The 922,746-nt window shown below is 71.3% G+C and carries 703 protein-coding genes, 24 tRNA genes and 6 pseudogenes; 385 read left to right on the plus strand and 348 right to left on the minus strand.

Translation table 11 applies throughout. From position 1 onward, the window contains the following. Window positions 1-14 precede the first annotated feature (14 nt). From O0S08_RS43735 to O0S08_RS43750, 4 genes are all read right to left on the minus strand, one after another. On the minus strand, window positions 15-779 hold the full coding sequence (locus tag O0S08_RS43735; RefSeq protein WP_269035450.1) for a hypothetical protein: 765 nt from the start codon (window positions 777-779) through the stop codon (window positions 15-17). 67 nt (window positions 780-846) lie between these two features. After that, a complete protein-coding gene (locus tag O0S08_RS43740; RefSeq protein ID WP_269035451.1) occupies window positions 847-1,539 on the minus strand; it encodes a hypothetical protein in 693 nt (230 codons plus the stop codon). Next, a complete protein-coding gene (gene aroC / locus O0S08_RS43745) occupies window positions 1,536-2,648 on the minus strand; it encodes a chorismate synthase (protein ID WP_269035452.1) in 1,113 nt (370 codons plus the stop codon). Before aroC ends, O0S08_RS43740 begins: the two co-directional genes overlap by 4 nt. A gap of 36 nt (window positions 2,649-2,684) precedes the next feature. Next, the gene (locus O0S08_RS43750; RefSeq protein WP_269035453.1) at window positions 2,685-3,533 is read right to left on the minus strand and encodes an alpha/beta fold hydrolase; all 849 of its coding nucleotides are present in this window, start codon (window positions 3,531-3,533) and stop codon (window positions 2,685-2,687) included. A 150-nt stretch (window positions 3,534-3,683) separates the two neighbouring features. On the opposite strand from O0S08_RS43750, the gene O0S08_RS43755 reads away from it, so the two are divergent. The 4 genes from O0S08_RS43755 to O0S08_RS51470 all read left to right on the plus strand — a co-directional run bounded on the left by O0S08_RS43755 (window position 3,684) and on the right by O0S08_RS51470 (window position 7,239). Beyond that, window positions 3,684-3,917: a SlyX family protein gene (locus O0S08_RS43755; protein WP_269035454.1), complete on the plus strand. Its 234-nt coding sequence runs from the start codon at window positions 3,684-3,686 to the stop codon at window positions 3,915-3,917. Between the two features lie 139 nt (window positions 3,918-4,056). Continuing rightward, entirely contained in the window at window positions 4,057-5,619 is a 1,563-nt protein-coding gene (locus O0S08_RS43760; RefSeq protein WP_269035455.1) for a DUF4215 domain-containing protein, read from the plus strand. 91 nt (window positions 5,620-5,710) lie between these two features. Further along, window positions 5,711-6,448, plus strand: coding sequence for a helix-turn-helix domain-containing protein (locus O0S08_RS43765; RefSeq protein WP_269035456.1), 738 nt, complete (start codon window positions 5,711-5,713; stop codon window positions 6,446-6,448). A gap of 377 nt (window positions 6,449-6,825) precedes the next feature. Continuing rightward, window positions 6,826-7,239: a VOC family protein gene (locus O0S08_RS51470; RefSeq protein ID WP_371879580.1), complete on the plus strand. Its 414-nt coding sequence runs from the start codon at window positions 6,826-6,828 to the stop codon at window positions 7,237-7,239. 65 nt (window positions 7,240-7,304) lie between these two features. On the opposite strand, the gene O0S08_RS43775 is transcribed toward O0S08_RS51470, so the two are convergent. The 3 genes from O0S08_RS43775 to O0S08_RS43785 form a co-directional block, all read right to left on the minus strand. Next, window positions 7,305-8,927 carry a monooxygenase gene (locus O0S08_RS43775; RefSeq protein ID WP_269035458.1) on the minus strand — a complete coding sequence of 541 codons (1,623 nt, stop codon included), beginning with the start codon at window positions 8,925-8,927 and terminating at the stop codon, window positions 7,305-7,307. A gap of 390 nt (window positions 8,928-9,317) precedes the next feature. Next, window positions 9,318-10,610: a carboxypeptidase-like regulatory domain-containing protein gene (locus tag O0S08_RS43780; protein ID WP_269035459.1), complete on the minus strand. Its 1,293-nt coding sequence runs from the start codon at window positions 10,608-10,610 to the stop codon at window positions 9,318-9,320. 215 nt (window positions 10,611-10,825) lie between these two features. Beyond that, window positions 10,826-11,653, minus strand: a complete 828-nt coding sequence (locus O0S08_RS43785; RefSeq protein WP_269035460.1) for a PAS domain-containing protein — start codon at window positions 11,651-11,653, stop codon at window positions 10,826-10,828. An 817-nt stretch (window positions 11,654-12,470) separates the two neighbouring features. Here O0S08_RS43785 and O0S08_RS43790 point away from each other — a divergent pair. Together O0S08_RS43790 and O0S08_RS43795 are read left to right on the plus strand one after the other, a co-directional pair. Next, on the plus strand, window positions 12,471-15,983 hold the full coding sequence (locus O0S08_RS43790) for a serine/threonine-protein kinase (RefSeq protein ID WP_269035461.1): 3,513 nt from the start codon (window positions 12,471-12,473) through the stop codon (window positions 15,981-15,983). Window positions 15,984-16,184: 201 nt separating this feature from the next. Then, window positions 16,185-18,221: an FG-GAP-like repeat-containing protein gene (locus tag O0S08_RS43795; protein ID WP_269035462.1), complete on the plus strand. Its 2,037-nt coding sequence runs from the start codon at window positions 16,185-16,187 to the stop codon at window positions 18,219-18,221. 79 nt (window positions 18,222-18,300) lie between these two features. Here the strand turns inward: O0S08_RS43795 and O0S08_RS43800 are convergent, their stop codons facing one another. The 3 genes from O0S08_RS43800 to O0S08_RS43810 all read right to left on the minus strand — a co-directional run bounded on the left by O0S08_RS43800 (window position 18,301) and on the right by O0S08_RS43810 (window position 20,954). Beyond that, on the minus strand, window positions 18,301-18,873 hold the full coding sequence (locus O0S08_RS43800) for a carboxymuconolactone decarboxylase family protein (protein ID WP_269035463.1): 573 nt from the start codon (window positions 18,871-18,873) through the stop codon (window positions 18,301-18,303). A 490-nt stretch (window positions 18,874-19,363) separates the two neighbouring features. Continuing rightward, the gene (locus O0S08_RS43805) at window positions 19,364-19,828 is read right to left on the minus strand and encodes a hypothetical protein (protein WP_269035464.1); all 465 of its coding nucleotides are present in this window, start codon (window positions 19,826-19,828) and stop codon (window positions 19,364-19,366) included. A gap of 205 nt (window positions 19,829-20,033) precedes the next feature. Next, window positions 20,034-20,954 carry an FHA domain-containing protein gene (locus tag O0S08_RS43810; RefSeq protein WP_269035465.1) on the minus strand — a complete coding sequence of 307 codons (921 nt, stop codon included), beginning with the start codon at window positions 20,952-20,954 and terminating at the stop codon, window positions 20,034-20,036. Window positions 20,955-21,222: 268 nt separating this feature from the next. On the opposite strand from O0S08_RS43810, the gene O0S08_RS43815 reads away from it, so the two are divergent. From O0S08_RS43815 to O0S08_RS43830, 4 genes are all read left to right on the plus strand, one after another. Further along, a complete protein-coding gene (locus O0S08_RS43815; protein ID WP_269035466.1) occupies window positions 21,223-21,981 on the plus strand; it encodes a hypothetical protein in 759 nt (252 codons plus the stop codon). A gap of 168 nt (window positions 21,982-22,149) precedes the next feature. Then, window positions 22,150-22,557: a DUF6086 family protein gene (locus O0S08_RS43820; RefSeq protein WP_269035467.1), complete on the plus strand. Its 408-nt coding sequence runs from the start codon at window positions 22,150-22,152 to the stop codon at window positions 22,555-22,557. Between the two features lie 62 nt (window positions 22,558-22,619). After that, window positions 22,620-22,994, plus strand: coding sequence for a hypothetical protein (locus O0S08_RS43825; protein ID WP_269035468.1), 375 nt, complete (start codon window positions 22,620-22,622; stop codon window positions 22,992-22,994). 224 nt (window positions 22,995-23,218) lie between these two features. Next, window positions 23,219-23,530 carry a MafI2 family immunity protein gene (locus tag O0S08_RS43830; protein WP_269035469.1) on the plus strand — a complete coding sequence of 104 codons (312 nt, stop codon included), beginning with the start codon at window positions 23,219-23,221 and terminating at the stop codon, window positions 23,528-23,530. Window positions 23,531-23,902: 372 nt separating this feature from the next. Here the strand turns inward: O0S08_RS43830 and O0S08_RS43835 are convergent, their stop codons facing one another. Next, window positions 23,903-24,250 carry a hypothetical protein gene (locus O0S08_RS43835; RefSeq protein WP_269035470.1) on the minus strand — a complete coding sequence of 116 codons (348 nt, stop codon included), beginning with the start codon at window positions 24,248-24,250 and terminating at the stop codon, window positions 23,903-23,905. Between the two features lie 555 nt (window positions 24,251-24,805). Here O0S08_RS43835 and O0S08_RS43840 point away from each other — a divergent pair. The 7 genes from O0S08_RS43840 to O0S08_RS43870 all read left to right on the plus strand — a co-directional run bounded on the left by O0S08_RS43840 (window position 24,806) and on the right by O0S08_RS43870 (window position 47,778). Continuing rightward, window positions 24,806-34,114 (plus strand): Tc toxin subunit A-related protein, encoded by a 9,309-nt coding sequence (locus O0S08_RS43840; RefSeq protein ID WP_269035471.1) that lies wholly within the window; start codon window positions 24,806-24,808, stop codon window positions 34,112-34,114. A 36-nt stretch (window positions 34,115-34,150) separates the two neighbouring features. Continuing rightward, window positions 34,151-41,683: a SpvB/TcaC N-terminal domain-containing protein gene (locus O0S08_RS43845; RefSeq protein WP_269035472.1), complete on the plus strand. Its 7,533-nt coding sequence runs from the start codon at window positions 34,151-34,153 to the stop codon at window positions 41,681-41,683. Continuing rightward, on the plus strand, window positions 41,683-42,105 hold the full coding sequence (locus O0S08_RS43850; protein ID WP_269035473.1) for a hypothetical protein: 423 nt from the start codon (window positions 41,683-41,685) through the stop codon (window positions 42,103-42,105). Before O0S08_RS43845 ends, O0S08_RS43850 begins: the two co-directional genes overlap by 1 nt. Window positions 42,106-42,543: 438 nt before the next feature. After that, window positions 42,544-44,100 (plus strand): RHS repeat-associated core domain-containing protein, encoded by a 1,557-nt coding sequence (locus O0S08_RS43855; protein WP_269035474.1) that lies wholly within the window; start codon window positions 42,544-42,546, stop codon window positions 44,098-44,100. Window positions 44,101-44,115: 15 nt separating this feature from the next. Further along, window positions 44,116-44,553 (plus strand): DUF6210 family protein, encoded by a 438-nt coding sequence (locus tag O0S08_RS43860; RefSeq protein WP_269035475.1) that lies wholly within the window; start codon window positions 44,116-44,118, stop codon window positions 44,551-44,553. Between the two features lie 89 nt (window positions 44,554-44,642). Next, entirely contained in the window at window positions 44,643-47,351 is a 2,709-nt protein-coding gene (locus O0S08_RS43865; RefSeq protein ID WP_269035476.1) for an RHS repeat-associated core domain-containing protein, read from the plus strand. A gap of 64 nt (window positions 47,352-47,415) precedes the next feature. Beyond that, window positions 47,416-47,778, plus strand: coding sequence for a hypothetical protein (locus O0S08_RS43870; protein ID WP_269035477.1), 363 nt, complete (start codon window positions 47,416-47,418; stop codon window positions 47,776-47,778). A gap of 94 nt (window positions 47,779-47,872) precedes the next feature. On the opposite strand, the gene O0S08_RS43875 is transcribed toward O0S08_RS43870, so the two are convergent. From O0S08_RS43875 to O0S08_RS43890, 4 genes are all read right to left on the minus strand, one after another. Beyond that, window positions 47,873-48,778: an ADP-ribosylglycohydrolase family protein gene (locus O0S08_RS43875; protein ID WP_269035478.1), complete on the minus strand. Its 906-nt coding sequence runs from the start codon at window positions 48,776-48,778 to the stop codon at window positions 47,873-47,875. Window positions 48,779-48,899: 121 nt separating this feature from the next. Further along, window positions 48,900-49,709 (minus strand): tRNA(His) guanylyltransferase Thg1 family protein, encoded by an 810-nt coding sequence (locus tag O0S08_RS43880; RefSeq protein ID WP_269035479.1) that lies wholly within the window; start codon window positions 49,707-49,709, stop codon window positions 48,900-48,902. Between the two features lie 115 nt (window positions 49,710-49,824). After that, entirely contained in the window at window positions 49,825-50,865 is a 1,041-nt protein-coding gene (locus O0S08_RS43885) for an inorganic phosphate transporter (RefSeq protein ID WP_371879522.1), read from the minus strand. Beyond that, complete coding sequence (locus tag O0S08_RS43890) at window positions 50,858-51,496, minus strand: DUF47 domain-containing protein (RefSeq protein WP_269035481.1); 639 nt, start codon at window positions 51,494-51,496, stop codon at window positions 50,858-50,860. The genes O0S08_RS43885 and O0S08_RS43890 overlap by 8 nt, the downstream gene beginning before the upstream one ends. A gap of 291 nt (window positions 51,497-51,787) precedes the next feature. On the opposite strand from O0S08_RS43890, the gene O0S08_RS43895 reads away from it, so the two are divergent. Further along, complete coding sequence (locus O0S08_RS43895; RefSeq protein WP_269035482.1) at window positions 51,788-53,431, plus strand: protoglobin domain-containing protein; 1,644 nt, start codon at window positions 51,788-51,790, stop codon at window positions 53,429-53,431. A 12-nt stretch (window positions 53,432-53,443) separates the two neighbouring features. Here O0S08_RS43895 and O0S08_RS43900 read toward each other — a convergent pair whose 3' ends face one another. Further along, window positions 53,444-53,923 carry a hypothetical protein gene (locus O0S08_RS43900; protein WP_269035483.1) on the minus strand — a complete coding sequence of 160 codons (480 nt, stop codon included), beginning with the start codon at window positions 53,921-53,923 and terminating at the stop codon, window positions 53,444-53,446. A gap of 169 nt (window positions 53,924-54,092) precedes the next feature. On the opposite strand from O0S08_RS43900, the gene O0S08_RS43905 reads away from it, so the two are divergent. Beyond that, window positions 54,093-54,938 (plus strand): universal stress protein, encoded by an 846-nt coding sequence (locus O0S08_RS43905; protein ID WP_269035484.1) that lies wholly within the window; start codon window positions 54,093-54,095, stop codon window positions 54,936-54,938. Between the two features lie 158 nt (window positions 54,939-55,096). On the opposite strand, the gene mhpA is transcribed toward O0S08_RS43905, so the two are convergent. Then, window positions 55,097-56,689: a bifunctional 3-(3-hydroxy-phenyl)propionate/3-hydroxycinnamic acid hydroxylase MhpA gene (mhpA, locus tag O0S08_RS43910; RefSeq protein WP_269035485.1), complete on the minus strand. Its 1,593-nt coding sequence runs from the start codon at window positions 56,687-56,689 to the stop codon at window positions 55,097-55,099. Between the two features lie 251 nt (window positions 56,690-56,940). On the opposite strand from mhpA, the gene O0S08_RS43915 reads away from it, so the two are divergent. Next, window positions 56,941-57,663 carry a head GIN domain-containing protein gene (locus O0S08_RS43915; protein ID WP_269035486.1) on the plus strand — a complete coding sequence of 241 codons (723 nt, stop codon included), beginning with the start codon at window positions 56,941-56,943 and terminating at the stop codon, window positions 57,661-57,663. Window positions 57,664-57,778: 115 nt separating this feature from the next. Here the strand turns inward: O0S08_RS43915 and O0S08_RS43920 are convergent, their stop codons facing one another. Beyond that, entirely contained in the window at window positions 57,779-57,982 is a 204-nt protein-coding gene (locus O0S08_RS43920; protein ID WP_269035487.1) for a YjzC family protein, read from the minus strand. 586 nt (window positions 57,983-58,568) lie between these two features. On the opposite strand from O0S08_RS43920, the gene O0S08_RS43925 reads away from it, so the two are divergent. Continuing rightward, window positions 58,569-58,820 carry a hypothetical protein gene (locus O0S08_RS43925; protein WP_269035488.1) on the plus strand — a complete coding sequence of 84 codons (252 nt, stop codon included), beginning with the start codon at window positions 58,569-58,571 and terminating at the stop codon, window positions 58,818-58,820. Window positions 58,821-58,998: 178 nt separating this feature from the next. Here O0S08_RS43925 and O0S08_RS43930 read toward each other — a convergent pair whose 3' ends face one another. Further along, complete coding sequence (locus tag O0S08_RS43930; protein WP_269035489.1) at window positions 58,999-61,644, minus strand: helix-turn-helix domain-containing protein; 2,646 nt, start codon at window positions 61,642-61,644, stop codon at window positions 58,999-59,001. Window positions 61,645-61,653: 9 nt separating this feature from the next. Here O0S08_RS43930 and O0S08_RS43935 point away from each other — a divergent pair, with 9 nt between their 5' ends. Continuing rightward, entirely contained in the window at window positions 61,654-62,229 is a 576-nt protein-coding gene (locus tag O0S08_RS43935) for a 2OG-Fe(II) oxygenase (RefSeq protein WP_269035490.1), read from the plus strand. A gap of 37 nt (window positions 62,230-62,266) precedes the next feature. Here the strand turns inward: O0S08_RS43935 and O0S08_RS43940 are convergent, their stop codons facing one another. The 6 genes from O0S08_RS43940 to O0S08_RS43965 form a co-directional block, all read right to left on the minus strand. Then, complete coding sequence (locus tag O0S08_RS43940; RefSeq protein WP_269035491.1) at window positions 62,267-63,727, minus strand: FG-GAP repeat domain-containing protein; 1,461 nt, start codon at window positions 63,725-63,727, stop codon at window positions 62,267-62,269. 203 nt (window positions 63,728-63,930) lie between these two features. After that, window positions 63,931-65,703, minus strand: coding sequence for a monovalent cation:proton antiporter-2 (CPA2) family protein (locus O0S08_RS43945; protein WP_269035492.1), 1,773 nt, complete (start codon window positions 65,701-65,703; stop codon window positions 63,931-63,933). Window positions 65,704-65,741: 38 nt separating this feature from the next. After that, window positions 65,742-66,995: an RNA polymerase sigma factor gene (locus O0S08_RS43950; RefSeq protein ID WP_269035493.1), complete on the minus strand. Its 1,254-nt coding sequence runs from the start codon at window positions 66,993-66,995 to the stop codon at window positions 65,742-65,744. Window positions 66,996-67,020: 25 nt separating this feature from the next. After that, complete coding sequence (locus O0S08_RS43955; protein WP_269035494.1) at window positions 67,021-67,374, minus strand: YciI family protein; 354 nt, start codon at window positions 67,372-67,374, stop codon at window positions 67,021-67,023. 132 nt (window positions 67,375-67,506) lie between these two features. Continuing rightward, window positions 67,507-68,361, minus strand: coding sequence for a hypothetical protein (locus tag O0S08_RS43960; RefSeq protein WP_269035495.1), 855 nt, complete (start codon window positions 68,359-68,361; stop codon window positions 67,507-67,509). Between the two features lie 263 nt (window positions 68,362-68,624). Further along, window positions 68,625-69,773, minus strand: coding sequence for an Ig-like domain-containing protein (locus tag O0S08_RS43965; RefSeq protein ID WP_269035496.1), 1,149 nt, complete (start codon window positions 69,771-69,773; stop codon window positions 68,625-68,627). A gap of 548 nt (window positions 69,774-70,321) precedes the next feature. Here O0S08_RS43965 and O0S08_RS43970 point away from each other — a divergent pair. Next, window positions 70,322-72,172 (plus strand): vWA domain-containing protein, encoded by a 1,851-nt coding sequence (locus O0S08_RS43970; RefSeq protein ID WP_269035497.1) that lies wholly within the window; start codon window positions 70,322-70,324, stop codon window positions 72,170-72,172. Window positions 72,173-72,252: 80 nt separating this feature from the next. Here O0S08_RS43970 and O0S08_RS43975 read toward each other — a convergent pair whose 3' ends face one another. Together O0S08_RS43975 and O0S08_RS43980 are read right to left on the minus strand one after the other, a co-directional pair. After that, entirely contained in the window at window positions 72,253-72,687 is a 435-nt protein-coding gene (locus tag O0S08_RS43975; RefSeq protein WP_269035498.1) for a hypothetical protein, read from the minus strand. A gap of 270 nt (window positions 72,688-72,957) precedes the next feature. Continuing rightward, window positions 72,958-74,079, minus strand: a complete 1,122-nt coding sequence (locus O0S08_RS43980) for a hypothetical protein (protein WP_269035499.1) — start codon at window positions 74,077-74,079, stop codon at window positions 72,958-72,960. 496 nt (window positions 74,080-74,575) lie between these two features. On the opposite strand from O0S08_RS43980, the gene O0S08_RS43985 reads away from it, so the two are divergent. Further along, window positions 74,576-77,248, plus strand: coding sequence for an ATP-binding protein (locus O0S08_RS43985; RefSeq protein WP_269035500.1), 2,673 nt, complete (start codon window positions 74,576-74,578; stop codon window positions 77,246-77,248). Window positions 77,249-77,283: 35 nt separating this feature from the next. Here O0S08_RS43985 and O0S08_RS43990 read toward each other — a convergent pair whose 3' ends face one another. Then, a complete protein-coding gene (locus O0S08_RS43990; protein ID WP_269035501.1) occupies window positions 77,284-77,961 on the minus strand; it encodes a hypothetical protein in 678 nt (225 codons plus the stop codon). Window positions 77,962-78,368: 407 nt separating this feature from the next. Between O0S08_RS43990 and O0S08_RS43995 the strand changes: the two genes are divergently transcribed. The 5 genes from O0S08_RS43995 to O0S08_RS44015 all read left to right on the plus strand — a co-directional run bounded on the left by O0S08_RS43995 (window position 78,369) and on the right by O0S08_RS44015 (window position 82,939). Beyond that, the gene (locus tag O0S08_RS43995) at window positions 78,369-78,989 is read left to right on the plus strand and encodes a hypothetical protein (RefSeq protein WP_269035502.1); all 621 of its coding nucleotides are present in this window, start codon (window positions 78,369-78,371) and stop codon (window positions 78,987-78,989) included. Further along, window positions 78,986-79,423, plus strand: coding sequence for a hypothetical protein (locus O0S08_RS44000; RefSeq protein WP_269035503.1), 438 nt, complete (start codon window positions 78,986-78,988; stop codon window positions 79,421-79,423). The genes O0S08_RS43995 and O0S08_RS44000 overlap by 4 nt, the downstream gene beginning before the upstream one ends. A gap of 361 nt (window positions 79,424-79,784) precedes the next feature. Then, a complete protein-coding gene (locus O0S08_RS44005) occupies window positions 79,785-80,228 on the plus strand; it encodes a hypothetical protein (RefSeq protein WP_269035504.1) in 444 nt (147 codons plus the stop codon). 37 nt (window positions 80,229-80,265) lie between these two features. After that, window positions 80,266-81,450: an alanine racemase gene (locus tag O0S08_RS44010; protein ID WP_269035505.1), complete on the plus strand. Its 1,185-nt coding sequence runs from the start codon at window positions 80,266-80,268 to the stop codon at window positions 81,448-81,450. Between the two features lie 187 nt (window positions 81,451-81,637). Continuing rightward, on the plus strand, window positions 81,638-82,939 hold the full coding sequence (locus O0S08_RS44015) for a D-arabinono-1,4-lactone oxidase (protein ID WP_269035506.1): 1,302 nt from the start codon (window positions 81,638-81,640) through the stop codon (window positions 82,937-82,939). A 299-nt stretch (window positions 82,940-83,238) separates the two neighbouring features. Here the strand turns inward: O0S08_RS44015 and O0S08_RS44020 are convergent, their stop codons facing one another. Next, a complete protein-coding gene (locus O0S08_RS44020; RefSeq protein WP_269035507.1) occupies window positions 83,239-84,465 on the minus strand; it encodes a hypothetical protein in 1,227 nt (408 codons plus the stop codon). 229 nt (window positions 84,466-84,694) lie between these two features. Between O0S08_RS44020 and O0S08_RS44025 the strand changes: the two genes are divergently transcribed. Both O0S08_RS44025 and O0S08_RS44030 read left to right on the plus strand, forming a co-directional pair. Beyond that, entirely contained in the window at window positions 84,695-85,390 is a 696-nt protein-coding gene (locus O0S08_RS44025) for a DUF3592 domain-containing protein (protein WP_269035508.1), read from the plus strand. 210 nt (window positions 85,391-85,600) lie between these two features. Further along, window positions 85,601-86,950 carry a cytochrome P450 gene (locus O0S08_RS44030; protein WP_269035509.1) on the plus strand — a complete coding sequence of 450 codons (1,350 nt, stop codon included), beginning with the start codon at window positions 85,601-85,603 and terminating at the stop codon, window positions 86,948-86,950. A gap of 44 nt (window positions 86,951-86,994) precedes the next feature. Here O0S08_RS44030 and O0S08_RS44035 read toward each other — a convergent pair whose 3' ends face one another. Beyond that, complete coding sequence (locus O0S08_RS44035) at window positions 86,995-87,756, minus strand: hypothetical protein (protein ID WP_269035510.1); 762 nt, start codon at window positions 87,754-87,756, stop codon at window positions 86,995-86,997. 498 nt (window positions 87,757-88,254) lie between these two features. Beyond that, window positions 88,255-88,710 carry a KGG domain-containing protein gene (locus O0S08_RS44040; protein WP_269035511.1) on the minus strand — a complete coding sequence of 152 codons (456 nt, stop codon included), beginning with the start codon at window positions 88,708-88,710 and terminating at the stop codon, window positions 88,255-88,257. Between the two features lie 366 nt (window positions 88,711-89,076). On the opposite strand from O0S08_RS44040, the gene O0S08_RS44045 reads away from it, so the two are divergent. The 3 genes from O0S08_RS44045 (at window position 89,077) to O0S08_RS44055 (ending at window position 91,455) form a co-directional block, all read left to right on the plus strand. Then, window positions 89,077-89,340 (plus strand): hypothetical protein, encoded by a 264-nt coding sequence (locus O0S08_RS44045; RefSeq protein ID WP_096328304.1) that lies wholly within the window; start codon window positions 89,077-89,079, stop codon window positions 89,338-89,340. 107 nt (window positions 89,341-89,447) lie between these two features. Next, on the plus strand, window positions 89,448-90,302 hold the full coding sequence (locus O0S08_RS44050) for a hypothetical protein (RefSeq protein WP_269035512.1): 855 nt from the start codon (window positions 89,448-89,450) through the stop codon (window positions 90,300-90,302). Between the two features lie 73 nt (window positions 90,303-90,375). Further along, window positions 90,376-91,455 carry a hypothetical protein gene (locus O0S08_RS44055; protein WP_269035513.1) on the plus strand — a complete coding sequence of 360 codons (1,080 nt, stop codon included), beginning with the start codon at window positions 90,376-90,378 and terminating at the stop codon, window positions 91,453-91,455. Between the two features lie 500 nt (window positions 91,456-91,955). On the opposite strand, the gene O0S08_RS44060 is transcribed toward O0S08_RS44055, so the two are convergent. Continuing rightward, the gene (locus tag O0S08_RS44060) at window positions 91,956-94,196 is read right to left on the minus strand and encodes a bifunctional salicylyl-CoA 5-hydroxylase/oxidoreductase (protein ID WP_269035514.1); all 2,241 of its coding nucleotides are present in this window, start codon (window positions 94,194-94,196) and stop codon (window positions 91,956-91,958) included. Window positions 94,197-94,311: 115 nt separating this feature from the next. On the opposite strand from O0S08_RS44060, the gene O0S08_RS44065 reads away from it, so the two are divergent. After that, window positions 94,312-97,455: a spermine/spermidine synthase domain-containing protein gene (locus tag O0S08_RS44065; protein ID WP_269035515.1), complete on the plus strand. Its 3,144-nt coding sequence runs from the start codon at window positions 94,312-94,314 to the stop codon at window positions 97,453-97,455. A 247-nt stretch (window positions 97,456-97,702) separates the two neighbouring features. Here the strand turns inward: O0S08_RS44065 and O0S08_RS44070 are convergent, their stop codons facing one another. From O0S08_RS44070 to O0S08_RS44080, 3 genes are all read right to left on the minus strand, one after another. Next, window positions 97,703-98,698 (minus strand): terpene synthase family protein, encoded by a 996-nt coding sequence (locus O0S08_RS44070; RefSeq protein WP_269035516.1) that lies wholly within the window; start codon window positions 98,696-98,698, stop codon window positions 97,703-97,705. 346 nt (window positions 98,699-99,044) lie between these two features. Beyond that, window positions 99,045-100,181 carry an STAS domain-containing protein gene (locus tag O0S08_RS44075; RefSeq protein WP_269035517.1) on the minus strand — a complete coding sequence of 379 codons (1,137 nt, stop codon included), beginning with the start codon at window positions 100,179-100,181 and terminating at the stop codon, window positions 99,045-99,047. 99 nt (window positions 100,182-100,280) lie between these two features. Then, on the minus strand, window positions 100,281-101,372 hold the full coding sequence (locus tag O0S08_RS44080) for an STAS domain-containing protein (RefSeq protein ID WP_269035518.1): 1,092 nt from the start codon (window positions 101,370-101,372) through the stop codon (window positions 100,281-100,283). Between the two features lie 184 nt (window positions 101,373-101,556). On the opposite strand from O0S08_RS44080, the gene O0S08_RS44085 reads away from it, so the two are divergent. Continuing rightward, the gene (locus O0S08_RS44085; protein ID WP_269035519.1) at window positions 101,557-102,420 is read left to right on the plus strand and encodes a hypothetical protein; all 864 of its coding nucleotides are present in this window, start codon (window positions 101,557-101,559) and stop codon (window positions 102,418-102,420) included. A gap of 95 nt (window positions 102,421-102,515) precedes the next feature. Here the strand turns inward: O0S08_RS44085 and O0S08_RS44090 are convergent, their stop codons facing one another. Further along, window positions 102,516-103,718, minus strand: a complete 1,203-nt coding sequence (locus O0S08_RS44090) for a V4R domain-containing protein (protein ID WP_269035520.1) — start codon at window positions 103,716-103,718, stop codon at window positions 102,516-102,518. A gap of 79 nt (window positions 103,719-103,797) precedes the next feature. On the opposite strand from O0S08_RS44090, the gene mddA reads away from it, so the two are divergent. Together mddA and O0S08_RS44100 are read left to right on the plus strand one after the other, a co-directional pair. Further along, a complete protein-coding gene (gene mddA / locus O0S08_RS44095) occupies window positions 103,798-104,526 on the plus strand; it encodes a methanethiol S-methyltransferase (RefSeq protein WP_269035521.1) in 729 nt (242 codons plus the stop codon). 54 nt (window positions 104,527-104,580) lie between these two features. Continuing rightward, complete coding sequence (locus O0S08_RS44100) at window positions 104,581-106,221, plus strand: 3-(methylthio)propionyl-CoA ligase (RefSeq protein WP_269035522.1); 1,641 nt, start codon at window positions 104,581-104,583, stop codon at window positions 106,219-106,221. Window positions 106,222-106,332: 111 nt separating this feature from the next. On the opposite strand, the gene O0S08_RS44105 is transcribed toward O0S08_RS44100, so the two are convergent. Next, window positions 106,333-106,767 carry a DoxX family protein gene (locus O0S08_RS44105; RefSeq protein WP_269035523.1) on the minus strand — a complete coding sequence of 145 codons (435 nt, stop codon included), beginning with the start codon at window positions 106,765-106,767 and terminating at the stop codon, window positions 106,333-106,335. A gap of 65 nt (window positions 106,768-106,832) precedes the next feature. Between O0S08_RS44105 and O0S08_RS44110 the strand changes: the two genes are divergently transcribed. The 3 genes from O0S08_RS44110 (at window position 106,833) to O0S08_RS44120 (ending at window position 110,343) form a co-directional block, all read left to right on the plus strand. Next, entirely contained in the window at window positions 106,833-107,753 is a 921-nt protein-coding gene (locus O0S08_RS44110; protein ID WP_269035524.1) for a LysR family transcriptional regulator, read from the plus strand. Window positions 107,754-107,881: 128 nt separating this feature from the next. Then, window positions 107,882-108,784, plus strand: coding sequence for a hypothetical protein (locus O0S08_RS44115; RefSeq protein WP_269035525.1), 903 nt, complete (start codon window positions 107,882-107,884; stop codon window positions 108,782-108,784). A 248-nt stretch (window positions 108,785-109,032) separates the two neighbouring features. Continuing rightward, entirely contained in the window at window positions 109,033-110,343 is a 1,311-nt protein-coding gene (locus tag O0S08_RS44120) for a DUF4215 domain-containing protein (RefSeq protein WP_269035526.1), read from the plus strand. 10 nt (window positions 110,344-110,353) lie between these two features. On the opposite strand, the gene O0S08_RS44125 is transcribed toward O0S08_RS44120, so the two are convergent. The 3 genes from O0S08_RS44125 to O0S08_RS44135 all read right to left on the minus strand — a co-directional run bounded on the left by O0S08_RS44125 (window position 110,354) and on the right by O0S08_RS44135 (window position 114,887). Further along, a complete protein-coding gene (locus O0S08_RS44125; protein ID WP_269035527.1) occupies window positions 110,354-111,490 on the minus strand; it encodes an STAS domain-containing protein in 1,137 nt (378 codons plus the stop codon). 249 nt (window positions 111,491-111,739) lie between these two features. Continuing rightward, window positions 111,740-113,287 carry a M16 family metallopeptidase gene (locus tag O0S08_RS44130; protein ID WP_269035528.1) on the minus strand — a complete coding sequence of 516 codons (1,548 nt, stop codon included), beginning with the start codon at window positions 113,285-113,287 and terminating at the stop codon, window positions 111,740-111,742. Between the two features lies 1 nt (window position 113,288). After that, window positions 113,289-114,887: a M16 family metallopeptidase gene (locus O0S08_RS44135; protein WP_269035529.1), complete on the minus strand. Its 1,599-nt coding sequence runs from the start codon at window positions 114,885-114,887 to the stop codon at window positions 113,289-113,291. A gap of 246 nt (window positions 114,888-115,133) precedes the next feature. On the opposite strand from O0S08_RS44135, the gene O0S08_RS44140 reads away from it, so the two are divergent. Both O0S08_RS44140 and O0S08_RS44145 read left to right on the plus strand, forming a co-directional pair. Continuing rightward, window positions 115,134-115,712 (plus strand): peptidoglycan recognition protein family protein, encoded by a 579-nt coding sequence (locus O0S08_RS44140; RefSeq protein WP_269035530.1) that lies wholly within the window; start codon window positions 115,134-115,136, stop codon window positions 115,710-115,712. 55 nt (window positions 115,713-115,767) lie between these two features. Further along, on the plus strand, window positions 115,768-117,180 hold the full coding sequence (locus tag O0S08_RS44145; RefSeq protein WP_269035531.1) for a cytochrome P450: 1,413 nt from the start codon (window positions 115,768-115,770) through the stop codon (window positions 117,178-117,180). 74 nt (window positions 117,181-117,254) lie between these two features. Here the strand turns inward: O0S08_RS44145 and O0S08_RS44150 are convergent, their stop codons facing one another. Then, complete coding sequence (locus O0S08_RS44150; protein ID WP_269035532.1) at window positions 117,255-117,842, minus strand: hypothetical protein; 588 nt, start codon at window positions 117,840-117,842, stop codon at window positions 117,255-117,257. Between the two features lie 483 nt (window positions 117,843-118,325). Here O0S08_RS44150 and O0S08_RS44155 point away from each other — a divergent pair, with 483 nt between their 5' ends. After that, on the plus strand, window positions 118,326-119,513 hold the full coding sequence (locus O0S08_RS44155; protein WP_269035533.1) for a DUF4215 domain-containing protein: 1,188 nt from the start codon (window positions 118,326-118,328) through the stop codon (window positions 119,511-119,513). On the opposite strand, the gene O0S08_RS44160 is transcribed toward O0S08_RS44155, so the two are convergent. From O0S08_RS44160 to O0S08_RS51475, 4 genes and pseudogenes are all read right to left on the minus strand, one after another. Then, window positions 119,485-120,927, minus strand: coding sequence for a dihydrolipoyl dehydrogenase (locus O0S08_RS44160; RefSeq protein WP_269035534.1), 1,443 nt, complete (start codon window positions 120,925-120,927; stop codon window positions 119,485-119,487). The genes O0S08_RS44155 and O0S08_RS44160 overlap by 29 nt on opposite strands. Window positions 120,928-120,985: 58 nt before the next feature. Then, window positions 120,986-121,795 carry a uracil-DNA glycosylase family protein gene (locus O0S08_RS44165; RefSeq protein WP_269035535.1) on the minus strand — a complete coding sequence of 270 codons (810 nt, stop codon included), beginning with the start codon at window positions 121,793-121,795 and terminating at the stop codon, window positions 120,986-120,988. A gap of 211 nt (window positions 121,796-122,006) precedes the next feature. Next, window positions 122,007-122,558: an STAS domain-containing protein gene (locus O0S08_RS44170; RefSeq protein WP_269041967.1), complete on the minus strand. Its 552-nt coding sequence runs from the start codon at window positions 122,556-122,558 to the stop codon at window positions 122,007-122,009. A 46-nt stretch (window positions 122,559-122,604) separates the two neighbouring features. Then, window positions 122,605-123,045: pseudogene (locus tag O0S08_RS51475) on the minus strand (FIST N-terminal domain-containing protein); the annotation flags it as partial. A 401-nt stretch (window positions 123,046-123,446) separates the two neighbouring features. Here O0S08_RS51475 and O0S08_RS44180 point away from each other — a divergent pair. The 8 genes from O0S08_RS44180 to O0S08_RS44215 all read left to right on the plus strand — a co-directional run bounded on the left by O0S08_RS44180 (window position 123,447) and on the right by O0S08_RS44215 (window position 134,442). After that, window positions 123,447-125,669 (plus strand): alpha/beta hydrolase family protein, encoded by a 2,223-nt coding sequence (locus O0S08_RS44180; protein WP_269035536.1) that lies wholly within the window; start codon window positions 123,447-123,449, stop codon window positions 125,667-125,669. A gap of 76 nt (window positions 125,670-125,745) precedes the next feature. Next, on the plus strand, window positions 125,746-126,747 hold the full coding sequence (locus O0S08_RS44185; protein ID WP_269035537.1) for a hypothetical protein: 1,002 nt from the start codon (window positions 125,746-125,748) through the stop codon (window positions 126,745-126,747). Between the two features lie 162 nt (window positions 126,748-126,909). Further along, window positions 126,910-128,802: an IgGFc-binding protein gene (locus O0S08_RS44190; protein WP_269035538.1), complete on the plus strand. Its 1,893-nt coding sequence runs from the start codon at window positions 126,910-126,912 to the stop codon at window positions 128,800-128,802. Window positions 128,803-128,827: 25 nt separating this feature from the next. Next, on the plus strand, window positions 128,828-129,169 hold the full coding sequence (locus O0S08_RS44195) for a hypothetical protein (RefSeq protein WP_269035540.1): 342 nt from the start codon (window positions 128,828-128,830) through the stop codon (window positions 129,167-129,169). 275 nt (window positions 129,170-129,444) lie between these two features. Further along, complete coding sequence (locus O0S08_RS44200; RefSeq protein WP_269035541.1) at window positions 129,445-131,358, plus strand: IgGFc-binding protein; 1,914 nt, start codon at window positions 129,445-129,447, stop codon at window positions 131,356-131,358. After that, a complete protein-coding gene (locus O0S08_RS44205; protein ID WP_269035542.1) occupies window positions 131,355-131,591 on the plus strand; it encodes a hypothetical protein in 237 nt (78 codons plus the stop codon). Before O0S08_RS44200 ends, O0S08_RS44205 begins: the two co-directional genes overlap by 4 nt. 7 nt (window positions 131,592-131,598) lie before the next feature. Then, the gene (locus O0S08_RS44210) at window positions 131,599-133,539 is read left to right on the plus strand and encodes an IgGFc-binding protein (RefSeq protein ID WP_269035543.1); all 1,941 of its coding nucleotides are present in this window, start codon (window positions 131,599-131,601) and stop codon (window positions 133,537-133,539) included. A gap of 102 nt (window positions 133,540-133,641) precedes the next feature. Next, the gene (locus O0S08_RS44215) at window positions 133,642-134,442 is read left to right on the plus strand and encodes a hypothetical protein (protein ID WP_269035544.1); all 801 of its coding nucleotides are present in this window, start codon (window positions 133,642-133,644) and stop codon (window positions 134,440-134,442) included. Between the two features lie 9 nt (window positions 134,443-134,451). Here O0S08_RS44215 and O0S08_RS44220 read toward each other — a convergent pair whose 3' ends face one another. Genes O0S08_RS44220 through O0S08_RS44230 form a run of 3 tightly spaced genes read right to left on the minus strand, consistent with a single transcriptional unit; the run spans window position 134,452 to window position 136,443 of the window. Further along, window positions 134,452-135,306 carry a bile acid:sodium symporter gene (locus tag O0S08_RS44220; RefSeq protein WP_269035545.1) on the minus strand — a complete coding sequence of 285 codons (855 nt, stop codon included), beginning with the start codon at window positions 135,304-135,306 and terminating at the stop codon, window positions 134,452-134,454. Window positions 135,307-135,355: 49 nt separating this feature from the next. Next, window positions 135,356-136,162 carry a glutathione S-transferase family protein gene (locus O0S08_RS44225; protein WP_269035546.1) on the minus strand — a complete coding sequence of 269 codons (807 nt, stop codon included), beginning with the start codon at window positions 136,160-136,162 and terminating at the stop codon, window positions 135,356-135,358. Further along, window positions 136,159-136,443 carry a polyhydroxyalkanoic acid system family protein gene (locus O0S08_RS44230; protein WP_269035547.1) on the minus strand — a complete coding sequence of 95 codons (285 nt, stop codon included), beginning with the start codon at window positions 136,441-136,443 and terminating at the stop codon, window positions 136,159-136,161. The genes O0S08_RS44225 and O0S08_RS44230 overlap by 4 nt, the downstream gene beginning before the upstream one ends. A 274-nt stretch (window positions 136,444-136,717) precedes the next feature. Here O0S08_RS44230 and O0S08_RS44235 point away from each other — a divergent pair, with 274 nt between their 5' ends. Together O0S08_RS44235 and O0S08_RS44240 are read left to right on the plus strand one after the other, a co-directional pair. Then, a complete protein-coding gene (locus O0S08_RS44235) occupies window positions 136,718-137,533 on the plus strand; it encodes a DNA-methyltransferase (RefSeq protein WP_371879581.1) in 816 nt (271 codons plus the stop codon). Window positions 137,534-137,595: 62 nt separating this feature from the next. Then, window positions 137,596-138,105 (plus strand): hypothetical protein, encoded by a 510-nt coding sequence (locus O0S08_RS44240; RefSeq protein ID WP_269035548.1) that lies wholly within the window; start codon window positions 137,596-137,598, stop codon window positions 138,103-138,105. Window positions 138,106-138,420: 315 nt separating this feature from the next. On the opposite strand, the gene frr is transcribed toward O0S08_RS44240, so the two are convergent. From frr to rpsB, 4 genes are all read right to left on the minus strand, one after another. Next, a complete protein-coding gene (gene frr / locus O0S08_RS44245) occupies window positions 138,421-138,975 on the minus strand; it encodes a ribosome recycling factor (RefSeq protein ID WP_269035549.1) in 555 nt (184 codons plus the stop codon). A gap of 41 nt (window positions 138,976-139,016) precedes the next feature. Beyond that, entirely contained in the window at window positions 139,017-139,739 is a 723-nt protein-coding gene (pyrH, locus tag O0S08_RS44250; RefSeq protein WP_269035550.1) for a UMP kinase, read from the minus strand. Window positions 139,740-139,834: 95 nt separating this feature from the next. Then, window positions 139,835-140,488 (minus strand): translation elongation factor Ts, encoded by a 654-nt coding sequence (gene tsf, locus O0S08_RS44255; RefSeq protein ID WP_269035551.1) that lies wholly within the window; start codon window positions 140,486-140,488, stop codon window positions 139,835-139,837. A gap of 3 nt (window positions 140,489-140,491) precedes the next feature. Further along, on the minus strand, window positions 140,492-141,403 hold the full coding sequence (rpsB, locus tag O0S08_RS44260; protein WP_269035552.1) for a 30S ribosomal protein S2: 912 nt from the start codon (window positions 141,401-141,403) through the stop codon (window positions 140,492-140,494). 409 nt (window positions 141,404-141,812) lie between these two features. On the opposite strand from rpsB, the gene O0S08_RS44265 reads away from it, so the two are divergent. The 4 genes from O0S08_RS44265 to O0S08_RS44280 all read left to right on the plus strand — a co-directional run bounded on the left by O0S08_RS44265 (window position 141,813) and on the right by O0S08_RS44280 (window position 146,070). Continuing rightward, window positions 141,813-142,787, plus strand: coding sequence for a hypothetical protein (locus O0S08_RS44265; RefSeq protein ID WP_269035553.1), 975 nt, complete (start codon window positions 141,813-141,815; stop codon window positions 142,785-142,787). Next, a complete protein-coding gene (locus O0S08_RS44270; RefSeq protein ID WP_269035554.1) occupies window positions 142,784-143,497 on the plus strand; it encodes a hypothetical protein in 714 nt (237 codons plus the stop codon). Before O0S08_RS44265 ends, O0S08_RS44270 begins: the two co-directional genes overlap by 4 nt. A 484-nt stretch (window positions 143,498-143,981) precedes the next feature. Further along, complete coding sequence (locus O0S08_RS44275; protein WP_269035556.1) at window positions 143,982-145,958, plus strand: tetratricopeptide repeat protein; 1,977 nt, start codon at window positions 143,982-143,984, stop codon at window positions 145,956-145,958. Beyond that, the gene (locus O0S08_RS44280; RefSeq protein WP_256254051.1) at window positions 145,948-146,070 is read left to right on the plus strand and encodes a hypothetical protein; all 123 of its coding nucleotides are present in this window, start codon (window positions 145,948-145,950) and stop codon (window positions 146,068-146,070) included. The genes O0S08_RS44275 and O0S08_RS44280 overlap by 11 nt, the downstream gene beginning before the upstream one ends. Window positions 146,071-146,558: 488 nt before the next feature. Here O0S08_RS44280 and O0S08_RS44285 read toward each other — a convergent pair whose 3' ends face one another. Both O0S08_RS44285 and O0S08_RS44290 read right to left on the minus strand, forming a co-directional pair. Next, window positions 146,559-147,419: a hypothetical protein gene (locus O0S08_RS44285; protein WP_269035557.1), complete on the minus strand. Its 861-nt coding sequence runs from the start codon at window positions 147,417-147,419 to the stop codon at window positions 146,559-146,561. A gap of 910 nt (window positions 147,420-148,329) precedes the next feature. After that, entirely contained in the window at window positions 148,330-153,387 is a 5,058-nt protein-coding gene (locus O0S08_RS44290) for an AAA family ATPase (protein ID WP_269035558.1), read from the minus strand. A 499-nt stretch (window positions 153,388-153,886) separates the two neighbouring features. Between O0S08_RS44290 and O0S08_RS51480 the strand changes: the two are divergent. From O0S08_RS51480 to O0S08_RS44320, 7 genes and pseudogenes are all read left to right on the plus strand, one after another. Next, window positions 153,887-161,404, plus strand: a pseudogene (locus O0S08_RS51480) (amino acid adenylation domain-containing protein); the annotation flags it as partial. A gap of 117 nt (window positions 161,405-161,521) precedes the next feature. Further along, a pseudogene (locus tag O0S08_RS51485) lies at window positions 161,522-166,543 on the plus strand (type I polyketide synthase); the annotation flags it as partial. 286 nt (window positions 166,544-166,829) lie between these two features. Beyond that, window positions 166,830-168,251: a DHA2 family efflux MFS transporter permease subunit gene (locus O0S08_RS44300; RefSeq protein ID WP_269035559.1), complete on the plus strand. Its 1,422-nt coding sequence runs from the start codon at window positions 166,830-166,832 to the stop codon at window positions 168,249-168,251. A gap of 119 nt (window positions 168,252-168,370) precedes the next feature. Then, entirely contained in the window at window positions 168,371-169,693 is a 1,323-nt protein-coding gene (locus O0S08_RS44305; RefSeq protein WP_269035560.1) for a leucine-rich repeat domain-containing protein, read from the plus strand. 426 nt (window positions 169,694-170,119) lie between these two features. Continuing rightward, the gene (pcnB, locus tag O0S08_RS44310) at window positions 170,120-171,466 is read left to right on the plus strand and encodes a polynucleotide adenylyltransferase PcnB (protein WP_269035562.1); all 1,347 of its coding nucleotides are present in this window, start codon (window positions 170,120-170,122) and stop codon (window positions 171,464-171,466) included. Next, complete coding sequence (locus O0S08_RS44315) at window positions 171,463-172,323, plus strand: class I SAM-dependent methyltransferase (RefSeq protein WP_269035563.1); 861 nt, start codon at window positions 171,463-171,465, stop codon at window positions 172,321-172,323. Before pcnB ends, O0S08_RS44315 begins: the two co-directional genes overlap by 4 nt. Before the next feature lie 866 nt (window positions 172,324-173,189). Then, a complete protein-coding gene (locus tag O0S08_RS44320; protein ID WP_269035564.1) occupies window positions 173,190-173,759 on the plus strand; it encodes an endonuclease dU in 570 nt (189 codons plus the stop codon). A gap of 41 nt (window positions 173,760-173,800) precedes the next feature. Here the strand turns inward: O0S08_RS44320 and O0S08_RS44325 are convergent, their stop codons facing one another. Continuing rightward, on the minus strand, window positions 173,801-174,031 hold the full coding sequence (locus O0S08_RS44325; protein WP_269035565.1) for a hypothetical protein: 231 nt from the start codon (window positions 174,029-174,031) through the stop codon (window positions 173,801-173,803). A 42-nt stretch (window positions 174,032-174,073) separates the two neighbouring features. Here O0S08_RS44325 and O0S08_RS44330 point away from each other — a divergent pair, with 42 nt between their 5' ends. Together O0S08_RS44330 and O0S08_RS44335 are read left to right on the plus strand one after the other, a co-directional pair. After that, the gene (locus O0S08_RS44330) at window positions 174,074-174,520 is read left to right on the plus strand and encodes an HAD domain-containing protein (RefSeq protein WP_269035566.1); all 447 of its coding nucleotides are present in this window, start codon (window positions 174,074-174,076) and stop codon (window positions 174,518-174,520) included. Between the two features lie 532 nt (window positions 174,521-175,052). After that, window positions 175,053-175,481, plus strand: a complete 429-nt coding sequence (locus tag O0S08_RS44335) for a GNAT family N-acetyltransferase (protein ID WP_269035567.1) — start codon at window positions 175,053-175,055, stop codon at window positions 175,479-175,481. A 518-nt stretch (window positions 175,482-175,999) separates the two neighbouring features. Here the strand turns inward: O0S08_RS44335 and O0S08_RS44340 are convergent. Together O0S08_RS44340 and O0S08_RS44345 are read right to left on the minus strand one after the other, a co-directional pair. Then, entirely contained in the window at window positions 176,000-178,804 is a 2,805-nt protein-coding gene (locus tag O0S08_RS44340; RefSeq protein ID WP_269035569.1) for a hypothetical protein, read from the minus strand. Between the two features lie 280 nt (window positions 178,805-179,084). Continuing rightward, window positions 179,085-179,519: a hypothetical protein gene (locus O0S08_RS44345; RefSeq protein ID WP_269035570.1), complete on the minus strand. Its 435-nt coding sequence runs from the start codon at window positions 179,517-179,519 to the stop codon at window positions 179,085-179,087. Window positions 179,520-179,766: 247 nt separating this feature from the next. Here O0S08_RS44345 and O0S08_RS44350 point away from each other — a divergent pair, with 247 nt between their 5' ends. Continuing rightward, entirely contained in the window at window positions 179,767-181,533 is a 1,767-nt protein-coding gene (locus tag O0S08_RS44350) for a choice-of-anchor Q domain-containing protein (RefSeq protein ID WP_269035571.1), read from the plus strand. A gap of 181 nt (window positions 181,534-181,714) precedes the next feature. On the opposite strand, the gene O0S08_RS44355 is transcribed toward O0S08_RS44350, so the two are convergent. The 4 genes from O0S08_RS44355 to O0S08_RS44370 all read right to left on the minus strand — a co-directional run bounded on the left by O0S08_RS44355 (window position 181,715) and on the right by O0S08_RS44370 (window position 185,039). Continuing rightward, window positions 181,715-182,233, minus strand: coding sequence for a Spy/CpxP family protein refolding chaperone (locus O0S08_RS44355; RefSeq protein ID WP_269035572.1), 519 nt, complete (start codon window positions 182,231-182,233; stop codon window positions 181,715-181,717). A 192-nt stretch (window positions 182,234-182,425) separates the two neighbouring features. Further along, window positions 182,426-183,442 (minus strand): cupin-like domain-containing protein, encoded by a 1,017-nt coding sequence (locus O0S08_RS44360; protein ID WP_269035573.1) that lies wholly within the window; start codon window positions 183,440-183,442, stop codon window positions 182,426-182,428. A gap of 251 nt (window positions 183,443-183,693) precedes the next feature. Further along, window positions 183,694-184,158 carry a hypothetical protein gene (locus O0S08_RS44365; RefSeq protein WP_269035574.1) on the minus strand — a complete coding sequence of 155 codons (465 nt, stop codon included), beginning with the start codon at window positions 184,156-184,158 and terminating at the stop codon, window positions 183,694-183,696. Window positions 184,159-184,190: 32 nt separating this feature from the next. Beyond that, complete coding sequence (locus O0S08_RS44370) at window positions 184,191-185,039, minus strand: EamA family transporter (protein WP_269035575.1); 849 nt, start codon at window positions 185,037-185,039, stop codon at window positions 184,191-184,193. A gap of 98 nt (window positions 185,040-185,137) precedes the next feature. Between O0S08_RS44370 and O0S08_RS44375 the strand changes: the two genes are divergently transcribed. From O0S08_RS44375 to O0S08_RS44385, 3 genes are all read left to right on the plus strand, one after another. Next, entirely contained in the window at window positions 185,138-185,695 is a 558-nt protein-coding gene (locus O0S08_RS44375; RefSeq protein WP_269035576.1) for an alpha-ketoglutarate-dependent dioxygenase AlkB, read from the plus strand. A 48-nt stretch (window positions 185,696-185,743) separates the two neighbouring features. After that, window positions 185,744-187,885, plus strand: coding sequence for a hypothetical protein (locus tag O0S08_RS44380; protein ID WP_269035577.1), 2,142 nt, complete (start codon window positions 185,744-185,746; stop codon window positions 187,883-187,885). 77 nt (window positions 187,886-187,962) lie between these two features. Continuing rightward, window positions 187,963-188,484: a hypothetical protein gene (locus O0S08_RS44385; RefSeq protein ID WP_269035578.1), complete on the plus strand. Its 522-nt coding sequence runs from the start codon at window positions 187,963-187,965 to the stop codon at window positions 188,482-188,484. A 47-nt stretch (window positions 188,485-188,531) separates the two neighbouring features. Here O0S08_RS44385 and O0S08_RS44390 read toward each other — a convergent pair whose 3' ends face one another. The 3 genes from O0S08_RS44390 to O0S08_RS44400 form a co-directional block, all read right to left on the minus strand. After that, a complete protein-coding gene (locus O0S08_RS44390; protein WP_269035579.1) occupies window positions 188,532-190,667 on the minus strand; it encodes a hypothetical protein in 2,136 nt (711 codons plus the stop codon). 53 nt (window positions 190,668-190,720) lie between these two features. Beyond that, the gene (locus O0S08_RS44395; protein WP_269035580.1) at window positions 190,721-191,215 is read right to left on the minus strand and encodes a cupin domain-containing protein; all 495 of its coding nucleotides are present in this window, start codon (window positions 191,213-191,215) and stop codon (window positions 190,721-190,723) included. A 364-nt stretch (window positions 191,216-191,579) separates the two neighbouring features. After that, on the minus strand, window positions 191,580-192,068 hold the full coding sequence (locus tag O0S08_RS44400; RefSeq protein WP_269035581.1) for a glutathione peroxidase: 489 nt from the start codon (window positions 192,066-192,068) through the stop codon (window positions 191,580-191,582). 81 nt (window positions 192,069-192,149) lie between these two features. On the opposite strand from O0S08_RS44400, the gene O0S08_RS44405 reads away from it, so the two are divergent. Both O0S08_RS44405 and O0S08_RS44410 read left to right on the plus strand, forming a co-directional pair. Beyond that, a complete protein-coding gene (locus tag O0S08_RS44405) occupies window positions 192,150-193,322 on the plus strand; it encodes an oxygenase MpaB family protein (protein ID WP_269035582.1) in 1,173 nt (390 codons plus the stop codon). A 245-nt stretch (window positions 193,323-193,567) separates the two neighbouring features. Then, a complete protein-coding gene (locus tag O0S08_RS44410) occupies window positions 193,568-195,019 on the plus strand; it encodes a cryptochrome/DNA photolyase family protein (RefSeq protein WP_269035583.1) in 1,452 nt (483 codons plus the stop codon). A 78-nt stretch (window positions 195,020-195,097) separates the two neighbouring features. Here the strand turns inward: O0S08_RS44410 and O0S08_RS44415 are convergent, their stop codons facing one another. After that, window positions 195,098-195,757 carry a GIN domain-containing protein gene (locus O0S08_RS44415; RefSeq protein ID WP_269035584.1) on the minus strand — a complete coding sequence of 220 codons (660 nt, stop codon included), beginning with the start codon at window positions 195,755-195,757 and terminating at the stop codon, window positions 195,098-195,100. Window positions 195,758-195,876: 119 nt separating this feature from the next. Here O0S08_RS44415 and O0S08_RS44420 point away from each other — a divergent pair, with 119 nt between their 5' ends. The 5 genes from O0S08_RS44420 (at window position 195,877) to O0S08_RS44440 (ending at window position 202,684) form a co-directional block, all read left to right on the plus strand. Then, window positions 195,877-197,352 carry a hypothetical protein gene (locus O0S08_RS44420; RefSeq protein WP_269035585.1) on the plus strand — a complete coding sequence of 492 codons (1,476 nt, stop codon included), beginning with the start codon at window positions 195,877-195,879 and terminating at the stop codon, window positions 197,350-197,352. A gap of 120 nt (window positions 197,353-197,472) precedes the next feature. Then, complete coding sequence (locus tag O0S08_RS44425; RefSeq protein ID WP_269035586.1) at window positions 197,473-198,234, plus strand: SDR family NAD(P)-dependent oxidoreductase; 762 nt, start codon at window positions 197,473-197,475, stop codon at window positions 198,232-198,234. A 237-nt stretch (window positions 198,235-198,471) separates the two neighbouring features. Then, a complete protein-coding gene (locus O0S08_RS44430; RefSeq protein WP_269035587.1) occupies window positions 198,472-201,306 on the plus strand; it encodes a molybdopterin-dependent oxidoreductase in 2,835 nt (944 codons plus the stop codon). Between the two features lie 160 nt (window positions 201,307-201,466). Further along, on the plus strand, window positions 201,467-202,450 hold the full coding sequence (locus O0S08_RS44435; protein ID WP_269035588.1) for an FAD binding domain-containing protein: 984 nt from the start codon (window positions 201,467-201,469) through the stop codon (window positions 202,448-202,450). Window positions 202,451-202,465: 15 nt separating this feature from the next. Beyond that, complete coding sequence (locus O0S08_RS44440; RefSeq protein WP_269035589.1) at window positions 202,466-202,684, plus strand: hypothetical protein; 219 nt, start codon at window positions 202,466-202,468, stop codon at window positions 202,682-202,684. 10 nt (window positions 202,685-202,694) lie between these two features. Here the strand turns inward: O0S08_RS44440 and O0S08_RS44445 are convergent. The 12 genes from O0S08_RS44445 to O0S08_RS44500 all read right to left on the minus strand — a co-directional run bounded on the left by O0S08_RS44445 (window position 202,695) and on the right by O0S08_RS44500 (window position 204,308). Further along, window positions 202,695-202,780, minus strand: a tRNA-Leu gene (locus tag O0S08_RS44445). Window positions 202,781-202,806: 26 nt separating this feature from the next. Further along, window positions 202,807-202,888, minus strand: a tRNA-Tyr gene (locus O0S08_RS44450). Window positions 202,889-202,924: 36 nt separating this feature from the next. Beyond that, window positions 202,925-203,009 (minus strand) — tRNA-Leu (locus O0S08_RS44455). A 19-nt stretch (window positions 203,010-203,028) separates the two neighbouring features. After that, window positions 203,029-203,110 (minus strand) — tRNA-Tyr (locus O0S08_RS44460). 146 nt (window positions 203,111-203,256) lie between these two features. Then, window positions 203,257-203,338, minus strand: a tRNA-Tyr gene (locus O0S08_RS44465). Between the two features lie 43 nt (window positions 203,339-203,381). Beyond that, window positions 203,382-203,465 (minus strand) — tRNA-Leu (locus O0S08_RS44470). Between the two features lie 34 nt (window positions 203,466-203,499). Continuing rightward, window positions 203,500-203,586, minus strand: a tRNA-Leu gene (locus O0S08_RS44475). 24 nt (window positions 203,587-203,610) lie between these two features. After that, window positions 203,611-203,693 (minus strand) — tRNA-Tyr (locus tag O0S08_RS44480). A gap of 33 nt (window positions 203,694-203,726) precedes the next feature. Beyond that, window positions 203,727-203,811: transfer RNA gene (locus O0S08_RS44485), tRNA-Leu, on the minus strand. Between the two features lie 33 nt (window positions 203,812-203,844). After that, window positions 203,845-203,927 (minus strand) — tRNA-Tyr (locus O0S08_RS44490). Window positions 203,928-203,961: 34 nt separating this feature from the next. Then, a tRNA-Leu gene (locus O0S08_RS44495) sits at window positions 203,962-204,047 on the minus strand. A gap of 186 nt (window positions 204,048-204,233) precedes the next feature. Next, window positions 204,234-204,308, minus strand: a tRNA-Pro gene (locus tag O0S08_RS44500). Between the two features lie 582 nt (window positions 204,309-204,890). Here O0S08_RS44500 and trhA point away from each other — a divergent pair. The 9 genes from trhA (at window position 204,891) to atzD (ending at window position 215,243) form a co-directional block, all read left to right on the plus strand. Continuing rightward, on the plus strand, window positions 204,891-205,550 hold the full coding sequence (gene trhA, locus O0S08_RS44505) for a PAQR family membrane homeostasis protein TrhA (RefSeq protein WP_269035590.1): 660 nt from the start codon (window positions 204,891-204,893) through the stop codon (window positions 205,548-205,550). 275 nt (window positions 205,551-205,825) lie between these two features. Then, on the plus strand, window positions 205,826-208,477 hold the full coding sequence (locus O0S08_RS44510) for a serine/threonine-protein kinase (RefSeq protein ID WP_269035591.1): 2,652 nt from the start codon (window positions 205,826-205,828) through the stop codon (window positions 208,475-208,477). Window positions 208,478-208,640: 163 nt separating this feature from the next. Then, entirely contained in the window at window positions 208,641-209,573 is a 933-nt protein-coding gene (locus O0S08_RS44515; protein ID WP_269035592.1) for an ADYC domain-containing protein, read from the plus strand. A gap of 192 nt (window positions 209,574-209,765) precedes the next feature. Then, complete coding sequence (locus O0S08_RS44520; protein ID WP_269035594.1) at window positions 209,766-210,752, plus strand: ADYC domain-containing protein; 987 nt, start codon at window positions 209,766-209,768, stop codon at window positions 210,750-210,752. A 192-nt stretch (window positions 210,753-210,944) separates the two neighbouring features. Then, window positions 210,945-211,607 carry a DUF4142 domain-containing protein gene (locus O0S08_RS44525; RefSeq protein WP_269035595.1) on the plus strand — a complete coding sequence of 221 codons (663 nt, stop codon included), beginning with the start codon at window positions 210,945-210,947 and terminating at the stop codon, window positions 211,605-211,607. A gap of 322 nt (window positions 211,608-211,929) precedes the next feature. Further along, window positions 211,930-213,423 carry a PAS domain-containing sensor histidine kinase gene (locus O0S08_RS44530; protein WP_269035596.1) on the plus strand — a complete coding sequence of 498 codons (1,494 nt, stop codon included), beginning with the start codon at window positions 211,930-211,932 and terminating at the stop codon, window positions 213,421-213,423. Between the two features lie 145 nt (window positions 213,424-213,568). Next, on the plus strand, window positions 213,569-213,817 hold the full coding sequence (locus O0S08_RS44535) for a hypothetical protein (protein ID WP_269035597.1): 249 nt from the start codon (window positions 213,569-213,571) through the stop codon (window positions 213,815-213,817). After that, window positions 213,814-214,149 carry an ureidoglycolate lyase gene (locus O0S08_RS44540; RefSeq protein WP_269035598.1) on the plus strand — a complete coding sequence of 112 codons (336 nt, stop codon included), beginning with the start codon at window positions 213,814-213,816 and terminating at the stop codon, window positions 214,147-214,149. The genes O0S08_RS44535 and O0S08_RS44540 overlap by 4 nt, the downstream gene beginning before the upstream one ends. Beyond that, complete coding sequence (gene atzD / locus O0S08_RS44545; protein ID WP_269035599.1) at window positions 214,149-215,243, plus strand: cyanuric acid amidohydrolase; 1,095 nt, start codon at window positions 214,149-214,151, stop codon at window positions 215,241-215,243. Before O0S08_RS44540 ends, atzD begins: the two co-directional genes overlap by 1 nt. Before the next feature lie 318 nt (window positions 215,244-215,561). Here atzD and O0S08_RS44550 read toward each other — a convergent pair whose 3' ends face one another. Continuing rightward, on the minus strand, window positions 215,562-216,530 hold the full coding sequence (locus tag O0S08_RS44550) for an ADYC domain-containing protein (protein ID WP_269035600.1): 969 nt from the start codon (window positions 216,528-216,530) through the stop codon (window positions 215,562-215,564). A gap of 23 nt (window positions 216,531-216,553) precedes the next feature. Continuing rightward, complete coding sequence (locus O0S08_RS44555; protein ID WP_269035601.1) at window positions 216,554-219,334, minus strand: serine/threonine protein kinase; 2,781 nt, start codon at window positions 219,332-219,334, stop codon at window positions 216,554-216,556. A gap of 90 nt (window positions 219,335-219,424) precedes the next feature. On the opposite strand from O0S08_RS44555, the gene O0S08_RS44560 reads away from it, so the two are divergent. Further along, window positions 219,425-221,935 carry a thiamine pyrophosphate-requiring protein gene (locus tag O0S08_RS44560; protein ID WP_269035602.1) on the plus strand — a complete coding sequence of 837 codons (2,511 nt, stop codon included), beginning with the start codon at window positions 219,425-219,427 and terminating at the stop codon, window positions 221,933-221,935. Between the two features lie 294 nt (window positions 221,936-222,229). Here the strand turns inward: O0S08_RS44560 and O0S08_RS44565 are convergent, their stop codons facing one another. From O0S08_RS44565 to aceB, 3 genes are all read right to left on the minus strand, one after another. Further along, window positions 222,230-222,433: a helix-turn-helix domain-containing protein gene (locus O0S08_RS44565; protein ID WP_269035603.1), complete on the minus strand. Its 204-nt coding sequence runs from the start codon at window positions 222,431-222,433 to the stop codon at window positions 222,230-222,232. Between the two features lie 593 nt (window positions 222,434-223,026). Further along, complete coding sequence (aceA, locus tag O0S08_RS44570; protein ID WP_269035604.1) at window positions 223,027-224,304, minus strand: isocitrate lyase; 1,278 nt, start codon at window positions 224,302-224,304, stop codon at window positions 223,027-223,029. 427 nt (window positions 224,305-224,731) lie between these two features. Continuing rightward, window positions 224,732-226,396: a malate synthase A gene (gene aceB, locus O0S08_RS44575; protein WP_269035605.1), complete on the minus strand. Its 1,665-nt coding sequence runs from the start codon at window positions 226,394-226,396 to the stop codon at window positions 224,732-224,734. Window positions 226,397-226,510: 114 nt separating this feature from the next. Between aceB and O0S08_RS44580 the strand changes: the two genes are divergently transcribed. From O0S08_RS44580 to O0S08_RS44595, 4 genes are all read left to right on the plus strand, one after another. Then, complete coding sequence (locus tag O0S08_RS44580; protein ID WP_269041911.1) at window positions 226,511-227,977, plus strand: helix-turn-helix domain-containing protein; 1,467 nt, start codon at window positions 226,511-226,513, stop codon at window positions 227,975-227,977. A gap of 245 nt (window positions 227,978-228,222) precedes the next feature. Then, the gene (locus O0S08_RS44585; protein WP_269035606.1) at window positions 228,223-228,645 is read left to right on the plus strand and encodes a hypothetical protein; all 423 of its coding nucleotides are present in this window, start codon (window positions 228,223-228,225) and stop codon (window positions 228,643-228,645) included. Next, window positions 228,642-229,409 carry a DUF1828 domain-containing protein gene (locus O0S08_RS44590; RefSeq protein ID WP_269035607.1) on the plus strand — a complete coding sequence of 256 codons (768 nt, stop codon included), beginning with the start codon at window positions 228,642-228,644 and terminating at the stop codon, window positions 229,407-229,409. Before O0S08_RS44585 ends, O0S08_RS44590 begins: the two co-directional genes overlap by 4 nt. Then, complete coding sequence (locus O0S08_RS44595; RefSeq protein WP_269035608.1) at window positions 229,406-230,050, plus strand: hypothetical protein; 645 nt, start codon at window positions 229,406-229,408, stop codon at window positions 230,048-230,050. The genes O0S08_RS44590 and O0S08_RS44595 overlap by 4 nt, the downstream gene beginning before the upstream one ends. A gap of 278 nt (window positions 230,051-230,328) precedes the next feature. Here the strand turns inward: O0S08_RS44595 and O0S08_RS44600 are convergent, their stop codons facing one another. The 4 genes from O0S08_RS44600 to O0S08_RS44615 form a co-directional block, all read right to left on the minus strand. Continuing rightward, entirely contained in the window at window positions 230,329-231,138 is an 810-nt protein-coding gene (locus tag O0S08_RS44600) for a sensor histidine kinase (RefSeq protein ID WP_276082570.1), read from the minus strand. A gap of 8 nt (window positions 231,139-231,146) precedes the next feature. Further along, window positions 231,147-231,539 carry a GAF domain-containing protein gene (locus tag O0S08_RS51135; RefSeq protein WP_276082571.1) on the minus strand — a complete coding sequence of 131 codons (393 nt, stop codon included), beginning with the start codon at window positions 231,537-231,539 and terminating at the stop codon, window positions 231,147-231,149. 220 nt (window positions 231,540-231,759) lie between these two features. Next, entirely contained in the window at window positions 231,760-234,669 is a 2,910-nt protein-coding gene (locus O0S08_RS44610) for a serine/threonine-protein kinase (RefSeq protein WP_269035609.1), read from the minus strand. Next, window positions 234,666-237,530: a serine/threonine-protein kinase gene (locus O0S08_RS44615; protein ID WP_269035610.1), complete on the minus strand. Its 2,865-nt coding sequence runs from the start codon at window positions 237,528-237,530 to the stop codon at window positions 234,666-234,668. The genes O0S08_RS44610 and O0S08_RS44615 overlap by 4 nt, the downstream gene beginning before the upstream one ends. A 689-nt stretch (window positions 237,531-238,219) precedes the next feature. Between O0S08_RS44615 and O0S08_RS44620 the strand changes: the two genes are divergently transcribed. Then, window positions 238,220-238,846, plus strand: coding sequence for an RNA polymerase sigma factor (locus tag O0S08_RS44620; RefSeq protein ID WP_269035611.1), 627 nt, complete (start codon window positions 238,220-238,222; stop codon window positions 238,844-238,846). A gap of 528 nt (window positions 238,847-239,374) precedes the next feature. Here the strand turns inward: O0S08_RS44620 and O0S08_RS44625 are convergent. Further along, window positions 239,375-240,166 carry a sigma factor-like helix-turn-helix DNA-binding protein gene (locus O0S08_RS44625; RefSeq protein WP_269035612.1) on the minus strand — a complete coding sequence of 264 codons (792 nt, stop codon included), beginning with the start codon at window positions 240,164-240,166 and terminating at the stop codon, window positions 239,375-239,377. Between the two features lie 39 nt (window positions 240,167-240,205). Continuing rightward, on the minus strand, window positions 240,206-241,180 hold the full coding sequence (gene gshB / locus O0S08_RS44630; RefSeq protein ID WP_269035613.1) for a glutathione synthase: 975 nt from the start codon (window positions 241,178-241,180) through the stop codon (window positions 240,206-240,208). Between the two features lie 86 nt (window positions 241,181-241,266). On the opposite strand from gshB, the gene O0S08_RS44635 reads away from it, so the two are divergent. The 4 genes and pseudogenes from O0S08_RS44635 (at window position 241,267) to O0S08_RS44650 (ending at window position 246,295) form a co-directional block, all read left to right on the plus strand. Continuing rightward, complete coding sequence (locus O0S08_RS44635; RefSeq protein WP_269035614.1) at window positions 241,267-241,773, plus strand: hypothetical protein; 507 nt, start codon at window positions 241,267-241,269, stop codon at window positions 241,771-241,773. Then, window positions 241,770-242,765 carry a helix-turn-helix domain-containing protein gene (locus O0S08_RS44640; RefSeq protein WP_269035615.1) on the plus strand — a complete coding sequence of 332 codons (996 nt, stop codon included), beginning with the start codon at window positions 241,770-241,772 and terminating at the stop codon, window positions 242,763-242,765. Before O0S08_RS44635 ends, O0S08_RS44640 begins: the two co-directional genes overlap by 4 nt. An 11-nt stretch (window positions 242,766-242,776) precedes the next feature. Then, a complete protein-coding gene (locus O0S08_RS44645) occupies window positions 242,777-244,177 on the plus strand; it encodes a GH3 domain-containing protein (RefSeq protein ID WP_269035616.1) in 1,401 nt (466 codons plus the stop codon). Window positions 244,178-244,337: 160 nt separating this feature from the next. Next, window positions 244,338-246,295 (plus strand): annotated as a pseudogene (locus tag O0S08_RS44650) (potassium transporter Kup). Window positions 246,296-246,326: 31 nt separating this feature from the next. Here the strand turns inward: O0S08_RS44650 and O0S08_RS44655 are convergent. Together O0S08_RS44655 and O0S08_RS44660 are read right to left on the minus strand one after the other, a co-directional pair. Further along, window positions 246,327-246,665, minus strand: coding sequence for a hypothetical protein (locus O0S08_RS44655; RefSeq protein ID WP_269035617.1), 339 nt, complete (start codon window positions 246,663-246,665; stop codon window positions 246,327-246,329). A gap of 163 nt (window positions 246,666-246,828) precedes the next feature. After that, on the minus strand, window positions 246,829-247,959 hold the full coding sequence (locus tag O0S08_RS44660; RefSeq protein ID WP_269035618.1) for a VOC family protein: 1,131 nt from the start codon (window positions 247,957-247,959) through the stop codon (window positions 246,829-246,831). Window positions 247,960-248,572: 613 nt separating this feature from the next. Between O0S08_RS44660 and O0S08_RS44665 the strand changes: the two genes are divergently transcribed. The 3 genes from O0S08_RS44665 (at window position 248,573) to O0S08_RS44675 (ending at window position 251,446) form a co-directional block, all read left to right on the plus strand. Beyond that, window positions 248,573-250,255, plus strand: coding sequence for an IgGFc-binding protein (locus O0S08_RS44665; RefSeq protein ID WP_269035619.1), 1,683 nt, complete (start codon window positions 248,573-248,575; stop codon window positions 250,253-250,255). Between the two features lie 139 nt (window positions 250,256-250,394). Next, on the plus strand, window positions 250,395-250,538 hold the full coding sequence (locus O0S08_RS44670) for a hypothetical protein (protein WP_269035620.1): 144 nt from the start codon (window positions 250,395-250,397) through the stop codon (window positions 250,536-250,538). A gap of 206 nt (window positions 250,539-250,744) precedes the next feature. Further along, on the plus strand, window positions 250,745-251,446 hold the full coding sequence (locus tag O0S08_RS44675; protein WP_269035621.1) for a hypothetical protein: 702 nt from the start codon (window positions 250,745-250,747) through the stop codon (window positions 251,444-251,446). 46 nt (window positions 251,447-251,492) lie between these two features. Here O0S08_RS44675 and O0S08_RS44680 read toward each other — a convergent pair whose 3' ends face one another. The 3 genes from O0S08_RS44680 to O0S08_RS44690 are packed head-to-tail and all read right to left on the minus strand — an operon-like array spanning window position 251,493 to window position 254,943. Next, window positions 251,493-253,673, minus strand: a complete 2,181-nt coding sequence (locus tag O0S08_RS44680; protein WP_269035622.1) for a caspase family protein — start codon at window positions 253,671-253,673, stop codon at window positions 251,493-251,495. Next, window positions 253,670-254,464 carry a hypothetical protein gene (locus tag O0S08_RS44685; protein WP_269035624.1) on the minus strand — a complete coding sequence of 265 codons (795 nt, stop codon included), beginning with the start codon at window positions 254,462-254,464 and terminating at the stop codon, window positions 253,670-253,672. Before O0S08_RS44685 ends, O0S08_RS44680 begins: the two co-directional genes overlap by 4 nt. Beyond that, window positions 254,461-254,943: an RNA polymerase sigma factor gene (locus tag O0S08_RS44690; protein ID WP_269035625.1), complete on the minus strand. Its 483-nt coding sequence runs from the start codon at window positions 254,941-254,943 to the stop codon at window positions 254,461-254,463. The genes O0S08_RS44685 and O0S08_RS44690 overlap by 4 nt, the downstream gene beginning before the upstream one ends. A 283-nt stretch (window positions 254,944-255,226) precedes the next feature. On the opposite strand from O0S08_RS44690, the gene O0S08_RS44695 reads away from it, so the two are divergent. Continuing rightward, window positions 255,227-256,561, plus strand: coding sequence for a monooxygenase (locus O0S08_RS44695; RefSeq protein WP_269035626.1), 1,335 nt, complete (start codon window positions 255,227-255,229; stop codon window positions 256,559-256,561). A gap of 15 nt (window positions 256,562-256,576) precedes the next feature. Here O0S08_RS44695 and O0S08_RS44700 read toward each other — a convergent pair whose 3' ends face one another. Continuing rightward, complete coding sequence (locus O0S08_RS44700) at window positions 256,577-257,806, minus strand: PQQ-binding-like beta-propeller repeat protein (protein ID WP_269035627.1); 1,230 nt, start codon at window positions 257,804-257,806, stop codon at window positions 256,577-256,579. Window positions 257,807-258,244: 438 nt separating this feature from the next. Between O0S08_RS44700 and O0S08_RS44705 the strand changes: the two genes are divergently transcribed. Further along, the gene (locus O0S08_RS44705) at window positions 258,245-260,845 is read left to right on the plus strand and encodes a serine/threonine-protein kinase (protein ID WP_269035628.1); all 2,601 of its coding nucleotides are present in this window, start codon (window positions 258,245-258,247) and stop codon (window positions 260,843-260,845) included. A gap of 89 nt (window positions 260,846-260,934) precedes the next feature. Here the strand turns inward: O0S08_RS44705 and O0S08_RS44710 are convergent, their stop codons facing one another. The 5 genes from O0S08_RS44710 to O0S08_RS44730 all read right to left on the minus strand — a co-directional run bounded on the left by O0S08_RS44710 (window position 260,935) and on the right by O0S08_RS44730 (window position 266,949). After that, window positions 260,935-262,203, minus strand: coding sequence for a hypothetical protein (locus O0S08_RS44710; protein WP_269035629.1), 1,269 nt, complete (start codon window positions 262,201-262,203; stop codon window positions 260,935-260,937). Between the two features lie 168 nt (window positions 262,204-262,371). After that, window positions 262,372-263,472 carry an ankyrin repeat domain-containing protein gene (locus O0S08_RS44715; protein WP_269035630.1) on the minus strand — a complete coding sequence of 367 codons (1,101 nt, stop codon included), beginning with the start codon at window positions 263,470-263,472 and terminating at the stop codon, window positions 262,372-262,374. Window positions 263,473-263,477: 5 nt separating this feature from the next. Further along, window positions 263,478-264,818 carry a serine/threonine protein kinase gene (locus O0S08_RS44720; protein ID WP_269035631.1) on the minus strand — a complete coding sequence of 447 codons (1,341 nt, stop codon included), beginning with the start codon at window positions 264,816-264,818 and terminating at the stop codon, window positions 263,478-263,480. Between the two features lie 28 nt (window positions 264,819-264,846). Continuing rightward, window positions 264,847-266,157 carry an MBL fold metallo-hydrolase gene (locus O0S08_RS44725; RefSeq protein ID WP_269035632.1) on the minus strand — a complete coding sequence of 437 codons (1,311 nt, stop codon included), beginning with the start codon at window positions 266,155-266,157 and terminating at the stop codon, window positions 264,847-264,849. Window positions 266,158-266,325: 168 nt separating this feature from the next. Further along, the gene (locus O0S08_RS44730) at window positions 266,326-266,949 is read right to left on the minus strand and encodes a histidine phosphatase family protein (RefSeq protein WP_269035633.1); all 624 of its coding nucleotides are present in this window, start codon (window positions 266,947-266,949) and stop codon (window positions 266,326-266,328) included. A gap of 135 nt (window positions 266,950-267,084) precedes the next feature. Between O0S08_RS44730 and O0S08_RS44735 the strand changes: the two genes are divergently transcribed. Then, window positions 267,085-267,807: a helix-turn-helix domain-containing protein gene (locus O0S08_RS44735; RefSeq protein ID WP_269035634.1), complete on the plus strand. Its 723-nt coding sequence runs from the start codon at window positions 267,085-267,087 to the stop codon at window positions 267,805-267,807. 353 nt (window positions 267,808-268,160) lie between these two features. On the opposite strand, the gene rnhA is transcribed toward O0S08_RS44735, so the two are convergent. The 4 genes from rnhA to O0S08_RS44755 form a co-directional block, all read right to left on the minus strand. Continuing rightward, window positions 268,161-268,685 carry a ribonuclease HI gene (gene rnhA / locus O0S08_RS44740; protein WP_269035635.1) on the minus strand — a complete coding sequence of 175 codons (525 nt, stop codon included), beginning with the start codon at window positions 268,683-268,685 and terminating at the stop codon, window positions 268,161-268,163. A gap of 41 nt (window positions 268,686-268,726) precedes the next feature. Then, window positions 268,727-269,548 carry a hypothetical protein gene (locus tag O0S08_RS44745; RefSeq protein ID WP_269035636.1) on the minus strand — a complete coding sequence of 274 codons (822 nt, stop codon included), beginning with the start codon at window positions 269,546-269,548 and terminating at the stop codon, window positions 268,727-268,729. A 53-nt stretch (window positions 269,549-269,601) separates the two neighbouring features. Beyond that, window positions 269,602-270,936 carry an FAD-binding oxidoreductase gene (locus O0S08_RS44750; protein WP_269035637.1) on the minus strand — a complete coding sequence of 445 codons (1,335 nt, stop codon included), beginning with the start codon at window positions 270,934-270,936 and terminating at the stop codon, window positions 269,602-269,604. A gap of 241 nt (window positions 270,937-271,177) precedes the next feature. Beyond that, window positions 271,178-271,621, minus strand: a complete 444-nt coding sequence (locus tag O0S08_RS44755; RefSeq protein ID WP_269035638.1) for a PDZ domain-containing protein — start codon at window positions 271,619-271,621, stop codon at window positions 271,178-271,180. Window positions 271,622-271,819: 198 nt separating this feature from the next. Between O0S08_RS44755 and O0S08_RS44760 the strand changes: the two genes are divergently transcribed. The 5 genes from O0S08_RS44760 (at window position 271,820) to O0S08_RS44780 (ending at window position 276,904) form a co-directional block, all read left to right on the plus strand. Continuing rightward, on the plus strand, window positions 271,820-272,722 hold the full coding sequence (locus tag O0S08_RS44760) for an SGNH/GDSL hydrolase family protein (RefSeq protein WP_269035639.1): 903 nt from the start codon (window positions 271,820-271,822) through the stop codon (window positions 272,720-272,722). Window positions 272,723-272,950: 228 nt separating this feature from the next. Next, window positions 272,951-274,411 carry a penicillin-insensitive murein endopeptidase gene (locus O0S08_RS44765; RefSeq protein ID WP_269035640.1) on the plus strand — a complete coding sequence of 487 codons (1,461 nt, stop codon included), beginning with the start codon at window positions 272,951-272,953 and terminating at the stop codon, window positions 274,409-274,411. Window positions 274,412-274,521: 110 nt separating this feature from the next. Further along, window positions 274,522-274,983 carry a YkgJ family cysteine cluster protein gene (locus tag O0S08_RS44770; protein ID WP_269035641.1) on the plus strand — a complete coding sequence of 154 codons (462 nt, stop codon included), beginning with the start codon at window positions 274,522-274,524 and terminating at the stop codon, window positions 274,981-274,983. A 75-nt stretch (window positions 274,984-275,058) separates the two neighbouring features. Continuing rightward, a complete protein-coding gene (gene serC / locus O0S08_RS44775) occupies window positions 275,059-276,201 on the plus strand; it encodes a 3-phosphoserine/phosphohydroxythreonine transaminase (RefSeq protein ID WP_269035642.1) in 1,143 nt (380 codons plus the stop codon). Between the two features lie 28 nt (window positions 276,202-276,229). Continuing rightward, on the plus strand, window positions 276,230-276,904 hold the full coding sequence (locus O0S08_RS44780) for a suppressor of fused domain protein (protein WP_269035643.1): 675 nt from the start codon (window positions 276,230-276,232) through the stop codon (window positions 276,902-276,904). 243 nt (window positions 276,905-277,147) lie between these two features. Here O0S08_RS44780 and O0S08_RS44785 read toward each other — a convergent pair whose 3' ends face one another. From O0S08_RS44785 to O0S08_RS44795, 3 genes are all read right to left on the minus strand, one after another. Beyond that, complete coding sequence (locus O0S08_RS44785) at window positions 277,148-278,317, minus strand: hypothetical protein (RefSeq protein ID WP_269035644.1); 1,170 nt, start codon at window positions 278,315-278,317, stop codon at window positions 277,148-277,150. A 94-nt stretch (window positions 278,318-278,411) separates the two neighbouring features. Further along, window positions 278,412-282,794, minus strand: a complete 4,383-nt coding sequence (locus O0S08_RS44790; protein ID WP_269035645.1) for a serine/threonine-protein kinase — start codon at window positions 282,792-282,794, stop codon at window positions 278,412-278,414. A gap of 703 nt (window positions 282,795-283,497) precedes the next feature. After that, complete coding sequence (locus O0S08_RS44795) at window positions 283,498-284,433, minus strand: hypothetical protein (protein ID WP_269035646.1); 936 nt, start codon at window positions 284,431-284,433, stop codon at window positions 283,498-283,500. 63 nt (window positions 284,434-284,496) lie between these two features. On the opposite strand from O0S08_RS44795, the gene O0S08_RS44800 reads away from it, so the two are divergent. The 3 genes from O0S08_RS44800 (at window position 284,497) to O0S08_RS44810 (ending at window position 287,986) form a co-directional block, all read left to right on the plus strand. Next, window positions 284,497-285,150 carry a glutathione S-transferase family protein gene (locus tag O0S08_RS44800; RefSeq protein WP_269035647.1) on the plus strand — a complete coding sequence of 218 codons (654 nt, stop codon included), beginning with the start codon at window positions 284,497-284,499 and terminating at the stop codon, window positions 285,148-285,150. 129 nt (window positions 285,151-285,279) lie between these two features. Continuing rightward, window positions 285,280-286,098, plus strand: a complete 819-nt coding sequence (locus O0S08_RS44805; RefSeq protein ID WP_269035648.1) for an SRPBCC family protein — start codon at window positions 285,280-285,282, stop codon at window positions 286,096-286,098. 151 nt (window positions 286,099-286,249) lie between these two features. Further along, window positions 286,250-287,986, plus strand: coding sequence for a receptor L domain-containing protein (locus tag O0S08_RS44810; protein WP_269035649.1), 1,737 nt, complete (start codon window positions 286,250-286,252; stop codon window positions 287,984-287,986). Between the two features lie 49 nt (window positions 287,987-288,035). Here O0S08_RS44810 and O0S08_RS44815 read toward each other — a convergent pair whose 3' ends face one another. Next, a complete protein-coding gene (locus O0S08_RS44815) occupies window positions 288,036-288,440 on the minus strand; it encodes a hypothetical protein (protein WP_269035650.1) in 405 nt (134 codons plus the stop codon). Between the two features lie 78 nt (window positions 288,441-288,518). Continuing rightward, window positions 288,519-291,638: a preprotein translocase subunit SecA gene (secA, locus tag O0S08_RS44820; RefSeq protein ID WP_269035651.1), complete on the minus strand. Its 3,120-nt coding sequence runs from the start codon at window positions 291,636-291,638 to the stop codon at window positions 288,519-288,521. A 109-nt stretch (window positions 291,639-291,747) separates the two neighbouring features. Here secA and O0S08_RS44825 point away from each other — a divergent pair, with 109 nt between their 5' ends. Continuing rightward, window positions 291,748-292,683: a S66 peptidase family protein gene (locus O0S08_RS44825; protein WP_269035652.1), complete on the plus strand. Its 936-nt coding sequence runs from the start codon at window positions 291,748-291,750 to the stop codon at window positions 292,681-292,683. Window positions 292,684-293,023: 340 nt separating this feature from the next. On the opposite strand, the gene O0S08_RS44830 is transcribed toward O0S08_RS44825, so the two are convergent. Next, a complete protein-coding gene (locus O0S08_RS44830; RefSeq protein WP_269035653.1) occupies window positions 293,024-293,695 on the minus strand; it encodes a SecDF P1 head subdomain-containing protein in 672 nt (223 codons plus the stop codon). A gap of 662 nt (window positions 293,696-294,357) precedes the next feature. Here O0S08_RS44830 and O0S08_RS44835 point away from each other — a divergent pair. Further along, the gene (locus tag O0S08_RS44835; RefSeq protein ID WP_269035654.1) at window positions 294,358-295,284 is read left to right on the plus strand and encodes a hypothetical protein; all 927 of its coding nucleotides are present in this window, start codon (window positions 294,358-294,360) and stop codon (window positions 295,282-295,284) included. Window positions 295,285-295,678: 394 nt separating this feature from the next. On the opposite strand, the gene O0S08_RS44840 is transcribed toward O0S08_RS44835, so the two are convergent. Then, on the minus strand, window positions 295,679-296,275 hold the full coding sequence (locus O0S08_RS44840) for a Maf family protein (RefSeq protein WP_269035655.1): 597 nt from the start codon (window positions 296,273-296,275) through the stop codon (window positions 295,679-295,681). Window positions 296,276-296,420: 145 nt separating this feature from the next. Here O0S08_RS44840 and O0S08_RS44845 point away from each other — a divergent pair, with 145 nt between their 5' ends. Beyond that, window positions 296,421-296,705, plus strand: coding sequence for a helix-turn-helix transcriptional regulator (locus O0S08_RS44845; RefSeq protein ID WP_269035656.1), 285 nt, complete (start codon window positions 296,421-296,423; stop codon window positions 296,703-296,705). On the opposite strand, the gene O0S08_RS44850 is transcribed toward O0S08_RS44845, so the two are convergent. The 6 genes from O0S08_RS44850 to O0S08_RS44875 all read right to left on the minus strand — a co-directional run bounded on the left by O0S08_RS44850 (window position 296,659) and on the right by O0S08_RS44875 (window position 307,203). Continuing rightward, on the minus strand, window positions 296,659-298,620 hold the full coding sequence (locus O0S08_RS44850) for a serine/threonine-protein kinase (protein WP_269035657.1): 1,962 nt from the start codon (window positions 298,618-298,620) through the stop codon (window positions 296,659-296,661). The genes O0S08_RS44845 and O0S08_RS44850 overlap by 47 nt on opposite strands. A gap of 156 nt (window positions 298,621-298,776) precedes the next feature. Continuing rightward, window positions 298,777-302,331 carry a serine/threonine-protein kinase gene (locus O0S08_RS44855; protein WP_276082572.1) on the minus strand — a complete coding sequence of 1,185 codons (3,555 nt, stop codon included), beginning with the start codon at window positions 302,329-302,331 and terminating at the stop codon, window positions 298,777-298,779. Between the two features lie 173 nt (window positions 302,332-302,504). Continuing rightward, entirely contained in the window at window positions 302,505-303,326 is an 822-nt protein-coding gene (locus O0S08_RS44860) for an enoyl-CoA hydratase/isomerase family protein (RefSeq protein WP_269035658.1), read from the minus strand. Between the two features lie 64 nt (window positions 303,327-303,390). Further along, the gene (locus tag O0S08_RS44865) at window positions 303,391-303,975 is read right to left on the minus strand and encodes a nucleotidyltransferase family protein (protein ID WP_269035659.1); all 585 of its coding nucleotides are present in this window, start codon (window positions 303,973-303,975) and stop codon (window positions 303,391-303,393) included. A gap of 475 nt (window positions 303,976-304,450) precedes the next feature. After that, window positions 304,451-306,307, minus strand: a complete 1,857-nt coding sequence (locus O0S08_RS44870; RefSeq protein WP_269035660.1) for a hypothetical protein — start codon at window positions 306,305-306,307, stop codon at window positions 304,451-304,453. Between the two features lie 14 nt (window positions 306,308-306,321). Beyond that, window positions 306,322-307,203, minus strand: a complete 882-nt coding sequence (locus tag O0S08_RS44875; RefSeq protein ID WP_269035661.1) for an XdhC family protein — start codon at window positions 307,201-307,203, stop codon at window positions 306,322-306,324. Window positions 307,204-307,352: 149 nt separating this feature from the next. Between O0S08_RS44875 and O0S08_RS44880 the strand changes: the two genes are divergently transcribed. The 5 genes from O0S08_RS44880 (at window position 307,353) to O0S08_RS44900 (ending at window position 313,563) form a co-directional block, all read left to right on the plus strand. After that, complete coding sequence (locus O0S08_RS44880) at window positions 307,353-307,883, plus strand: hypothetical protein (RefSeq protein ID WP_269035662.1); 531 nt, start codon at window positions 307,353-307,355, stop codon at window positions 307,881-307,883. 161 nt (window positions 307,884-308,044) lie between these two features. Beyond that, complete coding sequence (locus O0S08_RS44885) at window positions 308,045-308,251, plus strand: hypothetical protein (protein WP_269035663.1); 207 nt, start codon at window positions 308,045-308,047, stop codon at window positions 308,249-308,251. A gap of 146 nt (window positions 308,252-308,397) precedes the next feature. Beyond that, window positions 308,398-310,230, plus strand: a complete 1,833-nt coding sequence (locus tag O0S08_RS44890; protein ID WP_269035664.1) for an ABC transporter ATP-binding protein — start codon at window positions 308,398-308,400, stop codon at window positions 310,228-310,230. Continuing rightward, the gene (locus O0S08_RS44895; protein WP_269035665.1) at window positions 310,223-312,079 is read left to right on the plus strand and encodes an ABC transporter ATP-binding protein; all 1,857 of its coding nucleotides are present in this window, start codon (window positions 310,223-310,225) and stop codon (window positions 312,077-312,079) included. The genes O0S08_RS44890 and O0S08_RS44895 overlap by 8 nt, the downstream gene beginning before the upstream one ends. Then, window positions 312,076-313,563 carry a trypsin-like peptidase domain-containing protein gene (locus tag O0S08_RS44900; RefSeq protein ID WP_269035666.1) on the plus strand — a complete coding sequence of 496 codons (1,488 nt, stop codon included), beginning with the start codon at window positions 312,076-312,078 and terminating at the stop codon, window positions 313,561-313,563. The genes O0S08_RS44895 and O0S08_RS44900 overlap by 4 nt, the downstream gene beginning before the upstream one ends. A 318-nt stretch (window positions 313,564-313,881) precedes the next feature. Here the strand turns inward: O0S08_RS44900 and trxB are convergent, their stop codons facing one another. Both trxB and O0S08_RS44910 read right to left on the minus strand, forming a co-directional pair. Next, window positions 313,882-314,814 carry a thioredoxin-disulfide reductase gene (gene trxB, locus O0S08_RS44905; protein ID WP_269035667.1) on the minus strand — a complete coding sequence of 311 codons (933 nt, stop codon included), beginning with the start codon at window positions 314,812-314,814 and terminating at the stop codon, window positions 313,882-313,884. Window positions 314,815-315,120: 306 nt separating this feature from the next. Next, entirely contained in the window at window positions 315,121-315,300 is a 180-nt protein-coding gene (locus O0S08_RS44910; protein WP_096328459.1) for a zinc ribbon domain-containing protein, read from the minus strand. 86 nt (window positions 315,301-315,386) lie between these two features. Between O0S08_RS44910 and O0S08_RS44915 the strand changes: the two genes are divergently transcribed. Then, entirely contained in the window at window positions 315,387-315,815 is a 429-nt protein-coding gene (locus tag O0S08_RS44915) for an HAD family hydrolase (protein ID WP_269035668.1), read from the plus strand. A gap of 805 nt (window positions 315,816-316,620) precedes the next feature. Then, window positions 316,621-317,274, plus strand: a complete 654-nt coding sequence (locus O0S08_RS44920) for a response regulator (protein WP_269035669.1) — start codon at window positions 316,621-316,623, stop codon at window positions 317,272-317,274. Between the two features lie 149 nt (window positions 317,275-317,423). On the opposite strand, the gene O0S08_RS44925 is transcribed toward O0S08_RS44920, so the two are convergent. Next, the gene (locus O0S08_RS44925) at window positions 317,424-320,024 is read right to left on the minus strand and encodes a DUF5916 domain-containing protein (protein ID WP_269035671.1); all 2,601 of its coding nucleotides are present in this window, start codon (window positions 320,022-320,024) and stop codon (window positions 317,424-317,426) included. A gap of 146 nt (window positions 320,025-320,170) precedes the next feature. Here O0S08_RS44925 and O0S08_RS44930 point away from each other — a divergent pair, with 146 nt between their 5' ends. Further along, the gene (locus O0S08_RS44930) at window positions 320,171-321,337 is read left to right on the plus strand and encodes an isocitrate/isopropylmalate dehydrogenase family protein (RefSeq protein WP_269035672.1); all 1,167 of its coding nucleotides are present in this window, start codon (window positions 320,171-320,173) and stop codon (window positions 321,335-321,337) included. A 97-nt stretch (window positions 321,338-321,434) separates the two neighbouring features. Here O0S08_RS44930 and O0S08_RS44935 read toward each other — a convergent pair whose 3' ends face one another. Together O0S08_RS44935 and O0S08_RS44940 are read right to left on the minus strand one after the other, a co-directional pair. Then, window positions 321,435-323,882, minus strand: a complete 2,448-nt coding sequence (locus O0S08_RS44935; RefSeq protein WP_269035674.1) for a UvrD-helicase domain-containing protein — start codon at window positions 323,880-323,882, stop codon at window positions 321,435-321,437. A 262-nt stretch (window positions 323,883-324,144) separates the two neighbouring features. Then, the gene (locus O0S08_RS44940; protein WP_269035675.1) at window positions 324,145-326,415 is read right to left on the minus strand and encodes an MYXO-CTERM sorting domain-containing protein; all 2,271 of its coding nucleotides are present in this window, start codon (window positions 326,413-326,415) and stop codon (window positions 324,145-324,147) included. A 659-nt stretch (window positions 326,416-327,074) separates the two neighbouring features. On the opposite strand from O0S08_RS44940, the gene O0S08_RS44945 reads away from it, so the two are divergent. The 4 genes from O0S08_RS44945 to O0S08_RS44960 all read left to right on the plus strand — a co-directional run bounded on the left by O0S08_RS44945 (window position 327,075) and on the right by O0S08_RS44960 (window position 331,950). Further along, a complete protein-coding gene (locus tag O0S08_RS44945; protein ID WP_269035676.1) occupies window positions 327,075-328,709 on the plus strand; it encodes a M20/M25/M40 family metallo-hydrolase in 1,635 nt (544 codons plus the stop codon). 5 nt (window positions 328,710-328,714) lie between these two features. After that, window positions 328,715-330,310, plus strand: a complete 1,596-nt coding sequence (locus tag O0S08_RS44950) for an NAD(P)/FAD-dependent oxidoreductase (RefSeq protein ID WP_269035677.1) — start codon at window positions 328,715-328,717, stop codon at window positions 330,308-330,310. 130 nt (window positions 330,311-330,440) lie between these two features. Then, window positions 330,441-331,610 carry an Ig-like domain-containing protein gene (locus tag O0S08_RS44955; protein ID WP_269035678.1) on the plus strand — a complete coding sequence of 390 codons (1,170 nt, stop codon included), beginning with the start codon at window positions 330,441-330,443 and terminating at the stop codon, window positions 331,608-331,610. 100 nt (window positions 331,611-331,710) lie between these two features. Next, complete coding sequence (locus tag O0S08_RS44960) at window positions 331,711-331,950, plus strand: S1 RNA-binding domain-containing protein (RefSeq protein WP_269035679.1); 240 nt, start codon at window positions 331,711-331,713, stop codon at window positions 331,948-331,950. A gap of 26 nt (window positions 331,951-331,976) precedes the next feature. Here O0S08_RS44960 and O0S08_RS44965 read toward each other — a convergent pair whose 3' ends face one another. From O0S08_RS44965 to O0S08_RS44980, 4 genes are all read right to left on the minus strand, one after another. Continuing rightward, window positions 331,977-332,771 carry an HvfC family peptide modification chaperone gene (locus O0S08_RS44965; protein ID WP_269035680.1) on the minus strand — a complete coding sequence of 265 codons (795 nt, stop codon included), beginning with the start codon at window positions 332,769-332,771 and terminating at the stop codon, window positions 331,977-331,979. Further along, window positions 332,768-333,664, minus strand: a complete 897-nt coding sequence (locus tag O0S08_RS44970; protein ID WP_269035681.1) for an MbnB/TglH/ChrH family RiPP precursor modification enzyme — start codon at window positions 333,662-333,664, stop codon at window positions 332,768-332,770. Before O0S08_RS44970 ends, O0S08_RS44965 begins: the two co-directional genes overlap by 4 nt. A gap of 106 nt (window positions 333,665-333,770) precedes the next feature. After that, a complete protein-coding gene (locus tag O0S08_RS44975; protein ID WP_269035682.1) occupies window positions 333,771-334,043 on the minus strand; it encodes a hypothetical protein in 273 nt (90 codons plus the stop codon). Window positions 334,044-334,103: 60 nt separating this feature from the next. Next, a complete protein-coding gene (locus O0S08_RS44980; RefSeq protein ID WP_269035683.1) occupies window positions 334,104-335,570 on the minus strand; it encodes a gluzincin family metallopeptidase in 1,467 nt (488 codons plus the stop codon). 24 nt (window positions 335,571-335,594) lie between these two features. Here O0S08_RS44980 and O0S08_RS44985 point away from each other — a divergent pair, with 24 nt between their 5' ends. The 4 genes from O0S08_RS44985 (at window position 335,595) to O0S08_RS45000 (ending at window position 340,910) form a co-directional block, all read left to right on the plus strand. Then, window positions 335,595-336,194 (plus strand): DUF1802 family protein, encoded by a 600-nt coding sequence (locus O0S08_RS44985; protein WP_269035684.1) that lies wholly within the window; start codon window positions 335,595-335,597, stop codon window positions 336,192-336,194. After that, window positions 336,191-337,522 carry a spinster family MFS transporter gene (locus tag O0S08_RS44990; RefSeq protein WP_269035685.1) on the plus strand — a complete coding sequence of 444 codons (1,332 nt, stop codon included), beginning with the start codon at window positions 336,191-336,193 and terminating at the stop codon, window positions 337,520-337,522. Before O0S08_RS44985 ends, O0S08_RS44990 begins: the two co-directional genes overlap by 4 nt. Window positions 337,523-337,621: 99 nt before the next feature. Then, entirely contained in the window at window positions 337,622-339,376 is a 1,755-nt protein-coding gene (locus O0S08_RS44995; RefSeq protein WP_269035686.1) for a DUF4215 domain-containing protein, read from the plus strand. A 136-nt stretch (window positions 339,377-339,512) separates the two neighbouring features. Next, a complete protein-coding gene (locus O0S08_RS45000) occupies window positions 339,513-340,910 on the plus strand; it encodes a DUF4215 domain-containing protein (protein WP_269035687.1) in 1,398 nt (465 codons plus the stop codon). Window positions 340,911-340,925: 15 nt separating this feature from the next. Here the strand turns inward: O0S08_RS45000 and O0S08_RS45005 are convergent, their stop codons facing one another. The 3 genes from O0S08_RS45005 to O0S08_RS45015 form a co-directional block, all read right to left on the minus strand. Further along, window positions 340,926-341,402, minus strand: a complete 477-nt coding sequence (locus tag O0S08_RS45005; RefSeq protein WP_269035688.1) for a hypothetical protein — start codon at window positions 341,400-341,402, stop codon at window positions 340,926-340,928. Window positions 341,403-341,509: 107 nt separating this feature from the next. Beyond that, window positions 341,510-342,259: a hypothetical protein gene (locus O0S08_RS45010; protein ID WP_269035689.1), complete on the minus strand. Its 750-nt coding sequence runs from the start codon at window positions 342,257-342,259 to the stop codon at window positions 341,510-341,512. 7 nt (window positions 342,260-342,266) lie between these two features. Continuing rightward, window positions 342,267-342,956 carry an oxygenase MpaB family protein gene (locus tag O0S08_RS45015; RefSeq protein ID WP_269035690.1) on the minus strand — a complete coding sequence of 230 codons (690 nt, stop codon included), beginning with the start codon at window positions 342,954-342,956 and terminating at the stop codon, window positions 342,267-342,269. A 528-nt stretch (window positions 342,957-343,484) separates the two neighbouring features. Here O0S08_RS45015 and O0S08_RS45020 point away from each other — a divergent pair. The 3 genes from O0S08_RS45020 (at window position 343,485) to O0S08_RS45030 (ending at window position 347,832) form a co-directional block, all read left to right on the plus strand. Beyond that, a complete protein-coding gene (locus O0S08_RS45020) occupies window positions 343,485-344,492 on the plus strand; it encodes a hypothetical protein (protein WP_269035691.1) in 1,008 nt (335 codons plus the stop codon). 891 nt (window positions 344,493-345,383) lie between these two features. Next, on the plus strand, window positions 345,384-346,517 hold the full coding sequence (locus O0S08_RS45025; RefSeq protein WP_269035692.1) for a fibro-slime domain-containing protein: 1,134 nt from the start codon (window positions 345,384-345,386) through the stop codon (window positions 346,515-346,517). Between the two features lie 181 nt (window positions 346,518-346,698). Continuing rightward, entirely contained in the window at window positions 346,699-347,832 is a 1,134-nt protein-coding gene (locus tag O0S08_RS45030; protein ID WP_269035693.1) for a fibro-slime domain-containing protein, read from the plus strand. A 58-nt stretch (window positions 347,833-347,890) separates the two neighbouring features. On the opposite strand, the gene O0S08_RS45035 is transcribed toward O0S08_RS45030, so the two are convergent. Both O0S08_RS45035 and O0S08_RS45040 read right to left on the minus strand, forming a co-directional pair. Further along, window positions 347,891-349,333 carry an RtcB family protein gene (locus O0S08_RS45035; protein WP_269035694.1) on the minus strand — a complete coding sequence of 481 codons (1,443 nt, stop codon included), beginning with the start codon at window positions 349,331-349,333 and terminating at the stop codon, window positions 347,891-347,893. A gap of 346 nt (window positions 349,334-349,679) precedes the next feature. Then, window positions 349,680-351,155, minus strand: coding sequence for a lipase maturation factor family protein (locus O0S08_RS45040; protein ID WP_269035695.1), 1,476 nt, complete (start codon window positions 351,153-351,155; stop codon window positions 349,680-349,682). Window positions 351,156-351,235: 80 nt separating this feature from the next. Between O0S08_RS45040 and O0S08_RS45045 the strand changes: the two genes are divergently transcribed. The 3 genes from O0S08_RS45045 (at window position 351,236) to O0S08_RS45055 (ending at window position 355,227) form a co-directional block, all read left to right on the plus strand. Further along, window positions 351,236-352,816 (plus strand): ferritin-like domain-containing protein, encoded by a 1,581-nt coding sequence (locus O0S08_RS45045; RefSeq protein WP_269035697.1) that lies wholly within the window; start codon window positions 351,236-351,238, stop codon window positions 352,814-352,816. A 316-nt stretch (window positions 352,817-353,132) separates the two neighbouring features. Beyond that, on the plus strand, window positions 353,133-353,282 hold the full coding sequence (locus O0S08_RS45050) for a hypothetical protein (protein ID WP_269035698.1): 150 nt from the start codon (window positions 353,133-353,135) through the stop codon (window positions 353,280-353,282). 250 nt (window positions 353,283-353,532) lie between these two features. Continuing rightward, a complete protein-coding gene (locus O0S08_RS45055; RefSeq protein ID WP_269035699.1) occupies window positions 353,533-355,227 on the plus strand; it encodes an AgmX/PglI C-terminal domain-containing protein in 1,695 nt (564 codons plus the stop codon). Window positions 355,228-355,293: 66 nt separating this feature from the next. Here the strand turns inward: O0S08_RS45055 and O0S08_RS45060 are convergent, their stop codons facing one another. Continuing rightward, on the minus strand, window positions 355,294-355,953 hold the full coding sequence (locus tag O0S08_RS45060; protein ID WP_269035700.1) for a deoxynucleoside kinase: 660 nt from the start codon (window positions 355,951-355,953) through the stop codon (window positions 355,294-355,296). Between the two features lie 498 nt (window positions 355,954-356,451). Between O0S08_RS45060 and O0S08_RS45065 the strand changes: the two genes are divergently transcribed. From O0S08_RS45065 to O0S08_RS45075, 3 genes are all read left to right on the plus strand, one after another. Continuing rightward, complete coding sequence (locus tag O0S08_RS45065) at window positions 356,452-358,416, plus strand: ArnT family glycosyltransferase (RefSeq protein ID WP_269035701.1); 1,965 nt, start codon at window positions 356,452-356,454, stop codon at window positions 358,414-358,416. Next, a complete protein-coding gene (locus O0S08_RS45070) occupies window positions 358,413-359,285 on the plus strand; it encodes a UbiA family prenyltransferase (RefSeq protein ID WP_269035702.1) in 873 nt (290 codons plus the stop codon). Before O0S08_RS45065 ends, O0S08_RS45070 begins: the two co-directional genes overlap by 4 nt. Window positions 359,286-359,448: 163 nt before the next feature. Beyond that, window positions 359,449-361,206 carry a nitrite/sulfite reductase gene (locus O0S08_RS45075; protein ID WP_269035703.1) on the plus strand — a complete coding sequence of 586 codons (1,758 nt, stop codon included), beginning with the start codon at window positions 359,449-359,451 and terminating at the stop codon, window positions 361,204-361,206. 107 nt (window positions 361,207-361,313) lie between these two features. On the opposite strand, the gene O0S08_RS45080 is transcribed toward O0S08_RS45075, so the two are convergent. After that, the gene (locus O0S08_RS45080; RefSeq protein ID WP_269035704.1) at window positions 361,314-362,909 is read right to left on the minus strand and encodes a tetratricopeptide repeat protein; all 1,596 of its coding nucleotides are present in this window, start codon (window positions 362,907-362,909) and stop codon (window positions 361,314-361,316) included. Window positions 362,910-362,915: 6 nt separating this feature from the next. Then, complete coding sequence (locus O0S08_RS45085) at window positions 362,916-364,262, minus strand: S1 family peptidase (protein ID WP_269035705.1); 1,347 nt, start codon at window positions 364,260-364,262, stop codon at window positions 362,916-362,918. A 61-nt stretch (window positions 364,263-364,323) separates the two neighbouring features. On the opposite strand from O0S08_RS45085, the gene O0S08_RS45090 reads away from it, so the two are divergent. Next, the gene (locus O0S08_RS45090) at window positions 364,324-365,445 is read left to right on the plus strand and encodes a hypothetical protein (protein WP_269035706.1); all 1,122 of its coding nucleotides are present in this window, start codon (window positions 364,324-364,326) and stop codon (window positions 365,443-365,445) included. Between the two features lie 406 nt (window positions 365,446-365,851). On the opposite strand, the gene O0S08_RS45095 is transcribed toward O0S08_RS45090, so the two are convergent. Next, window positions 365,852-367,492 carry an AMP-binding protein gene (locus O0S08_RS45095; protein WP_269035707.1) on the minus strand — a complete coding sequence of 547 codons (1,641 nt, stop codon included), beginning with the start codon at window positions 367,490-367,492 and terminating at the stop codon, window positions 365,852-365,854. Window positions 367,493-367,657: 165 nt separating this feature from the next. Here O0S08_RS45095 and O0S08_RS45100 point away from each other — a divergent pair, with 165 nt between their 5' ends. Continuing rightward, window positions 367,658-368,551 (plus strand): ATP-grasp domain-containing protein, encoded by an 894-nt coding sequence (locus O0S08_RS45100; protein WP_269035708.1) that lies wholly within the window; start codon window positions 367,658-367,660, stop codon window positions 368,549-368,551. Between the two features lie 7 nt (window positions 368,552-368,558). Here the strand turns inward: O0S08_RS45100 and O0S08_RS45105 are convergent, their stop codons facing one another. The 3 genes from O0S08_RS45105 to O0S08_RS45115 form a co-directional block, all read right to left on the minus strand. Further along, on the minus strand, window positions 368,559-369,338 hold the full coding sequence (locus O0S08_RS45105) for a nucleotidyl transferase AbiEii/AbiGii toxin family protein (RefSeq protein ID WP_269035709.1): 780 nt from the start codon (window positions 369,336-369,338) through the stop codon (window positions 368,559-368,561). Between the two features lie 83 nt (window positions 369,339-369,421). Continuing rightward, window positions 369,422-370,045, minus strand: a complete 624-nt coding sequence (locus tag O0S08_RS45110; RefSeq protein ID WP_269035710.1) for a type IV toxin-antitoxin system AbiEi family antitoxin domain-containing protein — start codon at window positions 370,043-370,045, stop codon at window positions 369,422-369,424. 238 nt (window positions 370,046-370,283) lie between these two features. Beyond that, the gene (locus O0S08_RS45115) at window positions 370,284-371,120 is read right to left on the minus strand and encodes a PhzF family phenazine biosynthesis protein (RefSeq protein ID WP_269035711.1); all 837 of its coding nucleotides are present in this window, start codon (window positions 371,118-371,120) and stop codon (window positions 370,284-370,286) included. 63 nt (window positions 371,121-371,183) lie between these two features. Here O0S08_RS45115 and O0S08_RS45120 point away from each other — a divergent pair, with 63 nt between their 5' ends. Together O0S08_RS45120 and O0S08_RS45125 are read left to right on the plus strand one after the other, a co-directional pair. Next, window positions 371,184-371,453, plus strand: a complete 270-nt coding sequence (locus O0S08_RS45120; RefSeq protein ID WP_269035712.1) for a hypothetical protein — start codon at window positions 371,184-371,186, stop codon at window positions 371,451-371,453. Between the two features lie 35 nt (window positions 371,454-371,488). Beyond that, window positions 371,489-371,815, plus strand: a complete 327-nt coding sequence (locus O0S08_RS45125; protein ID WP_269035713.1) for a hypothetical protein — start codon at window positions 371,489-371,491, stop codon at window positions 371,813-371,815. 406 nt (window positions 371,816-372,221) lie between these two features. On the opposite strand, the gene O0S08_RS45130 is transcribed toward O0S08_RS45125, so the two are convergent. The 4 genes from O0S08_RS45130 to O0S08_RS45145 are packed head-to-tail and all read right to left on the minus strand — an operon-like array spanning window position 372,222 to window position 376,494. Then, complete coding sequence (locus O0S08_RS45130) at window positions 372,222-372,443, minus strand: hypothetical protein (protein ID WP_269035714.1); 222 nt, start codon at window positions 372,441-372,443, stop codon at window positions 372,222-372,224. Between the two features lie 17 nt (window positions 372,444-372,460). Next, complete coding sequence (locus O0S08_RS45135; protein WP_269035715.1) at window positions 372,461-373,462, minus strand: FAD binding domain-containing protein; 1,002 nt, start codon at window positions 373,460-373,462, stop codon at window positions 372,461-372,463. A gap of 57 nt (window positions 373,463-373,519) precedes the next feature. Continuing rightward, window positions 373,520-375,862, minus strand: a complete 2,343-nt coding sequence (locus O0S08_RS45140) for a xanthine dehydrogenase family protein molybdopterin-binding subunit (protein ID WP_269035716.1) — start codon at window positions 375,860-375,862, stop codon at window positions 373,520-373,522. A gap of 2 nt (window positions 375,863-375,864) precedes the next feature. Then, complete coding sequence (locus tag O0S08_RS45145) at window positions 375,865-376,494, minus strand: (2Fe-2S)-binding protein (protein ID WP_269035717.1); 630 nt, start codon at window positions 376,492-376,494, stop codon at window positions 375,865-375,867. Window positions 376,495-376,544: 50 nt separating this feature from the next. On the opposite strand from O0S08_RS45145, the gene O0S08_RS45150 reads away from it, so the two are divergent. Next, entirely contained in the window at window positions 376,545-377,192 is a 648-nt protein-coding gene (locus O0S08_RS45150) for a hypothetical protein (RefSeq protein WP_269035718.1), read from the plus strand. Window positions 377,193-377,245: 53 nt separating this feature from the next. On the opposite strand, the gene O0S08_RS45155 is transcribed toward O0S08_RS45150, so the two are convergent. Next, entirely contained in the window at window positions 377,246-378,898 is a 1,653-nt protein-coding gene (locus O0S08_RS45155; protein WP_269035719.1) for an alkaline phosphatase D family protein, read from the minus strand. A gap of 106 nt (window positions 378,899-379,004) precedes the next feature. Here O0S08_RS45155 and O0S08_RS45160 point away from each other — a divergent pair, with 106 nt between their 5' ends. The 5 genes from O0S08_RS45160 to O0S08_RS51495 all read left to right on the plus strand — a co-directional run bounded on the left by O0S08_RS45160 (window position 379,005) and on the right by O0S08_RS51495 (window position 384,786). After that, window positions 379,005-380,864 (plus strand): M61 family metallopeptidase, encoded by a 1,860-nt coding sequence (locus O0S08_RS45160; RefSeq protein WP_269035720.1) that lies wholly within the window; start codon window positions 379,005-379,007, stop codon window positions 380,862-380,864. Between the two features lie 123 nt (window positions 380,865-380,987). Beyond that, complete coding sequence (locus O0S08_RS45165; RefSeq protein ID WP_269035721.1) at window positions 380,988-382,031, plus strand: sigma 54-interacting transcriptional regulator; 1,044 nt, start codon at window positions 380,988-380,990, stop codon at window positions 382,029-382,031. A 388-nt stretch (window positions 382,032-382,419) separates the two neighbouring features. Continuing rightward, window positions 382,420-383,580: a heme oxygenase-like domain-containing protein gene (locus O0S08_RS45170; RefSeq protein WP_269035722.1), complete on the plus strand. Its 1,161-nt coding sequence runs from the start codon at window positions 382,420-382,422 to the stop codon at window positions 383,578-383,580. Beyond that, entirely contained in the window at window positions 383,531-384,184 is a 654-nt protein-coding gene (locus O0S08_RS45175) for a GNAT family N-acetyltransferase (protein ID WP_269035723.1), read from the plus strand. Before O0S08_RS45170 ends, O0S08_RS45175 begins: the two co-directional genes overlap by 50 nt. Before the next feature lie 164 nt (window positions 384,185-384,348). Then, on the plus strand, window positions 384,349-384,786 hold the full coding sequence (locus O0S08_RS51495; RefSeq protein WP_269041915.1) for an alcohol dehydrogenase catalytic domain-containing protein: 438 nt from the start codon (window positions 384,349-384,351) through the stop codon (window positions 384,784-384,786). On the opposite strand, the gene O0S08_RS45185 is transcribed toward O0S08_RS51495, so the two are convergent. Continuing rightward, window positions 384,705-385,664 carry an alpha/beta fold hydrolase gene (locus O0S08_RS45185; RefSeq protein WP_269035724.1) on the minus strand — a complete coding sequence of 320 codons (960 nt, stop codon included), beginning with the start codon at window positions 385,662-385,664 and terminating at the stop codon, window positions 384,705-384,707. The genes O0S08_RS51495 and O0S08_RS45185 overlap by 82 nt on opposite strands. Before the next feature lie 69 nt (window positions 385,665-385,733). Between O0S08_RS45185 and amrS the strand changes: the two genes are divergently transcribed. The 3 genes from amrS (at window position 385,734) to O0S08_RS45200 (ending at window position 389,138) form a co-directional block, all read left to right on the plus strand. Continuing rightward, entirely contained in the window at window positions 385,734-386,789 is a 1,056-nt protein-coding gene (gene amrS / locus O0S08_RS45190) for an AmmeMemoRadiSam system radical SAM enzyme (protein ID WP_269035725.1), read from the plus strand. A gap of 11 nt (window positions 386,790-386,800) precedes the next feature. Continuing rightward, on the plus strand, window positions 386,801-387,637 hold the full coding sequence (amrB, locus tag O0S08_RS45195) for an AmmeMemoRadiSam system protein B (protein WP_269035726.1): 837 nt from the start codon (window positions 386,801-386,803) through the stop codon (window positions 387,635-387,637). A 280-nt stretch (window positions 387,638-387,917) separates the two neighbouring features. Next, the gene (locus tag O0S08_RS45200; RefSeq protein WP_269035727.1) at window positions 387,918-389,138 is read left to right on the plus strand and encodes a hypothetical protein; all 1,221 of its coding nucleotides are present in this window, start codon (window positions 387,918-387,920) and stop codon (window positions 389,136-389,138) included. A gap of 95 nt (window positions 389,139-389,233) precedes the next feature. Here O0S08_RS45200 and O0S08_RS45205 read toward each other — a convergent pair whose 3' ends face one another. From O0S08_RS45205 to O0S08_RS45225, 5 genes are all read right to left on the minus strand, one after another. Beyond that, window positions 389,234-389,590, minus strand: a complete 357-nt coding sequence (locus O0S08_RS45205) for a hypothetical protein (RefSeq protein WP_269035728.1) — start codon at window positions 389,588-389,590, stop codon at window positions 389,234-389,236. After that, window positions 389,587-390,330 carry a hypothetical protein gene (locus O0S08_RS45210; protein ID WP_269035729.1) on the minus strand — a complete coding sequence of 248 codons (744 nt, stop codon included), beginning with the start codon at window positions 390,328-390,330 and terminating at the stop codon, window positions 389,587-389,589. The genes O0S08_RS45205 and O0S08_RS45210 overlap by 4 nt, the downstream gene beginning before the upstream one ends. Before the next feature lie 165 nt (window positions 390,331-390,495). Next, window positions 390,496-390,789 (minus strand): acylphosphatase, encoded by a 294-nt coding sequence (locus O0S08_RS45215; RefSeq protein WP_269035730.1) that lies wholly within the window; start codon window positions 390,787-390,789, stop codon window positions 390,496-390,498. A 67-nt stretch (window positions 390,790-390,856) separates the two neighbouring features. Beyond that, window positions 390,857-391,687: a hypothetical protein gene (locus tag O0S08_RS45220; RefSeq protein WP_269035731.1), complete on the minus strand. Its 831-nt coding sequence runs from the start codon at window positions 391,685-391,687 to the stop codon at window positions 390,857-390,859. A 4-nt stretch (window positions 391,688-391,691) separates the two neighbouring features. Continuing rightward, entirely contained in the window at window positions 391,692-393,362 is a 1,671-nt protein-coding gene (locus tag O0S08_RS45225) for a DUF5777 family beta-barrel protein (protein WP_269035732.1), read from the minus strand. Between the two features lie 62 nt (window positions 393,363-393,424). Here O0S08_RS45225 and O0S08_RS45230 point away from each other — a divergent pair, with 62 nt between their 5' ends. Further along, window positions 393,425-394,129: a hypothetical protein gene (locus O0S08_RS45230; RefSeq protein WP_269035733.1), complete on the plus strand. Its 705-nt coding sequence runs from the start codon at window positions 393,425-393,427 to the stop codon at window positions 394,127-394,129. Continuing rightward, window positions 394,126-394,638: a low molecular weight protein-tyrosine-phosphatase gene (locus O0S08_RS45235; RefSeq protein ID WP_269035734.1), complete on the plus strand. Its 513-nt coding sequence runs from the start codon at window positions 394,126-394,128 to the stop codon at window positions 394,636-394,638. The genes O0S08_RS45230 and O0S08_RS45235 overlap by 4 nt, the downstream gene beginning before the upstream one ends. Window positions 394,639-394,995: 357 nt before the next feature. On the opposite strand, the gene O0S08_RS45240 is transcribed toward O0S08_RS45235, so the two are convergent. Both O0S08_RS45240 and O0S08_RS45245 read right to left on the minus strand, forming a co-directional pair. After that, window positions 394,996-397,968 carry a DNA topoisomerase family protein gene (locus tag O0S08_RS45240; protein ID WP_269035735.1) on the minus strand — a complete coding sequence of 991 codons (2,973 nt, stop codon included), beginning with the start codon at window positions 397,966-397,968 and terminating at the stop codon, window positions 394,996-394,998. Between the two features lie 333 nt (window positions 397,969-398,301). Then, the gene (locus tag O0S08_RS45245; RefSeq protein ID WP_269035736.1) at window positions 398,302-399,030 is read right to left on the minus strand and encodes a hypothetical protein; all 729 of its coding nucleotides are present in this window, start codon (window positions 399,028-399,030) and stop codon (window positions 398,302-398,304) included. 352 nt (window positions 399,031-399,382) lie between these two features. Here O0S08_RS45245 and O0S08_RS45250 point away from each other — a divergent pair, with 352 nt between their 5' ends. Further along, entirely contained in the window at window positions 399,383-401,560 is a 2,178-nt protein-coding gene (locus tag O0S08_RS45250) for a hypothetical protein (protein WP_269035738.1), read from the plus strand. Between the two features lie 112 nt (window positions 401,561-401,672). Next, window positions 401,673-402,476, plus strand: coding sequence for a hypothetical protein (locus O0S08_RS45255; RefSeq protein ID WP_269035740.1), 804 nt, complete (start codon window positions 401,673-401,675; stop codon window positions 402,474-402,476). Window positions 402,477-402,579: 103 nt separating this feature from the next. On the opposite strand, the gene O0S08_RS45260 is transcribed toward O0S08_RS45255, so the two are convergent. Beyond that, entirely contained in the window at window positions 402,580-405,000 is a 2,421-nt protein-coding gene (locus O0S08_RS45260; RefSeq protein WP_269035741.1) for an FG-GAP-like repeat-containing protein, read from the minus strand. 577 nt (window positions 405,001-405,577) lie between these two features. Between O0S08_RS45260 and O0S08_RS45265 the strand changes: the two genes are divergently transcribed. Both O0S08_RS45265 and O0S08_RS45270 read left to right on the plus strand, forming a co-directional pair. Next, window positions 405,578-407,887: a DUF4215 domain-containing protein gene (locus tag O0S08_RS45265; protein ID WP_269035742.1), complete on the plus strand. Its 2,310-nt coding sequence runs from the start codon at window positions 405,578-405,580 to the stop codon at window positions 407,885-407,887. A 321-nt stretch (window positions 407,888-408,208) separates the two neighbouring features. Beyond that, window positions 408,209-408,994, plus strand: a complete 786-nt coding sequence (locus tag O0S08_RS45270) for a hypothetical protein (protein ID WP_269035744.1) — start codon at window positions 408,209-408,211, stop codon at window positions 408,992-408,994. Between the two features lies 1 nt (window position 408,995). Here the strand turns inward: O0S08_RS45270 and O0S08_RS45275 are convergent, their stop codons facing one another. Continuing rightward, on the minus strand, window positions 408,996-410,504 hold the full coding sequence (locus O0S08_RS45275; RefSeq protein ID WP_269035745.1) for an FAD-dependent oxidoreductase: 1,509 nt from the start codon (window positions 410,502-410,504) through the stop codon (window positions 408,996-408,998). Window positions 410,505-410,809: 305 nt separating this feature from the next. Here O0S08_RS45275 and O0S08_RS45280 point away from each other — a divergent pair, with 305 nt between their 5' ends. The 7 genes from O0S08_RS45280 (at window position 410,810) to O0S08_RS45310 (ending at window position 421,355) form a co-directional block, all read left to right on the plus strand. Further along, entirely contained in the window at window positions 410,810-411,910 is a 1,101-nt protein-coding gene (locus O0S08_RS45280) for a hypothetical protein (RefSeq protein ID WP_269035746.1), read from the plus strand. A 130-nt stretch (window positions 411,911-412,040) separates the two neighbouring features. Continuing rightward, window positions 412,041-412,781: an alpha/beta hydrolase-fold protein gene (locus O0S08_RS45285; RefSeq protein ID WP_269035747.1), complete on the plus strand. Its 741-nt coding sequence runs from the start codon at window positions 412,041-412,043 to the stop codon at window positions 412,779-412,781. Between the two features lie 67 nt (window positions 412,782-412,848). Beyond that, complete coding sequence (locus O0S08_RS45290; protein WP_269035748.1) at window positions 412,849-414,450, plus strand: FAD-binding oxidoreductase; 1,602 nt, start codon at window positions 412,849-412,851, stop codon at window positions 414,448-414,450. A 296-nt stretch (window positions 414,451-414,746) separates the two neighbouring features. Further along, on the plus strand, window positions 414,747-415,214 hold the full coding sequence (gene rbp / locus O0S08_RS45295; protein ID WP_269035749.1) for an RNA-binding regulator: 468 nt from the start codon (window positions 414,747-414,749) through the stop codon (window positions 415,212-415,214). Between the two features lie 264 nt (window positions 415,215-415,478). Beyond that, window positions 415,479-417,686, plus strand: a complete 2,208-nt coding sequence (locus O0S08_RS45300; protein ID WP_269035750.1) for a M28 family peptidase — start codon at window positions 415,479-415,481, stop codon at window positions 417,684-417,686. 122 nt (window positions 417,687-417,808) lie between these two features. After that, entirely contained in the window at window positions 417,809-420,520 is a 2,712-nt protein-coding gene (locus O0S08_RS45305; RefSeq protein ID WP_269035751.1) for a DUF4215 domain-containing protein, read from the plus strand. A 70-nt stretch (window positions 420,521-420,590) separates the two neighbouring features. After that, window positions 420,591-421,355 (plus strand): hypothetical protein, encoded by a 765-nt coding sequence (locus O0S08_RS45310; RefSeq protein WP_269035752.1) that lies wholly within the window; start codon window positions 420,591-420,593, stop codon window positions 421,353-421,355. Window positions 421,356-421,384: 29 nt separating this feature from the next. On the opposite strand, the gene O0S08_RS45315 is transcribed toward O0S08_RS45310, so the two are convergent. From O0S08_RS45315 to O0S08_RS45325, 3 genes are all read right to left on the minus strand, one after another. Further along, window positions 421,385-421,711, minus strand: coding sequence for a hypothetical protein (locus O0S08_RS45315; RefSeq protein WP_269035753.1), 327 nt, complete (start codon window positions 421,709-421,711; stop codon window positions 421,385-421,387). Between the two features lie 186 nt (window positions 421,712-421,897). Further along, window positions 421,898-422,305 (minus strand): hypothetical protein, encoded by a 408-nt coding sequence (locus O0S08_RS45320; protein WP_269035754.1) that lies wholly within the window; start codon window positions 422,303-422,305, stop codon window positions 421,898-421,900. A gap of 53 nt (window positions 422,306-422,358) precedes the next feature. Continuing rightward, window positions 422,359-423,924 (minus strand): alkaline phosphatase PhoX, encoded by a 1,566-nt coding sequence (locus O0S08_RS45325; protein WP_269035755.1) that lies wholly within the window; start codon window positions 423,922-423,924, stop codon window positions 422,359-422,361. Window positions 423,925-424,241: 317 nt separating this feature from the next. Here O0S08_RS45325 and O0S08_RS45330 point away from each other — a divergent pair, with 317 nt between their 5' ends. From O0S08_RS45330 to O0S08_RS45390, 13 genes are all read left to right on the plus strand, one after another. After that, complete coding sequence (locus tag O0S08_RS45330) at window positions 424,242-424,715, plus strand: hypothetical protein (protein WP_269035756.1); 474 nt, start codon at window positions 424,242-424,244, stop codon at window positions 424,713-424,715. A gap of 149 nt (window positions 424,716-424,864) precedes the next feature. Then, window positions 424,865-426,532, plus strand: a complete 1,668-nt coding sequence (locus O0S08_RS45335; RefSeq protein ID WP_269035757.1) for a glycosyltransferase family 39 protein — start codon at window positions 424,865-424,867, stop codon at window positions 426,530-426,532. Between the two features lie 177 nt (window positions 426,533-426,709). Then, window positions 426,710-427,573 carry a hypothetical protein gene (locus O0S08_RS45340; protein WP_269035758.1) on the plus strand — a complete coding sequence of 288 codons (864 nt, stop codon included), beginning with the start codon at window positions 426,710-426,712 and terminating at the stop codon, window positions 427,571-427,573. Window positions 427,574-427,624: 51 nt separating this feature from the next. Next, entirely contained in the window at window positions 427,625-428,875 is a 1,251-nt protein-coding gene (locus O0S08_RS45345; protein WP_269035759.1) for a DUF4785 domain-containing protein, read from the plus strand. A 127-nt stretch (window positions 428,876-429,002) separates the two neighbouring features. After that, a complete protein-coding gene (locus tag O0S08_RS45350) occupies window positions 429,003-430,070 on the plus strand; it encodes a fibro-slime domain-containing protein (protein WP_269035760.1) in 1,068 nt (355 codons plus the stop codon). 141 nt (window positions 430,071-430,211) lie between these two features. After that, window positions 430,212-431,063, plus strand: coding sequence for an RNA polymerase sigma factor (locus tag O0S08_RS45355; protein ID WP_269035761.1), 852 nt, complete (start codon window positions 430,212-430,214; stop codon window positions 431,061-431,063). 14 nt (window positions 431,064-431,077) lie between these two features. After that, on the plus strand, window positions 431,078-431,758 hold the full coding sequence (locus O0S08_RS45360; protein WP_269035763.1) for a hypothetical protein: 681 nt from the start codon (window positions 431,078-431,080) through the stop codon (window positions 431,756-431,758). Further along, entirely contained in the window at window positions 431,755-432,759 is a 1,005-nt protein-coding gene (locus O0S08_RS45365) for a hypothetical protein (protein WP_269035764.1), read from the plus strand. The genes O0S08_RS45360 and O0S08_RS45365 overlap by 4 nt, the downstream gene beginning before the upstream one ends. A 5-nt stretch (window positions 432,760-432,764) precedes the next feature. Beyond that, window positions 432,765-434,375 carry a CHAT domain-containing protein gene (locus O0S08_RS45370; protein WP_269035765.1) on the plus strand — a complete coding sequence of 537 codons (1,611 nt, stop codon included), beginning with the start codon at window positions 432,765-432,767 and terminating at the stop codon, window positions 434,373-434,375. 56 nt (window positions 434,376-434,431) lie between these two features. Further along, a complete protein-coding gene (locus O0S08_RS45375) occupies window positions 434,432-434,683 on the plus strand; it encodes a hypothetical protein (RefSeq protein WP_269035766.1) in 252 nt (83 codons plus the stop codon). Between the two features lie 197 nt (window positions 434,684-434,880). After that, window positions 434,881-435,132 carry a hypothetical protein gene (locus O0S08_RS45380; RefSeq protein WP_269035767.1) on the plus strand — a complete coding sequence of 84 codons (252 nt, stop codon included), beginning with the start codon at window positions 434,881-434,883 and terminating at the stop codon, window positions 435,130-435,132. Between the two features lie 219 nt (window positions 435,133-435,351). After that, window positions 435,352-436,713, plus strand: coding sequence for an RCC1 domain-containing protein (locus O0S08_RS45385; protein WP_269035768.1), 1,362 nt, complete (start codon window positions 435,352-435,354; stop codon window positions 436,711-436,713). Between the two features lie 278 nt (window positions 436,714-436,991). Next, window positions 436,992-437,936: a DUF4215 domain-containing protein gene (locus O0S08_RS45390; RefSeq protein WP_269035769.1), complete on the plus strand. Its 945-nt coding sequence runs from the start codon at window positions 436,992-436,994 to the stop codon at window positions 437,934-437,936. Between the two features lie 224 nt (window positions 437,937-438,160). On the opposite strand, the gene O0S08_RS45395 is transcribed toward O0S08_RS45390, so the two are convergent. Beyond that, the gene (locus O0S08_RS45395) at window positions 438,161-438,409 is read right to left on the minus strand and encodes a hypothetical protein (RefSeq protein WP_269035770.1); all 249 of its coding nucleotides are present in this window, start codon (window positions 438,407-438,409) and stop codon (window positions 438,161-438,163) included. Window positions 438,410-439,451: 1,042 nt separating this feature from the next. Between O0S08_RS45395 and O0S08_RS45400 the strand changes: the two genes are divergently transcribed. The 13 genes from O0S08_RS45400 to O0S08_RS45460 all read left to right on the plus strand — a co-directional run bounded on the left by O0S08_RS45400 (window position 439,452) and on the right by O0S08_RS45460 (window position 443,068). Continuing rightward, window positions 439,452-439,522, plus strand: a tRNA-Met gene (locus O0S08_RS45400). A gap of 173 nt (window positions 439,523-439,695) precedes the next feature. Then, window positions 439,696-439,783 (plus strand) — tRNA-Asn (locus O0S08_RS45405). 231 nt (window positions 439,784-440,014) lie between these two features. After that, window positions 440,015-440,088 (plus strand) — tRNA-Asp (locus O0S08_RS45410). A gap of 304 nt (window positions 440,089-440,392) precedes the next feature. Continuing rightward, window positions 440,393-441,439, plus strand: coding sequence for an IS630 family transposase (locus tag O0S08_RS45415; protein ID WP_269032844.1), 1,047 nt, complete (start codon window positions 440,393-440,395; stop codon window positions 441,437-441,439). Next, window positions 441,436-441,756 (plus strand): hypothetical protein, encoded by a 321-nt coding sequence (locus O0S08_RS45420; protein ID WP_269032845.1) that lies wholly within the window; start codon window positions 441,436-441,438, stop codon window positions 441,754-441,756. Before O0S08_RS45415 ends, O0S08_RS45420 begins: the two co-directional genes overlap by 4 nt. Before the next feature lie 20 nt (window positions 441,757-441,776). Next, window positions 441,777-441,846, plus strand: a tRNA-OTHER gene (locus O0S08_RS45425). Between the two features lie 191 nt (window positions 441,847-442,037). Next, window positions 442,038-442,110, plus strand: a tRNA-Thr gene (locus O0S08_RS45430). Between the two features lie 13 nt (window positions 442,111-442,123). Then, a tRNA-Val gene (locus tag O0S08_RS45435) sits at window positions 442,124-442,195 on the plus strand. A 26-nt stretch (window positions 442,196-442,221) separates the two neighbouring features. Further along, window positions 442,222-442,293, plus strand: a tRNA-Arg gene (locus O0S08_RS45440). A gap of 160 nt (window positions 442,294-442,453) precedes the next feature. Further along, window positions 442,454-442,531 (plus strand) — tRNA-Arg (locus O0S08_RS45445). A gap of 19 nt (window positions 442,532-442,550) precedes the next feature. Then, a tRNA-Trp gene (locus O0S08_RS45450) sits at window positions 442,551-442,622 on the plus strand. Window positions 442,623-442,833: 211 nt separating this feature from the next. Beyond that, window positions 442,834-442,905 (plus strand) — tRNA-Val (locus O0S08_RS45455). Between the two features lie 90 nt (window positions 442,906-442,995). Continuing rightward, a tRNA-Pro gene (locus O0S08_RS45460) sits at window positions 442,996-443,068 on the plus strand. A gap of 270 nt (window positions 443,069-443,338) precedes the next feature. On the opposite strand, the gene O0S08_RS45465 is transcribed toward O0S08_RS45460, so the two are convergent. The 5 genes from O0S08_RS45465 to O0S08_RS45485 form a co-directional block, all read right to left on the minus strand. Further along, entirely contained in the window at window positions 443,339-443,713 is a 375-nt protein-coding gene (locus tag O0S08_RS45465; RefSeq protein ID WP_269035771.1) for a cupin domain-containing protein, read from the minus strand. Between the two features lie 82 nt (window positions 443,714-443,795). Beyond that, window positions 443,796-444,638 carry an MBL fold metallo-hydrolase gene (locus O0S08_RS45470; RefSeq protein WP_269035772.1) on the minus strand — a complete coding sequence of 281 codons (843 nt, stop codon included), beginning with the start codon at window positions 444,636-444,638 and terminating at the stop codon, window positions 443,796-443,798. Between the two features lie 19 nt (window positions 444,639-444,657). Further along, window positions 444,658-445,491, minus strand: a complete 834-nt coding sequence (locus O0S08_RS45475; RefSeq protein WP_269035773.1) for an alpha/beta fold hydrolase — start codon at window positions 445,489-445,491, stop codon at window positions 444,658-444,660. A gap of 6 nt (window positions 445,492-445,497) precedes the next feature. Then, window positions 445,498-446,967: a catalase gene (locus tag O0S08_RS45480; RefSeq protein WP_269035774.1), complete on the minus strand. Its 1,470-nt coding sequence runs from the start codon at window positions 446,965-446,967 to the stop codon at window positions 445,498-445,500. A 148-nt stretch (window positions 446,968-447,115) separates the two neighbouring features. After that, a complete protein-coding gene (locus tag O0S08_RS45485; protein ID WP_269035775.1) occupies window positions 447,116-449,761 on the minus strand; it encodes a PAS domain-containing protein in 2,646 nt (881 codons plus the stop codon). Window positions 449,762-450,049: 288 nt separating this feature from the next. Between O0S08_RS45485 and O0S08_RS45490 the strand changes: the two genes are divergently transcribed. Together O0S08_RS45490 and O0S08_RS45495 are read left to right on the plus strand one after the other, a co-directional pair. Beyond that, window positions 450,050-450,871 (plus strand): alpha/beta hydrolase, encoded by an 822-nt coding sequence (locus tag O0S08_RS45490; protein WP_269035776.1) that lies wholly within the window; start codon window positions 450,050-450,052, stop codon window positions 450,869-450,871. After that, window positions 450,847-451,011 (plus strand): hypothetical protein, encoded by a 165-nt coding sequence (locus O0S08_RS45495; protein WP_269035777.1) that lies wholly within the window; start codon window positions 450,847-450,849, stop codon window positions 451,009-451,011. Before O0S08_RS45490 ends, O0S08_RS45495 begins: the two co-directional genes overlap by 25 nt. Before the next feature lie 11 nt (window positions 451,012-451,022). Here O0S08_RS45495 and omp85 read toward each other — a convergent pair whose 3' ends face one another. Further along, window positions 451,023-452,390, minus strand: coding sequence for an Omp85 family outer membrane protein (omp85, locus tag O0S08_RS45500; protein ID WP_269035778.1), 1,368 nt, complete (start codon window positions 452,388-452,390; stop codon window positions 451,023-451,025). A gap of 48 nt (window positions 452,391-452,438) precedes the next feature. Between omp85 and O0S08_RS45505 the strand changes: the two genes are divergently transcribed. Both O0S08_RS45505 and O0S08_RS45510 read left to right on the plus strand, forming a co-directional pair. Further along, window positions 452,439-453,764: an MFS transporter gene (locus tag O0S08_RS45505; protein ID WP_269035779.1), complete on the plus strand. Its 1,326-nt coding sequence runs from the start codon at window positions 452,439-452,441 to the stop codon at window positions 453,762-453,764. Between the two features lie 2 nt (window positions 453,765-453,766). Further along, entirely contained in the window at window positions 453,767-455,215 is a 1,449-nt protein-coding gene (locus tag O0S08_RS45510; protein WP_269035780.1) for a pyridoxal phosphate-dependent decarboxylase family protein, read from the plus strand. On the opposite strand, the gene O0S08_RS45515 is transcribed toward O0S08_RS45510, so the two are convergent. The 3 genes from O0S08_RS45515 to O0S08_RS45525 form a co-directional block, all read right to left on the minus strand. Continuing rightward, window positions 455,212-456,321: a TauD/TfdA family dioxygenase gene (locus O0S08_RS45515; protein ID WP_269035781.1), complete on the minus strand. Its 1,110-nt coding sequence runs from the start codon at window positions 456,319-456,321 to the stop codon at window positions 455,212-455,214. The genes O0S08_RS45510 and O0S08_RS45515 overlap by 4 nt on opposite strands. A 109-nt stretch (window positions 456,322-456,430) precedes the next feature. After that, entirely contained in the window at window positions 456,431-456,772 is a 342-nt protein-coding gene (locus tag O0S08_RS45520; RefSeq protein WP_269035782.1) for a PepSY domain-containing protein, read from the minus strand. 61 nt (window positions 456,773-456,833) lie between these two features. Then, the gene (locus O0S08_RS45525; protein WP_269035783.1) at window positions 456,834-458,078 is read right to left on the minus strand and encodes a hypothetical protein; all 1,245 of its coding nucleotides are present in this window, start codon (window positions 458,076-458,078) and stop codon (window positions 456,834-456,836) included. Between the two features lie 102 nt (window positions 458,079-458,180). On the opposite strand from O0S08_RS45525, the gene O0S08_RS45530 reads away from it, so the two are divergent. After that, on the plus strand, window positions 458,181-459,626 hold the full coding sequence (locus O0S08_RS45530) for a pyridoxal phosphate-dependent decarboxylase family protein (RefSeq protein ID WP_269035784.1): 1,446 nt from the start codon (window positions 458,181-458,183) through the stop codon (window positions 459,624-459,626). 262 nt (window positions 459,627-459,888) lie between these two features. After that, complete coding sequence (locus O0S08_RS45535) at window positions 459,889-460,455, plus strand: hypothetical protein (RefSeq protein ID WP_269035785.1); 567 nt, start codon at window positions 459,889-459,891, stop codon at window positions 460,453-460,455. A gap of 81 nt (window positions 460,456-460,536) precedes the next feature. Here O0S08_RS45535 and O0S08_RS45540 read toward each other — a convergent pair whose 3' ends face one another. The 3 genes from O0S08_RS45540 to O0S08_RS45550 are packed head-to-tail and all read right to left on the minus strand — an operon-like array spanning window position 460,537 to window position 463,835. Continuing rightward, the gene (locus O0S08_RS45540; RefSeq protein WP_269035786.1) at window positions 460,537-462,141 is read right to left on the minus strand and encodes a tetratricopeptide repeat protein; all 1,605 of its coding nucleotides are present in this window, start codon (window positions 462,139-462,141) and stop codon (window positions 460,537-460,539) included. A gap of 41 nt (window positions 462,142-462,182) precedes the next feature. Beyond that, window positions 462,183-463,145: a hypothetical protein gene (locus O0S08_RS45545; RefSeq protein ID WP_269035787.1), complete on the minus strand. Its 963-nt coding sequence runs from the start codon at window positions 463,143-463,145 to the stop codon at window positions 462,183-462,185. A gap of 27 nt (window positions 463,146-463,172) precedes the next feature. Then, the gene (locus O0S08_RS45550) at window positions 463,173-463,835 is read right to left on the minus strand and encodes a hypothetical protein (protein ID WP_269035788.1); all 663 of its coding nucleotides are present in this window, start codon (window positions 463,833-463,835) and stop codon (window positions 463,173-463,175) included. Window positions 463,836-464,100: 265 nt separating this feature from the next. On the opposite strand from O0S08_RS45550, the gene O0S08_RS45555 reads away from it, so the two are divergent. The 4 genes from O0S08_RS45555 (at window position 464,101) to O0S08_RS45570 (ending at window position 470,773) form a co-directional block, all read left to right on the plus strand. Continuing rightward, window positions 464,101-465,525 carry an HTTM domain-containing protein gene (locus O0S08_RS45555; RefSeq protein WP_269035789.1) on the plus strand — a complete coding sequence of 475 codons (1,425 nt, stop codon included), beginning with the start codon at window positions 464,101-464,103 and terminating at the stop codon, window positions 465,523-465,525. Between the two features lie 84 nt (window positions 465,526-465,609). Further along, a complete protein-coding gene (locus O0S08_RS45560; protein WP_269035790.1) occupies window positions 465,610-468,702 on the plus strand; it encodes an efflux RND transporter permease subunit in 3,093 nt (1,030 codons plus the stop codon). A 38-nt stretch (window positions 468,703-468,740) separates the two neighbouring features. Next, window positions 468,741-469,406 (plus strand): response regulator transcription factor, encoded by a 666-nt coding sequence (locus O0S08_RS45565; protein ID WP_269035791.1) that lies wholly within the window; start codon window positions 468,741-468,743, stop codon window positions 469,404-469,406. Further along, on the plus strand, window positions 469,403-470,773 hold the full coding sequence (locus O0S08_RS45570) for a sensor histidine kinase (protein WP_269035792.1): 1,371 nt from the start codon (window positions 469,403-469,405) through the stop codon (window positions 470,771-470,773). Before O0S08_RS45565 ends, O0S08_RS45570 begins: the two co-directional genes overlap by 4 nt. 59 nt (window positions 470,774-470,832) lie before the next feature. On the opposite strand, the gene O0S08_RS45575 is transcribed toward O0S08_RS45570, so the two are convergent. Together O0S08_RS45575 and O0S08_RS45580 are read right to left on the minus strand one after the other, a co-directional pair. Next, window positions 470,833-471,270 carry a hypothetical protein gene (locus O0S08_RS45575; RefSeq protein WP_269035793.1) on the minus strand — a complete coding sequence of 146 codons (438 nt, stop codon included), beginning with the start codon at window positions 471,268-471,270 and terminating at the stop codon, window positions 470,833-470,835. 323 nt (window positions 471,271-471,593) lie between these two features. Beyond that, complete coding sequence (locus O0S08_RS45580; RefSeq protein WP_269035795.1) at window positions 471,594-472,667, minus strand: ADP-ribosylglycohydrolase family protein; 1,074 nt, start codon at window positions 472,665-472,667, stop codon at window positions 471,594-471,596. Between the two features lie 437 nt (window positions 472,668-473,104). Between O0S08_RS45580 and O0S08_RS45585 the strand changes: the two genes are divergently transcribed. Then, complete coding sequence (locus O0S08_RS45585) at window positions 473,105-474,040, plus strand: nucleoside hydrolase (protein ID WP_269035797.1); 936 nt, start codon at window positions 473,105-473,107, stop codon at window positions 474,038-474,040. Between the two features lie 167 nt (window positions 474,041-474,207). Further along, the gene (locus tag O0S08_RS45590; protein ID WP_269035798.1) at window positions 474,208-475,059 is read left to right on the plus strand and encodes an MBL fold metallo-hydrolase; all 852 of its coding nucleotides are present in this window, start codon (window positions 474,208-474,210) and stop codon (window positions 475,057-475,059) included. Between the two features lie 12 nt (window positions 475,060-475,071). Here O0S08_RS45590 and O0S08_RS45595 read toward each other — a convergent pair whose 3' ends face one another. Beyond that, the gene (locus tag O0S08_RS45595) at window positions 475,072-475,905 is read right to left on the minus strand and encodes a hypothetical protein (RefSeq protein ID WP_269035799.1); all 834 of its coding nucleotides are present in this window, start codon (window positions 475,903-475,905) and stop codon (window positions 475,072-475,074) included. Window positions 475,906-476,163: 258 nt separating this feature from the next. Then, on the minus strand, window positions 476,164-480,585 hold the full coding sequence (locus O0S08_RS45600; protein WP_269035800.1) for a serine/threonine-protein kinase: 4,422 nt from the start codon (window positions 480,583-480,585) through the stop codon (window positions 476,164-476,166). 193 nt (window positions 480,586-480,778) lie between these two features. Here O0S08_RS45600 and O0S08_RS45605 point away from each other — a divergent pair, with 193 nt between their 5' ends. The 4 genes from O0S08_RS45605 to O0S08_RS45620 all read left to right on the plus strand — a co-directional run bounded on the left by O0S08_RS45605 (window position 480,779) and on the right by O0S08_RS45620 (window position 484,430). Beyond that, entirely contained in the window at window positions 480,779-481,810 is a 1,032-nt protein-coding gene (locus O0S08_RS45605; protein WP_269035801.1) for an aspartate-semialdehyde dehydrogenase, read from the plus strand. Window positions 481,811-481,817: 7 nt separating this feature from the next. Then, window positions 481,818-482,918 carry a 6-phosphofructokinase gene (locus tag O0S08_RS45610; RefSeq protein WP_269035802.1) on the plus strand — a complete coding sequence of 367 codons (1,101 nt, stop codon included), beginning with the start codon at window positions 481,818-481,820 and terminating at the stop codon, window positions 482,916-482,918. 67 nt (window positions 482,919-482,985) lie between these two features. Next, on the plus strand, window positions 482,986-483,321 hold the full coding sequence (locus O0S08_RS45615) for a hypothetical protein (RefSeq protein WP_269035803.1): 336 nt from the start codon (window positions 482,986-482,988) through the stop codon (window positions 483,319-483,321). Further along, a complete protein-coding gene (locus O0S08_RS45620; RefSeq protein ID WP_269035804.1) occupies window positions 483,318-484,430 on the plus strand; it encodes a tRNA dihydrouridine synthase in 1,113 nt (370 codons plus the stop codon). Before O0S08_RS45615 ends, O0S08_RS45620 begins: the two co-directional genes overlap by 4 nt. 141 nt (window positions 484,431-484,571) lie before the next feature. Here the strand turns inward: O0S08_RS45620 and O0S08_RS45625 are convergent, their stop codons facing one another. Both O0S08_RS45625 and O0S08_RS45630 read right to left on the minus strand, forming a co-directional pair. Next, the gene (locus O0S08_RS45625) at window positions 484,572-484,760 is read right to left on the minus strand and encodes a DUF1328 family protein (RefSeq protein WP_269035805.1); all 189 of its coding nucleotides are present in this window, start codon (window positions 484,758-484,760) and stop codon (window positions 484,572-484,574) included. A 351-nt stretch (window positions 484,761-485,111) separates the two neighbouring features. Beyond that, the gene (locus O0S08_RS45630; protein WP_269035806.1) at window positions 485,112-486,356 is read right to left on the minus strand and encodes a CapA family protein; all 1,245 of its coding nucleotides are present in this window, start codon (window positions 486,354-486,356) and stop codon (window positions 485,112-485,114) included. 834 nt (window positions 486,357-487,190) lie between these two features. On the opposite strand from O0S08_RS45630, the gene O0S08_RS45635 reads away from it, so the two are divergent. Both O0S08_RS45635 and O0S08_RS45640 read left to right on the plus strand, forming a co-directional pair. Next, window positions 487,191-488,081 carry a hypothetical protein gene (locus tag O0S08_RS45635; protein ID WP_269035807.1) on the plus strand — a complete coding sequence of 297 codons (891 nt, stop codon included), beginning with the start codon at window positions 487,191-487,193 and terminating at the stop codon, window positions 488,079-488,081. A 300-nt stretch (window positions 488,082-488,381) separates the two neighbouring features. Continuing rightward, window positions 488,382-490,343 (plus strand): hypothetical protein, encoded by a 1,962-nt coding sequence (locus O0S08_RS45640; protein WP_269035808.1) that lies wholly within the window; start codon window positions 488,382-488,384, stop codon window positions 490,341-490,343. A 327-nt stretch (window positions 490,344-490,670) separates the two neighbouring features. Here O0S08_RS45640 and O0S08_RS45645 read toward each other — a convergent pair whose 3' ends face one another. From O0S08_RS45645 to O0S08_RS45655, 3 genes are read right to left on the minus strand one after another with little or no spacing between them, the layout of a single operon-like run. After that, the gene (locus O0S08_RS45645) at window positions 490,671-492,230 is read right to left on the minus strand and encodes a hypothetical protein (protein WP_269035810.1); all 1,560 of its coding nucleotides are present in this window, start codon (window positions 492,228-492,230) and stop codon (window positions 490,671-490,673) included. After that, window positions 492,227-493,816: a DUF8728 domain-containing protein gene (locus O0S08_RS45650; protein ID WP_269035811.1), complete on the minus strand. Its 1,590-nt coding sequence runs from the start codon at window positions 493,814-493,816 to the stop codon at window positions 492,227-492,229. The genes O0S08_RS45645 and O0S08_RS45650 overlap by 4 nt, the downstream gene beginning before the upstream one ends. Beyond that, the gene (locus O0S08_RS45655; protein WP_269035812.1) at window positions 493,816-495,372 is read right to left on the minus strand and encodes a type IV pilus twitching motility protein PilT; all 1,557 of its coding nucleotides are present in this window, start codon (window positions 495,370-495,372) and stop codon (window positions 493,816-493,818) included. The genes O0S08_RS45650 and O0S08_RS45655 overlap by 1 nt, the downstream gene beginning before the upstream one ends. Before the next feature lie 88 nt (window positions 495,373-495,460). On the opposite strand from O0S08_RS45655, the gene O0S08_RS45660 reads away from it, so the two are divergent. The 3 genes from O0S08_RS45660 to O0S08_RS45670 all read left to right on the plus strand — a co-directional run bounded on the left by O0S08_RS45660 (window position 495,461) and on the right by O0S08_RS45670 (window position 497,186). Continuing rightward, window positions 495,461-496,363: a histone deacetylase family protein gene (locus O0S08_RS45660; RefSeq protein ID WP_269035813.1), complete on the plus strand. Its 903-nt coding sequence runs from the start codon at window positions 495,461-495,463 to the stop codon at window positions 496,361-496,363. Window positions 496,364-496,378: 15 nt separating this feature from the next. After that, the gene (locus O0S08_RS45665; RefSeq protein ID WP_269035814.1) at window positions 496,379-496,762 is read left to right on the plus strand and encodes a hypothetical protein; all 384 of its coding nucleotides are present in this window, start codon (window positions 496,379-496,381) and stop codon (window positions 496,760-496,762) included. Window positions 496,763-496,826: 64 nt separating this feature from the next. Continuing rightward, on the plus strand, window positions 496,827-497,186 hold the full coding sequence (locus O0S08_RS45670) for a hypothetical protein (protein WP_269035815.1): 360 nt from the start codon (window positions 496,827-496,829) through the stop codon (window positions 497,184-497,186). 34 nt (window positions 497,187-497,220) lie between these two features. Here O0S08_RS45670 and O0S08_RS45675 read toward each other — a convergent pair whose 3' ends face one another. Further along, complete coding sequence (locus O0S08_RS45675; RefSeq protein WP_269035816.1) at window positions 497,221-498,219, minus strand: hypothetical protein; 999 nt, start codon at window positions 498,217-498,219, stop codon at window positions 497,221-497,223. 49 nt (window positions 498,220-498,268) lie between these two features. Continuing rightward, complete coding sequence (locus tag O0S08_RS45680; protein ID WP_269035817.1) at window positions 498,269-499,282, minus strand: Rossmann-fold NAD(P)-binding domain-containing protein; 1,014 nt, start codon at window positions 499,280-499,282, stop codon at window positions 498,269-498,271. A gap of 169 nt (window positions 499,283-499,451) precedes the next feature. Between O0S08_RS45680 and O0S08_RS45685 the strand changes: the two genes are divergently transcribed. Next, the gene (locus tag O0S08_RS45685; protein WP_269035818.1) at window positions 499,452-500,033 is read left to right on the plus strand and encodes a TetR/AcrR family transcriptional regulator; all 582 of its coding nucleotides are present in this window, start codon (window positions 499,452-499,454) and stop codon (window positions 500,031-500,033) included. A gap of 60 nt (window positions 500,034-500,093) precedes the next feature. Here the strand turns inward: O0S08_RS45685 and O0S08_RS45690 are convergent, their stop codons facing one another. Next, window positions 500,094-501,497, minus strand: a complete 1,404-nt coding sequence (locus O0S08_RS45690) for a DUF1552 domain-containing protein (protein ID WP_269035819.1) — start codon at window positions 501,495-501,497, stop codon at window positions 500,094-500,096. A 228-nt stretch (window positions 501,498-501,725) separates the two neighbouring features. On the opposite strand from O0S08_RS45690, the gene O0S08_RS45695 reads away from it, so the two are divergent. The 11 genes from O0S08_RS45695 (at window position 501,726) to O0S08_RS45745 (ending at window position 515,407) form a co-directional block, all read left to right on the plus strand. Beyond that, on the plus strand, window positions 501,726-502,352 hold the full coding sequence (locus tag O0S08_RS45695; protein ID WP_269035820.1) for an STAS domain-containing protein: 627 nt from the start codon (window positions 501,726-501,728) through the stop codon (window positions 502,350-502,352). 2 nt (window positions 502,353-502,354) lie between these two features. Further along, window positions 502,355-502,705, plus strand: coding sequence for a hypothetical protein (locus tag O0S08_RS45700; RefSeq protein WP_269035821.1), 351 nt, complete (start codon window positions 502,355-502,357; stop codon window positions 502,703-502,705). A gap of 1 nt (window position 502,706) precedes the next feature. Further along, window positions 502,707-503,333, plus strand: coding sequence for an STAS domain-containing protein (locus tag O0S08_RS45705; RefSeq protein ID WP_269035822.1), 627 nt, complete (start codon window positions 502,707-502,709; stop codon window positions 503,331-503,333). An 11-nt stretch (window positions 503,334-503,344) separates the two neighbouring features. Further along, window positions 503,345-503,707 (plus strand): DUF7793 family protein, encoded by a 363-nt coding sequence (locus tag O0S08_RS45710; protein WP_269035823.1) that lies wholly within the window; start codon window positions 503,345-503,347, stop codon window positions 503,705-503,707. An 82-nt stretch (window positions 503,708-503,789) separates the two neighbouring features. Further along, on the plus strand, window positions 503,790-504,815 hold the full coding sequence (locus tag O0S08_RS45715) for a glycosyltransferase family 2 protein (RefSeq protein WP_269035824.1): 1,026 nt from the start codon (window positions 503,790-503,792) through the stop codon (window positions 504,813-504,815). Further along, window positions 504,812-505,414 carry a class I SAM-dependent methyltransferase gene (locus O0S08_RS45720; RefSeq protein ID WP_269035825.1) on the plus strand — a complete coding sequence of 201 codons (603 nt, stop codon included), beginning with the start codon at window positions 504,812-504,814 and terminating at the stop codon, window positions 505,412-505,414. The genes O0S08_RS45715 and O0S08_RS45720 overlap by 4 nt, the downstream gene beginning before the upstream one ends. A 225-nt stretch (window positions 505,415-505,639) precedes the next feature. Then, window positions 505,640-508,873: a hypothetical protein gene (locus tag O0S08_RS45725; protein WP_269035826.1), complete on the plus strand. Its 3,234-nt coding sequence runs from the start codon at window positions 505,640-505,642 to the stop codon at window positions 508,871-508,873. Between the two features lie 424 nt (window positions 508,874-509,297). After that, complete coding sequence (locus O0S08_RS45730) at window positions 509,298-509,873, plus strand: Uma2 family endonuclease (protein WP_269035827.1); 576 nt, start codon at window positions 509,298-509,300, stop codon at window positions 509,871-509,873. A gap of 776 nt (window positions 509,874-510,649) precedes the next feature. Beyond that, window positions 510,650-511,555, plus strand: coding sequence for a hypothetical protein (locus tag O0S08_RS45735; RefSeq protein WP_269035828.1), 906 nt, complete (start codon window positions 510,650-510,652; stop codon window positions 511,553-511,555). A gap of 506 nt (window positions 511,556-512,061) precedes the next feature. Next, entirely contained in the window at window positions 512,062-513,900 is a 1,839-nt protein-coding gene (locus tag O0S08_RS45740) for a thioredoxin domain-containing protein (RefSeq protein WP_269035829.1), read from the plus strand. A 445-nt stretch (window positions 513,901-514,345) separates the two neighbouring features. Continuing rightward, window positions 514,346-515,407: a pectin acetylesterase-family hydrolase gene (locus tag O0S08_RS45745; RefSeq protein ID WP_269035830.1), complete on the plus strand. Its 1,062-nt coding sequence runs from the start codon at window positions 514,346-514,348 to the stop codon at window positions 515,405-515,407. A gap of 81 nt (window positions 515,408-515,488) precedes the next feature. Here the strand turns inward: O0S08_RS45745 and O0S08_RS45750 are convergent. Beyond that, window positions 515,489-515,561 (minus strand) — tRNA-Phe (locus O0S08_RS45750). 344 nt (window positions 515,562-515,905) lie between these two features. On the opposite strand from O0S08_RS45750, the gene O0S08_RS45755 reads away from it, so the two are divergent. The 3 genes from O0S08_RS45755 (at window position 515,906) to O0S08_RS45765 (ending at window position 519,193) form a co-directional block, all read left to right on the plus strand. Beyond that, window positions 515,906-516,556: a hypothetical protein gene (locus tag O0S08_RS45755; RefSeq protein ID WP_269035831.1), complete on the plus strand. Its 651-nt coding sequence runs from the start codon at window positions 515,906-515,908 to the stop codon at window positions 516,554-516,556. 335 nt (window positions 516,557-516,891) lie between these two features. Continuing rightward, on the plus strand, window positions 516,892-518,247 hold the full coding sequence (locus O0S08_RS45760) for a putative hexosyltransferase (protein WP_269035832.1): 1,356 nt from the start codon (window positions 516,892-516,894) through the stop codon (window positions 518,245-518,247). 310 nt (window positions 518,248-518,557) lie between these two features. Next, a complete protein-coding gene (locus O0S08_RS45765; protein WP_269035833.1) occupies window positions 518,558-519,193 on the plus strand; it encodes a uracil-DNA glycosylase family protein in 636 nt (211 codons plus the stop codon). Window positions 519,194-519,286: 93 nt separating this feature from the next. Here the strand turns inward: O0S08_RS45765 and O0S08_RS45770 are convergent, their stop codons facing one another. Beyond that, window positions 519,287-520,135 carry an SIR2 family NAD-dependent protein deacylase gene (locus O0S08_RS45770; RefSeq protein ID WP_269035834.1) on the minus strand — a complete coding sequence of 283 codons (849 nt, stop codon included), beginning with the start codon at window positions 520,133-520,135 and terminating at the stop codon, window positions 519,287-519,289. Between the two features lie 128 nt (window positions 520,136-520,263). On the opposite strand from O0S08_RS45770, the gene O0S08_RS45775 reads away from it, so the two are divergent. Beyond that, window positions 520,264-520,914, plus strand: coding sequence for a hypothetical protein (locus O0S08_RS45775; protein ID WP_269035835.1), 651 nt, complete (start codon window positions 520,264-520,266; stop codon window positions 520,912-520,914). 3 nt (window positions 520,915-520,917) lie between these two features. On the opposite strand, the gene O0S08_RS45780 is transcribed toward O0S08_RS45775, so the two are convergent. Genes O0S08_RS45780 through O0S08_RS45790 form a run of 3 tightly spaced genes read right to left on the minus strand, consistent with a single transcriptional unit; the run spans window position 520,918 to window position 524,864 of the window. After that, the gene (locus O0S08_RS45780; RefSeq protein ID WP_269035836.1) at window positions 520,918-522,162 is read right to left on the minus strand and encodes an MFS transporter; all 1,245 of its coding nucleotides are present in this window, start codon (window positions 522,160-522,162) and stop codon (window positions 520,918-520,920) included. A gap of 42 nt (window positions 522,163-522,204) precedes the next feature. Beyond that, a complete protein-coding gene (locus tag O0S08_RS45785) occupies window positions 522,205-523,116 on the minus strand; it encodes a 5'-3' exonuclease (RefSeq protein WP_269035837.1) in 912 nt (303 codons plus the stop codon). A 44-nt stretch (window positions 523,117-523,160) separates the two neighbouring features. Then, a complete protein-coding gene (locus O0S08_RS45790; protein ID WP_269035838.1) occupies window positions 523,161-524,864 on the minus strand; it encodes an AAA family ATPase in 1,704 nt (567 codons plus the stop codon). A 160-nt stretch (window positions 524,865-525,024) separates the two neighbouring features. Here O0S08_RS45790 and O0S08_RS45795 point away from each other — a divergent pair, with 160 nt between their 5' ends. Both O0S08_RS45795 and O0S08_RS45800 read left to right on the plus strand, forming a co-directional pair. Beyond that, window positions 525,025-525,687 (plus strand): hypothetical protein, encoded by a 663-nt coding sequence (locus tag O0S08_RS45795; protein ID WP_269035839.1) that lies wholly within the window; start codon window positions 525,025-525,027, stop codon window positions 525,685-525,687. Between the two features lie 13 nt (window positions 525,688-525,700). Further along, the gene (locus tag O0S08_RS45800) at window positions 525,701-526,255 is read left to right on the plus strand and encodes a ferritin-like domain-containing protein (RefSeq protein ID WP_269035840.1); all 555 of its coding nucleotides are present in this window, start codon (window positions 525,701-525,703) and stop codon (window positions 526,253-526,255) included. Between the two features lie 255 nt (window positions 526,256-526,510). Here O0S08_RS45800 and O0S08_RS45805 read toward each other — a convergent pair whose 3' ends face one another. Further along, window positions 526,511-527,041, minus strand: coding sequence for a DUF4442 domain-containing protein (locus O0S08_RS45805; RefSeq protein WP_269035841.1), 531 nt, complete (start codon window positions 527,039-527,041; stop codon window positions 526,511-526,513). A gap of 177 nt (window positions 527,042-527,218) precedes the next feature. Here O0S08_RS45805 and O0S08_RS45810 point away from each other — a divergent pair, with 177 nt between their 5' ends. Further along, window positions 527,219-527,647, plus strand: coding sequence for a DUF7793 family protein (locus O0S08_RS45810; protein WP_269035842.1), 429 nt, complete (start codon window positions 527,219-527,221; stop codon window positions 527,645-527,647). Window positions 527,648-528,379: 732 nt separating this feature from the next. After that, window positions 528,380-530,221 (plus strand): c-type cytochrome domain-containing protein, encoded by a 1,842-nt coding sequence (locus O0S08_RS45815; protein WP_269035843.1) that lies wholly within the window; start codon window positions 528,380-528,382, stop codon window positions 530,219-530,221. Between the two features lie 69 nt (window positions 530,222-530,290). Here the strand turns inward: O0S08_RS45815 and O0S08_RS45820 are convergent, their stop codons facing one another. The 4 genes from O0S08_RS45820 to O0S08_RS45835 form a co-directional block, all read right to left on the minus strand. Next, window positions 530,291-531,604 carry a right-handed parallel beta-helix repeat-containing protein gene (locus tag O0S08_RS45820; protein ID WP_269035844.1) on the minus strand — a complete coding sequence of 438 codons (1,314 nt, stop codon included), beginning with the start codon at window positions 531,602-531,604 and terminating at the stop codon, window positions 530,291-530,293. A gap of 41 nt (window positions 531,605-531,645) precedes the next feature. Next, window positions 531,646-533,442, minus strand: coding sequence for a M2 family metallopeptidase (locus O0S08_RS45825; RefSeq protein ID WP_269041916.1), 1,797 nt, complete (start codon window positions 533,440-533,442; stop codon window positions 531,646-531,648). Between the two features lie 294 nt (window positions 533,443-533,736). Continuing rightward, window positions 533,737-534,519, minus strand: a complete 783-nt coding sequence (locus O0S08_RS45830) for an exodeoxyribonuclease III (RefSeq protein WP_269041917.1) — start codon at window positions 534,517-534,519, stop codon at window positions 533,737-533,739. A gap of 11 nt (window positions 534,520-534,530) precedes the next feature. Continuing rightward, window positions 534,531-536,093: an NCS2 family permease gene (locus O0S08_RS45835; protein WP_269035845.1), complete on the minus strand. Its 1,563-nt coding sequence runs from the start codon at window positions 536,091-536,093 to the stop codon at window positions 534,531-534,533. Window positions 536,094-536,161: 68 nt separating this feature from the next. On the opposite strand from O0S08_RS45835, the gene metF reads away from it, so the two are divergent. Continuing rightward, entirely contained in the window at window positions 536,162-537,073 is a 912-nt protein-coding gene (metF, locus tag O0S08_RS45840; RefSeq protein WP_269035846.1) for a methylenetetrahydrofolate reductase [NAD(P)H], read from the plus strand. Window positions 537,074-537,075: 2 nt separating this feature from the next. Continuing rightward, window positions 537,076-537,756 carry a matrixin family metalloprotease gene (locus O0S08_RS45845; RefSeq protein ID WP_371879583.1) on the plus strand — a complete coding sequence of 227 codons (681 nt, stop codon included), beginning with the start codon at window positions 537,076-537,078 and terminating at the stop codon, window positions 537,754-537,756. 26 nt (window positions 537,757-537,782) lie between these two features. Here O0S08_RS45845 and O0S08_RS45850 read toward each other — a convergent pair whose 3' ends face one another. From O0S08_RS45850 to O0S08_RS45860, 3 genes are all read right to left on the minus strand, one after another. Then, on the minus strand, window positions 537,783-538,709 hold the full coding sequence (locus O0S08_RS45850) for a hypothetical protein (RefSeq protein WP_269035848.1): 927 nt from the start codon (window positions 538,707-538,709) through the stop codon (window positions 537,783-537,785). A 539-nt stretch (window positions 538,710-539,248) separates the two neighbouring features. Then, window positions 539,249-540,409, minus strand: a complete 1,161-nt coding sequence (locus tag O0S08_RS45855) for a hypothetical protein (RefSeq protein WP_269035849.1) — start codon at window positions 540,407-540,409, stop codon at window positions 539,249-539,251. 202 nt (window positions 540,410-540,611) lie between these two features. After that, window positions 540,612-541,754 (minus strand): response regulator, encoded by a 1,143-nt coding sequence (locus O0S08_RS45860; RefSeq protein ID WP_269035851.1) that lies wholly within the window; start codon window positions 541,752-541,754, stop codon window positions 540,612-540,614. 234 nt (window positions 541,755-541,988) lie between these two features. On the opposite strand from O0S08_RS45860, the gene O0S08_RS45865 reads away from it, so the two are divergent. The 3 genes from O0S08_RS45865 (at window position 541,989) to O0S08_RS45875 (ending at window position 545,769) form a co-directional block, all read left to right on the plus strand. Then, a complete protein-coding gene (locus tag O0S08_RS45865) occupies window positions 541,989-542,873 on the plus strand; it encodes a metallophosphoesterase (protein ID WP_269035852.1) in 885 nt (294 codons plus the stop codon). Between the two features lie 133 nt (window positions 542,874-543,006). Next, entirely contained in the window at window positions 543,007-544,191 is a 1,185-nt protein-coding gene (locus O0S08_RS45870; RefSeq protein WP_269035853.1) for an arginine N-succinyltransferase, read from the plus strand. Window positions 544,192-544,476: 285 nt separating this feature from the next. Then, the gene (locus O0S08_RS45875) at window positions 544,477-545,769 is read left to right on the plus strand and encodes a hypothetical protein (protein ID WP_269035854.1); all 1,293 of its coding nucleotides are present in this window, start codon (window positions 544,477-544,479) and stop codon (window positions 545,767-545,769) included. A gap of 326 nt (window positions 545,770-546,095) precedes the next feature. Here the strand turns inward: O0S08_RS45875 and O0S08_RS45880 are convergent, their stop codons facing one another. From O0S08_RS45880 to O0S08_RS45890, 3 genes are all read right to left on the minus strand, one after another. Beyond that, window positions 546,096-546,989: a hypothetical protein gene (locus O0S08_RS45880; protein WP_269035855.1), complete on the minus strand. Its 894-nt coding sequence runs from the start codon at window positions 546,987-546,989 to the stop codon at window positions 546,096-546,098. Window positions 546,990-547,202: 213 nt separating this feature from the next. Beyond that, the gene (locus O0S08_RS45885) at window positions 547,203-549,692 is read right to left on the minus strand and encodes a serine/threonine-protein kinase (protein WP_269035856.1); all 2,490 of its coding nucleotides are present in this window, start codon (window positions 549,690-549,692) and stop codon (window positions 547,203-547,205) included. Between the two features lie 9 nt (window positions 549,693-549,701). Beyond that, window positions 549,702-550,580, minus strand: coding sequence for an ADYC domain-containing protein (locus tag O0S08_RS45890; protein ID WP_269035857.1), 879 nt, complete (start codon window positions 550,578-550,580; stop codon window positions 549,702-549,704). A gap of 708 nt (window positions 550,581-551,288) precedes the next feature. Here O0S08_RS45890 and O0S08_RS45895 point away from each other — a divergent pair. Continuing rightward, window positions 551,289-552,101 (plus strand): hypothetical protein, encoded by an 813-nt coding sequence (locus O0S08_RS45895; RefSeq protein ID WP_269035858.1) that lies wholly within the window; start codon window positions 551,289-551,291, stop codon window positions 552,099-552,101. A gap of 48 nt (window positions 552,102-552,149) precedes the next feature. On the opposite strand, the gene O0S08_RS45900 is transcribed toward O0S08_RS45895, so the two are convergent. Together O0S08_RS45900 and O0S08_RS45905 are read right to left on the minus strand one after the other, a co-directional pair. Continuing rightward, a complete protein-coding gene (locus O0S08_RS45900) occupies window positions 552,150-552,983 on the minus strand; it encodes an ATP-grasp domain-containing protein (RefSeq protein WP_269035859.1) in 834 nt (277 codons plus the stop codon). Further along, window positions 552,980-554,965, minus strand: coding sequence for a serine hydrolase domain-containing protein (locus O0S08_RS45905; RefSeq protein ID WP_269035860.1), 1,986 nt, complete (start codon window positions 554,963-554,965; stop codon window positions 552,980-552,982). The genes O0S08_RS45900 and O0S08_RS45905 overlap by 4 nt, the downstream gene beginning before the upstream one ends. A 176-nt stretch (window positions 554,966-555,141) precedes the next feature. Here O0S08_RS45905 and O0S08_RS45910 point away from each other — a divergent pair, with 176 nt between their 5' ends. After that, window positions 555,142-557,997 (plus strand): serine/threonine-protein kinase, encoded by a 2,856-nt coding sequence (locus tag O0S08_RS45910; RefSeq protein ID WP_269035861.1) that lies wholly within the window; start codon window positions 555,142-555,144, stop codon window positions 557,995-557,997. A 677-nt stretch (window positions 557,998-558,674) separates the two neighbouring features. Here O0S08_RS45910 and O0S08_RS45915 read toward each other — a convergent pair. Together O0S08_RS45915 and O0S08_RS45920 are read right to left on the minus strand one after the other, a co-directional pair. Beyond that, complete coding sequence (locus O0S08_RS45915) at window positions 558,675-559,634, minus strand: SRPBCC family protein (RefSeq protein ID WP_269035862.1); 960 nt, start codon at window positions 559,632-559,634, stop codon at window positions 558,675-558,677. Window positions 559,635-559,734: 100 nt separating this feature from the next. Further along, the gene (locus O0S08_RS45920) at window positions 559,735-560,085 is read right to left on the minus strand and encodes an ArsR/SmtB family transcription factor (RefSeq protein ID WP_269035863.1); all 351 of its coding nucleotides are present in this window, start codon (window positions 560,083-560,085) and stop codon (window positions 559,735-559,737) included. Window positions 560,086-560,288: 203 nt separating this feature from the next. Between O0S08_RS45920 and O0S08_RS45925 the strand changes: the two genes are divergently transcribed. Further along, window positions 560,289-561,092, plus strand: coding sequence for a pentapeptide repeat-containing protein (locus O0S08_RS45925; protein ID WP_269035864.1), 804 nt, complete (start codon window positions 560,289-560,291; stop codon window positions 561,090-561,092). Window positions 561,093-561,190: 98 nt separating this feature from the next. Next, window positions 561,191-562,441, plus strand: coding sequence for a PQQ-binding-like beta-propeller repeat protein (locus tag O0S08_RS45930; RefSeq protein ID WP_269035865.1), 1,251 nt, complete (start codon window positions 561,191-561,193; stop codon window positions 562,439-562,441). A gap of 68 nt (window positions 562,442-562,509) precedes the next feature. On the opposite strand, the gene O0S08_RS45935 is transcribed toward O0S08_RS45930, so the two are convergent. Both O0S08_RS45935 and O0S08_RS45940 read right to left on the minus strand, forming a co-directional pair. Then, the gene (locus tag O0S08_RS45935) at window positions 562,510-564,444 is read right to left on the minus strand and encodes a sulfatase-like hydrolase/transferase (RefSeq protein ID WP_269035866.1); all 1,935 of its coding nucleotides are present in this window, start codon (window positions 564,442-564,444) and stop codon (window positions 562,510-562,512) included. A 668-nt stretch (window positions 564,445-565,112) separates the two neighbouring features. Next, window positions 565,113-566,123, minus strand: a complete 1,011-nt coding sequence (locus tag O0S08_RS45940; RefSeq protein WP_269035867.1) for a hypothetical protein — start codon at window positions 566,121-566,123, stop codon at window positions 565,113-565,115. Window positions 566,124-566,728: 605 nt separating this feature from the next. Between O0S08_RS45940 and O0S08_RS45945 the strand changes: the two genes are divergently transcribed. The 3 genes from O0S08_RS45945 to O0S08_RS45955 all read left to right on the plus strand — a co-directional run bounded on the left by O0S08_RS45945 (window position 566,729) and on the right by O0S08_RS45955 (window position 569,704). Further along, window positions 566,729-567,391, plus strand: coding sequence for a hypothetical protein (locus O0S08_RS45945; RefSeq protein WP_269035868.1), 663 nt, complete (start codon window positions 566,729-566,731; stop codon window positions 567,389-567,391). 244 nt (window positions 567,392-567,635) lie between these two features. Next, the gene (locus tag O0S08_RS45950; RefSeq protein ID WP_269035870.1) at window positions 567,636-568,100 is read left to right on the plus strand and encodes an RNA recognition motif domain-containing protein; all 465 of its coding nucleotides are present in this window, start codon (window positions 567,636-567,638) and stop codon (window positions 568,098-568,100) included. A 248-nt stretch (window positions 568,101-568,348) separates the two neighbouring features. Further along, window positions 568,349-569,704, plus strand: a complete 1,356-nt coding sequence (locus O0S08_RS45955) for a DEAD/DEAH box helicase (protein ID WP_269035871.1) — start codon at window positions 568,349-568,351, stop codon at window positions 569,702-569,704. Window positions 569,705-569,959: 255 nt separating this feature from the next. Here O0S08_RS45955 and O0S08_RS45960 read toward each other — a convergent pair whose 3' ends face one another. The 3 genes from O0S08_RS45960 to O0S08_RS45970 form a co-directional block, all read right to left on the minus strand. Further along, complete coding sequence (locus O0S08_RS45960; RefSeq protein WP_269035872.1) at window positions 569,960-570,337, minus strand: DUF3037 domain-containing protein; 378 nt, start codon at window positions 570,335-570,337, stop codon at window positions 569,960-569,962. Further along, entirely contained in the window at window positions 570,321-571,094 is a 774-nt protein-coding gene (locus O0S08_RS45965) for a HipA family kinase (protein WP_269035873.1), read from the minus strand. The genes O0S08_RS45960 and O0S08_RS45965 overlap by 17 nt, the downstream gene beginning before the upstream one ends. A gap of 75 nt (window positions 571,095-571,169) precedes the next feature. Beyond that, window positions 571,170-571,472 carry an NADH-quinone oxidoreductase subunit I gene (locus O0S08_RS45970; protein ID WP_269035874.1) on the minus strand — a complete coding sequence of 101 codons (303 nt, stop codon included), beginning with the start codon at window positions 571,470-571,472 and terminating at the stop codon, window positions 571,170-571,172. 180 nt (window positions 571,473-571,652) lie between these two features. On the opposite strand from O0S08_RS45970, the gene O0S08_RS45975 reads away from it, so the two are divergent. After that, window positions 571,653-573,131, plus strand: a complete 1,479-nt coding sequence (locus O0S08_RS45975; RefSeq protein ID WP_269035875.1) for a sigma-54 interaction domain-containing protein — start codon at window positions 571,653-571,655, stop codon at window positions 573,129-573,131. Window positions 573,132-573,432: 301 nt separating this feature from the next. Here the strand turns inward: O0S08_RS45975 and O0S08_RS45980 are convergent, their stop codons facing one another. Continuing rightward, on the minus strand, window positions 573,433-573,825 hold the full coding sequence (locus O0S08_RS45980; RefSeq protein ID WP_269035876.1) for a hypothetical protein: 393 nt from the start codon (window positions 573,823-573,825) through the stop codon (window positions 573,433-573,435). Window positions 573,826-573,958: 133 nt separating this feature from the next. On the opposite strand from O0S08_RS45980, the gene O0S08_RS45985 reads away from it, so the two are divergent. From O0S08_RS45985 to O0S08_RS45995, 3 genes are all read left to right on the plus strand, one after another. After that, window positions 573,959-574,588: a hypothetical protein gene (locus O0S08_RS45985; RefSeq protein ID WP_269035877.1), complete on the plus strand. Its 630-nt coding sequence runs from the start codon at window positions 573,959-573,961 to the stop codon at window positions 574,586-574,588. Window positions 574,589-574,775: 187 nt separating this feature from the next. After that, complete coding sequence (locus tag O0S08_RS45990; protein WP_269035878.1) at window positions 574,776-576,563, plus strand: ribosomal protein L7/L12; 1,788 nt, start codon at window positions 574,776-574,778, stop codon at window positions 576,561-576,563. Window positions 576,564-576,787: 224 nt separating this feature from the next. After that, window positions 576,788-577,858, plus strand: coding sequence for a vWA domain-containing protein (locus O0S08_RS45995; RefSeq protein WP_269035879.1), 1,071 nt, complete (start codon window positions 576,788-576,790; stop codon window positions 577,856-577,858). A gap of 48 nt (window positions 577,859-577,906) precedes the next feature. Here the strand turns inward: O0S08_RS45995 and O0S08_RS46000 are convergent, their stop codons facing one another. From O0S08_RS46000 to O0S08_RS46020, 5 genes are all read right to left on the minus strand, one after another. After that, window positions 577,907-578,392 (minus strand): DUF2325 domain-containing protein, encoded by a 486-nt coding sequence (locus O0S08_RS46000; protein ID WP_269035880.1) that lies wholly within the window; start codon window positions 578,390-578,392, stop codon window positions 577,907-577,909. 172 nt (window positions 578,393-578,564) lie between these two features. Continuing rightward, a complete protein-coding gene (locus O0S08_RS46005; protein ID WP_269035881.1) occupies window positions 578,565-581,264 on the minus strand; it encodes a serine/threonine-protein kinase in 2,700 nt (899 codons plus the stop codon). Between the two features lie 49 nt (window positions 581,265-581,313). Beyond that, a complete protein-coding gene (locus O0S08_RS46010) occupies window positions 581,314-584,016 on the minus strand; it encodes a serine/threonine-protein kinase (RefSeq protein WP_269035882.1) in 2,703 nt (900 codons plus the stop codon). Window positions 584,017-584,062: 46 nt separating this feature from the next. Further along, window positions 584,063-586,804: a serine/threonine-protein kinase gene (locus O0S08_RS46015; RefSeq protein WP_269035883.1), complete on the minus strand. Its 2,742-nt coding sequence runs from the start codon at window positions 586,802-586,804 to the stop codon at window positions 584,063-584,065. Window positions 586,805-586,808: 4 nt separating this feature from the next. Beyond that, on the minus strand, window positions 586,809-587,768 hold the full coding sequence (locus tag O0S08_RS46020; RefSeq protein ID WP_269035884.1) for an ADYC domain-containing protein: 960 nt from the start codon (window positions 587,766-587,768) through the stop codon (window positions 586,809-586,811). Between the two features lie 467 nt (window positions 587,769-588,235). Here O0S08_RS46020 and O0S08_RS46025 point away from each other — a divergent pair, with 467 nt between their 5' ends. Continuing rightward, window positions 588,236-589,399, plus strand: a complete 1,164-nt coding sequence (locus tag O0S08_RS46025) for a sensor histidine kinase (protein WP_269035885.1) — start codon at window positions 588,236-588,238, stop codon at window positions 589,397-589,399. Between the two features lie 48 nt (window positions 589,400-589,447). On the opposite strand, the gene O0S08_RS46030 is transcribed toward O0S08_RS46025, so the two are convergent. From O0S08_RS46030 to O0S08_RS46045, 4 genes are all read right to left on the minus strand, one after another. Continuing rightward, the gene (locus O0S08_RS46030; protein ID WP_269035886.1) at window positions 589,448-590,152 is read right to left on the minus strand and encodes a hypothetical protein; all 705 of its coding nucleotides are present in this window, start codon (window positions 590,150-590,152) and stop codon (window positions 589,448-589,450) included. Continuing rightward, window positions 590,149-591,069, minus strand: coding sequence for a hypothetical protein (locus O0S08_RS46035; RefSeq protein ID WP_269035887.1), 921 nt, complete (start codon window positions 591,067-591,069; stop codon window positions 590,149-590,151). The genes O0S08_RS46030 and O0S08_RS46035 overlap by 4 nt, the downstream gene beginning before the upstream one ends. 125 nt (window positions 591,070-591,194) lie before the next feature. Next, the gene (locus O0S08_RS46040; RefSeq protein WP_269035888.1) at window positions 591,195-592,946 is read right to left on the minus strand and encodes an NHL repeat-containing protein; all 1,752 of its coding nucleotides are present in this window, start codon (window positions 592,944-592,946) and stop codon (window positions 591,195-591,197) included. 170 nt (window positions 592,947-593,116) lie between these two features. Further along, window positions 593,117-594,034: a PAS domain-containing protein gene (locus tag O0S08_RS46045; protein ID WP_269035889.1), complete on the minus strand. Its 918-nt coding sequence runs from the start codon at window positions 594,032-594,034 to the stop codon at window positions 593,117-593,119. Window positions 594,035-594,297: 263 nt separating this feature from the next. Here O0S08_RS46045 and O0S08_RS46050 point away from each other — a divergent pair, with 263 nt between their 5' ends. Together O0S08_RS46050 and O0S08_RS46055 are read left to right on the plus strand one after the other, a co-directional pair. After that, window positions 594,298-596,193, plus strand: coding sequence for a S8 family serine peptidase (locus O0S08_RS46050; protein ID WP_269035890.1), 1,896 nt, complete (start codon window positions 594,298-594,300; stop codon window positions 596,191-596,193). Then, complete coding sequence (locus O0S08_RS46055; RefSeq protein WP_269035891.1) at window positions 596,190-597,260, plus strand: hypothetical protein; 1,071 nt, start codon at window positions 596,190-596,192, stop codon at window positions 597,258-597,260. Before O0S08_RS46050 ends, O0S08_RS46055 begins: the two co-directional genes overlap by 4 nt. Window position 597,261: 1 nt before the next feature. On the opposite strand, the gene O0S08_RS46060 is transcribed toward O0S08_RS46055, so the two are convergent. From O0S08_RS46060 to O0S08_RS46070, 3 genes are read right to left on the minus strand one after another with little or no spacing between them, the layout of a single operon-like run. Beyond that, window positions 597,262-598,062 carry an SDR family NAD(P)-dependent oxidoreductase gene (locus tag O0S08_RS46060; protein WP_269035892.1) on the minus strand — a complete coding sequence of 267 codons (801 nt, stop codon included), beginning with the start codon at window positions 598,060-598,062 and terminating at the stop codon, window positions 597,262-597,264. Continuing rightward, the gene (locus O0S08_RS46065; RefSeq protein ID WP_269035893.1) at window positions 598,059-599,249 is read right to left on the minus strand and encodes an NADH:flavin oxidoreductase; all 1,191 of its coding nucleotides are present in this window, start codon (window positions 599,247-599,249) and stop codon (window positions 598,059-598,061) included. Before O0S08_RS46065 ends, O0S08_RS46060 begins: the two co-directional genes overlap by 4 nt. A gap of 17 nt (window positions 599,250-599,266) precedes the next feature. Then, on the minus strand, window positions 599,267-600,967 hold the full coding sequence (locus O0S08_RS46070) for a helix-hairpin-helix domain-containing protein (RefSeq protein WP_269035894.1): 1,701 nt from the start codon (window positions 600,965-600,967) through the stop codon (window positions 599,267-599,269). Window positions 600,968-601,539: 572 nt separating this feature from the next. Between O0S08_RS46070 and O0S08_RS46075 the strand changes: the two genes are divergently transcribed. After that, window positions 601,540-601,842: a helix-turn-helix transcriptional regulator gene (locus tag O0S08_RS46075; RefSeq protein ID WP_269035895.1), complete on the plus strand. Its 303-nt coding sequence runs from the start codon at window positions 601,540-601,542 to the stop codon at window positions 601,840-601,842. Window positions 601,843-601,910: 68 nt separating this feature from the next. Here the strand turns inward: O0S08_RS46075 and O0S08_RS46080 are convergent, their stop codons facing one another. Then, a complete protein-coding gene (locus O0S08_RS46080) occupies window positions 601,911-603,173 on the minus strand; it encodes a HEAT repeat domain-containing protein (protein WP_269035896.1) in 1,263 nt (420 codons plus the stop codon). Window positions 603,174-603,177: 4 nt separating this feature from the next. Further along, entirely contained in the window at window positions 603,178-604,878 is a 1,701-nt protein-coding gene (locus O0S08_RS46085; protein ID WP_269035897.1) for an IgGFc-binding protein, read from the minus strand. Window positions 604,879-604,996: 118 nt separating this feature from the next. On the opposite strand from O0S08_RS46085, the gene O0S08_RS46090 reads away from it, so the two are divergent. Continuing rightward, on the plus strand, window positions 604,997-606,121 hold the full coding sequence (locus O0S08_RS46090; RefSeq protein ID WP_269035898.1) for a hypothetical protein: 1,125 nt from the start codon (window positions 604,997-604,999) through the stop codon (window positions 606,119-606,121). A 130-nt stretch (window positions 606,122-606,251) separates the two neighbouring features. On the opposite strand, the gene O0S08_RS46095 is transcribed toward O0S08_RS46090, so the two are convergent. Next, entirely contained in the window at window positions 606,252-606,770 is a 519-nt protein-coding gene (locus tag O0S08_RS46095; protein WP_269035899.1) for a GNAT family N-acetyltransferase, read from the minus strand. Next, window positions 606,767-607,489, minus strand: a complete 723-nt coding sequence (locus tag O0S08_RS46100) for an SIR2 family NAD-dependent protein deacylase (RefSeq protein WP_269035900.1) — start codon at window positions 607,487-607,489, stop codon at window positions 606,767-606,769. The genes O0S08_RS46095 and O0S08_RS46100 overlap by 4 nt, the downstream gene beginning before the upstream one ends. Before the next feature lie 766 nt (window positions 607,490-608,255). Here O0S08_RS46100 and O0S08_RS46105 point away from each other — a divergent pair. Together O0S08_RS46105 and O0S08_RS46110 are read left to right on the plus strand one after the other, a co-directional pair. Then, on the plus strand, window positions 608,256-609,140 hold the full coding sequence (locus O0S08_RS46105) for an STAS domain-containing protein (RefSeq protein ID WP_269035901.1): 885 nt from the start codon (window positions 608,256-608,258) through the stop codon (window positions 609,138-609,140). A 397-nt stretch (window positions 609,141-609,537) separates the two neighbouring features. Next, entirely contained in the window at window positions 609,538-612,696 is a 3,159-nt protein-coding gene (locus O0S08_RS46110; protein ID WP_269035902.1) for an amino acid adenylation domain-containing protein, read from the plus strand. A 66-nt stretch (window positions 612,697-612,762) separates the two neighbouring features. Here O0S08_RS46110 and pyrC read toward each other — a convergent pair whose 3' ends face one another. The 3 genes from pyrC to O0S08_RS46125 all read right to left on the minus strand — a co-directional run bounded on the left by pyrC (window position 612,763) and on the right by O0S08_RS46125 (window position 618,477). Next, window positions 612,763-613,806 carry a dihydroorotase gene (gene pyrC / locus O0S08_RS46115; protein ID WP_269035903.1) on the minus strand — a complete coding sequence of 348 codons (1,044 nt, stop codon included), beginning with the start codon at window positions 613,804-613,806 and terminating at the stop codon, window positions 612,763-612,765. Between the two features lie 274 nt (window positions 613,807-614,080). Continuing rightward, window positions 614,081-616,648, minus strand: coding sequence for a tetratricopeptide repeat protein (locus O0S08_RS46120; RefSeq protein ID WP_269035904.1), 2,568 nt, complete (start codon window positions 616,646-616,648; stop codon window positions 614,081-614,083). 98 nt (window positions 616,649-616,746) lie between these two features. Beyond that, window positions 616,747-618,477, minus strand: a complete 1,731-nt coding sequence (locus O0S08_RS46125) for a Ca2+-dependent phosphoinositide-specific phospholipase C (protein ID WP_269035905.1) — start codon at window positions 618,475-618,477, stop codon at window positions 616,747-616,749. Between the two features lie 306 nt (window positions 618,478-618,783). On the opposite strand from O0S08_RS46125, the gene ku reads away from it, so the two are divergent. Together ku and ligD are read left to right on the plus strand one after the other, a co-directional pair. Then, window positions 618,784-619,722, plus strand: coding sequence for a non-homologous end joining protein Ku (ku, locus tag O0S08_RS46130; RefSeq protein WP_269035906.1), 939 nt, complete (start codon window positions 618,784-618,786; stop codon window positions 619,720-619,722). Then, window positions 619,722-622,541, plus strand: a complete 2,820-nt coding sequence (gene ligD, locus O0S08_RS46135) for a DNA ligase D (RefSeq protein WP_269035907.1) — start codon at window positions 619,722-619,724, stop codon at window positions 622,539-622,541. Before ku ends, ligD begins: the two co-directional genes overlap by 1 nt. Before the next feature lie 63 nt (window positions 622,542-622,604). On the opposite strand, the gene O0S08_RS46140 is transcribed toward ligD, so the two are convergent. Further along, entirely contained in the window at window positions 622,605-622,964 is a 360-nt protein-coding gene (locus O0S08_RS46140) for a polyhydroxyalkanoic acid system family protein (RefSeq protein WP_269035908.1), read from the minus strand. Between the two features lie 187 nt (window positions 622,965-623,151). Between O0S08_RS46140 and O0S08_RS46145 the strand changes: the two genes are divergently transcribed. Together O0S08_RS46145 and O0S08_RS46150 are read left to right on the plus strand one after the other, a co-directional pair. Continuing rightward, window positions 623,152-624,426: a hypothetical protein gene (locus O0S08_RS46145; protein ID WP_269035909.1), complete on the plus strand. Its 1,275-nt coding sequence runs from the start codon at window positions 623,152-623,154 to the stop codon at window positions 624,424-624,426. A gap of 413 nt (window positions 624,427-624,839) precedes the next feature. Continuing rightward, window positions 624,840-626,024, plus strand: a complete 1,185-nt coding sequence (locus tag O0S08_RS46150; RefSeq protein ID WP_269035910.1) for a class I SAM-dependent rRNA methyltransferase — start codon at window positions 624,840-624,842, stop codon at window positions 626,022-626,024. Window positions 626,025-626,162: 138 nt separating this feature from the next. Here the strand turns inward: O0S08_RS46150 and O0S08_RS46155 are convergent, their stop codons facing one another. The 3 genes from O0S08_RS46155 to O0S08_RS46165 form a co-directional block, all read right to left on the minus strand. Further along, the gene (locus tag O0S08_RS46155; protein WP_269035911.1) at window positions 626,163-626,495 is read right to left on the minus strand and encodes an FKBP-type peptidyl-prolyl cis-trans isomerase; all 333 of its coding nucleotides are present in this window, start codon (window positions 626,493-626,495) and stop codon (window positions 626,163-626,165) included. Between the two features lie 90 nt (window positions 626,496-626,585). Continuing rightward, window positions 626,586-626,789, minus strand: a complete 204-nt coding sequence (locus tag O0S08_RS46160; RefSeq protein WP_269035912.1) for a hypothetical protein — start codon at window positions 626,787-626,789, stop codon at window positions 626,586-626,588. A gap of 234 nt (window positions 626,790-627,023) precedes the next feature. Next, complete coding sequence (locus tag O0S08_RS46165) at window positions 627,024-627,182, minus strand: hypothetical protein (protein ID WP_269035913.1); 159 nt, start codon at window positions 627,180-627,182, stop codon at window positions 627,024-627,026. A gap of 30 nt (window positions 627,183-627,212) precedes the next feature. On the opposite strand from O0S08_RS46165, the gene O0S08_RS46170 reads away from it, so the two are divergent. Next, window positions 627,213-627,518, plus strand: coding sequence for a DUF3817 domain-containing protein (locus tag O0S08_RS46170; RefSeq protein ID WP_269035914.1), 306 nt, complete (start codon window positions 627,213-627,215; stop codon window positions 627,516-627,518). Window positions 627,519-628,411: 893 nt separating this feature from the next. Next, complete coding sequence (locus O0S08_RS46175; protein ID WP_269035915.1) at window positions 628,412-631,213, plus strand: type IIL restriction-modification enzyme MmeI; 2,802 nt, start codon at window positions 628,412-628,414, stop codon at window positions 631,211-631,213. A gap of 121 nt (window positions 631,214-631,334) precedes the next feature. Here the strand turns inward: O0S08_RS46175 and O0S08_RS46180 are convergent, their stop codons facing one another. The 3 genes from O0S08_RS46180 to O0S08_RS46190 all read right to left on the minus strand — a co-directional run bounded on the left by O0S08_RS46180 (window position 631,335) and on the right by O0S08_RS46190 (window position 634,544). Beyond that, window positions 631,335-632,087 (minus strand): metallophosphoesterase family protein, encoded by a 753-nt coding sequence (locus O0S08_RS46180; RefSeq protein ID WP_269035916.1) that lies wholly within the window; start codon window positions 632,085-632,087, stop codon window positions 631,335-631,337. Between the two features lie 3 nt (window positions 632,088-632,090). After that, the gene (locus O0S08_RS46185) at window positions 632,091-632,888 is read right to left on the minus strand and encodes a nucleotidyltransferase family protein (protein WP_269035917.1); all 798 of its coding nucleotides are present in this window, start codon (window positions 632,886-632,888) and stop codon (window positions 632,091-632,093) included. A 156-nt stretch (window positions 632,889-633,044) separates the two neighbouring features. Continuing rightward, a complete protein-coding gene (locus tag O0S08_RS46190; protein WP_269035918.1) occupies window positions 633,045-634,544 on the minus strand; it encodes a serine/threonine-protein kinase in 1,500 nt (499 codons plus the stop codon). Window positions 634,545-635,194: 650 nt separating this feature from the next. On the opposite strand from O0S08_RS46190, the gene O0S08_RS46195 reads away from it, so the two are divergent. Genes O0S08_RS46195 through O0S08_RS46210 form a run of 4 tightly spaced genes read left to right on the plus strand, consistent with a single transcriptional unit; the run spans window position 635,195 to window position 639,973 of the window. Continuing rightward, window positions 635,195-636,391 (plus strand): sensor histidine kinase, encoded by a 1,197-nt coding sequence (locus tag O0S08_RS46195; RefSeq protein ID WP_269035919.1) that lies wholly within the window; start codon window positions 635,195-635,197, stop codon window positions 636,389-636,391. Further along, on the plus strand, window positions 636,388-637,920 hold the full coding sequence (locus O0S08_RS46200; protein ID WP_269035920.1) for a PAS domain-containing sensor histidine kinase: 1,533 nt from the start codon (window positions 636,388-636,390) through the stop codon (window positions 637,918-637,920). The genes O0S08_RS46195 and O0S08_RS46200 overlap by 4 nt, the downstream gene beginning before the upstream one ends. After that, window positions 637,917-639,221, plus strand: a complete 1,305-nt coding sequence (locus O0S08_RS46205) for an adenylate/guanylate cyclase domain-containing protein (protein ID WP_269035921.1) — start codon at window positions 637,917-637,919, stop codon at window positions 639,219-639,221. The genes O0S08_RS46200 and O0S08_RS46205 overlap by 4 nt, the downstream gene beginning before the upstream one ends. After that, on the plus strand, window positions 639,218-639,973 hold the full coding sequence (locus tag O0S08_RS46210) for an amidohydrolase family protein (protein ID WP_269035922.1): 756 nt from the start codon (window positions 639,218-639,220) through the stop codon (window positions 639,971-639,973). The genes O0S08_RS46205 and O0S08_RS46210 overlap by 4 nt, the downstream gene beginning before the upstream one ends. 439 nt (window positions 639,974-640,412) lie before the next feature. On the opposite strand, the gene O0S08_RS46215 is transcribed toward O0S08_RS46210, so the two are convergent. Then, window positions 640,413-642,326, minus strand: a complete 1,914-nt coding sequence (locus O0S08_RS46215) for an ABC transporter ATP-binding protein (protein WP_269035923.1) — start codon at window positions 642,324-642,326, stop codon at window positions 640,413-640,415. Window positions 642,327-642,955: 629 nt separating this feature from the next. Between O0S08_RS46215 and O0S08_RS46220 the strand changes: the two genes are divergently transcribed. From O0S08_RS46220 to O0S08_RS46255, 8 genes are all read left to right on the plus strand, one after another. Beyond that, window positions 642,956-644,263: a vitamin K epoxide reductase family protein gene (locus O0S08_RS46220; protein ID WP_269035924.1), complete on the plus strand. Its 1,308-nt coding sequence runs from the start codon at window positions 642,956-642,958 to the stop codon at window positions 644,261-644,263. Further along, complete coding sequence (locus O0S08_RS46225) at window positions 644,256-645,314, plus strand: hypothetical protein (RefSeq protein ID WP_269035925.1); 1,059 nt, start codon at window positions 644,256-644,258, stop codon at window positions 645,312-645,314. The genes O0S08_RS46220 and O0S08_RS46225 overlap by 8 nt, the downstream gene beginning before the upstream one ends. A gap of 397 nt (window positions 645,315-645,711) precedes the next feature. Next, a complete protein-coding gene (locus O0S08_RS46230) occupies window positions 645,712-646,677 on the plus strand; it encodes a TlpA family protein disulfide reductase (protein ID WP_269035926.1) in 966 nt (321 codons plus the stop codon). A gap of 8 nt (window positions 646,678-646,685) precedes the next feature. Then, a complete protein-coding gene (locus O0S08_RS46235; protein WP_269035927.1) occupies window positions 646,686-648,218 on the plus strand; it encodes a carboxypeptidase-like regulatory domain-containing protein in 1,533 nt (510 codons plus the stop codon). Between the two features lie 267 nt (window positions 648,219-648,485). After that, window positions 648,486-649,658 carry a DUF4215 domain-containing protein gene (locus O0S08_RS46240; protein ID WP_269035928.1) on the plus strand — a complete coding sequence of 391 codons (1,173 nt, stop codon included), beginning with the start codon at window positions 648,486-648,488 and terminating at the stop codon, window positions 649,656-649,658. A gap of 226 nt (window positions 649,659-649,884) precedes the next feature. Continuing rightward, window positions 649,885-651,717: a serine/threonine-protein kinase gene (locus O0S08_RS46245; protein WP_269035929.1), complete on the plus strand. Its 1,833-nt coding sequence runs from the start codon at window positions 649,885-649,887 to the stop codon at window positions 651,715-651,717. A 626-nt stretch (window positions 651,718-652,343) separates the two neighbouring features. Further along, complete coding sequence (locus O0S08_RS46250; RefSeq protein WP_269035930.1) at window positions 652,344-652,514, plus strand: hypothetical protein; 171 nt, start codon at window positions 652,344-652,346, stop codon at window positions 652,512-652,514. 191 nt (window positions 652,515-652,705) lie between these two features. Continuing rightward, the gene (locus O0S08_RS46255; protein ID WP_269035931.1) at window positions 652,706-653,842 is read left to right on the plus strand and encodes a VWA domain-containing protein; all 1,137 of its coding nucleotides are present in this window, start codon (window positions 652,706-652,708) and stop codon (window positions 653,840-653,842) included. 324 nt (window positions 653,843-654,166) lie between these two features. Here O0S08_RS46255 and O0S08_RS46260 read toward each other — a convergent pair whose 3' ends face one another. Then, window positions 654,167-655,930, minus strand: coding sequence for a glycosyl hydrolase family 28-related protein (locus O0S08_RS46260; protein WP_269035932.1), 1,764 nt, complete (start codon window positions 655,928-655,930; stop codon window positions 654,167-654,169). Window positions 655,931-656,167: 237 nt separating this feature from the next. Here O0S08_RS46260 and O0S08_RS46265 point away from each other — a divergent pair, with 237 nt between their 5' ends. Next, the gene (locus O0S08_RS46265) at window positions 656,168-657,820 is read left to right on the plus strand and encodes an AgmX/PglI C-terminal domain-containing protein (protein WP_269035933.1); all 1,653 of its coding nucleotides are present in this window, start codon (window positions 656,168-656,170) and stop codon (window positions 657,818-657,820) included. 3 nt (window positions 657,821-657,823) lie between these two features. Here the strand turns inward: O0S08_RS46265 and O0S08_RS46270 are convergent, their stop codons facing one another. Next, window positions 657,824-658,873 (minus strand): NAD-dependent epimerase/dehydratase family protein, encoded by a 1,050-nt coding sequence (locus tag O0S08_RS46270; protein ID WP_269035935.1) that lies wholly within the window; start codon window positions 658,871-658,873, stop codon window positions 657,824-657,826. A 105-nt stretch (window positions 658,874-658,978) separates the two neighbouring features. Here O0S08_RS46270 and O0S08_RS46275 point away from each other — a divergent pair, with 105 nt between their 5' ends. Further along, on the plus strand, window positions 658,979-660,415 hold the full coding sequence (locus O0S08_RS46275; protein WP_269035936.1) for a sensor histidine kinase: 1,437 nt from the start codon (window positions 658,979-658,981) through the stop codon (window positions 660,413-660,415). On the opposite strand, the gene O0S08_RS46280 is transcribed toward O0S08_RS46275, so the two are convergent. Then, on the minus strand, window positions 660,348-661,685 hold the full coding sequence (locus tag O0S08_RS46280; RefSeq protein ID WP_269035937.1) for a cytochrome P450: 1,338 nt from the start codon (window positions 661,683-661,685) through the stop codon (window positions 660,348-660,350). The two genes, O0S08_RS46275 and O0S08_RS46280, sit on opposite strands and share 68 nt — an antisense overlap. A 91-nt stretch (window positions 661,686-661,776) precedes the next feature. On the opposite strand from O0S08_RS46280, the gene O0S08_RS46285 reads away from it, so the two are divergent. After that, window positions 661,777-663,066, plus strand: a complete 1,290-nt coding sequence (locus O0S08_RS46285; protein ID WP_269035938.1) for a homoserine dehydrogenase — start codon at window positions 661,777-661,779, stop codon at window positions 663,064-663,066. 23 nt (window positions 663,067-663,089) lie between these two features. Here the strand turns inward: O0S08_RS46285 and O0S08_RS46290 are convergent, their stop codons facing one another. The 5 genes and pseudogenes from O0S08_RS46290 to O0S08_RS51505 all read right to left on the minus strand — a co-directional run. Further along, window positions 663,090-663,395: an STAS domain-containing protein gene (locus O0S08_RS46290; RefSeq protein WP_269035939.1), complete on the minus strand. Its 306-nt coding sequence runs from the start codon at window positions 663,393-663,395 to the stop codon at window positions 663,090-663,092. 201 nt (window positions 663,396-663,596) lie between these two features. Next, window positions 663,597-666,086, minus strand: a complete 2,490-nt coding sequence (locus O0S08_RS46295) for a hypothetical protein (RefSeq protein ID WP_269035940.1) — start codon at window positions 666,084-666,086, stop codon at window positions 663,597-663,599. Window positions 666,087-666,104: 18 nt separating this feature from the next. Next, on the minus strand, window positions 666,105-666,968 hold the full coding sequence (locus tag O0S08_RS46300) for a toll/interleukin-1 receptor domain-containing protein (protein WP_269035941.1): 864 nt from the start codon (window positions 666,966-666,968) through the stop codon (window positions 666,105-666,107). Between the two features lie 213 nt (window positions 666,969-667,181). Beyond that, window positions 667,182-668,159: an ADP-ribosylglycohydrolase family protein gene (locus tag O0S08_RS51500; RefSeq protein ID WP_503827485.1), complete on the minus strand. Its 978-nt coding sequence runs from the start codon at window positions 668,157-668,159 to the stop codon at window positions 667,182-667,184. Next, window positions 668,148-668,657: pseudogene (locus O0S08_RS51505) on the minus strand (O-acetyl-ADP-ribose deacetylase); the annotation flags it as partial. The pseudogene O0S08_RS51505 and the gene O0S08_RS51500, both read right to left, overlap by 12 nt. A gap of 104 nt (window positions 668,658-668,761) precedes the next feature. Here O0S08_RS51505 and O0S08_RS46315 point away from each other — a divergent pair. Continuing rightward, entirely contained in the window at window positions 668,762-669,433 is a 672-nt protein-coding gene (locus tag O0S08_RS46315; RefSeq protein WP_269035942.1) for a DUF4336 domain-containing protein, read from the plus strand. A 25-nt stretch (window positions 669,434-669,458) separates the two neighbouring features. After that, window positions 669,459-670,121 (plus strand): TetR/AcrR family transcriptional regulator, encoded by a 663-nt coding sequence (locus O0S08_RS46320; protein WP_269035943.1) that lies wholly within the window; start codon window positions 669,459-669,461, stop codon window positions 670,119-670,121. A 402-nt stretch (window positions 670,122-670,523) separates the two neighbouring features. Here O0S08_RS46320 and O0S08_RS46325 read toward each other — a convergent pair whose 3' ends face one another. The 5 genes from O0S08_RS46325 to O0S08_RS46345 all read right to left on the minus strand — a co-directional run bounded on the left by O0S08_RS46325 (window position 670,524) and on the right by O0S08_RS46345 (window position 674,327). Then, window positions 670,524-671,300 (minus strand): biotin--[acetyl-CoA-carboxylase] ligase, encoded by a 777-nt coding sequence (locus O0S08_RS46325; RefSeq protein WP_269035944.1) that lies wholly within the window; start codon window positions 671,298-671,300, stop codon window positions 670,524-670,526. A gap of 93 nt (window positions 671,301-671,393) precedes the next feature. Then, window positions 671,394-672,257: a carboxylating nicotinate-nucleotide diphosphorylase gene (gene nadC / locus O0S08_RS46330; protein WP_269035945.1), complete on the minus strand. Its 864-nt coding sequence runs from the start codon at window positions 672,255-672,257 to the stop codon at window positions 671,394-671,396. A 132-nt stretch (window positions 672,258-672,389) separates the two neighbouring features. Next, window positions 672,390-673,073 (minus strand): HAD family hydrolase, encoded by a 684-nt coding sequence (locus O0S08_RS46335; protein WP_269035946.1) that lies wholly within the window; start codon window positions 673,071-673,073, stop codon window positions 672,390-672,392. Continuing rightward, window positions 673,070-673,888 (minus strand): myxosortase MrtZ, encoded by an 819-nt coding sequence (gene mrtZ, locus O0S08_RS46340; RefSeq protein ID WP_269035947.1) that lies wholly within the window; start codon window positions 673,886-673,888, stop codon window positions 673,070-673,072. Before mrtZ ends, O0S08_RS46335 begins: the two co-directional genes overlap by 4 nt. A 25-nt stretch (window positions 673,889-673,913) precedes the next feature. After that, window positions 673,914-674,327, minus strand: coding sequence for a hypothetical protein (locus O0S08_RS46345; RefSeq protein WP_269035948.1), 414 nt, complete (start codon window positions 674,325-674,327; stop codon window positions 673,914-673,916). 329 nt (window positions 674,328-674,656) lie between these two features. Here O0S08_RS46345 and dnaG point away from each other — a divergent pair, with 329 nt between their 5' ends. The 4 genes from dnaG to O0S08_RS46365 all read left to right on the plus strand — a co-directional run bounded on the left by dnaG (window position 674,657) and on the right by O0S08_RS46365 (window position 680,792). Then, the gene (gene dnaG / locus O0S08_RS46350; protein ID WP_269035949.1) at window positions 674,657-676,540 is read left to right on the plus strand and encodes a DNA primase; all 1,884 of its coding nucleotides are present in this window, start codon (window positions 674,657-674,659) and stop codon (window positions 676,538-676,540) included. A gap of 79 nt (window positions 676,541-676,619) precedes the next feature. After that, window positions 676,620-678,467, plus strand: coding sequence for an RNA polymerase sigma factor RpoD (rpoD, locus tag O0S08_RS46355; protein ID WP_269035950.1), 1,848 nt, complete (start codon window positions 676,620-676,622; stop codon window positions 678,465-678,467). A 913-nt stretch (window positions 678,468-679,380) separates the two neighbouring features. Beyond that, entirely contained in the window at window positions 679,381-679,962 is a 582-nt protein-coding gene (locus O0S08_RS46360; protein WP_269035951.1) for a hypothetical protein, read from the plus strand. A gap of 65 nt (window positions 679,963-680,027) precedes the next feature. Continuing rightward, entirely contained in the window at window positions 680,028-680,792 is a 765-nt protein-coding gene (locus tag O0S08_RS46365) for a TerC family protein (RefSeq protein ID WP_269035952.1), read from the plus strand. A gap of 595 nt (window positions 680,793-681,387) precedes the next feature. Here the strand turns inward: O0S08_RS46365 and O0S08_RS46370 are convergent. Further along, the gene (locus O0S08_RS46370) at window positions 681,388-682,905 is read right to left on the minus strand and encodes an SUMF1/EgtB/PvdO family nonheme iron enzyme (protein WP_269035953.1); all 1,518 of its coding nucleotides are present in this window, start codon (window positions 682,903-682,905) and stop codon (window positions 681,388-681,390) included. Between the two features lie 657 nt (window positions 682,906-683,562). Here O0S08_RS46370 and O0S08_RS46375 point away from each other — a divergent pair. Next, window positions 683,563-684,081: a methylated-DNA--[protein]-cysteine S-methyltransferase gene (locus O0S08_RS46375; RefSeq protein WP_269035954.1), complete on the plus strand. Its 519-nt coding sequence runs from the start codon at window positions 683,563-683,565 to the stop codon at window positions 684,079-684,081. Next, window positions 684,075-684,650, plus strand: coding sequence for a hypothetical protein (locus O0S08_RS46380; protein WP_269035955.1), 576 nt, complete (start codon window positions 684,075-684,077; stop codon window positions 684,648-684,650). Before O0S08_RS46375 ends, O0S08_RS46380 begins: the two co-directional genes overlap by 7 nt. A gap of 39 nt (window positions 684,651-684,689) precedes the next feature. Here the strand turns inward: O0S08_RS46380 and O0S08_RS46385 are convergent, their stop codons facing one another. Beyond that, window positions 684,690-685,586, minus strand: a complete 897-nt coding sequence (locus O0S08_RS46385) for a hypothetical protein (protein WP_269035956.1) — start codon at window positions 685,584-685,586, stop codon at window positions 684,690-684,692. A 108-nt stretch (window positions 685,587-685,694) separates the two neighbouring features. After that, window positions 685,695-686,606 carry a hypothetical protein gene (locus O0S08_RS46390; RefSeq protein ID WP_269035957.1) on the minus strand — a complete coding sequence of 304 codons (912 nt, stop codon included), beginning with the start codon at window positions 686,604-686,606 and terminating at the stop codon, window positions 685,695-685,697. A 128-nt stretch (window positions 686,607-686,734) separates the two neighbouring features. Here O0S08_RS46390 and hemE point away from each other — a divergent pair, with 128 nt between their 5' ends. From hemE to O0S08_RS46425, 7 genes are all read left to right on the plus strand, one after another. After that, entirely contained in the window at window positions 686,735-687,751 is a 1,017-nt protein-coding gene (gene hemE / locus O0S08_RS46395; RefSeq protein ID WP_269035958.1) for a uroporphyrinogen decarboxylase, read from the plus strand. Further along, complete coding sequence (locus O0S08_RS46400) at window positions 687,748-688,308, plus strand: TlpA family protein disulfide reductase (protein WP_269035959.1); 561 nt, start codon at window positions 687,748-687,750, stop codon at window positions 688,306-688,308. Before hemE ends, O0S08_RS46400 begins: the two co-directional genes overlap by 4 nt. 86 nt (window positions 688,309-688,394) lie before the next feature. Further along, a complete protein-coding gene (locus O0S08_RS46405) occupies window positions 688,395-689,528 on the plus strand; it encodes a mechanosensitive ion channel family protein (protein ID WP_269035960.1) in 1,134 nt (377 codons plus the stop codon). A gap of 257 nt (window positions 689,529-689,785) precedes the next feature. After that, window positions 689,786-690,361 carry a hypoxanthine phosphoribosyltransferase gene (gene hpt, locus O0S08_RS46410; RefSeq protein WP_269035961.1) on the plus strand — a complete coding sequence of 192 codons (576 nt, stop codon included), beginning with the start codon at window positions 689,786-689,788 and terminating at the stop codon, window positions 690,359-690,361. Between the two features lie 27 nt (window positions 690,362-690,388). After that, entirely contained in the window at window positions 690,389-691,456 is a 1,068-nt protein-coding gene (gene add, locus O0S08_RS46415) for an adenosine deaminase (protein WP_269035962.1), read from the plus strand. Window positions 691,457-691,534: 78 nt separating this feature from the next. Then, entirely contained in the window at window positions 691,535-692,011 is a 477-nt protein-coding gene (locus tag O0S08_RS46420; RefSeq protein WP_269035963.1) for a hypothetical protein, read from the plus strand. A gap of 151 nt (window positions 692,012-692,162) precedes the next feature. Then, entirely contained in the window at window positions 692,163-693,623 is a 1,461-nt protein-coding gene (locus O0S08_RS46425) for a receptor L domain-containing protein (protein WP_269035964.1), read from the plus strand. A gap of 54 nt (window positions 693,624-693,677) precedes the next feature. Here the strand turns inward: O0S08_RS46425 and O0S08_RS46430 are convergent, their stop codons facing one another. Beyond that, window positions 693,678-694,229 carry a hypothetical protein gene (locus tag O0S08_RS46430; RefSeq protein WP_269035965.1) on the minus strand — a complete coding sequence of 184 codons (552 nt, stop codon included), beginning with the start codon at window positions 694,227-694,229 and terminating at the stop codon, window positions 693,678-693,680. Window positions 694,230-694,411: 182 nt separating this feature from the next. Between O0S08_RS46430 and O0S08_RS46435 the strand changes: the two genes are divergently transcribed. The 3 genes from O0S08_RS46435 to O0S08_RS46445 all read left to right on the plus strand — a co-directional run bounded on the left by O0S08_RS46435 (window position 694,412) and on the right by O0S08_RS46445 (window position 698,763). After that, entirely contained in the window at window positions 694,412-695,659 is a 1,248-nt protein-coding gene (locus tag O0S08_RS46435) for a nucleotidyl cyclase domain-containing protein (RefSeq protein ID WP_269035966.1), read from the plus strand. A 132-nt stretch (window positions 695,660-695,791) separates the two neighbouring features. Next, window positions 695,792-697,720, plus strand: a complete 1,929-nt coding sequence (locus O0S08_RS46440) for a HEAT repeat domain-containing protein (protein WP_269035967.1) — start codon at window positions 695,792-695,794, stop codon at window positions 697,718-697,720. Window positions 697,721-697,899: 179 nt separating this feature from the next. Beyond that, window positions 697,900-698,763, plus strand: a complete 864-nt coding sequence (locus O0S08_RS46445) for a hypothetical protein (protein WP_269035969.1) — start codon at window positions 697,900-697,902, stop codon at window positions 698,761-698,763. Window positions 698,764-698,813: 50 nt separating this feature from the next. Here O0S08_RS46445 and O0S08_RS46450 read toward each other — a convergent pair whose 3' ends face one another. From O0S08_RS46450 to O0S08_RS46470, 5 genes and pseudogenes are all read right to left on the minus strand, one after another. After that, a complete protein-coding gene (locus O0S08_RS46450) occupies window positions 698,814-700,232 on the minus strand; it encodes a ferritin-like domain-containing protein (RefSeq protein WP_269035970.1) in 1,419 nt (472 codons plus the stop codon). Between the two features lie 480 nt (window positions 700,233-700,712). Continuing rightward, a pseudogene (locus O0S08_RS46455) lies at window positions 700,713-701,504 on the minus strand (DNA-methyltransferase); the annotation flags it as partial. Between the two features lie 53 nt (window positions 701,505-701,557). Continuing rightward, on the minus strand, window positions 701,558-702,172 hold the full coding sequence (locus O0S08_RS46460) for an L-threonylcarbamoyladenylate synthase (protein WP_269035972.1): 615 nt from the start codon (window positions 702,170-702,172) through the stop codon (window positions 701,558-701,560). A gap of 38 nt (window positions 702,173-702,210) precedes the next feature. Continuing rightward, complete coding sequence (gene fbaA / locus O0S08_RS46465) at window positions 702,211-703,245, minus strand: class II fructose-bisphosphate aldolase (RefSeq protein ID WP_269035973.1); 1,035 nt, start codon at window positions 703,243-703,245, stop codon at window positions 702,211-702,213. A 100-nt stretch (window positions 703,246-703,345) separates the two neighbouring features. Further along, entirely contained in the window at window positions 703,346-704,728 is a 1,383-nt protein-coding gene (locus O0S08_RS46470; RefSeq protein ID WP_269035974.1) for an ArnT family glycosyltransferase, read from the minus strand. 380 nt (window positions 704,729-705,108) lie between these two features. On the opposite strand from O0S08_RS46470, the gene O0S08_RS46475 reads away from it, so the two are divergent. The 13 genes from O0S08_RS46475 (at window position 705,109) to O0S08_RS46535 (ending at window position 725,153) form a co-directional block, all read left to right on the plus strand. Then, window positions 705,109-706,533, plus strand: a complete 1,425-nt coding sequence (locus O0S08_RS46475) for an aminopeptidase P family protein (RefSeq protein ID WP_269035975.1) — start codon at window positions 705,109-705,111, stop codon at window positions 706,531-706,533. A gap of 206 nt (window positions 706,534-706,739) precedes the next feature. Then, window positions 706,740-708,230, plus strand: coding sequence for an Ig domain-containing protein (locus tag O0S08_RS46480; RefSeq protein WP_269035976.1), 1,491 nt, complete (start codon window positions 706,740-706,742; stop codon window positions 708,228-708,230). A gap of 91 nt (window positions 708,231-708,321) precedes the next feature. Further along, on the plus strand, window positions 708,322-710,835 hold the full coding sequence (locus O0S08_RS46485) for a methyltransferase domain-containing protein (protein ID WP_269035977.1): 2,514 nt from the start codon (window positions 708,322-708,324) through the stop codon (window positions 710,833-710,835). Further along, a complete protein-coding gene (locus tag O0S08_RS46490; protein ID WP_269035978.1) occupies window positions 710,832-711,965 on the plus strand; it encodes an FAD:protein FMN transferase in 1,134 nt (377 codons plus the stop codon). The genes O0S08_RS46485 and O0S08_RS46490 overlap by 4 nt, the downstream gene beginning before the upstream one ends. Before the next feature lie 450 nt (window positions 711,966-712,415). After that, entirely contained in the window at window positions 712,416-714,764 is a 2,349-nt protein-coding gene (locus tag O0S08_RS46495) for a serine/threonine-protein kinase (RefSeq protein ID WP_269035979.1), read from the plus strand. Next, the gene (locus O0S08_RS46500; protein ID WP_269035980.1) at window positions 714,761-716,590 is read left to right on the plus strand and encodes an ATP-binding protein; all 1,830 of its coding nucleotides are present in this window, start codon (window positions 714,761-714,763) and stop codon (window positions 716,588-716,590) included. Before O0S08_RS46495 ends, O0S08_RS46500 begins: the two co-directional genes overlap by 4 nt. 15 nt (window positions 716,591-716,605) lie before the next feature. Beyond that, window positions 716,606-717,277, plus strand: a complete 672-nt coding sequence (locus O0S08_RS46505; protein WP_269035981.1) for a DUF5678 domain-containing protein — start codon at window positions 716,606-716,608, stop codon at window positions 717,275-717,277. 15 nt (window positions 717,278-717,292) lie between these two features. Then, window positions 717,293-717,751: a pepsin/retropepsin-like aspartic protease family protein gene (locus tag O0S08_RS46510; protein WP_269035982.1), complete on the plus strand. Its 459-nt coding sequence runs from the start codon at window positions 717,293-717,295 to the stop codon at window positions 717,749-717,751. A gap of 13 nt (window positions 717,752-717,764) precedes the next feature. Beyond that, entirely contained in the window at window positions 717,765-720,017 is a 2,253-nt protein-coding gene (locus O0S08_RS46515; protein WP_269035984.1) for a tetratricopeptide repeat protein, read from the plus strand. Window positions 720,018-720,304: 287 nt separating this feature from the next. After that, entirely contained in the window at window positions 720,305-722,770 is a 2,466-nt protein-coding gene (locus tag O0S08_RS46520; RefSeq protein WP_269035985.1) for an FG-GAP-like repeat-containing protein, read from the plus strand. Window positions 722,771-722,837: 67 nt separating this feature from the next. Beyond that, window positions 722,838-723,371: a putative immunity protein gene (locus O0S08_RS46525; RefSeq protein ID WP_269035986.1), complete on the plus strand. Its 534-nt coding sequence runs from the start codon at window positions 722,838-722,840 to the stop codon at window positions 723,369-723,371. Window positions 723,372-723,651: 280 nt separating this feature from the next. Then, window positions 723,652-723,945 (plus strand): hypothetical protein, encoded by a 294-nt coding sequence (locus O0S08_RS46530; RefSeq protein WP_269035987.1) that lies wholly within the window; start codon window positions 723,652-723,654, stop codon window positions 723,943-723,945. Between the two features lie 239 nt (window positions 723,946-724,184). Next, complete coding sequence (locus tag O0S08_RS46535) at window positions 724,185-725,153, plus strand: DUF2156 domain-containing protein (RefSeq protein WP_269035988.1); 969 nt, start codon at window positions 724,185-724,187, stop codon at window positions 725,151-725,153. 182 nt (window positions 725,154-725,335) lie between these two features. On the opposite strand, the gene O0S08_RS46540 is transcribed toward O0S08_RS46535, so the two are convergent. Beyond that, the gene (locus O0S08_RS46540; protein ID WP_269035989.1) at window positions 725,336-726,346 is read right to left on the minus strand and encodes an AraC family transcriptional regulator; all 1,011 of its coding nucleotides are present in this window, start codon (window positions 726,344-726,346) and stop codon (window positions 725,336-725,338) included. A gap of 93 nt (window positions 726,347-726,439) precedes the next feature. On the opposite strand from O0S08_RS46540, the gene O0S08_RS46545 reads away from it, so the two are divergent. Continuing rightward, window positions 726,440-727,597 carry an FAD-dependent oxidoreductase gene (locus O0S08_RS46545; RefSeq protein ID WP_269035990.1) on the plus strand — a complete coding sequence of 386 codons (1,158 nt, stop codon included), beginning with the start codon at window positions 726,440-726,442 and terminating at the stop codon, window positions 727,595-727,597. Window positions 727,598-727,684: 87 nt separating this feature from the next. On the opposite strand, the gene O0S08_RS46550 is transcribed toward O0S08_RS46545, so the two are convergent. Then, on the minus strand, window positions 727,685-728,527 hold the full coding sequence (locus O0S08_RS46550; RefSeq protein WP_269035991.1) for a hypothetical protein: 843 nt from the start codon (window positions 728,525-728,527) through the stop codon (window positions 727,685-727,687). A 218-nt stretch (window positions 728,528-728,745) separates the two neighbouring features. On the opposite strand from O0S08_RS46550, the gene O0S08_RS46555 reads away from it, so the two are divergent. The 4 genes from O0S08_RS46555 to O0S08_RS46570 all read left to right on the plus strand — a co-directional run bounded on the left by O0S08_RS46555 (window position 728,746) and on the right by O0S08_RS46570 (window position 732,727). Next, window positions 728,746-729,771 carry an aldo/keto reductase gene (locus tag O0S08_RS46555; protein WP_269035992.1) on the plus strand — a complete coding sequence of 342 codons (1,026 nt, stop codon included), beginning with the start codon at window positions 728,746-728,748 and terminating at the stop codon, window positions 729,769-729,771. Window positions 729,772-729,836: 65 nt separating this feature from the next. Then, a complete protein-coding gene (locus tag O0S08_RS46560) occupies window positions 729,837-730,283 on the plus strand; it encodes a hypothetical protein (protein WP_269035994.1) in 447 nt (148 codons plus the stop codon). 121 nt (window positions 730,284-730,404) lie between these two features. After that, window positions 730,405-731,982, plus strand: coding sequence for a bifunctional 3-(3-hydroxy-phenyl)propionate/3-hydroxycinnamic acid hydroxylase (locus tag O0S08_RS46565; RefSeq protein ID WP_269035995.1), 1,578 nt, complete (start codon window positions 730,405-730,407; stop codon window positions 731,980-731,982). 19 nt (window positions 731,983-732,001) lie between these two features. After that, entirely contained in the window at window positions 732,002-732,727 is a 726-nt protein-coding gene (locus tag O0S08_RS46570; RefSeq protein WP_269035996.1) for a hypothetical protein, read from the plus strand. A gap of 318 nt (window positions 732,728-733,045) precedes the next feature. Here O0S08_RS46570 and O0S08_RS46575 read toward each other — a convergent pair whose 3' ends face one another. Next, complete coding sequence (locus O0S08_RS46575; protein ID WP_269035997.1) at window positions 733,046-733,303, minus strand: hypothetical protein; 258 nt, start codon at window positions 733,301-733,303, stop codon at window positions 733,046-733,048. Between the two features lie 171 nt (window positions 733,304-733,474). Between O0S08_RS46575 and O0S08_RS46580 the strand changes: the two genes are divergently transcribed. Beyond that, window positions 733,475-733,879 carry a hypothetical protein gene (locus tag O0S08_RS46580; protein ID WP_269035998.1) on the plus strand — a complete coding sequence of 135 codons (405 nt, stop codon included), beginning with the start codon at window positions 733,475-733,477 and terminating at the stop codon, window positions 733,877-733,879. Window positions 733,880-734,373: 494 nt separating this feature from the next. Here the strand turns inward: O0S08_RS46580 and O0S08_RS46585 are convergent, their stop codons facing one another. Next, entirely contained in the window at window positions 734,374-734,967 is a 594-nt protein-coding gene (locus tag O0S08_RS46585) for a class I SAM-dependent methyltransferase (RefSeq protein WP_443094085.1), read from the minus strand. 281 nt (window positions 734,968-735,248) lie between these two features. On the opposite strand from O0S08_RS46585, the gene O0S08_RS46590 reads away from it, so the two are divergent. Together O0S08_RS46590 and O0S08_RS46595 are read left to right on the plus strand one after the other, a co-directional pair. Further along, window positions 735,249-735,704, plus strand: a complete 456-nt coding sequence (locus O0S08_RS46590) for a hypothetical protein (protein WP_269036000.1) — start codon at window positions 735,249-735,251, stop codon at window positions 735,702-735,704. Between the two features lie 88 nt (window positions 735,705-735,792). Continuing rightward, window positions 735,793-736,581 carry a hypothetical protein gene (locus O0S08_RS46595; RefSeq protein ID WP_269036001.1) on the plus strand — a complete coding sequence of 263 codons (789 nt, stop codon included), beginning with the start codon at window positions 735,793-735,795 and terminating at the stop codon, window positions 736,579-736,581. 27 nt (window positions 736,582-736,608) lie between these two features. Here the strand turns inward: O0S08_RS46595 and O0S08_RS46600 are convergent, their stop codons facing one another. Beyond that, window positions 736,609-737,328 carry a hypothetical protein gene (locus tag O0S08_RS46600; RefSeq protein WP_269036002.1) on the minus strand — a complete coding sequence of 240 codons (720 nt, stop codon included), beginning with the start codon at window positions 737,326-737,328 and terminating at the stop codon, window positions 736,609-736,611. A gap of 110 nt (window positions 737,329-737,438) precedes the next feature. On the opposite strand from O0S08_RS46600, the gene O0S08_RS46605 reads away from it, so the two are divergent. Then, complete coding sequence (locus O0S08_RS46605) at window positions 737,439-737,831, plus strand: VOC family protein (protein WP_269036003.1); 393 nt, start codon at window positions 737,439-737,441, stop codon at window positions 737,829-737,831. A gap of 70 nt (window positions 737,832-737,901) precedes the next feature. Here the strand turns inward: O0S08_RS46605 and O0S08_RS46610 are convergent, their stop codons facing one another. From O0S08_RS46610 to O0S08_RS46630, 5 genes are all read right to left on the minus strand, one after another. Beyond that, window positions 737,902-738,105, minus strand: coding sequence for a hypothetical protein (locus O0S08_RS46610; RefSeq protein ID WP_269036004.1), 204 nt, complete (start codon window positions 738,103-738,105; stop codon window positions 737,902-737,904). Window positions 738,106-738,261: 156 nt separating this feature from the next. Continuing rightward, window positions 738,262-739,698, minus strand: coding sequence for a CotH kinase family protein (locus O0S08_RS46615; protein ID WP_269036005.1), 1,437 nt, complete (start codon window positions 739,696-739,698; stop codon window positions 738,262-738,264). Window positions 739,699-739,784: 86 nt separating this feature from the next. Continuing rightward, complete coding sequence (locus O0S08_RS46620; protein WP_269036006.1) at window positions 739,785-741,131, minus strand: DUF1552 domain-containing protein; 1,347 nt, start codon at window positions 741,129-741,131, stop codon at window positions 739,785-739,787. After that, window positions 741,128-742,786 (minus strand): DUF1592 domain-containing protein, encoded by a 1,659-nt coding sequence (locus O0S08_RS46625; RefSeq protein ID WP_269036007.1) that lies wholly within the window; start codon window positions 742,784-742,786, stop codon window positions 741,128-741,130. The genes O0S08_RS46620 and O0S08_RS46625 overlap by 4 nt, the downstream gene beginning before the upstream one ends. Before the next feature lie 22 nt (window positions 742,787-742,808). After that, window positions 742,809-744,818: an NHL repeat-containing protein gene (locus O0S08_RS46630; protein ID WP_269036008.1), complete on the minus strand. Its 2,010-nt coding sequence runs from the start codon at window positions 744,816-744,818 to the stop codon at window positions 742,809-742,811. A 688-nt stretch (window positions 744,819-745,506) separates the two neighbouring features. Here O0S08_RS46630 and O0S08_RS46635 point away from each other — a divergent pair. The 4 genes from O0S08_RS46635 to rbp (O0S08_RS46650) all read left to right on the plus strand — a co-directional run bounded on the left by O0S08_RS46635 (window position 745,507) and on the right by rbp (O0S08_RS46650) (window position 749,106). Next, window positions 745,507-745,665: a hypothetical protein gene (locus tag O0S08_RS46635; protein WP_269036009.1), complete on the plus strand. Its 159-nt coding sequence runs from the start codon at window positions 745,507-745,509 to the stop codon at window positions 745,663-745,665. A gap of 453 nt (window positions 745,666-746,118) precedes the next feature. Continuing rightward, on the plus strand, window positions 746,119-747,744 hold the full coding sequence (locus O0S08_RS46640; RefSeq protein ID WP_269036010.1) for a sensor histidine kinase: 1,626 nt from the start codon (window positions 746,119-746,121) through the stop codon (window positions 747,742-747,744). A gap of 263 nt (window positions 747,745-748,007) precedes the next feature. Further along, window positions 748,008-748,457 carry a hypothetical protein gene (locus O0S08_RS46645; RefSeq protein WP_269036011.1) on the plus strand — a complete coding sequence of 150 codons (450 nt, stop codon included), beginning with the start codon at window positions 748,008-748,010 and terminating at the stop codon, window positions 748,455-748,457. A 316-nt stretch (window positions 748,458-748,773) separates the two neighbouring features. Next, window positions 748,774-749,106: an RNA-binding regulator gene (gene rbp / locus O0S08_RS46650; RefSeq protein WP_269036012.1), complete on the plus strand. Its 333-nt coding sequence runs from the start codon at window positions 748,774-748,776 to the stop codon at window positions 749,104-749,106. 28 nt (window positions 749,107-749,134) lie between these two features. Here rbp (O0S08_RS46650) and O0S08_RS46655 read toward each other — a convergent pair whose 3' ends face one another. The 9 genes from O0S08_RS46655 to O0S08_RS46695 all read right to left on the minus strand — a co-directional run bounded on the left by O0S08_RS46655 (window position 749,135) and on the right by O0S08_RS46695 (window position 759,459). Next, entirely contained in the window at window positions 749,135-749,719 is a 585-nt protein-coding gene (locus O0S08_RS46655; protein WP_269036013.1) for a hypothetical protein, read from the minus strand. Window positions 749,720-749,839: 120 nt separating this feature from the next. Beyond that, entirely contained in the window at window positions 749,840-751,015 is a 1,176-nt protein-coding gene (locus tag O0S08_RS46660; protein WP_269036014.1) for a hypothetical protein, read from the minus strand. A 164-nt stretch (window positions 751,016-751,179) separates the two neighbouring features. After that, window positions 751,180-752,460, minus strand: coding sequence for a lamin tail domain-containing protein (locus O0S08_RS46665; protein WP_269036015.1), 1,281 nt, complete (start codon window positions 752,458-752,460; stop codon window positions 751,180-751,182). A 133-nt stretch (window positions 752,461-752,593) separates the two neighbouring features. Continuing rightward, window positions 752,594-753,928 (minus strand): TolC family protein, encoded by a 1,335-nt coding sequence (locus tag O0S08_RS46670; RefSeq protein ID WP_269036016.1) that lies wholly within the window; start codon window positions 753,926-753,928, stop codon window positions 752,594-752,596. Beyond that, window positions 753,925-755,130, minus strand: a complete 1,206-nt coding sequence (locus O0S08_RS46675; protein ID WP_269036017.1) for an HlyD family secretion protein — start codon at window positions 755,128-755,130, stop codon at window positions 753,925-753,927. The genes O0S08_RS46670 and O0S08_RS46675 overlap by 4 nt, the downstream gene beginning before the upstream one ends. 3 nt (window positions 755,131-755,133) lie before the next feature. Further along, window positions 755,134-755,817 (minus strand): DUF4956 domain-containing protein, encoded by a 684-nt coding sequence (locus tag O0S08_RS46680; protein ID WP_269036018.1) that lies wholly within the window; start codon window positions 755,815-755,817, stop codon window positions 755,134-755,136. Then, a complete protein-coding gene (locus O0S08_RS46685; RefSeq protein ID WP_269036019.1) occupies window positions 755,814-756,587 on the minus strand; it encodes a polyphosphate polymerase domain-containing protein in 774 nt (257 codons plus the stop codon). The genes O0S08_RS46680 and O0S08_RS46685 overlap by 4 nt, the downstream gene beginning before the upstream one ends. Before the next feature lie 682 nt (window positions 756,588-757,269). Then, window positions 757,270-758,328, minus strand: coding sequence for an ATP-binding protein (locus O0S08_RS46690; RefSeq protein ID WP_269036020.1), 1,059 nt, complete (start codon window positions 758,326-758,328; stop codon window positions 757,270-757,272). A gap of 6 nt (window positions 758,329-758,334) precedes the next feature. After that, window positions 758,335-759,459, minus strand: a complete 1,125-nt coding sequence (locus tag O0S08_RS46695) for an alpha/beta fold hydrolase (RefSeq protein ID WP_269036021.1) — start codon at window positions 759,457-759,459, stop codon at window positions 758,335-758,337. Window positions 759,460-759,534: 75 nt separating this feature from the next. Here O0S08_RS46695 and O0S08_RS46700 point away from each other — a divergent pair, with 75 nt between their 5' ends. Further along, window positions 759,535-761,091, plus strand: coding sequence for a hypothetical protein (locus O0S08_RS46700; RefSeq protein WP_269036022.1), 1,557 nt, complete (start codon window positions 759,535-759,537; stop codon window positions 761,089-761,091). A gap of 60 nt (window positions 761,092-761,151) precedes the next feature. Here O0S08_RS46700 and O0S08_RS46705 read toward each other — a convergent pair whose 3' ends face one another. Then, window positions 761,152-762,480: an ArsB/NhaD family transporter gene (locus O0S08_RS46705; RefSeq protein WP_269036023.1), complete on the minus strand. Its 1,329-nt coding sequence runs from the start codon at window positions 762,478-762,480 to the stop codon at window positions 761,152-761,154. 141 nt (window positions 762,481-762,621) lie between these two features. Then, a complete protein-coding gene (locus tag O0S08_RS46710) occupies window positions 762,622-763,686 on the minus strand; it encodes an endonuclease/exonuclease/phosphatase family protein (RefSeq protein WP_269036025.1) in 1,065 nt (354 codons plus the stop codon). 520 nt (window positions 763,687-764,206) lie between these two features. Between O0S08_RS46710 and O0S08_RS46715 the strand changes: the two genes are divergently transcribed. The 5 genes from O0S08_RS46715 (at window position 764,207) to O0S08_RS46735 (ending at window position 769,556) form a co-directional block, all read left to right on the plus strand. Next, on the plus strand, window positions 764,207-764,830 hold the full coding sequence (locus tag O0S08_RS46715) for an RNA polymerase sigma factor (RefSeq protein ID WP_269036026.1): 624 nt from the start codon (window positions 764,207-764,209) through the stop codon (window positions 764,828-764,830). Beyond that, window positions 764,827-766,089 (plus strand): tetratricopeptide repeat protein, encoded by a 1,263-nt coding sequence (locus O0S08_RS46720; RefSeq protein ID WP_269036027.1) that lies wholly within the window; start codon window positions 764,827-764,829, stop codon window positions 766,087-766,089. Before O0S08_RS46715 ends, O0S08_RS46720 begins: the two co-directional genes overlap by 4 nt. A gap of 151 nt (window positions 766,090-766,240) precedes the next feature. Further along, complete coding sequence (locus O0S08_RS46725; protein ID WP_269036028.1) at window positions 766,241-767,143, plus strand: hypothetical protein; 903 nt, start codon at window positions 766,241-766,243, stop codon at window positions 767,141-767,143. 89 nt (window positions 767,144-767,232) lie between these two features. Then, window positions 767,233-768,201, plus strand: a complete 969-nt coding sequence (locus O0S08_RS46730; RefSeq protein ID WP_269036029.1) for a hypothetical protein — start codon at window positions 767,233-767,235, stop codon at window positions 768,199-768,201. Between the two features lie 140 nt (window positions 768,202-768,341). Beyond that, window positions 768,342-769,556, plus strand: coding sequence for a hypothetical protein (locus O0S08_RS46735; protein ID WP_269036030.1), 1,215 nt, complete (start codon window positions 768,342-768,344; stop codon window positions 769,554-769,556). A gap of 46 nt (window positions 769,557-769,602) precedes the next feature. Here O0S08_RS46735 and O0S08_RS46740 read toward each other — a convergent pair whose 3' ends face one another. After that, on the minus strand, window positions 769,603-770,142 hold the full coding sequence (locus tag O0S08_RS46740; RefSeq protein ID WP_269036031.1) for a DUF1697 domain-containing protein: 540 nt from the start codon (window positions 770,140-770,142) through the stop codon (window positions 769,603-769,605). A 119-nt stretch (window positions 770,143-770,261) separates the two neighbouring features. Here O0S08_RS46740 and O0S08_RS46745 point away from each other — a divergent pair, with 119 nt between their 5' ends. Both O0S08_RS46745 and O0S08_RS46750 read left to right on the plus strand, forming a co-directional pair. Next, a complete protein-coding gene (locus tag O0S08_RS46745) occupies window positions 770,262-771,152 on the plus strand; it encodes a hypothetical protein (RefSeq protein WP_269036032.1) in 891 nt (296 codons plus the stop codon). Between the two features lie 476 nt (window positions 771,153-771,628). Next, on the plus strand, window positions 771,629-772,591 hold the full coding sequence (locus O0S08_RS46750; protein ID WP_269036033.1) for an AEC family transporter: 963 nt from the start codon (window positions 771,629-771,631) through the stop codon (window positions 772,589-772,591). A gap of 237 nt (window positions 772,592-772,828) precedes the next feature. Here O0S08_RS46750 and O0S08_RS46755 read toward each other — a convergent pair whose 3' ends face one another. The 3 genes from O0S08_RS46755 to O0S08_RS46765 form a co-directional block, all read right to left on the minus strand. Further along, window positions 772,829-773,968: an RNA ligase gene (locus O0S08_RS46755; protein WP_269036035.1), complete on the minus strand. Its 1,140-nt coding sequence runs from the start codon at window positions 773,966-773,968 to the stop codon at window positions 772,829-772,831. Window positions 773,969-774,024: 56 nt separating this feature from the next. Then, on the minus strand, window positions 774,025-774,615 hold the full coding sequence (locus O0S08_RS46760) for a hypothetical protein (RefSeq protein ID WP_269036036.1): 591 nt from the start codon (window positions 774,613-774,615) through the stop codon (window positions 774,025-774,027). A 129-nt stretch (window positions 774,616-774,744) separates the two neighbouring features. Continuing rightward, window positions 774,745-775,290, minus strand: coding sequence for an RNA polymerase sigma factor (locus O0S08_RS46765; protein WP_269036037.1), 546 nt, complete (start codon window positions 775,288-775,290; stop codon window positions 774,745-774,747). Between the two features lie 804 nt (window positions 775,291-776,094). Between O0S08_RS46765 and O0S08_RS46770 the strand changes: the two genes are divergently transcribed. Next, window positions 776,095-776,700, plus strand: coding sequence for a hypothetical protein (locus O0S08_RS46770; protein ID WP_269036038.1), 606 nt, complete (start codon window positions 776,095-776,097; stop codon window positions 776,698-776,700). Window positions 776,701-776,767: 67 nt separating this feature from the next. Here the strand turns inward: O0S08_RS46770 and O0S08_RS46775 are convergent, their stop codons facing one another. Further along, a complete protein-coding gene (locus O0S08_RS46775) occupies window positions 776,768-777,082 on the minus strand; it encodes an alpha/beta hydrolase family protein (protein ID WP_269036039.1) in 315 nt (104 codons plus the stop codon). A 486-nt stretch (window positions 777,083-777,568) separates the two neighbouring features. On the opposite strand from O0S08_RS46775, the gene O0S08_RS46780 reads away from it, so the two are divergent. Next, a complete protein-coding gene (locus tag O0S08_RS46780) occupies window positions 777,569-778,783 on the plus strand; it encodes a TIGR02452 family protein (protein WP_269036040.1) in 1,215 nt (404 codons plus the stop codon). 52 nt (window positions 778,784-778,835) lie between these two features. Here the strand turns inward: O0S08_RS46780 and O0S08_RS46785 are convergent, their stop codons facing one another. Beyond that, on the minus strand, window positions 778,836-779,468 hold the full coding sequence (locus tag O0S08_RS46785) for an NADAR family protein (protein ID WP_269036041.1): 633 nt from the start codon (window positions 779,466-779,468) through the stop codon (window positions 778,836-778,838). A gap of 54 nt (window positions 779,469-779,522) precedes the next feature. Here O0S08_RS46785 and O0S08_RS46790 point away from each other — a divergent pair, with 54 nt between their 5' ends. Next, window positions 779,523-780,818, plus strand: coding sequence for a hypothetical protein (locus O0S08_RS46790; RefSeq protein WP_269036042.1), 1,296 nt, complete (start codon window positions 779,523-779,525; stop codon window positions 780,816-780,818). 106 nt (window positions 780,819-780,924) lie between these two features. Here O0S08_RS46790 and O0S08_RS46795 read toward each other — a convergent pair whose 3' ends face one another. From O0S08_RS46795 to O0S08_RS46810, 4 genes are all read right to left on the minus strand, one after another. Beyond that, window positions 780,925-781,386, minus strand: a complete 462-nt coding sequence (locus tag O0S08_RS46795; protein ID WP_269036043.1) for a TspO/MBR family protein — start codon at window positions 781,384-781,386, stop codon at window positions 780,925-780,927. 106 nt (window positions 781,387-781,492) lie between these two features. Next, window positions 781,493-781,999 (minus strand): hypothetical protein, encoded by a 507-nt coding sequence (locus O0S08_RS46800; RefSeq protein ID WP_269036044.1) that lies wholly within the window; start codon window positions 781,997-781,999, stop codon window positions 781,493-781,495. A 112-nt stretch (window positions 782,000-782,111) separates the two neighbouring features. After that, a complete protein-coding gene (locus tag O0S08_RS46805) occupies window positions 782,112-782,936 on the minus strand; it encodes a hypothetical protein (protein ID WP_269036045.1) in 825 nt (274 codons plus the stop codon). Between the two features lie 139 nt (window positions 782,937-783,075). After that, window positions 783,076-783,996, minus strand: a complete 921-nt coding sequence (locus O0S08_RS46810; protein WP_269036046.1) for a hypothetical protein — start codon at window positions 783,994-783,996, stop codon at window positions 783,076-783,078. Between the two features lie 387 nt (window positions 783,997-784,383). Between O0S08_RS46810 and O0S08_RS46815 the strand changes: the two genes are divergently transcribed. Then, window positions 784,384-785,193: a class I SAM-dependent methyltransferase gene (locus O0S08_RS46815; RefSeq protein WP_269036047.1), complete on the plus strand. Its 810-nt coding sequence runs from the start codon at window positions 784,384-784,386 to the stop codon at window positions 785,191-785,193. A 62-nt stretch (window positions 785,194-785,255) separates the two neighbouring features. Here the strand turns inward: O0S08_RS46815 and O0S08_RS46820 are convergent, their stop codons facing one another. Further along, on the minus strand, window positions 785,256-786,218 hold the full coding sequence (locus tag O0S08_RS46820) for a WD40/YVTN/BNR-like repeat-containing protein (RefSeq protein ID WP_269036048.1): 963 nt from the start codon (window positions 786,216-786,218) through the stop codon (window positions 785,256-785,258). Between O0S08_RS46820 and O0S08_RS46825 the strand changes: the two genes are divergently transcribed. The 5 genes from O0S08_RS46825 to O0S08_RS46845 all read left to right on the plus strand — a co-directional run bounded on the left by O0S08_RS46825 (window position 786,211) and on the right by O0S08_RS46845 (window position 791,296). After that, the gene (locus tag O0S08_RS46825) at window positions 786,211-786,462 is read left to right on the plus strand and encodes a hypothetical protein (protein ID WP_269036049.1); all 252 of its coding nucleotides are present in this window, start codon (window positions 786,211-786,213) and stop codon (window positions 786,460-786,462) included. The genes O0S08_RS46820 and O0S08_RS46825 overlap by 8 nt on opposite strands. 244 nt (window positions 786,463-786,706) lie before the next feature. After that, window positions 786,707-788,404 carry a DUF1592 domain-containing protein gene (locus tag O0S08_RS46830; RefSeq protein WP_269036050.1) on the plus strand — a complete coding sequence of 566 codons (1,698 nt, stop codon included), beginning with the start codon at window positions 786,707-786,709 and terminating at the stop codon, window positions 788,402-788,404. Then, a complete protein-coding gene (locus O0S08_RS46835; RefSeq protein WP_269036051.1) occupies window positions 788,401-789,822 on the plus strand; it encodes a DUF1552 domain-containing protein in 1,422 nt (473 codons plus the stop codon). Before O0S08_RS46830 ends, O0S08_RS46835 begins: the two co-directional genes overlap by 4 nt. A 336-nt stretch (window positions 789,823-790,158) precedes the next feature. Then, a complete protein-coding gene (locus O0S08_RS46840; RefSeq protein WP_269036052.1) occupies window positions 790,159-790,344 on the plus strand; it encodes a hypothetical protein in 186 nt (61 codons plus the stop codon). Between the two features lie 610 nt (window positions 790,345-790,954). Further along, complete coding sequence (locus O0S08_RS46845; RefSeq protein WP_269036053.1) at window positions 790,955-791,296, plus strand: DUF4215 domain-containing protein; 342 nt, start codon at window positions 790,955-790,957, stop codon at window positions 791,294-791,296. Window positions 791,297-791,605: 309 nt separating this feature from the next. Here the strand turns inward: O0S08_RS46845 and O0S08_RS46850 are convergent, their stop codons facing one another. The 3 genes from O0S08_RS46850 to O0S08_RS46860 all read right to left on the minus strand — a co-directional run bounded on the left by O0S08_RS46850 (window position 791,606) and on the right by O0S08_RS46860 (window position 794,842). Further along, complete coding sequence (locus O0S08_RS46850) at window positions 791,606-791,944, minus strand: hypothetical protein (RefSeq protein WP_269036054.1); 339 nt, start codon at window positions 791,942-791,944, stop codon at window positions 791,606-791,608. Window positions 791,945-792,115: 171 nt separating this feature from the next. Continuing rightward, entirely contained in the window at window positions 792,116-792,889 is a 774-nt protein-coding gene (locus O0S08_RS46855) for a hypothetical protein (protein ID WP_269036055.1), read from the minus strand. A gap of 132 nt (window positions 792,890-793,021) precedes the next feature. Further along, entirely contained in the window at window positions 793,022-794,842 is a 1,821-nt protein-coding gene (locus O0S08_RS46860; protein WP_269036056.1) for a histone deacetylase family protein, read from the minus strand. A 73-nt stretch (window positions 794,843-794,915) separates the two neighbouring features. Here O0S08_RS46860 and O0S08_RS46865 point away from each other — a divergent pair, with 73 nt between their 5' ends. The 3 genes from O0S08_RS46865 to O0S08_RS46875 are packed head-to-tail and all read left to right on the plus strand — an operon-like array spanning window position 794,916 to window position 800,082. Further along, window positions 794,916-795,599 (plus strand): hypothetical protein, encoded by a 684-nt coding sequence (locus O0S08_RS46865; RefSeq protein ID WP_269036057.1) that lies wholly within the window; start codon window positions 794,916-794,918, stop codon window positions 795,597-795,599. A 33-nt stretch (window positions 795,600-795,632) separates the two neighbouring features. Continuing rightward, entirely contained in the window at window positions 795,633-799,166 is a 3,534-nt protein-coding gene (locus O0S08_RS46870; RefSeq protein WP_269036058.1) for a hydantoinase B/oxoprolinase family protein, read from the plus strand. 49 nt (window positions 799,167-799,215) lie between these two features. Next, window positions 799,216-800,082 (plus strand): prolipoprotein diacylglyceryl transferase, encoded by an 867-nt coding sequence (locus O0S08_RS46875; protein WP_269036059.1) that lies wholly within the window; start codon window positions 799,216-799,218, stop codon window positions 800,080-800,082. Between the two features lie 142 nt (window positions 800,083-800,224). Here the strand turns inward: O0S08_RS46875 and O0S08_RS46880 are convergent, their stop codons facing one another. The 9 genes from O0S08_RS46880 to O0S08_RS46920 form a co-directional block, all read right to left on the minus strand. Further along, window positions 800,225-801,430 (minus strand): beta-propeller domain-containing protein, encoded by a 1,206-nt coding sequence (locus O0S08_RS46880; protein ID WP_269036060.1) that lies wholly within the window; start codon window positions 801,428-801,430, stop codon window positions 800,225-800,227. A 386-nt stretch (window positions 801,431-801,816) separates the two neighbouring features. Further along, entirely contained in the window at window positions 801,817-802,290 is a 474-nt protein-coding gene (locus O0S08_RS46885) for a DUF4112 domain-containing protein (protein WP_269036061.1), read from the minus strand. A gap of 94 nt (window positions 802,291-802,384) precedes the next feature. Beyond that, window positions 802,385-804,877: a DUF4215 domain-containing protein gene (locus O0S08_RS46890; protein ID WP_269036062.1), complete on the minus strand. Its 2,493-nt coding sequence runs from the start codon at window positions 804,875-804,877 to the stop codon at window positions 802,385-802,387. A 669-nt stretch (window positions 804,878-805,546) separates the two neighbouring features. After that, window positions 805,547-806,164, minus strand: coding sequence for a magnetosome protein MamC family protein (locus O0S08_RS46895; RefSeq protein WP_269036063.1), 618 nt, complete (start codon window positions 806,162-806,164; stop codon window positions 805,547-805,549). Between the two features lie 282 nt (window positions 806,165-806,446). Next, window positions 806,447-806,635 (minus strand): HvfA family oxazolone/thioamide-modified RiPP metallophore, encoded by a 189-nt coding sequence (locus O0S08_RS46900; RefSeq protein ID WP_269036064.1) that lies wholly within the window; start codon window positions 806,633-806,635, stop codon window positions 806,447-806,449. 129 nt (window positions 806,636-806,764) lie between these two features. Beyond that, a complete protein-coding gene (locus O0S08_RS46905; RefSeq protein WP_269036065.1) occupies window positions 806,765-808,525 on the minus strand; it encodes an FG-GAP repeat domain-containing protein in 1,761 nt (586 codons plus the stop codon). Between the two features lie 100 nt (window positions 808,526-808,625). Then, complete coding sequence (locus tag O0S08_RS46910) at window positions 808,626-810,395, minus strand: fatty acyl-AMP ligase (RefSeq protein WP_269036066.1); 1,770 nt, start codon at window positions 810,393-810,395, stop codon at window positions 808,626-808,628. 5 nt (window positions 810,396-810,400) lie between these two features. Further along, window positions 810,401-810,682: an acyl carrier protein gene (locus O0S08_RS46915; protein WP_269036067.1), complete on the minus strand. Its 282-nt coding sequence runs from the start codon at window positions 810,680-810,682 to the stop codon at window positions 810,401-810,403. Between the two features lie 82 nt (window positions 810,683-810,764). Beyond that, complete coding sequence (locus tag O0S08_RS46920) at window positions 810,765-811,904, minus strand: N-acetyltransferase (protein ID WP_269036068.1); 1,140 nt, start codon at window positions 811,902-811,904, stop codon at window positions 810,765-810,767. Window positions 811,905-812,296: 392 nt separating this feature from the next. Here O0S08_RS46920 and O0S08_RS46925 point away from each other — a divergent pair, with 392 nt between their 5' ends. Further along, window positions 812,297-813,277 carry a fibro-slime domain-containing protein gene (locus O0S08_RS46925; RefSeq protein ID WP_269036069.1) on the plus strand — a complete coding sequence of 327 codons (981 nt, stop codon included), beginning with the start codon at window positions 812,297-812,299 and terminating at the stop codon, window positions 813,275-813,277. On the opposite strand, the gene O0S08_RS46930 is transcribed toward O0S08_RS46925, so the two are convergent. Further along, the gene (locus O0S08_RS46930; protein ID WP_269036070.1) at window positions 813,274-813,654 is read right to left on the minus strand and encodes a hypothetical protein; all 381 of its coding nucleotides are present in this window, start codon (window positions 813,652-813,654) and stop codon (window positions 813,274-813,276) included. The two genes, O0S08_RS46925 and O0S08_RS46930, sit on opposite strands and share 4 nt — an antisense overlap. A gap of 63 nt (window positions 813,655-813,717) precedes the next feature. Between O0S08_RS46930 and O0S08_RS46935 the strand changes: the two genes are divergently transcribed. Beyond that, window positions 813,718-814,326 (plus strand): hypothetical protein, encoded by a 609-nt coding sequence (locus O0S08_RS46935; protein WP_269036071.1) that lies wholly within the window; start codon window positions 813,718-813,720, stop codon window positions 814,324-814,326. 13 nt (window positions 814,327-814,339) lie between these two features. On the opposite strand, the gene O0S08_RS46940 is transcribed toward O0S08_RS46935, so the two are convergent. The 3 genes from O0S08_RS46940 to O0S08_RS46950 all read right to left on the minus strand — a co-directional run bounded on the left by O0S08_RS46940 (window position 814,340) and on the right by O0S08_RS46950 (window position 817,775). Next, window positions 814,340-814,858 carry a gamma carbonic anhydrase family protein gene (locus tag O0S08_RS46940; RefSeq protein ID WP_269036072.1) on the minus strand — a complete coding sequence of 173 codons (519 nt, stop codon included), beginning with the start codon at window positions 814,856-814,858 and terminating at the stop codon, window positions 814,340-814,342. Window positions 814,859-814,888: 30 nt separating this feature from the next. Continuing rightward, complete coding sequence (locus O0S08_RS46945; RefSeq protein ID WP_269036073.1) at window positions 814,889-816,337, minus strand: serine/threonine protein kinase; 1,449 nt, start codon at window positions 816,335-816,337, stop codon at window positions 814,889-814,891. Between the two features lie 130 nt (window positions 816,338-816,467). Continuing rightward, window positions 816,468-817,775 (minus strand): DUF3108 domain-containing protein, encoded by a 1,308-nt coding sequence (locus O0S08_RS46950; protein WP_269036074.1) that lies wholly within the window; start codon window positions 817,773-817,775, stop codon window positions 816,468-816,470. 131 nt (window positions 817,776-817,906) lie between these two features. Between O0S08_RS46950 and pdxA the strand changes: the two genes are divergently transcribed. Further along, entirely contained in the window at window positions 817,907-818,815 is a 909-nt protein-coding gene (pdxA, locus tag O0S08_RS46955; protein WP_269036075.1) for a 4-hydroxythreonine-4-phosphate dehydrogenase PdxA, read from the plus strand. Window positions 818,816-819,252: 437 nt separating this feature from the next. Then, window positions 819,253-822,162, plus strand: coding sequence for an excinuclease ABC subunit UvrA (uvrA, locus tag O0S08_RS46960; protein ID WP_269036076.1), 2,910 nt, complete (start codon window positions 819,253-819,255; stop codon window positions 822,160-822,162). Between the two features lie 36 nt (window positions 822,163-822,198). Here the strand turns inward: uvrA and tssD are convergent, their stop codons facing one another. The 3 genes from tssD to O0S08_RS46975 all read right to left on the minus strand — a co-directional run bounded on the left by tssD (window position 822,199) and on the right by O0S08_RS46975 (window position 825,241). Further along, on the minus strand, window positions 822,199-822,756 hold the full coding sequence (tssD, locus tag O0S08_RS46965) for a type VI secretion system tube protein TssD (protein WP_269036077.1): 558 nt from the start codon (window positions 822,754-822,756) through the stop codon (window positions 822,199-822,201). Window positions 822,757-823,043: 287 nt separating this feature from the next. Further along, on the minus strand, window positions 823,044-823,349 hold the full coding sequence (locus tag O0S08_RS46970; protein ID WP_269036078.1) for a hypothetical protein: 306 nt from the start codon (window positions 823,347-823,349) through the stop codon (window positions 823,044-823,046). Between the two features lie 485 nt (window positions 823,350-823,834). Then, complete coding sequence (locus O0S08_RS46975) at window positions 823,835-825,241, minus strand: NHL repeat-containing protein (protein WP_269036079.1); 1,407 nt, start codon at window positions 825,239-825,241, stop codon at window positions 823,835-823,837. A 796-nt stretch (window positions 825,242-826,037) separates the two neighbouring features. Between O0S08_RS46975 and O0S08_RS46980 the strand changes: the two genes are divergently transcribed. After that, entirely contained in the window at window positions 826,038-826,943 is a 906-nt protein-coding gene (locus tag O0S08_RS46980; RefSeq protein WP_269036080.1) for a hypothetical protein, read from the plus strand. A 34-nt stretch (window positions 826,944-826,977) separates the two neighbouring features. Further along, on the plus strand, window positions 826,978-827,301 hold the full coding sequence (locus O0S08_RS46985; RefSeq protein ID WP_269036081.1) for an immunity 53 family protein: 324 nt from the start codon (window positions 826,978-826,980) through the stop codon (window positions 827,299-827,301). A 21-nt stretch (window positions 827,302-827,322) separates the two neighbouring features. Here O0S08_RS46985 and O0S08_RS46990 read toward each other — a convergent pair whose 3' ends face one another. The 5 genes from O0S08_RS46990 to O0S08_RS47010 form a co-directional block, all read right to left on the minus strand. Then, window positions 827,323-828,171: an HTTM domain-containing protein gene (locus tag O0S08_RS46990; protein WP_269036083.1), complete on the minus strand. Its 849-nt coding sequence runs from the start codon at window positions 828,169-828,171 to the stop codon at window positions 827,323-827,325. A 361-nt stretch (window positions 828,172-828,532) separates the two neighbouring features. Continuing rightward, complete coding sequence (locus O0S08_RS46995; RefSeq protein ID WP_269036084.1) at window positions 828,533-829,093, minus strand: hypothetical protein; 561 nt, start codon at window positions 829,091-829,093, stop codon at window positions 828,533-828,535. Further along, window positions 829,090-830,766 carry an FAD-binding oxidoreductase gene (locus O0S08_RS47000; RefSeq protein WP_269036085.1) on the minus strand — a complete coding sequence of 559 codons (1,677 nt, stop codon included), beginning with the start codon at window positions 830,764-830,766 and terminating at the stop codon, window positions 829,090-829,092. The genes O0S08_RS46995 and O0S08_RS47000 overlap by 4 nt, the downstream gene beginning before the upstream one ends. 31 nt (window positions 830,767-830,797) lie before the next feature. Next, a complete protein-coding gene (locus tag O0S08_RS47005; protein ID WP_269036086.1) occupies window positions 830,798-831,745 on the minus strand; it encodes a diacylglycerol/lipid kinase family protein in 948 nt (315 codons plus the stop codon). A gap of 60 nt (window positions 831,746-831,805) precedes the next feature. Next, entirely contained in the window at window positions 831,806-833,440 is a 1,635-nt protein-coding gene (locus O0S08_RS47010) for a glycerol-3-phosphate dehydrogenase/oxidase (RefSeq protein ID WP_269036087.1), read from the minus strand. 117 nt (window positions 833,441-833,557) lie between these two features. Between O0S08_RS47010 and O0S08_RS47015 the strand changes: the two genes are divergently transcribed. Both O0S08_RS47015 and O0S08_RS47020 read left to right on the plus strand, forming a co-directional pair. After that, window positions 833,558-834,535: a deoxyhypusine synthase family protein gene (locus tag O0S08_RS47015; protein ID WP_269036088.1), complete on the plus strand. Its 978-nt coding sequence runs from the start codon at window positions 833,558-833,560 to the stop codon at window positions 834,533-834,535. A gap of 4 nt (window positions 834,536-834,539) precedes the next feature. Then, the gene (locus O0S08_RS47020; protein WP_269036089.1) at window positions 834,540-835,571 is read left to right on the plus strand and encodes an agmatine deiminase family protein; all 1,032 of its coding nucleotides are present in this window, start codon (window positions 834,540-834,542) and stop codon (window positions 835,569-835,571) included. A gap of 58 nt (window positions 835,572-835,629) precedes the next feature. On the opposite strand, the gene O0S08_RS47025 is transcribed toward O0S08_RS47020, so the two are convergent. Then, window positions 835,630-836,463: a hypothetical protein gene (locus O0S08_RS47025; RefSeq protein ID WP_269036090.1), complete on the minus strand. Its 834-nt coding sequence runs from the start codon at window positions 836,461-836,463 to the stop codon at window positions 835,630-835,632. A 502-nt stretch (window positions 836,464-836,965) separates the two neighbouring features. Here O0S08_RS47025 and O0S08_RS47030 point away from each other — a divergent pair. Next, window positions 836,966-837,595: a hypothetical protein gene (locus O0S08_RS47030; RefSeq protein WP_269036091.1), complete on the plus strand. Its 630-nt coding sequence runs from the start codon at window positions 836,966-836,968 to the stop codon at window positions 837,593-837,595. Window positions 837,596-838,387: 792 nt separating this feature from the next. On the opposite strand, the gene O0S08_RS47035 is transcribed toward O0S08_RS47030, so the two are convergent. After that, a complete protein-coding gene (locus tag O0S08_RS47035) occupies window positions 838,388-838,618 on the minus strand; it encodes a hypothetical protein (RefSeq protein WP_269036092.1) in 231 nt (76 codons plus the stop codon). An 11-nt stretch (window positions 838,619-838,629) separates the two neighbouring features. Here O0S08_RS47035 and O0S08_RS47040 point away from each other — a divergent pair, with 11 nt between their 5' ends. The 3 genes from O0S08_RS47040 (at window position 838,630) to O0S08_RS47050 (ending at window position 841,307) form a co-directional block, all read left to right on the plus strand. Next, window positions 838,630-839,271 carry a hypothetical protein gene (locus tag O0S08_RS47040; protein ID WP_269036093.1) on the plus strand — a complete coding sequence of 214 codons (642 nt, stop codon included), beginning with the start codon at window positions 838,630-838,632 and terminating at the stop codon, window positions 839,269-839,271. 5 nt (window positions 839,272-839,276) lie between these two features. After that, entirely contained in the window at window positions 839,277-840,260 is a 984-nt protein-coding gene (locus O0S08_RS47045) for a zinc-dependent alcohol dehydrogenase family protein (protein WP_269036094.1), read from the plus strand. 129 nt (window positions 840,261-840,389) lie between these two features. Beyond that, complete coding sequence (locus O0S08_RS47050) at window positions 840,390-841,307, plus strand: hypothetical protein (protein ID WP_269036095.1); 918 nt, start codon at window positions 840,390-840,392, stop codon at window positions 841,305-841,307. A gap of 86 nt (window positions 841,308-841,393) precedes the next feature. Here the strand turns inward: O0S08_RS47050 and ppsA are convergent, their stop codons facing one another. From ppsA to zwf, 4 genes are read right to left on the minus strand one after another with little or no spacing between them, the layout of a single operon-like run. Beyond that, window positions 841,394-843,700, minus strand: a complete 2,307-nt coding sequence (gene ppsA, locus O0S08_RS47055; RefSeq protein ID WP_269036096.1) for a phosphoenolpyruvate synthase — start codon at window positions 843,698-843,700, stop codon at window positions 841,394-841,396. A gap of 31 nt (window positions 843,701-843,731) precedes the next feature. After that, the gene (gene gnd / locus O0S08_RS47060) at window positions 843,732-845,180 is read right to left on the minus strand and encodes an NADP-dependent phosphogluconate dehydrogenase (protein WP_269036097.1); all 1,449 of its coding nucleotides are present in this window, start codon (window positions 845,178-845,180) and stop codon (window positions 843,732-843,734) included. Continuing rightward, window positions 845,173-845,856: a 6-phosphogluconolactonase gene (pgl, locus tag O0S08_RS47065; protein WP_269036098.1), complete on the minus strand. Its 684-nt coding sequence runs from the start codon at window positions 845,854-845,856 to the stop codon at window positions 845,173-845,175. Before pgl ends, gnd begins: the two co-directional genes overlap by 8 nt. Continuing rightward, window positions 845,853-847,379 carry a glucose-6-phosphate dehydrogenase gene (gene zwf, locus O0S08_RS47070; RefSeq protein WP_269036099.1) on the minus strand — a complete coding sequence of 509 codons (1,527 nt, stop codon included), beginning with the start codon at window positions 847,377-847,379 and terminating at the stop codon, window positions 845,853-845,855. Before zwf ends, pgl begins: the two co-directional genes overlap by 4 nt. 92 nt (window positions 847,380-847,471) lie before the next feature. Between zwf and O0S08_RS47075 the strand changes: the two genes are divergently transcribed. Then, the gene (locus O0S08_RS47075) at window positions 847,472-850,156 is read left to right on the plus strand and encodes an MGH1-like glycoside hydrolase domain-containing protein (RefSeq protein WP_269036100.1); all 2,685 of its coding nucleotides are present in this window, start codon (window positions 847,472-847,474) and stop codon (window positions 850,154-850,156) included. Window positions 850,157-850,198: 42 nt separating this feature from the next. Here the strand turns inward: O0S08_RS47075 and O0S08_RS47080 are convergent, their stop codons facing one another. The 5 genes from O0S08_RS47080 to O0S08_RS47100 all read right to left on the minus strand — a co-directional run bounded on the left by O0S08_RS47080 (window position 850,199) and on the right by O0S08_RS47100 (window position 855,059). Further along, complete coding sequence (locus O0S08_RS47080; protein WP_269036101.1) at window positions 850,199-850,750, minus strand: hypothetical protein; 552 nt, start codon at window positions 850,748-850,750, stop codon at window positions 850,199-850,201. A 254-nt stretch (window positions 850,751-851,004) separates the two neighbouring features. Next, entirely contained in the window at window positions 851,005-851,508 is a 504-nt protein-coding gene (locus O0S08_RS47085) for a hypothetical protein (protein ID WP_269036103.1), read from the minus strand. Window positions 851,509-851,518: 10 nt separating this feature from the next. Beyond that, window positions 851,519-852,052 carry a hypothetical protein gene (locus O0S08_RS47090; protein WP_269036104.1) on the minus strand — a complete coding sequence of 178 codons (534 nt, stop codon included), beginning with the start codon at window positions 852,050-852,052 and terminating at the stop codon, window positions 851,519-851,521. A gap of 1 nt (window position 852,053) precedes the next feature. Beyond that, window positions 852,054-852,809, minus strand: coding sequence for a hypothetical protein (locus tag O0S08_RS47095; protein WP_269036105.1), 756 nt, complete (start codon window positions 852,807-852,809; stop codon window positions 852,054-852,056). Between the two features lie 99 nt (window positions 852,810-852,908). After that, complete coding sequence (locus O0S08_RS47100) at window positions 852,909-855,059, minus strand: DUF2079 domain-containing protein (protein WP_269036106.1); 2,151 nt, start codon at window positions 855,057-855,059, stop codon at window positions 852,909-852,911. 131 nt (window positions 855,060-855,190) lie between these two features. On the opposite strand from O0S08_RS47100, the gene O0S08_RS47105 reads away from it, so the two are divergent. Both O0S08_RS47105 and ppk1 read left to right on the plus strand, forming a co-directional pair. Continuing rightward, window positions 855,191-855,667: a SixA phosphatase family protein gene (locus O0S08_RS47105; RefSeq protein WP_269036107.1), complete on the plus strand. Its 477-nt coding sequence runs from the start codon at window positions 855,191-855,193 to the stop codon at window positions 855,665-855,667. A 21-nt stretch (window positions 855,668-855,688) separates the two neighbouring features. Next, on the plus strand, window positions 855,689-857,830 hold the full coding sequence (gene ppk1, locus O0S08_RS47110) for a polyphosphate kinase 1 (RefSeq protein WP_269036109.1): 2,142 nt from the start codon (window positions 855,689-855,691) through the stop codon (window positions 857,828-857,830). 61 nt (window positions 857,831-857,891) lie between these two features. On the opposite strand, the gene O0S08_RS47115 is transcribed toward ppk1, so the two are convergent. Then, the gene (locus O0S08_RS47115) at window positions 857,892-858,251 is read right to left on the minus strand and encodes a hypothetical protein (RefSeq protein WP_269036111.1); all 360 of its coding nucleotides are present in this window, start codon (window positions 858,249-858,251) and stop codon (window positions 857,892-857,894) included. Continuing rightward, window positions 858,248-858,721, minus strand: a complete 474-nt coding sequence (locus O0S08_RS47120; protein ID WP_269036113.1) for a hypothetical protein — start codon at window positions 858,719-858,721, stop codon at window positions 858,248-858,250. Before O0S08_RS47120 ends, O0S08_RS47115 begins: the two co-directional genes overlap by 4 nt. Window positions 858,722-859,170: 449 nt before the next feature. Between O0S08_RS47120 and O0S08_RS47125 the strand changes: the two genes are divergently transcribed. Then, a complete protein-coding gene (locus tag O0S08_RS47125; protein ID WP_269036114.1) occupies window positions 859,171-861,036 on the plus strand; it encodes a PEP-utilizing enzyme in 1,866 nt (621 codons plus the stop codon). Between the two features lie 470 nt (window positions 861,037-861,506). Here the strand turns inward: O0S08_RS47125 and O0S08_RS47130 are convergent, their stop codons facing one another. Both O0S08_RS47130 and O0S08_RS47135 read right to left on the minus strand, forming a co-directional pair. Beyond that, entirely contained in the window at window positions 861,507-861,932 is a 426-nt protein-coding gene (locus O0S08_RS47130) for an HU family DNA-binding protein (protein WP_269036115.1), read from the minus strand. 86 nt (window positions 861,933-862,018) lie between these two features. Beyond that, window positions 862,019-862,627: a hypothetical protein gene (locus tag O0S08_RS47135; RefSeq protein WP_269036116.1), complete on the minus strand. Its 609-nt coding sequence runs from the start codon at window positions 862,625-862,627 to the stop codon at window positions 862,019-862,021. Window positions 862,628-862,718: 91 nt separating this feature from the next. Here O0S08_RS47135 and O0S08_RS47140 point away from each other — a divergent pair, with 91 nt between their 5' ends. The 5 genes from O0S08_RS47140 to O0S08_RS47160 all read left to right on the plus strand — a co-directional run bounded on the left by O0S08_RS47140 (window position 862,719) and on the right by O0S08_RS47160 (window position 868,719). Beyond that, window positions 862,719-863,345, plus strand: a complete 627-nt coding sequence (locus tag O0S08_RS47140) for an RNA polymerase sigma factor (protein WP_269036117.1) — start codon at window positions 862,719-862,721, stop codon at window positions 863,343-863,345. After that, complete coding sequence (locus O0S08_RS47145) at window positions 863,342-864,955, plus strand: FecR domain-containing protein (protein ID WP_269036118.1); 1,614 nt, start codon at window positions 863,342-863,344, stop codon at window positions 864,953-864,955. Before O0S08_RS47140 ends, O0S08_RS47145 begins: the two co-directional genes overlap by 4 nt. A 611-nt stretch (window positions 864,956-865,566) precedes the next feature. After that, complete coding sequence (locus tag O0S08_RS47150) at window positions 865,567-865,806, plus strand: RNA recognition motif domain-containing protein (protein WP_269041919.1); 240 nt, start codon at window positions 865,567-865,569, stop codon at window positions 865,804-865,806. Between the two features lie 47 nt (window positions 865,807-865,853). Further along, window positions 865,854-866,399, plus strand: coding sequence for a GNAT family N-acetyltransferase (locus O0S08_RS47155; protein ID WP_269036119.1), 546 nt, complete (start codon window positions 865,854-865,856; stop codon window positions 866,397-866,399). A 97-nt stretch (window positions 866,400-866,496) separates the two neighbouring features. Beyond that, window positions 866,497-868,719, plus strand: coding sequence for a DUF3160 domain-containing protein (locus O0S08_RS47160; RefSeq protein WP_269036120.1), 2,223 nt, complete (start codon window positions 866,497-866,499; stop codon window positions 868,717-868,719). 128 nt (window positions 868,720-868,847) lie between these two features. On the opposite strand, the gene O0S08_RS47165 is transcribed toward O0S08_RS47160, so the two are convergent. Together O0S08_RS47165 and O0S08_RS47170 are read right to left on the minus strand one after the other, a co-directional pair. Further along, window positions 868,848-869,141: a gamma-butyrobetaine hydroxylase family protein gene (locus O0S08_RS47165; protein ID WP_269036121.1), complete on the minus strand. Its 294-nt coding sequence runs from the start codon at window positions 869,139-869,141 to the stop codon at window positions 868,848-868,850. Between the two features lie 7 nt (window positions 869,142-869,148). Further along, the gene (locus O0S08_RS47170; RefSeq protein WP_269036122.1) at window positions 869,149-870,153 is read right to left on the minus strand and encodes a hypothetical protein; all 1,005 of its coding nucleotides are present in this window, start codon (window positions 870,151-870,153) and stop codon (window positions 869,149-869,151) included. A gap of 182 nt (window positions 870,154-870,335) precedes the next feature. On the opposite strand from O0S08_RS47170, the gene O0S08_RS47175 reads away from it, so the two are divergent. Continuing rightward, window positions 870,336-871,259 (plus strand): ribonuclease Z, encoded by a 924-nt coding sequence (locus O0S08_RS47175; protein WP_269036123.1) that lies wholly within the window; start codon window positions 870,336-870,338, stop codon window positions 871,257-871,259. Window positions 871,260-871,337: 78 nt separating this feature from the next. Here O0S08_RS47175 and O0S08_RS47180 read toward each other — a convergent pair whose 3' ends face one another. Further along, window positions 871,338-873,737 (minus strand): protein kinase domain-containing protein, encoded by a 2,400-nt coding sequence (locus tag O0S08_RS47180; protein ID WP_269036124.1) that lies wholly within the window; start codon window positions 873,735-873,737, stop codon window positions 871,338-871,340. A gap of 374 nt (window positions 873,738-874,111) precedes the next feature. On the opposite strand from O0S08_RS47180, the gene O0S08_RS47185 reads away from it, so the two are divergent. The 4 genes from O0S08_RS47185 (at window position 874,112) to O0S08_RS47200 (ending at window position 879,226) form a co-directional block, all read left to right on the plus strand. Beyond that, the gene (locus O0S08_RS47185; RefSeq protein WP_371879584.1) at window positions 874,112-875,440 is read left to right on the plus strand and encodes an acetyl-CoA carboxylase biotin carboxylase subunit; all 1,329 of its coding nucleotides are present in this window, start codon (window positions 874,112-874,114) and stop codon (window positions 875,438-875,440) included. Between the two features lie 55 nt (window positions 875,441-875,495). Next, entirely contained in the window at window positions 875,496-877,226 is a 1,731-nt protein-coding gene (locus tag O0S08_RS47190) for an acyl-CoA carboxylase subunit beta (RefSeq protein WP_269036126.1), read from the plus strand. A 2-nt stretch (window positions 877,227-877,228) separates the two neighbouring features. Further along, the gene (locus tag O0S08_RS47195) at window positions 877,229-877,903 is read left to right on the plus strand and encodes an acetyl-CoA carboxylase biotin carboxyl carrier protein (protein WP_269036127.1); all 675 of its coding nucleotides are present in this window, start codon (window positions 877,229-877,231) and stop codon (window positions 877,901-877,903) included. A gap of 171 nt (window positions 877,904-878,074) precedes the next feature. Next, window positions 878,075-879,226 carry an AI-2E family transporter gene (locus tag O0S08_RS47200; protein ID WP_269036128.1) on the plus strand — a complete coding sequence of 384 codons (1,152 nt, stop codon included), beginning with the start codon at window positions 878,075-878,077 and terminating at the stop codon, window positions 879,224-879,226. A 254-nt stretch (window positions 879,227-879,480) separates the two neighbouring features. Here O0S08_RS47200 and O0S08_RS47205 read toward each other — a convergent pair whose 3' ends face one another. The 6 genes from O0S08_RS47205 to O0S08_RS47230 all read right to left on the minus strand — a co-directional run bounded on the left by O0S08_RS47205 (window position 879,481) and on the right by O0S08_RS47230 (window position 885,246). Further along, window positions 879,481-879,645 (minus strand): hypothetical protein, encoded by a 165-nt coding sequence (locus tag O0S08_RS47205; protein WP_269036129.1) that lies wholly within the window; start codon window positions 879,643-879,645, stop codon window positions 879,481-879,483. Window positions 879,646-880,467: 822 nt separating this feature from the next. Then, complete coding sequence (locus tag O0S08_RS47210; protein WP_269036130.1) at window positions 880,468-881,247, minus strand: hypothetical protein; 780 nt, start codon at window positions 881,245-881,247, stop codon at window positions 880,468-880,470. 675 nt (window positions 881,248-881,922) lie between these two features. Beyond that, window positions 881,923-883,227, minus strand: coding sequence for a sensor histidine kinase (locus tag O0S08_RS47215; protein WP_269036131.1), 1,305 nt, complete (start codon window positions 883,225-883,227; stop codon window positions 881,923-881,925). 266 nt (window positions 883,228-883,493) lie between these two features. Then, window positions 883,494-883,778 (minus strand): hypothetical protein, encoded by a 285-nt coding sequence (locus tag O0S08_RS47220; protein ID WP_269036132.1) that lies wholly within the window; start codon window positions 883,776-883,778, stop codon window positions 883,494-883,496. A 140-nt stretch (window positions 883,779-883,918) separates the two neighbouring features. Beyond that, window positions 883,919-885,118, minus strand: coding sequence for a hypothetical protein (locus tag O0S08_RS47225; protein ID WP_269036133.1), 1,200 nt, complete (start codon window positions 885,116-885,118; stop codon window positions 883,919-883,921). After that, window positions 885,115-885,246 carry a hypothetical protein gene (locus O0S08_RS47230; RefSeq protein WP_269036134.1) on the minus strand — a complete coding sequence of 44 codons (132 nt, stop codon included), beginning with the start codon at window positions 885,244-885,246 and terminating at the stop codon, window positions 885,115-885,117. The genes O0S08_RS47225 and O0S08_RS47230 overlap by 4 nt, the downstream gene beginning before the upstream one ends. A 405-nt stretch (window positions 885,247-885,651) precedes the next feature. Between O0S08_RS47230 and O0S08_RS47235 the strand changes: the two genes are divergently transcribed. Next, window positions 885,652-886,440, plus strand: coding sequence for an energy transducer TonB (locus tag O0S08_RS47235; protein WP_269036135.1), 789 nt, complete (start codon window positions 885,652-885,654; stop codon window positions 886,438-886,440). Between the two features lie 49 nt (window positions 886,441-886,489). On the opposite strand, the gene O0S08_RS47240 is transcribed toward O0S08_RS47235, so the two are convergent. Together O0S08_RS47240 and O0S08_RS47245 are read right to left on the minus strand one after the other, a co-directional pair. After that, window positions 886,490-887,620 (minus strand): NHL repeat-containing protein, encoded by a 1,131-nt coding sequence (locus O0S08_RS47240; RefSeq protein ID WP_269036136.1) that lies wholly within the window; start codon window positions 887,618-887,620, stop codon window positions 886,490-886,492. A 10-nt stretch (window positions 887,621-887,630) separates the two neighbouring features. Beyond that, window positions 887,631-889,346 (minus strand): alkaline phosphatase family protein, encoded by a 1,716-nt coding sequence (locus O0S08_RS47245; protein ID WP_269036137.1) that lies wholly within the window; start codon window positions 889,344-889,346, stop codon window positions 887,631-887,633. Between the two features lie 93 nt (window positions 889,347-889,439). Between O0S08_RS47245 and O0S08_RS47250 the strand changes: the two genes are divergently transcribed. Then, window positions 889,440-890,102 (plus strand): DUF4920 domain-containing protein, encoded by a 663-nt coding sequence (locus tag O0S08_RS47250; RefSeq protein ID WP_269036138.1) that lies wholly within the window; start codon window positions 889,440-889,442, stop codon window positions 890,100-890,102. A gap of 82 nt (window positions 890,103-890,184) precedes the next feature. Here O0S08_RS47250 and O0S08_RS47255 read toward each other — a convergent pair whose 3' ends face one another. Both O0S08_RS47255 and O0S08_RS47260 read right to left on the minus strand, forming a co-directional pair. After that, window positions 890,185-891,576, minus strand: coding sequence for an NHL repeat-containing protein (locus O0S08_RS47255; protein WP_269036139.1), 1,392 nt, complete (start codon window positions 891,574-891,576; stop codon window positions 890,185-890,187). A 116-nt stretch (window positions 891,577-891,692) separates the two neighbouring features. Continuing rightward, window positions 891,693-892,772, minus strand: a complete 1,080-nt coding sequence (locus tag O0S08_RS47260) for an MYXO-CTERM sorting domain-containing protein (RefSeq protein WP_269036140.1) — start codon at window positions 892,770-892,772, stop codon at window positions 891,693-891,695. Between the two features lie 157 nt (window positions 892,773-892,929). Here O0S08_RS47260 and O0S08_RS47265 point away from each other — a divergent pair, with 157 nt between their 5' ends. The 3 genes from O0S08_RS47265 to O0S08_RS47275 are packed head-to-tail and all read left to right on the plus strand — an operon-like array spanning window position 892,930 to window position 896,266. Next, window positions 892,930-894,525 (plus strand): aldehyde dehydrogenase family protein, encoded by a 1,596-nt coding sequence (locus O0S08_RS47265; RefSeq protein ID WP_269036141.1) that lies wholly within the window; start codon window positions 892,930-892,932, stop codon window positions 894,523-894,525. A gap of 14 nt (window positions 894,526-894,539) precedes the next feature. Continuing rightward, window positions 894,540-895,502: a hypothetical protein gene (locus O0S08_RS47270; protein WP_269036142.1), complete on the plus strand. Its 963-nt coding sequence runs from the start codon at window positions 894,540-894,542 to the stop codon at window positions 895,500-895,502. After that, on the plus strand, window positions 895,499-896,266 hold the full coding sequence (locus O0S08_RS47275) for a polyamine aminopropyltransferase (RefSeq protein ID WP_269036143.1): 768 nt from the start codon (window positions 895,499-895,501) through the stop codon (window positions 896,264-896,266). Before O0S08_RS47270 ends, O0S08_RS47275 begins: the two co-directional genes overlap by 4 nt. A gap of 14 nt (window positions 896,267-896,280) precedes the next feature. On the opposite strand, the gene O0S08_RS47280 is transcribed toward O0S08_RS47275, so the two are convergent. The 3 genes from O0S08_RS47280 to O0S08_RS47290 all read right to left on the minus strand — a co-directional run bounded on the left by O0S08_RS47280 (window position 896,281) and on the right by O0S08_RS47290 (window position 899,051). Further along, window positions 896,281-897,396, minus strand: a complete 1,116-nt coding sequence (locus O0S08_RS47280; RefSeq protein WP_269036144.1) for a hypothetical protein — start codon at window positions 897,394-897,396, stop codon at window positions 896,281-896,283. Window positions 897,397-897,487: 91 nt separating this feature from the next. After that, window positions 897,488-898,153 (minus strand): 4Fe-4S single cluster domain-containing protein, encoded by a 666-nt coding sequence (locus O0S08_RS47285; protein WP_269036145.1) that lies wholly within the window; start codon window positions 898,151-898,153, stop codon window positions 897,488-897,490. A gap of 91 nt (window positions 898,154-898,244) precedes the next feature. Beyond that, complete coding sequence (locus tag O0S08_RS47290; protein WP_269036146.1) at window positions 898,245-899,051, minus strand: pseudouridine synthase; 807 nt, start codon at window positions 899,049-899,051, stop codon at window positions 898,245-898,247. A gap of 61 nt (window positions 899,052-899,112) precedes the next feature. On the opposite strand from O0S08_RS47290, the gene O0S08_RS47295 reads away from it, so the two are divergent. From O0S08_RS47295 to O0S08_RS47315, 5 genes are all read left to right on the plus strand, one after another. Next, window positions 899,113-899,712, plus strand: coding sequence for an RNA polymerase sigma factor (locus O0S08_RS47295; protein ID WP_269036147.1), 600 nt, complete (start codon window positions 899,113-899,115; stop codon window positions 899,710-899,712). A 72-nt stretch (window positions 899,713-899,784) separates the two neighbouring features. Next, complete coding sequence (locus O0S08_RS47300; protein ID WP_269036148.1) at window positions 899,785-900,330, plus strand: hypothetical protein; 546 nt, start codon at window positions 899,785-899,787, stop codon at window positions 900,328-900,330. Further along, window positions 900,327-900,872, plus strand: coding sequence for a YfgM family protein (locus tag O0S08_RS47305; RefSeq protein WP_269036149.1), 546 nt, complete (start codon window positions 900,327-900,329; stop codon window positions 900,870-900,872). The genes O0S08_RS47300 and O0S08_RS47305 overlap by 4 nt, the downstream gene beginning before the upstream one ends. A 65-nt stretch (window positions 900,873-900,937) precedes the next feature. Next, window positions 900,938-901,477, plus strand: coding sequence for a hypothetical protein (locus O0S08_RS47310; protein ID WP_269036150.1), 540 nt, complete (start codon window positions 900,938-900,940; stop codon window positions 901,475-901,477). Next, window positions 901,464-902,207: a hypothetical protein gene (locus O0S08_RS47315; RefSeq protein ID WP_269036151.1), complete on the plus strand. Its 744-nt coding sequence runs from the start codon at window positions 901,464-901,466 to the stop codon at window positions 902,205-902,207. The genes O0S08_RS47310 and O0S08_RS47315 overlap by 14 nt, the downstream gene beginning before the upstream one ends. A gap of 66 nt (window positions 902,208-902,273) precedes the next feature. On the opposite strand, the gene O0S08_RS47320 is transcribed toward O0S08_RS47315, so the two are convergent. Further along, complete coding sequence (locus tag O0S08_RS47320) at window positions 902,274-904,586, minus strand: Rv1355c family protein (RefSeq protein WP_269036152.1); 2,313 nt, start codon at window positions 904,584-904,586, stop codon at window positions 902,274-902,276. A gap of 397 nt (window positions 904,587-904,983) precedes the next feature. Between O0S08_RS47320 and O0S08_RS47325 the strand changes: the two genes are divergently transcribed. After that, a complete protein-coding gene (locus O0S08_RS47325; protein WP_269036153.1) occupies window positions 904,984-905,412 on the plus strand; it encodes a hypothetical protein in 429 nt (142 codons plus the stop codon). A 171-nt stretch (window positions 905,413-905,583) separates the two neighbouring features. Here the strand turns inward: O0S08_RS47325 and O0S08_RS47330 are convergent, their stop codons facing one another. The 3 genes from O0S08_RS47330 to O0S08_RS47340 form a co-directional block, all read right to left on the minus strand. After that, complete coding sequence (locus tag O0S08_RS47330) at window positions 905,584-906,318, minus strand: CoA transferase family protein (protein WP_269036154.1); 735 nt, start codon at window positions 906,316-906,318, stop codon at window positions 905,584-905,586. A gap of 247 nt (window positions 906,319-906,565) precedes the next feature. Then, window positions 906,566-908,836, minus strand: coding sequence for an Rv1355c family protein (locus O0S08_RS47335; protein ID WP_269036155.1), 2,271 nt, complete (start codon window positions 908,834-908,836; stop codon window positions 906,566-906,568). Between the two features lie 129 nt (window positions 908,837-908,965). Beyond that, window positions 908,966-909,607: a bifunctional 4-hydroxy-2-oxoglutarate aldolase/2-dehydro-3-deoxy-phosphogluconate aldolase gene (locus O0S08_RS47340; RefSeq protein ID WP_269036156.1), complete on the minus strand. Its 642-nt coding sequence runs from the start codon at window positions 909,605-909,607 to the stop codon at window positions 908,966-908,968. 286 nt (window positions 909,608-909,893) lie between these two features. Here O0S08_RS47340 and O0S08_RS47345 point away from each other — a divergent pair, with 286 nt between their 5' ends. The 3 genes from O0S08_RS47345 (at window position 909,894) to O0S08_RS47355 (ending at window position 913,023) form a co-directional block, all read left to right on the plus strand. Then, a complete protein-coding gene (locus O0S08_RS47345; protein WP_269036157.1) occupies window positions 909,894-910,616 on the plus strand; it encodes a rhomboid family intramembrane serine protease in 723 nt (240 codons plus the stop codon). Beyond that, window positions 910,603-911,427: an SDH family Clp fold serine proteinase gene (locus O0S08_RS47350; protein WP_269036158.1), complete on the plus strand. Its 825-nt coding sequence runs from the start codon at window positions 910,603-910,605 to the stop codon at window positions 911,425-911,427. The genes O0S08_RS47345 and O0S08_RS47350 overlap by 14 nt, the downstream gene beginning before the upstream one ends. A 414-nt stretch (window positions 911,428-911,841) precedes the next feature. Then, complete coding sequence (locus tag O0S08_RS47355) at window positions 911,842-913,023, plus strand: glycosyltransferase family 2 protein (RefSeq protein ID WP_269036159.1); 1,182 nt, start codon at window positions 911,842-911,844, stop codon at window positions 913,021-913,023. Here O0S08_RS47355 and O0S08_RS47360 read toward each other — a convergent pair. Both O0S08_RS47360 and O0S08_RS47365 read right to left on the minus strand, forming a co-directional pair. After that, on the minus strand, window positions 912,990-913,748 hold the full coding sequence (locus tag O0S08_RS47360; protein ID WP_269036160.1) for a lysophospholipid acyltransferase family protein: 759 nt from the start codon (window positions 913,746-913,748) through the stop codon (window positions 912,990-912,992). The two genes, O0S08_RS47355 and O0S08_RS47360, sit on opposite strands and share 34 nt — an antisense overlap. Before the next feature lie 143 nt (window positions 913,749-913,891). Further along, complete coding sequence (locus O0S08_RS47365; RefSeq protein WP_269036161.1) at window positions 913,892-914,806, minus strand: alpha/beta fold hydrolase; 915 nt, start codon at window positions 914,804-914,806, stop codon at window positions 913,892-913,894. 339 nt (window positions 914,807-915,145) lie between these two features. Here O0S08_RS47365 and O0S08_RS47370 point away from each other — a divergent pair, with 339 nt between their 5' ends. From O0S08_RS47370 to O0S08_RS47390, 5 genes are all read left to right on the plus strand, one after another. Continuing rightward, complete coding sequence (locus O0S08_RS47370; protein WP_269036162.1) at window positions 915,146-916,309, plus strand: glycosyltransferase; 1,164 nt, start codon at window positions 915,146-915,148, stop codon at window positions 916,307-916,309. Between the two features lie 640 nt (window positions 916,310-916,949). Beyond that, window positions 916,950-917,702, plus strand: a complete 753-nt coding sequence (locus tag O0S08_RS47375; protein ID WP_269036163.1) for a DUF2334 domain-containing protein — start codon at window positions 916,950-916,952, stop codon at window positions 917,700-917,702. A 3-nt stretch (window positions 917,703-917,705) separates the two neighbouring features. Further along, window positions 917,706-918,695 carry a glycosyltransferase family protein gene (locus tag O0S08_RS47380; RefSeq protein ID WP_269036164.1) on the plus strand — a complete coding sequence of 330 codons (990 nt, stop codon included), beginning with the start codon at window positions 917,706-917,708 and terminating at the stop codon, window positions 918,693-918,695. Window positions 918,696-918,708: 13 nt separating this feature from the next. Then, window positions 918,709-921,378 (plus strand): efflux RND transporter permease subunit, encoded by a 2,670-nt coding sequence (locus O0S08_RS47385; RefSeq protein WP_269036165.1) that lies wholly within the window; start codon window positions 918,709-918,711, stop codon window positions 921,376-921,378. A gap of 176 nt (window positions 921,379-921,554) precedes the next feature. Then, the gene (locus O0S08_RS47390; RefSeq protein WP_269036166.1) at window positions 921,555-922,721 is read left to right on the plus strand and encodes a mannose-1-phosphate guanylyltransferase; all 1,167 of its coding nucleotides are present in this window, start codon (window positions 921,555-921,557) and stop codon (window positions 922,719-922,721) included. The last annotated feature ends 25 nt before the right edge of the window (window positions 922,722-922,746 follow it).

Genomic DNA, 922,746 nt, shown 5'->3' on the forward strand with positions numbered 1-922,746 from the left:
GCGCGGTGCGACGATCACATCCCCCGCACGAGCTCGCGCTCGACGACCTTGCTGGTGAATCCTTGCAGGACGGCGCTGCCTCGCAGCGCCGCGCTGTCGGGCATCAACCACCAGTCGGGCCCCTCGAGCCACGAGCGCACCGTGGCCCGTTCGCTCTCGGGCAACCCCGCAGCGGCCTCGCGGACGCACTGTTTAAAACCCGCCTCCCAGTGGCGGTGGATCGTGCAGAGGTTGCACCACTTGACCCACAGGCGCGGCGTGTTGCGGAGGGTCTGAAACAGCTCGCGGAGCGTCCGGCTGGACACGGGCGTCCTGCCCTCCACCTCGGGCCTCGTCACGCGCACTGTGCCGCCGGCCTCGAGCACGCGCAGCGCCAGCAGCCCCGCGTCGGGGACTTGCGTCGGCGGCTTGCGGTTCTGCGGATTCTCGCCGATGGCAGCGCCGACCTGCAGGACGTACGCCATGCCGAGCGGCTGCGACGGCAAGTAGCGAGGTTGCGCGAGCGCGGCCTCCAGGGCCTTCTGCCCCGCCTCCGGCACGTCCGGGAGCGCCTCGCGGAGGACCGCGCGCAGCTCGCTGTCTCGCGCCTGTTGCAGGCCGGCGAGGTCGAGCCCCACGCGGAAGTCGAGCGCGGTGCGGGCCTCGGCGTCGAGCCAGCGCTCGAGGCGAGCCGGCTCGCGGGCGATGCTGCCGACCACGTCGGTGATGACAGAGCGCGAGTCGGGAGCGACCCAGATCCACACCAGATACTTGCGGGGCGGCAGCGCTTCCTCGGCCATGACGACCGCATACCACAGCCTGCCGCTCGCGCGATCGACCCGTCAACTGAGTCGATTCGCCCCGCGCTCAGCCCATGAAGCGGAGCGGGTCGTCGGGGCGCTCGGCCTTGCTGCGCAGCGCCCCCTTGCGCTGCGACGCGATGGCGACGCGCGCACGATCGACCAGGCTCGCGGGCACGCGGATCTTCGACAGCTTGCCGGTCAGCACCACCCCGCCGGTCAGCAGATCGCGGCGGACCTGCTGCACCGCCGAGAATTGCAGCCGCTGCGGCTCGCCGCGGCGGGGCACCTCGAGGATCGCGGTGTCGGTGACGAGGATCGCCCGCTGGCTGAACTGCTCGCGGAACAGCCACAGCAGCATCGGCGACAGCAGCACCGCGATCGGCCGCCACAGGTCGGCGAACGGCTGGTCCCAGAACTCGGGCGCCACCAGGCTGGCCACCAGCAGCACCGCCGCGCTGATGCCCCCGATCCACGCCAGCGGCCGCAGGTCGTAGCCTGCCTTCGCGTCCCACCACACCAGCGCCTCCCCGAGCCGCAGGTGCCGCGCGATCTCCAGCGGGGCGGTGCCCGGCGACGGCGGGGCTCCGGGCGCCAGCACACGTGGCCCTCCGGGCATGTCCGTATGGACAGGTTCGCTCGGCACCGCCTCGGGCGGCGCGTCGAACACCAGCGGCCCCGGCGGCAGCGCCGGGCGCGTCTCGCCCCCGGAGACCACGCGGAACGCCCGCCGGCGCGCCTCGGGGGACTCGTCGGTCATCGCCGCAGCCCGTCCATGGTCGCCAGGCGGGCGCGCAGCATGTGGTCGCACAGGACCAGCGCGGCCATCGCCTCGACCATCGGCACCGCCCGCGGCAGCACGCACGGGTCGTGGCGCCCGCGCGCCTGGAACGTGACCGCCTCGCCGGCGCGGTTCACCGTCTGCTGCGGCTGGAAGATCGTCGCCACCGGCTTGAACGCGACGGCCAGGCGGATCGCCTCGCCGTTGCTGATCCCGCCCTGGATCCCGCCGGAGTGATTGGTGGCGGTCCGGATCTGCCCGCTCTCCGCGTCCTTGTAAAAGGGGTCGTTGTGCTGCGAGCCGCGCAGGCGGGTGGCCGCGAAGCCGTCGCCGACCTCGAAGCCGCGGCTGGCCGGCAGGCTCATCATCGCCCTGGCCAGGTCGGCCGTCAGCTTGTCGAACACCGGCGCGCCCCAGCCCGGCGGCACCCCGCGGACCACGCAGCGGACCACCCCGCCGACCGTGTCGCCCTGCTTGCGCGCCGCCTCGATCACCTCCGTCATGGCCTCCGCGACATGTCCTTCGGGACAGCGCACCGCGTGGGCGTCGACCTGCGCGCGCGTCAGCGTCGCCTCGTCGACCGCCGGCAGCGCGACGTCGCCGACGGCCGCCACCCACGCCACGATCTCGACCCCGTGCAGCGCCTGCAGCAGGTCCTCCGCCAGCGTCCCCGCCGCGACCCGGCCGACGGTCTCGCGCGCCGAGGCCCGCCCGCCGCCGGCCACCGCCCGCAGGCCGTAGCGCGCGTCGTAGGTGTAGTCGGCGTGCGACGGCCGGTACAGCGCCGCCAGGTCGTCGTAGTGGTGGCTGCGCGCGTCGCTGTTGCCGACCATCATCATGATCGGCGTGCCGAGGGTGAGGCCCGTCTCGGCCTCGAGCCCGCTGTAGACCTGGACCGCGTCGGCCTCCTGGCGAGCCGACGTCAGCTTGCCCTGGCCCGGCCGCCGGCGCGCCATCTGGGCGGCGATCCGCGCGTGCGGGAACGGGTGGCCGGCCGGGCAGCCGTCGACCACCACCCCCAGCCCGCCGCCGTGCGACTCGCCGAAGGTCGTGACCCGGAAGACATGTCCGAAAGTATTCCCGCTCATAATGTCCCGAAGAACATGTCCTTCACGCCAGGGTTTTCAGGCCAGGAACTCCAGCACGAGCGCGCGCCAGCGCTCGGGCGCCTCGATGGCGACTGTGTGGCCGACGTCGGGCAGCACCTCGGCGCGGGCCGGGCCGGGGAAGGCGGCGACCAGCGCGTCGAGCTCGGCGGGCGGCGCCAGGCGGTCGAGCGCGCCGGCCAGCAGCAGCGCCGGCGGCTGCACCCGCGGCGCCAGGTTCAGCGGGGCCCACTGCGAGTCGGGCGCGTCGCTCAAGGTCTGCGTGAACAGGGCCGAGATCCCCGCGTACGTGTTGCGCTGGATCGTCGCCCTGACGAACGCCTCGAGCACCGCCTCGTTGGCCTCGAGGTAGCGGGGCCCGAGAGTGTCGCCGAGGCTGATCCACGCCAGCGCCTCGAGGTCGCCGGTGCGCAGCGCCTCGCGCCAGGCGCGGACGATGACGCGGCCGAGCGCGCCTCGGCCGGCGCTGACGCCCGAGAGCACCAGCCGGCGCACCCGCTCGGGCCGCTCCGCCGCGATCGCCAGGGCGATCCGCCCGCCGAACGAGAAGCCGCACAGGTCGACCGGCTCGCTGACGCCGAGCGCGTCGAGCAGCCGCTCGAAGTCGCCGACGTGCACCGGCGGCGTCACGTCGCGCAGGTCGAGCCGGGTCTGCCCCTGCCCGCGCGCCTCGTAGACGATCACCGGCCGCTCCGCCGACAGCGGCCGCACCTGCCCGCCCCAGCTCGACAGCGTCTGCGTCATGCCGCCGAGGATCACCAGCCGCGGCGCCTTGCTGCCCTCCGGCCCGGGGCGCCGGTCGACCCGCACCTGGCCGACCATCCCCGCACCGGCCACAGGATCGAGGATGTCGATGAACTCCGGCACGCGCGCTCCGAGCCTAAGGCCGCGCGCCGGGGGTTTCAACCTGCCCCCGCCACCGCGCACCCCGCGACGCCCGAACCCCGGGCCACGGCCCGCGCACGGGCGAACCCGTCCTCGCTTGCACGCGCCGCGCGCCCCGCGTATCCCCACGCCGTGCCCGCCCCCGACGCCGCCGACATCGCCAGGCTCGAACAGCGAATCACCGAGCTCGAGGTCAAGCTCGCCTTCCAGGAGCGCACCATCGACGACCTCGACGCCGTCCTCCGCCGCTTCACCACCAGAGTCGAGTCGCTCGAGCGCGAGCTCTCGCGCCTCCGCGGCGACGAAGGCGGCGGCTCGCCCAGCACCGCCGACGTGCTCACGGCCCTCGACGACGAGGTCGAGTGATCGACGACGAGGCCTCCCTCGAACTCTCGAGCAGGACACGAGGCCCAACCGCGCTTGGGGGTCGCCCAACCGCGCTTGGGGGTCTGATCGCACGGAGAGACTTGTTGATCGTCGAGGAGCGCTCTCCTAAAGTCCCCGCATGACGCGCGCGCCCGTGCGACTCGGCCTCCTGTGCCTCCTTGGCAGCCTGAGCTGCCTCAAGAGCGACTTTCCCTCGGCCGACGATCCGCGTTGGAAGTGCAACGAGGACTTCGTCTGTGACCCGGACGAGAACCAGGTCGCGTGTCCGTCCGACTGCGTGTGGTCCGACGCGACGGGCGAAGGACCCGCGGCCGCCGTGTGCGACGCGCAGGAGAACTGGACCTTCGTCTCGGCCTGCCTTGACACTTGCGGCAACGGCCAGGAGGACGAGGGCGAGACCCGAGAGACCTGCCCACGCGACTTCCCGGGCCCCGGCTGCGGTGACGGCGTGTGCGCCCCGAGCGAGGACCCGGCCCGCTGCCCGACCGAGTGCCATGCCGGCAGCTGCGGCGACGGGACCTGCGACCTGCACGAGAACGCCGCCGTGTGCGCGGATGACTGCGAGCCCGACTGCGGCGACGGGACCTGCCAGGCCGGCGAAGAAACCACCTGCCCGCGGGACTGCGAGCCCTGCGGCGACGAGTCGTGTGTATGCGGGGACATGGAGTGCGGGCCAGGTGAATCGATGACCAGCTGCCCACAAGACTGCACGGAGCCGACCTGCGGCAACGGCGCCAAGGAAGGCAGCGAGCCCTGCGACGATGGCAACGCCGTCGACACCGACGCCTGCACAAATTCGTGCAAAGCCGCCACCTGCGGCGACGGCATCGTGTGGGTCGGAGAAGAAGAGTGCGACGACGGCCCCGAGAACGGCCCCGGCAAGCCGTGTAGCGCCTCGTGCGAGTCCAGCAGTTGCGGCGACGGCGAGGTCGGCCCGGGCGAGGCGTGCGACGACGGCAACGACGACGACACCGACGCTTGCGTCGGTTGCCAGATGGCCGAGTGCGGCGATGGCAAGGTGTGGTCCGGCGAGGAGACCTGCGACGACGGCAACACCATCGACACCGACGACTGCACCAACGCCTGCGAAATCGCCGACTGCGGCGACGGCATCGTCCACGAGGGCGCCGAGGAGTGCGACGACGGCAACCAGAACGACACCGACAGCTGCTCGAACCTGTGTGCCAAGCCGCGCCGGGTGATCTTCGTGACGAATACCATGTTCCAGGGCGACCTCGACGGTTTGGACGGCGCCGACCTCAAGTGCCAGGCCGCCGCCATGGCCGCCCAACTCACCAATGCCGGCACGTTCAAGGCGTGGCTCTCGGACGCCATTACCTGGCCCGCGCAGCGAATGGACACCAGCTACCAAGGCAGGTACATCCTCGTCGACGGCACCCCGATTGCCGAGAACGGCTGGGACGACCTCACCGACGGCACACTCTCGCACGCGATCGATCAGACCGAGCTACAAACCCCAGTGAATACTGCGCCCTGGACCAACGTGAAGGCCGATGGCACCAACGCCGGTACCTTTCTGTGCAACAAATGGGAGAGCCCGGACGGCGCTTTCCAGGGTCATTACGGGCTGACTAGCGCGACAGACGCACGCTGGACCGACGCGAAGTTCACAAACTCATGCAATAACGCCGCCCCACTCTACTGCATCGAGGACCCCTGACTTTCTGCGTCCGCGGCGTATCACGATGTAGGTCCGGCTTAGCCCTCCACGCTGCCGGCAAGGCTGGATCCATCGGCTACACTCGCCGCACGTGTACCGCGAGCACCCAGCGCCGCGCGAGCTCGCGGATGTCGTCGACGCCTTCTGGACCCGCTCGGTCGGCGCGCCGCAGGGCGATCGCAGCTACCGCGTCCTCCCGGACGGCTGCATCGACGTGCTCGTGCACCTGGTCGGCCGTCCGCGCGTCGAGGTCGTCGGCACCATGACGCGCGCGCTGGTCGTGCCCGACAGCGCCTCCGAGATCGTCGCGGTGCGCTTTCGGCCCGGGGCCGCGCGGGTGTTCTTCGACGTGCCCGCCGACGCCCTCACCGACGCGCGCGTCCCCGCGGGCGAGCTCGGCCTGCCTGGCTCGCCGCTGCTCGACGTCCTGTCGACGCTGCCCGACGCCACCGCCCGCGTGCGCCACCTGGCGAGCGTGCTCGTGAACCATCGCCGCCGCCGCGTCGATCCGCTCGTCGAGCGGGCCACCCGGGCGCTGGCGTCGACGCGGCCGCCGAGCGTCGCCGAGCTCGCCGAGTCCCTCGGCGTCGCCCGCCAGTCGCTCACCCGGCGCGTGCGCGAGGCCGTCGGCGTCGGCCCCAAGGAGCTCGCCCGCGTGTTGCGCCTGCAACGAGCTACCCAGGCCCTGCGCGCTGCCCCGCGGGATCACGCCGCCCTGGCCTGCGAGCTCGGCTTCCACGATCAGGCCCACTTCATCCACGAGATGCGGGCCCTCACCGGCCTCACGCCCGGCGCCTACGTCCGCGCCCTGGCGACGGACCCGGCGTGAACCCCCGGCCCCCGCGCCGAACCTGTCCTTTCAGACATACTTACGCATGCCTGGCGACGGACCTCCAACTTGACGTTCATCGTGGATTGACGGGAGAGCCCGAGGTTCGGCGAACCTATTCGACGATTCGGGCCGCGAGGTGTTTGCCTCCGCAGCATCCCAATGAATGCAGGAAATATCGCCCTGCCCGCGGCCATCCCTGAAACGAGCCGGTGTTCCAGACCTGCTCGCCGAGCACCGTCTCTGCGGTGAACGCCAGGAAAGTGCGCGCGCCTCCGCGGCGTGGCCGACGATCCCCGGATCGGTGACGCAGCCGATACCCGGGGCGACATCATGACCAGCAGCCCGAAGCTCCTGCGAGAGGTCGACCAGGGTGAATCGGCCCCGGCGGCCGATGGACGCGAAGGAGCGAGCCGGTCCCCCGCTGCTCCTTCCCTGCGCTCGTCGTCGACGCCGTCGAGGACTGCCTGCCCTTCTGGACCCGCCTCGGCTTCGGCAAGACCGCCGAGGTCCCGCACGACGGCCGGCTCGGCTTCGTCATCCTCACCTCGGGACGCACCGAGCTCATGCTGCAGAGCGTCGCCTCCGTCCGCGACGACATCCCCGGCTCGGACCCCCGCCCGAGCCGCACCTCGCTGTTCATCGAGGTCGACGACCTCGCCGCGGTCCATCGCGCGCTCGGCGACTGGCCGCGGCTCGTCGACCAGCGCGACACTTTTTATGGCATGCGCGAGACGATCGTGCGCGACCCGGCCGGCAACGACATCCTGTTCGCCCAGCGGATCGGCTGACCTTCTTTGCATGCGCATCAGGACATGCCCATCAGGACATGTCCTGAAGCTCTCTCTCATCCGCTTCAGCAGTCGTTGGGCACGCAGGCGCTGCCCGCGTCCTGCATCGCGCAGTAGGCCCCGGCGCCGCAGTCCGCGTCGGCCTTGCAGTTGATGAGCGTGCAGTAGTTCGAGAACGAGTCGAAGTTCTCGAGGCACAGGGACGCGGTGCCGTTGCCGACGCACTCGCCGCCCTCGACCGAGCAGAACTTGCCGACGCCCTTCTCGTTGCCCGCGTCACCCGGCTTGCGGCACTTGTCGTCGCCGCCGCCGATCGTCACCGGCGTCTCGTCGGCGGTGTCGCACGTCAGGAAGCCCTCGCCGGGGCTGTAGTACATGAACGTCACGCACATCTCTTCCGGCCAGCCGACCGGCGCGTCGGTCTCGTTGTCCCACTTGCAGGTCATGCGCAGGCGGTCGCCGGCCTTGAACTGCAGCGGCTCGCGGTACAGCTTGATCTCCGGGTTCGAGCGCAGCAGCTTGCCGTCGGTCGCGTAGTACAGCAGCTCGGGCTCGGCGTCGCCGCGCAGCAGGTCGAAGCGGAACATCACCCCGTGCTCGTGGGTGTGGCCGAGCAGCATGTGGATGTCGTAGTCCTGCTCGAGCCGGCACTCCTTGACGCGCTGGAAGCCGCGGGCCTGCGCCGGGATCTCGAAGTCCGAGTCGATGACCGCGAACGAGTCGGCCAGGGTCGGCGACTTCTCCTCGGTCGTCAGCGCCAGGTCGACCGCGTCCATCACGATCGTCGGCGCGTCGGTGGTATTGATATAGTGCGACTGCACCAGCAGGCGCTGGCCGGGCAGCACGCGCACCGCCACGCCGTCGGGCAAGGTGGTGTCGAGGCCGCCCGCGCCGCCGGCCCCCATCACGAAGCGCAGCTTGCTCATGTCGACGTCGTCGCAGTCGAGCGGGGCGTAGTCGCCGGTCGGCGCCAGAGTGGTGAACACCGCGATGTGGTGGCCGCCGTTCATCTGCTGCCCGGCCGCGCGGTTGATGAGCAGCGCCTGGTCGATGGGCAGGTCGATCTCGCTGCACAGCATGATCTCGCGCCCCGGCGGGATCTCGAGCGGCGGCGTGTACACCCGCAGGTACTCGCCGTCGGTCGGCTGCGGCTTGAAGCACGCGCGCATCTCCTCCGCCGTCTTCCCCGCGCACTCGACGTAGTTCGTCTCGTGGTGGTGCTCCGCCTGGTCGGCCTCGAAGTCGTCGCCGTCCATCGGCGCGCCGGCGTCGATCCACGCCTTCACCGCCGCCAGCGACTTCTCGCCCGGCGGCTCGATCCCCGACAGCGGCATCGCCGCCCCGTAGCTCTTCTCCGTCAGCGCCTGGTTGTGCTCCGTCAGCTTCATGTAGAGGAACGAGCCCGCCGCGTCGCCCGGCTTGACCCGCAAAAGCCCCGCCCCCGCCGCCGCGCCGTTGGCCGGGACGGCCTCGACCAGCGAATCGTAAGACCCTTGCAGGTCGCTGAACGAGAGGTTGGCGATCCCCTTGTCGCCGCTGTGGCACGCCTCGTTGGCGCAGCCCTTGCTGAAGATCTTCTCGTGCAATTGGCGATAGCCGGGGGCGCCGGGCGCGGCCTCGGGGCTCGCGCCGCAGGCGGTCAGGGCGACCAGCGACAAAGTACAGACGGACAACGGAATTCGGGCCATGCGCAGCTCTCCGGCGAATCGGTTTGCCGGCCATTAAAGACTATATTTAAGGTCGGCGGGTCAACCGCAGATCCTCAAGATTCTCGTGAGACAACGACGCGGCCTCTCGACCTCTCGGTCTGTCCCGAGGAACATCTTTAAGGCACGCCCCGACCGTTTGCGGCGATACTGTCGTCGTTCCTCGCTATGATTGGAACAAGTTCTATTCGTTCGACCGTGCGCCGCCGCAGATCGAGGCTTTGCCCGGCAGGCAACGGCCGCCTCGGGCCGCGCAGGATGTCGCCCGCCAGCAACTGCGGCCGCGCCCGCCGATGAACGCGTCTTCACGCGCCTCACCCTCTGCGGCCGCGCACCCTCGCCCGGAATCGATGATCTGGCCCGGAGGACAGATCAGCGCGGCGGCGGCGGCATCTCGAACGGCCGGCAGTCGGTCAGCTCGCCGAGGTCGCAGCGCGCGGCGTCCGGCGGGCAGTCGACGGCGGGCGCGAGGCTGTGGCCGTTGCGGGTGAAGGGGCTGCGGCACGCCGGGTGGTCGGCCGGCGGTCGCACGACGATCGAGTAGTCGCCGATCGGGACGTCGGCGAAGCGGAACGCCCCGTCGGCCGCGGTGGTGGCCGCGCGCGCGCCCGGGCCCGGCGGGCAGCGATCGCTACCGGACGGGGAAGGGCACAGCTCGACCGCGGCGCCCGCCAGCGGCGCGCTCTGCTTGAAGGTCCTGAGCCGGCCGACGACCTCCCACGTGCGAGCGGGCCGCGGCGAGGGCAGGCGCCACGGACCGGCGCCGATCACCACGACCTGCAGCGGCCTGCCCGAAAAGCCAGGTAGCGAACCGATCGGCCACTCGATCCGCCTGCGCCCGTCGCCGTCGATCACCCCGAGGCCGACGTCGGTCGCCAGCCACACGCGCCCGCTCCCGTCGACCGCCAGCGCGCTCACCCGGGAGCCCGCCAGCGGCTCGCTGGCGGCCGTACAGCTGGCGGCGGTCACCGCCGCCAGCCGCACCGCCGCCCGGCCGTGCTCGGGCGCCGCGACCACGCCGACCTCGCCCACCGCGCGGCGCACATCGTCGGTGATCGGCCACGACAGCGGCCGCCAATCGCCGCCGTCGCGCAGGAACCAGCGCTCGCCGTCGCCGACGATCGGCCGCCCGCGGTAGGACCATAGCGAGAGGATGGTGCCGGTCCCCGGCGGCGCGTCGATGGGCCGCCAATCGTCGCCGACGCCGCGCCACAGACCGTTCCACGACGACACCCACACGCCCTCGGCGTCGAGCGCCAGGCCCTCGAACTTGTTGTCGTCGTATTTGCCTTTAAAAGCCTGACGGCGGGCGCGCGTCGGCTGCCAGCGCGATCCGTCGTAATGCACGACCTGCCACTCGATGTCGCTGGTCACCGCCCACACGTCATTGTCGGCGCGGACCTGCAAATGTTCATAGCGCGGCCCGGAGCCGCCGCGACGGTGGACCGTGCGCGCCTCGCCGGCGAGCGGCAGCACCTCGACCCCGTCCCAGCCGCTCGCCCACAACGAACCTTCGGGCCCGGCCGCCAGCTCGAGGTCGCGCGCGTCGCCGCCGGCCAGCGGCAGCGCCGTGGTCACCTCGTCGTCCTCGATGCGAAGCACCCCGACGTGCTCGACCAGCACGTACGCCGGCCCCGGCCCGGCCGCCGCGATCGCCGGCTCCACATCCCCCGGCCGGCAACGCGTCGGTTCGGCGGTCCCCGACTCTGTCGGCCCCGGAGGCGCCACCGCCGTGCGAGGCGCGGGCGAGGCGTTCGCCGGCGCCGTCTCTGCGACCTGCGGCCGACACCCGAGCCCGAGCAGCAAGACCAGCGCGCGCCCGACTCGAGTGCCCCGCCCCGTCACGCGCGCCAGCGTACCACGCCCGCGCGGCGCTCCGTTCATTCGCGCAGGGCGAAGGCGATGCCGCTGGCGAGGGTGGCCAGAGTGGTAACGCCCCCGAGATCGACGCCGAGCGTGACCAGGGTCTGCGCGACCTCGGGGCTGATGCCGGTCAGGACCACGCGCGCGCCGACCAGCCGCGACGCGCGGGCGGCCTGCACCAGAGTGCGCGCGACCTCGGCGTCCATCATGCGAATGCCGGTGATGTCGAGGATCGCAGTGTGAGCGCGGTGCTCGGCGATCCCGTGCAGCAGGTTGTCGACGATCTGCCTGGCCCGCTCCGGATCGATCACCCCGACCAGCGGCACCGCGAGGACGCCCTCGGCGATCGGCAGGAGCGGCGTCGACAGCTCGCGCAGCGCCTCGCGCTGGGCGGCGATCATCCGCTGCTGCTCGAGCTCCTGCAGCTTGCGCTCGGTGATGTCGGTGACGAACCCGCCGATGCCGATCACCTCGCCGCCCTCGCCGTAGACCGGCAGCTTGACGACCGAGAAGTGACGGCGACCCTTCGGCGTCACCACCTCCTCCTCGTAGGCCAGCGGGGCCCCGCCCTCCATCACCTTGAGCTCGTCGGCGCGGACCTGCGCGACGAACTCGGGCGGCATGATCACCTCGTCGCCGCGGCCGTACATGTCCGCGAGCGTCTTGCCGCTGTCCCGCGTGAAGGTGTGATTGACGAATGTGTAGCGAAACTCGGTGTCCTTGAGATACACGAGGCTGGGCGAGCTGTTGACCAGCGCCATCACCCCCTCGAGCGTCGCCTGTGGATCGGGCCCGCCGCGTCCGTCCTCCGCCGCGCGCGTCCCGCCGTCCGATCGGTCAGCCATGGCAACCCCTCCCGGATCTTTGTCCTACGCGAGGGCGCGCGAGCGGGCAAGCGCGCCTCGAGGGCGACCTGTCTACGCCGCGCCGACCGCCAAAAAGAACGTTGCTCGGCTTCGGACGGGCCCTGACGCGCATTCGCAGTAGCGGCGCGAACTCGCGCCGCATTCACCAGTCATTTCGAACCGGTCACGGAAGACATGTGCGCCCTCCTCGCTGCCTGCAATCATTGTCGGGTGGATGGACGGAAAGTTCTTCCGGTCGGCCCGCCGCGATGCGCGCGGGCTGCAGCGAGCCCGCGGCGCTCTCATGACATGCCCCGAAGGACATGTCTTGAACAACGAGTCACTCGAGACGACCATGGTCCTCCCGCGCTCGACGCGGGTTCGGAAGCTGCGGCCTCGCCAGGCGTTCGTTGCAACACCCGTCATCGCGCGGGGGCGAGCGCTGTCCTCGGCGGACCTCGGCAGCGCGTCCGCGGATCGCCGCGGGACCTGAAGCGCGCATCGACTTCGGCGTCCTCTCGGTGATCGACCTCGGCGTCTCGGTGCCGGGCGCAACGCGAGCAGCACGAGCACCTGCTGCACGCGCCGCGCGAGCTGCCGGTCGACCTTGCAACACGCGCTCGAGCTGCATTACTTCGACGAGCTGCCGGGCCAGGAGCCGACCTGATCGCGATCTCCTCGGCGCCTGCGCCGCCGACAGCGGCAGCCCCGCCCGATCGCGCGGTCGCTGTCGGGGCGTTCGCAACATCGAGGCCGGAGAGCGCGACCGATGGTGATCGGCAGCACCATCGAAGCGGGCCATATCTGGCGCGACTGCATGATCCGCGAACATCATGGTGAGGAGACCGCGCCGACCCACGAGCTCGGGTCGACCGCGGAGCCCGGGTTCGAGCCCCCGGCCCACGGCGGCGTCGTCCGACCCGGCGGGCCCAGGTTCGCCCGCGGCACCCTCATCGACCGCTACGTCCTGCTCGAGCACGTCGGCGCAGGCGCCATGGGCGTCGTCTACGGCGCCTACGACCCCGAGCTCGACCGCAAGATCGCCCTGAAATTTCTCAAGTCCCACGACCGCGACCCCAGGGCTCGCGCCCGGCTCATCCGCGAGGCCCAGGCGCTCGCCAGGCTGGCCCACCCCAACGTCGTCACCGTCCACGACGTCGGCACCTTCGGCGACGGCGTGTTCGTGGCGATGGAGTTCGTCCACGGCGTCACCCTGCGCCAGTGGCTGAGCGCCCGCCGACGCGGCTGGCGAGACATCGTCGCCGTCTTTACCGCCATCGGCCGCGGCCTGGCCGCCGCTCACGACGCCGGCCTCGTACACCGCGACCTCAAGCCCGAGAACGTCATGATCGGCGTCGACGAGCGCGTGCGGGTCATGGACTTCGGCCTCGCGCGCGCCGCCGGCGAGCCCCGCGACCACTCCGACGCGCCTCCGCCCGCTCAACCGCTCGAGCTGACCCGCACCGGCGCGCTGCTGGGCACGCCCGCGTACATGGCCCCCGAGCAATGGGAGGGCCTCGAAGCCGACGCGCGCACCGACCAGTTCGCCTTCTGCGTCGCCCTGTGGGAGGCGCTGTACGGCGCGCGACCGTTCGTCGGCGGGACCCCGTCGGCGCTGCTCCTGGCGATCACCGGCGGCCAGATCACCCCGCCACGCGATCCTCGCCGCGCGCCGCCGTGGCTGCGCCGCGCGCTCGAGCGCGGCCTCGCAGTCGACCCTGCCGCGCGCTGGCCGTCGATGACCGCCCTGCTCGCCGAGCTCGGGCGCGATCACCAGGCTCCCCGGCGCCGCCTCGGCGTGTTGTCCTTCGGCGTGCTCGCGCTCGTCGGCGCCGCAGTGGCCGCGCGGCGGATCGACGAGCGCCGAGCCGCGGCGGAGGCGGCCAGGGTCGCCAGCGAGGAGTTCGCCGCGCGGGCCAACGCCCAGCGCGTGACCGCGGAGACCGACGCGCGCAACCGGGAGGTGTGGCGACTCTCGACCGTCGGCGCCCACGAGCGCGAGGCCCTCGCGCTCGGCCTCGAGGCCCTCGCGCCGTACGGCCCGACCTTCGACCGCGCGCCGCAGCTCGTCATTGACGGCCTCGCCGGCGCCATGCAGGCCATGCTGCCCGTGGCCGCGATCCCGACGCAGGAGCAGTCCCCGCGCGCCGTCGATCTGTCGGACGACGGCAGCTTGCTCGCGGTCCAGTTCGCCGACGCGGTCGAGCTGTGGTCGACCGGGCCGGTGCGGCGAATCACCACAGTCGCGACCGGCGCCGTCAACCACGCCTTCGTGCGGGTGAGTCCCGGCAATCGCTACATCGTCGTCCGCGACGACGACAGCTGCAGCGTGCACGCCGTCGACGACGGGCAGGCCCTCCGGGTGCCGCATTGTCACGACCTCGTGTTCGCCGCCGACGACGCCAAGTTCTTCGCCTTGAGAGCCCACCCCGGGCCCGTCGACGGCCACGCCTTCACCCTCCTGTTCGACGCGGTCAGCGCTCATCGCTCGCGCGACGGCCAGCTGCTGTGGTCGACCCCGCTGGCGGACCGCGGCGCCGCGCTCGCGGTCCACCCCGACGGCCGTCACCTCGTGCTCGCCACCGACCGCATCGTCCCGACCTTCCTCGCCGTCGACGCCGGCGCAGTCGAGCGCCCGATCGCCTGGCGCGACCTCCCGCCGTGGAACGAATCGTGGGCCGGCCGCCGCGACCCAGCCTCTCTGGCGATCTCCCCCGACGGTCGCTACGTCGCCCTCGCCCACCCCTCCGCGGCGGAGGGGGCGCTGGTGTTCGACACCCGGCGCCAGCGGGTCGAGCGGCTGCCTCACCTCGCGCGCAGCGTCCTGTTCTCGCGCGACCGCCGGCGCCTCTTGACCGCCGACAACGCCGACGACGACACCATGGTGTTTCACGCCGCCGCCGACCTCGACCTCGGCGGCTGGGAAGAGTCGCACCGGATCGTCGGCAAGCTGCACGACCTCACCGTCGACGACGAGCTCCTGTTCGTCGGCACCGACCTGCGCCTGTCGGAGACCCCCAACCTCCACCAGGGCACCCCGCCGATCGCCAGCGTGCACGGCGAGCACCTGTCGAGCTCGCGCGGCGGCACCCGCTTCGCGGTCATCTCGTCCGGGGTCACCCTGTGGGACTCCGCCGATCCGCTCGAGGTCGCCCGCTGGACCCCGCCCCTCGGCCAGCAGGTCGTGCGATTCGACGAGCGCGAGGTCGCGACCCGCGACGGCGACGGCGTGGTCCGTCTGCACGATCGCCGGGGCGAGCGAGCGCCGCTGGTGCTGGCGGTGCGCGACGCGCCGGGCGAGCGCTCGTCCGCGTGGAGCGTCGACGGCGGCATCTGGCGCGAACCCGCGGGCAACGGCGGCGCCAGGGGCCCGATCCGCTTCTACGACGAATGGGGCGAGCAACGCTGGGCGCGCGGCAACCTGCCCGGCGGAGGCCGCCAGACCGCCGCGCCCGCGGCCCGGGCGGCGCGAATCGCCGCCGCCAACCCCGACGGCAGCGTCGACATCATCGAGCCCGCGGAGCCGACGCCGCTGTGCACGATCGGCGGCGACGGCACGCAGGTGCGAGAGGTCCGGATCTCCCGCGAGGGCACGTACATCGGCGTGCTGCGCGACTCGGGCGAGCTGGCGATCTGGTCGACCCCGACCTGCAAGGAGGAGCGGGTCGCGTCCTCGTTCCTCATGCCCGACCAGGTCCCGACCAGCATCATCAGCTTCATGGGCAGCGAGCTGTTCATCGTCCGCCACGACGACCGCACCAGCGTGCTCGACCCGCAGACCGGGCGCCAGCGGTTCCTCGCCATCGACCCGTGCCGCGACCCCGATCGGCGGCAGGGCTTCTCGCTCATCTCGAGCGACGGGCGGTTCCTTTTGACCTCCTGCAGGTCGCGCAGCAACCTGCAGGAGGTGCGGCTATGGGAGGCCGACTCCGGCATGCAGCTGACCACCATCGACTTCTCGGCCTACAGCGGCGCCGCCTACAACCCGGTGGCGCGCTCGCCGGGGCTCGAGAACGCGGCCCTGCTGGAGTTCGCCCACTCCGGCGAATTCCTGGTCGCGCGCACGCAGAAGGGCCAGTTGGCGGTCCTCGGCGTGCCCGGCCTCGAGGAGCTGCTGCGCCTGCACACGCGCTCGCCGGCCGACGACTTTCGCCTGCGCAGCGACGACCGCTTCATCGACGTCCTCGACGGCGAGAGCGGCGTCATCCACACCTATCCGGTCACGCGCGCCGGCATGGTCGAGGCCGCCTGTCGCGCCCTGTCGCGGACCGATGCCGCGCCAGACGTCGCCGACGCATGCGCCCGAGTGCCGTCGACCCTGCCGCTCTGAAGCGCGAGTCCGCCGAGCTTCGCCGCCCGCTCGCCCGCCGATTCGTGCGTGGCGTCGCGGACGCCGGCGAATGTTCAGACCGCTGAATGTGAACAGTCCGGGCCGCGCCTTTGCCCCACGGCGCCGCGCACGGCGATCGCCGGCCGTCGATCGACACGGGCTTAACGAACTGTGATTCGCTATTGTGTCGTTCCAATGGCAATGCATCCGTCCTCGAAGTCCCCGTGTCCCTGGCGGCTCACGCTCGCCGTCTTCGTCCTCCCGCTCGCGGCCTGCGACTCGAACGCGGCCGCCGGCGACGACCTCCCGACCTGGGAGGAGTTCCGCGAGGCCGCCACCCGCGTCGTCGACGGCCAGCCGCGCTACGTCGTCGACGGCGACCTCCCCGTCACCCTCGACCAGCTCGCGGCGGCCTATCACGACCTCGTCGCCGCCCGCGAGGGCACCGCGCCGCGCAGCATCGTCAACCTCCACGACGGCGTCTTCGACCGCTGGCCCGCGGGGCAGGAGCACGAGCTCACCTACTGCGTCTCCGACGAGTTCGGCGCGCGCAAGGCCCGGGTCGTGCAGGAGATGGCCGAGGCGGCGCGCTCGTGGGAGCAGGCCGCGCACGTCGACTTCCGCTACCGCCCCGCGGGCGACGCCGCGTGTCAGCCCGGCGCCGGCGCCCTGTTCGCCGTCCGCCCGTGGCAGACCGGCGGCGCGATGTCGTTCTTCCCGGCGATGCCGGAGTCGACGCGGACCCTCTACATCGATTACCCCGACTTCGACGACAACCCCGACTGGCGGACCGCGACCCCGCGCATGACCACCGTCGGCGTCCTGCGGCACGAGCTCGGGCACATCCTCGGCCTGCGTCACGAGCACACCCGCCTGCAGTCGAGCGTCTGCTTCGAGGACACCTCGTGGGCCGAGCTCGGCGAGTACGACCACCGCTCGGTCATGCATTATCCGTGGTGCACCGGCGGCGTCTCCAGCAGCGACTACACCCTGACGATCGCCGACCAGGAGGGCGCGCGCACCCTCTACGGCCCGCCCGCGGTGGTCCACCACCGGCCCACGGTCGCCGTCGACTTCGACCACGACGGCCGCAGCGACCTCGGCCTCACCGGCTCGACCGCCTGGAAGGCCGTGCCCCTCGCGTTCGCCGCGGACGACCGCGGCTTCTCGATCACCAACCTCGGCGACGCCAGCCTCGCCGCCGCCGCCGGCCGCCACGGGGTGCAGACCGCCACCGGCGACTTCGACGGCGACGGCCGCACCGACCTCGTCCTCGCCGGCGTGTCCGACTGGAAATCGCTGGTCCTCGCCCTGTCCCGCGGCGACGGCAGCTTCGCCGTCAGCAGCCCCGAGCTGGCCGACTGGCATGAACGGGCCGCCCGCGACAACGCCCACTTGTTCGCCGGCGACTTCGACGGCGACGCGCGCGACGACCTCGCCCTCCTCGGCGCCGAGTCGGCCGGCAACATCGCGGTCGCCCTGGCCGCCGGCGACGGCGGCTTCACCCTCGCCGAGCACCCGAGCAGCGAGTTCGCCGCCTGGGCCGCGGCCCCCGGCGTCCGCACGATCACCGGCGACTTCGACGGCGACGGCACCACCGACCTCGCCCTCGCCGGCGGCCGCGGCGAATCCTCCGTCCCGGTCGCCCTGTCGCGCGGCGACGGCTCCTTCGCGGTCGAGCGCCACCCCGCGCGCGGCTTCGCCACCGCCGCGGCCGACGCCGACGCCGTCGTGCTCGCCGGCGACTTCGACGGCGACGGCACCACCGACCTCGCGCTGACCGGCCCCTCCGGATGGAAGGCTCTGCCCGCCGCGCTCTCCAACGGCGACGGCTCGTTCGAGCTCGTCGAGTCGCCGATCGCCGGGCTCGCCGAACGGGCCGGGGACAGCGTCGCCCACGTGTTGCCGGGCGACTTCGACGGCGACGGCAAGACCGACCTCGCCCTGATCGGCCACGGGGGCGACGTCCCGCTGGCGCTGTCCCGCGGCGACGGCACCTTCGCAGTCACCGACACCGCCCCCACCACTCTCGGCAGCCGGATCAAGGCCGGCGCCCAGGTCATCGCCGGCGACTTCGACGGCGACGGCAAGAGCGACCTCGCCATGACCGGCCCCGCCGACTGGCGCACCCTCCCCACCGCCTACTCCAACGGCGACGGCTCCTTCACCATCGGCAACAAGGCGGCCGGCGAGTTCCCCGGCCTCGCCGGCCACGAGGGCGCGCACATCCTCGAATGATCATACCCGCCGCGCTCGCCGCATCGACGCCCCGCGCCGATCCGGCGAGCCATTCGAGTCGCCACTCGAGCCACAAGAATTAGCCGGACCCCTTGAGCAGGCCCGCCGCACCCTGGCGCCCTGAATCGAACGTGTAGGTCCCCGCGGTGGGCTCGAGTTCAACCTCGAAGGTCTCCATGATGCGCGCCAGCATCCCGTACATCCCGACAGCGAGCGCCAGCTCCATGAGGCATCGAGGATTCAGGTGCTGGGCGAGGGACTGGAATGTGGAGGCCGAAACCTTGACGTTCTCCGTCATCTCATCCGTGAAGCGCAGCACGAGCCTCTCCACCTCCGTGAAGACCTCCGCGTCGGCGCCCCGGGAGATGGCCTCCACCTGCGTCGCACTCACCCCAAGGGACTGGGCGAATGTGGCGTGCTGGACCCACTCGTAGCGTGAGTTGGTCAGGTGCGCGACCCGCAGGATGGCCAGCTCACGCAAACGCTGATCGATCTCTGCCTGGTACAAATTTGCAGTGGTCAGGGCGAGCACCTGCAAAGCGTTCGGCGTATGCGCCAGCAAGCGATAGATATTCAGCGGTGGTAATCTTCCAAGGGAGGCGCGCAGCTCCTCGGGGAGCTCGTCAATGTTCACGTAAGGCAATCGCGCCATGGTCCCTATGATATCCGATCCCCATCGCCGATCTCGCGCAAGATTTACGGGTGCCCATGGCGATCGCGGCCGTGGCGGGGAGGCCGCCTGCCGCGACGAGGTGCGGTCCGCCGTGGCAGGCGGCCTCGCTGCAGACTGTCCGTTTGTAACACCGTTCCACTTCGACACGGATTCAGGCCCCGCAGCGAGCGGCGGTGGGCGCTCCGCGAAGACTCTTGGTAGTCGTCTCCGCGAGGACGCTCATGGGCTTTCAATCGTCACGCCGCGGACAGCAAATAACCCGTCCGCGAACTGCACCACCTCTGTCTCGCAAAGATATCCATGCGGCTCCGCGCGGGTCCGCAAGATCGCCCGGAGCGAAGGGTCATGACGAACGCGCTCGCGCAGCTCCCGAATGACGCCCTCGTGGGCGAGCTCCTCGCCGAAGATAAACTGCAGTCACCGAGTCAAGCCCGCCCCGTGCTCCATCGCTCGCTACTCCCCGGCATTGTCATGACCGCCCGAAGAACAGCGTATGAACCTCTTCCGAGGGCGTGACCAGGGTGTGCTCGATCAACTCGCTCGCCTCGACCGAGGCCGAGCCGAACCGCATGAAATGAATGCCGTCGCTGGTATGGACCTCGACGATCCGCGACCACTCCACCTCGCGGCCGTGGAGCGTCTCGCGCCGGAAGAGCAGGCGGCACTTGCCGTCGTTCCAGAAGCGCTCGAGGTCGCAGATCTGCTCTCCCGTCCGGGCGCACGTCACCTCGAGCGAGGTCTCGACGATCTCTGCGAGTCCGCCGAGGTAATCGATCGCATGGTTATGGGTCCACACGAGCTCCTGCAACGATCTTGCCGCCTCCGTGTCGGCGTCGACATCGAAGAACTCACGGGGGACCAGCGCACGAGTCTCGCTTCGACCGTCCCGGGTTCGCCACTCGATCCGGATCGTCATCTCCTCGAGAATGCTCATGGGCCTCGGCCTCGAATCTTCACCGCGGCCTCCTGCGCGTTTTGGACCGACGCGACGACCGCGCCCGACGACTCTACAGAGAGCGTGACCCCGGCCACCCAAAGACGGTAGCCGCGCGGGGCCGCCGGTGCAAGCGGACCCCCTGCAGGTCTTCTGCGAGGATTCCCCGCCCGAGGCGTCGCCGGGGCGCGCGCACGAACCCGCGTCAATCGAGCGGCCGCACCTCGAGGCGCGCGACGCCGAGGCGAATTTGCCGGGTCCCGGGCCGACGCTCGACCAGCGACGCCGCGTCGGCGACTCCGAGCCGGCCGAGCTGAGTCCGCGCGCGGTGGATGCAGATGTTCAGGTGGTTGTCGTCCATGCGCAGCATCTTGAGCAGCTCGTCGGCCGTCAGCCAGCCCTGCTCCCCCGCCGGCAGCCCGGCGCGTTCGTCGGCCAGTCGCCGGCGCGCCAGCAGCAGCAGCACGTAATGATGGGCCCGGCGCTGCAGGTCGAGGCGGCGCTCCCCGCAGCACGCCACCAGCTCGACCCGCTCCTCGTCGCGGCTGTACGCGAAGCAGAGCTTCAGGTTGGCCACGCACAGCCCGCTGTCACTCTCCTGCCACGTGCACGCGCAGAACTTCGGCAGGTACACGCGCCACAGCCCGTCGCGCAGCGCCAGCACCGCCCGGTCGTCGAGCGCCGCGACCTCGCCGCCGCGCTCGCAGATCCAAGCTCCCTGCGGATCTTGATAAATCGAGCACTCCGGCCCCTCCAGATCTGGCAACGCCAAATAACCGCCCTCGCCGACCTGCCATTGCCCTGCCGGTAATCGCAGCGCCATCAGCTGCGGCCCGCCCGCGTCCTCGAGGTCGAAGCACGCCGATTCGCGCCCGAAGCGGATCTCCGCGCCCTGCCGCAGCACCAGGCGCTCGCCCGCCGCCAGCCGCGCCCCGTCGACGCACGTCCCGTTGCGGCTGCCGAGGTCGTGCAATTCCCAGTGATCGCCGTCCCACTGGATCTCCGCGTGCCGCCCGGACACGTCCCGCGCGCCCAGCACCAGGTCACACGATTTCGAGCGCCCTACCAAACAGCGGTCAGGTAGTATCAGGCGCTCCTGAGAACGTTGCACGCGCAGGACAGCCATCCGACGTCGATGAGCTTAGCCGGTCTCCGCGAATGGACCACCGCCGTCCCGGCGCCCTCGACCGACCGCCGCAATCCCGGCGCGGGCGCTCCGCCCGCCCACATACCTATTCGCATGAAACAGCGGACCCTTGCGATCGACCCGCGCGAATCTTTCGCGCGCCCCGGCGTCGAAGCCCCCCGTGCCCGCCGGTTCTGCCGAATCAAAGGTCCGAAGCGTCCCCCTTCTGCTCACTCCATTCGTCGCGCTCGCCCGGCAGTTCCGCGAGGTGGCGAGCAACTCGGCCGCCTTCTTCGGCGGTCTCCTCGGCACCACCCTGCTGAGCGGCGGCGTCGCCGCCCTGGTGATGTTCGCGCCGACCTTCGAGGTCGCGGCCGACGACGCCTCCACCGTCGACTTCATCCCCGGCGACCTGGTGCGCCTCGGCCCGCAGCGCGACCCGCAGGCCCTTCCCGACAAGCTCGTCATCCCGGCCACGCGCGCCCCCGACGACGCCGCCCCCTCGCAGGTCACCACGAACGACCAGCCCGCGCCCCCGACCCCGCTCAAGAAGCCCGGCGACCCGCCGAAGGCCGCGCCCGCCAGGCCGCTCGACCCCCGCGCCCCCGTCGACGACCGCAACCGGCCCGCCAACACGCCTCACGACGATCCACGGACCGCCGACGAGCTCCCCGGCGACCCGTTCGGCGCGGCCGACGGTTGGTCCGACACCTTCAACGCCGGCGACCCGTGGGCCACCGAGGTCATGCGCGCGCTCAACAACATGCGCGTCGGCACCTTCGGCGCCGAGGCCCAGGACGTCGTCTACAAGTTCCGCCTCGAGGTCTGCCCCGACGGCGGCCTGTCGGCACAGCTCAAGCAGAGCACCGGCGACCCCGTCCTCGACGCCCGGATCAAGAACACCATCGACGCCCTCGAAGTCGATGTCCCCGACGACGTGCTCGCGCTCCTCGGCGGCAAGTGCCAGAAGATCAAGTACGAGTTCACCTGGCGCGGCAAGAACATCGGTCGCGGCACCGTGCAGTAGCTTCACACGCCCGCAATCACCCCCTGCGGCCGCTCAACCTTCGTCCCGCCGCCCTCATCCCGCGCATGAGGCGCGGCAGCGTTGCCTTGGAGCACGGAGACGACTACCCTCCCCCGCGCGAGGCACCTCCTGGGCGGACCGAGTCCGTCTCCGACGAAGGGACCATGAATGGGCATCATCTTCGAGCACAACGGTGATGCGGTCTGGGAACCCTCGCAAGGCCTCGGCCGGCTGTTCGTCCATCAAATCCGTGGGGTGGAGAAGCTCCTCGGGCTGGACAGCGGAGTCGGCGACGTCATCAACGACGAATGCCAGATCGATCCGGCCCGACTGAAGCCCTTCGTGATCGCGCTCGACCGCAAGCTCAGCTCGGGCGGCAACGAGACGCTATCCAGCCTGCTCGGCGGCTGCTTCGCCGTGGCCGCGGGCCTGTACGCAGCGTGCCACCCGCGCGACGAGCTCGATCTGTCGAGGATCGGAGCTGCGCTCAAGCACCGCGGAGAGCTCCTGGTGTCGGGGCGGACGAGAGCGAGGGCGATCTTCGCCGACCTGCAGATCGACGACGAGCCCGTTTGATAGCACGACAGTGCTTAGCTATGAGAATAAGCCACAGACCCGTTCGTCAACAGAGCACCACGATGGATTCCGATCACGCCGAGCAGACGGTCACACGCATCAACAACTACCTCCAGCAGCAGCTATGGTTCGACTTCGAGGTGTCGGAGTACCAGAAGGGCCGGCTCGTCGTCATCGGGAGCATCGACACGACGGTGAGCCACAATGTCGAGATCTGGTTCAAGGACATCGCCTTTGTCTCGCTTCCGATGGAATGGAAGACCGACACGTCAGCCCCTCCGCTATCTCTCATTGAAGGCGTGGAGGCCGTGGAGATCAGCTCCAGATTTCAGGTCGAAGTCGGACACCATATCTTTCGCTTCTCACCAGAAGATTACGCGCCCCAATTCGGCTGCCTCATCGGAGCACGCGAGATCGGCTTTCAGGTCGTGAAATAATCGCACCACTGCTCCCACGACCATGCTCACGAACACCAACCTCCTCCCCGTGCTCGCCAGGGTCTCCGGTCATCCGTTCGACCCGGAGTCCGAAGAAGTACAGGACGGCGGGCAGGTGCTCTTCGTCTGGCCACCCGCTTTCCGGCCAGATGCGCTGCGACTCGACCCGCCGCTCTTGACGAAGCGTTTTGCCTGGCAGCGCGCTACCCTGCCCCGCCATCTCCATGCTGACCGACGAGAACGTCCAGGTGCTCCGCCTCGTAATTGCGATGGTCGGCGCGGTCTCACCCAATTTTCGTCGAGTCTCTCTGGAGGTCGTCGACGCCAGGAAGGTCCACCTGTGGTTCCTGCTCGCGCACGATCACTCCGAGGACCGGGAGGAAATCGACGACATCGCCTTCGAATTCGAGTCGCTCCAGGACCGCGGCATCGAGCTGGAGACGACGATCCTCGTCGATGCGCGCCCGGTCGAGCAGCTCGCTCTGCCCGGCAGGGTCGTCTTCGGTCGAAGAGAAGCGACACCGTCGCGCGCATGACCGCGTCTCCTCCGCCCACCTGCTCGCGCTCCTGGGCGACAAGTGAACATGCGTACGAGTTCACCTGGCGCAGCAAAAGCACCGGCCGCGGCACTGTGCAATAAGGCCGCCCCCTGCTCGGGTTGCGTTCGCCTCTTGGCCGGCATTTGACAGTGCGGCCATCGAGGGCAGTCGGCGAGCCGTCCTCACATCGAGGCGCCGACGCTCCAGGCTCAATGGACGGAGAGCCTCGCCTCGGCGGCTGCGCACGCAGCTACGCGGCCAGCTGGGAGGCGCCATCGGTTCCTCGCCGTCTGCCCTCCACAACGGCCTCGCACCCGCCCTCGCTTCGTTCACCAGGCCGGCGGCGATGCCGGCTTCACCGACCGCTGCTCAGGGGCTCTCGACGTCGTGCTCGTACCCGTAGAAGAAGTGTTGGCACGAGTTGACCGGCGCCTGGAGCTCGATCGTCTGCTCCGGGCCGAACACGATGCCGGTCGGGAACGTAAGGTGGTTGTGCCCCTGCAGCGGGTCCCAGACGCGGTTGTACGCCACGCGCGCCTTGGCCCGCCGCAGGTATACGGACATACGTTGGCCTGATTCGTTCACGATCGTCCACGCCGTCAGCACGAACACCTTGCCGGCGGGTACGGTATACGCGATCTGGTTCAGGCTGGAAGTCGACTCATAATACACGACGCGCACCTCGTCGTCGGTGACACAACAATTCTGGGTGGGCATTATGGATCCTGGAGCGTGCAGCAACGAGCGAGATTCTCAGCACTCGACTCGACCGGCAGATTATCACGGCGGCGATCACCGGTCAACGCGAGACGCTTGAATGGTTCTGTATGCCCTTTCGATCCCATTTCCGCGCTCAGCGGCGCCCGGAGGGGCAGGTCCTGGAGCGAGCATTCTTCGCTGCGCGGGCCTTGTAAGGGTCCGTCTGGCAGTGCCGTGATTCCCGCAGCCCCATCCGGGCCCGAATGTCCAGATACTTTCGTACTCCTCTTCTCATTTCCTGCGCGTGATGCACTCGGTGGCGCGATGTTGCCCTACCCAACTGCAGTTGGTGAGCGACGTCCGATAACCGTCGTATGAACTTTCCCTGGACCGTCCGGAGACCGTGATGCTATAGACCTGCGTCATCATGGACAGGGTTCCGCCGCGCGCGGCGGACGGAGTGCAGTGCGATCAGCGGCCGAATCGGCCGCCGGAGGAATTGTAATGGTGTATGCGATTCGTGGTCGGGTTTGGGATGCGTCTGCGCCGACAGAGACGCTTTCTAGTGTTCGAGTGCAGTTGTTCCTCGACGTCGGCACCGAGTTCCTCGACCCGCCCAACCCCGGCCCGAGCCGAGACCGCTCCGCCCCCTGGTCCACGACCACCGATCCCGAGGGCTTTTTCACGCTCGTTCTCACCGACGACGAGGCGACGGCGCTGATGGACGCTCGCCGGCACCGCGAGGTCATCTTCAAGATCTACAACACGAACAGCGTCATCCTTGGCAGCCAGTCGGTCTACGTCTCGTGGGCGACGCTGCACGGCACCGAAGTCGTCGAGCTGAGCGCCGACCCGACGACAGTCCCGGCCGGTGGAGGCACCTTCTTCTCCGTTTCGGGCTTCCTCGTGCAGCCCGACGGCACCCCGCTGCCGACCGCGACCACGGTAAGCCTCCTCCGCAAGAACCTCCGCACCACCGACCCGGTGACCAGCGTGACCGTCGTCGGCGACGGTCGGTTCCTCATCCGCTACTTGTTGCCGGCCGGCAGCCACCCGGGCGCCGCCAACCTGAGCGTCGCGCTCGTGGCCGGAACGGCGACCGCAGGCGACTTCTGCAACCCCCCCAGCGACTTCACCGTCCGCCTCGTCCCCGGCAACGCCGCGTACGTCGGCCGCTCCGACTTCGACCTCGACGTCGACACCATCAGCCCGCTGCTCGACGACGCCACCCTCGACGATCTCGACGTCGACGAAATCAAGTTCCTGATGTGCCGCACGCAGCACGACAGCGGTGCGCTGGCCACCCTGGTCCGCGCGCACGTGCTCGCCGGCCGTTACGACCTCCCGGCGGCCGCGCTGGCCGCGTTCTCGCACGCCGGCATCCCGCTGGCGACGAACGTCATCACCTCTTTGACGGCGGACCAGATCGAAGACGCGATCGAGCGCGCCATCGCCGACAACGCGGTGCCCGCCTCGCTGGCGAGCAACATCGCCACCATCAAGACGAAGCTCGCCGCGGCCCGCCTCAATCGCATCGTCCCGGCGGCGCCCGACGAAGAGGACACCACGCTGGGCGCCATCCTCATCGCCGGGGCGCTCACGCCCGGCCTGCCGCGCGCGTTCGCCGAAGCATACGTTGCCCACACCGGCACCGCCGCCCAGTTCTGGACCGCCCTGCGCACGCACACCACGCTCGGCACTCACGTCGACCGCATCCAATTCACGCTTCAGGCCGGTGCCATCACCGCTAGCTTCCCGAAGCTCATCACGCTCCTGCACCAAAAGCGCGACGCCAACGAGTTCCGGCGCGCGGCCGAGCTGGCGAAGTACAGCGCAGACGAATGGGAAGGCTTCCTCGGCGAGACGGTCGGAGGCAGCGAAGTCGACACGCCGCCCGGCGTCATCGGCCCCGCCGCCGACAAGCGCGCCAATTACGCCGGCGCGATCGCCAAGATGGTCGAGGACCTCTACCCCTCGGCGCACCTCGCCTACCGCGTGCCCGAGACGAGCATCACCACCTCCAGGGCCAACTTCTCCTCGTTCGTCGTCAACAACCCCAGCTTCAGCTTCCAGCGCACGAACATCAACACGTTCTTCGACACCGCCAGCGGCCTGCCCGTGGACGCGGGCCAGAAAGCGGCGCTGAAGCAGGACCTGCTGCGCGTACAGCGAGTCTCGGCGATCACGCCCCGCAACGGCCGAACCGCCGCCTCGACCGCGCTGCTGGAGCAGGGGATGGCCTCGGCCGGGCAGATCCAGCGGATGGGCTTCGCCGCCTTCAAGTCCAAGTTCGGCGAGTCGATGGACGCGTCGACCCTGCGCGCGACCTACGAGAAGGCCGATCAGGTCGCCAGCACGGCGCTGCACCGCTTCCTGCACTCCCGCAAGGAGATGCACTTCCCGCTGACCGCCGTCATCAACTCGCCCGGCTGCGGCAACGTCGAGTTCGAGGAGATCTTCGGCAACCTCGACTACTGCGCCTGCAAGCACTGCGACTCGGTCTACGGCCCCGCGGCCTACTACGTCGACATCCTGCAGTTCGTCCGCCAACGCAACGCCGGCGAGCAGACGATGCTCGACGAGCTGCTCACCCGTCGCCCCGAGCTCGAGCACATCCTCCTCAACTGCGAGAACTCCAACACACCGCTGCCGACGATCGACCTCGTGCTCGAGACGCTCGAGCGCCGCGCCCGTGAGTGGCTCGATCTCGATCCCATCATTTACACGTCTTCTGCGGCCTGGCCGCAGACGACCTGGAGCGCGAGCGAGCTGGTGGCCCAGCCCGAGCACGTCGACCAGGACGTCTACGCGGAGCTCGCCAAGCCCACCGTCGCCTTCTTCCCGCACAGCCTGCCCTTCGACCTCCCGCTCGCGGAGGCGCGGGCTTATTATCAGAGCCTCGGCACCTCGCGCGTCGCCGTCCAGGACGCGCTGGAGTGGTTCGACGATCTCGACGAAAGCGACGTGTTCCGCGTCGACGAGCGCCTGGGCCTGTCCCCGGGGCAAGGCCAGATCCTCCGCGGCGCTGTGGATCCCCCCGACATGGCGCAGCTGTGGGGCTTCGCACACGAGGCCACGTATATCGATCCGCTCAACGCCGTCGAGCTGTTCCTGACCCGCTCCGGCCTCGACCTGCCCGCCCTCACCACGCTGATGCGCGGTCGGGTCATCGCCGAGGTCGAGATCGATTACCACGAGCCTTGCACCCTCAAGGGTGCGAGGTTCGTCAGCGCGTCGAACCCGAGCTCGAACGGCCTCACGACCGGCAACCTGAAACGCCTGCTCGTGTTCCTCCGCCTGCAGCGGGCGCTCAACTGGTCGATGCCCGACCTCGACGCCACCCTCGCCGCCCTGGGCACCTGGTTCGCCGGCGACGTCGCCGTCGATCTCGAGAAGATCGCCCGCTTCGTGCGCCTCCGCGAGCGCTTCCCGCAGCTCCCGCTCGGCGAGGTCCACTCCTGGTTCGGCAACCTCGATCGCCACGTCTACATCGAGGGCGCGCCGACATACTACGACACGGTCGTCCAGCCGCGTCAGCGCCACGCGGCCTTCACCGCGCTGTCCGGCGCGACCACGTTCGGCGCGCACCGCGGCGATCTGCTGGCGATCCTGCAGACCGACGATGCCGGCCTGGCCGCCGCCTACGAGGCCACCGGCCTCGACGACGACAGCGCCCTCAACCACGCCAACCTCTCGCATCTCTACCGGGTCTCGTCGCTCGCGCGTGCCACGGGCCTGTCGATCCCCGACCTCGTCACCATCACCCGGTATTCGCAGACGCTCGTCGACAGCAGCCCGTTCGCCGGCACCGCGAACGCGCCGGTGCGCCCCCTCCTCGACCTCGCCGAGGCCGTCAAGCGCTCGAACTTCACCGTCCCCGCGCTCGACTGGGTCCTGCGCAATCAACAGGGCGACAAGTTCGGCGCGAGCGACCTCGACGTCGCGCGCGTCCTGATCGGCCTCGTCACCGGCCTTCAGCAGGCCCACGCCGATCATCTCCAGAGCATGCCAGAAGAGCAGGACCCGCTCGCGCGGCTCGACAAGCTGCTCGTCGGTCCGCTGCCGGCCGGCGAAGTCGCCGATGCGATCGCCTTCATCCGCAAGGAGACCGACCCACCGCCGGCCAACGCGACCGTGGCCGGACAGCTCCGCGACGCGTTCATCCCCTTCCTGGTCGTCTCCAGCCCGGCGTACACCGAGTTCGGCAAGGTCTTCGGCGACGCCGACAGCGTCGAGGCTCGCGCGGCCCTGCTCGACACCGTGCTGACCGCCTGGCTCCGCCAGCAGAGGCTCGAGGCCGTGGTCGTGCAGCAGCTCTCCTCTGCGCTGGCGATGGACACCGCCGATGTCGACCTGCTCCTTCGGACATACAACCACGAGTCCACCAAGGCGCTCGCCCTCCTGACGGCCGACGCGTTCTTCACGAACACCTTCGACCCCGACAGCGACGCCACGAAGGTCAAGGAGCCGTGGTTCCCCGCCGCCTTCCTGGGCCAGGCGGACGTGAGCGGCCGGGCCGAGCTCTACCGCGGCCTGCGCAAGGTCGCGCTGGTCGCCACGAACTTCCGCTTCGGCCCCGGCTTGCTGCGCTGGCTGCTCGCCAACCTCGACGACGCCGACGTCGACCTGCTCGACCTCACCGCGCTCCCGGAAAGCGCTGATTCCAGCGCTGCCATCTACGCCGCCTACGCCGGCTGGGACTGGCTGCGCCGGGCGATCCGCGTGCGCGACGAGGTCCTGCGCGACCCGGCGACGCTGCTCCCGCTGCTCGACTACCTCTTCGACGCCGACCCGTTCGACAAGTCGCTCGCGCTGAGCCAGCTCGCCGCCGCGGCCGGCTGGGACAGCGACGCCCTCGCGGCCTTCGAGGCCGGCGAGACCGTCACCCGCGCCGAGCTCAAGCGCCTCGACGCCGTCGACGCCTTCGACGCCGGCTTCCGCCTGGCGAATCGCCTCGGCGTCCATCCCAACACGGTGCGCACCTGGGCCAAAGATCCGGCTGTCGACGCCACCGCCGCGGCCGCGATCCGCGGCGCCGCCGAGGCCAAGTTCGGCGTCACGGCCTGGCCGAGCGTCGCTCAGCCGATGCGCGACCGCCTGCGCGAGCGGCAGCGCGACGCCCTCGTCGACCTGCTGGTCTTCAAGACAGGCACCCGCGATCACGAGGATCTGTTCGGCACCCTGCTGATGGACGTCGACATCGCCTGCTGCAACCGCACCACGCGGCTCCTGTTCGCCACCGGCGCCGTCCAGCTGTTCATGCAGCGCGCCCTCATGGGCCTCGAGTCCGATCACGACATCGATCTCTCCGACCTCGACGCCGAGGAGTGGGAGTGGATGAAGCGCTACCGGGTGTGGGAGGCCAACCGCAAGATCTTCCTCTACCCCGAGAATTGGGTCCAGCCCGAGCTGCGCACCGACAAGACCCCGCTGTTCAAGAAGCTGGAGGAGGAGATCGCCCAGAGCGAGGCCGACGACGCCTCGATCGAGAAGGCCTACATCCATTATCTCGAGGGCCTGCACGAGGTCGCGCGCCTCGACGTGTGCGGCATGTACCACGAGATCGAGCACGACGGCATCGTCATCGTCGACCGCCTGCACGTGTTCGCCGCCACCCACGGCAACCCGTTCAAGATGTTCTATCGCCGCCGCGAGGACGACGCCTACTGGACCGCGTGGGAGGAGCTGCCGTTCCAGGTCGAGTCGCGCGGAGTGTTGCCAATGGTCGTCAACCGGCGCCTCCTGCTGATCTGGCCCAAGATCGAGCTCCGCGCCGAAGATCCGCCGACGCCCCAGCAGAACGAGACGACGAAGGCCCCCAAGAAGCACCGGAAGATCCAGCTCATGTGGGCCGAGCTCAAGAACGGTGAATGGAGCGCCCCGCGCACGACCGAGGCTTCGCTCCGGGTCCACGAAACCGACCCCCCCGCCGGCCAGATCGAGGGCCGCCACCCGAACTCCGACATCCACCTCCTCTCGGAAGTCGTCGGGACCGACCCACGGATCCATGTCGCCCACACGCAGATAAAGTACAGCGTCGCGATCGACGGCTACTTCACCTACGACGCCTGCCTCGACCAGTTCGACGCCCACCGGTATGAGCCTGCGCCGGCCCTCCCCGCCTACGGTCCGAGTAGCCTCAATGGCGATTATCCGGTCCCACAAATGACCCTGAGCTGGAGGCAGGGTTTCGTCGCCCACAACCAGTTCGGCCACCTTCCTTCGGGGGCGGAGCGCTTCGTCCGGGTCCCCGTCGCCGGCAGCCCCAATGCGGGTATGGCCTACTCGGACAAGATCATCCGTTACCACGTCAACGGCTTCCGCCTGTTCCTCCCGCGTCAGGACGCGCTCCTCAACGGCCGCCGCCCGATCGTCTACGACGATCCGAGAACTATGCTGTTCCTGCGCGCCGGTGATCAGCAGGACATCGGCGACGTCGACCCGGACGAGAGCGGACCCAGCGATCTGATCGACAAGGACCTGGGAAAGTACTTCAACAACGGCAGCGCAGCGGTCGAGGCGAGCGACTCTCCGACCGACAGCCTCGCGGGCATGGCCTCGGGCGGCGACGGACCGGCGACGGGCCAGACTTCGGGCCTGGGCCTCAATCTGAGCAGCTCCCCGACCAAGTACAACCTCTCGATCTTCTACCACCCCTACAGTTGCCTGTTCCTGCAGGAGGTGCGGCGGTACGGCGTCGTGGGCCTCCTCGACCCCAACGTGGCGACACAGGACGAGGACGCGTCTCTGCGCTACCAGAGCGCCAGCCGTCCGCTGGACGAGAGCTACTTCGACGGCGCCACGGCGGTGTGGCAGCCCGTGCCGCAGGAGGACATCGACTTCCGCTTCGGAGGCGCGTACAGCGTCTACAACTGGGAGCTGTTCTTCCACATCCCGATGTACATCGCCGACCGGTTGATCAGCGAGCGGCGCTTCGCCGAGGCCCAGCGCTGGCTCGGGTACATCTTCAACCCGATCCGCAAGGCCACGCTCGTCAGGGACACCGACTGCAAGCATTACTGGCGGATCAAGCCGTTCCGCCAACTGTCCTCCGACATGTCGATCGCGGCCCTCCTGGAGCTCTTGCAATACACTGGCGACGACGCCGAGCTGAAGGAGCAGAAGGCCGACCTCTCGGGCCAGATCGCCCAGTGGCGCAAGAACCCGTTCAAGCCCCACGACGTCGCTCGCATGCGGCCGACCGCGTACATGCGGGCGGTGGTCATGAAGTACCTCGACAACCTGATCGCCTGGGGTGACGACCTGTTCCGCCAGGACACGCGGGAGAGCACGCAGGAGGCCGTCCAGCTCTATATCCTGGCCCTGCAGATCCTCGGCAAGCGCCCGCGCAAGATCGAGGGCGACGAGCGGCCCGACAAGACCTACGCCGAGGCCTACGACGACCTCGACGGCTTCTCGAACTTCCTCGTGGAGATCGAGAACGAGGTCATTGGCTTCACGGCCAAGGACGCCATGATCCCGCTCAACATCAAGGGACAGGCCAACTTGCAGTCGCAACACCCGACCGATTTCGCGCTCGGGTACGTCAAGCCGGCCGGGGCCAGCCAGCTCCTCCAGGGCGCACCCAAGGCCTTGACGAGCTCGCCGAAGCCGCCCTTCCTGCTGCTCCAGGCCACCATCGTCACCCCGACGGAGACCCGCCTCTACTTCTGCATCCCGCCGAACGACAAAATGCTCGGCTACTGGGACACGGTCGCCGATCGCCTGTTCAAGCTACGCAACTGCCTGAACATCGAGGGCATCCGCCGCGACCTCGCGCTCTTCGACCCGCCCATCGACCCTGGTCTCCTGGCCCGGGCCGCCGCCCAGGGCATCGACATCGGCACCGCCGTCAGCAACCTCTACGCGCCGCTGCCTCACTACCGCTTCCTGCCGCACCTCGGCATCGCCAAGGACTTCGCGGCGCAGGTCAGCAGCCTGGGCAATGCCCTCCTGCTGGCGCTCGAGAAGCGCGACGCCGAGAACCTCGCAGTCCTTCGCGGCGGTCACGAGGTCACGCTCCTGAAGGCCGTGCGGCAGGTCAAGGAGCAGGCGATCAAGGAGGCCGAAGAGAACATCGAGGCACTCAAGCACGGCCGCAACTCTGCCGTGGCTCGGCACCAGTACTACTCGAGCCGTGAGTACATGAACCGCCTGGAGAAGGCCGAGCTCGGCCTCTCGATCGCCGCGACCGTCACCGACCTGATCGGCGGAGCGCTCGTCGCCGGAGGTGGAGCCGCAGCCGCAGTGCCTACATTCCAAATCGGCATCTCCGGTTGGGCCGGCACCCCGGTCGTCATCACGGAGTGGGGCGGCCAGCAGGTCAGCGGCGCTCTCGGAAAGGCGGGCCTGGCGCTGAACATGATCGCGGGCACGGTTCAGCGCGCTGCGGCAATGGTGAGCACACAGGCGTCGTACACCCGCCGCAAGGAGGAATGGAACTTCCAGGCCGACCTCGCGCGGCTCGAGCGCGACCAGATCGACGTCCAGCTCACCGCCGCGGAGATCCGCCTCGCCATGGCTCGCCGCGAGCTCGTCAACCACGACGTCCAGGCCGAGCAGTCGGCCGAGGCACTCGAGACCATGCGGTCGAAGTTCACCAACGCCGAGCTCTACTCGTGGATGGCGACCGAGATCAGCAAGGTCTACCACCTCGCCTACCAGCTGGCGATCGACCTCGCGCGCCGGGCCGAGCGCTGCTACCGCTACGAGCTCGCCGTCGACGCCGGCGACGACTTCATCCAGTTCGGCCACTGGGACAACCGCCGCCAGGGCCTGCTCGCGGGCGAGCGGCTGCAGCACGACCTGCGGCGCATGGAGGCCGCCTACTATCAGAACCATCGCCGGGAGTACGAGCTGACCAAGCGGGTCTCGCTCGCCAGCCTCGACCCGGTCGCGCTGATCGCCCTGCGCAAGACGGGCGCCTGCCACTTCAACCTGCCCTCGATCCTCTTCGACCTCGATCACGCGACCCATTACCTGCGGCGGATCAAGCTCGTCGGTCTGTCGATCCCCGCAGTCACCGGGCCGTACACCAACATCGGCGCGACGCTCACCTACGAATCGGGCGCGATCCGCTCGACTCCTGGGGGCGGAGTCGACGGCCAAGCCGGCGCCGCTCAGTCCGTCGCCATCACCGTCACCCAGGAGGACACCGGCCTGTTCGAGCCCAACCTCCGGGACGAGCGCTACCTGCCCTTCGAGGGCCGCGCGCTCGAGCGGAGCAACTGGCGCCTCGAGCTGCCGAAGGCAGTACGTCAGTTCGACTACGAGACCATCTCCGACGTCATCCTGACGATCCGGTACACGGCGCGTGAGGGCGCGGAGACCACCGCGACGCTCGTCGGCGACCTGATGAATGCCGAAAACACGGGACTCAACAACTTCAAGCGCGCCGAGGCTGACATCGAGCCCGTACGAGGCACGGGCCAGGTGCAGCTCTTCAGCGCTCGCGCCGAGTTCCCGGAGGCCTGGCGCAGCTTCGTGGCCGCCGGCAACAACGAGGGCGCGGCCTCGCTGGCCCTCGATCTCTCCGAAGATCGCTTCCCGTACCCGCAAATCCCGCCCGGCAGCCGCAGGATCCAGTTCGTCGCCATCTTCGCCCGTTGGCCCGCCAGCTCGACGATCGTGCCCGGAGAGGACACCTTCACGGAGGTCGACCTTCAGCCGGCGAGCGGCGCCGTCATCGAAGACCTCGCATTCTCAAGGTACCGGAACGAGCAGCCGCACGAAGACGCGAAGTTCAACTACATCTGGCACGGCGCCACCGCCACGGGCCTCGACCGTGACCCCGGCACTTGGACCCTGGTGATGCCGCACGGCTGGCCCGAGGACCACAGCCCCGAGGACCTCATCATCGTCGTCGGTCACAAGGTGAGCTGATTCAATCCAGCGAGCGGGGAGGGTGAAATCATGGCAATGAAGCGCGACAACGACGCCTCGGGCGGCCGCATGGCCGATCCGTCGGCCACCCAGAAGAGCAGCAACCAGTCCACCGACAGCGCGGCCCGCCCGAGCGGCCACCGGGCGGGCCCTGGGCCCTCCCCGGCGGTCACGAACAAGCCGCAGGACACCCGCGAGGCTGCCCCCGGCGCGGCCGCCTCCGCCGGCACCGGCCCGCAAAATTCACAATCCCCCGCTCCGGCCGCACCCAACCCGTCCGAGCTCGCCCCCTCGATCTCCCTCCCCAAGGGCGGCGGCGCCCTCAAAAACATCGGCGACAAGTTCGAGGCCAACGCCTTCAGCGGCAGCGGCGGTATGAGCATTCCGATCGCCGTCTCTCCGGGTCGGGGCCTCTCCCCGACCCTCGCCCTCGGCTACAGCACCGGCGCCGGCAACGGCCCGTTCGGCATGGGCTGGCAGCTCTCGGTCGCGTCGATCTCCCGCAAGACCGACAAGGGCTTGCCGACCTACGACGACGCGGCCGAGGCCGACACCTTCATCATCTCCGACGCCGAGGACCTCGTCCCGTTGCTCGAGGAGAACGGCGGCGAGTGGACGCCCAAGGTCTTTACTCAAGATGGCCACCGCGTCCACGCCTATCGTCCGCGCGTCGAGGCCGGCTTCGCCCGCATCGAGCGCTGGGTGCACCTCGGGACAGGTGAAGTCCACTGGCGCACCTGGTCGCGCGACAACGTGCGCAGCACCTACGGCACCTCCCCGGCCAGCCGGATCGCCGACCCGGCCGACGCCACGCGCGTCTTCACCTGGCTCATCGACCAGACCAGCGACGACCGCGGCAATATCGTCCAGTTCGTCTACAAGCAGGAAGACCTCGAGGACGTCGACGCCGAGAGCCTCGAGGAGCACGAGCGCCTGGCCGTCACCCAGGCCCAGGCCCAGCGCTACCTCAAGCGCATCTATTACGGCAACGCCACCCCTTATCTCGCCGACGATTGGCACTTCGAGGTCCTCCTCGACTACGGCGAGCACGACGCCCACGGCGTCGAGACCGGCACCTGGCCCGCCCGCCCCGACACTTTTTCAAATTTCCGCGCCTGCTTCGACATCCGCACGCGCCGGCTGTGCCGGCGGATCCTCATGCTCCACCACTTCGAGGAGCTGCCCGTCGATCCGTACCTCGTCGCCGCCACCGAACTCACCTATTCCGAGAACCCGACCGCCACGCTCCTGATCGCCGCCAGGCACCGTGGCTATGTCTATTCCGGCGGCGCCTATTCCAACAAAGCCTACCCCCCGGTCGAGTTCACGTACAGCGCCGCGCAGATCGATCCGGCCCTCCGCCTCGTCGACGTCGACACTTTAAAAGATGTCCCTGGCGCGCTGGGCGGTCGCTTCGAGCTCGTCGACCTCGACGGCGAGGGTTTGCCCGGCCTCCTCACCGAGCAGGCCGGCCACTGGTATTACAAGCGCAACGAGGGCGAGGGCACCTTCGGCCCGCTGCGCAGCCTCCCGAGCCTGCCGAGCAACGCCCGTCTCGGCAGCCAGCGCCTCGTCGACCTCAACGGCGACGGCGCACTCAGCCTCACCAGCTTCTCCGGCCCCGCGCCCGGCTTCTACGAGCGCCCGCTGCCGATGTGCGGCGTCGCGGCCGAGGACTGGCAATCGTTCCGCAGCTTCCGCGCCGTCCCCAACATCGACCTCGGTGCTGCCAACGTCCAGCTCCTCGATATCAACGGAGATGGCCTCGCGGACATCCTCGTCTGCGAGGACAACCGCTTCATCTGGTACCCGTCCGAGGGCCACGATGGTTACGGCGAGCCGCGGGTCCTCTCGCGCCCGCGCGACGAGCGAGTCGGTCCGCAGCTGATCTGGACCGACCCACAGCAGGCCATCTACTTCACCGACATGACCGGCGACGGCCTCGCCGACATCGTCCGCGTCCGCAACGGCTCCGTCGTCTACTGGCCCAACCTCGGCTACGGCCGCTTCGGCCGCCAGATCGGCATGCGCGGCGCCCCCGTGTTCGACCGCCCCGACCGCTTCCGCGCCGATCGCCTGCGGATCGGCGACATCGACGGCAGCGGCACCACCGACCTCGTCTACGTCCGCCAAGACGGCGCCCGCCTGTGGCGCAACCAGGCCGGCAACAGTTTTTCAACGGCCGTCCAGGTCGACATCCCGCCGGTCGACAGCCTCTCCTCCGTGCAGCTCGCCGACATTCTCGGAAAGGGCACCGCCGCACTGGTCTGGTCGACCGACCTCCCGCATCGCCAGGGCACGCATATCGCCTTCGTCGACCTCATGTCGGCGGGCAAGCCCTACTTGATGCTTTCTACCAAGAACAATATGGGCGCCGAGACCCGGGTCGAATATGCCCCATCGACCAGGTTCTATCTTGACGACCGCGCCGCCGGCAAGCCGTGGAAGACCCGCCTCCCGTTCCCCACGCACGTCATCGAGCGCGTCGAGATCCGAGATCACGTCACCGGCCACTTCTTCGTCCAGAAGTACAAATATCACCACGGCTACTTCGACGGCCCCGAGCGGGAGTTCCGCGGCTTCGGTATGGTCGAGACCGAGGACACCGAGTCCTGGGCCGACTACAATTCACCAAAGCTGTTCCCCACCGGTCACGAGATCGTCGACGAGGCATTGCACAGCCCGCCGGTCCTGACCAAGACGTGGTTCCACACCGGAGCCTACCTCGGCGGCACCAGCCTCGCGCACTGCTACAGCGACGAGTACTACAGCGACAAGACCGACGATTTTCCCAATGGCATCGCCATCGACCTGCTCGAGACCCTGATCCCCGACGGCCTCACTCCGATCGAGAACCGCGAGGCAGTGCGAGCCCTCCGCGGCCGCGCCCTCCGCGTGGAGGTCTACGGCCGCGACGGCACCGAGGAACAGATCCACCCGTACACCGTCTCCGAGACCAACTTCGCCGTCCGCCTCCTGCAGCCGCGGGGCGACCACAAGCACGCCGCCTTCCTCGTCCACGACCGCGAGAGCCTGTCCTATCATTACGAGCGCATGCCGGACGCGCCCGGCGTCCGACACGCCGCCGTGCTCGAGGTCGATACCTTCGGCAACCCGATCCGCTCCGTCAGCGTCGCCTACCCCTACGCCAAGACCTTCCCGGTCTTCGGCACCGTGCCCGAGCAAGGGCAGACCCATGTCGTCCTCACCGAGGTCGACCTCCTCAACGTCCACGATCAGCCCGACACCTACCGCCTCGGCGTTCCGGTCGAGACCCGCAGCTACGAGCTCCACGGCCTCGAGGGCAACCCCGCCGACCCCTTCACCCACGCCGAGCTGCTCGCCCACGCCGACGCCGCCACCGAGATCCCCTATCACGGCCCCGTGCCCGCGGGTGCGCAGAAGCGCCTGCTCTCGCGCGCTCAGGTCTACTACTATTCCGACAACCTCGCCTCGCGCCTGTCTCTCGGGCAATGTGGTCTCCGCGCCCTGCCCTACGAGACCCTCACCCTCGCCTTCACCCAGGCGCAGCTCGACGCCGTGTTCCTGAACGGCGAGCTCACCGGCCTCGCCCTCGACACCGAGGGCGGCTACCGCGAGGACGACGGCCTTTGGTGGCGCCCGAGCGGCCGCGTCCTCTTCGACGCCGCCAACTTCTACCGCGTCACCGAGTCGCGCGACGTCTTCGGCCACGCCACGACCTTCACCCACGACGCCCACAGCCTCCTCATCGAATCCGCCGAGGACGCCCTCGGCAACACGATCACCGCTCGCAACGATTACCGCCTCCTCGCCCCCGACCTCGTCACCGACCCGAACGGCAATCGTCAAGCCGTCGCCTTCGACGCCCTCGGCATGGTCGTCAAGACGGCCGTCATGGGCAAGGACGGCAGCAGCGACGGCGACACCCTGACGCATCCCACGGCCGAGCTCGAGTACGACCTCGACGCCTGGCTCAACGGCCAGGGCCCGACCGTCGTCCACACCATCATCCGCGAGAACCACGGCGCCGGCAACCTGGCCTTTCAGCACAGCTACGCCTACTCCGGCGGCCTCGGCCAGGTCGTCCTGCAAAAAGTCCAGGCCTCGCCAGGCCTCGCGCCCAAGCGCAACGTCAACGGCGACCTCGTGTTCGTCGGCGACGAGCTCGTGTTCGAGGACACCTCTCCAAATATCCGCTGGGTCGGCAACGGCCGCGTCATCGTCGACAACAAGGGCAACCCCGTCAAGCAGTACGAGCCCTTCTTCGACTCGAGCCCCGCGTACACCGACGAACAGGAGCTCGTCGAGTGGGGCGTCACCCCGTTCATCCACTACGACCCGCTGGGGCGAGTCGTGCGCACCGACATGCCCGACGGGACCTTCAGCACCGTCCTCCGCACCTCCTCGGTCGAGGGCATGCTGGAGGCCAATGGCAATACCACCGATAGCGATTGGTACGCCCAGAGGATGGCCCTGACCCCGGGCACCCCGCACAACGACGGCGAGATCTACGCCGCCGAGCAGGCCGCGCTCCACAGCGGTCTACCCAAATATCGCTACTTCGATCCGTTCGGCCGCCCCTTCCTCGACCTCGCCCTCATCTACGACGAGGAGAACACCGAGTACGTCCCGATCGCCACGCGCGTCGCCCTCGACATCGAGGGCAACAGCCGCGTCGTCACCGACGCCAACGGACACACCGCCGAGACCAACACCTTCGCCCCCGGCGGCCTTCAGCTCGAGACCTCCAGCCAGGACGCCGGCACGCGCAGGGCCTTGCCCGACGCCATGGGCAGGCCCCTGCGCGCCTGGGACAGCCGCGCCAACGTCCGCCGCTGGACCTACGACGTCCTGAACCGCCCCACGCACGCCTTTAATAAACACGACACCGACGACGAGGTCCTTCAGCAGCGCATCGTCTACGGCGAGAGCCTCGGCGCCAGCGCCGACGACACCAACCATCTCGGTCAGGTCTACCGCGTCTACGACAGCGCCGGCGTCCTCACCAGCGTCGAGTACGACTTCAAGGGCAACCTCCTCGCCACCGAGCGCCGCCTCGCCGAGGATTACAAGGCCACGCCCGACTGGATCGACCTCGCCACCGAGACCGACCCCGCCCTCATCCACGCCGCCGCCGCGCCCTTGCTCGAGTCCGAGACCTTCACGACCTCCTGGACTTACGACGCCCTCAGCCGCGTCCGCACCCAGACCACGCCCGACGCCAGCGTTACCACCCAGCTCTTCGGCGCCGGCGGCATGCTCAATTCCGTCGCCGTCAACGTCCGCGGCGCAGTCACGGCCACGGACATCGTCACCAACATCGACTACAACGCCCGCGGCCAGCGCACCGTCATCGCCTACGGCAATGGTTCGACCACCGACTACGAGTACGACGCCAAAACCTTCCGCGTCACCCGCATTCGCACCATCCGCCCCAACCCCGACCCGCATACCGTCCAGGATCTGCGTTACCACTACGACCCCGTCGGCAACATCGCCCGGATCCGCGACCAGGCTCAGCAAGGCGTCTTCTTCGACAACGCCTACGCCGACCCGACCCAGTCGTTCGTCTACGACGCCATCTACCGCCTCACCTCCGCCACGGGCCGCGAGCACGCCACCCTGACGATGCCCACCGCCGAGGGCTTCGCGCCCATTGCGCACCCGCAGGACAGCCAGCTCCAGCGCAACTACACCCAGAGGTACACCTACGACCCCGTGGGCAACATCCTGCGGATGAAGCACGAATCCGGCATGTCGGTTGTCTGGCAGCGCGGATACGACTACCATCCTGGTGGCAACCAGCTCCGGGCCACCAGCGCCGCCCTCGACGACATCGACGACCCGCCGAACTACTCGGTCCTCTACTCGCACGACGCCCACGGCAACATGACCGCCATGCCCAACATCCCCGGTGGCCTCACCTGGGACGACGACGATCGCCTGCAGAGCAGCGATTCCATCGGCGGCGGCAAGACCTACTACGTCTACGACGGCGCCGGCCAGCGCGTCCGCAAGGTCCACGTCAACCAGTCGAATACGACCAGCCAGCAGCGCCTCTACTTCGGCAGCTGGGAGACCTACCGCGAACACAAGAACATTAACACCACCAACGACCTCGACCTCGAGCGCGAGATCCTCCACGTCCACGACGACCACGGCCGCGTCTGCCTCATCGAGACCAAGACCGTCGACGCCGGCACCCCCGTCGTCACCCCGGCGAACATCGCCCGCTACCAGTACTCCAACCACCTCGGCACCGCCAACCTCGAGCTCGACGACAACGCCGAGGTCATCAGCTACGAGGAGTTCCATCCCTACGGCACCAGCAGCTACCGCGCCGCCAACAGCGCCATCGAGGTCAGCGCCAAGCGCTACCGCTACACGGGCCAGGAACGCGACGAAGAGACCGGGCTCGCCTGCCACGGAGCGCGCTACTACGCGCAATGGCTCGGCAGGTGGACGGCCGCCGACCCAATCGGCCTCGGCGACGGCCCAAATCGCTATCTCTACGTCCAGGCGAACCCAATCGTCCTTCACGATTCCACGGGTACTCGTAGCAACGCCACTGCCCCGCACCCGAAGGATCCAGATATCGAGAAGAAGATTCAAGCGATGACGCCCTCGGAATTCAGGGCGTTCCAGAACTCACCTGAATCACAACAAGCTCGAACGGAGAATCTCGAGAATTCCAGTTCAGGCATTGAGCCGCCCGAAACGAGGGATGAACATGGGACTGGGAGTAAAGGCGCTGGCGCAGGGGATAGACCTCATCGAAAACCTAGCAGCTCGGGAGGCGTGGGGAAGAAGGGAGGCCAAGCTAGCACCACCCATACGGACCCTCGCGCGTACGCGGGCCCTAGCGCCGTGGAGAGCACGGGTGGCGTCGGGCAGGTGCCACAGACGGGGTCCGGCCTAGGCAGCGGTTCGAGAGAGGAGAGCTCTGGCGGCGCAAGTGTCGCTTCTGTCGGCGAGGCCGCGGGTGCTTTTGCAAAAGGCCTCGGAAAAGGCGCCGCCATTGGCTTAGGTGTCCGTTTCGGACTTGCAGGGCTTCGCTTCCTCAGTCCGTACCTCGCTAGATTCACTCCCGGCGGCCTCCTCGCCTGGGGCCTTTTCGAGCTCTGGAAGAGCTGGCAAAGCATGCGCGACGCTGCAGCTCGCATCCTCACTGGCTCAGGCTCAGGTGACGATTGGGAGAGCCTTGGCCGGGTGGTCGGCGGTCTTGTCGCCGGTGGTGTCAAGAAGCCCGGAAAGAAGAGCAAGGGGGTCCAGCGCGACCTGACAACTGAGGAACTCGGAATTTCTGCGAGCTCCAATCTCACAGCAAGGGTTCAGTTAAAGGGCGAAATAATGACGGTCCTCGTTGGCTATCTCGGAAAACCTCTTACCGAAAAAGGAGGACTCGGCGCCTCTCTCTTTGGCATCCAGCGGCGGCTACAAGCGCTGGCCAGGTCCGAAGGAGCCACGATTTTGCGAATCGAAACCACAGAGATAAAGGAAGCAACCGGCACGTTGATCAAAGGGCTTGTAAGGGCAGGCTTTCAGAGTCGCCCCAATGGCACTTGGTGGTGGGAAGGAGCACCCTGATGGACATCATTCGAATCTATGCGCAAAAGATCTTGGATGGCTATTTAGCCAACCAGAGAGATCGAAAAATATTCCCAGGCTACCGCAGCCTGGAAAGTTCAACAGCCCCAAAATGGTGGACTGACGAACTTGCCCAACCTGAATGGGGAGAGATCCTGGGGTTCCATGAGCCACAGCCGGATGTGATGAACGGTTCTTTAGTAGTTTCGAAACTTGGTCTTGTTCTATTCGCCGGGACTGTCACCTGGATTGCCTACTCTGACATTGTTGGCTACGACACGCCCTCAAAGGCGCCCCCCGCTCGCGAGCTCATCATCCACACGCGCCAAGGCCCGCGCATCGCTCTGTCTTTTCCTCAGGGGGATGTTTTCTCCTTCATTCGTTTCCTCGGGATTGCAGTATCGAATTCTCAGAGGACATGAGAATGTCCATGGGACATTCTCACCCTGCGCGCCAGCAAAGACCCGAAGGCAGACCTGGCCGCGGCGGGAAGAATTCCAGTGGTTTCGTGCCGACCCGACCCAGTCGTTCGTCTACGACGCCATCTACCGCCTCACCTCCGCCACGGGCCGCGAGCACGCCACCCTGACGATGCCCACCCCCGAGGGCTTCGCGCCCATTGCGCACCCGCAGGACAGCCAGCTCCAGCGCAACTACACCCAGAGGTACACCTACGACCCCGTGGGCAACATCCTGCGGATGAAGCACGAATCCGGTATGTCGGTTGTCTGGCAGCGCGGATACGACTACCATCCGGTGGCAACCAGCTCCGGGCCACCAGCGCCGCCCTCGACGACATCGACGACCCGCCGAACTACTCGGTCCTCTACTCGCACGACGCCCACGGCAACATGACCGCCATGCCCAACATCCCCGGTGGCCTCACCTGGGACGACGACGATCGCCTGCAGAGCAGCGATTCCATCGGCGGCGGCAAGACCTACTACGTCTACGACGGCGCCGGCCAGCGCGTCCGCAAGGTCCACGTCAATCAGTCGGGCACCACCAGCCAGCAGCGCCTCTATTTCGGCAGCTGGGAGACCTACCGCGAACACAAGAACATCAACACCACCAACGACCTCGACCTCGAGCGCGAGACCCTCCACGTCCACGACGACCACGGCCGCGTCTGCCTCATCGAGACCAAGACCGTCGACAGCGGGGCCCCCGTCGTCACCCCGGCGAACATCGCCCGCTACCAGTACAGCAATCACCTCGGCACCGCCAACCTCGAGCTCGACGACGACGCCGAGGTCATCAGCTACGAGGAGTTCCACCCCTACGGCACCAGCAGCTATCGCGCCGCCAACAACGCCATCGAGGTCAGTGCGAAGCGATACCGCTACACGGGCCAGGAACGCGACGAGGAGACCGGCCTCGCCTACCACGGCGCGCGGTACTACGCCCCGTGGCTAGCGAGATGGACTGCCGCCGACCCCATCGGTGTCGCCGATACGCCGAATCGATATTTGTATGTCCGCGCCAACCCAATGATGATGCGCGATCGTGCAGGAACCAGCCCAGCGGCCGCAGACGCCGGCTGGCTGGCTGGACTTGCAGCGGCAGCACGAGCCACCTTGGCAGCCCAATCGATCGACGTAGCCGCTCCTGACCCATCGGATGTGTTGCCGCAAAAGTGGGGTGTACATCTAGTGGTCGCCGCGGGGGCACTTGCGGTAATCGGGCTTGATGCGTTGCGGCCTAAACTTCGAGATCTGGCCGATGATGTCTTCAGTGGTCCAATAACGTCCGCGGCGCGTCCCCTGCCGGCTCCAATTCCGGCTCCGGATGACGTTTCCCCGCCCCCAGCGAATGACGGAAACTATCCGGTAAAACTCCCCTCACCTTACGCTGGCCCCCCCGTCACGCGAGAACCCCCCGAACCGACAGCGCCTCCGAAGCCAGAACCGGGGAGATTAGATGATGACCGAGATCCCACGGCCCCGAAAGAAACAGTCAATCTGGACACAGGAGCTATCGTGGCGGCAAGCCAGCTAAGTGACGTCGAGTTGCTCATCGAGGCACAGAGATACTTGATGGACAAAAATCCGGTCGCAATTCAAGCCGTCCTCGACGAGTTCCTCAATGGTTCTTACAATCTCGCAGGTCCCGTGGAACGTGCACTTGCAGATGCGCTAATCGCAGAAATTACTGTCATTCCAGAGACTCCCTCCGACCGAGTCATGAATCTAGACAGATCGAGCAACAAGCGGAAGCGCGATATTGGCCTGGTCGATCAGCGGGCGTTTGGGACAGGCGATCAACTCGGAATCACAACCGCGACCGGAGATCTCAAGTTCGTCAAGGCTGCTTCAGACCAAAAAGTGTATGTCGACTATCACCTGTTTCGTAGTCAACCACGGCCATGGAACAAGGAGCAGCAACGCCAGCCCGGTCCTCGGTACGGGGGCATCTGACAAGGAGCATCTATCGTGAAACCCAGCCTACACAAAGCTCGCATCAGCCTCTTTGACTTGGAGGGTTTCGCCCTCATCATCTCCCACAAGACGGGTGTGCTCTACCACAATCAAGTCGGGGGGACCAGTTGCGCCCACGCAGAGTACGAGGGTGCACTGGCGCCGGTGGATTTCGGGCCGGCGGGAACGAAGGCAATCGCCGAGCTTGAATTTCACCCCGGAGGAGGAAGTCTCGATCATGCGCTCGCAGACGAGCTGGACAGAATTTTCAATTCGTCTCCCGCCACGTCTTTCATCTCTGTCGACAGGGCGAGACTGGACGACTCTGTCGAATCGTGGGTTTATGTAAAATTGACTGGAATCTTCGATGACTTCAGCCAAGAGACCGCTCTTCGATCTCTGTTTGGCTTCTCCAGAGATATCGGAGTATTGACATGGCCAAACAGTGACTAAGGCCGAGAACTGGTCGAGCATATCGGCCGCCATGGGCCAGTGTTCCCTGGGCTGGACGCCACCACCATTCGCCGACCACGGCGTCGAGAATGACGTCCCGCAGCGCTTCGTGCGCTAACCGCAACGGCTCCGTCGTCTACTGGCCCAACCTCGGCTACGGCCGCTTCGGCCGCCAGATCGGCATGCGCGGCGCCCCGGTGTTCGACCGCCCCGACCGCCGTCCAGCTCGCCGACATTCTCGGCAGGGCACTGCCGCCCTCGTCTGGTCGACCGACCTGCCGCACCGCCAGGGCACGCACATCGCCTTCGTCGACCTCATGTCGGCGGGCAAGCCCTACTTGATACTCTCTTCAAAAAACAATATGGGCGCCGAGACCCGGGTCGAATATGCCCCATCGACCAGGTTTTATCTTGAAGACCGCGCCGCCGGCAAGCCGTGGAAGACCCGCCTCCCATTCCCCACGCACGTCATCGAGCGCGTCGAGGTCCGCGATCACGTCACCGGCCACACCTTCGTCCAGAAGGGCGGCATGCTGCAGTCCGTCGCCGTCAACGTCCGCGGCGCAGTCACGGCCACGGACATCGTCACCAACATCGACTACAACGCCCGCGGCCAGCGCACCGTCATCGCCTACGGCAATGGTTCGACCACCGACTACGAGTACGACGCCAGGACCTTCCGCGTCACTCGCATTCGCACCATCCGCCCCAACCCCGACCCGCATACCGTCCAGGATCTGCACTACCACTACGACCCCGTCGGCAACATCGCCCGGATCCGCGACCAGGCTCAGCAAGGCGTCTTCTTCGACAACGACTACGCCGACCCGACCCAGTCGTTCGTCTACGACGCCATCTACCGCCTCACCTCCGCCACGGGCCGCGAGCACGCCACCCTGACGATGCCTACCGCCGAGGGCTTCGCGCCCATTGCTCACCCACAGGACAGCCAGCTCCAGCGCAACTACACGCAGCGTTACACCTACGACCCCGTCGGCAACATCCTGCGGATGAAGCACGAATCCGGCATGACGGTTGTCTGGCAGCGCGGATACGACTACCATCCCGGTGGCAACCAGCTCCGGGCCACCAGCGCCGGCCTCGACAACATCAACGACCCGCCGAACTACTCGGTCCCCTACTCGCACGACGCCCACGGCAACATGAACGCCATGCCCAACATCCCCGGTGGCCTCACCTGGGACGACGACGATCGCCTGCAGAGCAGCGATTCCATCGGCGGCGGCAAGACCTACTACGTCTACGACGGCGCCGGCCAGCGCGTCCGCAAGGTCCACGTCAATCAGTCGGGCACCACCAGCCGGCAGCGCCTCTACTTCGGCAGCTGGGAGACCTACCGCGAACACAAGAACATCAACACGACGAACGACCTCGACCTCGAGCGCGAGACCCTCCACGTCCACGACGACCACGGCTGCGTCTGCCTCATCGAGACCAAGACCGTCGACGCCGGCGCCCCGGTCGTCACCCCGGCGAACATCGCCCGCTACCAGTACTCCAACCACCTCGGCACCGCGAACCTCGAGCTCGACGACGACGCCGAGGTCATCAGCTACGAGGAGTTCCACCCCTACGGCACGAGCAGCTACCGCGCCGCCAATAACGCCATCGAGGTCAGCGCCAAGCGCTACCGCTACACCGGCCAGGAGCGCGACGAAGAGACCGGCCTCGCCTACCACGGCGCGAGGTACTACGCCCCCTGGCTCGGGAGATGGACAGCTGCAGACCCCCTCGGCCTCGCCGATGGGACCAATAGATACCTCTACACGCGGTCCAATCCCGTGATACTTGTGGACTGGGGGGGCACACGCGCCGAACAGCCGGACTCTGCCGAAGACAACTATGGCGTCCAGTTTGCGACGCCGATCGTCGGAGCTACCGATAAATCCCAGAAAACAGCCTTTGAATTCATCGATGCAGCTGCTCAATGGAGGTTCCGCGACGCGGCTGGGCTATTCGTAAAGCAATGGCTCTGGGCTGGCGCCGGAATGGCGGAAGACACGGTAGTCGAAATTACGAACCTGCCCGCCCACGTTGAACTTGCAGGCAAAGCGAGTGTTGACGCGGCAAGGAATTACCAAGATTCTCAAAAGTTTCGGAAAGCCGCCGGTATAGCCGTGGCAGCGGCAGTGGGTGCCACCTTCGCACTCCTGGACGTCCTCTATCTCAGAAGAGGAAGATCATCCCATGCGTCCTCGAACCCATTGGGAGCGTCCTCGAACGGCCCCAGAGGGAAATCTCCGAACGGCGGGAACGGGACTCCCCCGAATCCCGGCGTAGCGGGCTCTCCAACCTCCAACAATCCAGGAGCGGCCAGCAAGCCGCCCTCCCCCTCCCCGGCTTCGGATAACCGTTCGGCTCAGCATCAGAATCCGGGCGACACCAAGAATCCAGCCAAGGCTAAGACAAATTCAACGTCGGAAGGCACCCCTGGCACAGAAGCCAGTATCACCGTTCGGCCTCCGGCTCGTCCAGTGCCAGTGCCAGTGCGAGTCAGGGGCTTCCCCGATGCAACCCTTCGGGAGGGCTCGACGATCAGAGTAGGTGAAACAATGGCGCAGGGAGACAAGATCGACGATCTCGCTCGACTTGTCAAAGAGCACGGTGGCACCCCGGAAAAGTGGAGAAAAATCAAAGGGACTGGCATGGTTGACTATGGAGAAAGGTCTATCTCCCGCACCGAAGAGCTTCATTGGTATGAAAATTCAGAGATTGGCAGGGTCGAAATCAAGGTAAAGACAAGGCCCGGATGGCGCCCTCCCCCGACCACTTACTGAAATCCATCCTCTCATGAAGGTCCTTTTGCATTGCCCCTTAGCGTGAGATGAGGTAGCATAGGTCATGCTCGTGAAGTTCGTAAAAACCACCACTCCTCGACGCGGTGGGCCGATTTATTCACTTACGCTTGGGCGGGTTTATGAGGTTCTGGGTGTATCCGGCGACATGTACCAGCTCCTGAACGATGACAATGGCCCGTATCTCTATGAAGATGAATGCTTTGAGGTCATTGATCCAACTGCTCCGGATTTTTGGCAGTTCGAACACTTCGGGAGTAGCACATACGCCTATCCGCCTTCGTGGGCGGCGCCAGGTTTCTTCGAGCGCGTCGACGATGAGGACCCGCTGGCATGCGCCCAGTTCTGGCGCGACATGGAGATTCTGTACCCCTGGACGTTTTCCCAGCGTAGAGAGAAGCGACCTTAGCAAACCGTGCCGGAGGCCCTGCATTCTTCCCCTGCTTACGCGCGCTTCCGGAGTCGGTCTGCGGACGGGCCATTCGCTTCGAGCTCCCTCCACCTCACAGCAACATCTCGCGCGCCGCCACCCACCGCCCCGGAATCCCCGCCTCCCCCACGCTCATCGCCACCACCCCCCCGACCATCGCGCACGTCGTATCCCGATCCCCGAGCCCCGCCACCGTGTCCCAGAACGCCTCCTCATAACTATCCAGATGCCGCGAAGCGCACAGCAGCGCGAACGGCACCGTATCCCACGCCAGCACGCGGTACCCGCTCCCGAGCCGCTTCGCCGCCACCGCGGTCGGCACCCCCTGCGCGCGCAGCTCGACGGCCTGCAAGAGTCCGTGCCGCGTGAGCCCCTCGGGCGTGTGCTCGAGCACCGTCGCCAGCAGCCGCTCCCCGTCCGGCGCCTCGCGCATCTGCCATGCCAGGGCCGCGGCCACCGCGACTGCAATGGCCCCCGCCTGCGCGTCGGAGTTCGCGTGCGTCGGCAACGCCGAAGTCCTGGCCGCCGCGATCACTCTCTCCAAGTCATCGGCGAAGTACGCCCCGACCGGCGCCACGCGCATCGCGGCCCCGTTGCCCATCGACCCTTCCCCGCCGAACACTGCCGCCGACACCTCGCGCCATGGCAACCCCGACGCGATGTCTTTTAAAATTTCGTGAGCCGTCCCGCCGTACCCGCGCTGCGGCTCGAGCTCGTAGCGCCGCGCGAACGCCCGCGCGAGGAAATCCGCGTCGATGTCCCCGAAGCGCTCGAGCGTGGCCACGATCGACAGCGCCATCGCAGTGTCGTCGGTCCAGCTCCACGGCCCCGGCGGCTCGGTGCGCTCGGCGATGGCCCGCTCGACCACCGAGTCGCGGCCGAAGAAGCGTTCACCGAACGCATCGCCGACCGACAGGCCGGCGAGGGACAGGCGAGCGCGAGACATGCGGACGTCGTGATCGGCGGGCAACGAGACCATCTCCGCATCCTACCCGCCGCGCCCGCCGCTGTCACCTGCACCTCACGACATGCCCCAAAGGATATGTCATGCCCGCACGGCCCCTCCTCGCGGGAGACTCCGGGGAGGCCCCACGCCCCTTCTACGCGACGGCCTCGGGCGCCGCCCCTTCGAACAGCACCCCCACGCGATTCTTCACCTTCCCGAGCGGCGGCAGCTCGAGCGCCACGTAGTCCGTCCGCTCGATCATCAGCTCGGGATTTCTCCGCGCCTCGTGCATCGGCGGCAGTTTTTCCAGCTCCTCCGCATCGAACTTGCGCACGCTCTTGCGCCGCTGAATGTAGGTCCCGCGCTTGAAGAAGTCGGGATAGTCGTTCCACTCGACGCCCTTGTCGCGCAGCATCGCCTGCATCTCGGCGCCGTTCTTGTTGTCGAGCTGCTTGTGGCTGTAGTGGGCCCGCGCCGCCATGGCGATCGAGTTCTTGACCGCGTCGAACTCGCGCCACAGGAACGTATTCGCCGCCTCCTCGAGCGAAGGCAGGTTCCACACCCGCGCGTCGAAGTGCGGCAGCTTCTCGCCGTACTCCCCCGGCAGGAACTCCGGCAGCCTCTTATTAAAATACGCGGTCGTCAGGCTCGCCAGCACCGACACCAATTTCGAAATGCGCCCGTCGAAGATGATCTGGCTGTCGAACGTCGGCGTGTACCAGGCCAGCGTGATCTCGTCGGACTGCGTGTAGCCGCACACCGCGTTGGTCTCGCGGACCAAAAATTTCACGGTCTCGATCATCAGCTGTGACAGCCGGCGATCGAACGGACGCTCCAGCCCGTGCGTGAATTTGGAAAAGGAGCGGCCGTCGATGCGAGCGACGATCGGCAGCAGCGGCATGCACTTCCTGCCCGCCTCTGCCATCTCGTACATCTTCATCCGGTCCCCGAGATCGTCCGTCATGGCGCCTCCTGCTTCGCGCGGGAAGAGGTTCGCACGAGCGACCCACGCAGTCGAGGCCGGGCCCGCGCGCCTGCGCGCGGACCCGCCTCCATCCATCGATTCTCTAAGAGCCAGCTCAGGCCGCGTCGCCGAAGATCGCGCGCAGGCCGAACAGCGACAGGTACGCGAAGCCGGCGCTCGCCGGGATGGTCAGCACCCACGCGAGCACGATGTTACCGGCCACGCCCCAGCGGACCGCGGACAGGCGCTTGCTCGCGCCCACGCCCATGATGCACGCGCTGATGCAGTGCGTCGTCGACACCGGCACGCCCATCGCGCTGGCGGTGAGGATCGTCGCAGTGCCGGCCGTCTCGGCGGCGAAGCCCTGCAGCGGCGTGATGCGGATGATCTTCGCGCCCATCGTCTTGATGATGCGCTTGCCGCCCGCCATCGTGCCGAAGCCGATCGCCGCCGCGCACGCGAACACCACCCACGTCGGCACGTCCTTGCCGACCGGCAGCATCGACTCGGGCATGCCGGTGAAGCCGGCGGCGACGAACGCCACCAGCGCGAGGGTGATGATGCCCATCGCCTTCTGGGCGTCGTTCGAGCCGTGCGAGAACGCCATCATGCAGGCCGAGATCAGCTGCAGGCGTCGCGACCCGCGCTGGACAGTCGCCGGCTTGAACGCCCGCACCATCCACAGCAGCGCGATCATGAACAGGAACGCGATCGTGAACCCGGCCAGCGGCGACAGCACCAGCGGGATCAGCACCTTGTCGGTCAGCGTGCCCCAGTTGAACGCCGAGACGCCCGCGTGAGCCACCACCGCGCCGGCGAGCCCGCCGATCAGCGCGTGCGACGAGCTCGACGGGATGCCGTACCACCACGTCAGCAGGTTCCAGATGCAGGCGCCGATCAGCGCCGCCAGCACCACCACCTGGGTGACGAACATCGGCTCGGCGAAGCCGGAGGCGATCGTCTTGGCCACCGCGGTGCCCGTGATCGCGCCGATGAAGTTGAGGATGCCGGCGAGGATGACCGCGGTGCGGACCGGCAGCACGCCCGTCGACACCACGGTGGCGATCGCGTTGGCGGCGTCGTGGAAGCCGTTGATGTAGTCGAACACCAGCGCGACCACGATCACCAGGATCAGCAGCGTCAGCATGCTAACCATGTTTCACCGCCAGGTTCTTGAGCCGCTCGGCCACCGTCTCGCACTTGTCGATCGCCTTCTCGAGGTCCTCGAGGACCTCCTTGTCGCGCAGCAGCACCTTGGCGTCGATCGCCGGGTCGTGGAACAGCTCCCCGACCGCGTTGCGGAAGATCCGGTCGGCCTCCTTCTCGTGCTGCTTGATCACCCGGCCGACCGCGATCAGCTTGGCGTACTCGTGGCGCCGCAGCGCCGGCAGCTCCGCCTTCAGCAGCTCCGTCATCTGCACGAGGATGTTCATCAGCTCGATCATCGGCGGCGACGGCGACGGCACCGCGTACAGCTCGAAGGTCCGGCCCGTCAGGTTGATCAGGTCGACGATGTCGTCGATCGACGCCGCCAGCAGCTGGATGTCCTCGCGGTCGATCGGCGTCACGAACACCCGCGCCAGCTGCTCCTCGATCTCGTAGACGATCGCGTCCGCCTGGTGCTCGAGCTCCTGCACGGTCTCGCGCACCTTCTCGGCCGGCACGCCGCGCGCGAAGTCGGCGAGCGCTCGGGCGGCCTGCTCGGCCAGCTCGCTCTGCCGCTCGATGAGCCCATAAAACACATCCTCCCGCGGAAGGAGCCAACGAATGACGTCCTGCAGAGCCATGGTGCTTCTCCGCGCGCGAACCTAGCCGGCCTCTGCCGGCGAGTCCATCGCTTGCTCGCGCATTTTGCGCACCCGAGACACCCCTGTAACAAACATGTCACAACGAAGGCGTAGAGGGCCGCCGCTGCTCGTGCACTGCGACTTGGCGCCGCCCGCGTGAGGTACCACCACGCGGCGATCGTCTCCGAGACCCGCAGCGCTGCGGGCGCGACGCGGGCGACGTGACGCATCGGCAGCGCGCTTGTCGGCGCCGATCGTCGCGTGTACATCCGAGAGCTCCGGGTCGTCGCGATGCAGACCCTCGAGACGCGATTCGAGGAGCTCAAGCGCTACATCGGCTTCACCGCCGAGGACGCCGAATACCTGCGAGCCGCGCGCGAGCTGGCCGAGCCGCACTTCGAGCGGATCGCCCGCGAGTTCTACGAGCGGATCCGCCTGCACGAGGAGGCCCACGCGGTGTTCACCGGGGAGGCGCAGATCGCCCGCCTGCACCGCTCGCTGATCCGCTGGCTCGGGCGCCTGTTCGGCGGCGTCTACGACGAGGCCTACTACCACGACACCGCCACGATCGGCCGCGTGCACGTCAAGGTCGGCCTGCCGCAGCGCTACATGTTCACGGCGATGGCGCGGATCCGCGGCTCGCTGGTGGCGATCGTCGAGGCCTCGCCGAGCGACGGCCCGGGCACCGCGGCCGCGGTGTCGCGGCTCCTCGACCTCGAGCTGGCGATCATGCTCGAGAGCTACGGCGACCACTTCGTCGCCCGCATCCAGCAAGTCGAGCAGCTCGAGAAGCAGGCGCTGGGTCGCTCGCTGGCGCGGACCGAGCACCGCTACATCAGCGCCGTCGAGCTGGCGCGGGTGCTGATCCTCGGCCTCGACGCGGGCGGCTGCGTGCGCCTGTTCAACCGCGAGGCCGAGCGCGTCACCGGCCACCAGCGCGACGAGGTGCTCGGCCGCGCCTTCGTCGAGGCGCTGCACATCGACGACCGTGGCGACGGCCTGCGCCTGCGCGAGCAGCTGGCGCGCTTCGCCGAGCTCCACCGCGAGCGCCCCGAGGTCCACGTCGCGGTCGCCGGCGACGACGACGAGCCCGCGCTCGAGACCACGGTCCAGACCCGCAACGGCCGCACACGGGTGGTCCGCTGGCGCCTCACCTACGCGCCCGCGGAGGGCGACGAGGTCGCGGTGTTCGCCCTCGGCATCGACTCCACCGACGAGACTGCGCTGCTGGCCCGCACCCAGCAGCAGGAGAAGCTGGCCGCGATCGGCACCCTCGCCGCCGGCCTGGCCCACGAGATCCGCAACCCCCTCAACGGCGCCCAGCTCCACCTCACCCGGCTCGAGCGGGCGCTCCGCCGCGGCGACACCACCCCGCGCGTGTTCGAGTCGCTCACCGTCGTCGGCGACGAGATGAAGCGCCTCGGCGCGCTCGTCACCGAGTTCCTCGAGTTCGCCCGCCCGCGTCCGCTGCGGCTCGAGCCGGTGTGCGTGCAACCATTGCTCGAGCGCGTCGCCGAGCTCGTGGCCGCCCAGGCCGGCGACGGCAAGGTCAGCCTCCGCCTCGACGTCCCGCTCGCCCCCATCGAGCTCCGGGCCGACCGCGCCAAGCTCGAGCAGGTGCTGCTCAACCTCGTCTGCAACGCGATCGAGGCACTCGCGCCCGGCGGCGGCGGCAACGTGATCGTCCGCGCCCGTCGTCAGCCGCGCATCGTCACCCTGGAGGTCGAGGACGACGGCCCGGGCGTCGCCCCCGACACCCCGATCTTCGACGCCTTCTACTCGAGCAAGCCGCAGGGCACCGGCCTCGGCCTGTCGATCACCCACCGGATCGTCACCGACCACGGCGGCACCATCGACGTCGACAGCGCCCCCGGCCGCTCGCTGTTCCGCGTGGCCCTCCCGCTGGCGCCGCTCGACAGCCCGCGCAAGCGCTGAGCCGCCGCGACGTCACGACGCCGGCGCCGCGCCGTGCTTCGCCGTCTGCGCGCAGTTGCGGACGCAGGTCCAGCGATCGCCGGCGTCGAGCTTGCGGTCGGCGTGACAGACGTCGACGCAAACCGACAGCCGATCGAGCGCCTCGCCCGTCACGGCCTCGTCGGCGGCCCGCGCCCGCCGCTTGCACCGCTTCACGCACTGCCGCGAATCACCGCACTCGTGCATGCACGAGGCGGCGGTGTCGAATGCCACGTCGGTGGCCGTCGGCGTGACCTTGAACGCCATGTCGCAGTTGCGGCGGCAGGTGACCGCGTCGCCGGGCTCGAGCCGCTGGCGCGTGCAATCGTCGTAGCAGGCGGACAGCCCGCCGCGGTCGCCGCTGGCGTTGTGCTTGCTCTCCTCGAGCTTCGGCGGCGACTTGTCCTTCGCGTGGACCATGTCGCAGGCGGCCAGAGCGAGCAGGACAGCGGCGGAACGGGCGAGGATCGACATACCCATTCATGGTGAGATCTTCGTGGTTCGGCGACCGCGAAACTCCTGCGCGCCTCGCCAACCCCGGCTCGCGGAGCCGCGATCGCTGGTGCGTCGCATCGATGTCCCACGCGTTCCCCCCATCGCCGCGGGTCGCGTGATAACCTCGCCGGCGGACCCAGCGATGCGTATGTCGACAGCAAGCTCATGGATCGTCGCCCTCGACCTCCGCGACCGCAGCCGCGGCGCCCTCGCGTTCGCCGGCTGGCTCGGGGCGGCCGGTGAATCGGTGGTCGGCGCCTACGTGCTCGAGCCGTGGAGCCGCCCCTACCTCCGCGGCGACCTCGAGGCCGACCTGAGCGCCGCAGTCGTTCGCGCGACCGCAGCGCTCGGCTGTCGCTCGCCCGACCGGATCGTCACCGAGGAGGCCGAGACCGCCGAGGCCGGGCTCGCGCGCGCGGCCGTCGGCGCGACCGGCCTGATCGTCGGTCGCGTCGCCAGCCATCCGCGGCGCGCCCTGTCCCGCCTCGGCCCGGTCGCGCGCCGGCTGCTGCGCCAGCTGCCCGCGCCGGTGGTCGTCGTCCCGCCGACCCTCGCCACCGTCGCCGCCGGCCCGATCCTCCTCGCGACCGACTTCGGCTCGGCCAGCGACGAGGCCGCGAGCTTCGCCCAGGGCCTCGCCGCCCGCCTCGGCCGCGCGCTCGAGGTGGTCCACGTCGGCGAGGATTTTTACGAGGAGGACGACGAGATCCGCGACCCCATTTGGACGCGCGCCCGCGACGCCTACCGCACCGAGGTCGCCCAGGACATCGAGCGCTGGGCCGCCGCCCACGGCCTCGCCGCCGCGCCTCGACACCTGCGCTTCGGCGACCCGGTGCTCGAGCTCGCCGACCTCGCCGAGGCCCGCGACGCCGCCCTCGTGGTCGTCGGTTCGCGCCGCCTCGGCTTCCCGGCCCGCCTCTTCCTCAGCAGCACCGCCTCCGCCCTCGCCGGCCTCGCCGCCTGCCCCGTCGCAGTGGTCCCGCCGCGCGACTGATCATGTCCATGAGGGCATGCCCCAGAAGACATGCCTGATAGAACATGTTTGAACACACATGCTTTTAAGAGCATTTCGTTCAATTTCATGATCTCTGCATGGCAGCCCGGCGTTCGCGTCGAACTGTCGCCCTCGGCCCCATGTCCTTCCATTCATCCTCATGTCGGCGGCCCCGGCGGCTCCCGCAGCGCAGTCGCCAGAGTGCGACCGAGGCTCGCCGCCGCGTGCATCGGTCCGGCGGCGAACACGTGGCGGTCGGGGCGGACGATCGCCACTGCGGCGCGGTGGCGAGCGAACCACGCCGCCAGCCTGCCGCTCGCATCGACCACCTCGAACAGACCGGCCTCGCTCGCGGCCGGGGCCGCGCGCACGCGGACGAACCGCGCGTTCAGCCCATTTAAAAAGGCGCCATCCCGATCGACGGCCCGCGGGTCGACCTCGAGGCCGACGACGGCGAAGCCTGGGCCGAGGAGCTCGTCCGAGCGCCCCGCCTCGCCGCGGACCTGCGGGAAGTAGGTGCCCTGGGCCCCGCCGCGCGGGCGACGGCCGCCGGCGATGAAGCCGGCGCGGTGCAGCGGCGGCGGCTTGAACTCGAAGTCGCGGATGAACCGGCGCACCCGACCGATCCGCTGGATCGCGCAAAACACCGCGTCGCGGACCGCCGCCAGCCGCGGCTGATTCGTCAAGAACACCTGGCCCATGCGCACGCTGACGTCGATCATCGCCTGCGTGTGCGCCCGTCGCTCGAGCTCGTAGGTCGCCAGCAGCTTCGGGTCGGCCGCTCCGGTCAGCACGGCGGTCAGCTTCCACGTCAGGTTGGCCACGTCGCGCAGGCCCGAGCACAGGCCCTGGCCCATGAACGGCGGCATCTGGTGGGCCGCGTCGCCGAGCAGGAACACGCGCCCGACCTGCCAGCGCTCGGCCACGTGCTTGCCGAAGCGATAGGTCGCGGCGCGGGTGATGCGAAAGCCGTCGGGGTCGACGAACGGGGCCACGAATGCGCGCACCGACTCGGGCCGCTCGAGCGAGGCCGGCGTCTCGCCGCGGAGGATCATCCGCTCGATGCGGACCTCGCCGGCCGGGCCGACGCCGACGAAGGTCGGGCGCGCCGGGTCGCACACGAAGCGGGTGTTGGGCACGCGCAGCGCCCCCGGCTCGGCGAAGCCGGAGATCGCCAGCCACGGCTCGTCGTAGCGCGCGCCGTGCATCACGACCCCCAGCAGCTGGCGGATCGTGCTGCGCGCCCCGTCGCAGCCGAGCACGTAGCGGGCCGCCAGCGTCGTCGGCCCTGCCGGGCCGCGCAGCGAGAGCGTCACCGCCTCGGCGCCCGCGCGCAGCCCCGTCACCTCGCAGCCGAGCCGCAGCGACACCGACGGGAAGCGGCGCATGCCCTCGCGCAGGGTCGCCTCGAGCGTCGGCTGATGGAAGAAGTGCAGCGGGCTGTAGGTCGACCCGAAGTCGAGGCCGGCGCACCGGAGCTCCGCGAACGGTCGGCCTGCCACGCCCGTGTAATCGACCCGATCGGCCGAGGCCATGTTCGCCAACAGACGGTCGGCCAGGCCGATCTGCTGGTAGATCCGCAGCGCCTCGTCGTCACAGCTGAACGCCCGCGGCTGGCCGTGCTCGCCCGCCTCGCGCTCCACCACCACGCACGACAGCCCCGCCATCCCGAGAAAGTTGGCCGCCACCGCCCCCACGGGCCCGCAGCCGACGATGGCGACATCACACTCGAGGGCGTGGACTTCGGACATGGCGCGGCCCGGCGCAGGGCGCCGCATCATGTCCGAGAATCACCCACGCGTCGAGTCCGCATCGCCTCCGGCGCCCCCTCGCTCCGACTCCCATGATTAAATCTCTGCCACGAATGCCGCGCCCGAGGCATTGCCGCGACTGTCCACCTCGCCCGGGAGCGATGAATGGCCATTGAACTCCCGTCAATAGCGCGATTTCGCCCTCCCCGAAGTCCGGTGACACTTTCCGGCCGGCGCGGTGTTGCACCGACATGCCGCTCCGCCGCCCTCGCCGCCTCGCCGCCCTGCTCGTCCTCCCGCTCGCGCTGGTCGCCGGCGGCTGCCTCCCTCTCATCGGCGACGGCGATCTCGAGGTCGAGGAGCGCGAGCTCACCGGCTTCGACGCAGTCGTCAACGCCACCGCCCTCGACGTCGAGGTCACTCTCGGCGAGGCCGAGGCCGTGCGCGTCCTGTGCGACGCCAACCTGATCGAGCGCGTCGAGACCTTCGTCGACGGCGACGTGCTGCGCATCGGCCGGGACGGCCTGTTCGCCCTGCACCCGCGCGCCGGCTGCCGCGTCGAGGTCGAGACCCGCCACCTGCGCGCCCTGAGCAACACCGGCTCCGGCGAGGCGCGCACGATCGGCGCCGCGACCGAGCTGACCGACATCCGCCAGACCGGCTCGGGCTCGATCACCGTCGACGAGCTGACTGTCGCGCACGCCGACGTGCGCTCGACCGGCTCCGGCAGCATCCAATTGGCCGGCACGATCGAGGACGTCGCGTTCGTCAACACCGGCTCCGGAGGTATCCACGCCCGCGACCTGGTGGCCGAGACGGCCCAGGTCCGCAGCACCGGCTCCGGCGGCGTCGAGCTCCACGCCACCGAGCTCGTCGACGCCGAGCTCACCGGCTCCGGCACCGTCGACGTGTGGGGCTCGCCCGCCGACCGCCACGCTCACAAGACCGGCTCCGGCGAGGTCGTCTTCCACTGATCCCACCGTGGCAATCGCCGAAGCGCCCGCGCCCTTGCAATCATCGATGAGCGGCGACGCCGGAGCGCGAGGTCGTCACCGGCTCGCGCTGACGACCTCGCTCGCAGTGAGGCGACTACTGCAGGCGCTGCAGCTTCCAGTACGCCCCGCGATTGGTCGAGCGGATCGGCGGGAACACGCGCCCCCTCTCCAGCGGGATCACCCGCTCCTCCTGCGTCGGCTGCGGCGTCGACGGCTCGCTCGTATAACCGTCGAAGACGTAGCTCCCGCTCGCCACGCACGAATCACCAGTCTTGAATCGATCACCCAGGTTGGCCACTTCGATCTCCTCCGTTGAAGTCCACCCGTGTGGTTCCCCCGACCGGACCGATCGATCACCGCGCCGCCGGCCGTGCTCACGCACGCGCCGTCGCGTGACGGGATCGGCTCGCGACGACACGCGTCCTGCTCGGCTCGCTGCATTCCGCGCCTTGACAGGCCCCCCACCCGCGAGTAATGTCGTCTCGGCCCCAGCGATGGGGTCAGCCATGCGTATCTGATCCACGAGTCTTCGAGCACACCGACGCGGCGCCCTCACCGGGCTCGCCAGCCACGGATTGTGTCGATTTCTCCCGCGTTTCGGGGCTGAGGCCAAGAACGCGGTGCAGGTCGCGTATGCGGCCATTCTTCGGCACGCCGGGGCTTTCGGTCCTCGGAGGGCGATGCACTTCACGGGCGCGCGTGCGTCCGTGAGGCCGTGGATCTGCGGAGTCACCGTGCGGTGATTCGCGGCATCCGTGGAGCACGTCGTCCGTCGCGCCCGCTGGGGGCGCGCGCCGGGCCGCGTCGTCCTGTCCTCATTTCCCGCCACCGGCGCGCGGGTTCATCACGTCTGTCCTTTCGGACAGGCTCGTAGGATCGCGTCCATGCCCAGAACTCTCTTCGCTCCCAAGACCAACCCCGACCTCACCACGCCCGAGCCGCCCGCCGAGCCGTCGCCCCAGCCCAAACGCGAGCACGCTGGCCCGCTGTCGTGGGTCCTGGGCGGCGCCCCGACCGCGCGTCCGGGCTCCGCTCCCGCCCGCCCGGAGAAGCGGCGCGAGCAGACCCCGGCTCGCCAGCCGATGCCCGCGGACGTCCGCCGGCGGCGCAGCAAGTCGTCGGGCTTCCGCGGCTGAGCGGCGGCGAGGTCACCGCCCTCGCCGCCGTTCGCGGCGGCGAGGCCTTATTCGTGGCACATGTCTCTCCGGACATCCTCCGGAGCGGCCTCGTCGCGCCGCGAATCTTATCACATGTCCCCGAGGACATTTTATTATTCAATACCGAATCGCGCACCCATCGCGACGCTCGCTGCGCTCAACGATCGGCCCGCGCCAGCGCCGCTCGCGTCGCGGCCAGCTGCGGGTGCTGCAGCGTCGTCCGCAGCGCCTCTGCCCGCGTCAGCAATTCTCGCGCCTCCGCCCCCGTGGCCAGCGCGGCCAGCCCTGCCAGGTGGAGCGCATCGGCCAGGCCCCACGCATAAGTAGTCCGACTCGAGGCGACCGCCAGCGCCTGCGCGGCCGCCTCCGTCACCCGTATCCCGACCGCCAGCGCCCGCGTCAGCGCCAAATTGTTGAAATCGACGGCGAACAGGCCGAAGCCGCACGTCTCGGCCAGCACCAGGCCGCCGCGGATCGCCCGCTCCGCGTCGGCGAAGCGTCGCTCTGCCAGGCAGATCTGCGCCTCCAGGGCGTGGCAGCGCAGCACCACCTCGATCTCCCCGGTCGCGGTCGTCCACTCGCGCGCGCGGATCAGGTGATCGCTCGCGCGGTCCGTGTCGGGCTCCTCGTCGGCGAGCGCGAGCGTCCCGAGGATCGTCTCCGCGTGGGCGCGATGGCCGGCCCAGCCGAGCTCGTGCAGCCCCGCCAGGTTGCCCTCGATCTCCGCCCGCGCAGTCGCCAGCCGGCCCAGCCCCAGCGCGTGCTCGGCCGCCCAGAACGATCGACGCGCGAACGGCCGGTCGCCCAGCGCGCGCGTCCTGTCGAAGCAGGCCTCGGCCGCGTCGACCCGACCGAGGTCGTGCAGCACGCGGGCCTGCAGCGCCAGCGCCCGCGCCGCGTCCCCCGGCGCCTCCGCCCGGATCGCCACCTCCGCCGCCGTCTCGCACAGCTGCAGCGCCTCCGTCAGCGCCCCCGCCAATCGCTCCGTGTAGGCCAGCGCGCGCAGGCTCGTGGTCAGCGCCTCGAGGTTGCCGGCCTCGCGCGCGAGCGACCCGTTGATCCGGTAGCAGCGGCTCGCCTGTGCCAGATCGCCGAGCGCCCCCGCGTAGAGGCCCCAGTCGTACACCAGCCGCGCGCGCCGGCCGGGCTCGAGCGCCGTCGTCATGCGCGACGGATCGCCAGCCTCCGCGAACTCGCGGACGATCCGGGCCCCGCGGCTCATCGCCCCGAGCTGCAGCCCCAGGTGCGAGAACCCGCCCAGGCTGCGGAAGTAGATCGACGCCGCCTCGCCGACTCGGCCCGCGCGCAGCGTGTGCACGAGCAGCGCCTCGTACGTGTCGAGCCGCTCGTCCGCGTGCGGCCCCGGGCGATGGACATCGAGGCGCGCCACCAGGTGCGCCCGCTCGACCTCGTGGATCGCCGCCGGCGGCGCGTCGAGCAGCGAGCGGAAGTACTCCGCCACGAACGGGTGGGCCGTGTAGCGCCGCGGCGCCGCGCGAGCCACCAGACCCAGCCGCTCGAGCCGCGCCACGATCGGCCCCAGCTGTCCCGCCTCGAGCCCCGCAAGCGCCCCCGCGACTGCGCCGCCCGCCGCAGCCAGTCGCGCCAGCAATTCGACGTCCGCCCCGGCCGGGAACAGCGCCAGCCGGGCCACCAGGTCGCGTTCCTCGGGCGCCAGCGCCCGCGCGTACGCGGCCAGCACCGCCAGCAGCCGCCGCGCCTGCACATCGTCGCGCGCCGCGGGCTCGAGCGCGATCGCCTGCGCCCGCTCGCCGTCGCCGTCGAGGAACGTCCCCGCGTACGACCCGAGCATCGCCACCGACAGCGCGTGACCGCCGACGCGATCGACCAGCGGCCGCAGCGACGCGCTCGCAGCCAGCCCCCAGCGCTCGAGCAGCGCCGAGCCCTCCGCCGGCGACAGCCCGCCGAGGCGCAGCGTCGTCAAGCCTGCCCCGTCCCACGCCTGCAGGTCGGTCGGTTCGAAGCGCGTGGTCACGATCACGCGCGCCGCCCCGAGCCCGCGCGCCGCGCTCATCAGCAGCCGCCGCAGCGACCCGTCGGCGATCCGCCCGTACGTCGAGTCATCGAGCCCGCTGCCCTGCAGCACCTCGAGCCCGTCGAGCACCAACACATGCGGCGGCCCCGAGGCGAGCGCCTCCTGCAGCGCCTGCGGTCGCTCGCCCGCCGGCACCTCCGCCGCGGCGAAGTACTTCGTCGCCGCCGCGAAGAACGCCTCGACCCGCGTGTCATCGTAAAAGCTCCACACGAACAGCCCGCCCGCGTGCGGCCCCTCGCCCAGCGCCGCCACGAAGCGCTCGACCAGCGCGGTCTTGCCCGCCCCGCCGATCGCCACCACCGCGATCACCCGCCGGGACGGCTCGCGCAGCAGCGCCAGCGCCTCCTCGCGGCCGACGAAGTGGCGCGCGCGCGGCAGCGTGTGCGCGTGGCAAGGCCGCCAGCCCGCGCGCGTCGGCACCTCCTGCGCCGGCGCGGCCGCGACCACCAGCTCGCTCTCGGAGATCCCCAGCTCACGGCTCAGCTGGACCAGCAGCCGCCGCCGGCTCGCGTTGCGGACCACGAAGCCCTCCGCCGCCTCGTTGACCGCCCCCGACTCGTAGCGCCGGTACGTGCGGACATCGACCCCGACCGCCGCCGCGGCTGCCTCTTGGGTCAGGTTCAGCTCCGTGCGGACCCGCGCGAGCAGCTCGTGGTTGAAGCGGAGCACCGTCCTGGCGCCATCGTAGCCGGTCTTGCCCGGTTCTGCCCGGCTGCGATCCTCGTCCTGCGGGCGCCCGGGCCTCACTGTCCCGGCATGCCCATACCGACCAGGACCCAGATCATCGACGACCGAGTCTTCACCGTCCACGACTTCCTCTCCGCCGACGAGTGCGCCGAGTGGCTGCGGCTCGCCGAGGGCGTCGGCTTCGAGGCGGCGCCGATCACCACCGGGCGCGGCTTCGTCATGGCCCCGGAGATCCGCAACAACACCCGGGTGATCCTCGACGACGAGGACCGCGCGCGCCGCCTGTGGCAGCGGCTGGCCCCGTACGTGCCCGAGCGGCGCCACAGCTGGCGAGCCGTCGGCGTCAACGAGCGGTTCCGCTTCTACCGCTACCAGCCCGGCCAGTACTTCCGCTGGCACCACGACGGCAGCTTCCGCCGCGGCCCCGACGAGCAGAGCTTGCTCACTGTCATGCTCTACCTCGACGCCGACTTCACCGGCGGCACCACCGACTTCGACCACGACGGCGACGTCGTCCGCGTCGCCCCCGCGCGCGGCATGCTGCTCGTGTTCGACCACCCCATCCGACACCAGGGCGCCCCCGTCAAGCGCGGCGTCAAGCACGTCCTGCGCACCGACGTCATGTACCGCCGCGACCCAGAGTGACCCCGAGGACATGTCGCATGAGACATCTCTCGTATACTCAAGGACCCGTCCGCAGGATCGTCGCCGTCGCCGATCCGCTGGCCACGGCGATCACGTCCGCCTTGCCGTCGCCGTCGATGTCGCCGCTGGCCAGCCTGGCCTCGGTCGTCTGGCCCGCGATCGCGTAGTCCTGCACGCACTGCGCGTCGAAGTCCACCGCGGCCACGCCCGGCGGCCCCACCGTGGCCACGAGCAGCTCGCCGCGCCCGTCGCCGTCGACGTCCGCCAGCGGCCCGAGCTCTGCTCTCCAGGGCAGCGCCAGCTCCTCGGTCGCCACCAGCTGCAGCCAGGCTCGCACGACCTGCGCGCCCGACCCCTCGCGGTAGCACACCACGTCGTCGGCCCCCTCGCCGTCGACGTCGCCGACCGACACCGCCTGATAGCGCAACTCACCGCCGCCGACCGCCGTCGCCACCGTGGTCAACGCATCGCCGGCCAGCTCGAGGATCTTCGCCCCCGGCGGCTCGATCGCCGTCGACACGATGTCGACGCGGGCGCCGCCCGCCACTGCTCCGACGCCGATCGCGAACACCGCCTCCCCGCGGTCGTCGAGCGCGAGCTCGGGGCCCACCCCGCCCATGCCATCACCTGGCCTTAAGGCCAGGTTACCCTCGTCCGGCAGGCTGCGCGCCAGCACGTCCGCGTGACCGTCGCCGTCGAAGTCGCCGACGAACAACTGCTGCGTCTGCTGACCCAGCGTCGACACCAGCGGCGGCGCGAACACCCCGCCCTGATTCACCACGAGGCTCAGCTCGCCGATCTCGGCCGGCGCCGTCAGCACCACGTCGGGCTGCCCGTCCGCGTTCAGGTCGGCGACCGCGACCCGCGACACCGCCGCGGACATCCCGGTCGGAAACGTCTCTCCCGGGCCGAACCCGCCCGCGCCGTCGCCGGGCCGCAGCTCCACGACCGCGTCGATCGGCAGCGCCGCCAGCAGATCGAGCACACCGTCGCCGTCGAAGTCGGCCAGCGCCACGGCCGACGGCGGGCCCGCGAGCGAGAGCTCCGACGTCGTCAGCGCCGGACGCTCGCAGCTCGGCAGCGGCGACAGCCACTCGCAGTACTCGCCCACGCACTGCTGACCGACCGGGCACGCGTCGTCCTCGTAGTCCAGTTGGCACGGGCCGTAGTCGCAGGCGTCGGCATCGTACCAGTCGCAGATCTGCACCCCCGTCTTGCCACACACGTCACACGCCCGCGCTGCACCGAGCCGGCAGTTACACCACGGATGAGAGTCCGTGTCGTATCCCGGGTCCGCGCTGTCGGAGCTCGCCGTCGACGACTGCCCCGTCGCCGAGGAGCTCTCCGCCGACGACGTGCTCGTCGGTTCGCCCGCGGTCGCCGTCGACCCCTCGCCCGAAGGCCCTCCCGAGCTCTCGCTCGCGCTCGTCTGCGGCGCATCGGGACCGCACGACGTGAACCACAACCCGATCGCCACCACCGGAATCAGTCTAAGCATGCCGCCCGATCATGGCACAGCCGGCTCGCCGACGCACCCGGCCGCTCCTGCGCCCGCTCCCGGCCCCCGGTCGCGCGATGGAGCCAGAGACTCCACCTGCACCCCCGCGCTCGGGGCCGCGCACTCCGACATGACCCATCATACATTCCCGAAAGGACATGCTCTCATGAGCATGCTCCTCGGAACATGCCCCTTGGTACATCCTACCGCGGCCGCTGGCGGGCGTCGGCGTCGAACAGGCGCTCGAGGTCGGCGCTGAACTTCTTGGCCGACTCGATGAGCGCGGCCTCGTCGTGGCGGATCGAGTACTGCTCCTGCAGCACGCGCTCGTCGTGCTCGCGGAACATCTTCACGTACTCGCGGGCGTCGCTGGGCGTCACGCCGAGCTCCTCGAGCGAGCGGCGGGCCGCCTCGAGGCTCGACAGGAACGTCTCGCGGACGATCACGTGGGCCCCGTGGGCCATCAGGCGGAACGCGTGCGGGCGGTTGCGGGCGCGGGCCACGATCCGCAGCTCCGGGAAGTTGCGGCGGACCGTCTCGACCGTGCGCATCGACGCCTCGACGTCGTCGATCGCCACCACGATGAGGCGCGCCTTGTCGGCCCTGGCCGCGCGCAGCAGGTCGATGCGGGCCGCGTCGCCGTAATAGATCTCGTTGCCGAAGCGGCGCAGGAAGTCGACCTGGGTCGTGTCGACCTCGAGCGCGGTGAACGGGATCCGGGTCATCCGCAGCACGCGGCCGACGATCTGGCCGAAGCGGCCGAAGCCGGCGATGATGACCGGGTTCTCCTCGTCGATCGCGTCGAACTCGCGGCGGTTCTGGGCCGCGCGGCGGGCTGCCAGGCGGTCGCGGGCGATCAGCAGCAGCGGCGTCACCATCATCGACAGCGTCACCGCCACCACCAGCAGGTCGATCACCGCGCCTGAGACCAGCCCGGCCGGCTTCGCCACCCCGAACAGCACGAACGCGAACTCGCCGCCCTGCGACAGCGAGATCGCCAGGCTCGCCGCCGAGCCGAGCGGCATCTTCGCCAGCCGCCCCACGGCCAGCAGCGCCAGCGCCTTGACCGTCACGATCGCCACCACGACCGCCAGCACCGTCAGCGGCTGCGCCGCGATCACCCCGAGGTCGGCCGACATCCCGACCGCCACGAAGAACAAGCCGAGCAGCAGCCCCTTGAACGGCTCGATGTCGGCCTCGAGCTCGTGGCGGTACTCGCTGTCGGCCAGCAGCACCCCGGCGAGGAACGCCCCGAGCGCCGCCTCGAGGTGGATCACCTCCATCAGCAGCGCCGTCCCGATCACCACCAGCAGCGCCCACGCCGACGACAGCTCGTTGCTGCGGGTCGACAGCACCCAGCGGAACAGCGGGCGCAGCAGCACGCGTCCGGCCAGCACCAGCCCGGCGATCACCCCCGCCGCGATCGCCAGCGACATCCACGGCCCCTGCGTCGCCTCCGAGCCCTCGCCGCTGCTCGTCAGCAGCGGAATCGCCGCCAGCACCGGGATCGCCGCCAGATCCTGGAACAGCAGGATCTTGAACGACGCCCGCCCGTGCGGCGACGTCAGCTCGAGCCGCTCGCCCAGCACCTGCAGCACGAACGCGGTCGACGACAGCGACAATGCGAACCCGACCACCATCGCCCCTGCCGGCGGCAGCCCCAGCAGCCACGCCCCCGCGGCCAGCAGCAGCGACGTCACCACCACCTGCGCCGACCCCAGGCCGAACACCCCCGACCGCATCTCCCACAGCCGCTTCGGCTGCAGCTCGAGCCCGATCACGAACAGCAGCAGCACCACCCCGAATTCCGCGACGTGCAGCGTGTCCTCGACGTGCTCGACCAGCCCGAGCCCGGACGGCCCGATCACCGCACCTGCGGCCAGATAACCGAGCACCGAGCCGAGCCCGAGGCGCTTGAACAGCGGGACCACCACCACCGCGGCGGCCAGGAAGATCGCGGATTGAGCGAGCTGCACCGGCCCCGAACATACCCCGGCCGCGCGCCGAGCTGACCTCAGCCGTCGACCAGCGCTTGCAGCTGCCGCGCGGCCGCCCCGCGCACCTGGGCGTTGTCCGCGAGCCCGACGGCGCGCTCGAAGCAACCGCGGGCGCCCGCGACGTCGCCCGTGCGTCGCAGCAGGTCCCCGCGCGCCAGGTAGAAGCCCGGATAATCGACCAGCGCCGTCGCCACCTCCGGCTCGGCCAGCGCGCGCAGCCCGACCTCCGGACGCCCCGCGAACCCGGCCGCCACCGCCCGGTTGAGCGCCACGATCGGCGTCGGATGGCGCACGTGCAGCTCCGTGTAGAGGAGGAAGATCTGCAACCAGTCGGTCCCCGCCGCCGACGGCGCCTCGGCGTGCACCGCCGCGATCGCGGCCTGCAATTGATACGGCCCCGGTCGGCCCTGTCGCAGCGCCTGCGCCACCAGCTCCAGGCCCTCCGCGATCTGGGCCGGGTCCCAGCGCGACCGGTCCTGCTCCGCCAGCAGGATCAGCGCCCCGTCGTCGCCCGCCCGCGCCTCGCGCCGCGCGTCGTGCAGCAGCATCAACGCCAGCAGCCCCGTCATCTCCGCCTCGTCCGGCAGGATCTTCATCAGCACGCGGCCCAGCCGGATCGCCTCGCTGCACAGCTCGCGGCGCATCAGCGACGCCCCCGCGCTGGCCAGGTAGCCCTCGTTGAAGATCAGATAGATCACCGCCAGCACCGCCTCGACGCGCGCGGGCAGAGCGGCCGCGTCGGGCACCGCGTAGGGGATCTTCGCCTTCGCGATCTTCTGCTTCGCCCGCACCAGGCGCTGCGCCATGGTCGACTCGGTCGTCAAGAAGGCGCGGGCGATCTCCGCCGTCGACAGCCCGCCCAAGGTCCGCAGCGTCAGCGCCACCTGGGCCTCGGGCGCCAGCGCCGGATGACAGCAGGTGAAGATGAGTCGCAGGCGGTCGTCCTCGACCGGACCGCCCGGGCCGAGGTCCGGTCGACCCTCGTCGGCGCGGGCCAGCAGCAGCTCCGCCTCGACGTGCGTACCGAGTCGATCCGCGTTGCGACGGCGGCGCAGGCGGTCGAGCGCCTTGCGCTGCGCCGTCGTCGTCAACCATGCCCCGGGCGAGTGCGGCAGCCCGTCGGCCGGCCAGCGCTCGAGCGCGGCCGTCAGCGCGTCTTGCAGCGCGTCCTCGGCCAGCTCGAAGCTGCCGGTCAAGCGGATCAGCGTCGCCAGCACCGCGCCGGACTCGGCGCGGAAGATGGCATCGATCGCCCTGGCGACGCCGTTCACGTCGCCGAGGTTCCCACGCCGCCGGCTAGAACACCATCACCGGCCGCACCTCCGCCGATCCCAGCCCGTGGACCACCTCGGGCACCTTCGCCGCCCACGCCAGCGCCCCATCGAGGTCGGCGCACTCGACGATGTAGTAGCCGCCGAGCTGCTCCTTCGTCTCCGCGAACGGCCCGTCGACGTGGATCGTCCGGCCCTCGGTAATGCGCACAGTCGTCGCCGTCGTCGACGGCTGCAGCGCCTCTCCGCCGCACAGCGCGCCGGCCCGCGTCAGCTCCTCGGTGTAGGTCCTGTACTCGCCGAAGATCTGGTGCTGCTTCTGCTCCGGCAGCGCGTTGAAGGCCTTCTCGCTGCTGTAGATCAAGATGATGTACTTCATCGCCGTGACTCCTCCCGGTCCGTCATGACCGGCCTCGTCCCGCCGACGATCCAGCCCACCGACGATCGACAGCCCCCTCGAAATTTTTTTTCGACCGTCGTCTGGCCTCCACGCGCCCTCCGCGCCCCGTCATCAAAAGCGGCCGCTGAGCACCAGCCCGCCGAGGCTCGGGGCCACGCGCACGCCGCTCCACCGCGCCCCGCGACCGGCCCTCACGTCGCGAGCCCCGGTCGCCATCAGCGTCGCGCCCAGCGCCGCCCCGAACACTGCAGTCACCGCGCCGGCGGCCAGCATCGTCTCGCCGCGGCCGTGCTGGGCCCGCAGGGGCGCCAGCGCCTCCTCCGAATAACCTGTCCCTCGGGCCAGCTCATTCGCCGAGAACCGCTGCACGTACCACCCGCTCACCATCACCCCGAGCCCCACGACCCCCGCGCCGAGGAACGCCGCGCCCGCGAACATCTGCGCCCGCCCGCGTCGCCATCGCGCCGGGTCACCGTCCGGATTGACGTCGAGCTCGCAGCGGCTCCCGTCCTCGGCCGGCCCCTCCGCCTCCACGCGCGCCACCTCGCCCGCACCGGGCTCGCTCGCCGAGTCCTTCACCACCTCGCTCGCGACGACACCGCCCGCCGCGACCCCGCCGCTATCACTCGCGCCCCCTCCACTCGCCCCGACCTCTCCGCTCGCGCCGGCTCCGCTCGCCCCGACCTCTCCACCCCCGCCGGCATCACCCGCCGCGACCTCTCCGCTCCCGCTCGCCTCGGTCCCGCTCGAGCTCTCGTCCTGCCCCGCGCCTTCCTGCGCGCCTTCCGTGGCGAATTCCGCAGACTCGATCCCCTCGCGCGGCGGCTCGACCCGTCGAGCCTTCTTCTTCGCCACCTTCACGCGCGGCTTCACCTCCGCCGGCTTCACCTCCGCCTCGATCTTGCGCGCGCTCGCGGCCTTCGGCGGCCGCCACTCGTGGGCAGGCAGCTCCGCCGGCGCCTGCATCACAAGACCAAAAAGACATGTACAAAAAGACATCATATCATTTCCTCGTGCGCTCACACCCCGCTCGACGCCCCCGCGAGGATCCCCCGCAAGATCACCTGCGCCGCCTCGACCGCGATCGGCGCCCCCCGACGACCAGCGCTGTCAGCATCACTTGCGCATCCAAAGCACCCGCTCAACTCAATAAAACTGCGCCCCCGCCAGGATCCCCCGCAAGCTCACCTGCGCCGCCAGCACCAGCTCGTGCAGCAATCAGCACTCGCTCAATTAAACTGCGCCCCCGCGAGGATCCACCGCAAGATCACCTGCGCCTCCTCGGCCGCGATCGGCGGCCCGCCGAACGGCATCCGTCCCCCGACCGCCGGCGCCGTCAGCACCAGCTTGTGCATCAAGTAGCTGTCGGTCGGCGCGTTCGCGGCCACGCGGGGCATGTTCACCTGCTCCGCCTCGTCCTCGACCAGCTCTTCCCACAGCTTGTCGGGCTCGCGATCGAAGCGCAGGTCGCCCGGCTCGACCCCGTCGACGTGGCAACCCGCCACCGCGCAACGCGCGTCGGTGATCGCTCGCACCTGCGTGAACGTGGCCGCGGGCGGGTCGTGGTCGACCACCTCGACCGCCACCGCCGCGCTCGTCACTCCACCCGCGCTCGCCGTCAGCTCGACCGTCCCCGGCGACACCCCGAGCAGCACGCCTTGACCGTCGACGTACAGCGTCAGCTCCGCGCTGCTCTTCCACGTCAGCGTCGCCTCGACCGGCTCGCCGTCGGGATCGCTCACCAGCGCGGTCACCGGCAGCGTCTCGCCGACCTGCACCTGCAGCGGCCCGTCGACGTCGATCTCCACCTCGCCGACGTCCCCGCCCTGCTGCCCCGGCGCGCACGCGAACACCTCCGTCTCCGGCGCCCCCGCGGCGATCCACGCGGTGATCGTCGCGATCTGCCCCACCGACAGGCTCCCGCCGATCGGCATCTGCTGCCCCACCGACGGCCCCGGCGAGAGTTTCTCCACCAGGAAGCTGCTCTCGGGCGAGCCCGGCGCCACGCGCAGCGAGCCCGGCGACTGGCTGCTCTCCACCCCGACCAGCGCCGCGTACGACTCCCCCGCCGCCAGCGACAGCCCCGCCGCCGGCTGACCGCCCGCGTGGCAGCTGCAGCTGGCGGTGAAGATCGCCTGGACCGCGCCCTCGAAGTCGCAATCGCTCGGCGTCCCGCCGGACGGATCGTTCGGCCCCGTGGTCGGCACATCGCCCGTGGTCGGCGCATCCCCCGTGCTCGGCGCAGGCTCCGCCGTCGTGCCGTCGGTGTCGGTCCCATCGGTGTCGGCCCCCGGCAGCCCGACCAGGTTGCAAGCAGAAGAGAGCGCGCCGCTCACCAGCAGCGCGGAACAGGTTCGGACCAGACGACGGACAATCATTGCTCGCACCTCGAGTGCCCGCAGGGTCGCGGGCGTTACACCGTTTGTCCGCGAATTTTTTCGTCCTCGCCCGCGCCCCCGGCGCCCCTCTGGCTCACACGCCCTCTGTGTCCAGACACCCGCGCCCCTGCGCCTGGCCCGCAACATCTCCTCCAGGACACGTCGCTCCACCCGCGTCGAACATGTCCTCGAGGACATGTCACTCCACGCGCCCCCCCGACGACAGCATGTCCTCGAGGACATGTCATTCCCACCCGCCGGCTCCACAAGCCACATGTCCTCGAGGACATGTCACTCCACCTGCGCCTCCGCCAGCACCTCCTCGAGGACCTGTCATCAGCGCGCCCACGGTCCCCTCGGCCGCATGTCCTCGAGGACATCCGCCATCCCAGACACCTGTCCCGCGGGACATCTCGCGCAGACGGTGAGACGTCCGCCCCTGCGCTCGCGCGCCCGCGCGCCCGCACCCGGGTTCGCGCATTCGGGCACGCGATCGCGCCGGACGGCCCCCGATGCGGCGCCCGGGGCCTTTCGATAGGCTGGTGCCCATGACATTTCGCTATGGCCGCCCTGCGGCACTCATCGCGCTCCTGGCGGCGTGCGGCGACGACGGGACGCGGGACACCGCCGCCACCGGCAGTCAGCCGTCGACCGCGCCCACCTCGCTGACCGAGGCCACCACCGGCCCGACCACCGGCGGCGAGCCGACCGGCACCACCCAGACCCCCGACCCCGGCACCACCAGCACGGACGGCCCGACCAGCGCCCCGACCACCACCGACGCGCCCGGCACCACCACCGTGAGCACCACCGATTCGCCGGGCACCACCACCGGCGGCGTGGAGGACTGCCTCCCGCCCGACGCCCTGATCCTCCTCGATCGCACCCAATCGATGCACCGCACCCCCGACGGTCAGACCCCCGTCGACGCGCCGGCCTACGCCAGCAGCAAGTGGTCCCTGGCGATCAGCGCCATCGAGACCCTCACCGCCGCCCCGCAGGACGACACGGTCCGCTTCGGCCTCGAGCTGTGGCCGCGCGATCCGGGCGGAGGCGTCTGCGTCACCCTCGCCGAGCGCATCGAGCAGAACAAGACCGCCACCAACCCGCAGTGCGAGGCCGGCGAGGTCGTCCTCGGCCCCGCTCTCGGCAACGGCGCCGCGATCGCCGGCCTCATCGACCCGGCCACCACCTTGCTCTGCAACACCACCCCCACCGGCGAGGCGCTCATCACCGCCGGCGAGTACTTCGCCGGCAACAAGGAGCCCGACCGCGAGCAATATGCGATCCTCGTCACCGACGGCGCCGACTGGGACCTCAGCTGCCCCGACCCCTCGCCGCTGGCCGCCGTCCAGGACCTCGCCGAGCAGGGCGTCAAGACCTTCATCGTCGGCTTCAACGGCGAGGAGGCGATGCTCGGCGCGACCGAGTACCTCAACGACCTCGCCTGCGCCGGCCGCACCGCCAAGGGCTTCCCGGGCCCCTGCGTGCCCACTGCCGACGGCTTCGTCGCCGTCGAGGGCGCCGACATCCCGGTGTACCTGCAGGCCGACAACGCCCAGGAGCTCGGCGCCGCCCTCAAGTCGGTCGCCGGCCAGCTGTGCTGCGGCTGCGACAAGACCTGCGACGCCCCCGAGGTGCTGTTCGCCCTCGACCGCACCCTCAGCATGCACCGCACCCCCGACGGCCAGACCCCCGTCGACGCCCCGAACTACGCCAGCAGCAAGTGGTCGCAGGCGATCGGGGCGATCGAGCAGGTCGTCGGCGGCGGCCTCGACACCGACCTGCGCTTCGGCCTCGAGCTGTGGCCGCGCGATCCGGGCGGCGGCCTGTGCATCACCCTGGCCGAGCGGATCCTCGACACCAAGCAGGCCACCAACCCGATGTGCCAGGACGCCGAGATCCTCGTCCCGCCCGCGCTCGCCGCCGGCGCCGCGATCGACCAGGCAGTCGACCCGCTCACCACCCTGATCTGCAACACCACCCCGACCGGCACCGCGCTCGAGACCGCCTCGACCTGGCTGGTGAACAACGCCGTGCCCGGCCGCGAGCAGTACGTCGTCCTCGTCACCGACGGCGCCGACTGGGACCTCAGCTGCCCCGACCCCTCGCCGCTGCTCGTCACCCAGAAGCTCGCCGCCGCCGGCATCCGCACCTACGTCGTCGGCTTCTTCGGCGCCGAGGCCCAGGCCGGCGCCGTCCAGTTCCTCAACGACGTCGCCTGCGCCGGCCAGACCGCCAAGGACTTCGCAGCCAACTGCGCGCAGATGGGCAGCGGCTACCAGGCCCAGAACCCCGACAGCATGGTCCCGCTCTATCTGCAAGCCGGCAACGGCGAGCTGCCGCAGACGCTCGCCACGGTCGCCGACGAGATCTTGCAGTACTGCATCCCCGGCTGAACTCGTTTCATCCTCTCTCGAAGGACATGCCCGAACGGACATGTCCTATTTTTCATGTCACCCGTCGGCGACGCCGGCGCTCACGTGAACTTGCCGGTCGCGGGGTCCTTGATCAGGATCCTCGGCGAGTCGGCCAGGTACAGGACCTCGAGCGGCCGGCCCGTCGCGCACGCGTCGACCAGGAATTGGCGGTTGATCCCGCCGACGTACGACGGATACAGCTCCTTGCCGATCGACCCGCCCGGCAGCTGGATCTCGAACAGCACCCGTGCCTTGTGATAGCCCTTGACCAGCGCCGTCACCTGCGTGCCCTCGGCGCGCAGTCGGTCCCATTGCTTCTGCGTCGCGGCCGAGATGCCGACGAAGAACAGGATGCCCATCGCCCCGACCAGCACCGGGGCGAGCACACCCAGCACGCTTCTCAACGGCCCCTCCCCCACCAACAGGCCGGCCGTCCACACCCCGTAGGTCACGACCCCGAGCACGATCAGCCACGTCTTCGTCTTCCGGTCCATTCGCCCGAGTGGACACTCTTCGCCCCGCAGAGGGCAAGCACTTCGTCGCCTCCGCGCAAGCCGCGGCCGCTCGCACCCGCACAGCGGCTCGTCGAGGCAGACGACGAGATCGCGCCGCAGGCGTGGGACCGCTCAGGCAGCTCGACCCGCGGACCGCGCTCCTGAGGTCGCTCGCCCGCGACCCCGGAGCGTCCGAGCCAGTCAGCCCGAACTCTGACCCGAGAGACAGCCGGACGCGGCGTGACCTCGTCGCAGCCGACCCTCGCCGCATCAACTCCGCGAGCGTCGCCGCAGCCAGAGGCCGCCGAGCACCACGAGCCCCAGAAACCCGGGCCCCCGCGCGTGCGCGCTGCAGCCCCCGCCGCCCGACTGCGCCGGCGCGCCGGACTCCTCCGGCGGCGGCGGTGGCGGATAAACCTGTCCTTCAGGCCAGGTCGTGCACAGCTCCGGATTCCACGAGCTCTTGCCCTCGCACACGTACGCCTGCCCCTCGCACGACGCCGCCAGCGTCGACGTCGGATCGACCTCGAGCGGCCCGAGCGCGTCTGCCACGTCGTCGCCGAAGCAGCGCTCGTCGACGAACACCTCGCCGCGCGCCAGATCGATCGACTCGAACTGCAGGCAGCCCGGCGCAACCAGGTTCGTCTTCCACCCGAACCGCGGCGCGTCGTCCGGCCCGAGCAAGCGCCCGGCGAAGTTGCTCGCCACCGTCGCGGGCAGCCCCTCGCGGTCGAGGTCGTACGCGATCTCGAGCCACCCGTGCTCGCGCAGGTGCGTGCAGAAGCCCGGCGAGACCACCAGCGGACCCCCGCCGACCGGACAGGATCCCGGCTGCGACTGCGACCACGGGTACGCGCCGTCGCAGCAGACCAGATCTTCAGGCGCCTCCCGGCGCTCGACCCGATGCTCGCTCGTCACCACCAGCGGCGCCGCCGCGGCCTCGGGCAGCGGCTCGGCCGCGACCGTCACCGCCGACTCCTGCTCGTACGTGATGCAGGCCCCGGGCGGCGCGTAATACTCGGCAGTCGCCCAGGCCGCGGTGTCGACGTGCGTGATCACGGTGTACGTGGCCCCGGCGGTCCACGGCTGCGCCGGCCGCCAGATGAACACAGAAAAACCCTCGAACACCTCGAACGTCCCCGCCACCTCCTCTCCCATCGCGTCGAGCACCTTCATCGTAAAAAACTCGAGCGCCCGCTCGGCCCGCCCGTGGCCTGGCGTGAACGCGAGCACCCCGTCGAGCGCGACCTCCGAGCTCGCCGGCGGCAGGGCCATCGGCAGCGGGTTCCAGCACTCGTCGCCGCAATGCCCCCACGCCGGGCGAGTCGCCGTCCAACCCAGCCCCGCGCTCATCGTCGCCACCACCCACCGCAAGCAAGTCGAGCGTCGCACCTCACCACCTTAGCGCGGGTCGCCCGCCGCGGACAGCCCCCCGCTCTTGCCCCAGCGCGGGGCGCAGCTGCGTCCAGGTGCCCCCCACCGAGCTGCACCTCCCCGTCACCGGGCATCGCGGGAATCGACCGCGCCCCCCGAAGGTATGTCCTTCGAGACATGTACGACCATTCATCGCACCGGCTCCGCTGAGCCCGCCCTGCTCGCCGCGACGGGCGCAGCAAAATAAAAATCTCGAGGCCTGTCCCATCGAACATCCGGTGATCCGGCGAGCGGAGCGCCGCGGCCGGGGGCGGCGCCGAATGAAGATACCATCATTTCGGCGGCGGCAGCGGTCGCCGGAGATGCAGGATCCCCGCTTCATACGACGATTTGATTAATTCAAAACGCCGCGCCTTGAACTCGCCCTATCGGCCTCTAGGCTGGCAATGCGCTCACATTTCCTGACGAGCTGTGGCAACAGCGCCGGGGGCGTGGCGACCGCGAGGAATCTCGGATGGCCCGTCGCATCGACCACGCCCGCTACAGCAAGGCTCGCCGGTACCTCGTGGCGGTCGGGGTCACCGCCTTCGCGGCGGGATCGCGGCTGCTCCTGGCCTACACCGAGCCGCAGCCGCCGATCCTCGTCCTCTTCACCGGCGCGGCGGGCGTCTCCGCGTGGTTCGGCGGGCTCGGCCCTGCGCTCCTCACCATCGCCATCTCGGCCGCCCTCGACTTCTGGTTCTTCGACCCGCACCTCGCGATCGCAGTCCACCGCTGGACCGACCTGCTCGACCTCGGCATCTTCGCCCTCGTCGCCTTCGCCGTCGCCTGGCTGTGTGAATCGCTGCACGCCGCGCGGCGGCTGGTCGAGGACCGCGCGCGCGAGCTGTCGCTGGTGTCGGCCAACGAGCGGGCCTGGAAGGACCGCTACGAGGCCGCGGTGCGGGCCAGCGGGCACATCCTCTACGACTTCGACCGCGCCGGCGGCCAGGCCATGTTCAGCGGCGCCTGTCGGCCGCTCCTCGGCTACGACGCCGAGGAGCTCGGCGGCATCGACTGGAGCGTGCTCGTCCACCCCGACGACCTCCCGCGCTACCGCCTCGCGCGCAGCAGCGGCGACGGCCTCGAGGTCGAGTACCGCGTCCGTCACCGCGGCGGGCGGTGGATCACCCTCCACGACGTCGGCCAGAAGATCCACGACCCCGACGGCCGCGTCGTCCGCGTCGTCGGCTTCCTCAAGGACGTCACCGCCCAGCGGCAGGCCGAGGCGCTGGTGCGGGCCAGCGAGGAGCGCCTGCGCCTCGCCGTCGAGGCCACCGGCCTCGGCGTCACCGCCACGGTGTTCGGCCCGGACGGCGAGGTCCGGTTCGAGTGGACCCGCGAGGCCCGGCGCGCCTTCGGCGTCCCCGACGACGTCGAGCTCACCGTCGCCGAGCTGCTCGCGCGCGTGCACCCGGCCGACGTCGCCGCCGTGCGGGCCGCCGTGCGGGCCTCGCTCGACCCCGCCGGCGACGGCAGCGACAACCTCGAGTTCCGCATCGTCCGCCCCGAGGGCGCGGTGCGCTGGCTCGGCTGTCAGGGCCGCACCGTGTTCGACACCGCCGTCGACCCGCCGAGGCCGCTGCGCAACATCGGCATCGTCCGCGACGTCACCGAGCGCAAGGCCACCGCCGAGCAGCTGGCCGAGAGCTTCGCCCTCATCGACGCTCTGGTCTTCAAGGCGCCGATCGGCATGGCCTTCATCGACCGCGGGTTCCGCTACGTCCGCGTCAACGAGAAGCTGGCCGAGTTCAACGGCGTCCCCGCGGCCGAGCACATCGGTCGGACCGTCGCCCAGATCGTGCCTGACCTGTGGCCGCAGCTCGAGCCGCTCCTGCGCGACGGCCTGGGCGGCGGCCCCGAGCGCGTCAACATCGAGATCGAGGGTCAGACGTCCGCCCAGCCGGGCCGGCGCCACTGGATGCTGAGCCAGTACCCGATCCGCGCCGGCGACAAGCTGCTCGGGGTCGGCATCACCGTCATCGAGACCACCGCGCAGAAGCGCATCGAGGCCTCGCTGCGGGAGGCCGACCACCGCAAGGACACCTTCATCGCCATGCTCGCGCACGAGCTGCGCAACCCGCTGGCGCCGATCCGCAACGCCCTCGCGCTGCTCGGCGTCGCCCGCGACGCGCCCGAGCGGGCCGGCAGCCTCGCCGTCATCGGCCGCCAGGTCGAACAGATGGCCCACCTCCTCGACGACCTGCTCGACGTCTCGCGCATCACTCGCGGCCGCCTCACCTTGCGGCGCGAATCGATCACCCTCGACTCCGTCATGACCCGCGCCGCCGAGACCGCGAGCCCGTGGATCGCCGCGCGGCGGCACAGCTTCGTCGTCGACATCCCGCCCGCGCCGATCGTCCTCGACGCCGACCCGGTGCGGCTGGCCCAGGTGTTCTCCAACCTGTTCACCAACGCCGCCAAGTACACCGAGCCGGGCGGGGCCATCCGCGTCTCGGCCGCGGTCCACGGCGCGCGGGTCCAGGTCCGCGTCGCCGACACCGGCGTCGGCATCGCCGCCGAGCACCTGCCGCGCCTGTTCGAGATGTTCTCGCAGGTCGGTCCGACCGAGACCCGCTCGGAGGGCGGCCTCGGCATCGGCCTCGCGCTCGCCCGCGGCCTCGTCGAGATGCACGGCGGCGAGATCACGGCGCGCAGCCCCGGCCTCGGCCGCGGCAGCGAATTCGTGGTCGACCTGCCGCTCGCCGCCGCCGCGTCCCGACGCCCCCGCGCGCCCTCCGGCCCGGCCCTCGTCGACCCACCCACCGGCCGGCGGATCCTCGTCGCCGACGACAACGTCGACAACGCCGACACCCTCGCCATGCTGCTCGAGGCGCTCGGCAACGACGTCCACACCGTCTACGACGGCGACGCGGCCGTGAGCGCCTGCGCCGAGTTCCGCCCCGACGTCGTCTTCCTCGACATCGGCATGCCGAAGCGCGACGGCTACGAGGTCTGTCGGTGGATCCGCCAGCAGCCGTGGGGCGCCGCGCCGGTGATCATCGCCCAGACCGGCTGGGGTCAGGACGAGGACCGCCGGCGCGCCCGCGCGGCCGGCTTCGATCATCACCTCACCAAGCCGGCCGACCCCGACCGCTTGCTCGCGCTGCTGGCCCGCACCGCTGCCGCGCGCTCCTCGGCCGCGTGATCGGCTGTCCTTCGGGACATATCACCACAGCCGCCTCAGAAGCGGCCGCCGAGCATGAAGGTGCCGCCGTCGAGGAACGGCGTCGGCGCCATGTTGGCGCGCAGGCGGGTCCGGCCGAGCTTGAAGCCGTCGACGTCGGCGACGCGCTGGGCCTTGCCGTCGTTGACGAACATGATGGTGCCGGCGATGCCCATGGCGAGGCCGGCGATCTGGACCAGGCCCGGCAGGGCCATGAACACCTTCGGCGTGATCGCCTCGGTGCGCAGATACGGGATCGTCATGAACGGCCCGATCAGCGGGATCAGCGAGAAGCCGGCCGCGCGCCTGCAGTTGGGCGCGTCGGCGAGGTTGCAGGTGTCGTGAATGATGCCGGCGATCAGCGCGGTGAACAGGTACGACGAGCCGAACATGGTCCAGCCGGCGATCATCAGCCCCTTGCGGCGCTTCGGCGGCGTCGGCGGCGGCGCGTAGACGGGGCCGGCGACCGGGCCCTGCGGTGGCGGCGGGGCGGCGCTCGGATCGGCGTAGGGCTGAGGCGCGGGCGCGCCGGGGTCGGCGTAGGGCTGCGACGCCGCGTCGGCCGGCGCCGCCGCGGGGTCCTGCGCCGCAGCTGACCAGGAGGCCAGGGTCGATCGGACAGGCGCGGCCATGGCCTCGGGACAGACGAGCGACGCGGCGACGACGACGGCGAGCGGGAGGGCGGGGCGATACATTCGGTCTCCTGTGTTCTGCAGCATAGAAGCCGCCTCGGCGCGGCGTAAACGCGAATCGACCTGCGCAGTGCGGGAGGCCCCAGCGTCCTCGCAAAATCGCACTATTCACAATCTCCGCGCGGGTCGCACCTGCACCCTCACGACGATCCGCAGCTCCATGTCCCAAGGGACAGGCTCCTGAATGGTGTTCCGCGGCCGGGGCCGCTGACTCGAGCGACCGACGACATGGAGTGCGCAGATCCGAAGACGCCCCGGCGCGCCCTCGCACGAGCCCCTGGAGCCCAGCGCAAAGCGCGCGCGAACTCTCGCGGGGTCCCGCGCCAGCGCCCGTAAATCGTCGAACTCGCGGTTTTGGCCGCTCGCGATTGGGGGCTGTGCGCCAGCGGGCAGAGGCGTAGCATCATGCGATGCGCGTCCCGATCTCGCCGGCTTTCGCTCTGATCTTGGTGTTCTTGCTCGGCTGTAAGGACGACGGCGGGGGCACCAGCGGGCTCACGTCCGTCTCGACGGAGACCGCGACCTCGACGTCGACCGGCGGCGGCTCGGGGACCGATCCCACCACCGGCGGCGGCACGACGACGGGCAGCACGAGCGAGCCGACTGATACGAGTTCTAGCGGTTCGAGCTCCGAGATCTCCTCCAGCACGTCGGCTTCGACCACCGAGGACAGCGGCTCGACGACCGCCGATCCGAACTGCCCGCCGGTCAAGGGCGAGTACAACGATTGCACCGACGAGCAGGGCGACATCGACAACAAGGCCTGCAAATGGATGGGCGACGGAGAGAACGGCTTCATCACCTGCCTGAACGCCGCGGGCATGACGGGCGCCTCGACCTGCTCGCTCGTCGGCTGCGAGCTCGACTGCCACTGCTTCACCGCCCCGGCCACCGGGACCGCCACGAGCGTGTGCCGGCCGAACGCCACCGACAAGGGCGACAGCGCCTGCGTCCTCGACTGTTCGGACGGCGCGACCTGTCCCGACGGCATGGTCTGCGACAACGACACCTGCTTCTGGCCCGCCCCGTGATCGCCGTGCCTCGCTCGCCGCTGCTGCTCGCGCTCGTCCTCGGCTGCGCCCACCTGATCCCGCCGGCCGCGCCGAAGGAGAACGGCATCCCGGTCGTCGACCCGACCGAGAAGCCGCTGCCGGAGCCCGTGCGGGTCGCCTCCGCCCGCGCCCACGGCGGCTGCGACACCGGGGCCCAGTGCGTCGAGCACCTCGACCCGAACCATTCGGTCGAGGACGGCCGTCGCACCTGCGAGACCGACGGCGCCCGCTGGCTCACCGGCGCCTGCCCCCACCGCGGGGCCCACAGCGCCTGCATCACCCAGCACTTCCTGGTGTTCGAGTTCGGCAAGCCCCGCGCCGAAGAATTCGGCAACCCCCTCCACCGCGACCTCGCCGCGGCCCGCGAGGCCTGCCTGACCCAGGGCGGCGAGTTCTACGAGTTCGCGCCCTGACCGAAAACGACATGTCCGAACGGACATGTTTATGAATGATCGCACGGGTATGTCTCAATAGACACACCCCATCTCCGCGGCGAAGCCCGGCGACGCCTCGCCCGACCTGTCCCTCGCGCCATGTACCCTCAATATCGACAGCCGACCCGCTCGTCCTCGTGAACCACGAGCCCGCGCGGTGAAGAGCGCGTGGTCCTCCTCGCGACGCGACACCGCGAGATCACATGCAGTAGTTTTTAAAAAAACATTGCCCAAGGAACATGGCGAAAAGGCCATGCCCTCGCGGGCTCCGCCGGCGCGTGCGCGGTCCTGCTTGACGCGCGGCGGCGCTCATTGTACACCACTGAACGGAAGATCAGCCATGCACGACAGCGACAACGCCGATCCCGTCTCTCCTGCGCTCCTCGACCTCCTGGCCGTGTTCGAGGGGCCGCTCGCCGAAGTCCAATTCCCGGGGGTCGACCTGGGCATTCTCCGGAGCCAGGTCGACCAGGTGCGCGGTCACGCGCTCGAGCTCGACCAGCTGCGGGCCCAGCTCGACGCCCTGCACAACCAGCTCAGCGAGGCGCGGCTGCGGCTGCTCCGCACCGCCGAGCAGGGCCTGGCCTACGCCCGGGTGTTCGCCGCCGAGGATCCCGAGCTCGAGGCCCGGCTGGCCGACATCCACCTCGGCGGCAAGGCCGAGCCGCGGCGGCGCAAGCTCGAGGTGGCGGCCGCCGATTCCGGCAACAGCGAGCCGCTGCGCCTCCCGCCCCGACGCGGTCGCAAGCCGCGCGTCGCCGAGGAAGCCCCGACCGGCTCGTGATGGTCGCGGCGATCGGCGGGATGGTAGAACCCCGCCCGTGACCTACGCCGAGCTGCGCGCCGCACTCCGCCACGAGCACCTCCCGCTCGCCTACTGCGACCTCGACCTCCTGGCCGCCAACGCCCGCAGCCTGGTCGAACGCGCCGGCAGCCTGCCGATCCGCCTCGCCTCCAAGTCGCTCCGCTGCCGCGACATCCTCCGCCGCGTGCAGGCGATGAGCCCCGTCTTCCAGGGCATCCTCTGCTACAGCGCCGCCGAGGCCGCCCACCTCGCCGCCGACTCGTTTAAAGATCTGGTCGTCGCCTACCCCACGGTCGACCGCCACGACCTCGACCTCGTCTGCACCGCGATCGCCGGCGGCGCCGAGATCTGCCTGATGGTCGACGACCCGCTGCAGCTGCCCTTCCTGTCCGAGGCGGCCACCCGGGCCGACGTCACCCTGCCGGTGGCGATCGACCTCGACATGTCCTCGACCCTGCCGGGCATCCACTTCGGCGTGCGCCGCTCACCGATCACGGGGGTCGACGCCGCGGTCGTCCTCGCCGACACCATCGCCGGCACCCCGCACCTCCGCCTCGACGGCCTCATGGGCTACGAGGCCCAGCTGGCCGGCCTGCAGGACCTCGTGCCCGGCCAGCGGCTCAAGAGCGCGGCAGTCCGGGCGCTCAAGCGCCGCTCGCAACCGGAGGTGTTCGCCCGCCGGGCCGCGGTCGTCGCCGCCATCAAGTCCCGCGGCCACGAGCTGCGCTTCGTCAACGGCGGCGGCACCGGCAGCCTCGAGGCGACCCGCACCGACGCCTCGGTCACCGAGCTCGCGGCCGGCTCCGGCCTTTACGGCCCGACCCTGTTCGACGGCTACGACAGCTTTCGGCCGCAACCGGCCGCCGGCTTCGCCCTGCCGATCGTGCGGCGGCCGACTCCGGCCATTTACACCTGTTTCGGCGGCGGCTACATCGCCTCCGGCAGCCCCGGCCGCGATCGGCAACCGACCCCTACCTTGCCGGCCGGCGCCACCCTCCTGGCCAACGAGGGCTGCGGCGAGGTCCAGACCCCCGTCAATTACTCGGGTCCGGAGATCCTCGCCCTCGGGGACCCGATCTTCTTCCGCCACGCCAAGGCCGGCGAGCTGTGCGAACATTTTAAAGAGCTCGTGCTGCTGGCCGGCGCCGCGGTCGTCGGCCGCGTCCCCACCTACCGCGGCGACGGCCAGAGCTTCGTCTGACCGCCTCGCGGGCCCTCCTGCGTCCTCCCCCACGAGGACTGTCGCATCGACCCTCGCCGCAATACGCGGGTCCGCGGCGCGCCCCTTCGACCGGCGAAACTCCCGCGTAACGGCGTAGTTCGTCGCGGTTTCGTCCGCGCCCGTCCGCGACTTCGTCCGCGCCCGCCTGCCTGGTACCATCCCGGCGATGTTCGCGCGCAAGACTTGGTCCAATTGGTCGGGCGGCGTCACCTGTCGTCCGGGACAGTTCGTGGTCCCGAGCACCCTCGACGCCCTGAGCGACCTGGTCCGAGAGACAGCCAGCGCCAACGGCAAGCTGCGGGTCGTCGGTGCCGGCCACTCCTTCACCCCGGTCGTCGCCACCGAGCACACCCTCGTCTCGCTGGCGCGGCTCAGCGGCCTCGCCGAGGTCGACCGCGAGGCCGGGGCCGCCACCGTGCTCGCCGGCACCAGCATCCGCGACCTCGGTGGTTTGCTCGCCAAACACGGCCTCGCGCTCGAGAACCAGGGCGACATCGACAGCCAGGCGCTCGCCGGCGCAGTCAGCACCGGCACTCACGGCACCGGCATCGCCTTCGGCAGCATCAGCACCCAGGTCCGCGCCCTCACTCTGGTGCTCGCGACCGGCGAGCTGCTGTCGTGCTCGCCGACGCAGGAGCCGGAAATCTTCAAAGCCGCCCAGGTCTCGCTCGGCAGCCTCGGGGTGCTGGGGCGGATCCGCCTGCAATGCGTGCCGAGCTACGTGCTCCGCGACGTCCGCAGGAACGTCGACCTCAATCAATGCCTGGCCGACTTCGAGGACAGCTGCCGGCGCCACCGTCACTTCGAGTTCTGGTGGTTCCCCTACAGCGACCGCGCCGCCACCAAGGCGCTCGACATCGTCGCCACCCCGCGCCCGCGCTCCGCGGTCAAGCGCGTCCTCGCCGACAAGATGCTCGAGACCGGCGTGTTCTGGGCCGCCTCCGAGGCCGTGCGCCTGTTCCCCGGCCTCTCGCGTCCGGTCGCCCGCTTCGCCTCCCGAGCGATCTCCGAGGCCGACTACGCCGACCACAGCCACCGCGTCTTCCCCAGCCCTCGCGACGTCCGCTTCAACGAGATGGAGTACGCCGTCCCGGTCGAGCGCGGCCCCGACTGCCTGCGCGAGCTCAAGGCCTACATCGAGCGCGACTGCGTCCGCGTCCACTTCCCCATCGAGTACCGCGTCGTCGCCGGCGACGACATCTGGCTGAGCCCGTTCTACCGCCGCGACAGCGCGGTGATCTCCGTCCACATGTACGCCGGCATGCCGTACGCCGACTACTTCGCCGGCTGCGAGGCGATCTTCCGCAACCACCGCGGCCGTCCGCACTGGGGCAAGATCCACACCCTCTCGGCGCATGAACTTCAGGACATGTACCCCGAGTGGCACCGCTTCCAGGCCGTCCGCCGCCGCCTCGACCCGCGCGGCCTGTTCATGAACGACCACCTGGCGAAGCTCTTCGGGACATGAACTCGAGCGCATGTCCGTGGAGACATGCCGCCCGCCGCTCCTTCACCCGCCCGCCTTCGCCGGGAACGGCACCGCCCACACCCCTTCCTCGGGCGCGTCGGCGCGGACGTAATACACCGTCTGCTCGCCCGCCATCGTCGACACGATCACGTCGTCGACGACGATCGTCGTCGTGTCGGTCGCGGGATCGATGACGGCGGGCTGGTAAGGCTGGTACTGGGGCCCGTAGAGCTGCGCGAAGGAGGTCAGGTACCGGCCATCGGCGAGCTCGCGATAGGCGTCGCCCAGCCGGGCGATCTTCAGTGTGGTCTCCCCGGTCGCGCGATCGACCTCCCACAGCTGAAGCTCCTCCGACCACGGGTTCTGGATCGTATACTCGATCGTGCTGCCGGCCCGCCGCAGCAGGAGAAACCGTCGGGTTCGCCCTCGAACCACACGACCACGTCGCCGGTGCCAGGGTCCCACACCGCCTCGCGCGGCGCATCCTTCGTGCCGAGCCGCAGCTGATACTCCCCGGCAATCCCCCGCCTCGCGGCCCAGTGCTCGGGCACCTCGACCTCGGCCGCGGTCGAGGTGTCGTAGACGCGGATCAGGACGTCCTCGGGCGTTCGCAGGCCGACGAATCGATCGTCCTCGGTCCATACCCAGTCACCGACCTGCTGCACCGACGTCTGTCCGACCACCCACGCCGCGAATTCGTTGTCGGTCAGGTGCACCTCCGCGCCGGACTCGACCTCGCGCAGATACGTCGCTTCCACGCCTGCGTCGCCGATCCGCTGCCAGACGAGATAGCCCTGGCCCGGCGACAGCTCGTACGTGCGCACGTCCTCGGCGAGCGTCTCGTCCGCGCCGGTCGCCAGGTCGTATCGACGCAGCCGTCCGTCGTCGCGCAGGATCATGATCGCGTGGAGGCCGTCCCCGTCGCGCAGCAGATCGAACTTGATCACCCGATCGTCGACCTGCACGACCTCCTGTCGCGCGGCGTCGTAGACCTGAAGGACCTCCCGACTCCCGCCGACGCCTGCAGCATCGGCGGTCGTCCCCGGCTCGCCGTCGCTGGCCAGGACGAACCCGCGCGAGAACGAATGAACCCGCGCCTCGTGCGGGATCGAGGCGACCGGCGTCGGCGGATCGATCTCGGCGGTCTCCGGGCGATCGAGCAAATAGAGGACGCCCTCCGCCCAGTGGATGCCGTAGACCGTCTCGAGGTCGCCGTCGATCGTGATCGCCAGCCCGTCGAGCTCGAGCTCCGGCGGATGGAGGGGCGAGACGGGCCCTCCGCACAGGCCCGTGTACGTGAACAAGAGCCTGCCAGACACGGCCCACGTCACGAAGAGGCGCCCGGACACCTCGCTGACCCCCAGCCCCGGCCACGGGTGCTCCAACCCCGACCCCTCCGCGTGCTGCTCGGTGATGAACGTGGGCCCGTCGATCTCGCACTGCTCGTCGACCTCCCCGCCGACCTCCTCGGCTCCGCACGCGAACGACAGCGCGAACACGAGGGCGCAGCGGAGCTCGCGAGGCATGCGTCCATGATGGCACGACTTCCTCGGCAGCGCAGGGCGCCCGCACCTGCTCTCGCCCTCGGCGAATCACATGACCTTTAAAACATGCCTTTAAAGCCAGCCGATCGCGCTGTCCGCCACCACCCCGGCGGCTCTCCGCTCCCTCGCGCACCTTGTCGTACGCGTCCGCGCCCATACCGGGCCGCCGGGCCGCCTTGATCTCCCGCCCGCGCCCGGCGACCATGTTCGGGTGAAGCTCGTCTGGTCGCTCATCGCCGGCCTCGGCGGCTTGTTCTTCGCCATCGGCCTCGCGCTCCTCGCCGTCGACCTGGAGTTCTTCGCCGACGCGCGGCGGACCGAGGGCGAGGTCGTCCACCTCCGCCGCAACAACAAGGGCAGCGGCGCGCCCGACGTCGCCTACACCGACCACCTCGGCCGCGACCACCTTTATCGCTCCAACATCTTCTCGACGCCCTCGTACCGGATCGGCGAGCGCGTCACCGTCGCCTTCGACCCCGACGAGCCCGAGGACGCGGTCATCGACAGCCCCACCAATCGCTGGCTGCTGCCCGGCATCTTCGGCGGCATCGGCTTCGTCCAGCTCTGCATCGGCTCGTTCGCCCTGCTGCGCCGCGCCCGGCGCAAGCGCGAGATCTCCTGGCTCCTGCGCGAGGGTCAGCGCCTCGACGCCACGATCACCGCCGTCACCCAGGACACCTCCATTCGAATCAATCGCAAGAGTCCGTGGGTCATCCATTGCGAGGCCACCTTGCCCGGCGAAGCGAGCGCGCGCACCTTCGTCAGCCGTCGCTTCTGGTACGACCCCGGCCCGCTCCTGCGAGGCCCGACCTTGACCGTCTGCTACGACCCCCGCGACCCCTCGCGCCACGTCCTCGACACCGGTGACCTCGTTCCGGGCCGCGCCTTCCAGGGCACCACTTCCTGATCGACGCTCCCCGACGCGATGGCGACTGCGACCCCGTCGAGAGCGGACCCGCCGCACCTCGACCTCAGCGGCGCGGCCGCTCCTCGATCGCGGGTCCTGTCCGTGTCGTGGACATCGTTCTCGATCGCGCCTGTGCGTCCGTTCGCCGCACCCGCGGCTTCGTGCCGCCGCCGCGTTGACGCGCCCGCCCGTGCGGCGCACCCTCCGGTCGTGTCGACGCGCAGCGCGCTCCCCCCCGGCTCCCGGCGAACCCTCTTACAGACGTATCGATACACCCGCGACCCGTACGAGTTCTTCTCAAAGATGGTCGAGGAATACGGCGACCCGTTCACTGCCCACGTCGTCAACGGCAGCGTCGTCATCACCGGCAGCCCTGCGGGCGCGCAGCAGGTCTTCTCCGCCGACCCCGACACCTTCGCCCCGTTCGCGCCTCAGGTCGCGCGCCCGGTGCTCGGCGATGCCTCGCTCCTGCTGCTCTCGGGCGAGCGCCACCGCAAGGAGCGCAAGCTGCTCATGCCCGCCTTCCACGGCGAACGCGTGCGCGCCTACGGCGAGACGATCTGCGGGGCCGCCCACGCCGCCGCCTCGACATGGCCCAAGGGACAGGCGTTCGTCTTCCAGGACAGCTCGCAGTGGATCTCCCTCGAGGTCATCATCCGCGCGGTGTTCGGGGTCGCCGACCCGGCCCGCGTCGAGGATGTCCGCCAGGCCATCCTCGAGTTCGTCGCCGCGGCCGTCCCGAGCTTCATGTTCTTCCCGTTCCTGCAGCGCGACTTCTTCGGCGTCGGCCCGTGGGCCCGGTTTCAGCGCGCGCGCCAGCGGTTCGGCTTCCTCATCGCCGCCGAGCTGGCCGCGCGGCGCAGCCGGCCCGACGAGCTCGGCGACGACATCCTCAGCCGCATGCTCGCCGCCCGGCACGACGACGGCAGCGGCCTGAGCGACTCGGAGATCCACGACGAGCTGCTCACCCTCCTGTTCGCCGGCCATGAGACCACCGGCATCGCCCTCGCCTGGTCGATCTACTGGCTCCTGCGTCACCCCGACCGCCTGGAGAAGCTGCTCGCAGAGCTCGACGCCGCCGGCGAGCGCCCCGAGCCCGAGGCCCTCGCCCGCTTGCCGTACCTCGAGGCCGTCGTTCACGAGACCCTGCGCCTCTACCCCATCGCCCCCGACGCCCCCCGCATGCTCGCGCGCCCGCTCGAGCTCGCCGGTTACACCCTGCCCGCCGGCGCCGGCGTGGCCGTCGCGACCGCGCTCCTGCACGTCCGCCCGGACATCTACCCCGAGCCCCACGCCTTCCGCCCCGAGCGCTTCGTCGGCCGCAAGTACAGCCCCTTCGAATACACCCCGTTCGGCGGCGGCCACCGTCGCTGCCTCGGCGCCGCCTTCGCCACCTACGAGATGAAGCTCGTCCTGGCCACGTTGCTCAGGCACTACCGCCTGAAGCTGTCCGAGCCGCGAGAGGTCAAGCCCGGCCGCCGCAACGTCGTCCTCGGCCCCGCCACCGGCGTCCGCGTCACCTTCCTCGGCCCGCGCCGCGCCGGCGACCTGGCCGCCTGACGACAATCACGGCGCTTGCTGTCGCGCCGCGATTGTCATGACCGTCACGGCGCGCCGACCGCGATCGCCGGTCGGTCGTCGCTCCACCCCGGCGCCCCGGCGATCTGCCAGCGGACGAGCAGCTTCTCCGCGCGATAGCCCTGCGGCGTCGTCGTCACGCTGCGGACGAGGCCGATCCCGCGGACATAATAATTGTCCTCGGTCTGCACGTGCTGGGCCGGCGGGACCTCCACTCCGGTCTTCATCGTCGTGATCATGCGGTTGTGCGTCTCGCAGCGGACGTGGACCGCCGACTGCCCGCGATACGAATCGTGGCCGACCACCGAGCAGCGGCCGAACACCGACATCGAGGACATCGGCGTGTCGAGCTCCTGCCGCCAGTCCCAGCGCATCCCCGGCGACAGCTCGCGCGGCAGGTACACGCCCTCGGCCACGCGCGTCGTCACCTCGCCGACCGCGCTCGTCATCGAACCCAGCTCCGGCGTCACCCCGAGCGCAGAGATCACCAGGTCGCGCTCGCTGGCGCTGCCGAAGGTCTCGCTGCGCACCCGCGCCACCCATCGGTCCCCGCGCTGCTCCGCCGCCACGATCCGGTCGATCGACTGCGTCGCCGGCACCGACCCCGCCGGCTGCGACTGCGGCAGCGCGTAGACCCACTCGTCACCCACGCTCGCCGGCGCGTACGGGTGCCCCGCGGCCGTCGTCGCCTGCGGATCGCAGCCGACGAACACCAGCGCGCCCGTCACGATCAGCTGCCAGCCCAGGGTCGCCTCGATCTCCGTCGTCGTGCTGCGGCGCTGGGCCATGCCGCATGGTCCCCGGCCCGTGTCCACGCCGCAAGGAGGTCCCGCCTGCGGGCGCATCCGCGAGCTCCCCTCGCCCGCGCCGGTCACGACCCCCGCAGCTCCGATCGGGCACGACGGAGATCGCCTCGCTCTCGCGCGCGCGCGATCCGGGACGCTCACAAGCTCCGATCGGACACGACGGAGATCGCCTCGCTCCTGCAATCGCGTGAACAATCGGGCCCGATGGAGCTCATCGCGCGCTCACGGGCTCTCGCATCCGCCAGGGCCCGACCGGGAGATCGCCACATTCCTGGACTCGCGCGAATCGACAAAAATGCCATCACTCGCGAGGCGGAAGAGATCCCCTGCGCTCTCGAGCTCTCCTCGCTGTGACAATCCCGCGAATCGGCCAATGCGATCGCAATCGATCGATAAGAAAAATTAAACGACAAGTGCGGGCGGCCGTACGAGGCGGCCGCCCGCGAGTCGCGGGCGAGGGCCCGCGACTCGGAACTCGGGTCAATGATCCTGTTCGCCCTCGTCGCGGCCGCTGGGGGACATCGGCTCGCTGCGGGGCATCTCGGACCTGTTCTCGGGGGCGGCCGACGAGGTCGACGCCTCGCGGTCTTCGACGGGGGTGTTCGGCTCGTCCGACATGCCCGTCATGCCCTGGGCGCTGCGCTGGGAGCGGTTGCGGTCGCGGCTGCTCGCGCTCGCATGGGCGGCGCGGTTGCTGTGCGACGCGTGGCCGCCCTTTGCCCCGATCTCCGCCATGTGCTCGCGGTTCTGGCTGACCACCTCACCGCCCTTGCGGCCGGCGGCACGCGCCTCTTCCGAGTCGAACTCGTGGGCCGTGCCCTTCTCGTGCGCAGCCCGGCCGCCCTTCCGCGCGATCTCCCGCTGCTTCTCCGCCTCCATCCCCGCGAAACCGCGGCCCCCGCGGCGTTCCCCTGTATTACCGGTGCTGTTCGGCATTGCTGGTACCTCTGTCGCGGACTGAAATCCGCGCCGTGATGGGTTCTTTGAATGGATGTCCTCGAGGCCAGAGCGCAGACAGCGCTGCCCAAGGACGTTTCGTGGGAACCATGGTCGACTGCGTCACCTCGGCAAGGCGGAGCTCGGCGCGCCTGGGGGGTAGCCGCCCCCAATTCGTTTGGCGATCCCGCCGCCGGGGCCGCTGGGACGGGTGCCGCGCCGCTGAGGCCGCTGGGGGCCTCCGGGATACCCTGAGTCACATGCGCCTGCGACGACCGCAATTTTCACTCAGCGCAGCGCGCGATAGTGCGCGCTGGCCGCGATGGCGTTGACACCGCACTCTGCCGGGGGGACGCTGGGGTCACGATGACCCGCAATTTCCTCGTCTTCGCCGTCACCGCGTGCCTCGCCGGATTGGTCGGATTCGCCTGCAAGAGCGGCGGCGGAGGTGGTTCACAGGCGCCCGGGACGGTCACCGCGATCGAAGGTCCGTCGTCGTGTCCGCGGTCGGTGCCGACGCGGGGCGCCTCCTGTCCGCGGGGCGAGTCCGAGTTTTGCGTCTACCGCACCACCGGCGGCGATTTCGCGTGCGTGTGCGGCGGCGGCAAGTGGGGTTGCGGCTCCAAATAGAGAGATACGGCGATCTGCGAACGGCTCGCCGCGCCTGCGTCGGCCGAGGGGGTTCGTCGCGCCCGCCCCGCTGGCTCGCCGGCGCGCGCCTGCGATACCCTCCGACGATGCTTCCTTATCTCGTTCGCGCCCGCTGGACCGCGTTCACTCTGCTCTTCGCCTGCAGCTTCGACGGCAGCGGCCTGGTGAGCGTGGGGCCGCCGAGCTCGAACAGCAGCACGACCGGCGACTCGACCACCTCGACGGGCCCCGGGACGACCGTCGCGCCGACGACCGTCGAGTCGGAGGGCAGCGACAGCGACGGCGCGACGATGAGCACCACCCAGCCGGTCGACCCGACGGAGGACCCGACGACGACCACGACCACGACCGGCACCACCACCACGACGAGCACCACCGACCCGGACACGACGACGACCTCGACGGGTCCCGACACCACCACCTCGACCAGCACCACCAGCACCGATACCAGCACCTCGACCGGCCCCGACACCACCACCGGGCCGATGTGCATGGACACCGGCACCGAGCCGAACGAGAGCGAGGGCGAATCGGTCGACCTCGGCGATCAGCACTGCAAGGCCCAGCCGAAGAGCTTCGAGGGCGTCCTCGACGGCGACGCCGACGTCGACTGGTTCCGCTTCTTCGGCGACTTCAGCGGCAACCAGTGCAACGACGACCCGATCGCCAAGATCGTCGTCACCGCCGACGGCCCGCTCGAGGTGTGCATGTACGCCGACTGTGACATCTCCGGTGAAACCGACTTCGACTGCCCCAACGGCACCTCGATGGCCGACTCGCCCGACGGCCGCGATGGCTGCTGCGGCACCGGCAGCATGCAGTACGAGGTCAATTGCGTGTCCGGCCCCGACGAGAGCGCGGCGATCTACGTCCGCCTGCAAAAGGCCCCCGTCGACGCCTGTCTCGAATACAAGGTCGACTACAGCTATTTCAGCCCGTGACGCCTGGCGCCCCCGCCCGAGCGCGCAGGCGCGTGTGCTTCGCGGCTGAGACCGCTGCGGTAGCCTCGGGCCGATGCCGCGTCCGCACCTCCGCCGTCTCGCCGCACTCGCGTTCTTCCTCCTCGCGTGCAGCTACGACGGCAGCGGCCTCGTGAGCGTCGGGGAGCCGCCGTCAACCACGACCTCCACCGGCACGACCACCGGCGAGCCCGCGCTCACCACCACCGACGCGCCGCTCACCACCACCGGCGGGCCCGACCTCTCGACGACAGGCACCACCGCGCCCGTCGATCCGACCACCGACGCGACGACGACGACCACCACGTCCTCGACGTCCACCACCGGCGAGACCTCGACCACCACCGGCGACGAGACCACCGGTCCGCCGCCGCCGCTGCTGATCGACGACGGCCTGTTGGTCCGCTACTTCCTCGACGAGGCGGCAAGCGGCCAGAGCCCCACCCACGCCCTCGACGCGGCGCCCGACCCGCTCGACCTGCCGCTCGTCTACGACGGCATGGGCGGCATGAACCCGGTGTACGTCGAGGAGGCCGGCCACCGCGGCCTGCGCTGGCCGATGCCGGGGCTCGACGGCCGGGCCACGATCGCAGCCGCCGACACCAAGCTCCAGTCCGGCCTGCAGAACCGCACCGCCGCCACCATCGAGATCGTCGTCGAGGTCGACGCGGTCACCGACCTCGGCTCGCGCCTGACGCACATCGGCCGCGGCATCGAACCCGGCCACTTCACCCTGCGCTCGAGCAAGATCGATCGCCTCGAGTTCTACTGGAAGGGCGACGTCCTCGCCGGCGTGTGGCCGGTCGACTGGAACGGGCTCGGCCGCGCCGTCGTCCACGTCGTCGTCGACACCGGCCAGCCCGAGCCGATCCACCGCATCCGCCTCTATATCGACGGCGTGGTGGTCGCCGACGGCACGGACATCGCGCTCGTCCCTCCCAACCAGAACGAGGCGATCGCGATCCCCACCGACCCCAACATCCCCCTGCATTTTACCCTGGGCAACCGCGGGGTCGACGTCGACCGCTCGTTCCAGGGCACCCTCTATTACGCGGCGATCTACGCCGCCGCCCTGTCGGAGACCCAGCTCGCGGCGAACGCCGACATCCTCGCCGGCCTCGACGACGCGCCGTAAATCCGTGAGCGAGAGCGCTTCGGGCCAGGCCGCATGAACCTGTCCCCAGGGACATCCTCCCTACGACCGCGCTCTGTCGCTCGCATCGCGCCCGGCGATCGCGGGGTCGAAGCAACACCGGCGGTCCTCGACGGCGCGCCGTGACCTCCCAGGTCGGATGAACCTGGCCCCAGAGACATCTCCCGTGCGGCCGGCTCTGTCGCTCGCATCGTACCCGGCGATCGCGGGGTCGAAGCAACCACGCCGGTCCTCGACGGCGCGCTGTGACCACCCGGGTATAGAACCAAAGGACATGTCGCATCGACCATGTCTATGGACACATGGGCCGCTCAGCCCCGACCTGGCCGGCTCTGCCGCTCCCGACGACCGCCGCGGAGGCCGGGTCGGGGCCGCCGAGCGCTGCGGCTCCGTGCGACGTCATGCCGCGAGCCGAGCGCTGTTCGCCGTCATTCCGCGCCGGGGGCGGTTGCCGCGACGCGCATCGACGCGGCCGCGCCGGGTCAGCCGCGCGGGCGGGCCGGCAGGTACTGCGGCGGCCAGGTCACGCCGGGCCCGCGGTAGTTCTGCTCGGCGGCCGCGCGCAGCGTGAAGTGCGGGTCGAGCAGGTGCGGCCGGGCCAGCGCGCACAGGTCGGCGCGGCCCGAGGCGATGATGGTGTTGACCTGATCCCAGTCCTGGATCGCGCCGACCGCCATGGTCGTCACCCCGGCCTCGTGGCGGATCCGGTCGCTCAGGTGGGTCTGGAACATGCGGCCGTAGATCTCCGGCCGCGACTCCGGCGTCGTCTGCCCGGCCGAGACATCGACCAGGTCGCAGCCGTGGGCCTTGAGGAGGCGCGCGATCTCGACTGCGTCCTCCTCGTCGAGGCCGTCGGGGATCCAGTCGGTCGCGGAGATCCGCACCGACACCGGCTTGTGCGCCGGCACCTCCGCGCGCACCGCGTCGAGCACCTGCAGCGGGAAGCGCATGCGATTTTGCAGCGAGCCCCCGTACTCGTCGCTGCGCACATTGGTCAGCGGCGAGATGAACGACGCCAGCAGGTAGCCGTGGGCCATGTGGACCTCGACCAGATCGAAACCTGCCTCTTCGGCCAGCTTGGCCGCGCGCCGGAATTGCTCGACCACCGCCGCCATGTCCGCCGGCGTCATCGGCTTCGGCGCCGCGAAGCCGGGCGCGTAGGGCACGGCCGACGGTCCGAGCAATTCCCAGCCCTCGGCCAGCCCGCTGTCTGCGCCCTCCCACGGGTGCGCGGCCGAGCCCTTGCGGCCGGCGTGGCCGAGCTGCACTCCGATCTTCGCCGTGGAATGCGAATGCACGAAGTCGACCACCCGGCGCCACGCGGCCGCGTGGGCCTCCGACCACAGACCAGTGCAGCCGCGGGAGATCCGCCCCTCCGGGGCCACATCGGTCATTTCGGTCATCACCAGGCCCGCGCCGCCGACGGCGCAGCCGCCCAGGTGCACCAGGTGCCATTCGTTGGGCAGCCCGTCCTCCGCCGAATACTGGCACATCGGCGACACCACCACCCGGTTCTGCAGCGTCAGCTCGCGCAGGCGCAGCGGCGTGAACATCGGCGGCGGCGCCGGCTCGTGCGATTCGCAGCCGTTCTCGCCGGCGAACCAGCGGTCGAGGCTGCCGACGTAGTCGCGGTCGCGGACGCGCAGGTTCTCGTAGGTCACCCGCTTGGAGCGGGTCATCATGCTGAGGACGAACTGCTGCGGCGGCAGGTCCTTGTAGCGGCGGACCTCCTCGAACCACGTCTGGCTGACCTTGGCGGCGCGCTGCAGCTTGGCGACCTCGAGCCAGCGGGCCTCGTGGTAGGCGGCCAGGGCCGCGGGGACCGTCGGCTCGCGGAGCAGCGCCTCGCACAGGGCGATCGAGTCCTCCATCGCCAGCTTGGTGCCGGAGCCGATCGAGAAGTGGGCGGTGTGGGCGGCGTCGCCGATGAGCACCACGTTGCCGGACCACCAGCGGGCGCACTTGACCTCGCGGAACGACAGCCAGCTCGACTTGTTGCTCATCAGGCGGTGGCCCGCCAGCTCCTCGGCGAACAGGCGCTCGCAGTAGGCCACGCTCTCGTCGGTGCTCATCGCGTCGAGCCCGGCGCGGCGCCACGTCTCGGCGTCGGTCTCGACGATGAACGTGCTGGTGTCGCGGTCGAACGGGTAGGCGTGGACGACGAACAGCCCGTGCTCGTCCTCGCGGACGTAGAACGTGAACGCCGACAGCCGCTTGGTCGTGCCGAGCCAGATGTACTTCGCCTTGCCCTCGGCGATCGTCGGCGCGAACACCTCGCCCAGCTGCGTCCGGACCTTGCTGTTGATCCCGTCGGCCGCCACCACCAGGTCGGCGCCCGCGACCGCCGGCGAGCTCAGCCCCTCGTGCTCCGTCTCGAACTCGATCCGCACTCCCAGCGCCAGCGCCCGGTCTTGCAAGATCTCGAGCAGGCGCACCCGCGCGATCCCGCAGAACCCGTGGCCGCCGGAACGAATCACCTGTCCCTTGATACAGGTGTCGATATCGTCCCAGTGAATGAACGCCTCGGTGATCGCCGCGTACGTCTCCGGGTCGGCGCGGCGGAAGTTGCCGAGAGTGCCGTCGGAGAACACCACGCCCCAGCCGAACGTGTCTCTGCGCCGGTTGCGCTCGACGACCACGACCTCGCAGTCGGGCCGCGCTTTCTTCATGAGCACGCTGAAATACAGGCCAGCAGGGCCGCCGCCGAGGACCGCGATCTTCACCGCGCAATGCTAACCCGCCGCTCGACGGCCGCCCAAGTGAGAAGCCTCGCGGTGGTGCGAGCGATCGTCTTCGGGCTCGCGCCGAATGGGGGGCCGCCGTGTATGCTCACGCGGCATGTCAGCAACGACCGGCCCGCGCGACGGCCTCCTGCTGGTCGCCGCGTTCGCCTCGGGCGCGGCGGCCCTCGCCTACGAGATGCTGTGGACGCGCATGTTGGCGCTGTCTCTCGGCAGCGAGACCGTCGGCGTGCTCGCGGCCCTGGCCGGCTACTTCGCCGGATTGGCCCTCGGGGCCGCGCTGCTGCACGATCGCACCCACCAGGCCCGCGACCCCGTGCGCCTGTTCGTCGCGCTCGAGCTGGTCGCCGCCGGCTTCGCGATCGTCTCGCCGCACCTCTTGCAGCTGCTCGCCCGCGTGTTGCCGGCCTGGCTCGGCCCGGTCGCCGCGGCCGGTGACGTCACCGCCCTGGCCGCCTCGACCGCCGTCGCCGCCGCCGTCCTCGCTCTCGGCGCTGCCCCGCTCGGCGCCTCGCTCGCCGCCCTCGTGGAGGCCCGCCGCCGCACCTGTCCTTCGGACCAGGACGGCCGCGGCCTGGGGCGGATCTACGGCGCCAACACCGTCGGCGCTGCCCTCGCCGCCGTCGTCAGCATCCACCTGGTGTTCCCCGCCCTCGGCTACGGCCTCGGCGCCGCCCTCGCCGCCCTCGCCGGAGCCGGCGCCGCCCTGGCCGCCCGCGCCTGGGGCGCCGGCACTTTTGGACATGTCCCCCAGGACATGTCCCGGGCGCCCCTCGCGCCCAGCGCTGTTCCTGTCCTCGGGGACATGTCCGCCTCGGGCGCCGGCCTCTCGCCCGCCGCCGCATCGCCTGGCCCTGCGGACATGTCCGCCCCGGACGCCGGCCTCTCGCCCGCCGCCGCATCGCCTGGCCCTGCGGACATATCCCCCTCGGACGCCGGCCCCTCGCCCGCCGCCGCATCGCCTGTCCCTGCGGACCTGTCCGCCTCGCCCGCCGCGGCCTCGCCTGTCCCAGGGGACACGTTCTCGTCGCCCGACCTCTCGCTCGCCGCGGCCTCGCCTGTCCCAGGGGACACGTTCTCGTCGCCCGACCTCTCGCCCGCCGCGACCGCGCCTGTCCCCGGGACCATGTCCGTGTCGCCCGCTGCGCCCAGGGCCCCCCATCTCGCCGCCCCCGCGGCGGCGGTCGACGCCTCGCGCGACCCCGACCCCGACCTGCTGCGCGAGCCGTGGCTGCTGAACCTCGTGTCCTTCGGGACAGGTCTGACCGGCATCGGCCTCCAGGTCGTCGGCGTACGGGTCCTCGGCCAGCACCTCGAGAACACCATCTACACCTTCGCCCACATCCTCGCCGCCTACCTGCTCGCCACCGGCCTCGGCGCCTTCGTCTACCAGCGCCTCGCCGCGCGGGCGGTCGCCGGGCGGCCGGGGACTGTGACCGCGGCGCTGTTGTGGCTGCTCGGCGTGATGGTCGTCCCGGCGGCAGTCGCCCTCGCCCACGGGCCCGAGCTGCTGCAGGCGCTTGCGCCCGAGGCCGCAGGTCTCGCGCGCGCCGGCCTGGCCGAGCTGGCGGTCGCGGCCCTCGTGTTCGGCCCCTCGGCCCTGGTGCTCGGCGCCCTGCTCAGCCACGTCATCGGCCTGGTGGCAGCCACCGGCCGCGGCGTCGGCCGGACCTACGCCTACAACGCCCTCGGCTGCGCCGCCGCCCCGTTCGTGTTCGGCCTCCTCGCCATTCCCCGGCTCGGCTACGCCGACGCCTTCTACGCCGTGCTCTACGCCTACCTGGCCCTGTTCGCGGTGTTCGGGTGGTTCCGCCGGTTCTCGCCGGTCCTGCTGATCGGCGGCGTCCTGGCCGGCGTCGCCCTCACCGCCGCGGGCCCGCGCTCGCTGGTCCTCGTCGGCGACAGCGACGGCTGGGTCCGCCGCGACGAGCGCCAGACCCTGCACGGCCTCGTCGCCGTCAGCGAGCGCCCCGGCCCCGGCGGCGCCCCGCTGCGCCGGCTGCAGATCGGCAAGCGGTTCCGCATGGGCGGCGCCGCCGGCTTCGGCGAGCAGCGCATGGGCCAGGTCTGCTCGCTCCTGTCCCATGCATCAGGTCCCGAAGGACCTATCCCAAAGGCCCTGTACCTCGGGCTAGGTACCGGCTCGACCATGGGCGGCGCGCTGGCCGTCCCGCACGCCGCGGCCGAGGGCGTCGAGCTGGTGCCGGAGATCGTCGAGCTCCTGCCCAACTTCGCCGACATCAACCACGACCTGGCCAAGCGCCCCGAGGTCGCGCTGCACGCCGCCGACGCCCGCCGCTACCTCGCGGCCGCGCCGGGCAGCTACGACCTCGTGGTCGCCGACCTGTTCCACCCCGGCCAGGCCGGCGCCAGCAGCCTGTTCGCCCGCGAGCACTTCGCCGCGGCCCGGGACCACCTGCGCCCCGGCGGCCTGATGTGCCAGTGGCTGCCGCTCTACCAGCTCGACGAGGCCGACGTGCGCACGATCGTCCGCACCTTCCTCGACGTGTTCCCCGAGTCGTACGCGTTCCTCGGCATCTACAACGCCCAGAACCCCGCGCTCGCCCTCGTCGGCCGCGTGCCCGATCCGTCGGCGGCGCAGCTCCGGCTCGACGTCGATCGCCTGCGAGCGGACACCGCCAGGCTGCAGAACATCGTCGACCCGCGCGACCTGCTGGCCTCCTACGTCATGGGCCCGGCCGAGCTGTCCGAGTGGTCCGGCGACGGCCCGCGCAACACCGACCTGGCGCCCGAGATCGCGTTCCAGGCCGCCCGCGTCGCCTACCGCGACGACCGCACCCTCGGCGCCCACAACCTCGCGGCGATCCTCGGGCGCGCGGTCGCGGCCCCGGCCGCCCTGCTCACCGGCGGCGGCGCCGAGGCCCTCGCGGCCGCCAGCGGGCCGTTCACCGCCGCCGCGCGCCACTACCTGGCCGGCGAGATCGCCCGCGGCGATCTGGCAGATCTTTCAAACATGTCCTGGGAGACAGCCGAGCACTTCGTCCGCGCCTACGAGGCCGACCCCGAGTTCGCGCCCGCCCGCGGCGCCCTCTACACCATCGCCCGCAAGAACCAGGCGCTGGCCGCGAAGCTGCTCCCGCGCATGCTGGCCCGCACGCCCGACGAACCGCGCGTCTACGAGGCGTACCTCCAGCACCTCCGGGTCGCCGGCGACCAGGCCGCCTATCAGCAATTGCGCGCCGAGGCGGCCGCCAAGTTCCCCGGCGTCGCGCTGCCGTGAGCACGAGCCCGAGCCGCTTCGCCCTCGCGGAGCCCCGGACCTCCAGGCCAATCGAAGCGTCCTGACGCGGCGACCGCGGCCGGGCCGTTCGAACTCCGGCCGTCCTCCGGGCGGTCGCCCGGGTTCCTTTGGCTGTCCCTCGGGACAGCCACCCCGGGACCAGCCGCACGTCCGCCTCACCGCTTGGCTGTCCTTCGAGACAGCCGAGTCGCGCGGGTGATTTTTTAAGGTGTCCTGCGGGACAGGCTCACGCCCGCGTCGCGTCGTAGCGCGGGCTGGCCAGCGACCACTCGATGTTGCCGCGCTGCCACTCGAGCAGCCCCTGCAGGTACGTCTGCACCGCGGGGCTCTCGGGATGGGCCGCGGCCGCCTCGCGCACGCAGCCGTCCAGCTCGCGGGCCTCGGCGTTGACCAGCTCGGTCGCCTCGCGCAGGGCCGCCTCGAGCGAGCAGGCGCGCTCGCACATCAGCACGTGGACCAGGTTGTTGGGGTTCTTGTGGCGCAGGACCTCTTTGGGGAACGACACGATGTCGTTGAAGTAGCCGACGGTGCGGCTGGCCGCGCGGCGGGCTCGCAGCACCACCGGGCTGTCGCGCACCGCCGGAGGGACGGCGATCCCGGCAGCCAGCTCGATCAGGTCGAGCGCCGTGAGCACCCCGCTGTCGTGCTCGCGCTGCGTCAGGTACTCGCGCAGCGGCGGCGTGCGCGACGTGCCCCAGTTGCGCACCGCCGGCAGCACGCCGAGCGACATGTGATCGGCGGTCACGCACCACAGGCGATCGAGCCAGGCCCCGCCGGCCAGCTCGAGCGCCCCGCGGCGGAACTCGAGCAGCAGGCGATCGAGCGGTTCGACCTCGCCGGTCGGCCGGCGCGCGCCCGACAGCAGCGCCAGCGCGCTGTCGATCTGCCGCCGCACCCGGCTCTGGTCCTCGCGGCTGCGCAGCTCCTCGTCGTGCATGTCGTCGAAGAAGAACAGCCAGTTGCACCACGTCGCACACAGCACCCCGCGCTCGACCGTGGCCGACGGATAGACGTGGCGCCCGAGCGAGTTGAAGGCGTCGAAGCGGGCCTGGTTGCCGGCGTGGACCAGGCCGAGCTCCTGCGCCAGCGCCAGCGCGCGGGCCTCGATCTCGTCCGCGCGCGGGTTCTCGCGCCGCGGCGCCAGGGTCAGGAAGTCGTCGATCGCAAGACCGGCCGGCTGCGTGCGCACGCCGGCGGCCAGCGGTTCGGGTCGAGAGGTCACAAAGAGAGTGGTCGTCGCGTCCGATACGGGCGAGAGGGTCGTCATGGGGGGTCAGGTCTTGTTGTCCGAGGGTCGCAGGGCCGGCAACCACGCGAGCTATGGCTCGCCGCGCCGGGGGCGGGGTGGCGCGCACCATGAGCGACGCGGGACGCCCGAATGGATCTCGGCCATTTGTCGCCGAATTCGGGGGCCTGTCGCCTGATGCGCGTCAAGCGCAGAGAATTCTCGCAGCCCGCGCTCGTGGCGGCGGATCCGCGTCGACGCCGGCTGCGCGCCGGCGTCCGTGGGATTGCTTCGGTGCATGGTCAATGAACAGAGGACGCGCGGATCGGGGGTCGCGAGCCTGTCACTTGGCCGTCACTGTCGGCTTGCGCTGGCTCATCTGCACGATGCAGTACTTGAGCGCGTCGCGGAGCTTGGCGAACACCGCCACCCGGGCGAGGTCGACGCCGAGGGCGACGATCGTCTGGGCGATGGTCGGATGGATGCCCGTCAGGATGCCCTCGGCGCCGAGCAGGCGGATCGCCTGGATCATGCCGATGAGGTGGCCCGCGGTGCCGGTGTCGACGACCTCGACGCCGGTGAGGTCGAGGATCGCGTAGCGGGCCCGCGTCCTCGACACCGACGTCAGCAGGTTGTCCATGATCTCGGCGGTACGGACGCTGTCGACCAGGCCGACGATCGGCAGCGTCAGCACGCCGTCCCACACCTCGATGATCGGCGTCGAGAGCTCGCGGATCACCTCCTGCTGGCGCTCGATCAGCTCGAGCTTGGTGCGCAGCTCGAGCTCGCTGCGGCGCGCCTCGGTGACGTCGAGCGTGATGCCGACCACCGCCGCGTCGGCGGCGTTCTCCTGCATCGGGATGTACCACGTCTGCCAGTGCATCCCGTGCGTCACGGCCGGCAGCGCCGAGATCGGCTCGCCCTGCAGCGCCCGGCGCACGCCGGTGAGGTCGCCGTCGTCGGCGTAGACGTCGAAGATGTTCTGGCCCACGAAATGGTGCGACGTCATCCCGGCCGTGCGCACGCCCTTGCCGTCCTGGTAGAGGAACGTGCCCTTGCGATCGATCGCCCACAGGGCGATGTCGAGGTACTCCTTGATCGCCTGCAGCATCGACGACTCGAGCACCGAGCGGCGCTCGACCGTGATGCGGGCCGTCGCGTCGTGGCCGTAGAGCGTCGCCCCGCGCGGCGAGCCGTCGGCGTCGCGCTCGACCTGCCACCACGCCTCGAACAGCATCGGCTTGCCGGTCGCGCCGCGCAGCTCCCATACGCGCGATTCTGCGCCGTCGTCGAACAGCGACGTCCATCTGTCCGCTGTCCCGTGCAGCGGCAACAGCTCGTCGAGCCCGCGTCCGAGCGCCGAGCTCTGGGGGGTCTTGAAGGTCTGTTCCGCCCGCCGATTCCAGCTGGACACGCGCAGCGCCGGGTCGACTTCGATGACCACGAGGGGCGCGTCCTGCAGCAAGGTCCGTTCGTCCACGCATCCTTTGTACCGTGTCCGCGGACAGCTGTCCGCATCTGCTCGTGCGGACCTTGCGTGCGTCTTCGCGCGGCCTCCGGGCCGGCGCGAGATCGCCGATCAAGCCTTGCGAGCGGCGCGGAGGCAGTGTTTGAGGGCGTCGCGCAGCTTGGCGTACACGGCGACGTGGGTCAGATCGACGCCGAGCCCGACGATGGTCTGCGCGATCGTCGGGTGGATGCCGGTGAGGATCCCTTCCGCCCCGAGCAGCTTGATCGCGCGGATCATCCGGATCAGGTGGCTCGCGGTGCCGGTGTCGACGACCTCGACGCCGGTGAGGTCGAGGATCGCGAAGCGGGCCCGCGTCTGCGTGACTGCCTCGAGCAGGCTGTCCATGATCTCGGCGGTGCGGGCGGTGTCGATGAGCCCGACGATCGGCATCGTCAGCACGCCGTCCCACACCTCGATGATCGGCGTGGCGAGCACACGGATCACCTCCTGCTGGCGCTCGATCAGCTCGAGCTTGCTGCGCATCTCGTTCTCGACCCGCTTGGCCTCGGTGACGTTGAGCGTGACGCCGATCAGCCGCGGCTCGCCCGGCCCGCCGGCCACCGGGATGTAATACGTGTCGAGGTACATCCCGTGGCTCTCGGCCGCGTACGTGCGCGCCGGCTCGCCCGCCAGCGCCCGCTCGATCAGCGGGTTGTTGCCGACGTCCTTGTACAGCTCGAGCATGCTGAGGCCGACGAACTGGTGCGGCGCGATGCCGGCGTCGACGATCACCTTGCCGTCCTGGTAGAGGAACACCCCGCGCTCGTCGGTCGCCCACAGCGCGACGTCGAGGTTCTCCTTGATCGCCCGCAGCATCGTCGCCTCGAGCGCCGCCCGGGCCTGCGCGGCCACGCGAGCGCCGACGTCGTGGGCGTAGAGGCGCACGCCGGCCGGCAGCGCCTGCGACCAGACCTCGATCGTCCAGCTCGCGTCGGCGCGGCGGACCTCGAGCACCCGCGGCTCCCCGTCGTCCCCGGCGAGCAGCGCGTCCCAGCTCGCGCCGGCGAGCGGCAGCACCTCGGCCAGGCCGCGGCCCACGGCCTCCTCTGCACCTGTCCCGAAGACCAGCTGGGCGCGGCGGTTCCAGGCGGTGACCACGAGCCCGGCGTCGGCCTCGATCACGATCAGGGGGGCGCCCTCCAACTTGCTGGCTTCGCTCACGGACCCCTGTTTATCGCAACGCGAGGCCGACTGTCCGCACCCCCCGTGGCGAAACGCCGACGCGCGGCCGCGCCCTGCTCGTGAGCTGTCTCTTCGACCATGTCGTTCGGCGCCCCCCGCTAAAAGTGCGAAGGCTCCGCCGCTGACCCACCACGCGGCCGGCAGATCCACTAAAACATTCGACATGCCTCGCGTTCGACCGCAGATCGGGCTCGTGATCGCGCTCCTCGGCCCGCCTCAGCCGGCCCACGCCGACGTGCTCTTAAACCCGAAGGGCAAGCGCGCCGTCGAGGTCACGATTGCGATCGAGAACCTCGACGCGCACCCGGAGTACCTGTTCGTGCTGTGGCCCGGCGGCTGCCTGCGCAACGACGAGACCTTCGCCAAGTACACGGTGCTGTCCTCGCAGGAGGACGACGGCCGCAACGACTTCTCCGAGGATGGCTGCGTCGCCCAGCGCCTGTTCGCGTTCCCGCGCGACACCTACTCGGTCACCGACGACGTCCTCGCCGAGAACGGCCGCCGCCAGCTGAGCAACGACCCGCCCAGCGACCCACGCGTGCTGGTGCGGCCGATCAAGGCCGAAGCGCTGTGGTGGGTGCCCTTCGAGGTCGACCTCTACGGCATCGAGGACGTGTACCGCGTCGGCATCGACGCCGGCGCCCTGACGCTCACCCCGACCCGCGTCCGGTTCGACCACGGCAGCGGACGAATCCTCGACCGCGCCTTCAATAAAAAGGGGCAACGCCCGCGGATCCCCCGGCCGGAGGACATCCCGCCGGCCCCGCCGCCCGAACCTGTCGCGGCCGCTCCCGCGGTCGCCGACGGGACGCCCCCGGAGGCGAAGGCCGAACCCGCCCCGATCGCCGCCGAGGCCCCCGCACCGATTGCACCGGCGCCGGCGTCGGCACCGACTCCGCCGCCCCCGGCCGCGAAACCTCGCGAGGAGATCTCGGCCGGCCCGTGGCCGCCGCCGCCGCTGATGTACGGCGGCGCGTGCCTGCTGGTGGCGGTCGCCGCCGGCCTCGCGCTGCGGCGCCGCAAGTAGCCGGCGAGGCTCGACGAGGCGCTCCGAGCGGATGATCCCAAGGACATGTCCCATTCGACATGTCTTTAAAAAACATCCAGGGACGCTCCGCCGCCTCAGCCGAGGCGTTCGACGCGGAAGCGGCACACCGGGTCGCCGCAGGCGATGCACGTCTCCTCGACCGTGTGGAACGTGCCGAACCGCTCGCTCAGCGGGCCGTCGCCGTAGATGAGGGCGAAGATCCCGGCGGCGGCGCCCTTGTGGCCGTTGCAGTGCGGCGTGCTCGTCGCGCCGAGGTACTCGCGGGCGCCGATCGCCTCGTAGCCGTTGACCGACTCGACGATCATCCACTGGCCCGGCTCGAGCCCGGCGATGTGCCACCGACCGAAGCCGAGCGCGTTGCAAAAGGTCATCGCCGCGAACAGCGGATCGTCGGGCCCGCGCAGCATCGGCGCCACCAGGCCGTCCCACTCCGGCGAGCTCATCACCCCGCGATACGTGTTGAGCGCGCAATACTCGGCCTCGGCCGCCAATAGTCGCTCGGCCGTCGGGCCGCGGCCGACCCGCCGCATCTCCGCCAGGAAGCCGATACACACGCGATTGTAAAAATCGGCCGGCATGCACGCGAGGTACACGCCGAAGGCGGGGATCAGGCCGTCGGGGCCGCCCTCGACCGGCATCGCCACCAGCGCGTCGATGATCGCCTGCTCGTCGATCGCCGGCGAGCGCAACCAGTCGCCGCGCTCGCGCGGACGGAACGCCAGCGGCCGCTTGGCGTTGCGCGCGACCGGCTCCGACCGCCCGCGCTCGACCACGAAGCGACACTTCGGCGCGCCCTGGGCCATGCACTCGACCTCGCGCACGTACACCAGCTCGCCCGTGACCGCGTACGCGGCCCCCTGCACGTAGCCCTCGGCGAAGCTGCAGACCATCCGCTCGGGCCGCCCGAGCCCGGCGAACCATCCCTCGACGAAGTGCGACGCCGAGGCCTCGATGACGCCCTCGGCGGCGCGCGACAGGTCGAGGCGGCCGAAGCCGAGGTGCGAATAGAGGCGCTCGGCCACGGCCCAGCGCACCTCGAGGCTGTCCCCGGCGCGCAGCGCCAGGTCGATGTGCTCGGCGAATACACACTCCGCGGCGCCGACGAGCAGGCGCTTGCCGTCGACGAGGTCGGCCGACTCCACGGTCCGCTGCAGCCGCGCGTTGTAGTGATGGCAGTGCAGGAGCACGTCCTTGCCGGCGATCACCCGCCGACCGCTCGGCGCGTCGTAGCGAAGCACCAGCCGCTCCGCGATCGAAGAAGAGATCTCCGAAACCATGGGGCCTCCGCGGCGCATTGTGCCACGTATGACCCATCACCGCCCCCTGTCGACGCGCGCCCACCCTTACCATGACGTCATGGGCCGCTTCATCGTCCTCGTCCACGGCGTCGTCGCCTACATCGTCGTCCTCGCCGTGTTCACCTACTTCGCCGGCTTCGTCGCCGACGTCGGCGTGCCCAGGGCGATCGACGACGGACCCGTGGGCCCGTGGCCGCGCGCGCTGGCGATCGACCTGGCGCTCGTCGCCGGCTTCGCGCTGCAGCACAGCGTGATGGCCAGACCATGGTTCAAGCGCATATGGACAGTGTTCATCCACGAATCCGCCGAGCGCTCGACGTACGTCCTGCTGGCGTCGCTGCAGCTCGCGCTGATGATGTGGGCCTGGCAGCCGCTGCCCTCGCCGATCTGGCAGCTCGGCGACGGCGTCCTCGCGGGCCTCGTGCAATTCGTGGCCGCGCTCGGTTGGGGGCTCGTGTTGGTGTCCACGTTCGCCGTCGATCACTTCCACCTGTTCGGCCTGCGCCAGGCGGTCTGCCACTGGCTCGGTGGCCCGGCGTACGAGCCGGAGTTCCGCGTCCGTGGTCCCTATCGCCTGGTCCGTCACCCGATCATGCTGGGGTTTCTGATCGCCTTCTGGGCCGCGCCGACGATGAGCGTCGGCCACCTCGGCTTCGCGCTGGCGATGACCGCCTACGTCCTCGTCGCGCTCGAGCTCGAGGAGCGCGACCTCCGCGCCCAGCACGGGGCGCACTACCACGGCTACGCGGCCCAGATCCCCCGCCTGAACCCGTTCGCGCGCCGCTGACCCACTTGCGCCGCGCGCACGCGTTGGCCCAAACTCGCCGGCCTGGAGCCTCGCATGCACCTCACCGGCTTGATGATGCACTCACCTCTGCTGATCTCCGGGCTCATCCGCCACGCCGCGCGGGTGCACGCCGACCAGACCATGGTGTCGCGCACCGTCGAGGGCCCGATTCATCGCACCACCTATCGCGCGCTCGAGCGGCGCGCCCGCCAGCTCGCGGAGGCGCTGCAGGCCCTCGGCGTCGGCCCCGGCGACCGCGTCGCCACCCTGGCGTGGAACGGCTTCCGCCACGTCGAGACCTACTTCGCGGTGTCCGGCGTCGGCGCGGTGTGCCACACCCTCAACCCGCGCCTGTTCCCCGAGCAGCTGGTCTACATCCTCAACCACGCCGAGGACGGGGTCCTGCTGACCGACCTGACCTTCGTGCCGCTGGTCGAGAAGCTGGCCCCGCGCTGCCCCAACCTGCGCGCGGTGGTCGTCATGACCGACCGCGAGCACATGCCCCAAACGACATTGCCGAACGTACATGTCTACGAGGACATCCTCGCGGCCCAGCCGGGCGCGCTCGAGTGGCCCGAGTTCGCCGAGGACACCGCCTCGTCGCTGTGCTACACCAGCGGCACCACCGGTGAGCCCAAGGGCGTGCTCTACAGCCACCGGTCGACGGTGCTGCACTCGTTCGGGATCGCCCTGCCCGACGTGTTCCGGCTCGGCGAGCGCGAGACGGTGCTGCCGGTGGTGCCGATGTTCCACGTCAACGCCTGGGGCCTGCCGTACGCGGCCGCGCTGACCGGCACGCGCCTGGTCCTGCCCGGCCCGCGGCTCGACGGCGAGAGCCTCTATTCGCTGTTCGAGGACGAGGGCGTGACCATGAGCGCCGGCGTGCCGACAGTGTGGATGGGCCTGCTCGCGCACATGAAGCAGCAGGGCAAGCGCTTCAGCGCCTTGAAGCGCGTCGTCATCGGCGGGTCGGCGGCGCCGGAGGCGATGATCCGCAGCTTCCAGGACGACTACGGCGTCGAGGTCCTGCACGCCTGGGGCATGACCGAGACCAGCCCGCTGGGGACCGCCTGCGGCCTGAGCCCGGCGATCCGCACCTGGCCCAAGGACCAGCAGATCGCGGTGCAGCGCAAGCAGGGCCGGCAGGTGTTCGGGGTCGAGCTGCGGATCGTCGGCGACGACGGCACGCCGCTGGTGCACGACGGCGCGGCCGCGGGCGACCTGCAGATCCGCGGCCCCTGGGTGTGCAGCGCCTATTACAAGGCAGAGTCGACCGCGCATCACGACGGCTGGTTCAGCACCGGAGACGTCGCCACCATCGATCCGGCCGGCTACATGCAGATCACCGACCGCTCGAAGGACGTCATCAAGTCCGGCGGCGAGTGGATCTCCTCGATCGCGCTCGAGAACCTCGCGGTCGGCGTGCCGGGCGTCGCCGAGGCGGCGGTGATCGGCGTGGCCCACCCGCGCTGGGCCGAGCGGCCGCTGCTCGTCCTGGTCAAGCAGCCCGGGGCCGAGGTCGATCCCGAGATCGTGCTCGCGCACATCGCCGAGAGCGTGCCCCGGTGGTGGTTGCCGGACGCCGTCGAATTCGTCGACGCCCTGCCGCACACCGCCACCGGCAAGATCTCCAAGCTGCAATTGCGCGAGCGGTTCAAGGACTACAGGCTCGCCGAAGACTGCGCGCAGCGCTGACGCCTCGATCGGGCGTCGCGCGGGCCGGGCCGCGCCGTGACGGGGGCATCAGCCCGAGTACCCCCCTCGGGCGGCGCGTCGGGGCCCGCGCGACGCACGGTCGCGGGGCGCTCACGCGCGGGCCCGGGCCAGCCGCAGCGCGGCGTGCTCGCCGGCGACCGGGCGCGCGTTCGGGTTCAGCACCGGGGCGAAGCTGTCGCGGTAGGCCCACGCGAGGTACGCCTCGAGGCCGACGATGAACGCCAGCAGGCCGTAACCGCCTGGCGCGAGGGCCAGGTGGAAGGCGACGATGTGGACGATCACCGGCGCGAGGAGGACCAGCGCGAACGGCACCAGGCGGCCCGACAGCAGCAGCGCGCCGGCGAACACCTCCGTGCCCTTGATCAGCGGGAACATGTAACCGCTGGCGGCCAGCGCCCCGAGGAACTCACCGGCGCGGGCCGGCACCGGCGGGGTCGGCATGAAGTTCAGGAAGCCGTTGAGCCCGAACACCAGGAAAGTGAGGCCGAGGAGGACGCGCGCGATGGTGGGAAGCAAGCGGGACATGCGGCGAGCTTAGGGCTTGCGGCGGGGCCGACCAGGTGGGATAGTCACAACTCATCGTTGCTCCCATGACAACAATCGATCCTGTCAAGGTGGCCGCCTTCGTGCGCGTGGTCGAGGCGGAGAGCTTCACCGCCGCCGCCCAGCAGCTGGGCCTGCCCAAGTCGTCGGTCAGCCGCAGCGTCGCGCGCCTCGAGGAGGACCTCGGGGTGCGGCTCTTACAGCGTACCACGCGACGCCTGAACCTCACGGACGCCGGCAGCGCCTTCTATCAAAAGGCGCGCGGGGCCCTGTCGGCGCTCGAGGAGGCCGCGCTGACCGCCGCCGACCTCGGGCACGAGCCGCGCGGCACCGTGCGCATCACCGCGCCGGTCGACCTCGGCGAGTTCCTGGCCGAGCCGCTGACGCGGTTCGTGCGCGAGCACCCGCAGATCCAGATCGACCTGGTGCTGACTGCGCGGCTGGTCGACATGGTGCGCGAGGGCTTCGACCTGGCCCTTCGGGCATCTCGCCTCAAAGACTCGAGCCTGATCGCGCGCAAGCTCGGCAGCTTCGCCGACGGCCTGTACGCCGCGCCGTCGTACCTCAAGCGCCACGGCCCGCCGGCGACCCTGGCCGAGCTGGTCCACCACGAGTGCGTGCTGTTCCGCGCCCGCGGCGGCCGCAGCACCTGGACCCTGCGCGGGCCCAAGGGCGAGGAGCAGGTCGAGGTCGCCGGGGCGATCAACGTCGACGACCTGTCCTTCGTCGTCTTCGCCGCCGAGGCCGGGGCCGGCATCGCCTACCTGCCCCACATGCTCGCGGCCCGCTCGGTGGCCGCCAAGCGCCTCGTGCGAGTCCTGCCCGACCACTGCTGGACCCACGCCGACCTCTCGCTGGTCCTGCCCACCGGCCGCCACGTCCCGACCCGCGTGGCCCTGCTGCGCGACTTCCTCGCCGAGTCGCTCAAGACGACCTTCGGCGCGCACCGCAACATGAAGTCGGCGTGACGCAGCGACTGCGATGATTGGCGGGTGATCGCCGCGCGCAATTCGACCGCGCGGAATCGACGGACTCGCAGAATCGCCCGGGGCGGCCTCGCGCCCCGGCGGGCGCCCGGCCGTGTTATCGTGGCTGCATGGTATCGGTCGGGTATGGGTGGGGTCGGCGGCTCGTCGCGGTCGCGCGATTGTCTTGTGTCTCCGTATGCATCGTCGCCACGGCGCTCGAGCCGCTGGCCGTCGCCGCGCCCGCGCGCCCGAACATGGCGGCGGTCGACGCCGGTATGCGCCGCGGGCAGGACGAATACAACCGCGGCGAGTACAGCGCGGCCGCGCACGCGTGGATCGACGCCGCCGAGCTGATGCCGGAGACCCCGGAGCACCGGGACAACCGGGCGGCGATCTACGAATACGCGGCCGACGCGTTCGTGAAGGCGATCGAGGCCCGCGGCGAGGCGGTCGTCGCCGCCGAACTGGTCACCGTATTGAGCGCGCTCGACAAATACGCAGAGGCACACGCGACGGCATATCCCGGGCAGAGCTTGCCGTCCACCGTGGTCAAGGCGCAGGTGTACGTCCGCGGCAAGCTGGCCGCGCTCGACAAGGCCCGGCGGCCGGCGCCCGAGTCGCCGCAGCCGCTCCCGGAGCCGGAGCGCTCGAAGCCAGCCCCGCCCGCGCCGAGCAAGCCGTGGAAGGGCCTGGCGATCGGCGGCGGCGTGGCCCTCGGGGCCGGCGTGACGATGGCGGTGCTCTTCGGCGCCAGCCTGGTGCAGATGAACCGCTACGAGGACGGGTTCAACCACCCGAACCACGCCTGCGACCCGAACGCGCTGGAGGGCATCTGCGCCGATTATCATCGCCGCGCGACCAACCTCGATCGCGCCGCCACCATCGGCATCATCTCCGCGCCGGTGTTCCTGGCTGCCGGCGCGACGCTGCTGGCGCTCGGCCTGCGGCGAAAGTCCAAGCCGGCCCGCTACGGCATCGCTCCCACGTTCAGCCCGCGCTCCGCGGGCGCGGTGCTGCGATTCGCGTTCTAGGCTGCGGTAGGAGGATCGACATGCGACGCTGGTGGATGGGATTCGGGGTCCTTCTCTCGGGCTGCTTCTTCGACGCGATCGGCCACCCGGGCGCGGCCACGGACACGACGTCGACCGAGACGTCGACCACGGCCCCCGAGCCGATCATGACCACAGGGCCGACCACGAGCGGCGGCCCCGGCGACTTGTGCGGCAACTATCAAATAGACGACGGCGAGGAGTGCGACCAGGGCCCGAACGGCAACGGCGTGTGCACGCCGATCTGCACCTACAACGTCTGCGGAGATGGCTACGTCGGCGCGGGGGAAGATTGCGACGGCGACGTCGCGGGTTGCGTCGACTGCCAGCTCGTCTCGTGCGGCAACGGGGTGCTCGATCCGGACGAGGAGTGCGACGACGGCAACCTCGACGACACCGACGCCTGCCTCGGCACCTGCAAGAACGCGACCTGCGGCGACAGCTTCGTGCAGAACGGGGTCGAGGCTTGCGACGACGGCAACGACCTCGACACCGATGCCTGCGTCACCGGCTGCAAGCCGGCCGCCTGCGGCGACGGCCTGAAGTGGGAGGGCACCGAGTTCTGCGACGACGGCAACCTGGTCGACGACGACGACTGCCCCAACAGCTGCGGCCCGCCCGGCTGCGGCGACGGCGTCGTCTCGCCCGGCGAGGAGTGCGACGACGGCAACCTGGTCAGCGACGACGGCTGCACCAACGCCTGCAAGAACCCGGTGTGCGGCGACAGCATCGTCCAGGCCGGCGAGGAGTGCGACAACGGCGTGACCCAGAACGCCGACAACGCCGCCTGTACGCTCGCGTGCGAGAACAACGTGTGCGGCGACGGCAAGGTCAACATGGGCGTCGAGCAGTGCGACGACGGCAACGACGTCGAGTCCGACGACTGCCTCGCCGACTGCAAGCTGGCCACCTGCGGCGACGGCATCCTCCACCTCGGCGAGGAGGACTGCGACCACGGCACCCACAACGACAACAACGACAGCAAGGGCGTGTGCAACGACGACTGCAGCCGCAGCGCCTACCTCGTGTTCGTCAGCTCGAAGCTCTACATCCCCGGCAACTCCGACTTCGGCTCAATCGAAGACGCTGACGCCCGCTGCGGCGAGCTCGCCGCCAGCGACCTGGGCTGGCTCAAGATCCAGGGCGGCAACTGGAAGGCCTGGCTCGGCGATGGCAACGTCGGCCCTGGCAACAACTTCCACAAGAGCTCGATCCCCTACTACACCCTCAAGGACACCACCACCCACGAGATCGCGGACAGCTGGACCGACCTGACCGATCAGGACATCATCACTGGCATCGACATCACCGACACCAACCAGGAGCTCCTCGGCGGCCAGGACTGCAGCGGCTCCCACGTGGTCTGGACCGGCATCGACGGCAACAACTCGTTCGCCGGCCACTGCGATCAGTGGACCTCCGCAGACATGGGCGCGATCGGCCGCGCCGGCAGCGTCAAGCGCGACGACGGCGGCTGGACCGACGCCTGCGACGTCACCTGCGACAAGTCCGCGCGCATCTACTGCTTCGAGCAGCCCTGATGCCGCGGACTCATTCCCGCGAGCCGCTCATCTCGCGGATGCAGTGCCCGAGCGCCTCGCGCAGCGACGCGCGCACCGTGAGCGCCCCGGTCTCGACTCCCAGGGTCACGATCGTCCGGGCGATGTTGGGATGAATCCCCGTGATCACGCCCTCGGCGCCGAGCAGGCGGATCGCGCGGACCAGGCCCACGAGGTGGCCCGCGGTGCCGGTGTCGACCTCCTCGACCCCGGTGACGTCGAGGATGGCGAAGCGAGCGCGGGTCCTGGCGACCGCTTGCAGCAGGTTGTCCATCAGCTCCGTCGCGCGGCCCCTGTCAATCATGCCGATGATGGGCACGGTCAGCACCCGGTCCCACACCTCGACGATCGGCGTCGACAGCTCGCGGATCACCTGCTGTTGTTGCTCGATCTGCAGCAGCTTCTCGCGCAGCGCCCTCTCGCCCTCGCGCTGCTCCGTCACGTTGAGCGACAGCGCCACGATCAGCTCGCTCGAGCCGTCCTCGCCGCGCACGGGGATCATCCAATTTTCAAAACACGCCCCGTGCACCTCGGTCGCGGTGTGCTGCAGCGTCCCCGCCAGGGCGCCGTCGAGCGGCTCCCGGCCGAGGCTTTTATAGAGCTCGCGGATGTTCTGGCCGACCAGCGCGTGCTGGGGCATGCCGATGCTCTCCAGCCCCTTGCCCCGGTGGTATGTACATATCCCGTCGTGCTGCATCGTCCACACGATGATGTTCATGTTCTCGATGATCGCCCGCAGCATCGCGCCCTCGAGGCGGAGCGTCGTGTCGCGGGCGACCCGGTCGCTGATATCCCGGGCGTAGCACGCGATCGACGTCACCGCGCCGGCGGCGTCGTGCTCGATCTGGCGCGTCCATTCGCAGGTCACCTGCGCCCCGTCTTTGCGGGTGTGCGTGGCCGTGCGGGGGCCGCCCTCGGCGAGGCCGGCCCAGAACCCGTCGGCGGCCGGGAGCAGCTGCTCGATCGCGGCCCCGAGCGCCTCGGCGGCCGGCACCGCGAACACACGGGCGGCCGCCTCGTTCCACACGGTGATTCGCCGCTGCGCGTCGAGCTCGACGGCGATGAACGGCGCATTACGCAGGAGTCGGGCCTCCCGCGCATCGGCTGCGGGACCGGAGGGATTCACCATTTCACGAGTCAAACACAGCCACGCGCCAGCTGTCCACGCGAAACCGCGTGCGAACGGCGTCTGGGCGGCCCGCACGTGCAGGCGCGCGCGCTGCGGAGCAATCATACGACTTCGAATGCGTGCACCCGTGCGCCTGCGCCCACGCCTATGTACAATCCCCCATCTCCCGCCACCTTGCGCTGAAAATGCAGCGAGCGCGCGGCCCTGGGGCCGCGCGCTCGCAACATCGCCGAAGTCGGCGTCGCCTCGCTACTCGGTCGGGCGCTTGGTGGGCTGGGCGTCGGCGTCGAGGACGACCACGCCGCCGGCGCCGAACAGCTTCTCGGTGGCGATCGCGTCGAGGTCGCCGAGGACCTTGTTGGCGTCGCCGACGACGAGGACGACGAAGTCCTTGGCGCGCAGGTGCTTCTCGGCGGCCTTGCGGACGGCGGCGATGTCGACCGCGCGCAGGCGCTTCTGATAGCCGTCGTACCAGTCGAGCGGCAGGCCGTAGAACTTGAGCTGGCGGAACGCCATCAAGGTCGAGGTCGGCGTGTCGAATTCGGCGGGCAGGGCGAGGAGGGCGCCTTCCTGCACGCGGAACAGCTCGTCGGGCTTGGCGTCGGAGGTGCGCATGGTCGCGATTTCCTTCGCGATCTCGCGCAGCGACGGGCCGGTCGCGTCGGTGCGGACCTGGCTGCTGGCGGCGAAGGTGCTGCCGGCGCGGCGGTAGCCGAAGCCGGCGCGGCCGCCGTAGGTGTAGCCCTTGTCCTCGCGCAGGTTCATGTTGATCCGGCTGGAGAACGAGCCGCCGAGGATCTCCGCCATCAGGTCGGTCGCCTCGTAGTCGGCCGCATTGCGCTTGGGCCCCGCGTGGCCGACGTACACCGACGACTGCGGCGCGTCCTTGACGTGGACGAAGAACACCGAGCCGAGCCGCGGCTTGGCGGCCGCGACGTTCGCCTTGGCCGGCGCCTTGCCCTTCCACTCGGGCACGCGCGACGCCAGCTCTTGCTTGATCTCGTCCTGGGTGACCTGGCCGACCACCCACAGGCGAGCGCCGCCGGGCTTCAGCTTGCCGACCACCTTGGTGCAGTCCTTGAGCTGGATGGCGTCGATCGTCTTCTCGGTCTCGATCCGGCCGTACGGGTGGTCGGCGCCCCACAGGAGCGGCGAGATCACGCGGCCGGCGATCGAGCTCGGGTTGCCCTTGGCCTGCGCGATCGAGGCCTTGCGGCGGTCCTTGAGGCGCTCGAAGTCGGCCTCGCGCATGCCCGGCTCGCGCAGCATCTCGGCCAGCAGGTCGAGCGCGGCCGGCAGCTCGCGCTTGAGCGCGCGGACCGTCAGGTTCGAGGTGTCGGAGCCGGCGCCGGCGCCGACGAGGACCGCGTGGTCGGCCTGCTTCTCCTCCCACGCGACCTTGTCGAGGCGGGCGGTGCCCTCGTCGAGCAGGTCGAGGCAGAGCGAGTGGAGGCCGACCTGGTTCTTGGGGTCGCTGACGCTGCCGAAGTCGAACTCGAAGTTCATGAACACCGTCGGCAGCTTGTCGTTGCGGACGAGGTAGACCTCGAGGCCGTTGTCGAGCTTGAACGTCTCGACCTGCGGCAGCTTGAGCTCGGCGACCTGGGGGGGCGTCGGGCGGGTGGCGCGGAACGGCTCGTCGGGCCAGTCGGCGGGCGGCGGCGGGGCCTCCGTCTGGGTCGGCGCGGTCGCGACCGGCGCGGGCTGCTCGGCGGGCGGCTGGGTGGCGGGCTGCGGTTTGCACGCGGCGACTGCGGCCGACAGTGCGAGGAGGCTCAGCGTAATCGTGGTCTTCATGTCAGCCCTCCTTCGCGGCGGCGGCGGCGTCCGCCGGCTTGTCCGTGGCTGCGGGCTTCTTCGGCTTCGGCGCCGGCTTGGCCCCCGCGTCTCCCGCGGCGTCCGCGGGCGGCTTCTTCTTGGCAGAAGCGGCGGCGTCCGCCGAGCTGGCCTCGGGGGCAGGTTTCTTCGCACCTGTCCCATCGGGCTTGGCCGAAGCGCCAGGTCCCTTGGGACCTGTCCCTTCGGGCGGACCCGGCGGCGGCGCGGCCGGCTTGGTGAGGATCTCGGCGTGCGGCTTGACCAGCCACTGGTTGGCCACTTCGCGCACGCGCTGCGGCGTGACCGCGCGCAGGCGCTGCAGGTAGGTGTTGGCGTAGCCGGGGTCGCGGGCGTAGTGGTTGAAGTACTGCAGCCGCTCGACGCGGCCCATCACGTCCTCGAGGCCCCACACGAACGACGACTCGGTGCCGACGACGACGCGCTTGAGCTCGGCGTCGCTGACCGGCTCACGGAGGATCCGCTCGAGCTCGCGGCGGATCGTCAGCTCGGCCTTGACCGGGTCCTGGCCGGGCTTGAGGTCGACGATCACGTGGAACGTGCCCGAGTGGCCGGCGCCGCCCTGGTAGGCCGACACCGACTGGGCGCTCTTGTCCTCGAGCACCAGCGCCTTGTACAGGCGGCCCCAGCCGGGCGAGCCGAGCACGTCGGCCAGCACCTCGAGCTCGATGTCGCCGCCGCCGAGGCGGGGCGGGCTGTGCCACGCGTAGTGGATGCGGTAGAGGCGGGCGAACGGGTCGTCGAGCTCGCGGCGGACCGTCTGCGTCAGCGCCGGCGCGCCGATCTGCTGGTGGGCCGGCTGCGGCAGGGTCGGGAAGCTGCCGAACCACTTCTGCACCAGCGCCTTGGCCTGCTCCGGCTCGAAGTCGCCGGCGATCGTCAGGGTCGCGTTGCTCGGCACGTACCACTTGCGGAAGAAGCCCTGCACGTCGGCGACGCTGGCGGCCTCGAGGTCCTCGTGGCGGCCGATCGTCAGATAGCGGTACGGGTGGCCTTCGGGGTACAGCGCCTCGGCGACGGCGAAGCGCTCGCGGCCGTAGGGCACGTTGTCGTAGCGCTGGCGCCGCTCGTTGCGGACCACGTCGCGCTGGTTGGCGAGGCTCTTCTCGTCGAGCAGGTCGAGCATGTAGCCCATGCGATCCGACTCGAGCCACAGCGCCGTCTCGAGCTGGTGGCTGGGCACCACCTCGAAGTAATTGGTGCGATCCGAATTGGTGGTACCGTTGATTCCGGTGCCGCCGATCTCCTGCAGGATCTTGAAGTGCACGTCGTTGCCGATGTGCTTGGCGCCCTGGAACATCATGTGTTCGAACAGGTGGGCAAAGCCGCTCTTGCCGGGCGTCTCGTCGCCGCTGCCGACGTGGTACCAGAAATTGGTGACCACCAGCGGCGCGGCCGAGTCGCGGTGCAAGATCACCTCGAGGCCGTTGGGCAGGACGTAGCGTTCGTAGGGGATGTCGACCCCTGGCGAGTCCGCAGCGGGCTTCGCGGGCGCCGCCTGGACGGGAGCCGCCGCGCCCAGAAGCAGCGCGAGGGGCAAGAGCAGGTGCCGTGTGGCCATTGTTTCTCCTCGGATAGCTTTTCGCGCATCGCTCGTCCGTCCGCAAGAGCAAACGCGGCTCACGGGCGCCGCGGCCGCGGCGACTTCCCTCCCGTCCGGACTGCGAAACCGGGGTCGCAGCGGCGCCCGGAGACGGCCCGAGGTCGCCGTCGAGATCGCGGCCGGAACGGGCGCCTCACCATTCGTACGTTGTTACGGCCGCGTGTCGGACTCGGGCCGCGGGTCCGTGCGTATGGTCGGTCGCCCATGCGCCGTCGTTCCCTGCTCGCCGCCGCCTGCACTGCCCTCCTTCCCGTCCGCGTGCATGCGCGACCGCCCGAGGTCGACGTCGCGGCCAGCAACGCCGAGCTGCTCGCGCGCCTTCGCGCTCCCGGCGCCCCGCTGCGGGCATGGCAGTGGATCGTCGTGCATCACACCGCCGCCGAGTGGGCCACGCTCGCGGGCATCGACCGCTACCACCGCAAGCGCTTCGGCGACCCGCTCGGGGCCGAGTACCACTTCGTGATCAACAACGGCAAGAAGCGCCCGGCCGGGCTCGTGGAGGCCGCGCGCTGGCGGTATCAGGAGCCGGCGGCGCACCTGTTCAAGCCCGAGAACGCCCCGGCCTCGATCGCAGTGTGCCTGATCGGCAACTTCGAGGAGCGGCCGCTGCCCGCGCCGATGCTCGACGCCCTCGTCGACCTCACGGCCGCCCTCATGCGCGAGTGCTCGATCGCCGCCGAGCGCGTCAGCACCCACCGCGTCGTCGACGACAAGCTGACCCAGTGCCCGGGCAAGCACTTCCCGCGGGCCGAGTACCTGCGGCGGATCGGCGCAGAGACATGACCCTTAGGACATGTCATGGGCGCCGCGAGATCGCCGCGTGTTATAGTCCCGCGCCATGCTCGAGTCGCTCCGTACCGCCCTCGTCCGCGCCAAGGGCCGCGCCGCCATTCGCATGACCGGCGGGGCGCGGCGGCCCGGGGAGCCGCCGATCGTCCGCCCACGCCTGCCCTTCCTCGGCCACGCGCTCGCGATGGGGCGCGACCTGACCGCCCTCCTGCGCGAGTGTCAGCGCGAGCACGGCGATGTCTTCACCTTGCTGGTGGCGGGTCGGCGGATGCACTTCGTCTGCGACCCGCACAGCTATCCGCACGTGCTCAAGGCCCAGGACAACCTGACCTTCCACGAGATCGGCCAGGAGATCGGCACGCGCGCGTTCGGCTATTTCGAGCCGCCGCCGGGCCCCGACTACGACGAGCTCGAGCGCTATTACCACGACCACCTCAAGAACGCCGCGCTCGGCCCGCTGACCTCGCGCATGGAGGAGCGGCTGCGGGTCGCGTTCGACCGCTTCGCCGGCGACGACTGGCAGGACGAGGGGCTGTTCGACTTCAGCGCCCGGGTGATCTTCGCCGCCGGCATGGAGACCCTGTACGGCGAGGGCATCGCCGACGCCGCCGCGCTCCGCGACTTCCAGCGCACCGATCGATGGTTCCCGCTGCTGGCGGCCGGCGTCCCCGCGGGGGCGTTCCCCGGCCTGCTGCGGGCGCGGGAGCGGCTGCTCGCGCGCGTCGACCGGATGCGCCCCGACGCCAGCGCCTTCATCCGCGCGCGCGACCTCCTGCTGGCGAGGATGACCACGCCGCGCAATCGCCAGCACCTGCAGGTCGGGATCTTGTGGGCCTCGCAGGCCAACACCTTGCCGGCGGCCTTCTGGTCGCTGGCGCACCTGCTGTGCGACCCACACGGCCGGGCCGCGGTGGTCGCCGAGGTCGAGGAGCGCGGCTTCGCCGACCTCAAGCGCCTGCCGAAGCTGTTCAGCAGCATCTGCGAGTCGCTGCGGCTGTGCAGCGAGTCGCTGACGATCCGCCTGGTCGGCCGCGACTGCGAGCTCGGCCTGGCCGACGGCCGCAGCATCGCCCTGCGAGCCGGCGACCGGGTCGCCCTGTGCCCCCAGCTGATGCACCGCGACCCGGAGATCTTCGCCGACCCCGAGCGCTTCCGCTTCGACCGCTTCCTGTCCGAGGGCGGCGGCCCGCGGCAATTCAGCAAACGCGGCCAGCGCCTGCCGATCCCGCTGATGCCCTACGGCGGCGGCGTCAGCATGTGCCCCGGGCGCTTCCTCGCCAACAACGAGGTCATGCAATTCGCCGGCCTCGCCCTCACGCGCCTCGAGATCGAGCTGTCGGAGCCGAGCCTGCCGCCCCTCGACAAGACCCGCGCCGGCCTCGGCGTGCTCTCGCCGACGCGCGACATCCGCTGCCGGATCCGCCGCCGCCCCGCGCGCACGGCCGTGAATGCTGCGAGCTGACCCTTCGGACATTCCATTAAAAAAGAGGATATGCCCGTTCGAGCATGTCCTCTCCGCCATCTCGTGAGATCGACTCACGAGGCCGGCGCGCCCGCGACGGCCGACGGCGGGGGCGTCGCCTCGACGCGAGCGACCTGGGCGCAGTTGAGCTCGCAGGTGGCCTGGTCGGTGGCGCGGACGCCCTTGTCCACGTGGCAGAGCTTGACGCAGGCGTCGAGCTGCGTGAGCACCTCGGTCGACGGAGCGGCCGCCGACTGCGCCGCGGTCGTCTTGCAGGACTCGGCGCAGGCCTCGCGGTCGTGGCTGCCGCCGCAGCGGCCGAGACAGCCGGTGACCTGGGCGATCGCGTCGTCGTCGGCGGCCTGGACCGCGCCGCGGGCCTCGGCGCCGTAGGCCGTCTCACAGTTGAGCCGGCAGGTCGTGCGGTCGGTCGGCGTGTTCACGCCGTCGCACGAGCCCAGGCAGTCCGACAGGCTGAAGAACGCGCTGGGGTCGCTGGCCTTCGCGACCGCGGCGGCGGTCTTCGGCGCGACCACCACGGGCGCGGCGGCGGAGCGGTCCTTGACCGCCGCGACGGCGGCGATCTCCTTCTTGAGGAATTGCTGTTGATCGCAGCCGACGACGAGCGCGAGGACGATGAGGATCTTGTTCGCGTGATGCATGACGTCCGTTCCTTTGAAGCCGTCCATCGACGGGGCTGATCAAACCCTGTGCGAGGCGGCCGGCGTCGACCCGCAGCCCCCGCGCAGCCCCACGCCGGCGATGAATCGCGCACGGCGAAATGATCACACCAGGGCGCCGCGCAAATTGCGCATTGACAATTGTCCCACCCTCCCACGAATCACAGCAGATCGTCCCTCCCCCCGGGAACGGCCGAGCCCGCCCGCGACGGCGCCGGACCCTGTCTCACAGCACATGCCCTGTTCGCCATGTCGACAATGCCGGCAGACATTGCGCCGAGCCGCTCGCCGCCGGGCTGAGCCGCAGACGCGGACCTGGCCCGGGCCCGGCGCGCGGTTCCAGCCGCGGCCGAACATGAATGGATCGACACGTCGACCGGGGACTGCACCCATTCGCGCGGCTCGGCACACGTGGACCTGCGGTCCGGCTTGACGGGCCGCGAGGCCGCCGGAAAGATGTCCACCATGGTGAGATCGAGCGTCTGGGGCCTGGCGGTTCTGTGGGTCGCGGCGTGCAGCGGCGGCGAGGCGCTCGACACCGGGAGCAACCCGTTCACGACCATGCCGCCGGCCGCGTCGATGGCGACCACGGTCGAGAACACCAGCACCGGCGCGCCGACGACGGGCACCCCGACGACCTCGACCAGCGACGGCGGCAGCGACAGCGAGGCCGGCACCACCACCGACGGCGCCACCGACTCGACCACCGGCATGGCCACCGCCACCGCCACTGCGACCGCGACGATGGGCACCACCGGCGAGCCCGACCCGGTGTGCGGCAACGGCATCATCGAGACCGGCGAGGCCTGCGACGACGGCAACCAGATCGACACCGACGCCTGTCGCAACAGCTGCGTCGCCGCGGCCTGCGGCGACGGCGTGGTGCAGATGGGCGCCGAGGCCTGCGACGACGGCAACCAGGTCGACGACGACGCCTGCAGCAACGCGTGCAAGGCGGGCGCCTGCGGCGACGGCGTGGTGCAGATGGGCGAGGCCTGTGACGACGGCAACATCGTCAACGAAGACGCCTGCCTCAACACCTGCGCGGTCGCCAAGTGCGGCGACAGCGTCGTCCAGGCCGGCATCGAGGTGTGCGACGGCGGCGGCGAGACCCCGCAGTGCAACGGCGACTGCACCGCGGCCGCCTGCGGCGACGGCAAGGTCAACGCCGCCGCCGGCGAGCAGTGCGACGCCGCCGGCCAGACCGCCCAGTGCGACGACGACTGCACCACCGCCGCCTGCGGCGACGGCAAGATCAACCCCGCCGCCGGCGAGGACTGCGACGACGGCAACGCCAACAACAACGACGGCTGCTCGTCGGTGTGCAAGATCGAGGTGTTCGCCCAGAAGTGCCAGCAGGGCAACGACCCCGGCACCGGCTCACCGTGGGTGGTGTGCGACGCCAACGCCAACTGGGCCTGGGTCTCCGCCAACAACCAGGGCAGCTTCCACCACGAGCTGATCTGCCAGAACCTCGGCTACAGCGGGGTCGGCCAGATCGGCGGCACCTGCGGCGACGTGTGCGGCTACTGCCAGGGCGGCTCCAGCTGTCAGGCCAACGGCCAGCAGACCTTCGACGGCGGCGGCGCCTGCGGCAGCGACGGCCTCGGGCCGCTGCTGTGCGTCACGGTCCACTGGACGTGCGTGAAGTAGACGGCGAACCTGTCTTTGCGGACATCTGACTGCGGAGGTCGAGGAGCGCGGTGCGCAGGCCCTCCTCGATCACCGGGTGGTAGAACGGCAGGCGCAGCGCCTCCTCGACCGTCAGGCCGCTCTGGATCGCCCACGCCAACAGGTGCGCCAGGTGCTCGCCGGCGGGCGCCACCAGCTCGGCGCCGAGCAGCGCGCCGGTGGCCGGCGAGCCGTACACGCGCAGCAGGCCGTGGTTCTTGGCCATCACCCGCGCGCGGCCCTGGTCGCCGAAGTCGACCTGGCCGATCGAGCAGGTCGCCAGGTCGAGCGAGTCGTAGCGGCGGCCGACGAACGCCACCTGCGGGTCGGTGAACACGATCGCCAGCGGCGTGCGGCGCTCCCCCGGCAGCACCGCGGGGAACGCCGCCGCGTTGCGCCCGGCGATCTGGCCGTCGTCGATCGCCTCGTGCAGCAGCGGCCGCAGGCCCGACGCGTCGCCGGCGAGGAACACCGGCGCCTCCCCGCACTGCAGCGTCGCCGCGTCGAACTCGCGCGGCCGGCCCTTGTCGTCGAGCTCGACCCCCGCGCGCTCCAACTCGAGCCCCTGCAGCCGCGGCGCGCGGCCGGTCGCCGTCAGCACCATGGGCCATGTCCCTTCGGACACCTCGCCGTCCTCGCCGCGGAAGCGGACCCACACCCCGTCGGCCCGCGCCTCGGCCGCCTCGAGCGTCGACCGCGTGTGCAGCGTCAGCTCGCGCGCCAGCGCCGACTTGGCCGAGGCGAGCACCGCGGGGTCGCGGATCCCCGCGACCTTGGCGTCGGCGCACAGCACCGTCACGCGCGCGCCGAGGCGGGCCATCGCCTGCCCGAGCTCGACCCCGATCGGCCCCGCGCCGACCACCAGCAGGCGCTCGGGGATCGCCTCGAGCTCGAACACCCGGTCGGAGTCGATCACCCGCGGCGACTCGAGCCGCGCCAGCAGCGGCGGCGATCGCACCGCCGAGCCGACCGCCACCACCACCGCCTTGCGCGCCCTCACCCGCAGCGCGTCGCCGACCGCGAGCAGGTTGGGCTCGACGAAGCGAGCTCGACCGTCGAGCAAGAGCCCGCGCTCGCCGAGCGTGCGCGCCTCGGCCAGCAGGAAGCCGACGAAGCGGTCGCGCTCGCGGCGGACGCGGCCCATCACCTCGCCGGGGACCACCCGCGGCTCGCCCGCGTGCACGCCGAAGTGCCTGGCCTCGCGGACCGCGTGCGCCGCCTCCGCGGCGGCGATCAGCAGCTTCGAGGGCATGCAACCGACCCGCGCGCAGGTGGTCCCGAGCGGCCCCGAGTCGATCGCCACCGCGTGCGCCCCGGCCTTCTCGGCCGCCCGCCTGGCGTTGAGCCCCGCCGTCCCCGCGCCGATCACCGCGACATCGACCGTCTGCTCGCGCATGCCGGAACTATAGCCAAATCCGGCCGGGTGGCGCGTCCGTGCGGATCCGCGCTTCCCGTCAGCCCGGGTGCGCCCCGCGGCCGCCCGCGCGCCTGACCTTTTGGACCTGCGTCTTCGGACCTGTCTCTTGCAGCAGGTCACTCAACGGACACAGGCCGAGCGCCGCCAGGTCGGCCGCGGCCGCGTCGGCCCAGCCGCTGTTGGCGATCGGCGACGCCGGGCTGGGGTGGAGGATCTTGCCGATCTTGGCCCGCGCGCCGACGACCTTCTGCGCCCGCTTCTCGGCCCACGCGCCGATGCCGATGACCCACGTCGGCTCGAGCAGCTCGACCAGGCGCAGCAGGTGGCGGTCGCACGCGGCCTCGAGCGGCGCGCGCTGCTCGGCGGGCAGCTTGTCGGGCGTGAAATTCTTGCCGCCGGCCTCGATGAAGGTGAGCGGGCAGTAGTTGGCGACGTAGTGGCGGTTGAAGAACCGCTCGGCGGTGCCCCAGCGCTGGGGCACTGCGCCCCACAGGCGCGAGCCGCTGACCTCCGCGCGCGTGCACGCGAACCCCTGCACCGGCCGCTCCGGGTGCTCGCGGCCCGGTCGCGACACCGGCGCCTCGATCTTCAGGAAGTCGCGCACCGCCTTGACCTCGCCGAACGGCACCCCCGTCTGCGTCATCCCGAACGGCCCCGGGTTCATGCCGAGGAACACCACGTCCTTGCGCGCTCGCCCGTAGGCGGCGATGTACGCGGCGTGAGGCGCCCACGCGTAGTCGAGCGGGTGATACACGTGCGTGATGGGCTCGGAGAACGAGAGGCTGCGCACCTCGTCCGCGAGACGTCTGGCTGCGGCCTGCAGCTCGGCGGCGATCGTCGTCATCATGACATCGCCCGCCATACGCCGAAACGCAGGCTCGCAGCAAGGCCCGAGCAATCGCCGTTTTTGTATGCCCGCTCGCAAGACTTTCACTGCCGCGATCCTCGCGCGGAGGTCGACGCGACCGAAGTAATTGCTTGCTACGCGTGATGGTCGCCGGCGGCGGCTCCGCGGCGCTGCACCGCCGTGAATTCGCGGTCGTGAATCGCCGCGGCCGCTATTGCGATCGTGGGACCGCGCGGAGGATCTCCGCCAGCGCCGCCGACAGGTCGCGGGTCGCCGACAGCGCCGCCGACTCGAGCCCGAGCGTCACCATCGCCCCGGCCGCCGCAGGTTGCAGGCCGCAGACGATGCAGCGGGCGCCGAGCAGGCGGGTCGCGCGGGCCAGCGCGACCACGTGCGCGGCGGTGCGATCGTCGCCGATGGTCACGCCCGTGACGTCGAGGATCACGAAGCGGGCGCGAGCGGCTGCCACCTCCTCGAGCGTGCGCGAGGTGATCGCCGCGGCCCGCTCCTCGTCGACGGCGCCGACCAGCGGCAGGGCCAGCACGCCCGGCCACACGCGCAGGATGGGCGTCGACAATTGGGCCACCAGGTCGCGCAGGCGGACGATCAGCCCGAGGTTCTCCTGCTCGCTGCGGCGCAGCTTCTCGTTGCCGAGCTCGAGCGCGCGGGCGCGTTCGGCCTCGGCCGCGCGGGCCTGCTCGAGCTCGGCGGTGAGGCGGTCGAGCTCGTCGTTCTTCTGGCGGATGAACCGAATTGCTGGCACCGCCGCCGACCAGGACCACCCCCGGGTTGCGGTCGAGCATTCCGATCAGCAGCTCTTCCTTCTTGTAGCGAAAGCCGTCGTCGATCACGAGGCCGACGCAGCGCTCGGTGTCGACGTCTTCCGGCGCCACGCCCGGCTCGGCGCAGGCCTGGGCCATCGCCGCCGCTCCAGCCTCGACCGGCGCCTCGCTCAGGTTCTTGCCGAGCCCGAGGCCGATCTCGAAGTCCCCCGACAGGCCGGCGAGCACCACGCTGCCGGTGTGGAGGCCGTCGTGATCGATCTCTCCGCCCGTCGTCGCCCCGATCAGCCGCGTCGTCGCCGGCAGCCGGGCTCGCACCGCGTCATTGAGGGCGCGCTGGTCTCGATCGCTCGACGCGAACATCACCGCCAGTCGGGGCGGCGCCCCGAGCCCGCGGATCAGCTCGTCGGCGGCGGTCTGCGGGTCCGCCGCGTGGCTCCGCGCGGTCGCCATCACGATCGATGCCATGAACACCTCCGCGGTGATAAGAACACAGAGTCGCAGGTTATGTGCTTTCGTTGCGGATCAAAGCACCCGCAAACGAGGACCATGGCCGTGAGAGGGTCCGTGGAGCCCCGCAGCGGCCGTTTGGAGCGACTCCCCCGAGTCGAACGCGCGCGCGTTTGCGCCCCTGCATCGAATTTTTTGCGGGGGGGGCCGTTTCCCTCGCAGGTTTCCCCTGTCCGCCTGCGGCCCCGCGCCGGGGTGTTTCGCGGGTCGGCGGCGATCGCTGGCAGATCGCACTACCACCAATGGCGGCGATTGGCGGCACTGTAAGTCTGCAATCTGCGCCGCGCGGCCCGTTGCTGCTGCATCGACCGGCTGCACCTTCGTTGCGCGGTCCCGCTCATCGCTGGTATGTTCTCGGCATGCGATGGTCCCCCCGCCTTGTCGCCCTCCTGTTTCCGTTCGCGTGTGGTTTTGAAGAAGACGCGTCGACCGCCTCCCACGGCGGCGGGAACGGCGATGGCACCACCACCACGACCACCACCGGCGAGCCGACCACAGGCGCCGGCTTACCGCCCGATTTTTGGCCCGGCGTCGCCTGCGCGCCTGCTGCCGAGGAGCAGGAGGCCGGGCCGAAGTTTTATTTCGACCTCGACGCCGGCAAGGTCGCGGGCCGCGACTTTTTCCGCCTGCCGTTCCCGCTCGACGCCCGGCGCCGCGGCGGCGGCATCGACCTCACCGGTTTTCCCAGCCCGCCGGCCGAGCTCGACCCCGCATTCGGCAACGTCGTCGAGCGCTGGTTGTCGCACCTGCGGTCCGACGCGCCGGGCTTCGCCGTCAACGGCGCGGTCCTCTTTCGCAGCACCCACGGCGTCGACGCGCCGCAGGGGATCTTCTTCGTCAACGTCGACCCGGGCCACCCCGACTACGGCAAGAAGCTCGAGGGCCTGTCGTACAGCGCCAAGAACGGCGACACCAGCGGCAACAATTATATCTGCCGCAACTGGCTGGCGGTCGAGACGATCGACGGCGTGCCGCTCGAGCCCGGCACCACCTACGCGGTGCTCCTCACCGACAGCCTGCGCACCGTCGGCGGCGAGCGGTTCAGCCCGGACGCTGACTTTTCGGCCATGCTCCAAGGGACAGCCCCATCCGATGCGAAGCGCAAGGCCGCGTGGGACACCTTCGCGCCGCTGCGGCAGTTCCTCGCCAGCCCCGAGAACAGCGCCGGCATCCAGGTCAAGCAGAGCCAGCTGATCGGCGGCACCGTCTTCACCACCGCCGCCAACACCGACGTCCTCGCCGGCGCCCGCGCGGCCGCGCGAGCCGCCCCGCTCTACGTCTCCGACCTGCACCTGTGCCAGGCGGCCGGCCCGAGCCCGTGCTCCGAGTTCACCGGCCTCACCGCCGACGAGCGGGCCGAGCGCGAGTGCGGCGCGCCGTCCTCGGAGCACCTCGAGGTGCAGGGCCGCGTGCGCCTGCCGATCTTCCAGGAGGGCATCCCGCCGTACGCCGACATCGGCGGCCGCATCGACGTCGAGGGCGGCCTGCCGGTCCAGCGCAGCAGCTTCGACGCCTGCTTCAGCGTCACCCTGCCGGCCGGCCCCACGCCGGAGGGCGGCTGGCCGGCGCTGATCTACGCCCACGGCACCGGCGGCGGCTTCCGCAGCCCGCTGATCGACGGCACCGCCCGCGCGCTGGCAGAGCGAGGCTTCGCCACCATCGCCCTCGAGGGCGTGATGCACGGCGAGCGGCGCAACGACAGCGACGACGACGGCGAGGTCGGCGGCCTCGACGTCGATCAATTGGTGTTCAACGTCTACAACCCCGAGTCCGCGCGCGACACGATCGTGCAGGGGGCGATCGATCAATTCACCGCGGTGCGCCTGGCGGAGGAGTGGCAAGACAGCACCCTGCTCGCCGGCCAGGTGCTGCGATTCGACGCGAACGCGCTGTTCTTCATGGGCCACAGCCAGGGCGCCAATTCCGGGGCGCTGTTCCTGCCGTTCGAGCCTTCCGTCCGCGCCGCGGTGCTGAGCGGCGGCGGCGCCAAGCTGACGCGCACGCTGCTCGGCAAGGAGGAGCCCAAGGTCGAGAACCCGGTGAACGGCGATTGGCTGGCCCCGCGCGAATTGCTGCAGCTGGCCTTCCAGGAGCGCCCCGACCACCCGCTCGACACGCCGCACCCGATGCTCGTCCTGCTCAACACCTTCGTCAATCGCTCCGACGCCGACAACACCGCGCCGCTGATCCGCCGCCGCCCGCTGGACGGCGTGCCGGCCAAGCACGTCTTGAATTACATCGGCCACGTCGACAGCTACAGCCCGCTGCGCGCCGCCGGCAACCTCGCCATCGGCATCGCCGCGCCGATCGGCGGCGAGAGCCTGTTCCAGCCGCCCTGTGATGATTACACCGACGAGAACGAGCGCGTCGCCTGCGGCTGGACGTCCGGCCAATGGCTGCCCGAGGTCGCGCTCCCTGCCACCGGCAACGCCGGCGGCGGCCAGCTCACCGTCGTCACCCGAATGCTGCCCGCGCCCAAGGGCAAGGACGGCCACTACGTCGCCTTCGAACCGGCCGAGATGACGCGAATCGCCGAATTCTTCGCCACCGCCCTGTCGAACAACGTCCCGACGGTGAAATGAGCGGTTTCGCGCGCTCCGCTCGCCGCGGAGTTAGTTTTTATACTTTTTCCGGAAGTTTTGTGATATTCTCGGCGGCATGGCCTTCCTTCCGCGCCGCCGGGTCGTCTGCTTCGCCCTTCTCACCTGCGCCCTCGCCTGCGGCCCCAAGCCCGCGGAGGAGACCACCAGCACCACCGATTCGCCGCCGGCCACCACTGGGCCCGAGGCCACCGGCGGCGCGAGCACGACCGGCGAGACCACGCTGATCGAGACGACCTCGACGGTCACCGGCAATCCTACCACCGCCAGTCCGACCACCAATCCCACCACCCCCGATCCCACCACCACGAGTCCGACGACCACCGGCGACGGCAGCGTTTTCATCACGCCCCACGACGCCGGCGGCCACGGCGGCTGCGCCGCGATCGCCAGCAAGGACTGCGATCCGTGGGTGCAAGATTGCCCGTCCGATTCGAAGTGCTCGCCCGCGAGCGGCGGGTGTGATGATTTCAGCCGGACGATCTGCACCGAGCTGCCGGCCCAGCCGGTGCCGATCGGCGGCGCCTGCACCTCCGAGATGGACCCGCTCAGCGGCCGCAACGACTGTGAAATCGGCGCCACCTGCTGGTTCATCGATCCGCTCGCCCTGACCGGCACCTGCGTCAGCCTGTGCCACGGCTCGCCCGACGTCCCCGACTGCTCGCACGTCCCCGGCACCGGCTGCGTGTTCGTCCACGACGGCGCCGCCGCCCCGCTGTGCCTGCCGACCTGCGACCCCTTCGAGCCGACCTGTCCCGCGGGACATCATTGCCATCCGACCATCCAGGACCCGGCGGTGTTCGCCTGCACCCCGGACACCTTCGCGCCGCTCGGCGCCGCCTTCGAGCCGTGCGAGCGGACCAATTGCGCCGCCGGCCTCCTGTGCAGCGAGCCCGAGGTCGCCGCCGTCGAGTGCGGCCCCGACAGCAATTGCTGCACCCCGCTGTGTGACCTCGACACCCCCGATTGCCCCGGCGCCGGTCAGGTCTGCCTGCCGTACTTCGAGATGGGCCAGGCGCCGTCCGGGCTCGAGGACGTCGGCCGCTGCGGCTTGCAGTGACCCGACAGTTGCGCGACTCCGGCGCCCCCTAAGAGCAACCCCGCGCGCCGCCTTCGCGGCGCCGCGCGCACCGGGGTGATCTGCTCGTCCGCGATTGTGAGCCTGGCAACAGTCGAGCGCGCCGGCCAGCGAGCCGGGCCACGATCGTGATAGGACGCGAGGATGCTTCGCCTTCGCCGTTACGCACTCCTCACATTGCCGCTCGCCACCGCCTGTATCGACGGCGGGGAAACCACCGCGGCAGTGACCGACTCTCCGACGACCGTCCCGGGCACCTCGAACCCCGACGTCACGGGCCCCGGCACGACCACCGACTCACCGACGAGCACGAGCAACGGCACCGGCACCGACAGCGGCACGGAGTCGACCGCGGGTCCGACCACGGACGCGCCGCCCACCGGCACCGACCCGACCCTCGCCACCACCGGCACCGTGACCACCGAGAACGTCAGCGTCTCGACCACGGCCGCGACCGACACCACCGGCGAGCCGCCGATCTGTCCCGAAGACCAGATCGTCTGCGACGGCAACACCGCCCAGGTGTGCGACGGCATGGGCGGCTTCAAGAGCGAGGAGGCCTGTCCGACCGCGTGCGCCCCCGACCTCGGGTGCGTCGAGTGCGTCCCCGGCGAGAGCGAGTGCCAGGGCGACAACGTCGCCACCTGCAACGACACCGGCACCGGCTTCGAGATCACCGACACCTGTGACGCGCTGCAGGGCCTCGCGTGCGACGCCGACGTGGGCGCCTGCCTCGGCGCCTGCGCCGGCCTCGGCCTGTCGTACATCGGCTGCGACTACTACCCCACCGTCACCAAGCAGTACGACCTCTACAACACCGCGCCGACGGACGTGTTCGCGGTCGCGGTCGCCAACACCTCGGCGCAGATGGTGAACATCACCGTCACCCGCGGCGCCAACATGGTCGCCGCCAGCAGCGTCGCGCCCAACGCGGTGCAGATCCTCGAGCTGCCGTGGGTCAACGAGCTGACCAAGGGCGACGGCCCCAGCGCGCTCGTCGTCGACGGCGCCTACCGCCTGCGCACCACCGGCCCGGTCACCGTCTACCAGTACAACCCGCTCAAGGCGACCACCACCAACGACGCCTCGCTGCTGCTGCCCGTCAACACCTGGACCGGCAACTACGTGGTCGCCGCGCGCGGCCAGTGGACCGGCATCCCCGGCTTCTACGCCGTCACCGCCCGCCAGGACAACACCACGGTCACCCTGACGCCCTCCGCCACCGGCAAGATCATCGCCGCCGGCGGCGGCGTCGCGGCCGACGGCACCGGCGTCGTCGTGCTCAACGAGAGCGACGTCCTGCAGGTCGTCGCCACCGCCAGCGACCCGACCGGCACGATCGTCACCGCCGACAAGCCGGTCCAGGTCATCGGCGGCCACAAGTGCACCAACGTGCCCGACAACGTCGCCGCCTGCGATCACCTCGAGGAGTCGATGTTCCCGATCGAGACCCTCGCCAAGGAGTACGTGGTCGTCCCGCCGGTCCAGGTCCCCAACGACCAGCTCGACAAGGCGCAGATGGTGCGGATCATCGCCAGCGAGGCGAACACCACCCTCACCTTCAACCCCGACCAGCCGGTCGCCAAGACCCTCACCAACGCCGGCGACTTCATCGAGATCGCCAGCACCACCGCCAAGTTCGTCGTCTCGGCCGACAAGAAGATCCTCGTCGCCCAGTACATGGTCGGTCAGAACGGCGGCTTCGGCACCAGCGACCCGTCGATGCTGCTGGCCGTCAATCCGCTGCAGTGGCGCAAGGACTACCTCGTCCACGCCCCCACCAACTGGGTCGCCAACTACGTCGACCTCATCGCCAAGACCGGCACCTCGGTCACGGTCGACAACGTCGCGGTCGCCAGCTGGGCCCCGATCGGCAACACCGGCTACGTGGTCGGCCACGTCAAGCTGAGCAACGCCGGCGACGGCAACCACCGCATCACCGCCGACCAGGGCGTCAGCGTCGCCATCGGCGGGGTCATGGACGCCGGCAGCTACTGGTACCCCGGCGGCCTCGACCTCGACCTCATCCCGCAGTGAGCGGGGCGCTCGGTCGGGCGTGCGCATGGCGGCCACGCGCGCGCAGCCGCCGATCGGGCGGCTGTTCGCGGCACCGCCGGCGCCGCCGGAGCTCGCCAGCGATCGCCCCGAGTTCGCCACGACCTTCGCCCCCGATGACACGCCGTGGGTGCTCACCAACGGCGATGTCACGGAGGACGGGAGATACGCGCTCGTGCTCCTGCACCGCGACGCCGAGGGCGCGTGGACTCATGAATCGCTGGCCGCCGAGGCCATCGCGCGTTCAATGTCGGCACAACTCGACACGCGCGGCGACATGCACCCCGCATTCCACGATCCCGCCCGGCGCAAGGGCTCGGCGGTCCGCCAGCGCCGGATCGGCCCGTGAGCGCGGCATGGACGGACGACCCGAGTGCCACCATTCGCGGCCGCGCCGTCGACCGCGCGATCGCGGCGACGCGCGAATCATCGCACCAGGCGCCATGGCGCTCCTGCGAGCCACGAGGACGAGCAGATCGCCTCGTCTCACCCCCGTGGATGTCCGGGTCCTCACCGGCGACCTCGGCATTGCGAGGTGCCCACAATCGCTCGAATGCGTAGACTTCTCCGGCGCGCTCGCGGCCCGGCGCGCCCGGCGAATCGCCCTCATGGTATGAGGCCCGGATGCTTCGTCTCCGCCGATACGCCCTGCTCGCCTTGCCCCTCGCCGTCGCTTGCGGCGACGACGGCTCCATCGACGCCTCCGCCACTGTCGCCACCACCGCCCCCGATACCACCGGACCTGGCCCGACGACGAGCGCCACCGCGCCGACCACCGACACGCCGACCACCGGCGCGCCGACCACCGAGGGCAGCATCTCGGCCACCGGCACCACCGCCGCCACCGACGACACCACCGCCGCCACGCAGACCAGCACCGACGCGACGACGAGCACCACCGACGCGGGCACGAGCACCACCGGCAACGTCTCGGCCAGCGAGACCACCGACTCGACCACCACCACGAGCGGCAATCCGTCCTGTCCCGAGGACCAGATCGTCTGCGACGGCAACACCGCCCAGGTGTGCGACGGCATGGGCGGCTTCAAGAGCGAAGAGGAGTGTCCGGTCGCCTGCGCGCCGGGCATCGGCTGCACCGAGTGCACCCCGGGCGACAGCCAGTGCGTCGGCAACGACGTCCAGAAGTGCAACGAGAGCGGCACCTGGGAGGCCTTCGAGACCTGCGACGGCCTGCAGGGCCTCGCCTGCGACCCCGACGTCGGCGCCTGCCTCGGCGCCTGCGCCGGCCTCGGCCTGTCGTACATCGGCTGCGACTACTACCCGACCGTCCTGCAGCAGCACGACACTTACATCTCCGCGCCCATCAACGAGTACGCGGTCGCGGTCGCCAACACCTCCGACCAGGCGGCCCAGGTCACCGTCACCCGCGGCGCCAACCAGATCACCCAGGTCATGGTCGCGCCGATGAGCGTCCAGCTGATCGTCCTGCCGTGGGTGAACCAGCTGGCCCAGGGCCAGGGCCCCTCGGTGGTCGTCACCGACGGCGCCTACCGCCTGCGCAGCAGCCGGCCGGTCACCGTCTACCAGTACAACCCGCTCAAGGCGACCACCACCAACGACGCCTCGTTGCTGCTGCCCGTCAACACCTGGACCGGCAACTACGTGGTCGCCGCCTGGCCGACGTGGCTCAGCTACCCCGGCTTCTACGCCGTGGTCGCCAACCAGGACAACACCAAGGTCACCCTCACGCCCTCGACCACCGGCAAGATCGTCCAGGCCGGCGGCGGCGTGGCGGCCGACGGCACCGGCGTCGTCACCCTCAACGCCGATGATGTCCTTCAGGTCATGTCGGGCGCCGGCGGCGACCTGACCGGCACGATCGTCACGGCCGACAAGCCGGTGCAGGTGTTCGGCGGCCAGGAGTGCACCAACGTCCCGCTCAACGTCACCGCCTGCGATCACCTCGAGGAGTCGATGTTCCCGATCGAGACCCTCGCCAAGGAGTACGTGGTCGTGCCGCCGGTGCAGGTCCCCAACGACCAGCTCGACAAGGCCCAGATCGTGCGCGTGATCGCCAGCGAGGCCAACACGACCTTGACGTTCTCGCCCGATCAGCCCGTGAACAAGGTGCTGGCCCAGGCCGGCGACTTCGTCGAGCTCACCACCACCACCGCCAAGTTCGTCGTCACCTCCGACAAGAAGATCCTGGTGTCGCAGTACATGGTCGGCCAGGACGGCGGCTACGGCACCAGCGACCCCGCCATGCTCCTGGCCGTCAACCCGCTGCAGTGGCGCAAGAACTACCTGTTCCACGCCCAGCCGAGCTGGACCGCCAATTACGTCGACGTGCTCGCGCCCAAGAACGCCAACGTCACCGTCGACGGGGTCGCCGTCGGCAACTGGCAGGCCGTCGGCGCCACCAACTACCAGGTCGCCCACATCAAGCTGAACAACAACGGCGACGGCAACCACACCGTGGTCGGCGACGTCGGCGTGGGCATCGGCGTCTACGGCGTGCAGAGCTACGGCAGCTACTGGTACCCCGGCGGCCTCGACCTCGACATCCTCCCGCAGTGAGCGGGACGACCCCCGAGTACTATCATTCGCACGTCGCCGCCGATCGCACGATCGCGGCGACGAGGCGCGAGAGCGGGCAGGCGCGGGCGCGCGACCAGCAATTCACCTCGTCTTCAGATCGTGACGGTCCGGATCCGCACGGCCGTCATCGGCGCGCCGATGGCCGTCGAATTGCGGACTTCTCCGGCGCGCTCTCGGCCCTGCGCGCCCGGCGAATCGCCCTCATGGTATGAGGCCCGGATGCTTCGTCTCCGCCGATACGCTCTGCTCGCCCTGCCCCTCGCCGTCGCTTGCGGCGACGACGGCTCCATCGACGCCACCGCCACCGTCGCCACCACCGCCCCCGATACCACCGGACCTGGCCCGACGACCAGCACCACCGCGCCGACCACCGAGACGCCGACCACCGGCACGCCGACCACCGAGGGCAGCATCTCGGCCACCGGCACCACCGCCGCCACCGACGACACCACCGACGGGACCACCGCCGCGCCGCAGACCACCACCGACGCGGCGACGAGCACCACCGACGGGGAGACGAGCACCACCGGCAACGTCTCGGCCAGCGAGACCACCGACTCGACCACCACCACGAGCGGCAATCCGTCCTGTCCCGAGGACCAGATCGTCTGCGACGGCAACACCGCCCAGGTGTGCGACGGCATGGGCGGCTTCAAGAGCGAAGAGGAGTGTCCGGTCGCCTGCGCGCCGGGCATCGGCTGCACCGAGTGCACCCCGGGCGACACCCAGTGCGCGGGCAACGACGTCCAGAAGTGCAACGAGAGCGGCACCTGGGAGGCCTTCGAGACCTGCGACGGCCTGCAGGGCCTCGCCTGCGACCCCGACGTCGGCGCCTGCCTCGGCGCCTGCGCCGGCCTCGGCCTGTCGTACATCGGCTGCGACTACTACCCGACCGTCCTGCAGCAGCACGACAGCTTCATCTCCGCGCCCACCTACGAGTACGCGGTCGCGGTCGCCAACACCTCCGACCAGGCGGCCCAGGTCACCGTCACCCGCGGCGCCAACCAGATCACCCAGGTCATGGTCGCGCCGATGAGCGTCCAGCTGATCGTCCTGCCGTGGGTGAACCAGCTGGTCCAGGGCCAGGGCCCCTCGGTGCTCGTCACCGACGGCGCCTACCGCCTTCGCAGCACCCGGCCGGTCACCGTCTACCAGTACAACCCGCTCAAGGCGACCACCACCAACGACGCCTCGCTGCTGCTGCCCGTCAACACCTGGACCGGCAACTACGTGGTCGCCGCCTGGCCGACGTGGACCTTCACGCCGGGCGTCAACTACCCCGGCTTCTACGCGGTGGTCGCCAGCCAGGACAACACCAAGGTCACCCTCACGCCCTCGACCACCGGCAAGATCGTCCAGGCCGGCGGCGGCGTGGCGGCCGACGGCACCGGCGTCGTCACCCTCAACGCCGATGATGTCCTTCAGGTCATGTCGGGGATCGGCGGCGACCTGACCGGCACGATCGTCACGGCCGACAAGCCGGTGCAGGTGTTCGGCGGCCAGGAGTGCACCAACGTCCCGCTCAACGTCACCGCCTGCGATCACCTCGAGGAGTCGATGTTCCCGCTCGAGACCCTCGCCAAGGAGTACGTGGTCGTCCCGCCGGTGCAGGTCCCCAACGACCAGCTCGACAAGGCCCAGATCGTGCGCGTGATCGCCAGCGAGGCCAACACGACCCTGACGTTCACGCCCGATCAGCCGGTGAACAAGGTCCTGGCCAAGGCCGGCGACTTCGTCGAGATCACCACCACCACCGCCAAGTTCGTCGTCACCTCCGACAAGAAGATCCTGGTGTCGCAGTACATGGTCGGCCAGGACGGCGGCTACGGCACCAGCGACCCCGCCATGCTCCTGGCCGTCAATCCGCTGCAGTGGCGCAAGAACTACCTGTTCCACGCCCAGCCGAGCTGGACCGCCAACTACGTCGACGTGCTCGCGCCCAAGAACGCCAACGTCACCGTCGACGGGGTCGCCGTCGGCAACTGGCAGGCCGTCGGCGCCACCAACTACCAGGTCGCCCACATCAAGCTGAACAACAACGGCGGCGGCAACCACACCGTGGTCGGCGACGTCGGCGTGGGCATCGGCGTCTACGGCGTGCAGAGCTACGGCAGCTACTGGTACCCCGGCGGCCTCGACCTCGACGTCCTCCCGCAGTGAGCGCCGACCCCGGGCGCGCGACCTCGCGCGCCCGGCGGGCCCGCAAAACTTCCGCCGACCGCAAAGTTGACTGCATCCCGCCGGCTGGCCGACGATCCACGGGTGCATGGCCTCTTCCGTGTCGTCGCCTGCCTCGCCCTGACCGCGTGCGTCGACCGCACGTCGCCCGAGGACGACAGCGACAGCGGCGGTTCGGCCGCGCCGCCGGCCAGCACCACCGCGATGCCGGACGACTCGGCCACCGGCGGCCCGACCGAAGATTCCACCGCCGGGAGCACCGGCGACGACGTGCCCGGCGCGCACGACGGCGCGTGCAAGCCGGTCGAGGGCAACACATGTCCCACGGGACATACTTGTTGTTCCGACGACCCGGCCACGATCCAGGGCCTCTTGCCCAACTACTTCAAGGACGGCGTGATCGACGACGAGGTCGGCACCCCGCTGTTCTCGGACGACAACAACGACCTCAGCTACTGGGGCTATTGCATCGAGACTGGCGGGTTCCCCAGCCCGCTGAGCAACGGCTGCCCGGTCCCGTGCAACCCGACCTGGACGGTCGAGCGGCGCTTGCAGATCTGCGGCGGCTCGCAGTGCTGCCCGTTCACCGCCGTCGACCCGGCGAAGGACTGCATTCAGGACCCACAATCGGGCCGCTGGCGGACCGTGCGCGGGGCAGACATCAGCGCCAAGCTCACCGGCTGGGGCACCGCCCACGCCACCAACCAGGACCCGTTCGCCGACAGTTGCAAGCTCTTCGCCGGCGCCGACCAGAACGCGCTGCTCGACTGCATCTCGCAGCTCGGCGTCGCCGACCAGCGCGGCTACTGCTTCACCGGCGAGTGCCCGTGCGTCGAGGACGTGTGCGACCAGAAGAACCCGGACTACGTCCCGCGCTGCGATTGAGCGCCGCGGTCACCCGCGGTAGCGCCACCACAGGGTCAGCAGCGACGCCGACAGCAGCACGAACAGCGCGTACAGCAGCGGCAGCCACAGCATCCGCTCGTGCAAGGCGGCGGGGAAGCTGGCGAGGATGATGCCGAGCGCCAGCGGGCTGTTCTGAATGCCCGTCTCGAACGCGATCGCCCGCCGGCCCGCGCGCGAGACCCTGAGCAACGCCGCCAGCAGGTAGCCGAGCGCGAAGCCGAGGACGCCGAGGCCGAGCGCCGCCGCGACCATCGCCGGCGTGGTCTGGGCCAGCAGCGCCCCGTTGTGCACCAGCCCGGTGACGATCAGCAGGCCCAGCACGCCGATGCCCGACAGGCTGCCGATCTTCTCGAGCACCGCCGCCGCGCGAGCCGAGCGAGCCCGGATCGTCATACCCAGGCCGAGCGGCACCAGCATCAACGCCAGGGTGACCGTGATGTTGCCGTACGGCACCTTGAGCGCCGCGTCGGTGAACGAGCTGGCGTACACCACCAGGAGCAGCGGCATCACCACCACCGCGACGATCGTCGACAGCGCGGTCATGCTGATGCTGAGCGCCACGTCGGCCCGGGCGTAGTAAGTGAACAGGTTCGAGGTCGTGCCGCCCGGGGTGCAACCGACGATGATCAGGCTGATCGCCTGGTCGTTCGGCAGGCCGAGCGCCTTCGCCAGCGCGAACGCGATCAGCGGCATCCACCCGTACTGCGAGGCCAGGCCGATCAGCGGCCCGCGCGGGTTCTGCAGCACCGCGCGGAAGTCGGCCACGGTCAGCGAGGCGCCCATCCCCGTCATCAGGACGACGAGGAGCAGGACCAGCAGCGCCTGTTCGAGGCCCGACAGCATCACTCGATGCTCGCACGCGCCCGCGCCCGCGGCAACCGCGGCCCGGAGCTCAACCTGTCCGCGAAGACATGTCCGAACGGCCCTGCGCGCGCACCGGCGGGCGCTCCTCGGCGAACAGCCGCAGGGCGAACGCCCCGGCCGGGGTCACCCGGGCGCGCTCGACCCAGTCCAGGGCCGCCGGCGTCAGCACCTCCGGGGAGAACTGGTAGCCGTACTGCGGAGGCATCAGCGCCGGCGCGGCGAGGGCCGCGAAGGTCAGGTCGGCGGCGGTGAAGCGGTCGCCCACGAGGTAGCGCCGGCCGCCTTCCAGGGTCTGCGTGACCTCGTCGAAGATCACGTCGAGCCGAGCCTGCGAGCGGGCGGTCGGCGCCGGGTCCAGCTTCAAGGCGCGCCGCATCATGGCGGTCAGCGGCCGCGCCAGCAGCCGGCCGAGCCGCCGCTCCCACGCGGGCCCGGTCGAGGTGACCAGATCCCGGATCTTGCCGCGGTCGGTGAACAGGAGCGAGTAGGCCACGCGCCGCACCGCCGGCCCGAGCAGCTGGTCGAAGCGAGCGACCATCCGCTCGACCTCGGCCCGCAGCGGCGGCTCCTCCGGGAACAGCTTGCGCGCCTCGGGCAGCTGCTCGTCGGCGAAGCGGACGATGTCGGTCGACTCGCACAGCACACCCCGCGGCGTCACCAACGCCGGCACGGTGCGCCGGGCACCGGCGGCGAGGTTGGCCGCGAAGTGGAACAGCGGGACGTGGTCGGCCTCGACGTAATCGAGGCCGGCACGGTCGAGGGCCCAGCGGGCCTTCTCGCAGTAGTGGCTGAACCCGATCGTGATCAGGCGCAGCGGCGCGGGCGAGCCGCTCACGACCCGGCGGTGAGCTTCTCGAGCTCCTTGCCCAGCGTCTCCTCGATCTTGCCCTTGAGCGGCGTGAGCATGAAGCCGAGGTCGAGGTTGACGTCGACCTTGTTGTCGCTGATGACCAGCTTGCCCTCGACGCCGGTCCCCTTGACGTTGAGGGTGCGATCGTCGGCCCACGAGGTCTTGGCCTGGTACTTCTCCTGGAGCTTCGCGCCCAGGGTGCTGATCCGTTCCTTGATCACGGCGGGCTCGAGGGAGTGATTGCGAGACAGGTTGATCTTCGGCATCGCCGATTCTTGATACCAAAAAGCCCGCCGGTCCTGCAAACCGGGGGCGGCGCGAGCGCCCCCGGGAGCCACAGGCTTTCGTCACAAATTTGGCCCGCAGGGCCGCGCCGTGGAATCTGCGGCCGTGCTCCAAAGCGTCAGCGCCACCGAGACCGCTCTGCCTCCTTCGGACCTGAGGGCCCCCGTGAGCTCCAAGGCCCCGGCTCCGGCCCCGGGCGTGCAGACGCCGCAGCCGGGCCCGGCCCGGGCCACGAGCGCGCGCGCGACCACGCCGGTGCAGAAGCCCCTGCCCGAGCCGACGTGGCGCTCGGCCGACAACCGCGCGCGACTCTTCAAAGGCGACTGCCTCGAGATCTTGGAGCGCATCCCCGCCGAGTCGGTCGACGTCATCTTCGCCGACCCGCCGTACTTCCTGTCGAACGGCGGGACCACCTGCCGCGCCGGCAAGCGCACCAGCGTCGACAAGGGCACGTGGGACAAGTCGAACGGCGTCGAGGAGAACCACGCCTTCAACCACAAGTGGTTGACCGCGTGTCAGCGGGCGCTCAAGCCCAACGGCACGATGTGGGTGTCGGGCACCGGTCACGTGATCTACTCGGTCGGTTACGCCATGCAACAGCTCGGCTTCAAGATGCTCAACGAGATCGTGTGGGAGAAGCCGAACCCGCCGCCGAACCTGTCGTGCCGCTACTTCACGCACGCGACCGAGACGCTGCTGTGGGCGGCCAAGAACCGCAAGAGCCGGCACGTGTTCAACTACGACCGCATGCGCGAGATGAACGACGGCAAGCAGATGAAGACGGTGTGGCGCCTCACCGCGCCGGGCCAGAAGGAGAAGCTGCTCGGCCGCCACCCGACGCAGAAGCCGGTCGCCCTGCTCGAGCGCCTGCTGCTCGCCTCGTGCCCCGAAGGCGCCCAGGTGCTCGACCCCTTCAACGGCTCCGGCACCACCGGCGTGGCCGCCGTCACCCTCGGCCACAGCTACATGGGCATCGACCTCGAGCAGGAATACATCGACCTGACCCAGGCCCGCCTGCTCGACGCCGTCCCCGCCCTGCGCGAGCGCCCTGCGCTGCAAGTCGTGCGCTGAAGATCGTATTCGGCACGGGAGCCTCGTCTCTCTCCCGGCCGCCGTCACGGGTGCTCATGCAAATGCGCTCGCTGCTCATCCTCGTGATCGCGGCCTGCGGACCGCAGCTGCCCGACGAGGGTGCAACCACCGGAGACACCAGCACCGGCGCGACGACCACGTCGAGCTCGACGACCACGACGAGCCCGACGACCACGACGGGTCTTTCGACCGGCGACAGCGGCAGCGACAGCGCTGCGAGCGTCGACCCGCCGCTCAAGTTCGACCTGCCGCCGCTGCCGCCCGACGTGCCGCCGCCAACGCCGCCCGCGTGCGACCCGCCCCCCGACGTCTCGCCCGACGTGCACTGCGAGGTCGTGCCGCACCGACCGTGGGATTTCATGTATGCCTGCCTCGAGGGCGCCGATCCCGACGCCTGCCCCGACGCCGAGGCCGCGACGGTCCTGGATCTGCTCAACGACTGCTCCCTGTGCACCGGCGTCGGCGGAGACGCGATGTGCGGTCCGGACCCGCGGCGCGAGGACGCCTGCTGCTACTGGAGCTTCGGTCTGATTCACTTCTGCCCCCCGTGAGCGGAAGCCCCGACCGCGTCGTGAGCCCTCGAGCGTGTCGCCGAACGCTGGTCGACCTTCGCGCACGGGAAGGTCGCTCACCCGAGCGTGTGCCCGAACGCTGGTCGTGGGATCACGACGCACGCGAAGGTCGCTCGCCCGAGCGTGTCGCCGAACGCTGGTCGTGGGGCGAGCGACGAGCGTGGCCGACCAGGTTGCGCCGCTCGCCCACCCCGACGCCTCTTTGATTTGTCTTGCTGATTAAACGCGCGAGGCGGCGATCGCTCGCCGCCCCATCGCTCGCCGCGGCGAGCGACCTGCCCCGTGGGACAGGTCTCAGACCTCGGTGATCTCGGCTTCCTTCTTGCCGAGGATCTCCTCGGCCTGCTTGACGAACTTGTCGTGCATCTCCTGCACCTTTTCGAGCGCCTTCTTGAGCTCGTCCTCGGTGATCTCGCGGCCCTTCTCGGCCTCCTTGAGGAACTCGTTGGCCTCGCGGCGCGACTGGCGGATGGCCACCTTGGCCTCCTCGCCGAGGTCCTTGACCTGCTTGACCAGCGCCTTGCGGCGGTCGCCGGTGAGGGGCGGGATGGCGAGGCGGATCACCAGGCCGTCGCTCTGGGGGTTGATGCCGAGGTTGGCGGCGTTGATGGCGCGCTCGATCGGGCCGAGCATGTTGCGGTCCCACGGCTTGACGACGAGCAGGCGGGCGTCGCCGATCGAGACGGTGGCGCACTGGTTGAGCGGCATCAGGGTGCCGTAGCTCTCGACGCGGATCTCGTCGAGCATGGCGGGGTTGGCCCGGCCGGCGCGGACCTTGGAAACCGACTTGCGCAGGTGGTCGAGCGCCTTGTCCATGCCTTCTTGGGCCAGTTCGAGTGCGTCGTTCATCGTCGTGCTCCAGTGGATAGGGTGGTTCGTGTTCGCGCGGGCTACTCCGCGCAGACCAGCGTGCCGAGCTCCTCGCCGCAGACCACGCGGCGGATATTGTCCCGCCCGAGCATGTTGAAGACAAGGATGGGCAGGCTGTTCTCCTTGCACAAGGAGATCGCCGTGCTGTCCATGACGTTGAGGCCGCGGGCCAGCACGTCGAGGTAGGTGAGGCGGGAGTAGCGGACCGCGTCCTTGTGCTTGTGCGGGTCCTTGTCGTAGACCCCGTCGACCTTGGTCGCCTTCATCAGCACGTCGGCGTGGACCTCCATGGCCCGCAGGGCCGCCGCCGTGTCGGTGGTGAAGTAGGGGTTGCCGGTCCCCGCCGCGAAGATCACCACCCGGCCCTTCTCCAGGTGCCGGGTCGCGCGCCGGCGGATGTAAGGCTCGGCGACCTCCTTCATCTCGATCGCCGACATCACCCGCGTGTACACCCCGCGCTGCTCGAGCGCGTCCTGCAGCGCCAGCGAGTTCATCACCGTCGCCAGCATGCCCATGTAATCGGCGCTGGCGCGGTCCATGCCGGAGGCCGCGGCCGACAGCCCGCGGAAGATGTTGCCGCCGCCGATGACCAGCGCGACCTCGACCCCGAGGCCGACGACGTCCTTGACCTCCTCGGAGATCGTGCGCAGCACCTCGGCGTCGACGCCGTAGCCCTGCGTGCCCTGCAGGGCCTCGCCGGACAGCTTGAGCAGGATCCTCTTGTAGCGGGGGGCAGCTGCCATGCGGACCGTCTCTCCGGCCCGCGGGGCCGGCATAAGGGAACATCACGACGCACATAGCGAGAGAGCGGGGGTCGCCCGCTCTCTCGCTCGCGTCTTCACGCCTTGATCTGCGCCGCGACCTCGGCGGCGAAGTCTTCCGACTTCTTCTCGAGGCCTTCGCCGAGCTCGTAGCGGGTGAAGCGGCGGATCTTGATGTTCTCGCCGAGCTTCGCCACCAGCTCCTGCTGCAGCAGCTCGATGGTCTTCTTGTCGTCCTTGACCCACTTCATCTCGAGCAGGACGTGCTCCGAGTAGAACTTGCCGACCTGGCCGTCGACGATCTTGTCGACGATCTTCTCGGGCTTGCCCTCGGCCAGCGCCTTCTCGCGCAGCAGCGCGCGCTCGGCCTCGACCTTGGAGGTGTCCATGTCTTCACGACGGACGCAGGCCGGGTTCATGGCCGCGATCTGCATCGCCACGTCGGCGCAGAAGGCCTGGAAGTCGGCCGTCTTGGCGACGAAGTCGGTCTCGCAGTTGACCTCGAGCAGCACACCCACGCGATGGTTCATGTGGATGTAGGACGTCACCGCGCCCTCGGTGGCGATCCGGCCGGCCTTCTTGGCCGCGCCCGCGATGCCCTTCTTGCGCAGGTAGTCGACCGCCTTCTCGATATCGGCGTCGACCTCGGTGAGCGCCCGCTTGCAGTCCATCAGCCCCGCGCCGGTCCGCTCGCGGAGGTCTTTGATCATGTCGGAGGTGATCGTAGCCATGGCTCAGTCCTCTTTGGTGCCAGCGTCTTCGTCGGGGGTGGCGGCGGCCTCGGGGGCCGGCAGCTGGGTGCGGCGCGACACGACCTCGACACGCGGGCCGTCGCCGCCGGTGGTCACGCGGATCGTCTCGGGGACGTTGTGACCCTCGGGCTCGTTGACCGCGCGCGACTTGCCGAGGCGCGCGCCCTCGAGGCAGGCGTCGGCGATCTTGCTGCAGAACAGCTTGATCGCGCGGATGGCGTCGTCGTTGCCGGGGATGACGTGCTGGATGAGCCGCGGGTCGGCGTTGGTGTCGGCCACCGCGACCACCGGGATGCCGAGGCGGTTGGCCTCGACCACGGCGATGTGCTCCTTGACCGGGTCGATCACGAACACCGCGCCGGGCAGCTTCGGCATGTCCTTGATGCCGCCGAGGTTGCGCTCGAGCTTGCCGCGCTTGCGCTCGAACATCAGCGCTTCCTTCTTGGTGATCGCCTCGTACGTGCCGTCCTGGCTCATACGCTCGATGTTGCGCAGCTTGTCGACCGACTGGCGCACGGTCGTCCAGTTGGTCAGGGTGCCGCCGAGCCAGCGGCTGCACACGAAGAACTGGTTGGCGCGCTCGGCCTCCTGGACCATCACGTCCGCGGCCTGCTTCTTGGTGCCGACGAACAGGACCGGCTTGCCCTCGGCCGCGATGCTGCGGATGAACGCGTACGCCCGGCGGAACATGACCGCGGTCTGCTGCAGGTCGATGATGTGGATGCCGTTGCGGGCCCCGTAGATGTAGGGCCGCATGCGCGGGTTCCAGCGCTCGGTCCGGTGACCGAAGTGCACGCCCGCCTCGAGCAGTTGGCGCACGGTGATGATCCGCTGGCCGTCCGACATGTCGAGCGACTGCTGCAGGTCGCTCTGGGAGACATCTTGAGTGCTCATTTTCTCGTTCTTTCCTGGCGTTGGGCCGCTGCCTCGCTCCTCGAGCCCCGAACACCGCGACCGCGGTGACGCCACGGGGCCCTCCCGAGGCATGTGTGATTGGTTGGGCGGGCCGTTTAGCACGCACCCCGGCCACCGGGCAAGGCGCCGCCTGCACCGCCCACCCGGCGTTCTCACACCCGGACACGCACCCGTTCCGGCCACCGCGAAGCCCTCGGGCGGCCCCGGGCCCCGCACCCGGACGCGTGAGCCTGCTCGTTTCGCCCGCCGACTCCACGCGCGTCGCGGTCCTGGTCCAATCCACACGGCGCGGCAGTCCGCGTCTCACGCGATCGGACGGCCCCTTCCCTGCTCTCCGGGGCAATCGCGCTGTCCGCGCAGCCACCCCTGTGATATGAGCGCCTTGTCGATGTCTCGTCGTCCGCTCCTCGCCCTCGCGTTCGCTCTCGGCGCCCTCGGCGGTTGCTTCCTCACCGCGAACCCGCCGCCGTCGTTCCGCTACAACTGCAAGGCCGACAGCGACTGCCGCGTGCTGACCTGTCGCGGCGATCTGGTGACGATCCCCGACGCGGAGGCCGCCGGCCTGACTCTGGCCGAGAACTGCGACGAGGTGCTCGACGCCGACAAGAGCAAGTTCTACGAGGCCCGCCAGACCTGCCTCGACGGCCTGTGCGAGTACCCGTGCGAGCTCAGCACCGACGTCTGCCCGTCCGGCAAGGGCTATAACCTCTGCTTCAACGGCGCCTGCGCGACCGCCTGCGGCTTCGACGACGAGCGCTTCCCCGACCCCGACGCGACCTGCTCGAGCCCGCAACAGTGCGTGCTGTTCGGCGACGACATCGAGCTGGCGCTCGTCGAGGACCTCATCGGCAGCGGCGGCGGCGGCGGCGGCGGCGGTAGCAACAGCGGCTTCCCGGGCGGCGGCGGCGGCGGCGGCAGCACCAGCGTCGAGGACCTGATCGGCACCGGCGTGTGCGGCATCCGCTGCGACGCCGACGGCGCGCGCGCCTGTCCTCCGGGACAGTACTGCAGCGGCGCCATGTGCCTGGCCGACTGCGCCCACGAGGGCGCCACGCCCTGCGCCGAGACGGCCCAGTGCTACGCCTTCGGCGGCTTCTCGACCTGCATCGTCAAGTGCGACTCGACCGGCGAGAACACCTGCGAGAAGGGCGAGGTCTGCGTCAAGGGCCTCGACCTGTGCCTGCCGACCTGCCTCGGCGAGGACGCGACCACCTGCCGCGACGGCTTCACGTGCAGCGAGGACCTGGCGATCTGCGTCCCTGAAGATCTCCCGACCAGCGACACCGACGCGCTCACCACCGGCACCGACACCGACGTGAGCGACACGGAAGCTCCCACCAGCGAAACCGAGACCAGCGGATGACCCACCAACCGCTCCAAGGCCACGCCGTCCCCCGCCGACTCTGGGTCGCCGCCCTGGCGCTCAGCACCGCCTGCGCCACGACCACGGCCGACCTGCCGCAGCCCGACCGCCGGCTGGCGTCGATCGGCAACCTGGGCACGCGCTCGAACTTCGAGATCCGCACGCTCTACGCCGTCCAGGACCCGGCCCCGCCGCCGGCGGACGACCGCTCGAGCAAGCGCCGCCGCCCGGTCACGCCGATCCTGTTCTACCTCGGCATCTCGATGGCCGTGGCCGCGGGCGTCGGCACGATCGCCACCAGCTTCGCCTCGTACGGCCTGCGCCGCAAGCTCGACGACGGCTACTTCGAGGACGGCTTCGGCTACGACGACTACGACCGCACCGTCGAGACCGGCAACCGCCTCAGCAAGGCCAGCTGGGGCCTCGGCATGACGGCGGTCGCCTTCGCCGCGATGGCCCTGATCTCCTACAGCGTCGACTGGGCCCGCTGCGGCCCGCTCGCGCCCAAGCGCCGCCGCGACACCGCCCCGCGCGGCCGCTGCGAGGAGTACCACCCCGACCACAAGAGCCCCGACGCGCCCGTGGTCGTGCCCGCCTCCGAGCCGACCCCCGCCGGCCCCGGCCTGGCCCCCGGGCCCACCGCGAGCTCCGGCGACCCCGCCCCGGCGACGCCCCCCGCCGAGGGCCCCGCCCCGGCGCCCGGGAACTAGCCCCGCGGTCATGGCCTCCGAGCCATCTGGCCCCAAGGACACGTCTGCGGCGCCAGCAGCAGCCGGCCGCTCGCAGACACCGGCTGCGCCTTCGGACATGTTTTCCAGGACATCCGCGTCCGGCCCGCCGACCGCCGCCGGCTCGGACCTGTCCTCGGGGCCAGCCGACCAGCTTTCCGCGGCTGCGCCTTCGGACATGTCCTCCCAGACATCCGCATCCGGCACGCCGCTGACCGCCGGAGGCACGGATCGGCCCTCGTCCGCGACATTCCACCCGTCCCCCGCGGCTGCGCCTTCGGACATGTCCTCCCAGACATCCGCATCCGGCACGCTGCTGACCGCCGGAGGCACGGATCGGTCCTCGCCCGCGACCTCCGACCCGTCCCCCGCGGATGCGCCTCCGGGCATGTCCTCCCGGACATCCGCCTCCGGCACGCCGCTGACCGCGACATCCGACCCGTCCCCCGCGGATGCGCCTCCGGACATGTCCTCGGGGACATCCTCATCCGGCGTCCCGCCCCCCGCCGACGTCGGCTCAGCTGACTCGCTCGGCAACCTCTCGCCCCGGCTCGCGCTGCTCGGGGTGCTCGCGCTGATCGCCCTCGTCCACCTGCCGCTGCTCGGCTTCCAGTTCGTCTACGACGACGGCTGGACCCTCGTCGCCAACGGCTTCCTCCGCGTGCCGACCGACCTCGGCCTGCTGTTCTCGCCCGAGGCGGTCGCGCGCCACGTCCCCGACGCCTTCCGGCCCGGCCTCGTCGTGTTCGACCTGCTCGGCTACCAGCTGCTCGGCCTGTCGTCCGGCCTGCACCACGCCCTGTCGATCGGCCTCCACCTGGCCGTCTGCGCCGTGCTCGTCCGCTGGCTGCGGGTCCTGGGCGCTCCTTTCGATCTGGCCCTCGGGACAGCCGCGCTGTTCGGCCTGCTGGCGATCCACGCCGAGGCGGTGGCCGTCGTCTCCTACCGCGAGGACCTGCTGGCCGCCCTGCTCGGCCTCGCCGCCGCCCTCGCCGCCTCGCGCGGCCGCCTCGCCGCCGCCGCCCTCCTGTCTCTCGGGGCATGTTCCATGAAGCTCAGCGCCGGCGCGATCCCGGCGCTGTGGCTGCTCGCCGAGGGCCTCTCCCCGTGGCGCCCGCGCCCGCCGGTCGCCCACCTGGTCCGCGGCGCCCTCGCCCTCGGCCTCGGCGTCGCCGCCGTCCTCGCCTACACCTTCGCCCTCTACGGCGCGCTCGACCCCTACGGCGCCGACAACCTGCGCGTCCACAGCCACCGCGTCGGCCTCGCCCCCGTGCTCGCCGCCTCGTTGCCGATCCACCTCGGCTACCTGCAGCAGATGCTGGTCCCGCTCGGCCTCTCGCCCGAGTACACCGACCACGCCGCCCGCCTCCGCGACCCCGCCGTCCTGCTCGCCGGCGCCGCCCTGCTCGCCCTGGCCGGCTACGGCCTCGCCTGCGCCCGCCGGCGCCCCCTCGTCGCCCTGGCGATCCTCGGCGCCTTCGCCCTCGCCCTGCCGACCAGCAACCTGTTCCCGATGCCCAACATGCGGGCCGACCGCTTCATGTACCTGCCGAGCGTCCCGGTGTGCCTCGGCCTGGTCGCGCTCCTGCTGGCCGCAGGGAAATGGCTCTCGAGACATGTCTCCGAGGACATGAAGCTCGTCGCCCAGGTCGCCCCGCTGGCCGCCGTCGTGGTCGTCCAGGGCTCGGTGCGCGTGGCCACGGCCGCGGTCTACCGCGACAACTCGCACCTGTGGGCGGTGGCCCGCGAGCGCGCCCCCGACTCGGCCCGCGCCCACGCAGTGCTCGGCGAGCTGGTGGTCCGCAACGTCCCGGCCGACGCGCCGCGCGAGGACAAGGCCCTCGCGTTCGCCCGCGCCGAGGCCCACTGCCGCAACGCCGAGCGCCACGACCCGCGCTACGAGCTGCCGCAGCTGTGCTTCGCCCGCCTGGCCGCGGCCCGCGAGGACTGGTCCGCCGCCTATCGCCGCTATCAGGCCGCCCTGGCCGTCAGCCCCGACCGCAACGCGGGGATCTTCGCCGGCCTCGCCGAGGTGAGCCTCGACCTGCCGGCGACGTCCGAGACGACGCGCACGGACCTGGCGCGCCGTCACCTCGCCGAGGGCCTGGCGAGCTACCCGTACAGCCCGGAGCTGCACGCGACGGCCGGGCGGATCTTCCATCGCCTGGCGGACCCGGAGCAGGCCCAGGTCCACTACCGCCGCTCCCTCGACCTCGCCCCCGAGCGGCCCGAGGCCCTGCTCGCGAACGTCGAGCTCCTCCTCGACCTCGGACGTCCGGCCGACGCCACGGAGCTCCTGGTCCGCGAAAAAACCGCCTGGCTCGCCGCCGATCCCGGCGATCGGACCGCGCTTGTCGCGCGGCACCGCGACGCCTTGCGGCTGTTCGAACCTTCCACGATACTCTCAGCCGACCCTGTCGGAGTCTTCGCCCATGAGCCGTAAGTTCTTCTCCTTCCTGCTCCTCACGGCCCTCATGATCGCCGCCGGCAGCATGGCCTGTCTGCAGACCGTCGAAGAGTTCGACAAGCAAGACGAGACCGACGGCGCCACCTAGCCGCTCCGCCCCTCGTCACGAGTAAACCTGGCGCTCGGGTCAGGTCGCCTCCGCGACCTCCCGAGCGTCGAGTTTTTAAAAGAGGGCCCGCGACGCCGCGACTTGCGCGGCGGCTCGGAGGGCGCCGCTCGCGGCCCAGGACTCTCGCTCGCGTGTCGGGATGAGACTCACGCGCCCGAGGCGTCGCCCGGCTCCGGAGGCCGGACCCGACCGGGCTGAGCCGCACGCCGAGGGTGCAGCGGATAGCAGCAGGTCAGGCAGGTCCCGTCGTCGGGGGCGATCGCCGCAGGCGCCTCGGGATCGCGGCCGGTGCCGCGGCAGACAGGACAGGGGATGAGGATGGGTGACGCGACGGTGCGCCCCCCTGGAGGCTACGTGGGCGGCTTGCGGCCGCTTGAAGCACGTGGGGCGCTCCTGCGGACCCAAGCACGAGGCCGGGGGTCCGCCCTCTGGCGAAGCTCCCCGGCCCGGCAGGTCACCCGCTCTGCTCACCACCCGTGCGCTGCGAACAGCCCGGGGCCCTGGACCGGGACCACCTCGCGGCGCTGCTCGTCACGGTGGCAGTGGGCCGCGCAGCCGCAGGCGTCGAGGCGCATCCCGTGGCGCTCGGCCAGACCGCGGAGGCCCTCGACCAGCGCTCCAGTCGCCTGGGCGGTCAGGCGCCAGCCGGTGCTGGTGGGCGCGGCGTCGCGGCTCTTGGCGGCCGGCGGCACCCCGTAGCGGCGCAGCACCGAGGTCATCGTGTCGGCGTCGAGCACCGCGGACAGCGCCTGGATCCGCGCGGGGGTCAGGCGGCCGGGCACGAAGTGCAGGTCGCGCAGCTCGGCCGCGGCGATGTGGCGGAGCAGCGGCTCGAAGTCGGGCCCCAGCGGGCGGTCGTGCAGGCCCGCGAGCAGCGGCCCAAGGTGGACCGAGACCGGCACCCCGAGGCGGCGCAGGTACTGCGCCTGGAGCAACAGGGCCGGCGCAGCCTCCGCCTCGGCGCCGAGGAGGGCTCGCTGGATCTCCACCTTCTGGTGCGCGATCTCGAACGCCACCGACGCCTGGCAATCCTTGGCCCGCAGGACCAGGGAGCGGGCCAGGGTGGCCGGGCTGCGGAGGATCACCCGGCGGCCGTGGGCCGTCAGCCAGCGCAGGGCCGGCTCGGCCCAGCTGGCGTCCTCCCGCCGGGCCAGTCGCAGGGTCACCACCGTGACGCGCTCGCCCCGCGCCTCGAACTCGCCGAGCAGGCCGGCCAGGGCCAGCTCCGGCGAGGCCGAGGGCACCGGGGCGCCGGCGCGGCTGCCCAGGATCACATGCAGGCCGGTGCAGGACGACAGGACTTGCAGGGTGGTGAATCCGGAACTCATGGTCAGCTTGCTCGCTTGTTCAGTAAAGTGCGCCTGGCGAGCAGTGGGGTCAATGCAGCGCGTGATCTGGTTCAGATCAAGCGCGCGGGCAGGCAAGACCCATTCCCACGATTTTCACAATAATATGGGCAATTATCCGCGCGCTTACGCTCAGAGGGCGTTTCCGGACATCCCCGGCTGTGTCCCCTCCTCGTGCCCGACGTCGTCACTTCCGGCGTCGCCCGGAAGCGTCGCCCGAGCGGTCCCGCCCGCTCCAGTCGAGCCGCCGAGCCTGCTTCACGGCTGCGCCGAGATCGGCGGGACCTCGAGCTCAGGGTCCGCGCCCACCCTCGGGCTGCCGAGGCAGTGCCGTCCTGCGGCACGCGACGCCTCGCAGCGCCCTGCGGCCGCCCGGCAACATGGTCTACATCAACAGCGCCGGCGCGCCGCTGCGCGGGACGACGCCGCCCCGAATACGGCGAGCGACGCCAACGACGCCGCCCCGATCGAGGCGACGCCCTCCGAGCGCGGCTCGAAGTGACCTGCTCGCTCCGCCTCGCGGAGCGCCGTGTCGCCGCGGTTCGTGCTCGCTCCCTGCACCGCGGGTCGGGGCGACCGCCTCCAACCTGTCCCCAAAGCCATCTCGAGGTCCGACCTCACGGAGCGAGTCGCGCGACGAACATGTCGGCTCCGCCACGGCGAAATCGACGCTCGCGCCTGGTCGCGGCGCCGATCGGCGCGCCATCACTCGTCACGGCCGGGCCGCTGCTGCAACAACCTGTCCTTCGAGGCAGGTCCTGCGATCGCCGACCCCGACCGAACGCCGGCGCGGCGGCCCGGGCGCAGCCCGCGTCCGGGTCGACCTGTCCTTTCGACCATCCGCTCTCGCGGCCGCGAGAGCGACGGAGCTTCCGCGCCCCTCGCGGCCCGGTCAGCGCGGCTTCGTGTCGTGCCCCGTCAACGAGCTGCTGGTGCGCTCGAGCGCGTAGGCGATCCCGTTCTGCAGCGTCCCTTGCGTCACGATCCCGCCGAAGTCGATCTGCAGGCTGATGAGCGCCTGCGCCACGTTGGGGCGGATGCCCGTGAGGACGGCCAGGACGCCGAGCAGCCGGAGCGCGGACGCGGTGCGGAGGAGCGTGCTCGCCACGTCGGTGTCGACGATGTTCACGCCGGTGATGTCGATGATGACGACCTCGGCGCGGTTCGCCTGCGCGCCCTGCAGCGCCGTCGCCAGCACCTCCTGCGCCCGCTTCGAGTCCATCGTCCCGATCAGCGGCATCACCATGACGCGGTCCGTGATCGGGATGAACGGCGTGGAGAGCTCCGCCAGCCGCTCGTTCTGCACGCGGATGATCTCCTCCTGGAGGGCCACGCGTGCCTGCTCGCTGCGTTCGCGCTCGGTGAACTCGACCCGGAGCTGCTCCTCGGTCCGGTAGAGCGCCTCGGTCCGCTCCTGCACGTGCTTGTACAGCAGGGCGTTCTCGACCGCGATCGCCGCCTGGGTCAGGAACAGCTTCAACAGCTCCGTCTGGGCCTCCGAGAACGCGTTCTTGGCGATGCTGTTCTCGAGGTAGAGCATCCCCGTCGCGCGCCCCTGGTGCGTCATCGACAGGCACAGGATCGACTTCGGTTGGTTCGCCGCGACGTACGGGTCGGCGGCGAAGCGCGGCTCCTGCGAGACGTCGCCCGAGATCACCGCGTCGCCCGTGCGGGCCACGTACTGCACCACGCTGCGCGGGATGTCCGAGCTCGTCTCGATCGGCACGCCCGGGTTCGCCGCGCCGGCCCCGTCCACCGACCGCGACGCCTGGACGATCAGTCGCCGCTCGCGCTCGAGGATCAGCACGCCCTTCTGGGCGCCGGCGCTCTTGATGACCACGTCCATCAGGCGGTCGACGACCTTCTCGAGCACCACCTCACCGGCGATCACCTGCGCCGAGCGGATGACCGCCTCGACGTTGAGGAAGCTGGCGTTCAGCTTGGTCGTCGACGACGGCCGGCGCCGCGGGGACGGCGACGACGAGCGGACGTCGCGGGCCCCCGGGAGCGTCACGCCCTGCGTGATGAGCTCCGGGAAGCGGGCCATCAGGTCCTCCATCTTGGCCGTCGCGCCCCAGTACAGGTAGCCGTGGTACGCGTCCGTCATGTACGCGCGGGCGATGCGGGTGCGGCCCTTGCCGAGGTAGAACCGCGCGCAGACCTCGCTCGCCATCGCCGCGTCGCGCCAGAACCCGTTCTCCTTGGCCAGGTCGATCGCCTGGTCGTACAGCGTGGCGGCCTCGTCCTCGCGGCCGCGCACCCGCGCCACCTCGGCCTTCACGAGCGTGTGCTTGTGGCCGTAATTCGCGACGCACAGCTCGGCCCAGCGGCCCAGCTCCGTCTGGCGCTGGGCGATGATCTCGAGGTATCGCTCCTTCTGCTCCGGCGGGCTCGTGTCGCACAGCGCCGCGTACGTCAGGCAGGCGTAGAACGTCACGTCCGTGGTGAAGAAGTGGCTCGACCAGCCGGCGATGACCTTCTCCAGCGGCTCGAGCAGCGTCAGAGCCCCGGCGAAGTCGCCGTAGAGGTAGCAGAGCTGCTGCTTCAGCGTGTAGTACCAGCCGACGACGGTGCTGAGCTTGTTCTCCTCGCCGGTGCGCAGGAACGCCGCCTCGTCGAAGCCCTCGCTGTCCCACGAGTTCCAGCCCGCCGTCAGCCCCTTCAGGGTCGCGATCACCTGCTTCGCGCCCTTCAGGATCAGCGTCGTCATCCGCTCGTTGGTCCGCTCCATCAGCTTGAGGTTTTGATCGATCTCCTCCTCGAGCTCCTCGAGCTCGTCGCCGCGGGCGAGCTTGGTCGAGATCAGATGGATGCAGGAGTACGACGCGAACGCCAGGTCTCCCGACTCGAAGCCGACCTGCCGGACGCGCTCGAGCGCCTTGAGCACCGCCGCCAGCGGCTCGAAGAAGTGGAGCAGCGCCGCGTGCATCGCCAGCAGCCTGCAGGTCAGGCGCGCGTCCTTCCGCCGCTCGTTGAGCTCCGTCGACAGCTTCGAGAACTCGTACGCCTCGCGGTAGCGGTCCGGCGTGCCGCCGTAATTGGGGATGCCGCCGAGGCAGAGCACCGCGTGCAGGCCGTAGCCGAACGCCGAGCCGAACGCGTTGCCGTGCTCGATCGAATAGTTGACCAGCTTGGCGACCAGCAGCGGCCCCAGCGACGGGTCGACGGCGATGGCGACCGACGCGAGGTCGGCGAGGATCGTGATCACCGCCTGCTTCGCCGGGTCGGTGACGGCCGGCAGGTCGACGAGCTCGCTGATCGTGCGGGTCTGCAGGGTCGCCTGGAGGGCGCGGGTCTCGCCCACGAGCATCGCCGCGCGCTGCTCGGCGCTCTCGGGGATCTCCACGCCCAGCAGGGAGACCGCGGTGAGGCCGGACTTGACGGCCTCCATCAGCTTGCCGAACGCCATGTAGAACGTCAGGCAGGACCCGTGGACGCGCGCGCGGTCGACGTCGTCGCGCGCGTGGGCGAGGGCGGCCTTGAGCAGCCGTTCTGCCGCGGTGAAGTCGCCGCTGAGGTACTTGGCGGCGGCGAGCTCCGTGTGAATGGCGAGCGTGAGCGCGTACTCGTCGGTCCAGGAGCGCTCCTCGAGCAGCGACAGGCCGGACTCGAGGTAGCGGGCCGCGGCGTCGTAAGCGGCGCCCTCGGCCGCCCTCCGCCCGGCGTCGAGGTCCAGGCGCGCGACCGCCAGGCGCTCCGCCGGGTCGGTGATCAGGCTGGCGCCGCGGCTCATGTGCCCGGCGATCTCGAACAGCTCGCCGTCGCCGTCGTCGCGGCGGCCGTTGGCCAGCATGAGCCGGCCGATCACGAGGTGCTGCGCCTGCCGCTGCGGCTCCGGGACGATCGAATAGGCGGCCTGCTGGACGCGGTCGTGCAGGAAGCGATACGTCGCGTTGACCGCCGCGATGAGCTCCTCCTCGACGCTCTGCTGGCCCTCCTGGGCCGACACCTCGAAGAACCGCGAGTCGGCGTCGGTCGGCACCACGAGGCCCGCGCGCAGCGCCTCCCACAGCTCGGCCGCGACCTCGCGGCGCGACTTGCCGGCGACCAGGGACAGCGTGTGGAGGTCGAAGGTGTGGCCGATGCACGCGGCGAGCGTGAGGACCTTCTGGGCGCCGACGGGGAGCTGCTGGATCTTCTCCGCCATGAAGTCGATGACGTTGTCCGTCACCTTCGTCCGCTGGATGCCGGCCATGTCCCACGCCCAGGCGCGGGAGTTGAGGTCGAAGTACAGCAGCTTCTTCTGGTGCAGCGTCTTCAGGAACTGGCCGATGAAGAACGGGTTGCCCTGGGTCGTCGCGAACACCAGCGCGGCGAGCGGCTCGGAGCGCTCGCGCGGGCAGCCGAGCGTGTCGGCGATCAGCTGGCTCACCGTCGGTCGGGCCAGCGGCTCGAGGGTAATTTCGCTGACGTTGGCCTGCGCCTTGCGGATCTCCGCCAGCGTCATCGCGAACAGGTGGGTCGCGTCGACCTCGTTGTCGCGGTAGGCCCCGAGCACGAGCATGTGGCTCAGGTCGGACTCGGTCAGCAGCGCCTGGAGCAGCCGCAACGAGGCCGGGTCGGCCCACTGGAGGTCGTCGAGGAACAGCGCGAGCGGGCGCTGCTGGCTGGGGAACGCGCGGCAGAAGTTCTTGAACGTCAGGTTGAAGCGGTTCTGCGCCTCGGTCGGGCCGAGCGCCTGGACCGGCTCTTGTTGGCCGATGACGAGCTCGAGCTCGGGGATGAAGTCGACGAGGAGCTGGCCGTTCGCGCCGACGGCGTCCTTGAGCCGGCCGCGCCAGGCCGCGAGCGACTCCGGCGGCTCGGTGAGGATCGTGCGGATGAGCTCGCGGAAGACGTGGGCGACGGCCGCGTACGGCGTGGCGCGATTGAGGTGGTCGAACTTCCCCGCGACGAAGTACCCGTTGCTCTGGGCGATCGTCTGGTGGATCTCGTTGACGAGGGCGGTCTTGCCGATGCCCGAATAGCCCGACACGAGCAGGAGCTCGATCGGGCCCTCGGAGGCGCGCTTCCACACCTCGCGGATGACCGCGAGCTCCGCCTCGCGCCCGTAGAGCTTCTGCGGGATCCGCAGCTTGTCGACGAAGTCGTGGCGACCGAGCGGGAACGAGTCGATCGTGGCCTTCGTCGCCAGCCGCTCGAGGCACTCCACGAGGTCCGCGCGGAGGCCGTGCGCGGTCTGATAGCGGTCGTCCGGGCTCTTGGCCAGGAGCCGCGTGATGATGTCCGAGAGGACCTTCGGCGTGCCGCGCTTGACCTCGTGCGGGGGCTTCGGCAGCCGAGCAATGTGGCTGTGCACGAGGTCCATGAAATCGGTCGTGTCGAATGGCAGCACCCCGGTCGTCATCTCGTAGAGCGAGACGCCCAGCGAGTAGAGGTCCGTCCGGGAGTCGATCGAGTAGCTGACGCGGCCGGTCTGCTCGGGCGAGACATAGGCCAGAGTGCCCTCGAGCGCGGCCGGGCTCGTCACCTTCTGCGCCTCCTGCGACAGGCGCGTGGCGCTGCCGAAGTCGGTGATCTTGGCCTCGAGCGTGGCCATGTCGACGATGATGTTGTGCGGCTTGACATCCATGTGGATGACGCCGCTCTGGTGCAGGGACTCGAGCGTGCCCGCGATCGAGACGGCGAGCGTGAGCGTCTCCTTGGTCGTCAGCTCGCGCTGGCCGATGACCTCGCTCAGCGCGAGGCCGCCGCGGGACTCGACGATGAGCGCGAGGTTGTTGCCGATCGTCTCGAGGCCGTACACCTTGGCGACGCCGGGCAGGTTCAGGCCCCGCGTCACCGCGTATTCGTATTTGATCTTCGCAATCTCGGCCGCGGTCGGCAGCGCGCTCTTCAGGCGCTTGACGATGACAGCGAGCTTGTCGTGGTTCCGGTAGCCCCGGTAGACGACCGTCGAGGCGGACTCGTGGATGGCCTCGGTGAGCGTGTATTCCGTCGTGCTGGTCATGATGGGGTCGCCTGCTCCGCTCCGACTCGCTCGAAAGCCCGTGAGGGACGTGTGAACGCTGTCACCCCGCCCCCCTCGTGTTCTCGCCCGGCGAGACGCTGTTCCTTCGCGGCGGACGGCGAGCGCGGTTTCGCCTGTCCGCGGGCACTCAGGCACTAGGAAGCACACGGGCGGAGGCCGTGTCAACGGCCTCGACCCAGCGCGACCGTGACGACGCACCTTGCCCACATGAGGCTCGATGTAGCCGTGGCCGCCCGCGCGCCGCCCCCACGCCCGGCCGCGGATGCAGTCGAGACACGAGCGCAGAATGACATCAGGCCCGCCCGGGCACTACCCACTATGTTTTTTCACCGTTTTACCGTCGGTTCTCCCGATGCTAGACTGCCTCGAACGGAGCTTCCCCCGTTATTTCTCTCAATTTCGCGCGCGCACCGTGGTTCGCCGATGGTGGCGGTGTCGGGCGCGCTGGTCATGACGATCGGGTCAATGGGGGTTTATGATGGATGATTCGATCTGTGCGCCTCTCTCCACGGAGCAGGCGAGAATGTGGGTGCTGGCTCGATTCCATGGCGCGCTGCCAGCTTTTCACGAGCGCGGCGCGGTGTGGCTGGACGGCGAGGTCGACGCTGCGCAGATTCGCCGGGCGCTCGGTTCCATCGTCGCGCGTCACGAGGCGCTGAGGACCACGATCACCGAGGTATGCGGACAGCCGGCGCAGATCGTCCGACCGCCGACGGAGCCCGCGCTCCGGGTCGTACATCTCGATTCGGACGGCCACAAGGCCTCGGACGGGGACGCGCTCGCGGTCGCCGCGGAAGAGGCCTGCATTCCGTTCGATCTCGAGCAGGGTCCGCTGTTTCGCGTGACCCTGCTCCGCCTGCACGAGCGACGGCACCTCCTCGTCCTCGTCATGCATCATATCGCCTCCGACGGAGATGCCAGCATCGAGCTGTTCTTCGCCGAGTTGTTCGCGGCCTACCACGGCGATCGTCCGTCTCCGCTACCCCTGCAATATCAAGACTACGCGCGCTCGCAGGTCGACCACGACCCCGAAGTGCTCGCCCGCCAGCTCGCCTATTGGCGGGCCGAGCTCTCCGACGCCCCGGTCTCCATCGCATTGCCCGTCGATCGACCGCGGTCCGCCGCGCAGACCTTCGCCGGCGCCCACGAGGAGCGCCGGCTCGAGCCCGGCCTCACCGCGGCGCTCCGCGTCTTCGCCGGCGAGCTGGGCGTCGACCTGTATTCGCTCCTGCTCGCCGCGCTCGAGAGCGTCCTCCACCGGCACAGCCATCAAGACGATATCCTCGTCGGCGCCCCGCTCGCGGGCCGGGCTCACCCGGACCTGCGAGGAATCATCGGCTACTTCGGCAATCCGGTGGTGTTCCGGGGGCGGTTCGCCGGAGATCCGTCATTCCGCGAGTTCGCGCAGGGGCTCCACCGCGCGGTACAGGGGGCGCGCGAGAACGGCGAGGTGTCGTTCCAGGCGGTGGTGGAGACGCTGGCGCCGCCGCGAGACCCGAGCCGGACTCCCCTCTTTCAGGTGCTCTTTCACCTGCGTCCGCCGCCGCGCGCGCCACGACAGGGCTCGTCCTTCGTGATGACGCCGGTCGACGTCGACCTGCCCCACGTCGCGTACGACCTCATCGTGACCGTCCAGGAGGTCGCCGGCGGCCTGACGACGCGGGCGGAATACAACCGGGACCTGTTCGACCCGGCCACCGTCGCGCGGCTGCTCGGACACTGGGAGGTGCTGCTCCGCGGCGCCGCCCAGGACCCCGACGCACGGGTGTCGCGGCTGCCGCTGATGACCGCGGACGAGCGCCGCAGCGTCCTCGCCGGGCTCGACATGTCTGTGCCTTCGCGCGGCGCAGACCGCCTCCACGTGCGGTTCGAGGCGCACGCGCGGCGGGCTCCGGACGCGCCGGCGTTGTGCTTCGACGCGACGATGACGTACGGCGAGCTCGATCGCCGGAGCAACCAGGTCGCTCACCTCCTGCGGAAGTTCGCGGTCGGGCCCGACGTGCTCGTCGGCGTGTGCATGGATCGCTCGTGCGACATGCTCGTGGCCATGCTCGGGATCCTCAAGGCGGGCGGCGCCTACGTGCCGTTCGACCCGGCGCACCCGGCCCAGCGCCTCGAATTCATGCTCGCGGACTCCGAGGTCGCGGTCCTCCTCAGCAAGGATCGTTACACGACCTGGGTGCCCGCCGATCGCACCAAGGTCGTGCGGTTCGACGCCGAGCGTGCGCTCCTCGACGCGGAGCCGGTGCACGCGGTCGAGCCGCTGGCGGGTGAAGGCCCGGAGAACCTCGCGTATGTGATGTACACGTCCGGGTCGACCGGGAAGCCCAAAGGCGCGGGCGTTCAGCACCGCTGCGTGCTCAACCTGGTCGTCGACACCGATTACATGCAGGTCGAGCCGGACGACCACGTGGCCCAGACGGCCAACGCCTCGTTCGACGCCGCGACCATGGAGATCTGGGGCGCCCTCATGCACGGCGCGGAGCTCGTCGGCATCACCCGCGACGTCGCCCTGTCGCCGGAGACGCTCGCGCGGAAGATCGCGGCCCACCCGATCACCGTGATGGTCCTGACGCCCGCCCTGTTCGCCCAGGTCGCGCGCGAGCTCCCGGGCGCGTTCGCCCCGCTGAAGACGCTGGTGTGCGGCGGCGATGCGCTCGAGCCCGAGGCCGTGCGCATGGTGCTCGAGGCCGGCCCGCCGCAGAACCTCGTCAACGGCTACGGGCCGACCGAGACGACCACCTGCGCGACGTGGTTCCGCGTCGAGCAGCCGCCGCCGCCGGGTGCTTCGATCCCGATCGGCCGACCGGTCGCGCGCGCGACCGCCTACATCCTCGACCGCCACCAGCAGCCCGCGCCGATCGGCGTCAGCGGCGAGATCTGGATCGGCGGCGAGGGCGTCGGGCGCGGCTATTTTCGCCGGCCCGCGCTCACTGCGGAGCGGTTCCTGTGCGATCCGTTCGCGGCCAGGCCGGGGGCCACGATGTACCGGACCGGCGACCTCGGGCGCGTGCGCGAGGACGGGACGATCGAGTTCCTCGGGCGCATCGATCACCAGCTGAAGATCCGCGGGTTTCGCATCGAGCTCGGCGAGATCGAGGCCGCGATCGCGGAGCAGGCCGGCGTGCGACAGGCAGCGGTGATCGCCCCGGTGATCGGCGGCGAGCGGCAGGTGCTCGCCTACGTGGCGACGAATCGCGGGGACAACCTCCGCGGGACGGACGACGCCTTCGTCCGCGGCCTGCGGCGCGCTCTGGCCCTGCGGCTGCCGGATTACATGATCCCCGCGGCCTTCTACCTGCTCGAGGCCCTCCCGCTCACGCCGAACGGGAAGCTCGACCGCAAGGCCCTGCCGGCGCCCGACGAGTCGCGACCCTCCACCGGCCGCGAACACGTGGCGCCGCGCTCCGAGCTCGAGGAGCTCCTGGCCGGCGTCTGGAAGGAGCTCCTGGCGCTGCCGCGCGTCGGCGTGCACGACAACTTCTTCGAGCTCGGCGGCCACTCGCTCCACGCGGTCCAGCTGTTCTCTCGCCTCCGCGCGGTGCTCTCGGTCGAGGTCCGCTTCCAGGAGTTCTTCAACGCCGCGACCGTCGCCGAGCTCGCGGCGTTGGTGCGGAGGGAGCGGCGCGCCCCGGGCACCGAGCAGGCGATCGCCGGCGCCCCGCGAGGCGAGCCGCTGCCGCTGTCGTTCGGACAGGAGCGGCTGTGGTTCCTGAAGCGGCTCGCGCCGGGCAGCCGGGCGTACAATTGCATGTACCCCTATCGCTTCACCGGCGCCCTGAACGTGCCGGCGCTCGACCGCAGCCTGCGCGCGCTGGTCGAGCGGCACGAGATCCTGCGGACGACGTACGCGGAGATCGAGGGACGGCCGGTCCAGATCGTTCACGAGCGCGGGGCCTACCGCCTCGACGTCGTCGACCTCCGCCATCTGCCCGCCGAAGCGCGGGAGGCCGAGGTGCGCGAGCGCCTCGAGGCGGAGGGTCAGCAGCTGTTCGACCTCGAGCGCGGCCCGCTCTTCCGCGCAGGATTGTTGCGACTCGCGGAGGATCAGCACGTCCTCTGGTTGCACTTTCATCATTTGACGATGGACGGCTGGTCGACCGAGCTCGCGTTCCGCGAGATCTCGGCGCTCTACGCCAACTTCTGCGAGGACGCCGCGCCGCCGCTCGCGGAGCTCCCGCTGCAGTACGCCGACTTCGCGGTCTGGCAGCGCACGCACCTGTCCGAGGAGTCGACCGCGGCGCTGCTCCGCTACTGGAAGGGAGCCCTGCGCGGCGCGCCGCTCGTCCTCGATCTGCCCGGCGACCGCCCGCGGCCGCCCGTCCAGAGCTTCGACGGCGCCGCGGTCCACTTCGCGCTGTCCGCCGCGCACACCCAGGCCCTGCGGGCCCTGAGCGTCCGCCACGGCACGACTCTGACCATGGTCCTCCTCGCGGCCTTCGCGGTGCTGCTGCACCGCTACACGCGCGCCGAGGACCTCCTGATCGGGATGCCGAGCGCCAACCGCGATCGCGTGGAGCTCGAGGGCATCATGGGGTTCTTCGTCAACACCCTGCCGATGCGCGTCGATCTGTCGGGCGACCCGACGTTCTTCGAGCTGCTGTCGCGGGTGCGGAGGACCTGCCTCGAGGCGTACGACCACGACGCGCTGCCGTTCGAGCGCCTGGTCCACGAGCTCCGGCTCGCGCGCGACGTGAGCCGCAACCCGCTGGTCCAGGTCGCGTACGCCCCGCAGCCGCCCGCGGGCCGCGATCTGCAGCTCCCGGGCCTTTACCGCGAGCACTGGGTGATCGACGCCAAGAAGTCGATCTTCGACCTCTCGTTCTATTCGTGGGAGAGCGCCGGCGGCGTGGCCTGCATCTTCGAGTACAGCGCCGATCGATTCGAGCGGGCGACGATCGAGCGGATGATCGCGCACCTGCAGCGGCTCGTCGCCGCCGTCGCCGCCGAGCCGGAGCGTCCCCTGTCGGCGCTGTCGATGCTCGCGGACGCCGAGCAGCAGACGCTGAGGAAGTGGAGCCGCGGCCGCGACGGCGAGCGGCCCTCCTCGACCGTCCTCGATCGCTTCGAGCAGCAGGCTCGATCGGCAGCGGACGCCCTCGCGGTCGTGTCCGATCGCGGGTCGCTGACCTACGGCGCGCTCGATCGCCGCGCCAACCAGCTCGCGCACCTGCTGCGTGGCCTCGGCGTCGGCGCGGGCGCGCTGGTGGGCGTGTGCGCCGGCCGATCGCTCGAGCTCGTGGTCGCGCTCGTCGCCGTCCTCAAGGCCTCCGCGGCGTACGTCCCGTTCGACCCGGAGGGCTCGGCGGAGCGGCTCGCGGGCATGCTGGCGAGCGCGGGCACGACGGTGCTGATCGCCGGGCCGGGCGCCGCCGAGGAGCTGCCCGGATACGCCGGTCACGTGGTCCGGCTCGACGACGCCGGGTCGGTGCTGTCGACGTGGAGCGAGACGTGCCCGCCGCGCCGCGCCGACCTCGACGCCCTCGCGTACGTCATCTACACCTCGGGCTCGACCGGCCGGCCCAAGGGCGTGCTCGTCGAGCACCGCGGCCTGGCCAACCTCGTCGCCTGGCACGAGCGCCGGTTCGCGGTCACGAGCGCCGACCGGGCGACGCTCGTCGCCAGCCCCGGCTTCGACGCGTCGGTGTGGGAGCTCTGGCCGTACCTGGCCGTCGGAGCGAGCCTGTTCGTCCCGGAGGCGTCGCTCCGCCTGTCGCCGGCGGAGATGCGAGACTGGCTGGTGCAGCGCGAGATCACCGTCTCGTTCCAGCCGACGGCGATCGCCGAGGAGCTGCTCCGCCTCGAGTGGCCGGCACGCTGCGCGCTGCGGTTCCTGCTGACCGGAGGCGACAGGCTGCGCGTCCGGCCCGGCCTCGCGCTGCCGTTCGCCGTGGTGAACAACTACGGCCCGACCGAGGCGAGCGTCGTCACCACGTCGTGCCCGGTCGAGCCTGACCGCGACGTCACGCGCGAGCCGGCGATCGGTGGCCCGATCGACGGCATGGTCGTCCACGTCCTCGACGCGCGCGGCCAGCGAGCGCCGGCGGGCGTCCCGGGCGAGCTCTTCATCGGCGGCCTCGGCCTCGCGCGCGGCTACCTCGGCCACCCGGGGCTGACCGCGGAGAAGTTCGTCCCGGACCCGTTCTCGGACGAGCCGGGCGCGCGGCTCTACCGCAGCGGAGACCTCGTGCGCTGGCTGCCGGACGGCCACCTCGAGTTCCTCGGCCGGATCGACGAGCAGGTGAAGATCCGCGGCTTCCGCATCGAGCCGGGGGAGATCGCGGCGGCCCTGCGCGAACACCCGGCGGTGCACGACGCGGTGGTGCTCGCCCTCGCCGACGAGCACGACGCGAAGCGACTCGTCGCCTACTTCACGCGCGCCGACGTCGGCGACGCGTCCTCGAACAATTCACTCGCCTCGCAGCAGGGCGAACACGTGTCGAGCTGGCGCGCGCTGTACGAGGAGACCTACGAGGCTCGCCAGCCCGACGGCGATCCGCGGTTCAACATCGTCGGCTGGAACAGCAGCTACACCGGCGCGCCGATCGAGGCCGAGGCGATGCGAGCCTGGCGCGACCGCACTGTCGAGCGGATCCTGAGCTTCTCGCCGCGGCGCGCGTGGGAGATCGGCTGCGGCACGGGCCTCCTGCTCCTCCAGGTCGCGCCCTCCTGCGCGACGTACCTCGGCACCGACTTCTCGGAGCACGCGCTCGCGGCGATCCGCCCGCAGCTCGCGGACGGCCTCGCGCACGTGAACTTGCAGCGACGCGAGGCCGCCGACTTCGCCGCGATCGAGCCGGGCTCGCTCGACACGATCATCCTCAACTCGATCGCGCAGTACTTCCCGGGCGAGGACTACCTCCGCTCCGTCTTGACGGGCGCGGTCCGCTCGGTCGCCGACGCCGGCGTCGTGTTCGTCGGCGACGTGCGCAGCCTGCCCCTGCTCGCGGCCTTTCACACCTCGGTGCAGCTGGCGAAGGCCGCCCCGGACACGCCGCTCGCCGAGCTCCGGGAGCGCGTCCAGCGAGCCGTGCTCCGCGAGGAGGAACTCACTGTCTCGCCCGAGTACTTCCACGCCCTGGGCGAGGAGCTCCCGCGCATCGCCCACGTCGAGGTCTGGCTCAAGCGCGGCCGCGGGACGGACGAGATGACGCGCTACCGCTACGACGCGGTGCTGCACGTCGGCGAGGCGCCGGCGCCGGTCGAGGCGGGGCGCACCCTCGCGTGGGCCGACGTCCAGAATTTGGAGGCGCTCGCGCACGAGCTCCGCGGCGCGCGCGGAGCGACGATCGAGCTCCTCGGCGTCCCGAACGAGCGCGTCCTCGCCGACGTGCGCGCGTCCGAGGCGCTGCGTCAGCCGGGCTGGGCCGAGGTGACGAGCGCGGAGCTGATCGCGCGGAGCGTCGCTACGGCGATCGAGCCCGAGGCGTTGTGGGAGCTCGGCGAACAGCTCGGCCACGCAGTGCGCGTCACCTGGTCGCGGGAGCGCGGCCCCGGCTTCATGGACGCGCTGTTCGAGCCGGCCCGCGACGTGAAGCGACCGCGAGCCTGGGCGCGTGCGCGACACGTCGCTCGCCGGGCCGCGGCGTCGCTCGTCAACAACCCGCTGCGCGAGCGGCAGGCCTTCGCCCTGGTCGCGCGGCTGCGCGAGCACCTCGCGGCCAAGCTCCCCGACTACATGGTCCCCGCGGCGTTCGTCGAGCTCGAGGCGCTGCCGCGCAACGCGAGCGGCAAGCTCGACCGCCACGCCCTGCCCGCGCCGGAGCGCACCCGTCCAACGCAGGCGACCGAGCAGGCCGTCGCCGACGTCGAGGCGGTCCTGATCGACATCTGGCGCGGCCTGCTCCACATCGGCGAGATCGGCCTCGACGAGCCGTTCTTCGAGCTCGGCGGCCACTCTCTGCTCCTCGCCCAGGTGCGGGCGGCGATCTCGACGCGCCTCGGGCCGAGCATGCCGATCGTCGAGCTGTTTCAGTACCCGACGATCCGCAGCCTGGCGAACCGCGTCCGCGAGCTGACCGGCAAGGAGACGTCGGGCCGCGCTCCCATCAGCTCGGCTCACGTGGCCGCGCGCAAACCGATCGACGCCGGCGTACCGGAGGACGCGATCGCGATCGTCGGCCTGGCCGGTCGCTTCCCCAGGGCGCCGGACATCGACACCTTCTGGCACAACCTCCGCGACGGCGTCGAGGGCCTCACGTTCTACACCACCGAGGAGATGCAGGCCCTCGGCGTCGCGTCGGAGTGGCTCGGCGTCCGCGGCCTCGTGCCCGCCAGCGGGGCCCTCGAGGACGCCCTCGCGTTCGACGCCGCCTTCTTCGGCTACAACCCGAACGACGCCGCGCTGATGGATCCGCAGCAGCGCGTCTTCCTCGAGGTCGCGTGGGCCGCCCTCGAGCACGCCGGCCACGATCCGTTCGCCTACCCCGGCTCGATCGGCGTGTTCGCCGGCAGCGACGCGCCGAACTACTGGATGGAGCGGATCGGCTTCCGCGGCGGCCCCCTCGCCAGCGAGCAATACCGGACGTCCAGCGCCAACATGACCGACGGCCTGACGACGCGCGTCGCCTACAAGCTCGGCCTCCGCGGCCCGGCAGTGACGCTGCTGACCGCGTGCTCGACGTCCCTCGTCGCGGTGCACTTCGCGTGCAAGAGCCTGCTCGCGCGCGAGTGCGACATGGCGCTCGCCGGCGGCGTCGCCATTCATCCGCAGTCGCGCGTCGGTCACGTCTACGAGGACGGTTCGCTGGTCTCGCCCGACGGCCATTGCCGGCCCTTCGACGCCGACGCTCGCGGCACGGTGAACGGCAACGGCGTCGGCGCGGTCGTGCTCAAGCGGCTGGCCGACGCGCTGGCCGACGGCGACACCATCCACGCGGTCGTCCGCGGCTCCGCGGTCGCCAACGACGGCGCGCGCAAGGTCGGCTACACCGCGCCGGGGCTGGCGGGGCAGATCGAGACGATCGCCCGGGCGCACGCGGCTGCGGCCGTCGACCCGGAGAGCATCACCTACGTCGAGGCTCACGGCACCGGCACGCGGCTCGGCGATCCGATCGAGGTCGCCGCGTTGACCGAGGTGTTCCGCAGGAGCACGCAGAAGATCGGCTTCTGCGCGCTCGGCTCGGTGAAGGGCAACATCGGTCACCTCGGCGCGGCGTCCGGAGTGACCGGGCTGATCAAGGCGGTGCTCTCGCTCGAGCACGAGCTCATCCCGCCGACCCTGCACTTCCGCCGCCCGAACCCCGAGCTGTCGCTCGAGACCAGCCCGTTCTTCGTCCGCGCGGAGCCTGTCCCGTGGCCGCGGGGAGCGACGCCGCGCCGCGCCGGCGTCAGCGCGTTCGGCGTCGGCGGGACCAACGCCCACGTCGTCCTCGAGGAGGCGCCGGCGATCGCATCCCCGGCTCCGGCCGACGGCAGCCAATTGCTCGTGCTCTCGGCGCGCACGGAGGTCGCCCTCGAGGCGAGCACCGACCGGCTGGCGGCACACCTGCGCGGCGCGCCTGCGGTCGACCTCGGCGACGTCGCGTCCACGCTGCAACGAGGCCGGGCGCGGTTCTCTCACCGGCGCGCCGTCGTCGCCACGAACCTCGACGAGGCGGCGGCCCGCCTGGCCGCTCGCGATCCGCTGCACGGCGCGACAGGCATCGCCACGAGCGAGCCGCCGCCGGTCGTGTTCATGTTCCCCGGCGGTGGCACGCAGGAGCTCGACATGGGGCGGGAGCTCTACCTGCGCGAGCCGGTGTACCGGGCGAGCCTCGATCGCTGCGCCGAGCTGTTCGCGGCGGCGATGGCGATCGACCTCCGCGCGTTGCTGTTCCCGGAGGCCGACGCGCGTGCGCGTGCGACCGAGCAGGTGCTGCGCCCGCGAGAGAACTTTGCGACGATCTTCTCGACCGAGTACGCGCTGGCCGAGCTCCTCCTGTCCTGGGGCATCCGTCCGGCGGCGGTGACCGGCCACAGCCTGGGCGAGTACGCCGCGGCCTGCGTCGCCGGGGTCTTGACGCTCGCGGACGCGGTCGCGCTGCTCGTCGCGCGCGGGGAGCTGTACGAGGCGCTGCCGGAGGACGTGCTGACGCTGATCGTGCGCCTCCCCGAGGACGCGCTGGCGCGGCGGCTCGACGACGAAGTCTCGCTCGCCGCGGTCAACGGCCCCGACAATTGCGTGGTGTCTGGGCCGGGCCCCGCGTTGCGTCGCCTCGAGGCGGAGCTCCTGCGCGAGGGCTGCGACGTCAAGCGCCTGGCGATCGCTACCGCCGCTCACTCCTCGCTGGTCGAGCCGTTCGCCGCTCGCCTGACCGAGCGGGCCGCGACACTCACGCGAAAGCCCCCGCGCGTCCCGATGATCTCCAACCTGACCGGCCGCTTCGTCACCGAGGCCGACGCGACCGACCCGTCCTACTGGGCGCGTCACCTCCGCGGGACCGTGCGCTTCGCCGCCGGGCTCGCCACCCTCCTGGACGACCCGCGTCACGTCTTCCTCGAGGTCGGCCCGGGCAGCGCCCTGACGAAGCTCGTGACCCGGCACCCGAAGGGCGGCCCCGATCGAATCGCAGTGAGCGCTCTGGCCAGCCCGGTCGGCGAGCGGCGCGACGCCGAGGCGTTGCTCCGCGCGGTGGGACGACTGTGGTGTGCCGGCGTCGACGTCGACTGGGACAACCTGTCCGGCGAGCGTCGCCGGCGGGTCCCGCTGCCCACCTATCCGTTCGAGCGCACGCGTCACGTCTACGCAGGCGCGCGCGCCGAGGCACCCTTGCCCGCGGACGGCGATCGGATCGCAGTCGACCTGGCCGCGGAGTCGACCGAGATCGCGGCGAAGTTCGCCCGGCTCCGCGACGCCGGCGGGCCCGAATCATTGATAAATCCCGAGATGCTCGCCGGCCTCGACCGGGTGAGCGCCGCCCACTTCTTCGCCTGCCTGTTCGCCGGGAAAGCCCTCGACGTGGGCGCGACGTGCAGCCGGCGCGAGCTGCTCGCCGAGCTCGGCATCTTGCCGAAGTTCGAAAAATACTTCGATTTCTTCCTGCACTCGCTCGTGGAAGAAGGCGCGCTGCAGATCGCCGGCGACACGATCGAGCTCCTGCCCGGCGCGCACGCCCTGTCCTCACCGCGAGCGCTCACGGCGTCGCTCGCGGAGCGCTTCCCCGAGGCGCGCGGCGTCCTCGGCGTCCTCGAGCACTGCGGCGCCTCGTACCGCGCGGCCCTCCGCGGCGACGTCGACAACACCAGCGTGCTCCACCCCGACGGCACCTACGACCTCCTCAAGCCGGCCGAGGAGCTGCTCGTCCGCGCCTCGCGTCCGGAGGTCCCGATCCGGATGGTGCGAGACATCGTCAACCGGGCCCTGCGCAGCGCCGGCGGCCGCACCGTGCGGATCCTCGAATTCGGCGGCGGCCGCGGCGTCCTCACCTGGAAGCTCGCGCCGTTCCTCGAGGGCCATTCCGTCGAGTACCTGTTCACCGACATCAGCCGCTACTTCACGTTGAACGCCGAGGAGCGGGCGCGCCAGGAGGGGCTCGAGTTCATGCGGTGGGGCCGCCTCGACATCGACGAGGACCCCGCCGAGCAAGGTCATCAACCTGGCTCCTTCGACATCATCGTCAGCCTGGACGCGTTCCACGTCGCCCGCGACCTCGAGAAGAGCCTCGCGGCGCTGCGCCGGCTGCTCGCCCCCGGCGGCCTCATGGTCCTCGTGGAGATGACCGAGGTCGCCCGCTGGCACACGGCCGTCTGGGGCCTCGAGGAGGGCTGGTGGCACTTCGAGGACACCCACCTCCGGCGCTACTCGCCCAGCCTCTCCGCGGCAGGATGGGAGCAGCTGTTCGCGGCGCAGGGCTTCCGCAGCGCCCACGTGTTTCCGCGGACGGAGGCGGAGCGCGCCGGGACCGATCACGTCGTCATCTCCACCCAGGAGCACCCCACGCGCCGCGCGAGCTCGCGGGCGGCGATCGCCGCGGCGACGACCCAGGCCCCGCCCGCCGGCCGTTCACGGCCTCCTCGCGCGGTCACGCCGCCGCGGACCGACACGGAGCGGACGATCGCCGCGCTGTGGGAGCGCGCCCTCGGCCTTGATCAGGTCGGCGTCGACGACGACTTCTTCGCCCTCGGCGGCGACTCGCTGATCGCGGTCGGCATGTTGACGAAGCTGCGCGCCACGTTCGAGGTCGCGCTCGACTCGCACGCGCTCGTGGCCATGCCGACGATCGCCCGCCTGAGCGCCGGCATCGAGGAGCGGCAGCGCGGGGTCACCGGTCCCTCGGACTTCGACGAGCTCATCCGCCTGCAGGACGGCGACCCGGAGCGCCCGCTGTTCCTCGTGCACCCCGTCGGCGGGCACGTCTATTGTTATTCGGAGCTGGTGCGCAGCCTCCGGCTCGATCGGGCCATCTACGCCATCCGCTCGCCCGGCCTCGCCGATCGCCGGGCCCGGCCCGTCAGCATCGAGGCGCTCGCCCGCGATTATCTGCACATGGTCCGCGCGGTCCAGCCCGAGGGGCCGTACGTGCTCGGCGGCTGGTCGTTCGGCGGCGCAGTCGCGTTCGAGATGGCCTCGCAGCTCCGCGTCGCCGGGCAGGACGTCCTCCCACTGCTCCTCGTCGACAGCCCGTCGCCGACCCTGTTCGGCCGCGGCGCCGCGGACATCGAGCTCCGCGCCTTTCAGGTGTTCGCCGCGGAGATGGGGCTGACCCTCGCCACGGAAGTAACGGACTCCTCGGAGCTCGCGGACCTGCGCCCCTCGGAGCGCCTCGCCTACCTGTTCGATCGACTCCAGCGCGAGCGCCTCGCCCCCGAGATCGCCGAGGTCGGGCAGCTCGAGCACCTCCTGCAGGTCCTGACCGACAACATGCGCGCCTGGTATCAATACGAGCCGCGCCCCTATTCGGGCACCGTGCTGCAATTCCGGGCCCGTGAGCCGATGCCCCTCCTGGTGGCCGACGCCGCGGCGTCCGCCAACACACACCGCCTGAGCGGCGCGCTCGGCTGGGAGGAGCACACGAGCGGCAGCGTCGAGGCCCGCGAGATCCCGGGCAACCACTTCACCATCATGAAAGACGCCAACGTCGAACGCCTCGCCGCCGCCATGCGCGGCTACCTGCAGCGCGAGGCGCCGCGGCCGGCCCCTGATCTCCAGGCGTGAACGCCGGGTCGCCGAGGTGCTCGACGCGTGGCCCCACGCTCGCGAGCGACCGCGTGCATGAAGACACACAGCGACGAGGCCGCGACCCCTGCGAGACCTTCCGCCGTGATCCGTCGCCGCGCCGGCGCCGCGGCTGCGCGTCGCCGCGGTTCTCCTGGCTCGCGCGGCCTGCGAGGCCCCCTGATCGCCGTGCGCGCGCGGCCCTGCGCCGCCGGCGAACCGAGGCCGCGCGCCCGCGCGACGTGGTGACGCCGCGGCGCTGCGCTGGTATGGGGACAGCCGCGCGATGAACCCGCAGGAAGAGCCGCGAGTCACTCGCTTCTGGCCATTCATGTTCGCCCTGTTCGTCGGGTCGTTCATGTCGGTGCTGAGCTCGAGCACGATCACCATCGCCATCCCCGAGCTGCAGCGGTACTTCGGCGCCGAGCTCTCGCTGCTGCAGTGGACCCTCACCGGCTTCATGCTCGCCATGGGCACCAGCGCGCCGCTCACCGGCTACCTGGGGGGCCGCTTCAGCTTCAAGTCGCTGTACGTCGCCAGCCTGGTCGGCTTCACCCTGGCGTCCGTGCTGTGCGGCATGGCCTGGGACTCGTACTCTCTGGTGGCCTTCCGGTTCCTCCAGGGCGCGTTCAGCGGCGCCATCATGCCGGTGACCATGACGCTCATCTACCAGCTCCTGCCCCGGGAGCGGCAGGCGCTGGCGGCCAGCTTGTGGAGCCTCTCGGCCAGCCTGGCGCCCGCGTTCGGGCCGACCTTCGCCGGCTGGCTCATCACCCTCGGCGACTGGCGGTGGCTCTTCTTCATCAACGTGCCGCTCGGCGTCCTCGCCGTCGCGTTGGCCGGGCGGACCATCCCCTTCTACCGCCTGCAGGTCCCGAAGGCCTTCGACCTGCCCGGGCTGCTCACGGTCATCACCGGCACCCTGTCGCTCCTGATCGCCCTGAGCCAGGGGAGAGACTGGGGCTGGACGCACGCCAGCACCCTGTCCCTGCTCGTCCTCGGGACGCTGTCGCTGATCGCCTTCGTCGTCCGGGAGCTGAGGTCCCGCCATCCGCTGCTCGACCTGCGCGTGCTGGCGAACCGCCGCTATCTGGTCACCCTGATCGTCGCGATCATCATCACGATCAGCCTGTACTCGGGCGCCTTCCTCGTGCCGGTGTTCCTGCAGACGATCCAGGGCGTCACCCCGCTCGAGACCGGCCTCGTCCTGCTGCCGGCGTCGCTGGCCATGGCGCTGCTGATGCCCGCGGTCGGGCGCATGTACGGCTCGATCGGGCCGCGCGTCCTGATGACGACCGGCGTCCTGATGATCGCGGGCGGCACGTACGCCCTGAGCCGCCTGACGCCGGAGATCTCCCAGACCTACGTGCTGGCGTGGATGCTGGTGCGCAACGTCGGGATCTCGCTGTCGATGATGCCGGCCAGCAACGCGGGGATGGAGGAGATCCCCCGCGAGCTGATGGGCCACGCGTCTTCGATCAGCAACTGGCTGCGCAACGTGTTCGGGGCGTTCTCGATCGCCATCTTCACCTCGCTCCTGGCCGTCTTCTCGAGCCACGAGGCCGAGGCGCTCGTGCAGCAGGGGGTGACGGAGCGCGGCGCCGTCGAAAAGCTCTCGCTGGTGGCCGGCATCAACGACGTCTACCTGGTCGCCACGCTGGTCGCCCTGGTCGCAGTGCCGCTCGGCCTGCAGATCCGCAAGAGATGATCGTACGACAGGATCATCGCCGTCACCTCGAACCACCGAGTGCCATGATTCCAGCGAGCCACGTCCATCATGGGAGCGCTCGAGTGTCCGGGAGCGGGTCCGGACGGGAGGCCCTGCCAGTGAGGGCCCAGGCACGTCCGCGGGGGCCGAGAGGCAGCATCGCGCTCGCGCTGGGGCTCGCCTCCTGTACTCCGGCCCCGGGCGGTGGCGATGGCGGCAGCGAGACGGGCTCCTCGCATTCGACGGAGGGCACCGCCACGAGCGGCTCGCCGACCAGCGGCCCCGTCACGGACACCACGCCGACCACCACCGGCGGTACGTCGTCAGGGAGCACGAGCACGAGCCACTCGAGCTCGGAGAGCAGCGGCAGTTCTGGCGCCTCGTCTCCGTGCGGCCCGCCGTGTGACAACCCGTGGAAGCTCGACCACTGGCTGGAGCTCGACGAGACCGCCGATTTCTCCCAGTACGCGTGCCTGACGGAGGTCGACAGGCTCTACCTGACCGGCGACATCCCCCCGGACGAGCTGGCGGTGTTCGCCAACTTGCGCCGGGTTCACGGCAACGTGCGGCTCAGCGGAATCACCGCGCTCGAAAGCCTCGACTCGTTCGCGTGCCTGCAAAGCGTCTCCACCCTGGAGATCTCCGACACGCCCGCCCTGACCGATATCTCCGGCCTCGGCGAGCTCCGGACTGCGCTCGAGATCACCGTACGTCGCGCCGGCATCACCACCCTCCCCACCTTCGCGGCTGATTTCGGCGGGCTTCGTGCCGTCACGCTGGAGGAGAACCCGGCGCTCGCGGACATCGACGGCCTCGCCGCCTGGGGTACTTTGCCGGACTTTCACATCACTGTGCGTCTCGCCGAGGATCCCGCGCTGACGAGCATCGCGCCGCTCGCGGGTCTGCTGGCGCAACCACGGACCGGCCGTATCGTCGTGGAGCTGCGCAGTCTCCACGCGCTCACCTCGCTCGCGGGCCTCGAGCCCATGGCAGATCCCGACCAGGACGCCTATTCGTTGGAGCTCGAAGATCTGCCGCTCATCCCCGATCTCCAGCCGCTCTCACAGCTCACCTCGCTCGTCGGCCTCACGCTCGCCGGAATGCCTCAGCTCGCATCGCTCGCCGATCTCGGCGGGCTCGAGGCCGCCACCTATGTGCGTATCGGCGATTGCATGGACATACCGCCGAAAGTGGGCGGCATGGACGGCCTGACGAGCCTCGCCGGCCTCGACAGCTTGGCGGACGTCTCCAGTCTCACCCTCGCCGGCAATCAGAACCTCGACTCCCTGGCCGGCGCTCCGCTGATCAAGGCGCTGAACGTGCTCACGGCGGGGGGGAACCCGGCCCTGACACAGGCCACCTTCGATGATTTCCTCGCGCAGCTCACGGTCGAGCCCGCGTCCTGCCTCGGGACCCTCGATAATTGCGGGTGTGAAAATTAGCGGTCCTGCCCGCCGAGCAATCCCGACACTCGGCTGGCAGCCGGCTCTGTGCAGTCCCGCGACGCGCGACCTGCGCACTGCCGACGTGAACCGTCTTCGCCATTCGCCTCCTGTCCGGCTCGGACGGGTTCGCTCACGCAGTGCCTGCGCATTGTGCGCCCACGCAGGGCGGCGCGCGCGCTCTATCACCCGTCGATGTCCCCGCCTCGCGGAGCGCCGACGCCTCCGCGGTCCTCGCCCGAAACCGCGGGCGCGGCGCGGAGAAAAACAAAATAAAACCGAAGTGTTCCCATCGACCCGGGCTCCGGTCCAGCCCGAACGCCCGAACCTCGCCCGGACCCGCCGAGTCCCATGCGCGAAAACACGCATCGACGCCTTTCCACCATCTCGGGGCCCCCGTGTGGTAAGGGGGCGCAGCAGCACGCGATGCCCGAAGTGAAGGCAAGCAGCCCCTCCGTCCCGACGCCGCCGCGCCTTCAGGGGGCCATCTCGATCCGGGATGTCGACCCGGACGCGCTCAAGGTCGTCCGCAAGCTGGTCGCCGGGGGCCACGAGGCCTACCTGGTGGGCGGTTGCGTGCGCGACCTGTTCCTCAAGCGGAGGCCGAAGGACTTCGACGTGGCGACCAGCGCCACCCCGGAGACCATCCGCAAGGCGTTCCGCAACTGCCGGATCATCGGCCGCCGCTTCAAGCTCGCGCACGTGTTCTTCGGCCCGAAGATCATCGAGACGAGCACCTTCCGCACCACCCCGATCACGGCCGAGGACGACCCGCTGATCACCCACGACAACGAGTGGGGCACGGTCGAGGACGACGCGCGGCGGCGCGACTTCACCATCAACGGCCTCTTCTACGACACCGACGCCGACGCCATCGTCGACTTCGTCGACGGCCTGGCCGACCTCGAGCGCGGCGTCATCCGCACGATCGGCGACCCGCTGCTGCGGTTCCAGGAGGACCCGGTGCGGATGCTCCGCGCGATCAAGTTCGCCGCGCGGCTCGACTTCACCATCGAGGAGGCCACCTGGCGGGCCCTGCTCGACACCGTCAACCACATCGGCAAGTGCTCGCGCGCCCGCGTGCTCGAGGAGATCTACAAGCTCCTGCGCGGCGGGGCGGCGCGGCGCAGCTTCGAGCTGTTGCTCGAGTCGCGGCTGATGACGGAGCTGATGCCGAGCTACGTCGACCTCTACCGCAAGCTGAGCCCCAGCGGCCTGTCCGGGCCGGCCAGCAAGACGAAGGCGGGCGAGCCCTCGCGGGTGATGTGGAACCTGCTCGAGGCGCTCGACGAGTACACCAGCGCCACCAGCCAGGTCGCCAGCAACGGCGTCCTCCTGGCGGTGCTGTTCGCCCCGCTGCTCGACGAGCAGTGGCACACCGCCAGCCGGCAGGGCCTCGACCGCCTGATCGACGACCTCATGGGTCCGGTCTGCGTCAGCCTCGGCGTCGCCCGCCGCGACCGCGAGCTGGCGCGGCAGATCCTCATGGCCCACCGGCGCATGGTCGAGTCGCTGAGCCGCAAGAAGCGGCGGCCCTCGCTGGTCCAGCGGCAGTACTTCCACGAAGCGCTGGTCTTCCTCGGCCTCACCGTCAAGGCCCGCGGCGGCGACGGCAGCGAGCTCGGCCACTGGCAGCGCCTCGCCGCGGTCACCCAGCCGCTGCGCATCGAGTCCGAGGGCGACTTCGACGGCGGCCCGCGGCGCAAGCGGCGGCGACGCACGCGCAACGGCTCCGACGGCCGTCGTCACTCCGCCGAGTCGGGCTCGCCGTGACGCGCCGCGGCAAGGGCCCCCTCGACCCCGAGGCCCTGCTGCGACTGGGCACCAGCGAGCACTACGAAGACCCCGAGCTGTACGACTTCGAGTACCGCGACCACCGCCACGACGTCGCCTGGTACCGCGGCCTCGCGCGCGACCGCGGCCTGCGCCAGCGGGTCGTCGAGCTCGGCGCCGGCACCGGGCGGATCAGCCTGCCCCTGTGCCACGACGGCCACAGCGTCGTCGCGGTCGACCGCATGCCCACCATGCTCGACCACCTGCGGCGCAAGGCCGCCGGCGCGCCGACCGACGTCGCCGCCCGCCTCGAACCTGTCCTCGGGGACATCACCGCCCTGCCGCTGCCCGACGCCAGCGCCGACCTCGTGTTCGCCCCCTTCAACGTGCTCATGCACCTGTACTCGTGGGAGGACCTGCTGCGCTGCTTCCGCGAGGCCGCGCGCGTGCTCGTGCCCGGCGGTCGGTTCGCCTTCGACGTCCTCCTGCCCGACCTCGAGTGGCTGACCTGGGACCCCGAAGAGCGCCACAGCGTCACCCACTTCACCCACCCGCGCAGCGGCGCGGCGATGGTCTACTCGACCAATCACACCTACGACCCGCACACCCAGGTGTGCCACGTGCGGATCTACTACGACGACGCCCCGAAGCGCCCGCGCGCCTTCAAGCCGCCGCCGGAGCCGGTCCAGGTCGTCCACCTCGCGCACCGCCAGATCTTCCCCGAAGAGCTGCGCCACCTCGTCGCCGCCGCCGGCCTCACGCTCGACAGCCTCGGCGGCAACTTCCGCGGCACACGCCTCGCCCCCGGCATCGACTCCCAGTGCGGCCTCTGCACCAGGCCCTCGGGACATGTCTGAATCGACATGCTTTAAAAGACATCCTGCGCGGCGGCGGCGGCCCTGAGGTCGGCCAGGACTCCCCCTGCAGCGCGGAGACGGGGAAGCTGCGGCATCGGGCCCCCGAGCCGGGCGGCGACGGCGACGACTTCGCGCCGGCGACCCACTGCGACGACTCGCGCGCTCGCCCGCCGGGTCGAGACTCGGGGCATGGAAGTCTCGCTGAACTCGAGCTCCGTGGTCCCACGGCGCCGCGACGGAGCTCACCGATCGTTCCGCGGCGTCCGCCAGGCAGGCGGGCGATTCCGCGGCGCATCGGCGGACTACAGCCCCCCACGGAGTCTGAGCGAGACGCTCCACGAGCGGCGCCTGGACCGCCTCGCCGCGTCCGGTCGATCAGGCGATGCCCGGGCCCCGGATCGCTTCCTTGCCGGTGGCCTTTCGTCGACGCAAGTCTCGAAGGATGCCCGGTACGGTGGCCGGCGGAGATCCTCGCGCAGGTCGCGAGCGCGACCGCGACGAGCGCCCCCTGCAGCACAGGGCTCGCGCCCCTCGAAGGATCCTCGGTACGGTGGCCGGTGGAGATCCTCGCTCAGGTCGCAAGCGCGACCGCGACGAGCGCCCCCTGCAGCACAGGGTTCGCGCCCCTCGGCTCGGTAAGCCTCGAAAGATCCTCGGTACGGTGGCCGGCGGAGGTCTTCGCGCAGGTCCCTCGGCTCGAAGGATCCTCGGTACGGTGGCCGGCGGAGGTCTTCGCGCGGTTCGCTAGCGCGACCGCGACGAGCGCCCGTGCGGCGCAGGGCTCGCGCGTCCGAGCTCGTCGTGCGAGCTTCGTCTGCGCCGCGCGCCCTGCCCTCGCTTCCGCCACCCTCCTCGTCCGTGAGCCCATGACCTCGGTCCGTCGCCTCTCGAACTTGCTCGGCGTCGACGACGCTCCGTTCGCGCGCGAGCACCGTGGCGACGTCGCTATCATCGGCACCATCTGCACCTCCGGTCGGCTGGACGGCGTCCTGCGGGGCAAGGTCCGCCGCGACGGCGCCGACGCGGCGCGGCGGATCGCCGCCATGCTGCTGGGCTCGCCGTTCGCCGAGGCGGTCCAGGCCGTGGTCCTGCAGGGCATCGCGCTCGCCGGCTTCAACGTCGTCGACCTCGACGAGCTGCACGAGGCGATCGCCCGCCCGATCCTGGTCGTCGCGCGTCGTCCGCCCGACCTCGTGAAGATCCGCGCCGCCCTCGAGCGCCTCCCCGGCGGCGCCCGCAAGTGGAAGCTGATCCAGCGCGCCGGCGCGATGGAGCCGCTGGCCGGCGTATGGGTCCAGCGCAAGGGCCTCGCCGTCGCCGAGGCCGCGCTGTTGCTCGAGCGCGGCCGCGTTCACGGGGCGCTGCCCGAGCCGCTGCGTCTGGCTCACCTGATCGCCGGCGCTTTCGGGCGCGGGTACAGCAAGGGCCGCGCCTGAACGCCGCTTGCGGACCTGCCTGAAAGGACAGGTGCAAACATTCACTCCAGCAGCCCGCGGCGACAGTTCGCGCCGGGAAAATTCCAAGCGTCGCGCATTTCATTCGCCGCGATCCGCGTGTGTTGCGATCGCAGGTCGGAGGCCGCCCGAGTCGTTGCACCGCCACGTTCCACGAACAGCGCTGCGTGGTCGAGGCGACTCAGCGACTGCCCGAGCCGCGCGTGCGGCCTGACCTCGACGACATGTCCGAGAAGTCGACTGCGCGGATCCATGACCCTCGCAGTCGGCCCGGTCGCGGTGCTAGCCTCGAGATCGTGCCGCCCAAGGTCATCTTCCTCGACATCGACGGCGTCATGAACAACCTCGGCACGCGCTCCGAGCCCGAGGGCCCCGGCATGTCCGCCTGCCTCGATCCCGACAACGTCGCGGTGCTCAACCAGATCGTGCGAGCCACGGGCGCCGTGGTCGTGCTGTCGTCGTCGTGGCGATTGACGCTACCGCTGGCCGAGCTGCGGGCCAGCTTCGCCGCGGCCGGCTGCGAGGCCCAGGTCGTCGGCATCACGCCCAACGTCGACGGCCCGCGCCGGGGCCGGGAGATCCGCGCCTGGCTCGACGCGCAGCCCGAACCCCCGACCCGCTACGTCGCCATCGACGATCAATTCGACATGCCCGAGCTGCCGGGCCGCCTGGTCAAGACCTGCCGCGTCCACGGCCTCACCACCCGCGAGCTCCCGCAGGTCCTCGCCCAGCTCGCCGACTGAGCCCACACAGCGAACAATCGCCGGTTCCTGCGCGCCCCGGCGCCCGCCTCGCGCCTGCGACCTCCGCCGGTCCTCACGCGATTCGTCGCCGAGTGAGCGCCAATCGTCACAGTTCCCGCGCACCTCCGCAGGTGCTCCCTCGATTCGCGCCCGAGTGAGCGCCAATCGTCGCCGGTCCTGCGGACCTCCGCAGGTGCTCCCTCGATTCGCGACCGGATAAGCGCCAATCGCCGCAGGTCCTGCGGACCTCCGCAGTGCTCCCTCGATTCGCTACGTGTAAGCGCCAATCGCCACAGTTCCAGGGAGCCAGGCCTCGCGAGGCCCCGCGAGTGCCGGCGAGCCGAGCGAGCCGCGCCGAACCGCCCCCGCGATCGACAGGCCGTCGAGGCTCATGCGTGCGGTGTCTCCCCCATGCCTGAGCGGCATCCCCCTCGTCGACCCCCTGGCGCCCAGGACCTCGCCCGGCGCGTCCGCCTTGCGAGGTTGTTCCCGCCACTGGTCGACGGCCGCGCCGCGCACTATCCTCCGCCGCATGTTGACGTACCGCGAGGCCGAGCTGCCCGACATCCCCCGCCTGCAGGTGATCCGCGCCGCCGTCCGCGAGAACATCCTCTCGAACCCTGGCCTCGTGACCGTCCCCGACTACGAGGAGCACATCACCGGCCCCGGCAGGTCGTGGGTGTGCGAGGAGGACGGCGCCGTCCTCGGCTTCTCGTCCGCGCACCCGCAGCACCGATCGATCTGGGCCCTCTTCATCGACCCCGCCCACGAGCGCCGCGGCATCGGCCGGGCGCTGCTCGACCGCGCCGTCGAATGGTTGTGGTCGCACCCCGAGCTCGACGCCATCCAGCTCACCACCGCCGTCGGCACGCGCGCCGACCACGTCTACCGCGCGGCCGGCTGGGCCGACGTCGGCCGCTCCCGCAGCGGCGAGGTGATCTTCCGCCTCGCCCGCCCCTAGCCTGGCCGCGGTGTGCCCAACATCTTCTCAAGATATGCTTCAAGGGACATGTCGTATTCGACATGTCCCTTGATGATGCCCATCAGGCACCTCCGATCCGGACGGCGTCCGACTCGAGCCCAGGGACCGAGGAATCTGCCGACCACGGGCAACGAGCACGACAGGCAGGTCGCGGCTGACTTTCCCCATACGCCGACCCTCGCCAGAACACGGAAGCTCCCTGGAGAGCGCCGTCGTGGCGACGGACCACGACAGCCGTGCCGCTATCGCCTGCACTCGAGTTCAGCACGACCGCAGTAGCCGCCCCCCGCCGCCGGACCCGGGTCCTGGACCGCTCGCCGAACTCGCCCTCCGCGGCCGTGATGACCGCGCTCGGAACCGCTGTCGTCGCCCGCTCGTGCCCGGCGGGTCGACGACGCCGGCCTCTCGACGGTCGCACGAATGGACATGTCCCAAAGGACATGCCTTTTGGATCTCGTCCCGAGTGATGCTCGCGCCCATTCGGGCGCGCACTCGCCTCAGACCGGCTTCGGTCCGGGTGCGCCGTCGAGCGCGTCGAGCAGCGAGTCCCACTCCGCGTCGTCCGCGGCTCCCGCGACCGGCGAGGCCTCCGGCGCCACCGCAGGCGGCGCGGCCGACACGACCGGCGGGGCCACGCTCGGCGCTTTCGCCACTGGCGGCAACGAGCCGCCCGCGAGGAGCGGCGGAGCCAGCACCGGGGCGGCCGGAATCACCGGCGCCACCACCGGAGCCACCGGAATCACCGGCACGCCAGGAGCCCCCACGGGCGCGCTGGGAGCCCGCGGCGTACCCAAAGCCCCCACGGGCGCGCCCAGGCTCCCCGGCGCCGCAGGAGCCGCCACGGGCACGCTGGGAGCCACGGGCGCGCCCAGGCTCCCCGGCGCCGCAGGAGCCGCCACGGGCACGCTCGGAGCCCGTGGCGTGCCAATCCCCGGCGCCGCAGGAGCAGGCACGCTCGGAGCCCGTGCCCCCGCCGGCGCCACCGGGGTCGGTACGGGCGCTGTCGGGATCCCGGACCCTCCTGCGAGCGTCGCCGGCTTCGGCCCCGCAGTCGGGGCGATCGGCCCCGCCGTCCCCGGCGTCGGCGTGGCTGCTCCGACCCCCGGCACCGACGCGATGGACCCCGCGGAGGGCTGATTCGCCCCGGCCGGGAAGCCGAGCGGCGGACGCCCGCCCGGGCTGCCACCCACGGGCAAGCCGCCAGCTGCGGGCGGCTTCGCCAGCGGCACCGAGAACGCCGGCGGCTTCACCCCTGCCGCCGGCGACGGCCCGGACGTGCCCGGCCGCCCGACTCCGACGCCCGGCCCTGCCGGCGGCGCCCCGGGGTGCCCGAACAACGACCCTGCCGGCGGCGCCCCGCCGGCCCGCGTCGCTCCGCCCCCCGGCGCAGGCTCGCCCGGGGAGACGCCCGCAGGCTTCGCCGGAGCGCTCGCTTCGACCCTGTCCCCAAGGACAGGCAAGCCGGCTCCGGCCGCCTCGGCGAGGCCTGCCCCTCCGACCCTGTCCCCGCGGACAGCCCCGGCCGAAGTCACCGGCTCGCCAGACCCTGCCCCTTCGACCATGTCCCCACGGACAGCCCCAGAACCGGCCCCTTCGATCCCGCGGATGCTCCCAGCCGAGATCACCGGTTCGCCAGAACCCGCCCCTTCGACCCTGTCCCCACGGATCGCCACCGAGCCGCTCGCCTGCCCTCGCGCAGCCTCGCCCGCCAGCACCGCGACTCCCGGCCCGCCAGAACCTGCCCCTTCGACCCTGTCCCCACGGACATCGACCTTCGCCCCCGAGCCGCTCGCCTGCCCTCGCGCAGCCTCGCCCGCCAGCGCCACTGCCGGCCCGCCAGACCCTGCCCCTTCGACCCTGTCCTCACGGACATCGACCTTCGCCACCGAGCCGCTCGCCTGCCCTCGCGCGGCCTCGCCCGCCAGCGCAGCGCCTGCCGGCTTCACCGCAGCCGTCTCCGCGCGCTTCGCATCCGGCTTTCCCGACCTGTCCGCAGAGACAGCCGCCACCTTCGCCTCGGGCTTGCTCACTGCCCGGGTCGCGCTGCGCGGCGGCGTGCTCGTCGCTCGCTGGGTCACGCGGCGCTCCGCCTTGGCCGCGCGACGGGCCGCTCGCCGCTCCTCACGGCGGACATTTCGCTTCCCGCGCGGCTTCTCGACCTCGCGCTCCGCCCGCTCCGCCCCGACCGCCTCTGCCGGGCCCACCGGCAGCGCCAGCACCACCCCGCCCGCGACCGGCGCCCCGCTCGTCGCCCGCGCCTCCCCGGCCTCGCTCCCTCTCGCGACCGCGACCGCGCCCGCGTTCGACCGCGCCGAGACCTTCCCGGCCCGATCGCCCGCGCCCTGCCGCGGCCCCTTCGAGCCCTCGCCTGCGGCCTGTCCTTTCGCACCTGCCCCAGGCGACATGTCCTTCGCGCCATCCTTGCGCTCGGTCGCCCGCGCCTCGTGCTTGCGCGCCCGCTTCTCGCTCGCCTTCACCGCCGGCCGCAGCAGCCGCCGCGCCCGCTCGACCAGCGCCTGCGCCAGCTTGTCGGGCGCCGCATCGAGCCCCGCCTCCGCGCCGCGCAGGGCCGACAGCGCCGACTCCGACGCGCCTGCGCGTTGCTCGAGCAGCGCGCGGGTCGCCAGCACCCGCGGCGTCGCGCCGAGCGCCGCCTGGGCCGCGTCGAGCTCGGCCCGGACCTCGTCCGCCCGCGGCTTTCCGGCCAGCAGCTGGGCCGCGGCCAGATGCAACTGGTCCCACGGTCCGACCGCCTGGCGCTTCACCAGCGACTGCAGCAGGTCTCGCGCCTGCTCGGGCGCGTCGGCGATCAGCAGCGCGTGCGCCTGCGCCGACACGATCCCCGCCGGCGGATCGCCCATCAACCCGGCCAGCCGCGCCGACTCCGTCAGCGCCTTCGCCGACGCCCGCCCGTCGCCGCGCACCAGGTGCAGCCGCCCTTCTTGCAGGGCCGTCCACGCGAACGGCGCGAACCAGCGCACCCGTCGCTGCCCGCGGAGCGCGTCGAGCAGCCCCGGCGCGGTGCTCGGCGTCGCCGCCAGCACCGCCCGCTCGAGCGGACCGAGCAGCCCCTGCACGATCACCGGGAACAGCGCGAACCACAGCGTCGCCCCCGCGAACAGCCCCCAGAACACCGGCCCACGCGGCGCGAACAGCAGCGCCCCCGCGATCACCACCACCGGCACGTAGATCCGCGCCGCCGCCGAGGTCACCGGCCGCTTCGAGCGGAGCCACAGCGTGGCGGGCAGGGGGGTCCGCACGGGCTCGGGCGGGGCGGCAGAGTTCGGGGCAAGATCGCTCACGGAGGCCAATTCCAGGGCGAACTTGCCCCAACACCCCCGGCGTACGCAAGCGCGCGTCTACCGTCCCTTTGCCCCATCACCTCACCGCCGGTCCCGCGATTCGACCCGGGCGACTGCACCCTGCGAATCGCGGAGCCGCATCCTGCCCATCGCCCGCCACGACCTCTCGTCGCCACTCGAGCCCTCGCCAGTCACCCGAACTCCGCCCGCCCACGACGACGCATCCTCGCGGCTTTCCCCCCTCACTGCCCCTCGGGCCACCGCCCTTGCGCCCGCTCTTTCACGGCGGCGCGCAGATGTCGCGATTCTCGCTCCCTCCGCCCGACGAGCGGCAGCCTGCGCCGGGGCCGGCGTGCATCAGGCAATACGCCGCCGGGTCCGCCCCGGCCAGCGAGTCGGCCTCGCAGCTCACCCAGCAGCGCTTCGTCGCGTCATTCGCCAGCGGCGTGCAGACGTAAGAAACCGCCGGCTCGCACTCGCCGTCGATCGCGCAACAATCCTCGTCCGTCTCGCACGTGTGCGTGCAATAGCCATCCTCGAATTTGGTCTCGCAAAAGACGGTCCCGAGCAGCGCGTGATCGATCTCGGGGTAGCAATCCGCCGCCTCCACGCACAGCGCCCCGGTCGGCTGTTCGGACGAGGGCGGCTCCCCGCAGGCGAACCCCAGGATCGCCGCCGTCATCGTGCTCGTGAGCCATCGAGTCGCTCTGCGCATGCGGGCCGACGCTACTCCGGCCCGCATTCGCCTGCCAGACCGCATCCGCGGACCTCTCGTCAATCGGCCGATCGCGCGATTGCCACGACGTCCCACCATTGCCGCCGGCGCGCTCCTGCGATTCTCGCCCTCGCTCCTCCCGAGAATCTCCCCGAGCCCGCGGAACCGCCCGCACCGCGTTCGCGCCGTTCCCTTGTCGCCTCGATCCCCCGCGCCGCCGCGGCCGTGCACGCGGTACCTTCGCCGCATGCAGCAGCTCAAGCTCGGCCTCGCGTTCCTCGCCGCCCTCGCGGCCTGCGGCGACAGCGGCGCCGTCATGCCCGAAGGGACAGGTTCCGGCGATCCCAGCGGCAGTCCCACCGGCGAGCCGACCAGCGCGCCGACCGGCAGCGACGGCACCACCGCCGATCCGACCGACACCGGCGCCACCGCGACCGGCGGCCCGACGAGCGACGCCTCGACCGGCGACCCGACCACCGCCGATCCGACCGACACCGGCGATCCGCCCCCGCCGCCGCCCGCGGGCATCTGCGACGTCCCGGTCGACCTCGTCGACACCTCGAGCCCCACCGCGGTCGTCGGCGACGGCACCGCGCAGAGCTGCACCGAGGCCGCGCTGGCCAGCGCAGTCGCCGGCGGCGGCGTCGTCACCTTCGACTGCGGCGGCCCGGTCACCATCACCCTCGCGCAGGCGCTGAAGATCACCGGCGACCTCGTCCTCGACGGCGACCACGAGGTCACTTTGTCCGGCGGCGGGGTCACGCGGATCCTCGACATGAACACCAGCAACTTCGAGTCGCAGGGTCCGAACCTCACCGTCCAGCGGCTGCGCTTCATCGACGGCAAGTCCAGCGGCACCGAGACCCCGCTCGGCACCGACGTCGACGGCGGCGGCGGAGCCATCTTCCACCTCGGCGGCAACGTCACCGCCATCGACAGCACCTTCGAGAACAACGAGGCCGCCACCTGGGGCCCCGACGTCGCCGGCGGCGCGATCTACGGCATCGGCGTCGGCGCCACCACCGTCGTCGGTTGCACATTCAACAACAACCGCGCGGCCAACGGAGGGGCGCTCGGGGCCCTCCACACCGCGCTCACCATCGTCAACTCCACCTTCACCGCCAACGAGGCCACCGGGCGCGGCGCCAACTACATCGACATGATGGGCCAGCAGGCCGGCAACGGCGGCAACGGCGGCGCCATCGTCATGGACGGCAGCGGCCGCGAGCTCACCATCTGCGGCGCCACCGTCCACGGCAACAAGGGCGGCGCTTTCGGGGCCGCCCTGTTCCGCACCGGCTACGAGGGCGAGCCCACGAACATCGATCGCAGCACCTTCGCCGACAACGAGATCCCCGACCACGACGACGACGACTCGCCGAGCAGCGGCGCGCTCTACATTCAGGGCACCGCCGTCACGCTGAGCAATTCGACCATCTCCGGCAACAAGGCCCGCGGCTCCGCCGGCGTGTGGATCCTCGGCCACGGGGCCCAGCCCGCCGTCGCCGATCTGACCAACGTCACCATCACCGGCAATTCGACCTGGCCGCAGGCCGACTTCACGACGCGCGGGATCGGTGCCGGCCTCACCATCGGCGACGGCACCTCCGGCACGATCCTCAATTGCACGATCGCCGGCAACGACGCGCAATTCGGCTCCGGCATCCTGCGCGTCACCCCGCTCGTGGTCCGCAACACCATCATCAGCAACAACGCCGAGAATCAGTACACCCCGCTCAATTGCACCGGCTCGATGTTCGCCAGCCCGCCGGGCACCGGCGATCACAACATCCAGTGGCCGAACGGCCTCCAGGACGACATGGACTGCACGCCGGGGATCTCCCGCGTCGACCCGCTCCTCGGCGAACTGGCCGACAACGGCGGCCCGACCCGAACGATCGCCCCGCTCGCCGGCAGCCCCGCCCTCGCGGCCGGCAGCGACTGCCCGCCCACCGATCAGCGCGGCGAACCCCGCGCCGATCCGTGCACCCTCGGCGCGCTCGAAATGCAGTGACTCCACCGACGACAGGACGCCGACCGACGCATTCATCGACGATTGGCCCGAGCGCGCGCCCGGGGCATCCTCGCCAATCACCGCAGGTGATCGACCGAAGTCAGCGCCGCGGCGCGCTCCGGGAAGAGCGCCCGCGACGATGCGTGCTCGCGGCGATCCGCGGGGATCGCCGCGACCCCGCTCACAGGCGCACGAGGCCGGTGCGGAGCATGTACACGAAGCGGCGCCGCTGCTCCTCGGCGAGCAGCGCGTGGATCTTGCCCACCGCCACCTGCACGGCCTTCTGCACGCGTTCGGCCGAGCGCGTGCGTTCCGCGGCGATCTGGGCCGCGGCGGCGTCGTCGAACGTCTCGGCGGCCAGCAGGTCGGCGTAGCTGCCGCTGGTGCGCCGCAGGTCGAGCTCGGCCTGGGCGCGCTCGACCTTGAGGCCGTCGAGGATCACCGCCAATTCGCTGACCTGGCGCTCGTCGAGCCCGAGCTTGTAGGCCAGGAAGCGCAGCGGCCGGCGCACGCCGAACGGACCGCCGCCCCAGAAGAAGCTCTCGGGGCCGCCGCCCTGCTCGCCACCACCACCCTCGTCATGGTCGCCGCAGCGACCTCTACCGAAACCACCACAATGACGGGCGTGCTCGTGCCCGTAATGCCGCGACGCGGCCACCCGGCGGGCAAACCCGCGCCACGCAGAGAACCAGGGATGCATGATTGTCGCTTTCTGCCGGGGCTCTCGCTCCCGGCGCTGTCCGGACCGCGCGGGCGACCTGCCTCGCGCGTCCTCGGAGTATTCGGCCCGGACCCACGCCTGTCAACCGGCGCCGACGGACAATGCCGCCGATGGCGCGGCGGGCTCTGCCGCGCGTGAGGGTACGGGTCGGCGCGCGGTCGGCGAATGGGGTCAGCCGGGCTTGTACCACTCGAAGTCGTTGGGCCACACGAAGTTGTTGAACGCCACGCTGATGCTGAGGTCGAGCGCGCGCACGTGGTGCCACCAGCCGACCGGCAGGAACAGCGCCTCGCCCGGCAGCAGCACCTCGTCGAAGCCGAACGCCTCCGCCAGCTCCGGGCTCGGCAGCTCCGGGTCGAGCGTGCTGTAGACCCCGCGCGCCGCCGCCAGCAATTGCGGCTGGTCGGGCGGGTACAGGCGGAAGCGTTTGCGACCGACCACCTGGAAGAACAGGATGTTCGACGTGTCGTGGTGCAGCGACGTCACGGTCCCCGCCGGCCCGAACCACAGCGCCCCGCAGCTCGCGCTGCGCGACGCGTCGAAGTAACCGGCCGGCAGCGTGACGTCCTCGAGCAGCCCCGCGAGCCCCGGCCGGGCCAGGTTGCGGTTGTTGGCGATCAGGTACAGGTCGTTCGTCTCCCCGGCCGCGAGCACCCGATCGACGTAGTCGGCCAGAGTCGTCGGCCGCACGTGCTCTTTGAAGCGCACGTCGGGGTCGTCGTCGGCCGCGCGACCGATCGACATCTCGATCTCCGCAGGCCCGAAGCGCTCGCGCAGGTCCGCCGGGCTCCAGCGCGAGAACGCCGGCCAGCGCGGCACCACGTCGGTGAAGATCGCCGGCGTCCCGGTCGCCCAGTAGCTCTTCAAAAACTCCTGCGGCGACGGCAACGCCCGCCGCTCGATCGAAGGCGACGTCGCCCGCAGCGCCCGCCGCAGCCGCCCCGCCAGCGCCTCGCGCCGCAGCCCCGCCGTCGCCGCCCGCGCCCCCGCCAGCTCGGCCGAGCCGCGCGCCCCCGCCAGCGCCCCCGCGATCACCTCCTGCGGCACCCCGCGTTCCGCCAGCGCCGCCCGGATCGCCGCCTCCCCGGCCCCGCGCAGCAGGTTCTCGACCAGCCACGCCCGGTACGCCGGCGACAGCGTCGCCCGCCCGCGTCGCGTCGACAATTTTTTAAGTGCTCTCACGGCCATGTTCTTACGGACATGTTCTTCAAAGCATGCTCCAAGAGATCACGGGCTCAGGGGCGGTCCTGCGCGCGGCGCGCCGCGCCGACCCTCTCGACGATGCTCTCTTGGACATGTTCTTAAAGACATTCTCTTTAACACATGCTCGAAAGAGCCACTGACCGACGGCGGCATCGCGGGGATCGACCAGACACACCCGGGGCGCCGGAACCAGCGCACATGCTCTCTTGGACATGTCCATTAAATAAACAGAGAAATCACGGGTCCGACGGCTGCGGCGGCGGCATCGGCGGGATCGCCGTGGTCCCGTCCTCGGTGGTCGTCCCGCTCGTCTCCTCGCCGGTCGTCTGCGGCGGCGGCATCGGCGGCACCACCGTCGTCCCGGCGGTGTCCTCGGTGGTCGTCCCGCTCGTCTCCTCACCGGTCGACGTCGGCGGCCGCATGGGAGGCACCGCGGTCGTCCCCTCGGTGCCGGACGTGCCGGTCGTGCCCTCGGTCGGCGTCGGCGGCACCATCGGCGGGATGGCCGTCGTGAACATCGGCGTCACGGTCGGGTCGACCTCGGTCGTCGACGTCGGCGGCACCGTCGGCGTCTGCGTCGTCTCGCTGGTCTTCTCCTCGCCGCAGGCTGCGGCGCCGAGCGTCACCGCGATCAGCGTCGTGCGCACCAGCGCGGGCCCCGGGGGCAGCGGCGTCAACCTGGGAGACTTCGGCTCCGTCATCCCAGCCAGGACACGCCGATCGCCCGCGCCTGTCAAGCCGCGCCGCGCCGCGAGGCCACGGCCGCCGCGACCACCATCAAGCCGCCGCCGATCCCGAGCCGCACGAGGTCGGCCTGTTCGTCGAAGATCGTCAGCGCCACCAGCACCCCGAGCGGCACCTTGAGGTTGTTGGCCACCGCGAGCGCGCCCGCGCCGACCTGCACCGCCCCGCGGTTCCACAGATAAAAGCCCACCCCCGTGGCCAGCACCCCGAGGTACGCGAACACCAGCCACTGCGTCCCCGACACCTTCGTCAGCGTCGCCCACCCGCCGCTCGCAGTCGCCGCGATCACCGTCACCACCACCCCGCCGAGGTACAGCAGCGCGATCACCTCGCGGTCGCGCAGGTCGGTCTGCTCGCGCCGCAATCGTCGGTACGCCGATTGTCCCCACGCGAAGCACACGCTCGACAGCTGCACCAGCAGGAAGCCGAGCCACGCGACGCCGGCGCCCTCGCGGTGCTGGATCACCGCCGCTCCCGCGGCCGCAAGCGCCGCCAGGCCGACGTTGACGGCGTCGAACCGGCGCGCGTACGCGTCGCAGATCAGCGCGACGTACAGCGGCGTCAGCACCGTGTACAGCACCACCTCGTGGGCGGCCGCGAACTGGAACGCGGTGATGTAGCCGACGTACATCAGGCCGTACTGCACCGCGCCGATCGCCAGCAGTCGCGCGACGAGCCCCGCCCCGAGCCCGCGCGCGCGCAGCAGCGGCAGGAACAGCGGCAGCGCGAGCAGGAGCCGCATCGCCGCCACGAAGTTGGGATCGAGGCCGCCGAGGTGGCGCTTGATCAGCCCGAAGGAGAACGCCCAGAGCAGGGTCGCCGCGAGCAGGGAGCGCATGGCCCGGCCGCCATCCCGCAGTTCCGCCCCGCTTGCAAGCCCGGCGCACGCGCGCAATTGCACGCGGCGGCGGCGACATCGCCGTGGCAGCATCACGCATGACCGTCCCCGGCCTCGGCCTCGTCCCCGAGTGGATCTCCGAAGGCCGCGAGCGGGACATCGTCGCCGCCGTCGACGCCCTCCCGTGGGACGCCAGCCTGCGCCGCCGCGTCCAGCATCACGGTTACCGCTACGCCTACCGCGGCCGCAAGGTCGACGCCGCCGAGCCGCTCGGGCCGCTGCCGACGTGGGCCGCCGAGCTGGCGGCGCGCCTCTGCAGTGAAGCGATCTTCACCTGTCCTCCGGACCAGGTCATCGTCAACGAGTATGTGCCGGGCCAGGGGATCTCCGCCCACATCGACTGCGTCCCCTGCTTCGGCCCGGTGGTCGCCTCGCTCAGCCTCGGCAGCGGCGCGGTGATGGAGCTGTCGCAGCCGACCACGGGCCTGAGGGCCGCCGTGTGGCTGCCGCCGCGCAGCCTGCTGGTCCTCGCCGAGGACGCGCGCTACCGCTGGCGACACGCCATCCCGGCGCGCAAGAGCGACCCCGATCGCGGGCCACGCGGTCGCCGGTTGTCGCTGACCTTTCGCACCGTTCTCCGCGATCGCCGCGGCTGATCGCGGTCCCGAGACCGTCGCAGCGGTCCCGCGTTACACTGGACCATCGTGCCTGCCGCGTCCCGGACCCTCGCCGTCGCAGCCGCCCTCGTCTTCGGTCCCCTCGTCGCCGCCGGTCCGGCCCGCGCCGACAACCTGCACATCGACGTCCAGTCGAACCCCGAGCGCGCCTTCAACCCGGTGCAGGAGCTCTCCTACGAGGCGATCGTCGCCGGCGTCGACGGCTACAAGGTCGACCTGCGCCTGCGCGTCGCCCTGCACAACGCCAGCAAGCGCCGCCAGGACGCCGTCCTCAGCCTGGCCCTGCCCCGCGACGCCGAGCTCGTCGGCCTCGCGGTCGCCCGCGACGGCACGTGGAGCCCGGGGCGTCCCGCGGGCGTCGCCGTCGAGCCGGCCCACCGCGCCTCCGGCACCGTGTTCGCCCGCGCCCTCGCGCCCGCGGTCGCCGGCGACCTGCCCGCCGCCGAGGTCGTCGTCTTCAACCTCGACCCCGATGCCACCATCCAGCTCGAGCTGCAGCTCAAGGCCCCGCCGCGCCTGCGGGCCGACCGCTGGGAGCTCGAGCTGCCGAGCCGCGGCGACGACCGCTGGGGCCTCGCCCCCGAGCGCCGCGTCGTCGTCCAGGGCGCCCGCCCCGGCGAGGTCCCGCGCTTCTGGCTCGACGACCGCGCGAGCGACGGCGCCGGCTTCCTCCTCTCGCGCCCCGAGGACAGGTCCGTAGTTTCATGGTCTTATAGACATGTCTCGAAGGACAGAGGTATCCTCGACGGCCACCTCGAGGTCCTGCCCGACCCGACCCCGCCCGGCGCCCGCGCCAGGAGCGGCCGCTTCCGCGCCTACCTGCGCCTCGGCGCCGCCCCGCCGCCGCGGCCCGATCACATCGTCGTCGTCCTCGACCGCTCGCGCAGCACCGCGCCCGACCTGCACCGCGACGCCTTCGCCGCGCTCACCGGCCTGTTCGACGAGCTGCCCGCCGCGCTCACCTTCGACGCGATCAGCTTCGCCCGCACCGCCCGGCCGCTGCTGCCCGACGGCGAGTTCCCCGGCGTCCGCGACCGCGGCGCCCGCGACCGCGTCGCCGCCGCCCTCGACGCCGGCGCGCGCGAGCAGGGCACCGACCTCGCCGCCGCCCTCGCCCTCGCCGGCCGCCGGATCGCCGCCCGCGGCGCTCGCCGCCCGCTCGTCGTCGTCATCACCGACGGCATGCTCCCCGCCGGCATCGGCGCGCAGCAGATCGAACATGTCTTTTCGGACAGTTTAACAAAGGCGACCCGCCCCGAGCTGCTGTTCATCGTCGACGAGCCGATGATGCTGCGCGGCGGGATCACGCCCCAGCACCCGATCGCCGGCGTCGCCACCGCGCTCGGCGCCCGCATCAGCCTCGAGTCGCTGGCCCAGCACGCGCGCCGCACGGGAGGCGAGCCGCCCGAGGGCCTCACCGAGGCGCTGCTGGCCGCCCCCGCCGTCCTCTCCGACCTCGAGCTCGAGCTCCCGCGCCGCGCCACCCTCGACGAGCCCGCCCCCGCCGGCCTCGTCGCCGGCAACGTCCTCGTCGTCCGCGGCAGCTACACCGGCGCCCCGCCGACCATCGGCGTGCGCGGCAAGCTGGCCGGCGCGCGCACCAGCCGGACCCTGCGCGCGGTCGCCTCGCGCCCGCCGCCCGCCGCCCTGGTCGCCTCGTTCGGCGTGGCCGACCTCGACCGCGCCGCCGCCGACGGCTTCACCCGCCCGCCGTGGTTCGGCCTCAATCAACAGCGCGTCGCCCGGCTCGGCATCACCTGGGCCGGCCGCGGCAACGGCGACGAGCGCGGCTTCCTCGACGAGAAGATCTTCCGCAACTACCTCGGGATCCGCGTCTTCCCGCGCGCCCGCGCCTGTTTCAATAAGGCCCTCGTGCGCGACCACCAGCTCGGCGGCAAGGTCGTGTTCGAGATCGAGGTCGGCAAGGGCGAGGTCATGCTGGCGAAGGTCGACGCCGCCGGCCTCAACCACCGCGAGGCCGGCTTCGAGTCCTGCCTGCTCGAGGCGGCCTGGGCCCTGGAGATCCCCGCCGGCCGCCTCGACGACCAGATCTACCGCGTCCGCTACCCGGTCGTCTTCAACCCGCCCGCCGGCGGCCGCCCGGCCATGGAAGACGACCCCCTCGGCCCCGGCACCGTCGAGCTCCTGCTCGGCCTGCCGAACCGCTGATCTTTTTAATAGAAGACATGTCTTCCGGGAAACCTATGATAATTCGGCGATGTTGATGCCGAACGGAAGTACAGGCAATGAAATACCTACTTACAATTCATTGGCGAAATGCGGCGCTGATCGCCGCCATCGGCAGCGGGTGCGCGGAGGACGGCAAGTCCTCCGAGTTCGCGGAGCAATTCCCGGCCTGCGCGAAATACATGGAGAGCGTGAGCTCCTCCGATCTCGCGGCATGCGCCCAGGAGCTCGCCCCCGCGTGTGAAGCTCTGGCCACGCAGGAAGAGTGCGACGGATTCATGCGACTCGACGGCGGGTTCGAGCCGGCGGGGGTCATCATCCAGTGCACGTGGACCGACCACTACCTCGTCACCTCGCTCGCGGACGAGACGTGCAGCGGCACCGTCTCCTCCCGCTGCCTGGCCAGCCGGTGGCCGGGAGAGGGCGGGCCGAGCTGCAACGATCTCGAGTGGGACAACTTCCGCGACCTCGGCGACGGCCAGGTCGCGGTCACCGACGTCGCGTGCGGCATGCTGCCCATGGACTACACGCCCTGCGTCTCGGCCGGACGCCACGCCGCCTGCGACTGCGCGCACCAGTAAAAGAATCGCCCGCGCGACGGAGAGCAGGCTCCACGCCTGCTCGCCGCTTACTCGCCGGCGCGGACCCCGAGCGCGCGTTCGATGTCGCGGACGCGGATCTCCTGCAACTCCTGCTCGACGCGGCCGCGCTCCTCGTGGACCGAGTAGTCGGTCCCGACCGTCGAAAATCCCTCGACCACGCGCTCGATCGTGCGGGCCAGCCCGCCGGGCCCGAAGTACTGCCCGCCCTCCGTCATCAGCCCGTCCGGCGTCTCGTGCAGCGAGATCGCCATGGCTCCCAGGCTGTCCGCGGCCGCCAGCGCCAGCTCGCTGCGCCGCCGCTCCTGCGCCTTCTCGGCCCGCTCGATCTTCGCGTCCAGCCGCTGCCACTCCTTGAGCCGCGCCTTGTAGGCCGCCGACTGCGGCACCTTGTCGAGCGCCTCGTGCGCCAGCGACGGGAAGCGCCAGTACGGCTGGTTCTGTGACGGCTTGTAGCGCCCGCCCTCGTAGTGACGACGGACCATGAACATCCCGAGAAGGAGCGTGTGGTCGAGCAGCAGCGTCGCCGCCGCGCCGGGGGCCGTCACCACCGGCGCGAGCGCTGCCAGCCGCGGCTCCCAGACGCGCGCCGGCCCGTGTTCGACCTGCTGCGCGAACTTCGGGTCGGTCGAGATCGTCAGCGTCGAACCGATCAACGCCACGTGGACGTCGCGCCACGCCGGCACGGTCACCACGTGGCCGCGCGACTTGCCGCGCTTCACCTTCAAGCCGGCGAGGCCGAGCGGCGAGCTCGGGATCTTCGCCATCGTCACGCCGACCAGCGCCGCCGCCATGACCGGATCTTTGAACCCGAGCGCGAGGTTGAAGCCGAGCTCCTCCTTGCCGCCGCCGCGGGCCATCGCGTCCATGTCCTTCGCCGTCAGCGCGAAGCTCACCGTCCCGTCGAGCATCTCGAGCGCCCCGCGCGGGTCGCCGCCGAGCTTGGCCTGCAGCTCCACGAACAGCTCGTCCATGCTCTTGCCGACGGCGCGCAGCAGCGAGTCGAGCCCCGCCGACCCCTCGCTCAGATCGAGCTTTCCACCTGTCCCGAAGAGCACCCGCTCGCTCGCCGCGGTGATCGCCACCGGCGGCCCCGCGCCGGCCGTCACCACTCGCCGCAGCAGCGCGGTCTCCGGCATCTGCGCCCGCGCAGTGCCGGTGATCGCCTCCGGCGCGAGCGACAGCTCGAGCGCGATCGGCCCCACCTGCCCGAACACCGCGCCCCACAGCTCCAGCTCGCGTCGGCGGCTCTCGCGGCGTTGCTTCTGGGACGCGCGCTCCTCGGCCGCCACCTGCTCCCAGCGCGCGATCTCTTCGGCCGCCGCCCCCTGCTCGCGCAGCCGCTGCAGCTCCTGCTCCGCCCAGCTCGGCGCCACCTGGTCGGCGAACCGGCGCGCCGCGTCGATCTCCCCGCGGACCATCCCGCCGACGTCGATGAACGCCACCACGTCGCGCCCCGCACCGCGGCCCATCGCCTGCTGCCAGCGCGGCGACGCGGTCAGGCCGCGGGCCGGGTCGACGCTCGCCAGCTCGCGGGCGAAGTCGTAGGGCGCGAGCTTCGGGTTGCCGACCAGCACCAGGAACGCGAAGTCGTCGCGCAGCACCAGCTGGTTGCGCACACCTGACTCATGGGCCAGGACGATCCCGCGGTCCTCGTAGACCGACTCGAGCGAGCCGCCGAGCTTCGCCCCCACGCGGTCGAGGAACGCCCGGAAGCGCGAGGGGTCGGTCAGCGAGATGAAGTAGCAGCTCGACGCGCTGCCCGCGTCGAGCAGCGCCACGCCGATCGGCCGCTCCGGGTCGATGCCGATCTCCGGCCAGCGCGCCGGGTCGAGCAGGTTGTGGCCGAACGTCTGCTCGAGGTACGCCCCCGCCTGCTCGTAATAGGGGCGGTACGTCCCGATCAGCGCCCCCACGTCGACCACCCGCAGCAGGTGGCGCACGCTCGCCGCGCTCACCACCACACCTGTCCTTTCGGGCAGCAGGTCGATCGGCGCCTGCGCCGGCGCGACCGCCGGGGGCGGCGAGGTCCTGCGCGACGTCGCCGCGGGCGCCGTCGTCGTCGCCGTCGGCGAAGCGGTCGTCGTCTCCGGCTTGGGTCGACAACCGGCGGCGACGAGCCCCGTCGCCAGCACCGCGGACCACAACGTCGAATACGAGCGCATGTCCCATCCTAGCACCGGGCCCACGCGCCGGCGGTCGCCCCCGCGCGCCCGACTCACGGCGACGACGGCACCTGCTCCCACGCGTCGTACTTGGCCGCCGGCTCCGGGCCTGCGAACACCTGGATGGCCACCAGCGTCTCGGGCCCGTTCTCGAAGCTGACGAGCGCGCCCGGCGGCATGTAGATCGTCGTCCCCGGGCCCACCTCGTGCGATTGACCGTCGATCGTGAACTTGCCTGCGCCGCTCAGGATGTGAATGTACTCCTCGGTCGGGTCGCGGTGTTCGGGCACCTTACCCCCCGGGGCCATCTCGAGCTTGCCGACGAACGCGTTCCGGCCCCGCGCCAGCGCCCAGATCTGCGCCGCCCCGCCGCCCTTCTGCCGGTGTTCGGCCTGGGCCAGCGACGTCACCGCCGCCGGCAGCGGCGGCGACTTCGGCGGCACCGGCTCGGCCGCTGCCGCGGGCGTCGGTTCGGCCTTCGCGGGCGCGCGGTCGCAGCCCGCAGTCATCGCAATCGCAAAGAGGATCGCCGCGGCGGAGCGTGACATCGCGCCGCAACGTATATCACGGCGCGTGCGCCCGGCAACGCCTCAAAGGACCGGGGAGTCGAACTCGAGGTGCTCGCGGCGCCCCGAGTCAGGCGGCGGACCTCGCCGACCCGTAGTCGCGCGGCCCGGCGCTCTCATTGAGCGCATCGTATCACTGCCCTGCTACGGCGATACCGGCCCCGCGCGCGGGCATCCGAGCGCGCCGAATCAGGGGGATTCACGACCTGCGATCAGCCGTGCGCTGGACCGCGAAGTCATGACCTGGTGGAACTCGACAGCGCCATCCGGCGCCCTCCTCGAGCCGATGCGTGGGCGACCTGCCGCATCGACCCGGGGACCGTCATGCTCATGTTCGCAGCGTCGCTTATGCGGACAGCGCCCGCTCGACGGCCTGCATCACTTCGGGGGCGAGCGGCTCGATCTGCGGCTCGAAGCGGTGCGTCACGTGGCCGTCCTTGCCGACCAGGAACTTGGTGAAGTTCCACTTGATCTCGCCGCGCAGGCCCTCGGGCAGCTCCTCGGTCAGGGTGCGGTACAGCGGCGACTTGTCGCCCTTGGCCTTGACCTTCTCGAACAGCGGGAAGTTGATCGAGAACCGCGTCGAGCAGAACTGCTGGATCTCCTCCGGCGAGCCCGGCTCCTGCGCCCCGAAGTCGTTGCACGGGAAGCCGAGCACCGAGAAGCCGCGACCGCGGAAACTTTGGTGCAACGCCTCGAGCGCGTGGTACTGCGGGGTCAGCCCGCACTGGGAGGCGGTGTTCACGATCAGGAGCACCTGCCCGCGGTAGTCGGCGAGCGAGCGGGGCGCGCCGGCGAGGGTCCGGACTTCGTGGTCGAGGGCGGGGCCTTGCATGGCCGGCACCCTACCACGCCCGCCCTCGGCGCGCGCACCTCCTCGCGTGCGCCGCGCCCGACGTGTGGCACGCTCGTGGCCATGTCCGCAGCCCCTGCCCGCGTCCACAACCTCCCGGCCGCGCGCGCTCAGTTCGGCGACCTCATCGGCCGACTCCTGCCCGCCTTCGAGCGCGCCGACCCGCTCGGCGACGCGGCCGCCGCCTGGCTCTCGACCTGTCCCGAAGGACATGCTGTCTTCGAGGCCGCCCTGGTCCGCCCCGAGCGCGCCCCCGAGCCTGTCGCCGCGCTCCTCGAGTCGGTCGCCGGCCTGCCGGAGTGGGTCGAGCCGGCCCGGCTCGCGCGCGCCAGTCACCTGTTCTCGCGGGCAGGTGTGGTCGGCGGCTTCGTGCTCGGCCTGCGCTCGCTCGTCCTTGGTTACGCCGCCCCGGCCGGCAACAAGCCGCTGACCTTCAGCGGGCGCCTGCGCGAGGCCGCCCCGCGGCGGCTCGCCGAGACCGCCCGCTTCGTCACCGCGGTGTGCGAGCCGGGCGGTCTCCTACCTGGCGGAGAGGGCCGCGCGATCGCCCTGCGCGTGCGGCTCATGCACGCCCAGGTGCGCCGCCTGCTGCTCGCCACCGGCCGCTGGAACCACGCCGCCTGGGCCGTGCCGATCAACCAGCACGACATGCTCGCCACCGGCCTCCTCTTCAGCCACATCTACCTCGACGGCCTGCGCCTGCTCGGCCTCCAGGTCGGCCCTGACGAGGCCGACGACTACGTGCACCTGTGGCGGCTCGCCAGCTGGATCCTCGGCGTCGACGGCGATCTCGTGCCCGACCGCGAGCCTGCAGCGAGGCGCCTGGCCGAGTGCATCTTCCTCACCCAGGGTCCGCCCGACGCCGACTCGCGGGCGCTCACCGCTGCGTTGTTGCAGGCTCCCCTCCAGGCCGCGCGCACTCCCGGCGAGCGCCGCCTCGCCGCCGCGCGCGTGCGCCTCAGCGGCAGCATCTGCCGTCACCTCATCGGCCACGGCCTCGCCGACGCGCTCGGCGTCCCCTCCGAGCGTCACCCCTTCTCGGTCTCGCTGCTCGCCTCCGTGTTCGGCGGCCTCGACCGCCTGCGCGCCGCCCTCCCGCCGATCGACGCCTCCGCCGTCGCCCTCGGCCGCCGCTACTGGGACCTCGTCGTCGACGTCGGCCTGAACGGCGAGCGCCCGACCTACCCCATGCCCGACCGCCTCGGCCGCCGCCCACCGCCGCCCGATTCTCTCTGAAGAAAACATGTCCTTCGGGTCATCTTCATCACATGTCCCGGAGGACATCTTCAGAGCTTCACGCCGCTCCGCCTGAGCTGCGCCAGGCTGTCCTTCGCTCATCTTCATGACCTGTCCCGCAGGACATCCTCGACGCTTCACGCCGCGCAGTCCTCGCCCGCCACCTGCTCTCTCTCGAGATGTCCCGAAGGACATCCCCGCCCCCTTCGCCCCCCGCAGCTCCCCGTGCGTACCCGGCCCTCCCCATGACCACCCAGCTCGAGCTCCCCGACCCGCGCGTCACCGCCGTCAACGACGCCCCCGTGCGCGCGGGCGGCGACTACGTCCTCTACTGGATGATCGCCTACCGCCGCACCCGCGGCAATCACAGCCTCGACCGCGCCCTCCGCTGGGCCCGCGAATTGAAGAAGCCGCTCCTCGTGCTCGAGCCGCTGCGCTGCGACTACCCGTGGGCCTCCGACCGCCTGCACGCCTTCGTCCTCGCCGGCATGCGCGACAACCTACGCCGCTGCGCCGACGCCCGCGTCGCCTACTACCCCTACGTCGAGCCGCGACCTCGCGCCGGCGCCGGCCTCCTCGCCGCCCTGGCCGCCCAGGCCTGCGTGGTCGTCACCGACGACTGGCCGTGCTTCTTCCTCCCGCGCATGGTCGCCGCCGCCGGCGTGCGGCTGCAGGTCCGCCTCGAGCGGGTCGACGGCAACGGCCTCCTGCCGATCCGCGCCGCCGGCCGCGTCTTCCCCACCGCCTTCGCCTTCCGCCGCTACCTCCAATCCACGTTTATCAAACATGTGGACGAGGGGCCGCGCGCCGACCCGTTCGCGCGCCTGCGCTTGCCGTCCCTGGAATCACTGCCCGCCGAAGTCACGCGCCGCTGGCCGGCCGAGATCCCCGAAGACCTCTCTGCCTTGCCCATCGATCACACCGTCGCCCCCGCCGGCCGCGGCGGCAGCCTCGCAGGTCACGAGCGCCTCGCCGCCTTCGTCGCCGCCACTCTCGGCAGCTACGAGACCAGCCACAACACCCTCGACGAGCACGGCACCAGCGGCCTCTCGCCCTACCTGCACTTCGGCCACGTCGGCGCCCACGAGGTCTTCGACGCGGTCATGCGCCAGGCAGGCTGGAGCCCCGAAAGGCTCAAGAAGAACGCCGGCGGCAAGCGCCACGGCTTCTGGGGCGTCGCCCCGGACACCGAGGCCTTCCTCGACCAGCTCGTCACCTGGCGCGAGCTCGGCTTCAACATGTGCACCTACCGCGACGACTACGCGGAATACGACAGCCTGCCCGTCTGGGCCCGCAAGACCCTCGCCGACCACGCCGACGACCCGCGCCCGCACCTCTACACGGCCGACCGGCTCGAGCGCGCCGCCACTGCCGACCCGCTGTGGAACGCCGCCCAGACCCAGCTCCTCCGCGACGGCGTGATCACCAATTACCTGCGCATGCTGTGGGGCAAGAAGATCCTCGAGTGGAGCCCCGGCCCGCAGGAGGCCCTGGCCTGCCTGATCCGCCTCAACGACAAATACGCCCTCGACGGCCGCGACCCCAATTCCTACAGCAACATCCTGTGGATCTTCGGCCGCTACGATCGCCCCTGGGGCCCCGAGCGACCGATCTTCGGCAAGGTCCGCTACATGAGCAGCGACAACACCGCCCGCAAGATGCCGACCCGCGACTACCTGCGCCGCTACGGCGCGTGATCGTCCCGATCACGACTCCAGGACATGTCCTTCGTGACATGTCCTTGACGACATTCTCTCGGTGGCATGTCCCTCACATCACGCGCATTCGATCGTCACCCGCTCGGCCTCGCCGACGATCGCCGGCGGCTCCCCGCTGGTGCACACCTTCACGTTCGCCGAATCTCCGTCGATCGTCACTTCCGCGCGCTCGACCGTCAGCCCGGAGGCGTCGACGCTGGCCATGTCGGCCACCGCGATCGCCACCTCCGGCCCGGCGCCGGCCAGCGTCACGTAGCTCGCGTCGCGGGCCACCACGTCCGCGGTGATGGCGGTCAGCTCGGTCGCCTCGACCACGCTCGACAGCTCCGCCTCGATCGCCAGCGCCTCGCTCGCCCCGCTCACGCGCACCACTGCGCGGTCGGTCGCGAACACCCCGACCAGCGCCGGCACCTCGAGCGTCACGGTCGGGATCACCTTCAGCTCTTGGAGCAGGTTGGGATTGACCGCGATCGACAGCACTCCCTCCCCGTGGACCTCGGTGAACAGCCGCCCGAGCGCGTTCGCGTCGCCCGTCACGCGCAGCGTCACGTCGGCCTCCGGGTCGAGCTCGGGGCGCACCGCCACGGTCACCTCGAAGTCGTCGAACACCTCGATCTGCGTGAACGGCGGCACCATGCGCACCGCCTCCGCGGGCACCCCGTCGCCCTTCAGCTCACAGCTCGCCAGCAGCGCGAACATCGCGATCGTCCTGCGCACGGCCTGCACCCTATCGCGTCCCGGGCGTCGGCGGGCGCGCGTCGTACCCGTGCGGAACCGCCCGCCGCCCGCCACGGCAGGCGTGGACGGCTTCCCGGCGCGCGTGGCAGCATCCTGCGATGGTCTCCGTCTCGCGCAGCGCTCTGCTCCTCACCTCGCTCGTCCTCGTCGCCTGCGGCGGGCCCCAGGGCGGCACCGACACCGCCGTCGTCACCGAGTCGACCGGCGACACCGCCGGCAGCAGCGAGGCGAGCGGCAGCGAGGCCACCGGCGCTCCGCCGACCAGCACCGAGCCCGCGCCGACCACCAGCGCCACCACCGAGGGCGGCGAGGACGTGCGGCCCAACTGGCATCAGGACATCGCCCCGCTGGTCACCGCCAGCTGCCAGAGCTGCCACGTGAGCGGCGGGATCGCCCCGTTCGCGATGACCACCTACGAGGAGACCAAACCGTGGGCCGGCATCATGGCCAGCGACGTCGCGCAGGGCCTCATGCCGCCGTGGCACGCGCTCGAGACCGACGTCTGCCAGCCGCCGCTGCCCTACCTGCACGACCCGCGGCTGTCGGATGACCAAAAGGCCATGTTCCAGGACTGGGCCGATCTGGGCGCGCCCGAGGGGGACCCCGCGCTCGCCGCCCCGCTGCCGCCGCCGCCCTCGCTCGACCTCGACAATCCCACGAAGTCGATCACGATGACCTCGCCGGTCAGCATCGACAAGGCCGGCAACGCCCTCGACTTCTTCCACTGCCTCAGCCTCGATCCCGGCAACGACGCGCCGGTGTACGTCGACGGGATCCAGGTGATCGCGGGCAACCCGAAGATCGTGCATCACGTCCTGATCTACGTCGACGCGGGCGCGGACTCGGCGAGCTGGCCCGGGGGGATCAAGCAGAACTGCGGCGGCGGGGCCGGGATCGGCAGCGCGCAGCTGATCGGCGGCTGGGTGCCGGGCGGCATGCCGATGGTCCCGCCCGCGGGCGTCTCGACCGAGCTGCCGGCCGGCGCGCGGCTGATCCTCAACGTCCACTACCACGCCACCGGCGGCGGCCCCGAGGAGGACAGCGGCACCGGCCTCGCCCTGCGCTGGAGCGACACCGCGGCCGAGTGGTCGACCTTCTTCACCCTCATCGGCGCCCCCGGCGTCGGCCAATCGCTCGACGGCCCGCTGATGATCCCCGCCGGCGAGGAGGCCCACGTCGAGGAGTACGAGTACGTCGTCCCCAACAACATCCCCGCCCTCGCCGACGTGCGCGTCTGGACCGTCCTCAATCACATGCACAAGGTCGGCGTCGACATGCGCGTATGGGTCGAGAACGGCAGCGGCGAGACCTGCCTGCTGCACACCCCCAAGTGGGACTTCAACTGGCAGCGCTCCTATCAATACGACGCCCCGATCACCGAGAGCTTCCGCGTCCGCGCCGGCGACCGCGTCCGCCTGCGCTGCGTCTACAACAACACCATGTCGAACCCCGGCGTGGTCGAGATGCTGGCCGAAGCCGGCCTCGACGCCCCCGTCGACGTCGGCCTCGGCGAGGGCACCCTCGACGAGATGTGCCTCACCGGCGTGGGCGTCGCCATCAAGGGCAGCCTCTGACGAACACGGGCGACGCTGGTTCGCCGCGTCCTTCGTCCCCCCACGCGAACGGCGACGCTCGCAAGCCCGCGGTCGCTCGCCGCTCGCGCCTGCTCACCAGGCGTGGCAAAGTCGTGGGCGATGCTCTCGCTCGCCGGCCTCCACGTCCTCGTCACCGGCGGCAGCCGTGGCATCGGCGCCGCAACTTGCCGTCGGTTCGCCGCCGCCGGCGCCGTCGTCCTCGTCCACTACCGCGACCGCCACGACATCGCCGAGTCCTTGCTGACCGAGCTGCGGGCCGCGAGCGACGTCTCGCACCTGCGCTTCGCCGCCGACCTCGCCGACCCGGCCCAGGTCGACGCCATGTTCGCCCACGTCGCCCGCGAGTGGGGCCGGCTCGACTGCCTCGTCAACAACGCCGGCGTGTGGGAGCAGGACGAGCTCGCCCGCTTCGACGTCGAAGTCTATCGCCGCACCATGGACATCAACGTCCTCGGCCCCTTCCTCGCCGTCGCCCGCGCCCTGCCGCTCTTGCGCCTGTCCCAAAGGGCATCCATCGTCAACGTCACCTCGACCGCCGGCCAGCGCGGCGAGGCCGACTACAGCCCCTACGCCGCCTCCAAGGGCGCCCTGATCTCCGCCACCAAGTCGTGGGCCGTCGAGCTCGCCCCGGGCGTCCGCGTCAACAGCGTCGCCCCCGGCTGGGTCGATACCGACATGACCGCCGGCCCGCTGCGCCACGACCCCGGCGACCGCGCCCGCATCGAGAGCCAGATCCCCCTCCGCCGCGTCGCCACCGCCGACGACATCGCCGCCCCGATCGTCTTCCTCGCCTCCGACATGGCGCGCCACATCACCGGCGAGATCCTCAACGTCAACGGCGGCAGCGTCCTGTGCGGCTGAAGTTCGGCGCTCGCCGGCGACATCTCTCGAGCCTGCGCTGAATCGAGAGCACGCGCTCCGCGATTCGCCTGCACCTCGCTCACCGTCGACCATGAATCGACGCTCTTCGCAATCGCCGACCGCGAATGCGAGCGCTCGCCGCCGCATCCGGACCTCGCCGAGCCGATGCCCGACCTTTACCGGCATGAAGTCGCGCACCATTGACAACCTTCGCGCGCTCACCGAACAATCCCGCGCATGAGCCCACCGATCTCGCGGCGCGGCATCCTGCGCGGAACTCTCGGCGGCACCACCGTCCTCGTCGGTGAGAGCTGCGCCCCGAAGATGGTCAGCGAGCGCGCCGAGGCTCCGGCCGCCGCCACCCCTGCCGCATCGACCGAGCCCGTGTCGCCGCAGAAGCTCGAGCTCACCGTCAACGGCGCCGCGCGCTCGCTCGACGTCGACCCCGAGCGCACCGCCCTCGAGCTCGTGCGGAGCGACCTCGGCCTGACTGGTTGCAAGGAGAGCTGCGGTCACGGGGCGTGCGGCGCCTGCAGCGTCCTCCTCGACGACGTCCCGGTCGCGGCCTGCCTGCTCCCCGCGGTCGCCCTGCACCGCCGCCGCCTCACCACGGTCGAGGGCCTCGCCCCGGCCGGCGAGCTGCACCCGATTCAGCGCGCCTTCATGGCCGAGGACGCCCTGCAGTGCGGCTTCTGCACCCCCGGCTTCGTCGTCGCCGCCAGCGCCTTCTACACCCGCTGGCGGGCCGAGCACGGCAACAAGGAGCCCGACCGCGACACCGTCGCCGCCGCCCTGGCCGGCAACCTGTGCCGCTGCGCCGCCTACGACGGCATCATCCGAGCTGTCCAAAAGGCCAGCTCCGGCGCCTACGAGAAACCGGTCGGCCCCGAGCCCGCCGCCCCGCGCTACGACGCCCGCGAAAAAGTCACCGGCGCCGCCAAGTACACCGTCGACGTGCAGCTGCCCGAGCAGCTCGAGGGCAAGATCTTGCGCTCGCCGCACGCCCACGCGCGCGTGCGCAAGGTCGACTGGTCGAAGGCCCTCGCGCTGCCCGGCGTGTTCGGGGCGGTCGACCTCCTGAACGGCGGCACCACCATCCGCTTCGCCGGCCAGGAGCTCCTCGCCATCGCCGCCGTCGACGCGCGCACCGCCGAGGCCGCCCTCGCCGCGGTCGAGCTCGACCTCGAGGTCCTGCCCGCGCTGATCGGCATGGACGCCGCCCGGGCCGACGGCGCCGCGCCGGTCTACCCCACCCGCAACACCCGCAAGTCGGCCCCCAACGCCAGCGAGGGCCCGCTCCTCCCGCTCGGCTGGGACGGCAACGTGCGCGGCCCCTTCCAGCTGTTCAGCACCGCCAAGCTCAAGGCCCGCCGCGCGGTCGAGAAGCTGCGCGACAAGCCGGCCGAGGGCGTCCTGGTCGAAGGGACATACAAGACCCAGGTCCAGTGCCACTCGGCCCTCGAGCCGCACGCCTGCGTCGCCCACTGGACCGCCGCCGACGCGGTCACCGTCCACCTCTCGACCCAGTCGGTCCACGCCGTCGCCGAGGACATCGCCCAGCGCTGGGGCCTGCGCCGCGACCACGTCCGCGTGCTCGCGCAGTACGTCGGCGGCGGCTTCGGCGGCAAGGCCACGCTGCAGCTCGAGTGCGTGGCCGCAGTCGAGCTCGCGCGCGTCACCGGCAAGCCGGTGCGGGTGGTGCTCGAGCGGCGCGAGGAGCTGACGACCGGCGGCCTGCGCCCGGCGCAGGAGATCGAGCTGGCGGTGGCGACCGACCGCGACGGCTACCTGCAAGGCGTCACCGCCCGCGCCTTCGCCGACGCCGGCTGCGGCGTCGGCTCGAACAGCACCGTCCTCCTGCGCCTCATGTACGCCAAGGCCCCGAAGGACATCGCCGACTGGGACGTCGTCAACCACGCCCCGCCCGGCAAGCCGTTCCGCGGCCCCGGCGGCCCGCCGGTGTTCTGGGCCCTCGAGCAGGCCGTCGACGTCGCCGCCGAGCGCCTCAAGCTCGACCCGATCCTCCTGCGCAAGCGCTTCGACCCCAACCCCGCCCGCAACCGCCTGTACGACTGGGCCCTGTCCCTGAAGACATGGCGCGAAAGACAGCCCGCCCAGAGCGACCGCGGCAGGTACCGCCGCGGCATGGGCCTGGCCGTCGGCGGGTGGTTCTACTTCGTCCAGCCGAGCGCGCGCGTCCAGGTCGACGCCGGCCCCGAGGGCGTCGTCGTCTCGACCGCCTGCCAGGACATCGGCAACGGCACCCGCACCGTCCTCGCCGAGACCGTCGCCGCGGTCCTCGGCATCGCCCCCGCCGACGTGAAGGTGCAGATCGGCGACTCCTCGTTCGTCCCCGGGCCGATGTCCGGCGGCAGCCGCACCACCGCCTCGCTGGTCCCGGCCGCGATCATGGCCGCCGAGCAGCTGCGCGACGAGTTGGTCGAGCGCGCCGAGCAGCTCGTCGGCGCCAGGGGCGTCGCAGTCGCCGGCGGCGTCCGTCACCCGCGCGGCGTCGTCACCTGGCAGCAGCTCCTGGCCGGCTCGCCGCCGCTGCGCTTCGTCGGCACGCGCAAGCGCGACCAAGGCGGCTACTTCCTGCCGCCGATGTACGACATCGCCCCGGGCCGCTACGTCGCCGGCTCGCTGCAGATCATCGAGGTCGAGGTCGACACCCGGCTCGGGCGGATCCGCGTGCTCCGCTCGCACACCGGCGTCGCCGCCGGCCACATCGTCGCCCCCGCGCTCGCGCGCAGCCAGGCCCTGGGCGGCGTGATCCAGGGCATCGGCTACGCCCTCTACGAAGAGCGCCGCCTCGACCCCAGGACCGGCGCTCTCCTCACCGGCGGCCTCGAGGACTACCGGATCCCCGGCATCGGCGACATCGGCGAGCTCGACGTCCACTTCATCGAGGACGGCTACGAGCGCGTCAACGGCCGCAGCGTCGGCCTCGCCGAGCTCGTCACCGTCGCCCCCGCCGCCGCCATCGGCAACGCAGTCGCCCACGCCACCGGCTTCCGCCCGCGCGAGCTGCCGCTCCGCCCCGATCGCGTCCTGCAAGGACTCCGCGGATGACCACGCACGCCCGCTCCACCATTGGCCTCCGCTCCGTGCCCGCGAATGACCTCCCTCCCTCACCCCGCCGCCGGCCTCTGCTCCACTCGAATCCTCCAAGGAGTCCGCGGATGAACTCCCTCGCCGTCGCTCCCGGTCGCACCTCCCAAGGACTCCGCGGATGACCTCCCTCGAGCTCCCCACCTCCCTCGACGCCGCTCTCGGTCGCGCCGGTGAGCCGCGCGCCGGCGGCACCGACCTCACCGAGCGGCGCAGGCTCAACCTGTCCAGAGGGACAGTCATCGACCTGCGCGACGTCCCCGGCCTCGACGTCATCACCTGGCGCGAAGGACAGCTGCACCTCGGCGCCCTCGTCACCCTCGCGGCCGTCGCCGAGCACCCGGAGGTCCGCACCCGCTACCCCGCGGTCGCCGCCACCGCGGCCAGCATTGCGACCCCGCAGATCCGCGCCCGCGCGACCGTCGGCGGCAACCTCCTCCAGCACGTCCGCTGCTGGTACTACCGCCGCCCCGGCGCCGACTGCCTCAAGAGCGGCGGCAGCGGCTGCCCCGCCCGCACCGGCGACCACCTGTTCCACGCCTGCTTCGACCTCGGCCCGTGCGTCGCGCCGCACCCGTCCTCGCTGGCCACCGCGCTGCTCGCCCACGACGTCCGCCTCGAGGTCGCGGGCGACCGCGAACACACCCTCGCCAGCCTCTACGGCGACGCCTCCGACGCCCGCCGCCAGCACATGCTCCCGCCCGGCGCCCTGCTCACCGGCGTCACTCTCGGCCCGCCCCTCGCCGCCGAGCAGGCCGCCTACGTCCGCGCGATCAGCCGCGCCCGCGCGGAGTGGCCGCTCGTCGAGGTCGTCGTCCGCCTGGTCGTCGCCGCCGACCAGCTCCAGACCGCCCGCGTCACCGTCGGCGGCGTCGCCAACCTGCCGCTCCGCCTGGCCGCCGTCGAGAACCTCCTCGTCGGCAAACCCGCCACTCCCGAGACCCTCACCGCCGCAGCCGCCGTCGCGGCCGACGGCGCCAAGCCGCTCACGGGCACCGCCTACAAGCTCGACCTCCTCCGCGGCGCCGTCCTCGACGCGCTCGAGCGCGCCCTCGCCCAGACCCCGACCCAGGCCGCGCCGACACCCGCCGCGGCCCCAACCTGACCTCGAGGACAGCCCATGCAACTGTGCCGCCACCTGCGCTGGAAGGGCCACTCGCACGACGCCGCCGAGCTGGCCGAATTCCAGCTGACCTTCGCCCGCAACCAGGTCCCCTACTCGTGCCTGCACACCTGCCAGCCCTGGGGCCCCGACGACGAGCTCGCCGCCCCCGAGGCCTGCAACGACAGCCGCCCGTGCTACCAGCCGTCCCCGCTGGTCGCCCTCCGCCTGAGCTGACACCCACGTATGCGCAGAGAGGGACTCGAACCCTCACGCCCCACCCGGAGCCTGGCCACCTCAAGGCCAGCCGTCTACCAATTCCGTCACCTGCGCGTCGCTCACTTCTTCTCCACAAAGAATCCGCGGGGCAGGGATCGAACCCGCCTGCGCCGAAGCGCCCCCGGTGTACAGCCGGCTGCCTCCCGTTGAAGCGTCCCGCGGTCATTTTCTCCGCTCTCTCTCTCTTTTAAAAACACATGCGCAGGGAGGGACTCGAACCCTCACGCCCCACCGGGACCTGGCCAACTCAGGACCAGCCGTCTACCAATTCCGTCACCTGCGCGTCACTGTCGTCAAAAGAATCCGCGGGGCAGGAATCGAACCCGCCTGCGCCGAAGCGCCCCCGGTGTACAGCCGGCTGCCTCCCATTGAGGCGTCCCGCGGTCATTTTCTCCCCTCGCTCTCTCTCCCTTTTAAAAACACATGCGCAGAGAGGGACTCGAACCCTCACGCCCCTCACGGAGCCCTCCGCCTCAGCGTCGGCGTCTACCAATTCCGTCACCTGCGCGTCGCTCACTCTCTCTCAAGAATCCGCGGGGCAGGAATCGAACCCGCCTGCGCCGAAGCGCCCCCGGTGTACAGCCGGCTGCCTCCCATTGAGGCGTCCCGCGGTCATTTTCTCCGCTCGCTCTCTCCCTCTCTTTTCAAAAACACATGCGCAGAGAGGGACTCGAACCCTCACGCCCGCTCGGGCCCGGCGTTCTGAGCGCCGTACGTCTACCAATTCCATCACCTGCGCGTATCGCTCCCGCTTTGTCTCTTGATGATGATGATGCGCAAGGAGGGACTCGAACCCTCACGCCCCGCTCGGGGGCCTGGCGAGCTGAGCGCCAGTCGTCTACCAATTCCGTCACCTGCGCCTGCTCGTCCGTCTCTCGAAAAAGTCCGCGGAGCAGGGATCGAACCTGCCCGCGCCGAAGCGCCCTCGGGTTACAACCGACTGCCTCCCCATTGAGGCGTCCCGCGGAAAAATCACCCTCGCCCTCTCTTCAACAATCCATGCGCAGGGAGGGACTCGAACCCTCACGCCCTCGCGGGGCCTGGCGATCTGAGCGCCAGTCGTCTACCAATTCCGTCACCTGCGCGTGCCCCTCTTCTTCTCCTCCGCAACAATAAAATCCGCGGGGTGGGGATCGAACCCACCTGCGCCGAAGCGCCGTCGGTTTACAGCCGACTGCCTCACCATTGAGGCGTCCCGCGGGAATTCATCACCCGCTTCTCTCCTGTCCTCTTCATGCGCAGGGAGGGCCTCGAACCCTCACGTCCCTCGCAGGACCCGGCGTTTTGAGTGCCGGTTGTCTACCGATTCCAGCACCTGCGCAAATCCCCTCACCTCGCCCTCACCTCGCGATCGGTCGTTCATTCATACGTCATGCGCAGGGAGGGACTCGAACCCTCACGCCCGGCGGGCCTGGCGCTCTCGAGGCCAGTGGTCTACCAGTTCCAGCACCTGCGCGTATTGTGTCCACTCGTACCCCTCAGGCCGTCCGTGGCCTGATACGGGGGATCGGGGCAGCGGGATTCGAACCCACGACCTTCTGTGCCCAAGACAGACGCTCTGACCAGGCTGAGCTATGCCCCGTGACGAATGAACGGACCTCGCGCGAGAGACACTGTCACAGCGCCGCCGCTTCGTGCCGCGGATATCGACCTGCCGATCGATACCCACGTGCGCACGCCGACGCGCTCCCGCGGAGGTGCAACGATTCGGATGTCTCCCGCGCCCGCTGCAGCGCTTGCCTGCACCCCGACCGGGGCGCCCCGTTCACCGGGGTAGATACGGCAGGCCTAGATACGGCGGCGGCGGGACCAACAGCGCGGGGAGCAGCAAGAGCCCCGCCGTACGCGGCTGGCCCTGGAGCTTCGACCCGGTGATGTGCTGATGGTTCGTCACGACCTTCACCCTGACTCGGTCCGCGGTTTGTACAGCACGCCGATTCGCCGGTCAAGTCCGTCGCACGATTTTTTTTCCGCAGGCCCGCAGTCATCACAATCGACCGCGGTCCCCGCCACGCCCGCGAATCCGCGCACCATACTCCTACGATTGCCGCCGGCCTCGATCGATTCCCCGCCTCGGCGCTCGCGACCGCCCGGAGACGTCCGCGGCCGGCGCCGGCCGAGGCCGCTCTCACCTCCGCGCGCCGCTCGTGTATCCTGCGCCCGCGTGTCCGAACGCCGCTCCCCGACCTCGCCGACCTCCTCGGTCCTGCGACCGCGCCTCCGCGGCGTCGCCGACATCTACGCCGCCGCCACCGCGGTCCCGGCCGTGGTCGCCCTGGTCCTGTACGCCCGCGAGGGCGCTGCCACCCTCTCCGCCCTCGTCTACGGCGTCTCCCTGGTCGTCCTGCTGGTCGGCAGCGCGATCTACCACCTGCCGGGCTGGCCGCTCCGCACCGCGCTGTGGCTGCGCAAGCTCGACCACGCCAACATCTATCTGCTGATCGCCGGCACCGCGACCCCGCTGGCCCTGGAGCTCGACAGCGCCGCCACCGTGTGGCTGCTGTCGGCAATGTGGGCCGCCGCCGCCCTCGGCATCCTCAAGACGTTCGCCTGGCCCCACGCCCCGCGCAAGCTCAGCGCCGCGCTCTACGTGCTGATGGGCTGCTTCACCCTGCCCACCGCCCCGGCCCTCCGCGCCGCCGCCGACGAGGTGTTCCTGTTGTTCGCCACCGGCGGATTGCTCTATGTCCTCGGCGCGGTGATCTACGCCCTGCGCTGGCCCAACCCCGCCCCCCTGGTGTTCGGCTACCACGAGCTCTTCCACGTCTTCGTGTTCAGCGCCGCCCTGGTTCACTACCTGGCGATCTGGACTCTGGTGACCTGAACATCCCCGCGCCGTCCCCGCAGGGCCGCACGCCCGCGGGCGATCTCGCGATCGCACCATGTCCCGCGATCGCGCGCCGCGAAGCTTCGCCCCGGCGCATCGTGAACGGTCTGTGGCCAGTCGCACTGCTGGCAATTTTTCCAAACCCTCGCCGCGCTCGACGGAGCTTGACTCGGGCGGAGGATCGGGCCCTTTTAGCAAAGCGACTCGTGTCAAAGCCGCCCCCCAGTTTGCGCGCACCTGAAGGTGGCCGCGGTCTCCAGCTCGGCCCGGGCATGCCGACCGCGTCCACACGCTCGACCCATGTCCCACACGCGCTGCCCGACCCGATCGCGCTCGAGCCGGGCCACGAGATCGGTCGCTTCACCGTCCTGTCGTACCTCGGCGCCGGCGCGATGGGCATCGTCTACGCCGCCTACGACCCCGAGCTCGACCGCAAGGTCGCGCTCAAGGTCCTGCGCCCGCAAGGCCGCCCCGACAGCCACGGCCGCGTGCGCCTCCACGACGAGGCCCAGGCGATGGCCAAGGTCTCGCACCCCAACGTCGCCGTCGTCCACGAGGTCGGCCTCCACGACGACGGCATCTTCATCGCCATGGAGTTCATCCGCGGCGCCACCCTCCACACCTGGCTCGGCAAGCGGGCGCGCGCCTGGACCGAGATCCTCGACGCGTTCATCCAGGCCGGCCGCGGCCTCGCGGCCGCCCACCACGCGGGCCTCGTCCACCGCGACTTCAAGCCCAGCAACGCCATGATCGGCGACGACGGCCGCGTCCGCGTCCTCGACTTCGGCCTGTCCTGCACCCCCGCCAAGGCCGGCCGCGAGGTCGTCGGCACGCCGGCGTACATGCCCCCCGAGCAGTTCCTCGGCCAACCAGTCGGCCCCGCCTCCGACCAGTTCAGCTTCTGCGCCTCGCTGTACCAGGCGCTGTTCGGCCAGCTGCCGTTCCCCGGCGACAGCGCCGACGAGCTGCGCCTCACCATCACCGGCGGCCAGGTCCGCAGCCCGCCGCGCCACATCCGCGTGCCGTCGTGGCTCAGCTCCGCGATCCTGCGAGGATTGCGACAGGACCCGAAGGACAGGTTCGCCAGCATGGAAGAATTGCTGCGCAACCTCGACCACAACCGCACCCGCGGCCGCCGCACCTTGATGTCCGCGGTCGCCGGGGCCGCGGTCCTCGGGCTCGGCGGCGGCTACCTCGGCGCGCGCCCGCAGGCGACCGACCCGTGCAGCGGCGGCGCGGGCCAGCTCGCGCAGCTGTGGAACCCCGACTCGCAGGCGGCGATCGAGCACGCCTTCGACGAGCTGCCGCCGGCGTTCGCCGCCAACTTCTGGCCGCAGGTCCGCCGCGTGCTCGACGACTGGACCGTCGACTGGGAGGCCAACTGGCGCGGCGCCTGCGAGGCCCGCGAGCGCCACGAGTTCTCCGAGGACCTGGCCCTGCGCAGCTCCGTCTGCTTCGAGCGGGCCCGCGCCGCGCTCGCCTCCGCGGTGGTCGTCCTGCGCAAGGCCGACGCCAACGTCGCCCTCCACGCGCTCGAGGTCGCGAACTCGTTGCCCGACCCCGCCGAGTGTCGCAGCAGCGCCAGCCTCGTCGCGCACACCGGCGCCTCGCGCGACCTCACCACCGCGGTGCGCCGCGAGCGGGTCATGGCCGAGCTCGAGGACGTCAAGGTGCACGCGCGGGCCGGCCGAACGCCCGCGGCGATCCGGCTGGCCGACGACGTGATCCGCGAGGCCCACGCGCTCGGCGACCGACCGACGCTCGCCGAGGCGTTCCTGCAGCGCGGCCGCCTCGACCTCGAGGTCGACCCCACCAGCGCCGAACCATTCCTCACTCGCGCCTATCTCGTGGCCCTCGGCGCCGGCGAGGACAACCGCGCGGTCGAGGCCCTGGCGCTGCGGCTCTACGCCCGCAGCCACATCCCCGCCGGCCTGCCGCGCGCCCTCGAAGACCTCGACGTCGTCACCGCGCTGCTGCCCCGGATCGGCAGCCCGCCGAGCCTGCAGGCGCTCACGTTCAACAACGCCGGCTCGCTGTACCTCACCGCCGGCGACGCCGACCACGGCGAGCCGTATTTGCGCGCGGCGCTGCACCTGCGCCGCGCCGTCGGCGACGACGACGTCGAAGTCGCCAAGACCCTCGGCAACCTCGCCCTGCTGGCGAAGGACCCGTCGCGCACGCGCGAGCTCGTCGGCGAGTCGCTGGCGATCCTCGAGGACAACCTCGGCGTCGCTCACCCCGAGGCCATGGCCGTCCGCGTCCTCGCCGGCGCGCTGGCCGAGGACCCGCTCGACGCCATGCAGCTGCTCGAGCGCGGCTGCGACGCCGTCGACGAGTACCGCCCCGACGACCTGCGCGCGCGCGCCGAATGTCTACAGCACCTCGCCGCCCACGCCCGTGAGGCCGGCGAGCGGCACGTCGCCGACGACTCGATCCTGCGCGCGCAGGCGCTGCTCGAGCAGCAGCCCGCCACCGAGCCGGGCTCGTCGTTCCGCTTCGACAGCGCGCTGATCCGCGGCTACGCCGGCCTCGTCGACGGCAGCCACACCGAGGCGCTGACGTACCTCGGGCGCACCTTCGACGAGCTGCGCGGCGCGGAATGGTGGCAGCGGCGGAAGGTCGCGGAGATCGAGCTGTGCATCGGCCTGCACCTGCTCGCCATCGGGGACATCCCGGGAGCCCGGCGCGCGCTCGAGGACAGCGTGGCGATCTTCGAGCAGATCGAGCACAAGGCCCACGACAACGTGTTGCCGCGCAACCTCGCCGGGGCCCGCCTCGCCCTCGCCGACGCGCTCGACGCCGGCCGCGACCCCGAACGCGCCGCGCGAGTGCTGGCGGCCGCCGAATCATGGTACCGCCAGTCCGCGGGCGTTTTCGCCTGGCGCATGTCCGCAATCGCCGAAAGACATCACCGGCTGGAGTGAATCATTCGCGGCATCCTCGCACTCGCCTCGGCGAGGCCCGCGCGCGGCCGTTCCGACCGGATTCCATTCAATAAGCCGGGCTCGCTTCGCCTCCTGTGTGGTGCACCACACAATCGAGGCACTGGGAGGCGATATGCAACACCGGCGAATCGGCACCATTATCGTGGCTTTGACGACCCTCGTCGCGGGGTGCGACGACCCCGCGATTGAAGACACTCAGCTGCGCCCCTATAATTGCCCGACCTGGCAGTGTGGCTTCAACTCCGCAGAGGTGAATGGCCGCTCGATCCGCGAGCTCAACCTCGACGGTCAAGCCAACGTCGACGGCCTGCGGATCGTCGGCTTCGTCGCGCCTCAGGGCCTCCTCGGCAACTACAGCCTCGACACCGAGGGCGACGCGCTGGTCGCCCGCAACGGCCAGGGTAACACCCTGAGCGGCGCGCAGTTGATCGGCGCGATCATCCTCGTCAAAAAAGACGGCCTGCTCGAGCTGCCGGTGCCGCTGACGGTGCTCGGCTATGAGGAGATCGACTCGTGGGCCGACGGCGCGGCCAGGGTCCCGACCTACGCGCTGCTCTACCCCGACGTCGGCGCGCTGCTGGGCGTGCGCAACGTCTGCAACGGCGACCTGCTCGACACCCTGGCGACCGCGGTCACGGTCATCGGCGGCGAGACCTACGACCTGGCGCAGAAGACCGTCAAGCCCGGCCAGACCCGCTGGCTGACGCTCGCGTGCGCGGGCTCGGCGGCCGCCAAGATGCGGCTGATGAACTACGGCCCCCACGCCGACTTCGACGGCGAGGGCAACCCCTCGACCGCGGCCCAGCGGCAGGCGACGCTCAAGATGATCACCGCCGACTACTGCGGCACGGGTCACAGTTACACCGTCAACGGCACGCCGCTGCAATGGGAGAACCAGGACGGCACCGTCGCCTCGCCCGGCCCCTACGGCGACATGGAGGCGATCTGGACCGCCGCGGGGGCGGTCTGCCTCGACGCGACCCGCCTCCCCGACGCCGACGTGAAGTGCTCGCGGCCCTCGTGCTCTACCTATACCGGCCCGGCCGGCGAATGGTCGACCTACGTGCCTGACTGACATTCATTCCAGGTCGGGCCGGCATCGCGCTCGCGCTATCATCACAAGCGAAGGACCCCCTGTATTCAGCGGTATCTCGGCGGCGGCTTCGCACCTACCCGCGCCCCCTCTCTCCGGTCGCGGCGCACGACCGCAAACACGATTATCCCGCGGGCGCCCGTCATCTCCCGCGAGCGGCCGCACAGTGGGGTCATGACGCGAGGAATCAGGCAACGCCGGCGGCCGCACCTGCGATGGATCGCCCTGGCGGCGCTGTTCGTGGGGTGCGACGCCCCCGACGGTGAGGACATTGAGGACATCGAGGCGCGCCCCTATCATTGCCCGACGTGGCAATGCGGGTTCAATTCGGCGGAGATCAACGGCCGATCGATCCGCGAGCTCAACCTCGACGGCGTGGCCAACGAGGACGGCGTGCGCATCGTCGGCTTTGTCGCCCCCACCGGCCTGCTCGGCAATTACCGGCTCGACGTCGACGGCGACGAATTGATCGCCCGCAACAACGGCGGCTCGGTCCTACGCGGCCCCCAATTGATCGGTGCCACCATCCTGGTCAAAAAGCCGGGCCTGCTGTCCTTGCCGCTGCCGATCACGATCCTCAACTATCAAGAGATCGACGGCTGGGCCGACGGCGCCGGCAAGGTCCCGGCCTACGCGATGCTCTACCTCGACCTCGAGTCGCTGCTCGGCGTGCGCAACGTGTGCAACGGCGACCTGCTCGACGTCCTCGCCACCGCGGCCACTGTCCTCGGCGGCGAGACCTACGACCTCGACGCCAAGGAGATCCGGCCCGGCCGCGACCGCTGGCTGACGATCGCCTGCGCCGGCTCGGCCGCGGCCAAGATGCGGCTGATGAATTACGGCCCCCACGGCGACTTCGACGGCGAGGGCCACCCTGCCAGCGTCGCGCAGCGTCAGGCCACCCTCAAGATGATCACCGCCGACTACTGCGGCGACGGCGACAGCTACACCCACAACCACGTCGCGCTGCAGTGGGAGAACAGCGGCGGCACAGTGATCTCGCCCGGCCCGTTCGGCGTGCCCGAGGCGATCTGGGGCCCGGCCGGCGCGCTCTGCCTCGACGCCACCCGGCTCGCCGACGCCGACGTGGCCTGCGCCCTCCCGGCCTGCGACGGCCTCTCGCTCGACGACGGCGAGTGGGCCACCTTCGTCCCCGACTGAGCGGGCGAGCGGAGGACAATGGCAAGACATGTCCTTTCAGACATGTATCAAATGCGGTGGCGCCCGCGCACGCCCGCCCGCGTCCGCGCCGTGCGGTCCGCCCGCCGGCCACGGGCGGGCTGGACGGCGCGCAGACGCGCTTGCGATCCACAGCACGTGGCATCGCGGCGCGACTGCGGCCACCCCTCGGCCATGGACACCCGCAAGCCTTCTCTGGTCACGCTGTCGTTCCTGCTCGCCGCAGCGTGCTCGCGCACGAGCCCGGACACGATCCCCCCGAGCCAGGTCTCGACCGACCTGCCCGCCACCAACACCAAGCCGGACGACCCGGCCGCGGTCGCCGTCGCCGCCATGCCCGAGGACGCCAAGGTCAAGGCGCCCCCCGAGTACATGACCAACGACGACGAGATCTTCGGCGTCCTCAGCATCATGAACGAGGAGGAGATGAAGATGGCCGAGTACGCCAAGAAGTGGGCCAAGGGCACCCGCGTCAAGGAGTACGCGTCGCAGATGATGACCGACCACGGCGCCATCAAGTCGCGCGAGAACGAGACCCGCGACCGCCTCGGCCTGCGCAAGACCGACAGCCGCCTGCGCGACGACATCAAGAACGACGCCAAACAGAAGATGGAGGTGCTCGAGAAGGTCGACAAGGGCGACGCCTTCGACAAGACGTACGTCGACATGCAGGTCGACTCCCACGCCATGTGGATCAACTTCATCGACACCAAGCTCCTGCCCCACGCGCAGATGCCCGAGCTGCGGGTCGAACTCAACAACTTCCGCTCCACCCTCGAGCGCCACTACAACGACGCCAAGGAGCTCCAGGCCAGCATCACCCTCCCCAAGAGCTGAGCCGCCCGCCGACACGCCTGCGAAGCGGGCCCTCGCGCCGAACCACAGGGCCGGCCACGCATCGAGGATGCGCCGCGAGCGACGCGCGCCGCGTCCGTCCCGAGGCCAGCCCCCCCAGCGTCCGCTGCTGCTCTCGGTCTGCTCCGACGACCCACCTCGACCCTGCGCCGCGACGGGCAGCGCCCGGCGGGACGCGCCACAGCATGATTCCGGCGCCTCCGGCACCAGCCTGATCCGTGCGAGCAGGCCGGCCTGCATCGCCGGCTGCCACCAATCCCATGAGCTCGCTGGTCGACCGCCGCGGCGAGAGGATACTCCGGCGATGTCGGGCGTGACGCCGCCGAACCAGCAGAACCTGCTGGAGTTCACCCATGAGGCCGTCATCGCCCTCGATGAGAATGAACGCATCACCTTCTGGAACCGGGGCGCCGAACGGATGTACGGCTGGACCGCCGCGGAGGCGGCAGGCCAGACCCTGCCGGATCTGCTCCGCGCCGACTGCCTGCGAGACGCCGGCAGGGCGCTGCGGTCGCAAGCGCGGATCGACACGCGGACGCACGAGTTCGTGTCGTCCCGAAAGGACGGCACGACGCTCTGGGTCGCGGCCAGCCTCAGCATCCGCCCAGGCGGTGAGGGACAGCCCGTCGGTTTCGTGGCAGTGCATCGCGACGTCACCGACCGCAAGCACGCCGAGGCGAAGCTGCGCGAGAGCGAGGCCCGGATGCGCGCCCTCCTGGATGCTTCGCCGCTCGGCATCGACATCATGGATCTGACGGGTCACCCGGTATTCTACAACCCGAAGTGCGAGGAGTTGCACGGCCTGGACCTCTCCGGCGCACATGGCCGGGGATGGACGGAAGCCATCCATCCCGAGGATCGGGCTCGCGTCGTGTCGTCGTGGTACCGGGCCGCGGAGGCGGGGAAGCCGTGGGCAGAGACCTACCGCTTCCTGCATCGAGATGGCCGCGTGGTATGGGTGAGCGGCCGCGCGGCGCCGATGTTCGTCGACGGCCATCCGGCCGGCTATGTCGGCACGCTCGAGGACATCACGCCGCTGAAGCAGGCCGAAGCCGACCGCGAGCGGCTACTCGACGCCGAGCACGAGCTGCGCGTGCAGGCGGAGCGAGCCACCCGCCAGCGCGACGAGACGCTCGCCGTCGTCGCCCACGACCTGCGAAATTTCATCAACACGATCTTGCTGTGCGTGGCCGTCCTCGAGCGGAGGGGGCTCTCCGAGGAGCAGCGCGCCCAGCGAATCGGCGTCATCAAGCGCGCGGCGGTGGCGACGGAGCACCTCATCCGCGATCTGCTCGACGTCTCCCGGATCGAGCGGGGCACCCTCGCCATCGAACGCTCCCCGGTGGACTTCGCCGCGCTGTTCCGCGGCGTCGTCGAGCTCATGCAGCCGCGCGCCGCGGAGCTCGGGATTGCCCTGGACCACGCGGTCGCCGAAGAGGACATGGAGGTGAGCGGCGATCCTGGTCGTCTCATGCGAGTGCTCTTGAACCTCCTCGACAACGCCCTCAAGTTCACGCCGCCGCAGGGCCGTGTGAGCCTGCGGGCCCGCCGCTGCGGCGGTGACGTGGAGATCGCGGTCGAGGACACAGGCCGCGGAATCGACGCAGAGGCCTTGCCGCACGTGTTCGACCGCTATTGGCAGGCCAAGCGGGCCTCTCGCGCGGGCGCCGGTCTGGGGTTGACGATCGCGAAGGGCATCGTCGAGGCGCACGGCGGACGGATCTGGGTCGAGAGCACGCCGGGACGCGGGACTGTCTTCCGCTTCACCGTCCCCGGCACCCGCGCGAGCCCCCTCTGATGCGGCCACGCGCTCGCCTGTCCCCGACGGGAGCGACGCAGTCTGCCCGCTCGCCGAGGCGCACTCCTTTCGCACCCGCTCGGCGACGTACCCGGCCCGCCGCGCGTTGCCCCCCAGAGCGCCCCCATGGCATCATGAACAGGTCATGCAAGCCGCCGAGCAAGCCGTCCGCGACATCGAGGTCCCCGTCGTGCCCGCCACCCGCGAAGCCGTCGCCGACTACGGCCTCTACATCGGCACCGAGGTCCCCCAGGCCGGCCTCGGCATCCCCTTCTACAAGGGCGCCGTCGAGGAGGGCCACAACTTCGCGTTCAGTGCAACGGCCGCTGCGTCATCCGCTCGGCCCGCATCCACCGCCGCCCCGCCGAGGTCACCTGGCTCGAGCGCCACATGAACATGACCCAGCTGTTCGTCGGCCTCGGCGACCAGCCGTTCGCCATGGTCCTCGGCAAGCCGACCCACCAGCGCGGCATGGACACCCCCGACCTCGACGACGTGCGCTGCTTCGTCCTCCCGCCCGGCAGCGGCATCATGATCCACGAGGGCACCTGGCACGACTTCCCGCTGGCCGTCGAGGGCCCCGTCACCGTCCTCACCGCCAACTCCGAGGAGGTCGTCGCGGCCCTCGCCAGCATGAAGGAGCCGACCGAGATGGCCCACGGCGACGTGTTCAAGATCGACATCCGCAAGCGCCTCGGCGCCCAGCTGCGCGCGGTGCTGTTCTGATGCGCGTCGACGCCTACAAGCTGCCAACCGACGGCCCCGCCGACGTCCGCGGCCTGCAGGCCCTGCTCGACGACGGGGTCGTCCGCGCCGACGAGCTCGTGTGCGTCCTCGGCAAGACCGAGGGCAACGGCGGCCGCAACGACTTCACCCGCGACCTCGCCATGCGCGCGCTCGAGGACCTGCTGGCCCCGCGCCTCGGCCTGCCGCCCGCGCGCGTCCAGGACCGCGTGGTGTTCTCGCTGTCCGGCGGCACCGAGGGGGTCGTCTCGCCGCACGTCGTCGCCTTCGCCCGCTCCGGCACCTGGTCGAAAGAACCTGGCCCGAAGCGCCTGGTCGTCGGGACAGCTCACACCCGGCCGTTCACGCCGGCGGAGATCGGGCGGACGCCGCAGATCGAGGAGACCGCCCGCGCGGTCGCCGAGCTGGCCGGCGAGCTCCGCCTCGCGCCCGCCGACGTCCACCTCGTGCAGATGAAGGGCGCGATCCCCAAAGCGGACCACGAGGCCGCCCTCGCCGCCCGCCGCGCCGGCGCCCCGCTGCGCAACGACATGGTCCACTCGCGGGCCGCCAGCGCCCTCGGCGTCGCCCTCGCCCTCGGCGAGGTCGCCCGCGCCGACCTGTCCGACGACGTCGTCTGCGACGACTGGTCGCTCTACTCCGGCGTCGCCTCGTGCTCGGCCAAGCCCGGTCTGCAGCGCACGGAGATCCTCATGTTCGGCAACAGCGACCGCGCGACCGGCGACCTCGTCGTCGGCCACACTGTCCTCAAGGACATCCTCGACGTCGACGCAGTCCGCGCCCTGCTCGCCGAGCTCGGCCTCCCCGTCCAGGGCGGCCAGCTGTCCCCGGAGCAGCGCGCCCACGTCCTCGGCGTGTTCGCCAAGAGCGAGGCCGACCCACGCGGCACCATCCGCGGCCGCCGACACACCATGCTGTCCGACGACGACATCGACGACACCCGCCACTCCCGCGCCGCCCTCGCGGCCGTGCTCGCCAGCGTCGTCGGCGACCCCTGCGTCTACGTCAGCACCCGCGCCGAACACCACGGCCCGCTCGGCGGCGGCCCGCTCGCCATCATCGCCCGCGCCCCCTGAGCCGCGCCGAACACCACGGCCCGCTCGGCGGCGGCCCGCTCGCCATCATCGCCCGCGCCCCCTGAGCCGCGCCGAACACCACGGCACGCTCGGCGGCGGCCCGCTCGCATCGCCCGCAGCCATGAACCGGGCTCAACATCGCGACCCGCGAGGCGGCGGCCCGCTCGCAATCATTTCCGCGCCCCCAAGAGCCGCGCCTGACATCACCGCGCGAGACGGCCGCACCTTCGCGGCCGCCCACCTCTCAAGGCATCTTTAAAGAACATGCCTTTGAGAGCATGCTCTTTAGAGCATGTCCTCCGAGACATTCCCGAAGCGTCAAGGCGCCGCGGCGTAGGTGACCCACTCGCCGTCGGCGACGGACCGACCGGCGCAGCTCGGCAGGCTACAGTCGACGACCGTGCCGGAGATCCGCGGACTGCCGAGACACAGCGCGCCGTCCTCGCTCCACACCGCCTCGAGCTCGCCGAGGTGGGCGCCCGACTCCGGCGCGACCGTGCCGCCGGCGTTGGCCCAGTGGACCTCGGTGCCGTTCTGCGTGTAGCTCTCGCCGCCGCCGCAGTAGTCGGCGGTGACCATCTTGAGCGTCGCCTGCCGCTGCGCCGGGGTCGTCGCGCTCGACTGCGGGCCGTAGCCGAGCAGGCGCATCTTGGCGGCGGCCGAGCCGGCGCAGGCGATCGTCAGCCAGCGCGACCGGCCCGCGTGGACCGTCTTGTCGTCGAGGTCGTAGGTCTCGCCGCCGATCACCGTCGCCGCGCTGGCGAGGGTGTCGAGCAGGTTGCCGCTGCAGACGTTGCGCACGCCGAGCAGCGCCGCCAGGTCGGGGTAGAGGAGCGCGTAGGTCGGCACCTTCGGCGCGCCCTCGGCCCACGAATCGATCTCCTGATAGCCGAGCACCGTGATCGGCACCGGCAACGACAACAGCCCCGGCGCCTGGACCAGGATCGTCGCCCCGATCAGCTGCGCCCCCTTCAACACGTGACCGCTCGGGTTGCGGGCGATCAGCGCGTCGTTCTCGACCGCGAGGCTATAGTTGCCGAGCAGCCCGGGGGGCGCCAAAAAGCCCGTGATCTTGATACCGTCGCTGTTGGGCGCGCCGTCGAGGTTGAGCTCGCGGATCGATCGACCGTTGACGTCGGCCGAGTTGAACCCGCACTTCCAGGTCGGGCACCCGTACGGGCGCAGCGCGACCTCGTCGTCCCCCGCGTCGCCGACCTCCCCCCCGTCGCAACCCGCCGCCAGCGCCAGTAGACCGCCGATGATCCAGTGATATGTCTCTTTGTACATGTTGGCTCCGCCTCCGCCCGACTTTATGGACCGACCTCGGTGGAGGTGCCCGTGAGGGCGACCAACCGCTCGGTCCGCGCCAACTGTCGCGCAAAGTCGGGCCCGGCGCTGCGATAAAATTCGAGCGAGGCGTCCAGGGTCGTACGAGCCTCCGCACTGCGAGCGAGATCCAGCGCCACCAATGCCTCGACGAGCCCCCTGCGGGTGCGGGCCAGAGACGACTTGAATCGCGGCTCCGAGTCGATGAGCTCCGCGTAATCTGCGACCGACGTCACGAACGCGTCGCGGGCGAGCGCCGGCCGCCCGGCCGCGAGCAAGTTGTGGCCGAGGATCGAGCGCAACTCCGCGGCATCCGCACGCGACCACCACGCCTGCGGGAGCTTCACCAGAGTCGCCTCGATGCGACGAATCGCGGCCTCCGACGCGGCGGTCCCGAGGGCCGCGTAACCGACCAGCGCGGCCAGCTCGAACTCCGTCAGCCCCTGCTCCTCCGCCTTTGCGCGCTCGCCCAGCGCAGCACCGCCGACGAAGGCGAGCTCCGCTTCGTCGTCGTCGCCCAGCTCGAGCGCGAGGCGCCCCAGATAAAGGAGACAGCGCGCGCGCCGGCCGACGTCCTCGGCGAGGAAGCGATCGAGCGCGTCGCAGCCGGGACGTATGAGCCCGGGCCCCGCCGAGAAATCGACGAGGTGCGACGCGGTCAGGCGGACCTCGAGGGTCTCCGGATGCGCAGGCCCCAATTCGAGCTCGAGGATCGCCAGAGCCCGCGCGAGCAAGCGCTCGCGCTCCGGCCCGGACTCGCTGGCCAGCGCCAGGTTGACCAGCGTGTACGCCACCTCGCGATCGTCGCTGCCGAGAGCCACCTCGCGCACCGCCAGCGCCTCGGTGAAGTAGCGCCGCGCCCGCGCCGGATCTTGCCGCGCCAGGTGAGCCGTGCCGATGTTGTTGAGCACCAGCCCGCGCAGCGCCGCCGGCGTCGAGCTGCGCTCGGCCAGGGCGAGCGCGAGCGGCTCGTCGGCCAGCGCCCACGCCACCCGGTCGGGCTGGCGCGTCAATGCGTAGATCCGCAGCGCCATCGCCTCGGCCGCGATCGCGTCGGCCCGGGCCTCGAAGCCGACGCTGATCGCCTGCGTCAGCCGCGAGACTTTCTCCTCCGTCTCGTCGACCGCCAGGTTCAGATCGAGCTTGCTCCGCAGCAACAGCGCCTCGGCGCGGACCGGCACGTAGTCGATCGCCTCGCTCGCAGTCACCACCTCGTCGGCCCGCGCCAGCGCCTCCGGCAGCCGACCCGAGCGCGCCAGCACCTGCGCCTGCGTGATCTGCCCGCGCAGCTCGGCGACCCTTGCTGCGATGACAGGATCCTCCGGCAGCGGCTGCTCCGACGACAGCGCCTCGAGGTTGCGACAGCCGTCGAGGCGCGGCAGGTCACCGGCGACCTCGAGCGCGCGCAGGGCCACGTGCGCATCGGCGGCCGCCAGAGTGGCGACGGTCTCGGTCAGCGCCCCGAGCCGCTGGTCGAGGCAGCGCATCTGTTGATCGAGCAGCGCGCCGGAGCGCTCGCCGCGGAGGTGGGCCAGGCACGCGTCGCGGTGGGTCGCGCGCCAGCTCGTCGCGTAGGCGTCGAGCTCCTCCTGCACGCGCGGCCACACCACCGACGCGTAGCCGGGAGCGGCAGCCCCGAGCGCCGTGGCCACCGCGTCGCGCTGCTTCGGCCCCCACACCTGCGCGACCTCCTCGGGCGCGCCGGTGCAGGTGCGGTCGTCGTTGCTGCGCGCGAGCACGACCGCGGTGCCGACCGCGAGCCCGGCCAGCCCGGCCGCGACCCACCAGCGCCGGCGGCCGCGGGCCCGCCCGCGGTCGAGCGCGGCCAGCAGCGCCGGCATCCCGGGGAACCTGTCCTTTGGGTCAGTCTTGAGCCCGCGCATCACCACCGGGGCCAGCCACGCCGGCAGCCCGCGCTTGCGCGGCGGCTCGCTCGCCGGCGTGTGCAGGACCTTGAGCACGAGCTCGGCCGCGTCGACGTACGGGAACGGCACGGCCCCGTACAGCGACTCGTACAGCGCCACGCAGAAGCTGAACTGATCCGCGGCCGGCTCGGGGGACAGGCCGCGCCAGTGCTCCGGCGCCATGTAGGCCGGCGTGCCGACGATCTGGTCGTCGTGCGTCAAGTGCATGTCGAGCTTGCTGGTGCCGTTGCTGTTGCTCGCCCCCGTGGACGGCCCCGCGCGCGCCGGCTCCGGCACGGCCGCGCGCACCAGCCCGAAGTCGAGCACGCGCGCCCGCCCGGCGTCGTCGATCATCACGTTGCTCGGCTTGAAGTCGCGGTGCACCAGGCCCGCCGCGTGCGCGGCCGCCAGCCCGCGCCCGGCCTGCACGAACACCTCGACCACCTCCTGCCAGCCGCGCGGCGCCGCCTGCAGCCAGGCCGCGAGCGTCTGCCCGCGAATGAACTCCATCGCCACGTAGACCTGCCCGCCCGCCACTCCGGCCTCGAGCACGGTGACCACGTTCGGATGCGACACGCGCGCCATCGCCTGCGCCTCGCGGAGCAACCTGCGCTGCGCGCTCTCGCCGGTGTCGCGCAGCACCTTGACCGCGACCTTGCGGTCCAGGGTCTCGTCGTAGGCGGTGTAGACCACCCCCATCGCCCCCGAGCCGAGCGGCTCCAAGATCATGAACCGCCCGAGCTTGCCGCCCGCCACCGTGGTCGACGGCTCGATCGCCGACGACACCGCGGGATCGCCCAGAGTCGACGAGACGGCCAGGCCGGTGGTCTGGAGCGCGGTGTCGTGGATCCCCAGGTTCATGGTGAACGCTGTTCCGGGCGCTTCCTCGTCGGCTGCGGCATCCTCGCATGGTTTGCCCACCTCCGCCTACCGCATTACCCTCGCGGACCGATGCCCCGAATCCACACCGCGCTCACCCAGGGTGGCGACGAGCTCGTCGTTTTCCTCCACGCCGTCGGCGGTGACCACAGTTCGTGGCGACCCCAGGTCGAGGCCCTGCGCGCTCGCTACAGCACGCTGACCTTCGACATGCGCGGCCACGCCCGCAGCTACAGCCCCGACCGGCCGGAGATCTCGATCCAGAACTTCGCCGACGACGCCATCGACCTGGTCGAAGAGGCAGGTTTTTACCGGGCCCACTTCGTCGGCCTGTCGATGGGCGGGGTGGTCGCCCAGGAGATCTTCTCGCGCGCGCCGGAGCGGGTCCAGTCGCTCACGCTGGCGGCCACGTGGTGCTTCCACCCGGAGGCCGAGGCCCGGCGCGCGTGGATGCAGGACAAGCTGAGCCGGATGTCGATGGCCGAGAGCGCCGCCATGGACATGCCGAACCTCTACGCCGCGGACGCCCCGCGCGCGCTGATCGACGCCGCGATCGCGGTCGAGGGCGGCAAGGACAAGGACGTCTTCCTGCAGTCGTGGCACGCGATGTTCCAGGTCGACTACCGCGAGCTGCTGCCGCGGGTCGACGTGCCGGTCCTGCTGATCGGCGGCAGCGACGACCGGATCACCCCGGTCGACCCGCTGCTGCTCGACATCTTCGCCCGCACGCCGATGGCCGAGCTGCGGGTGCTCGCCGGCGGCGGTCACTTCTGCAACCTCGACCGCGCCGAGGCCTTCAACGCCGCGCTGGTGCCGTTCCTCCGCCGCGCCCGCGCCCGCGCGCCGCAGGTGCTCGCCCTGCCCGCCGCGCCGCCGGCTCCCAGCAGCGCGGCCACGGTCGCCGAGGCGCTGCTCGAGCAGCTGCACCGCCGCGACGTCCCGTGCCTGTTCAGCAACTCGGGCACCGACTTCACGCCGCTCATCGAGGCGCTGGCGCGGCCCGGCGCCGCGGCCCCGCGCATCGTCGCCGCCGCCCACGAGAACACCGCGATCGCCATGGCCCACGGCTATCAATTGCTCTCGGGACATGTCCCTGCGGTCATGGCCCACGTCAACGTGGGCACCGCGAACTCGGGCCTCGGCCTGATCAACGCCCGCCGCGCGCGGGTGCCGATGCTGGTGATGGCCGGCCTCACGCCCTACACCGACGCGCCGTCGGTGCCCGGCCACCGCACCAACTTCGTGCAGTGGGGCCAGGACAGCTTCGACCAGGCCGCGTACTTCCGCGAGTTCACCAAGTGGGACTACCGACTCGCCACCGCCGAGCACCTCGAGGTCGCGGTCGATCGCGCGCTGGCGATCGCCGACAGCGACCCCGCGGGTCCGGTCTATCTCACGCTGCCGAAGGAGGTCCTGTGCGCGCCCGCCAGCGCCGCGCCGGTGTCGCCGCGCCCGCGGCTGCGCCCGAACCCGCCGGCGCGCCCCGACGCGGTCGCGCTGGCCCGCGTGGCCCACGCGATCCGCAACGCCAAGCGACCGCTGATCCTCACCGCCGAGCTCGGGCGCTACCGCGGCGGCCCGGAGGCGCTGTGGCAGCTGGCGACCCGCCACGGCATCGGCGTGGTCGAATTCGGCAAGCGCAACTTCTTCAACCTGAGCACCGACTGCCCGGCCCACCTCGGCTTCGACCCGAGCTCGCAGGTCCCGCAGGCCGACCTGATCCTCGCCGTCGAGGACCCGGTGCCGTTCATCCCCGCGTTCGTCGCCTTGCCCCAAGGACAGGTGCCGCCGATCGTGCAGATCGGCGTCGACCCGCTGTTCGCCGACCTGCCGCTGCGCGGCTTCCCGAGCGACCTCGCCCTGCCCGGCGACCCGGCCGAGAGCCTGCGCCTGCTGACCCGCCTGCTCGACGCCGACCCCGCCCCCGACGCCGCCGCCCGTCGCGAGGCGCTACGCATCGAGCACGACGTCACTTTCAATAATGCCCGGGTGGCGGCCGACGCCGACGCCCACCGGCCTGCGATCACCAAGCGCTGGCTGTCGCGCTGCGTCGGTCAGGCGGTCGACGACGAGGTCGTGATTTTTAATGAGTACCCGCTCGACCCGGTGCTGGTGCCGCGCCGCCTGCCCGACAGCTGGTTCGAGAACTCGATCGCCAGCGGCCTCGGGTGGGCCCTCGGCGCGGCCCTCGGCGGCAAGCTGGCGCGGCCCGACCGGGCCATGATCGCGGCCGTCGGCGACGGCAGCTTCCTGTTCAACACCCCGCTCTCGGCCCTCCACGCCGCCGCCGCGCATCGGCTGCCGATCCTCGTGGTGGTGTTCAATGACTGCGCGTGGAGCACGATCCGCAAGTCGACCCGCGGCGACTTCCCCGGCGGCCACGCGCAGGCCACCGGCAACTTCGCGCTGTGCGACCTCGGGGCAGACCCCGCGTACGACCAGATCGCCAGCGCCTGCGGCGGCGTCGGCGTCCGCGTCGACCGCCCCGACGCCGTGCAGGACGCGCTGCGCCGCGGCCTGGAGATCGTCCGCGGCGGCGACCGCTTCGTGCTGCTCGACGTCCGCTGCGAACGCGACGTTTAATCCAGGTGAAGCTGTTTCAGTGCGGCCTCGCCGGCTCGACGAGGTCGCAATCCGTCCCGAGCCCGGACGCGGCGGGCGGAGAGCCGCGAGACGCCTTCGCGGCCCTCACACGCCCGGCTCGAGGACATTGCTCATCGTTATCGTAATGCTAATGGCTAGCGACGCCGACGATCGATCTCACGACGATCCTCCGTCACGCACCGACGAATGTGCGTGATGAGCGGACAGCGACTCTCTCCACTTATTTATTTAATTAAGGCCAAGCGAAGGCGAGCGCGCGCGAACGCGCCCGGGCTAGCTGGCGGACACGACCGGGGCCTGCACGCGGCGCGGCCAGTCGATGCCCAGCTTGATGATGCGGCGCTTCATCGCGTGGCGGGTGATCCCGAGCAGCTGGGCGGCGCCGACGATGTTGCCGGCGCGCTCGAGCGCGGTGGTGCAGAGGCGGCGCTCGGCGGCGCCCAGGTTGAAGTCATCGAGGACGAGTTGTTGCTGCATGCGAAGTCTTGTACTGCACGAGCTTGTTCCAGCGCGGATCAACACCGGTTGAATAAGCGCCGCGCGGCGTCGTACGGGCCGTTCGAGGCTGCCCCGCGCGGTTCCGAGCGCGCCGACCGTCGTCGCCTCGAGCTCGATCGGGGCGACGACATCGGTCGACGCCGCGCGGCCGCAAGCTCGGGCGCTCGCACGCGGAACCCCGCCGGCCGATCGATCCTTCACCGCAAGACACTGCCGCGAGCCGGCACGCCACAATGACTTCCGCGCTCTCGCGGCGCTTGCACGCAGCCGAATCACCTGTCGATCGGATCATCTCGGCAAATCGCGCCGCGACGGGCTCGCGCGAAATTCACATATGTCTGGAAAACGGGCTTGAAATAGTAATGCGATTCAGAGCCGGGGGACGATGCAGTATTCAGAGCGACGCTCGTGCCTCGGCCGAAATCGCGGACGCGAGTGGAGGCCCAGCGGTTCACGGGGGGTCCCGGTGCCGCGGTGCTTCGAGGGGCTGCTGCCGAAATGGCAGGAGCGCCGACAGTTGCTCGCGGGCGACGAACACCTGCCGGTCTCGCTCGCCGCAGGCGGCCGCTCCTTCATGAGGCGATCGCGCGGCGCGGCGCGTGCTCGTGGAATTGATGGGCCTCCGTGCTGTCGCCGAGGGCCAGGGTCGAGGCGGCGCCGCCGGAGATGATCTCGGCGACCGCGTCGAAGTAGCCGGTGCCGACCTCGCGCTGGTGGCGGGTGGCGGTGTAGCCGTGGCGCTCCGACGCGAACTCGGCCTCCTGCAGGGCGGCGTAGGCGGCCATGCCGTCGTCGCGGTAACGGCGGGCCAGCTCGAACACGCCGTGGTTCATGGCGTGGAAGCCGGCGAGCGTGACGAACTGGAACTTGTAGCCCATCGCGCCGAGCTCGCGCTGGAAGCTGCGCAGGGCCGGTTCAGCGAGGTGTTTCTTCCAGTTGAACGACGGCGAGCAGTTGTATGCGAGCCACTTGCCGGGGTGGTCGGCGAGCACGGCCTCGGCGAAGCGGCGGGCCTGGACGAGGTCGGGCGTCGAGGTCTCGCACCACACCAGGTCGGCGTGCGGCGCGTAGGCGCGGGCGCGGGCGATCGCGGCCTCGAGGCCGCCGTGGATCCGGAAGAAACCCTCGGGGGTGCGCTCGGCCGAGGTGATGAACTCGCGGTCGCGCGGGTCGACGTCGGAGGTGATCAGCTTGGCCGCGTCGGCGTCGGTGCGGGCGACGATCAGCGTCGGCACGTCGAGCACGTCGGCGGCCAGGCGGGCCGCCGTCAAGGTGCGCACGAATTGGCTGGTGGGCACCAGCACCTTGCCGCCGAGGTGGCCGCACTTCTTCTCGGACGCGAGTTGGTCCTCGAAGTGCACGGCCGCGGCGCCGGCGGCGATCATCGACTTGGTCAACTCATAAGCGTGCAGCGGCCCGCCGAAGCCGGCCTCGGCGTCGGCGACGATCGGCGCCAGCCAGTAGCGCCGGCCCTTGTGGCCCTCCGCGCTCTCGATCTGGTCGACGCGCAGCAGCGCCTGATTGATGCGCTCGACCAGCGCCGGCACGCTGTTGCAGGGGTAGAGGCTCTGGTCGGGGTAGGTCTGGCCGGCGAGGTTGGCGTCGGCCGCGACCTGCCAGCCGGACACGTAGATCGCCTCGAGCCCGGCCTTGACGTGCTGCACCGCCATGTTGCCGGTCATCGCCCCGAGCGCTGGCACGAACGAGCGACCGGCCAGGAGCTCGCGCAGGCGCGCGGCGCCGAGCTCGGCGAGGGTGTGGCGGATGGTGAAGGAGCCGCGCAGGCGCTCGACGTCGGCGCGGCTGTACGGGCGAAGGATCGGGCTCGGTTGCGAATGCACGATGTCCATGGGCTGTCCTCTTCCCCGGCGATTGCCTCGCCGAAGCTGTCTCGTTGTTCATGTCGCGCCGCGTCACGACGGCGGCGATTCACAGGCGCTCGCACGAGCGACTGTGGGTTGTTGGATGGCTACGCTCGCCCGTATCGCGGGCTCGGGCGCGAGGATGTCTCGAAGTTCAGATCCTGCGCGGCGATTCGCCGCGCCGCGCTTCCGGGCGCATGGATGGCTCGAAGTTCAGGTCAATGCGCGGCGGCTCACCGGCGCCGCTGCTGGCGCTCGATCGCTCGCTCGTGTCGAGTCGCGCTCCCGGGCGCGAGATGTCTCGAAGTTCAGGTCCCTGCGCGGCGACTCGCCGGCGCCGCTGCTGGCGCTCGATCGCTCGCTGGGTTCGGGTCGCGCCGGTCCGGCGCGAGGATGTTTTTTTAAAAAATTCAGGTCACTGCGCCGCTCGTCGGACGGTCGTCTCATGCGGCACGTCCTCCGCCGCGGCCGGCCCGGTCACGTCGTCGGCGACGAGGGCTTCGTAGGCGGGGAGGGTCAAGAATTCTTCGCAGCGTTCGGCGGCGACGAGGCGCTCGAACAGGGCGCGGGCGGCGGCGAAGCGGCCGGAGGCGTAGCGCTCGTGGCCGAGCTCGGCGCGCAGCTCGGCCAGCACTGTGTCGATCGCCTCACGCACGCGCGGGAAGTCGAGCGCGGTGCCGTCCTCGAGGGTGGCCGAGTACTTCAGCCACTGCCACACCTGGGCGCGGGAGATCTCGGCGGTCGCGGCGTCTTCCATCAGGTCGTACAGCGGGACGCAGCCGACGCCGCGCAGCCACGCCTCGATGTATTGCAGGCCGACGGCGATGTTGCGGCGCAGGCCCTCGGCGGTGCGGGGCCCGTAGGGGACGGCCAGCAGGTCGGCGGCGACCACCTGCACGTCCTCGCGGACGCGGCAGATCTGGTGCGGCCCGGGCATGTGGGCGTCGAACACCTCGCGGGCGAGCGGCACGAGGCCCGGGTGGGCGACCCAGGTGCCGTCGTGGCCGTCTCGCGCCTCGCGCTCCTTGTCGGCGCGCACGCGGGCGAGCGCCTCGGCGTTGCGCACCTCGTCGTGCTTGACCGGGATGTTGGCCGCCATGCCGCCGATCGCGTGCACACCGCGGCGGTGGCAGGTCTGGATCAGCAATTGCGAGTAGGCGCGCAGGAAGCTGCGGTCCATCGTCACCAGCGCGCGGTCGGGCAGCAACGCCGTCGGGTCGCCCTGGCGGCGCTTGATGAAGCTGAAGATGTAGTCCCAGCGGCCGCAGTTGAGCCCGATCGAGCGGTCGCGCAGGGCGTGGAGGATCTCGTGCATCTGGAACGCGGCCGGCAGGGTCTCGATGAGCACCGTGGCGCGGATCGTGCCGGTCGGCAGGCCGAGCATCTCCTCGCTGGCGCGCAGCACGTCAGCCCACACCCGGGCCTCGGCGGCGCTCTCGAGCTTCGGCAAGTAGAGGTACGTGCCGAGGCCGCGGCGCAGCCGCTCGCCGGCGTTGTGGAAGGCGTACAGGCCGAAGTCGACCAGGCAGCCGCGCGCCGGCGCGTCGTCGATCAGGACGTGCGCCTCGGGCAGGTGGAACCCGCGCGGGCGGACGAACAGCGCGGCTGTCTCTTCGGCCAGCTCGTACAGCTTGCCGCCCTGCTCGAGGCGGATCTCCCGCCGCACCGCGTCGATCAAGTTGCGCTGGCCGTCGACCAGGTTGTGCAGCGTCGGCGCAGTCGCGTCCTCGAAGTCGGCCATGAACACGCGCGCGCCCGAGTTGAGCGCGTTGATGATCATCTTGCGGTCGACCGGGCCGGTGATCTCGACGCGCCGATCGAGGATGTCCTCGGGGACAGGTGCGCAGGTCCACTCGGCCTCCCGCAGGTCCCGCGTCTCGGGCGCAAAATCGAGCTTCTCACCGCAGTCGAGGCGGCCCTGGCGAGCCTGGCGGGCCGCCAATTCTCCGGCGAAGCGCGGGCCGAAACGGCGCTGCAGCTCGGCCACGAAGGCCAGGGCTTCATGGCTCAGAACGGTGGAATCGCCGGGAACGCGGGGGCCGCGCAAGGAGACGCCGGGAGGGGTTTGGAGCCGCTGCATCGACGTCGTGACAATAGCTCCGGTGGGCTCAAAGCTCAAACAGGCGCAGCTGTAAGGGTTGCAACGTCATTCCATCGTTGTCAACGGCGGGTTGTCATGCTGTAAATCGTGTCAATGGCCGTCGCCAAGAAGACTGCTGCAGAGGCCCGTGACACACCCCGATTCGGCGCGAAGATCCGGACCTTGCGCCGCTGCGCCGGCCTCTCGCAGGCCGAGCTGGCCCAGCGGCTCGACGTCTCGCCGTCGTATTTGAACCTGCTCGAGCACGACAAGCGGGCCCTGCCGGCGCCGCTGCTGATCAAGCTGGCGCGGGTGCTCGAGGTCGACCTCGCCTCGTTCGCCGGCGACGACGACGCGCGGCTGGTGCACGACCTGCTCGAGGTGTTCGCCGACCCGCTGTTCGAGGAGGCGCCGCTGACGAACACGGAGGTGCGCGAGGTGGCGTCGGCGAGCCCCGCGGCGGCGCGGGCGGTGCTGCAGCTGTACCGGGCCTATCGCGGGGCGCTGGTGGCGACCGACGCGTTGTCGTCGCGCCTCGAGGCGGGCGACGACGCCGGCGGCGCGTCGCGCTCGTCGCTGCCGAGCGAGGAGGTCAGCGACCTGCTTCAGCAGCACATGAACTACTTCCCTGCGCTCGAGGAGCGGGCCGAGCAGCTGCGGCGCGAGGCCGGGCTCGGCGAGCTCGACCGCTTCGGCGCGCTGGTCCGCCACCTCGCGCGCGCCTGCGACGTGCGGGTGGAGATCGCCCGCTCCGGGCAGCCGGGGCCGGCGCTGCGGCGCTTCGACCCGCGCAGCCGGGTGCTCCATCTGTCGGAGCTGCTGCCGACGCGCTCGCGGCTGTTTCAGCTGGCGGCCCAGGTGGCGCTGATCGTCCACGCAGACGTGCTCGACAGCCTCGGCCGCGACCCGCTGCTGACCAGCGCCGAAAGCCGAGCGCTCGCCCGCGTCGCGCTGGCCAACTACTTCGCCGGCGCGGTGTGGATGCCCTACGCGGAGTTCCGCCGCGCCGCCGAGGAGCTGCGCTACGACATCGACGTGCTCGGCCGCCGCTTCGGCGTCGGCTTCGAGCAGACCTGCCATCGCCTCACCACCCTGCGCCGGCCGACGCAGGAGGGCGTGCCGTTCCACATGGTGCGCATCGACGTCGCCGGCAATATTTCAAAGCGCTTCTCCGCCAGCGGGATCCGCTTCGCCCGCTACGCCGGGGTCTGCCCGCGCTGGAACATCTTCAGCGCGTTCCAGACGCCCAACATGATCCGCGTGCAGGTCTCGCGCATGCCCGACGGGGCGAGCTACTTTTGTATCGCTCGCACGATTCAAAAAGACTCGGGCGGATACCACGCGCAGCAGCCGGTGCAAGCGATCGGCCTCGGCTGCGCGGTCGAGCACGCGCCTCGCCTGGTGTACGCCGACGGCGTCGATCTGCTCAATCCGGGGCTGGTGACGCCCGTCGGGGTGACGTGCCGATTGTGCGAGCGCACCGCCTGCGAGCAGCGAGCCCTGCCCTCGCTCAAGGTGCCGCTGCGCGTCGACCCGAACTATCGCGGGCTCTCGCTGTATGCGCCGCCTCCGGACGAATGAGACCAGGCGCTAGCTTGTCTTTCCCCGACTACGGGGCGCCCCCAGAGATCGTGGGGAGCAATCTGAAGCTCTCACGGAAGATCAAAGTGGTACGCGCGCCGAGCGCAGGCAACTGCCCGGCCCCGCTTGCCCCCTTACAGGCAGATGCGCCGAAAGCGCGACGAAGGTCGAAAACCCATGCCAGGACAGAAATGAACGCGCGAGCTGCGCTTGTTCTACGCCCCTGTCCTTCGTAACCTGTCCGGGTGAACCGAGACGAGTTCGAGGCGATCCGTGACATACCCGATAAGGTCATCGAGACCAACATCAAGCTGTCCCAACGAGCTAACACAGCGCCGGCGCGTGTCGCGGACGGGATCGTGATCCAGAACTCGAGTGGCGTGGCGCTGCGGCTCAACATCTCTTTCAACCCAGAGAGCGGCGCGAAGACCCTCAACGTCTGCGCGGCCGGCGTCGGTCCCATCTGCCGCCTTGATGTTGACGGCCCGGCTCACCGTCCTGCCGGCCGTTCTCACAAGCACTCTCTGCAGACTCCGCGTTGCCCTGGGAAGAACCTCCCTACCGGAGTGCAGGATCGTCCAGAACTTAGCGGCCAGACAATCTCCGAGCTATTTCTGCTATTCTGCAAGCTTGCCAAGATCGAGCATCGCGGGACCTTTGAGCAATGATCGCTGCATCTGACATTAAGGCCGTGCTCTGCGGTAACTCTCTTGTAGGAGAGATCGATCGGGTAGGCCAGCGCCTCCGCTGCGAGACGGCCTTCCTCTACCCAGATGGTTCATCGGTAGACGTGTTCGTCTGGGAAACGGACCCGCTCTTTCCACGCCTGCTCCTGAGTGACCTCGGGCAGACAGTGACCTGGCTCTTGGACATGCAGGTCAAGCCGTGGCAATCGAAGCGTCGCCAACAACTACTACAGGACGCCATTCAGCTTTACGGTGTCCGACAGGCTGGCGGTGCCTTGGAGCTTCCAATTGAATCCCGGGCAGAGCTAGTTTCTGGGATCATTCGGCTCGGGCAAGCATGCGTACGGGTTGCTGATCTGTTCTACACGCGGAAGAGCAACCTTCAGACCAATTTCTCTGAAGAGGTCGAAGAGTTCTTCTCTGACGTGGCTTTGCCATACGACATCGACTGCGAGCTCGAAGGACGTGGTGGTCGGCGTGTAAAGGTCGACTTCGTCGTCCGCAATAAGCTGGATTCAATGGTGCTGACCCTTGCCCCGGGACATAGCGCTCATCAAGCGCATACCGCCTCAAACGAGGTGTTTCGCAAGTGGTACGACCTGTCCGGACGGCCGGAGCAGCGGGTCACTGTCTTCGATGATCGGATCGACGCATACAGAAATGAGGACTTGGAGCGAATCCGTGAGCAGTCCGACCTCATCGGCATCTCTGACCCTAAAACCCTGTACGAATTGCTAGCGGCTTGACGAATTGGCCTCTCCCCTCGCTCGACGATCACCGGCGGCACGCGAGCTTCGTCGCCGCCCTGCGCGAGCTCGCGACCGACGCGCAGGCCGGGGTGCAGCACCGCCTGCAGGGGCTCGAGCATCTGTGGCGGGACATTTCGCCGACGCGTTCGCTCAAGCGCCGCGAGCTGCCGCGCCGCGCCATCGTCCCCACGGCGGACGATGTCGCCTGCGTGGCGCGCTTCGCCGTCCATCCGTCCTCCGAGGTCCGGCGGTGGGTGTTCCAGGCGCTGCGGCACGCGACTGCCCACCGCGAACGGTCCGCGCCGGTCGTGCGTGGGGGGCTCGTCGATTTCTCGCCGGCGGTGCAGATCCACGCGGCCGTCGCGGCGCATCGCCTCGGCCTGGGCGAGCCTCTCGAGGCCGAGTTGCTCGCGGCTCTGGACAGCCCGACGTGGACGGTCCGCTGGTACGCCGCCGCCGCGCTGGCGACGACGGCCCGACGCGACCGGGCGGCCGAGGTGTTCGCCGCTTCGTATCCCGAGCGGCGAGGGCCGCACTCCAGCGAATACGACTTCCACGCCGAGACGTGGCGAAAGCTGGCCGTCGTGTTCGATCCGCCGACGCCTGCGATCGCCGCCCGCCTCGCGGCGGGCACGTAGCCCGCGGGACGTCAACTCCGCGGCCCTGCTCTCGGCGAGCGCGCCGACCTCCCCGTTGCCCTCGTCTGCGAGGGCCGGGTCGCTCTACTCCGGCGTGGCCTCCTGCTCGGCCAATCTCGGGTTCCAGCGCATGCGCTGTTCGCCGACAACGAGCCACGCCTGCTGCGCCGACACCCATGCTAGACGGCTTCCCGAGCTCGTCCGCAGCGGGCTTCAGCACGACAATTTAAATGTCTTTGAGGACATGCTCCTTCAAGCATGTCCTTTACGACATTTTACTAAACTTGTTCGCGCGGCAGGGTCAGCGTGAAGGTCGAGCCGCGGCCGGGTTCGCTCTCGGCGACGATCTCGCCGCCCATGAGCCGCGCGTAGCGGCGGCTGATGGCGAGGCCGAGGCCGGAGCCGCGGAGCTCGGCCTCGTGGTCGCCGTGGACCTGCGAAAAGTCCTGGAACAGCAGGCCGAGCTTGTCCCTGGCGATGCCGACGCCGGTGTCGCGCACGCGCACTGCGATCGTGCGCTCGCCCGGCTCGAGGGTCACGTCGACGGAGCCGCGCTCGGTGAAGCGGATCGCGTTGGCGACCAGGTTGTAGACGATCTGGCGCACGCGGGTCGCGTCGGCGACGATCGGCGCCGGGCCGCGGGCGACGTCGAGGGCGACCGAGCGGCCGCGCAGGAGCGGGCGCACGGTCGCCTCGATGTCGGCGAGCATCTCGCCGAGGTCGAACGGGCGCGGGCGCAGGCGCGGCTGGTCGAGCTCCAGCTGGGCGTAGCCGAGGATGTCTTCGACGACCTCGAGCAGGTGCGAGCCGGCGCGGTGGATCGCGCGGAGGTCGTCGGCGGTGCCGTCGAGCGCGCCGGCGGGGCCCTCGAGCAGGAGCTCGCTGAGGCCGAGGATCCCACCGAGCGGGGTGCGCAGCTCGTGGCCCATGGTGGCGAGGAACACGTCCTTGGCGCGCACGCCGGCGAGCGCCCGGTCGCGCGCGTGGCCCAGGTCGACGAGCTTGCGCCGCAGCTCGAGCTGGGCGATCACCTGCCGCCCGAGCACCGCGAGGCCCTGGCGCTGCACCCCGTCGAGGTGGCGAGGCACGCGATCGATCACGCACAGGGTGCCGAGCGCGAAGCCCTCGGCGTTGACCAGCGGCGCGCCGGCGTAGAAGCGATGTTCGGCTGCGACACCACCAGCGGGTTGTCGGCGAAGCGCGGGTCGGCGCTCGCGTCCTCGACCTCGAACACCCCGGCTTGCAAGATCGCGTGCGCGCAGAAGGCGATGTCGCGCGGCGTCTCGGCGGCGTCGAGGCCGACCCGCGCCTTGAACCACTGCCGCCCGGCGTCGACCAGGCTGACCAGCGCGATCGGGGTGCCGCACAGCTCCGAGGCGAAGCGCGTCAGCTCGTCGAAGTCGGCCTCGGGCGCGCTGTCGAGGACGGCGTAGCCGCGCAGCGCCGCCAGTCGCTCGGGTTCATCCTGCGGGGGCGGGGCGACCTTCATGATCCCCAGCGTAGGCGACGCCCCAGGGGCCCAGCAATACGGTCCCCCGCGGCCGAGCGTCGCGCCGTCTGCGCCTGCGCTTCGGGGCGCACCGGAGCTGGCTCTTGAGACATCTGGTGCACGGCGCGCGCGGACAGCCGTCCGACCTGTCCGTTGCGACAGGTCCTCTCGGCGTCACGGACACGCGTCCGAACATGACCGCGAGGACATGTCCGAATGTTCAGCCGCTCTTGCGCTCGAGCAGCCAGGCGTCGACGGCGGCGACCATGCGGACGTCGCTGGCGGCGGCGGCGAGGGCGCGGGCCTCCTCGGCCACGTGTTCGGCGCGTTCGCTCTGGCCGGCGCCGGCGAGCGAGCGGGCCAGGCGGAACGCGCTGGCGTAGCGGAGGGACGGCTGGACCAGCTCCCCGCGGGCGCTGGCGACCGCGTACGCGCGCTCGGCGACGGTGACTGCCTCGGCGGTTCGGCCGGCGCCGGCGAGGATCTCGGCGAGGACCTCGAGCGCGCTGGCGAGGTAGGGCTCGTCGTCGCCCCACGCGCGCTCGGCGTCGACCACGGTCGCGCGGATCTCCGCCTCCGCCCCGGCGAGATCGCCCTGGCGCAGCAGCGCTTGCGCCAGCCACACCCGCAGCTTGAACAGCTCCGGGTGGAGCGGGCGCGCGTCGATCGGCAGGCCCACCGCCGCGCTGTTCGCCCCCGCGAGCGCGCGGCGGATCATCCGCTCGGCCTGCGCGGGGTCGTCGCGCTGCATCAGCGCCTCGACCGCGCCGGTCGTCAGCTGCAGCGCGATCAGGCTGTCGTCGGGCACCAGGCCGACGATGCCGCGCTGCGAGCGGGCGAAGATCGCCGCGGCCGCGCCGGCCTCGCCGTGGCGCAGCGCCAGCAGGCCGGCCGAGCGCAGGCTGGCGGCGAACTCGGGGTGGCGCTGGCAGCAGCCGACGTCGACCGGGACGTCGGCGGCGTCCTTGGCCGCGACCAGAGTCTGGTAGCTGACCGGGTTGGCCATCGTCGCGCCCGGGTCGCACAGGCGCTCGCGCAGGGTCGCCAGGGCGCGGTCGACGTGCTGCGCGGCCTTGTCGAGCTGACCGAGGCTGGTGGCCGCGTCGGCGGCGAGGCGGAACAGCACGCTGACCTCGGGCAGGTGCGACGAGCCGGCCTGCTCGTGCAAGGCGATCGCGCGCTCGAAGTGGGCCAGGGCCTCGGCGTTGCGGCCGGTGGCGAGGGCGACCTGGCCCTGGGCCTCGGCCAGCGCGGCGCGCTGGGGCGGCGCGCCGCCCCGGGCCAGCAGCGCGTCGACGTGACGGACCCATCGCTCGGCGGCGCTGAAGTCGGCGAGGTGCTCTCCGGTGACCTGGACCAGCTCGGTGGCGGCGGCGATCGCCACCCGCTCGCGGCCCGACTCGAGGGCCGCGAAGTAAGCTGTCTGAAGGGACAGGAGCGCGTCCTTCGGCCGGCCGCTGCTGACCAGCACGCGGCCGCGCGTCAGCTCGTAGTCGGCGCGCAGCGGCAGCTGGCCGTCGGGCAGCGCGAGCGCGTCGAGGACCGCCAGCGCCTCGGAGAACTTGCCGGCGAGGCGGTGCGACTCGGCGCGGGCGATCGCCGCGTGCTGCTCGGCGAGGGTGCGCGCCAGCTCGGGGTCCTCGGGCGGCGCGGCGCGGCGCTGCAGCTCGAGCGGGTCGGCGCACGACTGCGGCGACTCGAGCCCGGCCACCAGGTCGGACGCGTGCACCGCGAACGCCACGTCGGGGCGGCCGAACAGGTCGAGCACGGCCTGGAAGTCGCGCAGGCGCTCGCCGAGGCAGGCCCGGCGCAGCTCGTACAGCGCGGTCGACTGCTCGTGGCGGACCTCGGCGGCCACGCAGGCGTCGGCGGCCACGTCGGCCCAGCGCTCGGCGTACTCGTCGTACTGGCGGCGCGCGACCGTCCACGACTGCGCGACCGTCGGGTCGACCGCGCGCAGCGAGGCGCCGATGCCGTGGAAGCGGGCCGGGCTCCACACCTCGGCGACCTCCTGCCGGGCCCGGTCCTCGCACACCTGGATGTTCACACCTGTCTGATAGGACAGGCCGATGCCGACCGCGCCGAACGCCGCGGTGAGGCCGGCGGCGGCCAACCACGCGCTGCGGCGGGGCTCGACCACGCGGTCGATGGCGGCGATGAACGCGTCCATCGACGGGTAGCGGTGCTCGGGGCGGACCTGCAGGCCGCGCAGCACGACGTACCGCAGCGCGCGCGGGACCTTGGCGCCGCCGGGGTCGCGGAGCTGGCCGGCGAGCACGGCGCGCATCAGCTCGGCGAGCGAGTCGCCGGGGAACGGGCGGCTGCGGAACAGCGCCTCGTAGAGGGCGACGCACAGGGCGAACTGGTCGGAGCGGGCGTCGGCCCGGTCGCCGCGGAACTGCTCCGGGGCCATGTACGCCGGCGTGCCGATCAGCGAGCCGGTGATCGTCAGCGACGCGTCGAGGGCGCGCAGGCTGGCGGCCGCGCCCGAGCCGAGGCTGCTGTCGAGATCGCGGGTGCGCTCGAGGTCGGCGAACAGCTGCGGGTCGCCCTCGGCGCGGGCCAGGCCGAAGTCGAGCACGCGCACGCGGCCGTCGTCGCCGACCATCGCGTTCTGCGGCTTGAAGTCGCGGTGGACCAGCCCGGCCTCGTGCGCGGCGGCCAGGCCCGAGGCGGCCTGGCGGAACACGTCGACGAGCTCGCGCCAGGTCCTCTGCTGTCTCTTGAGCCATGTACTCAAGGTCACGCCGTGGACGAACTCCATGGCGATGTAGACCTGGTCGAGGTGGGTCCCGACCTCGTGGACGCTGACGATGTTGGGGTGCGACAGGCGGGCCATCGCCTGGGCCTCGCGCAGCAGGCGGGTGCGGGCCTCGACCACGTCGGCGGTCGCCTCGGCGTGGAGCAGCTTGACCGCGACCTTGCGCTCGAGCTCCTCGTCGTAGGCGGCGTAGACGACCCCGGTGCCGCCGCGGCCGAGCTCGCGCAGCACCGTGAACCGGCCGATCTTCGCCGGCGTCGCCGGCTCGTCGAACAGGCTGGCCATGATCGCCTGCTTGACGCGCTCGTTGGCGAAGTCGCCCTCGACCTGCGGGCGCAGGGCCTCGGGCGAGAGGGTGGGCCCGTTCATCCGTGACCTCCGCGCTTCTGGACCAGCCTGGTGAGGAGCTCGTCGATGTCGGACACCCAGTTCTTGGCGTCCTTGCCCTGCTTGACCGCGAATTCGCGGGCCTCGCGGACCAGACCGACCGCGCGCGCGTCCTCGCCGACCCCGGCCAACGAGGCCCCGAGGTGCCAGATCGCGTAGTAGCGCCAGTGCTCGTTGGCCGGGTTGGGATCGCGGCGGATCAGCGCCAGCGCCCGCTCGGCGTAGGCGACCGCGGGCGCCGGGCGACCCTCGAGGCGGTTCAGCTCGGACAGGTTGAGCAGCACCTGCGTGAGCCGCGGGTCGCTGCTGCCCCAGCTCCGCTCGGCGCGCGCCAGCAGGGCGGTCAACGCGGCCTCGGCCTCTTCCGGCCGCTTCAACTTGCGCGCCAGCATGGCGAGGGCGTTGTGCACCTCGTAGGTGTCGCCGAGCAGGCGGTCGCTCGAGCGCTCGAGCACCGCCAGCGCCTCGCGCATCGGCTGCTCGGCCAGCTCTTCCTGCATCATCACCTCGTGGGTGTAGGCGGTGTTGAACCACAGGGTCATGTAGATGTGGTTGCGCTGGTCGGCGAGGTCGACCGCGGCGTCGAGCCCCTCCTTGAACACCGCCAGCGCGCGCTCGTACTGGCCGTCGACCCGCAGCGCCAGGCCGAGGCTGTTGTGGACCATCGCCACGTCGGGGTGCTGCGGGCCGAGCTTGGCCCGCATGAGGGCCAGCGCGCGCTCCTGCTGGGCGATGCCCAGCTTGTTCTCGCCGGTGTTGATGAGGTGGTCGCCGTAGAAGCGCAGCGTCCTGGCGAAGTCGACCGTGTCCTCCTGGCCGGCCGCGTGGTAGAGGCGCATCGCCTCGGTGAGGGCCTTGCGACCCTCGCCGTGCTCGCGGGCGAGGTTGGCGATCGCCCCCCGGACCGTCAGCGCGCGGGCGCGGCGGATCGGGTCGTCGCTGCGAGCGGCGTAGATCTCGGCGTGCCTCAGCCAGTCGCGGCTGGCGAACGCGTCGTGCAGGCGACGGCCGACCACGTAGGCCAGCCGCGTCGCGGCGTCGATCGCCACCTCCTGGTGGCCGGCGGCGATGGCGAAGAAGAACGCGTCCTCGAAGGCTTTCCGCGCGCCGAGGTAGTCGCCGTCGTTCTCGCGCACCGAGCCGCGGCGGAACGCCAGCTCGGCGTGCACCGGCGGGTAGTCGATCCCGGCCGCGGCCGCCTCGGCGGCGTCCAGCAGCAGCAGCGCCTCGGCGAAGCGGCCGGTGAGCTCGAGCGTCTCGGCGCGGCCCAGCTCCGAGCGCGCGGCGCCCACCTCGTCGGCCACCGCCGCGTCGGGCGGCCGTACCTTGGCGAGCAGGTACTTGTCCTCGCTGCACTGGCCGATGGCCGGCAGGCTCGCCGTCAGCTCGTCGACCTTGGCGACCAGCATGTCGTCGGGGTGCTCGAACATGTCGATCGCCGCCGCCAGGCGGTCGCGCCGCTCGGCCAGGCAGGTCATGCGCAGGTCGAGCTGCTCGGCCGACTCCTGGCGGCACGCCTCGCCGTAGGCGCGGGCCCACTGCGCGGCGTAGTCGTCGAACACCGCGGCGGCGCGCGCCCACGCGGCCCCGGCCTGGGCCACCCCCGACGACTCGGCGACCGCCGCCAGGCGAACGGGGACCTCGTGGTTCCACACCGCCGCCAGGCGCTCCTCGCCGCTGCACGCCTCGTCGAACGCACCTGACTGATAGGCCAGGCCGACGCCGCCGCCGAGCAGGGTGGCCGCCACGCCGGCGGCGATCGCCCACGAGCGGCGGACCGGCGGGCGGGCGAACTTCGCCAGCTCGGCGAGCAGCGGGCGCATGCTCGGCCAGCGGTGGGCCGGGTCGCGCGAGAGGCCGCGCAGCAGCAGCGCGCGGACGGCCCGCGGCACCCCGGCCGGCGCCGGCAGGTCGCGGACCTGGCCGGCGAGCACGCTCGACATCAGCTCGGCCAGGGTGTCGCCCTTGAACGGGCGCTCGCGGTAGGCCGCCTCGAACAGGGCGACGCAGAACGCGAACTGGTCGGCGCGGGCGTCGACGCGGCCGCCGAGGAACTGCTCCGGCGACATGTACGCCGGCGTGCCGAGCATGACGCCGGTGACCGTGATCGAGGCGTCGAGCGAGCGCAAGTTGGCGACCGCGGAGGTGTGCTCCTCGGCGGGTCGCATGTCCCCGAGGCCAGGTGCCGGCCCGGGCTCGAGCTCGGCGCGGGCCAGGCCGAAGTCGAGCACGCGCGCGCGGCCGTCGCTGCCGACCATCACGTTGGCCGGCTTGAAGTCGCGGTGGACCAGCCCGGCCTCGTGCGCCGCGTGCAGCCCCGAGCCGGCCTGGACGAACATCGCCGCGACCTCGGCGAAGCTGCGCCGCTGTCTCTTGAGCCATGAATGAAGGGTCATGCCGTGGACGAACTCCATCGCCACGTAGACCTGGCGGCCGAACGTCCCGACCTCGTGCACGCCGACGATGTTGGCGTGCGACACCCGGGCCATCGCCTGGGCCTCGCGCATCAGGCGGAGGCGCGCGATGTCCTCGCGGGTCTCGGAGTGCAGCAGCTTGACCGCGACCTTGCGGTCGAGCTGCTCGTCGAAGGCGGCGTAGACCACCCCGGTGCCGCCGCGCCCGAGCTCGCGCAGCACGGTGAAGCGGCCGATCTTCGCCGGCGCCGGCACGTCCTCGACGCGCGGCGGGCGGGCGATCGGCCGCGTGTCGGCCGGCGCGATCGGGATCAGCGTGGGCGCGTTCGGGTCGACCTGCCGACCGTCGGGCGTGGCGCCTGCGGGCGTGTGCTGCAGGGTCTGCTCCCCCGACGTGGAGGACGACAACGCGCGGATTCGGTCTGGCATGACGGCCGCTTTCAGGGTGCTGTCCCGGGAGAGGGCTGCTGGATCGCGTCCCCGGGAACTTTTTTCGCTACGGCGGACCCGGAGAATGGTGACGGGGCGCTCCCGGGCGAGGAAGTCCGCCTTCGCAGAGATTCGGGCCCGGCCACCTGGCCCCCCGTACGCTCACGAACGCGCCGTTCTTCCCCGCCGCCGCGCTTCGGCAGCGAATGGCGCCAGGCCTGCGGCCAACGGCCGGGCGGGGAGCAGCGAGCGCGAGATCGCGCACTTTCGGCCGCAAGGCGATCGCGCAGCCCCACGCTGAGGTTTGAAGAACCCGCTCATGTCGCCGCTCGACCCGGGTCCTCGTGGCAGATCGATCTCCGGGGTCGCCGCACGCGAGCCCCGGAGCAGCGATCTCGAGGCGAAGCCGCGCGGGCGATCCGGACCGCGATCTCCGCTCGCCGAATACCTCGCCGCGCCGCAGCCTCGCGACCGCATGCGTCCGACGTTCGTCGCGACCTCGGTTGCGGAGCGCTCGCCTCACGCGTCGCGTTGCTGACTCCCGACCACGCGATCCCAAGTCCTCGGGTGCCGAGCGACGTGCATGAGGTCGCCGTCCGTCTTCGCCGTGGGGGGCGTTCGTCGCGGCGGCTTCGGCAGGATTGCGATCGCGGGCCGCCATCACGCCGGTCTGTTAGCATCGCGGCCCGGTGGTGGAGGACAGCGACGCGGCGCTCGTGGACGCCTGGCGCGGCGGCGATCGGGAGGCCGGAAAGCGGCTGTTCCAGCGCCACTACGCGGCGATCGCCCGCTTCTTCCGCAACAAGGTCGGCGAGGCGGGGCCGGACCTGATCCAGCGGACCTTCCTCGCCTGTCTCGAGGGCCGCGAGCGCTTCCGGCACGAGGCGGCCTTTCGCAGCTACCTGTTCGCCATCGCCTACAAGGTGCTGTGCAAGCACTACCGCGAGCAGCGGCGCGACGAGGCGCGGGTCGACTTCGCCGAGGACTCGGCGCACGAGCTGTCGTCGCCGATCAGCGCGGTCGCGGCGCGGCAAGAGCAGCGGCTCCTGCTCGAGGGCCTGCGGCGGCTGCCGGTCGACTACCAGGTGGTGCTCGAGCTGCACTACTGGGAGGGCATCACCGCCGCCGAGCTCGCCGAGGTGCTGTCGATCCCCGTCGGCACCGCCAAGACTCGCCTGCGCCGCGGCCGCGAGCTGCTCGAGGAGCGCCTGCGCGAGCTCAGCACCTCGGCGGTGCTGCTGTGCAGCACCCTCGCCAACCTCGACGCCTGGGCCGCCCGCCTGCGCGTCCAGGTGCTCGGCGACGAGCCGGAGTGACCCGGCGCGTCCCCGGACTGGAGATGTGGGCGGGGCTCGATCTGTCCCCGCGGACATGACGTCGTCACGGGTCCCAGCTGTCCCCGGGGACATGCCGTCGCCATGGACTCGATCTGTCCCCGAGGACATACCGCCGCCGCGGCTTCTACCCGTCCGCGAGGGCCTGCCGGCGTCGATCTCTCGACATGTCCTCGGGGACATGCGAAAGTCGCCTGATCCTGGAGCGCGCTCTTTCCCCAAGGACGGGGCGCCTCCGGCGACGACCGGCGAGCAAGCGGCTCGCCTCGGCCCGCACCTTTTGGCCGCTCGCTGTCGTCGAGCGGTCCGTCGCCCGTCCGAGTCGTCGGCCGAACGCCGGCCAACTCCTACTACTTTGCGGGTCGCTCCCGGTCGCCGCGCTGCTCGCGTCCTTCACCCCGCGACTCGACACATACGGGTCGATGCCCCTCGCCGAGCGGCCGACCCGTCGGTCGGCCCGATTCCTACTACTTTGACAATCGGTCGCCGATCGCTGCGACCGGCTCGCGCCTACGTCGCGACGACCTCGCTGGCGACGGCCACGGCCACGAGCTCGTCCTGCTGCTCGCAGGTCAGCTGCACGGGCGGGAGGGTGCGGTAAAGCTCGGCGATGTCGCGGTGCTCGGGCTCGTCGTTGTAGGCGGCGGCCGGGACGTCGGCGGTGTGGGGCGGGAGCTTGACGAAGTCTGTCTCGAGGGCCAGGTTGAGACGGCCCTCGCAATAGCACGGGTTGTGGCGGTCGACGTGGAAGCAGCGGGGCGCGAGGTAGTCTTCGAGGCGGCGGCGGGCGCGGGTGAGGCGGACGCGGAAGGCGCTCTCCTTGATGCCGAGCAGCTCGGCGGCGGCCGCGGGCGGGAAGCCGAACAGGTCGGTGACGACGAACGACACGCGCACGCCCGGCGGCAGGGCGCCGAGCACCGAGGCGAGGCAGGTGCGCTTGAGCTCCCACAGCAGCACCGACACGCGCGACAGGTCGCCGTCGATCGGCGGCCTGTCGGCGTCGATCGGCTGGGTCTCCTCGCTGCGCAGCAGGTTGTCGAGGATGACGAAGCTGTGCTCGGCCTTGCGTCCGAACGCGCCCTCGATTTCGCGGGCCAGCTTGCCGAGCAGGAAATCGCCGGGGCGTTCCGCGGCCAACAGCGCCTCGCGGTCGAGTCCGCGGATGGCCTCTCGGACATGGACGAATGCCTCGTCGCGCTCGCCGCTCATCACGTAGGCGAATGCGTAGAGGCGCGGGATCGCGGCGCGCACCAGGGTCGCGAGCTCGGTCGTCGGGCTGGACATCGTAGGGGGGGAGTTCATGTCTAGCATCAATCGCGCGGTTTGGGTCGCGCGGCGGTGCTAGCGCAGCCGCGGCTCGAGGGCGGCCCAGAACCTCGCCTGCATGGTCTCGTCGCCGGTGAGGCCGCCGAGGCGATTGATCTCCTGCATCCCGGTCGGGCTGGTCACATTGATCTCGGTGAGGAAGTCGCCGAGCACGTCGATGCCGACGAAGAATTGGCCCCGTTCGCGCAGGAAAGGCCCCAGACGCGCGCAGATCTCCCGGTCTCGGGCGCTGAGCTGGGTCAGCGCCGGGCTGCCGCCTGCATGGAAATTGTTGCGCAGCTCGCCCTCCGCGGGCACCCGCATCACCGCCCCGATCGGCTCGCCGTCCACCAACAAGATACGCTTGTCGCCGTACTTGGCGGCGGGCACAAACTCTTGCGCGATCGTCCAGGTGCGGCCGTCGCGGGTCGCCAGCTCGAACAGCGTGCTGAGGTTGGGATCGTTCTCGCGGGCGATCAGCACCTCGCGTCCGCCGAATCCGAACACCGGCTTGAGGATCATCTGCCCGCCGAGTTCGGCGAGCGCGTCGCGCAGGTCACCGATGTTCCGCAGCAAGAACGTGCGCGGGATGAACTCCGGGAAGTCGAGGATCGCCAGCTTCTCGCTCAGGTCGCGCAGCCCCTGCGGCTGATTGATCACGAGAGTGTGGCTCACCGCTCGGTCGAGGCACCACGTCGCGGTCACGAAGTCGGGGTCGACCGGCGGGTCCTTGCGCATCACCACCACGCGGAAGCTGCCCAGCGCGCGCACCTGCGGATCGCCGGTCGGGGCGAGCGGCGCGCCGGGTTCGTGCAGCCCGAGCGGGTAGGCCCGCGCGACCGCCTCGGCCCCGCGAAGGAGGAGCCCCGACAGCTCGACCGACCACGGCTGATAGCCGCGCCGCAGCGCCTCGGCGATCATCAAGTACGAGCTGTCCTTCTTCGGGTGGATCGTCTCGAGCGGGTCGAGGACGAACAGAACGTCCCCCCGGGCGTGCTTGGCGGTCGGCATGGCCCCAGAATACCCGCTTGGGGGGCGGTGTCGCGCCCGCCGGAAATTTGGAGGTGTATGTCCTACATGCACATACTAGTAGACCCATGGCGGCCGCCCGAAAACCCCGAGCTGCACCCGCGCCCAAGGCGCAATTGCCCGAACCGGCCTGGGCGAAGGTCCAGAAGGTCCAGCTGATCCGGCGAGAGGTCCGCGAGGTGCTGGCGCCGAGCGCCCTCGAGCTGCTGTTCAAGTACGGCGAGCTGGTGATCGAGGCCGGGCCGGAGCTGGGTCGCGGGCGGCGCGCGCCGGGTCAGCGGTTCTACGCGACGGTGATGGTGACGATCGACCTGCGGCGCTGCGCGACCCACTTCCGCGAGCCGGCCGACGTGGCGACCGCCGACAAGCTGGCGGAGCTGATGCTGGGGAGCGCGCGCGTGCGGCAGAAGCTCGTCGCGCTGGCGCGGCCGGAGTTGGCGCGGCTGGCGGGTGTGCCGGCCGCGCAGCTGCACGTGGAGATCGATCATCACGTCCGCAGCGAGGGCACCCGAGTCTTCATCGACGGCGATGCCATGGTATCGCTGGAGGCGGCACGCGAGGCGAGCAAGCGATGAACGAGATCAACGAGACCAGCATCGCCAACGAAGGCCCGTCGGCGCAGTCGGCGTACGCAGTGCGCGACGTGTCGCGCCTGTTCGAGCTGCCCGAGAGCCGCCTGCGCTACTGGGCCCAGACCGGCTTCATCAGCCCGTCGATCCGGGTCCGCGGGCGCACCTTCTACAGCTTCCGCGACCTCATCGCCATCAAGGTCGCCCGCGAGCTGCTCGGCGCCGGCATGCCGCTGCAACGCGTCCGTCGCAGCCTCGACTCGCTGCGCGTCAAGCTGCCCGAGGTCGACCAACCTCTCGCCCGCCTGCGCGTCCGCTGCGAGCACGAGCGCGTGGTCGTCGAAGACCAGACCCACAGCTTCGAGGCCGCGACCGGCCAGGTGCTGCTCGACCTCAACGTGCAGACGCTGCATCAAGAGGTCGCGCAGGTGCTGGCCATGCCGCGCCCGCAAGGCCCGGCCCCCGACCGCAGCGCCTACGAGTGGTTCCTCTACGCCTGCGAGCGCGAGGCCGCGTGGTCCGGCGACGACCCCGACGACCCCGCGTTCACCGAGGCCCGCGAGGCCTACGACCGCGCCCTCGACCTCGACCCCGAGTTCGCCGCGGCCTACACCAACCTCGGCGCGCTGCTGGCCGCCGTCGGCGACCTCGACGGCGCCCGCGACCACTTCGACCAGGCGCTGCGCTGCGACCCCGGTCAGCACGAGGCCCAGGCCAACCTCGCGGCCCTGGCTCTTCGGACAGGTGACCCGGAGACGGCGATCGCCGGCTACCGCCAGCTGCTGCGCGCCGCCCCCGACTCACTCGAGGCCCACTACGGCCTCGCCCGCGCGCTGCTGGCCGTCGGTGGCAAGGGCCAGGCGCTCGCCCACCTCGAGCGCTTCATCGCCGGCGTCGACGGCCTCGCCGTCGCCCAGCAGGCCGGGTCGCTCCGCGAGCGCCGCCAGCACGCGACCCGCGTCGTCGCCGCCCTCCGCCGCGAGCTCGGCACGGGCTGAACGGGAGCGCCATGTCCGACCCGAGGCCGCTGCGCGCCCCCGGACGCGAACGCTGCCTCGAGCGCCTCGTCGACCAACTCGGCGGCGGCGAGCTCGGTCGCACCTTCGGCCTGCGGCGGCTCGGCGGCCTGCCCGACCTCCGCGCCCAGGTCCCCCTGCTCGACGCCCGCGCCCACGCGGCCCGCGTCGACCCGCTGCTCGACCTCGACGGCCCGGCCGACGCCGGCGCGGCCGCCGAGCGCGACGAGGTCGTGCGGGTCTGGCGGACATGGCTCTCGGAGCATGTTCGTTCGAGCATGTCCGAAGGGACACCGCTGCGCGCCGGCCTGCTGCAGGCCCGCCGGGCCGACCCCGCGGTCGACGCGATCGCCGAGGACGACCTCGCCGCGCTCGGCGCCGAGGTCCTGCGGCTGCACGCCCTCGAGGACCCGGCCCACGCGCTCGAGCGCCTGGTCGCGTTCGAACCTGGCCTTTTGGTCAGCCCGAGCGCGGCCGCGTTCGCCTGCCTCGAGGAGCACGCCCGCGGCCCGCTCGAGCGCCGCCTGCCGGGCCTGCGCCTGCTGCTCGCCAGCTTCGACGTGCGCCTGCGCCTGCGCGCCCGCGCCGAGCTGCACTCGGCCGGATGGATCGACCCGCGCGCCGGCCGGCTCGGCCTGCCCTCGCCGCACCCGCCCGCCCGCGGCTTCACCCTGGCCCTGGCCAGCGCGATCGTCGAGCTGCTGCCCCCGGGCGACGACCGCCGCGGCTCGGAGGAAGCGGCCGCGCTGTGGCCCGAGCACGCGATCGTCGGCGAGCGCTACGAGCTCGTGGTGTCCTCGGGGACAGGTTGCCTCCGCCTCCGCACCGGCGAGTTCGTGCGCGTGGTCGGCTTCGACCCGCCGACCGCCCTGGTCCCGTTCCCCCGCCCCCGCGTGGTCCGCCTGCCCGCCCCCGACCCGGCCGTGCCGCTCGCCGGCCTGTCGCTGCCCGGCGCCGAGCTGGCCGCGAGCGTGCGCGCCGCGTTCCGCCCCGAAGACCCGGCCCTGGTGGCGGCGACCGTCCGCCCCGACCCGCAGAGCGTGGCCGACGACGCCTCGCCCGCCGAGTCGCGCCCGAACCACTTCGTCGACACGGAGCTCGGCTCGGCCGATGTCTCGGGGATCCGCCAGCCCCTGCGCGCGACCGGCCTGCACGTCCAGGTCGAGGTCCAGGGCGTCGCCCGAGCCGACTTCCGCGCCCGCCTCGGCCGCTCGATCGACGACGACCTGCTCCGCCGCAGCCCGGCCTACGCCCACCTCCGCGCGCAACGCCAGCTGCGCCCGCCGCGGATCGAGCTGGTCCCCCACGGCGCCTTCAAAGAAGCATGGGACCAGGCCGCCCGCCGCCTCGATCACAAGGTCGCCGGCCCGGTGGTGCGCGTGCTGTCGAGCTAGCTGTTCTTTCGGACATCTTCGGAAGGCCGCGAGGACATGTCCTTTCGGCCACGTCGAGGCCGGCGCATGCGCGCGACCGACGACCTCGCCGCGGCCCGCGTCCGGCGCCCGCCCGCCCCGCCGCAGCGACAGCACGAGCGCCGCCCGCAAACGGCGCTAGATGCCCGGGTCGAGCGACGCGATGGGCGAGCGAGCACCTCCGACGAGCGGACAGACGGACGACGACGCCCCGGCGCCCCGCGGCCACCCCGGAACGGCCGGGACCACGCTGCTCGCCCTCGGCGTGGTGTTCGGCGACATCGGCACCAGCCCGCTGTACGCGCTCAAGGAGTGCATCCATCCGGCCCACGGCCTCGCGCTCACGCCGGAGACCGTGCTCGGCATCCTCTCGCTGGTGTTCTGGGCGCTGATCCTGGTCGTCACGATCAAGTACCTCACGGTCATCCTGCGCGCCGACAACGGCGGCGAGGGCGGCATCCTGGCCCTGCTCGCCCTCGTGCCGGAGCGGCTGCGCGCGGTCGGCTCGCCGCAGCTCGGCTGGGTCGCCGCGCTCGGCCTGTTCGGCGCCGCCCTGCTCTACGGCGACGGCGTCATCACCCCGGCGATCTCGGTGCTCAGCGCCGTCGAGGGCCTGGGGCTCGCCACCGAGGCGCTCGCGCACGCGGTGCTCCCGCTGACCTGCGTCATCCTGCTGGCCCTGTTCGCGGTGCAGCGGCGCGGCACCGCCGGCATCGTCCGCGTGTTCGGGCCGATCATGGCCGCGTGGTTCGCCACCATCGGCGGCCTGGGCCTCGTCCACGTCACGCGCAACCCGATGGTCCTCGCCGCGGTGAACCCCTGGCACGGCCTGCGCTTCTTCGCGGACCACGGCCTCCACGGCTTCACCATCCTGGGCTCGGTGGTCCTGGTGATCACCGGCGCCGAGGCGCTCTACGCCGACATGGGACACTTCGGCCGGCGACCGATCCGCCTCGCCTGGTACTGCCTCGCCCTGCCCGGCCTCGTCCTCAACTACTTCGGCCAGGGCGCCAACCTGCTGCTCCACCCCGACGCGGTCGCCAACCCGTTCTTCGCCTGGTGCCGCGCGGCGCGGCCACCTACGCGCTCGTCGCCCTCGCCACCACCGCGACGGTGATCGCGTCGCAGGCCCTGATCTCCGGCGCGTTCTCCCTCACCCGCCAGGCGGTGCAGCTGGGTTACCTGCCGCGCATGCAGATCCAGCACACCTCGAGCGAGACGGTCGGCCAGATCTACGTGCCCGCCGTCAACTGGGCGCTGGCGCTCGGCTGCATCGCCCTGGTGCTCGGCTTCCGCGGCTCTTCCGGGCTCGCGGCCGCGTACGGGGTCGCGGTCACCGGCAGCATGGCGATCACCTCGGTGCTGTTCTACGTGGTCGCGCGCCACGCCCTCGGCTGGCCGGTCGCCAGGGCGCTGCCGCTGCTCGTCCTGTTCCTCGGCGTCGACCTGCTGTTCCTCGGCGCCAACCTGTTCAAGCTGCTCGACGGCGGCTACATCCCGCTGCTCGTCGGCGCCGCGCTGTTCACGGTGATGGCGGTGTGGAAGCGCGGGCGGGCGCTGCTGGCCCTGGCCTTCCGCAACCTGATGATCCCGCTCGCGCAGTTCGAGCGGAAGACCCACCTCGCCGGCCGCGGCCTCACGCGCGTCCCCGGCACCGCGGTGTTCCTCACCTCGAACTCCGAGGACACGCCGCCGATGCTGAGCCACCACGTGCGCCACAACAAGGCGCTGCAGCGCAGCGTCGTGCTGCTCACGGTGATCACCGAGCGAGTGCCGCGCGTCGGCGCCGGCCTGCGCGTCTACGTGACGGAGCTCGGGCCGCGCTTCTATCGCGTCATCATCCGCTCCGGCTTCATGCAGGGCACCTGCGTGCCGGCGCTGCTCCACCGCGCGGCCCGCTCGGGCCTGCTCGACGTCGACCTCGACGACCTCACCTACTACCTCGGCCGCGAGAACCTCCTCGCCACCGAGGCGGGCAACATGGGCCGCTGGGCCGAGGGCCTGTTCGGCTTCATGATGCGCAACGCCAGGTCGGCGGCCGCGTACTTCGACCTGCCGGCGGAGCAGGTCGTGGAGCTCGGGATCCAGATCGATCTGTGACGCGGAGCGCGGAGCCCTCGCAGGCCGCAGCTCACGCGTCGCGCACCGCTGCGAGATCCGCGTACAGGCGCTTCGCGTCCGGGGCGAGCATCGGCTCGCTGCTGAGGGCCGTCAATCGTGCCAGCACCGCCAGGATCCGCTCGTACAGCGCCGCGTCGATCGGCGCGTGCTTCCAGCGCACCTCGCCGACCCAGTCCGAGAACAGCCCGAGGGTGCTCTGCAGGTCGCGGCGGCTCTCCTCTGCCGCGAGGGCCGCGGCCAGCTCCTCGAGCAACACCACCGCGGCGGACAGCTCGGGGCACGTCTCGATGAGGTTGGCAAAGCGCCGGTGCGGCCCGGGGGTCTTCGCTCGGCTCGTCTTTTTCGCCATGCGCCGCGACGACAGCCGTTTTGCCGCCCGAACGCAAGCGCGTGGAATTCGACATCCTGGCCCATCGGACATGCTTCTAAACACATGACCGATGGGGCTATGAACAAACAGCGACGGCGCGCCGCCTCGAGGGCCGGCGCGCCGCCGTTCATTCACGCCCGGGTCAGGACTGCGGCTTCTGCTTTGCCATCTCGGCCTTCATGCGCTCGGCCATCTGCTCGGGGCTCACGTCCTCTTTGTGGGTCGCGACGCCCCAGGCCATCCCGGCGGGGTCGAGGAGCATGCCGTAGCGGTCGCCCCAGAACATGTCGCCGATGGGCATGAGCGGCTTGGCGCCGGCCGACTGGGCCTTGGCGAACACCGCGTCGGCGTCGGTCACGTAGTAGTGGAACGACACCGGGGTGCCCTTGTAGTCGGCGATCGACTTGTTGCCCATCTCGGGGAAGCCGTCGGACAGCATGACGACGCTGTCGCCGAACACGAGCTCGGCGTGCATGATCTTCTTGCCGTCCTGCGACATCATGCGCGACTTCTCGGTCGCGCCGAACGCGTTCTTGTAGAACTCGATCGCCGCGTTGGCGTCGGCGACCGCGAAGCTCGGCGTGATCGTGTGGTACTCCTTCGACACCTTCTCGGCGGCCGGGGTGCCGGCGATCTTCTTCCAGGCCGGCGGCGTGCCCTTCTTCGGCTTCTTCTTCGTCGGCGCGAAGGCGATCTTGGCGCGCTCCGCCATCTGCTCCGGGGTCAGGTCCTCGATGTGCGTGGCGACCTCCCAGCGGTGGCCGAACGGGTCGGTGACCTCGCCCCAGCGGTCGCCCCAGAACTGGTCCTCCGCGGGCATCGTCACCTTCGCGCCGCCGGCCGCCAGAGTGGCGATCGTGGCGTCGACGTCGGGCGAGTAGATGAGCAGCGGCGCCGGCGAGCCGCCGAGGGTCAGCGGGCTCTTCATGTCGCCCGACTCCTCGTCGATCATCAGGATCGAATCGCCGATCTTGACCTCGGCGTGGACCGACTTGCCGCCCTCGCCGGGGATCGCCATCACCTTGGTGGCGCCGAGGTTCTTGGTATAGAAGTCGACCGCCTCGTCGACGCCCTTGACGACGATCTGCGGGGTGATCGCATGGAAGCCCTCGGGGATCGGCTTGACCTCGGGCTTCGGCGGCTCCGGTGCCGGCGCCGGCGGAGCCGAGGCCGTCGGCTCCGGCGTGGCGGTGTCGGTCTTCGGGGAATTGCTGCACGCCAGGGGGAGGAGCGTCAGCGCGATGAACAGGACTGAGGGGTGGGTCTTGGTCATGGGGTGGGGAACCTTGCAAAGCAGAGCGAAAATGTCCAGCGGCCTGATCCGTGTTCTGCTCCCTACACTGCATAATTCCGCCCAAACCCCAGGCGATGGGGGCTGAATTTCCCACGCATGTTCGGCCGATTGACAAGAGCGTGAAGTCCTGACTCTCACGACCGCCGACCCATCCCGCCAAATTTTTAGACCAGACGCGAGAACATGTTCCATCGAACATGGCCTCACCATGGATGGCCTTTTGGACAGGTCGTGGCAGATCTCGCACAGCGATGAACGCGAGGATCGCCGCCGCGGTGAATATGCATAGTGAGACGAGCGCGACGCGAGCATTTGGTCGCTCTCTCCTTCGACCCGATCCCGCGACGAGAGCCGAGCGACGGACCACGACGAGTCCAACCCTTCATGCGCCCTCGAGTCCCGCCACGCGCGAGTGGCACCGCTCGTCGAACGCACCTGGATGGTCCCGAGGGTCTTCACGCGCCGGCCCCGGCGGACCTCACGCGCGAACGCGCGAGGTTGCGACCTTGCGGGCTCATGCGCATCCCGAGGCGCGATGCCTCGGCTTGACGCCTGCGCGCGCAGCGACGTAGCGTCACCGTGGAGGCTCCTCTTGCAGCGCAGCTCGACGCGTCCGTTCCTCTCTTTCAGCACCCTCGCGCTCGTCCTCGTCGGCTGCAGCGACCCCGGCGGCCGCGACTCGAGCAGCGAGACGTCGGGCATCACCTCGGTCGGCAGCAACAGCAACCCGACGACTGTGAGCACCACAGTGTCGCCGCCGACCACCGGGGGCGACACCGAGTCGACCGCCGGCGGGACCAGCTCCACCAGCGACGCCACGCCGACCACCGACGGCGTCCACACCAAGCTCGACATCGGCGGCCTGCCCGACTTCGGCGACGACACCGGCGACCCCGAGCCGCTGCCGCTCACGTGCGAGAACATCGCCATGCAGGCCGCCACCAGCGTCGGCTGCGAGTTCTGGGGCGTCGACCTGCCGATGCTGCAGTACAACGAGATGGCCTACGGCATCAGCGTCGGCAACATGTCCGAAGAGCCAGCCATGGTCACCATCGAGGACCTGCGCGGCCCGAACGACACCCTGCGGGTCGTCACGCAGTTCGAGGTCGCGCCCAAGCAGAGCCAGCTCGTCAAGATCAACGGCCTGGACGGCGTGATCGGCGGCGACCACAAGGTCGCGGCCCAGGGCATCACCCCGGCGGCGGCGTTCCGCGTCACCTCGACGGTCCCGGTCACGGCCATGCAGATCAACCCGGTCGGCGGCGGCCCCTCGCACGTCGCCGAGGCCAGCCTGCTGCTGCCGCGCCAGGCGCTGGCGACCTCACACTTCGCCACCGCGTACGCGTGGTCCTACGGCACGTGGACGGTGGTCGTCGCGGTCGAGGACGGCACCACGATCACCACCTCGACCGGCGACGCCGCGCTCGACGCCTTCGACGCCTGGACGTTCGTGCCGAACGACGACACCCACGCCTTCTTCGTCGGCTCCGACAAGCCAGTGGCCGTGTTCTCGGGCACCGACTGCGTGCTGATCCCCGGCGACCCGTGGTTCGCGTGCGACCACCTCGAGGAGCAGATGGTCCCGCTGGCCTCGTGGGGCACCAGCTACGTCGGCGCCCGTCACCCGCAGCGCGTGCCCGACATCAACCCGACGCCCGAGGAGGTGCGCTGGCGGATCGTCAGCGCGGTCGACGGCACGACCGTGAATTTGCAGCCGCCGCAGCCCGGCGTCGGCGGGATGATCAACATCGCCCAGGCCGGCCAGATCGTCGAGTTCGCCAGCACGGAGAGCTTCGTCGCCACCGGCGACCAGCCGTTCATGCTCATGCAATTCATGACCGGCTGCTACAACGTGATCAAGAACACCGGCTCGCCCAACAATTGCAGCCAGGGCCCGACCGGCGACCCGTACATGATCCAGGTGCCGCCGATCGAGCAATGGATGACGGCGCTGCCGTTCCTCACCGACACCTCGTACCCGCGAGACTTCGCCATCCTGATGCGCGAGGCCGGCACCACCATCGAGCTCGCCTGCCTCGGCGTGGTCCCCGACGACCACTTCACGCCGATCGCCGGCACCAACTACGAGGTCGGCTACGTCGAGCTCGACGACAACAGCGGCGAGGGCACCTGCGTCGACGGGGCCCACTTCATCAGCGCCGACGCCCCGATCGGCGTGATGGTCGCCGGCCTCGACTGGGCCACCTCCTACGGCTACCCCGGCGGCCTCAACTTCAAGGCGCTGTGGGTCCCCCCGACCGAGCCGCCAGGCTGAGGCTCTCTTCGAGAACCATGGGTCCCGCAGGACGTGCCGCGGCGCATTGTCGTCACATGTCCTTGTAGACATCCCATGTGCAGCGGGCGCGAACGACCGCATCGACCACTTCGGCGCTTCGGTCAACACCGCCGCCCGCGTGCAGGCCCTCGCGGACGGCCACGAGGTCGCCCTCGGCCCGGCGACGCTCGAGCTCGTCGAGGTCCGCGGGGCTCGGACCGGACCGGGCTATCTGCCCGGCCGCCACGAGCTCACGTTCGTCCACGTGCCCTCGCCGGCCTGAGTTTTTCAAATAACATGTCTCTTCGGTCATGCCCTCGGGGAGGCATGTGCCAATCCGCATATCTCTCGGGCGATCTCGAGCGAGCCGGCGTCTCCGGCGGCGCCGCGGCGAACGCCTCGCCGCGGCGGGCGGCACAGCAGAAATGCCTCTCGAGGTGCTCGCCGCAGTTTGTCGACTATGTTGATTCGTTGCAGCTTATGCTACGAATGACCCTCGTACCTCGTCTCGTCCTCGCGCTCTTGGCGGCCGCCTGCGGCTCGGAACCGGCGGCGCGCGCCGGCGAAGTCGCGCTCACGGAGCCTGACGGCGCCGAGGAGGCGCTCGCGGCGGACGTGCTCGACTCGTGCGCCACGCCGCAATTCGCCGACGGCGTGGGCCCCGGCACTCTGGTCCGCTGCGAGGGCGAGCTCGCCGATTCGTTCTTCTATTTCGACCAGTGTCGGTTCACCTGCGGCAACCCGGTGAAGAAGCCCGTCGAGCCGGTCGCCTTCCCCGGGGGCGACGAGGTCGGCGCGTGCTGCGAAGCGGGGGCGTCGTCCGAGGCCCTGGAGGCCTCCTGCAAGAGCGACTGCGCCCACGGAGCCTGCCTCGGCGCCATCCTTCGCTTCGAGGAGCTGATCGCCGACCCCGCGACCACGGCCCCCTGCGGCGTCCTCGCCGGCTGCAAGGCCCGCGTGATCGAGTCGCTCACCCACTACAAAAATTACGTCGCCGCCCACTTCGACGCCTGCGTCGACGCAGTCGTCCACGACAAGCTATTCACCCTCGGCGAGCCCCCGTGCGGCCCCTTCGCCGGCTGCCTCAAGACCGGCAGCCTCGAGCTGCATTGCAAGATCCACGAGGTCCGGGAGGACATCGTCCTCGAGGAGGTGTGCGAGGAGGCGCTGAATCAGCCGCCCGGGCCATGACATGCGCCAAAGGACATGCCCTTTCGAGCATGCCCTTTCTTACATCTCAGAGCGAGACGCCGAGCACGAAGCCCGGCCAGATCCGGATCTCGTGCGGATCGATCGGCGCGCGGGCGACCACCCAGCCGTAGCCCATGCGCTGGCGCCCGCCCTCGAAGTCGATGTCGAGGTTGAGGGTCGGGCCGCCCCACACCGCGAACCGGCGGTTCTCCTGCCAGCCGAACATCAGGCGCAGGGTATTCAGGAGCGACGGGTTGCTGCGGAACCGGAACTGCGGCTGGGCCCAGTAGGTGCCGAGGTCGATGTCGAGGTAGAAGCGCCGCTTGATCGGGATGTGGCCGCCGAAGCCGACGCCCGACATGAAGCCGCGGCCCTCGCCCGCCGGGTGCAGGCCGATCGCCAGGAACGAATAGGTGTACTTGGCGCGGAACTTGACCGCGAGGTTGAGCGCCGCGACGTCGCTGGTCCAGATGTCGGCGTAGATGCCGCCCTTGCGGGTGATGTTGAGGACGCCGACCTGAGCGTCGGCCTCGTCGGCGTAGTTGATCACGCCGACCTGCGCGCCGCGGACCTTGCCGGCGGCGACGTCGATGACGCCGATCTGGGCGCCGCTGACGTCGCGGGTGGCCGTGACCGGAGCGATCTGGATGCCGGAGATCGATCGGGCCCAGTTGACGCCGGCGGCCGCCTGGATCCCGCGCATGTGGCCGCCGACGACGTTGACGCCGGCGGCCGCCTGGACCCCGCGCAGGTTGCCGCGGGCGACGTTGACGCCGGCGGCCGCCTGCACGCCGGAGGCGTCGCCGCCGACGCTGTTTAAGCCGGCCGCGCCCTGGACCCCGTGCAGGCTGCCGCGGACGATGTTGACCCCGGCGGTCGACTGGAAGCCGTGGACGTCACCGCCGACGTAGTTGGCCCCCGCCGACAGCTGGACCCCGCGCACCTTCTCGTCGACCCAGTTGCCGCCGGCCGACAGCTCGATCCCGTCGATCACCGCCGCGCGGCCGAGGATGAAGTTGAGCGAGAACTTGTTGATGACCTTCTGCGTCTTCTCGATCTTGTTGGTCGTCACCGGGTAGACGAGGCCGAGCTGGACCGGGAGCACGCGGTACTGCGACGGATCGATCGGGGCCGCCTCGCCGCGCATGGTGGTCGCCTCGGCGCCGACCGGCGACAGCTCCGCGCGCGTCACTTCGTTCTGCACGCCCGGCCGCACGTCGACGGAGCCGCGCCACATCTTCTGGCCGTCGTCGATGACGATCGAGTAGCGCCCCGGCTCGAGCGCCAGCGACACCGCGCCGGCGCCGACGCCCTTGTACAGCTCGGCCGCGAGCCGGCCCTCGGCGTCGCGCACGTAGACGCGCCCGCCGATGCTCGAGTGGATGTCGAGCGTCGCCGAGGTCTCGCGCAGGTCGGTCATCACCAGGTCGCCGGTGCCGACCAGCTGGATGTCGTAGACCGGGTGCTGCGCGCGCCCGAGAGTGGTCTCGGTGCCCTTCAGCGTCTCGTCGAAGGCGAAGCGGTAGGCCTCGTGCAGGGTGACGCGGCGGTCGCGGTTGACGTCGGCCGCCCCGCGCAGCCCCGACACCAGATAATGCGTGAAGTAGGACCCGCCGATCCGGTCCGACTCCTGCGCCGCCTCCTCCGCCGAGCTCGACGTCAAGAACGCGTGGCCCTGGATGTTCGCGTCGCCGGTCGACAGCGGCGGCCGCATCTTGCCGCCCTTGAGCCGCACGAACGCGCCCGACGAGCACGAGTCGAGCATGCCGAGCCGGACCTGGGCGTCGACCGCGTGGATCAGGCCGCGCAGCTTGGGGTAGTCGATCTGCGACGTCCCGAGGTGGACCCCGCGGTCGTCGGCGTGCCCGGAGTAATAGAACAGGAACTGCACCCGCTCGCCGGCGGCCCGCGCCCTGGCGACGCGGTCCTGGGCCCAGCGGAAGCCGTCGAGGAACTGCGTGGGGTTCGGATCGATCAGCACGAAGGCGTCGCGGCGATCGATGCCGCCGACGTCCGCGAGCACCCGCGACAGCGCCTTGGCGTCGCTGCCCGCGTAGCGCAGCTTGACCCGGCCGGGCCCGCCGTCGTTGGCGCCGACGATCAGCGCCACCCGCCGGGTCTGCGGCTGCGGCACCGGCACCGCCGCTGCGTCGTCGTACACCGGCTCGCGCGGGGCGACGGTCGAGGTGTTCAGGGCGAGCGCGGCGAGCGTGGTCAGCGTGATCATGGCGACACCTTCTCGACCAGGAACGAGGACTGGGCCCAGCCCGCCGGCAACGCCAGCGGCCGCGTCGTCGCGTCGGCGAACGGCGCCAACATCTTGAGCGCCGCGACCACCCGCGACGCGTCGAGCGGCGCGTCCGCGGTCACGAACACGAACCGCTCGAAGTTCGGCGCCTCGTCGAGCTCGTAGGCCTGCGCCAGCCGGACCGCCCCGCCCTGGCGCAGCGCCGTCGAGCCGCCGACGTCCGCCGGGAAGTGCAAGGTCACCACACCCGCGCCGTCGAGCGAGGCCACCACCCCGTGCGTCGCCCCGGCCGCGACGTAGCTGACCTGAAGGACATCTCCGGCCCCGGCCCGCGCCGGCGCGCGCAGCTGCTCCGCCGCCTCGCCGACCTGGCGGTGGAGCACCAGATGCGAGGCCAGGCCCTTGACCCGCACACCGTCGGCGGATTCCCCGTTGGACATGTCCCCGAGGACAGACGGCTCTCCTGTCGGCGCGTCCGGGTCGCCGGGCCGCAGCATCACGACCGCGACCGCCGCGGCCGCGACCGCCGTCGGCAGGCCGAACCACCACGCGTGGTTGTGCTGGCGATGGGCGCGGGCCTCGGCCATCCGCTGGTCGACCCGGCGCCCGACCTCTGCGGCCACCGCCGCGGCCGGGTGCGCGGTCAGGATCGCCGCGTTCGAGGCCCGCAGCGCCGCCAGCTCGGCCTCGTCGATCGCCCCCGCGCGCTCGCCGGCCGCGATCTCCTCGACGTGCAGCGCCGGTCGCTTCCTCGTGCCCGTGTCGCTCATGCGGCCCCCTCTCGCGCCATCACGCCGGCGCGCAGCGTCCGGAGCCGCTTGCGGACCCCCGAGACCGAGAGGCCGACGCTCTCTGCGACCTCCTCGAGCGTCATCCCGTCGACGAGGTGCATCACCGCCATGGTGCCGGTCGACACCGGCTCGCGCGCGAACAGCCGGTCGAGCACGACCCGCGCCACGCCGCGCGACTCGGCGTCGTCGTGCGCGGCGAGCTGCGCCAGCAGCTCCGACTGCGGGTCCTCGGGCCGGCGCTTGCGCGAGCGGATCTTGTTGAGGCACACGTTGGTGGCGATCCGCCACAACAGGCTGCACGCGCCCTTGTCGACCAGGCGCTCGCGGTGCACCAGAAGTTGTACGAAGACATCGTGCATGGCATCCACCGCCTGCTGCTCGTCTCGCAGCAAGCTCCGGCAGCGGCGCAGGACCATCGGTCCGTGGCGCTTGTAGGTCTCCTCGACGTCGATGGCCATCAGCCCCCGCTCGCCTCGACCCTCCAACACCGACCGCGGCCGTGCCTGTCACTGCACCCGCGATTTTTTTTTGCCCGCCCGCGCGAAGCCGCGCCGAGGTCGCCGCCCGCGCCGGGGTCGCCGCCCGCGCCTCCGGGCCCGCTCAGGGTCGCCCCTGTGAGGGACCGCCCTGCACCTCCGGTCGCGGCGCGCGGCATGGCGGGATGATTGTCCAGGCGCACGCCGCCTCGCAAGGGCGACGCAGGCGGTGACACTTCTTCAGGCGCGCGGTGTTCGAGGTCGCATGCTCCGTGACCTCCGCTATCTCACCCCGGCGCTCCTCGTGCTCGCGAGCGCGTGCAAGGACGAAGAGCCTCCGCCCGCCGAAGAGACCACCACTTACTGGCAACACGCCGCGCCGATCTTCTTCGACAAGTGCGTCGGTTGTCACACCGAGGGGGGCATCGCGCCGTTCCGCCTCGACACCTACGAGGACGCGAGCACCTGGGCCCAGGCCAGCGCCGCCGCCGTGGCCTCGCGGACCATGCCGCCGTGGCTGATGACCTCGGACGGCAGCTGCGGCGACTTCCGCGGCTCGCTCGCGCTGTCACAGGAGCAGATCGACACCATCGCCGCGTGGGCCGACGCCGACGCGCCCGAGGGCGAGCCGCGCACCGACCTCAAGCCCGTGGAGCCGTCGCGGCTCGAGGCGGGCCTCGACCTCGTGACCCCCGACTTCGTGCCCGAGGCCCAGGGCGGCCCGCTGGCGGCCTTCGACGAGTACCGCTGCTTCCTCGTCGAGCCCGGCCTCGACCGCGACAAGTTCATCACCGGCTACGAGATCACCCCGGGCAACCCGCAGCTGGTGCACCACGTGATCGCCATGCCGGTCGACCTCGACGCCGAGTCGTGGCTCGGCGACGGCAGCACCAACCGCGAGGTCATCGAGAAGCTCGACGCCGAGAGCCCCGACCGCGTCGGCTGGCCGTGCTTCAGCTCCGCCGGCGACGGCGTCTCGGTCGAGCAGCAGCCGGTGACCTGGGCCCCCGGCATGGGCGTCGTCGACTACCCCGCCGGCACCGGCGTGCGCATCCGCGAGACCGAGGTGGTCGTCGTGCAGATCCACTACAACCTCCACGACGGCCCCGGCAGCACCGCCTCCGACAGCACCCGGGTGCGCCTGCGCCTCGAGGACTCGGTCGAGCGCGAGGGCATGTTCCTCCTGGTCGACGAGTTCCTCGACACCCTGTTCGAGGGCGAGCCCGCGTCGCTCGCCCCCGGCAAACCCGACGTCCGCTACGACTCCGAGACCCCCATCGGCGAGTGGCTGCTCGCCGGGTCCAGCGTCGACGCGCTCGAGGTCCACGGCATCTTCCCGCACATGCACGAGCGCGGCCGCAAGTGGCGCGTCACCCTGGGCGACGACGCCGGCGAGCAGTGCATCGGCGACGTCCAGCGCTGGGACTTCGCCTGGCAGATGTACTACTTCTTCGAGGACCCGCCGCTGCTCACCCGCAAGTCGCGCCTCAAGATCACTTGCGAGTTCGACACCAGCGGCGACAAGGAGCCGATCACGCCCGGCTGGGGCACGCAGAACGAGATGTGCCTGGCCGGCCTGTTCGTCGTCCCGCCGAAGTGACCCGCGCGTCCGGCCTCACAGCCACAACACGCACAGGGACCCCGACACGGCCAGCCCGTCGTTTCGCAGCGCCCACTCGGAGCGGTCACACTCGTAACGCCCGGTCATGCCCGCGAGCACGAGCGCGTCGAGGTCGATGAACCAGGTCGACTGGTCGACGCTCAGCGAGACGCGCCCGCCGTCCGGCGTGAAGGACGGCGCCGCGAATTCGTGCTTCAGGCCGGGGACGGCGAACGCCCGCGACCGCGGCGCCGCTCCTGGTTCGAGCACGTGATCGATCGAAACCTCGTTGTCGATCGCCCGGAGCACCGCGCCGGAGCCGGGAACGATCCACAGAGATCCCTCTCGCCGCACGCGGCCGAGTTCGGCGCGCTCGACCTCGACCTCGGGATCCGTCACCGGGAGCTTCCAGGAGTAATACCCACCCGCCGCGTCGACCGCGACGAGTCGCCGATCCGCGGTGAAGGCGATGTCCTGGACGCGCGAACGGACGAAGCGCGGGAGCACCGTCGCGCCGGTCTCCACCTCCCAGGCGGCGACCGAAGAACCGTCGGAGAGCGCCACCACCCGACCATCCTCGCTGGCGACCATCTGCCCCGGGGACCCCATCCCGAACGAGACGTCGAGCCGGCGTCGCCGCGCATACGACCACGCGACCACGTCGCCCTCCTCGTTCTGAAACAGCGCCGCGTCGGCCGAGAGCAGGACCTCGTGCACGAGCGCGTCGCCGAACGGGCGCAGGCAAGTCGGCGGGCGGGACGAGCCCAGACGCTGCAACAGCGGCTCTTCGTCCGCGGAGAACGTGAGCCCCCACCGACCGTCCGGGCTGAAGGGGATCCCCATCGGATGAAAGGGCCAACCATCGCGCTCGACGAGCCGGGGCGGACGGATCCGCCGCGGCGAGACGAGACGTCTCCCGCGAACCTGCAACACGCACTGCTCCCCCGAGTCGTACAACACGACCAGCGAGTCGCCGTCGACGCCGAAGCCCATCCAGTAGACCTGCGACTCGATCGCGCCGCACGGAGTGTCGTGCAGCTCGATCAGCTCCGGCGACAGCGGCGGCGGGGTGACGAGCATCGCCCGCGACACCGGCTCGGCGGCGATGGGAGCCGGCGGCGCGAGCGGCGGAACCGGATCGACCGCGACGGAGTTCAGCGCGACGGACTCCGCCTGCTCCCCGGCGCGCGGCGTCGACGCGTGCGGCGCGACGCAGGCCGCGAGCGTCCACACGAGCTGGGCCATGCACACTCGCACCAGAGCGTCCGCGCGTCGACGGAATCGGCCCGTCGGTGCCGTGAGCATCATGCCGCTCGTACGCGCGAGCGAGCCGCGCGTGTTCCCGTGCACGGGCCGCCACGCCGGCTGGCAGGCCGCGAGCGCGGCGAGGCGTCTTCGTGAAATGATCTGTCTCGAGCTCCTGTGGATGCCGATCCGACCGACCAGAACCGCGGGTCATCCGCGCTGGTGTCGCGCCGCCGGCCGGCTCGTCGTCCCGGCGAAGCGAGTAAGATGTCCATTCGGTCATGTCCTCTGCGACATGCCCGTCCATGTTTGGAACAGGTTTCACCCGCGGCGTCATCCGCGGGGGTGCGCGAGTTCGAACGAGTCGGGCCGAACGCACGCGTGCGGCCCGCTGCCGCCGTGACAGAAGCGAAGCGTGCAGCGCGTATACTCGATTGCTTGTCGGACAGGGTCGACGACACCCTCCGCGGGCCGCAGGTGCCGAACCTGGCGGCGACGATGTTGGCGGCCACGCTCGGCGCGGCGGCCAAGGCGGAGGAGCCACAGCTCGAGCTCGGCTCGGGCGAGGTGGTCGGTCGCTACATCGTGCTGTCGCGGCTCGGGGCCGGCAGCATGGGCGTCGTCTACGCCGCCTACGACCCGGAGCTCGACCGCAAGGTCGCGCTCAAGCTGCTGCGCTCGCGCGCCGACGAGGCCGACGCCCGCGCCCGCCTGCAGCGCGAGGCCCAGGCGATGGCGCGCCTGCAGCACCCCAACGTGGTCGCGGTGTTCGACGTCGGCGCCTTCCGCGATCACGTGTGGGTGGCGATGGAGTTCGTCGAGGGCCAGGTGCTGTCGGCCTGGTCGGCGGCCATGCGCCGCACCTGGCGAGAGGTCCTCGACGTCCTGTGCGCGGCCGGCCGCGGCCTCGCGGCGGCGCACGCGGCCGGGCTGGTGCACCGCGACATCAAGCCGGACAACATCATGGTCGGCGGCGACGGTCGCGTGCGCCTGATGGACTTCGGCCTCGCGCGCAGCGGCACCGCCGAGCGCGTGCGCACCGCGGCCCCGGCCGGCAACGTCCCGGCCAGGAACCTCGTCGCCACCAACGCCGGCGCGATCCTCGGCACCCCGGCCTACATGGCCCCGGAGCAGTTCGCCGGCCTGCCGACCGACGCGCGCACCGATCAGTTCGGCTGGTGCGCGACCTGCTGGGAGGCGCTCTACGGCCAGCGACCGTTCGCCGGCGACTCCTTCATGGACCTCGCCCTCGCGGTCGGCGGCGGCGTCCTGCGACCCCCGCCGCCGACCTCGGCCCCGCGATGGGTCCGTCGCGCCCTCGAGCGCGGCCTGCGGACCGACCCGGAGACCCGCTTCCCGGCGATGGACGACCTGCTCGCCGAGCTCGCGTACGGCCAGGGTCGCCCGCGCCGCTGGCTGCAGCGCTTCGCCCTCACGACCGGCCTCGTGGGCCTCGCCGGCTTCTTCGGCACCCGGGAGCTGCACACCGCGGAGGCCGAGGCCGCGTGCGAGGCCGCCGGCGCGGCGCTCGAGCAGGTGTGGAACGACGACGTGCGCGCCCAGCTCGCGGCGGCCTTCTCCCGCGCCAGCCCGCACCTCGGCGCGATCATGGCCGAACACGGCGCCGGCTGGCTCGACCACCTCGCCGCCGAATGGAAGGCCACTCGCGTGTCCGTCTGCCGCGGCGCCACGGTCGATCACACCCACGCCCCCGAGCTCGCCGCCACCCAGGTCGCCTGCCTCGACGAGCGCCGCATCGACCTCGAGGCGATCGTCGGCGTGCTGGTCGAGGCCGACGCCGAGGTCGTGCAGCGCGCCCCCTACCTCGTGTCCGGCCTGGTGCCGGCCTCGATCTGCCTGCGCGAGGTCCGGAGCCCGCGCCCCGTCGACCTGTCCCATGAGACATATCTCGGCGCCCACCCGATCGCGCTGCGCCGGCGACTGGTCCGCGCCGCCGCGCTCGAGGACTCCGGCAAGTTCCCCGCCGGCCTGACCGCCGCCAACGACGTGCTGCACGAGGCCGAGCGCTTCGGTCTGCAGGCGCTGCGGGCCGAGGCGTTGATGCGGATCGGCAGCCTCCACGAGCGCCTGGGCGACGCAGTCGCGGCCGAGCGCGCGCTCGAGGAGGCGGTGTGGATCGCCACCGGCGAGGGCCACGACGAGCTGGTGGCCGAGGCCGCCTCGATGCTCGCCTTCACCGTCAGCTTCCGCGCCGGTCGCCACGAGGACGGGCTCCGCTGGGCCCGCCTCAGCCAGGCCGCGCTGCACCGCCTCGGCGCCGAGGACTCGCTGCGGGCCGCGCGGCTGCACAGCGTCCTCGGCACGGTGCACCGCCTGCGCGGCGACCTCGACGCCGCTCTCCGCCACTCCGAGCGCGCGCTGGCCCTCCGCGAGCGCCTCCTCGGCCCCGAGCACCCCGACGTCGCGCGCTCGCTCAACACGCTCGGCAACGTCGCCCTGGCCCGCGGCGAGTACGAGCAGGCCGTCCGCTGGCACGAGCGGGCCCTGGCGATCCGCGGCAACGCCTACGGCGTCGACAGCCACGACGTCGCCACCTCGATGAAGAACCTCGGCGACGCCCACCTCGCCCGCGGCGCGGTCGACGACGCCTTCATGTTCCACAACGACGCCCTGGCCCTGCGCGAGCGCCTGCTCGGCCCGGACCACCCCGACGTCGCCGTGGCGCTGATCGACCTCGGCCGCACCCAGATGGCCCGCCGCGCCTTCGCGGCCGCGCGCGACGTGTTCACCCGCGCGGCCGAGCTGCGCGAGCGCATCGCCGCCCTCGCCGACGCCCGCGCCGACGCCTGGACCCTCGCCGGCGAGGCGACGCTCGCCCTCGGCGACCCGGTCCGCGCGGCCGCCCTGCTGACCCGCGCGCTCGAGCTGTACGGCGACGCCGGCCCGCCCTCCGAGCGCCGCGCCGCCACCCTCGCCACCCTCGCCGAGGCCCTCCGCGCCGAGGGCCTCACCGCCCGCGCCGACGCGATGGCCCGCGCCGCCGACGACGAAGCCGCGGCCGCGCTCCGGCGCAAGTGAGATGTCTATTGAGACATGCCCTCGAGGCCATGCCCCCAAGGAACATGCCCTCGGAGGCACCTCGGTTCGGCGACCGACCCGACGAGCCCTCAGTTGAACCCCTCCTCGATGACCCAGCGGAAGCCGCGGGTCATCAGCGGCGCGTGCTCGGTGTCGAGCCGTTGCAACCGCACCGTCACTTCCGCCCCGGCGATCGGCCCGCGGAGGATCAGCTCGTCCGCGGCAGGCCGCTCGAGCGCGAGCGCGTGAATCACCTTCGGGTCCGCGAAGCTCGTCAACGTCATCGTCCCGGCCGCTTCGTCGAGCGCCATGCCGAAGCCGGTCTTCTGGCCTCGCATGCCCCGGACCATGGCGACCGGATACGGCGGGATCACGAGCTGCCGCCAGCGGAGCTCGTCGTGCTGCGACCACGGATGCACCTGCCCGTCGCGCACGAACTCCACCACCTCCCACGCGCCGTCGAGCGGCCCCGGCGCGGGCTTCGGCGCGGCTTGCCGGATCGCCAGCTTGACCGGCGTCTCCAGGATGGAGACGAACACGACGCCCTTTAAAATGATGCGGGCGATCCGCATGCGGCGGCTGAGCACGGGCGGCGGATCGGCGAGCGTGGCCGGTCGCCCGCGCACGAACAGGTCGACGAGCGGCCGGGCGTGGTACGCCGCCAGGAACACAGCCAGCGCCAGGAACAGCGACGAGTAGATCTTGACTCCCACGCCGTAGCAGAAGTTGAGCACGACCACGTGCGCCATCACCCCGGCGGAGACGAGCGCCCCGAGCGTGGCAGTGCGACGCCACAGCAGCAGCGCCCCGCCGATCACCTCGGCCATCCCCGTGAACCCCTGGTAGAAGTGCGAGAAGCCCATGAACGACCACAGCAGGCCGCCGGCCGACGATTCACCGTAGGTCCGCGACAGCTCTGCCGGACCGAGCGGCGGCATCTGCGTGCCGAACACTTTAATAAAGCCATACGAGAGCATCATCATCGCCAGGCCGTGGCGGACGATGATCCGCAGCCAGGCGTACTGCGCCGGCAATGGCCACTTGCGGTGCGGCAGGATCGCCCAAACGACCGCGCCGACGGTCGCCAGCACGAGGTACCAGAACTGCTGCACGTAGTTCCAGGTCATGTCGGTGCTGCCGCCGAGCTCCATCGAGATCGGCTCTTCGATCCCGAGCGCCGCATTGCCGAGGATCGGCATCAGCTTCACCCACAGCGTCAGCCACAGCATCCCGAACCAGTCGTCTACCAGGGGGACCGACAGCACCATCAGCGGCACGATGTTCAAACAGAAATACAGGCCGAGAAACGACAGCCAGAGCCGCCGCGCCAGACTCCACTGCGCGTCACCGTCGATCATAAAGCTGATGCCTCCAGGTCCGCGAGACAGCGGCTGCATGCCCGAGTTCCGCACAATTGATTTTTTCTCGCGAGAAAACGTCGCGGCCGCTCCGCGGCTTTCACGCAGACTGCTCGCCGCGTTCTCTCGATCGCATGGACGACGTCGCGCCGACCTCGGTCGCGTGAATCACCTGTCGATGCGCTCGGCCACCGCGAACGCCCCCGCGCGCACGACGTGATGGTCGACGATCAGCCGGTCCGCCCGCAGCGTCCCGCGGACCTCGAGGCTGTAGTCATTGTAAAATGCATCGACGACGCGGGCAGTGAGGTCGCCGCCGATCACCGCCGGCCCCTCGGTGCGGAACGACTCGCAGGTGAAGTTCCCGCCGACGAACAGGCGGCGGCCCTCGACGTTGTTGGCGTCGCCGCGGACGGTCAGGTCGCCCGTGACCATCAGCGAGCCGATCGTCAGCTTGCCGTCGATCGTCAGGTCGCCGTGGTGGACCGCCACGCTCTTCGCCAATTTTTTGAGCGTCTTGGCCTTCGGCTCGCGCCTGGCCACTTTGCGGATCAGCTCGACGCAGGCGAACACCAGCTCGGGCCGCGTGTCGCCGTGCTCCTCGATGCTCTCGTACAGCTGGTCGATCGAGACCGAGTGCTCCTCGACGAACACGCTGTCCATGAACGAGCGCAGCGCCGCCCACGTCGCCGCGCCCACCGTCGGCGGCGGCGCCTCGGCCAGCCAGGCCGTCACTTCGGCCTCGGCCAGCTCCTTGGGCTTCTTCGGCGGCGGCGGCCGCCGCGACTTGGTCGGCAGCAGCAGCTCGACCAGCAGCGGCACCACGCCGCGGCTGTGACGCGAGGCGCGGGCCGCCGCCAGCGGCGTGCGACCGCCGACCTTGCCGCGCGGATCGACGCCCTGCTCGATCAGGAACCGGACCACCCGGTGGGCCCCGAACTCCGCCGCGCGGTGCAGCGGCGACTCGTAGCCCGTCTCCGCGCGGATGTCGGCGCCGTGCTCGATCAGCAGCTCGATCAGCGCGACGTCGTTGTGGGTGACCGCGACCAGCAGCGGCGTGTGACTGCCGTTGCGCGTGAAGTCGAGGCTGACCCCGCCGGCCAGGAGCTCGCGGATCTGGGCCACCACCGCCGTGTTCTTGGCCTGCTGACGCTGCAGCAGCTCGCGGTACTCGGCCTCGGGCAGCTCGCGCTGCTTGTAGGTCTCGGTGTACCACAGGTCGTCGATCTGCCCGATCAGGCGCAGGAGCTCGGCTTGCTGTTCGTTCATGTCCTTCAGGCCAGGTACTCGGGTGTGCCGACGCCGCCGAAGCGGGTCGCCAGAGTGCGGACGAACGCCGCCAGCCACGGCTGCATCGCGTCGAGCTCGCGCTCGATCGTCTTCCTGGTCACGACCACCAGCTCGCTGTCGGTGAGGGCGACCACGCTGGCGGTGCGCGGCGAGGCGGCCAGGATGGCGGTCTCGCCGAACACGTCGCCGGGGCCGAGCTGACGCAGCACCACCCTGCCCTGGCCGACATTCTTGAACACCTGCAGCTTGCCGGCGCGGACGATGTAGGCCGCCTCGCCGACCTCGCCCTCGCGGATGACGAGCTCACCGGCGGCGACGCTGGTGACGGCGAAGCTGCCGCCGCCGCGCAGGAGCGCCTTGATGTCCTCGATGAGGTCGTCGACGCGGGGGTAGCGGTCGTCGGGCTTGACCGCCAGGGCCTTCATGCAGATCCGCACCAGCTCGGGCGGGAAGCTGATCTCGGGGCCGACGACGACGTCGGGCGAGGTGACCTCGCCGCGCTGGGCCATCTTCAGCACGCGCTTGGGGTCGGGGTCCTGGTAGAGCGGTCGGCCGGTGAGCAGCTCGAACAGCAGGCCGCCGAGCAGGAACACGTCGGAGCGCTCGTCGAGCGACTTGCGGCGGCCCATCGCCTGCTCGGGCGACATGTACTCGGGCGTGCCCCAGACGATGTTGTCGGCCTCCTCGGGGCGCAGCGGCGGCAGGCTCTCGCGCGCCCACGCCTCCTCGCTGCCGGGCGGCGGCGGCAGCAGGAACGCGTTGCCCCAGTCCATCACGAACACCTGGCCGTAGGCGCCGACCATGATGTTGGCGGTCTTGATGTCGCAGTGGAGCACGCCGCGGCTGTGGGCGAAGGCGACGCCGTCGCACACCTTGACGAACGCGTCGAGGCGGCGCTGCAGCTGGTCGGGCGTGCGCGCCGGGCGGCCGCCGATCAGCGAGTAGAGCGAGCGGCCCTCGATGAGCTTCATGGTGAAGAAGATGCCGCCCTCTGGGTCGCGGCCGAGCTCGTAGATCGGGGCGATGTTGGGGTGGTCGAGCTGGCCCGAGACCTGGGCCTCGCGGATGAACGCGTGGACCAGCAAGTAATAGTTGTACGAGCCGGCCTGGAGGGTCTTGAGCGCCATGCGGCGCTGCAGCGACTTGTCGAAGGCGACCCGGACCGAGCCGACGCCGCCGGCCGCGATGACATCGCCGATCCGGAGGTGGTTCATCGCCGTCGGCAGCACCGACTGGACCAGCGCGCGGGTGCGAGGGTCGAGCGTGATCACCTCGCCGTCGAGGCCGACGACGGTGATCGGGATGTCCACGGTCTCCTCGAGCATCGCGCTCGACCCTATCACGCGGCCGCGCTCATCGCATCCGCTGCAGCTGGTACTGCAGCTGTCGCAGACCGCCGCGCATGCGGGCCCGCAGGTGCCCGAGGTTGCGCCGCGTCAGCAGCTGCCGCGGCCGCAGGTAGACCTCGGCGTTGAACATCGACAGGAGGATCCGGTGGCGGCGCCAGTTGGGCGCCCCGCGCAGGACCCGGAGCCGCGCCGACACGCCGAGCGTCTGCAGGCCGAACGGCTGCGTCAGCGCGAACAGCAGCGGCTGCCCGCACACCTCGACGTCGACCGGCACCCCGCTCACCTCCTCGCAGCGGCCGTGCGCGAGGTCGAGGCGCAGCGTGACGTCGAGGTCGCGCACGCGGATCGTCACCGGCCCGAGCCACGCGCGCAGCAGCCACGCCGGGTAGTGCTCGGCGAGGCGACCGGCGAGCGCGTCGGCGGCGGCGACGAGCGCGGGCAGCTCGACCGGCGCCGGCGGGTCGAGCGGGGCCGCGTCCGCGCGCGCGAAGGCCTCGTCCCAGAGCTGCAGCGCCGGCCGCGAGTCCCACGCGCGCCCGACCTCGTAGACGTCGCCCGGCGCGAGCACGTCGACGCGCAGGCCGAGGTGCTCGAACGCCGCCGCGACGCGCCGCGGCGTGTTGGCGTACGCGTTCATGTACGCGTTGTCCTCGCACGAGAAGCGGACGAAGCTGGCGATCGGCACCGTCGCCTCGGCGCCGAGGTCGCGATGGTTGGCGATCATGCTGTCGACGATCGCCCGGGCCTTCCGCGGCAGGCGCTGCTCGCGGTCGGCCTCGCCGCCGTAGCCCGCCAGCGAGAACTGGTTCAGCACCACCTGCGCCGGCCCGAGGTCGCCGCGGATCAGCCGGCAGTCGTCGGCGTCGGCCTCGGCGTCGTTGACGTTCACGAGACATGTCCCATCGGCCATGACCGCAAGGACAGAGTCCATCTGGCCGACCTGGTAGCAGTAGACCTGCAGCCCCGGGCGCAGGTCGACCAGCCCGCGGTGCGGCAGCAGGCGGACGGCGGCGAAGCCGAGGCGGGCGAACGCCTGCGGCATCTTGTCGGTCGGCATCTGCTGAAACAGCAGGGTGACGCGGCGCTTGAACGCCGCCGGCAGGTCGCGCAGCGTCGGCAGGTGGAAGTGGTCGGGGTGCTCGTGCGAGACCCAGACGTAGTCGACCTTCTCGAGCAGCGCCGGATCCCACGCCGGCGGCACCAGCAGCGACCACGAATTATTGAAGACCTTGCCGCCGAGCCACGGGTCGGTCCAGATCGTCGCGCCGCCGGCCTCGATCAGCAGCGACGCGTGGGCGACCAGTCGCAGCTTCATCGCCGACCCTCGCGGGCTCTTCGTCCGCCGGCGTGATCGACCGATCGCACGGCGAAGCTCGACGCGATCACCAACTCAGGCATGCCCGTCCTCGATCCTTTCGATCACGGTAGCAAGCGGCCCAGGTCCTGCCAACCGCGGCTCGCGCCAGCCCGAGGTCTTCAGGCCTCACCCGCCGAGATCGAGCTCTCCGAGGTGCTCCGTGGCGTTCTGGACCTGGATGTCCCATCGGCCATCCGGGCGGTGGCGCAGGCGATAGACGCCGGCGAGCGAGACCGGCAGGGTGGACGCCTCGGCCTGGGGCATGCCGGTGAGCGCGGCGATCACGGCCTTGATCACGCCCTTGTGCAGCACTGCGACCGCGCGCGGGCACGCGGGCACGGCCAGGACCCTGCGCGCGCCGGCCTGCACGCGGTCCCAGAACGCCTGGCGCGACTCGCCGCCGGGGTAGGTGAAGCCCATGCCCTCGGCGAGGTAGCGGCTGTGGCCGGCGGGGTCGCGTGCGGCGACCTCGTCGAAGGTCAGGCCCTCCCACTGACCGAAGTCGACCTCCGCGAACTCGGGGACCACGGTGACCGGCGGCGGCGGGCGCTGGCCGCCGGCCACCAGCGCCGCCGCGGCCCGCGAGCGCTGCAGCGGCGACGCCAGCACCGCCGCGAAGCCGGGCTCGGCCGCCAGCGCGGCTGCCACGCGCTCGATCTGCTGCAGGCCCAGCGACGAGAGCGCCACGTCCGTGGCCCCGTGGAGGCGGATCGACGACTGGCCCACGGTCTCGCCGTGGCGGACCAGCACGAGCTCGGCCGGGAGTGGTGATGCGGGGCGCAGGCGGCCTGGGTACGCGAGGTCGGCGGGTCCGTCAACGGCCGCGGGCGTGCACACGCCGCGCTTGCGGACGCGGCGGCCTCTGACATATAACGAACCCGCGAAATGGCCTCACGAACGCCACGTCGCCCGGCTTCGGAGGCTGTTCCTGCTGGGAGCGCGTCGCGCCCCGCGGGGGCCGAGGGTGCGCGGGCGGAGCCCGAGTCCGGCGGCCGCTCCGCTCCCGAGAGCGCGTCGGAGATCGCGCTGCTCGGCGAGGGCGACATCGGCGCGGCCGAGCTGACGCGCCGGCTGGCCGACAACATCCGCACCCTCCGCAAGGCCCGCGGCTACTCGCTCGACGACATGGCCCGAAGGTCAGGTGTCTCGCGGGCCAGCCTGTCGCAGGTCGAGACCGCCAAGACAAACCCGACGATCGCCATCCTGTGGAAGATCGCCGCCGGCCTCGAGGTGCCGTTCTCGGCCCTCCTCGGCGCCGACAAGACCGAGCGCGTCAGCGTCCTCCGCCGCCCCGACCAGCGGGTCCTGCGGTCGGCCGACGGCCAGCTCGAGAGCCGCCCGCTCACCCCCGCCGGCACTCTCGGCGGCGTCGAGGTCTACGAGCTGCGCCTGGCCCCCCGCGCGGTCCACAGCTCCGAGCCCCACGCCCCCGGCACCGGCGAGAGCGTCACCGTCCTGGTCGGCCAGCTGCGCCTGCGCGTCGCCGAGGAGGTCCACGACCTCGCCGCCGGCGACACCGCCAGCTTCGCCGCCGACGTCCCGCACAGCTACGAGAACCCGGGCCGCACCCACACGCTGGTCCACAACGTCATCGTCTACCAGCGCTGAGCCGGACCTGTCCCTCGGGCCAGGCGCGGCGAAGAGCTTCGGAGCATCGCCCGCCAGCCTCGCCCGCGCTACGCTGCTCCGAAGCCTGTCCCTTGGCGCAGGTCATCTGCCACGGGTCCCCGCCGCGCGCCGGGTGCCAGCGAAGGCCGCCCGGCGGACGCAGCCGCGACTCGAGTCCTGAGGCCCCGCCGCGATGCCACGGTCGAGCCACGACCTGTCCCTCCGAGTAGGTTGCTCCGCGCGCGGCTCACCACTGCGCGCCACCCCTCGGCGCAGTCGATCGCATGGGAGGCGCCCCCGACGCGAAGCCGGAGACCTGTCCCTCAGGACAGGCCAAAGCAGCGCCCGGCGCCTCAGCGCTTGACCGCGAGGCTGGGCGCGTCGCCCACGGAGATCCTGTCCTTCGGGGCATACCCGCTGCGAGCCGCGTCGCGGGCCGCCACGGCCAGCCGGTCGCAGCGCTCGTTCTCCGGGTGGCCGGAGTGGCCGCGGACCCAGTGGAAGCGGATCTTGTGGGTGGCGAGGAAGCCGTCGAGGGTCTGCCACAGGTCCTGGTTCTTGACCGGCTGGCGGTCGGCGGTGCGCCAGCCGGCGCGCTTCCACCCGGCCATCCATTCGGACATGCCCTTCAGGACATATTGCGAGTCCGAGTAGAGGTCGACCGTCATCGGCCGGCGCAGCGCAGTCAGCCCGCGGATGACCGCCATCAGCTCCATGCGGTTGTTGGTGGTGTGCGGCTCGCCGCCGGACTCCTCGCGCTGCTTGGCGCTGGCCGGGTGGATCAGCACGTAGGCCCAGCCGCCCGGGCCGGGGTTCCCGGCGCAGGCGCCGTCGGTATACAAGAGGACATACGCGAGACGCGGGTCGTCCGGTTGCATCTGCGCCGCAAGCTACCCGACCCGCGCCCCGCTGCCAACCTCTACAGGTCGAAGCCGCAGCACTCCGCGGCCGCCTGGGCCTGCGCCTCGGGCTCGGCGGCGCAGAGACCGGGCTCGGCCGGGCACGTGCCCTGCGGCTCGTCACCGACCAGACACGTGCAGGTGTCGCCCTCGCAGCTGAACTCGATGGTCGGCTGGTCGGGGCACTCCTGGCCGATCGAGCAGCTGCTGATGCCGTCGCCCCCGACGAAGCCGGAGCAGGTGTCGGCGCCCTCGCAGGACGTGCCCATGGCGTCGAACTCGTCCTGACACGGGCCGAACTCCTCGGTGTCGAGCGCCTTCATCAGCTCGTCGCAGGTCATGGTGCCGATGCAGGTGTTGAACGCGACCGTGACGTCGAGGCAGCCCTCGCCCTCGCCCAGCGCGCTCGAGCAGTCGCCCTTGCACGCGTCCACGCTGGGGAACGGCGGCATCGGGAAGCACTCGAAGAACTTCTCGCAGGCCGCCATGCAGGCCGCGTCGAGCTCGGGCGGGGCCGGCTCACCGGTGTCGGTGTCGACCGGCTCGGTGGTGGTCCCGACGCTCGTCGTCTCGTCGGGCGCGGTCGTCTCGCCGCCCATCGTGCCCGCGGTCTCGGTCCCGGTCGCGCTGCCCTCGGTCGGCGTGCCGGTCGACGTCGGCGTGTTCGTCGTCGCCTCGGTGCTCGGCTCCGTCGCCGTGCTCGGCTCCGTCGCCGTGCTCGGCTCCGTCGCCGTGCCCGTGGTGCTGTCCGTCTCGTTCTCCTTCGCGGGGCACGCCGCCAGCGTCAGCGTGCAGGTGGCGAGGAGGAGCGCGCGAAGGTTCGTGTGAAGCGTAAGGCTCATGCGGCGAAGGGTGCGCCGGGCGACCTTTGAAGTCCAGGCGCGATGTCGTGCCCTCAACCGACGCGGTGCAGCTTCTCGTAGAGGCCCGGGAACACGCCCTGCGGATCGAGACGTCGTTTTGCCGCCGCGTAGTTGGCCTCGTCGTAGATCGAGAAGAAGCGCTCGCGGGTGTAGTGATTGCGCGAGATCAGCGTCTTCACGCCGTCGCATGCGTACGTCTGCTCCTCGAACACCTGCGACCAGTCGCGGTCCGGCTCGCCGTTGGGCATGCCGTAGATCGCACAGTCCACCAGCAAGGGATCGCCGATCTTGTCGACCATCGCCGGGCTGAGCCACGGATACCACCTCGGCAGACGGTAAGGGATCACCCAAAGCGGATAGAAGCGCGGCTCGCGGGCGTACCACCCGTAGAAGTCGAGGATCCGCCGGTGCGGCACGAACAGGTCGACGACGACGTCGGGCCGCCGCTTGAGCGCGCCGAGCAGCGGCGCGAGCCGGTTCGACCAGCGTATTAGGTTGGTCGAGCCCAGCACCTGCTTGCCGACCAAGGCGCGCACCAGCCGGTTCTCGAGCCCGGGGACCGTGCGCGTCAGCCAGTGACACTCGGTGTCGTAGCGGAAGAAGTAGTCGCGCGTCCGCAGGTAGTCGACCGCGCGCGCCCGCGTGCTCTTGTAGAAGATGTCGAGCCGGCGGTAGTCGCTGACGTACGGGGCCCGGGCCACGTACCGCCCCAGGCACAGCACCAGCTCCTCCGGCCCGTGGACGATGCCGTCGATGAACTCGTAGGCGTTCGCCTCGCAGTGGGCCCGCATCGCCGCGAAGTAGCTGCCGGGGTCGCGGTGCCGCTCGTAGGTCAGCTCGACGAACGGCTCGGCCGGCACCAGCTCGAACTCGAGGCGCGTCACGATCGCCAGCGTCCCGTACGAGCCGTGGACCATGTCGTAGAGCAGCGACTCGTGCTCGCGCGAGCAGGTGATGACCTCGCCCGCCCCGCTCACCAGCTCGAGCTCGCGGCAAGTGTCGTGGAAGCCGCCGACCCGGAACGAGCTCGACTCGACCGCGCACCCGGCCACCGCCCCGCCGATCGTGATGCCCTCGAGCTCCGGCACCACCGCGGGCACCAGTCCCATCGGCAATGTCGCATCGACCAGGTCCGCGAACGTCAGCCCGGGCTCGGCCACGCAGCGCCGCGCCTCGCGGTCGATGTGCAGCACCCTGCGCAGCCCCGACACGTCGATCGCCGGGCTGTGGAAGCGACGGTCGCCCGGCAGCGGCACCACGTGGTGCACCCCGCCCTTGTCGATGTGCACCCGCTCGCCCCGGCTCGTCCGCTCGCGGACCTCGGCGGCGATGGCATGGACGCGGGCCTCGTGCTCGGCGGCGATCATCCCCGGGAGTGTTTTGGTTCCGGCCCGCGCGAGCAACCCCGGGCCGGCGAATTACCGCCGCAGAACGACGTGAAGCAGCATCCCGTGCCACGAGCCCGACCATCGATTCGCCGGTCCGACCCAGACCCGAAGCCGGGCGCTTCTCCGGAAATTAACGCGAACAGCCCCGCGGCGCGAGGCGCCGGGGGCCGTCGGGAGCGGACAGGAGGGCCGCCGAGGAGTCGGGCCTGCGGCCCGGGACTCACTTCTGGACGCGGATCAGCTGACGATCGAGGGTCACGAACTTGTGGCCGCTGCAGCGGGTCGCGACCTCGATCGTGACGCTCGTGCCCGCGGGGCCGCGGAGGGCGGCCGCCCAGTCCTCGACGCTCACCGGGTACATGCCGTCGACCGACACGAGGTGCATGCCCTCGCGGAGGACGCCGTCGGCGGGCGCGCCGGGGAGGACATCGCGGACGACCACGAACTCGCCGCGCTGCTGGATCACCGCGCCGATGCCCGAGTAGGTGTAACCGCGTTCGGCGACCGTGCGCTGGGCCTTGCAGTTGGTGCCGGCGTAGCGCTGCAGCAGGGCGGCCGAGGTGGCCATCGAGCCGGCGAGGATGATCGAGCCGAGGATGATCTTCCGCGCTGTCCGCCAGCGGGAGATCGAAGTGGACAGGGTGGTGTCGGAGGAATTCTGCATGACCATCGCTCCTGTGCCTGACGCCTCGAGGTCGTGGATGCTCAGGCTTGTCGAGTGTTTCACAGCTTCGCGGGGGTTGCCAGCGGCGCAAATACCGGCCTTGTTGCGGCGCCATTCCCGGCCCCTGCTCGGGTTCGCCCGGGCGAACTGCCACCTTCTTTGCCAAGCGGCCGGCGTTCGGGCTATAGGCGTGGCCCCATGCCCCTCCTGAGGCTGTTCGTCCCTCTGACTCTGGTGTTCGCCCTCGCCTGCGACAAGTCTACGCCTGCGACCCCGGCGCTGACCCCCCCGCCCGCGGCGATCCCCTCGGGCGAGCCGCCGGCCCCTGAGCCTGCTCCTGCGGCCGCGGCGGCTCCTCAGGAGCCTGCCATCGCCCCGGCGACCCCGGAGCCGGCGCCCGCAGAGGTCGCAGCTGCCCCCAGCGGGCCGCGCAAGGTGCTCGTGCTCGGCGACAGCCTGGCCGCGACCGGCTTCGGCGCGATGTTGGAGAAGAAGCTCGACGAGCACCCCGACATCGAGTGCTTCCGCAAGGCCAAGAGCGCCACCGGCCTCGCCCGTCCCGACTTCTATGACTGGGAGTCCGAGGCCAAGAAGGCGGTCGACCAGCGCAAGCCCGACCTCGTGGTCATCATCATGGGCGGCAACGACGGCCAGGACCTCACCACCAAGACCGGCAAGGGCAAGCGCGTGGCCTGGAAGTCCGACGGCTGGAACGACGCCTACAAGGCGCGGGTCGCTGACTTTCTCGGTGAGATCTCCGCCGAGGGTCGCAAGGTCCTGTGGCTCGGTCTGCCGCGCACCGGCACCACCAGCTTCGAGCAGAAGCTGACCACCATCCGCGACGTGCAGAGCCAGGCGCTCGCCGACTTCGGCGACGCCGGGGTCTACCTCGACACCACCCCCTTCATCACCGACTCGGCCGGCGAGCTCATCGACTCCGCGACCATCGGCAAGCGCAAGGCTCAGGCCCTCCGCGAAGAGGACGGCATCCACTTCACCATGGCCGGCAGCGAGTTCTTCGCCGACAAGGTCTATCCCGAGGTCCTGCGCGTCCTCGGCGTCGACGACGCCACGACTGAGGCCAAGAAACCCCAGAAGTGACGCGGGAAGATCTCCCGTGCGCGTCGCCTCGCGCGCCGCGCACGAAGGCGATCTGCAATTCGATTACAGTTGCAATTTCGCCTCCAGCGCCCCGCGATCGCCGCCGTTCGGCCGCACGGCGCGACAATAGACGCGAAGTTCGCGGCCAGCGCCGGCGGTGGCGAGGCTCGCGCGGCGCACGTGCCCGCGGCGGACGGCCTCTGCTAGCTTGTCCGGTGCTCTAGCCGCATGACCCAGGCCTCTTCCGCACGCCCTCTCCGGCACGCCCCCGTTCGGCGGTGGTGGTCGTTCTGGGCGCTGCTGCTGGTGGTGTTGTGCGGCGGCCTGGCGACGCCGCTGGTGTCCGAGGCCGCGGCCGCGTCGAGCAAGAGCGGCAAGAAGAGCTCCAGCTCGAGCTCGAGCAAGAAGACCTCGAGCAGCAAGAAGAAGCCGAGCAAGAAGCCCGCGGCCCCCAAGCCCATCAAGCCGACGCAGCGCGACGTCGTCGGCCCGCAGGCGGTGCCCGACGGCGACTATGCCGAGGGCGAGACCGACACCGACGGCGAGGGCGACCTCGAGGATGAGAGCGGGGAGGCGGGCGATCCGGAGTCGGAGCTCGAGGCGATCGAGCGCGAGCTGCTGTCCCAGCCGGCCGGTCCGGAGCCGGAGATCGTGTACGCCGAGGGCCCGCCCCCGCCTCCGCCTGCGCCGGTCAAGCCGAGGTCGCTCAAGCACCTGCTGATCCCCGGCGAGACCCTCGACGACGTCGCCAAGCTGTATCAGGTCGAGGTCGGCGACCTCGCCAAGTGGAACGGGATCCGGGCCAGCGAGCCGATCCCGAAGAAGAAGAAGGACCTGCGGGTGATCACCACCCACACCCCCCCGCCGCGCGAGAAGCTCGAGCACGTCGTCAAGCGCGGCGACACCTGGGAGAAGATCGCCGGCGAGTTCGGGATCGACCTGGCCGAGCTGCGGCAGCAGAACCCGCGCCTCGGCGACAAGCTCGCGCCCAAGCCGAAGCAGAAGCTCAAGGTCGTCGGCTGGAAAGATCTCGACATCTCGCCCTCCGCCGCCCTCGGGACCAAGCTGGCGCAGATCCGCGTGCGCGCCGGCGGCCTCAGCATCGGCAAGCCCAACCGCGGCAAGCTGGTCCGCGGCGTCGAGCTGCCCGACCGTCCCGACCTCTACGTCAAGCGCAAGCCCGACGAGGCGTACGGCTCGACCCACACGATCATGCAGACGCTGGCGGCGATCACCCGCTTCCGTCACGAGAGCAGCTTCAAGGGTCAGGTCGTGATCGGCGGCATGAGCCGGGCCCGCGGCGGCCGGTTCCGGCCGCACAAGTCGCACCAGAGCGGCCGCGACGTCGACATCCGCCTGCCGCTGCTGCGCTCGGCCGAGGGCAAGAAGCACACGACCTCGGCCGACGTCGACTGGAAGGCGACCTGGCAATTGATGCGCGCCTTCCTCGACACCGGCGAGGTCGAGTACATCTTCCTCGAGTACTCCCTGCAGAAGCGGATCTACAAGGTCGCCCGCGAGTCGGGCGTGTCGCGCGAGCAGCTCGACGCGTGGCTCGAGTGGCCGGTGAAGATCAAGAGCCGCAGCAACAAGCGCGTCCTCATCCGCCACGTCGAGGGCCACCGCACGCACATGCACGTCCGCATCCGCTGCGGCGCGAACGAGAAGCACTGCTACTCCTCGCGCTGACGCCGGGCCTCTCGCGACTTCGTGAGCGCCCGACCGCGAGCCGCGCGACCTCGCAGGCCGCGCGAGCGCCCACGCTCGACCCGCGAGTCCCCGCACCTCCCTTCGCTCTCATGTCCCTCGCCACTCTGTGTCAGCGCTGCGCGCTGTGTTGCGACGGCAACCTGTTCGCCACAGTCCCGCTGCACGCCGGCGAGGTCGACGCGGTGCGGCGGCGCGGCCTCGTCGTCCTCGAGCGCGACGCGGGCGCGGCCCTGGCTCAGCCGTGCGCGGCCCTGCAGGCGCAGCGGTGCACGATCTACGACGACCGGCCCGGGCCCTGTCGCAGCTACGAGTGCATGCTGTACGCCGCGCTCGCGGCCGACGAGGTCGGGCTGGACGACGCGCTGGCGGTGGTCGCCGAGGCGCGGACGCGGCTGGGCGCGGTCGCGGCGGCGCTGCCCGGCGACGGGCCGCCGCTCGCGCGGGCGCGGGTCGCGGCGCGCGAGGGTCACCTGTCCCCGGAGACACACGCGCTCGTGGTCCGCGCGGGCGAGTTCCTCGAGCGACGTTTCCGCGGTCACACGCGCCGCTGAGGTTCGCGACGGGTCGCGCGAGAGTGCGCAAACCCACAGCGTGGCTCGTTGGCGGCGCTGATATGCTCCTGCGCCATGGACAGCGGCAAGCCCAAGCTGTGGAACTTCTCGGCCGGTCCGGCCATTCTCCCGCCGGTGGTGCTCGAGCGCGCGGCCGAGGCCGTGCACGAGCTGCGTCAGGACGGGCACGCCAGGGACGCCGCGGGCGTCGGCATGTCGATCCTCGAGATCTCGCACCGCAGCGCCCCGTACGAGGCGATCACGTTCGGCGCCGAGAAGTTGGTCCACGAGGTCCTCGGCGTCCCCGAGACGCACCAGGTGCTGTTCCTGCAGGGCGGCGCGAGCCTGCAGTTCGTGATGGTGCCGATGAACCTGCGCGAGGCCGACAAGTTCGCCGCGTACGTCGACACCGGCGTGTGGTCGGGCCGGGCGATCGCCGAGAGCGAGGGCCTCGGGGCCACGCACGTGCTCGCCAGCTCCAAGGCCACCAACTACGATCGGATCCCCGAGTTCCCGGCGGCCGACAGCTACGCCGGCGCCAGCTACCTCCACATCACCACCAACAACACGATCTACGGCACCGAGTACCCCGAGGTCCCCGAGGCTCAGGGCGGCGTGCCGCTGGTGATCGACTTCTCGAGCCACGCCGGCGCGCGGCCGATGGCGCTCGAGCGGGCCGCGCTCGGCTACGCCGGCGCGCAGAAGAACCTCGGCCCGTCGGGCGTCACGCTGGTCTACGTGCGCAAGGACCTGCTGGCCAAGAAGCCCGCGGCGCACGTCCCGGTGTACCTGCGCTACGCGACGCACGCGAAGGAGCCGAGCCTCTACAACACGCCCAACACCTTCGGCGTGCTGGTGCTGAAGCTCGTGCTCGAGTGGATGCGCGACGAGGGCGGCCTCGCGGCGATCGGCGCCCGCAACGAGCGCAAGGCCCAGCGGCTGTACGACGTGCTCGACAACAGCAAGGTGTTCCAGCCGCACGCCCAGCCGGGCAGCCGCTCGCTCATGAACGTGACGTGGACCTGCGGGCGCGCGCCCGAGGCCCAGCGCGAGGCGCTCGCCAAGAAGTTCCTCGCCGAGGCGCAGGCGCTCGGGTTCGACGGACTCAAGGGTCACCGCTCCGTCGGCGGCTTCCGCGCCTCGATCTACAACGCCTTCCCCGAGGCCGGCGTCGCCGCCCTGTGCGAGTTCATCGCCGAGTTCGAACGCCGCCTGTAGGCCGGGCCTCGCTCACGACCGTCGCCGCATGTCCGAAACCATGAAGGCCCCGGGCTGGGCCGCGATCGACGCCGCCTGCCAGCGGCTCTACGCGCGCCAGGTCCCGCACCAGTACACCAGCAAGACCGCCTACGAGCTCGAGTCGTCGAGCCCGTTGCCGGCGATCACAGTGTGGGAGGGCCAGCGCCCGGCCCACTGGCACTACGTCACCTACGGCCTCACCGAGCTGTTCGAAAAGACATCTCACGACCCGAACGTGTCCGGCTTCGGCTTCGAGCTGACGATGCGGGTGCCGCGGGGCGAGGGCGAGGAGCAGCCGCCCGCGTGGCCGCTGCGCACCCTGCAGAGCCTCGGCCGCTACGTCCTCGGCAGCCGCAAGGGCTTCGACACCGGCCACCGCGCCGACCTCGGCGGCCCGATCGCCACCGGCACCCCCACCGAGCTCACCGCCCTCGTGTGCGTCCCCGACCCCCTGCTCGGCAAGATCACCGGCCCCTACGGCTCGCTCCTGTTCCTGCAGGTCATCGGCGTCACCGCCGACGAGCTGGCGGCGATGGAGCGCCTCGACCACGAGGGCGTGGTCCACATGATGGGCGAGATCGACTTCCATGGCCTCACGGACCTGTCCCGAGGGTCATGGCTCAAGAACCCGCAGAAGGCCCCGGTGGTCCGCCGCTACCAGCTCGGCATCCTGCGGGATTGAGGCGACGCCGTCCGGGCCGGCGCGCGCCCACCCAGCCGGCCGCCCGCGTGACCGCGGCGGCCGGCGCCGAGCGGCGTTCGCAGAGAGCCGCCCGACCACCGCGCACGCGCGCCGGCGCGAGCGCCGACGGCCGGCCAACGGGCCCCAGGTTTCAAGCCTGTCACGAAGGCCATGTCCTCAAGGACATGGCCTTCATGCCATGTCCTTGGAGACATCCATTTGGACGGGGCCGCCGCGGGGCCGTCAGGTCGGTTCGGGCGGATGGACGCAGCGGGTGAACTCGCTGCAGCTCTCGGCGGCGCCGATGCACCGGCGCATCTGCGGCCGGTTCCAGTCGGTCAACGCGAACTCGCACAGGCGCCGGCACGTCCGCATGTAGCGCTCGAGCGCCTTGCCCTCCGGCGGGGCCATGCCCTTGGCCTCGGACTCGCACTGGAGCTCGCGGTCGCACGCCTGCCGGCACAGGGTGACCTCGTCGTCGGCCGGCTTCGGCACGCTGACCGGCGTGGTGTTCGCCGGGCCCGGGCCGATCGTGTCCGGCTGCGGGGTCGGGGTCGGCCGCGGGAAGTCGGCCGCCGCGACGCAGGTACCGTCTGTCTTTCGGGACATGCCCACAGGGCAAGGTTCCATCGCGCAGGTCTGGCCGTCCCACCGGCTGCCGGCCGGGCAGGCCGTCTGCTGGGCCGTCGCGGCCCCGGGCAGCACGCTCAGCTCGATGCGGATCAGCGCCCCGCAGCCCTCCGGCGGCTTCGCGTCGGCCGTGGTCGACGCGTCGCAGCTGGCGGGCTGACCGTCGGCCGACAGCGTCTCGCGCTCGGCCGTCGAGCCCGCGCCCGCGCCGACCTGGTTGAAGCCGGCGCCGACCTTGATCTCCCCCGCCCCGCCGGCGAAGAAGTGGAACGCCCCGACCTGCACGCCGGTGATGATGTGCGTGGCCGCGTCGCAGTCGCCGCTGAGCAAGTCGCGCCCCGGCAGGCCCTCCGGCGCCTCGAGCATGCCGACCAGCGCGATCTCGACGTCGAGCTCGCCCGCGCGGGCCAGCTTGCCCTCGAGCCGCGCCGCCCCGAGCGGCAGCTGGGCGTAGAGCTCGTCGGCGCTGCGGATCTTCACGCGATCGTTCTTGCGCGTGAGCCCGAGGTACGAGTACTCGCCCTGGACGTCGCACTGACGCAGGACGGCGATCTCGCAGCCGTCGACGCGCACCGCCACGAGCCCGCGGCGCAGGCGAGCCTCGAGCGAGGCCCGCTCGGCCGCCGCCCACTCGACCACCAGCGGATGCGACGCGGCGCCACCGACCACGCACTTGCCCTGCCCGGGGATCTCGAGCTCCGGCGGCTTCGCCAACCGCTCGGCAGGGCTGCGACAGGAGCCGAGCGCCAACACGACCGCGAACAGACCACCGACGCGAATCACCGCGCCAGCCTATCAGACTCGACGTCCACGAGCCCGAGCGGCGCAGCGACGCCGCGTGACCTTGCGCCGCGTCGTCCATCGCCGCCAGCCACCGTCACGGCCGCGCGGCCACGATCTGCGCCTGCAACTGCGCCCACACCTCCGGGCCGAACAACCGCGACAGCCACGCGTCCGCCTGCATGCGCTCGAGCATGAGGTACGGCGTCTCGCTGGTCGTCAGCATCACGTCGATCCACTGCCTCGCGGCCGCGCGATCCTCCATCACCGCCGCGAGGTCGAGCTGCTCGCTCAACAAACGCTCGTGCAGCTGCTCGCGCGCCGGGAACGGCCGGCTCTCCACCACGCGAGCGTACGCCGCGCCGAAGGCCTCCCGTGCGGCCGACAGCCGACCAGCCCGCAACCGCGCTGCCCCGCGCGCATAGTCGATCGTCACCAGCCGCTGCAGCTCCAGCGGATCGGCCGGTGCGGCGCGCGGATCGGTGGCCGCGAGGTCGTGGAGGACGACCTCGGCGTCCTCGGGACGCAGCCACAGCGAGACCGACGGATCGATCACGAGGTCGATGAACCGCGAGCCGAACGAGGCGCGAGCCGCCAACCACGCCGCCTCGTCGCCGCGCCGCAATCGCTGGTGCAGCGCGTTGTACACCGGGTCGCCCTCCGGGGTCGCCGCGAGGAGCGAGCGGATCTCCGCCGCCGCCGCATCGATCTCGCCGAGCCCGAGCAGCGCGTCGATCTGCCACACTTGCTGCGCGCTGCCCGGGGTGATCGTGGACGACGCCTGCACCACGGAGGCCAGCTCGCCCTCGGCCAGCAGCCACGCCGGCGTGTCCGCGGCCGAGTCCGCCGATTCGGCGGTGACGCCGGTGAGGCGGATCGATCGCACCCACACGTGCCCGACGAAGCCCGGATCGACGACGTCGGAGAGCACGCGCAGGGACAGCGGGCCGGGCGCGGGCGTCCGCGTCGAGTCGCTCCACGCGCTCACGAACCGATGGCGCTGCTCGCCTGCATCGATCTCGCAGATCGTGGTCGCCAGCCCCGGGAACATGGACATGCGCGCGCGGACCTTCGCCCCGTCCTGCACGACCACCCACGGATCCTGGCTCGCGTCGTGGCCGACGGCCACGCGCGTCACGGGCCGGTCGGTCTGGCCGAACCCGCCGATCGTCGCGAGCAACCACGGCGGCTGGTCACGCTCGGCGAGCACCACCGTCAGCGTGTTGCCCCACTCCATACGATCGACCTCGAGCTCGACCTCGAGCGACACCGGCCCGCCGCTCCACACCACCGGCAGCTCGGCCAGCACCGGCGACCGCGAGGCCCACACCGACAGCGCCTGCCTGGCCGGCGAGCGGCGCACCGCCACCGGATCGACGATCTGCCAGCGCGGGTCGAGCGGCCGCCCGAACTCGAGCGCGAGCTCGGGGCGCGGCGCGCTGGCCGAGGTCAGCGCCGCCAGCTCGGCCTCGACCTCCCCGCGCTCGCTCGCCTCGACCGCCGCCAGCCGCTGGCGCGTCAACGCCTCGGCCGCCGCGAACTCGCCGAGCCGCCGCCGCGCCGCCGCGGCCCCGGCCAGCGCCCGCGACGCGAGGTCGGGCCGGCCCGCCGCCGCCACGTAGCGCTCGGCCGCCAGGGCGTCCTCGCCGATCGCGGCGTACAGCTCGCCTGTCCTGTAGAGCATGTCTTTTTCGACATTACCCGAAATACCTGCGATATCGGACAGCTCGTCGGCGGTGCGACGGGGCAGGCCGATCGCCGCCAGCTGCTCGGCTTGGGTCCAGGCCTGGGCGATCGCCGGGTCGGCGATGCCCGGCGGGATCGGCCGCGGCTCGCGGTCGGTCGCCGGCAACGGCGGCAACGTCGAGGACCCGGCGCCGAGCACGAACAGGCGCGGGCTCGCCTCGTCGGTCGCGGCCAGGAGCTCGGCGCGGCCGTCGCGGTCGAGGTCCTCGAGCAACAGCGGCGTCAAGCCGCCGATCCGCTGCGGCCGGAGCGGCTGGTCGGGGCGCCGGCGCAGCAGCATGGTCTCGTGCGCGTCGACATCGATCACCGCCTCGTCCTGGCCGTCGCCGTCGAGGTCGCCGGTGAGCACGCGATTGAACCGCTGCCGCGCGCCGCTCCCGGACTTCGCGGGCACGTGGTCGAGGATCTCGAGCGAGCCCGAGCGCAGGCCGACCACGTAGATCCCCGCCGGTTCGCCGAGCGGCTTGTCGGCCGGGAAGCGGCCCGGCGCGATCTGGCCGTCGACCTTGGAGAACACCAGCAGATCGCCGCCCGCCGCCCGCATCGTCCGCACCGCCTGGTACGAGCCGAACGCGCGCCGCGCCACCAGGTCGAGCTCACCGGCGGCCGTCGGCTTGAACACGCGCAGGTCGTAGGCCTTCCACGGCCCGACCGCGGCCACGAGCTCCGGCCGCCCGTCGCCGTCGAGGTCGGCAGTGAGCACCGCCGAGACGTCCGAGCCGGCAGCGTCGGTCGGGGCGTGCGCCGAGCGTCGCGTCCACACGCCGCCCGCGTCTCGCTCGATGCGCCAGAACCGGCGCGCGTACGCCTCGGTGCCGAGGTACACCTCGCGCCGCCCGTCGCCGTCGAAGTCGAGCGTGTTCGCGTGCATCTGCACGCTGTCGGGCCAGACGTCGAGGACGCGCGGCAGGTCGCCGGCGACGTCGAGCATGCGCACCTCGGCGCTGCTCGGGTCCTGCGTCGGATAGCTGGCGAACAGCAGCGACTCGCCGTCGGCCGCCTCGACGCGCCGCGCCTCGCCGACCTCGATCGTACGGATCGGCGTCAGCGCGACGTCGGCGCGGAAGAGCCGCGCGGTGGGGCCCGAGCGCCACGACAGCACCTCCCGCGCGCCGTCGCCGTCGAGGTCGAGCGCCGCCAGCGTGCGCGGCAAGGCCAACGGCTCGGGCCCGAGGTGGTCCGGCGCGATCTCTGTCACATGGGACAGGTCCTCGAGGACATGTCCCCAATCATCCTCGCCGCCGCCCGCCGACACCGCCGCGGCCGCAGGGAGATCGCGGCGCGACAGCGCGGCCGCCAGTCGGACCGCGCGCAGCTCCGGTCGGGCCGCCTCCTGCGGCGCGACCCGCTCCAGCACCGCCAGCGCCGCGGCGGCCTCCGGCACCCTGCGCAGCGCGCTCAGCCCGTCGATGAGGCCGAGCAGGGCCGCCCGGGCGTCGGCCTCGGTGCGCGCGGTGATGTAAGCGCTGCCGTAGGCGTCGACCGCCTCGGCGTGGTCGGTCTGCGCCGCCCCCCACTCGAGGTAGGCGCGGGCGACCACCGCCAGCCCGCGGTTCTCGGGCAGCGCGACGAACGTGCGCAGCGATCGGCGCGCCTCGGTCGCGTCACCGCGGGCGCGCAGCTCCGCGATCTGCCCGCGCAGGGCCTCGAGTCGCCGTTGCCCGCGGCGCTCGCCGGCGTAGCGGCTCGCGGCGCCGTAGCCGAGGATCGCCGCGGTCACCAGCGCGACGGTGCCGACGATCGCCGCGACGAAGTGCAGCGCCCGGCGCCGTCGCTGCTGCCGCTCGGCCGCCGGGTCGCGCGCCAGCAGGTCGACCAGCTCGGCGAGCGCGGGGTAGCGCCCCTCCGGCTGCTTCGCCAGGCCGCGGCACACTGCGGCGTGCAACCACGCCGGCACCTCCGCGCGCGGCGGCGCGGCCGGCAAGCTCCGGCGCTCGACGTCGGCCGTCAGCGCCGCCACCGTCGCGCCGTCGAACGGTCGCTGGCCGTAGAGCGCCTCGTACAGCGCGACACAGAACGCGTACTGATCGCTGCTCGCGGTCGCCGACCCGCCGTGCAGCAGCTCCGGCGCCATGTACACCGGCGTGCCGATCAGCGCGCCCTCGCGGGCCAGCGTCGCCGTCGTCCCGGACGCCATGCTCGTCGACTCGCCGCTCCCGCCGCTCACCACGCCGCGGCGCGCCGCCAGACCGAAGTCGGCCACGCGCACGCGCCCGTCGTCACCCACCAGCACGTTGCCCGGCTTGAAGTCGCGGTGCACCAGCCCCTCGCGGTGGGCCGCCACCAGGCCCGCGCCGGCCTGGCGGAACACCGCGACCACCTCGCGCCACGATCGCGGCTCCTCGGCCAGCCAGCGCTGCAGGTCGACGCCGGCGACGTACTCCATCGCCACGAACACCGCGCCCTCGACCGTCCCGACCTCGTGGACCGCGACCACGTTCGGGTGGGCCAGCCGGGCCAGCGCCTGGGCCTCGCGCATCAACATCGATCGCCCGCTCGAGGTGTCCTGGGTCCGCGCCGCGTGCAACAGCTTGATCGCCACCTTGCGATCGAGCTCCTCGTCGTACGCCGCGAACACCACGCCCACCGCCCCACGGCCCAGCTCGCGGAAGATCAGGAAGCGACCGATCCGCCCGGCCTCTCGCACCGCTCGCAGCACAGGCAGCTCGTCGGCGACGAACAGCAGCCCGTCGCTCTCCTCGATCCCGCCGGCCCTCAGCGACGCGCTCGCCACCGCCGCCGCACTGTTCGCCGCGGCGCGTCGCCTCTCCGCCCCCGAGCTCTCCCCGAACTTCTCCGCCAAGCTGCCCGACGCGCGCGTCTCGAGCCGCTGTCCGCCGAATGACACCACCCCGGCGCTCGCCTGCGCGAGCCCATCAGGGACCTGCGACCTCTCCTCGGGGAACAGCGACGCGGTCGCAGCCCGCATCTCCTCGATCGCGGCCCGGCTCGACAAGCCCGACAACCGCTCATGACTCTCATCCATCGCCGCCGGCACGGTAGCACGCGCACGACCAGCTCCGCCCCGGCGCCCCGCCCGCGCTCGTCCCCTCCGCGCGTGAGCGTGCCGGCTGTCCTTCGGGTCAGGAGCTCGTCCGTGTCACTCTCGCCGGCCCTGCGAGCCGTGAGCGCCAGCGACCCCGCTCCACCGCGCTCACACGCCGCCTGAGTTGTCTACACCCGGGTCGAGCTCGACGTGTTCCCCGCTTCGGAGGACCGGCCTGCCTCTACTCCCTCGAGAACATCGTTAATCTGGCTCTTCAGTCAGCCAGCCCGCAAAAATGGCCGACCCGCTGTCAGAAACCCAATCACTCGCCCGCGCCCTGCCGGGCGACCGCTCACTTCAGCCGCCGGCCTCTCCAGCGATCCCTTCGAGGCCTGCTCGAACCAGCGCGGCAGGCCATCCCGCCGCGCCGGCATCCTCGCTCACACCGCGCTCAGATCCCGCACGACCACTTGGCGAGCGGCTCGGCGCCGTCGCCCTTGAGCTTGAAGATCCGGTCGCCGCCGCCGCCGTCGGTGAGGACCGCGTTGACCCACACTTCTTGCGAGCGGTCGCCGTCGAGGTCGATGAACGCGCGGACCGTGTAGGTCTCGGTGTCGTTGCGCGACTCGAGCAGCGGGAACCACTTGCCGGGGGCGTTGCCGCGCTGCATCAGCACGCCGCTGTACGACAGCTTCTCGCTGTCCTTGGGGTTGACCACGTAGACCGAGAACAGCTTGTCGACCTGGCCGTCGCCGTCGAGGTCGAACGTCACCGATTGATTGATCTGCAGCTCGGCGTCGGGCTTGATGAGCTCGGACAGCGCCTTCTTCTCGTCCTCGCTGGCGACGCGGCCCTTCTCGCTGTACGTCTCGGGGTCGGCGCGGTTGATCAGCTTGCCCATCGACTTGGGGAACACCGCGTAGTCGAACGTCTCGCCGGAGTCGACCGAGGGGATGCCGATGCTGGTCGGCTTGTCCTCGCCCGGCTGGCACATCGCGCTCTTCGGCGCGCCGGCCTTGTCGAGCTTCTCGACGCTGTTCGAGCGCAGGTACACGTCGTCGCCGGCCTTGACCAGGGCGAGGCAGTCCTTGCCGCCTTCGAGCTTCTTCTTGGCGCTGTCGTAGCAGCCGATCGGGATGAGCGCGCCGTCGACGGTGAAGAACACCGTGCTGGCCTCGGGCGGCACCGGCCCGCTGAGGTCGAGCGCCGTCACGGCCTTGTCGAGGCTGGTCGCGTCGTTGCGCTTGGTGTCGATGACCTCGGTCTTGGCGTCGGCCTTGGCGTCCTTGGCGTCGGCCTTGGCGCCCTTGGCGGGGTCGCTGGCGCCGCCGCAGGCGGCGAGGACGAGGGCGAGCGTGAGGGGGTAGACGGCCTGGCGTGCGATCATGGCGGGCGCACGATAGCAACAGGACTGTCCACCGCCAAGCCGCTGGCCTACCCTCCGGCGCGCATGTCCCGGCCGCACAACCCCGAACTCGTCATCGTCATCGGCGACAAGCGCAAGTCGTCGTGGAGCCTCCGACCGTGGCTCGCCCTGCGGGCCACGGGTTACCCCTTTCGCGAGCGCAAGATCCTCCTCGATCGCGACACCACGCGCGCCGAGCTCGAGGCCGCCTCGCCGACCGTCAGGGTGCCCGTGCTCCTCGACGGCGAGCTCGCGATCTGGGAGTCCCTGGCGATCTGCGAGACGCTCGCGGAGTGGTTCCCCGCCGCCGGGCTCTGGCCCGCGGACCCGGGCGTTCGCGCGCAGGCGCGCAGCGCGGCGACCGAGATGCACGGCGGCTTCGCCAACCTGCGGCGCGAGCTCCCGAGGGACCTGACGCTGCGCACGCGGGCCACGCCGTCGCCCGAGACGCAGCTCGAGATCGACCGGATCTGCGCGCTGTGGCGCGATTGTCGGGCCCGCTTCGGGGCCGGCGGCGACATGCTCTTTGGGACATGGTCGATCGTCGACTGCATGTACGCCCCGGTCGCGACCCGCTTCCGCAGCTACGGCGTCCCACTCGACCCCGTCTGCGCCGCCTACGTCGACGCGGTCCTCGCCACTCGGGATATGCGCGCGTGGACCGAGGAGGCCCAGCGCGAGGCCGCCGAGAGTCCTTGAGCTCCGACGGCCGCACGCCGCCCGCGACGGGCCGGCGCGCGCGGCTCAGCAAGCTCGACCGTGACGCCGCTCCTTGCACGCAGTGGCGACCGGGACCAAGACATGGCGCCGCACTGCGAGAGAGGTGCCATGCTCGACAAGCTCCGAGACCTGCGTCGCCACCTCGGCGACCGTTCCGATTGGCCTGATGAAGTCAACGTGCATCCGCTCGAGCGCGCCGCCTCGCTGGCCGGCGCCGTCGGCTGCTTCGCGCTGGCGGCCGTGCGCCGCACCTGGGGCAGCATCCCCGTGCTGGCCGTCGGCGGCGCGCTGCTGCACCGGGCGCTCACCGGTCACAGCCCGCTCTACGCCCGCCTGAAGGTCAGCACCGCCCACGGCGTGCGCGGCCCGAGTGCCAGCGTGCCCCACGGCCAGGGCGTCAAGCTGCTGCACACCATCACGGTGCGCCAGCCGCCCGAGCGCGTCTACCGGTTCTGGCGCGAGCTCGACAACCTGCCGCGCTTCATGCGTCACATCGAGTCGGTCACCGTGCTCGACGAACGCCGCTCGCGCTGGCGCGTCCGCGGGCCCGCCGACATCTCGGTGTCGTGGGACGCCGAGATCATCAACGACGTCCCGGGCGAGCTGATCGCCTGGCGCTCGCTCGAGGGCGCCGAGCTGCCGAACGCCGGCTCGGTCCGGTTCGAGCGCGGCGTCGGCGGCCACACCACCCGCATCACCGTCAACCTCGAGTACCACCCGCCGGTCGGCGTGATCGGCAACCTCATCGCCACGGTGCTCGGGGCCAACCCGCAGAAGCAGATCGAGTCCGACCTGCAGCGCTTCAAGGAGCTGCTCGAGACCAACGTGCCGCACGCCGACGCGCCCCAGCGCGGCCGCCTGCGCGACGTCAAGGACCTCGAGACCGCCCGCCAGGTGCTCCAGCTCGACGACCTCACCAAGAACTGATCGCCGACTGCTCCGACGCGCGGTCCCGTGCGCCGACGAGCGCATGGCCACCCGCGTCGAGTTCCATGGGCCCGTCGGGGCGCGAACGGTCACCCCCCGCGGCGCCCCGTCTCGCTTGTCCCGAGCCAGGCGGCGTGAAACCGTGGAGAGGATGATCGACCTCCTCCGCGCCGCTCACTGTACGGGCGTCACGGTCGTGCTGCTCACGGCCTGCGGTCCCACGCCCGCCGAACCATCCGACACCAGCGACACCGGCGACGAGGGGACCACGAGCACGGGTGACGCGATCACTACGACCACCGCGCCCGAGCCGACGACCGACGCGCCCGACACCACCGTCGCGCCGACGAGCACCGGTCCCGACGACCCGCCCACCGATTGTCTCGCGGGCGACGTCCTGATCGACGAGCACAACACCGAGGAGGCGATCGCCGCGCTGGCGGGCGTCGAGTGCATCACCGGCCTCCTGTCGCTCCTCAACGTCGACCGCCCCGACCTCGAGGGCCTCGAATCGCTGCGGCAGGTCGGGGGCGACCTCAACATCAGCCAGAGCACGTTCGTCTCGCTCGCCGGCCTCGAGAACCTCGAGCGCGTCGGTCACCTCGGCATCGTCCTCGACCCCTCTCTCTCGGACATCAGCGCGCTGGCCAACCTGCAGGAGATCACCGGCGGCGGCCTGAACCTGGACGCCGCCCCGGTCACCGGCTTGCCGTTTCACAACCTCACCCACGTCGCCGGGGCGGTCACCATCAGCAAGACCGCCCTCACGTCGCTCGCGGGCCTCGACGCCCTCGGGTCGATCGGCGGCCACTTCGCGGTCACGTTCAACGACGGGCTCACCAGCCTCGCGGGGCTCGAGAGCCTGACCTCCATCGGCCAGTTCGCGCTCGTCCGCCACAACCCGAAGCTGCTCGCTCTCTCGGGCCTCGCCGCCCTCACCGACATCGGCGAGAACCTCGAGATCGACGACAACGACGCGCTTCAGACCCTCGGCGACCTGCCGCTGTCCGCGATCGGCGGCGACCTGCGGATCACCGGCAACGACGCGCTCCAGACGATCGGCGCGCTGGCGCTGGGCACCGTCGGCGGCACCCTGGAGCTCGCCGACGACGACGCGCTGGCCGACCTCGCCGGGTTCGAGGCGCTCACGACCATCGGCGCACGGCTCGAGATCCGCGGCAACGACGGCCTGCTCACGGCCGCGGGCTTTCCGGCGCTCGAGTCGGTCGGCCTCCTCGCGGTCGAGCTCAACGGGGCCCTGACCGAGCTGGCCGGGTTCGACGCGCTGGTCGCCGTCGACACCCTGCAGATCTTGAACAACCACGCGCTGACGAAGGTCGCCGGCTTCGGCGCGTACACGTCGTCGAGCGCCGGCAGCGTCGAGATCGCCGACAACGACTCGCTGGCCACCCTGGCGGGCTTCGCCGCGCTGCAGCAGCTCCGGCGCTTCGACCTGGTGGGGAATCCTGCGCTCGCCTCGCTCGTCGGGCTCGGACAGCTCGACACGGTCGACGAGCAGCTCACTCTCTCGGGGCTCGCGATCACCGACCTCTCGGACCTCTCGTCGCTGCGGAGCGCCTCCCTCGAGATCAAGCACAACCTCGCGCTAGCGAGCCTCACCGGGCTCGAGGGCCTGGAGGCCGCGAAGTTCGTGAGCGTCGACCTCAACCCCGCGCTCACCTCGGTCGCCGCCATCCAGCTCGGCGCCGGCGGCTCGCTGGCGACCACGGAGTCGCTCAGCATCGTCGCCAACGGCGCGCTCACGACCTGCGACGCGGTGGCCTTGCCCGGGGCGATGACGGTGACGCCGAGCAGCCTCTGCATCTTCGCCAACAAGCCCGACGCCTGCGAGGACCTCGAGCAGGGCTGCATCATCGAGACGCCCTGACGTCAGGGCTTAATGGACATGCCCCATGGAGCATGTCCCTTGCGCCATCTCAATATTCGCGGCGGGCCCCGATCGCGCCGCCGATCCACCCGGGGATCAGGCAGGCGAACGGGCTCGCGAGCACGAGCCACGCCGGGTGCGGGATGACCCACAGGTTCATCGCGCTGGCGACCAGGAGCACGGCGCCGACGATCACGCCGAAGCGCTGCGGGCGGCGCCCGCCGGCCACCATGGCGGCCATTGCACCGCCGCAGAACGAGCCCGCGGCCCAGGCGATCGGCACGAACGCGAGGGCGAGGAACGGCGCGTTGTCGATGTAATCGCGGATGGCCTTCGGGTCATCCAATCTAAGATTCGCGGGGGGCGGATAAATGGAGTGGCCGATCAGCTCGACGGCCATGATCGCGAACATCGCGACCGCGACCCCGAGGACCACTGCGAACAAGTTGCGCATGGCCGGGAAGGTACTCCCCGGCGCCGGGTGCGGCAACCGAAGTCAGGCGGCGGCGGGGCCGGACATGCGCCCGAACACTCAGGCCGCGACTTCTTTGCCGTGGCACTTGCGGTACAGCTTGCCGGATCCGCAGGGGCACGGGTCGTTCTTGCCGACCTTCGGCAGCTTCTTCTCGGTCGCCGGCGGCGCCTCCGCTTCGGCCGGGGCCGCCGCCGGCTGCCCCGCACCGGGCGAGCCGCCGGGCTGAGCGACTCGCTCACGCACTGCGCGGGACGCCTCCTGGAGCTTGGACAGCTCGGCCCGGACCTGGGCCATCTGCCGCTGCGCCGAGGAGACCTTGTCCTGAGCCTGACGAGTGGCGCGGGTGACCGCCGTCTCGTACTCGGCGCCCTCCTCGGCCTGCCGCTTCTGGTCGGCGGTGAGCTTCATCGACATCACCTTGCCGAGCACGGTGTTCTCGATGCCCTCCCACATGTCCTTGAAGAGGTTGAAGCCGCGGATCTTGTACTCGTTCTTGGGGTTGCGGGTGGCGTAGCCGACGAGGCCGATGCCGGTGCGCAGGTGCTCGATGTTCTTGAGGTGGGCGATCCACTGCTCGTCGATCTCGCCGAGGTAGAACTGGCGGACGTAGAACAGGAACGTGTAGAGGTCGAACTCTTTCTCGGGGCGGGTGAGCAGCGCCTCGACCGAGCGCCACACGCGGTCGACCAGCTTGTCGACGCTGTCCTCGACCTGGCTGAGGTCGGTCTTGACCTTGAAGCGCTCGAGCAGGGCCTTCTCGAGGCCGGGCAGGTCCCACTCGTCGGGGTGGACGTCTTCGGGGCACAGCTCGAGCACCGTCTGCTCGACCAGCTTGAAGGCGAGGTCGTGGACGCGCTCGCGCTGCTGGATGAGCGAGCGGGCGACCACGTCGATCATGCGCGCGAGGATCTTGTCGCGGTCGTGCTTCACTTCCTCGAGGTTCACCATGGCGCCGTAGTGGCGGTAGATCTCGTGGATCAGCTTCTCGGGGGCGATGCCGCCGGGCGGCAGCGCGCCCGGCACGATCGGCTGGCCCTGGGCCTCGAACAGCGCCGCGGTGTGGTTGTTCAGGATCTGGGTGATGCGGGTGCGGACCGTCTCGGACAGCGAGGCGATCGTGTGCGGGCCCGACTTCTCGGGCGGCGGCGGCAGGCTCTTGGCCTGCTCCTTGCGCGCCTGCTCGTCGAGGATCTCCGGCTGGTAGCGGCCCTCGAGGATCTGCTTGCGCAGGGCGTAGATCGCCTTGCGCTGGTCGTTCATGACGTTGTCGTACTCGAACAGGTTCTTGCGGGTGTCGAAGTGCATCGCCTCGACGCGCGACTGGGCGTTGGCGATCGCCCGGTTGACCAGCGGCGCCTCGATCGGCACGTCCTCCTCCATGCCGAGGCGCTCCATCAGGCCGGTGATCCGGTCGGCGCCGAAGATCCGCATGAGGTCGTCCTCGAGGCTGAGGAAGAACCGCGAGCGGCCCGGGTCGCCCTGGCGGCCCGAGCGGCCGCGCAGCTGGTTGTCGATGCGGCGGCTCTCGTGGCGCTCGGTGCCGATGACGTAGAGGCCGCCGGCCGCGAGGACCTCCTTCTTCTCCTCGTCGCACTGGGCCTTGATCTGCTTGTAGAGCGACTCGTACTTCTCCGGCTCCTTGTCCGGGTCGAAGCGGGCGCGGGCCATCATCTCCGGGTTGCCGCCGAGGAGGATGTCGGTGCCGCGGCCGGCCATGTTGGTGGCGACGGTGACCGCGAACTTCCGGCCGGCCTGGGCGATGATGTACGCCTCGCGCTCGTGGTTCTTGGCGTTGAGGACCTCGTGCGGGATGCCGGCGCGCTCGAGCATCGCGTGGAGGACCTGCGACTTCTCGACGCTGGCGGTGCCGAGGAGGATCGGCTGGCCGCGCTTGTTGGCCTCGATGATCTCGTTGACGACCGCGCGGAACTTGCCGCGCTCGTTCTTGAAGACGAGGTCGTCCTCGTCCTTGCGCTGGATGGTGCGGTTGGGCGGGATGACGATGACGTCGAGGTTGTAGATCTTGTGGAACTCTTCGGCCTCGGTGTCGGCGGTGCCGGTCATGCCCGCCAACTTGTCGTACATGCGGAAGTAGTTCTGGTACGTGATCGTCGCCAGAGTCTGGCTCTCGGGCTGGATCTCCACGCCCTCCTTGGCCTCGACCGCCTGGTGCAGGCCGTCGCTCCACCGCCGGCCCTCCATCTTGCGGCCGCGGAACTCGTCGATGATGACGACCTGGCCCTTCTCGACGATGTAGTTGACGTCCTTCTTGTAGAGGACGTGGGCCCGCAGCGCCTGGAACACGTGGTGCAGCAGCTCGTTGTTCTCGGGCGAGTAGAGGTTCCTGCAGCCGAGCAGCCGCTCGATGCGGTCGACGCCGGCGTCGGTCAGCTGCACGCTGTGGGCCTTCTCGTCGACGGTGTAGTCGAGGTCGCGGCGCAGCGACGGGACGACCTTGTTGACGGTGATGTACGTCTCCGGCGGCTTGTCGCTCTCGCCGGAGATGATGAGCGGCGTGCGGGCCTCGTCGATCAGGATCGAGTCGACCTCGTCGACGATCGCGTAGTACAGGTCGCGCTGCACGTACTTCTCGATCGTCTCCTTCATGTTGTCGCGGAGATAATCGAAGCCGAACTCGTTGTTCGTGCCGTAGGTGATGTCCGCGCGGTAGTTCTTCTGCCGCTCGGTGTGATACATCCCGTTGACGATCACGCCGGTCGACATGCCGAGGAAGCCGTAGATCTGGCCCATCCACTCGGCGTCGCGGCTGGCGAGGTAGTCGTTGACGGTGATGAGGTGGGCGCCGCGGCCGACCAGCGCGTTGAGGTACAGCGCCGAGGTCGCGGTCAGCGTCTTGCCCTCGCCCGTCCGCATCTCGGTGATCCGGCCCTGGTGGAGGCCGATGCCGCCGATCATCTGCACGTCGTAGTGGCGCATGCCGAGCGTGCGCACCGAGGCCTCGCGCACCGCCGCGAACGCCTCGGGGATGAGGTCGTCGAGCGGCTTGCCGTTGGCGATCTGCTGCTTGAAATCGGCCGTGAGCGCCTTCAGCTCGGCGTCGCTGCGGGCCTGCATCTTGGGCTCCAGGCCGGCGATCGCGCTCACGAGCGGCTGCAGCTTCTTCATCTGCCGCTCGTGCTTGGTGCCGAAGATCTTCTTGATGAGTCCGTTGAACATGGCGGGCCGTGCGCGGGGCAAAGGGTACGGGCGAGGCGCGCCCGTGTCCACGCGCCATGATCGCAGAAGAAAGGCGATAACTGACACGCCCGCTGGTACTGTCGCCGCCGTGAAGGCCGCTCTCGTGCGTCCGCCCTCGTCTGGCCCCAGCGGCCGCGTCGTCGTCGTGGCCCCCTCCGGCCCCGTCCCGGAGGCGAGGCTCGTCGAGGGCCTCGCCGCCCTGCGCGACCTGCAGATCGGTGAGATCTCGCTCGCGGCCAATCTGGGCACCAAGACCGGCTATTTCGCCGGCGAGGACGCCGTGCGCCTGACCGCGCTGCAGGCGGCGCTCGACGACCCCGAGGTGACGGCGATCGTGTGCGCGCGCGGCGGCTACGGCCTGACCCGCCTGCTCCCCCACCTGCGCGCGGAGCGGTTCCAGGCCGCTCCGAAGCTGCTGGTCGGCTTCTCCGACGCGACGGCGCTGCTGTGCTGGGCCCTCGGCGCCGGGGTGTGCAGCCTGCACGGACCGGTGGTGACGCAGCTGTCCGCGCTGCCGCCGGCCGACGGCCTGCGCCTGGCGGCGCTGATGCGCGGCGAGCTCCCCGCCGCGCTGACCGGTGACGAGGCCGTCGGCGAGGCCCCCGTGGCCGGTCCGCTCGTGCCGGCCAACCTCGAGGTGCTGCGCTCGCTGGTCGGCACGCCCTGGTTGCCCGACCTGGCCGGGACGATCGTCGCGCTCGAGGAGATCGGCGAGCGGCCCTACCGCATCGACCGCGCGCTCACGCAGCTGATCACCAGCGGCGCCTTCGCAGGCGTGCGCGGGTTCGCGATCGGTCAGCTGTACGCCTGCGAGGAGCCCCCCGCCGGCAACCCCGACAGCCCGGGCCCGCGAGCGGTCGTGCGCGAGTGCCTGCGAGGGCTCGGCGTGCCGCTGGTGTTCGGCTTGCCCTTCGGACATCTCCCGCACGAGAACGCCGCCCTGCCCTGCGGCTCACGCGTCGAGCTCGACCCGCGAGCCGCGACGCTGTCGCTGCTCGAGCCGGTCGCCGTCCGCCCCGGCTGAGGCCGGCAGGGCGTGCGCCGCGAAATTTTCAATAGAACGGCGCACGGGCCCCGTGAGCCCGCGGTGCGCTTCGCCGGCCAGGACGACTCCACAGTCATCGAGAGCACCGTCATCGCTGACCTCACGGACATGTTTTTTAAGAGACATCGAGACGCCGCTGCGGACGCGACGAGAATCCGCTGCGAGCGCTCTGGCGCGACTTCCTCGAGATCGGGCTGAACCTCGCGAGTGAAAATCGAGAGCGTCGGCTGTTCCTGACTCCATGGACATGCCCTAAAAGACATGCCATCGTGACGCGGCGCGGGGGCTGGTGGTCGGCGTGACGAGTGCCGCGCCCACGTCAGCGCCCGAGCAGGTGGTCGAGCGCGGCCTGGGCCTCGGCGCGCGTGGCCGCGGCGGCGAGGGGGATCTCGAGCTCGCCGGTCGTCAGCGGCTCGAGCAGCGTCGGCGCCATCAACACCTCGTCGTCCTGAATCACCGCGAGCCGCTTGCCGCGCTCCTCGGTCGTGAGCGCGGCGAAGCGCTGGCTGTCCTCGGGCGACAGTCGCACGCGGATCCGCGGCCGGTCGTCGGGGCCGTCGATCAGGTCGGCGGCCGCCAGCTTGCGCAGCGAAAGGCCGTCGGCGCGCACGCAGTGCATGCGCCAGTAGGTCCGGCCCTCGCCGTCGTGCAGGCGCTCGTAGCCGAACGCCTGGCCGGCCGGCGGGGCCAGCTCGGGGTGCGTGCGGATGTAGTCCTCGAGGACATGTTTCTCGGGACCTGTCGCGAAGTTCTCTTGCACCGCGGGCCCGCCGGCGGCCCCCGCGACCTCGCCCGACTCGACCTCGAGGCCCGACTGCGGATCGGCACGAATGGCCTCGGCGACCCGCGCCAGCGCACCCTTCGAGTCGTCGACCGGCGTCAGCACGAGCGGCCGCTTCAGCTCGACCTCGGCCTTCGCTGGACCGCTGCAGCCGCTCGTGACGGCAGCAGGCGCGAGCGCGAGCGCGAGGACGAGCAGCGATCGGAGCATGCCCGCAAGATAGCGGGTCCCGGCCGGGCCGAGGCGGCGCAGGCCTGCAGGCGTGCTCTCTGGACGGCTGAAGCGAGCGAGCGCCGCGGCGGCGCGCGAAACGCCAGACCGGCACGAACTGCCGGGTGACTGCCGGCCTGCGGGCGAATCAGCGCCCATCCACGTCCACGAGACCGCGCCTGACGCGCGTCTCCGCTGGATTGCCCGCATGGCGCCGCGTCCTGCTCGCGGCTGCGCTCGCCGACAGGAGCTCTCGGCCGTCTCCTCGAAGGTCGCCAGGCGCGGGGTTCTCGGCCTCCGGCCTCCTGCTCGCGGCGACGCTCGCCGACAGGGACTCTCGACCACATCCTCGGAAGTCGCCACGGGGCTCGCGGCCTCCGGCGCCCTGCCGCGACTCGACGACTTCAAAACCTTCTCACGTGAACCCGAACGCCCCCGGCGTCCCGCGGCTGCTCGACGACCTCGACCTTTCGCGCGCCCCGAACCGCTCCAAAGCTGCGACCACGAGCGAGCCCAGGTGTCGCGGCATCGCCACGCGAAAATTGTTTGCGACATCCGCCGGGCGCCAGGGTCCCCCGATCGAAGCGGAGCAAGCGGCCCGGTCGCGAGCTCCGCGCGCCACCGTGAACGGACCTCCAGCATTTTTTGAAAAAGGATCGTCGATGCGACCGTCGCGCTCACTCCTCGCGCTCCCTGTTCTCCTCGGCCTCGCGTGCGGCGGCAACGTCGTCGGTACCGATCGCACCACGCTCGCCGTGATGCACGTGCCCGCGAGCGCCGGCGTCGCGGTCTCCGACGTCGAGCTCAAGATCGTCGAGATCCGCCGCGACGACGGGACGACGCACAAGAGCCTGAGCCTCGAGTTCGAGGCCGCGGGCGAGGCTTTGACAGCGTACCGGCCGGGCTTCAAGTACAGCTGCGTGGTCGGCGACGTGGTCCTCACCGAGGGCTTCGTCGCGTACGGCAACACGCCCGTCGACGGCAAGCTCCGGCCGGACATCGGGCTGTTCGAGCTCGACGACTATCTGCGCTCGACGGGGAGCGACGAGCCCTCCGCCTGCGAGTTCGACCTGCGGCTCGAGCAAAACGGACCGCCGGGGCCGCCGCAAGCGAGGAAGCAACAGCCGCTCGGGAAGCTGTGCTACCGCAAGGTCGACGGCCGACGAGAGCTCGCCGAGGGCGCCTGCCCTGGCGACGTCGTGCCGCGCGCGCCGAGGGCCGACAAGACGCTGACGGCGAAGATCGTGAGCGCGCGACCGACACGGGACACTGCGCCCGGAGCGAGCAGCCCGATCTTCGGCGCCCTGCTGACGCTCCACCGGCCGCTGCCCGACAGGAGCTCGTCGGTCACGATCGCGGCGACCTGCGACGGCGCCGCGGGCCAGGAGATCCTCGGCTCGGGTCACTTCGACGATGTGGAGCCCGGCGAGTCGATCTGGCACACCGGAGCCCTGTCCCCGAACGGCACGCCCAGGGGCGAGGCGAAGCAGTGCGAGCTGACGATTCGCGCAAAAGAGGGCGAGACGAGCACGGAGGTCGCCCGTCAGTGCTACCGCGACGGGACGCTCACGGACGGCGCGTGCGAGTGAGCTCTTGCTGAGCTCACTCTCGGCTTCGCCGCATCGATGAGGCGAAGCACGGACTTCGAAAGCCGCCCGCGGTACCGCGCGACGACTTCGACTCGCCATGCGCCGACGCTTCCTCTACTTCGGGGCCGGAGGTCCGCGAGCGTCGACTTCGACCCGCCGCGCCGACGCTTCCTCTAACTCGGAGCCGGAGGCCCGCGAGCGTCGACTTCGATCCGCCGCGCGGCAGCGCTTCCTCTACTTCGACGCCTCGGTTCCGCGAGCTTCGATCATCCGCGGCGAGGCGACCTCGACTGCGCGCGGTGAGCACAGCGAGCAATCGCTCCTGTCCCCGTGCCCGGCGCTCCACGAACGCACCGCCGGGCCGCACGAACGGGGCCGCAATCGGCCCTGTCGGTCACGGCCCGGGGAGGAGACCGGCGCCGCGCAGCAGGCGAGCCACTGCGATCAGCGGCAGGCCGATGATGCCGGTGAAGTCGGCGCCGTCGATGCGTTCGAACAGCTTGATGCCGGCGTCCTCGATGCGGAAGCTGCCGGCGCAGTCGAGCGGCTGGTGGCGGCGGACGTAGGCGGCGGCCTCGTCCTCGCCGTACGCGCGCATGGTCAGGGTCTGGACGTCGACGGCGGTGCCGGTGTCGCCGCCGACGGTGTCGAGCAGGACCACGCCGGTGACCAGCTGAAACGTGGCGCCGGACAGGCGCATGAGCTGGGCGAGCGCCTGGTCTTCGGTACCTGGCTTATGGAGCAGGTCCGGGCCGGGCCCGACCGCGACCTGGTCGGCCCCGAGGATCCACGTCCCCGGATGCGCTGCGCGCAGACTCTCTGCCTTCCCCAGGGCGAGCCGGAGGGCGAACTCCTGGGCGCCAAGTTCGCCGAAGCGCGCGTCTTCGGCCCGCTCGTCGAACGCCGGCGCCGCCGCCAGGAACGGCACCTCGAGGCGGGTGAGTAACTCGCGCCGATAGCGCGAGGTCGAAGCTAGGACCAGGTCTCGCATCGATTTCGGGAATCTCTCATGGCTTGAGAGGCGGAGTCGGCGCGATCCAGTTGACCAAAGGTGATGATTTCTTCATGATCGAACCCGGAGATCCATTGTGCCCGACAGGCCCTCGGAATGGACGTTTCTGACCAATCACGCGCACGTGCTCTTCTGCGTCGCGTCGGATCCGGAGATCCGTCTGCGCGACGTGGCGGAGGCGGTCGGCATCACCGAACGAGCGGTGCAGCGGATCGTCACCGAGCTGGAAGAGTCGGGTTACATCACCCGCCAGCGAAGCGGACGTCGCAACTTGTACGTCGTACACAAGAACCTGCCGCTGCGCCACCGGATCGAAGCGCACCGTCAGGTCAGTGACCTGATCGGGCTCATCGTCCCGGAGGTCACTTCCGCTTCTTCTTCACCGTCTTCTTCGCAGGCTTCTTCTTGACCGGCTTGACCGGGGCGAAGGCCTCGGGGAAGCGACCGGCGTAGGCGGTGCGGACGGTGGCCAGCAGCGCCGCCGCCTGGTCGCAGGCCGGGTTGGCGGGCGCACCTGCGGGCACGGCCGGCGGCTGGGCCGCCTTGAGCGCCGGGATGTAGTCGGCGAGCGGCTCGGCCTGGATCGCCTGCAGGGCCGGCAACGCGGCGGCACACGGGTCGGGCGCCTCGGCGTACTGCTCGAGGTCGCGGCGGCGGTTGAGCACGAGGTCGACCTGGGCCGCGGCGTCGGCCGGGAGGGCGTCGCGGATCTGTCGCCGCTGCGCCCAGGTGGCCCACGGCTTGGCGTCGTTGATGTAGTGGACGAGGATCGGCACGCCCGCGGCGCCGAGGTCGATCGCCAGCGCGATCGCGGCGTCAGTGTACGGCCGCTTGCGCAGCAGGGCGTCGACCTCGTCGATGAAGCCGAGGTCGCGCTCGAGGTCGGGCGACTTCTTCAGCACCTCGCCGTAGCGCCGCACCGCCGACTCGTGCATCGTCGCCCGCTTGGCCAGCTGCCGGGCGTCCCGCCACACCAGCTGCGAGTGGCCCGGGTGGCGCTCGAGCAGGGCGTCGATCTGGGTCTGCGCCTCGTCGAGCTTGCCCTGCTTGATCAGGTCGTCGATGGCCGCGAGCTCGAGCTCGCTGGGACCTGATGTTTGGGACATGGCTGAAGGGCCAGGCCCGCCGGTGGCCCCGGCGGTCTCGCCGGCCTTGCTCGGCGCGGCCTCGGCGGGGCTCTCGGCCGCCGGCGGAGCGCCACCCGCGGGCGCGGGCGGGCCGGTGAAGAGCAGCCAGTAGATGAGCCCGGCCGAGGCGAGGGCGAGCACGACGCAGCCGGCGATCAGCGCCTTGAACCACGTGCGGCGCGACCAGCGGTCGGTCTGCAGCACCGACTCGACGAAGTCGATCTGGCGCGGGCGCAGGGCCTCGGGCAGCGGGCGGCTGGCGGTGTCCGTGGTGGCTGCGCCGCCGATGTCGAGCAGCGGGTCCGAGGTGTCGCCGCGGCTCTTGTGCGACATGTTGCTGCGGTAGCGCTCGAGCGCCGCGCGGACGGTGCGGGCGTCGGGGAACCGCTGCTCGCGCTGCTTGGACAGCAGGCGGTAGACGATCGCGGCCAGCTCCTGCGGCACGTTGTCGGGCAGCTGCGGCGTCTCGGTGCTGACCTGCATGCGGATCAGCGCGATCGCGTCCTCGTGGTTGAACGGCAGCCGCCCGGTCAGCATCTGGAACATCAGGATGCCGACGGCGTAGAGGTCGGCCCGCGGGTCGATCTCCATGCCGAGCGCCTGCTCCGGGCTCATGTACTGAGGTGTCCCGAAGACCATGCCGGCGCGCGTGAGCGGGTCACCGGCGTCGCTGCCGACCAGCTTGGCGATGCCGAAGTCGACCAGCTTGAGCAATTGATTGCCGTGCTGGTCGCGGGTGAGGAACACGTTCTGCGGCTTGAGGTCGCGGTGGATCACGCCCTGGCCGTGGGCGTGCTCGAGGCCTCGCAAGATCTGGATCGACCACTCCACCACCCGCTTCGGCGCCGTCGGCTCGGTCAGCAGGTCGGCCAGCTCGACGCCCTCGAGCAGCTGCATCACCAGGTAGCGCATGCCGTCCTCGGTGGTGCCGTAGGCCGACACGTGGATGCAGTTGGGGTGGTCGAGGCGGGCCGCGCTCTGGGCCTCGCGGTCGAACCGCCGCACCAGCTCGGGGTCGCGGTTGAAGTCCGGGTGCAGGACCTTGATCGCGACGTCCCGCATCATGATGACGTGGCGGCCGCGGAACACCGCGCCCATGCCACCCTCGCCGATGAGCTGGTCCAGCCGGTAGGTGCCGTCCAGGACGGTGCCGACCAGCGACGCGAGGTCGCGAGAGGTGCCAGCCGCGGCAGTCATGTCTGCGCCTGGTCTCGCTCGTCGCCGCGTAGTCTAAGGGTGGGGGTCATGAGGTAGCCTCGAGGGCTCGAGGCAACACGGACATTAATGCAGGCCCGGAGGGCCGGGAAGCGGAAATCAGGCCGGGCGCTCGTGGGGCAGAACACTGTGCCGGCGTCAGCGCAGGGGCTTGGTCCGCACGGTGTCCTGGTCGGGGGAGACGGTCTGCGCGTCGGCCTCGTCGGGGGTCTCGATGAAGCTCGTGCCGCGGTCGCGCTCGATGCGGCTGAGGGCCTCCTGAGCCCACTGCGCGAGGCTGAGCTCATTGGTCGAGTGGAAGTCGGCCAGCATCTCTTCGAGCTCGCGGCGCGCTCTCGGGCTCTGCCCGAGCATGTGCGCGACTTCGGCGTCGAGCAGGCGCAGCTGATGGTGGGCGAACTGCTCGTTCTGGATGGTCTGGATCCCTCGGCGCGCCTCGGCGAGCATCGCGGCGCCCTCTTCCACCTCTCCCATGCGGGCGAGCGTGTAGCCGAGGAAGCCGCGGTTGAGGTGGAGGTGGTAGGCAAAGCCGTGCAGGCCGGCGAAGCGCAGGGCCTCGCGGAAGCTCTCGGACGCGCCCTCGAAGTCGCCGCCGCGGAGGAGCAGGTCCCCGAGGTTGTGGAGCGGGTTGATGAGCATGCGCGTGACCCCTGCAGCGCGCAATTGCTCCAGCGCGGCCCGCGTCTCCGGAATCGCTCTTTCGGGTTCGTTGCCGAGCACCGCGAGGTAGGCGATGCCGGAGATATAGGCCTGGCGTTGCAGCACCGACACACGGGCCGCGAGCGGCTTGGCCTGGTCGTGCAGGCGGCGCGCTTCGGCCAGCTGTCCGGCGAGCGAGAGGCAGCGCAGGCGGGTGCCGACGACGTGGCAGACGTAGTGATCCTGCGCGTCGGGGAGGTCGAGGATCTCCATCGCCTCCTTCGAGCAGCGGACCGCGCCGTCGATCTCGCCGGCGCCGAGCAAGATCTCGGCGCGGCGGTTGGCGATCCGCAGCTCGAGGATCCGGTCGCGCGCCTGCTTGGCCGCGGCCGCGGCGTTCTGCAGGCGGCCGAGCGCCATCTCGGCGTCGGAGCCCCCGTCGAGGGTGTAGCGGTCGACGAGGCCGAGCCAGAAGACCGCCTGGGCCCGGTGGTCGCCGAGCAACTCGGCGACGAGGATGCCGCCCTCGTGCTGCGCGGCCTCGCGGCGCGGGTCGTTGAGCGCGCCCGGGGCCCGCTCGACCAGGTTGAGCTGGGCCCGCAGCAGGCGCGGCAGGCCCTGGACGCGGCCGAACTTGCGGAGGCGGACGATCACCCGCTCGAGCACCTGGGCGGCGAGCGCCGGCTGACCGGCGGCGAACAGGTCCTCGGCGGCCTTCTCGAGCTCGCTGAGGTACTCGAGGCCGTCGGCGGCGGCGTCGAGCAGGCGGGCGCGCAGGAACACGAACTGCGGGTCGACCGTGGCCTGCTCGGCGATCCGCTCGGCCAGCTCGAGGCGCGTCTCGGACAGCGAGTCCTCGTAGCGGATCCGGACCGCCTCGCGCACGCTCGCGTGGGCCAGCACGACCTGCGAGGCGCCGGTGATGGCGCTGCGGAGGATGAGGCCCTCGCCCTCGAGCCGCTCGAGCGTGCGGCGGAAGCGTTCGCGTCGCAAGTCGGTGAGATGCGCCAGGCGCTCCTCGTCGATCGGGGCCTCGATCAGGTAGAGGATGCTGGCGACCTCCCAGGCCGACACGCCGAGCGCGTCGAGGCGGGCCTCGCTGCGCTGGGCCAGGGTCTTGTGCAGCTGCTCGGCCGCGGCCGAGGCGGAGCGCAGGACCCAGGTGTCGTTGTCGCGGACGAGGATCGACTCCTCGATCAGGACGCGCAGGGTCTCGCGGAAGCTCAGCGGGTGGCCGCCGGTGAGCTTGTCGAGCATGGTGACGAGCTCGCGCAGCGCCGGCGCGTCGCCGAGGATGCCCTTGAGGACATCCAGCATCTCCTTCTGCGTGAACGGGCGCAGGTTCCACAGCTCGACCAGCTGCTCGCGGCTCAGCGCGACCAGCTGCGGGCGGAACTTGGGGTGCGGCTCGGTGGTGATGCAGAGCAGCGCGCGGGCCTCGTTGTGGTCGATCGCGCGGGTGAGCTGCTCGACCAGGGCGCGGGTCGTCTCTGTCCCTCGGGCCAGGTCGCTGAGGTAGAGCACGTAGGGGTGCTCGGAGGCGCAGCGGACCAGGAACTCGGTCAGCTGGGCCGCGGCCGCCGACTCGTGGCTGCGGTCGCGGGCGGCGCGGATCAGGTCGGGGTACTTGCGGACGGCCTCGCTGCGCTCGCCGAGCGCGGTGGCCAGCTGCAGCACGACCGGGGCGAACGGGCCGAGGCCCTCGCCGTCGCCGGTCCAGCACGAGCCCTCGACGAACAGGCCGTCGCCGAGCTGGATCTCCCGCCGCAGCTCGTTGAGCAGGCGGGTCTTGCCCATGCCCTCCGGGGCCTCGACGATCACCGTGCGGATCACCCGGCTGCCGCGGTTGCGCGCGGTGTCGGGGCGCAGCACGTCGTGGGCGCGCAGGAGCAGGATGTCGAGGTAGTCGGCGCGGTCGACGAACGGCAGCAGCTCGACGAGGACGCGGGCGAACTCGCGGCGGTCCTGGGCCGACTTCTGGCGGTCGCGGATGTGGCTCGACTCGCGCCGCAGCAGCTCGAGCACGATGCTGCGGGCGCTCTGCGGCCGCAGCTCCGGGTCGGGCGAGAGCATGCGGCCGACCAGCTCGGCGACCACCGGGCCGCACTGCTGCAGCAGCGCGCCGGCCAGCTCGGGGCGCCAGTCGATGGCGTTGCGCAGCGCCTCCTTGAAGGTGCGCGAGGGGAACGGGCGCACGCCGCGGACCGCGGTGTAGATCGTCGCGGCCAGCGAGTAGATGTCGGCGCGGCTGTCGATGACCTCGCCGCGGACCTTCTCGGGCGCGCTGAAGCCGGGCGTGCCGCGGACCTTGATCAGCTCCTCGTTGTCGTCGAGCTGGTCGAGCGCGACGTCCTTGAGCTTGCGGTGGTGACGGAACAGGCGCGCGAGGCCGAAGTCGATCAGCTTGGCCTGCGGCTGGCCGCCGTCGACGTCGGGCTGGCAGACGATGACGTTGCTCGGCTTGATGTCGCCGTGGACGAAGCCGACAGCGTGGATGTAGTCGAGCGCGCGCGCCAGCTGGACGAACAGCTCGACGATCGTCTCGCGCGGGGCGGTGCGCAGGCACTCCTGCAGCGACACGCCGGCCAGCAGCTCCTGCGTGAAGTACACGCCGCCGTCCTCGCAGCGGCCGAAGTCGTACACCGCCGCGAGGTTGGGGTGATGGAGCTGGGTCAGCAGGCGGAACTCGGCCTTGAACTCGGCGATGTCGTCGCTGACCGCGCCCTGGGTGGCGCCGAAGCTGCGGGTGATCGGGGCGCGCCGGGCCCCCTCGGCCAGGCGCGCGCTCGAGCTCGCGGCGGCCGCGGTCGGCTGGACGGTGCTGGCCGGCGCGGCCTCGCTGGAGCGCGAGCCGGGCGCGTCGAGGTTGGCGTCGCGGCGGATCAGCTTGAGCGCCACCGGGCGCTCCTCCAGCTCGTCGTAGGCCTCGTAGACGGCGCCGAAACCGCCGCGCCCCAGCAATCCACGGACCTGATAGCGCCCCGCGATCTTGTCGGGCATCGGCGGCTCCGCCCCGTCCGTGGGCTTCGATGGCTGCGCGTCGGGCTGGTTCATGGCGCGAGGTGGACGGGGCGGCGAGCGAGACGGCGCTCGCGGTGCGCGGACGAAGGGTCCTGCCGTCGGCCCGGAACCGGCCGAACGCGAGGGACGAGTATTCCACAGCAACGTCCCAGTGACGTATCAAATTGAAATATTCGCAGGCCGGCGGGTTTTTGGGGCAACGTCGCTCAAGCCCGGCGGGGACCCCACGGTGGCACTTCGCCCGCGCGAATTGCGCTGAACGAGGCCCGCCCGATCGCGGCCTGACCGGTGTCGATACAGCGTTCGTACGCGGCGGCCTCGATGCACAGGCGCTCCGCTTCGGCCTGACCTGTGGCCGCCAACAGGCCACGCTTGTACACCGCGACAGCGGTCGGGGAGCGTCGTCGCAGGAGTTCGGCGAAGGTGCGCACGCGGGCGAGACCTGCGTCGATGTCCGGGACGACTTCGTGGCACAGACCGATCCGCAGCGCCTCGTCGGCGCTGATCTCCTCACCCGTGCAGCCGAGCCGGAGCGCGTGCGCCGGGCCCACCGCCAGCGCCAGCTCCGCCGTACCGCGCGCGCCGGGGATGATGCCGAGGCCCGTCTCCGGCAGGCCGAAGCGGCCCGTCGGCGTCGACAGGCAATAGTCGGCGGTGAGCAAGAATTCGAGGCCCCAGCCGAGCGTGACGCCGTGGCTCAGGGCGACGGTGAAGAGCGGGACGTGCCGCAGGCGCTGGAGGATCGAGCGCTGGCGGCGGACGTGGGCCTTGACGCGCTCGTCGGCCCAGCCGACGCGTTCGGTGACGTCGGCGCCGGAGACGAAGATCGGCGTGCCCGACTTGCTGGTGCGCCGACTGGTGGTGCACAGGCAGGCGACCTCGCCGTGCTCGAGCAGCTCGCACAGCGCCTCGAAGGCGTCGAGCGTGACGCTGCCGACCTCGTTGGCCTTGCCGTGGTCGAGGGTCAGCGTCAGGAGCCGGAGCTCGGGGTCGTAGTTCGGATGCAGGGCGTCGATGCGCTCGAACATGTGTGCGCGGGACCATACGAGGGCCGCCGGGCGAGTGCCAGCGGGTAATGGGACCCACCTCGGCTCACGGTAGCCGCGCGAGATCGGCGGGCCGGTCGAGGTTGTCGAGCACGGCGGGATCGTCGACCTCGAGCACGCGCCGCAGACCGCTGACCGAGGGACGTCCCAGCAGGTCGCGCGGGCTCTCGTCGGGCCCGAGCGCCAGCAGCTCCGGCAGCAACATCGCCGGCCAGACGAGCGGGTGGCCGCGCCGACCGGCGTACGCGGGCTGCCAGACGTGCGTGGGCGCCGCGCGGAAGGCCGCAGCCAGCGCCGCCACTGTCTCGGGCCGGACGTGCGGGCGGTCGACCGTCAGCACCAGCGCGGCGCAGCCGGGGGCCAGCATGTCGAGCTCGAGCAGGCCGCGGCGCAGGCTGTCCATCTGTCCCTTCGGCCATGTCGGATTGGTCACCTTGATCGCCGGCCCGAGGTCCTCGGCGGGGATGACGACCGCGCCCTCGACGACGACGATCGGGCTGACCGCCGCGGCCTCGGCCTGGGCGACGACGTGGCGCACGAAGGTCAGGCCGCGCCACTCGATCAGCGCCTTGGGCCGACCCATGCGCTCGCCGGCGCCGGCGGCGAGGACGACGGCGCCGAGGGCGGTCACGCGGGGCCTCCGGCGCGGGCGAGGCGGGCGGACTGCGGCGACGCGGACGCGTCGAAGTCGCGCAGCGAGGCACGAGGCGGCGATGCGGACGAGGCGAGTCGCGGAGCCTCGCCTCCGCGCGTCGGCGTCAAAGAGGCGACGTCACTCTGCGACGTCGACGGATTGCGCCCGCGTCCTGAGGCGTGGTCTTCGCGCGCCGGCGTCAAAGAGGCGAGGTAGTGAGCGGAGGCGCGTCTTGCACGACTCTGCGACGTCGACGAAGCGCGAGCGTGTCGTGAGGCGTGGCCTTCGCACGGCGTGGAAGAGGTGAGGTCGCGAGCGGGACGCCGCTCCAAGGACGACCTCGCGCCGCGACTCGTCGAGGCGAGCCATGCGGCTGTATCTTCCGACACGTCGGAAAGAGCCTGTCCGATCCGACAGGCGCTTTCGAGCAGGTGGGCGGCTGGGTTCGGTCTGTCCGTAAGAACCTGTCCGTTCAGGCAGGCGGCAGCGCGGGCGAGGTCTCGCGCGCCGACGGCTTGTTCGACAGCGGCTTGTCGTTCGGGCGGGCGGCCTCGGCCTTGCTGCCGAACAGCTCGCCGAGCTGGGCGGCGTCGGCCGGCGACGGCACCAGGACCGCCTTGGGCACGCCGACGGCCAGGCTGCCGAGGTTGGGGTCGAGCTTGACCCCGACGCCCACGGTCCCGCCGATGCGGGTGAAAGCGGCCGCGCCGGCCTCGATCTTCTTGAGCCGGGCCTTGTCGGCCCGCGCGTCGGCGTCGCTCAGGACCGACAGCCGCAGCAGCGCGGTCGGGTCGAGGCTGACGCAGAAGTGGCAGCCCTGGCTGGCGGCCCGGGCCAGGCGCAGGCCGGCGTCGCCGCCGAGGCTCGTCTTGCGGCCCTTGAGCTCCGCGGCGACGTCGCCGGCGAGCTTGCTCGCGCCGGCGCCGACGGTGAACACCGCGAGGTTGCCGGACACGAAGGTGACCGCCTCGAGCTTCTTCTTGGCGACCAGGAACGGCTCGAGGTCGGCTGCCTCCTTGGCCATGTTCTTCGGGACAGGGATCGTCAGGAGGTCGGCCTTGAGCGGGCCGGCCTTGGCGCCGTCGGTCTTGAGGGTGAAGTTGATCTTGGCCGCCTTGTCCTCGCCGGTCAGGCTGTCGAACGCGGCGAAGCCCTTGGCCAGCGCCTGCTCGACGCCGCGGACGGCCGCCCGCGCGCCGGCCTCGTCCTTGACGTTGGCGGCCAGCACCGCGGTGGCCTCGCCCTTCGGCGAGAGGTAGAGGGCGAACACGACGTCGCTCTGGAGCTGGTCGAGGACGGCGTGGGCGGCCGCGACCGCGTCCTTGGCGACGACGTCGAACGGGGCGGGGATCTGGCTCAGCGAGACGCCCTTGTCGAGGGCGCCGTGCAGCGCCTCGGGGGTGCCCCACGGCATCGCCACGACCAGCGCGGGGCTGGCCGGAAGGACAGCTTCGAGCGGGGTCGGGGCGGTCCGCGCCGGGCCCAGCGGCGACAGGCCGAGGCGCGAGAACGGGGCCTCGGCCGACAGCTGCAGCACGAGGTCGCGGTCGGTGCCGGCGTCGAGCTCGAGCGCGCCGGCGGTGGCCTCCCGCAGGACCGCGAGGACCTGTCGACGCAGCCCGGCCGGCAGCCCGCTCAGGGCGCTGGTCTCGAGCATGCCGGGCGGCAAGTCGGTGCCGCGCAGGCGCAGCCGCCGGCCCTGCCCCGCCTCCGCGGCGAGCCCGGCGGCGCGCTCGAGGTCGGCGTTGCTGAGCGCGAACTCGAGGGCCTTCGGCTGCTCGCGCAGGAGCACCCGCAGCTCGCCCTGGACCAGCTCCCACAGGCCGTTGCCGAGCGGCTGCGGCCGCTGGGCCGAGGGCATGCCGTCCATGATGCCCTTGGCGCTGACGGCCGCGAGCGTGCCGGCCAGCTTGAGGTCGTTGCTCGGATCCTGGGCGTGGAAGGTGGCGTCGACGGCGAACGGGCCGGCCAGATCGAGGCTGGCCCAAAGGCCAGGTCCGAAGCCCATCTGCAGCAGCATCGCCTGGATCTGCGCGGCCGGATCGATCGGCGTCTTGGGGGTCCAGGCGGTGGTGGTCTGCTTGACCAGAGTCATCAGATCGCCGGCGCCGTGCAGACTGGCCCGCAGCTTCAGCGGCTTGCCCGCCGGAGGCTTGCGCGCCGGCCGCCCCCCGGGCCCCTCCCCGGGAGCGCCAGCGCCGCCGGCGGTGTCCGACTGCGGTTCTTCGACCACAACGACGTTGGGCGGCGGAGTCTTCTTGGCGCAGCCGAGAGTGGCAGGAGCGACGACCATGGCGGTCGTCACGAGCGCGACGCGGGCGGTGAACATCGCGGCGGAGTGTATCAGCGGTCGTCGCGCGCGTCGCCTTCGCGGTCGGAGGCGACGGTCGAGGCCGGTCCACCGAGCCGGGCGATCGCCTGCGGAACAACGTTCATGGCCGCGCCAGAGCCGCCGTGGCGGTCCGCGAGCAGCTCGGCGACGATGCTGATGGCAATCTCCGCCGGGGTCCGCCCGCCCAGCGCAATTCCCACCGGGGCCCGCACGCGCGAGAGGTCGGGTGCGGAGCGGCCGAGCTCCTGCTCGCGGCGCAGGACGCGAGCGACGATCGCGTGGACCTTGCGGACGCTGCCGATCATGCCGAGGTAGCGGTGGGGGCGGCGGACCAGATGCGCGAGGGCCCGCTCGTCGCGGGCGTGGTCGCGGGTGAGGATGACGACGTAGTCGCGCTCGCCGAGGTCGGGCACCGCGAGGTCGAGCTCGTCGACGTCGCGGGCGTGCCGCTCGGCGCCGGCGAACGCAGGGTGCTCCAGCAGGTCCTCGCGGTCGTCGACGACGACGACGCGAAAGCCGACCCCGGCCGCCACCGGGGCCACGGCCTGGGCGACGTGCCCGGCGCCGACGAGGACGAGCCGCGCTTCAGGGGCGAGATACTCCACGAACACCTCCATGGCGCCGCCGCAACACATGCCGAGGTCGCGGACGAGGTGCGCCTTGACGACCCGCGGGCTGCCGTCGCGCAGACAGGCGCGGCAGGCGTCGAGCACCTGCTCCTCGATCGCCCCGCCGCCGACCGTGCCGACCTGGACCCCGTCCTCACGCAGCAGCAGGCGGGCCCCCACGACCTGGGGCGCCGAACCCGAGCGGCCGATCACCGTCGCCAGAGCCGCGGACCCGCCCGTCCTCCCGGACAGGACGTCGACGACGGCACGAGCGACCGGGAGCACCGCCGCGAAGTGTAGCCCGGGGCTTGTTCGAGGCGCCGGGCAATTTTACAAGGTGGGCCGGACGAGAGATGCGCAGGGTCGCAGCGGTCGCGCTGGTGTTCGGAGCGTGCGGTGAGCCGGAGTCGGCGCCGCGGGCGGAGCCACCTCCGGTGCGTCCGACGGTCGCCGCGGCCCCGGCGTCGATGACCCCGGACGAGCTGGCCGAGACCCGGCGCAAGGCCGGCTTCCAGGACGGCGCGACGCTCGAGGCGGAGCGCGCCGAGGCCCGCGAGCGGGTCGCCCGGAGCTACGTGCGGGCCCACCTGGCTGCATACCGCGAGGTGGTGAAGGCGCTGCGCGGCAACCTGGCGGAGATCGAGCGCGCGGCCCGAAGATGGTTGCGTACGAACGATCCGCAGCGAGCTTACGAGCGCTGGCGCGGGGTCTCGAGACGACGGGCCGACCGCGTCGCGGGGTTGTATCAGCACGTCGCCGATGACGGCTTCGACGGCGGTCAGACCCAGCGTCTGCTCGCCGACGCCTTTCGCCGCTGGGAAGAACTGCGGGAAGATCTCGGCGGCGAAGTCGCTGCCGACGCGCGCTTCTCCGCCCTCGTCGTCGAACTTCGCGACGCACTCACCGCCGTATCACGCGTCCTCGACGAGATCGAGCACGACGAAGAACTGGCCTCCGAGCCATGAATTCAGGCGTCTGGCTGCCGTTTTGCGCATATTGCGCGGACCGCGTTCAAGATCCTGGTAATTGGCGAAGATTTGCGGTACCTGGCTAAAGCACCGTCCACGACGACTGCCCCTCGCAAGGGGCCGTGCACTCGCCCCGCGAGGGGAAGCCAGGAGAACTCATGAAGAAGACGATCGCGATCGTGTTCGCCGCCCTCTCGGTGGCGACCTTTGGATGCAACAAGGGCAAGACCGACACCGCCAACCCCGACGAGGCCAAGACCGAGACCCCGGCGGAGACCCCCGCCGAGGGCGAGAAGGCTGCCGAGGAGACTCCGGCCGAGGGTACCCCGGCCGAGGGCGGCGACGCGGCTGCCCCCACCCCGTAAGCCGCGATCTCCTGCGGGAGATCTCCGCTTGCTGTTCCATGGGCCAGACTGGCAATTCGCCGGTCTGGCCCATGCTTAATTCTGCAGTGTAGTGCACGACCCCCGGGGGTCGATTTCTGCTATAGGCCCCCCACCCCCGGCCCGTCGTGTCGCTCACCGCCCGCTTCTTCCACCGGTACGTCCGGCGCAACCTGCCGCAGTACGCGCTGGGCTTTGCGATGTTGGTCGCCACCAACTATGCGGTGGTGCGGATCCCCACCCTCATCGGCAACGCCCTCGATGCGTTCGGCGGCGGCAAGTCCGACGCCCTCGCCGTCGGCCAGGGCATCGCCCTCGAGCTGATGATCTGGGCGATCGCGGTGGTGGTCGTACGCACCCTGTCGCGCGTGCTGTTCTTCAACCCCGGGCGCGAGGTCGAGTACCAGGTCAGCGTCGACCTGTTCAGCCACCTGCTGGCCCTGCAGCGGCCGTTCTTCCTCAAGCGCAAGATCGGCGAGCTGGTCAGCATGGCGACCAACGACACGATGTCGATCCGCCTGCTCATCGGCTTCGCCGGCCTGCAGGTGTGCAACGTCGTCGTCGCGGTGCCGCTCCACCTCGGGCAGATGCTGCTCACCGACGCCTGGCTGACGCTGTGGTGCCTGCTGCCGATCGCCGCCGGCAGCGCCTACACCATCGCCGTGGTGCGCCGGTTCTACTCGATGATGCGCGTGTCGTTCGAGGAGCTCGGGCGGCTGTCCGACCGCGTGCTCGAGTCGTACGCCGGCATCGGCACCGTCCGCGCGCACGCGGCCGAGGCGGCGATCCTCCGCCACTTCGACACGCGCAACCAGACCTACCTCGACCTGCAGCTGCGGCTGTCGTCGATGCGCGCGTTCTCGATGCCGGTGCTCGGCCTGTCGGGCCAGGTCGCGGCGGCGATCGTGCTGTGGGTCGGCGGCGCGCGGGTGATCGCCGGCGAGCTGCCGGTCGGCGCCCTGGTCACCTTCACCACCCTGCTGGGCAGCCTGGTCGCGCTGCTGATGGCGGTCGCGTGGGTGCTGGCCTCGGTGTCGCGCGGGATCGTGGCGATCAAGCGGATCGACGAGGTCGTCCGCACCCCCGACGATCTACCTGTCCCGACAGACATCTTGCCGCCCGGCCCGCCGCCGTCGCTCGAGCTGCGCGGCCTGACCTTCGCCTACCCGGGCGCGGAGGAGCCGTCGCTGCGCGACATCTCGTTCGCGCTCGCGCCGGGCAAGACGCTCGGGATCTTCGGCCGCACCGGCGCCGGCAAGTCGACGCTGATCCACCTGCTGTCGCGCGTCTACACCCCGCCGACCGGCACCGTGTTCGTCGCCGACAAGGACGTCACTACCTTGCCTTTGGACCAGGTCCGCGCCCAGCTCGCGGTCGTGCCGCAGGACCCGTTCCTGTTCTCGACCACGCTGCGCGACAACATCCGCCTGCGCGGCGAGCGGACCGGGCACGTGCGCGGCGAGGACGGCGGCGGCTCGGCCTCGTCGTCGCAGCTGCGCGGCGAGGCGCCGGAGGACCCGCGGCTGCAGCAGGTGCTGCGCGCGGCCTGCCTGGTCGACGACGTGCGCTCGCTGCCCGAGGGCCTCGAGACCGTGGTCGGCGAGCGCGGGGTGATGCTGTCGGGCGGGCAGCGCCAGCGGACCGCGCTGGCGCGGGCGCTGTACCGCGGGCCGGGGCTGTTGCTGCTCGACGACGTGCTGTCGGCGGTCGACCAGGGCACCGAGGTGCGGCTGGTGGCGGCGATCCGCGGGCTCCACGACGAGGGCGGCAGCGGCCTGATGAAACAGCCGCCCTCCACCGTGATCGTGTCGCACCGCACCAGCGTGCTCGAGCACGCCGACGAGATCCTCGTGCTCGAGCGCGGCGCGGTCGTCGAGCGCGGCACGCACGCCCAGCTGCTCGCTATGAACGGCGTCTACGCCGAGACGCACCGCCACCAGGAGGCCGCGCACCATGGCTGACCCGAAGACCAGGTCCAAGGGCCAGGACGGCGCGCCGCAGGGCAGCACCTGGGCCGCGCTGCGCCGGTTCTGGCCGTACGCGCAGGCGCACAAGCGCTGGCTGTGGCTCGGCCTGTGGATGATCCCGGTGGTCGCGGCGATGTCGGCGCTGCGGCCGCTCCTGGTCAAGGGGGCCGTCGACACCGACATCGCCCACGGCGACCTGCTCGGCCTGCGCGTCACCGGCATGCTGTTCCTCGGCGCGGTGATGGCCGAGTTCCTCGCCTTCGCAGTCCAGAACTACGCGCTGTCGCGGGCCGGCCACGCGACGATCACCGACCTGCGCCGCTCGATCTTCGGCCACGTGCTCCGGCTCCCGGCCCGCTTCTACGACAAGACGCCGATCGGCAACCTGCTCGCGCGCAGCACCAGCGACATCGAGGCGCTGAGCGAGACCCTCGCCTTCGGGGTGTTCACGATCCTCACCGACGTCGCGGTGATCGTGTCGATCCTCGTGGCGATGTTCGTGCTCGACTGGCGCCTCACTCTGGTGTCGCTGGCGGCCGCGCCGCTGTTGTGGGTGATCGTCGTCCACTTCTCGGCCCGCCTGCGGGCGCTGCAGCTCGAGATCCGGCGCGCGCAGTCGGTCCAGAGCGGGTACCTGGCGGAGCAGCTGGCGGGCGTCACGGTGCTGCAGCTGTTCGGCCGCGAGCGCGCGGCGGTGCAGGAGTTCGAGCGCCTCGGCGACCGCTTCCTGCGCGCGGTCAAGACCGCCAACTGGTACGACGCCGGCCTCTACTCGGTGATGGACGGCGTCAGCGCGATGTGCGTGGCGCTGCTGATCTACTTCGCCGCGCCCTACCTGTTCGAGGACGTCGCCCGCAGCGGCGTGACCCTCGGCCTGATGTTCGCGTTCATCGACTACCTGCAGCGGGTGTTCATCCCGATCCGCGAGTTCTCGGCCAAGCTCGCCACCATCCAGCGCGCGGTCGCCTCGCTCGAGCGGATCTACGGCCTCCTCGACGAGCAGCCCGAGGCGCGCCTGGGCGCCGGCGCCGACCCGCTGCAGGGCTGGACCGGCGGGCTGCAGGTCCGCGACCTCCGCTTCGGCTACCGCGAGGGCGCGGCCGACGTGCTCAAGGGCATCGACTTCGACATCGCCCCCGGCGAGGTCGTGGCGGTGGTCGGCCGCACCGGCTCGGGCAAGACCAGCCTCGGACGGATCTTGACCCGCACCTACGACGGCTACCGCGGCAGCGTGGCCCTGCAGGCGCCGGCCGGGGCGGTCCAGGTCCGCGACGTCGTCCCCGACTGTCTCCGGGGACATGTCCTCATGGTCCAACAGGACGTGTTCCTGTTCAACGACGACGTCGCCTTCAACGTCAGCCTCGGCGAGGCCGGGCTGGCCGACGATCCCGCGCGCATCGAGGCCGCGCTGCGCACGGTGCAGGCGTGGGACTTCGTGCAGGAGCGCGGCGGGCTCTCGTTCGTGGTCGGCGAGCGCGGGCGCAACCTGTCGGCCGGCGAGGCGCAGCTGCTGGCGTTCGCGCGGGTGGCCGCGCGTCAGCCGACGCTGCTCATCCTCGACGAGGCGACTGCGAGCGTCGACAGCATGACCGAGCACAAGGTGCAGGCGGCGATCGAGCGGCTGCTGCGCGGGCGCAGCGTGCTGGTGATCGCGCACCGCTTAAGCACTGTCCGGCGGGCCGACAAGATCCTCGTGCTGCAAGACGGCGTGATCGTCGAGCAGGGACCGCACGAGGCCCTGCTCGCGCGCGGCGGCGTGTACGCCGAGCTCTACCGCATGGGCTTCAAAGAGGCAGAGAACGACGGGAATAGCGGCGCCCAGCCCCCGGTTCCCGGGGCATGAGCTCATCCACGATCCGGTCCCGACGACTCCGTTCGCCGCAGGCGCTGCTCGCCTTCCTCGGCCTGACGACGATCGGCGGCGCAGCGGTCGCACTCGGCACCAACTACGCCGAGGCCGACGCGGCCGGCGAGGTCGCCGCGAACTCCGCCGGCACCCTGTGGCGCGAGGGCAGCGGCTCGCCGGTGATCGGCGGCGACTTCGACCCGCGCCGCAGCCTGGCGCCGCTCGTCAAGGAGCTCTCGCCCGCGGTGGTCAACATCCGCGCCTACGGCAAGCGCGCCCAGCTCGACATGCAGGGCATCGACCCGCGCATGCTGCCGTTCATCGATCAGTTCAACATGGGCCCCGGCGCCGAGGCCCCGCCGCAGCAAGGCATCGGCTCGGGCTTCGTGCTCACGCCCGACGGCCTGGTGGTCACCAACCACCACGTGGTGAACGGCACCGAGCGGCTCGAGGTCAAGCTCCACGACGGCCGCATGTACAAGGGCAAGGTGCTCGGCTCCGACCCGTACACCGACATCGCGCTGGTCCAGCTCGAGGGCGCGAGCGGGCTCAAGACCGCGACCCTCGGCAACAGCACCGCGCTGGCGGTCGGCGACTGGGTGATGGCGATCGGCTCGCCGATGGGCCTCGAGCAGACGGCCACCGCCGGCATCGTCTCGGCCAAGGGCCGCGGCAGCCTCGGCCTCTACGCCAACAGCTACATCGACTTCCTGCAGACCGACGCCTCGATCGCCCCGGGCAGCAGCGGCGGGCCGCTGTTCAACATGGCCGGCGAGGTGGTCGGCATCAACACCGCGGTCGGCGGGATCGGCCGCGGCCTGGGCTTCGCGGTCCCGATCGATCAGGCGAAGACGGTCATCCCGCAGCTCAAGGCCAGCGGCAAGGTGGTCCGCGGCTGGCTGGGGATCTCCGGCCGAGAGATCGAGCCTGCCGTCGGCCGCGCGCCCGAGGCCGGCGCGGTGGTCGGCGCGGTCCAGCCCGGCACCCCGGCCGCGCAGGCGGGCCTGCGCGCGGGCGACCGCGTGACCGCCATCAACGGCCGCGACGTCGTCAACTTCAGCGACCTCCGCGGCCGCATCGCCGACACCAAACCTGGCTCTCAGGTCATCCTGTCGGTCGACCGCGGCGGCAAGCAGGTCGACCTCAAGGCCACCATCGGCAAGCTGCCCAGCGAGGAGGAGCTGCAGCGCTCGGCCCGCCGCATGAACGGCGAGCCCGGCAAGCTGTTCCCCGACGGCCAGCCCCGCCTCGGCGCCCAGGTCGAGGCCAAGGACGGGCGCCTGACGGTCCGCAGCGTGATGCCCGGGTCGCTCGCCGACGAGCTCGGCCTGCGCGAGGGCGACGTGCTGCAGTCCATCAACGGCCAGAAGGTGTCGCAGGTGAACGACGTCGCCAGCGCGCTGGCGAGCGACGACGGCAAGGTCGCCGTCGAGGTCCAGCGCGGCGGGTCGACCCACTCGGCGATGATCGAGCGCCGCTGAGCGAAGCGCCGTGAATCACGAGCCCGGACGCCCCGCGGCGCCCGGGCTCTCGCACGCGCGCGTCGCGACGACCTGTCTCTTGAGATAGGTCTCACTGCTCGCGTCATCCTCGCCACGCAGCTTCGCTACATGCTCCGCGAGCTCAGGCGAAGAAGCATCAATCTGTCCCTCGAACCATGTCGCGCTCTTCGCTGCGTCTCTCGCCAGGAAGCGTCGCCGCGACCTGCCCGTTGAGCCCAATCCCCTCGCGACGAGACGAGCGCCCGCGCCGCTCCGCGCGCTGCGCCCGTCTCCTGCTGCGCCTGCGGGCGCGCGCCGCTACAGGTGCTCGGCGAGCCAGCGCTCGGCGTCGATCGCCGCCATGCAGCCGGTGCCGGCGGCGCTGACCGCCTGGCGGTAGACCTTGTCGGCCACGTCGCCGCAGGCGAACACGCCGGGGACGTTGGTGTACGTCGAGCCGGGGCGGACCTTGAGGTAGCCGGTCTCGTCCATGTCGAGCTGGCCCTTGAAGATCTCGCTGTTCGGCTGGTGGCCGATGGCGAGGAACAGGCCGGTCACCGGCAGCTCGCGTGTGGCCCCGTTCACGGTGTCGCGCAGGGCCAGGCCGACGACCCGGTCGCCGCCGAGGACGTCGCTGACCTCGGTGTTGTAGTGCACCGTGATCTTCGGGTTCTCGATCGCCCGCGTCTGCATGATCTTGCTGGCGCGGAAGGTGTCGCGGCGGTGGATGAGGTGCACGCTGCGGCACATGCGGGTGAGGAAGGTGGCCTCCTCCATCGCCGTGTCGCCGCCGCCGATCACCGCGACGTCCTGGTTGCGATAGAAGGCGCCGTCACAGGTCGCGCAGGCCGTCACGCCGCCGCCGGACATGCGCAGCCGCTGCTCGTTGGGCAGGCCGAGCCACTTGGCCGAGGCGCCGGTGGCGATGATGAGCGCGTCGCCGTGGTACGTGTCGGCCTCGCCCTCGACCACGAAGGGCCGCCGCGACAGGTCGACGCGCACGCCCATGTCGTAGTGGAGCTGGGTGCCGAAGCGCTCGGCCTGCTGGCGGAACTCCTCCATCATGTCCGGGCCGGTGATGCCCTTCGGGAAGCCGGGATAGTTCTCGACCTCGGTGGTCGTGGTGAGCTGGCCGCCCGGCTCGGGGCCGGCGACCATCACGGGCTCCAGGCTCGCGCGCGCGGCGTAGATCGCGGCGGTGTAGCCCGCGGGGCCCGAACCGAGGATGAGGACTCTGCTGTGCGTCGGCATGAGGCTGGAGGATAGCTGGACTGGCCGGGCCGCATGACGCCGCCCCAGCCGGGCCGGCCCCTGAGGGACATCACGCCCGCGGCCCCGATCCGCCGCCTGCGCGCCGTATCGACGCAGCCGGACGCACCTTCGGGGACACCTCGACGTCGGCCCCGCCCCGCGGACGATCACGGCGGCAGATCGCCGGCGCCGCCACCTCCGGACGCGACGCAGGGGACGCCGTCTCGCCGCGCCCGACGGACCGAGGACATGACCCGAAGGACATGTCCTGGGTTCGCCCGCCGGCAGAACGACGACCCGACCGGCTCACTGCGCCCGCTCGACGGTGACCAGCGGCGAGCCGTCGCGGCGGCGGCGGACCAGCAGGCGCCACGGACGGCAGCAGACCTCGCAGTCCTGGATCAGCTCACCGCGGGTGGCCGGGTCGACCACGATCTCGACCACCTCGAAGCAATAGGGGCACTGGACCTGGGCGACGTCGTCCATGCCTGTCGCATAGCACGGGCCGCGCGGCCGGTCCGGCGACCGGGCCAGTCGGGCGTCCGCCGCGACCTCTGCTATGCTGGCGCGCGATGTCCATCCGCGACCAGGCGAAAGACTGGGCCAAGCAGCAGACCGACCAGATCCGCAGCGACCCCAAAGGCTGGGCCAAGGCCCAGGGCGAGCGCCTGAAGCAGATCGTCGACGTGGCCCCGTTCAGCGACGCGGCGCTCGAGCACGAGCTGCAGTCGCTGCGCGAGCGCTCGGCCCGCCTGAGCGAGCTCGACGCGGACGAGCGGCAGAAGCTCGCCGACGAGCTGCTGGCCCTCCACGAGCGCCTCACCCCCGGCGGCGCCATGATCAGCGGCGCCAAGCTCGGCCTCGCCGCCTCGGTCCTGCCCGTCGTCGGCCTGATCACCGGCCCGGTCCTCGGCAGCGCCTACGGCGTGTACCGCTCGCAGCGCCTCGGCGAGGTCCGCGACGAGGTGCAGGCGATGCTGCGCAAGCTCGCCCGCGGCTGAGAAGAGCCCGGCCCGGCGCACGCGGCGTGCGTCCGCCTCGACGACCCTCGTGGCCTTCGCTGGCCCCGCGAGGCCGCGGCAGGCCGGACGCGAGAGCCTGGCTGCGACGGCCGACCTGGCCCCACGCGCGGCCGCAGCCGACTTGCGGCGTTCGAGCCGGGTCCGCCTGCGACCCGCGCGATGCAGGAGCGCGACCACGTTGGGGCGATCGATCTCCGGGTCTACTGGCCGAGTTGCTCGGATGGACGCGGAGACCCGACCGCGAGGCGCCTCTTCGCCACGCCCGACCTCCGCGTCTCCCTCGCGAGGCAGCGATCCGTGCGACGCGTCAGCGCGAGTACGACGCGACTCGCGGCGGTCGACCCTGCGTCGCCTCGCAACCTGCGACTGCACAGCGTCTGCGCGACCGCGACGCGACTTCTCGCGGCGGTCGGCTCGCTCGTCGCTTCGCCAGGTTGCGACGTACGCGATCCTGACACCGCCCCCTCGCGGCAGGTCGACCTCCGCGACCCGCGGCAGCGGCACTCGAGATCGGGGAAGGCTGGCCTCGCCTGTCCCGTTCGTGATGTCCGCGAGAGGCCGCGACATCTCCCGCCCGCGCGATCACTTCGCCGAGGAAAACATGCTCCTTCATACATGTCCAAAAGGACATATAACATCGCGCCCTCGAGCGACCGCGCAGGTCCGCCTGCATCAATTTCTCTTTTTTAAAAATTTAGCCCTTGCGAGCATGTCATGAACCCGGCTTCACCCGGCGGGCAGGCCGCTGTGCGACCCGCGGGGCCTCGCGTGCTAGGGTCCTGGCGTGGAACAGAAGCAGGTTGTCCGGCTCGTGATTGCGGACGATCACGCGATCGTCCGGGAAGGCATCCGCATGCTGCTCTCCGAGCAGGCCGACATCGACGTCGTCGCCGACGTCGCTGACGGCCGGGCCGCGCTGGAGGCGGTGGCGCGCCTTCGACCCGACGTGGTGCTCATGGACCTGGGCATGCCGGGGATGAACGGCATCGACGCCACCCGCGCGATCTGCCGCGACTTCCCGGGCACCCAGGTCCTCGTGCTGTCGATGTACTCGGGCGAGGAGTACGTGCGCCCGGCGATCCGCGCCGGCGCCAGCGGCTATCTCCTGAAGGGCACGGCCTTCAGCGAACTGCAGGCCGCGATCGCGGCGGTGGCGCGGGGCGGCGCGTTCTTCAGCCCGGCGATCGCCAAGCTCGTGCTGGTCGACTCTCGCCGGCGCGAGAGCCACCCCGCCGACGCGCTGACGAACCGGGAGTCGGAGATCTTGCGGCTCGTCGCCCAGGGCCAGTCGAGCAACCAGATCGCCCGCGACCTCGGCCTGAGCATGAAGACCGTCGAGGGGCACCGGGGCCGGATCATGGCCAAGCTCGACGTCCACCACCTGGCCGGCCTCGTGCGCTACGCCGTGCGCGCGGGCCTGGTCTCCCCCGACCCGTAGTCCCCCGCCGGGTCTTCATTAAAGCTGCATTAGCGATCGGCCGGCGCAGTCAGCGCAAGGCCGACGACGCGCCGACCTTCCCATGCGCTCTCGGACATGCCCCAATGGACATGGCCCTCGGGGCATGCCCCGAAGAGCCGCCGCGAACGCTACAGCCCGAACATGTGCTGCAGCTTGAGGAACAGGATGTCTTCGTTGGCCACGCCCGGCGCGACGAGGTTGGCGAAGCCGCCGATCGGCCGGTAGCTGAAGCGGGGGCTGAAGTCGCTCAGCACCGTGCGGTGGGTGTAGACGAAGAACAGGAAGCTGCCGGGGCGGTACTCCCAGCGGAGGATCGAGTTGGAGATGAAGCTGGTGAGGCCCTGGTCGACCTCGCCGGCGTAGGGCGCGGGGTTGGTCGGGACCAGGGTGCCGGGCCGCTCGAGGATGAAGAAGTCGGTGTGGCGGGCCGAGAGGAAGTACAGCTGGTTGAAGGTCTGCAGCGTCAGGTTGGGCAGGATGCCGAGAGTGCCGCGCAGCACGCCGATGTACTGGGTGACGTAGGCGCGGCCGAACACGGCCTCGTCGAGGTCGTTGGTGGTGGTCCAGCGCGGGCGGCCGAAGCTGAGGTTGAGGTCGCCGCGGAGGGTGAGCTCCAGGCGAGGCACGGGGCGCAGGCGGACCTCGAGGCCGTAGTCGGGCCCGGGGCGGCCGTTCTGCTCGCCGTAGGCCCAGTTGAACACGCCGACGATCTTCTTGTTGTCGGGGCTCGAGGAGGTGCCGCCGATCCACCAGTGGAACGGGACGAGGTAGGGGATCCCGCCGCGCGTCTCGAACAGGTCGTACTGCGGCAGGTGCCCGCCCGCCCACAGCGAGGTGCCCCACAGCTTCAGCGTGGTCAGGCTGAGGTCGAGGTGCAGCTGCTTCTGCAGCAGGTAGCCCTGGTACGACGACGCCACCTGCGACGACAGCGTCGCCGCCATGCGCCGCACGTTGCCGACCGGCTGGGCGTTGAACACACCGACGTTGGCCTTGCCGTCGATGTAGTTGTTGAAGCGCATGAAGCCGAGGTCGTTGAAGTCGGCGTGCGGCGTGAGGGTCTCGAACACCGCCCCCATCGACAGGTTCTTGCTGGTGCGGTTGATGTCGGCCACCGCGCCCATGCCCTCGCGGCGGCCGTTGTGGGTGCCGATGATCTGGGCCGAGTGCCGCCAGCGCTCGCGGAAGCGGATCCGGTAGTCGAAGCCGCCGGTGAAGGCCGACGGCTCGCCGCCGCCGCGCACCACCCCGGTGACCAGCGCGCCGATGCTGGTCTGACCGTCGAACTCGCGGCGCACGCGGACCACCGAGTACTCGCTGATCGGGTCGACCGTCACCCGCCGCTCGAAGCCGTCGGAGAAGCGCTCGACGCCGAAGCTCGCGCCGGTGTTGGCCGTCAGCACGCCGAGGCTCCAGCCCGGCTTGACCTGGCCGGTGACCCGCAGGGCGCCGAAGATCCGCGTCAGCGGGTCGAGCGCGACGATCTCGCCCTCCTCCTCCCCGCGCGGCTTCTGGTCGGCCAGCTCGGCCCGCGGGATCCGCCCGACCCGGCGGGAATAGAACAGCTGGAAGCGGGTCTCGAAGATCTCCTTCGACTCGAGGAAGAACGTGCGCCGCTCGGGGAAGTAGACCTCGAACGGCCCGAGGTTCAGCACCGCCGGGTCGACCTCGGCCTGGCCGAAGTCGGGGTTCACCGCGAGGTCGAGCGTCAGGTTGCCGCGCAGGCCGTACTTGAGGTCGAAGCCGCCGTTGGGCAGGAACGGGAACGAGCGGTCGAGGCTGTCGTCGCCGCGCCGCGGCACGCCGCGCAGCGAGAAGAACGGCCGCAGCTCGAGGTTGAGGCCGGGCTGGATGTCCTTGACGCCGGTGTAGTCGAGCGCCCAGCTGATGCGCCCGGGCAGACCCTGCGGCGTGGGCGAGAGGAGCTGCGTCTCGCCGTCGTGGTTGATCCACCGGCCGACGTTGACGCCGAAGGTGTACTCGTCGCGCGCGGTGAAGCGGATCGTCGACCACGGGATGAACATCTCGGCCGACCAACCGGTGTCGGTCAGCTTGGCCGCGCCCTTCCACACGCCGTCCCACAGGAACTCCTCGGAGTCGTCGCGGAACAGCTGCGAGTCCTCCTGCGAGCCGGAGGCGTTGAGCGCGAACGAGTAGCCGGTGGTGTCGTTGTTGTTGGGGTCGAGCTCGAGCCAGACGATGTCGGACGGGCCGAGCTGGTCCTTGCGGAACACGCCGGCGCGCACGTGCTTCGGGTCGTCCTTGCAGTCGAAGGCGACGTAGATGCCCTTGCTGCCGTAGGCGATCCGCACCTGCGTCTCATGGGTCGGCGCGTAGCCGTAGCGCGGCTCCGACTGGACCAGGTCGGGGAGCAGCGGCACCACCAGCCACGCCGCCTCGGTCGGCCGGCCGTCGATGTCGATCGCGCCGTCGTCGATGCGCGTCGACCTCAACTTGAAGTCGCGCACCCGCGCCTTGCCGACCACCGGCCGCAGCGGCGGGGCGCTGCTCGGTCGCACCCACAATGGCGTTTGGGACATGTCCTGAACGCCAGGTGCTTTCGGCGGCGGCGGCTGCGGCAACGGGGCGGCCGCGCCGGGCGCGAGCTTGTCGACGGCGGGCCCGGCCTTGGCCGGCGGGTCGGCGGAGTCCGCGGCCGGCGCGGGGGCGAAGGCCCGTGCGGACAGACCCCACGCCACCAGGACCCAGACAGGCAGGAGCTGCGCGAGCACGTCGAGATCCCAGAGCGGCCGCGCACAGGTTCGCGGCCGGTGGTGCATGTATACCGCGTCCTGCGCGCGAATTGGGTGAGGATCCACACCGGCGCCGCGCGCGGCCCGATGGGTCGCACGCCATGGCGCGCGTGTACACCCGAGCCATGGCGTACAAGCTGGTGACCCTTGGCGGGGACGGGACCGGACCGGAAGTGATGCGCGAAGGACTGCGCGTGCTGTCGGCGCTGTCCAAGGTCCTGGATGTCGCGTGGGAGGTCGAGGACATCCCGTGCGGCGGGCAGTTCTATCTCGAGCACGGAAGCCGCGACTGGCCGGAGGGGGCCGAGGCGCGCTGCGACGCGGCCGACCTGATCCTGCTCGGCGCGGTCGGCTGGCCGTCGCCCACCGGCCCGGGCCCGGTGCTGATGAAGGACGGCAAGATGGCGGGCTACTCGCCCGTGATCGGCAACCGGCTCCGCCTCAACCTGTTCGCCAACGTCCGCCCGGTCAAGCTGTACGAGGGCGTGCAGCACCGGATCCACGGCGCCAACAAGCTGGTGTGGCAGCCGGGCCAGGTCGACATGGTGATCATCCGCGAGAACACCGAGGGCCTGTACTCGCAGGTCGGCGGCAAGCTCGCCCCCGGCGGCACCACCGAGCTGGCGATCGACACCCGCGTGATCACGCGCCGCGCCAGCGAGCAGGTGATCCGCAAGGCCTTCGAGCTGTGCAAGAAGCGCAACAAGGGCGCGCCGAAGGACGGCAAGCTGCGCGTCACCGCGGTCGTCAAGGACAACGTCCTGCACGGCTGCCGCCTGTTCGCCGAGGTGTTCCAGCAGGTCGGCGAGGAGTACCCGCAGATCGAGAAGGACTCGGCGATCGTCGACGCCTTCACGCAGTGGCTGATCGGCCAGCCCGAGTACTACGACGTGGTCGTCACCACCAACATGTTCGGCGACATCGTCACCGACCTGGCCTCGGTGCTGCAGGGCGGCATGGGCATGGCCGTCGGCGCCAACGTCGGCCACGACCACGGCATGTTCGAGCCGATCCACGGCAGCGCGCCCAAGCACGCCGGCAAGGACAAGGTCAACCCGATCGCCATGATCCTCGCCGTCAAGGAGGGCCTCGACTGGCTCGGCGAGCGCAAGAACGACGACCGCTTGATCCGCGCCGCCGCCGCCATCGAGGCCGCGGTCGTCGACGTGCTCAGCACCGGCCACCCCCTCACCTACGACCTCGTCGGCGAGGCCAAGGCGGCCCGCTGCTCCGAGGTCGGCCAGGCCATCGCCGACCTCGCGCTGCAGAAGCTGGCGCAGGCCGCCGGCTGAGCGCGACGGGGACATGCCTCTCGGGGCATGTCCCGCTGGACATGCGAAAAGGGACATGCTCCTCGGAGCATGTCCCTTTTTGTCGGGGCCGTCGCCGCTACTCGAGGCTGGCGACGATCAGGTCCTCGGGGATGAGCCTGCTCGGCGGGCCGGAGCAGACCAGCCACAGCTGGTGGGCCGCGCGGGTGGCCGCGATGTGCATGAGGTGGCGCGACTCGACCACCTCCGGGTAGTTCTGGATCGTCGGGTCGAGGATGACGACGTAGTCGAACTCGAGGCCCTTGACCTGGCGGACGTCGGTGACGTCGATGCCGGGGGTGAAGCTGAAGTCCTGGCGGCCGACGCGGCGCAGCTTGGGCACCTCGGCGATCCGCAGGGCGTCGTGGTACACGTCGGCCTGCTGGGGGTAGCGGGTGACCAGCGCGCAGCTGGCGGTCGGCTCGCGCTGCATCAGCGCGCGCAGGGCCTCGGCCAGGAACGCGACCGCCTCGCCGGTGTCGCCGAACTGGTAGTAGCCGACCGGCGCGCCCTCGCGGGCGATCAGCGCGTCCTCCGGGCTGTGCAGCGGGCCGAGCACGAAGCGCGACAGCTCCATCACCTGGCGCGTCGAGCGGTAGGTGATCTTGAGCGGCTGGATCGCCACGTGCGGCAGGCCGGCGTCGCCGAGCAGCTGCGGCCAGTCGACGAAGCCGTTGTCGAAGATCATCTTCTGCGCCTTGTCGCCGGCGATGGTCACGCTCTGGCCGTCGGTCGCGCAGTCGAGCAGCACCCGCACCTCGATCGGCGCCAGGTCCTGGGCCTCGTCGATGACGATGTGCTCGTACTCGAAGCGCTTGCCGCCGAGGAACAGGCCGCCGTACTTGCGCTGCAGCAGGCGCAGCAGGATCGCGTCGTCCTCGGGGTCGAGGCCGACGGTGTGGTGGCCCATCCGCACGCGCGGCGGCGGCGACGCCTCGCCCTCGCCGTCCTCGCCGTCGTCGGCCTCGCCCCTGGGCGGCGCGGGCTCGGCGTCGATGCCGGGCTCGCCGCGCTCCTCGGCCTCCTCCTCGTCGCGCTCCTCCTCGGGCTCGGGTTCCTCGTCGAGCTCGGCCTTGGCGGCGCACCAGCGGACGATCGACGCGGTGTCGGCGTCGGAGAAGGCGCCGGGGGCGTACTCCCGCAGCGCGGTCCGCAGGGCCTCGCCGTCGGTCATGAGCTCGAGCCAGTCGTCGCAGACGTCGCGCAGGTCGTCGCGGATGGTCCGCAGCGCGGTCTCGGCGGCGGCGCGCGTGGCCCCGGGGATGTTCACGTCGGCCTTGATCTGGTCGAGCGTGCGCTCGGCGCGGACGACCGGCGGGAGGTCGACGTTGCGGTGCCACACCGCCAGCGCCGCGTCGGCGCCGGCGCGCTCGCCGAGCCGCTTCTTGAGCAGCTCCTCGGCCTCCTCGAGCTGCCAGCCGATGCGGTCGTCGATCATGCGCAGCACGACCGGGTGCTTCTTGAACCGGCTGACGGCGTCGGGGACCCCGTCGACGTGGCTGATGGGGATCCGCAGCTTCAGCTTGCGCAGCAGCTGGGTGCTCCACTTGCGGTAGGTCGTGACCGGCACGCCGTCGATGCCGAGCGACGGCAGCACGTGGCGGATGTACTCGACCAGGGCCTCGTTGAAGACCATGATGAGCATCTTGCCCGGCGCGAACCGGCGGCGGTCCTGATAGGCGAGGTAGGCCACGCGGTGCAGCGCCACCGTCGTCTTGCCCGAGCCGGCGCCGCCCTGGATCAGCACGATGCCCGACTCGGGCTGCGTGATCAGGTTGAACTGCTCCTTGTCGATGAGCGCCGTGATCTCCTGCAGGTGCTTGTCGGCGCGCGGCTGGTCGTCCTCGTCGTGGACGCCGAGCTGGCCCTGCGGCACGCGCACCGCGGTGCCCACCCCGCCCTCGAGCGAGGGCTTGGCGGCGCCGACAGCGTCGCGCCAGCGGCCGCGGCGGTCGCTGACGAAGGTGCCCTGAGGGGCCGACACGCGGCGCAGGCTGGCCTCCATCACCGCGACCGAGCGACGCACCATCACGGTGCCCTCGAGCGAGCGGGCGTCGAACTCCTCCTCGTACTCGTCGTCCTCCTCGTAGCGGTAGTAGAGGCGCGAGACCGGGGCGTTGCGCCAGTCGACGATCGACAGGCCGTCGCCGTCGTCGAGGAGGGTGCGCTTGCCGACCAGGACGTCGCGCTGGCGCGACGACTTGGCCTCGCGCAGGCGGAGGTGGCCGAAGTACGGGTTCTTCGGATCGACCGGGGCGTCACGGCCCTGCCCGCGGGTGCGGCTCAGGGCCGCCACCTGATGCATCTGCTCGACCAGCGAGGCCTGGTCCTCCTCCTTGGCTTCGGCCAGGGCGTCGCGCAGCTCGATGAGCTGGGCGTCGAGGTCCTCGATCTGCCCGGGCGCGTTCTGGGCCTCGCGATCGAGGCGCTCCTGGATCCGCCGCAAGATGTCGAGCTCTTCGGCGACGATCCGGCCGCCCTCGGAGGACAGCGCGTTGAGGTCGGGGTCCTGGTGCTCCTGCGACACGATCGGTGTGCATAGCAAAAGGGCCGCTAGCCGGCCAGTAGCCGAGGACGCCTCGGTGTGAGGCGACCCATACATTCGTCATTTCGCCGCGACGGGCCGCTCCGCCGCCTCTTGCGGCAAAAGGGCCGACCCCGACGCGGCCTCGGGCGACCCGCGGCGATCGGAATGCACGACAAAAAATGGCGGAGGCCGCCTCCGAAACCGGAGGCGGCCCCGCGTGCGGCTCGGCCGCTCACGGACCTCGAGGGCCCGTGTCGTCCGCTCAGGCGCGGCGGCGCCGGCGGATGAAGCCCGCCAGGCCGAAGGTGAGGAGCGAGGCGAGCAGACCGCGGGTCTGACCCTCGGTGTCGTCGACCTTGCATCCGCAACCATCGGCGCTGTCGGTGCCGGTGCCGCTGTCGGTCGCGGTGTCCGGGCTCTCGGTCTCGCCCTCGGTGTCGCCCTCGGTGGCGGTGATGTTGCCGTTCGTCGGGTTGGGGTTGCCCGTGGTCGGCTCGCTGGTGCTGCCCTGCGAGTCGCTGGTGCCCTCCGAGGTCGTCGGCGTGTCCGTGGTCGTCGGCGTGTCCGTGGTCGGCCCGGCCGAGGTCCCGGGGTTGGTGGTCTCGGTCGTGGTGCCGGGGCCGTCGGTCGTCGTCTCGGTGTCCGTCGCGCTCGCGCCGTCGGTCGTCGTCTCGGTGTCCGTCGCCGTGTCGGTGTCGGACTCCGACTCGCTGGTGGTGGAGGTGGTCTCCGGGGGCAGCGGGTCGGGCTCGTTGGTGTCGGGCTCGGGGTTGAGCGCGCAGTTGACGAAGCCGCAGCACGGGTCGAACGAGACCTGCTCGATGATGGCGGCCAGCGCCGCCTCGAGGGCCGCCTGGTTGTTGGCGTCGTAGTACATCTCGGCGTCGCCCGAGCCCCACTTCGCCATGTTGTTCAGCTTCGTCATCGACAGCGGCGTGTTGACGAGCTCGCCGAAGCCGATCACGTAGGTCGTGACGCCCGCGTTGAACATCGCCTGCAGCGGCTGCTGCACCTGCGCGTCGGTCGACTGGTAGTCGCCGTCCGTCACCAGGATGTTGATGAACTTCGTGTTGGCGTCACACGGGTACGGGAACATCGGGTTGGCACAAGCGGCCTTGTAGTCCGTGATGTTCTGCTGGACCAGCTGGAGGCCGAGGTGCGTGTACGTGCCCGAGCCGACGCACGCGTTCGGCTGCTGGTTGGCGAAGTCGCACTTCGGCATGTGGCTGAGGGTCTTGGCGTCGAAGCCCGGCGGGTCGACCATCGAGCCGTCCTTGAACGTCCACGAGATCGGCGGACCGCCCCACGGGTCGGTGCAACCCGGCGCCTCGCACGAGGTGTTCGGGTCGAGGGCCCAGTTGAAGTTGTCCTTCATGCACGGGCCGTAGTCGACGAGCAGCTTCTGCTCGCCCGGCGCCGGCTGGTTGTAGCCGAACACCGCGAGGCCGAGGTGCACCAGGTTCTCGACCTTCTGGTTGCCGAAGACCGTCTGGTCGAACAGCGAGTTGCCGCCGGCGAGCGCCTCGCGGGCCGCGTCCCAGCCGGTCTCGCCCATCATGCCGGCCTGGTTGCCGCCCATGATGTTGAGCATCGACGACGAGGCGTCGAGGAGGACCATGATGCGCGGGAGGCCGGGCGAGCAGACCGGCTGGATGACGTCGTTGATGATCGCCTGGACGACCATCTTGAGCGCGTCGATCAGCTGCTGCGGGTTGGAGGCGTCGTACGCCGTGCCGGTGCCGCCGTTCATCGCCAGCTCGTCGGCGAACATCTTGCCCATCGCCTCGCCGATGGCGACGACGTAGGTCGGGACCTGGCTGTTGTCGAACAGGTCCTTGGCGGTGAGCGACGGGTTCTGGTTGGCCGGCGCCAGCTTCTGGGTGCCCGACGGGTCGGTCCACTCGCCGTCGGTGAGCACCACGATCGCGCCCTTGCGCTGCGCCTTGTCGTTCGGGTGGTCGGCCCAGGTCTGCTGGATGTAGCCCTTGGCCTTGTCCAGCGCGCCCTTGGTCCACGTGCCGATGCCGGTGAGGCTGCCGTTGATCGGCGCGGCCACGGAGCTGATGGCGGTCTTGATCGCCTCGCCGTTACAGTGGAAGTACGCCTTGTCCGGCGCCTGCTCGTCGTAGAAGCCGACGTCGATCTTCTGACCGTCGGTGATGCCCGACGAGTCGTTGGGGATCAGCGTCCCCATCTGGCCGACGTTGGGGTCGTGGCCGAAGCGCATCAGGCCGAGCAGGACGTTGCCCTGCAGGAACCCGTTGTCGGCGTCGACCATCGCCACGATCGCGCTGACCGCCGCCTCCCAGCGGGTCTGGTTGGCGTCGAACATGGTGTTCATCGACGTCGAGTAGTCGGCGATGATCAGGAACAGCGGCTTGACGAAGGAGCACTCGTCCTCCATCACGCAGGTCGGCGCAGCGACCGCAGGCGGCGGCTCCGAACCGCCGATGAAGGCCATGCCGACGCCGGCGAGAAGACCGACCTGCACGCCGAGGCGCTTCCAACTTCCAATCAGACTGAGACGCTTCATTGCTGGTAATCCTTGTGGGGCTTAGTGACCGGTTCCGACACACCACGCGCGTGCGCGTAACGTTTCGCGGGTTTGAGACAGCGGGGGGCACGGTACGCCAGAGTCCCTGAGGGCGTCAATACACGGGATGACGGCCGTGCAACCAAGGTTGCACCGCGGTGTATGGTGCGCCTCGAGCACCGTCGAGTTCGCGATGAATCGTCAGGTTCGGTCGAGTAGTTGGACGATGATGCGTGAAGCAACGCACGCAAGCGGCAGCGCCGCGAGGTCCGAGATCACGGTCAAAAGGGCGCTAAGAGTCGCTCGTGCGCACGCCGTTCTCGTCCACGCTCATGTTGTCGGCGGCCCTGATGCTGGCGCCAGGCTGCACACGGCCGTCCGCTTCGACCACTACTCCTGTACCGGTCGAGCGAGCTGATGCGTCGCCATCCCCGACATCGGCGACGTGGACTCCCGACCGCGCCCGTCTGCAAGCGGACATCGCTGCGCTCGCGCGCGACGAGTTGCGCGGCCGCTTCACCTTGAGTCCCGAGCTCGCTCAGGCCGCGGAGTACTTGGCGCAGCGGCACCGAGAGCTCGGCCTCGAGCCGGTTGCGGGCAATTCCTTCCTGGCCGACTTTTCGATTTCCGTCGGCGTGCGCGCGAGTCAGCCTGTGAGCTTGCATCTCGTCCGCGGCGAACGGGCGACCCCGGTCGCGAGCGCCGACTTCTCGATCGCGCCGCAGACCGCCAGCGGAGAGGTGAGCGGCCCCGCGATCTTCGTCGGCTACGCGGCCGCGTCCGAGTCCACGCCCGGAGCCGACGGCGCCGAGGCCGACGCGAAGCCCTACGACGACCTCGCCGGCCTCGACCTCAAAGGAAAGATCGCCGTCGTGCTGCTCGACGCTCCGGGTCGGCCCGACACGATGACCTTCTTTCGCAGGCTTCAGCGCGAAGCGAGCGATTTCGCGGCAGCGGCGGCGCCGCTCAAGCAGAGCGGCGATCTCGCCGGCCTGCGCGCGCTGCACGAGCGGACCCGCGGGCGGGTGATCGCCATCCTGCAGCGGTTCATGCCCGAAGCTGACCTGAAGGACATGTGGCCCCTGCCCGCCGACCCGCTCGCGGTCGAGTTCGATCTGCAGGCGCTCGTCGGCCCGGTCATGCGCGAGGCCGGCAAGCGCAAGGGCCCGCAGTTCGGCATGGGCGCGGGATCGCTGCGGACCAAGGTCGAGCGCCTGGCCAAGGCCGGCGCCGTCGGGGTGGTGGCCCTGCGGGGGCCCCGGAGCTTCCTCGACGATCAGGAGCGCGAGGCGGACGCGTTCGCGCCGCTGCTGCGGGAGGACGGCGCCGTCGGCGAGCCGTTCGCTGTGCCGGTCGTGCAGATCAAGTGGAAGGCGGCCGACAAGCTGCTGCGCGTCGGCAAGGGCAAGCAGAAGATCTCCGCGGTGCAGGCCGCGATCGACACCAAGCTCGCGCCGCAATCAGGGGACATCCCTGGAGTCGAGCTCAGGCTGTCGGCGGTGGTCGAGCCGGTCCAGGTGCAGGTCCCCAACGTGCTGGCGATGGTCCCCGGCGGCGACCTGCGCGACGAGCTCGTGGTCCTCGGCGCGCACTACGACCACATCGGCGCCGTCGGCCGCGGCGAGTGCGGCGAGAGCCGCAAGGGCGACGCGGTCGACGTCGTCTGCAACGGCGCCGACGACAACGCCAGCGGCACGGCGATGCTGCTCGAGCTGGCGCGGCACTTCTCGCAGCAGCGGCCGCGGCGCACGGTGGTGTTCGCCCACTTCGCCGGCGAGGAGCTGGGCCTCCTCGGCTCCAAGGCGCTGGCGGACAAGCCGCCGTTTGCGCTCGACAAGGTCGTCGCCATGGTCAACCTCGACATGATCGGCCGACTCGGACCGAAGGGCCTGGCGATCGGCGGCATCGTCTCCTCGGACGCCTGGATGCCGCTGCTCGACAAGGTCGGCACCGCCGGCCTGTCGGTCCTCTACGAGGCCAGCGTCGCCACCCGCAGCGACCACGCCAGCTTCTACAAGAAGAACCTGCCGGTGCTGTTCTTCTTCACCGGCACCCACGCCGACTACCACCGGCCGGGCGACCACGCCGACAAGATCAACTACGACGGTCTGATGGCGATCGGCTCGCTCGTCCACGGGGTCGCGCGGGCGGTCGCCGACGGCCTCCCGGTGACCTACAAGGCCCCGCCCGAGGGCGGCGGCCTCGCCTCCGGCTTGCCCGGATCGAACCCCGACACCGTCGTCAAGCGGGTCCAGGGCACCTCGGCCCCGGTCACCGCCCCCGCCGCGGAGTGAGTGCCGTGACCTCTGCGCCGCAGCGGGTGCGCGTCGACCTCCACCCCGACGCCCTCCTCGACCCCGACGCCCTCCGCCGCGCCGGCGCCCGCGCGGCCGGCCTGCGCGAGGCCGACGTCCGCCACGTCGCCGTCGCCCACCGCTCGATCGACGCCCGCCGCGGCCGCGTCCGCGTCCACGTCGAGCTGCTCGTGCATGTCGACAAGGACATGCCTGAAGAGCCATGTTATTTGCCACATGTCCTGCCGAACATGTCCCAAGAGCCTGCCGTGGTGATCGTCGGCGCCGGGCCGGCGGGGATGTTCTGCGCCTGGGGCCTGGCGCGCGCCGGGGTGCGGGCGGTCGTGCTCGAGCGCGGGCGCGAGGTGCGGGCGCGGCGGCACGACCTCGCCGGCCTCAGCCAGCGCGGCGAGCTCGACCCCGAGAGCAACTACTGCTTCGGCGAGGGCGGCGCGGGCACCTTCTCCGACGGCAAGCTGTACACGCGGGCGACCAAGCGCGGCCCGGTCGACCTGGTCCTGCGGGCGTTCGCCGGCTACGGCGCGCCGCCGGAGGTCCTCGTCGACGCCCGCCCGCACATCGGCACCAACCGCCTGCCGCGGGTGATCACCGCCATGCGCGAGCACCTGATCGGCGCCGGCGTGGCGTTCCGCTTCGAGGCCCGCGCCGACGCCCTGGTCGTGCAGGGCGGCGCGGCCGCGGGCGTGCGCCTGCGCGGCGGCGAGGTCGTGCCGGCGCGCGCAGTGGTGGTCGCGCCCGGCCACTCGGCCCGCGACGTCCAGGCCTGGCTGCGCGCGGCCGGGGTCAAGCTGTCGTTCAAGCCGTTCGCGCTGGGCGTCCGCATCGAGCACCCGCAGGCGCTCATCGACCGCCTGCAGTTCGGCGCGCTCGCCGGCCACCCGGCCCTCGGCGCGGCCTCGTACCGCCTGGTCGAGCAGACCGCCGCCGGCGCGGCCTTCTCGTTCTGCATGTGCCCCGGCGGCTACATCGTCCCCGCGGCCACCGACCCCGGCATGCAGGTCGTCAACGGCATGAGCCCGCACAGCCGCCGCGGTCGGTTCGCCAACTCGGGCCTCGTCACCGAGGTCGGCCCGCAGCACCTCGCGGCCGCCGGCCTGTCGCCCGACGATCCGCTCGCCGGCGTCGACTACCAGGCCCGCTTCGAGGCCGCGGCCTACGTCGCCGGCGGCGGGGCCTTCGTCGCCCCGGCGCAGCGCCTGGCCGACCTGGTCGCGGGCGCCGCCTCGCGCGAGCTGCCGCCCACGAGTTATCACCGCGGCCTGCAGCCGGCCCGCCTCGACCGCTTGCTCGGCCCGCTCGCGCCGCCGCTCCAAAGCGCGCTGCAGGCCCTCGGCGCGCGCATGCCGGGCTTCCTCGGCGACGACGCGATCGCCGTGGGTGTCGAGAGCCGCACCAGCTGCCCGGTCCGCATCGATCGCGACGGCGAGACGCTCGAGTCGCCGAGCACCGAGCACCTCTACCCGTGCGGCGAGGGGGCGGGTTACGCCGGCGGCATCGTCTCCGCCGCGCTCGACGGCCTCCGCGTCGCAGTAGCGATCGCGCGCCGCCTCGGCGCGCCGCACGAGCGAATTACGAGCTGACCTTCAGGACAGGTCGCTCGCGTCTCTCGTTCGCGTGATGTTTTTCACTCCTACACCCGGCGAGGGAGGACTGTCTTCACGCCTGCGCATGCGGTTGCATGTGCGCATGCGCTCGACACGATGTCTTCCCTTGGTCCTGCTGACCGCGTGCACCGTCTATCAGGTCCCCAACGAGAGTGAGACCGACACCACCGTGGCGACCGGCGACGCCACGGGGATGACCACCACGGGCACGCCGACCGGCACCACCACCGACGAGCCCGACCCGACGACCTCGTCGACGAGCAGCACCGGCACCGGGCCCGACCCGAGCGCCGGGCCCAGCAGCGATCCGACGGTGAGCAGCGATCCGACCACCGAGGAGCCGCCCCCGGCGGACTGCGACTACCCGACGTCGATCCAGCCGATCTTCGACCAGCGGTGCAGCTGCCACCAGAGCATGATGCCGCCCAAGGGGTTGGCCCTGAACGAGGGCACGTCGTTCGCCGCCCTGGTCGGCGTCGACAGCATGGGCCAGCCGGGCACCCCCTACGTCGACCCGGGCAACTCCGCCGGCAGCTGGCTGGTCACGAAGATCAAGCCGATGCCGCCGGTCGGCCTGCAGATGCCCGAGGGCGGCATGCTGGACGCCGACCAGGTCGCCCTGATCGAGACGTGGATCGACGCCGGCGCGCCCGAGGCCGGCGCGTTCGACTGCGGCGGCGGCAGCAGCGGCGAGGCCGGCTCGGTCACGATCGACGAGCAAGGCCCGGTGAACGTGGAGATCGGCGAGATGCTCGACCTCGACGTCACTGTCCTCGACGAGTTCGGCGACCCGGTCATGGGCGCGACGGTCAAGTGGCTGTCGAGCGACGAGACGGTCCTCTACGTCGACGCCAAGGGCACCCTGCTCGGCCTCAACCCCGGCACCTCCGAGGTCACCGCCGAGGTCGAGGGCGCGGTCAGCTCGCCGCTCACCGTCTCGGTCCTCAACAACCAGGCGGTCGCCGCGGCCACCTTCACCGACGCGCTCAACACGCTCTCCACCAATTGCGGCTGCCACAAGGGCGCGATGCCCCCCGCCGGCCTGGCCTTCGACCTCGCCGCCCCCGACGTCCACGCCGCCCTGCTCGCGCCCGCGACCCAGGACGCCCAGACCAAGCGCGTCATCCCCGACCTCCCCGGCCAGAGCTACCTGTTCAAGAAGCTGACCCGCACCACGCAGACCACCGGCGAGCAGATGCCCAAGGGCAAGGCCCCGCTCGAGGCCGAGAAGGTGCAGATCCTGTTCCGCTGGATCTTCAACGGCGCGCCGGCGTGACGCGAGCAGACCTTCGGGACATGTCTCGAAAGACGTGTCCCGAACGACAGGGCGGATCGCCGCTCGAGGCGGGCCCCGGAGTCCACGGGTCGAGGCCGGCATGAGCGCCGACTTCGTCGACCTCGCCGGCGAGCGGGTACTCGCCCGCGTCACCCGCGTGGAGCACTACGGCGTCTATCTGCGACACGGAGACGCCGCGATCCTGGTCCTGATCGTGGACGTGGCGCGCGAGCCCATCGCCGATCTGCGGGCCCGGGTTCACGTCGGGGACGAGGTCGAGGTCCGGATCCTCCGGTACGTCCACCAGTACAAGCTGTTCAAGGGCAGCTTCCTGGCCTGACGGGATGACCTGTCCGCGAGGACAGCTCAGGCCGCGCCGAGCAGCGCCCCGCGCTCGGCGAGGTCGGCGAAGTAGCCGGCCATCGCCGCCAGGAACTCGTCGTCGAGCGCCACGCCGAGCTCGGCGCACGCGCCCATCAAAGCGGCTTGCAGCGGCTCGCCCGCCAGCAGGCGGCTCGTCACCGCCGCAGCGCGGGGCGTCAGCTCCAACGTCTTGACCAGGTGCTCCGTGCGGTCGCGGTAGAGGAGCAGCGCCGTCGGCTCCGGCGGCGGCGGCTCCGTCTCGGTCGCGCGGTGGACCGCCCAGCCGTAGCGGCGGAGGCGGACAGTGCCGTCGAACTGCACCGGCTGGTCGAGCGCCAGCGGCTTGCCGCTCGCGGCCTCACCTCCGGCCGGGTCGTTGCCGATCTCGGCATCGGACCACTCGTGCAGCGCCAGGTCGAGCAGGAAGTCCGGCAGCGTCGCGTCGACCGCCCACCGCGGCTGCGCCCAGACCAGGAACTCGCCCGTCACCCGCCAGAAGTACGGGGCCGACGGCGCCGCCTCGGCCACGAATTGCTCGATCTCCCGGCGCAGCCGCGGCCGGCCGAGGCGCGCCGCAGTCTTCGGCAAGAAGTCGACCACCGCCGCCCGCAGCCGGCTGTGGACCATCGTGCGGTAGATCGCCAGGCGCTCGGCCGCCGCTTCCGGCAAGCCGGCCGCCAGCTCCGGCGCCACCCCGTGGCGGGCGAAGAACCCGCGGACGTCGGCCTTCACCGCCTCGGGCGCGTCGAGCTCGATCACGCTGGCGGCGAACGCCCGGATCAGCGCCTCCTCGCTCATGCCGGGTCTCCCTGGTGCGCAGCGTGGCGGGCCAGCGCGGCCTGGTACACCGAGTCGACGCGGTCGCGCTCGGCCAGCAGCTCCTGCAGCGGCGGGATGTTCTCGTCGCGCTCGAGCAGCACCGGCAGCGCGCCTGTCCTTTCGACCACCCACGACAGCAGCGCGTCGACCTCGCTGCGGACCGGCGCGCCGTGGGTGTCGACGATCAGGTCGCGGCGCTCGTCGTCCCAGAACTCGTGGCCGGCGATGTGCAGCTGGACCACGCGGTCGAGCGGGATCTGGGCCAGCCACTCGAGCGGGTCGAAGCCGTGGTTGGCCGCGTTGACGAACACGTTGTTGACGTCGAGCAGCAGCCCGCAGTCGGCCCGCTCGAGCACCTCGACCACGAAGGCCGCCTCGTCGAGCGGCGTCGACCCGAGCGACAGGTAGTAGCTGATGTTCTCGACCAGCATCGGCCGCGCCAGCCGCTGCGACACCTCGCGCACGCGGGCCGCCACGCGCTTCGCCGACGCCGTCGTCCACGGCAGCGGCAGCAGGTCGTGCAGCATCTTGCCGTCGTGGCCGGAGAAGCACAGGTGGTCGGAGTGCCACGGCGGCGGCAGCTGCTCGAAGAACCCGTGCAGGCCGCTCAGGAAGTCGGCGTCGAGCGGGTCGAGCCCGCCGAGCGACAGCGACAGGCCGTGCGAGAGGATCGGGAAGCGCTCGGCGACGCGGGCCAGGCGGGCCGGGCGGCTGCCGCCGCGGGCCACGTAGTTGTCCGGCGAGATCTCCCAGAACGGCACGCGACCGTCGGCGGCCCCGCGATCGACCTCGGCGAGGAACGTGCTGCGCAGGCCGAGGCCGACCCCGGTGGGAACCGCGGCGCGCGCGGCGATGCCTGCTCGAAAAGACATGTCCGAAGAAACAGTATAGCAGGCCACCCGAAATGCGCCCGGCCCGGGCTCGGCGCCGCGCAGGCGGGGCCTGCGGCCGAATCCGGGCCGGTCGGGGGCGCGGGGCTCAGTTGGCAGCCGGCGGGGTCGCGGCCGCGCCGTCGGCCGGCGGGGTCTCGCCACCGGCGGCGGCGTCGCCCTCGCCTTCCTTCTTGGCGCTGCAGCTGCCGTCCTTGTTCGCGCCGCAGCTGCCGTCCTTGTTCGCGCCGCAGCTGCCGTCGGCCTTCTTCTCGCCCTCCGCGGGGACCTCGGTGCCCTCCGCGTTCTTCTTGCAGCCGGTGACGGCGAACGAGGCGGAGCCGAGGATGGCGAGGGTGGCGGCGATGTGCTTGACGTTCATGTGGAGTGCTTCCTTTTTGCTCGGGTGTGGGGGCACCCGCGAGTCGCGGATCGATCTGGCTCAGAGGCTTTCGGAGCGACCGGAGGGTCTGGCGAAAATGGCCCGACGGACGGCGGCTGCGGGGGCGGATGGGTGGATCTGCACTTCCCCCTTTATCACATCGAGGCCGAGCTTCCTATAGACAGGGCCGAGCTCGGGGAACTCGGCGCGCGGCAACCAGGACGCTGCGAGCTCGGTGAACACGGGGCTGCCGGCCCAGGCGTCGAGCTCGCGGAGGGCCGCCTCGGCGGTCCACACCCGCGGCGTCTTGGCGCAGCAGCGCAGCAAGTGGCGCATGGCGGCGTCGAGCGATCTCTCGCCGACGCCGAGCCTCAGGCTGACGTCGGCGAGCAAGGCGAGCGCCGCGCCGGACCAGTAGACGCGCTGATAACTGTGGTTGTCGTGCATCTCGCGGCTCGCTTGCGCGAGCGGCTGGCCGGCGCCGTCCTTGCGCCCGCGGCCGAACCCGTCGAGCAGCGCTTGCCAGCCGGCCGACTCGCTGCGGAAGCCGCGGCGGGTCGGCAAGATCTCCGTGTAGTAGGTGACGAAGCCCTCCGACAGCCACGCGTCGGCCTGCTGCACGAACGGCATGCCGTGGTGGAGGAACTCGTGGATCGCCACCCACTCGCCGGGGAAGGCGTGGTCGGCCGCCTCGCTCGACACGAGCAGCTGCACCGACGGTCCTCCGCCGCGCAGCGCCATCCCGAAGTATACCGGGCCGCCGCCGCCGGGGAACGGCAGCACCACCACCTGCATGCGCTCGGTCGGGAACCGCCCGTAGAGCGTCGCCACCGTCTCGGCCGCGGTCGTGATCCACTCGCTCACGCCGGCCTCGCTGAGCTTGCGCGGCTGGTCGACGATCGCCACCGAGAACGTCGCGCCCGCGGCCTCGACCGTCTGGTGGGTCAGCCCGCCGAACACCGCCTGCGACGCCCACATCAGCGAGGTCACCGGCAGGCGGTATCGATGCTCGCCGGTCGCGGGCCACGGCACCGACGCCGACACGCCCTCGGCCAGCGACAGCTCGAGCGCCACGTCGGCCTCGTAGTAGAGCGTCGCCGGGCGCCACAGCACCAGCCGCGGGTCGACCGACACCACCTCGCCGACGCGCGCGTGCAGGCGCGAACCCGAGCCCTCCAGCAGCGACTCGATCGCCACCGAGTAGCGCACGCAGGCGCCGGCGGGCAGCGGCCCGAGCACGATCGCCGCCGCCTCGCGGTCGAGCCGCGCCGAGCCGCCGTCGGCCGCCACCTCCGACACCGCCGCCACCGCCTCCGCGTCGTCCTCGTCGATCTTGAGGCGCCGCGGCGCGCCGTCGGGGAAGCAGACCTCGACGCGCAGACGGTCGAGCGCCGCCGGCACCTCGACGCGGTAGCGCCAGCGCAGCGCCCCGTCCTGCCCGCGCGCGGACCCGTGGGCGCAGCCCGCGAGCCCCAGCAGGGTCGCCAGCGCGGCCCTCGCCCGCGCACGCAGTCGGCGCTGGAACACCGCCCCATGGTAGCCTGAGGGCCCATGCGGGTCACATCCCCCGTCGCCCTCAAGGAGTGGGCAGCCCTGTGCGCCGGCCTCGACGCCGGCGAACAGAGCGTCCTGGTGCGCAAGGGCGGGATCCGCGAGCCCCGCGCGGCCGTCGGCCAGGCCCCGACCTTCAGCCTCGAGCACCGCGGCTTCTGGCTGCTCCCCACCTGGTTCCACGCGCGCGAGCCCGGGCGCGACCGCGACCTCGCCCCGGCCGCGCGCGCACGCCTGCCGCAGGTCCTGGCCGACGCCCCGCCACCCGGCCGCCTGCACTTCCGCCTGTGGGCCGAGGTCGACGCCGCCGTCGAGGTCCGCGACCTCGCGCGCCTCGATCGTCTCGGCGACGCCCACGGCCTCGGCCGCGAGTGCGTCGCCGACCGCTTCGCCTACCGCAAGCCTGGCCTTTGGGTCCTGTTCCTTCGGACCTATCGCTCGGGACAGCTGCTCGACCTGCCCGACCGGGCCGAGTACGCCGGCTGTCACTCGTGGGTCGACCTCGCGGAGGAGCTCGCGGGCGCCGTCGAGCCGGTGTTGACCGACCGCGAGCACGGGGCGCGCGTGGCGGAGCTGCGGTCCGCGCTGGGGGACGGATGACAGACCCATCCACGACGTGGCGCGGCCGGGCGGCGGCGATCCTGATCGTCCTCACGGTCATCAACTTCCTCAACTACATCGACCAGATGCTGCTCAGCAGCGTGCTCGAGCAGATCAAGCTCGAGTTCACCCTGAGCGACACCGCGGGCGGCCTGCTCGGCAGCCTGTTCGTCATCACCTACACGATCGCCGCGCCGCTCGGGTACCTCGGCGACCGCTTCAAGCGCAAGAACATCATCGCCGGCGGCGTCGCCCTGTGGAGCGTCGCCACTCTGGCCGCCGCGTTCGCGCGCAGCTACGAGGAGCTGCTGGTCTGTCGCGCCCTGCTCGGCATCGGCGAGGCCGCCTACGCGACCACCGCCCCGTCGATCATCGCCGACCTCTACGGCCCCGACGAGCGCAGCCGCAAGCTCGCGCTGTTCTACGTCGCCACCCCGGTCGGCTCGGCGCTGGGCTTCATCCTCGGCGGCCTTATCGGCGAGCACTTCGGCTGGCGCGCAGTGTTTTTGGTCGGCGGTCTGCCGGGGCTCGTGTTCGCCGCGCTGGCCGCGAGGATCGTCGAGCCGGAGCGCGGGCGGCTCGACCCGGCGAGCACGCGGACCGAGGGCACCTTCTTCGGCGCGCTGGGGCGGATCGTCCGCACCCCGGCGTGGGGGATCAACACCGTCGGCCTGGCGATGATGACCTTCACCGTCGGCGGCCTGTCGCTGTGGATGCCGACCTACCTCGAGCGCGTGCACGGCATGAGCACCGGCGCCGCGGGCCCGGTGTTCGGCGCGGTCACCGTCCTCGCCGGCCTGTGCGGGACCCTCCTCGGCGGCAGCCTCGGCGACCGTCTGCAGGCCCGTTCCGCGGGCGGCTACTTCTGGTTGAGCGGCGTGGGGCTGGTGCTGAGCGCGCCGCTGATCGTCCTGCTCACCAGGATGGACGACCTCGTCGCGCTGTTCGTGGTCGCCTTCTTCGCCGAGCTGCTGCTGTTCCTCAACACCGGCCCGCTGAACGCCGCGCTGGTCGGGTGCGTGCCGGCGTGGCTGCGCGGCACCGCGTTCGCGGTCAACATCTTCTGCATTCACGCGTTCGGCGACGCGTTGTCGCGCACCTTGATCGGCTACGTCAGCGACCGGGCCAAGGCCGCCTACCTCGCCGGTCAGGTGCCGACCGAGTCCGCCGTGCGGGCGGCGGAGGCGGCGGGCCTCAACCTCGCGATCGCCACCACCGCGATTCCCGTGCTGCTCGGGGGATTGGTCCTCCTGTGGGGCGCGCGCCGGATCGCCCGCGCCCCCGAGGGGCTGATGACCTACGCGGGCGGCCCGCATCGGCACCGTTGAGGACGGGCGTCCCGGTGGACGCGCCCCCGTCGGCTCTCGTATCGTGTCGGCAATTCTGCGCGCCCATCGCCGGGCGCCTTCGCTTAGGAGCTCCTTCCGATGATCACCCGCAACGCCGCGGCCCTGCTGTTCTCCTGCATCGCGCTGGCCGGCTGCACCTTCGACGGCACCGGCTTCGGCGAGCAGCCCCCGACGACCCAGGCGGACACCGAGACCACCACGGGCACGTCGACGTCCACCACCACGATGGACGTCACCACCGAGCCGACGACCACCGTCGACCCCGGCGACCTGTGCGGCAACTATCAGCTGGACGACGGCGAGGAGTGCGACCAGGGCCCGAAGGGCAACGGCGTGTGCGCGCCGACCTGCGTGTACAACGTCTGCGGCGACGGCTACGTCGGCGCCGGCGAGTCCTGCGACGACCAGACCGAGGGCTGCGTCAATTGCAAGCTGGCCTCGTGCAGCAACGGCACGATCGACACCGGCGAGGAGTGCGACGACGGCAACCTCGACGAGACCGACGCCTGCCTCACCACCTGCAAGAACGCGACCTGCGGCGACAGCTTCGTCCAGAACGGGGTCGAGGCCTGCGACGACGGCAACGACCTCGACACCGACGCCTGCGTCGCCGGCTGCAAGATGGCGAGCTGCGGCGACGGCCTGAAGTGGGAGGGCAACGAGTTCTGCGACGACGGCAACCAGGTCGACAACGACGAGTGCCCCAACAGCTGCGGCCCGCCCGGCTGCGGCGACGGCATCGTCTCGCCCGGCGAAGAGTGCGACGACGGCAACGTGGTCAACGAGGACGGCTGCACCAACGGGTGCAAGAACCCGGTGTGCGGCGACAGCATCGAACAGGCCGGCGAGGAGTGCGACAACGGCGTGACCCAGAACGCCGACAACGCCGCCTGCACGCTCATGTGCAAGGACGCCGTGTGCGGCGACACCAAGGTCCACATGGGCGTCGAGCAGTGCGACGACGGCAACATGGTCGACGAGGACGGCTGCACCAACATGTGCAAGAACCCGGCCTGCGGCGACGGCATCAAGAACGGCACGGAGGAGTGCGACGACGCCAACACGGACGAGAACGACGCCTGCCTCAACGACTGCAAGAGCAACGTCTGCGGCGACGGCAAGGTCAACACGGGCGTCGAGGAGTGCGACGACGCCAACATGGTCGAGTCCGACGACTGCCTCAACGACTGCAAGCTGGCCACCTGCGGCGACGGCATCCTCCACGTCGGCGAGGAGGAGTGCGACCACGGCACCCACAACGACAACAACGACGGCAAGGGCGTGTGCAACGACGACTGCAGCCGCAGCGCCTACCTCGTGTTCGTCAGCTCGAAGCTCTACATCCCCGGCAACACCGACTTCGACTCGATCGAGGCCGCCAACGCCCGCTGCGGCGAGCTCGCCGCCAGCGACATGGGCTGGCTCAAGATCAAGGGCGGCAACTGGAAGGCCTGGCTCGCCGACGGCGCCGTCGGCCCCGGCAACAACTTCCATAAGAGCTCGTCCCCCTACTACACCCTCAAGGACACCACCACCCACAAGATCGCCGACAGCTGGACCGATCTGACCGACCAGGACATCCTCACCGGCATCGACATCACCGACACCAACCAGGAGCTCCTCGGCGGCCAGGACTGCGACGGCCAGCACGTGGTCTGGACCGGCGTCCACGGCAACAACTCGTTCGCCGAGGACTGCGACCAGTGGGACGCGAACGACATGGGCACGATCGGCCGCGCCGGCAGCGTCAAGCGCGACGACGGCGGCTGGACCGACGCGTGCGACGTCACCTGCGACAAGTCGGCGCGCATCTACTGCTTCGAGCAGCCCTGACGACGCCTCGCGCGCGCCCCGGGGCCGCAGCGCAGCGGGTCGACCTCGACGCCGCCGGCCGGATGTCCCTCGCAACATGTCCTTGAAGCCAGAAATGAACCGGTCCGCCGCGGGCCGCCCTGATGTCCTCCGGAACATGCCCTCGAGGACATCCGGCGGCCGGCGCGGCCTCGCGCGCCGTCTCGCCGCCCTGGCGCTCGCGTTCGCCGGCTGCTTCTCCGACCTCGGCCCCGGCGACGGCCCGCAGGTCCAGACCGACCCCGCCGACCCGACCACCACGACCACCGACGCGGTGACCACCGGCCCGGTGTCGGTGTGCGGCGACGGCCTGGTGCAGCCGGGCGAGCAGTGCGACGACGGCCCGCTCAACGGCGACTGGGCGATCTGCAAGACCGACTGCACCGTCTCGTCGTGCGGCGACGGCTTCCGCGGCCCGACCGAGGCGTGCGACGGCGGCGACCAATGCCTCGCCGACTGCACCGCCGCGCGCTGCGGCGACGGCCTCGTCAACGGCGACGACGAGCAGTGCGACGACGGCGACCTCGACGACACCGACGAGTGCGCCCACACCTGCCGCACCACCGGCTGCGGCGACGGCGTGCTGCAGGACGGCGAGGCCTGCGACTACGGCCCCCTGAACGCCGACGCCGGCGCGTGCACCTCCACGTGCACCCTCGCCGCTTGCGGCGACGGCTTCGTCGGCCCCGGCGAGGCGTGCGAGCCGGGCAACGCCGACCCGCCGTGCGACGTCAGCTGCGCCCTCGCCAGCTGCGTCGCCAACATCGACCCCGAGCCCGGCGAGGAGTGCCAGGTCGCCGACGAGGGCTGCACCGATCGTTGCCTGCTCAACGTCTGCGGCGACGGCGTCCCCGCGCTCAGCGAGATGTGTGACGACGGCAACCCCGTCACCGGCGACGGCTGCACGCCCGACTGCCAGCTCGAGGTGTGCGGCGACGGCCTGCTCGTCGCCGGCGAGGCCTGCGACGACGGCAACCAGATCGCGGGCGACGGCTGCTCGCCGGCCTGCGAGCGCGACGCCTACTTCGTGTTCGTCACCGCCGAGACCTTCTCCGGTGCCCTCGGCAACATCGCCGCCGCCGACGCCCGCTGCCAGGACTCGGCCGCCGCTGCCGGGCTGGCCGGCACCTACCGCGCCTGGCTGACCTTCCCCGGCGATCCACCCGCCGCGAGCTTCGACCGCCACGACGCGCCCTACGTCCTGCCCGGCTCGCTCGCCGTGGTCGCCGACGGCTGGCCCGGCCTCGTCAGCGGCACCCTCGCCCACGCCATCGATCGCACCGCCGACGGCGAGGAGCTCACCGGCGACGTCGCCTGCGACGACGCCGGGAACCTCGCCTGGACCCACACCCGCGCCACCGGCAGCCCCTTCCCCGGCGAACCGTGCAGCGGCTGGCTCCTCGGCAGCGGCACCGCGGTCGCCGGCCTCGTCCACGCCACCAACCTCGGCTGGACCGAGGGCTGCCCCGACGTCGACTGCGCCCAGAAGCTCCGCCTCTATTGCGTCGAGCAGTAGCGCCCGAGCTCCGCCTCAGAACACGATCTCGTCATACGCCTGGGTGCACGTGGGCGGGCATCCCTCGCCGTTCGGCTGTTCCACCGCGAATTCCGGGGTCAGGACGACATCCGCGAGCAACACGTCCTCGTGCCACACCTTCACCCCGACCTTCGAGATGTCGGTCGAGTACACCGAGAACGCGGGGAAGGACTGCTCCTCGTCCGGGAGCGCGCATCCACTCTCATCCAGGAAGACGATCTGCTCGGGATCGCAAGCGCTGGAGGCCGTCTCGCACGACGGGTCGAGCGGCAAGCTGCCCTCGCAGGTCACGACCTGACCGTCGATGTCGATGCTGAATCGATAGTCCCCCTGCGCCCACGCCGAGCCCGAGGTGAAGCTCACCGTATACCCCGAACGGCACGCCCCTTCGCCGCATCCCCGCTCGCAGCCCGAGCTCTCGTGGAGCAGCAGCGAACATACGAGCCCGGCGACCGCGTGCCTGTACTTCATGGGTTTCACCATACCACGCCGGCGACCAGGAAGCGCCGTGACCCTTCCGCCGACCTCGTCTGCTCCATGAGCGGCCACCGATCGCGCCGCGCATCGAACCTCGCCGCTCACCCGCCCCGCCCGAGCCGCCGCGACAGCTTCGAGCGGAGGAAGCGGACGCCCATGCGCACCAGCCCGCCGACCGTCAGCGGCGCCAATGTCAACAGCCCCTCGCCGCGATCGTAGCCGGGGTTCTCGCGCAGGAAGAACCGCACCGCCGGGTTGCGGTGCTCCTGCCAGTGGCGGCGCTCCTCCGCGGTCACGCGGGTGGTCCAGCCGATCGCGCGCACCAGCGGCCGGGCCGGGTCGACCTCGCGCAGCCCGAAGTCTCGGCTCAGCGACGCCAACAGCTCCGCCTCCGCCGCCGGCGTCACGGGCGTCTGCGGGCTCGGCCACACCCGATCGGCGAACCGCGTCAATTGTGCATAGGACGACGGGTGCACCAGCGCGCCGAGGTAGTACATCGGCCGCGTCGGATACCGCAGCTTGTAGCGCAGCGCCACCCCCAGCGCGAACGTGGCGATCACGTTCTTGCCGCGCGCCTCGCTGCGGAACCCGACCTCGCCGCGGCACACCGCGACCGGCCGGCCGCGGAACGTGTGCTCGTAGACGTGGGCCACGAAGTAGCCGATCGGCCGCCCCGCCGCGTCGCGGTAGACCCGCAACGCGCTCTCGCGGGCCCGGCTCTGGAACACGTAGCGGTCGAACGCCTCGAGGTCGACGCCGGCGAAGATCTCACTGTGCAGTCCATACAATTCGCGGGCGATCCGCGACCGCTCCGCGGGAGACAGGGACTTCAAGTCGATCGTCGTTTCCATCACACCCTCAATTCCGGCCCGCGAACGCCAATCGCCGCCGCGCCGCCACCAGGACGTCGAGCACGCGGCCCAGCGGCCGCTCGTCGCCGCAAAATCCGCACGCGCAGCGCACCTCGGGCTCGAGCAGCACCAGCAGCGCCTCGAGCACCGCCCCGCGCAGCGGCGCCGGCACCCGCTGCGACAGGGCAGACACCGCCGCCTCCGCGGTGCGCTGATTCGACGCCGCGTAGCGCCGGTGCGTCGCCTCGTACTCGGCCTGAAACGCGCGCATCGCCGCGAGCGTCGGCGGGATCTCGCGGATGCCCATGCGCACCCCGACCTCGCGCCAGAACACGCACGCCGCCGCCTGCTCGACCGCGGTCAGCGGCCGCCTGCCGCAGCGGGCGATCACCCGCGCCGGCTCGGTGACGAACGCGGTCAACACATATAAAAAATCCTCGTTGGCGATCGCGTGCCGCGCGTGGACCGTGTTGAGTCGCGCCAGCGCCGCGGCCCCCGGCCCGCTGTCGTAGCCCTGCTCGACCAGCACGCGCAGCAGATCGACCGTACGCCCCAGCCGCTGCTCCGGCCGCCGCTCCCACGCCCGCGTCTCGGCCAGGATCGCGGAGATCCGCGGGATCGCGAACACGCGGAACAGCGCCAGCGCGGCGCCCAGCCGGATCTCCGCCGCGAACTCGCGGCCGAACAGCCGACGCATGATCTGTAGATGATCCCGCTCGGGATCGAGGCAGGGCGGAGCCATCCTCCGCACCGAAGGCCAACCAGGAAGAGTCACCCGCATTGCGCGGCCCATGAGCGTCGGACCCGGCCGCTCCGGATCACTGCGAAGCCCCCGCGAGCGCCCCCACAGGCGGCCAGCCACTGCCTCGTTTCCGGCCAGTCGCCGCTCCGGCAGATCCCGAGGCCCCGGTCTGCAACCGCGAGCGACCTCTCCGCGGAGCGCAATCACCTGTCCCGAGGAACAGCAGCCCGTCCTCGTCGCTCGCGACGAATCCGCGGTGCGACAGCCGCCGGCGCGCGTCGACTTAATCATCACAGCGCCCCTGGAAACCTTGCACCCCGCGCGCCCGACCTTGCTCGCAATTCCGCCCGGCCGCGATCGCGCGCGTGAGGCCGCGTACACCCGTCCTCCCGCATTCCCGGCGCGTGCCCGGCTGCGGCGCCCTGCGATAGCATCCCCGCGGAGATTCCCACCATGACCTGCGCACGCGCGACCATGCTCGCAATGTCCTTGTTGTCCCTCGGCGCCTGCGGCGGCGACGACGGCGGCAACACGACCGGCAGCAGCACCTCTGGCGCCACCGAGACCGGCCCGACGACCGGCACCACCACCGCGCCCTCGACCGGCAGCACCGACGCGCCGACCACCTCGACCTCGACCGGCGCCGACCCGACCACGACCTCCACGACCTCGAGCACGACCTCCACCACCGACGACGTCGGCACCACCACCGGCACCAGCGACGATTCGACGAGCACCACCGGCGAGCCGCTGCGCGACTACTCGAGCGACCGCACCAAGTTCTTCGGCGATGCCCGCTGCGACGGCGCCGACGTCCTGCTGTGTGACTCCTTCGAGGCCGGCGCGATCGACCTGGGCAAGTGGCAGGTGACCGGGACCGTCACCATCGATTCGACGCACGCAGCGCGGGGCGACAGCGCTGCTCACATTCACACCGAGGGCAACGGCTTCTCGTACCTGCGCGAGGTCGTCACCTTCCCCGCCCCGAACAACACCTATTACGGGCGCATGTTCGTGTGGATCGACGCCGTCCCGATCGCCCCCGACTGGGCCCACTGGACCCTCGTCGGCGCCGTCGGCTCCGGCGAGCCCGGCGAGATCCGCGTCGGCGGGCAATACAACCCGTTCGCCGGCAAGAACCTGTTCGGCGTCGGCTCCGACGGCGGCCCGACCGGCGACTGGACCAACCTCGACGACGATCCTCGCGGCGACGCCAGCGCCGTGATCGTGCAGGACTGGGTGTGCCTCGAATGGTTGCACGACGGCGCCAACAACGAGACCAAATTCTGGTGGGACGCCACGGAGCACCCCTCGCTCGCCACCACCGCCGGGAGCCACGGCGGCAACCAGGACGCCGATTACATCATGCCGCAATTCGAATCGATGTGGGTCGGCTGGTGGCTCTACCAGGGCGGCCCGAACCCCGACCACTACGACGTGTGGATCGACGAGGTCGCCGTCGACAGCACCCGGCTCGGCTGCATCCTCTGAGCCGGCGGCTCCGCGCAGGCGATCCGCCGCTCCATGCAAGCGATCGCCCGCAACGGCGCCAGCAAGCCATCCTGCTGGCACCAAGGCGAGACGAGAGGCCTGAACAGGCACCATCCGCAACAACGCACGAGGCCGCGATCCTGCGCGAGCTTCGACGATTCGCGCGCCACGGACGCCTTCGCCCGTAACTCGCGTGAATGACCCTTCTCAGGACGAACGCCCTGGAGCAGGAAAAAGGAGACGGACAGGTGCGCGTGCAACACGGCGAGTCGCCGCGGAGCCGGCTGCATCCTCTGACTGCTGATTGGCGCCGGATCCAGCAGCGATCAGGGCGACGATTCCCTCCTGCCGCGATTCGAATCGATGGGTCAGCCGGCGCTCTCCCAGGCGATCCGAACCCCGCTCATCAAGAAATGTGAATCGCCGGGGCAGCGCTCCATCCCCGCATCCCCTGACCGCGAGCAGCCGCTCCTACGATTGCCGCTCGTCCTCCCGGCTCTCGCCGCGCCGCCCTCTCCCCCCGCACGACAGCAATCCTGCCGGCGCCGCCACGTGCAGGCGTCTGCGCGGCTGGACGGTGATCCACTCATCTGCGCTTGCGCCTTCGCGGCCCGCGGTACGCGCCGGCCGGGAGCCGACGACCGGCAGTCAATGACGCGTGGTCGTATCGCACCGTTGCCACACATCGGTCGCGAATCCGACGACGCCGAGCGGCTCGCTGCGCGGTTGCGCGCCTCGGCAATTAATCCGGCACCGTGTTCCGCCGCCATTGTGAGGTGGCAATCGTTCGACTCGGCGCTCGAGTCGCACCTCGCGATCCTCGGGCCTGCCCCGGCGGCTGCGCGCGAAAGCGGCTCTTGCGAGTCTGCGCCGTTCCGGTACCCTCGGCCAATGTCTAGCATTCAATCTCGCGGGGGCGTGTCGACGCTCCTGGTGGCGATGACGTTTAGCGTGGCGTGTGGCAGTCCGGCGACCCAGGGGACCGGCACGGAGTCGGACTCGGACACGGGCACCGGCCTGACCGCCGTCACCGAGGGCACCGGCGTCACCACCGACGGCACGGCCTCCGAGGGCTCGGTCACCGAGGGCGGCGGCACGGACAGCGGCTCCGATTCGACGCCGACGACCACGTCGCCCACCACCACCACCGACTCGACGGTCACGGACACCTCGGACACGAGCACCGCCACGACGACGCCCGTGACCTCGACCACGAGCGACACCACCAGCGAGACGACGCTCGACGAGACCACGACCGGGGACACCACCGGCGATACCACCGACACCACGACCACCGGCGACACCACCACCGGTGAGACCACCGACGATACGACTACCACGACCACCGGCGAGCCCCCGCTCGAATGTGGCAACCTCAAAGTCACGTACCGCGACTTCAAGCCGCTGCACACCGACTTCGGCTGTCACATGAGCGGCAACATGGCCCGCCCGGGCCTCGTGCAGCAGATGCTGGGTGGCGACCAGACCCCCGTCTACAACCCGAACCCGCCGGGCCCGCCGCCGGGCTACGTCGGCACGAACCCGCAGATCACCTCCGCCGCCTCGTACGACGACTGGTACCACACCAAGGACGGCATCAACATGGTGATCGAGAGCGAGCTCGAGTTGAACGAGATTCAGATGGGCATCTGGAGCTTCCAGAGCAACTCGTTCTACCCGCTCACCGGTCAGGGCTTCGGCAACAACGTCACGCCGAACTGGGCCAATCAGACCTTCCCCGACCGCAACGGCTCCTTCACCACGGAGATCCACACCAACTTCATCTACGAGGCCGGCCAGACCTTCAGCTTCAGCGGCGACGACGACGTGTGGGTCTTCATCGACGGCAAGCTGGCGATGGACCTCGGCGGCCTCCACGGCCCGGTCAACGGCACGATCAACCTCGACAACCTCGGCCTCACCCCCTTCCAGAGCTACTCCCTGGACGTGTTCCACGCCGAGCGCTGCGACAGCGGCAGCAACTTCCGCATCGACACCTCCATCAGTTGCTTCATCCCGATGTGACCGTTCGCTGCGCGGCGAATGTACACACCGGCCGCTCACGCTCGTGAGCGGCCGCATGAGGGGTACGAGCAATCGCCGGCGTGCGCACCGGGCGGCGATACGCATCGGCCGCTCGGCGCGCAGTGTACACGCGCCGAAACCAGCGCTTGCAGCCGCGCGCAGATCCGCTACATTCGCTCCAATGTCTAGCATTCCTTCTCTTGGCGGCCTCTCGACGCTCCTGGTGGCGATGTCTTTTTCGGTCGCGTGTGGCAACCCTGCCGTGCAGGGCACCGAAACCGACTCCGACACCGGCTCCGGCTCGACCGCCACCGACGGCACCAGCGCCACCACCGACGACCCGACCGCCGGCACCGGCTCCGAGTCCGACGGCACCGACAGCGGCACCGCGAGCGGCACCGAATCGACGACGACCACCACCACGTCGCCGACCACCACCGATTCGACCGTCACCGCCACGTCCGACCCCACGGACGCCACGACGACGCCGGTGACCTCGAGCACGGGCGAGACCACGCTCGACGAGACCACCACGCTCGACGAGACCACGACCACGACCACCGGCGAGACCACCGACACCACGACCGACACGACCACGGGCGACACCACCGACACGACCACCGACACGACCACCACCGGCGAGCCGCCGCTCGAGTGCGGCAACCTGCCGGTCATCTACCGCGACATGAAGCCGCTGCACGCCGACTTCGGCTGTCACATGTGGGGCAACGGCGTGCGGCCGACCCTCGTGCAGTCGATGCTGGGCGGCGACGGCAAGCCGGTCTACAACCCGCAGCCGGGCCCGACCCTGCCGGGGTACGGCGGCTCGAACCCGCAGATCAGCTCGGGCGCGTCCTTCAGCGACTGGTACAACACCAAGGACGGCGTGAACATGGAGATCGCGGGGGAGCTGGAGCTGACGGAGATCCAGCAAGGCGTCTGGAGCTTCGAGAGCGAGGAGTTCTTCCCGCTCACGGGTCAAGGCTTCGGCAACAACGTGACGCAAAACTGGGCCGGGGAGACCTACCCCGACCGCAACGGCTCGTTCACCACCGAGATCCACACCAACTTCGTCTACGAGGCCGGTCAGACCTTCAGCTTCAGCGGCGACGACGACGTGTGGATCTTCATCGACGGCAAGCTGGCGATGGACATCGGCGGCCTCCACCCGCCGGCCATGGGCACGATCGAGCTCGACTTGCTCGGCCTCACCGTCGGCGAGACCTACTCCCTCGACGCCTTCCACGCCGAGCGCTGCGAGGCGGGCAGCAACTTCCGCATCGACACCTCGATCAATTGCTTCATCCCGATGTGAGCGCCGCTCGGCGACGCTCGCTCGCGAATGTCGACACCGCGGCGCCCGCCGCGGCCGCTCACGCCTTGAAGGTCATGAGCGGCCGCATGCGGGCGACCACGTCGCACAGCCCCGCCTCGACCTGGCAGGCGATCACCGGGCCGATCGGCTTGTAGGCTGCGGGCGCCTCCTCGATCCGCCGCTCCTCGCGGAGGGTGATGCAGTCGACGCCTGCGAGCCCGAGGTCCTCGGTGTCGCGGCCGCGCCGACCCATCTCGAAGCGAGACGTCGCCCGTCCGGCCCCGTGCGACGCCGAGCCGAGCAGGTGCGGCGAGCCGCGCCCGACCAGCAGATACGAGGCCGCGCCCATCGACCCGGGGATGATCACCGGCTGCTCGGCGCCGGCCGGGCACGCGCCCTTGCGGGTGATCCAGCGCCGCGCCGCGCCTTCCACCGGCAAGGTGATGTTGTGCGGCAGGTCGTACACGAGCGGCGCGGCGACCTCGCCGAACAGCTCGCGCAGGCGCTGCCGCAGCAGCTCGGCGAGCAGCATGCGGTTGAGGAACCCGTAGTTCGCCGCGGTCGCCTCCGCCTGCATGTAGCCGGCGACGGCCTCGGGCTGATCCGCCAGCGACAGCGAGAACAGCCCCTCCGGCGGGAACTTCTGGCCCTTCGGCCACATGCCGCGCGCCCGGTCGCGCCACATCGCGCCGACGTGCTTGCCGACCCCGCGCGAGCCCGAGTGGATCATGATCGCGACCTGCCCGGCGCGGACGTCCCACTGCCGCGCGCGCCCCCGGTCGACGACCTCCTCGACGACCTGGATCTCGACGAAGTGATTGCCGCCGCCGATCGTCGCCAGACCGCCGTCGCGCACCACGCCTTCCGCGGGCACCAGATCCTCGGGCGCCCAGCGCGGGTCGCCGTCGAGCGCGCCGCCGAGGTGCACCCGATCGATCTCCCGCTCGAGCTGATCGAGGTCCGCTCGGGCCAGCTGCCCGAGCGGTCGGCGACGCACCGCCGCGAGCCACCCGACCAGCCCCTCACGGAACAGCCCCTGCATCGCCTCGGCCGTCATCGGCAGGTCGCGCGACGAGAAGAAGTAGTCGCCCTTGAGCCGCTCGACCAGGACATCGCGCTTGGCCAGCAGCTGCTCGGCCGACAGGTCGACCACGTGCAGGCGCATGCCGCAATTGATGTCGGTGCCGACGGCCGCGGGGACGACGATCCCCTCGGTCTCGACGATCGAGCCGATCGCCACCCCTGCGTCACCCGGGTGGAAATCGGGCGAGGCTCGCACGGTCGACACGCCGCCGCCCGCCGGGTGGCGCAGCGCGGCGAGCCCGGCCAGCTGGCGCAGCGCCTTGGCCTCGACCGGGAAGTCGTCGGGGAGGAGGACCTCGCCCGCCGGCGCGTCGGGCACGTCCTTGAGCCGCACACGGTAGACACGACCGTCGCGCTCGACATGAAGGCCCTCGCGCGCGAGCGCGGCGAAGACCCGTTGCAAGTTCTTTGGCTGCATGAACACTGGGCTCCTGCGCGCGCGTCGGCCCACGCGCGAGCATGCGTCGCGCCGCCTCGGCAGCGCGCGCCACGTGCCTGTGCGTCGCTGCCCTTCGGGCCGTGGCGTGACGCACAGATCCTATCCACCCTGGCGCAGCGGACAGCCGCGCACCAGGGCCCAGAGATTTTCCGCTCAGCAGCCGCGGAAGCCCCGGAAGTTACGAGCACCGCCGGGGGAAGTCAAGCTCGATCCGGCAGCGCGACCTTGAGCCTCACGCATCGGCCGACGCACGCCGACCTACCTCACGGTCACGTGCTCACCCCAGCCGCCCTCACGACCTGTCCCTTTGAACAGGCGCCCCGTCTCACCGCATCACCTGTCCCTTCGAACAGGCCATCACCAGCTCCGGCGCCGCCGGCTCGCGGCGCCACCACCCGGCTTCGCCCGGGCGCGTGAACGTGTAGCGCCAGAACTGCACCCGCACGTGGGAAGGCCGGGCCAGCAGCGGCGTCACGAAGAACGCCTGCGCCCGCTCCGGCTGCTCGCACAGGTCCGCCAGCAGCCGGCGCACGTAGCCGGGGGGCGCTCGCCGGGCCCGCAGCCCGTAGAACCACAGCATGAAGTCGAGCCGCGGCTGATGCGGCGCCACGATCGGCGGCGCCCGCTCGAGCGGACCCGGCTTGTAACGCAGGTCGTACGTCCGCCACGCCCCCGCCTCGAACCCGGCGAACTCCGGCTCCACGCGCGCGCGGGTGATCTGCGCGAACAGGTGATACGCGTTGAACACGTGCCACTGCTCGGTGTACCGCTGCAGCGCCGCAGACCACCGCCCGCCGCCGTCGCCGAGCTCGACCCGCGCCGTCACCAGCGACAGAGTCACGTACACGACCGCGAACGCAGTCACCAGCCCCGCGCGCAACCGCGGCCACGACGGCGCGCCCACCCCCTCGCGCGGCAGCAGCACGCGCCCCCACACCGCGCGCCCCGGCAGCCGCGCGTACACTTTTAAAAGATCCGCGTCGCTCAGCATGAACAGGTGCAGCGTCAGCGACAGGTAGACGAAGAACCCGTAGTTCGCGGTCGCCAGGTTGACCAGCTGGAACCCCGTCAGCACCACCAGCGCGACCAGCCGCCCGCGCCGCCCGCAGAACAGCAGCACCGGCACGAGCAGCTCGATCACCAGAGTGGCCCGGCTCTCGAACCCGTGCCACCACCCCGGCAGGTTGTGCGCGAACCAGGCCAGCGGCGCCGGCAGCGGCGCCGTCTCGTAATAATAGGACATCGCGCTGCCGTCCAGCCAGTCGCCGATCGGCGAGCCCCATTTGGCCAGACCTGACTCGAAGTACAGCTTGAACGCCGCGAACAGCAGCAGCAGGTGCGCGGTCGGCTGCGGCCGGTCGCGCGGCAGGAGCAGCGCCAGCACCCCGCACTCGACCAGCATGCTGTCCCACTGGAACTGGAGGAACGGCGCGCCGACGCTGACGAAGCCGAGATAGAGCAGCGTGGCGATCGCCAGGCACACGCGCGGCCACACCCCGACGAGCGCCAGCGCCCCCGCGAAGATCCCCGCCGTCGCGGCCCCGCGCAGCGCCGCGTCGCTGGACCACCACCAGAACAACGTCGGCGTGGCCAGCCACCCGCCCGGCCGCGCTCGCGCGACCGCGTCGGCGATCGGCGACAGACCCTCGGCCCCGAACAGTGGCTCCACCTGCGCTCGCAGCGATGCGAACGCGATCACGAATACCAGCCCGAGCAGCGCGTGAAACAGCCGCGCCACCACCGGCCCCGAATCGGGCGTCATCCAGCCGAAGCGGCCGGTCGGCGCGGCGCGGTCCGTCACCCGCCGACACTACGAGCCGATGCAGCCGATGACAACCGCGCGGCTTGACCCGCCCCACGCTTTCGCGTCACCTTCGGCCCATGACGCTTATCCGAACCCCCTTAGACCCTGTCCGCGCCTCCCTCTTCGCCGCCCTCGGCCTGCTCGTCGCCTGCGCTCCCGGCAAGAGCGAGACGGAGACCGACTCCTCCTCGCTGTCCGAGACCGGCGCCACCACCGACCCCGCCACCACCGGGACCAGTCCCGTCACCGACGCCGCCACCGATCCCGGCACCGGCTCCGAGAGCGGCGGGCAGACCACCACGACGTCCGCCACCACCGACGCGCCGACCTCGACCACCGGCACGGCGCCGGCGCTCTGCGAGGGCACCGTCACCGAGCTCATGCAGGCCTTCGTCGATCCGCCGACGCCCTCGGGCTTCGTGAAGTGCGACGACGGCGTCATCCACCGCCCCGAGCCGCGCGAGTGCCTGTCCCCCGTCACTCCCACCAGCTGCCCCGCCGACGCCGCGCCCGAGAGCGAATGCCTCACCGACGCCGACTGCACCGAGAAGCCGTTCGGCTCGTGCCAGCTCAACATGGTGTTCGGCGGCATCCTCGCGCCCGGCGACACCTGCGGCTGCGTGTACGGCTGCCAGAACGACGCCGACTGCGGCAGCGGTGAAGTGTGCCGCTGCGCTGGCGACGAGCTCGGCCTCTATACCGAGTGCGTCCCCGCCACCTGCATCACCGACGCCGACTGCGCCGGCGAGCTCTGCGGCTTCTCCCCCGACATCTGCGAGCCCGGCGTGTTCTCCTCGCACTGCACCACGCCGAACGACCTCTGCGAGGGCAACGGCGACTGCCCCAGCCCGCCGTGCGTGTTCGACGAGGGCACCCAGGCGTGGGCCTGCGCGAACGCGGCCTGCGGTCGGCCCTTCCTCGTCGACGAGCAGCCGGTCACCGCGCCCGCTTGCAGTCGCGACGACTGGCGCGCCCTCGTGCGCGTCCCCGTCGCGCTCCCGCCGACGCGCGCGCGCCTGGCCGCTTACTGGAAGCAGATCGGTCTGTACGAGCACGCCTCGGTGGCCTCGTTCGCGCGCTTCATCCTTCAACTGCTGGCCGTCGGCGCTCCCGCCGACCTGGTCAAGGACGCGCAGCAGGCCCTCGCCGACGAGATCGAGCACGCGCGCCTGTGCTTCGCGCTGGCGAGCCTGTACGAAGGGACAGGTGTCGGCCCCGGCCCGCTGACCGCCGGCGACGCGCTCGGCGAGTTCGACCTCGACGCAGTGGTCGCCGCGGTCATCCGCGAGGCCTGCGTCGGCGAGACGCTGTCCGCCCTCGAGGCCCGCGAGGCCGCCCTGCGCGCCGAGGACCCGGCCGTGCGGCGGATCCTCGAGCAGATCGCCGCCGACGAGCACCGCCACGCCGAGCTCGGCTGGCGCTTCGTCCAGTGGGCGCTGGAGCGCGCGAGCGCGGACCAGCGCGCGCGCGCGAAGGCGGTGTTCGCCGCCGCGATCGCCGGCGCCGAGGCCACGATCGCCGAGCTCGCCGAGCAACCCGGCGAGCCCGAGCTGCACGCGCACGGCGTCGTCGACGCCCCGCTGCGCGCCGCGCTGTGGCGCGAGGGCCTGCGCGAGCTGGTCCGCCCCACCCTCGACGCGCTGCACTGCGCCGCCTGAGCCCGCTGCAACCATCGAGGATACCTGCCGCGGAGGACTCCTCCGCGGCCGGCCCACGCACGCCTCGTCGACACCTCTGCGCGCCACATAGCGGCGCGAGAGCACACTCGCTGCGCTGCACGATCTGAGCTCGCTGTCGCTTGATCAAGCGACTCACCGCGCCGCGCATCCTCCCACCTGGCGACCGCCGTGACGTGTGACCGCGCGGAGGTCTGCGCGAGCGACAGCCGCTGCATCCGCTCGCCGAGAAAGTGACAGCGACGGCAACCTCTCCGACGCCCCACCCCCAGCCTCTCATTCCGCCCCGGCAACCTCCGTGAGCCTGCCCCACGCTGTCCCACACGCCGCCCGCGACAGCGCCGCCGCGGCCCGGTTCCCGACGAACGCGATCGCTGTCACTTTCGCCGCCGCCGACATCGCCCACCCGCGCGGGTTCCCGGTCCGGCGCCGCGACAACGCCGCCTGACGCAGGTTCCCGGGCGAGTTCGTCGCGTGCGGCCCACACAATTTTTCGTCGACCGAGGAACCGCGACCCCGGGCCTCTGTCTGTAGCGGCGTCGACGGTGCTGCGACGGTGAGCGGGACAGCGGCTGCGAGGCGGCCCATCCGCCGCCGCGACGGACCCCCGCGCGGCGCGAAGAGCCTGCTCGTCGAGACAGTACCCAAAGAACATGTCCGAACAGTCAGTAAACGTTCGTATGAAAGCCAGTGACGCCATGACGACCCGCAACCATCGAATCGAAGTCAGCTCCCTCCACAACGAGTCCGAGGTGCAGGACGGCGGCCGAGTCGCCGAGGTCGTGGCCATGTACAACGACACCGTCCTCGACGTGCAGCACCTCGGCCAGACGCGCGACGGCCGGCGCAGCGCGCCCAGGTGGCTCGCGGCCGGCGGCGCTCTGATGCTCGGCGGCCTCGCCCTCTTCGGCCACGACGCCGCCCAGGACTGGGACGGCCACGCCGACGCCGTCAAGGCCGCCGCGGAGGTCAGCGCCCCCGCGCCGAAGGCCCCCGGCACCGGCCTCGGCGGCCTCGGCTTCGGCCTGGCGATGCTCGGCATCATCCCCTTCGGCGTCGCCGCCATGCGCATGCAGGACCGGGCCCGCACCGCCTACACCCTCGGCGAGGGCCACGACGCGGCCTTCCACGTCGCGGTCCCCGGCCGCCGCGAGCTCCCGATCGTCCAGGGCGAGCGCGAGCACAACCTGCAGTTCACCGCCGACATGACCGGTGAGGTGCGGATCGGCGACACGCACGTGACCCTCGAGGAGCTCATCCGCAACGGTCGCGCGCGCCAGGTCGAGGACGGCGTCTACACCTACCCGCTCGCCGCCGGCGCGAAGGCCCGGATCCGCTGGCAGGGCCTGACCTTCTTCATCCACTCGGTCGCCCCCGGCCGCGTGATCGCTCGCAAGAGCGAGATCGACAAGCCGTTCTGGTTCCACAACGGCCTGTCGGCCGCCGCGATCGGCAGCCTCATCCTGCTCACGCAGATGATCCCGAACGAGGCCGGCGCGCTGGCCCTCCAGGAGGAGCTCGGGGACAGCCGCTTCGTCGGCTACCTCGCGCAGCCGAACGAGCAGAAGGACGACGCCATCCCGACCGAGGAGGAGCAGGCCGACGAGCCCGGCGGCACCGCCGGCGAGCGCCACGTCGGCGACGAGGGCAAGGCCGGCAAGAAGGAGAGCAAGCAGGTCAGCGGCCGCTACGCCATGAAGGGCACCGCGTCCGCAGTCCCCAAGCTGGCCCGCAACTTCGACCCGAACATGGACGCCCGCACCACCGGCGTCCTCGGCCTGATGAAGGCCGACTCGGGTCACTTCATGGCCTCGCCCTTCGGCGACGCGTTCGCCGTCGGCAACGACGACCAGGACGTGTGGGGCCAGCTGGTCGGCAAGGACATCGCCGAGTCCAACGGCTTCGGCGGCCTCGGCCTCGTCGGCAGCGGCCGCGGCGGCGGCGGCACCGGCGAGGGCACGGTCGGCCTGACCTCGGTCGGCCTCATCGGTCACAACCGCCCCGGCGACGGCGAAGGCGGCCTCCACCGCCGCTCCGCCGGCTTCGAGGACCGCAAGACCCGCACTCCGCAGGTCCTCGCCACCAAGGCCGAGGTCATCGGCGGGCTCGACAAGGACCTCATCCGCCGCGTCGTGCGGGCTCACATCAACGAGGTGCGCTACTGCTACAACCAGGGTCTGGCCAAGGACGCCAACCTCAAGGGCCGCGTCGCCGTCCAGTTCACCATCGGCGGCGCCGGCAAGGTCACCTCCGCCGTGGTCGGCGAGACCGACCTCAAGGACCGCGCCGTCGGGTCCTGCATCGCCCAGGCGGTCAAGCGCTGGTCGTTCCCCAAGCCGGCCTCGGGCGGCGCCGCGATCGTGACCTACCCGTTCATCCTCCAGCCCGGCTGACCTGAAAGACAGCCTCGCCCGACCGGGCGGAGCCCCGCGCTCCGCCCGGTTTTCTTTTGCGCGCAGTCACTCCGCGAGCGCCGCGTCCGGATCGCGCCGCAGCTTCAAAATCTTCTCGATGCGCTCGAACAGGTCGATGCGGTCGACCAGATCGTGGAGATAGTCGAGCTTGTCGGTCTCGATCGTCACCGTCTCCGACAGGTCGTAGCGCGAGAACCACGCGTCGTAGAGCTCCTGCAGGCGCCGCAGATAGCTGGTCGGGATCGCCTGCTCCTCCGGCCGCCCGCGCAGCGCGATCCGCTTGCGCAGCGTCCGCATCGAACATTTTAAATAAATCATCAGGTCCGGCGGCGGCAGCTGCTGCACGATCGCCTCGTAGAGCTCGCGGTAGGTCTGATAGTCGCGCCGCGTCATCTGCTTGCGGCGGTACAGGTTCTCCGCGAAGATCTCCGCGTCCTCGTAGATCGTGCGGTCGCCGATCACCGGCTGCGTCGCCCGGATGAGCTCCTGGTGGATGCGGAATTTCTTGGCGAGGAAGAACACCTGCGAGTGGAACGCCCACCGCGGCATGTCCGAATAGAAGTCGACCAGGTACGGGTTCTGCTCGTTCGGCTCGAAGTGCGGCGTCAGCCGGAACTGCCGCGCGAGGAACGTGACGAGCGTCGACTTGCCGACGCCGATGTTGCCGGCGACGGCGACGAACCTGCGGGGGCGGGCAGCGTTCACCCAGGCCGGGTACCGCGATCGCGTGCGCGTGTCGAGTGCGCGAACCCGCGCGATCGACCTCGCAGACGCGCAGCAGCGCAGCCATCGCTCGCCCCGCCGCGATCGACTCGCTGGGCCCGCAGATCTGCCGCGCCATCACGTGAAGCTCGCGAGCAGCGCCGACATCGCCGGCACTCCGATCGCCGTGAGCCCCGACAGTCGAAACCCTCGTCGCCGCGTCGACCCATCGCCGATCGTCCCTCGCACCTCGACTCGACGTCGCCGCGAACATCACCGTCGAGTGACCTCGCCGGGGCAGGCCTGACGAGGCCGGTGACCACCACCTGGTTCGCGGGCGGAGCTCCCGTGCTCGCCGGGACCGATCTTCTCGGCATGGGTCCGCGAGTGCTCACCGGGCCGGGCCCGGGCGGCCGGCGGCCGGCACGCGAACGATTCGTGCCGGCTCGTCGCCCGTTGACGCGCCGGACCTGTTTGTTTTCTCGTATCATCCGCGCCCACATGCCCGCTGCCGACGACCCTGCCGCGCGCCCGAGCGGGCCCGAGCCACCTGGGTCGTCCGCGCCGGAGCGGCCCGTCCGGCTCGTCCTCGCCGCGCTGCTGCTCGTCGCGTTTCACCTGGCGTGGTTCGCCTATTTCGTGCCGCTCGACGCCTGGTGGACCACCACTCCGATCACCGGCGTCGACTTCGAGACCCACGTCGGTCAGACCTGGCGCTTCATCGAGGCCATGGACGGCTGGGGTCACAGCTGGATGTACGACCCGCGCCTGCTCGCCGGCTACTTGCAGGGCGTCATCTTCGACGCCGACAACAAGGGCTGGGAGGTCTGGACCTGGCTCTTGAGTCATGTCGGCGTCCCGGCCGGCCTCGCCTTCAACCTGTTCGTCGCGTGCGCGCACCTCGGCGTCTTGCCGGTCGTCTACGCCTCGGCGCGGCTGTTCGACCTCTCGCGCCGCGCCGCCCTGTGGGCCGCCTTCCTGGCCTCGCTGCTGTGGTTCTTCGACTCGTTCTCGCACTGGTGCTGGTGGATCGGCATGGTCGCCTACGCCGTCTGCGGCTACCTCTCGCTGCTGCCGCTGGCGCTGTTCTACCGCTGGACCCGCCAGCGCAAGCCGTGGCAGGGCCTCGCCGCCGGCCTCGCTCTCGGCGTCGCCCACCTCGTCCACCCCTACACCTTCGTCGTCCTGGTCGCGCCGATGCTCGTGCTGTACCTCCGCGAGCTCCGCCGCCTCGGCGCGCGCGGGCACTTCGCCGTCCTGGCGATGGTCGTCTTCACTCTGGTGCTCAACACCTGGTGGCTCGCGGTCGCGGTCCGGTTCTGGCACTACATCCTCGACTCCGGCTTCTTCGGCCAGTCGGGCCCGCAGTGGCTGCTCGCCGACTACCTCGGCCTCGTCCTCGACACCGCCACCTCGGGCCTGCTCGGCACGCGCACCGGCTTCCGCTTCCTCGTCCTCGGCGCCGCGCTGGTGGGCCTGTGGCGCTGGCGAAAGGCCCGCGACCCGCGGACCTTGCCGATCGCCGTCGCCATGGTCGCCATGGCGCTGCTCGCCTACGCGGCCGGCTACATCTGGCTCTTCAGACAGATCCAGCCGTACCGCCACGTCCTCCCGCTCGCCTTCCTCGCGGTCATCCCCGCCGCCGCCGCGCTCGAGTCGGCGCGCCTGGGCGGGCTGTGGCGCTCGCTCTCGCCCCCGGCCCGCGTCCTCGTCGTCGTCCTCGCCCTCCCGGCCGGGCAGATGCTGCTGCGCGACGTCCTCTACTTCACGCCGGCGCACCTGCCCGAGGTCGCCCCGCTGTACAGCGGCGAGAGGGTCCTGCTGGCCGCCAGCGGCTACCCGCCCCACCCCGACTACCGCCTGTTCCCGGCCCGGCCCGAGCACGGCGAGATGACGAAGTGGGTCCGCGAGGTCGACGACGGCCAGAGCCGCTTCCTGGTCGAAGAGCCAGCCGTGGGCGAGCGGCTGCACTGGCAGACCGACGCCCAGATCATCGGCGGCTTCCGCTTCCGCAACCTCGAGCACAGCATGGCCAACCTCTACCGGCGCCACAAGTTCGGCGTCGCCGGCGACGACCAGCTGCGCACCTACTTCGAGACCTACGCGGTGCGCTGGGTGATCGTCACCAGCAACGCGACGTGGTGGAACACGCGGCCCGACCTGATCGTCCCGGCCGGCAAGGTCGGCCACCACCGGATCTTCCGCACCACGATCGAGCCGCACCTGATCCAGCAAGGCGGCGGCAAGGTGGTCGCCGCGCCCAACCGACTCAGCGTCACCGGCAGCGACCCGGACATCGATCTGGTGCTGCGCTTCCACTGGATGGAGTACCTGGTCTGTGAGCCAGGTTGTGAGCTCCGCCGGGAGAAGATCGACGACCTCGACCACGTCGGCTTCATCCGCGTGCCCGCGCCCCACCCGGCCGACCTCGAGATCGTCAACCGCTACGGGGAGGCCGGGCGATGATCGCGGCACTGCGGATCCTCTTCAACGTCGCCGCCTACCGCCTGCAGCGGCTCGAGATGGCCAACATGGGCGGCGCGCTGCTCATCATGCTGGCGCTGCGGCTGTCGCCGACCGACGTCGCGGTGCGGCTCGCGTTCGCCTTCCTGCTCAACCTGCTCGTCTACCTCAACAACGACTACCTCGACCTGCCGACCGACCTGCGCTCGCCCGAGCGCGACGACGCCAACACCCGCTACCTCCGCGACCACCGCGGCGCGGCCCTCGGCGCCCAGCTCGGCCTCGTCGCCGCGCTGCTCGCCGTCGCCGGCGCGTGGGACCTCGGCCTGCTCGTCCCGCTGGTCGTCGGCGGCGGCGTGTGCTGGCTGTACTCGGCGCGGCTCAAGCACGTGCCCGGGGCCGACATCACCGCGATGATGGTGTGGGGCGCGGCGATGTTGACGGTCGCGTTCCCGCCGACGAACGCGCTCGGCTGGGCGCTGGCCGGCCTGCTCGCGCTCGACTCGGCGGTGTTCGAGACGATCCAGGTCATCCGTGACCACGACGCCGACCGCGACACCGGCGTGCGCACCACCGCCGTCGCTCTCGGTGTCCCGCGCACCCTCGCGCTCGCCCGCGGCCTCCTGGTCCTCGGCGCGGCCGCCGCCGCCCTGGCGATCCACCCGCTGGTCGCCGTGCCGCCGATGATCGGCGTCACCCTGCCGCTCGGCCGTCCGGAGCGGTACTGGAACCAGATCCGCGTCCTGCTCGGGCTCGCCTTCCTGTTCGCCGCCGGGTGGGTCTGGCTCCACGGCGCCACCGCCGGATGGCTCGTGCGCTGCCTCCCGGACGCCTGTACGGCGACCTCTGGCCTTTCGGTCATGTCGCAATAGACAGGCGCAGATCGACCCGCTTGCGCCGACATCGGGGTCGCCGTGCACTATTTTACGAAACCGAGCGTGTAAAATACCCTGAAGGTTTTTCGTTGAACTGGACGGACTCGTCCCATATGCTGAACAGCGCTTCAGTCTAGCGAAGTTGTCGGAGCGGCCGCACATGTCCCAAGAAGCACGTTATGACACCCACTTCTCGAGCCCGGCGGATGTCGAGGAGTTCGTCTCGGTCCTCGAGCGGTTCGAGCGCGGCGAGATCAACTCGGAGGACTTTCGCACCTACCGCCTGAAGCGCGGGGTGTACGGCCAGCGGCAGATGGACGTGAACATGCTGCGGGTCAAGTTCCCCGGCGGCATCATGAGCGCGGCCCAGTTGCGCACCGCGGCCGGCGTGGCCCGCGAGTACACGCAGTATCACAAGGGCCACATCACCACCCGGCAGAACATCCAGTTCCACTTCGTCAAGCTTGCCGACATGCCCGAGGTGATGGGCCGCTTCGACGTCACCGGCGCGACCACCCGCGAGGCCTGCGGCAACACCGTCCGCAACATCACCGGCTGCCCGTACGCCGGCGTCAGCGGCACCGAGGCCTACGACATCACGCCCTACATGCACGCGCTCGTGCGCATGTGCCTGCGCGAGGAGTGGGCCAACAACCTGCCGCGCAAGTTCAAGATGGCCTTCGAGGGCTGCACTCACGAGGACCACGCGCAGACGGCGATCAACGACGTCGGCTTCCGCGCCAAGATCAAGGACGGCGTGCGCGGCTTCGAGGTGTTCGTCGCCGGCGGCCTGTCGACCAGCCCGCGGCCCGCGTATCGCCTGCACGACTTCATCCCGGCCGACGAGATGCTGGCGCGCACCGAGGCGATCATCCGCGTGTTCGACCAGCACGGCAACCGCAAGAACCGCGCTCGCGCCCGCCTGAAGTACGTCATGAAGGCGCTCGGCGAAGAGGGCTTCGTCACGGTCTACGAAGGCGAGGTCGCCAAGCTCGTGGCCGCCGGCACGCTCGTGCGGCCGATCGAGCTGCCGCCGGACGAGACCGCGCCGGCGTGGAACGACCGCGCTGTGGCCGGTCCGCGCGCCGGCGACGACGACCCGCAGTACAAGGAGTGGCTGCGCACCGTCGACCCGCAGAAGCAGTCGGGCTTCGCCGCGGTGACGATCAAGCTCGACCGCGGCGACATCTCGGCCGAGCAGTTCGACCAGCTGGCCGACCTCGCCGAGACCTTCACCGACGGCACCCTGCGCGCCGGCAACCGCCAGAACCTCATCGTCCGGTGGGTCCGCACCGAGTACCTGCCGCACCTGTTCGCCGCGCTGCAGCAGATCGGCCTCGCCGAGCTCGGCTCCAACACGATCCACGACGTCGTCAGCTGCCCGGGCGCCGACAGCTGCAACCTCGCGGTCACCCACAGCATGAGCCTCGCCAAGCACCTGACCCGCTTCCTCAAGAACGCGGGCAAGTCGGCCGACAGCGTCGAGCTCGCGCGCTCCGCCGACATCAAGATCTCCGGCTGCCCCAACTCCTGCGGTCAGCACCACGTGGCCGCGATCGGCTTCCACGGCACCGTCCGCCACGTCGGCGACGGCAAGCAGGTCCCCGAGTACCAGCTCCACCTCGGCGGTGGCTTCGACGCCGACGGCGTCCAGTTCGGCCGGCACATCGTCAAGATCCCCGCCCGCCGCGCCGGCGAGGCCCTCCTGCGCCTCCTCGACCTCTACCGCGACGAGCGCGAGGACGGCGAGGACGCACGCGCCTTCTTCCGCCGCGTCACCAAGGAGGACGTCGTCGAGGCCCTCGGCGACGCCCTGCTCGACAGCCAGTTCACCAACCTGCGCGACGACGACGTGTTCGACCTCGGCCAGGAGCGCACCTTCGACGTGGCGATCGGCCGCGGCGAGTGTGCCGCCTAGCCTCCCCCCTCAGCCGGCCGACCGGATGCGGCAGGTCTTTCGACCTGTCGCTTTTTTTTCATGTCCTGAAGGACATGTGATTCGACCCGCGGCGCGCGGACCAAAAATCACTGCATGTCGAGCGGCGGCTCGACCTGCACCGGCGCCGACCGTGGCTCGATCGGCGGCGGCTCGGTCCAGCCGAACAGCTCGCGCTGCGGCGGATAGGCGCGCGGCAGCCGGCGCTGCAGCTCGGCGCCGCAGAACTCGACCGACGAATCGGTGTAGGCGACCATCGCCGCGCGCTGCCAGCAGTACTCCAGCGCCTGCGTCGCCGCGACCTCGACCGGCGTCGTGTAGTCGCGCAGCGTCCCGCAGTAGGCCTTGATGGCCTCGTCGGAGCCGAGGCCGTCCGGCACCTCGGCGGCCAGCAGCGTGTCGACCTCGGTCTGGGCGACGATGGCGAGCCGGGCCGCGGCCGCGAACACCGCGCGAGGGCTCCGCTTGCGCACGGCGATCTTCTCGTAGAGGCGGTTCAGGTCGTTCGACCGGTCGCGGGCCTTCCCCCAGTAGTCGAGGAAGCGCCGGCGCGAGTCGTCGCTCTTGCGCTTCTGCTCGGCGTACTTCTTGCGGTCGCGCTCGTCCGACGAGAACCGCAGGTACTCCTCGACGCGGAAGTTCAGGCCGGTCGGGGGCCGCACCGCCAGCGCCGCCTCGAGCTCGCGGTCGGCGACGATCAGCTCGGCGGTGTCGAGCGCCTCGTCGACCTTCCGCTGCAGCCACGGGTCCTCGACCGGCGGCAGCACTTTGCCGAGCTCGATCGCCTGCCGCAGGCGCCGGAGCGCCGACTCGGCCAGCTGGCGGTCGCGCGGGTGCACCGTCACCGCCTGCGCCGCAGGCCCGGCGCACGTCACGGTCGGCGCCTTGCCGCGCTTCGGCGCGTCGATCGCCGCCGGCTTCGAGGTGACGCACAGGTCCATCAGCCCGCCCTTCTGCTTGCAGGCCCGCCGCCACTCGATCGCCGCGTACGTCACCTCGGCGACGATCCTCCGCGCCGGCCCGCCCTTGTTGCCGTGGCGCAGCAGGTACTCGAGCGCGTGCTTCTGAAGCGCCTGGTCGTCGGGCAATGTCTTCGGGAGCAGGTCGACGCGGGCCCAGTGGATCAGCGCGCCGCGCTGCGGGTCCTTGGCGGCGTAGTACTTCTCGACCTTCTCGAACAGCGCCAGCGCTTGCTTGTCCTGGCCCAGCTGCGCGCGCAAGAGGCCGGCCTCCTGCAGAAACTCGGCCGCCTCGGCCTCGGCGGGGTAGCGCTCGGCGAACCGCTCCATCGCCGCGGCCGCCCGCTCGAACGACAGCGTCGCCCGCAGGTGGCGCACCAGGGCCAACAGCGCGACGCGGGCCGCCGGCAGCGACGGGAACGTCTCCACCAGGCGCTCGCGCGTCGCCACCATCGCGTCGTACTGGCCGGCCGCCTCGTGACAGCGGGCCGCGTACTCGAGCGCCTCGGCGGCCCGCTCGTGCCTGTCGCCGAGCCGCCTGGCCAGCTGCTCGAGCTGCTCGGCGCACGCGGGCGCGCGCGCCGGGTCACCCGCCTGCGCGACCGCGACGCCGTCGGCGAGGATCTGCGCGTCCTCCTGCGTCATCGGCTGGCCGGGAGCCATCGCCACCAGCGCGCCGAGGGCGACGCCGATGCACCGCGACCATGGACCCGAACGCCGCGTCATCGCTCCTCAGCGTCGGCGCCGGCGCGCCAGCAGCAGCAGGCCCGCGAGCAGCCACGAGCTGTCCCGAAGGGCAGGCTGTCCCGAAGTGCAGGAGCAGCCGCGCTCGGCCAGCTCGCCGCCCTCGGCCCCCGCGCTCGACTCGTCGCCGCTGTCCTCGCTACCGCCGTCGTCGCCCGGCGGATCGATCGGCCCCGGCGGGAGCGGCTGCGGTTGCGGCTCGGGCTGAGGTTCAGGCCCGGGCGGCGGTGGTTCTGGCTCAGGTTCAGGCTCAGGTTCGGGCTCGGGCGGCGGCGGCTCGGGTTCAGGCTCGGGTTCCGGTTCCGGTTCCGGCTCAGGCTCAGGCTCAGGTTCGGGCTCCGGCTCAGGCCCCGGGAACGGCCCCTGGCCGAACGGCTCGCCGCAGACGGCGCTCCAACCCCCGCTCTGCGTCGTCGAGCAGCCGTCGGCCCACGTGCTCTGCGGGTCCATCAGATCGCCGGGGAAACCGCCGCAGTCGGCCGTGGGCGTCCAATTGCCGGAAGGGTCGAAGCAGGGCGAGAGGTCGACGCCGGCGGCCTGCTCGAGCCACTGCATGTGCGGCCAGAAGATCTCGTACACCGTCCCGAACCCGCACACCTCTTCGCCGGGGTCCGGGGACTGGTCTCCGAGGTGCAGCGTCGAGGCCGCGCCGAGCAGGCGCCAGGTGCCGTCGCTCATGCGGAAGTACGCCGGCCCGCCCGAGTCGCCGAAGCACCCGCCGTGCTCGGGGCCGACCATGATGATCTCGTTGTTGGCGACCGAGACCTCGATGACGCTCTGCTGCGTGAACCGCTTCTTGCCCGCGCCGGTGGCGATCGGGTTGCCCTCGGGGTCGAGGAACGCGTTGGTCGCGCCGTAGCCGACGATCGTGACCTGCGAGTTCAGCAGCAGGTCGCTCTCGCAGCCCATGATGAGCGGCACCGTCGGGACCTCGGGGACGGGCTGCGCGAGCTTGCAGAACGCGAGGTCGTTCACCAGCGCGAACGGGTCCCACTGCGGGTGCACTGCGCACTCCGTGACCGGCACCTTGCGCACCGGCGCCTCGATGTCCTCGCCGAACATCACGCTGCCCGGGACGGCCCACGACAGGTCCGGGTCCATGCAGTGCGCGGCGAACACGACGACGCTCGGATGGACCAGGGAGCCGGTGCAGAAGAACCCGTCGGTGCTGGCGTCGAGCATCGCCACCGCGCTCGGGAAGTCGCACTCCCCGGCCTCTTCGCCGCCGAAGATCGGCTGCGGCCGCGGTGTCGCGTTCGCCAGCTCGCCCGCCGACGCGGGGCCCGCGACCAGCGCCAGGAGCCCGCAGACCAACGCCGTCCCGGATGCACGCATGGCGCCCAGGCTCCCATCCCGGCCGGCCGCGCGCAAGCGCGAACCGGGTATCATCCCGCGCGTGTACGCCCCCCTCCTCGCGCTCGGACTCGCGGCCGCAGCCCCCGAGTCGGTCATGAGCCGCGACGCAGCCATGCAGGCGCGCGACCACATCCAACCTCTCGCGGCGGCCGGTCGACCCATCCCCGCCGCGCTCGCGGACCCGCACCACGAGCTCGTGCCCCAGGTTCACGCGCAGTCGGCCGCGACCTGGATGACCACTCGTACGAGCGCGATCCCTCCCACGTCACCGACCACGACCTCGCCGACGACGATCTCGCCAAAGACGACCACGCCGTCTCCGCCGACCTCGCCTGCACCCTCGCCGACGACCTCGACCCCGCCCACGAGCTCGCCTATCACGCCATCCCCGGCGACCTCGCCCACGAGCTCGCCGACTACGCCATCCCCGGCGACCTCGCCCGCATCCTCGCCGATCGCTCCGACGCCCCAAGCGCTCTCGCCCGCATCCTCGCCGACCGCTCCGACCCCGCAAGCGCTCTCGCCCGCGGACGCCACCGAGCCGCCCCCTGACGCCGCGGCCGACGGCGCAACCTCGACTCCGCCCGCCGCCCCTTCGCCTCCGGCCACCCGCGCCGAAGCGTCCACCACGACCCCGCCGCGTCCACGCTGGTGGGGCCCCGATCCGCGGCCGAAGGTCAGCGGCTACGGCGGCCCTGCCCTGCGCCTATCGGGCCTGAACGGCAAGTTCGCGGCCTTCGTCGGCCTCGAGGGCGGCATCAACATCCTGCAGCGCCTCACGATCGGCGCCTCGTTGCAGTGGCTGCTCAACCCGGTCGACGCCGGCCCGTACGCCCGCGGCAACGCGACCCGCATCAACATCAACTACGGCGGCCTCGTCGTCGACGTCGCCTACGTCCGCGGCAAGCGAGTCTCCGGCACCATCGGCGGCCTCCTCGGCGGCGGTGGCGGCTGCGTGCAGAACCCCGAGGACGGCCGCTGCGCCGACAAGACCGCCTTCTTCGTCGGCGAGCCGCGAGCCGGCCTCCGCGTCGTCCTCGCCCCGATCGTCCGCCTCCACCTGGCCCTCGGCTACCGCCTCGTCGCCGCCCGCACCTGGACAGGCCCCGCCAACCTCGGCGGCCCGATGGGCACCGTCATGCTCGAGTTCGGCTGGTTCTAATTTTTTAAGAGACATGCCCTTCAGAGCATGTCCTTTAAAACATGTTCGGCACAGGTCGCGAGATCGATCTGCGCCCTCTCGTCCGAGCTCCGCTCGCCTGCGTGAGCGTGACGCACAGTCGAGCGTTCGGCTGGTTTTAAGGACATGCCCTTCAGGACACATATCTTTCCATATCTTCAGCGCAGGTCGCCGGATCGACCTGCGCCCGCTCGTCCGACTCACCCACCGGAGCTCCACTCGCCGGCGCGAGCGTGACGCACAGTCGAGCGTTCGGCTGGTTCTAAGGACATGCCCTTCAGGACACGTCTATTTCCACATCTTCGGCGCAGGTCGCCGGATCGACCTGCGCCCGCTCGTCCGACTCACCCACCGGAGCTCCGCTCGCCTGCGCGAGCGCGACGCACAGTCAAGCGTTCGGCTGGCGGGCGTACAGCGCCCGCGCGGCGGCCCGCTGCAGCTCTCCGCCCCGGGTCCGCGGCAGCGCACCGACGGGCACCTGCACCAGCGCCGCGACGCGGAGCCCGAGGGTGGCCTCGATCCGCCGGCGCAGCGTGGCGGTCATCGTGTTGAGCACCACCCGGTCGACCGGGCGGCCCTCGGCGACCAGCACGAGCTCGTCGCTCTGCTTGCCCGGGCGCGCCAGGGCGATCACCTGCCCGGCGCAGATCCCCGGCACCCGCGCCGCCTCGCGCTCGATCGGCTGCGGATCGTAGCTGCAACCCTGCACGACGATCGCGTCCTCGCTGGCCGCCACGTCGCTCTCCCGATCGCCACGCAGAGTCCCGACGCCACCGTCGGCGACGGCCCAGAAAGCACCTCGCGGCACGTCCCGCTCGCCATGTTCGCTCGACATGCTGCCAGCGGCCATCGCCAGATCGATGATGGCGCTCGACCTGCTGTCGACGGCCGCCAGCCCGACCGTGGAGCTCGACATGCTGCCAACGGCCGCCAGCCCGACCGTGGAGCTCGACATGTCCTCCGCGCCATCTTCACTCGAAATGCTGCCAGCGGCCGCCACCTCGATGGTGGAGCTCGACATGTCCTCCGCGCCATCTTCACTCGACATGCTGCCAGCGGCCGCCAGCCCGACCATGGAGCTCGACATGTCCTCCGCGCCATGCTCGCTCGAGCCACCCTGCGCGGCCGCCTCGCTCGCGGTCGACGACGCCTCGTTCGCCAGCTCCAGTTCGACGCCTCGCTCTTGCCGAGCCACCGCATCCGCAGCGGCGACCGGCGAGCCCACGGCCTCGCCGGCGAGCCCGAGCATCTGCACCCGCGCCAGCTCCGCCCGCCCCCTGACCTGCGCGAGCGCAGACGGCTCGGCGATCGTGACAGTCACACCGAGCTCGTCGATCAGCCGCAGCCAGCGGTCCACGCCCCTCGCAACCGAGCGAGAGATCACGAACGGCAACCGGCGGCGCAGCGGCGCCAGCACCGCCGCGAGCAGGCAACGGTCCAGCTCGGCGCAGACGAGCACCTTGTCGCCCGCCGCTGCCGACCGCGTCTCCGCCAGCACCGCGTCGGCCGCGGCCGCCAGCGCCTCGTGCGTGTACCGGCGGACCTGCCACGTCCCCGAGCGATCGGCCGTGCACACCACGAACGCCGGGTCTTCATATTTGAACTTGCTGGGGCCGGCCAGGAACACCGAGCCCAGCGGATGCTCGCCGAGGTCGTCGACCATCAGCTCGCGCAGCTCGCCGAGGGACGGCAACCGCCCTCGCTCCGCCGACGGCCGGATCACCCGCTGCGCCTCGCTCGCGCGCATCACCTCCGTCACCGCGGCCCGCCAGGCCTCGTCGGCCAGGCCGGACGGCTCGGGCAGCACCACCGGCACGGCGCCGGCGCGCAGCGCACCGAGTGTCGCAACGACCATGTACTCCGGGTCAGGCGCGGCGATCGCCACTCGCTCGCCGCGAACCCCGCGGGCGACCAGCCGCGCCGCGAAGCCCTCGATCGCCACCACCAGCTCGCCGTAGCTGCGGGTCCGCGTCGCGCCGTCGTCGCCGACGATCACGAGGCCGGGGAGAGCGCACCCACGCAACGCCACGAGCGAATGAACCAGGGTCGACACGCCTCAATGAGCGACACGAGGGGCCGACTCGGATGACGCGTTCGCGCATTCCAGGCAGCGATCGACATGGAGCCTCGCGTGGCTTCGGTCTCCCGAGGAGGAACTGCGCGCTCCGCCGCTGGCGGTGATAGCTTGGGATGCGTGCTGCTGTTGACGCAGGCGCCAGATCCGCCGCCCGAAGACGGCGACGACATCGTCGCCTCCACGCGCGCCGCCGTGGCTGCCGGCTTCACAGCGCTGCACTTGCCGACGGACGCCGACCATCGCGGCGACCTGCTGGGCCCGATCGCCGCGCTGACAAGACGGCAGGTCCGCGAACCTGCCGTGTGGATCGGCACGATCCCCGAACCTGCCACCTATCGCGCCGTGTACGACGCCCTGCGCGACCGCGGCATCGACCTCGTCAACGACCCCGAGCAGCATCTGCAGGCGATGGAGTTCGACCGCGCCTACCCGCGGCTCGCCGAGCTGACCCCGACCAGCGTCGTCGTCACCGACCTCGCCGAGGTCGAGGCCGCTGCCGCGGTCGTCGGCCTGCCCGCGTTCGTCAAGGGCGCGGTGCTCTCGCGCAAGCACCTCGGCTGGCGCCACTGCGTCGCGGCCACCCTCTCCGAGCTGCGCGAGCGCGTGGCCGCAGTGCTGCGCAGCCCGTTTCACTCCCGCGGCCGGGCGATCGTGCGGACCCTGGCGCCCCTCCGCCACCACCGCGTGGCCGCCACCGACGTGCCGATCGCCCGCGAGTACCGGGTCTTCCTCCACCGCGGCGAGCCGCTGGCCCACGGCTACTACTGGCCCTACTTCCACGACTTCGTGGCGCTGTCCCCCGCCGAGGAGGCGGAGCTCCTCACCCTGGCCCGCCGCGCCGCCGCCCGCCTCGACGCCCCGCTGCTGTCCCTGGACATCGCCCAGCTGGAGTCCGGCGCGTGGGTCGTCATCGAAGCGGGCGACCCCCAATTCTTTGGCCTCAGCTTCATCGCCCCGCGCCCGCTGTGGCGCCGCCTCGCCGATCGGGTGTCTCACACGACATGTTCTTGAGGCCATATCATTGAACGTCGACGAGCAGCGGCCGGACGAACCGCTCGAACTGCTCGACCGCCGCCTGCAGCGTTATGTCGCCCGCGACGGCCTTCTCCTTGCGCATCGTCGCCCAGTCGGTCTCCCATTTCTTACCCCTGAGTTCCGCGCGCATGTCATCCAGGATCTGGACGTCTGGGACCGTCTTCCGCCGCTGAAGAGTCGCCCGCAGCGACGCGGCCATCTGCACGTTCTCGAGCGTTTCTGTCGCGCTCAGCACGGCGACGTCCAGGATGTCCTTGAGCCGGTGACGGATCGCGGGGAACTTGGCGAGGATCGTCTCGATCTTCTCTGCGAGCACTGATTCTGTCCGATATGCGAAGACCTGCGGTGGAGGATCCGAGAGAAGGAAGGGCTTGAGCGACGTGCGTATCGCCGGCGGAACGACGGCGTCGCCGAAGCCGATGTCCACTCGCAGGTCGACGTCGCTCTCGCCGACCCGGGCTCGAATCGCCACCTTGATGCCTTCGTATCCTTCGAGCGGACGGGTCGCTAATTCCGCACGTACGCCTTCCGGGTCGAAATAAACTCCGTCGTCGACCTTCACGGCGACGATCTGGCGAAACTTCTGCCGCAGATCGCTCGGTATCGACGGCCCACGCCGCCGCATGAGATCGATGTCGCGAGTGAATCGGTGTGGCGCATCCATGAGGTTGGCCACCAGCACCCCTCCTTTCAGAAAAAACTCCTTCGCGTACTTGGACCTTCCGAGCCGATACAACAGGCGATCTATGGCGTAGGCGATCAACGCGTCCGTCCGGGTCAGACGCAGAGCACGGGCCCGATTCTCGACCCTCTGGGCGACCGATCGATCCTTCTCGCGCCTCGCGCTCATCGCAGCATCAGCCCCTGTATCAACGGCTCGACCTTGTCCCATGTTGCGAGACGGCGGGCTAGCCGGGCGAAGACCGGTACTTGAAAGTCGCTCGCCGTGACCCGCTGGCGAAGGGCCTCCAGGGCTTGCTCCGACGAGACCCGCTTCGGATAGCGCAGGAGATCGAGCACCGTTCGATCGGGCCCGGTGATCCGCAAGTCGACGCCATGGACTTCCACTGAGGCGATGCCGTTGTCGACATCGTGAGCGGGATCGATGAACCGCTCGCTCGTCTGCACGACATGCAGTTCGCGGACGCGACTACGTGGTCTCGAACCGCCCTTCGGGACGAACAACCAGGTCCCTCGCTCGAACCCCGTCGTGAGATCGTAAAAGATGGCGGCCGTGAGCAGACAAACTACTGCGGACGGACTGCGGAGCACCCACGCAGCGGCCTCGATCAACGGATGTCGCCGATGTTGTGTCCCGATGTACACCCCGGGAATGACTCGGTGAAGCGCCCCGCTTCGCTCCGCTTGAGCCAGTGCGTCCGGGGCTGCCTTGATGTCCGATGGTTGAAGCAGCCGGTTTTCCTGCGCCAGCGCGCGGATGGCTGCCTCCCGAGACGAAGCAACGGACATAAAAAAATTGTCCACCCGAGGGCTCTGGGTGGTCAAATTTTTTGACGAAGATGCGATTCTTGCGCCCCCGGAATCTATCCTTCTCGCCCTTCTGTGAGATTCACATAAGTTCTTATTATTTTTGAAGTTTTAAGAAATATATGGATCGGACACTTAAAATTTTTTGACCACCGACTGGGATCTGGTAGTCAAAATTTTTGAATCTGCGGCCGCCGCGCTACTCGGTACTCCGGCCTGTCTAACCGACCAGGCTCATCGGCCCCGCGTCGTCCCCCAGATAAAACGTCCCCGACTTGACCAGCACCGCGCGGCCGGTGAGGAGTACCCGTTCGCCGGCGAGCTCGCAAGTCAGCTCGCCGCTGCGGCGGGACACCTGTCGGGCGCGCAGCTTCGACTTGCCGAGGCGCGCGCCCCACAGCGGCGCCAGGGTGCAGTGCGCCGAGCCGGTCACCGGGTCTTCGGGGATCCCCTGCGCCGGGGCGAAGAAGCGCGACACGAAGTCGACGTCCGCGTCCGGCTCGCCGCCGGGGGCCGTGGCGATCACCGCGAACACCCCGGGCAGCCGGCTCACCGCCGCGAGGTCGGGCTGCAGCGCGCGGACCTCGGCCGCGCTGGCGAACACCGCCACCAGGTCGCGCGCCACCAGCACCTCCTCGGGCCGCCGGCCGAGCGCCGCGGCTAGCGCTTCGGACATGTCCCCGGGGACAGCCGGTCGCGACGGGAAGTCGAGCGTGAAGTCGTCGCCGTCGCGGGCGACGTCGAGCGGGCCGGACAGGGTCCAGAAGCGCAGGCGGGTTTGCGCGCCGGCGCGCAGGCGCGCGTGGACGAAGGCGGCGGCGAGGGTGGCATGTCCGCACAGATCGACCTCGATCTCCGGGGTGAACCAGCGCAGGTCGAAGTCGTCCGTGCCGGGGCGAGGGACGTAGAAGGCGGTCTCGGGCAGCGCGTTCTCGGCCGCGATCTGCTGCATCGTCGCGTCGGGCAACCACGCCCGCAGAGGGCACACCGCGGCCGGGTTGCCGCGGAAGCGGCGGTCGGTGAAGGCGTCGACGTGGAAGCAGGCGATCTCGGTCACGCGGGTCAATCTACCGGAGCGCCCGCGGGCCGTCATACTGAAGCGGTGGAGTCCCGTTCGCCCATGCGGATCGCCGTCGAGTCGCTCGCCGAGGCCCGCGCCGCCGCCGGCAGCGGCGACCTCGAGCGCGCCCTCGACCTCGTCGACGACGGCCTCGCGGCTCTCGGGCCGCACTACCAGCGCACCGGCCTGATCGACGACTCGGGCCTCAAGCTCACCCTCGCCGCAGCCCGCCGGCGCCAGGGCGACGCCGCCGGCGCGTTCGCGGCGATGGAGCGCGTCCTGGAGGATCGGATCGCCTCGTACGAGGGCCGCAGCGGGGAGGCCTCCTGATCGCCGCGTCGCCGCGGTTATGCTTTGCTCGTCCCATGTCGGTCGCACCGCTCTCCCCGAAGCGCTCGCGCCTGTCCACCGCGTCCGCCGTGCTCGCGGTGATTCCGCTGCTCGCGGCGGTGGGCCTGCTGTACCTCCCCGACGGCCTCGTCCGCGGCAATGGCCTGGCCGGCGACATCGTCTGGTCACTGTTCGAGCTGACCCTCCTGTGCGTCCCGCTGGCGCTGCCCATGGGCATGGCCGCCATCTCGCGCCACCTCGACGATCCCGCGCGACCGGGCCTCGGCCTCGCGCTGCTCGGCACGCTGCTCTCCGGCGCCGAGCTACTCCTGCTGATCCTCGGGGCCCATGCCCCGGCCTGACGAGACGTCGCCCTCGCACAGCCGTCCGGTCGTCCGTGCTCGTCGCCGGGGAGCGCGCGCCCGAGGGCGGCGAGCGCCAGGACTGACTGTCTTATCGAACATGTCCTGAAAACCATGCGCCGCCGGACGCCCAGATCTCGCCCGACGAGGCCGCGCGTGGCCGGACCGAAGCGCTCATCCTTGGTGACGCAACGTCACTGCGTGGCCACCCACTCGCGCGCCCGAGAGCCCTCATCCCCGGCGACGCACCGCCTCGCGCGTCACTGCCTCGACCGGCTCGCGCCCGACGTTCCCGCGCGCCGAGAAGCCCTCATCCCGGCGACGCACCGCCTCGCGCGTCACTGCCTCGACCGGCTCGCGCCCGACGTTCCCTCCACCCGCCTCGAAGCACCCGCGCGCGGCGAGCTCACCGTGCCTCGAAGCACTCGCGGCCCTCGGCGCAGCGCTCGGGCACGCTGAGGTCGCCGTCGGGGCCGGTCACGAATTGAGTGCGCAGGCAGTGGTAGTTGCTCGAGCGGCTGGTGCTGAACGCGTCGGGCGTGTCGCGCCCGTACACGTGCATGGCTTTGGTCCGCAGGTGGCGGCAGACGGGCTGGTCGGGGTCGACGACGCGCAGGAAGGTCGGCATGGCGGGCTCGCTTTCTCTCACTCCGGGAGCGGCACGCCGGCGACGCGGTGCAGCACCTCGCGGAGCAGCCCCTGGGCCAGCGGGATCTTGTAGGCGTTGTCGCGCAGCGGCCTGGCCTCGGCGAGGGCCGCCTTGGCCGCCTCGGCGAACAGCGCCTCGCTCGCGGGCTTGCCCTCGAGCGCGGCCTCGGCCTCGCGGCTGCGCCAGGGGATCGGCGCGACGTGGCCGAGGACCACGCGCACGTCGGTCATCACACCTGACTGAAGGGACATCTTGACCGCCGCCTCCGCGAGCGGCCAGTCATGCGACTGCTTCTCCTTGACCGCCGCGTAGCCCGAGCGCTGCTCGGCCCCCGGCTTCGGCAGGATCGCCCGCACCAGCACCTCGCCCGGCTGCAGCGCGTGCTCGCGCTTCGCGTCCTGCTTCGGCGTCACGAACAGCTCGGCGATCGGCAGCGTGCGCGCCTCGGTCCCGCGGATCACCACCTGGGCGTCGAGGGCCGTCAGCGCGCACGCCAGCGTCGACGGGTGGACGATGAAGCTCGGACCGCCGCCGAGGATCGCGTGGTACTTGTTCTCGCCCGAGACCGCCAGGCAGGCCGAGCCGCCCTTCTTCAGGCACACCAGGTCGGCGTGGCGGAAGTACCAGCAGCGCGGCCGCTGCAGCAGGTTGCCGCCGAGCGTCGCCGCGTTGCGGATCGTCGGCGTCGCCGCCGAGCCGGCCGCCTGGCGCAGCGCCGCGTAGGCCTCGCCGAGGCCCTCGTGGCCCGCCAGCTGCGCCAGGGTCACCAGGGCGCCGATCTGCAGCCCCTCGCCGTCGGGCCCGAGCGCGCGCATCACCGCCTCCGACTCGCCCAGCCAGCGCAGCTCGATCAGCCTGGCCGGCGCCTCGAGGCCCTCCTTCATGCGGTCGATGAGGTCGATCCCCCCGGCCCGCAGCGCGCTGTCCTGCGGCTGCGCGCGCGCGAGGTCGCCGGCCTCGGCCAGGGTCTTGGGGCGGCTCAGCACGAACGGTTGCATGGTCGTTCCGTCATGGTTGAAGGGACATGTCCCGAAGGGAACTTCGGAGGTCGGCCCTCAAGAGGCCCCGCGGGTCGGCACCACGCCGAGCGCCGCGAGCACGCGGTCGGGGGTGAGCGGGAGGTCGCGGACGGCCACGCCGAGCGCGTCGTGGACGGCGCAGGCGATCGCGGCCGCGGTGGGGATCGTCGACGGCTCGCCGATGCCGATCGCCCCGGTGTTGTTGGCGCCGGTGTCGACCGGCGTGAACACGACGTCGATCGCGCGCGGCACGTCGCGCGCGCCGGCGATCTTGTAGCTCTCGAGGTTGGGGTTCAGCATCACCCCGCGCACGCGGTCCATCACCCGCTGCTCCGTCAGCGCGTAGCTGGTGCCGAGGATCACCCCGCCCTGCACCTGCGAGCGGCAGGTCAGCGGGTTCATCACCTTGCCGCAGTCGTGGATCGCCAGCACCCGCTCGACCGCCACCACGCCGGTCCACGTGTCGACGCGGACCTCGGCGAACTGGACCCCGGCGATCTGGTAGCTGTTGCCGCCCATGAACTTGACCGGGTAGGCGCCGTAGGTCTCGGGCCGCGTGCCGGTGGCCACCACCGCCTCGCCCTCGATCTTCTTGCACAGCTCGGCCCACGCGATCGACTTGCTGCCGGCGCGCGCCTGTCCTCCGGACCAGGTCACTTCTTCGGGCTTGCGATCGAGCTGCTTGGCCGCCAGCGCGGTCAGCTGCTCCTTGACCGCCTCGGCCGCCGCGCGGACCGCCGGCGTCACGCTGGCCGTGGTCACGCTGCCGCCGCTGCCGACCGAGGGCCCGAGCTCGCTGTCGCCGAGGCGCACGCGCACGGCCTCGACCGGGCGCTGCAGCACCTCCGCGACCACCTGCGCGACCACCGTGGTGATGCCGCCGCCGATGTCCTGCAGGCCGTTCTTGACCTCGACGCTGCCGTCGCGGGCCACGCTGACGGTGGCGACGACCGCCTTGCCGCGGCCGAAGTCGCCCCAGATCGAGGCGGCCACGCCGAAGCCGCGGCGCACGCGGGCGTTCTTGTCGCGCAGCACGGCTGCCTGCTTGCGCCCCTCGTCCCAGCCGAACTGCTTGCGCCCGAGCTCGAACTGGTGGCGGCGGACCGGGTGCTCGTCGTGTTGCAGCCGCAGGTCGATCGGGTCGAGCTTCAGCTTCTTGGCCAGCTCGTCGAGCGCCAGCTCGAGCGCGAACGCCCCCTGCGGGTGCCCGGGCGCCCGCATCGCCGTGCCCGGCCCGCCGTGGGTGAACACGTCGTGGCTCTCGACCAGGATGTTCGGGCAGCGCGAGTAGATGCCGAACGCGTTGCGCCCGACCCCCGCGCCGGTGCCGATCCCCGCGGTCCCGTGGGCGACCACGTGGATCGCAGTCAGCTGTCCGTTGGGACCTGCCCCCAACTTCACGTGCTGGCGCGAGTCGGGGCGGTTGCCGGTGCACAGGTGCTCCTCCTTGCGGTCGAGCAGCAGCCGCACCGGCGCGCCGGCCTGGCGCGCCAGCTCGCCGGCGATGAAGCCCATGCGCGAGCCCGGGGCCGAGGCGCCGAACTTGGCCCCGAAGCCGCCGCCGAGGAAGTCGGTGTGCACGCGCACGTCCGCCGGCCCCAGCTCGAACACCTCGGCGAACTCGTCGCGCACGCTGAAGATGCCCTGCGTCGAGCACCACACGGTCGCCTGCTTGGGCCCGTCCCACTGCACGACGATGCTGTGCGTCTCGAGCGCCGAGTGCGTGTGCACCTGCGTGGTGTACGTCGCCTCGTGCGAGACCTTGGCCATGCGCAGGCCCTTGTGCGCGTCGCCCTTCTTCATCGACGGCGAGGTGCGGATGTTGCCGCGCTGGCCCGCGCTGCCGCCCGCGCCCGGCTCGTCGCCCTCGGTGCTGCGCTCCTGGACCTTGCCGCGGTGGACCAGCGGCGCGCCGTCCTGCATCGCCGCCGCGGTGTCGACCACGAACGCCTCCGGCTTGTACGTGACCGCGATCGCCCGCAGCGCCGCGTCGGCCTGCTCCGGCGTCTTGGCGGCCACCGCCGCGATGTCCTGGCCGGCGAAGATCACCCGCTCCCCGGGCTTCACCAGCGCCAGCACCGCCGACACCCCCGGCAGCCCCTTCGCCGGCGCGACGTCGATCGCCTCGACCACCGCGCACGCGTGCGGGCTGCGCAGCACCGCCGCCCACAGCGCGTTGGGCGGCACGATGTCATGAGTGTACTTCGCCGCGCCCGACACCTTGAGCGGCGCCTCGAGGCGCGGGTGCGGCTTGCCGATCACCTGCAGCTCGCTGCGCGCGTCCCACGGCTTCGGCTCGCCCGCCGGCAGCTGGACCTCGATGTCGCGCAGCTGCTCCGCGAACCCGACCTTGAGGGTGACCTTGCGACCGTCCGGCATGGCTACGCGCTCCCTCCGGCGGCCTCGAGCACCGCCGCGACCACGTTGGGGTAAGTGCCGCAGCGGCACAGGTTGCCGGCGATCGCCGCCTCGACGTCCTCGCGCGCCAGCTTCTGCCCGCGGGTCCGCTCGAGCAGCCCCTGGCACGACATCAACATGCCCGAGGTGCAGAAGCCGCACTGCAGCGCGTCGTTGCGGACGAACGCCTGCTGCAGCACCGACAGCTTGCCGCCGCTCGCCAGGCCCTCGACCGTCGTCACCGCCGCGCCGGCGACGTCGTGCGCCAGAGTCATGCAGCTGTTGCGCGGCACGCCGTCGATCAGCACGGTGCAGGCCCCGCAGGCGCCGCGGTCGCACACCACCTTGGTGCCGGTGAACCGCAGCTGCTCGCGCAGCGCCGCCAGCAAGGTGATGTTGGGCGCGACCTCGAGGGTCTTGGCCTCGCCGTTGAGCGTGAAGCTCAACGGCGCCGGCCCCGGCCCGACGGCGGTCTCTTCGCCGGGGCTCGCCGCAGCGCCCGGGTCGTCGGTGGTGGTGGGCGGCCGTTCGCTCGGCTTGCAGCCGGCGAGGAGACCCGCGGTGCCGATGCCGCGGAACAGGCCGCGACGGGTAATGCCAGCCCGATCGGACATCGCGGCCACGTTACCACGGCGCCCCGACCGCGTATACTCCCGCCCGCTGCATGCAGAGCGCACCTTCGCTGCAACCTGTGAAGCCCCTCCTCGAGGTGGCAGTGTTCACGACCGACCTCGGCCGCGAGCTCGGTGAGCTCCCGACGTCGGAGGCGCTGCGAGCCGGCCTGTCCCTCGAGGCAGCCACCCCCTTACCGCGCCCCGACGACCGCGTCCGCGCCGCCGTGCGCGACCTTCTGCGCAAGGCCGGCTTCAAGCCCACCGGCCGCAGCAAGCCCGCCTCGGAGTACCTGCTCAAGGCCGCGGGCGACGGCAGCCTCGGCAGCATCAACGCCGCGGTCGACGCCTGCAACGTCGCCTCGCTCCACAGCGGCCTGCCGATCAGCGTCGTCGACACCGACCGCGCGGTCCCTCCTTATTCGCTCGGCGTGCCGGCCATGGGCACCAGCTACGTGTTCAACGCCAGCGGCCAGGTCATCGACATCGGCGGCCTCGTCTCCCTGTTCGACGCCGAGGGCCCGTGCGCCGGCCCGGTCAAGGACTCGCAGCGCACCAAGACCCACCCCGGCACCCGCCGCACCCTCTCGGTCGTCTGGGGCACCACCCAGCTGCCCGGCCTCGCCGCCGCCACCGCCGCCTGGTACCGCGAGCTGCTGCACGGCCTCGGCGCCACCACCGAGGCCGTCGCCTTCTCGTAAGAGCATGCTCCGAAGAGCATGCTCCGAAGAGCATGTCCTTCAGGACATGCTCTTCAGGGCACCTGGATGCCCGCCACCCCGGCGAGCACCACGAGCTCGGCCTCGGTCTCGATCGCGGACGTCTCGGCCTCGATGGTGTCGACGATCATGAAGCGCGCCCGCAGCTCGGTGCGCGTGACGTCGACCGACACGTAACCGCGCGAGTGCGCGTTGAAGTGTTTAATTTGGGGGATCGTGGTGACCAGCTGCTCGATGGTCTCGGGCGGCACGTCGGTCTCCGAGCTCGACGTGATCGAGGTCGTGACGATCTCGACCGCCACCACCGGCGCGTTGCTGTCGCCGGCGATCGCGTTGAGGTCGGCCATCCCGCCGACGTGCAGGTCGCCGGCGAGGATCACCACGTTGGCGAGCTCCTCCGCGGCGAAGAAGTCGAGCAGCCGCTGGCGCGCCTTGGGATAACCGTCCCACTGGTCCCAGTTGATCAGCAGCCCGCTGAAGTCCACTTTTGAAAACACGATCTGCTGGGCGATGAGCTTCCAGATCGCCGGCGACGTCGTGAGCCCCGCGGTCAGCCACGCCTCCTGCTCCGGGCCGAGCATGTCGCCGTCCTCGGTCTCGAGCTCGCCGCAGTCCTCGCCCGGCTCGTCCATGCACAGCTGGTCGGTGCGGTACTGGCGGGTGTCGAGCAGGAACAGCTCGGCCAGGTCGCCCCACGAGAACTTGCGGTAGATCGCCAGCCCCTCCGGCGTCGGCGGCTCGACGCGGATCGGCATGTGCTCGTAGAAGGCCTGGTACGCGGCTGTCCTTCGGGCCAGGAAGTCCGGGTCGTCGACCGACGAGATGTCGGCGACGTAGTTGTTGTCGACCTCGTGGTCGTCCCAGATCACCGCCCACGGGAAGCGGTGGTGGGCCGCCTGCAGCTGGCCGTCGCCGCGGTACAGCGCGTAGCGGTTGCGGTAGTCGAGCAGCGTCCGGCACTCCTCGCTCATGTGCGAGCGGACCGGCCCGCTGTCGCCGTTCTCGTAGATGTAGTCGCCGAGGAACAGCACCAGGTCGAGGTCCTCGGCGGCGACGTGGGCGTACGCGGTGTAGTAACCGGTGGTGAAGCGCTGGCAGCTGGCCGAGGCCAGGCGCAGCCGCTCGGGCGCGCTGTCCGGGGCCGGCAGCGTGCGCGTGCGGCCGATCGGGCTGGTGTAGTCGCCGACGCGGAAGCGGTAGAAGTACCAGCTGTCGGGCTGAAGCCCGGCGGCGTCGACGTGAAGCGAGTGGGCGAAGGTCGGCTCCGCGATCGCCTCGCCGCTGGCGACGATCTCGGCGAACGACTCGTCGCTCGCGACCTCCCATGCGACCGCGATCGCGGCCTCGGGCATCCCCCCGCCGGCGAGTGGGTCGGGCGCGAGGCGGGTCCAGAGGATCACGCGGTCGGTGAGCGGATCTCCCGACGCCACGCCGAGCGTGAACGGCGGCCCCGGCAGCGCCGGCTCGCCCGTGGTGCCGGTCGTCATCGGCGCGTCGGTCGTCGTCGGCGCCGCCTCGGTCGAGGTGCCGGTCGTCGTCGAGGTGCTGTCCCCGCCGGTCCCCTCGGTGCCCCCGGCGACCCCGCCGCACGCGCTCGCCGAGGCCGCGGCGACCACCTGCCACAGAAATTCACGGCGCGTCGGGGCGGAGCGAGATCGTGGGCGAGGCGGGCGCGGCGGCGACGTCATGCGGCGCCAGGATAGCGGAACGGGCGCCGCGCCGGTCCCGGCGGCGTCGCGGGCGCGTGACATCGGCGGGCGCGCGCGCCTCGCCCCCCGGTACACTCGCCCGCGCATGCGAGTCTCGCCGCTCCTCCTCGCCCTCGCGCTCGGCGGCGCCTGTGCGACGGCCGTCGCCGCCCCGGCGCCTGCGCCCGCCGACTGGTCGGCCCGCGAGCGCAAGCAGCTGGTCCAGTACGAGGTGAACCTGGCCGCCCCCGAGTCGCGCTGGCTCGAGATCGTCATGACCGTCGAGCGCCCTCGCGGCCGCCGCAGCGACCTCGCCCTGCCGGCGTGGATCCCCGGCTCCTACTTGATCCGCGACTTCGCCCGCAACCTCGACGGCGTCGAGGCCACCGACCTCGCGGGCGTGTCGCTGCCGGTCGAGCGCCTGGACAAACAGACATGGCGCATCGGACATGGCGGAAAGAGCTTCCGCGTCCGCTACCGGGTCTGGGCCGACGAGCCGGGCGTGCGCACCAGCGTGGTCGACGACCGCCACGCGACCCTCAACGGCCCCGGCCTGTTCCTCTACCTCGTCGGCGAGACCGAGCGCCCGGCCGAGCTGCGCTTCACCGGCTTGCCCGCGGGCTGGACCGTCCACGGCGCCCTGCCGCAGCCGTCCCCCGGGACGCTGCGCGCGTCCTCCTACGACGTCCTGGTCGACTCGCCGCTCGAGCTCGGCGCCCCGGTGGTGCACGCGTGGGACGAGGGCGGCACGCGCGTCGAGCTGGTGTTCTCGGCCCCGGGCGGCAGCAACGCCGACCCCGAGCGGCTGGCCCGCGAGCTGAAGCCGCTCGTGCACGCCTTCGCCGAGGCGATGGGCGGCCTGCCGACGTCGCGCTACGTGTTCCTCATCCTCGCCGACGAGAAGAGCGACGGCGGGCTCGAGCACGCCGACAGCACGCTCATGCGTGTCTCTCGGGACATGTTCCACGACGACGCCGGCTACCGCCGCGCGCTCCACCTCGCCGGCCACGAGTTCTTCCACCTGTGGAACGCCAAGCGGCTGCGCGACGCGGCGCTGGTGCCCTACGACTATTCGCGCGAGGATTACAGCCGGCTGCTGTGGTTCCACGAGGGCTTCACCGAGACCGTCGAGGACCAGATGCTCGTCCGCGCCGGCGCCACCGGCCCCGACCAGTTCTTGCAAGAGCTGGCGATCGCGTGGACCGCCTACCTGCAGAAGCCCGGGCGCAACCACGTGCCGCTGACGCAGGCCAGCGTCGAGGCGTGGGTCAAGCAGTACAAGCCGTCGCCGGGCCACTTCAGCACCACCGTCAGCTACTATGAGAAGGGCCACCTCGCCGGCGTCTGCCTCGACCTCGAGCTGCGCCTGCGCTCGCGCGGCAAGGGCTCGCTGGTCGGCGTGTTCCGCCGGCTGATGGCCAGCCACGGCGCGCGCGGCAAGGGCATCACCTTCGAAGACATCGTCGCCGCCGCCTCGGCCGAGGCGGGCAGCGACGTGCGCGACTTCTTCCGCCGCTACATCGAGGGCACCGACGAGCTTCCGCTTCCCGCGCAGCTGGCGCGAATGGGCGTCGACGTCGAGATTCGCGCGCCATCGGCAGGTGAGTCCTCTCCGCTGGCGGCTCGCCGCAAACAGGGCTGGACCGGAATCGTGTTCACCGACAACGCGATCCGCAGCGTCGCCCCCGGCTCGCCTGCAGAGCTCGCCGGCCTGATGCCCGGGGACGAGGTCATCGCCGTCGCGGCTCGCCGCACCCGCACCGGCGAAGAGGCCACCGAACGCCTGATGGACCACGCTCCCGGCCAGTCGGTCGAAGTCGCCCTCTTCCGCGGCGGCCGCCTCGTGCAGCGCACCCTCACGATCGCCGACGACCCACGCAAGGTGTTTCGCTTCGGCCTCTCGCGGACACCAGAACCTGCAGTCCGCGAACTGCGCGACGCGTGGCTCGCAGTCACTGCGAAGTGACGCGCGCGCCCGTGAACGATCCTCTAGGCGCGCGCATGAGGTGCGCTTCATAATGTCCCGAAGGACATGTCATGACGGTCGCCGGCCCTGCGGCCGCCGCGTGTCCGCGACTACTATGATGGCATGGACAGCGCGCATCCCGAGGCCCACGGGGAGATGGGGCCCTTGTTCTCGCCGGACGAGAAGCGCGACCCGACGCTCCGCTTCCGCAGCACCTTGCGGGCCGACGACCTGATCGGCCGCTCGCCGCCGATGGTCGAGCTGCTGCGCCAGCTCTCGCTCCTGGCCCCGCTCGACGTCTCGGTCCTGCTCACCGGCCCGTCCGGGACCGGCAAGACGCACGTCGCCCGCGTGATGCACGCCTCCAGCCCGCGCGCCGCCGCCGGCAACTTCGTCGAGCTGAGCTGCGCCAACCTGCCCGACAACCTCGTCGAGAGCGAGCTCTTCGGCGCCGCCCCGGGCGCCCACTCGACCGCGGTCAAGGCGGTCGAGGGCAAGGTGTTCGCCGCCCGCGGCGGCACCCTGCTGTTCGACGAGATCGCCGAGCTCTCACTGCCCGCGCAGGCCAAGCTGCTGCAGCTGCTGCAGTCGCGCGAGTACTACCCGCTCGGCGCCAGCCGCCCGCGCGCCGCCGACGTGCGGGTGATCGCCGCCACCAACTGCGACCTCAAGGCCCGCGTCGCCCGCCGCGAGTTCCGCGAGGACCTGTACTACCGCCTCCACGTCGTCCCGATCCGCGTGCCCTCGCTGGCCGAGCGGCGCGACGACATCCCCGAGCTCGCCCAGCACTTCTGCGTCCGCGCCTGCGTGCGCCACCGCCTGCCGCCGCTGCACCTGTCCCAATGGACACTCGTCACCGCCCAGGCCGCCAGCTGGCCCGGCAACATCCGCGAGCTCGCCAACGCCGTCGAGGCCGCGGTCATCCGCGCCGCCGGCGAGGACGCGCGCGAGGTCGAGACCCGCCACCTGTTGCCCGACCGCGAGGTCCGCCACGACAGCGCCACCCCGCTCAACTACCGCGAGGCCCTGCGCCGCTTCCAGACCCATCTGGTCCGCGGCACCCTCGAGGACAGCAACTGGAACGTCGCCGAGGCGGCGCGCCGGCTCGCCCTCACGCGCGCGCACATCTACAACCTGATGCAGACCCTGGACATCTCGCGCCCCTGATCGCGCCGCCCGGCGCGGCGCGCCGGCTCACCCGCGCGCGCGCCGACAACTCGATGCAGACGCTGGAGATTTTGCCCCCTGATCACGTGTCCACCCGTCGGGCGCGTCGTCGGGCGACGACCCTGTCCACCCCGCATGACATCCGCGAGGTAGGGACGAGCGCCGCGGGCGGGTCCGCGCGTCGCCGGTGCCCGCATGTCCCCGCAGCTCCCCGCGAGGCCGCCGGACGCCGCGGAGATCCAGCAGACCGGGCCGAACCCTGCGTCCACCGGCGTTGACGCCCGCGGACGCCCGCCGTCGCGCGCTCTGGACAACGAACCCGCCCACAACCGCGGGCGCCCCATTACGGGCCTGGAATGTGATCTGCAACCCAGCGGACCGGACCGTCATGCATCAATCCGGGGCGTATCAATCACCTGTCTCTTCAGCCAGCTTCGTCGTGCGCGAGCGGGACCTCCGCGGCGAACCGGTCGGCCTCGACGCCGCGCCGTCGGCCGTGCGGGTCGAGCTGCTCGGTGGAGCGCGGACGATCGGCGTCACCGTGGTCCCGGCCGAGGCCGAGCCGGCGACCGCGAGCCTCGCGGGGGCCGAGCGCACGGCGGTGCTGCGCGACCTCGACGCCACGCCCGGGTCGCCGGAGCTCTCGCTGCTCCTCTACATGGCGCTGCAGCGGCCGCGGATCTGGCAGCGCACCGCGGTGGTCAGCGCGGAGCCGTCGCTGGCCCCCATGCAGTTGTCGCCGCTGAGCCAACGCGGGCTGCGAGCGGCGCCGCTCGACGTGGCGATGCATCGACTGTTCGCCGCCTGCGACGAGGCCGGCCGCGCGCTGCTGACGAGCCGCTTCGTCGCCGAGGCGGCCGCGTGCCTGTCACGCCAGGCGGAGAGGTTCGCCGACAACGCCTGGTGCCGGGCGGTCCGCGCCGGTCGCCTCGCTCGCGAGCAGTACGTCGCCGCGCTCGCCAACACCCACCAGTACGTCCGCTACACCCCGCGCCTCCTGGCCCGCGCGATCTCGGTGTGCGACGACGAGCCGCTGCGCGACCACCTCACTCGCCACTTCCGCGGCGAACAAAAGCACGACCGCCTCATCGAGGCCGACCTCCGCTACCTCGAGGCCGACGTCGAATTCGTGCTCCACGCCATGGTCCCGTGGGGCCCGACGCTGACCTTCATGAGCCTGCAAGAGAGCATGGTCGCGTTCCACTGCGACCTCGCCTGCTTCCTCGCCGCCCCGTTCGTCGCCGAGGGCCTGGCCGCGCGCGTCGGCCCGCTCGTCCTCGACGACCTCGCCGACAACATCCGCCGCTGGGGCTATCGCGAGCCCGCGCGGGCGACCCGCTTCCTCGTCAGCCACGTGCGCGAGGACGGCGGCGACGACGGCCACTGGAACGCCACCCTCGTCGTCCTCGCCCGCCTCCTGCGCGACGACACCACCCAGCAACGCTTCCTCGCCGCCCTTCACTTGGCATCCGAAGCCTTCACCGCCAGCTATGACGCCTATGCCGACTATCTCACCCTCTTCACCCGTCCCCTCCTCGCTGACCCTTGAGGCCTTCTGCGCCGCCGAGCGCCCCGACCTCGCCGAGCTCTATTGCCTCGGCCAGGTCGACAGCTACCGCCGCCACCCCGGCTGCGTCGCCGCGCTCTGGACAGTGCACATCGCCGAGGCCTTCGTCGTCCTCGCGCGCGCCCACGACGGCACCGCCGCCGGCGGGATGCGCGTGCACCTGCATCGCCCCGGCACCCCGTTGCCGGTCGAGCGGGCCCTGGGCGAAAGCTGTCCCATCGGACAGGCGGTCGCCCGCGCTCGCGGCCCGCTGGTCGAGCTGTGCGGCACCTGGGTCGCGGCCGCCTGGCGCCGCACCGACCTCGCCGCCACCCTGACCGCCGCCACCCTCGCGGTCGCCCGCGCCCTCGGGGCGGCGCAGATCGTCGGCTGCGCCCACCAGCACGTGCTCGACCTCTACCGCCGCTTCGGCGCGGTCGTCGACCACGAGCTCGGCCTCCACCCCTACCCCGACGCTCGCTATCAGACCTGCGTGTTCTGGGCCGACCCCTTCGCCTGTCCCGAAGCGCAGGCCGTCGACACCTGGGCCGAAGCCCTCCGCAACGGCCCCTGTGTCGAGTTCGCCCCCCTCCCCCTCGCGGCCTGATCCGCGGCGCGCATCGACATGTCTTAAAGGACAGATTGCCAGGACCGCCGGTGCGGCCCGGCCGCAGGTGATCGAAATAGGCAAGAGATTGCCTGGAATTGGCGCGCGAGGAGGCGTCCTCCGCGGCTACCGTCTCGATGCATTCGAAGCACGAGGACACGCCGATGAAGACCGCCGCCTACGCCGCCACCGCTGCCGATCGCCCGCTCGCGCCATTCACCCTCGAACGGCGCGAGCCTGGACCGCGAGACGTCGTGATCGACATCCTCCATTGCGGCCTCTGCCACTCGGACATCATGCAGACGCGCAACCAGCTCGGGCGCTCGCGCTATCCGATGGTGCCCGGCCACGAGATCGTCGGACGCGTCGCTCGCGTGGGCGCCGACGTCGCGCGCGTGAAGGCGGGCGACATCAGTTCAGCCGCGAGTACCGGCGACAGTTCGGCGTGCCTCCGGGCGACGACGGCGCGCGCGCACGAAAGGCAACCCGCCCGCGCTAGGGCGCGTCGCCGCGAGCGAGCTCAGGAGTCGTGCTCGACCCGACGAATGAACGCCTCGAGGATCGCCGACACCTCGCTCGCCCGCTGGCGATGGGCCCAGTGATTGGCGTCGAGGCGGTGCACCTCGAGATCGGTCGCCACCTCGGGCACGTCGTCGTAGAGCTCCGGGCGCAGCGCCATGTCGTGGAGCGGCACGATGAGGCACGTCGGCACCTCGATCGGCCGCAGCGGCTGCGGCTTGTGGAGCAGGATCTGGCGGTACAGCGCCAGCGGCGTCAGGGCCGCCTTGCGCGTGCCCTCGGCGTCGAAGTCGCGCAGCAGCGGGTCGTCCTTCGGCACCCCGCCGGCGCGCAGGGACTTGACCCACAACGCCGGGAACTGGCGCTCGATCAGCTGCTCGGGCAGCCACGGCAGCTGGAAGAACAGGATGTACCAGCTCTTGCGCAGCTGATCGAACAGGAACCCGAGCTCGCGCGGGGAGCGGGCCGCGCGGCCCAGGCGGCGCAGGAACAGGCCCGGGTGCGGCCCGGCGGAGACCGTCAGCGAGCGCAGCCGCCGGGCGTAACGCGGCTGCTCGGCGAACATCCACGCCAGCGCGCCGCCCCAGTCGTGGGCCACCAGGTGGACCTGTCCTTCGGGACCGGTCAGATCGTCGATCACCGCCTCGATGTCGCCGAGGTAGCGCTCGAACGCGTAGCCTCTGCGGCTCGCCGACGCCGTCGAGCGGCCCACCCCGCGCTGGTCGAACGCCGCCACCGGGTGCGTCTGGCCCAGCGCCGCCAGCTGCAGCGACCACGTGTCGGCCGTGTCGGGATAGCCGTGGAGGAACAGCACCGGCGCCCGGCGCTCGCCGCGGTCCCACGGGCGGCTGCGGACGACATGGAGCGAGACATCGTCGTGGACGACGAACGCGTGCTCGAGGCGAGCGAGCTCGGCGTGGAGGTCGGCGCGGGCGGGTTCGGCTTGGGGGCGTCCTGACATGGCGGCGCAAGCTTACACACCCCGGCGCGGACTTGCATGCCGCCCGGCTCGGGCCAAAGCTCGATTCTCATGACCCACCCGGCCCGCTACTGGCACCGCGAGGGCGAGCGCATCGTTTGCACCGCCTGCCCGCGCCTGTGCACGATGTCCGAGGGGCAGCACGGCTTCTGCTACGTGCGCAAGCACGAGGACGGCCGGCTCGTCTCGCTGGCCTACGGCAAGCCCAACGCGGTCGCAGTCGACCCGATCGAGAAGAAGCCGCTGTGGCACTTCTTGCCGGGGACCACGATCCTCAGCATGGGTACCGCCGGCTGCAACCTCGGCTGCCGCTTCTGTCAGAACTGGGACCTGTCGAAGGCCAAGTCGCACCACAAGCGCGCGCTCGAGCTGGCCCCCGAGGACGTGCCGGTGCTGGCCCGCAGCGAGGGCGCGGCCTCGGTCGCCTTCACGTACAACGACCCGACGATCTACCCGGAGTACGTCATCGACGCGGCGCGAGCCGCCCGCGCCGCCGGGGTCGCGGCCGTCGGCGTCACCGCCGGCTACATCTCCGACGCCGCCCGCGCCGACATGTACCCCGAGCTCGACGCCCTGAACATCGACCTCAAGGGCTTCACCGAGCGCTTCTATCACAAGCTGACTTTCTCGCACCTGCAACCTGTCCTCGAGACCATCGAGTGGTCAGTCAAGCGCGGCCTGTGGGTGGAGCTGACCACGCTGGTGATCCCCGGCCACAACGACGACCCCGAGGAGCTGCGGGCCCAGTTCCGCTGGATCGTCGAGCACGTCGGGCCCGACGTGCCGCTCCACCTCACCGCGTTTCACCCCGACTACAAGCTGCAGGACGTCCCGGCCACCCCGCCCGAGACCTTGATCCGCGCGCGCGACGAGGCCCGCGCATTCGGCCTGCGCTTCGTCTACACGGGCAACATCTGGGACCGCGTCGGCTCCGTCACTTCGTGCCCGGCCTGCGACCTCCCGCTCATCGAACGCCGCTGGCACGCGGTCGCGGCCAACCGCGTCAAGCCTGACGGCACCTGCCCCGGCTGCGGCGCGCAGCTCCCCGGCGTCTTCGACGAGCGCAGCCAGTCGACCTCCGGCGGCCGGCGCTATCATTTGTTGTGAACGGAGCGCCCATGTCGAACCTCGAGCCGCACCGCCCGCCCGCCGTCGCCGACCGCTTCTACCCCGCCGAGCCGCGCGCCCTCCGCCGCGAGCTCGAGCGCTGCCTCGTCCGCGACGTCATGCCGGTGCCCGCCCGCATGATCCTCGCCCCCCACGCCGGCTACGTCTACAGCGGCTCCCTGGCCGGAAGGACATGGTCTCACGTACATGTCCCGGAGCGCGTCCTGCTGCTGTGCCCCAACCACACCGGGCGCGGCGCGCGGCGATCGATCTGGCCGGGCGGCGCGTGGGACACCCCGGCCGGGCCGGTGCCGATCGCCGCCGACCTCACCGACGCCCTGGTCCGCCACGCCGGCCTCCAGCCCGACACCGCGGCCCACCTGCGCGAGCACGCGATCGAGGTCCACCTGCCGTTCCTCCGTGCCCGCAACCCGCACGCCTCGATCGCCGCGGTCTGCCTCGGCGGCCTCGACTTCGCCGAGTGCCAGGCCGTCGGCGTCGGCGTCGCCGCGGCGCTCCGCGAGCTCGAGGCCGACGCCCCCGGCGCCGCGCCCAAGGTGCTGCTGGCCGCCAGCAGCGACATGTCCCACTACCTCCGCGCCGACGAGGCCGCCGCGCTCGACCACCTCGCGCTCGACCGCTTGCTCGCGCTCGACCCCGCGGGCCTCTACGACACCGTCCTGCGCCACGACATCAGCATGTGCGGGATCTTGCCGGCCACGGTCGCGCTGATCGCCGCGCTCGAGCTGGGCGCCACGCGGGCCGAGCTCGTCGGCTACACCCACTCCGGCCAGGTCACCGGCGACACCGCCCGCGTGGTCGCCTACGCCGGCGCGGTCGTCCAATAGCGACGCGGCTTCGTCGCAGAGCAGCGGCTTCCCTCGGCAGCGATCCTCCTCGCGGATGGACGTCCGTTCTCCGCCTCGAGCGCTTCGTCGCGAAGCTCGCCGGTCCTCGACGGCGACACGTCCTCATCCCGGTCCCGCTTTGCACTCGCGCGGCGCCGCCGCGTCACTCGGGATGCGATCGCTGCAGCGCATCGGCAACCGTGTACGCGGCTCTGTATCCCGCGTCGGCGCACGCGGCGGCCGAAATAACGGCCGGGCGGCGATTCGTTGGAGCGGCGTCATGGCCCGCACCCGCGATCTCGTCGCCCTGTCCGCCATCTTCGTCGCCCCGCTCGCCGCGATCCTCGTCTCGCAGACGTTGCCCGCGCTCGCGGTCGACGCGCCGCAGTCCGCTCCTGCCGGGTCGGAACCGCCCAGCGTCGCCTTCCCCGTCGCCGCGGCCCCGGCCGAGCCCGCTCCTTCCCCGACCGCTCCCGTCGCTCCAGTCTCCGCGCCCGAGCCTGCCGCCGCCGAGCCGAGCGACGCTCCCGCGCTCCCGCCCACGACCGAGGGTCCGGGCAACGCGATGCTCGTGCGCAAGGAGGCGCTGGTGCTCCACACCCACGCCGACCTCCGCTGGGCCAGCGGTCGCCCCGTGATCAAGGCCGAGCCCAGCCACCTGCTCGCCACCCGATCTGTCCGCTGGGACAGCGTGCCCGAGGGCCTGCGCGGCCTGCAGGACGCGACCATGGTCGTGCACGCGGCCGACGGCAGCACCTGCGTCGCCGGCCTCGGCGAGCCCAAGCTCCACCTCGAGCAGATCGGCGACGTCTTCTATTCGATCGAGGACGACGGCCAGGAGAGCTACCTGCCGCCCGCCGACAAAGCTGTCCTTCGGAACATGGTCAAAGAGCTATTCGCCGGGGCCGACGATCTGCTGCTGCTGGCCCGCCAGCGGGCCGCCGACGGCCGCCCTTGCGACGGCCTGTGGGCCCGCCGGGCCGACCTCCCGCCCGCGACCGTGTTCGGCCGCCGCGGCGCGACCGAGGCCGAGGCCGCCGCGTTGACGGCCGAGGCCGCCGCGGTCGTGCGCGCCCAGCCGGAGTTCGCCACCCTCGCCGGCGAGTACGCCGAGTACCTCGCGCCGATGGACACCGAGCGCCGCGCCGACCTGTCGACTTGGGACGACTTCGTCGCCGGCAACCTCACCACCGTCGCCTGGCACGAGATCGGCGGCGCGCGCCAGATCGTCAGCGTCGAGCTCCAGCTCATCGACCGCATGGCCTGCAGCGACGACTTCGGCGGCAGCCTCGCCCTCCTGCTCGAGCGCCGCGACGGCCGGCTCGTCCGCCTCGAGCAGCCGGGCTGGCTCGGCCTCGCCGCGCTGATGGACCTCGAGGGCGACGGCGTGCTCGAGGCAGTCACCGACGACGGCTTCGAGACCGTCCTGCGCACCCACGACCCGAACGGCGCCGAGCTGCGCGACGCCTACTCCGTGCCTTACATCGGCTGCCCGTGCTGACGCCGCGCTCGGGGCATCTCGCGCAGTCCTCGCGCCCGCAGGGAGAAATCATCCCGGGCCGAGGCAGCCCGCAGCTCGCCGGGAAGCTCTCTCACCTATGCGGGCTCGAACCGCAGCAGCGCCCGTACGGCGCGCGCGTGGCTCAGCGCCAGCTCCACGTGGCCTTCGCTGACCTCCGCGTGCAGGTAGTAGTGCGACCGCACGCGGAGCGTCCGCAGGTTCCTGTAGCGCTGGGCCGCCCGGCGATGATTCGCCTCGCGCGAGCCAGCCAGCAGACCGTGGAGGCGCTCGTGGTTGCTGTCGCTCGCGCTCGTGTCGAGACCGAGCGAGCTGCCCGCGGAGTGGTAGATCGCGTAGTAGAGCGTCGCGATCGCCACACGCCGCGCCGCCTCCGTCTCTGCCTGGTCGAGCTGTCGCAGCGCCTCGGTCCACAGCGCATCGGGCGTGATCATGGGCCGATCTCCGTCACCGGGATCTCGGGGCCGTAGATCATGTAGACCACGTGATAGAGGGCCTCCGGGGCGTCCGCGGCGGCCCCATCGGCCGTGTCCCACACCCCATCCTGGAGGCGATCGATCTCCGAGTACGAGTGGGAATCCGTCCAGTAGTTGAGGACCAACTGCTTGTGCGCGTCTTCCAGGCCCTCGATCGACGCCGCGAACGAGGCGACCCGTTCGCCCAGGTACGCCTCGACCGCCGCTTGCAGCCCGGGCCAACCCGTGGTGAGCCCGCGCGCGGCGAGGAGCTGCACGAACGGGTGTCCGGGGTGCCGGCGCTCGAGCCAGGCGATCTCGCCGTAGCGCATGGCGATGTGCGCCGCGCAGTCGATGCGGCGGGCCGCCCCGGCCTCGTCGAGCGCGCGAGCGTCGAGGCTCTCGAGCACGCGCTTCGCCTCCGCGACGAACCCCGCGTCGCCGAGCCCCGCCACCACGTTGAGCGTGACCTCCGGCGTCACCGCCGGCAGCGACTGCCACAGCGCGAGCCCCCGCAGCGCCTCTCGCCGGGCCTCCTGCGCCCGACCGGCGAGCACGAGCGCGTGCCCGTAGATCGTCGAGGCGATCAGGTTGCGCGGCTCGCGTTCCACCTCCTGGGCCAGCTCGCGCAGCACTTCACCGAGCAACGAGCCGTCCTCGGCGCGGAAGGCTTGCAGGCGCTGGTGCAGCGCGACGGACTTGAGCGCAGGGACTGCCATGATCGCGCGCAACGTAGCTCGAGCGCGCGAGGTCGTCCAGGCGACCGAGCCGCCGCGCCGTATCGCAGGCGACCCGCCGCGTTCGACGAGACCACCAACTGGCCTTGGGCTCCGACGAGCTCGCTCGCCCTGGCGGCGAAGCGGCCAGCCCCGTCGGCTCTCGCCTCACCGCAGCACGATGAAGCTGAGCGGCATCTCGGAGTCGACTGGTTCCCAGTCGACGTCGACCGACGCCACGCGGGCCGAGGGCGGGCCCTTGCGGCACCACTCGACCAGCGCCTCGACGCGGGCGCGGGTGCCCTGGGCGCGCAGCTCGACGCGGCCGTCGGGCAGGTTGCGGACCCAGCCGCGCAGGCCGAGGGCCTGGGCCCGGGCTTGCGCGCTGGCGCGGTAGTAGACGCCCTGGACGCGCCCGTCGACGCAGACGAGCGCCTGGACCACTTCGAGCTCCTGTCCCATCGGTCCTGTCCTCGGTAACCTGGCCCTTTTTACATGTCCCTTGCTACATGCCCCTCGGCGCAGGCGCTCAGTCGTTCATCGCGCCGGCGGCGATCCACGCCTCGATGAGGGCGACCTTGTCCGCGTCCATCAGGCCCATGACCGGGGGCATCAGCGTGCCCGCGCCGCCGGCCTCTTCGAAGCCGCCGGCCAGCTTGAGGTACAGGTAGCTGGCGCTCGGGTCGCCGGGCTCGACCAGGTCGAGGTCGGTCGACACCGACTTGACGTCGACGATCGCCCCGTAGGAGTCGCCCATCGGCATCTCGAGCATGCCGTTGGCGGCGCTCGGCGCGGTGAAGTGGCACGAGCAGCTGGCGTCGATGATCGCCTGCACGTTGGCGAAGGTCGGCTCGGCGGGCGCGCCGGTGGTGTCGGTCCCGCCGGTGTCGGTGTCGGTGTCGGGGCCGCCGGTGGTGGCCGGCCCGCCGCCCTCGAACTCGGCGCCGGCGATCCACGACAGGATGACCTGGTTGTTGGGGTTCAGGAAGTCGTTGTCGGCCGGCATGCGCGGCACGGTGCGGGTGAGGCCGAGGCTCGCCAGCAGCGCGTCGGGCAGCATCACGATCGCCAGGTACGAGTTCGTGGTGTCGCCGAGGGTCACCAGCGGCACGCCGTTGACCTCGCCGGTGAGGATGCCGTCGATCTCGTCGCCGGCCAGCGCCGGCAGGGTCGCGCCGGGCGAGTGACAGCCGGCCTTGCCGCAGCTGGCCTCGAAGGCCTCGCGCACCGCCGGGGGGACGCCACCGCCGCCGCTGCCGCCGCTCCCCTCGGTCTCGATCGCCTCGAGCTGGTTGCAACCCGCGAGCATCGTCGTCGACGCCAGGGCGAGGCACACGGACTTGAATGTCTTCCGGGACATGTCGTTACAGGCTCCACTTGCGGCTGAGGTTGAAGCCGAAGAAGAAGTTGCCGCGGTCGGTGAACGGGTTCTTGCTCTGACCGCCGGGGGCGTACAGGTTGGTGTGGATCTCGCGGGTGTTGGTGATGAAGATCTGGAAGAAGTGCTTGCCGGTGTTGACCGAGCCGCCGATCGCCCACGAGCCGATGTTGCTGCCGTTCCGGTCGGCGTTGCCGCCGCGGTAGAAGAACACGTCGGCGGGGATCGGCAGGTGGTACTCGAGGTCGATGCCCCAGCGCTTCTTCTGACCGAGCCACACCGTCGAGGCAATGCCGATGCCGAGCGTGCCGCGCTTGTCGCGGACCTTGACCGGGCCGCTCACGTCGTCGTCGGGCAGGTCGACCTGCACGTTGGCCGAGTGGTTGGTGCGCAGGTGGTAGCCGACGGTCAGCTGCGTGCTCCAGCGGTCGAACCACAGCCGGCTGAGCAGCAGCTGGATGTTGCCGGCCCACGGGTTGGCGGTGTTGCTGGGGAAGTCGCGGAGGTACTCGACCGAGGCGTAGCCGCCGAAGCTCAGCTTCTTGCCGTCCTCCTGGCGGATCGGGATGTACTTGGTGCCGAGCTCGTAGCCCTTGCGCGAGTTGGTGCGCCGGATCAGCACGTCCCAGCCGTTCAGGATGCCGTAGGCGAAGCCGTACGAGATGTTCGCGCCGGCGTCGAGGCCGAACGCGCCGCGCTCGGTGCCGACCTGACCGAAGCGGTGGTCGATGCGGAACTCGAAGGTCCGGCGCCCGAGCGTCGTCGTGGTCGGCAGGTTGATCTGGAACGTGCCGTGGAACGGCGGCTTGCCGCGCTCCTTCTCCTTCTTGCCGTCGTCGGTGCCCGCGTCGGCGGTGCCCTCTCCCGGCGCCGCCTCGGGGCCCTCGCTCGGCGCCGGCGTCTCGACCGCCGCGCCTGCGCTCGCGTCGCCGGCGGGCGACTCGCCGAGCGCGACGATCCACGAGCGCACGAGCTCCATCTCCTTCGCGTTGAGCGGGTCGTCGCCCATCGGCATGATGTCGCCCTTGACGCTCTTGCCGGGCGTCAGCTTGGCGACGAGGTAGCTGTTGTCGGGGTCGCCGGGGACGACGAAGCGCTTGTTCGCGTCCTTCGACTTGTCGCGCGACAGGTGCGACAGGTCGCCGACGAGCACGACCTCGCTGCCGCCCGCCTCGTGACAGGCGCTGCACTTGTCGTCGAACAGCTTGCGGACCTTGACCTCGAGGTCGGCCGCCTTCTTGTTGCCGGCCGCGGCGCCGCTGCTGGCCGAAGGGGCAGGTGCTGCCGGGGCCGCGGGCGTCGGTGCGGTCGCCGGCTTGATGCCGGCGATCCACTCCTTGATCGTCTTCTTCTGCGCCGCGGGCAGCGAGTCGCCGGGCGGCATCGCGTCGCCGCTGATGCCCTTGGTGCCCATGACCTTGGCGTAGAGATAGCTGGCGTCTGGATCGCCGGCGACGACCAGCGGCTTGCCGGTCGCCTTCGACTTCACCGAGGTCAGCCGTGCGGGTGACCCCGCGAGCGAGACCTCGTCGGCGCCATCATCGTGACAGGCGGTGCAGCTGTCTTCGAAGATCGCCTTGACCTTCGCCTCGAGGTCAGGGGCCGGCGCGAGGGCCGAAACGACAGCCAGAACGAGTGGTGCTGCAGGCGCGAGCATGTGCGTCAACCGTGAGTGTTACCACAATGCGTGGCGCCAAACTCTCCGATAATATCCGCGCCATGCGCCCACCTTTCACCCGGCTCGTCCTTGCGTCGCTGACGCTCCTCGCGTGCAACACGAATCCGGAGTCGGCGACGAAAGACGCGCCCGTCGTCGCCGGCAAGACCGACGCCGAGAGCAAGACCCCGCCGGCGGCCGACGCCAAGGTGGCCCAGCCGCCCCCGTCGACGGAGACGAAGACGGCTGGTGACCCCGCGACACCTCCGTCCGGCGACGTCAAGGCCGAGGACGCCAAGGCCGAGGACACCAAGACCGACGCCGCCGCTGCGACCGCAGGCGAGGCCCCGCCGCCCGCGGTCGACCCCGCCGCTGCCGCCGAGGCCAAGAAGAAGCTGCTCGACGAGGCAAAGGCGAAGAAGACGTCCGACACCCGCGCAAAGAAGGCGCTCGAGGAGGCCGAGAAGGGCGGCGCCACGGTGCGCGAGGTCGCCGAGGCCGCCAACGCCCGCGGCGAGGCGCTGTTCGACGAGCCCGAGCGCGCGGCCGCGTTCTTCACGTGGGCCAAGGACAAGGACACCACGTATCCGAATCCGGTGTTCAACCTCGCCAAGCAGAGCGCCAACGCCGGCGACACCGCGCCGACCGTCGAGCTGCTCAAGGAAGTGTCGAAGCGCGGCGGCAAGACGCTGCTCAAGCAGGTCGGCTTCGACCCGACGTTCGAGATCGTCAAGGACGACGCCGAGGTGCAGAAGCTGATCAAATGAGCGCCCGTCCCGTCGGCGTGCTGTTCGTCTGCTACGCCAACATCGTCCGCTCGCCGCTGGCCGCCGCAGTGTTCACGCGGCTCGCGGGCGAGCGCGGCCTTCAGGCGCGCTTCCGCATCGACAGCGCCGGCGTGGCCGCCGACCCGGGGAACCCCGCGCACGCCGGCAGCGTGCAGGTCGCCGCCGACCACGGCCTCGAGCTGATCCACTCGAGCCGTCCGCTGCGGCGTGACGACCTGTTCGACTTCGACGAGGTGCTGTTGCTCGACCGCCTGGTCGCCTCCGAGCTGCGCCGCCTCACCGCCGGCTCCGCGTTCGGCCCGATCGCCGGCCCGGGCCAGCAGGCGCGCATCCGGCTGCTCGCGTCGCTCGCCGACCCCGGCGCCCGCGGCGCAGACCTCGACGTCCCCGACCCAGTCCGCGGCGGCCCCGAAGGCTTTCTCACCGCGTACCGGCAGATCGCCCGCGCCTGCGCCGCGCTGCTCGACGACCTGTCCAAAAAAGCATAGCTCGAATGACCTGCTTCGAAGGGCATGTCTTTTAAAACGTGCTCTCCAGGACATGTTCGAAAAGACATGGTCTTCGAGGCCTGCAGAGGCGGCGATCGCCGAGTCGCCGCGCGCCCGCCTCGACAGAGGAGCCGCTCCCTGACAGCTCCCTCCTCGCAGGGGCGCACGTGCGCCCCGCGAGGGCTGCTCGACGCCACGAGAGCGCGTCCGCCAGCGCTCCTGAGACCTTCGCCGGCGCGCCACGTACGTGCGCCGCTGCGAGGACCCACGAAGCGCATCGCGCTTGCGACGCCGTGACCATGCACGAAGAAGGCCGCCGCGCTCGCAGCACGGCGGCCCTCACACGCTCGCATCCCTTCAGTTGCGCAGCGTCGGCGCCTTCTCGGGCGCTGCCGCCGGGGCCGCGACCACCGCCGTCGCCGGCTTGTTGTCGCCCGCGGCCTTGTCGGCGAGCGCGTCGGGGTGGATCTCGAGCTCGGCGAGGCCGCCCGGGATCAGCAGGTCGGCCACCGGCGTGCCCTCGGCGATCACGCTGCCGTCACGGCGCTTCAGCACGATCGGCGGGTGGGCCTTCTCGTGGGTGGCGAGCTGATTGCTGAGCACCGCCTGCTTGGCCTCGTCGAGCGCGGTCCAGGCCAGACGGCCGCGGCACTTGGGGAACTTCGAGCAGCCGAGCCACGGGCCGCGCTTGCCCATGCGCAGGTTGAGCGGCGCGCCGCACTTCGGGCACGGCACGTCGACCTCGAGCGCCGGGGGCGTCGGCAGCTTGACGCCCTCCTTCTTGTCGAGGTTGATGACGAACTTGGTGTGCGGGAAGTTGACCGAGGCGAGGAACGGGCCGAAGCGGCTGTTGCGGAGCTCCATGTCGGAGCCGTCGTCGGGGCAGACCATGTCGACGCGCTCGGGCAGGAGCGGCCGGCCGTCGCGGGTGATCGGCGCCGCGTAGTCGCACTCGGGGTAGCGCGTGCACGACAGGAAGCGGCCGTTCTTGCCGAACCGGTAGCAGGTCGGCGCGCCGCACTTCGGGCACTTGTAGATCGCCGGCTGCGCCTCCGCCTTGGCGTGGGTCATCGTGTCGCTGGCGCGGTCGAGCGAGCGGCGGAAGCCGCCGTAGAAGCGCTCGAGCATCTTCTGCCAGTCGGCGCCCTTGTCCTCGATCTCGTCGAGCTGGGCCTCCATCGCCCGCGTGTAGCCGACGTCCATCAGGTCGCTGAACGCCTCGACCAGCTTGTCCGTCACGACCTCGCCGAGGTCGGTGGCGTAGAAGCGGCGGTCGAGCTGCTCGACGTACTTGCGCTCCTGGATGACCGAGATGATCGACGCGTAGGTCGACGGCCGGCCGATGCCCTCGGCCTCGAGCGTCTTGACCAGCGACGCCTCGGTGTAGCGCGGCGGCGGGCTCTGGAACTTCTGCTGCGGCTCGATCGAGAACGTCCCGAACGCCTGGCCCTCGCCGAGCGTCGGCAGCGTCTGCTCCTCGGTCGCCTGGACCCCGAGCACCTTGAGGAAGCCGTCGAACGCCAGGGTCCGGCCGGTCGCGCGGACCACCGCGCCGGTCGGCTTGTCGGCGCGCTCGAACATCACCGCGGTCGCGTCCCACTGCGCCGGCGTCATCTGGCAGGCCACGGTGCGGGCCCAGATCAGCGAGTACAGCTTGAACTGCTCGTCGGTCAGCGCCTCGCGCACGTCCTCGGGGCGGCGGTTGATGTCGGTCGGCCGGATCGCCTCGTGGGCCTCCTGCGCGTCCTTGTTCGACGACGTGTAGATATTGGGCTTCTCGGGCAGGTAGGGCTCGCCGTAGCGCGAGCCGATGAAGCCGCGGATCTGCGTCAGCGCCTCGGCGGACAGCGCGGTCGCGTCGGTACGCATGTACGTGATGAGACCGACCTGACCCTCGCCCGGGATGGCGATGCCTTCGTACAGCTGCTGCGCCGCGCGCATCGTCCGCTGGGTCGTGAAGCCGAGCGTGTTGGCGGCGGCGATCTGCAGCGACGAGGTGATGAACGGCGCCGACGGGCGCGAGCTGGTCCGCTTGGTCTCGACCGACTTGACGCGGTAGCGCACCGCCGGGTCGACCACGCCGGTGATCGTGCGCAGCGTCTTCTGCGGGCCCTTGCCTTCGGGGTTGTCGCGCGCGGTGATCTTGATGTCGCCGAGGCCGACGGCCTCGACCGCGCGAGCGACGTCGCCGGACAGGTCGCGCGGGGCCGTCGAGGCCGCCGTCAGCGCGAACTTCTCGCCGCCGAGCTCGACCAGCTCCGACTCGATCGCCGCGTGCTGCGACATCCAGGTGTTCTGCGCCTTGAGGGTCGGGCCCTTGCCCTTCTCGTCGACGGTGGCGAGGAACGTGGCCCACGCGGCGGACAGCGGCCCCGACTGGGTCGGGTCGACGCACAGGCGGACGGTGACCTCCCAGCGCTCGTCGGGCACGAAGGCCGCGATCTCACGCTCGCGCTCGACGATCAGCTTGACCGCGACCGACTGCACGCGCCCGGCCGACAGGCCGCGCGCCACCTTCTTCCACAGCAACGGCGACGCCTGGTAGCCGACGATGCGGTCGAGGATGCGGCGCGCCTGCTGGGCGTTGACCTTGTTGACGTCGATCGGCCGCGGGTTGGCGAACGCGCGGTGCACTGCCTGCTGCGTGATCGCGTTGAAGACCACGCGGCGGGCCGCCTGCGGCGGGATGCGCAGCTCCTCCGCGAGGTGCCAGGCGATCGCCTCCCCCTCGCGGTCCAAGTCTGTTGCGAACCACACCTGCGACGCGCTCTTGGCCAGCCGCTTGAGGTCGGCGACCGTCTTGCTCTTATTGGTGAGGACCACGTAGGTCGGGCGGAAGCCGTGCTCGAGATCGACCCCGGGCACCGGCTGCTTGGCGCCCTTCTCCGACTTGGTCGGCAGGTCGCGGATGTGGCCGACCGACGCCTGCACGACGAAGTTCGAGCCGAGGTACTTGTTGATCGTCTTGGCCTTCGCGGGGCTCTCGACGATGACCAGCTGCTTGCCGCGCGCCGACGCGCCCTCGCTGCCGGCCTCGGCCTCGGTCTCGACCTCGTCGCCCTCCTCGGGGGCTTCCACGGGCGGGGCCTTGGCCTTGGGCGCCTTCGTCGCCTTGGGCGCCTTCGCCGCCTTCGCCGCCTTGGGCGTCGCGGCCTTGGCCGTCTTCTTCGCGGGCGCGGCCTTCTTGGCGGCGCCCTCCGCGGCCTTCGGTTTGGTCTTCGGCTTCGCCGGCGTGGCCGCCTCGCTCGCCTTCGCCTTCACCTTGGCGACCTTGCGGGTCTTGGTGGGGGCGTCGGTCTTGGTGCCGTCTGCAGAGGAAGCTCGCGCCATGGGGGTCACGTGTGAGACGAGATACAGGAAGGAGGGGCAATAAAAAAGCCCCGGACCTGGCGCCGCCAGGTCCACCGGAGCCTACCTCTTTAATAGAAGCCTCACGGCGGCGCCAGCGGGACACGGGTTCGACGCCACGGAGGACGACGAACGCGGACTGGCGGTCCGAGCGCGAGTTCAGGTCCGGGTCCGGAGCATTGGGCCCCTGGAGTGGCGGCGCAAGATCTCGGCGCGCGGAACCGGTCGTGCGATCTCGTCGCGTCGATCTCGTTGCTCGTCGCCCCTGACGAGCTTACGCGCGGGCGCGCGACGCGGCCGCGGCGCCCGAGGTGTTCACACGCCGGCCGGCGGCGGCGCGCCGGTGCAGCGCGCCACGTAGTCGGGGTTCTTCATCTCGCACACGTCCTCGATGCACGGGCAGCCGAGCACGTAACAGAAGCCGCGCGAGCTGGCGACGCCGAGCTGCCCGATGCAGTCGCGCAGGCTCTTGTCGTCGCCCTGCGAGAAGGTCTTGCAGCCCGCGGCGATCGGGTCCTGATTGGTCGCGTGCTCGCCGCCCCAGCCGGAGCGTCCGGCGATGACGTCGGAGCCGTTGGCCGCGCGCCACTTGCCCTCGACCATGATGCAGTCGCGGGCCGGGTCGAGCTCCTGCGTCTGGCAGCACTGCGCGCCCTTGCAGATGTCGTTGATCGTCGCCGAGTCCCACGTCGGGTTGCACGGCGTGGGGCAGCCGTTGACCAGCGGGCTGTCGAAGTCGCCCGTCTTGACGCACATGCCCTGGCTGCTCAGCGCGTTGTTGTTGTCGGAGAACAGCGGCGCGCCGTACTTCTCGTTGACGACCCCGTCCATGTAGTAATTCGGCAGCTTGCCGCCGACGGCCGCCGGGTCGTCCGAGCAGCACGTCTCCTCGCCCGGGCAGCCGTTGTCGCCTTGCGCCGTCGCCAGGGCCGGGTTGCAGCGGAACGACGGGATATCGAGCTCCGGCTCGAAGCACGCGACCGAGGTCACGGCGCCCACGCTAAACAGGGCGGCGTAGGTCAGGACAGTCTTGAGGAGGTTCAACGCGGTCTCCTTGCGGCAGCGTCAACGTGGCACATCCGGCCACAGCTTGTAAAGCATCCGTCGCGCGCGCCCGCCTGCGCGCCGCCTCGCACCCGGTTCGCACGCCCGTGTCGCGCGCTCGTCCCGTGTGCGCGGCTCGCTACGAGTTCGCCGTGTGCGGGCGTCCGGCGGCGGCGGTTTGGATGGTGCGGAAGGAGTGGCGCGTATCGTCCGTGTGTCCACTTCTTCACGACCGTCCGCACTGCGACGAGCGCGTGCCGATGACTTCGCGCGCATGGCCCGGGAGCCCGCCAGGCCGCGTTCTGGCCGGGCTTTTGGCAGTTTCCTCGCGCCCGGCTATCCTCGGTCCACCATGCCAGTATCGCTGGGTCTCGGGGCCTCGCCCCGGCTCGTGCGCGCGCGACCGCTTGCGGCACGCTGGAGCGCGTTTTTCGCCCTCTGTCTCGCCTGCTCGAGCACCCCGCCTGCGGATCTCCCCTCCGCACCCGCCCCCGAGGTCCCGACCGGTGCCGCTGCCGGCGCCGCCCCGCTGCCGAGCGAGCCCGCGGCTCCGCCGGCCGCGCTGGTGTTCCCCAAGACCAGCCAGCGCGAACAGCCCGCCGGTCACGCGTGGGTGTTCGAAGGTCCCGGCGCCGAGCCGAAGCGGCAGGAGATCGCCGCGGCCGAGGCCGCCGGCTACACGGTCATCGACCTCGGCAACGGCTGGGTCCCGTACATCTTCAGCGAGAAGACCGTCGCCCTCGAAGACTTCCAGACCAACGACTACCGCAAGCGCTACGTCGACCTCGCCAACAACCGCGTCGACGCCGACGGCGAGCCGCTCGACAAACACGAGCGCAACTTCCTCGAGCTGTACGGCATCCCGCCCACGCTGCAGGTCGTGGCCAGCGAGTGGCGCGCCGTCGACGGGGAGATCGGTCCGTGCCTGCAGGCCGCCGGCTTCGACCCCGAGGTCCTGCGCGCGTGGACCGGCGGCGGCATCGCCTACGAGAACAAGAAGATGGGCGACGTCCGCCGCCTCGCGCGGCTCCGGGCCTCGCTCGAGAAGGACATGAAGAAGGCCAAGCTCGACCCCAGCGACCTCGAGCAGGCGAAGGGCCACCCGAAGCTGGGCAGGGCCTACGACAACTGGCGCGCGCTGCAGAACAAGGTCGACGTCATCGACCACGCCCAGCGCCGGCTCCGCTGCGAGAAGATGTTCCAGTCGGCCGAGGGCGAGGGCACCTACACCAAGGGCGAGTTCGACTCGGCCACCACCCACGCCCTGGCGCAGTTCGAGAAGAAGCACGCGATCATGGGCTGGGGCCACTTCACGCGCGACAACATCGAGGCCCTCGCGCGCACGCAGGACGAGAGCGCCCACCGCCGGATGCTGCGGGTCGTCGAGGAGCGCGTCGTCTCGGCCGCGGCGATCCTCGAGGACGGCAGCGCCGCGCGCTGGAAGCCGAAGTTCCGCTGGAAGGACCGCCACGGCGAGGAGCAGCCGCTGCGCGACCTGGTCCGCGAGTCGGTCGACGCCACCATCACCGCCCTCGACCTCGGCACGCCCGAGAGCGCGCGGCGCCAGCTCGACAAGCTCAGCGAGCTCGGCGGCGGCAACTTCGAGGACCTGCTGGTCGCGGTCAAGCTGCCGCCGCGGCCCGACTACTACCTCGAGGACATGACCTTCGAGGTCGTCATCGACCGCGGCGACGTCTGGTACGACTTCCCGTTCGACAGCGCCGGCAAGCGCCTGTCCCAGCCGCGCGAGCGCTACCCGCACATCACCGTCTACACCGTCTACGAGGGCCAGAAGATCCCGCTGCTCCACTGGCGGACCACGATCGGCTCGTGGCGCAGCGAGATGTACAACGGCAGCGAGCACTACAAGTACAAGGACTCCGACGTGGGTCCGCGCGTGTGGAAGGAGATCGTGGCGGCGCCGGTGTGGATCCCGCCGGCGACGACGCCGCCGCGCGAGCTGGTGCGCCGCAAGTGGAAGGACGGCCGGGTCCGCACGGTCGTCAACAACGCCGAGTTCGGGCCCAGCTACACCTCGGCGTACGGCCTCGTCGCGGCCTACCACATCAAAGAGATCAAGAACCCCGACGGCACCCTCAAGGCCGACTTCGACAACTCGATCCGGACCCACGGCAGCGTCGATTACATGTCGATCCTGCGCCGCTACTCGCACGGCTGTCACCGCCTCTACAACATGTCGGCGGTGCGGCTGTTCTCGTTCATCCTCGGCCACCGCCAGTTCGTCCGCGACGGCCAGATCAAGCTGGGGTTTTCCCGCGAGTTCGTCCACGAGGACCAGACCTTCAAGATCGCCCTCAAGACCCGCGGTTACCGTTACAAGCTCGTGCAGCCGATCGCCGTCGACGTCACCGAGGGCCGGATCAAGGGCACGCGGCAGAAGCCGATCGAGGGCTACATTCCCAAGCCGAGCGACACGCCTGCGCCCGCCGATGGCCCGGTCGCCGAGACGCCGACCGGACCTGCCGAGTCCGCTGCGCCTGCCGAGAGCAACGTACTCAGCCCCGGCTGATGTGGGTTAGCGCACCCACCTCGAACGCCTCGCGCCCTGCAAGCTTCGCGCGGCGCGCCGGTCAACTGTTCGCGCTTGCTGAGGCGCCGGCCCGGGCGCAAGATTCCGCGCCGTGCAGCGCAACCTCTCGACCGGCTTCGAAGACAGCTACCGTCGTCACCTCGTCGTCGAGCAACGCAAGGCCGTGCTCGAGACCATCGCCCGCGAACTGAGCCCGACGACGACGCTCGGCGACATCGTCGATGCCGCGCAAGAGCTCGGTTGGGGCGACGCGATGGGCGAGCTGTCACTCGGCGAATTCGCCGAGGCCCTCCTCGGCGGCGAGGTCGCGGCCCCCGCAGCGCCTCCCGCGGTCGCCGACGCCGGCGAGGTCGAGGATGAAGAAGAGGAAGCGCGCGAGGACGAGGACGAGGACGAGCTGCTCGCGGAGGACGAGGAGGAGGAGCCCGAGGACGACGACGACCTCAGCGAGACCGAAGAGGACGTCGCGCCGCCTCCCCCCGTCGCCAAGGCCAGCAAGAAGGCCAAATCCAAGGCCAGCGCCAAGAAGGCCGCCAAGGCCGGCAAGGCGGCCAAGGGCGGCAAAGTCCCGACCCAGACCGCGCTGCCGAACATCCCCGCCGCGCCGGCCAAGAAGGGCGCCGCCGGCGGCAAGAAGCTGAGCAAGAAGGCCGCCAAGAAGGCCGCCATGTACGTCGCGGCGATGCAGGACGACAGCGACGCGATGAACCTCGACCAGGCCGCGAAGCTGCTGATCCCCATCGTCCGCCGCCTCAAGGAGGCGACCATGCAGGACCTCGAGGAGCAGACCGGCATGGGCCGCCGCAAGCTGCGCTTCCACATCGGCCAGCTGGTCAAGCACGGCCGCCTCAAGCGCCACGGCATGGGCCGCGGCACCTGCTACACCGTCAAGTGACCTGTCCCTCGGGGCAGGCGATCGCCGCCTGGCCCGAAAGACAGCCTGTCCGTCCGGACATGTGGAGGCGAGCCCCGCGAGCGCGGCGCTCGCCTCCTTCACGTCAGCCCGGCAGCGGGCACTGGCCCGATCCGCTGTCCGAGTTGTTGTCGACCCGGCACTCGTGCCACGCGTGCATCGGCATCGCGTCGTCGACCACCACCCACACCACCGACGACCCGTCGAGCACCCCCGGCGGCGCGTTGGGCAGCAGCAGCGTCACGTCCTCGGCCTCGGCCGGGTAGAGCACCTTGGTCGTCGCGCCCGACCCGAGCAGCGCGCCGCCGTTCATCGGGTCGCCGTCGAAGAAGTGCACCGGCACCCCGGCGGGCACCGACGCCTCGCCGATGTTGCGCACGCGGCCGACCAGCCCGTACGGGTCGGGCTCGCACGACAGCCGCAGGTCGACGATGAGATCGGGCGCCGCGAACTCGCCCTCGGGCTGGACGTTCTGGCGGAAGTTGTTGAGGCCGGGGGTGAGCCAGTTGGTCGGCTCGATCGCGGGGATCTTCCCGCCCTCCTCGGTGTTGGTGACGTGGTACGAGTGCTGGTTCCACACCCGCCGCGTGCGCACCCACTGGCCCTCGCTGTCGCCGAAGATCCGCACGCCCGTCTGCTTGGTCCCGTCGCAGTTGATGCTCGAGTAGTTGTTCGACACCGCGACGATGTCCGCGTGGCCGTCGCTGTCGACGTCGGCGATCACCGGGTACTCGACCAGCGTGCCCGTCGTGTTGCACGTGCTCCACAGCACCTCGCCGTCGGTCCCGCGGTACACCCGCAGGCGGATCTCGTCGGAGTAGACCACCTCCGCGCTGCCGTCGCCGTCGAAGTCGAACACCGACGAGCCGGTCGCCGCCGACGAGCAGTCCTGCGTCTGCTTGATCCACATGAAAGTGTCGATGTCGGCGACGTTCGGGTCCATCAACTTCTTGCCGTCGAACACCGCGTAGCCGACCCCGCCCGCGACCGCGACGTCGGGCGTGCCGTCGCCGTTGAAGTCGGCGATGGTCGGCGGCCCGCCGCCGCGGAGGTTGCCGGCCGAGCCCATCGGGCACAGATTGGGCGACAGCGGCCCGTTGATGTCGATGCCGGCGCGGAGGATCTGCGCCCCGTTCGGCGCCTGCGGATCGTGGCGCCACACGATCAGGTGGTGCGGCACGGTCATGCTGTTGGCGTTGGAGATCGCCGCGACCTCCGGCTTGCCGTCGAGGTCGAGGTCGGCGATCGCGGGATAGTTGCCCTCGAGCCCGGTCGTCGCCAGCACCCCGCCGGCCGAATTGAAGGCCCCGCGCGAGTAGACGATGTCGAGCTGGCCGTCGCCGTCGAGGTCGGCCGGGAAGTTGAAGCCGCCGACGCCGAGCATCACCTCGGTCGCCCCGGTCGCCCCGTCGAGCACCGCGCCCGGCACCACGATCTCCGGCTTGCCGTCCTGATCGAGGTCGGCGATCGACACGAACGCACAGCCGCCGGCGTACGTCGACGTCCACAGCGGCTGGCCGTCACCGGTGAACGCCCGCGTCTTGTTGCTCGTCGAGCAGGCCACCAGCTCGTTGCCGGGCAGGCCGTCGATGTCGCCGCCGGCGAGCTCGCGCCCGGGCGCGATCGGGTCGGTCGCACCGGCGTTGTAGGTCCACTTCTCGACGATCTGCCCGCCGACGATCGAGATCACGCGGATCGTCCCGTTCTCCTGGTACACGCCGTCGATGAAGGTGGTGAACGCGATCTCCGGGATGTCGCGCTCGTCGACGATCATGTCGCAGTTGTCGTCGTCGAGCTGCACGACGATCGGCGTCATCATCACCGTGCCGGCGTCCCAGTGGTACTTGACCGACGGCGAGAACTGGCCGGCGCCCGGGATGTACTCGCAGGTCGCCAGGCACGTCGGCGGGTCGCCCGGGTCCTCGCCCTCCATGCACTTCGGCGGCGACGGCAGGCACTTGCCCGTGGCCGGCACGACCCCGCCCATGCACATCATGTCGCCGCCCATCATCGCCGGCTCGCCGAGGCTGTACTCGCAGTACTCGTCGGCGGCGCACTCGCTGGCGTCGATGCACGAGTCGCCCGGCGTCACGCAGGTGTTGAACGAGCAGATGTCGCCCTGCGGGCAGCACACGTCGCCACACGCGTGATCCTCGTCCGGGCAGCACTCCTCGCCGATGCACACGCCCCCCTTGGCCTCGCAGTCGGCCGGGCACACCCCGCCGGTCGTCGCCCCGGTGCTGCTCGTCGTCGGCTCGCCGGTCGAGGTCGACTCCGCGGTGGTCGCCTCGCTCGCCGACTCGCTCGCGCTCCCCTCGCTCGTCATCGTCGTCGTCGGCGTCGTCGTCCCCGCCGTGTCCGTCCCGGTCGGCGCGCTCGCCCCCGTCGTCGTCGGGCTGCCCGTCATCGTCAGCCCCGCGCTGTCCATCCGCCCGTCGTCCCCGCAACCACTCAGCGCGCCGCACATCGCCGCGGCCCAGCCGAGCCCTCGCCAGCTCTTTTTCATGCGCGCAGGGTACAGACGCCCGCGCGAGCCGAGCAAGCCGACCTCGCGTGCGGCCGCTTGCACCGCGTCGCGTGCGCGGCTCGATAACGATCGACGAACTCCACGTCACGCGCGTCGCAACCACGCGACGACGGCGCGCCTCCTCGCGACGCGAGCCAGCGACTCGACCATCATGTCCCGGAGGACAGGTACATCCGGACAGCGAGCGTCGCGAGCTCGCGGCCGCCCAGTCCGCGAAGTCGAACCTACGACATGACCGAAGAGACAGGTCCTTCGCATACCGCGAGCCGCCGCTGGCAGAGCATCCCCCCGTCCGCGCTCGCGGCTCCTGCCGCGGACGACCCGCGCAGAGGATGCGCGCGCCCCGGCCCGTGAGCCGCCACCACGCGCGCCAGCGCGCCGCGTGACTCGACTCCGAGGCCTCCGCGGGGCAATTCTGGTGTCCGCAGACCCCAGTCTGATATCCAGGAGAGGTCTCTTGGCGACAGTACACGGTTAGCGGACTGGCGCGGGGCGTGGAGGAGTCATGAAGCGATCGATCATCCGATTCGGTAATTATGCAGCTGTCCTTTCGACCATGTTGATCCTGTCCGCTTGCGGTCAGACCGACCCGACGGCCACCGGCGGTGCGACCGACGGGTCGACTGGCACCGACGCGCAGACCAGCACCGGCGCGCCGACCTCGACCGGCCCCGGTCCGACCACCACCGGTACACCGACCACCACCGACGGCGTGAGCGGCAGCGCCACCGCCGACCCGTCGACCACGACCGGCGAGCCCACCGACGACACCACCACGACCGGCGATCCGGACCCCGCCTGCGGCGACGGCCACGTCGATCCGGGCGAGGCCTGCGACGACGGCCCCGACAACGGCGCGGGCAAGCCGTGCAACATGCAGTGTCAGGCCAACACCTGCGGCGACGGCGACCAGGGCCCCGGCGAGGAGTGTGACGACGGCGCCGACAACATGGACACCAACAGCTGCAAGGCCGACTGCAGCAACAACGTGTGCGGCGACGGGGCCGTCGGTCCGGGCGAGGGCTGCGACGACGGCAACGACGACGACGCCGACGACTGCACCAATGCCTGCGCTCTGGCCAGCTGCGGCGACGGCATCGTCGCCCCGACCGAGCAGTGTGACGACGGCAACGACGACAACACCGACGACTGCACCGACACCTGCACCGACGCCACCTGCAGCGACGGTCACGTCCAGGAGAGCGTCGGCGAGGAGTGCGACGACGGCAACGACAACGCCGACAACGCCGCCTGCACCACCGCCTGCAAGCTCAACGTCTGCGGCGACGGGGCCCTCTACAACACCGGCGACGGCCTCGAGGAGTGCGACGACGGCGTCGACAACGGCCCCGGCAAGGCTTGCAACAACCAGTGCCAGTTCAACACCTGCGGCGACGGCGACCAGGGCCCCGGCGAGGCCTGCGACGACGGCAACCTCGACCCCGGCGACGGTTGCTCCGCCACCTGCAAGCTCGAGGAGTGCGGCAACGGCACCCTCGACCCCGGCGAGGACTGCGACGACGCGCAGAACGGCGACGACGACGACGGCTGCACCGACAGCTGCGAGCTCCCGGCCTGCGGCGACGGCATCCACCAGCCCAACGAGGGCGAGCAGTGCGACCTCGGCGGCAGCAACAGCGACAGCGGCGCCTGCACCGTCGCCTGCGAGCTCGCGGTCTGCGGCGACGGCCTGATCCAGGCCAACGTCGAGCAGTGCGACGACGGCCCCGGCAACAACGGCCCCGGCAAGGCGTGCAACGCCACGTGCAAGCTCAACGTCTGCGGCGACGGCGACAAGAGCCCGAGCGAGGCCTGCGACGACGGCAACCAGAGCAACGACGACGCCTGCACCAACGTCTGCAAGCTCGCCACCTGCGGCGACGGCTTCAAGCAGCCCGGCGAGGAGTGCGACGCCGGCGCGAGCAACAGCAACACCGGCGCCTGCACCCTCGCCTGCAAGAACCCGATCTGCGGCGACACCTTCGTCCAGCCCGGCAAGGGCGAGCAGTGCGACGACGGCAACCTCTCCAACGGCGACGCCTGCCTCAACACCTGCAAGTCGGCCGGCTGCGGCGACGGTGTCGTCTACCAGGGCGTCGAGCAGTGCGACGACGGCGACGCGATCAACAACGACGAGTGCACCAACGCCTGCAAGGTGCCGACCTGCAACGACGGCATCAAGAACGGCGGCGAGACCGACGTCGATTGCGGCGGTGCCTGCACCAAGTGCGGCCTCGGCGGCTCGTGCCAGAGCAGCAGCGACTGCGCGCAACAGGCCTGCGTCGACAATGTCTGCACATTGACCAAGAGCTGCAAGGAGCTCAAGCAGGCCAACCCCGCGCTCGGCGACGGCGATTACACCATCGACCCCGACGCCGGCGGCGCGATCCAGCCGCTCGTCGTCCACTGCGACATGGACGCCGGCGCCTGCGGCTACACCATGGTCCGCTTCGACGACCCCGCGCTCGGCGGCCACCAGGACGCCTACACCACCAAGTGCTCGGCCGTCGGCATGGAGGTCATCGTCCCGCGCACCAAGGCCCACGCCACCGCGATCGTCGGCTGGAACGGCGGCGTCGTGCCCAACCTCTACAACGTGTACCCCAAGATGGACGGCGCCCAGTACATCACCAACTGGACCGGCCGGTGCAAGGGCCAGCCGTGCACCTTCTGGATGACCGACAACGCCCAGGGCAACGTCTCCTGCCTGGCCCCGCCCGCGTCGCACGAGCCCAACGGCGACAACAGCGTCAATTATCGCATCTACAAGTGGAACGACGGCTGCGGCATCGAGGGCGGCTGGAACGACGCCCTCGCCTCGGTCGCGTATCCGGGTTGGGTGATCTGCTCGACCAACGACTGCTGATCGTCCGCACTCCGCGCATTCACCTCGGCCTCGCGCCGCGGCAGCCCGCGCCGCGCGAGGCCACCATCGCGACTTTCCCCTCCTCGATCGCGCACGGTCGACGGAGTCGCCCGCGCTCGTCCGCGCGGTCGGGTGTCCTCAATGCTCCATGTCCGGGTCTCCGCAATCGGACGTCCGCCCCGGTCGTCCGGTGATGACATTCCCTGCGACCGCTCGCGCGACCTCGCGCGCCTGCCCACAACTTGACCGGGCTGCGCACCCGGGCGCACCCTCGGGCCAGTGCTCTCGCCTCGCCTCGCCGCGGTTCGTGCCCCGATCCTCGTGATCTGGCTCGCCGCGGCGGTGCTGGCCGCGGTCGACTTCCTCCGCGACGTCGAGCCCGCCCACGTCCGCCTGGCCCTCTTCATCGCCACGGTCGTCGTCGAGGTGCTCGCGCTCGTCACCGCGGTGGCCGGTCGGCGCGCCCTCCCCTGCGACGAGCCCACCCGCCGCGCGAGCACTGCGATCTGCGTCGGCCTCGGCCTGCGCGTCGCCGCCGAGCTGCGGCTCGGCCTGATGTACCTGTCGGCTGTCCCTTCGGTCATCCTGAAGCGCCCGCTCCTCGCCGACGCCTTCTTCTACGGTCTGCGCTATCTCTACATCGCCGCCGACCTCGCTTTACTACTCGGCGTCGTCCGCAGCCTCCGCGGTCTGCGGCGCAGCGGTCTCGGCATTCGTCCGCGGCCGCGCGACCTCCTGATCTTCCTCCTCGTCGTCCCGGTGCCGCTCGCGGTCTACGCATTGCAGGCCCAGGTCGACCCGGCGCCCGCCGACGCCGGCATCATCACCTTTCGCCTGCTGGCGGCCAGCGTCGGCGGCGTCGTCGGCGGCTATTGTGTCGTCCTGGCCGGCGCCGCGCTGCAGCTGGGGGGCACGTGGGCGTGGATCTGGGGCGCCGCGGGGGTCGCCGGGATCGCCCGGGCGCTCTCGTTCGTCGCCGCCGCGGCCGCCGAGACGGTCATGCCGCGGGCCGGCTCGATCCTCCTCGAGCAGGGCCTGCTGTGGACATTCGCCTGCGCCTGGCTCCTCGCCACCGCGCTGCACTGGCAGCACGTGCGCCGGCCCTGAGTCACGTCGCCAGCGGCAGCGGCCGGCGCGGCGCGGACCCGCGCGAGCGCTCGTACTCGTCGAAGATCCCCGCGTAGTCGGCCGCGGTGTAGGGCGCCGTCAATTCGGCCAGCGCGCCGCGCTTGCGATACGGCGAGACCCCCACGTCCGCCAGCAGCACGTCGAGGTACTGATGAAAGCGCGTATTGACGCCACCCGCACGCGACGGCTCGAACAGGATGTTCTCGCGCTTCCACCGCTGCACTGCCGCCATTTGTCGCTCGATCTGCGGCCCCGGCGGCAGCTCGAGGTCCCCGCGCAGGTGCGCCCCCAGCCACAGCATCGCCACCTCCACCCCCGGCACGTGGAGGAACCCGTGGTTGTGCCCTGCGAACGCCATGCGCGGCACCTGCGGGTGAATCACGTGCCTGTACAATTGCACCCCGTCCGGCTCCGCCTCGAGCAAATCGCGGTACTTCTTCGGCAAGAACGGGAATTGCGGCGCCCGCGAGCCGGTCGACACCACCACCAGATCGCACTTCAGCTCGCGCCCGTCGGCGAGTCGCAGCCCCTCCGGCGTGAACCCGGCCGCCTCCCCCCGGTGCGGCTCGATCTGCCCGCGGATCACCTGCGCGAAGTACTTGTCGGGCGCCATCGCCACCGCCGAGCGCATCTCGAACGGCACCGGCGTCGTCGGGATCAGCGTCGTCATCCGCCGGCGCACCTCGGGGTCGCGCCACAGCCCGTGCAGCCCGGTCTGGGCGCGGATGAGCCCTCCGACCATCGCCCAGAACATGCGCACCAGCGGCCCCAGGTGCGCGTGCAACAGCCGCTCGGGCGCGCTCGGGTGGACCCACGCCGGGATCATCACCGTGCTCGCGCGCATGAACAGGATCTTCGACCCGTGCACCCCGAGGATGTGGCGGGGGATCAGCCAGCGCGGCTCGCGGAACACGTGGGCCACCTGCGAGCCGCGGGCGGCCGCGAAGCTCGCCATGTCGACCGCGCTCTTGCCGAACCCGATCACCGCCACTCGCTTGTTCGCCAGCACCTCCAGGTCGCGGACCTCGCGGTCGGAGATCACCTGTCCCGTAAAACATGCCCTGTCGGCCAGCTCCAATCCCTGCGGCGCCCCCGTGTACTGCCCGCTGGCGACCACCACGAAGTCGAACCGCTCGCGCCGGGTGCCCGCGGGCGCCCGCAGCTCGAGCGTCCAGCCGCCCTCGACCGCCTCGCTGGCGAGCACCTCGTGCTCGGTCCGCACGTCGATGGCGAAGCGCGCGATCGCGGCCTCCATGTAGCGCAGCAATTGCTCGCGCGTCGGGTGAAGGTCCGGCGTGAACGGCCACGGGAACTCGGCCAATCGATAGTGCTCGGCCACGTTCTGCAGGCGGACCTCCGGGTACGCCACCGCCCACACGCCGCCCGGCCGCGGCCCGCGCTCGAACACCACGACCTCATGATTGAATCGTTGCAGCATACGCGCCGCCGCGATCCCGGAGATACCGCCGCCGATAATTGCGATCTTCATCGCCTCTTGTAGTGCCTCCTGTCGGCTGCTGGATCGCCGCGTCACCCCGTGCCTCGCCTCACGCCGCGCGCCTGACACCTCGCGGGCGAATCCTGCCACGTGCAGCGCCCGCCGCCGCGCAATGACCCGCGTCCATTCGCCCGCCCTCCTATCATTGCTATTTCCGTGCGTCCGCTTCTCGACAATCGCCGACCCCCGTGGCGCCGTGCGCCCACGCCCCAGGTCACGCCTCATTGCCGCCGATCGCCTCCCCGCGCGCTGATACGCGCCCGCGCTCCGCGCCGACCGCGTTACGATGACGGCTCATGCCACGCAGTCTCGTCCCGGCCCTGCTGCTCCTCCTCTCCTGCGGCGGCGGCGACGACGGCGGTCCCGTCGACAACCCGCTCACCGACCCGGAGGACGGCCCGCCCGCGGGCAACCCGGACGGCGCCTGCGCCATCCCGGACGAGGCCAGGCCCGTCGACACCAGCAGCCCCGACCGCGTCGTCGGCGACGGCACCGCCGCCAGCTGCACGAGCGACGCCTTCATCGCCGCCGTCGAGCGGGGCGGCGTCATCACCTTCGACTGCGGCCCCGAGCCGGTCGTCATCACCCTCGATCGCACCGCCAAGATCTTCAACGACACCGGCCCCGAGATCGTCATCGACGGCGGCGGCAAGGTCACCCTGTCCGGGGGCGGGGCGCGGCGGATCCTCTACCAGAACACCTGCGACGAGGCCCAGCGCTGGACCACCGATCACTGCGACGACCAGGACCACCCGCGGCTGGTCGTCCAGAACCTCACCTTCGTCGATGGCAACGCCAGGAGCGAGGACGACGGCGGCGGCGCGATCTTCGTCCGCGGCGGCCGCTTCCGCGCCGTCAACACCCGCTTCTTCAACAACGTCTGCGCCGACGTCGGGCCCGACGTCGGCGGCGGCGCGATCCGGGTGTTCGACCAGCACGAGGATCGCCCGGTCTTCATCGTGAACAGCACCTTCGGCGGCGCGCCCGAGCTCGGCAACGTGTGCTCGAACGGCGGCGGCCTGTCGAGCATCGGCGTCTCCTACACCGTCCTCAACAGCCACTTCTCGCACAACCGCGCCATCGGTGACGGCGCCAACCCGGCCGAGAGCGGCACCCCCGGCGGCGGCAGCGGCGGCGCGATCTACAACGACGGCAACACCTTCACCCTCTCGCTGTGCGGCACAGTCGTGCGCGACAACCACGCCAACGAGGGCGGCGGCGCGATCTTCTTCGTCAGCAACGACCGCAGCGGCAGCCTCGAGCTGACCGACTCGCTGCTGTGCGAAAACCCCAGCGACGGCTTCGAGACCGAGGGCTTCCCCGGCGTCTTCGTCCTCGCCGCCGGCGACCCGGCGGTCACGCGCAGCACCCTCGCCGAGACCTGTCCCGAAGGCTAGGCGAGGCCGCGGCCGCCCGGCCCCGCCCGCGGCGATCGGCCCGAGAGCCCCCCGAATCCGCCTTCCGGCCCCCACCGCGGCCGACCCTTGCGCGCCGCGGACGAGCGCCGGCATCATGGGGGACGCACGCATGCACGCCCGTCACTTGATGCTCGAGAGCCCCGCCATGGGGCGCAAGGTCCACCTGTGGTGTTACGGCCATTACGGCCCGCCCGTCATCGTCTTTCCCTCCGCCGCCGGCTTCGCCCACGAGTGGGACCGCCAGGGCATGTTCGAGGCTCTGGGCCCGCTGGTCCGCGCCGGCAAGGTCAAGTTCTACTGCCCGGAGAGCAACGTCTCCCAGGTGTGGACCGACAAGGAGAGCTCGATCGCCGCGCGCATGCAGCGGCACCGCGCCTACGAGGGCTTCATCCTCGACACCCTCGTGCCGTTCATCCGCGAGGACTGCCGCTGGGAGGGCGCGCCGATGACCGCCGTCGGCTGCAGCCTCGGGGGCACCTACGCCGCCCTGTTCGCCCTCAAGTACCCCGAGACCTTCCGCCAGGTGCTGTGCATGAGCGGCCGGTACCTCACCACCGAGCTGACCGGCAAGCACGCCGACCAGGACCTCTACTTCAACAACCCGCTGGCGTTCGTCCCCGGCCTGCACGGCGCCGCGCTCGACCGCCTGCGCCGCAACACCCACCTCACCCTCGTGTGCGGCCAGGGCGCCTACGAGGAGGGCTGCATCGAGGAGACGATCGCCCTCGGCCAGCTGCTGCAGGAGAAGGCCATCCCCAGCCGCACCGACATCTGGGGCCGCGAGTCGCGGCACGAATGGGACTGGTGGCAGCGCCAGGTCGTCGCCCACCTGCCGCGCCTGCTCGGCTGAACCTGTCCATTCGGCCCTGTCTCTTCGGCCCTGTCCTTCCACACCTGTCCCCTTATTAGCCAACCCTATGCGCCAGAAGCTCGTCGACCTCCTCACCAAGTACCGCTCGCTGCTGCTGGTCGGCGTCGGCCTGCCGGTCGGCTTCGTCTTCGACGCCGTCCTGCGGGCGCGGGCGCGGGCCTACGAGGCGCTCGGGGCCGCGCCGGAGCGCCACGACGAGAAGGTGCGGGAGATCCAGGAGCAGGTGCGGCGGTGGGCCAGCCAGCCGGCGAGCGAGCGCAAGCCGATGTGCACCGACCGGCGCACGTGGATGAACCTCTCGACGCGCTTCGAGCCCAAGCACACCTGGCACAAGGTGCGCATGGGCGCCCTGCGCGACGTCCTCGGCCTCGACGAGGCGGCGCGGACCGTCCGCGTCGAGCCGTTCGTGACCGTCGGCCAGGCCATGCGCTACCTGGCCAAGCGCGGCTACATGCTGGCGGTGCACCTCGAGATCGCCGACGCCACCATCGGCGGCCTCGCGCTGGCCGCCGGCATGACCACGCACTCGCACAAGGTCGGCATGCTGTTCGAGACGGTGGTCGCCTACGAGGTCGTCCTGGCCGACGGCCGCCTCGTGCGGGTGACGAAGGACAGCCACCCCGACCTGTTCCGCGCCATGGGCTGGTCACACGGCACCCTCGGCCTGCTCGTCGGCATCGAGCTCGCCGTCGTCCCGATCAAGAAGTACGTGCACATGCGCTACATCCCGGTCCACTCGCAGCAGGGCTACTGCGACGAGATGTACCGCCTCGCCAACGCCGACGACGCCCCGCACTTCCTCGAGGCCACGGTGTTCACCAAGGACCGCGCGGTGATCATGTGCGGCGACTTCGCCGACGAGCCGGAGGGCCCGGCCGAGCGGGCCAAGATCAACCGCGTCGGCCGGTGGTACAAGCCGTGGTTCTACAAGCACGTCGAGACCTTCCTCGAGCGCGGCGGCGACGAGTACATCCCGCTGGAGGACTACATCCTCCGCCACAACCGCAGCATCTTCTGGGTGGTGGCGCACATGATCCCGGAGGGCAACCACCCGCTGTTCCGCGCCCTGCTCGGGTGGATGATGCCGCCGCGGATCGCCTTCTTGAAGTTCTCGACCACCCCCGCGGTGCGCAAGATGACCTTCACCATGCAGGTGTTCCAGGACATCGTGCTGCCGATGAGCGCCATGAAGCGCGCGGTCGACCTGGTGGCCGAGCGGTTCGAGATGTTCCCGATCTTGCTGTACCCGTCGCGGGTGTACGACCACGGCGAGGCCGGCGGTCAGCTGCCGCGCCCGTTCCCCGAGGACATCGTGCCGGGCAAGGACTACGCGATGTACTTCGACCTCGGGGTCTACGGCGTGCCCGGCCCGATCCAGCGCGGCCTGCCGTTCAAGACGGTGCACGCGATGCGGGCCATGGAGGCCTTCACCGCCGGCGTGCGCGGCTTCCCGTTCCTCTACGCCGACACCTTCATGACCCGCGATGAATTCGAGGTCATGTTCGATCTCCGGCTGTACCGCCAGGTCCGCGAACGCTACGGCGCCTCTGCCGCATTCCCCGACCTGTACGACAAGATCAAGCCCGAGGTCGACGTCCTCGCCGTGCTCGACGAGGAGCGTGAGCTGGACACGACCCTCGCCGATTGACCGCGGCCGGCTCCGCCGCTCCGCGTCCGGCGAGCCGAACAGCCCCCCCCGACCGCCGTTCGCCGCCGAACTCACGAGGCCGCCCGCCCGCTTCGTTGCGCGCCCGCAAACCTCGTGGTATCCCACGCGCGCACAAACGTTTCTGGCACTCGGCTCATTTGCACGCTCGTCTCTGAGTTTGTATCGGTCCTTGTCTCCGGCGACGCTGACCTCGTGGCGCGGCTCTCACGGCGGTCGGGGTGTGTACTGTACAGGGGCGCCAGGCGCCCACGAGCCGCACGCACGAGACGACGCACATGAGCAACCGACTGTTCGTAGGTAACCTGTCCTTCCAGACCACCGAGGAGGACCTCCAGCAAGTTTTCGCAGACTTCGGCGAGATCGCCGAGATCCGCCTCGTCCTCGACCGTGAGACCGGTCGTTCCCGCGGCTTCGCCTTCGTGGCCATGGCCGACGACGAGGCCGCCAAGCGCGCCACCGAGAGCCTCAACGGCCAGATGCTCGACGGCCGCCCGCTCCGCGTGAACGAGGCCGAAGAGCGCCGCGGTGGCCCGGGTGGCGGCGGCGGCGGCGGCGGTGGTAACCGCTCGTTCGGCGGCGCCGGCGGCGGTGGTCGCGGCGGCTTCGGCGGCGGCGGCGGCGGTGGTGGCTTCGGCGGCGGCGGCGGCGGTGGTCGCGGCGGCTTCGGCGGCGGCGGCGGCGGTGGTCGCGGCGGTGGCCGCGGTGGTGACCGTCGCGGCGGCGGCGGCGGTGGCCGCTGGTAATCAGCCCCGTCCCTGACGAAACCCTCGAGACGCGAGCAGGAGCCGAGCTCCTCGCTCGCGTTTCGCGCTCGAGCCCCGCAACAACTCCCCCCGCGATCTGCACCCACCGGCCGCCGACCTCGCGGGTTCACCGAACCCCTCGCGGCGATCTCCTCCCGACTCTCCCGAGTCACCGACTCCTCGACCGACTCGCGAAGCCCCAGTCCCTGCCCGAGCCGGCTCCCGTCGAGCGCCACGGCCCTGCGGTATCCTCTGCGCACCGCCGTGTCTCCGCGCCGCCTCCGCCACGTCGTCCTCGCGGCCAGCCTCGGCGTCGCCGTCCTCGCCCTCGTCCGCTCCGGACCGCCGGCCCCGGCAGGCCTCGACGCCCCCGCCGACCGGTTCTCGGCCGCCCGCGCGCAGGCCGAGCTCGCCGAACTGCTCGGCGACCAGCGCCCGCACCCGGTCGGCTCGGCCGCCAACGAGGCGGTGCGCGCCCGCCTGGTCGCCCGCCTGCGCGCCCTCGGCCTCGAACCCGAGGAGCAACGCGCCTTCGCCTGCAGCGAGGCCGGCAACTGCGCCCCGGTCACCAACGTGATCGCCTGGCTTCCGGGACAGGTCCCCGGGCCCGCGCTGGCGATCACCTCGCACTACGACTCGGTCGCCGCCGGCCCCGGGGCAGCCGACGACGGGCACGGGGTGGCATCGACCCTGGAGCTCCTCCGGATCTTGCTCCCGCTCCCGCGCCGCCCGCCGCTGGTGGCGGTGTTCACCGACGGTGAGGAGGCCGGCCTGCTCGGCATGCGGGCCTTCGCCGAGCACCCCCGCGCCCGCGAGATCGGCGTCGCCCTCAACCTCGAGGCCCGCGGCACCACCGGGGCCGCCCGCATGTTCGAGACCAGCGACGGCAACAGCGCCCTGATCGCGGCCTACGCCCCCGCCCGCCCGAGCGCGCTCTCGCTGTCCTACGAGATCTACCGCCGCCTGCCCAACGACACCGATCTCACCGTCCTCAAAGGACATGGCCTCCAGGGCATGAACTTCGCGTTCATCGGCGGCGTGCTGCGCTACCACACCCCGCGCGACGACCTCGCCCACCTCGACCTCGGCAGCGTGCAACAGCAGGGCGACGCGGTCCTCGCCACCGCCCGCAACCTGCTCGCCGCCGACCTGCCGCCGCCCAGCCCGCACAACGCCCACTACCTCGACGTCCTCGGCCTCGTCCTGCTGCGCTGGCCCGCCTGGCTCGACGTCCCGCTCGCCGCGGTCGCCCTGCTCGCGCTGCTCGTCACCGCGGTCCGCCGCCGCCGCGAGCTGAGCCCGCGCGCGGTCCTCCTCGCCCTCGCCGCCCCGTTCGTCGCGGTGCTCGCCGCGGTCGCCGCCGCGACCGTCGCCCTGCGGATCGCCGAGTCCCTCACCAGCCCCCTCGGCCCCTGGCGCGCCTCCACCTCCACCGCCCTGCTCGGCCTCGCCGCCGCGGCGGTCGCCGCCGCCCTCGCCGCCGCGCGCCCGCTGGTCCGCCGGGCCGGCCCGCTCGCCCAGTCGCTCGTCACCTGGCTGCTGTGGACCGGCCTCGCCCTCGTCCTCGCCACGCAGATCCCCGGCGCCGCGATCTTGCTGCTCGCCCCCGCGGTCCTCGCCGCCGTCGCCCCCGCCTCGCGCCTCGCCCCGATCGCCGCCGCCCTGCTCGCGGTCGCCGTCTGGGCCCCGCTCGCGCCGGCCCTGGTCGAGGCCCTCGGCCTGTCCGCCCCGCTCGCCGGCGCGACCGTCGGCTGGCTGTGCACCGCCCTGCTACCCGCCTGTCCCGAAGAACCTGGCGAAAAGACCCTGTCCCTTTGGACCTGGTCTTTCGCGCTTGTCGGCATCCTCGCCCTCGGCCTCGCCGCGGTCGCTCCGCGCCACGACGCCGACGACCCGGCCAAGGCCAACCTCGTCCACCTCACCGACCTCGACGCCGGCCGGGCCTGGCACGCGGTCGAGGCGCCGTCCGGCGTGCCCGAGCCGCTCGCCGACGCGCTCGCGTGGGACGAGCCGCGCCCGCTGCTCCCGTGGTCGAGCCGGCCGGTGCTCTCGGCGCCGGCGGCCCTGCTCGGCGACGCCGGTCCGAGCCTCGAGCTGCGGCCGCCGGCGGCGGGCGACCCGCCGGGCCGCGCGACCATGACCCTGCGGGCCCGCCCCGGCGCGCTCGCCTCGCAGCTCGTGATCCCCGCCGACGCGGTTGCGACGCTGAGCGTCGGCGGTCGTGTCCTCGATGTGTCGAAGCTGCGACCTGGTCCTTCGGACACCCGCGTCGTCACCGTCTTCGGGTCTCCGGCCGAGGGCGTCGAGGTCGTCGCAGACATCACCACCGCGGCCGCGTGGACCGTCGTCGACCTCGTGTCCGGGCTCGCCCCCGACGCCCCTGCGAGCGCTCGCCCCGAGTGGGCCGTGCCCTATCAATGGGGTGATTCGATCGCCGCGCGACGGAGCTTCACACCGCTCGCCGGGCAATGATTGCCGTCGACCTTTCGCACGCGGAAGGTCGTCGCGCGCTTGCGAGCGCCCGCTCGCGTTGCTGGTCGTCGAGCGCCCGTGGTAGCGTCGACGTCGCTGGAGGCTTGGAGAACATGAAGGGCTTGAGGTTGATCTTTGGCTTGACGACCTGCGCGTGGTTGACGGCCTGTTCCGACTCGACCGCCGTCACGACCGATACGGCGAATACAGACACGACGACCGAGAGCACGACGTCGCAACAAACAACCACGGGCGGCCCGACCACCGGTCCCGACGTCCCCACGACCACGGCTCCGACCACCACGAGCCCGACGTCGACCACGACCTCCACCGACACCACCCAGACCACGACCCTCACCACGACCCTCACCACGACCCTCACGACCACCGAGACCACGACCGAGACCACGACCGACGGCGACACCGACACGACGACCACCACCGGTCCGGTCGCCGAGTGCGGCAACGGCATCGTCGAGGACGGCGAGGCCTGCGACGACGGCCCGGAGAACGGCCCCGGCAAGGCCTGCAACGCCATGTGCGGCGTCAACGCCTGCGGCGACGGCGACCTCGGCCCCGACGAGGAGTGCGACGACGGCGCCAACAACGGCGACATGAACAGCTGCAAGGCCGACTGCACCGACAACGTCTGCGGCGACGGGGCCGTCGGTCCGGGCGAGGGTTGCGACGACGGCAACGACGACGACACCGACGACTGCACCAACGCCTGCGCCATGAAGACCTGCGGCGACGCGATCGTCGCGGCCACCGAGGAGTGTGACGACGGCAACCAGGACAACACCGACCTCTGCACCGACAGCTGCACCAACGCGGCCTGCAGCGACGGCTTCATCCAGGAGGGCGTCGGCGAGGAGTGCGACGACGGCAACGACAACGCCGACGACGCCGACTGCACCACCACCTGCAAGGCGGCCACCTGCGGCGACGGCCACGTGTGGAGCAGCGGCGGCGGCACCGAGGAGTGCGACCTCGGGGCCGAGAACGGCCCCGGCAAGGCCTGCAACGCCCAGTGTGTGCTCAACGTCTGCGGCGACGGCGACCAGGGCCCGGGCGAGGCCTGCGACGACGGCAACCTCGACAACGGCGACGGCTGCAACGGCATCTGCGGCCTCGAGGAGTGCGGCAACGCGGTCCTCGACTTCGGCGAAGAGTGCGACGACGGGGCCAACGGCGACCCCGACGACGGCTGCACCGACAACTGCGCCTTCCCCGACTGCGGCGACGGCTTCGAGCAGCCGAGCCTCGGCGAGCAGTGCGACCTCGGCCCCGGCAACAGCGACACCGGCACCTGCACCCTCGCCTGCCTCGACGCCGCGTGCGGCGACGGCCTGATCCAGGCCAACGTCGAGCAGTGCGACGACGGCGCCAACAACGGCCCCGGCCAGGCCTGCAAGGCCGACTGCACCGCCAACTTCTGCGGCGACGCCGACGTCGGCCCCGGCGAGGCCTGCGACGACGGCAACCAGAGCAACAACGACGCCTGCACCAACGTCTGCAAGTTCGCCACCTGCGGCGACGGCTTCGAGCAGGGCACCGAGCAGTGCGACCTCGGCGACCTCAACGACAACCTCGGTGAGTGCACCCTCGCCTGCAACCTGCCCGACTGCGGCGACGGCTTCGTCCAGCCCTCCAACATGGAGGAGTGCGACGACAGCAACATGTCGAACACCGACGCCTGCCTCGACACCTGCAAGAACGCCAAGTGCGGCGACGGCTTCGTGTTCCCCGACAACGAGCAGTGCGACGACGCCAACGAGCTGCAGACCGACGACTGCCTCAACGACTGCAGCAACCCCTCGTGCGGCGACGGCCACGTGTGGGCCGGCCACGAGCAGTGCGACGACGCCAACCAGGTCGACAGCGACGCCTGCACGCACCTGTGCAAGCCGCCCGCCTGCGACGACGGCATCAAGAGCGGCAGCGAGACCGGCCTCGACTGCGGCGGCCCGACGTGCGGCAAGTGCCCCGAGGGCGAGGCCTGCCTGCAGCCCACCGACTGCGTCACCGGGAACTGCGCCCTCGGCGTGTGCACCGCGCCGCAATCGTGCAAGCAGCTCCACACCGGCAACCCCGCCCTGCCGAGCGGCAAGTACACGATCAGCCCCGGCTTCGGCCAGGAGCCGTTCGAGGTCTGGTGCGACATGGTCACCGACGGCGGCGGCTGGACCATCTTCCACGCCAACACCGGCGCCGGCAACGAGCCGCCGCTGACGACCAACACCGAGAACGTCGCCGGCAACCCGATGCAGTTCCAGCCCTACAGCGTCTTCCAGATCAAGAAGGTCGGCCTGAGCCTCATCTCCACCGAGACCCTGTTCGTCCGCAAGGCCGCGCCCAACGTGTGGCTGAAGGTCAACAAGCCGGCCTTCAACACCAACCTGATCGTCGCCAACAAGAACTGGAAGGGCCCGGTCACCGTCACCGCCAGCAACGGCGCGTCCGCCCAGGGCTTCATGGGTTGGAGCAACGCCGCCAACAATTACAAGGGCGGCGACTTCGGCATCACCGCGGGCCCCGACGGCCAGGTCACCTGCCCCAATACGAACCCCCCCGGCCCCGTCACCACGCAGGGCTTCTCCAACGCGGTCACCGGCGCGTGGGGGCTCAACGCCTGCTGCGAATATCACTACCTGTACAGCCGCACCACGCAGGAGGCCTCGAATCCCATGCTGGGCCTGCCCGACCTCGACGCCGGCTACGACGCCGAGGTCTCGCTCGGCACGTGGACGAAGTCGCCGGCCGGCGCGGACGTCGACTGCAACAACGCCGCCGCCGACGGCGGCGCGCTCATCTTCTACGCCGCCATGCGCTGATCCAGGCCCATCGCCTGCGGGTGTGCAAATCCTTGCACACCCCCAGAACCCGCGTCATGCTTCGGCGATCATGCCCGCCGAAGCCGCCCCGCGCCTGCGCGAATCCACCCTGCAGCTGCTCCGCCGCGCAGTGGGCCGCCCGGCCCACTGGCGCGACAAGCTCGGCCGCCTGGCCGTCGCCCTGCGCGGCTGGGTCGACGCCCGCGCGGTCGACCGGCGCCTGCAGCACCTGCACGCCCTCGGCCGCCTCGAGGCGCCGCTCCCCACCGCGATTCAGCGGATGGTCGGCGCGGTCGACATGCTGCGCTTCTTCCTCGTCCCCTGCGCCGCCACCTATTATTCACAGAAGAACATCCACTTCGGCTTCCACACGCTATTGCGCGCCCTCGAGGACCCGGCCTCGATGGTCGACCCGCTCGGCCTCCACAGCGCGCGCGACACGGTGGTCCACCATTTATTGCAGGTCGTCCACGCCAACCCCGACTACGACCTGCAATTGCTCGAATCGTTCCCCGACGGCCTCGACCGCCTCGAGTCCGAGCTCGAGGCCCTGCGCGCCGGCACTCACGCCCGCGCCGCCGAGCTCGCCGCCACCGTCGAGGACCCCGACTACCACGCCCGCCTGCTCGCCCGCCTCCGCGACTTTCGCCGCCGCGTCCCCGGCCCGCTGCTGTGCGACGAGGTCCTGAGCGACCCCCGCTACATGCAGCTCGAGCGGGTGTTCGGCGACCTCACCTCGACCATGCGCTACTTCTCGCGCCTGCCCGCGACCCCGCGCGGCGCCCTGCACCACCTGCTCACGGTCCGCTCGTTCCCCGCCCACCTCGCCGGCTGAGCCGGGCGCCGGCTCGCTGAGGCGTGCCGTCAGTCCGCGCAGCGCCGCGAGTGAATTGCATTGTAGACCGCGAACGGCTCCCACCCCGCCGGCAGGGCGACCACGACCCCATAATCATCCGGCACCGGGTCGTAGCGGACCTCCCAGTTCTGACAGGTAATCGATTCGCCGCCGCCGCCGGTCGTCGTCGCGGCGCTGGCCGTCGTCGGACCGAAAGTCTGGGCCCCGCTCCCGACTCCGGTCGGAGCCGTCGCGGTCGTGCCATCATCGGGGCCCGGGCAGGCGATGACGAACATCATCCCCGCGGCGAAGCCGCTGAGCATTGCGATCCACGCACGAACGTTCGCAGTCGACATGGCGCCTCGTGCAGCAGGAGAACCTCTCCGAACAAAATTGCCGGCGAACGGCGTCGAGCAGCAGCCGGCGCGGTACGTTCTACGAGTCCAGCGGATGTCTCAAGAGACATCCCGTCGAGCCCCTCGGCGGACCCGGAGCCGCGGACAGCCCGACGGCATGCCGCAAGGCCGCGACGCCGAGCGCCGTCACTTCGCGAGATGCGCCCGCCGCAGCAGGTTCTTCGCCGTCCCGCTGCGCTCGCGCCCCGGCCGCACCCACGCGATGTCGATCGTCGACGCGGCCGTCATCGCCTCGTCCCGCGCGGTGTCCGAGTCGAAGCCGCCCACGGTCGCGAACTCGCCCGCGTTGTGCCGCGGCCGCTCGAACATGTGGAACACGGTCACCTCGAGCCGCTGCGCCTGCGCGTGGCGCTGAAACAGCAGATCGGCCCCACGCGCGTCCCCGACCACGAACCGGCAGCCGCGCGCGCAGGCGGCCTCGATCTGCGGCAGGTAGTGCGCGGCGAATTCCGCTTCCGTCAGGTCGAGGTGACCGGACACGTAAACGACCTCGGCGGCGGTTGGCATCACAAGATCTCCGTTCAGGTCGACCACTACGAAAGGTTCTTCAAGACATGTTCCATAGAACATGTCCCTGGAAAAGAAATTCACTCCTCCGGGTCCTGCTCCTCGCCGCGCTTGCCCCCGCGCAGCGCCAGCGCCCCCGCGGCCGCCAGCGCCAGGCCGAGCCCCGGCGCGTCCGCATCAGCCTTGCAGCCGCACCCGCCGTCGTCGTCGATCGCCCCGCCGCTGGCCGAATCGCTCGCGTCCGCGTCGGTGCTGTCCGCGGTCGTGCCGGCCGTCGTGCTCGAACCACCGCCGGTCGTCGGCGCCGCGCCGGTGCCCGACTCCGTCCCCTCGCCAGTCTCCCCGCCGGTCGTCTCCGGCAGCGGCTCGAACTCGGGGAAGGGCCCGCGGATCGCCAGAGTCAGGTGGTCGAACATGAGGTTGATGAACATCGTCTTGCCGTCGGGCGAGAAGCAGACCCCGGAGAATTCGCTGTCGCTCTTGGCGTTGCGGGCGAAGTCGAACACCTGGCCGCTGGCGTCGAGCCCTCGCACGTAGTCCTCGCCGTCGCCGTCCTCCGCCATGAACAGCTCGCCCCACGGCGCGACCGCGATGTTGTCGGGGTGGTCGAGCACCTCGAGGTCGTCGGAGCGCGCCAGCAGCTCGAGCGTCCCGCCGTCGGGCCCGTCGACCAATTTGAAAATTTGCCCGCCGCCGACCGGCCCGCCGTTCGTCGAGCACACGTAGACCGCGCCCTGCCAGTAATAGATGCCCTCGCCGCGCTTGACGATCGCCGCGCCCTTCGCCTGCGCCTGCCCGCGCACGCTGTCGTCCGTCGGGGTCGGGTCGTCGACGTCGACCCACGCGATCGGCACCACCTGCCCCACTTCCATGTCCGAGGTCGCGAACTCGTCGACCTCGACCGCCCGCAGCGCCTGCAGCTTGCCGGTGAACGGGTCGGCCTTGTCGCTCGGCACGAAGCGATACAGGCAGCTGTCGCCCCGATCTTCCGTCAAGTAGGCGACGAAGGTGTTCGGGTCGACGCACGCCGCCTCGTGCTTGAACCGGCCGTACCCGGCGATCTGCCGCGGCGGCTGCACGCTCGTCGCATCGGTCGCGCACAGATAGGTGTACCCGTGCTTGCCGTCGGTCGTCTCCTCGCACGACAACCAGCCCCACGGGCTCTTGCCGCCGGCGCAATTGCGCAGCGTCCCGAACAGCACCAGGTTGCTCGACTTCACCTCGAGCGTCTCGTTGTCGATCACCAGCCGCGTGACCCCGCCCGAGGCCCCCGGGTTGTACGCCTCCGGCGGCGCCTGCTGCTCCGGATGGAGCGGCGTGTGCAGGATGTCGAGCACGCCGAGCTCATGGTTGCGCATGAGCACGATGGTGTTCTCATCGGGCCCCGGGAACACGCCCATGGCGTCCGGCAGCCCCGGGGAGCGATAACCATCGCTCATCGGATCGAACAGCCGCGTGAGAACTTTGTAAGAGAACCCCGGCGGCAGGTCGATGATGCCGTCCGGGTCGGGCACCAGCGCGCCGTACTTCGCGGCCCTGGCGGTGCGGTGATACGTGAACGTGAACGGCAGCGCCGCCGAGCCCGCGATCGCCGCCCCGGCGCGCAACAGCCCGCGCCGTCCGAACGCCGGGGAGGTCCGCTTCATACCCGTCCATCATCGCCACCTCCCGCGCCCCCGACAAGGCCGGCACAGTGATGATCATCACCGCCCACCGTGGCCGGCTTCGCCCCATCACCTGACCTTTGCGACAGGCCTCGCGCCGCGGTTCATCGCCCTGCCCCATCGGCACCGCCGCCCGTGTCGGCCGACCCCGAGACGTCGACGGCGACGCGCACGCCGGCCACGGCCGGAGTCACTCCCCGTCGTCCCGCATCTGCCCTGGGCTGCCTCCCGCGGCTCCCCAATGACCTGCCCCTTGAGCCATGTCACCGCGCCCCGCGCGGTGTTATCCTCGCGGCCTCGTGTCGGCTCTCGGCCGCGACAGCCTCCTCGGCATGCTGCTCGCCTACGGCGGCCTCACCCTCGGCGTCTGCGTCCTCTCGCGCGCGGCCACCTGCGCGGGCGCCGGCGAACCCGCCCACGCCGGCACGGCGGCCGAGGAGACCGCCCTGTGGGCCTTCTTCGGACCTGTCGCTCCAGGCATGTCTCTCGGGGCATGGTCGATCGCTCAGGTCGAGCGCCCGCGCGGCGGCGCCGTCGTCTTCACCCTGAAGGCCGCCGGCCAGCCCGACCTCGAGCTCGCCGTCACCCGCCTCGTCCCCGACGGCCCGCGCCCCCTGGCCCGCACCGCGCACCTGGCCGTGTTCCTCGCCCGACCTGTCCCCGCAGACAGCCCCACCCCGCCCGACGCCCTCGCCGCCGCCGCCGCCCTCGCCGACGCCCTGGCCGCCCGTGAAGCCGCCGGCCCGCCCCCGCTCGCTCCGCTCACCCCGTGAGCCGCGCCTGCGCCGCTCCCGCGCGACATGTCCCTTCGACCAGCCTCTCGCCGACCTCACTGGACATGTCCCTTCGACCAGCATTCGCCGATCCGCACTCAACCTGTCCCTTCAGACATCTTACTCCGCCGACCTGACGCGCCTGCTCCATGAAGCCCCTCGCCCGCACCGCCGCGCTCCTGGTCGGCCTCGCCGCCCTCCACCTCGCGCTCGCGTGGCCCGGCGCCGGCGAGCGCGGCGTGATCGCCGAGGAAATCACCCCCTACCTGCCGCGCCACCCCGTCGTCCTCGCCAGCGCCGACGCCGGCGGCGTGCGCCTGCTCCCGCCTCACGATCGGCCCGACCGCCGCGGATTTGTTTCGACAGCGCAGTGGCCCAACCTCGCCTACATCGGCGACGCGCGCACCTGGCCCGTGCTGATCAAGGGCCACCAGAGCGCCCTCGGCACCTACCTCGGCCTCGCCGCCGCGCCCGCGCTCGGGGACGGCATCGCCGGCGTTCGCCGCAGCTCGGTCCTCCTCGGCCTCGTCCTCGTCGGCCTCGTGTTCGCGCTCGCCCGCCGCCTCGGCCTCGGCCTCGCGCTCGCCGGCGCGGCCGCGCTGGCCTGCGTCCTCTCTCCGGGCCTCCTGTTCTTCGCCCGCACCGGCTACGGCTTCGAGCTCGCCAGCCGCGTCGCCATGCTCGCCGCGCTGGTGCTCGCCGCGCGTCCGCTCACCACGGCGCGCAGCCTCGGCCTCGGCCTCCTCGTCGCCGCCGCGATCCTCTGCCGCGCCACCATCGCCGCCACCCTCCTGCCCGCGCTGCTGCTCCTGCTCGTCCACCCCGATCGCCGCGCCGGCCTGCGCCGCCCCGCCCTCGCTCTCGGCCTCGGCGCCGCGGTCCCGCTGCTGTTCGCGCTCGTCGTCCAGGCCGCGGTCCCGCTGCACGAGGGCACCGCGCCGGCCGCCAAGCTACCGCTCGCTGACCTGGCCCAGCGGACAGCCACCGCCCCGGCCACCCTCGCCGCCCAGCTCGCCTGGGTCGCCGACCCCGACACCGTCCTGCTGCCGCTGGTCGCCGACCTCTCGCGCTCGCCGCTGCCTGGCCTGGTCTTCGGGACAGCCGTCCTCGCGCTCGCGCTGGCCCGCTGGTGGCGCGCCCGCGCCGGCGACGGCGAGTGCCTGTTCGTCGCCGCCGCCCTCGGTAACGCCCTGTTCGGCGCCTGGCTGTACGGCGACCCGCAGCAGTTCCAGCTCGGCATGGCCCTGGAGCCCCTGTTCGTCCTCGCGGTCGCCCACCAGCTGCAGTCCCTGCGATCGCCGCGGCTGGCCGGCCTCGCAGTCGCCGTCCTCCTCGGCGCCCGCGCCTGGCAATGCGGCACCCTCCTGACCACCGAGCGCGCCGTCGGCAATCCGATGCTCAGCGGCGAGTCGCAGCGCGAACTGGTGGCCGCCCTCGTCGAGCGTCATCCTGCCCCCGGCGACATCGTCACCACCACCTACAATCACGTCGGCATGCTCGAGGCGTGGGCGCCCCACGAGATGCAATCGACGCACCCGCCGATTCACGCCTATCGCGCGCTCCGCCGCGGCCGGGGCGACGACTCCGGTGCGATCGCCGCGTGGCTGGCGATCTTCCGCGCCTACCCGGCCCGCTTCGTGGTGTTGTCGACCGGCCCCAATCTCTTCGACGGCCCCTTCACCGACAATGAGGCCACAGGCCGGGCCCTCTTCTCCGCTCTGCCCGCGGCCGGCCGCCAAATCGTGGCCCGGCGCGACTTCACCTGCGAATCCGGCGATCCCTGCCTCGCCCTGCTCGAGCTCTCGCCGCGGCCGTGACTGCGAACATTCCCCGCATTCGCGTTCGGGGATCGGCCGACTCTGAGATCGGCCGATTCGTACGTCAGTGAATACCGCTTCGCGCCCGCTCATGCAGAAGGGGCGACTTCGCGCATCTTTTTGATTGACTGCGGACGCACCCTCGCGTTTTGATGCGCACTGGAGTGTCCCTGCCTCATGCGTAGCAGCGTGCTGTCGTTCCTGGCCTGTATGGCCGTCCTCGTGCTCCCGGGCCTCGCGCACGCCAACGTCGGCGTCGCCTTCGTCCACGGCACCGGCAAACAGACCAATGCCCTGGCCGACTACTGGACCGCCGCGTTCGTCGATTCGGTGCGCCAGGGCCTGCCGAACCCGGCCAATTACGTCGTCATCAATTGCGACTTCGAACAATACATGTGGGACCCCGAGGCCGCCGGCTGCCTCGCCGGGCAGCTGACCACCTTCATCAACAACAAGAAGATCACCTCGATGACGGTGATCACCCACTCCAACGGCGGCAACGTGATCCGGTGGATGCTCTCCAACCCGACCTACGATAGCCGCTACCCCAAGATCATCAACACCATTCGCTGGGTCGACGCCCTCGCGCCCTCGAGCCTCGGCACGCCGCTGGCCGACGCGGTGATCGCCGGCAACAGCTTCGAGCAGTCGCTCGGCTGGCTGCTCGGCTACAAGGGCGAGGCGGTCACGATGCAGCAGACCAGCCACATGGCCTTCTACAACAGCAACTACCTCTACGGCACCGCCGGCCGGCCCGCCCTGCCGCGCGAGCTGTGGGCCGTGGTCGGCACCGACGTCGACTCCTCCCCGCTCGACTCCGACTCCTACTGCGGCGGTTACTCGCTCAACGTCGGCCTCGAGACCACCCAGAATTGGCTCGACGACTGCTCCGACGGCTTCCTCGAGTGCTCCTCGCAGGGCGGCGCCGGCTACGTGTGGTTCTACGACACCGAGGTCTCGACCGACGGAGAGCCGCTGAGCCACGCCCAGAGCCGGCGCAACTGCTTCGGCCTCGACGTCATCCTGCGCAACGACGTCTGACCGTCGATCCATTCCTGCTCGCCGCACTCTCCCTCTCGAGGAACTCCCGTCATGCTGACTCGCCTCCGTCTCCTCTCGTTCGGCGCCGTCCTGCTCGCCGCCCCGACCGTCGCCGCCGCGCCTGCGGCTCCCGGTGCCCGCCTCTCGGCTCCGGAGCCCGGCGACGTCGCCGGCCGCGAGCTCGCCACCGACGTCCCCGCCGCGCCCGCGAGCATCGACCGCGCCCCCGTGGCGATGAGCTGGCCGATCGACCAGGCCGCCGACGATCTGCACAGCCGGCCCGCGGCTCATCGCGCAGAGAGCCGCGGCTGGTGGCGCCGCGCCGACGTCGCCGCCCTCACCGCCGGCGTCCCGCTGCCGATCAGCGAGCCCGGCGCGCTGCTCAAGCTGAGCCCGCAAGACGGCGCGCCGATCGGCCTCGACGCGCTCGAGCTCGTCGATCCGCAGGGCCGCGTCTACCGCGGCGCCGACGTCCTGCGCCCCCTCGCCGACCCGACCCACCTGCGCAGCGCCGGCGCCTCGTTCGCGCCCGGCACGGCCATGTTCACCCTCCGCCCCGACCTCGGCGCCGGCGCCTTCGTCCTCCGCGCCCGCCTGCGCGCCCCCGTGCTCGTCCACGTGCTCGAGCGCGACGCCGCGGTCCACCTGTCCCTCGAGCCAGACTCCGACCTCGTGCTCGTCGGCGGCCGGCTGCAGGTCCGCGCCCGCTTGCGCGACGGCGCAGCTGACCTCAAGGCCAGGTCGATCGGCGGCCAGCTGATCGCCCCCGACGGCGAGATCACCCGCTTCGCCCTCAAGCGCGCCGCCGACGGCAGCTATCGCGCCGAAGTCCCGGCGCCCCGCCGCGCCGCCGCGCCCGGGGTCCTGCACACGCTCCAGATCGACGCCGAGGGCGTCACCGCGCGCGGCGTCCCGGTCCGGCGCACCGCCACCAATGCGGTGTCCATCGCCGCGCCCACGGCCCGCTACACCGGCGACGTGGCGATCGAGGAGGTCGGCGACGGACGTCTGCGCATTCACCTCCCGGTCGAGGTCGGCGCCGCCAGCCGCTTCGCCGCCACCGCGGTCCTCCACGGCACCAACCGCGCGGGCAAGCTCCAGCCGATCGGCGTCGGTCAGGCCGCGCGCTGGCTCGAGGCCGGCGCCGGCGAGCTCGTGCTCGAATTCGACGCGGCCACCCTCGGGGCAGCCGGCCTGCACGGCCCCTACGAGCTCCGCGACCTCCGCCTCGTCGACCAGGGCCGACTCGCGACCGTCCACCGTCAGGCGCGCGCGCTGACGCTCCCGGCCGCGCGACGCTGACCTGTCCTCAAGGACATCCAACCGTTCATCCCCTGAGGTCCGGCGCTCGCCCAGGCGTCCGGACTCATGGGTAATTCAGCCGCTCGGACAGTTGCGCCCGTCAGGGCGATCGGTATCCTGAGCAGCTATGAGTTCAAAACACCTCGCCCTAACTCACGCCGTTATCGCCGTCCTCGTCACTGCCTGTGGTGACCCCGCGACCCAGGGGGAGACAGGCACCATCGGCGACGGCTCGTCGACGACCGACACCAACACGACGACCACGACGACCGCGCCGACCACCGCACCGACCGGCGGCGCCACCGAGTCCGGCACGAGTGACAGCGAGGGCACGGGCAGCAACAGCGACACCCAGGCCACCACGCCCACGAGCACCAGCGAACCGATCACCGGCACGAGCGCGACCGACACGACCAACTCCACGCCCGGCACGACGACGCTCGACACCACCACCAGCGATACGACCACCACCGCCATCGACACCACTGATACCTCGACCTCGACGTCCACCAGCGACGGCGAGACCTCGAGCTCGACCACCGACGACACCTCGTCGAGCACGACGAATGGCAACACCACGGGCGAGCCGGTCGGCTGCGGCGATACCCTGACCGCGGTCATCCGCGACTTCAAGTTCTCGCACCCGGATATGGAGGATTACTGCTGCGCCCAGGTCAAGGGCCTGGTGCAGCCGACCCTCGGCCCCAACAAGAAGCCGGTGTTCCAGGCGGCCGGCAACCCGAAGATGTTGACCGACGCGCCGACCTTCGCCCAGTGGTACACCGACGTGGCCGACGTCAATCAGAAGACGCAGATCACGCTGAACCTGACGGAGATCCAGCAAGGCCTCTTCTCCTACACCAACAACAGCTTCTTCCCGGTCGACAACATGCTGTGGGGCAACGAGGGCCAGCCCCACAACTTCCACTTCACGACCGAGATCCACACCCTGTTCCAGTACACCGGCGGCGAGACCTTCACCTTCCAGGGCGACGACGACGTGTGGGTCTTCATCGACAACGACCTCGTCATCGACCTCGGCGGCGTCCATGGCGTGGTCACCGGCACCGTCGACCTCGACGACCTCGGCCTCCAGCTCGGCGAGATCTACAACCTCGACGTCTTCCACGCCGAGCGCCACACCGTGGAGTCCAACTTCCGTATCGACACCACGATCTGCGCCGTCCCGATGTGATCGGGCCGACGCCGTGAGAACGACCCTCGCCGGCGACCCGAATACGCCGGCTGCGCACGCGTTGCGCTGCCCTCCTCGCGGGTCCGTCCTGGCCACCCCTCTACCCCGAGCCCGCGGGGCGCGGTACTTTTCTGCGCGCGAATGCCCTCGCAACCCCCCATTGTCGGCGAACAGCTCCACGCGCTCGTCGTCGCGGCCGCGGACGGGGCGGAGGCCGAGAGTCGGGCGCTGCTGCAGGCGACGCTCCCGCTGTTGGTCGAATACGTGGCCGCGGTGCTCGTGGACAAGGACGACGGTCAGACCGCCACGGAGAAGCTCGCCATGCGCAACGAGCTGCTCGGCGCAGTGGCCCAACGGGTCATCGAGCGAGGATTCCTCGCGGAGTGGCGCCAATCGCCAGCGAAGGAGGTCTGGCGGTTCCTCGAGTCCAGGGTCCAGCAATTCGCCGCCGCCCGCCGGGACCGCGCCTGGGTCCTGCGCGCCCTCGATGGCCGCGGCGCGGCGGCCAAGACCCTGCTGTTCGCCCGTCTCCGGCAGCTGTTCGACGGCGCGGCCAGACACCGCAAACTCGGCGCGGACGAGCGCGAGGACGCGTTCCAGAGCTTCTCGGTATGGTTGCTCGCCGACGGCGGTCGAAGCCTGCTCCGCTGGGATCCGGAGGGCGGGCGCTCCTTCGACGGGTGGTTCTTCGCCCGCGCGCTCAATCAGATCGACACTCGCCGGCGCAGCGCCGACGCGTCCGCCGTCGACGAGCTCGTCGAAGACCTCCCCATCCATGACGCCTCGCGCCTGGCCGCGCACATGCACCTCGGCGAGATCGATCGCTGGCTCAAGCAGAATTGCAGCGAGCGCCAGTACGACATCTTCATCCGGAACTTCGTCGAGCAGCAGAGCGCCACCGAGATCGCCGCCGCGATGGGCGTGCAGCCGGGCGTCGTGTACATGACGATCCTGCGCCTGCGGCGAGCGCTCGCGTCGTTTCAGATGACCTGAGAGAGAGGGGCTCCATGCGCCAATCGAACGACCACGATCACCCCGAGCCCGAACAGGAGGTCCGCTCGGCGCTACACGCCGATCTGCACCCCGACTGGGAGACGCTGGCTGCCCCGCTCGATCCACCGACCCTCGATGCGATCATCGACCAGGCGATCGCGCGGAGGGCCGCGGCCGACGCCGGCCCGGCGAAGGTGACACCTCTGCGCCGCCGTCGCTGGCTGCCGCCCCTCCTCGTCGCCGGCGCAGTCGCAGCCGGGCTCGTTCTGATCGTCCGCCCGGACGGCCCGGTGGACCCATTCGAGCTCGAGATGCACCCCGGTCACGCGCAGCAGCGAGGCGACGCACCTGGCACCGTCCCGAACTTCACCTACGACCTGCGCAACGAACCTCTGTGGACCCTCCACCTCCCCGAACGAGCCGCGGCCGACGAGCTCCAGCTCTACCTCGTCGCGCAGACGGAGTCGGGCCTGGAGCTCCTGAAGCCGCAGATCGAGCGACGCAATGCGGCCTTCCGCGTGCTCGGAGAGATCGGCGAGCTCGGCCTGCGACCCGGCGCAGTCACCCTGCACTTCGTCCTCGGCCCGCGCTCGCGCGAGGCCGAGGTCGTCCCCCGATTGCAGGCGCACCTCGCCGGGGCGGCGCTGCCGTCGACCTGGCAGGTGCAGTCACGCGACATCCGCATCAACGCGTGACGATGCGGCTGCTCCGGATCCTCGGCGCCGCCCTGGCGCTGGTCGCCTGCCATTCGCCCCCGGACGAGCATTCGCTCGCGGACGTGATGGTCATGAATTGCGACGACATCCTCGACTCCGCGGAGGGGCCGGTATGCGAGCTCGACCGCGACGGCCCCCCGCGCGTCCGCGTGTGGATGCCGCAGGAGCTCCTCGTCGTCAGGATCGACGGCGAGCCGCAGACGCCGGTCTCGCAGGTCGCGACCGACGACGGCTGGCGTATCACCCTCGCGGTCCCGAGCGGGGCCGGCGCGCTCACCCTGTCTCGCGTCGGCGCGACGCGCCCCGTGTGGCAGCTGCCCTTCGCCTGGACGGATGCGACGCATCGCTCCGCGGCGATACAGGCCAGACACGCGATGGGTCGCGCCTATGTCGAGTCTCGCATGACGGACTGCAGGCGCGAGGCGAGGCGCGCGTTCGCCCTGGCCGACGCGGAGCATCGTGGGGTCACCGCCATGCTCGCGGCGCTGACCGGGGCCAAATGCAGCGGCGCGGAGCCCTGGCATGAATGGATCGCCATGGCGTCCCGGATACCGGCCGGCCCCGACGAGCGCCAGCTCGATCGAGCCGCTCTGGAGGCCCAGTACTTTCAACGCGAGGGCGCGCTGGCCCAGGCGCTCGCAGCGGCGGAGCGCGCGCTGACGGCGACGCTGCGGGTGGGCTCTGCGAACCAGCACATCGAGTTCTTGTCGATGCAAGCGAGCGTGCTGGCAGAGATGGGAGACTACTCGGCCGCCATCTCCGCCATGCGTTCGGAGCTCGAGCGCGGCTCGGCCGCGACGGCGAATCCGTGCGTCCTTGCGGCCCTCCACGCCAACCTCGCCTGGGTCCTGCTGCAACAGGCCGAACGCGTCCCGGCCGCGGCCCGTGAGTCGCTGTACGACGCGCTCTACCGCGGCCAGATGCTCGCCAACGCGCCGGACAACCACTGTCGCCTGACGAGAGGGCCGCCTTCAGGCTGAACTGGGTGCGCGCCCTCCAGCTCGAGCGAAACTGGCCCGAGGCCGGCCGCCAGCTCGAGCTCCTCGGCGACCAACTCAAAGCGGACGGTGATGGCGCAGTGCAGGCGGAGTTTCAGCTGCTGCGGGCGCGTCACTCGCTCGCCATGGGCCGAGCCCCTGAGGCCAGGGCGGCCCTCGAAGCGACGAACTCCCACCGCGACCTGCCCGACGATCTCCGACTGGAGCTGACGCTGGCGCGCGGCGAGGTCGAGGAGGCTCTCGGCTCGTGGCGGGCCGCGTTCGATCTGTATCAGCGGTCTCGTCGCATGACGAACGATCGCCTCCACCGCTTGCCGTCGGACGGCGGGACGCAGCGATTTCTCGTCGATCGCCTGCGCGGCGTCCAGCGCCTCGTGGAGCTGTCGCAGAGCCGATTCGCGGACCACGCCGCGGCGTTTCGCCTCGCCCGCGAAGCCGCCGGGACCGAGGTCCGCTGGCTCTTGCAGCGTGACGCCGACGCGAGCAGACGCCGCGACTATCTGGCCCGCCGCGACGAGCACGAACGAATGCTCGCAGAGGCATGGGACCTCTCGCCGGCGCACCGCCGGCAGCTCCTCGACTCCGCCCAGCGCGCGACGGCCCTCAAGCAGGCGGCGTTCCTGGGCGGGCAACGCCCCTACGATCCGGCGCGCCTCGAGCTCCGCGCTCCCGCGCCGGGCGAGCTGTTGCTGCTGTACTTTCCCCTGGACGCTCGCCGATTCATGGCATTCGCCGCCACCGAGGCGGACATCGAGGTTGCGATCATCGACCTCGAGCAATCGGCGCTGCCCGGCGAAGGGGAAGTCTTGAGCGACGAGGCGCTCGGGGTGTGGAGCGAGCGCCTGCTCGCGCCGCTGGGCCCGGCGCTCGATCGCGCCCGGTCGATTCGCGTGCTCCCGTCGTTCGGCGTGCAGGCCCTGCCCTTTCACGCGCTCCCGTGGCGCGGGGGGCCGCTGCTGGCGCGCGCCCCGGTCGCCTACGGCCTCGATCTACCGGTCCGGAGCCGGGGGCGGGTGAAGGCCGCGCCGGACAGCATCCTGATCGTCGGAGATCCGCTGGGTGACCTCGGCGGCGCCCGCCGCGAGTCGGAGGAGCTTCAGGCGTCCCTCGACGCATCCGGCGTCGAGGTCCGGTCGCTGGTGGGACCGCGAGCGACGGGTCCGGCCGTCCGCGCATGGCTCCCGCGCGCCGCTCACTTCCATTACGCGGGTCACAGCGCCTCGGCCGGCGCGTTCGGGTGGGCCAGCACGCTGCGGCTGGCGCAGGACACCAGCCTCACCGTCACCGACATCATCGCCCTCGATCAGGTGCCGCCGACGGTCGTCCTCCTGTCCTGCGACGCCGGTCACGTGAGCCGCGATTCGCGCGCGCAGGGCATCTCCCTCGCCGCCGCGTTCGCCTTCGCCGGATCGGAAGCGGTGATTGCGATGTCGACACCGGTCGACGCGACCGAGGCCCCCCTGCTCGGCGCCGGATTTCACGGCCCGCTCGCGGATGCCGCCGAGTTAGCGGTGATGTATCGCACAGAACTGCTTCACCTCCGCCAGGAATCCCTCTCGGACACCGCCTGGCAGGGTTTGCGCCTGTGGGTGCCCTGAAAATTTCCTGTGAGGATCGCGGTCCCGGCGACGATAGCCCGCTGAGCTGCAACGCCATGACCTCTCGTGTCCTGCTCCTGTTCTCCCTCAGCTTCATATTCGCTGCCTGCGACCTGCAGAGCCGCATTATCTCCGACGCGCCTTACATCCCGAGCGAATCAGGGATACCCAAGGGCTTCTCGATCACTTGCTGCCGCTGCGCACAAAATACTTGCAAGACGATCGAGGTGAGCGGGACGCAGTGCCCGGAAGGCTGGGAGCCGGTGAACTCCCCCTACAAGCCCACCCCACCCAAACAGCAGCAATGAGCGGCGCCAGGCCGCCGCGAGCGAGCGGTCGGCCTGCCGCTCAAGATCGAAGAGACCGTCCACCTGCCGGGCTGCCGGCAGGCTCGATATGATTTTGCCTCGCCCTGAATGTGCAGAGAAAGCGCCTGTGGGCGCCCTGAAAATTTTCCGTGAGGATCGCGGCCCTGGCGACGATAGAACCGCTGAACTGCACCGCCATGACCTCTCGCGTCCTGCTCCTGTTCTCCCTCAGCTTCGTATTCGCCGCCTGCGACCTGCCGAGCCGCCTTGTCCCCGATGCACTGTCCATCACCAACGAATCGGCGCCGTCCATGGGCTTCACGATCACTTGCTGCCGCTGCGCGCAGAATACTTGCGAGACGATGGAGGTGAACGGGACGGAGTGCCCTGAAGGCTGGCATCCGGTGTGGCCCCAACCCAACCACGACATCTCCGATCCGGCGCCCTGATCGACGCCGAGCCGGCCGCGAGCGAGCGGCCGACCCGCCGAGCAAGATCGAAGAGACCCGCCCACCTGCCGGACTGCCGGCAGGTATCGCTATGATTTTGCCTCGACCTTAATGTGCAGAGAAAGCCTCTGCAAAATTCTTCTGTCTTCGATGTGAGGGTCGAGCCTGCCGCTGCGAGAGAGAGGACGAACCGAGGGTTCGTCAACCATGAGCGACACCATGAATCTCTCCCGCGCAACCATTTGTTTGTTCTCCGTCGGGCTCGCCGCGACGCTGACGGCTTGCATCGCCGAGGGCGATGCCGACTTCGGCGGGCTCACCGAAACGACCACCGATGGAGCGAGCAGCTCCGGGGCCGAAGCCCCCGCTTACGACCCGGACGGCGAGCCGCACGCCGTCGAACCGGCAGCCTCGAACCTCCGCGTGCACGAGCCGACGGAGGGCTCGTGCCCGAAGGGTGCCAAGGAGTACTTCCAGATCCGGACCGGGCTCGGCGGGCACTCGTTCGCGATCGACGTCGACGGCAACGTCTACGGCTGGGGCGCGAACGACAAGGGCCAGCTCGGCATCAACTCGGTGAGCACCACCGAGACGAAGCCGAAGAAGGTCTCCACGACGCAGAAGTTCTGGGATGTCGCGGCCGGCGACAAGCACACGCTCGCGCTCGCGAACGACGGCACCGTGTGGGGTTGGGGCGACAACTCCGCCGGTCAGATCGCCAACGCCACCACGTCCGTCCCGAAGAAGATCGCCGGCCTCGGCGGAGTCGTCCAGATCGCCGCGGGCGGCCGCTTCTCGCTCGCCCTGACCGACCAGGGGAAGCTCTACGCGTGGGGCGACAACACCTACGGGCAGCTCGGCATCGGTTCCGTCGGCGGTACCAGGACCACGCCGACCCTCGTCTCGAGCGTGACCAGCCCGGCTGCGATCGGGGCGGGGAGGGACTTCGCCGCCGCTCACAAGGGCTCCCAGCTGTGGATCTGGGGCCGTGACAACGTCGGTCAGCTCGGCAACGGCCCGGCCTCCACCGCCAGCCGCGGGACGCCCTCGCCGGTCGCCCTGCCGGGCATCTACGGCTTCGGCCTCGGGCCCGAGCATGTCCTCGTCTACACCGCTCAATCGTTGAGCTCCTATCACGCGTGGGGCTCCAACCTCTCGGGGCAACTCGGCGATGGCACGCTCTCCCAGCGAACGTCACCGGTTGCGATCACCGGACCGTCTTTTCTGTCCGTCAGCCAGCTGATCGCCGGCGCCACCAGCACGTTCATCACCGGCGCGACCGGCTTTAGCCCGCCCAAGCCGGGTATCGAGCTCTATTCCGCCGGCAGGAACGATTACCGTCAGCTCCTGAACACGGCGCCCAGCCCGACCAAGTCCTTCACGGAGATGTCCGGAGTCTTGCAGGAGGGATATGACAACGGCGTCTCTCACGGGTACTTGCAACAAGTGGCAGCAGGCAACGGCTACACGCTCATGCTCATCGGCACCGCCGTGAAATCCATCGGCATCAACAACGCGGGTCAACTCGGGGATGGTACCCTGATCTCCCGGAGCAGCCCCACGAACGTGTGTCTGCCGTGACCCGCTGCCGGTAAACACGCGGGGCCGGTTCAGCGGCCCCGCGCACGCAGGGTTCGAGCGCTCTGCTCCGCACGCGCAGCATGCGGGGTCGAGGCGCGCGAGTGGAAAGCGACCTGGTCGGAGGCCCTGCTCGTGGTCAGCAGGGACCTGAGCCGACTCGGGCTTCGGCGAGCACCGTAACGCGATCGCCGGAGGGCGGCGCGACGCCGAGCGCACTTCCAGGCTCACGCGATGGCTGGCGGGCGCTATCACACCCACTGTTGGTTTAGGCTGGGGTAATGGACCTTCGCCATCGCCTAATCGCCCAGGCGTTCGCCGTCGCCGCTGGGGGTTGTTTCTTCCATCCTGTCGGCAGTTCGGGGGTCGGGACTGGAACCGAAGGCCCTGAGACATCGACCGACTCAAGCATCGCCACCACGAGCAGCGAGCCTGTCTGCGGCAACGGCCAGCTCGAGCCGGGCGAACAGTGCGACGACGGCAACACCATGGACGGCGATACCTGCCAGGCCGACTGCACCACCCCGCCCGGCGAGAACTGCGGCAACAGCATGGTGGACGAAGGCGAGGAGTGCGACGACGGCAACCAAGTCTCGATGGACGGCTGCGAGAACAACTGCACCGAGACCGCGCTCCCCGCCTCCTGCGGCGACGGCGTCTCCAACGGCGACGAAGAGTGCGACGACGGCAACGACATCAACACCGACGCGTGCACCAACACCTGCGAGGACGCGGTGTGCGGCGACGGTCTCGTGCATGAGGGCGTAGAGGCCTGTGACGACGGCAACGACGTCGAGACCGACGATTGCCTGTCCACCTGTGAAGCTGCCAGCTGCGGAGACGGCTTCACGTGGGAGGGCATCGAGTTCTGCGACGACGGCAACCAGGTCGACGACGACGACTGCCCCGACAGTTGCAGCGAGCCGGGTACTGACGGCGAGTATCTGGGCTGTGGCCCGATGGGAGAGTGCCCGGAAGGTTCGGACTGCCAGGAGGTGACCGGCGTCGAGGGCAACTTCTGTTCGCCGCAGTGCGCCATGTCGATGTGTCCGCCGGCCGGCGCCCAGGCGCAGGCGCAGTGCGCGCTCATCTCCATGGGTATGGGCGACCCGACCCATTGCGTGGCCCTCTGCCCGCCCGGCGACGACGCGGCCTGCCCGACCGGCACGACCTGCAAAGAGGTCCCCGACCAGCCGCAACCGGTCGGCATCTGCACCGCCCCCTGAACGCAGCGCGCCCCCAACTCCGGGCCCCAATGGTTGGTCCCCCCGACCGCCTCTGCAGCGCTCGATCGCCGCGGATCCCGCTACAGCTCTCGGCCTGCCCCTTGCACAAACGTGGCGAGCGGTCCTGTACGGCACCGCTCGCCACGCCCATGCTCCTATTAATTAAAAGATCCCGAAACCCAGGCGATGCTCGCCGGCTCCAAGTCCTTCGCGCCGGCCGAATTCTACTTCACCTGTGAAGAGGCCGCGGCCGCCCAATGGCTCGAACCGGCGGCCTGCAGTGAGTAGATATCGCGACTGACGGCTGCGTTCATAGCATTCTCGAATCCATCGAGGAACGTTTCATGGATGTGCGCTTCGGTGGAGGCTGCGCCGAGCCAAGTGGCATGGCCCAGGAGATGCTGGCGGTGCGGGCCGCCGATCGGCGCAAACTCCCCGAGCTCTACTACGAGCTTCTGAGCGACGTCGTCCAATCGATCTTCTTGAAAGATGCTGCGGTACCCTGTCCGCGGAGGAAAAGCTCCGAATCTTCGTCCTGATCCAGGAGGATTGGACCGACGAGGCTTCAGAGGGCCTCCGCGCCTCGATGCTCACTCTGCTGGGGCTCCTTCAACCGCTGGAAGGCATATCCGGGTGGCTGCTCTCGGTCGCGCAGCGCCAGCGAGACCCTGCCTACGCAGAAACCCTCCGGGGCTGCGCTGACTACCCACGCACGAAGTCGGTCGTCTGAGGCGGCTCGAACACGAGCCGCTCGGGTTCACCCCCTTGCCATCGTCCGCCTAAGGATCATGTTCGCCCATACCCGTCCTCATTCGCCAGCCATCGAAGCCGAGCCCGGGACGGATTCGAGCCTGCCTGTCGGGTCGGCAGACCCTCGACGATACGAATCGATAGCCGACGATTCAATGAGATAACATTCCACCCCGGAGATCTCCCGAGGCCTCGCAGGCAACCTCTTGAAATCACGCGCTTTGGCTCCCTCGTTGACTCCTGGCCTGCCGCGTGCTCAAGTGGGCTCAAGGACCTGCGTCATGGCACCGATCGCCGTCACCACGAAAGATACGCAACAGCCCGTCGCCGAGGATGCGATGGGTAAGCGTATCAAGCCGTGGCGTCGCGGTCGCGGGTGCTGAGGCAGAGCACTGCAATCGTCCGCGGCCACGAAGTCGGCGAGCGTCCAACTGGCGGCAAAACGAACCGCCGCCAGACGCTCAGTTCGCGGCGCGTCGATCCATCGTCTCGTTTGCGAGCTGCTTCAAGGTCGCCCTCGCTTCCGGGTTCGGAAGTCCGGGGCAACGCCTCCGGGTCGACGCCGAACGGCGTCGGCGCCGGCCGAATCGGCCGGGTTCGCGTCACCGACGCGCGCTGTTTCACAATTGAATCGTGGAAGAGGAAGAGAAGATTGCGTCGTCGGGCGGCCCCGACCCTCGGCTCTGACCCGAGGCTTGCTGGATCGACACCAGCCGGCGCAATTACTGCTGCGGCTTCGACGTCCCGTCGACGCCGCGCGATCGGGGTGCCGTGGCCGAGTGACAGGCAGCGCTCTCATAAGGCGCCATACGCAGGTTCGTGACCTGCCGGCACCATCCCGTGAAGACAATCGGGCTGCGAGCGAAGGCGCTGGCGAACCCTTGCAAGGTTCGTGTTCATCGGGGGCGGTACCCGGGCGGTCCACTGGCGGCGTAACGGCGCCTGTTACGTCACAGCGAGCGTTCAGCACACACACACGGCGGTCGGGGCCGTGCTCGCACCGACACCTGGAAGCGTCGTCTAATGGTATGACAGCAGATTGTTAATCTGCCTGGGCGTTCGCCCACTCGATGCAAGTTCGATTCTTGCCGCTTCCGCACCTGGGCCGATGGGACAGATGGATGTCCAGCGGATTCTTACCCCGCTTCAGGCTGGATCGTTACCAGCTCGGCTCGTAATATCCTTATAGCACTCCGGGCTCCGGCCAGGACGGGAATGGGGCGGACTTTTAATCCGCATGCCGAGCGCTCGCGCTCGACCGAGTTCGACTCTCGGGGAGCTCTTATCTTCGTTATCACTCATCCAGGGCCTCCTCGCGGGGCCCGCTTGCCGCCGTAGGGGAGCTGGAGTCCCCATCTCGTTGTCAGCGAGAGGATCGCGGGTTCGAGTCCCGCCGGTGGCGTCCGAACAGGGGCGCGCGTGGTGTGCTACGCGAGGCTTTGAACCTCGCCAGGAGAGTTCGAACCTCTCCGCCCCTTATTCAGGCGTGAATCTTTCTTCCCTGCGATTCGTATCAGTACCACGAATCGTCCGCCGATGTGGCCTAGTACTGCCTGCCCGAAGTTCTCCAGGGGTTCTGTCCTGGATCCATCGCCAGGGCGGTATAGGCGGTGGAATAGGCGAGGCGCGAAAACGATCTCGTCGATGTGCCAGGCCCACGAGCACAACGGCTTCGTTTGGCACCTTCGGTCCGTGACGAACTGGAGGTGCTGGCCCGGAGTGGCCGCGCCGAGGCACGCCTCGTACTCCGGGCGAGGCTCGTGCTCCTCGCTGCCGAAGGGCACTCAAACCAGGAGATTGCGCGGAGATTGGGCTGCCACGTGGACACGGTGAGGGTGTGGCGTGGGCGCTTCGCGCGTGATGGGCGAGTCGTGACGCTCGAGGATCGTCCGCGAAGTGGGCGACCTCCTCGGGTATCGCCGGCGACACGCTGCAAGCTCATCAAACTCGCCTGTGACAAGCCTGCCAGGCATGGCCAGCAGACCCGTTCGACGTGGACATATGCGACGTTGGCAAGGCGCCTGCTTCATGAGACAGGTGTCGGGCTCAGCGTGTCCGAGGTGGGGCGAATCTTGCGCAACGAGGATTTCCGGCCGCACAAGATGAGGCTCTGGCTGCACAGCCCCGACCCCGACTTCTGTCGCAAGGTTCAGCGCATCTGCGATCTCTACCATCATCCCCCGGACGGAGCTCATGTGCTCTGCGTCGACGAGAAGACCGGCATGCAGGCGCTCGGACGGAGATTTCCCAGCAAGCTCCCCGCGCCCGGCCGCGCGGGCCGTTTCGAGTTCGAGTACGTCCGCCGCGGTACCTGGTCGTTGTTCGCGGCCTTCGACGTCCGCACCGGTGAAGTCCTGGGCGAGTGCAAGCCGCAACGACGGGCCGAGGACCTCTTGGACTTCATGGAGAGCCTTGCCCGCAAATATCCTACCGGCCAGCTCTACGTCGTCTGGGATAACCTCAACATCCACTATGAGGGTGCGGACCAGCGTTGGGCTCGCTTCAACCGGCGTCACGGCGACCGCTTCCACTTCGTATACACGCCGATCCATGCCTCGTGGGTCAACCAGATCGAGATCTGGTTCTCGCTGCTGCAGCGCCGCGTCCTTCGTTACGCCGACTTTCCTTGCGCCGGAGCCTTGCCCCGCGCCGTGATGAGCTTCATCCGGCGCTGGAACAGCGACGAAGCGCACCCGTTCAACTGGACCTTCCGCGGTCACTTCGTCCACACTCAGCGGCACCACGCCGCATGAGCCGTCCACGCACCACCCGCAACGCCGCTGCGAAATCGGACGATGACGCTCGCGCTGTCGAGCAGTTCCTGCGCCAACACCAGGGCCTCGCACATATCCGTGTCCGGCATCGCGCCCCGCTCATCACCCTCGAGTCCGGCCCCACCCACGATCCGATCCCGCACGCGCGCCTGCGCCGTCTCGCCGCCAACTTGTGGCAGCTGGAGATGGCTACCCATACCGGGCGCTGGGAACCAACACCCTTCCGCGCCTCTCGCGACGAACTGCTCGAGCTGCTCCTCGGCAACTTCGGCTGGACCCTTGCAGAGAGGGCCTAGCAACCCCTGGAGAACTTCGGGCCGGATGTACTAGTGACCGGGTGTCACCCTTCCAAGGTGAAGACGCGGGTTTGATTCCCGCCATCGGCTCTCTGTGAAAATCTGCAGTTCAGGTCTTGATAGTGAGACGCGTGGTTGCCTACCACGAGGGCCCGGTGCGACCCCGGGGAGCTGCTCTACTTCTCATGCCCTTGCTCCAAGGGAGCGCGCTGCTTGGTATGTAGCGCAGTCCGGGAGCGTTACCCGGCGAGGGCTCCGCCGCGGTCCCTCGCGGACCTCCCGCCCCCCAAGCATCAACGGTGATGCGCCGCCCTCGTAGCGCGGAAACGCCGGGTTCGATCCCCGGGAGGGGCTCTCTTTTCGCGTCGGTCCACGAGCTCCCCGGTCGAGCGCCTGCATGACACGCAGGAGGTACGAGGTTCGATTCCTCGATGGACCACTCATTCGCCGTTCTTTCGACAACCTGCTCTCGTGGTCTAGAAGATAGGGCCCAGGTCTACGGAGCCTGAGACGGTGGTGCAATTCCACCCGAGAGTACTCTTGTGACGCATGGCCTCGAAGTGTATGAGATTGCACGCGACCGTCCGAAGGTCGAGGACCGGGTGCGACTCCCGGCGGGGCTGCCATGCCCTCGTGACTCGGCCGCCGCGGCGCGCCGCGGCCCCGAGCCGCGACGGCGACGCCTGTCCGAGCGCCACGCCCGCGTAGCTCAGATGGATGAGCATTGGTCTTCTAAACCAAGCGACGCAGGTTCGAATCCTGCCACGGGTGCCCACGAAAAGACCCACGAATTCAGGGGAGAGGTGTTGATGGTGACATGCGGGACTCCAAATCCTGCGAACCGGGTTCGAGTCCCGGCTCCCCTGTATCCTGCAGCGCGGCTCGAGGGATCGAGCCAGGAGCCAGTCCTGGCGGGACGCCGCGGCGCGAGTCGCGGTCGCCGGTTCGAATCCGGTATGGCGACATTGGGCTAAAGCTCGTGAGAAGAGCGGTGCTCTGTGACAGCACAGGTGAGGGGGCGGAACCCTCTAGCCCACCCGCGCGCCTCCCGGCGCGCCGTGTTTCGGTCGTCTTCGAGCCCGCGTAGCTCAACGGGAGAGCGGCGTTCTTACACATCGCAGGTCGGGGGCTCGACACCCTCCGTGGGCATTTTTTGCAGAAGCTTGGCCCTGTAGTTCAACGGGAGAATACCGCGCTCTCTACGCGGGGACCGGAGATCGTCACTCCGCAGGGTCATCACGAGGTGAAGGCTTGTCGGTAAGCCGCATGCTCGGGGAGCATGAGATTGTGCGTTCGACTCGCACCACCTCGATCGAGCGTGAATATCTTATTTAGAACGAATCATCGGAGACGAATCGCGGAGTGCGAGGCGTGTTTCGGGAACACGTAGGCGGGGTGCGACGCCCCGGTCTCCGACCAATACTCCGGCCCCGGGTCACAGAGATGCTGCTGTGGCCCGGGGCTCTCTCCCGCGTCAGTGGACGGTGCCACACCTCGTCTGATAAGCGAGCCCTTCGGAGTTCAACTCTCCGGGCGCGGACTCCCACTTCTCTTCCTCTTCCCCGGCGGCCGGGCCTGTTCTTCAGGAGCCCGGCGCCGGCGTCGACTCGGCCGCGGCCGGGGTCGCCTTGACGATCAGGTAGCGCAGCGGCGCGTCGGCTCGCTCGTTGCGCAGCTCGAGCGTCGACCGGAACGGCAGGAACACCACGGTGCCCGGACCGAACGGCTGCGGGCGGCCGTCGACCGTGGCCTCGCCGCAGCCGGTCAGGCCGATCACGATCTCCGAGTCGCGCTGCTGGACGTGGCGCCCGACGTGGCCGCCGGCCTCGAGCACGCACGAGAGCACCGACGTGAACGGCGGCGCCGCTTGCCCGGCGAGGAGGTCCCAGACGAGCACCTCGCCGTGACCGCCGAACATCGCCTGACGCCGCGAGGGTGGGCCGTGACCGATCTGCATCGCGGGAGCGTACCACGCTTCGCAGGTGGCGACGGACGGATCCGCGCCCCGGTCGCGCCGCGTCGACGCATTCACGCTATGATCATAGCGCGAGCGTCGACCCGAGCTCGAGGAAGCGCGTGCGCTCCTCGAGGCCCGCGGCCGCGAACGCGCCGCGGAGGTCGCTCTCGGGCTGCTGAAAGTGGGCCCAGCCGGAGCGATGGATCGGCACGATCGTCTTCGCGTCGAGCAGCCGGCAGGCGGCGATCGCCTCGGTCGCGTCGAAGGTGAAGCGGGCGCGGCGGAACCCGAGCGCGTGGGGGAAGCCGACCGCGCCGCAGTGGACCACCGCGAGGTCGACGGAGCGCTCGCGCCGGAGCTCGGCGAGCCTGGCCTCGAGGGCAGGGAACATCACCGTGTCGCCGGAGATCCATACGCGCGGGCCGTCGTCGACGTCGATGACGAAGCCGGTGACCTCGTGCACCTGCGGCGCGTAGCTGGGGCCGTGGCGAGCGACGACCGTGGTGATCGTCAGCGGCCCGACGCGGGTGCGGGCTCCCGGCGCCAGGCCGACCGCGCGCGTGCCGAGGCCGAGGCCGCGGCCGGGGGCGTCCTTGCTCTCCATCGGCCGGGCGAGCCGGCGCGCGCTCGGCACGGTCGTGATCACCTGCGCGACGCGAGCCTCGTCGGCGACCAGCGCGCGGCCGGCGATATCGAGGTTGTCGGCGTGGTGATCGTGGCTGAGCAGCACCGCGTCGAAGCGCCCGAGCGACGCCGGGCTCACCGGCGTCTCGTAGCGCTTCTCGCTGGCGAACCACGAGCGCGGCGTGAACCACAGGCCGAAGTCGTAGGTGCTGCCGAGCGCGTCGAACACCGGGTCAGTCAGGAACCGCGTCTCGCCGATGCGAATCGCCAGCGTCGCGGTGCCGAGGTACGTCAGCTCCATCGTCCGGCTCCGATCGGGTTCACGACGCCGCGCGGCTGTCGAGGAACGCCAGCAGATCCGCGTTGATGCGGTCCTTCTGCGTCGTCGGCAGGCCGTGGTCGCCGCCCGCGTAGACCTTGAGCTGCGAGCCTTTGACCAGCCTGTGGGCCGCCTGCGCGCTGGCGCCGATCGGCACGATCTGGTCGTCGTCGCCGTGGATGAACAGCGTCGGCACGTCGACCTTCTTCAGGTCCTCGGTGAAGTCGGTCTCGGAGAACGCCTTGATGCAGTCGAGCGCGCTCTTGAGGCCGGCCTGCATGCCCTGCAGCCAGAAGCTGTCGCGCACGCCGTCGGACAGCTTGCCGCCCGGTCGATTGGCGCCGTAGAACGCCGTCGGCAGGTCCTTGAAGAACTGCGAGCGGTCGGCCGTGACGGCGGCGCGGATGCCGTCGAACACGTCGAGCGGCAGGCCGCCGGGGTTGGCCTCCGTCTTCAGCATCAGCGGCGGCACCGCGCCGACCAGCACGAGCTGGGCGACGCGCGCGGTGCCGTAGCGACCGATGTAGCGCGTGGCCTCGCCGCCGCCGGTCGAGTGGCCGATCAGCGTCGCCTGCTGCAGGTCGAGGTGCTCGATCAGCTGCGCCAAATCGTCGGCGTAGGTGTTCATCTCGTTGCCGTCGTACGGCTGACTCGATCGGCCGTGCCCGCGGCGGTCGTGGGCGATGCAGCGATAGCCGCGCGCCGCGAGGAACACCATCTGGTCCGACCACGCGTCGGCGCTGAGCGGCCAGCCGTGGCTGAACACCACCGGGCGGCCGGCGCCCCAATCCTTGTAGTAGATCTGGGTTCCATCCTTGACTGTGATCGTGGCCATGACGGTTCAATCCTCTCTGTCGTTCGACGCGACGTCGGTTTGGTCGAGGCCCAGCGCCCGCGCCACACCGGCGCCGTAAGCAGGGTCGGCCTTGCTGCAATTGGCGACGTGACGGCGCTGCACGGCGAGCGACGCGCCGCCGAGCGAGCGGGCGGTGTTGTCGAACAGCGCCTGCTGCTGCGCAGCGGTCATCAAGCGGAACAGGTCGCCGGGCTGCTCCCAGTGGTCGTCGTCGACGCGGTGGTCCCAGTGCGCGACGTCGCCGGAGGCCGCGAGCGGGGGCTCGCCCGCGCCGGGGTTGTCGTCCCATTCGCCGTGGCGGTTGGGCCAGTAGTGCTTGGTGGCGCCGAGGTTGCCGTCGACCCGCATCGCGCCGTCGCGATGGAAGCTGTGGAACGGGCACTTCGGCGCGTTGACGGGGATCTGGTTGAAGTTGACGCCGAGGCGGTAGCGCTGGGCGTCGCCGTAGGAGAAGAGGCGCGCCTGCAGCATCTTGTCGGGCGAGAAGCCGATCCCCGGGACGATGTTGGCCGGCGAGAACGCGGCCTGCTCGACCTCGGCGAACACGTTGTCGGGGTTGCGGTTCAGCTCGAGCACGCCGACCTCGATGAGCGGGTAATCGCCGTGCGGCCACACCTTGGTGAGGTCGAACGGGTTGTGCCTGTGCGTCCGCGCCTGCGCCTCGGTCATCACTTGCACGCAGAACTTCCAGCGCGGGAAGCGGCCGGCCTCGAGGCTCTCGAACAGGTCGCGCTGGTGGCTCTCGCGGTCCTTGCCGATCACCGCCTCGGCCTCGGCGTCGGTGAGGTTGCCGATCCCCTGCTGGCTGACGAAGTGGAACTTGACCCACACGCGCTCGTCGGCGGCGCTGATCATGCTGAAGGTGTGGCTGCCGAAGCCGTGCATCGTGCGATAGCTGCGCGGGAGGCCGCGGTCGCTCATCACGATCGTCACCTGGTGGAGCGCCTCGGGCAGGCCGGTCCAGAAGTCCCAGTTGTTGTCGGCGCTGCGCATGCCGGTCCGCGGGTCACGCTTGACCGCGTGATTGAGGTCCGGGAAGCGCAGCGGGTCGCGAAAGAAGAACACCGGCGTGTTGTTGCCGACGATGTCCCAGTTGCCCTCCTCCGTGTAGAACTTGACCGCGAAGCCACGGATGTCGCGCTCGGCGTCGGCAGCCCCGCGCTCGCCTGCGACCGTCGAGAAGCGCACGAACACCGGCGTCTGCTTGCCGACCTCGGCGAACAGCCTGGCCCGGCTGTAGCGCGTGATGTCCTGCGTCACCGTGAACGTCCCGTACGCGCCCGAGCCCTTGGCGTGCATGCGCCGCTCGGGGATCACCTCGCGATCGAAGTGCGCGAGCTTCTCGATCAACCAGATGTCTTGCAAGAGCGCCGGGCCGCGCGGGCCCGCAGTCTGGATGTTGACATTGTCGACCACGGGCGCGCCCGTCGCGTGCGTCAATCTCGGCTTGGACATCGGAGCCCGGGAGTATCGCGATCATGCCCCGGCCAGTAACCCCGACCAAGGTCGGGTGTCCCGCGCGGTCGCATTCGCGGGCTCGGGCCGGACCGGCCGTCACACGATTGTCACCCGCGCGCGTCGCTAGACCCTCGAATCCGTGCGCTCATGGCTGCAGCTCCTCGATCGCGAACTGGAACGTCGCGCCGTGGGTCTCGTTGGCGCTGGCCCACAGCTTGCCGCCGTGGCGCTCGATGATCGAGCGGCTGATCGACAGCCCCATGCCGAGCCCGCTCTCCTTCGTGGTGTAGAACGCGTCGAACAGGCGCGTGCGGTCGGTGCCGACGTCGAAGCCGACGCCCGCGTCCTCGACCGCGACGTGCACGAACGAGCCGCTCTGGCGCCGCTCGACGAACGAGTGGATCACCACGCGACGCCGCTCCGGCGGGACGTCCTTGCTCGCCTCGCCGGCGTTGAGCAGCAGGTTCAACACCACCTGTTGCAGCTGCACCGGATCTCCGGCCACCGGCGGCAGGTCGCGCAGCAGCGCCTGGTGGATCGCCACGCCGTGACGCGTCAGCTGCGGCGCCACCAGCGGGACGACCTCGCGGACGACCTCGTTGAGGTTGCACGCGCGGTGCTGCGGTGTCGCCCGCGACAGCAACGAGCGGATCCGCTGCAGCACCTGCGCCGCGCGCTCGCCGTGGTCGATGATCGCCGCCAGCGATTCACGCACCTGCGCCAGCTTTGGCGGTGAGGTGGCCGACCAATTGAGCGCCGCGCCGGCGTCGGCCACGATCGCCGCCAGCGGTTGATTGACCTCGTGGGCGATCGAGGCCGCCAGCTCGCCCAGGGTCGTCACCCGCGACACGTGGGTCAGGGCCGCCTGCGCCTGCTGCAGCTCGTCGGCCGCGCGTCGGCTCGCGGTGATGTCGGTCGCCGCGCCGACGAGCTCGAAGTTGCCGGCGGCATTGATGCGTATGCGACCGAGCACGCGGACCAGCTTCACCGCGCCGTCGTCCATCACCAGGCGGTGCTCGTAGTCGAAGTCGCCGCCCTCACGCATCGTCCGCCGTGCGAGATCTGCCACGCGCTCGCGATCGTCGGGGTGGATCCGCCCGAGCACCTGGATGATCGTGGGCCGGGGCGTCCGCGGCAGGCCGACGATCTCGCTGACGCCCTCGGAGAAGTTGAACTCGCGGGTGTGCAGGTCGACGCCGAAGCTGCCCGTGCGACTGAGGCGCTCGGCCTCGACGCGATACGCCTCGCTGCGCCGCAGCGCCTCTTCCGAGCGGCTGCGCTCGACCGCGATGCTGGTGACGTGAGCGCACCACTCGAGCAGCTCGAGGTCGGCCTTCGTCGGGCTGCGCGGCTGCGCCGCATAGATGCCGAACGCGCCCAGCACCTTGCCTTCGGAGGACAGCATCGGCAGCGACCAGCACGCGCGCAGGCCGTGGGCCAGCGCGTGCTCGCGGAACAGCGCCCCGAGCGGGTCCGTCTCGATGTCGGTCACCACGACCATCTCCCGCCGCCAGGCCGCGGTGCCGCACACGAACGCGTTCGGCCCGATCGGCGTGCCGTCGATCGCCGCGGTGTAGCTGCGCGGCAGGCTCACCGCCGCCGCGTGCCGCATCGTCGCGGTCTCGGGGTCGAGCAGGAGGATCGACGCACGCAGGCCGGTAGTGGCCTCCTCGACGAGACGGACCACGCCGCTCAGGATCGCCGCCGTCGTCTCGCCGCGGGTCAGCATCTCGAGCAAGCGCTGCTCGCTCGCCGCGCGCGCCCGCGACTGCTTCTGATCCTCGATGTCGCTGTCGAGGCCCCACCACTTCACGATCTCGCCACGGTCGTCGAGCAGCGGCACCGCGTGGATCTGGAACCACCGGTAGTGACCGTCCGCGCGCCGCAGGCGGGCCTCGATGCGCCCCTCCTTGCCGGACGCGAGCAGCCGCGCCCACGCCTCGACCACCGCCGCCCGGTCCGCCGGATGGACCAGGTCCGTCGTCGCCCAGGCCCAGCCGCGCAGCTCCGCCTCGACCTTGCCCGCGTACGCTCGCCACGCCTGGCTGAGGAACTCGAGCGAGCCATCGGCGCGCGCGCTCCACACGAGGCCGGGGATCGCGTCGATGACCGCGAACAGCTCGCTGCCGCTGCTGCGGACGCCGGAGCGCGAGGTCGACTCGTCGCCGTCGCGGGCGTCGAGCAGCGACGGCTCGACGACGCCCCGCGTCGCCCACGCCGACGCGCACCGCTGCAGGTCGGCGAGCACCTGGCCCGCGGTCGTGTACCCGGGCTCGTCGCGCTCGGCGAGCCGCGCGACGACCCGCTCGAGCGCCCGCGGAGGTGCGCCCTCACCGAGTTCGCCGGCCGGCCGCGGCGGCCGCCCCAGCAGCATCTCGTGCAGCACCGAGGCGCAGCCGCGGAGGTCGCAGCGCACGTCGACGGAGCGGTCGGACACGACCGCGCCGAGCCGCGCCGCCGCGCCGAACCCCGTCAACCAGCACTCGCCGGTGTCCGCCTTCGTCCACACGTTGCCCGCGCGGACGTCGTTGTGCGCGACGCCTCCGGCGTGCAGTCGCACCAGCGCGGTGACCAGGCCGATCGCCGCGCGGAGGAACGCCGCGACCTCCCACGGCTCGCCGAGCATGTCGATGAGCTGGCGCCCCCCGGGATCCGCGAGCGTGAGCGACACGCTGTCGCCGTCGCGCGCGAGCGCCAGCGGGCGCAGGGCCGCCGACGGATCGAGCTCGTCGCGGAGCGACCATTCGCGCTCGAGCATGGCGATCCCCCACGAGTCCGCGTACGTCCGCACGAGCCGCGACGCGCTCGGGTCCGATCCATCGACGCGAATGTCACCCGCAGGCGCGTGCAAAGTGAGACTCATGGACCCCCCGGACTATACCGCGTCTCTCTCTCAGGAAGCGCCTTTCCGGAGGTTTCGAGCCCTCGCGAGGATGTCTCGAGACACCCGACCTTGGTCGGGTTTTCCCGCCGGACGATCGCGGCGATATCGGTGCGACTCCCAGCCCTGCGCGGTGTTTTCTCGTCACGATGGCGCTCGGCGATGCGTGAGTCCGCCTCAACTGGAAGGAACGTCGAGATGAAGCAAGAAAAGTTCGCAGCCAACGACGGCACCAAGCTGCATCTGCGCGCGTGGGACACCGCGAACGCGCGCGCGGTCGTGGTGATTTGCCACGGGTTCAAGGCCCACGGCGGCCAGTACGAGTGGGTCGGCGGCCAGTTCGCCGAGCAGGGTTTCGCCGTCTACGCGCTCGACCTGCGCGGCCACGGCGTGTCGGAGGGCGACCGCCTCGAGGTCGGCAAGTTCAGCGACTACACCGGCGACGTCCACACTCTGGTGAAGCTCGCCAAGGCGCGTAACCCCGGGCTCCCGGTGTTCCTGCTCGGCCACAGCGCCGGCGGCGTGATCTCCAGCTGCTACACCCTCGAGCACCAGGACGAGCTCGCGGGCTTCATCTGCGAGAGCTTCGCCCACGAGGTGCCCGCGCCGGACTTCGTCCTCGCGGTCCTCAAGGGCCTCAGCCACATCACCCCGCACGCCCACGTCCTCAAGCTCGAGGACGAGGGCTTCTCGCGCGACCCCGCCGTGGTCGAGGCGATCAAGACCGACCCGCTCATCGAGCGCATGGGCTACCCGGCGCACACCGTCGCCGAGATGGTCCGCGCCGACGAGCGGCTCAAGCGCGAGTTCCCCCTCATCACCCTGCCGGTGCTCATCCTCCACGGCACCGAGGACCGCGTGACCCTGCCGCGCGGCAGCCAGCGCTTCTTCGACACCGGCGGCTCGCAGGACAAGACGCTCAAGCTGTACGAGGGCCACTACCACGACCTGCTCGCCGACTACGGCAAGGAGACCGTGCTGGCCGACATCATCGCGTGGATCGTCGCGCGGATCCGCTGAACCGATCGATGAAGGGTCGAAACGGGCGCGACGTCCTCGTCGCGCCCGTTCTCTTTTGCGGCTCCTCCGACGAGCATCTCGCCGAGAACCCGGGCGTGATCAAGATCGCCACGGCCGCCGACCCCGCCGCCAGGTTTTGACGACCTGTCCTTCAGAACACGTGGCCGACGTCGACGTAGAAGCCCTGCGTCCTGTCGGTCGGCGAGTACGCGCCGTCGAAGCGGACCAGGAAGGTCTCGCCCCAGCGCACGCGCAGGCCGCCGCCGGCGCCGAGCTTGAAGGTGCCGCCGTCGACGCTCACGCCGCCCAGCTCGGTGCGCCCGAAGTCGGCCCAGATCCGCGCGGCGTCGAGAAAAGCGACCGCGCCGACGGTGAAGTGGTTGTTCTTGATCGTGAACTTCCAGAACATGCTGCGCACCTCGAGGTTCTGGATCAGCTTGATCTTGCCGGCGTAGCGCTGACGCGGCACGCCGCGCAGCGACCAGCCGCCGCCCGGGCCGTCGCGGGGCATCAACGCGCCGAACCGGGTCAGCTCGTAGAACGGCGCGTCGCCGGCGATCACGTCGGCGACCCCGCGCACGGCGAATGACAGGTACTCGCCGATGAAGGACTTGTACCACGCGCTGTTGAGCGAGAACGCGGCGTAGCGCAGGCCCTGCTGCACCCCGGGTGAGGCGCGGACCGTCAGCTCGGTGAAGGTCCCGCGGGTCGGCGTGTACTCGTGGTCGCGGGTGTCGAACAGCGCGCCGGCGCTCAGGACCACGAGCGCGTGCGGATCTGTCCCTTGAAGCAGGTGCGCCAGGGTCTCGCCGTCGGGCGTGTCCATCGCCTTGATCGCGATGTCCTGCTCGAGCAGGCTGCCGGGGTACGGGCGGACGATGTTGTAGGTGGTGTTGAGGCCGACCAGCGCCTCGATGCGGCGGCGCTGCAGCACGGTCGAGCGGTCCCACACCTTGATGCGGGCGTTGAACAGCAGCAGCGGATAGATGTGGTCGAAGCGGTGGTAGCGACGGGCGGCCTGATAGGCCATCAGGTCCTCGTCGGGGTCGATGCCCTCCCACGGCTCGGTGGCCACCGAGTCGTTGCCGAACCCGTAGTAGCCGGTGTTGGCGAATTTTCGGAACCCGACGCGCGCGGTGATCCGCAGGCGGTCACCGGCCAGGCCGGGGAAGTCCATGTTGAGGTAATCGTCGTGGAACGGCACCTCGATGCCGCGGCCCGGGGCCCGCTTGGCGTTGGCCGACAGCAGCAATTCGAGGCGCCAGCGGTACGGGCGAAAGCCGGGCGAGAAGCGGGCCACGCTGGCGATCACGCCGAAGCCGAGGCCGAGGTCGGTGTCGTAGCTGAGGGCCGGCAGCGCCCCCACCTCGATGCGCTCCGGCTTCGGCGGGCCCTTCGGCTTCTTCGGCTTCTTGATCCGCTCCTTGCGCGCCTCTGCGACCGGCGCGTGCGTCACGATCGCGCAGACGACGAACGCGGCCAGCAGCGCGGGCAGCCGGCGCCGGCACAATGCATACATGTTTTTAAAGACAGGTGACGCGCGAGCTCGCTGTGGTAAGGTCGGCGCGTGTCGAGCTCGCCCTTGAAGCGCTCCCTGCTCCTGGCCTACGCCGCGGGCTCGATCGGTTCGGGCCTGTTCAGCACCGTGCCCGGCCTGCTGCTGCTGTTCTACCTCACCGACACCCTCGGCGTGGCCGCCAGCCTCGCGGGCCTGGCGATCTTGGTGCCGCGGATCTGGGACATCGTCACCGACCCGCTCGTCGGCGCCTGGTCGGACCGCACGCGCTCGCGCTGGGGTCGTCGGCGGCCGTTCCTGCTGGCCGGCGCGCTGCTCCTGCCGCCCGGCTTCGTCGCCCTGTTCTCGGCCCCGGTCGGCGACCCGACGGTCAGCTTCGCGTGGGTGCTCGGCGCCTTCGTCTGGGCCACCGGCGCGTTCACTCTGTTTCAGATCCCCTACGCCTCGATGCCGGCCGAGATGACGGCCGATTACCACGAGCGCACGCGGGTCGTCGCCCATCGCATGGCCTTCCTGCCGATCGGCATCCTCGCCGGCGGCGCGCTGGCGCCGATGATCATCAAGGCGAACAGCGGCGGCCCGGCCGGCTATCGGGTCATGGCAGTCACTCTGGCGATCATCGCCGCGGTCGCCATGCTGGTCGCGTTCTTCGGCACCCGCGACGCGCCGCAGCACCCCGCGCCCGTCGAGGCGACGGCGCTGCGCGAGCAGATCCGCGTGGCCCTGTCGCATCGGCCCTATCGCCGGCTGCTCGTCAGCTTCGCGGTGCAGAACGTCGGCATCGGCGCCATCCTGGCCGCGGTGCCCTACTTCTGCCACTACACCCTGCGCGGCGGCGAAGAGGCGGTCACCATCCTGTTCGTGTCGCTGGTCGGGCCGGCGATCGTCGCCATGCCGGTGTGGATGGCGGTGTCGCGGCGGTTCGGCAAGCGCGTCGGCTACCTGCTCTCGGTGGTGATGTTCGCCGCGTTCGCGCTGTCGCTGCTGCTGGCGGCGCCCGGCCGGCTCGCGCTGGTGGCGGCCCAGGTCGGCCTGCTCGGGGTCGGCTTCGCCGGCCTGCAGGTGTTCCCGTTCGCCATGCTGCCCGACCTCGTCGACGAGGACGCGGCCGTCAGCGGCCAGCGCCGCGAGGGCATCTTCACCGGCCTGTGGTTCGTCGGCGAGAAGGGCGGCCTGACCCTTGGGGCATGGTTCGTGAGCCAGGTGCTCGCCGCGACGGGGTTCGTCGAGCGGCGCGCCGGCGAGCTCGTGACCCAGCCCGAGGCGGCGCTCGTCGGCGTGATCGTGGCCACCGCGGTGGTCCCGGCGGCGTGCGCCCTCCTCAGTCTCCCCTTGCTGTTTCACCACGTCGAATCTGCCAGGAACCGAGCGACCTGACCATGAAGCTGCCCGAGACCGGATGGACCCGCGACCAGATCTTCACCGCCCTCGCCGAATTGCGTGCGGGTGATTTGCCCACCGAAGGCGGTGCCGCCTTCGCCTACGTCTATGATTCGGGCGAGCGCGCGGCGAGCGAGCTCGCGGCCGAGGCGTACCGCATGTTCCTCGCCAGCAACGGCCTCGACCCGACGGCCTTCCCCAGCCTGCTGCGGCTGGAGAACGAGGTCGTCGGCTTCGCCGCCCGGCACCTCGGCGGCGGCCCCGAGGCGGCCGGCTCGTTCACCAGCGGCGGCACCGAGAGCCTGATGCTCGCGGTCAAGACCGCGCGCGAGTGGGCCCGCGAGCACCGGCCGGAGATCGCCGCGCCGGAGATGATCGTGCCGGTGACCGCCCACGCGGCGCTGCACAAGGCGTCGCATTACCTCGGCGTCAAGCTGGTGCCGACGCCGATCGACCCGGTCAGCTTCCGCGCCGACGCGTCCGCGATCGCGGCCGCGATCACGCCGAACACGATCCTCCTCACCGCCTCGGCCGCCAGCTACGCCCACGGCGTGGTCGACCCGATCGCCGAGATCGGCCAGCTGGCGCTCAAGCACCAATTGCTGTTCCACGTCGACGGCTGCATCGGCGGCTTCCTCCTGCCGTACTTCCGCCGCCTCGGCGCCGAGGTCCCGGCGTTCGACCTGGCTGTCCCCGGGGTCACGTCGGTGTCGATGGACTTTCATAAATACGCCTACGCCCCCAAGGGCGCGTCGGTGATCGTGTACCGCGACAAGGCGCTGCGCCGGCACCAGATGTACGCCTGCGCCGGCTGGACCGGCTACACCATGATCAATCCGACCGTGCAGAGCACCAAGTCGGGCGGGCCGCTGGCGGCCGCGTGGGCGCAGCTGCGGGCCGTCGGCGACCAGGGCTATCTCGACCTGGCCCGAAGGACACTCGAGGCGACGCGCGCGATCGTCGGCGCGCTGCGCGAGATCGACGGCCTGCGCGTGCTCGGCGAGCCGGAGATGAGCCTGGTCGCCTTCACCGGCGCCGCGCCCGGCTTCCCGCTGTTCGCCCTGTCCGACGCGATGAAGGCCCGCGGCTGGCTGATCCAGCCGCAGTTCTCCGGCTTCGACTCGCCGGCCAACCTGCACCTCACGATCAGCGCCGCCCACCTCGCGGTCAAGGACCGCTTCCTCGCCGACCTGCGCGCCGCAGTCGCCGAGGTCCGCGACGCCCCGCCCGACCCGGGCCTTGGCATGCTGCTGCAGGCCGCCGCCTCGCTGGACTTTTCGAACATGTCCGAAGGGGCATTCATGCAAGCGCTCGCGCTCGCCGGGGTTCAGGGCGGCCGCCTGCCCGATCGCATGGCGACCATCAACGGCCTGCTCGACGCCCTGCCCCAGGCGGCCCGCGAGGCCGCGATCGTGGCGTTCGTCAACGACCTCTACACGCATGCCTAGGTCGCGCCCGCGGGGGCGGCGTGCTCGGCGTGATCGAAGTAGACGCCCCGCAGCCAGCGCGGGCCGGTGAAGCCGGTCCGCGCGTGCAGCGTGCGGTGATTGTCGTAGACCAGCCAGTCGCCCGGCTGCAGCCCGACCAGCACGTGGTGCCGCGGGTCGCGGACCAGGCGGATGAAGCGGTCGTGCGCGCGGTAGAACTCGCTCATCTGCGAGAACGGCAGGCGGTGCGGCGCGAGCGTGAAGTAGGAGCAGCGGATGAGGAAGTCGTGGTCGCCGCGGCGCGCGACGATCGGCGACTCGACCACGCGGGCGAAGTTTTGCTGCTTGCGATCGAAGCGGACCGGGGTGGTCGCCAGCAGGTCGGCGGCGCGGGCGTCGTGGGCCTCGAGGTGGCGGAACGCCGCGCGCGCGTCGGCCAGCAGGTTGTCCCCGCCCTGGTCGGCCGCGCGGATGCACTGCAGCACCTGGTAACGCGGCGGGCGGTCGAGGAACGGCTGGTCGGTGTGGAGGTGGATCGGCGCGTCGGTGTAGCCGAGCTGGTCGGTGTTCTGGTTGGTGGTGTTGTCGGTGCGCAGGTCCTCGATGCGCCCGAAGTGGGTCGCCACCGCCCGCAGGCCCGCGGCCTCGAACGCGGTCACGATCGCCTCGGTCGCCGCCTCCGGCGGTCGGCTGTCCGAAGGGTCATGTCGCACCACGGCCGCCCCGCGCTCGCGCACGCGAGCCAGCGCCGCGGCGATCTGGCGCCCCAGCGGGAGGTCGACCGCGGACACCTCGAGCGCCGCCAGGTCGGACGACGGCGCCGGCACGTCGACGCGGCCCCGCGCGTACGCGTGCGCGTCGAGCCACGCCAGCGGGTACAGGCTCTCGTGCCCGTCGGGCTCCCACACCACGAACAGCGCGTCACCAGCCAGCGCCGCCACCCGCGGCCGCACGTCGTCCGCCAGCTCCGACGAGCAGCGCGTCCGCTCGCGCGTGTGCGGGTGACGCTCGCGGTCGCAGTTGTGGCGCAACCATCGGTAGTGAAAGTCCGCGGTGTGCTCGCCGCCCAGCGACACGCGCAGCCAATCGCCGTGGAGCTCGACCGCGTCCCGGAGTGCGTCTGTCATGCTGAAACGAGTTTCAGCAAAATGGATAAAGCCGTCAAGCCCCCGAATTCGCGGCCCTGCGCGGCCTCAGCCTCATGACAGCGCGACGGACAGGGTGCCCCCGGGGGACTCAATCGTCGTAGTCCTCGGCCTCGACGAGGATCACCGACCCGGTGTCGCCGTCGACCTCGACCTCTTTGCGGGGCTGGGCGCGATCGGTCGGCTGGATCTCGATGCTGTAGATCCACCGGCCGTGCTCGCGCTCGAGCTCCGAGTCGATCACCGTCCCGGGCACCTGCTTCAGCGCGGTCGCCTGCGCCGCCTCGAGGCTGATCTTCGGCTTCGCCGCCGCCTCGCGCGGCGGGGTCGCGGCGGCCGTGGGCGCCGAACCACCGGCAGGAGTGGCAGAGGTCGCCGCGTGGCCACAGCTCGGCGCGAGCGACAGGAGGAGGGACATCAACAGAGCGTGCATGACCGCAGCATGCCGCCCGCGGCTCCGGAGCGCCTGTTAAGCCTTCATGAAGGACCGCGGCTCAGCCCCACGGCGGGGCGACGGGCAGCGTCCCGCGACGGACCAGCGAGAACGCCTTGCCCGCGCGCGAGCGGCGGATCAAGTAGACGCCGCGATCGGGGCCGAGGCGTGCGGTCTCCGGTGCGTCGCACTCGTCGAACTCGACCGCCTGCGGGTCGCCGGGGCCGCCGAGCCCGACCGTACGCGGGATGGAGCAGCCGTCGACGAGCAGCGTCCCCTCGCACACCGACCACAGGCCGAGCGGATTGCCGTTGGGCGCCGCGTCGACGAGGTCCGCGCGCGGCCCGACCCATGGTTCGGCCGAGCCGGTGGCGACGATCGCGTCGACCTGCGCCGCGGTCTCCAGCTCGCAGCTGGTCATCCTCACTTCCTCGAACCAGGGCAGCGTCGCGTCGAACACCACGTGCTTGCCGGAGGTCGACAGGCTTTGGCCCTCGCACATCGTCTCGACCCGGTTCCCGCCGTCGGGATCGACGAGGGTGACGGGCGCGGTGCCGAACACGAGCCGATCGCCGACCGCGTCGATGAACCCGGCCCGCAGGTCGGCGAAGGTCGCCAGCACCTCGCCGGACCACGCGAGCGTGCTCGCGTCCTCGGACCGCGCGAAGGTGACGCCCATCGACGTCACCGCCATCGAGCTCGAGACGTGCACCTGGGGGATCGTCAGCGGCTCGCCGAGCACGCCCTCGGCGCCGACCCGCACGAGCCGCCACGTATCGTCGGCCGACAGTCCGAGCACGCCGACCTCGACGGCGTCGACCGCCGCGCCGTTGACGTGGAAGCCGAACAACTGGACGAACCCGAGCGTCCCGAGGTCGACGGTAGCGACCGTCTTGTCCGGCTCGATCCGCAATAACAGCGGCGCGTCTTCCAGCGTCCACCCGAGCACCCACGCCCGCTGCTGCTGCGTGAGGTCGAAGTCGATGACGTCGACGATCGGCGCGAGCGGCACGCTCCACTCGATCGCCGGATCTTTCGCAACGGTGCAGCTCGCGGTGCACTCGTTGCAGCCGTAGAGGCCCTCATCGCAGGCCTCGCCCGGATCGACCACTCGGTCTCCGCAGCGGCCCTCGGGCGGCAAGTCCGGGGCACCGCCGGACGTCGGCGCGTCCTCGCTGGTCGCGCCGCTGCTCGCGCCGGTGTTCGAGCCGCTGCTCGAACCGCCGCCGTCGGTGTCATGCCCCGGCGTCGGCCCGCAGCTCGCCATCATCACCGTCATCGCGCATTCGAGCCAGCAGCGGCGCATCCGCACTCGAGCCTATCAGCTCCTTGGCCCGCGTCACAGACGGACCGCGCGCCGCGCCGGCCCGCGCTTGACCGCGCCGCCCGGGCCCGCGACAGTGCCCGCGTGGACCTCGACGAGCTCGTGCGACCGATCCTCGAACTGCTGCGCGGGGCCGACGCGCGCGACGTCCGGATCTCCGACCTCGCCGGCCCCGACGCCCACGCGGAAGCCTTCACCGCCCTCGGTGCGTCCCTGTCTCTCGGGCCAGGTGACGCGCCGCTCGACCTCGCCGCGCTCACGCGGGCCATCGAGGCGGTCATCGCCCGCTCGGTGCGGACCCTGCACCCGCGGTTCTTCAACCAGAACTTCGCCGGCGCCGACCCGATCGCCGTCGTCGGCGACTTCCTCGGCGCCGCCCTCAACACCACCATGGCCACCTACGAGGCCGCGCCGGTGTTCACCTTGATGGAGCGGGCAGTGCTCGCGCGGCTGGCCGCGCTGGCCGGCTGGGGCGCGCACGACGGCGTGTTCGTGCCCGGCGGTTCGTTCTCCAACCTCTACGCCCTCCAGCTCGCGCGCCTGCGCCTCGACCCCGACGCGCGCGAGCGCGGGCACGACGGCGCGCCGCTGGTCGCCTTCGCCTCGACCCACGCCCACTACTCTCTGGAAAAATCAGTGGTGCTGCTGGGCCTCGGCCGGCGCGCCCTGGTCGAGGTCGACTGCGACGAGCGCGGGCAGCTGCGGCCCGACGCTCTGGCCGCCGCGATCGACCTCGCCCTCGCCCGCGGCCAGCGGCCGTTCTTCGTCGGCGCCACCGCCGGCACCACGGTGCTCGGCGGCTTCGACCCGCTGCCCGCGCTGGCCGACCTGGCCAAGCGCCACGGCCTGTGGCTGCACGTCGACGGCAGCTTTGGCGCCTCGGCCCTGTTCTCGCCGGCGCAGTCGCACCTCATGGCCGGCGTCGAGCGGGCCGACTCGCTCGCGTGGAACCTCCACAAGATGCTCGGGGTCACCCAGCAGTGCGCGGCCTTCCTGGTCCAAAAGCCAGGTTCCCTGCGAGCCGCCTTCGCCACTGGCGCCAGCTACCTGTTCCAGCCCGACAAGCCCTACGCCGAGCTCGACAGCGGCGACGCCACCTTCCAGTGCGCGCGGCGGGTCGACGCCCTCAAGGCCTGGCTGACCTGGAAGGCCCGCGGCGAGGCCGGCTTCGCCGCCCGCATCGACCACGCGGTCGCCCTCGCCGACCACTGCGCCGCGCGGATCGCCGGCGACCCGCGCTTCTGCCTGGCCGCCCCGCCCTCGTGGGTCAACGTGTGCTTCTGGTGGATCCCTCCGACTCTGCGCCCCTTCGCCGGCCGCACCCCGGAGACCGACGCCGCCCTCCACGCCCTCGCCCCGCGGATCAAGGCCGCCCTGCTGCGCCGCGGCGAGGCCATGCTCGCCTTCCAGCCGATCGACGGCGGCCCCAACTGCTTCCGCCTGCTCTTCATCAACCCCGCGACGCAGATCGAAGACGTCGACGCGACCCTCGAGCTCCTCGACGCCTGCGGCCGCGAGGCACTGGCCTGAACACCGCATGAAGAATCCCGTGCGCCCCGTCCTCGTCGCCCTCCTGGCCTCCGCTTGCCACGAGCCACGACCGGCCGACACCGCGCCATCGCCCGTCGCAACTCCCGCGTCCTCCTCGACCGCTCCCCTTGCGCCTCCGTCCGCGGCCGCGGCAGGTCCCGCCTCCTCCTCACCTGCCACCTTCGTCGCACCGACTTCGCCGCCCGAGCCCCTCACACCGACCCCGGAGGTGCCGTCGCCGGCGAGCGCACCCGAGCTCGACGTGGCCACGCTCGCCGCCCTCGCCCGATCGGCCGGAGGCGACATCCAGTCGCTGCTGCACCCCGAGCTCGGCGTCTGGCTGATCCACAACATGGCCGGCGCCGTGCCCGAACTGGTCCTGCGCGAGCGCTGGCCGCGGCGCGAACGCGGCTGGCGGCTCGAGCCTCGGTTCTCCTCGGCATCGATCCTCGAGTCACTGGCCGCAGCATCGACCTGGCCGCGCAAGCCCCGGCGCCCCGACCCGGAGGAATGCGATCCTGGATCGTCGCGGCTGATCGTCGGTGCCAGCGGCAGGCTCGACGACGTGCTCGACATCCACCTGGGCACCCGCGAGCTCCCGGACGACGAACCGATGCCGCCGCCGTGGCTGCTGCAGACGCCCGCGCAGCTCGCGGCGTCCGGCACCCGGCCGCCATTCACCCCGGCGAGGTGGGCCCGGCTGCAGCAGCTCCGCGCCGCCGCCACCCACCACGTCGTCCTCGAAGACGGGCTCATCGTCGAATTCGGGCGCGTCGACGGCCGCTGGTACCTGCTCGGCATCGACGCATCCGACGACGCCTGCGGGTGACATGCTCTTTCAGGCATGCCTTTCTAAACATGTTTTTTCAGGCATGCCCGAAAGAACATGCCCGTCAGGTCACCTCAGGCGTCACCGCCGCAGCCGCTCGAACCGCTTCTCGGTGTCCGGGTCGTCGCGCAGCGCCAGCGACGTGCGGTAGTAGATCCGCGCCGCGCTCGCGTCGCCGCGGGCCTCGGCGACGCGCCCCAGCGAGTGGAAGATGGCCGCGCGGATCTCCGGGTCCTGCGCCGCCTCCAGCCCCTTCATGCACGCCGCCTCGGCCGCGTCGAAGCGCCGGGCCTTGAAGTGCGCGAAGCAGCGGTTGCCCCAGTCGCGGCCGCCGCGGCGCTCCGTTTTCCCGACGTCGGCGGCCGCCAGCGCGAGCGGAGCCGGGGCCGGCCCCGCGGCCAGCTGTAGCGGCGGCCAGGCGTCGCCCTCTTCGTCCACGGCGGCGCGGGCCGTCGCGCTCGCCCGCAGCAGCGGCTCGATGTCGGCGTGGTAGCGGACGCCGATGATCTCGTCCGCGGTCGCGTCGACCTCGACCTTCGCCCGCAGCCGACCGCCCGCTGCCAGCACCTCCCAGTCGTCCTCGACCAGGGCCGCGCGCTCGTCCGAGGCCACCCAGAACTCCGACCTCGCCTTCGCCAGTTCCGGGAACGCGCTGGTGCGGCCGCAGGGATCGGCGGGCGACCGGCACAGGTCGGGTCGGACCGTCATCCACGAGTGACAGACGCACGACCCCAGCGTGTGCACGCCCACGTGGGAGCGCACCAGTCGCCCGCGCCGCACCGACCAGATCTCGTCGTCGAAGCTGCCGCACCCTCGCATCAGCGACTCCTCGTCCGCTTCCGCCTCCTCCGCGTCTTCAGCGACGGGCTGGTCGATCAGCTCGTCGGGCGGCGGCCACAGCATCTCGACGCCGTCCGGCATCCCCGACTGGCACATCGACCCGTCCTCCTCGAACGCCCTCTCCTTCGGCAAACCGCCGACCACCGGCTGCGCGACCTCGAGTTTCAGGTCGGTGATGTGCGCGCCGGAGCAGTCCATCTCTTCGACGACCGTGAATTCCTGCACCGCGCCGCCCAGCAGCGCCGCCGTCACTTCCCCGAGCTCGCGGCCCTGCATGCGACAGTTCGGGTCGTCCGGATCGCCGATGAAGTCCTCGTCCCACGGCTCCTCGTCGTCCGGCTCCGCATAAGAGCTCTCCTTCAACACCTCGAGATCGGCGACCGGCAGCTCGAGGCAATCACAGCTCGCGCCGTTGATCGTCTGCTCGCGGACGCGACCCTCGGCGTCGAGGGTCGAGACGACCTGTTCCGCCGGCCAGACACAGGCGGGGTCGCGCTCGCGCCCCGACGGCGGGCAACGGGCCTGCCACAGCCGCTCGGCCTCCGCCTCGGTCAGCGAGTCGTCGCGCGCGCGGCCCCACACGACCACGCGCTGCGGCCCCTCGTCCAGCAACCACAACCCGTCGAGCCGCGCCGCGCGATCGACCTGCAGCGCCGCTCCCAGCGAGAACGAGACGATCGTGCTGGCGACCTCGCCGTCGTCGCTGGTGTAGACCACGAACCCCGCGCGCCGGCTCGGGCTCGCCGGTGTCGGCGCGGACACGACCGACTTCGGCGCCGCAGCAGCCTGACCGCGACAGCCCGGAGCGGCGAACGAGAGCGCAAGCAGGAGCAGCGCGCGGCGCATGGGGCCCCGCTCTTAGCACGAAACACCGCGCGTCGAGGCCGTCAACGGAGCCGCCGGTAACGTCGCTCGGTCTCCTCGTCGTACCGCAGCACCAGCGACGTCCGGTAGTAGACCACCGCCGCACCGCTGTTCCCGCGCGCCTCGGCCACCCTGCCGAGCGAGTAATACATCGCCCCGCGGACCGACTCGTCCCGCGCCAGCTCCAGCCCGCGGGCGCACGCGGCCGCGGCCGCGTCGTACCGCTTCGCCTTGAAGTGAGCGAAGCAGCGGTTGCCCCAATCACGACCGCCCCGGCGCTCCTCGAGCCCGACGTCTTCGGGCGCCAGCGCCGGCACCGGCGGCAACGCCACGGTAGAGCGCAAGGCCACCGGCACCCACGGCAGCACCCGCTGCGCGGGCTTCAGCGCCCTCGCCCCGGCGCGCAGCAGCGGCGCCGCATCCTCGTGATGCCGGACCCCGATCACCGTCTCCCGCTCGCCCGGCGAGAACCCGCGGATGCGCACGCGCGTGCGACCCCCGGCCGTCAAGATCGCCGGCGACTCGCCGAGCACCAGCGCCGCCGTCTCGTCACCGGCGATCCAAAAATCCTCGGTGCGCGGCGCCAGCGACGGAAACGCCTCCACCCGCCCGCACGGATCGGCGCGAGAGGAGCACGACTTCGGCGCCAGCGAGACCCACGAGTGACAGGCGCAGCTCGCGTTCACGTCGGTGCCCACCGCCGACTTCACCAGCCGCCCGCGGTGGAGCTGCCAGATCGCCCCGTCCATCGGCGTGCACGTGTCGTCGCCTTCCTCTGCCGCCCCTTCGCCGTCGACGACGAGCTCGGCCGGCAACCGCCAGGGGATCTCGCCGCTCCCCGCGTTCACGCACATCTGTTCGTCCGCCGCCAGCTTCTGCTTCGGCAGCGCCGCTCGGGCCGTCAGCGAGACTACGTCGAGGCCGCCGTCGACCAGGTGCACGCCCGAGCACCCGCCGTTGTCGTAGACGACCAGCTCTTGCAGCACGCCGCCGAGCGGGCCGATGAACTGTCGCTACACCGGGCCGCCGTACTCGGCGCACGCCTCCAGCTCCGGGTCCTCGACCTCCTCTGCCGCCTCTTCCTCTTCGTCGAGGCCGACGTCGACGGACGCGTAGTCGCCGGCCCTGAGCACCGCGAGGTCGGCCACCGGCAGGTCGAAGCACGCGCACGTCCGATCGTCGAGCCGCTGCGGAGCCCCGAGGCCCGGGTCGGTCAAGCGCGTATAAACCTGCTCCAAAGGCCAGGTACAAGCCGCGACCCCGGCGGCCCCGGGCGCGCAGCGGGCCTGCCACAGCTGCTGCGCCGCCGCCTCCGACAGCCGCGGCTCTCCGGGCTCGCCCGCGCTCCAGACGATGACCTCCGCTTCGGCGTCGTCGTCCTGCAACCACACTCCGTCGAGCCGGATCGCGGCGTCCACCTCGAGCCTGTCTGCCGATCGCGTGAACGGCACCAGCCAGCTCGTCAGCCCGGAGTCGCCGGCAGTATAGATCAGGAACGCCGATCGCACGGGAGCGTCGGCGACTCCTGGCGCCACGGGCGCCGCTGCCTGACCGTGACAACCCGAGGCGAGCATCAGCACCGAGCCGAGGAGGACCGCCCGCGACAGCACGCACGCTCGTACCACAGAATCCGACCCGCCGCGCAGGCCACCTGTCCCGAGAAACATGTCCCTCACGAGATCGCGCTCCTGCAGCCGACCGCGTTCACCCAGGTCGGGGCTCAGGAACATTGATAGGCGACGCTGACCTTCGCGACTCGCAGGTGGATCCCCGCGGCGCGCCGCGTGTGGCCGACCGGAGCACAGCATGACGATCGTGCAAGTCGACGCACGAGGCCGCGGAGAGCTGGTAGAACTGTGTGCGAGCGGACGAGCGTGGCGGCCGCCGCAGGTGTGGGCCAAGGAACAATCTGACGCTGCGGATCGGCGCTATCGCGACGCCATGGAAGAACGCCAACTTTACGAGCACTCTCTTCCGCGCGCTCCATGGTGGGCGCGGCTGTTCCGTCCGGTGGACATCGCCTCGCTGGTCTGTTTCCGCGTCGCGTTCGGCGTCCTGATGATCGCGGAGGTCATCCGCTACATCCCGCGGATCGCCCGCTACTACATCGATCCGCCGCTGCACTTCTCGTACTACGGCTTCGAGTGGATCCGTCCGTGGCCGGGCGACGGCATGTACGTGCACTTCGGCGTGCTCGGCCTGGCCGCCCTGTGCATCACCATCGGCCTGTGTTACCGGCTCGCCGCCGCGGTGTTCTTCCTCGGCTTCAGCTATATGTTCCTGCTCGAGCAGGCGCGCTACCTGAACCACATCTACCTGCTGTGCCTGATCGCCTTCATCATGATCTTCGTGCCGGCGCACCGGGCCTTCTCGGTCGACGCCTGGCTGCGGCCGCGGCGGCGCAGCGAGACAGTGCCGGCGTGGGCCCTGCGGCTCGTGCAGCTGCAGATCGGCATCCCCTACGTCTACGGCGGCCTGGCCAAGATCAACCACGACTGGCTGCGCGGCGAGCCGATGCGCATGTGGCTGGCCGAGCGCGCCGACCGGCCGCTCATCGGCCCGCTGATGACTCAGGAGTGGGTGGTCTACTTCTTCAGCTACGGCGGCCTGCTGTTCGACCTCCTGATCGTGCCGGCGATGCTGTGGCGGCGCACTCGCTGGGGGGCGTTCGGGGCGGCGCTCGCGTTTCACTTCATCAACGGCAACATCTTCACCATCGGCATCTTCCCGTGGGTGATGGCCGCGGCGACGCTGATGTACTTCCCGCCCGACTGGCCGCGGCGCTTCCGCGACTTCCTCGGCCGCCTGCTCGGCCTCCAGCCCGAAGGGCCGAAGCCGACCGCCCCGCCGCTGCCGCTGCCGACCCGAGCGACGCGCCGGCACAAGTGCCTGCTGACCTTCCTCGGCGTCTACACCGCGTGGCAGCTGCTGTTCCCCCTGCGTCACTGGCTCTACCCCGGGGATGTCGCGTGGACGGAGGAGGGCCACAAGTTCTCGTGGCGCATGAAGCTGCGCGACAAGGGCGGCAGCGTCAGCTTCCACGCCACCGACCCGTCGACCGGCGAGACCTGGAAGATCGCTCTGCGCGGCAAGGTCAAGAAGTGGCAGCTGTCCGAAATGACAGGTCGACCCGAGATGATCTTGCAGCTCGCACATCACCTCGGTGAGCAACTGCGCGCCGAGGGCATCCCTGATGTCGAGATCCGTGCGCTCGTCCCTGTCTCGCTCAACGGCCGCGAACCGCAGTTCCTGATCGACCCCGAAGTCGACCTCATGAAGGCCGAACGAAGCCTGCTTCCGGCAACGTGGATCCGCCCCGAGGCGCCGCTCGAACCTGCGGTCCAGGCGCGCCTGTCAGAGATGTAATCTGCGGTTAATCGACCCGGAAACGCCGTTGTCGCTAATCCCTGGGCTACGCGGACGAACAGCCCTCGTCCGCGCCTCGCCCAGATGCTCGGTTGGCTCATCCATCAATCGATCCAGCTCCGCCTGCTGATGCTGGGTCTCCTGCTCACGCTCCTGGTGGGCGGCGGCCTCGCGGCGCGCAACCTGCCGATCGACGCCCTGCCCGACATCTCGACCATCCAGGTCAGCGTCCTGACCGAGGCGCCCGGCCTGTCGGCGCCGGAGGTCGAGCGCAACGTGACGTTCCCGATGGAGAACGCGCTCAACGGCGTGCCCGGGCTCGAGGAGCTGCGCTCCGTCTCGCGCGCCGACCTCAGCGCGATCACGGTGGTGTTCCGCGACGGCACCGACCCGTGGTTCGCGCGCCAGCTGGTGTTCGAGCGCATGCTGCAGGCGCGAGGCGACCTGCCCGAGAGCGTGCCGACGCCGCAGATCGCCCCGCTCAGCACCGGCCTCGGCGAGATCTACCAGTTCGTGGTGCGCTCGCCGGTGCACTCGCGCAAGCAGCTGCGGACGCTGCTCGACTGGGAGATCGTGCCGCGCCTGCGCGGCGTGCCCGGCGTCATCGAGGTCAACACCCAGGGCGGCGAGCTCAAGCAGTACCAGGTCATCGTCCAGCCCGACCGCCTGGCCGCCTACGGCCTCACCCTGCGCGAGCTCAGCGAGACGCTGTCGTCGGCCAGCGCGATCATCTCCGGCGGCTACATCGACCGCACCGCCGAGTCCTTCACCCTGCGCGCCGTCGGCACCTACACCGGCGTCGAGGACCTCGAGAGCGTCGTCCTCAAGGTCGCGCCCGACGGCACGCCGATCCTCGTCAAGCACGTCGCCAGCGTCCGCGACGGCGCCGCCCTGCGCCACGGCATCGTCACCTACATGGGCGAGGACGAGGCGGTCGCGGGCGTCATCATGATGTTGCTCGGCTCGAACAGCCGCGACGTCATCTACGCCGTCAAGGACCGCGTCGCGGAGGTCCAGGCCGAGCTGCCGGCCGGCGTCGTCATCGAGGCGGTGTACGACCGGGCCGAGTTCGTCGAGCGGACCCTGTCGACGGTGGTGAAGAACATCCTCGAGGGCGCGGCGGTGGTGTTCCTCGTCCTCATCGTCCTGCTCGGCAGCGTCCGCGGCGCGCTCGTGTGCGTGCTGGGGATCCCGGCCTCGATGTCGGTCGCGCTGTTCGGCATGCACTGGGCCGGCGTCGCCGGCGACCTCATGTCGCTCGGCGCGATCGACTTCGGCTTCCTCGTCGACGGCCCGATCGTCCTGCTCGAGGCGCTGATCGCCGCCTTCGCCGGCCAGCAGCTGACCTCGCGCGAGCGCGCCGACGCCTACGCCGCCACCCTCTCCCGCGTGGTCCGCCCGGTCGCCTTCGCGGTGGCGATCATCATGCTGGTGTACATCCCGCTGCTCAGCCTCGAGGGCGTCGAGGGCCGGCTGTTCAAGCCGATGGCCACCACCATGGCGTTCGCGCTGTTCGGCGCGCTGGTCTACTCGGTCGCGTTCCTGCCGGCCCTGCTGGCGCTGTTCGTCCCGCCGGCCAAGCACGGCACCAGCGGCTGGCTGCGCGTGCTCACCCGCGGCTACGAGCGCGTCCTGCCGTGGGCGCTGAAGATGCGCTGGCCGCTGCTCGCGGGGGCCGCCGCCGCCCTCTTCGTCAGCGGCGGGATCTTCGCCGGCAAGGGCGCCGACTTCGTCCCGCGCATCGACGAGGGCGACATGGTCGTCAGCCTGCGGCGGCCGCCGTCGATCAACCTCACCGAGGCCAAGCGACTCGACCTCGAGGTCCAGAAGATCCTGCTCGGCTTCCCCGAGGTCGAGGGCACGCTCGCGTTCACCGGCCGCGCCGAGGTCGCGATCGACCCCGCGGGCAAGGACAAGACCGACATCGTCGTCCCGCTCAAGCCCAAGACCGAGTGGGTCACCGCCCACGACCTCGACGCGCTCAGCGTCGTCTTCAAGGACAAGATCGAGTCGCAGGTCCCGAGCACCTTCGTCTCGATCTCGCAGCCGATCGAGGACCGCAACAACGAGATCATCTCCGGCTCGCGCGCCGACATCCAGATCATGGTGCTGGGGCCCGACCTGCTCGAGCTCAAGCGGATCGCCGACTCGATCGCCACCGCGATCCGCCCGATCGACGGCACCGGCGACCTCCGCGTCGAGCAGGTGCTCGGCATGCCCGAGCTGACCGTCAAGCCCGACCGCAGCCGCCTGGCCCGCTACGGCGTCGCCCTCGAGGACGCCCTGCTCGCGGTCGAGGCCGCGCGCGTCGGCCTGCCGATCGGCCTGGTCTACGAGGGCCAGCGGCGCTTCGACGCCCGCCTGCTGGTGCCGCCGCGCGAGCCCCGGCCCGAGGCGCTCGGCGACCTGTTCGTCGAGACAGTCGACGGCCACCGCGTGCCGCTGTCCGAGGTGGCGACGATCGAGGAGACCGAGGGCCCGGCGCAGATCCGCCGCCAGGACCGCGTCCGCGTCGTCCGCGTCGAGGTCAACCTGCGCGGCCGCGACCTGGTGTCGTGGGTCGGCGACGCGATGGCGGCGGTCGAGCAGAACGTGCCGCTGACGCCGCCGTACAAGGTCACCTGGAGCGGCCAGTTCGAGAACTTCCAGCGCGCCAGCCAGCGCCTCGCCGTGGTCGTGCCGATCTGCCTCGTGCTGATCTTCGGCATGTTGCTCTGGAACTTCCGCGACGTCCGCTACGCCGCCGCAGTGTTCGCGCTGGTGCCGTTCGCCCTGATCGGCGGCCTCGCCGGCCTCATCCTCCGCGACATGTCCTTCAGCATCCCCGCGGCCGTCGGCTTCATCGCCCTCGCCGGCGTCGCGGTCCTCAACGGCGTCGTCCTCGCGTCCGAGGTGCGCGCCGCGCTCGACGAGGGCCACCGCTTCGACGACGCGCTGCTCAAGGGCTCCTCGCACACGATGCGCGCCGTCCTCACCACCGGCGCGGTCGCGGCGCTGGGCTTCTTGCCGATGGCCCTGGCCACCGGCGCCGGCTCCGAAGTGCAGAGGCCGCTGGCCACGACGGTCGTGTTCGGCATCGGCGCCTCGACCATCCTCACCCTCTTCCTGCTGCCGGCGCTGCTGCGGCTCGTGCTACGCCGCGAGCGCCGGGCCAGCGAGAACATGACGCACTCGTAATGTCAGAGTCCAAGACCGGCGTGTATGCTTCTCGACCCATGAAGGCGCTGATCGTCGAAGATGACGTCAAGGTGGCGCTCTTCATCGCCCGCGTCCTCTCGGAGGAGGGCTGGGTCACCGACCAGTGCACCCACGGCGCCGACGCCGTGCGCCAGGCTCGCTCGGTCGAGTACGACATCATCCTGCTCGACTGGATGCTGCCGGACATCGACGGCCTGGCGGTGTGCCGCGAGCTGCGGCGGGCCGGCTCGGTCGCGCCGATCATCATGTTGACCGCGCGCGGCGAGGTCTCGGAGCGGGTGCTCGGGCTCGAGGCCGGCGCCGACGACTACATGGTCAAGCCGTTCGAGATCGACGAGCTGCTGGCGCGGATCGGCGCGCTCATGCGGCGCACGCAGGGCTTCGGCCGCCTGCAGGTCGGCGTCCTCGAGATCGATCGCCTGCGCCGGGTCGTCACCATCGAGAGCAAGCCGGTCGACCTCACCGGCCGCGAGTACGCGCTGCTGCTGTGCCTGGCGAGCCAGGAGGGCCGCGTGGTCGCTCGCTCCGAGCTGCTGACCCAGGTGTGGGCCACGCACTTCGACCCCGGCTCGAACCTCATCGACGTGCAGATCAGCCGGCTGCGCGACAAGCTCGGCGACTACGCGTGGATGATCGACACCGTGCGCGGCAAGGGCTACCGTCTCCGCCGCGACTCGCCATGAGCCTCCGCGTCCGCTACGTCGTCGCGACCTCGGCCATCACCCTCGTCACTCTCGGCGCCGCGTCGATCGCGGTCACCCTCGCCGTCAACGCCAGCCAGGAGCACCAGCTCGACCTCGCCCTCGTCCGCGAAGCCCGCGAGGAGGCCGCCGAGGCCGACAAGCTCGGCGGCGACGAGCTCGCCATCTCCAACCGCCCCGGCCCGTTCGCCAACGACGTCGGCCCCCTCACCAAGTACGCGGTCATCTACGGCTCCGGCGACCGCGTCATCGCCCAGACCCTCTCGTGGCAGCGCGACCCCCCGCCGCTGTCCGAGCTGCCGCCGCCCGACGGCAACTGCTTCGACCTGTGGTCGGCCCACGAGCACCTGCGCGCCGTCCACGTCGACCTGCCCTCGCACGAGGGCATCTCGCTGCTGCTCGCCGCCCCGCGCGCCGACCTCGACAACGACGCCCGCTTCCTCGAGCGCGCCATGGCCACCGGCTTCGCCGTCGCCCTGGTGTGGACCGTCCTGGTCGCGCTCGCCGTCGTCCACCGCCTCACCCGCGACCATCGCACGATCGCCGAGGTCGCGCGCCGCGTCGCCGCCGGCGACCTCGCCGCGCGCATCGACCTCCAGCACGGCGACCGCGAGATCGTCCAGCTCGCCCGCGACATCGACGCGATGATCGAGCGCCTCGGCCTGCTCCTCGGCCTGCAGCAGCGCTTCGTCGCCAACGCCGCCCACGAGCTGCGCTCGCCGCTCACCACCCTCTACGGCGAGCTGTCGCACGCGCTCCGCCGCTCACGCGACGCCAGCGAGTACGAGCGGGCCATCCGCGAGGCGCTCGAGAGCACCTCGCGCCTGCGCCGGCTGACCGAGGACCTGCTGGCCGTGGCGCGCATGGGCGCCGCCGGCGACGAGGTCGGCGAGCCGGTCGACATCGCCGAGATCGGCCAGGAGGCGATCGCCCTCGTGCGCCACGAGAGCGACGCCAAGGGCGTCACGATCGAGTGGGACGGCCCCGGCGCGCGCGTGGTCGGCCGCGCCCACGATTTGGTCCGCCTGCTCCGCAACCTGCTCGAGAACGCCGTCCGCCACACCCCCGCCGGCGGCACGGTCCGCGTCCGCTGCCGCCCCGGCCCCGGCCGCGTCGAGCTGAGCGTGCGCGACGAGGGCCCCGGCGTCCCGCCCGCCGAGCGCGAGCAGATCTTCGAGGCCTTTTACAGAGGCACCCGCGAGCGCGGCGCCAACGACGGCGGCACCGGCCTCGGCCTCACCATCGCCCGCGAGATCGCCCACGCCTACGGCGGCTCCGTCATGGTCGCCACCGACGACGGCCCCGGCGCAGTGTTCGCCGTGACCCTCCAGCGCGCCTCCGAGGCCTGACCTCTCGAACATGCCCTTTTGGGCCTGCTCCCTAGAACATGCCCTCTTGAGCATGTCCTTCAGCACCTGCTGCGGCCGGCGAGCAGGCCGCCCCACCAGGTCGTCGGGAACGCGGTGATCAGGACCGCGAGCGGGTACCACTTCGGCCCGAACTCCGGCCCCGCGTCCCAGGTGGCGATCGTCCCGAGCGCGCTGAGCACCAGCCCCACCAGCCCCAGGACCGCGACGTGGCGCATCGGCCGGCGCCGCGCCAGCCGGCCGGCCACGAACCCGCCGGCGACCCCGAAGCCCGACCGGTACGCCAGCGCCAGCAGGAACAGGCCGTCGGCCATCGGCTGCCCCAGCGGCGGGAAGACCCCGCTCGAGTGCATGAACGCGTCGGTCGCCACCGACAGCACCACCGTCGTCAGCAAGCCGGCCAGCACCGGGCCGACGCGCCGCAGCACCCCCGCGACCGGGCCCGACTTCGTGATTCTCACCGTTCCGTGGTCTTCCATGGCCGTTCTCCTGTCCGTCACCTCCACGTCGAAGCCGGACCGGCCGATTCGACATCAGGCCGTAACTTTTTTCGGTCGACCTCGCGGCTCCCGCGCCTCCTCATTCGAGGACTATCCGCCGAAGTCTCGAGCATGACCCATGAGACATGCCTGATTGGACATGTCTTCTGCGTCAGCGACCGCGGGCGCAGCACGCGAGCGACCCGTACGCCACTACGTTGCCGTGAACTTCGCGGCTCATACGAGACATGTCTTGACGGACATGTCTCGTGCGCCAGCGACCATCGCGCCGCGCGGGGCAGCACGCGAAAGACCGGCGACCGTCACGCCCCACGCGGTCGCAGCACGCGAGAGACCCCGTGGGCCAGCACGATCGCGGTGAACTTCAGGTTGCGCAGCAGCAGGGCCGGCCAGGAGATCGGCAGCGGCCCCTCGTCGCTGCGGGCCGGCCGTTGGCCGAAGCAGCGGGCCAGGCGGTCGCCGAGCCGGGTGATCCACGCGACCGAACGCGGCGCCTCGTGGAGCCCGGCCAGCCACTGCGCCGGAATGGCAGCCGGACCGCCGGCGGCACCGGCCAGGCCGCCGACGATCGCCGCCACAGTGTCGGTGTCGCCGCCGAGGCGCACCGCCTGCTCGACCGCCGCGCCGACGTCTCGCGGCGCGCGGGCCCAGCAGTACAGCGCCGCCGGCACGGTGTGGTGGATGTAGCCCGACACCCCGTGGACCTGTCCCAAAGCGCAGGCGAACGCCTCCGCCGACTCGCCGCGCCGGAGGTGCTCCGCCGCCAGCGTCAGCGCCGCCGCCAGCTCGCGGTCGTCGGCCGCCGCCGCCAGCTCCGCCAGCAGCGCCGCCGGCTCGTCGGCCCCGTCGTCGTACACGATCGCCGCCGACACGCGCGCGATCGCCAGCGCCCCGGCCAGCGCCCGCGGATCGGCGTGGGTCATCCGCGTCGAGCGGGCCACGAAGGCCGCGAGCCGCACCGGGTCGTCGCCCACGCACGCGCCGAGGATCGCGGCCCGCATGGCCGGGCCGTTGCCCGCCGAGTCGACCCCGCTGCGCTCCGGCGACCAGCCGAGCCACAGCCGCACCAGCGCCCGCAGCGTGCCCCAGCCGACGCTCGCGGGCAGGCCGAGCAGCCACCCGCGCAGCCGCCACGCCAGCGAGCGGGCGAACGCGCGCGAGTCGTCGGGCGCGGCCAGCAGCGCCTGCGCAGTCATGCACGCGTGCTCGGTGTCGTCGCTGATCATCCCGCGCGCGCCGATCAGCGCGTGCTGCAGCGGCCCCGCGCCGACGGCCGCGGCGATCCGCGCCCGCGACAGGCCCTCCCACGGCAGGCCGATCGCGTCTCCCACCGCACCCCCGAGCAGGCAGCCGACGATCGCGTCTCTCAACTCCATGTGCACCTCCGGCTCGCTCACAGCAATTCGCGAGCCACCCGGTCGCGCGACCTCGCGTGGACAGGACGTCACCGCCTCACCCGCGTCCTCGCCGACGCGTGACATCGTGACGCGAGGCGTCTCGTCGTCGTCACGACCTCGACGCGCCCCGACAACCTCGCCCCGCGCCCCTTCCTCCTCGCGCACACGCTCGCGGCCGCTGACAATTCGTCGCGCGAGCCGCCTGACAATTCGTCGACCTCGACGGCCCGAGCACGCGCAACTTGTCGCGGAGCCACCTCGCCGACTCCCGCTGCCACACCTCGCCCCGGCCCGCGCGCTCGCTTCGCGCGACCTCGCTCGAACCCCGGCCCCCACGGGGTCTCGCCCGGCGACCCACGCGTTGCGCATCCGAGCGCGCGCGGGCATCATCGCCGGTCGCAGAGAGGCGAGGCGCGATGATCGACGTGGTATGGGACATGGAGACCGGCGATCCGGACGACTTCCTGACGCTGCTGCTGCTCCTCGGTCACCCGCAGGTCAACCTCAAGGCAGTCACTGTCACCCCCGGCACGCCCGATCAGGTCGGCGTCGTCCGCCGCGCGCTCGAATGGTTCGGACGCGACATCCCGGTCGGCGCGCACGACCTCGATCATCAGCCGCGCTCGGTCCGCGAGGGCAACGGCCCTGGCGACGGCCGCCACGGTCCGCGCGGCGTGTGCGTGTCCTCGTGGCATTACAAGGCCTACGGCGACATCCCCCCGTCGCGCGACGCGGCGCCCGGCGGCGAGGTCCTGCACGCGCACTGCGACGAATCGACCACCCTCGTCACCGGCGCGCCGCTCAAGAACCTCGGCGCCGCGCTGCGCCTGCCGAACTTCCGCGTCGGCCGCCTCGTCGTCCAGGGCGGCTTCGCCGGCGAGGGCGTCGTCCCGCCCGAGCGCCAGCTCGACAAGTTCCGCGGCCTCGTCACCTGCCCGACCTACAACCTCAACGGCGACCCGCGCTCCGCCGAGGCCGCGCTCGTCCACCCCGGCATCGGCGTGCGCCGCTTCGTCGCCAAAAACGTGTGCCACGGCGTGTACTACGACGCCGACCTGCACGCCGCCGTGGCCGCAGTGAAGCACCGCAGCCTGTCCCTGCAGCGCATCTGGCAGGGCATGGAGGTCTACCTCGACAGGCAGCGCGAGGGGAAGAAGTTCCACGACCCGCTCGCGGCCTGCTGCGCCATCGACGAGGCGATCGGCGAGTGGGCCGAGGTCGAGCTCTACCGGGCTCGCGGCGGCTGGGGCTCGCGCCTGTGCCCGGGCTCGAACACGTGGATCATCACCGGCTACGACCACGCCCGCTTCGTGCGCACCCTGCTCGCCGCGGGCGCCGACGCTGCTGTCTGAAGAGACAGCTCACTGGGCCGGCGCTCGACCGCCACCTCGCGCTCACGACCTCTCGGCGCACCCTCGTGGTGCGCACGATTACGCCTCCACCCGCATCGCACGCACGCGACCTCTCGCACCTCCCTGCGTGACCTTCGCGCGGCCTGCCGTGCTACAACGCGGAGCGCGTGGAGGTCGAGCGCACCCGGCACGGACCCTTCGAGCGGCTGTCGTTCGCCTTCGGCACGCCGACCGGGCGCAGCCAGCACTCGGTCTATCGCCTGGGCGACACCTTGATCGACGCCGGCGGCACGGTCGCGACCGCGGAGCTGCTCGCCCTGCTGTGCGAGCGACCGCCGCGGCGGATCGTCTGCACCCACCAGCACGAGGATCACGTCGGCAACATCGCCGCCATCCGCCGCGCCTTCGGCGAGCTGCCGGTGTTCGTCCCGCGTCACCACGTCCCGATCGTCACCACGACCGCGCAGATCCCCGCGTACCGGGCCATCTACTGGGGCCACCCCGAGCCCAGCGGCCCCGTCGAGCCGTACGACCCCGGGGCTGTCTTCGAGGACAGCTCCGTCGCCCTCGAGGCCGTCCTCACCCCCGGCCACACGCCCCATCACATCACCTTCGTCGCCCGCGACGGCGCCACCACCTACGCCCTCACCGCCGACCTCTACACCTCGCGCCCGCTCGAGGGCTGGTTCGAGTCGGCCGCCGACGACATGGTCGCCTCGCTGCGCCGCGTCGCCGCCCGGGCCGCCGACCTGGTCGTGCTGCCCACGCACGGGCGGATCAAGCCCGACGGCACACGTGTCCTTTCGGACATGGCCGAATGGATCGACCGCGAGGCCGGGCGGATCCGCGGCGCCGCCGAGCGCCTCGGCACCGAGGACCCCCGGACCGTCGCCGCCGCCGTTTATTCGGACCTCGGGCCCGACATCGCCGACCTCGGCTCGGGCGGGGAGATCTCACGGGCCGGCTTCGTCCGCTCGATCCTCGCCCCGAACCGCACCCTGCCCGTCGACCCGCCCTGATCTATTAAAATTTCATTGCCGCGGATCGCGGATCGACAGGACCTTGATCCGGTCGTCCTCCTGCATCAGCTCGATCTTCATCAGCCGCGTCGACCGCTCGCAGTTCAGGAGGATGAGCGCCCCTCGCACGCTGACGAGGTCGGGCTCGCCGAGCGAGCAGTCGCCGTGCTTCGACCGCACGTCGAGCAGGAACCGGCGGATCTTCTCCTCCTCGAACTTCTCGCTGAAGCTGGCGCGGAACAGGGCCGGGTCCCACTGGTCGTACAGGCGCATCACCGTCTCGGCCGCCTCGCGCACCGGGTCGGCGAGCGGGATGCCGCGCGCGCCCATCATGATCCCGCCGATCTTGCCGCTCTCCGGCGACAGCTTGAATTGCACCTCGAGCTCTCCGCGCTCGCACGGGTGCCGGTAACGCACCGAGTCGTCCTTCACCATCATCGGCTCGCCGGCCCCGCACTCGCCCACGCCCGCCCGCAGCCACTGCACCCACTCCTCCTGCCCCACCGAAGGTTTTTCATAGAGACCCGCGGCGGCCTCGAGGTCGAACTCGTTGAACAGCGCGATCACCTGCGCACCCGCCTGCACCTGCTCGTGGCTCGGCGGCGTCGGCACGCGCGCCATCAATTCCAAAAACCCCTCCGTGAAACCTGCCAGGCGGCGGTTCATCAGCGACGGCTCGTTGCCCTCCGTCGCCCCGCTCCCGCCGCGCGGCTCGTTCTCCGTCGCGCGCGGCCCGGCCCCCTCTGTCGTCGAGCCGTCGGCCGTCGACGGCGCCCCGCCGACGAACACGACCAACAGCCCGAGCCCGACGAACAACGAGGCGATCAAGGCCAGACGTAAGCGCATATCCGTCAGCATAACCGAAGACCCCGCGCTCGCGGAACCGGGGCCTTCCCCCCGGGCCTCGGCTTCGACGCAACGCGATGCGTGTCTCTCGGGTCATCCGGCTCACGCAGCTCAGGGCACCGAGGCCTCCGCGCCGCACCGGGCATCCCCGACGGCATCACCAGGCCCATGTCCCCGAGGACATTCGCGAGCGCCGGCCGCTCCCATGCGTTCACATGTCCACATGGACATGTCCACATGGACATTCCTGCGGCCGCTTCAAGGCCCCGCGAGCGAGGCCAGCTCCGCCCGCGCGCGGACGACGTCGTCGACCAGCAGCGGCATGTTCGCCGCGGCCCGGGCCGCCTCGACGTGACCTGCTGCCAGCACGCGGTCGCCGGCCTCCGCGGCCAGCGACGCCAGCTCGAGCAGCAGCATGCTCGCCCGCAGCGACACCGCCTGGTCGGCGCGGCGGCACAGCTCGAGCGCCCGCGAGAAATCGTCGCGCGCCCGGTCCGGCCGGCCCGCGAGGCGCTGCAGGCGGGCCCGCCAGGTCAGCAGGTCGGCCGCGCGGAGCAGCTCCGCCGGGCTGCTCCCGACGGGCGTCAGGCGCTCCGGCGCCAGGCCGGAGAGGATGTCCAAAAGGACAGGTGCAACCCGCGGGTCCTCGAGGTGATTGATCGCGGTGTTGCGCCACGCCTCGGCCAGCAGGTCGAGGTAGCCCCGCTCCGACATGGCCCGAAGGACAGGCCCGACCTCGGCGTGGTGCCCGCGCAGCAGCGTGTGCAGGGCCGCGCGGGCCGCCGCGTCCTCGCTGGCGAGCAGCGCCTGCCACAGCGGCTCCGCCTCGGCCGCGCGCCCGGTCTGAACCAGCAGCAGCGCCTGCAACGCCTGCTCGCGCGGCCCCGCCGGCCCCACCTCGGCGAGCGCCGCCAGAGTCGCCACCGCCTCGCCCTCGACCGCCGCCGCGACCAAAGCCGCGCGCTGCGGATCGCCAGCCGCCGGCTCGACGATCCGGGCCCCGCGGATCGCCAGCCGATGGACCCGCGCCGACAACCACGCCGGCACGTCGCCGCCGGCCCGCAAGATCAACCGATAGCGCCCCGGCGGCCCGAGCCGCGTCGGCAAGCGCTCGCGCAGCGTCCGCGACTCGTCGCGCTCGCGGTCCGTCAGCACGCAGCCGAACTCGCCCAGCGGCGCGACCGCGAACGCCCGCAGCCGCACCCGCGAACTCGCGGCCGGGTCCGCCGGCACCACCGCCGGCTCGTAGTTGATGTAGAGCGCCCGCCCGCCGGCGTGGCACTGGTACTCGCGCAGCGTCGGCTGGCCGCCGCGGCTGGTCCCGTGCGTCCGCACCCCGAGGCGCAGCACCGACCGCTCCGGCTCGGCCTCGGGCACCAGCTCGAGCATCAGCTGGGAGCTCCACTCGGTGTGCTCGACGGTGAGGTCGATGCCGAGATCGATCGTCTCGCCGTCCCACTCGAGCGGCAGTTCGGCCAGCACGCCCGGGTTCGCGGTGCGGACCTCGAGCGCCGCGTCGAGCGGCCGCCGGCGCAGCGCCAGCGGGTCGGCGATCGTCCACGCCGGCGCCAGCGGCCGCGCGAAGCCGAGGTCGATCGGCGGCTGCTCGTAGGTCGCCCGCACCAGCCGCTCGCGCTGCGCGAGCAGGTCCGCAGCCTCGCCCGCCGCCAGCCCCGGTCGCGCGCGCAGCGACTCGAGCGCGCGCACGGCCCGGTCGTACTCGCCGAGCCGCAAGTGCGAGCGGAACGCCCCTTGCAGCGCCGCGGCCGCGTCCCCTCCGTCCCCGGCCTCGCGGTAGAGCGCGAGCGCGGCCGCGTCGTCGCCCAGCCGCTCGCGCAGGCCCGCCGCGTCGAGCAGCGCGCCGCTGCGCAGCTCGCCCGGCGGACTGCGCCCCGCCAGCTCCTCGTAGGCCTCGGCCGCGTCGGCGAACAGCCCCAGCCGCCGCAGATCGTCGGCGCCGGCGAACGTCCGCCGCAGCGCCTCGTCGGTGACGCCGGACCGATCGGACATGTCCTCAAAGACAGGCTCAAGCACCGGCAGCCGCCCCTCGCCGGCCCCGAGCAGCCACAGCTCGGCCGCGCCGCCCGGCTCGTGGACCCGCGCCAGCAATTCCTCGGCCGGGTCGTCGTCGAGCTGCACCAGCTGCAGCACCTCGATCCCGTCGAGCACCGCCGGCACGAACCCGCCGCGCTCGTCCTGCAGCTGCACCACCGAATGGAGGGCATCGCGGTCGAAGTAGTGATTGACGAAGTCACCGCGGCCGTCGCCGTCGACGTCGCCGACCAGCGGCTGCCAGTGCGCCGCCGCGGCCCGGGGGCGGGCGTCTTCGCCGACGACGAACGGCACGTGCGCGCGACGGACCAGCCGATCGCCGGCCAGCGCGAGCAGGTACGTCCCCGCCGGCGCGCCGAACGGCCGGTCGGGCGGGAACACCAGCGGGTTGGGCTCGCTGTGGAACACCTCGGCCACCACCCGGGCCTCGCCGTCGACCCCGGGCAGCGCCCCGAGTCCGAAGGCGTGGCCGATCTTGTCGCGCGCCACCGCCACCAGCCGGCCGGTCCCCGGCGCCAGCCGCAGCACGCGCACGTCGTAGGCCCGCCAGCCGCCGAACGCGACCACCAGCTCCTCGCGGCGGTCGCCGTCGAGGTCGGTCACCAGCATCGAGTGCACCACCGACTCGACGCTGTCGTCGACGTCGTAGACGGTGCGACGGCTGAAGCCGCCGGCCCCGTCGGGGACGATCGCGGTGATCTGGCACGACGCACCTGTCCCGAAGTACATCTCACGCGCACCGTCGCCGTCGAGGTCGGCCACCGCCGCCGCGTACACCTGTTCTTCGGGCCAGGCGTAGATCTGCTCGAGCCCGCCGCCGGCCTTCGGCCCGTACAACGCCAGCCCGTCCGCCCACACGACCACGCGGCGGGCGAGCGGGTCGACCAGCTCGACGCGTTGCGTCCCGGCCGGGAACGCGTGCTGCCACCGCGGCGCCAGGGCGGCGTCGGCGGTGGCGGCGTGCAGCACGGGCGCGCCGAGCCCCTGCTCGAGCAGCCACACCTCGTCGCCCACGCGCCCGAACGCCCGCCGCACGTCGGCGTACGCGGTGCGGTGGGCCGTCGTCAGCGCGCGCGCCAGCTCGCGCTTGGGCCCGACCAGCCGGCTCGCGGCCGCCGCGAAGTCGCGCTGCGCGAGCGCGACGTCGCCGCGCACCGACGCCAGAGTAAGGTCGGCCGCGGCCTCCGGGTGGCGCTGGTCGAGCAGCGCCAGCACCTGCGCCAGGCGGTCCCACGCCAGCTCGGCGCGGAACAGGCCGACCAGGCCGAGCAGCGCCTCGCGGCTGTCCTTCGGGTCACGTGCCAGAGTGAACGCGCGCCCGTGGGCCGAGATCGCCCCGCGCCGGTCGCCGTCGGCCTCGCGGCGGACCGCCTCGGCCAGCCACGCGCGGGCGATCGCCGACGTGTCCTTGTGGCCAGGTTCATCGAGGAAGCCGGCGAACAGCCGCGCCGCGGTCCCCGGGTCGCGGCCCGCCCGGGCCTCGGTGATGCGCGCCTCGATCTCCGCCAGCGCCGCCGCGGCGTCCTCCTCGCGCCGGTCGCGACGCCAGCGCTGCTGCAGCCCCTGCGCCAGCAGCACCGCCGCGATCACCACCACCGCGGTCACCAGCGCGACCCCGGCGACCCGCAGCCGCCGCCGCCGCGTCGCCGCCGGGTCGTGGTCGAGCGCGGCCAGCAGCGCCGCCATGTCGGCGAAGCGCGCATCTGGCCGAAAGGACAGGCCGCGCCGCAGCGCCGCCGCGATCGGGGCCGGGATCGCCGGCGCCCGCGGGTTCGACTCCGGCGTCGCGTGCGAGATGGCGGCCAGCACCTCGGTCGCGTGCCCCCCCGAGAACGGCCGCACCCCGTACAGCGCCTCGTAGACCGCGGCGCAGAAGCTGTACTGATCGGAGCGCGCGTCGGCCGGGCGGCCCAGCCACTGCTCGGGCGACATGTACGCCGGCGTGCCGAGGATCGCCCCCGTGCGCGTCAGCAGCTGCTCGGTGCTGCCGAGCGGCGCGCCGGACCGCCGCGGCTCCGGCTCGCCGCGCGCGACCACCAGGCCGAAGTCGAGCACGCGCGCGCGGCCGTCGGCGCCGACCAGCACGTTGTCGGGCTTGAAGTCGCGGTGCACGAGCCCGGCCGAGTGCGCCGCCTGCAGCCCGCGACCGGCCTGGATCAGCACCGCCAGCAGCTCGGGCCAGCCCGCCCCGACCTCGCGCCGCGCCTCGATCCACGCGCGCAGCGTCGGCCCGTCGACGTACTCCATGGCGATGAAGACCTGGCCTTCGCTCTCGCTGACGTCGTGGATCTGGACCACGTTGGGGTGCGACAGCTTGGCCAGCGCCTTGGCCTCGCGCAGCACTCGCGCCAGCAGGTTCGAGTCTTCGCGGTCGCTGCGGACCGTCTTGATGGCGACGACGCGGTCGAGCAGCTCGTCGTAGGCGGTGTAGACCACGCCCATGCCGCCGCGGCCGAGCACGCGCAGCAGGGTGAAGCGGCCCAGGCGGATGTCGGACGGCAGCTCGTCGTGGGTGGCGTCGCCGGGCTTCGGCGAGCCCTCGCTGGTCAGCGTGTCGGCGTGACTGATACGCGACGGCTCTCCCGAGTCCGGCTGGACCTCGGCGGTATCACTCAACCGCTCGCTCACCCGGCGAGTATGCCAACCACTTGCGACGGGCCGAAAGTCGGAGCGATCGGGCGGGCGCTGGGCGGGCGCCCACAACATGTCTTTCGCGACATGTTTGATGGACCATCTGTCCGACGAACGTCCGCACGGGCTCGCCGGGCCGTTCCACGCGGAGCGCGCGCGAGCGGGGGACCCGTGTTACACTCCGCGCACAATGCGGGTCTGCATCCTCGGCGCCACCGGCCTCGTCGGCCGCGAGCTGCTCCACCTCATCCCGCGCGCCTGGCCGGGCGCGCAGCTCGCCCTCCACGCCAGCCGCGACCAGGAGCTCGAGGTCGACGGCCGCCGCTTCGAGGTCACGGCGGCGCACCACCTCGACGCGCTCGACGCCGGCGGCGGCGAGCTGGCGTTCGTCGCGCTCGACGACGAGCACAGCGCCCGCTACGTGCCGCGGCTCCTCGCGCTCGGCTACCGCGTCATCGACAAGAGCAACGCCTACCGCGGCGACCCTGCGGTCCCGCTGGTGGTCGCCGGCGTCAACGACGGCCTGGTCGCCGACGAGGTCCGCCTGGTCGCCAACCCCAATTGCACGACCATCCCGCTGACGCTCGCGCTCGCCCCGCTGCGCCGCCGCTTCGGCGTTCGCGGGCTGGCGGTGTCCACCTATCAGGCCATCAGCGGGGCCGGCATCGCCGCGCTCGACCAGTTCCTGCTCGACGCTCAGGTCGGCTACGCCGCCCAGAACCGCCTCGGCGCCGCCTTCTCGCCGGCGGGGTACGCAGGCAACACGGTCCCGCACAACGGCAAGACCGACGACAGCGGCTTCTCGGCCGAGGAGCGCAAGCTCATGACCGAGAGCAGCAAGATCCTCGCCTTCCCCGACCTGCCGATCTCCGCCCAGGCCTGCCGCGTCCCGGTCGCCGTCGGCCACTACGAGCAGGTCTGGCTCACCTGCGAGCGGCCCGTGTCCCTCGACGCAGTCGCCGCCGCGTGGGCCGAGGGCCCCTTCCTCCGCGTCGTCCCCACGGCCGACGGCGCCGGCCTGTCGGCGCTCGCCTGCGTGCACGAGCGCGACCTCGCTCTGGTCGGCCGCGTCCGCGTCGTCCCGCACGACCCCACCACCCTCTGCTTCACCGTCGCCGCCGACAACCTGCGCCTCGGCGCCGCCACCAACGCGGTGCGGATCGCCGCCCGCTGGTTCCCCGCCGTCGACCCCACCCTGCAGGCCCCGGGCAACCTGCCCTGAAGGACAGATGCCGAACCCACCGCGCAAGCTGGCGATCGCGACCGGCGGCGGCGACTGCCCCGGCCTCAACGCGGTGATCCGCGCCGTCGTCCTGCGGGCCCACGCCGCCGGCATCGAGGTGCTCGGCGTCGAGGACGGCCTCAACGGCCTGCTCGAAGGGACAGGTGCCACCGTGCGCGCGCTGACCCCGATCGAGGTCGCGCCGATCCTCGGCCGCGGCGGCACCATCCTCGGCACCACCAACCGCTGCAGCCCGTTCGCCTGGCGCGACCCGGGCGGCCTCCCGCGCGACCGCGGCGACGAGCTGCTGGCGCGGGCCCAGGCCCTCGGCATCGACCTGCTCATCAACGTCGGCGGCGACGGCTCGCAGGCGATCTCGCTCGAGCTGGCGCGCCGCGGCATGGCGGTGATCGGCGTGCCGAAGACGATCGACAACGACCTCGACGCCACCGTCGAGACCTTCGGCTTCGGCACCGCCGTGCAGGTGGTGACCGACGCCCTCGACCGCCTGCGCACCACCGCCGAGTCGCACGACCGCACCATGATCCTCGAGGTCATGGGCCGCCACGCCGGGTGGATCGCCCTGCACAGCGGGATCGCCGGCGGCGCGGACGTCGTCCTCATCCCCGAGCTCCCGTACGCCCCGGCTCACGTCGCCCGCGACCTCCAGCGCACCCTCGCCAGCGGCCGTCACTTCGCCCTCGTCGTCGTCGCCGAGGGCTGCGCCTGCGTCGGCGGCGAGGTCACCCAGCGGCCGGTCGCCTCCGGCCGCCTCGGCCCGTCGACGATCCTCGGCGGCGCCGGCCAGCGCGTGGCCGAGGAGATCGCCGCCATCGTCCCCGAGCTCGAGCTCCGCGTCACCGCGCTGGGTCACATCCAGCGCGGCGGCACGCCCACCGCCTACGACCGCCTGCTCGCCAGCCGCCTCGGCGTCGAGGCCGTGGAGGCCGCCTTGCGCGGCGAGCGGTGCGTCCTCGTCTCGTCACAGCCGCCCGACATCAAGACCGTGCCGCTCGAGCTCGCCGTCAAGAAGATGCGGGCCGTCGACCCACACGGCCAGCTCGTCGCCCACGCCCGCGGCCTTGGCATCAGCTTCGGCGACGCCTGAGCGCCCGCTCGGCCGCGCGCGATCTTGGTTGCGGCCCGACGCAAGCCGCGCCATCCTCCCGCCTCCCATGGACGGAATCAGTCAGGCGATCCTCGAGCACGCGGACGGTGCCGGTACCCGCGGCGTGGCGATGGGTCAGCTGGTCGACGCGCTGGTCGGCCGCGGTTACACGCCCGAGGCCGTCGAGCAGGCGATCTGGGCCCTGCTCGGCGCCCGTCGCCTGACGCCGAGCGGCTTCCTCTGCCGCCAGCTGCGCCGCCGCGACCCCTTCGGCGAGATCGTGCAGACCCGCTGCTACGAGCTGCTGCTGGCCCCGTGGTCGAGCGAGCTCGACCACCAGCTCGACCTCGACCTCGCCACCGACGAGGCCGAGGTCGACGACGAAGACGACCCCGAGCGATGACGATCGGTGCCTGCGAGCGCTTCGTCGCCGACCCCGGCCGGCGCGTCGACGAAGCTGTCCTCGAGGACATGCGCCGTGACAGCGTCGCCCGCTGGTCCGCGACCTGGGGCGACCGTCACCGCGTCGCCGCCCGCCCCGGCGAGCCCGGCCTCTACCTCGCGCTCGCGCCGATGGACGGCATCACCGACGCGGTCTACCGCCGCCTGCTCACCGACCAGTTCGGCGGCCAGAGCGGCATCAGCCTGTGCGTCTCCGAGTTCGTGCGGGTCACCCGCGATCCGGTGCCCGCGGCGGTGCTGCTGCGCGACGTCCCCGAGCTCGCGCACGGCGGCCACACCCGCGCCGGCGTCCCCGTGTACGTGCAACTCCTCGGCGGCGACCCCGAGCCGCTGGCCGAGACGGCCCGCCGCGCCGCCGAGCTCGGGGCCCCCGGCATCGACCTCAACTTCGGCTGCCCGGCCAAGACCGTCAACAACCACGACGGCGGCGCCAGCCTGCTGCGCGCGCCGCAGCGGATCCACGCGATCGTCGGCCGCGTCCGCGACCGCGTCCCCGAGCACATCCCCGTCACCGCCAAGGTCCGAGTCGGCTGGGACTCGAGCGACGGCCTCGAGGAGATCGCAGTCGCCGCGGCCAGCGGGGGCGCCGCCTGGCTCACCGTCCACGCCCGCACCCGCACCCAGCTCTACCAGCCGCCCGTCCGCTGGCCCGACCTCGCCCGCGCCCGCGCGGCCGTCCCGATCCCCGTGGTCGCCAACGGCGACCTGCGTGTCCCCTCGGACCTGTCCCATTGTGCAGCCCAGAGCTGCTGCCACGCCTTCATGATCGGCCGGGCGGCGATGGCCCGCCCCGACCTGTTCGCCATCATCCGCGGCGCGCGCCAGGACGTCCCGTTCCCGCTCGCCGAGCTGGCCGACATCGTGCGCGACTACCACGCCGCCATGCGCGACGACGGGCTGGAGCCTGGCCGCGCGGTCGCCCGCGTCAAGCAATGGCTGCGCCTGGCCGCCCAGCTCGACCCCCGCGTCGAACCCCACTTCCACGCGACCAAGACCGCCGTCGCCTGGCCGCCCATCGCAGCTCACCTCGCCGGCATGGCCGACGCATAGCTATCTATAAAAAATAAAAAACCCCGCGCAGGCCGTGTGTCGAGTCCTGCCTGCGCGGGGGTGCTGCGTCTGCTTGTCGAACGAACGGAAGTTATTACCGGGCGGCGCCGCACGCAGGCGACGTCGCGCAGGAGAGCGCTGTCACCAGCCCCGGAAGAAGCCGAGGCCCAGAGTGACGAGGGCGGCGAACAGGAACACCAGGAACAGCATGCGCGCCATTCCGGACGCGGTGGTCGCCGTGACCTTCGGGGTCGTGCTCGTGTATCCCGAGAACCCCAGCGCTCCTGCGAGGAGCGCGAGCGTCAAGAAGCTGACCGTCCAGATGAGCATCTCCCTCGCCTCGCGTCTTCGCACTTTTCATGAAACGGTCCGCCGTACCTGTCAAGCGCGCTGCCGAACTCGAGCAACCCACGTCGCAGCCGGCGCGCCGCGCGAAGCCCCCTGACGCCTTCTTGATGTTCGAAGCGCCATGCCCGATCGAACCTGGCCCGGCGATCCATCGCGCTCGTCCATGCACGCGAGCGCCTCTCTCGTATCGACGATCGACGGAGCATCCGACGTGGCTCGACGGATCGCCGGATACACACACCCGGGTCGTCCGCGAAGCGCCGAGGTCGTGCGTCGGGGAGCTCGTCGGCGCGGTCACCCGCGACGTGGACGGCGTCGCCGCGTTCGTAACCGTCACGGAGCCGAAGCGCAGTCGCCCCGCAGCACCAGGTCCTCGCCGCTCGTCTCGAGCTTCGTCCCCTGCGCCTCGCTGAGCGTCAGCATGCGCGCGCGGACCGTCTTGCCCATCCCCTTGATGGCAGGCACCGGATGCTTGCTCGGCGTCCGTTTAATATAGGAGGGATGAAACGTCAGCGCCTCGAGGCACGACTTCCCCGTGAAGCGGGCCCGCAGCACGCCGGTCAATCGCGGGACCTCGTGGGTGTTCTCGAACAAGAAGTTCCCCAGCGAGTACGCGATCGCCTTCTTGCCGTATTGCTCGATCGCCTGCAGCACGTGCGGATGGTGCCCCACCACCAGGTCGGCCCCGCGGTCGAGCAGCGCCCGCGCCTGCCGCTGTTGATGGGCCCCGGGCGCGTCGGCGTACTCCTCGCCCCAGTGGACGAACACGATGAGGAGGTCATGCGTCGCCCTGGCCCCGTCGATCAGCGGCCCGAGCGTGCTCTCAAGATCGTTCGTCGACAGGAACGGCAGCTCCGGCGTGTTCGGGAACTGCGGCGCGTTGCGGCGCGACGTCACCGCGAGGAGGCCGACCTTCCACCCGCGGCGCTCGAGCGTCTCGACGCGGAACACCGGCGGCTCGCTGCGCGACGCCCCGAGCGGCACGATCCCCAGCTCCTCCAGGATCTTCGGCGACTGCAGCAGCCCCTCGGCCCGTTGATCGAACGAGTGATTGTTGGCCAGGCTGAGCGCCGCGAACCCGCCGTCGACCAGGTGCTGGGCCATCGCCTTCGACGCCCCGAACGCGAACTTGGCCCCGATCGGGCTCTTCGCCGGCAGCTCGTACACCAGCGGCGTCTCGAGGTTGCCGATCAGCAGGTCGCTGCGCATAGTCTCCAGAATCTCGTCGAAGGGCCGCTCGCCCTCGCCGACGATCGGGTCGAAGCCCGACGTCGCCCGGTAGCGGCCGAAGATGATGTCGCCGACGAAGGTCAGCTCGATCGGCTCGCGCGCCGGCGCGGCCGCCGGCTCGACCCGGGCCTCCTCGGGCTTCACTTCTTTGCTGTCCTCGGGGACAGGTTCACTGGCCCGCGGCGGCGCCGGCTCGCTCCTGTCCTCCGGGACAGGCGCCGGCGCCACCGACGGCGAGGTCGGCTGAGCCACCGTCGCGCTGTCGCGCCCCGCCCCCGAGCACCCCGGGAGGCCGACGACGGAGCCGAGAGCAGCGAGAGCGACGACGACGCGGACCAGACCGGGCACGGCGGGCGGAGTTACGCCCAAACCTCCGGCCGACGCAAGAGTTCGGCGCTCGCGCTGTCCTCGCCGCCAGCCGCTCCGCGGGGCCGTCCCCAATCGCGCTCTGGACACATCCGTGAAGCGCCTCGATCCGCGACCCCGAGCGCTCGAATCTGGGCGAGGCGTGTCCCGGTGACGGCCACGTTCGCGCTCGCCTGCACCGACCGCGACCCGCCGGATCTCCTCGTCCCGCGACTGGTGCCGCTTCGACGTCGCCGTGGCCTGCAAGATCCTGCTGAACCGCCGACCCGATTCGTTCCCCTGAACATCTTGCTCTCGTCGTGCCTGCTCATCGTCGGCGCTGATTGATTCCCGTGGCATCCATCCCCGGCCGACCCCCGCCGGCGCCGCCCTCCCGCAGTTCGACCCTCGGCAGAGAACTGTCCCGAAGGACAGAAGCGTATGGCCGTGATTCGCAGCGGCGCCGGGCCACGAGGACCTCGGCGGCGGCGCTCTCCACTGACATGTCTCATCGGACATCTCACCGAGTCCGAGACCCCTCACCCGAAGCCGCCCCGCCGCGACATTGCAACATCCGCACACGCCACACGTGAGGCGATCCTGCTCGCCTTCGTGAAGCCCGGCCGCGCCTCGCCGACCCGCGGACCATCTTCCACCGCGACCCAATCACTCTCCGAGCTCGTCCCACGCACCAGCTCGATGCCTTCCGACGTCGCCCACCCCCGCACCGCCCGTGTCCTCGCGAACACATCTCCGCGCCGATCGCGGCCGACGCCTCGCCTCTGCCGCCTCCCGGGCGGCTCCCCCTCGCCCGCTTCGTTCGCTACACTGCGCCCCGTGCCTCTCGACGCGACACGTCGCCGCGCGGCGATCTTGCTCGGCCTCGTCGGCCTCGTCGCTGCCGTCGAGTGGATCGCCGCTGCCCGCGCCTATCGCTCGCTCCTCGCCCCGGCCGACTGGGACGCCGCCGCCGCCGCCCTCGCCGCCCTCCCGCCCGACGAGCCGGTCGTCCTCGCCGACGACTGGCTCGGCCCCGTCGCGCGCCGGCACCTCCCCGCCCTGCAGCGCTCGCTCGGCCGCCCCGACCTCCACGGCGCCCCGCGCTTCCACGTCCTCGCGCTCGGCGAGCCGCTCACGCCCGACCTCCGCGCCGACCTCGACGAGCTCGTCCCCGAGCCGCTCGGCGTCGACGACCTCGGCCCGCTCGCCCTCCACCACTTCGCAGCGCCTTCGGGACATGTCCTGTGGGACATCCTCGATCCGCCCGCCCTCCTCACCCCCGACGGGGCCGGCGCCTGCCGCAAGGTCCAGCGGGCCTGGGTCTGCAAGCAGGGCCGCGCCACCGTCCGCCACGCCGAGATCGCCTACCGCCCGCGCCGCTGCCTCGCCGTCGACATGAACGACGGCGCCGCCTTCGAGCTGCGCGGCCGCGTCGAGCTCGGCGCGCGCCTGCGCGGCCACCTCGGCTTCTCCGACTTCAACGGCCGCCTGCGCAACGACGCCCCCGCCGTCCTCGAGCTCGAGCTCGACGGCGTCCCGCGGGCGCGCTGGCTCATCAGCGACAGCCAGGGCTGGGCCGCCTTCGAGCTCGCCACCACCCCCGGCCCGGCCGAGCTCACCGTCCGCGTCACCACCTTGCTCGCCGGCACCTTCACCCCCGGCGGCTACGACCCCGACACGCGCCGCGTCCCCTGCCTCGACCTGCGCGCCCTGACGGAGCCCGCGTGACCCGCCGCCTCCTCGCCGCCTTCGCGCCCCTCGGGTGCCTCGCGCCTGCTCCTCGTGCCCACCTCGTCCGCAAGGAGCCCGCGTGACCCGCCGCCTCCTCGCCGCCTTCGCGCCCCTCGGGCGCCTCGCGCCTCAGCAAGGAGCCCGCGTGACCCGCCGCCTCCTCGCCGCCTTCGCGCCCCTCGGGCGCCTCGCGCCTCAGCAAGGAGCCCGCGTGACCCGCCGCCTCCTCGCCGCCTTCGCGCCCCTCGGGCGCCTCGCGCCTGCTCCTCGCGCCCCCCTCGTCCGCAAGGAGCCCGCGTGACCCGCCGCCTCCTCGCCCTCCTCGCCGTCGCGCTCGGCCTCGCGGTCGTCCTCCTGCTCGCCCGCGGCCACCGCGACGTCGGCTACGTCCGCGACGAGGGCATCTACTTCCACGCCAGCCGCGCCTACGCCGACTGGGCCGCGCGCGGCCTGCAGTCGCCCGCCGTCCTGTTCGACCGCGCCGCCCGCGACCGCGCCTTCGCCGTCAACCACGAGCACCCCGCGCTGATGAAGCTCGCCGGCGGCCTGTCCGCGCGCCTGTTCTCCGCGCCAGGTCCCGAGGGACAGGCGCCCGAGACCCGCGCCCATCCCGGCCTGCTCCCGCTCATGCCCGAGGGCGCCGCCATGCGCCTGCCCGCCCAGCTGCTCGCCGGCCTCGGCGTCGCCCTCCTGTTCCTCGCCGGCGCCGGCCTCGCCCGCACCAGGAGACCTGTCCTTGGGGACATATCATCCGCGAACCCGGCCTCCCGAGCGGACCTGTCCTCCGGAGCATCCAAGCCCGCCTCGGCCGCCGGTGTACCGGCCCCCGCCTCCGGTCCGTCCGCGCCTCCTGCCGACCTGTCCTCCGAGACATCCAAGGCAGCCTCGGTCGCTCCCGATTCGCCCCCCCTCGCCAGCCCTTCGACCGACGACCTCGCCACCGCGCTCCCACTCCCCGCGAACCTGTCCCTCGGGGCACCGCAACTCCCATCGCAAGACCCCGCCGTCTCGCTCTCCCCGCTGATCCCCGCCGTCCTCGCCGCCCTGTGGTTCATCGGCCTGCCGCACGTATGGGTCCACGCCGGCCTGCACTGCTTCGACGTCCCGGTCGCGGTCCTCACCCTCGCCGTCGTCCTGTGCTACCGCCGGGCCCTCGCCTCGTGGCGCTGGTCGCTGCTGCTCGGCCCGCTCCTGGGCGTGGCGATCTCCGTCAAGCACAACGCCCTCTTCATCCCCGTCCTGCTCGGCGTGCACTACCTCGCCTGCCTCGCGCTGGCCGGTCGCCGCCCCAGCCGCGGCCAGCTCTTGCCGCTGCCGTTCCTCAGCATGGCCGTGCTCGCGCCGCCGACCGTCCTCGCCCTGTGGCCGTGGCTGTGGAGCGACCCGCTCGTGCGCCTCGGCGAGTACGTCGAGTTCCACCGCCTCCACGCCTACTACAACACCGAATACCTCCACATCAATTACAACCAGCCGCCGCTGCCGTGGAGCTACCCGTTCGTCCTCACCTGGGCGACCGTCCCGACCGCCCTGCTGCTGCTCGCCGCGATCGGCCTCGTCCTCGCTGTCCGCAAGGACCTGTCCTCCCGGCCATCTGCCGATCTGCCTCCCGTCCGCTTCACCGCCCCCTTGCGCGGCCATCCGGCCCGGGACGGCCTGCTGTGGGCGCTGTTCGGCCTGTTCCCGCTGGTCCTCATCAGCCTGCCGACGATCCCGATCTTCGGCGGCACCAAGCACTGGCTGACCGCCTACCCCTTCCTCGCCCTGGCCGCGGCCTCCGCCTACGTCACTCTCTGGCGCGCTCTGGCCCCGACCGGCCGCGCCCGCCACCTGCCCGCCGCCCTCCTGCCGCTGCTGCTCGTGCCCGCGCTGTGGAGCACGATCCACGGCCACCCCTACAACCTCTCGCAGTACGCCCCACTCGCCGGCGGCGCCCGCGGTGCCGCCGACCTGGGCCTGCTCCGCGGCTTCTGGGGCAGCGCCGTCCTGCCCCTGCTGGACGACATGTCCCAGCGGCCAGGTCCTCTCTACCTCCACGACCTCCACGAGCTCGCCCGCCTGCAGTACGAACGCGAGGGCCGCTGGCCCCCCGGCCTGGCCGCCGCCCCGCTGTCCCGCGCCCGCGCCGGCCTGCTGTTCCACGAGCGCCACATGCTCTCCAACGAGGTCGACCTCTGGAACCATTTTAATAATAGCACCCCGGTCGACGTCCTCACCCTCGACGACGTCCCGCTGACCAGCCTCTACGCCGGCAGCAAGTGACCTGCTCCTTCAGACATCTCTACATACGACGGACCGACTCGCTCTTGCGCCCGGCAAGCGTGCTACGCCGCGTCCGCGAGCTCGCCCCTGTCTTCTGGCAAGGGACTCCGAGACAGGAGGATACTCAGCAGCGCCTCGCCACCGACGTCTCCCGCAGCCTGTCGCTCGGAAAGCACGCGCGCGAGGTGCAACCGATCGGCAGCTCAGCCAGGAAGGCGGCTCGAAGGACCGCGATGGTGCGAGTGAGCCACCGCGTCAGAGCGGGAGCTGGGCGCCGTCGCGGGTGACCAGGCTCTGTCTCGAAACGCGGCTCAGACCCCGCGCCTCTCACTCGCCCTTGCGCACGTACTCGTGCTGCACGCCGGTCCACGGCGTCACCATCCCCGCGGCCGACATGTAGCCCGTCATCGGCAGCACCCGCTCGTCGCCCGCCAGCTGGCGCCCGGCCGCGTAGCGCCGCCGCAGCGCCCCGCGCAGCCACGCCGGAGGGTCGCCGTCGACCCAGATCGCCGCGAACTCTCCGCGGCTCACCGCCGCCGCCAGCGTCGCCTCGACCTCCTTCTGCCTGTCCTTCGGGACATCGTGGATCCCCATCGACCCCACGTGCCCCGGCCCGCCGGCGAGCACGCTCCACCACGGCCGGTGCAGCGCCAGGATCGGCCGCGGTTCGCCCTCGAGCTCGGCCCGCAGCGCCGCCGCCCGGGCCCGCAGCGCCGCCGGCGGGATCGTCCGCCACAGATCTTGCCGCACGTAGCTGTCCTTCAGGCCAGCCAACCCGCGGTCCTGGATCGGCTGATACGTCGGCTCGATCACCAGCGCGAACACCAGCTGCGCCGCCACCAGCCCCAGCGCGACCGCCTCGCCGCGCCCGACCGGCAGCATCACCGCCAGCCACGCCGACGCGAAGCACACCCCCGGCATGAACGCGTTCGGCTCGGCCCACTGCGTCGAGTAGCCCAGCGCCGACACCAGCAGCCCCGCCGCCGCCATCACCCCCCAGTACGCCGGCCCGCGCCACCTTCCCGCAGCGACATGTTCTCTCCAACATGCCCGATCGGCCACGATCTTCCCGCCGACGAGCCCCGCCAGCACCAACAAGAACGGCGCCGCGTGTAAAAACATCCCCCAGGTCTTGCGCCAGAACCGCACCGCGTTGAACGCGTGCGATTGATGCAACTTATAAATGTATGTCCATAGCCGCCCCTCGGTCAGCCATTGGCCGAGCAGCACCCCGCCGCCGTCGATCGCCGCGATCGTGGCCGCGTAGATCCACACCAGCCGCGGCGCGACGATGAGCCCGCCGACTCCGCTCGCCAGCACGAACACCGCCGCGGTCTGCTTGGCCCAGAACGACGCGGCCACCAGCGTCCCCGCCGCGATCACCCGGCGCACGCGCCCCCCGCTCTCGCGCAGCAGGATCAGCCCCCACAGCAGCAGTGCGAGAAAAAAACTGTCGGCGCGGGCCACGTCGTACCAGCGGAACGTGAACACGTACCCCGATAAAAACAGCCCCACCGCCGCGGCCGCGTGCGCGCGCGGCTTGCCCTCGAATCGCACCAGTCGCCACAGCCCCGCGGCCACCGCCCCCACCGCCGCGATGCTCACCGCGCGCCCGAGCACGTAGCCGAGCGGCAGCACCCAGCCGAGGACCGCCAGCACCGCCGGATACAGCGGCGTGTACAGGAACGGCACGAACTCCGCCGACGGCTCGGGGTAGATGCTCTGCCCCTGCTGCAACCGCAAGGCAGTGTGCAGGCTCCCGCCCTCCATCCATTCGAGCTCGAGCGGGAAGCCGATCCGGCTCGCGAATACCACCACCATCACGACCGCCCACGCGATCGCCAGCGCGACCACCAGCCCCCGCAAGCGCCCCACCCACACGCTCACTGCCCCGCCTCGTCGACGAAGGGACCGACCGCGCGGCCGCGCCGGCGCAGACAGCAGTAATAACCGACCTCGAGCATTCCGCCCGGCTCGTGCGGATCGCTCACCGTCCCGGGCTCGGCGCACGCCCACACCATGTCGCGCCCGAAGCCGCGGTTCTGCGCCGCGGCCGGCGGCGGCCGCTTCGGCCCCACGTGCCCCACGTGACAGAAGAGGTCCGGGTCGCGCGCGACGATCACCGACTGCGGCGCCATCAGCTGGTGCCCGGGCCGCGCCTTCACCTGCGGCCGCACCTCGACCTCCCGCGGCCAGCGATCGACCAGCCCGTACACGTCGACCGCCCGCAGCCGCGACGCGTACGGCAACGCCCCCGCCGCCCCGACAGTGATCACAATGTCCTCCGGGACATGCTCTTTCAGCCATGTACCGGCGGCCACCCGCTCGCGCGCGAACCGGTCCATCGCGGTCACGCCCTCCCAGCGGCCGTCGAGCCACCCGGTCGGCGTCGCCCGGTCCGCCGCCACGCGCTCGCGCGCAAGCACCCCGAGGACCGCCGCCAGCAGCACTCCGACGATCGTCGCCACCACCGGCCCGCGCCGCCCCGGCAGCCGCTCGCCCGCCTCGATCAGCAGCCACCCCACCAGCCCCGCCGTCAGCGCGGTCGCCACCACCAGGAAGCGCCCGTAGGCCGTGAAGTCGCCGCCGACCGACCACGCGTAGGCGAGCACCGCCGCGATCGGCAGCACCAGCGCAGCGTGCCGGGCGCGCAGCAGCAGGGCCAGCGGCGCCAGCCACACCAGCCGCAGCGCGCTCGCCCACGCCCCCACGTACGCCACCCCGAACGTGTCGCGCAGCAGCCGGCCGTGCTGCTTGATCGCCCACGTGTTCGGCAGCCACTCCCCGTAGTACGACCACCGCCACAGCAGGTGCCCGAGCAGCGGCCCGCCCGCGAGCGCCCCCGCGAGCGCCGCCTCGCGCGCCGAGGGCAACCGCTCTCGCCTGCCCCCGAGGACATGCCCGATCGACCATGTCGCAAAAAACACCCCGATCGGCAGCACCGCGTCGGGCCGGGTCAGCCCCGCCAGCGCGGTCAGCAGCCCGGCCGCCCGCCACCGCCCGCTCGCAGTCGCCGCCATCGCCGCGATCGTCAGGGCCGCCGCCCACGCCGTCTCGAGCCCGCCGTGGGCCCACACCACGTACTCCGGCGCCGCCGCCAGCAAGAACCCCGGGATCAGGTCGGCCGCCGTCCACGCGCTCGCGCCTCGCAGCGCCCGCACCAGCACGACCGTCACCGCCGCCCCCGCCAGCGCCCCGAGCTGCGTCAGCCACGGCGCCAGGACCTCGGGCAGCGCCCCGAGACATGTCCCGAAGGCCAGCACGATCACCCACAGGAAATTCGTATAACCCTCGACGCGCTCGCCGAGGTTGTACTCGAGCGCCCCGTGCTCCGCGAGGTTCCACGCGTAGCGGAACGAGATGTACGCGTCGTCGCAGACGAACTGCCACGCCCGCGCGTGCAGCAGCAGCGCCGCCGCGGCCGCGACCGCCAGCGCGACCGCGGCGATCTTCTGCCCGCGCCCGGCCGGCATCACAGCGACCGACGCAGCGCCTCGGGGTCTTGCGCCGCGCTCATCGCCGCCTCGAGCGACACCTTGCGCGAGCGGACCAGCGCCGCCAGCGACTGCTCGAGCGACACCATCCCGTCGGCGCGGCCGGTCTGGATCGCCGTGGCGATCTGGTGCCCGCGGCCCTCGCGGATCTGGGCCGCCACTGCCGCGGTCACCAGCATCTTCTCAAAGGCCACCGCGCGCTCGTTCCGCGACACCGGCACCAGCACCTGGGTCACGATCGCCTTGAGCGTGCCGGCCAGCTGCAGCCGCACCTGCGCCTGCTGGTGGCCGGAGAACCCGTCGATGATGCGGTCGACCGCCATCGCCGCCCCGGCCGCGTGCAGCGTCGACAGCACCAGGTGGCCCGTCTCCGCGGCCGTCAGCGCCGCCGAGATCGTCTCCGGGTCGCGCATCTCGCCGAGCAGGATGATGTCGGGCGCCTCGCGCAGCGACGCGCGCAGCCCCTCGGCGAAGCTGGCCACGTCGCGCCCGACCTCGCGCTGGTGGATCAGCGACTTCTTGCTCGTGAACACGTGCTCGATCGGGTCCTCGAGCGTCACCACGTGCTTCGCCGCGGTGCGGTTGACGTGCTCGACCAGCGCCGCCAGCGTCGTCGACTTGCCCGAGCCCGTCGGCCCCGTGAACAGCACCAGCCCCGCCGGGTAGCCGACCAGCGCGGTGAAGTCGTCGGGCAGGCCCAGCTCGGACAGCGTCGGCGCCTTGTCGCGCACCGGCCGGAGCGCCGCCGACAGCCCGCGCTGCTGGCGGAACAGGTTGGCGCGGAAGCGCAGCCCGCCGAGGTCGAGCGCGGTGTCGACGCTGCCCGCCGAGCGCAGCCGCGCCCGCTGCTCCGGCGCCAGCACCTTGCTGAACAGCGCCAGGATCGCCGCCTCCGAGGCCGGCACGCCGAGCTCGCGCAGGTCGCCGGCGGTGCGCACCCGCGGCGCCAGCCCGGCCGAGAAGATCACGTCGGCCGCCCCCTCCCAGTGGGCCCGCTGCAGCACCCCGCGCAGCTCGTCGGCCGCCCGCTGCGCCTCCTCGTCGGGCTCTTCGGACATGTCCTCCACGACAGGTTCGGGCGCGACCGGCGTCGGCGCGGCGACCGGCGGCGCCACCCGCCCCGGGACCGGCGGCCGCACCGGAGGCGGCGGCGTGGCCGCGCGCACCGGCGGCAGGTCGGGCACCGGGTGGCTGTCCTGATGGACAGGTTTCGCAGCACCTGTCCCTGCGGCCACCCTCGCCTTGGCCAGGCTGAGGTGGTAGCGGCCGCCGTCGATCTTGAGCTCGCCGGAGAAGCGCTGGCCCTCGAACGTGTGCTCGACCTTGACCGACTTGCGGGCGTCGAGCTCCTGGCGCTGCTCCGGGGTGACGAGGTCCTCGAAGAACATCGCCACCATCTCGTGGCTGACCTTCGGCATGGACAGCGGCACGTCGGCGCCGGCGCGTTTGAGCGAGGGGACGCGTTCGGAGGCGAGGACCAGGCCGTCGGCCTTCTGGGCGTCGAGGATCTTGAGCAGCGAGTCGATCGCGGCCATGGCGCCGGGTATAGCGCGAGGTCCGGGCACCTCGCCAGTGCCCCTCGTCCGATGCGCGCGCAGCCCGGCCGTGGCATCGTCGGGGCGCGTGCACGTGTTTTATTCCGACCAATTCGTGCTGCCGCTCCCGCCCGGCCACCGCTTCCCGATGGCCAAGTACGCCGCTCTGCGCGCGCGCGTGGCCGCCAGCGGCCTGGTGGACCCGGCCGACATGCACGTGCCCGAGCGGGCGACCCGGGAGCAGCTCGCGCTGGCGCACGACCCCGGCTACGTCGATCGCGTCTGCCGCGGCGAGCTCAGCGCCCGCGAGCAGCGCGAGATCGGCTTCCCCTGGTCGGAGCCGATGGTCGAGCGCTCGCTGCGGTCGACCGGCGCCACCATCGGCGCCTGCCGGGCCGCGCTGATCCACCGCAGCTTCGCCGTCAACCTCGCCGGCGGCACCCACCACGCCTTCCGCGACCGCGGCGACGGCTACTGCGTCTTCAACGACAGCGCCGTCGCGGCCCGCGTCATGCAGGCCGAGCGCCGCGCCGCCCGCGTCCTCGTCGTCGACTGCGACGTCCACCAGGGCGACGGCACCGCCAGCATCCTCGCCGGCGACGACACGATCTTCACCTTCTCGATCCACGGCGCCAAGAACTACCCCTTTAAAAAGCAGCACAGCGACCTCGACATCGAGCTCGCCGACCGCACCGGCGACGAGGACTACCTCGCCGCCCTCGACCGCGGCCTCGCCGAGTCCCTCGGCCGCGCGACCCCCGACCTCGCCATCTACCTCGCCGGCGCCGACCCCTACGAGGGCGACCGCCTCGGCCGCCTCGCCCTCACGAAGGACGGCCTGGCGCAGCGCGACCGCCTGGTCTTGGGGACATTGCGAGAAGCACAGGTCCCGACGGCCATCTCGATGGCGGGCGGCTACGCGAAGGAGCTCGAGGACGTGGTCGAGATCCACTTCACGACGGTGAAGACCGCCGCCGAGCTCGCGCCGTAGCGCAAGAGGACCACGATGCTCGTCAAGCTGATCACCCTTCAATCCCCCGACCGCGACGAACCACTGGAGACCCTCACCCTGGGGCGAAGCTATGAGGTCCTCGCTTGGACAGGCGATTGGTACTGCCTGTTAGACGATGACGACGAGCCCTACCTGTATGTCGCCGGTTGCTTTGAGGTGATCGATCCCTCGGAGCCCGATTTCTGGGTCGAGGAGTGGTTCTACGGCGAGAGGTACGCTTCGCCGCCGGAGTGGGCGAAGCGCGGGTTCTGGGAGCACTTCGACGATGACGATCCCGCCGCCGGTCGGGCGTTTTGGACCACTCTCCGGCGCAGGTACCCCTGGACCTGGCAAGAGCGCGGCTTCTGGACCTGGCAAGACCGCGGCTTCGACGAATGACGGGAGGTCGAGAGACATCCGCGAGACCGCCGCCGAGCTCGCGCCTTGGCGCAAGAGGATCACGATGCTCGTCAAGCTGATCACCCTTCAATCCCCCGACCGCGACGAACCACTGCAAACCCTCACCCTGTGGCGAAGCTATGAGGTCCTCGCGCTCGAGGGCGACTGGTACCGCCTGTTGAACGATGAAGACGGGCCCTACCTGTACGTCCCGAGCTGCTTCGAGGTGATCGATCCCTCGGAGCCCGATTTCTGGGTCGAGCAGTGGTTCGAAGACGAGCGGTACGCCTCGCCACCGGAGTGGGCAGAAAGCGGGTTCTGGGAGGACTTCTTCGAGGACGATCCTGCCGCCCTTCAGGCGTTTTGGAGCACCCTCCGGCGCAGGTATCCGCGGACCTGGCAAGAGCGCGGTCTCGACGAATGACGGGACGTCGAGAGAGCGCCCTCATCCTCTCGTATCACGACACCACACGACGCACTCGGACCCCGAGCTCCTGCAAGCGCCGCAACACCTGCCCCGGCTCGAGCAGGCTCTCCGGGTGATACAGCCCCGGCGCCGGCGCCGGCTCCCCCGTGAGCCCGAGCAACCGCTCCGTTGCGAGCGCCGCCCCGTGCGCGCTGAGGCGGGCGTACACGTCGTCGTCGACCAGCTCGACGCGCACCTGCTTCCGCTCGCCGTCGTGGCCCTCGCCGGCGATCTCCACGATCAGCTCCGTCGACGGCCCCTGCCCGGTGCTCTCGCGCGCCGCGAAGTCGACGCGCAGCGACTTCGCGTCGGTCGCGGCCGCCAGGCTGACGACGTCCAGCAGCGGCAGCGCCTGGCCCTGACGCTTCACTCCCGTGACGTCGACGATCTCCCGCACGGCGTCCTGCCCTTCGACCCATCGCCACAGCCCGTCATGGCGGATCAGCGCGCTCGGGAACTGCTGCACCAATCGCTCGAAGTCGGCCTGCGACGCCGGCCCGCCCTGATCGTCGGGATCGACGACCCCCGCCAGCGCGATCGACTCCACCCTTTTTAAAAATTCTCTGGCGAAGTGCAGCGCAGCGAGCGTGCCGATCCCGCCGAACACGTGCCCGAGCATGAGGATCGGGGCGCGCTCCGGCCCCTGGACGTAATGCGCGAGCTCCGGCCCGATCTCGAACGCGAAGCTCGCGAACGACAGATACGCCAGCCCCCGCCCCTGCGCATATTTCAAAGAGTTCAGCCACGGGTCCTTGAGCAGCGTGACCACTGCGCTGAACGCCGCGACGGGCTCCAATCCGAGGTCTTCGCGCGAGAGGTCGACCACGATCGCGGTCGTCGGCCCGCCGACCTCCGCGGCGACCGCGGCCGCCTTCGCCCCATCGCGCCCCGCGAGCACGAGCGGCAGTTCGGGCTGCAGGCGGCGCAGCGTCCTGGCCACGCGGCTACCGACCACGCCGGAGCCGCCGAGCAACAAAACCGGATTCTTCATGGATGCAGACATACGAATGAACTCCCTTCATGAAAGCGACGCGACCGACTCACGCGCGACGAATGCTGGTACCGAACTCCTCGAGCCGGCGGAGCAGGTACTGGGGCTCGATGACGACGTGCGGCAGGTACAGCCCCGGCGGCACCGGCGGCCCGCCCGCCAGGCCCAGGAGGCGCTCGACGGCGACGGCCACCCCGACCGCAGTGATGGGCGCCTGCCCCTGCGGGTGCACCAGCTCGTGGCGCGAATGGCCCTTCGTGCCGTCGCTCCGCGTGCCGGTGATCTCGAGGATGATCTCGGTGGAGAACGGCTCGCCGCGCCGCCGGCTGGACGACTCGCCGAGCGCGAAGACGCTGCGGATCGATCTCGCACCGGTGGCGGTCGCGAGGCCCAGGACGTCGAGCAGCGAATAGCCCTGGCCCGTCAGCTCGCGCCCGTCGACGGCCTTGAAAACGCGCGAGGCCGCCTCCCCGAGGACCCAGGACCACTTGCCGTCGACCCGCTGCAAGGCGGCGGGCGCGGCCTTCGTCTGCCGCTCCAGGTCGGCGTAGGCGGCCGGCCCGCCGACGTCCTGCTCGTCGAGGACCGCCGCGAGCTCGATCGACTCCACGCTGCGGAACTCGCGGGCGAACTGCAGCGCCGCGAGGGTGGCCGCGCCCGCCAGCCAGGTGCCGTCGAGGAGGATCGGCGCGCTCTTCGGCCGGTGCACGAACAGCCCGACCGCCGGCCCCAGCTCGAACACCGCCGTCGAGATCTCGAGGTACGGCACGCCCCGCGCCTGCGCGAACGCCAGCGAGTTCAGCGTGTCGTCCTTCACGAACATCACCACCGCGCTGTAGCGCCGGTCGGCCTGCTGCCCGAGATCCGGGCGCTCGAGGTCGACGACGACCGCGTCGGCGTAACCGATCTCCTCGGCCACCGCCCGCGCCCTCGCCAGGTCGCGCCCGCCGATCGTGATCGGCAGGTCCGCGTGAAGCCGACGCAGCGTGCGCGCGGCGAGCGAGCCGACGACGCCGGAGCCGCCGACGATGAGAACAGATGCTCGTGTACCACTCGTAGTCATGACAAAGACCTCCTCTCGCACGGCGGCCAGGACCGCCGTGATTGCCCTCGGCGCCCAGCTGGCGCCGCAACTTACTTTTGGTAAGTTACGGATGGTAATATGACCGGGGGGTGCTACTGTCAAGGCGACCGCGCAGAAAAACCCGCGCGGCCCAGCACGCGCCCGAGCCATGACTGCGACCACCACCAAGCGACTGCCGAAGGCCGAGCGGCGCACCCAGTTGCTCGCGACCGCGCAGCAGATCGTCCGCGAGGAGGGGACCGATGCGTTGACGCTCGGCTACCTCGCCGAGCGCGCCGGCGTCAGCAAGCCGATCACCTACGGCCACTTTCAGACGCGGTCCGGCCTGCTGGTCGCGCTCGCCCGGGAGCTCGACGATCGCCACATCGAGGCCCTGCACGAGGCCCTGAAGCGCACGCGCCAGCGCCTGCCCGAGGTCGCCCGCGTGATCAGCGGCGCCTACATGCACTGCTACACCACGGTGGGCCCCGAGTGGCTGGCGATCCTCGCCGCCCTGCAGGGCGACAGCGAGTCCGAGGCGGTCGCGCAGGAGCTGCAGGACCGCTACGTCACGATCTACCGCGACGCCCTCGCCCCCTTCACCGACCTGCCGCAGCGCGAGCTGCAGCGCCGCTGCGTCGCCATCCTCGGCGCCGCCGAGGCGCTCGGCCGCGACCTGTTCCGCGACCGCATCGACGAGCCCGCCGCCGCCGCGACCCTCGCCTCGCTCATCGTCGCCTGGCTGTCGTGATCGCCACGTCGAACACTCCTGGCCTCGAGGACAGGCGAAGCACCACGAGAAAGCCGCGCCTCACCGCAGGCGGTCGAGCTCGCCGGTGCAGTCGAGCGTCGCGCCGTTCTTGAGCGGCACCGACGTCACCCCGACCGCGTCGCGCTCGACCCCCATCGCCCGGGCGATCGACACCAGCAGGCGGTTGTGCGGTGGGCCTTGCAGCTCGTCGCCGAGCAGCCCGGGCACCACGTTCGTCTGGCGCCAGTACAGGTACCGGCCCGGCTTATCAAAATACCCGGTCCCGCCGGCCAGCACCACCGGCAGGCGGTACAGCTGGTGTTCGGGCGTCCCGAGCTCGCTCGACCACACGACCACGGTGTCGTCGAGCAGCGTCCCGCCCGCGCTCGGGATGTCCTCGAGGACATCCAGCAGCTTCGCCACGTCGTTCGCGTGGTAGCGGCCGAAGTTGGTCATCACCTGGGCCGCGACCGGGTCGGACGAGACCGCGTGGGCGAAGTCGTTGTGGAGGTCGCCGGGCGGCGCCCCGACCTGCTCGTTGCGCAGGCCCCACAGCGCCAGCACTGCCACCCGGGTCAGGTCGCACGACAGCGCCAGCGCGGTCAGCGTCGTGAACAGCTGCGTGCGCTGGTCGTACCACTCCGGGTCCTCCCACGGCGCCGCCGCGCCCGGCGGGGCCGGCACCTCACATGTCTTTTGGGACAGCGCCTCGAGCTGCAGCTCGAGCGCGCGCAGCAGGTCGCGGTGCTGCTCGACCTTGAGGCGGTCGTCGGCGCCGAGGCGCGGCGCGACCGCGGCGAACTGCTCGCGGGCCAGCGCGACCACCCCGCGCTGGCGGGCGCGGATCGCCGCCGCGTCGCCGGGCAGCGGCGCGTCGCCGGGCCCGTCGGGGAACAGCCGCGTGTACAGCTCGGCCGGCTCGTAGATGTACGGCAGCGTCTTGCCGCTCGCGTCGTACGAGTACGGCCAGCTGCCGTGCGACACCTGCAGCGACGCGATCTGGCCCGGTTCGGCGATCGCCGCCGCCACGATCTGATCGATCGACGGCCCCTGCGCGTGCGCCGGCCCGTCCTCGAGGTCCACCGCCTGCGTCCCCGTCAGCGCCGTCGCGTGGCCCTCCTTGTGCTCGTTGAGCGCGGTCGTCAGGCCGACCGCGTTGCCGAGCCCGTCGAGGATCGAAAGGCGCGCGCGGTGGCGGTGGAGGGGTCGCAAGATCTCGCTGAAATCTGCCTCGGAGAGCGAGGCGAGCGGCGCCTCCCAGTCCTCGTCCTCCGACATCTCGCCGGGGCGCATGCGCCAGCGCGGGTAGACCGCGCCGTGCTCCGTCATCACCACCAGCAGGCGTCGCACCGGCGCGTCGTCACCCGCTCGCGCGCCGCGCGGCAGCAGCGACGGCAGCCACAGCGCGCCGAGGCCGAGGCCGAGGCCGCCGCGCAGCCACGCGCGACGCGACGTCGACGTCACGGAACCTCCGTCGCGCGGGTCGAGTCCGCGCGCTTCGTGGTGCGCACGATCGCGCTCGCGTGTGGGCCGCCAGCCGCGTGCATGCCGGTCCTGCGGACATGCACATGCATCACTCGCGCGACCATCGCTGTCACCCTACGAGCTGCGTCGCGGTGGGTCAAGGCGCGCGGCGCTCACCCATGGAGAGCGTTGACACGTTCGCGCGGGCTTCTTTACAGTCCAGAAGCAGTGTCGGTCACGATCGAGGGCGAGCGCATCGATCAGCTCCTGCGCATCATCGTGGCGGCGGCGACGGGCGACTACGAGTTGCGGGTCCCGCTGGTCGAGGAGGACGACGACGAGTTCCTCGAGGTCGAGCTCGGCGTGAACTACTTGCTCGAGGAGCTGACGCTCGGCAAGGCCAGGAGCGACGGCCAGCGCCAGCAGCTCGAGGCGCGCGCCGAGGAGCTGGCGCACCAGCAGAGCGAGCTGGTGCAGGCGCTGTCGACCCCGGTGATCGCGGTGTGGCCGGGCGTGCTGGCGCTGCCGCTGGTCGGCCGCGTCGACGACGAGCGGGCCGCGACGATCACCGCCGTCCTGCTCGAGCGGGTCACCGCCGAGCGGGCCACCCACGTCATCCTCGACCTCACCGGCGTCGGCACGATTGCCGGCAACACCATGCCGGCGCTGCTCCGCATGGTCCGCGCGATCGGCCTGCTCGGCGCCTCCTGCCTGCTCACCGGCATCAGCCCCCCGGTCGCGCAGCAGATCGTCGCGCTCGGGGCGACCGCGGGCGGCGCGTCGGTGCGCGCGCTCGCCCAGCTGAGCGACGCCCTCGCGTTCGTCTTGGCCCAGAAAGGCGCGCTCCAGCGCTGATCATGCCGTTCCGCTACGAGGAGCTGGTGACGCCCAGAGGCCGCCCGTACGTGCGCGTGCACGTCTCGGGCGACATCGACATCCGCGACGCCGAGGAGTACGTGGCGAAGTTCCTCGGGCCGTACCTGCGCCGGCACGTGCTGTCGGTGGTGGCGAGCGGCACCGAGTACACGGCCAGGGCGCGCAAGCACCTGCTGGCGATGAACGACGCCGGCCCGCACGCGACCGTGACGAACAGCGCGCTGGTGCGGACGGCGATCAATCTGATGACGCGGTCCCAGGACAACCCGAACTACCGCGTTTTCGCCGACGAGCTCGCGGCGCTCGCCTGGCTCGACGAGCAGGAGGCTTGATGTGTCGCTGACGATCTCGCACGCGCGGATCCACGAGCTCCTGAACGTGCTGGTCACCGCCGGCAGCGGCGACTACGACGTCCGGGTCCGGCTCGAGGAGAACGAGGACGCGCTGCTCGACGTCGAGATGGGCATCAACTACCTGCTCGACGAGCTCATCGATCGCCGCGACCAGAACGAGGCCCAGGAGGAGGAGCTGCTGACGCGCGCGCGGCAGCTGGCGCGCCAGCAGGAGGAGCTGGTGCAGGCGCTGTCGACCCCGGTGATCGTCGTGTGGCCGGGCGTGCTGGCGCTCCCGCTGGTCGGCCGCATCGACGACGCCCGCGCGGCCACCATCACGAGCGCGTTGCTCGAGCGAGTCACCGCCGAGCAGGCCACGCACGTCATCCTCGACCTCACCGGCGTCGCCGCGATCGCCGGCGCCACCATGCCGGCGCTGCTCCGCATGGTCCGCGCGATCGGCCTGCTCGGCGCGCGCTGCCTCCTCACCGGCATCCGCCCCGAGGTCGCCCCACAGATCGTCGAGCTCGGCGGCGACGACCTCCACGTCCGCGCGCTCGCACAATTGTCCGACGCGCTCGCCCTGGTGCTCGCCGACAAGGGCGTGCTCGACCAGCCGCACAGATAGGAGCCACGCGCATGCCGTTCCTGTTCGAAGAGGCCACGACGCCGCAGGGCAAGCCGCTGCTGCGGATCCTCGCCCGAGGCGAGGTCACGCTCGCCGACGCCGAGGCGCTCGGCGCTCGCATCGAGCCCGGCGCCCGCAACCATCGCTGGCGGATCCTCAGCGTCGTCGAGAAGGGCACCGAGTACTCGTCCGCGGCCCGCAAGTACTTCCCGAACCTGCAGCCCATGTACGGCGCGATCGCCGTCTTCGTCACCAGCCCGATCGTCCGCGCCGCGATCAACATGATGATGCGGCTGACGGGCCAGGCGCCGAACCTGCGCCTGTTCAGCACGGAGGAAGAGGGCCTGGCCTGGCTGGACGCCCTCGAGATCTGACGCGCTCTCGCCCTGGACGGCGGTTTCGGCCCGGAACGCGCGGATCCGCCGCGCCGTGGTATAAGGTGCGCCGCCCGGGCCTGTGAAGCTCATCATCCAGATCCCCTGCCTCAACGAGCGGGAGCACCTGCCGGCGACCTTCGCCGACCTCCCGCGCGCGCTGCCGGGGATCGACAGCATCGAGGTCCTCGTCGTCGACGACGGCAGCACCGACGGCACCGCCGAGGTCGCCGAGCAGCTGGGCGTCCACCACCTGCTTCGCTTCCCCGGCCACCGCGGGCTCGCGGCCGCGTTCCAGGCCGGCGTCGACGCCTGCCTCGCGCTCGGCGCCGACATCATCGTCAACACCGACGCCGACAACCAGTACCCCGGCGCCGACATCGCCCGCCTGTGCGCGCCGATCCTCGAGGGCCGCGCGGACCTGGTGGTGGGCGACCGGCAGACCGACCAGATCCCGCACTTCGGCCCGCTGAAGCGGCTGCTGCAGCGGTGGGGCTCGCGCGTGGTCCGCCGCGCCTCGGGCACGACGGTGCGTGACTCCACGAGCGGCTTTCGGGCGATGAACCGGCGGGCCGCGGCGGCGCTGTTCGTACACAACCGCTTCACCTACACCCTCGAGTCGATCATCCAGGCCGGCGCCGCCGGCCTGACGATCGCCGACGTGACGATCACGACCAACCCGGAGACCCGCCGCTCGCGCCTGTTCCGCTCGATGGGCAGCTACGTGCGCCGCAACGGCGCCGTCATCGTCCGCTCGTACGGCATGTACTGGCCGGTCCAGACCTTCGGCGTGATCGCCCTGCTGCTGCTCGCGTTCGGCCTGACCCTCGGCGGCCGCTTCACCTACTACTACCTGTCCCGTTGGCCACAAGAGAGCGGCCACACCGAGTCGCTGCTGGTCGGCGTCGGCGCGGTGGTGCTGGCCTTCCTGGTCGCGCTGATGGCGTTCCTCGGCGACCTCAGCGCGGCCAACCGGCGGCTGACCGAGCAGGTCCTGGCCCAGGTCCGCGGCCTGTCGGCGGCGCTCGCGGCCCGCGACGACGCGCCGGCGATCCCCGGCCACCGCCGCACCACCGCCGCCCCGTGGCGGCCGGAGGCGCGCGCGTGAAGGTCGACGTCGGCAACGTCGTCGGCAACGCCGAGGCGAAGTACGACCACCCCAACCCGATCGCCCGCCGCCTGGTCGCCGGGTTCAAGCGGGCCGTCGGCGACCTGTACCTTCGGACATGTCCCGAGAGCGTGCTCGAGGTCGGCTGCGGCGAGGGCCTCCTGGCCGACAGCCTGATCCGCCTGCGCCGCCCGGCCCGCTTCGAGGCCTGCGACGTCGACCTGTCGCGGCTGGCGCCCGGCCTCGACCCGCACCTGTCCTTCCAGACAGCCTCGATCTACCAGCTGCCGCACGCCGACCGCAGCGTCGACCTCGTGCTCGCCTGCGAGGTGCTGGAGCACCTCGAGGACCCGGCCGCCGGCCTGCGCGAGCTGGCCCGCGTCGCCCGCCGCGCGGTCCTGGTCAGCACCCCGTGGGAGCCCGTGTGGCGGGTCCTCAACCTCGCCCGCGGCCGCTACGTGCGCGCCCTCGGCAACACGCCCGGGCACATCCAGCACTTCTCGCGGCGGGCCCTGCTGCGCCTGGCCGAGACGCGCCTGCGCGTGGTCGAGGTGCGCCGCCCCTTGCCCTGGACGGTGATCCTCGGTGAGCCGCGCTGAGTCCTCTGAAAGACGGCACGGCCGCACGTCGCGCCCGGTGAACCGAATCGAGATGGATCTGTCCTTTCAGACAGATCCAGACTCGCCGCAGCCCCGGCGCACACGGTGCCATCGACGAGCTCGCGGAGCCCGGCGGCCCCGCGCCTCCGAGCTCAACCTGTCCTTCCAGACATCTTCCGCCTCACCGCCGCTTCGGCCGCCGCGGATCGCGCGGAGAAGCTTGCGATGACCGCGGCGCGCCCTCGCGGCCGGCTGCTCCGCCTGGTCGTTCGGACCTGGCCCTTCATTCTCGTGACCGCGCTCGGCCTGTGGCTGCTGTGGCCGGTGCCCGCCGGCGTGATGCCGCTGTCGGCCGACCACACTGTGCACCTCACCCGCGCCTGGCTCTACGGCCAGCAATTGGCGGGCGGCCACCTGGTCGGCTGGAGCCCGTTCTGGTTCTTCGGCTTCCCCCTCGGCGAGCTCTACCCGCCGCTCGGCGATCTGCTGGTGATCGCCGTCCGGGTCGTCACTCTGGGCCTGCTCGACTGGGCCCAGGCGTACGCGCTCGCCTTCACCCTCGTGTTCCTCCTGCAGGGCTGGGCCCTGCTGCGTTGCGGCCGCGCCCTCGGCCTCGGCCCGCTCGCCGGGGTCATCGCCGCCGCGCTGGCCCTGCTCGACGCCGGGGCCTACCGCGAGGGCGGGTGGGTCTACACCGTGACCTACGGCGTGTGGCCGCAGGCGCTCGCCACCAGCCTGGCCTACTGGGCGCTGGCCGAGCTGGCCCTGGCCGCACGTGTCCGGGAGGGCATGTCCCCGGGGACACATCACCGCCACCTCGCCCTCGCCGCCCTCGCCGCCGCCGGCGCGCTGCTGGCCCACCCGATGAGCCTGCCGATGCTGGCGCTGGCCGCCCCGCTGTGGCTGATCACCGTCGGCCTGCGCGGCGCGGGCTCGCCGGCGCCCGGGTTCGAAGTCGCGGACGCTCCACCTCTTGTGCCCGCGGGACCGCCCACCGGCGCGAAGGCATTGGCCACTGACGCGACCGCGCCTGTCCCTTCGGACACTTCCGCTTCAGTCGGCGCAGGTCGACATGTCCCTCCGGGCACTGCTGCCCCGTCTTCCCCCGCGGCCCACACGCCACCTGTCCCTTCAGACACCTCCGTCGCGCCCGCACCTCCTGCCTCCGACAGCCTCATCGCCGGGACGGGCATCTCCGCGACGCTCGCACCTCCTGCTTCGGAAGGTCTGATCCCCGGCGCGAATCGACCCGTCCCTTCGGGCACATCCTCCCCGGCCAGCGTCGCCACCGGCGCGAATCAACCCGTCCCTTCGGGCACATCCTCCCCGGCCAGCGTCGCCACCGGCGCGAATCAACCTGTCCCTTCGGGCACATCCTCCCCGGCCAGCGTCGCCACCGGCGCGCCACCCCCCGTCCCTCCGGATACCTCTTCCGCCGCCCCGTCTGGCCTCGTGGCCGAGAAGCCACCTGTCCCCCCGGACACACCCTCCCCGGTTCCGCCCCCCGGCCCCGCCGCTCCCGAGCAACCTGTCCCCGAGGACATCCCCCTTCCGAGCCCCCTCACTCGCCGCGAGCGGCTCGCCGGAGCCGCTCTCGACCTCGGCCTCGTCCTCGGCCTCGCCCTCGCGCTCGCGGCCTGGTGGCTATGGCCGATGAGCGCCCACCGCGGCTACATGGCGAGCTACGGCTGGCTCTACGCCCCGCTCGAAGCCATGCTGCGGATGCTGCGGGCGGGCCAGTGGACCCAGCTGATGGCGCCGGCGGCCGGGTTCACCGCGTTGCTCGGACTCGGCGTCGCGGCGGTGCGCGGCTCCGGCTTCCTCCGCTTCGTCGCCCTGCTCGCGCTGGTCCACTGGCTGCTGGCCAGCACCGACGTGTTCTGGACTGTGCGCCTCGACCGCCTCAGCAGCGGCTTCTCGCACATCCAGTACCAGCGCTTCCTGACGGCCGCCAAGCCGGGCCTGTTCCTGCTGGCCGGCGCCCTCGCCGGCGGCCTGGCCGTCATGGCCCGGAGGACATGGTCCAAGCGCCGTGTCGAGAGAGCCATGTCCATCGGGACAGCCGCGATCGCCGCCGCGCTGATCGCCTGGCTCGCGCGCGACGCCTGGAACCTGGCCCGGCGCCACGGCGTCGGCGTCGTTCAGACCGAGCGGATGCCCGGAGATCCGGCCTTCGCAGCCGCCTACGAGCAGTTCTTGCAGTGGGCCGCGAGCGCCCGCCAGGGCCAGGCCGCCGACTGGCGGATCGCGGTCCGCACCGACCGCAACGCCCACTGGTTCATGGACAGCCCGGTCTACACCGGGACCCCGATCTACAAGATCGGCTTCACCCCCGGCGACAACTTCGTCCACAAGCCCGAGTCCGGGTCCCCTCGCCTCCTCGACCTCGCCCAGGCCCGCTACCTGCTCACGCAGGGCGGCAGCGGGCCCGCGCAGGTGGCCAGCTTCGGCCCGCTCCGGGTGTTCGAGCGCCCCGGCGCCGCCGGCATCGCCCGCATCGACGGCCCCGGCGAGCTGCTCGTCGACGCCGCCGACCTGCAGGCCGGCCTCGTCCGCGTGCGCCTCGCCGGCACCGCGCCCGACTCCCGCCTGGTGTTCCACGTCGCCGGCTACCCGCGCTGGGACCTGTCTTTCCGGCCAGGAGACAGCGCCGCCGCGGAGGCGGTGCCGTGGATCGAGGTCCCGGTGGTCGGCGATGGCCCCACCGCCACGCCCGAGCAGCGCCTGCGCGGCGAGCTGCGCGGCGGCAAGGCCCTCGGCGACGACGGCAGCGAGCCGACCCTGATCGCCGCGCCCGCGCGCGACGGCGTGTTCGAGCTCCGCTACGCGCGCTGGCGCTGGTTCGACGCCGCCGGCTTGCTGGCCACTCTTGCCGCTCTCGCCGCATGTGTCTCTTTGGTCAGGTCGCCGCGCCTCGTCGACCGCCTGCGCCCGCTCGCCCGCAACCTCGCCCGCCCGGCCGTGCTGATCGCCGCCACCGCCGCGGTGCTGCTGCTCGCCGGCCTGCGCTGGCAGAGCGCCGCCGCCCGCGAGCGCCCGCTGGCCAGCGCCCGCGTGGCCGACGGCCGGGCCGCAGCCACCCACGCGCGCAGCGGCCCGCTCAAGACCGACATGCTGATCTTCCCGGCCGTCCTCGCCGACCCACGCCGCCCCACCGAGGTCGTGTTCTCCGGCGTCGCCCCCGGGCCCATGCTGGACGCCTGGTTCGCGCTCGACGACGACGACGCGAAACAGCGCCGCCGCGGCTCCTACCGCGTCCAGGTCGACGCCCGCCCGCCCGGCAGCGCCACCTGGACCCCCCTGGCCGACTTCACCGCCGCCCACCGGCCCGACCGCCAGCGCCCGCGCATACCTGTCCCCGAGGACATGCAGCACGCCGCCGACCTGGCCGTTCGCATCACCCCGTCCGGTGAAGCCCCGCCGAAGTTCGGCTTCGACGTGGTGCTCCCCGATCCGTGAATTCGGTTTCTGACCGAGCAAGTCCGTAGCGTGCAGCCGACGCGCAAGGCCGTAGAGCGAGCAAGTCCGTAGAGCCGACGCGCAAGTCCGTAGAGCGAGCAAGCTCGTAGAGCCGACGCGCAAGGCCGTAGAGCGAGCAAGCTCGTAGAGCCGACGCGCAAGTCCGTAGAGCGAGCAAGCTCGTAGAGCCGACGCGCAAGTCCGTAGAGCGAGCAAGCTCGTAGAGCCGATGCGCAAGTCCGTAGAGCGAGCAAGCTCGTAGAGCCGACGCGCAAGTCCGTAGAGCGAGCAAGCTCGTAGAGCTGAGGCGCAAGGCACCGGGCAGGCTGAGAACGAGCAAGCAGGTAGACCTCCCGCAGGCTCGTCCCCGACCGCGGCGCCGCTCGACCTCGCCCGCCCCACCGACTTCCGCTAAGCTGTCGTCATGCAGCCCGCTGTCCACGGCGCCACGCTCGCCGACCTGCTCGCGGTCGCTGACGAGAAGCCCTATTACGAGCTCCTCGACGGCGAGCTGAGCCAGAAGGCTGCCCCGCTCTTCCGTCATGGACGGCTGCAGCCTCGGATCGCCGGCCGCATCATCGACCACTTCGGCGACGACGCCGCCGAAGGCGAGCCCGGAGGCTGGTGGATCGGCACGGAGGTCCACGTCGAGCTCGCGCCCGACGAGGTCGTCGTGCCCGACGTCGTCGGCTGGCGCATCGATCGCGTCCCCGAGCCGCCCGCGGGTTTCCCAGTGAAGATTCGCCCCGACTGGATCTGCGAGATCGTGTCGCCCGCGAGCCCGTCGCGCGACACGGTCCGCAAGCTCCGGATCTACCACCGCGCCGGGATCCCCCACTACTGGATCGCCGACCCGGAGCAGCAGTCGTTGACCGTGTTCCGCTGGCAACCCGAGGGCTACCTCGTCGCGCTCACCGCCCAGCCGCCGGAGCAGGTCCGCCCCGAGCCGTTCGACGCCGCCGAGTACACCGTCGCCGCGCTACTCGGCCTCGGCAAGTAAAGCCTGGCTCGCAGCCTGTGCGACAGACCGGGGCCCTGGCTCCCGCCGAAGTGCCGACGGCGGACCAGCCTTCGAACGAACTCGAGGAGCGGAGCGGACCCAGCTCCGCTCGCCGTAACGACGACCAACCAGCGAGTGCACGTCGCCGCGCTGCTCGGCCTCGTCGAGTAAAGCCCGCCTCGCGGTCCTACGCGACGAACACGTGCCTCGCCTCCGCTGCGGTGCTGACGGCTGACGAGTCCTCGAACGAACTCGCGGAGCCGAGCGGACCTGACTCCGCTCGCCGTATTGACGATCAACCAGCCAGTGGATGAACTCAAGGACATGTCTTTCAGAGCATTACCCTGAAGAAATGTCTTTCAGAACATGCGACATGGCCGACGCTTCGCCGATGACCTCACCGCCGCCCGTCACCCCCGCCGCATGTCCCTGGTCTACCCGCCCCGCCGCTGGTATGACGCGAAGGACAGGTCCTTCGGTACACCCCGAGTCCAGGCCACCGCGACGACTTCGCTTCCGCGATCTCGAGCGCCGCTGTCGGGCCGCCGGGATCTTGCACAACTCGCTGCTCGTCTGGCCGCCGAACCGCTCGAGCGCGGTGGCGCGGGCTCGTGCGCGATCGTGGCGGGCGCGGCAGCGGGCCGGCCGGCCGCGCTCGCGCGGGCGGGCTGGCCTCGCGTGCCGCGGGTGATAGCCTTCTCGGACCGCGATGTCGGCCTTTGCGCCGCGCCGCCCTTTGCGCGACCATCTCCCTGCGTCTCCTCGCCGGAGGTTCCGTGCGCCGAACCGTCGTCCTCACCGCTCTCCTCGCCCTCGCCCTGCCGGTCCAGGCCGCGCACGCCGACGACGACTATCGCCCCTTCCGCCGCGGCACCGTCTTGCCGAGCTTCTCGCTCGGCGGCTCCTTCTCGCGCAACTACGGCGGCTCCCTGGCGGTCGGCGCCGGCGCCAGCTACTTCGTCGTCGGCGGCTTCGCCGTCGGCCTCCACCTGCGCAACGTCACCACCTTTTACTCGCAGTACTTCAAGGAGCAGGTCGGCCCCGACATCTTCGCCAAGATCCCGACCAACGAGTTCAGCCTCACGCCCAGCCTCTTGTGGGTCATCTACCGCGGCGAGCGGGTCGCCCCGTACCTCTCCTTCGGCGTCGGCCCCGTGTTCCTCAACAAGCACCGCGGCGTGATGGGCCAGTGGACCGTCGGCCCCGGCGTCATGTTCCGCGCCGGCAACTCGCTGTGGCTCGACCTCGGCCTCGGCCTCGGCATGCGCTTCACCAAGGATCGCTGCCAGGACGCCTACGATTACCTCGACCCGATCACCGACTACGCCTGCAGCTTCACCTGGGGCTTCCGCGCCGGCCTCGTCTTCGGCCTCGGGGGGCGTCGCCCGGCCCAGGCGCCCGCCCGGCCGTCGCCCCCGGCGCAATACACCCCGCCGCCCGCCTCCGCCTATCCGCCGCCGGCCCAACCTGGCCCGAACGCCAGCCCGCCTCCCACTCCCGCTGCGCCCGTCGAGGCCCCGCCCGAAGGTCCGCCGCCGCCCGCCACGCCCGCGCCGATGCCGGTCGAGACCCCCACGCCCGCGAATCCGCCCCCGGCCACACCTCCGCCGGCGAACACCCCGACCGAGACCGCGCCCGTGCCCCCGCCCGGCGAGAACCTGCCGATCCCGCCGCCCGCCTGAGCCCGCCTCGCAGCTCCCCACTCCGTCCGCCGAGCGAAAGCTGCCGAGCCCGCCTCCGCCTGAACGCGGGCTCGAAGCTCGTTCGCTCCCTCTGCCCCTGCCGGGCGAGAACCGCCTACCGCCTGAGCGCGGGCGAGAAGCTCGCCCGCTCCCCTGCCCCCTGCCGGGTGAGGACCACTTCCCGCCGAGCGCGGCTCGACACTCGCCCGCCCCCCGTACGCCGGGCGAGAATTGGCCGGCCCGCCTCCGCCCGAGCGCGGCTGGAAGCTCGACTCGCGCCCGTGCAGCCGACGCACTGCGTCTCGGCCTGCGAGCGCCATGCCCGTGCAGAACTCACTGAGCACGCGACGTCCTCGAACTCCGCTCGCGCTCGCGGTCGTCGTCCTCCTCGCGCGCCTGCGCCCTCGCTGCCACGAGTCGCCGATCGCGCCCCCTCGCGCCCTGCCCGTGATTCGTCGATCCTGCCGGCGTTGATCCGCCCTCTCGCGCCCCGCGTAACCTCGCCCGTGCCCGCCCGCCTCGCCGTCGCACTCGCCGTCAGCCTCCTGTCCTTCGGGACATCTTGCAAAAAGCAGCCCGCCGCCCCCGAGTCGGCCGCCCCGGCCGCTCACGCCGAGACCGCCTGGCGCGGCTGGGAGCCGGCGGTGTTCGCCGCCGCCAGGTCCGAGAACAAGATCATCCTCGTCGACGTGATCGCCAGCTGGTGTCACTGGTGTCACGTCATGGACGAGGAGACCTACGCCGACCCCGAGGTCGCCGCGCTCCTCGCCGAGCACTTCGTCGCCATCCGGGTCGACAGCGACGCCCGCCCCGACGTCGCCGAGCGCTACGCCGACTGGGGCTGGCCCGCGACCGCGGTCCTCACCAGCGACGCTCGCCCCGTGCTCGAGCTGCGCGGCTATCAGGACCCGCGGGAGTTCGCCGCCCTGCTGCGCCGCCTCGTCGCCGACCAGAAGGCCGGCAAGCTCACCGGTCGCGTCTCCCTCCCGGCCCCCCCGCCGCGCGGCGGCGACCTCGTCGAGCTGCGGAAGATCGCCAGCGACCAGCTCGACCGCACCTGGGACGACGCCCAGGCCGGCTGGGGTCGCAAGCAGAAGTACCCGCTGGCCGCCAACAACGAGTACAGCCTGCTGCGCGCCTACCTGTACCAAGAGACAGCCTGGCAAGAGCGCGGCCTCCTCGTCCTCGACCGCCAGCGGAGCCTCATCGACCCGGTGTGGGGCGGCATGTACCAGTACAGCGTCCACGGCGTGTGGACCGACCCGCACTTCGAGAAGATCGCCCCGATCCAGGCCGGCGCGCTCGAGAGCTACGCCCTCGCCTACCGCCGCACCCGCGACCCCAAGTGGCGCGCCGCCGCCGGCGACATCGCCCGCTACCTCCTGCAGTTCTGGCACGACCCCGACGGCGGCTTCTACACCAGCCAGGACGCCGACCTGCGCCTTCCGACAGGTCGCAAAGAACCTGTCCTCGGGGACGAGTACTACGCCAAGGACGACGCCGCCCGCCGCGCTCTCGGGATCCCCGTCATCGACACCCACGTCTACGCCGACCGCAACGGCGCCATCCTCCGCGGCCTCCTGCTGCTCGACGCAGTCGCCCCCGACGACGCGGTGCGGGCGGCCGCGCTGAAGGCCGGCGAGCGGCTCGTCCGCACCCACCGCGACGACCGCGGCGGCTTCCGCCACGCCGGCGACGACCGCGGCCTCCTCCACCTCGGCGACCAGGTCGAGGTGGGTCGCGGCCTGCTCGCGCTCTACCGCAGCACCGGCGATCCGAAGTGGCAGCAGCTCGCGCGCGAGCTCGCCGACTTCGCCCTGCGCGAGCTCGCCGACCCTGCCGGAGGCTTTTACTCCCACACCGCCGACCCCGAGGCGACCGGAGCCTTCGCCGAGCGGCGCAAACCGTTCGACGACAACGCGAGGATGGCCCGCTTCCTCCTCGAGCTGCACCGCGGCCTCGACCACGACGCCGACGACCTGCCCTACGCCAGGGCCGCGGAGCTGGCGCTCCGGGCGATCTCCCAGCCCGAGGCCGTCAAGGCGCAGATGCGCCAGGTCGGCGACTACCTGCTCGCGCTGGCCGAGCTGACCGCCACGCCGATCGACATCACCGTCGTCGGCCGCGCCGACGATCCCACCGCGCAGGCGCTCCTGCGAGCCGCCCTCGCCTTCGACGAGCCGCGCGGCAACATCAGCCTCAGCGCCCCCGGCACCCGCTACCCCGATTTAAAAAAGCCCGCGGCCTACCTCTGCACCGACACCGCCTGCTCGACCCCGATCACCGAGCCCGACCGCTTTAATAAGGGGGCCGAGGCCTTCCTGCGCGGTATTGCTCGGCCCTGAGCCGAGCCGATTGCGGCATCCGACCCTTGCCGCCGACAGCGGCGATCGTCGGCCGCGAGGCTTGCCGTTCGCGGCAATGGTCCGCTCGCATCCACTTCGCGCGGCCGTCCTGTCCCGATGCAGAAGTCCGCAGATCTAGGTCACAAACCCCGGCTCATCTCACTTCCTGTGGGCCCAGTTACAGTCGTGGGCGATGTTGCGCACTCATCGCCCCCCGATTGCCATCCTTCTGCTGATCTCCGCCTGCGGGGATCCCGGTGACCCGGTGACCTCTGCCAGCGAGGCCAGCAGTACGGACGACCTCAGCAGTTCCAGCGCGACTGGAGCAGACCCCTCCGAGACCGGCGACTCCCAGCCCACCACCTCTGAAGGCGGCGACTCGGCCTCCGACTCCACCCCGGGCACTTCAAGTGATTCGACATCGGGGCCGGTCAGCTCCACGGGCGTGGACACCGACACCACCGACGGCACCACCGGCGACGAGCCCTCGCCCTGGGACGGCGAGCCCTTGCCGCTCGAACCGCCCGGGAATTGGTCCTGGGTCCCGTTTCCGGACTCGATGTGCCGCGATGGTTCGACCACCGGCATCGGCGTGCGCTACGGCGACGGCGACGACCTCGTGATCTTCTTCGAGGGCGGCGGCGCCTGCTTCAACTCCGACACCTGCGCGCTCAACGAGCTGTGGAAGAACTTCGGCGAGTTCAAGTTCGACTCGTGGGCCCTGGGCATCGGCAAGGGCGGCATCTTCGACGACGACCCGCAGAACCCGCTGCGCGACTGGAGCTTCGTCTACGTGCCGTACTGCACCGGCGACGTCCACGCCGGCGACCGCGAGAACGTCGGCATCGACGGCGTGCTCGGGGCCCAGCAGTTCGTCGGCTACCGCAACGTCGCCGCCTACCTCGAGCGGATCGTGCCGACCTTCGCCGACGCCGGCCACGTGCTCGTCACCGGCAGCAGCGCCGGCGGCTTCGGGGCCGCGCTCAACTACGACCGGATCGCCGGCGCCTTCCCGGCCAGCGCGGTCACCCTGCTCGACGACTCCGGCCCGCCGATGTCCGACCAGTACATGCCGGTGTGTCTGCAACAGCTGTGGCGCGACCTCTTCAACTTCGACGCCACCTTGCCCGCCGACTGCGCCGACTGCTTCGGCGTCGACGGCGGGGGGATCTCCAACCTCGCCACCTACCTCGGCGAGAAGTGGAGCGAGCAGCGCCTCGCCCTGTTCTCGAGCGAGCAGGACGGCGTCATCCGCACCTTCTTCGGCTACGGCCTCGACGACTGCGACGGCGGCTCGTACAGCGCCAAGGACTTCGAGGCGGGCCTGTACGAGCTGCGCGACGACATCCTCGGCGAGGGCGGCGTGTGGGGCAGCTACTTCGTCCCCGGCACCGGCCACACGATCCTCTCCAGCCCCGCCTATTACACGACCGAGGTCGACGGCGTGCCGCTGACCGCGTGGATCGAGGCATTGCTCGCCGGCGAGGCGAGCCACGTCAGCCCCTGAATCAGCCGACCCGCGAATGCACAGTGTCCGACCCGTCGATCGACGCGTCGGACATTGTGCATTCGCACGAATATGAAACAATGCCCAGAGTTGGACTCGAACCAACCCCTCTTCGGTTTCAGCGAAGCGCTTCCACCCGGTTAGCTTTCTGGGCGCTGATACGGACCGCTGCGACGGCCCGCTGCCCTGCTCGAACGCCGCGAGGTCGCGGCGCGAGCCAGGAAGCGGGCCGGAGCGCACGCCAGGGCGGCTCCGTGGCCCGGAGCCGACCTGGCTACATAAACAGCGCCTGCGGCAGCAGGCGCGAGACCACGACCGAGCGCGCGGCGCGGAGCCGCGGGCGAGGGTCGAGATGCCGGGTCGCCTGCATGATGTCGAGGGTTATAGACCGACCCTTCGCCAATGTCAACAGTACGAGCCACCATTTCCGTATCGCCGCACCCGCGCGCGCTCCTGCGCTTGACCCCGGCGCGCCTGCGTGATGTCGTGCGAGTGGAAATGCGCCGAACCCTCTCCGTCCTGCTCTCCTTTGCGGCCGCCTGCGCCGCCCGTCCGGTCGAAGACGGCACCGAGGCCGGCTCGTCCACGACCTCCACCACCTCTACGACCGCCGTCACGACGACCCTCGAGGGCACCACGGCCGAAACTCCGACCACCGGCGAGAGCACGACCGAGGCGCCGCAGCCCTGCCTCGAGCACAACTACACCGGCGGTGCCCCGGGCGCGTGGATGCTGACCTGCGGGCTGCCCGAGCTGTGCGGAGGCGACGAGCCGCTGACGTTCTTCACCACGAGCCCCGACGCGCTCGCGCCCGGAGAGGTCGAGGTCGACGACCTCGAGCGGGCGCGCTGCATGGCCGCGGCCCTGCGCGATCGAACGCTGGGACAGATCACCTGGTGGCACGTGGTCGACGTCCAGGTCGTCTCGGCCCCGGTCTCGCTCGAGATCGTCTTGCACACGGCCTTCGTGCGCAGCGTGGCGGGCTCGACCCTCCTCGAGCAGGACGACACCTACGAGGGCATCTACGACCTGCGCCCGCCGGAGTTCTTCGCCGACTGCGCCGAGGGCGACGCGCTCGCAGTGTGGCTGTGCCTCGTCGACGCCATCGAGCCGCAGTGCCTGCCCGGGCCGCTGGGCTGCCCCAAGTGACAGGTGACCACTCGCGGCCATGGCTCCATCGCCTCGTCGGCGGTGGTGAGCCCCGGCGCCTGCCCGGCCCGATGACATGTCCCGAGTGACAGGCGACGACTCGCGGCCGTGGCTCCTTCGCCTCGTCGGCGGTGGTGAGGGTCCGGATCACCTTGCCGGGGCGCCGAGCACGAGCGAGTGCGGGGCACGATCCGTCCGCATGCGCACCCTCCCTGCGCACCTCCAAACCGGCGATGCCGGGCTCGCCGCAGCCGCCTCACCTCGCGTCCTGCTCGCCCCTCACGAGTCACCCGGCGCCCCCGGCGGACCCGCGGCTTGCTATGCTCCCCGCGCCCGTGACCCGGCTCCGCGCCATCGCCGTCTTCGTCGTCGCCTTCGCGGCGCTCGCGGTGCTGGCCGGTCGGGACCTCCTGCAGCCGAGCGCCAACAATCACTACGCGCACATGGCCCAGGGCTGGCTCGCGGGCCGGCTCGCGCTCCCGGGCGAGCCGCCGGGCTACCCGCGCGCCTACGACGACTGGGGCCGCGTCCACACCCTCACGCTCAAGGACGGCACGGTCCTGCGCGGCTTCCCCTGCCGCACCCAGCCCTGCGTCGAGCGGCGCCGGCGCGAGCGCATCGAGAGCTTCCGCGCCACCGACGGCCGCGTCCACGACGTCCCGCTCGCGCAGATCGCCGCGCGCGGCGGCACCTGGTACGTGACCTTTCCGCCAGGTCCGGCGCTGGTCATGCTCCCGGGCGTCGCCCTGTGGGGCCTCGGCTTCCCCGACATCCTGTTCACGGTGATCGTCGGCGCGCTGATTCCGGTGCTGCTGCTGCGCCTGTTCGAGCGGGTCCGCCCCGGCCGCACCCGCGAGCACCTGCTGGCCTGCGCCGCCTGGGCGTTCGCCAGCCCGGCCTGCTTCGTCGCCGCCCACGGCAGCGTGTGGTTCACCGCGCAGATCCTCGCGGCCCTGTTCCTCGTGCTGCACATCGGCGCCGGGTGGAACGCCGGCCGCCCGGTGAGCGCCGGCCTGTGGCTCGGCCTGGCGATGGCCTGTCGCCCGCAGATCGCCTTCGCGGCCCCGTTCTTCCTGCTCGAGTGGTGGCGCGTCGATCGCAGGCTCGCCGCGCTCCTGCGGTTCCTCGCCCCTCTGGCGCTGATCGGCGCCGCGCTCGCGCTGTTCAACTGGGTCCGCTTCGACGACATCTTCGAGTTCGGCCACCGCTACCTCGAGATCCGCTGGCAAGAGCGGATCCAGACCCACGGGATGTTCGGCCTGCATTACCTGTGGCGCAACCTCGAGTGCATGCTGTGGCTGTGGCCGCAGGTGCAGCTGTCGCCGCTCCACGTGCGCTGGTCGATCCACGGCATGGGCCTGTTGTTCGGCTCGTCCTGGCTGCTGTGTCTGCTGGTCGCCCGCGATCCGCTGCCGCAACGACGAGGCCTCGCCCTCGCCGCCGGCGCCGTCGCAGTGCCCGCGCTGCTCTATCAAAACAGCGGCCAGATGCAGTTCTCCTATCGCTTCGCCCTCGACTTCCTGCCGTTCTTGCTGGTGCTGCTGGTCGCCGCCGGCGGCGCCCGCAGCCGGTGGTTCATGCCCCTCGTGCTCGTCTCCGCCGCCCTCCAGCTCTACGGCGCGTGGCTGTTCCAGCGCGCCCCGGGCCAGCTGTTCGTCGCCGACCCGTGGTGGCCGTTCGCTCCCGAGTGATTTTTCTTTAAAAGAATCGATGCGAGCTCCGGGCCCTCGCATCAGCGCCGCGATCGAGGTCCGCGTCCGAGCATCGTCGATCCTCGAATGCATCGACCTCGCAAGCCGCTCGAGGCACCGGGCGAACTCACCGACCTCTCAGCTTGTATCTGCAGTGACCCGATCGCCTCGACCCCAACCTCGTAGTCCGTCTTCGAGTTCGCGGCGGCGACCACGCCCGCGTGAGTCCTCGCGCCTGCGCTGGCGCGGTCTGCTCCGGTGATGCAGACTGGCGCGCGAGCGCTCCACGATGGACCCGCGAAAACGACTCATGTTGCTGCACCGACGGCTGGAGGCGTGCACCGCCTGCCCTTCGATGCACGGCCCGGTCGTCCACGGCCCGCCGATCGTCACCCCCGTGCTGCTCGTCGGTCAGGCCCCCGGCCCGCGCGAGGGCGCGTTCGGCAGGCCGTTCGCGTGGACGGCCGGCAAGACTCTGTTTCGCTGGTTCGAGGCCGCGGCCGGGGTGAGCGAGCAGGAGTTCCGCGACAGCGTGTACATGTCGGCGGTGGCGCGCTGCTTCCCGGGCAAGGCGGGCGGCAAGGGCGACCGCAAACCCGACCGCGACGAGATGGCGCGCTGCCAGCAATTCCTGGCCGGCGAGGTCGACATCCTGCGGCCTCGCCTCGTGATCCCCGTCGGCGGCGTGGCGATCGAGCAGGTCCTCGGGCACAAGGGCCCGCTGGCCGAGGTCATCGGCGAGACGCTGCGGGTCCGCTGGCACGGCGTCGACGTCGACGCGATCTGCCTCCCGCACCCGAGCGGCGTGTCGACCTGGCACCACGTCGAGCCCGGCCGCACCCTCCTCCCCCGCGCCCTCGACCTCATCGCCCGCCACCCGGCCTTCGTCGCCGCCTTCGCCCCCACCTCCCCCCCCGGGCGCCGCGCCCGGGCCGGCGCGGCCTGATCTGTCCCTCGGGACATGTCATGGAATCCGGACATGTCCCCGAAGACATGTCATCCATAACCATCATGCAGCGTGACATGTCCCGAAGGACATTCACCCATCCGCGAGCGCGGCGTCGATCGCCGACAGGCCTGCGAGCGCGCCGGTCGGGATCGAGATCTGCCCCCCGGGCACCCACGTGTCGCGCGGGTTGATGCGGATCATCGCCCCGCCGAGGCGACGCGCGGTGCGCTCGGCGTGGAGGCGCACCGACTGGATCGCAGTGCCCGCGCCGAGGCACAGCGTGACCACGCGGGCGCGGCGCTGCTCGAGCTCCTGCAGCCACTCCGCCAGGCGGCGGCGTTGCTCGTTGGCGCGGCTGGAGTCCCAGCTCAGGTCGCCGAACATCAGGATGTTGGGCCGGGCCAGGCCGCCGCAGCGCGGGCACGCCGGCAGCGGGGGCGCGGCGCGGAGGGTCTCGACGTCGACCGACACCGACGCCTCCGCCGCCGACCAGGGCGGCAGGTCGCAACCTTGCAGACATTGCAGGTGCAAGATCGATCCGTGGCACTCCTCCACGCGCGCCTCCGGGAAGCCGGCGCGCTGGAACTGACCGTCCACGTTCGACGTGAACACGAACGCCCCCGCGGGCGCGCGCGCGGCCCAGCGCAGGAGCAGCGCGAAGCCGGCGTGCGGCGTGGTCGCGCGGTACAGGTCGAGGCGGTGGCCGTAAAAGCCCCAGGCGAGGGCCGGGTCCTCGTAGAACCACCGCGGATCGGCGAGGTCGTGGAACTGGAGCCCGAGCCTGCGCGCCGCCGGATACGCGCGCCAGAAGCCCTCGGGCCCGCGGAAGTCGGGCAGGCCCGAATCGACGCCCATGCCGGCGCCCGCGCAGATCATGAAGGCGTCCGCCGAGCGCACGGCGGCGGCGGCGCGAGCCGCGAATTCGACGGGGTCGGTCATGTATAAGTAGAGTAAACGCGACGAAAAAATTCTCGAGCGAGACGATCGATCACGCTGTCGATTGCTATGCCTCGTTCGAGGGATCGATGAGTCTGTTCAGCGCCTGGAATCGCCATACGAGCCTCGTCATGGAGCTGGGCTTCGGGGCGTGGCCGCCGTTCTCGGCCGACGTCCGCCTCGGCGACGTCGGCAGCTTCGACCACGGGCGCTTCGTGGCGCACCATCACCTCGACCGCTGGGGCGCGGATCTGCGCGAATGGCCGACCATCGTCACGCCCGTGGGGCCCGCCGACATCTCGGCCGGCGCCGAGCTGCGGCTCGAATCGACGCGCGGCGACGAATTCGTCGACGGCCCCGACGGCGTGCGCGTGCCCGTCGAGGTCGAGGCCGAGGTGGTGTTCGCCGGCGACGACAGCTTCGTCTGCCGCGTGGCCTCCTATTCGGTCGTCCGCTACGACCGGCTCGACGAGCTCGCGGAGCTCGCGTGGTCGCGGGCCCGCCGGCGCGGCGACGAGCCGGCGCACCTGGTGCACACGCTCTTGCAGGCGCAGGAGGGCTACTTCGCCGGCGTCAGTCGCGACGACGCGCGGCTGCGGCTGCTCGGCGCCGCCGACGAGGCGCTGACCCTCGGCCGATTGTCGCTCGGCTTCGGCTGGGGTCCGTCGCGGCACGTCCACGTCCGCGCCGTCCACCCGGACCGGTACTGCCCTGGCAGCGGTCTCGTCGCCTATCGCACCTCGAGCTGGGGCCCCGACGGCCGGCCGCGACGCGACCACTGAGCGTCAGCGCCCGGCCTCGGGGCGCGTCTCGTGGACGCGCACCAGCACCATGAGGCACACCAGCACCACCAGCACCGCCGACGATCCCATCGGCGCGCGCGGGCCGATCACCTCGAACAGCACGCCCGCGATCACCGGGCCGGCGATCCGCCCGAGCGCGCCGGCCGACTGGGCGAAGCCGGCGTTGATGCCCTGATTGTCGGCCGTGCTGTTGCGCGACACCAGCGCCGACATGCTCGGCATGATGAGGCCGTTGCCGCCGGCGATGAAGAACCCGCCGAGCAGCACGAACAGCCACGACGGCGAGAGGCCCATCAGCGCGAAGCCGGTGGTGCTCATCGTCAGGCCGAGGGCCAGCGAGCGGCGCTCGCCGAAAGTCGCCACCGCGCGGCCGACGATGAAGCCCTGGAACAGGACGATGATCGTGCCGACGAACGCGAAGAAGCGGCCGGTCTCCTGCTCGCCCCAGCCGAAGCAGGCCTCGGTGAACAGGGCGAAGGTCGCCTCCATGGCCGCGAAGGCGCAGAAGAAGCCGAAGTAGACCGCCACCATCACGCCGATCTGGCTGCTCCAGAACGCCGGGTCGCGGGCCACCGCCAGCAGCGACGGGCGCGGCGGCGGCGGCCCGGCGCTGGCGCTCGCGCGCGGCCGGTGGCTCTCGGGCAGCCACACCAGCGCCATGACGAAGTTGAGCAGGCTGAGCGCGGCGCCGACGAAGAACGGGAACTGCGGCCAGTCGGCGCGCGCGAGCAGGCCGCCGAGCGACGGGCCGACGATGAAGCCGAGGCCGACGGCGGTGCCCATCATGCCCATGTAGCGGGCGCGCTGGTGCGGCGGCACGCGGTCGGCGACGTAGGCGTGCGCGGTCGAGACGTTGGCGTTGCACACGCCGCTGATCGTGCGCGACAGGAACAGCATCCACAGCGACTGCGCGAACCCGAGGGTCACCATCGCCATCGTGCTGCCGGCGATCGAGATCAGCATCACCGGGCGGCGGCCGTGGCGATCGCTGAGGCGGCCGAGCACCGGCGCCATCACGAACTGGGCCGCCGAGTACGCCGTCGCCAGCACGGCGATCAGGCCCTCCGACGCGCCGGTGCTCTTGGCGTAGAAGGGCAGCACCGGGATCACGATCCCGAACGACACCAGGTCGAGGAAGAGCGTGAACCACACCGTCGCCAGAGCGCGCGTGTGACCCGGCGGCGGCGGCCCTGCGGGCGGTGACGCGACTTCGGCGGCGGTCGTCATCGAGGACCGCGCGAGCCTACCGCGTCGGCGCGCGCTTGTCCCTCACGCACCCGCCTGCGCGGCGATCGATCGCAGCCCGCGGAGCGCGCCCGGGCTGCCGAGCGCGGCGAAGAATTCGTCGGCGTCCTCTCGCGGACCGCCCCAGCGCGTGTGCGCGTGTAGGTCGAGCGCGCCGAGCGGGACCGCGTCGTGCAGCCGCACCAGCGTGCGCGCGAGGAAGGCCGCCTCGCGCCCGGCCTCGAGCTTGGCCGCGAGCCCCTTCGCCCCGCGCAGCGGCAGCGGGGCCACCCGCCCGAGCGCGCCGTAGAGCGCGTCGAGGTCGCCGAACGCGGCGATGAGGGCCTGCGCCGCCTTCGGCCCGACCCCCGGGACCCCGGGCACGTTGTCGCTGGTGTCCCCGACCAGCGCCAGGTAGTCGACCACCTGCGACGGCCGCACGCCCATCCGCTGCAGCACCCCCGCCGCGTCGCACGTGGCCTGCGTCCGCGGGTCCTCGAGGATCACCCCGGGCGGCTCGTCGCGCACCAGCTGACACAGGTCCTTGTCGACGCTGAACAGCCGCGTGCGCAGGCCGGCGGTCGCCGCGCCGCGGGCAAGCGTGGCCATCAGGTCGTCGGCCTCGAAGTCGGGCACGCTCAGCGCCACGAACCCGGCCGCCGCGCCGAACTGCCGCGCGAGCTCGAACTGCGGCGCGAGGTCGGGCGGCGGCTCGCCGCGGTTGGCCTTGTAGCGCGGGTCGATGCGGTTGCGGAAGGTCGTGCGCCCGGCGTCGTACACCAGCACCACCCGCTCCGGCGCCCGCCGCAACAGCCCGCGCAGCAGGTGCCCGAGCCCCAGCACCGCGCCGACGTGCTCGCCCGCGAGCGACAGCTTGGCCGGCATCCCGTAGTAGGCGCGGAACAGCAGCGCGGTCGCGTCGATCACCCACACCTCTGGACATGACCCCGCGGACATGCCCCGAGAAGCATGTCCTTCAGACAATGTCTCGAAGGACACGCTCACTCGCCGACGATCTCCCGCGCCGCGGCCGCGGCCGCGCGGGCGGTGGCGGCCCGGCCGGCGTTGAGCTGCTGGACCATGGTCTCGACCTCGCGCTCGAACCGGTCCTTGGCCTCGCGCTCCTCGGCCTCGCGGTGGAAGCGGACGTAGTCGGCGATCTCCTGCCGGACCGCGGCGATGTCGACGCGGCGCGACAGCTCGTGGATGAGCTGCTTGCGGCGGTCGTAGTCGGCGCGGAAGTACTCGTCGGGGTACTCGAAGTCCTGGACGTAGGCGCGGATGTTGTTGGCGACGCTCTCGACCGAGCGGCCGCTGAGGTCGGCCTTGACCAGCTCGGCGCCGACCTCGGCCCAGCCGGCCTCCTCGCCGTGGGCGACGAACGGCCGCAGGTCGCCGAGCAGCACGTCGCGCAGCAGGTGGACGTAGTCCTCGGCGGTGGTCGGCCCGCGCACGGTGAACGGGTTCTGGGCGATCCGCGAGCGCGTGGCCTCGTCCATCTGCATGTAGTTGGCGTCGCAGATCATGAACCACTTGCCGTCCTTGGGGATGAGCGTCCCGTCGAAGATGCCGAACACCGCGCCGAGGTTGTTCTTCTCCTCCGAGCGCAGGTCGCCCGAGCCGCGCGAGGCGAACGCGGTGTCGATGTCGGGCCAGTAGACCCCGCACACGCCCTCGAACCCGTAGACCTCCTCCTTGAAGATCTTCACCAGGGTCGCCGCGCTGGCGTTCTGGTACGACGAGGCCCAGTCGGTGCGGCGGATGACCTTGAAGCGGGCCGGGACGTCGCGCTGCTTGCAGAAGTCGAGGAAGTAGTTGCCGATCGCGTGGGCGGTGATCGTCTTGCCGCAGCCGGGCCGGCCGAGGCCGAACAGCACCGGGTTGAGCTGCTTGGGCCCGCGCCTGGCCTTGAGGTCATACGCGGCGACGTCGCGCGCCAGCTTGAGCCCGGCCTGCAGGTACTCCTGGTTGCCGACGATGTCGGCCAGCTTGACCGGCTTGAGGTCGCTGGCCGGGCCCTCGGCGCCGCGGGCCGAGAAGCCCTCGTAGCGCAGCTCGCCGACCACCACCTTGCGCTGCGAGAGCGCCACGCCGAACGGCCGCAGGCGCCCGGCGTGGGTCAGGCGCCGCAGCGCGCCCGCCAGCTGCAGGACGAACGCGTGCAGGGTCGTCACCGCCCATACCTCGCGCTCGTCGAGCCGCGCCGAGGTCGCCCCGGGCTGCCGCTGGGCCTGGACCTCGAGGTACTTGCCGGCCAGCGCCAGCGCGCTCTTGACCGCCTCGCGGGCTGGCCGAACGAGCAGGTCCTCGAGGCCATCCGACTCGAGCTCGCCGTGGACCTCCGGGGTCGGCGCGATCAGGGCCAGCCGCGGCGCGGCCAGATCGCCCAGGACCGTCAGCGTGAACGCGCCGACGAACATCCGCTGGTCCCGGGTCGGCTCCGGCAGCGCCAGCGAGCCGGCACGGGCGATGTCCTCGAGCAGCGCCGCGTGCAGCGCGTCGCCGGCCTGCAGCGCCAGGTCGGCCGCCTCGATCGCGGCGTCGAGCGCCCGCAGGCTCAGCACGGTGTGCCCGAACGGCGCCCGCACCAGCTTGTGCAGGGCGGCGGCGAGACCTGACTCTTTGACCAGGTCACGCGCGGCCGCGCGGTCGAAGCCGCCGGCCGGCGGCGTGACGAGCAGCGGAGGAAAGGTCGAGGCGCTCATGCGCGGCGAGCCTATCAGTCCGCGCGGGCCGGAGCGCGCGCGCGACTGCGCCTCCCGACCGCGCCGCTCGCTGCGAACCGCCTGGACGGGGTCGGCCGCCCACGCGCTTCCGCGCGCCGGACGGCGTCCCCGAGCACCCTCGGCGTTGCTACGGTGCGTCATGGCCTACGCTTACTCACTTGCGAGCTCGCCGTGGCGCAGCCCGCTCGCGCCGCTGCTCTCGGCCCTGGTCGCCGGCTGCGCGCCGACCGGCGGCTCGACCTCGGCGTCCACGGATCTCTCAGTCTCGCCCGGCGGGGACTGCTTCTACACCGACGACATCATCCTCAGCCCGCACGACTACGAGCTGTGGTCGATGGGCCAAAACCCCGAATGGGCCGACCCGACCACCGGCACCACCAGCGCCACGACCGACTCCGGCGATTCGGGCGCCGCGAGCACCTCCATCGACTCCGGCGCTTCGGGCACCGACTCGGGCGATTCGCCGGATTCGGGCGCCGCGAGCACCTCCATCGACTCCGGCGCTTCGGGCACCGACTCGGGCGATTCGACGGAGCCGGGCACCGCGAGCACCGACGACGGCGCTTCCACCTCGGGCGGCGTCGTCCTCGACGACACGCAGATCTGCCGGCTCGTCTGCCAACACGTCCAGAGCGAGTCGGAGTACGACAGGGAGCTCTCGTCGTGCTCGATCACCCCGACCAGCAAGACCTTCATCGTCACGTGCCTCCTGCGGCGGCCGCGGTCACGCCTGCATCGGCTCGCGCGGCGCCGGCGAGGGACCCGACGTCGGCGCCCGGTGGCTCTCGCGCGCGGCTCATGACGAGGCTGCCTCGGTGGTTGCGTTCGCCGCCCTGGCCGACGAGCTCGCGCGCCTCGGCGCGCCGGCCGAGCTGCTCGACGCGCTCGCCGAGGCCGCCCGCGACGAGCAGCGCCACGCCGCGCGGGTGACCACTCTTGCGCGACGCCGCGGCGCCGACATCGTCACGCCGACGATCGCCGACACACCTGCGCGCGACCTGCTGGCCCTGGCCATCGAGAACGCCGTCGAGGGCTGCGTCTACGAGACCTGGGCCGCGTTGGTCACGGCTCATCAGGCTCGCGCCGCCCAGGATCCCGCTCTGCGCGCCGCGTTCGCCGAGATCGCCGCCGACGAGGCGCGCCACGCCGACCTGGCGTGGGCGATCGACGCCTGGCTTTTGGAGCAGCTCGACGAGGCCGCCCGGGCCGAAGTCGCGGCCGCGCGTCGGGCCGCCGTGCGCGCCCTCGCCACCGGCCTCGCGGAGGCGCCCGATCACGCGGAGCTCGTCGCCCTCGGCCTGCCCTCGTCGCGCGTCGCCCTGCAGCTGTGCTCCGGCCTCGACGCCGCGTTGTGGTCGCAAGCGGCATGACCGCCGGGCCCCGACGAGCCCTCGCCACGCTCGCCTCCGGCCCGGACCGCATCACCTGTCCTTGAGACCATAACTGCGGCTCACCCCGGCCAGCCGTTCTCTGCGAGATCGCCTCTCCGCGGCGCTCGTGCGCTTCACCGCACCGTCCGCGGAGCGCAGCGACCTCGGCGGCGATCGTGTGCGTCGGCTCCGTGAGCTCGAGACGCACCGCCCACAATTCCCAATTTGGAATTGAGTGCGCCGGCGCGACGGCTCTCAGGGCGCGGACGCGGCGCCGGCCTCGGCATTGGCGACCGCGCCTTCGGGCACGTCGATGCGCCAGCGGGCCCGCACGCGGGCGACGACCTCGCCGATGCTGTTGCGGAGCTCGCCGGTGACCTCGAATTCGTGCGTCCCGGGGCCTGCGGGGACCTCGACCTTCGCCTCGCCGGTGATCGTGCCGCGGGCCTTCTTCACGTACTCCATCGCCAGCTCGCGGACGATCCCCCGGGCGCCTGGCGGGAGCAGGCTCATCACCGCCAGCCCCGTCACCGCCTCGCCGAGGTTCATCAGCGCGACCGCGTGCACGCAGCGAAGGTGATTGCGCACGCCCCAGCGGTCGCGCATCTGCACCTTCGCGCGGCCGGCTTCGAGCTCGAGCACCAGCGGCGAGATGCTGCCGGTGTACGGGACCGCCAGCGAGATGGCCCGCGCGAACAGCTGCTTGCCGAATGTCTTTGCGGACAGGCTCTTCCACATGTCGAGGACGCGGGTCGGGTCGCGCAGCGATGCGAGGGCGGACTTCATGGGCGCGCAGTGTGTTGCCGAAGCCCCGGGCGAGTCAACGCGCGCGCCCTCGCGCTGGCGCCGTCCTCGCGCATTCGAGTGCGGTCACCCCATGTAAGGGTAGGCGCACATGCTTCGCGGTTGCCGGGCACCACGTCCTTGTGGATTATGCCCCCCAACCGAGACGGAACGATGAACATGGCGGCAATTCTGCGGTCCATCACGACCAGCACCTCGCGCTTGGAGGAGCGCGCCGACGGCATCATCGTCCAGCGCCTGCTGACCACCCGCACGCAGACCCTCGCCGACGCGCGCGAGAACACCTCCGCCCTCGTGCGGATCGCCGGCGACCACGCCCGCCGCGTCCTCATCGACATCCGTATCATCCGCGCCCTCCAGCCCGGCGTCCGCGAGCACTACGCCGACCGCGAGGAGCTCTCCAGGTGGTGCACCGCCGTCGCCCTGCTGGTCGCGACCCCGAGCGGTCACCAGCTCGGCCGCTACTTCATGTCGCAGAACCCCGGCCCGCTGCCGATGCTGATCTTCACCGACGAGGCCCAGGCGATCGAGTGGCTGCACCGCGATAGCAGCGACCAGCCGACCTTCGCCGGCAGCGCCGCCCTCTGAGCCGGCGAGCGCCGCGAAATCGCCTGTCGCAAGCGACATGTTGTAAAGGACATTCGACCGGGCGCAGCCGAGACTGAGCCGCACGAAGCGCGGGTAGTACAGCGTCGGGTCGGCAAACAGATCGGCAAATTCGAAGCCGTCGACGACGTAGGTGACAGGGGGTCGCCGTCGACGAGCGCGACGGCGAGGCGGTGCACTCCGCCGACATGGCGAAGTCCGGCGAAGCGGCGACGCCCCGCGCCGCGCACCGGCGCGAAGGCGCCTCCGCGTCCCCAGTGGACTCGACCGCATGCGCGGAGCGCAAACACGAGCCTCCTGTCCCCGAGGACATGCACCCTCGCGCGGACGCATGAACCCACGCCCTCGCCTCGCGACACCCGTCACGCGATCCGCGATCGATCAGCGACGAATCGAGCGCCGGCTCTCGCCATTCCCGGCCCGCTGGCGAACAAAAAACAGAGAAATGCATCGTCGGACTCGTCGGACTCGAAAGCATTCGCGTGTTCGAAAATTCCGGCTAATCGTGTCACCCACGCCAATCGCCGTCAGAAGCACGTTGTGGCCGCCAATTTAACTTTCTGCGGTGCGCGGTGATCGAGTCGGCGGGTGTCGTTACTCGGAATGCGGGTGGTGCCGCATTGGTCGCGGCGAGCTCGGTCGGGGCGCCATGGAGGGCGCGACGTCCCCCGACACGACGCCACCCGCCTTTTTTCCCAACGAGCGCACTCGACCATGTCCCAGCGTACGTACTCCACCATCCCGCTCGCCGCCGCTGCCCTCACCCTGCTCGTCGCAGGTGCCTGTAAGACCATCGTCCTGCCTGGCAATGACAGCGGCGACGAGACCGAGGGCACCGCGGGGACGGACGCAGGCACCGGACCCGGCGCCTCGAGCACCGACGGCGGCACCGAGGGCCAGCCCGGCGATGCCAACTGCGGCGAGCTGTCGGCCAAGACGCTCGACATCCTCGACATCAACTGCGCCAAGTGTCACGGCCCCGACAGCGCCGCGCTCGGCAGCATCAACTACATCACCAACCTCGACGCCCTGATCAAGAACGGCAAGGTCGAGCCCGGCGATCCCAACAACTCGGCGCTCTTCCGCCGCATGAGCGCGACCATGGCCCCGATGCCGCCGGAGAGCGAGACGCAGCGGCCGAGCGAGGACGACCTCCGCGTCGTCGAGGAGTGGATCGGCGAGTGCGCCGGCGTCAGCGGCTGCAGCGACAACCCGTGGATCACCCGCACCCAGGTGATCGACATGATCCGCGCCGACCTCCTCAACACCCAGGAGATCTCGGCCGACGCGCGCCCCTTCATCCGCTACTTCAGCCTGGTCCACCTCTACAACTACGGCTGGTGCTCGGACGAGATCGACATCTACCGCCACGCCCTGTCGAAGCTGGTCAACAGCCTGTCGAACGAGATCAAGGTCGTCGCGCCGACGCCGATCGACGACGACAACCTGATCTTCCGCATCGACATCCGCGACTACGACTGGGACGCCCCGGGCTCCGTGCTCGACCCCGTCAGCGGCAGCGTCACCGAGAACTTCAAGGACACCTGGGAGCTCATCGCCGACAAGGACCCGTACGCGATCGAGTTCATCGGCGACAGCGCCGAGGACGTGAAGCAGGCCACCGGCACCAAGTTCTTCCTGCTGCAGGCCGACGCCTTCGTCGAGGTCGCCGCCCAGCCGCCGCTCTACCACGATGTCCTGCGGATCCCGCTGACCCGCCAGGAGCTCGAGGCGAGCTTCGGCATCGACGTGGAGGCCAACATCCAGGAGGAGGTCGACACCAACCCGAACCGGGTCGCCCGCGGGGCCTTCCACGACTCGGGCGTGTCCGAGAACCACCGCGTGATCGAGCGCCACGACTTCCCCAACGCCAGCAACCGCTCGTACTGGATCAGCTACGACTTCGGCAGCAACGCCGGCGACGCCAACGTCTTCGTCGACCCGTTCAACTTCGTCGAGGACGGCAGCGAGATCATCTACAACCTGCCGAACGGCCTCCAGGGCTACATGATCGTCGACGACGTCGGCCGCCGCATCGACGACGCGCCGATCCAGATCGTCCAGGACAAGAACGCCCCCGACGGCGTGGTCCGCAACGGCAAGTCGTGCATGGGCTGCCACAACGTCGGCATGATCAACAAGGACGACGACCTGCGCTGGGAGGTCGACCAGAACCTCGGCGAGGGCGACTTCGACGACAACGAGCTCGACGCCATCCGCGCCCTCTACCCCGCGCGCGAGGACTTCAACACCCTGTTCGCGCTCGACGCCGACCGCTTCAACCTCGCAGTCAAGGCCGCCGGCGTGCCCCTCGGCGGCGCCAAGGAGCCGATCGTTACCGTGTTCAACGCGTTCGACGAGGACGTGGCGCTCCGCCGCGCGGCGGCCGAGCTGTGGACCACCGAGTCGACCCTCCGCGAGAAGCTCGGCCAGCTCAGCCCCGACCTCGACAACCTCGGCAAGGACCAGACCGGCGTCCGCCGCGACGTGTTCTCCGCCGCCTTCGCCGACGCGATCTGCCAGCTCAAGGTCGGCCGCACCAAGGCCTGCCCGTAAGCGCCGGACCGAAGCGAACGAGCCGACCTCTCGCACCCGGAGCGAGAGGCCGGCTCTCGCCGTTTGTGCTCACTGCGCTTCGACCGGCGGCAGCGGCGGGTGAGCGCAGTCGTGAGGGCCGAGGTCGAAGGACTTGCCGGCTCCGAGCCCGAGCGCGTCGAGGTCGACGAAGTCGGCGTCGCCGTTGTTGCGAATGCACAGGCTCAGGTGCCCGTCGCCGTTGTCCTTGGCCGCGTCGACGACGCCGTCCCACGCCAGCTGCGTCATCGGGTCGAGCATGAACACGTCGCGGAACAGCTCGGCGGGCAAGAGGCCGTTGTTCATGACCAGGTTGTCGTGAATGTCGACAGTCTCGGGGTAGCCGTCGAAGTCGAGCCCGTGATCGGCCGCCAGCAGTTTTAATCCGACCAGCCCCTCGACGCTGACGACCGCGACCCCCGTGGTCGGATTGTCCGCGATCGTGTTGCCGTGGATCTCGACCGCGTCGCTGGCGAGCACCATCACGCCGATGTGCGGAGGCATCGCCGCCGCGAGTGTGCCGGCCGGGGCGAAGTTGTCGGCGCCGTTCTCCTCCACGTCGCTGCCCGACAAGGACACGCCGGCGGACCCGACCACGAGGATCCCCAGCGCGTTGCGCCGGGCCTGGTTGTTGTCGATCTCGACCCGCTCGCTGCCGCGGATCTGCAGGCCCACGCCGTTCACGACCGATTGATTGCCGCGCAGCGCGACGTCGTGCGAGTCGCGGACCAGGATCCCCGTGTCCGGCGCGTGGGCGACCTGGCACCCCGTGATCGCCACCCGGCCGGAGCGCTCGACGTGCACTGCCACCGGACCGAGGTCCGGCGAGAAGGAGATGCCCTGCAACAACGTGAGGCGAGACAGCGTCACGTCCTCGCTCTCGGCCACCTTCAGGGCTGTGCCCCGGACGTTGCGGATCTCCAGCAAGGAGAGCGTCAGCCCCGGCGTGCGCTCGAAGCTGAGCGCGACGGCCGCGGGCGTGCCCCCGAAGTCGAGGATCGCCGACGGAGGGCCGACGTCCGCGCCGCTGCGGGCGAACTGGTAAGCGTCGATCAACGTCAGTCCGGCCTTGTCGGCCACGTGGATCGGGCCGAGCGCGAAGGGCCCCGCGAAGCAGATCGTGGCGCCGTCGCTCGCGCCGTCGAGGGCCGCCTGCACGGAGGCGGTGTCGTCGACGTCGCCGCGCAGTACGATGTCACAGCCGACGAAGGTCTCGCCGCCGCTCGTGGCCGTCGTCGTCGGTACGCTCGCGGCCTCGCTGGCTTCGCCGGAGCTGGTGACGGCGCTCGTGCTGCCCGCGGACTCGTCGGCGGGCTCGGGCCCGCAGGCCAAAGCCATCAGGAAGGGGCCGGCGATTCGGCGCATGCCAGTCAACATACGCCGAATCGACGCGGCTCACGAGCGGCTCACCAGCCGCACTTTTTGCCCTGATTCTGCTCGTCGAGCCACTTCTCGAGCGGCGCGAAGTACTCGAGGAGCGCCCCGCCGTCCATCTGCTTGGTGCCGGTGAGGGCGGCCATCGCCTCGGGCCACGGCTTGCTCGAGCCGAGGGCGAGCATCGCCTTGAGCTTGTCGCCCGCGGCGGTCTTGCCGTAGATCGAGCACTCGTGCAGCGGCCCGGTGTGGCCGGCCGCCTCGCACAGCGCCTTGTGGAACTGGAACTGGAGGATCCGCGCCAGGAAATAGCGGGTGTACGGCACGTTGGCCGGGATGTGGTACTTCGCGCCGGCGTCGAAGAAGTCGGGGTCGGGTCGGCCCTCGGGCGGCGCGATGCCCTGGTACTTGGCGCGCAGGCCCCACCACGCCTCGTTGTACTTCTCGGGCGCCGTCTTGCCGGAGAACACGTCCCAGCGCCATTGGTCGATCAGCTTGCCGAACGGCAGGAACGCGATCTTCTCGAGCGCGTCCTGCATCTGCAGGTTGATGAGGCCCTTCTCGTCGGCGGGCACGTCCTTGATGAGGCTGATCTGCTTGAGGTAGGCCGGCGTGATCGACAGCGCGATCGCGTCGCCGATCGCCTCGTGGAAGCCGTCGTGCGCGCCGTTCTGGAACAGCACCGGCAGCTTGTAATAGTAGTGATAATAATAGTTGTGCCCGAGCTCGTGGTGGACGGTGACCATGTCCTCCTGGTTGATCTTGATGCACATCTTGATCCGGAGGTCGTCGTTGAGGTCGACGTCCCAGGCGCTCGCGTGGCACACGACCTCGCGGTCCTTCGGCTTCTGCAGCATCGACCGCTCCCAGAAGGTCGCCGGCAGCGGGTCGAGGCCCAGCGAGGTGAAGAACGACTCGCCGAGCTTGACCAGCCGGGTCTCGTCGTACTTGGCCTTCTTCAGCGCGCCGGTGACGTCGAGGCTGGCGGCGCCGGGGAACGGCTCGACCAGCGGATAGATGTTGGCCCACTCCTGCGCCCACATGTTGCCGAGCAGGTGCGCCGGGATCAGGCCCTCCTCCGGCACCTTGTCCTTGCCGTACTTGTCGCCGAGCTTGCCGCGCACGTAGCAGTGCAGCTTGTCGTAGAGCGGCCGCACCTGCGTCCACAGCCGCTCGGTCTCCTGCTCGAACTCGGCCGGGCTCATGTCGTAGCCGGCCCGCCACAGCTCGCCGAGGTCCTTGTAGCCGATCTCCTTGGCGCCCTCGTTGGCCAGGCCGACGAACTCCTGGTAGAGCGGCCGCAGCTCGACCGCCACCCCGTGCCAGCCGGTCCACGCCTTGAGCAGCTCGTCGTACTTGCGGCTCGACGCCATGATGTCCTCGAGCGCGCCCAGGTCCTTGCACTTCGAGCCCTCGCACGCCTTGCCCTTGCCGTAGATGCCCTCCATCTTGGCGCCGAGCTCGGCCAGCCGCTTGCGCTTCTCGGCGTCGCCGGGGGCCGGCGGCGGGCTGGCGGCGACCTTGAGCAGGTGCAGCTTGCGCTGCGTCTCGGGGTCGATGTCGTCGCCGCTGAAGGTCGTGGCCTCCTTGATGGTCTTGGCCATGAACTCCATCAGCTTCTCGTTGGCCTCGGCCGCGGCCTTCTCGGTGGCGTCGGTGATGTTGGTGTTCTTGTCCCACTCGGCCTTGCCGGCCGCGACCGCGAGCGTGCGCAGCTCGCCGTCGACGCGGTCGACGAACGCCTTGGCCTCGGCCGCCTGGCTCGGCTTCTTCTCGACCTCCTTGCCCTCGAGCTTGGTCTCGGCCTTGACGTCGCCCTTCTTCTCCATGGCCCGCGCCGGCTTGCCCTTCTGCTGCGCCGGCGGCTGTTGTTCGGCGCCGCCTTGACAGGCGATCACGGGGAGCAACGGGAGGACCAGGAATGCGGCGACTCGTGGGCGGAGCATGGCCGGCACGATACTGCGCGTCGCCGCGGTTGTCAGCGGAATTTCGGCGACGTCGAGGCCGCAGACAGGCGAACTGCAGGCGTGCAGTCGGCGGCGAAACCACCGGAGCAGCGCGGGTCCGGAGGTCGTTGCGAGGTTGTGCCGGAGGTGCTGGGCCGGAGCCCCCAGCGCCGCCGGTCAGCGCACGATGTCCGGATCGACCGTGACGCTGACGGGGCAATGATCCGAGCCGAGCACGCTCGGGTGAATCGCCGCCGCCTTGACGAACGGCAGCGCCTCTTTGCACGCGAGCACGTAGTCGATGCGCCAGCCGACGTTGCGCTGGCGGCAGCCGCCGCGCTGGCACCACCACGAATAGTGGCCCGGCCCCGCCTCGAACTCGCGGAAGGTGTCGTGATAGCCGCGCTTCAACCACCGGTCGAGCTCGGCCCGCTCCTCCGGCAGGAAGCCGCTGGTGCCGAGGTTGTCGCGCGGGCGGGCCAGATCGATCTCCTGGTGCGCAGTGTTGAAGTCGCCCATCACCAGCACCCGCAGGCCCTCGGCCCGCAGCGCGTCGAGCCGCTTGCGCAGCGCCCGGTAGAACGACAGCTTGTACGGCACCCGGTCGTTGCTGCGGTCCTGGCCGTTGCCGTTGGGGAAGTAGACGTTGGCCACCACCAGCCGGCCGAAGCGCGCCAGCTGCAGGCGCCCCTCGACGTCGAACTTGGGCCCGAGCGCGGTGTCGACGCTGTCGGGCGCGAGCTTGCTGAACAGCGCCACGCCGCTGTAGCCCGGCTTCCTGGCCGCCGAGACATGTGCGAAAGGCCAGCCGTCGGGGCGGGCCAGCTCGCCGAGCTGCTCGGCGCTGGCGCGGACCTCTTGCAGGCCGACGATGCTCGGCCCGCTGGCGAGCCAGGGCGTGAGGGCTTGCTTGCGCGCCAGGGCGCGCAGGCCGTTGACGTTCCAGGAGGCGATCGTCAGCAAGGGGATTCTCAGTGGGCGGGGCCGTCGCTGCGGGTGGTGACCAGCGGGGCGACCAGGAACACCAGGCCCATCAGGAAGTAACCCTGTACGAAGGGCCAGGCGGGCGACAAGGATAGTACGGTGTCGGCCGGGGTCCACACGTACGAGTGCATGAACCCGAGCGCCGACAGCGCGGCGCCGGCGAAGCACCACGCGGCGGCCTGCCGCAGCTTGCGTTCGATGACCGCGACCGTGGCCGCGGCGAGGAACATCGACGTGAAGATGAAGCCCTGCTCGAGCGCGAAGGCCCCGTCGATCCACACGTCGGCGCGCTGGAACACCGGCACCAGCGCCGGTGACATTGCGCTCGTCATGCCGTCGACGCCGCCGGCGCGCAGGCCCGCCTTCGCCATCATCGCGCCCCAGGCGCCGACCCCCGGCAGGATGCCGATCACCACCGCCGGCGCGTGCTCTCGCGGCGTGGCCTCGAACGCCTGCGCGGTGATGACGATGCCGATCCACAGGATGATCGCCATGCCGGCCTCGATCGGCACCGCCCAGGCGATGTACGCCAGAGTGCCGGTGAGGCACACGAGCGTGGCGAACACGCCGTTGAGGATCGAGTAACCGGCGCGCGCGCCCATGGCCTTCCAGCCGGGGTGACCGATGTAGATCGTGGTCGGGAAGCACGAGCCGAACAGCGCCGCGGCGAGCGTGCCGAGGCCGTTCATCGCCAGCGACGGCGTGGTCGGGAACGGGTCGCCCGCGGCCTCGGCGGCCTCGATGTTCTGCAGCGAGCCGACGACGTTGAACACGCCCATCGGCACGATCACCGCGAGGTAGGCCCACAGCATGTCGCCCGTCAATGCGTCGATCAGCGGCCCGAGCACCGGCAGCGGCACCTGCAACCCGTGGCCGTGCGCCGGCGCCTCGCCCACCGGAGCGATGCCCGTGAGCCACGCGATCAGCGTGCCGAGCGCGACGGCGACGAGCCCGCCAGGGACCCCGCCCTTGAACTTGAGCCGGCCGAAGTACACCAGCAGCAGCACGCCGAGAGTGACGAGCCCGACCACCGGGCGCGCGAAGCTGCGGTACAAGAACCCGAGGCTGATAAACCCGAGCGCCACGCCCGACAGCGTCGACAGCAGCGCCGCCCGCGGCGTCGCCTTGCGCAGCCGCTCGGCGACGAAGGCGCCGCTCAATTCGATCAGCCCCGAGCCGAAGCAGGCGACCAGCCCCGCCTGCCACGCGATCGTCGTCGGGTCGGCCGCGCCCGCGGCGGTCGCCGCCAGCTTCGCGGGCAACATGACCAAGAAGACATGTGCGAACACCGACACCGTATTGATGCCGTAGGGCAGCGCGCAGATGTCGGAGCGGCCGAGCGCCTGGCCGAGGCGCCGCGCCTGCCACGCGTAGTAGAGGTTGCCGACCAGCAGCGAGACCGCGGCGCCCGGCAGCACCTGTCCGTAGAGCAACGCGTCGGAGAAGCCGAGCACGTGGCGACACAGCGCGTCGATGAGCAGGAGCTGCACGAGGTTGTCGACCGCGAGGCCGAAGAACCCGTCGATGTCGCCGCGTTGGAACCAGCGCATGAGGCCCGATGTACCAAACCGCGCGCCGCTGGACCAGGACCCTGGGCCCGTGCTACGAGGACGGGGACATGCTGATCCGCGAGCGCCTGGCCCACAAACGGCCTGTGTTCAGCTTCGAGTTCTTCCCGCCGAAGACCGAGAAAGGCGAGGCCGTGCTGTGGCGCAGCCTGGAACAGCTCGCCCCGCTCTCGCCCGACTTCGTGTCCGTCACCTACGGGGCCGGCGGCAGCACCCGCACCCGCACCCTCGACATCGTCGCCCGCATCAAGCGCGAGCTCGGCATCGAGCCGATGGCCCACCTGACCTGCGTCGGCGCCACCCGCGACGAGCTGGCCCGCACCATCGACCAGCTCGGTGACCGCGAGATCTGCAACATCCTCGCCCTGCGCGGCGATCCGCCCAAGGGCGAGGCCACGTTCGTCGCCCCCGAAGGCGGCCTCCACCACGCCAGCGAGCTCGTCGCCTTCATCCGCGAGCGCGGCCCGTTCTGCATCGGCGCCGCCTGCTACCCCGAGGTCCACCCCGAGGCCGAGAGCGGCGCCAGCGACCTCCAGTGGCTGAGGCACAAGGTCGACGCCGGCGTCGACTTCCTCATCAGCCAGCTGTTCTTCGACAACGCGACCTATCACGACTTCGTCCGCCGCGCGACCGAGGCCGGCATCACGGTGCCGATCCTCGCCGGCGTGATGCCGGTGACCAACTTCGAGCAGGTCCAGCGCTTCACTCAAATGTGCGGCGCGACCATCCCTGCGCCGCTGCGCCAGCGCCTCCAGACCACCGAGGGCGACCCGCAGGAGGTGTTCTGGACCGGCGTGTCGTACGCCGCGCACCAGTGCCGCGCGCTGCTCACCCCGCCGGTCGGCGACCCGTTCTCTACCCCTCGTCCCGGCGTGCCGGGCATTCACTTCTACACCCTCAACAAGTCGCCGGCGACGCGCGCGATCTTCGAGATCTTGCGGCTCGCCCACGTGGCGGTGTGACGATGATGCTGCTCGCGGCCACGCTCGCGGCGACCCTGTCGGCCCCGCCGACGAGCCCCGATCTGGCCGCCTACGTGCGACAGACGCCGCGCTGCGCGGCCGAGGTCCCGCGCTGCTTCGGCGTCCACCTCCACCTCGTCGTCACCGGCGGCGCGGCGATCCAGACGGTCGAGTGGGTCTCTTCCCAAATCGCCGAGGCCAACGCCCGCTTCGCCACCATCGACGTCAACTTTGAAATTGTCGCCGCCGACGCGCTGCCGGCCGCCGACCTCGAGATCGACGACCGCGCCGAGCGCGACGCTCTCGGCGATCCGCACTTCAGCCGCGGCGTCGCCCACGTGTTCGTCGTCGGCCGCCTCGCCGACGTCGACATCGCGGGCAGCGAGATCCGCGGCGTCCACTGGCGCTTCCGCAAGGACCGCTCGCGCCGGTGGGTCATTCTTTCAAAGATCGCCGGCGCGCTGACCCTCGCCCACGAGCTCGGGCACTTCTTCGGCCTGCCCCACTCCGACTACGACGAGAGCGTGATGAACAAGGCCCCGCGCATGGCCTGGCTCACCGGCGAGCTCAGCTTCGCCGAGCCCGAGTTCGCCCGCATGCGCCGCCATCGCGACCGCATGCTGCGCGAGGGCATGCTGGTCGACAGGACAGGTCCCAAGGGACAGCCTGCAAAGCCCGGCTGACGGTCTGCCTCGGGCGCGTGAGCCGCTCACGGCTCGCACGTGCTGCCGGGCGGCAGCCGCTCGAGCTTCGAGCCCGTGATCTTCCACAGCCCGCTCGCGTCCTCGCCCGGCGCGAGCGAGCGCTGCTCCGGTGGCAGCACCGCGGCCGCCGCTTTCACTGCGAGCGCCTGCTCGACCGTGATGGCCTTTGGCTTGCGCGGCTTCGGCAGCGCCCCCTCCGACTCTCGCCACCTCCGGGCCAGCAGATCGCTGAGCGGCTCGAAGGAATCGCCCAGCGCCACATCTCCTCCCCGCGGCGGCTCGACCCGCACGCACGCGCCCTCGACTGTCCAGCGCTGATAGGCGCGGCGGACGAAGCGATAGTCGAGGTCGATGATCCCGCGGTACATGCCGAGCTGCTCCTGCGTCCCCTCGAGCCCGCCGAGGATCAGCGCACCGCGGCGCTCGAGCGCGCCGGACCCGGGGTCGAGCGCGAACACGTGGAGCTCGGCGGTGCCCGTGGCGGACCAGCCGTCCTTGTCGTCGAGCGCCGCGATCTCGACGGCGACGGTGTGCAGATCCAGCTGCTCGGCCCGCACCGGCGCGCTCTCGCTCGAGGATCCGCGCAGATGTTCGATCATCGCGCAGGCCCAAGATCGGAGCCGCACGCACACCCCGGTCGAATGGTCAGTCACCCAGGGGTCGCCGGACGTCACCGCGAGCGCCGAGAGATCGGTGGTCGAGCGATACGGCCAGATCGCGAGCGCATCGATCCACGCGCTCCAGTCCGGCGGTGGCTCCGTCGACCACGGCAACATCGCCCCGGGCGACCCTTTCGCCTGCATCACGGCGGACGCGAACCGCGGAGCCGCCGTCGCCGGCAGGCCCGAACGGCGACCCTGCAACAGGACCTGCCCGTACTGCCACCAGAACGGCGACGCCTCCACGGAGCGAACCACGAGCTCGTCGTGCATCGATTGGCAGCGCTCACCGATCCAGCCTCGCACGCGCTGCTGACGGCCTTCTCCAAGGACAGCGACACGACGGTGCGCGACGAGGCTCGACGCTATCTGGCCGAGCGCCGCTGACGACCCGCCCCCGGACGTGGCCCGTGCAGGTCCGGCGAACCGCACGAGGGCCGACGAGCTACGACCACCGCTAACCTGTCCCCCAGGACATCTCGTCCTCTCCACCCTCTTCGCCCCGCCGCAGAGACACCCCGTTATTGACTTGTTGAAAGCGTCTGTTCGGCGGCCAGCCCTGGCCGTCGAACAGGCGCCTCACGACCTGCCCCGAAGGCCAGCCGCCATCGAAGCCCACGGCTGCGGCCGTGCCAGGGGTCCGGGGAAGGGTCGGCGGCGAATACGAGGCCGCATGAGCGCGAGGAACGAGCGCGCATGCAGACGCTGAACTCGCCGCCGACCCTTCCCCGGCCCTTCCGCGAGGCGCGGTCGGTAATTCGCTAACCCCAGGTAGCGATCTCCGGACCCGAAAGAATTCGCGCACCATTGATTCAGATCGACCAGCGCATCTCCTCCGGCCGGGTCAACGGCGCCGTGTCGGCCGTGCAGTAGCCGAGGTTTTCGAGGCATTGTGGCGCCTCGAGGCCGAAGCCGCCGAAGTACTCGAGGCACTTCGAGCCCTCCGGGCACAGCGGAGTGTCGAGCTTGCACAGGGGAGTGCAGCAGGAAGCCACCCCCTCCGGGCAGCCGCCCGGCACGTAGTCGGCGGCCTCGCACGAGTAACCGGGGTCGCAGTCGTTGGCCGCCTTGCACTGGTCACGGAACACCCCGCTCTCGCCGGATACGTCCATCTCGCAGTAGAAGTCGGCGAACCACCCGCTCTTGACGCACACCTCGCCCTCCTTGCACGACGCGAGGTCGAACGGGTTGCACAGCCTTTCGCACATCGGCAGCACGCCGGCGTTGTAGACCACGCAGCGCTCGTTCTCGCCGCAGGTCGGATTCGCCTCGCTGCAGCCGCAGAGCGGCTGGCAGATCATGCTGCTGATCAGCGGTTCGAACTGGCAGATCGACCCTGCCTCGCACGTGTCGCCCTCGCCCTCGGGGCCACAGTACTCGCCGACCTTGGCCGGGAACTGCGACAGCGGGACGCAACCGGCCGAGCTCCAGCTGGCGCCGAGGGCCGTGCACTTCTGACCTTCGGGGCAGTCCTGGGCGTAGATGTCGCACGGCTCCGCCAGGCTCGGCTCGTCCGCCGCCTTGAGCGGGCCCGCGGGCGGGTAGAGGTGCTCCTGCGACACCGCGATCTGCCCGCTGCGGTCGACCAGCAGGTCGCACTCGACGTTGTCGTCGGCCAGGTGGCACTCCTCGACCGGCGGCTCGTCGGGCGAGGTATCCGTCATCGTCCCCTCGGTCGGGTCCCCCTCGGTCGGGTCCCCCTCGGTCGGGTCGCCCTCGGTCGGATCGCCCGTGAGCGACTCGCCCGGCGCCGTCGAATCGGTGCCTCCCGGATCGCTCGAGCTGTCCGTCGCCGGGTTCGCCGTCCCGTTCGTGCCGCCCGTCTCGTTCGTCTCGTCGCCCGAGCTCGGCGCCCCCTCGGTCCCGGCGCCGCCGCCGCTCGGACAGCCCAGAAGCGCCAGGCTCATCGCCGCCGCGAAGAGGCCGCGACAATGCACATACTTGCTGCCATCAATAGAAGAGATCCCGAACATGGTCCGCTCGCCTCGCTGGAATTGCGGCGACATCCCTCGTGCGGCGCGCCTGGTCGCCGGCGTCCGTACGCCCGCGCCGCGCGTCCGCCGAGGACGCCTCTCACCGGGTCAGTGCACCCCGGCGGCCAAACAATTGTTCGACGGTCCCGACTTTTCGTGCGGGCCCACGTCTCGTGGCCTCACCGACCCTGCGGGGCGGGGCTCAGCCGACGAGGGCCACCGCTTCGGGGTGCGGCTCCGGGTGGCCGTCGACGAAGCGGTCGCGGATGGCCAGCACCTCGTCGATATGGGTCAAGAACACGTCGGTGAGGTGCGGGTCGAAGTGCGAGCCGGCGTTCTTGCGCATCAGGTCGAGCGCGGCCTCGAGCGGCCAGGCCGGCTTGTAGGGGCGGGCGCTGGTCAGCGCGTCGAACACGTCGGCGATCGCCGCGATCCGCCCGGCCAGCGGGATCTCCTCGCCGCGGAGGCCGCGGGGGTAGCCGTTGCCGTCCCACTTCTCGTGGTGCGTGTGGGCGATCGTCGCCGCCATCTCGAGCGGCGCCGCCGTCGAGCCGTGGAGGATCCGGTACCCGATCTCCGCGTGCGTCTTCATGATCGTGAACTCCTCCGGCGTCAGCCGCCCGGGCTTGAGGAGGATCCGATCGGGGATGCCGAGCTTGCCGACGTCGTGCATCGGACTGGCGATCCGCAGCAGCTCGCACATGCCCGGGGACAGGCCGATCTTGCTGCCGATCAAATGGCAGTACCAGCTCATGCGCTGCAGGTGCTGCCCGGTCTCGTCGTCGCGGAACTCGGCCGCGCGCGACAGGCGATAGATCGTCTCCTCGTGCGAGGCCCGCAGCTCGTTCTGCATGCGCGTCAGCTCGGCCACCGCCGCCGCCAGCTCGGTGGTGCGGTCGTCGATCGCCCGCGCCAGCGCGCCCTTCTGCTGCTCGAGGTTGTCGTAGTAGCGCTTGACCCGCACGCTGTTGCGGATCCGGGCCAGCAGCTCGACCTCGTCGAACGGCTTGCTGAGAAAGTCGTCGGCGCCGGCCTCCATGCCCTTGCGGCGCAGCTCGCGGTCGTTCACCGCGGTGATGAACACGATCGGCGTGTGTAGCCCGCGCGGGTGCGAGCGGATGTTGCGACACACATCGAGGCCGCTCATGCCCGGGAGTCGCATGTCGAGGAGCACGGTGTCGGCGCCGCGGGCGAACACCTCCTGCAGCGCCTGTTCTCCCGAGCTGGCCAGGGCGACGTCGTAGCCCTCGAGGCGCAGCAACTTCTCGAGCAGGCGGCGCATCGTCGCCTCGTCGTCGACGACGAGGATCCGGCCGCCGTTGAGCTGCGGAGCGCCGCTGTCCATGGTCCGACGTTACCGCGGATCGCCGCGCCCGCGGGGCCCGCGGATCCGCGCCTCGTGTTACGCTTGCGGCCCATGTGTGAGGACCCGCGGCGAGCGATGCGTACTGCCCTGTGCGGGGCGATCCTGGCGTTCGGGGCATGTGCCTTCGCGGCGTGTGACTCGGCGCGGAAACCTCCGAGTGCGCAACAGGCCGCACGCCCGGCGGCGGCCGCGGAGAACAATGCTCCGGCGGCGGTGACTCCAGCTCCGACCGCGGCTCCGCCGTCGGCGCCGACCACCACGCGTCTGCCTGCGCCGGCCCGACTCGTCGCCCTCGGCGACCTCCATGGTGATTACGAGGCCACGCGCGCGGCGCTGCGGCTCGCGGGGGCCATCGACCCCCAGGACAAGTGGATCGGCAAGGATCTGGTGGTCGTGCAGACCGGCGACCAACTCGACCGCGGCGACGGCGAGCGCAAGATCCTCGAGCTGCTCGAGCGCCTGCAGGGCGAGGCCAGGGCCGCCGGCGGTGCGCTGCACGTGCTGAACGGCAATCACGAGCTGATGAACGCCGCCGGCGACCTGCGCTACGTGACCGCGGGCGGCTTCCTCGACTTCGAGCACGAGCCCGGCGTCGACCTCGCCGACCCGCGCGCCGCCCGCGTGCCCGAGCCGATGCGAGGTCGCTGGCTCGCCTTCGCGCCGGGCGGCCCGTGGGCGCGCAAGCTCGCGACCCGGCCGGTCGTCCTCGTCGTCGGCGAAACCGTGTTCACCCACGGCGGCCTGCTCCCGCAACACGTACGTCGCGGCCTCGACACGATCAACGACGAGGTCCAGCGCTGGCTCCGCGGCGACGGAGAGATCTCCCCCGACATCCTGCAAGACGACGAGAGCCCGGTATGGGTGCGTCGTTACTGCCTCGAACCCAAGCCGGCCGAGTGCGAGGTGCTGCGCGAGACGCTCGCCGCGGTGCCGGCCAAGCGACTGGTCGTCGGTCATACCGTGCACAAGGAGGGCGTGTTCACGGCCTGCGACGGCGCGGTGTGGTGCATCGACGTCGGCATGGCCGCTTACTATGGCGGTCACCCCGAGGCGCTCGAGATCGTCGGCGACAAGGTCACGGTCTTGCGCGAACCGTGATGTGAGTGCCGGGCGCAGTGAGGGCTCGCACTGCGAGCGCCCGCATGCGTGCCTCGGTGCCACACTCTGGGCGGCCAGCGGCGATTCGGAGCGCCACACGACGCGCTCCATCGAGCCTCTGGAAGGTGTCCCGATGTTCCTGTTCCGCGAGGCAGCAATGAGCGACGAAGACGCGATCTTCGAGCTCGCGCGCCACCTCAACAGCCTCAACCTGCCGCCCGAGCGGCCCTACATCCACGAGCTGCTGCAGCGCTCCCTCGCCTCGTTCCGCGGCAGCCCCGACTTCGACCCGACCCGCCGCTTCCTGTTCGTGCTCGAGGGCGACGACGGCCAGGTCGTCGGCACCTCGATGATCCACGCCCAGCACGGCGACACCGACGAGCCGCACGTGTTCTTCCGCGTCATCCAGGAGGAGCGTTACGCCGACCTCCGCGTCACCCCGAACTCCGAGGTGCACGACGTCCACATGACGCACACGATGCTGTACCTCGGTCAGACCTACGACGGCCCGACCGAGCTCGGCGGCCTCGTCCTGCGCCCCGAGCTGCGCCACCACCCCGACAAGCTCGGCCGCCTGCTGTCGCTGGCCCGCTTCGTCTTCCTCTCGAGCCACCGCGGGTGGTTCCGCGACCGCCTGCTCGCCGAGCTCCTGCCGCCCCTGGTCCAAGGGCCAGGTGGGACCACGCGCTCGCCGCTGTGGGACGCGCTCGGCCACAAGTTCACCGGCCTCTCCTATCAAGAGGCCGACCGCCTGAGCCGCTTCAACAAGGAGTTCATCTGGCGCCTGTTCCCGACCATGCCGATCCACGCGTGCCTGCTGCCGGAGGGCGTGCAGGACATCATCGGTCAGGTCGGTCCCAACACCGTCGGCGCCAAGCGGCTGCTCGAGAGCATCGGCTTCCAGTACAGCGGCCGCGTCGACCCGTTCGACGGCGGCCCGCACTACGAGGCCGACACCGACCAGGTGACGATCGTCCGCGACACCCAGGGCTACGCGCCCGTGGTCGGTGAGCCCGACCCCACGGCTCAGCCCGGCATCGTCGCGGTCACCCAGGACCGTGCGCCCCACTTCCGCGCCGTCTGGACCCCGGCCCAGGCCGTGTTCGCCGCCGACACCCCGCCCGGCGCCCCGCCGACCCAGGTGCTGGTCCGCCGCGAGGCGCTGCAGCAGCTCGGCGTGCTCGCGCCCGGACAGGACACCCCCTCGCCCGACGCCCGCGTGCTGGTCGCCCTGCGCCCGCAACGACGCTACTCCGACCGCGTCGCCAGCGTCCCTCCAGGTGCGCGCTCGCCGACCGGCTCGCTCCGGCTAAGCTGACCCCAAGGACAGGTGAGCCGAGAGCCCGCCGGCGCTCTCGGACATCGCTTCCTGGGTCCATGCAGTGGACGGGGGCTCGAGAAGTCACTCACAGGACCGTGCATCGCGGGGATACCCCCGTCGCGATCTCACTCGAGCGAAGACTTGCGAGTACGACAGCTCGATCGCGGCGAAGCAGGCTAAGGTGGTGCCGATCCTCGCCAGCCGCTCATGACGAGCGGTGCCAGCGCGAGGCACAACGACATCACCATGCGCCATACACGAACCCTTACTCTCGCTTCTTGCTTGACTCTCTCGCTCGCCGCTTGCGGCGAAAGCGGCGGCACCTCGATCTCGGACACCGCCAACATCACGTCGCTCGACCCGAGCGGCCCCGGGATTTCCTCGACGACCGGCGTGGACGATCCGACCGGCAGCACCACCACGGACCCGTCGGGGACGATGGGCAACTCGGAGTCGGCGACCGAGCCGACGACCGGTACGACCGCGGACGTGACCGCGACGGGCACGACGACCACCGACGACACGACGACGTCCGATGACACGTCGTCGACGACCGACGACACGACGACCACCACCGACGGCACGTCGTCGACGACCGACGACACGACGACCGGCAACGACACGAACGGCAACAACGACGAGTGTCAGGCGCCGGCGACGCAGCCGCCGTGCGATGAAGCCGGCGACGACATTTTCAAGGCGATCGGCCTCAACTGCTCGGACAACAAGGCGTCGGCGATCCCGATCAAGAACCCGGTGATCATGGCGCCGGACACCAGCAGCTACCGCGTCGCCACCCACTTCGGCACCGCCAAGGATCCGATGGACCCGAACCAGTGGGCGTGGGCGCCGAAGGAGGGCTCGCGGTTCCTCGTGATCGGCTCGGGCACCTTCCCGAACCTCGAGGGCGACGGCGGCCTCGTCGAGCAGAACGGCCAGGACACCCAGCCGAACGGCAACCCCGACGAGCAGTACCAGCTGCCGGGCGTCATGCACCACGAGGCGGGCAGCAACAACGGCGCCGGCGGCACGCCGTTCATGAACTGCGACGGCGTCCACGACTGCTCCGACACGATCGCCAACCAGTGGAACGGCATCGGCGCCGGCGTGGCCCACGACGTGTTCTACATGTCGTTCGACCTCGAGGTCCCGCAAGGCACCCACGGCTACCTGCTCGACTTCGTGTACTTCACCGAGGAGTGGCCGAACTACGTCGACGCGACGGTCAACGACATGCTGATCGTCTGGTCGACCAGCGAGACCTTCACCGGCAACGTCACCTTCATCGACGGCCAGCCGCTGACGGTCACCGCGCTCGACCCGTACATGACGATCCTCCCCGGCGACCCGCTGCTCGCGGGCACCGGCTTCCCCGGCGACTCCGAGGGCGCCGCCACCGGCTGGTACACCGCCAAGGGCTCCGCCGCCCCCGGCGAGAGCTTCACGCTCGCCATCTCCGTGTTCGACCTCGGCGACACAGTGTGGGACACCGTCGGCATCATCGACAAGTTCCGCTGGGATTGCATGGGTTGCGTCCCGAACGAGGTCGACAGCTGCGGCATCATCCCGCAGTGAGCTCGACCCGCAGCAGGGCCGACGCGAACGGCTGACCGGCCGGAGCGCCCGCGAGCCCCGCTCGCGGGCGTTTCGTGCGCCCTCTGCCCGATGGGATGTCCCAGGGGACAGCAGTTGCTTTGCGCGCCTGATTCCGAGCTGGGCTGCGTCCTCCGGCTCAGCTGGCCGAAAAGACAGCCTACCGGCTCCCCAACCGCGCTCTTTACGATAGTCGCGCGCGGAGGCCTACCGCCACTCCACGCCATTCCCGCGGGAATGGCGACAGTGGAGCAGACCAGCGACAGTCGTTCGACGGACAGCTCGCGTCTCGCGACCCGCTCCTGCTGCTAGTCGTTGTCGTCGAAGCCGCAGCCCTCGCCGTGCCCGTGAGGACCGCCATCGTCGTCGTCATCGTCGTGGTCCCCGTCATCGTCGTCGCCGTACGACCCGTGCCCGTCATCGTCCTCGTCGTCGTGGTCCCCGTCGTCGTCGTCCCCGTACGACCCGTGCCCGTCATCGTCCTCGTCGTCCCCGTCGTCATTCTCCCCGTACGAGTCACCGCCGTCCCCGTCGTCATTCTCCCCGTACGACTCGCCGTCGTCCCCGTCGTCATTCTCCCCGTACGACTCGCCGTCCCCGCCGTCGTCGTTCTCTCCGGCCGAATCACCCTCGGGCCGCCCCCCCGAGTCGTTCTCCCCGTCCGAATCGCCCTCGGGCCGCCCGCCCGAGTCCCCGTTCTCCCCGCCCGAATCACCCTCGGGCCGCCCGCCCGAGTCGTTCTCCCCGCCCGAATCACCCTCGGGCCGCCCGCCCGAGTCGTTCTCCCCGTCCGAATCACCCTCGGGCCGCCCTCCCTCGTCCCCGTTCTCCCCGTCCGAATCACCCTCGGGCCGCCCGCCCGAGTCGTTCTCCCCGTCCGACTCGGACTCGTCACCGCCGGGCGGATCGAACTCGCCCGGACCGGGGCGGTCGTCGCCAGTGGACGCGTCGTCGCCGGCCGTCGAGGTCGGCGACGACGGCGAATTCGAATCGCTGACCGAATCGCCGGAGTCACTGTCGGTGGGGTCCGCACCGTCGCTCGCAGTATCATTATTATTGTCGCCGGCGGTCGCTGTCTCGGCGTCGGCGCTCGTCATCGCGTCACCGGACTCCGTCTCGGTGATACCGCTGGATGGGTCGGGGTTGCCGCAAGAGATCGCCAGCGCGAGCGCGGGCGCAAGAACAACAACGATGTGTCGCATGGTGCTTTCAGGGACCGGAGCAGCCGGTCCGCCACCAAAGATGGTGGAGGTGTGCTGCACGTCACGCTCAATTTTTATTGACGTCACTCGAACGGGGTTTTATCCCGACGTCGGGGCGACGTCGCATCAATGCGCGAGGACACCCACGAGGCCGACAATGATTCGACCGACTGGCCGGTCCTCCGCGTCCGGACGCCACCGGGGGCGCGACCTCTATTGCCCGGCGGCCGCCGGCGCGTCTCTCATCTCTCTGGCCCGAAGGACAGCCCGCTGCCCCGCCGCCGCGTCGCCGCTGGCCGTCCACACCTGCGCCGCGCGCTCGTAGAACGCCGCGGCGCGGCCCGGCTCGCCGCGAGCGGCCGCCAGGTCGCCGAGCCCCTCGAGCGCCTGCGCCAGCAACGGGTGACCCAGGTCCAGCTCGTCGGCCATCGTCACCGCGCGCGCGAACGTCTGCTCGGCCTCCGCGGCTCGCCCGCGCCGCGCGTGCACCCGCCCGAGGCCCGTCAGCGGGTGCAACAAATACAGGTGCCGCGCCCCGTAGGCCGCCTCCATCCGCGCCAGCGCCTGCTCGTAATGGGCCTGCGCCCGCGCGAGCTCGCCGCTGCCCGCGTCGGCGTCGCCGAGCCCGGCCACCGCGTGCGCCACGAACGGGTGCGCGTCGCCGACGATCGCCCTGAACAGCTGCATCGCCAATTCGTAGTGACCGCGCGCCCGCACGAAGTCGCCGCGATCGTGGTACATGCCGCCCAGATTGTTGTGAGTGATTGCGAGCAGCGGATCGGGCAGACCCGGCCTGCGCTCGAGCCCGGCGATGGTGCGCTCGTAGTAGGCCCGCGCGGTGTCGGTGTCGCCCTGCAGGTCGTGCACCGCGCCGAGGTTGTTGCTGAGCAGCGCCGCCAGCCGCCCGTCGTCGCGGGCCCGCTCGACCAGCGCCTCCGCGAACACCTCCGCCGCGAGCGCCTCCGCCCGCCGCTCCAGCACCGCCCCGAGGACGAAGATCCGCCGCGCCGCCGCCTCCGCGGCCACCGCGTGCAGATCGTGGGAGATGCCGAGGCGGATCGCCCGCACCAGCGCCGCCTCGGCCGCCGCCGCATCCGCGGCGCCCACCTGCAGCCGCCCCTCGGTCAACGCCACCTCGGCGATCAAGGGCCCGTAGCCGACCTCGTCCGCCTCGGCCCGCACGCCGGCCACCACCGCCAAACCGGCCTCGAATTGCCCGGTCGCCTCGAGCACCGCGGCGCGCGCCGTTTGCTTGCGCAGCGCCTCGACGCGGGCCGCAGTGCGCGGATCGTCGGGCGGCGTGGTGCCGCCGATCAGCCCCTCCGCGTCGTTGCAGGCGCCGATGCTCGGCAACGCCGCGACCGCCTGCACCGCGTGCTCGACCACCTCGCGGTCGGCGGCCGCGAACACGTCGACCAGCGCCGCGAGGTGGGCCTTGCGCCGCCCGAGGCAGGCGCTGCGCAGATCGATCATCCGCCCGGTCTGGCTGCCCGTGGTGTGCGCCTCGCACACCTCGCGGCTCGCGTCGGTCCACGACTTCGCGTAATCGTCGAGCCGGCTCTTGACCCGCTCGAGCGCGTCGCCGGCGAAGTGCGCCTGGGTGGCCGCGAACGCGGTCGCCACCGCCTCGGCGCGATCGCGGTCCCACACGCCCGCGAGCTCGTGCTCGACCGCCTGGCAGCGCGGCGGCTCCTGGCCGCGGCTCGCCGCCGCGTAGCTGACCGCCGACGCCAAGCCGAGCAGTCCGACCACCGCCATCACCGCCAGCGGCCGGCGCCACGGGTCGTGCTCGAGCGCCGCGATCATGGCGGCCAGGCTCGGCCAGCGCTCCTCCGGCCGATAGGCCAGAGCGCGGGCGAGCACCTTGTAGAGCCGCCACGGCACCGGCGACCCCGGCGACGGCGGCGGCACCACGCCGGCGCGGATCTGCTTGCGGATGCCCTCCCACGAATCGGCACAGAACGGATGCTCGCCGTAGAGCGCCTCGTACAGCGTCAGGGCGAAGCTGTATTGATCGGACCACGGCCCGACCGGCTGGCCGAAGTGCTGCTCGGGCGACATGTAGAGCGGCGTACCGAGCGTGTTGCCGCGACGGGTCAGCCGCGCCGACCAGCGCAGCCCGCCCGAGCGCTCGCTGCTGAACTGTCCGCTGGGCAAGGTCGACTGCGACACCGGCTCCTCGGTCTCCTCGTCCTCGCCGAGGCGCTCGTCGATGCTGGTGCCGGCCTGCACCAGCCCGAAGTCGACCACCCGCGCGCGGCCCCCGGCGTCGACCAGCACATTGTCGGGCTTGAAGTCGCGGTGCACCAGCCCGGCCGCGTGCGCGGCCGCCAGCCCGCGCCCGGCGTCGCAGACCGTGCGCAGCACCATCGGCCACGGCCGCGCCTGCGCCCGCTGCCAGGTGCCGAGCGTCTCGCCCTCGATGTATTCCATCGCCATGTAGAGGCTGCGCTCGTGCGGCCCCACCTGGTAGACCTGGACCACGTGCGGGTGCGACAGGCGAGCCATCGCCTGGGCCTCGCGGATCATCCGCTCGCGCACCGACTCGTTGCCCAGCAGCGACGGCCGCACCAGCTTGAGCGCCACCTTGCGGTCGAGCGCGAGGTCGTAGCCGGCGTACACCACCCCCATCGCCCCCTCGCCCAGCTTGCGCAGGACGACGAAGGGCCCGATCGCCGTGGGTTGTGCTTGCGTGTCCGTCATCGCCGCGATTCAGGGCACCGTGATCCCCGACTGGATCAGCCCGCCCGAGGCGAACGGCTCGCCGCAGCCCGCCAGCTCGCACGCCGCAGTGGTGCCGACGAGCCGCGTGTGCGCGGCGTCGAGGCAGGTCGCCCCGTCCGGCCCCCACTCGGCCTCCACCGCGTACGTGACGTTCGCCGCCGGCTCCTCGACCCCGACCTCGTCGAGCACGTGGATCGTCACCCCGTCGACCGTGTGCGCCGTCCCGTCCCCGCAATAATCGGCGCGGACCATCCGCGTGCACGCCTGGTGGTGGTCCGCCAGCTCCCACGGGTGATAACCCCACTCCGCGCACTTGCCGATCGCGGCGTCGCGACAGGCCAGAGTCACGAGCCCACTCTCCGCCGGGATCCGGCCGCCCGTCGCCGGGTCCCACACCGCGTCGACCAGGATCACCTGCGTCGCGTTTCCCGACGAGTTGACGCACAGCGGCTCCCACGCCCCGACGTCGTCCTTGATCTGAAGATCGTACAGCCACAAGCCCGAGGTCTGCTGCGCGGCCCCGACGATCTTCACCTTGCGCTTCTTCGGCGCGCCCTCGACCAGCCCGAAGTGCAAGACGGCGCCGACCAGCTGGGTCCCGACGAGCGTCGTCCCGAGCGACGTCTGGACCCGCAGCTCGCTGCCCTCCAGCCATGCGTGCGTCACGGTCCAGCCCTGCTGCAGCTGAAACGCCTCGAGGTCGATGTAACTACCGCTCGCCGAGTCGCCGTTGAGACGAAACCCGTTCAGGCGGAACCCGTTCAGGCGAAAGCCGTTGAGCCGGAATCCGTTGAGTCGGAATCCGTTGCTCTCGAGCTCGCGGACGCTCACCTCGTCGGGCTCGTCCGCCCACGGGATGTCGTCCACATCACACGCCATCGTCGCCGCTACCAGCCCCAACGTGACCGCTCGTCGCACGCGCATCAATTCAGACCTCGCCGGTATCAAGATGGGCCCGAGCCACCGACTCGAATCATTCCGGCGGCTGGACAACGTCGCGATCGGGCACAGCCGCGAGCCCGCCAAAGCCGGGGTTTGGTGGCACCGGCGAGTGCGCCACCCTCGCAGTCCGACCTGGAGTCGCGTGTGGGTGATGCTCCTGCCGAACATCCCGCGTGAGCGACGTCGCCGCGGACTCGCGCGACCGCCGGGACGCTCGAACCCGAGCGGCGGCCCTGCGGTGAACCGACGACGTGTCCCCGAGGACATGTGATTGCGCGCCGCGACGATCGTGGACCGAGAGGCCGAGGTCCGAAAGCAGTCCGACGCGGCTCGTCGCGGCCGCCGTGAGGCCGCAGGCCGCGACGCGGCTGTCGTGGTGGCCCGGGAACGCCCGATTCACCGCCGAACCGCCGCCGCGAGGCGCCCGCAAAAAAGCCGACGCGCGGGTGTCAGGAATCGACGCGCCCGAGGAACACCCTTCTGAAGCCGGACGCTCGCGATTCCGGCATGAACGAGGCCCGCAAGGGCACAGCGGGCATTCGCACGCCGATCTCGCACGGCCATTCGGCCGCGCGCCGGGGCCTCGTTCGCCCGCAGCCGCCCGATCACCCGCGAACCATCACGAAGGTCCACATGTACAAGCACATTCGTAACTTCTTCGCCCTCTCCTTCCTCTGCACCGCCGCGTCGGCCCTGGCGCTGACCGCCTGCGACGCGCCCGACGACGGCGCCAGCCCCGAGTCGCAGCAGACCCTGCGCACGCCCGCGGAGCTCGGCCTCGGCGACGGGTGGGTCGAGCAAGAGGAGGGCCTGTGGAGCCGCACCGGCGCCGACGGCCAGGAGGAGTTCGTCGGCGTCGGCGAGCCGGGCAAGCTGCACGGCCTGGCCAGCCTGCACGCGGCCGAGGAGCACCTGGCGCTCGCAGCCGAGGCCGAGGGCACGGAGGAGGCGAAGGCGCGGCTGACGGAGATCCGCGCGCTCATCGTCGACATCGAGAACGCGGAGATCGTGGCCCCGAGCGCGGACGAGCCGTCGTTCCGCTGCGAGGCGCAGCTGACCCACTTCGCGCTGGCCAGCGGGGCCGCCTGCAACAGCGTCAAGGCCGACGCGTCGGTGATCTACAACAACGCCTGCAACAGCATCACCGAGACGATCTACACCTATACGTACGCGACCTGCGGCGTCGTCACCACGACCCACAGCTGCGGCCCCAAGACCGGCATCTCGGTCGGCTGCGGCTCGCACTCGTACCTGACCAGCGCCACCTCCGCCTGCGAGTCCTACGCCTACGCGGCCAGCAACTACTACTCGACCTGGCAGCTCAACAACGTCAAGGGCTACTGCGAGCCGCCGCCGACGCCGTCGTGCGGCCCCTGCCAGGCCGGCTTCGACTGCCACTGCGGCGAGTGGGACGGCTGCATCCCGAAGAATCAGCTGTGCGAGTAGGACGCGCCATTCGTCGGCGGCGCCCGACCGGCGCCCGCACGGCGAATGCTAGGACCGCAATCGTCGCAGCATCGATTCGGCGACCTGCAGCCGGACCTGCTCGGGGAAGCCCGACAGGCCCGGGCTGTCGTTGCACTCGAGCAGCACGTGGCTGCCGTCGGCCCGCTCGAGGAAGTCGAGGCCGAGGACGTCGGCCCGCAGGTGGTCGCGGGCGCGGCGGGTCCACGCGGCCAGCCGCGCCGGCGGGTCGATGAGCGCGTGCTTGCGGGTGTCGACGTTGGCCCGCCAGCCGCGGCCCTCGCGGACCATCGCCCAGATGTCGTCGCCGACGATCAGGCAGCGGATGTCGCGGACGTGCGGGACGTAGGGCTCGGCGGCGATCGCGTCGTCGACCGCGAACAACAGACCCGCGAGCTCGGGCCAGCGCGCGTCGTCGTCGACGAGGGTCTTGCCGAGGCCGGCGTGGTGATTGCCGGCCTTGACGACGAACGGCGCAGGCATGGCGATCTTGGCGACGATGCCGTCGCCGACCGCGGCGTTGGGCAGCACGATCGGCAGGCCCGCGGCCTTCATCTCGGCGGCGCAGCCGAGGCGGTCGAAGCAGCGGCCGATGCAGTCGCCGGAATTGACGGCCGGGACGTCGGCGAGGCGCATCAGCTCGACGACGCTGCGATAGCGCGGGATCATCCGGATCGCTCCGACCCGCCACAGGATCGCGTCGGGGCACACGACCCCGTCGGCGTCGTAGACCCGCAGCGCCCCGTCGCGCAGCAGCCACGAGGTGCTCTGCAGGGTGCGCCGCTCGACCGCGACGTCGCCGACCCGGGCGAACCACTCGCCCCAGTCGCGCTCGCCGTTGACGACCAAAATCGTCGGCTTCACAGCGCCCACAGCCGCAGGCCGATGATGCCGTGGAACATCAAGTAGAGGGTCATGCCGAAGCTGGCGAGCGCCGCGGCGCTCGGGACCAGGCGCAGCCCCAGCGGCACCGTGCGGGCCACCCCGGCGCGCACGACCTCGGCGACCGCCGCGGCCGAGCAGCCGGCGAACAGCACGGTACCCGCGCACAGGCCGACGCTGAGCACGTTGGCCGTCCCGTACGCCTCGGCCCGGGCCACGTGCACGAGCAGCAGCGGCAGCAGGACCCCCGTGAGCCCCGCGGCGGCCGGCCAGGCGTGCAGGGCGAATTCACCGCTGGCGATCGCACGGCCCCGCACGCGGCGAAAGAGGGCCAGGAGCGCCCAGCCGAGCGCCCACGCCGGGGCCAGCTGGAGCAGGAAGATCGCCGCCTGCAGCGCGAGCAGGCGGGTCCGCGCGTACGCGTACGAGGCCTCCTCGAAGTAGGCCAGGCCGCCGACGAGGATCCGCCGGCCGTCGTCGCCGCGGGCGAAACGGATGCTGGTGCCGCTCTCGCGCCAGTGACGGAAGCCGCCGTCGCCGGTCGGGACCAGCTGCGCGCGGCCCCCGGTGAGCATCTCGACGTCGATCCCCGCGGGGTCGGGGCGGACGGAGATCCCCAGGAGCGCCCGCTCGATGAACCCGAACCATTGCACGCGCGGGTTGGCGTGCGCGTAAAAGCCGGTGAGCCCGCCGATCTCCGCGGGGTCGGGATCGACGGCCGGCGGCGGCAGGGCGGTGCGCCCGCCCGTGAGGTACGCGAACAGCAGCGCGCGGATCTCGAGGTACGCCTGCAGCGAATGCGTGCTGTTCAGCAGCATGACGTAGCCCACCCCGAGCTCGGGGAAATAGCGGTAGCACGACAAAAAGCCCGGCAGGCCGCCGTCGTGGCCGCGGCCGCGCGCGGGGTGGAGCACATCGCCGTAATTGCCGAGGCCGTAATTGTTGTCGGCGAGGCGATACTGCAGCGTCTCGGTCCGCTCGATGCGCGCGATGGATTCGCGGCCGACGATCGCCGGGCCGCCGGTGTCGCCGCGGCGCAGCCAGAAGTGGACCAGCTGGCCGAGCTCGCGCGGCGAGGCCAGCAGGGCGCCGGCGGGGGCGTGGTAGATCGGGCGAAAATCGGCCGGGCGACCGGGCTCGTGATAGCCGGTGGCCAGGCGATCCGCGTATTCGCGGGTGCGACGAAAGCGGGCCGTCGGCATGCCGAGCGGCCGCAATACCTCGCGCTCGAGGAAGGTCTCGTACGATTCGCCGGTGGCGAGCTCGATGGCGTGGCCGGCGATCGTGTAGCCGGGGTTCGAGTACGACCCGCGGCTGCCGGGCCGCCAGCGAGCGACGCGCGAGCGCGGGTTGATCGCCAGCGCGTCGCGCGGCACCACGCCGTCCTCCGGGCTGAAGTACTCGTTGTAGCGCATCTCGTCGAAGCCCGCGGTGTGCTCGAGCGCGTGCGCGAGGGTGATCGGCGAGGTCGCGTCCCAATCGTTCGTCAGCGCGACGTCCGGGGTGAGCTCGCGCAGCGGTCGGTCGAGGTCGAGGCGGCCCTGCTCGACCAGACGCATGACGCCGAGCGCGACGAAGCTCTTGGTGATCGAGGCGACGCGGAACTGAGTGTCGGGGCCGACGGGCGCCCCGGTGCTGCGGTCGGCGACGCCGACGCCGCCGGCCCAGCGCACGCCTTCGCGGTCGACGAGGGCCAGGCCGACGCCGGGGACGCCCTCTCGCGCGAGCACGGCGGCGACGCGGGCCTGCAGCTGCTCGAGCGTCGGCGGCGCCTCGACCTCGATCGGCGGCGCGGCGGTCGTCGCCTGCATCAGCGCCGTCTCGTCGAGCACCTCGCCAGCGGGCTCGACCGGGCCGCCCATCGCGGCGCCGAGGACGATGAGGACGAGCAGGAGGACGGCGAGCGAGCGCCGCCTCACCTGCCGCGCGCGGAGGTCCGCCGTCAGGAGCGAAGCATGGTTCACGGCGGCAGTGTAACAGGGCTCGCGCAGGTCGATGCACGGCCGAGACGACGTCGACGTCCGGCCTCGCCTCGCAGGTGAACGCTGGTCCACGCGCCACAGCGAGCGCAGCAGCCGGCGCGCCGACGCGCTCGGGGACCCTTGTCGCGCCTGCAGCCGGCGGCGACACTGTCGAGGCTTTGCTCGCGCCGTCGCGGATCGGCCGCTTCGTCGTCCTGCGGGAGCTCGGCGCAGGCGCGATGGGGGTCGTCTACGCCGCGTACGACGCCAAGCTCGACCGCCAGGTGGCGATCAAGGTCCTCAGCGACAAGTACCCCGGCGAGCACGAGCTCGGCACCTCCCGCCTCGAGCGCGAGGCCCAGGCGCTCGCCCGCCTGTCGCACCCGAACGTGGTCCAGGTCTACGAGGTCGGCCCGGTCGAGGGCGGGATCTTCATCGCCATGGAATTGGTCCACGGCCGCACCCTGCGCGAGTGGCTGCGCGACGCGCCGCGCGACTGGCGAGCCGTGCTGGCGGTGTTCCTGCAAGTCGGCGCGGGCCTGCAGGCGGCGCACGCCAGCGGCGTGGTCCACCGCGACATCAAGCCCGACAACATCGTCGTCGGCGAGGACGGCCGCGCCCGCGTCCTCGACTTCAGCCTGGCCGCGCCGATCGACCGCCAGGCCGAGCTCGACGCCCTCGGCGACATGCGCGTGAGCAGCCTGCTCCTCACCCAGGACGGCGGCTTCGTCGGCACGCCCGCGTACATGTCGCCCGAGCAATTCCTCGGCACGCCGACCGACGCGCGCAGCGATCAGTTCAGCTATTGCGTGACCCTGTGGGAGGCGCTCTACGGCGAGCGACCGTTCCCCGGCGCCACGGTCGAGCAGATCCGCGGGGCCTTGCTGCGCGGTCGGCCGGCCGCGCCGGCGCACGATCGCGTGCCCGCGGCGATCCGCCGCGCCGCCTTGCGAGGCTTGCAGATCGATCCGGGCGCGCGTCACCCCGACTTCACCGCGCTGCTGTCCGCCCTCTCGCGCGACCCCTACCGCAATCACAAGCTCGTCGCCGGGCTGACCGCGCTGCTCGTGGCCGTCGCCGCCGGCACTGCCCTGGTCCAGCCGCCGCCGATCGACTGCCGCGCGGCCGCGGCGGGGGTCGGCGAGGTCTATGGCCCCGTGAGGCGCGACGCCCTGCTGGCGAGCTTCGCCCGCAGTCCGCTGCCCTACGCGCGCGCGTCGGCGGCCGCGCTGGCCGGCGAGCTCGACGACTACGCGGCCCGCTGGGCCCGCACCGCCGAGCAGGCCTGCGTCGCCACCCACATCCGCCACGAGGCCTCGAGCGAGCTGCTCGACCGCCGCGGCGCCTGCCTGCGCGATCGCCTGCGCGAGCTCGAGGCGCTGCTCGCAGTGCTGGCCGACCCGACCGCGGCCGAGCGGGCCCTGCCGGCCGTGCGCGAGCTGCCCCGGCCCGACCGCTGCATGCAGCCGCGCGCCGACGAGGCCCGCGCTCCGAGCCGCGAGGCCGCGCCGCTGCAGGCCAAGCTGGCCGCGGTGAGCGCCCAGCTGGCCGCCGGCGACGACGCCCGCGCGCTGGCGATCGCACAATCGGTCATGTCCGATGGAACAGGTCTCTTGGACCCTGTCCTGAAGGACGAAGCCCACTACTGGCGCGGCCGCGCGGCGCTCGCCGGCCTGCAGCTCGACCTGGCGGCGGACGACCTCCACCCGGCCTTCCACGGCGCGATCCGCCGCGGCGACGACGAGCTGGGCTTCCGCGCCGCGATCGCCCTGGCCGAGGTGGCGTCGCGGCGGGCCCGCTTCGCCGTCGCCGAGGAGTGGCTCGACCACGCCGAGGACGCGCTGCAGCGCGGCCAGCTCGGCGAGGTCCCGCAGGCCCAGCTCGAGCTGCGGCGCGGCGAAGCGCTGAGCGACGCCGGTCGCCCGGCCGAGGCGCTGGTGGCCCTCGAACGGGCGCTGGCGACGCTGCAGCGGGCCCTGGGCCCCGACGCGTTCGAGCTGGCGCGCGTCCACTTGCTCCGCGGGATCGCCCTCCGCGACCTCGGCCGCGTCGACGAGGCGATGCAGGCGTTCGAGCGCGACGAGGAGATCTTGCGCGCGGCGTTCGGCGAGTCGCACCCGAGCGTGGTGGTGCCGCTCAACAACCGCGGCGCGGCCCTGCTCGACCTGGGGCGCGCCCAGGAGGCGCTGGCGCTGTTCCAGCGCGGGCTCTCGATCCGCCTGCGCGCGTTCGGCCGCGACCACCCGCGCACCGCGTTCTCGCTGTCGCAGATCGGCGAGGCGTTCGCCGACCTGCAGCGCCACGCGGAGGCCGAGTCGGCCCTGCGCGAGGCGCTGGCGATCCGCGTGCGGATCCTCGGACCCGACCACCCGGACGTGGCCGAGACCCTGACGGGCCTCGGCAACCTCGCGGTCGAACAGCATCACCACGACGCGGCCCGCCGCCTGTTCCGTGAGGCGCTGCGGATCCGCCAGGCCGCCTACGGCGACGACCACGACATCGTCGCCAGCGCCCACCGCAACCTCGCCGACGCGGCCCGCGAGGCCGGCGACCTCGAGACCGCGGAGCGCGAGCTGAGCCGCGCCGAGGCGATCTGGAACGCTCACCTGCCCGCGGGCCACCCTAAGTTCGAGACGCTGCAGGTCGATCGCGGCCGCCTGGCGGAGGCCCGCGCGCAGCTCGAGATCGCCGCGAGTCACTACGCGCGCGCGCTCGAGTTGAGCGAGCAGCGCCTCGGCCCCGAGGACCCCAAGCTGGCGGCGATCCTGCGCGCGCTCGGCCACGTGCAGCTGGCCCGCGGCGAGCGAGCCGCCGCAGTGACCGCGCTGGGCCGGGCCGCGACGCTGCCTCCCCCTCCGCGACCGCTGGCCCCCGCGCGCGTCGCCGCCGCCCACTTCGACATGGCCCGCGCGCTGTGGCCCGAGAGCCAAATCCGCGCCCGCGGCGAAGCAGCGGTGGCCGCCGAGGCGCTGCGTGGCTCACCCGCCGACGCCGAGCTGCTGCGCGCGATCGAGACCTGGCGCGCGACCCATTGAAGAAGACCCTCAGGACATGACCTGAAGGGCATGTCAAAAAGCCCGCCGATCGCACGACGAGTCGATCGGTGCGAGCGAGGCGCCGCGCGATTCGACCGCCGGTGCCGAGCTGCTGCGCTCGATCGAGGCCAGGCCGGCACCGCACCGAATGTCCTCCAAGAACATGCCCGATAGCCCATGCCATCAAACCGCTCCCCGCGCGCGGCTGGCCGCCGAGGCGCTGCGCGACTCGCCCGATCGGGGCCGGGTCGGTCGCGCGGGGACTGTCTCTCGGAACATGCCTTCCATGGCATGTCCCGAGAGACATTCTTTTTTTTAGAAATTCACCCGTTCGCCAGGTGGAGCGCGAGCGGGTCGAGGCCGCTAGGATAGGCCATGTCGGCGAGCCGCTCCCCGCGCGCGCGACTCGCCCGATCGGGGCCGGGTCGGTCGCGCGGGGACTGTCTCCCGGAACATGCCTTCCATGGCATGTCCCGAGAGACATTCTTTCTTTTTTAAAAAATTCACCCGTTCGCCAGGTGGAGCGCGAGCGGGTCGAGGCCGCTAGGATAGGCCATGTCGGCGAGCCGCTCCCCGCGCGCGCGACTCGCCCGATCGGGGCCGGGTCGGTCGCGCGGGGACTATCTCCCGGAACATGCCTTCCATGGCCTGTCCCGAGGGACATGTTTTCTAAAAATTCACCCGTTCGCCAGGTGGAGCGCGAGCTGATCGAGGCTGCTGGAGTAGCCGCCGTCCAGCGACTTGTGGCCGGCGAGGAAGGTCGCGCGCTGGGCGGGGGTCGCGTTGTGCGGGACGCCGCGCAAGTTTACGGTCGTCTTGCCGCCCTGCTCGGTGAGCGTCAGCGTGTGCAGGATCTCGAGGGGCCAGTCGTCGTCGAAGGGCGGGCGCACGATGTTGCCCTCGGCGTCGGCGAACGAATTGAGGAACACCAGGCGGGCCGGCGGATCGATCTCCACGTAGGTGAACTTGCCCCACATCTCGTGGCCGTCGGCCGCCCGCATGCAATAGTGGTAGTGACCGCCGGGGCGCAGGTCGAGCCGCTTGGACCGCATCTCGAAGCCTCTCGGGCCCCACCACTGCGCCAGCCGCTCGGCCTCGGTGAGGGCGCGATAGACGAGCTCACGCGGGGCGTCGAACTGCCGCGTGATGACGAACTCGACCGCCATGTCGTCCAGCAGCTCGCGCAGGCGATCGAAGGTCGAGGTGGCGCCGGCGCCGGCGTGCTCGACCGCCTGGTCGCGCGCCGCGGCGGAGGCGAACCGCATGCGCATGACGACCTCGGTCTGCTCGCCGCGGGCGTGGAAGTCGACTGTGACGTGGAAGCCGCGCGGGTCGTCGTCGCTGTCGCCGTCGTGGTCGTAGACGAGGCGCTCGGGCGCGACGACCTCGCGGTAGCGGATCCGGTTGGCGTAATCGACGCCGTCGGGCCCGTGCATGACGTAGCGCCACACGCCGCCGGGGCGCACGTCCATCTCGCGGATGGTGGTGGTGAAGCCGCGCGGGCCCCACCAGCGCACGACGTGGTGCGGCTCGGTCCAGGTCTTGAACACCAGCTCGCGCGGGGCGGCGAACAGACGGTTGATCACCAGCTCGCGATCGCTGGCAGGCTCGGGGGGTCGTGGCAAATCCGCGGACATACGTTCTCCTTGTCGTCGTTGCGATCCGTGCGGCGTGTGGACAATATTCGGGGGGCCGGGCCGAAGGGCCCGGTATGTACATTCGTCGATGCGAGCGGCGTCAGTGCTTGCGCCGCGGCTTCTTCTCGTCGGCCTGCAGCTCGCGCAGGTAGTCGTCGAGGCGGTCGAAGCTCTCGTCCCAGAACCGGCGGTAGTGCTCGGTGAACTCGGCCACGGCCCGCAGCGGCGCGGCCTCGAGCCGACACGGCCGCTGCTGGGCGTTGCGCCCGCGGCTGATGAGGCCGGCCCGCTGCAGCACCCGCAGGTGCTTCGAGATGGCCGGCAAGCTCATGGCGAACGGAGCGGCCAGCTCCGACACGGAGGCCTCCCCGTGCGCGAGGCGGGCGAGGATCGCCCGGCGCGTCGGGTCGGCGAGGGCGGCGAAGGTGGCGTCGAGGTCGCTGGCTCGCATCGCTTTGTGAACCGTCCGGTTAAGAAACTTGTCGGTTAACTACTGGCCGTATCGGCGGCTGTCAAGCGCTCTACGGGAGGGTCGGGCGAATTTTCGCGAACCGTTCGAGTCCGCCGACGGAGCGCCGTCGGGGGCCGGGACGCCTCGCGGGCGAGCTTGACGCGGCGCGTCGCGAGCTGCGACCTTCGGCCCGGGCGGATCCCATGCACCCGAAGGAGCTCGCGCGGCGGATCGAGGCCGCTCCTCGTGACCGCGACGGCTTCGCCCGCGTCGAGCAGGTGGTGCTCGACTCGCGCTCGGTCTGGCCGCTCCGCGACAATCACCGCCTGAGGTTCGAGCGGGTGGACTTCGCGGCGCCGCTGCTCGGCTCGTTCTGGACCCGGCCGGTGTTCCGCAGCTGCGTGTTCGTCGACTGCGACCTCGACGGCATCAACGCCGCGCGCTCGAGCTTCGTCGATTGCACCTTCGAGCGGACCTCGTGCAGCCGGCGGCTGTTCAACGCCTTCTCGCGCTGCACGTTTCGCGACTGCGCGTTCGTCGATTGCACCCTCGCCAGCGCGGAGCTCTCGGAGTGCTCGCTCCACGGCGCGACGTTCACTCGCTGCGAGATCGTCCGCACCAATTTTCAGCGGTGCACCCTCGTCGACTCGAGCTTCACCGGCGCGCTGCGGACCGTGAATTTCACCGGCTGCACCGCCGCCCGCGTCGACCTGCGCGGCTGCACGATCGCCGATTCGGCCCTGCTCGACGGGCCCGACCTCGACCTCCGCCTGCCCGACACCGCGAGCAACTTCGTCGCCTACCCCCGCGCGTTCCTGGCCACGGTCGACGCGTTGGCGCCGGTCCTGTCGCGCGCCGGCCTCGAAGAGCTGCGCTCCGTGGCGGCCTTCGTGGCCGGCTCGAAGTACGGGGAGATCGTCGACGAGAGCCTGCTCGCGCGCATCCCCGCGGGCGAGCGCGCGGTGGTGCTGGAGCGGCTGTTCGCGCTGCGGAACCTCCGCGCCTGAGTGCGATCGGCAGGGGGCCGGGGCCCATGAATGGGATCGCTGCTTCGCCCGCAATTTTTCCGCGGCCTCCGGTTACTCCGTCGCCGAGGAACGCAGCCATGGCTCATCACCGCTCTCTCTGCTCCGCTCTCCTGTTCTCGTCGGCCCTCCTCGCCTGTGGCATCGAGAGCCCGCTCTTCGTCACCGACACGTGGGCCACGGACACCGACACCTCGACGACCACGGCCGGCACCACCTCGGAGGAGCCGACCACCGGCCCGACGACGGGGGAGCCGGGCCCCTCGGCCTGCGGTGACGGCGTGCTCGAATGGCACCAGGACGGCCCCCTGGGCACCAGGGCGCTCGGCGTCGCGGTCGACGGGGCGGGGCGCATCGTCGTCCTCGCCGACGTGGACGACCAGCCGACCGTCATCGTGACCGATCCCGAGGGCACCGAGGTGTGGCGCACCGCTCTCTCCGGCGAGCTGGTCACCCCCGCCGACCTCGTCGTCGACGAGACCGGGCGGATCTTCATCGGCGGCCGCGAGACCCCCGGCGGCGCGATGGTCCGCGCCCTCTCGCCCGACGGCGAGGAGCTGTGGAGCTTCAGCGAGGAGGGGATGGCCCCGACGTACGCCGCCAGCATCGGCGGCCTGGGGCTCGGCAAGGGCTCGCTGTTCTCGGCCGGCGTCGCCGGCGTCGACACCCTGGTGGTCCGCCGCCACGACCTCGCGACGGGCGAGGCAGTGTGGAAGACCGAGCACGTCGGGACGATCACCCAGATCGACTCGCCCGAGGTCGCCGTGGCCGGCGACAAGGTCCTCGCGGTCGGGCGCGCGGCCCTCGGTCCCGAGGCCACCGCCCGTCCGTTCGTCCTCCAGCTCGACGGCGACGGGGCGGTCGAGTCGTTCACCGTCGAGGACGCGATCGCAGGTTTCTGGCTCGACGTCGAGCCGATCGGCGCCGCCGGCGAGTGGATCCTCGCCGGCGAGCATTTGACGGAGGGCGAGGGGGCAGAGGCCGCCGCGCTCAGGCGCAACGGGATCGACGGGGCGGAGGCCTGGAGCACCCTGTTCGCCGACAGTTCGCGCATCGAGGCCGTCTACGACGTCAAGGTCGACGCCGCCGAGCGGATCCTCCTCGTCGGCACGACCTCCACCGACTACCTCGACAAGACGATCCCGTCGGTCCGCTGCATGGCGGGCGACGGCAGCGGCCTGTTGCAGGTCCCGTTCGAATTCAGCGACGAGGAGTACCAGAACGAGAGCGCCAACGGCGGCGCGTTCGGGCCCGGCTTCATGGTCGTCGTCGGCGACACGCAGGTGGACGGCTACTACGAGATGTGGCTGCGCAAGTACTCGCTCGAGTGAGGCGGCGCCGATTCACGTGCCGGGGACCGTGACCCATGGAACGTGTCTTTCATGACATGTCCCATGGGTCAGCGCGGGGCCGGGAGCGCGGCGTGCAGCTCGAGGTAGCGGCGCAGCAGGCCGACGCGGGCGTCGCAGCCGGCGGGGTCGTCGTCGCACAGGTTCTGCGTCTCGCGGGGGTCGGCGTGCAGGTCGTAGACCTCGAGGGTCCGCTTGCGGCGGTTGTCGAGGATCTTGAGGCCGTCGGGCAGGAGCAGGGCGAACACGTCCCAGGTGGTGCTGAGCACGGGGCGGCCGCACACCGGCGGCTCGCCGCGGAGCGCGGGCACCAGCGAGCGGCCGACGAACCAGCCCGGGGCCTCGACGCCGAACAGGTCGAGGAAGGTGGGTGAGAGGTCGAGCAGCGGGAGGTCGCACGGGCTCGCGCGCGCGGGCACGGCGGGGCTCACCGCGATGAGGGGGACGCGGCACTGCTCCTCGTAGGGCGGGCCGCCGTGGTGCTGCACCCCGTGCAGGCCGAACGCCTGGCCGTGGTCGGCGCTGACGACGACGAGCGTGCGCGACCACAGGCCGGCCTCGCCGAGCCAGGCGTCGAGGCGGGCGAGCTCGCGGTCGATGTTGGCCAGCTCGGACACGTGGCGCGCGTAGACGCGGCCCCTGCGGTCGCCCGAGTCGAACGGGTGGTGGGCGTCCATGAAGTGGGTGAAGAGGAACAGCGGGCCGTCGCCGTGCTGCTGCAGGCGGGTGAGGATCGCGTCCATCACCGCGGGCGCGTAGGCCAGGCGGTCGCCGGGGCGGATCGGCACCTCGATCTCCTCGGAGAAGCCGCGGCCGATCTTGTTGACGTGATTGACGAGCTCGAACTGACTGATGACGTGGACGGTGGTGACGCCGCGCGCGGTCAGCAGATCGGCGACGCGCGGCCGCTCCTCCTTCACGAGCGAGCCCTGGGTCGCGCTGTCGCGGGCCCACCGCAGCTGCGGCACCTCGAGGCCGGTGAACAGGCTGGCGAGGGTGAAGCGGGTGACGGTCGAGGGGCTGATCGCGCGCGGGACGTAGAAGCCGGCGTCGCGCCAGCGGTGCAGCGTCGGCAGCAGCTCGCGGTTGGCCGGGTTCTGCAGCACCTCGCTGCGCATCGAGTCGAGGGTGAAGAACAGGACGATCGCGTCGGGCGGCAGGAGCGGCGGCTCGGTGGCGGCGACCGGCGGAGCGTCGGCGCTCCAGGCGAACCACGGGGCGAGCTCGTCGGGGATCGGGATGTGGCCGTATTGCGAATTGTCGACCTCGGCCCGCCACGGGGGGACGTGGGCGGCGAGGAGCGCCGAATCGAGGCGCGTCAGTTCGACGCGCACCGCGTTGCCCGGGTCGACGGCGATCGTCGTGACGGAGAGGATCGCGAGGACAGCGACTGCGACGCGGCGCGACGCGGCCTGCAGTCGCCACGGCGTGGGCGCGCCGGCGAGGGCGGCCGCGGCGAGGGTGGCCGCGGCCCAGGCGAGGAATGCGTGCACCCCCGGGTAGTCGAGCGGCAAGATCCGGGTGTTGACAATGGCCGCGATCACGGCGGTCGTCACCGCCAGCCAGCGAATGCGCGGTCGGGCCATTCGCCGGCCGACGAGGTACGCCAGCGCGACGGCCTGGGCCAGCGCGACGGCCAGGAGGACGCTGACGATCGCGGCGCGCTCGCTACCGACGAGGCGCAGGGCGAAGTTGTCGAGGTCGGCCGCGAGGAACGCCACGGCCAGGACGATCGCGACGAGGCCAAGCGCCAGCGGTGCGAGCCGGCGCGGCGGCGCGAACCGCTGCCACGCCGACACCGCGAGGGCGCAGACGAGGCCGAGGAACAGCAGCTGGCCGGCGTCGAACAGGTGGGTCAAGGCGCGCACGCGCAGGCCCGCGTTGGGCAGGCCGCGCGCGGCGATGCAGCCGGCGTTGACGAGCGCGAGGCCGGCCCAGGCGAGGACGATCGCCGCGGCGGGGCTCAGAGGTCGCGCGACGGCCACGAGGCGGGCGACTATACACGCGGCCGCTCGCGCCGGTAGCTAGCGAGCAGCGTACGGGCCTGCTGGTGAGCCGCGAACGGGAGGCCGCGAGAACCCATCCGCGATCTTGCGCATGCATCGCGGCGCCGACATCGACCTGCGTGCGAGCCGGGACTCGTCGGGTTCACCGTACGATGCGAGTCGAGCAGCGAGTGGTTCCACGATGCATGCCCAGGATCGCCGCTCCTGCGCGGGTTCCCGCCGGCATCGCGGCGCCGCGTTCGCCTCGACTGCGAGCCGGGACTCCTCGTCGCGGGCGAGGGCCTCGCGTTCAGGCGCGTCCGGGCCCCGGATCTCGGCGGAGCCGACTGTTTTCTTCCCAAGAAGCCTCCCGAGGACGGGGGCCGGGGCGCTCTGGCCCTGAGTTCCGCAGGACGAGGCAATTGCCGCCGCGAAGCACGCCAGCCATCACGAAGTCCGAGGACCTGTCTGAAGGGACAGGGCGCCCCGGACACCGGCCCCGCGAGAATCGCCGCCGATCCATCCGGGGCCCGGGCGCGCCGTGCGACGCTCGTCGCGGTGCGAAGCTCGTCGAGCGGCAACGCCGCGCTCACAGGCTCCGAACTGTGCGCCGCGAGGACGCGATCGACTCGCCCGACGAGCGCCGCCATGCAGCGCTCGCGAGCCCATCAGTCCGCGAGGGCGCGGACGTTGAACAGGGCGATGTACATCGGCCCCAGGGGGTCGGGGTAGAGCACGTCGGCGCCGGCGCGTTCGGCCAGCTTCTCGGCGACGGCCAGGCCGTCCTTGAGAGTGCCGGGTTGGTCGACCGGGTCGTCGCCCTCGAGCTGGCCGAGCACCTGGTCGGGGATGTAGCGATCGAACACGTGGGCGCGGCGGAGCACCCCGCCGGGCATGGCGACGAGGACGATCTTGTACTCCGCGGAGATGACGATCTTGCGCTCCGCGTCGAGCAGCGAGAAGCGCGAGCCCTGGTAGTCCATGTCCATGCCGGAGACGCCGAGGCGCTGGCACAGGGTGACGAACGCGTCGGTGTCGATCTGGCCGGTGGCGGCCAGCGGACCGGCGGGCTCGGGCGGCGGCAGGTCCTCGTCGTCCTCGTCGTTCTCGCCGTCGCCGAGCTCGCCGTGCTCGAGGGCCAAGAGGCGCCAGTAGTTGTCGCCCTCGACCCGCTCGACCACCAGGGGCCACGTCTCGTCGTCGATCACCGTCAGCTCGACGCCGTCGCCGCTCGCGACCAGCGCCGCGAACTCCTGCGGCTCGCCGTCGACCTCGACCTCGACGAAGATCCGCTCCTTCAGCGTCAGCGGCTCCGGATCGCTGCCCGGCGACCCCCACTCCGGACGCAGCCGCGTCGCCCCGGCCCGCAGCTCCATCAGCAGCGCCCGGCCGAGCAAGAACGGCGGCAGGTCGGCGTCGAGCCGCTCGCACTCGTCGTCGCGGGTCGGCTGCTCGAGCGCGGCCGACAGCCACCCGCCCTGCGACAGCAGGGCGATCGTGCGGCTCTCGGCCAGGCTCTCGTTCGAGAACGCGACCACGGCCTCCGGCTCGCCGTCCTCGAAGGCGCTCGACAGGACGAGCTGATCGTCGGTCTCGAGGATCTGGAATTCGTAATTGTCGGCGGCGTCGAAGTCGGCCATCTCGTAGCGGAGCACCGCGCCCGGAGTGAGCAGGGACATGGGGGGACCTTCCTGTCGGGAAGCGGGAGGCATAGCCGACGCCCGTCGCGCGTCGCAAGCGCGCGCTCCGCACAGCCGCGCCGGGCGGGCCCGCCGCGGGCGTGGTGAGATGTCCGAAGAGACAGGTCGTGGCCGGAGGCTCGAGCCGGCGGTGAGCGCGTCGGTGGGTCGGACCGCTCGAGGCGCCGGGCGCAAGGATCGCAAGGTCGCGGCCCCGCGACTCGTCGGCCGGTCGCTGCCTGCGAGCGCGAGGGATCGCAAGACCGGCGGCGTCGCTGCCTGCGACGCCGCGAGAGAGCGCCCGGCCGGTCGCTGCCGGCGAGCGCGAGGGATCGCAAGACCGGCTGCGTCGCTGCCTGCGACGCCGCGAGAGAGCGCCTGCGCCTCGCGCCCTGGGACTCGTGGCGAGAGATCGCAAGGGCTGCGTCGCGACCTGCATGCGCGCAGGATCACAGGGTCGCCGCGGCGTCGCGATTGCGACGCGAGCGCCGGGCCGCGTGTGAGTCAGACCTCGGCGACGGGGCGACGGCGACGTCTTCGCCGTTCGTCGCGGCGCTGGAGGGCGATGCGAGCGCGACGGGGTTCGAGCGCTAAGCTCGCCCGCCGTGACGACGACTGCGATCGACTGGCGCTGGGACGACCTCGCCGAGGCGCTGGCGGCGGGGCTGCGGGCCGCGGCGGCGGACGTCGAGCTCGAGCAGGCGGTCAGGGGCCTCGACGCGCGCAGCGAGCTCGAGCTGCACCCGGTGCTGCGGGACGGCCTGCTGAGGGCCGGCTACGGGGTCGCGGCCGAGGTCCGGTTCCCGCGCGACCGGGTGTTGCGGCGGCGTTCGGAAGGTGTCCGTTGCGACATGGTCGTCACGCCAGGTGGTCGGCCGCTGGCCGACTCTGCGGACCAGATCGGGCTGTTCGCGCCGGGGGACGCGGTCGCGCTGGGGGACGCCGCCTGGCTCGAGGTCAAGGTCGTGGCCCAGCACAACGAGCGCGGGCCCAACCGCGCCTACGCCAGCGCGCTGCAGCGACCTGTCTGGAGGGACATCGACAAGCTGGCCGCCGACCCGCACATCCTGCACGGCGCCGCGGTGCTGGTGCTGTTCACGGCGGGCGCCGAGGTGGCGGAGCACGACCTCGGCGTGTGGTCGTCGGCGGCCAGCGTGCGCGGGCTGCGGCTCATGCCCCGTGAACAGCGGTCCCTGGCGATCGGCGACCGTCTGGGCAACCGACTGTGTACGGTCGCCGTGTTCCCGCTGGAGCGCGGACCCGCGTGACCGGCGTCGCCGGCGTGTGCGCAAGCGAACGCGGGCGGCGCAAACGCTCGTCGCAGGGGCGCGGGGGCCGTACCCGTGCGGACCGGCGCCGACGGCGGCGAGATGGGGGCGGCGCCGCGGCGGATTTTGCCGTAAGCTGAACGGACCTGGCGAACCGTTCGCCGCCAACCTCCGAGACGCATTTGAACATTTATCGACCTTCGATCCGCCGCCACGCGTGCAACCTTCACCGAGGAGACCAGACGTGAGCAACTACTACTCTTCCGGGAAGCGGTCCCGCGAGGCCAATCAAGCCAAGAAGAAGCAAGAGAAAGCCCAGGCCCGCGAGGCTCGCCGCGAGCGCGGGCCGCGAGAGATCCCCGTCGCCACCGCCGAGGACCTCACGGGCAACCTCCCCTCGATCGAGGACGCGATGCGGGCGATCGAGAACCCCGGCCAGGAACGCTCGGCGGCGACCATCCCCGTGCGCCTGTTCGTCGGCAGCCTGAGCAGCAGCACCACCGCCAGCGACCTCCGCAACGCCTTCAGCGCCTTCGGCCCGGTCGCCGACGCGGTCGTCATGACCGAGCGCGAGACCGGTGCCTCGCGCGGGTTCGGCTTCGTCACCATGGCCAATCGCAAGGACGCCCCGCGGGTCATCGAGGGGCTCAACGGCGCCGACCTCAAGGGCTCGTCGATCGTCGTCAACGTCGCCACCGAGCGCCGTTGAGCCCGGCGCGGCCGTCCGCGCCGCGTCGTTGCTTCCGCCGCCGAGGCGTGGTACCCGTCCGCGCGTCCTTCGCCCCGCGGCGTGAGAACGCCTGCGGGCGGCTCGATCCGACCTGCAGTTGGGGCCGCCTCCGGCCCCGAGCTGCAGGCAAGCCGCCCCGCCGTCGGCCCGGCCCGCATTCGCGGCCGCGACCGGCTGCGCCGCGCAGGCGAAGACATGGCCCTCGCGGGCCGCTCGAGAACTTTTCCGTGCAAGACAACCTTCCTGTCGTTTCTCCTGCCCAGGCGTCGGACTTCGCCGCGCTGGGCCTGTCCGAGACCCTGCTCCGCGCGCTGCGCCAGGAGGGTCACACCACGCCGACGCCGATCCAGGCGGCGGCCATCCCCCCTGCCCTCCTCGGCCGCGACCTGTTCGGCTGCGCCCAGACGGGCACCGGCAAGACGGCCGCGTTCGTGCTGCCGATCGTCCACCAGATGCTGCAGCGCCCGGCCGCGCGCGAGGCGGGGGTCCGCGCGCTGATCCTGACGCCGACGCGCGAGCTGGCGGCCCAGATCGGCGAGCGGATCGGCGTGTACGCGCGCTTCACCGGGCTGCGCCACGCGGTCATCTACGGCGGCGTCGGCATGCAGAACCAGGTCCAGGCGCTGCGCGCCGGCCTCGACCTGCTGGTCGCCACACCCGGTCGCCTGGTCGACCTCATGGCCCAGGGCCTGGTCCGCCTGCAGCGGGTCGAGTTCTTCGTCCTCGACGAGGCCGACCGCATGCTCGACGAGGGCTTCCTGCCGTCGATCCGCCGCGTCGTCGGCGTGCTGCCGAAGCAGCGCCAGACCCTGCTGTTCTCCGCGACCATGCCGCCGGAGATCGCCCCACTGGCCGCCCAGGTGCTGCGCGACCCGCTGCACATCGAGGCCACGCCGGTCGCGTCCGCGCCCGAGGCGATCGAGCAGTCGGTCTACTTCGTCGCCCAGGAGCACAAGCGCGACCTGCTGCGCCACGTCCTCGGCGACGGCGCCGTCACGCGGGCGATCGTCTTCACCCGCACCAAGCACGGCGCCGACCGGGTGGCTCGCCAGCTCGCGCAGGGCCAGATCCACGCCGAGGCGATCCACGGCGACAAGGCCCAGAGCACCCGCCTGCGCGCCCTGTCCCGCTTCCGCGACGGCCAGGTCCGCGTCCTCGTCGCCACCGACCTCGCCGCCCGCGGCATCGACGTCAGCGGGATCTCCCACGTCATCAACTACGACCTGCCGATGGACCCCGAGGCCTACGTCCACCGGATCGGCCGCACCGCCCGCGCCGGCTCGCAGGGCGTCGCCCTGTCGTTCTGCAGCGGCGAGGAGCAGGTCCGCCTCAAGGGCATCGAGCGTCTGATCCGTCGCCGCGTCCCGATCGTGCACAACCACCCGTTCGCGGGCACCGTCGACGACAGCCAGCCCGCCCGCGCCCAGCCGCAACAGGCGCGCCCGCAGCAGCCGCGCCAGCAACAGCAGCGCGCGCAGCAGCCCCGGCAGCAACGGCCGCAGCAGCAGCCGCGCCAGCAGCAGCGCCCCGCCGGCGCCCCCGCCCGCGGGGCCCAGGGCAACCGGCGAGCGACGGTCCGCTAGCGCCGGAGTGATGTCCTCGAGAGCATGCCCTCGAGGACATTGCTCATGAGGCATGCTCGAAAGAGCATGTCCACAAGGACATGCAAAGGATCGACCCTCGTCCCGGGAGCCGCGGCTCGCCTGCGCAGGGCCAGACCCGCTCTTTCAAAGAACCTGTCGTTCTGGACATGGCCAGAACGACATACACATCCACGATGCGGCGCCGCCTCCAGCACGCCGAGTCGGATCCTCGACCGACCGCCGCGGCCTCGCGTCTCAAGCCACGCGCTTCTTGAACAGATCGCGCAGGGCGAAGGTCGGGTCGCTGCACACGCCGCCGTGCACCGGCGACGTCTGGATGATCGTGCTGCGCGGCGCGACCAGCCAGTGGAAGCGCTCGGAGATCGGCAGCGCGGCGATCGAGCCCGCGCCCGCGTCGCCGTAGCAGACCGCGCGGAAGGCGTCGAGGTGGCGCGTCAGCGCCTCGAGGTCGACGTCGTCCGCCAGCGCCGTCACCCGGCTGCGGTCGAGGGCCAGCGCGCAGCCGAGGAAGCCGCGGGTCGGCGAGTGCACGATCACCCCGGCGTTGACGAACTCCTCCCGCTCCACTCTCGGGACCACTCGGACGATCGCGTAATCAAACGGCGCGCGCACGGTCGGCCTCCTCGAGGTAAGCGGACGCCGCGTCGCGACGGGCCCGCAGGCGAGCCGCGAAGGCGGCCCGGTATTCGTCCGGCGGCAGCGCGGGCGGGGCGGTCCACCACGCGTCCGGGACCGCGGCGATCGCCGCTTCGATCGCCCCGTCGGACAGGCCCGACCGCAGCCAGTCCGCCTCGGCCGCGATCGGGCCGGACCACGGCAGGAGCACGTGGCGGGCGATCATCGGGAACTTCGAGTCCACGCCGTCGAGGCCGCCGTCCCAGTCGTGCTGCCAGTAGAGCGCCGCGCCGTGGTCGATGAGCCAGAGCTGCCCGGTGCACCACAGCAGGTTGGTGTTCTTGGCCGTGCGGTCGACGTTCTGCGCGAACGCGTCGAAGGCGACGATCCGGGCCGCGAGCGACGGGTCGAGCTTCGGCCTGGCCGCGGGGTCGAAGCCGATCGCGCTGGCGAGGAACGTCATGCCGACGTTGTCGCCGGCGCTGGCGACCACGAGGTCGCGGATCTCCGGGTCGCCCTCGTTGCGGCCGACGGCCTCGTCGAGCTCGACGATCACCAGCTCCGGCACCGGCAGGCCGAGCGAGCGGGCCAGCTCGCCGACCACGATCTCGGCGACCAGGGCGCGCGCGCCTTGACCGGCGGCGCGGAACTTCACGACGTAGGTGCGGCCGTCCTCGGCCTCGACGACCGCGGGCAACGAGCCGCCCTCGCGCAGCGGAACGACATAACGAGCGGCGACGACGCGGCGGAGCACGCCGAGAGTGTAGGGGCCCCGTGCGGCGCCGTCACCCGCCGATCTCTCGGTCCGCGGCCGCGGCGACGGCGCGGGTCATCGCACGCGGCGGCCGAAGAAGCGCGCGTTGGCCTCGATGTCGGCCCTCAGCTCGAGCGGCACGTCGCAGTCCATGTGGATCGCCGACGCCGGGCATACATCCACGCAGCAGCCGCAGTCGATGCATTCGTCCGGATCGATGTAGAGCTGAACCCCGGGGAACCGCACGCCGCGTTCGGCCGCGGGGACCGAGCGCAGGGTGGCGTGGGCGATCGGCCCGTGGATGCACTCGATCGGGCAGACCTGGGCGCAGACCGTGTCGCAGGTGCCGGCGCAGTGACGGGTGATGACATGTGGCATCTTTTAAAATGGGCCTCCTGAGGTCGCCCTCAGCACGCGGCGGGCCGCCGTGGGGCGAGGAAAAATGCCTGGTGAGACGGGCACTTGGGGCCGTGCGCCGGCTCATCGACGGCGCTACACTGAAATCCCAGTGACGATGCACTGATATTTCAGTGCATCGCGCTATGCTCGGTTCGGCGAATGACGGAGGCGGGTTTCGAGCCGGTCGAGGTGTTGGCGGCGCTGGTGGCGGCGGCCAGCGAGGCGCACACGCGGCGGACGTGGGTGCGCCGGGTGGCAGAGGCGCTGGCGCGGACGCTGCCTCTGGTGCGGCTCGAGCTCGGCGAGCGGGCGGGCGACACGGACGAAGCCGAGGTCGTGAGCAGCGTCCCCAACGGCGGGGCGGTCGCCGTGACCCGCCGCCGGCTGCACGAGCGGGAGATCGCCGCGCTGCGCTCGGGCCGGGTCGACGAGTCGGCGCGGCGCGGCACGAGCGTGCGCTCGCTGGTGGTGGTGCCGCTCGGCGGCGCCGGGGCGGCGATGTTCGTGGCGCTCTCGCTCGGCCCCGGCGCGCGCCTCGACCCGGGCTTCGCGGCGACTCTCGGCGACGTGCTGCTGCATCTGCTGCGCGGCCAGGACGTCACCCAGCGGGTCGCCGAGCTGTCGCGGCGGGCCCACGTCGAGAACCGCGAGCTGCGCGAGCAGGCCCGTCACGGCGAGCGCGAGCGGCCGCTCGTGGCCCAGAGCGCGGCGATGCAGGAGGTGCTGCGGCGCATCGACGCGGTGGCGCCGTTCGACACCACGGTGCTGCTCGCCGGCGAGTCGGGCACGGGCAAGGAGCTGCTGGCGCAGCGGCTGCACCGCCTGTCGGCGCGCGGGCACCGGCCGATGGTGGCGATCAACTGCGGGGCGCTGCCGGCGAACCTGGTCGAGAGCGCGCTGTTCGGCCACGAGGCGGGGGCCTTCACCGGGGCGACGCGGCGCCACCTCGGGGTGTTCGAGCGGGCCGACCGCGGCACCCTGTTCCTCGACGAGGTCGGCGAGCTGCCGCTCGAGGTGCAGGTCAAGCTGCTGCGCGCGCTGCAGTCGCAGGAGTTCGAGCGGGTCGGCGGCGAGGAGCGCGTGCGCGTCGACGTGCGGGTGATCGCCGCGACCCACCGCGAGCTCGAGCCGATGATCGCCGCCGGCACCTTCCGCCGCGACCTGTTCTTTCGGCTATGTGTGTTCCCGATCCGCGTGCCCCCGCTGCGCGAGCGCCAGGGCGAGCTGCCGGGCCTCACCGCGGCGCTGGTCGCCGACATCGCCGCCCGGCTCAGGCTGCCCGCGCCGGCGGTGCCGCCCGCGGCCCTGGTCCGCCTGGCCCGCCACGCCTGGCCCGGCAACGTGCGCGAGCTCGCCAACGTGCTCGAGGCCGCGATCATCCTCGGCCGCGGCCAGTCCCTCGCCCTCGACGCCGCCCTCGCCGTCGACCCCGCGCCCGCGCACGCACCTGCGCCGGTGGAGCGCCTCGACGACGCGATCCGCCGCTGCATCATCGCCGCCCTGCGCGCCTGCGACGGCCGGATCTACGGCCCCGGCGGCGCCGCCCAGGCCCTCGGCCTCAAGCCCGGGACGCTGCAGAGCAAGATGCGCAAACTCGGCATCGACCGCGAGTCGTTCGTGCCGGCCGGCGAGGCGTGAAGGCCGCGAAGATCGACCGCATGTCCTCGAGGACATGCGGTGATCGAACGGTAGCGACGAGACACCAGCACTTCCGACGCCCGCACATGCCCCGCCGGACACGTCGATCTCGCGACGAGAGTGCGCACACCAGCGAGCCCGACGCTCCGCGCCGCTCGCACGACCTGTCCCAACACTCACGTGACTCTCGACGAGACCGATCGGTCGGGCGACCTTCGGGCACGTTCATCCGTGCTCGTACCGACGTCCGCGCCGGGCATCCTGTCAGATGTTTTTAAGAGACATGTGATTCGGGCCGTGCTCACCAGTGTTTGCAGCGCGGCACCGCCAGGCGGGCCGCGGTCGTCGCGGCGGCGCAGGCGTCGGCGAGGCCGGCGGCCAGCTTCTCGTCGGCGCGGGCGCGCGACCAGGCCAGGCGCTGGCCGTCGAGGACTTCGCCGTGGATCGCTCGCTCCTCGGCGGGCACGACCTCGGCGATGCAGCGGCGGTAGCTGTCGACGTAGCGGTCGCAGGCGTCGACGCCGATCGGTCCGTCGTCCGCTGCCACGGCCGGGGTCGCCGCGGGCGTGGGGGCGCCGGAGGCCACCTCTGCGGGGGCTGCCGGCGACTCGCTCACCGGGTCGGGAACAGGGGTCGCCGCCCGCTCGCAGGCGAGGAGGGCGGCGAAGACGAAGATCGGACTGACGCGCACCATTGGGTCTCCTCTCGCTGCCGCCGGACGCACGAGGCGGCGGCGAATGTTCCTGTCGCTCTCGGCTCGCGCGCCGCTCGCTGACGGAACAAGCGGGCCCGGGTCGCGCGTCGTGTGGCGACGGAGGTCCTTCGTCGTGCGCAATTTCCTCGTCCTCGCCGCGTTCGCGGCCGTCGTCGTGCCGGCCGCGCCCGCCGACGCTTGCCACAACAGCGTCGAGCGGGTCGTCGACGTCACCAATCGGAGCGTCCGTCGGGCCGAGCAATTGCTGGCCGACGGGGCCCACGCCGCGGCGGTCAAGGAGGTCCTCGCGACCTTCCCCGAGGCCGTGCAGCTGACTCACCGCGCGCGCCGGCCCGGGCTGTTCGCCCGCGCGCAGCGGGTCCTCGCCCTCGCGGCGGTGCGCAGCGGCGGCGGCGTGCGGCTGGCGAGTCACATGTCCGGAAAGACAGCTTCACACCGGACCGCGGCCCTGGCGTGGTCGGCGATGCTGCTGCGCCTGCACCACGCGCGCAGCGACGACGTGGTGGTCCGGGCCGAGCTGGCCGAGGCGCTGGCGGCCCTGCCGGCCGAGCGGGCCGGGGCGTACGCGCTGCTCAAAGAGCTCGGGGACGGCGACGTCCTGCCGACCGCGCGCGCGTGGGCGCTGCTCGCCGAGCTCGAGCGCGACCGCGGCGACGCCACTGCGGCGGAGCGGGCCGGCAGGCGCTGCCGGGAGATCGCGCCCGACGACCCGGTGTGCGCGCCCGAACCACCGACGAGCTGAGCGGTGCGGTCGCGCTCGCGCCCTCGCAGTCCTCGCGCGCGAGACCGCGGCCGACGAAATGGGCGCTGCCGGGCCCGCGCGCGAGACTTTCGGGTCTTCGGGACAGGTGCTCGTCCGAACGACCCTGTCGATCGGGCCGACGCCGCAGCGCGGCGATTCGGGTATCGTCGGCCCCGGAGGTCGAGCGATGACGGTCGGAGGCCAGAGTGGCGAAGTGATCCCGCAGGACCTGATCCTGCGCGACGCCGGGGCGAACCCGGCGGCGGTCGCCGAGGCGGTGCGAGCGATGACGGGCCTAGAGGCCCCGGCCGCCGCCGAGCTGGTGGCCCGCACGCCGAGCGCGATCCGGACCCGGATCGCCCCTGCCCTGGCCGAGGCCCTGCGCGTCAAGCTCGTCGCCGCCGGCGCGACTGTCGAGCTCCGGCCGCACGGCGCAGCGCCGGCGCCCGAGTTTTTCGACGTGTATCTGCAGGACAAGGGCGACAGCAAGATAGGCGTGGTGCGGGCGCTGAAGATGATGACGGGGCTCGGCCTGCGCGAGGCGGTCGAGCTGGTCGACGACGCGCCGTGCCTGGTGCGCCGCCGCGTCCCGCAAGACGAGGCCGAGGCGCTGCGCCACGAGTTGGTCGAGGCCGGCGCGATCGTCGAGGTCCGCGCGCACGAGAGCAGCGCGCCCCCGGAGCGCACGGCCAGCGGCGAGGCGGCGGTGACGTGGGGCGCGACGACCAGCGAGCCGACGGCGAAGCGAGCGAGCGAGCCGATCACGGGCTTCGCGGTGGTGCTGCATCACTTCGGCACGCGCAAGCTCGACGTGGTCAAGGCGATCCGCGACTTCACCGGGCTCGGCCTCAAGGACGCCAAGGACCTGGCCGAGTCGACCGAGGTGGTGCTCAAGCAGGGCATGAGCGAGCCGGAGGCGCGGTCGTTCGCGCAGGCGCTCTCGGGCGTCGACGCGAGCGTGTCGGTCCGCGGCGCCGCGGCGACGACCCCGTCGCCGGTAGGCGGATCGGGCGGTGACGGCTCCGAGGTCGTCCTGCACCACTTCGGGACGCGCAAGATCGACGTCATCAAGCTCATCCGCGAGGCGACCGCGCTCGGGCTCAAGGAGGCCAAGGACCTGTCCGAGTCGACCGACGTGGTGATCAAGAGCGGCATGCGCGAGGACGAGGCGCAGAAGCTCGCGCGGGCGCTCGCGGTCGTCGGCGCGCGCGTGTCGGTCCGCGGCGCGCCCGCGCCGGAGCCGGAGCGGTCGAACCTTCCCGAGCCGAGCGTGGGGTACGGGGTGGTGCTGCGGTCCCACGGCAGCAACAAGATCAGCGTCATCAAGATCATCCGCGAGGCCACGAACCTCGGGCTCAAGGAGGCCAAGGACCTGGCGGAGTCGACCGACGTGATGATCAAGGACGGTCTGAGCGGGAGCGAGGCGCAGGCGCTCGCGCAGTCGCTGACGGCCATCGGCGCGCGGGTCGAGGTCCGCAGCCCGGCGTGGACGGACGACTCGGAGGCAGACGCGGACGACGGCCCCTACTCCACTGCGCCGCTCGACGTGATCCTCGGCGCCTGCGGGCCGCAGAAGATCGCGGTGATCAAGGTGATCCGCGAGGAGCTCGGCTGCGGGCTCAAAGAAGCCAAGGACCTGTCCGAAACGCCAGGTGCGGTGCTGCGCGAGGGCCTCCGCCGCGCCGAGGCCGAGGAGCTGGCGCGCAAGCTGACCGCGCTCGGGGCCGCGGTCGAGCTGCGCGAGATGTGGCGCCGCGCCGAGCCGGCCGAGGTCGACGTGTTCCTGCAGAGCCACGGGCCCAACAAGATCTCCGTGATCAAGGAGGTGCGGGCGCTGACCGGCCTCGGGCTCAAGGACGCCAAGGACCTGGTCGAGGCCGCGCCGACGCTGATCAAGCAGAAGGTCGAGCTGGCGACCGCGAGGCAGCTGCAGGCCGTCCTCGCCGAGGTCGGGGCGGAGGTCGAGCTGCGCTGACGCGGCGGGTGTCGCCGCCTCGCCCGGGCCGCCACCCGAGATCGAAGATTCGCGTGCTTGACAGCCGGATTGCGCCTGGAGATGCTGCTCCGGCGTGGTTTGACATGTCTACTTCTTCGGCGCTCCGTCGGTCCTCGTTCTCTGCCCTGCTTTGCCTGTCTGCCTGCGGACCCGCGGAAGATCGCGGCACCGACGGCGAACCGGCGACGCCGGGGACCGGCGTGATGACGCTTCCCGGCGCGAGCACGGGGACGGGCACGAGCACGGGTGAGCCGACGACCGGCGATGGCACCGCGACCGCGGGCGAGGACACGTCGGCGGTGTCGAGCGAGCCGCCGCCGACGAGCACGACGACCGGCGGCGGGGCCAAGTTCGACGTCGGCGCGCGGGCCGACGCGGCCGGGCCGTGCGAGGAGTTCGACGTCACGCCGATGCCGCAGCGGCCGAACGTGGCGCTGGTGCTCGACTACTCGAGCTCGATGCAGCAGTCCCTCGGCGACAAGACGCGCTGGGCGGTGCTGTGGGAGGCGGTCGACTTCCTGATCGACGGCTGGGACGCGCAGCTGAACCTGGGGATGATGCTGTTCCCCGACCTCGACATCTCGATGAACGCGACCAACTCGTGCGTCACCGAGGACTTCGAGGTGCCGGTGGCGCCGATGAACGGGGCCGACATCCTGGCGGTGCTGCCCGGCCCCGACCACGATCCGCCGGGCAACACGCCGACCCGCGCGGGCGTGCTGGTGGCCGCGGCCCACCTCGAGACCCTCGACCCGGCGATCCCTCGCGCCATCTTCCTCGTCACCGACGGCGACGCGCTGTGCGGCCCCGACCAGTGGGAGGAGCTGACCGACGAGGGCGTGGACGAGGTGATCGGGGAGATCTACACGCAGCGCAACATCCCGACCTATGTGATCGGCCTGGCCGCCCAGGGCAGCAGCTTCATCGCCCACCTGAACGAGATGGGCCTCGCCGGCGGCCGCCCCGATCCGGCGGCGGACCACGACTACTACCCCGGCGACGACCAGGCCAGCCTCCAGGCGGCGTTCGAGCAGGTGGTGATCGACGTCATCACCTGCACGCTCGACCTCGAGGAGGCGCCGCCCGACCCGACGCTGTTCAAGGTCAGCGTCGACGGCGTCGAGTACACCTTCGTGCCCGACTGCGGCCAGGGCGACGGCTGGACGTTCGTGCCCGACACGATGAACCAGCAGATCGAGCTGTGCGGGGTCGCCTGCACCGCGTTCAAGGCCGGGGCGTCGTTCCACGCCAAGCAGTATTGCCTGAACGGGTGAGCCGAGGATGTCTTGAAGGACAGGTGATCGGAGACTTAGCGACCTGGCCTAACGGGCAGGTGCGGCGGCCATCGCGGAGGCGTGGTCCTCGACCAGCGCGACCAGGCGCGACAGGCCGAGCTTGCGCACCAGCACGGCCGGCCGCGAGCGCGAGCGCAGCAGGCGGCGGGTGGTCTGGACCGCGCCGTGGCTGTTCACGTCGGTGACGATGACGACGAGGTCGCTGCGGTCGACGAGCCGCTCGAGCTCGAGCGAGGCGTGACCCCGCATGTAGCCGGTGTGGTGCTCCAGCTCGTGGCCCATCGCGCGTACCGCCCGCTGGTAGCTCTGTTCGCTCCGGTCGAGACCGCCGACGATGCCCACGCGCATGGCACAACAGTATTTCATTAAAATGGAATTTTCAAGCTGCTGAACTCCGCCGATCGTCGGGGCGAAGGCGGCGCCCAGGCGGCCGGCGCGGCCGTATGGGGCCAATTCGGCGCCCGTAACAGCGATCGCGGAAATTTCGAGCGAGCTCAACAGGCTCCATGGCACGAGAGAAATTTCCGCTATTCTGAAAACGTGCGTTCCCCCGCCCCCACGCCATGCTGACCCTGCTGCTCGTGAGCCTCTGGCGCGCCCACTGGCGCCGCCGCCGCGCTGCCGCCGCCGCGCTGCCGGCGGTGTGAGGCGTGGGAACGCGCGCGGGCTCCTCCGACTGCGGTCCTCAGCGACGGCCTCGCGGGCGCTCCTCCTCGGCTTCGCGCGCGCAGGCGGCGGTGAGGGCGGCGAGGTCGGCCTTGCGCGCGTCGTCCTTCGCGCCGGCGCGGGCGTCGAGCTGCAGCGAGCAGGCACGCTCGTGCTCACCGGCGGCGAGGAGCAGGCGGGCCAGCTCCAGGGCGGCCAGCGAGCGCGACTCGACCTGACCTTTCACACCTGTCGTATCGGCCAGCACGCGCTCGAACCACAGGCGCGCGGCGGGGAGGTCGTTCGCCGCGGCCGCGAGCTGGCCGGCGCGCACGGCGATCGGGGCGATCGCGGAGTTCCTGGGCCCGCCGTTGGCCTCGTAGACAGTGACCGCGCGGGCGAGCAACGTGCGGGCCTCGGCGGCAGGTACGAGCGCGGCCAGGCCCACCAGCGCCTCGCTGAAGTAATAGGCGTGCGTGGTGGTGGCGCTGCTGCCGAGGGCGACCGCGCGGGTGAACTCGGCCAGCGCCGCCGCCGACTGGCCGCGCGCCGCGTGGAGCTTGGCCAGCCCGGTCAGCGGCTGCAGGAGGTGCGAGTGATCGGGCCCGTACAGCTCCTCCATCAGCGCGAGGGCGCGGGCGTAGTGCTCGGCGGCCGCGTCGAGCTCGCCCGCGCGGTGCTCGATCTCCGCGAGGCTCGCCAGCGGGTGCGCGACCAGCAGGTGGTTCTCGCCGAGCAGCTCGGAGAACAGCGCGAGGGCGCGGACGAACTGCTCGCGCGCCTCCTCGAGGCGGCCGAACCGCTCGTGCAAGATCCCCAGGTTGTGGTGGACGACCGCGAGCAGCGGATCCGGCGGGCCGGGGATCCGTCCGAGCAGCTCGAGGGTGCGCGTGTAGTGCTCGCGGGCCGGCGCGTCGCCGTCGGCGCGACCATGGACGACGCCGAGGTTGTTGTGCAGGAGCGCCGCGACCTGCACGTCGCCGGCGCGCTCCACCAGCGCTTCGGCCACCGGCTGGTCGTCGAGGGCGAACGCGAGCCGGCCCTGGATCTCGCCGACGACGAAGATCCGCTTGGCCGCGGCCTCGGCGGCCACGACGTCGAGGCCGTGGACGATGGCGGTGCGCATCGCCAGAGTCAGGGCGGCCTCGGCCTCGTAGGCGCGCGCGAGGCCCATGAGCAGGCTGCCCTCGCGCAAGGCGGCCTCGGCGATGAGCGGCGGGTAGTGCAGCTCGTCCGCGACCGCGCGGACCTCCCGTGCGAGCTGCAGCCCCTCGGTGTACTGGCCGGTGGTCTCGAGGGCGGCCGCCCGCGCGAGTTGAGCGCGCCGCGTCTCGACCCGGGCAGCGGTATGCGGATCGGCGGGCGGGGCGACTGCGGCCAGCAGCGCGTCGGCGTCGGCGCACGACTCGAGGCTCGGCAGCGCGGCGGTGGCCTGCACCGCCTTCTCGAGGATCGAGCGGTCGGCGGCGATGAACACGTCGACCAGCGCGGCCAGGTAGTCGCGACTGCGGGCCAGGCAGGCGGTGCGGCGGTCGAACAGCGAGGTCGACTGCGAGCCGCCGGCGTGGGCCTCGCACGCCTGCGTACGGCCCTCGGTCCACGCGAGCGCGTAGGCGTCGAGGCGGTCGTGGGCGCGGCGCCAGGTGTCGGCCGCGAACGGCGAGCCGGTGGCGACGAAGGCCTGCTCCGCCGCGGCCGCGCGGGCCTCGTCCCACACGCCCGCGAGCTCGACCGCGGCGCCCTCGCACTGCGTCGCCGCGTCGTCGCGCTGCGACAGCGCGAGCGCGTAGCTGCCGGCCGCGGCCGCGCCGGCCACCGCGGCGATGCCGGCGACGCGGAGCATCGTCTTTCGCGGGTCGCGCTCGAGGACGTCGAGCATGTGCGCGAGGTCGGGCCAGCGCATCCTCGCCGTCGGCGCCAGGCTGCGGACGATGATGCGGAAGATCCGCTTCGGCACCCTCGAGTCGCGCGGCGGCGGCGGCACGACCCCGCGCCGGACCTCGCGCTTGATCTCCTCCCACGTCGACCCGCGGAACGGGCGCGAGCCGTACAGCGCCTCGTAGAGGGTGATGCCGAAGCTGAACTGATCGGAGGCCGGGCCGACGACCTCCTCGCCGAAGTGCTGCTCGGGCGACATGTACGCCGGCGTGCCGAGGGCCTTGCCCGCGCGGGTGAGGCGGACATCGAGGATGTCGCCGCGGCCGGTCTGGTCGGGGCGGTTCGACGGTTGCGTCGACATCCGCGACAGGCCGGGCTCGACCTCGGCGTGGACCAGGCCGAAGTCGAGGACGCGCGGGCGGCCGTCGGCGCTGACGAGGACGTTGTCGGGCTTGAAGTCGCGGTGGACCAGGCCGGCCGCGTGGGCCGCCGCGAGGCCGCGCCCGGCCGCGATCACGGTGCGCAGCACCAGCGGCCACGGGCGCCGCTCGAGGCGCTGCCACGTCCTCAGCGTCTGGCCCTGGACGTACTCCATGGCGACGTAGATCTCGTCGCAGTGTTCGCCGGCCTGGTAGACCTGCACGACGTTGGGATGGGACAGGCGGGCGAGGGCCTGGGCCTCGCGGAGCATGCGGGTCCGGACCTCGCGGCTGTCGAAGTGTCGCCGCGACAGGACCTTGAGCGCGACCTCTCGCGCGAGCGCGGCGTCGTGGGCGGCGTAGACGATGCCCATGCTGCCCTCGCCGAGTTTGCGCAGCACGACGAACGGGCCGATCTCGGCAGGTGTCGCCCCCTCGGTCATATCCGAAGGCCGAGAGCATACCCGATCGCCCGCGCGTGAACGCCGGGGCTCAATGGCCGCAGGCGGCCGCGAGCGCGTCCAGCTCGGTGTTCGCGTCGCCCGGTGCAGCGCGGGCTGCGAGCGACAAGGCGCAGGCGCGCTGGCGCTCGCCGGCGTCGAGGAGGATGCGGGCGAGGCCCAGCGCGGCCAGCGAGCGCGATTCGAGCTGGTCTTTCGGACCTGTCGCATCGGACAGGACGCGCTCGAACCATCGACGCGCCGCCGGCAGGTCGTTCGCGGCGGCCGCGAGCTGACCGGCGCGCGCGGCCACGGGGACGATCGCGGGGTTCTTCGGCCCGCCGTCGGCCTCGTAGACGGTGACTGCGCGGGCCAGCAGGGCGCGGGCCTCGGCCCGGTCGACGCCGGTGACGGCCTCGGCGAGGCCGACCAGTGCTTCGGCGTACATCGAATGAGTGGAGCCGAGCCGCTCGCCGATGGCGACTGCGCGGCGGAACTCGGCCCTGGCGGTGTCGAGCGAGCCGCGGCCGAGCGCCACGTTGCCGAGGCCGACCAATGGGTGCAGCAGGTAGAAGTGGTGCTCTCCGTACGTCGCCTCCATCAGCGCCAGCTGGCGGCGATAGCCGGCGGCCGCCTCGTCGCGGCGGCCCTGCAACAGGTCGACGTCGGCGACGCCGCCGAGCGGGTGCACGACATACGGGTGCTTCTCGCCGAGCAGTTCGGTGACCACTGCGACGGCCTGCGCGTAGTGCTTGCGCGCGTCGTCGAGCCGGCCCTGGCTGCGGTACAGGCCGCCGAGGTTGTGATGCGCCATCACGATCAGCGGATCGGGGCCGTCGCTGCGGCCGCCGAACAGCTCCATCGAGCGCAGGTAGTGGAGGCGCGCGCGGTCGTCGGTGACGTCGCGCGCGTAGACCACGCCGAGGTTGTTGTGCAGGAGGCCGCCGATCCGGCCGTCGTCGCCGGCGCGCTCCATGAGCGCCTCGGCGAGCGCCTCGGCGTCCAGCGCGACCTCGCGACGTCCCTGCCGCTCACCGACGACGAAGATCCGCTTGGCCACGGCCTCCGCTGCGACCGCGTCGAGGCCGTGCACCAGCCCCTCGCGCATCGCCCGGGTCAGCGCGGCCTCGGCCTCGGCGTCGCGCGCCAGCTCCATCAACAGGCTGCCCTCGCGCAGCGCGACCTCGGCGGTGAGCGGCGGGAAATGCAGCCCCTCGGCCGCCGCTCCGACCTCACGGGCGAGGCTCAGGGCCGCGGTGAATTGGCCGGTGTTCTCGAGGGCGGTGGCGCGGGCGAGCTGAGCGCGGCGGGCCTCGACCTCGGCGGCGACGTCCGGATCGTCGGGCGGGGCGACGGCGGCCAGCAGGGCGTCGGCGTCGGCGCACGAGGCGAGGCTTGCCAGCGCCGCGACGGCCTGCACGGCATTCTCGACGACGGAGCGGTCGGCGGCGAGGAGCACGTCGACCAGCGCCGACAGCTCGGCGCGACGGCGGGCCAGACAGGCGGTGCGGCGGTCGAACAGCGAGGTCGACTGAGAACCACTCGCGTGGGCCTCGCAGGCCTGCGTGCGGCCCTCCGTCCACGCGAGCGCGTAGGCGTCGAGGCGGGCGTCGACCCGGCGCCACGCGTCGGCGGCGAGCGGCGAGGCCGTGGCGACGAAGGCCTGCTCCGCGGCGGCGGCGCGCTCGTCGTCCCACACGCCCGCGAGCTCGGCAGCGGCGCCCGTGCATTGCGTCGAGGCCTCTTGCTGCGACAGCGCGAGCACGTAGCTGCCGGCCGCGGCTGCACCGGCGACCGCGACGATCCCGGCGACTCGCAGCACCGTCCTCCGTGGGTCGCGCTCGAGCGCGCCGAGCATGTGCTCGAGGCTCGGCCAGCGCAGCTCGGGCGTCGGCGCGAGGCTGCGGGCGATGATGCGGAAGATCCGCCCGGGCACCGTCGAGTCGCGCGGCGGCGGCACCACCCCGCTTCGCACCTTCTGCTTCAGCTCTTCCCAGCTCGCGGCGAGGAAGGGCCGCACGCCGTAGAGCGCCTCGTAGAGGGTGACGCCGAAGCTGAACTGATCCGACGCCGGCTCGATCGCGCCGCCCATGTGTTGCTCGGGCGACATGTACGTGGGCGTCCCGACGAGCATGCCGGTGCGGGTCAATCGATCGCCGAGCGGCTCCTCTTCGGGCTCATCGACGGGCTGCAGCTGGGTCGACGCCTGCGACAGCGACATCGACGCGGCTTCCTCCGAGGAGGGCTCGACCGATCTGGTGGCCACGGCGGGATCGCCGGTGTGGACCAGTCCGAAGTCGACCACGCGCGCGCGACCGTCTTCGCCGACGAGCACGTTGTCCGGCTTGAAGTCGCGGTGAACCAGACCGGCGGCGTGAGCCGCAGCGAGGCCCCGTCCGGCCGCGATCACCGTGCGCAGCACGAGTCGCCACGGGCGCTTCTCCGCCCGCAACCACGACCGCAGCGTCTGGCCGTGGACGTACTCCATGGCGACGTAGATCTCGTCGTCGTGCACGCCGACCTGATAGACCTGCACGACGTTGGGGTGGGACAGGCGCGCGAGCGCTTGCGCCTCGCGGAGCATGCGAGCGCGGACCTGGCGGCTGTCGAAGTGCCGCCGCGACAGGACCTTGAGCGCGACCTCTCGCGCCAGCGCGGCGTCGTGGGCGGCGTAGACGATGCCCATGCTGCCCTCGCCGAGCTTGCGCAGGACGACGAAGGGGCCGATCTTGGCGGAGTCTTCACCCTCGATCACGAAGTATCCCGGCGTTCGAGGTCGAGAGCGTAGCCGCGAGCGCCGCTCAGCGCGAGCAGGCGGCGGCGAGCGCGTCGACGTCGGCCCTGTGCGCGTCGCCCGTGAGACCGACGCGGGCGTCGAGCAACAGAGAGCAAGCGCGCTGACGCTCGCCGGCGTCGAGGAAGATGCGGGCGAGACCCAGAGCAGCCAGCGAGCGCGACTCGAGCTGTTCTTTGGAACCTGTCGCATCGGCCAGCACGCGCTCGAACCACTGGCGCGCCGCCGGCAGGTCGTTCGCGGCGGCCGCGAGCTGACCGGCGCGCACCGCCACCGGCGCGATCGCGGGGTTCTTGGGCCCGCCGTCGGCCTCGTAGACGGTCATGGCGCGGGCCAGCAGGGTCCGAGCCGAGGCCAGGTCGGTGCTGGTGACGCACTCGGCGAGGCCGATCAACGCCTCGGCGTACATCGAATGCGTGGTGCCGAGCTGCTCGCCGATGGCGACGGCGCGGCGGAACTCGGCGGCCGCGATGTCGAGCGCCCCCGCGGCCTGGCTGACCTTGCCGAGGCCGACCAGCGGGTGCAGCAGGTAGAGGTGTTGCTGGCCGTACGTCGCTTCCATCAGGAGAAGCGCGCGGCGGTAGCCAGCGGCGGCGACGTCGCTGCGGCCCTGTAACACGTCGATGTCGGCGACGCCGCCGATCGGGTGGGCGACCATCGGGTGCTGCTCGCCGAGCATCTCGGAGAACAGCACGACTGCCTGCGAGTAGTGGTCACGGGCGTCGTCGAGTCGACCCTCGCCCCGCAGCAAGCCGGCCAGGTTGTGGTGCACCGCCGCGAGGAGCGGATCGCCGGCGCCGGCGCGACGACCGAGCAGATCGATCGTCCGCAGGTAATGCTCGCGCGCGCGCGCGGCCGCGCCGTCGAGCTCGTAGACCGCGCCCAGGTTGTTGTGGAGCAGCGCCGCGATGCGTCCGTCGTCACGCGTGCGCTCGGCCAGCGCCTCCGCGACCGCCTCGCCCGCGAGCGCGGCGACTCGCTGGCCAAGGCCGTCCCCCAGCACGAAGACCCGGCGCGCCGCGGCCTCGGCGGCCACTGCGTCGAGGCCGTGGACGAGCGCCAGCTTGAGCGCCGCGGTCAAGGCAGCCTCGGCCTCCTCCGCGCGGGCGACGGCCATGAGCAAGCGGCCCTCGCCGAGCGCGGCCTCGGCGGTGAGCGGCGGGTAATGCAGCTCCTCGGCCGCGGCGCGGATCTCTCGCGCGAGCTGCAGCCCTTCGGCGTACTGGCCGGTGCCCTCGAGGGCGGCCGCTCGCGCGAGCTGGCTGCGCCGCGACTCGACCTGCGCCGCCGCGTGCGGGTCGCCGGGTGGCGCGACGGCGGCCAGCAGCGCGTCGGCGTCGGCGCAGGACTCCAGGCTCGGCAACGCTGCAGTCGCTTGCACCGCGTTCTCGATCACCGAGCGGTCGGCGGCGATGAACACGTCGACCAGCGCCGACAGATAGGCGCGACGGCGGGCGAGGCAGGCGGTGCGGCGGTCGAACAGCGAGGTCGACTGCGAGCCGCTCGCGTGGGCCTCGCACGCCTGCGTGCGGCCGTCCGTCCACGCGAGCGCGTAGGCGTCGAGGCGGGTGTCGACGCGGCGCCAGGTGTCGGCCGCGAACGGCGAGCCGGTGGCGACGAACGCCCGCTCCGCCGCGGACGCGCGGGTGTCGTCCCACACGCCCGCGAGCTCGGCGGCCGCGCCCTTGCACTGGGTCGCCGCCTCGCGCTGGGACAGCGCGACCGCGTAGCTGCCGGCCGCGGCCGCGCCGGCCACCGCGACGATGCCGGCGAACCGCATCACCGTCTTTCGTGGGTCGCGCTCGAGCGCCACGAGCATGTGCTCGAGGCTCGGCCAGCGCATGTCGGGCGTCGGCGCGAGGCTGCGGACGAGGATGCGGAAGATCCGCCCCGGCACCGCCGAGTCGCGCGGCGGCGGCGGCACGATCCCGCGTCGGACCTCGCGCTTGATCTCCTCCCACGTCGCCCCCGGGAACGGCCGTAACCCGTACAGCGCCTCGTACAGCGTGGTGCCGAAGCTGAACTGGTCCGACGCCGGGCCGACCGCCTCGTCGCCGAAGTGCTGCTCGGGCGACATGTATGCCGGCGTGCCGAGGGCCTTGCCGGCGCGGGTGAGGCGGATGTCCATCACGTCGCCGCGATCGGTCTGGCCGCTGCCGCTGGCGCCGAGCGGCGGGCCCGACGGCTGCGTCGACATGCGCGAGATCGTCGGCAGACCGGTGACCGAGGTGCGCACGTCGACGCCGCCGAGCGGCAGCGCCGGGCTGCTCTCGGCGTGCACCAGGCCGAAGTCGAGGACGCAGGGGCGGCCCTCCTTGCTGACGAGGACGTTGTCGGGCTTGAAGTCGCGGTGCACCAGCCCGGCCGCGTGGGCCGCCGCGAGGCCGCGTCCGGCCGCGATCACCGTGCGCAGCACCTGCTGCCACGGGCGCTTCTCGGCGCGCAGCCACGCGGTCAGCGTCTGGCCCTCGACGTACTCCATGGCGAGGTAGATGCCGTCGCCGTGTTCGCCGACCTGGTAGACCTGCACCACGTTGGGGTGCGACAGGCGGGCCATCGCCTGCGCCTCGCGGACCATGCGGGCCCGCACCTCGCTGCGGTCGATGAGCGAGCGGCGGATCAGCTTGAGCGCGACCTTGCGGTCGAGCGCGACGTCGTAGCCCGCGTAGACCACGCCCATGCCGCCCTCGCCCAGCTTGCGGAGGACGACGAACGGGCCGATCGCGGCGGGCTCTGCGCCTTCGGACACCCCTTCAGGGTACGATCTTGCCGCTCTGAATCAAACCGCCCGAGGCGAACGAGGCGCCGCAGGTCGGGATGTTGCAGCCGATCGTCTGGTTGGGCAGGCGGGTGTTGCTCGGATTCAGACAGACCGCGCCGTTCGGTCCCCACTCGGCCTCGACGGCGTAGGGCGTGTTGGGGTCGACGTTCTGGATGCCGAGCTGATCGAGCACGTGGATCGGCGTGCCGGTCACGGTGTGCGGCACGCCGTTGCCGCAGTAGTCGGCGCGGACCATGCGGGTGCAGGCCTGGTGGTAGTTGGCGAGCGAGACCCCGTTCTTGGTCGACCACGGGCGGTAGCCGAACAGGACGCACTTGGCCAGCGCGGCGTTCTTGCAGGCGAACGTGACCGCGCCGGTCGGCCTGGGTTCGATCCTGTTGCCGGTGGCCGGGTCCCACACGTCGGGCAGCGCCAGCGCCTTGACCGGGTTGCCCTGTTCGTCGGTGCAGAACTCGGACCAGTAGCCGTAGCTGGTGGCGAAGTCGAGGTCGTACTCCCAGACGTCGGTGTTGGGGATCTGATCGACGTCGCGGATATACAGGTGCCGCCACTGGGTGGTCCCGTTGTCCTTGACCTGGAAGTTGTAGATCGACCACAGCACGTCCTGTTGGGTCATGCTGCCGATCTTCAGCATACCGCCGACGACGCTGCTGCTGAGGGTGTAACCGCCGTCTGGCTTCTCGATGTCGAACAGTTGGATGTAGTCGGTCGAGCCGGCGTCGCCGTTGAGCTTGAAGTCGTTGAGGCGCGCGCCGTTGAGCTTGAAGTCGTTGAGCTTGAAGTCGTTGAGCTTGAAGTCGTTCCACTGGGCGTCGCGCGCGTGCAAGATGCCATCGTCGCCGATGAACTCCTCTTCCGCCTCGTCGCAGCCGATACATCCGAGCGCGACCACCACCGCACCAACCATCACGCCGGTCCTGAACGCCACCATCGTTCCCTCCTCCGCGAAAATTAAAACCCGCTGATCTTCGATCCTATCCGCGGCTCCCGGCGGCGTGAAGTGGGGTGCCGGGCGAGAACGCGCGCGCGTGTTTCACGGCCGTAAGAGGCGTATGGCGGCTGCTCACGCCGAGACGTGGCGCGTACCGGGTCGCACCTTCTATCATGGGGGTGACCTCTGCCTCGATGACGTCCGGCGAAGACCAGGTGCGACGGGAAGTACGATCCACAAGTGCGGTGTCGTCGCGAGACAACGACACACGCGTGGTGTTGGTGATCGTGGGCCTCGCTCTGCTCGTCGGTGTCGCTGCGACCGCGACGGACGAACACCGTTCGACTGCGATTGTCAGCGGCGCGATCCTCCTCGGAGGACACATCGCGGCGACGGTGTTCCTGGGGCCTGTGGAGGGCAAGAGGGTTCGCATCGGTGCGCTCCTCTGGTCAGTGATCGTCGCGGTGATGGCGATCGCGGCGCCGATGGCGGCGGGTGCGGCGACGCCGATCTGGTGTTTGTTGTTGCCGGTGACGGCGGTCTCCGTGCACGCGACCAGCGCGGCTACGGGGATCACCGCCACCGCGATCGGGGTGGCCGCGGGTGTGGGCCTCTTCATCGCGGGAGCAGGATCGATCGCGTGGTTGGCGGCCGCGGCGATCGCCGGGGTCGGTCTGCTCGCGGCGGCCTCGCAGCGGCGCGGCGAAGAGCGTGACGACGCCCTCCGTCGGCGGGAGAACGAGCTCGCCGGCGTGCGGGCCGAGCTGCGAGATCTCCGGAGCCAGCACGTCGCCGGGGCCGAGGGCCGCCTCGTCGCCCTCACCCGCGCCAACCAGGCTCTGCAGTCGGAGGTCGAGCGCGGGCGACGGGTCCTCGAGGAGGCGCTCGACGCCAGTCGGACCAAGACGTCCTTCCTCCTCAAGATCAGCCACGAGCTGCGCACGCCGCTCAACGCGATCGTCGGCTACACCGAGCTGCTGCTCGAGCACCCGGAGGAGGCCGAGCCGGACGAGCTGCAGGCCGACCTGACGCGGATCCTCGGGGCCGCGCACGAGCTGCTGGCGCTGATCGACAGCGTCCTCGATCTGGCGCGGCTGGAGGCCGGCAAGTTCGAGCTGCACATCGAGGAGTTCGCGCTCCACGATCTCGTCCACGAGTGCGTGGCCGCGGTGACGCCGCTGGCCGAGCGCGGGCGCAACCAGCTCAAGCTCAAGCTGTCGCGCGAGCTCGGCACGATCCGCAGCGACCGCACGCGGCTGCGGCAGGTGCTCATGCAGCTGCTCGGCAACGCCTGCAAGTTCACCCACGGTGGCCTCGTCGAGCTGCGCGTCGAGCCGATGGCCACCCCGACCGGCGCCGTGTACCTGCTCAGCGTCCGCGACAACGGCATCGGCATCGACCCGGCCTACCTGCCGCGCCTGTTCACCCCGTTCTCGCAGGCCGACGATTCGCCGACCCGCCGCTTCGGCGGCCTCGGCGTCGGCCTGGCGCTGTGCCGCCATTACTGCATGCTGCTCGGCGGGGAGATCAACGCCGAGAGCGAGCTCGGCAAGGGCTCGGTGTTCCGCGTCCAGGTGCCCGCGACCGCCCGCGACCCGCGCGAGGCCCCGGTCCTGGTGTCGGCGTTCTGATGTCGGTGATTCATGGCATGTCCATCAGGACATGTCTTTTAAGGCATTTCATACGCCGAAGGCCAGCGACAGCGCCATCGCGGTGGCGGCGACGATCGCCGCCACGCCGAGGCCGAGCAGCGCGACGCCGAGGCCGAGGTTGAGGCGGCGGCGCTGCAGCACCCGGGCGGCCTCGGCGAGGGTGCGCACCGCGTGGTCGCGGGCGCGGGTGGTCTCGGGCAGGTCGCGGACCACGCTGTCTGTCCCGCAGTAGAGGCAGGTGGTGGCCAGCGCGTCGGCCTCGGGGGCGAGCGGGGCCCCGCAGCCGCGGCAGGCCAGCGCGCCGGCGGGGCCGCTCTTGCAGGCGCTGACGTCCCGGCGGACGCGCAGCACCGCGGCGTCGACGGCGGTCGCCCACAGCCACAGCAACGCGCCGGGCAGCAGGGCCGGGACGGCGACGAAGCCGAGGTTCTCGACCGGCGTCGGCGGCGGCGACAGGCGCGACTGGACCAGCCAGGTGCACAGCGGCGGGAGCACCGACGCCAGCGCCAGCGCCACCGCCACGACCGGCTTGCCGACGCCGACCGTCAATTGCTGCCAGCGCGGCTCGACCTCGCGGCGGAGCCGGGCGACCGCGGCGTGGGCCTCGGCGGCCACCCGCCAGGCCTCGGGGATCTCGATGCTCCGACCGCAATGATGGCAGTCGATCGAGGCGGCCGCGCGCAGCGGCGTCGCTGCTCCGCAGCCCGGACAGCGCAGGGTCTCGAGGCTCACTGCGCGCCTCCGCGATCGGGCCGCGCGCGCAGCCGGTACCAGCAGCCCTCGTGCGAGAGGCCGTCGATCGTCACCACCACCTCGCGCTCCGGCGCGACCTCGACGCGGTACCACGATCGCTCGGCGAAGGTCTGCGCGGCCCCGTCGGCCGCGATCGTCACGGCGCAATTGCGGGCGAAGTCCCACTCGATCTGCATCGATTCGCCGCGGCGGCTCCGCAGCGAATAGCGGCGCTGCTGCGGGCAGATGTCCTGGGTCGCCGGCAGCGTCGACGCGCAGCCGTGCTCCCAGTGGCCGCGTCGCAGCGGGGTCGTCGTGTGAAAGCCGAGCGCGGTCGGCAACGTCTCCGCCAGGCCGCTCGCCAGCGACAGCCCGGCCAGGGCCAGGCACACGAACCATGGCAGCTCGCGAGCGACGCCGTCGTCGGCCGGCTCGACGTCACCGCCGCGCCAGGCCCACCACAACCGCGGCACCGCCCCGCCGAGGCCGAGGCCGAGGCCGACCAGCGCGGTGACGAGGCCGAAGAACACCCAGGTGTCGGAGGCCGCCCCGGCGCCGAGGGCGACCAGGCGCAGGCCGGCGAGCACGAGCAGGCCGCCCGCGGCCAGGTGCGCGAGGGCGAGGCCGATCCAGCGCGAGCGCGGGGCCGCGAGCGCGGCGGGCACCACTCCGGCGAGCAGGCCGACCCACGCGATCCACAGCGGTCCCGCCAAACCGCGCACGGTCCACGTCGTGATCGCGGCGCCGACCAGCGCCGTCGCGATCGCCTTGAACAGGGCGCCCGCGCCGAGCGGCCCGCTGCTCAGCGCCGAGGCCACGCCGAAGGCCGGGAACCCGAGCGCGACGGCGAGAAAGCTGCCGGTCAGCAGCACGCGCACGAAGGTGCCGGCGGGCGCGGGCGCTGCGGGCGGAGACATCGTCGCGGGGATTGTCGCCCGCGCGGCGAACGATCACCAGAGGGCCGGCGACCTCGCGCAGTCGTGCGAATCCGCGAGGGCGCGCGCCGGCGCGCGACTGTGGTGATTGCCGCGGCGGCCGCGGATCACGGCGCGAACACTGCGACGAAGCCGTCGAACAGGCCCTTGCTCGTCACCGGGGTGCCGTCGAAGTCGACCGCGCCGTAGAAGCCGCCCGAGAGCGCGGTGGTGCCGTCGGGGCGGACCGCGACGCCGTCGGCCTCCTGCTCCGTCGCGTCGCCGAAGTGCTTGCTCCACACGTGGCTGCCGGCCGAGGTGAACTTGACCGCGAACGCGTCGCGCATGCCGGCCCACGGCAGGACGCCGCCGCCGAAGTCGTTGTCGCTGTAGTAGTGGCCGGCGATCACCAGAGTGCCGGAGTCGTCGACTGCGAGGTGAGCCGGCCAGACGATGCCCTCGCCGAGCAGCTTCGACCACGCGTGGGCGCCGTCCTCGGCGGCGAACTGGGCCACGAAGCCGCGGTACATCGGCGCCTCGAGCGGGCCGCCGCCGAAGTCGAGCGCGCCGACGAAGTGGCCCGAGGCGGTCACGCGGCCCTGCGGGTCGACGCCGATCGCCGACAGCTTCTGCTCCTTGGCGTCGCCCCAGCTCGCGGCCCACAGCGCGACGCCGTCGGGGTCGAGCTTGGCGAGGAACACGTCGCTGCTGCCGGCGCTGACCAGCGGGCCGATGCCGGGGTCGATCGAGCCCTGGAAGGAGCCGCCGACGTAGACGTTGCCGTCGTCGTCGACGGCGACCGCGCGCGCGTCCTGCTCGGTGTCGTCGCCGAACTGGAAGCTCCACGCGTGCTCGCCGGCCGGCGTGAACTTGGCGACGAACGCGTCGAGCGAGTCGCTCTGCCCCGACAGCGCGCCGCCGCCGAGGTCGAGCGACTTCGTGAAGTAACCAACCACCGCGATCGCGCCCGACGCGTCGATCGCCAGGTCGCGCGGGACCGCCGTGCCCGTCGACGGGTGCGACGCGCTCCACACGTGCTCGCCGGCGGGCGACAGCTTGGCGAGGAAGACGTCGCGGTCGCCCTTGGCGACGAGTTGGTCCCCGCCGAAATCGACGGTGCCGGTGAAGTCGCCGGCGATCACGATGTCGCCGTTGGCGTCGACGTCCAGGCCCCAGCCGTCGCTCAGCTGGGTCGCCGGATCGCCGAAGCTCTTGCTCCACTCGTGCGTACCGTCGGCCGCGAACTTGGCCAGGTAGACGTCGTAGCTGCCGACGCTGGCCAGCGGGCCGCCGCCGAAGTCCGAGGTGCCGGCGCCTTGCGTCAATACGAGGACCGCGCCGTCCGGGTCGAACGCCACCGCGACCGCCCGCTGATCGCCGACGTCGCCCCACTCCTTGTGCCACTGGACCGCGCCGTCGCCGGCGCACGGATCGACGCCGTCGCAGTCGTCGTCGCCGGGCGACTCGCAGGTCTCCGGCGCCGGCATCACGTCGCCGACGCACATGCCCCACTCGCCGTCTTCGCAGGGCGCGACGCCCGACTTGCAGTTGCCGACGTCGGCGTGGGCCGGGTCGCCGGTGTAGCAGGGGTTCTCCTCGCCCGGCTGACAGGTCGACGTGTCGGTCGTGGATGTCCCTTCGGTCAGGCCCTCGGTGGTGGTCGTCGTCGGCGCCGTGGTGGTCGGCGTCGATTCGGTGGTCGTGGCGAGGGTGCCATTGTCGGTGCCGGCCGACTCGCCGGTGGTCGTGCTCGTCTCGGCGGTGCTCGCAGTGCCGTCGGTGGTCGTGTCCGCGGTGTCGGTCGCGGCCTGTTCGGTGGCGGCGTCGTCGGTGCCGCAGGCGAGGGCGAGGGCGCAGAGGAGCGGGGCGGGGCGTCGCATCGTCGGCTCATACCACACGCGCGGCCGCGCTTCGCGGGTCGCGTCTGCGGAGGCCCTCGGGAGTCCTCACATTCCGCGCGTTTTCGCCCATTTTACCATTGCGTTGCCGCCGCGGGTATTACGGGCCGGCAAGGCGCGAGGGGGGAGCCTGCCCGTCGACTCGCGCGGCGCTAGCGGCGGCGCCGACTCATCGCATAGGCGATACCCGCCTTGAGCGTGCCGAGAGTGACGATCGAGCCGAGGTCGGCGCCGAGGGACACCAGCGTCGCGGCGAGCCCGGGGCGGATCCCGGTGATCACCGATTCGGCGCCCAGCAGCGCCGCGCTACGGGCGGCCCGGAGCAGCGCATCGGCGGTTTGCGCGTCGATCTCCGGCACCCCGGTGATGTCGAGGATCACCGTCCGCGCGCGCGAGGTGGCCACCCCGTCGAGGAGGGTCTGCAGCACCCGCTCGACGCGACGAGGGTCGAGCGTGCCGATCAGCGGCATCACCACCGTCTCGTCGTCGATCGGGATCAGCGGGGTCGACAGCGCCAGCAGGGCCTCGTCCTGGGCGCGGATGACCTCCTCGCGCAGGCGCATCTCGACGCGCTGGGCCGCGGCCTGCTTGATGCCGGTCTCGTCCATCGTCGCGCCGCGCAGGCCGATCGGGGCCCCGTCGTCGCCGTAGATCAGCGACATGCGACTCGTGACCCACAGGGTGCGGCCGTCGCGGGTGATCCAGCGATACGACGATTCACCGCGCCCGGCCTGAAACACCTTTTGCGCGTCGGCCATCGCCCCCGCGCGATCGTCGGGGTGGATCAGCTCGATCCAGAAGTTGGGCTGCTTCCATTCGTCGACCGTGTAACCGGACATCGGCTCGATGCGGTCGCTGACGTAATCGACGGTCATCTTCTCGTGCGATTGTTCGAAGTAGCTCTCCCACAGGATGCCGGGGATGTGGGTGACCAGACCGTCGAGCCGCCCGCGCAGCAGTCGCTCGCGCAGCGCCAGCTCGTGGTTGTCGCGCTGAAGCTCGGCGACCCGGGCCTCCGCCGCGCGCAGGGCGGCGCGCAGCGCCTCGATCTCGTCCTGTCGTTCCGTCACGGGCGCGCAGTCTATCAAGGCGATGGCCGCGCCCAGGCCCTGATTCGTGGTCGCCCGACCCCCGCCGACGGGACGAAGTGCACGGCCGCGCGTGAAACTTCGATTCGTCGCTCCGCCCCGGGGTACCAACAATCGCGGTCCGGGGGCCGATGGCCGAGACAAGTCTCACGCCCTCTCGACCGCGGCCCTTCGATTCCTCGCGGCCGCGCGGCGATAATGCGCCGTCGTGTGCCGGCGCGCCGGTCGCGAGAAAGGACGCTCCAGTGCCGCCAATCGCCGCCCTCGCAACCGCCACGATCTTGCTGGCGCCGACACCGGCGAGCGAGCCGCCGACGTGGGTGTTCTTCGCCGACAAGGCGGTGCCGCCGGGTGAACTGGAGGCAATGCTGGAGCGACGGGCGGACGAATTGGCGCCGCGGTCGCTGCGCCGGCGAATGCGGGTCCGCGGCGATCGGGGCGTCGACGTCGGCGATCTCCCGCCCGCGTCGACCTACGTCCAGGCGATCGCGGCGACCGGGGCGCGGGTGCGGGCCACGTCGCGCTGGCTCAATGCAGTGAGCGTCGCGGCCGACGCGGCGCAGCGGGAGGCGATCGCCGGGCTGCCGTTCGTCGCCGGCATGCGGCCGGTCGGGCGCACGCAGCGGGCCGATCGGGGCCCGGTGTGGACCGCCGAGTCGACGACCTCCGCGGCCTTCGGCGTCGCCGAGACCCAGCTCGCGCTGCTCAATGTCCCGGCGCTGCGCGAGTGCGGCCTCACCGGCGCGGGCGTGGTGATCGGCGTGCAGGACAGCGGCTTCTCGCTGCAGCACGAGGCGTTCGCGGGGCTGCAGGTGCTGGCGGCCCGCGACTTCGTGCAGGGCGACGACGACGTCGCCGACGGGCCGGGCGACGGCGAGGGCCAGGACCGCCACGGCACGATGGTGCTGTCGCTGCTCGCCGGCGAGGACGGCGACGAGTACTCCGGGGTCGCGCCCGGCGTGTCGGTGATCCTGGCCAAGACCGAGCGCATCGACGAGGAGGAGCCGTACGAGGAAGATCTGTACGTCGAGGGGCTCGAGTGGATCGAGGGCATGGGCGCCGACCTGTTCACCGCCTCGCTCGGCTACTTCTATTGGTACGAGCACCCGCAATTCGACGGCAAGACCGCGGTGGTGTCGCAGGCGGCGACCGTGGCGATCGCCAACGGCCTCGTCATGTTCACCGCCAACGGCAACGAGGGGCCCGAGCCCGGGAGCCTGATCGCGCCGGCGGACGTCGACGGCATCATCGCCCTCGGCGCGACCAACCTCGACGGGGTGATCGCCGACTTCTCGTCGCGCGGGCCGACCAGCGACGGGCGGGTCAAGCCCGACCTGCTGGCGCCCGGCAAGGACGTGTGGGTGGTCCGGCCGGGTACCGACAATGAATATTTGCAGGGCAACGGCACCAGCTTCGCCACGCCGCTGGCCGCCGGCGTCGGGGCGCTGCTGCTCGAGGCCTACCCCGAGCTGACGCCCGGCGAGATGCTGGCGCTGCTGCGCGCCACCGCGTCGCAGCCCGACGCGCCCGACAACGACGGCGGCTGGGGCATGATCGACGGCTACGGGGCCGCGGGCCTGTATTGCACGTGCACCGACGCCGACCGCGACGGTCACTTCGCGGTCGCCTGCGGCGGCGACGACTGCGACGACGCCGACCCGGCGGCCCACCCCGGCGCGACCGAAGTGTGTGACGGCCGCGACGACGATTGCGACGAGGTCGTGCCGGCGGACGAGGTCGACGGCGACGGCGACGGCGTGCTCCTGTGCGCCGGCGATTGCGACGACGCCGACCCCGCGCGGAGGCCCGGCGCGGTCGAGGACCCCGACGATTGCGTCGACAACGACTGCGACGGCGAGGGCGACCCGGCGTGCGCGCCGACGACGGGCGTCCAGACGTCCGGCGGAGGTAGCGGCACCGGCGAGGACGACGCGTCGACCGCAGACCCGACGTCCGCCGCCACGGGCCCGGACGCCACGAGCACGAGCGGCGGCGCGGGCGACAGCGGCGGCTCGGCGACCGGAGACCAGGGCTGCGGCTGCTCGTCCGGCGGCCCCGCGACGTCGCTGTGGCTGATGCTCGCCCTCGCCGGTGTGCGGCGCCGACGGCCGCGTTCTCGAGTATCCTCGCGCCTCGAATGAGGCGCGCCGCCGCACTCCTCGTCCTCGTCGCCGCGACCGCGTGCACCACCGTGGGCCCGCGCGCGCTCCGCTTCAGCCGCGGGACCTACAACACCGCGATTCAGCAGACCAACAGCGAACAATTGCTGCTGAACCTGGTGCGCCTGCGCTACCGCGACGCGCCGCTGTTCCTCGAGGTCACGAGCATCTCCAGCAGCCTCTCGCTCGAGCTCGGCGCCGGCCTCGGCGGTTCCGTCGGCAGCAACAACAACTCGGTCGCCCCCGGCTCGGCGGTGACCTTCATCGACCGCCCGACGATCTCCTACGCCCCGCTGCAGGGCTCGCGCTTCGGCAAGCAATTCCTCAGCCCGGTCGAGCTGAGCGACATCCTGCTCCTCTACCACGCCGGCTGGGCGATCGATCGCATCTTCCGCGTCTTCGTGCAGAAGCTGGGGCCGCTGCAGAACGCGCCGCGGGCGTCCGGGCCGACTCCCCCCAATGCCCCCGAGTTCGAGTCGTTCTTCACCGCGACCGATCTGATGCGATCCCTGTGGCTCGACGGCATGGTCGACGTGAACTACCAGTCGAGCGTCGCCGGCGACAGCCTCACCCTCACGCTGACCTCGCGCACCGCCGACGAGCCGCGGATCGCCCACCTGTGCGCGCTGCTCGGCCTGCCGGGGCCGATTCAGAGGATCACCTTGACCGAGTCGCCGCGCCCGGACGAGGTCGGGGCGGTGCAGATGGTGACGCGATCGCTGCTCGGCGGCATGTACTACGTATCGCACGGGGTCGAGGTCCCGCCCGAGGATTACGCGGTCGGCCGGGTACCGACCACCCGCGACGGCGACGGCGACCTGTTCGACTGGGCGCGGCTCACCGGCACCCTGATGCGGATCCGCCACAGCCGGCGCGAGCCGAGCGGCGCGTACGTGTCGGTGTTCTACCGCGGCCTGTGGTTCTGGATCGCCGACAACGACCTCGAGTCCAAGTCGACGTTCTCGTTCATCACCCAGGTGCTCGAGATGCAGTCGGGCGAGATCAAGTCCGCCGCGCCGGTGCTGACGCTACCGATCGCGGCCGAGTGATTCACTGCTTCGGCGACCGCAGCCACGGGGCGCGGCGGCGCAGCCAGTCGATCAGCGGCTGCGGCGTGAGCACGGCGGCGGTGGTCATCGCCCGCGTCACGAGGCCCGGCACGCACAGGGCGTCGCCGCGCAGCAGCGCCTGCACGCCGGCCTCGGCGACGACCTCGGCGTCCATCATGACCCCGAGGCGCCTGGCCCTTGCGACAGGTACGACGTTTGGATCGTAGAGCGCGGTGGCGGTCGCGCCGGGGGCGAGGCAGGTGACGCTGACGCCGTAGACCGCGAGCTCGGAGCGCAGGGCGGCGGCGAAGCTGCGCAGATAGGCCTTGCTGCTGGCGTAGTAGCCGATGCCGGGGAACGGCCGCCAGGCGGAGATGCTCGAGACGAGAAGGATCCGCCCGCGCCGACGGGCGCGCATGCGGGCGCCGAGCAGGGTGCACAGCAGCGACGGGGTGGTGACGTGCAATTGCAGCATCGCCCGCGCGCGGGCCGGGTCGGCGTCGACGGCCTCGCCGAAGAAGAACACGCCGGCGTTGTTGACGAGGACGTCGATCTGCAGGCCGCGGGCGTCGACCGCGGCGACCAGCGCCTCGGCGGCCTCGGGCGCGGCGAGGTCCTGGACGATCGTGTGCACCTGCGCCGAATGGGCGGCGGCGATCTCCGCGGCCGCGCGCGCGAGCGGCTCCTCGCGGTTGCTGACCAGCACCAGAGCGAAGCCGCGGGCGGCCAGGCGGTGCGCGATCGCCAGACCGATCCCCGAGCAGGCGCCCGTGACCAGCGCCGTCTCGCTGTGGACATTCATGGGCGCAGCCTCGCCGGCGGCGGCTCGCGGTGATGGCAGGCCATGTGGGTGGTGTAGATCCGGGCCGCGCAGTAGTTGCAATGATCGCAGGCGGCCGCGCGGCCCTCGGCCTCGGCGAGGTTGCGAATGAAGGCAGGGTCGCGGATCAGCGCGCGGGCCATCGCCACCGCGACGAAGCCGTGGCCGAGGACCTCGTCGATCGCCGCGCGCGAGGCGGCGCCGCCGACGTACACCAGCGGCAGGCGCACCGCCTCGCGAATCACGAGAGCGTCCTTCAGAAAGTAATTGTCGGTGTAGGGGAACGGGGCGATCAGCGTCTGGCCGAACAGCGCGAGGCCGAGGCGCAGCGTCCAGTCGGTCATGAGGCGGCCCATCACCCGCGTCGGCATCGCTCCGCGCATGATGTACATCGGCGCCCGGCTGACGAACCCGCCCGAGAGCACCAGCGCGTCGGCGCCGTCCTGCTCGAGCGTGCGCGCGACCTCGATCGCCTCGTCGAGCTCGACGCCGCCGCGGAAGCCGTCGCGCATGTTGACCTTGACCAGCACCGCGACCTCGCCGCGCGCGGCCGCCACCACGCGCGCCATCACCTCGCGCATGAATCGCATGCGCCGCGCCAGCGGGCCGCCGTAGCCGTCGCGGCGGTGGTTGGTGGCGGGCGACAGGAACTGGCTGATGAGGTAGCCGTGACCGGCGTGGACCTCGACGGCGTCGAAGCCGGCCTCGCGCGCGAGCTCGACGGCGCGGCCGAAGCTGGCGGCCACGCGGTCGATGTCGGCCTGGTCCATGGCGCGCGGCCAGACCGGCCCGTAGAGGTTGAAGCGGGCCGAGGGGGCGATCGCGCGGCCGCCGGCGACCGCGGCCCTGGCCATGTTGCCGCAGTGACCGATCTGGATCGACGCGCGCGCCCCGGCGGCGTGGACGACGTCGGTGAGGGCGCGCAGCCCGGGCACCGCCTCGGGCCGGAGCCACAGCTGGTGCGGGAACGACAGGCCGCTCTGCTCGACGGCGGCGTAGGCGACGGTGGTCATGCCCACGCCGCCCTCGGCGACCTCGCGGTGATAAGCCAGCAGCTCGGGCGACGGCAGGTGACCGGGGCACATGCCCTCGAAGGCGGCGGCGCGGACGCTGCGGTTGCGCAATCGGACAGGTCCGATCGAACATGGCTCGAAGAGCTGGTGCGTCACGGGACCCGGGCAGGGTATCACGAGCGCCGCCGGGCCTGGCGCCGCGGCGCCAGGTGCTCGCGGACCTCGGCGAGTGGCCGGGAATTGAGCACCGCCTCCGCCTCGAGCCAGGCCCGACGCGCCTGGCTGACCGCGAGGTCGAGGCGCGACGCCTGCCCGCCGCCGGGCTCGCCGCCCGAGCCGAGCACGACCGGCACCCCGGCGACGCGAGCGGCCCGCAGCTGCGGCTCGAGCTCCGGCAGGTGCGCGGGGTCGCCGATCACCGCGAGCGCCCCGCCGACGGCCGCCTGCACCAGCGGGGTCGGATCGCGGGCGGCGTCGGCCTCGCGCGCGCCGGCGACGATCCGCAGCAACGCCGGGTGCGAGGCGGCGCGCGGGGCGTGCGACAGCCTCGCGGCCACGAAATCGACGTGCACTTCGGGACATGTCTTTTGAGCAATGTCGAGCTCGAGCCCCTGCAGCGGCGCCAGCTCGTGCTCGGCGCAGGCGTCGGCGGCGGCCCGGGTGCGCGCGTCCCAGTCGATCGCCGCGCGCGAGCGGCCCGGCACCGCGTGGACGATCAGCAGGTACTCGAGCCCTCGCGCCCGCGCCGCGGCGGCCGCGGCCGCGACCACTGCGCCCGGTTCGTCGCCGGCAGCGACCAGCACGAGGTCGCCGCGCAGCTGCCGGGCCTCGATCGGCTGCGGCAGCTCGCCGGCGGCCGCGGCCGCGATCTCGCCGCGATTCTCCCGCAGCTCGGGCGGGATGAACTGCAGGCCGACAGCCGCGAACACCGACGCCTCGGTCCGCCCGGCGACGCGACGTTCGTCGCGGAACACCCCGTACTCGTTGATCTTCAGCCCGCGCGCGACGCCGAGGCGGCGGACGGCGATGTTGTGGGCCTTGCTGCCGGTGAAGTAGTGCAGCGCGGCGCCGAAGCTGTCGCGGCCGACCACCCGCAGGTCGACCTGCAGGCCCGAGCGCAAGACCACGGTCGCGCGGGTCGGACCTTCGGCGAGCACGTGCGCGACGTCGGGTGCGCCCACCAGCGCCGCGATCGCGCCGTTGTGGCTGCGCGCGGTGACCAGGAAGTCGAGGTCGCCGACGGTGGCCAGGGCGCGGCGATAGCTGCCGGCGATCACGGCCTCGATCACCCCCGGCGCGGCGCGCAGGCGGGTGAGCAGGCGCTCGCCGTGCACGCGCGCTTCAGCCAGCGGCAGGCGGCGACCGGTGCCGAGCAGGCCGGCGAGCGCGTCGAGGATGTTGCGCTCGCTGGTCGCGCCGAACCCGGTCAGCTCGCGGATCTTCTGCTGCTGCGCGGCGGCCTGCAGGCCGGCGAGGGTGCGCACGCCGAGCTGCTCGAACAGGGTGCGGGCGCGCTTGGGGCCGACGCCGGGCACGCCCATGACGTCGTGGATCGTCGCCGGCCACACGCGGTGCAGGTCGTCGAGCATGGCGCAGCTGCCGGTGTCGACGATCTCGCCGATCTTGCCGGCGAGGTCGTCGCCGACGCCCGGCAGCTCGGTGAGGTCGTCGCCGGCCGCGAGCATCGCCGCGAGGTCGCGGCCGAGAGCGCCGAGCTCGTGCGCCGCGTTGCGGTAAGCGCGGATCCGGAACGGATTCTCGCCCTCCACCTCGAGCAGATCGGCGATCTCGGCGAACACCGCGGCGACGCGCAGGTTGGCGGCCCGATCGGAGCTGTCCGTAAGGACATGTGACTTCGCGGCCGCACGCGCCATGCTCCGAGATGGCTCGAGCGCCGGCAGGAGCACGCGTAAAGCTTGCGGCGGTGAAAGGCGCCGGGCGCCGACGGCACCGTGGGGTCGATCGGCCGTGCGTCGGCTCAACGCGGCGCGCGCAGGTGCGTGCAGGTGCCGGCCCTTACCACATGTTCCTCACGCTCCAGGACGGCGCACGAACGGGCGCTGCAAAATCTCGCTTGCGCGGGCGAGACAGATCGATCACGGCCGCGGCCGCCGGCCCGGCGAGCGCCTCGTCGCAGCGCGCGCGGTGCTCCGCAATCACGAACCGGGCGCCGCACTTCCGTTCTGCGCGGCTCCAGGCCGACCACGATCGACTCTGGCCCTTGACCGGCCCGGCGAGGCCCCGATGCGCTGTCACTCGAGCGACTTGCGCCCCTCTGATCGGCGCACTCGAGTTCATCCATTCCGATGAACTCGCTGTCTCGCCCCACCGTCGCGCGGGCCTGCCAATAGAGGGTGCGCAGGCTCGATCGCAGGCGGGAGCCTCGCCGTTGACGCTTCCAGGGCCTTGCCGCAACATCGAAGACCCCCTCGGACGCTTTCGACCAATGATGAGCGAACTCATGCCTGAGAACCCAGACGGCTGGACCTTCCTGACCAACCACGCGCATGTCTTGCTGTGTCTCGCACAAGACCCCGAGATTCGTCTATGCGACGTCGCCGCCGAGGTCGGATTGACCGAGCGGGGCGTCCAGCGAATTGTGAAGGAGTTGGCGACCTCGGGTTACATCACACGCGAGCGCAACGGCCGGCGAAACCGTTATTTGGTGCACGCGCGCCAGCCCTTGCGGCGGGGCATCGCCCGCCACCGCGAGGTCGGTGATTTGCTGCAACTGATCGTCCAACGTTGACCCGCGGCTTTATGCCCCCCGGGGAGCGCGGCGGCGTGACCGATTCGTGACAACGAGGTCGGCGAGGGCTATGTCCAATTGGACAGGTGACGTCGGCGCTGTACAGGAGAACCGAGTTCGCGCCGGCGGAGCACCCGGCGGGCCTCGAAGCCTGCTGCACCGGGCTCGAGACAGGCAGTGAGGGCGGCGGCGTCGGTGAGCGACGGGGCGACGTCGGCCTCGACGGCCTCCGCCTCCGCGAACCAGTGGGAGTACTCGCCGGTGCGGTCGGCGAGGTCCTTGAGGAGGGCTTCGGGCTCGAGCGCGTCGGTGAGGGCACCGAGCTCGGTGTCGTCATCGGCCCTGCCGGACCGGATCGCCACCTCGTAGGCGAATGCAGGCAGTCCGGCGGCCACCAGTTCGCGAACGACGGCGACGGTGCGTGATTCGCTGGCGGCGATCGCCAGCCATTCGCCGTAGTAGCTCCAGTAACCGACGATCCGCTGGACCGCCCTGGCAGCAGTGCGGCGGACGTCGCGATGTGGGTCCCCGGTCGCCAGATCGCGGAGACGGGCGACGAAGGTCGGGTCGGCGCACCAGCCGAGCGAGCGCACCGCCTGCGCGCGGGCGAACGGGTGCGGGTCGTCGGTGCCCTCGTGCAGCGCCGCGATCGCGGCCGGGTGCGGGCGCTGGCCGAGCGAGCGGTAGATGCGGGCGCGGACCGAGAAGTTGGGGTCGCACTCCCAGCGCAGCAATGACGGGATGTACAGGTAGCCCGCGGTCTTCATGCTCCACGCGTGCGAGTGACGGCCGCGAAACGAGGACGCGGGGAACTCGGGCGCCGGCTGGCTCACCACCAGCGCCGGCACGCCGGCCTCACGGGCCGCGACGATCGCCGCGACCTCCGGCGCGCAGTCCGGCGCGAGCCAGCGAGCGGCGGCGAAGCAGGCGTTGGCCTCGATCGTCCAGCCCTCGGCCTCGCGCGCGCGGCCGGCCGCGAGCCAGCGCTCCGGCGCATCGAGGGCGCCGAGGTACTCGCGCCAGCGGGCCGACGTCAGGCACGACGGGGCCTCGCCGCCGTGCATCTGCAGGCGGACGTAGATGGCGCCGGCCCAGTCGCGCAAGGACTCGTGGTCGCCGGCGTAGGGGCGGTCCCAGGCTGCGATCGCGGCGGGCTCGAGCGGGACCTCGGGCCGGCTGCGGGCCAGCTTGCGCGCGGCCTCGGCGGCGACGCGCTGCCGATATGTCTCATAGGACAGCTGGCCCTCGCGCAGCGGGTAGTGCTGCGCGAACCACAGCGCGTCGCCCGGATGGGCGGCGAGCCGGGCCTCGACCAGCGCGCGCAGGTCCACGGGCTCAGCCGGGGGGGTTGGGGTTGATCTTGCCGGTGCCGGTGCCGCCCAAATAGGCGTACGAGTCGTGCTGGTCGTAGCCGACGATGATGACCTGGAACGGCGAGTCGCCGCCGTCGAACACGTGCACGCCGTCGGCGCAGGCGATCCGCGCGACCTCGTAGCCGCTGGCGCCGACAGGGTTGAACTCGGCGTCGGAGATCGGGACGCCATCCATGGTGATGACCGCGCCGACGGGGCGAGTGACGACGGCGACGTCGGTGATCCAGGTGCCGGGCACGAGGACGACGTAGCGCGGCAGGTACTGCTCGACGGGGGCCATCTGCACCATCGCCGGGTCGCCGATCGAGCTGCCGAACGCCTCGGCGCCGACCATGTAGCCGTAGACGGCGATCGGCTTGTCGGCGATGACCTCGAAGTCACCGGGCTCGGTCGCCGGGCCGGTGGCGTAGAACTCGCTCATCTGGTTGGCGTTGAGCACGAAGTTGGTGGCGGGGATGCCGGTGACCCCGGGGTCGGCGACGATGGTGACGTTGGTGCCGCTCTCGGAGGCGTAGATCTGCCACAGGGTGTTCTCGGGCGCGCCGCCGTTGCGGATCGGCATGCGCGAGGCGATGAAGTGCTTGCCCCACTGGCGCACGCCGGCCAGCTGCTCCTCCATGTGGTCGCAGCAGCAGGTCGACTCGGGGATGAGCGCGCACTCCTGCCCGGCGAACACGGCGACGGGGTGGTTCTCGTTGCTGTTGATCTTGGTGCCCGTCATGCTGTCGGGGATCGACTGCACCGCGACCGAGAGCACGTCGCCCTCGTTGAGCGGGACGGTGAACGGGGCCCCCGGGGCGCCCTGCGGCACGCTCGGGCCCGCCGCGGTCACCACGCTCGGCTCGACCTGCACCATCGTGCCGTCGACCGTGGCGATGACCGTGACGTAGCTGTGCTGGAAGCCGTTGGTGTTGTCGTACATCGACTTCCACGCGGTCACGCGGTTGATCGTGTCGAGCGCGGCCGCGGGGTACAGCATCGCCGCGTCGGAGAGGAAGGACGAGGCGCCGTCGACCGGGTTGAACTGATAGGCGACGACCGGGACGTCGGAGGTGACGCGGTAGGACCCGCCGGGGTTGACGCCGGAGTCGTCGATGTGACGGTCGGGCAAGTTGAAGGTGAAGAGCGACAGCGGACCGACCGCCTGCGGCCCGCCGACGGCGCTCCACACCCCGCCGCTCTTGACCTCGACGACGACGTTGGCGGTGGCCGCCAGCTGCACGTTGGCGACCGCGATCGCGTACTGCGACGTCTCGACCGAGTCGTGCGAGTCCATGTCGACGGCGTAGAAGCGGCAGCCCACGGTGCTCTTGCCGGCCAGCGCCTGGTCGCACGTCTCGGGGATGATCGGCCCCTCGTCCGGTCCGCCGAAGTCGGGGATCATCTCGTTGCCGGCGTCGAACTTCGGGGTCGAGTCGCTGCTCGCGGTGGTCGCCTCGGTGGGACCGGCCGGCGTGGTGGTGCTGCCGCCGGTGGTGGCGGGCCCGGACGCAGACTCGGTGCCGGGCTCCTCGGTGGTGGGGCTGCCGGTCGGGCCGAGGCTGGCGATCGACGACACCCCCGTGACCGGGAGGGAGGTCTCGCTCCGGCCGTCGTCGCTACAGGCAGAGAGCAGGAGCAGGAGCGAGCCGAGGGGAGCGAACCGCGGAGAAACGTTGTGCATGCGAGAGACCTCGAGCAGAGCCCCACGATAGGACCCGCACCCACCCGCGCGGGCGAGGTGCGGCCGCGAGTTCTCACACGAGGTCTCCGCGACCACGCTCGCGTACGATGACGGGGGCATGGCCCCCGCCGACCGGTCCCCTCCCCATCGCTCGTGCGGGCTTCTCCTGATCGCCTCCGCCTGCGCCGCGGGCAGCCCGACGGGCGACACGGCCGCGAATTCGTGGTCCTCGACGACATCGACGACCACGGCCGCGACCACCGACGCGACCACCACGAGCGCGACCACGAGCGTCACACCGACGACGTCGAGTTCGACCTCGACGACCTCGACGACCGCGAGTGACGCGAGCACGAGCGACGCGACCTCGACCACGCAGGCCGAGACCACGGCGATCACCACCGGCCCGGGCGAATGCGCGCCGGTCACCAGCGAGAGCTTCACGCTCGCGAGCGACGTGCTGCTCGCGTGCGGGGCGATGGCGGCGGTCGACGTGTTCGACGTGCCGCTGAGCCACCGCGGGCCGGCGGTCGCCCGCGCGACGCTGACGATCGAGCACACGCAGTCGGTGCCCGATATCCACTTCTGGAACGCGACGGTGCTGGTCGGCGAGTCGCAGTACGGGTTCGGGATCGGCGACGACCTCTGCAGCGGCTATCAGCCGGTGACCAAGCAGAACCTCGGCTACGGCGTGCTCACCGACGCGAGCGACCGCGTGAAGGTGCCGATGTACCAGGGCTCGGCGCCCTGCACCGACGGCGCGCTGGCGGTCCGCGCCGGCTCGACGCTGACCCTGTGGTACGCCGACCCGGCGCCCGGCTGCGAGCGCGTGGCCTACACCAGCTGGTACGCGACGCAGGGCTACGAGGCGACCTACGTGTGGCAGACGATGATGAGCCCGATCCTCGCGCTGCCGATCGACACGCCGCCGGGGACGCAGGCGCTGCTGATGTCGGTGGTCGAGGGCAGCCCCGACAAGAACCCGAACGCGGCCTGCGGGGCCGAGACCCAGACCCTCGTCAGCCAGCTGCGCGACGGCGGAGCGGTGCTCCATCAGGCCGAGAACCTGCTGCCGGCCTCCGGCGGCCAGGGCCACCTGGTGCTCGCCAACGAGGCGCTGCTGCCCGGCGCCGGCCCGCACGCGATCGACCTCGCGGTCGGCGCCAACGTGTTCGACAGCGCCGTCCGCACCGGCGGCTGCTGCGGCGACGCGGCCCTGTTCGCCGTGTTCGTCCCGGAATGATGCTGTTTAAAAGGACATGACCTCGACGACATGTCTTCAATTACAGCTCATTGCGCGCCGAGCGGCCGCCGGCGAGCGGGCTGAGCCGCGCGGCCGCGGCGAGCGAATCACCACACTTCATGTGCAGATATTATTCGGACCCGGACAGGCTGTAATAGCGGTGCGGCAGGTCGGCGCGGACGAAGTCGAAGCGGTGGATGAGCCCCGCGCGCTCGAGCACCCGGCGCGAGCCGAGGTTCTCGGCCCAGGTGAATCCACACACCTCCGGCAGCGCCAGCTCGCCGAGGGCGAGATTCACCAGAGCGCAGGCGACCTCGGCGGCCAGGCCGCGGCGCCACGCGGTCGGGACGAATCCATAGAGGACCTCGACGCTCTCGTATCCGCCGGCGTCGGTCGGCGCCAGGCCGGCGTAGCCGCAGGCGACGTCTCCTTCGCGCAGGGTGTAGACGCCGAAGCCGTCGTGCGACCACATCGCCACCAGGCGATCGATCTTCGCGTCGATCTGCGCCAGCGTCCGCGGACCGCCGAGAGTGCGCGCGACGTCCGGGTCCTGCCACACCGCGCGGTAGAACGGCCGGTCGCCCTCGGCGATGCGAGCGCCGCGCAGGCGCGCGGTGGTCAGCGTCTCGGGCGCGCGCGGCACGGTCACGCCAGCAGTTCGGGGTCGTCGCCCGCGAGCCGCGCCAGCATCTCGGTCGCCGGCCCGCGCAGGTGCACGTCGTAGAGGTCCGAGGCCGGCGTCTCGTCGGGGTTGATCTCGACGCGCACGGCCCCGGCCTTGCGCGCGTACTCCGGCAGGTAGGCGGCCGGGTAGACGACGGCCGAGGTGCCGATCGAGACGAACAGGTCGCAGCCGAGGATCGCGGCCTGCGCGGCGTCGAGGATCGGCTCGTGGAGGTAGTCGCCGAACCACACGATGTCGGGCCGCCACCAGCCGCCGCAGCGGTCGCACTGCAGCTCCTCGCGGACCACGTGGGCGTCCTGCTGCTTGATGTTGCAGGTGTCGCAGCGGACCCGCCACAGGTTGCCGTGGAGCTCGAGGATCTCGCGGCTGCCGGCGAGCGCGTGCAGACCGTCGATGTTCTGGGTGACGACGGTGACGCGCGCGGAGCCCTGGCCGGCGCGGGCGACGATGTGGTGGCCGCGGTTCGGCGAGCAGGCGGCGACGAGGCCGCGGCGGTAGTTGTGGAACTCCCACACTGCCTCGGGATCGCGGTTGAACGCGTCCTGGCAGGCGTAGCGGCGATAGTCGTACTCCTTCCAGATCCCGCCTGCGCCGCGGTAGGTGGGCACGCCGCTCTCGGCCGACATCCCCGCGCCGGTGAAGAACACGATCCGTTTGAAATCGCGCAAGCGAGGCTCGGGCATGGCGGCGATGGTAGCGGGCCGCCAGGCGCGGCGCGAGGGCCCCGCCGGCCCGCCGGCGTGGCGCTCGCGGTGGAGCTTCGCCGCGCTCGCGTCGAGATCCGGCGGGGCCGCTCGCGGTCACGAGGATGTTCCTGGCTCCTTCGCGTGCGAGAGGTACACTGCGTCGCCGACACGGCTGAGCTCGCTGGCAAACGCGCGCCCACGACCTCCGGACATCCTGATGATCATCCGGGGTTTTGACCAGTCCTCATTTTCCCGGCGCAGAACCTGGGTGCGCTCGGCGTCCGCCGCCACACGAGAGGCCCGCGCGACTTCACTGGTTTGGCGGGTGTGCGACCAGGGTATGAGACAGCGTTCGCACAAGGAAGCGGCGCGAGGGCGCCGCGACCTCTGCAGCCGCGCGTGCTCCCCGCCGACGCACAAGACCTCGATCTCGCGGCAGAGCGACCGTCTCGTGCTGCATGACGCGCTTTCGTCGAGCGCCGACGTCGTCGCACGGACATCCGCGTTCGTCGGCCGGACCACGTTCAATGTCTGTTCACACATGTTCCGTTAGACATGTAGTCGACTACGCCCAACAATTGTGCTGATGATAACACGGTATGTACGATGATACGCGCAACACACCGACTCGGCGCGGAAGCGACCGCGTAGGCGCTTGCGCGATCGCAGGGAGCGCTGTTCACCAATCGCGGGGGGCTGGTCAGCACGTAGCGGGGTAAGTACCCTGGTTTGTGGCCCGCCCGACGGGTCGAAAGCGGCTCCCATGAACGACACCAGCGCCTCCACCCCCCCGGAGTCCGACAGCGAGATCCAGGCCCTGCGGCGTCGTGTCGCCGAGCTGGAACAGACCGTCGCGGCGCTGGAGCAGGAGCGTGACGTGTTCAAGCACGTCGTGCACCACGCGCCCGCCTTCATCTCGCGCCTCACGCCCGACGGGCGGACGATCTACGCCAACGCCACCTGCGAGCGGCTGGTCGGCAAGACCAACAAGCAGATCGCGGGCCTCAACCTCCTGCCCATCCTCTACCCCGCCGACCTGTACCCGGCCGTCGAGGAGTACCTCAAGATCGCGGCCGAGGGCGGCGACGTCAGCGACTACGAGCTGACGATTCAGTCGCACACCGGGGAGCGCCGGACGCTGGCGTGGAACTCGTATCACCGCTTCGGCGTCGACGGCACGCTGCAAGAGGTGGTGTCGTTCGGGGTCGACATCACCGAGCGCAAGCGGGAGGAGAACGAGCGCCGGCGGCTGCAGGAGGAGATCATCGCGGTGCAGGCCGCGACGCTCGCCGAGCTGTCTACGCCGCTGATCCCGATCAGCGGCAAGATCGTGGCGATGCCGCTGATCGGCTCGATCGACGCGGCGCGGGCCCAGCGGATCATCGACACCCTGCTTTCGGGTATCAGCGAAGCCCGGGCCAGCACGGCGATCCTCGACATCACCGGCGTGGCCGTGGTCGACACTCAGGTGGCCGACGCGCTGCTGCGAGCCGCTCGTTCGGTGCGGCTGCTCGGGGCCGAGGTCATCCTCACGGGGATTCGCCCGGACGTCGCGCAGACCTTGGTCAACCTCGGGACCAACCTCGAGGGCATCGTCACTCGCGCGACCCTGCAGAGCGGCATCGCGTTCGCCATGCAGCAAGGCTGACGCCCCCGTCGGTATAAATCGGGCGACGATCGCCCCCGGCACGTCGCGGGGTCGAATCGACCCATGACGTCCTGCATGCATTCCGCGGCGAGCCGCTGCAGGGGGCCCTGGGCCTCTCGGCGCGTGCGCGGCCGGCGACCGATGTGTGGCGTTCGCCGCTGGTGTGGTGATTGGCGCGGATGAACGAGTGGAATGAGTCTCCGGGCAATAGAGACAGGCTGGCAAAAGTGCACACCCACACGTCGGTAACACGCGGCGGACATCGGTTTGCGTGCGGATTAAAATTGTGTATATTTTAATGATAGCAGTATATATAAACAAGAACACGATCCAGAAGATGTAGACGGCCGCAACCTTGCGCGCGCCGTCGTGACCTCGATTGGCCGGAGGAACGACAATGACGAAGCCTGACGCCACACCCGTCGACGCAGCGTGGACCGGCGGCTTTTCCCCCTACCCGAGCACCGAGGGGCTCGCGGAGCTGTTCGCCCGGCAAGTCCGGAGCCGCCCGGACGCGCTGGCCGTCGACGCCGGTGAGGAGCGGCTCTCCTACGCGGAGCTCGACCGCCGCGCGAGTCAGATGGCGCACGCCCTGAAGGCGGCGGGCGTCGGCGTGGAGACTCCAGTCGGGGTTTTCATGAGTCCACGCATCGAACAGATCGTCGCCCAGGTCGCGATCTGCATGGTCGGAGGCACCTACGTCCCGCTCGACCCCGAATACCCGCGGGAGCGGCTGGAGTTCATGATCGCCGACGCGGGCGTGGAATTGGTCCTCACCGACCGCCGCCACTTCGGGCTGGAGCTGGGCGGCCGGCGCGAGCTGTGCGTCGATCGCGAACGCACGCGATTCGAGCGCAACCCGACGGCTTTCCCGGCGGTCCAAGGCGGAGCCGAGCGGCGCACCCACATCCTCTACACCTCCGGATCGACCGGCAAACCGAAAGGCATCGAGATCGTCGCCCGCGCGATCAGCCGGCTCGTGCTCGCCACCGATTACGTGCAGATCGAGCCGGACGACCGCCTGGCGCAGATCGCCAACTTCTCGTTCGACGCCGCCATCTTCGAGGTCTGGGGCGCGCTGCTGAACGGCGCCGCGATTGTCCTCATTCCTCGCCGCCGCGTCCTCGACCCGAACGAGTTCAGCGCCGAGCTGACCGGTCGCGGCGTCACCGTGATGTTCCTGACCACCGCGCTGTTCAACCTGGTCGCCGGCGTCTGCCCCGACGCGTTCGCGACGCTGCGCTACCTGCTGGTCGGCGGCGAGAAGGCCAACGCCGAGGCGTTCCGCGCCGTCCTCCAGGCCCGGCCGCCGCGCCACCTCTGCCACATCTACGGGCCGACCGAGAGCACCACCTTCGCGGTCGCCTGCGAGCTGGACCGCGAGCGCACCGCCGGCAGCAACGTGCCGATCGGGCGCCCGATCCGCAACACTCTGGCGTTCATCCTCGACGAAGCGCAGCGGCCGGTCGGAGTCGGCGAGGTCGGCGAGCTCTACATCGGCGGCGACGGCCTCGCCCGCGGCTACCTCCATCGCCCCGAGCTCACCGCCGAGCGCTTCGTCACTCTGGCAGGATTGACCGGGGGAGCCCCCATCCGCCTGTACCGCACCGGTGACCAGGTCCGCTGGCGCCGCGACGGCCTCATCGAATTCGTCGGCCGCACCGATTTTCAGGTCAAGATCCGCGGTCATCGCATCGAGCTCGAGGAGATCGAGGCGGCCCTGGTCGAGAGCGGGATGGTCGCCGCCGCGGCCATCACGGTGCAGGAGAGCCCGAGCGGCGACAAATCGATGGTCGCCCACGTGGTCCCGAAGGACCGCGCCGGCTTCCGCGCATCCATGCTTCAGGAGCACCTCCAGGCCAAACTACCGCGATTCATGATACCGTCGCGATTCGTCGAGCTGGACGCCCTGCCGCTCAATGCTAACGGCAAGGTCGACCGCAAGGCGCTCGCCCAGGGTCAGGCGCACTCGGGGGTGTTCAGCCTCAATGCGATGATCGCGGTCACGCACGATCCGCTGACCGGCGAACTCGCGGCATTGTGGGCAGACCTCCTCGGCGTCCCGGTGGTCCTGCCCGAGGACGACTTCTTCCGCCTCGGCGGCAATTCGCTGCTGGCCGCCCGCCTGGTGCTGCGCGTCCGCGACGCGTACCGGGTCCGCTTCCCGGTCTACGCGCTGTACGAGGCCGGCACCCTGCGCGACTTCGCGGCGCAGCTGCGGCGAGCGCTGCGCGGCGAGGCCATCCGCTGCGCGACCGCGGCGGGCCCGGAGACCTGGCGAGCCGACGCCCGCCTCCCCGAGGACGTCCACGCGCAGATCGTCCGCGCGGCCGAGCTGCCGCGCCCGGCGGCCGACGCGTGGCGCACGGGCGAGCTGTTCCTGACCGGCGTGACCGGCTTCCTCGGCGCGTTCCTGCTGCGCGACGTCCTGCTGCACACGACCGCCCGGGTGCACTGCCTGGTGCGCGCGGCGGACCCTGCGGCGGGCATGGCCCGGGTGCGCCAGGCGCTGGTGAAGTACGGCCTGTGGCAGCCCTCGTTCACGGCGCGGATCCGCGTCGTCCCCGGCGACCTCGCCGAGCCGCGCTTCGGCCTCGACGAGGCGAGCTTCGCCGCGCTCGCGGGGGCCGTCGACGCGGTCCTCCACGCCGGCGCGCAGGTCAACTACGTCCAGCCCTACGCGGCCCACCGCGCCACCAACGTGAGCGGCACCCACGAGGTCCTGCGGCTCGCCGCGACCGGTCGGCTCAAGCCCCTGCACCACGTGTCGTCGATCGGGGTGTTCGGCCCGAGCGGCTTCTTCGGCGGCAAGCGGGTGGTGCGTGAGGACGACGCGCTCGACGACCACCTCGAGTACCTGGCGCTCGACATCGGCTACTCCGCCAGCAAGTGGGTCGCGGAGAAATCAGTCTGGTCGGCGGGCGAGCTCGGTCTGCCGGTCACGGTCTACCGCCCGGGGTTCATCATGGGCGACAGCCGCAGCGGGGCCGGCAACGCCGACGACTTCGTCGGCCGCTCGGTGCGCGGGGCGATCCAGGTCGGCGGGTACCCCGACCTGCCGCGGCAGCGCAAGGAGTTCGTGCCGGTCGACTTCGTCAGCCGCGCGATCCTCCACATCGCCGGCACGCCAGGCAGCCACGGGCGCGCCTATCACCTGGTCCCGCCCGAGCAGGGCCAGTCGCCCGAGCTCAACCAGTTCTTCGTCATGATCAAAGAGTTCGGCTACCCGCTGGCGCAGCTGAGCTACGCGCAATGGGTCGACCGCACCATCCAGGACGCCCGCGAGCGCGACAACCCGCTGTGCCCGCTGCTGCCGATGCTGTTCGAGCGGGTCTACCGCGACGAGCTGACCCGCTGGGAGCTCTACGAGGACATGCCCGAGTACGACATCAGCAACACCCAGGAGGCCCTCGCCGGCAGCGACATCCGCTTCGTCGCCGTCGACCGGGCGCTGCTCACGAAGTACCTCCGCTACTGGATCGCCACCGGCCAGCTGCCGCCCCTCCGCGCCCCCGAGGCCGTCCGTGGCCCGACCCGACTGGCCGCTCGCGGCTAGATCGCTCTGTCCTTCACGACATGTTCCTTCGGAAATGTCGTGAAAGACATGCCTTTTAAGGCATGCTCAATCGACCAGGCGCCAGGCGACCTGCTCGCCGGCGCGCAGCGGGACGAGGTCGTCCTGGCCGAAGGGATAGCTGGCCGGCACCTCCCAGGCGACCCGCTCGAGCCGGACCTTCTCGCGGTTGACCGGCAGGTCGTAGAAGCGCGGGCCGAACTCGCCGGCGAACGCGTTCAGCCGCTCCAGCGCCCCGGCGCGCTCGAACGCCTCGGCGTACAGCTCGATCGCCGCGTGGGCGGTGAACATCCCGGCGCAGCCGCAGGCGCTCTCCTTGGCCCGGCGCGGGTGCGGGGCGCTGTCGGTGCCGAGGAAGAACTTCGGCTCGCCGCTGGTCGCGGCCTCGACCAGGGCCTCGCGGTGGAGCTCGCGCTTGAGCACCGGCAGGCAGTAGTAGTGCGGGCAGATGCCGCCGGTGAACATGGCGTTGCGGCTGTAGAGCAGGTGGTGCGCGGTGATCGTGGCGGCCACGCGCGGGCCGGCGGCGCGCACGAAGGCGACCGCGTCGCGGGTAGTGATGTGCTCGACGACCACGCGCAGGTCGGGCAGGCGGTCGAGCAGCGGCGCGAGCTGACGCTGCAGGAACACCGCCTCGCGGTCGAACACGTCGACGCTCGGGTCGGTGACCTCGCCGTGCACGAGCAGCGGCAGGCCGAGCTGCTGCATGGCCTCGAGGACAGGGAACACGCGCGCCAGGTCGGTCACCCCCGACTGCGAATTGGTGGTCGCGCCGGCCGGGTACAGCTTGACCCCGTGCACGAACCCGCTGCTGCGGGCGCGGGCGACCTCCTCCGGCGGCGTCGCGTCGGTCAGGTAGAGCGTCATCAGCGGCGTGAACCGCCCGGCCAGCGCCGTCGGCACCGCCGCGACGATCCGCTCGCGGTAGGCCGCCGCGTCCGCGACCCGCGTGACCGGCGGGCGCAGGTTGGGCATGACGATCGCCCGCGCGAACTGCCGCGCGGTGTGGGCCACCGCGTCGGCGAGGACGACGCCGTCGCGCAGGTGGAGGTGCCAGTCGTCGGGGCGGACAAGCTCGAGCGCGTCGGTCACGGCGCCGACAAGTAGCACGCGGGCAGGGCCGTGCGCAGCCCTGGCTGCGCCCCCGCTCGCTCCCCGCCGGGAGCCCGCCGGCTGCGACAGCGTGGGCGCGTCGCGGAACCGGCGCTGCGGCGGCGAGCCGTTCGATCGCGGCGGAGGTCGCCCTCGCTGCGAGGCGAGGCTTCCGCGCGAGAATCATGGCGATCGCCGACCGCGCCAGCGGAGCTCGGGCCATCGCGGCGGTGCCGCGACGGCGGGTGACCGATCCGTCCCGCGCTCCGGCGAATCATACCGGCGGCTGCAACAACGCCCCGAGCTCGCGCTCCCCCGCCGACAGCAGGATCGCCACCTCTTGCAGGCCCGCCGCGTGCTCCGACCGCTGCGCCAGCCGCTCCGACAGCTCGGTGAACACCCGGCGGTTCTGCTGCAGGCCGCGCGGCGAGCCCTTGTCGCGGTTGAACACCACCGAGTCGCGCAGCAGCGTCACCGCCTCCGCGTCGCGCCCGAGCTGCGCCAGCACCTGCGACAGCGCCTCCGTCGTCTGCGCCAGGCCGGTCAGGTCGCCGAGCTGCGTCTGCACCTCGGCGGCCGCGTCGAACCGCTGCTTGGCGACCTCGGTCCGGCCCGCGCGCAGCTCGAGGCGACCCATCGTCTCCCACACGCGCCCGAGCTCGCGGACCTCGCCGAGGTCGCGATAGGCGCGCTCGGCCGCCCGCGCGTGCTCGAGGCCCATCTCGAAGCCCTCGAGCTCGCGGCCGGCCCGCAGCTGGGCCTGCAGCGGCAGGCGGGCGAACAGGTGCTCCGTCTCCGCCAGCTCGCGCAGCGCCACCGGGTCGCTGTTCACGTGCGGGTCGAACACCTTGCGCGACTGCCGGAGCAGCTGCAGCGCGCGGCCCGGGTCGCCCATGCGCACGAGCACCGCCGCCTGGTCGTTGAGCAGGCACGCCGCCCCGGTCGCGTCGCCGGCCGCTTGCAGCATGCTGCCGGCCGCGACCAGCTCCGCGTGGGCGCGCTCGAGCGAGCGCGCGTCGCCCAGGTCGAAGCACACGCCGGCGATCGCCTGCGCCAGATCGGCCGCGAGCTCCACCGGCTCGTCGGCCCCCAGCTCGGCGCGCGCGGTGTCGAGGGTCGCCTGCGCCTGCGTCAGCGTGAACCCGAACTCGTAGCCCGCCGACTGCCACTGCAGCCGTCCCAGCTCGATCAACGCTTGCACCCGCAACAGCCGCCGCGTCGCGCTCGACGGCAGCGTCGCCAGCAGCGACAGCGCGTTCTGGGCGTGCTGCGCCGCCGCCTGCGGCGCCCCCATCTCCGCCGCCTTGCGCGCCGCCTCGCACAGGTGCTGCGCCGCCTCGTCGAACTCGCCCGCCAGCCGCATGTGCTCGGCCGCCCGCGCCTCGTCGACCAGCGGGTCCTCCAGCCGCGTCGGCACCACCCGCGACGGGGCGCCCCAGCCGGCAGGGTCGGCCTCCTCCGCCCGCGCCTCGGCGGCGGGCGCCGCGAAGATCGTCTTGCGCCGCGCCGGCGACCAGCTCGCCGGCTTCGCCTCCGCCTGCTCGTTAGGACCTGTCTCTTCAGACACGCTCGCGTCTGCCGCCCGCAACCCCGCCAGCGAGCTCGCCCCCAGCGACCGCTCGATCGGCCCCGACCGCTCCCCCTTCGCCGGCACAGTCCACGCCGGCCCGCCGGCCCTGGGCACCCCATCACCTGGCCCTTCGGACACCTGTGCAGAATCGGCGGCCGGCGACTCGCCTGTCCCTCCGGACATATCACTCGCCGCCCCGATCTCACCTGCCCCGTCGGCCAGCGTCGCCTCGTCCCGAGGATGTTGATTATTAAAACCTGTCTCGGCGGCCATCTCGCTGGCGACCTGCGCCGCCAGCCCGGTCTCGTCGACCAGGTCGACCACCTCGGCCGAGAGGTCGATGATCTCCGCGACCTGGGCGGCGCTGGGCATCTTCGCGCGCGCCTTGCCCTTCGGCGCCGGCGGCCGCGGCGGCTTGGCGCCCGCCGCTTCTTCCCCGGCACGCGCGCCGAGCAGCCGGCCGAGCTTGCGGTGCCACGCCTGGGCGAGCGACGGCATCAGCGACGTCGAGAGGGCCGTCAGCGCCGAGGTCGGCAGCGAGAACCGGCCCTCGCCGCGGTCCTCGACCGGGATCCCGAGGTCCGTCGCCTGCTGCATCAGCTCGAGCACCACCAGCGGCTCGAGCGACAGCAGGTCGGCCACGATCCGCGTCTCGAAGCCCGGCCCGATCAGCGCCCCGGCCCGCAGCACCCGCAGCACCTCCGGCGGCAGCGTGCGCCACTGGATCGCCTGCGCCTCGCCGCTCGGCGGCTCCTCCCCGCGCACGACCCCGGCCGGATCGCGCGTCCGCACCGCCAGCAGCAGCTCGGCCGCCGCCTCCTTCGGCTCGCCGTGGAACACCAGCACCAGCGGCAACTGCAGCCACCCCTGGCGCCGCACGATCTGGGTCAGCGCCGCCAGCGTCGCCTCGTCGGCCTGCTCGACCGCGTCGAACACCACGACCCACTTCGAACCTGTCTGTTGGGACAGGTGATTCCACAGCTCGACCAGCACCGCCTCGGTGGCCCGCTCGGGCGCCTCGCCGAACAGAGTGCGCCGGCGCAGCGACTTGGACCGGTCCGGCGGCTTCGGCCGCGCCTCGCCGAGGATCGCCTCGGTCAGCCGGCGCGCCTCGAGCAGGGGCCGCAGGGCCGCCGGCGCCACCTCGCAGCTGACCCGCAACAGCTGCAGGTCGGTCGGCGGCTCGGGCAGACGCCCGCGCACGGCCGTCGCCAGTCGATCACGCACACGCTGCCAGAGTCGCCCGGGGTCGCGCTCGTCGGAGTGGGTCATGCGAGGCCGAGCTTACCGGAGCCGCGCGCCTCCGTCGCGTGGCCTGGCGACCTCGCTCGGATGCGAACCTGTCCCTCGGGACATTTACCATGACGACCTCACCAGCCGTCCTGGGCCTCGCCGGCGCCGGCGCCGAGCGGGGTCACGGTCAGGTCGGCCGCCGCCACTGGCCCGCCCGGCGTCGCCGTCGGCGCCACGAACAGCAGCGGCAAGGGCCCCGCCCCGTGCGACGCCGCCGCCAGTCCCACATGTGTCAGCGGCTCGCCGAAGCAGTGCTCGGCGATCGCCGTCCACGCGACCCCGTCGCTCGAGCCCAGCCCGCGCACGCAGCTCGCGTCCATCCGCTCGAGCCGCACGAACGCCGGCGACTCGGCCGTCAGCCCCGCCACGCCCGCGAACTCGAACGCCTCGGTGCCCGCGCCGGCCATCTCGCGCAGCTGCACGCGCAGCGGGTGCTCGTCGGCCGGCCGGCACACCGCCAGGTACGCAGCGTCGGCTTCGAGCCCCGCGCGGGCCGCCAGACACGCCTTGGCCCACGGCTCGACGTGGCTGTTGGGCGCGGCGATCGCCGCCGTCCACGCGACCGCCTCCGCTCCGGCCTCGACCCCGGCGAACAGCCCCTCGTCGCTGCTGTCCCACAGGTCACCCGAGTCGACCGTCACTGTCACGATCGCCGCCGACTCGCTCGCCGGCGCCTCGCACGCGTCGAGGCACGTGAACGGCCACCCCTGCGGCCCCGCCGTGTTCGCCCACGGATCTTCGTTCCGGTTGATCTGGTTGGTGGCGATGTGATGCACCCCCGCCTGCTCCGCCGCGACCCACGTGCCCTCGTCGTCGGCCACCCACACGCGACTGACCATCCCCGCCGCGCGCACCGCCTCGGCCACCGAAACGTCGCCGATCTCGAGGTTGTGCACGATCGCCTGCGAATGCTCTGCAAGTTTCTGCGCGTCGCTCAGGCCGGGCGCGACGAAGGCGGCCCGCGCCCCGGCGTCGGCGCCGACGTAGGTCGCCAGCGGGCCCGACGGATCCTCGAGGTCGCCGCCGGTCAACATTGCGATCACCCGCCCCCGCCAGGTCTCGAGCCGCGGCCACGTGCACCCGCGCGTCGTCACCGCGTCCTGCAGGGTCACTGCGCCCGGGCAGGCCGCGAGCAGCTCGGCCGGCCGCACCAGCGCCTCGCCGAAGGCATCGTTCAAGAGCGCGTCGAGGTCGTCGGGCTGATGCCCGCCGCCGAACCCATCTTTCAAGTCGATCCACAGCGTGACGACCTCGTGCTCGGGCACCGCGCGGGCGAACGTCGCCACCTGGCCGAGGCACTGCGACAGGCTGCGGCAGTGCGTCTCGTCGTCGATCACGTCGGTGTGATAGACGAACCAGTCGCCCGCGAGCTCCGACTCGAACGCCTTGCCGGTGTGGATGTCGAACTCGAGCGAGCGGATCCGGTGGTACACGAATTGATCGAAGAGCGCCTCGTGCCGCTGAAACGCGTTGTGCGCCGATTTCTGCCGCACCTCGTGGTAGCGCGGCCCGCTCGCCTCCGAACCGGTGGTCGCGTCCGTCGTCGATTCCGCGGTCGTCGACTCCGAGGTCGTCGAGGTCGATGTCGGGGTCGAGGTTGTCGAGGTTGTCGAGGTCGAGGTCGAGGTCGAGGTCGAGGTCGATGTCGATGTCGAGGTCGTCGGCGCCTCGCCGCTCGTCGAGCTCTCTCCCGTCGTCGTGCCAGGGCTCGACGTCTCACCGGTGCTCGAGCTCCCGCCGGCCGTGGCCGCCGGAGCGCCGCCGCAGGCCGACAGGACGAGGAGCAGCGACGACGCGGCGCGGAGCATGTCGCGAGCTGACAGCGTCTCGCCGGCCGCTGTCAAGCCGACCTGTCCCCGGGGACATCTTTTGTATTCTTTAGAAGCAGGAGCGTCGCGAGCCCGTGTCCGCGTCCCGCGAGCTTTGCGCGGCAGCGGCCTCGCGGGCGTGATCGCCGCCCTGCGTCCGATCGGCCTGCGACCACGCTGAGCCTGCTCTGCGCCGCGCTCCTCCTTCACCTGCGAGCGCGAGCGATCGTCGGACATCGGCGCCCGGGTCGGGGCGCAAGAGGCCCCGCGGCTTGACAGCGCGGCCTCGCGCGCTAGGAGTCCGGCATGGCGGCCAGGGCAATCTGGGAAGGAACCATCGGCTTCGGCCTCGTGCAGATCCCCGTCGGGCTTTATTCGGCCGAATCGAGGGACGAGCTCAATTTCGACATGCTCGATCGACGCGACATGTCGCCCGTCGGGTACCAGCGGTACAACCGCGAGACCGGCGAGCCCGTCGATTGGGACGACATCGTCAAGGGCTACGCGGTCAAGAAGGGCGAGTACGTGATCGTCGAGCCCGAGGACTTCAAGCGGGCCAGCGTCAAGGCGACCCAGACCGTGGACATCGTCCAGTTCGCCGACGCCGACGAGATCGACCCGACCTACTTCGAGAAGCCGTACTACCTGGTCCCGGGCAAGCGCGGCGCCAAGCCGTACGTGCTGCTGCGCGAGGCGCTGCGCAAGGCGAACAAGGTGGGCATCGCCCGCGTCGTCATCCGCACGCGCGAGAGCCTGGCGGCGGTGATGGTCAAGGGCGACGCCCTCGTGCTCGAGCTGCTGCGCTTCGCCCACGAGCTCCACGCGGTCGAGGACTTCGACCTGCCGCGCGGCAAGGACGCGCCCAAGGTGTCCGCGCCCGAGCTCAAGATGGCCGAGCGGCTCATCGACGAGATGACCGCGAAGTTCGAGCCCGAGGAGTTCAAGGACACTTACCGCGACGACCTCCTGGACTTCATCAAGCGCAAGTGGAAGGGCGAGGAGGTCGAGGAGGTCGACGTCGAGGCCGAGGCGCCGGCCACCAACGTGGTCGACATGATGGCGCTGCTGAAGAAGAGCCTCACGCACGGCAAGGGGGGCGCGGCCGCCGACGCCGACAAGCAGAAGAACAAGCCCAAGCGCACCGCGGCCCGTAACCCGCGCCCGGCGCGGGCCAAGAAGGCCGCGACCACCAACCGCAAGAAGCCGGCCAAGCGCGCCAAGACGACCCGGCGAAAGGCGGCCTGATGTCGCTCGCGCGCTACCACCAGAAGCGGGACTTCGCCCGCACCCCGGAGCCGCGCGGAAAGTCGCCCAGGAGCCGCTCCCAGGGCGAATTCATCATTCACAAGCACGCCGCGCGGCGGCTGCACTACGACCTGCGGCTCGAGCTCGACGGCGTGCTCAAGAGCTGGGCGGTGCCCAAGGGCCCGAGCCTCGACCCACACGACAAGCGGCTCGCGGTCCACGTCGAGGACCACCCGCTCGAGTACGGCAAGTTCGAGGGCACCATCCCGCAGGGCGAGTACGGCGGCGGCTCCGTGGTCCTGTGGGACCGCGGCCACTGGTACCCCGAGGGCGACGCCCGCGCCGACTACCGCGCCGGCAAGCTCAAGTTCCGCCTCGACGGCCACAAGCTCCACGGCGCCTACACCCTCGTGCGCATGCACGGCCGGCGCGACGACGATCACGACAATTGGCTGCTGATCAAGGAAGACGACGAGGAGGCCAGCGACGACGGCGAGGCCCTCGTGCGCGACCAGCCCGAGAGCATCGTCAGCGGCCGCACCGTCGAGGAGATCGCCGCCGGCGTGCCGGCCAGGAAGAAGAAGGCCGCCCGCAAGACCACCAACAAGCAGGCCGCCGACAAGCCGAGCAACAGCAAGGCCCGCCGCTCCGCGGCCAACAAGCCGGCCCGCAACGACGCCGCCAACGCGGCCGTCAAGTCGACCGCCAGGACCGCCGGCAAGAAGAACAAGAAAGCCGCGACCAAGAAGGCCGCGACCAAGAAGGCCGCGACCAAGAAGGCCGCGCCCAAGAAGGCCGCGACCAAGAAGGCCGCGCCCAAGAAAGCCGCGCCCAAGAAGGCCGCCAAGAAGGCGACGAGCAAGAAAGCCGCCGCCAAGAAGACCACCAGGCGCCCGCGCGCCGCCAGGAAGAAATCCAGCAAGCGCGCGACCGCTGCCAAGAAATCGACGCCCGAGCGCCCGCTCCCGGCCCGGGTCGCGCCGGAGCTGGCCACCCTGGTGGAAAAAGTCCCGCCCGGCGACGATTGGTGCCACGAGATCAAGTTCGACGGTTATCGCCTGCTCGTCCGCCTCGACGGTGACGACATTCGCCTGATCACCCGCGGCGAGCAGGACTGGACCGAGCGGCTCGCGCCGCTGGCCAAATCACTGCAGCAGCGGCTCGGCGAGCGCCGCCTCCTCGTCGACGGCGAGCTCGTGCACGTCGACGAGGACGGCCTCACCCACTTCGGTCCGCTGCAGGCCGCCTTGGCCGAGGATCGCACCGGCGAGCTCGTGTTCTACGCGTTCGACCTGCTGAACCTCGACGGCCACGACCTGCGGCCCTTGCCGCTGCTCGAGCGCAAGGAGCTGCTGGCCGAGCTGCTCCCGCCCGAGGACGCCCCCGGCCGCGTGCGCCTGTCGGAGCACATCGTCGGCGGCGGCGAGGAGCTGCTCGCGCGCGCCTGCTCGCTCGGCCTCGAGGGCATCCTCTCCAAGCGCGCCGACGCCCCCTATCGCAGCGGCCGCACCCGCGACTGGCTGAAGATCAAGTGCGGCCGCCGGCAGGAGGTCGTCATCGGCGGCTACGCGACCGCGCGCAGCGGCCCGCGGGCGCTCGGCGCCCTGCTGGTCGGCGTGTTCGACGACGACGGCGCCCTGCAGTACGCCGGCAAGGTCGGCACCGGCTTCGACTTCGCCGAGGCCGCCCGCCTCAAGAAGCTGCTGAGCGAGCGCGAGGCCTCGCGCTCCCCGTTCGCGAAGCGCCTGCCGACCGGCCTCGGCGACACTCACTTCGTCCGCCCCGACCTCGTGGCGGAGGTCCGCTTCGGCGAGTGGACCAGCGACGGTCGCATGCGGCACCCGGTCTACGAGGGCCTGCGCGAGGACAAGCGGCCCAGGCAGGTCCACCGCGAGGTCCCGGCCGCGACCCCGGCCGCGGGCGCGGCCCAGGTGCTCGGCGTCCCGCTGTCGAACCCGGGCCGCGTGCTGTGGCCCGACGACAAGATCACCAAGCGCGACCTCGCCGAGTACTACGCCGAGATCGTCGACTGGATCCTCCCGCACGTCGTCGACCGCCCGCTCAGCCTGGTCCGCTGCCCCGACGGGCTCGGCAAGCCGTGCTTCTTCCAGCGTCATTTGCGGCACGACCTGCCGGAGGGCATCTCGACGCTCGAGATCGAGGGCGACGACGAGCCGGGCTACGTCTACGTCCGCGACGAGCGCGGCCTGATCGGCCTGGCGCAGATCGGCGCGCTCGAGCTGCACGCCTGGGGCGCCACCGTCGCCGACCCCGACGGCCCCGACCGCATGGTCCTCGACCTCGACCCCGCCGAGGATGTCCCATGGGACATGGTCAAAGGCGCAGCCAGGGCCATGCGCGAGCGCCTGGCCCAGCTCGACCTCGACAGCTTTTTGAAGACGACCGGCGGCAAGGGCCTGCACGTCGTCGTGCCGCTGACCGCCGGTCGCCAGACCTGGGCCGACGTCAAGGCGTTCGCCCGCGGGATCGCCCGCGAGTTCGCCCTCGCCGACCCCGAGCACTTCGTCGACGTCGCCGCCAAGCACAAGCGCCGCGGCAAGATCTACGTCGACTACCTCCGCAACGACCGCGGCGCCACCAGCGTGGCCGCCTACTCGCCGCGGGCCCGCCCCGGGGCCACGGTGTCCGTCCCGCTGCGCTGGACCGAGCTGGCCGGCCTGACCGATCCGCGGGCCTACGACCTCGACAGCACCGTCGCCCGCCTCGCCAAGCTGCGCGGCGACCCGTGGCGCGAGCTGACGCGCGTCCGCCAGTCGCTGACCGCCGCCCGCCTACGCGAGGTGTCCGGAAAGACATGATCTTCAGGACATGACCAAAAGAACATTGTCTATTCCCGTCCGCGCGGCGGGCGATCGCGGGCGCTAGCGCAGCAGGCGATCGAGCTCGTCGTGGATCTTGCCCTCGACCGCGCCCCGGAACCCGCGCAGCACCAGCGGCAGGTCGATCTCCACGCGCACGCTGGTGTCGTCGACGCTGACCGTCCCCGAGGTCCCACGGGCCGCCCCGCGCGGCGTATCGAAGTTCAACTGGTCGCCCTTCCAGTGCCAGCGGATCCCCAGCTTCGCCTCCATGCTGAGCGCCAGGGACTCCGTCTTCTGCCGCGCCATCGCCTTCCCCAGGGCGTTCGGGCGACGAATGCTGATGTTGGCCATGACCTGCAGCATGACTCGAGACGTGCACTCGACCACCGACAGGCCCGGGCCCACTCCGACGCGTCGCACACTGCTCCACGCCCTCTCACGAACTGCGCCGCGCCGCGCCTCCGCGCCCTCCGCGCCCGCGGCCCTGCCGTCCGCACGCGCCTGCGAACGTCGGCGCGCGCGCGCAGGCCCGGTCGCGCCTGCGGACGCGCGCCCCCGCTCCGCGCTCCCCGGCGGCCACGCGGGCGTGGTAGAAGGCGGCGCCGCCATGCGCCTCGCTGTCCCGAAGTTCCAGTTCCGCTTCGTGCCCTCGCTCGGCCACGTCATCCACCCCGGCAACTTCCACCCGGTCGGCGTCCAGCGCTCGGCCGAAGCGCTGGTCGACCGCGCGGCCGCCAGCGGGCTCGCTGGCCCCGGCGGCGAGCCCGGCGCCTGGCTCGTGGTCGGCGGCTCGGGCGGCTTCGGCAGCGCGGCGCGTGTGGTCTTGGGGACATGTCTCGGAGCACATACGCTGAACGTCTCCTACGATCCGGCGCCGCAGCCCGAGAGCTCCAACAAGCTGCGCAAGATCGGCTCGCCCGGGTTCCACCGCACTCTGGCGATCGAGCGGCGCCTGCGGGAGCGCGGTACGGTCGCCCGCACGGTGCTCGGCGACGCCTTCGACCCGGCCGTGCTCGCGGCCGCGATCGCGGAGGTCCGCCAGCACTTCGGCGGCAAGCTGAACGGCCTCGTGTGGGCGCTCGCGGCCCCGCGGGCGACCGACCCGCGCACCGGCAAGCCGGTCCAGAGCGCGCTCAAGCCGCTCGGCAAGCCGGCCACCGTGCGCACCTTCAGCGGCCGCGGCGAGACCCCCGAGGACGGGCCGAAGCTGGTCGAGCTCGAGCTGCCGCCGGGCAGCCCCGAGGAGGCGGTGGCGACCCAGTTCGTCATGGGCGGGCGGATCGTCGAGCAGTGGATCGACGCCCTGCTGCAGCACGACCTGCTGGCGCCCGGCTTCACCCTGGCGACCATCTCGTACCGCGGCAACCCGCTCAACGCCGCCGTCTACCGCAACGGCCTGATCGGCCTCGCCAAGGCCGACCTCGAGTTCTACACCCGAGCCATCGACGCGGTCCTGCGCGCGCGCGTCGGCGGCCGGGCGGTCGCCGTCGAGGGCCCCGCCGTCGTCACCGAGGCCTCGGGCGGGATCCCCGGCGTCCCCTATTACATGGCCCTCGTCCGCGACGTCCTCGGCGACCGCTTCGAGGACCCGCTCGCCTCCATGCTCCGCCTGTTCCGCGACAAGCTCCCCGCCGGCGGCGAGCCCGTGGTCGACGCCGAGGGCCTGGTCCGCCTCGACGACGTCGAGCTCGACGAGGCCGTGCAGGCCGAGCTCTCCCGCCGCTTCTTCGCCGGCAAGCCCGGCGACCCGTTCGACCCCGAGCTCTACCAGCGCTTCATGGACGAGTACGCCCGCACCCGCGGCTTCTGCATCGACGGCGTCGACTACACCGCCGAGTTCGACACCGACGAGGTCTGCCGCACCGACGCGCCGGCTGCCTGATCGGGCATGCCCGCTCGGGCATGTGTCAAAGGGCATGCTCGAAAGAGCATGCTCTTTTGTTTATATCTCGAATATGCACCGTCGTCTCGCCCGCGTGCGACTCGCGGCCGCACGAGCAACTCCCGCCCCTCGTCTCCGCGGGCCGCTCGTCGCCTCTCGACTCGTCGCCTCTCGACTCGTCGCCTCTCGAGCCGCTCGTCCCCTCTCGCGCCGCTCGTCGCCTCTCCAGCGACTCACTGCCCCGCCCGCCCCTCGCCGCCGCCGGCCCACGCCCCTCAAAAAGGACCGTCGCCCTGCGAGCGCTTCGCGCCGCGCTGCCCGCCTGCCCTCGAGGCCACGTCGGCTCACGTCGCTGTCTCACGCGCACCCCGACCCGGGTGCAGGCGCGCGAGATCGCGTAACCTCCGTCTCGCGTGCCCGCCGTCCTCGTCCCCGATCGCCTCACCCGCCACGTCGCAGCCGGTCATCCGTGGCTGTACGTCGACGCCGTCCCCGAGGTCGTCGGCGCCCGCACCGGCGACCTCGTCACCCTGCTCGGCCAGGGTCGGCGGCCGATCGGTCACGCCCTGTTCGACGCCGACTCGCCGATCGCCCTCCGCGTGGTCGCCACGCGCAAGGACGAGCACCCCGGCCCTGCGTTGTGGCGGCGGCGCATCGAGGCCGCCTGGCGCCTGCGTCAGACCACCCTCGACCTCTCGGCCACCGACGCCTACCGCGTCCTGCACGGCGAGGGCGATCGCCTGCCCGGCGTCGTCGTCGACCTCTACGCCGGCTGCGCCGTGCTCAAGCTCGACACCCCCGCCTGGCTGCCGCACCTGGGCGACCTCACCGAGGCGATCGTCGACGTCGTCCGCCCGCGCTCGCTGTGGTTCAAGGGTCTGAGCGGCCAGCGCGGCGGCGACGACGTGCCCGCGCAGCAGCGCCCGCGCGTGCTCGCGGGCGAGGAGCCGCCGCAGCGCGCGGAGATCCACGAGCACGGCATGCGCATGTACGTCGACGTCCGGCGCGGCCAGAAGACCGGCATGTTCCTCGACCAGCGCGAGAACCGGCGCCTCGTCCGTCAGGTCGCGCGTGGCCGCGAGACCCTCAACCTGTTCTCGTACACCGGCGGCTTCTCCCTCGCCGCCGCCCTCGGCGGGGCCCCGCGCGTCACCAGCGTCGACCTCGCGCGCAACGCAGTCGACGCCGCCCGCGACAACTTCGTCGCCAACGACCTCGACCCCGCCGCCCACGCCTTCGTCGCCGCCGACGCCTTCGCCTTCCTCGAGGACACCGCCGGCGCCGCCTACGACCTCGTCGTCGTCGACCCGCCCTCGTTCGCGCCCAACGCCCGGTCCGTGCGCGCCGCCGAGGCCGCCTACGCCCGCCTCAACGCCAGCGCCCTGCGCCAGGTCCGTCCCGGCGGCCTGCTGGCCGCCGCCAGTTGTTCGAGCCATGTCCCGATGGACATGTTTTTAAAAATTCTCGGCGAGTCGGCCCGCCAGGCCCGCCGCCCGCTGCGCCTGCTCGAGGTGCGAGGCGAACCGCCCGACCACCCGACCCCGCTGCACTTCCCCGAGGGCCGCTACCTCAAGTTCGTGCTCGCGCTGGCCGAGTGATTTTTCAGCGCTTCATCGCCGCCCGCTGCGGCTCGCAGTCCGCCACGAACCCCCCGACCGCGCGGCTCTTCGCAACCGGCCGCGCGATCGCTGCAGTTCCGCGGGTCGCTGCCTCGAGCTCGTGCGCGCACCGGCCGTTCACTTCACCGCCAGCAGCTCGACCTCGAACAGCAGCGCCGCCCGCGGGGGGATGACGTCGGAGAAGCCGCGGCGGCCGTAGCCGAGGTGCTGCGGGATCGTCAGGCGACGCTTGCCGCCGACCTTCATGCCGACCACGCCCTGGTCCCAGCCCTTGATGACATCGCCGGCCCCGAGCTGGAAGTTGAACGGGCGCCCGCGATCGAGCGAGCTGTCGAACTTCGTGCCGCCCTCGACCAGCCAGCCGGTGTAGTGCACGCTGACCTGCTTGCCCGCCTCGGCGGTCGCGCCGGTGCCGACGACGATGTCCTCGATCTGTAGCTCTTCGGTCATACCCGAGCCTAGCGCACCTGCCGAGCTCTGTCGCCTCGCCAGACCGGCCGCATCGCCCTGCTACCGCCGTTCGCACGCGACTTCGCGCGCTCATCCTTGGCCACGCGACGGCCTCTCCGGCCCTCGCCTGCGTTGCAGCACATCGACACGACCGAGGTCACCACCGCCTTCGTCGACGACCGCGATCGCAACCGACGCGACCACCACCGCGATCATCGAGCCACTCGTCGCCAGGCACGACACCACCACCGGCACCGGGCCGGGCACGACCTCCACCACCGGCGCGCCGACCACCCGAGCCGCTCTTGACGCGCAGGAGTGCATCCTCACCCTCTGCCGCACGCGACTCCTCGGCGACCTCTCGACCTCGAGGACCAGCGCGCCGGGCCAGGCGATCCGTCGCGCTTCGCCGGCCGCGACGCCCACGCCGTCGACGACCCGGCCCCGGAAGTCACCGAGGGGACCCTCCACCGCACCTGCCCACCGAGACCGCATCTCGCGGCCCCACGCGCCACCACGACTTCGAGCTCACGCGGCGTGAGCCCCGACGAGCGGCACCGACGAGCCGAGGTAGTTCCCGAGCACCGGCATCCGCACGACTTTCGTCTCATGCGACGGCGAGATCGCAAATAACCCGCTCCAGGTGAGCCCGCGGCGGATCGTCGCAGCCCGCCGCGCGGTGGTCATGCTGGTCCGGACGCGCTAGCTTCACGCTCGATGCTCAACACCGAGATCGGTCGGTTCCGCCTGGTCAGCCTCCTCGAAGGCGTCTCGTTCCTCGTGCTGCTCGGGATCGCCATGCCGCTCAAGTACGCCGCCGGCATCCCCGAAGCCGTGCGTTACGTCGGCTGGGCTCACGGCCTCCTGTTCGTGCTCTTCATCCTCGCCCTGCTGTCGGCGTCGACGGCAGCCCGCTGGCCGCTGTCGAAGATCGCCGGCGCCTTCATCGCCAGCGTCGTCCCCTTCGGCGCCTTCGTGCTCGAGCGTCGCCTCCGCGAAGAGGAGCGGGCCGCCGCGCGCTGATCCTCATGTCGCCGCCGCGCGCCCTGGTCGAGCAGATCGCCGCCGCCCTCGACGCGGTCCTCCTCGCGCCGAGCCCCGAGCTGGTCCGCGCCGCCGAGCAGGACGGCGCCGCCGCCCACGCCGAGCTCCTCGCCCGCGCCCTGCTGTCTCTCCCGGCCGAGCACTTCTCCGAAGCTGTCCCTTCCGACCTGTCCTTTCCGTCGGCCGCGGAGCCGACCTCGGCGCCCGTCGAGCGACCGCCCGGCGCCTCACGCGACCTGTCCCTTCGGCCATCCTCGCACCTCACCGCCTCCGGCCCGGACCCTCCTGAGCCGGCGCCCGCTCCGCACGACCTGTCCCTTCTGCCATCTCCGCCCCTCGCGCCCTCCGGCCCCGACCCGCCCGCGCCCGCGCACGTCCCATTCGACCTGTCCCCTCGGACATCCTCGCTCCTCGCGCCCTCGGGCCCCGACCCGCCCGCGCCGCACGACCTGTCTCTTCAGCCATCTCTCGCCCCTTCGGAACCCGACCCGCCGGCGCACGCTCCGCCCGCCGCGCATGACCCGTCCCCTCGGACATCCTCGCTCCTCGGGCCCTCGGGCCCCGACCCGCCCGATTCGGCGCGTGACCCGCCCGCTCCGCGCGACCCGTCCTTTCGGCCATCTCCGCCTCTTGCAGCCCCAGGTCCGGACCCTCCCGCGTTGACGCCCGTCCCTCGCGACCTGTCCCTTCGGCCATCTCCACCATTCGCCTCCTCGGGCCCCGACCCGCCCGCTCGTCTCGAGCCCCCGGCCCCCGCCCCCCGCGTCGCGCCACCTGTCCCTCGGGACCTGTCCTCTCACACCTCCGATCTCCCGCCTGCGGCCCCGGAGCTGCTCCCCATCGAGGCGCTCGGCGAGGTCTACGCCGCCCTCGTGGGCCGCCGGATCGCCCGCATCGACCCGGGAGCCTTCCCGCTGCGCGACCTCCACGGCCGCACCACCTGGATCGCCTTGCCCGAGCTCCTCGCCGTCCCTGCGGCCTCGCGGGCGCACCACCTGCGCAGCCTCGGCTTCTCCCGCGAAGCAGCGCGGCGGTGCACCCGCGAGCTCGCCGACGTCACCGACGAGGCCGTCGCGCGCAGCGTCCTCGCGCGCGCGCGCGGCGACCCTCCCGGCCGCCCGGGTGACCTGGTCTTTCAGCCATGTCCCGATCGCCGCCGGGCCGGCGCCTACTACACCCCGCGCCTCCTCGCGGACGCGGTCGTCCGCGCCACCCTGCGGCCCTTGCTCGCCGCGCTGGGCCCCGCGCCGACTCCCGACGACCTGCTCCGGCTGAAGCTCTGCGACCCTGCCATGGGCTGCGGCGTGTTCCTCCTCGCCGTCGTCCGCCGGCTCGCCGCCCACCTCGTCGACGCCTGGGCCCGCGCTGGCCTCGTCTTGCCCGATCGGCACCGCCGCGCCCGCCGGCTCGTCGTCGAGCATTGCGTCTTCGGCGTCGACGCCGACCCCTTCGCCGTCGCCCTCGCCCGACGCTCGCTCTGGCTGCTCTTCGGGACAGGTGACCCGCCGCCGGAGTTCCTCGACAAAAGTCTCCGCCACGGCGACGCTCTCGTCGGTCTCGACCTCGACCGCCTGCGCGCCTTCCACTGGAAGCCTGGTCCGCCCCGGCCTGCGATCGCCGCTGCAGTCGCCCGCGCCCCTGGCCTCGCGGCCCGGCTCGGCGACCTCGTCGTCGGCGCCTTCCTGTCCCAGCGGACAGATCGGGACCGCGAACGCGAGCGCCGCCGCCGGCTCCTCGCCGTCGAGGCCGCGCTCGCGCGCAGCGAGGATCTACCCACCTTCCCGGTCCCCGCCCCGCTCGCCCCGCCGCTGCACTGGCCGCTCGCCTTCCCGCACCTCTTTTCGGCCTTCGTCGGCAACCCCCCGTTCCTCGGCGGCAGCCAGATCTCCGGCGCCTTCGGCGAACCCTACCTCGCCTGGCTGCTCGCCCTCCACGCCGGCTCCCACGGCAACGCCGACCTGTGCGCCCACTTCCTCCGCCGCGTCGACGGCCTCCTCGCCGCCAGCGGCACGATCGGCTTCATCGCCACCAACACCATCGGCCAGGGCGACACGAGGACCACCGGCCTGCAGCCCCTGCTCGCCCGCGGCCACGTCCTCTACGACGTCACCCGCGACCTGCCCTGGCCGGAGGCCGCCGTCGTCACCGTGGCGCTCGTGCACCTCGCCCGCGGCGACGCGGCAGCCGCAGCCCGGCCATACCAGCTGCGCGAGCCTGCTCCCGCCTCCGGACCCACGGCCGACCTGCCCGCCGCAGAGCCCAACCTGTCCCGAGGACCATCTCCTCTCTCGGACCCCTCCGACTCTCTTCACCTGTCCCGAGAGCCATCTCCTCTCTCGGACCCCGCCGACTCTCTCGATATGTCCCGAGAGCCATCTCCTCTCTCGGATCTCTCCGACCCCCCCGCCGCTCCTCTCTCGGACCCCTCAGCCTCGCCCAACCTGTCCCGCGAGCCATCTCCTCTCTCGGACCCCTCCGACTCTCTCGACCTGTCCCGAGAGCCATCTCGTCTCTCAGGCCCATCCAACCCCCTCGCCGTCTCTCGCAACACCTCAAATCTCTCCGACCCAGCCGCCACTCACGACCTGTCCCGCGGGACATCTAATCTCTCGAGCTCCTCCGACCTCCCCGCTCTCTCGCCACACCGCTCCCGAGAACCCTCCCCCTCGATCCCCCCGGACGAGACACTCGACTGGCCCCCGCGCACCCACGTGACCCGGCTCGTCCCCGCCCTCTCCTCGCGCCTCCATACCGGCCACGAGCTGCCCGATCCGCGCCCGCTGGCGGCGAACAGCCGGATCGGCTTCGCCGGCAGCAAGGTCTACGGCCAGGGCTTTCTCCTCACCGCCGGGGAGCGTTCCGCCCTGGTGACTCGCGACCCGCGCAACGCCTCGCGGATCTTCCCGTACCTCGGGGGTGACGACATCAATCGCGGAGGCGGTCCGCGGCGCTTCGTCATCAACTTCGGCGCCTGCAGCCTCGCCGAGGCCGAGGCGTACCCGGAGCTTTTGGCCCTCGTGCGCGAGCGCGTCAAGCCGGAGCGCGACCGCAACCCCCGCGAGTTTCGCCGCCGGCACTGGTGGCGCTTCGGCGAGCCCGCGCCCGGCCTCTATTCGGCGCTCCGCGGCCTCGATCGGTGTGTCGTCAATTCGCAGGTCGGCAAACACCTCGTCTTCGACCTCGCGACCACCGACTATGTCTATAGCCATACCACGTACGTCTACGCCAGCCCTGCCCCGCTCAGCCTGTTCGCCGTGCTGCAATCGCGGGTGCACGAGGTCTGGGCCCGCCGCCTCGCCTCGTCGATGAAGACCGACCTGCGCTACTCGATCGCCGATTGCTTCCACACCTTCCCGTTCCCCTCGCCCGGCCCCCGCCTCGACACCCCCGCGCTCGCCTCGCTGGCCCTGCGGCTGCTCGGCGCGCGTGCAGCCGCCCTCGCGAGCGCCCCCCGCACCCTCACGAGCCTCTACAACGACCTCCAGGGCCCGCGCCGCGAGCCGCACCTCGACGCGCTGCGGGCCGCCCACGACGACCTCGACCGCGCGGTGCTGGGCGCCTACCCGTGGAGCGACCTGCGACTGCCCCCATGGCCGCAGCCGCTGGCGGGCGAGCCCGTCGCCGCCGAGCTGTTCGACCGCCTCCTCGCCCTCAACGCCGCCGCAGCCCGCTGACGCCTCCTCGCCGTCACGCCTCGCGCACCCGCGCGCGACTGCGATCCGCGAGTCGACCCGCTGCGAGAGGCATGTCACCCCATTGCGCTCATCCGGCCTGCCGCTCGCCCAGCGGCACGGCTCACGCCGCGTCGGCCGGCAGCTCGATCAGCCGGAAGTGCGGCCCTTCCGGGTGCAGCCGGCGCATCAGCGGCAGGGCCACGTTGTAGACCGGCACCCCGTTGCTCATATGTCCTTCGGGACAGCCCTTGTGCGCGTGGCCGTGGATCACCGCCGACACCGGGTAGCGCATCAGCGGCTCCTCGAGCCGGCTCGAGCCGAGGAACGGGAAGATCTCGAGCGGCTCGCCCTCCACGGTCGCGCGGATCGGCGAGTAGTGCAGCAACGCCAGCCGCTGCGACGTGCGCAGGCGGGCCAGCGCCGACTCGAGCTTGAGCGCCTCGTCGAGGGTCTCGCGGACGAACGCCTTGGTCCCGGCCTCGCCCCAGGGGCCGAGCGAGTAGCGGCCGAAGCCGCCGCAGAAGCCCTTGATCCCGGCGATCCCGACCCCGCGGACCTCGATCGACTCCCCGTCGAGCACCGTCACTCCCGCGGCGGTCAAGATCTCCTTCACCTCCGTCTCGTGGCCGGACTCGTAGTCGTGGTTGCCGAGCACCGCCACGATCGACGCCCGCAGCCCGTGGAGCTCGCGCGCCAGCACGTGGGCCTCCTCGGGCAGCCCGTAGTCGGTCAGGTCGCCGCACATCACCAGCACGTCGGCGGCCTGGGCGGCCTGCTGCAGCAGCGGCGCCAGCGTCCCGTGCGAGTGCTTGGTGCAGTGGAGATCGCTCACCGCTGCGATTCGGATGGTCGTACCCGTCGCTCCGTCGGTCATCCGTCACCTGCCGTGCTTGTCGATCGCGGCCGTCCAGTGGGCGATGTCTTCGCGGGACATCCAGTGCTCTTCGAGCCGCGCATCGGCCAGCTCCCAGCGGTCGATGTCGGTGAGGTATTGCTGTCTCGAGAGCAATGTCCCTTTGCACATGCTCTTTTGAACATCATTGTCGTGGCGCAGGCGGCCGAGCAGGTGGGCCATCACCCGCCTGGGGATCTTGCCCTGCTCGCCGGGGTAGATGAAGCCGAACAGGATCAGGTGCGACAGCAGCACGCGGAAGTGGTCGCCGAAGCGATCGACCAGGCGCGGCCAGTCGAGCACGTCGGCGCAGGCGCGCAGGACGTGGGCCACGTCGGCGCCGTCGAAGCGCTCGCGCTCCATGATGAACGCCTTGCTCCACACCATCTCCTCGGGCGGCACCAGCAGCACGTCCTGCTCGAGCACCACGTCGCGGCGGGCGTGGTCGAACCACCCCCTGTCGACGCGGGCGACCGCGTTGCCGGAGCTGAAGATGACGTCGACGAAGTCCTCGCCGCAGTGGGCCTTGCCGAGCCAGTGCGGGAACGTCAGGTCGCAGTTGTAGCCCTCGGCCTCCAGCACCTCGAGCGTGCGCTCCGCGTCCTCGGGCAGCACGAAGATGTCGAGGTCCTTGGTGTGGCGCTCGATGCCCGTGTAGCGGGCGAAGGCATAGGCCCCGCCGACCATGAAGGGCACCTGCGCCGCCGTCAGCGCGGTCATCGTGCGGACGTAGAACGTCCGGGCCTGCGGGTCCACGAAGTCGGTCAAGCGCGCCTCCGTCATGGGTTCTGGAGTCTGAGCACCGCTGCGCGAGGCGTCGAAGGGGCGTCCGCGGCGCCGCCGCAAAGTGTGCTTCGCGTCAATTTTCGTGGCCGGCGGCCCGATCGGCGGAGATCCCGCAGGGCTCGCGGCGCAGCCGGCGTCGCGTCCCAGCGGGCCTCAGAACACCGAGATCGACAGGGCCGCCTCTTCGCGCGGCGAGCGGGCCTGCTGGCGCAGGTGCCACACCGCCCCCGCCGCGCCCAGCGCCAGCACCCACGGCGGGATCCGCCCCCAGCCGCCCGGACCGTCACCTGACCCCAGGGACAGGTCGAGCAGGCGCAGGCACAGGAACGAGGCCGTGTAGACCATCCCGGCCGCGCTCACCATCGCCGCCAGCGAGCGCGCCCACTGGACCGCGCGCGGGCTGTTGCTCCACACCTGGCGCTGCAGGTAGCGGACGTAGAGGTAGCCCGGCGTGGCCACCACGCCGAACGCCGCCGCCACCGCGAGGCCGCCGGCCAGCGACGAGGCCGAGAAGATCAGCGCCAGGACGTCGGCCAGGCCGCCGATCAGGATCGCCGCGCCGATCCCCGAGTACGCCGCGATCTCCGGCCGCGCGCGCCGGGCCACCGCCGACAGCTCGTCGAGGTCGGTGGCCGTGCGGGCCGCCAGCGACGTCGAGGCCCGCACCGCGATCGCCTCGGTCGGCGCGACGAAGGCGGCCAGCGCCGCGTCGAGCTCCTCGAGGTTGGCGTAGCGCTGCGACGGCTCGCGCGCCATCGCCCGCTGCAGCACCAGCTCGAACGCCTCCGGCAGCTCACGGAAGACCGCGCGCGGCCGCGGCGGCTCCGACGTCAGCACCGCGTGCAGCGCCGCCGCCGCGTCGTCGTTGTCGAACGGCGCCCGCCCGGTCACGCAGCGGTAGGCGATCGCCCCCAGGGCGTAGAGGTCGGCGCGCCCGTCGACCTTCGACCCGCGGGCCTGCTCCGGCGCCATGTAGGCCGGCGTGCCCATGATCATGCCGGTCTGGGTCTGGCTGGCCTTTGGGTCATGTAGCTTGGCGATGCCGAAGTCGATCAGCTTGACCGTCGGGTTCGCCGGGTCGCCGACGAGGAACAGGTTGGTCGGCTTGAGGTCGCGGTGGATGACCCCGCGCGAGTGGGCCACGGTCAGCACCGCCGCGGCCTGGCGGAGGATGTGGACCGTCTCGCGCACGCCGATCCGGCCGACGCGGTCGAGGTGCTGCCCGAGGTCCTCGCCGACCAGCCGCTCGCACACGATGAAGGGGGTCCCGTCGATCGTCTGATCGACGTCGTGGATCTGCACCACGTTGGGGTGCTCGATGGTCCCCGCGATCTCGGCCTCGCGGCGGAAGCGGGACACCACCTCGGCGTCGCTCGCCAGCACGCGGTGGAGGATCTTCACCGCCACAGTGCGGCCGGGCAGCCGGGCGTGCTTGGCCTCGTAGACCCGCCCCATCCCGCCGTCGCCGATCACCGCCTCGATGCTGTAGGTCTCGGCCAACACCGAGCCGATGTACGGGTCGTCGGTCTGCGAATCGACCCCCACCAGCGGGACCGCGTGGCGCGGGCAGACCTTGTAATCGAGCGGAAAGTGCTCCCCGCACGTCGGGCACCGTCGCGGCAATACGGTGCGGTCCTGCTCGGCCAGGCTCATGGCCGGCAGCATAAGAGAATTCGGGCCCGCGGCGCCATCGCGCGTCCGCTCACGCCTGGATTCACCCCCGAACGCGACCGCCGGGCCCCCTTTCGCCGCGAGCACGCGCCCGGCCGGGCGACCTCGGGGCGGCTCCGCGGGTCGTGACCGCGCCGTCACCTGCGCCGCGCCCCCGCCGTCCGCCGGCCGCCCGCCGGCGCGGCCCGCACCCGGGAGATCGCCGCGCCCCCGCCGGCAGACTCTTGCCCGCGGTCAGGCCGGATGTCGCGCCGCCTCCGCGTGCGCCCGCGAGCCCCCGCCACGCGGCTGAGGCCGGTCGCTCGCGCACGCATTGCGGCGACGCGGCTCGACCTGTCCCTTCGACCATTGTCAAGTCACACCCCTGGTTACACAGCCCATTGCCGCGTCGCGGTGAATCATGCGTCTCCGACCGCGGAGGCCGCAATCGACAGAGTTTGTCCTCAGCACATTTGCCGCGTCCGCGATCGCCCCCCGCACCGTCGCTCGCAGGCCCCAGCCAATCTCTGTCCATGACGTCCAAGGTTCGAAATCACCGTTCCTCGCGATCGCCCATTGACGATGACGCGATTCAGGCCGGCGCGACCACTTGTCCGCCCCGGAGCGGGGGCCTATCCTCGCCCGCGATCGGCATGGACGAGTCGATGATGACGCTGCGCCGGCTGCTCACGGTCCACGACGAGGCCATCATCGAGGCCGGCACCGCGTGGGTGCGCGAGACGGCGGCGGTCGATCTGGCGGAGCGGCCGGTGAGCGAGACGCGGGCGCTGGTGGCCGAGAGCGTGCGGGCCTACGCCGCGCTGCTGCTGGCCGGCGACCCGCGGCCGCGCGACGCCTTCATCGAGCGGGTCACCACCCTGCGCTCCTCGCTGCGGTTCCGGATCTCCACGCTCCTGCGCGGCTTCTTCTCGTTCCACCGCGCGTTGGAGCCGATCCTCGCCCGCCACAGCGTCCCGGACCACCTCGCCTTCGACATCCTCCGCCGCGTCGACGCCGCCTGCTTCGAGGCCGCCTCGCTGACCGCCGACACCTACGCGCGCAAGCTCCACGACGTCGTCGACGACGCCCAGCGCGAGCTGGTCCGACGCGAGAAGCTGGCCGCGCTCGGCGGCCTCGTCGCCGGCGTCGCCCACGAGATCAACACCCCGCTCGGCGTCGCCATCACCGCCGTCTCGCTCGCGCAGGATTGCTTGCAGGAGCTGAGCGACGCCTTCGAGGCCGGCGCCCTGCGCCAGCGGGACCTCCGCGACGGCCTCGGGCGCGCCCGCGAGGCCGCCGGCATGGCCCTCGGCAACCTGCAGCGGGCGGCAGGCCTCGTCACCGGCTTCAAGCAGCTGGCAGTCGACCAGAGCAGCGAGTCGCGCCGCACCCTCGCGCTCGGCGCCCACCTGCACGAGCTCCTGGCCAGCCTGGCGCCGCTGTACCGCCGCGGTCCGCACCGGGTCGACGTCGACGTGCGGGCCGACGTAGTCGCCACCACCTACCCCGGGGCGCTCGCGCAGATCGTCACCAACCTGCTGCACAACGCCCTCGTGCACGCATTCCCGCCGACGAATGTCGGGACGGTCCGCTTGTGGATCGATCGGGCCGACGACGGGCAGGTCGAGCTCGGCTGCGCCGACGACGGCGTCGGCATCCGGCCCGAGCTGCTGCGGCGGATCTTCGAGCCCTTCTTCACCACCGCGCGCGGCAGCGGCGGCAGCGGGCTCGGGCTCCACATCGTCCACAACCTCGTCACCGACCTGCTGTGCGGAACGATCCGCGCCGAGTCCGAGCCCGGACGCGGCGCTCGCTTCACGGTCCGCTTCCCCGCCGACGCCGGAGCATGACCCCACCCGACACCCCTCGCTTCTCGCCGCGGGTCGCCCCCGCGCCGGTCATCCCGCACCTCGGGCGGCTCGAGCTCGACCCGCGGCTCGTCGTCCGCAGCTTCGACGCCGGCTTCGCCGCGATCGCGGGCGAGCGCGCCGACGAGGTCCTCGGGCGCCCGCTCGACGCCCTCTTCAGCGTCCGCGACCGCCGCGGGATCCTCCGCTTCGACGAGCTCATCAGCCACAGTAACGCCGACCACATCGACCTCCACATCGACCTCCGCCTCGGCGGCCGCGACGTCCTCGCCCGCCTCCTGCTCTCGCGCACCGAGGTCGGCTGGCTCGCCTTCATCGAGGACCTCGGCGGCGCCGGCAACCTCGTCCACGAGCTGGCCCAGAGCCGCGAGCTGTGGCGCGAGGTCGTGCATCAATCGGCGGAGGGCGTCGCGGTGCTCGGCGGCGACGGCAAGCTGCTCGAGTACAACCCCGCCTTCTTTCGCCTGCTCGACCTCCGCTCGACCCGCAACATCGCCCTGAGCGAGGAGGCAGTGCGCGGCGCGGCCCTGGTCGACCTCCTGATCGACGACTCGCTCGCCCCCTTGCGCGACCGCCTCGCCGGCCGCCCGGGGCTCGGCCGGGAGCTGCAGCACCGCGGCCGCTGGCTCGAGTTCGCCGCCCGCCCGCTGGCCCTGCCGCGCCAGCGGTTCGCCGGCGTGTGGCTGTCGCTGCGCGACATCACCGAGCGGCGCCGGGCCGAGCGCCTGCGGGCCGCCCTCGACGCCGCGCGCGAGGAGCTCCTGCGCAAGGAGAAGCTGGCCGCGCTCGGCGGCCTCGTCGACGGCATCGCCCACGAGATCGGCAACCCGCTCGGCGTCGCGGTCACCGCCGCCAGCCTCGCCCAGGACCAGCTGCGCGAGCTCCAGGCCTCGTTCGAGGCCGGCATCCTGCGCCAGCGCGACATGCGGCACCACCTGCAGCAGGCGCTCACCGCCGCCGAGATGGCGCTCGCCAACCTGCGCCGCGCCGCCACCCTCGTCGCCGGCGTCAAGCAGATCGCCGTCGACAGTTCGGAACAGGTCCGACAGGACATGTCCGTAGGGACATTCGTCGGCGCCGTCGTCGCCAGCCTGAGCCCGCTGACCGCCTGCACCCCGCACCGGGTCTGCGTCGACGTCCGCGCCGACCCGGTCGTCTCGGGCTTCCCGGCCGCGCTCGGGCAGATCGTCACCAGCCTCGTGCACAACGCCCTGACCCACGCCTTCCCTGCGGGCCGGCCCGGCCGCATCGTGGTGTGGGTCGACCAGGTCGCCGGCGACCTGATCGAGCTCGGCTGCCGCGACGACGGCATCGGCATGACCCCCGCCGTCTTGCCGCGCATCTACGAGCCCTTCTTCACCACCGCGCGCGACCACGGCAGCGGCCTCGGCCTCTACATCGTCCACAACCTCGTCACCGACCTGCTGCGCGGCACCATCGCCGCCCGCGCCGCGCCCGAGCGCGGCACCACCGTCATCGTCCGCTTCCCCGCGCGCCCCGGAGACCCATGACCGCCCAGCACGACGACGACCTGGTCCGCTTCTCCGCCGACGACGAACCCGCCGCTTCGCCCCCGCAGGGTCCGCCGTGGAAGATCCTCGTCGTCGACGACGACCAGGAGGTCCATGACGTCACCCGGCTCGCGCTCGCCGGCCTCGCCGTCGACGGCCGGCCGGTCGCCCTGTGCTCGCTGCACAGCGCCGCCGCGGCGCGCGACACCCTCGCGGCCGAGCGCGACATCGGCGTGGTCATGCTCGACGTCGTCATGGAGTCGGAGCACGCCGGCCTCGAGCTGGCGCGGTGGATCCGCGACGACCTCGGCGATCGGCACGTCCGCATCGTCCTGCGCACCGGTCAGCCCGGGCACGCACCTGAACACAAGGTCATGTCCGACTACGACATCCACGACTACCGCGACAAGACCGAGCTGACCGCGCGGCGGCTCGCCACCACGGTCCTCGGCGCCCTCCGCTCGTACCGCGACCTCCTCGCGCTCGCCGAGCTGCACCGCCGCGAGCGCGCCCTGAGCAACGCCTGCGCCCGCTTCGTCCCCGCGCGCCTCTTGAACCTGCTCGGCCGCGACGACGTCGCCGACGCCGTCCTCGGCGACCAGGTCGAGCGCGAGATGACCGTCCTCTGCGTCGACCTGCGCGACCTCGACGACCGCCCCGCCCCGGCCACCGTCGCCGCGCTCAACGGCCTGTTCGCCGCCCTCGTCCCGCCGATCCACGACCACGGCGGCCTCGTCGCCCGCTACCTCGGCGCCGGCCTCGTGGCGGTGTTCCCCGACCCGCCGGTCGCAGCAGTGCGCGCCGCCCTGGCCGTCCTCGCGCGCGCGCGCGACCTCGGCGTCCGCGTCGGCATCGGCGCCCACCTCGGCCCCGTCACTCTCGGCCTCGTCGGCGCCGACGACCGCATGCAGGGCACGGTCGTCGCCGACACGGTCGACCTCGCCGCCGCGATCGAGCGGCTCACGCGGCGCTTCGACGTCGACCTCCTGCTCACCGGGGCAGCGCACGCCCGACTCCCGCCCGACCTCGCCGCCGACAGCCGCCCCCTCGGCACCGGCCGGCTCGGCGGCAAGCAGCGCCCGCCGGCGATCTTCGAGCTCTTCGCCGCCGACCCGCCCGCGCAGCGGGACAGCAAGCGGGCCACGCGAGCCGCCGTCGTCACGGCCGTGCGGGCCATGGACGAGCGGCGCATGGCCGAGGCCGAGCAGGTGCTCGCCGGGCTGCTCGGCGAGACCCCGCACGACCTCGCCCTGGCCGTGCTACGGGACGAGTGCCGGCGCCACCGGGCGACCCTCTCATGATCTTCGACGCCCACCTCCACGTCATCGATCCCCGCTTCCCGCTCGTCCCCAACCACGGCTGGCTGCCGGCGCCCTTCGATGTCCCGGAGTACATGTCCCATGCGACAGCTCTCGACATTCGCGGCGGCGCCGTCGTCTCGGGCTCGTTCCAGGTCTTCGACCAGACGTACCTCGAGGACGCCCTCGCGCGCCTCGGCCCGACTTACGTCGGCGTCACCCAGCTGCCCGCCGACGTCGCCGACGCCGAGGTCCTGCGCCTGACCGCGCGCGGCGTCCGGGCCGTGCGCTTCAACCTCCGGCGCGGCGGCTCCGCCGACCTCGCCGACCTCGAGCCGCTGGCGCGCCGCGTCCACGACCTCGCCGGCTGGCACGTCGAGCTCTACGTCGATTCCGCCGACCTGCCCGACCTCGCCGCGCGCCTGCGTGCATTGCCGCGGGTCAGCATCGACCACCTCGGCCTGTCCGCCGCCGGCCTGCCGACCTTGCTCGCGCTGGTCGAGCGAGGCGTCCGCGTCAAGGCCACCGGCTTCGGCCGGGTCGACTTCGACGTCGCCGACGTCCTGCGCCGGATCGCCGCAGTCGACCCCGGCGCCCTGATGTTCGGCACCGACCTCCCCTCGACCCGCGCCCCCCGCCCCTTCACCCCCGCCGACATTCTTTTATTACAAGACGCGCTCGGCCCGGAGCTCGCCCGTCGCGCCCTGTGGGACAACGCGCTCGCCTGGTACCGCCCGCCCGCCTTCATCGAGTGATTTCCGGGCCTCCTCGCACGGGCCGCCGCGACATCGATCGAACCTGCTCGTTGGACCCCCGCGACGTTGATGCTCTCCGCCTTCACCCATGGAGACCCGGCCAGCAGACGTCGACCTCCTCACTCCTCTCGGCCTCCTCGTGCGAGCTGCCACCGCGCCGAAAAAACCTGTTCTTCGGGTCATGCTCTCCACAGCCCGCGCCGGTCATTCTCTCCGCCCTGGACCCGGCCAGCAGACCTCGGCCTCCTCGCACGAGCCGCCACGGCCTCGACAGCACCTGCGCTTTGGGTCATGTGGCCCTGCCCCGCGTCGTTGATTCTCGCCCCTCCCACCCCGGCCAGCAGACGTCGACCTCCTCGCGCGCACGTCCGCACAGCCGCTCTCTCCGTCGCTCCTCCTCGCCCTCTATGGAATAAGAGAAGGACGAAAGCCCCCGGCCTCACTCCTCCGCGCGCGCCTCCTCGCGCAGGCGCCCGTTCACCAGTCGTACCGTCCGGCCCGGGCACAGCGCCACGAAGCGGGCGTCGTTCGTCGCCACCAGCGCCGCCCCGCCGCCAGCCGCGTGCTCGCGCAACAGCGTCGCCACCAGCGCTCCGCCCTCGGGGTCGAGCCCGTTGCTCGGCTCGTCGAGGATCCACAGCTTCGGCGCGCCGATGCTCGCCGCCGCCAGGTACGTCCGCTTCACCTGTCCGAAAGACAAGGTGCGCATCCGCTGATCCATCACCGGCGCCAGGCCCAGGCGCGCGCACAGCTCCGGGCTCGGCGGAGGCGCCCGCTTGATCGCCGCCACCAGCGCCAGCAGCTCGCGCACCCCCAGGTCGGGGAACGCGTCGGCAGTGTCGGGCGCGTAGCTCAGCGCCCGCCTGCCGGCCGCGCCCTCGCTCAGCCCCGCGCCGGCGACGGTCACCGATCCGCGATCCGGCTCGACCAGCCCCGCCGCGATCCGCAGCAGCGTCGACTTGCCCGCTCCGTTCTCGCCGAGGAGCAGCGCCACCTCGCCCGCCGCGCAGCGCAGATCGACCGCCTCGAGCACGATCCGCGTCCCCAGCCGCTTGCGCACCCCGCTCATCTCGAGCACCACTGCCTCACCTCCAGTCGCCGGCGATCGCTCCTGCCTGCCCGATCGCACATGTCCGATAAGCCACACCAGCGATACCGCCAGCCCCCATCCCAGCACCGCGGTCGTCGGCAACCACGCCAGACCTGCCAGCGCCAGCGTCGCCGCCAGCAGCACCGCCAGCACCTGGCGGCCCGCGCTGCGGCTGCCGAACTGCTCGGCCCAGCGCGCCGACAGCCCCGCGAATACCAGCAGGCTCGCGCCCGCCAGCCCGCCCGCCAGCATCAATCGCGGCGTCCCCGCCATCTCCGTCGCCAGCGCCAGCGCGGCCCCGCATGCCGCCCCGAGCCCGGCGCCCAGCCCCGCCAGCGCCAGCGCCATCGCTCCCCGGCGGATCCGCACCGACGCCCCCGCCATTCGCAGCAGCCACAGCGCGGCTTGCTCGATTCGCAGCAGCGGCCCGCTCGCCGCCGAGCCTGCGATCAATCCCGCCGGCACCATGAATCCGCACAGATAGATCTGCAGCCCTGAGGGATCTTCCACCTGATTGGTGCGCGACGCCAGCCACGCCGCCGCAGTCGCGAGGGCCATCACCAGCGCCCCGCGAGCCAGCACAGCCGCCTGTCCGCGGGCCACGCCGATCATCAGCGCCAGAGCCAGCATCCACGGCGCCGGCAACACCCTCTTCGCCAGCGCGCGCCCCCCTTCCGATCGCGTCGGCGCGGCCAGCCAGGCCGCGCGCAACGTCAGCAGGGCGATCGGCCAGGTCGCCACGGCCAGCATCAGCGGCGGCGCCAGCACCAGCAGGGCAGTCACTGCCGCCACCACGATCCACCACCCCCGAATCGCCTCGGGCCGCGCCAGCAGCACCCCGTGCCCCGCCAGCGCCCCGCCGAGCGCCCCTGCGCCCGCCAGCGGCCCGCCGCCGAGCCCCCACATCAGCGCCCACAGCGACTCGGCCGCCAGCGACAGCCCCACCAGGATCGTCCAATGCCACGAGCGCGGCGCCGGCAACGAGCGCAACCACCAGCTCGACCTGTCCTGCCACAGCGCCGCCATCGTCGGCGTCAACGCGATCAGCCACGCGCCCCACAGCAGCGTCCGCGCCAGCGGCGACGCCTCGGCCCCCTCCACCACGGTCGCCGTCGTCAGCCCGTTGCCGCCGAACAGCAGCCCGCCCGCCGCCAGCAGCCCCACGTACACCGGCAATCCCCGCCGCAGCGCCGCCGCGCCGGCCGTCAGCGCCAGCGCTCGCGCCAGGGCCCACGCGGCCGGCAACTCGGCGAGGGCACGCACGACCGCCACGCGCCTTGCCATCGCAGGACCCGCGCCGCCTGTCAACGCCTTGCCCGCCCCCGCCTCCCGGCGTCCTTCCCGCGGAACCCGCTCGCCCCCCGTCATTCCTCGCCCTCAACCACGAGCGCCCTCGACTCCATCCCACCCCGAATCACTCCTCGCCCGGTCCGTCCTCGCCGTCCTCAACCACGAGCGCCCTCGACTTCATCCCGCCGCGCATCACTCCTCGTCCCGGTCCCCTCCCTCATCCGCCACAAACCACGAGCCCCTCCACTCCATCCCGCCGCGCATCCTCCTCGCCCCGGTCCCTCATCCGCCTCAGACCACGAGCCCCTCCACTCCATCCCGCCGCGCATCCTCGCCCCGCACCATCGCGACCTCGCAAGTTCGAGGTCGACCATGGCCTCCGTTCCTCCTCCACTGTCGCCATCGCCCACCTGAGCCCCGCGATCTCACCCATCCCCCCGAGAAAACCTCCGCCCCGAACCCACCAACCACGCTTGGCTCCCCCACCCAACCGCAGTTGGTGCCCCCTCCCTCGCGCGCTTGCAACCTCTCGCCTCCTCGGCATTCCGGCCCTGGCCCGCTCCTTGCTCGGACGGCGCCGCCCCAACGGGCGCTGGCGCTTCATGGCTTCGGAACTGCAACGAACGGCCCGCCCCCTCGCCCGCGAGAGCCTCGGCGCGATCGCCCTCTTGCTCTTCAGCGCCCCGGCCCTGGTCTTCGGCATCTTCCTGACCGCCCTCAAGCTGCGCACCGAGCACCGCTGCGACGGCTTCATGGCCAACGCTTGCAGCACCGGCTGCGGCATCGCCCTCTCCGACCCCTGGTCGCTCGTCTTCGGCGTCCCGCTCTCGGCCTACGCCACCGCCTATTACGCGGTCCTCGTGCTGCTCGCCGCATTCGTCGGTCTGTGGCCGACCACCTTCGTCGCCCCCGCGCGACTGCCATTATTATTACTCGGCCTCGGCGGCCTCGGCGTCTCGCTCGTGCTCGGCCTCTACCTCTCGTTCGGCCTCGGCAGCTGGTGCGAGCTGTGCACCCTGCTCTACCTCGCCAACCTCGGCGTCTTCCTCGCCGCCTGGTTGCTCGCGCCCGAGGGCCTCGTGCCCACCCTCCTCCGCGGCTGGCGACGCATCGAGCTGGTCGGCCTCACGATCATCACGGTCACCGTCGCCGCCTTCCTCTCGCTCGTCCTGGTCCAGCGGCGGATCTACAACGAAGCCGCCGCCGCCGCCGCCCGCGACCGGGCCCAGTTCACCAGCCTCACCTGCTCCGAAGAGCAGATCCGCGCCCTCCCGCCGACCCGCCTCGCCTTGCCCGCCGCCGGCGACACCGAGGTCGTCGCCGCCGTCTTCATCGACCTCGCCTGCGCCCACTGTCGCAAGGAGCTCGGCTTCTGGCGCGACTACCAGCGCGGCCTCGATCCCCAGCCCGCGCGGCCCCGCGATCGCAAGTCGCGGCCGCGTCCTGGCCTGCGGGTCGAGTTCTTCCACTTCTCCGCCGACCCCGCCTGCGGCTCGCTCGACAGCCCCGCGCTCCAGCGCAACCAGTCGTGCAACGCCGCGATCGCCCTCGAGTGCATGCACACCCTCGCCCCCGACCCCGAAGATCCGCTGCGCCACGCCGAGCGCCTGTTCGCCCTCCAGGACGGCCCCGAGCCGTTCTTCGCCCTCGGCCGCCTCGCCGGGCTCGAGGCCGAGGTCCCCGGCCTGCTCGCGTGCATGGACACCGCCGCCCCGCTCCAGCGCGTGCGTCGGCACATCGCCTTCGGCGTGCAGGCCGGCCTGGACGCCCCGCCCTCCACCTTGCTCGTCCCCTTCGCCGACGGCCGCCCGCACGGCCGTCCGGTCGCCTTCCGCGGCGGCGGCAAGTCGCTCGAGTTCGTCGACAACGCGGTCGCGGAGGCCCGAGTCAGGAGCCGCAGCGATGACTGACAGCACCCCGCCGGTCCGCGTGACCGAGGCCGACCGCACCGCCACCGCGCTGGTCTACGGCCTCTTCTTCGCCATGAGCGCCTTCATCGCCCTCAGCCTCTACATCGGCGCCAACTTCCTCGCCCCGCGCGTCCAGGCGCCCGGCGGGCCGACCCGGGGCTGCCGCGACGACCTCGCCGACCAGTGCGCCGAGGGCGAGGTGTGCGAGGACAGCGTCTGCGTCCCCGACCCGCGGGCGATCGACTGCCCCGAGGGTGCCCCGTGCGGCGCCTGCACCTGCATCTACCCCATGACCTGCGGCGACGAGCAGGTCTGCCGCAGCCGGCCGCCGCCGCCGCGCACCTGTTCGCCGCGGGCCGCCGAGTTCGTCGAGGAGATGCTGGCCTATCAGGTCCAGTGTGTCGCCAACGCCGGCGGCCAGGAGCTGTCGAGCTGTCCGACCACCAACGTCAAGGACTTCCTGCTCTCGCACGAGAAGTTCGACGCCCTCCTGCAGGAGTTCCCGAACGGCCTCGTGTTCCTGTTCCCCAACGGCCAGCCGGTCGTCGCCGGCCTCGAGTCCGAGGCGCAGCAGAACTGGCCCGACGAGGCCACGCGGAGGTTCTACAGCGCCGCCATCGCCGACAAGGCCAGGTCCTTGCTCGCCGCCCAGCACGTCGTCATCGTCGGCCGCGCCAGCAAGGGCAACACCGCCACCAGCTTCGCCTACGCCCAGGCCCGGGTCCGCTTCGCCCGCAACGCCGTCCTCGACGCCCTCACGCGCACCCCCGTCGAGCGGGGCGAGCTGTCGAAGAAGCTGATCGAGTTCGCTCTCGGCGCCGAGCGGCCGCTGACCCTCGAGTTCTTCCTCCTCAACCAGCTGCCGGTCGTCTCGTGGAACGCCGACTCCCGGCGCCAGCTGTCGCGCGTCCTCGAGAGCGCCCGCAACAACGTCCCGCCCGGCAAGACCGACCGCAAGGCCGTCGAGGACCTGATCAACCGCTCGGTCGCAGTGTTCGCCATCCCGCCCGAATGCGTCGCCGCGGCTGGCAGACACCCCGGAGCACCATGACCCTGAGAACATGCTCCCAAGGACATCCCCGAGCGGACACCCGAGCCCGCTCCCGGCACGCACTCACGGTCGCAAGCCCGTCGCGGAGCGATCGGCTGTTCTATGCCCATGTTCGCCGTCGCGTCCGAATGCGTCGAGGACACGCCCGGACGGACACCCGAGTCCGCTCGCAGCGCGCGATCCCTCCCCGCCCCTGGCGATCGCCTCGCCGCGATCCGCGGGCGCTCCGGAGCCTTGCGACGGCAAGAACATGCTCTCGAGGACATGCCCGAACAGACACCCGAATCCGCTCCGGATCCAGCCTGACCGTTCGGACAGCCTCCTGGGCGCCTCCCCCCACGACCAGTCCGCTCCGCGTCCACGTACGCAGGCGCATCCTCGCGCCGCAGGGGGCCTCATGACCGATCCGACAGGCGCTTCGGGACATCTCGCTTTCACAAAGATTTCGCCGCGCGTCGTCGCCTTCGGCGGCGGAGCCCTGCTCGCGCTGTTTCTCGGCCTCGGCCTGTGGGCGTTGCAAGATCCACCGTTCGACGCGCCCGAGACGTCGCCACCCGAGACCCGCGCCCCGTTGTCCGACGCGCCCGAGCCGCCTCCCCCCGTCCCCGAGCAGCCGTCCGAGGTCGTCGAACAACAGCCCGAGCCCCATCCCGTCGCGCCGGCGAGCGCGAACCCGGTCGTGATCAAGCCGGCGCGCGAGCTCAACAAATTGCTCGCGCAACGGTTTCAGTTCACGCGTCACGACGGCGCCCCTGCCTTCGCCCACCTGCGCAGCGCGCTGGGGCCCGAGCGGGCCGTCACCGTGCTCAACGTGTGGGCCCCGTACTGCGAGCCGTGCAAGCGCGAGTTCCCGGCCTTCCGCGCCTTGCAGGCGGGTTGGGGGTCCGACGTGCGCTTCATGCCGATCCAGCTCGGCGAGGGCGAGCCGGGCCCGCTCGCCGACATCATGCCGATCGCGGCGCATCACCTCCTCGACTTCGTGCCCGGGGGCGCGGTCCAGAGCACCCTCGCCGAGCTCGGCCTCCTCCCGACGAACGCACCGATCCCGATCACCCTCGTGCTCGACTGTCGCCACCAGCTGCGATTCCTGTCCGCGCAGGAGATCACCGACATGCAGGAATTCGAGCGGCTCATCGGCGAATTGCGGCGCGAGCTCGACACTGCCGCCTGTCGACCTGTCGCCGCGCCGGCCGGCCCGCAAGCGATCGCCCACTGCGGCGACGGCAAGTGCGAGCCGCTCGGCGCCGGCGAGGACTGCCTGTCGTGCCCGGCAGATTGCGGCTGCAAGCCCGGCCAGCTGTGCGCGACGCAAGCCGGCGCCCGGGACAAGCTTGGTCACGTATGCATGGATGAGTTACAGTGAGCACCGTCATGCGCTCCTCGCAATTCCTCAGCGCGCTCCTCGGCGTCAGCGTCCTCCTCGCCTCGCTGCCGGCGAGCGCGATGCAAGCCGGAGCGCCGGCCGCGAGCGCGCCTGCGGCCGCCTCGGTCGCCGAGGAGGACGCCGAGGCCAAGCAACTGTTCGGGGCCCGCAAGTATCCCGAGGCCGCCGTCGCCTTCGAGCAATTGTTCGCCGCCTCGCCCGCCCCGAAGCACCTGTTCAACGCCGCCATGGCGCGCGAGCTCGCCGGCCACGAGGGTCACGCCTATCTGCTGCTGCGCCGCTACCTCGCGCTGCCCGGGCTGCAGTCCGCCGAGCTCGAGCGCGCCGAGGATCGGCTCGCGGCCCTGCAGCGGCGCACCGCCGCCGTGCGGATCGATCTCCAGCCCGCCGACCTGTCCGCCCGCGGCCTCCAGCTCACCGTCGAGCGCGGCCCGTCGAGCGGCGCCAACGACGTCGGTCGCGCCCCCCTCGTCCTCGCCGGCGACCTCCTGGTCCTCCTCGCGGTCGCCGATGCACCTGGCTCATACGACATGTTCCTCGAGCAAGGTCCGTGGATCGTCGCCGCCCGGGCCGACGGCCACGAGCCCGCGCGGCAGGAGCTGGCTGTCGCCGGCAATCAGGCCCAGGTCGCGCTCACCCTCGCGGCCAGCGCCCCGCCGGAGACCCCGGTCGCCTTCACCCTCGGCCCGGCCGACCTCGCCGGCCCCGTCGAGCTCACCCTCACCCGCGACGGCGGCCAGCCGACCCACGAGTCCGTCACGCGCCCCACCGGCGCCTGGATGCTCGCCCCCGGCACGTACCGTCTCAGCCTCCGCGCCGCAGGGTACGCCCCGCTCGACCGCACCTTCACCGTCGACGCGCAGCCGCTCACCCTCGACCTCGTCCTCCGGCCCGAGGCCGCCACAACACCAGTCCCGCCCGCTCGGCGACCGCCGCCGAGCGCATGGGTCGTCGGCCTGGGCGCAGGTGCCGGCACGAGCGTCGTCGTCGGCGCAGTCTTGCTCGGCGTCGGCGGCTCGGGGTGGTCGACCACCCTCGATCGCTACGGTCAATACGCCGGCGACGACGCCATCAATTGGCACACCGCCAGCAGCAACCTCTTCAGGTCGTGGACCCTCTACGGCGCCGGCGCCGGCCTCCTCGGCAGCGGCGTCGGCCTCGGCCTCGGGGCCGTCGGCATGCACTTCGCCCCGCGCATGAAGAACCCGCGGCACCTGTGGGCCGCAGGTGCCGGCATCGGGGCCGCGCTCGCCATCGCCGGCGGCCTCCTCGTCGGCCGCGCCGGCCTCGGCCTGCAGGCCACGCAATGGGCCCACGCCGACCGCTTCGCCGCCCTCGACGCCAGCGTCACCGACGCCTACGCCGGCAAGAATCACCACATCGGCCTCAGCGCCGCCCTCCTCGGCTTCGGCGCCGGCCTCGGCCTCGCCAGCGTCCTCGGCCTCGTCCGCAAACCCGCCCCGCGCAAGACCACCCTCGTCCCCACCGGCACCGGCCTCCTGGTCACCGGCCGCTTCTAGCGCCGCCGTTCCCCGCACCGCTCTCATGCGAATCGCGCTCGAACGCCCTCAATTCCGGAACGCTGCCGTTCCCCGCACCGCTCTCATGCGAATCGCGCCCGAACGCCCTCAATTCCGGAACGCTGCCGTTCCCCGCACCGCTCTCATGCGAATCGCGCCCGAACGCCCTCAATTCCGGTCGAGCCGCTCGTCGCCTCGAAGACCCCGCCGCCGAGGCCTCCGGTTCCGCGCGCCCGGCCCTTCGTCCACCGCCTCTCAGGACGTCCCATGCTGACCCGCACCCTGTTCGCCCTCGTCCTCCTCTCGAAGCCCTTCGTCTGCGTCCCCCAGGCCAAGGAGGCCGCGAGCGACGCCGGCACCACGACGGACACCAGCACCGGCACCACGACGACCACGGGCGACATCGACACCACGGATTCGACCGTCACCACCTCGACCGAGACCACCGGTGTTCCGGCCATGTGCGGCAACGGAGAGGTCGAGGGCGGCGAGGAGTGCGACGACGGCAACGACGACAACACCGACGCCTGCCTCATCAACTGCATCGATGCCTTCTGCGGCGACGACTTCGTCCAGGCCGGCGTCGAGGAGTGCGACGACGGCGACCAGCTCGACACCAACGACTGCACCGCTGCCTGCAAGAAGCCCTACTGCGGCGACGGATTCGAGCACGAGGGCGTCGAGGAGTGCGACGACGGCAACGACGTCGACACTGACGACTGCACCAGCGATTGCAAGGCTCCTGTCTGCGGCGACGGCATCCTCACCGGCACCGAGCTCTGCGACGACGGCCCCGCCAACCTCCCCAAGGAGACCGCCCAGCCCACCGACTGCACCACCGACTGCCGCCCCGCCTGCGGCGACGGCACCGTCAGCACCAGCGAGGAGTGCGACGACATGAACGACGCCCTCGGCGACGGCTGCACCCCCACCTGCGAGCACGAGTACCTGATGTTCGCCACCAAGGAGGTCTTCTCCGCCAACCTCGGCGGAGTCGCCGGCGCCGACCAGAACTGCCAATCCGCCGCCACCGCCGCCAACCTCCCCGGCACCTACGTCGCGTGGATCAGCATCGAAGGCGCCGACGCTTCCGCCGATCTCCCCGCGGGCGAGCCCCTGTTCCGCCTGGACGGCCTACCCATCGTCACGACCGCGTCCGATCTCCACAAAGGCGGCGCCACGACGCTGATGAACCCCATCAACCTCGCCGAGGACGGCAGCCCCGTCGAAGGCTACGCCTGGACCGGGACCAGTTTTACTGGCCAGGCATCCGGCAGTGACTGCACTGGTTGGACGATGAGCAATATGACGATTGCCACCATCGGAAACAGCAACAGTTCAACATCTACCTGGACCAATGATTCGGGCCCGGACCCTTTCACTCAGGTGCAGTGCATTGCAACCAATCGTCTGTTTTGCTTCCGCAAGCTCGAGCCCTAGGCAGACATCGGGTGACCGACTGACATAGAAGCAAAGCCTTTCACATGATGGACGGCGCATCGCCTGTCGATCGCCGTGGCTGCACTCGCGGGCTCGCGCCGTCGCGTGCCCGCCGCGGAGCGGGAACCGAGTGTCTCCGCCCGCCCCCCAACTGCAGTTGGCGAGAAAGCACAAGTTGCCCGCCATATCCCCCTACCGACAACGATGCTAGATCGTCGATGAGGCCATGTCCGGCACTGCCAAGCTCGTCACGAACCTCGTCGGCGCCCGTTTGGGCGACCGTTACGTGCTCGAGGAGAAGATCGGCGCCGGCGGTTTCGCGGTGGTGTATCGCTCGCTAGACACGCGGATCCACAAGCAGGTCGCCATCAAGGTGCTCGACCGGGCCAAGGTGCAGAACCTGCGCGACATCGCCCGGTTCCGCAACGAGGCTGCGATTGCGGCCTCCATCGACGACGAGCACGTCATCAAGATCACCGATTACGGTGAAGAGGGCACGATCTTCTATTACGTGATGGAGCTGCTGCGCGGGCACACCTTGCGCAGCGTCCTCGGCATGCACGAGCGGCTGCACTGGCAGCGCGCGTGCGACATCTGCGAGCAGGTCTGCTGCGCGCTCGAGCTGGCCCACGAGCGCACCATCATCCACCGCGACATCAAGCCCGAGAACATCTTCGTCGAGTTTCGCCGCGGCGCCGAGAACGTCAAGCTGCTCGACCTGGGCATCGCCAAGGTGCTGCACGAGTGGGACGGCCTGATCGGCAACCTCTCGACCACGGGCGACTTCATCGGCTCGCCGGCCTACATGGCCCCGGAGCAGGCCAAGGGCACCAAGCACTGCGACTCCCGGGTCGACCTCTACGCGCTCGGCGTGGTGCTCTACGAGCTCGTCACCGGCGCCGTCCCGTTCCGCGGCGAGTCGGCGTGGGAGACGATGCTGCTGCACGTCGAGCAGCCGCCGCCGCCGCTGGCCCGGCGCGCGCCGGGGGTCGAGTTCCCACCCGCGCTCGAGGCGGTCCTGCTGCGCGCGCTCGCCAAAGATCCAGCACGCCGATTCCAGACGGCCATCGACCTGCGCGACGCCCTCCGCGCGGTCCGCCTCAGCCAGCCGGCCGTCGCCTACGAGCCGCTGGTGTCGTCGTCCGGGCCGCTCAAGCAGTCCGGCGAATCGCCGGGTATCCGGGCCGAGCGCAGGCCGACCCCTCACCTGTCTCGAGGGCCAGCTGTTGCCATTGCCGCGCCGATGCCCTCTCCGGCCGCCGCACCGGAGACCGTGCCGACGCACCTCACGCCCGCGACCGCCCCGACGCGGACGCTGCTGCCGGCTCCCGCGGCTCCGCCCGTCGACGCGCTGCCGCTGCGCTGGCGCAGCCGGTTCTTCCTCGCGTACCTCACCGTCGGTTCGCTGGTCGCGACCTGCGCCACCAGCACCCTGGCCACAGTCACCCTGCAGCCCGACGTGCTCGACCGCTTCCAGCGACCGCACCCGGTCGTGCACCTCGATCCGGACATGCTCGACGACGAGCCCGAGCCCCTGCTCCCGCCCCCGTCGGCACCCGCGCCCCGGCCTCCGCCCCCGCCCGCGCTCGCGTCGGCGAGCCGCGATTTGGGCTCGCCGTTCGACCACCTGCTCCTCGCGCCACCGGAGCCGTCCGCACCGCCCGAGGCCGGGGGCACCGAGGAACGGGCCCGGCCCGAGCGTCCCGCCGCGCAGGCATCGTCCTCCGGCAAGTCCGCGAAGCCGACGAGAGCCGAAGGCGGCGAGGCCCCGGTCGCTCGCCGGCCGACGATGGCGACGATGGCACGTCGCGCCGCGCTGGTGATCAAGGAGGCCTGTCTGATCACCCCCTTCTCGCCGCTGAAGGAGGCGCAATACACGGTAACTTTTGAAATTCACCCGATCACCGGCGACATCGAAGGCGTCTCGGCCGCCGGCGACGTGCCGCCGCTGCGCCAGCCCGAATGCGTCAAGAGCCGCGCCAAGGCGCTCGTCAAGAGCTTCTCCGGCGCCTTCGACATGAAGCCCGAGTACCGCCATTCGTATACCGTCGTCCGCTGATGTCGAGCCTGCGCGTCCACCTCGCGCTCGCCGCCGTCGCCCTCGACGTTTCCGCGAGCGTCGCCACGCCGCCCGTCCAGGCCCGACGACACCTTTGGACCGTCGCCCGACCTGGCCCGAAGAACACCTTTGGACCGTCGTCCGACCTGGCCCGAAGACACCTTGGACCGTCGCCCGACCTGGCCCAAGAGACACCTTGCTCGATCGCCTCGCGGTCCGCCTCGCGGCCGAAGCCCACCTGTGCCAGCTCGAGGTCCAGTGGTGCCTGCAGCCACCAGGGCTTCGTCGGCACGAGAGCGTCCACCTCTCGCCCTCCACTGCACCTCGTCCACGCAGCCTTACCTCTCGCTCTCCGGCCCCCTTCGCCACGACTGCCCAAGCTGCATCGACGCCATGCTCGGCGCCGCGTTCGCCGCGCGCGCAACCGCTCACTCCGGGCGCCGCGTCTTGCGCAGTCAGCAGACGGCGCTATTTGCGCAGCCACCGCAGCCGCCGCCAACCTGGCTACGACCTGTTTGCGGGACCCCTTGCAGAATTATGCGCGGCGCACGCAGCGCGATTGCTTCTCGCCGTGGGCATACCATGCAGGGGATCACGGTGCCTCACTCGTTCCCACAGAGGAAACCATGCGTGATCACAACGAGACCCATCAGTCCCCCGAGCATCGGGAGCACCCGAACATCCCGCTGGCGATGACCGCCGCGGACGACGCCCCGTTTACGGTCGCGCCCAGCTTCTCTCCGTGGGGTGGCGACAACTTGGAGGAGTACGAAGAACACCCGTGCTTCTGGTCGTAACTGCTCCTCGGGACAGGTCCCCTGGGACAGGCTCGTCTCGCGAGCCCAGGGGGTGAATTCCAAGGCGCTACCGGCGATCGCGCGAAATTGCACCGAAAGGCGTAAAAGTCGCCGTGGAAGGCGCCGGGCCGATTGACAAGCGACGGGCGGTCGGACGAATTGGGGCCGTGCCGACTGTCACGCCCCTCAAAGTGCGCATTCGCCGCGCGTTCTCTCGACTGTTCGATTCGCGGCGGATCGGCCGCAGCATCGCCCTCGGCGCTGCGCTGTCCGTGCCCCTGATCGCCTGCACATCCCTGACCCTGACTCGCCTCAACTCGGCGCAGAAGAAGCCCAACAACGTGTGGGTGTTCTTCACCGTCGAGCAGAACGAGGAGCCGGTCGCCGGCCTCCAGGCCGAGGACTTCCAGATCTACGAGGACGGTGACCTGGTCTCGACCTACGAGAGCAAGCAGGTCATCCAGAACCCCGAGGTCGCGGCGGTCATGTACACGATGCTGCTGCTCGACGTGTCGGGCTCGGTGTCGGAGTCGGGCTCGGCCGACCAGCTGGTCGACGCAGCCCAGCTGTTCACCGACCGCGTGGGCAAGACCCAGAAGGTCGGCGTCTACGCGTTCGACGGTGAGAAGGAGCTCCACTCGGTGACGCCCTTCACCGAGTCGGAGGGCGCCGTCTCCGGCGGCCTCGACGGTCTGCGCACCTACAAGCCGAAGGACCCCTCGACCAACCTGCACGGCGCGGTCATGGAGGGCCTCAAGGAGCTCAAGAAGTCGCTCGACAAGGAGAAGAAGCCGCTCAAGTTCGGCACCCTCGTCGTGTTCACCGACGGCACCGACCGCGCCGCCCGCTTCAGCCGCGAGGACATGAAGCAGGAGATGATGAAGGAGCAGTACAAGGACTACGAGGTCTACGCGATCGGCGTCGGCGCGGAGATCAAGAAGGCCGGCCTCGGCGACATCGGCCGCGACGGCACCGAGCTGGCGACCGAGCAGGCCGGCGTCAAGCAAGCCTTCGAGAAGGTCGCCGACCGCATCGAGAAGCACACCAAGCGCTTCTACCTGCTGTCCTACTGCACCCCGGCGCGCAAGGGCACCCACACCGTCCGCATCGTCGCCAACAGCAGGGACCCCAAGGGCTCCGGCGACCTCGAGTGGGACTTCAACGCCGACGGCTTCGGCCCCCCGCCCGACTGCGACCCCAACACCCCGCCCGTGTTCCCGCTCAAGACCGGCGAGCTCGTCGACACCGGCAAGATCCAGGGCGACAGCGGCAGCGGCGGCAAGGTCAAGGTCAAGGCCTCGGCCTCCGCCTCCGCCTCCGCCAACTGAGCCGCCGCGGCGCGCCGACCTCCGGCGAGTCTCCGCGAACGGGCATGTCCTTGTGGACATGCCCGTTCGCACATGTGCGAACATGCAGCAGGACCTGCCCGCATGACCGCCTCGTACGCGCGCCCCGGAAGGAGCCCCGCTCCCGGCAGATCGCTGCGCCGCGTGACCCATCCACGAGGCGTCCGTTCACGCGACCAAAACCTCGCTCTCGTCGGGTCACCGCGCCGCGCGACCATCCGCGAGGCCCCCGCTCGCCCGACCGAGCCTCGCGGCAGGCCGCCGCGTCGCAGCCTGCCCCATGCCCGTTTTAAAAATTTCTCCCTCTCAGCCCCCGAGCCGGCGCGCCAGTTGGTCCTCGTACAGCGACGTCGGCTGCAGCGGCCCGACCTGGCCTGGCCCCTCGACCCAGTCCTCGGGGGCAGTGCCGGCGGCGTCGGGCGCCTCGAGGCTGGTCTCGACCGTGAGCTGCGGGCCGACGCCGATCACGTAGCCGTGGCCGAACTGGCGCGAGCGCACGACCCCCTTGCCGCTCGCGTTCCACACGGCCGACTGCGTCGCGCTGTGCCCGGCCCCGCTCGACCAGGCCAGGCGGTTGACGGCGCCCCAGCCGTCGTCGACCACGCTCTCGTCGAGCAAGTTGGCGGTCGCCAGCGAGTGGTGGAACTCCGACAGCCCCACGGTCCCGAACTCGCTGCCCATCAGCGCGACCGCCTTGCCCTCCGAGCTGTGCACGCGCAGCCAGACGATGCCCGTCGCGCCGAAGCCCCAGTTCTGCACGAAGTTGTGCCGCCCCGCCCGCGCCACGCAGTCGCGCACCAGCACCTCGCCGCTCTGCATCACCTCGAACAGGTAGCCGTTGCCGCCGTCGCCGCGGTGCTGCGCCAGCTCGAGAGTGCTGTCGGCGACCGTCACCCGCGCGCTGCGCTGGACCGTCAGGCCGCCGGATTGCAGGTGCCGCCCGGCGCCCTTGCCCTCGCCCGGCGCGCCCGGTGACACGAACGACTTCACGCCCGTCACCCACGCGTCGCGCACTCCCACCATCGCCACCGCGAACACCTGGTCCTGCGACCACGCGTCCTCCCAGCCGACCGCGTTGGCGACCCCGACGTCCATCAGCGCCACCTCGCGGAGCAGCCCCGTCACCGGCCGCACGCTCGCCTGGTCGCGCACCAGCGCCGGGTAGCGCAGCGGCACGTCGATCTCCACCACGCCGCTGTCGGGATCGATCGCGGTGACCGTGCGCCAGAAGAACGGCTGCCAGGTGTCGTTGAAGACCATCCAGGTGCCGGCCATCTCGTGCTCGGTGACGAAGGCCGGGGAGATCTGCCAGCCGATGGCGATCTCGTCGCCGACCTTCAGGCCGCTCGCGTCGGCCAAGGTGATCGTCCGCGCGCGCGTCTGGCCGTCCTCGACCAGCGTCACGTCGGCCCCCAGCTGCGGCGCGCCCTCGAACGTCAGATGTGCCTCGAAGGACATGTCCGAAAATTTCGTGAACCACAGCCGGCTCTGCTCGGCCCCGGCGCCGGCGATCACGGTGTTCGAGCTCTTCACGGTCAGCCGCCCGTCGACCCGGTAGAGCCCCGCCGGCAGCCGCACGACCGCCCCGCCGGCCTCGGCCGCGGCGTCGAGCGCCGCCTGCAGCGCCGCCGTCGCGTCGCTCGTGCCCGACGCGTCGGCCCCGTGGTCGCGCACCGCGTCGATCGTGGTCGCCGGCAACACGCTGCCCGGCGCCTCCGCGGCCAGGCGATAGCCCGCGTACGAAAAGTCGTGGAGGAAGCGCCCGTCCGGCCCCGTGAACTCCGGCGTCCAGTCCTCCGGATAGAGCTCGCTGCGCCACCCCACCGGCTCCCCCGTGGTGCTCGTCGCCTCGCTCGAGTCCGCGGTCGTCGACGTCGGCGACGCAGTCGTGCCCGTCGCCTCGCCCGTGCTCGTCGGCGCCTCGCTCGTCGCGCCGGTCGTGCTGCTCGTCGCCTCGACGCTCGTGCTCGTGCCCGTCCCCTCGCCGGTCGACGTCGACGCGCCCGTGCTGCCGTCTCCGCCGCCACACGCCACGATCCACACCAGCGACGCACCCACGAACCTGCGCATGATCGCCAGCTTGCCCGAGCAGCGGGCTCAGCAGTACGACCGGCGATCGCCGCTGTCTCACGACCTCCGCTTCCGCGGATGCCCGATCGGACATGCTCCTAAGGACATCTCCCTCCGTGCGCGAGGCCGCGGGCGGACGACCCCGGTGAACAGCGGCCGGTTTCACGCGCGCGCGAAGTGTCGTGATCCTCACTGGTTCGGGAACTTTCCCCATGCCCGGACGTGACACCCTCCTGCGTGAGCGCCCCCAGCGTGACCCCCGTCGTCCCTGCCGTCGCCGAGGTCGTCGCCCGTTATCGCGGCCGCGTCGTCGACGTCCAGCACGTCCGCTGGCGCGAGCCACCGCCAGTCACCCCGACAGCGTATCTCGGCGGCGGCGCGGTCCTCCTGTTGCTCGGCTTCGCCCTGGCCCTGCGCGGCCTGGCCCAGGTCGAGGCCGCGGCCCGGTGCGAGCTCCCGCCCTGCCCCGCGCCGGGCCTCGGCGCCGGCCTCGGCGCCTTCTTCATCGCCGCCGGCCTGCTCCCGCTGGTCGTCGGCCTGGTCCGCTGGCGCGACCGCGCCCGCGCCCGCTACACCGTCGGCGAGGCCCACGGGGCCGACTTCACCGTCGCAGTGCCCGGGGCCCCCGCCGAGGGCGTCCCGCTGATCATCGCCCTCGAGCAGGGCTTCGTCCTCGGCCTGCCGCCCGGCGTGCGCGGCACCGTCGACGGCGACAGCCCGCTCGACCTCGCCGAGGCCGTCGCCCAGGGCCGGCGCTCGATCGCCCTGCCGGCCGGCGCCACGGCCCGCCTCGAGCTCGGCGAGCTGACCTTCGAGATCTCCCAGGTCCCGCCCGCCGATGCGCCGCGCAACCCGATCGAGTTCGACCGCCTCACCTGGCTCAGTCACCTCGGCGCGGCGCTCCTGGTCGGCGGCTGGGTGGTGTGGCTCGACCGCTCGCCGCCGGCCACGCTCGAGCTGGACCACGAGGCGCAGATCGAGCTGGCCGCCCGCTACATCACCCCTGCGCCGCCGAGAGACGAACAGGCCCCGCAACCTCCGCCGCCGGTCACCACCCCGCGCGCTTCAGTCCCGCGACCGGCCAACAAGCCCGCGCCTCCGCCCGAGCCGGAGCCCGAGGCGCCGGCGCCCAGCTTCGCCGTCGACGAGGCCAGCGGCCTGGTCGTCCCGAGCTCACCGGCCGCGTTCGCCCGGCGCCCCACCAAGGTCGGCTCTCGCTTCGACCGCCGCTTCGACTACGACCGCGTCGCCGGCGCTCTCGGCGATCCGGCCTTCATCAACGCCGTCGAGGACTACACCGTCAACATGAAGAACGGCCAGCGCGCCTACAAGGGCGGCGCCGAGGACGACGCGTGGTGGGCCCAGGCGACCGGCGGCCCGCCGCGCATGGGCAAGCACTTCGGCGGCCTCGAACTCGCCGAGACCGAGCGCGGCGGCGGCCTGCACCCCGACAAGCCCGAGCCCAAGAAGGGACCTGTCTCTCAGGTCACCTTGACCGCCTCGCGCGGCCTGCCGCCGCCGACCAAGCAAGAGCTGGCCGAGAGCCGACTCATCGCCCGGCTCCACATCGACGGCCCGACGATCACCGGCGACGCCGGCCTCGACAAGATCGAGCTGAAGAAGTACGCCCGCAAGCGGTCCGGCCCGTGGCGCGCCTGCTACGAGAAGGCCCTGGCCAAGGACCCCGAGCTCGCGGGCATCATGCAGTTCCAGGTCCACTTCGACGAGACCGGCAAGGCCACCCTCGCCCGCGTCAACTGGTCGACCCTCTCGATCGGCAAGATCGAGGACTGCCTGGCCAAGGCCTCGGTCGGCTGGCGTTTCACGCCCATCATGCCCAAGGAGACCAAGGCCGTGTTCGAGCTGCAGTTCGAGTCGCACACCCACTGAGCGTCAGCGGGCGATCATCCCCTCGGCGACGAAGAACTCGTACCACGCGCGCACGGCCGCCGGCAGGTCGCCCGGCACGAAGCCCAGCTCTCGCTGCGCGCGGGTGGTGTCGGCGCGGCGCTGCATCGTCAGCACGAACACCGCGCCCGGCGTCAGGTGCTGCGGCACGTTGGGGAACAGCTTGGCCATCGGCTTGGAGATCGTCCGCGCCACCGCCGACATCAACCGCGGCGACAGTGCCATCGGCCGGCGATCGGTCCCGATCAGCTCGGCGAACAGCGACACCATCTCGTCCATCGTCACGTAGCGGGTGCTGAAGATGTAGCGCTGGCCGGTGCGCCCGCGCTCCATCGCCAGCACGTGCCCGCGCGCCAGGTCCTCGGTCGTCACCGCCTCGTAGCCGCCGGGGATGATCGCCCGCAGCTTGCCGCGCGAGAAGTCGATCATCGCCTTGCCCGTGCGCGACGGCAGGTAGTCGTACGGCCCGATCACCCCCGTCGACACCGCGATCACCACGTCGAGCCCGTCGGCGCAGGCCTGCAGCGCCTCGTGCTCGGCCAGCACCTTCGTGCGCGAGTACGGCATCCACTCGACGAACGGATAGAAGGGCATGTCCTCGTTGCACGCCTTCTGCGGGTCGTCGGGGTCGAAGCCGATCGTCGAGAACGAGCTCGTGTGGACCACCCGCGCCACCCCGGCCCGCTGGGCCGCGCGCAGGACGTTGCGCGTGCCGAGCACGTTGATCTGCCACAGCTCCCGCATTTGCGGCTCGGTCGGGCTCAGCACCGAGACCTTGGCCGCGGTGTGATACACGCGCGTGCAGCCCTTCACCGCGCGGGCCACCGCGTCGGCGTCGAGCAGGTCGCCCTCGACCCGCTCGACCTGGAGATTCTCCACACCGCGGTTGTTGTGCCGAGGATGCACCAGCACGCGCACATCCTCGCCCGCGGCCAGCAGATGTCGCACAAGGCTCGCACCGACGTGACCGCTCGCGCCGGTCACCAGCGTCTTGCCGTTGGGAGGCGACGGAACACTGCTCTGAGGCGTCGTCATGGCGCGCAACGAGACCACGGCGACCGCGCCCTGTAAAGCGCACCGGCCTCGCGACGTGGCCCACGTCGCACCCCGACACCCGCTGCGTTATGCTCACGACCCCTGATGGCAGAGCGCCAGCCACCATGGGCGAGCCGGCTCATCGCCCTGCTCGAGCGCGGTTTGCCGCCTTCGCTGCTCGAGGACCACGAGATGCGCCGCCGGGCCCTCCTGATCGAGGGCACCGCCTGGCTGGTCGTCCTCGCCTGCGCGCTCACCGTGCCGGTCATCGCCGCCACCACGCAGGGCCTCGGCCGCGTCACCTCGCTGGCCGCCGACCTCGGCACCCTCGCCCTCACCCTCGTGGGTCCCTGGCTGCTGCGCCGCCGCGGCACCTCCGCGGCGGCGGGTCACTGGATCACCGGCTGCGTGTTCGCCGGCGTCGTCTACGCCGTCTCGACCACCGGCGCCTTCGCCTCGCCCTACTGGATCTTGCTCGCCGTCGTGCCCTTCCTCGCCGCGCAGATGGCGGGCCGCAGCGCCGGTCACCTGTGGAGCGCGATCTGCCTGCTCGGCATCGGCTCGCTGTTCGCGGCCGATCACTTCACTGACGTCCTGCCGCAGTTCCACGACCCCGCCAACTACGCCACCACCACCGCGATCTACGGCGCCATGACGATCCTCGCCGTGCACGGCCTCAGCCACCTGGCCGACCTCGCCAAGGACGAGGCGATCGCCCGCGCCGAGGCGGCGTCGGTCCAGCTCGAGCACGCCGACCTCGAGATCGAGCGCGCGCGGATCCTCGCCCAGCAGGCGGTCGCGGCCAGCAGCGCCAAGTCGGCCTTCATGGCCACCATGAGCCACGAGCTGCGCACCCCGCTCAACGCGGTCATCGGCTACGCCGAGATGTTGGTCGAGGACGCCGAGGCCGAGGGCCTCCACGACATGCGCGACGACCTCGTCAAGATCGTCGGCGCCAGCCAGCACCTGCTCGGCCTCATCGACGACGTCCTCGACCTCTCGCGCGTCGAGGCCGCCAAGCTCGACCTCCGGCGCGACCGCTTCGCCGCCGAGGAGCTCGCGCGCGAGGTCACCGAGGCGCTGCAGCCGCTCGCGCGCACCCGCGGCAACCAGCTCGAGGTCCGCGCCCCGCCGGCCTCGATCGTCGCCTGCCTCGACCGCGGCCGGCTGCGGCAGATCCTCATCAACCTGGTCGGCAACGCCCTCAAGTTCACCGCCCGCGGCCGCGTCACCGTCCACGTGCGCGGCGAGACCGTCGACCTCGCCCACTTCGTCGTGTTCGCGGTCGAGGACACCGGCATCGGCATCCGCGACGGCGACCACCGGCGGATCTTCGAGCCGTTCACCCAGGTCGACTCGTCGCCGCGGCGCCGCTACGAGGGCACCGGCCTCGGCCTCGCCCTGTGCAAGAACCTGGTCGAGATGATGGGCGGCACCATCGGCGTCCGCAGCCAGTTCGGCCACGGCAGCGTCTTCACCGTGCGGCTGCCCGCCGAGGCTCCAGGGCGATACGAACCGGCCGCGCCGGACGTAGCGTGCTGACCCCCACGCTCGGCACCTCCGGCGTCAGCAGCCGCCAGCTGTAGCGCCGGACCACCGCCGCCAGTGCCACCACCAGCTCGAGCAGGGCGAAGTGGATGCCGATACAAATGCGATGACCTGCCCCAAAGGGCATGTAGGCCGTCTTCTGCCGGGCCTGCGCCGCGCCGGGGGCGAAGCGGTCGGGGTCGAAGCGGTTTGGGTCGGGCCACACGTCGGGCTGGCGGTGCAGCTCGTGGACCATCACGGTGATGATCGAGCCCTTGGCGATCGGGTAGCCGCCGAGCACGTCGTCGCGCGCCGCGGTGCGGGGGATCGCCCACACCGCCGGGTACAGCCGCAGCGTCTCGTCGATCACCTGCCGCGTGTAGGGCAGCTTCGGGATGTCCTCGAGGCCAGGCAAGTCGTGGTCGAGCGCGTCGACCTCGGCCTGCAGGCGCGCCATCACCTGCGGGTGGCGAGCCAGCAGCGCCAGCGCCCACGTCAGCGACACCGCGGTCGTCTCGTGGCCGGCGATGAACACGGTCATCACCTCGTCGCGCAGCTGCTCGTCGCTCATGCGCCGGCCCGACTCGTCGTCGCTGGCGGCGATCAGCACGTCGAGCAGGTCGCGCTGCTCCGAGCCCGACGCGCCGTCGCGGCGCTTGCCGATGAGGTCGTAGATGAACGCGTCGACCTCCTTCTTGGCCGCGGTGAACCGGCGGTTCTGCGGCGTGGGGATCCACAGCGGCGGCGTGAACAGCTCGAACAGGCGCCGGCTGGCCAGCTCGAGCGCAGTCCCGATCGCGCGGCCGATCGGCCCGGCGTCGCCGATCTCCGGCACCCCGAACATGGTCCGGCCGATCACGTCCATCGCCATCCGCATCGACTCGAACAGCGCCTCGACCTCGGTCTGCCCCGACCAGCGCTGCAGCATCTGCTCGACCGCGCCGCGCATGTCTTCGACGTAGCGCTGCACCGCCTTCGGCGTGAAGTGCGGCTGCATCAGCCGCCGCTGGCTGGTCCACGTCTCGCCCTCGGAGGAGAACAGCCCCTGCCCGACGAGCAGCCGCAGCCCGTCGATCTCGTTCAGCTTTTGATACGCCCCGCGGCTCTCCACCAAAATGTGCTGCGCGTGCTCCGGCCGGACCGTCGGCACCACCACGATCTTCCCGAAGTGCACCGCCAGCGGCGCCCCGTAGCAACGCACCAGCTCGGTCATCCCGACGTAGTTGGTCTTCCTGGCGATGTCGACCATGCTCCCCAGCCACGGCAGGCCGGGCGCCCGCGGCATGGTCCTGAACGGTGTTCCAACGACATCGACGGGCGCGTTCATCGCAGCCGCCAGCGTCGCACAATCGCCGCCCGTCTGGTACTGTCGCCGCGTGCGAGCCCTCGGCGTCGGCATCCTCGGCCTCGGCAACGTCGGCGCGGGCACGGTGCGACTGCTCGATGAACACCGCGCGCGCATCGAAGCCCGCCTCGGGGCGTCCCTTACCATCCGTCGCATTCTCGTGCGCGACCCTGCGCGCGAGCGGGCCGTCGCGGTCGCGCCGGAGCTGCTGACCACCGACATCGAGACCGTCCTCGGCGACCCCGAGGTCGCGATCGTCGTCGAGCTCATGGGGGGCATCGAACCGGCGCGCAGCCACATCCTGGCCGCGCTGCGGGCCGGCAAGCACGTCGTCACCGCCAACAAGGCGGTGCTCGCCGAGCGCGGCGCCGAGATCTTCGCCGAGGCCGCGCGCGTCGGCCGGGCCGTCGTCTTCGAGGGCAGCGTGGCCGGCGGGATCCCCCTGCTCCGCAGCCTGCGAGAGGGCCTCGCCAGCGACCGGATCACCGGCCTGTGCGGCATCGTCAACGGCACCTCCAACTACATCCTCGACGCCATGACGCGCAGCGGCACAGGCTTCGCCGAGGCCCTCGCGGGGGCCCAGGCCGCCGGATACGCCGAGGCCGACCCCACCCTCGACGTCGGCGGTGGCGACGCGGCCCACAAGCTCGCGCTCCTCGCTCTCGTGGCCTTCGGCGTGCAGGTCGACCCGGCGACGATCCCGACCGAGGGGATCTCCCACATCACCGCGTTCGACATCCGCGCCGCCGCCGAGCTCGGGTTCGTCATCAAGAGCCTCGCCATCGGCCAGCGCGACGAGCACGGCGTCGGCCTCCGCGTCCACCCCACGCTCGTCCCCCGCAGCCACGTCCTCGCCGGCGTGCAGGGGGCCTTCAACGCCGTCCTCGTCCAGTCCGACGCCCTCGGCCCCAGCCTCTACTACGGCCGCGGCGCCGGCATGATGCCGACCGCCGTCGCAGTCGTGTCCGACATCCTCGAGGTCGCCCGCGACCTCCTCGCCGGCCTGTACTCCGGGACAGGCTCCTCCGGACATGTCTCCTCGTTCCCGTCCGCCCCGACGATCCTGCGCCCGCTGGCCGACGTCGTCTGCGCCCACTATCTGCGCTTCCGCGCCCCGCACGTCCCCGGCGTGCTCGGCCGCGTCGCCGCCTGCCTCGGCCGCCACGGCGTCAGCATCCGCCGCATGAGCCAGGAGACCCCCTCCGACGACGGCTCGGCGGCGATGGTGATGTTGACCGAGCCCGTCGCCGACGGCCCGCTCGCCGCCGCCCTCGTCGAGGCCGCCCTGCCCGTCACCCGCCTGCGCCTGCTCGGCGAATGACGGCGACTGTCCGAAGGGACAGCTTACTTCAGCTCGGGGAACAGCGCATCGAAGCGCAGCAGGCGAAAGATCGCCAGCGGCTGATCGCCGACCCCGGCGAGGTGAAACTCCCCGCCCAGCTGCTTGAGTCGCTTGTACAGCGAAACGACCTTGGCGACGCCCGAGCTGTCGATCTCCTCCAACCCCGACAGATCGAGCGTGACTCGCTTTCGCCCCTCGGCCACGACCGCGCCGAACAGCGCATCGCAACCCGAGGCCGTCGCGACATCGAGCTTGCCGGTGATGTGAAGAGTGGTCTGGTCGCCCTGGTCGCTGCGCGAGATCTGCATGCGTGTGCCTCACGGGCATCGTAGCCCAGCGACCACGACCTCCCCAGGAGTGTTTTTCGCGCGCCTCGTGGGCGGCGCATGACTGGTTTGCGGCGGCCGAAGGGAAACCGCCTTCAGATCCTTGCGGATCTCCCAGGAGTGGCGACAGCCATCCGCTCGCACTGAAGAGCGGCAGCATCACACGGCTGCGGCGCAGCCAAGCTACGCCGGACCGAACTCGACCTCCCAGGTCCGAGCCATGCGGCGTGCGTCGTCGACAAGACCGGGAAACTCGGCGGCGATCGCATGGAGCGCCGCGCCGACCAGACCTCGCTCCACGAGCCCCTGCACGACCGCGAGTGCGAGCTCTCGCATGCGCACCGGAGGCTCTGGCAGCACTGGTATAAGCACCTCCAAAACTGGATCGAATCTCAAAAACATTCTGAGTTCTTCGCGAAGAAACAGCGAGGCGAACAACTGCGCGAGCTGAAGCGTGCGATCGAAACGACCCTCGCTTTGCGCCGAAGGTCCCTCGACCCAAAGCTCTCTGACGGCGCGCACCAGCGCCTGCCGGCCACGAAACCGCGAACCGAGGTGCAGGAGCAACCGCCTGTCCAGCAGTTTGGAGCGGGACAGGCCCGCGACGACCGCGCGGGTGTGTCGCAAGAAGACGGCCCCCTCGCCGGGCAATTCGCGGGCGAGTTCCTCGCTCCACATTCGCACTTCTCCGAGATCCCACCTCAGCTCGCCACGTGAGCGATAGAGAATGGCGAGCACCCGGGCCAGCGCCTCCTCGAACGGCCGCAGGTGCTCCGTGTCACCCGCACCCTCCGTCCCCCCGACGGACGGCTGCCGCACCCACTGTAACGTCGCAGAGATGCGGTCGAGCCCCCCGATCTGGGCGGCCGCGCCGGGCGACTGCGCATGCAACCAGCTCCACACCGTCCCGTGCGTCGCGCCGAGCGCCTCGAGCTCCTCGAGCAGCGCGCAACTCGACGCGAAGTCGGACGCACCCTCCGGGACGAACAACGCCTCCTCCGAGTCCAAAGCAAAATGCCTCCAGAGCTCGCTGGGGTCCCCCCGATCGAGGATCACCCTCACCAGGTGGTCACGCCAAAGCACGAGCTCCGCCTCCCGCCGGCTATCGTCCACCCTGAGGCCCCACAAGACAGCGACGCTGTCGATTGCGACGCATCGCTCCGGGAAGTGGATCATCAAGCGCCGGAACAGCGTCGACATCCTCGGCTCAAAGGCCTCGAGCAACTCGACGAACCGCCTCGCCTGGTTGCGCAGCCCGGACGGCCCGGGGAGGGAAGCCGCGAGCTGCAACCCGAACGGATCGAGGCGGACGAAGGTGACGAGGTCGAACTCGCTCGTAAACAGCTCGAGCAGCAGCTCGACCGTCGCCCGGCGGCGCTCCGGAACCGGCCACAGCTCCTCGAGCCGCCTGAGCTGTCGCCCGAGGTGCGGAAGCCTGGCCCACAAATCGTCGAACAGGTCGATCGTGACGAGCTCGCGTGCGGCCAGCTCCTGCACCGCGTATAGGCTGTAAGCACGCGGGCTACTGTTTCCGCGCCGCATCTTTGCGATCAGCTCGCCGCCGCGACTCAACCAGTTCGAACGGCGGTGTGTGTCGTCGCGGAATACCTCCACGAGCAGATCGAGGAGGAGCTCGTGCGGGCTCTCGTCCTCTAAACCATCGCTCTCGGGGGTGAACTGGGCCGCGACCTGCTCCCAACCCCCTGCGATCGCACTTATTTGCTCGGCGAAGAACGATCTCGCGTTCGCCAGCCGGGCGAAGAACGTCGCGGTGAGCAGCCTTGTCTGCAACAGCTCAATTACGCCGGAGCAGAGCTCAGCGTGCGAAATCGGCTCGGGCAGCTCCGCGCACAGCCCTCGGGTGGTAGGGTCACGGAACAGAAACTCGCGGAGCTCGCCGGCGGAGAATCTTTCTGCAAAGAAATCCCAGAGGGCATTGCGGATCCCTCTCACCTGCACGGGGTCCATTGTGGCCTGCGAAGCCACAGGAGCAGTTGCCGGCTCGTTCGCAAGCGCGGGCGAAGGGCCGCCGGCGAGGCAAGCGAGCCGTGCCGCCTGATCGCGGATCGCGGCCGCGATCGCTATCATTTCCGAGGAACCACGGGGCTCCGTCGGCACGCTCGTCATCGCGGTGGGCGCGAGCGAAGTTGGTTGGGTCGGCACGATCACCGCCAGCGCGTCGTCGATCTCCTCGGCGAGGGCCGCGACTGCGCTGCGGAACTCGGTCGATTCGGGCGGCTGAAAGCGCAGCATCCGCCAGTCGACCGGTTGCAACTCCCACAGCTTTTGCCCCCAGACATCGCGTTCGCGGCGCTGCTCGTCGTCGATCTCCGGGCACTTCATCCAGTAGATCGGGACCAGCCGTCGCTCGGTCCGCTCCGGCTGAAGGAACCGAGTCATCAGCTCGCAGGTCTCGTCGTCGCTCAGTAGCAGCGGCTCGACGACGACGATCAGGACCTTCGCCGCGTCGATTGCGTCGAGCAAGGTCTGCCGCCGAGTCTGGCCGGCGCGGACATCGCGGTGAGGAGCGAAGATATGCAGATTGCGGTCGCCGGTGCTGCTCCGGACGGCGCGCTCGAGCAGCTCGTGGATCTTCTCGTAATCCTGGCGCTCGTCGAGCGCGTCGGTCTTCCGGTAGCAGAAGAGGATCGGAGGGGCGGCGGCGGGTTGCATCCGATCTCCGCGCCTGTCTCAGGGCAGGCCCCAAAGCAGGGCGACCTGGCGGATCTCCGCGACACGACGCGGGCGTTCGTCGGCCAAGCGCTTGAAGAACTCCGGATCGATGACGCCGTGCCGGGTCAGCACGATCACGGCCTCGTGGGCCAGCTGGGTCGGGGACACGGTCACCCCAGGGAGGAGCTTGCTCAGCGTGTCCCCATTGGGCAGGAACGTGATCAGGCGGCGGAGCTCGTCGGCCGAGAACATCGCCAGCAGCAGGCGCGTCAGCGCGTCCTGGGCGCGGGCGGACGGGACCGGCGACGTCGACGACTGCTGCTCTGCCCCCGTGTTCAATGCGACGGGGGGGGCCGGCGAGAGTTCGCGCCGTGGGGCGCGTTCCATCGCCTCGCGCAGCGCCTCGCCCATGACCGCGAGCTGGCGCCGGAGCTCCGGGGTGGACCACGGCTGGAAACGCAGCGAGCGCCAATCGAAGTACTGGCGCTCGGCGAGCTTCGTCGCCAGTTCGTCGCGCTCACGCCGCGCCGCGTCCTTGAGAACGGGGCAGTCCATGTACAGGATCGGCAGCACGAGGTCGTTACGCTTGCGCTGCTGCTCGATCTCGAGGAACAGCGTCAGCTCCTCGCGACAGGCCGCGCTGGTGAACCAGCTCGGCGTCAACACGACGATCAGGAAGCTCGCCTCGCCGAGCGCGTCGACGATACGCTCGCGCCACGCCTGGCCCCAGCCGATGTTGTTGCGGTCCTGGAAGATCTTGAACTCGCGGTCGCCGGTCTGCATCCGGACCTCTCCCTCGAGCTTCTCGCGGAGCTTGGTGATCGCGCCCTCTTCGTTCTCATCGTCAGCGTGGACGTAGCTCAAAAAGGCGGCCGGCTTCATGATCGGGTCACTCGCTGACGGCGAGCTTAGCACTCGCCCGCGCCATCGTCATCGCCCTGCATGCGGCCCGAGACACGGCAACGCGGCGCATGGTGACGCGTGCACGCATGGGCGCGTGCGAGGAAGGGCTCGGACGACCGCCCGTGTCGACGAACTCCGTCGGCCACACGCGAAGCGCCAACCCCGGCACCTTGAGCGCTCGTCGTCCCGAGCTCAGCGCCGCGGGCTCTCCTCATAGACCCGCTCGACCAGCCGCTCGCAGAGCGTCTCGACGTACTCGCGCGAGGCCAGCGCCCGCAGCCACGCCTCGGGGATCGCCGCCCGGCCGTACATCGCCCCGGCCAGCGCTCCCGTGACCGAGGCCGTCGTGTCCGTGTCCTCGCCGAGGTTGATCGCCGCCAGCACCGCCTGCTCGTAGCTCGGGTGACGGGCCGCGCACCACAGGCTCGCCTCGAGGCAATGCACCACGTAGCCGCTGCCGCGGATCGCCGACGCCGGCGCTTCGACGATCGATCCGTCGAGGATCTCCTCGAGCACCTCGCGCTCCTCCTCCGGCACGAACGGCGCCAGGTGCCGCGACGCCTGCGACATCGCCCGCGCCAGCGGCCAGCCCAGCACCAGCAGCGGCAGCAGCAGCGAGAAGTACGCGCAGCACAGCTGCGAGCGCGGGTGGGCGTGGGTCAGGCCGCTGACCTCCATGCTGCAGCGGACGATCTCTGCCGGCGACAGCGCGCGGGTGAACAGCGCCAGCGGCGCGATACGCATCAGCGAGCCGTTGCCGTTGTCGCGCTCGCTGCGGCCGCCCCACTCGCTCGGCGGGGCGCCGTTGGCGTAGCGGGCGATCGCGCTGCGGGTGGCGATGCCGACGTCGAACACCTCGCCGTGCGGTGTGTAGGCCTGTCCCTTGAGCCAGGTCAAGAACCGCGCCATCATGTCCGGCGGGTCGTAGCCGTTGTGGATCAGACTGTCTGCGGTGGCCAGCAGCAGCGAGCTGTCGTCGGACCAGGTGCCCGGCGGCTGATGATAAGTCCCGTGGCCTCGCACCCCCGTGACCGGGTCGGCGGACAGTTGCTCGCGGCTGCGGAATTCGACGGGGACACCGAGCGCATCGCCGACCACGGCCCCGAGCAGGCACCCGAGCATGCGTGAATGCGCGTCGGCGCTTGCCGGAGGCCCAGGGTCGGCCAGAATCGCCGCATACGCGTCATGCACGGCCTCGTCGAAGCACACCAGCACGACCCGCTCGATCGCGGAGTCCTCGGCCAAGAACGCCGAGATCGTGCGCACCGCGACGGCGCAGGCGTCCTGGATCGGGTAGCCGTAGATGCCGCACGAGATCGCCGGAAAGGCGATCGTGCGCAGCCCGTGGGCCCGCGCCAGCTCGAGGCTGCTGCGATAGCAGGACGCGAGCAGCGCCTCCTCGCCGCGGTGGCCGCCGTTCCACACCGGCCCGACCGTGTGGATCACGTGCCTGGCGGGCAGCCGGTAGCCGCGGGTGATCTTCGCCTGGCCCGTGCGACAGCCGTGGAGCGTCCGGCACTCCTCGACCAGCTCCGGCCCGGCGGCGCGATGGATCGCCCCGTCGACCCCGCCGCCGCCCAGCAGCGAGGTGTTCGCCGCGTTGACGATCGCGTCCACCGCGAGGCGGGTGATGTCCCCGCGAACCAGCTCGATCCGTCGCTCCGACATGCCGGCAGTGTAGGCCCAGATCGCCATTTTGGCCACTCGCAGCCCCCCGCTTGCACATTTTTCAACCCTCGGTCAGATTCTCGACACCCCTGAAGGAGGCCCGCTTGCTGCAGTCGATCGACACCAACTTGTGGACCGCGACCCAGCCGTTTCGCATGCTGGGCCTGCAGATCGGCGCACGCACGACGGTCGTGCGCCTCGGCTCGGGCGGGTTGCTCGTCCACGCCCCGATCCAGCCGACCCCGGAGCTGCGGGCGGCGATCGACACGCTCGGCTCGGTGCAGGCGGTCGTGGCCCCCAATTCGATGCACCACCTGTACCTCGGCCCGTTCCTGGCCGCCTACCCGCAGGCGCGCGGCTACGCGGCCGCCGGCGCGATCGCCAAGCACCCCGAGCTGCAGCTCGAGAACATCCCCAAGAACCCCGACCTGCTCTGGGCCGGCGACCTCGACCACTTCGAGCTCGAGGGCGCCCCGGGCCTCGGCGAGGTCGCGTTCTTCCACCGCGCCTCTCGCACCCTCATCCTCACCGACTGGATGTTCTACTTCGAGCGGTCCCCCAACTGGCTCACCGGCCTGTACCTGCGGCTCGCGGGCGCGCTCGGCAAGCCGGTCCAGACCCCCGTCCTGAAGAAGCTCGTCAAGGACCGCGCCGCCGCCCGCGCCGCCCGCGAGCGCCTGCTGGCCTGGGACTTCGACCGCGTCGTCATGAGCCACCGCGACATCCTCCCGACCGGCGGCAAGGAGGCCCTGCGGGCCGCCACTGCCTGGTTGTAGCGCCAGGTTCTTCAAGACAGGTCCCATGGGACAGCCTCGAACCTTCGCCGAATCCGAGCCGAGCCCCGAGGCGCGGCGGCTGGCCCGCAAGTCGCGGCGCCAGGACAACCGCCGCCAGCAGATCCTCCGCGCCGCCCGCGAGGTACTGCTGGCCAGCGGCCCCGAGGCGTTCACGATGGAGCAGGTGGCGCGGGCCGCGGACGCCAGCAAGGCCGCGCTCTACTACTACTTCCAGGCCAAGGAGGAGGTCGTCGCCGCCCTGGCGATCGAGGCCCTGCGGCGCGAGGTCGAGGCCGTCAGCGCGGCCGTGATCGCCGCCGAGCGCGGCATCGACGGCCTGGCCGCGCTGATCCGCGGCCGCGTCGAACACTACCTCGCCGACCCCGACGCCTTCCGGATCCTCTACACCTGGGCGCCGACCCTCGGCGCAACCCAGCGCCTGGTCCTCGCCGAGATCTTGCCGCTCACGGCAGTCGTGAGCCAGTCCCTCGAGGCCAAGCTCCAGCGCGACCGCAAGGCCGGCCTGCTCCACCCCGACGCCAACCCGGCCCGCCTGGCGCAGGTCGCCTGGCTGACGAGCCACGGCCTGCTCAGCTACGCGATGAACCAACCCCACCCCGAGCGCGGCGCCTGGCGCCCGCTGTGCGACGAAGCCTGCGCCGCCCTGCTCCGCGGCGCCAGCCGCTGAAGCTGCCGGCGAAGCCAGTCACGACTTGGACGCTCGAATCGCAGCGGCCCCCGCCTCGAGTGCACCGATTCGCTACTCTGCCCATTCGCAGGGTCCGAGCGCCGCGCCAGGGCTCGAATTGCGGCGAGCGTCCGCAGCACTCTCAGGTTGACGGCGAACCGGCGCCGCCTGAAGGTCGCCTTCTCCGCGGCGTCAGCCGCTGCACATGCCTCCTCGAAGAATCCGAGCACCGCGCCAGGGCTCGGAATCACTGCACAGGCGCTTCACACCTGCGACGAGAGCGGCGCCGGCCGCTGCACATCCCTCATCGGCGAATCCGGGCACCGCGGACCATCGCATCACGGCGAGCGCGCATGTCTTGCAATTCCCGCGCGTCCCAGTCGGCACGCGTCCCGCGCACAGTCACGGCGCCAGCCACACGTCGCCGGACTCGACCCTGCGCGGCGGCCCCTCTTCTTCTCTCACCAGCAGCGCCCCGTCGTCGGCCAGGCCGAGCGCGGTCGCCTGCACTTTCGCACCTGTTCCATTCGCCATGTCCACAAGGACAGTTCTCCCGACCAGCGCGCAGTGCGGCTCGTAGCGGCCGCGGATCGCCGCGAAGCCGCCGGCGAAGAACGCCTCGAGCGCCCGCTCCAGGGCCGGCAAGATCCGCGCGAGCACCTCGTCGCGGCTCGGCGCCGCCGTCTCGAGCTCGCGGCGCAGGCTCGTCGCCGAGTCCGCCAGCGGGCCCGGGAACAGCGACCGGCCGACGTTGACGCCGAAGCCCACGACCACCTCCGGCGACGACCCGACCCACCGCGCCTCGCAGAGGATCCCCCCCAATTTGCGGCCGCCCACCAGCACGTCGTTGGGCCACTTCAGCTGCGCCGCCGGCAACCAGCTCGCCAGCCCCTCGCGCAGCCCCACTCCGACGGCCAGGCCGAGCGCCCCGATCGGCTTGCCCGCGTGGGGCCGCAGGATCGCGCTGACGTACAGGTCCTCGCCCGACTCCGACGCCCACGCCCGCCCGAGGCGCCCGCGGCCCGTCGTCTGCGCGTCGGCGGTGACCAGCGCCCCGTGCGGCGCCCCGGCCCGGGCCCACGCCAGTGCGCGGTCATTGGTCGAGCCGAGCTCGGCCCAGTGCTCGCGCGGGCGCCCGAGCCAACGTGTCTCGAAGGACAGGTTTTCAAAGGTGCTCACGCGCGCCTCCCGTCACCCATGTGCACATGTCTCGCGGGACATACGGCGTACAACGCCTCCAGGACATGTCTCTTCCGCCATGTCCCACCGCGCTCACGCCCACGTCCCGTCGGCGCGCTCGAACAGCAGCGAGATGTCGGCGGCCGGCACGCTGTGGGTCAGGCGGCCGACGCTGATCACGTCGATCCCGAGCTGCGCCACCGCGGCGATCCGCTCGAGCCCCACCCCGCCGGAGACCTCCAGAATCGCCTTGCCGGCGGTGATCGCCACCGCCTCGCGGACGGCCGCGTCGTCCATGTTGTCGAGCATGATGATGTCCGCGCCGGCGGCCAGCGCCTCGCGCAGCTCGTCGTGGCTGGTGACCTCGCACTCGATCTTCATCGTGTGCGGCGCCAGCCTGCGGGCGCGCTCGATCGCCGGCGTGATCCCGCCGGCCGCGCGCACGTGGTTCTCCTTGATCAGCACCGCCGCCCCGAGGTCGTTGCGGTGGTTGTGGCCGCCGCCGCAGCGGACCGCGTAGCGGTCGAGCGCGCGCAGGCCGGGCATCGTCTTGCGGGTGTCGGTGATCCGGCAGCGCTCGCCGGCCGCGTCGACGTAGGCGCGGGTCAGCGTGGCGACGCCGGACATCCGCTGCAGAAGGTTGAGGGCCGTGCGTTCGCCGGCCAGCAGCGCCTGGGCCGGCCCCTCGATGCACGCGATCTCGGTCCCCACGGCCACGCGCGCGCCGTCGCGCACGTAGGCGGCGAAGCCGACCCCCGGCTCGACCCGGCGGAACACCGCCTCGGCCACCGGCAGGCCCGCCACCACCAGGTTGGCCTTGGCCACCATGTGCGCGCGGGCGCGCACCTCGGGGCTCACCGTCGCGCGGCCGGTCACGTCGCCGCTGGCCAGGTCCTCGGCCAGGGCCGTATCGATAATCTCCGCGACGGGACCGATCTCGCTCCAGGGGTCACGCATGGCCGCGAGGGTGCCACACGCCCACGCGCCCCGCCACCGCGTGCCTCGCCACGCGGGCTCGCGGGCGCCTGCGACGACGCGCGGGTCGCTCGCTCGCCGACCGCGGCTCTTGCTCTTCGGCAACCGCCGCGCTCAGGCGGCTTGCCAGCGCTCGATCGGCCAGCCGAGGGCGCGGGCGCGTCGGAGCAGGCGTGGGTCGGGGCTCACCACTTGCGGCCTGCCGACGCGCTCGAGCATCGGCAGGTCGGAGAAGCTGTCCGTATAAAAGTAACTTCGGGACAGGTCGATGTCGTGCTCCGCCGCGAACTTCTCGGCCAGCACGACCTTGCCGGGGCCGGCGCAGGCGGGGGCCAGGTGCTTGCCGGTGAGGATCCCGCCCTGCTCCTCGAGGCGGGTGCAGAGCACGTGTTCGACGCCGAGGCGCTCGGCCAGCGGCTCGACGGAGAAGCGGGTGCCGGACGACAGCAGGGCGACCACGTGGCCGTCGCGGCGGTGGCGGGCCACGCGGGCCTGTCCTTCGGGGCAGATCCAGCGCACGATCTCCGCCTCGAACCACGCCCGCGTCTCGGCCTCGACCTCGGCCACCGCCACCCCGGCGTAGTCGCGGACGGCCTTGGCGGTGACTGCCTCGAGGTCGAGCAGCGCGAGGCGGTAGCGGACCACCCACGTCAGCGAGCGCAGCGCCTTGGCCGCCGACATCTTGCCGGAGCGTCGCTGGTGGCGCACCCAGAGCACCGCGGAGTTGACGGCGAGCAGGGTGTGATCGACGTCGAAGAAGGCCCCCACGGTCGTCGGTTCGGGGCGGGTCGTCGTCACGCGCGGAAGGTACTCGCCAGCAGCAGCTCCATCAACAGGTTGGCGCTCATGTGGAACAGGGCGGGGGCCCACAGGTTGCCGCTGCGGCGCCAGAGCCAGGCGAACACCAGCGCCGGGAAGAAGGTCGCAAGGCGCGCCGCCTGGGCCATGCCGACCAGGTGACCGACGGCGAAGAGGAGGCTCGACAGCACCGCGGCCAGGCCGATCTGGGCGCCGAAGATCCGGCGGCGCGGCGGGAAGCGCTCCTCGAGCGCGCTCATGAGGTAGCCGCGGTGGAACACCTCTTCGGCCAGGGCCACCGCGAACAGGCCCTCGACCACCTGGAACACGAAGCCGAGGCCGCCGTAGGCCGTCCAGGTCGCCGGCAGGCGCAGTGATTCGGGCCAGAAACCGCCGCTGTGGCCGCGGCACAGCCGCTCCAGGTAGAGCTCGAGTCCGCCGGCCCACGGCGTCAGCTGCTCGAGCCACAGCGCCGGCGTCAGCACGCGCAGGTCGCCGGCGCAGACCTCGTCGTAGAACCACCAGAAGCCGAGCACGAACGGCGGGAACACCAGCAGGCAGGCGCCGGCGGCCCAGCGGAGGCCGCGCCAGCTCCACGGCGGGATCGGGCCTTCGGGGCCGACCTGGTAGCGGGCCTGGACCTCCGGCTCGTCGCGCAGCAGCCAGCCGGGCAGGAAGTAGAACGCGGCCACCAGGGCCGCCCCGCGGATCCACGACAACCCGGGGACGAGGCCCATCAGGCCGTATGCGGCGTACAGGCCGCAGGTCGCGAGCACCGCGGTGCGGGCGCGCCGGCTGGCCTCGGGGGACGTCACGGCGCGCGAGCTTACCTTACCGGCCTCAACGCAGGCTGGTCGCCAGCTTCGTCAGGCGGCGGCGCAGCGTCTCGAGGTTCTCCACCAGCATGTCCACATGGTCGAGCACGCGGACATCGCTGGCCAGCGCGTGGACATCCTCACGCTTGAGGCGGGGGCTCTCGAGCATCCGCAAGATCTCGACCAGATAGGCCTCGACGTGGCCGAGCGCCATCCCCGTCTCGCGGAGGTCGTCGTCGATGAAGAGCACCAGGTTCTCGACGCCACGCACGCCGCGGAGGGCGTCGCTCTCCGGGTAGTCGCGCGAGGCGCGGTCCATCATGCGGTCGCGGGCCCGGGTGCGGTTGCCGCTGCGGCGGCGTTCCCGGCCGTCGAGCTCGCGAGCCTCAGCAATTTCTGGACCATCCAGGGGCAGGGGGGGAGCCAGCGACTCGGCCATGGCGGTGGCATGGCAGCCTTCGCGGCAGGCGGCAAGTTTTCGGCTAAATCCTCGTGCATGGTCCTCCACGGCCGATCCGACGCCAGGCACGCCGGCGTATCGGCGCAGATGTTCACGTCTTCGCCGGTCTGCCGGGCCCTGCGTGAAGATCCTAACGAGCGCGCGCAGGGCCTGGCCGGGGGAGTTGTCCTAATCTGTGCCGCTCGAAGCGGCCGGTAGGGCGCAGCGGGCGGTCAAAGCCTCTGCGCCCGAAGTTCACGGGCCCGGGTGGCCTTCACAGCAGAATCAGCGGAAGCGGAAACCAGGCGCGCTCGGCCAGAACCTCTGTGATGATCCCCGATGAGAAACTGCAGGAGCTGCGGGATCGGATCGACATCGTCGATTTGATCGGCCGCTACGTCGGGCTCAAGCGGGCGGGCAAGAACTTCACCGCGTGCTGTCCCTTCCACCAGGAGCGGACGCCGAGCTTCTTCGTCAACCCCGAGCGGCGCAGCTTCAAGTGTTTCGGCTGCGGCGTGTGGGGCGACGGCCTCGAGTTCGTGATGAAGATGGACGGCCTCGGCTTCCTCGAGGCGGCGCGGCACCTGGCGGGGATGTTCGGCGTCACCTTGCCCGAGGGGCTGGTCGACCGGCAGTCGAGCGAGCAGCAGCGCGAGCGCGACCAGGCCCACGTCATCACCCAGGTCGCCGCCGACTTCTACCGCGAGATGCTCGAGAGCCGGCCCGAGGGCAAGCTCGGGCGCTTGTATCAGCAACAGCGCGCGATCAGCCCCGAGCTCGCCACCACCTTCATGCTGGGCTACGCGCCGGCGCCGGCCGAGTCGGGCAGCTGGGACCGCCTGATGCGCCACCTGCAATCGAAGGGCTGCGACCTCGCGCTGGCCGAGAAGCTGGGCCTGCTGGTGCGCAGCGACAAGGGCTCGGTCTACGACCGCTTCCGCGGGCGGCTGATGTTCCCGGTCCTGCAGTCGAACCGCAAGCCGATCGCCTTCTCCGGCCGGATCTTGCCGGAGTACGCCAAGGACGCCGACGGGCGCGAGGCGCCCAAGTACTTGAACAGCCCGGAGTCGCTGCTCTACAGCAAGAGCAAGACCTTGTTCGGGTTGCACGTCGCGGGCCAATCGATGACGCGGGCGCGGCGGGCGATCCTCGTCGAGGGCAACGTCGACGTCGTCAGCATGCACCAGCGCGGCTACCCCGAGACGGTGGCGCCGCTGGGCACGGCGCTCACGCCTCAACAGGCGGCCAAGATCAAGCAGTTCACCGACACCGTGGTGCTGTGTTTCGACGGCGACAACGCCGGCCGCAAGGCGATCCGGGCGGCGATCCCGATCTTGCTCGAGGAGGGCCTCGACGCCCGGGTGGTCGCGCTCGACCCCGGCGCCGACCCTGACAGCACCGACCCCAAGCGTTTGACGGCCCTGCTCGAAGAGCCAGGTTCGGCGCTGGAGTGGTTGGTCAAGCAATGGGTCGCCCAGGGCGCGCTCGACTCGATCGATGCGCAGGAGCGCGCGATCGCCGCTCTGCAGCCGCTCCTCGCCAGGGTCAAGAGCGACGCCGCCCGCGAGCGCTATGCCGAGCGCGCAGCAAAGTTGCTCAGGCTGCCGGTGGGGCGCATATCGTCGCGCCAGAGTCCTCACGGACCGCCAGGCCCGCAAGGAAACCGTGCCGCGCCCAGCCCGCCGACCCGCAACGCCGCCTCGCCGCCCGCGCCTGCACGGCCCTTGCCCGAGCTTCCGCGCCATCAAGTTGCGCTGCTCGCCCTGCTGGTGGACAACCCACACCTGGCCGACAAGGCCGAGCAGGCGGGTGTGCAGCACTACGTGACAGATCGCAGACTCGCGCCCATCGCCGAAATGGTGGTGCGGCAGGCCCTCGTCGGCGAGAACCCGACCGAGGGCGAGCTGCTCGAGCTCATCCCGCCCGAGACGCGCCGCCAGGTCCACGACGCGGTGTTCGTCGGCACCTTCCGCGACACCCAGGACGACCCTGTGATGCTGCTGAAGGAGTGCCTCCTCGATTGCCGACGCGAGCAGCTCAAGGCCGAGTCGCGGCGGCTCGACGTCCAGCTGCGCGAGGCGAAGGAGCGGGGCGATCTCGACCGCGCGCGCGAGCTGTCGCTGAAGAAGATCGAGCACAACCGTCAGCTCGCCAACCTCGACGAGCACGCCCTGATTCCTTCGCCGCAACCACCATCGGGCCTGCGGGCCTGATCGTCCGTAGTCCTCCGGGGCGCGGAGCTTCCTTCTCGCCTTTGTCGCATACGCAGTCACTCCGAGGCCAGAGCAACCTATGACCCCCAGCAAGACGCGCACCGTGGACCGTGAGAAGCTCAAGAAGCAGCTCATCGCCTTCGGCAAGAAGAAGGGCCACGTCACCTACGACGAGCTCCACGAACTCCTGCCGCCCGACCTGATCGACCCCGAGGAGCTGAGCGAGTGGGAGCGCACGCTGCAGGACGAGGGCGTCCAGGTCATCGCCGGCGAGGCCGCGGCCAAGGAGGCGGCCAAGCCCAAGCTGGCGACGCGCAAGGTCATGCCGAAGCGCGACGAGGACCCGGAGGACGAGCCCTCGCGCACCAACGACCCCGTCCGCATGTACCTGCGCAAGATGGGCAGCGTCTCGCTGCTCACCCGCGAGGGCGAGGTCGAGATCGCCAAGCGCATCGAGCAGGGTGAGATGCGGGTCCTCGAGATCGCGCTCGCCTCGCCGGTCTCGGTCCCCTACATCCTCGAGATGTTCGACCGCATCAAGCGCGGCCAGATCCGGGCCAAGGACGTGCTCAACATCTCCAACCCGGCCGAGGCCGGCCCCGGCGCGCTGCCGATGAGCAACGACCCGACCGCCCTCAATCAAGAGGCGGCGATGGAGAACCTCGGCAAGCAGGTCGAGCGCATCCGCCGGCACCAAAAAGAGCTCGACCGCGTCAAGCTCATCCTCGCCGTCGACACCAAGAAGGCCGTCGTCGTCGCCGTCAACGAGCCGCCCACCCCGCCGCTCGACGACAAGGCCCGCGAGGCCCATGCCAAGGCCGGCGAGGAGCACAAGCGCCAGATCCTCGAGGCCATCCAGGACATGAAGCTCGGCCGCCGCCCCATCGACGGCATCGTCGGCGAGCTCACCCTCCTCGTCGAGCGCGTCGCCCGGGCCGAGAAGGACCTCATCCAGTGCGAGCGCCGGGCCGGCATGGACCTCAAGGAGCTGCGCAAGCTCTTCAAGGACGTCCGCCTGTCCGAAGAGGAAGAGTTCAAGCTGTGCCGCCGCCTCGGCCTCCACCCCTCGGAGCTGCACGAGATCGAGGCCCGCATGAAGCTGGCCATCAAGCGCATCCGCGCGGTCGAGCAAGAGACCAACATGCGCGCGCCCCAGCTGCGCGAGCTGCATGAGCAGCTGATGACCGCCCGTCGCCAGGCCGAGAAGGCCAAGGCCGAGCTGGTCGAGGCGAACCTCCGCCTGGTGGTGTCGATCGCCAAGAAATACACCAACCGCGGCCTGCAGTTCCTCGACCTGATTCAGGAGGGCAACATCGGCCTGATGAAGGCCGTCGACAAGTTCGAGTACAAGCGCGGCTACAAGTTCAGCACCTACGCGACGTGGTGGATCCGGCAGGCCATCACCCGCGCGATCGCGGACCAGGCCCGAACGATCCGCATCCCGGTCCACATGATCGAGACGATCAACAAGCTGATCCGCACCAGCCGGTCTCTCGTCCAGGAGCTCGGCCGCGAGCCCACGCCGGAAGAGATCGCCGAGAAGATGGAGCTGCCGCTCGACAAGGTCCGCAAGGTCCTGAAGATCGCCAAGGAGCCCATCTCCCTCGAGACCCCCATCGGCGAGGAAGAGGACTCGCATCTGGGCGACTTCATCGAGGACAAGAACATGATCTCGCCGACGGACGCGGTCATCAACATGAACCTCGCCGACCAGACCCGCCGCGTCCTCGCCACCCTCACGCCGCGCGAAGAGAAGGTCCTCCGCATGCGCTTCGGCATCGGCGAGTCGTCCGACCACACCCTCGAAGAGGTCGGCCAGGACTTCTCCGTCACCCGCGAACGCATCCGCCAGATCGAAGCCAAGGCCCTCCGCAAGCTGCGCCACCCGTCCCGCAGCAAGCGCCTCAAGGCCTTCGTCGAGAACTGACAGTCGCGCGCGTGCGCGAGACCGCGGCGGGCATCCTCGATGTCCGCCGCGTTCGCTTTCTCGACCATTGGCCTCAAGACCGCGAGCTCCGCATCACGGCGATCGTCGCACGCCGCGTCCGGGCCCCGGATGGATGGGCGGCGAATCTCGCGGGGCCGGTGTCCGGGGCGCCCTGTCCCTTCAGGCAGGTCCTCGGACTTCGTGCCGGCCGGCGTGCTTCACGACAGCAATTGCCTCGTCCTGCGGAACTCAGGGCCAGGGCGCCTCGGCCCCCGTCCTCGTCAGGCTTCTTGGGAAGAAAAACAGTCGGCTCCGCCGAGATCCGGGTCCCGGACGCGCCTGAACGCCGGGGCTTCGCCCGCGACGGACTCTGCTGCCCAGATCGCGAAGCAATCGACAGTCGTCACAGTCGGCATGTTTCTTGAGACATATCATTGGAGCTGCATCGACCCGGGCGGCATGACGACCGGCCTCCGAATCGACATGTCACACCAGGCATTCGCGCGTGCTCGCCTCCGAGATCAACCATCCTCCTGGCGAATCCCGGATGCGTTGCGACCCCGGGGCTCGGCGCTCGTCGTGGTGCCAAGCTCGAGGCCGTGCGCGGCGCGCCGTGCGACGTCGATCCTCCGATACGCCCGCCAGGATGTCCTTCGGGACATGTGGCGGGCGACCCGTTACGAACCCGCCCCCGCACACCCTCCAGACTGCGCCCGCAAGGCCGTCGAGATCCCTCGCCCGGCGGCCCCTCTCGCCGGCGCCGCGCCGTGCCGGAGTTGCGACCTCGCAGCCGCGGCCCGCAGCGGAGCGTGGATGTCGCCCGGGGCGGCTCCGCGCGGAGTGTGGCCTGGCTCGGAGCGCGGTGAGCGCATGAGTGCGCGAGCGATCGAACCTGCGCTATGGTGGAGCTCGAGTGTCGCTCGTCCTCCTCGCCGTCATGATCGTCTACGGGGCCGTGCGGTCGGCCTTTTGGGCGCGGGGGCAGTGGCGGTTCCATCGCATGCGCGGTGACTTGCCGCGGGTCGGGGCGAGGCGCGAGGCCCCGGCGCACCTCGGCGGTGCGCTCGAGCAGCTGCTCGGGCGCAGCCACTCGGGTCGCGTGCGGCTCGTGGCGAGCGCGCGACAGGTCGCCATGGTGCTCATCATCGACCCGGACGTGGCCTTCGGATGCGTTCGGGACTTTCGATTCCGGCTCGCGCTGGCCGACGCCTGGTCGGCCGCGAACGCGTGGTTGCGGGCCTACGACGACCTGCCGGAGCACGAGCAGCGGCGGCTCGAGGCGTACGGCTACACGGCGCAGCAGTTCGGCGAGCGGCGCGCGGTGCTCGGCGGTGCGGTGCGTCGCTGCGTCCGCGCGCCCGCGCTCGAGCCGTTCCCGGTGGCCGACGTCGTGGCCGTGCAGCGGCTCCTCCTGGCCCTGATCGACGACCTCGAGGGCTGCGAGCGCGCCCTGCTGGCGAGCGCCCCGGAGCACCCGTACCGAGCGGTCGGCTGACCTCGCCGCCCGCTGCCCGATCCGGCCGCCGGCCCGCGTCGACGAAACCGGGTTAGGCTACCGCCGTGTTCGACCCTGCCGCGCTCGCCACCCCCGAGGTCTGGATCAGCCTGCTCACGCTCTCGGCCCTCGAGATCGTTCTCGGGCTCGACAACATCATCTTCATCTCGATCCTCGTCGGCAAGCTACCCGAGGCCAACCGCGACCGCGCGCGCCGGATCGGCCTCATGGGCGCCTTCGTCACCCGGCTGGGCCTGCTGGCCACGCTCAGCTGGATCATGCACCTCGACAAGCCGTTCTTCGAGCTGCTCGGCCACCCGTTCACCGGCAAAGAGGTCGTGCTGCTGCTCGGCGGCCTGTTCCTGATCTACAAGTCCACGAAAGAGCTGCACGACAAGATCGAGGGCGACCCCGAGGGCCACGTGGCGGCCAAGGGCGGCGCCACCGTCAGCGGTGTGATCTTCCAGATCCTCCTGCTCGACCTGGTGTTCTCGATCGACTCCGTCATCACCGCCGTCGGCATGGCCCAGGACCTGTGGATCATGGTCGCGGCCAACGTCCTCGCCCTCGGCGTCATGCTCATGGCGAGCAAGTCGATCGCCGTGTTCGTCGACCGCCACCCGACCATCAAGGTCCTCGCCCTCAGCTTCCTGCTCACCATCGGCCTGCTGCTGACCGCCGAGGCGTTCGAGATCCACGTGCCCAAGGGCTACATCTACTTCGCCATGGCCTACTCCGTGGGGATCGAGATGATCAACATCCGGATCGGCCGCAAGGCCAAGATCAAGCACGCCCCCGAGACCGACCCGCAGTCGGCTCACCCGTTCTGAGCCCGACGTGCTCGACGCTCAGCCCGGCGATCCGCCGGGCCCGCCGCTGTTCCATCAACCACCACGACGCCAGCAGCGAACACAGCACGCTGGCGATCGCGCGGATCCAGCGGAGCGGCAGCCCGCCGAAATGCTCGTGGCGATCGTATCCCCAGTTCGACAAGTCGAAGCCGTCGGCGCGGAAAGGGCTCTGCTCTTGTTCATGACTCGAACAACCCAGCTCTGCGAGCGCTCGCGGCTCGCGCCCCACGATCAGGCGGTCCTGCCCCATTAGCGGCGGGACTGGGGCCTATCGAAGGCCCACCGTGTCGGTGACGAACCGCCGCAGACCCACGCCCTCGAGCTCGAGAATCGGCGCCATCGTTCCATCGCGCCAGGAGGCTTCGCAGCCCGCTCATGTCGAATGCGGCCACCAGCCGATCCTCGAGACGGTCGCGAATGCTCGGGTCGAGCTCGGGCTCACCGCCTCGTACTCGCTAACCGGTTCCGCACAGCCATACCGAGCTCACGCGTAGGACCGGCCGCACAGTTACGGCGCACATTCCCGGGCATCGGCGGCGCCAACTGCAATTCCGCGCAACGGCCGGCGATCGCATTACACCGCAGGCTTCTTCAATCTCGCTACGGACTTGCTCGCCTTCTTCGCCGCCGACGACTTGCTCGCCTTCTCCCCGCCCGACTTCTTCCCCGCCGCCGACTTGCTCGCCTTCTCCCCGCCCGACTTCTTCCCCGCCGCCGTCTTGCTCGCCTTCTTCCCGCCCGACTTCTTCGTCGCCGCCCACTCGCTCGCCTTCTTCCCGCTCGCCTTCTTCGTCGCCGCCGACGACTCGCTCGCCTTCTTCCCGCCCGACTTCTCCCCCGCCGCCGACGACTCGCTCGCCTTCTTCCCGCCCGACTCCTTCACCGCTGACTTGCTCGCCTTCTTCCCACTCGTCTTCGCCGCCGCCGTCTTGCTCGCCTTCTCCCCGCCCGACTTCTTCCCCGCCGCCGCCGCCTTGCTCGCCTTCTTCCCGCCCGACTTCTTCCCCGCCGCCGCTTTGCTCGCCTTCTCCCCGCCCGACTTCTTCCCCGCCGCCGACGACTCGCTCGCCTTCTTCGCACTCGACTTCCCCGCCGCCGCCTTGCTCGCCTTCTTCCCGCCCGCCTTCTCGCCCCCCCGCCTCGCACCTGTCTCTTCAGCCATCTCTACGTCCTCGCTCTCGTGCTCGCCGAGACCGTGGACCAGCCGCACCGACGCGCCGAATTCCGCCGCTCGATCGTTCATGCGCATCGCGCAGAGCATCAGGTTCCACTCGCCGCAGCCTTGCCACGGGTAGCAATCGGCGGCACCGCCGCGGACCACGTGCATGCCGGAGCCGAGCCATGGCGCGCCGTCGTCGGGGGCGCCGCGGTAGTGTTCGTGCCAGTGGTCGGCGCACAGCTCCGGGTAGAGCCCGTAGCCGTGGAGGCCGAACGCGTTGTGCGTGGCGCCGTCCTCGTCGGCCAGCATCGCCTCGATCGTCGCGTCGTCGGGCAGCACGTCGCCCCACGGCAGCAGGCGGCGGTGGAGGCCGCCGCGGGCCGCGTACTCGAGCTCGGCCTCCGCCGGCAGGCGCAGGCGCGTACCCACCAGCACCGCAGTGATCTGCTCCGGGTTCAGGTGCGCCGCCGCCCCGGGCACGTGGCCGTAGAGCGGGTCGCGCAGGTTGGGCAGCCAGCGCAGCGCCCGGCCGATGCTCAGCACCCGCTGCGCGATCAGGAACGGCGGCACCACCACGCGGTGCAGCGGTCGCATCTGTCCGAGCTCGCTGAGCAGCAGATCGAACTCCTGATCGAAGTCATCGTCGGCCGCCGCGGCCTGCTCGCGGGCGGTGCGGATCGCCGCCTCTTCCTCCGGCGACAGGCCCATGTCGAAACCTCCGCCCGGCACGAGGCTCATCTCGCCGACGAGCGCGTGGGCAAACACCGCCACCGGAGCGCTCGCCTGACCGTAGCGGCGCAGGCCCTCATATTTGAAAAATTCCGGCCCGAGCTCCGCCGCGACCAGCTGCGCCAGCTCCTCGCGGCGCTCGTCGGTCGCGCTGGACCAGAGGGTGTGGTCGTACAGCTCGGGGGCCGCGGCGACGTGCAGCATCGGTCGGTTTTACCGCGATCGCGGCGCCGATTGAATCCAGCATCGCCGCGCGCTCCACTGCGCGCTCGTGCGACCGCGAGCGAGCGCGGCCGTACGCGCCCGCGATCGCATCCGCGAGCGGTCCAGCGAGCTCGTCGCTCACCGCGCGCAGTTGCGAGATTGTCGCGACTGTCGAAGCGTCGCGCGAAATCTTCAAATCCCTCGCGCGACGCGACCTCTCGCGCACAGCGCGAGCCCCGACCGCGGAATTCCGAGGCGACGGTACGTCCTCCGCGAGGCGACTCTTGTCGCGAACGACACCAGACCGTCGCGCGAAAATTCCAGGCCCACGGGTCCATCCTCGGCGAGGCCTCCATCGCGAAAACGGCGCCAGCCCCGACCGCGAGATCTTCGGGACCGACGCACCTTGCGAGGCCGACCATGTCGCGAACGGCGCGAGCCCCTCGCAACCCGCGCCCACTCGACCCGAGCCTTCCTGCGCGACCGAAAATCACCCAGCAGAACACCGTTTCCATCCCGACGCGCGAATTCGCCTGCGCGCGCCGGCACACCGCGGTACACCGGCCTGGTGAGCCGCGCATCGTCCTCGACCCGATCCCCGACGCCGCTCACTCGCCCGCTGTCTTCTCAACCTGTCCCGAGGAGCATGTCATGACAATGACCTGTTGGACATGGATGTCCAGCCCGATCGGCGACCTGCGGCTTGTCGGCGGCGACGGTGTCCTGCGCCGCGTCCACCTGACCGAGCAGCGTCACGAGCCGACCCCTGTCGCTTACGGAGGCGAGCGGGACGACGAACCAGTGCTGCAGCAGGCGCGGCGCGAGCTGGAGGAGTACTTCGCCGGCGAGCGGCGGCGCTTCGACGTCCCGCTGGGGGCCGAGGGCAGCGAGTTTCAGCGGGCCGTGTGGGCCGCGCTGATGGCCGTCGAGTTCGGGGCGATTTGCAGCTACGCCGACATCGCGCGGGCGATGGGGCGGCCCACTGCCACGCGGGCCGTCGGCGGCGCCAACAACAAGAACCCGATCCCCATCATCGTCCCGTGTCACCGCGTCGTCGGCAGCGATCGCAGCCTCACCGGCTACGGGGGCGGTCTCGAGCGCAAGCGGTGGTTGCTCGCGCACGAGGCTCGGCTGGTGGGCGCCGTGTTCAGCGGCTACGATCCGCCGCGATGTTGAAGCGCTGCGCGCTCGCGCTCACCCTCCTCGCTGCCGCCTGCGCCACCAATCAGGATGGTGGCCGTCTGCGCGAGATCCCCAAGGGCCTCGTCCACGTCGTCTTCACCGGCATCGACCAGGCCCCGCGGGAGGACCTCTCGTGGCGCGAAGCGCTCCGCTTGCAGGAGCGGGCCCGCGAGGAGCTGAAGCGGACCGCGCGGGAGGAGGGCCACGTCGCGTGGTTCTTCCACGCCTTCGACGAGGAGGACCTGGTCTTCATCCTCGCCCGCTGGCACGCCGGTCAGCTCGGCGGCACCTATGAAGCGCTCGCGCGCTACACCGTCCCGCGCACCCGGCGAGGCGAGCAGGAGCTCGGCGTCGCCGACGAGATCGCCGAGTACGAGCGGGGCGTCGGCAAGGTCCACGCCGGCATGTCGCTCGCCGAGGTCGAGGCAGTGCGCGGCAAGCCCGATCGGCGCGTCGAGCTCGGGCCCTTCGGCGCCTTCGACATCCTCTACCCCGACCTGTGCGTGCGCTTCCTCGAGGGTCGCGCCGCGCACTTGTGGTCGCCAGAGCGCTGCCAGCCGTAGCCGCGACCTCGCGGTCGCGGCCGGCATCACCTCGCGGCTTCAGCAGTTCGGACAATCACAAGCCAGGTCGGCGTCGCCCGAGCCGGTGCACAGGTCGAACGAGCCGGTGCAGGCCTCTCCGGCGCAGTCGCAGCTGGCCTGGCCGTCGCACGCAACGGGCAGCGGCAGGCAGATCAGGTCGTTCTTCAGGACATTCAGGTACGCCACGCACATGTACGAATCGGGGCACGACTCGCAGTCGGGCACCTTGTCGCACGAGACCGCGGGCACGCACGCGCCGCTCCAGCACGCGTCCGCGATCCCGGGCAGCGTCCCGGGCGGGCAGTCCGGCGGCAGCGAGTCGCACGCCACCTCGCTGCTGCAGTCGACCTTCTCGGTCGTGCACTGGCCGAGCACGCACTTCGCCTCGTCGATGCCGATCTGCTCGCACTGCGTCTGCTCGCACTCGGCCTTGCAGATCGGATCGGTCTGATCGTTCGGGATGCCGTAGCACGAGCAGCAGTCGTCGTGCAGCTTGCAGTCGGCGTCGACCTCGCAGGGCCCACCGCCCATGCCGCCGGTCGTCGTGTCGGTGTCGGTCCCGGCGGTCGTGTCGGCCTCGGTCGTGTCGCCGGTCGTCGCCGACGTCGTCTCGCCCGTCGTCGCCACGTCGGTGGTGCTCGGCGCCGCCGTGCTGGTCGGGGAGGTCTCGCCGTCCCCGGTCGTACCCGTCGCAGTGAGCGCGGTCGTGGCGGCCGCGGTCGTCCCGGGGTCACCGGTCGGCTCGAGCGTCGACTCGGTGGAGCCCGCCGTCGATTGCCCCGCGGTGTCGCTGGGGCCGTCGGTGTTCGACGCGCTCGCGGTGCTGTTGCCGAGGGTCTCGCTGCTCTGGGGAGCGGCCGTCGAACACGCGCCGAGGCCGATGCTGGAGCTCAACAAGAGAGATCTAAGTCGCATGGGCCGAAGGATGACAAAGGCCCCGCGAATGCGCCAGGGGCCCCGACGAACCAACGTCGGCGGCGCGCGTGCGTCCGCCTTCCGGCCGCGGGGCCCGGCGCGAGCGCTTCAGCAGGCCGGGCACGCGCACGCCAGGTCGACGTCGCCGGCCCCTTCGCCGCAGAAGCCGAACGGCTCGACGCAGGCCTCGGCGGCGCACTCGCAGCTGGCCTTCCCGTTGCACTCGGTGGGCAGCGGCAGGCACGTGTGCTCGTTGATGAAGGCCTGGAACTGCACGCACATCAGCGAGTCGGGGCACGACTTGCAGTCGGGCACCTTGTCGCACGAGACCGCGGGCACGCACGCGCCGCTCCAGCACGCGCCCGCGATCCCGGGCAGCGTCCCGGGCGGGCAGTCCGGCGGCAGCGAGTCGCACGCCACCTCGCTGCTGCAGTCGACCTTCTCGGTCGTGCACTCACCGAGCACGCACTTCGCCTCGTCGATGCCGATCTGCTCGCACTGCGTCTGCTCGCACTCGGCCTTGCAGATCGGGTCGGTCTGCTCGTTCGGGATGCCGTAGCACGAGCAGCAGTCGTCGTGCAGCTTGCAGTCGGCGTCGACCTCGCAGGCCCCGCCGCCCGGACCGCCGGTCGTGTCGGTGTCGGTCCAGCCGGTCGTGTCGGTGTCGGTGTCGCCGGGTTCGAACGTCGTGTCGGTCGTCGCGGACGTCGTGTCGGTCGTCGCGGACGTCGTGTCGGTCGTCGGCGCCGCAGTGCTGGTCGGAGAGGTCTCGCCCTCCGCGGTCGCACCCGTCGCAGTGGGCGCGGTCGTGGCCGAGGTCGTCCCGCTGGCGGCCGTCGGATCGAGGGTCGTGCCCGGCGACTCGGTGGAGCCCGCCGACGCCTGCCCGCCGGTGTCGCTGGTGCCGTCGGTGTTCGACGCGCTCGCGGTGCTGTTGCCGAGGGTCTCGCTCTGGGGGGCGGCCGTCGAACAGGCGCCGAGGCCGATGCTGGAGATCAACAAGAGAGATCTAAGTCGCATGGGCCGAAGGATGGCAAACAGCCCACGAGCGCGCCAGGCCCCGGCGGACCGGACTCGGCGGCGCGTGTGCGTCCGCGCCCCGAACGCGGGGCCCCGCGCCCCCCGGGGTGCGCTATCGTGCCCGGGCCATGCAGAACGACAGCTTCCTCCGCGCCTGCCGGGGCGAACGGCCCGAGCGGACACCGATCTGGCTCATGAGACAGGCGGGGCGTTACCTCCCCGAGTACCGCGCGGTCCGGGCCAAGGTCAGCTTCGAGGAGCTGTGCCGCCGGCCCGACCTGTGCGCCGAGGTCACGCTGCAGCCCATCGACCGCCTCGGCGTCGACGCCGCGATCCTGTTCTCCGACATCCTCGTCGTGTTCGACGCCCTCGGCGTCGACGTCCGCTTCGAGCCCTCGCCGGTGATCGCGACGCCGGTGCGCACGCGCGCCGACGTCGACCGCCTGCAGTGGATCGACCCGCGCGAGGCCTGTCACTACGTCTACGCGGCCGTCCGCGCCTGCAAGGCCGCCCTCGCCGACCGCGTGCCGTTGATCGGCTTCTGCGGCGCCCCCTTCACCACCCTCAGCTACCTGGTCGAGGGCAAGACCAGCCGCGAGTTCGAACATGTCAAATCGCTCATGTTCTGCGAGCCAGGTCTCTTCGGACACATGATGTCGCGGCTGACCGACCTGCTGATCGACTACCTGCGCGGCCAGGTCGAGGCCGGCGTCGACGCGCTGCAGGTGTTCGACAGCTGGGCCGGCGCGCTCGCGCCGGACGACTACCGCGAGCACGTCCAGCCGCACACCGCCCGGCTGTGCGCCGCAGTGCGCGAGTTCGGCGTGCCGCTGATCCTGTTCACCCGCGGCAACGCCAACCTGCTGGCGTACTCGGCCGAGATGCCGGCCGACGTCGTCGGCGTCGACTGGTCGATCGACCTGGCGCGGGCGATCGACGTCGTCGGCCCCGAGCGGGTCGTGCAGGGCAACCTCGACCCGTTCGCGCTGCTCGGCCCGCCGGCGCTGGTCGAGCGCAAGGCGCGGGCGGTGGTCGCCGCCGGACGCCGGGCCAGGGCCCACATCTTCAACCTCGGCCACGGCATCTCCCGCCACACCGACCCCGCGATCGCGCGCCTCCTCGTCGACACGGTCCACGACGCATGAGCCCCCCGTCACGCGTGCTCCTGGTCGCCGCCCTCGCGGCGCTGACCGCCGCGTGCACGCGCCCGCAGACCGCCCCGCCGCCCGAACCGCCGCCCCCGGACGCGCCCGTCCTGCCGGCGCAGCCGATCCGCCACGCCGCCGGCGAGGTCCTCGACCTCACCGTCCCCCTGCTCGCCGGCGCCGCCCTGCCGCTGCCCAACCTGCGCGGCCGCGTCGTCGTCCTCGAGCTCACCTCGGCCGCGCTGCCCTCGTGGCCCGCGAGCTTCGCCCTCTACAACGACCTCCTGCGCGAGTACGGCTCCGCTCGCCTCGCGGTCGTCGTCGTCGCCCTCGACCACGACCGCAGCGCCCTCAGCCCCGAACCCGACCTCCGCCTCCACGGCTTCGAGCTCGGCTGGGATCCGCAGGGCGCCCTCGCGGCCCGCTTGCAGCTGGCCGCGGTGCCCACTGCGCTCGTCCTCGGCCGCGACGGACGGATCGTCCACGTCGCGAGCGGCCCCGCGCCCGAGGCCTCGCGCGCCCTGGGCGACGCAGTCCGCGCTGCGCTGGGCCCCTGAGGCCCGAAGGCCACACTTCAAGCCGCGCATTCAAACTCATGACTTGAACCGCGGACCGAGGGCGCGGCATCCTCGGATGTCACGCGATGCCCGAAGCGCTGCTGGAGCTGCTCGAAGTCCACACGATCCGCGCGGCCGCCGTCCTCCTCGGCTCCTTCCTCGCCGCCTTCCTGATCGAGCTGTTCTTCCGCGGCGTCGTGCTGATGCTGGTGCGGAAGACCAAGACCGACCTCGACGACAAGATCGTGGCGATCTTGCGGCGCCCGATCTTCATCACAGTGCTGCTGGTCGGGATGCGGTGGTCGGCGAGCATCGTCGACAGCGCCGCGCGGTTCAAGCACATCGGCGACCCGCTGCTCGAGACCGTGGCGGTGATCGTGTGGACGCGGGCGACCATCAAGATCGCCAGGCTGGTGATGCATCACTTCAGCCAGCGCGCCGGCGAGGGCTCGCTCCTGCAGCCGCGCTCCCTGCCGCTGTTCGACATCTTCGCCAAGCTGGTGCTGTTCGGCGGCGCCACCTACTTCGCCCTGCTGGCGTGGAAGGTCGACGTCACCGGCTGGCTCGCCTCGGCGGGCATCGTCGGCATCGCCGTCGGCTTCGCCGCCAAGGACTCGCTGGCCAACCTGTTCGCCGGCATCTTCATCCTCGCCGACGCGCCGTACAAGATCGGCGACATGATCAAGTTCGACGACGGCCTGCGCGGGCGCGTCACCGACATCGGCCTGCGCTCGACCCGGATCCTCACCCGCGACAACATCGAGATCACCGTCCCCAACTCGATCATCGGCAACTCCAAGGTCGTCAACGAGAGCGCCGGCCCGGCCGAGAAAGAGCGCGTGCCGATCAAGGTCTCCGTCGCCTACGGCTCCGACATCGACCTCGTCCGCGCCGTGCTGCTCGAATGTCCCAGGGGACAGCCTCACATCTGCGAGGACCCGGCCCCGACGGTGCTGTTCACCAAGTTCGGCGCCTCGGGCCTCGAGTTCTCGCTGCTGGTATGGATCCTCCAGCCGGGCCTGTTGGAGGACGTGCTCGACAACCTCAATTGCCGCGTCTACAAGGCGCTGACGGCCGCCGGCATCGAGATCCCGTACTCGAAGCACGACGTCTACATCAAGGCCCAGCCCGAGCCGGTCGCCCTGCCCGCGGCCCCCGAGCCGCGCCCCGCTCTCGCCCTCGGCGCCCCGCGCCCGCTGCTCGCCCCGCCCGGCCCCTGAGCGCCGCCTCGCTCTTCGCGACCTCGGGGGACGCATCCACCGAGACACGCGATCGTCACGGCCCGCGCGAGGCATCGCCGGATCGTCACCGTCGTATCTTCATTCGCTCGCGACGAGGTCGAGGACGCCGCGGCGCACACCTCTTCGCCGGCGACCGGTCCGCCTGCGAGGGATTCGCCGCTCCAGCGGCGAATTACGGCCACCTCGCCGGCTGACGCGCGCCGGGCGCTCGTGTATCCTCGCGCGCACCAGCGCGCATGACACACACGACCACGGACACCTGGCAGGGCGGCCTCACCGCGGACCTCTCGAAGATCCTCTTGAGCGAGAAGCAGATCCACGAACGCGTCGCGCAGCTCGGGCACACTCTGGCGAGCGAGTACGCCGACAAGGACCCCCTGATGGTCGGGATCCTGAGCGGCAGCCTCCTGTTCATGGCCGACCTCGTGCGGCACATGAACATCCCGCTGTCGATCGACTTCATGGCCGTCTCGTCGTACGGCGACCGCACCACCTCGTCGGGTGAGGTGCGAATTTTGAAGGACCTCGGCAGCGCCGCCACGGGCCGGCACATCGTCCTGGTCGAGGACATCGTCGACAGCGGCCTGACCCTCGATTATCTGTGCGACATCCTGCGCACGCGTCACCCGGCCTCGCTCGAGATCTGCGCCCTGCTCGACAAGCACGAGGCGCGCAAGCGGCCGCTGCAGGTGCGCCACGTCGGCTTCCCGTGCCCCAACGAGTTCGTGGTCGGCTACGGCCTCGACTACCGCGGCCACTACCGCAACCTCCCGTACATCGGCGTGCTCAAGCCGGCGATCTACACCACCTGACCCTCACTACATGACCCGAGAGACAGCATGACCACTGCGCCGACCCTGACGCTCGCGCAGATCCAGCAGCTGCCGAAGGCCGACCTGCACGTCCACCTCGACGGCTCGATGCGGCTCGGCACGATCCTCGAGCTCGCGCGCGAGCGCGGCGTCACGCTGCCGGCGGACACGCCGGAGGGGCTCGGCGCCGCCATGAACCTCGGCCAGAACGCCGGCAGCCTGGTGGCCTACCTCAAGGCGTTCGACGTCACCCTGCAGGTGCTGCAGGACGAGGAGGCCCTCTACCGCGCCGCCTTCGAGCTGGCCGCCGACGCCGCCGCCGAGAACGTGCGCTACATGGAGGTCCGCTACTCGCCGATGCTGCACACCCGGCGCAAGCTCGGCCTCACCCGCGTGGTCGAGACCGTCCTGCGCGGCCTGCACGACGCCCAGCAGGCCCACAACATCGAGAGCAACTTGATCTTGTGCGGGATCCGCAACATCTCGCCCGAGTCGTCGCTGCGGATGGCCGAGCTCGTGGTCGCCTACAAGAACCGCGGCGTGGTCGGCTTCGACCTCGCCGGCGCCGAGTACGACTACCCGCCCAAGGACCACCACGAGGCCTTCAACCTCGTGCGCCAGAACAACATCAACGTCACGATCCACGCCGGCGAGGCCTACGGCCCGGCCTCGATCGCGCAGGCGCTGCACGTGTGCGGCGCCCACCGGATCGGCCACGGCTGCCGCCTGCGCGAGGACGGCGACCTGCTCCGCTACGTGGTCGACCACCGGATCCCGCTCGAGTGCTGCCCGTCGTCCAACGTGCAGACGGGCGCCGTCAGCAGCATCGCCGAGCACCCCCTGCGGCTCTACTTCGACCTCGGCGCGCGGATCACCGTCAACACCGACAACCGCCTGATCACGAACACCACGGTGTCGCGCGAGCTCCACCTGCTCCACACCGAGCTCGACTTCGACTTCGCCGCCCTGCGCCAGGTCATCCTCAACGGCTTCAAGAGCGCCTTCTTGCCGTACCACGAGAAGCGCCGCTTCATGCGCGCCACCGCGACCGAGCTCGACGAGTTCGCGGCCGCCAACTTCGGCAGCGCGAGCTGAGCTGCGTCGACATGTCCCCGGGGACATGTCGGCGCACGGCCCCTGGCAGGCCGCGCCCGGGCGTGGAATGATGCGCGCATGAGCGAGGCGGAGCTCGTGGACGCGGCCAACCGGCGGCTCGAGGCGCTGTTCCCCGGGCTCACCGCCTTCGTCGCCCAGCGCCGCGTGGAGGCAGCGGCCCGCGTCGCCGCGTTCTGGGCCAACGTCCGACCCGAGCGCCGGCGGCTGCGAGCCGCCCCCGAGCGGCCCGTGGTGTTCGACCTCGATCCGCTGGTCGAGTACGCGGGTGAGATCGGCGCGCTGGTGGAGTGGCGCTTCGTCCACGACTCGCTCGACTTCGCCGACGTCGCGCCGAGCCTGCGCGCGCTGACGGGCCGCGAGTTGCTCGTCGTGCCGCACTGCGAGGATTGCCTGCGCACCACCGTCGACGCGGTCCTCGCCGCCGCCGACCTCCGGGTGGCGGGCGCCGACGTCCTGTTCATCGGCATGTCCGCGCCGGAGGTGGTCGTGGTGCAACACGACGGCTGGCTCGGCGTCCTGCGCGGCTCCGGCTGATCCTCCGGCGCTCTCGCCCCGCGCTCCGCCCGCGCTCCGATCTCGGCGGCGGCCGCCGGGCCGGCGCGTCCCCTCCCGTGGCGTGGCTCTGGCCAGTCGACGCCGATGCAGGCATCCTCGGAGGATGGCTACGCAGCGCTTATGGATTGGCTTGGGGACCCTCTTGTTCGGCTGCCAGGACCCGATCGGCATGGACGACACAGGGACCGGCGAGACGGACGCGACCACCACGACGAGCACGGCCGGCCCCGGCTCGGAGTCGGCCTCGCAGACCAGCGCGCCCGCGTCGGAGACCGACGCGCCGACCAGCAGCGAGCCACCGACCACCGAACCACCGACCACGGAGCCGCCGGGCACCACGATCGAGCCCTCGACCACGAGCACCGGCACCGGCGAGGACACCAGCAGCAGCACCGGCAGGCCGGGCGGTTGCGACGAGACGATCGTCTTCGAGGGCCCGCTCGAGATCTTCGACGACACCGATCCGGCCAGCCTGGAATGCATCGTCGAGGTCACCGGCGACCTGCTGGTCCAGAACAACGTGTCGCTGGTCTCCTTCGGGTCGCTGGCGAATCTGCAGCGGGTCGGCGGCAAGGTGCGAATCGAGAACAACTCGAAGCTCGCGTCCCTCGACGGCCTCGCGGGCCTGCAGGTCGTCGAGGGCAAAAACACCACCGCGAACATCTACATCTTCAACAACCCCGCGCTCACCGACATCAGCGCCCTGCAGGCGCTGCAGCACGTCAACCTGGTGAGCATCGCCGATTGCGACGCGCTCACCGACCTCACCGGCCTCACCGGGATCGTCGAGCCCGGCTGGAGCCTCCACCTCTCCCACAACGCCGGCCTGAGCTCGCTCGCCAGCCTCGCCGGCATCACCGGCTTCAGCGGCAGCCTGTCCATCGGCTACAGCCCGGAGCTCGCCGACCTCGCCCCGCTCGCCGACATGCTCGCGCCGAGCATGGGAGAGCTCTCCATCAGCGGCCTGCCGCTGCTCTCCGATCTACAGGGCCTCGAATCGGTCGAGGCGCTCGGCTCGCTCGAGATCCGCGACAACGCCGGCCTCGTCGACCTCTCGGGCCTGGACGGCGTGAAGTCCGTGAGCGACCAGGCGTGGCTGGTCGACAACGCCAAACTCGCCAGCCTCGACGGGCTCCAGGCGCTCACGCAGGTCGGCAACCTGTGGATCGAGAACCACCCACAGCTGTCGTCCCTCGACGGGCTCCAGGCGCTCACGCAGGCCACCCACCTGAGGCTCGAGAACAACCCGAAGCTGGCGAGCCTCGCGGCGCTCGCGAGCCTGACGAGCGTCAGCTGGCACCTGGAGATCGGCTCCTGCGACGCGCAGGGCAACGACGCCCTGATCGACCTCCACGGCCTCGAGAACCTCGGCACGCTCGGCGCCCTGAGCCTCTATCAAAACGACGCCCTGCAGTCGATCACGGCGCTCCCGAAGGGCATCGGCCTCGAGTTCCTGACTGCGTTCAACAACCCCATGCTGCCGACTCCCATGCTCGAGGACTACGTGACGGAGACCATGTCCGACCCGGCCTGGTCCCTGTGCAACAACGGCGGCGCGCCGGGGACCTGCTTCTGCGTCATCCCCCCGTGACCGCGCCGCCTCGTCGAGGCCGCCTCGCCCATGCGAGCGGCATCGTGGCGCGAATCACTGCACCTGCACGTACACGAAGTCGTGCCCGGGGTGGTCGGCGTCGCTGCCGGCCGCCTGATGGCAGGTGACGCAGATGCTCATCGCCGGGCCGGCGTCGCCGAGGCCGTCGGCCACGATCCCGTCTTTGTCGTGCGGCGCCGGGTGATCGGCCGGCACCTCCTCGTACCAGTACCAGCTGTCGCCGCCGGTCCCTGGTTTCACGTGGCGGTAGACCGCGTAGCCGAAGATGGTCGCCCCGTCGGCGTCGTACAGCTCCTTCACCGCCGCCGCGCCGACCGGGTACTCGCCGTCGCCGTGGCCCGCCAGCGCGTCGTTGCTGCAGATCCGCTGCTTCCCGTGCGGCGACACGCCGATCGTCGCGTCGTGGGCGCTCGCCTCGCAGGTCCATTGCTTGTAGTGGCCCGCGGCCAGCCATTCGCGCATCGCCACCTTGCCGCTGGTCGGCGGCACCTGGCTCGCGTCTTCCGGGGTGTCGGTCGTGCTGCTGCCATCGTCGCCGCAGCCCGCGAGCAGCGCGAGCGCGACGAGACATGTCCAGATCTTCATGGAGTCCTCGCTGTCGTGATTGTCCGCGCGACCTCCTGGTCGCAGCGCGCCAACGCGGCCCCGGGGCGAGTGTTACGCGTATTCGACGTCGCCTCGCCGACGACGTCCTCGCCGACGTCGCCGGCGCCCGCGTCGCGCTTGTCAACCTCGCGCGACCTTGCTACCCACGTGCCCGGCTCGCCTTGGTCAGCAAGATCGCCCGCACGCAGTACTCGCCCGCGCTGTTCGACCTCGCCCAGGACATCGTCGGCGGCCTCCCGCTGCGCCTGCTGGGGCGCTGGCTGGAGAGCGACCAGACCGAGGCCGACGCCCTGCGCCTGCTCGCGGCCTGCCGCGTCACCGGTTTCAACGTCGTCTCCGACTCGGCCGGGCTCACGCGCCTGACCGCGGAGCGAGGGCTGATGGAGATCCTCGCGATCATCGATCAGCCGAAGTCGATCGTCCACGACTTCGGCCTGGCGATCGGCGGCGAGAGCGTGGGGATCTGGGCCGCCGACAACACGCAGATGTTCTACCCCGCCGCGGTCGCGGCCGAGCGCCTGCTCGCCGCGCTGCTCGCGGTGCAGGACGAGGTCGGCCGCCGCTGCGCGATCAAGATCGGCCTCGCCGCCCACTTCGGCGACTTCTACAGCGCCAGCGGCGGCCTCTACGGCGACGCCTCCGACGCGGTCGAGGAGCTCGGCGAGAACCACGTGGCCGGCGACGAGATCGTCGTCAGCCAGGCCGTGGTCGACCGCCTGCCGCCCGCGCACGGCTTCGACCTCGCGGCGATCGGCGAGCAGGCCGAGCTCGGCGCGCTGTGGCGAGTGGTCGACGGGCCGCGCCTGTCCCTCGGGACAGCCAAGTCGAAGCGCTACCCGATCCCCTACTCCGACGCCTTCTACGCCGACCTCGCGCGCTTCGAGGGCCGCCTGGGCGACCGCGAGCTGGCGCGCGAGATGACCGACAAGTACACCCGGCACAAGGTGGTCGTCCTGATCGAGCGTCACGGTCATGACGCCGACAGCCGGGCGATCGCGCTGTTCGACAACCTCTCGCTGTCGGCGATGCTGAAGGACGCCGGCCTGCGGCACCTGGGCGACGCGCACGGGGACGAGGTCAAGGTCAGCGGGCCGATCGGCATCTACACCTTCGACGAGCCGGCGCGGGCGCTCGAGTTCGCCCGGGCGTTCCGCCGCGAGCTCGCGGCCGGCGGCATCGAGTGCCGGATCGGCGTCGACCTCGGGCCTGTGCTGGTGTTCGACCTCGCCGGCGGCGGCAAGGACATCGCCGGCATGCCGGTCAACATCGCCTCGAAGATGGCCCAGGACTGCGGCGAGTGGGGCAAGCTCTACCTCAGCGATCGCGTGCGGGCCTGCGTCGACGCGGCCGACTTCCGCGAGCGGCGGTTCTCCGTCTCCGGCGTCGAGCTGCGCGCCTTCGAGGGCTGACGTGGCGCCGGCGATTGCACGCGACGGCCGCGTGCTATCCTCGATCTTTGCGTGCGGCCTGCGAGTCTCGTCGCGTCTCTCTTGCTCGTGAGCGGGTGCCGGCCCGCGCCGCCCGAGCCTGCGCCGACGGCCGTGTCCGAGCCCGCGACCTGTGACGCGCGCTCGCTCGTCGACGGCCCCACCGCCCGCGACGCCAACCTCGCCAGCCCGTTCGTCTGCGACCCGCGGCCCGGGGCTGCCGGGTGGGTGCACGGGCGCACCACCTTCATGGCGGCGCCGAGCCTGCCGCGGCGCGAGCCGGCGCCGCTCGACGTCCAGCGGCCGCGCTTCGCCCTCGTGTTCGACGGTCGTGACGGCCCGCGCCTCGATCACGCCCTGGCCGGCCTGCGCGCCGAGGCCGACTACCGCCTGCTCGTCGCCGGCGTCGCCGCGCCGCCGGGCACCGCCCATCACGCCCCGCCGAGCCTCGCCGGCGTCACCACCCTCATCGCCACGCTGCGCCGCGAGCTCGAGCCCGGCGTGATGCTGGTGATCCTCGCCGCCGAGGTCGCCGAGGCGCCGGACGATCCGTGGGGCTGCATCCCGCTGCAGGACGCCTGCTTGCCGCTGGCCCGCCTGCGCGACGAGCTCGCCGAGCTCCGCACCGGCGCCCGCGTCGTCGTGCTCGCGCAGGCACGCCCGCGGCTGGCCTTCGCCGCCCTGACCGACGCCGCCACCGTCGTCATGACCTTCCCTTCAGGACAGGTCGGCGAGAAGGCCGAGCGCGCCTTCTGGTCGCGCATCGCCGACCGCGACGGCGACGGCGTGCTCTCGGTGCGCGAGCGGGCCGAGCACGCGCGTCGGCAGGACCCTGCCGCGCGCTTCGTCGATCCGCTCGGCACCCTCTCGTTCGCGCGCCGCCAGGCCCGCGCCCGCGGGGCCGAGCCGCTCGCGGTCCACGGCCGCCCCGAGCTCGACGCCGCGGTCGCCGCCCTGTCGCCCGGGCAGATCGCCGTCGTCAACCTCTCGACCACCTGGTGCGCCGCCTGCGAGCCGTATCGCCCCGAGTTCGCGGCCCTCGCCCGGCGCACCGGCGGCCCGCTGCGCTTCATCCACGCCGAGACCGACGAGCAATGGTCCGGCTTCGGCGCGCTCGCCTATCCCGCAGTCGCCTTCATCGCCGCCGACGGGCGCCTCCTCGGCGTCTCGCACGACCTCCACGACCCGCTCGCCGCGCTGGCCCTCGCTCAATTCGAGGCCCTCGACGATCGCCTCGCGCATCACCGGGCCGAGCTGCAGAGCCGCGACGCCAGGGTCCGGGGCCGGGCCGCGCGGGCGATCCTCGCGCTCGGGGCCCCGGGCGCGGCCCTGATCGACGACCTCGCGCGCGACCTCCACGACGAGGTCGTCGCCGCGATCATCCTCGACATCCTGCAGGCGCTCGCCAGCTACGGCGAAAAGGCGCGGCCCGCCGCGCCCGAGCTGCTGGCGCTGTTCAATCACGACGACGACAGCGTGCGCGCGGGGGCTGTACGCGCGCTGATCCGGGTCGGCGCCGAGCCGGCGCCGATCGCCTGTCCGGTGCTCGCGCTCGTCGCCGATCGCAGCCCCGGCGTGCGTGCGGCGGCGATCGATCTGCTCGCAGCGGACCCGGCGGGCTTGCCAGCCCTGTTGCCGGCCCTGACCGTCGTCATGGAGGATGGCGACCCCGCCGTGCGCCGGGCCGCCCTCGCCGCGTTTCGCCGCCTGGCCTGGGGAGACGCGGCCGCCGGGGCCTTGCCGACGCTGCTGCGCCTCGTCACCCCGGGCGAGCCCGACGATCAGCGCGCGGAGGCGATGGCGGCGCTGGTCGATCTCGGCCCCGCGGCGAGCCCTGCGATCCCCGACCTCGCGCGACTCTTGACCGATGCCGATCCCGCGATTCGTCGCCAGGCCGCCCGCGCGCTCGGCAACTGCGGCGCTGCCGCTCAATGCGCAGTGCCATCATTGGCCGCCATGAGCGCCGACCCCGATCCGCACACCCGCCGCAAGGCCGGCGAGGCGATTGCGCAGATCGAGGCGTTCGGGCGAGCGTCCCGATAGTGGGCAGCGCGTCGTCCGGAATGTGCACAGCCCGCTCTGCGCCACCGCCAAAGATCGCGCAGAACGGCCCTATTCTCCGGATTTGGGCCGATCCAGCGCCGACGTCCGATCGCGGTCCGATGGGCAGAAATAGGTCCGATCGAATCATCAAAGTGCGTGCTATTGAATCATGCATGCACATGACAACTCGTATCCACCTCTGCTTCATCGCCTCGACGCTGCTGGCTTGCACCTTCGAGGCCAAGCTCTACGAAGGGGACAGCCCGACCACGGACACCGGCGTAGAGGCCTCCGAATCGGGGCATAGCACCGCGGACTCGTGGGCGGGCACCACGCTCGAGACCAGCGGGCCGGGTCCGGCGACCACCACCACCCATCCGCCCGGCTGGACCTCCGACACCGAGGGCCCGCCCGAAACCTCCACCACCGGCATCTCCGGGACCGCCACCGAGGGTGAAGGCGCCAGCATCTCGGGGACCGCCACCGAGGCCACCAGCACCACCGGCTGCGCGGATGGCTGCACCACGGGGGAGTTCCCCGAGACCTCGACCTCGACCACGTTTTACACCACGGGGTCGGAGGAGCCGGTGCCGTGCGACGGCGAGGCCGAGCCGCTCGACGTAGAGGTGCTGGCGTACCTCGAGTCGCAGATCCCCGTGGATCCCGAGGGCGGCACCACCGGCGATGACGACGACCCGAACCGGCTGTACGTCCGCTTCTCGAGCGAGACCTTCACCTGCGCCGACCCGCACGATCCCATCTCGTGTGGCCAATGGGAGCTGTCGCTGCGGATCCCCGCCGCCTTCCAGGCCCCCGGCCTCTACTCGCTCTCGTGGCCCGGCGTGCACGGCTTCGGCCTGGAGAACGGCGCCGACCACGGCTGGGGCGAATGCGACGGCGGCGGCAGCGTGGCCACGGGCACGCTCGAGGTCATCGCCCTCGACGCCGACAAGGTCGTCGGTCGCCTGTGCCATGTGAAGTGGAGCGGCCTCGACAATTCCTTCGAGCTCGACGGCAAGTTCATCGCCCCGCGCTGCCCGTAGCGACCGCGAGCGCGGCGGGGCCCGCCGCGCTCATCTCTCGGTCGCGAGCTTCAGGCCGCCGCGGCCTGTTGGGCGCGGCCGAGCAGCGCGTCGGCGGCCGGGCCGATCACCCCGACCAGCGCGTCGCGGCACAGCGCCACCTGCTCGTCGGGCAACAGCCGCCCGTGCGCGCGCAGCTGCTCCGGGTCGGCGTCCGCGGCCCACGCGCGGGCGCCGAGCGGCTCGCGCAGGGCCGCGGCGAACGCCTCGCGCACGGCCTCGTGCACGGCGGGCGAGCGGCCCAGGGCCCACTGCACGAACCGCCAGGCCAGCTGCGCGTGGCGGCCCTCGTCGACGGCGATCTGCTTGAGCACGCCGCGGACCGCGTAGTCGGCGGTCTGGAACGCGGCGACCTGGGCCACCAGCGCGGCCAGCGTCTCGCCGACGCAGCCCTCGCGCACCGCCGCGGCGGCCAGCGCCGGCAGGTCGGTGTCGCCTAGCGCTGAGGACATGTCCAATCGACCAGGTCCCATCGGGCAGCCCGCGTACGCGCCCGCGAGCGTGTAGCAGGCGCGCGCGTGGGCGATCTCGTCGGCCATGGCTCGCTGCGCGCCGTCGACCAGCGAGGCCGGCGCGCCGACGGCCAGCAGCTGCAGGGCGAAGCGGGCGAACGAGGCCACCGACGCGTGCTCGTCGGCCGCGGAGGCGCCCCACAGGTCGGCCAGCGCCGCGCGGGTCGGATCGTCCAGGCCCGCGAGCGACGGCAGGGTCTGGCCTTGCCAGTCGCTGCGGCGCAGGGTCGGCGCGACTCGCCCCGCGCCCTCGACCACGAACGGCCGGCCCTCGCACACCATGCCGTCGCCGTGGGCGATGAAGTAGCAGCACTGCTCCGGCGCTGCCGGCATCGGGTCCGGGCCGCACTGCACGATCAGGTCGGTGTAGCTGCAGAACGGGTCGCCCGTGGCCGCCGCGTTGGCCCAGCTCTGGCTGCACGCCGCGTCGCAGGCGGCGCAGTCGTCCAGGCCGTCGGGCACCGGGAAGCACACGTACTTCTGCATCATCCCCGGCGGCGGCGGCTCGCACGTGAACTCGCTGGTGTCGCCGGTGGTCCCCGGCTCACCCGTGGTCGTCGTCGTGCTCGTGCTCGTGGTCGTGGTGCCGCTGGCCTCGCCGGTCGTGTCACCGGTGCTCGTGCTCTCTTCGCCGGTGATCGAGCTCGCGGTCGTCGTGCTCGTGCCCGGCGCGGCGGTCGTGGCGTCGCCCGTGGTCGTCGTCGTGCTCGTCGCGCCCTCCGTGGTGCTCGTCACCTCGCCGGAGTCGTCGGTCGCGCCGGTGGTGAGCCCCGACGTCTCCGCGCCGGTCGACGACGTCGAGGCGGGCTCGCTCGCCATGGTGGTCTCGCCGCTCGTGCCGCCGCACGCCGCGATGAGACCCAGGCTCGCCATCAGCTCGACGTAGAAGCCGCGGGTAACGTCCAGATAGGTGCGCATGCGGGAAACCTAGCCAAGCCCTGCCGGTCACGCCACCGGGCTCATGCGATACACGGCACGACACGGATGTCGTGACCGACCGCCGTCGCTCGCACCTCTGGTCAATCACACCAGACGCCGACGCGCTGGACCGCCGCCAATGGCGGTTATCCACAGTCCGCGCAATTACGCCCACCTGTCCGTTCGGACATACGACCGCTCACCGTCGTGCTTCCGCATGGATAAAAGGGACGTGTCTCAACCGACCTCGTCGGCAGCCACCGGGCCTTCGCCTGCGATCGTGGGCGCCGCAGCGGCGGCGAGCGACGCCTCGCGCGTCGGCATCTCCGGCGGCGCCGTGGCGAGCGACTCCTCGTCGGCCGTCAGCGACGCCGCCGCGATCGTGCTGTCCGTCGCACCGTCCGGCGTCGCCGTCGCCGACGCCTCGCCCTCGCGCACCACCGGGTCCGCCGCCTCGATCGGCGCGGCGCCGAACACCTCGATCGCCGGCGCCGCGAACTCGAGCCGCCGGCGCATCACCTCGATCGCCTCGGGGTTCTGGTCGACGAGCACGACGTCGCGACCATGGCGCAGCGCCGCCTCGCCGAAGCTGCCGCTGCCGGCGAAGAAGTCGAGCAGCAGGTCGCCGGGGCGCGAGTGCACGACCACGATCCGCTCGAGGATCTTGAGCGGCTTCTGCGTCGGGTAGCCGGTCTTCTCGCGCCCCTGCGGGCTGACGATCGTCTGCCACCACACGTCGGTCGGGGTCTTGCCGCGGGCGGCCTTCTCCGGGCCGACGAGGCCCGGGGCCATGTAGGGGATCCGATCGATCGCCTCGTACTCGAAGGTGTAGCGCGCGGGGTCGCGGGCGTACCACAGGATGTTGTCGTGCTTGGCCGACCAGCGGGACTTCGAGCGGCCGCCGTAGTCGTACGACCACACGATCTCGTTCATGAAGCACTCGCGGCCGAAGATCTGGTCGCAGGCGATCTTCGCGTAGTGCACCTCGCGGTAGTCGAGGTGGAGGAAGAAGCTGCCGTCGGCCGTCAGCAACCGGTGGGCCTGCTCGAGGCGCGGCCACAGGAACTCGAGGTAGTCGTCGAACACGTCGGCGTAGCGGCGCTCGCCGAGCTTGATCGTGCGGTAGCGCTGGCCCTTGAAGCCGGTGCGGTCGCCGTCCGCGTCACGCACGGTCCGCAGCTGCGCGCGGCGCTGGGTCTGCCCGGTGTTGAACGGCGGGTCGATGTAGATCAGCGAGAACCCGCCGGCCGGCAGGCCGGGCAGCACGTCCATGTTGTCTGCGAGCACGATCCGCGCCCGCGCTCGCGGCGGCGCCGCATCCTCGCTCACGGACGGAAGTCCCCCTTGCCCTCGCGCAACACCTCGATGTCGTCGCCGATCATCCGCAGCACCGTCGACGGGTCGGGCCACTGCGGGCCGACGTCGATCGTCACCGCGACCTCGCGGGTGTAGCGGTTCTCGAGCTCCTCGGCGTCCTCGAGCTCGGGGGTCGTCTCCTCGCCCGGCGTCACCGAGCCGTTGAGCAGCGGCTCGCCGAGCTCGCCGATCAGCATGCGGCAGACCAGGTGGTCGGGCACGCGCAGGCCGACCTCGTGGTGGCGGTTGTGCATGCTCTTCGGCACCTCGGAGGTCGCCGCCAGCACCAGGGTGTACGGCCCCGGCAGCAGGCGGCGGACCAGGCGGAAGTGCGAGTTGCCGAGCACGCCGAAGCGGCCGACGTCGGTCAGCCCCGAGACGATCATCGTCAGCGGCTTGTGCGAGCGCTCGTCGAGCCCCTTGAGCCGGCGGATCGCCGCGATGCCCTTCACGCTCGACATGGCGCAGCCGAACGCGTACCCCGTGTCGGTCGGGTAGACGATCACCTGCCCCTTCTTCAAGGCCTCGACCGCGGGCTGCAGCTTGCGCGGGTTCGGGCGCTCGGCGTCGACGTGTACCCGCATGGCTCGTGCAGCTCCGTGGAGTGGTCGAGTGACGACGTTCAGCGCTTGAACAGCGTGGTGCCGCTCGAGCGGAGGTCGGCGCAGGCCTGCTTGACGCGGGCCTGCATGCCCTTCTCGGCCGCCTTGAGGTACGAGCGCGGGTCGTAGTGCTTCTTGTTGCCGACCTCGCCGTCGATCTTGAGCACGCCGTCGTAGTTCTTGAACATGTGGTCGGCGATGGGCCGGGTATAGGCGTACTGGGTGTCGGTGTCGATGTTCATCTTGACGACGCCGTACTCGAGGGTCTCGTGGATCTCGCTCAACTCGCTGCCGGAGCCGCCGTGGAACACGAGGTCGAAGCGCGCGGCCTCGCCGAATTCGCGCGCGACCGCCTCCTGACCGTCGCGAAGGATAGTCGGCTTGAGCTTGACGTTGCCCGGCTTGTACACGCCGTGCACGTTGCCGAACGTGGCGGCGAACATGTAGCGCCCGCCCTTGACCTCGCGCAGCGCCCGCGCCACCGCGACCATGTCTTCGGGGGTGGTGTAGAGCTTCGCCGCCGGGGCGTTTTCGTTGTTGACCCCGTCCTCCTCGCCGCCGACCACACCGGCCTCGACCTCGAGGATGATCTCGAGCTCGGCGCACTCCTGGAGCAGCTCACGGGCGATCTTCATGTTCTCGGCGAGCGGCAGCTCGGAGCCGTCGAACATGTGCGACGAGAACAGGTTGGGCAGCCCGGCCACGCGCCGGCGGCGGGTCTCGGCCAGCAGCGGGCGCATGAACTTGTCGAGCTTGTCGGCCGGGCAATGGTCGGTGTGGATCGCCACGTAGTGCGGGTGACGCTCGGCGACCCGGTGGATGAACTCTGCCAGCGCGATGGCCCCGAAGGCCATGTCCTTCACGCCCTGTCCCGAAGCGAACTCGCCGCCGCCGGTGCTGACCTGCAGGATGCCGTCGCTCTTGGCCTCGCTGAACGCCGCCAGCGCGGCGTTCACCGTGCTCGAGGAGGTGATGTTGATGGCCGGGTAGGCGAACTTGTTCGCCTTGGCGTTCGCGAGCATGCGGCAGTAGGTGGCGTAGTCGGCGACGGGCATGGTTCCTCCTGGCTTGGCGCGGCCAAGGGGTAACACACCTCTCGCGCGGCGGCACCGCCAAAACCGCCGCTGCCGCTCGCCCGCGCCCGTGAGCGGCCCTTCACACCGCCTGCGCGGGGGTCCGGCCGGAACGTCGGGCACGCCACGCCCGCCACGCCGGCAGCGCCACGGCGACCGCGTAGAGCGCGAGGATGATCGACACCGGGTCGTACGGCGTGCGCAGGCGCGGGTCGCCGAAGAAGATCGCGGCGATGATCATGGCCCCCACCAGGCAGACCGCCAGCACGGCCATCGCCGGGTCGCGCCGGACCCCGCGCAGCGCCAGGCCGATCCCCACCAGCGACGGCAGCAGCACCACGGTGTTGAAGAAGTAGCGGTAGATCTCCGAGACCACCAGAGTGCGCGCGTGGCCCTTGCTGGTCTCGGGCCACTGCCCGGCGATGAACCACTGCAGCATCATGTTGACGAAGCTGTAGCGCACCTGCTCCAAGAGACCGGTGGCCGCGTAGCACTTGGCGCGGATGTCCTTGTGGACGAACGGGTCGCCGATGTAGCCGACGAAGCGGATGCTGTCGCCGCCGAGGGCCGGGCGCAGCGCCAGCGGCGACCACTCCGGGGCCCAGTTCTTGAGCGTGCGGAAGCCCGGCAGGGTCACGCGGCGGCCGTTGGTCTGGTCGTCCTTGCGCTCGGCCTTGGCCCGCTCGAACTCGGTGCGGTACGCCTGGGTGTTGATGTTGTGGCACCGCCCGGCGGTGAGGTTCATGTTGGCGTTCTCGGCGATCCCGCCCCAATAGCCGGTGTGGTAGTGGAAGCGCCACAGGCTGAAGCCGAGCGCGAGCACCAGCGGGGCGCCGACGCCGACGATGTGGTGCCACTTGATGTGCTGCAGCCGGCGCACGTTGACGAGCCAAACCAGCAGCACGAACACGTAGAACACCGCCGCCTGCGGCCGCAGCATGAACGCGATCGCCGAGGCCACCCCCGCCGGCCAGGCCCGCTTGCCCTCCTGGAAGCACACCACCAGCCAGTACAGCGACAGCAGCTGCGCGAACAGGAACGGCGTCTCCGAGAGGAAGAAGCCGGTCGTCGACAGGTTCGGGAACCACAGCAGCGCCGCGATCCCGGCCGTGCGCGCCTGCCAGCGCTCGCGCAGCACCCGGCACGCCAGCAGGTACGCCAGCGGCACCGCGGCGGCCCCGAGCAGCCCCCACAGCAGCGCCCCCGCGACCATCGGCGGCGCCGTACCGAACAGCCGCAGCGGCGCCGCCAGCAGCGTGTGCGTCCCGTACGCCTGCCACGCCAGAGTGCGCGTCGGCGCCGGAATGCCCTTGTCCGCCAGCGCCACCGCCCGCTCCATGTACAGCCGCATGTCGCTGTACAGATAGTTCCCCGGCGGATGCACCCACAGCACCCAGACCAGGCGCGACAGCAGCGCCAGGCCGATCAAGATCCACAACAGACGCCGTTCCGCGGGTTGGCCCACGCGCGCGAGGGTACTGGCCCACGCGGCCGACGGGAAGGGGCCCGGTTATGCGCGAAGACGGCGAGAGTTATCTCATGACACCGGGATCGCGGTGCCTCCTGCCGCCATTTCGCCGATCCATCGACTCACGACTATGAACATAGCATGGTCGCGTCATTCGCCGAATCACATCACCGCGGCGCCTCGACGATTCGCGGCACCGGCCGATCGTGATGCATCGACTTCCCCTTCGTCGGTCGACGCGCGAGTATCATCATTGCGCCCGCGCCTCGACGGCCCCCGGTCACCGTCCGCGGCGATCGGTCCGCGCACCGGCCTCGCGTGAGCCGACCCGACGGCGACCGATCGCGCCGCCGCGAGATCCGCGGTAAGCTCCCCGCATGTCCGTCCTCGTCCCGCCGCAGCCGGCCGCGGTCTACGTCCAGCGCCGTTCGCGACTCTCTCGCGCCCTCGCCGGCGAGCCCGCGATCTTCTTCGCCGGCGACCTCGTGCCGCGCAACTACGCGGCCAACATCTACCCGTACCGCGCGCACAGCCACTTCCTCTACTTCACCGGCGTGCACTGGCCGGGGGCGGTGTTGCTGGGCAGCGGCGACGGGTGGGAGATCTTCGCCGCGCCGCCGGCGCCGGACGATCCTTTGTGGATCGGTCCGAGCGCGACCTGGGACGAGCTGCAGGCGGCCACCGGGGTGCGGAAGATCCGCCCGCTGTCCGAGCTGCGGACCGCGCTCGACTCCTTGCGCGGCGTCGCCACGCTGCCGGCGATCCACCCGCGCACGCGGGCGCGGCAGGCCTCTCTGCTGGGGCGGCCGTGGGGCGCGCACGACGAGTCCGAGGCGGGGGCCGTCGGGCTCACGGGCAAGGACGCCGAGCTCGCCGACGCGGTGATCTCGTTGCGCCTGCAACAGGATGCGCCGGCGCTCGAGCTGCTGCGCCAGTCCGCGGAGGCCGCCCGGGCCGGTCACCTCGCCGGCATGGCGGCCACGCGGCCCGGCCGGCGCGAGTCCGACGTGCGGGCGGCGATCGAGGCCGAGTTCGCCGCGCGCGGCATGAGCCCGGCCTACGGCAGCATCGTCACGGTGCACGGCGAGGTGCTGCACAACGAGCACAGTCATCACCCGCTGCGGGCCGGCGACCTCCTGCTGGCCGACTGCGGCGCCGACTGCCACGGCTGGGCCAGCGACGTCACGCGCACCTGGCCGGTCTCGGGCGCGTGGAGTCCGACCCAGCGGGCGCTCTACGACCTGGTGCTGCAGGCCAACCAGGACGCGACGGCGATGGTGCGTCCGGGGGCCCGGTACCGCGACATCCACCTCCGAGCCAGCCTCACTCTGGCCCGCGGCCTGGTCGACCTGGGGATCTTCCGCGGCGATCCGGAGGGCCTGGTCGAGCGGGGTGCGCACGCCCTGTTCTTCCCGCACGGCGTCGGGCATCTCCTCGGGCTCGACGTCCACGACATGGAAGATCTCGGCGACCGCGCCGGCTACGCCCCGGGTCGGTCCCGGAGCAGCCAGTTCGGCACCTGCTACCTCCGCCTCGACCGCGACCTCGCGCCGGGCATGCTCGTCACCATCGAGCCCGGGCTCTACCTGGTCCCGGCGATCCTCGGCGACAGGGCCCTCTGCGGCCCGTTCGAGGCCGACCTGGACCGCGAGCGCCTGGCCGCCTACGCCGACGTCCGCGGGATCCGGATCGAGGACGACGTCCTGTGCACCGACGGCGCCCCGGACGTCCTCACGGCCGCCATCCCCCGCGACGCCGACGCGGTCGCGGCCCTGGTCGGCGCCCCGCGGGACGCGAACTGAACCGCCGCCTGGGCCCCTGTTCGGCCGTACAGGCCCGAATCAGCCCGCCGCGCGCGCCCGCCCGCTTCCGCTCCCGGCCGGTCCGCCCCCCTGCGGCCGCGTCCGGCCGGCGGATGCGCGGTTTGTTTGCCCTGGCGCGTAGTCAGCGCTAACTCCTCGTGTTACTTTGCCCCGGCGCCCCTCGCAGGCGCCCCTAGGAGTCGACGATGCACCTCCGCCCCCTCGTCCTTACCACCGCCTTCGTCACCAGCGCCCTCGTCGGTTGTTCGCGCGACGAGTTCGCCCCGTGGGGCTTCGCCGAGGACGTCACGCTCGAGTGTGCCAACCCGGCGCGCGGGCAGGTCGGCGTGCCCTACTCGTACACGCCCACGGTGGACGGCGTGGCGCCCTTCAAGTTCTCGGTCGACCCGACCACCCCGCTGCCCGACGGCCTCTCGATCGACGAGAACACCGGCACGATCTCCGGCACCCCCACGGCCGAGGGCATGTATCCGCTCAAGGTCGTCGTCGTCGACGGGCGCGACGCGGAGCGGACCATCACCTGCGGCGACATCATCATCGACCCGGGCGCCGGCATCGTCTGCCGCGACGAGACCATGCCTCCCGGCGACATCCCCGACGGCTTCGTCGGCCTGGTCTACAACTACCAGCCGACCGCGCTCGGAGGCCGCCCGCCGTACACCGGCTGGACCGACAACGGCACCCTGCCCGCGGGCCTCACCATCGATCCTGCCACCGGCCTCATCTCGGGCACGCCGGAGGCCGCCGGCGTCTCCAACGTCACGCTGACGGTCACCGACAACGACGGTCAGGTGCTCACGAGCGAGTGCGGCGTCCTCGAGATCCGCGACCCGATCCAGGTCGACACGGACTCGCTGCTGGCCGCCTATCCCGACGGCTGCATCACCTACGGCGAGGACCTCGCCGGCCTGATCGCCAAGGGCATCGTCATCCCGGTCAAGGACGCGACCACCGCGCCGACCTGCTCGCTGGTGCCGGGGCGCGGCAACGGCAGCCGCAACTTCGACGGCGACATGAACACGCCCGACAGCTTCCCGCCGGGCATCGCCGTCAGCAGCGACACCTGCGAGCTCTCGGGCACCATCGACCCCAAGCTCCGCTTCGGCATCTACGCGTGGATCGCCACCATCGAGCAGTCGGGCACCAAGGCCTTCCTGCCGTACTGCGCCCCGCAGGACGTCCAGGCCGGCACCGCCTACCCCGTGCTGCGCGAGGACGGCGGCACCGCCAAGACCCTGTCGCCGGGCCACCTCGTGTTCGACGTCGAGGCCGCCAACCCGCCGACCTTCACCTTCGGCACCGACGCGCCTGACCCGAAGGTCACGGTCGAGTACACCGAGAACTGCGCGGGGAGCTGCTTCTACGCCTACATCTTCTCGTACAACGCGCTGTCGGCGGCCGCCTCGGTCAGCGCCAGCCCGTCGGCGAAGTTCCCGGCGATGGGCTTCGACGGCTTCACCCACGCCATCCGCGTCACCGAGGGCGACGAGACCTTCCTGCGCAACTACGGCGAACGGGCCTTCGTCACCAACATCAGCTTCGACTACTGCATGGCGCAGAACGACCAGGACTGCGGCAACAACGAGGCCGACCCGGCCGCCAAGGCGGCGTTGATCCGGGCCAACGGCGACGGCAGCAACTACGAGTTCGGGCTGATCATCCTGCCCAAGAACTGAGCCCCACGGGGCCGACGCCATCCATCCCTTGAGCACACAAGACAGTCGCGGCGGCGGAGCTTCGGGGCTCCGCGACCGAAGGGTCGCCCGGGTGCTCGACCGCGAGATCTCTCCGGTCTGGCACGATCGTTTCGCGCGGCTCATCGTCCGCAACCTGCCCAACCTCCCCGAGGTGCTCGCGCTCGACATCCACTGCGGGACCGGGCGCGGCACGGGCGAGCTGCTGCACCGGCTGGGCGCGGGCGCGAAGATCCTGGCGATCGACCCCGACGAGGGCGCGCTCGAGCTGGCCAAGACGCGGATCCGCGCCGAGTGGAAGAACCGGGTCTACTTCAAACCCGGCCACTTCGACGACGTCACGGCGATGGCCGACGACAGCTACAACCTCGTCGTCGCCAACCTCGTGCTCGGCGAGTCGGTCGACCTCGAGCCGGCGCTGGGCGAGATGATCCGCGTGGGCAAGATCGGCGGCCGGATCCTCGCCACAGTGCCGCTGCACGGGACCTGGGAAGAGGTCGAGGACATCTTCGCGGAGATCTTGCGCGACGCCGGCATGACGGCGGCGCTGCGTCGGCTCGAGGCGCTGCGGGCGATCCGCCCCACCGGCCCGCAGCTCGGCAAGATGCTGCGCAACCTCGGCGCGGTCGAGGACGACTACGTCATCGAGCACGAGCGCTTCCAGCTGCTGTTCCCCAGCGGCCGCGAGTTCCTGTTCGCCCCGGTCATCGAGCACGGCCCGCTGCAGATGTGGAAAGCCGTGATCGGCAAGGACGGCGCCCCGCAGGAGCTGTTCTGGCGGCTCAAGGAGGCGATCGACACCTACTACTCCGGCCACGTCCTGGCGGTCACGGTGCACGCCGGGCTGATCCACGTCGAGGTCGCCAAGGGCACCGCGCGGCCCGGTCCGCGGCTGGCCGCGAGGTTCTGGCGGCACTACCCCGAGCTCGACAAGCTGTGGGGCGGCCTCGCCGTCGGCTACGCCCGCGTCTCCGACCCGATCCTCCCGTTCAGCGAGTCCGACGTCAGCGACTTCGACCTCGACATCGACGTCGACGAGTCCGACCCGCGGCGGCGCACCGGCGCCATGCGAGCGCTGCGGCAGACCGGCCGCCAGCCGGCAGTCGAGACCCCGTCGCCCGAGGACTTCGGCCTGCGCTTCCGCGAGAGCTCCGAGGTCCGCTCGCTCGACGCCGAGTCCTCCGGCCTGCGCGCGCGCATCCCGGGCTCCGAGGCCTCGGGCCTGCGCGCCCTGTCGCAGCTGCGCGACTCGGAGATCTCGACGGTCCGCCCGGCGAGCACGTTCCGCCCCGCCCCGGTGCCGGTCGACGAGGACGACTTCTCCGAGCTCAACAACCCCGACACGCGCTCGCACAGGACCGTCCGGGCGGGCAGAGCGGCCGAGCCCGCGCCGACCAGCGAGCATGACGAGGACATCTCGCGCCTCGCCGAGTCGGAGGACGACTTCTCCGCGCTCAACGACATCCCGCTGCTGCCGCGTCGGCAGCACTCCGGCGGCCTGCGCCGCTCGCCCTCCGAGTCGTCCGCCGCCCGCCCGGTCCCCGCCGAGCTCCGGGGCGACGGCGAGAGCAGCGCCCACCGGGCCCTCGCCGAGCTGGCCCTTCGGCCAGGTGATTCCGCCACCGCCGGCCGCCGCCCGAGCGGCCCGATCCCCCAGGCCCGCCGCCTCGAGCCGTCCTCCGGCCAGGCCCGCCGCCCGCTCTCCAGCCCCACCCCCGAGGCCCGCCGCGCCGAAACCGACGCCGCTGCTTCCGGCAGGCGTCCGCTCGCCGACGCCGAGTCCTCCGGCCGGCGCCCGGCCGACGCCGAGACCTCCGATCGCCGGCCAGCCGCCGACGCCGCCGTTTCCGGCAAGCGCCCGTTCGCCGACGCCGAGACCTCGGGTGCCACCGATCGGCGTGCCATCGCCGACGCCGCCGCTTCCGGCAGGCGCCCGCTCGCCGACGCCGAGACCTCCGGTGCCACCGATCGGCGCGCCATCGCCGATGCTGCCGCTTCCGGCAAGCGCCCGCTCGCCGACGCCGAGACCTCCGGCGCCCGCTCTCTGCCGGGTGCCGCCGCCTCCGGCAGCCGCGCCCTGTCCGACTCCGCCTCCGGCAAGCGCCCGCTTCCGGAGCTGCGCAAGCCGTCGGGCCCGCTCGAGTCCGCCGAGCGCACGCCTTCCGCGCCGTCGGCGGCAGCAGCCCCGGAGCTCCGCCGCTCGCCGTCCGACCCGGCCGCCGAACCGAGCTCGCCGCGCCCGGCAGCCAGGCCGGCCGCCCCGCCAGAGGCCCCCAAGCCCTCCCTGCCGTCGTTCCGCCTGCCCGAGCCCAAGGCCAGCGCCAGCACGAGCGGCAGCACGTTCCGGCCCCCGTCCTTCAAGCCGCCCGGCGAGGACAGCTTGCCGCCGGTGAAGAACGCCTTCCGCCCGCCGCCCAGCCCCGAGCCCGACGACGAGGAGGAGCCGGAGGAGATCGACGAGCTCGAGCCGGTCGACGAGCTCGAGCCCGACGACGAGCCCGCCCCGGTGGTCACGGCCCCGCGCCCTCCGCCGCCCAAGGCTCCACCGCCGCGCCCGCCGAGCCTCAGCCCGGACAAGAAGAAGTGACTCGCCCCGCGCTCGCGGCCCTCGCCGTCCTCCTGCTCGCCTGCGGCCAGCCCCAAGGGACAGGTCCGAACAAACCTGTCCCGAGTGACATGCCCGAAAAGACAGCCCCGGAGCCGGCCCCCGAGAAGGCCGCCGAGGGGCCGCCGGTGCGCAAGGACGGCACGATCTACGCCGAGACCCAGCAGATGGGCACCCGCGTCTCGATCAACGTCCACGTCGGCGAGCGATCGCCGGCCGAGGCGGGGGCCGCGATCGAGGCCGCGTTCGGCGAGATCGAGCGCGTCGAGCAGATCATGAGCGAGTGGCGCCCGAGCAGCGAGCTGTCGCAGCTCAACGAGGCCGCCGGCGGGCCGATGCGCCCGCTCAGCCTCGACCTGTTCGACATCCTGCAGCGCAGCAAGGAGATCGCCCAGGCCACGGGCGGCGCCTTCGACCCGACCTTCTACGGCGTCGGCCAGCTGTGGAAGTACGACCCCGGCAGCCGCCCGCCGACGCGCGAGGCGATCCTCGAGAAGCTGCCGCTGGTCGACTGGCGCTCGATCGAGCTCGACCCGGTCACGCGCAGCGGCCGGCTCGCCAAGCCGGGCATGAAGATCGGCCTCGGCGCGATCGCCAAGGGCTACGGAGTCGACCGCGCCTCGACCGTCCTGCGCGAGCGCGGCTTCCCCGACCACATCGTCGAGGGCGGCGGCGACACCTTCGTGTCCGGCACCAAGGGCGGCAAGACCTGGATGGTCGGCATCCAGCGCCCCGAGGGCCCGGGCTCGGTCGCCGCCATCCCCGCGCGCGACCGGGCCGTCGTCACCTCGGGCGACTACCAGCGCTTCATCGAATTCGAGGGCGTCCGTTACTCGCACATCCTCGACCCGCGCACCGGCTTCCCCGTGCCCGAGGAACGCAGCCTGCAGAGCATCACCATCCTCGCGCCCAACGCCACCGACGCCGACGCCTACGCCACCGCCGTCGCGGTCATGGGCGTCGACGCCGGCCTCGAGTTCATCCAGGCGCACCCCGGCCTCGACGCCGCGCTCATCACCCGCACCGGCGAGCTGCGCGTCACCCCCGAGCTGGCGAAGATCCTCGTCTACCCGCAAGACAAGCCGCCGGCCCCGTCGCCCCCGGCTCCGTGATCGCTCGAGAGATCGATCCGCGCGGCGATCGACGCACCGATCACGGCCTGTCGAAGGATCCCCCCGAGGTACCGGTCTCAGCTCGATCGACTCGAGCGATGGATCGCCCCGACTCGTGAGGAACACGAGGACGCGCGGCCCCCGATCGATCGCCTCGCGCTCCTCACCGGCGAACACCTGAAGGCGAGCGGCTCGAGGTCCGCCTGTCTCGCCGTCGTCGAGCCGCGCGCATCGATGTTCTCGGCCGAGCGATCCGCGTTCCCGCAGCGAGCGCCGCGAGCCGACCCGCGCGAATGAAGCGCCGGGTCGGCGAGGCCCGGCCCCGACTCTGCGATCTCGGACCGCTCGCGCGGCTTCGGGCCGGAGCCGCGCGTAATCGCACGGCGCACGCATCCTTCCCTCGACAGGCCGTCGGTCGGCGCCGGTAAACTGGCCTAGACTCGTCGCGAAATGACCGAGCCCGGCCGTGACGGCGAGCCCGCTGGGGTCCACGCCCCCCCGGCCGTCGTGCGTCCGGACGTCGCCGGCGGACCTGTCTCATCGGCCAGCTCGATGTCCGTCCCCACCGAACCTGTCCTTCCGGCCAGCAACCCCGAGATCACCGAACCTGTCCCGGCGGCCAGCTCGATCGACGCCACGGTCGACAGCGGCGTCGAGCCGGAGCACTCGACCGCGAGCGGCGAGCGGACGCGCGTGCGCCTGGTGAGCGGGCGGGTCGTCCCCGGCACGCGCTATCGCCTGGTGCGCTGGCTCGGCGAGGGCGGCATGGGCGTCGTCTACGAGGCCGAGCACGTCGACATCGAGCGCAAGGTGGCGCTCAAGGTCCTGCGCTACGACCTCAGCCGGCGGGCCGAGATGGCGGCGGTGTTCCGGGCCGAGGCGCGGGCGGCCAGCCGCACGGGTCACCCCAACATCGTCGAGATCTACGACTTCGGCGAGCTGCCGGACGGCCGCCTCTTCATCTGCATGGAGCTGCTCGACGGCAAGGACCTCGTGCCCGCCAGCGAGGCCGAGGTGAAGTCGCCGGCCGAGGTCCTCGCCATCTTCCGCCAGCTGTGCAAGGCGCTGAACGCCGCGCACAAGGCCGGCATCGTCCACCGCGACATCAAGCCGGAGAACATCATCCTCGTGCGCAAGGGCGGGCGCGACGGCGTGGTCAAGGTCGTCGACTTCGGCATCAGCGCGGTGCTCGGTCAGGAGCGGCGGGGCAAGATCGCCGGCACCCCGCACTACATGGCGCCCGAGCAGATCCGCGGCCAGCCGTTCGACGGTCGCCTCGACATGTACGCGGCCGGCTGCGTCGCCTTCGAGCTGCTCACCGGCAACCCGCCGTTCCCCAGCGAGGCGCTCGAGGAGGTCCTGAACGCGCACGTGCATCAGCCGCCGCCGACGCTGCGCCAGGTCCGTCCCGATCTCCAGCTGCCGGCCCAGCTCGAGCAGGTCATCCTGCGCTGCCTGTCCAAACAGCCAGGCGACCGCTACGCCGACATGCACGACCTCGAGGCCGCGCTGTGCGAGGCGCAGATCGCCTGCGGCATGCGGACCGCCTGGGACGACCTGCCCCTGCCCGAGTGCGCCCCCGACCGGCTCGAGCGCCTGCGCGCGCGCATGCCGAGCCCGCAGCCGGTCCCGCGCCGGTGGCTGTGGCCCGTCGTCGCCGGCGTCTCGCTGGTCGCCGCCGGCGTCGCAGTCGCCTTCGCCCTCCGCACCCCCGACCCGCCCGCGACCGAGCGCTCGCGCATCGACGCCCTCGCCGAGGAGGCGCTGGTCGCCGCCAGCCACACCTTCTACGTCGCCCCGCCGGCCGACCGGCCCGAGGTCCCGACCGCCTACACCAAGGTCCTCGAGCTCGAGGCGATCACCGGCCCCGCCGCCGGCCTCGCCGACTCTCGCGCCGCCGGGCTGCGCGGCCAGTTCGCCGCCGGCCTCGTCAACCTCGGCGACAAGTACTGGGACGTCGTCGGCGCGCGCCCGTTCGCCGTCGAGTACTACATCTGGGCCCGCGCCTTCGAGCCCGACCACCCGCGGGCAGTCGAGCGCAGCGGCATGACCGCCGGCGCCTTCACCCTCTTCCAGGAGAAGGCCCGCAGCGGCAGCTGGTCGCTCGGCGAGCTGCAGGCCCTCGGCCTCGTCAGCGCCCTCGCCGACGACGACGCCGAGCGCCGCCAGGAGCGCACCCTCGCCGCCCACCAGGGCGCCTCTCAGCTGTCGATCTCCCAGCACCTCGACCTCGACGCCGGCCTCCGCGGCGCCGGCATTCAGCTGCCCCAAAAGCCAGCCGCCAGGCGACCCGAGCCCGAGCCCCCGCCGCAGCCCGAGCCGCCGCAGCCCGAGGCCGTACCTGTCCCCGAGGACAGCATCGATCTCGCCGCCGACGTCGCCGCGCCGCCGCCCGACGTCGAGCGGCCGAAGAAGGCCACCCTCAAGTCGAGCCGCGACCCGGCCAAGGCCAAGCAGCTGGCCGACGACGGCGTCGCCGCGCTCAAGGCCGGCCGGCGCAACGACGCCGAGAGCCTGTTCCACCAGGCGATCGCCTACGACAACCGCAACGCCCGCGCGCTCATGGGCCTGTCGGACATCTACTTCGACACCGGCGCCAAGCAGAAGGCGGTGCAGTTCGCCGAGCTCGCGGTCGAGGCCGCGCCGCAGTCGAAGACGTACCACCTCAAGCTCGGCGACGCCTACTTCGTCGTGCTGCGCTATCGCGACGCCCTGACCCACTACGAGAAGGCGCGCGACCTCGGCGACGACGGCGCCCAGGGCCGCATCGACAAGGTCAAGAAGCTGATCGGACCATGACCACGCCCGAGATCCTCGCCACCCAGGTCGACCTCTTCGGCCTCATGACGGTGCTCGGCGAGCACCTCTACTCGACCCCCTTCGTCGCCCTGCGCGAGCTGGTCCAGAACGCCCACGACTCGTGCGTGCGCCGCCGCCTCGAGGACCCGGCCGGCTTCACCCCGGAGATCCGCGTCGTCTGCGATCCGGCCGCCGGCACCCTCGCGGTCAGCGACACCGGCGCCGGCCTCACGCGCGACGAGATCGTCCGCTACCTCGCCACCATCGGCGCCGGCTACACCCGCAAGCTGCGCGAGCAGCACGGCACCGACGACCTCATCGGCCTGTTCGGCCTCGGCTTCCTGTCGGCCTTCGTCATCGCCACTCGCGTCGCGGTCACCACCTCCTCCTATCAATCGCCGGACACCACCCTCCTCTATCAATCGCGCAGCGGCGAGCGCTTCAGCATCGAGCCCGCGGCCGCGCGCCCCGTCGGCACCACGGTCACTCTCCACCTCAAGGACAACTTCCGCGAGCTCAGCGACGAGTCGGCCCTGCGCGCGCGCCTCCTGCACTACTGCGCCCTCTTGCCGCTGCCGGTGTACGTCGGCGACGACCCCGTCGCGGTCAACGCCCAGCCCGCCCCGTGGCGCGTCGGCGACGCCCACCCGGCCCGCGCCCGCGCCCTCCGCCTCGACTTCGCCCGCCGGCTCGAGCGCCGCTTCGAGCCGCTGTGCACCCTCGACATCGGCCCGCGCGAGGGCACCGACGTCCGCGGCCTGTTGTGGATCCACGACGCCGCCACCTACGGCACCTCCGACAACCGCAACCTCCACGTCTACGTCCGCGGCATGCTGCTCGACGACGACGCGCGCGAGCTGTTGCCCGCGTGGGCCGGCTTCGTCAGCGGCGCGATCGAGTCGGCCAAGCTCACCCCGACCGCCTCGCGCGAGGACCTCCAGCGCGACCCCGCCTACCGGGCAGTCGCCGCCGCGATCGCCGAGGCCCTCGTCGACGGCATGAAGCAGGTCGCCGAGCGCGAGCCCGAGGCGTGGCGCCGCGTCCTGCTCCGCCACAACGAGGCCCTCCTCGGCGCCGCGCTGTGCGACGACCGCCTGTTCGAGCTGCTCGCCGACGAGCTCACCGTCCCCACCAGCGAGGGCGACCTGCCCGTCGCGGTCGTCCAGCGGCGCGGCCAGGGCAAGCTGTACGCCAGCCTCAGCCCGCGCGGCGGCTTCGAGGAGGTCCTGTTCCGCGCCCTCCGCGTCCCCGTCGTCGTCGGCACCCGCTACGGCGCCCTCCCGTTCGTCCGCCGCCACGCCGACCGCCGCGGCGGCACGGTCATCGAGCTCGGCACCGCCGCCGGCAACAAGCGCGTGTTCCCCCCGGCCGACCTCCCGGCCGACCAGCAAGCTTTCCTTTCGAACATGCTCACAAGGCCAGGTCAACGCCTGATCGCCGCCCGCTTCGCCCCCGCCGAGCTGCCGCTCGTGCTGGTGCCCGACCGCGAGGCCGAGCTCAAGCGGCGGGTCGAGAGCGACGAGGCCGCCGGCCGGATCGCCAGCGGCGCGCTCGGCCTCATGCGCATGTTCACCGCCAAGATCGACGCCACCGTCGACGCCGACCTCTACGTCAACCTCGACAACCCCGCGATCGCCCGCCTGCTCGAGCAGCGCGCCGGCATCGACGCCACGCACCCCGGCGTCAAGCTGCTGCGGGCCCTCGTCGCCTTCGTCGCCGGCGCCAGCGAAGCCGCCGCCAACGAGGCCGAGGGCCTCCACACCGCCCTCGCCGAGTACGGCCGCGCCGTCTGCGAGCTCCTCGACACCCCCCGCCCCGCGCGCTAACCTGCGCGGCGGACGATGCAGCCGCACCCGCAACACTCGCTGCGCGACCCGGACGCCTGGGCCTCGGCCGACGACAAGCCGAAGAAGCGAGCCAAGGCGAAGAAGAAGCCGGCGAAGAAGGCGACCGCGAAGAAGACGACCGCGAAGAAGACGACCGCGAAGAAGGCGACCGCGAAGAAGGCGAAAGCTTCGACCAAGAAGAAGCCCCTCAAGAGCGCGGCGCTCTCGGCTCGGGTCGCCGAGCTCGTCGCGCGTCTCGAGGATAAGGACATCGCTCGCCAGGTCATCGCCGAGCTCGCCTCTGACCATCGATTGAGCGGCGGCGAGCTCGCCGAGCTCCCGTCGATCGCCGCATTGCGTCGCGAACTCGCCGACAGCCAGCGCAAGTTCGCCGGCCTCGAGCAGAAGCTCACCGAGCTGTCGAACCTCGTCGCCGGCCTCTCCGCGGCTCATGCCCAGATCGAGTCGAGCGCCGACGAGCTCGAGGAAGTCGAAGAGGACCCGTACTTCCGCTGGTTGGGAGATCCCTCGATCGAGCAGTACGTCGGTCAGCACGTCGCGCTCCACGCCACTCGCGGCGTCGTCGCTCATGGCGACTCGGTCGACGACGTGATCGCGTCGGTCCAGGCGCAGGGCCTCTCGCTCGACGACGTGTGCCTCGCAACCGTCCCGGCCATGCCGTTCTAGCTCCATCTACGCTCCATGGATCCTCATCACGGCACCGCGCATCCGTTCACGACCCGTTCGTGCGGTGGCTTCGGCCGCATCGCTCAACCTCTGGTGCCGGTTCGCCTGCGTCGCGACGCGTCACACCGCTGGTCGGGGCCAATCGAAGCGCTCGTCGACACCGGCGCGACCATCACGCTCGTCAGCAACGACTTCCTCGTCGCTGTCCCCGGCTTTGATCCGTCGCTGCTCGGCCCCGAGTTACCGTGGCAGACTGCAGTCCATGGCCGCGAGACCTGTCGCCTCCTCGCCCTCGACCTGAAGCTGGGGCGCGCACCCGACGACCGTTCGTTCATCCTCGATCAGGCTCTCGTCTACGTCACTTCGAGCCGGCTCGTCGCCCCTATCCTGCTCGGCCAGCGCGGCGTCCTCGATCGCGTCGGCCTCGTTCATCGCAACGTCGGCCCTCGCCCTCATTTTCGCTTCCTGCGCTAAAGGACATGCCCTCATGGACATCTGGCAGTGGGTCCAAGACATCGATCCCGAGCTGCGGCGCGGCGGCCAGCAGCGGCTCGCCGACCTGATCCGGCGGATCCCCTCCGCCACCGTCGACGATCACCACGACCGCGTCGACGCCCTCGCCCCCGAGGCCCTCGCCCTGGCCAAGGCCTCCGGCTTGCCGTGGGTCGAGGTGTTCGTGCGTCACTGGCACTTGCAGAGCCGCGTCCTGCACCGCTGTCAGGGTGAGATGGCGCTGGGCGAGGCCGTCGCGCTGGTCGACTACGCCCACGGCGAGGCCGCGCGCGGCTGTCCGCAGGCCGTGTGCACGGTGCAGGACCTGGCCGCCTGTTACTCGCGGGTCGACGGGCCCGGGTGGGCGCGCGAGCGGGCCGACGTCTCGCGCGAGACGCTCGCGCGCATCGACCCGACCTGGCCGTGCTTCACCTGCATCAGCTGCGAGTACTCCGGCGCCTTGCGCGAGCAGGGCGATCCGCAGGCCGCGCTCGAATTCCTCGACGCTCAGCAGAAGCAGCTCGTCGCCGCCGGTCTGGGGCGCGAGCGGACCTCGCTGTTGTCGGAGCGGATCGCCTGCCTCATCGACCTCGGCCGCATCGACGACGCCCTGGCCGCCTGCGAGGACGCGATCGCCAACGGCCGGCGCGAGGAGAGCCAGCGGCGGGCCCGGCAGATCGACCTCGTGCGGATCTACGCCCGCCTGGGCCGGGGCTTCGACGCCTGCCGCCATCTACCTGTCCCCGAGGACATCCTCCCCACCCCCAGCCACTACGAGTCGTACACCGACGCCCTCGTGCAGTTGGTCCGGATCGGCGCGTGGCCCAACGACGTCGCGCTCGGGCGGCTCTTGCAGCGCTTCATCGCCCGCCTGCGGCTCAACGGCTCGCACCGCCTGCCGTTCGACATCGCCGCCGCCGCCGCCGACCTCGCGCTCGGGCGCGGCAGCCCGGCCGTGGCCGCCCTCCACCTCGCCGCCATGGAGCGGCTGGCCGCCCGCCTGCACCGCCCCGCCGGCGCCTCCGAGCGGCTGGCCGCCCTGCGCCTGTCCCTCGAGACAGCTCTCAAGCAGCCCCCGCAGGACCGCCCCGGCGACCCCGAGGAGCGCCTGCGCGCCTGCGCCGACGCGAGCGCCGCCGAGCCCGACGACCCTGCCCTCGCGCGCAGTCACGCCGCCGCCCTGCTCGACCTCGACTTCGCGCGCGAGGCCGCCGACCTGCTCGAGCGCCACGTCGACGCCCACCCCGACGACGACGCCGCGGTCGACCTGCTCGAGGCCGCCTATCGCAACGCCGAGGACGACGACCGTCATCGCGCCCTCGGCGAGCGTCTGCTCGCCAGCGACGACCCTGCCCGACAGCGCCGCGGCCGGTGGGTGTCCGCCCGCCGGCTCACGCGCGCGCGCGAGTGGGACGCCGCCAATCGCCTCCTCGCGCGCCTCGCCGAAGATCCCGCCGACGCCGTCCACGCGCGCCTGATCCACGCCAACAACGCGCGACATCAGCGCGACTGGCCGACCGTCCTGCGCCTCGTCGACGAGGCCCTGCAGCTGCAGCCCGACCTCGGCATGGGCACGCCCGACTGGAACCGCATGGTCGCCGCCACCTTCCTCGGCGCCTGGGACCGCGTGCGCCACAGCGCCGCGCGCCTGCGCATGCTGATCGAGGGCGACGGCCCGATCGACCTGCGCTGGGAGCTGTGCCGGATCCGCGTCGAGCACCCGAGCGGCAAGCGGCAGGACCTCTACGCCACGCGCACGGGCCCGGTGACCGCGCGGCTCCTCCAGATCTCGCGCATCGACCAGCCGCAGCGGCTGTTCGATCGGGTGGTCTTCGACCCGAACCCGCTGGGCAGCCACGAGGACGACGACGGCCAGCCGGTCTACCTCTACGCCGAGATCGATCCGCTGCACCGGGCCGAGTACCGCGCCTTCACCGTCGACGGCGCGCACCCCGGCGACGCCGCGCTCACCGACCTCAGGCGGGTCGCGCAGGCCCACCGCGGCAGCTTTCAGGTCCAGAGCGGCGATCGCTATCGCGTGACCTCGCCCGCCGGCGAGGAGCGGCCCGGCCTCTACGCATTCGCCGCATTCCCCTCCGACGCCGACCTCCGGGCCGCCTCCGACGCCCTCGCCGCGGTCGTCGCCGGGCTCGCCGATCCGCTCGTCTGGCCCGATCTCGCCGCCGCGGCCGGGGACGACGCGCGCGCCGAGCAGCACCGCGAGCTCGCGCGCGCCTGGACGCTCTGAGCCGCGCGCCGCCCGATTCGCCTCGCGCGATTTCATCGCGCGGGCACGCGAATGCGACGCTCCCTACGGCCTCGACAGCGCGCAATCGGTGACCGCCCCATCGCCGTCTTGCGACCTGCCTGTGGCGAATCCGCGGCCGCCTCTCGACGCCGCGAGCACGCGACCTCGCGCGAATCATTGCGCACCTGTCGCGCAGACGTCGTCCGATCGCCGCATCACGCTCGCCCGGTCGACGTCGGCCCTGGGCTATCATCGCGGCCCTCTCTCCTGCCTCGATAGGTGGTCTCATGGCCCGCGCCTCGCGAACTTGCGTCTCGATCCTCTCCTCGTCCGTCCTGCTCGCGGCCGCTTGCGGCGACGATTCGCGCGTCGACAGCGAAAGCGGCGTGTCCGGCACTCAGGGCACCCTGCCCATCACCGTCGGCCCCACCGAGTCCACCGTCGGCACCGACGGCACCGCCTCCGCCACCGACGGGCCCACCGAGGGCACCGGCACCGCCAGCGCCACCGGCACCCCGACCGGCACCGACACCGCCGCCCCGACCGGCCCCGACACCGCCGGCACCGTCAGCGAGACCGGCAACACGACCTCCGGGACATGTTCCGAAGACCAGCTGTGCAGCGGCGTCTGCTGCGGCGACGGCGAGCTGTGCGACAACGGCCAGTGCGTGGCCGACTGCGGCGGGCCGCCGCCGTGCGGCGAGGCCAAGGAGTGCTGCGGCGACGGCCAGCTGTGTTACCTGGGCGCCTGCGTCACCCCGGGCCCGGCCTGCAGCGACCAGGCGTGCGCCACCAAGCCGACCCAGGACACCTGCGACGACGGCTTCATCTGCGACCCGAACCTGGGCCTGTGCTTGCCGAGCCAGGCCGACCCGACGTGTCAGTACATCCCGCCGGCCAACGTGTTCAAGCCGACCCCGCTGTTCACGTGGGGGAGGCGCAAGGTGATCGCCTGCAACGCCGACACCGACTGTCAGGTCGCCGAGGTCTGTACCGACAAGGTGTGTACGCCGACCTGGAACCACCTGATCCCGCAGGCGGACGACATGCCGGAGCATTACCAGAGCTCGTCGATCCCGATCGTCGTCGACCTCAACGACGACTGCGTGCCCGAGGTCATCTTCAACACCTATACCGGCACCAACATCACCGCCGACGGCATCCTGCGGGCGATCCGGGGCGACGACGGCGCCAAGGTGTGGACCGTCACCGACCCGATGTACCGCACCAACAGCACCTCGAACATCGCCGCCGGTGACATCGACATGGACGGCCGGGCCGAGATCGTCGCCAGCGGCGCCGGTAAGTACCTGATCGCCATCGACAGCGACGGCACCCCGCTGTGGCGGTCGGAGGACTTCGCCGGCACCAACTCGAGCGGCTCGGTGGCGATCGCCAACATGGACAACGACGGCGCCCCCGAGATCCTGTTCGGCCGGGCGATCTTCAGCAACACCGGCAAGCTACTCTACGAGGGCCCGAACGCCCAGGGCCAGGGCCTGAACGGCCAGGGCCCGATCTCCTGCGTCGCCGACCTCGACGGCGACACGCGGCCCGAGCTCATCGGCGGCCGCACCGCCTACAAGACCACCGGCACCGTCGCCGGCAACGACTTCGCCGGCAGCGTGCTGTGGACCTCCAACGTCGCCACCGACGGCTTCTGCGGCGTCGCCGACTTCGACGGCGACGGCAAGCCCGAGGTCGCGCTCGTCACGATGGGCACCCTGCGCATCCTCAACGGCCAGACGGGCGTGCAGATCGCCACTGCCAACATTCCGCAGCAGGGCACCGGCGGCCCGCCGAACATCGCCGACTTCGACGGCGACGGCGTGCGCGACATCGGCGTCGCCGGCTCCGCCCGCTACACCGTGTTCCAGTTCAACGGCATGGCCCTCTCGCAGCTGTGGACCGCCGCCACCGAGGACGACAGCTCGCAGGTCACCGGCTCCTCCGTGTTCGACTTCGACGGCGACGGCCGGGCCGAGGTCGTCTACAACGACGAGGCGTACATCCGCATCTACCCCGGCGTCGAGCCCGACTGCGCGATGAACCCGCCCGGCCCCGGCTGCAACAAGAACATGACCGACGCCGAGGTCCTGTTCCGCGACCGCAACTCCTCGCGCACGCGCACCGAGTACCCGGTGATCGCCGACGTCAACGGTGACTTCAAGGCCGACATCGTGTTCGCCACCAACAACGACTCGAACGCCTCGCTCGTCACCGACGCCGGCATCGAAGTCTTCAAAGATTCGCTCGACAACTGGGTGTCCACGCGGCCGGTGTGGAACCAGCACTCCTATCATATCACCAACGTCGGCCTGGTCGGGGAGATCCCCGTCGTCGAGGACCCCAACTGGGCCAGCTTCAACAGCTACCGCAACAACGTCCAGGGCGCCGCCGACTTCTGCGCCCCCGACCTCGTCCCCTACGATTTGACCTTCGACGCCCAGGTGTGCGCCACCGGCCTCAAGCTCTCGGTGTGGGTCGCCAACCAGGGCTGCCTCGGCGTCGGCCCCGGCGTCAACGTCGCCTTCTACGAGGAGAACCTCGGCCTCCTGGGCGTCGTCCCGACCAAGGGCCCGCTGGTCGCCGGCGCCGCCGAGCAGGTCACGCTCGAGTACCCCGGCATCTTCGACAGCGTCACCGTCTGGGCCGTCGCCGACGACGACGGCATGGGCAACGGCATCCTCAACGAGTGCGTCGAGGACAACAACAGCTCGCCGATGGACAAGGTCTGCATCCCGCCGGGCTGAGGTCGATCGCCGCCGCGCCATTCACTGGGCATGGCGCGGCCCGACACACCCGTGGCAACATCGCGCGGTGCCGACCGAGCCCGCCGAGATCGAGCTGAGCGAACACGAGCTCCGTGAGATCGCGGGCTATGCGGCCGAGTGTGCGCGCAGGGTGCTGTCGATCTTCGAGCAGAGCCTCCCTGCGGACACGCGCCCGCGCGACGCCATCGATGCGGCCCGCACATTCTCTGCGGGCGGCCGGCGCACTGCCGCCCTGCGGCAAGGCGGCTGGGCGGCGTTCAAGGCGGCTGGAGAAGCCGCTTCACCCGCTGCGGCCGACGCGGCGCGAGCGGCGAGCCACGCCGCCGGGGCCGCGTACCTTCATCCCAGGGCGAGCGCTCATCAGGTGAAGCACATCCTCGGCGCGGCAGCGCATGCCGCACGCGCCGAAGAGCTGGCAGCCGGAGGAGACCCGCGGGTCGCCGCGGACACCCTCGAATGGGCGCGTCGTCTGGCCCCGCCGGCGGTCGCCGCGGTGCTCGGCCGTCTACCCGCCGCACCTCCCGGGGGCGGTCGCGTGGGAGAGTTCATCCGCCATCTCGACGCAGCTCTGCGCGCCTGACGGCGCTCGGCCCGTCCTCCTCGATTCCTCCGACGAGCGACGGATCCCCGCTCACGGGACTCCTCGCATCGACCGGCCTCGACCTCCGACGATTCGTCGCGGCTCCGAGAGCACTCTCTCAATAATGACACTCTCCCCTCCGCTCTCGCGCAGTCCCAATCCTCTCTCGTTGAATCAAGTTCAACGCGCAATACGAATCCCCCGGTTCCACATCTCACATTCGCGACACCACATTCCATCCCCGCCTCGCACACATGTGTGTGGTCACCCGGCCGGCGTCGTGCTGCCGCTCGCGCATGGCGAGCACCTCACAGTCGAGAGCGGCATCAGCCTCGCCATCTCGATCGCCTTCGCCCTTCTCCCGCGCACGACCGTCCGGAACCCGCAGGTCTCGCAGAAGCGCACGCAGGACCCCCTGCGCGCGGCCCTGCCGAAGATCCCGGCGCGCGCGGAGGCGATGCACGGTCGCCGAGCCGACCCTCGACAGCGAGCGCCGACCTGCGGGGTCGTGCTGCCACTCGACCCCGTCGATTCGACCCGCGTCCTCGTCGATCGCAAGACCATACACGCCTGAATCCGGCGGCGACTGCGATGAATCACAATTCATATTGACACCCGCAATCTCCGCTCGCCTCCCGCCAATCGCCCTGGCCGGGGGCAGCCTCGCGCCGGCCAATGACCCGAGGGCAGGTCTGCACCCCGGTCCTCCGACCGCGCCCCGCGCCGCAGCCGACCGGTCTCACCCTCCCCGTGACAGCCGGAAGGCACGGTGCTAGGGTCGCGTTCCAGCCGCCTAGCTTCGTCGGCACCTGCATGCCTGACCCCAGTCGTCCCCTCGACACGACCGTACAACCCGCCCCCTGGACCATCACGCCGCTGGCGCTCGACCACAAGCCCGCCTTCGACCGGGCTCTGGCCGCCGCCGGCGTCTCGCTGTCGGACTACAGCTTCGCCAACAACTTCTGTTGGCAGCTCGGCCAGCGCCTCTTCATCGCCTCGCTCGCCGACACTCTGGGCCTGTTCGGCGAACGCGACGGCGTCCTGTCGATGCAGCTGCCCCCGCTCGGCGCCCCGTGGCAGCAGGCCGCCGCGCTCGAGGCGTGCGTCGCCCTGCTCGAGCGGGCCAACACCGGCGCGGTCGTCGGCGAGCTGCGCTTCGTCGCCCCCGAGCTCGTCACCCGCCTGCGCGAGCACGGCGACGGCTGGCTGCGCGGCCACACCCTCGAGGTCGTGCCCGAGAGCCCCGACTTCTTCTACCGCCGCAGCGAGATGGTCGAGCTCCGCGGCGCCCGCTACAAGTCGAAGCGCAACGATATCAACCAGCTGCTGCGCACCTACCCCAGCGCCCGCGCCGAGCCGCTGCGCCAGTGCGACGCCGACGCCGTGGCCCTGCTCGCCCGCCTGTGGCTGAGCCAGCGCGACGGCGACCACGACCACGCCCACGACGAGGAGGCCTTCGCCCTCGCCGCCGCCATGCAGCACTTCGACGCGCTGAACCTGTTCGGCGTCCGCCTGATGATCGGCGACACCCTGGCCGGCATCACCCTCGGCGAGCGCCTGCCGACCGGCGTCGTCAACGTGCTGTTCGAGAAGACCGACCTCGACGTCCCGGGCGCCTCGCAATTCATCTTCCGCGAGTTCTGCCGCCTCCTCGACGACGACGCCCTGATCAACACCGGCGACGGCGCCGGCTCGCCCTCGTTGGTGCGCGCCAAGGAGAGCTACCGCCCGGTCCAGCTCGGTGAAAAATTCCGCCTGCGGATCTGGCACCCGGCCCCCTGACCCGCGAACCACCGACCGCACCGCCGCGCGCAGCCGCGCTCCCATCATTGATCACTTTCGCCCACTGCCGTCAATCCGACTGCGATTGATGGCAGCAAGAATTCGTCGCGCACGCCCGCCGGCCTCTCACTGCCGCGATCGGCCGCGCCGACTGCGATGATTCTCGGATTCTCTCTAAAAAATCACCCCGCGCCGCCGCGCCGGCGAAAGCCCTGCGGCGTCTCGCCGGTCCAGCGCCTGAACGCGCGGAAGAACGCCGCCGGCTCGGCGTAGCCGAGCAGCACCGCCACCTCGGACGCGCTGAGCGAGCGGTCCGCGAGCAGCTGCAGCGCGCGCGCGTGGCGGACCGCCTCGACCACTCCTGCGAAGTTGGTCTCCTCGTCGAGGAGCCGCCGGTGCAGCGTCCGCTCCGACACCCCCAGGCGTTTGGCCACCGCCTGCAGCCGCGGCTCGCCCTCGGCCAGCGCCGCGCCGACCTCTCGCCGCACGCGATCGGCCCAGCTCGCGTCGCCGGGCGAATGTGCCAGCATCGCCTCGGCCCGCCGCGCCAGGTAGCCGAACAGCTGCGGATCTGCGCGCGGCAGCGGCACCGCCAGCAGCGCCGCGTCGAACCCGAGCTGCATGAGCGGCGCGTCCCAGGCCACCGGACAGGCGAAGTACGCCTCGACCTCCCGCGGATCGCCGGGTCGCGGCAGCGGCAGCGTCACGAACGCCGCCCGCGCCCCCGCGCCCGCGACCGCGCGCATCATCGCCACGATCGCCGCCGCCTGGGCGTAGATCGGCTCGATCAGCCGCGCGAACGCAGGCACCATCGCGCGCACGAACACCACATAATCACCCGCCGCGTCGCGCCGGCGCTCGAGCTGCGGCACCAGCCCCGGGTACAGCACCGCGCCCACGCGCTGCTGCCACGCGAGCGCCTCGCCGACCGTCGCCTCGTGCTGCATCGCGTAGCCGATCACGCCGAGGCTGGCGAGCCCGATCCGCGCGCCGATGCGCAGGCCGTCGCCGCGGCGCGACAGGATCTCCCACATCTTCAGGTGCTGGCCGAGCGGCACGCGAGCGTCCGGGTCGGGGAGCAGCTCCGGCTCGATGCCCGCCTCGCGCACGATCGCCGCCACGTCGGCCCCGAGGCTCTCCGCGGCCACCAGCACCTGCGTCGTCATCGCCGCCAGGACCGAGGGGCTCGACATTGGCGCGCCGATTGTCGGCGATGGCCGGCAAAGCCACAAGCTTGGCGACCGCGGTCAAGGCGGCCAGCCGCGCCGCGAGCCATCTTCCGGGCGATGAACCTCTCGCAGCTGCACGTCCTCGTCGTCGGCGGTGCCACCGGCGGCGCCGCCACGGCCCTCCTCCTCGCGCGCGCCGGAGCCCGCGTCACCCTGCTCGAGAAGGTCGCCCAGCCGCGCGCCGTCGGGGCCGGCATCGGCCTGGCCGAGAACGGCCTCGCGGTGCTCGAGTCGATCGGCCTCGGTCCAGCGATCGCCGCGCAGGGCCGCGCGATCGAGACGCCCGCCACCGTCGACGCCCGCGGCCGGCTCCTGCTCGCCCCGCCGCGCCCGACCCCGCGCCTGCGGATGATCCGTCGCAGCGAGCTGCAGGGTCTGCTGCTCGACGCTCTCGCCGCCGAGCCTCGCATCGAGCGGCACTTCGGCGCCGATGTCATCGGCGCCGAGCGGGACGGCCGCGTGATCGCCCGCGTCGACGGCAAGACCGTCGAGCACCGCGCAGATCTGGTCGTCGGCGCCGACGGCGTGCATTCGCAGATCCGCACCGTCGGTCGATTCGGCGTCCGCGTGCGTCCGCCGGGCATCGCCTATCTGCGGGCCCTCGTCGACGTCGAGGCCGCGCAGGGCGTCGAGGCCTGGACCGGCGCCGGCATCTTCGGCAGCTTCGCCGTCGGCGGCGGCACTTACTTCTTCGCCTCCGCAGGCGCCCGCGCGTGCCGCCGCGCGATCGAGACCCGCGACCTCGAGGCCCTGCGCGCAGTATGGGCTCGCGCCTATCCGCCGTCGGTCCCCCTGCTCGGCGCGGTGCGACGATTCGACGACCTGATCCTCAATCGCGTGACTCGCGTCGAGTGCAGCACGTGGGTCGACGGCCGCCTCGTCCTGCTCGGCGACGCCGCCCACGCCATGGCGCCCAACCTCGGCCAGGGGGCCAACAGCGCCCTCGTCGACGCCGCAGTCCTGCTCGACGAGCTCCGCCGCGCCGACGACCTCGCCGCCGGCCTCGACGCCTACCAGCGCCGCCGAAAGCCCGCAGTGCAGCACGTGGCCCGCATCGCCGGCAGCCTCGGCGCGCTCTCCGAGCTCACCAACCCCGTCGCCCGCTGGCTGCGCGACCGCCTGCTCGTCCCGCTGGTCTCCCGCCTCGGCGGCGACCCCACCCCGCGCGTCCTGCAGGAGCCGACCGCGACCTTGCTGGCGATCGGCCGCGCCTGATCGTCTTATCCGAAGGACATGCTCTTCAAAGCATGTCCTTGATGACATTTCACAAAGGACATGCCCTTGAAATCATGTCCTTCGATCTCATCGCACGGCGATGCGCCTCACCGTCTTGGCCCACGCCTCCGGGTGGCGCGGCTGCGCCTGCAGGTACGCGCGCCAGGTCTTCGCGTCGTCGAAGCGGTAGCTCACCCACAGGCTCCACGCGTCCGCGTAGCTGTCGTGTTCGTCGTACTTCTCGCGCAGCGACGCCGGGTCCTCGCCGAGCGCCCACGGGGCCGGCAGCGAGCCGTGGGCGGCCAGCAGCACAGCGGCGCGCTCGTACGGGCTGGCGCTCACCGGCTCTCCGGGCGCCCCGCGAGCGGCCGCCTCGCGCACCGCGATCCAGGCCTCCGGCGCCGGCGGCACTGCTGCCAGCCACGCCGACAGCGAGCCGTCCGCGCGACGCTTCGCGCACCAGCGGGCCCAGAAGTCGAACTCCCGCGTCCCGTAGCGGACCGCGTGCGCCGGCGTCTCCTTGCGCCGCCCCCACGGAGCCGGCGGCGTCATTCCGTGGATCCGCTCCCACGCCACCAGCCCGACGTCGTCGCCGATCACCCCGGCCGCCTCGAGCTCCGTCTGCAATTCATCCTCTAGCTCCCCGCGCCGCCGAACCTCCGGCGCCAGAGTCGAGATCGCCGCGCTCGCCCACGTGCGAGGCGCCGGCGCGTGCCTTTTTAAATAGGCCAGCCGCCACGCGCGATCGGTCGGCGCCCGCGACAGCCACTCGTGCCACACCTCGGCCCAGCTCTCGCCGTAGCCCATGCGCCAGCCGATGCTGCGCGCCGGGATCTCCGGGTACTTCGCCCACGGCGGCGCGACGTCGCCGTGAGCGTCGCTGGCCTCCGCGATCGCCCGGTCGAGATATGCCTTTTGATCGAAGCCCATCCGCTCCTCCGGTCCGGCCCGAGCATACGACCTCGACCGCTCTTGCGAGCCCCCCGCGCATCTCGCTCGCACGTGCGATTCATGGGTGAAAGCTCGAGCGAGAGCGAGCTTCGCGCAGACCTTCACGCCACCTCTCGGGCCGCGGTCGGCCCGCGCGCGAGCGTCTCTCGCCAGAGCCCGGTCAGACCCGTGCGTGCCGGTGTTATGGATCGCTCATCATGGAATACCGACGACTCGGAGCATCAGGTCTCAAGGTCCCCGTGTTGAGCTTCGGCACCGGCACGTTCGGCGGCGTGGGCAAGCTGTTCGGCGCCTGGGGTGACACCGACGTCGCCGCCGCGCGGCGGCTCGTCGACATCTGCCTCGACGCCGGCGTCAACCTGTTCGACAGCGCCGACGTCTATTCCGCCGGCTCGGCCGAATCGATCCTCGGCGAGGCGATCAAGGGCCGGCGCGAGCGCCTGCTCATCTCGACCAAGGCCACCTTCCGCGCCGGCGAGGGGCCCAACGACGTCGGCAGCTCGCGCTTCCACCTGACCCGCGCCGTCGAGGCCGCGCTCGGGCGCCTCGGCACCGATCGCATCGACCTGTTCCAGCTCCACGGCTTCGACGCCCTCACCCCCGTCGAGGAGGTCCTCTCCACCCTCGACGACCTCGTGCGCGCCGGCAAGATCCGCTACGTCGGTTGCAGCAACTTCTCCGGCTGGCACCTGATGAAGTCGCTGGCGGTCGCCGATCGCTACGGCTATCCGCGCTACGTGGCCCACCAGGCCTATTATTCGCTCATCGGCCGCGACTACGAGCAGGAGCTCATGCCGCTCGGCCTCGATCAGGGCGTCGGCGCGGTCGTGTGGAGCCCGCTCGGCTGGGGTCGGCTCACCGGCAAGATCCACCGCGGCAAGCCGCTGCCGAAGGACAGCCGCCTGCACGACTCGGCCGAGTTCGGACCCCCGGTCAGCGACGAGCAGCTCTTCCGCGTGCTCGACGCCGTCGAGGAGATCGCCCGCGAGACGGGTAAGACGGTGCCGCAGGTGGCTATCAACTGGTTGCTGCAGAGGCCGACGGTCGCCACGGTCGTGCTCGGCGCGCGCAACGAGGAGCAGCTGCAGCAGAACCTCGGTTCGATCGGCTGGAACCTCTCGCCGGAGCAGGTCGCGCGGCTCGACGCCGCCAGCGAGCAGACACTGCCCTACCCGTACTGGCACCAGCGCGGCTTCGAGGAGCGCAACCCGCCGCCGGTCTAGCGCGCCGGCGCTCCGGGCAAACATGCCCCGCGACCGCGCCGGGCGGACGTGCGAGCATCCTCGCCATGCAAGAGTGGCTCTACCGCGCGAGCAATGCCAAGGCCAACGCCGACAACACGCAGACCCTCGTCGACGACTTCGGCTTCATCTGCCGCAGCGCCTTCGCCGACGTCGCCCACGCGCAGATGATCGCCAACGTCGCCAAGGTGGACTTCGGCGACGTCGTCCACCTCTACTTCGTCGACGGTGAAGGCGGCGGCCGCTCGCTCGGCGCCTATCGGGTCGTCGGCCCTCATCGTCACCCGCGCGGCAACCTGTTCGGCGCCGCCGTCCCCAAGACCAAGCTGCGCACCGTCGCCGACGACGAGCTGCGCGAGAAGCTGCGCGAGGGCTACGCCGTCGACCCGCGCGTCGGCGAGTTCTGCGGCTGGCCCGTGATCCGCGACGAGCACGCCTCGCCGAGCTACGTCAAGGATCTGTTCGTCGGCCGCAACACCCTCGTCCCGCGCTGAGCTCGGGCCCGTCGCGGGCGCCGGCGCGGATCTGCACAGACACCCGGTTGGCCGATTCGGTGCCACCGGGTGTCTTCCTATGAACATTCCCGGACGGCCCGAGTGCGCCTATTTTCCGGGAATGTCCACACCGTCGTTCGCCGTCGCGATCCTCGGCTGCGGCCCGACCGGGGCCGTCCTCGCCAACCTCCTGGGCAGGCTCGGCCTGCGGATCCTCGTGCTCGAGCGCGAGCCCGAGGTCCACCCGATCCCGCGCGCCACCCACCTCGACGAGGAGACCCTGCGCAATTTCCAGGCGACCGGCCTCATGAGCGAGCTGTGGCCGCACACCTGCGAGTTCGGCGAGGCCGAGATCGTCGACGAGGACGGCGCGCCGTTGATGGTCGACCGGATCGGCGAGCGCGACAACCCCCACGGCTACGACGGTTCGCGCTTCTTCGATCAGCCGGCCTTCGAGCGGGTCCTCCGCGACGGCCTGCGTCGTTATCCGCAGGTCCACCTCGAGCTCGGCGTCGACGTCCTCGGCATCGACGTCCACGCCGACTACGTCGTCCTCACCGCCCGGCGCGCCGACGGCGAATCGCTGGTCGTGCGCGCCGACTGGCTGGTCGGCTGCGACGGCGGCCGCAGCCTCACCCGCGGCGTGATCGGAGCGACGATGACCTCGCTGGCCCCGCGGCGCCACTGGCTCATCGTCGACACCTTGCTGCGCGACCTCGCCGACGACGCCGCCCTGCCCGGCCGCTTCCGCTATCGCCTCGGCCGCGAGCGCCTCAGCATCTTCGCCCACGGCATCGGCCGCAACCGCCGCTGGGAGTTCCAGCTCGGCGAGCACGAGGACGCGCCCGACGAGGCCACCGTGCGGCGCTGGCTCGCCCGCGACCTCGACCCCGACCGCCTCGAGATCACGCGGATCGCCAAGTACGCCCACAACGCCCTCCTGGCCACGATCTGGCGCTCCGGCCGGGTCCTCCTCGCCGGCGACGCCGCCCACATGATGCCGCCCTCCGCCGGCCAGGGCATGTGCGCCGGCGTCCGCGACGCGGTCAACCTCGCGTGGAAGCTCCACCGCGTGATCACCGGCCGCGCATCACATGTCCTTTTGGACAGCTACGAACACGAGCGCCGGCCCCACGTCGAGCAGGTCCTGCGCGGCACCCTGTTCATCGGCGCTCGCCTGCAGGCCGACGACGCCCTTCAGCGCTGGCGCCGGCGCCTCGTCCTGCGCCTCGTCGGGCGCGTCCCGCCGCTGCTGGCCCTCACCCGCCGCCTCGGCATGCGTCACCCGCGGCTGCGTCACGGCTGCTTCGACCCCGCCTCGCGCTGGCACGGCCACCCGCTGCCGCAGGTCCAGGTGCGCCGCGGCGACCTCGACCTCTCGCTCGACGACCTGCTCGGTTATCGCTTCGCCCTCGTCGTCCGCGCCGAGTGCGTCACGCCGCGCCTGCGCGAGTGGGCCGCCGGCCACGACATCGCCCTCGCCCGCCCCGGCGTCGACTTCGAGGCCCACGCCGCCGACCTGCTCGCCTTCCTCCGCGCGCGCCGGCTCGACTTCGTCCTCGTCCGCCCCGACCGCCAGATCTTCGGCGCCGGCGACGTGACGGCTCTGCCCCGCGTCCAGGCCGCCTTCGACGCCCGCTTCGCCCCCGTGCGCCCGGCCCCCCGCGAGCCCGTGACCTCGGCCCGGCCGTCGCGGTAGACAGGTCCTGCCGCGCCGCATGAACACGCCCCGCTTCACCCGCGAGCCCGCCCGCAACCCCGCTCACGGCGACTGGGATCCGCACCTCCCGTTGCCGCCCGGGCTCGTCGCGCTCGAGCTGGGGCTCGTCGTGGGACCTGTCCTCGAGGACATCGACTACATCACCGATTACTCCGGCCCGTCGGGCGACGATCCCCAGCTCCGGCGCTACCGCGCCCTCGTCGACGTCCTCCCCGCCGACGCCCTCGTGACCTGGCGCGCCCGCCTCGTCGCCCTGCTCGCCGCGCTGCTCGAGCCCGGCGAATCCTGGTACCTGTTCGTGGCCGGCCCCCTCCCGCCCGACTTTTCGGAGGCGAACGAGATCTTCGTCGGCCGCGTGCTCGCTGGCGACTTCGAGTTGAACGGCGCCTTTGCGATCCTCGAGGTCACCGCCGACGACCTCGCGGCCCACGCGGTCCTGTTCGGCGCCTGGGATCACGTCGCCGGCCTCGTCGCCGCCGAGGGCCAGCTGCCGGCCGTGCTCGCCCGCCTCAGCCTCGCCGAGGCCCTGCCGACCGGCCAGCGATACCGCCCCGGCTCGCCGTTCCGCGTCCGCGACACCTCCGCCCTGGAGCGCATCCTCGGCCTCGGCCGCCTTTTCTTCGAGGAGACCGACAACGGCACCCGCCTGCGCCTCGTCACCACCGCCGACGCTGCCCCCGAGCTGCGCTCCCGCCTGGAGCGCATCACCGACGACCTGCGCTGAGCGCCTTGCTCGCTCCAGGGCGCATCCTCGAAGTCCCGCGCCGAGCGCCATCTTCGATCGCCGGCTCTGCCCTCACGCCGCGAGCACAGCCCCGACGACCTGCTCCGAACACCCTGTGCTCGCTTCGCGCGCGCATCATCGCCGGCTCTGCCACGCCTCGAGCGCAGGCTCCGAGCGCCCCCGCGTCGAGCGCCACCTTGTCTCGGCGGCGCTCTGCCCCAGGAGGCCCGACCGGACGACCCTCACGGCGCGCTCCTGCTCGCCGCTGCATCCTCCGCAGATCGCCCGCGCCACGCTCGCGTGCGGTGATCGATGTACTCACTGCACAGCGTCGATCCGCCATGTCGGCGGGATCGCGCCGTCACGGTTCATGGCGGCGCAGGTGGCAGTTTCATCGTCGCGCTCGCTGTACTCCAGCGCCTCGCCGGCCCGAGCGTGCGCGTGCGAGATCTCCTCGATCCGTCCCAGATCTTCCGCGAGACCCATCCAGCGGCCAATCGGCGATACACTGTCCTTCACGGAGACCGCCCTGGCGCCCCGCAACGCCCTCCTGCGCGGCGGCGCGTTATCGCGCATCGAATTCGTACATCCTCACCGCGCCACGTGTGAACTCGAGTTCACGGTCGCAGCCTCGATCTGTCGGCCGGTTCGTGTCGCTAACAGGTCCCGCTTATGCCTGCGCCGAAGCTCTTGCTCGTCGTCCCGCCCGCGACCGCCGTCGCCCACGCAGCCGCCCGGTTTCCTGCCGTGCCAACCGCTCGCCTCCGTTTTCGCGCCGCCGACGACCAGCCCGATTGCTTCTACATCGAAGTCCACGCCGGCGCCGCGCCGCGCTCCTACCGCGTGTTCGTCTCGCCGGCTCCTGGCGGCTCGCAGCTCGAGTTCCGCGACCTCGGCGACGCCGCCAGCGTCGTCACCGCCATCTTCGTCGTCGGCCTGGTCGCCGCCACCTGGCACAGCCTCGGCTTCCTCTCCTTGCTGCTCGCCCTGCCCTCCGCGGTGCTCTTGCGGGTCGCCGCCGAATCGTCCGCCGGCGAGGCCGAGCAGGCCGAAGTGTTCGCCGCCCTCGTGTCCGCCTTCGAGCCGCTGCGCCGGCCCGGCTTTCCCTACCGCGCCGTCCGCGACCCGCGAGCCGTGGGCAACGGCGTGTGATCGATCGCCGCGCTCGAGGAGCCGACGCGATTTTTTGAGAAGCAACCCAATGGGATGAATCACGGATCGGCAGCTCGTGGCTCGAGTCGGTGATCGAGCCAATCACTGCACCGGGCTCATCCGTATGAGCCTGTCCTTTCGGACATAAGGCGACGACCTCGGGTCGCTCTGCGTTCAGCGACCGCCTCGAAGACGCTCCTCGCGGGCGCGCGAGAAGCCGAAACGAGCGCACTGACTCGCGGATACGACCTCGCCTGTTCGACGATGCTCCTCGCGGGCCCGCGAGAAGCCGAAACAAGCGCGCTGGTTCGCGGATACGACCTCGCCCGTTCGACGATGCTCCTCGCGGGCCCGCGAGAAGCCGAAAACAAGCGCGCTGACTCGCGGATGCGACCTCGCCCGTCGCGCTCCTGTGCGCGACTCGCAGGAGCCGCGACGGCGAGCTCGGCGGGCCTTCCGTGTTTCAGGTTCCAGCGAGCTCGACCATCGAGGCCTCACCGCGTCACGCCGGTCAGCGCCACGAACTCGCGCTCGTTGTTCGAGTACGCCAGCTTCTTCGCCCACGTCGTCGGCAGCTCGCCGACCTCCTCGCGGCCGACGCTGCGGGCCGTCACCTCGAAGCCCGCGGCCGCGTACGCCTGCACCAGCCCGGCCGCGCGGACCTCTCCCTGCAGCCCCGGCAGCGCCTGCACTGCCAGCGGATCGCCGGGTCCGTAGCCGAACACCACCTGCAGCGACGCCCCCGGCTTGCACAGCCCGCGCAGCCGCGCGAGGCCTTCGGCCTCCGGCAGCGCCACCGCGCGCAGCAGCGAGCCCCACGGCAGCAGCACGGTCAGCGCGTCGACCAGGCCGACCAGCTCGCCCGGCGCCCGCTCCAGCGGCAGCAAGCCGAACAGCACGTTGGCCAGGCCGCCGCGCGCGGGCTTGCCGGCGGCCTTGCGCGACGGCTCGCGCAGGCCCTCGGCGCTCGCGTCGACCCCGATCACCAGAGTCGACGGCTCGCTGCGCGCGCGGCGGAGCGCGAACGCTCCGTCACCTGTCCCGAAGTCCAGGTGCACCGCGCGGTGACGAGCCGCCAGCTCGGCCAGTCATCAGCGGTCGACCCAGTGTTCTTTTTTGCCCTCGACGCGGTGCATCTGCCGCCCCAACCGCGCCTCTACGGCCCTTATTCCCCGCTCGACACCTCCGGCCGTCTTCGCCGATCCTGCCTCTGCCGATGCAGGACCTCGTACTCACCGCCGAGTCTCCGGACGGCGTCTGGCGCTTCGAGGCCGGCCGCCTGCGCGCCGGGTAGCGGGTCGTCGATCCGCCGACGATCGACTTCTTCGACCGCTGGACCTTCGCCCGCTTCTGTCCCGGAGGACAGCTGATGCTCGCCTTCGAGTCCGGCCAGCCGTGGAGCGAGCACGGCTCCTACGGCGACCGCTACGGCGGCGTCCAGGTCCTCGCCGCCAGCGCCGACCCGTCGCACTGGCAGACCGTCGCCATCGAGTACGACTACCGCGCCCACGACGCCACCTTCATCCCCGACGACGTCGCCTGGCACCCGCGCGGCGTCCTCGCCTCGCTGCACGACGGCTGTCTCTGCGGACAGGTCTTGAAATTTCCCCGCCCTCCGATAGACGACCTGATCTGGAACCCGCGCGACAGCGACCGCGGCTGCGAGTTCACCTTCGATCGCGGGGGCGCCTGGCGCCGCCTCGAGCTCGACGAGCACGGCCACCTGCTCACCGCGTACGACCAGGACGGCCGCAACCGCTTCGACCTCGTCCGCCGCCGCACCGCCCGCGACGACGCCGACTGGGCCGTCCTCGCGGTCTACTGAGCCGCCCTCGGTCACGGTCGCTCCGCACGAACTCCCTGGATCGGTATCGGGCCGCCTGCACGTTCAGGTACGCTCGACCCGCTCCGCGATGCCGCCCCGAACCGACCGATCGCTGAAGCGGCGGCTCGCCGCGCTCGTGTTCGTCGGCGCGTGCGCCCGCGCCGAGGCGCCGTTCCTGCCCTCCTCGCAGGAGCGCGGCGGAGATGCTTGCACGCAGGCCGCCGTCGATTACCTGTCGGCGAGCATGGCCCTGAACTTCTGCGATCACGACGACGAATGCGTGGAGATCGTCCCGGAGCCGTGCCTGTCCAGCTATTACGCCAACATCGCCACGGCGGAGCGCTCGCTCGTGTCCGTCGAGCGGGACCTCGCCGCGCGCTGCCGCGTGGCCACGACCGGCTGCGAGCGATCGCCGCTGGGCAGGCCGCGCTGCCGCCAGGGCCGCTGCGTCGGCGGCCGCACGCGCTCGTATCAGCGCGGCCTGTGGTGCTGGTTCGAGCCGGTGCAGGTCGTCGCGTTCGATCGGCCGCACGTCCTCCTCGCCTGGCGCAACCCCACCGATCCCGAGCCCGATCGCGCGCTCGTGATCGTCGACGAGCCGGGGCGAATGACCGTCCGCGTCGACTGGGGCGGCTGCAGCGGAGACAAGGAGCTCCAGGTCGACTCGGTCGACCCGAAGGAGCTCGTGCGTCGGCGCGACGGCGACCACGAGATCCTCGAGTTCCCCGTCGTGCCGTACCGCTACGAGCTGCGGCTCAGGCCTGCCTCCGTCGGCTGTCGTCGCGCCAGCCTCACCGTCCACCTCGACCGCGCCGACGGGACGCCGGCTGTCAGTCGCAACCACGGGCTCCTCTACGCTCAGGTCTGCGAGGATTGAAGCGCGCCCGCGATTCGCCGCGAGCGCCTACGACGATTCGCCGCTGCCGGTCGGGCCGAGCCGCAGGCCACGGCACGCCAGCACCAGCTTGGCCCGCTGAGAGCCCTCGGCGCTCGCCTCCACGCGTTCGACGTCGATTCCGGCGATCTTGAACTCCACCCGCGCCAGCACCGGCCCGGTCTCGGCGGCCAGGTACTCGAGCGCGCCCTCGCGGTCGACCAGCGACTCGGCCGCCTCCCAGTCGGCGTCGCCCTCGACCGCCAGCTTCACGCGCTGCAGCCCGCGGCGGCCGAGAGTGATCGTCAGCGCATCGATCTCGTGCACCGGCTGCGGCGCCGGCCCGTGCAGGTGCACGCGGCAGCCGATGATCGTCGGCGGCTCGCCGCGCGCCTCCGCGGTCGCCGCCCCGCCCTGCATCTCCGCCGTCTTCGCCTCGACCTGCAGCCACAGCGCGCCCACCCCGTCGGGGTCGACCGAGGGCAGGCCGAGCTCGACCACCCGCGCGCCGCCGAGGGCCAGCCGCTCGACCTCGCGCCCCTCCTCGTCGAACGCCACGATCGCCGCGTCGCGCCGCTCGTCGTAAAGGCTGCCCTCGACCCACTCCCAGAACAGCGGCTCCGGCTCGACCAGCAGCGCGCCTTGCCGGTCGCGGAGCCACGGGTTCACGTCGAAGTAACCGTCGCCCGGCGCGCGCACCCAGCCGGCGTGCAGCGTCTCGTCGAGCTCCAGCGCGAATCGCTTCCTCATCCCGCTCCCGCCTCTCCGGGGCAGCCTACCACGCCCCCCCGCGGGCGAGCGCGCCGCCTCGCGCGCACCGGGCTCGGCGGTAGCGCTCCATTCCGCGCTACCTTCGTGGCATGAACCTCAATCAGGTCACCCTGCCCTCGGCCGACGTCGCCCGCGGTGCTGCCTTTTATCGCCGGCTCGGCCTGCGGCAGATCGTCGCCAGCCTGCCGAAGTACGCCCGCTTCGAGTGTCCGGACGGCGGCAGCACCCTCTCGCTCCATCACGCCGACGCCCTCGTCGGCGCCACCGGCGTCGTCGTCTACTTCGAGTGTCCCGACCTCGACGCCCGGGTCGCCGCGCTCAAGCAGCGCGGCCTCGTGTTCGACAGCGACCCCGTCGACCAGCCCTGGCTGTGGCGCGAGGCCTACCTGCGCGATCCCGACGGCAACGTCCTCTGCCTGTTCTGGGCCGGCGACAACCGCTTCGCCCCGCCGTGGCGGCTCGCCGAGCAGCCCGCCGACTAGGGGCATTCGCGGCCTCGGCGCCAATCAAACGAGTGTCTTCGAGGACATGTCCTCGAAGACACATAAAATCTCAGCGACGGGTCTTCTTCTCGATCACCCGGAAGGTCACCCGCACCTTGCCGGGGCCGAGCGAGCGGCGCGCGTCCATCGCCAGGATCTGCTGGTGCTCGGCCTCGTGCGCCGCGCGGAACGCCGAGATCTGCTCGTTCAGCTGGGCGTCGCTGGTGAACGCGAAGTCGTGGTTCAGGGTGATCTTCTCTGGCTTCTTCGGCATCGCTGCGACCGCGGGGAACGCTACCCGCCCGCGCTCGCACGCGCAAGCGCCTCGCCCGCGACCGCGGCGGGCGGACGCCGCACCGCCGCGGTCATGACAATGCGAGGAGCGCCCCGTGGAGCGGCGCGGCCGCGCCGGCCCGACGCGGCGAACTCGCTACTGCTCCACGCAGTAACCCAGGCCGTCGTCCTTCCCGCCGGACTGCCAACAGACCAGCCAATCGTCGACGAAGTCGTAGCGGACCTGGATGTATTCACGCAGGGCCTTCACCTTGTTGTGGTAGGTCGTGTTGGTGTAGGGCTTGTTGGTGTCCGTGAGCACCGCCTCCTCGATCTGCGCCGACATCTCGTCGACCCATCCGAGCATCTTCGCCGGCTGGTAGCCCTCGTGGAGGATCTGGTCGATGATGTCGATGTAGAGATCGAAGTACGCGGGGTCCTTCAGGCTGATGTCGTACCAGGTCCGCCCGTGCGAGGTGAGCTTCTCCCACACGAAGGGGTCCGGGTTCACCGGGTAGGGGCCCTCGGGCGGGTCTTCGAACCGCTCCAGCGTGTTGTCGAGATCCCACGGCAAGAGCATGAACTTGCCCCGCGACGGGTCGTCGTAGACGTAGAAGTTTTTCCCGCCCGCCCACGCGCCGTCGGAGTCGGGGAGCACCGCCTCGGCCGCGTACGTGAGGAGCGCCTGCTCGATGTCGAGGATCTCCTCGACCTCCTCGAGGGTGTTCGCGTCCTGCAGCTGCTCGAGGCGGGACTCGTCCGCGTTGTCTTTGTTGGCCTGGAGCTGCCAGTTGTTCCGCTCCCACAGCCCGCCGCTCGGGTCGTCCATGACGCGCTCGAGGAACTTTTCGTCGAGCTTCTCGAGGTTGCTGAAGATGCCGTAGTACTCGCCGTTGACGACCAGGCGGGCGTTGTTGGCGCAGGGCGCCGCGATGCCCACGGAGCGCATGAATCGCAGCGACAGGCGATCGCGCAGCATGTGCCGGTTGTAGGTGGCCGCGTCCAGGGCCACGCGCTTGAGCCCCAGGAAGTGGCCCTTCTTGGTCTGGGCGTCGAACCCGATCTGGAACTGCATCTTGTCGCCGCCGGGGACCGGGTTCCACCAGGTCGGGTTGCCGCGCAGGCGGATCGAGGCGTTGTGGATGCGGATGTCGCCGTACTTGAACTCGGCCAGCGGGTGATAGGGGTTGGTGTTGACGCCCGCGTCCTCGTTGGCCTGGCCGTTGTTCCACTCGTCCATCAGCTGCGCCCAGACGTCGGGCTCGACGGTCACCTCGAAGGTCGGCAGCAGGTCCTGGGCATAGATCGCGTGGCACCCCTCCGCGTCGACCGGCGGGATGTCTTCGTTGGGGTCGTGCTCGAGCCCGGGCATGTCCGGCGTCGCCGCGGTGGAGTCCGTCTCGCTCGTGGCGCCCGGCCCGCCCGTTCCCTCCGTCACCTCGGTCTCGGTGGCGCTCGACGTGTTCGTCGGCTCGACGCTCCCGCCCGACGTCCCCGGCGCCGTCGACCCCGGCTCCGACGACCCCGGCGTCTCGGTCTCCTCCGTCGCCGGGGGGTCCTCGGTGCACGCCAGGGCGCTGCAGCACGCGGCCACCCAAAACCATCCTGTATGTTTACAAACTGAGATCATTTCTCCTGACTCCCCTCGATGCCCTGCGATCCTCGGGCCTGCGCCGCCGCTCAAGCGCGCAGGCCCGGCAGCTCCCCGCTGTTGTAGACGGGGTTGCCGAACTGGTCGTCGTCGATCCCCATCGCGTTCTGCAGCGACACGAACAGCTGGTTGTGCGTGGCCGTCTTCGGCTGGACCACGTACCGCCCCGTATTGAAGTAGCCGCCGGCGCTGCCGGCCAACACGTAGGGCATCTGGCGCCGGTCGTGGTTGTTCCCCTTCGCCTGCTCGTTCACCCACACCAGGACGCAGCTGTCGAACAGGGTGCCGCCGCCCTCGGGGATGGCCTTGAGGCTGGAGATCAGGTACGCCAGCTGCTCGGCGTACCAGGTGTTGATGCGCGTGTTGTGCTCGACCATCTTCGTGTCTTCGTCGCCCTTGTGGGCCAGCGAGTGATGGCCCTCCCGCAGCTCCTCGCCCATGAACGAATAGACGTAGTCGGCGGCCGAGTGCGTCCACATCAGCGTGCCCACGCGCGTCAGGTCGCAGGCCATCGCCATCGCCAGGAGGTCCATCTGCAGCTTCCCGATCGCCGGCAGCTGCTCGACCCGCGAGGGGTCGAGCGGCGCGCCCAGGTCGAGCACCTTGCACTCGCCGCCGAACTGCACGCCCGCGCCCTGCAATCGGTCCTGGATCGACGCCAGCGAGGAGACGTGGATCTCGAGCTTCTCGCGGTCCTGGTCCTCCATCCGATCGGCGAGGCGCCGGTAATCCAGCGACACCTGGTCGAGCAGCCGCTGGCGAGTGCGACGCTGCCGCTCGAGGTCGCCCAGCGACGCCTGGGGGTCGCCGAACAGCCGCGCGTAGGCGGCGGCAGGGTCGTTCTCCGGCGGGATCGGGTCGCCGGGGCCGCGGTAGCTGATCCGCCCGCCGACGTCGGACTTGCCCACCAGCATCCCGAGCTCGACCGACGGGAACGGGGTCTCCTGCCCGATCGCCTGCGCGATCTTCTGGTCGATCGAGACCCCCCCGGCCCAGCCCGCCGACTCGCCGGCGTCCCCGGCGAAGGTGCCCTCGAGCAATTCGGTCGCCGTCAAGCTCTGGCCGGTGCCCTTCTGGTGGGCGTCGCCGGGGCCGTTGAACGCCGACTCCATGTCGACGTTGCCGAGGACGAGCAGGTCGTCGCGGTGCTCCGCGAGCGGGGTGAGGATCTGGCTCAGCTCGAAGTCCAGCTCGCCGCCCTTCGGCCAGAAGTTCACGGGCACGGTGCCGTTGGGGGTGTAGAAGAAGATGATGCGCTTGGGCGGCGCCTCGGGGTTGGCGAAGGTGGGCCGGCCGCGCGACAGGAGGGGCAGCGCGAGCGCCGAGGCCCCGAGGTATCGCAGCAGATCGCGGCGGGTGTGACGAATCCGATTCATTGCTCTTCTCCCTTCCAGACGCCGGGCGCCCGGCGGTAGCGGAACGCGGCGGTCTGCGTGAGCGCCGTCAGCAGCTCCTGGATGCGATATCCGGAGGACGCGAAGGCCTCGCGGACCTGGGCCAGGCTCTCGTCGTCGGCGTCGGTCTCGGCGCGCCCGTGCGCGAAGCGGAACCACTGGGTGGTGACGCAGTCGCGGACCTGCTGGCTGTCTGCGAGCAGCGCCCCGAGCTCGCTCGCCCCCTCGAAGGGCCCGACGATGTCCGCGACCCCGAGGACCTCGCCGCTCGCGTCGATCTCCAGCCCGTTCTCCCGGTCGCGCCAGCGACCGAGCGCGTCGAAGTGCTCGAAGCCGAGGCCGACCGGGTCGAGCAATTGGTGGCAGCCGGAGCACTGCGGGTCGACCTTGTGCTGCTCGAGCTGCTCGCGCGTGGTCTTGGTGATGTCGACCTCGGGCGGCTCGGGGACCACGTCGGGCGGAGGCGGCGGCACCTGGCACAACAGCCGCTCGCGCACGAATTTGCCGCGGTGGACCGGCGAGGAGCGGTTCGGCTTGGCGTAGAGGGCGAGCAACCCGGCCTGGGTGAGGAACCCGGAGTAGCGCTTCGGATCGAGCTCGACCTTCACGAACTCGTCGGCGTCCGCCGAGGGCGCGGGGAGCCCGTAGAACTCGGCGAGCTGCTTGTTGACCATGGTGAACGGCGCCGTGAACAGAGTGTCGAGCGAGGCGTCGGCGTCGAAGATCGCGGACTCGAAGAAGACCTCGGCCTCCTTCTGCCACAGCGGCAAGAGCGACGGCTGGTAGTCGGGGTAGAGGTCGACGTCCTTGCCGATGCCCGCGAGCACGGTGGTGATCTTCTGCAGGCCCAGCCACTGGCGGTGGAAGTTCCGCACCACCTCGCGCGCCCGCGGGGCCCGCAGCAGGCGGCGAGCCTGCGCCGCGAGCTGCTCGGGCGTCCGCAGTTGGTCGGCGTCGGCCGCGTCCATGAGGATCCGATCGGGCGGGCTGTTCCAGAACAGGAAGGACAGCCGGCTCGCCATCTCGTAGGGCGAGAGCTCGTCGATGCCGTCGGCGTCGGGGCTCCCACGCCCGAACTCGACGCGGTAGAGGAAGTGCGGCGACTGCAGCATCCCCGAGATCGCCAGCGTGACCCCGCCGAGCGCGGAGAACCCGTCGTCCATGGCGGTCCCGTCGCTGAAGACCATGAACCACTCGTCGACCTCCTCGTCGCTGAGCGGGCGGCGAAAGACGTCCCTGCCGAAGCTGCGCACCCACTCCTTCGCCGCCGCGCCGCACTCGCCCGTGATGCTGGCGGCGTCCTTGCATTCGCCCAGCCCCTCGAGGACGGCCGGCCCGTGCCGACCCGCGATCTTCTCGGCGGCGTCGAGGAACTGCTCGGCCAGGAGCGGGCTGACGACCAACGCCGCCGCCTGATTGTCGTACCCCAGCGCGGTCTCCTCCGGGACGAACGCGTCCGCGGGCCGAGTCGTGTCGCCGAAGAGCTGGAAGATCGCGTTGTTGTACTCGACCCGGGTGAGCCGGCGCAGCGGCGAGGGCCCGGGATCGCCGCTGCTGAGAGTCGGCTTGTCGTCGCCGTCGCAGGCCGAGCTCGCGACGAGCAGCGACAGGAGCGTGATGCTGAGTGACTTCGTCATTGGGTCCACTCTCTTTCCGACCTCAGAGGGCCGGGAATTTGGCGATGTAGCCGTCGCTGTTGCCGTAACCGCGGAGCTCGCCGGCCGGGTCGAGGTCGAGCTTCGACGCGAAGTAACGCCCCACCACCAGGGGGTGGCCGGCCGAATCGGCGTCGACCCCGAGCGCGATCTCGGTGCCGCTCCCGCCCCAGCGCCGCGCCGACAGGTTGTTGCCCGACGCGTCGAAGCGGGCCAGGTAGACGTCGCTCTTGCCCGCGCTGACCGTGTCGCCCGCGTCGCCGAACCGCGCCGCCCCGGCGAGCGAGCCCGCGAGGAAGATCGTACCGTCGACGCCGATCGCCAGGCCCGGCCAGGTGTTGGTCTCGTAGACGTTCTCGAATTGGTCGAGCTCGTCACCGTAACCGAAGGCCCACACCGCGGCGCCTTCCGGCGTGAAGCGGGCCAGGAAGATGTCGCGCGCGCCGGCGGAGGCGAGCTGGTCCGTCTTGCCGCCGAAGTCGAGCGCGCCGGAGAACGCCCCGGTGATCACGACCTCCCCGTTGCCCGCGAGCGCGATGTCGTAGCCGCGATCGCTGCCCGCGCCGCCGGCCGAGTGCGCCCACAGCGGAGCGCCGTCGGGCCCGTACTTGCCGACGATCACGTCGGTCTCGCCGACCGCTTGCAGATCGGCCCCGCCGAAGTCGACCGTCTCGGAGAAGTACCCCGTGAAGTAGACCCCGCTGTCGTCGGCCGCGACGCCCCAGCCGTAGTCGTCACCCGGGCCGCCGATCCGCTCGACCCACTCGATGTCCCCGCCGGCCCCGGCGAGCTTCATGACGAACAGATCGCGCAGCCCCCGGCTCATGAACTCGGTCTCGCCGAAGATGGCGTCGCTCGTGAGCGTGCCGGTCACGTACACGTTGCCCGCGGGGTCGACCGCGACGCGCTCGCTGCGCTCGGGATCGATGCCGCCGACCATCGTGCTCCACAGGTGGTTGCCGCCGCCGTCGAAGCGGGCGACGAAGATGTCGTCGGTGCCGCGGGCGTCGAGCGGGCCGCCGCCGAAGTCGACGATGCCGAACGCCCGGCCGACGAGCACGATGTTGCCCGCCGCGTCGACGACGACGTCGCCCACGTACTGGTTGCTGCTGTCGCCGAAGACGTGGGTCCAGAGCGAGTTGCCGAATTTGTCGTAGCGGGCGAGGAAGATGTCGTGCTTGCCGTTGACGGAGGCGTGGACCCCGTCGCCGAGGCCGACCGTGCCCTCGAAGTCACCGGCGACGATCACGTCGTCGTTGGTGCGATCGACGGCGACCGCGCGGGCCTGTTGGTTGCCCACGTTCTGGTAGCCGATCGCCCAGGTCTCCGCGCACGCCGGCGTCGCGCCGTCGCAGTTCTCGTCCTCGGGCGTGAGGCAGTTCTCGCCCAGCGGCGCCACCTCGCCCTCGCAGGGCCCCCACGACGAATCGTCGAGGCAGCTCTGCACCCCGGCCTTACAATTGCCCAGACCCTGGGTCTCCGGGAGGCCGGAGTAGCACTCGCGCGTCTCACCAGGCGCGCACGTGGTCGGCGGCGGCGGGACGGCGTCGGTGTCGGTGTCGGTCTCGGGCTCGCCCCCGCTGCTGGTGCTGCCATTGTCCTCGGTCGGGGTGTACTCCAGGCCGGAGATCCACTCGACGATGCACTGGACATCCTGCTCGGGGAGCGGCTCGCTCCCGAGCGGCATCGCGACGCCGCAGCCGGGGTCGGGCCTCAGCTTCTCGATCAATACGCTGCTCTCGGGGTCGGACGGATCGGCGATCGGGCCCCCGCACTGCGTGGCCGGCTGGAGCACGATTCGCCGCTCCAGGTCCGCTCCCACCAGATCGAGCCCCGCAGCCGGATCCGCGCCCTCGTGGCACGCCGCCGTCGAGCACTTCTCGACGAACAGCCGCGGGACATCGAGCTCCGCGCACCGATCCGTGGCCGGCGGCGTCTGAGGCGATTCGTGGCAACCTGAAACCGTCATGGCGAGCCCGAGCGCCGCCAGCCAGTGGTGGGTGCAGTGATCCATACAGTGGTCCATGCAAAATCCGGTGTGTCGTCAGGTGCACATGAGCCGGACGGAATCGCGCGACCGATACCGATGATTCGCGCCCCTGCGTCTTGCTACACGTGTCAGTGTTTTAGTCGCCCGCGGCCCGCAGCCCTGTCGCGATATCATCGAACCGTTCATCGTCCGGTCGTAGGGCTGGCGCTGCGTCGACAGCGTCGGCTGGTAATTCCTTGGGCTGGATCCGAGTGGCGCGCAATGACGCCGTCCACACGCGACCGCGCTCGAAATCGTCGCTCAGAGAGTCCCTGGCCCGCCGTCATCACGCTCGGCGAGACGGCCCTCGAACATCCGCCACAACGATCAATGTCGCGAGGCCGACGACGTGCCGCCGCGGAGGCACGTTCCACGCACCCGAACGACGAGTGAGCATTCGCCTCTCGCCGGAGCCGACCCCCGATCGATCACCGTCGAGCCAGATCCGCGGCGCGCCTTCGAGCCCGGCCTCGACTCTCTGGTGCGCTCGATCGCCGGCGTCGCGCGGTGCCACGACAGAATCACGGGGCGCTCGGAGATCCCGATCACAGCCGCGGCCGCCTCGTGAACACCCACTCGAGCCTCCGCTCGCGCTGCGGAGGCGACGCCGGCCCGACGTTGCACCGCCGCGGAACACGAGCGCGATCCTCGAGCGGGACAGACGATTCACGAGGTGCCGAGCAGAGGTGCCTGTGCGCTCGTCGCGGGTCCGCTGCGCCCGTCCCCGTCCACGCGCCCCGGGACCGCGACCGACGACCCGGCCCCGAACCCGCCCGCGCTCCCGCAGCAGTTCCGCGGTCAGGGCGCGCTCAAGCGGCTCGTCGTGTTCTGACCCCGAAACGGCACGATCATGAACGATTGGCGGCCGAACGGCGGCGCCGACGCCTACACCTTCGGCGGATCCTCCAGCCGCTCGAGGCGCACGAGCAGGACATCATCGTCCTCGACCGCGACCCCGAAGCGCAGGCGCGCAAGACCGACACCGCGGCACGATCGGCCGCCGATGCTCGGGGACTTCATGGACTCGAGCGAGGTCGGCAACATCCTCGCGGTCGGCAAGCTGCGGATGGACCTGCTGACGATGCCCCTGGCCTGCGTAGCGCGCCCCGGCGGACGCCGGGCGGCCCGCCGGCGTCTCTGTCCTTCGGGACATATTGCGAGAATCGAGACCGTGGCGCAGGCGCCCGGCGGGGCCGACCGCCGGGCGCGCCGCTCATCCGCGGGGAGACCGGCGCAGCGCCGGTGGTTCGCTTCGCGGCCGATGCTAGGCTCGATCGGGGTCGGGATGAATTTCGTTCAGCAACACCGGCAGCAGATCCTGCTCGAGTGGGCGACCGAGGCCGGCAAGGCCGCGTCCGCCCGCGGGCTGTCGGACCTCGAGCTGAAGAACATGATGCCGTTCCTGCTCACTGCGCTGGCCGGCGGCGCCGACCGGGAGAAGGCGCTCGGGCGACACATCGAGAGCCACCTCGGCGACCGCATCCGCCGCGGCTTCGAGATGGGCGAGATCGTGGAAGAGTTCGCCATCCTCCAGCGCTGTATCACCGATTGCGCGCGGGGCTCGCCCTCCTCCGAGCGGCCCAGCGAGGAAGAGCTCGCGCGGATCTTCGTGACCCTGCAGAGCGTCATGGTGCGGACCGCCGACGTCTTCCAGGAGCACATGCGGCTCGACGAACAACATGAGAAGCGCTACCTCGGCCTGCTGCGGACCCTGGCCGACCAGGCCCTCAGGGCGCCACAGGAGCAGCCGGGCTCGCTGACCGACCGGCTGCAAGAGGCGATGCAGATCGTCCGCGAGGCCACCGGGGCCGACGCCGCCGCGCTCCTGTTGTACGAGCCCGAGAGCCGCAACCTGGTCACCAGGGCGGTCGCTGGCGACGCCGCGGCTCAATTGCGAGAGTTCGCCGCCTCCGTCGACCTCGACTCGTTCACGGGGCAAGTCGCGGCGCACGCCGAAGCAACCGTCGTGGACGACGTCGTCACCACCGAGCTCGAGGTCAGCGACGCCCTCCGCTTCAGCGGGATCCACTCGCTGCTCGGCGTCCGCCTCCCGCGCCACCGCCGATTCCTCGGCATCATGTACATCGGCCTCCGCGAGGCGCGGACCTTCAGCAGCCGTGAGATCCGCCGGCTGGAGGCGCTGGGCGAGGGACTCACGCTCCACCTCGACAACGCGAAGCTCCACGCCGAGCTCCGCGAACGCCTCGCCGAGGTCGAAACCGAACGCAAGCTGCGCGAGCGCTTCACCGCCGTCCTCGCCCACGACCTCCGCGGTCCGCTGTCGACCGCCAAGATGAGCGCGCTGCTGCTCAAGAAGATCGGCAACGGCGCGCAACGGCCCGAGCTCATCGATCGCATCCACAGCAACCTCGACGTCATCGACCGAATGATCCACGACCTCCTCGACGTCGGCCGGCTGCGCGCCGGTCAGCGGTTGCCCCTGCGCATCGACTGGTGCGACCTGCGCACCCTCGCCGAAGAGGTCGTCGAAGACCTGCGGCTGGTGCACGGCTGCTGCTTCGAAGTCGCGGGCGCTCACGATGTCCGCGGCATGTGGAGCCGTGACGAGCTCAAGCGGGCGCTGTGGAACCTGGCCGAGAACGGCATCAAATACGGCACCCCCGACAGCCCGATCACGCTTCGAGTCGAGCGACGAGCCCATGAGGCCGAAATCGGGGTCCACAATTTCGGCCCTGCGATCTCAGGGGCGAATCGTGAACACATCTTCGACCCGTTCGCGCACGGCCGCACTCCGCCGCGGGTCGGCGAGAGCTGGGGCCTCGGCCTCGCCGTGGTGCGGGCCTGCGCCGAGGCTCACGGCGGCAGCGTATCGGTCACCAGCGACGAGAGCGACGGGACGACGTTCACCATGGTCCTGCCCCTCGATGCGAGGCCGTATCAGCCGGCGTAGCACCGGCCACGGTCCTCACCTGTGCCGCAAACGGGCGCTGAATCAGCGGAGCGCGAGACACGCGGTGGTTCGCGTGCTACGGTGGTCCGTCTTGCTCACGAAGAACGTCGGGCTGCGACGACGAAGCCTCGAATCGTCGCGTGCCCAACAATTTTGCATGCCAAATTTTTACACGCCCAACTTCCACGGCCACGCGCCGGCTCGCCTGGAGCGCCGGACGGAGCACTGCGCGGGCGACGGTCCACGCGAGCGAGCCTGAGCCGATGCAGATCAATGGACTTCACCTCCCGACCGCATTGATGCGGGCGATCGGCGAGCGACGGTGGCGCCGGCCCGCTGTCGAAGTCCTCCGCCGTGTCTTCCGCGAGAGCCCGATCAAGGTGCAGCTCTACGACCTGGATGAGATGCGCGCGGCCAATCACCGGTGGTTGGAAGAGAAGGATCCCGCATACTTCGGCCGCTCGGACGCCAAGAAGCCGCCGGGCAACATCGACCCGGCGCGCTCGTTGCTCCTCGGGCTCCTCGGCCCCCACATGCCCTTCGCCCTCGATTATCGCACCTCCGACGATCGGCCCTCCGTCCTGTACCTCCACTCGGGCGGCGACCAGTGGATCACCGTCGCCGGCGACATCGAACAATTGCTCGCTCGCCTGCAACTCGACGGACTGCCCGCTGGCCTCGACTCGTGCGCTCCCGCTCGTCGCGTGCGCTAGCGCGGCGGCTCATCCGCAGCCGCCTTGCGCTCGACGAATCCCGCCTCACGCACACGAGGCCCCGACCCGGCCGCATTGCCGTCGCGGCGGCGTGGTGCTAGGGTCTCGATGTCATTCGTTTCTGGCGCACTTGCACGCTCGGGCTTTGGTCGACTCCGCGTCGCCTGAACGTCACGGGGTTCATTTCCGGCGACGTTGATGGTGCAGCACCTGCCTTGCTGCGATCTTCGTTCGAGCGCCGGCTCTTCGACCGAGAATTCCCCCGCACACACCGGCGCGCTGCGCCGAGAGCCCGATCCAGAGACGAATCAAGACAATGGGTAACCGACTCTTCGTAGGCAACCTCTCCTTCCAGATCACCGACAGCGACCTTCAGCAGGCCTTCCAGCCGTACGGTACGGTCAAAGAGGTCAAGCTGATGACCGACCGCGAGACCGGTCGCTCGCGCGGCTTCGCGTTCATCGAGATGATGAGCGCCACCGACGCCCAGCGCGCGATCGAGGCGCTGCACGGCGCGTCGCTCGACGGCCGCCCGCTGCGGGTCTCCGAGGCGGAGGAGCGGCGCTCCTCGGGCCCGTCGTTCGGCGGCAATGGCGGCAATGGCGGCGGCTACGGTCGCAAGCCCAGCCGCGGGGGCGACCGCTACTGAGCAGGTCCTGCGAGTTCTACGCTGCGCGTCACGGCGCAGCGTAGAACTCTTCGCCGAGCGGGTCGCCGGCGACTCGCTCGAGGTCTCCTTCGGCGGCCGGCCGTCGCAGCGCACCGGTGAGGATGAGCAATTCCCAGCGGGCGCGCATGTGGGCCGGGTCCGCCAGCGCAGCGGCGATCAGGGGCGCGTAGCCGCCGCTGCCCCAGCCGCACCCGTCGGCGAATTGAAGCGGCCAGCAATTGCGATAGAACAGCCACAGGACCTTGCGCAGGGCGCCCGCTGCAAGACCATCGAGCCCGGCGTCCCGTGCCGCCGCCTCGGCGAGGATCCACGGCCCGCTCTCGTACGTCCAGTTGCGATTGCCGCGCGCGAGCTGATATTCCAGCAACGCGCACGTGCGACGATGGACCCCCTCGACCGCGAGCCTGCCGCGAAGATCTCCCATCGGCTCGGGCAGAGGGATCCACGTGCCCTCGCCGACGACGAGCGGCGGCTTGCTGGGGCGATGCCAGGAGATCGTGACGGCCCTGGTCAAGAGATCGAGCTCTGCGCCGAAGACCTCGACGCGCGCACGACGAATGCGCGGATCGACGCGCGACGCTCTGCTCGGCATGTTTTTTCATCATCGCACGCTTCGCCGTATTTGAGAAGCGAAACGAAACCCTGAAGAAAGGGGTGTCCCGGCCCCCCACGTCAGACCGGCACTCGAGCCGTCGCCGCCCAGCGTGTGCCTCTATGCGTCCTCGCGCCGCGTGAGCGTCGGCCCGGCGCCGGCGACGACGTCGATCGCCGGGTCGAGGCCGAACAGGTTGGCGTGGTGGATCCACCACACCCAGCACAGCATGCCGAACGGCAGATAGCCGAAGTACCCGAGCAGCGGCATCTCGTACACGTGCAGCACGCTGACGTACGGCACGTCGTACTTCCAGAAGTTGGGGTTCTGCGGCGTCGAGTAAAAATTCCACATCTCGCCGACCAGGTAGTTGAGCGCGGTGGCCAGGCCGATCAGGATCACCGGCGCCCAGTTGCCGCGGCGGATCGCCGAGAACGGGGTCCACGCGCCCGCCAGCGACACCGCCGCGGTCAATACCAGGAGCGGGCTCAGCCACAGCAGCGGGAACAGCGGCGCCGGCCACAGCACCAGCGCCGCCAGCGACGCCACGCCGAGCCACAGCAGCCGCCGCACCGCCGCGCGCGACAGCTCGATCTGCGGCCCGCGCTCGAAGCGGGCCCGCAGCGGCGCGATCGTCGTCAGCAATTGATAGACCACGAAGATCGACGGCAGCACCGTGGTGAACGCCAGGCCGAACCACACCAGGTAGCCGCACTGCGAGAAGATCGCGTCGTTGGGGTAGTACCAGTTCGAGCGCGTGAAGTAATTGAGGTACTCGAAGAAGTACCAGCACACGCACGAGGTCGCCGCGATCGCCAGCGTCGCCCACGGCCGCCGCGACACCAGCGAGACCCCGCCGGTGCGGCTGTAGACCACCCCGTCGAGCGCGAGGATGAAGCCCCACCACAGCGGCACGAAGCTGAACGGCACCAGCGGCGCGAACGCCTCCGGCAGCTCGCCCCACATCAGCGCCCACGAGGCCATCGCCAGCAGCACCCCCGGCACGCACCACGGCGGGAACCGGCCCGCCCGCGCGCGCGCCTCGGGAGCCGCCTCGACCGGCGCGAAGCCGAACCGCTGCGGCGCGCGCAGGAACTCGAGGATGCCGAGCGCCAGCGCCACGCCGAGGCCGAACACCAGCCAGCTGAAGCCCGGCACGTCGGGGCTCTTCGGCGGCGGGAACGTGCCCCACGTGTCGGGCATGTCGCCGTGGACCAGCAGGCGGGTGGCGAGCGGCGTCGCCACCAGGGCGAGCAGACCGAGGACGAGCGGCAGCTTGCGGACCTTCGCGGACATCGTCGGCCGCGACGTATACCACGGGCGCCGGCGGCCGTCGCCCGCGCCGGCGCGGCGGACGGGCGAGCGACCGCGCCCGCGGGCGGAGCCGAGCGGCCCTCTATCCATGGCCGAAAGGACATGCTCATTCGAACATGTCCTTCACGACTACCGCTCCGCGCGGCTCACTTCGAGTTGGCGGCGCCGAGGGTCGGCTTGCAGCCGGGCGACCAGCTGCCCTCGGGCCCGTCGGCGATCCGGCAGAACGACAGGGTGGCCTGCTCGAAGCCGTAGGTCACCTGCGAGACGGGCGTGAGGTCGGGCTTCAGCAGGGTCACGGTGTCGCCGTCCGAGCTGAGGCCGAACTCGTGCAGCCCGGGATTCTTGCCCTTCTTGACCACCATGAACTGCCCGGGCGCGAGCTTGGTGCCGGCGGCGAACACCAGCTTCTCGACGTCCGCGACCAGGTCGTAGCTGCCGTCGAGCGCCTTGTCGGTGAGGATCCACCCGCTCATGTCGACGGGGACGGCGCCGGCGTTGAACAGCTCGATGTCGTCATTGGTCGACTCGAGCTCGTTGATCGTCGCCATCACGTCGGACATGCACATCGACGTGTCGAGCAAGCACTGCGGGGTGCAGGTCATCGCCCCGGCGGTGAACCCCCGGTCGGCGCACTTGGCCGCGCCGACGTCGAGGCCGTCGCAGGCCTCGCTGCCCTCGCGCACGCCGTTGCCGCAGATCGTCAGCGCCTCGGTGTTGGCCGCGCCGAGGGTCTGCTCGCAGTGGCCCCACGAACCGATCCCATCGGGCAGGCGGCACCACGACACCATCGCCGCCACGCCCTCGAACGTCAGGGCGTCGATCACCGCGTCGTCGCCGTCGACCAGAGTCAGGGTCTCCTCGGTGTTCGAGCTGAGGCCGAACGGCAGCTCGCCCTCGCCGGTCATCGGGTCGAGCTCGACCAGCACCAGCCGCTCACCGGGCATCAGCGTGGTCCCGGCCGGGAACACGTAGGTCTTGTCGTCCGGCAGCATCGGCTCGTCGGACAGCTGCCAGCCGGACAGGTCCGCCGGCGCGCCGCCGGCGTTGAGCAGCTCGATCGCGTCGCCCCTGCCGGCGTACGGCCCCGACTCGGCGCCCTTCGACGTCAGCTCGTTGAGCGTGACCACCCACTCGATCGGCGAGCCCTCGCACTCGGACACGTCGAACGACAGGCAGTCCGACGCGCAGTTCAGCGGCCCGACGAAGCCCGGGTCGACGTCGGCGCACGACATCCCGCCGACCTCGGCGCCGTCGCACAGCTCGTCGCCCTCGACCACCCCGTCGCCGCACACCGACGCGGCCCCGGGCCCCTCCGACGTCACCTGCGGCTCGTCCCCTCCGGTCGTCGTGGTGCCGTCGTCCGGCTCGGTGCCCGCCTCGCTCGTGGCTTCCATCGGCGCGTCGTCGGTGGTGGCATTATTCATACCGCCGCCCTGATTGCAGCCGAGGGCCGCCGGTGCAAAGATGGAAAATAGTGAAAGAGACACTCCTACGATTCGACGCTCGAACATGACACACTCTCGATGATGGCAATGGGGGCGTGAAAGACGAGCTCTCTCAGCGCGGCAGCGGCGCCCCGACCGCGGCCTCGAGCTCGATGAGCGCGTCCCGGCGCTCGAAGCGGGCCGCCAGGTGCAGCCGACGCGCGGCGACCCGACGGGCCTCGATATCGAGGACCTCGACCACGTCGAGCGTCCCCGCCACCAGCGCCGCGTCCGCCTGACGCGCCGCAGCATCGACCTGCGGCAGCAGGTCGTGCTCGATCTCCTGGACCCGCGCGTCGGCCCGCTGGGCCCGCGCGATCGCCTCGCCGACCTCGCCGGCGATCGCCGCGACCTCGGCCCGCTCCTCGACCTGGCGCTGGCGGACCATCGCCTTCGCCGCCTTGATCTTGCCGCGGTTGAGGCTGAACAGCGGCACATCGACGGCGAAGCCGACGCCGAACGACGACGGCGTCGCCGGGCCCGGGCCGAAGAAATAATTGACCTGAGCCCAGCTGATCCACGGCGCCGCCTCGACCTTCGCCAGAGTGATCGCCGAGCGCGCCTGACCGACCTTCGTCTGCACCGCGCGCTGCTCCGGGCGCGAGCGCAGCGCCTGCTCCGTCAGCGCCGCGTGGTCGAGCACCAGGTCGTCGATGTCGAGCTGGGCCCGGTCGACGCGCACGCTGAACGTCGGCCCCGGCCCGACCACGCGGGCCAATTCGGCCTCCGTGCGGGCCAGCTCGCCGCGCAGCTTGCGGGCCTCGTCGACCGCCTCGGCGCGGGCCACCTCGGCCATCGCCAGCGCGACGTCCGTCGCCACCGCGCGCGCCACTCGGGCGCGGAGCTGCCGCTGTCGCTCCTCGCACAGCGACACCGCGCGCGAGACCTCCTCGAGGTCGGCGGTGAGCCAGGCCAGGCGGGCGAACAATCGATAGACTCTGGCCCGCAATTGCCGTCGCGCCGCCTCGGCCTCGCCCTGCGCGCCGGCGGCCGCGTGGCGGGCCCCGTCGACGCGGGCGCGCACGCTGCCGGGGCGGGGGATCGGCGCGCGCAGGCCCATGTTGAAGCCGAGCCGCCCGGGCGCAGAGTCGTCGACGCCGACGTTCGACACGCGGACGCTCGGGTTCTGGATCTGCCGCGCCGCGCCGATCTCCGCCGTCGCCACCTCCGCGCGCGCCTCGACCACCGCGAGCTCGGGGTTGTTGGCCAGCGCCAGCGCGTAGGCCTGCTCGACCGTCAGCGCGTCGCCGGCCTCGAGCGCCGCCGCGGTCGCCTCCGGCACGGCCCCGCGCGGGTCGCCGGCCTGCATCTCGCGCCAGGTCGCGATCGCCCGCTCGGGCGAGACCGCCGGCGCGCTCGCGCAGCCGACCGCCCACATCGCCGCGATCGCCGTCCACCCGCGATTCATGGCACCTCCGGCGCGCCGGCGCGGATCGGCGGGTGCAGCGAATCGATCATCGGCGCCGCGAGCACCTGCTCGTTCGTCGGCGACGCCGGCGGGTCGCTCGTCCCCGCCGCGCACGGCGACGGGTAGCCGAGGAAGCTGACCGCGAACGCCTGCCCCGGCAGCAGCGGCGCGTGCTCGTCGAGGGCGACCGCGACCTCGCGGCCCCACTCCGGAAGGTCGGGGTTCCGGCGGCAGCGCTCCGGCAATTCGGCGATCTGCGGCCCGAGCCGGGTCACGTGGGCGGTCACCGAGCGACCGCCGGCGCTGCGCGATCGCAGCAGCACCGCCTCGCCGACGCGGACCTGCCCGGCCTGGCCCTCGCGCAGGCACACCAGCACCTCGTCGTCGTCGCTCGGCCCGCGGCTGACGATCGTCAGCACCGGCGCATTGGGGCCCGCGACCTGGCCGGCGCGCACGTGGATCGCCGCCACCTGGCCGTCGGCGGGCGCGCGCAGCACCGTCTGTTCGCGCCGCACTGCCAACAATCGCTCGCGACCGGCGACCACCGCCAATTCGGCGCGGACCGGCTGCAGCGCCAATTCCGTCGCGTCGGTCGGCAGCGCCGCCCGGCGATCGCGGGCCGCCGCCGCCTGGCGCACCAAATCGGGCACCAGAGTGTCGGCCGCCTCGACCTCCTTGCGCAGCGCCGCGCGCTTGACCCCGAGCGCGTCGAGGTCGCGGCGGTCGGCCATGCGCTCCTTGACCAGCCCGGCGAGCGTGTCGAACTGGGCGCTGATCGCCCGCAGCTCGGCGGCGCGCACCTCGCGATTGCTGCGAGCGGAGCGAACGGCCATCTCGGCCGCCGCGATCGACTCGTCGGCCTCGCGCGCCTTGTCGTCGATCTGCATCGTCGTCTCGGAGCGGACCGCCCCGAGCGACGCCTCCAGCCGCGCGCGCTCGGCGGCCAGGATCGCCTGCTCGGCGTCGAGCTCGGCCGCGTCGAGCACCGCCACGACCTGGCCGGCGTGGACCTGCTGGCCCGGCGCCACCTCGATCGTCTGCACCCGGCCCGCCGCCGCCGGCCTCACCGTGGTCTCGACGCCGAGCGCGAACCCGACTGCGTTGCCCTCGGCGCGCACGTCGAGCCACAGCCAGCCGGCGCCGGCCATCGTCCCGACCCATACCACCCAGGGGAGAATGCGAGTCCTGATATACCCGGTCATGGCTCAGATCTCCACCGTCGGCTCTTGCAGCAGCAACGAAACGTCCTGGACCCCCGGCAGCGCCTCGAGCGCGCGCACCAGCGCCGCGCGGTGCCCCGGGTCGCCGAGCCGGACCTGATAGGCGTGCTCCATCGCCTCGCCCTGGGCCACCTCGCGCAGCGTCACCAGCGCGAGGAAGCGGCTGTGCTTGCGCAGCAGCGCCATCACCGGCGCCTCGTCGGCGCCGATCGGCAGCTGGAAGCGCAGGAGCCCGTCGAAGCGACGCTGGCTGCCGAACTCCGTCAGCGTCAGCAGCCACACCGCCAGGCAGAACAGCGCCGTGCCGCAGAAGGCCGCGGCGTGGGCCCCGAGCCCGGCGGCGATGCCGGTGCCGAGCCCCGCGAACACGAAGATCATGTCGCGAGGGTCGCGCAGCGCGGTGCGGAAGCGGACGATCGCCAGGCCGCCGGCGATGCCGAGGCCGGCCGCGATGCTGTTGCCGATCGCCAGCATCAACATACAGGCGATGATGCTGCCCATCACGATCGCGTGGACGAGCCCCTGCGAATAGGACATCCCGCGGAATGTCCACACATAGACCGCGCCGAGCACCTGCGTCAGGCCGAAGGCCAGCAGCAGCGCCAGGGCCGCGCTCTTGAGCGCGAACGGCTCGGCGTCGCCGGCCAGGAACACGTCGACCGGGTTCATCGCCAACCTCCCGCGAACCGGTAGGTCCGCGCGTCCATCGCCCCGTAGAAGGCCTTGATCGAGTTGCCGTACTTCGAGAACGAGCGCCGGGTCAGGTCGAGCCGCTCGACGATGTTGTGCAGCCAGAGCGGGACCTGAGTCGTGAACTTGAGCTCGAGCACGGTCAGCGACTCCGGCGACTTCTGCATGACCCCGTCGTCGAGCGCCCGCCAGTTGCGGGACGGCGCGGTGAACGTCCACTTGTCCATCGCCTGCGCGCGGATCCGCGTATCCATCGTCACCCGCACGTAGTCGTCGATGCGGCTGAAGTACGGCTCGCGGTCGTAGCGGACCAGCGTGAACGGCCGCAGGTGCAGCGTCCGCTGCAGCGCCAGGAAGCGCTCGACGGCCGCGCGGTCCTTGCCGGCGACCTCGGCGGGGATCGGCGCGGCCGGGTCGGACAGCAGCTCCGACCAGCACGCGCGCGAGACCCGGCCGCGGGTCTTGGTGATGACGTCGTTGATGCGCCGCTTGACCTCCAGGAACACCGGGCTGCCCGGCGCCTCGGCGTAGCCGCGCACGCGCATCTTGATCCGGTCGACCTGCTCGTGCTCGTTGGCCCAGTAGAGGCCCAGGAGCGGCGAGTCGAGGTACAGGCTCTCGATCGTGTAGCGCCCGCCCGGGCTGCGAGCGGCGTACGGGTCGATCTCACAGAACGGCCGGATCGCCGCGCGCAGACGCGCCGCGGTGGTGTCGTCTATCAAGTATTTGTACTCACGCCTCTCGATCACGTTCGCAGTTACCACGGACATGACACATCGCCCTCCGTCGTCGCCGCGCCCCCACGGCGCGCTGGTTGTGATGAATCGCCGTAGCGATCGTTCGGGCCCCCGACGCCCGCCAATTCACATCCGTCCATCCTAGGACCGCTCGCGCCCCGAGACCGTGAGCTCGAGCATTGTCGGGCCCGGACAGGCCGCACACGGGGCCGGCGCCCCCCTCGAAGGCATCGTCCGAAGCCGCATTCTTCGCCCGCGCAGCGCCCGCCCCGTCTTCGCCTCGCAGGACCGTACGCGAACGTGGCGAGCGTCGCATTCGCGGCGCATCCCCGCGCCTCGGCCCCGGCGATCACTCCATCGTCGAAATCGCCGCGGAGCTCCGCTATATCGGTCGCCTCGCCGGCTTTCACCGCCGCACTCCAGTGACGCGCGCCACCGCCATCGGGCGCCCCCTGCGTGACGCACTCGACATACACGCGACGCAACCGTGGCGCGCTGTGGTCGACCGGTCTACGCTTCGATCAGCTCCGCGCCCGGGGAATCGTGGGTATGGATCTGCAGATCCGCGACGTGGCCGGCTTGAATCGACAGACTCGCCCTGCAGCTCGAACACGTATGCGTCGCTGCCGGACGACCCTCCTCGCTGTCATCACAATCACGGGTGTCCCGCTTCTGACACCGTCGGCGCCACCGCTCACTCCACCAGCCCGCGCGCCCCGATCTGCGCCGCGGCCTCGGGGTAGCGCTCGGCCCACATTCGCAGCGCCTCCATCGTCACTCGCTTGACCGCCGACCGCGCCGCCGGCGTGACGAGCTTGTCCCGGGTGGGGCTGCCCCACTGGACATCCGCGAGCACGACCGCCACCGCGGCCGACAAACCGCCGCGCCGCGCCGCCGCCCCACGCCGCGGAAAGAAGCTGCGCAGTCCGTCGAGCACCCCGTCGCGATGGGCCCCCTCACGGGTGCGGCCGAGGTTGACGAAGCTCTGGACCAGCGCATCGCGCGTCGAGCCCTCGCCCCACGCCAGCGCGACCTCGACGTCGATCGGCTCCTCGGGTCCGTTCACCACGGCGCGGTGGTGCGCCACCCCGCCGATCGTCTCGGGCGCGACCAGTCGCACCAATTCCGGTAGACCGCGCCCGTGGTACTCCCGGTCGCCCATCCAGGTGATCCGCAGCGAGGGTAGCAAGAACGACAGGTCCATCAATCGATGACGCAGGTCCTCGCGCCGCACGCCGACGGCGCTGAAGATCTGCGGATCGGCGCGGAAGCGAATGCGTGTACCCGAGGGCAAGCCGGTCGCCTCGACGCGCATCGGCTCCAGCGGCACGCCGCGGCTGTAACGCGCCGTCGCCTGCCGACCCGAATGCACCGTGACCACCTCGAACAGCTCGCTGAGCGCATTGACGACCACGAGACCGGCGCCGCCGAACCCGAGGTGGACGTGTGGACGATGCCCATCGACCGTCGGCAGATCGAAGCGCTGCTCGAGGATCTCGCGCAACGGCGGCCGCCCTTCCCCGCCCTGGACGGCGATCCCCGGCCCGTCGTCGGCGACGACGACGGTCTCGTCGTCCTCGACCCCGACGTCGAGACGAGAGCAGCGCCCGACGAGCGCCTGGTCGACGGCGTTGGCGACCAGCTCGAGCGCCATGTGCAAGATCCCGCGACCGTCTCGCAAGTCGCCCACGTACATGCCCGGCCGCTTGCGCACGTGCCAGCGCGTCTCCGTGAATTCGCTCGCCTCGTCCATCGGCTCCTACCAGTCGATCGCCACCGGCTCGAACCACCCCGGCGGATAGCCGCAGTCCTCGCCGCACTCGTCGATCACCCCGAGCTCGTGCGCGCTGACGCCGGTCACCTCGTAGGTCGAGCCGACCACCAGGCTCGCGCTCGCGCTCTCGGCCTCCGCGTCCCAGCGCAGCGCGCCCGTCACCGCGTCGGGCACGAACACCTCGCTGTTGCGGACGCACTTCACCCGCGCGCGCTCGAGCGCCGGCAGGCGCAGCACCTCGCGCAGCTCCGCCAGGCGGGCCGCCGCGATCGCACGCCAGTCGGCGTAGCCGAGCATCTCGAGCACGCAGGCCGCGAACACCCGCGGGCGGTCGAGCGGCAGCAGCGCGTCGCAGTCGTCCTCGCCGCGGAAGCCGGCCGTCTGGCAGCGCTCGACCCAGCGGTCGGCGATCCGGTACACCTCGCGCACGCTCATCCCCGCCAGCAGGATGTGCACCTCCGGCCGCAGCTCCGCCAGCCGCTCGAGCAGCGCGTCCTCGGTGCCCGCACGCAGCTCGTCGGCCAGCGGACCCGGCGCGTTCAGGAGCATCTCTCGGATGTCCGAACGGACATGGTCGAAAGCACATGTGATTCCGCGGTGCCCGGTCGCCGGCGACCACGTCCCGCGCCGGGTCGTCGCCCGCCAGAACACCGCGCGGCTGCGGCGGTGCTCGCCGACGGCCGCCCACGCCAGCGAGCGTCGCAGGTGTCGCAGCCGGCGCGACCGCGGCGGACCGGCGCCGATCGTCGGCTCGAACAGGACCAGCCGGCGCACCAGCTCGGGCCGCCGCAGCGCCGCGTGGATCGCCGCCGCGCTGCCACCGGCCCACGCCACCACCTCGGCCGCCTCGCCCATGCTCTCGATCACCGCGATCAGATCGTCCCCGTGGGTCGCCCACCACCGCTGCGGCTCGATCTTCCCGCGGCTGTCGCCCCAGCCGCGGCGGTCGTAGGTGACCACGCGGAGGTGCCGGGCCAGCTGATCGGCCGCGGCCGCGAACGCTCGCCGCGTCATCCCGGTCGCGTGCACGAGCACCACCGGCTCGCCCTGCCCGCGCGATTCGCCGACCAGCGCGACGCCGTCGGGCCGCCTGAGGGACCACGAGCGCACGCGCCATGGTTGCACGACTTCGCCGGCCCGTCAGCCCCCGAACAGCGGCGCCCGCCCGGCTGCTACCATGCACACATGAACTCGCTTACACCCCCTTGCCGTCTCGCCCTCGCGCTCGCGTTCGTGGGCGCGTGCCCGGGCGATCCCGCGACCACCAGCGACACCGACACCTCGAGCTCGACCGGCACGACGATGCCGGCGGACTCGACCGGCACGAACAGTGATTCGACCGCGACCACCGCCGAGCCGCCCTCGACGAGCGCCGAGCCGACCTCCCAGGGCACGAGCACGCCGACGACCACCGGCACCACCGACGACACGACCACCACCAGCGGCCCCGAGGAGGCCGGCCTGTGGCTGGTCCAGCTCGTCAGCGACGCGAGCGCGAGCGCGCACAGCATCGTCATCACCGAGCAGGGCGACGTCGTCGTCGCCGGCGCCTTCGCCGGTACCCTCGAGATCGGCGACGTCAGCCTCACCAGCGCCGGCGCCCTCGACCTGTTCGTCGCCCGCTGGACCGCCGCGGGCGAGCTCCTGTGGGCCAGTCGCTTCGGCGGCCCCGGCGGCGAGCACGAGGCCTCGATCACCGTCGGCGAAGGCGGCGACCTCCTGCTCGCCGCCGAGTTCTCCGACACCCTCGAGGTCCCCGGCCTGTCGCCGCTCGTCAGCCAGGGCATGACCGACATCTTCCTGCTGCAGCTGCACGGCGACGGCACCCCCTCCTCGATCCGCGGCTTCGGCGGCGAGGGCCAGGAGCTCGAGCCGCGCGCGGTCGTCGACGCCGACGGCAGCATCTTCCTCGCCGCCAGCTTCGAGGGCTTCATCGACGTCGGCGGCGGGCCGCTCGCCGCCACCGACGCGCACGATCTCCTGCTCGCCAAGCTCGACTTCGAGGGCGGGCACCTGTGGTCGCAGGTCTTCGCCAACTCCGCCGACATCTCCGCCCACGACCTGGCTCTCGGCGAGGACGGCGACGTCGCAGTCACCGGCTGGTTCGCCAACGCGATCGACTTCGGCGGCGGCGTCTTCGAGGACGGCGGCGCCTACGTCGTGGTGGTGGACGGCGACACCGGCGTCCATCGCTGGTCGCAGCAGCTCGGCAGCGGCAACTCGGGCGGCTGCGGCGCCCGCTTCGCCGCCGACGGCGGCCTCGCGGTGACCGGGTGGTTCCAGAACGCCATCGACTTCGGCTCCGGCCCGATCGCCGCCAACGACGAGCACGCCGATCACTTCGCCGCCCGCTTCGGCCCCGACGGCGAGCTCGCGTGGGGCGGCGCGCACGGCGGTCCCAACGTCGACTCCGGCTGCGCTCTCGGGGCCGGGCCGGACGGCGGCTGGGTCCTCGGCGGCACCTTCAACCAGCAGATCGACCTCGGCGGCGGGCCGCTGACCACGGAGACCGCCCCGTGCGCCTTCCTGGCCGGCCTCGACGGCGACGGCGGTCACCGCTGGTCGATGCCGCTGTGCGCCGCCTCGGGCGGCCAGGTCCATCGCCTCGCCACCTATCCCGAAGGACATGTGGCATTCATCGCCGGCTTCGCCGGTCCGGTCGAGCTGTTCGGCCAGCCGCTCGACGCCGCCAAGCCCTACGAGGTCGTCGCTCACGTCCCGGCTCCGCTGCTCGCGCCGTGATCGCGACCGCGGCCGCGCCGGAGACCGGCACGGCCGCCTCGCAGCCCTTCGCAGCGGGGCTCAGCGCAGGAACCAGAAGTACAGGTACGCGTGGGCGACCGCGATGCTGCCGAGCATCAGCGGGAACGCCAGCTTGGTGTACGTGAGGAACTTGAACTGGACGCCCTCGCGCTCGGCCAGGCCGGCGACCGTCAGGTTGGCGCTGGCGCCGACGAGGGTGCCGTTGCCGCCGAGGCAGGCGCCGAGGGACAGGGCCCACCACAACGGCATCGCGCCCTCGGCTCCGCCCATCGCCGGGGTCATACTCTTGATCAGCGGGATCATGGTGGCGACGAACGGGATGTTGTCGATGATGGCCGACAGCACCGCCGAGGCCCAGAGGATCACGATCGCGGTGACGTTGCGGTCGCCGCCGGTGACGTCCATGAGGCCGTGGGCGAGGTGGTCGAGCAGCCCGGCGTGCTCGACGCCGGCGACGACCATGAACAGGCCGACGAAGAAGAAGATCGTGACCCACTCGACCTCGCCGAAGATGTCCTGCACGCGGTGCGACTGGTCGTGGCCCGGGTGCTTGCGGACGTAGAGGAACATCAGCACCGCCGCGCCGAACATCGCCACGGTGCCGGGCTCGATGCCCGTCTGCCGCGCGGTGACGAAGCCCGCCAGCACCGCCGAGAGCACCCCGAGCGAGCTGACCAGGAGGCCAGGATCCTTGATCGCCTCGGCCGGGTTCAGCGCCATGATCTTGCGCTGCGCCTCCGGGTTGGCGCGCAGCTTCTTGCCCCAAATCCCGTGCAGCGCCAGCACCTGCAGCGCGATCAGCACGCCGACCACCGGCGCCAGGTTGCGCACGAAGTCGTTGAACGACAGCGCCACCGCCGAGCCGATGAGGATGTTCGGCGGGTCGCCGATGAGCGTCGCCGTGCCACCGATGTTGGACGCGAAGATCTCCGCGAACAGGAACGGGTAGGCCGGCACGTCGAGCTCGCGCGCCACCAGCAGGGTGACCGGCGTGATCAGGAGGACCGTGGTCACGTTGTCGAGCAGCGCCGACAGCACCGCCGTCACCAGCGTGAGCATGATGAGCAGCTTCCACGGCACGCCGCCGGCCTTGCGCGCCGACCAGAACGCGATGAACTGGAAGATGCCGCTCTTCCGCGTGATGTTGACGAGGATCATCATCCCCGTCAAAAGCGCGATGGTGTTGAAGTCGACGCCGTGGATGGCCTGCTCTTGATTGAGCACGCCGAGACAGATCATCAGACCGGCGCCGAGCAGCGCGACCACGGCGCGATTGATCTTCTCCGACATGATCGCGGCGTAGGTGAGGACGAGCAGCGCGGTGGACAGCCAGAGGGGATCGAGGCCGAAGATCACGTGTTCGGGCATGGCAAAGATGTCTCGTGGGTCATGATGCAAGAGCCAGCTCACGCCGAGCTCTTGCCTTCGCGGCGGGGCTTAGCCCAAGCGAATCGCGCTTGCTATCACCCGAACCGTGAGTCTACGCGGCGCGGTCTGCGAGGGCTGCAATCATGGCACAGCGAGCTCGACGACGATCGCAAAGTGATCGGACGTCTCGTGCTGCATCGGCCCGTAGCCCCACAAATCGACGACCCAATCGCTGGCCTGCCACGGCGCACCGGCGACGAACACGTGATCGATGCGCTGTGAAGGATCGTACACGGGCACCGGCTCGAGGTTGCTGTCGCTGCTCCACGCGCCCGCGAGCACGAACGCGTCGTCGAACCGCGGCCCGGCGCCGGCCTCGCCCTCGGTGAGCAGGACGTACGCCAGGTCATCTGTCCGCGAGTTGAAGTCGCCGACCAGGATCACCGGCAGCTCCGACGCGAGCGCCGCGGTCCGCTCGAGCACCACCGGCGCGCTCAGCTCCTGCGACGGCGAGTTGTTGTCGAAGTGAGTGGTGGCAAAGAAAAATTCATGATCGTCGGCGATCGCGCGCAGGCGGGCCCATGTGACCATCCGCGCGAATTGAGGGATCGAAAACCCGGTGGAGTACGGAACGTCGGGCGTCGGCGACAGCCAGTAGAAGCCGTGCTCGACCTCGGTGAACATGTCGCTGCGGTAGAAGATCGCCGCGTCGGCGTAATCGAGGCTCATGCTGTCGGGCTTGGCGAACCAGATGCTGGTGTAGCCCGGCAGCTCGGCCTCGATCTGCGCCACCTCCTCGCCGAGGAACAGCTCCTGCATCCCGATCAGGTCCGGGTCGTGGCGGCGGATCGTGTCCCCCGTGTACGGCACGCGCGCGTCCCAGTCCTCGAAGCCCTCGGGCGTGCAACCGGCGCACATCACGTTGAAGGTCATCACCGTCCACGGCCCGAGCGGCGGCACCACAGCGCCCGTGGTGCCCGTGCTCGTCTCCTCGGTGGTCGTCGGCGCCTCGCCGGTGCTGCTCGTCGTGCCGGTGGTCGTGCCGGTGGTCGTGCCGGCGTCGGTCATCGTGCTCGTGCCGCTCGCGTCGGCCGTGGTGCCGGCACCGCCGTCGTCGCCGCAGCCGGCAAACAGCACCAGCGCGCAGGCGATCGAGCTCGGCCTCGGTCGAGTGACGGACAGCTGTTTCAGTTGTTTGAACGACACGGCGCCGCGAGGATCGCCGGGCGCGCCGAGGCAGTCCAGGTCGCGCGCCGATTGCTACCTCGCCGCGGCCTCGCAGTCGCGACGACTCGGCGGACTCGGCGAAGCCGCGTCGGCCGCGACCTCGCAGGTCGCCACCAGCCATGGCGACCTCGCAGGTCGAGCGCCCTGGACCGGCCGACTCGCCTGCCGACTCGCCGAGGCTCGTCGGCTGGGACCTCGCAGGTGGGGTCGTCCCGGGCACCTGGCAACCTTGCCGCCGTCATCGCCCTCCCGGCCGCGGGCGGCAACGCAGCGTTCGGCCGCCCCGGCCGCTCACGGCACCCGGGCGGCGAGGCTCCTCTTGGCTCGAGAGCGAGGCGGCCGCTTGCGGCAACCAAGCTGAAACACCCGGCGAGCTGGCGGCTCTCGGCCTGAGAGCCGACGCGGCCGTTTGCGGCAAAAGCCGCCATCCGCGCCATCCACGCAAGTCCGAAATTATTCTGAGCCATCGGCGGTGGCTCGTGCGACCTCTGAGCCGGGGATGCCTCTGCGAGTCGTGCACAGCGACCACGAGCCTGCTCGGCCGGGACCGGCCGACGCCGCGACGTCGCTGCTCGAGCTGGTGCACACCGGCGACCCGCGCACCGGCGCGGCGCTCTTCGACCTCGTCGGGGCCCAGGTCAACCGGCTCGTGTGGCGCGTGCTCGGGGCCGACGAGGACCACGACGACCTCGTCCAGCAGGTCTTCGTCGCCCTGCTCGCCGGCCTGAAGCGCGTCCGCGAGCCCGAGGCCCTGCGCGGCTGGGTCGCCGCAGTCACCGTCAACACCGTGCGCAGCGAGATTCGCCGCCGCCGCGTGCGACGATTGTTCGGCATGCAGGCCGCGGCGGCCGAGCAGGTCCACACCCCCGCCGCCTCGCACGAGGCGCGCGAGCTGCTCGAGCGCACCTACGGCGTGCTCGCCCGCCTCCCCGCCGACGAGCGGATCGCCTTCGCCCTCCGCTTCATCGACGAGCAACCACTCGGCGACGTCGCCGCCGCCTGCGACTGCTCGCTCGCCACCGTCAAGCGCCGGCTGTCCGCGGCCCAGGCGCGCTTCCGCCGGCTCGCCGAGCGCGACCCCATGCTCGCCGAACACCTGCGCGAACTCGAGGTGAAGCGATGACGGACCCGCTGCAGCGCCTCGCCCGCGAGGTCGCCCGCAACCTCGGCGACGGCCCCGGACCGGTCCGCCGCGAGCGTCAGCGGGCGGCCGTCGCCCGCCTCACCGCCGCGCCCCGCCCTCGCCGCGAGCCCAACGCCTGGTGGCTCCTGCCCCTGGCGGCAGCTGTCCTTTTGGCCATGTTCCTCGCCCGCCCCGCGACCCTGAGCGCGCCGCTGACGGTGACGGTCGCCCAGCAGGCGGTCATGGTCGGCGCCTGGCTCGCCGCCCCCGAGCGCGAGGCCCTCGTCCTCGACTTCTCCGACGACAGCCGCGCCGAGCTGGCCGCTCGCGCCGCCGCCCGCCTCACCCGGGCCGAGCCCGCGCACGTCGAGCTCGCGCTCGAGCGCGGCACCGTCACCCTCCACGTCGTGGCCGTCCCCGACCGCGCGTGGTCCGTCAGCGCCGGCCCGTTCACCGTCGCGCTCACCGACGCCGACGCCAGCGCCACGTGGATCTCCGCGACCGCCACATTGATCGTCGAGGTCCACCGCGGCAGCGTCGACGTCGCCGGCCCCGACGGCGCGACGCACCTGCGCGCCGGCCAGCGCCTCGAGCTGCGCGACCGGTCGGCCGAGCCCGGCCTCCTCGCGCGCAGCGACGTCCCCATCACTCCCCACGCGAACGCTTCGCCCGCGCCAGCGGGCGATCTTTCAGCCGAGGCCGCGCTCCTCGAAGCATCCTCCGGCCCCACCCCGGCAGCCGCTCCGTCGGCCGATGCCCCGCTCCTCGAAGCGCAGGCCATCGATCGCCCCTCCGGCCCTCGCGCGAGCCCCCCGGCCGCGAGCTCGTCCCGCTCCGCCGCCCGCTCGCCCGCTGCGAACTCCTCATCCTCGTCGGCCGGCTCGCCCGCCGAGACCGCGTGGATCGCCCTCGCCGAAGCCGGTGATTGCGCGGCCGCCCTCGCTGCCGCCGAGCGCCACGGCCTCTCGCAGCTGCACGCCACGCTCGCCGCCGCCGACCTCGACCTGCTCGCCCACTGCGCCCGCGTCGCCGGCGACGCCCCGCGAGCACGCGACGCCCTGCTCGCTTTGCGCCGGCGCTTCCCCGCCGATCCCCGCGCCCACACGGCCGCCTTCCTGCTCGGCCGCGTCGCCCTCGACCTCGACCGCGACCCCGCCCGCGCCGCCGACTGGTTTAAAAAGTACCTGTCCGAAGCGCCAGACGGTGCATTGGCCGCCGACGCCCGCCGCCGGCTCGACGAGCTCGACGCGCTGCACTAACAGCCGCGCGACAATGCGCCGACTCCGCTCATTCGCGCGACGAGCCCGTCGCGTTCGCGACTCGCGCCATTGTCGATCGGACCGCTCGCCTCGCCGCCGTCTCCCCATTTAAAAAATGAGCCGTCGTCTCGACCTCACGCGACTCCAGGGCATGCAGACATCCCTTCGCTCTTCCCTGCCGATCGCGCTCGTCCTGGCTCTGGCCGGCTGCGATGTCCTCGACCCGATCATCACCACCGGCTTCACCTCCGAGACAGGCCCCTGGGAGACCTCGACCGTCACCACCGACGACCCGTCGGCCGGCAGCGCCTCCGACACCACCTCTGACACCACCTCCGACGGCGCGTCCACCACCACCGTCACCACGGCTGACCCCACCAACGCGTTCATCTTCCCGGCCGATCCGCCCGCGCAGTGCGACGTGTGGGCGCAGGACTGCCCCGCCGGAGAGAAGTGCGCCGCCGAGGGGCCGAAGCCGCTCAACTCCGGCAGCATCACCTGCACCCCGATCGCCCCCGACCCCGATCAGCTCGGCGAGCCGTGCCAGCTGCTCGTCGAGGGACACCTCGGGCCCGACACCTGTGACATCGGCCTCTATTGCTACGACGTCGATCCGGTCACCCAGCAGGGCACCTGCGCCTCGCTCTGCACCGGGAGCCCCGACAACCCCAGCTGCGGCGCCGGGCAGGTGTGCCTGAACACCAACCTCCCGATGTGTCTCACCGCCTGCGATCCGCTGCTCGGAGGCTGCGCCGGCGACGACCTTTGCCTCATGCTCTCGACCGGGTTCGGCTGCTGGCCCGACGACAGTCAGCCTCAGCACGGCTTGTTCGAGGGGTGCGAATACCTCGACACGTGCGACAATGGCCTGTTCTGCGGCAACTCCGAGGGCGCCAGCGAGTGCGACCTCGACAGCGCTGGCTGCTGCCTCGCCTACTGCGATGTGAACGCCCCCAACACCTGCCCGGGCGTCGGCCAGCAGTGCCTGCCCTTCTTCTCGCCCGGCGACGCCCCGCCCGGATACGAGCACCTCGGCGCCTGCTTCCTGCCGTGACCCCGCCGATTCGCCCGCGCCTGCTCGCGGGGCCGCGGGCGGGCAAAATTTGCTGAGCCATCGGCCCCGGCTCGCGCGACCTCTTGCCCATGCGACGACCCCTCGTCCTCGCCCTCGCCTTCGCCGGTTGCGGCCCGGGTATTCTCGACCCGATCCTCACGGCCGGCTCCGCTTCGTCCGGCCCGGGCGACACCACCGCGCTCGAGACCGGCCCTCCGGCGGAGGCCTCGGCGTCGATCTCCTCGACCTCCGGCCCCGCGACCGACGGCACCTCGTTCATCACCTCCGCCTCGACGGTCACGTCCTACGACGACTGCACCTTCGTCTGCCCCCCCACCACCACGGGTGACGACAGCGTCTTCATCATGCCGGCCGACCCGCCCGCGCAGTGCGACGTCTGGGCGCAGGATTGCCCCGCCGGCGAGAAGTGCGCCGCCGCCGGGCCGCCGCCGCTGACCACCGGCAGCATCGCCTGCGCCGCGATCGTCCCCGGCCCCGACCAGCTCGGCGAGCCCTGCCAGGTGCTCGTCGAGGGCCACCTCGGGCCCGACACCTGTGACCTCGGCCTCTATTGCCACAGCGTCGATCCGGCCACCCAACAGGGCACCTGCCGCCCGCTCTGCACCGGCCACTCCGACGACCCGGCCTGTCCCTCCGGACAGGTCTGTCTCAACACCGCCCTGCCGATGTGCTTCGCCGCCTGCGACCCGCTGGTCCACGACTGCGCGGGCGACGACACTTGCATCTGGATCGATCCCCAGTTCGGCTGCTTCCCCGCGGGCAATCAGCCGAAGAATGGCCTGTTCGAGGCGTGCGAATACCTCGACCAGTGCGAGGACGGCCTGATCTGCGTCGACCCCGCGGGCGCCGGCGAGTGCGACCTCGAGGGGGTCGGTTGCTGCCTCCCGTTTTGCGACCTCGACTTCCCCGACACCTGCCCCGGCGTGGGCCAGGTGTGCCAGCCCTTCCACCAGGGCAAGCCGCCGGCCGGCCTCGAGCACCTCGGGCTCTGCTCCCTCCCCTCACGCCGCGCCGAGGACCTCCGTATGACTTTTTAAACATGTTCCTATAAACATGTCCGTTCGGCCACACTCGTGTGCGCCGCCGGTTCGTCGCGAAGGCGCGCGGCGAGGGGTCCGATGAAGCTCCGCAGGCAACAGTCGCCGAACGTCGAGGCATCGGGCATCCTTCACCGGCGATGGCTCGCCGCGCCGCATGTCTGCTCGCCGCCACGGTCTGGCTCACCGGCGTGGGCCCTGCCCGCGCCGCCACGGTCGTCCTGGTCCACGCCCCCGACGCGCGCTGGCGGCTCGCCGAGCTGCGCGTCCGCGACGAGCTCCGCTCGCTCGGCATGACCGTCACCGACGCCGGCCCACGCGGCCGCGACGACGGCGCGATGGCGACGCTGATCGCCGAACAGGCAGCCGTCGCCGCCGTGCAGATCTCCCGCACCGGCGAGCGCGCCGATGTCACTCTGTGGTTCGTCGACGCCGACACCTCGGCCCCGCGCCGCCTCGAGTTCGCGGTCGAGGACAGCCTTCAGCCCGGTCTCGTCGCCCTCCGCGCCGCCGAAAGGGTCCGCACCGAGACCCGGGCCCGCCCCGCGCCCGAGCCTGCCGCCCTCGCCTCGACGCCCCCCGCCGCCTCGCTCGTCCCGCTCGCGCCCGCCTCGACGTCCCCCGCGCAATCCTCCACGCCGATCGAACCAACCTCGACCGCTCCGACCACGACCACCAACCCGCCCGCCGCCTCGACGCTCGTCCCTCTGCCCGCCGCTCCCCCGCCCGCGCCGTTCTCCGGCCCGCCACCACCCACGGGCCCCTCGCTCCCGGAGTTCACGGACGACCTCCCGCCTGCGCTTCCTGCCGCGCCTGCGCCTCCGGTCCGCCGTCACGGCCTGCTCGTCGCTGCGACGATCGGCGGCGGCCCGGGCGGCGCCGGCCTGCTCGCGGGCCTCGACCTCGCCGGCCGGCGCGAGCTCGGCCGTCGCCTCGAGTTCAGCGGCGGCGTCACCACTCTGGTGACGTCCGGCTGGCGCGAGGATGTCCGCGGATCGATCTTGCTCGGCGTGGTCGCCGGCCGCGCGCAGCTCGGACCACGCTGGCAGCTGGGCCCGCGCACGACGCTGCGCATCGGCCTGGGCGGCGGCGTCGGTCTGGGCTGGGCGGTCGGCCGCGCCAACAGCCCGTACCGGGGCGTCAGCGATGTCCAGCCGGTCGGCATGCTCTCGGCGACCCTCGCCCTGGCCGTGCGCCTCGGCCCGCGGCTGTCCGCGCACGGCGGCCTCGCGGTCGACGTCCTGCTGCCCCCGCTCAGCATCCGCAGCGGCGGCGTCGAGGCCTTCCGCGTCGGCCAGCCGCTGTTGCGCGGCGTCCTCGGCCTCGCCTGGGACTGGCCGCTGCGGCCCAGGTGACGCCACCTCGAGCTCGGCGTCCTCGCTCGGGGACGACGGGCGCGACTCAACCGCCGGCCATCTCTGCGACCTGCTGCACCGTCCGCCAGTTGCGGGCGGTCAGCGGCGACCCGACGACCCGATCGATCAACGCCGGCGTCCACTTCGAGCGCCCGACCCCGCCCGGGTAGTGGAACCACAGCACCTCCCCCGCCGCCACCACGCGCTCGCCGAGAGTCGCCCGCTCGTTCAGCTTCGTCACCGCGTCGGTCCGGGGCGGCCGCTTCGACACCCCGAGCAGCACGCGATTGGCCTCCGCCTCCGCCTCCGACCGCAGCGGGCTGCCCGCCACGATCTGCCGCCACTGGGCGGCCGTGCGCACCATGACGTCGACGTGCATCCCGAACGCCCGCGTGATGCCCTGCTCGAGCGCCGCCTCGTGGGTGTCCGTCGAGCCCTCCGCGTTGAACACGACGTTGCCGCTCTGGATGTACGTCTGCACCGCGGCGAAGCCGAGCTCGCCGCACAGCCCCCGCAAGTCGGCCATCGGGAGCTTGCGGGTGCTGCCGACGTTGATGCTGCGGAGGAGCGCGATGAACGTGGTCATGTGGCGCTCGATCGTGCGCGCGCGAGCCGGCCGCTGGCAAGTCGAAAGCGGCAGCCGGTCGCGACATGTTCGATCGGTCATGTGCTCGCTGGGGCGGCGCCGTGGTACCGTCGCGTCCGATGTCCAGCGACACCTTCTACATCGAGATCCGGCCGCTCCAGGACGACACCGTGGAGCTCGTGTGCACGACCAGCACCGCCGGCGGCGTCAACGACTACGCGCTCACGCGATCGTTCGTGCTGATGGCGCTGGCGGACGGCATGCCGTACGCGGGCGACAACCCGACGCCGCTGCAGAAGGCGATGCAGGAGGTCGGCGGCCCGACCCCGCCGGTGTGGCAGGAGAGCTTCCACCGCGAGCACGTCGACAAGTTCATCGCCTCGACCGAGCTGGTCGAGCGGATCGGCATCGTCACCGACGAGCGCGCCTGGCAAGAGGGCCGCTTCCGCGACGAGCCCGACTCCTATAAAAAATTCCCCTCCCACCAGTTCGTCCTCCGCGCCCGCGTCACCGACCCGCGCTACCTCGAAGGCCTGACCCCCGGCTCCAGCTTCGGCACCACCGCCTTCGACGCCTGGTGGGACGACCCCGCCCGCCCCAGCCGCGCCGAGATGGCCGCCGTCGAAGCCCGAGCCTCGCGCTGGTTCCCGCCGAGCAAGAAAGCCGCGAGCGAGAAGAAGGCCGCGAGCAAGAAGGCCGCGAGCAAGAAGGCCGCGAGCAAGAAGGCCGCCAAGAAGGCCGCCAAGAAGGCCCCGGCCAAGAAGGCCGCCAAGAAGACGGCGAGCAAGAAGGCCGCCAAGAAAGCCCCGGCCAAGAAGGCTACCAAGAAGGCCCCAACCAAGAAGGCTACCAAGAAGGCCCCGACCAAGAAGGTCCCCAAGAAAGCCCCGGCCAAGAAGGCCGCCAAGAAAGCCCCGGCCAAGAAGACCGCCAAGAAGACGGCGACCAAGAAGACCGCCAAGAAGGCCCCGGCCAAGAAGGCCGCCAAGAAAGCACCAGCGGCCGAGTGAGTCGCCGAGGGCGCCTCGCCGCCCTCGCAACACGAAGGCCTCGAGCTGATGAGGATTGGACTCGGTGCCTCGTCGGCCTCGAATCACGACGGTCTCGAGCTCCCGCCCGCGAGGCGACGAGCCTCGCCTACCGCGCCTCTCATCGTCGCGCCATGACATGTCCGATCGGGCATGTCACCGCTCATCTCGGCCCGATGGGTTGTGCGACGCCCCTCGCAACCCTCGATCCCGCCAGCCTCGCGCGTTCATCGACCCACCTCGCCCTCGATCCCGCCAGCCTCGGCTGGCCAAGGTCACGCTCGGCGCGATGGGCCGCGGCGACGAGACCGCCGGCCGCACCGCGACGCGCCAGCCCGGCGGTGTCCTCCCCGTGCGCGAGCCCTGCGCGGCCCCGGTCTCGCGCCACCTGTCCCTTTCGCCAGCTCGCCCTCCGACCTGCGGACAGTGAGCGCGATCGCGAGTAAAACAGCTCGCCCGTGCCGACCGGCGACGTCCTTCCCCTCCTGAGCACCCTGTTCGGGCTCGTCGCCGTCGGCCAGCTGCTCCGGCTCACGGCGGCCTTGCCGACCACCGCCCCGGACATCCTCGCGCGCGTCATCTTGCGGGTCACCATGCCGGCGCTGATCGTCGTCATCCTCGCCGACGCGCGTCTCGAGCCGGCGCTCGCGCCGGCGGTGCTCGCCTGCACCGTCGCCCTGTTCAGCGCCTGCGCCCTGGGCGTCCTGCTCATGCGGGCGCGCGGCGCCTCGCGGCCCGCCCAGGGCTCCGCCGGCGTCACCGCGGCCTTCGCCAACACCGCCTTCCTCGGCGTCCCCTTCGTCCTGGCCGTGTTCCCCGGCTCGCACGGGGCCGCCACCGCCGCGGTGATCATCGACACCGTCGACACCACCGTCCTGCTGCTCACCTTCGGCGTCGCCTTCGCCGGCGCCATGGCGCGGCCGCGGGTTCCGGTCCAGAGCCCGCTCCGCGCGCGGCTCTTCCGCGCCGCCGGCTCCTTGCTGCGCCAGCCGATGATCGTCGCCGTGCTCGTCGGCCTCGCGCTCGCCGTCAGCGGCCTCGCCTTGCCCGCCGCGCTCGCCCGCCCGCTCACGCAGGTCGGTCAGACCACCCCCGTCCTCGCCTTCCTCACCATCGGCCTCGGCCTCGACCTCCGCTCGCTACGCGGCCAGACCGTCCCCCTCGCCGGCATCGCCGCCATCAAGCTGCTCGTCGCCCCCGCGATCGCCTGCCTCGTCCTGCTCGCCCTCGACGTCCGCGGCGACGTCGCCCGCACCGCCGTCCTGCAGGCCGCCATGCCGACCGCCGTCGTCTCGACGATCATCGCCACCGACGCCGGCTGCGACGGCCAGCTCGCCGCCGCCGCCTCCGTCGTCACCACCCTCCTGTCGCTCGCCACCCTCCCGCTCGTCCTCGCCTGCCTGCAAGCGATCGGCCTGTAGTCCATGTCTTATAGGGCATGTCCTCGAGGTCATGACCTCTAAGCCATATCTTTGAAGACATTTCGCAAGGGACAGAAGCCAGCGAGGCGAGACGACGGCCTCACCTCCCGCTCAGCCGTCCTCGCCCCCCGCGAGCGCGGCTCCAGCGACCCCTCGAGCCCGCGGCTGAGCTCCCCGAGCCGGAGCAGTTCGTCCTCGCCATCCCGGCGACGTCGCCCGCACTCCGGCCTCACGCTTTCAGGCGTCGTCGACCGGCCCGCGAGCGCGCGGCTCGACCGGCACCCCGAGCTCGCGGCTGAGCTCCCCGAGTCGGAGCAGTTTTTCCAGGTTCTGCAGCGACATCTCGGCGAACACCGCCGCGATCGACTTCGCCTTGCCCTTGCGGACCGCGAACAGGATCGAGTTGTAGGGCAGGTCGCGGACCGACTGGCCGAACGTGCGGTCGTCGGCGATCTCCTTGCCGCGCTCCAGCGCCGCCTCGGCCTCCGCGCGGAGGGCGAAGAAGCGCTGGCGCACCGCCTCCCAGGCCGGACGGGCCTCCGGGAAGTAGGCCAGGAATTCGTCGCTCTCGTTGGTGCGCACCACCTCGAGCAGGTGGCGGAGGTTGGTCGCCCCGCGCATGTGGTGCAGCGCCACGAACGCCGGCGACTTGATCTTCACCCTGTGGAAGCGGGCGTCGCGGGCCACCAGTCCCTCGTGGCGGGCCGGGTCGAGCTCGCGGGCGAGCTGCAGCGCCTGCGCCAGGTCGCTCACCGCGTGCGTCGGCACCAGCGACCACCCGTACGCCCGCGCGAACGGGTCGGGCTCGACCTCCTGCATCGTCGTCAGGTCGCGGGCCCCGTGCAGCAGCAGGCGCGGGGTCGCGTGGCGGATCAGCACCGGGTCGCTCGGCAGGCACATCTCGAACATGAAGCAGTGGTCGGCGCGATCGGGCAGCGCATAACCACCCTCGTGGAACACCTTCCAGAACGCCTCCGCCACGCTGCACCCGGCTCCGCGCAGCTGCCCCGCCGCGTCGGGCAGCGACGCGCTCGCCACGTGCCACGCCCCGCGATAGGCGTACAGCGTGCACAGCGTCCCGTCGATCTTCTCGAACACCCGCGCAGTGCCCCAGTCGATCGGCGCCGCGTGGCCCTCGTGGGCGTTGAAGAACTTGTCGTACGGGTACGCCACCGGGCGAAAATCGTCGGCCTCGTCGACCACCAGGCCGCGACACTGCCGGGCCACCGGGTCGCCCATCGGCGTCTCGATCATGTCGTACTTGAGGAGGACCAGGTGAGGGTGCTCGCGGTGGCGGCGGGTCTGCAGCGCGAGGCGCCGCACCAGCCCGTCGAGCCCCTCGCTGCGGAGCGCGCGGACAGCGTCGATATCGGACATAAGGCCGCGCAACTTGCCAGAGGATCGGGCGATTCGCAAGACCCCCTCCTTTTGGACTATGTACAATCGCCGTCCCGGCCGCGGCAGCCCGCCACCAGCTCCGTCAGCCGCAATTCGAGCGCGAGCCGGTGCTCGCGGCCGCGCAGCTCGGCCTGCTCGATCGCGTGCATCAGCATCACTACCGCCGCCGCCACCAGCAGCGCCAGCGACACCCCCAGCATCGCCAGCGAATTCAGACCGGGCGCGGCGGCGGCCAGCGCCCCCACCATCAGCACCATCACCAAAGTGAAGCCGAAGGCCATCCGCGCCGCCGCCCCGCGATCGCGCCGGTGGTGCACCGCCCCCCGCCGCAGCACCCCCGCGGCCCACAGCGACCAGCTGGCCCCGAACCCCGCGCACAGCGTCAGCATGGCCCGGGCCAGCGGCGCCAGAGTGTCCGGCTCCGTCATCACCAGCGCCGCGCACACCCCCGCGCCGATCAGCCCCGTCGCCGCCACCCCCGCGTGCAGCAGCCGCTGCAGCGGCGAGAGCGGCCGCACCAGCATCGCCTCCACCTCCTGGCGATGCCGCTCGCGCAGCGCCGCGCTCACGCGCGTCTGCTCGAGCGCGATCAGCCTGTCCGAGAACCTGTCCGAATGGTCAGCCATCACTCCGCTCCTTCCAGCACGGCCCGCAGGCCCGTCGCGCGTCGAACGATCGAGACTTCACAGCGCCCGGCGTATCGCCAGGGCCCCCGCGATCGGCAGGTTGTCGCAACCTGTCCGAATGGTCAGCCATCACTCCGCTCCTTCCAGCACGGCCCGCAGGGCCCGTCGCGCCTTGAACAGCCGGGACTTCACCGTCCCCGGCGGGATCGCCAGGACCTCGGCGATCTCGGCGATCGACAGGTCATCGAGGAAACACAGCGTGAGCACCTCGCGATCGACCGGCGGCAGGCGAGCCAGCCCGGCGTAGACCTGCTCCGCGTCGGTCCAGCGGGCCAGCGGGTCGTCCTCGTCGATCGGCTCCGGCGCCTCGGCCGCCGCGCGCTCGCGTTCGGCGTAGCGCCCGCGCAGGTGGCTCATCAGCGTATTGCGGGCGATCGTGTACAGCCATTGCGGGAGGCACCGCGGCTCTCGCAGCCCGTCGATCCGCGACAGCACCGCCAGCCACACCTCCTGCAGCACCTGCCACGCCTCCTCCTCGTCGACGAGCATCCGCCGGACGTAGAAGAACAGCCGCGGCTCCCACGTACGGACCAGCTCGGTCAGCGCGGCCGGTTCGCCCCGCCGGCAGCGGAGCGCCAGCAGCTCGTGGCGGGTACGATCGGTCTCTCGGCTCATGGGGTGTTGTTCGTACAGTCGCGGGCGGGGGGGCTCCGGTTCACGCCCGGGCAAAAATTCTCCGAGCCGTGCGGCTTCGACGAGGACGTCTGCGACCACGACGATACCCTGCTCCTGCTGCGACGTCCCTGCCCTGGATGCCTGGGTACGGTCCGTACAATTTCTCGTCGACCGCCGGCCGGCCCTGGACCGCGGCTGCGAGGCCTGCTCCTGCTGCTCGGCGAATAACCGCCAGACCTGCCCCTTCAGACATATATACATACCATTCACGGCGCGCCGGTCGCCGCGCTGAGGTGCGATGAATGTCGCATACGCGGGCACTCGCGGCCCGCCGCCGCCTCGTGTGGGCGACGGCCGAGCCGTGTAGACCGGCGAATGGCCGCGAACGTGGCGATCGGCCCTGGCGTGCGCGGCGGGCTCCGGAGCCGCCGCGGGCGCGCCGCTTGTCCAATGAATCCGGCCAGTTCCTCCTGAACGGCCGCCGGCGGCCCGGACGCGGGCCGCGGCGCGCTCTCCGAACGCGGCGGCGCGGCGGGCGATTCACACGATTGATTATGTATATTGTGTAGCGCGTTACATCCCTTCGGACCGGCGACCGCAATTCACCGCTGCGCGGGCTCGTCCGGCGACGGTCGGCACCCGCGATTTCACCGGTCTATTCGCGGCACGGAGCGGCGGCGACGGGCCCGCGCGGCCGTTCCTGGCCACAATTCGCGATTGCTCGGCCGCGCGACGCAATCATCCTTCGAGTCGGGACCGGCGGCGAGATCGACTCGCCGTCATCCGGAAGAAAGGATGCTCACCATGTCTCGCAACATTCTCATGTTGGCCCCTGCGCTCGCGTTCGCACTGCCGTTCGTCACCTCCCAGCCGACGATGGCGCGTCCACTCGCCTCCCAGGCCCCCGAGACTCAGTGGGACGCCCGTGACGGCGACGACGACGACGACGACGACGACGACCACGACGACGACGACAAATTCATCGCCCTGAAGGTCTGCTTCAAGGCGCAGCTCGTGCTCGCCGAGGACCAGTTCCGGTCCTACTCGTGCGACATGGTCGAAGGCCCGCAGTGCCTGTCGAACTGCACCGCCGAGGCGGTCGCGCCGCTGTGCCAGACGGAGATCGCCAACCGCGCCCGCGGTGGCGACTTCGCCTCCTGCCAGGAGGAGCGCCTGGCCGCCTGCCGCAGCCAGTGTGAGTCCGGCGGCGCCGCCTTCTGCCGGCCCGACGACGAGCTCAAAGCCCGCGGCAAGGACGACCACGACGATCACGACGACGACAAGAAGGACCACGACGACGACAAGGACGACAACATCGACGCCGACGTCGACATCCACGAGGAAGACGGCCTGATCTTCATCGACGTGCAGGTCTGCCTCGACCTCAAGGTCGACGAAGACGACATCTGATCCGCGCAGCGCCCAGCGCACGGCCGCGACCGGCGCATCGCCGGTCGCGGCCCCTTTCGTGTCCCGCTCACAGCGCCTGCACGAACTCCCAGATCTGCTGCCCGCCGAACAGCGGCCACCCGTGCGTGCTGTCGTCGTAGCCGCCCTCGCTGTGCTCGCACCACACGACCGGCAGGCCAGCGTCGCAGCCCTGATACGCGGCGCAGGCGTGGCTCTCCGGCTCGGCCTCGACCGCGGCGTGCACCTCGGCGATCGGCGGCGCGGTCTGTTCGTCGCAGCCGTTGCGCGCGCGCCAGAAGTCGCGCGCCTCCTCGCCGTCGGCGAACGGCACGTGGATGTCGGCGACCCGTGGATCACCAGCGCCGCCACGCGGTCGACGCAATCCTCCTTCTCCGGCAGGTACCCGGCCACCGGCGCGATCGCCAGCAGGCGGTCGCCGAAGCGGCAGCCGAGGATGTTGACGAAGTGAGCGCCCGAGCTGGTGCCGGCAGCGAACACCCGCGCCTCATCGACGCAGTAATCGTTCGCCAGCCGATCGAGCACCTTGTTGAAGAACTCGGCGTTGATCTCGCGCTCCCCGTCGCCCTCCCAGCCGGTGCCGCCGAGCGACGTCATGTACACCAGGATCGCGTGGTCCTCCATCGCCGCCTGGAACCCGGCGCAGTCGCCGTCCTGACAATTGGGCCCCGTGCGATTGCGGCCGTGGAACGCGAATCCCAGCGGGTACGGCGTATCCGGGTCGTAGTTCGGCGGCAGCGACACGATGTACTGCCCTGATTGATCCTGCACCTCGATCGTCAGGGCCCCGCTCGCAGGATTCATCACCCCACAACCCGCGCTGCCGACCGCTCCGGTGGTGCTCGCAGTCGTGCTCGCGTCGGTCGTCGCCGGCTCGCCGGTCGTCGCCGGCTCGCCGGTCGTCGCCGGCTCGCCGGTCGTCGGCGCCGCCGTCGTGTCCGTGCTCGTGCTCGTGCTCGTCGACGCAGTCGTCTCGCCGGTGGTGGTCGCATCGCTCGCCGCGGCGGTCGTCGTCCCCGGCGCGTCCGTCGTCCCCGTCGTGGTCGTCGTGGTCGTCGCGTCGGTGCTGCCGTCGCCGCCGCCCGAACAACCCGCCGCGAGCCAGGCCGTACACGCGAAAATGCGCAGTCTGCGAATCATGCCGCACGCTACCAAATCCGCCGCGGGCGGGCGAATGGCCGGGCGCGCTCTCGATCCGTCGACGCGGGCCCGCCCGATCGGCGAAGCTCTGCCCATGCAGGATCCGCGCGAGATTTCCCGGTCCGACGCCGCGGCCATGGGGGCCGAGGCCCTGAAGGTCTGTCACGCCGGGCGATATACCGCCCCGTCGGGCCGCGTCGTCGAGCTGCGGGACGCGATCGCCCGCGCGGTCGCCGGCACCGTCGACTTCCCGCCCTCGCTCGCCCTCGACACCGCCCCGGGCGGCAGTCGTGCCACTCGCATCGAGGTCGTCAATGTCAGCACCCTGTCCGCCGCGCGTCGGCTCCACGACGACGGCCGCGACGTCGTCGCCCTCAACTTCGCCTCCGCGCGCAAGCCGGGGGGCGGCTTCTTGACCGGCGCCCGCGCCCAGGAGGAGTCCCTGTGCCGCGCCTCCGCGCTGTACGTATGTCTCGAAGGACAGGCGATGTACGGCGAGCGCGGCGGGTGGCACGACGCGATGCACGGCGACTGGATCGTGCACTCGCCGGGGGTCCCGGTGTTCCGCGGCGACGACGGCCCGCTGCTCGAGCAGCCGTGGTCCTGCGGCTTCATCACCGCCGCCGCGCCCAACCGCAACGCCCTGCGGCGTCACGCGCCCGAGCGCGACGCCGAGCTGCCGCAGGTGTTCGCCGGCCGGATCGCCCGCGTCCTCGCGGTCGCCGCCCGCGCCGGCCACGACGGCGTCGTCCTCGGCGCCTGGGGCTGCGGCGCCTTCGGCTGCGACCCCGAGCTCGTCGCCGCCCAGTTCCACGCCGCCCTCGCGGGCCCCTTCCGCGGCGCCTTCGCCCGCGTCGTGTTCGCCGTCCTCGACACCAGCCCCGAGCGCCGCACCATCGGCCCGTTCGAGCGCCGATTCGCCTGACCCTTGGAGCATGCCCTCTCGAGCATGCTCTCAAAGACACCTCACATCACTCTCATCGCAGCCTGAATCGTACCACCATCAGCGCGAACGGCATAGTGCGCGCCAGCGCCTGCGCGTCCCGCTGTCCCATGTACAGCAGGGACATCCCGGTCGCCAGCAGCGCCTGGCGCACGAGCGGGTGGGCCGACACTTTGGCCTCGGTCGCCCGCGCGATCAGGCCCGCGTGCGCCGGCGAGTCGACCGCGATCTCCTCGCCGCGCCAGCGAAACGTCCGCCGCCCGCCCGTGCCGACCCGCCGCCGCCCGGAGGTGCCCGCCGCCACCGCCGCGCGCAACGGCTCGCCCTCCGGCACCTTCAAGCATTGATAGAAACACCACACGCTGCGGCACGCGAGGCCGTCGAGCACGAACGGCGCGGGCGAGTCGCTGGACAGCGGCGCGCCCGAGATCATGTGATTGAGGGGTCGCCGCTGCTGGGCCCGCAACGCCGCGTATTCGGCCGGCCCGAGCTTCAGCGCGCGGGCCTCGTGCTCGGCCGCCCGCGCGTCCCCTACGATCGCGCGCCGGCCCTCGTAGAGCAGCCCCTCGAGCTGCGGGTCGTTCGGGTCGATCGACCGGCAAGCATCGTCGACGCCGCGGCTCCTCAGCAGCTCTCGCAGCGGTCGCCCGTCTCGCGCGCTCGCCATCTCCCGATTGTACCGCCCTCGCGACCCGCGGTGATTTCTTGTTACCCTCGCGGCATGTCGAGCCGCGCCGCTCCTCCGCGCTCCCTCGCCGCTGCGCTCGCGCTCGCCTGCTGCAAGGCCAACGCGCCCGCCGGCGAATCACCGCCTGTCTCCGCCCCGGCGGAGGCGCCCGTCGAACCCGAGGCGCGCCCCGACCTCGCCGCGCCTCGGCCCGCCGCCGAACCCGCGCCGAACTTCACTTCCGGTCCGCTCGACTACGCCGCCAGCGCCACCGGCGTCCTCGTCGTGTGGTCGCGCCACGACGGCGAGGCGAGCGAGATCGTCGCGCAGCGGCTCGACCCTCGCGGCCGACCACTCGGCGCCCCCCGGCTCGTCCTCCGCACCGAGGGCGAGATCGTCGACCTCGCCCTCGGCACCGCGAACGGCGGCACGTGGATCGCCCACGTCGCCGCGCTCGGCTCCGAACCTCCGAGCGGCCAGCTCGGCGTCGTCGCCCTCACCGACGACCTCTCCGTGACGAGCGCGCGCGTCCTCGATCGCTTCACCGCCGAGGCGCTCCTCGCCTGGGACAGCTCGCGCGTGCGAGCCCTCGCCCTCGGCCCCGACACCGCCGTGGTCGCCTCGCTCGGTGCGCCCGTCCCCTGCCGCGATCGCGTCGTCGGCGGCACGCGCCCGTGCCCCGGCTATCATTTGTTTGCGATCCGCAGCGACGGCTTCGAGCGCGTCGGCCAGGTCGGCGTCGACGGCGGTCAGTCGAGCATGGGCGCCCTCGTCGACCTCGGCGCGGGGATCCTCGTCGACGTCTGGGCCTGGCACGGCGGCCCCAGCCACGCGGACCTCTATCTCCCGCGCGGAGCCGCCGCCACCTCGACTCCGAAGTTTCGCCGCGTCCCCTGTCGCCCGCCGATCCGCCGCGGCTTCGACGGCGAGGCGCTGGTCTCGTGGTGCGCCGGCGACGACGCCGGCATCGACGAGCTGTGCCGCCTGAGCGACGACGACGCGACGGCCGCGTGCGCCCGCGTCCACCGTGTCACCCTCGCCGATCGCCTCCTCACCCCGCGCAAGGAGCCACTCGGCCCCCCGCTCACCGCCCGCTCACCGCGCTGCAGCGGAGGCCGGCCGGTCCTCGACCTCGCCTGGCAGGGCGGCTCCCTCCGCCTCGACCCGCAGGCCCCTGGCGCCGACCTCGACCTCCGCCCCGAGCTGGGCGTGTGGACCGGCGAATACGGCCTGCAGATCGCCGGGGGCGGCCAGATCTCCCGCCTCCGCTGCGAGCCCGACGATCGCCTCACCCGCGACCCGGAGCCCGCCGCGCCGCTCGACCTCCTCGCCCCCGCGACCGCCGATTGAAAGATAAAATGTCCCCCGGGACATGCCTTTCAACACATGTCCCGGAGGACAAGAGGCAGACCGACCGTGGGCTGTCCCCGGGGACAGCCCACGGCGCCCGCCGGGCTCAACGGTTGAGGTTCCAGATCGACGCGTTCAGGGCGAACGCGAACGTCACCCACAGGAGGTGCGGGATCTGCAGGAAGCCGGCCGCCGGGCGGATCTTGAAGAACGCGCGGGTCATCGACACCAGCGCGAACCACTGCACGCCCACGCACACCAGCGACAGGTCGGGGCGGTGGAGGCCGAAGAACAGCGGGGACCAGGCGGCGTTGAGCATCAGGGTGAGGAAGAACAGCCCGATCGCCCACGGCAGCAGCGGGTGCTTGTCCTTCCGCGCCACCAGGTAGACGCTGAGGCCCATCATCGCGTACAGCGCCATCCACACCGGGCCGAACACGGAGTCGGGCGGCGTCCAGTCCGGCTTGTGCAAGCGGTGGTACCAACGGTCGGGCCCGAAGAAGTATCCGGACAGCGCGGGCATGTAGGCCACGCCGATCCAGAACAGCAGGCTCAGGGGTGACAACAATCGGCGGCGGTGCATAATCGCAAGACTGAGGGTGATCGGAACTCGCGGCAACTCGCGGCGATCGCGTCGGGTCGAGCGCCGCTCGAGCCCGCTGCGCGCCGCGGCGTCAACCGTCGTGCCAATCCGCGAGCGTGGTCAGCAGCGCCGTCGCGAACTCGGCCGTCGATTCAGCGGACACTCGCGTGAACGGGAACTCGCGCACCGACGCGTGGCGGAACGCCCCCAGCTCGTCGAGGAACAGCGCGCTGCCGAAGGGCAGCGGGTTGCCGATCTCGACCACCGGGATCCACGCCCGCAGCGCCTCGCCGCTGGCGCGCGCCGTCTCGTCGACCTCCGGCAGCGAGCGCCACGTCGTCTCGACGTACTCCGCGACCACCCGCCGCGCCGCCTCGATCGTCCGCCGCTCCGCGCTCTCGACCGCCAGAGTGGTGATCGAGTTGGTGGCGATCCAGTGATATTTTTCCAGGAATTCGACCAGGCTCGCCGGCAGCGCGCGCCCGAGGCGGTGGCGCAGCGCCACGATCGAGCCCGGCAGCGCCCCTCGCGGGGCCCGCTGCAGCCGCGCTCGCGTCGCCAACCACTCGAGCGCCGCGTCGAGTCCGTCACGCGTCATTCCATCGTCGTCGTCGTCGTCCATCACTCGCGTCCCCCGAGCGCCCGCGTCGCCACCTGGGCCACGACCGCCTCGACGCGGCAGCGAGGGCCCGCGGGCGCCGCCGCGCGGTTCAGAAGCAGATGAAGATGTCGCAGATGCCGAGGATGTTGTCCTTCACCCCCGCCGGGCAGCAATTCGACTGCGGGTTGTTCTCGTCGAAGATGCAGAACTCGCCCTGACCTGCGCACGTCAGCGTCTCGCAGCCGGACGTGTCGATCGTGCACGACGCGGTGCACGACAGGAGGCCCTGGTCGTAGCCGAGGCCGACGCAGCTCTGGCCGCCGAGCTGGGGCCCGTCGCACTGCTCCGCGCCCTCCTTCACCCCGTTGCCGCAGCTCGCCAGCGGCGTGCAGCCGGCCGTGTCGATGCTCTTGCAATTCGGCGCGCACACCAGGTTGCCGCCGCCGTAGCCGAGGCCGACGCAGCTCTTGCCGTTGAAGTTGGCGCCGTCGCACGCCTCGGCCATGTGGACCAGGCCGTCGCCGCAGGTGTAACAGCCGTCGGTGAACAGCTGGCAGTCGGGTCCGCACAGCAGGGTGCCGGCGCCGAAGCCCTCGGTCGTGCACGTGCTGCCGACCAGCGACTCGCCGTCGCAGGCCTCGTTCGCGTCGACGTTGCCGTCGCCGCACACCCCCGGAGGCACGGTCGTCGTCGTGAGCGGGTCGCTCGAACCCGGCGAGCTCGACGTCGGCGGCTCGCTGGTCCCGTCCTCGCTGCCGCCGCCGCCGCTGCTGCTGCTGTCGCTGTCGCCGGCCGACGAGTTCGGGTGGGCCGTGGTGATGGTCGGGTTGTTGGTGGTGGGCAGCGGGATCGACCCTGTGTCGCTGATGGTCCCCTCGGCGCACGCCATCAGCAGCGCGAACATCAGGCCCCACCCCGCGAACTTGTTCGGCATCCCATCCGAGCCTAACAGCGCCGGCCCAGCGATGAACTCGCCCCCGAGCCGCCCCCGCGCGCGCACGCGCCCGCGGACGCGAGAGGTTCCTCATTGCTCCGCGGGGCAGCGTCTGCGATCGCGCTCCTGCGCGATCGACTCACAGCGGCGCCCGCGTCGGGCACTCGCCCTCGCCCTGGAAGTCGCCGAGCGTGCGCGCCTGGGCCTCGAGGTAGTCGTACGCGGTGGTCACGGGGATCTGCGCGCCCGTCACCGAGTAGCCGAGCTCCGGCTTGAACACGTCGGCGGCCTTGACCATGCGCAGCTCGTCGAGCGTGACAGAGCCGTCGCGGTCGAGGTCGCTGTCGGCGATCCACTGCGCGCGCCGCTCGGTGATCTCGGCGCCCTGAGTGATGTTGGTGAAGAACCAGTGGTCGCCGTGGATGGTCGGCTTGATCTGCGCCGTCCCGCCCGACGGCACCGCGAAGCCGGCGTCGCCCTCCTCGGGCGCGCAGTCGTCGAACGACGTCCCGGCCGCGAGCCCCCACGCGAACTTCACCTCGGCCACCGCCACACAATCATCCGTGCCCGGCAGGCACGACTGGCCGTCGGCCTTGGTGATCGCGCCCTCGACGTAGATCGAGAAGCCGCTCTCGACCATGAAGTCGTGGTCGGCCGCGGAGGTCCCCTCGGCCGCCTCGGCCGCGGCCGAGGCGTTGGGGATGTCGTAGCCGACGCGGTCCCAGCGGACCGCCTCGACGTCGTCGAACTCGGTCAGCACGAAGCCGCCCGCCGGCAGGTTGAGCAGGTCGACCACGTAGACCGCGGGGTCGGCCAGCGAGGCCGACGCGTCGGCGCTGCGACCGGCGCGGAAGTTGCCGACCACCACCAGGAACTTGGTGTAGTTCGCGGCCCAGCCGTCGACGATGTTCTCCTCGCCGTCGCCGGCCTGCAGCCCCTCCGGGATGGTGTCCTCGGCCTCGACGAACACCTGCACCCTTCCGGTCGCGCCGCCTCCGCCGTTGCAGCCGGCGACGAGGGCGATGGCAGTGACGAGGACGAGGATCTTCGGACGTGGCATGACGACTCTCCTTGCGCGATGTCGCGGGGTGATTGCAAATTCTCGGACGGGCGCGCCGCGACCGTGCGGCCGCGCCTTCAGCCCGTGGCCGCCGAAGCCCTGCGCCGCGGGGCCCGCACCCTCGCGGCCGGCCCCGATCGCGCCGGACAGGCGATGCAGGGCGGCGGTCACGGCGCGACGGTACGCCGCGCGTTCTTGCAAGTCAAATTGCAAAAGACCTTCGCTTGCATCTACCGGCCCGCGGCCCGCCGCCCGTCCGCGCCGCCACGGCCGCGGCGCGCCCGTCCGTACTCGCACTCGATCTACTCTTGCAATGCGTTTGCAAAAATTGACCTTGCGCACGCCGGCGCGGCTTGTCGGGGGCCCGGGCGGCGGTCACCGTGTGGCATGACCCAACATTCGCCTCTCGCCGATCCGGCGTCGTGGAACCTCGTCGACGAGTGGTACGCCGAACGCGGCGTGCACTTCGTGATCCCCTACGCCCGCGACGCCATCGCCCTGGCCGCCCCGACCGCCGACGCGCGCGTGCTCGACGTCGCCTGCGGGCCCGGCACCCTCGCGCTGCAGGTCGCCCCCGCGGTCGCCCACGTCGCCGCCCTCGACTTCGCCGCGGCGATGATCGACCGCCTGCGCGAGCGGGCGACCCGGGCCGGCCTCGAGGTCGACGCCCGCGTCGGCGACGGCCAGGACCTGCCGTGGCCCGACGCGAGCTTCGACGCCGCCTTCTCGATGTTCGGCCTGATCTTCTTCCCCGACCTGGGCCGCGGCCTGCGCGAGCTGCATCGCGTGCTGCGACCCGGCGGCCGCGCAGTGATCGGCTCGTGGATGCCCTTCGACGCGTCGAACCCGCTCACCGCCCTGTTCGCGGCCATGCGCGCGGTGATGCCCGAGTCCCTGCCCGCCGGCGGCGGACCCCCGCTCGGCCAGCCCGACGAGCTCGCTGCCGCCCTGAGCGCCGCCGGCTTCGTCGACGTCCGCGTCCTGCCTGTCACCCACGAGTTCCGCTTCGCCGACGTCGACGCCCTGTGGACCTTCCAGGTCCGCGGCAACGCCCCGATCGCCCTGCTGCACCAGCGGCTGCCGCCGGAGCGCTGGCAGGCCTTCGAGCGAGAGGCGCTCGCCCGCCTGCGCGAGGCGTTCGGCGCCGGCGAGGTCGTCTACGCCCAGACGGCCCTGCTCGGCCTCGGCGTCCGCTGAGCGGCGATGTCCGAGGGGACATGTCCGGATGGACATGTCCTCTCGCTCGCGGTCCGCTCCGTCTACTCGGCCGGGCACCCGGCCCCGGGCGCGACCTCCCCGTGGGCCATGAAGTAGATCGGGTGGCTGCCCGTGAACGCCTCGGGGGCCAGCACCTCCCAGTTCACCCCGTCCTCGCTGCGGAAGAACCTCTGCTGCTCGTACCAGACCATCCAGCCGGCGTTCGCGGCCACGAACGTGCCCGCGGGGCTGCGGGCGATCTGCCCGATCGAGAGGTCCGCGGGCGAGATCGGCTCGCTCTGCCAGCTCGTCGCGTCGGCGCTGCGGTGCAGCGTCGAGCCCTCGTAGACAAAGAACTCCGAGCCGGTCCAGATCGGCGGCGACGACAGACCCGCCGCCACCGGCACGTACTCCCACGTGTCGCCGCCGTCGGTCGTGCGGCAGACGTGGCCGTTGCCGCTGGCCATGATGCCCACACCTGCCCCATAGGCCATGCCGATCACGTAGCCCCCGCACTGCGGCGGTCGCGTCGTCGCCGGCGTCCACGTCACCCCGTCGGGGCTGCGGACGATGGCCCGCTGCTCGCCGCTCTCGCCGGACACCACGAACCCCCCGGCCTCGTGCGGGAAGAACTCGATCGCGCGGGTGTTGATGCCGATGTCGAGCGGGCCGCCCTCGACCCACGTCTTGCCGAGGTCGTCGGAGATCTGCGTCGTCGAGTTGTTGGCGACGAAGCGGCCGTTGCCGAACGCGATGTCGGCGAACGTGGGGGTGTCGCCGAGCACCGTCTCGAACATCGCCGCGTCCTCGCTGCGGACCACCGAGCCGGGCGCGCCCCAGCCCCACGTCAGCACGAAGGTCTGCTCGCCGTGGGCGATCCCGCGGCCGGCGAAGGCGTTGTGATCGCAGTCGAGGCCGTCCTCGAAGCAGCGCACGCTGTCGTCCTGCGAGGTGTTCTGAATCCACGTGTGGCCGTCGTCGCACGAGATCGTCGTGCGCCCGTAGTGGCCCTGGGCGATGAACACGGGCACCGAAGTCACCGGCGGCGGCCCCGTCGTCGTCGACGTCGCCTCGGTGGTGATCGGCCCCTCGGTCGTCGTCACCGCCTCGGTCGTGCTCGTCGACGTGCTCGCAGTGGTCGTCTCGCTCGACGTGGTCGCCGACGTCGTCGGTGAAGACGTCACGTCCTCCGACGCGCCCGACGTCGACGTCGTCGATGTCGCCTCGCTGGTGCTGTCGATCCCCGCCGAACCCTTGCTACCGCCCTGACATGCGACGACCAGCGCCGCCCCGATCCACATCTGCCGCACCGAGCCACGGTAGCGAGGTCGCTACGGGCCTCGCAAGGTGTCATGAGACCCCATCGCATGCGCGCGCCCTCGCCTCGCGCGTGCGCGCGCGTTTGACAGCACCCCGCGGCCTCCTGTAGCTGTGATCGCCGCGCAGTGAGGCGAGGGCGGGAGGACTGGTGATGATCGACAGGCGACAGGCACGAGCATGGATGCTCGGTGGCATGGTGGCCCTGGGATGCAGCGGAGGCGGCGGCAACGACGACGACTCGGCGACCGCGGCCGTGACCGACGGCCCCGGCACCGCCACCGACGCGGCGACGACGTCGACGCCGACCACGAGCGAGGGCACCGGCGTCGACCCGACCGAGGGCGAGCCCGCCGAGTGCGAGGGCCCGCTCGACCCCGGCCCCGCGCCGCTGCGGCGGCTCACCCACACTCAGTACAACAACACCGTCCGCGACCTCTTCCCCGGCGTGACTCTGCCGCCGCAGACGATCGCGGTCGACCCGAAGGTCAACGGCTTCGAGAACAACGCCGACGTGCAGACCCCCTCGGCCCTGCTCATCGAGCAGTACCAGCGCGCCGCGCTGGCCGTCACCGAGGCCGCGTGGGCCACCCCCGAGGCGTTCCTGCCGTGCGCGATCGACGGCGGCGGCGAGCCGCAGCAGTGCGGTCACGGCTTCATCCTCGACTTCGGCGCGCGCGCGTTCCGGCGCCCGCTCACCGCCGACGAGGAGGCCGCCTTCCTCGGCTTCTTCGACCAGCAGCTGGCCGAGACCAACTTCTCCGTCGCGCTGCAGCTGACCACCCAGGCGCTGCTGCAGTCGCCGGCGTTCCTCTACTTCCTCGAGTTCGGCGGCGAGCCGGCCATCGGCGGCGAGGCCGTCGCGCTGACCGGCCACGAGCTGGCCACGCGCCTCAGCTACTTCCTGTGGGACAGCATGCCCGACGCCCAGCTGTTCGCGGCCGCCGCAGCCGGCGACCTCGACACCGCCGAGGGCCTCGCCGCCGAGGCGATGCGCATGCTCGAAGACGCCAGGGCCCGCAGCGCGCTCGTCAACTTCCACCGCCAGTGGTTCGACTTCGACGGCGTCGCGCTCATCAACCCCGACCCCGCGACCTACCCGAACTACACCCCCGACCTGCGCGCCGCCATGCGGGCCGAGCTCGACCGCTTCGTCGAGTCGACCCTGTTCGAAGGGCCAGGTACATTCGCCTCGCTGCTCACCAGCACCGAGACCGACGTCGACGCCACCCTCGCCGCCCTGTACGGCGTCGACCCGCCGCCGCCCGGCGAGTGGGCGCCCGTCCTCCTCGACTCCTCCCAGCGCAGCGGGATCCTCACGCGCGCCGGCTTCCTCGCCCGCACCGCCCACGCGGTCCACCCCTCGCCGGTCAAGCGCGGCGTGTTCGTGCTCGCGCGGCTGCTGTGCGTCCCGCCCGCGCCGCCGCCCGCCAACGTCAACACCAACCCGCCCGACGAGGGCCAGCCCGGCCAGCCGAAGACCAACCGCGAACGCTACGCCAAGCACACCGCGCAGGCCGACTGCGCCTCGTGTCACACCACGATCGACGGCGTCGGCTTCGGCTTCGAGCACTACGACGCGCTCGGCCGCTGGCGCGACCTCGACAACGGCGAGCCGGTCGACGCCAGCGGCGAGCTGATCGGCACCGACGTCGACGGCGCCTTCGACGGCGCGCTCGAGCTGTCGGAGAAGCTGGCCACCAGCACCCAGGCCCACAACTGCGTGGTCTCGCAGGTCTACCGCTACGCCCTCGGCCGCGGCACCACCGCGGACGACCTGTGCAGCCTCGGCGACCTGCGGGCCCAGTTCGCCGCCGCCAGCGGCGATGTCCGTGCGCTCCTCCTCGCCGTCGTCACCAGCGACGCGTTCCGCACCCGAAAGGAGGCCCCATGACCGCCTCGCACCTCCGCGCGCCGCGCCTGCGGCGGCGCAGCTTCCTCGGCGGCCTCGGCCTCGGCCTCGGCGCGCTCTGCTTGCCCTCGCTGCTGCCGCGAGGCGCCCGCGCCGAGCCGCCGGGCCCGGTCAAGCGGCTGCTGATGTTGATGACGGAGCACGGCACCGTCTATCAGAACTGGCGCATGCGCCCGGGCAACCTGCCCGAAGATACAGATTGGGAGGCGCCGCTCGGCGCGCTCGGTGAGGCCGACTTCAGCGAGATCTTGCGGCCGCTCCACGGCTACCGCGACCGCCTGCTGGTGCTCGACGGCGTCGGCATGGCGACCGGGCACATGACGGGGATCAACGAGCACGAGGAGGGCCACGCCACCTGTCTCACCGGCACTCTGGCGCAGCCGGTCGACGGCGGCGTCGCGCTCGCGGCCGGCCCCTCGATCGACCAGATCGTCGCCGGCGCGATCGCCGAGCCCGGCCAGATCGCCTCGCTGCAGGTGTCGCACGGCAGCTGGGCCTACAGCTACGATCCGAGCGGCAAGGCGCTGCCGTGGATCACCGACCCGTGGCAGCTCTACAGCAAGCTGTTCCCGAACGGCCCGGTCGACCCCAACGAGCCGCCCGACGACCTCAAGACGATCCGCGACCGCCAGAGCAGCGTGGTCTCCCTCGTGCGCGAGCAGTACAACGCGCTCGCGCCGAAGATGTCGGGCGAGGACAAGCTCAAGGTCGAGCAGCACCGCGACCTGCTGCACTCGCTCGGCCAGCAGCTCGAGAACCTGGCCAACATCGTCTGCGAGGCCCCGGCCGAGCCCGACGGCGGCCCGCCGTGGGAGGACCCGCAGTTCTACTTCCACCGCGCGCAGGTGTTCACGACCCTGACCACCCTGGCGCTCTCGTGCGACCTGACCCGCGTCGCAATGCTGGCCTTCAGCGGCCTGCGCAACGAACACGTCAGCGCCCCGCCCGGCGACCTCCACAACGATTACGCGCACCAGGCCTCGACCGACCCGACGGCGATGCAGGTGATGACGAACTACCACAAGATCCACGCCGAAGATTTCAAGAATATTCTGGCGGCGCTGGACGCCGTGCCGAGCGAGAGCGGCACGCTGCTCGACGACACTCTGGTGATTTGGGGCAACGAGCTGTGCACCGGCGAACACAGCATGAACCAGTGGCCGATCGTGATGGCCGGGGCCACCAGCCATTTTAAAACGGGGCGCTACGTCCGCTGGGCCCAGAAGAATATTATTAAAGGGACGTGGGGCGACGAGCCGCAGGGGCCGCCGCACAACCGCCTGCTGGTGTCGATCGCCAAAGCCATGGGCGCCGACGTCGACCAGGTCGGCGAGACCAGCGTGACCCTCAAGGGCGACACGCAGCTGCCCACGACCGGCGAGCTCGACCGCCTGACCTGAGAACAGAAGCGAGGCAGCGCTCGTGGACTGCTTGCAGCCCACGAGCCCCGTTCGCAATTCACGAGCGAGCGCGCCGCACGAAATGCGGGTTTGAATCGACCGGCAGCATCGCTGACCCTCGGCAGCCGGCGAACCCTCCACATCGAGATGCATCCCCGCGGCCTCGCGCGATTGCGAGTGTCCGTAGCCTTGCGCCTCCCTTGCTCGGAGCCCATCTACATCCTTGCTTCCAAGGATGCTGCCTCGCCCGCAGCCACGCTACTGCCTTGGCGGTGCGCACGCCGGCCTGCCGAATGTTTCTACGTCGTTGTTCTCTCGCCCTCGCCTCGCGCCGCAATGCCTCTACGCCCTTGCTCTCGCCCGCGGCCCTACTGCATCGAGCCGATCGAATCGACCTACGTCCTTGCTTCAAATTCGCAGACCTACGCCCTCTCGCCCGCGGCCTACTGCATCGAGCCGATCGAATCGACCTACGTTCTTGCTTCAAGTTCGCCGGCCTACGCCCTCGCTCTCTCACTCTGAGGCCTACTTCCTTGCGCAGGCGATTAGCCTACGCCCTTGGTTGGCACTCACCCTACGCTTCGCAATCGACACCTACGCCCTTGCTCTCACCTCGCACGCCAGCCCTCTACGCTCTTGCTCTCGTCCCGGCAGGCCCCAGGGAGCCCCCCTTGGCTCGCACTCGCAACATCTACGGCCTTGCTCGCCCGAGCCACGTCCTCGCGCAGACACGCAATCTCCTACGGCCTTGCTCTCCGCGAGCTCCGCAGCGCACGCTTGCCTTTCTTCGTTCCCTTGCGCGCACTGAGCTGTCTCGGCGTCCTGCTTCCTCGCGCTCTACTCCCTTGCGCCATTGGCTCCCGGCGCCCCTACGTCCTTGCACGCTCGCTGGTCGCGGGTTCAAACGGCCAGCGTCTTCGCGCCTGCGCAGCTGCCGGAGCCTCTACTGGCTTGCTGATGCTCGCGAGCATGAGCGTGGACGAGACACGGCGCATCGTGGGAGCCCGTCGCCCTCGCTGCGAGATTGCCCCCACGATAGCGACGGTTGACAGGCCTCCGACGCTCATGACATCGTCGCGCGATCTCGCGCATCGGCCTGCTTCTGCCCTCCACGCTGCTCCTGGCCGGCTGTGTGGCACCTGGCCTGAAGTACATCCAGTCGCTGCCGATGACGACGACCACGACCGGAGACTCGAGCACCGGGGACGACGCCTCGACCACGATCATGACGACCACCGAAGCCGCGAGCGAGAGCGACGGCGAGAGCGCCGGCGATGCCTCGGACTCGGGCACCACGGCGATGACCGAGAGCACCGGCTCGACCTCCGGCGGCATCGACACCACCACGACCGGCACCACCACCGGAGCCACGGACCCAGTGTGCGGTGACGGCGTCGTCGAGGGCGACGAGGAGTGCGACGGCGCCAACGACATCGTGGGTGACCGCTGCCACGACTGCACCAAGAACCGGTGAATCTTCGCCTCTGCCGCGCTCCACAACGACGGTGACCTCGGCGGCCTCGAGGGCGACGGCGGGTGCCGTCAATACGCCCTGCAGAGCGGGCTCGCCGACGACACCTGGAAGACCTTCATCGCCTGGCTCTCCGACGCCGACCACGACGTCCGCGATCGCCTCTACCCGGGCGCGGTCGCTACGTCCGCACCGACGGCGTCATCGTCGCCAAGACCGTCGAACAATTTTTCAGCGGCTCGCTCGAGGCGCCGATCAGCGTCGACGAGCACGGGCCATGCAGCGCGCTATCGCTATTCGCTAGTCCCTCGCTCAAGTCGGACGATTCGCACCACCACCGGCCGCCTCCTCGAGCAGCGACCGGACGCGCTCCGGCTCGGAGCAGGTCAACAGCACGTGCTCCTCGACGTCGATGCGGTACGCGACCTCTCGCGGCTCGCGGCCCTCGTCGAGCAGTTCGTAGACGATGAACGTTCCTCCCGCCGGGAATCTGCGCCAGGCCCAGGGGATCGGCCCGAGGCCGCGGATCCACGTCACCCCTGCGGCATCGACGCCGACCCGTTCCCAGGAGACGAGCGCGATCGACCCGAGCAGCGCGAGTGGCCCGAGCCACCACACGATGGGGACGAGGCCGAGGAGAACCACCAGCAAGACCACCCCCGCGGGCGACCAGCCGAGCCATCGTCCGCCGGTCGGTGTGCGCCGCCATGTCCAGATGCGCCCTCTCTCCCTCATTCGTCGCCTTCAGCCTGCATCAGGCTCGCCTGCGGGCACGTCGATGTCATGCAGACATGACCGATCGAACATATCAATAAATCGCCTTCATTCTGGCTTCGTCCAGGTGTCGTCTTCCACCCGGCTCTCCGCCGCTTTCAGCGTCAGCTTCGACGCCTTCGTGACGACCCCCGCCAACTTGTCGTGCCAGTCGACGCGCAGGCCGTCGCCGGGGGCGAGGAGCAGCCAGTCGCCGGCGATCACCTCGGGCACGAAGAAGCCGCGGGACTCGCGGTACTTGTGCTCCTCCGAGTTGTCGAGGGCGCAGGCCAGGAGCGGCTCGGCGTACCGTGAATGCTCGCTGGTCTCGAGCTTGCGGCAGCGCAGCAGCCACCGCTGCGGCGCCCCATTCTCGAGCAGCAGCTCGCGGGCACAGCGGGTATCGTCGGTGTTCAGCTCGATGTGCAGCCATTCGCCCGCGAGCTCCCAGCGGCCGCGGTAGCCCTGCTGCTCGGCAGCATACGCATTGTGGCGCACATCGGGGCCGTTGTAGCTGCTGCGTGTGCGGATGCCCCGGCACGCGTTGGCCTGGCCGTCGGCGTTCAGGTTCAGCACGAAGGAGGCCCGGGTGTCCTCGTGGGCCACGTTGCGGTGCTGCTTGCCCGACAGCGTCCTGCGGATGTCGACCGCGTAACGACCCGGCGGGCCGAAGCCCGCCGGCTCGACCTCCGCGGCGGGCGTCGGGGGCTCGGCTTCGGGCGCGGGCACGGCGGGCTTCGCTCGCGCCCGCGAGGCCGAGTCATGGCCGGTGCACGCGAGCAGGGCCCAGGACAGCACCGCGAGGGCCCCGATCGACAATCTCTCCCCGCGCAAAGGCGACATGCCCGAGCAGCGTACCCGAACCGGCGCGGGCGAGCGAACGAGCGCGCTCGCGCAGCTCGGGACAGGCTCGCCTCACTCGGACCCCCCGGCCGCCGTCGTGCTCTCGCGGCCCGGCGCCCGGGCTCCATGCATTCACCGCGGAGACGACAGCTGGAAGCGGAACTCGTCGGCGGCCTCGTCGATCGCGCGCAGGTAGTTCTCCGGGTCGAGCTCGGCCTTGAGCTCGTCGGACAGCGGGAAGATCATCGGGGCAGGTTCGTACGAACATGTCCTTCCGGACTGGTCGACCACACGGCCCTCGTGCAGCGCGTGCGCTGCCTCGGCCAGGCTGGCGCCGGGCAGGGCCTCGCGGATGGCCCGCATGCGCGCGGCGGCGCGGGGGTCGACGAAGCGCAGCCGCTTCTGCCACTGCACCGCGAGGTGGTACTGCGACGGCGTGACGACCAGGCCGGCCAGACCGACGCGCTCGCAGGCGATGATCAGCAGGGCGACGACCTCTTCAAAGAGGCCGAGGCCGGGGTGGCGCTGGCCGGGCAGCGCGGGCTTGTCGGGAGAGAACTGCTCGCGCGGGTTCTGCAGCAGCAGCCAGTCGATCGCCAGCAGCTCGAAGCCGGGGATCGTCCGCCGGTCGCGGCGCACCACCAGCTCGAACAGCAGCTCCTTGTGCTCCGCGTCGCCGAAGATCTTGAGGATGTGCCGCTGCGGGTCGACGAGGTTGAACTCGAGCGACGGCTGAAAGCCCTTGCCGCGCAGGCGGCCGAGGAAGCCGTGCCGCTCGAGCGCCAGCTCGAGACCCTGCTTGGAGTAGTAGCCCAGGAACCGCGGCTCGCGGGCGGTCGCGGCCAGGCTCGGCACCAGGTCCTCGAGCGTGAGGCCGAGGTCGTCGCCCTCGCCGGTGAGCTCGGCCGGCTTGAGCAGCGCCGCGTAGTGACGCGCGCGCATCAGCGTCAGCTCGTCGTTGTCGGGCGGCTCGAACCCGCGGTGGCCGCTCTGCAGCCACGCGAAGCTGCGCGCGCTGTGCTGCCAGGTGACGGGCCCGTAGCCGCCGGCGAGGCAGACCACCACCGCGGCGTCGGGCGCGAGCTCGCGGATCGCCTCGAACACCGCGATGTCGCGCTCCAGCATGCCCTCGCCGCTGATCTGCCACACCCCGATCTTGTCGCCCTGGGCCGGGTCGGTGCCGGCGAGAAAGTAGATCAGCCGCGGCCGGTGCTGGCGCAGCGCCTCGGTGAGGTGCAGCTGCACCGTCTCGAGGTAGAGCGTGTCGCCGACGACGTCGCCGAGCGCCACGCTGGTCGACGCGACCGCCTCGGTGTCGCCCCAGTGGTGGTTGTGGATCGACAGCGTGAACACGCTGGGGTCGTCGGCGAACAGCGCCCGCGTGCCGTCGCCGTCGTGCTGGTCGAGGTCGACGACGAGGACGCGCTCGTGGAAGCCGAGCGCGCGCTGCTCGGCGATCGCCACCGCGACGTCGTTGAACACGCAGAAGCCGCGGCCGATCCGGCGGTGGGCGTGGTGGAACCCGCCGCCGAGGTTGATGGCGATCTTGCCGGTGCCGAGGGCGATGTCGGTGGCGGCCATGGTGCCGCCGGTCATGGCCCGCTGGAGGTCGAGGATCCGCGCAGTGTCGACCTCGCTGACCTCGAGGCCGCCGAGGATGTCGATCATGACCTCGGGGCGCTGACAGGCGTCGAGGTAGGCGTCGTCGTGGACCCGCCGGATCGCGTGGTACGTGGCCAGCGGGGGCCGCCGCACCTGCTCGAAGGTGACGAGGCCCTCGGCCGCGAGGGCGGTGAGGATCCGTTCGCCGCGCACCTCGTCGACCGCGGAGCCCGGCCACGAACACTCGTAGTGCGGGCCGTAGACGAAGGCCGCGGGCGGCGGCCGCAGGCGCGCGAACATCTGATTGGCGCGGCGCCGCAATTGACGAAAGATCTTCTCGCCGGTCGTCATCGCCCGAGCGCATGGATGGCACGTCCCCCGCGGTTTGGCAACGCTGGCTCGTCCCGCTACGATCAGCGTCACGATGCACGCCTCGTCTCGTCGGCTCGCCGCGGTGCTCCTCGTCGGCCTCCACTCGACTTCCGGGACAGGTTGTGCTGCGCCGCGCGACGCGACCATCGTCCGCGAGCTGCCGAACGTCGACTGGCTCGCCGCCCGCGTCGACGAGCTGGCCCGCGTCGACCTGTTGCGCGGGGCGCCGCCGCTGGCCCAGGCGCGGCTGGGGGCCCTCGACACCGAGCTGCGCGTGTGGGTCCGGACGCCTGCTCGGCGCGCTCTGGTCGAGGTGCGCAGCGGCGCCGACGGCGTCACCGGCGAGATGTGGGTGTTCTGGTCGGCACCCACGCAGGAAGAGGACGACGGCATGTTCGCCGAGTACCGCGACTGGATCGACTGCGACGACCGGCGCAGCGGCCACGGCCTCGGGATGTGTCGGCCGCGACCGCGGCAGCCGGTCGACTGGGAGATGGTCGCGACCCGGCTGCAGCCGGCGTGGAAGCTGCCGGACCAGGCGAAATTTGCGCCCCCGGGCCAGGTCGACGGCCAGCTGATGATCGTCGAGCGGCGGGACGGCCGGCGCGGCGAGGTCGTCCACTGGGACGTCGGGGCGCCGATCGCCACCGACCCCGGGCGCAAGGAGTCGGCCCGCGCGGAGGAGGTCTGGGAGGCGCTGTGGGACACGCTCAGCCTGGCCGAGCCGGCCACGTGAGCAGCGCCGCGGCGACGTGGTAAGGAGACCGCGATGCGCGAGGAGCTGTGGGAGTTCTGGATCGACCGCGGCGGGACGTTCACCGACTGCGTCGGTCGTGCGCCGGGCACCGGCCGGCTGCGCGCGATCAAGGTGCTGTCGACCGACGACGCGCCGCTGCGGGCGATCCGCGGGCTGCTCGGGCTCGCCGAACACCAGCCCATTCCTCGCTGCCGGATCCGCCTCGGCACCACAGTCGCCACCAACGCCCTCCTCGAGCGCAAGGGCGCGCCCACGGCCCTGCTCATCACCCGCGGCTTCGCCGACCTGCTCGAGATCGGCGACCAGGCCCGACCCGAGCTGTTCGCCCTGGCGATCCACAAGCCGCCGCCGCTGCCCGCCGCGGTGGTCGAGGTCGACGCCCGCAGGGCGGCCGACGGCGAAGTTCTTGTGTCTCCGGAGACAGGTTCTTTGGAACATGTGCTCCGGGACATTCATTCTCGCGGCCTGCGCAGCGCCGCGGTCGCGGTGATCCACGACCACCGTGACGGCGGGCTCGAGCGCGAGGTCGGGGCGGCCGCGCGGGCGGCCGGGTTCGAGGAGGTGGTGCTGTCGCACGAGGTCGCGCCGGCGCAGGGGCTGCTGGCGCGGGCGGAGACGGCGGTGGTCGACGCCTACTTGACGCCGCTGCTGCGCGCCTACGTGCGCGGGCTGCGAGAGCGCCTGGGCTCGGCGGAGCTGCAGCTGATGCAGTCGAGCGGCGACCTGTGCGCGGCGGAGCGGTTCCGCGGGCGCGACGCGGTGCTGTCGGGGCCGGCCGGCGGAGCGGTCGCGTGCGCGACGATCGCGGCGCGGCTCGGCCTGTCGCAGGTGATCGGCTTCGACATGGGCGGGACCTCGACCGACGTGGTCCGCTGGGGCGGCGAGCTCGAGCGCAGCTACGAGACGCGGGTGGCCGGCGTCCGCCTGCGCACGCCGATGCTGGCGGTCCACACGATCGCGGCCGGCGGCGGATCGATCTGCAGGTACCGCGATCGCAAGCTGTCCGTCGGGCCAGACAGCGCCGGCGCCGATCCGGGGCCGCTGTGCTACGGGCGAGCGAGCGCGCAGGCGTTGACCCTGACCGACGTCGACCTCGTGCTCGGCCGCCTGCACCCGGCCCGCTTCCCGTTCGCGCTCGACCGCGAGCGCTCGTTCGCCGGGCTCGAGGCGCTGACCGAGGAGGTCCATGCCGGCGGGGCCGCGATGTCGCCGCTGCAGGTCGCCGAGGGGCTGCGGCAGATCGCCGACGAGCGGATGGCGGCGGCGATCCGCGACGTCACGGTCCGGCGCGGCCACGACGTCCGCGAGCACGCGCTGGTCGTGTTCGGCGGGGCCGGGGGGCAGCACGCGTGCGCGGTGGCGCGGGCGCTGCAGATCCGCACGCTCGTGTTCCACCCGCTCGCCGGGGTGCTGTCGGCCGTCGGCATCGGCGCCGCGCGCCCGGGCTGGCACGGTCAGGCCGACGTCGGCGGCGTCCCGCTGGAAGAATCACTGGACCTTTCGGACATGTTCCAGAGGCTAGAGCGCGAGGGACAGGCGGCGCTGGCGGCCGAGGGCGCGCTGGAGGTGTCGGCGGTCCAGCGGGTCGACCTGCGCTACCGCGGCACCCACGTGGCGCTGACGATCCCGTGGGGCCCCGGGCTGCGGGCGGCGTTCGAGCAGGCCCACGCGCGCGAGTTCGGCTACGCCCGCCCGGACCACCCGATCGAGGTCGTCAGCGCGCGGGTCGAGCTGGTGGTCAGCGACGAGGCGGTCGGCGGTCAGCTGCCCGAAGAGACCGCCTGCCCGGATATTCCTGACCGTTCGGACATGTGGATCGCGGGCCAGTGGCGGCTGGTGCCGACGCTGCGGCGCGAGGCGATCGTCGCCGGGCAGGTGGTCGAGGGGCCGGCGCTGATCCTCGACGCGACGGCGACGATCGTGCTCGAACCGGGCTTTGTCGCCGAGCTGGCGGCCGACGGCTGCCTGGTCGCGCGCGACGTCGCGGGCGCCGAGCCGGTGCGCGCCGGCGAGGTCGACCCCGTCAGCCTCGAGATCATGAGCGCGCGGATCTCCGGCATCGCCCGGCACATGGGCGTGGTGCTGCAGCGGACGGCGCTGTCGACCAACATCCGCGAGCGGCTCGACTTCTCGTGCGCGGTGTTCGACGCCGAGGGCGGCCTGGTGGCCAACGCGCCGCATATCCCGGTCCACCTCGGGGCGATGAGCGAGTCGATCCGCGGCGTGCTGGCGGCGCACCCTTCGCCGCGGCCGGGCGACGTGTTCGTCACCAACGACCCCGCCGCCGGTGGTTCGCACCTGCCCGACATCACAGTGATCGCGCCGGTGCACGACGCCGCGGGCGCGCTGTGCGGGTTCGTCGCCAACCGCGGCCACCACGCCGACGTCGGCGGCATCACGCCCGGCTCGATGCCGCCGGACGCGCGCAGCCTGGCCGAGGAGGGCGTGGTGTTCCGCGCGTTCCCGGCGGTCCGCGGCGGCCGGCTCGACCGCGCCGGGGTGCTGGAGATCCTGACCCAAGGGACATGGCCGGCGCGGCGCCCGGAGGAGAACCTCGCCGACCTCGAGGCGCAGATCGCGGCCAACCAGGCCGGGGCGCGGCTGCTGCGAGAGCTGGCGGCGAGCTGCGGCAGCGCGGCGCTGGCGAGCTATCTGCGGGCGATCCAGGACGACGCCGCGGCCTGCGTCGCCGAGCTCGTCGCGCGCATGCCGGCCGGCGCGCGCCGCTTCGTCGACGCGCTCGACGACGGCACCGCGATCGCGGTGACGCTGTCGACCCACGGCGAGCGGCTCACGGTCGACTTCACCGGCACCGGGCCGCAGTCGCCGAGCAACGCCAATGCGCCGCGCGCGGTCACCGTGTCGGCGCTGCTGTACGTGCTGCGCGTGCTGGCGGGGCGGCCGATCCCGCTGGCCTCGGGGTGCCTGCGGGCGGTCGACCTGGTGCTGCCGGAGGGCACGATCCTGTCCCCGGGGCCAGGTGCGGCGGTGGCCTCCGGCAACGTCGAGACGGCGCAGCGCGTGGTCGACGTCCTGCTCGGCGCGCTGGGGGCCGCGGCCGCCAGCCAGGGCACGATGAACAACCTGAGCTTCGGCGACGCGGGCTTTGGTTACTATGAGACGATCGGCGGCGGCAGCGGCGCAATCGCCGGAGAGGCCGGCGCGTCCGGGGTGCACACGCACATGACGAACACGCGGATCACCGACCCCGAGGTGCTCGAGGCGCGATTTCCGGTGCGCGTGCATCGGTTCGCGCTGCGCCGCGGTTCGGGGGGGATCGGGCGCTGGCGCGGGGGCGACGGGCTCGTGCGCGAACTCGAATTCCTGCGCGGCGGGATCGAAGTCTCGATCGTGGCGGAGCGGCGCAGCAGAGCGCCGTTCGGGCTCGCAGGCGGGGCTCCGGGGGCTTGCGGGCGCAATTCGCTGGACGGCGCGGAGCTGCCTGGGCGCGCGCGGACCACGGTGCAGGCCGGTCAGCGGCTCACGATCGAGACGCCCGGCGGCGGAGGCTACGGCGAGCCCGGCTCCGGCCCCGGGGCGCGCTGAGGCCGGGGGTTTTGCAGGGCCGGGGGGCATAAGCTACCTTGCGGCTCCGATGCTCGAAGCACTGATCCCGTACATCAAGCCGCCCGAGAAGCTGATCGCCGATCTTCCCGTCATCGGGCCGCTCAAGCTGCAGGTGTTCGGGCCGCTGGTCGCGCTGGGCGTCATCCTCGGGTACCACCGCTGCCTGGCGTTCGCGAAGAAGCGCGACATGGACGAGTTCGTCGCGCGCGACCTGATGTTCTACATCCTGATCACGGGCTTCGTCATCTCGCACTGGGTCTCGGTGCTGTTCTACTTCCCCGAGGACGTGGCCCGGAACCCCGCGGTGCTGCTGATGATCTGGAACGGCCTGTCGAGCGTCGGCGGGTTCTTCGGCGCGCTGGTCGGGTTCTTCTGGTACCTGCGCAAGATGAAGCAGCCGTACCTGATCTGGGCCGACATGCTGGTGTTCGGCCTGCTCGTCGGCTTCACCTTCGGCCGCCTCGGCTGCGCCCTCGTCCACGACCACCCCGGCGCCATCGTCGACCCGTCGCACCCGCTCGCCGTCGGCCCGTGGCCGGGCGGCGAGTACCGCTTCGACAACGGCCTGCTCGAGTTCATGTACCTGGTGCCGATCGTCCTGTTCGTGCACTTCGTGTTCAACTGGGCCAAGTCCGCCCCGGGCCGGATCGCCGGCCTCACGTGCCTGCTCTACGCGCCGTTCCGCTTCTCCCTCGACTTCATGCGCGAGAAGGACAAGCTCTACTTCGGCCTCACCACCGCCCACTACGCGACGATGATCATCCTCGCCATCGGCGTGTACCTGCTGTTCATCCGCAAGGCGAAGCCCGAAGACTTCGCCTACGCCAAGGACAGCGAGCGCATCGCCCAGGAGCGCGCCGCGGCCGACGCCAAGGCCGCCGCCGCGTCGACCTGAGCGGCCGTGTGACCGCGCCCGGCAGGGCGGCCCGGGGTACCGGCGCCGCCCGGTTTGTTTTTTGGCGCGAGAGGACATGTCCCTCAGCACATGCCCGATCGGGCATGCGCTTCAGAGCATGTCTCTTTCTTTTAAAATCTCGTCAGCGCGGGCTCCAGCGCGGCAGCCAGTCGGCGCCCTTGCGCTCGGTGAGGCGGGTGACGCCGGTGCCGTCGGGGCGCATGAGGTAGAGCTCGGGGTCGCCGTCGCGGTCGGAGGCGAACACCAGCAGCTTGCCGTCGGGCGAGAAGGTCGGCTCGCGGTCGGAGCTGGTGCCGGCGGTGAGCGGGGTGATCGCGCCGGTCTTGAGGTCGGCGCGGCGCAGCGCGCCCTGCTGCGGGCCGGTGCGGGTGCTGAAGACGAGCGCCTGGCCGTCGGGCGTGAAGGTCGGCTCGGCCTCGGCCGGCTCGAACTTCTGGTCCGGCGCGGGCGCGTCGGGCGTCAGCCGCCGCAGCTCGGTCCCGTCGGCCTTGCACAGGAAGATCCGCTCGGCGCTCTCGCGGTTGCTCAGGAACGCCAGCAAGCCGCCGTCCTTCGACCACACCGGGCCCCAGTCGTCGAGCTGGAAGTGGGTGATGCGCTTCACCTCGCTGCCGTCGGCGCGCATGACGTAGATCTCGGCGTTGCCGTCGCGGCTCGAGACGAAGGCGATCTGCCGCCCGTCGGGCGACCAGGCCGGCTCGTAGTTGCCGGCCGGGTGATCGGTCAGGCGGTTCAGCTTCGGCTTCGCCCGCTCGGACAAGTCGAGGCCATAAATGTCGCGGAAGCTCGAGAAGGCGGCCTCGAACGCCAGGGTGCGGCCGTCCGGCGACCACGCCGGGCTGCGCACCTGCGGCGCGGCGTCGCTGCGCCACAGCGGCTCGCCGAGCTCACCCGCCTCCGTCAGGGGCCGGACCTCGATGCGCTCGAAGTGGGCGCCCTCGTGCTCGTCGACGGTGATGACCGCCATCAGCTCGCCGCCGGGCGCGACCGGACCGGGCAGCACCGACGGCGGGCCGGCGCTGGCTGTCCCTCGAAGCATGGTCTTTGCGCCCTGTCCTGAAGGCAAGACGACGTCGATGGTCGCGCCGTCCTCGCGCTCGGCGAGGTGGAAGATCCGCCCGGGCGCGGAGGCTCGCTCGGCGTCGGTCAACGGGGGCCCGGCGGGGACCGCAGGCTCGGCCGGGGCCGGCGCCGGGGTCGGGGGCTCGGCAGGGGCCGCGGGCGCGGCCGGGGCCGGCTTGGCCGGGGTCTCGGGAGCGCCGCCGCACGCGGCGACGAGGACGCCGCCGAGGACGGCGGAAGTGAAGGTCGTGAAGCGTCGATGCATCGCGCGGCCGTTCGTGGCGAGGAGGTGCGACGATGGCTCATAGCGCAGTTGTGCCGGCGCCGGCAACCCGAGCGGGCCGATCGCGCGAGGATCGCGGGCGCGCCCGGGAGGTACGTGAGGCTCGCTCGCCGCCCTGCGAGCCCGAAGGCGTGCACCACGCTCGTGAGTCACGCGCGCCCGAGCGCGAGCGCAGGTCGTCACGCCTCACGCCTCACTGCACGAGCGCTGCAGGCGTCCGCGCGCGAGAGGTTGCGGCGCTCCACCGGCACGGGCAGTGCGCGCACGACAGGTGGCGGCGATCGACCGGCACGAGCAAGCGCGCGCTCACCAGCCCAGCGCGCGCACGGCCGCGAACACCAGCTACCCGCGGTTCGACCGGCGCGCGCTCACCAGCCCAGCGCGCGCACGGCCGCGAACACCAGCCACCCGATCAGCGCGGCGATGCCGACCGGGATGAGCACCGCGGCCACTGCCGCGGCGACCACGAGCCGGCGATCGAGGGTGCGGCGCCGCGCGGGGTCGGCGAGGTGACCCTCGAGCAAGGCGAGGTTGCGCTGGTTGGCCTTGAAGCCGAAGTCGAAGATGTCCCCGAGGACAGGCACGGTGCCGACCACGGCGTCGACGAGGACATTGCCGGTCATGCGCGCCAGCGTGGCCGGCGACGCGCCGAGGGCCGCCGCGCGGACGACGATCCAGCCCGACAGCGCGGACGAGACGGTGTCGCCGAGGCCGGGCGCGAGGCCGAGGAGCGGGTCGAGGCCGACGCGCCATTCGGTGCCGGGGATCCGCACCGCATTGTCGAGCCAGGTGGCGATCTGCCGCACGTCGTCGGGCGCGCGCTCCTGCGGCTCACGAGGCATGCGGACAGGATGGACGCCCGCCCGCAGTCATGCAACACGCAGAGCCCCAGGACGCGGCGCCGGCACGACCGCCGGCGCCGCGAGGCCGGCGAGCTCAGCGGACGAACACCGCGCCGAACGTCGCCAGGTTCTTCTCGCCGTTGTCGCCGCCGCAGCTGGCGAGGTCACCGACGGAGTAGCCGATGACGCTGCACTGGCCCCCGTCGCCGCCGATGCCGATGTACGAGTCGGGCGAGTTGCAGTCGTTCTCCTGGTTGGAGACGACGCCGATCCGCGTCCGCGGCCAGCCCGCCACGTTCCACGGCACACTATTGAAACCCTCGCGGTTGCAGTTCGGCTGCAGCGAGCTGTTGTCGATCAGGCTCTTCCACGCGTTGCGGCCGACCGCGGTCGCGACGTAGCCGGCGTTCATCAGGTTCTGCAGCGAGGGCCGGTTGAGGCCCGCGAGCTTGATCGTCTTGAGCACCAGCGGGCCGTTGCCGATCGGGTACTCCATGCCGACGAGGACGTCGTTGAACGGCACCGTGTTGAAGCTCTGCAGCTTGGCCTCGTTGTGGTCGAGGTCGGGGAACTGCGGCTGGTACGTCGCGGTGTTGGTCCACAGCGCGGCGGCGTAGGTGAAGGTGCCCTGGGTGCCGTTGGCCTTGAGCGCGAGGGTCCAGCCGCCGCCGTCGATCGTCATCTCGCAGAAGACGTTGAACGGCTGCTGAACCCCGGCGCCGTCCGGATCGATCGGGTAGACGCCGTTGCCGGCGCCGGGTGTGGCCTGCTTGATCGCCTTGCAGCTGGTGGCGATCCCGCACTTGCCGGCGTTGCAGTAGCCGCTGGTGCAGTCGAGGCCGCCCGTGCACTGCAGGTCGAGGCCGCACTTGCCGCACGAGCCGCCGCAGTCGACGTCGGTCTCGCTGCCGTTCTTGACCCCGTCGACGCAGGTCGGCAGGACGCACTGGTTGCTGCAGAAGTCGTTGCCGACCTGGTTGCCGTCGTCGCACTGCTCGACGCCCTGGTAGACGACACCGTCGCCGCAGCTGGCCGACTTGCAGGTGTTGAGGCAGGCGTCGCCGTTGGAGAGGTTGCCGTCGTCGCACTGCTCGCCCTTGCCGGGCTGGACGAAGGTGTCGCCGCAGATCGGGTTCTTGCAGGCGAGGGTGCAGGCGCCGGTGTTGCTGTTGCTCGCGCCGGCGTCGCACTCCTCGCCGGGCTGCTTGAAGCCGTCGCCGCAGGTGGCGAGCTTGCAGACGTTGGTGCAGGCGTCGTCGTTGCTCTGGTTGCCGTCGTCGCAGGCCTCGCTCGGGCTCTTGTCGCCGTCGCCGCAGACGTTGAGCTTGCACGTGGCGTTGCACGCCTTGCCGGGGCCGTTGTTGCCGGGGCCGTCGTCGCACTGCTCGACGTTGGCCTGGATCAGGCCGTCGCCGCAGACCGCGAGCTCGCAGGCGACGGTGCAGGCGCCGCTGTCGCTGTTGTTGCCGCCGAGGTCGCACTGCTCGCCCTCGTTGGGCTGGTGGATGCCGTCGCCGCAGGCCGGGAGCTCGCAGCTGTCGGTGCAGCCGTCGTCGTCGTCGCCGTTCTGCGCGTCGTCGCAGTCCTCGCCGGGGTCGAGGGTGCCGTTGCCGCACTCCTCGAGCTTGCAGGTGGCGGAGCAACCGTCGCCGGGGTCGAGGTTGCCGTCGTCGCAGGCCTCGCCGGGGCCCTGGTCGCCGTCGCCGCAGGTGTTGAACTGGCACTGGTTGTTGCAAGCCTTGCCGGGGCCGTTGTCGACGCCGTCGTCGCACTCCTCGAGGCCGTCGCCGGTGTTGTAGAGGGCCCCGTCGCCGCAGACGTTGAGCTTGCAGGCGGTGGTGCAGGCGGCGTTGTCGGCGTTGTCGTTGCCGTCGTCGCACTCCTCGCCGACGCTCTCCTGGACGTGACCGTCGCTGCAGGTGGCGTCGGTGCAGGTGTCGGTGCAGTCGTCGGTGTCGTCGTCGTTGCCGTCGTCACACTGCTCGGTCGGGGCGACGATGCCGTCGCCGCAGCTGGCCAGAGCGCAGGCATTGGTGCAGTCGTCGGCGTCATCGTCGTTGCCGTCGTCGCAGCCCTCGCCCGGACCGACGGCCCCGTCGCCGCACACGTTGTTGCTGCAGTCGGCCTTGCAACTGTTGGTGTCCATGTTGTCGGCGCCGTCGTCACACTCCTCGCCGGGGCCCTGGTCGCCGTCGCCGCAGGTGTTGGCCTGACACTGCATGTTGCACGGCTTGCCCGCGCCGTTGTCGGGGCCGTCGTCGCAGGCCTCGCCCGGATCGACGTGGCCGTCGCCGCACACCGGATCGGGCCCGCCGGTCGTGGTGTCCGTGGTGCCGCCCGTGGTGGTCTCGCCGGCGGTCGTCGGCTCGCCGGTGGTCGTCTCGCCCCCGCTCATGCCCTGCGTCGTCGTCGGCGTGTCGGTGACACCGACGGTCGCCGTGGTCGTCGGCGCTCCCGTGCTGGTCTGCACGTCGCTCGTGCCGCTCGAGGTCTCGCTCGCGCTGACCGTGCCGGCCGTGTCGGTCTCGCCGCACGCCGCCAGCAACAAGGTGGTCGAAAGGACAGATCGCCGCAGTCCAAGCTCCATAATCCGCATGTTCACCCTCCACGCCCCGCCGACGGCTCACCCCACTGGGGGCGAATTTCCACGCATTGTCGCCACGAGACCCCATATGCGTGCCAGAAGCCGCACAGGCGCACAAGCGGCCGATCTGCTCGCGCCTGGTGAGGACAGGCGCGCGGGTTCGAGCGCGCGAGAGGGGGCGTCGGCGAGTAGGCAGCAGGCTCGGACGGAAGAACAGCGGTCCTTGCCACTGCCGCCGCCGATCACGCGGCGGACTCGTGGCCTCGAGGTCGCTAACTTCGATCGCCGGCGGCACGCGGGGAGTCGGGGCGTCGCGAAGGACTGCTCGCAGACGAACCCGGGCCACAAGCGAGTGCTCGGCAACAGCGGGGCGACGAAAAGACCGTCCGCGGAGCCGTGGCCGGTGCTCGACGTCGGCTCGGCCCTCGCGCGGCAGACCGACGCGGCCTTCCTGTGCTCGACGCCGACTCAGGCCGCGTCGTCACACGACGATGGGAGCCGCGGAGCCTCGGCGGACTCGACAGCGACCGGCCCGCCTCGACGGACGAGCGCCGACGCAGACGTTGCGGGAGCCGGACACCGACTCGTCACGCAGCGACCGGCATGGCGCCCTCGCGTGCCTGCGCAGGTACGAGCCCCACCGCGGGTTTTCTGCGAGAGCTCGACGCCGGCTCAGACCGCGGCCGGCAGCGGGGCGACCGGCTTGCTCGCGCGGTTGCGGGCGAACAGGCGGCTCAGGCCGAGCTTGGTGGCCAGCGCCGTACCTGTCCCAATGGCCATGACCGCAGGGGCAGCCATGCCGCCGGTCAGCGCGACCGCGCCGGCGGCCACGAGCACGCCGACCGAGGTGGAGGCGGCGCCGGTGCCGGCCTCGACGGAGGCGTGCACACAGGCCTGCTTGCGGGTCATTGTGCCGCGGCGGTAGGCCATCACGCCCTCGGCCGCGCCGAAAGCGGCGTCGACGACGAAGCCCACCACACCCGCTCGCGCGGCCGTGCGCACGATCTGGGCCCCCGCGGCGCGGGCCGTGGTGACCACCGCCAGGCTGGCGACCTCGGCCGCGCCGGCCTGCACCGCCGCGTCGACCAGCAGCGAGGGCGCCGCCGCCGCCACGGCCCCGCTCGCGGTCCGCGTCAGCACTGTCTGCAGCCCCGCCTGGGCCACCGTCGGGAGGACTTCGCGTCCGCCGGCGTCGTACAGCGTGCGGGCGGCCGTGCGGGCAGCGAGCGCGGCCTGGCCGGCGAGCGCTCCCATGACGAGATCGCGGTGACTGCGGGCAGAGTCGGGCATGGTGAACACGCTAGCAAACCGACCGGAAGAAGGCCCGTGCTCGCCGCGAGGCGCTGGCACACGCGCGCTGCGGGGCGCGCAGGCGCTTACGCAGACGCGGCGCCGAGTCCGCGCGGCTCGAAGCGGACTTCGCAGGTCCCGACGCACATGGTCTATCGGGCAGGTTATTCCTGCGTGTCGATCGCCGAGGCTCCGACGGCCGACGACTCGACCACGGCTTCACGTTTCCACATGTCCTCAAGGACATGTCCTTCACGAGGCCGTCGCCGCGTCGTCGACGGGCTAGCCGCCGCACTTGCCCTCGCCGCACTTGCCCTCCTGGGCCTTCCTGAAGCTGCTGGGCGGAGGCTTGGGGACCTCCTGCGCGTCGGGGACGGGCGCCTTGGCCTCGTCCTTCTTGGGAGCGTCGGTCTTCGAGGCCACGCCGGGATTGCTCGGAGTGATCGTCACGACTTTCTTCGGGTCGCTCATGAGGGTCGTCCTGACCGGCCACTCTAACACGGCGCCCGTGACCAGCATTCGTCGCGCTGGCGAACGCCGTGAAGCCGCAGACGCAGATGAAATCGGGCGGCATGGCTGTCCCTTCGGACAGCCATGCCCTCACGGCACCAGGCCGTTGCGCAGGTTGTTGCCGCGGCCGGTCGGCCACAGCAGGCACGAGGCGGTCGAGCCGGGCACGGTGTAGACACGCACGCTCTCGACCATGTCCTCGGCGTCCTTGAGCGAGACGACGATATCGGCCTGGCCGTCGCCGTCGACGTCCGCGAGGGTGGGCACCGGCATCGCTCCGCGGCGCGGCAGGGGCAGCTGGTGCTGGACGGCGCCGTCGTTGCCGAGCACGAACAGGGCGCCCTTGTCGTCGCCGGTGCTGTAGCTGTTGAACACGACCTCGGGCGCGCCGTCGCCCGAGAGGTCGCCGATCGCCACGCCGCCGGCGGCGACCTCGGGGTCGGTGGTGTACTCGGTGCTCCACAGCACCTGACCGGCGGCGCTCACTGCGTGCACGCGCCCGTCGAAGCCGACGAACACGATCTCCAGGCCCGCGTGGTCGGCCCGCAGGTCGGCGACCGCGACCTGGTTGGTGATGCCGACGATGTTGGTGTCGCCGTAGTCCCACAGGCCCGAGAGGTAGTCGGGCAGGTGCACCGGCGGGTCGAAGCCGGGGCGCCGGCTGGCATCCGCGCCGACGACCCACACCGCGACGCCCTTCTCGCGCTCGCTCTGGGCCGCGTTCTGCACGCTGCCGAGCATGATGACCTCGCGCTGGCCGTCGCCGTCGAGGTCGGCGATCGCCGGCGCGGTGTTGGTGAAGTGGGCCTGCAGCGCGGTCTCCTCGTCCTCGGCGTAGCCCTGCACCGCCTCGGCGAGGAGGTGCAGGTAGCGGACGCCGGGGGTCTTGGTGACGGGGAAGATGTCGGCGGCGTCGAACGCCTCGCCGCTGCCCTTGTGGATGCTGGCGTAGGCGTTGTCGTGCGGCGCGACCAGGTCGGCCTTGCCGTCGCCGTCGAGGTCGCCGACGGCCAGGTTCTGGTCGTAGCAGCCGGCCAGGTAGCACTTGTCGTCGCAGCCGGAGCTGCCGCTCTGGTTGGGCGGGAAGCCCGGCAGCGGGCTGCCGTCGCTGCGCCAGGCGTGGACGACGTCGGTCGGGCCGCCGTGGCCGACGCTGACGGCGATGTCGAGCCCGCCGTCGCCGTCGAGGTCGCCGGCGGCGATGCTGCGCAGCTCGTCCTCCCAGGTGACCGGAAAGCCAGGTGCGATCGCACCTGTACTATCGAGCAGGTAGACTTGATCGCGGGCGGCGAACGCGATCTCGAGCTCGGGCCCGCCGATGAAGTCCGCCACCACCGGGCTCGACCAGATCCGCCCGCCCTCGGCCTCGAATTTAAATAGAACCTCGCCGTCGGCTGCCCAGGCCAGGAGCGCCTGCCCGCGCGGGACGATCACCTCGTTGTCGCCGTCGCCGTCGAGATCGGCGACCGCGGGCGAGCCGAGCCAGGCCTCTTCCCAGCGATCTTTCAAAGTGATCGAAAGGACAGGTTCGGCGGCGACCGCCGGGCCGCCGCCGCCGTCGCAGCTGGGCGCGGGCGGCTCGCCGGTGTTGCCCTCGGTGGTGCCCCCCGGTTCGCCGGTCGGGTCGAAGCCGGTCGTCGACCCCGGCGCGTCGGTGCTGGCCACGCTGTCGCCGACCGTCGTGGTGGTCGGGCCGACGGGACCCTCGGTGGAAGAGATCGAGGTGGGCGGATCGGTGGCGCTACCGGTGGGCCCGCCGTCGCTGTCGTTGGCCCCGGCCGCGGTGCTGCAGGCGATCGCCATCACCGGCAAGCCTGCGCCCAAGATCCTCCACGTCGTCCTCGCCCTCATCGCCGCACCTCCGCCGCCGACGATACGCCAAAGCGACCTCGAGCGTCGCTCCGTCGAGATCGCGGCGAGTCGGGCGCGTGGCCGCGCCGGGCGGCGGCGCTCAGTCCTCGGCGTCGCGGCTGCCGAAGGCCGCGCGGATGTAGCTCCAACGCGACGTCGCCAGGTGCTTGATGACGTCGATGGTGCCGGCCTTGTTGGCGCCTTTGCCGAGCTGACCGTCGCGGTAGAGCTCCGAGGTCTTGTTGCGCTGCAGCTTGCCGCTCGAGGTCTTCGGCAGGCTGCCGGGGGCGAGCAGCACGACCTCGTCGGGCCGGAGGCCGAGGGTCTCGAGGGTCTTGGCGGCGATCTTGTCGCGCAGGTCGTCGGCGTGCGGCGTCCGGACCTCGGCGGCGACGATCACCCGCTCGCGCCCGAGCGAGGCGTCCTCGATGCCGAACGCGACCACGTTGCCGCGGCGCACGCCCTCGACCTGCGAGGCCTGCCACTCGAGGTCCTGCGGGTAGTAGTTGCGGCCGTGGATGATGATGAGGTCCTTGATCCGGCCGCACACGTAGAGCTCGCCGTCGACCAGGTAGCCGAGGTCGCCCGTGGCCAGCCAGCCGTCCTTGAGCGCCTGCAGCGTGCGCTCGGCGTCGCCCCAGTAGCCGCGCATCACGCTCGGTCCGCGCAGCTCGATCTGCCCGACCCGGCGGTCCGGCAGCGGGTTGCCCTCGGCGTCGACGATCCGCAGGTCGTGATCGGGGAATGCGCGCCCGCAGCAGACCACCTTGAGCGCGTCCGCGGAGTCGCTCGGCTTGGCCTCGCCGTGGACCAGGGCGTCGGGGTCGACCCTGTCGGCGCGCAGGTCCTCCTCCAGGCCGACGAAGGTGACCGCGAGGCTGTGCTCGGCCATGCCGTAGCACGGCAGGAACGCGGTGCGAGGGAAGCCCCAGGCGGCGAAGCGCTCGGCGAACGCGTTGAGCGTGTCGTACTGGATCGGCTCGGCGCCGCAGCCGGCCACGCGCAGGTGCGAGAGGTCGACGCCCTGCAGCTCGTGGTCCTTGATCCGCGCGGTGCACAGGCCGTAGGCGAAGTTGGGCGCGAAGCTGATGTTCGCCTTGCGCTCCGACAGCTGGCGCAGCCACATCGCCGGCCGCTTGAGGAACAGCAGCGGCGACATGAACTGGACCCCGCGCACCTTGAGCACCGCCGGCGCGAACACGAAGCCGATGAGGCCCATGTCGTGGTAGAGCGGCAGCCAGCTGAGGCCGAAAGTGTCTTCGCCGGCGTTGAGCCCGGCGCCGAGCGCGTGGACGTTGGCGATCAGGTTGGCGTGCGTCAGCGTCACGCCCTTGGGCTGCGAGGTGCTGCCCGAGGTGAACTGCAGGAACGCGACGTCGTCGGGCTTCACGTCGACGCCGATCGGCGCCGCGCGCTCGTCGACCTGCTTGACGAACGACGAGTAGACCTCGACCGCGCGCACGCTCGGCACGTTGCTCATCAGCTTGCCGAGGATCGGCCGCACCTTGCCGTCGGTGACCACCAGCGCGCAGCCGGCCTGCCGCAGGATGTGGGTGGTGTTGGCGAGGTAGCCCTCGAACTGGCCGAGGTTCATCGGCGGGTACACCGGCACCGGGATCGCGCCGGCGTACATCGCCCCGTAGATCGCCTCGACGAACTCCGACGAGTCGGGGAGGATGAGGCCGACGCGCTCGCCCTGGCGGACCCCCGCGGCCTGCAGCGCCGCGCCGAAGCGCCGGGCCCGGCGCGCCGTCTCGGCGTACGAGAAGAACTTGACCGGGTCCTTCTCCTGGACGAGGTGCGAGTAACCACCGTCGGCGCGGGCGGTCGCCGCGTCGAGGGCCTGGGTGAGCGTCTCGGGCCGCGTCATCGCCCTCAGGCCTCGCCGCGATCCTGCGCGATGACCTTGACGACCTCGCGCGCCACGTCGCCGACGGTGACCACGTGCTGGAACAGCTCCATCGGCATGGTGATGCCGAAGTGGTCCTCGAGGTCGGACACCATCTCGAAGCTCTGCATCGAGTCGAGCCGCAGGTCCTGGATCAGGTGCGACCGCTCGCTCACCGGAGAGGCTGGCTTTTCGGCCAGGTTCTCGTCGAAGTAGGCGAACATCTTGGCGAGCACGGCTTCGTAGGTGGGATTTGCGGCTTCGGTCACGGCGCTCCCCGGAGTACCGGCGGCTATATCGCAACTGGAGCGCGACCGGAAGCCGCGCGCGCGCCGGCCTCCGTTAGCGGGGTCACAGCGTGGTCTCGTACACGCGATAGGTGGCGATCGGGTAGCCGCCCATGTTCTTCACCGCGGCGTTGACCCGATCGTTGTCCTCGAGGGTCCAGCCGATCTGCCCCTCGGTCCAGCCGAGCCGCTGCGCGGCCCTGTGGGTGGCGAGGAACAGCAGCGTGTCGATGCCCTGGCCGCGGTAGGCGGCCTTGATCCCGAGCAGGATCAGCCGCCCCCCCTTGACGACCTTGCGCACCTTCAAGTCCCACAGGAGGCGCACGATCCCGAACGGGAACAGCCGGCCGTCGAGCTTCTTCAGCACCGGGTTCACGTCGAGCATCGTGATCACGAACGCGACCGGCTCGCCCTTCACCTCGGCGATGATCGGCAGCCCGGGCTCCAGCACCATCTTGAGGTCCTTGGCGATGTGCAGGTACTCCTCGCGCCCGACCGGGACGAAGCCCCAGTTCTTCTCCCACGCGTCGTTCATGATCTCGAGCGAGCGCAGGACCTCGGCGTCCCAGTCGTCGAAGCGCATGTCGCGGACGGTGATCCCGCGCCGCTTGGCGACCTTGTCGGCGATCCGCGTCACGCGCTCGGGGATCGGCCGCTGCGGGTCGATGCCCCAGTGCAGCAGGTCCTTGGCCTTCTGCAGACCTGTCCCTTGGAGCAGGCGGTCGTAGTACGGCGGGTTGTACGGCATGTTGATGCCGGGGTCGCGGTCGAAGCCCTCGACCAGCACGCCCGCGATGTAGTTCATCGACAGCTCGAACGGGCCGATCATCGCCGAGCAGCCGCGGGCCTTGAGCCACGCCCTGGCGGTGTCGACCAGCGCCTGCGCGAGCGCCGGGTCGTCGGGGCACTCGAACATGCCGAGGTAGCCAGTCTGCTGGCCGTGGAATTTCACGAAGTCTTCGTCGCGTACGGCCGCGACCCGGGCGACGTCGCGCCCGTCCTTGCGCGCGATCCAGAACGCCGCCTGCGCGTGCTTGAAGAATGGGTTCTTGTCCGGGTTCAGATAGTCCCGCCGGTCCATCAACAGCGGCGGCACCCAGCGCGGGCTCGGGTGGTGCTCCCGGTGGATGTACCAGGGCACCCGGATGAACCGCTCGACCAGCTTGCGGTCGCCGAGAGGGACTTCGATGAGCTCGAACGACATGGCGAGGCCTCAAAGCCGCACGCAGCGGCTCGTACAGCCGCGGGGCTACCGCCCGCCGCACGTCGCGTCAAGTGCGCAGAGGCCGCTCATGACGCCCGTGGGTGCATCCCCCCGCGATCGCGAGGTCGCCGCGGGCTATCCTCGTCGGCGTGGCTGCTGCGCTCGCGCGGTTTCATCGGCGACATGGCTCTTCGGTCATGTCCGAAGATGCTGCCCCGCGCCCGCGCGTCCTTCGCCGCCGGCGACCCGGACGGGCGACGGGGCGACGGCTCGCGCCGCAGCGCCCTGCCCCCGCGCGACGGCCGGCGTCGCCGCGCGGCGGTGTCAGGCTCGGGCCCGCGGGCCCGATCTTACCCTCGGCGGCTGCATCACCCCGTGGAAGCGAGTGAACCATGCGACATGTCCTTAAAACCATCCTTGCGATCGCCCCGCTCCTGCCCGCCTGCGGCGACTCGGTGCAGGGCAAAGACCCGACCGACACCGGCGGGCCGACCGGCCTCGACACGCTGAGCAGCGTCGGCAGCGAGACCTCGACCGACTCGACCGCGAGCGGCGGCGCCAGCGAGGCCGGCACCGCCACCGAGGGCGGCAGCGAGGGCTCCGCGACGGCGGTGACCGTGACCACGAGCGAGCCGCCGACCACCACCGCGACCACGGGCCCGGACGAGACCACCACGAGCACCAGCACGTCGACGACCTTCCCGATGACCAGCACCTCGCTGCCGGACACCACCGGCTTCGACCCGCCGGAGTGCGACCCGGTGATGAAGGCGACGATCCGCGACTTCCGCTCGAGCCACCCCGACTTCGAGACCTTCGGCGGCGACTCGGCCTACGAGGGCCTGGTCCAGCAGGACCTCGGGCCCGACAAGAAGCCGGTCTACGCCCACCCCGGCGGCACGCCGCAGACCACCGGGCCGGCCGAGTTCGCGCAGTGGTACAACGACACGCCGGACGTCAACATGGCGTTCGAGATCGACATCCCGCTGACCGAGGTGTCGCCGGGCCAGTTCACCTACCAGAACAACGCCTTCTTCCCCATCGACGACCAGGGCTGGGGCAACGAGGGCAACCCGCACAACTTCCACTTCACCACCGAGATCCACACCGAGTTCACCTACCAGGGCGGCGAGGTGTTCACGTTCACCGGCGACGACGACCTGTGGCTGTTCATCAACGGCAAGCTGGCGATCGACCTCGGCGGCCTCCACCCGCAGCTGACCGACACCATCGACCTCGACACCAACGCCGGCTACCTCGGGATCACGATCGGCCAGAACTACTCGATGGACATCTTCCACGCCGAGCGCCACACCAACGAGTCGAACTTCCGCATCGACACCAGCATCCAGTGCTTCGTCATCCCCGGCTAACCGAGCGGCGGGCGCCGGTCCCACGCCGCGCGAGCTCTTTGTCCGGGCGCTCCGCCGACCCACACCAGGAGCACGAACCACGCGCGGATGTCCGGCCGCGGCTCGCCTCCCTCGCGGTGCGTCGGGCTCCTGGACGGCTCCACGGACACGCAGTCCTTGAGCGGCGCGAGCGTCGATTCGACGGCCGCGAGGGCGGCCCGGGTCGCCGCGACGCGCCGCGACGGCTCGGCCTCGTCGCCGACGTAATTGCAGCGGAAGTGGACGCGGCGGTGGTCGTCGTGGGTCGGCGAGAACGTCTCGATCGACCACGTCGCCCGCAGCTGCTGCCGGGCCGCCAGCGCCACCACGTACCTTGCGACTTCACGGACGTCGATCACGCGGCGCCATCATAACTCGCCGGACGGTGGCGCGGCGCGGCGAGGGAGGATAGCGTGTCGGCCATGACCATCCTGGCCGCGGACCCCGACACCGGCGAGATGACCGATCCGCGTGACATGCAGCGGACCATCCGGCTGCTGCTGCAGGGGCACCCGGACGTGCGTCGCGTGCACGAGCTGGGCAAGCTGAAGCTCCCCCGGGGAGAGGTGTCGATCGCCGACACCGATCACTTGCACAAGCAGCCGCTGCAGCGCCGCGTACCTCGCCGCCAGCACCCGGTAACCCTGCTGTGCGGCGACGATCCGGCCGAGGTCGGCGCGGTCGTCATTCGCTTCGGCGAGGGCGAGGTCGCCAGGGTGGAGCGGGCGCAGGGCACGTTCCCCTACGCCGAGGACGACCGGCTGTGGCTCAAGGGCACGGTCGCGGCGATCTTCGACTACTCCACGGCCGGCAACCTGTACGAGCCCGAGCGCAAGCGGGTGGAGGCGCTGCTGGTGCTGCCGGACGACCAGCCGGGGGCGCTGATCGCCGTGCCGGGTCTGAGCAAGCCGTGGAACGTCGCGGTGTTCCGACCCGCGCTCGACGGCGCCACCTTTTATTCGGCGTGGTGGGCGCTTGACGCCGCGGACGAGCCGCTGGCGCTCGTCGTCGACTGCGCGCTGTTCGCCTGACGCGGCGAAGAGATCAATCTGTCCGTTCGGCCAGGTACTCGGCGGCGCGCTTGACGTAGACCGTCCAGGCGTACTCGATCCACTCGCGGTCCTTGGCGGTGAGCTGGCGGACCACCCGGAACGGGTTGCCCATCACCATCTCGCCCGAGCGCACCACCTTGCCCGGCGGGATCAGGGTGCCGGCGCCGACGAACGACCACGGCTCGACGACCGCGTTGTCGAGGACGATCGAGCCCATGCCGATCAGGCAGTCGTCGCCGATCGTGCAGCCGTGCAGGATGACCTTGTGGCCGACGGTGACGCGCGCGCCGACCCGCGTGTGCGAGATGCCCTCGGTCGCGTGGATGACGGTGCCGTCCTGGATCGAGGTGTCGGAGCCGATGACGATCGCCCCGTCGTCGCCGCGCAGCACCGCGGCCGGCCAGATCGACGCGCGCGGGCCGACGACGACGTCGCCGATCAGCGTCGCCGCCGGGTGCACGAACGCGGTCGGGGCGACCTGGGGCAGGATGCCGCGGAGCTTCTCGAGCATGCGGGCCGCAGTGCGAGCCTGGCCGAAAGGTCAGGCGAAGACCAGGAAGGCGACCACGCCGCCGCCGACGAGCAGCAGGACGAGGACGATGATCCACGCGGAGCCGCCCTCGCCCTTGTTGGTGGGCTCGGGGGGCCGGGCCGTGCGCGGGTCGGGCGGGATGGTGCGGTTGCCGGGCGGCGGGCGCTTGGGCAGCTTGTTGGCGGCGCTCGGCGACGTCTTCGGCCGGTCGTCCTTGCTGAGCCCGAGTTGGTCGACCAGCGGCGGCTCGTTCTTGTCGGGCAGCGGCTCGGTCGGGGTCGGCGACAGCGCCAGGCGGTTCGGCGTGACCCCGCCGGGCGCCGGCGTGAACACGTCGACGTCGAGCGGCTGGCTCGGGTCGATCGCCTTCGGCTCGCCGATCGCCACCACCGGCTGCGCGCCCGCGGAGGCCTCTTTCTTCTCCTCCTGGCCGAGCGAGCGGAAGTGCAGCATCTCCTCGTTGATGAGGTTGATGATGAGGTTGTTGCCGCCCGGCGAGCGCTCCTGCTGCGCCTTCGTCTCGGCCTGGCGGCGCTCGGCCTCCTGCTCCTCGCGGACCGGGCGACAGAAGTCGATCAGGTCGCGCGCCGAGACCTTGAGCCGGTGCGTGAACAGGAACCCGAGCAGCGCCTCGGCGAAGTCGTCGGCGTTCTGGTAGCGCTGCGAGATGTCCTTGTGCAGCGCCTTGAACAGCACGTGCTCGAGGTCCTCGGGCACGTTCGGGTTGTACTGGCGGATGCTCGGGACCTCGCCCGCGCGGACGAGGGCGATCGTCTCGTAGTCGTTCTTGCCGCGGAACAGCCGCCGGCCGGTCAGCATCTCGAAGCCGAGGATGCCGGCCGCGTAGAGGTCGGCGCGCGCGTCGATCTCCTCGGCGCGAGCTGCCTCCGGGGACAGGTAGCTGTACTTGCCCTTGACCACGCCCGGGTCGGTCGACTCGAGCTGCGTGGTCGCCTTGGCCAGGCCGAAGTCGGTCAGCTTGATCTCGCCGTTCCACGAGATGAGGATGTTCGGCGGCGAGATGTCGCGGTGGATGATGCCGAGCGGCCGCCCGGTCTCGCTGTCGGTGAGGCGGTGGGCGTACGACAGGCCCTTCAGCACCTCGTTGAGGATGAAGACGGTCAGCGCCACCGGCATCGGCCCGCCGCGCTTCACCTGGTGCTCGAGCAGCGTCTTCATGTTGATGCCATGGACGAAGTCCATGACGATGAAGTAGGTGCTGTCGCTCTCACCGATGTCGAAGACGGAGACGATGTTCGCGTGGGCCAGTCGCAGGCTCAGCCGCGCCTCGTCGAGGAACATGCGGACGAACCGCTGATCCTTGATGAGGCCGGGAAGGATGCGCTTGATGGCGACCTTCTTCTTGAAGCCCGCCATCGACTCGGCCTCGGCGACGTACACCTCGGCCATGCCGCCGGCGTCGAGCTTGAAGAGGGGTCGGTAGCGTTGCGAGGTCATGACGAGACGGGGTCTTCGGCGCGGGCCAGGTGGGCGGGGAAATATTCAATCTCGCGGGGCGTGCAAATCGCGGTGGCAAACCGCGAAAACGCGAGGCAGTGTAACAAAGGTTTCGGCTCCAGGGCGCGCATCATCCGGACACGGGCCCGGCGGCCGGAGCCGCCGCCGGGGGCCGGGCAGGCGGGCCGGCGGGCGTTGTCGAACTTGTCTGCGGACGCGGTGGATCGTACTGCGTGAGCACCAGGCGGACTACACCGAACCAGATGTCGCTCTCCACGGCCAGCGGGATCCGCCGCCCGTCGGTGCTCACCCAGACCCGCATTTTATACGACTTTTTTCCGGGGATTGCAGCACCGTAGCGGTCGACGCGGGTGATCACTCCCTCGAATTGTTGCACCTGGTCGGGAGCGATCCCCAGGGCCGTGCCGATCGGCGGCATCCCCTCGAACCTCACCGGCCCCTTGCCGGTGATGTCGACCCGCAGCAGCACCGTGCCGTCGAGGCCGTACGCCTTGACCTTCTCGCCGGGCTTGAGGTCGAGCGAGCGGACCCACGCCATGATCGACAGCGGGTCGAAGGTGTCGATCGGCAGGCGGCGCCGCTGCGTCGACGACCGCTCGTCGCGCTTGTCCTGGATCTCGACGAAGCCGCGGCCGAAGAACGTGGTGTTCGTCTCGCGCCGCTTGTACGAGCCGGGCAGGCCCTCGCGGCGGGTGATCGAGCCGGTCTCGAGCGGCGCGCCGGTGGTCGCGTCGACGTAGGCCGCCATGTCGTAGACGAGGGTCGTGAGCAGGGCGACGACGCCGCTGGTGCGCGCCGAGCCCTCGAGGCGCAGGCGGTCGGGCGAGCCGTTCGGCCCCGCCTCGCGCGCCACCACCCCGGCCTCGGCGATGCCGGTCGGGTTGCCGCCAAAGATGATGTCGTACTTGAAGCGCTCGCCCGGCTGCAGCGTGAAGCCGAAGTCCGGCGGCCGCGGCGACGGTCGCAGGCGCCGCGAGCGGTCGACCAGCGGCGGCCTCGCCAGCTCGCCGCTGCGACCGACCAGCGGCGACAGCCCCGGCTCGTCGCGCCCCTGCACCAGCGCGTTCGGCGGCTCGACCCGCGGCAGACGTGAACCGTCTGTGGCAAAGAAGCCGAGGTCGATCTCCGGCGCCGCCAGTCGACCCTCGGGCCGCGGCGGCGGCTCCGGCGGCGGCTCGACCCGCGGCTGCTTCGACGGGGTGATGCGAATCGCCTTGTCCGACTTGTCCGGAGTTGCGGGCGTCGCCGTCGCTGGGCTCGTGCTCGTCGTCGGTGCCGTCGTCGTCGGCGTGTCGTTCGCCGGAGCTTCGTCGCGGACAGACGTTCGTGCGTCGGCCTCACGCGCCATGCTCCAGGTCGTCACCGCCGCGGTGACGCACAGCACCGATGTAGCGAGGGCCGCGAGGGCCGCGCTCAAGGTCGCGCGTGTAGGCCGCGAGGAGGGAGGGCGCTTCGTCATGACGCGAGGCAAAGATGGTAGAGTGCCGGCCCTTTTCCGCCAACTTCAAGGAGCGCTTGAGTACCGTACTGCCAGCTCTGCCGCATCTCGTGGTGACGCAAGGCGACCCCGAGGGGATCGGTCCCGAGCTCTTGCTCCGGCTGGGTGACGCCGGCGCGCTCCGCACAGGAGATCGCGTCGTCGCCGACGGGGAGCGCCTCGCCGGGCTCGCGCGCGCCCTCGGCACCCCGTGGGCCGCCCGTGGCCACGAGGCGGTCGCGCCGCTGGTCGACGACGTGCGCGGCGGCCAGGTCGCGGCGCTGGTCCGCGGCGTCGACCTCGTGCTCGCGCAGCCCGGCGCCGCGCTGGTGACCGCGCCGATCGACAAGGCGGCCTGCAAGGCCGAGGGCTTCGCCTTCCCCGGCCACACCGAGTACCTGGCCCACCGCGCCGGCGTCGACGAGTTCGCCATGCTGATGATCGGCCCGAAGTTGCGCGTCGTGCCGGTCACGATCCACGTGCCGCTGCGGGCCGTGCCCGAGCTGCTCACGCCGGCCGCGATCGTCCGCTGCGGCAAGCTGCTGGCGCACACGCTGCTGCATCACCTCGGCCTCCCGGCGCCGCGGATCGGCGTGCTCGGCCTCAACCCGCACGCCGGCGAGCGCGGCCTGCTCGGCGACGAGGAGCAGCGCGTCATCGGCCCCGCGATCGCCGAGCTGACGGCGTGGGCCGCCGCCGAGGCGTTGCAGTGCAACTTCGTCGGCCCGCTCGCGGCCGACTCCGCGTTCGTCACCCACCTCGAGGGCGGCCTCGACGGCCTGCTCGCCATGTACCACGACCAGGGCCTGGGGCCCTTCAAGCTGCTGCACATGCGCGACGGCGTCAACATGACCCTCGGGCTCCCGTTCACCCGCACCTCGCCCGACCACGGCACCGCGCGTGACATCGCGGGCCGCGGGGTCGCCGATCCCAGCAGCATGCTGGCGGCCGTCGCCCTCGCTCGGGGACATGTACCATGAGCCAGGCATCCAAGACCCGCAAGTCCGCCGGCGCCACGCCGGCCCAGGCCGCGCCTGCGGCCGCCCCGGCGGCTCCCAAGGCATCCAGGGCCGCGGCGTCCAGGGCTGCTCCGGCGGACGCGACGGCCTCCGACGCCGCTCCTCCGGCGAAGGCCTCCAGGGCCGCGGCTTCGACCGCGTCCAGAGCTGCTTCGACCGCGGACGCGACGACCTCCGAGGTCGTTCCTCCTCCGATAGCGAAGACCTCCAGGGCCGCGTCCAGAGCTGCTGCGCCCGCGGACGCGACGACCTCCGAGGTCGTTCCTCCTCCGATAGCGAAGACCTCCAGGTCCGCGTCCAGAGCTGCTGCGCCCGCGGACGCGACGGCCATCGCTGCTCCGGCCGCGAAGGCCGCCAAAACCACTGCTTCGACCGCGACGGCCGATGCCTCCGAGGCCGTGGTTCCACCGATCACGACGACCTCCGAGGCCGCACCTCCTCCGGCCCTCGTCGCGACCCCGGCCATACCTGTCCCTCCGAACAGCATCAAGATCCGCGGCGCCCGCACGCACAACCTGCAGGGCGTCGACCTCGACCTGCCGCGCGGCAAGCTGGTGGTCCTCACCGGCCCGTCGGGCTCCGGCAAGTCGAGCCTGGCCTTCCACACCATCTTCGCCGAGGGCCAGCGCCGCTACGTCGAGAGCCTCTCGGCCAGCGCGCGCCAGTTCCTCGCCCAGCTGCCCAAGCCCGACGTCGACCTCATCGAGGGCCTGTCGCCGTCGATCGCCATCGAGCAGTCGTCGCCGGGCAAGAACCCGCGCTCGACCGTCGGCACCTCGACCGAGGTCTACGACTTCCTGCGCCTGTTGTTCGCCCGCTGCGGCGAGGTCTTCAGCTACCGCACCGGCAAGCCGATGAAGCGCCACAGCGTGGAGGACATGCTGACGGCGGTCCTCGCCCTGCCCGCGGGCACCCGCTTCAGCGTGCTCGCGCCGGTCGTGCGCGACGCCGCCGGCGACCACCACGAGCTGCTCGAGGACCTGCGCCGCCAGGGCTTCGCGCGCCTGGCCGTCGACGACACGGTGCGCGACCTCAGCAGCGAGGAGGTCAAGCTCGACCCCAAGGTCCGCCACACCATCGAGGTCTACGTCGACCGCCTCGTGCTCAAGGACAACGTCCGCGGCCGCCTCGCCGACTCGGTCGAGACGGCGCTGCGGCTGTCGAGCGGCCAGCTCAAGGTCGTCACCCTCGACGGCGAGGAGCTGCAGTTCTCCGAGCGCTTCGCCGACCTCGACCACGGCCTCGCCTACCCCGAGCTCACGCCGGGCCTGTTCTCGTTCAACAGCCCCGAGGGCGCCTGCCCCGAGTGCGACGGCCTCGGCGGCAAGCGGATCTTCGACCCGCGGCGGATCGTCCCCAACGAGCACCTCAGCATCAAGGAGGGCGCGCTGTCGGCGTGGACGCGCCGCGCCGGCAAGACCGCCAGCGCCCAGCTGCAGGCGCTCTCCGAGCACTACGGCTTCGACCTGTTCGCCCCGTGGCTCGATCTGCCCGAGGAGGTGAAGATCGCCGTCCTGCAGGGCACCGGCGGCGAGGCCATCCCCGGCCTCGCCGGCAAGAAGGCCGCCCCGTTCGAGGGCGTGGTCCCCGGCCTGCAGCGGCGCCTCCGCGAGGCCGAGGACCGCGTCGACGAGGTCGACCCCGAGGACGGCGGCGGCACGCTCGACGAGATCGCCGAGCTCATGGCCGAAGTGACATGTCCCGTGTGCCAGGGGCAGCGGCTGCGCCAGGAGGCGCGCATGGTCAAGATCGGCGGGCGCAACATCGCCGAGCTGGCGACCTTGCCGATCGAGCAGCTGGTGCCGTTCCTCGACGCGCTCGACCTCGGGCCCGAGACGGGCGAGGTGGCCGAGGCGATCCTGGGCCAGGCCAAGCAGCGGCTGCGCTTCATGCTCGAGGTCGGCCTCGGCTACCTCACCCTCGACCGCACGACGATGACGCTGTCGGGCGGCGAGGCCCAGCGGATCCGCCTGGCCACGCAGATCGGCGCGGCGCTGGTCGGCGTCACCTACATCCTCGACGAGCCGAGCATCGGCCTCCACCAGCGCGACAACGACCGCCTGATCGCCTCGCTCGTGCGCCTGCGCGACCTCGGCAACAGCGTCATCGTCGTCGAGCACGACGAGGACACCATCCGCGCCGCCGACTTCCTGGTCGACATGGGCCCCGGCGCCGGCACCCAGGGCGGGCGGGTGGTCGCCGCCGGCCCGCTGCAGGAGGTGCTGCAGAACAAGCGCTCGCTGACCGCCGCGTTCCTGACCGGGCGCATGACGATCCCGGTGCCGGAGAAGCGGCGCAGCAGCGTCGGCCCGGCGCTCTGCATCTCGCGCGCGACCGGCCACAACCTCAAGGACATCACCGTCAAGATCCCGCTCGGCGCGCTGACCTGCGTCACCGGCGTCAGCGGCTCCGGCAAGTCGAGCCTGGTGATCGACACGCTGCTGCCCGAGGCGGCGCGGCGGCTCAACGGCGCCTCGAGCTTCGGCCTCGCGCACCACTCGATCACCGGCCTCGAGCACCTCGACAAGGTCATCCACGTCGACCAGTCGCCGATCGGCCGCTCGCCGCGCTCGAACCCCGCCACCTACACCGGCCTGTTCTCCGAGCTGCGCACCCTGTACTCCAACCTCAGCGAGTCGAAGATCCGCGGCTACACGCCGTCGCGCTTCTCGTTCAACGTCAAGGGCGGCCGCTGCGAGTCGTGCCAGGGCGACGGCGTGCGCCGCATCGAGATGCACTTCCTGCCCGACGTGTACGTCACCTGCCGCAGCTGCGACGGGCGCCGCTACAACCGCGAGACCCTGGCGATCACCTACCGCGGCAAGAGCATCGCCGACGTGCTCGAGATGTCGGTCGCCGACGCCTGCGAGTTCTTCGCCAACTACCCCAACCTGCGCCGCGGCCTCGAGACCCTGCGCGACGTCGGCCTCGGCTATGTCACCCTCGGCCAGTCCGCGCTCACCCTGTCCGGCGGCGAGGCCCAGCGCATCAAGCTGGCCAAGGAGCTGGCGCGCAAGAGCACCGGCAAGACCCTCTTCATCCTCGACGAGCCGACCACCGGCCTGCACTTCGGCGACATCAAGCAGCTGCTCAGGGTCCTCGACCGCCTGGTCGACGAGGGCAACACCGTCGTCGTCATCGAGCACAACCTCGACGTCATCAAGTGCGCCGACTGGGTCGTCGACATCGGCCCCGAGGGCGGCGAGCGCGGCGGCAAGCTGCTGGCCGCCGGCTCGCCGCAGCAGGTCGCCAGGGTCAAGGACAGCGCCACCGGCCACTACCTGGCGCGCGTCCTCGGCATGGCCTGAAGGGCATGTCCTGAAGGACATGCCACGAGGAGCGCCTCACTTCTTGGTGTTGTGCTTCTCCCAGTCGTCCATCGCCGTGATGTTGCCGTCGCGCCAGATCCACTCGATCTTCTGGTAGGTCAGGCTGACCTCCTGCACCACCTGGTCGCCGGGGCCCGGCAGCAGCCGGATCGCGGCGATGCTGGCGTTCGTCAGCTTGACCGTGTACGTCACCGTCTCCGTCCCCTTGGCGTCCGCCGAGAACACGTTGAGCTCGACGGAGGTCAGCACCTCGTTGTCGAGGAACGCCTGGTGCAGCGCCGGGGTCGCCTTGCCGAGCTCCATGGTGAGCACGAGCGGCTTGTGCTGCCGCTTGCCGGTCGGCAGGCCCGAGGCCGCGTCGCGCGGCGAGACGATCTCGTGGTTCAGCGAGACGAGCGCGATCGAGTTCTCGCGGCCCTTCCTGGTCACGCTGCCCTTGATGTCCCCGACCTTCTGCCCCTTGATCCGGAGATAAGCGTTGAGCGCCGCCTCCGCCTCCGCGAACGGGGCCAGCGCGACCCCCGAGACACACGCCACCAGCGCCAGCGACCGCAACCACTGCTTGCTCGACATCGACATCGTGCTCCTGCGCGGACGAAACTCGCGCGCGCGGCACTTTATCAATAAAACGCCGGCTCTCCGTTCCCGCCAGGACGGGGGCGCCGGCGCGCTCCACCAGCCTGCGCGCGATGCCGCGGCGGTGCGCTCGCCACAGCCCTGGGGTTGCGAGTGACCACCGCGACATCTCGCTCCCGACGGGCGACCCGCCTTGTTTTTCAGACATGTCTCTAAGAACAGCACGAACCGCGAGGGCCGGCGGGCGCGATGGACGACGTCCACGCGCCGACCGGGGTCGACGCCTACTTGTCCCCCGGGCAGCCCTTCGGCTCGTTCTCCTTCTTCTTGCAGGGGTTCGAGCTCGGCGCGGGATGGTGCGGGTTGTCGCGCTGAACGAGGTCGTCGCCGTCGGACGAATCGAACCCCTTCAGGTCGGCGTCCTCGGAGGGCGCCAACTCGTCGGACCCCTGATCCAGGACGCCCGGTTCGGGGGCGAGGCCGAAGTCGATGGGCTGGCGCTGACCCGCGAGTTCCGGGCCGGCGAGCGCGACGAACACCACAAAGAGCGAATTCGGCAGCATGACGAGGCTCCTGTCGTTGAACAGCATCGTTGTCTCCTCCATCCCGCGCACAGGGCGAGATGGCGTCGAAAACATGGTTCCGAGGCCCGAGCCTGTCGAGCAAGAGTTTCCCCGATTTCGCGGGGATTGTGCGGTCCCGTCGGATCGCCGTCGCCGCTGGAGCTGCATGAAGCGACACCACAGGCACGACCATGTCCGCCGGTCCAGGTGACTGTGCGGCGCTCCACGCATTCGCGCCGACCGATCGTCTTGCGATTGGAATGTCCGACGGTCAGTCGCCCCGTGCCCCGCCGAGACGGCGCTCGCAATTGGCGGCACCCCCGTGGCCACATGGAGGGGCGGGCCGCAGCGCCCAGGCCGCGGGCTACCAGGCGCGAGAACAGCTCCCGCGCCGGAGTCCTTGCTCCTCGCATTGTCCGCGAGGCGTCGACCGTTCGCGGGCCGCTCGGCCTCCGCGTCGCCCGCTCCTGCGCTTCCGCCGGCAGGCGCGTCGGGCCGGCCGCGCGCGAAGCTCAGCCCTGCGGATTGCAGGTCACGTTGTTGATCTGCCCGCCCGCCATGTCGCTGTACGTATAGGGCGCGTTGAGCCCGTCGTAGGTGGCGATCTCGTAGGTATCGGGGTGGATGCGGAAGGCCTGGGTGCCGCCGAGGATCACCGCCCAGATGTAGCCGTCGACGTCGATCCCCACCCCGCGCGCGAGCCCGGGATTGGGCAGCAGCACCGTGTCGCCGACCATCATCGTCTCGGAGTCGACCCACCCGACCCCGCCGGCGGTCGCCTTCCACACGCGGCCCTTGAGGTCGACCGCGACGCCGCTGCCGCCGTTGCCCGGCTGATTGCCGATCTGCGAGGCCCACTGCATCGTCGCCGGGTCGTAGCGCTGGCCGCTGTCGATCCACACCCGGCCCTTGGCGTCGACCGTGATCCCGTACGAGCCGCCGTTGATGGTGTAGTACTCGAGCGTCTCGTAGTCGACGTGCACGATCGTGCCCGCCGACCAGATGTACATCCAAAAATTGTTGTCGCTGTCGACCGCCCCGCCGTACGGTCCGAACGTCCCGCCGCAGGTGATCTCCGGCATGTGGATCGTGTCCTCGACCTCGCCGGTGTCGCCGTTCAGGCGGTAGACGAAGATGCCCGGGGAGCCGTCGCACGGCCACACCGCGCCCTTGGTGCCGTTGGCGGCGGCGACCCAGATCTTCTGGTTCTCGTGCTCGCAGGTGGCCGGGTTGTAGGTGCCCGAGGTCCAGGCGATCGGCCGCTGCGTGGTGGCGTCGGGGAAGGCCGTGAACCACGCGATGCACTCCTCCTGATCGAACGGCAGCACGTTGTCCTTGCCCTGCGACGTCTCGATGACGCCGTTGCCGTTCTTGTCGCTGCAGTACTCCTCGCGCGCCCAGATCTTGGTGATCCCGCCGGCCCGGTTGGCGACTGCGACGGCCTTGCCGTCGATGCTGACCGAGGTCCGCGACGGGTTGCCGGCCTGGTCGGCGCGGGTGATGTAGCGCCCCTCCTCCTCCATGGTCCGCGTGTCGATCTTGCTGATCGTGTGCTCGCCGCTGTTGGCGATCCACACGTAGCTCCAGTCGGTGTTGCCGCACTTGGTCGCGCACGAGCCCCCCTGGTCCGGCGCCGCGACGTCGAGCTTGAGGCCGTTGGTGGTCGAAGTGCTGGCGGTCGGCTCCGCCGTCGTGCTGCCGCTGTCGGAGTCGGTCGCGCCGCCGGTGCTGGTGGTGGTCGTCGTCTGCCCGCCGCTGCCCGTCGTCGGCGTGTCCGTCGTCGTCACCGGCGCAGTGGTCGTGATCGTGGTGGTGCTCGTGTCCCCGGCCGTGGTGGCCGCTTTGTCGTCGCCGCAGCCGACGAGCGCGAGCGCCAGGGTGGAGGCGAAGACCACGGACGGATCGGTGCAGCGGACCATGAAACAAGGGTATTCTCTCGCCATGATCGGGGGCAAGTCCTCAAAAATGTCCTCGTTCGCAGGCCATTGGTTCCCAGGCCTCGGGTCGCGGATCGGGAGCAATCTGACCGAAAAGACAGACACTCTATTGATTGGATTTCATCGACTGTCGCCATTGTTCGAGGGGCTGCATCCCGTGGCGCGACCGATCGACGCCCTGACGCCGTCACCCGTCGAACCACCCGATTTTCCCGGGCTCTGAACAACCTGCCCGATAGGACATGTTTTTTATAGGTCATTCATCGAGGTGACTCTCGTCATGCTCCGATGGCCGTCGGGACACGCGAGCCGGTTCCTCGGTGGCGAGGTCGAACAGGTCGACTTCCTGAAGGACGATGGCGATCTCGCTCGGCGAGGCGTCGACCGGGGACACCTCCCCCCGCACTCGGACGCGGCGTCTCCTCGCGCCGCCCAATACCGCGCCGCCTCCCGCGCTCATGCGCTCGCGCGGGCGTGCTACCGTCTCCTGCCACAGGAGGCTCGAGATGAAGACCAAGAAACCAGTCACTCCCTTGAAGATCAAGACCGCCGTCCGCGCCGGCCACGACACGGCCAAGAACGCCATCGGCAACATCCGCTGAGGCACGGGCGCTCGGCGCACGGTGTCCGGAGTTCTCGGGGCCCGCGTTGTGACTCTCAAAAATCTGTCCTGAAGGCCAGCCAACTCATTGGCCGGCCTCCCGCGGGAGCGACTCGCACCATTGCCGCGGCCGGCTTGACGTTTGGCGCAAGCTGGGTCAAATTTGGTGATCGTTCGATGTCCCTCCCCGATCATCCGCGGATCGGCCAGCCGCCCGCCGAGGGCGACGTGGTCCGGCGATTGCTGCATGCGGAGCGCTCGGGCGCCCTGCGGACCTACGAGCTGCGCCTCCGCGGCGGAACGGTAACGACGACCGTCGGCCGGCCCGAGCGCAAGTTCGCGATTCGCACCCAAACCACGCTCGTGCCGGCGACAGCAGCCGCACACCTCGACCGTCAGGTCGCGGTCCTGCGAGCCAAGGGCGCCCGGCTGCTGGCCGACGACGCCGAGTTCCCGGTCGCCGCCGACCGTCGATTCAAGGTCCTCCCCGGCATCGAGCCCGAGGTCGCCAGCGAAGTCGCACGCAACCTGCGGGCCCACCGGCGCAAGTTCGCCATGCTGGACAAGCTGCAGTGGGCGGCGGGCGACGACTGGGATCTTCTGATGTGGTCGCTGGTGCGGGCCGGCCGCGTGCAGCCGCACCGAGACGTCGAGCTGTGGATGCTGCTCGCCGACGCCGCGCTCGAGGGCGACGCGATCACAGTGATGGACCTGGCGAGCCGGATCGCCTCCCTCGCCGAACTGTACCGCGGTCGCGGCTACGATGAATTCGCCGAGGCCCTGCCCGGCTGCGACGCGGCCACCGAGAGGTTGCTGTGGAGCGCGTACCTCGACGACCGCGCCCACGTGAACGCGCGGGCGCTCGAGCTGTCTCCGGCCCTACAGCGCGGCCTGTGGCTGATCCGCGCCCGCGCCGGCGACCCCGTCCCCGAAGCGATCGCCGACGAGCTCGCCACCTGGCTGCGCGCCCGTCCCCGCCCGTTCACGCCGCTCGAGGCGATCGACGGCGACGCGTTCGTCCGGCTCGACGTCCCGGAGCTGCTCCGGCGCATCGACGCGGTGAAGTGCGCGACGTTGGAGTAAGCTGGCCAATGCGCCGCCGGACGAACAGAGCACGATGACCCATCCATCACACCCACCCGCTCCCTCTGCCGACCCTGTGCTCACCCGGCTGCAATCATGGTACGCGAGCATGTGCAATGATTCCTGGGAGCACGCCCACGGGGTTCGCATCGACACCCTCGACAATCCCGGGTGGCTGGTGCGAATCGAGCTCGGCGGCGCCGTCCTGCCTGCAGAGAGTTTTCAGCCGGTGATCATCGATCGCAGCGACAGCGACTGGGTCCGCTGCCGGGTCGAGGACGGGAGCTTTCAGGCCACCGGCGGAGTCGCCAATTTGCTGGAGATCCTGGAGATCTTCCTGCGCTTCGCGGGCGCGTGACGCTCTCCCGAGGGCGCTGCCTCAGCTCCGGCTGAACGTCCGGCGGAGGCGGTGCAGCCGCTCCTCGTCGACGAACAGCACGAAGAACGCGCACATCTGCAGGGCGAAGAACACCAGCTCGCGCATGGTCACGGCGATGGTGAGGAACATGCCGAAGCCCATCGCGTAGCCGAGCGGGCGCAGGCGGCGGACGGTGAACAGGAGCGGCGACGCCAGCTCGAACGCCAGGGCGAGGTGCTGCAGCCCGGCCCACACCGGCAGCGACAGGTTGCGGACCATCCACGCCGCAGTGTCGGTCATGAAGTTGAGCTGGACCTGATGCCACAACGTGTCGCTGTGCCCCAGCCAATCGCCGTACCTGACCTTGCAGACACCCGCGCCGAACAGCTGCACGATCAGGGTGAACTGCAGCACCCGCAGCGGCCAGGCCGAGCGGAGCGTCGCGCGGCCCTCGCTGTCGGCGGCGATCGGCGGCGCGAGGGCGAGGACGAGCAGGCCGCCGAGGAAGATCTTGTTGATCGTGAAGGCAGCCAGGCGGTCGGCGCCGGTGACGTAGGCCGTGCCGAGCAGGACCGGCCAGATCGCCAGGCGCGGCTTGAAGCCGACGATCAGCGCGACGATCGCGGCGAAGTAGGCCGCGCCGAACCACGGCAGCGCCGCCTCCGACAGCAGCGGCACCGCCTGCTGGTACCCGCCGCTCGCGCCCCCGCTCGGGTGGTAGCCGACCGGCGTGAGCCACTCGGCCGCGAAGCGCCAGCGGAACGCGACGTAGTAGAGCAGCGTCGCCGCGAACAGGGCGCGAAACACCACCAGCCGCCCGGCGGCGACCGGCCCGAACACGAACGCGACGGCCCGCTGCAGCGGCGTCACGCGACCCGCCCTCCTGGCCGCATTCGCGACGCCGCGATGAGCCGGTCCGTTCGCACAGGGCGGGCCTCGCCCCGCGCCTCACCGCCCGATCCTTCTCCCCGCCCCGCCGACCGGCTCACGGACGACATGTCCCTTCGCACAGGTCGGGCCTCGCCCCGCCTCCGACCGCCGGAGCGTTCACGCCGCCTCGCCGACCGGCTCACGAACGACATCTCCCTTCGCACAGGTCGTGCCTCGCAGCGCGCCCGACCGCCGATGCGCCCATCCCGCCCCGCCGGCCGGCTCACGAGCGACATGCCCCTTCGCACAGGCCGCCCCGACGCCCCACGACATGTCTCTTCAGACATGTCCATCTCGGCCGTCACTTCGCACCTGTCCCTTGCGCCACCCCGCCGCGCAGGTCGTGCGTGGACAGCACGCGGACCGTCTGGGGCGTCGGCGCCGGCTTCTGCCAGTGGCCGGCGGGGGGCCGGGCCGGGTCGATCTTCTGCGCGCCGGCGAGGAAGCGGACCGCGACCACCGGGCTGCGGCCGGAATCGAGCTCACGGTCGCGGGCGGCGATCCAGCGGGCGAGGTCGAGGCGCGACGCCTCCTGCCTGGCGCCGAAGCGCTCCATGAAGCGGTCGAAGCGGCTGCGGTAGCCGAACGGCTCCATCGGGAACATCGCCCGCTCGTCGACCGGCTCCCACTCGCGCCGGCCGTCGCGCAGTACTTGTATAAAATAATAGGAGACGATCTCGGGCCGGTGGCGGAACAGGCAGGAGATCGATCCGAGGTCGCGGACGATCGTGGGCCACCACGTCGCCGGCGCCGCCTGGATCGCGCCCTGGCTGATCGGCACCACCCAGACCACGAGCACCAGCAGCGCCGCGGCGATGTCGCGTCGCAGCGGGCGCGGGGGCGCGGGGGCGGGCGCGCTCACCCGGGCAGCACCTTGCCCGGGTTGCAGGTGTGGTTGGGGTCGAGGCTGTCCTTGAGGCCAGCCAGGAGCGCGACCCCGACCTCGCCCTTCTCGCGCAGCAGCCACGGCGCGTGGTCGGTGCCGACCCCGTGGTGGTGGCTGATGGTGCCGCCGCCGGCGACGATCGCGTCGGAGGCGGCGCGCTTGATCGCCAGCCACTGCTCGACCTCGGCGCCCTGCTTCTGCGGGAAGATCATCGTGAAGTAGAGGCTCGCGCCGTCGATGTAACCATGGGACAGGTGGCACATGACGATCGCGCGCGCCTCGGGGTCGGCGGCGTTGTCGCGCAGGGCGTCGTGGATGGCCAGGTGGACGCCGCGGTAGAGGTGGTGCAGGTCCGACCAGCGGACCGAGGTCTCGAGCGTCTCGACGGCGACGCCGCGGTCGAGCATGGGGTCGCGCATGTACGGCATGGCGAACCGCTTCGAGTACCAGCGCTCGCCGACGCGGGTGCCGAGGTGGACGCCGCCGAGGCGCTCGATGACCGCGCGGGTGCGGACCTGCGACTCGAGCACCGTCTCGCGGTCGCCCTCGAGGCCGACGATCAGCAGGCAGCGGCCCTCGCCGTAGCCGCGCCACGCCAGCGCCTGCATGGCCGCGCGCTCGATCGCCCCCGGCGGGTGCTGGGCGGCCGAGAAGCTCTGCAGGAAGTGGGTCTCGGGCGCGTCGGACAGGCGGAGCATCGCCACCGGCAGCTCCTCCTGCAGGATCGTCCGCACCGCCTTCGCGCCGGCCGTGAAGTCCTTGAAGAAGAAGCCGCGGTAGTCCTTCTCGGCCGGGACGCGGTGGATCTTCACGGTCGCCTCGGTGATGACGCCGAGGATGCCCTCGCTGCCGGCGACGAACTGGTTGAGGTTGGGCCCCGCCGCCGAGGCCGGGAAGGCCTCGGTGCGCCACGGCCCCTTCGGCGTCGCCAGCTCGGCCGAGACCAGCCACTTCTCGGCCTTGCCGTAGCGGTACGACTGCTGCCCGGCCCCGCGCGCGGCGATCCACCCGCCGAGGGTCGAGAACTCGAACGACTGCGGGTAGTGGCCGAGAGTGAAGCCCTCGCGCTGCAGGGTGCGCTCGAGCTCCGGGCCGTAGATGCCGGCCTGCACGCGCGCGGTCAGTGACTCGCTGTCGATCGCCAGCACCCGGCCGAGCCGCGTGGTGTCGAGGGTGACCACCGCGCGCTGGTCGTCGCCGCGGAGCGCCGACACCCCGCCGACCACCGACGAGCCGCCGCCGAACGGGACCAGGGCGAGGCCCTCGCGGTCGCAGTGCGTCACCACTGCCTGCACCTCTTCCCCGCTGCCGGGGTAGACCACCGCGTCAGGGGCGTGCCGCAGGTCACCTGACCGAAGGGCCAGGAGGTCGAGGTAGCTCTTGCCGCGCGAGTGGAAGGCGCGCTCGTAGCGGTCGGTCTTGACGTTGGCGGCGCCGACGATCGCGCGCAGGGCCCCGAGGTCGTCCTCCGACAGCGCCGGCGCGGCCAGCTCGAGGCGGTCGAGCGGCGCGGCCGGGCGGTGCGGCAGCTGCTTGCGGCCGAGCTGCTCGGCCACCCAGCGCCACACCTCCGGCTCGCGGCCACCCAGTTCGAAGCCGGCGTGGACGAAGCCCCAGCCGTTCCAGCGCAGCGCGCGGCGGTCGATCATCGGTCTGTCCCTTCGTACATGTGGTTTCGACTCAATAGCGCAGGGTCAGCGCCCCGGGCAACACGGTGAAGGTCGCCGGCAGCCGGCCAGGGGCCTCGCCGTCGACGTCGAGCAGCACCTCGGCGCCCGCGGGCGCCCGCGCCTCGACCCGCGCCCCCGAGAGGTGGCGCACCTTGGGGTTCTTGAGGTGCTCGCCGCGGTAGATCGCGTTCGGGTCCTTGATGAAGTCGAGGAGGCCCATGTCGTGCATCACGATCACCTCGAGCCGGCCGTCGCTCGGGTCGGCCATCGGCGCCACGTGCATCCCGCCGCCGAAGTAGCGGCCGTTGCACACCGCGGCGGTGTTGACGACCAGCTTCAGCTCGGGGCCGTCGTCGACCCGCATCACGACCTCGGTCGGGCGGTAGCGCAAGAGGCCGCGCACGGTCGCCGCGAAGTAGGTGAACTTGCCGCCGAACAGCTTGGTGAGGCGGGCTTTGTTGACCTCGCGGTCGACCACGCCGGACACGCCGAAGCTGGCGATGTTGATGAAGTAGCGGGCGGCCGGCGAGCCGTCGTCGGCGACGTAGTCGAGGCGGCCGACGTCGAGCGGCCTGGGCTTGCCCTCGGCGATCCGGCGCACCTGGGCGTCGACGTCGCCGGCGGCGCCGAAGCTCTTGCGGAAGTCGCCGCCGGTCCCGAGCATCAGGATCGAGAGGGCAGCGCCCTCGCCGACGCGGACGTCGGGGGCGCCGGGGCGGGGCGGCTCGAAGAAGCCGTTGACGACCTCGTTGTTGGTGCCGTCGCCGCCGCAGGCGATCACCAGCTCGACGCCGTCGCGCAGGGCCTCGCGGGTGAGCCGGGCCGCGGCCATCGGCGCGTCGGTGAAGGCGACCTCGACCGGGCCGAGCGCCGCCTGCAACCTGGCGTGGACGTCCGGCCAGGCGCGCGCGAGGCGGCCGCGGGAGGAGTTCGGGTTGACGATCGCTCGCGCGCGCATACGAGGAACCTTCGCGGCCTCCGGCCCGGGAGCAAGCTTATGTCGCCTCGGCCCGCCGTGTCATGCCGGCGAGGCGTAGCGGTCGAGCACGCGGTCGACCTGGCGCACCTGCTCGGCGCGGTCCCAGCCGCGGGGGCCGCCCATCAGGCGCGCGGCGGATTCCAGCGCGCGCAGGCCGGGGTCGCCGAGCTGCCCGAGGCCCGTCCGGCGCAGCACCGCGTCACCGAGCTCGACCGCCCACTCCGCCCGCGCCCCGTGCACGATCTCCGCCCCCACCTCCGGCAATCCCGGTCGCAGCGGCGCGCCCAGCGTCGGGTCGGCGTGGATCAGCGCCAGCACCTCGCCTGCGCGGGCCCCGTAGTTGCGCCCGAGGTGCTGCAGCAGCGACGGCGGCAGGGTCGGGTGGCGCGCCTGCAGGCCCTCCACGTGGGCGCGGAAGTTGCCGATCGCGCCGCCGGGCAGCGGGGTGCAGTGGGTGCTGCCGGGGGTGCGCGGGCGGCCGAGCAGGCGCAGGGCCAGGTCGACGACCTTCTCGGCGAGCGCGCGCGAGGTGGTCCACTTGCCGCCGATCGCCGAGATCAGGCCGGGCACGCCGTCGGTCTTGCCGTGGTCGCAGACCTCGGCGCGGCGGCTCTTCTGATACGAACCCGACTTCGGGCCGTCGTCGTCGACCAGCGGGCGCATGCCGCCGTAGCTGTGGAGCACGTCCTCGCGGCGCAGCTCGGCCGCCGGGTAGTACTTGTTGACCGTGGCGACGAGGCCGGTGATGTCGGCCTCGGTGACGCGGAAGGCGTCGGGGTGGCCGGCGTAGACCTCGTCGGTGGTGCCGATGAGCGCGTGGTCGCGCCACGGCAGGACGAAGAAGTGACCTGTCCCGGCGGCCATCATCAATGCGACCTCGCGGGTCAGCTTGCGGGTGATGATGTGGATCCCCTTCGAGCGGACCAGGTGGGCGTGCTGCTGCTGGCCCAGGGTCTCGAGCATCAGGTCGGCCCACGGCCCGGTGGCGTTGACGACCACCGGCGCGCGCAGCTCGACGAAGCCGTCGCCGGGCAGGCGGCCCTCGACCTTGGCCCCGACCACCCGCGCGCCTTCGCGCACGAAGCCGACCGCCTCGGCGTAGTTCACGACCTCGGCGCCGGCCGCCGCGGCGCTGAGCAGGACCTCGAGCTCGAGCCGCTCGGGCGAGAACATCTGGCAGTCGTAGAGCAGCGCCCCGCCCTTCAGGCCCTCGGCGGGCAGGCTGGGCTCGGTGGCCAGGACCTCGGCCGGCCGCAGCCCGCGGTGGGCGGGCAGGCGCTGGGCGGGGTCGGGCAGGCGGTTGCGGTCCCAGGCCAGCAGGTCGTAGAGGGTCAGGCCGACCCGCATCTCGGCGAGCGAGTTGGCCGCGCCGGCGTAGATCGGCAGCAGCATCGGCAGCGGGTAGACCAGGTGGGGCGCGTGCAGCTCCCACAGCCGGCGCTCGCGCAACGACTCGCGCACCAGGCCGAACTCGAAGTTCTTGAGGTAGCGCAGGCCGCCGTGGATGAGCTTGGAGGACGCGGCCGAGGTGGCGCTGCAGAAGTCGCGCTTCTCGACCAGCGCGACCCGCAGGCCGCGCAGCGCCGCGTCGCGGGCCACACAGGCGCCGGTGATCCCGCCGCCGAGGATCACGAGGTCGTAGGTCCGCTGGGCCAGGCGCGCGAGGCTCCGCATGCGGGGCAAACCTACTGTCCTTCCGACCCGGCGACCAGGCCCTCGTGCGCATTGTCCGCGAGACGCCGTTCGCACGCTGCCGCTGGGCCCAGCGATCGCGTATTCTCTGCCCGCCGCATGCAGGACCGACCGATCTCCGAGTTCATTCGCCGCCATTACCGCCACTTCAACGCGGCGGCGCTCGTCGACGCCGCGACGGCGTACCGGGCCCATCTGGACCGCGGCGGCAGCATGCTGGTGACCCTCGCCGGCGCCATGAGCACCGCGGAGCTCGGGCTCAGCCTGGCCGAGATGATCCGCCAGGGCAAGGTCAGCGCGATCAGCTGTACCGGCGCCAACCTGGAAGAGGACGTGTTCAACCTGGTCGCCCACGACCACTACGTGCGCGTCCCGCACTACCGCTCGCTGACGGCGCAGGACGAGCAGGCGCTGCTGGAGCGCCACCTGAACCGGGTGACCGACACCTGCATCCCGGAGATGGAGGCGATGCGGCGGATCGAGACCGCGGTGCTGGCCGAGTGGGAGCGCGCCGACCGCGCCGGAGAGCGCTTCTTCCCGCACCAGTTCATGTACAAGATCTTGCGGTCGGGTGTCCTGAAGGACAGCTTCCAGATCGACCCGAAGGACAGCTGGCTGATGGCGGCGGCCGAGCGCGACCTGCCGATGTTCGTGCCCGGGTGGGAGGACTCGACGCTCGGCAACATGTACGCCGGCCACGTGATCGAGGGCCACGTCAAGAACGTGCACACGGTGCGCACGGGCATCGAGTACATGGTCGAGCTGTCGAAGTGGTACACGGGCACCTCCGACAAGAGCTCGATCGGGTTCTTCCAGATCGGCGGCGGCATCGCCGGCGACTTCCCGATCTGCGTGGTGCCGATGCTGCACCAGGACCTGCGCCGCACCGACGTGCCGCTGTGGGGCTACTTCTGCCAGATCAGCGACAGCACCACCAGCTACGGCTCGTACTCCGGCGCCGTGCCCAACGAGAAGATCACGTGGGGCAAGCTCGGCGTGAACACCCCCAACTTCATCATCGAGTCCGACGCGACGATCGTCGCGCCGCTCGTGTTCGCCTACGTGCTGGGATGGTGATGTCGTGAAGCACCCGCGCATCCACCATCCCCTGAACGAGCTGACCCAGTCGGCGGCCGAGCTCGGCTACCGCATGCCGGCCGAGTGGGAGCCGCTGTCGTCGATCTGGCTGGCGCGCCCGCACAACCCGACGACCTGGCCCGGCTGCCTGGCGGAGGCGCAGGCGCAGCACGCCGACTTCGCCGCCGCGGTGCGCCGCTTCGTGCCGGTGCGCATGCTCGGCGAGTCGATCTCGATCGCCACCGACGACGCGTGGATCCGCGACTACGGGCCGATCTTCGTCAAGCGCAAGTCCGACGGCGCGCTGGCCCTCCACGACTTCCACTTCAATAATTGGGGCGGCAAGTACGGCGATTGTGCGAACGACGACGTCGTGCCGCAGAAGGTCGCGCTGCTGCTGAGCATGCCGCTGTGGATCCACGACTTCGTGCTCGAGGGCGGCAGCATCGAGGTCAACGGCGTCGGCACCGTCATGACCTCGGAGTCGTGCCTGTTCCACCCGGGCCGCAACGCCGACCTCGAGCGCGCCGACATCGAGCGCGAGCTGCACGCCGCGCTCGGCACGACCCACGCGATCTGGCTGCCCGCAGGCATCGCCGGCGACGACACCGACGGCCACATCGACGACCTGGCCCGGTTCGTCAACGCCGACACGATCGCCGCAGTGCGTGCGCGCCAGGGCCACCCGGACCACGAGGTGCTCGAGCGCAACTGGGAGGCGCTGACGCAGGCGCGCGACCAGAACGGCCAGAAGCTGCAGCTGGTCGAGCTCCCGGTGCCCGCGCCGATCTTCTGGGACTTCCCCCCGGAGGACGACTGGCCCGGCGGCATCCGCCAGGTGCCCGCGAGCTACGCGAACTTCCTGTTCGCCAACCGCGCCGTGCTGGTCCCGACCTTCGACCAACCCACCGACGAACAGGCGCTCAAAATTTTCGAGCAGCTGTTCCCCGACCGCGTGGTCGTGCCCGTGGGCGCGCGGTATTTGGTCGTGGGCCTCGGCTCGCTGCACTGCCTCAGCCAGCAGCAGCCGTTCTGACGCCAATGGTGGCACGTCGCCGCCGCTCCGGCGGCGGCGGCTCGAGCACGGGTGATTATCAGACTGCCCTGACCCAGGCGTACTGATCACCTGCCGCGTTGGTGATGTGCGCGCGATAGACCTGGACCCCGATCGAGGTGCTGTAGTAGTGGACCCAGTTGTCGGCGGAGACCGAGGTCGAGGTGCCAGCCACGTCGCCCCAGAGCCCGGCGGAGATCTGCACCTGCACCAACCAACTGACGGTCCCGGTCTCGACGCAGATGCCCAGCCAGCGCTCGGCAGACCCGGCAGTCACCACGTCCTGATTGCCGGTCGTCTCGGTGAGGAAGTCGATGTCGGTCGGACTACCCTTGTCCCACATCCAGTCGTACCAGGGGATCAGCAGCCAGGCGGTTCCGGCGGTGCAGTCGTACGTATCGGTCTCCTGCAGGAGCACGGGCTTCACCGGCCCCGCGCTCAAGTCGGAGGCGACCGGCACCAGCGCGCCCCCCTGCATGCCGAGGCGCCGTGGGATCGCCGTCGCGCGGTCCTGCAGCCGCACTCGTTCGAGGTGATCTTCGAGCAGCCGCTCGGGCGCGCTCTCGTGGCTATCACCGGACAGGGCCATATAGACCTCGAGCGGCGTCAGGCCGTGTTGCTCCGACTCGATCAATAGCTGCGGGGTCCCGTAGACGAGCATCCCGACGCCGCCCTCGGGGAACGACACCCGCTCGTCGACAAATCGCACACCCGTGGACGTCCCGGCGCGGAACTCCGCGATCACGGCCTCTTCCTGCATTTCATCGGCGTCCGCGAGCGCGAGGTCGTCCTCTGAATCGACCTCCGCGCTGACCTCGGTGCGCTCGTCGTACAATCCCTCGTCGCAGGCGAAATTCATCACAGCGAGAGTCATGGCAGCAGTGTTCAATACCCAGCGCATTTCATCCATCCTCCATCACTAGAAAATCGCAGAGGCGCCAACATGTCAAGGATTGTGTTCGCTCGCCGAGCCGCGCCACCGGGAACCCGCACACCGCACGCGCCTCATCGCCCCGCTCGACCGCCGTTCTCTGCTTCCAGAAAAGAACGCCCGCCCAAACACCTGAAATCGCGAGACTTCGCCGATAAACCCGGCCCATTCGACAGTAGCACGGTAAGAGCCCGAGGCCGCCCCGGGGTCGGCACAGGCCTTGACGTACGGGATCGCCGTATCCGGCTCGTGTTTGCGTCCTGGCGCCAAAGCACACCCCGGAATAGAGGGAGACGCATGGCCGTTCAGGAGCGCGCCGAAGTCCGCCTGTGCCCGTGACTCGTTCTATCATCGCCGGCGTCGGTCGCCCAAAAGAGAGCTTCTACGCCGAACAGGTATAGACTCGAGCGGCATCGCCGAGTGTCCACCTTCTCGGGGCAATCCCATGGGTCTTAGTTACGGCTTCGAGTTCATCGCCCCGCGCAGCGGCGCCGACGCCCTGCTGCGGGCGCTCGCCGATCGCGTGGAGGACGGCTACGCCCGCCGCCTGCGCGCCTGCGTGCCGTGGTCGCCGAACACGCCGCAGCGGGCGAACGCCGGCGTGCGCGGGTTGCCGTTCGCGTTCGACATCACCAACCATTACGACCTCGTGATCCTGGTCCCCGTCGACGCCGAGGTCCGGCGCTACTTCGACGGCTACAGCGAGCCGATCGCGCGCCACATGCGAGACGGCAAGGCCGGCATCGGCCTCGTGTACATGTCGGTCTACGCCGGCCAGCGGTACCTGCTCCTGAGCCTGACCGCCGCGAGCAGCGGCATGAGCCGGCTGTTCGCCGGGCCCGGCAGCGTTCGCAAGGTCATGGCCTCGCTCGCCGCGGCCGCTCAGGCCCGCGCCGCCTTCCTCGACTGCGAAGATCCCGAAACCTGGGAGCTGCTGTTCCCGCGCAGCCCGGCGGCGGTCACCTCCGCGAGGGTCCCGCGACCGCCGCGCGACCCGGAGACGCCAGAAGACATCGACGCCTACTGCGAGCTCGCGCTCGAGCTCGCGGACCTGCTGCCTCTGCGTTCGCCGTGAGCGCGTCCCCTCGCCGCCGGTCTACGCGAGTGCGTCGACCTGGGCGATGAATTGCTCGCGGATCGAGGACTCGGTGTCGAGCGCGTCGGCGACCTTCACGATCGGCGGCAGCACGTCGCGCGCGGACGAGAAGCCGCTCATGGCTCGGCGTCGGCGAGCTGGAGCCCGAGGTGGAGCGCGTCCGAAGATGAGTCCGTCGCTCTCTTCCATCAACGGGCGGTTCGAGCGACGGCTCGTGGCATCCCCAGCGAGCTGCGACCTCGGCGATCGAGCGGGTGAGAGGTCATCGGCTCGTATGGCCGGCGGTTCGCCACGTAATCCGGCCTCTCGCGATCGTACTTCAGTTCGCTTTGCTGGGCCGCCGATCGCGGTATGAATGATTCGAGAGTACCTGATGCTGAAGGAAATCCTGTTCACCGTGTCCTCGCTGTGTCTCTCCGAAGCCCGGGCAAATGACGATTGCGACCCGAACGAAGATTGCAGCGATTTTATCGAGTACCCGTGTCCGACCCCGGACGATCCTGGCAAGATGTGCGACGCAACTTATGATGACCCTTCCTGCATAGCCGAAACGGTAACTTGCAGGGCCAAGATCGTGGATTGTGTAAACGATGCCATAGGTCCGGTGTCCTCCGATTGTGAGAATTGTGTTTGGGGCGCTGGGTGGGGCATGGCTCTCCTCCCCTGCGCGCCCGTCTGCGGGGACGAGATCCAGACTGCGGCTCAGAAGTGCAGTTGATCGCCCACGCCGGTATCCAGCCCTGGAGCAGGGCCTCGGGCGGTGAACGTCAGCTACAGCGCGCGGACGGCGATCCTACCGTCCTTCGTCTGCTCGTGCCGGCAGCCGAATCCGGGCATGGATGTCTTCGCGGTCGAGTCCGTACGACCATGTTCAATGAGGCACATCGCCCGCCCCGCGGAGCCCGCCGCGCCGGCGGCCTCGTCGCCGCGTGCCCGCGTCGTGAGCTCGGCCTTGTTCGACTTGTTGGCTCTCACGGTTGCCGCGGCGGCGCCGCCGGCCATGGTTCCCGGCCATGTATGACGCCTCGCGTGCCATCGATTTAAGCACGCTGCTCGAGCAGTCCGACCAGCTCTTGCGGCGGATCGTCACCGGCCGCGGGCACCTGCGACGGGGCGGCGGGGACGGCGTCGCCGGCATGTGGCCTGTCCTCGAGGACACCCAGGGCCGGCGCCTGCGAGTCACCCCGTGGCTGCCGATGGACGACTTTTCCCCTCGCCTGGCCGGGCCCGGCGGCCGGCATCCACGCGGCCTGCGGGACTTCTTCGGCCACGACGTCCTGCTCACGGGAGTGCTCGAGCGCGACGCCGACGGCGAGCTGGTGTTCGTCGCCAAGCGGGCCCAGGTCGTCCGCGAGCTGCACCTCCGGCGCCTCGACGCCGCGCAGCTGGCCGCGGTGGCGGGCGTCGGCGGCGAGGGCACCGTGGGTTACGGCGCGCTCGCGGGGGAGCTGATCATCGACGGCGGCGATCAGCTGCGACTCGTCACTGCCGATCGCGGCGGCCCGTGCGAGGTCAGCTTCACCCTCGACGTCCTGCGCCGCGACGACCTCGTCCTCGGGCGACCGATCCACGTCCACGGCCTGATCCGCAAGGCCACGCCGTGGCTCGGGGCGATCCGCCGGGCGGCGGTCGCCGTCGACGCGCCGACCTCCTGACGAACATGCGCGCGATGGTCCTGGAGAGCGTCGGCGACCCGTTGCGGCTCGTCGAGCGACCGGTCCCCGAGCCGGACCGGCACCAGGTGGTGATCCAGGTCGCCGCCTGCGGCGTGTGTCGCACCGACCTTCACGTCGTCGACGGCGAGCTGCCCGATCCGAAGCTCCCGCTCGTCTGCGGTCACGAGGTCGTCGGCCGGATCGTCGCTCGCGGCGCGGACGCCATCGACCTGCCTCTCGGGACACGTGTCGGCGTCCCCTGGCTCGGCGGCGCCTGCGGACGTTGCAACGCCTGTCTCCGGGGACAGGAGAACCTGTGCCCCAACGCGCGCTTCACCGGCTACACCCTCGACGGCGGTTACGCCGAGTACGCGCTCGCCGACGCGCGCTTCTGCTTCGAGCTGCCCGCGCGCTACCGCGACGTCGAGGCCGCCCCGCTGCTGTGCGCCGGCCTCATCGGCTATCGCAGCTATCGCCTGGCCGGCAACCCCGCCGCCCTCGGCCTCTACGGCTTCGGCGCCGCCGCGCACATCCTCTGCCAGCTGGCGGCGCACGAGGGCCGGCGCGTCTACGCCTTCACGCGCCCGGGCGACCTCGCGGCCCAGGCCTTCGCGCGCAGCCTCGGCGCGGTGTGGGCCGGGGGCTCCGACGAGGTCCCGCGCGAACCGCTCGACGCCGCGATCTTGTTCGCCCCCGTCGGCGAACTGGTGCCTCTCGCGTTGCAGGTCGTGCGCCCCGGCGGTGTGGTCGTCTGCGGCGGCATTCACATGAGCGACATCCCGAGCTTTCCGTATCGCCTGTTGTGGGGCGAGCGCGTGGTGCGTTCGGTCGCCAACCTCACCCGCGCCGACGGCCACGCCTTCTTCACCGCCGCGGCTCGCACTCCGCTCGTGCTCGCGACCCACACCTATCCCCTCGACCAGGCCAACGCCGCGCTGGCCGACCTGCGCAGCGGCGCGTTCACGGGCGCCGCCGTGCTCGTCCCGTGATCGGGCGCGACCCGGCGAACTTCATTGCGTCGCCGTCATCACTCTCTGCCTCCAGGCCCGCCGCATCGCCACCGGCGGCACTAGGAAGCCGGCCGCCGGGGCTGCCGCCTCGCTGCTACTCTTGGCGCGATGTGGAGGTCGTGCTCGTCCCCTGGCATCGCGCTCGCGTCGGTCGGCCTGTTCGCGTGCGGAGCGGGTCCGACCAACCAGGCCAGCGACGGTGCGGGCGCTGCCACCTCGATCCACGGCTCGACCTCGACCGGCGCGCCCACGACGATCACGACCGGCGCGATCTCGACGACCGACGACGACCCGACCGTCGGCTCGTTCATCGCCCGCCCCGACGCCGCCGCGATCGAGGAGTGCGACCTCTTTTTACAGGACTGTCCCGAAGGACAGAAGTGCACCGCGCTGAGCGGCGACGGCGACGGCGGCCTGGACACCTTCCGCTGCGTCCCGGTGGCCCGCGATCCCGACGCTCCCGGGGAGACGTGCTCGACCGGCGCCCGGCCGTTCGACGGCTTCGACTCGTGCGCGGCCGGCTCGATCTGCTACGAGCAATCCGCCGATCCGGCCGACCGCGTGTGCGTCTCGTTCTGCACCGGCAGCCCCGACGACCCGAGCTGTCCGCCGCAGGGCCTGCCCGCGTGCAGCACCGCCCACTGGTGCTCGATCTTCGGCTCGGGCCTGTCGGTGTGCCTGCCGGGCTGCGACCCGATCCGCGACCCCTGCTCCGGCTCGCAGGTGTGCGCCCCGCTCGCGCTCGGCCGCGGGACCATCTTCGAGTGCCTGCCGGACCAATCCGGCGACGCGGGAGCGTTCGGCGACGGCTGTAACGACGGCAGTGAATGCGACCCCGGCCTCTTCTGCGCCGAGCCCGGCGCTGCCCTCGAGTGTGACCCCGACGCCGCCGGCTGCTGCGTCCCGTGGTGCGACCTCGGCCAACCCCTGAGCTGCCCGGGAGCAGGCCAGAGCTGTCAGCCGTTCTACGCGCCCGACGAGGCGCCGCAATGCGAGCATCTCGGCGTCTGTCGCCTGGCGCGGTGATGTGAATATGTCTTGATATTCACTGCCGTGAATGTCCCTCCGGACATCCCCGAACGAGCAGCCCATGATTTCGCGAAGCCGGCCGCTCAGCGAGGCGCCGCATTCATAGAAACTGTCCCTTCAGACATGCCCGCCCGAGCAGCCGCGAGCAGCAGCCGCTTCTCGGCGGCGGCCACGGTCGCGCGGGCCTGGTGGACCGCGTCGACGTTGACGGAGATCGACGTGATGCCGAGGCGGACCAGCGTCTCGGCGAATTCGGGCCGGTTGGAGGGGGCCTGGCCGCACAGCGACGACGTGAGGCCGTGCGCGCGGGCGGCGGCGATGATGCGGGCGAGCGCGTCGACCACCGCCCCGTCGGACTCGTCGAACAGCTCGGCGCACAGCTCGGAGTCGCGGTCGACCCCGAGCATCAATTGAGTGAGGTCGTTGGAGCCGATCGAGACCCCGTGGATCCCGAGGCGGGCGTACTCGGGGATCCAAAACGCCACCGAGGGCACCTCGGCCATCACCCAGCGGAGCAGCCCGCGGTCGCCCCCGAGCCGGCTCCGGTCGATGCGCTCGAGGCAGCGCTCGAGCTCCCAGCGGGTGCGCACGAACGGGATCATCACGTGGAGGTTTTGCGTCTCCTCGCGGACCTGCGCCAGCGCCTCGAGCTCGAGGTCGAACAGCGCCGGGTCCTTGATGTAGCGGAAGCAGCCGCGGTACCCGATCATCGGGTTGTCCTCGCGCGGCTCGTGGCGCTCGCCGCCGCTGAGCCCGCGGAACTCGTTGCTGCGGAAGTCGTAGGTCCGGTAGATCACCGGCCGCGGCGCGAACGCCCGCGCGATCTGTCGCAGCCGCTCCGTCATCGCCGCCACGAACTCGCGGCCGCCGCCGCGGGCCACCAGGTCGCGCGGGTGCTGCCCCGCCAATGCGTCGAGGATCATGAACTCCGCCCGCAAGAGGCCCACCCCGTCGACCGGCAGCGCCGCCGCCTCGGCCGCGCGCTCCGCCAGCGCGAGGTTGACGTACAGCCGGGTCGCCAGCGCCTCGCCGGGGCTCGCCGGTTCGCCGACGCTCGGCGCGGCCACCTCGACGCGCTCCGGCTTGCCGCCGGCGAGCACCTGCCCGCGGCGGCCGTCCACTGTCACCAATTCGCCGTCGCGCAGCACGCGGGTCGCCTCGCGCGCGCCGACGACCGCGGGGATCTTCAGCTCGCGGCTGACGATCGCCGCGTGACACGTCATGCCGCCGGAGTCCGTCACCACCGCGGCGGCGCGGCGCATCGTCGGCACCCAGTCGGGCGAGGTCATGGCGGCGACGAGGATCTCCCCGGCCTCGAGCTTGCTGCCCTCGTCGGGCGACCGCAGCACCCGCACCTTGCCGCTGGCCGTCCCGGGCGAGGCGCCGAGACCGTGCAGCAGCACCCGCCCGCGCGCCGCCTCCGGGGCCTCGCGCGGGCTCCCGGGGAGCGTCGTGATCGGCCGCGTCTGCACGAGGAAGAACTGCCCGCCGGCCTCGGCCCACTCGACGTCCTGCGGCGCGCGGTAGTGGGCCTCGACCTGCGCGCCGAGGCGCGCGAGCTGCAGCAGCTCCTCGTCGGCCAGGACCCTGCGGTTGGCCTCGTCTGTCCCGAGGGACACCTTGCTCTCGTGCCCCCGCGCGTCGCGGACGATCTTGAATTGCTTGGACCCGACGCGCGCCGAGCGGACCGCCGGCCCGGCCTTGGCGAGCACGTAGGTGTCGACCTCGACCTGGCCGCCGACCACCACCTCGCCGAGGCCGAACGCCGCCTCGATGACGATCGTCTCGCGGTCGCCGCTGGCCGGGTCCGCGGTGAACATCACCCCCGAGCGGGCCGCGTCGACCATCGCCTGCACCACCACCGCGATCGTCGGCTCCTCGTCGATGCCCTCGGCCTTGCGGTACGACAGCGCCCGCTGCCCGTACGCCGAGGCCCAGCAGGCGACGATCCGCTCGCACAGCGCGCTCGCGCCGACCACGTTGGTGTACGTCTCGTGCATCCCCGCGAACGACGTCGAGCCGGCGTCCTCGCTGGTCGCCGACGACCGCACCGCCACCGGCACCTCGGCCCCCAGCTCGGCGTAGGCCGCAGTGATCGCCGCCCGCACGTCCGCCGGCACCCCCGCCCGCTGGACCAGCGCCCGCATCCGCGCCGACGCCTCCGCCAACCCCTGCGGCGATTCGGCGTCTGCCTTTTTGAACATGTCGTAAAGTTCAGACCTCACGTCGGCCGCCTCGACCGCGGCGAGGAACGCCGCAGTGGTGACGACGAAGCCGCCGGGCACGGGCAGGCCGGCGCGGGTCATCTCGCCGAGGTTAGCGCCCTTGCCGCCGACGCTCGGGACGTCGGCGGACGACAGCTCGGAGAGCCATGCGATGAACGTCGCCATGGCCCAACCATGGCGAATGTCGCCGGGGCGGCTACTGTGCGGACTTGGGCCAGTCGGTGTGGACGAACACTCCGGGGGCGTCGACGCGTTCGTAGGTGTGACTGCCGAAGTAGTCGCGCTGGGCCTGGATGAGCGACGCGCTGCCGCGCGACTGGGTGAGTGTGTCGAACCACGCCAGCGAGGCGGACAGCCCGGGGATCGGGTGACCGGCCGCAGCCGCCGCCGCGACCACGCGGCGCCAGCCGGGCAGGCGGCGCGCCACGTCGGCGGCGAAGTCGGGCGCGAGCACCAGCAGCTCGGGTTTTTCCGAACCCTCAGGCCCGGAGGGCCGTGAAGCCTGCGCAAATGCTGCCCGGATCCGCTCGAGGAACACCGCGCGGATGATGCAGCCGCCGGTCCAGATCCGGGCGACCTCCGCCAGGTTGGTGCCGTAGTCACGGGCCTCGCTGGCCGCCTGCAGCAGCGCGAAGCCCTGGGTGTAGCTGGCGATCTTGCTGGCGTACAGCGCGTCGCGGAGGTCGCTGGTCGACACGCCCTGGATCACCCCGCGAGTCGGCCGCAGCGCCGCCTCGGCGCGGGTCCGCAGGTCCTTGGCGGCCGACAGCAGGCGCGCGTCGACGGCCGCGGCGATGGTCGGGATCGGCACGCCGTGCTCGGCCGCCGCCATCACCGTCCACTTGCCCGTGCCCTTCTGCCCGGCGCGGTCGAGGATCGCGTCGATGAGCAGCGAGCCCGGGTTCTGCGGGTCGGCCACGCGCAGGATGTCGGCGGTGATCTCGATCAGGTAGCTCTCGAGCTCGCTGCGGTTCCACTCGGCGAAGGTGTCGGCGACCTGTCCCCAGGGCCAGCCCATGCCCTCGCGCATCAACGCGGCGACCTCGGCGATCAGCTGCATGTCGCCGTACTCGATGCCGTTGTGCACCATCTTCACGAAGTGCCCTGCCGAGCCGCGCCCGCAGTAGGTGACGCACACGCCCGAGGCGCTGCGGGCCGCGATCGCCTCGAGCGGCGGGCGCAGGCGCTCCCACGCGTAGCGGTCGCCGCCCGGCATGATCGACGGCCCGAGCAGCGCGCCCTCGGAGCCGCCCGACACGCCCATGCCGACGAACCGCCACGGCCGCCCCTCCGCGCGCGCGACCCGGCGGTCGGTGTCGGTGTAGAGGCTGTTGCCGCCGTCGACGACGATGTCGCCGTCCTCGAGCAGCGGGTCGAGCTGGTCGAGCACCGAGTCGACCGCCGGCCCGGCGTTGACCATCAGCACGAGCCGCCGCGGCCGCTCGAGCATCTTCACCAGCTCTTCGAGGGTCGCGGCGACGCGCAGGTGCGCCTCCGGATGCGCCGCCGCCAGGGCGTGCGCGTGCTCGACGGTGCGTTGATAGCCCGCCACGCGCAGCCCGCGGCTGGCGAAGTTGCGGGCGAGGTTGCCGCCCATGACGCCGAGGCCGACCACGGCCAGATCGCACAGCCCTGTCTCACTCATCGCTCTCATCCTCCAAATCGATGTCGGTCGCGATCACGAGGTGCGGCAGCGCCGTCGTCGGCAGCCCCGCCTCGCGCCGGATCACTCGCCGCAGCGCGGCCCGCTTGCCCGCCCCCGCAGCCATCATCACCGCCAGCGGCGTCGCCCGCAGCACCGGCAGCGTCAGACTCATCCGCCGCGGCGGCGGCTTCGGGCTGTCCGCCACGAACACCGCCGCCCCCGCGACCCCCAGCGCCGCGTGCCCCGGGAACAGCGAGGCGACGTGCCCGTCCTCGCCGAGCCCGAGCAGCGCCGCGTCGAGCCCGCCCGCGAAGCCGCGCGCGAACTCGCGGCCGAACCGCTCGACCGCCGCCTCCGGCCCGACGTCGCCGTCGGCCCACAGTGGCAGCGCCGCGGCCGGCGGCGGCAGACCGAGCCGCTGCCACGCCCCGCGGTTGCTGTCGGGGTCGCTCGCCGCCACGCAGCGCTCGTCGACCCAAGTAAGGTGTACTCTGGACCATGTCCCTTGCGGCAGGTCCTTGAGGACATGTGGGAGCACCGCCAGCGCCGAGCCGCCGGGGATCGCCAGCCGGCACGCGCCGCGCTGGGCGTCGACGCGGGCGATCGCCAGGGCCAGCCGGCTCGCCGCCGCCTCGATCGGCCGCGTCGACCGCAAGATCTCGAGCGTCGACGTCATCCCTCCGACCACCCGCCCTCGCAGCCGGTGAACAGCTCGTCGGCCTCGGGCGGTCCCCACGAGCCGGCCGGGTACTGGGCCGCCGGCGGCGCGTCGGGCCGGTCCCACGCGGCGCGGAACGCGTCGGCGAACCGCCAGCTGGCCTCGATCTCCTCGGCGTGGAGGAACAGCGTCTGGTCGCCGGACAGCGCGTCGGCCAGCAGCCGCTCGTAGGCCGGCGCGGTGCGGTCGCCGAAGCGCTCGCGGTAGTCGAAGTCGAGCTCGGCGGGGGCCATCACCATGGCGGCGCCCGGCCGCTTGACCCCGAACGACAGGCGGATCGCCTCGCGCGGCTGGATCGAGATGGTCAGGGCGTTGGGGCGGATCTGGCACAGGTCGCCCTGGCGCAGGCGGTCGCGGAACTCGTCGTCGGAGAGGCCCTCGGGGCGGTTGAACAGCTGCACCGGCGGCACGCGGAACTGGATCCGCACCTCCGTGAATTTCTTCGGCAGGCGCTTGCCGTGGCGCAGCAGGATCGGCACGCCGCTCCAGCGCCACGAGTCGCACTCGGCGCGGATCGCCACGTACGTCTCGGTGCGCGAGCCGTGCGGCACGCCGCTCTCCTCGAGGTAGCCCGGCACCTTCTTGCCGTCGATCTTGCCGGCCGAGTACTGCCCGCGGACCGAGTAGCGCAGCGCGTGCTCCGGCCCGGGCACGTGCAGGCTGCGCAGGAACTGGACCTTCTGCCCGCGGATCGCCGACGCCTCGAGCGAGCTCGGCGGCTCCATCATCGCCAGCGCCAGCACCTGCAACATGTGGTTCTGCAGCATGTCGCGCAGCGCGCCGGTCGAGTCGTAGTAGGCCGCCCTGCCGCGCTCCATCCCCAGGTCTTCGGCGACCGTGACCTGCACGTGCTCGACGTGGTGGCGGTTCCACAGCGGCTCGAAGATCGCGTTGTGGAAGCGGAACCCGAGCAGGTTCTGCACCGTCTCTTTCCCGAGGTAGTGGTCGATGCGGTAGATCTGGTCCTCGCGCAGCGACTCGTGCAGCTGGCGGTTGAGCGCCGCCGCCGACGCCAGGTCGTGGCCGAACGGCTTCTCCACCACCACCCGCCGCCAGGCGCAGGTGTCGTCGGCGCGCACGTGCAGCAGCCCGCCGACCGACAGCAGCGCGACCGTGGGCGCGAACAATTCTGGCTTCAAGGACAGGTAGAACAGCCGCCCGGCCTCGCGCCCGCCGGGCAGCTCGTCGAGCCGCTGCGACAGGCGGTCGAGGTCCTCCGGCGCGCCGACGTCGCCGGGGAGGTAGTGCACGCGCGGCGCGAGGGCGTCGAAGTCGGCCCGCAGCTCCTCGGGCATGGCCTCGCGGATCTGCTGGCGGTAGGTGTCGTCGTCGAGCGGGCGGCGGGCGACCCCGAGCACGTGGAAGCCGCCGTTCGGGCGGCCGCGGGCGGCCAGGCTGGTGAGGGCGGGCATCAGCTTGCGCAGCGTGAGGTCGCCGCTCGCGCCGAAGATCACGACGTGCGCCGGAGTGGAGGAGGGCATGAGGCGCGGCAATGGTAGCCCGCATCGCCCCGCGCGGCAGCCCCCAAGCCGGGCGGGCGGACGCGGGAGCGCGTGGTACATTGCGCGCGGCCATGGATCCCGAGCGCCAGCGCCACGCCGAGCAGCGCCGCCGAGAGCGGCGCTGGGACCTGTTCGGGCCCTACCTCGCAGAACGCGCGTGGGCCACCGTGCGGGAGGACTACAGCGAGAACGGCGACGTCTGGCGCTACTTCCCGCACGACCACGCGCGCTCGCGGGCCTACCGGTGGAACGAGGACGGCCTCCTCGGCATCAGCGACGAGCACCAGCGGCTGTGCTTCGCGCTGGCGCTGTGGAACGAGCGCGACCCGATCTTGAAGGAGCGGCTGTTCGGGGTCACCGGGCCGCAGGGCAACCACGGCGAGGACGTCAAGGAGGTCTACTTCTACCTCGACAACACGCCGACCCACAGCTACATGCGGGCGCTCTACAAGTACCCGCAGGCGGCCTACCCGTACGAGCGCCTGGTCGCCGAGAGCGCCCGCCGCTCGCGCTCGGAGCCCGAGTTCGAGCTGGTCGACGCCGGTGTGTTCGACGAGGGCCGCTACTTCGACGTGTTCGTCGAGTACGCCAAGGCCGGCCCGACCGACATCCTCGTCCGGATCACCGCGCACAACCGCGGCCCCGAGCCGGCCCCGCTGCACCTGCTGCCGACCCTGTGGTTCCGCAACACCTGGGCCTGGACCGACGACCCGCGGATCCCCTCGCTCACCCCCGTGGGCCGCCCCGACGGCCTGCCCGCGCTGATCGCCGAGCACCGCGAGCTCGGCGAGCTCTGGCTGGTCGCCGACGCCCCCGGTGAGCTCCTCTTCACCAACAACGAGACCAACTCCGAGCGCCTGTGGGGCGCCGAGAGCCGCACTCCGCACGTCAAGGACGCCTTCCACCGCCACCTCGTCGGCCGCGAACCCGGCGTCCTCGCCCAGGGCGGCACCAAGTCGGCGGTCCACTGGCGCGCAGTGGTCGCCCCCGGCGGCAGCTGGACGGTGCGCCTCCGCCTGTCTCAAAAGACAGCATCACCCCAGTGCCCGGCCGAAGCGGTGACGGACGGCGAGTTCACGGCCCCGTTCGCCGACTTCGACGCGGTGATGCAGGCCCGCCGGTCCGAGGCCGACGCCTTCTACGACGGCATCCGCGCCCACATGACCGACGACGAGCGGCAGGTGTTCCGCCAGGCGATGGCGGGCCTGCTGTGGTCGAAGCAGTTCTACCACTACATCGTCCGCGACTGGCTCGCCGGCGACCCGGCCCAGCCGCCGCCGCCGCGCGAGCGGCTGAGCGGGCGCAACACCGACTGGCGGCACCTCTACAACCACCACGTCATGTCGATGCCGGACACGTGGGAGTACCCGTGGTACGCGGCGTGGGACCTGGCGTTCCACTGCCTCCCGCTGGCGCTGGTCGACCCGGAGTTCGCCAAGTCGCAGCTCGACCTGCTGACGCGCGAGTGGTTTCTCCACCCGAACGGGGCGATGCCGGCGTACGAGTGGAACTTCAGCGACGTGAACCCGCCGGTGTTCGCGTGGGCGACCTGGCGGGTCTACAAGATCGAGCAGCGCCACGAGGGCCGGGGCGACCGGACCTTCCTCGAGGCGATGTTCCACAAGCTGCTGCTGCACTTCACGTGGTGGGTGAACCGCAAGGACTCGGCCGGCAAGAACATCTTCCAGGGCGGCTTCCTCGGGCTCGACAACATCGGCGTGTTCGACCGCAGCGCCGGCCTCCCGCGCGGCGGCGTGCTCGAGCAGAGCGACGCCACCGCGTGGATGGGCATGTTCTCGCTCAACATGATGACGATCGCGCTCGAGCTGGCGCGCGAGAACCCGGTCTACGAGAAGATCGCCAGCAAGTTCTTCGAGCACTTCCTGTCGATCGCCGACGCCATGAACAACCTCGGCGGCGAGGGCATCGGCCTGTGGGACGACCAGGACGAGTTCTTCTACGACGTCCTGCACCTGCCCGACGGCCGCGCCCTCCGCCTGCGCGCGCGCTCGCTGGTCGGCCTGATCCCGCTGCTCGCGGTCGAGACCGTCGAGCCGCTGCTGCTCGAGCAGATGCCCGGCTTCCGCCACCGCCTCGAGTGGTTCCTGGCCCACCGCCCCGACCTCGCGCGCCTGGTCTCGCGCTGGTACGAGCCGGGCGCCGGCGAGCGCCGCCTGCTCGCCCTGGTCCGCGGCAGCCGCATGAAGCGGCTGCTCCGGCGCATGCTCGACCCGAACGAGTTTTTGTCCGACTACGGCGTGCGCTCGCTGAGCAAGATCCACGCGACCGAGCCGTACCGCCTGCACATCGACAACAGCACCCTCTCGATCGGCTACGAGCCCGGCGAGTCGCGCACCGGCCTGTTCGGCGGCAACAGCAACTGGCGCGGCCCGGTGTGGTTCCCGATCAACTACCTCCTGATCGAGGCGCTGCAGAAGTTCCACCACTATTACTCCGACGACTTCCGCGTCGAGTGCCCGACCGGCTCCGGCCAGTACATGTCGATCCGGGAGATCGCCGACGAGCTGTCGCGTCGCCTCACCCGCATCTTCCTGCCCGACGCTCGCGGCCGTCGTCCCTACGCCGGCGACGACCCGCGCCAGCACGACCCGCACTGGCGCGACCACCTGCTGTTCCACGAATACTTCCACGGCGACACCGGCCAGGGCCTGGGCGCCAGCCACCAGACCGGCTGGACCGCCCTGGTCGCCAAGCTGCTGATGCAGCAGTGCCCGCCGGTCGACGACGATCACTAGCGAATGCTCGCCGGGCGAAGCGCTCCTCGTCCGGCTCGAGCGTCAGGGCACCCAGCGCATCTCGGCCCAGCCGTGCGACTGCGTGTTCCCGTGGAAGTCCTCGGCGGTCACGTGCCACTTATAGGACACGGAGGCCAGCGTCCAGCCCGAGCTACAGGTCGCGTAGTCGCGGAGTCGGACAGTCGGCCCGGTCCACACGCCGTTCGAGACGGTCGCGCCCACCGTCCCCGTCTGCGTCTCCACCATCGGCAAGAACGACCCAGTCTGGCTCTGCCCCAGGTTGCCCTGAATACAGGTGCGGGCGAACTCGTGGCTGAAGGTGACCTTCTTGGTGCCGCCGTCGTCGGTGCCGGCGCCGATGAGCAGGTAGTACTCGTCCGGGTCGTCGATCGGGAAGAACAGCGGGGAGCCGGCGTTGCTGCTGCTGATCGCCACGTGCTCTCCCCCGTGATACACCGCCGCCCACGCGACCGGCGGTGTGCTGTCGCTGACCGGCACCGTCGTGTCATAGAAGTAGTCGCAACCTACCAGCGCCAGCACCAGCACCCCGGCCCCGCTCAGCCATCGATTGTTCGAGCTTCGATCTCTGCGCATACGTCCTCGTCGAGCCGTTCGGCCCGTGACAAAGTGAATCCGGCGCTCATGAGCGCGCCGGGGAAGGCGATGCCTCCCTCCTCATCAGTGTCACGCCCTCGGCTTTCGATCGCGGACTCGCGTCGCCGCCGGTTCACGCCGACGCGCGCGCATGCGACCCACCTCGCCCCGCATCGGCGCCGGCCCGAGCCTGTCTCGGGTCTCGGCGCATGGTCTCAAGGACATGCCCCAATCAGCATGTCCCTAAAGACAGATCACCCCGGCAGCGCCTCGGGCTCGTCGCCCTCGACGTCGAGCTCGAGGTTCTCGTAAAAATCGTCGGAGACGATGAACAGCGGCCAGTCGGGCTCGATCTCGACGAAGCCGCGGCGCTCCTGGAACATCGCCACGTCGTCGAATTCGCCCTGGTACCAGCCCCACATGAAGCGCACGCGGAGCGGGTCGATGTTGCGCGCGTGCAGCTCGTCGAGGATGTCGACGATCTCGACCTCGTCGAACTCGTCGATGTAGCTCTCGGCCTCGTCGATCAGCTTGCCGAGGTAGTTCACGCCCCGCTTGGTCAGCTTGTAGAGCTGGGCCTTGCGATCGATCTCGATGTAGCCGTCCATCACCAGGCTCTCGAGCACAGGCTCGAGCGGCGCGTGCTGCGGCTCGAGCAGCACGGGCAGACGGATCCCCCCCTCGCCGCCCTTGAGGTCGAGCTTCTTGAGGACGTAGATCCCGGCGTAGACGAGCTTCTTGGCGGGCGAGACGGTCATGGTGCTCCTGTCAGCAGCTGTGCCAGCGTGCGCTCTCGAGCTGGACGAACGCGTCGCCGGCGAGCGACCAGTCGGTCGCGTGCGGCCGGCGGCGCAGCCAGGCGACGACATCGCCTGTCCCATAGTACAGGCGCCGCCCGGCCAGCGCCGGGGGCTTGGAGATCCGCGCGCGCCGCGGGTTGCACAGCGCGAGCACGATCGTCCGCGCGTCGCCGACGATCGCCGGCACGCGCGTGCCGAGGAACTCCGACAGCAGCGCGATCGCGGAGTCCTCGGGAGAAAGCGTGAACTCGAGGTTGATGTCGCTCGGCACCCCGCCGCGGCGGGGCACCGCGATCTCGTCCTCGTCGGGGCTGTGGAGCGCGAGCACCAGCGGCGACTCGACCCACAGCGCCTGGTCCTCGCCGACCAGCTCGACCCCGGGCAGCACGCACCAGCCGTAGCGCGTGTGCTCGTGGTCGACCGGGACGTCGCCGTCCCGGTCGAGCCCGAACAGCGCCAGCGGCGGCGTCTGCTCGAACGGCAGGTCGCGCAGCGAGGTCATGTCAGGCGCGCAGCATCACGCGCGCTCGCTTGGTCCCACCCTTGGAGTGGATACCGAACCCGCCGCCGCGCCGGCCGCCGCCGCCGCCCGAGCGACCCGAGCCGCCGGAGCCCCACGCGCCGCCGCGGCTGCCGTACGAGCGGCCGCTGCTGGCGCCCGACTTGGCCGGGAACTTGCTCGGGTTGGCCGCGCGGTAGCTGTCGCGATGGGCCGCGAGCGCCCCGGCGCGGGCCGGGCTGGTGCTGTAGGGCACCATGTACATCGGGCGGTAGCCCGGCATGAACATGTTGCTGAGGAACGAGCCGAGCATCATGCCGGCCGCGATGTCCCACATGGGCGAGTGGTAGTGCGAGTAGGCGCCGGCGCCGGCGATCTGGTACTGCGCGGCGCCCTCGCCGACGACGTCGCGCTTGATCGTGAAGACCTTCTCGGACTCGCCCGCGGCGCCGTCGCCGTCCTTGTCGAAGAAGCCGGTGACGACCTGGCTCTTGTCGTCCTGGTCGCGCACCGAGATGCTGATGACCTCGTCGCCGGTGTAGATCTCGTTGACGCGCTTCTCGAAGTCCTCCGGCCCCTCCGCGTCGCGGTAGGCCTGGTTGACCGCGTCCCAGTCGATCTCGACGCGCGTGTCCTCGGTGACGACCCAGCGCTCGTTCGAGCGCCCCGACTCGCAACCGGTGACTCCGCCCAGCGCGACCGCCGCCGACAGCGCGACGACGAGAGGACGGACCGCAACCCTTGACAGTGGACTTTTCATGGGTGTCTTTCGCAGCGCGGCTTTTCCGCGCCGCATCGCAAAAACTAATGCCCAGGTCCCCCCCCGTCAAGGATCAGGGCGGTGGGCCCGCGCGTGTGCTCACGGGCTCGCGGTCGCGGCCTCGGCCTTGTTGCCGTCGTCGTTCGCGCTCGCGGCGGGGCTCGCGGAGCCCGGGGCGCGCCCCGGGGCCTTCTTGGTCGGCTGCCCCGACGCGGCCTCGATCGCCGCGTCTTCGCTCGGCCGCTCGCCGGGCTCGCCGCGGAGCTCCTCGGGCAGCTCCGTGCCGTCGACGCGCTCGAGCAAGACGAGCCCGAGCGTGTCCTCGAGCACCCGAAATTTACCGCGCTCGACCAGCCGCTTGTAGCGGCGCTCGTCTTCCTTGCTGAAGCTGTAGACGTCCGTAAACAAGATTACGTATTGCGCGTCGGCGATCATCGGCCAGTGGTACGCGTGGCGGCGGTTCGAGAAGTGCGGCCCGATCTCGTGGCTGACCGACACCTTCGCCTCGGGGCCGACGCGCGCCACGATCTCCTGGACCTTCGCGTAGCGCTCCTTCATCTCCGCCGTCGGCCTGCGCTCGAAGCGGGTCCAGCCGGCCACGAACGAGGAGTTCTCGAAGATCACCCCGCGCTTCCACGACACCAGCAGCGAGCTCGTGAGCATGCCGAGCAGCAGGGTCCAGGCCACACGCGCGCGCGCCAGCCCGAGCGCGCGCAGGCGCTCGTTGTCGACCGCGCGCGCGAAGCCCTCGGGCAGCGCCGCGAACAGCATCGGGAACAGCAGCGCCGAGTATTGGTAGTGGAGCGAGAACAGGTGCTTGCGGCTGGCCAGGCCGAGGAAGAGCAGGCCGTGGAGCATCAGCACCACCTTGCGGCCGGCGGCGAACGGCAGCGCCAGCAGCGGCAGCAGCAGGTGGAAGAAGAACAGCAGCTTCTCCTCCTTGAACAGCACCTGCAGGGCGAACAGCGGGTTGACCAGCAGCGTGGTGAACAGCCCGCGCGCGCCCTCCTTCTCGTGCGGGATCATCTCCTCGTAGAAGTAGATGTACGAGTACGCCTTGTCGGCCGACATCAGCAGGCTGGAGTCGGCCATCACGAACGCCTTGACGAACGCGAGGTACATCAGGCTGAAGGCGATCGTCACCAGGCCGGTGCGCGTGCGACCGATGAGGATCGCGTAGGCGCCGATGAAGCAGTTGAGCAGGCTGATGTCCTCGCGGGTCGCCAGCAGCAGCGCGAACACCAGCCAGTAGCGGCGCAGCGCGCCGGCGTCGAGCAGGTAGACCGCCCACATCGCCAGCGGCACCATCAGCGCCACCGAGTGGAAGTCGAACATGTTGACCCCGTGCAGCGCGGGGTACAGGAAGTAGACGATCGTCAAGATCGTCGCCATCCACTCGTTCTTCAGCCGGCGCCGCGCCAGGAACCACAGCGGCAGCGCCCCGCTGGCGAGCCACAGCGTCTGCACCACCAGCAGCGTCTCCGCGTGCGGGTAGAGCAGGTACAGCGGCGCGATCAGCAGCAGGATCGGGTCGAAGTGCGCCGACATGTGATTGCCGCCGCGGATCAGCGAGCAATCGAGGAAGTGGCCGTGCGACGTCTGCCACACCAGGTTGTCGTAGATCCCGAGGTCGTAGACCGTCGTCGCGATGTTGCGGTGGTCGAGCAGCGTGAACCAGCAGAGCAGCGCGCAGTAGCCGAGGAGCCCCGCCGCGAACACGCCTCGCGCCAGCCGCGCGTCGCGGGCCGGCACGAACGGGTCCTCCGGCGGCGCGAACCGCTTGAGCCCGAGCACGCGGTAGAAGAACACCATCGCCAGCGCGGTGACTGCCGCCATCAAGAACGAGGTGAAGATCGGGTGCTTGACCTCGATCCGCACCGCGCTGAGGCCGATCAGCAGCGGGCCCGCGAGCGCCACGAAGGCCCAGCGGTTGGTCGCGGCGAACGACGCGCCGAGGCCGAGCTCCGGCTCGGTCCGCCGGCGGCGCCGCCACGCTGCCACGTAGGCCGCGGTGGTCGCCACGAACGAGACCGCGAGCGCCGCCAGGACCTCGTACCGCTGGCCGATCGACAGGTCGTTCTTGAAGACGAAGCGGAGGGCCGGCGCGCGCAGCAGGGGCCACAGCGCCAACCCCGGCGAGATGGCGATGAGCAGGTACAGCGGACCCCAGCTCCACAGCTGCGCGACCGTCGCGTCGATGGCCCGCAGCAGGCGTCCCTTCGGCGGTTCGGTCTCCTGTGTCGTCGTCATAAGCCTTGTCTCGCCTGGCGCGACGCGGGCGAAAGACCGCGTTCTCGGGCCCTTTTAAAAGACGCGGGAGTGTAACAGCGGCCCCATCAGCCCAGCAAGCCGCGCACTTTTGCGGCACACTCGTCGCCGTCGTGCTGCTGTTTCTCGTCCGTCACGCCATCGCCGCCGAAGCGACGCCCGACCGCCCCGACGCGTCCCGCCCGCTCACCCCCGCGGGCGAGCGCAAGTTCGCCGCCGGGGTGAAGGGTGCGCGGCGGCTCGGCTGGCGCTTCGACCGCCTCTACCACAGCCCGCTCCTGCGCGCGGTCCAGACCGCGGAGCTGCTGCAGCCCCTTCTGGAGGGCCCGAGCCAGAGCTTGCCGGACCTCGCGCGGCCGCCCGACGTCGAGATGCTCGCGCACATCGAGGGCGAGCGCGTTGCGCTGGTCGGCCACGAGCCGCACCTCAGCGCGCTGCTCGCCTGGCTGACCGCCGGTGAGATCGCTCGCGGCGAGCGGTTTCCGCTCAAGAAGGGCGGCTTCGCCGTCCTCTCCGGACCGCTGCGTCCGGGGTCGATGGAGCTGCAGGCGCTGATTCAGCCGAAAATGCTGCGAAAGCTCGGCGCCTGATACCCTGCGCCCGCTGCGATCATGGCGCCCGTCGAGCTCACCCATCCGAGTCTCTACATCAACCGCGAGCTGAGCCAGCTCGAGTTCAACCGCCGCGTCCTCGAGCAAGCGATGGACCCGCGCGTGCCGCTGCTCGAGCGCCTGCGCTTCACCACGATCGTCAGCACCAACCTCGACGAGTTCTTCGAGATCCGCGTCGCCAGCATCAAGGAGCAGGTCGGCTTCGGCCTGCCGCAGGTCGGCCCCGACGGCCGCACCCCGCAGGACGCCCTGCGCGCGCTCAAGGAGGCGGCGCAGAAGCTGGTGCGCGAGCAGTACGTGTTCTTGCAGCAGCTGCTGCTCCCCGCGCTGGCGGCCGAGGGCATCCGCCTGCTCAAGCTCTACACCTGGACCCCGGAGCAGAGCGCCTGGCTCGAGGACTACTTCGACCGCGAGGTCCTGCCGGTGCTCACGCCGATCGGCCTCGACCCGTCGCACCCGTTCCCGAACATCCAGAACAAGAACCTCAACCTGATCGTCGCGCTCGCCGGCAGCGACGCGTTCGGCCGCGACAGCGGCACCGCGGTGGTGCAGATCCCCCGCAGCCTGCCGCGCCTGGTGTTCCTGCCGCCGGCAGTCGCCGACTGCCCGCACGGCTACGCCCTGCTCGGCTCGATCGTCACCACCTTCGTCCACAAGCTGTTCCCCGGCATGCAGGTCCGCGGCTGCTACCAGTTCCGCGTCACCCGCGACAGCGAACTGTGGGTGCAGGAAGAAGACGTCGAGGACCTGCTCAACGCGCTCAAGGGCGAGCTCCGCACCCGCAACTTCGGCGACGCGGTCCGGCTCGAGGTCAGCGACACCTGCCCGCCGGAGATGGCCGAGCTGCTGCTCAGCAAGTTCGACCTCCAGCCCGACGACCTCTACCGCGTCGACGGCCCGGTCAACCTCCACCGCCTGGCCGCGATCTACGACGTCATCAAGCGCCCCGAGCTGAAGTACCCGCCGTTCATCCCCGGGCCGCGGCGCACGCCCGGCGCCGAGATCGACCTGTTCGCCGAGCTGCGGCGCGGCAACATCCTGCTGCACCACCCGTACGAGAGCTTCTCGCTGGTGCTCGAGCTGGTGCGCCAGGCCGCGCGCGACCCCAAGGTGCTGGCGATCAAGCAGACCCTCTACCGCACCGGCGCCGACTCGCCGATGGCCGAGGCGCTGCTCGAGGCGGCGCGCGCCGGCAAGGAGGTCACCGCGGTGGTCGAGCTGCGGGCCCGCTTCGACGAGGCCGCCAACATCGACCTCGCGACCCGCCTGCAGCAGGCCGGCGTCACCGTGGTCTACGGCATCGTCGGCTACAAGACCCACGCCAAGGCGCTGTTCATCGTCCGCCGCGAGGACGGCCGCTACCGCCGCTACGTCCACCTCGGCACCGGCAACTACCACAGCGTCACCGCCCAGTTTTACACGGACTTCAGCTTCCTCACCTGCGACGACGCGATCGGCGAGGACGTGCACAACGTGTTCATGCAGCTGACCGGCCTCGGCAGCGTGCCGCGCATGAACAAGCTGCTGGTCTCGCCCTTCACCCTGATGGACCGGCTGATCGCCCTCATCGACCGCGAGGCCGACCACGCCCGCCTGGGCAAGCCGGCGCGGATCGTCGCCAAGCTCAACGCGCTCACCGAGGTCAAGGTCATCGAGGCCCTCTACCGCGCCTCGCAGGCCGGCGTGACCATCGACCTGATCGTCCGCGGCGTCTGCTGCCTGCGCCCCGGCGTGCCCGGCGTGTCCGACAACATCCGCGTGCGCTCGATCGTCGGCCGCTTCCTCGAGCACCACCGCATCTACCACTTCCACAACGCCGGCGAGGAGCTGACCTACGGCGCCAGCGCCGACTGGATGTCGCGCAACCTGCTGCGCCGCGTCGAGACCGCGTTCCCGATCGAGGACCCGGCCCTGCGCGCCCGCGTCGTCACCGAGGGCCTCACCACCTACCTCGCCGACAACACCCAGGCCTGGGATCTGCAGACCGACGGCACCTACGTCCGCTGCGTCCCCACGCCCCCCGAGGAGCCCCGCCCGGCCCAGGAGACCCTGCTCCGCCTGCTCTCCGCCAACCAGGGCGCGGCCCAGGCCCAGCGCCAGATCCTCGAGGACCTGCTGGTCCGCCAGGACATGCTCGAATGAGCATGTCCTCGGGGGCATGTCTTTTCCGACATGCCCTCTCGGTCATCCTCGATCTGCTCGCTCACTCCGCCAGGACGATGTCGTCGCGGTCGACCAGCGCGTAGGTCTCGACCACCTGGCGGCTGTCCTCGAGGTCAGGTTCACTCGCCGCCGCCGGCGCCAGCCACAGCCCGGCGTTGCCGCCGTAGACCAGCCAGGACACGCCTGCGCCGCTGTCCTCGACCGGGCAGGCCCAGGCCGGCGCGTCGGCGTCGAGGCTGCCGTCCGCTCGCCGCTGCAGCCCCCGCGCGCGCCTGGGCCCGGCGCCGTCGAGGTCGACCGTGTGCACGCGCTGCAGCGGCCCCGACCGGCGGAAGGTCAGCTGCACCGGCTCGGTGAACGTCGGATCGTCGACCTCCACGGTCAAGAAGTCGGAGCTCATGAGCCCGGTATCGCACGGACCCGCCCGCACGTCACCAGCAGCCGCGGGGCGTCGATCGGCGCCCACTGCTCGACCGCGAAGCACCCGCGCCCGAGCCACACCCCCGCCCGCGTCTCCGAGGCCCGCCGCACCAGCTCGGCCCGCGCCGCCCATCGCGACGGCCGCCACCACGGCACCACCGGCGGATGCGCCAGCTCGACCAGCGTACCGCCCCCCTGCACCGCCTGCAGCGCGCCCGCCGGCGGCTCCGCGCCCCCGAGCGCCAGCACCACGACCAGACCGTCGAGCCCGCTCGCGCCGGCGAGCTCGACCCATCCCAGCCGCTCGCGCAGCGCCGCAGTGGTCGCCCGCGCCGCTCGACCGCCGCGCCCGCGGCCCGCATCCGCACCTGTCCACAAGGCCACCTTCTTGCCGCCCAGCGCGGCGAGCAACCACTCGGCGAGCCCCGGCCCGGGCAGCAGCAGGTCCATGACCCGCGCGGTGTACCACGCCCGCCGAACCCGTCGCGACCTCGGCACCGCGCCCGCGTGTGAACCTCGGCGGAGGCCGCTGGCGCGCATCCACGTCTGCAGGAGCGCACTACCCGCGGGCGGCGATGCGCGCCGTAATCGAGCGACACTCGCCACGGCCGAGGACGCGGAGTGTTCCTCCGCCGTGCTGCCACTGCGATCGCCAGCCCGAGAGGCGCCGAGAGAACTTCCTGCCTCGCCGCGCCGCGAGTATTCCACCGCCGCAAGCTTGGACCGCGAACCGTCGCCGGAGCCGCGCGCTCGAACCACTCTGCCTTCGGAGCAGCGCCGAGCGTCCGACCGGCACGAGCTCGCCTGCGCCACGGTCCCGGCCCGTGTCGAGTTGCAAGCGCCTCTGCCGTCACGCGACGCGGAGTGCTCGACCGCGGCGCATCCGCTACAGTCTCGCCGTGCTCGTCCTCGGCGACCTGCCTGGCCCGGACGCCGCGCCCAAGTCGGCCGTCCTCTCGCGTCTCCATCGCGCCGGCCTGCCTGTCCCGCCCGGCCTCGCCGTCTCTCCGGAGCAGCTCGCCGAGCCCGAGGTGCGTCGTCGCATCGCCGACCTGCTGGCAGGCGGCCCGGCGATCGTCCGCGCCGCGCTCGCCAACGAGGACACCACCGACGCCGCCGCTGCCGGCCTCGGCCTCTCCGTCCCCGATTGCCGTGACCTCGCCGACGTCGACCGGGCCGCCGGCGCCATCGCCGAGGCCGCGCAGGACCCATGGCTGCTGCGGTACAGCGGCCGCGCGCCCGCCTATCAGCTGCTCGTACAGCGCCAGGTCGAGCGCCGCTGGCTCGCAGTCGCTGCCGCCGATCGGGGCGGCGCACGCCTGCTGGAGCTCCACGACATCACCCGCCCCGACGCCCTCGCGGCCGGCGCCACCCCGACCTGGTCGGGCCCGCTCGCGCTCGCCGAGCCCGCCGTGGCGGCCGCGATCACCAGCATCTTCGACCATGTCGCATCGACCATGTCCGAAGTGCCATCCCTCGACCTCGAGCTGGTGATCGATCTGGCCGGCGCGACCTGGCTGGTCCAGGCTCGCCCCCTCGCGCGGCCGCTCGTGCCCGGCTGGCCGGAGTTCTGCGCCGCCGTCGCGCCCGCCGAGGACCATGTCCCCGACCTGCCCGGTCTGTGGAGGCTGGACGGCGAACACAACCCGGCCGTGCTCTCGCCTGCTCACGCCGGCCTCGTCACCTGGCTCATCGGCCAGGGAGCCGGCCTGCGCCTCCTCGGCGGCTGGCTGTACGAGCGCGCCTCGTCCTCCGGCCGCAGCTCCACCGTCGACCCGCACCAGGCGCTCGCCGACTTGCGTGGACGCCACCTCCCGGCCGCGCGGCGGGTCCTCGAGGAGTTCATTGAAAAGAGCCTCGCCGGAGATCTCCGCCCGCTCCTCGCGCGCGCTCTCGAGCACGTCCGCGCCACGCTCGCCGTGCACGCCGAGGTCCGCGTCGATCTCCCGCCCGAGCTGCCGGCGCCCGATCCGCAGGTGCTGCTGTCGTTGCACGACCGCGGCGACTACCTCGACGTCCTGCCGGCAGCCTGGGACATCGCCAGCCCGGCGCTCGCCGACCTGGTCGATCCGACATGTCTCGATCGCAAGCCGGCGGGCCGCGAGGGCGGGTCCGACACCGGCCGGGCGACCGAGGGCGTGATCGATCCCCGCGATCCGCAGCGCGCCGCAGTCCTGGTGCGCGAGCTCGACGATCATCTGTTCGCGCTGGGGCTGGCGCCGCTGCGGCGGATCTACCTCACCGCGGGCGAGCGCCTCGGGCTCGGCGACGACGTCTTCCTGCTCGCGCCCGACGAGCTGGGCCTCGCGCTCGCCGGCCGGGACCTCCCCGACCTCGCCGCGCGGCGGCGCGAGCAGCAGCACCGCGCCTCGCTGCGGCCGCCGCCGGCGCTCTTCGATGGCCGCCCATTGCCCGTCTCACCGCGGCGGCGACTGTGCGGGATCGCCGTCGGCGCGTCGGTTCGCGGCGTGGTCGCCCGCCGGGTCGACCTCGCCGACTTGCTCGCGCGCCCGCCGGAACCCGACGCAGTGGTCGTCTTGCCGGCGCTCACCGCCCAGGCGGCAGTCGCCCTGCGAGCGCTCGGCGTGCGCGCAGTCTGCTGCGACTACGGCGGCGCCCTGAGCCACGCCGCGTTGATGGCCCGCGAGCTCGGCCTGTCGGCGCTGATCGGTTGCGCCGGCTGCAGCGAGCTCCCCGACGGCATCGAGGTCGAGCTCGACACCCGCGCCGGCCGCCTGCGCCTGCTCGCGCAGGGACTGTCCTGAAAGACAGGTCGTTTTCGACCTGGCCGGCGAATCCCGCAGCGTCCGGCCGGCGGCAATGAGCTGTCCCTTCAGACAGGAGCACAGCGGCTCAGCCGGCAGGCGCCCCGGAGGCTGGAAGGCCCGCTGAACTCGCTGCCGGGTCCACGGACCGGGTCACCCAGGCTCCCGGAGCGTCCGCTCGCCCGGGAAGGCCTGTCCCTTCGGACAGGACACCCGGCTCGACCCGGCAGCCCTCCGAGACTTGAAAGGCTCTTTGAACCCGCTGTCAGTTCTGCTCGACGGGCCGCTCCCGAAGCGACCGCTCGGCCGGGACTGTCCCTTCGGACAGGCTCACAGCGAGCCGGCCGGCAGGGCGCCCCTGAGGCTGGAGGCCTCGCTGAACTCGCCGACCGTGACCCATTCGGCGGAGCTGGTCACCGACTCGGACTCGCGGCGAGCGGCGAGGTCCGCCTGTTCGCCGCGGCCGCCGCCTAGATCTCGTCTTCCGAGAGGTGCTCCTCGCGGAGCTTCGGCGCCGGGCGCGGCTTGGCGGCCGCGGGTGCGGCGGCGACCGGCTTGGGCGCGGCGGTCTTGCGCTCCTGCACCTCTGCGTCGTCGTTGTCCTCGACGAGCGGCGCGGTCGACAGGTTGACGCGGGCGCGCAGCTCCTTGCCGACCTTGAAGAACGGCAGGCGCTTCGGCTTCACGTGCACGGAGCCGCCGGTGCGCGGGTTCCGGCCCTCGTAGGACTTGTACTGCCGGACGGTGAAGCTGCCGAAGCCGCGGATCTCGATGCCTTCGCCGCGGACCATCGCTTCCGTCATGGCCCCGAAGATCGTCCCGACGACCAGCTCGGCCTTGCCCTTGGTCAGCTTCGCAGCTTCGGACACGCGCTCGATGAGTTCGGATTTGGTCACGTCGCAGATCTCCCAGACCGCCGGGGGCGATGATGTTAGGCGGAAAAAACGAGAGATCTCAAGCAGTAAGACGCCCCCTGAGGCCGCTAGGGCACCGGCGGCGGATCGCCTGCCCTGGCGTCCCACGGACCCTCACGTCCGAACAACTCCAGGTTCAGCGCCGGCAGACCCAGACCGGCCTGCGCGGCCAGCCACGCGTACGCCATGCGCACCCGGGCCTGCGGACCGCCGATCCGGATCAGCAGCGCGGCCTCCGCCGGCCAGCGTTCGGCCGCGGGCGTGCCCTTGACGAACGCCAGCAGCCCTGCTGGTCCGCCCTTGCCGGCGGTCGCTCGCCGCCAGGCCAGCAGATCGCCCAGCAGCGGGTGCAGGTCGGCCCACAGCACCACCGGCGCCGCCCCGGCCTCGCGCCAGCCCGCGCGCGGGCGTTCGGCCGCGATTTGGCCCGCGGACGCCTGTTCCCGGCGGATCTGGCAGCGAGCGGGGCCGGCCAGCTGCGACTCGCGGAGGCAACCCGGCCAGCTCTCGGCCGCCGCGCGGATCGCCGCGTCCTGGGCCGGACCGCCGGGGAGCGCCTCGAGGGCGGCCAGGGCCGCGTACTTGGCCGCCATGGCCGTACACGTCGCCCGGTCCACGGGCCGGTCCCAGTAGCGGGCCCGCCAGGACGCGAGCGCGCTCGTCGCCGGATCGATCACATCACCAGTGTAACCCTGCTATGGTGAGGCCGAGCGCCCGGAAATTTCCCGCGGAAAGGTTGTCGGATCGGTGACACGCAACGCCCGCCCCATGGATCAGGCCCTGCCGATCGCCGATCTGTTCGCCGCCGACGCGACCGCCGAAGCCGCCGCTTCTTCCGAGGCGCGCGCCCCCGAGTACCTCACCACCGAGGAGCAGCTCGTCCTGGCCGGCGCGCGCGCCGGCAATCCGCGGGCCCTCCGCCAGTTCTACGAGGCGCATCAGTCCCAGGTCCGCGGCCACCTCTATCGCCTGCTCGGGCCCGACTCGGAGATCGACGACATCGTCCAGACCGTGTTCGCGCGGGCGTTCGCGGCGCTCGGCACCTTCAAGGGCAACTCGGCGCTCAGCACCTGGCTGTACCGGATCACCACCAACACCACGCACAACTTGCTGCGCCAGCGCTTCCGTCGCAACCGCGTCAAGTCGGCCTTTCAGTGGTGGACCGATGGGCGTGACGCCCACCTGCAAACCGGTCGGGTCGACGTCCGCGGCGAGGCCGAGCGGCTGCTGCAGCGGCTCGCGCCCGACCTGCGCGAGGTCTTCGTCTTCTATCACTACGAGGGCCTGACCCTGCAGGAGATCTCCCAGATCCTCGACAAGCCGGTGTCCACTGTCGGCGACCGGCTCACGCGCGCTCGCAAGCGCCTCCACGACCTCGTCCACGGCGACGCATGAACCCCGCGCACCACGACGACTCTGCTCCGCGCTACGGCTGCCTCGAGTGCCGCGAGGACGCCGAGCTCGTCGTGTGCGATCGCCTGCACTCCGAAGGGCTCGCCCGCTACCACGCCCACCTCCGCGGCTGCGACGCCTGCCGCCGCGCCCATCAGCTGCTCGCCGCCGTCTACCGCGGCCCCGACCCCGCCAGCTCCGGTCACGGCATCGTCGCCCGCGATCGCGAGTTCACCGCCATCCTCCGCAAGGTCCGCGCCGCCGCACCTGTCCCTTGGTACAGGCAGAACGTCAGCCTCGCCGGCGTCGCCGCGCTCGCCGCGGTGGTCGCCTGGCTCGTCGTCAGCCCGCCGGGTGGCCCCGCCTCGCAAGCCTCGTCCCGCAGCGACGCACCCCACCTGCTCGCCAGCCGGCCCGTCGATCCGCCCGCGCGAGCCGAGCCCGAGCGCGCCTCCGGCCTCGATCACCACGCGCAGGCCGACTACGGCCGCGTCGTCGCCGGCAACAGCTTCGTCGCCGAGGGCGAGCGTCCCGTCGCCACCGACACCTTCCCGGTCGGCACCCGCTTCGAGGTGTTCCCGGGCAGCAGCATGCAGATCGGCCTGGTCGGGAAGATCCTCGCCAACTTCGGCAGCGGCTCCGAGGTCCACTGGACGCGCGCCGATCCGGGCGTCGTCGAGCTCGACCTGCGCCGCGGCATGATCGCCGTCCGCTACGAGCGCCTGCCCGCCGACCCGATCCTCAAGATCCGCACGCCCTCCGCGATCGTCCGCGTCGTCGGGACCGTCTTCACCGTCGAGGTCGACGATCACGGCGACACCGCCGTCGCAGTGCTGCGCGGCGAGGTCGAGGTCCTCGACCCCAACACCGAGGAGCTGCTGGCCGAGGTCAGCGCCGGCTATCGCTTCGACGTCGCCCGCTCGACCTACGCCGACGTCGGCCGGCCCGAAGTCGGCCTCGCCATGCCGCTCAGCGACGGCGACGGCGACGGTCAGTTCACCTTCGCCGACGGCACCATCCCGCCCAGCTGGATCGTCCCCGGCCTGCCCGCCGTCCCCGGCCTGCGCCGCCTCGAGCACATCGTCGACCGCACCCCCATCGCCGACGACCGGTCGCGTTTCGATCGGGCGCACGCCCCCACACAAAAGCGCGGCCGCCAGGTCCGCGGCGACGACGGCCAGGCGCTCATCGACAAGCTCGTGCGCGAGACCCGGGCCTCGCGCCGCGAGCAGCTGATGGCCTCGCTCGCCCACTGCCAGGGCCTCTACGAGTCGGCCGAGACCCGCTACCTCTCGGCCCGCTGCCTCACTCAATTCATGAGCGAGCACGGCGACGAGGACATCGCCGAGGGCCACCTCCTGATCGGCATCCTGCGCATGGACTTCGCCAACGACTACCCTGCCGCCAAGCAGGCGTTCGAGAAGTTCCTGGCCCGCGCCCCCGACCACGCCGACGTCGAGCTCGCGCGCTACCGGCTGTGGCTCGCCAGCACCGAGAACGGCGACATCCACGAGGCCATCGAGCACGGCCGCGATTACCTGCGGCGTCACCCCGACGGCAAGTACGCCGGCAAGATCCTCCAGCGCTTCCCCCAGCTCGTCTCCGAGCTGTAGCGCCCTCGGCCGCGATGCAGTCGCGCCCGGTGCCCTCGCCCCGAGCGCGACGACGACGCCGGCGCCGACGCGAACGACGACCTGCTCGACGCCTCGTCCGACCTGAAGATGTTCGTCCAGCGCTGCGATGCCGAGGCCCTCGACCTCGCCGGCCTCGACCTGCGCAACCCGTCGGCTTCGCGGCCCGCGAGCCGAGAGCCGCAGCTATTTCGACGTGAAGCAGGTGGCGACTCGAGGTCGCGCGCGGACGCCGGGAGATCCACCTGCGTGACGAATTCCTCGCGGCCGCGGACGCCCGCCTCACGCGTCGCCGCCCGTCGACCGCGCGCTCTCGAACCTGTCCGAGAGGTCATGTTGGAACAGTGAGCGCTGGCCGCGGCCGTGCTGTCTCGCACGAGCGCACCCTGACGGAGCACGTTCGACGCGGCGCTGGCCGTGCCGCCTACGAGCTCGTCAACAGTGTTTGCCAGGAACGGACGCGACGCGACCCGACCCTGACGATCGCGCCACGCAGGCGGCTGACCGGCGCTCTCGGCCCTGCCGTGCTACACCGCGTCGTGCGGCTCCAGAGCCGCTGGGACGACCTTCAGTTTATCGAAAAGGAGTCAACGATGCCGAAGCGCATCCGCGTTGAAAATATGACCATGACCACCACGCCGGCGCAGGTGTTGGCCGGCTTCGACGGCTTCGGATCGATCGTCCGTTGCCAGCTCGACGTCGACAGCGAGGGCGCCTCGACCGGCATCGCCCACGTCGAGTACACGACCACGCAGTCGGGCGCCAGCGCCATCGCGACGATGAACAACAAGCCGTTCAACGGCGCCACCATCAACGTCGTCGAGGACGCCTGAGTCGGGCGGCGCTTGTCGCCCTGGACGAGGCTCGCTAGCCTGCGCGCGTGCACCTCGTCGACCTCACCTACGACCGTCCGGACCTGCTCGAACAGGCAGCCGAGCTGTTGCACGCGCGGATGCCCGAGGGCTGGCCCGACGTGGCCGCCGCGCGCGAGGAGGTCGAAGCGGCGCTGGACCCGGCCCGGATCGCCCGGGCCGTCGTGGCCGGTGGCACATTGCTGGGGTGGGCCGCGGCGAACGAGCGCTACACCGATCACGTGTGGGAGATCCACCCGCTCGTGGTCCGGGTCGACCGCGAACGGAGCGGCGTCGGCCGTTCGCTCGTGCGCGACCTGGAGGATCGCGTGCGCGCCCTCGGCATCCATACGATGTTCGTCGGCTCCGACGACGAGCTCGGGCTGACCTCGCTCGCCGGCGTCGACCTCTACCCCGACGTGATCGGCCACCTCGCGCGCCTGCAGAACCTGCGCGGGCACCCCATCGGCTTCTATCAGCGGCTCGGCTATTCGGTGATCGGCGTCATGCCGGACGCCAACGGCTTCGGCCAGCACGACATCTATCTCGCGCGTCGTCTGGTACCCCCAGCATGATCGGCGCGCCGTGACATCGACGTCATGGCGTCCCGCACATCGCCCCCGCGCCCGAGAATTGGTTGACGGGCCCGCAAGTCCATCTACCCTCGGAGGCATGACATTGCTTCGCCTGACCTCCTCCTTCATCGCCCTCGCGCTCGCCGTCACCGCGTGTCAACAAGGCGGCCCCGGCGACGGCGGCCCGAACCCGGCTCCCGAAGTCGAGCAGCCCGCGCCCGACCCGTGGATCGCCGAGAACTACGCGCCGGTGCAAGAGGAGGCCAAGAAGCTCAGCGTCGACAAGTTCCTCGAGCTGTACCCGCAGCCCGCCTACGTCGCCTCCGTCTCGTACGACGCGCTCAAGGCCGCCGGCCTCGAGCTCATCCGCCCCTACGCCGGCCTCACCGAGGCGCACGACAAGCTGCTCGCCAGCAACGGCTTCGTCGCCGTCGACGCCGCCGAGACCAGCACCTTCGCCACCACCTACCTCGACATCTACGACAACGACCTGCCGGTGCTCGTCACCGCCGACAGCATGCTCTACGCGCTGCACAAGTCGTTCGACTCGATGCTGATGTACTTCGAGCGCACCGTCCTCCGCCAGGAGATGGCGGCGATGCTCGACACCAGCCACAAGGCCCTCGCCGAGCGCCTCGCCACGTTGCCGCCCGAGCTGGCCGCCGCCGCCGTCGACCTCGACGTCTACCTCACCGTCGCCCGCTCGCTCCTCAACGGCTTCGCCCAGCCCTACAGCGACGACCCCGCGGTGCAGGAGAAGGTCGACCGGATCCTCGCCGCCGCGACCTCGCTGCAGCCGGCCGACCTCGACCTGTTCGGCGTCAGCAGCACCTACGACTTCTCGCAGCTCGAGCCGCGCGGCCACTATGAGGACGAGACCGACCTCCAGACCTACTTCCAGGCGATGATCTGGCTCGGCCGGACCGACCTGCCGATGGTCGTCTACGACGAGAATCAAAAGCCGCAGTTCAACCGCCGCGGCCTCGATGCCGCCTTCCTCTTACACCATGTCCTTCAGGACAGCGGCGCCGAGGCCAACTGGAAGCGCATCGACAAGACCATCTCGCTGCTGATCGGCGAGCGCGACAGCATGAGCCCGGCCGACATGACCGCCTACATGGACGCGGTCAAGGCCCACAGCCCCGAGGAGCTGGTCAAGCTGTCCGACGAGGCCGTCTACAAGGCCCTCATCGACGGCGACTACGGCATCCAGCGCATCATGTCGCAGATCATGTTCACCGACCCGAACGCGCCGCAGCTGATGCTGCCGCGCGTGTTCCACCTGATGGGTCAGCGCTTCACGATCGACTCGTACGTGTTCAACAACGTCACCTACGACCGGGTGCAGGACCTGCGGACCGGCACCAAGGTCACGCGCATGCTGCCGAGCGAGCTCGACGTGCAGTTCGTGCTCGGCAACAACGCCGCCGGCCACCACCTCAAGCCCGAGCTCGACGAGTACGGCTACCAGGGCACCCTGCACGAGATGCGCTTCCTGGTCGACAGCCACCCGCAGGAGTTCTGGGACGGCAACTTCTACAACGGCTGGCTGGCCGCCATCCGGGCGCTCGGCGACCACAGCGAGTTCGACAACCTGCCCGAGTCGATGCGCACCGCCGCGTGGGCCGACAAGGGCCTCAACACCCAGGCGGCCTCGTGGGCCGAGCTGCGCCACGACACCCTGCTGTACGTCAAGCAGTCGTACTCCGGCGGCAACGGGTGCGAGTACATCGACGCGTACGTCGAGCCGGTGCCCGCGCTCTACAACCGCCTGGCCCACCTCGGCGACCTCGGCCTCAAGCTCACCGGCGAGCTCGCCGGCGAGGGCTTCGAGGTCGGGAGCGCCCAGTCGTTCTTCAACCACCTGAAGGACGTCTCGACCACGCTCGAGAGCATCGCCCAGAAGGAGCTCGACGGTCAGGCGCTCACCACCGCCGAGTACGACTTCCTCCGCGGCACCATCGAGATGGAGCTCGTCGGCTGCGGCGAGGTCCAGTACGACGGCTGGTACGGCAAGCTGTTCTTCGACCAGTCGAAGATCGCCGAGTTCGAGCCGACCATCGCCGACGTCCACACCGCCCCCACCGACGCCGCCGGCAACCCCAAGGGCTGGGTCCTCCACGCCGCCACCAGCCGGCCGATGCTCATGGTCTTCACCCTCGAAGACTGCTCCGGCACCCGCGCCTACGTCGGCCCGGTCTCGAGCTTCCACAGCGTCCTCACCGAGAACTACGACCGCCAGACCGACTCCGCCTGGGCCGAGCAGCTCTCCGGCGACCCGCCGCCCCGGCCGTCGTGGACCGAGAGCTTCGTCCGCTGACACCCGGCCCTCCGGGAGCTTCGCGCACCTCCGCGCTCGCGCGGCGGTGCGCGCGTGGACACATTCGTTCGCGTCGACAGTGACTTTCAGGACATGCCCTCATGGACATGTCGCGAAAGCCATCCAGCTCAGCCCTGCCCGTACGCGGCGATCCAGCGCAGGTGCGGCCAGGTGTAGATGCCGTTGTCGTGGCCGTCGGAGAAGCGGATGCCCAGCGCGTAGGCGCCGACCTCGTGCAGCTCGGCGATCGTCACCCCCGCGGGAGGCTCGTGGAAGCGCAGCCCCGGCGCGTGGCCCTGGCAGGTCGCGCACGGGCACCAGCCGCGCAGCAGCGCCGCCGGCAGGCGGGACACCGAGCTGTCCTCCCACGTGACCTCGAGGACAGCTTCCTTCACATGATGGGCGATGTCGACCGGGACCATCGGCACCTCAGCGGAGCAAGCACAGCGGCTCGCCGTCCACTTCGTCGCAGTTCGGGCACACGCCCACGTAGTAATAGGTCTTGCCCTCGTCTTCGACGCACAACTCGACCTTCACGCCGTCGCCGGTGGCCTCGCCGCACTGGCTCTGCATGCCCATCGTGCACTCGCTCTTCGGCGTGTCCGCGCATACGCACGACCATGCCATCAGCGTGCCCGCACAGCCCGCCGCTTGCGGGTCGCTGAAGCCGGTGTCGCCGCACATGGAGGGGTCGCACAGGGAGTTGTTGACCACCCACTTGCCCGCTTGACAATGGAGCAGCTTGCCGAGGACGCCCGGCCCGCCGTCGCACACCGCCGAGTTGTCCAGCGGACAATCGCCGCCCTCCATCGGCCCGCCGGTCGTCCCCATCGTCGTGTCGGTCGTGTCCGTGGTCGACGTGGTCGTCGTCGTCGTCTCGTCGGTCGTGCTCGTCGTCGTGCTCGTCGTCGTGCTCGTGCTCGTCGTCGTGCTCGTCGTCGTGCTCGACTCGGTGTCCGTGCCCGTCTCGGTGCTCGTGGCCGTCTCGCCCGAGCCCGGCCCCGCCGTCGTCGGCTCGACCGTCGTCGGCATCGTCGTCGTCCCGGGCGTGCCCTCGCACTCGTCCTTGCCCAGCGGCATCGCCTCGCCGAGCGGCGGCACCGGCTCGTTGTAGACCGCCTGGACCATCTCGCTGTCGGAGATCCACGTCACCGTGATGTCGGCGGTGAGCGTGCCTGCCGGCGGCGTGAAGCCCACCGTGGCGAAGCCGTCCTCGAATACCCGCTGATCGGCGATGGGAAACGTCTTGCTCAGGGGCTCGCCGATCGCTCCGTCGGCGCCGTAGCTCTGGATCTTCAGCGCCACGCTCATCGGCGCGCCGCTGACCAGGTCGCACGGGAACAGCTGCAGCTCGACCTCGGTCGGCTTGGCACCGCACGCGCCGAGCATCCACACCGTGGAGCCGCCGACCAGCCTCAGGAGGCGAGAATGCACGGCGCGGATTCTACCACAAGCGGCGCACTCGCGCGCGCACCTCTGAACATCGTATCAGTCCCCTTCGGGGCCGCCTGCCCGTTCGGACCTGTCCTAAAGGACCTGTAGCTTCTGGAGCGAACGCCTTCGGAGCCGTCCGCTCGCCCCGCGGCCGGGCCGCCTGATCTATGCTCCGCGCCCTTATGTCCGCCCGAGAACTCATCGCCCTCGGCACCGCCAGCCAGGTCCCCACGCGCTACCGCAACCATAATGGCTACCTCCTGCGCTGGGACGACCACGGCCTGCTGTTCGACCCCGGCGAGGGCACGCAGCGGCAGATGATCTACGCCGGGGTGACGACGGCCGCGATCACGCGGATCTGCGTGACCCACTTCCACGGCGACCACTGCCTCGGGCTGGCGGGGATCTCCCAGCGCATCTCGCTCGACCGGGTGCAGCACGAGATCGCCGTGCACTACCCGGCGTCGGGCCAGGTGTACTTCGACCGCTTGCGCCACGCCTCGATCTTCCACGACGTCGCCCGCATCACCGCCCGGCCGATCCGCGGCGCCGGCACAATCTTCGAGGACGCCGACCTGACCCTGTCGACCCTGCCGCTCGACCACGGCGTCGAGGCCTTCGGCTACCGCCTCGAGGAGAAGGCCAAGCGGACCATGCTGCCCGACCGCCTCGCCGCCGCCGGCGTGCGCGGGCCGATGGTCCGCCGGCTGATGACCGAGGGCTCGCTCGAGGTCGACGGCCGCACCGTCCACCTCGACGACGTCAGCCTGCCGAAGCCCGGCCAGGTGTTCGCGTTCGTCATGGACACGCGGATCTGCAAGAACGCGTTCGCATTGGCCCGCGGCGCCGACATGCTCGTCTGCGAGTCGACCTACCTCCACTGCGACGCCGACCTCGCCCACGACCACGGCCACATGACCGCCGTCGAGGCCGCCACGATCGCCCGCGACGCCGGCGTCCGCCGCCTGGTCCTCACCCACTTCTCCCAGCGCTACACCGACATGGAAGCGTTCGTCGCCGAGGCCCGGGCGATCCACCCCGACGTCGTCGCCGCCCGCGACTGCGACGTCATCCCGGTGCCGAAGCGCCTCGAGATTTCTTCCTGACGGCCTGTCCGCGTGGACATGTCGTAGAGGCCGTGTCCTTCGGACCCTGTTCCGAAGGACATGCCCTTTTAGAAAGACTTACTCGCCGAGCTTGCTCTTGACCTTGGAGATGCGCTGGACGGCCTTGGCCTCGCCGAGCTCCTGGGCCTTCTCGTACTGCAGCAGCGCGTCGCGGTAGCGCAGCGCGTTGTAGTAGGCGTCGCCGAGCTTGAGCCGGTAGAGGCCGTTGTTGGGGGCCACCGCGACCGCCTTCTCGGCGAAGCGCTGGGCCTTGTCGGCCGAGCCGCGGTCGAAGTAGATGTCCGACAGGCCGATCAGCGCCTCGGCGTTGCGGCGGTCGTAGCTGATCGCCTGGTTGAACAGCGACTCGGCCTCGTCGCGGCGGCCGGAGGACAGCGCAGCCTTGCCCTGGCCGGCGATCTCGGTCGCCTTGGCCGGGTCGCGCTTGACCGGCGCGTCGGGCAGCTCGTCCTCGCCGGGGTCGTCCTGCTCGCCCTTCTTCTTGCTGCTGCCCCTCTTCGACGCCGGCTTGCCGCTCGGCTCCGGCGTCGGCGGCTCGACCGGGTCGGGTTCGACGATCTCCGGCGGCGGATCGGGATCCTTCGGCTGCACGGCCTCCGGCTCCCTGTCCTGCGGCGGCGGCGGCTCGGGCTCGACGGCGACGCCCGCGCCGCGAGCGACGTCGAGGATCGCCGTCTGGGCCGACAGCGGCGCCTCCGTGCGCGCCTTGGCGATCGCCTTCTTGAAGCTCGCCTCGCGCTTCTTCTCGTCGGGCTGGATCATCGCCACCGCGATCTCGCCGCTCGCCTTCTCGCCGGGGCTGAGGGTGCCGGCCTCGGCGCGCTTGACGTAGTCGTCGATCTCCGCCTGCGAGCGGGCCGCGCGGGTCAACGCGCGCTCGCTCTTGGGGTCGAACGCCAGCGCCCACGCGTAGTAGTCGCGAGACAGCGCGCGCGTGCCGTCGGTGTCCCAGAACTTGTCGCCGATCGTCAGCAGCTGGTTCGAGAACTCCTTGCGCAGCTCCTCGCCGCGCTCGTCGGCCATGCGCTCACCGCTGCCCTCGACCGCCTCGAGCTCCTTGACCTTGAGCAGCGCCGTCGGCCCGCCGTCCTCCGGCAGGTTGACGTAGTGGCCGATGCTGGCCGCCTGCCGCGCCGTGCGGCTGATGTTCTCGATCTGCTCCTGCTCCTCCGGCGTCACCTCCGGCGCGCCGGTCAGCATCAGCACCACCGCGGTGACCACCGCCGCGCCCACGGCCGCCGCCACCGGCAGCAGCCACTTCCGCTTCTCCACCTGCTCCGACTGCGAGCCCGGCATACGCGCCAGCAGGGCCGCGCGCCGCTCGGGGTCGATGTCCGGCAGCGGCAGGTCGTCCCACTCGGTGGTGATCCTGGCCGCGATCTGGGCCTCACACAGCGCCGCCTCGAGCTCGGCCATGTTGGCGTAGCGGTCCGCCGGCGCTTTGGCCAGGCAGCGCATCACCACATCCTCGAGCGGCTTCGGGATGTTGCGCTCCGGCTTGATCTGGCTCGGCAGCGGCGGCGTGACCTTGATGTGCGCCAGCAGCACCTCGGCGAGGTTGTCGTCGACGAACGGCGGGTGACCGACCAGCAGCTCGTACATCACGCAGCCGATCGCGTACATGTCGAGGCGACCGTCGAACTCGGTGTTGTTGATCTGCTCCGGCGGCATGTAGGCCGGCGTGCCGGCGATCGGGCCGGCGCCGCGGTCGGCCGACAGCATCGCCGACACGCCGAAGTCGACGATCTTCGCCATGTCGCGGCGGCCATCGTGCGTCACGAGGATGATGTTCTCGGGCTTGATGTCGCGGTGGACGATGCCGGCCTTGTGGGCCATGCCGAGGCCCCTGCACACCTGACGCAGCACGGCGATGAGGCGGCCGAACTCGAGCTCGGTCTCGACCAGGCTGGCGAGATCGATCCCGTTCAGCAGCTCCATGCAGAAGAACAGGCGCCCGTCGGGCAGCTCGCCGAAGTCGAAGATCTCGACGATGTTCTTCGAGCCGGCGCGGGTCGCCGCGCGCGCCTCGTCGCGGAACACCTGGGCCGTGTCGCTGCGCAGGCTGAGCTCGGCGCGGAGGATCTTCAGCGCCACTCGCCGCTCGATGTCGATGTGCTCGGCTTCATAAACCACGCCCATGCCGCCCTCGCCGAGCCAGCGGAGCAGCTTGTAGCGGGTGCCCGGGATCGGCTTGCCCGCCGTGAGTTTCACCGGCGTGCGCAGCTCGAGGTGCGTATCGGCGTTCGCGATCGAGGGCGGCGTGAACTCGCCGGTGTCGCGCTTTTGCCCGGTGACGGCGCGGAGGTCCGGCACCGTGTGGTCGGACACCGGCGCCCGCTCCGTGGAGGCCTGGGCCGCCGCTGCGGCGATGAATTGCCCGGGCCTGGCGACGATCGTGCGCTTGTCGTCGGCGACCCGCTTGTCGTCCGGACGGGTGAGGTCCCGGACGTCGCGCATGGTGTCCTCGTCCTCCGGCTTCGCAGGGGTTTTCACCGGCGGGGCGGGCCTCCCCGGCGGCGGGGCCGGCGGGGCCGGAGTCGGGGCCGGCGGGGCCGGGCGGGTCGCAGTCGCAGCCTGGACCGACGCCGGCAAGCCGATGCCGAAGACCGTGCGCCCCTTGTCGTCGCCCTGACCGCGTCCCTTGTCTGCACCCTCGTCCGCCATAAAAAAGGTGAACCTCGTCGGCGATTATAAATGGAAAGCGCGCGCCGAGATCGTCGGCGCGCAGCGACCTCGAGTGCGCGCGACGAGCGGCGGGGCAGTACCGCGCAAAAGGTGGTAGCCTCGGCGCCTCCATGAGCGCCAAGACCCGCGGCACACCCGCTGTACCGATGTTTCGCCGGCTGATGGTCGCCAACCGGGGCGAAGTCGCGGTCCGGATCGCCAGGGCCTGCGACCTCCTCGGCATCACGCCGGTGTTCGCCACCTCGACCGCGGACCGCGACGCCGGCTATCTGCGCGGGCGCGAAACCGTGTGCATCGGCGCCGCACGCTCGCCGCAGAGTTACTTGAATATGCAGGCGATCGTCCAGGCCGCGCGGCAGAGCGAGTGCACCGCGCTGCACCCGGGCTGGGGATTTCTCTCGGAGAACCCCGTGTTCGCGGCCCTGTGCGAGACCCACGGCGTCACCTTCATCGGCCCGCCCGCCCGCGCCATGCACCTGATGGGCAAGAAGACGCCCGCGAAGGCAGCCATGCGGGCGGCCGGTCTGGCGCTGATCCCCGGCAGCGACGGCATCCTCGACAGCGCCGAGCAGGCGCGCGAGGTCGCCGACCGCGTCGGCTACCCCGTCCTCCTCAAGGCCGAGAGCGGCGGCGGCGGCCGCGGCATGCGGATCGCTCGCGGCCCGGACGAGGTCGCCGGCGCCTACGCGGACGCGCAGGCCGAGGCGATCGCCGCCTTCGGCGACGGCCGCCTCTACCTCGAGCGGCTGATCGAGGGCGGCCGCCACGTCGAGATCCAGATCATGGCCGATCGCTACGGCCACGTCGTCCACCTCGGCGAGCGCGACTGCACCGTCCAGCGCAATCACCAGAAGCTGCTCGAAGAGTCGCCCTCGCCGTCGCTGTCGGCCGAGGAGCGCGAGAAGACCCTCACCGCCGCAGTGCGGGCCGCCGCCAGCATCGGCTACGTCGGCGCCGGCACCATGGAGTTCCTGCTCGATCAGGGCACCCTCCGCTTCATGGAGATGAACACGCGCCTGCAGGTCGAGCACAGCGTCAGCGAGGTCCGCAGCGGCCGCGACCTCGTGGTCGAGCAGATCCGCGTCGCCGCCGGGCACCCCCTGTCCTTCGGGCAAGCCGACGTCGTCCTCACCGGCCACGCGATCGAGTGCCGGATCAACGCCGAGGACCCGGCCAACAACTTCAAGCCCGCGCCCGGCAAGATCGTCCGCTGGCACAGCCCCACCGGCGACGGCGTGCGCGTCGACACCCACGTCGACAGCGGCTACGAGGTGCCCCCGCACTACGACAGCCTGCTGTGCAAGGTCATCACCGCCGGCGCCACCCGTGACGAGGCCGCCGAGCGCATGATCGTCGCCCTCGGCGAGCTCGTGTGCGAGGGCGTGCCGACCACCGTCCCGCTGCACCTGAAGATCCTCCGCTCCTCCGCCTTCCGCACCAATCACTACGACACCCGCGCGATCCCGGGCCTCTGACGCTCGCCGCGCCACCCACCCCGCACTCGACCGCGCGCCCCCAGGAACCTGACCGATGGCACATGTCCCTTTGGTCCCGATCGGCACCCCGCGCGAGCAGGCCGCCGACCCCCGCACCTTCGACGAGCAGCGCCAGGCGCTCGGCGACCTCGAGGCCGCGCTCGCCTCGCGTCGCGCCGCCGTCCACGCCGGCTGGGGTGACACCTACGTCGCCCGCGTCCACGCCAAGGGCAAGTTGACCGCGCGCGAGCGCGTCGCCCTGCTCATCGACCCCGGCACCCGGCCGTTCGAGGTCGGCACCTTCGTCAACGACGGCCTGGTGTTCGGCGACAAGCTGACCTCGCCGGCGGCCGGAGTGGTCACCGCGTTCTGCCGGGTCGAGGGTCGGTGGTGCATGGTCATCGCCAACGACAACACCGTCGCCTCGGGTTCGTGGTGGCCGCGCACGCCGGAGAAGATCGAGCGGGCGCAGACGATGGCGCTGCGGCTGCGGCTGCCGACGATCTACCTCGTCGACTGCTCCGGTCTGTTCCTCCCCGAGCAGTCGAAGAGCTTCCCCGGCGCGACCGGGGCGGGGCACATCTTCAAGATGAACAGCCTGCTGTCGGCGAACGGTGTGCCACAGCTGGCCGGCGTGTTCGGCGACTGCATCGCCGGCGGCGGCTACATGCCGATCATCAGCGACCGCGTCTACATGACCGAGCAGGCGTACATGGTCATCGCCGGCGCCGCGCTGATCAAGGGCGCCAAGAGTCAGAAGCTGACCAGCCTCGACATCGGCGGCCCCGAGGTGCACGTGCACCTCAGCGGCTGCGCCGACCGGCGCGTGCCCAACGACGAGGTGCTGATCGACTGCCTGCGCCGCGAGGTCCGCAAGCTGCCGAGCTCCGGCGCCGACTTCTACCGCGGCGACGCCGGCGCGATCGACCCGCTGTTCCCCGCGCACGAGCTGTGCGGCCTCATGCCCGTCGACCACCGCGAGAGCTACGACTCGTATCAAGTGCTCGCGCGCCTGTGCGACCAGAGCCTGTTCTGGGAGCTCATGCCCGACGCCGGCGAGGAGATGATCTGCGGCGTCGGCCGGGTCGGCGGCCTCTACGCCGGCTTCATCATCAACCGCCAGGGCCTCGTCGGCGACCCCGAACACCCCGGCGCGCGCAGGCCCGGCGGCACCCTCTACCGCGCGGGGATCGCCAAGATCTCCGCCTTCTCGCGCGCGTGCGACAGCGACGGCCTGCCGATCATCTGGTTGCAGGACATCTCCGGCTTCGACATCGGCGTCGAGGCCGAACGGCAGGGCCTGCTCGCGTATGGCTCGAACCTCATCTACACCAACAGCACCAACACCACGCCGATGTTCACGGTGCTGCTGCGCAAGGCCTCCGGCGCCGGCTATTACGCGATGGCCGGCCTGCCCTACGACCCGGTCGTGCAGCTCTCGACCTGCCTCACGCGCCTGTCGGTGATGGAGGGTCGCACGCTGGCGATCGCCACCTACAACACCAAGCTCGACGACAACTTCGAGATCCTCGCCAAGGATCCGGACGAGCGGCGCGCCATCGAGACCGGCATGCGGTCGGTCGAGCAGCGCATCGAGGCCGACATGGACCCGTACGTCGCGGCCCGGCAGATGGACACCGACGAGATCGTCGGCGTCAGCGAGCTCCGCAGTTACCTTTGCGCGCTCGTCGAGATGAGCTACCAGTACTCTGGTTACCGTCGGGTGAAAAACCCGCGGATCTGGACCATGCACGACCTCGCGGTGCTCACCGGAGGGATCCGCTGACCATGCCCGTGAAGAACTTCGTCCTCGACGCTCGCCTCACTCCGCCGGTGCTGCGCGCCCGTCTGGCCGCGGGGCCCGATGGTCGTCAGCGCTTGCTCGCGCCAGGTGTCGGCATGTTCCGCGGCGCCCCTGACCCCGGCATGCTGGTCGGGCCGGAGCAACCGATCGGCGCGCTCGAGATCCTCGGCGTCGTCCATCACGTCCTCGCCCCCGCCGGCGCCGGCGGCCTCGTCGTCGCCCCCGAGGAGGCGCCCCGGGGTCCTGCGCCCGCGCGTCGGCCGGTCGGCTTCGACGATCTCCTGCTCACCCTCGACCCGAGCGCCACGCGCAGCGAATCCGCCGCCAATGCGACCGGCCCCGTCGCGGGCGCCGGCGCCAGCGGTGCCGCCGTCCTGCGGGCCCCGACCAGCGGTCGCTTCTACGTCCGCTCCGGCCCCGGCAAGCCGGCCTTCGTCAAGGCCGGCGACGTACTCGAGGCGGGCCAGACCGTCGGCCTCATCGAGGTCATGAAGACCTTCAGCCGCGTGCTGTACGGCGGGGACACCTTGCCGTCACGCGCCCGGGTCGTGCGGGTCTGCCAGGCCGACGAATCCGACGTCGCTCAGGGCGACCCGCTCCTCGAGGTCGAGCCGGCCGACGCTGCAGTCGACCAAAATACGAAACCCCACCCGGCATAGCGATAGCAGGTGGGGGTCGACTTAGATAGCGTTGAGGGGGGACGGCCTCAGTTGACGGCGGCTCCGCTGACTGCGGACCAGCGAACCCGCGTGATCATGAAGTGCCTGTCCGACCGATTTGGATGACAGGTCGATGCGATTTTTTTCTGACGGCCATTGAAGGGGAAATCCGTGGACGAACGAGCCGAAGACAAGCGCGAGAAGGTCCGCTGGCTCATCCTCCTGAGCGGAGTCGCGCTCGCCTTCTACCTGTGCTGGTTGATGCTGCAGCCCTTCGTCAAGGTGCTGCTGTGGGGGCTCGTCCTCACCTCGGCCTTCGACCCGATCCACAGCAAGATCCGCCGGCGCATCAAGAACCAGGACCTCGCCGCCCTGGTGTCTTGCTTCGCCGTCATGTTGACCATCGGCGTGCCGACGGCGCTCATCGGCCTCGCCCTCGTCCGCGAGCTCGCGCCGGCGTTCGAGACCCTGCAGGCGATGATCTCGAGCCTGCTCGACCCGAACTCGCCGGTGATCGGCAAGGTGACGCAGTGGCTGTCCGAGCGCGGCGTCGACATCGAGGCGGTGAAGCGGCAGGCGATCGAGCAGGCGCAGGCGGCGATGGGCGAGGTGACCTCGAACTCGATCGGCTACGTGCGCGGGATCCTCGGCGGCATCGCCGGCGTCGTCATCGAGGTCTTCTTCGTCTTCTTCACCATGTTCTACCTGTTCCGCGACGGGTCGAAGCTGTGGGGGGCCCTCGCGAACGCCCTGCCGCTGCGCGGGCGGACCATGAACGAGATGATCGTGCGCGTCCGCGAGGTCATCAGCGCCAGCGTCTACGGCGTGTTCGTGATCGCGGTGCTGCAGGGCACGCTCGGCGGGCTCGCGTTCTGGTTCATCGGCCTGCCTTCCGCGGTGGTGTGGGGCCTGGTGATGACCTTCATGTCGCTGATCCCGCTGGCGGGCGCGTTCGTGGTCTGGGTGCCGGCGGCGATCTACCTCGCGGTCACCGGCTCGTGGGGTGCGGCGATCGGCCTGTCGCTGTGGGGCACGGTGGTGATCGGCCTGGTCGACAACTTCATGCGGCCGAAGCTGGTCGGCGAGAAGGCCAAGCTGCACGAGCTGTTCATCTTCTTCGCCGTGCTCGGCGGGCTGCAGCTGTTCGGGATCGTCGGCCTGTTCCTCGGGCCTGTGATCCTCGCCATCGCGCTGGCGCTGTTCGACGCCTTCCTCCACCCCGACACGTCGCTCAAGGGCGGGCGGCAGACCATTCCGCCGCCGGACGTGCCGCCGCCGCCGGTGCTCCCGCCCGTGCTCTCACCGCCCGAGCGCGACGCGTGAAGCCGGCGCCGGCGCCGTCCTCGGCCTGTTCTTTTTTCCGCAGTTAAAAAGATTGCGACCGGCCACGGCGCACTTGGACCCGAACCCTGGACACCAAGGCCCAGGTGCGCCGTGACCGGTCGAGGACACAGACCGATGACTCGATGAATGAGCGTCGTCTCGGTCCCGAACGGATCACGGATTTTTGCAAGTCCCGGCGCGCGGAACCGCGCTGTGGCGACGTGACGTGCACGTCGCGAGTCTGTCACCTTCGGTCAGCCCATCAGGACCAGGCGGACGACCGCGCTGATCACGCCACCTGCCGCGAATAGGCAGCAGAGGTCACTTCTGAGCCTGCGCAACCGCGCCAGGGCGAGCGGGCCCTGGGGGGAGATTTCTTCGAACAGCATCGGGAAATCTCGAGTACGCGTAACGTCCATGACTCTCAGTTGTAACAGAACGAAGGGGCGTCGCAAGATCTGTTAACGCGCACATCGCGCGGAACTGCTCCGACTCTTGTAGCAGCAACGAGCGCAGCGAGCGGTCCGGCGCTGGGACGCTCGGCGCGCTCGAGCATCGAGGTCGCTCCGCGGCGCTCGAGCTCAGCGTCGTCGAGCCGGGCTGTCGTCGTAGCCGGCGGGGTACCCGGCCCGGCGCTGGACGCTCGAGCATCGAGCTCATCGTCGAGCGGGGCTGCGTGTCGTCCTCCGGACGGGAGCCTGGTGCTGGGACGCTCGGCGCGCTCGAGCACCGAGGTCGTCGCCGACCCGGGCTACACGTCGACGTCTGGCGGGCTCCCGAGCCCGGCGCTGGGGGGACGCTCGGCGCTCGAGCTCCGAGGTCGTCGTCGAGCCGGGCTACACGTCGACGTCTGGCGGAGTCCCGAGCCCGGTGCTGGGGGACGCTCGGCGCGCTCGAGCTCCGAGGTCGTCGTCGAGCCGGGCTACACGTCGACGTCTGGCGGGCTCCCGAGCTCGGCGCTGGGGGACGCTCGGCGCGCTCGAGCACCGAGGTCGTCGTCGCCGAGCCAGGACTGCGCCTCCCGGCCCGGCGGTCTCCCGAGCCCGGCCCGGGACGCTCGGCGCGCTCGATCATCGAGTTCGTCGGCGCCGAGCCGGGACTGCGCGTCGCGGTCCGGCGGGGCTCCGGGCCCGATGCTGGGACGCTCGGCACGCTCGAGCATCGAGGTCGTCGTCGCCGAGCCGGGTAGCGCGTCGTCGTCCGACGAGGTCCCGAGCCTGGCGCTGGGACGCCCGGCGCCCTCAATCATCGAGGTCGTCGTCGTCGTCGCCGAGCCGGGACAGCACGTCGTCGTCCAGCGGGGCTCCCGAGCCGGGCGCGGTCATGAGCTCGGCGGGGCTGCCGTCGTCGTCGTCGTCGGCGTCGTCGGTCGCATCGAGGTCGGCGCTGAGGCGCCGGCTGACTTCCAGCTCCGATGGACCGGTCTCTTCGGACATGTCCGCTAAGTCATCCTCGGTGTCGCCGCCTGATTCCTCCTCCGAGTCGGAGCTGCCGGACGAGGCCTCGGCCTTCGCCCCGCCGCCACCGTCGGCCTCGCCGCTCGTGGTCACGGCGGCCACCGGCGCCGCCTCCTGCGGCGGCCGCTTGCTCGCGGTCTTCTTCGCCGCGGTCTTCTTCGCGGCCGTCTTCTTCGCCGTCGTCTTCTTCGCGGCCGTCTTCTTCGCGGTCGTCTTCTTCGCCGTCGTCTTCTTCGCGGCCGGCGTCTTCGCGGTCGCCTTCTTCGCCGCCTTCTTCGTCGCCTTCTTGGGCGCGGCCTTCTTCGCCGTCTTCTTGCTCGCGGTCTTCTTCGTTGCCTTCTTCCGATATGACGTAGCCATCGCTCCTCCTCCCCAGGGCCCACTCGCTTGCGAAGTGACCCACTGTGACCAAAGCATTTTGCCACGGAGCGCGACGACCTTGTCGATCTGGACCAGAACACGCAGCGACGAACGACACGCGCGCCCTCGCTCTCGCGATGCGTCGCTCGTCGATCGGACGTCGCTGACGCTCGCGAGCGTGGGCCTCGCCGCGTCGGGAGCCACGGATGCGTGCTTCGAACGCGGCCAGGACTGCGCCGCCGAGACAACCATTCGCCGCCGAGACGGCGGATGCGATCGCGGTCCTGCGCCGGCACCGACGTGAACGCGGCCTCACGCAGCCGAGCCAGGCAGCTGCGAGTGTTCGCCGCCGGCTGCGAACGCCATTGCACCGCCCGCCTGCCCGCGCTCCTTCGCTGCCGGGCTGAGAGCGTCATCGTCAGCCTGCTCCGCGCGGCCTGCCTGCGCTCCTTCGCTTCCGGGCTGGAGCGTCATCGCCACCCGCCACCCTGGCCACGAACGCCGTCGCCTGGCCCCGCCGCCCGGCATGTCTGCGCTCCTTCACTGCCGAGCTGAGAGCGCCATCGCCACCCCACCCTGCTCCGCTACTCGGCTGCGAACGTCATTGCCTGGCTGTACCGCCCGACCCTTTCGCCTCGCGCTGCGAACAGATGGCCAGCCCGCCCGGCCGCGAACGCCATCGCGCTGGCTACGACGATTTCGCCCGGCGCTGCGTAAGCCATCGTCTGGCTGCCCCTTCTCCGCCGAGCTGCGAACGTCAGCGCCGGCCGCCTGGCCCAGCCACCGACCCCTTCGCCGTCATCTTCGGCTACGGACGCCGGCCGCGACCGTCCGCCGTGGCGCACAAAGACGAGGCGGCGTCCGCGGGCGGCGAGGCGTTCACACCGTCCAGGGGTAGACCCCCGAACGGGCGGAGCTCTCCTCGATGGACTCCTCTTCGCCGTCCATGCTGGTGGCGGCCTCGACCTCGCCGGGCGGCTCGAGGTCTGCCTCGTCGAGGCGGATCGGGAGACGCACGGTGAAGGTCGTGCCGCGGCCGAGCGCGCTCTCGACCTCGATGTCGCCGCGCATCAGGTGGCAGAAGTTGCGGCTGATGGCGAGGCCGAGGCCGGTGCCGCCGTAGCGGCGGGTGGTCGCGGCGCTGCCCTGGGCGAACTCCTGGAAGATGCGCTTGATCTGGCTCGGCGACATGCCGATGCCGGAGTCCGACACGGTAAAGACGAGCTGATCGGCGGTGCGTTGGGCGGCCAGGGCGACCTCGCCGCTGCTGGTGAACTTGGCGGCGTTGCTGAGCAGGTTGAGCAGGACCTGGCGGACCTTGACGCGGTCGAGGCGGACCGGGCCGAGGGCGTCCTCGCAGCGGGACGCGAAGGTGTTGCGGTTCTTCTCGATGAGCGGCCGGGCGGTCATCGACACCTCGTCGATGACCTCGCCGAGCTCGAACTCCTCGAGGAAGAGCTCCATCTTGCCGGCCTCGATCTTCGACAGATCGAGCATGTTGTTGATCAGCGACAGCAGGTGTTTGGCGGCCGCCTGGATCTTCTGCATGTCGGGGATGAAGCTCCCCGCCTGGATGACATCGTTGAATTCGTCCTCGAGCAGCTCGCTGTAGCCGATGATGGCCGTCAGCGGGGTGCGCAGCTCGTGGCTCATGTGGGCGATGAAGGCGCTCTTGGCCCGCGAGGCGTCGAGCGCCTCCTCGTTCGAGCGGGCCAGGCGACGGGCGCGGCGCTCGAGCGTGTTGCGCTCGAGCTCGAGCCGCTCGGTGTGGGCCGTCTCGAGCGCGAGCGCCAGGTGGTCGGCGATCGCCAGCAGGATGTCGACGTCGTCCTGCGTGAACGGCCCGCGGGTGAGCGGCCGGTCGAGGTAGATGACGCCGAAGAAGCGGTGACCGAGGAGCAGCGGCGCGGCCAGCATGTGCCGCGGCGGCAGCGGGCTGCCGTCGAGCTGCTGGGCGCCCGCGGCGTCGCCCGACACTGCAAACGGCTCGCGGCTGAGCCGCACCCGCTCGAGCACGGCCGCGCTCGCCAGCGCCAGGTCGGCCTCCTTGCCCTCGGCGTCACGCGCCGACTTGAGGTGCAGCCGCTCGGTGCTCTCCGAGTAGAAGTACAGGTAGGCCGCGTCGGCACCGACGATCCGGACGATCTCGGGCAACGCGAGCGGCGTGGGCGACTTCCGGATCATGACTCGAAGGGCTAGGAAGACGACGCGCCTCGCGGCTCGGAGCGCGTCCTGTAGCTAGAATGGCAGCCTAGACCATCGGCGCGGGCGTATCAACTGTTCGACAGGAGCGCCCGGTCGGGCCCGCCGGGCCAGCCCCGCGATCGCGCAGATCCGCCCCCGTGCGAGCTCTGCGGCTCGTGCTCGCCATGCACGTTCACGCCGATCCAACCCAACGTCACGGCGTCACATGGCCCATGCGCCATGCGAAAAACGACCTCGGCCGAACGCTACGTGTAGCGGAGCGCGCAGCGGGTCTCTTCGCCGTCGACCTTGAAGATGAGGCGACAGTCAGGGCGCTCGTTCTCGCAGATCGTCCCGCCGATCGCCGACGGTCGACCCTCGGGGTCCATCACCGTCTGCACCTCGATGCTGACGCCGAAGGTCTGCTCGAGCGAGCGCACCCACGTCATGTAATCGTTCGAGCCGTTCGCGTCGCGCGTCAACAAAGCACTGCTGCGCTGCGCGATGAGGTTGACCAGATGCGTGTACCGTCGAGGACTGTTAGCGATCACGACACCGAACTCCAGGTGTTCCGCCAGGGGGGACGTCAGAGTACTATGGGCCGGAAGGCGCGATCCATCCATCGATGCAAGTCGAGGATGGGAAATCTCTGTATCCCAGATCGCAAAAGTCGGGCTCGGCGCCCGGACCGTCAGGGACTTCCCGTCGGCGCCTGCGGCTCCGAACCGCCGGACGGTTGTCCGTGTGGGAGTTCGCGGCAGAACACTCCGCGGTCCCAGATCGTGTTCGCAGAGGCGGCGCAGACGACACCACGGCGCCAATCGACGGCCAGACTACGCACCTGGACCCGCTCCAGCCCCAGCGCCGACCACGTCGCGCCGCCGTCCTCGCTGCCCCAAACGCCCTGTCCCCAGGACCCGGCGATCACCCGCGCCCCGTCGTCCGGATCGGGTAGCACCACCCGCAAGTCCGGCGCCGGCGGCGTCCTCGACTCGAACGAACGTCCGGGCGGTGCGACCCGGAGATCGCTCGACCACATGCCGCTGTGCCACGCGTAGCGCCACCCGCCGCCGCCGACGGCCGGGTAGTACCACCCGTCCAGCGCCGACGGCGTGCGCTGGATCCACTCCCCCGAGCCCTCGCGTGACCACCACGAGCGCCCGAGCACCACTGCGGTCGCCCCGCCGACAGCCGCCTCGTCGACCCGCCCTTCGAGCTGCACTTTCGACCATGTCTTTTTCGACATGTCGAGACGGTGCAGCGCGCCGCCCACGGTCGCCAGGACCTCGTCGGCGCCGACGGCCAGCGCGTTCAACTCACCGGCCGGCCGGCCGACCGAGCGCCACTGCCCGGTGATCGGGTCGCGCCGGTCGAGCCGCGCCGTGCCCGCAGGCGCCGTCCACAGCGCCCCGTCGGGCGCGGTGTGAAATTGCCAGGCGCGCCCGCCGGGCGGCTCGCCGAGGTCACGCCAATCATCCCCGGTGCGAGCCCACACGCGACCGCCGCCGCTGTGCACGACGAAGCCGTCGACCGCCGAGAAGACGACCAGGGGATCGTTCCACTCCTCGCTGCCCGCCAGCAGCGTCCACGCCGGATCGATCGGCCGCCACCACTCGACGACCGCCCAACCACCGACGACGAGGTGCGAGGCGACCGCCAGTCCCACGAGCACCCGGCGCACCGCGGCCGGCGCTCGCGCCAGCATCTCGACCAACGCCCCGGTGTCGAACCACAGCCCGAGCGCCGCGAACAACACCGCCATCGCGGGGATCCCCCGCAGCGCCCACCACGGCGCGACGAGCAGGACCACGCCGATGAACGCGAGCGTCAGGTACGAGAACCCGAAGTAGATGCCCCGAGCCACTCGCACGAGGATGCTGCCCACGCTCACGACTCGCAGGATGCCACAACGAGCAGCGCGACGTCAGGCGCCGCGACGACACGATCGAACAGCCCCGGCAGCTCGCGCTCCCGGCAGGCGTAGAAGATCCTCTCCTCGGCGCGGACAGGGGCGCGCATTGATCCGACGCTCCGAGAATGTGCTCGCGCAGCCAGTGCGGCAGACCCTCGGTCACACGCGGAAGTGGACGCTGCGATCGCTCGGCACAGCGCTCGACGAGGTCGCGGTCGATTGGTTCTCGCGTCATAGCGTCGACCGAGGCCTCGCCGGCCTGAACCGCCGCCTCCAGTTGCTCGGCGTCCTGCTGCTGCGCGTCGCAACGAGAGGGTATTCGGCGATCCGCCCGCTCGCACGTCCGCGCGAGCCATTCAAAACCTGCGGCACCTCCCCATCACGTCGAGCCCGTGCTCGCGAGCGCGACTCAGCGCGGCGTGTTCGATGCGTTCGGTGGCGATCGAGCCGATCAGCTCCTGTTCCGAAGTCGGTCCGGTCCGCGGGAGGTCAGGTGCCGTTAACGTGAGATTATGTTCGAGCACTATCTGCACCAGCACGTCCCGGACCACCGTCGTCGTCTGCGCTTGGTGGTAGCGGCCCATCTCGCGGCGCTGTCCACCGTCGGGGCGCTCGGCTTCACCTGGCTCATGGGCAAGCTGCAGATCGCTCAGGTCTCGCCGCCGAACGCCAACTTCGTGCTGGTACAGATGTCGCTCGACACCCCGCTGCCGCCGCCTCCGCTGCCGCCCGCGCCCGCGCGCACCGAGCCGGAGGACAAGCAGATCCCGGAGGAGCCGAAGCAGGACGACGAGCCGCCCGAGGACTTCACCGAGCTGTTGCCGCCGCCCAAGCCGCGCCCGGGTCCGGTGGGCAACGGCGCGCCGACGGCCACCGGCACCGCACCGATCGGCGTGCCCGGCGTGGCCAACGGGATCCCCGGCGTCAATCGCCTGCCGCCCGGGTTCAACAGCCACACGCTCGCCGCCCCGCGCCAGCCGAAGAGCGAGCAGCGGGCCCCGGTGCCGCTCTCGGTCGTGCACGCGCAGGCGGTCTACGCCCCGAACCCCGACCAGCAGCGGCTCGCGGCCACCCGCGCCGGCATGTTCGACAAGCGCCCGGGCGAGAACGAGACCGCCTTCTGCGTCGACGCCACCGGCCGCACCACCGAGGTGCGCACGGTGAAGGCGTTCCCCGGCGACCCGGCCGTCGACGAGGTGATCCGCTCGACCATCAAGACCTGGCGGTTCCGCCCCTTCATGGTCGAGGGCAAGGCGGTCAGGACCTGCACCTCGCAGGTCTTCCGCATCACCTTTAAATAGCTGTTTTAAAGAACATGCCCCGTAGGGCATGCCCTTTAAACCATGCCCTTCAGGGCAGGCCGATCGGGGCGCCGGCGATCCCGACCGGGAGGCGGTAGAGGTCGCCGGGGTTGCCGGAGAGGTACAGGCTCTCGGGGTCCCAGCCGACGCCCCGGCCGAACTGCGCGTTGGCGACGTTGCTGTCGAACTCGGCGAGCAGCTCGGGCTGGCCGACGAGCTCGGCCTCGCCGTCGAGGATCCCGCGGTAGAGCCGGCTGTTGCCCTGGTCGACGGCGTAGATGTTGCCGCACTGGTCGAGCACCAGGCCGTCGAGCGCGGCGCCACCGACCGAGAGGACCTCGGAAGGCTCGCCGATCGCCTCGCCGAGGTCGTCGACCGCCAGCTTGAGCACCCTGCCGGCCCCGTAGTTGGTGAAGAACAGCAGGTTGCGCGCGTCGTCGAGCACCACGCCGTTGGCGCTCGAGGCCATCGGGCCCTCGTAGACGGTGACTTTATTAAACTGGGCGTCGAAGCGGACCACCCGGCTACCGCCGAACTCGGTGAGCCACACGCGGCCGGCAGGGTCGACGTAGAGGCCGTTCGGGCTGACGAGGTTGCCGGCGAGATCGCTGACCGTGCCGTCCGTGGTGATGGCCTGCAGATCTCCCGACTGCGGCAGCGCGATCAGCAAGTCGCCGCTGGTCGCGAAGCGGGTGCCGTAGACCTGCGGGAAGCCGCCGGCGAGGTCCGTCTCCAGCATCTCGGCGGTGACGATCACCACGGTTTCGTCGCGCTTGAGCGCGAGCCCGCCCATGCCGTCGAAGCCGAGGTCCTCGCTGCCGTCGTAGCCCTCGCCGACCAGCTCGGGCGTGAACGGCCCGGGCTCGATCGTCACGCAGTCGAGGTCGTCGCCGGTGGTGCCGGTCGTCGTCGTCGAGGTCTCCGGGTCGGTGGTCGACGTCGAAGTGTCCACCTCGGTGGTGGTGAGCGACGTCGTCGGCGGGTCGCCGGTGGTGGTCTCCGAGGTGCTGGTGGTCGGCCCGGACGTCGAGGTCGTGTCGGTCGTCGACGTCGCGTCCGTGGTGGTCGCGTCCGACGTCGAGGACGTGTCGGCCGTGGTCTGGCCGCCGTCGTCCCCGCAGGCGGGGACGAGCGACGCGAAGGTCAGGAAGGTCGCAAGGGTAGGTGCGCGCGAGGCCATGGGCCGCACGCTATCGCGTCGTGACCAGGCTCGCCAGGCTGCGGCCGTCGACCTGCGCCGGCGGCTTGATGCCGACGAACTCGGCCAGAGTCGGCGCGACGTCGACGGTCCCGACCGGCTCTGCGAGCGTCTTCGCCGCCACCTGCGCGCCGAAGAACAGCACCGGCACGTGCGTGTCGTAGCGGTACGGCGAGCCGTGGCTGGTGCCCGTCGGGAAGGTCGCGGCCAGCGTCCACTCCTTGAAGCGCATGATCACGTCGGGGCTGCGCGCGGGGAAGAAGCTGCGGCGGTAGCGTTCGAGGAACTCGGACGCGCCGGTGTCGGGGGCGGTGCCCGACAGCACGTCGGCGGTGAACACCTCGGCGACGAAGTCGAGCTTCGCCAGCTCCTTGCCGACGGCCGCGCGCAGCTGATCGGCCTTGACGCCCTTGGCCTCCGCGGCGGCGACGTCGAGCCACACCCCGGTCTCGCCGATGTCGAGCAAGATCTCCGGCGGCAGGTTCAGCGCCTTCGTCGCCACGCCGACCTGGCGCGTGACCTGCACCTTGTAGTCGGCCATGACCACGCGGCGCGCGTCCTTCTGCTGGCCCGACTGCACGAGCCACTCGGGGATCGGGATCGCGCCGTGGTCGGCGGTGAGGGCGAGGACGTAGTTGCCGGCGCCGACCTGGGCGTCGAGCTCGCGCAGGAACACGTCGAGGTAGCCGTCGAGGCGCATGTAGTAGTCCTGGGCCTCGTGGCTCATCGGCCCGTAGCGATGGCCGACGTAGTCGGCGCTCGAGCAGCTGACGAGCAGGATGTCGGGGTCGGCGTCGGCGCCGAGCTGCTCCTCTTTCAGCATGCGCTGGGCGAACGCCAGCGTCAGCTCGTCGCCGAACGGGGTCCACTGCAGCTCCTTGAGGAAGTTGTCGCGCGCCTGCGGGGTGCCGTCGTCGAACCCGTGCGGCAGCTCGGTGTGCTCGCGGTCGGACTCGAACTCGGCCTTGTCGGCGCCCGAGCGCGCGTACACGTCGGCGTCGCGCAGGCGCTGCCAGCCCTCGGCGAAGCGGCGGAACACGTTGGTCTCGCTGTTGAAGTCGGCCACCCACGCCGGCAGCGACTCGCCGTACCAGCTCGACGACACGTAGCCGGCCGCGGCGGCGTCGAACCAGTAGGCGCGGTCGGGGTGCTGGCCGCCCATCATCACGCTCGCGCGGTCCTTGAAGGCGACCGAGAACACCCTGGCCTTTGGGACCTGTTCCTTGAGCCAGTCGCCGATCGCCGGGCGCATCAGCTGCTCGGGTGAGCGGCCGTCGGGCGAGCCCGCGCGCTGGCCCGAAGTGACGATGCGCGCCTCCTTGTCGTCGGCCGCGTAGGCCTTCCTGCGCGCGGCGCGGTCGTACCACTCGTTCTCGATGATGCCGTGGTGGCTTGGGTGGCTCGCGGTCGCCGCGCTGGCGTGGCCGGGGGCGGTGAAGGTCAGCGCGTGCTGGATGTGGGCCTCTTCGAACAGCGCGCCCTGCTGGCGCAAGCGGGCCAGGCCGCCGGTATAGAGGTCGGCGTAGCGCGACAGGTAATCGGCGCGCATCTGGTCGACGACCAGCAGGACCACCAGGCGAGGCCGCGTCGCGGCCTCGGGGACCTCGGGCGTGTAGACCGTCGACTGGCCGCCGGACTCGCGCGTGCACGCCGCGAGCAGGCCGAGGGCGAGGGTCCACGAGAGCGCCGGGAGTTTCGCTGCGGGCATGCGGCGGCAGATCTACGCCCGTTCGCGGCCACGGTCCAGGTGTGAGGCAGGCACCGATTGACAGCCCCAGGCAGCCCTTTCACACTCCGCGCCATGCACGTGCGCCACGCGATCCTCGCCTCGCTCCTCGGATGCTCCGTCGTCGCCTGCCAGGGCGGCGCTGCTGCCCCCGCCGCCCAGCCCGCCGCCGAGCCGGCCAAGGTCGCCGAGCCTGCGAAGGCCGCCGAGCCCGCGAAGCCCGAAGAGAAGGTCGCCGCTGCCGAGAAGCACGAGGGCGAAGAGGGCTGCATCTACGCCGACGCGCACAAGAAGGAAGGCGACGAGGCCGATTGCCCGCACGGCGGCGCCGAGGGCACCCCGAACTCCGGCGAGCCCGGCCACTTCGGCGCCGCCTTCGCCCTCAAGGATACCAAGCCGCTCGGCCCGCTCCTCGCCGCCGGCAAGGACGCCCTGCCCAAGGACGCCGTCCAGGTCAGCGGCACCGTCGACAGCGTGTGCCAGAAGAAGGGCTGCTGGATGGTCGTGAAGGACGGCGACCAGGAGGCCCGGATCCTCATGAAGGACCACGGCTTCACCGTGCCGATGGACACCAAGGGCAAGCCCGTGGTCGTCGAGGGCACCCTCGAGGCCCGCACCTTCACCGAGGCCCAGGTCAAGCACCTCGAAAAGGACGCCGGCAAGGACCCGGCCTCCGCCTCCGGCGAGCGCACCGAGTACGTGCTCACCGCCTCGGGCGTGAAGATCCAGAACAGCTGAGCCGGCGGCGTCCTGGTCTTCAGGACATGTCGCAGCGCTCATGACTGAAGGGCCATGTCCGAAAGGACATGGCCCTTCGTCGCTAGCCCGACGGGGTGCCGGCGTTGCTGAGGGCGAAGCCGGTCATGTCGCTGTAGGTGTAGGGGGCGGTCAAGCCGGTGAAGGTGTCGACCGTCTTCATGATCGGGTGGACGCGGTAGGCGTACGGCTCCGACAGCGTCACGCCCCAGACGTAGCCGTAGAAGTCGATGCTGATGCCGTGGACGTAGCTGGGGACGTTCAGGACGTCCTTCTGGACCATCGTCTCGGTGTCGACGGCGATGATGACGTTGGGGTTGCCCGACATGTAGAGGGTGCCGGCGCCGTCCTCCATGCAGCCGCCGCCGCCGGAGACCTGCACTGTCTGCCAGGTCTCGGTCATCGGGTCGAAGCGGGCCGCGCCGCTGCCGCTGCAGGTCCACACGTAGCCCTTGGAGTCGACGGTCATGCCGTAGCCGGACATGGCCATCGGCCACATCTTGTACTGCAGGCTCAGCCGGTCGATGAAGACCAGCTGGCCGATGCCGAGCTGCGAGCCCCAGAAGTTGCCGTTGCCGTCGACCGCGGCGCCGTAGATCCCGTAGTAGTCGGGGTTCACGCCGACCACGTTGACGGTCGCCTCGATCGCGCCGGTGTCACCGTTGACGAGCAGGACGTCGAGCTGGTTGTCGGCGTTGACGAAGTCGTCGTTGTTGCCGGAGGTCCAGATCTTCTGGTTCTCCCACTGGCACGTCGCCTTGTTGAAGTTGCCCTGCGTCCACGCGACCGGGCGCTGGCTGATGTAGCTCATCGGCGTGTACCAGGCGACGCACTCCTCGACGCCCCACGGCAACGACGTGCCGTTGACGGCCGTCTGGATCCCCGGCATCCCGTTGGTGTCGGCGCAGCGGTCGGCCTGCGCGTACACCTTCGTCAGGCCGCCGTTGCGGTTGGCGATCACGACGTCGCCCGAGAGGTTGACCGAGGTGCGCGACGGGTTGCCCGCCGAGTCCGGACGCACGATGTAGCGCCCCTCCTCGACCAGGTTCACCGTGTTGATCTTGCTCATCGAGCCTTCGCCGCTGTTGGCGATCCAGATGTAGGAGAAGTCCGGTTCCCCGCCGCCGCCGCCGCCGCTGCAGGCCATGCCGCCGTCGGGGGTGATGCCGAGGTCGAACTTCGGTCCGCTGTCGCTGCTGACCGAGGTTCCGGTGATACCCTCGGTCGGATCGGTGGGACTCTGGGTCGTGGCGTTGCTGTCACTGCCGGTGCCCATGGTGGGCGTCTCGCTGGCCGTCTCCGACGCGGTCCCTGGCTCGGTCGCGGTGATCGTCGACGTCGGGCTCGAGGTCGGCGGCGTCAATGTGGCCGTCGCACCGCCGTCGTCGCGCCCGCCGTTGTCCCCGCAGGCGAACACCACCGATGCGGCGATTAAGGACTTAAGCTCGTTTCTCATGAGAACTCCCCGATGCCGCACGCTAGCACAGCAGGGGGAATTCTCGTCAGCGGAAGCGGAGATCCCCTCTTGGTCCGGAGGGGGTGATCCGGAGCTCGCCGAGCGCGAAAACTCGCTCAGCCGCGACGGCGGCGACGCAGGCCGAGCAGCAAGAGACCGAGAGCCCAGGGCGGCGGGCCGCCGGTGACGCTGCAGGTGAGCGAGGTGTCGTTCGACGAGGCCGGCTCACCGGCCGCGACGCGCACGGAGATCGCCGACTCGACGCCGTAGGCGCGCGCGCTGACCTTGCGGAATTCCTGGTCGGGGTCGTGCTCGTAGATGAACACGTCGCCCGGCTCGGTGAAGCCGCGGTCGGGCAGCGCCCACTCGAAGTCGACGCCGTAGATCGGCTGCTTGTCCTCGGCGACCGCCTGCGCGACGAGGAGCCACTCGCCGGCGAGCTCGTCGGGAGTGGTGGCGTCGCCGTCGATGAGCTCGACGCCGGCGATCATGCTGCTCGGCACGCCGTAGATGTCGACCTCCTCGACGAGGTTGTCGCCGAGCCACAGCTCGGCGCTGTGCCGGCCCTGGCCGGCGACGCTCACCTGCAACCAGTTGCGGTTGTCGACCAGCTCGGAGTGACGGATCGTGGCGTCGATCGCCGCGCTGCTGGACACCTGGATGTCGGTCGAGCCCTGCAGGCGGATGTCTTCGTGCAAGTACTCCACGGCGAAGGTCGCGGTGCCGCCGACGAGGATCCGCGGGTGCGGGGTCTCGCCGCGGAAGTCGGGGTTGTCGAGGGCGTAGATCGGCGCGGCGAACAACTTGGCGCGAGTGGGCCGCTTGACCTCGACGGCGGCGCTGCCACGGATCGCGCCCGAGGTGTCCTTGAGCAGCAGCTCAGTGACGCCCTCGCCGATGGCGTCGACCTCGACGACGAGGATGTGCGGGCTCATCTTGTACGGCTCGGCGCGCAGGTGCAGGACCTTGGGGTCCATGCTCTCGACCTTCCAGCCGACGAAGTCGGTCTCCTGGTCGTTGTCCTCGACGAACACCTCGAACTGGGCGCCGAGCACGTACGGAGTGCTGAGCTCGTCGCCGTACTCGGCCCGCGGCTTGAACTCGTACAGCCGGCTGTTGACCGAATCCGAGAAAGTGAACTCGCTGGTACACGCGGCGAGCAACGAGAGGCCGAGGAGCGTGGACGCGACCCGCATACCTTGAAGCTAGTCGGACACGATGACGCGCTCAAGTGCTACCGGCTGCCAAAGTGTCATGCCGGCCGGCGGGCCAGCATGGGGCGGACCACGACCGGCCAGAGTGGGGCGGATCACGCGCGGGCGGGCGGCGGTTTGCGGTAGGGTCCCCGCGCCTATGGACCACGCCGCCTCGCCGAAGAGCCTCGCAGCCGCTCGCCCGACGATCCCCTGCTCCGACCCGGCCACCGGGGAGTCGCTCGGCGAAGTGCCGGTCATGGATCGCGCCGAGGTCCACGCCCGCCTCGAGCGCGCCCGGGCTGCGCAGGTCGCGTGGGCGAAGACGAGCTTCGCCCAGCGCCGCCGCGTGGTGCGCCGGATCCTCCAGCACCTGCTCGACCACACCGACGAGCTGTGCCGCCTCATCAGCCGCGACAGCGGCAAGACGCTCGAGAACGCCACCGTCGAGATGTGGCCGATCTGCGAGATGCTGCGCTGGAACCTGGCCCACGCCGAGCAGGCGCTGCGGCCGCAGAAGGTCTCGTCCGGCGTGCTCATGCACAAGTCGGCCCGCATCGAATACCACCCGCTGGGGGTGATCGCGGCGATCTGCCCGTGGAACTTCCCGCTGCAGAACGTGCTCGCGCCGGCGATCCCGGCGCTGATGGCCGGCAACGCGGCGATGATCAAGGTGTCCGAATGGACCTCCTGGTCGGCGCCGCGGATCCAGCAGATCTTCGACGAGGCGCTGCGCGCGGAGGGCCACTCGACCGACCTCGTGCAGCTGATCACCGGCTACGCCGAGACCGGCGCGGCGCTGGTCGGCGCGGGCGTCGACAAGGTGATCTTCACCGGCTCGATGGCCAACGGCAAGCGCGTGCTGCAGACCGCGGCCGAGACGCTGACGCCGGTGATCCTCGAGCTCGGCGGCAAGGACCCGATGATCGTGTGCGATGACGCCGACGTGCACCAGGCGGTCCACAACGCGCTGATCGGCACGCTGACATCGGCCGGCCAGCTGTGCATGGCGGCCGAGCGGATCTACGTGTTCGACGCGGTCTACGACGAGTTCGTCGCCGCGATCGCCCGCATCGTCGCCAACCTGCGCCAGGGCCCGCCGCTCGGCGGCGGCACGGTCGACGTCGGGGCGATGACGATGCCGGGGCAGGTCGACATCGTCGAGCGCCTGGTCGCCGACGCGGTCCACCGCGGCGCGCGGATCCTCGCCGGCGGCAAGCGCGGCGCCGGCGGGCAGTACTTCGAGCCGACGGTGCTGGTCGACGTCGACCACGACATGAAGATCATGCGCGATGAGACCTTCGGCCCGGTGATCGCGATCATGCGCGTGCGCTCGGAGGAGGAGGCGATCCGCCTGGCCAACGACTCGGCCTACGGGCTGTCGTCGTCGGTGTTCTCGCGCGACCGCGCCCGCGCCGAGCGGATCGCCCGCCGGATCGTCGCCGGCTCGACGGTGATCAACGACTTCGCCATGCACTACATGGCCCACGAGCTGCCGTTCGGCGGCGTGCGCGGCTCCGGCTTCGGCCGCCTCAACGGCCCCGAGGGCCTGCGCGGGCTGTCCAACGTCAAGGCGGTGATCACCGACCGCCTGCCGATCCACGCCGCGGTCGAGATGTACCCGGTCCGCCCCGGCAACTACGAGCAGGGCAAGGCGATCCTCCACATCCTCTACAGCACGAGCCTGGCCGGCCGCGCGCGCGGGCTCGTCGACATGGGCAAGGCGCTGTGGAAGCGCGCGACGACCGGGAAGTAGCTGTCTCCGGGGACATGCTCGGAAGGGCATGTCGCGGCGGGGCCCTGGTCCTCCTGGCGGCCGGCTGGGCCGCCCTCCGCCTGCAGATGAACGGCGAGTACAAGGGCGCCACGTGGGCCCAGATCGCCGACTTCACCGCGCCGCTGCCGTTCGGCCACCGCCCGCTGATGTCGCTCGTCGCCTGGCCGCTGCGCGCCGCCACCGACTGGCCGCTCGCGCTGGTGTGGGGCGCGCTCGAGGCCGCCGCCGCGATCGGGCTGTGGCTCGCGCTGCGCGCGGCGCTGCGCCCGCTCGTGGGTGCTCGTTGGGACATGTTCTTCGCGACATGTTTCTTCGCGCTGCTGGCGTTCCCGTTCCTGCTCAAGCACAAGTGGGCGGTGTTCTACCCGTGGGACACGCCGGCGATGGCGTTCACGGCCGCCGGCCTGGCGCTGGTCGCGGGCCGCAGGTTCGCGGCCGCGACTGCGCTGTGCTTCGTCGCGGCGACCAACCGCGAGAGCGCGGCGCTGATCCCGGCGGCCGCGCTGGCGCTGCACGTCGGGTCCTCAGGACATGTCCTGCGGGACATCCGCGAGATGATCCGGCCGGCGCTGGCGATGACCGCGGCGTTCGTCGCGGCGCGCCTGGCGGTCGCGCTCGCGCTGCCGGACAACCCGGGGCCGGCGCTGCACTTCGCCATCGGAAAGAACGCGCCGCGCTGGTTGCACAACCTCGAGTGGCTGGCGGAACCGGTGCACTGGTTGTGGCTGCCGATGTACTTCGCGCTGCTGCCGCTGGCGTGGCTGCTGCTCTGGAAGAAGATCTCGGCGGACCACCGGCGCCTCGCCCTGGTCGCCCTGGCCTGGTTCGCCGGCCTCATGCTGGTCGCCAACATCTACGAGCCGCGCGTCTACGGCGAGCTCCTCGTGCTCCTCTACGTCCCGGCCGCGGCGGCGGCGTGCCGCTGGCTGCGCGCTGATACCATGGGCGCGGCATGACCAAGATCGAGCTGACGCCGGCCCAGAAGCTGGAGATCTTCGAGGAGTACCAGCGACGCATGCGCAGCTGCGTGCCGTGGGACTCGGCGATGAAGTGGGCGCCCGAGCTCAACATCGTCGGCGCGTCGTACCGGCCGTTCATCGCCTTCCCCGAGCTGGCGCCGAGCGACGCGCCGGTGTCCGAGCTGAGCCCGGCCGAGCACGCCGACTCGCCGAACAAGCTGTTCCGCTACTGCATCCGACTGCACCGCGCCGGCCGCCGGCTGCTGACGTGGTGGGGCCCGCAGACGGGCTCGGTGATCTTCGACAGCGATGTGCCGATCCCGGCGATCTTCCAGTGCCGCGACGGCGAACCCGGGGTGTGGAACGAGTCGCCGTGGATGTCGCTGACGCCAGCCGAGCTGATGACGCTGCGCGAGGGCACGCGCCTCGCCAAGGGCCGGGTGGTGATCGCGGGGCTGGGGCTCGGGCATCAATTGATCGAGGTGTCGCGCCGGCTGCAGGTCAAGGAAGTGGTGCTGGTCGAGCTCAGCCAGGAGCTGGTCGACTTCTATCTGCCGAAGATCCGCCCGCACGTGAAGAAGCGCCTGACTGTGATCGTGGGCGACGCGTTCGAGGTCCTGCCGACGCTGGCGGCCGACGTAGGCCTGGTCGACATCTTTCCGAACTACGGCGGCAACGAGGCGGCGATGCAGGAGCTCCGCCGGCGGTGCCCGAAGATCAAGAAGCTGTGGGGCTGGGGCACTGCGTCGATGTCGCTGTGACTGCGCGGTGATCCTCAGGGCGGCGGAGGACCCATGTACTCGACGCGGACCATCGCCGCCGCTCGGGCCTCGGGCGCGCCCGGGAAGCTGAGCTGCAGCGCGTACTTGCCCGCATTCAGCAAGCCGTGGCCGATGCGTCCGTCGAGCGAGCCGACTCCACCGGTAGAGAGGCCGGGAGCGCAGCGTCGGAGCGACCCGTGGACTGACCCCGGCTGATCGGCCGTACCGCGCACAGTGAGGTCGTAGTAACCCGGTTCGGCGATCTGGACGACGAACCGGGCGTGCATCTGATGCCCGTCCGGGCGCGTGTCGTCGTAGGTGCCAAAGAAGTAGAGCGACGGGTCCCCGCAGGTCAGCTCGAGGGTCGTGTCGATGAGCCCGTCTCGATCCCAGAGCAGTTCGGAGGCCTCGCCCTCGGCGCACCCGTCCGGTTGTTCGACGGCCTGCACCCCTTCCGTCATCTCCGCGAGAGCGTCGTCCAGAGGGAGGCCGTAGATCGACTCGAACGCGGCGGCGAACTCCTCCGGCCCGGCGTCGCCCGGCACCGTCGCTCGCAGCTCCCGGTACTTCTCGGCGCCGTACCTGGTGAAGATCGAGCCCACGAAGTGCATCGCTCGCTCATAGTCGACTTCGTCGCCGTCGGAGAGCGCCGCCTTGAAGGCTGCGGGGAAGTCCGTCTGCCCCGCCTCGGTCCACCTGTAAGAGCCGAGGTAATCCGCGATGCCCTCGCTCAGGGTCCGCGAACCATCGGCGCCGAGCGCCGGGCTCTCGATGGCGTGCACGAGCTCGTGGCGCTCACGGCGGAGGCTCGACAAGATCAACCCGTCCCCCTCGCTCTCTCGGTAACGGTAGCAAGCGAGGGACGAGTCGCAGGACTTGCTGGCGCCCGGCCTCCAGATGAAGTGGATCCGCCCCTCGGGGACCTCCACCCCGAGCGTCGCCGCCGTCCGCTCGATGAACCGGTCCTCGCGCGCCAGCAGACTCTCGGGGCACTGCAAGCTCACCGTCGCGTCGGTGTCGATGTGGTAGTCGATGTACTTGCTGCTCGCCAGGACGGGCGGCAGCGCGTCGTCATCACCAGCACAGCCCGCGGCACCCATGGCGAGGATCCAACAAACCAACAAACGCATGGTTTTATCCTATGCGAAGCCGACCGGCGACGCGAGCCATCGGGGCGCCGCCGACACGACCCGTCCGGCTCCAGGAGCTGTGACATGACCCTCAGGACATGCTCTTGAGGACGCGCCGCAGCAGGTCGGGCGCGCCGTGGGCGGTGAGGCGGCCGGCGCCGTCGATCTGCAGCTCGACGTGATCGCGGCCGCGCCACAGCGCCGGGTCGGCGTGGCGCGAGGTGAGGTGGACGATCTGCTGGTTGCTCGAGCCGATCCACCGGCGGCCGTCGGCGGGCTCGCGGAGCCGGGCGTCGAAGCGGCCGTCGACGAGGGTGTCGGCGGCCTCGAGCAGCGCGCGCGCCTCGGGCAGGGCCTGCAGCTCGGCGTGGGTGCGACCGGTGAACACGATGGTGCCGAGGCAGAGCGCGCGCGCTGCCCGACACAGGGCGGCGACGGCGGCGGGCTGCTCGCTCGGTTCGCCGCCCAGCACGGTGAGGCCGTCGAGGGCGTGGAGGTCGCGCGCGAGGCGGAGCTCGTCCGCCAGCGTCGCCACTGTGATCGACTCGCCGCCCTCGCGGGCGAAGAACTCGGGGTTGCAACAGCCCGGGCAGCGCAGGCCGCAGCCCTGCACCCACACCGCGAACCGCCGCCCCGGGCCCTCGGCCTCGGTGCACGCGACCCGGGCGGCGACGCGGAGCCGGAGCTCCGCGGAAGGGACGCTCGTGCCTGTCCCTCCGGACATGTCGCTCCGCGCCCCGGATGCGCCTTCGGTCATCTCACTCGTCCTCGAGGAGCGGCTCGGGAGGGCGCTCGTGCCTGTCCCTCCGGACATGTCACTCCGCGCCCCGGATCCACCTTCGGTCATCTCACTCGTCCTCGAGGAGCGGCTCGAGAGGTGCCGCTTCATCGGGCTCGCCCGGGGCGAGCGGCGCCGGGTGCAGGGTGCCGGCGAACAGGGCGTGCAGGTCGATCTCGCGGTGCTCGCCGGAAGGCAGGTCGCGCGGGAGCTCGAGCGGGCCGAACGAGACGCGGCACAGGCCGAGGACCTCGGCGCCGAGGGCGGCGAAGATCCGCCTCACCTCGTGGAACTTGCCGGAGGCGATCGTGATGCTCGCCAGCGCACCTGTCCCTTGGGGCACGTGGAGGCCGGGGTGGACCTCGCCTTCGGCGAGCGGGCGGAGGTCGAGGATCTCGGGGCGGTGGCCGTCGTCGAGCTCGAGGTCGAGCGGCGGCGCGCGCCACGGGCCGGTCAGGGCGGCCTGGTAGGTGCGGCGCACGGCGTAGCGCGGGTGGGTCAGCCGGTGCAGCAGGGCGCCCTCGGTGGTCCACAGCAGGAGGCCGGAGGTGTCGAGGTCGAGGCGACCGACGGCCCGGAGATCGCGCCCGAGCGGCGCCTCGCGGACGAGCTCGTAGGCGGTGCGGTGGCGATCGTCGCGCAGCGCCGTGACCACGCCGACGGGCTTGTGCTGAAGCAGGTGATAGCGGACCCGCAGCGCCAGCGGCTCCTCGTCGAAAATCACCGTCCGCGGCAGGGCGCTGGGCGCGATCTTCAGCCCCGGGTCGCGCAGCGGCTCGCCCTCCGGCGTCCGCACGCGGCCGGCGCGGACGGCCCGGGTCACCTGCCCGCGCGACAGGCCGAGGTTGTGGGAGATGAGGAGGTCGAGCCGCGGCACCCCCGAAGCCTACCTCGCCGCGCTCGCCACACCGACGAAAAGCGCGATAGTCTCGCGGCGCGTGGGTCGCCCCGAGCCGCTCCCCGACGAACGCAGCGTGGTCGAGAAGGCCGCCGCCGGGGACCGCCGCGCCTTCGAGCGGATCTACCGCGCCTACGCGCCGACCCTGTTCTCGTACGTGCTGGTGCCGATGCTCGGCGACCGCGACGACGCCAACGACTGCTTGCGCGAGACCTTCCTCTCGGCGTACCGCCACTTGCCCAACTTCGTGTGGCAGGAGTCGGGGGTCTACCCGTGGCTGAAGACGATGGCGAAGAACAAGGCGCGCGACCTGCTGCGGGCCTCGGGTCGGCGGCAGCGGCTGCGCGGCGCGTTCGAGGAGCACCTCGGCAACGCCGGGGCCGCCGAGCCGAAGAACCCGGCCGAGGAGGAGCTGCAGCGCGACGCCCTGCGGGTCCGCATCGAGGCCGTGCTGGCGGAGCTGAACCCGCGCTACGCCCTGGTGCTGCGCCTGCGCCTGCTCGAGGATCGCCCGCGCGAGGAGTGCGCCGCGACTCTGGATGTGAAGATCGGCACGCTCGACGTGCTCCTCTTCCGCGCGTGCAAAGCCTTCCGCGCCGCGTGCGAAAAACGCGGCCTGCCCGTCACCGCCGAGTTATGACTGTCATGGCCTCGCGTAAGCTTTGTCCGGCAGCCCTCGTTCAGCCACAGACCGCGCCTTCAGGAGGCACGCATGACCGGGTCTGATCCGTCCGCCACTTCCCCCAAGCCCGATATCGACCGCGCCGCCGCGCGCGGCGTCCTCGACCCGGCGTGGGAGGACGAGCTGCGGCGCGGCCAGGAGGCCGAGGGTGAGGCCGGCTCGATCGAGGACGAGCTGGCGATCGTCCACCTGCTGCGCCACGCCAGGGCGCCCGAGGCGCTCACGGCCGGCGAGCTCGACAAGTTGTGGTCGGGCGAACTCGCCCCGGCGCTCACGCCGACGCCGTGGTGGCGTCGCCGCTGGCTGTGGGGCGCAGTGCCCGCGGTCGCCACCGCCGCGGTCGTGCTGGTGGTGATCCGCGGGCCCGAATCCATGCCCGCGCCGGCGTCGAAGGTGGCGACCGCCGAGTCCGCGACCGCCACCGCGGCCCCCGGGCCGAGCACCTCGCAGCTGCTCGCGCAACAGTTCGCCCAGCTCGAGCACGACGCGCGCCGCGACCTCGACGCCCGCGTCGACGACGACCGCGGCGTCCTTCGACATGACCTTTTGGCCATGTCACTCGGAGACAAGCCATGACGCGCCCCACGTGGATCGCCACGCTCCTCGGCGCCGTCGTCGGCGCAGGCGTGATGCTGGCCGGCCTGGCCCAGGCCGGGCGGCTGGCGCCGGCGCCGCGGCCCGAGGTCCTCGTCACCCTCGCCCAGACCGTCGACGCCGAGCACCGGCGGGTCGACCTGCTGCTCAAGCAGCGCGACTTCGCCGGCGCGATCGCGGCGCTCGAGCAGATGCGCACGATCGCCTGGCCCGAGGCCGCGGTCGCCGGTGACGCCGCGGCGGTGCTGCGCCACGACGTCTACGGCCGCCTGCTCCGGCTCCGCCTCGACCACCCCGACGTCGACCCGAAGGTCCCCGACGCGCTGGCCGAGCTGGTCGGCGAGGGCCTCGGCGCCGACTACAAGTCGATCGCCACCAACGCGTTCACCGCCCGCCTGGTCGGCCTGCGCGGCGAGATCGCCGAGAAGCAGGGCCGCGACGGCGACGCCCTGCTCGCCTACGAGGAGGCCCTCGACATGAACCGCGCGCTGCTCCAGCAGGCGCTCGCCGGAGCCGCGCCATGATGACCAGGCCTGTCCGTTCAGACCTGTTCCTTCAGACCTTGCGTTTCAGCCCTGTCGCAATGAACATGTCCCTGCGAACACTCTCGCTCGCGCTCGCCGGGCTGGCCCTGACCGCGTGCGCCAAGAAGGCGGCCGAGCTGACGCCCCCGGAGACCGCGGCCGACGTGGCGGCCGCGCCGGAGGACATCGACGCGCTCGAGGCCCAGCTGGCCGCGCGCGAGGACCAGCTGCGCGCGCTCGGGGCGGGCCCGCCCCCGATGGCGGGCGGCGGCGAGTCGGCGCTGGCCAAGCGCGAGGAGCTCGACGCCGACGCGCAGTCGGCCGGCGACGTGACGACGAAGAAGAAGTCGGCGGAGCAGCAGGTCGCTGCCGAGGCGCCGCAGCCCTCGGCGGCCCCGGCCCCGGCGACCGAGCGCGCCGGCCCGTCGCCCGTGGCAGGCCGCTGCGAGTCGGTCTGCGACATCACGACGTCGATCTGCCAGCTGCGCGACCACATCTGCGACCTCGCGCCGCGTCACGCCGACGAGCCGCGCTACCAGCAGGCGTGCGAGCGCGCGAGCACCGACTGCGAGTTCGCCACGGAGGCTTGCCATGCGTGCGCGTGAGCTCGCAGGCGCCTCACTGATGGCGCTGGTCGCCGCCTGTGCGTCGCAGGACGCCGAGCGCGTCGCGACCCCGGCCCCGCTCGACGCCCCTGCCCCGCTGCCCGCGGAGCTGCAGGAGGAGGCCGAGCGTGACAACACCAACGACGAGCTCGGCTTCGCGGAGTACGAGCGCCTGCTCGCCGACAAGGAGACGCGCCTGCAGGCGGCCGGGGTGTTGCTGACGGCGCGCGAGCCGGCGCTCGGGGCCGAGATGAAGGGCGACGCCCGGTTCGCCCAGCCGCCGCCTCCGCCCGCGCCCGGGCCGCGCGGCGGGACGGTGACCGAAGAAGAGCGCGCGGGCGGGGGGGCAGCGGCGAAGGCCAAGCGCCCGCGCAAGGACAGCGGACGGGCTGCGGACGCGGCGAGGGCCGGCGAGGCCCCGGCGCCCGCCCCGATGGCGCCGAAGGCCGCGACGACCTCGAGCACCCCGGCCACGCGCGACAAGAACGTCCAGTACGAGGCCAAGCCGGCCCGGGGCGACGCCGAGGGCTTCGTCGCCGCCAACGACGAGGCGCCGACGAACCGCTGCCAGAACATCTGCGACCTGTCCGCTGCGACATGCGAGCTCGAGGGCAAGATCTGCGACCTCGCCGCCCGACACTCCGAAGATCCGCGCTACGGCGACCTGTGCCGGCGCGCCGACGACGACTGCCGCCAGGCTGCCGAGGCCTGCCAGCGCTGCTCGCCGTGAATCACGAGCTATAACGATCGCAATTGTTGTGACATGTCCCGAGGGACATATCACAACAGCGCGGCGTCACCCGCTGACGTGCAAGATCTGCTCGACCGTGCGGCGCAGCGACTGCAGTGTCGGCGCCTCGGCCTGCGAGACGCGGAACAGCAGCACCTCGGCCTGCTCGGGCTGGACCGGGAACAGCCGGGTGAAGCGCGGGCGGGCCTCCGCGAGCGCGGCGACGGCCGCCTCGCTGAGGCCCTCGCCGCCGTGGCGGGCGCGCAGGAACATGTACGCGAGCGTCGTCATCGGGTAGATGGCCAGCCCGAGGCCATGCGCCACCAGCCACATGCGCTGCAGCGCCTGGCCGCCGCGGAAGAAGTCGTCGGCGCTGACGCGCGGCATCGTCAACAGGCCGACCGCCGACGCCGAGGCGATCGCCTTGGCGGCCGACTTGCGCAGGCCTCGTCCGCCGCCGAGGGTCCGCAGCAGCACCAGCGCGTCGCGTCGGCGGCACATCGACAGGCCGGCGCGGTCGGCCGCGCTGAGCTCGAGTGAATCGATGTAGATGCCGTCGCGGGTGACCTCGGCCTCTTCGGGGGTCCAGCGGACCTCGCGGAACATCTCGCGGTTGAGTCGGTCGTCGATGATGCGCTGCTGGTCGCCGATGCCGACGAGCTCGGCGATCTCGGCCAGCTCGGCCTCGCCGCTGACGAACAGCAGCTGCGCCCCGGCGACCGAGCCCGCGGCCGTGCGCAGCGCGTCCTGGTGGGCCGGGTCGAACGGCACGCGGGCGGAGGTCTTGCGGTTGGTGTGGCGCACGCCGAGCGCTGCGGCGAGCTCGTCGTGCCAGTGCGACACGGCGCCGGGGCCGGCGGCCGGGAGGCGCTCGAACACCGCCGCGAGGTCCGGCTCGTCGGCGCTGGGGAACGCGAGCTGCGACAGCTCGAGCCCGCGGGCGTGCGCGGCCAGCCGCAGGCTCTCGGCGGCGGCGCCGAGGGCCGCGACGCCGCCGAGGGCGCGGAAGTCGGCGAGGCTCTCGGAGCGGGCGCGCTCGTGGAACAGGAACAGCCGACCGCCGCGCAGCAGCCAGCGCCACGGCTGGGTGTTGCCGCCGGAGGGAGCCCGCGCCGCGACCTCGACGAGCTCGCGCGCCAGCTCGGGCGCCCACGCGAGCGCGGCCGGACGACCGTGCGACCAGCGATCGGCGGCGCGCTCCATGCCCTCGGCGGTCCACTCGGGCACGTGGACGTCGAGCGGCATGTCGGCGCCGCTCGGCGGATCGTTGGGGACGATGTTCTCGATGTCGGCGATGAAGCGCCCCGAGTAGTTCATCTGCCCGAGGTTCATGCGCCGGACGATGTCGGCGGCCGCACCGCCGCCGTAGACGACGCACGAGCCGAGCTGCGGCCAGGTCTTGATGGTCGACTCGATCTCGATCATCGACGTGACCATGCGGCTCGACATGGTGCCCTCGCCGATGATCTTGAGCACGTAGGGGATCTTCTCCTCGGTCGAGAGGTTGGCGATCCGCTCGGGCTCGATGTTGCCGACGAGGCCGTGGAAGATCGGCCGGGTCGGCTCGAGGTCGAAGCGCTCGACGTCGATGAGCGAGCGGTCGCTGGTCTCCATCAGCACCGGGATCTTGTGCAGCCTGGCGGTGACCCGCAGCTTGAGCTTGATGTCGATGCTGTCGCACTCGTCGATCAGCACGTCGAGCTTGCCGCCGCGGAGGAGGAACGCGCTGAGGTTGTCGTCGTGGACGCCGACGGGGTAGAGCACGACCTTGAGGAAGGGGTCGATCTCGGCGATGTCGCGGGCGGTGATCAGGACCTTGGAGACGCCGAGGTTGTGGACGGAGCTGCGGATCCGGTTGAGGTTGGACAGGTCGAGGCGGTCGAAGTCGGCGAGGCGGATCTCGCCGACGCTGCGCTCGAGCGCCATCGTCGTCGCCACTGTCTGACCCACCGACAGGCCGACCACGCCGACCCGCTTCCTTGCCAGTCGCGCCTGCTCCTCGGGCGTCAGCTTGTACTTGTTGCGATTGGTCCGCAGCTCGATGAACTCGGCCTCGTCGAGCAAGTGCACCAGCCGGACCGCCCACGGGTAGTAGACCCATACGCCGTACTCGTCCGGCGCCGTCTCGCCGAGGTACAGACGCACCCGCTCTCGCGCCGCCAGATCGCTGATGCGCTCGCTCGGGTTGCGAGTGCGGATCAGATCGATGAGCTGCTCCTCGAGGGCGTCGTAGACCTGCATGCCCGGCATCTCGTCGAGCAGCTTCGACAGTGAACGCCGGTCCTCGCTCACGCTCAGGCGAAAGAGCTGAGGTCGCCACGCCTCGCACTCGTATCGCGCCTCCAGCAGCCTCTTGCCCAGTCGGTCCCCTGTGTCCACGTGCTCTCCCGCCGCTGCTGTCGCGCCCGTGCGGCCCGTTCTCCCCGCCATGATAGGCTGGGCTCGTCGCGTCGATCCACCGCAGCCCGTGCGCTCGATCGCGCTCTTGAGGGCGCTGCGAGCGCGTACCTGGAGCCGCAGCCCGCTTGCGGGCGGTAACGCTCCGCAGCGCCGATCCGCAGGGTCCTCATGACATGCCCTTTCCGGCATGTCGTAAAGTACATGTTCTAAAAAACAGTCTCGAGGTCGCTTCGGGCGCGAAGTGCGCAAATCCCGCAGCGTTTCCAGAGGCGCGAAACCGCGCACCATCGGCAGCGCCGGCCCGGCCTGCTTGGTCTATACTCTCGCTGGCTCCGCGGGGTCCGCACCGCCCCGCGTCGCCCAGAGAAGCGCGCCCATGTCCCCCCCTTCGATGGCCTACTCGCTCTACCATACGGTGCTGGTGGCCGTGCACACCAAGGACAACCCGACCGACGAGGAGTGGAGCGGGTACGTCGACTTCGGGCGCAAGCAGATGGGCAAATACACCAGCTCGCTGGTCATTTCGGAGGGCGGGGGCCCGAACGCGACCCAGCGCGGGGCCATGAACGACCTGCTCGAGGCTAACAACTTCAAGGGCAAGGTCTCGGTCGTCACGCTGAACCGCCTCGTCCGCGGCATCGTCACCGCGCTCAGCTGGTTCAATCCCAACGTCAAGGCGTTCACGACCGTGCAGATCCCCGCGGCCATCGAGTACCTCGAGATCCCGAGGGACCACCACGACCGCCTGATGGCGGAGATCAAGCGGCTGCGCGACAAGGTCGGCATCTCGAGCGCGATGACCTAGCAGCCCGACGGCGCAGCGGCTGGCCGCCTCGCGGGCACGGCGAGCGCGAGCGGTCCTGCGAACCACATCGCCACGCGAATCACAGCGAAGCGCCGGGTCGCGACGGACTCGCGCCCGAGTTCGACGATCGCGAATCACTGCGCACGAGCGAGCCGGCGCGTCACGAGGTCGTCACGCCGGGTGCTCGGCCTGCACGCCGCCGAGGTGCTCGTTCGCCGAAGACGACGAGACGGGGACGTGCTCGCTGGGCTGGACGGGCACGTGCTCTTCGGTCTCGGGCGACCAGAAGATCGGGCAGTGCATGCGCAGCGCCTGGCGGAGGCCGAGGATCCGCCACTTGTGCTCGGGCTCGGCGGTGGCGAGGCGGACGGGGTCGAGGAGGATGACCTTCGAGAAGTAGCGGGCGTCGGGGTACGAATGCACGCCGAGGCGCGGCTCCGCGGTGAATCCGATCGGGGCCCAGTGGTTCACCACATAGTGGTGCGAAAGCGCGATCAGCAGGTTGGTCTCGCACAGCGGCGCGGCGGCCACGGCCGTGCGTACCAGCGCATTGCTCAGTTTGGTGCCGCGATACCGCGAATAGGCCCACAGGCCACACACCTCGGCGACACCGTGCTGTCGCCGGCTCTCCAACAATCGTGCGAGCTGTGACAGTTGCGAGAGCGTGTGCTCGACCGGCAACTTGGTGCCGGGAAAGCTGAGGTGCAGTCGCAACCCCCCGACCATCGCCCCCGTCTCGTCGCGGGCCACGAAATACACCACGCGACCGCTCAACAGGTCTTCCTGGGCGACCTCGCTGACCGCCGCTTCCGCCGAGAACTCCTCGTAGCAAGCCCGCTGGGCCTGCGAGAACTCGTCTACCACGGACGGCTCAAGATGCGGGTTCACCAGGGAGAGCGACAGCATGTGTGGAACCACCGTCCATGTGTGGAAAGGGCGCGGCAACCCTCACAAGCACGCAAAACCCTGTTTGCCTCCCGCCACCGCATGTTCGGTCGAGAGTACGGGAATCACCTGGCAGTGTCAAGACGCGCTGCTTTCTTGCACATGCAGCAAATGTGTGCTGCGATACACAAATTGCAAAGAGTTTGCGGTCTTTTGGCCCCTTCTTCGAGAAGGACACCGTGTTCACGTCGCGGTTGGTCGGAGCGCATCACGGCGATTTCTTCTCGGGAAGCGGCGCAGAGAACACGGCATCGACCGGTCTGCGTAAGGTCCGCAACGGCGCGGGGTCTGCGTAGGAGAGGCGAAACAGCAGGATCTCGACATCGGCGAGCGCGACGGTGAAAGCGCGAGTGAAGCGCTCGCGCATCTCGAGGAAGCGCTGAATCTCGCGTTTGTCGAAGCCGCCGCCGTGGAAGCGCTCGACGCGGGCGAACATATCAATCAGCGTGTTGAGCGGATGGACGGCGACGCCGAGCGCGCTGGCGGTGAGCCACAGCTGCTGCATCGCCTGGCCCCCGCGGACCAGCGCCGTCGGCGATTGGCCGGGAATCGTGAGCAGGCCGACCGCTGCGGATGAGGCTAGGGCCTGAACCGAGGACATCATCAGCAAGCGCCCACCATTCGTGTCTCGTAGCACCTTGGCGACATCGGTGGAGCGGAGTAGTTGAAACGCCGCGAAGTCCATCGGTGTCACTGCCAGTGCCTCGACGCGAATGCCGTCCTGGGTGTCGTGGGCCTCGGCCTCCGACCAGCGGATCTGCCGCATCGTGGGGCCGTGCAGCGTCGGGGTGAGCAGCCGCAGTCTCTCGGCCTCACCGATCAGTTGGCCGAGCTCGCCGAGCAGCGCGCGGTCTGTACAAAGTTGCAGCTTCGCCCCGCTGTCACGGGCGGCCGCCGTCAACGCTTGCACATGCACCGGCGACAGGTGCGCACGGGTCCCCAGGCCACGGTTGGTGTTTCGCCGGGGGATTTCCTCGAATAGGGGGTCGTCGGCCGGTCCGCCGGCGCGCAATCCCAATCGCACCTCCGCGACCAGGGACGGGTCCTGCTTGCCCGGGAACAGCTGAATGTTGGCCTCGCGACCTTTGACCCCGGCGGCGATCTGCAAATTGGCCAGCGCCCCGCCGATGGCCACCAGCGCCCAATGGCGGCCGATCTCTTCGCGCCCGCCGCCGCGCTCGGCGTCGTGGAACACGCGCAGCACGCCGTCGCCGTACTCGAATCGCCACGGCTGGTCGTTGCCGTGCGACGGCGCCATGATCGCGTACTGCACCAATTCACGCACCTCCGCGATGTCGCGGAGCCGGCGCGGGTGGGACGCGTCGGGCAGCGGCGGCGAGGTGACCTCGGCCAGCTGCGAACTGACATCGATGTAGACGCGGCCCGAGGCGAGCGGCATGCCGAGGGCGAGGCGGCGGACCGCGGTCGTCGTGGTCGCGCCGCCGAGCGTCACGTCGGAGCCGAGCTGCGAGAAGCCCTTGAGCGTGAGGTTGAGCTCGAGCAGCGACGCGGCCAGCCGCGGCGAGATGGTGTGGAGGCCGGCGATCTGCAGAATGAGACCGAGGCGCGCCGGCGGCGGCAGCGTGTTGACCTGGTCGGAGGTCACGCTGCCGACGAGGCCGTGGAGGATCGGCCGGTCGGGCTCGAGGTCGAAGCGCTCGATGTCGAGCATGCCGCGGTCGCTGGTCTCCATCAGCACCGGCAGCCGGCGGGCCCGCGCCTCTTCGCGGAGCTTGAGCTTGATCTGGATGCTGTCGCACTCGTCGATGACGATGTCGGCGCGGTCGCCCGGGCCGGTGCCGTCGATGAACTCGCCGATGTTGTCGGGGGTCACGCCGTCGGTGAACAGCACCAGGTTGGCGTACGGGTTCTGCTCGTAGATCTGGCGCGCCGCGATGATCGCCTTGTTGAGCCCGAGGTGGTGCACCGCGCAGCGGATGCGGTTCATGTTCGACAGGTCGAGAGTGTCGAAGTCGGCGAGGCGGAGCTCGCCGAACACGCCCTCGAGCGCGAGGGTGACCGCGACCGCGTTGCCGACGCTGAGGCCGGCCAGGGCGATCTTGATCTTGCGCAGCCGAGCCTGCTCCTCGGAGGTGATCTTGTTGCGGTTGCGATCGCTGCGCAGCTCGATGAACGGGTCGGGCGGCAGCAGGTGGACCATGCGGCGCGACCACGGGTAGAAGGCCCAGCGCCCGTAGTCCTGCGGCGTCTGCCCGGCGAGGAGGCGCACGATCTCTTGCGCGACCTCGTCGTCGGTGTAGTTCTTGCTCGGCGTCCGCGAGCGCACGAGGTCCTTGAGCTGGGCCTCGAGCATGTCGTGGATGTACACGACCTCGCCGTCGTTCATCAGCTCGTCCATCGCCTCGGCCTCGGCGGGCACGGAGCGATCGAAGATCAACGGGAACCACGACTCGCGCTCGGCGGACGCGAGCACTTCACGCCACGGAGCCAGAGTCTTCGGCAAACGGCGCGCTGGCATCGACGGCTCCTCAGGCAACGCGGCGCGTGTGCTCGGCTCGCAACGCTTCGACGATAGCGCAAGGCGCGCGAAGTCGACAAGGGCGGCGCATTGCCTTCACTTCCCGACGTGTCGTAGCGATTTCACGGTTCATGCGGCGGCGCTCCGGACGGCTGCCAGCAGCGTCGCCGCGCGCTCGCCGATCGCTGTGAGATCTCCGGCCTGCACGAGCGCCGGGGAGAACAGCGGCGTCGTGAAGCCTACGCCGACCGCGCCGGCCTGCAACACCGCGGCGGCGTTCGCGGCGTCGACCCCGTTGGTCGGCACGATGTTCAGGAACGGCATCGGCCCGAGCACCGAGCGAACGAACGCCGCGATGTCGCCGGGCGACGGGAACAGCTTCTGCGCCGCTGCGCCGGCCGCGTGCGCGCGCCACAGCTCGGTCGGGCTGAAGCAGCCGGGCACCGCCGCGGCTCCGAGCGCGCGCGCACGGGCGACCACGCGTTCGTCGATCACCGGCGAGACCAGGAAGCGCGCCCCGGCGCGGACCGCCTCGTCGGCGCTCTCCGGGTCCATCACAGTGCCGGCGCCGACGGTCAGGCGCGCGTCGCGGGCGAACTCCTCGATGAGGCTCGCAGCCCCGGGCGTCGTCATCGTGAATTCGAGGACGCGGAACCCGGCCTCGACCGCGGCCCACATCGCCGCCGCCGCGTGGTCGCGGCTGGTCGCGCGCATGATGGCGACCGCGCGGTGCTGGGCGAGCGCCGCGGTGAAGGCTGTCTCCGAGGACATGCTGGTGCCATCGTAGGCCAACGGCCGCTCGCGCCGCAAGTTCGCCGCCGGACCGAAGCCGGGGTCAGCCCGAGGTGAAGCGCACCCGCTCGGCCGCGGAGGCGACCGCGCCGCCCCGGTCAGCGGCGGTCACGCAGGGTGTGGCGCGGTGCGCCTCGCGACTGCGGAGGCCCTCGCTTCGGCCCCGCGGCGGCAGCCACGGGTCTCCGGCGACCGGACGCGCCGCCGCGGCCCGCAAGCCCGGCGCTTGCCGAACCGCGGGCGACGCCGCAAAAGCAGCGGCGCAGTGATCCCGCTGTACGACACGATCCCCAGTCGCCACCCCGCGGTCGCCAATTGGTTGCTGATCGCCGCACATGTCCTTGTGTTCATGTTGGAGCTGGGCCTGTCGGAGCCGGCGCTGCTGCGCGTGCTGTTCGTGTTCGGCATGGTCCCGGCCGAGCTCACCGCTGGCCCTCCGGCGCCCTACTGGTCGCCCCTCACCGCCGTGTTCTTGCACGGCGGCTGGCTGCACCTCATCGCCAACATGTGGATCCTGTGGATCTTCGGCGACAACGTCGAGGACCGCATGGGCCCGGCGCGGTTCGTCGCCTTCTACCTCGCGTGCGGCGTGTGTGCCTCGCTCGCCGAGCTCGTCGCCCACCCGACCTCGACCGTCCCGGTCATCGGCGCCTCGGGGGCGATCGCCGGGGTCATGGGCGCCTACCTGGCGATGTACCACCACGCGCGGATCGTCCTGCTCGTCCCGCTGTTGTTCTGGCCGCTGTTCGTCCAGGTGTCGGCGCTGTTCTTTCTCTTCTACTGGTTCCTCGTCCAGGTGATGAGCAGCAGCCTCGAGCCGACGCTGGGCGGCGTGGCCTACTGGGCCCACATCGGGGGCTTCGCCGCCGGCTTCTTCCTCCACCGCCTGTTCATCCCGCCCGGCGGGCGCGCCCCGTGCGACGACGAGGGCCCGCTCGCCCGCGCCTGGGAGCGCCCGCAACGCGGAGGTCGCCGTGTCCGTCTCTGAGATCTTCTGGCTGTTCTTCATCCTCGTCACCCTGCAGCCGGCGCTCAAGCAGCGCCTGCTCGACGCCTCTCGCGCGCGCATGATCGGCACCATCGAGCGGCAGCGCGGCTCGCGGGTGATCTTGCTGGTCCACCGGCAGGAGACCATGAGCCTGCTCGGCTTCCCGCTCATGCGCTTCATCGACATCCAGGACAGCGAGGCCGTGCTGCGCGCGCTCGACCTCACCGATCCGAGCATGCCGATCGACCTCGTGCTGCACACGCCCGGCGGCCTGGCGCTCGCGGCCTCCCAGATCGCGCGGGCCATCCACCGCCGGCCCGGCAAGGTGACCGTGTTCGTGCCCCACTACGCGATGTCCGGCGGCACGCTGATCGCCCTCGCCGCCGACGCCATCGTCATGAGCCCGCACGCGGTCCTCGGCCCGGTCGACCCCCAGATCGGGGCCAACTCCGCCGCGTCGATCCTCACCGTCGTGCGCGACAAGCCGATCAAGGATGTCGACGACCAGACGCTGATCTGGGCCGACCAGGCCCGCAAGGCGCTCGAGCAGATCCGCGAGCTCGTCCGCGAGCTCACCGCCGCCGACCGCGACACCGAGACCGGCCGCCGCCTGGTCGAGCTGCTGTCCGAGGGCCACTTCACCCACGACTACCCGATCACCGCCGGCGCCGCCCGCGACCTCGGCCTACCTGTCTCCGAGGACATGCCCCCGGAGTTCATGCGCCTCATGGGCCTCTACCCCCAGCCGACCCGCCAGCGCCCCGCCGTCGAGTACATCCCCTCGCCCTACCGCAAGGTCGACGAGCGCTGACTGCATCATTTTTAAAGCAGCCATGTCCCTTGGGACATGTTGACGCGAGGCGCCTCACGGGCCCGGGCGCGTCATGTCCTTGGGACATCTTGACTCGGTGCTCCCCACCCTCGGGCCCGAGTCTGATCCATCACATGTCCCTGCGGACATGTCGACCGTGCTCCGGCTCAGCGCGGTCGCGCGAGGTCGATCTGGACGCCCTCGCCCGCTCGCTCGCGCCAGACCAGGACCTCTCGGCCGCGCGCATCCACTGCGGCATCGACCTGTCCCTCGGGACACTTGATTCGCCGCACCTCGGGACAACTTGTCAGCCGCGAGCCGCCGCGGTTGGCGACGCGTCGCCGTCCGCCCGCGATCGCCTGGTCTTTTCACCGCGCCGCTCCCGGTCCGGCGCTTGCACAAGGCGGCGCGCCCATGCGATCGTGGACCTTCCTGTTCGTCGCGCCGAGCGCTTCGTGGTGGCTGTTTCAGTCCTTCAGGCTGACGCGCGCGATCGCCAGGCTCCCGCGGGTCGCCGACATGCCGCGCGAGACCAGGCCCGCGTGGCATCGGCTGTCCCTCGTCGTCCCTGCGCGCAACGAGTCGGAGCACCTCGCCAGGGCCGTGCAGAGCCGGCTCGCCGAGGGCTATCCCGAGCTCGAGGTCGTGATCGTCGACGACCGCAGCGACGACGACACTGGCGCGATCGCCGATCGGCTCGCGGCCGGGGACAGCAGGATCACCGTCGAGCACGTCGACGCCCTGCCGGAGGGCTGGCTCGGCAAGGTCCACGCGATGCAGCGCGGCCTCGATCGCGCCACCGGCGAGTGGATCCTGTTCAGCGACGCCGACATCCACCTCGCGCCCGGCACCCTCGAGCGGGTGGTCGCGTGGGCCGAGCGCGAGGGCGTCGACCACGTCGCCGCGCTGCCGTCGATGACCGCCACACGCACGCTCGAGCCGACCCTGGCCGGCTTCTTCCGCATGTTGACCACGCTCCTGCCGCTGACCGCAGTCGCCGATCCGGCAAGCAAGACCGCGGCTGGTTCGGGCGCCTTCAACCTCGTGCGCCGCAGCGCGCTCGACCGCAGCCCCGGGCTCGAGTGGCTGAAGATGGAGATCGCCGACGACTTCGCGCTCGGCGTCATGCTCAAGCGATCGGGCGCGCGACAGGCGATGATCGTCGGCGGCGAGTTCGTCCGCCTCGAGTTCTACCCGTCATTCGCCGTCCTCCAGCGCTCGCTCGAGCGGACCGGCGCCAACGAGCCGGTCCTGATCGTCATCGCCGCGATCGCCGTGCTGGCCGCGCTCGAGCTCGGGTGGCTCGTCGGCTTCGCGCACCCGGGGCCCGCGAGCTGGCTGGCGCTCGCCACCTTCGTCGTCGCCGCGAGCACCCAGGTCGCGGTGGGCCGCTGGCTCTCCATGCCGCGCTGGCCCGCGGTGCTGCCCGGGGCGTCGATCATCCCGCTCGGCTGGGTGCTGATCCGCTCGGCCGTGCTCGCGTGGCGCCGCGGAGGCGTCGTCTGGCGCGGCACCTTCTATCCGACGGCGGTGGTACGGGCGGGGATCCGCCTCGGTCGGCATCAGCCGAAGATGGGCAAGATCCGCTCCTCGTAGAGCGAGTCGAGCATCGACTGCATCGTCTGCTCGACCTTGTCGTAGACGACGGGCGCGCGCTCGGCTGCCTCGACTTCGCAGCAGGTGCGGTCGTGCAGCTGGAGCGGTTCGCCGACCTGGAAGGTGATCTTCGACGGCAGCGGCAGATAGGGCAGCGCGCAGGTCGGCCCGAACAGGAGGCCCCAGGGCGCGGCGAGGATGATCGGCAGGGAGCTGATCCGGGCCCACTTCTGGGTCTGCATCAGCCGCGCCAGCCGGTGCCCGCGGGTCAGCACGATCATCGTCTCGTGGCTGCCGGCGCTGACCACCGGGACGATCGGCACACCTGCCCGGAGAGCCAGGCGCGCGAAGCCCTGGCGCTGGGCCAGGACGATCCGCCGGCGGTCGCGGAACGGACGCATCGACTCGACGTCGCCGCCGGGGAACACCAGGACCTTGTGCCCCGCCTCGAGCAGCGAGCGGGCCTGGCCCTTGCGGGCGCGGATGATGCCGACCGACTCGAGCAGACGTGCCACCCGCTTGATGCGGAACAGGATGTCGTGGGCGAGGACGAAGATCGGCTTGTCGTAGCCGCGCTGGCGGTAGTACTCGACCAGGAACAGGCCGTCGACCGGGTTGAGGCCGCCGTTGTGGTTGGCGACGATCAGCGCCGGACCGTCCGGCACGTTCTCCACCCCGCGGACCTCGCAGCGGTGGTAGCGAGACAACAAGTCGAAGCCGGCCACCGCCGAACGCAGTGCCGAGCGGCACACCCCCCCTCCGAGAGCGCCGGAGGGAGCGGCTGACGTCACGTCAGGGGCGGCACGCAACGGTCGGGGGGGCGTTCCCTCAGCCTGCGGCGCGAAGCCCTCGAGGGGGTATGGTCGTGCTAGGCGGATGCTCGAAAAGTGTCATGACCCGGGGCACACGTCGAGCAGTGCTGTGAAGCATCCTGCGCAGGCAAGCGCCGCGCGAAATCGAGCACGCGCCGGGTCAGCGCAGCGGGTTGCTCCATGAAGCCGATGTGACCGAAATCGGTGAATTCCTCGATCTCGGCGTGCGCAGGCAGATTTTGCGCGAAGAAGCGATAATGCGCGCGCGGCAAGATCCGCTCCTCGCGCCCCCACACGAAGAGCACGGGCATGTGGAGGCTCCCGAGCTCGGCCGGCGTGAGGAGCACGGAGGGAGAGATCTCTCCGAGCAGCTGGCGCAGCTGCGGGTGGTTGAAGCGCTTGCGGAGGTTGTGCGCGATCGGGTGACGCATGAGGGGCGGCACCTTGGCGAACACGTCGTCGACGAATTCGAGCGCCTGGCCGTAGGTGTCGATGCGGAACCGGTCGAGGAAGGCCGCGTGCTGGGCCGGCGGCAGCGGGGCCCCGCCGGGCGAGACCAGCGCCAGGCCGCGGACCATGTGCGGGCGCGCCAGGGCGTAGCGGATCGCCACCAGGCCGCCCATCGAGTTGCCGAGGATGAGCGCCGGCTGGTCGAGCACCCGGTCCAGGGTCTCGACCAGGGCGTCGAGCAGCACCGTGGGCTGGTCACCCGGCCGCAGCAGCGACGAGAAGCCGTGGCCCGGCATGTCGGGGGCGATGACCCGGCGGACGTGCGGCTGGAAGCGCTTCAGCAGCCCGCCGTAACAGGTGGCGTGGGCGGCGAGCCCGTGCAGCACCACGATCGGCGGCAGACCGCCGCCGCCGACGCCGTCCAGCACATGGATGTCGCCGACGCGGGTGGCCACGTGGCGGCTCTTCAGGCCGGAGGCGTTGAGGACACGACGCGCGAGTCTCTCGGGCAGGGTCAGCATGTGATTAGGAGACTTCAGAGCCCCAGGAAATGTCCACAAAGCGGCAGGCTCAGACCGTGCTGGGGATCACAGCCCGGCTGCGAACCCCCCTGCGCAGGCGCGCACGCGGCCGCGCTCCGCCCGACCCCCCGTGACCGCGGGCATGGCCTGTCCTTACAGACAGATTACGACCGGTTCACCGGCGCGCCCGCGACCCGCGCGCGGCAGCCGCCCTCACCGCGGGGGCCGCGCTGCCGGCCGACGGCGCGGCCCCTGGCACCCACATGACTCTTCGGACATGTCCTCGGGGGCTGCTTGACGCCCTCGTCCGCGCGCGCGTAAAACCCGGCGCTCGCGCCCATGAAGCTCGTCGACGTGACCGAGTTCTACTCCCAGCGCGGCGGCGGGGTGCGCACGCACCTGACGGAGAAGGCCGCCGCTGCGGCGCGTCGGGGTCACGAGCACCTGGTCTTCGCGCCAGGTCCGCGCCACGCCTCGGACCCGGGCGTGCGCTACATCCCCGGGCCCTCGCTGCCGTACGACCCGACCTATCACCTGCTGTGGCGCGTCGGCGCGGCGCGTCGGCAGCTGCGGGCCGAGCGGCCCGACGTGCTCGAGATCCACTCGCCCTACATCGCCGCGATCGCGGCGCTCGGCCTGAAGCCGGGCGAGTTCGGGGTGCGCACCTTCGTCTGGCACGCCGACTTCATCGACACCTACCTGCGCGGCGGCCTCGAGCGGCGCCTCGCCGTCCTGTTCCGCGGCCGCGCCCCGCGGGCCGCCGATCGCCTGGTCGAGCCGCTGTGGGCCCACGTGCGCCGGATCGCGGCGGCCTGCGCCATGACCGTGGTCGGCTCGCGCTGGCAGAAGTACAAGCTCGAGCAGCACGGCGTCGCCCGCGTCGAGCACATCCCCTTCGGCATCGAGCCCGGCCGCTTCGCCCCCGAGCGGCGCAGCGAGGCCCGCCGCCAGGAGCTGCTGGCCGGCCGCACCGGCCCGCTGGTGCTCGCCATCGGCCGCTTCGCCGTCGAGAAGCGCTGGGACGTGGTCGTCGACGCCTACGCGCGGCTGGCCGAGCGCCGGCCGGGGGCGGTGCTGGCGGTGTTCGGCGACGGTCCCGAGAGACATGTCTTCAAGGACAGGCTCGGCGCGCGCGACGACGTCCGCGTCCTCGGCTTCGAGCGCGACCGCGACCTGCTGGCAGTGACGCTCGCCAGCGGCGACCTGCTGCTGCACGGCTGCCCGTACGAGACCTTCGGCCTCGGGATCGCCGAGGCGATCGCCAGCGGCCTGCCGGTGGTGGTGCCGGACGCCGGCGGCGCGGCCGAGCAGGCGCCGCCCGAGAGCGCGGTGCAGTACCCCGCGGGCGACGTGGCCGCCTGCGTGGCCGCCGCGGAGGCGCTGCTCGCCGTCGATCCGTCCGAGCTGCGGGCCTGCGCCGCCGTCGCCGCCCGCCGCGTGCCCAGCGTCGTCGACCACTTCGACGCCCTGTTCGGCCGCTACCGCGAGCTGCTGGCCCGCTGAGGCGCTGCTGACCCAACAGGGTCGCAGACACGGCGTCAACGCGCCTGCGAGCAGCGGTGACATTCGGACACGAGACGTTCCTCGCCGGACCCGCGGCCCGCTGCATCGACGCGCCCGCCAGCTGCCGTGACTCTCGGACCCGAGAAGTCCGACGCGCCCGCCAGCGGCCGTGACTTCGCACCGAGAAGTCCGCCTCGCCGGACCTGCTGCCCCGCGTCACTGCGCTCGCTAGCGGCCGTGACTCTTGGACTCGAGATGTCCGCCTCGCCGGACCTGCCGCGCACCGTCGACGCGCCCGCCAGCAGCTGGACTCGGATGCGAGAAGCTGGCCTCGCCGGACCCGATGCGCGCCGCGTCGACGCGCCCGCCAGCGGCTGGGACTCTCGGACTCGAGACATGCGCCTCGACCGGACCCGCGGCGTCGACGCGCCCGCCAGCGGCTGTGACTCTCGGACTCGAGAGGTCCTCGTCGCACCCGCTGCGCGCCGCGTCGACGCGCCCGCCAGCGGCCGTGACTTCTGACTCGAGGAGTCGGCCTCACCCGAAGAAATGCGCTCCGCGTCACTGCGCCACGGCCCGCCGGGCCCGCGTCTGCCGCCGCGACGTTGCGAGCGCCTGCCCGGCGTGCCAGCATCCGCGCGTGCCGGTCCACGTATCGATCCACGACGTCAGCCCCGCCTGGGCCGCGGAGGTCGACGCCGCCTTGCAGGCGTGCGCCGAGGTCGGCATCAAACCTGGCCTTTTGGTCATCCCGAACTACCACGGCGCCTGGCCGCTCGACGAGCACCCCGCCTACGCCGAGCGCCTGCGCGACTGGCAGGCCGCGGGTCACGAGATCTTCCTCCACGGCTACTACCACCTCGCGGGCGCGGGCCGGCGCGCGTCCGCAGCGGCCGGCAACGCGGCCCCGCGCGGGCTCCGGCGCTTGTGGGCGCAGAAGGTCGTGTCCGGCGGCGAGGCCGAGTTCAGCGACGTCGACGAGGCCGAGGCCCGGCGCCGCCTCGACGACGGCGAGGCCGTCCTGCGCCGCGCCGGCCTCGAGCAGCTCGACGGCTTCATCGCCCCCGCGTGGTCGATGCCGCCGTGGATGTTCGCCGTCCTGCGCGAACGCGGCTACCGCTACACCGAGGACCACCTGCACGTGTACGACCCGGCCGCCGGCGCCCGGCGGGCCAGCGTCGTCCTCAACTACGCCAGCCGCACGCCGGCGCGGCTGTGGTCGAGCCTCCTTTATTGCCGGCTCGCCCGCCCGGCCCGGCGCCTCTTGCCCGCGCGCGTGGCGATCCACCCGGCCGACATGCGCCACGCGGTGCTGCGCAAGGAGATCCACGGCCTCCTCCGCTGGGCCGTGCGCGACGCGGTCGTGCCCGCGCGCGCCCTCGTCGAGGCCTGAGCCATGGCCCGCGTCAGCCTCGTCGTCCACGGTCGCGGTCGCGGTCACGCCAGTCGGGCAGTCGCCTGCGCCCGCGCCCTGCGCCAGGCCGGCCACGCCCTGCACGTGTTCGCCGGCGGCGATTCGGAGCGTGTCCTCAAGAACATGTCCGAAGTGACAGCCATCCCGATCGTCCGCCCGGGCCTCGGCGCTCCCGGTGGTTGGTTGCGGCGGCTGTCGAGCGACGCCTCGCGGTTCGCCGCCGCCGCGCCGGAGTGCGTCGTCAGCGACGGCGACCAGCCGAGCCTCGTGGTCGCGCGCCGGCGCAAGGTCGGCAGCGTCGCCATCGATCACGGCCTCGCGCTCACCCACAGCCGCCTGCCGATCCGCCCGCCCGCGCTGATGCGGCTGTACGAGCGGCTCAACAACGCCCCGCTGGTGCTCGCCGACCGCCTCGTCGCCGTCCACTTCCTGCCGTTCGCGGCCACCGACGAGCGCGTCGCGGTCGCTCGCCCCGACCTGCGCGACGACCTGCGCGGCCCGGTCACCCGCGACGGCTTCTTGCTGGCCTACTTCCGCGACGACAACGGCCGCGACGCCCTCGCGCTCGCCCTCGCCGCCGGCGCCGAGGTCGTCTGCTTCGGCGAGCGCGACCCGCAGCTGCCCGGCCTGCGGTTTCATCGCTCCGACCGCGCCGGCTTCGCCGACCACCTGCGCCGCTGCGACGGCGTCATCGCCTCCGCGGGCAGCAACGTGCTGGCCGAGTGCGTCATGCTGCGCAAGCCGGCGCTCGCGCTGTACCGCCGCGGCGACGCCGAGCAGGCCCTGAACGCGCAGCTGGCCGAGCACGCCGGCGTCGCGCTCGCGCGCGGCTTCGAGGACCTGCGCCCCGGCGACATCGCCGACTTCCTGGCCCGCGTGCGCGGCGGTGAGTTCGCCGCGCCCGACCTCGTGACCGCCATGCCGCCGGTGTCCGAGGTCGTCGTCAACGCCGTCGCGGCGCTCCTGGTATAAGGCCCACGCCCGCATGTCCGAGTCGTCCCGCGCAACCGGCCTCGCCGCCCTCGTCGTGCGCCGTCCGCTGGCGATCGTCGTCCTCGCTCTGGTGCTCGGCGTGCTCGGTTACTTCGGCACGCGCCGGCTCGGCATCGACCAGGAGCTGCGCGCCCTCCTCCCCGACGACGCGCCCAGCGTCACTCGCCTCGACGCCGTCACCGAGCGCCTCGGCAACCAGTCCGACCTCTACGTCACGATCCGCGGCCCCTCGCGCGAGGCCAACCTCGCCCTCGGCGCCGCGATCGCCGACAACCTCGAGCAGCGCGACGACATCCACTACGTCCTGTTCCGCCGCGACCCCGAGTTCTTCCGCGACAACCTCCTGCTCTACGCCGAGCTGCAGGACCTGCTCGACCTGCGCCAGCGCGTCATCGAGGCCATCCAGGCCCGCGTCCGGCGCGAGCTCAGCATGTTCCCCGAGGACCAGGCCGCGGGCGGCGAGGGCGACGACCTCGGCCTCGACGAAAAAGCGCTGCGCGAGCGCTACGGCCTCGATCGTGAGCCCTCGGAGTACTTCGAGCGCGACGAGGGCCGGCTCGTGGTCGTGCGCGCGCGGCCGACCCGGCCCAACACCGACATCTCGTTCGCGCGCGGCCTGTCGCGCAACCTGCGGGCGGCGATCGACGGCCTGGAGCCGAAGCGCTTCCACCCGGAGATCGAGGTCACGATCGACGGCAGCTACGCCGAGCACACCGCCCAGGCCAGCAGCCTCGAGCGCGACATCATCTCCGGCACCGCGTTCGCCTTCGGCCTGCTGCTCCTGGTGGTGGCGATCTACTTCCGCGGCCTGCGGGCGGTGCCGCTGGTGCTCGTGCCGCTGCTGATCGCGGTGGTCACCACCCTGGCGATCGGCTGGCTCGTCTACCGCGAGCTCAACCTCGTCAGCGCCTTCATCTTCGCCGTCACTCTCGGCCTCGGCATCGACTTCGGCACCCACATCCTCTCGCGCTACCGCGACGAGCGGCGCCGCGGCCTCGCGCAGTTCGAGGCGATCGCCACCACCATCGCCACCACCGGCGTGTCGACGGCCGGCGGCGCGCTGAGCACCGCGTTCGCGTTCCTGTTCCTGGTCCTGGCCGAGTTCCGCGGCTTCTCTCAGTTCGGGGTGATCGGCAGCCTCGGCATCATGATCGCCTTCGTCGCCGCGCTGGTGGTCCTGCCCGCGCTGGCGCTGGTGCTCGACCGCGTCGTCCCCTGGCGCGTGCCCCCGCCGCCGGCGCGCGAGGCCGCGGGCGCGCGGGTCGTCTCGCGCAAGTTCCCCTGGCTGGCCTTCGGGACAGCCACGGTCTGCCTCGTCGGCGGGGTCCTCGGCGCCGCCCAGCTGCCGCGCGTCGGCTTCGAGTACAACCTCAGCAAGCTGGGCCCGCCCGACCGCACCAGCCCCGAGGAGCAGCAGCGGGCCAACCAGTACCGCGACGCCGTCGGCCGCACGCAGTCGACCGACCCGACCATCGTGCTGACCGACAGCCTGCCGCAGACCGAGGCAGTGAACCGCCAGCTGCAGGCGATCCTCGACCTCGAGCCGGAGCAGATCGCCGAGATCACCGGCCTGCCGCCCTTCCCCGACACGCCGCGCAAGAAGCCCGAGCCCAAGCCCGAACCCGCGCCCAGGAAGCCCGCGGACGACGAGGAGGAAGAGGACGAGGACGTCGAGCCCGACGATCCGAAGTTCGTCCGCCTCGCCGAGCTCGCGCGCACGCGCGGCCCGGTCGACCCCGCGGTGCTCGAGCAGCTGAAGCAGTACCCGCCCGAGCGGCTGCGCGAGATGGACGACCTGCTCAGCAGCGTCCTGTCGATCTACAGCTTCGTGCCCGAGCTGCAGGCGGAGAAGCTCGAGGTCGTCCGCGACATCAAGGCCCGCATCGACAGGAAGCGCGGCTCGTTCTCCGACGCCGACCTCGAGAAGTTGAAGTCGTGGGAGCGCTACCTGCAGGTCGAGCGGCCGGTCGGGCCGGACGACCTGCCGCTGTGGGTCAAGGTCCAGTTCACCGACATGCACGGCGAGCTCGGCCGCTTCGTCGCCTGCTGGCAGCGCGGGCCCAAGTCGGAGTACGCCCACGCCAAGCGGATCCACGACGCCTTCGACACCATCGACACGCCGCTCGGCGCGGCCCCGGCGGTCGGCTCGCACTTCGTCGTGCCCGAGGTCGTCGACACCATCCGCGGCGACGGCCCGCTGGTGATGTGCGCCGTGTTCGGCGTGCTCATCGTCACCGCGCTGGTGATGTTCCGCAGCGTCGCCCACGCGGCGATCGTCCTGGCGACCGTCGGCTCGGCGCTCGGCTGGCTGGCCGCGGTGTTCGTGGCGATGGGCTGGACCCTCAACCTGTTCAACCTGGTCGCGCTGCCGCTGCTCGTCGGCATGGGTCAGGACGACTCGCTGCACATCATCCACCGTTACCGCGAGGAGGGCACAGGTCGGCTGGCGCACACCATGCGCGAGACCGGCGGCGCCGTCGTCCTCACCACGGTCACCACGGTCATCGGCTTCTCGAGCATGCTGTTCGTCGACCACATCGGCCTGCGCTCGCTCGGCTGGACCGCCGTCGTCGGCATGACCTTCTGCCTGGTCGCCTCGCTCACGCTCGTGCCCGCTTGCCTGCGCCTCGGCGAGTGGTTGCGGGTCCGGCGCGGCGAGTGAGAGGTCCTTTTCGACATGTTCCGAACGCCAGATGACACCCCGGCGCCGCTCGCCGCCGTCCTGCCGGTCGCCGTGCGCCCGGCCGTGCGCCCGTGCGCACCCGTGCACGGTTTGCCCGGGCGCGCAAGCGCGCAGACTGGCCTGGTGTGGGGCAAAGCCGCTACAGTGAGGGCAAGATGCGCATCGCCCTCGTGATGGCCGGCGGCGGCGGCTCTCGCCTCTGGCCTGCGTCGACCCCCGAGCGGCCCAAGCAATTCATGGCCCTGCGGGACGACCGGCGGCAGAGCCTCCTCGCGGCCGCGGTCGACCGCGCGGCCGCGGTCGCCGGCGCCGACTGCACCTTCCTCGTCACCACCGCCGGGCTGGCCGCCGCCGTCCGCGCAGCCGCGCCGCAGCTCGCGCCCGAGCAAGTGATCGAGGAGCCGTGCCCGCGCAGCACCGCGCCGTGCGTGGCCCTCTCGCTGGTCCACATCGTCGAGCGCCTGCGCGCGCGCGGCTGGTCCGAGAGACAGATCGACGAGACCGCGCTGATGGTCCTGCCGTCCGACCATCACATCGGCGACGAGGCCCGCTTCGCCGACCTGCTCGCGCGCGCCTGCGACTGCGCCGCGGAGACCCGCGACGTCGTCGTCCTCGGCGTCACGCCCACGCGGCCCGAGACCGGCTACGGCTACATCGAGCGCGACGGCGTGCCGCAGTCGTCGCAGTGCGACACCGCGTGCGCCTCGCTGAGCCTCTACTCGGCGGTGCGCTTCGTCGAGAAGCCGAACCTCGCCCGCGCGCGCGAGTTCCTGGCCAGCGGTCGGTTCCTGTGGAACGCCGGCGTGTGCATCACGCCGATCGGTCGCCTGCTGGCGGAGTACCAGCGCCACGCGCCGGCGCTGTGGCAGGCGTTCGCGCCGGTGATCTCGGCCCTGCGCGAGGGCGAGGCCGAGCTGGCCCGCGCGCGCACTGCCGCCGCCTACGCGTCGATCCAGCCGGCCTCGATCGACGTGGCGATCCTCGAGCAGCTCGCCGACCTGCGGGTCGCCGCCAGCGACGTCGCCTGGACCGACCTCGGCTCGTGGGCGGCCATCCGCGAGGCCCTCCCGCGCGACGCCGACGGCTTCGCCGTCCACGCCGAGAACGGCGCCGCTGTCCACGTCGTCGACGGCCACGACGGCCTGGTCTGGACCGACGGCGCCGACGTCGCGATCGTCGGCCTCGACGGCATCGCCGTCATCTCGTCGGGCGGCCGGATCCTCGTCTGCCCGCTCGAGCGCGCCCAGGAGGTCCGCGCCGCCGCCGAGGCCGCCGCCAGGCACGCGGCAGTCCGCCCGCGCCCCAAGCCCGACGAGACGTGAGCGCAGCTGTCCCGAGAGACAGCTG

It is taken from the genome of Nannocystis punicea, from assembly GCF_026965555.1.
GTDB lineage: Bacteria > Myxococcota_A > Polyangia > Nannocystales > Nannocystaceae > Nannocystis > Nannocystis punicea.

Excerpts from the sequence above, each read along its gene's own strand:
- O0S08_RS44150 (WP_269035532.1), bottom strand. The coding sequence starts at position 117,842 with ATGCATCACGCGAACAAGATCCTCATCGTCCTCGCGCTCGTCGTCGGC.
- O0S08_RS47010 (WP_269036087.1), bottom strand. The coding sequence starts at position 833,440 with ATGCGGAGCCTCGCGCGCCTGGCCCAGCGGACCTACGACCTCGTGATC.
- O0S08_RS46445 (WP_269035969.1), top strand. The coding sequence starts at position 697,900 with ATGACAACTCGTATCCACCTCTGCTTCATCGCCTCGACGCTGCTGGCT.
- serC (WP_269035642.1), top strand. The coding sequence starts at position 275,059 with ATGGACAGCGGCAAGCCCAAGCTGTGGAACTTCTCGGCCGGTCCGGCC.
- O0S08_RS44320 (WP_269035564.1), top strand. The coding sequence starts at position 173,190 with ATGACCTCGGTCCGTCGCCTCTCGAACTTGCTCGGCGTCGACGACGCT.
- O0S08_RS44390 (WP_269035579.1), bottom strand. The coding sequence starts at position 190,667 with ATGCGCTCGTATTCGACGTTGTGGTCCGCGGTGCTGGCGACGGGGCTC.
- O0S08_RS45855 (WP_269035849.1), bottom strand. The coding sequence starts at position 540,409 with ATGTTCGGGATCTCTTCTATTGATGGCAGCAAGTATGTGCATTGTCGC.
- O0S08_RS45860 (WP_269035851.1), bottom strand. The coding sequence starts at position 541,754 with ATGGACAGCGGCGCTCCGCAGCTCAACGGCGGCCGGATCCTCGTCGTC.
- O0S08_RS44385 (WP_269035578.1), top strand. The coding sequence starts at position 187,963 with ATGAAATACCTACTTACAATTCATTGGCGAAATGCGGCGCTGATCGCC.
- O0S08_RS47030 (WP_269036091.1), top strand. The coding sequence starts at position 836,966 with ATGGGTCTTAGTTACGGCTTCGAGTTCATCGCCCCGCGCAGCGGCGCC.
- O0S08_RS46875 (WP_269036059.1), top strand. The coding sequence starts at position 799,216 with ATGCTCGAAGCACTGATCCCGTACATCAAGCCGCCCGAGAAGCTGATC.
- O0S08_RS45125 (WP_269035713.1), top strand. The coding sequence starts at position 371,489 with ATGTCGGTCGCACCGCTCTCCCCGAAGCGCTCGCGCCTGTCCACCGCG.
- zwf (WP_269036099.1), bottom strand. The coding sequence starts at position 847,379 with ATGCCCTCCTCCACTCCGGCGCACGTCGTGATCTTCGGCGCGAGCGGC.
- O0S08_RS46885 (WP_269036061.1), bottom strand. The coding sequence starts at position 802,290 with ATGCCTCGTGAGCCGCAGGAGCGCGCGCCCGACGACGTGCGGCAGATC.
- O0S08_RS44065 (WP_269035515.1), top strand. The coding sequence starts at position 94,312 with ATGTCAGCAACGACCGGCCCGCGCGACGGCCTCCTGCTGGTCGCCGCG.
- O0S08_RS46085 (WP_269035897.1), bottom strand. The coding sequence starts at position 604,878 with ATGCACAACGTTTCTCCGCGGTTCGCTCCCCTCGGCTCGCTCCTGCTC.
- O0S08_RS45140 (WP_269035716.1), bottom strand. The coding sequence starts at position 375,862 with ATGCCGGACGGTCGCAAGGTCACCCTCAAGGTCGGGTTCGCGGAGCAG.
- O0S08_RS46235 (WP_269035927.1), top strand. The coding sequence starts at position 646,686 with ATGCGCTCCTCGCAATTCCTCAGCGCGCTCCTCGGCGTCAGCGTCCTC.
- O0S08_RS45930 (WP_269035865.1), top strand. The coding sequence starts at position 561,191 with ATGGCTCATCACCGCTCTCTCTGCTCCGCTCTCCTGTTCTCGTCGGCC.
- O0S08_RS44220 (WP_269035545.1), bottom strand. The coding sequence starts at position 135,306 with ATGCTGTCGGGCCTCGAACAGGCGCTGCTGGTCCTGCTCCTCGTCGTC.
- O0S08_RS46550 (WP_269035991.1), bottom strand. The coding sequence starts at position 728,527 with ATGGGCTTCGATCAAAAGGCATATCTCGACCGGGCGATCGCGGAGGCC.
- O0S08_RS45420 (WP_269032845.1), top strand. The coding sequence starts at position 441,436 with ATGAGCCGTCCACGCACCACCCGCAACGCCGCTGCGAAATCGGACGAT.
- O0S08_RS47325 (WP_269036153.1), top strand. The coding sequence starts at position 904,984 with ATGTCCCCCCCTTCGATGGCCTACTCGCTCTACCATACGGTGCTGGTG.
- O0S08_RS46105 (WP_269035901.1), top strand. The coding sequence starts at position 608,256 with ATGAACGACACCAGCGCCTCCACCCCCCCGGAGTCCGACAGCGAGATC.
- O0S08_RS44015 (WP_269035506.1), top strand. The coding sequence starts at position 81,638 with ATGTTCGCGCGCAAGACTTGGTCCAATTGGTCGGGCGGCGTCACCTGT.
- O0S08_RS47235 (WP_269036135.1), top strand. The coding sequence starts at position 885,652 with ATGTTCGAGCACTATCTGCACCAGCACGTCCCGGACCACCGTCGTCGT.
- O0S08_RS46675 (WP_269036017.1), bottom strand. The coding sequence starts at position 755,130 with ATGACCGGGTATATCAGGACTCGCATTCTCCCCTGGGTGGTATGGGTC.
- O0S08_RS45025 (WP_269035692.1), top strand. The coding sequence starts at position 345,384 with ATGTCTAGCATTCAATCTCGCGGGGGCGTGTCGACGCTCCTGGTGGCG.
- O0S08_RS45035 (WP_269035694.1), bottom strand. The coding sequence starts at position 349,333 with ATGCAGCCAAAGAACTTGCAACGGGTCTTCGCCGCGCTCGCGCGCGAG.
- O0S08_RS46070 (WP_269035894.1), bottom strand. The coding sequence starts at position 600,967 with ATGGCGCGTGCGGCCGCGAAGTCACATGTCCTTACGGACAGCTCCGAT.
- O0S08_RS44530 (WP_269035596.1), top strand. The coding sequence starts at position 211,930 with ATGTCGGGCGTGACGCCGCCGAACCAGCAGAACCTGCTGGAGTTCACC.
- O0S08_RS44550 (WP_269035600.1), bottom strand. The coding sequence starts at position 216,530 with ATGTACAAAGAGACATATCACTGGATCATCGGCGGTCTACTGGCGCTG.
- O0S08_RS45380 (WP_269035767.1), top strand. The coding sequence starts at position 434,881 with ATGACCTCTCGCGTCCTGCTCCTGTTCTCCCTCAGCTTCGTATTCGCC.
- O0S08_RS45540 (WP_269035786.1), bottom strand. The coding sequence starts at position 462,141 with ATGCGCCGCGCGCTGCTCCTGCTTGCGCTCTCGTTCGCCGCTCCGGGC.
- O0S08_RS47085 (WP_269036103.1), bottom strand. The coding sequence starts at position 851,508 with ATGACCGTCTCGCCCGCCAAGAAGCTCGTCTACGCCGGGATCTACGTC.
- O0S08_RS43870 (WP_269035477.1), top strand. The coding sequence starts at position 47,416 with ATGCTCGTGAAGTTCGTAAAAACCACCACTCCTCGACGCGGTGGGCCG.
- O0S08_RS46035 (WP_269035887.1), bottom strand. The coding sequence starts at position 591,069 with ATGTCTCCGCCCGCAGCGCCCGCGCCCGCCGGCACCTTCGTGCGCGTG.
- O0S08_RS44915 (WP_269035668.1), top strand. The coding sequence starts at position 315,387 with ATGTCCATCCGCGACCAGGCGAAAGACTGGGCCAAGCAGCAGACCGAC.
- O0S08_RS44440 (WP_269035589.1), top strand. The coding sequence starts at position 202,466 with ATGCAACTGTGCCGCCACCTGCGCTGGAAGGGCCACTCGCACGACGCC.
- O0S08_RS47240 (WP_269036136.1), bottom strand. The coding sequence starts at position 887,620 with ATGGCCTCGCGCGCACCTACCCTTGCGACCTTCCTGACCTTCGCGTCG.
- O0S08_RS44635 (WP_269035614.1), top strand. The coding sequence starts at position 241,267 with ATGGCGGCCGCCCGAAAACCCCGAGCTGCACCCGCGCCCAAGGCGCAA.
- O0S08_RS46600 (WP_269036002.1), bottom strand. The coding sequence starts at position 737,328 with ATGAGGAAGCGATTCGCGCTGGAGCTCGACGAGACGCTGCACGCCGGC.
- O0S08_RS47245 (WP_269036137.1), bottom strand. The coding sequence starts at position 889,346 with ATGCCCGCAGCGAAACTCCCGGCGCTCTCGTGGACCCTCGCCCTCGGC.
- O0S08_RS45290 (WP_269035748.1), top strand. The coding sequence starts at position 412,849 with ATGCGCCAGAAGCTCGTCGACCTCCTCACCAAGTACCGCTCGCTGCTG.
- O0S08_RS44725 (WP_269035632.1), bottom strand. The coding sequence starts at position 266,157 with ATGAAGCTGCGACTGGTCGCCCACGCGTCGCTGCTGATCGAGGCCGGC.
- O0S08_RS46165 (WP_269035913.1), bottom strand. The coding sequence starts at position 627,182 with ATGACCACCGCGCGGCGGGCTGCGACGATCCGCCGCGGGCTCACCTGG.
- O0S08_RS46740 (WP_269036031.1), bottom strand. The coding sequence starts at position 770,142 with ATGACCACGTTCATCGCGCTCCTCCGCAGCATCAACGTCGGCAGCACC.
- O0S08_RS43880 (WP_269035479.1), bottom strand. The coding sequence starts at position 49,709 with ATGACGGACGATCTCGGGGACCGGATGAAGATGTACGAGATGGCAGAG.
- O0S08_RS46900 (WP_269036064.1), bottom strand. The coding sequence starts at position 806,635 with ATGAGCGACCCGAAGAAAGTCGTGACGATCACTCCGAGCAATCCCGGC.
- O0S08_RS44760 (WP_269035639.1), top strand. The coding sequence starts at position 271,820 with ATGCCCCTCCTGAGGCTGTTCGTCCCTCTGACTCTGGTGTTCGCCCTC.
- O0S08_RS45285 (WP_269035747.1), top strand. The coding sequence starts at position 412,041 with ATGCACGCCCGTCACTTGATGCTCGAGAGCCCCGCCATGGGGCGCAAG.
- O0S08_RS47160 (WP_269036120.1), top strand. The coding sequence starts at position 866,497 with ATGACATTGCTTCGCCTGACCTCCTCCTTCATCGCCCTCGCGCTCGCC.
- O0S08_RS44900 (WP_269035666.1), top strand. The coding sequence starts at position 312,076 with ATGAGCTCATCCACGATCCGGTCCCGACGACTCCGTTCGCCGCAGGCG.
- hemE (WP_269035958.1), top strand. The coding sequence starts at position 686,735 with ATGCAGAACGACAGCTTCCTCCGCGCCTGCCGGGGCGAACGGCCCGAG.
- O0S08_RS45880 (WP_269035855.1), bottom strand. The coding sequence starts at position 546,989 with ATGCGACACATCGTTGTTGTTCTTGCGCCCGCGCTCGCGCTGGCGATC.
- amrS (WP_269035725.1), top strand. The coding sequence starts at position 385,734 with ATGACCCACCCGGCCCGCTACTGGCACCGCGAGGGCGAGCGCATCGTT.
- ppk1 (WP_269036109.1), top strand. The coding sequence starts at position 855,689 with ATGGCGCCCGTCGAGCTCACCCATCCGAGTCTCTACATCAACCGCGAG.
- O0S08_RS47180 (WP_269036124.1), bottom strand. The coding sequence starts at position 873,737 with ATGCGCGACGTCCGGGACCTCACCCGTCCGGACGACAAGCGGGTCGCC.
- O0S08_RS46320 (WP_269035943.1), top strand. The coding sequence starts at position 669,459 with ATGGGACAGCCTCGAACCTTCGCCGAATCCGAGCCGAGCCCCGAGGCG.
- O0S08_RS46655 (WP_269036013.1), bottom strand. The coding sequence starts at position 749,719 with ATGCCGAGCAGAGCGTCGCGCGTCGATCCGCGCATTCGTCGTGCGCGC.
- O0S08_RS44960 (WP_269035679.1), top strand. The coding sequence starts at position 331,711 with ATGAGCGCCGACTTCGTCGACCTCGCCGGCGAGCGGGTACTCGCCCGC.
- O0S08_RS43990 (WP_269035501.1), bottom strand. The coding sequence starts at position 77,961 with ATGTATCGCCCCGCCCTCCCGCTCGCCGTCGTCGTCGCCGCGTCGCTC.
- rnhA (WP_269035635.1), bottom strand. The coding sequence starts at position 268,685 with ATGCAACCGGACGACCCGCGTCTCGCGTATGTCCTCTTGTATACCGAC.
- O0S08_RS46270 (WP_269035935.1), bottom strand. The coding sequence starts at position 658,873 with ATGACGACGCCTCAGAGCAGTGTTCCGTCGCCTCCCAACGGCAAGACG.
- O0S08_RS46825 (WP_269036049.1), top strand. The coding sequence starts at position 786,211 with ATGAACACGGGCACCGAAGTCACCGGCGGCGGCCCCGTCGTCGTCGAC.
- O0S08_RS44425 (WP_269035586.1), top strand. The coding sequence starts at position 197,473 with ATGCTCTCGCTCGCCGGCCTCCACGTCCTCGTCACCGGCGGCAGCCGT.
- O0S08_RS47175 (WP_269036123.1), top strand. The coding sequence starts at position 870,336 with ATGTCCGCCCGAGAACTCATCGCCCTCGGCACCGCCAGCCAGGTCCCC.
- O0S08_RS47145 (WP_269036118.1), top strand. The coding sequence starts at position 863,342 with ATGAACCCCGCGCACCACGACGACTCTGCTCCGCGCTACGGCTGCCTC.
- O0S08_RS47365 (WP_269036161.1), bottom strand. The coding sequence starts at position 914,806 with ATGCTGACCCTGCCCGAGAGACTCGCGCGTCGTGTCCTCAACGCCTCC.
- O0S08_RS45145 (WP_269035717.1), bottom strand. The coding sequence starts at position 376,494 with ATGTCCGATCGGGCTGGCATTACCCGTCGCGGCCTGTTCCGCGGCATC.
- O0S08_RS46765 (WP_269036037.1), bottom strand. The coding sequence starts at position 775,290 with ATGAGCCGAGAGACCGATCGTACCCGCCACGAGCTGCTGGCGCTCCGC.
- O0S08_RS47260 (WP_269036140.1), bottom strand. The coding sequence starts at position 892,772 with ATGCGGGTCGCGTCCACGCTCCTCGGCCTCTCGTTGCTCGCCGCGTGT.
- O0S08_RS45870 (WP_269035853.1), top strand. The coding sequence starts at position 543,007 with ATGTTCCTGTTCCGCGAGGCAGCAATGAGCGACGAAGACGCGATCTTC.
- amrB (WP_269035726.1), top strand. The coding sequence starts at position 386,801 with ATGTCGAACCTCGAGCCGCACCGCCCGCCCGCCGTCGCCGACCGCTTC.
- O0S08_RS44855 (WP_276082572.1), bottom strand. The coding sequence starts at position 302,331 with ATGAACCAGCCCGACGCGCAGCCATCGAAGCCCACGGACGGGGCGGAG.
- O0S08_RS44565 (WP_269035603.1), bottom strand. The coding sequence starts at position 222,433 with ATGCAGCAACAACTCGTCCTCGATGACTTCAACCTGGGCGCCGCCGAG.
- O0S08_RS44210 (WP_269035543.1), top strand. The coding sequence starts at position 131,599 with ATGCTTCGTCTCCGCCGATACGCTCTGCTCGCCCTGCCCCTCGCCGTC.
- O0S08_RS44655 (WP_269035617.1), bottom strand. The coding sequence starts at position 246,665 with ATGGCGAAAAAGACGAGCCGAGCGAAGACCCCCGGGCCGCACCGGCGC.
- O0S08_RS47335 (WP_269036155.1), bottom strand. The coding sequence starts at position 908,836 with ATGCCAGCGCGCCGTTTGCCGAAGACTCTGGCTCCGTGGCGTGAAGTG.
- O0S08_RS45130 (WP_269035714.1), bottom strand. The coding sequence starts at position 372,443 with ATGCCGACCTTCCTGCGCGTCGTCGACCCCGACCAGCCCGTCTGCCGC.
- O0S08_RS47080 (WP_269036101.1), bottom strand. The coding sequence starts at position 850,750 with ATGCGCAGAGATCGAAGCTCGAACAATCGATGGCTGAGCGGGGCCGGG.
- O0S08_RS43965 (WP_269035496.1), bottom strand. The coding sequence starts at position 69,773 with ATGATTGTCCGTCGTCTGGTCCGAACCTGTTCCGCGCTGCTGGTGAGC.
- O0S08_RS45020 (WP_269035691.1), top strand. The coding sequence starts at position 343,485 with ATGTCCTTGTTGTCCCTCGGCGCCTGCGGCGGCGACGACGGCGGCAAC.
- O0S08_RS44230 (WP_269035547.1), bottom strand. The coding sequence starts at position 136,443 with ATGCCGAAGATCAACCTGTCTCGCAATCACTCCCTCGAGCCCGCCGTG.
- mddA (WP_269035521.1), top strand. The coding sequence starts at position 103,798 with ATGGGCCGCTTCATCGTCCTCGTCCACGGCGTCGTCGCCTACATCGTC.
- O0S08_RS46700 (WP_269036022.1), top strand. The coding sequence starts at position 759,535 with ATGAACTCGCTTACACCCCCTTGCCGTCTCGCCCTCGCGCTCGCGTTC.
- O0S08_RS45615 (WP_269035803.1), top strand. The coding sequence starts at position 482,986 with ATGGACGGAATCAGTCAGGCGATCCTCGAGCACGCGGACGGTGCCGGT.
- O0S08_RS45185 (WP_269035724.1), bottom strand. The coding sequence starts at position 385,664 with ATGTCAGGACGCCCCCAAGCCGAACCCGCCCGCGCCGACCTCCACGCC.
- O0S08_RS43830 (WP_269035469.1), top strand. The coding sequence starts at position 23,219 with ATGCTGACCGACGAGAACGTCCAGGTGCTCCGCCTCGTAATTGCGATG.
- O0S08_RS43740 (WP_269035451.1), bottom strand. The coding sequence starts at position 1,539 with ATGACCGACGAGTCCCCCGAGGCGCGCCGGCGGGCGTTCCGCGTGGTC.
- O0S08_RS44535 (WP_269035597.1), top strand. The coding sequence starts at position 213,569 with ATGCAAGCCGCCGAGCAAGCCGTCCGCGACATCGAGGTCCCCGTCGTG.
- O0S08_RS45160 (WP_269035720.1), top strand. The coding sequence starts at position 379,005 with ATGCGAGTCTCGCCGCTCCTCCTCGCCCTCGCGCTCGGCGGCGCCTGT.
- O0S08_RS44400 (WP_269035581.1), bottom strand. The coding sequence starts at position 192,068 with ATGCAAGGCCCCGCCCTCGACCACGAAGTCCGGACCCTCGCCGGCGCG.
- O0S08_RS43800 (WP_269035463.1), bottom strand. The coding sequence starts at position 18,873 with ATGGCGCGATTGCCTTACGTGAACATTGACGAGCTCCCCGAGGAGCTG.
- O0S08_RS47165 (WP_269036121.1), bottom strand. The coding sequence starts at position 869,141 with ATGGTCCCGGTCGACATCGCCCATCATGTGAAGGAAGCTGTCCTCGAG.
- O0S08_RS44810 (WP_269035649.1), top strand. The coding sequence starts at position 286,250 with ATGATCGACCTCCTCCGCGCCGCTCACTGTACGGGCGTCACGGTCGTG.
- O0S08_RS44695 (WP_269035626.1), top strand. The coding sequence starts at position 255,227 with ATGCTCCGTGACCTCCGCTATCTCACCCCGGCGCTCCTCGTGCTCGCG.
- O0S08_RS45220 (WP_269035731.1), bottom strand. The coding sequence starts at position 391,687 with ATGTCCCGGAAGACATTCAAGTCCGTGTGCCTCGCCCTGGCGTCGACG.
- fbaA (WP_269035973.1), bottom strand. The coding sequence starts at position 703,245 with ATGCCCGTCGCCGACTACGCCACCTACTGCCGCATGCTCGCGAACGCC.
- O0S08_RS46495 (WP_269035979.1), top strand. The coding sequence starts at position 712,416 with ATGACCGAGCCCGGCCGTGACGGCGAGCCCGCTGGGGTCCACGCCCCC.
- gnd (WP_269036097.1), bottom strand. The coding sequence starts at position 845,180 with ATGAGTGAGACAGGGCTGTGCGATCTGGCCGTGGTCGGCCTCGGCGTC.
- ligD (WP_269035907.1), top strand. The coding sequence starts at position 619,722 with ATGTCGCTCGCGCGCTACCACCAGAAGCGGGACTTCGCCCGCACCCCG.
- O0S08_RS46725 (WP_269036028.1), top strand. The coding sequence starts at position 766,241 with ATGCAGACATCCCTTCGCTCTTCCCTGCCGATCGCGCTCGTCCTGGCT.
- O0S08_RS45465 (WP_269035771.1), bottom strand. The coding sequence starts at position 443,713 with ATGCAGATCGGTCACGGCCCACCCTCGCGGCGTCAGGCGATGTTCGGC.
- O0S08_RS47340 (WP_269036156.1), bottom strand. The coding sequence starts at position 909,607 with ATGTCCTCGGAGACAGCCTTCACCGCGGCGCTCGCCCAGCACCGCGCG.
- O0S08_RS45385 (WP_269035768.1), top strand. The coding sequence starts at position 435,352 with ATGAATCTCTCCCGCGCAACCATTTGTTTGTTCTCCGTCGGGCTCGCC.
- O0S08_RS46475 (WP_269035975.1), top strand. The coding sequence starts at position 705,109 with ATGTCCGTCCTCGTCCCGCCGCAGCCGGCCGCGGTCTACGTCCAGCGC.
- O0S08_RS45810 (WP_269035842.1), top strand. The coding sequence starts at position 527,219 with ATGGCGGCAATTCTGCGGTCCATCACGACCAGCACCTCGCGCTTGGAG.
- O0S08_RS45925 (WP_269035864.1), top strand. The coding sequence starts at position 560,289 with ATGCACCCGAAGGAGCTCGCGCGGCGGATCGAGGCCGCTCCTCGTGAC.
- O0S08_RS44680 (WP_269035622.1), bottom strand. The coding sequence starts at position 253,673 with ATGATCACGCTGACCACGCTCGCCGCGCTCGCCCTGAACACCTCGACC.
- O0S08_RS45990 (WP_269035878.1), top strand. The coding sequence starts at position 574,776 with ATGACGGTCGGAGGCCAGAGTGGCGAAGTGATCCCGCAGGACCTGATC.
- atzD (WP_269035599.1), top strand. The coding sequence starts at position 214,149 with ATGCGCGTCGACGCCTACAAGCTGCCAACCGACGGCCCCGCCGACGTC.
- O0S08_RS46405 (WP_269035960.1), top strand. The coding sequence starts at position 688,395 with ATGCCCGAAGCGCTGCTGGAGCTGCTCGAAGTCCACACGATCCGCGCG.
- O0S08_RS45580 (WP_269035795.1), bottom strand. The coding sequence starts at position 472,667 with ATGGAGTTGAGAGACGCGATCGTCGGCTGCCTGCTCGGGGGTGCGGTG.
- O0S08_RS44185 (WP_269035537.1), top strand. The coding sequence starts at position 125,746 with ATGGCCTTCCTTCCGCGCCGCCGGGTCGTCTGCTTCGCCCTTCTCACC.
- O0S08_RS47250 (WP_269036138.1), top strand. The coding sequence starts at position 889,440 with ATGCACGTGCGCCACGCGATCCTCGCCTCGCTCCTCGGATGCTCCGTC.
- O0S08_RS45770 (WP_269035834.1), bottom strand. The coding sequence starts at position 520,135 with ATGACCGACCCCGTCGAATTCGCGGCTCGCGCCGCCGCCGCCGTGCGC.
- O0S08_RS46895 (WP_269036063.1), bottom strand. The coding sequence starts at position 806,164 with ATGCCCGACTCTGCCCGCAGTCACCGCGATCTCGTCATGGGAGCGCTC.
- O0S08_RS43845 (WP_269035472.1), top strand. The coding sequence starts at position 34,151 with ATGAAGCGCGACAACGACGCCTCGGGCGGCCGCATGGCCGATCCGTCG.
- O0S08_RS46835 (WP_269036051.1), top strand. The coding sequence starts at position 788,401 with ATGACCGCCTCGCACCTCCGCGCGCCGCGCCTGCGGCGGCGCAGCTTC.
- O0S08_RS45700 (WP_269035821.1), top strand. The coding sequence starts at position 502,355 with ATGCCGTTCCGCTACGAGGAGCTGGTGACGCCCAGAGGCCGCCCGTAC.
- O0S08_RS46705 (WP_269036023.1), bottom strand. The coding sequence starts at position 762,480 with ATGCCCGAACACGTGATCTTCGGCCTCGATCCCCTCTGGCTGTCCACC.
- O0S08_RS47185 (WP_371879584.1), top strand. The coding sequence starts at position 874,112 with ATGTTTCGCCGGCTGATGGTCGCCAACCGGGGCGAAGTCGCGGTCCGG.
- O0S08_RS46785 (WP_269036041.1), bottom strand. The coding sequence starts at position 779,468 with ATGGCGAGCGCGCGAGACGGGCGACCGCTGCGAGAGCTGCTGAGGAGC.
- O0S08_RS45585 (WP_269035797.1), top strand. The coding sequence starts at position 473,105 with ATGATCGACGTGGTATGGGACATGGAGACCGGCGATCCGGACGACTTC.
- O0S08_RS44110 (WP_269035524.1), top strand. The coding sequence starts at position 106,833 with ATGACAACAATCGATCCTGTCAAGGTGGCCGCCTTCGTGCGCGTGGTC.
- O0S08_RS45260 (WP_269035741.1), bottom strand. The coding sequence starts at position 405,000 with ATGAAAAAGAGCTGGCGAGGGCTCGGCTGGGCCGCGGCGATGTGCGGC.
- rpoD (WP_269035950.1), top strand. The coding sequence starts at position 676,620 with ATGACCCCCAGCAAGACGCGCACCGTGGACCGTGAGAAGCTCAAGAAG.
- O0S08_RS47330 (WP_269036154.1), bottom strand. The coding sequence starts at position 906,318 with ATGCTGTCGCTCTCCCTGGTGAACCCGCATCTTGAGCCGTCCGTGGTA.
- O0S08_RS44395 (WP_269035580.1), bottom strand. The coding sequence starts at position 191,215 with ATGTCACGCTCCGCCGCGGCGATCCTCTTTGCGATTGCGATGACTGCG.
- O0S08_RS44035 (WP_269035510.1), bottom strand. The coding sequence starts at position 87,756 with ATGGCCCAGCGCCGCAGCACGACGACGGAGATCGAGGCGACCCTGGGC.
- O0S08_RS46460 (WP_269035972.1), bottom strand. The coding sequence starts at position 702,172 with ATGCGGGTACACGTCGACGCCGAGCGCCCGAACCCGCGCAAGCTGCAG.
- O0S08_RS46935 (WP_269036071.1), top strand. The coding sequence starts at position 813,718 with ATGACCATCCTGGCCGCGGACCCCGACACCGGCGAGATGACCGATCCG.
- O0S08_RS47195 (WP_269036127.1), top strand. The coding sequence starts at position 877,229 with ATGCCCGTGAAGAACTTCGTCCTCGACGCTCGCCTCACTCCGCCGGTG.
- O0S08_RS46735 (WP_269036030.1), top strand. The coding sequence starts at position 768,342 with ATGGCTCGCCGCGCCGCATGTCTGCTCGCCGCCACGGTCTGGCTCACC.
- O0S08_RS44975 (WP_269035682.1), bottom strand. The coding sequence starts at position 334,043 with ATGAACGTCAAGCACATCGCCGCCACCCTCGCCATCCTCGGCTCCGCC.
- O0S08_RS46680 (WP_269036018.1), bottom strand. The coding sequence starts at position 755,817 with ATGAACCCGGTCGACGTGTTCCTGGCCGGCGACGCCGAGCCGTTCGCG.
- O0S08_RS46025 (WP_269035885.1), top strand. The coding sequence starts at position 588,236 with ATGGCGATCGCGGCGCCGATGGCGGCGGGTGCGGCGACGCCGATCTGG.
- O0S08_RS44930 (WP_269035672.1), top strand. The coding sequence starts at position 320,171 with ATGGCGTACAAGCTGGTGACCCTTGGCGGGGACGGGACCGGACCGGAA.
- O0S08_RS45805 (WP_269035841.1), bottom strand. The coding sequence starts at position 527,041 with ATGAAGTCCGCCCTCGCATCGCTGCGCGACCCGACCCGCGTCCTCGAC.
- O0S08_RS46110 (WP_269035902.1), top strand. The coding sequence starts at position 609,538 with ATGACGAAGCCTGACGCCACACCCGTCGACGCAGCGTGGACCGGCGGC.
- O0S08_RS45670 (WP_269035815.1), top strand. The coding sequence starts at position 496,827 with ATGCTCGTCAAGCTGATCACCCTTCAATCCCCCGACCGCGACGAACCA.
- O0S08_RS44895 (WP_269035665.1), top strand. The coding sequence starts at position 310,223 with ATGGCTGACCCGAAGACCAGGTCCAAGGGCCAGGACGGCGCGCCGCAG.
- O0S08_RS45315 (WP_269035753.1), bottom strand. The coding sequence starts at position 421,711 with ATGTCGACTGCGAACGTTCGTGCGTGGATCGCAATGCTCAGCGGCTTC.
- O0S08_RS44125 (WP_269035527.1), bottom strand. The coding sequence starts at position 111,490 with ATGGTGAATCCCTCCGGTCCCGCAGCCGATGCGCGGGAGGCCCGACTC.
- O0S08_RS46370 (WP_269035953.1), bottom strand. The coding sequence starts at position 682,905 with ATGCTGCACGTCGCCGCGGCCCCCGAGCTGTACGACCACACCCTCTGG.
- O0S08_RS46230 (WP_269035926.1), top strand. The coding sequence starts at position 645,712 with ATGACCGATCCGACAGGCGCTTCGGGACATCTCGCTTTCACAAAGATT.
- O0S08_RS46200 (WP_269035920.1), top strand. The coding sequence starts at position 636,388 with ATGACCCCACCCGACACCCCTCGCTTCTCGCCGCGGGTCGCCCCCGCG.
- O0S08_RS47050 (WP_269036095.1), top strand. The coding sequence starts at position 840,390 with ATGTGGAGGTCGTGCTCGTCCCCTGGCATCGCGCTCGCGTCGGTCGGC.
- O0S08_RS46975 (WP_269036079.1), bottom strand. The coding sequence starts at position 825,241 with ATGGTCCGCTGCACCGATCCGTCCGTGGTCTTCGCCTCCACCCTGGCG.
- O0S08_RS45275 (WP_269035745.1), bottom strand. The coding sequence starts at position 410,504 with ATGAAGATCGCAATTATCGGCGGCGGTATCTCCGGGATCGCGGCGGCG.
- O0S08_RS47075 (WP_269036100.1), top strand. The coding sequence starts at position 847,472 with ATGGATCCCGAGCGCCAGCGCCACGCCGAGCAGCGCCGCCGAGAGCGG.
- O0S08_RS45085 (WP_269035705.1), bottom strand. The coding sequence starts at position 364,262 with ATGCGTGCATCCGGGACGGCGTTGGTCTGCGGGCTCCTGGCGCTGGTC.
- O0S08_RS44420 (WP_269035585.1), top strand. The coding sequence starts at position 195,877 with ATGGTCTCCGTCTCGCGCAGCGCTCTGCTCCTCACCTCGCTCGTCCTC.
- O0S08_RS44265 (WP_269035553.1), top strand. The coding sequence starts at position 141,813 with ATGTCTCGTCGTCCGCTCCTCGCCCTCGCGTTCGCTCTCGGCGCCCTC.
- O0S08_RS45940 (WP_269035867.1), bottom strand. The coding sequence starts at position 566,123 with ATGTCCCTGCTCACTCCGGGCGCGGTGCTCCGCTACGAGATGGCCGAC.
- aceB (WP_269035605.1), bottom strand. The coding sequence starts at position 226,396 with ATGCAGCGGCTCCAAACCCCTCCCGGCGTCTCCTTGCGCGGCCCCCGC.
- O0S08_RS47025 (WP_269036090.1), bottom strand. The coding sequence starts at position 836,463 with ATGACTCTCGCTGTGATGAATTTCGCCTGCGACGAGGGATTGTACGAC.
- O0S08_RS45005 (WP_269035688.1), bottom strand. The coding sequence starts at position 341,402 with ATGAAGTACAGGCACGCGGTCGCCGGGCTCGTATGTTCGCTGCTGCTC.
- O0S08_RS45710 (WP_269035823.1), top strand. The coding sequence starts at position 503,345 with ATGCCGTTCCTGTTCGAAGAGGCCACGACGCCGCAGGGCAAGCCGCTG.
- O0S08_RS45165 (WP_269035721.1), top strand. The coding sequence starts at position 380,988 with ATGGACAGCGCGCATCCCGAGGCCCACGGGGAGATGGGGCCCTTGTTC.
- O0S08_RS45390 (WP_269035769.1), top strand. The coding sequence starts at position 436,992 with ATGGACCTTCGCCATCGCCTAATCGCCCAGGCGTTCGCCGTCGCCGCT.
- O0S08_RS46055 (WP_269035891.1), top strand. The coding sequence starts at position 596,190 with ATGAGGCGCGCCGCCGCACTCCTCGTCCTCGTCGCCGCGACCGCGTGC.
- O0S08_RS43890 (WP_269035481.1), bottom strand. The coding sequence starts at position 51,496 with ATGGCTCTGCAGGACGTCATTCGTTGGCTCCTTCCGCGGGAGGATGTG.
- O0S08_RS46730 (WP_269036029.1), top strand. The coding sequence starts at position 767,233 with ATGCGACGACCCCTCGTCCTCGCCCTCGCCTTCGCCGGTTGCGGCCCG.
- O0S08_RS43805 (WP_269035464.1), bottom strand. The coding sequence starts at position 19,828 with ATGAGCATTCTCGAGGAGATGACGATCCGGATCGAGTGGCGAACCCGG.
- O0S08_RS44805 (WP_269035648.1), top strand. The coding sequence starts at position 285,280 with ATGCTCGACAAGCTCCGAGACCTGCGTCGCCACCTCGGCGACCGTTCC.
- O0S08_RS46790 (WP_269036042.1), top strand. The coding sequence starts at position 779,523 with ATGTCGAGCCGCGCCGCTCCTCCGCGCTCCCTCGCCGCTGCGCTCGCG.
- O0S08_RS46945 (WP_269036073.1), bottom strand. The coding sequence starts at position 816,337 with ATGACCTCGCAACGCTACCGACCCCTCTTCAAGCTCGACGCCGGCGGC.
- O0S08_RS46210 (WP_269035922.1), top strand. The coding sequence starts at position 639,218 with ATGATCTTCGACGCCCACCTCCACGTCATCGATCCCCGCTTCCCGCTC.
- O0S08_RS45055 (WP_269035699.1), top strand. The coding sequence starts at position 353,533 with ATGACGACCCGCAACCATCGAATCGAAGTCAGCTCCCTCCACAACGAG.
- O0S08_RS46385 (WP_269035956.1), bottom strand. The coding sequence starts at position 685,586 with ATGCGACTTAGATCTCTCTTGTTGAGCTCCAGCATCGGCCTCGGCGCG.
- O0S08_RS44195 (WP_269035540.1), top strand. The coding sequence starts at position 128,828 with ATGGCGGCCACGCGCGCGCAGCCGCCGATCGGGCGGCTGTTCGCGGCA.
- O0S08_RS43970 (WP_269035497.1), top strand. The coding sequence starts at position 70,322 with ATGACATTTCGCTATGGCCGCCCTGCGGCACTCATCGCGCTCCTGGCG.
- O0S08_RS44590 (WP_269035607.1), top strand. The coding sequence starts at position 228,642 with ATGATCGCTGCATCTGACATTAAGGCCGTGCTCTGCGGTAACTCTCTT.
- O0S08_RS46075 (WP_269035895.1), top strand. The coding sequence starts at position 601,540 with ATGATGAGCGAACTCATGCCTGAGAACCCAGACGGCTGGACCTTCCTG.
- O0S08_RS44165 (WP_269035535.1), bottom strand. The coding sequence starts at position 121,795 with ATGATGACGACGATCGCCGCCGAGCTGCAGGCCGCAGCCAGACGTCTC.
- O0S08_RS46120 (WP_269035904.1), bottom strand. The coding sequence starts at position 616,648 with ATGACCCACTCCGACGAGCGCGACCCCGGGCGACTCTGGCAGCGTGTG.
- O0S08_RS45170 (WP_269035722.1), top strand. The coding sequence starts at position 382,420 with ATGCATCAATCCGGGGCGTATCAATCACCTGTCTCTTCAGCCAGCTTC.
- O0S08_RS45000 (WP_269035687.1), top strand. The coding sequence starts at position 339,513 with ATGCCCTCGAGGACATCCGGCGGCCGGCGCGGCCTCGCGCGCCGTCTC.
- O0S08_RS46870 (WP_269036058.1), top strand. The coding sequence starts at position 795,633 with ATGCGCGAGGAGCTGTGGGAGTTCTGGATCGACCGCGGCGGGACGTTC.
- rpsB (WP_269035552.1), bottom strand. The coding sequence starts at position 141,403 with ATGAGCACTCAAGATGTCTCCCAGAGCGACCTGCAGCAGTCGCTCGAC.
- O0S08_RS45375 (WP_269035766.1), top strand. The coding sequence starts at position 434,432 with ATGACCTCTCGTGTCCTGCTCCTGTTCTCCCTCAGCTTCATATTCGCT.
- O0S08_RS46860 (WP_269036056.1), bottom strand. The coding sequence starts at position 794,842 with ATGACGACCGGCGAGAAGATCTTTCGTCAATTGCGGCGCCGCGCCAAT.
- O0S08_RS43820 (WP_269035467.1), top strand. The coding sequence starts at position 22,150 with ATGGGCATCATCTTCGAGCACAACGGTGATGCGGTCTGGGAACCCTCG.
- O0S08_RS44365 (WP_269035574.1), bottom strand. The coding sequence starts at position 184,158 with ATGACGGAGCCGAAGTCTCCCAGGTTGACGCCGCTGCCCCCGGGGCCC.
- O0S08_RS46100 (WP_269035900.1), bottom strand. The coding sequence starts at position 607,489 with ATGCCCGAGCCTCGCTTGCGCGATTTCAAACGGATCGTGTTCTTCACC.
- O0S08_RS47255 (WP_269036139.1), bottom strand. The coding sequence starts at position 891,576 with ATGAGAAACGAGCTTAAGTCCTTAATCGCCGCATCGGTGGTGTTCGCC.
- O0S08_RS44375 (WP_269035576.1), top strand. The coding sequence starts at position 185,138 with ATGACCGTCCCCGGCCTCGGCCTCGTCCCCGAGTGGATCTCCGAAGGC.
- O0S08_RS44130 (WP_269035528.1), bottom strand. The coding sequence starts at position 113,287 with ATGAAGACCACGATTACGCTGAGCCTCCTCGCACTGTCGGCCGCAGTC.
- trxB (WP_269035667.1), bottom strand. The coding sequence starts at position 314,814 with ATGCCGACGCACAGCAGAGTCCTCATCCTCGGTTCGGGCCCCGCGGGC.
- O0S08_RS46575 (WP_269035997.1), bottom strand. The coding sequence starts at position 733,303 with ATGCGCGATAACGCGCCGCCGCGCAGGAGGGCGTTGCGGGGCGCCAGG.
- O0S08_RS45575 (WP_269035793.1), bottom strand. The coding sequence starts at position 471,270 with ATGGAAGACCACGGAACGGTGAGAATCACGAAGTCGGGCCCGGTCGCG.
- O0S08_RS44765 (WP_269035640.1), top strand. The coding sequence starts at position 272,951 with ATGACCCAGGCCTCTTCCGCACGCCCTCTCCGGCACGCCCCCGTTCGG.
- O0S08_RS46420 (WP_269035963.1), top strand. The coding sequence starts at position 691,535 with ATGAGCGAGGCGGAGCTCGTGGACGCGGCCAACCGGCGGCTCGAGGCG.
- O0S08_RS46640 (WP_269036010.1), top strand. The coding sequence starts at position 746,119 with ATGAATTTCGTTCAGCAACACCGGCAGCAGATCCTGCTCGAGTGGGCG.
- ppsA (WP_269036096.1), bottom strand. The coding sequence starts at position 843,700 with ATGGCGACGTTCATCGCATGGCTCTCCGAGCTGTCGTCCGCCGACGTC.
- O0S08_RS46910 (WP_269036066.1), bottom strand. The coding sequence starts at position 810,395 with ATGACGCGGCCCGAGACGCTCACCCAGGCCCTCGACGCGGCGACCGCC.
- O0S08_RS46805 (WP_269036045.1), bottom strand. The coding sequence starts at position 782,936 with ATGCCGAACAAGTTCGCGGGGTGGGGCCTGATGTTCGCGCTGCTGATG.
- O0S08_RS44830 (WP_269035653.1), bottom strand. The coding sequence starts at position 293,695 with ATGCTCCGATCGCTGCTCGTCCTCGCGCTCGCGCTCGCGCCTGCTGCC.
- O0S08_RS44410 (WP_269035583.1), top strand. The coding sequence starts at position 193,568 with ATGACCACCCAGCTCGAGCTCCCCGACCCGCGCGTCACCGCCGTCAAC.
- O0S08_RS46450 (WP_269035970.1), bottom strand. The coding sequence starts at position 700,232 with ATGCGCACCTATCTGGACGTTACCCGCGGCTTCTACGTCGAGCTGATG.
- O0S08_RS46400 (WP_269035959.1), top strand. The coding sequence starts at position 687,748 with ATGAGCCCCCCGTCACGCGTGCTCCTGGTCGCCGCCCTCGCGGCGCTG.
- O0S08_RS45120 (WP_269035712.1), top strand. The coding sequence starts at position 371,184 with ATGCGGATCGCCGTCGAGTCGCTCGCCGAGGCCCGCGCCGCCGCCGGC.
- O0S08_RS43760 (WP_269035455.1), top strand. The coding sequence starts at position 4,057 with ATGACGCGCGCGCCCGTGCGACTCGGCCTCCTGTGCCTCCTTGGCAGC.
- O0S08_RS47120 (WP_269036113.1), bottom strand. The coding sequence starts at position 858,721 with ATGGACCTGCTGCTGCCCGGGCCGGGGCTCGCCGAGTGGTTGCTCGCC.
- O0S08_RS47095 (WP_269036105.1), bottom strand. The coding sequence starts at position 852,809 with ATGAAAAGTCCACTGTCAAGGGTTGCGGTCCGTCCTCTCGTCGTCGCG.
- O0S08_RS47270 (WP_269036142.1), top strand. The coding sequence starts at position 894,540 with ATGCTCGGAAGGGCATGTCGCGGCGGGGCCCTGGTCCTCCTGGCGGCC.
- add (WP_269035962.1), top strand. The coding sequence starts at position 690,389 with ATGACCACTGCGCCGACCCTGACGCTCGCGCAGATCCAGCAGCTGCCG.
- O0S08_RS47140 (WP_269036117.1), top strand. The coding sequence starts at position 862,719 with ATGGATCAGGCCCTGCCGATCGCCGATCTGTTCGCCGCCGACGCGACC.
- O0S08_RS44990 (WP_269035685.1), top strand. The coding sequence starts at position 336,191 with ATGACAGACCCATCCACGACGTGGCGCGGCCGGGCGGCGGCGATCCTG.
- O0S08_RS45490 (WP_269035776.1), top strand. The coding sequence starts at position 450,050 with ATGAAGCAAGAAAAGTTCGCAGCCAACGACGGCACCAAGCTGCATCTG.
- O0S08_RS47190 (WP_269036126.1), top strand. The coding sequence starts at position 875,496 with ATGGCACATGTCCCTTTGGTCCCGATCGGCACCCCGCGCGAGCAGGCC.
- O0S08_RS44885 (WP_269035663.1), top strand. The coding sequence starts at position 308,045 with ATGAAGAAGACGATCGCGATCGTGTTCGCCGCCCTCTCGGTGGCGACC.
- O0S08_RS47380 (WP_269036164.1), top strand. The coding sequence starts at position 917,706 with ATGGCCCGCGTCAGCCTCGTCGTCCACGGTCGCGGTCGCGGTCACGCC.
- O0S08_RS44860 (WP_269035658.1), bottom strand. The coding sequence starts at position 303,326 with ATGTTCGAGCGCATCGACGCCCTGCATCCGAACTACGACCCCGAGCTC.
- O0S08_RS46595 (WP_269036001.1), top strand. The coding sequence starts at position 735,793 with ATGCCGCCCCGAACCGACCGATCGCTGAAGCGGCGGCTCGCCGCGCTC.
- O0S08_RS43775 (WP_269035458.1), bottom strand. The coding sequence starts at position 8,927 with ATGGCCCGAATTCCGTTGTCCGTCTGTACTTTGTCGCTGGTCGCCCTG.
- O0S08_RS45030 (WP_269035693.1), top strand. The coding sequence starts at position 346,699 with ATGTCTAGCATTCCTTCTCTTGGCGGCCTCTCGACGCTCCTGGTGGCG.
- O0S08_RS46745 (WP_269036032.1), top strand. The coding sequence starts at position 770,262 with ATGTCCAGCGACACCTTCTACATCGAGATCCGGCCGCTCCAGGACGAC.
- O0S08_RS44910 (WP_096328459.1), bottom strand. The coding sequence starts at position 315,300 with ATGGACGACGTCGCCCAGGTCCAGTGCCCCTATTGCTTCGAGGTGGTC.
- O0S08_RS45510 (WP_269035780.1), top strand. The coding sequence starts at position 453,767 with ATGAAGCTGCCCGAGACCGGATGGACCCGCGACCAGATCTTCACCGCC.
- O0S08_RS46540 (WP_269035989.1), bottom strand. The coding sequence starts at position 726,346 with ATGTCGAGCCCCTCGGTCCTGGCGGCGATGACGACGCAGGTGCTGGTG.
- O0S08_RS46625 (WP_269036007.1), bottom strand. The coding sequence starts at position 742,786 with ATGACGAAGTCACTCAGCATCACGCTCCTGTCGCTGCTCGTCGCGAGC.
- O0S08_RS43985 (WP_269035500.1), top strand. The coding sequence starts at position 74,576 with ATGGCCCGTCGCATCGACCACGCCCGCTACAGCAAGGCTCGCCGGTAC.
- O0S08_RS47015 (WP_269036088.1), top strand. The coding sequence starts at position 833,558 with ATGCAGGACCGACCGATCTCCGAGTTCATTCGCCGCCATTACCGCCAC.
- O0S08_RS43900 (WP_269035483.1), bottom strand. The coding sequence starts at position 53,923 with ATGTCGATCCTCGCCCGTTCCGCCGCTGTCCTGCTCGCTCTGGCCGCC.
- O0S08_RS46670 (WP_269036016.1), bottom strand. The coding sequence starts at position 753,928 with ATGAATCGCGGGTGGACGGCGATCGCGGCGATGTGGGCGGTCGGCTGC.
- O0S08_RS45155 (WP_269035719.1), bottom strand. The coding sequence starts at position 378,898 with ATGACGTCGCCGCCGCGCCCGCCTCGCCCACGATCTCGCTCCGCCCCG.
- O0S08_RS46090 (WP_269035898.1), top strand. The coding sequence starts at position 604,997 with ATGGCCCCCGCCGACCGGTCCCCTCCCCATCGCTCGTGCGGGCTTCTC.
- O0S08_RS44985 (WP_269035684.1), top strand. The coding sequence starts at position 335,595 with ATGCGGGTCACATCCCCCGTCGCCCTCAAGGAGTGGGCAGCCCTGTGC.
- O0S08_RS45680 (WP_269035817.1), bottom strand. The coding sequence starts at position 499,282 with ATGACTACGAGTGGTACACGAGCATCTGTTCTCATCGTCGGCGGCTCC.
- O0S08_RS46020 (WP_269035884.1), bottom strand. The coding sequence starts at position 587,768 with ATGGTGGCGTTCAGGACCGGCGTGATGGTTGGTGCGGTGGTGGTCGCG.
- O0S08_RS47370 (WP_269036162.1), top strand. The coding sequence starts at position 915,146 with ATGAAGCTCGTCGACGTGACCGAGTTCTACTCCCAGCGCGGCGGCGGG.
- rbp (WP_269035749.1), top strand. The coding sequence starts at position 414,747 with ATGAGCAACCGACTGTTCGTAGGTAACCTGTCCTTCCAGACCACCGAG.
- O0S08_RS44780 (WP_269035643.1), top strand. The coding sequence starts at position 276,230 with ATGTCCGAAACCATGAAGGCCCCGGGCTGGGCCGCGATCGACGCCGCC.
- O0S08_RS43795 (WP_269035462.1), top strand. The coding sequence starts at position 16,185 with ATGCATCCGTCCTCGAAGTCCCCGTGTCCCTGGCGGCTCACGCTCGCC.
- O0S08_RS43875 (WP_269035478.1), bottom strand. The coding sequence starts at position 48,778 with ATGGTCTCGTTGCCCGCCGATCACGACGTCCGCATGTCTCGCGCTCGC.
- O0S08_RS45825 (WP_269041916.1), bottom strand. The coding sequence starts at position 533,442 with ATGGAGAAGAAGGGCGACGTCAAGGCCGAGACCAAGCTCGAGGGCAAG.
- O0S08_RS46125 (WP_269035905.1), bottom strand. The coding sequence starts at position 618,477 with ATGCTCCGCGCCGCGTCGTCGCTGCTCCTCGTCCTGTCGGCCTGCGGC.
- O0S08_RS45755 (WP_269035831.1), top strand. The coding sequence starts at position 515,906 with ATGCGCCGAACCCTCTCCGTCCTGCTCTCCTTTGCGGCCGCCTGCGCC.
- O0S08_RS45345 (WP_269035759.1), top strand. The coding sequence starts at position 427,625 with ATGCTGACTCGCCTCCGTCTCCTCTCGTTCGGCGCCGTCCTGCTCGCC.
- O0S08_RS44685 (WP_269035624.1), bottom strand. The coding sequence starts at position 254,464 with ATGAGCGACACGGGCACGAGGAAGCGACCGGCGCTGCACGTCGAGGAG.
- O0S08_RS44525 (WP_269035595.1), top strand. The coding sequence starts at position 210,945 with ATGGACACCCGCAAGCCTTCTCTGGTCACGCTGTCGTTCCTGCTCGCC.
- O0S08_RS44755 (WP_269035638.1), bottom strand. The coding sequence starts at position 271,621 with ATGCAGAATTCCTCCGACACCACCCTGTCCACTTCGATCTCCCGCTGG.
- O0S08_RS45650 (WP_269035811.1), bottom strand. The coding sequence starts at position 493,816 with ATGCCGGCCGGGCGCGGGCAGAAGATCGCCGCGGTCGCGCTGGCGGTC.
- O0S08_RS45045 (WP_269035697.1), top strand. The coding sequence starts at position 351,236 with ATGACGCTTATCCGAACCCCCTTAGACCCTGTCCGCGCCTCCCTCTTC.
- mhpA (WP_269035485.1), bottom strand. The coding sequence starts at position 56,689 with ATGTCCGAAGTCCACGCCCTCGAGTGTGATGTCGCCATCGTCGGCTGC.
- O0S08_RS43885 (WP_371879522.1), bottom strand. The coding sequence starts at position 50,865 with ATGGTTAGCATGCTGACGCTGCTGATCCTGGTGATCGTGGTCGCGCTG.
- aroC (WP_269035452.1), bottom strand. The coding sequence starts at position 2,648 with ATGAGCGGGAATACTTTCGGACATGTCTTCCGGGTCACGACCTTCGGC.
- O0S08_RS45675 (WP_269035816.1), bottom strand. The coding sequence starts at position 498,219 with ATGAAGAATCCGGTTTTGTTGCTCGGCGGCTCCGGCGTGGTCGGTAGC.
- O0S08_RS44355 (WP_269035572.1), bottom strand. The coding sequence starts at position 182,233 with ATGCATCCCTGGTTCTCTGCGTGGCGCGGGTTTGCCCGCCGGGTGGCC.
- O0S08_RS44325 (WP_269035565.1), bottom strand. The coding sequence starts at position 174,031 with ATGGATCCGCGCAGTCGACTTCTCGGACATGTCGTCGAGGTCAGGCCG.
- O0S08_RS46180 (WP_269035916.1), bottom strand. The coding sequence starts at position 632,087 with ATGACCGACGGAGCGACGGGTACGACCATCCGAATCGCAGCGGTGAGC.
- O0S08_RS45355 (WP_269035761.1), top strand. The coding sequence starts at position 430,212 with ATGCCCTCGCAACCCCCCATTGTCGGCGAACAGCTCCACGCGCTCGTC.
- O0S08_RS47265 (WP_269036141.1), top strand. The coding sequence starts at position 892,930 with ATGGACCACGCCGCCTCGCCGAAGAGCCTCGCAGCCGCTCGCCCGACG.
- O0S08_RS44005 (WP_269035504.1), top strand. The coding sequence starts at position 79,785 with ATGCACGACAGCGACAACGCCGATCCCGTCTCTCCTGCGCTCCTCGAC.
- O0S08_RS43850 (WP_269035473.1), top strand. The coding sequence starts at position 41,683 with ATGGACATCATTCGAATCTATGCGCAAAAGATCTTGGATGGCTATTTA.
- O0S08_RS44835 (WP_269035654.1), top strand. The coding sequence starts at position 294,358 with ATGCGACCGTCGCGCTCACTCCTCGCGCTCCCTGTTCTCCTCGGCCTC.
- O0S08_RS44675 (WP_269035621.1), top strand. The coding sequence starts at position 250,745 with ATGACCCTCGTACCTCGTCTCGTCCTCGCGCTCTTGGCGGCCGCCTGC.
- O0S08_RS45230 (WP_269035733.1), top strand. The coding sequence starts at position 393,425 with ATGCGCCCACCTTTCACCCGGCTCGTCCTTGCGTCGCTGACGCTCCTC.
- O0S08_RS43735 (WP_269035450.1), bottom strand. The coding sequence starts at position 779 with ATGGCCGAGGAAGCGCTGCCGCCCCGCAAGTATCTGGTGTGGATCTGG.
- O0S08_RS46610 (WP_269036004.1), bottom strand. The coding sequence starts at position 738,105 with ATGCCGAAGAAGCCAGAGAAGATCACCCTGAACCACGACTTCGCGTTC.
- O0S08_RS47215 (WP_269036131.1), bottom strand. The coding sequence starts at position 883,227 with ATGATCCGGAAGTCGCCCACGCCGCTCGCGTTGCCCGAGATCGTCCGG.
- O0S08_RS46545 (WP_269035990.1), top strand. The coding sequence starts at position 726,440 with ATGAACCTCTCGCAGCTGCACGTCCTCGTCGTCGGCGGTGCCACCGGC.
- O0S08_RS47045 (WP_269036094.1), top strand. The coding sequence starts at position 839,277 with ATGCGCGCGATGGTCCTGGAGAGCGTCGGCGACCCGTTGCGGCTCGTC.
- O0S08_RS47275 (WP_269036143.1), top strand. The coding sequence starts at position 895,499 with ATGACCAAGATCGAGCTGACGCCGGCCCAGAAGCTGGAGATCTTCGAG.
- O0S08_RS44290 (WP_269035558.1), bottom strand. The coding sequence starts at position 153,387 with ATGACCAGCACGACGGAATACACGCTCACCGAGGCCATCCACGAGTCC.
- O0S08_RS44370 (WP_269035575.1), bottom strand. The coding sequence starts at position 185,039 with ATGCGCTCCCTGCTCGCGGCGACCCTGCTCTGGGCGTTCTCCTTCGGG.
- O0S08_RS46280 (WP_269035937.1), bottom strand. The coding sequence starts at position 661,685 with ATGCCGCGGGCGCCCGGCCTGCCGTGGCTGGGGAGCATGGTCGACATC.
- O0S08_RS45595 (WP_269035799.1), bottom strand. The coding sequence starts at position 475,905 with ATGCGCTTACGTCTGGCCTTGATCGCCTCGTTGTTCGTCGGGCTCGGG.
- O0S08_RS46590 (WP_269036000.1), top strand. The coding sequence starts at position 735,249 with ATGCTCGCCTTCGAGTCCGGCCAGCCGTGGAGCGAGCACGGCTCCTAC.
- O0S08_RS46145 (WP_269035909.1), top strand. The coding sequence starts at position 623,152 with ATGCGCCTCGCTGTCCCGAAGTTCCAGTTCCGCTTCGTGCCCTCGCTC.
- O0S08_RS46155 (WP_269035911.1), bottom strand. The coding sequence starts at position 626,495 with ATGACCGAAGAGCTACAGATCGAGGACATCGTCGTCGGCACCGGCGCG.
- ku (WP_269035906.1), top strand. The coding sequence starts at position 618,784 with ATGGCGGCCAGGGCAATCTGGGAAGGAACCATCGGCTTCGGCCTCGTG.
- O0S08_RS47310 (WP_269036150.1), top strand. The coding sequence starts at position 900,938 with ATGTCCCTGCGAACACTCTCGCTCGCGCTCGCCGGGCTGGCCCTGACC.
- O0S08_RS47115 (WP_269036111.1), bottom strand. The coding sequence starts at position 858,251 with ATGAGCTCCGACTTCTTGACCGTGGAGGTCGACGATCCGACGTTCACC.
- O0S08_RS46905 (WP_269036065.1), bottom strand. The coding sequence starts at position 808,525 with ATGAGGGCGAGGACGACGTGGAGGATCTTGGGCGCAGGCTTGCCGGTG.
- O0S08_RS45480 (WP_269035774.1), bottom strand. The coding sequence starts at position 446,967 with ATGTCCAAGCCGAGATTGACGCACGCGACGGGCGCGCCCGTGGTCGAC.
- O0S08_RS45795 (WP_269035839.1), top strand. The coding sequence starts at position 525,025 with ATGGCCTACGCTTACTCACTTGCGAGCTCGCCGTGGCGCAGCCCGCTC.
- O0S08_RS44180 (WP_269035536.1), top strand. The coding sequence starts at position 123,447 with ATGCGATGGTCCCCCCGCCTTGTCGCCCTCCTGTTTCCGTTCGCGTGT.
- pcnB (WP_269035562.1), top strand. The coding sequence starts at position 170,120 with ATGCCCGAAGTGAAGGCAAGCAGCCCCTCCGTCCCGACGCCGCCGCGC.
- O0S08_RS46980 (WP_269036080.1), top strand. The coding sequence starts at position 826,038 with ATGTCCCTCCCCGATCATCCGCGGATCGGCCAGCCGCCCGCCGAGGGC.
- O0S08_RS45360 (WP_269035763.1), top strand. The coding sequence starts at position 431,078 with ATGCGCCAATCGAACGACCACGATCACCCCGAGCCCGAACAGGAGGTC.
- O0S08_RS46660 (WP_269036014.1), bottom strand. The coding sequence starts at position 751,015 with ATGTCCGCGAAGGTCCGCAAGCTGCCGCTCGTCCTCGGTCTGCTCGCC.
- O0S08_RS46220 (WP_269035924.1), top strand. The coding sequence starts at position 642,956 with ATGGCTTCGGAACTGCAACGAACGGCCCGCCCCCTCGCCCGCGAGAGC.
- O0S08_RS44580 (WP_269041911.1), top strand. The coding sequence starts at position 226,511 with ATGGCCGTCGCCAAGAAGACTGCTGCAGAGGCCCGTGACACACCCCGA.
- gshB (WP_269035613.1), bottom strand. The coding sequence starts at position 241,180 with ATGCCGACCGCCAAGCACGCCCGGGGGGACGTTCTGTTCGTCCTCGAC.
- O0S08_RS44350 (WP_269035571.1), top strand. The coding sequence starts at position 179,767 with ATGCAGCAGCTCAAGCTCGGCCTCGCGTTCCTCGCCGCCCTCGCGGCC.
- O0S08_RS44045 (WP_096328304.1), top strand. The coding sequence starts at position 89,077 with ATGACCCGCAATTTCCTCGTCTTCGCCGTCACCGCGTGCCTCGCCGGA.
- O0S08_RS43825 (WP_269035468.1), top strand. The coding sequence starts at position 22,620 with ATGGATTCCGATCACGCCGAGCAGACGGTCACACGCATCAACAACTAC.
- secA (WP_269035651.1), bottom strand. The coding sequence starts at position 291,638 with ATGTTCAACGGACTCATCAAGAAGATCTTCGGCACCAAGCACGAGCGG.
- O0S08_RS44050 (WP_269035512.1), top strand. The coding sequence starts at position 89,448 with ATGCTTCCTTATCTCGTTCGCGCCCGCTGGACCGCGTTCACTCTGCTC.
- O0S08_RS43935 (WP_269035490.1), top strand. The coding sequence starts at position 61,654 with ATGCCCATACCGACCAGGACCCAGATCATCGACGACCGAGTCTTCACC.
- O0S08_RS46345 (WP_269035948.1), bottom strand. The coding sequence starts at position 674,327 with ATGGCCGAGTCGCTGGCTCCCCCCCTGCCCCTGGATGGTCCAGAAATT.
- O0S08_RS47230 (WP_269036134.1), bottom strand. The coding sequence starts at position 885,246 with ATGCGCGCCCCTGTCCGCGCCGAGGAGAGGATCTTCTACGCCTGCCGG.
- O0S08_RS43895 (WP_269035482.1), top strand. The coding sequence starts at position 51,788 with ATGCAGACCCTCGAGACGCGATTCGAGGAGCTCAAGCGCTACATCGGC.
- O0S08_RS44700 (WP_269035627.1), bottom strand. The coding sequence starts at position 257,806 with ATGGCCCAGCTCGTGTGGACGCTCGCGGCCTGCGTCGCGCCGCACGCG.
- O0S08_RS45835 (WP_269035845.1), bottom strand. The coding sequence starts at position 536,093 with ATGCGCTGGTTCCAACGCGGCGACATCGACGGGTTCTTCGGCCTCGCG.
- O0S08_RS46195 (WP_269035919.1), top strand. The coding sequence starts at position 635,195 with ATGGACGAGTCGATGATGACGCTGCGCCGGCTGCTCACGGTCCACGAC.
- O0S08_RS44145 (WP_269035531.1), top strand. The coding sequence starts at position 115,768 with ATGCTCGAGTCGCTCCGTACCGCCCTCGTCCGCGCCAAGGGCCGCGCC.
- O0S08_RS45850 (WP_269035848.1), bottom strand. The coding sequence starts at position 538,709 with ATGCACGACGAGCTCGTGGTTCGCTCCGTGGAGGCGTCGCCGTTCTGG.
- O0S08_RS43995 (WP_269035502.1), top strand. The coding sequence starts at position 78,369 with ATGCGCGTCCCGATCTCGCCGGCTTTCGCTCTGATCTTGGTGTTCTTG.
- O0S08_RS45520 (WP_269035782.1), bottom strand. The coding sequence starts at position 456,772 with ATGCACGCTCTGTTGATGTCCCTCCTCCTGTCGCTCGCGCCGAGCTGT.
- O0S08_RS45780 (WP_269035836.1), bottom strand. The coding sequence starts at position 522,162 with ATGACGACCGCCGCCGAAGTCGCGTCACCGCCCGCAGGGCCGCCGCCG.
- O0S08_RS47000 (WP_269036085.1), bottom strand. The coding sequence starts at position 830,766 with ATGATCGACCGCCGCGCGCTGCGCTGGAACGGCTGGGGCTTCGTCCAC.
- O0S08_RS45790 (WP_269035838.1), bottom strand. The coding sequence starts at position 524,864 with ATGAGCGCCTCGACCTTTCCTCCGCTGCTCGTCACGCCGCCGGCCGGC.
- O0S08_RS44160 (WP_269035534.1), bottom strand. The coding sequence starts at position 120,927 with ATGCGCGAGCAGACGGTCGATGTCGCGGTGATCGGCGCGGGGACGGCG.
- O0S08_RS46390 (WP_269035957.1), bottom strand. The coding sequence starts at position 686,606 with ATGCGACTTAGATCTCTCTTGTTGATCTCCAGCATCGGCCTCGGCGCC.
- O0S08_RS44200 (WP_269035541.1), top strand. The coding sequence starts at position 129,445 with ATGCTTCGTCTCCGCCGATACGCCCTGCTCGCCTTGCCCCTCGCCGTC.
- O0S08_RS46170 (WP_269035914.1), top strand. The coding sequence starts at position 627,213 with ATGCTCAACACCGAGATCGGTCGGTTCCGCCTGGTCAGCCTCCTCGAA.
- O0S08_RS43865 (WP_269035476.1), top strand. The coding sequence starts at position 44,643 with ATGACGTCCCGCAGCGCTTCGTGCGCTAACCGCAACGGCTCCGTCGTC.
- O0S08_RS44555 (WP_269035601.1), bottom strand. The coding sequence starts at position 219,334 with ATGAACCTGGGGATCCACGACACCGCGCTCCAGACCACCGGCCTGGCC.
- O0S08_RS47315 (WP_269036151.1), top strand. The coding sequence starts at position 901,464 with ATGCGTGCGCGTGAGCTCGCAGGCGCCTCACTGATGGCGCTGGTCGCC.
- O0S08_RS51135 (WP_276082571.1), bottom strand. The coding sequence starts at position 231,539 with ATGAAGGTCGCCCCGCCCCCGCAGGATGAACCCGAGCGACTGGCGGCG.
- O0S08_RS45525 (WP_269035783.1), bottom strand. The coding sequence starts at position 458,078 with ATGCGCCGCTGCTGGCTCGAATGCGCGATGACGGTGATGATGGCGAGC.
- O0S08_RS44970 (WP_269035681.1), bottom strand. The coding sequence starts at position 333,664 with ATGTCTTTTCGAGCAGGCATCGCCGCGCGCGCCGCGGTTCCCACCGGG.
- O0S08_RS43790 (WP_269035461.1), top strand. The coding sequence starts at position 12,471 with ATGATCCGCGAACATCATGGTGAGGAGACCGCGCCGACCCACGAGCTC.
- O0S08_RS43975 (WP_269035498.1), bottom strand. The coding sequence starts at position 72,687 with ATGGACCGGAAGACGAAGACGTGGCTGATCGTGCTCGGGGTCGTGACC.
- O0S08_RS46430 (WP_269035965.1), bottom strand. The coding sequence starts at position 694,229 with ATGAAGATCTGGACATGTCTCGTCGCGCTCGCGCTGCTCGCGGGCTGC.
- O0S08_RS46005 (WP_269035881.1), bottom strand. The coding sequence starts at position 581,264 with ATGACCGAGGGGGCGACACCTGCCGAGATCGGCCCGTTCGTCGTGCTG.
- O0S08_RS45555 (WP_269035789.1), top strand. The coding sequence starts at position 464,101 with ATGGAAGAACGCCAACTTTACGAGCACTCTCTTCCGCGCGCTCCATGG.
- O0S08_RS46715 (WP_269036026.1), top strand. The coding sequence starts at position 764,207 with ATGCCTCTGCGAGTCGTGCACAGCGACCACGAGCCTGCTCGGCCGGGA.
- O0S08_RS44735 (WP_269035634.1), top strand. The coding sequence starts at position 267,085 with ATGGCCTCACGAACGCCACGTCGCCCGGCTTCGGAGGCTGTTCCTGCT.
- O0S08_RS45620 (WP_269035804.1), top strand. The coding sequence starts at position 483,318 with ATGACGATCGGTGCCTGCGAGCGCTTCGTCGCCGACCCCGGCCGGCGC.
- pgl (WP_269036098.1), bottom strand. The coding sequence starts at position 845,856 with ATGACGTCGACGCTCGAGATCTTGCGGTCGACGCGGCCGATCGAGGCG.
- O0S08_RS44625 (WP_269035612.1), bottom strand. The coding sequence starts at position 240,166 with ATGAACTCCCCCCCTACGATGTCCAGCCCGACGACCGAGCTCGCGACC.
- O0S08_RS46185 (WP_269035917.1), bottom strand. The coding sequence starts at position 632,888 with ATGACGGAGGCGCGCTTGACCGACTTCGTGGACCCGCAGGCCCGGACG.
- O0S08_RS46620 (WP_269036006.1), bottom strand. The coding sequence starts at position 741,131 with ATGAATCGGATTCGTCACACCCGCCGCGATCTGCTGCGATACCTCGGG.
- O0S08_RS47100 (WP_269036106.1), bottom strand. The coding sequence starts at position 855,059 with ATGACGACGACACAGGAGACCGAACCGCCGAAGGGACGCCTGCTGCGG.
- O0S08_RS44190 (WP_269035538.1), top strand. The coding sequence starts at position 126,910 with ATGCTTCGCCTTCGCCGTTACGCACTCCTCACATTGCCGCTCGCCACC.
- O0S08_RS44240 (WP_269035548.1), top strand. The coding sequence starts at position 137,596 with ATGCGCTCGCTGCTCATCCTCGTGATCGCGGCCTGCGGACCGCAGCTG.
- O0S08_RS51495 (WP_269041915.1), top strand. The coding sequence starts at position 384,349 with ATGAAGACCGCCGCCTACGCCGCCACCGCTGCCGATCGCCCGCTCGCG.
- O0S08_RS46830 (WP_269036050.1), top strand. The coding sequence starts at position 786,707 with ATGGTGGCCCTGGGATGCAGCGGAGGCGGCGGCAACGACGACGACTCG.
- O0S08_RS45225 (WP_269035732.1), bottom strand. The coding sequence starts at position 393,362 with ATGCTCGCGCCTGCAGCACCACTCGTTCTGGCTGTCGTTTCGGCCCTC.
- O0S08_RS45470 (WP_269035772.1), bottom strand. The coding sequence starts at position 444,638 with ATGGAGCTGACGTACCTCGGCACCGCGACGCTGGCGATTCGCATCGGC.
- O0S08_RS46040 (WP_269035888.1), bottom strand. The coding sequence starts at position 592,946 with ATGCGACGCCCCGCCCCGCTCCTCTGCGCCCTCGCCCTCGCCTGCGGC.
- O0S08_RS45995 (WP_269035879.1), top strand. The coding sequence starts at position 576,788 with ATGACGCTTCCCGGCGCGAGCACGGGGACGGGCACGAGCACGGGTGAG.
- O0S08_RS46755 (WP_269036035.1), bottom strand. The coding sequence starts at position 773,968 with ATGTCCGATATCGACGCTGTCCGCGCGCTCCGCAGCGAGGGGCTCGAC.
- aceA (WP_269035604.1), bottom strand. The coding sequence starts at position 224,304 with ATGGACATCGTGCATTCGCAACCGAGCCCGATCCTTCGCCCGTACAGC.
- O0S08_RS47285 (WP_269036145.1), bottom strand. The coding sequence starts at position 898,153 with ATGACCGAAGGCGCATCCGGGGCGCGGAGCGACATGTCCGGAGGGACA.
- O0S08_RS44275 (WP_269035556.1), top strand. The coding sequence starts at position 143,982 with ATGTCCTCGGGGACATCCTCATCCGGCGTCCCGCCCCCCGCCGACGTC.
- O0S08_RS45605 (WP_269035801.1), top strand. The coding sequence starts at position 480,779 with ATGCGGGTCTGCATCCTCGGCGCCACCGGCCTCGTCGGCCGCGAGCTG.
- O0S08_RS46260 (WP_269035932.1), bottom strand. The coding sequence starts at position 655,930 with ATGCGCAGGTTCGTGGGTGCGTCGCTGGTGTGGATCGTGGCGTGTGGC.
- O0S08_RS46500 (WP_269035980.1), top strand. The coding sequence starts at position 714,761 with ATGACCACGCCCGAGATCCTCGCCACCCAGGTCGACCTCTTCGGCCTC.
- O0S08_RS46060 (WP_269035892.1), bottom strand. The coding sequence starts at position 598,062 with ATGAATGTCCACAGCGAGACGGCGCTGGTCACGGGCGCCTGCTCGGGG.
- O0S08_RS44360 (WP_269035573.1), bottom strand. The coding sequence starts at position 183,442 with ATGGCCGTGAGAGCACTTAAAAAATTGTCGACGCGACGCGGGCGGGCG.
- O0S08_RS46570 (WP_269035996.1), top strand. The coding sequence starts at position 732,002 with ATGAACACGCCCCGCTTCACCCGCGAGCCCGCCCGCAACCCCGCTCAC.
- O0S08_RS47355 (WP_269036159.1), top strand. The coding sequence starts at position 911,842 with ATGCGATCGTGGACCTTCCTGTTCGTCGCGCCGAGCGCTTCGTGGTGG.
- O0S08_RS46760 (WP_269036036.1), bottom strand. The coding sequence starts at position 774,615 with ATGGCTGACCATTCGGACAGGTTCTCGGACAGGCTGATCGCGCTCGAG.
- O0S08_RS46605 (WP_269036003.1), top strand. The coding sequence starts at position 737,439 with ATGAACCTCAATCAGGTCACCCTGCCCTCGGCCGACGTCGCCCGCGGT.
- O0S08_RS46515 (WP_269035984.1), top strand. The coding sequence starts at position 717,765 with ATGGACATCTGGCAGTGGGTCCAAGACATCGATCCCGAGCTGCGGCGC.
- O0S08_RS45265 (WP_269035742.1), top strand. The coding sequence starts at position 405,578 with ATGTTGATCCTGTCCGCTTGCGGTCAGACCGACCCGACGGCCACCGGC.
- O0S08_RS46560 (WP_269035994.1), top strand. The coding sequence starts at position 729,837 with ATGCAAGAGTGGCTCTACCGCGCGAGCAATGCCAAGGCCAACGCCGAC.
- O0S08_RS45665 (WP_269035814.1), top strand. The coding sequence starts at position 496,379 with ATGCTCGTCAAGCTGATCACCCTTCAATCCCCCGACCGCGACGAACCA.
- O0S08_RS47390 (WP_269036166.1), top strand. The coding sequence starts at position 921,555 with ATGCGCATCGCCCTCGTGATGGCCGGCGGCGGCGGCTCTCGCCTCTGG.
- O0S08_RS46535 (WP_269035988.1), top strand. The coding sequence starts at position 724,185 with ATGCCTGACCCCAGTCGTCCCCTCGACACGACCGTACAACCCGCCCCC.
- O0S08_RS46920 (WP_269036068.1), bottom strand. The coding sequence starts at position 811,904 with ATGTCGTTCGAGCTCATCGAAGTCCCTCTCGGCGACCGCAAGCTGGTC.
- tssD (WP_269036077.1), bottom strand. The coding sequence starts at position 822,756 with ATGTCGAGCAAGCAGTGGTTGCGGTCGCTGGCGCTGGTGGCGTGTGTC.
- O0S08_RS46770 (WP_269036038.1), top strand. The coding sequence starts at position 776,095 with ATGTCTCGCAACATTCTCATGTTGGCCCCTGCGCTCGCGTTCGCACTG.
- O0S08_RS45625 (WP_269035805.1), bottom strand. The coding sequence starts at position 484,760 with ATGCTCATCTGGACGGTCAGCTTCTTGACGCTCGCGCTCCTCGCAGGA.
- O0S08_RS45325 (WP_269035755.1), bottom strand. The coding sequence starts at position 423,924 with ATGAAGCGGACCTCCCCGGCGTTCGGACGGCGCGGGCTGTTGCGCGCC.
- O0S08_RS45765 (WP_269035833.1), top strand. The coding sequence starts at position 518,558 with ATGTTGCTGCACCGACGGCTGGAGGCGTGCACCGCCTGCCCTTCGATG.
- O0S08_RS46290 (WP_269035939.1), bottom strand. The coding sequence starts at position 663,395 with ATGCAGATCTCGCGCAGCGACCAGGGCGACCAGACCACTCTTCACATC.
- O0S08_RS46815 (WP_269036047.1), top strand. The coding sequence starts at position 784,384 with ATGACCCAACATTCGCCTCTCGCCGATCCGGCGTCGTGGAACCTCGTC.
- O0S08_RS45250 (WP_269035738.1), top strand. The coding sequence starts at position 399,383 with ATGCCAGTATCGCTGGGTCTCGGGGCCTCGCCCCGGCTCGTGCGCGCG.
- dnaG (WP_269035949.1), top strand. The coding sequence starts at position 674,657 with ATGATCCCCGATGAGAAACTGCAGGAGCTGCGGGATCGGATCGACATC.
- O0S08_RS44105 (WP_269035523.1), bottom strand. The coding sequence starts at position 106,767 with ATGTCCCGCTTGCTTCCCACCATCGCGCGCGTCCTCCTCGGCCTCACT.
- O0S08_RS44435 (WP_269035588.1), top strand. The coding sequence starts at position 201,467 with ATGACCTCCCTCGAGCTCCCCACCTCCCTCGACGCCGCTCTCGGTCGC.
- O0S08_RS46225 (WP_269035925.1), top strand. The coding sequence starts at position 644,256 with ATGACTGACAGCACCCCGCCGGTCCGCGTGACCGAGGCCGACCGCACC.
- O0S08_RS47150 (WP_269041919.1), top strand. The coding sequence starts at position 865,567 with ATGCCGAAGCGCATCCGCGTTGAAAATATGACCATGACCACCACGCCG.
- pyrH (WP_269035550.1), bottom strand. The coding sequence starts at position 139,739 with ATGGCAGCTGCCCCCCGCTACAAGAGGATCCTGCTCAAGCTGTCCGGC.
- O0S08_RS43785 (WP_269035460.1), bottom strand. The coding sequence starts at position 11,653 with ATGGCTGACCGATCGGACGGCGGGACGCGCGCGGCGGAGGACGGACGC.
- O0S08_RS46840 (WP_269036052.1), top strand. The coding sequence starts at position 790,159 with ATGCCTCTACGCCCTTGCTCTCGCCCGCGGCCCTACTGCATCGAGCCG.
- O0S08_RS47205 (WP_269036129.1), bottom strand. The coding sequence starts at position 879,645 with ATGGACGTTACGCGTACTCGAGATTTCCCGATGCTGTTCGAAGAAATC.
- O0S08_RS45970 (WP_269035874.1), bottom strand. The coding sequence starts at position 571,472 with ATGCCACATGTCATCACCCGTCACTGCGCCGGCACCTGCGACACGGTC.
- O0S08_RS45725 (WP_269035826.1), top strand. The coding sequence starts at position 505,640 with ATGACCGCGGCGCGCCCTCGCGGCCGGCTGCTCCGCCTGGTCGTTCGG.
- O0S08_RS43810 (WP_269035465.1), bottom strand. The coding sequence starts at position 20,954 with ATGGCTGTCCTGCGCGTGCAACGTTCTCAGGAGCGCCTGATACTACCT.
- O0S08_RS44055 (WP_269035513.1), top strand. The coding sequence starts at position 90,376 with ATGCCGCGTCCGCACCTCCGCCGTCTCGCCGCACTCGCGTTCTTCCTC.
- O0S08_RS44345 (WP_269035570.1), bottom strand. The coding sequence starts at position 179,519 with ATGCGCAGAGCGACTCGATGGCTCACGAGCACGATGACGGCGGCGATC.
- O0S08_RS44995 (WP_269035686.1), top strand. The coding sequence starts at position 337,622 with ATGATCACCCGCAACGCCGCGGCCCTGCTGTTCTCCTGCATCGCGCTG.
- O0S08_RS45785 (WP_269035837.1), bottom strand. The coding sequence starts at position 523,116 with ATGTCCGCGGGGTCATGTCCAGAGGTGTGGGTGATCGACGCGACCGCG.
- O0S08_RS45570 (WP_269035792.1), top strand. The coding sequence starts at position 469,403 with ATGAGCCTCCGCGTCCGCTACGTCGTCGCGACCTCGGCCATCACCCTC.
- O0S08_RS44645 (WP_269035616.1), top strand. The coding sequence starts at position 242,777 with ATGTCCGACCCGAGGCCGCTGCGCGCCCCCGGACGCGAACGCTGCCTC.
- O0S08_RS45685 (WP_269035818.1), top strand. The coding sequence starts at position 499,452 with ATGACTGCGACCACCACCAAGCGACTGCCGAAGGCCGAGCGGCGCACC.
- O0S08_RS46205 (WP_269035921.1), top strand. The coding sequence starts at position 637,917 with ATGACCGCCCAGCACGACGACGACCTGGTCCGCTTCTCCGCCGACGAC.
- O0S08_RS45235 (WP_269035734.1), top strand. The coding sequence starts at position 394,126 with ATGAGCGCCCGTCCCGTCGGCGTGCTGTTCGTCTGCTACGCCAACATC.
- O0S08_RS45075 (WP_269035703.1), top strand. The coding sequence starts at position 359,449 with ATGTCCCAAGAAGCACGTTATGACACCCACTTCTCGAGCCCGGCGGAT.
- O0S08_RS44660 (WP_269035618.1), bottom strand. The coding sequence starts at position 247,959 with ATGACCAAGACCCACCCCTCAGTCCTGTTCATCGCGCTGACGCTCCTC.
- O0S08_RS46275 (WP_269035936.1), top strand. The coding sequence starts at position 658,979 with ATGGCAGAGCGCCAGCCACCATGGGCGAGCCGGCTCATCGCCCTGCTC.
- O0S08_RS44800 (WP_269035647.1), top strand. The coding sequence starts at position 284,497 with ATGTCCCGGCCGCACAACCCCGAACTCGTCATCGTCATCGGCGACAAG.
- O0S08_RS43925 (WP_269035488.1), top strand. The coding sequence starts at position 58,569 with ATGCCCAGAACTCTCTTCGCTCCCAAGACCAACCCCGACCTCACCACG.
- O0S08_RS44715 (WP_269035630.1), bottom strand. The coding sequence starts at position 263,472 with ATGAACGAACAGCAAGCCGAGCTCCTGCGCCTGATCGGGCAGATCGAC.
- O0S08_RS44770 (WP_269035641.1), top strand. The coding sequence starts at position 274,522 with ATGTCCCTCGCCACTCTGTGTCAGCGCTGCGCGCTGTGTTGCGACGGC.
- O0S08_RS45015 (WP_269035690.1), bottom strand. The coding sequence starts at position 342,956 with ATGCGTCGGCTGTTCGGCCGCGAGTTCGCGGCGGAGATCCGGCTGGGC.
- O0S08_RS45560 (WP_269035790.1), top strand. The coding sequence starts at position 465,610 with ATGCTCGGTTGGCTCATCCATCAATCGATCCAGCTCCGCCTGCTGATG.
- O0S08_RS46690 (WP_269036020.1), bottom strand. The coding sequence starts at position 758,328 with ATGGACGAGGCGAGCGAATTCACGGAGACGCGCTGGCACGTGCGCAAG.
- O0S08_RS45175 (WP_269035723.1), top strand. The coding sequence starts at position 383,531 with ATGCCGACTATCTCACCCTCTTCACCCGTCCCCTCCTCGCTGACCCTT.
- O0S08_RS46720 (WP_269036027.1), top strand. The coding sequence starts at position 764,827 with ATGACGGACCCGCTGCAGCGCCTCGCCCGCGAGGTCGCCCGCAACCTC.
- metF (WP_269035846.1), top strand. The coding sequence starts at position 536,162 with ATGCTGATCCGCGAGCGCCTGGCCCACAAACGGCCTGTGTTCAGCTTC.
- O0S08_RS44745 (WP_269035636.1), bottom strand. The coding sequence starts at position 269,548 with ATGAGCCTTACGCTTCACACGAACCTTCGCGCGCTCCTCCTCGCCACC.
- O0S08_RS45070 (WP_269035702.1), top strand. The coding sequence starts at position 358,413 with ATGATCGCGGCACTGCGGATCCTCTTCAACGTCGCCGCCTACCGCCTG.
- O0S08_RS47280 (WP_269036144.1), bottom strand. The coding sequence starts at position 897,396 with ATGCGTTTGTTGGTTTGTTGGATCCTCGCCATGGGTGCCGCGGGCTGT.
- O0S08_RS43960 (WP_269035495.1), bottom strand. The coding sequence starts at position 68,361 with ATGCAGGCGCCGGCGGAGCTGCCTGCCCACGAGTGGCGGCCGCCGAAG.
- O0S08_RS44870 (WP_269035660.1), bottom strand. The coding sequence starts at position 306,307 with ATGTTCACCGCCCGCGTCGCGCTCGTGACGACCGCCATGGTCGTCGCT.
- O0S08_RS46240 (WP_269035928.1), top strand. The coding sequence starts at position 648,486 with ATGCTGACCCGCACCCTGTTCGCCCTCGTCCTCCTCTCGAAGCCCTTC.
- O0S08_RS44285 (WP_269035557.1), bottom strand. The coding sequence starts at position 147,419 with ATGAGTTCCGGATTCACCACCCTGCAAGTCCTGTCGTCCTGCACCGGC.
- O0S08_RS45980 (WP_269035876.1), bottom strand. The coding sequence starts at position 573,825 with ATGGTGCGCGTCAGTCCGATCTTCGTCTTCGCCGCCCTCCTCGCCTGC.
- O0S08_RS47090 (WP_269036104.1), bottom strand. The coding sequence starts at position 852,052 with ATGACCTCGCTGCGCGACCTGCCGTTCGAGCAGACGCCGCCGCTGGCG.
- O0S08_RS46865 (WP_269036057.1), top strand. The coding sequence starts at position 794,916 with ATGCACGCCTCGTCTCGTCGGCTCGCCGCGGTGCTCCTCGTCGGCCTC.
- O0S08_RS44750 (WP_269035637.1), bottom strand. The coding sequence starts at position 270,936 with ATGATCGCCGCCGAGCACGAGGCCCGCGTCCATGCCATCGCCGCCGAG.
- O0S08_RS44270 (WP_269035554.1), top strand. The coding sequence starts at position 142,784 with ATGACCCACCAACCGCTCCAAGGCCACGCCGTCCCCCGCCGACTCTGG.
- O0S08_RS44965 (WP_269035680.1), bottom strand. The coding sequence starts at position 332,771 with ATGAGCGAGGAGGCGCTGATCCGGGCGTTCGCCGCCAGCGTGATCGAG.
- O0S08_RS45200 (WP_269035727.1), top strand. The coding sequence starts at position 387,918 with ATGGCCCGCACCCGCGATCTCGTCGCCCTGTCCGCCATCTTCGTCGCC.
- O0S08_RS45885 (WP_269035856.1), bottom strand. The coding sequence starts at position 549,692 with ATGACGGACACGCAAGCACAACCCACGGCGATCGGGCCCTTCGTCGTC.
- O0S08_RS46505 (WP_269035981.1), top strand. The coding sequence starts at position 716,606 with ATGCAGCCGCACCCGCAACACTCGCTGCGCGACCCGGACGCCTGGGCC.
- O0S08_RS46300 (WP_269035941.1), bottom strand. The coding sequence starts at position 666,968 with ATGAAGCCGGCCGCCTTTTTGAGCTACGTCCACGCTGACGATGAGAAC.
- O0S08_RS45010 (WP_269035689.1), bottom strand. The coding sequence starts at position 342,259 with ATGGAAACGACGATCGACTTGAAGTCCCTGTCTCCCGCGGAGCGGTCG.
- O0S08_RS44140 (WP_269035530.1), top strand. The coding sequence starts at position 115,134 with ATGCGCCGTCGTTCCCTGCTCGCCGCCGCCTGCACTGCCCTCCTTCCC.
- O0S08_RS43940 (WP_269035491.1), bottom strand. The coding sequence starts at position 63,727 with ATGCTTAGACTGATTCCGGTGGTGGCGATCGGGTTGTGGTTCACGTCG.
- O0S08_RS45240 (WP_269035735.1), bottom strand. The coding sequence starts at position 397,968 with ATGGCGCGAGCTTCCTCTGCAGACGGCACCAAGACCGACGCCCCCACC.
- O0S08_RS46645 (WP_269036011.1), top strand. The coding sequence starts at position 748,008 with ATGCAGATCAATGGACTTCACCTCCCGACCGCATTGATGCGGGCGATC.
- O0S08_RS46555 (WP_269035992.1), top strand. The coding sequence starts at position 728,746 with ATGGAATACCGACGACTCGGAGCATCAGGTCTCAAGGTCCCCGTGTTG.
- O0S08_RS46565 (WP_269035995.1), top strand. The coding sequence starts at position 730,405 with ATGTCCACACCGTCGTTCGCCGTCGCGATCCTCGGCTGCGGCCCGACC.
- O0S08_RS44430 (WP_269035587.1), top strand. The coding sequence starts at position 198,472 with ATGAGCCCACCGATCTCGCGGCGCGGCATCCTGCGCGGAACTCTCGGC.
- O0S08_RS43955 (WP_269035494.1), bottom strand. The coding sequence starts at position 67,374 with ATGAAGTACATCATCTTGATCTACAGCAGCGAGAAGGCCTTCAACGCG.
- O0S08_RS47040 (WP_269036093.1), top strand. The coding sequence starts at position 838,630 with ATGTATGACGCCTCGCGTGCCATCGATTTAAGCACGCTGCTCGAGCAG.
- O0S08_RS46250 (WP_269035930.1), top strand. The coding sequence starts at position 652,344 with ATGCGTGATCACAACGAGACCCATCAGTCCCCCGAGCATCGGGAGCAC.
- O0S08_RS46985 (WP_269036081.1), top strand. The coding sequence starts at position 826,978 with ATGACCCATCCATCACACCCACCCGCTCCCTCTGCCGACCCTGTGCTC.
- O0S08_RS44640 (WP_269035615.1), top strand. The coding sequence starts at position 241,770 with ATGAACGAGATCAACGAGACCAGCATCGCCAACGAAGGCCCGTCGGCG.
- O0S08_RS44100 (WP_269035522.1), top strand. The coding sequence starts at position 104,581 with ATGCACCTCACCGGCTTGATGATGCACTCACCTCTGCTGATCTCCGGG.
- O0S08_RS46630 (WP_269036008.1), bottom strand. The coding sequence starts at position 744,818 with ATGGATCACTGCACCCACCACTGGCTGGCGGCGCTCGGGCTCGCCATG.
- O0S08_RS44335 (WP_269035567.1), top strand. The coding sequence starts at position 175,053 with ATGTTGACGTACCGCGAGGCCGAGCTGCCCGACATCCCCCGCCTGCAG.
- O0S08_RS44560 (WP_269035602.1), top strand. The coding sequence starts at position 219,425 with ATGCCCCGAATCCACACCGCGCTCACCCAGGGTGGCGACGAGCTCGTC.
- O0S08_RS44520 (WP_269035594.1), top strand. The coding sequence starts at position 209,766 with ATGACGCGAGGAATCAGGCAACGCCGGCGGCCGCACCTGCGATGGATC.
- O0S08_RS45350 (WP_269035760.1), top strand. The coding sequence starts at position 429,003 with ATGAGTTCAAAACACCTCGCCCTAACTCACGCCGTTATCGCCGTCCTC.
- O0S08_RS46480 (WP_269035976.1), top strand. The coding sequence starts at position 706,740 with ATGCACCTCCGCCCCCTCGTCCTTACCACCGCCTTCGTCACCAGCGCC.
- O0S08_RS45080 (WP_269035704.1), bottom strand. The coding sequence starts at position 362,909 with ATGACGCGGCGTTCGGGTCCATGGTCGCGGTGCATCGGCGTCGCCCTC.
- O0S08_RS44615 (WP_269035610.1), bottom strand. The coding sequence starts at position 237,530 with ATGCCAGACCGAATCCGCGCGTTGTCGTCCTCCACGTCGGGGGAGCAG.
- O0S08_RS44720 (WP_269035631.1), bottom strand. The coding sequence starts at position 264,818 with ATGCTCGAGGAGACCGTGGACATCCCGATCACCGTCGTCGGCCTCGAC.
- O0S08_RS46890 (WP_269036062.1), bottom strand. The coding sequence starts at position 804,877 with ATGGAGCTTGGACTGCGGCGATCTGTCCTTTCGACCACCTTGTTGCTG.
- O0S08_RS45310 (WP_269035752.1), top strand. The coding sequence starts at position 420,591 with ATGCCCGCCGAAGCCGCCCCGCGCCTGCGCGAATCCACCCTGCAGCTG.
- O0S08_RS44690 (WP_269035625.1), bottom strand. The coding sequence starts at position 254,943 with ATGGCCATCGACGTCGAGGAGACCTACAAGCGCCACGGACCGATGGTC.
- O0S08_RS45340 (WP_269035758.1), top strand. The coding sequence starts at position 426,710 with ATGCGTAGCAGCGTGCTGTCGTTCCTGGCCTGTATGGCCGTCCTCGTG.
- O0S08_RS47300 (WP_269036148.1), top strand. The coding sequence starts at position 899,785 with ATGACCGGGTCTGATCCGTCCGCCACTTCCCCCAAGCCCGATATCGAC.
- O0S08_RS43855 (WP_269035474.1), top strand. The coding sequence starts at position 42,544 with ATGCCCAACATCCCCGGTGGCCTCACCTGGGACGACGACGATCGCCTG.
- O0S08_RS45920 (WP_269035863.1), bottom strand. The coding sequence starts at position 560,085 with ATGCGAGCCAGCGACCTCGACGCCACCTTCGCCGCCCTCGCCGACCCG.
- nadC (WP_269035945.1), bottom strand. The coding sequence starts at position 672,257 with ATGCGTGACCCCTGGAGCGAGATCGGTCCCGTCGCGGAGATTATCGAT.
- O0S08_RS44090 (WP_269035520.1), bottom strand. The coding sequence starts at position 103,718 with ATGGTTTCGGAGATCTCTTCTTCGATCGCGGAGCGGCTGGTGCTTCGC.
- O0S08_RS46520 (WP_269035985.1), top strand. The coding sequence starts at position 720,305 with ATGGCCCGCGCCTCGCGAACTTGCGTCTCGATCCTCTCCTCGTCCGTC.
- rbp (WP_269036012.1), top strand. The coding sequence starts at position 748,774 with ATGGGTAACCGACTCTTCGTAGGCAACCTCTCCTTCCAGATCACCGAC.
- O0S08_RS45730 (WP_269035827.1), top strand. The coding sequence starts at position 509,298 with ATGCAGCCCGCTGTCCACGGCGCCACGCTCGCCGACCTGCTCGCGGTC.
- O0S08_RS45110 (WP_269035710.1), bottom strand. The coding sequence starts at position 370,045 with ATGTCCGTTGCTTCGTCTCGGGAGGCAGCCATCCGCGCGCTGGCGCAG.
- O0S08_RS46375 (WP_269035954.1), top strand. The coding sequence starts at position 683,563 with ATGACCTGTTGGACATGGATGTCCAGCCCGATCGGCGACCTGCGGCTT.
- O0S08_RS44940 (WP_269035675.1), bottom strand. The coding sequence starts at position 326,415 with ATGAAGCGTCTCAGTCTGATTGGAAGTTGGAAGCGCCTCGGCGTGCAG.
- O0S08_RS47005 (WP_269036086.1), bottom strand. The coding sequence starts at position 831,745 with ATGCGCGCGCGAGCGATCGTCAACCCGAACTCCTCCCGCGGCCGCCTC.
- frr (WP_269035549.1), bottom strand. The coding sequence starts at position 138,975 with ATGAACGACGCACTCGAACTGGCCCAAGAAGGCATGGACAAGGCGCTC.
- O0S08_RS45335 (WP_269035757.1), top strand. The coding sequence starts at position 424,865 with ATGAAGCCCCTCGCCCGCACCGCCGCGCTCCTGGTCGGCCTCGCCGCC.
- O0S08_RS46245 (WP_269035929.1), top strand. The coding sequence starts at position 649,885 with ATGTCCGGCACTGCCAAGCTCGTCACGAACCTCGTCGGCGCCCGTTTG.
- O0S08_RS47385 (WP_269036165.1), top strand. The coding sequence starts at position 918,709 with ATGTCCGAGTCGTCCCGCGCAACCGGCCTCGCCGCCCTCGTCGTGCGC.
- O0S08_RS43905 (WP_269035484.1), top strand. The coding sequence starts at position 54,093 with ATGTCGACAGCAAGCTCATGGATCGTCGCCCTCGACCTCCGCGACCGC.
- O0S08_RS45895 (WP_269035858.1), top strand. The coding sequence starts at position 551,289 with ATGTACAAGCACATTCGTAACTTCTTCGCCCTCTCCTTCCTCTGCACC.
- O0S08_RS45565 (WP_269035791.1), top strand. The coding sequence starts at position 468,741 with ATGAAGGCGCTGATCGTCGAAGATGACGTCAAGGTGGCGCTCTTCATC.
- O0S08_RS44510 (WP_269035591.1), top strand. The coding sequence starts at position 205,826 with ATGCCGACCGCGTCCACACGCTCGACCCATGTCCCACACGCGCTGCCC.
- O0S08_RS45820 (WP_269035844.1), bottom strand. The coding sequence starts at position 531,604 with ATGCGCCGAATCGCCGGCCCCTTCCTGATGGCTTTGGCCTGCGGGCCC.
- O0S08_RS46925 (WP_269036069.1), top strand. The coding sequence starts at position 812,297 with ATGCGACATGTCCTTAAAACCATCCTTGCGATCGCCCCGCTCCTGCCC.
- O0S08_RS45975 (WP_269035875.1), top strand. The coding sequence starts at position 571,653 with ATGACGGAGGCGGGTTTCGAGCCGGTCGAGGTGTTGGCGGCGCTGGTG.
- O0S08_RS46810 (WP_269036046.1), bottom strand. The coding sequence starts at position 783,996 with ATGCCACGTCCGAAGATCCTCGTCCTCGTCACTGCCATCGCCCTCGTC.
- O0S08_RS46190 (WP_269035918.1), bottom strand. The coding sequence starts at position 634,544 with ATGAGCCTGGCCGAGCAGGACCGCACCGTATTGCCGCGACGGTGCCCG.
- O0S08_RS45915 (WP_269035862.1), bottom strand. The coding sequence starts at position 559,634 with ATGTCCGCGGATTTGCCACGACCCCCCGAGCCTGCCAGCGATCGCGAG.
- O0S08_RS44815 (WP_269035650.1), bottom strand. The coding sequence starts at position 288,440 with ATGCGCAACTTGTTCGCAGTGGTCCTCGGGGTCGCGGTCGCGATGTTC.
- O0S08_RS44405 (WP_269035582.1), top strand. The coding sequence starts at position 192,150 with ATGTCCGCAGCCCCTGCCCGCGTCCACAACCTCCCGGCCGCGCGCGCT.
- O0S08_RS44710 (WP_269035629.1), bottom strand. The coding sequence starts at position 262,203 with ATGATCGACGGTGACGCGCAGTGGAGTCTGGCGCGGCGGCTCTGGCTG.
- O0S08_RS45150 (WP_269035718.1), top strand. The coding sequence starts at position 376,545 with ATGCAGAGCGCACCTTCGCTGCAACCTGTGAAGCCCCTCCTCGAGGTG.
- O0S08_RS45775 (WP_269035835.1), top strand. The coding sequence starts at position 520,264 with ATGGAGCTGGGCTTCGGGGCGTGGCCGCCGTTCTCGGCCGACGTCCGC.
- O0S08_RS45280 (WP_269035746.1), top strand. The coding sequence starts at position 410,810 with ATGCCACGCAGTCTCGTCCCGGCCCTGCTGCTCCTCCTCTCCTGCGGC.
- O0S08_RS45655 (WP_269035812.1), bottom strand. The coding sequence starts at position 495,372 with ATGGCCGCGATCGACTCGCTGCTCAAGATCCTCGACGCCCAGAAGGCC.
- hpt (WP_269035961.1), top strand. The coding sequence starts at position 689,786 with ATGACACACACGACCACGGACACCTGGCAGGGCGGCCTCACCGCGGAC.
- O0S08_RS46940 (WP_269036072.1), bottom strand. The coding sequence starts at position 814,858 with ATGCTCGAGAAGCTCCGCGGCATCCTGCCCCAGGTCGCCCCGACCGCG.
- O0S08_RS46665 (WP_269036015.1), bottom strand. The coding sequence starts at position 752,460 with ATGAATAATGCCACCACCGACGACGCGCCGATGGAAGCCACGAGCGAG.
- O0S08_RS46855 (WP_269036055.1), bottom strand. The coding sequence starts at position 792,889 with ATGTCGCCTTTGCGCGGGGAGAGATTGTCGATCGGGGCCCTCGCGGTG.
- O0S08_RS46510 (WP_269035982.1), top strand. The coding sequence starts at position 717,293 with ATGGATCCTCATCACGGCACCGCGCATCCGTTCACGACCCGTTCGTGC.
- O0S08_RS44850 (WP_269035657.1), bottom strand. The coding sequence starts at position 298,620 with ATGACTGCCGCGGCTGGCACCTCTCGCGACCTCGCGTCGCTGGTCGGC.
- O0S08_RS43915 (WP_269035486.1), top strand. The coding sequence starts at position 56,941 with ATGCCGCTCCGCCGCCCTCGCCGCCTCGCCGCCCTGCTCGTCCTCCCG.
- O0S08_RS45475 (WP_269035773.1), bottom strand. The coding sequence starts at position 445,491 with ATGGCCACGATCACAGTCAAGGATGGAACCCAGATCTACTACAAGGAT.
- O0S08_RS45215 (WP_269035730.1), bottom strand. The coding sequence starts at position 390,789 with ATGGGACAGGAGCTCGAAGTGGTCCAGGCGCTCGTCTGCGTCGACGGG.
- O0S08_RS44135 (WP_269035529.1), bottom strand. The coding sequence starts at position 114,887 with ATGGCCACACGGCACCTGCTCTTGCCCCTCGCGCTGCTTCTGGGCGCG.
- O0S08_RS44840 (WP_269035655.1), bottom strand. The coding sequence starts at position 296,275 with ATGCGAGACCTGGTCCTAGCTTCGACCTCGCGCTATCGGCGCGAGTTA.
- O0S08_RS46800 (WP_269036044.1), bottom strand. The coding sequence starts at position 781,999 with ATGACGCGTGACGGACTCGACGCGGCGCTCGAGTGGTTGGCGACGCGA.
- O0S08_RS44280 (WP_256254051.1), top strand. The coding sequence starts at position 145,948 with ATGAGCCGTAAGTTCTTCTCCTTCCTGCTCCTCACGGCCCTCATGATC.
- O0S08_RS45815 (WP_269035843.1), top strand. The coding sequence starts at position 528,380 with ATGTCCCAGCGTACGTACTCCACCATCCCGCTCGCCGCCGCTGCCCTC.
- O0S08_RS44085 (WP_269035519.1), top strand. The coding sequence starts at position 101,557 with ATGCCTCGCGTTCGACCGCAGATCGGGCTCGTGATCGCGCTCCTCGGC.
- O0S08_RS45065 (WP_269035701.1), top strand. The coding sequence starts at position 356,452 with ATGCCCGCTGCCGACGACCCTGCCGCGCGCCCGAGCGGGCCCGAGCCA.
- O0S08_RS44540 (WP_269035598.1), top strand. The coding sequence starts at position 213,814 with ATGAACATGACCCAGCTGTTCGTCGGCCTCGGCGACCAGCCGTTCGCC.
- O0S08_RS45210 (WP_269035729.1), bottom strand. The coding sequence starts at position 390,330 with ATGGCAGTCCCTGCGCTCAAGTCCGTCGCGCTGCACCAGCGCCTGCAA.
- O0S08_RS45205 (WP_269035728.1), bottom strand. The coding sequence starts at position 389,590 with ATGATCACGCCCGATGCGCTGTGGACCGAGGCGCTGCGACAGCTCGAC.
- O0S08_RS44040 (WP_269035511.1), bottom strand. The coding sequence starts at position 88,710 with ATGCCGAACAGCACCGGTAATACAGGGGAACGCCGCGGGGGCCGCGGT.
- O0S08_RS45845 (WP_371879583.1), top strand. The coding sequence starts at position 537,076 with ATGATGCTGCTCGCGGCCACGCTCGCGGCGACCCTGTCGGCCCCGCCG.
- O0S08_RS46380 (WP_269035955.1), top strand. The coding sequence starts at position 684,075 with ATGTTGAAGCGCTGCGCGCTCGCGCTCACCCTCCTCGCTGCCGCCTGC.
- O0S08_RS43835 (WP_269035470.1), bottom strand. The coding sequence starts at position 24,250 with ATGCCCACCCAGAATTGTTGTGTCACCGACGACGAGGTGCGCGTCGTG.
- O0S08_RS44795 (WP_269035646.1), bottom strand. The coding sequence starts at position 284,433 with ATGATCGCACGCCAGGCCGTCTACCCCCTCACGCTCGCCCTCGTCCTC.
- O0S08_RS46880 (WP_269036060.1), bottom strand. The coding sequence starts at position 801,430 with ATGCATCGACGCTTCACGACCTTCACTTCCGCCGTCCTCGGCGGCGTC.
- O0S08_RS44020 (WP_269035507.1), bottom strand. The coding sequence starts at position 84,465 with ATGCCTCGCGAGCTCCGCTGCGCCCTCGTGTTCGCGCTGTCGTTCGCG.
- O0S08_RS46970 (WP_269036078.1), bottom strand. The coding sequence starts at position 823,349 with ATGCTGTTCAACGACAGGAGCCTCGTCATGCTGCCGAATTCGCTCTTT.
- O0S08_RS44115 (WP_269035525.1), top strand. The coding sequence starts at position 107,882 with ATGGTATCGGTCGGGTATGGGTGGGGTCGGCGGCTCGTCGCGGTCGCG.
- O0S08_RS44610 (WP_269035609.1), bottom strand. The coding sequence starts at position 234,669 with ATGAACGGGCCCACCCTCTCGCCCGAGGCCCTGCGCCCGCAGGTCGAG.
- O0S08_RS44300 (WP_269035559.1), top strand. The coding sequence starts at position 166,830 with ATGAACCCGCAGGAAGAGCCGCGAGTCACTCGCTTCTGGCCATTCATG.
- O0S08_RS45135 (WP_269035715.1), bottom strand. The coding sequence starts at position 373,462 with ATGCAACCGTTCGTGCTGAGCCGCCCCAAGACCCTGGCCGAGGCCGGC.
- O0S08_RS45515 (WP_269035781.1), bottom strand. The coding sequence starts at position 456,321 with ATGACAGACGCACTCCGGGACGCGGTCGAGCTCCACGGCGATTGGCTG.
- O0S08_RS47305 (WP_269036149.1), top strand. The coding sequence starts at position 900,327 with ATGACGCGCCCCACGTGGATCGCCACGCTCCTCGGCGCCGTCGTCGGC.
- O0S08_RS46295 (WP_269035940.1), bottom strand. The coding sequence starts at position 666,086 with ATGCAACCCGCCGCCGCCCCTCCGATCCTCTTCTGCTACCGGAAGACC.
- tsf (WP_269035551.1), bottom strand. The coding sequence starts at position 140,488 with ATGGCTACGATCACCTCCGACATGATCAAAGACCTCCGCGAGCGGACC.
- omp85 (WP_269035778.1), bottom strand. The coding sequence starts at position 452,390 with ATGTATGCATTGTGCCGGCGCCGGCTGCCCGCGCTGCTGGCCGCGTTC.
- O0S08_RS47035 (WP_269036092.1), bottom strand. The coding sequence starts at position 838,618 with ATGGCCGGCGGCGCCGCCGCGGCAACCGTGAGAGCCAACAAGTCGAAC.
- O0S08_RS45610 (WP_269035802.1), top strand. The coding sequence starts at position 481,818 with ATGCCGAACCCACCGCGCAAGCTGGCGATCGCGACCGGCGGCGGCGAC.
- O0S08_RS44155 (WP_269035533.1), top strand. The coding sequence starts at position 118,326 with ATGGTGAGATCGAGCGTCTGGGGCCTGGCGGTTCTGTGGGTCGCGGCG.